Genomic DNA, 773,764 nt, shown 5'->3' on the forward strand with positions numbered 1-773,764 from the left:
TATGTATTGGCTTATCATAAAACCATAGATCACTTTGATTTCTACCTCCATGCCACTCACGTTTATTGCCGCTTTTCCATCCATAGAGCATTGCTTCATATTGTCTCTGATAATCAGATCTTCCTAGCGTAAAGTGATTCTTTGCCCAAATGATAAATGTCGACCATTTTCCTCCTGCCTCCTCAAATACTTTTTGCAACGTTGAAAACTCTGATGATGATATGCAGATGTAAATTGCACCTTTCGTATATGCTAAAATATGGGAACAGATGTCATAGAGAAAAAGTTCGTACTTTTCACCTTGATTATCATTTAATATCTTTTTATCTTGACTATTACCATAATCAACGTTATATGGAGGATCACAAACAGTAATGTCTGCCATTTTATCATCTAACAGCGCTTTATATGATTCAACTACAGAGCTATCACCACAATAGATTCGATGATCACCTAAAATCCAAAGATCACCTGATTTTGTTACTTTTTTGTCATCAACAACTAAGTCAGAAAGATCTTCTTTTTCACTATCTAAATCATCAAGGAAATGTTGAACTTTTTCTAATTCAAATCCTGTCATTTTAAGATCAAACTGTAAATCTTCTAATTCTTGAATTTCCACCTTCAAAAGATCATCATCCCACTTTGCCCAATTAGCTGATTGATTTGCCAGTAATCGAAAAGCTTTGGTTTGTGGTTCATTTAGATTATCACTTAAGACTACGGGAATACTCTCCATACCAAGTTTTCTTGCTGCTTTAAGTCTTAAATGACCATCAACCACAGTTCCATCGCTTTTTACAACTATTGGTATACGAAAGCCAAATTCCCTGATTGAAGCACACATTCTGTTTACTACGTCATCATTTTTACGTGGATTACGCTCATATTCGACTAGATTTTCAACAGGATAGTAGTGGATTGCTAAATTCATATAATTACTGTACTAATTAAAAAGTTAATATTCAAAATATCTCTGACGCTAAAGAAGGCCTGGGGTTGAACCCACCAAACCCGCCAGTATGGCCGAAAGGACCCACTTTTACGGTATTTTTTATGTGTTAAAATCTTTACCAAGATTCATAGCGTAAAACATTAATGCCAAAGCATCCCCCTCATTATCATCTCTAGGTGAAAAACTTTTTTCACGTATCGCTTCAATAACTTCACTCTTACTTGCATTGCCTTTGCCTGTTATAAAGCGTTTTATAGTTTTAACATTAACACCTTTGTACGGCACATGATGTTCTTCACACCAAGCAGAGAGAACAGCCAAAAACCCACCGTAGCAATGAGCTGCATCAGTTCCTAGATGTCTTCTCACTTCTTCAAAATACACTGCAGTGAACTCATGTTTCAAAGAATTAAGCCAATTACGAAAATTCAAGAAGCACATGCCACCTCCGCTAAAACGGCTACCATGAAAACTTTTGCTTCCACTTTCAATTACTCCATTGGTTAGAATTGCCCAGCCTGTCTGTTTACCGAGGTCCAGTGTTAGGATTGACATTATTTAAAACTATAAGTAGCACTGATTCCAAAATATCGTCTGGTTCCTACAACGTACTATCAAAAAGCGGTTTATAGTTTTTTTGTTGGCCAACAACGGAAATCCGAGAATCTTATGCTACTTAACTAGAGAGAGGTTGCATTTCATTCTCCCCTTAATAATATAAGTTCAACTTTTTTCGAAAAAGTGTTCAGTTTTTTTGTTCTCTTGTTTCATCAATAAACTCACCAGAAAATTTTATAAACCATTGCAATAGTTGCAACTGCTGTACGTGTACACTTCTTCAAAAAACATTGAACTATATTAATTAAGGCAACTGGAGAGTTTATGTATTCACAGGATCATTTTTCAACAAAAGGGACAGCAGACCTAAAAACACAGCTTTTACAAAATATCAGATCTTGTCTTTCGTACTTATTACCTTACGGAACTTTTCACAAAAATGAGTTTCAAGTAGGTGATATCTGGGGTAATAAAGGAAAAAGTTTAAGAGTAGAACTGAGTGGCAGTAGAGCCGGTCTATGGAATGATTTTGCAACTGGAGAAGGTGGTGATATTATCGACCTTTGGGCAGCTGTGCATAGAAAGAATGCAAGGACAGAGTTTTCTGAGGTAATAGTTTCAATAAGCGAATGGCTTGGCAAACAACACACTAGAGAAAAAAAGAGTATCAAAGATCTAGAACAGTACATGACTTACAGCTGGAATTATTACGATGAAGACAACCAGATTATAGTTATAGTTTACCGTTATGACCCTCCTGAAGGAAAGAAAGAATATCGTCCATTTGATGTTAAAACGTTTAATTATGCTTCACCAGAAATAAGGCCTCTATATAATATACCAGGCATTTTAAAATCTGATAAAGTTGTTCTAGTTGAAGGAGAAAAATGTGCTGAAGCGCTGATAGAACAAGGAATTACTGCAACAACAGCAATGTCTGGAGCAAATGCACCTATTGAGAAAACAGATTGGACTCCACTTAAAGGTAAACACATTATTATATGGCCAGACAATGATGAAGCAGGTAATAAATACGCAAAAAATGCTGAAAAAAAGCTTTTAGAGATCGGAGTTGCATCACTTGTTGTTCTTAAGATTCCACAAGGTAAACCGAAAGGGTGGGATGCTGCAGATGGTGTACAAGAAGGTATAAATATTTCGGAATTCATCGAAAAAAAATCTACAAAAAAGCCACTTAACATTTTAGATTGGAGTGTGAGTCGTTATTTAGGTCCAGTACCAATACAAAGGTTTCTTGTTGAAGGTTTATTCCCTTTAGGTGTTACCTCAATAGTAGCTGCTATGGGAGATACAGGTAAAGGTATGCTTCTTCTTGATCTAGCACTTAAAGTTGCAAGTAACGCAGATCAAACATGCGGTTTTGGTCCACTTGTGACAGAACATGGATCAGTGGTAATTTTTTCAGCAGAAGATGATGCAGATGAAATACATCGTCGTCTCGATCGCCTTGATCCTGAAGGTAAAAGGGCAGAATATCAAGATAGGTTGTTTATTATACCTATACCAAATACAGGAGAACCTTTTTCTGTAGTAAAAACTAATATGCGTGGCAAATGTCCTGAAATTTCAGAAAAGTTTGCAGATATCAGAGCACAATTAAGCTCGATTAACAATTTAAAACTTATTGTTTTTGATCCATTAACATCATTTGTCCATGCAGATATAAATGCGGATCCAGAGATGGGATGGTACACAATGGGGTTACTTGCTAGTTTGGCAAGTGAAACAGGAGCAACTACAATTGTAGCACATCACATGAGAAAACCTAAATGTGGAGGACCAATCACAACTGTAGAGCAAGCAAGAGAGGCAATAAGAGGAACTACTGCACTTGTTGATGGAGTTAGGTGTTCTTTTGCATTATGGCCTGCTTCTGCAGACAATCAAAACATTGTATTTGAGACATTCAAGATGAATAAAGTTAATAATGCAGTATATCAAGGAGCTATAGTTAAATCTAATGGGTCAACAGATAGGAGTATAAGAACTTACTTGCGTTCTTCAACTGGCTTGCTTGAGGATATATCTGAAGAATTTAAGCTCAAAAAAATATCTGATGAATACTTAAAAAAGATACTTGTGCAAGCTATAGCAGTTTCAGCAGAAGAAGGGCACCCATTTACGCATACAGGTGGACCAGGGGTGTTTAAACAGCGGCATAGATTACCAGCTGCATTTCATGATATTAGTAGGCATAAACTTGAATACCTAGCACAAAGCTTATTAAACGAGCGTAAGATAATTAAAGGCATGGCTACACACTCAAAAGAAGATAAGTGGCTTGATATACCAACAGGACCATTTGCTAAGGGTAAAGGTGATTTTAATTTAGGTGCAGGAAAGTTTGAAATAGTTAACTTTTGAAAATTGTGAGCTTTTTTGTCTCTAGAAAGTACAGCAAAAATGATTTCCGGACTTACCCAATTTCCAACGTTTCCGGAGAATTTACCAAGTTTTGGAAATGAGATTGTATTGCAGCTAACTTATTGAAATTCGCCAACTTTCAGCTACTAAACATAAATAATGTTACGTTTCCATTTTCAAAAAATTTAGTCAATTTGGTAACACTCAAACCCGCTAGACTAGCTGCTTTCCAATTTCCGAAAACCTATATATTATATAATATATGTAAATAATACATACGTAGATATATAAAGTAATATAAATAAATATTAGAATAGAAACACATACTACTAGTGTCATGAAAACTAACAAGAAAAAATGCCAGTAATTATTTTTAAAACGATTCTTGACTTACTGAAACTTCAAACCTCATAAAAAGGCATTACTTTTACCAAAATTTTTATTTATTACCTGTGATTATGTTTTTTTTGTTGATTGCAGAGAAAATTTTTCAAGCCTAAAGAACAAATGGTTAGAGATTTTTTGAAAGGTCATTTCTGCAATAGCCAATTCTTGTTACCTCTACCATAAGGACGGTGACAAAATTTCCTTACCCTTTAAAACTCTTTAAGAGGTCCTTATAAACACTATTTGTAATTCAGATAATAGAAGTCATCTTTTTTTTAATTAATGCTTGTAAATCTCTTAAAAGCTCAAATAGAAGGCATTCTAAACAATTCTATTATTACAAAATAAACTTACAAGTAAGTTTACCGTTATTTTTATTCACTGTAAAGAAAAAAAATTTATATGAATGCCTTATTGAGAAAACTTAAAACGGAAATAACTCAAAGAAGAACTAGTCTCCAATATAAAAACATCTATAAGTATGTCTGAACAAATTTTGCAGATGGGGGATGCTTTAACAAAAAACACCTGAATATCAATAAGTTAATTTTTCTACATAGGGGACTGAGTTTCTTCCATGCCCTGCAAGATTGAGTCAATAGACTTCATTCTTAAGCCATATAACTGTTTATGGAGCTTTATGAAGTCTAAAAATAAATACTCTAAGATTAATTATATATTAGTTAAAAAGGTAAGAGATTATGCTAAATACATGAAGTCTTTCAGATGTTTTGCTCATGACACTCTTGAAGATATAGAACAAGAACTTTTTTGTGAGATCTGGCCTTGCCTCGAGCAACATGAGAAAAGCAAAAGCAGTTTTTCCTACTTTGCAGACAAAGTGATCAAAAATCGTGTTGTTAACCTTATAAACAAAAAACAACGTATGAAATATGGTGGAGATATTACCTTTCTTGACAATGAAATCTTGGATAGTTTAGTTGATAAAAATTGTGATTTTGAAAGCAAAGTTGCAGCATGTTCAGATGTTGAAGATCTTATTAAACAGTTACCACCACGTTGGCAAGATCTTTGTGAAAAACTCAAAGTTTATAATGTAGCTGAAGTTTCTGAAATTACTGGTTTATCGAGAACAACCATCTACAAGATTCTTAAACGAATAGGTGAAAAATTTCCACATCTAAAAACTTATATCTCGTAAAAAATAGTGAACACATATGCGCTAAATGTTGAACTTATATATATAGGGGGTAAAAACTATGACTCTAAAAATAATAAATAACGAAGAAAGAATAAAAACAGTCACAGGTGTGAAAATGGTAATCTTTGGACCTTATGGAATCGGTAAAACTAGCCTGCTTAAAACTCTTGTTGAATCGACAACGCTTTGCCTTGATTTTGAAGCAGGACTTCTTGCTGTTCAGGATTGGAAAGGAGATTCAATCAATATTCGCACTTGGAATGAAGCTAGAGACATTGCTTGTCTTATTGGTGGGCCTAATCCTGCGCTGAGGTCTGATCAAGCATACAGCCAAAGACACCATGAACATGTATCTGGTAAGTATAAAAATCTTCTTTCTGAAGTTTCTAAATACCGATGCATCTTTGTGGACAGTATAACCGTTGCTTCACGTTTATGTCTATTATGGGCAAAAATGCAACCTGAAGCTTTTTCTGAGAGATCGGGAAAACAGGATATGAGAGCTGCCTATGGATTACTTGCTCAAGAGATGATGGCTTGGCTCAATCAATTTCAACATATCAGAGACAAAGACACTATCATAGTTGGAACATTAGGTCAATATCTCGATGACTGCAATCGTCCAATTTGGCTACCTCAATGTGAAGGAGCTAAAACCGCTAGTGAGATTCCAGGCATTGTTGATGAGGTGATCAGCATGGTTGGAATTAAGAAAGATAATGGCACAGAAGTACGTTCATTTGTCTGTCATACCATTAATTCTTGGGGATACCCAGCTAAAGATCGAAGTGGTTGCCTTAATATGGTTGAAGAGCCGCATCTGGGTAAATTACTTGCGAAAATTAAAGCCAAAACTTTGGCTCCTATTGTTTAATTAAAAATTGGAGAAATTATTATGGAACAAAGCTTTTTCAATATCGGTCAAAAAATTCCCTTTTTCAGTGTGAAAGAATACTTGAATGATCAATCGCCAATACCAGAAGATATAATTTCACCAAGGATTTTAACAAAAAGAGGTCTATTGGTGCTGGGTGGCCCACCTAAAATCGGCAAAAGTGACTTTTTGATCTCTTGGCTTGTTTACATGGCTGCTGGTAGATCATTTCTCGGTATGACACCAAGTAGACCTTTGAAAATCTTCTACATGCAAACTGAAATTGAGTATGAATATATGAAAGAACGGTTGCAACAACTTCAACTGGATAACGAACTTTTGAATGTAGCTGCCAATAACTTAATTATCACGCCAAGAGTGCAATTATCATTTAGTAGTGAAGAAATAGATGAAATTAAAAATGTTGTTAAAGAGCGTTTCAAACCTGATATTATTGCGATTGATCCTCTTCGTAACATTTTTAACTCAAGTGAATATGGTAATGAAAATGACAACAGCGCTATGCTATTCTTTTTGCAAAAAACGCTTGAAAGACTGAGGAACATTATTAATCCAGATGCAGGTATAATCCTCACCCACCACACAAAAAAACTGTCCAAAAAGATGCTGGAAGAAGATCCATTTCAAGGCCTAAGCGGTGCTGGATCTTTACGTGGATTTTATAGCACTGGCATGGTGATGTTTGCTCATGATGAAGAAAGCACTACCCGTCAAATAGTGTTTGAGCTGCGAAATGGTGAACGTGTGGCAAGCAAGCTTGTCGATAAGATAAATGGTCGTTGGAAACTTGTAGACCAATGGAGTTGATTCTTTTTTTTACTTAATTTATAGGGAACAATATGCTAACAGATTTTTTAACTGATTTTAATAACGCGAAACTGCAAAGCAGTTTAATACCGAAAGGTACAACAGTCAAGGTAAAAATGGCAATAAAGCCTGGAGGTTATGAAAATTGGTTCACGAAAAGCTACACTACTGGCAGCATCTATTTAAACGCTGAATTTACTGTCACTGAAGGTCTATATGCAAAACGTAAGATTTTTCAAGTAATTGGCATTAAAAGTGGCAAAGCAAGCGTTGAAGAAGAAGATGTTTGGGCAGAATCTGGTCGTTCTATTCTTATACCAATTCCTAAAAATAAATAGAGGAATAAAGAAAAATTTCTAAAATAGAATAATTTAAGAATTAGTGGGGAGTTATGGCAGGAAAAAGTAAAGCAATAGGAGAAGAATTATATAATAAGTGTAACCTGGAATTAAAGAAGCACGGCATAAGAGGAGAGATAGGAAGAAGATTACAGGCAATAATATCTGCAAAAGAATATGGAATAACAAAAGTTGCTCAAATATACCGAATTACTAGAACTACATTGATGAAGTGGATTACAAGATTTAAGGAAGGAGGAGTCAATGCGTTTAAAATACAACCAGGACGTGGAGTAAAGCCGAAGTTGAGCTACAAGCAGCAAGAAGAAATTAAAAATGTCATAGCAGAAGAAGGAGCCAACCTAACGGCTAAGAAATTAAAAATCATAATTGAGAAAATGTTTTCTATTGAGGTAAGTAAGTCTACAGCACATAGACTGATGCAAAAGTTAGGTTTTTCGTATATTACTCCAAGGCCTGTGCACAATAAACAGGATAAAAATAAACAAGAAGAGTTTAAAAAAAAATCTTAATGAAACTATTGTCACGTATCCCGAAAAAGAGCTATTTTTCTTCGATGAGTCGCGGTTTGGCACACATTCAAAGATTGGACACGGGTGGTTTAAAAAAGGCATTAGGACACAGGTTAAGGTAAAATTAGGTAGGCAAAACTTTTATCTCTATAGTGCAGTTAATCCTAGAAATCGAGAGAGTTCTAGCTTATTCGTACCAAACGTCAATACTGATTGTATGAATATATTCCTTGAGCAGATGTCACAATATTTAGGAACAAGGGAGGCATTTCTTGTTGTGGATTGTGCAGGATGGCATAGATCCAAAGGTTTAAAAATACCACAAAATATTACCTTAATCTATTTACCTCCATATTCACCAGAGTTAAATCCAGTAGAGCGTTTATGGCAATATTTGAAAGACAATCTCATTAAAAATAGAATATATGACTCTGTTAGTTTATTGGAGGATACTGTATGTGCATTCATTCGTAATATTACGGAAAGTTCGATCAAAACCATTTGTTCTGTGAGTTATTTGCCTACTTATTTATGAGATTTGGTATTACACACTTAAAGCTACTGTTGAATTGAGCAACTTTTACAAGATATAGAAAATGAAAGAGGCCGGGACCGGAATTGAACCGGTATAAAAGGATTTGCAGTCCTCCGCATAAGCCATTCTGCCACCCAGCCGTTTTTTATGTGTAGATATCCATTATATCTTTTAGCATAGATAAAGCTTCTTCTTTTTTTCGTTGAAAAGTGTTACGCCCAATGATTGAACCATTACCACCACCCTGCTTAATTTCTTTCGCTTCATTGCGTATGTCATCTACTTCCTTCGATTCACCACCAGAAAAAACTACTATTCTTTTCCCTGCAAAACAAGACCTTTTAACATATTCAATTCTTTTAGATAATGATTCAATATTTTTTGCTTCTATTTTCTCTCTTTCCAAATATTTAGTTGGAAGTTTTACTTTGATTATATTAGCGCCAAGTAAAGCTGCTATGTGCGCAGCATAGGCAATAACATCAACTGCTGTTTCACCTTCTTTGGAAATTCCTTCACCACGTGGATAAGACCATAGCACTACTGCAAGCCCATAAGATTTGGCTTCAGCTACGATTTCACGGGCTTCTTCCATCATATCAAAACACTTAGCAGAACCAGGATATATAGTAAATCCAACAGCCAAGCAGCCCAAACGCAGTGCATCTTTCACAGAAGAGGTTATTGCTTGATCAGAAGTCAGATTTTTTGAATGTAAGGAGTTGGAACTATTAAGTTTCAAAATAAGTGGGAGCATTCCAGCATAAGTTGAAGCACCAGCTTCAATCATACCAAGTGGAGCAGCATATGCACTTACTCCCGAATCAACTGCAAGCTGAAAATGATAATGTGGGTCATAAGCATCAGGGTTAACTTCAAAGCTTTTTATTGGCCCGTGCTCAAATCCTTGATCTACTGGCAGAATCACTAACTTGCCAGTACCGCCAAGCTTTCCATGCATGAGAATACGAGTAAGATTTGCTTTTACCCCGGGGTTTTCACTTTCGTAGTAGCTTAGGACTTGTTTTACTTTATCACTTATCACTATAATTCAAATTAAATTTAAGTTATAAATTGTAACAAAGATGAAGTTCAATACAAGGATTTTAAACTATATCAAAAGCAATTTTATTTTCTACTTTATTCATATAGATTCTTAATTTCTTTCCTTTTATTAATTTACGATTCAGTATTTCTTCCGCTAAGTAACTTTTTATCTCTTTTTCAATAAGTCTCTCTATCGGACGTGCTCCCATTTCCTTACTATAACCCATTTGTACAAGATAAGATTTCACTTCATCCTCTACCAAGCAGTTTATGCCTTTTTGCGTCAGTTGCTTTTTCAGTTCTAGGACAAATTTATCCACAATATGCAAAATCACATCCGTACTTAAGTCAGAAAAAGAAATAATCGCATCAAGACGATTACGAAATTCAGGGCTAAAAACCTGTTCTATTGCTTTTTCGCTATCACCAATGTTAAAATTTTTATGCCCAAAGCCAACAAAACTTTTGCTGCGTTCAACTGCTCCTGCATTAGTTGTCATAATTAAAATTATATTGGAAAAGTTAACTTTACGTCCGTAAGTGTCTGTAACACAACCATAATCCATAATTTGTAGCAATATATTATAGATATCGCTATGGGCCTTTTCAATTTCATCAAGCAGCACAACACTATATTGATTGTTAGATACAGACTCTGTGAGTAATCCACCCTGATCATAACCTACATATCCAGGAGAAGAACCAATCATCCTTGATATCGTATGAGATTCAATATATTCGGACATATCAAAGCGTATAAGATTCATGCCCATGCTTTCTGCTAATTGTTTTGCTAGCTCGGTTTTACCAACACCGGTTGGCCCTGCAAAAAGATAATTTGCTAAAGGCTTATTGTAATTTCTCAACCCAGATTTAGCAATTTTAATAGAATTAACAAGAGATTCTATTGCCTGCTCTTGGCCAAAAATCACCTTTTCTAGATTAGCTTTTAAAGACTTTACTTTCTGCAAATCATCAGATTCAGATCCGCAAGGCACATTTGTAATTCTAGTAATGGTATTCTTAATATCTCTACTATTTACAATTTTACCCCTGTTTCTTAGCAATTTACAATATGCCCCTGCCTCATCAATAACATCAACCGCTTTATCAGGTAATATTCGCCCAGTAATATACTTATGCGAAAGTTCAGCCGCAGACCTAATGGCATTCTTTGTATAATATACTCCATGATACCCTTCATAGTAGTGCTTTATGCCATCTAGTATCTTTATCGTTTCATTAACAGAAGATTCTTTAACATTAATTTTTTGAAACCTTCTTGCTAGTGCTTTATCTTTTTCAAAACTAGTGCTGTACTCTCTATATGTAGTTGCACCTATACAACGTAGTGTACCTCTTGCAAGCGCAGGTTTGAGTAGGTTACCTGCATCAAGAAAGCTACCACTTGTAGAACCTGCTCCAATGATAGTGTGTATTTCGTCAATAAAAAGGATAGCACCTGGTTTTACCTCAATCGCTTTTATTATAGATTTTATTCTCTCTTCAAAATCACCTCTGTAGCGTGTCCCTGCAAGGAGTGATCCTAAATCCAAAGCATAAATTATACTGGACCTGAGCGCACTCGGAACACTGCCTTCAATGATCTTGAGTACCAAACCCTCAACTATTGTTGTTTTGCCAACACCTGGGTCTCCAACATATAAAGGGTTGTTTTTTCTACGCCTCAATAATATTTCTATAGTGCGATTTAATTCATAATCACGACCAATAACATAATCTATTTTTTTGCTTCTTGCATAGTCATTTAAATTTTTACAATAACTTTGTAGAATTTCCTCATCTTTTAGTAGCTCACCTTTATTTACTGTAGTAGGAGCGTCATTATTTTTATCAAGTTTTACTTTATGATTGGTGGTGTATTCATCTATATCGCTCAAGTATTTCATATTAGATATATGGTAAATCAAATTGGAATCTTTCACACTTTGTTTCTGCAATAGATCTTCAACGTATAAATCTTGCCCAGACAAAATTTCTACTAGAACACTTGCTCCATTTATTTCTTTTTTCCCCAAGCTATGAGCCCGTATTATTGCTCTGTGTATTATGCATTGAAACATTGAGCTAGGTTTAACTCCACTGATAATCAATTCAGAACTGCTTTGTAAAAACCCTTTTATATTATTATTACAATCATTAGCCTTAATATTGCATCTTGATAGAATGTTATCCATATTGATGATTTCATCGGCTCTGATATTACATCTTGATAAAACGTAATTTACATCCACGTCTTTAGTTAACGCCAGCAATAAATGTTCTACTTTCGCATATTTTAGATTAAAATTAGAAGCAATGAGTAGCGCTCTATTCAAACTTGCCTCTAAGTTTTTGGAAATCATCTCCTATTCTCTTTAAAAGTGGGAACTCATATATAATGAATAGCACACAATTATTAAAAAAATTGAAATCCAGCAGTTCGCTGTAGCCAATTTGAATCCCCTCTCTGGATCTACGTCATAGCACCGCGATATCTCAACATAGATTCCGCTAATGAGTAGCGGAATGACAAGTTTTACGCTTATCAAGTTGTAGGTAAATCCTATTTAATATGCTTTTTCTAGTACTCTGCTTTTCTTCTTAAATGCATTGATCTTTTTTCTACCGTATTTAGTCTTTAACGTACTTGGCCTTTTAAAGACCTTTTTGCTATTACGTTTTTTAAATTGCACACTACAATCAAAATTTGGCTCTCCTTCTTTGTCTGCCAATGCAGGCAGTCTTCTCTTATCTTGAGGTGTAACAAAAGATAGCGCATGCCCTTCAGCTCCAGCACGTGCAGTTCTGCCTATACGATGAATATAGTCAGCTTGCGATTGTGGTGCATCATAATTGATAACATGTTGAATGTGGGGAATATCAAGGCCGCGAGAAGCAACATCTGTTGCAACCATGATTTGATTGCGGCCACGACGAAAAGAATTAATGACCCTTTCGCGCTTGTGCTGCCTTAAATCACCATGAATTGCTAAAGCGCTATAGTCATCTTTGTGCAATCTGCTAGCTAGCTGATCCGCTCCTTGCTTTGTTTTGACAAAGATAATGATTGATCCTTCGCGCTGACATAGTTGTGTAACAAGCTTTTCATATTTTTCTGATTCTGATGCATAAACAATCTCTTGCTTAATTTTTACAGAAGTTGTAGTCTCACAATCAACAGAAATACGTTCTGGTCGATTAAGGTACTTCTCAGTAAGTTTAACTATATCACTAGGAAGAGTTGCAGAAAACATAAGAGTCTGCCGTATTTTTGGCAGATATTTCATGATCCCTTCAATTTGAATTCCAAAGCCCATATCAAACATACGATCCGTTTCATCAAGCACAAGAACGCTAACATTGCGAGTAATCAAAGTTTTACGCTCAATATGGTCTATAATACGACCAGGAGTACCTATTACAATTTGTGGTTTTTTCTGAAGCTGATTTAGCTGCCTAAAAATAGGCTCACCACCAATCAATAAAGCGACCCTTAGTGCAGAATTTTGAAATAAGAGTTTTCTTATCTCATTTGTTACCTGATGCGCAAGCTCCCTGGTTGGCACGATGACTAAAGCTGAACCAGTGTTAGGCTCATTCAGCAACTTAGCAACCAACGGAATAGCAAATGCCAAAGTTTTTCCAGTTCCCGTTTGAGCAGACCCAAGAATATCTTTACCTTGTAGCGCTAAGGGAATCGCTTGTATTTGAATCGGAGTTGGGACGAAAAGATTATTTTTATCTAGAGCTTGTGTAAGCGAAGCTGGGAGACCCATCTCATAAAAATTATTCACAATACGTTAACCCTATTAAAAGACTTCATAATAGATTAATCTTCCAATCTTAAATTTATTGCAGATTTTTTATCTTCTCCGTTTCTACCGCGCTCCTCTTTAACCTCATAACTCACCCTTTCTCCTTTTATCCCCTTCTCTTTATTCTCTCCTTTAAGTGTCTCAGGCCTTATTCCTGAACGTTCCAACGTGCTAATATGTACAAAAACGTCACCCCCTTTACCTTCTGGCTTGATGAAACCATAGCCTTTTTCGGCATTAAACCATTTTACATTACCAAATTCCATTTAAACAACTCCTAAATTATTAATTAACATTACTAATGTGATGAAAAACTTTGAAATTACGATTGAGAATGCTTTAAGCTTAGCTATTGAAACTAAACCTTTATACTCCATAGTCTATTCTTAACATTACATGACAATAATACACAATTGTTGTACTTAATGCAAATAAATTTTTTAATCGTTAAGCGAACCTGCAACCGTCATTTCGCTAACTTTAATCGTTGGTGAATTAAATTGCCCACAAAAAGTTAGATCATCTGCAACGACTAAATTGCTAAACATATCCTTCAAATTGCTAGCAATGGTAATCTCATGTATTGGATACGTTATTTTTCCATTTTCTATAAAAAATCCGGAAGCGCCTTGGCTGTAATCGCCATTGATTAAATTAACACCAAAACCAAATAAATCAGTTACATATATTCCCTCTTTCACTTCCTGAATTAATTCTTCAAACGATACATTACCATTCTCAATGTAGAGGTTACTAGCTGCAGGAATAACTGCAGCATTACTTGCACGAGTTGCACTTCCGGTTGTTTCTGAGTCTAATTTTCTAGCCGAGTATAAGTCTAAAATCCAATTTTGTAATATTCCGTTTTTTACAAATATATTTTTCTTGCTAGTTATCCCTTCTCCATCAAATGGTCTCGATGCTATGCCTCTTGGCAACAATGGATCATCGATAATATTAATTCTATCGTTGAAAATCTGAGCGTTTAAACTACCCCTCAAGAAAGAACTGTTGCTTATAATACTGCTCCCATTTATAGCAGAAGCAAAACTTTTTACTAGCCCTTTTGCTGCTCTTTTTTCAAAAATAACTGGAAATTTACCAGTTTTAATTGTACGTGAATTCAATTGATCAACTGCTCTTTTTGCTGCTTCTTTTCCCATTAACTCTGGCAACTTTAAATCACTAAAATTACATGCTATATCATAATCGTAACCAACCTTCATTTCACTTTCTCTTCCAGCAACAACAGAGACCTGATTAGCAAAGGTTGATTTACTAAACGAGCCAATAAAACCAGAAACAGTCGATAATACTGTATTCACTAAAGCGTATGAAGAAGAGGCTCCTTCAGAATTAGTGATACTCTTATGTGTAAGGGCTGAATTTTCTGCAGCTTCAGCAATTTCTTTTAGGTTATCAACGGTTACAACATTATTATCTGAGATACTTAAATCTGCAGAAGAGATATAATTACTACCATTTACAGCAAAATTAATGCAAGGATCTTCTGGCGCATTCTTTGCCATTTCTACCACTTGGCTTACCGTATCACTAAGATTATTCAAATCGTTTGTAGAAATATACGCAGCTTTGTTTTTACCTGCTATAGCTCTGATTCCTACAGTGCAATTTTTAGATTGTGATATTTGCTCAATTTTTGATAGACGCTGAGAAACTGAAGTCTTATTAGTTTCATATATTGTAACTTCCGCATCTTGATTCTGCTTTTTTATTAATTTAGTGATATCTGCTGCAATATTTAATATATTCATTTTCTATTCCTTAGATTTTTATAAAGACTCTGCACCACCTATAACTTCAATTAAATCAGTTGTAATTGCTGCTTGACGAGAACGATTATAAAGCAATGCTAGTTTGTTCAGCATCTCTTTAGTGTTTCTGTTTGCTGATTCCATAGCAACCATCCTAGCACTATTCTCACTTGTTGCACTTTCAAGCAAAGCAGAGTAAAGAGCAATTACAACGTAATCTTGAACCAAAGATTTTAAAATAAATTCAATATTTTGTGGTTCATACTCATAGCCGTAATCTGTTGTTGGACCAGCCAGAGAGTTGTCAATCAAGGATGAGTCTTCACTCCATGGTTTTATTGTTTCCAACATTGGTTTTTGCGTGAAGGTATTATAGAATTTACTATAAAAAACTTTAACTTTATCGTATTTACTTAAATCTATACCATCAACCAAAGCTTCTACGTGCTTTAACGTGATCCCCTTACTATTTTCAATTTTTAAGATACTTTTAGAGTCAAATCTATTTTTACCTACATCAAAAGCTTTTTTACCAAGAAATACAATATCTACTTTTTTGCCATTTGCGATTGACTTATTTACACGCTCTTGACTAAATTTGACAATAGAAGAGTTAAAGTTGCCGCACAAGCCACGATCAGACGCAACAATGAATACTAGGTAAGAACCGTCGTTACTGACATTTAGAATTTTTGCCAGTAATTCTTGATCAGCTGATAGCATTAATGAAGAAATAATGCTATGCAGCTTAGATATATATAATTTTGAATTTGATAATTTCTTTTGGCTTTGTAATAACTTTGCTGCAGAAACCATTTGCATTATTTTCGTGGTTTTCTGTACAGACCTAATATTCTTAATTCTTAATGATAATTCCTTTAAGCTCTTCATTTTGTATACAACCCTGATTTATTAAAATATATAATTGTTAGTGTCTAAAAGCAAGTTTTTTTGACATTAGAACCAAGTCTAACTAAAAAACTTGCAGGTTTATTATTTTGAAATAAGGGTTATATTAAGAGATCTACTCCAAAAATTGTTCAATAGAGGTCTTTGATGGTAATTTCCCATATATTATTATCATCACACTTTGTGGAACCTTATAATATATAATAAACGCAATTAAAACTATTGCAATTTGAACATTTATGATCCCATTGCTTTAGTTCTCTGTTACAATTTTTACACTTCCAGCCCGGATCAGGCAAAGCTTCTGAGCCCATCTTGTTTAGCCAATAAATTACCTTGTCGTGTTCTTGCAATGTAACCTTAAGTTGTATTACAATAAAGTAGATTGACATGTAATGAGCCTTTTTCATAGCAGTGTCTAAATATTGACTTGCAAGATCATATTTACCTGAACTCATTGAGGACAAAGCAAGTAAACAGTAACTAAAATAATAATCAGGGCGTAAGTTGTATAGTCTTTCAGCACCTTTACTATTTAAATTGATGTACATTTTAGCTGACTGAGGAGTAGGATTTACTGCATATTCTGCCTCTAGCACTGCAGAAGCTTTTCTGATTTTTCCAAGTTTAATATATAATTCTGCCTTTAAATAATTAATGGGCCGAAAAGTTGCATAATAACTTTGTGCTCTGAGTAAAGACTTTATAGCCCCTTTAAAATCCCCTTTACTTTCATATTGTTTTGCCAAAGCACAATAAAAAACTGCAAACATTTCTTTATGGTCAAAGGGAAGAAAAATATTGAACTTAACTGCTTCTCTCAACTTCAAAATTGCATTAATCCAATCTTCTTTCAATATGCAATGCTCTATTTGAAAGGGAATAGATAGCATTTTATCATTAATTGAACTAGAGCAATATTCTATAAATTTTTGAAAGACTACTTTTTCTTGTTTGAGGTGAACAATCAGCTTATTGGCCAGAAGTAGAGCTAAGTTACGATTTTTATTTGCAATATTTGTTAAACCGTTACTGAAAAAGCTGTAATTTCCCGTCTTACCTGAGTTAAAGAGCTTTATTAAAGACAACCTATCGCTCTTCTCATTTAGACTTTTAACTACCTTTTGGGCATTCTCTATATTGTTTAAGTCTATGCTAAAGAAAGCTTCAAAGAGAAGCAATTCTTCCCTATCCCTTCTTCTATTTCTTATGTTGGCAAATGTTGATAAAATGGAGGAAAAAAAGCGTACAAGTGTAATTAATAAAAATAATAAAACTACACAAGTAAAAATAATGAAATATAGATCAATACTTATAGTGTAATTGCCTAATTCCAATTTTATTACTTCACCACTTACCTTGACCCATATGCCAAATAAAAACGAAAGAGCGAAAATTATAAAATAAATCATGAGATATATTGTAATAAGTGATGATATATTGTTGAAATATTCTTAGAAGCTACAATAAAACCATTCAATTTATTCAGCCATGGCTTGAATTCTGAATGCGTTAAATTGCTTACTGTAACAGTTATATTTTGCCAATCATTATCGTTTATTGACTCCTCAATTTCTGCGAATTTTGCCCTTAATGGGTCATTTTTATCTTGTATTCTAATCCAGTTTGAAATGATTTTTTTAGACAATGTACTTTTATTGTAGTTAATAACAGCAATGGTCTTCTCAAAAGATAACTTCAACTCACGTAAAGTATCTACCTCTTTCAAACTTTCCAATTCATTTACTGCATTTTCTATCTCTGGATCATCAAGCTCTGATATCAAAGGCTTTATTGAATTTATATGATTATCAAATTTTGCTTCTCGCAATAACGAATTCTTCATTTTAACTACAAGTAGCAGCAATCTTGCGAGGTTCTTATACCTTGAGCTACCATCACCTTGCTCACATTGAGTGTGCAGACCTCTCTTTAAGTCAAATATCTTTTTTTCTACCCTGGATTGATTAACTTCAAGTGACATTCTGAATTCATCTATTTTTTCCGTTAAAACATTTATATTGTCTTCGCTTTCTTGCTGACTTATTTTTAAAAAGATTATGTTATTTATTGTGATGTAACCGGTAAATAACAATACAATTAAGAACCAACCTATGTACTTTTGCTGAGTATCATTCATAACGTAGTATCTCCGCAGGATCTTGTGCAGCTGCCTGCAATGCAGGAGCAATTGTCGCTAAAAATGATAAGAGTAACGCAAGTGCAGAAATACTTACTACATCTTGAGGGACTAATATCACCGGTAAACTTGAAAAAAAGTATATCATAGGATCAAACAGCTTGACGTTAGTAATGTTTTCTAAAAACACTCTAATACTTTCGATATTGAGAGAAAAAACGACACCTATAATACAGCCAAGACAAGTTCCCGTAAAACCGATTAATAGACCACAAGCGCAAAATATGCGCATAATGCTTCCACTTGTTGCACCAAATGTACGCATAATTGCAATCGCGGATTTCTTTTCTTGCACTATCATCATTAAATTTGAGATAATATTAAACGCTGCTACAACTATAATCAAAGTAAGAATTAAAAACATCACATTTCTTTCAGTTTTTAAAGCACTAAAATAATGGCTTTGCTGTGATTGCCAACTTTCAGCTTTCATTCCTATTTCTTTTTCTATAGCATCTGCCAGCTTATCAGCTCTAGTAACGTCGTCTACAAGTACTTCTATATTTTTTATGCTATTTTCATAATTAAAAAAGGCTTGTGCTGATTTTAGAGGCATATATATCAAGGTATTATCATACTCAAACATACCCATACCAAATATTGCTATAACTTTATATTTTTTCATTCGCGGCATTTCACCAAGTAATGCATCAAATTCTTCAGATGATATAAACGTAATTTTGTCGCCATAGTCAACGTTCAAAGCTTCTGCCAATCGTGCTCCTATTATTATCCCTTCATCAAATTTTTTTACATCACCTATAATTACATTATTTGTAATGGTAGTACTATCAAGCAAATCTTTAGTTGACACACCTCGCACTACGCTACCTGCAATTTTACCATTTGCTACAATAATAACTTGATCATTGGTCATAGGAGTAGCTTTTAATATACCAGGAATTTTCTCAATAGATTTCGAAACTGTGCAGTAATCTGAATTTATGTTCCTATCAAAATAAACATTAATATGGCCATCAATGCCAAGTATTGAGTCAAGCAACTTTGCTCTGAATCCGTTCATCACAGACATCACCACTATTAGTGTTGCAACTCCAAGGGCAATGCCGATAATAGAGAACAAAGTCATTATAGAGCAAAATCTGGCATTTTTCGCTCGCAAATAGCAAGCAGCCATAGTAATTTCAAAGGCAATGGACATTACAAAATATTTTGAGGTTAAACATTATATTCTTGAAACTTCGTATAATTGTAGACTTTTCTTTATTTGAAAACTAGATATTTTTACTCCTTTAAATTTAGCAGACTTATAGAGTATCTTTAACATTAGAATTTCAAAATCTTCCATATACATCATCCAATCTCACTATATCATTATCAGATAAATGCTCTCCTATCTGAAATTCAACTATTTCAAGTGGAGAGCTTGTGCTTCTATTTTCAATCCTATGGGAAACTTCCCTTGGGATTTCTATCATATGGTCTTTTACTATAGCATATTCTTTGTCGCCTAAACTAACATACCCAACTCCCGATAGTACTATATGGTATTCATCTCTATAGTGATGGAATTGCTTAGAAGTGCAGCTTAATGGATTTATAAAAAGATATTTTATAAGAAAATTTTCGCCTATTAAAATTATACTACAAAATCCCCATGGCTTGATTTCTCTTCCTATCGCTTTTGCTTTCTTAACCTTATTAATAAACGATATTAGGCTTTTGTTTGGTTGCTTATAAGCTCCACCCAATAAATTTTTATTACTTTCTGTCGTTGAAACTGGCTCTCTTTTTTTTGTTACATGTCGGAATGACGACGTAAACTTCTCACTCAATTCTAAAACTGAATTCCAAGTTCCAACATCCAGCCAATCGAAATTAGCTTCTATCATTGCAACGTTTTTTGCTTTTTCCATTACCAAGTAATCAATAGAGACGCCTTCAATTCCTGCAAAATCTCGTTGTTTTAAATACAGAAATCTCTCTTGCGGTGTGAAATGTTTCACACTTGCAAAACATAAATTATAAAGAGTCGGGGCAGATTTTTTGATCTCATCTATATAGCGTTTTGCTTTGAACACAAATATTCCAGAATTCCAATCATAATCATTACTTAATACATGCTCAGGTTTCTCTATGAAATCCTTTACTATATGATACTTTTCCTTATGATCATAAACTGCATTTATATAGCCGTATTCAGAATTGAATTCATGAGGCTTAACTCCAAACGTAACTATAGAGTTAGTTTCAGAAGCTAGCTGAGATGCTTTGTGAGCAGAAGCATAAAAATTATTCAAATCACCTATAAAATGGTCTGAAGGCAGAATTAACATTATCTCGTTTTCATTGCAGAGAAGCGCAGCAATTAATATCGCTGCTGCTGTTCCAATTTTCACTGGTTCGAAAATCACTTTATATTCTCGCAGCGCATGCAACTCCTTCTTCACTAACGACTCGTACTGTATATTTGTGGCAATTATGGGTGGCATATAACCACTTTTTAGCCTCAATAAAGTGTTCTGAAACATAGTGTTATGGCTAAATATTTTTTGAAATTGCTTTGGCTTCGATAAAGGCCAAAGTCTGCTGCCACTACCACCACATAGTATTACAGGGCGCATATAGTTAAGAAAATTAATTAAATAATTAATACCTTATGCTAATAGTAAAATGCATGCAAGTTTTTGTTGTGGAATAGTTAATAAAGAAAGTAAATGTTAATTTAAAGTAGTGGCCGGTTAGCGAGGAGGTAATTGAAATTTTTCGTCTTGCAATGAACTCCGTCTGCTTAGTACTTCATTAACATGAGGAGTATCACTCACTTTTTCAACATCTGCTTTTTTAGACGCAGCTATTTTCTCATTACTTTTGTTTTGCAACTTCTCCTTCTTTAAGCTTTTTCCAATATCTGGTTCTCTAGATTTATCTATACTTTCACTACTTTTATTTGACAGCTTCTCTAAGTCTTTTTCAATACCTGGCCTTCTAGCGTTAAGCTCATCCCATGTGACCACTAGACTAAGTGGCTTATGATCCTTTTGCCCTGGCTTTAGCCTTTCTCCACCTTTAATAACATTAAAGTCACTTTTTGCTTCTTCCCAACATCCTTTCAATTGGTGTTTCCACATAGTGAAGTAAGCATCACCATACTTCTTCTTATCTGCTACAAATAATAAAATTGGAGCCTTAAGTATGGTAGCTCCCATATTCACTAAATTTTTTACTGCCATTGCAGGGGTGAACAAAAGATAGCCAAAAGACTTTGCAATTGGGTTTTGTTTGCTTATTAAATGCTCCCCTAACTTTATAGGAAGAGAAGTCAACAATTTAGTACAAACTTTAGCCAAGCTTGCAACGAAAATAATAGGAACAGATATAAGACTTTTATCTAGCTCCAAGTTATTATTCTGATCTCTAATTTCTGAAAAATGGGTGCTTAGCTTCTTGTAATCACTAGTGTATAGTAATTTTCCATTTCTTCCTTTTTCATCAACAACTTCCTGAACTTTACCTTCTTTATTTTTTACCTCTTTAGTTAGCACAGAAGAGTTAGTTAATTCAAACGGATATTGAGAATCCTTAGTTTTTTCAGCTTCAAAAATTGGAATATGTTTTTCAAGATCGATTTTTAAAAACCCAAATGGTTTATAATATTTACTATAATAACTACGATTGCTACTGCGAAACTCGCGTGCATCTTTATCTGGGTCAACTAAAAAGTTAATAGTGAAGTAGTGAAATTTTACACTTTTCTCTTTACTTCCAGTGCTTTCAACAGGAGCTAAATCAAAACTTGGTTGTCTTCCATCTTTGTCTTCCTCGCCATATAAAAGTTTATATATAGTCTCATCCTTGCTATTCTTAGCTTCTATAATTTTCCCAGATTTTACAATTTCATCGTAATTTTTTGGGTACTGACATTTCCTTCTATCATACGTAATTACCTTTCTAAGGTCTTTTACATAAGTTGTGCTAGGCTCAGATGAAGTAAATAGGCTCCTTACTCCTAGCGTAAGACTTGCAAGCATATTGTTAAACCAGAATCACTATAACTTAATAATAAAATGAGTATGTTAATAATATGTTAACACAGAACCGTTGATTTTACAAGAAAATATACCTGTAGAAGATAAAGATTGTAAAAGCAAGGGTTATATAAGTAATGCTTGATAAGTACTTTATGCATGTAATTGTGAAAATCCTTAGAGATACGCTGTGTATATAATCTTCACACACTACCTGCATTCCAAGAACTGCGTGCCAAAAAATGCAAAACAACAATACAACAAAAAATAAAAGCTCTAGAGGGTGATTAATAAATTTTTCACTAAAAGACAAAGAGCTATCAGTATAAAATGCGCAAGAAAATGAATAGATAAACCAAGGAAACAGGAGCAGTAAAATTACCGCAGAAACACGCTGGACCCACCAATGATGTACTGAATTTCCAGATTGACTCATATAAACATAAATAAAAAAGCAATAGTAGAAAGAAGTAGCGTTACTGTCAGCAGTATAGCACTCCTTGAAACGCCAGTAATTTCTAAATTAAGCCCAACATCCCACAATAAATGACGAATACCATTAAGAAAATGATATACAAAACTTACAAAACATAAGACATAAGCTAATTTAGCAACAGGAGTGAATAATAATGCATTTAAGTACCTTACTATAAGTAACTCAGGAAAGTAAACATGTAATATGAAATACCAAGAAAGTATCATTAATAAAAGGAATAGCAAGATACCAGTCAATCTGTGCATAATAGAGAAAAAACTAGTAACTTGTACTTTATATATTTGTAAATGTGGAGAAAGAGGCCTATCACTCATAAAATTCCGTTATTGGGAAATTAAAATAAAGTAGAGGTAAAGACAGCAGTATAGCACATAACAACACCATCATTAAAAATGGTAAGTTATGCGCAAAGCCCAAGGAGGTAATCCAGCTGCAGATTCCTCTACTGCTACCTTGTTACGACTTCACCCCAGTCACCGATCCCACTTTAAATAACTCCCTCCTTGCGGTTAGGTCGTTAGCTTCGAGTGAAACCAATTCCCATGGCGTGACGGGCAGTGTGTACAAGACCCGAGAACGTATTCACCGTGGCATGCTGATCCACGATTACTAGCGATTCCAACTTCATGTACTCGAGTTGCAGAGTACAATCCGAACTGAGATGGCTTTTAAGGGATTAGCTTAGCCTCGCGACTTTGCAGCCCATTGTAGCCACCATTGTAGCACGTGTGTAGCCCACTCCATAAGGGCCATGATGACTTGACATCATCCCCACCTTCCTCCAGTTTATCACTGGCAGTTTCCTTAAAGTCCCCAGCATTACCTGATGGTAACTAAGGATGAGGGTTGCGCTCGTTGCGGGACTTAACCCAACATCTCACGACACGAGCTGACGACAGCCATGCAACACCTGTGTGAAACCCGGCCGAACCGACCCTATCCCTTCGAATAGGTATAATTTCCATGTCAAGGAGTGGTAAGGTTTTTCGCGTTGCATCGAATTAAACCACATGCTCCACCGCTTGTGCGGGTCCCCGTCAATTCCTTTGAGTTTTAATCTTGCGACCGTAGTCCCCAGGCGGAATGTTTAACGCGTTAGCTGTAATACAGAAAGTAAACTTCCCATATTTAACATTCATCGTTTACAGCGTGGACTACCAGGGTATCTAATCCTGTTTGCTCCCCACGCCTTCGCGCCTCAGCGTCAGATTTGAACCAGATAGACGCCTTCGCCACTGGTGTTCCTCCTAATATTTACGAATTTCACCTCTACACTAGGAATTCCTCTATCCTCTTTCAATCTCTAGGTTAGCAGTTTTAAAAGCAGTTCCAAGGTTAAGCCTCGGGATTTCACTTTTAACTTACTAACCAGCCTATGCGCCCTTTACGCCCAATAATTCCGAATAACGCTAGCCCTCTCCGTATTACCGCGGCTGCTGGCACGGAGTTAGCCAGGACTTCTTCTGTGAGTACCGTCATTATCTTCCTCACTAAAAGAGCTTTACAACCCAAAGGCCTTCTTCACTCATGCGGCATGGCTGGATCAGGCTTTCGCCCATTGTCCAATATTCCCCACTGCTGCCTCCCGTAGGAGTCTGGACCGTATCTCAGTTCCAGTGTGGCTGATCATCCTCTCAGATCAGCTATAGATCATTGCCTTGGTAGGCTATTACCCCACCAACTAGCTAATCTAATATAGGCTCATCTAATAGCAATAAATTTTTCCCCCGTAGGGCGTATACGGTATTAGTTGCCGTTTCCAACAATTATTCCGTACTACTAGGTAGATTCCTATATATTACTCACCCGTCTGCCACTAAGTTATACCATAGCAAGCTACAATATAACTCCGTTCGACTTGCATGTGTTAGGCCTGCCGCCAGCGTTCATTCTGAGCCAGGATCAAACTCTCAAATTTAGACTTCAACCTATAAAAGGTTGAGGGTACATCGGATAAATCCGACAAAAAATAATTTAGCTTAATACTGCTGTCTTTATTTCTACTTTAGAAATATTTTAATCTCCAACTATTCAAACAACTTTGAGAATATTATTATGTGATATAATCACTATGTCAATATGTTTTTGCAAATCAAAAGCATTAATGTATAAATATATAACTATTTGGAATATTACCATGAAAAAATACATCTTTCTGCTTGCACTCGCACCAATGTTAGTTGGCATCACATTATACTTATTGCGCAACATTGATAACACAAAACAATCTATAACTGCGGGTGACAAGTTTTACGAAGTATTATTCTTTAAAAAAGATAATAAGCCGCTGCTAGAAGAAATAGATTCAAATTGGGGGTATTTAGCAAATTTTGAACACGCATTCAATCATATCTCAGATTCAATGCCAACAAACACAGCATCTATTTATAATGATTTGGCAGATGATAAAGATGCTCCTAATGTTTTGCGTGAGTTAGCACAATACTTAGAGGTAATGAGCTTACTTCACTCCAACGGTGAAAAAATAAATAAAGATAAAATTGATAATTTAGAATCAAGTGCAGTGTATCCTTATTCAAGCCAAGAAGCTATCGCTGTAGTAAAGATACATAATAACGACATTAAAGGTGCAACTGAAATATTGCGTTCCCTATTAAATGACAGAAAATGCCCTATCCTAATCAAAGCTAATGCACAAGAACTACTCAGGATATATGGAAGTTAACTCATTAGACTTTTTGTATAGTTTTTGGCAACAACCGTTAGAAAAGAAAAAACTTACTTGACAAACTCCGCCAGCCCCCTTATTATGATAGTGAAGGTATTCAGTTATCTTCATCTGTGCAGATTAAACAGCAAGAAAACAACGTAGTTGGCGTCTTATTTTTAATTTTTTGCACTATGTGCACCTTATGTCTTCACAACATTTCTGGGTTTTTACCTATATAAGCTGAAACGCGCTTATAAGTCGTTTAAGACAGTATAGTACGCCAATTTGCAGGATTAGAGAGTGACAACTAGCTAACACGGGGTTTCTTTTGCCTTTTTTTCTGCTTAGTAAATTTCTTAAACATTTAAACTAAGGTGAGTTGCATTTAAAAGCAGCTAAATTGCGGTATTTAAGACTTAAAAAACGCCAATACTGAAAATAGACAATGACTAGGGCTTCTTTTGCCTTTTTTTTCGTTTGGTAAATTTCTTAACGTTTGTAGCTAAAAGAGCCCAAGAGAGGTGTCATCCCGCTGCTTGTTAGCGGGATCTATGTTAAGAGATACCGCGAATGAATCGCGGTATGACGTAGGACTGCTGTCATCCCAGTGCTTGACACTGGGATCCAGTTTTCCATATAACCTCATCGAAAACGTTGTATTTTAACGTAAAACATCTATTTTTATGCTTACCAACTTAATAAAATTCCTGGATCCCAGTGTCGGGGCACTGGGATGACAAAAAAGGGACTACTCGGATGACAAAAAAAGAGCACTGGGATGACAGGAGAAGGGGCTACTCGGATAACAAGAAAGAGGCTACTCGGATGACACCCTGACAACCGTCATCCCGCTGCTTGTTAGCGGGATCTATGTTAAGAGATACCGCGAATGAATCGCGGTATGACGTAGGACTGCTGTCATCCCAGTGCCCAGACACTGGGATCCAGTTTTCCATATAATCTCATCGAAAATGTTGTAACCACTTTCTATGCTAGTTTGCTTGCTTACAAGCAAACTTTTCTGGATCCCAGTGTCGGGGCACTGGGATGACAAAAAAGGGGCTACTCGGATGACAAAAAAAGGATGCTACTGGAATGACAGGAGAATGGGCTACTTGGATCCTAGAGGGAAGCGTTCGTGCAATTATTGTGCATGAATTTAAATGGCACAACTTATGACAATTATCTTCGCACCAAAACGTTTGTGAGACTCAGTGGTTAGATTTACTTCGCCTATTCAGCTAATTTTTATTACAATTATAACAAAATAATTTTGGCTTTGATGAAAACTGTATATGTATGTCAATCCTGTGGTCATAGCACTGGTAGGTGGGTAGGGAAGTGTATTGCATGTGACAATTGGGATACAGTTGTTGAAGAAATAGCAGTAAAAACGGGCAAAAGAAGTATATCTGCGCCAATTTTAATAAAGGCGTTATCGGGTAGCGAAATTATCACTCCAAGTCGTTTTCTAACAGGAGTAGAAGAATTAGATAGAGTTTTTGGTGGGGGTATCGTTCAAGGTGCTAGCATTCTAATTGGAGGCGAACCTGGTATTGGAAAATCTACCCTTTTGCTTAGAATTGCAGCTAATGTTATGCAACTTTCCTCTTTTGAATGTCTTTATGTATCTGGCGAGGAATCTTTAGAGCAGGTGAGCCTCAGAGCAAAGCGTCTTAAGATAAATGAACCTAAAATTAAGCTTTTATCTACAGTGTCTTTAACTGATGTAGTAGCAACAATAAAGGAAAATAAAAGTATTAAATTTTTAGTAATTGACTCTATACAAACAATGTATGATAGCAGAATTACATCGGCACCAGGAACTGTAACTCAGGTTCGTACTTGTGCCCATGAATTAACCATTCTTGCGAAACAATATGGTGTTTCTCTTTTAATAGTTGGTCATATAACTAAGGATGGGCAAATAGCTGGACCTAAAACTTTGGAGCATATGGTAGATACGGTATTATGTTTTGAAGGTGAAAATAGCAATCAATACCGTATTTTGCGTACTATTAAAAATAGATTTGGCCCTGCAAATGAAATTGGTGTTTTTGAGATGTCTGAAGCAGGACTTGTGCCTGTTGATAATCCATCATCATTGTTTCTGATGGCCCATGACAGAGAAGTAGTTGGCAGCGCCGTATTTGCAGGAATTGAAGGTTCAAGACCAATTTTAATGGAAGTTCAAGCGTTGATAGCAGGGACTAATATGGCAACCCCAAGAAGGGCAGTAGTTGGGTGGGATATTAATCGATTGGCTATGATCATCGCGGTGCTAAATGCTCGCTGTAAAATGTTTTTGCATGATAAAGAGGTATACCTAAACATTGCAGGGGGACTCAAAATACAGGAACCATCGGCTGATCTTGCTGTTGCTGCTTCCCTTATTTCAAGTGTAGTAAATTTACCGCTGCCAACTTCTTCAATAATCTGCGGTGAAGTTGCACTTTCTGGAGAAATTAGGAATGTCTCGCATGCTGATCTTAGACTAAAAGAAGCACAAAAGTTAGGATTCAAAAAAGCAATTATGCCTAAAAATGGTAATTACTCTTCTCATGATATTGAGATAATCAAGCTTGGTCACGTAAGGGAATTAAGAGAAATTTTTAATTACAATTAAATAATGCTTCAGCAAACTCTTTACTAGTAAACTCCTTTAAGTCCTCTATACTTTCACCAATTCCTATAGCATGTAACTTTACCTTATAAGCTTCTGCAAGTCCAATTACTACTCCGCCCTTAGCAGTGCCATCTAGCTTTGTTATGATTAACCCTGTAACACTAACCATCTTACTAAATGCCTCTAATTGGCTATAAGCATTTTGGCCGGTAGTTGCATCAAGAACTAAAATAACATCATGAGGGGCAGTGTCATCCAATTTCTTTATCGTTCTATATATTTTTGATAACTCCTCCATAAGGTTCACATTATTTTGCAGCCTTCCTGCTGTGTCAATTAGAACAACATCAACGTTATCTTTTATAGCTTGACTTACAGCTCTATATGCCACACTCGCAGAATCGCTACCATGCTCTCCAGTAACAATCAAGCAATCAGAACGTTCTGCCCAAATGTTTAATTGTTCACTAGCAGCAGCTCTAAATGTATCACATGCAACAAGCATAACGGACTTTCCCATCTCCTTATATTTATATGCGAGCTTACCTATAGTTGTGGTTTTACCATTACCATTTACTCCACATACCATTATTATATGTGGTTTTTTGTTTAAAATTAACGGTTGCACGACAGGGTTTAATATCGCTTCTATTTCGTTCATTAACTGCTGTGTGATAATGTTATGTTCAACTTCCTTGTCAAACTTGATGCTTGTGAGCCTGTCAATAATCAACTTGGAAGTTTTATGACCAATATCCATGCTAATTAGCAATTCTTCTAGCTCATCTAAAAGCGACTGATCTAATTTTTTTTTGCCAGAAAAAATACTTTTCACCCCGTCGCTAAAGCGAGAAGAAGTTTTTAACAAGCCTTTATAAAGGTTACTAAACAAACTCAAGGGAATACTCCTTTTTAAATTATAAACTTAATGATAACATAGAGACGCTGGTTGTAAAGAAATACACGTATTATGTGTATTTGTAAAGTTAAACAGTCGTTTTACGGGAATTTTGAAAGTAAAATACACGTAAAACGACTGTTTTCCTTTAGTTTTTAACCTAAATATGTTATAATGTAGGACAGTGGTTTATAGGTAATTTTATGAGTTATAATGAAAAAATTTTAGATCATTACGAAAATCCAAGGAATGTTGGCTCTCTGGATAAAAATGATCCAAATGTTGGTACTGGTTTAGTTGGTGCACCATCGTGCGGTGATGTAATGAAATTGCAGATAAAGGTCAATGACAAAAGTGTTATTGAAGATGCAAAATTTAAAACTTTTGGTTGTGGTTCTGCCATTGCTTCAAGTTCCTTGTTAACAGAGATGATAAAGGGAAGAACCATCAGTGACGTTACACAGATAAAGAATACTCAAATAGTGGAAGAGTTGTCTTTACCTCCAGTGAAGATACACTGCTCGGTGCTTGCTGAAGATGCTATAAAGGCTGCTATTCATGATTATCAAAGCAAACAAAGTAAAGGTGGACATTGAGAACTAAAGCATGAGTGAATATCAAGGAGTAAACGCTATAAAGAAAGATAAAAAACTTATTACTATAACTGCGAAAGCAGTAGAAAGGATAAGGTATTTATTGGACCAAAAGAAGCATACTAACCTTGAGAAACCGGAAGAAGCAATAGGAATAAGAGTGCTAATTAAACAAAAAGGATGTTCTGGTTTAAAATATGATATTGAATATGCGTATGATACTCGTCCTTTAGAGTCGATAATTGAGGAAAACTGCAGTGATGACCAAAAAGTTAAAGTGTTGATCGATCCAAAATCTGTCATGTTTATTCTTGGCTCTGAAATGGATTATGTAGAAGAAAAATTTTCATCGGGCTTTGTTTTCAAAAATCCTAATGAGAAAGGAAAATGTGGTTGTGGAGAGAGTTTTCATGTCTAGCAGCTATTTTACATTGTTTGAAATTGAACCAACTTTCAATATCAGCTTTGATGAGTTAGAGAAAAAATATATTGAGCTAAGCAGGACTGATATAAACGAAGGACAATCTAAAAATATAATTAATATTAACAAAGCTTATCAGGTGCTAAAGTCACCTCTAAAACGTGCCGAGCATTTGTTGAATCTTTTTGGTGTGGAAAGCCCAAAGGATCATCCAAATTCTGAAATATTAAATGAATCAATTGAAATAAGAGAATATTTGCTGGACTGCGATGATCTACAATTTGCAAGTAGGATGGTTGATGAAAAAATAAAAGATTGCGTTAAAAACCTAATTAACACTTTTGCTGTAAAGAATTTTGATGGAGCTGCTACACAAGTCTTAAGATTGAAATATTTATATAAGTCATTTGAGGAGTTGAAGAAAAATGCAACCAATTCAAATTTCTGAACCAAATTCAAATGAGGTAGTTTTTGGTATAGATCTTGGCACTACTCACTCTTTAATTGCTATGGTAAATAAAGCTGGCAACGTGGAGATATTTAAAGATGAGCAGGGAAGAGAGCTACTGCCTTCTGTTATTTCGTATGAAAATAATACATTGAAAACTGGCTGTGACGTCGTTCAAAATGCAATCTACTCAATAAAGCGTTTAATGGGTGAAAGTGTTGAAGAATTAAATAAAGAAGGCCTCAATTTTGAAATAGATAACGAAAGTGAAAAAGTTATTAGAGTAAAATTCTCAGAGGAAAAGTATCTTACTCCTGTTGAGATTTCTGCTGAGATATTAAAAGCTTTATGCGAGAGGGTGAAAAAGTCTACAGGAATGGAAGTAAAAAAAGCAGTGATCACTGTGCCAGCTTACTTTGACGATTCAGCACGTAACGCAACTAAATCTGCAGCAAAATTAGCTGGCATAGAAGTTCTTCGTCTCGTTAATGAACCAACTGCTGCTGCACTTTCTTACTCCATTGAAAAGAACAACAGCAGCGGAATATATGCAGTTTACGACCTTGGTGGAGGAACATTTGATATTTCAATATTGAAATTACATCAAGGAGTGTTTCAAGTCCTTGCGGTTGGTGGTGATACCAAACTCGGCGGTGATGATTTTGATCACCTACTAAGTTCAATTGTACTTGATAAGTATAGAGAAAAAGTAGGTTTAAACAAGGAGTCGACAACACACCTTAATGTCATTCCAACACATAACGCTGGAACCTGCAATATCCGTACCGCGAAAGAATACTTAAGTGAAAATGTATCAGGCACTTTTGGCTTTAACATTAACGGCAAGCCATTTGAATGTGAAATAACTAGAGAGAAGTTCGAACAGGCAATAAGTCCTTTAGTTAATAAGACTATCAATATAGTCACTCGTACTATAAGTGATATAGATCTTAAAATTGATGATATAAAAGGAGTAATTTTAGTTGGTGGTGCAACTAGAACACCATTGGTTCAAAATTCACTAGTCAAGCTCTTTGGAAATAAAGTACTGAATGACGTGGATCCGGATAAAGCAGTTGCCATTGGGGCAGCCCTGCAGGCTCACGATTTAACTTCGAGCTCAAAAGATAGGAATATTCTCCTGGATGTTCTACCTTTATCACTTGGCATAGAAACTATGGGAGGCATAGTTGAAAAAATCATACCAAGAAATACACCACTACCAGTTTCAGAGATAAAAGAGTTTACAACTTATGTTGATGGGCAACCAGCAATGAAAATTCACGTTTGTCAGGGAGAACGTGAAATGATAGAGGATAACAAATCTCTAGCGCAGTTTGAACTAAAAGGTATACCACCACTACCTGCAGGTTCTGCAAGAGTTGAAATAGAATTTACAGTTAACGTTGACGGAATCTTGACTGTTACTGCAAGAGAAAAAGCTACTGGAATTGAGCAGACAGTTGAAGTAAATTCAAATTTTGGCTTGAGTGAAGCTGATGTTCAAAATATGGTTAACCAGTCAATAAACAGCTTTGATGAAGATATGAAGGCTCGTTCCCTTGCAGAGGCTAAAATTAACGGTAACAAGCTCATACATCTAGTTGAAAATGTTTCCACTGATCAAAAGTTGAAAAACCTATTACAAAACGCAAAAAACGCTTTACAAGGCAATGACTTGAATGAAATTAACAACGCTATCGCCGAGTTAGAAAATTCTTCTTTAGAGTTGTGTGAATTAACAGATAGGTAGAGTTTACACAACTTTATGCAATATCCTGTCAAATCTCAGAGCAACAGGTAACCTGAAATTAAATGGTAACCAATCGACCTTCCCCAATTTAAACGATAAACCAACTATACTTACACGCCCAATGATATTTTCCATTGGTACAAAACCAACTTCAGGAAACCTGCTATCCAAAGAATTATTTCTATTGTCTCCCATAACAAAAAATTGATCGTTAGGTACATAATAAACCGTAGTGTTATATGATAGCTTATTAGAAATGTTATCTACCAAAACCTCATGCTCCTTGCCACTTAAAAGCGTTTCTATATATCTTGGTATGTTACGATTTGACTCATAATCAAAAAAACTTTCAATTTGCCTTCGCTCTACTTTCTGATCATTTAGGTATAATTCTCCCTCTATCATTTGCACTTTGTCACCTGGTGTTCCTATTACTCGCTTAACAAACCTGATGCTGTCATTTCTTGTGGGTTTGAAAACTACTATGTCGCCACGCTTTGGAGGGGTATAAAAAATCCTGCCGCTAAAAATGTTTGGAGAAAATGGAAATGAGTGTTTACTGTAACCGTATGAATATTTACTAATAAAAATGTAATCCCCTTCAAGTAGGGTGCTTTTCATTGAACCAGAAGGTATATGAAATGGCTCGAATAAAAAACTACGTATTGATAGCGCAATCAACAGTAAAAAAAACAATGAAGATAAAAATCTTCCCGTTCTTATCACCCAGTTTTTGCTTAGTTCTTCCAACTTTTCCAACTTTGTTTTTCTTATAGATTAAGCTTATTATAATACATAAATTAAAAAATGGTAATATGAAATTTTACTTGTGAATGTTATTCCTCTATTCAAAACAATTTTGAAAAGGCGGTTCATTTCTTTCAACGGTGTCATCCAAGTAGCGTGACACATAACTGTACGAACATTGCAATTTGCAGGTGGCAGATGAAAGTAGCTGACACTGAGATCCAGAAAAAAGAATGGTGTCATCCAAGTAGCTGACACTGGTTCCTGCAATCTCATCGAAAACGTTGTAACCACTTTCTATGCTAATTTGCTTGTAAGCAACCTGGATCCCAGTGTCGGCTACTTGGATGACACCATTATAGAGTGAACCAGTGTCAGCTACTTTCATGACACCATCTGGATGCAAATTTCCTTAAACGTTCGTAAACTTAAAACTTTACTTTAGGTCAAACTGCTGTATAGTGGCTTTATAGCTTTAGTTTTACAATGAATATACCTAGTATAGAAAATTGTGATCTTCACAATAAAACCGTCTTACTCAGAGTTGACTTCAATGTTCCTATAAAAGATGGAGAAATTCGTGACGTCACTCGTATTTTGAGAGCATTGCCTACTATTGAGTATTTAGTGAATGCAAGTGCAAAGATTATTATTATATCGCATTTCGGACGCCCAAAGGCCAGAGACAATAATCTGTCGCTAAAAAATGTAATTGACACTTTATCGCAGTTACTAAATAAAAAAGTGAAATTCATTGATGATTGCGTTGGTGAAAAAGTGCAAAAAGCAGTGAGTGCTATGGATGCAAGAGATATAATATTACTAGAGAATCTAAGATTTTATAAAGAGGAAGAGCAGAGTGACTCAAATTTTGCCAAACAACTAGCATCTCTAGCGGATATATATGTAAATGATGCATTTTCTTGCTCTCACAGAGCTCACGCTTCTATTTCACGCATTACAGAGTTTTTACCTTCCTACGCGGGATTTTGCTTACAAGATGAGCTAAAGTATCTTGAAAAAGCTGTATCGTTTAAAGCTAAACCTATTACTGCGATAGTTGGGGGAGCCAAAATGTCAACTAAGATAAAAATGCTTATAAAGCTAACAGAAAAGGTTGATTACCTAGTTCTCGGAGGTGCAATTGCTAATAATTTTTTGTTATTTAGCAAAGTAAATATAGGAAAATCTTTCTTTCAAAATGGTGTTGACGACCTTCTACATAATATTGTTGAAACAGCAAATAAAAACAATTGCAAAATAGTTGTGCCAGAAGACGTTCTGGTTGCAGTAAACTCTGATTACAGCACTAGTATTTCAAGAAGAACTGAGTCCATTTTGGACGGTGATATAATTTTGGATATCGGACCACAAACTTTGAGTACAATAAGCAGTATAATAGCAAGCAGTAAGACTCTGCTGTGGAATGGACCTATTGGTGTTTTTGAACATTCAGCTTTTGCAAGTGGTACAATAGGGGTAATGAAAGTCGTAAGTGACTTAACGCACAAAGGAAAGTTAACCAGCATAATAGGGGGAGGTGATAGTCTATCTGCAATAAGCGCTGCAGGCCTTACCGATAAGGATTTTACATATGTTTCCACTGGTGGAGGAGCGTTTTTAAGTTGGCTGGGTGGTGATGAAATGCCGGGAGTTGCTGCTCTGCAAAAATGCACTCAACATTAGATTAAAACTTTTTTAAATTGTTTCTTATAAGCTAGCTTTTTTGTGAACGTGATTATGTCGAAGACAGTTAAACTAATTTTGTGTTTAATAATACCAATAATAGGATTTATTTTTTATATTAGGGATCATTATTTTCACACCAGTTATGTAGAAGAAAATGTTAAGGTCAATTTTGAACCATTTTTCAGTTCACAACCAGGTTATATACCACCGTTTCCAGAATTAACTGACTTCGATAGAGGAGTGTTGAAAGTTTGTGAAGATTGGGGAGCACATCCAGATAAAGAAGATTTCAAAATTTTACTTAGTTGTCCGCAGCATCAAGAAGTAGTGAAAGGAATATATGATAAGCTTGATCATCAAGTGATTACGCCAGATGCGGATTTGGAGTTATTTAAAGATGAACTGGCTAACATTTGGTTTACAAATAGTGAAAGTGAAAAAGAAACTATAGGGTTTGGACATATTTTTTGTGGTGAGCCAAACGATAAATTAGGTGGTATGCATTTTGTAGGTAGATATGTTGAAGCTCAAGAAGATAAATGGGCAGGTGCAATTTGGAATGATAAGTCCCTATGCAATAAATCAGATATTAAGCCACCAGTTTATACATTTGGAATGAAATATTTGGGTAAGGATGGGGAAGTGAAAGTTAAATGCCCAAATGGATACGCATATAACCTTCATGCCGATGATATTTTAATTTCTGCAACTAAGGCGTTCAAGGAATTAGGAAAAGATGGAATGTGCCTATATGAAATGGAAGATGACAATTATCAATCAGTGTTTGTAAGAAAGAATGATGCTATACTCACGTTCTATCCCGACTTAACACCAAAATGTGATGATAAGAGTACTAATTGTAGTTGCAATAAATCTTAATTTCAAAACCAATAGGGTGAACAAATGATAAAAATGTTATAGCCAATTTATGCTGACCCAAGCAACACCCGCGGTATCTCATCCGCTAACTAATAGCGGAATGACGGTTTTTCAAATTGTCGGTTTATACGTAACCGTTCACGGATTGTGAGAATGAATTAAAGAACTAAGCAGTGACAGCTACTAGATTCTGTAGCTTTTGAAAGGGGTTCTGGCCATTTAGACGTGATGTCAAAAATATCGACAACATTCTTTCCACGAATCTTTCTCCACGTTCTGACCAGGTGAAAAAGCTGTTTTTACGATAAATTACGTACCGTCTAATTTGCCGTTCTGCAAGGTTATTAGTTGTTTCTATCACTTCAGGTTTTCTTAAAAACTTCCACATCATATCCTCAGATCGTAACATCTTAGCGGCCATTCTTGAAGCTTGAGTGCTATTGTAACCGTTCACGGAGATAAGGTGGTTTACAAAGTAAGTATAAAAGTGTAAAGAGATAGGAAGCTAAATATGGAATGGGTAAATGACAACAGTGCTGCAAGAAAAGGTTGTAGCAGAAAACGCTAATCTCAAGGAAGAAATAAAAGCACTGATCAGAGAAAATGATAGCTTGAAAGCAAAAATAGTTGAATTAGAAGACAAATTGGGCTTAAATTCGCAAAATTCATCGCTGCCACCATCACGAGATATATATCGTAAGAAAGCAAAAAAGAAAAGTGATAAAAAACCAGGAGGTCAGCCAGGACATAAGGTGCATAAGCGTGAATTAATGGCTGCAGACGAGGTAGTGAGATGCACAATTGATACAATTTGTATGTGTGGAGGTAAGATTACTTTAGAAGATGAAATTATTCATCAGAAGGCAGAGTTGCCAGAAATTAAGCCAATTGTAACTGAGTACAGGTTGCAAAGAGGAGATTGTAGAGTATGTAATAAAAGAATTACAGCAAATTTACCCGAAGGTGTTGCAAGAGATTTTCTAGGACCCAATGCTAAAACAGTTATAAGCAGCCTTAGCGGCTTTTTTATTAACTCAAAAAGAGAGGTACAGCAAATTTTGGGCAGTATTTTTAATCTAAATATAAGCCTTGGTTTAGTCTCAAATACTGAACGCAGGGTATCGAAGAAGTGTGCATCTGAATATGAGAAAATGAAGGAAGAGTTGCAAGGAAGCGAGTATTTGCATATAGACGAAACAGGGCACAGAAATCAAGGAAAGAGAGGCTGGAGTTGGGTAATAACAAACAAAGCGTTGACACTTCTGAAGGTAAGCGAGTCTCGTGGTAAGAAGGTGTTGAAGAGTTTACTGCCAGAATATGATGGTATATTTGTGAGCGATAGATACGCTGTATACAATTACTTCAATCGTGAAAATAGACAGATATGTTGGGCACATCTGGCAAGAGATTTTGAGAGATTTGCCCATAGTAAAAATGTTGAAGTGAGCAAAATTGGCCAAGCACTAAAATCGCTCAGCAATAAGGTGTTTGTAGTAGATAAGGCAAAAAAACAAAATTTGATAGATAATTTGAGATTTTATCGACTGGTGCGAAAAATTCGGAAAAGGGTAAAACATTTTTTACGTAAAATGACGAGGGTTGCAAATAGTACTCAAGCTTCAAGAATGGCCGCTAAGATGTTACGATCTGAGGATATGATGTGGAAGTTTTTAAGAAAACCTGAAGTGATAGAAACAACTAATAACCTTGCAGAACGGCAAATTAGACGGTACGTAATTTATCGTAAAAACAGCTTTTTCACCTGGTCAGAACGTGGAGAAAGATTCGTGGAAAGAATGTTGTCGATATTTTTGACATCACGTCTAAATGGCCAGAACCCCTTTCAAAAGCTACAGAATCTAGTAGCTGTCACTGCTTAGTTCTTTAATTCATTCTCACAATCCGTGAACGGTTACGTGCTATTTGCAACCCTCGTCATTTTACGTAAAAAATGTTTTACCCTTTTCCGAATTTTTCCCACCAGTCGATAAAATCTCAAATTATCTATCAAATTTTGTTTTTTTGCCTTATCTACTACAAACACCTTATTGCTGAGCGATTTTAGTGCTTGGCCAATTTTGCTCACTTCAACATTTTTACTATGGGCAAATCTCTCAAAATCTCTTGCCAGATGTGCCCAACATATCTGTCTATTTTCACGATTGAAGTAATTGTATACAGCGTATCTATCGCTCACAAATATACCATCATATTCTGGCAGTAAACTCTTCAACACCTTCTTACCACGAGACTCGCTTACCTTCAGAAGTGTCAACGCTTTGTTTGTTATTACCCAACTCCAGCCTCTCTTTCCTTGATTTCTGTGCCCTGTTTCGTCTATATGCAAATACTCGCTTCCTTGCAACTCTTCCTTCATTTTCTCATATTCAGATGCACACTTCTTCGATACCCTGCGTTCAGTATTTGAGACTAAACCAAGGCTTATATTTAGATTAAAAATACTGCCCAAAATTTGCTGTACCTCTCTTTTTGAGTTAATAAAAAAGCCGCTAAGGCTGCTTATAACTGTTTTAGCATTGGGTCCTAGAAAATCTCTTGCAACACCTTCGGGTAAATTTGCTGTAATTCTTTTATTACATACTCTACAATCTCCTCTTTGCAACCTGTACTCAGTTACAATTGGCTTAATTTCTGGCAACTCTGCCTTCTGATGAATAATTTCATCTTCTAAAGTAATCTTACCTCCACACATACAAATTGTATCAATTGTGCATCTCACTACCTCGTCTGCAGCCATTAATTCACGCTTATGCACCTTATGTCCTGGCTGACCTCCTGGTTTTTTATCACTTTTCTTTTTTGCTTTCTTACGATATATATCTCGTGATGGTGGCAGCGATGAATTTTGCGAATTTAAGCCCAATTTGTCTTCTAATTCAACTATTTTTGCTTTCAAGCTATCATTTTCTCTGATCAGTGCTTTTATTTCTTCCTTGAGATTAGCGTTTTCTGCTACAACCTTTTCTTGCAGCACTGTTGTCATTTACCCATTCCATATTTAGCTTCCTATCTCTTTACACTTTTATACTTACTTTGTAAACCACCTTATCTCCGTGAACGGTTACAAAATTTCAGCTATATTCTTTAGGCTGTTTTTCAACAGTAGAATGGTGTGCTGCGACCTCTTGCTTAATATCTAATACCAATTCCTAAAAATAAATAGAGGAATAAAGAAAAATTTCTAAAATAGAATAATTTAAGAATTAGTGGGGAGTTATGGCAGGAAAAAGTAAAGCAATAGGAGAAGAATTATATAATAAGTGTAACCTGGAATTAAAGAAGCACGGCATAAGAGGAGAGATAGGAAGAAGATTACAGGCAATAATATCTGCAAAAGAATATGGAATAACAAAAGTTGCTCAAATATACCGAATTACTAGAACTACATTGATGAAGTGGATTACAAGATTTAAGGAAGGAGGAGTCAATGCGTTTAAAATACAACCAGGACGTGGAGTAAAGCCGAAGTTGAGCTACAAGCAGCAAGAAGAAATTAAAAATGTCATAGCAGAAGAAGGAGCCAACCTAACGGCTAAGAAATTAAAAATCATAATTGAGAAAATGTTTTCTATTGAGGTAAGTAAGTCTACAGCACATAGACTGATGCAAAAGTTAGGTTTTTCGTATATTACTCCAAGGCCTGTGCACAATAAACAGGATAAAAATAAACAAGAAGAGTTTAAAAAAAAATCTTAATGAAACTATTGTCACGTATCCCGAAAAAGAGCTATTTTTCTTCGATGAGTCGCGGTTTGGCACACATTCAAAGATTGGACACGGGTGGTTTAAAAAAGGCATTAGGACACAGGTTAAGGTAAAATTAGGTAGGCAAAACTTTTATCTCTATAGTGCAGTTAATCCTAGAAATCGAGAGAGTTCTAGCTTATTCGTACCAAACGTCAATACTGATTGTATGAATATATTCCTTGAGCAGATGTCACAATATTTAGGAACAAGGGAGGCATTTCTTGTTGTGGATTGTGCAGGATGGCATAGATCCAAAGGTTTAAAAATACCACAAAATATTACCTTAATCTATTTACCTCCATATTCACCAGAGTTAAATCCAGTAGAGCGTTTATGGCAATATTTGAAAGACAATCTCATTAAAAATAGAATATATGACTCTGTTAGTTTATTGGAGGATACTGTATGTGCATTCATTCGTAATATTACGGAAAGTTCGATCAAAACCATTTGTTCTGTGAGTTATTTGCCTACTTATTTATGAGATTTGGTATAAGCTTAAGTCAATTATTGAGATATTTTCTTCATCATAATCTATGTCTTTTATTAACATATCGTCAGTAATAGTCAAAAGGTCAGGCGGAGAAAGAATAGTTCTTTTATTACCAGCTCTCATTCCCACAACTCCAAGCTCTATAGCAAGTGGTATTTTTTTATCGCCAACCCTAAATTGCACTGTTTGATCTTTGACTATATATTCCCCATTATGCTCCTTTACGCTATATTTAACTGATATCTCATCACCGCACCTTACTTGTTTTCCAGTCTTGTTAATTAAGTCATTAAAAACCATCAGATTATTCACTGAGTCGGGATATTTATCCTTTACTTCGATCAGTTTGACGTAATAAGAATTAAAATTCATTTTGTTATCATTGGCAATAGTAACTACACGCTCTCCGCCTTCTTTCATACCTATCACCCCTAAACCCACTTCTTTTAGGTCATCTTGACCTATTTTCAAAGTAACATCAGAAACTTTGCTAGGGAGTGTTGCTGAGTTATTATTAGAAATTTTATATATTTGCAATAGGACTTCCATGCCACAGAAAGCCTTGCTGCCACTGCCTTCAGTAATTTCATAAAAATTTATCGAATCTTCTTCCTTTTGCTGCGTCATTTCTTCTAAATATTCTGTTAGCCCATGCTTTTCAATATAGCGGTCGAGTGCTGATTCAAGTATTGGCTTCACTAGATAATGTGCTATTGTCTGTATCAAACCACCATGCGTGGCACTTATCTCATAAAGCTTGTCCTTTTTTCCCGGTTTACCTTTGTTTATATAGACAATAGTAAACATAAAAGCAGAGGTTAAAGTGAGAATCATTACTATGGAAATAAGCATTTGTAATATAATTTTTCTAACCATCTTTCTTTACTTGATTCAATAAATCATATAAATAATTAGTATCCCCTGAAAGCGCACTCAAATTATCTAAGCCTTGTTTAAAGAGGGCGTCTATATAGTCCTCTACTTCACTTTTACCAAGTACAGACATTAGATTATTTGTTTTATCTTGTTCGTAATCTTCAATATCATCCTTAGCTTGAAAGATAAGCCCTAGGTTTATCCCGTAGTTATATAACGCTTTACGTTGCTTATCTGTAGCATTCCCTATTATAGCACCTATTTCACATGAAGCTGCAAATAGTTTTGCGGTTTTCATCAAATGAATTTCTTTTATTTTGTTAAAATCTGCACCAATATCTAAAATCTGTCCTCCTACCATTCCCCTAATTCCTATTGCCTGAGAAAGAACTTTCATGATTTCACAGCATTTCTCATTTAACGAAGATAATACCTCAAAAGCCAGAGTAAGTAGTGCATCTCCGGCAAGCACTGCTGTTGCTTCATCAAATTTTTTATGGCAGCTTAGCTGGCTTCTGCGAGTATCACTGTTGTCCATGCACGGTAAATCATCGTGAATTAGAGAGTAAGCATGAACAAATTCAATTGCTGCAGCAACTGATATTACTTTTTTAGCTTCCGCGTTAAACACTCGCGATGAAGCTACGACTAAAAAGGAGCGTATATGTTTTGCAGGAGCAAGGAGTATATAACGCATAGCTGATATAAGCTTATTCTCGCTATTTTCTGGTAAAAGTTTATTTACTTCTACAATAAGCAAATTTTTTGTTGTTTCGTCTAGCATTTTTGAATTGTTAATTGTTTAGCACGTAACGCTAGCCAGCTAGGGCAGTAGAAAACTTTGCTGTAGTTTACCAGTTATAAAAGATATTGCAAACATAAAAATTTTTTATAACATCAAAGAATAGGTTATTTTTTTGGTAAGAAATGTGAATAGCGAACTAGCAAAGAGCACTAGAGAAGACATAGAAGAGAAAGTGAAAAAGATTATACTAGAGCACATTAGTAAGGATGTAGAGAAATTCAACAGCTCTTCAAAGCTTTCGGAGCATGGTGCAGACAGTTTAGATGCAGTTGAAATCATCATGGCAGCAGAAGAAGAGTTCGGAATAGAAATTCCAGATGAAGACGCACAAAAAATGGAAACTATGGAGCAAATAGTTGAGTACATTAATAGTAAAAAAGGCTAATAGTTAGTGTTAAATGAGCAGAAGAGTAGTAGTCACTGGTGTTGGTTTAATCACTCCACTAGCGGCAGATGTTGACAACACTTGGTCAAGGCTGATAAAAGGCGAGTCTGGCATAAAAGCAATCAATACAGATAGATTTGACTCTTCTGATCTTGCTTGCAAGGTTGCAGGGCAGGTGCCTGTGCAATCCGATAACATTGAGAATTACTTTAATCCTGTAGGTTATATTTTTGAAAAAGATCTAAAAAGAACGGATCGTTTTATTCATTACGGCATTGCAGCAGCGATTCAAGCTGTGGAAGATTCATCTTTAGAAGATTCAAAAGTAGATAGAGAACGTGTTGGCGTAACTATTGGCTCTGGTATAGGTGGTCTTCCGTCAATTCAGGAAAATGTTATTACCATGCAGGAAAAAGGGCCCAGACGTGTCAGTCCATTTTTTGTCCCTGCAAGTCTAATAAATTTGATATCTGGCCATATTTCTATTAAATACGAATTTACAGGTCCAAACGATTCAGCAGTAACCGCATGTGCAACAGGTGCGCATGCAATCATAAATTCAGCAAGAACTATAAAACTTGGTGAAGCGGATATTATGATTGCAGGTGGAGCAGAAAGTGCACTGTGTAGAGTTGGAATTGCAGGTTTTGCGTCTATGAAGGCATTATCAACTAAATTCAATGATAAACCGGAAGAAGCTTCAAGGCCATGGGATGCAGAACGCGATGGTTTTGTTATGGGTGAAGGAGCAGGTATATTGGTGCTGGAGGAATACGAACATGCAAAAAAAAGGGGGGCAAAAATACATGCTGAACTGGTTGGGTACGGACTCACAGGAGATGCGCACCACATTACAGCACCACATCCAGAAGGAAGAGGCGCATTTAAGGCAATGCAGCTTGCCTTAAAAAGTGCGCAAATTAATCCAAATCAAGTAGGATATATCAATGCACATGGAACTTCAACGCCACTTGGAGATAAAATTGAAGTAATAGCAATGAAACAGTTATTTGGTGACTACGTTTATAAAATACCTGTTTCTTCAACTAAATCTTCTATAGGACATTTACTTGGTGCTGCAGGGAGCGTTGAAGCAATATTCAGTATTCTTGCGTTAAATAATGGAATTATTCCGCCAACCTTAAATTTACATAAACCTTCAGAAGGATGTGATTTAAATTTTGTACCGTTTAAAGCTCAGGAGCATAAAATTCAATATGCACTTTCTAATTCGTTTGGTTTTGGTGGCACTAATGCATCGCTCATCTTTGGACAAGTGTAATCAATTTTGCTGCTAAATAGCTAAAATGTACGAACATTATGATCTGTGATAGCTATATTATCTGTAATTTGCCTTTTACTGTCGATTTACTATACTTATTTGGTAAGATCTAGCTTAATTAAATGCACAAAATATTAGTAAGTAGTAACCATAAACCTCTGGTCGGAAAAATCAAGATTAATGGCTCAAAAAATGCTGTTTTACCAATAATGGCAGCAAGTCTATTGAGTAGCTTCTCGGTAATTTTGCATAATGTACCTGATTTAATTGATGTGCATCTAATGTCTAAGCTGCTTGAGAGTCTTGGAGCGAAAGTGAATTTTACACGCAATAAAGATTATAAAGCAAATCATACTTTGGAAATTGATTGCAGTAATATCAACAATCACGTAATGTCACACGAAACTGCAAGTAAGCTGCGAGCATCTCTTTTAATGCTAGGTCCAATTCTCAGTAGATTTGGTAAAATCACAACAGTCTTTCCTGGTGGATGCAATATCGGAAAGCGTCCCGTTGATATGCATATCAAAGCATTAGAAGAAATGGGAGCTAAAATTGAAGTTGAAGGCTGTAATATAATTGCAACAGTGAAAGGAAAGCTACAAGGAAAAGAAGTTATACTTGAGAAAATAAGCGTTGGTGCAACAGAAAATGTAATAATGGCAGCAACACTTGCAGAAGGAGTGACAATAATAAACAATGCTGCAACGGAGCCGGAAGTTCTTGATTTAATAGAGTTCCTAAAGAAAATGGGTGCTAATATTGAGATTAGTGATACAAGGATCAAAATAACAGGAGTTGAAGAATTAAATGGATGTGTTCATAAAATAATACCAGATCGCATAGAAGCAGGCACCTATGCACTAGCTGCTATAATAACCGGTGGTAAGTTGGAGTTAGAAGGAATAAGTCTATCTGATATAAGATGTATTGTGAATGAATTGAAGGCTATAGGGGCTAATGTTGAACTATATAATGAGGGGGTTATGATTTCCAGAAAAAATTGCTCTATTAGGTCTGCTAACATTGCAACAGATCCATACCCCAACTTTCCCAGTGATATGCAACCACAACTGATGTCTGCAATGTGCATCGCTGATGGGATATCAGTAATTGAAGAGAACATTTTTGAAAACAGATTTGCACATGCAGATGAATTGAGAAAGTTAGGCGCTAATATCAGCATCGAGAAAAGCAAAGCTACTATAAGTGGAATAAAAAGCTTATCTGGAGCTAATCTGTGTGCCACTGACTTAAGGTCAACAGCAGCTTTGGTACTTGCTTCTTTGGTAGCTGGTGGAGAAACTACAATAAATAATTCGCATCATTTATGGAGAGGATATGAAGCAATGCACGAAAAACTCAATTCATGTGGAGCTGATATTTCCATTTCATCTTGAGGATATTTTATGAATGAAGCAACTAAACGAACTACAGTAAAAGAAATAGATGAAATCTTATATGAAGAACATAAGGTATTAGACCATGGATTTATTCGAGTAGTGGATTATATGGGCTCTGATAGCGCTATAGTTCAAGCTGCTCGTGTTTCTTATGGCAAGGGAACAAAACAGATAAGTCAGGATGAAGCACTTATAAAGTATTTAATGAGACATCATCATACAACTCCATTTGAAATGTGTGAAATTAAGTTTCACGTGAAACTTCCAATTTTTGTTGCAAGGCAATGGATAAGGCATAGAACTGCAAATATGAATGAATATTCGGCAAGATATTCAATACTTGACAATGAATTTTATATACCAAAACCAGAACAGATTGCAAAACAATCTGATAATAATAAACAAGGTAGCGGTGAAGCTTTTGATCCGGATACCTCAAAGGAAATAATAGATTCTCTAACAAACGACTCTAATTTAGTATATTCTCATTATGAAAAATTTATTGAGCAGGGGCTTGCAAGAGAAATTGCCCGAACTAACCTAACGCTTAATTACTACACGCAATTTTATTGGAAAATAGATCTGCATAACCTCCTTCATTTTTTGAAGCTTAGAGCTGATAAGCATGCCCAATATGAAATCAGAGTTTATGCAGAAGTTATGCTGGATATAATAAAAAAATGGGTCCCATTGGCCTACAATGCCTTTGTTGAATATTGCCTAGAATCAGCTTGTATTTCAAGAACTGGTCTAGAAATAATTCGCAAATTAATTAAAGGGGAAAACGTTACTAGAGAAGAAAGTAATATTGGTAAAAGAGAATGGGACGAGCTGATGTCTATACTTGATAAACAATCTTAAAGATAAAGGCATACGTATCAATCTCCTCTGTCAGTTAACTCTCGTTCACCAAATTGAATCTTGCTTTTTACATCACATTAACTCATCACTTTTATAGAACATCTCATTAAAATCATCCAAAGTTCCAAAATCTTTATTTTGAACAAATAGATGACCATCTGTTATGTATGCCTTAGGCAGGGTAAATGGTTTATCATAATGCTGCGATGCTGGCCTAACAATTTCATTATATAAAACCATTACTTGCTCGTAGTTATATCCATCACCAGCATGATATTTACCACGTACGGTATCATAAAAATTCTTTATATCATCATATGTCACTTGCAGCTCCACCTCATACTTTCCCACTTCAAGAGGACTTCCTGTCCTTATTTTAAAGGGATGTTGTGCATTTGCAATACTGTTAGAATCTTCTGCTTCACTATCAGAATTTTTATCCATATTTTCTATCACACTTGCCATAACAGTTTCTTGTTCGTCTTCTATTGGTTTTGCTTGTTTTTCAATTTTATTATTGCTACTGTCAGTTTCCACAGTGACTTTTCTTGTTTCCATATCTTTTTGAGCTTTCTCATTACTTTGCTTGCGTATTTCATCTCCATGCAATTTCTCCTGCAGAGCTTTTTCCATGTCAGCATAACCGTCACGATTGCTTTGCAAAGCTGGTTGATCTTCAACATAACTGCTGCTATCATCTGCTTGCATTTGATCTATATAGTTAGATTCTTCTTCCTGTATAGTATTTTTTGTAACTCCCTTAAGGTAATCAAGCATATCTTTTCCAGTCTTTTCCCAACTTGCAGCATCTGCATATTTTCTATCATTATTGATTACATCCTTTAATATTCTTCTATCATCTATCCATTGTTCAGCATGCTCAAATAGCGTCCATCCTTCATTACCACAAATATCAACATCAGCTCCATTCTCTATCAGGTACTTTACTTTGTCCAATTGCCCATGCCTTACTGCATGAATAAGTGGTGTCCAGCCTTCACTATCTCGAACCTCAATATTTGCATTATTCTTTATTAAATATTCTAATATCTCTTGATTTCCTAAATTAACAGCAAAGTGTAAAGGTGCTAAACCGTAACTATCTTTAACATTAACATCTGCACCATGCTCTATTAGGTAATTTGCTACCTCTATATTTTTCATGCTCATGGCAAAATGTAATGGAGATTTACCAGAACTAATATCTCGAGTATTAATATCTACATTGTGATCTATTAAGTATTTAGCTATCTCTGTATGTTTGAGTTCAATAGCATAATGTAGTAGTGTTTGAGCAGAGGTGTTTTTGACATTAAGATCTGCACCATGTTGAGCTAAATATTCCACCATATCCAGGTCACCTAGCTTAACAAAATGGAATATCGGATTACGTACATTAATATCTGCACCATTGTCCACAAGATATTTTACTAAAGCTGTGTTCTTTATAGCATAGTCGAGCGGCCTGAGATTGTGAGCATCTGGAATATTAGGATTTGCACCATGTTCCACTAAGTATTCAACTATTCCCATGTTTCCCGATTTTATGGCATAGTGCAAAGGTGTCTTAAAACAAGAGTAATCAGTTCCTTCGTAATAAATATCTTGAGAATTGAGATTTGCACCTTGATCGATAAGATATTTTGCTATTTCTGTATTTCCTGATTTAATAGCATGATGTAGCGGTGTTTGTCCGGCTTTATCTTTCGCGTCAATATTTGCGCTATGTTCTACAAGTTCGATAACTTCATTCAAATCCCCTGATAAAGAAGCAGAGTGCAAACGCGTCGCACCGGTTACCTCATTTGTTTCATTTATGTTTCCTATAGTATCTTCTGCATTATCTTCTTCAACTGCCCTTTTCTTTCTAGATTTGACTTCACTTTTCACTGTAACTTCTTCGTTCATAGGTTGATCACTAAACATAACTTCTGCATCTATCTGGTTACTATCTTTCTCCAACTCATGAGATAATTTTTCAGATAGCTGATCACCACTCAAATATGGTTCCTTTGAATATTTAGCATAATTATAGGGATCAGTGCTGTCTGCTGAATAAAACCCACTTTCAAAGTCTGAGTAGAAGCTTTGATTGAGCGCGAAAAATAAATTTTCATAATCAAGTAGCATGTCATAATCAGAGCTAACACAATGCAAGAATTCACTATCTTCATAATCTGCTATATAGAATTTTTCGGAATCAAGGGTAATTTCATTTGTCCCCTTACCTTCTGCAGTAAACTGTAAAACTACTTCTGAACGCCCGTTACCTACGTCATTACCTTTTACCACTTTAAACAAGGTAATTTCACCTTTTTCTATGAACTCCTTTAATTTCTCATTCTTTTGATCTAATTCTTCTTCTGCTTGTCTTTTCTCTCTTATCAATTTCTCCTCTTTTTCAGTAGCTCCATTTTGCAACTGTAAAAACATCTCTTGTGTGGTTAAGCTATTTGTGTTGCTTAAAAAATTATCTAACATATTTGATGCAATTGGTGACAATTCACCGTGATCATCAAATACTTTTTCCTTTGCCTTATCATAGTGATTTGGGTTATAGATTGCATAAAGAGGATAAAAGCCATAATCTGCTATTGACGCCCCATCAGATGATAGTTCCATTGAGAATCCATAGTGATTAAGTGGAAGATTGGAAGTTAAATATCTACCGTTATCATCCCTAACGTATAGCTCACTTCTACCATTGTGCTCACTATATTTATTGTAGTAGATATAAAAATTCTCATGGTTAAGATTGAAGTGATCATCTAGGTTATCGAATTGAATTGTACTGCCAAGCTTCTCACGCAAAAGATTTTTGCTTTCATCTGTAAGCCTCATACGTGCAGAAAAGTAGTATCGATCTATAGGTTCGCCTTTTTCTATCTCAAAGTTCAAAGTAATCTTGTCGTTGACCATTGGTAGCCTCCAAACATTATGTAAATCTATTCATTATTTTATTTATCAATCATACGGTGTGTACTATGAAAAATGTGTTAAGTATTAAGATTTTTTTTTCTGTATCTAGATAAGGTAACAGTAATCTGTCATTTCAGCGCGTGAAGCTGGAATCCAGCTTTTTAAGTCATGAGAGCTACGAAAAATTACTTTACAAACTCCGCCAGCCCCCTTATCATGAAACTGAAGCTATTTATTTATCTTCGCAATCTGTGCAGGTTAATGACAAAAAACTTAGGGTATTTGGCGTCTCATGTTTAATTTTTCGCACTACGTGCATCGCATGTCTTTAAAAATTTCTGGGTTTTTACCTATAAAAGCCGAAACGCGCTTACAAAGCGTTTAAAACATAAAAAAACGCCATACTTGAAAGTATAATGTAAGTAATTAGCCAACCACGGGGCTTCTTTTGCCTTTTTTCTTCGTTTAGTAAATTTCTTAATGTTTATAGCTAAAGTAACTTAGGTTCATCGACAATCGTCATCCCGCTACGTGTTAGCGGGATCTATGCTAAGAGATACCGCGAATGAATCGCGGTATGACGGTTAATTATTCCGTGACGGTTGTAAGTTGGAAATGTGATATAAAAGAGGCAAGAAGGAAGATAACCTATAAAAATGTGGTTATCACAGGCTTGAGCGACCGTGAGACGGTAGTATTACACATACGTAGATATCAAGGTACTCAAGCCTATCCTTCGAGACGTTTGAATAGTTGTTTGGGACATATATATGCACCCGTTTACAATCTTAAATTTTAACTTAAACTCTCGAGGTTCTTTATGGTTACATCTTATCAAAATTTTATTGGCATTGATATCGGAAAACTTGAATTTTTTACTGCAGTTAATGAACAAAAAGGTGTCATCAAATTTGACAATAGTTGTGTTGGTTGGAAACAATTCTACCAAAAATTTTCAAATATCTTGCCCAACTCCATGGTAATTTTAGAAGCTACAGGAGGTTATGAGCTTGGCTTATTGTATTTTCTTATTGATAGAAACATTGCTGTGCATCGTGCTAATACTCGTCAAGTTAAAAACTTCATTCTATCTCATGGAACTTTGGCAAAGACCGACAGTCTTGATGCAAAAGCGCTTGCCCAATATGGTTCTGAGCGTTGTGGACATTTGCAGCTATTTACACCTATCTCAAAAGAACAAACCACCTTGTTTGCACTTTGTCAGCGTCGTGACGATATTACGAAAATGCTTGTTCAAGAGAAGAATAGGCTAAAAACTCCTGGAAATGATTACATTAAGGAAAGTTGTCAACAAGCTATTGAATTCCTCAACAACCAGGTAGAAAAGCTTGATCAAGCTATACAAAAAATAGTCAATGAAAATCCTGAATTGCAACGATGCCAAAAAATTCTTGAAACAGTCCCTGGAATAGGTAGAAAAACCTCTCAATGTTTATTGTGTCTCATACCGGAACTTGGTTCTTTAAATAAAAGGCAAATTGCAAGCCTTGCAGGTGTTGCGCCTCATCCTAAGGAAAGTGGTAAAGCTATTGGCTACCGAAGGATTATAGGTGGAAGAAGTAACGTTCGTTCAAAGCTTTTTACAGCTGCCATGGCTGCTGCAAGGTCCAAATCTGCACTTGGTGCCTTTTATTCTAAGCTTATAAAGTGGTAAGAAGAAGATGGTGGCTATAACAGCTCTAATGCGTAAAATAATAGTGATTGCTAATGCAAGGCTTAAAGAAGCAGTTAATTTGCATATTTAAAAATTTACATAGCAATAACTGAAATTGGTTAATGAATATGCGCGTCCACACACATTAAAAGCGCATATTCATTAACTTAAGCAGAAATTGCTGTGGTGGCTGTTTGATACAAAATTCTGTTTCTATAACAAATGGGTTTTTATTGCCCATATGAAGTTGCAAAATTACAAATAAAAAATTTTAAAAAAAACATAGTTGATATCTGCTTTTTCCTTGATCCTAAGTTCCTGCATTGGCAATCTATTCTCATCAATACTCGTGCCATCTTCAAGTACTGCAGGTATTATGATCTTCTCAAACTGTCGCTCTGATTTTTTCTCTAAATAACCAAATATGTCGTAAACACTGATCCTTTGACCAATCACTAAAAATGGCGTATCAGCAGTATTACGCCTTGAAGTTATGCATTGTTCAAACTTTTGACAGGCACTGATCAGCGATACCCGACTATAAGCGCAGCTTGCATCATGTAAATCATCAAGGATAATGCAACCACCGTACTTTCGACCTTCATCAAAATCAAGAGAACTATCCCCAGCTCCTGTACCTGTTACATGCCCTGATATTGAAAAGCCATTAACAAAACCTCCTTCTTTAGTTCTAATTACTCGCGTACTTTTGCGACCAACTACTTTTACGTTTGGAAAGACTTGACGGTAAAATGGAGACTCAAGGACAATGTGCAGTTCATTGATTTTTTCACGCATCAAATCTCTTTGGTGCGTAATATACATAAACTTTGCCCTTGGATTATTACCGAGGGCAAACGCCACATGAAATATAAAACCCAGTGTTGTCTTAGCACAGCGTGGTGGTATGTTCCACCATTGACTGTGTGCTTTTTCAAACACCAAGCGATTAATGCTGCTGAACAGCACCCACAAATAGTTTTTGCTGCCATCTTTTCTTTTTAAATTTAATCTGATATTAAACACTCGCAGCATGCCTTGAAACGCAAAGAAACCAAAATCTTTGCGGCATAAAATAATATCCTCCTGAGATAGCATTTTTCATCCTTTAAACTAATTCCAGTATACACTAATTTATTGAAAAATTAAAAAAAATGTTGTAAAATTGTTACAGTAGTAGATTTTGGTAAAACTTATGGCAGACTTAAACGCTAATATAGTTCTCAGTAAAGAAACTTTACTGCACCTTGCCGAGCTAGCTGAGCTCACTAAGCAGCCTGCTCAAGAATTAGCAGAGAAACTACTCAGAGAAGCAATTGAGCTTGAAATTGAGGATTTTTTAGTGTCTAAAATTTCTGATGAGCGTGATGTTGAAGGTGCAGAAATGATTAAAAGTGAGGATGTAGATTGGGATACACTATTATCTTCGTAGGAAAAGTTATTAGGAAAGACCTTCCTGACCTTCCAAAAACAATAAGGTTGAGGGTTGTAAAGGCGATAAATGAACGACTTGCAGTCGACCCAATAAATCTTGGTGAACCACTACATCATAGCTTAAAAGGGGTAACCGTTCACGGAGATAAGGTGGTTTACAAAGTAAGTATAAAAGTGTAAAGAGATAGGAAGCTAAATATGGAATGGGTAAATGACAACAGTGCTGCAAGAAAAGGTTGTAGCAGAAAACGCTAATCTCAAGGAAGAAATAAAAGCACTGATCAGAGAAAATGATAGCTTGAAAGCAAAAATAGTTGAATTAGAAGACAAATTGGGCTTAAATTCGCAAAATTCATCGCTGCCACCATCACGAGATATATATCGTAAGAAAGCAAAAAAGAAAAGTGATAAAAAACCAGGAGGTCAGCCAGGACATAAGGTGCATAAGCGTGAATTAATGGCTGCAGACGAGGTAGTGAGATGCACAATTGATACAATTTGTATGTGTGGAGGTAAGATTACTTTAGAAGATGAAATTATTCATCAGAAGGCAGAGTTGCCAGAAATTAAGCCAATTGTAACTGAGTACAGGTTGCAAAGAGGACATTGTAGAGTATGTAATAAAAGAATTACAGCAAATTTACCCGAAGGTGTTGCAAGAGATTTTCTAGGACCCAATGCTAAAACAGTTATAAGCAGCCTTAGCGGCTTTTTTATTAACTCAAAAAGAGAGGTACAGCAAATTTTGGGCAGTATTTTTAATCTAAATATAAGCCTTGGTTTAGTCTCAAATACTGAACGCAGGGTATCGAAGAAGTGTGCATCTGAATATGAGAAAATGAAGGAAGAGTTGCAAGGAAGCGAGTATTTGCATATAGACGAAACAGGGCACAGAAATCAAGGAAAGAGAGGCTGGAGTTGGGTAATAACAAACAAAGCGTTGACACTTCTGAAGGTAAGCGAGTCTCGTGGTAAGAAGGTGTTGAAGAGTTTACTGCCAGAATATGATGGTATATTTGTGAGCGATAGATACGCTGTATACAATTACTTCAATCGTGAAAATAGACAGATATGTTGGGCACATCTGGCAAGAGATTTTGAGAGATTTGCCCATAGTAAAAATGTTGAAGTGAGCAAAATTGGCCAAGCACTAAAATCGCTCAGCAATAAGGTGTTTGTAGTAGATAAGGCAAAAAAACAAAATTTGATAGATAATTTGAGATTTTATCGACTGGTGCGAAAAATTCGGAAAAGGGTAAAACATTTTTTACGTAAAATGACGAGGGTTGCAAATAGCACTCAAGCTTCAAGAATGGCCGCTAAGATGTTACGATCTGAGGATATGATGTGGAAGTTTTTAAGAAAACCTGAAGTGATAGAAACAACTAATAACCTTGCAGAACGGCAAATTAGACGGTACGTAATTTATCGTAAAAACAGCTTTTTCACCTGGTCAGAACGTGGAGAAAGATTCGTGGAAAGAATGTTGTCGATATTTTTGACATCACGTCTAAATGGCCAGAACCCCTTTCAAAAGCTACAGAATCTAGTAGCTGTCACTGCTTAGTTCTTTAATTCATTCTCACAATCCGTGAACGGTTACTAAAAGGGCGTAGAAGGTTAAGAGTAGGTGACTATCGTGTGGTTTATAGGGTAAATCAACCAGAACGTACAGTGGTTATCACAGAGATAGGACATAGAGATAACATTTACAAAAGATAAGTAACTATGCTGACGCTATTGCAAACTTTCCTGCAGTTTTACCAAACTCACCCAACATTTGATTTATAGCTATCCAACGATCATTTAAAGATTTTCCGTAAGAAGTGTAACCACCACCTAGATTTTGACCAATTTGTGCACCAAGTCCATGTGCTCCGATAAGACTTTGCAGCCCTCCTAAAGATGAACCGATAAAGTCATTCAAGCCACGCGACGCAAGTTCAGAGTTTAAACTTGCAACTTTAGATAGACCATAGCTTGATTGATCAAGCCCACTTGCTCTTAATTGGTTGCCAATCATTTGATTGCTAATAAACTGCTGGTAAGGATTGCCTTGATATTGCGATGCTATTTGATTAATAAATCCTCCTGGACCATCTTTTCCTAAGCCCCCAAGACTATCCATGAATTTATTGTACCGACCATACAATTCTTTTTGTACTCCGATATTATTTTCAAATTGGCGATTAGCTTTAGAACTACCAAAAAGAAAGTCAAATAAATCTCCTAATACCAATTCCCGCTATACAAGTAACGGATAGACAATAATGGAAAAAAGCCATACTGGAGTAAGTAAAATAGCGAGGTTTAAATGGCATTAAGATCAAAATTATTGGATGAAAAAGTGAGCAAAAGAAATGCTGAAGAAAGTAAGAAATAATGCATATGTTGCAAAAAAACTAAATGCTGTAATTGCAGCAAAAAAGCATAGTATAACAGCCGTAGCAAAAATATGTTGCATTCCAAGAAAGGCACTTACTGCATGACCTAAAATTTGGCAGAGAAGAAAAATTATTTGCTCCACTTCAACGCCGTAGAAAAACTATATTGAACCAAAGCCAACTTGAACAAGTTGAAGCATGGATACAAGAAAATCCCAACATTACCATTAAAGAAACGAGAATAAGAATTCAGGAAAAGTTTGGTTTAGCAAGTCTACAGTACACCGTAATATGCAAAGAATGAAATTCTCATATATCACACCAAGACCAGTGCATAACGGACAAGATAAAAGTAAACAAGAGGAGTTTAAAAAAAAATCTTAATGAAACTATAGTATTTTCTAAAACGAATGATAAACGTCTAAAATGGTATTACCAACTAAAAGGTGTAAGTCTGTACATTGATGCATTAGAGGTCTGAGGCGACTTTTGATGGTGTGCCAACAATGCTCTATCGGATTTAGATCAGGTGAATATGTTGGAAGATAAAGCAAATGACAGCCAAAAGACTCTATTAATGACTTTGTTTTGGGAGTTTTATGGAATGTAGCATTATCCATAACTATGGTTGTATTACGCTGCAATTGTGGTTCGCTCTAATCATACATTAAATACATCTTTATTACACCCTCCTGTGAAGGTCATTGGTGCAATAAACTTCTTTTCAATCCATCCACCTATTATACTCACTCTTTCCCACTTTTTTCCTGGAACATCAGCATATATTTTTTCTCCTCTTGGAGCTCATGCATATTCTCGGTATAGTCTATTATCAACTCCTGCTTCATCTATATATAAAATGCTACAGTGGTCTATTTTTGAGACTTTATCGATAAATTGCTGCCTATCTTCTTGATTGCGCTCTTGATAGAATGTGACTTTTTTTAAGGTTATTTTTAGCTGTTTTAACCTATACCAAATTGCACTTATTCCAAAGCCAAGGTTTTGTTTCATTTCTGCTAGTGTGTGATCTGGGTGTTTTTTAACATAGTCTACAAGTATTTTTGGGTCTATTTTCCGAATAAAACCAGTACTTTTTACCGCTTTGAGACCTTGGCCAGTAGCTTTCTTTTTTAGCCATCTATATAGTTTCTATCTCAAAAACCTCTGCAACTTCAACCTTTGACTTTCCTTTTTCTACCAAAGACACTGCTTTTTCCCTTAAATCTACACTATATACCATCGCTTTCCCTACTTTAAAAAAACATATTATACCTTTATCATTCGCTTTTGAAAATACTATAGTTTGCTTATGAGCAACCTGGATCCCAGCGTCAGCTACTCGGATGATAAAAGGAAGGAATATCGGAGTGACAAGAAAGGGGTCATAGTGTGCTAGACTTTATACCTTTTGCATTCAAACTCACACAAATCATGAATTATACACGTTTCACACGAAGGCTTTTGCGCTTTGCAAACATATCTACCATGCAAAACTAGCCAGTGATGAGCATAAAGCAGGTATTCTTTTGGAACTACATTTAAAAGAGATTGCTCTGTTTTAAACACATCTTTTTCTCTCACAAGTCCAAGTCTATTGCTTACTCTAAAAACATGAGTATCAACTGCCAATGTTGGAATACCAAGTCCTGAATTTAAGAACACATTAGCGCTCTTTCTCCCAACCCCTGGTAAAGATACCAAATCATCGAAATCAGTAGGCACTTTGCTATTGTACTGCTCAATCAATATTTTGCTGAGCCCGATTATGTTTTTTGCTTTGGAATTATATAAACCAATACTGCTTATGCATTTTCTCAGCTCATTTTGCCCAAAACTCAGCATCTTTTCTGGCGTATCAGCGATATTAAATAGTTCTCTTGTAATTTTATTAACGCTTACATCGGTTGTCCGTGCTGATAAAACTATCGCAACTAGTAGTGTAAAATGATTGGTATAATTTAGCTCTATTTTTGGCGCAGGATTTGATTGTTGAAACTTTTTAAATATTAGTTCTATTTTTTTTGAATCCATTTCATTTATCACACCTCTTTTAAAGAATTAAGAAAAGAACCCCTCTTTCCCATCATATAAATACAACTTATCCATTCTCACCACGTCAAAGCTATTTTCTTCGAGTTTGATTAGCAAGTTATTTACATCACTATTTGTAATAGCTTGCTTTTCATTATTTGCGATAAACCTACAGGTTATTTGATCGCTTGAAGATTTTGAGCTTCTTGGCCAAATTGCCAGTCCTTTTGAGTATATTGCTATCATTTGCAGATTATTTAATCCTACTATTTGATCAAAATTGCTGGATTTGTCCCAAGCAAGCGTTATATCACTACCCACTAGCTTTTTAACTTTGTAATCTTGTTCGTAATTGTCTTGTACTTTATTTATTTTACTATCTGAACCACTGCTAATTATAAGCTCAGGTAATGTTGCAGGTTTCTTTCCTAGATTATCTATAACAGCTTCTGCAAATTCTTTTGTACCAACTTTCTGTTTACTTCTTTTCTCCTTATACAAATCGGCAGTGTGTATTCCATCCTCTAAAGTCTTCAGCCATGCATCGTAGATTAGTTTTGCAGTACCCACTTGACCTATGTAAATTAGCATATGCACTGCAGCATTTAAAAGACCAGAAGGATTAGCTATGTTTTTTCCTGCAATATCAGGAGCAGAACCATGAACCGCTTCAAACATCGCATATTCATTACCTATATTGCTACTTCCAGCGAGTCCCACAGATCCAGAGGTTTGTGCCACTATGTCTGATAATATGTCGCCATATAGATTTTCAGTTACTATAACATCGAAATTCTCCGGTTCTGTGGCAACACGTGCCATTCCAATATCAACTATATAATGTTCTGCCTTTATGTCCTGGTATTCCTTTGCAATGCGATCAAACGCTGCATGGAAAGTTCCGTCAGTCATTTTCATTATGTTGTCTTTAGTCAGGCAAGTTACTTTTTTTCTGTTGTGTTTTTTCGCGTATTCAAAAGCATACCTGCATATCTTCTCTGAGCCAGATCTAGTAATAATTTTAGTGCATTGGTAAGAGTCACCAGTGAGCCTATGCTCTATTCCGGTGTAAACGTCCTCTTCATTTTCGCGTATCACTACGATATCAAACTTATCGAATTTATTCTCTATAACAGGATGATATGAAATACACGGTCTGATATTTGCATATAACCCTAGGTTCTTTCTGAGCGCTACATTTAAGCTTTTGTGGCCTTTACCTTGAGGAGTGGTTGTTGGAGATTTTAATAATATTTTTGTCCTTTCGATAGATTCCCAACCACTTGGAGAAATTCCGTGAGACCATTCCTTACTATAAACACGCTCACCTATTTCAATAATATCCATTGAGATCTTCGCTTCCGCTTCGCGCAATATCGACAGCACCGCTTCCATAATTTCTGGTCCGATACCATCACCATATGCAACTGTGATTGGTGTTGACATAACTTCCCTAACTGTAAATGATTTAATGTTAATTCAAATAATAGAGTGGCACAAGTAGCTAGTATTGCACAAATTAGTATATTTACGATTATTTAATAACGTGCTTTTATAGTATATAATGACATTATGAAATATAGGTAGGGTTATGGATACTGAAGCAAATGTTAAAGTAAATTATGTAGGATTTACAAGGCGTACTGTAACAGCAATACTTGACCAAATAATATTTTTCTTTCCTTCATTCATCCTATACATTGCATTGTTGGGCAATAATGAGGTTAATAATTTTCTTGACGAAATTGAACAGTTAACATCTCCTTATACAATCTTTACATCAGTGCTGTGTACAGTATTAGAAATATTAATGATAACAAGACTGGGAGGTACGCCAGGACAACTGTTGTGTGGTATGTATATCAAAGATGCAGACACATTTAAAAATACTACTCTTATGCAAGCAGCAATAAGGTGTATTTCTGAGACAGTTTTCTTGATTATTTCTTTTTTGCTGACTCACTATGTTTCTCAGTGGTTTATAATTTTACCAATTTTAGTTTTAATATTTGCGATATTCGACCGGCGCAAGCAGACTTTTTATGATAAAATTGCAAAAACAGTAGTAATAGATTATAAACCTAGTTGATATTTTTCTTTAGTTGTTACCACCAAGGGTGTTATTCCAGCGCGTGACGTTAGTTAGAATCCAAAAACCATGAGAGCTACAAAAAATTACTTTACAAACTCCGCCAGCCCCATTATCATAACACTGAAGCTATTTATTTATCTTCGCAATCTCTGCAGTGGATTAATGACAAAAAACTTAATGTATTTGGCGTAAATCATGCTTAATTTTTGCACTATGTGCACCTCATGTCTTTATAAAACTTCTAGGTTTCTACCTATATAAGCTGAAACGCGCTTATAAAGCGTTTAAGACAGTAAAAGACGTCAAATAGACGTAACCGTTCACGGAGATAAGGTGGTTTACAAAGTAAGTATAAAAGTGTAAAGAGATAGGAAGCTAAATATGGAATGGGTAAATGACAACAGTGCTGCAAGAAAAGGTTGTAGCAGAAAACGCTAATCTCAAGGAAGAAATAAAAGCACTGATCAGAGAAAATGATAGCTTGAAAGCAAAAATAGTTGAATTAGAAGACAAATTGGGCTTAAATTCGCAAAATTCATCGCTGCCACCATCACGAGATATATATCGTAAGAAAGCAAAAAAGAAAAGTGATAAAAAACCAGGAGGTCAGCCAGGACATAAGGTGCATAAGCGTGAATTAATGGCTGCAGACGAGGTAGTGAGATGCACAATTGATACAATTTGTATGTGTGGAGGTAAGATTACTTTAGAAGATGAAATTATTCATCAGAAGGCAGAGTTGCCAGAAATTAAGCCAATTGTAACTGAGTACAGGTTGCAAAGAGGACATTGTAGAGTATGTAATAAAAGAATTACAGCAAATTTACCCGAAGGTGTTGCAAGAGATTTTCTAGGACCCAATGCTAAAACAGTTATAAGCAGCCTTAGCGGCTTTTTTATTAACTCAAAAAGAGAGGTACAGCAAATTTTGGGCAGTATTTTTAATCTAAATATAAGCCTTGGTTTAGTCTCAAATACTGAACGCAGGGTATCGAAGAAGTGTGCATCTGAATATGAGAAAATGAAGGAAGAGTTGCAAGGAAGCGAGTATTTGCATATAGACGAAACAGGGCACAGAAATCAAGGAAAGAGAGGCTGGAGTTGGGTAATAACAAACAAAGCGTTGACACTTCTGAAGGTAAGCGAGTCTCGTGGTAAGAAGGTGTTGAAGAGTTTACTGCCAGAATATGATGGTATATTTGTGAGCGATAGATACGCTGTATACAATTACTTCAATCGTGAAAATAGACAGATATGTTGGGCACATCTGGCAAGAGATTTTGAGAGATTTGCCCATAGTAAAAATGTTGAAGTGAGCAAAATTGGCCAAGCACTAAAATCGCTCAGCAATAAGGTGTTTGTAGTAGATAAGGCAAAAAAACAAAATTTGATAGATAATTTGAGATTTTATCGACTGGTGCGAAAAATTCGGAAAAGGGTAAAACATTTTTTACGTAAAATGACGAGGGTTGCAAATAGCACTCAAGCTTCAAGAATGGCCGCTAAGATGTTACGATCTGAGGATATGATGTGGAAGTTTTTAAGAAAACCTGAAGTGATAGAAACAACTAATAACCTTGCAGAACGGCAAATTAGACGGTACGTAATTTATCGTAAAAACAGCTTTTTCACCTGGTCAAAACGTGGAGAAAGATTCGTGGAAAGAATGTTGTCGATATTTTTGACATCACGTCTAAATGGCCAGAACCCCTTTCAAAAGCTACAGAATCTAGTAGCTGTCACTGCTTAGTTCTTTAATTCATTCTCACAATCCGTGAACGGTTACCTTAGATTTACCGACAATTTGAAAAACCGTCATTCCGCTACTAGTTAGCGCCGCGGCGGTATGACGGTTCGCGGCGGTATGACGATAACCTCGTCATCCCGCTACTTGTTAGCGGGATCTATGCTAAGAGATACCGCGGCAGCATAGCTATAGCTATCTTCAAAAATATGGTTGAATAATTGTTAATAATAGTGTATAATTATTAATATTTTCAAGCATTTTTGCCATGGCTCTTTCAAAATTTCTCGATCCTCGCAATGATTTGTGTTTCAAAAAAATCTGTAGGGTCGAGAACTGGCGCGCCTACTTTAGGGTTTGGTGGCTGATCCATTGTTTTCACAATAGGCCTCAATCCAAATTCCCATGTTAACGTTTCCAGCTCCCGCCTCGTCAAACGCAGCATGCGGTTTTCCCGCACTACGCTTTCCTAGCAGATTCTTTACCAAAGTTTATCACATATTGTACTGGTGATGCTTTCGGTTTGTAATACCTTATTCTGTAGTCTGAATATAGACCCAGCGTTTTGTATATCCATTCGCTACTCCACTTCTTCCACCCAAACCCTTTCTTTGCTTTCCTGGCTCGCATTAAGTTGCGTCTTACCTTCTTTTCCACCCAATGTTTTACGTAATTGAACTTTCGACCAGAGTTCCCTATCCTAAAGTAGTTTACCCACCCTCTCAATATCGGATTGATGTCATGTATCACTCTTTTTATCGGTTGCGATTTATAGCGCCGAAATATTTCCTTCAACTTGCGTAGCAGGTTTGTTCGTGCTTTCATCTGCGGTGTTTTCCTGACATTCCATTTTCCTTGTCTTGTGATATTCTCTTGAAAATCAAACCCTAGGAAGCTAAATGTTTCTCCTTTCTTTAGGTTGATGACTTTTGTCTTTTCTTCATTTACGCTCACTTCTAGTTTTGCTAATTCTTCTTCCAACCTTCTGTATACTGCTCTTTCTAGCCATTCCCGTTTCGGGTGTTCACTAATCAGTATCACTAAATCGTCTGCCCATCTGGCATATTCCATACGTTGGTACTTTCCTTCTTTGGTCACCTCTTTTGCTTTCTCCAACATTTTATCTACCTCATTTAGGTATATATTGCTTAGTAGTGGCGAAAGTGGTGATCCTTGTGCTATTCCTCGTTTTCCTCCTGTTTTGAGGATTAGCTTAATCATGCGCATGATTTCTTTGTCATTTATTCTTTTGGCAATCTTTTCCATCAGAATATGATGTCGCACATTGTCGAAGTAGGATTTCAGATCTACGTCAATTACTTTTGTATTGCCTTTGATTGCTGCTTCCGTTACTTTTTGTACTGCTTCATGCGCATTACGCTTAGGTCTATACCCGTATGATCCTTTTTGGAAGTCTGATTCGAATATCGGTTCAAGTATTAGCTTCAGTGCTGTTTGCACTATTCTATCCCGGATGCAGGGTATGTTCAACTTTCTGAATTTTCCTCCAGATTTTGGTATTTCCTTCCTCCGGTTCCTATTTGGGCTATAGGTCTTGGTTATTAGTTCGTGTCTTATTTGTTGAAGATACTTTTCTAAGCCTTCTGCCTCTATCGATTCGAATGTCATCCCATCTATTCCTGGTGCCCCATTACTCTTCTTTGTTAGCTTATATGCTTCTTCCAGTGTCTCCATCTTACAGACGTGAACATAGATTCCCCAGAATCGCCATTCCGGTTCTGCTTTCGCTTTGATATATATCTTTCTTCTCAGGTCTTGTAATTTTATTGGCATTTTTATCATTTTTACCTTTACCTTCCTTTTGTTAAAAGATTTCTACTAGCAGGGTGCCTTTGCTCCATGAGCGTTACCTCACTTCTTCACTACTACGCACCCATCTGCCACCCTCTCATCTTCAGTTCACTTCCTGTTTTCCAGTTATAGAACCTACCTCTCCAAGGTATTTCTCCTTGGGATGAGGAGGGCTTCTCCAGTTGCTTTGTATGTCCTCATTGCCATGCCGTTACTAATACCAATTCCTAAAAATAAATAGAGGAATAAAGAAAAATTTCTAAAATAGAATAATTTAAGAATTAGTGGGGAGTTATGGCAGGAAAAAGTAAAGCAATAGGAGAAGAATTATATAATAAGTGTAACCTGGAATTAAAGAAGCACGGCATAAGAGGAGAGATAGGAAGAAGATTACAGGCAATAATATCTGCAAAAGAATATGGAATAACAAAAGTTGCTCAAATATACCGAATTACTAGAACTACATTGATGAAGTGGATTACAAGATTTAAGGAAGGAGGAGTCAATGCGTTTAAAATACAACCAGGACGTGGAGTAAAGCCGAAGTTGAGCTACAAGCAGCAAGAAGAAATTAAAAATGTCATAGCAGAAGAAGGAGCCAACCTAACGGCTAAGAAATTAAAAATCATAATTGAGAAAATGTTTTCTATTGAGGTAAGTAAGTCTACAGCACATAGACTGATGCAAAAGTTAGGTTTTTCGTATATTACTCCAAGGCCTGTGCACAATAAACAGGATAAAAATAAACAAGAAGAGTTTAAAAAAAAATCTTAATGAAACTATTGTCACGTATCCCGAAAAAGAGCTATTTTTCTTCGATGAGTCGCGGTTTGGCACACATTCAAAGATTGGACACGGGTGGTTTAAAAAAGGCATTAGGACACAGGTTAAGGTAAAATTAGGTAGGCAAAACTTTTATCTCTATAGTGCAGTTAATCCTAGAAATCGAGAGAGTTCTAGCTTATTCGTACCAAACGTCAATACTGATTGTATGAATATATTCCTTGAGCAGATGTCACAATATTTAGGAACAAGGGAGGCATTTCTTGTTGTGGATTGTGCAGGATGGCATAGATCCAAAGGTTTAAAAATACCACAAAATATTACCTTAATCTATTTACCTCCATATTCACCAGAGTTAAATCCAGTAGAGCGTTTATGGCAATATTTGAAAGACAATCTCATTAAAAATAGAATATATGACTCTGTTAGTTTATTGGAGGATACTGTATGTGCATTCATTCGTAATATTACGGAAAGTTCGATCAAAACCATTTGTTCTGTGAGTTATTTGCCTATTTATTTATGAGATTTGGTATAACACCCCGCTGAAGTAGACCTATCGTTTCATTCGTTTTTCGTCTGGTCTATTCTGTCTTCGCCAGTACCAAGATGGCTCGACCTTCAGAATATTCCTTTCGAGGCAATCTGTGTATTCGCTTTCGCTACGGCCTGGTAATTCGCCATTATCCTACGATAATGTTGTCGGTAGGCTTCAACATTTTGGTTTCCCTCCATGCTGCTACCCAAGCTACAGGATTCCGACTTTTATCCTGGTAGGTCTATCTCCTACTGAACAATACTTGCCTTCTCTGGACGCACTTGGAACGGAAAAAAATAAGAATATCCTGATCCACTTTTTGAACGATATTTTAGGGTTTACTGAGATAAATGCAATACAAGAAGTTGAGTTTCTTAGCACTATTATGGATCCCGAAGTTGCCTCTGATAAACAAAGTATTGTTGATGTTCTCTGCAAGGATTCTCATGGAAATAGATATATAGCAGAAATGCAGCTCGCTAGAGACAAGGGCTTCGAAAAACGCGCTCAATTATATGCCGCTAAAGCCTACTCAAGACAATTAGATAAATCTGGCAACTACATTGATTTAAAGAAAGTCTTCTTTATTGCTATATCAAATTGTAACTTACTTCCCGAAGAAGTTGATTATATTTCTACTCACAATATACGTGATATAAAAACTAACGGCCATTACTTAAAAGATTTTCAATTTATCTTTATAGAATTGCCCAAATTTTCAAAAAGTAAAGTAGAGCAGTTAGAAAGTATAGTAGAAAGGTGGTGTTTCTTTTTTAAATACGCAGAAGAAACAACAGAAGAGGACTTAAAAGAGATAGCAGAAAAAGCGCCAATAATAAAGCTAGCATATGATGAATTAGACAAGTTTCGTTGGAACGAAAAAGATTTAGTAGCTTACGAAGAAAGAATAATGGATCTACGGAAAGAAGAAGCCATTCTTGAATACAGACTTGATCTTGCTGAAGAGAAAGGTATACAAAAAGGTATAGAGAAAGGAAAAATTGAAGGGAAAATTGAAGGGAAAATTGAAGGGAAAATTGAAGGGAAAATTGAAGTCGCAAAAGCAATGCTGGCTAATAATGTTGATGTCAACACTATTGTCAAGTTTACAGGCCTTTCTATTAGTGAGATTGAAGAATTAAGTGGAAATCTGTGAACGGTTACCTATATGTTTTTGCTGGCAAAAATTCTCTAATGGTCTTAAATAAAACTTTCAGTGAGTGATTGTCAGACATGTTGTGCTCTGCTGATTTCATCAAGTATACTTCAACATCGGTTGACTTAATTTTTTCAGCTAAATTCAATGAAGTTTGATAAGGGACATCTTTATCATTAATGCTATGCAATAAGCGCACAGGAAAGTTTATATCTATTGCTTCTCTGTTTAAAAGAAGGTTCTTTCTGCCATCTTCGATCAAATTTTTAGTTATTTTGTATGTACAATGCTCTGAAGTAAAATCTATTACACCTTTAGAACCTAGTTCTTCTTTTTGCTTGCCTGACAATTGCTTGAATATCAAATCTTCAGTAAAATCAGGAGCAGACGATATGCCGATTAATGCTGCAATTTTTTCTGGAAATTGAAGGGCAATGAGCAGCATCAGCCATCCTCCCATACTTGAACCTATAATTATTTGTTTATCGCTAGTTAATTCACTTATCACTTTAGCACAATTTTCTTGCCAATCACTTATCGTGTAATCAATAAAATCACCACTTGAATGACCGTGACCAAAATAATCAAATAGCACAAGTGCTATATCGTTTTCTTGGCAAAATTTGTAAATAGCAGTTGCTTTAGTTCCATCCATATTAGATGCAAATCCACCGAAAAAAACTACAGAAGCTTTCTTTCCTTGTAGCTTTCGATATGCTATGTGACCATTATTTCCATCATTACAATAATCCATACTACTTTGGCAAAGCAACCGGGTTATCACTCAATTGACGCAAATAACTAACTAGATCTGCAATTTCTTGTGGATTGGAAATACCTGCAAATGCCATACGCGTACCTTTTATATAGGCTTTTGGGTTCTTTAAGAAAGCAAATAGCTCCTCATACCCCCATTTTCCACCTCTTTCAAGCACTGCTTTTGAGTAATTGAATGAGTTACCAAGATGAGCCTTTTTGTTTCCAACTACGTTCCATAAGTTTGGTCCTACTTTATTCATTCCACCTTTCTCAAAACTATGGCAGGCTATACATTTCTTCGCTGCTGACTTGCCTTTTTCAAAGCTAGCATTCTGCATGAGCGCTCCAATATCGAGCGCCACTTGCTCGATTTTTTGCTGGAACTCATTGTTACCAGCAGCTACTATCGTTTGGTGTTCAATCTTATATTCTTCTGGACTATACAGCATATCAACTACGTTGCTGACTATCATAATGATTAGCCCAGAAAGTAAAATCGATGCTGCAATCTTATTAAGCTCCATAGTTAATTTTTATCAATTAATGTTGCTTAAATTATGCAAATATTTTCGCAAATAGCAACCAATTACCTTGAAGCTCGCTAAAGATGAGAGTCTCTAGCTACAAATATTAAGAAATTTACCAAATGGAAAAAAAGGCAAAAGAAGCCCCGTGGTTGGCTAATTACTTACATTATACTTTCAAGTATGGCGTTTTTTTATTCTAAACGCTTAATAACCGCGATTTAGCTGCTTTTTAATGCAACTAACCTTTAGTCATAAATGTTTAAGAAATTTACTAAACAGAAAAAAAGGCAAAAGAAACCCTAGGGTAGCTAATTATTCACTATCCATTTTTTAAGTTGGCGTTTTTTAATGTTTTAAATGCTTTATAAGCGTATTTCAGCTTGTATAGGTAAAAACCTAGAAATTTGATAAAGACATAGAGTGCACATAGTGCAAAAAATTAAACATGAGACGCCAAATACGTTGAGTTTTTTTGTCATTTAATCTGTACAGAGAAGATAAATAAATAGCTTCATTTTCATTATAAGGGGGCTGGCGGAGTTTGTCAAGTGGTTTTTGTAGCTCTCATGGTTTTTGGATTCTAACGTCACACGCTGGGATGATACCAGTTGTTACTCAAACAACAGTTATGCAAGAGATCTGATTACATCTAAGCTAACAATGGACCACTAGATATATTACTAACTACGTTGACCTGACTCAATATTTTATTAGTGGGATTGAAATAATTTTCTATAAATTCCTTATATATAGCTGTTAATTTATGTATATCATTTACTAATACGCATTCGTTTATCTGATGTGCGGTTTTGTTGATTATACCAAATTCAATCACTGGACAAACATCTTTGATAAACGCAGCGTCAGATGTGCCACCACTTGTGCTCAGCACAGCATCAATACTGGTAACTTTATTTATCGCATCAAGCATAATATCAGTATTTCTATCAGGAGTAGAGAGGAAAACGTCCCTGCTGCTATGCATAGAAAGTTTATAATCGTTAGTTACACTGGAGCATATTTCATCAATCAGCTTATATAAGCCGTCAGGTGTTTGTGTATCGTTATATCGAATGTTAAAACGTGTAGTTGCTGAACTAGATATTAGATTGCTAGTATTATTTCCAACATCGATAGTAGTAACTTCGCAATGTGAAGGCTGAAAATATTTATTACCATGATCAAAAGTAGTATTTTTTACCTTACTCAATATCGATATTACCTTATATATTGGATTATCTGCTAGATCTGGGTAGGCAACGTGTCCTTGTTTTCCATGGCAAATTAATTCAAATGTTACAGAACCTCTTCTGCCTATTTTTATGGTATCACCTAATTTCTCACTACTGGTTGGTTCGGCAACTACACAAAAATCTATCTTTTTTTGCTTACTTTTCATCCATTCCAAAACTGCCTTTGTTCCATATTCTTCCGTGCTTTCTTCAGCACTGGTAATCAATGCACTTATCGAACCATTAAATTGAAACTTTTCTGCAATTAAATTTGCCATAGCAGCAATAAATGCAGCTATTCCGCTTTTCATATCAGCTGCTCCTCTTCCATATAGCATTCCATCTCTAACTTCTGGATTAAATGGACCAAATGCCCAATCTTTTAACTGACCCGGTGGTACAACATCAACATGCCCAGCAAAGCACAAATTTGGTACTCCATTTATATATTTCGCATAAAGATTTTTAACTTTAGTTCCATCATCACCAAATTCTAAAATCTCACAGTCAAAGCCACTTTTCTTGAAGATTGTTGCTATATGCTCTATTGCCCCGCCGTCCCTTGGTGTTATACTCTCAAAAGAGATCAATTTCTTAGTTAGCTCTACAGGGTCAATTTTCATGTCAATCTTAAAATACTTATATTGCTATATTGTAAACACTCTATGCACTATTTAAAACAAATATTACATCAAGCCGAACAAACTTTTCTAAGGGAAGTAATAACAGATTACCACCTTGCTGATGATATCTATAAAATATGCACACGACACGGAAATGACATCTTTCTAGTTGCAGATGAAAATACAGCAAAACTTTTAAACAAAAACGTATTTAATAAAATTTCTCACTTAATTATCCCGAGCAATACCATTAGGCCTCTTGCAAAACCTCATATCATTTCGGATGCTCCCTACATTTTATCATCCCAGTCCTCCGAGACTGGGATCCAGGAAAAAAAATCATCGTCACGCGCTGGAATGACACCAACCATGGGTACTAATCTTTCACTTGCCTCTCTTGAAACCATAAATCTAGTTAGAAACAAAGCAAAAGACAGTGACTTAATAGTTGCATTTGGTAGCGGCACCGTTAACGACATCTGCAAATATGCAAGCTACCTCGAGAAAAAAGATTATATATCGTTCCCAACAGCCGCTTCCATGAATGGATATACATCCGCAAATGCTTCAATATTAGTAAATGGATACAAAAAATCGTTCAAAGCACATCTTCCAAGAGCGATATATATAGATATAGACATACTTACCAATGCACCACTGTGCCTCACATTAAGCGGATTTGCAGATTTCATTTGCCGTTCGACAGTTCAGGCTGACTGGCTACTATCTCATTTGTTGCTTGGCACAGAATACAATGAATTACCTTTTACACTTGTTCGCGATTTGGAGCAAATTTTGCTAAGAGAGTATACGGCGCTTACTAAAAGAAGTAGAAAAGTGGTCCTGTTACTTATGGAAGTTCTACTAATTTCAGGACTTGGAATGGTAATATCAAAAGGCAGCTATTCTGCAAGCCAAGGAGAGCATATGATAGCTCACGCAATGGAAATGGTAACAAGAGATCATTCCTCACTACATGGCGAAAAAATTGCTGTTACGACGATTACCATGGCTAATTTGCAGGAAAAGATATTATCAATACAAAACCCGATTATCAACCCGACCACTTTAGATGTAAAACATATAACTCAGTGCTTTGATAATATCGAATTTGTAAGAACTTTTGAACAGAAGCAAATTATGCAGCAAAAAATCCAAGAGATTATTTGTAAAGAATGGACTAATATTTCCAATTTAATTAAGCAAAATTTACTACCTGCAAAATACCTGCAAAAAATATTTGAAGATCTATCAATTCCGCACTTACCAGAGCACCTCAGTTGGAATAAAGAACAATATTGTAAAGTGGTCGATCTTGCGTTTGCAACAAGAGATAGATTCACCTTTCTTGACTTAGCTAATTGCATAGAAGAAAGTTAAGTTTTGTAGTGAAATTCTATCATTTAAAGAGATCATAGGCCAAAAGCTAAACCCTTTTCACAAGTAACCGTTCACGGATTGTGAGAATGAATTAAAGAACTAAGCAGTGACAGCTACTAGATTCTGTAGCTTTTGAAAGGGGTTCTGGCCATTTAGACGTGATGTCAAAAATATCGACAACATTCTTTCCACGAATCTTTCTCCACGTTCTGACCAGGTGAAAAAGCTGTTTTTACGATAAATTACGTACCGTCTAATTTGCCGTTCTGCAAGGTTATTAGTTGTTTCTATCACTTCAGGTTTTCTTAAAAACTTCCACATCATATCCTCAGATCGTAACATCTTAGCGGCCATTCTTGAAGCTTGAGTGCTATTTGCAACCCTCGTCATTTTACGTAAAAAATGTTTTACCCTTTTCCGAATTTTTCGCACCAGTCGATAAAATCTCAAATTATCTATCAAATTTTGTTTTTTTGCCTTATCTACTACAAACACCTTATTGCTGAGCGATTTTAGTGCTTGGCCAATTTTGCTCACTTCAACATTTTTACTATGGGCAAATCTCTCAAAATCTCTTGCCAGATGTGCCCAACATATCTGTCTATTTTCACGATTGAAGTAATTGTATACAGCGTATCTATCGCTCACAAATATACCATCATATTCTGGCAGTAAACTCTTCAACACCTTCTTACCACGAGACTCGCTTACCTTCAGAAGTGTCAACGCTTTGTTTGTTATTACCCAACTCCAGCCTCTCTTTCCTTGATTTCTGTGCCCTGTTTCGTCTATATGCAAATACTCGCTTCCTTGCAACTCTTCCTTCATTTTCTCATATTCAGATGCACACTTCTTCGATACCCTGCGTTCAGTATTTGAGACTAAACCAAGGCTTATATTTAGATTAAAAATACTGCCCAAAATTTGCTGTACCTCTCTTTTTGAGTTAATAAAAAAGCCGCTAAGGCTGCTTATAACTGTTTTAGCATTGGGTCCTAGAAAATCTCTTGCAACACCTTCGGGTAAATTTGCTGTAATTCTTTTATTACATACTCTACAATCTCCTCTTTGCAACCTGTACTCAGTTACAATTGGCTTAATTTCTGGCAACTCTGCCTTCTGATGAATAATTTCATCTTCTAAAGTAATCTTACCTCCACACATACAAATTGTATCAATTGTGCATCTCACTACCTCGTCTGCAGCCATTAATTCACGCTTATGCACCTTATGTCCTGGCTGACCTCCTGGTTTTTTATCACTTTTCTTTTTTGCTTTCTTACGATATATATCTCGTGATGGTGGCAGCGATGAATTTTGCGAATTTAAGCCCAATTTGTCTTCTAATTCAACTATTTTTGCTTTCAAGCTATCATTTTCTCTGATCAGTGCTTTTATTTCTTCCTTGAGATTAGCGTTTTCTGCTACAACCTTTTCTTGCAGCACTGTTGTCATTTACCCATTCCATATTTAGCTTCCTATCTCTTTACACTTTTATACTTACTTTGTAAACCACCTTATCTCCGTGAACGGTTACAATAGCACTCAAGCTTCAAGAATGGCCGCTAAGATGTTACGATCTGAGGATATGATGTGGAAGTTTTTAAGAAAACCTGAAGTGATAGAAACAACTAATAACCTTGCAGAACGGCAAATTAGACGGTACGTAATTTATCGTAAAAACAGCTTTTTCACCTGGTCAGAACGTGGAGAAAGATTCGTGGAAAGAATGTTGTCGATATTTTTGACATCACGTCTAAATGGCCAGAACCCCTTTCAAAAGCTACAGAATCTAGTAGCTGTCACTGCTTAGTTCTTTAATTCATTCTCACAATCCGTGAACGGTTACGAAATTTTAGGCTTACTGGCTGACCTTCTGAACACTCTCTATACTACTTAAAGTAGGCTTTTTGTTTTTCCTAAAGTATAAACTTAGATAAATCAAGCTGCTTCGAAATTGACTCAAGTTTATCTTTTACATACTTGCTGTCTATAATGAATTTTTCGCTATTTTTCTCAGAAGCAATGAAACTTATTTCATCTAAAAGCTTCTCCATGATAGTGTGAAGCCTTCTTGCGCCTATATTTTCCACTTGCCTATTAACTGTAAACGCTATTTCAGCTATGGTTTTTATACCATCATCAGTGAACTCAAGCGTCACATTTTCTGTTTTCATTAAAGCTATGTACTGCTTTAACAAACTAGATTCTGGTTCCTTTAATATTCTTATTAAATCCTCTTGAGTAAGTGCCTTAAGTTCTACCCTGATCGGTAATCTGCCCTGTAATTCCGGTAAGAGGTCAGATGGTTTAGACTGATGAAAAGCACCAGATGCAATAAATAATATATAGTCTGTTTTTACATGGCCATACTTAGTTGTAACAGTTGTTCCTTCAAGTAGTGGTAACAGATCGCGTTGCACTCCTTCTCTGTTTACTTCACCTTTTACTTCTGTACGCGCTGCAATTTTGTCTACTTCATCCAAAAATACTATACCGTCATTACTAACAAGATCAATGGCTTCTTTGATTATCTTATCTTCATCGATTAGCCTTTCACTTTCTTCATTAATTAATATTTCACGCGCTTCTTTTACCTTCACCGTAATAGTTTTTGTTTTTTTGCTCCCATTAAACATCTTGCACACTATTTCTGTTACATTCATCACACCAACTTGCCCACCTGGCATGCCTGGTATATCGAAAGTAGGTAACATACTCTTGCTCTCTCTGACGTTAATAGAAACTTCTCCGTCCTCAAACTCTTTATTCCTCAACCTTTCTCTAAAAATTTTTTTACTCTCTTCGGTTGCATTTTCGCCTACCATAGAGTTTACTATTGTTTTCTCAGCTAAAATTAAAGCCTTATTAGCTAAGGCTTTACGGGCTTTCTCTTTAACTAAAACTATTGCTGCATCAACTAAATCGCGTATTATCGAATCAACGTCACGTCCAACGTATCCTATTTCAGTAAACTTCGTTGCCTCAATTTTTATGAACGGTGCACCGGCAAGTTTTGCTAAGCGGCGAGCTATTTCAGTTTTACCAACCCCTGTATGACCGATCATCAATATATTCTTAGGTATGATTTCATCACGCAATGGAAATGGAACCTGATTGCGACGCCAACGATTTCTGAGCGCAATAGCAACAGCACGCTTTGCATCATCCTGTCCGATTATGAATCTATCTAATTCTTTAACTATCTTCTTTGGTGGCAGGTCATCTAACAAAACTTGAGTACTGTCATTAACTTGAATATCGCTGTCATTTGAATCAAAAACACTCTTAGTATCTTTATAGAGGTCATTTTTTTCATCATAGGTGTCACTACTACAAGGCCGCCCTTCTGAAAGGGTTATAGGCTGATTGGAAAAATTAGTGCACAAAGTTTTTTGCTTGGAAGACATATCACTCCTCTATCTTTTCAATAACTACATTATGATTTGTATAAACACATATATCGCCAGCTATCTTCATAGCCTTTTTTGCAATCTCTTCTATTGATATTCCTTTAATGTCAATTAAAGCTCTTGCTGCAGATAGAGCAAAATTTCCCCCAGAGCCAATAGCTGCGATTCCATCTTCAGGTTCAAGAACATCACCTGTTCCCGTAATTACTAATGAAATAGATTTATCTGCAACAATCATCATAGCCTCTAATTTTCTTAGATATTTATCCATTCTCCAGTCTTTTGCAAGTTCAACACATGCTCTCATTAATTGCCCTGGGTGCTTGTCAAGTTTAGATTCTAGTCTTTCAAAGAGAGTAAATGCATCGGCTGTTGCTCCAGCAAAACCGGCAATTACAGAATCACCAGAAAGACGCCTAACTTTTTTTGCTCCGGATTTTATAACAGTGTGGCCCAGTGAAACCTGTCCATCACCTATTACTACTACGCTTTTATCTTTTCTAATTGACAGTATAGTAGTTCCGTACATTTTATTGTTATCTTGTTGAATCATTTTTCTATTACTTTAAATAAGAATCTCATTATACTTTAATCTTTAGTCAAATTTGCTAAATATGTTTAATTATAGCTTATAATATAATACCTTCCTTATAACATTTAAAGTGTAGATGCAAAACATAATTCACCCAGATTTGGAAAAAAGTATAAATAATTGGTTTGAGGCAAAATTTAACGGCCTTACATTGCCATTTTATAGCTCTATAGATCTTAGAAACTCCAGCTACAAAATTGCCCCAGTGGACGCTAATTTATTTCCTGCAGGGTTCAACAATCTAAGTGAGACATCAAGAGCAACAGCAGCAAAACTAATAAAAAGTTATTTTGAAACAAAACAATATAAAAAGACTCTTATAATACCGGAGAATTACACACGAAATAAAATGTATATAGAAAACGTATTTGTTATAGAGAAAGTACTGCAGCTCGCAGGTTTTGAAACTAGAATTGGCCTCTTTCACAACGAAGCATATAATTTAATAGAACCATATGAAACTATCGTGAAAGAAAACTCTCTGCTAAAGACAACTTCAGGATTTGTGCCTGATGTTATTATACTGAATCGTGATATGACGAGCCACATTCCAGACACGCTAAAAGACGTAAAGCAAGATATAGTACCAAGCCCACTATACGGTTGGCATAGCAGACAGAAATTTAAGTATTTTGAAATCTATCAAGAATTAGCGTCCGAATTTTGTAGCGAATTTAAAATGGACCCATGGCTTATTTCTGTGCTTACAGAAAGCTGTAATGGAGTTGACTTTAATGATGATTCATCACTAGGAGCAGTAGCGACTAAAGTTGACCAAATATTATCTCTAGTGCAAAAAAAATATGAGGAATATGAAATAAAAACACAACCTTACGTTTTTATCAAAGCAAGCAATGGCACATATGGGATGGGCATTATAACAGCAACAAGTGGAGAGGAAATATTAAATCTCAATAAAAAAAAGCGTCATAAAATGAAAAAGATAAAAGAAGGAATAGCAATCAATAGCGTTATTATACAAGAAGGTGTACCAACCATTGACATATTTAAAAGCAGTTCTGCAGAACCGCTGATATACTATATAGGAGATACTCCAACATGTTACTTATACCGATGTAATAGCAGGAAAGATGTATATTCTAGCTTGAATGCCACTGACTGTGAGTTTCATGATGTTAGCCAGGTTGTGGAAGGTAAAATTCTGTCACTTTGGAGTATTGTTGGCAAATTAGCAGTACTAGCGTTGGCAGTAGAAATAAAATCTTTTCACCTCTAACCCTTACATTCCCACAGCGTTGCCATCGGGCAGATCATTATCATCATTACCGGGCTGAATATGGTTATGGCCAGCATTATCAAGTTCAGTGGAAGGATCATCATTGACAGGTTGTTGAAACAATTTGTCAAGCTGAACTGCCAGAAATACTGCACTATATATTATGCTAACTGTTACGCTTAAGTTGAAATTATAGATTATACCATTACCTAAGTTTATTGGTATGGTTGCAGTCTCCATTCTTTTTAATATGAAGTTTAACAAACCTAATGACAAAGTTAATGTGCTGATAATAAGGTCCTTCTTACACTTAGCAGACTTTTCAGGATCCTTATTATCTAGGTATTTTCTCCATGAATAATAGTAGCTTATAGGTTCCGAAATAAACAGAAATAGGATCGTTGATGTTAAGTGAATGTGACTTATTACGTCTGCATTACCCCTAGTAAAAAAATGGATGACTTTCAACATCATCAATGCTTCTATGATGCTGCTTGCAAGATTAGCCGATTTACCCACAACTTTTGCTAGCTCTTTTTTACTCTCAGGGTTTCTGTAATCCTTAATTAGATCCTGTAGAGTAAATGCAGAATGGGCAATATATAGAATAGATGTCGGAAACTTTACTAGTCGAGCAACATTCCGTATAAGAAAGATATTGGATCTATTATTGTCAATGAACTCGCAGCAAAATTGCAGTGAAATCTTACACAATAGGGCTGTTAAACCTGTTGTGATGCAGATTACCTTCCTGAAATCATGATCATAAATATCATGCACCTTTTGTGCGAGTATGTTAGATTTCTTTTTTAGCTTGTTTGGCATGAAATAGTTAACAAAATAATAACTCCCTTTTATTCTATCACATAAAAGCCTTGAAGAAAAGCCCTATAAATCAGGACTTTAAGGGTGATTTATGCATAAATCGGCTAAGCATTTTATAAACAAGGAATCAATACTGAGAGTTGGTACGCGAAAATAATATCCATCCTTGATAATTGCTTTATATTCTATATCAAGTTCAACTAGAGTTTCTGAATGCTCAGAAACAAAAGATATAGGTGATAAAACTACAGGTACACCATCAGCTTTTGTACGTGATAGCTCACTTTCAGTGCTTGGCTCTAGCCATTTTACAGGACCAATCTTACTCTGATAACATATTGACCAATCTAAGTTATTGATAGCTAACTTTTCTACTATTAACTCTACGCTTCTTTCTACCTGTGAAGCGTAAGGGTCGCCTTTTTTAATAACGCTAAGGGGCAAGCTATGAGCTGAAAATAGGACTCTTGGCTTACCAATCCTGCTGGCTAATTTGTAGTACTTGGCTATCAAGTTAGTATGAGCCTCAATAAAGTTTTCATTTTCATAATAATGATGAATTATTTTTGTATTGCATTTTAGGCCATGCTTTTTAGCATTTTTTTGCCAATTTTCGATGGATGACAAAGTTGTGGTAGTTGAATATTGAGGGTATAGTGGCAGCAAAATTACTTCATCAGGATCAAACTGTTTTACACTTTTAACAACTTCGTCAGCAAATGGATGCCAATAGCGCATGCAAATGAATACCTTGTGTACATGGTTTCTATCTTCATTTAATTTTAGTTCTAAAGCATTGGCTTGCATTTTTGTATTCTCCAGAATTGGCGATTTACCTCCGATTTCCTCGTATATTTTTCGTGCAGTATTTTCTCGTTTCGCAGATATAAACTTTGCTAAAAGAAACCGAAAGGGATTCGGTAGATTGATTATTCTCCTGTCATAAAAAAGGTTGAATAAAAAAGGACGGACCGCATTTAGTGAATCAGGCCCGCCAAGATTAAATAAGATAACTGCCTTTTTCACCTACGCACTACTACAACAAGTTACTTCTGGGGTGCCTATAAAATTAGCTACACACTCATCAAATTTAGTTATAGGCACTAAATTTCTTACACTGGCATACAATAAGTGGCCTGATCTCTTCAGGTTACTCTTGGTGGATGTGAAGTTCCAATCGAAAAATGTATCGACAAAAAGACTTGGTACCGTTTCAAGAAGTTCAACAGCAGCTAAAGATAGCATTATACAACTTTGCAGGACATTCAGAAGAACCTTGAGGGGAAAAAGTAAAACTGTAAGAAAAGATAAGTTACTTGTTTTGTTTGGCGATTGTCCCTGATCAGGCGAATTATACTCGATGTGTTTTCTATTTTGATCGAAAATAGGGTAGATTATAGTATCCTTCTTAAATTCCTTATTCACTGTTTCTTTTGAGCAACCTGTTTGTTTTTCTAATAACTTTTCACGCAGATGAAAAGTTCTCACAACGAAACATGTGGCAATCATTAAGACAGCACAAGCAAGTGCACATTGTAAAAGACTTAAACCACCTACCATAGCTGGCAGTGCAAAACAAACAAATGGCACTATGATAGCCATTTCAAGCAATGGAATAGTATTCCTTTTCATTGCAAAGGCAGCACCTTTTTTTAATTCTGTATTATGATGTAAGCTATATTCCAAAAAGCTTAAAAATGCCAAATTAAAAGTCAAAAATCCTTTTGTTCCACAAAAAATTGATGACTTAAGATTATTTGCTAGTTTTTTACGACAGTAACCCATACAATACCTCCTTGATGGTTTATTCTTAACTATAAGTGAAAAATTGCTTTTATGAAATCAAAATTTACAATAAAATAAATCTATAAATATACAATCTTATATAAGGAAATAATATGGTAATTGAGAAGACACTTTCGATATTAAAACCTGATGCAGTAAAAAATAATATTACAGGCAAGATAAATTCATACATTGAAAGCTCTGGGCTCAAAATTATAGCACAAAAAATGATGTTGCTGACAAAAAAACAAGCAGAGCTGTTTTATGAAATTCATAAAGATAGGTCTTTTTTTGGGGAATTGGTAGAGTTTATGACTTCTGGTCCTGTGATAGTTCAAGTTTTAGTTGGTGAAAATGCAGTAAGTAAATACAGACAAATCATGGGAGCTACCGATCCAAAGCAGGCAGATAAAGGTACAATCAGGGGTGATTTTGCTGATGACATTAGTGAAAATAGAGTTCACGGCTCGGATAGTCTAGAAAATGCTCGTAAGGAGATAGCTTTCTTTTTTGCTGAACGTGAGTTGGTGTAGTCAACTCAGATTTTCCTATATATAACTAAATTTTCTGGATCCTATGTCAAGCATACATCTGTACGAACGTTGTAATTAACAGGTGGCAAATCCAAGTAGCTGACAACATAGAAACGAAAAAATTGCTTTACAAACTTCGCCAACCCCCTTATCATAAACACTGAAGCTATTTATTTATCTTCTCTGTACAGATTAAATGACAAAAAAACTCAACGTATTTGGCGTCTCATGTTTAATTTTTCGCACTACGTGCACTCTATGTCTTTATCAAATTTCTAGGTTTTTACCTATACAAGCTGAAATACGCTTATAAAGCATTTAAAACATTAAAAAACGCCAACTTAAAAAATGGATAGTGAATAATTAGCTACCCTAGGGTTTCTTTTGCCTTTTTTTCTGTTTAGTAAATTTCTTAAACATTTATGACTAAAGGTTAGTTGCATTAAAAAGCAGCTAAATCGCGGTTATTAAGCGTTTAGAATAAAAAAACGCCATACTTGAAAGTATAATGTAAGTAATTAGCCAACCACGGGGCTTCTTTTGCCTTTTTTTCATTTGGTAAATTTCTTAATGTTTATAGCTCAAAGAGCCCAAGAGAGGTCAGTGCTCCTTTTTTTGTCATCTCAGCACCTTCTTCTGTCATCCCAGTGCGTGACACTGGGATCTAGCCTTTATTATTTGGTTGAAATTAAGTCTTCTGGATCCCAGTGTCAGCTACTTTCATAACATCATCATAAAGTAAAATGAGATCCCAGTGTCACGCACTGGGATGACAGGGGAAGGTATTAGGATGACACCGTCATAAAGTAAAATGAGATCCCAGTGTTAGCTACTTGGATGACAGGGGAAGGTATTAGGACGACACCGTCATAAGGTGAACCAGTGCTCCTTTTTTTGTCATCCCAGTGCGTGACACTGGGATCTAGGAAACTTAACTGCAAGTAATGCATTGGGTTTTGTGAATATGGGTTTTGCGTTATAGAATGAAACACTTTTGGTGAATTTGTAAAGAGAACTAGATCCCAGTGTTAGCTACTTGGATGACAAGAAAGGGGCTACTTGGATGACAAGAAAGGGGGCTACTTGGATGACAAGAAAGGGGCTACTTGGATGACAAGAGAAGGGGCTGCTTGGATGACACCGCTTGGATAGGTCAGCTACTCAGATGACGCCGCCTGCCATGCAAACTGCAACCCTAAATGTTGGAGCACTGTCGTACACTAAGCGCTGTAATGACAATTTTAGTCGCTTCATACAATACTATAAATAATCAAGGTCATTTTCCCATCGGTCAGTTAATGCTCACATATCATCAAAGTTAGCTATTCTCCATAGCGAAGTCTCTAGCTAGGAACAATGAGCCACAGATTAGTATGGTTTTGATGTTTTGGATAGAGGCTTTTAATATGTGATTTGATATTGCATCGCCAATTGATTCACATTCAACTGCTTTTATTCCTATGTTATTGGCTTTTTCCCTAATCAAATTTGTATTTGTTGCTTTAGGTTCAGACTTAACACAAACCGCACATAGTAGCTTGATATATGGCTTTAAGTGCTCTAAGAACTCTTCCACATTTCTGTTACGAGTAACACCAAAAATTATATAGATACCTTCAGCAAAATTATCTTTTACCCACTGAGATAGCACTCTAGCACCGTCATTATTGTGCGCACCATCTAAAAATAATTGCCAATCTTTCGGTAGTAGGGAAATTAAATTACCCTCTTTTATGAGCTCTAATCGTGCAGGCCAGTAGGTACGCTGTAAACCTGAAGTGATATCCTCTTCTCCAATATCAAATCCATATTTTCCACTTAAAATACTACATGCTGCAATAGCATTGCCTGCATTAATCACCTGATGATCACCCTTTAAAGATGGCAAAGAAAATTCTATTGATTGAATAGCTGATTGAAAAATCATTTGAGCTCCAGCACGTGACCTCTCATTTTTTTGTTTCTGGATCCCAGTTTGGATGACAGATAGTCGTTTTTTGCAATTCCATTCAAGGCCTCCTCTATACAGAGGAGATTTCTTATTTATTGCGTGGTGTTCTAGCGTGTTCATTATAGATTTTTCTTGTGGTGCTATTACGCAAGGAACATTAGGTTTCATTATTCCAGCCTTTTCACCTGCTATAATTTCTATAGTAGGGCCAAGATATTCTGTATGATCAAGGGCAATGGAAGTAATGATTGTTAAAATCGGACTATCTATAACATTTGTTGCATCAAGTCTTCCACCCATACCTACTTCAACTAAAGTTATATCGGCTTTATGACGAGAAAAAGCTAAAAAAGCTGCAATAGTTGCAGCTTCAAACAGAGTGATAGGTTGTTCTGCAATTACGGCACGGCATTCTTCTAATAAGCTATATAATTCATTATCGTCGATATAACTGCCTGCAATAACTATTCTTTCATTAAAATTCACCAAATGTGGAGAAGTGTATGTATGGACCTTATACCCTGCTGCTTGCATTATATATCTTATAAATGCTAGTGTTGAGCCTTTCCCGTTAGTCCCAGCTATATGAATTACGGGAGGCATTTTTTTCTCAGGATTGTCCAATTTATTTAGAAAGCTTTTTATGCGATCAAGAGAAAAATCCTTTGGTCTACTACCAAGCGGTTTAGGCCAATGAGGCATATATATCACGGATTGTTATTGCATTTTAATTCAGCTATAACGCTTGCTATGCCATGCGTGTCGATTTTTTCACTAAATTGAGAACGTTGATTAATAGCAATACTTATTCCACTCATTACAACATCACTTATCAAGAAAGAACTGTTATTTTTAGTAACTTTAAAATCAATATTTGTAAATTCTTCATCACCGTAAGAAAATCTTGTACCAATTAAGCAAGTTTCATCGTCAACTGCTTTTGTACTCATTATGATCATTTCACTATCATGCATGTATTTATATAAAATTTTAACGCACAAACGCGTAAGATACACTTCATACTCTCTTAAAAAATCTTCTTTTTCTTTTTGTTTAACTAAAGCCCAATGTTTTCCTATAACGAATTGCGATATTCCTTTGAGGTTAACATTATTCTGAATGACCTCCTGAAGCTTTTCGTGTACATGCCCTAGGTTTTTTCTATTTCCTTTTGTAGATATACCATCCACTTGTTGCTTCATAGTATGCACAAAAATTTTGTGATCTGTACAACTAGTGTAAGCTCTTGAAGAAATTGCAATAAAAACAATAATGATTAAAACTTTAGTAATGTTCATAAGATAAACTATAATACTTAAAATGCAAAATTTAATAAGGATTAAATAATAATCGCTGACTTTAATATACCTATAGACATGCCCTGTGTAAATCATCTATAATTCAAGTAAGGGTCTGTGCTATGCGTTATGAGTTAAGTTAAATTTCCCGAGCGATAATTTCTAGAGAAGGGAATTGCCTCTGCTGGTTTCGTTGAAACTAATATGCGATGCCCACCTTAACTTCAGGTCTCAGGAATCTACTAAGGCTGACGGTAGATACGGATCCTTTTTTGATTGGTACTAAATTTATGCTTCATCAATGCAGAGAACAAGGTACCTTCCTATGTTCGCCTAATGAAGTATTCCAAATTGTAATTGATGTTGAAAGGTATCCTGATTTTGTTCCTTGGTGCAAAGCCGTTTATATAAAAGAAAAAATTGACAACCAAATGGTTGTGGATCTTCTCGCAGTTTTTCATGGAATTAAAGGAAAGTACACATCAGAAGTAACCTTTCTTTCTCCAAGTGGAACAAATGAAGGTTGGATAAAAGCTGTATCATCAAATGGAATATTTAAACATCTATACAATGAATGGCAATTCATTTCCATAGATGAAAATAAAACTATGGTAAAGTTTTATATAGAGTTTAAGTTTAAGTCCAACTCATTTTCCACTTTATTAAACTCAGTATATAAATATACACAGAGTAAAATAATTGCTGCATTTAAAGATAGGGCTGAAAGCCTTGCTAAACAAAAGTTATCTTGACATTATTAATATAAATATGTAATTTTTTTAGTAAGTTAAGTGTTTGTATTGTAATGATTTTCAGACTATTGTTTTTACTAATTCTTATGAGTGTTAATTCTTATGCAGTTGTTAAATCCAGTAACCAACATATTCAAAAAGAAACTAATGAAATAACATCAAAGGAGTTACTATCACTATTACCTGATGATAAATTATTAGGAGATCCAAAAGCACCAATTCTAATGATAGAATATGCTTCATTAACTTGCTATCACTGCTCTCTTTTTCATAAGAATGTTTTTCCTAAAATTAAAGAGAAATATATAGACACAGGTAAAATGTTATATATATTTCGTCATTTTCCTTTGGATTACAGAGGGCTAAAGGCTGCAATGCTAAGTCATTGCTACGAAAAACAAGAAGACTACTTTAATTTTAACAAAGCTGTTTTTAACTCAATAGATTCGTGGAATTACTACAATTTAAGTGATTTGACTTTACTACAAAGAATTGCTGCACTAAGCAACTTAAAGCAAGATGCATTTAACCAATGCATTAATGATAAGAAAATTATGGATAAAATCGTAAATGATAAATCACTGGCAATCAATAAACTTGGTATCACAGCCACTCCAATATTTTTCATCAAGCTTAACGATGATGGTAAGTCATATATAGAGCATAATAAAGTTAAACATGAAGGGTATAAAGAGCTGAAATATCTTACTGATGTGATAGATAAATTATATGGAAAAGCTATAGTGAAGTAATACCACTGTAGCTTACCATATAAAAGACTCTATGCTGAGTCATTGTTTTTCACTACTGTTTGTTGTTTTTTACGCTCAAACTCTCTTTTTTTACTGTGCCAAGTGTAGTAATACATAGCGATTTTATTCTCTATTAATACTATTGTCCCATCATAAAACTGAACCATATCCATAACTTTTCTCTGAGCTTCATTAAAACGTTCTTTATACTTTTCACGATAAGCTGGATTATGTAGTAACATAACCCCTTCATTCTTGTTAGATTTTTTGTTTAACGTTTCAACTTCACTAGCAATAGTATAAGACATATAACCCCCTCTAATTGATTATAAAAATTATATTTTAAAAAGAGAAATGCGCATAAACAATCCCTTTAATTCTAGTATAATAATCGATTGTTTATTATACTAGTTAACCATAGTACGATATATAATAATTTTTGTCACTTAAAATTTTATACTATGAAATAATAACTTAAAATAAATGTTTTTATTATTTTAAACTATATTATTATATTTATAAACTGTGTATGAATTAAGCTTCCCTAATTTATAATATAAAACGTAATGCGTAATAATTTTAGTATAAAATTATCATATATAAGAAATCTATTTGCAAAAGAATATAAAAAAATAGAAGAATATTGTATTCTTGAAAAAAAGCAACATATTCAGATTGGCCCTGAAGAAGGAAAGCTATTAAGTTTATTTATAAAAATCCATAAAATCAAAAGTATTGTTGAGATTGGCACGTTATACGGTTATTCGTCGATTTGCATGGCAAAAGCTCTACTGAAAGACGGTCATATATATACAATAGAAAATAATCCTCAACACTCAAGAATAGCAAAAAAAAATTTTAGTGCTTTTAATCTAAGTGATAAAATTACTCTAATAGAAGGTGATGCACTGGAAAAAATTAATGAATTATCAGCAAAGGCACCATTTGAGATGATATTCATCGATGCTGACAAAAGTAGTTATCCTAAGTATTTAGATTGGGCAGAGTCATACATTAAACAAGATGGGCTAATCGTTGCAGATAACACTCTATTATTTAATACAGTATTTTTAGAATCGCCTCCAAAAGAAGTATCAGAAAAATCATGGCATGCTATGAGGGAGTTTAATAATAGATTATCAGATGAAAAGAAATATTTCTCTATATTGATTCCAACTGATGAAGGAATGACTGTAGCTTTAAAGCTAACATAAGTTAAAAATCAAGGTCAGCGTAATGTTTAGGAGGGGTTAAACCGGAAACTCTCTCTAATAATATCTCACGAAAACAAGGCTTTGATTTAACAATGGAGTACCATTCTTTTAAAATTTTACTTTTTTCCCATGGAAAACTACTTACATAATCCATTACGGAAATATGCGATGCTAAAGCAATATCAGCCAAAGTGAACTTATCAGTTGCAAGCCAAACGTTCTTGTTAATTAAGTGTTCGATGTATTCCATATGGCAAGGCAGGTTATGCTGAGCTGCATGAAGAAATCTAGAGTCAGGGCTGCGGTTAGTAATTACTTTTTCATTCATAATATACTTAGTAACTTCATTGTAAAATTTGTTGTCGAACCAATTGATTAGAGCGCGTATTTTAGACTTAATAATAGTGGATGAACCAAGTAATTTGACGTCGCTATTGTAAGTCTCTTCTATATATTCACAAATGGCATTACTATCCGCTATTACAAAGTTATTATCTATTAATACTGGTACTTGCCCAGTTGGATTGATCTCCATAAATTCATTCCGTTTTTCCCACGGATTTTCATACACTAGATCGCAGCCTAATTTTTTTTCTTTTAGAAAAGTTCTAACTTTTCGTGAAAATGGACAAAGAGGAAAATGATATAAAATCATAATATTCCTCTTTTGTTATCCCAGTACCTATAGGTTGTTATTCCAGTGTGTGACACTGAAATCCACATCTTTTTTCTCTGGATCCAAGTTGGGATGACAAGAGAAGAGTATTTTAGGTAACAGTTGTTTAATCCAAAGTAATGTTGCAAGAGATCTAACATATAAATTATTAAGGTTAATATAGGATATACCTTGTTAAATAAAAAAAAAAGTATAATATTTTATAAGGTATGCAGGCAAAAACTCTGTAATTTGGTCAGATCAGAAATGAAGCAGCCATATCAGAACCTTTTTGGGTTGCATACCTATTTCATTATTTGTTTTATCCGAGGCTATGAATATAGCATTAAAACATCGTCCTAGTAGCTTTAAAGATCTAGTAGGTCAAGATATATTAGTGCGTGTATTAGAAAATGCTTTTATTTTAAACAAAATCCCACAGTCTATACTGCTCTCTGGTAGTAGTGGAGTTGGTAAAACCACCACTGCAAGGATAATAGCTTTATGTTTGAATTGTTCCCTGGGGCCAATTTTTGAACCTTGCGGATCATGTGAAAATTGTCTAGCAATAAAAAATTCAAGCCATCCAGATGTAATTGAAATCGATGCAGCAAGTCATACTAGCATTGACGATGTTAAAGTAATCCTGGGAGATATTTGCTATTCACCTATAAGCTCTAAATTCAAAGTCTACATTATAGATGAAGTACATATGTTATCCAGCAGTGCATTTAACGCATTACTTAAAACCCTAGAAGAGCCACCCTCTAGTGTAAAATTCATTTTAGCAACTACAGAAATAAAAAAGATACCAATAACTATTATTGCACGTTGTCAAAGATTTGATTTACACAACATTCCTGTAGCTAAAATAGTAGAACGTTTAAATGATGTTGCACAAAAAGAGAGTTATTCCATTGAAAAGGGAGCATTAGAGTTAATTGCACGACATTCTGGAAATTCAATGCGTAACGCCTTGTTTTTGATGAATCAAGCAGTGCTATATAGCAAAGATGGTGCAATATCCACTAAAAATGTGATAGACATACTTGGCCTAGTGGATAAAGATATTATATTCGATCTATTAGGAGCAATATTAGAAGGTGATTTACAGAAAGCTCTATCAGTGTTTGACAAGGCGATAAAAACAGCAAACCCACTTAGTATTTTTGAAGGTCTATTGCAAACAATTCAGTTAGTATGCCGTTTTTTGATTACAAAAGAAATTGATAATGCAGTTACAGAGTATGAAAAGAACAGGATAAAAGATTTAAGTATAAAGAAGTCTTTAATATTTTTTTCGAGATTGTGGAAGGTGTTGCTTAAAGGTATTCAAGATATAAAAACTTCAACATGCAACGATGTTGCTGCTGAAATGATGTTAATTAGCCTCTGTTATCTTTCTGATCTGCCTTCTCCGGAACAAGTGGTCAAAAAAATTCTTTCGCAGAATGCACAGCAGGGAAATACGCATAGTATAGGAAATGAACAGCAACAAAATTATGATTTTGACAAAGTTTTGCAACTATTAAGGCGGAGTAACCAAATTTATCTTTACAAACAACTGTGTAATAATCTACAATTAATAGATTGTAAACCTGGATATTTAAAATTAAAAGCTGTATCTAAGTTGGATAGTAATTTTTGCAATGATTTAAAAAATTACTTAAACCAGGTGACTCAGCAGGAGTGGGTTATTACAGTTGATACGGGTTATATAAATAGGGAAGTGAGTAATTTAAATTATGCACCTGCAGTTAAGGATATACTTGATACATTTAAAGGTGCAAAAGTAGTTAATATAGAAAATAAGGAGTAAGTTGTGGATTTTAGTCAAATAATGAAACAAGCGCAAGAGATGCAAAAAAAGCTTGCAGAAGCTCAAGAAAAATATGTTGGGAAAGAGTTTCAAGGTATTTCTGGTGGTGGCAAAGTTTCTGTATTAGTGGAAGTCATAAAAATAGGTAGCTATAAAGCTAAAAAGGTGAACATAGACTTAGAACTTATGAGAAATGAGGAAAAAGATATAGTAGAGGATTTAGTAACAGCAGCGTTTAATGATGCCGTTAAAAAAGCAGAAGAAGATATGGCAAATGCAACTTCTGATCTTGCAGGTATGATGGGTTTACCACCTGGGTTCAAACTTCCTTTTTGAATTTACTACTGAAGTTTCTTTTAGTGTAAGTATTTCTTTTTTAATATTTTCAACGCTAGTACTTCTTTATATAATACGCCTATAGCTAGCACAGCCCTACGTCATACCGTCACGGATAGATTCCGCTAACACGTAGCGGAATGACGAATTTTTGTTTTTCAAATTGTAGGTAAACCTAAGCTACTTTATACCAATTCCTAAAAATAAATAGAGGAATAAAGAAAAATTTCTAAAATAGAATAATTTAAGAATTAGTGGGGAGTTATGGCAGGAAAAAGTAAAGCAATAGGAGAAGAATTATATAATAAGTGTAACCTGGAATTAAAGAAGCACGGCATAAGAGGAGAGATAGGAAGAAGATTACAGGCAATAATATCTGCAAAAGAATATGGAATAACAAAAGTTGCTCAAATATACCGAATTACTAGAACTACATTGATGAAGTGGATTACAAGATTTAAGGAAGGAGGAGTCAATGCGTTTAAAATACAACCAGGACGTGGAGTAAAGCCGAAGTTGAGCTACAAGCAGCAAGAAGAAATTAAAAATGTCATAGCAGAAGAAGGAGCCAACCTAACGGCTAAGAAATTAAAAATCATAATTGAGAAAATGTTTTCTATTGAGGTAAGTAAGTCTACAGCACATAGACTGATGCAAAAGTTAGGTTTTTCGTATATTACTCCAAGGCCTGTGCACAATAAACAGGATAAAAATAAACAAGAAGAGTTTAAAAAAAAATCTTAATGAAACTATTGTCACGTATCCCGAAAAAGAGCTATTTTTCTTCGATGAGTCGCGGTTTGGCACACATTCAAAGATTGGACACGGGTGGTTTAAAAAAGGCATTAGGACACAGGTTAAGGTAAAATTAGGTAGGCAAAACTTTTATCTCTATAGTGCAGTTAATCCTAGAAATCGAGAGAGTTCTAGCTTATTCGTACCAAACGTCAATACTGATTGTATGAATATATTCCTTGAGCAGATGTCACAATATTTAGGAACAAGGGAGGCATTTCTTGTTGTGGATTGTGCAGGATGGCATAGATCCAAAGGTTTAAAAATACCACAAAATATTACCTTAATCTATTTACCTCCATATTCACCAGAGTTAAATCCAGTAGAGCGTTTATGGCAATATTTGAAAGACAATCTCATTAAAAATAGAATATATGACTCTGTTAGTTTATTGGAGGATACTGTATGTGCATTCATTCGTAATATTACGGAAAGTTCGATCAAAACCATTTGTTCTGTGAGTTATTTGCCTACTTATTTATGAGATTTGGTATAAGAGATACCGCGGCGGCATGACGGTTCGCGGCGGTATAATAACTCGTCATCCCGCTACGTGTTAGCGGGATCTAGAGATACCGCGAATGAATCGCGGTATGACGGTTAAGTACGTGTTAGCGGCTAAGAGATACCGCGGCGGCATGACGTAGAGCTCGCATTAGCTATAAGATTAGCTAACATTCTGCACATCCATAAAAAACAAACCTTCTTTTTCGTCTTGAACGCTAATAATAGCGTGAGTGTTAAGAGGTAAAGGGTCATTTGTATGTCCATGGCCTACCCCTTTCATTGTAAATACAGGAAAGTTAACACTTTTTGCAAGCCTTTCTTTTACAACTTCAACAAGATTATCATTATAACAGTTAACGAAATCCCCAAAGATTACTGCATGCACTCCATCAAAAATGTGAGCTTGTTTTAGGTGATCTAAACTGCGCTCTATTGCGTATGGGTAAACTCTTATGTCCTCTAAAAATAGAATTTTACCTTTCGCATTTATTTGCCAAGCGGTTCCTATACTATTTTCAACTAAAGTCATATTACCACCGATGACTTTAGACTCTAATCTGCCATCTTTTAGTCTAATGCCATTGTTTATCATCTTTAGGTTATCAAATCTGATAGAATCCCGCTTGTTAAGAATTAACTCTTTCAATTTTTCAACAGAGCTTTCAGAAACGGAGCTATTTACTATCATTTCCAACATGGTGCCGTGAAGAGTTTGCCAATCATATTTAGCTTGTAGATAGATGTGCAAGGCAGTTATATCGCTATAGCCTATGAGGATTTTTTTGTTTTGAGCAATCCTTTCTTTTTTATCATTGGGTAACTTTTCTAGATAGGGAATTAACCGAGAAGCCCCTTCTCCTCCTCTGATACACCAAATTATTTTACTATCATTAGTTAGTGCACTAACCAAATCATTTGCTCTGAATTCATCAGAGTTGGAATAAAATGGATTGTCATTACTATATATTTTTTCCGAAATATGGGGATTAAAATCCGAAGCTTCTACATATTCTTTTATAGTAGTCAGATCTGATTCTTTTCCCTTGGAAGAAGGAGCAATAATATCAACTCGGTCGATTGCATGAATACCTGTGTTAGCACATAAAGTGAAAATAAAATATAAAAGGTAAATGATCATTAAAATATCTTATAAAACTCTTTTTTTAGTATATCATCCAATTCAGAGAGTGGAACTTTCACTCCTAGTTCTTCCATTGATGTGACGCCATAACCTTGCAGTCCACAAGGAATAATACCCTTATAGTGAGAGAGATCTGGAAAGACGTTAAGCGCTATGCCATGATAAGTTACCCATTTTCTTAAGCGAATACCAAAAGCTGCAATTTTTTTTTCTACTCCATTGTTATTCACCCAAACACCTATTCTATCCTCTTTAAATTCTCCAAGTATATTAAATTGCTTTAAAACATTTATTATCCACTTACTTAGGTCTCTAATATATAGCTTTATGTCGCATTTATTTCTTTTTTTAAGGTTTAACATTAAATATATGATGCGCTGTCCTGGACCATGATATGTGTGTTTACCACCCCTTCCTGTTTTATATATAGGAAATAGTTTTTCAACAATATCATCATCTGTTGCACTGATTCCTGCAGTATAAAGTGGAGGGTGCTGGAGTAGCCATACCAATTCGTCTGCTGAATTATTGTAAATTTGTTGAATTTTTTCTTCCATAGATTTTACGGCACAGTTATAATCAATAAGCTGATTAGATATTAGCCATTCTGTCATGTTCAATTTCTTTTCTTTTTAGTATAGCAGTGCATTCTTTTCCTGTCATCCAAGTGCCCTCTTCTTGTCATTCCAGTGCGTGACACTGAGCGCAGCCTTTCTTATTCCTAATATACTTAATACTAACTTCTGTGCTATTTCTCCTTAACAAACATAGTACATGACAAATGTTTAATTGTTTGTCAACACAGGTCCTCTTTACGTATAGGCAACTTTTTTTATTGAAAAATTCAGAAAAATGTTGTATAATTATTAGTAGATTTTAGGTAAAATATATGGCAAACTCAAAATTTAGCATAACTTTCAACAACGAAATTTCAGAGTGTCTTGCTGGACTAGCTAAAATAAGAAATAAGTCCATTAAAGAACTAACAGAGAAGCTAATACAAGAAGCAATTGAAAATGAGGAAGATAAAATACTAATTGAGCGTGCTGCCAAACGTAATGTTTCAGGTGTAAAGAAAATTAGAAGTGAGGATGTAGACTGGAATACAATATTATCTTCATAGAAAGCGTTCTTGAGAAAGACCTTCCAGCTCTTCCAAAAACAATAAGATTAAGGATCATAAATGCGATAAATAAGCGCCTTAAAATTGATCCCATTAACCTTGGTGAGCCATTATATTACAGATTTAAAGGACAAAGAAGATTAAGGGTAGGTGATTATCGCGTTATCTATTCCGTAAATATTATAAAATATGAAGTGGTTATCACAGAGATAGGACACAGAAAAGATATTTATAAGTAAGTACATCATATAAACATTAAATATATTTTTACTCCTTCCTGATTCATTTTCTACCTTAGGTGGCTTCGCTCAGCTCAAAAAAAAAGCTCATTCTTTTTGCTACCCCTTATTGTGGTAACCGTTCACGGAGATAAGGTGGTTTACAAAGTAAGTATAAAAGTGTAAAGAGATAGGAAGCTAAATATGGAATGGGTAAATGACAACAGTGCTGCAAGAAAAGGTTGTAGCAGAAAACGCTAATCTCAAGGAAGAAATAAAAGCACTGATCAGAGAAAATGATAGCTTGAAAGCAAAAATAGTTGAATTAGAAGACAAATTGGGCTTAAATTCGCAAAATTCATCGCTGCCACCATCACGAGATATATATCGTAAGAAAGCAAAAAAGAAAAGTGATAAAAAACCAGGAGGTCAGCCAGGACATAAGGTGCATAAGCGTGAATTAATGGCTGCAGACGAGGTAGTGAGATGCACAATTGATACAATTTGTATGTGTGGAGGTAAGATTACTTTAGAAGATGAAATTATTCATCAGAAGGCAGAGTTGCCAGAAATTAAGCCAATTGTAACTGAGTACAGGTTGCAAAGAGGACATTGTAGAGTATGTAATAAAAGAATTACAGCAAATTTACCCGAAGGTGTTGCAAGAGATTTTCTAGGACCCAATGCTAAAACAGTTATAAGCAGCCTTAGCGGCTTTTTTATTAACTCAAAAAGAGAGGTACAGCAAATTTTGGGCAGTATTTTTAATCTAAATATAAGCCTTGGTTTAGTCTCAAATACTGAACGCAGGGTATCGAAGAAGTGTGCATCTGAATATGAGAAAATGAAGGAAGAGTTGCAAGGAAGCGAGTATTTGCATATAGACGAAACAGGGCACAGAAATCAAGGAAAGAGAGGCTGGAGTTGGGTAATAACAAACAAAGCGTTGACACTTCTGAAGGTAAGCGAGTCTCGTGGTAAGAAGGTGTTGAAGAGTTTACTGCCAGAATATGATGGTATATTTGTGAGCGATAGATACGCTGTATACAATTACTTCAATCGTGAAAATAGACAGATATGTTGGGCACATCTGGCAAGAGATTTTGAGAGATTTGCCCATAGTAAAAATGTTGAAGTGAGCAAAATTGGCCAAGCACTAAAATCGCTCAGCAATAAGGTGTTTGTAGTAGATAAGGCAAAAAAACAAAATTTGATAGATAATTTGAGATTTTATCGACTGGTGCGAAAAATTCGGAAAAGGGTAAAACATTTTTTACGTAAAATGACGAGGGTTGCAAATAGCACTCAAGCTTCAAGAATGGCCGCTAAGATGTTACGATCTGAGGATATGATGTGGAAGTTTTTAAGAAAACCTGAAGTGATAGAAACAACTAATAACCTTGCAGAACGGCAAATTAGACGGTACGTAATTTATCGTAAAAACAGCTTTTTCACCTGGTCAGAACGTGGAGAAAGATTCGTGGAAAGAATGTTGTCGATATTTTTGACATCACGTCTCAATGGCCAGAACCCCTTTCAAAAGCTACAGAATCTAGTAGCTGTCACTGCTTAGTTCTTTAATTCATTCTCACAATCCGTGAACGGTTACTAAGGAAATGCTTGCTGATAAGATGGATGTTAATACTGTTGCCAAATTTACCGGATTATCCATTAATGAAATTAAAAAACTTCAAAAGGATGCAGACCTCCTTCTTAGCTGATTGTCTAATGCAACATTATTTAAGGTGGTTCCTGGTAATGGCGTTCCTATGTCTAGAGCATTGACAAGAAAGGAAAAGGGAGTTTTATTAATTTCAGCTACAGCTTTACGACCAGCACCTGCTTCTATTAGAATCTTAACTGTTTCCTCATTACCACCTTTAACAGCAAAGTACAGAGGAGTATAGCAAAGTATGGTCTTAGCACCCAAATTAGCATTTGCTTTTATTAGAATATCAACTACTTCTGCTGTACCATATCGAGCAGCGTAGTGTAAAGCAGTCCATTTACTCTCTTTAAGTTCAGCATTAGGATCAGCACCTGCTTCTATTAGAATCTTAACTATTTCCTCATTACCACCTTCAACAGCAAAGTACAGAGGGGTATATTCATATCTAGTGGCTTTAATAGAAACATCAGCACCTATTGCTATTAAAGACTTTACATCTTGCACATTACCACTTTTAACAGCAAGGTGAAGAGAAGTGTATTCCCCATCATACTTAAAATTAACAAATTCTTGCAACTCACTATAACTATTTACAGATAAACTGTTGTCAGAAACATCGTGTAGATCATTAGATTGTAAGTGTTTAATACACTCCGTGTGCTCTTCTGTTTTGGCTATTTCAAGAGGAGTACAACCATTCAAATCTTTAACATTAACATCAGCACCTTTACACATTAAACTAAAAACAATCTCATGATGATCTTTTATGGCAGCAAAATGAAGAGGAGTAAACCCTCTTTTATCTATAGCATTAACATTAGCACCACTATTTATTAAATCATTGATAGCAGCACTATGACGAATTCTAACAAATAAGTGAAGTATTGTTCCACCCATATCATCTAAAGATCTGTTTATAATGTCGTTTTGCAATTCATCCAAAGATTCTGGTGAGCTATTACTTTGAGCACTGGAATTCTCGTCTTCCTCTTCATAAACATCATCTTGTCTAGGATTATCAGAGCTTTCCTCACTAATATCATTTGAAGCAGTGTGTTCTACTTCTTGAGAATCTGGACTACTTGACCGTGAGCAACTTTCCTCTGAGCTGCTTTCTCGACTTGAGTCCTGTTGTTCACATGATTCACCGATACCAACAGATGATGGTGTATTTTCTTCACTAGTATCATTACATTCAAAATTGTTTTCTTGTCGTTTCTGATGATCATCTGAAGTTCCATAATTGATATCCATATTTCTTGGCACACTAGCAACTTCAATGTTACCATGCTCGAAGCTGCTTACTTCTCGTGTACTACTTTCACTAGCATTAGAGGATCTAGAAAACCTCTCTTGTTGCTTACTACTTGACCGTACATTAATCAGACTATTTTCCTTGCGATAATTATGCTCCATTCTGATTCTATCTTCATTTCCCTGTTCCAATATACTGGAACTATTGTCAGTACAACTTTGTTGTGATGTACTATCATAACTTTTGTTGCTATCATCTAAGTCATGTGAGTTAGAAATAGATGAACTGGAGCCTTCATCATCATAATAACAATAAGAGCTGGAGTAAGACCTATAGTGGAGGTTATCTTTTATATTATCTATGGTAGAAGATTGTGGTGAACATTCACAAAATACCTCATCCCTTCTAATTTCAATTCCTTTTTGCTGTAATAAGTCAACCATACTACTGCATTTTGGCAGATTTAAATATGATATTAGCATTACACCATTTTCATCTTCAGCATTGATCTCAAATCCTTTTTGTAATAAGAGAACCTTAAAAAGGTTTACAAGATGAAAATTAATAGCATTAGAGTATAATGAGGTAATATTGCACTTATCACTCGCTAAATAATTTAGCAATTCAGCACTATCAACATTTTCTTTTAACAACCTATCAATTACTACTGTATTTAAAAATTTAACAGCAGTGGATAATGCCCCCCTCCTAGTATCATCTTTTAAGTTATTATCATTCAAAAAAAGATCAACTATAGCCTTGCTGCCTTTCCCAATAGCAAAATCTAATGGTGTCATACCATCATCATCTCTAACATTAATATCAACACCATGACTTAACAGCATCTTAACAATATGGTTATAGTTTCTCTCAATAGTACAACGTAATAGTGTTTTACCGTCACTATCTCTTATATTAACATTAACGCCATTTTTGAGCAAACTCTCGACTATTCCTGTATTAAAAGAATTAACAGCAGTAAATAATGCCTTTTTCTTAATATCATCCCCTGAGGTATTATTACAAAGAAGAAGTACTATATCTATGTTGTTTTTCTCAATAGCAAGATCTAATGGCGTTTTACCATTTTTATTTTTAGAGTTAACATCAATCCTGTTACTAAGATATACAATGAGACTTGATCTATTATTTTCAACAGCACAGTGTAAAAGCGTATCACCATTGGAATGACGAACTTGAGGCAACTCCTGACTGTAACTTAATAGTTTATCGAGTCTACCATTTTTCGTGAAATCAAAAAGGCTTTGTACTAAATTACAAGAATTACTTTCATCATCGTAGTCATCAGATAAATAAAGATCTTTAGATAAATCAACATCTTTATAATTACTAGAAGAGATGCACAAATCTCCCTTATCTAAGCGTAATTCATCACCAACCAGAGAACGACTATCCTCCTCATCATCACTAGGAGAGATATACAAATCTTTCTCCAAAATTGATTCTTTTTTTTTGGAGTTATTACTGCAATCCAACCCATTAACTAAACTGTCACTATCACTTGAGCAACTTTCCTCTGATAAATTATCGTTATCATTTTTACCACTAGTGCTAGATGACCTAGAAAATATCTCTTGGTTTTCACTATTTGATTCTACATTATTTAAACTTTTGCTAGCACCTTCCTCAGCACTCTTGTATTTAGAACCACTTTCTCGTTTCCTGGAGTTATTATTACTATTATTGCTTAAACTATTTCCTTTCTCTGAATTGCTTTCTCGATTTGAGTCCTGTTGTTCATACGATTTATAGCTGCTAGCACTTTCCTGTTCCTCGGAATGACTACTATCACTAGTGCTAGATGAGCGTGAGCCTTCTCGTTCTAATGTACTGGAACTCCTTCTAGAATTAGAGCGACTACTACCACTTGTATCATTAGATAATGTCCTATCTTCACTAGCACTCTCATTATTAAGGTTTTGTGGTTGATTACGTAAATCACTAGAGTCGCTAGTAGAGACGGCCCTATCTTCCTTCAGAGTTTGTTCAGTGCTATCTGAACTAGAATTTTTCAGGCTAGGATAAGCACCATTGTCACGTAAATCAGAAGGAGAATTATCTAGTATAACTTTTTTTTCTGGTGGTTTTTGTGTACTTCCATTACTCATTCGTGGCCTTTTATTCACAATATTTTCTCCCTTATTAATAACCTCTTTTCTACTCGAGTTATATTTTGTGGAGTTACTGCTTTGTTCTGAGTTCTCTTTAATAGTGTCGTCTTGTTCAAGATCATTTTCCTGCTCTACACTACTTTTACTAGCACTGAGTGACCTAGGAAATATTTCTTGGCTTTCACTATTTGGTTGTATGTTATTTAAATTTCTGCTAGCACTTTTCTCACTAGTGCCACCATATTCAGAATCACTCTCCTGTTTCTGGAAATTGTTACCATTATTCAAACCGCTTTCCTGACCAGAGTTCTGTCGTTCAAAGGATGCTGATCTCCTTCTTAGCTGATTGTCTAATGCTACACTATTTTTACCCAGCATTGCTGCATCATGTAATAGTGTATAAACTTCTTCTTTTTGAGAGCCCGTACTATCTGACCGTGAGTCATTTGCCTCCGAATCACTTTTTCGATCTGAGTCCTGTTGTTCATACGATTTATCGCTGCTAGCACTTTCCTGTTCTTTGGAATTACTATTATCACTAGTGCCAAAGGATCTAGAAACCCTCTCTCTCTCTGGCTGTTCACTATCATCAGTAAAACTACCGTTCGCGCTACTCCAATTTAAACATAGCTTGGGAATTTTTTGGTTGTTTAAGTATGTATTCAGTTGTTCTGCAGCTCTCTTAAGATTTCCATTGTACTTTAATTCAAACGCAATAAAACAAGTAATTGTTTCTCTCAAATATACAATTAAATCTATAGGACCGTTACCATAGGCATTGTATTCTGATAATGCTGCAAATTTATTATTTGTAAATACACCTAGCATTACCGATTTAAAATAATTTTCGTTGCTAATTAATTCTCTTATTTCACTCAACGCACCTTGTAGCTTTTGCATAAATTGATGTATATTATCTATTGTTAGTTTATCCACATTAATGCTTTTTATTGATTCAAATGTACCTTTAGAAGATTGCCCCCTTTTTTCTTGATGCGAAAGTCGATCTGTGACTACTTTAAATCTGTCTTCAAAGTCTATTTTGCTTTGATCGACTATTACATTAACTCTAACTATTGGGAATTTAACAAAGTTTTCTAATTGAAAAAGACCAAGGCTTTTTACAACAGAACCACTTCTTGTATTCATTCCAGGAGCTTCAATAAAATTTATAATAACACTACCCTCACTTCTAGGTCTCTTTAAAAGAAAGGTGGTATTTTTATCATCATGTACTAAAAAGTACTTTTTTACTTGCTTATCACATTCTTTGAATAAAAGCTGCCCAGCAAATAACCTACTCATGGAACAACGGTTAGTACTGCCTCCTGTATTAGGAATTAGATAGTATAAAGATTTGAATAGCTCTTTTATTGATGCATCATTATGTGAAATTGTACATTCCTGCAATAACTTGAGTGTAATATTTTCTGATCGAATGATCTTTTCACTCTCTACCTTTACTCTTTCACTATCATGAGTAAAGTTTACTCCTACAACTATAGCATTTTCAGATTTAGTTTTCATAGCAATGTCTAAATTACATAAATAACCTCGTTCTTTTATTTGTTCTATACCTTTAGAAGCGTTTTTTTGTGCACCATTATTGGCCTTAAATTCAACTACTATCGGATCGGCGTTTTTTGTACCATTATCTAAGAGAAACATAAGATCTGCATACCCTTTACCAGCAGCACACTCGACCCTGCAATCAATTTTATATTTGCGTTCATAATGCAACATTAGAAAACCAAAAACAAAGCCTTGCTGTGCTGCTTCTTGATTATAGCCATGTATATTTTCCCCACAGTTGAGATTGAATAACAAATCAAGCTTGAAAAACATTCTATCAATACTATGCACAATATCTTTTTTATTCTTTATTGCTTCTAACAAACCTTCGAAAATACATTTTTCTTTATCGGCATCATCTGTTACTTCATCAAAGACATCACAATCATAATTATTATTTGCCACTTCATCACAGGAATTAAGTTTAAGATCACTAAAACCTTCTTCAAGACCACATTCAACAATACCTGGACAAGTAGTGTTTTTTAGAGTAACTTCAATTGTCTTTATTAATTCTTGTTGGTTCTTCTTAAATTTAAAACTTATCTTTAACTTCTTAGCACTATCATCAACTTTGTACCTTATACTCTCAATTTTAATCTCTTTACCCAATTCAGTATAGGGTAGAGCAGCTATGCTATAAAAAAAATAGAGAAAAAACACCCCCTGTGTGCCTTTGTCATGAAAGCGATTTAAAATACCACCTTTTACAACTTCTTCAAACTGCTCTTTAAATTTGCTGAAATCATAATCATACAACAGTTGAATTAACTCACGTTCTTTATTCATATTATTCTATAATTCTTTGTAATTATTACTCATTCTTTACCCGCGCTTAGGTTCTTTTTAAAGTTTTTAAATCTTGACTTTTAACATTATACATTAGCTCAAGCTTGCACTTATTTTTTTCCAATATACTAGTTAACTACTTAACTTTTTTATAATTGAAGTAAAATGCAAGTTACTATCTAACTTTATGTTCCAGAATATTTTACACACCATATTACTCTTCCAAGCACTATCTAATTGGCTTTTAATTTTTCCCTTTCAATTAGTAAACAATTAAAACTTAAATAACTAACTTCCTCCCTTTATCTGAACCATATGACTCCCTTACTATATAGTCCCTGTCTTCTGTACCATTGGAAAGATATATTTTTTTTACTCTTATTTTTTGCAAACTTGATCCAGGGCTATCAGACAGTGCCACTTTTTTCCGTGATTCTCCTTCAGCATTTTCAGTACTCTCACGTAATCTTTTTTTTTGCTTACCACCAAAAGCATCTTCAATCTCTTTATGTTTTTGTTTTGGTAGTAAAGCTTTACATTCCTTTAAAAGTTCTTCACGGTCTTTTTTAGATATATTAACCCATTCTAAAAAGTTTTTTACTGTGTGTACCTTTCCTGCTTTTATCTTATTGATACAAAAATTTACTGCCTTGTTTCCATTTGTAAAATCTTTCTTAAACTCATCAATTTTATTCTTATTGCCTGAAAAACACCAGTTTAAGAATTCACCAGCTAATTCACCTTCTGCTTGATCAAGAAGAAAATCAACACAAACATTGCGCCTTCTTGTATTTTCAAGTTGCTTCCCTTGAAAGTAAGTTCTAAAATTATTCTCCTCTAAATCACCCCACTTAATCAATTCTTTCTGATATATTTGCCATTTACATCTACCATTATTTAAGTTTGAAATAGCACTCATTATATTTGCCATGCCTGTACAAGATAATACTAACTTTTTTTTAAATGCTTTACAACAAGTATCTATGTCACTTTCATCAGAAAAATACCACTTTAAAAATTTATCATATAAACCTTTATTATCTTTCGTACATAAACTAACAAAAATGTTGCGTCCTCTATTTTTGAAAAGTAGTTTTTTAAACTCGTCTTTGTTACCTGGAATCATATTGAAAAATTCTTTAAACTTTTCGAATTTATCATTACTGACTAGGTAAGTACAAATTTCTAAACCTTTACCAGAAAGGATTAGATCCTCCATAAATTTTTGATCTTTTTCAACCCCAAAACACTTTTCAGCAACAAGCGCAAGTAAACTAGGTGTACAATACTTAAGTGGCAGACCTTGATAGGCTCTAACATAACGAGCTAACTCTTCTTTTTCCTTAGAGGTAGCACTACCTAAAATTTCTTTAATCTTTTCTTTATCAAATTGAAATAAGTGTGGTGAAAGTAATTTTTCTGCTCTATTGATTTTTTCATCCATTTCATTAATTTTCTTCCAAAATTTCATGAAGGTTTCTTGACAACTACTGTCACCTTCAGCAACTTTACTAGCAACATTAGCCAATAGAGCTTGACAAACAGACTGTGGAGCAGGATATTTGTTCCATATATATTCAACTATTTTATCATACTCTCCTGATCGTAAAGTCACAAGATGATTTAATATATCATAACAGCATATTTCATACAAATTATCCTTATCCTTATTACTCATTTTACGAAGCAATTTACATAAAACAGGAGTGTAATAAGTATAAGAGCTGCAAGATGAACTTGTACTTGCTGCAATTACTGCTAAAGCTACAAAATTTATTGTTGGTTTTTGCTCTAATTTAGATAAATCATTTAATAAGTATTCTACCGCTACTTCATTTCCATCTTCTACTGAGGACTCAAGTAAACATTCATAATTTTTTTCTATCCATTTCTCCTCTTCCCTTGCCATTTTAATAGTCCAAAACCTTGTTAGGAGACTTGACTCCTTGTTCTTAATAGATCTCTTTTCTTCTTCTCCTAATTCTTTGTCCCATAATTTTCTTATAGAATCTTCAAGGCAATAAAGACATGCTAGCTCATAACTTTTGCAATTATCTAGAAGCTTGCTATCCACAAAAAGCTTTGCTGTTTCTTTTTTATCAATCACCAAATCTTCTGTCCAACGAAGAAAATTTGTTTTAATCAAAGCATTGCCTAACTCATCAGAAAAAAAAGAAATATGCTGTCCAAGCCACTCTAACAGTCGTAAATATGAAAGTTTTGTCATTCCTATTATTTTTATATCTTTTTCTTTGCTTTCTTCCGAATCTGTTAGATCTTGTTCTTGTTTTACTGGATCCATTTGCTCTGATTTTACGTTAATCTTTCTATACTCATCTACTATAATCTTTTCGTAAGTAATCTTAATACCTGATGTTTCTAAAGACCTAATTTCTTCTTTAGAAACGTCAATCTGCATCGGACTTAGTGGCTCCTGTTTTATTTCATCTTCATACCCAGGTTTTCCAATACTTGGTGGCTCCTGTCTTATTCTCTGATATTCTTTTTTTATAACATTTATATATATATTATAAATATCTTCAGTATTATATTTTAAACATCTTTCCTTAGATTTTCTAAGTTTACTTAAAAGACCCTGTCCTTCGATTCCTAGCATGAGTTCCTCCACAAATTTACTCGAAGAACCGTCAAAGAAAATATGTAACCACTGCTCATCTAACATGTGCACCTCTTATTGTTTTTATCATTATGTTAACTATTGCATGATAGTAGGAAAAATTAGAGAAGCAAGATATTTTTAAGCATATCTCAGATGAATATCTATTAATTTAATATTATGTTTATTAAAATATAAACAACATAATTATTTTCAGCAATAAAAACCAAAGGTTGTGAGAACAATTTTTTTTGGGATGGGTTGGTCTACCGCTTGTTCTGTGTGAACTTTTAATATAGTAATTCTACTATACCGCAAAACCAGCTATATTAGCCTATTTTTGTGATATTTAGGTGCGAACTAACGTACCTAGCTTTATTGCAAAAATTTCACACCTTTATTTGCACAACCCTATTTTTACACAACGCGTTCTCACGAATATACGTAGTTTTTTGTGATTTTTGGAGGAGTAAATAATTGAAAATTTTGTGGTGCTGAAGATAAGGTATGTTTCTGAAGCTACAGTGAACTAAAGCAATTGCTAATAATCTTATATAAAACACAAGGAAGTTTATAAATATTGACTTTCTCATTAAAATATGCAATAATTAAATTATATTGTTAGGAGGAGATCATGGATTTACAATCGGAAAAGTGGAAAGAAATATTAAGTGCAGTAGATGCTGACAATGATTTAAATGAGAGTAATGTATTTGACAAAATAAAAGAGAAGTTAAAAGCAGCAGATTTAAGCGAATATGAAAGGTGGAAAGAAGTTGATTTTAACTTAAGGTATTCATATCTAGGGTTCGAACATAATACAATTTTTTATTTAGCTGCTAAAAATGGCTATATGAAGACAGCAAAAGCCCTGTTAGACAGAGAGGTTGATGTTAATTGCGAAAATATAATTGGAGTAACTCTTTTACAACATGCTGTTAGAAGTGGCTCTATAGAGATAGTGAATGCTCTAATAGAAAAAGGAGCTAATGTTAATGCTGCAAATACAAGTGGATTTACTCCTTTACTTCAAGCCGCTGTATGTGGCCATATAGAGATAGTGAATATTCTAATAGAAAAAGGAGCTAATGTTAATGCTGCAGATGAAGGGGGATTTACTCCTTTACTTCAAGCCGTTAGATGTGGCCATATAGAGATAGCGTATACTCTAATAGAAAAAGGGGCTGATGTTAATGCTGTAGAAGAACATTCTCAATATACTCTATTACATCGTGCTGTTGAAACAGGTAATGCAGAAGTAGTAAAAGCTCTAGTCGAGAAAGGGGCTGATTTTACTCGTACTGCATTTGGAACTACTCCTTTGAATCTTTGTGGATATCGAAGTCTGGACATAGGAGAAATTCTAATTAGGCATACTTTAATAAAGAATCCTAGAATGAAAAAGCCAAACTCTTTAATAGAAAAACTGTCAGAATATTGGGACAGGTGTCTAGATGAAGTAAAAAAAATGCAAAAAGAAAAGATCGATGGTAATGTTACATTTTATGATATTTTGACAAGCAAGGATGACAACAAATTAGCGCGTTATATACGGAACAAAAATATAGTAGAAGTATTGGAAGAAAGTGACTACAAAAGTGAGTTTCCTATGTATGCTGGTGAAATAGAAAATCAATATCAGAAAGGAATCAAAAGAGAGAATTTATTGAATGAGGGTACAGTACGCATTCAAAACTCTGATATCGGAGGTAAATTGCCTGAAGAAATTTGTAGAAAAGTGGCTAAATATCTTAGCAATACTGACATACAGAAACTAAATGACAGTGCTTCAGCCTTCAGGAGACCTAGCAAGGGAGGAAACATAACGTAAAGCAATAAAAACTAGTGTTATTTGTGGTGTTATAGCTGCATTGACAGTCGGTGTTGGGTTTGGTATTGCCAATGTCGGGTTATCAACGTTAGTTATAGCTGGCATAGCTGCTACACTGGTAGTTGGAATTGTTGCTTTTGGTATTACGTATGCGGTATCAAGACCTAGTGACAAGCTAAATGAAACCTACTCAAGGCGGCATTTGCCCAACCAACTAGATCACCTTTCTTCTCTTGATAATAGATGGATTAGGGTTATAGGTAAATTAAAGCTTTTAAAAAAGTAATACAGTGAATATAATAAAATAAATGTATAAGTTGCACGTGAGAGTTTATGACTATTGACCATTACGGAGTATTAGCAATGAGTAAGGATGTTAATAAGGAAGCTATTTTCTATGGAGCAGTGGGAGCAACTTTCTGTTTATTCTGCTGAAGTGGCTCCATGCAGGTTTGCTGTAAAAACTTCAGCAGCTTTTGCACTTCTTTAAAGCATAATCCATCATATTCTTATAATAGTGATATTAAATATAGATGGTGGTTCTCAATTTTGTTGATCTATAGTAAAATCAGTTCAAACTCGCAGTTGTAAGAAATTTTTTCACCTACAGCTAATCGACGAAAGATTTCTCTAGAAAGGATAAATGAAGTATAAAATGGCTTTAAAAAAGGTAGAAAAATGTCAAAGTCATATAGTGAAGATTTGAGAGAACGTGCTTTGAAAGTAGTAGACAAAAAATGATTATGGAAAAGATAAGCAAGATGTTCAAAATTGATAGAAAAACAATATATTGATGAAGGAAAAGAAACAAGAAACATAAAACCATCTTCAGGCTATCAAAAGGCACATAGTCTTAAGATCAAAGATTTATTCTGAAACCATACTCAATTTTACTTGATGTAATCGTTATTTAGTGATATACTAATTAAATAGGTTTGAGGTGAATAAACATCATGTTAGGAAACACAATTATTGATGGCGGTGGTCAACAAGCTAATTTTGATTTATCAAGGAATAGTCTAGCCTTTATTTCTTGCTCTAGCCAGGATGATAAATCGCTAGGACAAGTAGTACAGTCTATTATTGGCAAAGTTGACTCTAATAAAATCGCAGAAATTAGCGAGTTCTTCTCAGGAAGAGATGGCAAAGAAGGTTGGTATGATAATACAGGAATACACTTCTCATTATTTGATTTATGTTCTGAGAATGATGATAGCGGTAACAGCAGAAATAAGCCTATAGTTAAGGTTCAAGGTAAAGGTTCAGCATTTTCTAATGAATTAAAAGAAATGTTTGAATTGATAAGTAAAGAAAATAGAGATGTACTCTGCATTAGAAGGCGTCCTGTAGAACAAGGGCAACATGAAAATCACTGGGTTGTTTTCTACTTTTTTGTAGATCAGAATAAAAAAAATATATTATTTGTAGATGCTCAGAATCCAGCTATAGGTGAGGAAAATAGCTTTAGAGGTTGTATTAATGACTTCTTAACCCAACAAGATTGTAATCTATATGTTTCAAACACTCAATTTCAAAAGGATGACTACTCGTGCGGTCTTATAGCATCTGAAATAGCAAGAATGCTCTGGAATGATCATGAAGGAGTAAAAAAAGTTTTATCTCAATATACACCAATAAATAGAGAAAAAGTTGAACTTGCCTCTCTAATGGGTAATAAGTTTGAACAGTTAACTAATCTTTGTTCAACAAAGAGATCTATTAATTACGGTAAGATAAATAAAGAGTTTAATGCTACTAGCATCAGAACAGCACACTTTGCAACGGCATTGTATATTGGTCTAAACAGATTGTTCGGCAAAAGTACCCAAGATATAAAGGAGTCGATTGAAAAAATTAGGTCATGTTTTATTGATAATCTCGATAATGTTGCTTCGTTTAATGAGCAAATAAAAAAAATATCTCAAGGAGAACGTAAAATGCCGAAAACTCAAAAACTTAAAAGTCCTCAAGAAACTACTACGGGTAGCTCTGATGTAAAAGCAAATGATACTATTCTCTTTCCTGTCCAGCAGAAAATAAGTGATGATATTCACACAGATGAAAGCTCAGAGTATGAAGGTAATGATAGTTTGGAGCAAAATGCTTCATCTCTAGAACAGTTAGAAAATACTCTTCAAAATCAAGATCTTGAAGATATATCATTGCAGCAGATATTTTCGTACAAAGACATAAATCTTACTCTTTCTAGTCAATTACCCCAATGTAAGGCTCAGCTTGCTACTTCAGACAGTTATGCTCATTCAGACAGTTATGCTCAAAAATTATCACAAGAGATTAAAAGTCTTACTGATGAACGAGATGAATTATCCGAAACTATTTCTATGCAAGAACAGAAGATTGAAAATCTTAATCATCAAAACGTTCAACTTGGAGAAGAAAGAGATTTGACTTTGGCTCAAAGGGTGGAACAAGAGGATGAACTTCAAAGGACAAAAGCTCAGCTTGAGCGGAAAGAAGGGGAGCTGAATAGAGCACAGCAAGACTTGGCTAGACTACAAGAAAACTCGAGGCAACAAAGAATTGCCGATGATCTTACTAGAAAAAATAACCAGCTTATGGAAGACAAAGCTCTGTTAAGTAGCCAATTTGATGATTTTCGCTCTCGTAAAGATCTTGAGGATGAAAATACAAAACTCCCAGTAGCAAGTGATCAGAGTAGAAAACAGAGTAACTATGCTTCTGCTGCTTTTGTAATAGCTGGAGTGTTTGCTGTTGGTGCAAGTTTAACAATACTTTATTTAGCAATATGTCTCACACTTGCTGTAGCTGCATCAATTTTTCTTATAGCAGGGGGTTGCTGTTTATATAAAGCAAATACAGCACTTAGCGATGTTAAAGCTGATCAAATTGTAAGCGGTGCTAATCTTGTAGGTGCACTTAATAATTTTTAGAGTTTTCAACTTGTATCTGTTTGGTTTTTAGCAAGTTTAAAAGTATGTGCTGTGAGCCCTAAGCTCAAGTTAGGGAAGTAAGTTAATATTACAGGAAGCCTTCTAAAGAAGTTATCTTATAAAGTAAGGAGAAGCTCCTCCACAATATCCTGACTATGACGATGAGTAATAGAGTTTAGGTGTTACTTCCTATCAAATTCTTCTTAAATCTTATTCTTTTAAACTTTGTAGTACGTTAAAGAAAAAAATAACCCTCAGAGGTGACCTTACAATCGCATTTTAGGCTTTAGATGTACTTTTCAAGGTCATCTCTTACAACTATTTCTGTAAACCCCATAAAAACCCTAGCAAATGAATCTGTGGATTTAACGGCGTAAAGGACTTCAAAAATGCCAATTGTTTTGTTAGCAAGTAGTAAAATTTTCATATTTTTCGAGTATACACATTTTATGCCAGATTCAAAAAAGGCTGAGTGGTAAGTTGTTCTACATCTTCAACTTTTTCGAGTTTGGTATTGGGCTTTATAAAGATTGTACAGCGCAAAACCTACATAAGCCAATCCAACAATCCCGCCAATTACCGCTATAACGTGCATTTCCAGGATATAGCAACACTACTCACTAATAACGCTGTACCAACAAAACCAGTTAAGATTGTTTGTCTTTGCTGCGTTGTTTTTATTGATGGGTTGTCTTTTTTGTCTGTTGCATCGCCATCAAAACATACAGCTAAAGAGGGGCTGTCAGTGGCATTTGGCGTTTCTATTGAGGAGTTTTGGGCTTTTTCGCTGGTTTCACATGTAGGTTGAAGTGTATTAAGATCATCACTATTTTCGTTGATATTTTCACACAATTGAGTGTCGATTTCTGTAGCTTTTTCAGCATTAGTTTGTTCTTTTACCTCAACATCTTTTGGTACATCAGAGGTCCTTGATTCCTCTGTATCAACTGCAGTAGCGGCAATTTGGCTACCTTTCTTATTTCTCAGCAATACCTTTCAATAGTTTTGGTGTTCATAGTTTCTCTCCTTTTGTTGTTTTTATAAATGGTGTAATTACGCCGCTAATCCATAAAATTTCTCTAGTTGCTCACTCCATAACATCGGTATTTCCCTCAAGTCAGCTAACTTCAAACCCCTTGGCTGTCTCCCATTTATTATGTCTTCCTTAATCTTCGGAGCTAAATAATTCAATCTTAAAATTTGTTGTATTCGCCTTCTGCCTATCTTTATTTTCGCGCTCAGTTCTTTCACACTTCTATATTTTCCTTCCTCCAGTTGCCGTTTCCACAGATGGGCTCTCACCACTGCTTTCAGTAGCGCATTGTTTGTTTTTCCTTCTGGCTCTATTACCGTGCATTTGTTTGCTTTCTTCTTTAAACTCATTGCTATAAATTCTTTTATGCCACCTGAACATACCTCCATTCCGTTTTCCCTTACCAATACTATTTCTATTAATTTTTTTACCGCTTCTTTCTGCTTCCCTGGATTTAAATTTCCCCATTCTTCAACCTTTTCTCCCCAATTTTCATATAATTGCTCTGCTTTTTTCATTACCTCTTTTTCTATTTCTCCTGCTACTATTGTTCGGGTCACTGATTTACAACCTCTTCCACTTAAATGATTGTTACATACATAATATCGGTACCTTTTATTTTCCTTTTTTGAGTATGTCAGTGTCATATTTACGTCACAGCTCTTGCACTTGATTATCCCCTTTAGTAGTGCCTCTTCATATTTTTTGCCTTGATAAGGCTGATTCTTTATCAACTCTTGTGCTTTTTGCCATTTTTCCTCTTTTATTATTGCTTCATGCTTTCCCTCATACTGTTTGTCATAATGTCTTATCTTTCCCACATATATTGGATTTGTTACTATTCTCCTTACTGTCGCTTTTTTAAAGATATCAGACCTTGTTCGGTATCCTTCTCTGTTTAATTCCCTTGCCAATTCTGCCATTGACTTCAGCTCCAAATATCTTTCAAATATATGCTTCACTGTCTTTGCTTCTTTCTCATTTATTATTAATTCTTTATCTTTTACATCATACCCTAGTGGCAAAGTTCCTCCCATCCATAGCCCTTGTTCTTTCGATGTTGCTATTTTATTTTTTACCCTCTCTACTATCATTTCTCTTTCTAGTTGCGCTGCTCCTGATAACACTGTTTGCACAAATTTTCCCATTGGCGTATTATTGTCAAATATTTGTGTTACCGCTACAAAACTTATCCGGTGCCTTCTAAAAAATGACGTTACTTCTATGCAGTCCTTTGTTTCCCTTGATAACCTATCGAGCGTATACACTACCACACAGTCCACTTCTCCTGCCTTTACATCTTCAAACAATTCCTTTATGCTGGTCTATTTAAATTACTCCCTGAAAACCCACCGTCGTCGTACTTTTTTGCCAGTGCTACCCATCCTTCTTTGCTCTTTATGTATTTTTCACATGCTACTCGCTGCGCGTCCAGGCTATTAAACTTTTGTTCTAGTCCATCTTCATTTGATTTTCTTGTATATATCGCGCACCTTACCTCTTTTAGCATTCTCAACTTCCCTTTTTATCACGCATGCCAAACAACAAAGGTCCGTTGTAACTCATCCCCATTATTTTGCCTGCCACTGCCGATAATGACGTATAAAACTCTTCTCGATAGATCAAACCATTATCTGTTACCATTACAACGTGGACTTCTTCACCTCTTTCTAATATCAACTCTGTTCCCACTGCTGGCAGTTTATCGCTACTTATCCTTTTTCCCTTCTCTAGTCGATCTGCTAGGTATTCTAGTCTTTTTGATCCTTTTCTTGACATTTCTCCATATTCTTCCTCCTGCATTCTATAAGCTAATCTTGGTATCAGATATTTCCTCGAATGTTGCGGTGCTTCTTCCCCAAATACCTTCTTCCATATTTTCCTCAGTTCTACTAATGGTTTCTCTCCTAAATTCCTTACTTTCTTTTCTATTTTTTCCTTTTTTTCCATAATTCTCATACCACTTTTCCTCAGTCTTTAATCTCTTTATAGCACCTCATCCATATCTTCTTCTTTCAGCTCCTCCTTTGCCACTATCACACCAACTGCCATACTTTCCGATACAACCCTTATTCTTTCTATAAACTCCCTCTGTTTATTTGCCATTTTTACGTTCTCTAACACTTCTTTTATCTCTTTATTATTTCTCGCATAATACATTGGGGTTTTGCCAAATTTATCTTTTTGTTCTACATTCGCTCCTGCTTTTACTAGCTCTTCTACTATTTTTATTTCACTTACCATGCAGGCAAGGTGCAACGGAGCAAATTTGCTACTTCGTTCCACTGCGTTTACCTCTACTCCTGCCTTTATCAGCTCTTTTGCATTTTCTACACGTTGCCCCATTACTGCTAAGTGCAATGGTCTATATTGTCCTGCATCCGCCACATTTATATCTGCTCCTTTTTGGATTAATAACCTCACTTTTTTTGGATCTAAAATTCCTACTGCATAATGCAATATTGTTCTTTCCTTCTTGTCTCTTTTATTAATATTTTTAAATGAGCTCTCTACTAATTCTTTCCACCACTTATTAAATTCTTCCTTGCTTCTTTTACTAAATCTCATAATTACCCCAATATTAAACCATTATAAAATCGCCATTTTGGCTTACTTTAGCGCCTGGTAAGTTTTTTATATTTACCAACCACTTTTTCACTTAGGGCTGTTTTGGCATAAAAAGCAAGTTTTTTTTTACAAAATTTACACATTTTTTCCGCATATTATATTAAAATATAAATCTATATCTTTAATCTATTAATAATAGCTCTTTTATTATCTCCTTAGTCTTTGCCATATATGCCAGATCTATTGGCGTGTATCCTTTTTGGTCTTTCGCATTTATGTCACCTCCCGCTTCTAATATTGCCCTCACATTCTCTATTTCCCTCATAAATACTGCTTCATGTAGGGGGGTCCTTCCTATGTAGTTCCCAGTATTAACATTTGACCCTGCTTTTATTAGCTCCCTTACCGTCTCTTCATATCCCATTAGGCTCGCATAATGTAATGCCGTATTTCTTCTACCGTTTCTAGCATTTACATCTGCTCCTTCCTCCAACAGTACTTTTACATTCTCTACCTTTCCATAGAATGCTGCTAAGTGTAATGGTGTTTCTCCGCTTTTGTTTTCTATATTTGTTTTTGCTCCCTTTTCTATCAGTAACTTTATTACTTCTGGCTCTGACACTTGTGCTGCTCGGTGCAATACTGTTTCCCCTTTTTCATCTTTTTCATTTATTCCACGAAATGAATTCTCCTTTAATTTTTCCAGTCTTTTATTTAAATTGAACATCTTCGTTACCCCACTATAAAAACCACAAAATTTTAGCTCTTGGTAAATTTTTTTTGTTTACCTACCACTATTCCAGCTATGCCTGTTTTACCATCAAAAGCAAGTTTTTTTTTACAAAATTTACACATTTTTTTCGTATGTTATATTAAAATATAAATTTATATACTTAATATCTTAAGTCTCCCTCCAACACTTCATTTATCATTTCGTTCACTCGGCTCATTATCTTGCTTGCTAAATTTTTACACTCTTCCTTTATTAGCTCCTTATCTCTCTTTCTTATTTCTTCTATCTCTATTATTTTTAACTCCGGTAAATAGCTTCTATCCAACATATATGCTATTTCTTCCACTAAACTCTCTATTTCATAGCATGTCACTTTTCTACTTTTTGTTATTCCGCCTTGTTTTCCTAGGAATTTCCTCGCCTTCTCATTCTCTCCATTATCCCATAGACCATACCTTTCACTTTCCCATATGTAATACATTGGTGTTGCACCATATTTATCCAGTTGATTAACTGCAGCTCCTGCCTTTACCAGCTCTCTTATTATTGCAATGCCTGCCCCTATCCTACATGCAGAGTGTAGCGGTGCACATCCACCGATATATTGAGTGGCATTTACTTCTGCTCCTCCCCTTACCAGCACTTTTATATTTTCTAAACTTCTCGCAAATACTGCGCAGTGCAGTGGTGTATAACCCTTTTTATCTCTTGCATTGATTTCTGCTCCTTTTTCTATTAATAACTTCACTGTTTTGCGATCGGAGATTTCAACTGCATGGTGCAATACTGTTTCCCCTTTTTCATCTTTTTCATTAATATTCTTAAACGAGTTCTTTAATAATTCATAAAATGACTTATTAAAAGCTTCTCTCTTTTCCTCGCTAAACCTCATAACATACCTCACTATAAAAACATACGCCAATTTGGCTTTCTTTAGTGCAAGATCAATTTTTTTTGTTTACTTGCTACTATTTAAGTTATGCGTGTTTTGGTATAAAAAGGCAAGTCTTTTTTCGCGTAGTACACCTTTTTTAACTAAATACTAATATAGTATATGAAGATATAAATATATATGTTTAGTATATTAAGCATATGGGCTGTCTTTCTTTCCAAGACCTGTTCAAATGTCGATGTTCGTGCCACGTTAGTACACCTGGGTAAAACACTAAAATGTAATTTTCTAACTCCTGTATTGAATCCTTTTGCTCTGAATTTAAATCGCTTTCATAATGAACATAGTGCTCTGCTATACCAAATCTTATAACTTTTTGGTTGGTAAAATCTTCTACCTTGTAATGATGAGTAACGCTAAACCTTTCTAAAATTGGCTTGTATTTTAAATTCCACACTTGTTCAGATAGCTTATCACTTCCTAGTAAAAACCTTTTTCCCCTCTCTTCTATACTACTTACTGGAAAACATGCGTTTATTTCTCCTAAACTCCAACTGTCCGATAATACTATCTGCGCTTTTGCAAACTTATACCAAATCTCATAAATAAGTAGGCAAATAACTCACAGAACAAATGGTTTTGATCGAACTTTCCGTAATATTACGAATGAATGCACATACAGTATCCTCCAATAAACTAACAGAGTCATATATTCTATTTTTAATGAGATTGTCTTTCAAATATTGCCATAAACGCTCTACTGGATTTAACTCTGGTGAATATGGAGGTAAATAGATTAAGGTAATATTTTGTGGTATTTTTAAACCTTTGGATCTATGCCATCCTGCACAATCCACAACAAGAAATGCCTCCCTTGTTCCTAAATATTGTGACATCTGCTCAAGGAATATATTCATACAATCAGTATTGACGTTTGGTACGAATAAGCTAGAACTCTCTCGATTTCTAGGATTAACTGCACTATAGAGATAAAAGTTTTGCCTACCTAATTTTACCTTAACCTGTGTCCTAATGCCTTTTTTAAACCACCCGTGTCCAATCTTTGAATGTGTGCCAAACCGCGACTCATCGAAGAAAAATAGCTCTTTTTCGGGATACGTGACAATAGTTTCATTAAGATTTTTTTTTAAACTCTTCTTGTTTATTTTTATCCTGTTTATTGTGCACAGGCCTTGGAGTAATATACGAAAAACCTAACTTTTGCATCAGTCTATGTGCTGTAGACTTACTTATACCAAATCTCATAAATAAGTAGGCAAATAACTCACAGAACAAATGGTTTTGATCGAACTTTCCGTAATATTACGAATGAATGCACATACAATATCCTCCAATAAACTAACAGAGTCATATATTCTATTTTTAATGAGATTGTCTTTCAAATATTGCCATAAACGCTCTACTGGATTTAACTCTGGTGAATATGGAGGTAAATAGATTAAGGTAATATTTTGTGGTATTTTTAAACCTTTGGATCTATGCCATCCTGCACAATCCACAACAAGAAATGCCTCCCTTGTTCCTAAATATTGTGATACCAATTCTCAATAATAATGAGACAAATGAAAAAGAGTGCTTTCCGCCTATAAATGGAGGTTTAAGTGAATTTATCGTATATTCTATTTGTCTTCCCAATAACGAAGTTTGGTATGACATCTGCTCAAGGAATATATTCATACAATCAGTATTGACGTTTGGTACGAATAAGCTAGAACTCTCTCGATTTCTAGGATTAACTGCACTATAGAGATAAAAGTTTTGCCTACCTAATTTTACCTTAACCTGTGTCCTAATGCCTTTTTTAAACCACCCGTGTCCAATCTTTGAATGTGTGCCAAACCGCGACTCATCGAAGAAAAATAGCTCTTTTTCGGGATACGTGACAATAGTTTCATTAAGATTTTTTTTTAAACTCTTCTTGTTTATTTTTATCCTGTTTATTGTGCACAGGCCTTGGAGTAATATACGAAAAACCTAACTTTTGCATCAGTCTATGTGCTGTAGACTTACTTACCTCAATAGAAAACATTTTCTCAATTATGATTTTTAATTTCTTAGCCGTTAGGTTGGCTCCTTCTTCTGCTATGACATTTTTAATTTCTTCTTGCTGCTTGTAGCTCAACTTCGGCTTTACTCCACGTCCTGGTTGTATTTTAAACGCATTGACTCCTCCTTCCTTAAATCTTGTAATCCACTTCATCAATGTAGTTCTAGTAATTCGGTATATTTGAGCAACTTTTGTTATTCCATATTCTTTTGCAGATATTATTGCCTGTAATCTTCTTCCTATCTCTCCTCTTATGCCGTGCTTCTTTAATTCCAGGTTACACTTATTATATAATTCTTCTCCTATTGCTTTACTTTTTCCTGCCATAACTCCCCACTAATTCTTAAATTATTCTATTTTAGAAATTTTTCTTTATTCCTCTATTTATTTTTAGGAATTGGTATTACCACTTTCTTTACAAAGGGTTTGATGTTACCATTTGATGAACTATTCTGAATTTATTGAATGAACATTAACATAAAGAATCTAGTTCATGCTTTTTCTAAATTGCCAAGTTTAGGACCATCATCATCACGCAGGTTGGTTATACATTTACTCCAAAACAAAGAGAAAGTTATGCTACCACTTGTATCTTTGATTAAAGAGCTAGCAGATCTTATAGTAGAATGTGAGATTTGCGGAAATCTAGATACTAAATCACCTTGTTCTATTTGTACTAACCCAAAACGTGACACTAAGTTACTGTGTGTAGTAGAAGAATTGGGTGATCTATGGGCGTTTGAAAAAGGAAATATATATTCAGGTTTATACCATGTTTTGGGGGGCAGATTGTCTGCAATAAACGGCATAGGTCCAAAAGAACTTAACCTTGATACTATTCTGGAAAGAGTGACAAAATCTAAAGTTGAAGAGATAATTATTGCAATTAATCCGACATTAGAGGGTCAAGTTACTGCACAATATATAATTGAATTGCTAAAAAATTTGGATGTGAAAATATCACGTCTTGCTTGCGGCATACCAATGGGCGGAGAAATTGACTACCTAGATGAAGGAACGCTGAGGATAGCACTTACTTCAAGACAGGATATTAAATAATTATCACAGTCATTCCATTTCTTTTTAGCAAACTATAAGTTTCTTACCATACTACCACTACTTATAAAACACTAAATTTTAGTGACATACTTCAGCCTAAAAACTTGCTTTACTAATTGAAAATATTGTACACTTAAAACATAGTGTTTTAAAATGAGGAGTTATGTTAACTTTTGTATTAGATGGAGTACGTAATACTTATAATTGGTTAATCAAAAAATTAAGATCAACCGCTCTTGATTTCATTGCGTTATTTAACAAAGAATACGCAGATAGTAAACGAATTGGATACATATTAAAGGATATAAAGATTGACTTAGGACTACAAGTGCCTAATTTAGAAGTGAAAAAATTAAAAGAGTTTGATTTTAAATCAAATGATCTACTTTTAACAAAAAGCGATATTAATTTTCACAATACAGATTTATTAAAGGATATTATTATTAAACCTGATTTCAGCAAAATAATAAGAGAATTAAATCAAGACGAATATGCTCGATATGAGGATATTATTATTAAACCTTATTTCAATTTCAGCGAAATAACAAGAAAATTCAATCTAGACGAATACGAATATGCTCGATATAAGGATATTATTATTAAACCTAATTTCAGCAAAATAATAAGAAAATTAAATCAAGACGAATATGCTCGATATATTGATAACCTAAGCTTTATATTTCCATTAATGCTGGTGTATAAAAACTTTGTGCATAGTGACTGGGTATCTGATAAGTATGGTAATTCTGCACTAATAGAATTAATAAAAACTTGTGATAGTAGGAAAATCATGGAGGAAAAAATAGACTTATGGAAGGAAAAAGGAAAGTTAACAATAGATATCAGTTTGGATGCAGGAAGCTTAGCTTATATAAACGGGATGTTTCCTTTAATACAAAAAGCTATTAAAAACAGGAGTTTTATAATTCAAAACTATTCTGGACTCTATGAAAGTGGAATTGAGCAACTAGTAACTGAATTCAAAGATTGTAAAAGTTTAAAGGAAACACAGGAAGTAATAGACGATCTTACACAAAATTACGTGCAATACATGGAAAGATGCATAGAAGAAAAAACAGGAATAAAAACTATCACATATGATCCATATGGTGTGCTTGATCCTGTAAGTAGCTTGAAAAACATTTCTATTAATGTGTTAGAAAAACATGGATTACTAAGTAAATGATTGTCTGGACTCTTAACTTATAAAATACTATAGTAAAATATAGCGTAAGGGTCTTATGTGCTTAAAAAAACTTATATCGCTAATAACATTCAAAAAGAAAAAAATAGTGCCACAACTTCAAGTGGCGGCTTGGGAAAATGACCGTCTAAACTATAAGCAATTTTCAGGCAAATTCAACACTATAATTAAAACGATTGATCAGTTTTTTACAATAATATCTTTAGAAGGATATGACGGATGGGGTAAGACGTTTTTTCTGAAAGAGTGGGTAAAAGAGTTAAAACAGCAAAATGAAATTGCAGCTTACTATAACGCATGGGATATCAATGCACTGGATCAACCACTTCCTTCTTTTTTAAATTTTCTATTTGAAGATTTATTTGCATCGTATGAAGTAAAAAGAAGCGTTATACAACAGTTCAAGAACATAAACCAAGAACTATTTTCTCTAAACACACTAGGAAAGCTGATCAGTAAATCTCCACTTGCTATGCTTTCCGTATTGCTTGACGCTACAAAAGAGGCTGATAGGAAAGATATTGGTTCTGTACTGAGAGAGTTTAATACTCTTCAAAGAAGAGAAGAAAACATTAAGGATTTTAAAACACAATTGGCAAAAGTAGTTAATAGAATTAGAAAAGACAAAAACATTTATATAATGGTGGATAATCTTGATGTGTGCCGCCCTAAATTCGTTGTCGATTTTTTGGAATCTATAAAGTATATGCTTGATGTGGAGGGGCTGGTTTTCATTATTTCTGTAAGTAAAGATAAGAGCAATGTGCATAAAGCCATTAGCACGATACTTGGACCAAATTTTGACCTAAAATCTTTTACTGATCTCTCTTTACATTTACCGAAGCAACCGATAGAAAAATTTACAAAAGAACTATTTGAAAATATTAAATTACCGAAAAAGTCAAAAAATTTGATTGTAGATAGTTTTATATTTTATGCAGAAAGCCTTTTACTATCGTTAAAAACAATAGAATACTGCGTAAAAAAAATAAAGCTGTGTCTTCTGAATTACACAAGAGAAGAATTACCTGCTCCAAATTTGTTTTCGTTTTTGGTAATACTGCAATCAGTAAATACTGATTTGTATGAGGAGTTAGATTCCTCATGTCAAAGAGCATTGGAAAAAATTGAAAATGAATATAAATCTTTAATTCTAAATGGTCAAGAGGAATGGGAAAAACTTAAAACCTCTCTAGAAGCTGCTTTTGCAGAGAAGGAATCAAAAATTAACAAAGCTATAAAGGATATAATATTTTGAAAAGATACCCTACCTTTGCATATACAAAGATAGGGTAATATTTGATTAACGCCCCTTTACTATGTTATTACCTTGTTCAAACTTTCTGATTAATTCGCTTACGTTGACATTAGATAATTTTTTACCTGCAGATTTGTCATTATGTGAAGCATCAGGTTTACGAAGGTCTTCCTTACTGTTACTCCTAGTAATATTACATCTGACAATGTTTGAATTATTAGACTTATCGCTTATATCTGAAATATTGCTTTTTTCACTACATGAAGACGAATTACTCGACATATTGTCTAAGCTAAAGCGCTTTTTACCTTGATAGATTGGATTCCAATCAAGTGGATTGTAAGCTTTAGCTTTTTTATCAAGAGTACTGCTACTAACATCACTGATACCACTATCCCCTGAATCACGGCGTTGTTTGTTAGAAGTGCTAACGCTTACATGAATATTGTCTTTCATGAGTTTTTGCATTGTTGGGCCAAATGTTCTTCCAAGATTGCTACTTACTGTTTTATTACTATCATTTGCTTGGGAATGAGATGCATTTCGCTCAAAAATCGCTTTTATTCCAGCAAATTTAGCTTGGGAAGATTTCGGAGGAACAGGTGGAGCAACTTTCTTAAGCTTTACTATTTTTTCTAACTCATTCTGCGACGATAACTTGGTCTCTGGTGCTCTTGGTGGTACCGGTGGGGCAACCATGCCTTTTGAGTTAATCTTTCCTTCATTTTTAGGAAAAATTTTTGGATTATTTTTTTCTACTGTAGTATTCATTTTTTTACCTCTAAGCCTATTAACTAGTAGAATTATAAACTTAGAGGTATTAATTTTGTAATAACGATGCTAATAGGTTTCAAATAAGCATCGCCAGAGGACTCTCTATATAATGCTTAAAGGCATTTAAAAATTTTGCTCCTAATGCTCCATCAACTGCTCTATGGTCAACAGAAAGTGTTACTGTCATTATTTCTGCTATCTCTATTTTCTCATTCATAACAATTGGTTGTTTTTTGGATGCACCAACTGCCATAATGCAAGATTGCGGCGGATTGATTATAGCACTGAAGGCTTTTATACCAAACATTCCTAAATTGGAAATAGTAAACCCACCTCCTTGAAATTCTTCTGGCCTTAATTTTCCAGATCTTGCTCTGCTTACTAAATCTTTCACTTCTTTTGATATAGATAAAATACCCTTTTTATCAGCATTTTTTACTATAGGAGTAATTAGCCCATCTTCAAGTGCCACAGCGATTGAAATGTCTACATTCGAGTATTTAAGTATTTTATTATCTATCCACGAAGAATTTATATCAGGAAATTTTTTCATGCTGAAAGCTGCAGCTTTTATGATTAGGTCATTAATTGTTACTTTGTTATTTTCATCTGCTGAGCTAATCTCGTTTTTTAACGATATTAACTTATCAACCTGGCAGTCTACAGTTAAATAAAAATGTGGAACATTCTGTTTGGATTCAGTTAAGCGCTGTGCTATCACTTGGCGCATATTGCTTACTTCAACCATGGTATCTTCCTCGGGCCTTTCACGACTTTCAATGCGTGTACCACTACCTAAAGACTCCAACACATCAGCCTTAATTATGCGACCATATGGTCCTGTACCTTTTAATTGCTGCACATTAACCCCTTCATTTTGAGCTATTTTCTTAGCTAATGGGCTTATTTTTATTCTACCTTCTACATAACCCTCTGTCATCTGAGTAGCTGACACTGGGATCCATGCTTCTTTTCTTCTGGTCACGCGCTGGAATGACACCGAAGAATGACTTGTTGGCTTTCCGTTTAAATCTTGGTGTTCTGATTTTTGATTATCAACAGCACTTTTTGTCACTTCCTTTTTAACTGCACTATTGATGGAAGTTGAAGTATAGTTGTTAAGTGCACTTTCATCTTCTCCTTCTTCCAGCATTAAAGCTATTGGTTGATTTACAGGCACGCCACTTGTTCCTTCTGTTACTAAAATTTTTGCTAAAACTCCTTCATCTATAGATTCAAACTCCATTATGGCTTTATCAGTCTCTATCTCAGCAATTACGTCGCCTACTTCAACTTTGTCTTGTTCTTTTTTATGCCACTTTACAATTTTTCCTCCAGTTTTGCTCATTGTCGGTGAAAGAGCAGGCATTAATATTTCTATAGGCATTGATTTTGCATTTAAAGATCTATTCAATTTTTAATTTACTCTTTATCTTATGTCAATCTAATCGTGAATTATGATGAATAAGTCTGTTACACTATCCCTCACGTCATCCCAGTGCGTGACACTGGGATCTTGGTTCAGTACTATTATCCTATTGTTTTTATTATTTAGCCATAGCTTGTTTGCTAATAACTTTGTTTCAACCAAATCAAATAAAATCAACATGAGAACGGGGCCAGGGTTTCACTATCCTGTAAAATGGATATACACTTGCAAAAATCTGCCCCTGAAAGTGATAGAAGAGTTTGAGAGTTGGAAAAAGGTCTGCGATATAGATGAAGACTGCGGATGGATAAAAGGCAATCTGCTTAGTGATAAGCACCACGCAATGATAAAAGAAGATACTTATGGATATCAAAAACAGAGTGTAGACAGCAAGATTACTATGAAAATAGACAAGTTCGTTGTAATGAAAATAGAAAAATGCAACGAAGAATGGTGCTTTCTTTCCACCCCAAAACGTAAAGCATGGGTACAAAAAAAACATATATATGGGGTTGATTAGGTTGATAAAGGATCTGGATTAACACTAGTTTCCGGACCTTCTGTAGCAGGTGAAGCAGAGGATGCACTGACTTCTTCATGCTCTGGAGAATGTAACCGTTCACGGAGATAAGGTGGTTTACAAAGTAAGTATAAAAGTGTAAAGAGATAGGAAGCTAAATATGGAATGGGTAAATGACAACAGTGCTGCAAGAAAAGGTTGTAGCAGAAAACGCTAATCTCAAGGAAGAAATAAAAGCACTGATCAGAGAAAATGATAGCTTGAAAGCAAAAATAGTTGAATTAGAAGACAAATTGGGCTTAAATTCGCAAAATTCATCGCTGCCACCATCACGAGATATATATCGTAAGAAAGCAAAAAAGAAAAGTGATAAAAAACCAGGAGGTCAGCCAGGACATAAGGTGCATAAGCGTGAATTAATGGCTGCAGACGAGGTAGTGAGATGCACAATTGATACAATTTGTATGTGTGGAGGTAAGATTACTTTAGAAGATGAAATTATTCATCAGAAGGCAGAGTTGCCAGAAATTAAGCCAATTGTAACTGAGTACAGGTTGCAAAGAGGACATTGTAGAGTATGTAATAAAAGAATTACAGCAAATTTACCCGAAGGTGTTGCAAGAGATTTTCTAGGACCCAATGCTAAAACAGTTATAAGCAGCCTTAGCGGCTTTTTTATTAACTCAAAAAGAGAGGTACAGCAAATTTTGGGCAGTATTTTTAATCTAAATATAAGCCTTGGTTTAGTCTCAAATACTGAACGCAGGGTATCGAAGAAGTGTGCATCTGAATATGAGAAAATGAAGGAAGAGTTGCAAGGAAGCGAGTATTTGCATATAGACGAAACAGGGCACAGAAATCAAGGAAAGAGAGGCTGGAGTTGGGTAATAACAAACAAAGCGTTGACACTTCTGAAGGTAAGCGAGTCTCGTGGTAAGAAGGTGTTGAAGAGTTTACTGCCAGAATATGATGGTATATTTGTGAGCGATAGATACGCTGTATACAATTACTTCAATCGTGAAAATAGACAGATATGTTGGGCACATCTGGCAAGAGATTTTGAGAGATTTGCCCATAGTAAAAATGTTGAAGTGAGCAAAATTGGCCAAGCACTAAAATCGCTCAGCAATAAGGTGTTTGTAGTAGATAAGGCAAAAAAACAAAATTTGATAGATAATTTGAGATTTTATCGACTGGTGCGAAAAATTCGGAAAAGGGTAAAACATTTTTTACGTAAAATGACGAGGGTTGCAAATAGCACTCAAGCTTCAAGAATGGCCGCTAAGATGTTACGATCTGAGGATATGATGTGGAAGTTTTTAAGAAAACCTGAAGTGATAGAAACAACTAATAACCTTGCAGAACGGCAAATTAGACGGTACGTAATTTATCGTAAAAACAGCTTTTTCACCTGGTCAGAACGTGGAGAAAGATTCGTGGAAAGAATGTTGTCGATATTTTTGACATCACGTCTCAATGGCCAGAACCCCTTTCAAAAGCTACAGAATCTAGTAGCTGTCACTGCTTAGTTCTTTAATTCATTCTCACAATCCGTGAACGGTTACGAAATTTACTAAGCAGAAAAAAAGGCAAAAGAAATCCCGTGTTAGCTAGTTGTCACTCCCTAATCCTGCAAATTGGCGTACTATACTGTCTTAAACGCTTTATAAGCGCGTTTCAGCTTGTGTAGGTAAAAACCTAGAAATGTTGTGAAGACATAAGGTGCACATAGTGCAAAAAATTAAAAATAAGACGCCAACTACGTTGTTTTTTTGCTGTTTAATCTGCACAGATGAAGATAACTGAATACCTTCAGTTTCATGATAAGGGGGCTGGCGAAGTTTGTCAAGTAGGTTTTATGGCCTAGCGTCACGCGCTGGAATGACAATTTCGATTATTTCATACATTGACTTCGGTAAATCCAAATTATATTAGCTACATCTAACGAATTTTACACTTGCTAAGATTGCGCTATTTGAGTATCTTTAACTGAAAGAAGTTATTTTTTATCCAATATGAAAAAAGCCTTTATATTCACATCCTTAATAGCAGTTGTATTAATAGTCATTACTTTTTTGTATAAAAACAGCGGAACTGACAATTCACAAGTAGTGAATGTCTATTCATCGCGCAAAGAAGAATTAGTACGTACTTTATTTGATGAATTTACAAAAAATACAGGCATTAAAGTACGTTACATCATTGATGATTATTCTCAGCTACTTTCACGCATGGAAAATGGCGGTGAAGCTGACTTACTTTTAACTGCAGATGCAGTGAACCTGATTTTGGCAAAAAAAAGAGGGCTTTTATCTCAAGTGGATTCAGAGATTTTAAAAAGTGTTATACCTGCAAAATTTAGAGATAGTGAAGATTATTGGTTTGGCCTTACAAAAAGAACCAGAATATTGGTTTATAATAAAGAGTCAGTAAATCCTAAAAACTTAAGTACTTATGAAGATTTAGCAAATGAAAAATGGAAAGGAAAAATATTAGTGCGTTCTTCTACAAGTCCATATAACCGGTCATTGATTGCTTTTATGATTGCAAATAATGGTTTTGAAAAGACGAAAGAATGGGTAAGTGGAATTGTGAGTAATATGGCAAGAAAACCAAGTGGTGGTGATACTGACCAAATTTATGCTGTAGCTGCTGGTGAAGGAGATGTTGCAATAGTAAATAGTTATTACTTTGCAAGAATTCTTTCATCAGAAAATAAAAAGAATGTTATAGACAAGCTAGGGGCTTTTTTTCCTAATCGCAATGATCACGGCGTAATGGTAAACATCAGTGGTGCAGCAGTAACAAAAAACGCAAAAAACAGGGAAAATGCTATAGTCTTATTGGAATTTTTAGTAAGCAAGCAGGCTCAAGAGCTATACGCTAAAAAAAACCAAGAATACCCTGTTATTGAAGGCGTTGAAACTTCCGATATACTAAAGTCTTGGGGAAATTATCCACAAAGTGATTTACCTCTAAGTGAACTTGAGAAGCATCTTTTTGAGGCTGTTATGATAGCGGATGAGTGTAAGTGGAAGTAATCCCCAGTGCAACTGAACACTGGGATGAAAGATTTATGCTAATGTACCTTACTCTTGACTCGCTGAACTTTTTCTTCCTTCTAACTTAATTTTGACTTTACTATCTTTTTCTGTTCTTTCACCAAAACAATTGCTGCACAAGAGGTCTATTGAAAAACAATAATAAGAAAGTAGAATAGGTTCAAGTAGTTGAAAAGGAAACTATGCACAAGAGAAGGAATTTGTTAAACATCTCAGACCTTACAGTCGATGATGTAGGAAATATAACTAAGTTGGCTAACCAGTACCTTAAAAAAGAAGCTGCAAATAGTCATATCTTGGAAAATAAGACAGTAATAAATTTATTCTTTGAAGATTCAACGCGTACACTTGCGTCTTTTGAAATAGCAGCAAAAAGCCTTGGAGCAAATGTTGTAACTTTGCCAATAAGATCTTCTTCTATTAACAAGGGAGAAGATCTAAAAGACATGATCAAAACATTAAATGCAATGAATCCTGACTATATAATAATCAGGCAAAAAAATAGCGGTATTGTTAATATGCTGGCTAAGAATGTTAGCTGCTCGCTAATCAACGCAGGCGATGGAAGCAGTGAACACCCAACTCAAGCTCTTGCAGATTATCTTGTAATCAGCAGTCATAAAAAGCAAATAAAGGATCTCAAAGTTGTGATATGTGGAGATATTCTGCACAGCAGAGTTGCAAGGTCAAATATAAGGTTGCTAAAAATGTTTGGAGCAGAGATAAGCTTGGTCGCACCACCAACTTTGATTTGTAAGCATTTTCCTGAAGTAGATTCAGTCCATTATTCATTAATTGAAGGTATAAAGGATGCTGATGTAATCATGCTTTTAAGACTGCAGAAAGAGCGCATGAATAATAGTTGTTTTGTTCCTTCAGAGAAAGAATATTTTCATTTGTATGGACTTGATTCACAAAAGCTATCATACGCAAAACCAGATGCGATTGTTATGCACCCAGGGCCAATAAATAGAGGGATTGAGATTAGCAGCGATGTAGCAGATTGTGTTATTTTACAGCAAGTAGAATTTGGATTGGCAATACGTAAGGCAGTGCTGCACTATTATAGGCCTTGTTAATATTAAAAGATGCTACACAACTAATGCGAAAGAAGGGTTTTTTCATGAAATGACGAGGCTTGTAAATGGTTTGAGAATGGCCATTAAGATGTTAAGGCCGAGGATATGGTGTGGAAGTTTTTACGAAAGCCTGAAGTCAATCAACAACCTTGCAGAACGGCAAATTAGACGGCTATCGTAAAAACAGCTTTTTCACCTGGTCAGAACGTGGAGAAAGATTCGTGGAAAGAATGTTGTCGATATTTTTGACATCACGTCTCAATGGCCAAAATCCCGTAACCGTTCACGGATTGTGAGAATGAATTAAAGAACTAAGCAGTGACAGCTACTAGATTCTGTAGCTTTTGAAAGGGGTTCTGGCCATTTAGACGTGATGTCAAAAATATCGACAACATTCTTTCCACGAATCTTTCTCCACGTTCTGACCAGGTGAAAAAGCTGTTTTTACGATAGCCGTCTAATTTGCCGTTCTGCAAGGTTATTAGTTGTTTCTATCACTTCAGGTTTTCTTAAAAACTTCCACATCATATCCTCAGATCGTAACATCTTAGCGGCCATTCTTGAAGCTTGAGTGCTATTTGCAACCCTCGTCATTTTACGTAAAAAATGTTTTACCCTTTTCCGAATTTTTCCCACCAGTCGATAAAATCTCAAATTATCTATCAAATTTTGTTTTTTTGCCTTATCTACTACAAACACCTTATTGCTGAGCGATTTTAGTGCTTGGCCAATTTTGCTCACTTCAACATTTTTACTATGGGCAAATCTCTCAAAATCTCTTGCCAGATGTGCCCAACATATCTGTCTATTTTCACGATTGAAGTAATTGTATACAGCGTATCTATCGCTCACAAATATACCATCATATTCTGGCAGTAAACTCTTCAACACCTTCTTACCACGAGACTCGCTTACCTTCAGAAGTGTCAACGCTTTGTTTGTTATTACCCAACTCCAGCCTCTCTTTCCTTGATTTCTGTGCCCTGTTTCGTCTATATGCAAATACTCGCTTCCTTGCAACTCTTCCTTCATTTTCTCATATTCAGATGCACACTTCTTCGATACCCTGCGTTCAGTATTTGAGACTAAACCAAGGCTTATATTTAGATTAAAAATACTGCCCAAAATTTGCTGTACCTCTCTTTTTGAGTTAATAAAAAAGCCGCTAAGGCTGCTTATAACTGTTTTAGCATTGGGTCCTAGAAAATCTCTTGCAACACCTTCGGGTAAATTTGCTGTAATTCTTTTATTACATACTCTACAATGTCCTCTTTGCAACCTGTACTCAGTTACAATTGGCTTAATTTCTGGCAACTCTGCCTTCTGATGAATAATTTCATCTTCTAAAGTAATCTTACCTCCACACATACAAATTGTATCAATTGTGCATCTCACTACCTCGTCTGCAGCCATTAATTCACGCTTATGCACCTTATGTCCTGGCTGACCTCCTGGTTTTTTATCACTTTTCTTTTTTGCTTTCTTACGATATATATCTCGTGATGGTGGCAGCGATGAATTTTGCGAATTTAAGCCCAATTTGTCTTCTAATTCAACTATTTTTGCTTTCAAGCTATCATTTTCTCTGATCAGTGCTTTTATTTCTTCCTTGAGATTAGCGTTTTCTGCTACAACCTTTTCTTGCAGCACTGTTGTCATTTACCCATTCCATATTTAGCTTCCTATCTCTTTACACTTTTATACTTACTTTGTAAACCACCTTATCTCTGTGAACGGTTACAAAATCCCTTCCAAAAGTTACGACTGCTTAGTTCTTTATTCATTCTCACAATCCGTGAACGGTTACTTGTTTTTAGCGTTAAGCAGCAAAATTAATAATTTGAGAATTTTCCTGAAAAAACTTACCACAAACTGGTCACAATTTTCTGTGAAAGACAGATATAGAAAGACTAGAGTATCCACCTTAAGTTCATTGAATTTTCTTACCTTTGCTTCTTAACTTGACGCGTATAGTTTATTTAACGCTCCCTAAGTTCGCCATTGCCTGAACGGATACAATTATTTTAACTATAAAAGCGTTTTACTTTTTGCTCAGCATATCCATCATAACTGGCTTACTTTTAGTGATTCATGGAGTTAAAAAAGTCAGCATTGCTCTTTGTTAAAAGTAGTTTGTCACGTAAAAATTCCATTGCTTCAACAGATCCCATAGGATTGAGTATTCTACGCAACACCCATATTTTATTTAGTATAGCCTTATCAACTAATAGCTCTTCCTTCCTTGTTCCGGATTTTGTAATGTCAATAGCTGGAAATATACGTTTATCAGAAAGTTTTCTATCAAGTATAATCTCAGCGTTTCCTGTACCTTTAAACTCTTCAAAAATAACCTCATCCATTTTTGAACCAGTGTCTATAAGAGCTGTAGCGATGATTGTCAAAGAACCACCATTTGCAATATTACGAGCCGCTCCAAAAAAACGCTTGGGTCTCTGCAGTGCATTTGAATCCACACCACCAGTTAGAACTTTCCCAGACGAAGGAATAACAGCGTTATAAGCACGTGCAAGTCTAGTAATATTGTCAAGTAGGATTACCACATCTTTTTTATGCTCAACCATTCTTTTAGCTTTTTCTATTACTATTTCAGCAAGCTGTACGTGACGGTAAGCAGGCTCATCAAACGTAGAACTCACTACCTCACCTTTTACAGAACGTATCATATCTGTTACTTCTTCAGGTCTTTCATCTATAAGTAACACTATTAATTCTATTTCAGGGTGATTTATAGCTATAGAGTTAGCCATTTGCTGAAGCAATACAGTTTTTCCTGTGCGAGGTGGAGCAACTACTAACGCTCTTTGCCCTTTTCCAAGAGGAGCTACTATATCTATAGCACGCATGCTTAAGCCTTTTTTATCATCACCACTATTACACTCAAGTACTATGCTTTCCTCAGGATAAAGAGGAAGCAAATTATCAAAATGGACGTACTTTCTTAATTCACTGACTTCAGTAGAGTTTATACTTTGAACCTTAGTTAAAGTAAAATATCTTTCTTTATCACCAGGTGGCCTTATTTCTCCACATGCCATATCTCCTGTACGTAAATTAAACTTCTTTATTTGCCCGTTAGAAATATAAACATCATCGGTACTTGGGGCATAATTTGCACTTGCTGAACGTAAGAAACCAAAACCATCAGGCAATATTTCCACTATTCCACTCCCTGTGGTTATGCCTCCTTCTTCGCTCATTTTCTTCATTAAGCTGAATATCATTTCCTGCTTTAGCATTCTACCATTGCTTTTACCGTTAGTTGAAATTTTTCTTTCTTCAGCTAACTCTAACAATTCTTCTGCTGTTTTCTCTTTTAATTCGCTCAGATCTAATGTTTTTCTGTTTTTCTCAGTACCTTCATTGACCATCTGTTTTACTGTATCGTTATTGTGAATTTGCTCACTTTTTTCAGGTTGAGCTGTAACCTTTCCTTTTGCCAAAACATCTTCATTGATTGTTGTCATAATCCTCCAAAAATTTTAATTGATGCTTACTAACCTAAAATGTGACTATAAGATAATAAATTAGGCTGAGCTAGTTTTAGTGCGTATTAAGCTTAATTATTATTAAACCCCGTACTTTACTTACATTATACTAATAAACACTAGCAAGTCAAGTTAATTTAATGTTAACAAAGCACAAAAATTTGAGGATTTTCAATAGCTATTCTTTATATTTTTTAACCTTTCTTGCTTCTCTTCTTCTACTTTTGCTTTTTCCACTTCTGCTTCTAAATTTTCTTGACTACATAAGCCAAGTAGTACAGGATCTTGGGGTTTTATATTTTGCATGTTATGATGAGATCCATCTCTTACTTGCTCAACTGTGTAATTTGTTGTACTAATTAATTTAGCTATAACGTTATTGTCCAAGATAGGAAATTTTTTTACTAAATAATAAATCGCATCAGGTTTATCTCTACGCCTTGCCGTAGAGGCAAAGCCAAGAATGCTACCAATCGCTTTACTCCTTTTTTTTATATTTTTTATAATCAAATTTGGTACACGGTTTGAATTTTTTTTGCAATCATCGATTTCTTTTTCAGTAATTACCCCAGAGATAATAGGGTTATATTTTTCAACTTCTATTTCCTCATCAGCTATGTCTTGTACTTCTTCAAGGGCCAACCTACAGCATTGTGCTATTTGATTAAAAGTTAAACCAGTGTTGTCTACTAACCAAGCAGCTATTTGCATTAGAAACTGTTTATTTCTATCGTTATTGCCCTTAGAAGATTCCATTGACATCAAAAAAGCATCTCCCATTTAAAGTATCCCTTACTGTTATACAGAGCTAAAATATAAGCTATTAAAACTAAAAAAGCATTAATTTTGTCATTCAATGACTTTTTGTTTGTCACTTCCCACCTCTTAAGTTAATTAAATGCGCTTACGTTTAAGCATATTTCAAACGATTCAAAAAAATATTTTCCCTTCTTAAGGTATAGTATAACTCAGTCAAACATATGTTTCTATTTAAGAAAAGAGTTAAATTTTAAGTTAATATATTGTAATATTATATATATTGGCTAATAAAGCAACAGGTTTACAAGAATTAAATTATCACTATTCTATAATTAACCATTAATTAACTGAGTTTAAAATGAATGTTAAAAATTTTTTCACTAAAGTAACCGTTGTCCTTTTAGCTTGCTTATTAGTCTTCATGGGAATTGGCAACCTTTTATCAGGTGATGATGAAAAAGAAGAGGTAGCTAGGGTTGGAAAAGAAGTTATAACGTCAGATGAGTATAAATCACTATATCAAAATTATGAAAAGCAAATTTCTGGATCTGATGCGAGTAGAGAACAAGTAAAAAAGCTGAAATATGATTTGCTTAACGCACTTATAGAGCAAAAACTATTGTTTAACCTAATTAGTGAGCTGGGGTTGACAGTTGGAGAAGAGTCTATAAAAAACCATATTAAAAATACCAAATACTTTCAAAATGATAAAGGCGAATTTGACAAAAATAAATTCCATGAAATGCTAAATGACCTGCATATGACAGAGAAAGAGTATATAGCAAAGCTAGAGAAAGTTCTGCCTGCAATGATGTTCATGACTTCGTTATTTAAAGATAATTATCCGGTAACTTTTGGCGAGAGAGTTGATGAGCAGATATACAAAAGTCGCTACCAAACTAGAGTGGTTGATATTGTTAAAATAACTGAAGATGCAGTTACAAACATTCCTGAACCAGATGATCAAGCATTACTTGATTTGTATGAAAGAAATAAATCCCATTTTTATTATCCTGAGTATCGAACTGCGCAATATATTTCCCTAGGCCAAAAGTATTTTGAAGATCAAATCAAGATCTCAGATGAAGAAGTTGATGGTATAATAGAACAACAGGAACTAAAAGATCAAAGAGATGTATTCAATGTAATATTTTCTACCAAAGAAGAAGCTGAGACAGCAAGAAGAGCATTTGAGGAGGGTAAAACAAGCTTTGAACAGATAGTAGGAGAGTTTGGCAAAGCAAAACTTGAGGAAACTAGAGTAAATAATATAACTAAGGATTTTTTACCAGAAGACGTGAGGGAAAAGGTATTTGCTCTCAAAGTAGGTGAAGTAAGTGAAGTTTTAGCAAGCAGTTTTGGTTGGCATATAATAAAAGTGGAAAGTGCGCATCAAATCTCTGATGAAGACTTAGTTGATTTAAAAAAAGACATAAAGTCAGTTCTAACTAACCAAAAGTCTTTTGAAAGAGTCAATGATTTCATAAACCAAGTGAACTATAAGATATACAATGGTTCAGAAATTGAAGAAATATTGAGTGAATATAATTTACCTATACAAACTATTGGTCCAGTAGATGCGAGTGGAAAAGATCAAAGCGGTAATAACGTAGGAGATTCTAGTGATTTGATTTCTTTCATTTTTTCGCGAGAAAAGGATCAGAAAGGTTATTTCAAGGGCGTTGGGGACGCTGTTGTTAGTGTAAAAATCATTGATATCGTTCCACCAAAATTGCAAAGTTTTGAAGAAGGCAGGGCATTAGCGGTAGAGCTTTGGTGTAGTGAGTTTATAAAAGAAAGAATGTTTAAAATTGGGCAAGAGGTTGCAGTTCAACTAAGAGAAAAAACAGATTTGGAAGAAATTCAAGGTGTGGAATTAGTTAAAGGTCAGCAGATGCAACGCAATGAAGTGGATCAACAAAACTACCCCTTTTCTTTTGTAGAAGAGATTTTCAATATGAAAACAACTGGTTCAGTGACAGACCCTATTCAATACAATAATGAAATTATAATAGGTGTTCTAAAAGAAATGCATTCATCAAATGGTAAATTAAACACGCTTGACACCGGAAAACGTGTGATGATATCGCTAAAAGAGCAATTAATTAGCTATCTGGAATCAAAGTATAAAGTCGAAGTTAATCACGCTATACTTGATGATATATAGTCAAAAATCTTATAAGTTGCTTCAAACGCATCCAGTGCCCAGACACACAACTGTACGAACATTGCGATTTGAGAGCAATCTTCACTAGGAAGGATGTCATCCCAGTGCCCAGACACTGGGATCCAGGAATTTTATTAAGTATAAAAGTAGCCGTTTTATGTTAAAATACAACGTTTTAATGATTATGAAAAGGCTGGATTCCAGACTGGAATTACACCATTTGCTGTGCAATTTACCTTCAAAAATGAATGTTCGTATAGCTGTGCACCCGGCGCTGCCCTACATTATTGGTAATTATATTATAAGGTGCAAAAGTTGTATAATTCATTTGACTTAAAACGGCTCATTGTATAAAATTGTGACTAATATATGAATAAAGGTTAACATGGTAGTTAAAATAAGGTTGGCAAGGTTTGGCGCAAAGAAACGCCCTTTTTATAGGATAGTTGTAGCTGATTCACGAGCACCAAGAGATGGGCGTTTTATTGAGAAAATAGGACAATATGATCCAATGTTACCAAAAGACAATAAAAATCGTGTTGTGGTGAAGGCTGATAGATTAAAACATTGGCTAAGCGTAGGCGCGCAAGCAACTGAAAGAGTACTATGGTTCATTAAAAAAGGCATAGTAACTTTAGAAACAGAACCAAAGAAAACAGAAAAGAAGAAAGTAGAGAACGAGAAAGCACAGGGACAAGAAGCATAAGTCTCTTTAAAATGCTAAATACTGATTTAACAAATAATGGTAAATTAGACGATGTCGTATCTTCTGATTTATCAGCTATGAAGGACTTTATCTTCAAAAATGTCAATGATGAAGGTGCTAAGCTTGCTACTGATATTATATCTCATCTTGTTAGTTCAGGTGGAAAAAAAATAAGGCCTAAACTAGTTTTTATTATATGTAAAATGCTAAACTATTCTGGGGAGGATAGGATCAACGTTGCTGCATCGGTAGAGTTTATACACAATGCTACTTTACTTCATGATGATGTGCTCGATGAAAGTGAGGCACGCCATGGAGTTAAAACAGCGAATAAGATTTGGGGAAATAAATCAAGCATTTTAGTTGGTGATCTATTGTTGACTCTAGCATTTAGATGGCTTATAGAGTGTGGAAATTTAAATATTCTCTCTATTTTATCTAAAGCATCGCATTTACTTGTGAAGGGTGAAATAAAGCAGATGACAAAACGTTTTGACCCCCACACAGTCAGGGAAAATTATTTTGATATCATTGGAGAAAAGACAGCATCTTTATTTTCTGCATGCTGTGAAGCTGCATCTACAGTATCTGGTGCAACAAATGACGAAACAGAGAGGCTAAAGAATTTTGGTTTTAATTTTGGTATGGCATTTCAAATAGTTGATGATATGCTCGATTATACTGCTAATCAAGGCACTTCTGGAAAACAAGTCGGAAAAGACTTTTTCGAAGGTAAAGTCACCTTACCTGCTATTATAGCATACGAAAAGGGCAGTCCAGCAGAGCAAAAATTCTGGGAAAAATGCTTTTCTTCAGCTAGACACAATTTTGACCAAGCATTACACTATATTAATCACCATAATGCCATTCAGCTTTCTATGGAAAAAGCTAGGCACTACATTAATATGGCACAAAATGATATTAGTACTTTTTCTGATTCTTTTTATAAAATTACTTTAATTGACTTTTTAAATGCGAGCATAGAAAGACAAATGTAGCTGGTGCTTGATATTTTCGAATTAATTGCTATATATTTATTAGATTCTTAAGGATAGTGATATGTCAGACAGCAGTAAAGAAAAAAAGAGGAAATTTGCCGATATGGTAAATAGGCAGAAAGGTAACGACCAACAAAATGATGATTTAAATGAAGACCTTAATACATTAAAAGAACGTGCAGCTCAGCTTGAAGATCATTTACGCCGTGCTGTTGCAGATAATGAAAACGTCAAACGTATAATGCAAAAGCAAATTAGCGATGCAAGTGACTATGCAGTCACAAAATTTGCACGTGATATGATCGACTCGTGCGACAATTTAAAAAAAGTAATGGAAATTTTGAAAGACGGTGATCCTGTTCATGAGGGGATTAAAGTAGCTTATCAAAAAATTATAAATGATCTAAAAAAACATGGAATAGAGGAAGTAGATCCACTTGGTGAGCTTTTTGATAGTAATTTACACCAAGCTGTTGTGGAAAGAGAAGACAATGAAAAAGAGCCTGGCACTATTATAGAAGTACTACAGACTGGTTATACTATCAAAAATAGGTTGCTCCGTCCTGCAATGGTTATTCTTTCTAAGAAATCTGCTGATTGTGGAAGCGATTAGCATGAGGTAAATGTATAATGACAAGTATTGTCTTTTCAGGTATCCAGCCAAGTGGCGTACTACATTTAGGTAATTATCTTGGTTCAATCAAACAGTGGATAGACTTACAGGATAAATACAAATCTCTTTTTTGTATTGTCGACCTACATGCAATCACAGCAAATAAGCTTCCCGCAAGTGAATTAAAAAGTAATATTTTCAAAACAGCAGCAGCTTATATTGCATGTGGAATAGATCCAGAAAAGTCCATTATTTTTAATCAGTCCACGGTTAGTGGTCATGCAGAACTGGGCTGGCTGCTTGGGTGCTATACACCAATTGGTTGGCTTAATCGCATGACTCAATTTAAAGATAAAGCTGGCGGCGATAAACAAAAAGCCTCTCTTGGATTATATAGTTATCCAGTACTTATGGCTGCAGATATATTGTTGTATCAAACTAAATACGTTCCTGTTGGTGATGATCAAAAACAGCATTTGGAGCTTGCACGTGATATTGCATCAGCTTTTAACAATCATTATAAACTGGATTATTTCATCGTACCTGAAATCTTAACTTTGGATTGCACATCAAGAATAATGAGCTTAAGAGATGGTACAAGCAAGATGAGTAAATCTGACCCTTCAGAACATTCGTGCATTAACCTTGATGATACAGATGACTTAATTGTTAAAAAAATAGAAAAAGCAAAAACAGATTCAATTCTAGGCTTTGATTTTGCTACTTTAGAGTGCCGACCAGAGATAAGCAATTTGATAAACATTTATTCAGTGCTTAGTAATTTAAGTGTGGAAAAAGTGTGTGAAGAAGTGAACAAACATGACATGAAGCACTTCAAAAAAGAGTTAGCTGATTTAATTATCAGTGTTATATCACCCATACGTGAGAGAATGAATGATCTTTTAAAAGACCAATTCCATTTACATGAAATATTAAAAAAAGGTACAAAGAAAGCAGCAGAAATTGCAACCCATAATATAAAAGAAATCAAGGATATTATTGGATTTGCTCAATAGACCTCTTGCATAACCTAAGGAATCAATTCAAAATTGTAAAAACAGGCAATAAGGAAATGTTCAAAAAAGTGTGTCAAACCGCATTTTTAACTCAACTCAATTTTCAATCTACCAGGAAAGAAAATATCAAGTTGAGATATAGTTAAAGCCCAATTAGGATAGTCCAATTTTGCTCTGCCTTTTTTATAGCACAATATACCTGTTTGTACAAGCTAGTAAATGAGCCCTTAGTTTTAGTGAATTTTCTAATCTGTCTATGCAGTCCCTCAATAGGGTTGGTAGTATAAATTAGCCTCACGCGAACTTTAATTTTTATATTCCTTCATTAGCATAATATAATTTTGTGCTGATTGTGTAATATGTTTAATTTCTTCATTCGACATTTTTTTGAAGAACTTTGCTGGCCTGCCAGCCCATATTTCCCCACTTTTTATTACTTTTCCATGTGTCACTAGCGAGCCAGCAGCTACCATAGCTTCAGGCTCCACAACTGCATGGTCCATCACGGTAGAGCCCATACCAATAAACGCTTTATCATGCACCATACATGCATGCAACATACAAAAATGTCCCACTGTTACCATATTGCCAATAGTTGTATCACCACCTGGGTTTCTATCCACATGAATTACCGTTCCATCTTGAATATTTGTTCCATCACCTATTTTTATTGATCCAACGTCCCCTCTGACCACACAATTAAACCAGATGCTCGCATCTTTTCCTATTTCAACCTTGCCTATGATATGCGAACCACCTGCGATGAAAGCACTTTCGTCTATTTTTGGTTCATAATCTTTGTATTTTAAAATGTGATACATATTAAGCCCACAGTTTTATGCATATGCTAACCAAAATAAGGTAGGCAGTAAATACATACTTATACCAATTCCTAAAAATAAATAGAGGAATAAAGAAAAATTTCTAAAATAGAATAATTTAAGAATTAGTGGGGAGTTATGGCAGGAAAAAGTAAAGCAATAGGAGAAGAATTATATAATAAGTGTAACCTGGAATTAAAGAAGCACGGCATAAGAGGAGAGATAGGAAGAAGATTACAGGCAATAATATCTGCAAAAGAATATGGAATAACAAAAGTTGCTCAAATATACCGAATTACTAGAACTACATTGATGAAGTGGATTACAAGATTTAAGGAAGGAGGAGTCAATGCGTTTAGTAACCGTTCACGGAGATAAGGTGGTTTACAAAGTAAGTATAAAAGTGTAAAGAGATAGGAAGCTAAATATGGAATGGGTAAATGACAACAGTGCTGCAAGAAAAGGTTGTAGCAGAAAACGCTAATCTCAAGGAAGAAATAAAAGCACTGATCAGAGAAAATGATAGCTTGAAAGCAAAAATAGTTGAATTAGAAGACAAATTGGGCTTAAATTCGCAAAATTCATCGCTGCCACCATCACGAGATATATATCGTAAGAAAGCAAAAAAGAAAAGTGATAAAAAACCAGGAGGTCAGCCAGGACATAAGGTGCATAAGCGTGAATTAATGGCTGCAGACGAGGTAGTGAGATGCACAATTGATACAATTTGTATGTGTGGAGGTAAGATTACTTTAGAAGATGAAATTATTCATCAGAAGGCAGAGTTGCCAGAAATTAAGCCAATTGTAACTGAGTACAGGTTGCAAAGAGGACATTGTAGAGTATGTAATAAAAGAATTACAGCAAATTTACCCGAAGGTGTTGCAAGAGATTTTCTAGGACCCAATGCTAAAACAGTTATAAGCAGCCTTAGCGGCTTTTTTATTAACTCAAAAAGAGAGGTACAGCAAATTTTGGGCAGTATTTTTAATCTAAATATAAGCCTTGGTTTAGTCTCAAATACTGAACGCAGGGTATCGAAGAAGTGTGCATCTGAATATGAGAAAATGAAGGAAGAGTTGCAAGGAAGCGAGTATTTGCATATAGACGAAACAGGGCACAGAAATCAAGGAAAGAGAGGCTGGAGTTGGGTAATAACAAACAAAGCGTTGACACTTCTGAAGGTAAGCGAGTCTCGTGGTAAGAAGGTGTTGAAGAGTTTACTGCCAGAATATGATGGTATATTTGTGAGCGATAGATACGCTGTATACAATTACTTCAATCGTGAAAATAGACAGATATGTTGGGCACATCTGGCAAGAGATTTTGAGAGATTTGCCCATAGTAAAAATGTTGAAGTGAGCAAAATTGGCCAAGCACTAAAATCGCTCAGCAATAAGGTGTTTGTAGTAGATAAGGCAAAAAAACAAAATTTGATAGATAATTTGAGATTTTATCGACTGGTGCGAAAAATTCGGAAAAGGGTAAAACATTTTTTACGTAAAATGACGAGGGTTGCAAATAGCACTCAAGCTTCAAGAATGGCCGCTAAGATGTTACGATCTGAGGATATGATGTGGAAGTTTTTAAGAAAACCTGAAGTGATAGAAACAACTAATAACCTTGCAGAACGGCAAATTAGACGGTACGTAATTTATCGTAAAAACAGCTTTTTCACCTGGTCAGAACGTGGAGAAAGATTCGTGGAAAGAATGTTGTCGATATTTTTGACATCACGTCTCAATGGCCAGAACCCCTTTCAAAAGCTACAGAATCTAGTAGCTGTCACTGCTTAGTTCTTTAATTCATTCTCACAATCCGTGAACGGTTACCATTCGTTATACCTTTTTGTTAAGATACACCATTTACTACATGCTTTGTTTTAATTAATTATTAAAACAAGAGCATAATTTTCAGAGTTATATCTTTTTACCTTAACAATTCTTTTTTGATTTCCTCTTCAACTTTCTCTCTTATATTCACATTAAGGTCCTTCGTCGAAAAATCAGTCATAGCTTCAAGATCATATAGATCTCTTGTCACTTTTTCAATAGCATCATTTATTTCTTCTTTGTCAAATTCCTTTGTAATAGGTCTAATCTTCACATACCCTGGAGAGCCTTTACCATAAATTTCTTTGCTTTTATAAATGCAACCACCTGCACCAGGTTTACTGCTTCTCAAACCACTTCCACACTCTATTATTTCATACTTGACTTGACCATCTTCTATATATGTTATTTTATTATTTTCAGTAGACTTCAATGCACTTGCTGGTATGACTATTTTCTCTAACTCTAAACTCGGTTCATGAATTATTGTGTCCCGATAACTTGTACGTTCAGGACCATATGTTCTATACATACCTCCACCTGCAACAGTGATTAATGACTTGCAATCTTGTTTGTCTGAACGACACATTTTTATAAAAATAGGTCCTCCGTCCTTATCTGAGGAGTTATTTTCCTGGTTACCCCCTCCCTCTGTAACTTTCACCTTAATTACAGGATAATTAGGGTCAATTTTCAGTTTAGCTTTAATATAATCGCCTGGCATTCCTGCTCTACTTTCAGTGGAACATACAGAAGATTCGCAGTTAATAGGTGTATCTTTTATATGACCTGCTTCACCACTTCCCCATGCTTCTATTTCAACACGGTCAAACATTATTGATAAGTCATCTGTATAAACATCTTTACTTTCAGGATCATAGGATTTTTCATTATTTTTTTCAAGATCTGGTTTCTTATTTTTCAGCTGTTCCTTGATTATCTCTTTTAATTTTTCTTTTACTTTCTTTTTTAAACCTTCTAAATCGAACCTACACAATTTATCAGCGTAAAAGACCTCTGTTCTATCTGCTTTAATCAGTTGATCTTTTAATTGTGTACACTTTTGTACTTCATTTTTTTCATCTCTTAATACTTTACCATCCTTATCTTTACAATCCACTTCCTCATACCTTAAGTAGAATGGCTTATCATTTTCATTTTTATTCAAATATTGTTTTGAACGGCTGCATTTTCCATCAGAGCAGATGCAACCATCATCACCTTGATTACATTTTTCTCTATGCTCTACATCTATCAACTTATATACTACTTTGACTTTGTTATTTATAAATTTTTCATCTATGTCTTTATCGTAATCCACGCAGTAACTGCATTTCCCCTTTTCCTGTTTATTGTCGTCAGGGAAGAAAACATACCCTTGCTTATTAAATATTATTTTATCCAACTGATCTTGAAGTCTTTTTATTTTTAAGAGGTCGACTGTTTCCCTTTCCTTGCTTGGAAGATAATAGAACTGATTTGATTCCTTTGAGTAAACAGCATTGTATTGAATATATTTTGTTCCCATTAATTTTAGTGGTATTATTTTATTTTCTCTTTCAAGAACAAACTCTTCTGGTTCTGGCTGCCATCCAGAAAGACAAAGCATTCTACTGTTAGAATTTTCTTTATATTTTATTTCTACTTCTGGTTGTCCTAAGCTGTTCAATTTGCACTTATCTCCCTGAAACTCTTTACATTCCGTTTCAATATCAGGAACATAGCCATATTTTTTCAGAACTTTAAATTGTTGCGGATTACTTTCTAATATACCTTCTATAATATTATCAATATAACTTTTTTCGTTATTACTATCAGTTGTTTTTTTAACTATTCTCGGTTTTACTACCTTTAAAGATAGAGGGCCAATGTTTGTAGAAGAACCAGCATTAACATTAAAAGTACATAAACCATTGCTGTAGGTTCCACGTGCTTCATAAGTACAAGTGTTCTCACTCATCTTCATTCTTATCTTTAACGTGTTACTCTGCTTTCCAGGCGTGTTACTTTTTACTATCTCTACTACCTCAGGCTCCGGAGCAGGTGGTGCCGGGAAACAGCGGACGAACTGTGGATTTTTTTCATCTATACTTTGAGTTCCATGGTATTCAGCACAGAGCTTATCTTTTTCTCTATAAGTTTTGAAGTAATGTGTCGTGCCATCTTTATCCAAAATAGAATGCTTCCTAACTTCATCCGAAGTAGGGCGTTCCTTAGCTTTATCTTTTTTGTATTTTCTGGGAAAATCTAATGCTTTTCCAATCTTTCCGTCTTCTTCTATTAGATCACCAGCTATTACCTTAACTTTAGGGTTAAAGTAATCATTATCTTTATCTGTTATAGGAACAATTCTAACTTGTGGAGGCGACATCGCAAGTTGTTCACAAAACGGAGGGGGGGCAGGTGCAAGTGGAATAGGAGCACATTTTATTTTCTCTTGGTAGCAAGTATCACAAACATTTTCCATTCTTCCAGGGCGAAAAATACTTGCTCCTTCACCTACTTTATCAGCCCATTCAAAAATACCACTTATACAAGCCGCTTTTTGGCTACAAGCACATATTTTAGGAGAATTAGCAAATTTCCTTTTTTCTTCATCAGTAACATTATCTACCCACTCCCACTCGAGACCTTTTGCAATTCCTTCCTTAATTTTTCCATCACCTAACATTTTATCTCCTTCCCAGTCGATAAAAACTGCTGCAGAAACTCCAGCTCCACTTGTCTGTGTTCCATATATTTGGCGGCAGGATGTTCCGTTACCTAATTGATAGCAGTTATCTTTTCCTTCGTAATCACAGACTTGAATCCTTGGATTGAAATAACCATCAATTCCTTGGTCTTTTATTGCTGTGACTCTAATGTATTGTAATAACTTTTCATCAAAATCTAGATTGCTCCAATTAAAGGTAAAAAAATTTGCTAAGCCTTTTCCAGTTTTGTTAGCCGCAGCTTCAGCTTCAGTGTGAAAACGTATCTTTCCACAGGTATCAGAATATCCATTACTTGCAATTAGCAAAATTAGTACTAGGAAAAAAAAATTAGCTTTAAGCTTTACACTTTTCATAAAACACCGGTAACCACTCATTAACTTCTTCCCCTTTTTCCTTTATTGCCTCGTACATATACTTTATCGTCTCTTTGTTAGCTGAAAGTACATGTATTTCTTGCATATTCTTTAAATCTAAATTTAAAGTTACTAACCCTTTATACTGCTTTATCAAAAATAAACCTTCCTGTGTTGGCGTCTGCAGAATTATATTCAGCTCCTCTTTCGATAAAGAAAATGCTTTCATGTATAACCTATTTGCATTGACGTTTGGCATCAAGATCCTTGTATCAACATGTTTATCTAAATATTGAGTAAATTTGCTAGCAAATGCGAGGTTTAAGTTTTCAGTACTTAGGATTACTACAACATTTAGTTCCGTCATTCTTTGCATCCAGTTATCAAACTCTTTCTCTGTAGGAAAGATATTACTTATCTCCCATGCTTCATCCAAAACAAGTATTGCAGGCGAGCCATCACATTTTGCCTCAAAAGAATATAAAAAATAGTAAAGTATCACGGATATACATTCTTTTCGTTTTGTGAGGTTTGCGGTGTTGAGAGATATAATTTTTGTTTCCCAGTCAATATCTGATTCATTACCATCTTGAAATAAGTAAGCAAACTCACCACCGTCACACCATCTACTTATTTTACCCCCGAGGAGCAAAAGCACCTCAGAAATTTGCGCAATAGAACGTGACTCCTTGGGTATAGCAAATATAGAATCCACAATTTTTCTTATCTTTTCTTCTACGTCCACCAAGCTCGTATCGGCTACCATTCTTTTGATCAGTTCAACCAACATATTGCGATTGGAAGCACTATCTTCAATGTTTAGTGGATTAAATTTTAGGCTTTTGTCCTTATACTTCGGATCGATTATATAATATTTACCACTCACTGCTTTAGTAAAAATTATCGACTTTCCAGTGTTATCCAATATGACAATTCTTGGGTTAAACTTTCTTGATTCTGATAATAGGAAATTAATGAGTGAAGTTCTGCCTGAATTTGGAGCTCCAAGTATCGTAGTATGGCCATTATTTCTTTTTCCATAGAAATTAAAGAAGTAAGGATTTCCTTCTTTTGAGAAAAAAACTGTTACCGCTTCTTTCCACCTTCCTCCTTTTAATGTACCTGACGTAAAATCATGCAGCATAGCAAAACTGCAAGCATATTTTACTAATATATTTTTCGGTTGTGTAATAAAGGTAAAATTGCCCGGAAGTTGTGCCCAAAAATGACTTTCCATATGTAGATCAGTTCTAAATATCATGAAGCCAATTAATGACATTATAGAAGATAAATCACTAATATTTTCGGCTAACTTATTCCTATCGTCTGCAAATATTGTAAAAATAATTTTCTGTTGGCAGAAGTCTAGACTAGAGGTCTTTTCAAGCTCTATTATTTCTTCAATTCCTGAGCTTTTAAGTAAGGTATTATCCTCACTAATTTGCAGCATGTTAATTTGTTTATTAAATTCTTTTATTGCCTTACTATTACTAGTAAATATCATTATTTCTGTAATGATAAATTCAGATTCAAGCTGCAAGCACCTATCTATATTGCCTAAGGAGATTTCTCGGTATTCCTTTATGCTGAAAACAGAGCCAAATTTCTGTTGATTTTCAAAGATTGTCTGAAACGTATTGAAACCAAAAGCTATTTTAAAATTTCTAATATATTGCGACAGGTCCCTTTCATGTATTGGATAATCTTTGTGCGTTAATGTAACAATATAGTGGAGAAATTCTATCATTTCAGAATATATTTTACCTTCACTAAATCTTAGACCCAGTTTTTTAGCTCCAAAAGGTCCTAAATCATCGTGAATTAAGTCAGTTATCTTTTGCAACTCCTGGTGGCTTTCCTGTAAAGACAGCTTATGCTTATTCTTTATTCTATTAAAAAAAAATGAATTATTAGTATGCTTACCAAAATCGCTAAACAATATTACAATATATAATTCATTTATATACTGTAATTTACTATCAATAAGTTTATCAAACCGCGCTGAATGTAGCTTATCAGAGAAGTCTTCAGTTTTATTCCATTTTAAGCTCAATTTATTGCGCTTTCGGACAGTATGAATCCAAACGGTAAAATATAGGCTATTAATATTTTTTGATATGCTTTTTCTAATTTCAGTTCTAAGGTCGCTGTAATTATCAACAGAAGAATAATCTTCTAACTTGATTATTTTTAACAACTCTCCCTGTTTTGTTAGTATAGTTTCTTCATTGTAATGACAAGCATAAGGAATGAAATCTAAATCAATGCTCTCTAGTAATGCTAAGTTGTTCTTTTTTTCAAACTTAGAGTTAATTGCTTGTACTTTTAGCTGCATATGCGTATTCAATAAAGATAATTAAAAAAGATAAAAATACTATCTTAATTTTTATCTTTTTTTTCGCTATCGGATTGTAATTTTATATCTTTTGCAAAATTAAATTTTTCTTTTAAGTAGTCTGTTGCCTTTTCTGTACTACCAAACATCATGATCAGTACACCAAACATTATCATAAAAAAGATTAGACCTCTGAACACTACTGCAAGTATCACCGCAGCTATACACAACCCTATGATTGTTGAAGGACTCGTATTTTCTACAGTATCTTTAATTGAAAATGAAGAAATAAAATCTTTTACCGTTTCTTGTACATCCTTTAATTCATCACTCACCGAAGCTTCGCTAGAATATGATGCAAAAATGAAACTTAATAAGGCTATAAAAACCAAAACTTTATTCAATTGAATGCGCATCAACTAAATACCCTTTAAATATTCCTCAAATATAACAACTTTTATATCAATAGGCAAGAACTGAATTCACTTATCCACTACAAGTAACACATATTTAATTTTTACAGATGTGAACATGCTGTAAGCTTTTTATCATCAACAAGAGGTTCCACATTAATGGATGTTAATTTACTTGATAGGAAGTTTGAATGCAATTCAGCTACTGCTGCTATAGCAAACACTGCAGCCATAGCAAGTAGTCCTGCTCCTACCAGTCCTGATGTCATTGCTCCTGCAACAATGCACCCTATTGTAGAGAGAGCACAACCTGCTACGAGTGCAACGTGAAGATTTCTGTTATTGGGTTGTTTAAGTGGAATATCTTCACCCTTTTTCTCATTCACAGGAAGTTTCTGCACAGTTGTAATGGTATTTTTTTTGTCCTTTTTTTCTTCAGATTTCACTGGATCCTTTGTGTGGTCATCATCTGTCATCCCAGTGCGTGACACTGGGATCTTTGATTCTTCTCCTCTGGCTTCAGTTACCTGCTGTAATGACACCTGGGATAACTCCTCCTTAACTTGATCTGGATTTGCTTGACCATCTGAGTTTACACTTTCTTGCACCTGTGGCTCTTCTGGTGCAGTTTGCTCTGGTTGCATTTGATTCTCATTCTCTTTTTGTAGATTATTATTTTCTTCAGCAACACTTGGTATTGAGTTTAACCTTTCCTCAGATGAAGTGCTTGTTATACCAATTCCTAAAAATAAATAGAGGAATAAAGAAAAATTTCTAAAATAGAATAATTTAAGAATTAGTGGGGAGTTATGGCAGGAAAAAGTAAAGCAATAGGAGAAGAATTATATAATAAGTGTAACCTGGAATTAAAGAAGCACGGCATAAGAGGAGAGATAGGAAGAAGATTACAGGCAATAATATCTGCAAAAGAATATGGAATAACAAAAGTTGCTCAAATATACCGAATTACTAGAACTACATTGATGAAGTGGATTACAAGATTTAAGGAAGGAGGAGTCAATGCGTTTAAAATACAACCAGGACGTGGAGTAAAGCCGAAGTTGAGCTACAAGCAGCAAGAAGAAATTAAAAATGTCATAGCAGAAGAAGGAGCCAACCTAACGGCTAAGAAATTAAAAATCATAATTGAGAAAATGTTTTCTATTGAGGTAAGTAAGTCTACAGCACATAGACTGATGCAAAAGTTAGGTTTTTCGTATATTACTCCAAGGCCTGTGCACAATAAACAGGATAAAAATAAACAAGAAGAGTTTAAAAAAAAATCTTAATGAAACTATTGTCACGTATCCCGAAAAAGAGCTATTTTTCTTCGATGAGTCGCGGTTTGGCACACATTCAAAGATTGGACACGGGTGGTTTAAAAAAGGCATTAGGACACAGGTTAAGGTAAAATTAGGTAGGCAAAACTTTTATCTCTATAGTGCAGTTAATCCTAGAAATCGAGAGAGTTCTAGCTTATTCGTACCAAACGTCAATACTGATTGTATGAATATATTCCTTGAGCAGATGTCACAATATTTAGGAACAAGGGAGGCATTTCTTGTTGTGGATTGTGCAGGATGGCATAGATCCAAAGGTTTAAAAATACCACAAAATATTACCTTAATCTATTTACCTCCATATTCACCAGAGTTAAATCCAGTAGAGCGTTTATGGCAATATTTGAAAGACAATCTCATTAAAAATAGAATATATGACTCTGTTAGTTTATTGGAGGATACTGTATGTGCATTCATTCGTAATATTACGGAAAGTTCGATCAAAACCATTTGTTCTGTGAGTTATTTGCCTACTTATTTATGAGATTTGGTATAAGTTTCTCTTGATCCCACTTTGATTAGCTATAGAAAAAATTTTTTACTCTAATGCAAAAAATTACTTCCGCAAACTTAAAGCCTGATTATAATAGACTTCTTGCATAACCCAAACTAAGTAGAAAAAAGGTATAGCTGACCCAAGCAACACGTCATACCGCCGCAGTATCTCTAGATCCCGCTAACAAGTAGCGGGATGACTACCCCTACAACAACATTGCAAGTATTGATTTTTCTCCCCATGAGAAGAGTCTGGAAGCTCTTTCACTCTAAACACGATGTTCACATCCTCAAAATTAATCTCAATTCGCTTAACTAACGTTCTAATAATATCACGTTTAGTTAGCCAGTCTGCATTATCAAGACTTGAGTTAATACTAGAGGAAAATCCCTCTAAATTTGTTACTACTAGAGTGAACTCTTGTGTGAGTTTTTTCTGATCAAATGTTTTTTTCTTTTGTTCTTCAACCATTTTTAAGTTTTGTTTCATTGATTTAATTCTTGGCTCAAATTCTTCTTGATCAATATATTCTTGAACATAACTATCAATTAACCTTGCAATACCACGTTTTAATTTATCTTCTTGTGCTTCAAGCAAAGCGCTTTTTTGATCTAGTGGTAAGTTCTGAAAGTCTTCGTTTATACTCCTCTAATATTCTATTCGGATTTTTTAATAGATGCTTTACTTCTTCCCACACAGCTATGTCTAATGTATCTGTACGAATTAATTTGTTGTTACACATTTTATTACCACCAAAACGGCGTGCCAATACAACGATAATACACCTGATTATTAGTTTTTTTCCCTCCTTATTCCTTGCAGTGCTAGTACCATAATATGCATAATTACAAAGCTTACATACTACTAAACCTTGCAATAAATATCTTGCTCCTCTTTGTCTTGTTCTTGCTATTTTTCTATTCTCTGCTAATTGTTCTTGAACTATATCAAATAAATCTTCGTTTACTATACTAGGTACTTTAATATAAATCCAATCCTCTTTTGGAACAGGATAAGTAGAATAATTATCTTTTGGTTGCTCGCAGGAGTTTTTTTTGGTCTTATATATTTTAATTTTACGCCTAACCTTGTTTTACCAAAAGCTGCTTGTCCTCTATAAGCAGAGTTTTTTAACATACTCAAAACTACAGCCCTATCCCAATATTATTTTCCTGTTCGCGTCATAACGGACATAGCACTTAGCCCACGACATACTTCTCCTATACTCGCTCTTTCTCTTCCTACCCAAAAAAATACTTTACGCACAACTTTAGCTTCTTCTTCATAAATTTCAAATAAGGCTTGTCCTGTCTCTGTATTTTTATTTATATAATGATAGCCATAAGGAGCAGCTCTCATTACACTTATATAACCCTTATTGGCTGCATAAATCTTTCCTCGGCAGCTTCCTTCCATGATTTTTGCACGTTCATATTCTGCTATCATACCTTGCATTTGTAATAGTAATTGAGATTCTGGATTATCGCTAATTTAAAAAAATGACTTCTACTCCTAGTTTCTTGAACTCTTCAAGTAATACCATCTGATATGCATACTTGCGAGATAAACGATCAGGAGAATGAATATAAACCTTATCAATGCTACCTTCTGCTATTTTATCACGTAATTTTTCTAAACCAGGACGGATTATATTAGAACCATTATCAATAAATTTATATTCATTTAATAATTTATGTCCGTCCATACTAATTTGATTCTCTATAGCAGCAATTTGACTTGCTATTGTACCTTCTTGTGCTTGTCTCCCTGAAGAAACTCTTGCATATAATCTAACTGTTACCATTTAACCCTCCTCAAATCTACTTTCTTACATTCAGAGTTTTCTTCCTTTTTGCTCACTTTTATTGGTTTACTTAACACTAATTTTTCATATGCATCTAATAGATACAACTCTGCTAATCTATTCACTTCATAACTACAACGAATACAAACTATTAATTTCTTGTTGCCCATTAGCTCTCCCATATGTTATTCATCGAGACATATGGTTATTTGATCACTAGCTCTATAAATAAATTCAACTCTCTGTTCTTTTTGTAGAAGCTTTCGGGAAATAGTTTTCTCAAGTTTCAGATTTCTTCCAATATTGTTGGCGGAGTCCCTACGTCATACCGCCGCGGTATCTCTTAGCCGCTAACAAGTAGCGGGATGACGATTCTTCAAATCGTCAAGGTGTCATCCCAGTGCCCTGACTACTTGGATCCAGAAAACTTAACTTTAAATAAGTGGCTGCATAATAAAGACTAGATTCCAGCGTCACGCGCTGGAATGACACCATTTTCGGTCTCTTAAGTTGCTTTAGCTACAAACATTAAGAAATTTACCAAATAAAAAAAAGGCAAAGAACTCCCGTGGTGCGAGTTTTGACTCTATATTACTGTAAGTGGCGCTGTAATAATGTGCTAACGCTTAAAATAAGCGCGATTTGGCTGAATGTAGAAAAAATAAAAAAGACATGCAGCCGCTATAATTTTATGTAATCCGCCAATAAATACCCTGAGTTTTTTACTGAATTTTGTCATTGAGCCTGCAGGTCAAAAACAAGTTTTGAGTCATAAATACCCTTATTATCATAATAAGGGGACTGGCGAAACTTGTAAAGTAATTTTTTGCAATATCAGGGGATAATTTCGACCATAAATCCCTATCAATAAATTTTAACAAAAATACTTTAGTGCATTTTCAAATATAAGCATTCCATCGCCATATTTTGGTATAGCACTTCCTAAACGTTTACATTTTTCTTTTTCAAGAGGCCAATTATCTTGCTGAGTAAAAAATATTCCCCTTTCTGGATGGGGCATTAAAGCCAATACTCTCCCACTTTTATCTGATAAAGCTGCCAGATCGTATGTAGATCCGTTCGGATTGTAAGGAACTTGTAGGTTAGCATAGTTGCCATTTTCATCAATGTAACGTAATGCGGTGGAATTGTTCTCAATCAATTGGTTCAAAATATCTTGATCCATAAAAAATTTGCCTTCCCCATGAGCAATAGGGAGATATAGTTCACTCAGGCCCCGTAGCCAAACAGAATTACTCTGCGGATTAACTCCCACTCTAATCCAACGGCATTGATAATTGCCTATATCATTATGGATTAAAGCTAGACTAGAGAACTCTGGAATTAATTTTACTAATATCTGACAACCATTACATATTCCTATAATCAGCTTGTCCTGAGATAAAAACTCTTGAAACTCATCCAACAAGTTGTTTTTAATACGTAAAGCAAACGCATTACCAGCACCAGTGTCATCACCATAGGAAAAACCTCCTGGAATTGCAAGTATATTGCTTAATTTCAGTTCACTTGGATTATCTATGATATCATTAATGTGAACGATTTTTACTTCAATATTACTAATACCAAGTTTTCTGCTGCATTCCATAAATGCAAATGCGGTTTCTTTTTCGCAATTTAAGCCATAACCAGATAGGACTGTGATTTTCATGAATTGCTAAAAATTAAAAAATTCGAATTTCTTTTTTACAAAATTTGCTACTAAATTTAACGCAAATAACACCAATAATAAAGCTATAATTGCAATAGCAGCAAGTTCAATAAATGCAATTTCAGGACTACTTGACCATATGTATATTTGTACAGGCAGAACAGTCGCCGGATCGAAAAAGGACGTAGGTGTATCAGCAATAAATGCCACCATACCTATCATAAGTAAAGGGGAAGATTCACCTAAAATCCTTGCAATTGCAAGCACAGTACCATGTATTATTCTTGGTAACGCAATCGGTAAAGAGTGATCTAATATCACCTTGATGTGAGGCGCACCGAGCGCAAACGCTGCATCTTTTATCGTAATAGGAACATTCGCAAAGGCATTTTTTGTTGCAATTATAATATTAGGTAACATCATAAATGAAAGAGTCATTCCACCAACAAGTGGTGAAGAGCGTGGTAGCCCAAATATGCCAAGATAGAGAGTTAAGCCCACTACACCAAATATTATTGAAGGCACTGCAGCAAGATTATTCATGCTAATTTCTACAATATTAGTCATTAGCCTATTTTTAGGCATAAATTCGTAAAGACAGATGCCCGACATAATTCCTATTGGTAATGCTAATGCTAGGCACACTATAATTGTCATTAATGAACCGATAAATGCCCCTAAAATCCCTGCATTCTCAGGTTCACGAGAGTCAGATTTAAGGAATAAAGACTTATTAAAAAATTTTTTCACTCTCCTCTTTTCTTTTAGCCAATCAAGTAATTTAGCATAACGATCATTTAAATGTTTATCTTTATTTATTGAATTAATTATACTTGACGCGGTAAACCAGATCTCATATTCACCACTATCTTTTACTTTCTTACGAAAAAATTTCTCTAGTTCTTTGTAAGAATTACGACTTAAAATTTCGTCACTGTCTTTAAAATCAGTTCCTTTAAACACCTTACGTAAAGAATCGTTGAGTAAGCCAATGGACTTATACCGCAAATCACTAGGATTATTTGTTAAAGTAAGATCAGCACTTATTTCAATTGGCAATAAAATTTTCGTTACTGTTAAGGCACTGTAAGAGTTAACTAATATACTCAACAATATACACACAGGACAGCCAAGTGAGATAACTAGTGCCATGAAAGAGCAAAAGCGTAACGCTCTGTTCTTTTTATTTTTCCTTTTTATACGAGCATGTACACGCCTTGACTGAAGTAATTTAAGGAATTTTTTCTTTATACTCATTTATTTTTCCTGGATCCTATCGTCAAGCCCACATCTGTACAAACGTCCAGTTTAATAAACGTTGATGTCATTCCAGTGCTTGACACTGGAATCCAGTTATAAAAATATTTACAAATCAGGCAATTGGTAACAGACTCCATGCTAAAAACAACATCCATGATATAGAATAAGGTAGATCCCAGTATCAGCTACTTGGATGACACTGGGGAAGTGCTGGGATGACACAATTGACATCACTCCCTATTGTATCTACTTAGATTTCTTTTTAACATAAGTAGTACGCTCTTTGATCCTTGCAGCTTTTCCAAATAGTTTGCATAGATAATACAGTTTTGCTCTACGAACCTTTCCTTTTCTTGTCACTTGCACTGAAACCAGTGCAGGAGAATAAACAAAAAATTGAGACACTATACTTTCTCCATGGCTCACTTTTCTGACTGCAAAAGAAGAATGTAACCCGCGGTTCCTTTTTGATATACATACACCTCCAAATATCTGTATACGTTCACTTGCACCGTCAACTACTTTAAAAGTGACCTTCAAATCATCACCAGGACGAAATTCTGGTATTTCTTTAGCTAACACTTGCATTTGCTGTTCGTTAAATTTTTTAAGTAAATTTGTCATTTATCTCTCCATTCAATAATTCAGGCCTACGCTTTTTTGTTATAACATGAGACTGCTTCTGCCTCCAATAACTTATTTTTTTGTGATTGCCAGATAACAAAACCTCAGGTACTTTATATCCCTTCCACTGCTCAGGTCTAGTATATTGAGGATATTCAAGCATACCACCATCATAACTAAAACTTTCTTCAATAATACTATCGGAATTATTTACTACACCTGGAAGAAGTCTAATGCATGCATCGAGAACCACCATCGCAGCTGGCTCACCTCCTGAAAGTATATAATCTCCGATACTTAATTCATAAGGAGTATACGCATCAATTATCCTTTGGTCAATACCTTCAAATCGACCACACAATATTGTTATATGAGGAAACTCTAATAATTCTCTGGCAATATTCTGATTAAACTTAGTTCCAGATGGAGTCATGTAAATAAACTTAGTGTTTTTATGAACAGAGAGCATACTATCTACTGCATCACCAACTACATCAGAACGCATAACCATTCCTGCTCCACCTCCATATGGAACATCATCCACAGCTGAATGTTTATCTTTCGCAAAAGAACGAATATTTATTACTTCAAGGTTCCATATTTTTTTTTCTAACGCTTTTCCGGCAAGAGAATAGTTCAAAAACCCGGGGAACATTTCTGGAAATATGGTTAATATTGTAACATTGAATGCCATTAAGGTTTATTTTAAGTTATTTGGAGCTATACTCTAAGAACAGTAAATTGATATAATATATAGTTAAATTAAGCATGTCACTGAATAAAACAATATACGAAGGTAAAGCGAAAGCCATTATTGAAACTGAAGACTCATCAACTGTTATACAGCACTTTAAAGATGATGTTACAGCATTCAATAAGAAAAAATATGAAATTATTGAGGGCAAAGGAATAATTAATAATCATGTTAGTGCTTTTATCATGGAAAAGCTTGAAGAAGCAGGAACTAGCACGCACTTTATAAAAACTCTAAACGAAAGAGAACAGCTAGTCAAAAAGCTCAAGATAATACCTCTTGAGGTGGTAGTTAGAAATGTTGCAGCTGGCAGCTTTTGCAAACGTTTTAATATCAAAGAAGGTGAGGCACTTACATCTCCTATAATCGAGTTTTTTTACAAAAATGATGACCTAGCCGACCCAATGGTGAATGAAAATCACATACTGTATTTTGATTGGCTATCTAGCAAAGAAATGGATGAAGTTAAAACTACAACTTTAAAAATCAACGAAATCTTAGTCCACCTATTTTCAAATGCAAGTATATATTTAGTTGATCTCAAGTTAGAATTTGGCAGATTAATAAATGACAGTACTAAAATCATTTTAGCCGATGAAATCAGCCCTGATAACTGCAGGTTATGGGATAAAAATACTTATAAAAAGCTAGATAAAGACGTCTTTCGTTTGAATTTAGGAGATTTAAAGGAAGCGTACCTAGAAGTTGCAAAAAGACTGTCAGTAAAGTTAGACTAACTAAATACTACTCTATCAAGTGGAGGGTTACATGCCTCATCAAGTTTTCCAATAATTTCAATTTTTTCTCCACGTTTTTGGAAATGATTTTTCACGTTTTGCATATTCTCAGGACTTACGATCAATACCATGCCAATACCACAATTAAATGTTTTTAGCATTTCTTTCTTCTCTATTTTACCCTCCTTTGTTAGCCATAAAAATATATCTGGCCATTTCCAGGAATTAATGTCTATGTTTGCAAATAAGTTTTTTGGAAGAATCCGCGGAATATTATCTATCAAGCCACCACCTGTTATATGTGCAATGCCTTTTACCTTTGGCATAATAGGCAACAAAGAATCAACATATATTTTTGTTGGTTCGAGCAACACTTCTTTCCAAAGCTGATTATTCCATGGAGATGAGTCGTTATAATTTATACCTAAGCCTTTGAAAATATGGCGCACCAAAGAAAACCCATTTGAGTGAATTCCACTTGACTCTAAGCCAACTATATAATCACCTACTTTCATCATGCTACAGTTTGGAAGAATTTGCTTTCGATCAACTACACCAACCACAAACCCTGCAAGGTCATAGTGATTATTATCATACATTCCAGGCATTTCTGCAGTTTCCCCACCAACCAATGCTATTTTAGCTTGCTTGCACCCCTTTGCAATGCCTTGGACCACAGATAATAAAACGTCCTTGCTCAAAACGCCTGTTGCAAAGTAATCAAGGAAAAATAAAGGTGTTGCTCCTTGTGCAAGTAAGTCATTTACACACATTGCAACTAAATCTATACCTATAGTATCATGCCTATTCACTTCTTGAGCTATCAATAGTTTCGTACCTACTCCATCAGTTGAGGAAACAAGTACTGGATGGTCATATTTCTTACTTAGTGCAGCAAAATCAAACAACGCAGAAAATGAACCTATTTCGCTGATTACTTCTTCTCTAGTAGTTTCTTGAGCAATAGGATTGACTTCTTTTATTAACTTATTATATAGTTCAAGATCTATTCCTGATCTGATATAAGTATTCATAATCCTTCTATAAATTTTAAAATTGTTAATACTATATTAATGCCTTGATATAAAAAGTGCAACGAAACTTTCTCTTAATTGACTATTATATGTTTACCAATATAGGGTAACTTAAATCATTTATAATTATCCAATGAACAAAAACATCAAAAACATACTGTTAATAACGGAGCTGCTATCAGGACGGCTGCTTCATGACTTTGCTAACTCTATGAATGGAATAATGTTTGGCTTAGAAGAGCTTGAAGTAATAGATAAGAACGATGCTGATGCGCAGAAGGAAGCGTTGTCGTTTCTTAAAGAAAGCTCCGATGATTTAATATATAAACATAAAGTTATGAAGCAGGCATATTCTTCTTCAGCAGATAATTACAGCTTTGATCAGACCAAATCTAATATCGAAAATTATTTATTAAAAAAAAAGTAAAGCTTACGTGGAAAATAGACGCATACTCTGCAAAAAATAAGGAAGATTTAATTGAAAAGATAAATAAGATAATTTCTAATATGGTGCTAACTATAGCCAGCGCAGTGGCGGAAGTTGAACTAGTGTCTGTTTTACTGAGTCAAACAGAAGATAAAATGCTATTAACTATAAAAATTCTAAATGAACACAAACCAATAAGCAAATCATTAGTAGACAAATTAATCAAAAAAAATGACACTAATTTAAATACAAAAGATATTAATATCTATATGACCTCTTTATTATTAGAGTACTATAAAACTGAAATGCATTGTACTTGCGAAAATAATTTGCTGGAGATAGGTTTAACTATACCTTGAGTTGCATATTTGGTTATTACAACTTTTTCTTCGTTTCAAGGCAAGACATTCCCCGACAAGGGGTACCAAATCTAATTTTTGTAATCACTTAAGTCTAGTACTATTTTATTAATGTAGCGCTCATTTGCATCTTTGATGATAAACTTCATACCATTTTTATATTTAATGACTTCATCTACAGAAGGCACTTTACCAGCAATCGAAAGAATCAAACCACCAAGTGTAACATAGTCTTCTTCAGGGTCACGTAATTCTATTTTTAGATCCTCTTCTATATCCTTTATAAGAACCCTTGCTGACACTTCAAACTTATTTTGAGACAATTCAGTAATGGTATATTCTGAATTTATTTCGTTCTCACTATCAATGTTTGGTATTAGCTCCTCTATAAGATCGGTCATTGAAATTAAACCATCAGTTCCACCATATTCATCCAATACAATAGCTAAGTATGATTTAGAAGATTTCATCCTAACAAAAAGATTAGTTGTCTTCATCGAGGGCGGAACAAATATTACGCTTTGTATAATATTTCTCAGATTAAAATTTTTATCCCTATTAAAAATAACATCTTTTACATAAAAAAAGCCTATTACGTTATCAAAGTTATTTCTATAAATTGGTATTTTAGTGTGGCAAGTGTTTTTTATCTTCTTTATTATTTCACGCTCGCTTGACTCAATGTCTACTGCGCATATCTCTGTACGTGGAGTCATTATATCCATTATACCACAATCGCGGAATTTTAATAGACCATTAAATATATTAAGGTCTGGCAGATCTTTCATTAATGCTTCAGTCGCACACTTTTTCAACACAGAAGCTTTTTTGAAAAGGAAGAGAAAAATTCTATATGCTATTTTTTCTACTAAGGTTCCTTTTTTACTCAATTTATTCCCTGTAATGGCAAAAACGTTTTCAGACCAGATTTATCAAGAAAACTGTTATTAAATGTTTAATAAGCATGTGAATAATGTCAAATTAATTTGTGAATTATTTGTTGATATAAAATACCAACAATTGATCAACAATTTTTTCAACGACATATACATAGTTATGTAACAATGCATGATGGTAAAATGTTTTCCATAAAAGAAAATTACTAACACTCTGAACATCTTACTTATACACATAAATCATAACAGAAAATCAATAGCATATAGAAGTTGTTAACATATTTATCCACAAATTAAACAACGCCAATTTTTACTGAATTTTAAGTTAGTAACAAGTTGTTGATAGAACTATTATTACTACTATACTTAGTATACAGAAGAATAGATAAAATAGATTGGAAAGCAGCAAAACAACAATAGTAGAAGTTATCAAACAAAATGAGCCAGGTGAAAGAGTGCCTATTTGGCTAATGCGTCAGGCTGGCAGGTCTCTTCCTGAGTACCGCAAAGCAGTGGAAAATATGAATAATTTTATGGAAATATGCTACAACACAGATTTAGTGACAGAATTGACGTTACAGCCAGTGACAAGATTTGACGTGGATGCGGCGATAATTTTTTCAGACATTTTAATAATAGCTGATGTTTTGGGTTGTGACGTGAATTTCCTGCGCAATGTGGGCCCGAGAATAAAACCTATAAAGAATCCTAAAGAATTGAAAAGTCCACAAGACATTGAAGCTAAAATTTTACCAATTCTAAACGCTATAAAGAAAGTCAGAAGTCAGCTATCAAAAAAAAAGCCTCTTATAGGATTTGCTGGTGGCCCATGGACAGTAGCTTCATATGTCATAGAAGGTGGAAGCAGCAAAACTTTTTCCAAAGTATTAAATTTTTACCCTTCGTATTTGAAGGAAATAATTGAACGAATAACGGAAGCAACGATTATTTATCTAATTAAACAGATAGAATTTGGAGCAGATGTTATTCAGCTATTTGACAGTAATGCTGGTGCATTATCGGAACCATTGTTTAAAGAATATGTTATCGAACCAACAAAGAGAATTACCTTGGCAATAAAGGATAGATTTTCTGATTTTCCAATAATAGGATTTCCAAGGTCTGCTGGAAATCTTTATAAGGATTACTGCGAACAAACAGGTGTATCTGCAGTAAGTATAGATTATAATGTCCCAATAGAATGGGCGAAAGCGAATCTAAAAATCCCTCTACAAGGAAATCTTGATCCTAATCTTTTAGCCTATAATAAAACGGAAGCAATAAAAGAAGCAAAACGTATAATAGATTGCTTTAGAGATTCACCCTTCATATTTAATCTCGGACATGGAGTACTCCCTGATACTCCAGTTGAAAATATCACTGCGTTGGTGAATTTGGTAAAAAGCTACTAATACAATACACAAAATTCCTAGCTTTTTTGCTGTACAGGGTTTATCATTTGAATTTAGCTTCAGTAAGATATGTCAGACCTTGCAAAAAGAATGTCCCTAATAAAACCATCACCTACGATTGCTGTAACTGATAAGGCAAATAAGTTAAAAAATGAAGGAAAAAAGATCTGTGTTTTAGCTGCAGGAGAACCGGATTTTGATACTCCAGATCATATAAAAAAAGCAGCTATTCAAGCAATAAGTGAAGGTAAAACTAAGTATACTGCTGTTGATGGAACGCGTGAGCTGAAAGAAGCAATAATTAATAAGTTAAGAAGGGATAATAACCTCGAGTACACGTTTAACCAAATCTGTGTTGGTACTGGCGCTAAGCAGGTGTTATTCAATTTGTTTATGGCAACAATTAACTCTGGAGATGAAGTTATTATTCCAGCTCCTTATTGGGTTTCATATGTTGATATGGTAAATCTTTTTGGGGGCTTACCAGTTGTAGTGGAATGCAAACAAAATTTTAAACTGACAGCGGAATTATTGAAAAGCAGGATAACTAAAAAAACTAAATGGTTAATTCTTAACTCACCGAACAATCCTGCAGGAGTTGTGTACACATATGATGAATTGAAAGACATAGCACAAATATTGCTTGAATATCCACATGTGAATGTCGTTACAGATGATATTTATGAGCATATAATATACGACGAAAAGTTTTTTACTATCACTCAGGTTGAGCCAAAGCTTTACAACAGAGTTTTTGTAGTCAATGGAGTGTCAAAAGCCTATGCAATGACAGGCTGGAGAATAGGGTATATTGCAGGTAGAAGTGATGTAGTAAAAGCTATCTCTACGCTGCAGTCTCAGAGCACTTCTAACCCAAATTCGATAGCACAAGCAGCAGCAGCAGCAGCATTAAACGGTGACCATAGTTTTTTGAAAGAAAGAACAAGGATTTTTAAGAGTCGTAGAGATTTTATGGTGAAAAAGCTAAATTCTGCTCCGGGATTATCAGCATCCATTCCGCAAGGCGCATTTTATTTATTTGTCTCGTGTGAAGGATTGCTCAGTAAGAGTACAAAAAGTGGTAAAGTAATAAATAATGATCTTGATTTCACTGAATACCTGCTAGAGGATCATTTAGTTGCTGTGGTTCCAGGAATTGCGTTTGGTCTAGAAAATTTTATCAGAATTTCTTATGCAACCTCTCAGGAACAATTAGAAATTGGATGTGATAGTATTACTAAAGCGTGCCAGGAGTTAAAATGAAATAGACTATCCATAAATTACCCATTTCACCGCGTCAAAAATATTCACTAAGGTTATCTTGAATATTCTAACTTGTATTTTTCTATGGAAGGCATTTTTATTGAGTGAGCAAGTGTCTTTCTAATATTGAATTCCTCATTTTTTTCATTTCGTTGCAGTAAGTTAATGTTATTTATTTTATTTACTAAATCTTTCCCTTTCTCCAGAGTCTTTAAATCACTTTCGTTAATGTGATGTTCATTGTAAAATTCTGCAACAATTTCTTTTCTTTTCGGGTGAGTATTTAAAAATTCCGACACCTGATGTTTAGCAACAGCTTGAATAAATTTCTTATTAAATCTTGAATCGTTATATAGATTTTCCAAACTTTTGTCATAATGTTTTGCTTCGTTTATAGTGAGTTTTATTATCTCTTCTATGCCACTTAGAAGTTCCCTATACAATTTGTCATATCTATTGCCTGACACATGTGTAGCGAATGTTTGTTCAATGTATTTTGTTATGTAATTTTGCAATGTATTATCTATTGTGCTTATGTTCATCAACCTACCTCAATGTTATATTAACTATTTTACATGTAGAAAGGTTAATATTGAGTTAATAGGGTACTTCTAAAGTCAAATTTTACTGAAAATTATAGTATTTAATATATAATTGTTAGCATGAAATAAAAACATAAATAAAATGGATCTTGTAACAAAAGTGAAGCTCAAGATAAAGATGAATAAGGGCAAAATCATAAATATACTTGTCATTTGTGGTGTAATTTTTTTCATATACCTTATTCATGAGCCAGTTGTAGATATGGTAGAAAAAATTATAAGTAAAATAAAAGGTCTCTTTTAAAAATAGAAAAAGTGAACTTTTTCCATCATCCAAACTTGAACCTGGAAAATTTAGTTAATGCATAAACTACTTATGTTGGCTATGAGTTCAACTGTATAAAATTCCGGTAAATTAAAATAAGTATTCATAAAAATATTGTTTTCTATAAACAGAGTATCTATAATACTAGCTTTGGGGTAAAGTACTGCAGAGGAATTTTTTAATCTGGTTGTTGGCGTCACTGTTTTATGCGTACCAATATATATTACGCATAATTCCAAACATAATTGCGCCTGGATTGATAACAAAATTTAACATAAGTATTACAGATGTTGGCCAGTTTGGTGGGTTATACTATGTAGGCTATACGCTAGCTCATATACCTGTTGGTCTTTTCCTTGATAGATTTGGGCCAAAATTTGTTTTGCCTGCTTGTATTGTTTTAACATTTACCGGAACATTACCGCTTATATGTTTTGATGAGTGGTATTATTCAATACTTGGCAGAATAGTCGTTGGAATTGGGTCATCCGCTTCAGCAATTGGGCTTTTTAAAGTTGCAAGCATGTATTTTGCGCAAGAAAAATCAGCAAGAATGGCTAGTTTATCCACAATTATAGGAACTTTGGGGGGAATATGTGGCGGATTACCGTTAGACTTCTTACTCAATAAATTTGGCTGGAATTATGTTATCTATACCTTCTCAGCATTTGGGTGTTTACTTGCTCTGTTACTGTTCTTAGTAACGCCTGAAAGCAATGCTCAACAGGAAAAAGTTAGCATTAGAGACTTGAAAAACATACTTTTCAACAAGCATATTATTCTAATTAGCTTTTTTGGTGGACTCATGGTCGGTCCAATGCAAGGTTTTGCTGATGGTTGGGCGAAAGCATTCTTTTTTGAAGTATATGAAATGAATGAAGGCTTGGCATCTTCTCTCTCTTCCGTAATATTGATAGGAATGTTAACAGGATCATTCTCTTTGGCTTATTTATTGGAAAAGTATAAAAATAAGCATTATGAAGTAATAATTTCATGCTCATTTGCAATGATCGCCGGTTTTCTATTACTTTTTACTCAGATTGGTGGCTTGTATGTTGTATTACCTACGCTTTTTATTATCGGCTTTGCATCTGGATATCAAATAGTTACAATTTATAAAGCACTAAGTTATGTAAATAATAACTTAATAGGCTTAGCTACAGCTGTGTCAAACATGATAGTCATGGGTTTTGGCTATTTTTTTCACACTGGAATCGCAAAAATAATAAATTTGTGTTGGGATAGAACAGTAATACAAGGAAATCCTGTGTATAGTGCTGAATTGCTGATAAAAGCAACATCTATTATTCCTGTATGTTTGCTAATAGCTGTTTTTGGGCTCTTATGGTTAAAAAAGCAGGATAAGTAGTCTTAAAATTGCTTGTGCATCTTAAAATTAAAGCGAGGTTTGATCTATGATGAGTGTTTTAAAAAAAATCTGTGGCTCTAAAAATAGTTTAAAGTCTTTTGATAACGAGGTTTATCAGTTTATAGAAAAAGAGTTACAACGTCAAAAGTCACAATTGCAATTAATTGCATCAGAGAATTTTGCAAGTAAAGCAGTAATGGAAGCACAAGGCTCTTTTCTGACTAATAAATATGCAGAAGGCTATCCAGGCAAAAGGTATTACTGTGGTTGTGAGCATGTGGACAAAGTTGAAAGTCTAGCTATAGAAAGACTTTGTAAGCTGTTCGGTGTTAAATTTGCAAACGTTCAACCTCATTCTGGTTCTCAGGCAAATCAGGCGGTATTTGCTTCACTGCTTACTCCAGGCGATACAATACTTGGATTATCACTGAGTTGCGGTGGACATCTAACTCATGGTGCGGCACCAAGCCTTTCTGGTAAATGGTTTAAGTCAATTCAGTATACAGTTAACAAAGACACTTATCTGCTCAATATGGATGAGATAGAAAAGCTGGCGCTGGAGCATAAACCAAAATTGATCATAGCTGGTGCTTCTGCTTATCCGAGAAAAATGGACTTCAAACGCTTTCGCGAAATTGCAGATAAAGTTGGTGCTTATTTGCTTGCAGACATTGCTCACTATGCAGGGCTTATTGCAGCGGGCGAATATCCATCTCCTGCTGAATATGCACATGTTATGACTTCCACGACTCACAAAACTTTGCGTGGTCCTCGTGGTGGAATAGTGATGACCAATGATGAAATATTACACAAAAAAATTCAATCTGCAGTTTTTCCAGGATTGCAGGGCGGGCCACTTATGCATGTAATAGCTGCAAAAGCTGTTGCATTTAAAGAAGCATTAGCGCCAGAGTTTAAGACTTATAGCAAGAAAATCGTGGAAAATGCGAAAGTACTAGCTCAAGAATTGCAAAAGCATGGACTCGACATTATAACCGGTGGCACTGACTCTCATATAGTGCTAGTTGACTTAAGATCGCAGAAATTAACTGGAAAAGACGTTGTAGATAGCCTTGAGAGGGCTGGCATTACCTGCAATAAAAACTCTGTACCATTTGATACAGAAAAGCCAACCATCACTTCAGGGCTCCGTTTTGGCACCGCTGCTGAGACAACACGCGGACTTGAGGCAGAAAATTTTAAAGAGATAGCCAGCCTAGTAAATGAAGTGGTTCAGGGATTAATCAGCGGAAATAGCTCAAGTGTCGAAAAAGCAGTAAAAACTAAAGTTGAAAAGATTTGTAGTAATTTTCCTATTTATTAATTTATGTGGTGTCATCCAAGTAGCTGGTAGAAACGAAAAAACTTACTTGACAAACTCCGCCAGCCCCTTATTATGACAATAAGGGTATTTATGACTCAAAACTTGTTTTTGACCTGCAGGCTCAATGACAAAATTCAGTAAAAAACTCAGGGTATTTTTTGGCGGATTACATAAAATTATAGCGGCTGCATGTCTTTTTTATTTTTTCTACATTCAGCCAAACCGCGCTTATTTTAAGCGTTAGCACATTATTACAGCGCCACTTACAGTAATATAGAGTCAAAACTCGCACCACGGGGCTTCTTTTGCCTTTTTTTTCGTTTAGTAAATTTCTTAATGTTTGTAGCTAAAAGAGCCCAAGAGAGGTGTCATCCCGCTGCTTGTTAGCGGGATCTATGTGAGATACCGCGGCGGTATGACGGTTAATTATTCCGTGCGGGATGACAAGAAAGGAGCAGCAGGATGACACCTCACCATGTCATTCCAGCGCGTGGCACACATCTGTACGAACATTGTTATAATAAGAGTTCATGAAAGATGTCATCTGGAATCTTGTTCCATGTTAAACAACACAAAGTTGAAAAAGTAGAGCAAGAATTACTTACAATTCAATAATTCTCCAAAATCAATTATGTTTGAAAAGTAATCACTATCTATAACGTCATCACTCACACCGTTAACGTGAATAAGGACTGGACGACATGAAAAGCCTTTTGGACGCTTTAGTGTATCTATTTTCTTTTGTACTTCTTGTATTATTGAATGACCGATTTTATTTTTTGAGAATTTGATTTCGCAAATGTAGAGTGTGTTAAACCTTGTTTGAATCATGTAATCAATTTGACAACCAGCACCTGTCTTCCTCTGAAAAAATGGATTTTCGCTTACTATTCCATCAATTCTCAAGATATTATGTATGCTCTTTCTATTGTTAAGCACCAAATTTTCAAACTGAAGTCCAATAATTGTATGCCACTCTGGTAGAGATGTAAGTAACCCTATAGAGTAGGTGTCGCGATTAATTTTTCCTAGATTTTTTTCAATATATTTTAGATAAAACCTTAAATAATTATCTTGAAGTCTGTACTTCCTGAGTCGTGAATCAGTACCCGTTTTTATATCCCAAGTGTGATCCTTTGCAATAAAACCGGCAAGCTCGAGCTCATATAGATACTCAGAAATGCGTCCGTGTCTTGCAATGTTTAAAGCAGTACAAATTTCTTCCTGTTCTTTAGCTCCAGTAGAAAGAGCTCTCACTACTTGCTTATAAAAAGCTGTTTTTCGCATGAATAGATCTGAAAATATTTGGTCAAACTCCTCAACTAAAAATCCACCTTTTGTAAAACAAAGCGTTTTAATATTTCTTTCAGCACTGTGTCTAAAATTTACCTCTTCTAAATATTTTGGAATTCCACCGGTTACTGCAAGCACCTTAAACTTTTCGTATGCTGAAATATTTTTTGGCCAAAATTCATTGCAATCAGAAAGTGATAACTCCCCGAGTGTTAAAGTCAACGATATTCTTCCTACAAAACCAGTACTACTAAGTATATTTTTCTCGATCCAAGATGATGCAGATCCACAGACAACAAAAATTAGCTTGTTATTATTTTTTAGCTGTGTATCCCAAAAATTCTTTATTTTGCCTAAAAAAGTTGGATCTTTTGAGCCCATCCAAGAAATTTCATCAAGGAGCAATAATATTTTGCCAGATAGTAAACGTTCACCAACTGCCCATAGTAAGTCACTCCAGTCGTCATATCTAGCAAAAGATGTATTAAATTGTCTAGCAACTTGTCTAGAAAATTCATTAAGTTGGTGGGATGTTGTAGTATGCTTTTCTGGTGGCAAACCTGCAAATGAGTAATGTTGTTCGAAATGTTTACCAAACTCTTGAATTAAACGACTTTTTCCTATACGACGCCTTCCTTTGACTACTACAAAAGATGCAGTGTTTTTTTCCGTAAGCTCCAGCAGTTGCTTCAACTCGGTTTGCCTACCAATAAATGATGGAGACATAAAATACAAAATATAAATCTTTGTCTTCATTATACATGATGAAATTGGAGACGTAAATAAGTAAATTTCGATCTTTGTCTCTATAGTGCTATAGCTAAACTGACTTAGATTTACCGACAATTTGAAAAACGACAAATTCGTCATCCCGCTGCTTGTTAGCAGGATCTAGAGATACCGCGGCGGTATAGCTATAAATTGTTGATATCTTTTTTATATCACATTTTTAACTTACAATAGTTAGCCAGCGTTTCTTACATTAACCAAATCTTTCGAATTCTGCACTCACCACTACCTATAACTCACTTTCACGCAATATTGATCGTTCTTAAAAAGCAATCTAACATTTTTTATTCCTTGATTGCGAAGCTTTGATGCAGCTGATTTAGCAGCCTGAGCACTTTTAAAAAATGCAACATATCCCTTACTTTCTGCACTGTCTTGTTTCGGGTGACGTTTCTGCATTTCTTTTTCATATTGCTTTCTGTAATGAGGAGTATTTTGTATCAATTGTTCTGACATCTTTCTTAGGTATTGGACTTTTACCTTTGCAAGCCCTACTTTATGAAATCCTAAGACTTGAGCTGCTTTTTCTGATAAGTCTATTATTCTGCCTTCAATAAAAGGCCCTCTATCGTTAATCCTTACAACAAGCTTTCTTCCATTTTCTAAATTAGTGACAAGAGCAAAGCAGGGTAGGGGCAAAGTCTTATGCGCTGCAGAGATCAAGTGACGGTTAAACACTTCACCATTTGCTGTAAGCGTGCCATGATCTTCTATTCCATACCACGACGCTATCCCTATCTCTTCATAGTGTTTACAGTTTTTTGGATAATAAATTATACCATTTATTGTGTAGCTGCAGCCAATTTTATAATGACCTGCAGTGCAATTAAACCTGTTGCTAAAACTGCAACTACTTATCAAAACAAATATTAGACATAGGAAGGCTAGGTTTTTTATCATTGTATTCGGTAAGAGGGTTCGATACTATGAGGATTTTAAATTATACTATAATAAATTTAGTAATGAGTAAACATCTACTGCTAAATATTAACAAAACTCAAAAAAGAATAATACATATAATTGGTATAGGTGGAATCGGAATGAGTGCCATTGCTGAAATTCTTCACAATTCCAATTACAAAGTTCAAGGCAGTGATGCACAATCAAACAACAATGTAGATAGATTACAAAGGCTGGGCATAGAGGTTTTTATTGGTCACAATGCTAATAATATGAGCCAAGCTCAAATAGTTGTACATTCTTCTGCGATAGAATCTGATAATGTGGAGTTAGTAACAGCGAGAAATAACAATAAAACCATTTTGCATAGATCAGACATACTTACTGAAATTATGAAAGATAAATATGTGATAGCAGTTTCAGGTTCAAGTGGAAAGACGACAACAATGGCTATGATTGCTTCTATTTTTGATCATTCTAATATTGATGCAACTGTAATTGTAGGAGGAATACTAAATTCGTATCAGAGTAATTCAAGACTTGGAAAGAGTGACATTTTTTTAATCGAAGCTGATGAGTCTGATGGAACCATGCTAAAAATTCCTGCAAAGATTGCTGTCATAACAAGTATCAACAATGACCACATAGATTATTACGGCACATTTGATAATATCAAAAATGCATTTTCCCAATTCGTGAATAATGCAGGTTCTGCAGTTTTACCTGATTCTGTAGACATCGATTATGATGCGAGTAATTCTATAACGTTTGGGTTTGAGAATGGTAGCATAAGAGCCAGCAACATTAAACAGCATGCTAACAGCATAGAATTTGACGTGTTGAACAACTGGATTCCAGCATCAGCTACTTGCATGACAAAAAAGCAGGTGTCATCCCATCACCCTCTGTCATCCCAGTGCGTGACACTGGGATCCAGCCCTTTAAAAAACGTAGTACTAGCAAACGCAATAGGTATTCACAAAATGAGTAACGCCTTGGCTGCAATATCAGTTGCGATAAAGCTCGGGATTAGCAATGCAGAGATTAAAAAAGGCCTTTTGGAATTTCAAGGAGTAGCAAGAAGATTCTCTTTGATTGCCAATATTAAAGGTGTTAAGTTAATTGAGGATTATGCCCATCATCCAAATGAAATATATGCAACTTTAACGGCTGCACGTTCGATTACTAAAGGAAAAGTAATAGGAATTATCGAACCACTTCGTTTTGCTCGCGTTCGTAATTTTTTTGGTGAATTCATAAGGATCTTTATGATGTTTGACTATGTAATCCTTACTCCTATTCATCCCCCAGAAGACAAGCCTATTCCTGGTTGTGGGATTGATGATATACAAAAAGCTTTAATCAGTAATGGGTTTAATGATGTAAAGATTATGAATGATGCTCTACTCATTTCACATTTTATTAGTGATTCGACAAGTCCAGGTGATATAGGATTATTTATTGGTGCTGGTAGTAATATAGCTAAATTGGCAAAGGAAACTGCAGCACTTATTGCGGAAGTTAAGGTTTAATGCGATGAATAAGATAATCAACAACGTATTTGCAAGAGAAATTTTAGATAGCAGGGGTTACCCCACTGTTGAGGTGGAAATTGAACTCTGTGATGGAGCAATAGGTAGGGCCTCTGTACCTTCTGGAGCTTCAACTGGTAAATTAGAAGCCTTGGAACTCAGAGACCAAGATGAGAAAAGGTATTGTGGTAAAGGAGTGCTGAAAGCTGTTCAAGCTGTAAATGGAGTGATAGCAAATGAAATCATTGGCATGGATGCAACAAACCAAAGTGCAATTGATAAAGCATTAATTGAACTAGATGGAACAAAAAATAAATCTAAACTTGGAGCAAATGCAACTTTGGGTGTGTCTCTTGCGGTTGCAAAAGCAGCAGCAAACAGTTTCAAAATACCGTTGTATAGATATTTGGGAGGAGAGCAGATGCCGGTTCCACTCATTAACATAATTAATGGTGGAGTACATGCAGACAATAAGCTCGATTTCCAAGAATTCATGATTCTTCCGGTCGGTGCTGAGACTTTCAGTGAAGCAATCAGAATATCTGCGGAGGTGTTCCACAACTTACGTAGCATTCTTAAGAAAAAGGGTTATAGCACAAACGTAGGAGATGAAGGCGGTTTTGCACCAAATATTGAAAGTACTGAAGAAGCACTTGACTTGATCATATACGCTATAGAATCAGCAGGTTATTCAGCGCAAAGTGATTTTGCACTAGGCCTTGATGTTGCTTCATCTACTTTTTATGAAGATGGAATTTACAAATTTGAAAATAAAGAGCTTACTTCAAAAGAATTGACTAAATATTATTGTAATCTTGTGGAAAGATATCCAATAATTTCTATAGAAGATGCAATGAGTGAAGACGATTACGAAGGTTGGAAATTACTTACTGCAAAATTGGGGAGTAAAATTCAATTGGTTGGGGATGATTTATTTGTTACAAATTGTGAACTAATAGGCAAAGGAATAGAAGAAAAAATGGCAAATGCTGTACTGATCAAGCCAAATCAAATAGGGACGTTAACAGAAACTTTTGCTGCTATTGAAATGGCAAAATCAAACAACTACAAAGCTGTTATTTCTCACCGCTCAGGTGAAACAGAAGACACAACAATATCTCATATAGCAGTTGCATCAAATTGCGGGCAAATAAAAACCGGGTCGCTGTCGCGTTCTGATAGGCTCGCAAAGTATAACGAGCTAATCAGAATAGAAAGCGCATTAGGAAAGGATGCTAAATATTATCGTGGGTTAGCATGGGTTTTATAGACGAAGTAAAATTGTACTTAAAAGCCGGTGATGGTGGTGACGGTTGTGCAAGTTTTCGTCGAGAAAAGTTCGTTGAATTTGGTGGTCCAAATGGTGGTAATGGAGGAAAGGGTGGAAACATAGTTTTCATCAGCGACGCTAATCTCAACACTTTGCTTCATTTTCGTTATAGAAGACACATTAAAGCAGATAATGGGAAAAATGGTGCAGGCAGGGATAGATCTGGCACAGCAGGGAAAGACGTTATACTTCGAGTTCCAGTTGGTGCACAAATAATTGATGAAGAAAGTGAAGAGATAATAGTAGACCTTGACAAGCCTGGTATGGAATTTCAAGTAGCACAGGGTGGAAAAGGTGGACTTGGAAATACTAATTTTAAATCTTCTACTAATAAGGCACCAAGACATTTTACTTACGGTCAGCCTGGCGAAGAAAAACATGTATTATTAAAACTAAAAGTTTTATCAGATGTTGGAATTATTGGCATGCCAAACGCAGGTAAATCAAAATTTTTGACTCGCTGCTCAAATTCCGATACAAAAGTAGGCGATTATCCATTTACCACCGTAAGACCCCACTTAGGTGTGACAAAAGTGGATGATAGCGAAGTTGTAATAGCAGATATTCCTGGAATAATCACCGATGCTCACCTTGGGGTTGGGCTCGGACATAAATTTTTAAAGCACATAGAAAGGTGTCAAATTTTACTTCATTTAATCGATGTAACTCATGATGACGTTGTTTCGGCTTATAGTTGTATCCATAATGAATTGGAACTTTACAATGGTGATCTTGTTGAAAAAGAAGAGATTGTAGTATTAAACAAATGCGACTTGCTGAGAGAAGCAGAAATTCTGGAAAAGAAGAATCACCTAGCCAATTATCTTAATAAAGAAGTGCTGTGCTTATCAATTAATGGTGATTTACAGCCTATTTTAAGATTATTAAGTGAAAAATTGAAAAAGAGTAATTCTAAGGAAATCGATGTATATGATCCTTTTAAGATGTGAATTTCATTTAGATAATTGATGTTTTTCATTTATTTTATCATATAACTAGAATATATGTGTACGAACGTTTGTTTTTGAAGGTGATTTGCACAGTAAATGGTCAGCGCGTGACGCACTGCCCAGTTCATGTTAGCTATAAATATTTAAGAAATTTACCAAACGAAAAAAAAGGCAAAAGAAGCCCTGGGGTTATTATCTGCTTTAAAATATTGGCGTTTTTTATGTTTTAAACGCTTGACAAGCGAGATTAAGCTGCTTTTAATTGCAACTAACCTACGCTGCAAATGTTTAAGAAGTTTACCAAGCAGAAAAAAAGACAAAGAATCCCCGAGTTAGCTAGTCCTTTACTATCTCTGTCGAGTATTGGCATTTTTTGATGTCTTGTAACGCTTTGTAAGCGCGTTCAGCTTATTTAGATAAAAATCTAGATGTAGATGAAGTTTTGTAAAGACATACAGCATCTATGTAACCGTTCACGGATTGTGAGAATGAATTAAAGAACTAAGCAGTGACAGCTACTAGATTCTGTAGCTTTTGAAAGGGGTTCTGGCCATTTAGACGTGATGTCAAAAATATCGACAACATTCTTTCCACGAATCTTTCTCCACGTTCTGACCAGGTGAAAAAGCTGTTTTTACGATAAATTACGTACCGTCTAATTTGCCGTTCTGCAAGGTTATTAGTTGTTTCTATCACTTCAGGTTTTCTTAAAAACTTCCACATCATATCCTCAGATCGTAACATCTTAGCGGCCATTCTTGAAGCTTGAGTGCTATTTGCAACCCTCGTCATTTTACGTAAAAAATGTTTTACCCTTTTCCGAATTTTTCGCACCAGTCGATAAAATCTCAAATTATCTATCAAATTTTGTTTTTTTGCCTTATCTACTACAAACACCTTATTGCTGAGCGATTTTAGTGCTTGGCCAATTTTGCTCACTTCAACATTTTTACTATGGGCAAATCTCTCAAAATCTCTTGCCAGATGTGCCCAACATATCTGTCTATTTTCACGATTGAAGTAATTGTATACAGCGTATCTATCGCTCACAAATATACCATCATATTCTGGCAGTAAACTCTTCAACACCTTCTTACCACGAGACTCGCTTACCTTCAGAAGTGTCAACGCTTTGTTTGTTATTACCCAACTCCAGCCTCTCTTTCCTTGATTTCTGTGCCCTGTTTCGTCTATATGCAAATACTCGCTTCCTTGCAACTCTTCCTTCATTTTCTCATATTCAGATGCACACTTCTTCGATACCCTGCGTTCAGTATTTGAGACTAAACCAAGGCTTATATTTAGATTAAAAATACTGCCCAAAATTTGCTGTACCTCTCTTTTTGAGTTAATAAAAAAGCCGCTAAGGCTGCTTATAACTGTTTTAGCATTGGGTCCTAGAAAATCTCTTGCAACACCTTCGGGTAAATTTGCTGTAATTCTTTTATTACATACTCTACAATGTCCTCTTTGCAACCTGTACTCAGTTACAATTGGCTTAATTTCTGGCAACTCTGCCTTCTGATGAATAATTTCATCTTCTAAAGTAATCTTACCTCCACACATACAAATTGTATCAATTGTGCATCTCACTACCTCGTCTGCAGCCATTAATTCACGCTTATGCACCTTATGTCCTGGCTGACCTCCTGGTTTTTTATCACTTTTCTTTTTTGCTTTCTTACGATATATATCTCGTGATGGTGGCAGCGATGAATTTTGCGAATTTAAGCCCAATTTGTCTTCTAATTCAACTATTTTTGCTTTCAAGCTATCATTTTCTCTGATCAGTGCTTTTATTTCTTCCTTGAGATTAGCGTTTTCTGCTACAACCTTTTCTTGCAGCACTGTTGTCATTTACCCATTCCATATTTAGCTTCCTATCTCTTTACACTTTTATACTTACTTTGTAAACCACCTTATCTCCGTGAACGGTTACGTATCTATATACTGCAAAAAATTGAACATAAGACGCCGATACATTAAGTAATCCTTACCTTTTAATCTGCAGATTGGCTAAAGCAAATACAATAGCTTCACTGTCATGATAAGGGGGCTGGCGGAGTTTGTCAAGGAATTTTTGCATTTAATTCGTTTCTGCGAGCTACCTGGATAAGAAGTTTTCCTACTGAAATTTTGAAAAATGTAATCTACTTCTATATTCAAATATATCAAGCAGTAATTCAAAATTAGCCATTGCACCTTTTGCGTTATTATACGCGAGTTTGAGCAGCTCTTTGTCCTGATATAAATCAGCAAATTTAAATTCCATACATCCTGATTGTTTTGTGCCTAAAATATCTCCACTGCCTCTTAGCATCATATCCCTTTCAGCAATGTAAAATCCGTCCTGTGACTCACACATGATCTTTAACTTTGAAGATGAGCTTTTACTTAAATTATCGTATAATAATACACAAAAAGATGGCTTGTTTCCTCGCCCTACTCTGCCTCTTAACTGATGTAATTGCGATAACCCAAATTGCTCTGCATTTTCTATAATCATAATGGTTGCATCTGGCACATCTATACCAACTTCTATCACAGTGGTTGCAACAAGCAAAGAAAATTCATTTCTTTTGAAGGAAAACATAACTTGATCTTTCTGCTCCTGAGTCAATTTTCCGTGTATTATCCCGACTCTATCAAAAAATGTTTTTTGTAATTCCTGAAAACGCATCTCTGCTGCAGCAATATTGGTCTCTTCGTTTTCTTCTATATATGGACAAATCCAATATGCTTTTTCGCCCCTGTTTATAGCACCTTTTAGCTTTTCAATAACATCTGGCACCCTACTAATGTTCATAGTTACAGTTTTTATTGGCAATCTGGATTTTGGTTTTTCTCTCAAAATTGAACATTCAACGTCACCATACATAGCTTGCTGCAAGGTTCTTGGAATGGGAGTTGCAGTAACGAAAAGTATATCGGCATTTTCTCCTTTTCCTACCAAGCGATTTCTCTGCATCACTCCAAATCGCTGTTGCTCGTCTATGACTGCAAGCCCTAAATTTTTAAATGTAACGTTAGCTTGAAATAACGCGTGGGTGCCAATCACTATATTTAAAACACCACTTGCAAGTTCGTTCATGATAATCTTTCTTTCCTTGCGCGAAGTTTTACCAGTAAGCAGCGCAACTTTTATATCGGTACAGGATAAAACTTCCTCAATCCAATTATAATGTTGCTCCGCCAAGATAGTAGTCGGTGCCATTAGAGCTACCTGCATGTTGTTTTCTACCACATTTAGCATCGCAAAAAGTGCAACTACGGTTTTGCCACTACCAACATCACCTTGCAGCAAGCTCATCATGCGATACTTGGATTTTTGCCTCTCTGAAATTTCATCTATTGCACGAATTTGATCGTTTGTTAATTGAAACGATAATTCATTTAAAACTTGCTCTTTATATTTATTCAATACTATAAATTCTCTTCCCCTTTTTTTTACATGATTTTCTCTTGCAAGTTTCAGTGCTAGCTGATACGCAAACAATTCATCATAAGCAAGCCTTTTTCTACAAACCTCGGCTTCCGCCAATGAGCTTGGTCTGTGCAACTTTATGATGCTTTCCCTCCAACTTAGCCATTTTTTTTGCTTGATTAATGTATCATCTATCCACTCTGGCAAATCAGGCAATTCTTTCAGGTTAGAGCTTATTATGTTCCCAATGCTCTTATTTGTAATGCCACGGCATAATTGGTAGACTGGCTCTATGCGAGCTATTTCTTTAAATTGGTTGATGTCAAGCGACACGTAATCTGGATGAGTAATCTGCCAATGCTCAGCAAATTTTTCGAGTTTGCCACTGATGATTACATAGGCTCCAACTGGAAATAGTTTATATAAATACTTAACTGAGTGATTAAAAAAGACTATGAATATATACTGACTCTCACTTTCAACGACTATTTTATATGGTCTACCTCTAAAAGTGGGCGACTGATGCTCATAAACTTTTGCCATGAAAGTTGTAAATTCTCCAACTTGAGTATCAAGTAGTGACTTACTTCTATCTATATAACCAAGCGGCCTATAAAACAGCAGGTCCACCACTTTGTTCCCACCACAGAGTTTAGGTAATATTGCGGAATGGAACTTAAGCATATTTTCCAGCTTGCCATTTAGAAAAGCCAGCACATCTAATTGCTCATTGAGATTCATACATGTGTAAAACTGTTTATCAATAATAGAGTCTTCTTAAGATCCTGTCACCTTATAGTCAAACTATTTGCTATCATAGAACTTGCGTTTATATAAAATATTTTTATTGACTTATTAATCATTTTTATGTACTATTATACTATTAGTAATTCATATACAGGGTATTAACAATGAATAGCTTTATACCACAAGAAAAGGAAAATCCAATAGTTACACTAAAAGCTCAAGCAGAAAAGTTTGGTTTTAGTAAGTTAAGAGCTGGTAAAGACAATGCTGAAGCAAACTCTGGTGAACAGATGTATAAAGACATCAATAGAATGGATTTTGTTATTAATGGTAAAAGTATAGACCAAAACTTTATTAATCAATTATATGCAAAACACGCTAGCTTGATTGAAAACAACAAAAATGGAGAAAAGAATTATCGCCCATTTGCAAAAGAAGTTTTTAAGGAAATGTTCAAATATGCTGAAGCAAAAGTTCCAAGTGATTCTATCCTAGAAGAACTAGTTACCAATTGTAATCAGGCAGGGCATGAAGCTGGTGTATTGATAGAATCTCAACTTGCACTTGGCCAACATTCATTTCTAGTATTCTCCCCTAAAAGAGTAATGAATATTGATTATATTGACCAAAATAATGTAAGTATTAGATCGGATATGAAATTACCGATATTTTTCCAAAGGAGCGATGGTAAAGCCGGTGACAAGGTGTGTGATCTATCCAGTTCAATTGAATTCACAATTGAATCTCAAAATGATAAAGATGATGTAACATATAAAGATGGTAAATTGTCACTTACTGCTCCTCGAGAACTGAAAAATTACAAAATTGATGGCAAAAATTTATTTGATATTATTAAAGAGTATTTCCAAAAATTCTGCGAGAAGTTAGGATTTAAGTTTGAAGCAGAGATAGAACATAGTTTAGGTAATCCACTAGAAGTAAACAGCCATCTGGAAAATATGGAACCGCCCATTCATAGCAATGAGCATGGAAATACACCTGGAAACTAACAATTAAAATATTTCAAGCGCTGTTAGCTCATTTGCACAATCAATTACTTCAGAACTTGGGAACTGGTTTTTAAACCAAGTGTACTGGCGTTTTGCGTAGTGTCTTGTGTTTGTTTGAGCAATCTGTATCGCTTCGTCTAAAGTAATCTCACCTTTCAAATACTTTACAATTTCTGGCACTCCATGTGCTTTCATAGCTGGCAAATGTGGAGCTAAGTTCATACTAAGTAGCTTTTTTACTTCATCAATTGCTCCATTTTCGATCATTTTGATAAAACGAGAATTTATTTTTTGGTATACATCCTCACGTTTAGGCAAAATTGTATATATCTTAAAATTATCGAATAAAGGAGGCTGTCTATTTTCTTGCCATACAAAGATTGTCTTACCAGTTTCAGTGATAACTTCAAGTGCCCTTGAAAGGCGGTGCGAGTCATTCATGAATACTTTACCTTGAATCCTTGGATCTTTGCTTAGCACTAATTTGTAAAACTCCTCTTTACTTAAATTTTTCCTTAATTCGCTTACATTTTTCCTTACTTTCTGACTTATTTGTGGCATTGATGATAAGCCTTTGATTAAACTGCTGATGTAAAGCCCGCTTCCTCCAGTGATGATAGGTATTTGAGCATTTTCTAATGCGTGATTAACTTCTTTTTCTAAATCCTCTAACCATAGACCCACGGAATAATTTTCTTTTGCTGAAACATAACCATATAATTTATAAAATTCTTCTTGCTTTAGTGGTTGAGCAGTAATTATGGGAATTTCTTCATATACCTGCTTTGAATCACAATTTATTATGCTGATATTATTATATTTTTTTATCAGGTTATCACACAATTCTGATTTACCTGAAGCTGTAATTCCTGTAATAATTACTATATTATTTTTCATTTATATTAATTTAATTAACATATGATAGAGTGTAGTAAAAATTTGGGTCCTACAATCTAAAGTTTGGAGATTTTTATGGCAGAAAACAACGACAATAATTCATTTATTAAGCGTTTCACAAACAGGACTCCTGGCGGTACAGGGGAAGGTTTTTCCAGTAAGTATTCGTCTCAAAACACCAAAGAACGGGCATTAGGGGAAAAAGGGGAAATTTCTGAATTAGCAAACAAAAAAACCGAATCCAAGAAAGCTTTTTCTGAAAGTGGCGGCATAAAAAGTAAAAGCAGAACTGTCAATGAAAGATCTTTTGCTGATGCAACAAAAAGAAGTAGGTCAGATCTTATATATTTAGTCCGTGGTAAAGATCGTGGAAAATCAGCGTGGCATTATGTATTAGTTGATAAAGAGAAAAGAGAAATGTTTCTAGCAAAAAGCAGAACTGGCTCTATAGATGTTGCAGACTATGGAGAGATTTTGTATTCAGGATGGGGAGAGGATCCACCACAGGCAATAGTTGATAAAGTCAATGAAGAGTTTGGGTTGTAGCAAGTCTGCATAACAAATGGTAAGCTGCGTTGCATTGCGTTCACAAAAACTAGCAGTTACTATATAAGATACAATGCAACAAAACTGATCTAGTTGTTATGAATAAGTTTTTAGCTATATGGTATCTAAAATAATAAATGCAATACAGAACAACTTGTTAGTGTGTTTTCCAACAGAAACAGTGTATGCTCTTGCTTGTAATGCATTAAATAATGAATCTATAGGAAAAATATATCAGATAAAGAAACGCTCTCAAAATAAACCACTGTCTATATTTGTTAGTGATATTTGCAGCTTGATGAGAATAGCAAAGCTAGAGAAAAAGTATATTGGTTTAGTAAATCACTTTTCTCCTGGACCGATTACCTATATTTTACCACTTAAAAACAATAATATATTGCCAAACGAATTCTTTAAAGATAGTATAGGCATCAGAATCCCTGAGCATCCTATTGCAATTTCAATACTAAACAAACTGAAAGTTCCAATAGTTGCAACTAGTATAAATATTTCAGGAGAAAAAAGTGTATGTAAGGCAGACGATATACCACAATCCATTAAGCAACATTTATCTGCAGTGATTGAAGATGATGAATTAGTTTCTGGTATAGAATCTACTATTATTGACTTAACCGAAGATAAGATTAAGGTTTTAAGGGAAGGTGCAATTTTATTACAAACAGTAACCAATGCATTTTCAAACTAAGATCTATAGGAGAAAGAATGAAAAAAGTAATAGGTCACAACCAGGCCAAAAAAAAATTAATGAACAACTTATCTGTTCAGTCTTGGCTGATCTGTGGTAAAAAAGGTATAGGAAAAGCAACACTTGCAAAATCCTTCTCCAATTGGTTACTCATAAAAAGCTATAATGAAGTAGCATTGGACTTACACATTGTTGAAGGTGATACTATCGGAATAGAAAAAGTCAGAGAAATGAAAAACTTTCTACACTTAAGTCCCATTCAATCAGAACACAAAATATCTATAATAGATAGCTTAGAGGCAATGACTAATAATGCTAAAAACGCAATATTGAAAATATTAGAAGAGCCGCCAAAAAATTCTAAGATATTTATAATTAGCCATAAGCCATATGATATACAAACTACTATCCAGTGTAGGTGCTTTCAGCTAAATTTACTTCCATTAACTTATGACGAAACAAAGCAAGTTGCTTCATCTCAATGTAAATTTGATGATCAAACGTTTGACGAAATGATTACTTTATTTCCTGGAATGCCAGGAATGATAATAAATGCAATAAGTAGTGATGCTTATGAAGCATACAAATGCTTTTATAAATTTCTTCATGATTTAAAGAATCCCAATATGATTAATAAAGTAATTAATAGCGAAATCGAGCTAGAACTAGCATCATATATAGTTCAGGCCTTCATTTTAGAAAGCATAAAGAGAGATGTAAATGGTGTTGAAATTTTACTAGGTCAGTGGAAAAAAATAGATGAACTTTTCGTTGTTGCTAAGCAACTTCACTTAGATAAAAAGCATGTTTTAGCTAATGTAGTTAATATCATGACATAAGTTTACAAAGTATAATACTTTTAACATAAATTCATGATAAAATTCTGTTAATTTAATACTCGAAGTATATAATTTGACTGATAATAAATTAACTGTATGGCAATCAATAGAAGTTTTGACGAAAGCCATACTAAACATGCAGAAAGAATTAAGTTCAATCAAGAATATAGCTTTAGACCAGGACGTCACCTTAGAAAAAGGAAAGGAGTTGTTAAGCGGCATTTATGAAGCAAATTTTAAGCTAAACAAGGCAATCAATATAGCTACTTTGCCAAAAATTGGCTATCATATGCTAAATGGTGAGCTTGTTGTACGTAATCATATCACGGAAGAGGAAGTAAAGATTCCTAGAGATTTTCATTACCTTGTGCGTCCAGAGAAGGTAAGTATTGTTCAGTAGGAGATAGACCTACCAGGATAAAAGTCGGAATCCTGTAGCTTGGGTAGCAGCATGGAGGGAAACCAAAATGTTGAAGCCTACCGACAACATTATCGTAGGATAATGGCGAATTACCAGGCCGTAGCGAAAGCGAATACACAGATTGCCTCGAAAGGAATATTCTGAAGGTCGAGCCATCTTGGTACTGGTGAAGACAGAATAGACCAGACGAAAAACGAATGAAACGATAGGTCTACTTCAGCGGGGTGTTAGTAACGGCATGGCAATGAGGACATACAAAGCAACTGGAGAAGCCCTCCTCATCCCAAGGAGAAATACCTTGGAGAGGTGTAACCGTTCACGGATTGTGAGAATGAATTAAAGAACTAAGCAGTGACAGCTACTAGATTCTGTAGCTTTTGAAAGGGGTTCTGGCCATTTAGACGTGATGTCAAAAATATCGACAACATTCTTTCCACGAATCTTTCTCCACGTTCTGACCAGGTGAAAAAGCTGTTTTTACGATAAATTACGTACCGTCTAATTTGCCGTTCTGCAAGGTTATTAGTTGTTTCTATCACTTCAGGTTTTCTTAAAAACTTCGTAACCGTTCACGGATTGTGAGAATGAATTAAAGAACTAAGCAGTGACAGCTACTAGATTCTGTAGCTTTTGAAAGGGGTTCTGGCCATTTAGACGTGATGTCAAAAATATCGACAACATTCTTTCCACGAATCTTTCTCCACGTTCTGACCAGGTGAAAAAGCTGTTTTTACGATAAATTACGTACCGTCTAATTTGCCGTTCTGCAAGGTTATTAGTTGTTTCTATCACTTCAGGTTTTCTTAAAAACTTCCACATCATATCCTCAGATCGTAACATCTTAGCGGCCATTCTTGAAGCTTGAGTGCTATTTGCAACCCTCGTCATTTTACGTAAAAAATGTTTTACCCTTTTCCGAATTTTTCGCACCAGTCGATAAAATCTCAAATTATCTATCAAATTTTGTTTTTTTGCCTTATCTACTACAAACACCTTATTGCTGAGCGATTTTAGTGCTTGGCCAATTTTGCTCACTTCAACATTTTTACTATGGGCAAATCTCTCAAAATCTCTTGCCAGATGTGCCCAACATATCTGTCTATTTTCACGATTGAAGTAATTGTATACAGCGTATCTATCGCTCACAAATATACCATCATATTCTGGCAGTAAACTCTTCAACACCTTCTTACCACGAGACTCGCTTACCTTCAGAAGTGTCAACGCTTTGTTTGTTATTACCCAACTCCAGCCTCTCTTTCCTTGATTTCTGTGCCCTGTTTCGTCTATATGCAAATACTCGCTTCCTTGCAACTCTTCCTTCATTTTCTCATATTCAGATGCACACTTCTTCGATACCCTGCGTTCAGTATTTGAGACTAAACCAAGGCTTATATTTAGATTAAAAATACTGCCCAAAATTTGCTGTACCTCTCTTTTTGAGTTAATAAAAAAGCCGCTAAGGCTGCTTATAACTGTTTTAGCATTGGGTCCTAGAAAATCTCTTGCAACACCTTCGGGTAAATTTGCTGTAATTCTTTTATTACATACTCTACAATGTCCTCTTTGCAACCTGTACTCAGTTACAATTGGCTTAATTTCTGGCAACTCTGCCTTCTGATGAATAATTTCATCTTCTAAAGTAATCTTACCTCCACACATACAAATTGTATCAATTGTGCATCTCACTACCTCGTCTGCAGCCATTAATTCACGCTTATGCACCTTATGTCCTGGCTGACCTCCTGGTTTTTTATCACTTTTCTTTTTTGCTTTCTTACGATATATATCTCGTGATGGTGGCAGCGATGAATTTTGCGAATTTAAGCCCAATTTGTCTTCTAATTCAACTATTTTTGCTTTCAAGCTATCATTTTCTCTGATCAGTGCTTTTATTTCTTCCTTGAGATTAGCGTTTTCTGCTACAACCTTTTCTTGCAGCACTGTTGTCATTTACCCATTCCATATTTAGCTTCCTATCTCTTTACACTTTTATACTTACTTTGTAAACCACCTTATCTCCGTGAACGGTTACAAAACTTCCACATCATATCCTCAGATCGTAACATCTTAGCGGCCATTCTTGAAGCTTGAGTGCTATTTGCAACCCTCATCATTTTACGTAAAAAATGTTTTACCCTTTTCCGAATTTTTCGCACCAGTCGATAAAATCTCAAATTATCTATCAAATTTTGTTTTTTTGCCTTATCTACTACAAACACCTTATTGCTGAGCGATTTTAGTGCTTGGCCAATTTTGCTCACTTCAACATTTTTACTATGGGCAAATCTCTCAAAATCTCTTGCCAGATGTGCCCAACATATCTGTCTATTTTCACGATTGAAGTAATTGTATACAGCGTATCTATCGCTCACAAATATACCATCATATTCTGGCAGTAAACTCTTCAACACCTTCTTACCACGAGACTCGCTTACCTTCAGAAGTGTCAACGCTTTGTTTGTTATTACCCAACTCCAGCCTCTCTTTCCTTGATTTCTGTGCCCTGTTTCGTCTATATGCAAATACTCGCTTCCTTGCAACTCTTCCTTCATTTTCTCATATTCAGATGCACACTTCTTCGATACCCTGCGTTCAGTATTTGAGACTAAACCAAGGCTTATATTTAGATTAAAAATACTGCCCAAAATTTGCTGTACCTCTCTTTTTGAGTTAATAAAAAAGCCGCTAAGGCTGCTTATAACTGTTTTAGCATTGGGTCCTAGAAAATCTCTTGCAACACCTTCGGGTAAATTTGCTGTAATTCTTTTATTACATACTCTACAATGTCCTCTTTGCAACCTGTACTCAGTTACAATTGGCTTAATTTCTGGCAACTCTGCCTTCTGATGAATAATTTCATCTTCTAAAGTAATCTTACCTCCACACATACAAATTGTATCAATTGTGCATCTCACTACCTCGTCTGCAGCCATTAATTCACGCTTATGCACCTTATGTCCTGGCTGACCTCCTGGTTTTTTATCACTTTTCTTTTTTGCTTTCTTACGATATATATCTCGTGATGGTGGCAGCGATGAATTTTGCGAATTTAAGCCCAATTTGTCTTCTAATTCAACTATTTTTGCTTTCAAGCTATCATTTTCTCTGATCAGTGCTTTTATTTCTTCCTTGAGATTAGCGTTTTCTGCTACAACCTTTTCTTGCAGCACTGTTGTCATTTACCCATTCCATATTTAGCTTCCTATCTCTTTACACTTTTATACTTACTTTGTAAACCACCTTATCTCCGTGAACGGTTACGAAGTTACATGTCCTAGCTCACCACCATCGAAAAGACCTCTTTCTACTTTCCCACCTTTTAACAATAAATCCCTAATGGTGTTTCTTATGATGTCTAAATTACCATCTTCCAGTGCTTCATTCGTGTTGTCATCATCTTGATCTTCATTGTTACAGGAAACATCCTGACCTCTCAATGCATGCGCTTTACTGCTAGGGCATAGGCCTTCATTATTGATAACATCTATTATTTCTTCAAATATCAAATTTGTTACAGTTCTATAACGATCACCATAACATGAATTTAGTCTTATCCCTTTCCCTAAATATTTATTTGTTATGTCTCGAACAAGCCTTAAAGCACTTCCTTTGTTATTTTCTTCTTCCACCTTTTTCATCTCCTTACAAAATTCATCAATCAGCTTCTCTTCATTTTCAGTTAATGGTATTTCTAGATCCATTAAAAGTGAGCACCTTCCGGAAAATAAGAATAATCTGAACTACAGCTCGAATTTGAGTCCCAATCACTTGGTTCAGTACAAGGCGTCTGATTACCATCAGCAGAACTATCATATGAATCATAATCACTAAAGTTCTGTAGTCGATTATCACTTTCGTGTTCATCTGTTTTGTTTGACAAATCACTGCGAGAGAACTCCATCGGATCTTTTATATTACTTCCAAACTTTGTTGATTATCACTTTCGCCTAACCTAATATCAGTTAGTGTTGGATCATATAATTCTTGGGTATTTTTTGCTTCTGTTTTCCTCGTCTTACGTAATGGATAAGGCTGATAAAATTGAGTTCGTTTCCTTTTTACCTTATTCATGTTGCATACCCGTTATTCAATAATTCTTTAACAAATACCATAATACATAGGCAAGTCAGTAAAAAAATTTGACTTACATTACTCTACCACAATTTTGAGATAGAGTAATGAATTATTTTCGTTTGGCATTTAAACGTTTTGTATCTGCTGTAATGATTTCACTTCCAATTTGCTATTCTTTACATATTGAATTGCAAGCACTAACGCTTTACTCCCAGAAGCTGTGGTGCTATAAGCTATATTTTGCAAAATAGCAGTTCTCCTGATATCTTTGCTATCTGAGACTGATTTCACACCTTTTGAAGTATTGATTACTAGATTTATTTTTCCATCTTTGAGCATATCAACTATGTGGGGTCTGCCTTCTCTCACTTTATTTACAGCTTTTGCAGCAATGCCGTTATTATTCAGATATAAAGCTGTGCCTTTGGTTGCATATATTTCAAAACTCAGTTCTTTCAACATTCGTGCAACAGGCAATATATACTCTTTATCATCATCTTTTACTGAAACCAGAGCTGTTCCTTCTATTGGTAACTTGTATCCTGCAGCCATGTGCGTTTTTGCAAGTGCAGCTTCAAACGATGAGTCAATTCCCATTACTTCTCCTGTTGATTTCATTTCAGGACCAAGTAGAGTGTCAATTCCCGAAAAGCGCGTGAATGGAAAAACAGCAGCTTTAACTGCAAAATGATTGAAAGGCTTGTTTTCCTGATTCAATTTTTTACCCAAAATAACCTGAGTGGCAAGCTTTACAATAGGAATATTGATTACCTTGGAAATAAAAGGAACGGTTCGACTAGCTCGTAAATTTACTTCAAGTATGTATACATAACTCTCTTGAACAGCAAACTGAATGTTTATCAGACCTTTCACTTCTAGTGCAAGAGCTATTCTTTCAGTTTGGAGCTCGATCTCTTTTATTACTTCGTCACTCAATGTATTTGTCGGTATTGAGCATGTTGAATCGCCAGAGTGGATACCAGCTTCTTCAATATGCTCCATGACCGCTGCAATGAAAACTTTTTTCCCATCACACACAGCATCAACGTCAACCTCAACTGCATTGACTAAAAATTTATCAAGAAGCAGCGATCCGTGTTCAAAAATTTTGGTTTGATTCAAGACATACTCTTTAAAGCTCTGAGTATCGTGTCTAATCGACATAGACTGACCGCCGAGGACATATGATGGCCTGACTACTAGTGGAAACCCCACCTTTTCTGCGTTGGTTAACGCTTCTTTTACTGAATGGCAGATAGAACTTTCAGGTTGTTTTAAATTAAGTTGCAAAGCAAGGTTTTTAAACCTCATGCGATCTTCTGCAAGGTCAATAGAATCAAACGAAGTTCCCAGAATTTTGAAACCTCTCTCGTTAAGCACTTTGGCTAACTTTAAAGGTGTTTGACCACCTATTTGAACTATTACACCAACCAGTGTGCCATTTTCTTGCTCTTTACTTAGTATTTCAAGCACATCCTCTGCAATCAGTGGGGCGAAATATAAACGATCAGCGGTATCATAATCAGTTGAAACGGTTTCTGGATTACAGTTGATCATTATTGTTTCATACCCCATTTCTTTGGCGGCAGAAGCTGCATGTACGCATGCATAATCAAACTCAATACCTTGACCAATGCGATTTGGACCACTTCCTAAAATGACAACCTTTTCTCGGTCAGAAACATCTGCTTCGCACTCCATTCCCTCTGTCATCCGAGTAGCTGACACTGGGATCCATTCTTCCTTATCTCTGGATTCCAGCGTCACGCGCTGGAATGACATCATTGTGTTACCCTCATAACAGCCATACATATAAGCAGTGCTCGATTCAAATTCAGCTGCACAGGTGTCTACACGCTTATAAACTTGTTTAATGCCAAATTTTTTTCTTATTTCTTCAGTTTGCTCTACTTTCTTATTGCTTAATTTTGCCAATCTTGCATCTGAAAACCCCATTTTTTTCAGCTCTAACATTTCATATGCAGTCTCAGGAAGGCCGGTTTCCTTGATTTTTTGTTCAGCTAATATAATTTGCTGTATATTCTGCAAAAACCATAAGTCATATCCTGTAATCGAATTTATTTCTTCTATGCTTATTCCATGACGCATTGCGTCAGCAGCAATCAGTAATCTGTTTGGCAGCAATTTTGCTAATTGAGATCTGATGTGATCAATATCAGTATTTTCAGGAAATACTTCATTAAGTCCCGTAAGCCCAGTTTCAAGCGAGCGAAAAGCTTTCTGCAGCGACTCATTAAAAGTGCGGCCGATCGACATCACTTCCCCCACTGATTTCATGGAAGTTGATAGTTCACAATTCGTCCCCTTAAACTTCTCAAATTCAAAACGAGGAATTTTAGTGACGATGTAATCAATCACTGGTTCAAATGCAGCAGGTATAACTGGAGCGCAATCATTACGTATCTCATCGAGTGAATAGCCGATAGCAAGTTTAGTTACAACTTTTGCAATAGGATAACCTGTTGCTTTTGAAGCAAGTGCAGAAGAGCGAGAAACCCTTGGATTCATTTCAATCACAACGAGGCTTCCATCTTCTTTAGGATTCACTGCAAACTGAACATTTGCACCACCGGCACTAACATCAATTTCTCTTAGCACTGCTATAGATGCATTTCTCATCTGTTGGTATTCTACGTCACGCAGAGTCAAAGCAGGAGCAACCGTGATACTATCTCCGGTGTGCACTCCCATTGGATCAATATTTTCTATCGAACAGACTATTATGCAGTTATCTTTACAATCACGGATAACTTCCATTTCATATTCTTTCCAGCCGATAATTGATTCATCTATCTGAACTTCATTTATTGGCGAAATTTTGAGAGCACTTTCTGCAATATTGAAAAACTCCTCTTTATTGTATGCTATGCCGCTACCTGCACCACCAAGGGTGAATGACGAGCGGATGATTGCTGGTAATCCAATGTAATCCAAAGCCTTTCTTATTTGTTCTTGATTTTTTATAATGATACTTTTGGGGTATTTTAGCCCTATTTTATCCATGGACTGACGGAATAACTCTCTATCCTCTGCTTTTTTTATTGCTTCTCTATTTACCCCTATTAATTCTACATTGTATTTGTCTAACACTCCATCATCTGCAAGTTTTATTGCGCAATTGAGTGCTGTTTGCCCGCCCATTGTTGGCAATATTGCATCTGGCATCTCCTTAATTATAATTTTCTCTATGATTTCAGGCAGTACCGGCTCAATATAAGTTGCATCAGAAAACTCAGGATCTGTCATTATAGTTGCGGGGTTGGAGTTAACCAAAATGACTTTATAACCTTCACTTTTTAATACTTTACAGCTTTGCGTTCCGGAATAATCAAACTCGCATGCCTGACCTATAACTATTGGGCCTGCTCCTATTACTAATATAGATTCTATATCTGTACGTTTTGGCATAATTACAATAACGATTTCTGTTCAAATAATGTTACCAATCTTTCCTGTATATGTGAATTTTTATTAAACCTATTAGCTAACTGTTTTTAGGCTTGACGCATAACTGTACGAACATTGTGATTTGAGTCTACTAGGAGGGTGTCATCCAAGTAGCCTTCTTCTCCTTTCATCCCAGTGCCCCGACACTGGGATCCAGAAAAGTTTGCTTGTAAGCAAGCAAACTAGCATAGAAAGTGGTTACAACATTTTCGATGAGATTATATGGAAAACTGGATCCCAGTGTCTGGGCACTGGGATGACAGCAGTCCTACGTCATACCGCGATTCATTCGCGGTATCTCTTAACATAGATCCCGCTAACAAGCAGCGGGATGACGGTTGTCAGGGTGTCATCCGAGTAGCCTCTTTCTTGTTATCCGAGTAGCCCCTTCTCCTGTCATCCCAGTGCTCTTTTTTTGTCATCCGAGTAGTCCCTTTTTTGTCATCCCAGTGCCCCGACACTGGGATCCAGGAATTTTATTAAGTTGGTAAGCATAAAAATAGATGTTTTACGTTAAAATACAACGTTTTCGATGAGGTTATATGGAAAACTGGATCCCAGTGTCAAGCACTGGGATGACACCATTTGCTGTGCAATTTACCTTCAAAAATGAATGTTCGTACAGCTATGTGTCAGCTACTTGCATGACACCCTGCTGGTGGGACAATGTTTGTATAGTTGTGCGTCACGCGCTGGAATGACGAATTACTTAACCGTCATACCGTCACGGTATCTCCTAGCATAGATCCCGCTAACACGTAGCGGGATGACGAATTTGTATCGGAAAACAAGTAGCATGACGGTTTGTCAAATGTCTCTCAGTCTTTCAAAAAAATCCTTTAACAAAAAAGAGCATTCTGTTTCTAATATCCCACCATAAACTTCAGGTATATGGCTGCAAAATTGAAATATCTTAGCACCATTTTCAATTCCTCCACCTTTTGGATTATAAGCTCCAAAGTACAATCGTTTAATCCTGGCAAAGGAAATAGCTTGAGCACACATCGGACATGGTTCTAATGTTACGTATATGTCAGAATCATAAAGCGTTGAAGTTGAGAGCAACTCACATGCCTGCTTGATCGCTAACATCTCTGCATGTGCAGTTGGATCGTTGGATATGTTGTGTGCAGAAGAAACGACATTGCTTCCACTAACTATTACGGCACCTATGGGAACCTCATCATCTTTCTGAGCAAGTTTGGCTTGCTCTATGGCAAGCTCCATATATTGATACTTGAACACTTTCCTTTGCTAATCTTCTTTTTTTAAATTTTATTAACTGCTGCCTTAATAAACGATATAAAAAGAGGATGAGGAGAAAACGGCTTTGATTGAAACTCTGGATGAAACTGCACACTAATAAACCACGGATGACTCTCTAACTCCACTGCCTCTATACATGTTCCATCTTCTGATATGCCACTGCATAGCAGCCCATTTTTTTCCAAATCATCTTTATAATCTGAATTGATTATGTATCTATGTCTGTGTCTCTCTGAAATAGTAGTGTTACTATATGCATCGATCATTTTAGAGTTTGCATTTATATTACATTTGTATGCCCCAAGTCTCATGGTTCCACCAAGATCGTCATCTTGATCGCCAGCTAACTTAACGATTGGATGTTTACAGTTATGAAATTCTTCAGAGTGTGCATCTTCAAGCTTAACAACATTACGAGCAAACTCAATAATTGCAAGCTGCATACCAAGGCAAATTCCGAAAAATGGGATATTATTTGTACGGGCATAATTTATTGCTAATATTTTACCCTCTACTCCGTCATCACCAAACCCCCCTGGGACAAGAATTGCATGAGAATTCTGTAACTTCTCCCCTATAAGCTTTTCATTTATAGGTTTTTCTTCCTTCTCTCTTGAGTTAACCCAATTTATCTTTACTTTGACTTTATTACTAATCGCACCATGATTTAATGCTTCAACTAGTGATTTATACGCATCAGGGAATTCGGTGTATTTTCCCACTATAGACACAGTAACTTCCTGTGTTGGGTGCCTTATGGAATGCACTATTTGATCCCATTCAATCAAGCTTGGTTTTGGCTCACTTAAATGAAAGTGCTCCAAAATTTGCGTATCAAGCCCACATTGGCTATACAACACCGGTAACTCATATATATAACTCACATCAGGAGCAGGTATCACATTGGACAAAGAAACATTGCAAAGCTTAGCTATTTTCTCTCTCTGATTATCGAAAATTTCTTTCTCACTGCGGCATAATATAATATCTGGTTGTAACCCCGCGGAATTTAACTCTCGAACTGAATGCTGCGTTGGTTTTGTCTTTAATTCTTGCGCTGCGGTAAGATATGGTATTAAAGTTAAGTGAATAAGGATAACTCTTTGTTTTCCTAATGTGTAGTTAACTTGGCGTATAGCCTCCAAAAATGGTTGGCTTTCAATGTCACCTACAGTTCCACCTATTTCACATATTACAAAATCTAACCCTTCCGTACCATTAAAAATAAACGATTTGATTAAATCTGTCACATGAGGAATGACTTGCACAGTTTTGCCCAGATAATCACCACGCCTCTCTTTCTTCAACAACTCATGATATATCTTACCAGTTGTTATATTGTCATCTTTTGTTGCTTTAATTCCAGTAAAACGCTCATAATGCCCAAGATCCAAATCAGTTTCAGCACCATCCTCGGTAACAAACACCTCTCCGTGCTGAGTTGGGTTCATTGTCCCAGGATCAATGTTGAGATACGGGTCAAGTTTTCTGATACGGATCTTAAAACCGTAAGCTTGAAGAAGCGCACCAACGCTTGAAGCAACTAAGCCTTTACCAAGCGATGACACAACTCCACCTGTGACAAAGATAAATTTAGCTTCCTTCATTAATTTTCAAATGGAACAGAAGTAGGTTCACTTTCTTGCTTTTTTTCTAATATAATTTTCTCTGCAATCGATTTTTTATGTACGTCTTTTGAATATAATCCTGACAATAGCAATGTGTTTATAATAAACAATCCAGCAACAATAGCCGTTATTCTGCTGAGCGGGTTTTCAGAAGATTTTACCGAAATCATCGAATTGACTCCCTGTTGTGTATTACTAAAACCACTTAACGAACTACTCCCAGGCGGCTGCAAGAGCACTAAAATTACTAACACAACAACCAATATTACTTGAAATATACTTAATACCGCTACTGACATTATAGATAGAGCTGAAAATAAAAATTTTAGGAGCATAAAGTGCATAAGTCAAGAACATCTGTCACCCAAGTAGCTTGGAATCTAATACCAAATCTCACAAATAAGTAGGCAAATAACTCACAGAACAAATGGTTTTGATCGAACTTTCCGTAATATTACGAATGAATGCACATACAGTATCCTCCAATAAACTAACAGAGTCATATATTCTATTTTTAATGAGATTGTCTTTCAAATATTGCCATAAACGCTCTACTGGATTTAACTCTGGTGAATATGGAGGTAAATAGATTAAGGTAATATTTTGTGGTATTTTTAAACCTTTGGATCTATGCCATCCTGCACAATCCACAACAAGAAATGCCTCCCTTGTTCCTAAATATTGTGACATCTGCTCAAGGAATATATTCATACAATCAGTATTGACGTTTGGTACGAATAAGCTAGAACTCTCTCCATTTCTAGGATTAACTGCACTATAGAGATAAAAGTTTTGCCTACCTAATTTTACCTTAACCTGTGTCCTAATGCCTTTTTTAAACCACCCGTGTCCAATCTTTGAATGTGTGCCAAACCGCGACTCATCGAAGAAAAATAGCTCTTTTTCGGGATACGTGACAATAGTTTCATTAAGATTTTTTTTTAAACTCTTCTTGTTTATTTTTATCCTGTTTATTGTGCACAGGCCTTAGAGTAATATACGAAAAACCTAACTTTTGCATCAGTCTATGTGCTGTAGACTTACTTACCTCAATAGAAAACATTTTCTCAATTATGATTTTTAATTTCTTAGCCGTTAGGTTGGCTCCTTCTTCTGCTATGACATTTTTAATTTCTTCTTGCTGCTTGTAGCTCAACTTCGGCTTTACTCCACGTCCTGGTTGTATTTTAAACGCATGTAACCGTTCACGGATTGTGAGAATGAATTAAAGAACTAAGCAGTGACAGCTACTAGATTCTGTAGCTTTTGAAAGGGGTTCTGGCCATTGAGACGTGATGTCAAAAATATCGACAACATTCTTTCCACGAATCTTTCTCCACGTTCTGACCAGGTGAAAAAGCTGTTTTTACGATAAATTACGTACCGTCTAATTTGCCGTTCTGCAAGGTTATTAGTTGTTTCTATCACTTCAGGTTTTCTTAAAAACTTCCACATCATATCCTCAGATCGTAACATCTTAGCGGCCATTCTTGAAGCTTGAGTGCTATTTGCAACCCTCGTCATTTTACGTAAAAAATGTTTTACCCTTTTCCGAATTTTTCGCACCAGTCGATAAAATCTCAAATTATCTATCAAATTTTGTTTTTTTGCCTTATCTACTACAAACACCTTATTGCTGAGCGATTTTAGTGCTTGGCCAATTTTGCTCACTTCAACATTTTTACTATGGGCAAATCTCTCAAAATCTCTTGCCAGATGTGCCCAACATATCTGTCTATTTTCACGATTGAAGTAATTGTATACAGCGTATCTATCGCTCACAAATATACCATCATATTCTGGCAGTAAACTCTTCAACACCTTCTTACCACGAGACTCGCTTACCTTCAGAAGTGTCAACGCTTTGTTTGTTATTACCCAACTCCAGCCTCTCTTTCCTTGATTTCTGTGCCCTGTTTCGTCTATATGCAAATACTCGCTTCCTTGCAACTCTTCCTTCATTTTCTCATATTCAGATGCACACTTCTTCGATACCCTGCGTTCAGTATTTGAGACTAAACCAAGGCTTATATTTAGATTAAAAATACTGCCCAAAATTTGCTGTACCTCTCTTTTTGAGTTAATAAAAAAGCCGCTAAGGCTGCTTATAACTGTTTTAGCATTGGGTCCTAGAAAATCTCTTGCAACACCTTCGGGTAAATTTGCTGTAATTCTTTTATTACATACTCTACAATGTCCTCTTTGCAACCTGTACTCAGTTACAATTGGCTTAATTTCTGGCAACTCTGCCTTCTGATGAATAATTTCATCTTCTAAAGTAATCTTACCTCCACACATACAAATTGTATCAATTGTGCATCTCACTACCTCGTCTGCAGCCATTAATTCACGCTTATGCACCTTATGTCCTGGCTGACCTCCTGGTTTTTTATCACTTTTCTTTTTTGCTTTCTTACGATATATATCTCGTGATGGTGGCAGCGATGAATTTTGCGAATTTAAGCCCAATTTGTCTTCTAATTCAACTATTTTTGCTTTCAAGCTATCATTTTCTCTGATCAGTGCTTTTATTTCTTCCTTGAGATTAGCGTTTTCTGCTACAACCTTTTCTTGCAGCACTGTTGTCATTTACCCATTCCATATTTAGCTTCCTATCTCTTTACACTTTTATACTTACTTTGTAAACCACCTTATCTCCGTGAACGGTTACACCTATTTTGCCACTTTGCTGAACGGATACAACTAAACAATAGGTCTATCTACTTCATTCTAATGTGATTTCAGTTTTTTTTACATGCAAACTCTCTAATCCCACCTTATAGTTAGGATAAATTAGAGAGACATTAAGATCTTTTTTAATTTTAACATTACTTACTTTTTTTGACCCTAAATAAAAACTCTGTGCATAATCTGGTAAGGAAGAAACCTCAATTGGCTCTGGAGGACTAACATTGAGAAGTTTGGCTGCATACATTATCACTTCAGATTGTGTAGTGGGTAAATCATCAGCACAATTGTACACTTCACCAGGTTTTATGTTTCGCATGGAAGAAAATAGAATGTTCGATATATCTTCAACGTGAATACGAGAAAAAAAATGCCCTTCTTTTTTCACATTTTTTGCTTTGCCAAGCTGCAAGTCAATTAACACGTTCCTACCAGGACCGTATATTCCAGCTAAACGAAAAATATGTACAGGCAGTTTGCTATTCAGCCACTTCTTTTCAGATCTAAGGCGCTTTTCTCCTCTGATTTCTATAGGTTTTGTTTCAGATTCCTCATTCACCCAATTACCAGAGTAATCACCATAAACGCTAGTTGCAGACAAATAACCAAACCATTTAACATTTTGCAGGCAATCACCATATCTCTCCATAACATCATCACCATCTGGAGGAATAGAAATTAAAACGTGCGTTGCGCTTTTAAGCAGATCTTGGCTAACTTTCTCATAATTAAAGAGGATTACATTTTGTATATTTTTACTTCTTGATGTGCCACTGACTTTCCAACCTAAGTTCAGCAGTTTTTTCGATAAAAATTTAGCCACATATCCATAACCAAAGCAAAACAAGTGCATGAAAATTAATTTTTAAAATTCTTCTTGATAAATTCTACTCCTAATTTTATCCCCTCTTCATTAATAATATGCCCTAATGCATGAATTGGGTGCCCTTCAACATTTATTCCATTTTCTTTCAAAGCTTTAACCGCTAAGTCGAGGGACGAAAAAGGTACCACGTCGTCAGCATCACCATGGATAACACATATGTTAGGTTTTGACTTGATCTCTGGTGCAGTTTTTGAAGGTGAAAGAAACCTACCAGAGTATGCAACAACTGATGCACAGGATTGAGAGCGGGTGAGAGCTGTATGTATTGCAAGCATTGCTCCTTGAGAAAATCCAACCAAAGAAAGTTGCGTATCTTTTAAATTAAGCTCCTTTAATTTTGTATCAATGAAATGATTTACAATTGATGTAGCATTTTTTACTCCATTATATAGCGCTTCCTCACTACGATCTTCCAAGCTGAACCACTGATAACCATCACCTATTTCTCTTTCAAACGGAGCATTGGGTGCTACAAAATATGACTCGGGTAAAAATTTGCTCATAACTTTAGCAAGGTGAATGAAATTATCGCCACTTGAGCCCCAACCATGTAAAAAAATAATCAAATTTTTCTTATTTCCGCCTGCACAAATTTCTTGGCCTTTAAGTTCAATCATTTCTTTTCCTTTTGCATTTATATTTTTATTTAACACTAATTTTCAAATTTGTAAAAACATACTGTGATTGCTGTTGAATGATGGAGAGACATACTCCATTATTTTATACCTATAGCTAACTGAAAAAAGGTTACCTCAGAAGGGATAAAAAGGTATAAAATGGCTTTGGAATAAGTGCAATTTGGTATAGGTTAAAACAGCTAAAAATAACCTTTTAAAAAAGTCACATTCTATCAAGAGCGCAATCAAGAAGATAGGCAGCAATTTATCGATAAAGTCTCAAAAATAGACCACTGTAGCATTTTATATATAGATGAGGCAGGAGTTGATAATAGACTATACCGAGAATATGCATGAGCTCCAAGAGGAGAAAAAATATATGCTGATGTTCCAGGAAAAAAGTGGGAAAGAGTGAGTATAATAGGTGGATGGATTGAAAAGAAGTTTATTGCACCAATGACCTTCACAGGAGGGTGTAATAAAGATGTATTTAATGTATGGTTAGAGCGAACCACAATTGCAGCGTAATACAACCATAGTTATGGATAATGCTACATTCCATAAAACTCCCAAAACAAAGTCATTAATAGAGTCTTTTGGCTGTCATTTGCTTTATCTTCCAACATATTCACCTGATCTAAATCCGATAGAGCATTGTTGGCACACCATCAAAAGTCGCCTCAGACCTCTAATGCATCAATGTACAGACTTACACCTTTTAGTTGGTAATACCATTTTAGACGTTTATCATTCGCTTTTGAAAATACTATACTTGTAGAGAAAAAAGAATAGATGATGATCCTAAATATTTAATAAATTTGACTACTGAGGAATTTCAAAAATCTCAATTTTTTATTAATTGTGAGATGTGGTACATTCTATCTTCATATAGCTTTCCTCTTCATACCTCAACTAATGAAATTAGAAGCATCAACTCCCTTCTGCAAGCAAGCAGCAATAACAGTGTTCATCATTAGAAATGCAATTGTCATTGGGCCAACGCCTCCGGGTACTGGGGTAATAGCTTTGGCTTTCCCTTTTATTCCCTCAAAGTCAACATCACCTACAAGCTCTCCTACATTAACACTATTTATGCCAACATCGATCACTATTGCACCTTTCTTTATCCAGTCTGCTTGAACAAAATTTGGCTTTCCGACTGCTGCAACTACTATATCCGCTTTAGAGCAATATTCAGCTAAATCTTTACTCTGTGAGTGCAAGATGGTAGCAGTGCAATTTTCCTGCAGCAATAGGTGAAACATTGGCTTGCCCACGATATTTGACCTACCAATCACCACTGCGTTTTTACCGGAAAGGTTCTCTTCAATTGATTTAATTAAATGCAAAGAACCTTTAGGAGTGCAAGGTATAAGGCAGTTTTTTTCACCTTTAACTAATCTACCAACGTTTTCATCGTGGAAGCCATCTACATCTTTTTCAATACTTACTGCGTTAATTACTCTGCTTGCACTAATATGATTTGGTAAAGGCAACTGTACTAAAATGCCATGCACAGATCGATCTTCATTTAACTCATTGATTTTTTCAATCAATTCATCTTCTGAAATATTATTAGGCAAAACAATGGTCTCAGAACTTATGCCTATTGATTCTGCTTTTTTCTGTTTGTTGCGAACATAAACCTGACTTGCTGGATTGCTGCCCACGAGAATTACTTTCAGGCAAGGAAAAATGTTATACTCTCTCTTTAAAATATCAATTTTTTGTGATAGCCTCTCACATAGGTCGTTTGCTACTTTTTTACCATCAATAATAATTGTCACTTCCTTGCCACTCCTTAAAGTCAGGTAATTTGATATCAAATAAATCCAATACTTTGCCAACAGAATGATTAATAATATCATCCAACGATTTTGGTTTAATATAGAAAGCAGGCACTGGTGGAGCAATTATTGCTCCCATCTCCGTTAATTTTAACATATTTTGTAAATGCCCAAGATGTAGTGGTGACTCTCGCACCATAAGAATTAATTTTCTTCTTTCTTTTAGCGTTACATCTGCAGCCCTTGTCAATAGATTGGAAGTAACACCTGATGCAATTTCAGACATTGTCTTCATAGAGCATGGTGCTACAATCATTCCTGAGGTTTTAAATGAGCCACTTGCTATTTTTTCTCCTATTTTTTCTTCAGAATAGTAAAAATCTGCAAGTGATGTAATATCTTCAAGTTTTTCTTTAATCTCATGAGCTAGAGTTATTTTTCCAGCACGACTTATCACTAAATGAGTTTCATAACCAAATTTGCAGCGCGTGACGCTGGAATCTATATTTCTTTTTCCCTGGATCCCAGTGTCAGCTACTCGGATGACAGGGATAAGAGATCTATTAATATTTCTTAACGCCTCTAAAATACGTACACCGTAAATAGAACCAGATGCTCCACTTATTCCAATTACAATTCTGCTATTCACTTAACTCTTCTTCGTAGCTCATTCCCAATGCACGTTTATAGGTATCAAGCAATATTTCCTGTTCCTCTCTGTCATCATCATCCATCTTCCTCAGCCTAATAATTTGTTTCATCACTTTTATATCCCAACCTTCATCTGCGGCTTTTACATATACATCACGAATGTGATCTTGCACATCCCTCTTTTCTTGTTCAAGTTTTTCGATTCTCTCTATGTAACCCTTCAACTCTTCAGCCGTTATTTTTACTGTATCTTCCATGAAACTCCACTAATTAATTGCTGCTACTAGTATTACCAGTTTTTACTTGCACTTCAACAACAGTAATAATATTTTTATCTTTTTTTAAAATCTTAAAGCGAAAACCATACATGGAAAACTCCTCGCCTTCGTCAGGAATGCGCTCTATTTCATTCACAATCATACCTGCTAGAGTTGTAGCTTCTTCATCAGGGAGATTCCAGTGTAACTGCCTGTTAATGTCCCTAATAGTAGATTTTCCTTCTATGTGATACATATTGTCAGATATTTTCTTTATGAAATTCTCCGTGATCAAATCATGTTCATCCGAAATTTCTCCAACTATTTCTTCCAGTATGTCCTCAAGAGTTACAATTCCCTGCAGTGCTCCATACTCATCAATAACAAATGCAAGGTGTTTCCTGTTCTTACGGAAGTTATGAAGTTGCACGCTGAGCGGTGTACTTTCTGGTATAAACCAAGGCTTTGACATAACTTGGGTAATGTCAACTTCTTCCGCTTTATTATTCTTTTCACGCAAGGCATTTATTAGACCCTTCACGTGAATTACACCGATAATATCATCTGGTTCTTTTTGCCATAAAGGTATCCTACTATGACTGCTAGTTAAAATTTCCCTTATTAACTCTTCTTTACTTCGATTTATATCAAGAGAAAATAAATTTCTTCTATGGGTCATAATTTGTGATATTTCTGTCTCAGCCAAATCAAGTATGCTGCTTAGCATATCTAAATCCTGTTGTAACATAGTTCCTTCACTGCGGTGAAGAGTAATCATATTACGCATTGCATCCGCTGCAGATATTACTTCCTTATCTTTATGCAGCCCACATAATTTCAGGATGAGGTTAACAATAAATTGAATACCTAGCGTCAATGGAGAAAAAATCTTTACAAAAAACAATACAAAATAAGCAGAAAATGATGCAAATTTTTCAGGATTTTGAATAGCATAAGTTTTTGGTAGAACTTCGCAGAATAATAAAATACAAAATGTCATTATAATTGTTGATAGGAGAATGCCCTCATTTCCAAAAAGATTGATAAATATTGCTGTAAATAAAGCAGAGCAAGTAATATTAATAATTGTATTGCCGAGCAATACCGTTCCTATTGTCAATTCTTTCTTATTTAATAAGCAGTCTATTATCCTGGCTCTTTTGTTACCGTCTAGCTTTAGCTTATTAACTCGAGAACGGCTAATTGAGGTTAAGCCTATTTCTGCTCCTGAGAACAAAAACGATAAAATTAACAAAATAAAAATTGCTGATGATACTAAGACCAATAACCAATCCATTAAAGTACGATGTTATTGTGATAAAAAATAAAATTAATTTTACATGTTATGAGAGGTATTTGCAAGCCTGAATTTATATTGCCGAATTTTATATATCTTTAATCTTAAAAAATAAATCATAAAGCATATTACACGCCGCATTCACATGCTCATCCTCAATGATAAGTGGTGGGGTTATCCTTACTACTTTGTTGTTTGAAACCCTAGTTATTATTAAACCTTTATCAAGAGATCGACTAATAACTTTATCAGCTACAGGAGTTGCTAGTTCTATTCCCATTAGTAACCCTTCTCCACGAACTTCTGAAATCATCTGAGGAAATTCTTTAGCTAAAGGCAACAGCTTTTCTTTTAAATATTTACTAATTCTCTTAACATGATCAAAAAAGCCTTCTTTTAGCATTATATCGAGCACTGCATTACCAACAGTCATGGCAAGTGGATTGCCACCATAGGTTGATCCATGAGTTCCTGGAGTGATTGCTTCTGCTATGTAATCTTTTACTAAACATGCAGCTAGAGGAAAACCGTTACCCATAGCTTTTGCACAGGTTAGCATATCAGGTTCAATGCCGACATTTTGATAATAAAATAAAGAACCGATGCGTCCATATCCGCATTGCACTTCATCAAAGCACAAAATTATTCCTTGAGCTTTTGTTATTTTCCTTACTTTTTGAAGATATTCTACGTCTAGTGGATATACTCCGCCTTCGCTTTGTATGGGCTCTAAAAACACAGCAGCTGTTTCATTGCTGATTTTTTTCTCCAAAGCTTTAATGTCATTTCTTGGCACTTTATCAAAACCAGAAAGAAGCGGAGCAAAACCTTCGCGTGATTTTTCACTGCTTCCAGCAGAAATTGCAGCAATACTGCGGCCATGAAACCCTCCTTCAATTGTAACAATACGATTACGTTTTGCTTGCCTTTTTGAATAAAAGTAACGACGAATAAACTTAATTGCAGCTTCTGTTGCTTCAAGCCCACTTGAGCAGAAAAAAACTTTATCTGCAAAAGTAAGGGTTGTTAAACGGTCAGCAAGCCTTTCTTGCTCGGGAATAGTGAAAATGTTAGAGCAGTGCCATAGTGAGCTCAATTGCTCTTTCAGTTTCTCTGTAATGTATGGATGACAATGCCCTAAAGAAGTTGTAGAAATACCTGCAGCAAAATCTAAATACTTTTTACCATCTTTGTCAAAAAGATATGCCCCTTCTCCCCTAACTATAGGAGTGTCAAGTCTATTGTACGCATTAACAACATGATCCATTTTATAAGTATTGTGGTATTATCTGTATTATACCTGAAATGAATCCATTAACACAAAGCTTTTCCTTTAACCTCTTATGCTACCTCAACTAAAAATTTGGCTAATGCAAACCTTTTTTGTCATTCTATAGCTAAAGTGACTTAGTTTTACCAACACTTATTAGCATTGTAAAAGTTTTTGTTTCTATTGAATGACAGTTGTAGCCTATGCAAGAAGTCTATTGACTTTGAGCGCACTTTAGCCTATACAATTTTAATATCTTAAACTACTGGACATGCCCGATCTAAAGACAATGATGTTAAATTTTGGCCCTCAGCACCCAGCTGCACATGGAGTGTTGCGCCTTGTTTTAGAGATGGACGGCGAAGTGGTTGAGAGAGCTGATCCTCATATTGGGCTTTTGCATCGTGGTACTGAAAAATTAATAGAACATAAAACGTATCTTCAAGCTTTGCCTTATTTTGATCGCCTTGACTATGTGTCACCAATGTCACAAGAGCATGCGTATTCACTATGTGTAGAGGAATTGTTGCAATGCGAAATTCCAATTAGGGCAAAGTATTTACGTGTCTTGTTTTGTGAACTGACGAGAATACTAAATCATTTACTGAACGTTTCTTCTCAAGCGCTTGATGTTGGAGCAATGACCCCTCTTTTATGGCTCTTTGAAGAAAGAGAAAAAATACTGGAATTTTACGAAAGAGCTTCAGGCGCAAGGTTTCACGCAGCTTACATCAGACCAGGTGGAGTTGCAGCAGATGTTCCAGAAGGCTTGATTGAGGATATTGCAAAGTTTATAGAGCAATTTCCAAAGTATATAGACGATGTTGATGAACTTTTAACAGAAAATAGGATATGGAAGCAACGCACTGTAGGAATCAGTGAAATATCAATTAAACAGGCACTTGACTGGGGCTTTAGTGGACCAATGCTGCGTGCTGCTGGGCTTGCTTGGGATTTGCGAAAAAGCCAGCCATATGAAATATATGATCAGCTAGATTTTGATATACCTATTGGCCAAAATGGCGATTGTTATGACCGTTATCTAGTTAGAATGGCAGAGATTAGGCAGTCTGTTAGCTTGGTGAAGCAGTGTATAGAGAAAATGCCTGGAGGCCCAATAAAAACTGAAGATAGAAAAATTTCTCCACCGCCAAGAGCAGAGATGAAAAAATCTATGGAAGCTCTTATTCACCATTTTAAACTTTACTCAGAAGGATATCACGTACCAAAAGGTGAAGCTTACACAGCTGTTGAGGCACCAAAAGGTGAGTTTGGAGTGTATATAGTTTCAGATGGTACCAATAGACCTTATAGATGCCGAATAAGAGCACCTGGCTTTGCACATTTACAAGCTTTGGATTTTATGGCAAAAGGACACATGCTTGCCGACGTTGCAGCAATTATTGGCTCACTCGATATAGTTTTTGGTGAGATTGATAGGTAATTATTGTAAAATAGTAACTCAACTAATGGTCAATACATCTTCTATTAAAAATTGTACAAATTCATTGCCATTCCAGTAATTCATAGAGATTTTACCCAAAATGGCTTTAACATTACCCTGCATGATAGCAGAGCCAAGGTGAGTATTTGCAGAGCGAAATGCAATAGCTCTTACCATAACATTATCATCAGCAATAAAACATTTTATATGGTCAACTCCTATAACTTCAGGCTTTCTTATCTTTGCTCCCTGAATGATAAACCTTGGTTCAGGATTCCCAACTCCAAATGGTCCCAAGCGTTGCAGTTGGTTCCACAGAGATAAGTTTATTGCTTTAGCAGTTACTATACTATCAGCTTTTAAAGTTTTCTCATTTATAGAGTTTGAAAATCTTTCAGTAAAAAAATCATGCAAATCATTTATTTTGTCTTCTTTAATTGAAAATCCTGCCGCCATACTATGGCCACCACCTTCAATAATTAAATTTGTAAACTTTGCGGAAAGGACTGCAGCACCGATATCAACTCCCAAAATTGATCTACAGCTTGCTTTTCCTATTCCATTGTTTAAAGACATCACTATTGTTGGTAAGTGAAACTGCTCCTTTAGCCTCGATGCAATTATACCGATTATTCCCTGGTGCCAGTTGCCGCTTACCATTATAAAATTTACACCTAATTGGGCAAATTTTTCCGCTTGTGCTGTAGTTTCCAAGAGAGCCTCATTTTCTAACACTTTCCTTGCATTATTCAAATCTATTAATTTTAGCGCGATTGAATGTGCCTCTTCATCATCATCGGTGGAAAGCAACCTTGCACCGAGCGATGCTTCTCCAATTCTTCCTCCAGCATTTATGCATGGCCCAATACTAAACCCTAATCGTGAAACACTTGGTTTTTCAAGGATCCCCAAAGCATCAAATAAAACACGCAAGCCAACGTTTTTTCTTGCTGACATAACTTTTAATCCTTGTGAGACAAATGCTCTATTGAGGCCTGTAATCTGCATAACATCGCAAACAGTTCCAAGGGCAACTAAATCCAGCAGATCAAATAAATCTGGTTCTTTTTTGTTGGTAAAAAATCCTTGCTCACGTAGGCTTTTATTAAGAGCAATAATCAGCAGAAATGACACTCCAACTGCTGCAAGGTTAGTATAAGGAGAGCTTTCATCAAGGCGGTTTGGGTTAACAACTGCTACGGCGCTTGGTAACTTTTCCGTACCAAGATGATGATCGACAACTATAATATCAAGACCAAAGACCTTTGCATCTTCTATTGGTTGATATGCAAGCGTACCGCAATCAACGGAAATACATAAATCGATCCCGTTTTTTTTAAGTTGTAATAAAGCATCTGTGTTTAATCCATAGCCCTCATCAACACGATCTGGAATGTAGATTATAGAGTGTATATCGATTGCTCTCAGGTACCTGTTAATCAATGCTGACGACGTTGCACCATCAACATCATAGTCACCAAATATTGCAATGTTTTCATTATTTTTTATTGCCCGTATTATACGAGAAACAGCTTTATCCATATCAAGAAGGTGAAAGGGATCTGGTAATAGCGATCTGATTAGTGGATATAAGAAGTCGCTCGCATTTTCTATGTTAACACCACGAGTAACCAATATTCTTGCTAGTACTTCTGGCAACTCAAATCTCTGTATAAGAGTTAAGATTTCCCTTTGATCTGCTTCTTGCAACTTCCACAATGCATTTGTTATGCTGCGCTTTTCAATTTCAAGTAGCATATTCTTTGTAAATAAAACTACTTTACCAGAACTTTTAAACTTGTTCTATAATTGTATTAGATGCACAGTTCCAGAGTGTGATGGTATGATAAAATGTGAGAAAAAAATATCATCAAGGGAGGAATTATGGGACAAGTATTACATGGGTGCGCCAGAACAACAGAGACAATTCGTAGAGCAATACAAAATAGTAAAGAGAGCATAGCAAAACTCTCCAAGTGTTATAACCTTAAACCAAAAACTATTATTAAGTGGAGAAAACGCTCATTTACCAAAGATGCTGGTATGGGTCCAAAGCATCCAAGATCAACTGTTTTAACTTTAGAAGAGGAGTGTTGCATTTCGTAAGCATACTCTATTGCCATTAGATGACTGTCTCTACGCTTTGCAAACCTCAATCCCACATTTGAGTCGCTCCAGCTTACATCGTTGTTTACAAAGGCACAACATTAGCAGACTACCAGATGTCGATGGTGAAGTTAAATCAAGAAAGAAATTCAAACAATATCCTATAGGCTATTTCCATATTGATATCGCGGAAGTTATACCAAATCTCATAAATAAGCAGGCAAATAACTCACAGAACAAATGGTTTTGATCGAACTTTCCGTAATATTACGAATGAATGCACATACAGTATCCTCCAATAAACTAACAGAGTCATATATTCTATTTTTAATGAGATTGTCTTTCAAATATTGCCATAAACGCTCTACTGGATTTAACTCTGGTGAATATGGAGGTAAATAGATTAAGGTAATATTTTGTGGTATTTTTAAACCTTTGGATCTATGCCATCCTGCACAATCCACAACAAGAAATGCCTCCCTTGTTCCTAAATATTGTGACATCTGCTCAAGGAATATATTCATACAATCAGTATTGACGTTTGGTACGAATAAGCTAGAACTCTCTCGATTTCTAGGATTAACTGCACTATAGAGATAAAAGTTTTGCCTACCTAATTTTACCTTAACCTGTGTCCTAATGCCTTTTTTAAACCACCCGTGTCCAATCTTTGAATGTGTGCCAAACCGCGACTCATCGAAGAAAAATAGCTCTTTTTCGGGATACGTGACAATAGTTTCATTAAGATTTTTTTTTAAACTCTTCTTGTTTATTTTTATCCTGTTTATTGTGCACAGGCCTTGGAGTAATATACGAAAAACCTAACTTTTGCATCAGTCTATGTGCTGTAGACTTACTTACCTCAATAGAAAACATTTTCTCAATTATGATTTTTAATTTCTTAGCCGTTAGGTTGGCTCCTTCTTCTGCTATGACATTTTTAATTTCTTCTTGCTGCTTGTAGCTCAACTTCGGCTTTACTCCACGTCCTGGTTGTATTTTAAACGCATTGACTCCTCCTTCCTTAAATCTTGTAATCCACTTCATCAATGTAGTTCTAGTAATTCGGTATATTTGAGCAACTTTTGTTATTCCATATTCTTTTGCAGATATTATTGCCTGTAATCTTCTTCCTATCTCTCCTCTTATGCCGTGCTTCTTTAATTCCAGGTTACACTTATTATATAATTCTTCTCCTATTGCTTTACTTTTTCCTGCCATAACTCCCCACTAATTCTTAAATTATTCTATTTTAGAAATTTTTCTTTATTCCTCTATTTATTTTTAGGAATTGGTATAACTGGTATAGTTTCACAGATTATGTGATAAAAAGAATTGGTGAGTTAAATAAGTTAAAAAGGAATTCTGAAGTTGCTAGTGATATAGTGTATAATTTGGTATCAGCAGGGGCAGTATTGTATAATGAAAATAGTATTAATGTAATTAACGAACTGGAATTAGAATTTAAGTATCATAAAAATAATATCTTTGATGCTTATGCGAGCTACGTCGATAATGCTTATAAACTTGTTAAAGTTGCAAGAAGTGCAGCCAATAATAAGCTGAATGATGTAAGAATGGATAACACTGTTCTTTATTTCGAATATTCAGAAGATAGCACAATAAATGTTGCAATGATCACAGATAAAGTAAGAGATCTAGAGCTAAATCAGAAAGAGGTAGGATATAGAAGAAGTATAATAAAGATCGGAAAAAGCGAGGTGGATATTATAACAGAAAATGGTATAAGGAATTACACTAACCTTGCAGATAATAGTGATATAGTGTTAACTTTCCCTACCAGTCAGGGAGAGTTAGAAGTTAGATTATATCCTGATAAGCAAAATGAAGGTCAAATAAGGGTAGAAGTAAATAATCAAGATCTGCTAGAGCAATTAAAAAATTGTGGAGAAAAATTAGGTAAGAATTGTTTACTTGGTGGATATTCGGTTTATGATGCTATTGAGCAGGGGTATTTTAAAAGGTATGGAAAACCTAGTCAATCTCATAGTACATCTAAAACTTGGGCAGATAAAGTACAAGAATCAAGGAAAAGTCAGCGTGAGGAGATATTAAATTTATGAGCAAAAAATGAAGCAAAAGATATTGGCTTTGCTATTTCAAAAACATCTTGCTTTATTTTATTATTTTAGTAGTAGTATAATATTTTGGGAGGATTTATGCATAATGCAATAGAACAAAACAACCTTAGTAAGGTTAAAGAGCTTGTTAGAAATGGAGCAAGTATTCACACTAGAGATGTAAGTGGCAGAAAGCCTATGCATTCAGCTGCCAAGTTTGGTCGTAATAATATTATAGAGTTTTTGTTAAGCAAAAAAGTAAGTATTGATGATGTTAACAGTAATGACAGTACACCACTACACTTTGCTGCTGGATATGGTCAGTTAGATACTGTAAAGTTTCTTGTAGGCAAAGGAGCTAACATTAATTTTAAGAATAGCATTGGTGGCAGAAAACCTATACATGATGCTATCATTGGAGGTCATAAAAATATTGTGGAGTTCTTATTAAGCAAGGGAGTGAGTATTAATGATGCTGATGAAATTGGTAGAACCACATTACACTATGCTGCATCCGAGAATAAATTAGAAGTGGCAAAATTTCTAATTGATAAAGGGGCTAATATTTATGCTAATAATACTTGTGGTCAAGAGCCTATGCATCTTGCTGCTTACGCAGGGCACGTAAATATTATAGATTTGTTCTTAAGTAAAGGAGTAAGCATTGAAAATACCGATAAAAATGGTTTAACTCCACTACACTATGCTGCTCGATTTGATCACTTAGATCTTACAAAATTTCTACTTAATAAAGGAGCTAATATTCATGCTAAAACCATTAAGGGTCAAAAACCTATACATCTTGCTGCCCGCGGAGGATACAAAACTGCTAATACTGCTAATATTGTAAAGTGCTTCTTAAGCAGCGGAGTAAGTATTAATGATACTGATACAAATGGGTTAACTCCGCTACATTATGCTGCTAAACATGCTGAATTGGAGGCTGTAAAACTGCTAATAGATGAAGGGGCTGATATTCATGCTCAAACTGTTGATGGTCAAAAGCCTATACATCTTGCCGCTCGCGGAGGAGGACGAACAACCCCTAATGTTATAGAGCTATTCTTAAATAAGGGAGTAAGCATTAATGAAATTGATGCAAATGGTTTGACTCCGCTACACTATACTGCTGGTGTTGATGGGTATTTTAAAGAAATCACTGCAAGGTTTCTAATTAATAGAGGTGCCAATACTCAAGTTAAAGATAATAATGGCAAAACACCTTTAGATCTTGCTAGAGAAACTGGACGTATGGGAATTGCAAGTATGTTAAGTACTACAAAAGTGACGGATGTATCGTTACAACAGCACTCTGGATCGAGTAAATTTCCTAGTAGAGTTTGAGAAGGATAACGGGAGAAAAACTTTATCTATTTAAAGTAGAAAATTATCATAAATTTTGTGTTAATTTAAAACTAATTAGTGTTAAAAATTTAAGTGATCTAGCTATTTTCAACAACCAAAACCAGCTAGCGTGAGAAGAAGTTTTCTTGGGATGCGTTGGTCTACCATGTGTACCGTACGAACTTTTCTTTATAATAATTTTACTATGCGCTAAAACTAGCTATATTGGCTCACTTTTGCTAAATTTACATAGGAACTATTTTATCTAACTCCTTTCCAAGGATTTCAAAATTCTATTTTCACAATCCTATTTTTATGCTGTTTGTTCTCAAAAATATACGACCTTTTTTGAAGGAGTAAACAATTGAATTCTTTATAACACTAACTAGCATGATACTTTTACTAAAGTATTTTTTGAAAAAGTTAGTTGACTCATAAATAATTCTCTACTAATACTGGCATGTGTTTTTTATTCTGCTGAAGTGGCTCCGCAGGTTACTGTATAAGCTTCAGCAGTTTTTGCACTCCTTTAAAGCATCATATTCCTATATATTAAATATCGCTAGTGCTTCTCAATTTTGTTGATCTATAGTAAAACTGGCTAAAACTTGGAGTCATAAGCAACTTTTAACCTCTCTATATACTCCATTGTTACTCACCATAAAAACTTAACAAAAGCTTAACGACGTGAGTAGTAAAAAGATTATGGTTATTGACTTAATATTATATATCGCATACAATATATCATATATATTAGCTTAAGGGATAAGTATGGGTGAGTCTACTGGGATGATAAAATCTATCATCAATCAACTAAAACCAAAATCCAAACCAGAACTATCTGATATTGAATATGAATCCATTATAGAACATCTATCATCTAAAGAACATTTATTAAATGAGCTGATGAATGATATGTGGTACTCAGGAGATTTACCATCAGTTAGAAACTATAATGAACCATCATCTTTGATAGATAGCAAACTTGGATTAAGTGAACAGATTTGTGTTTGGTTTTCTCTAGATCATGATCTTACACCAAGTCAAAAAAATTTAAACAAAAAGTTACTTAGTGCTCTAAAATGCTTAGCTTCTAACTGTGGTTCATTTGATAATACTGAGCCCCTTGAAGAATTTTTACATGATAATAAAAACAATAAAGATTTAAAAGTAATTCTTAACCTAAGAAGAGGAGAATCTCAATCAACAGTATTGCATGCGATTGCAGGAGCAAATATTGGTGGATTTCGTCGCACAGGAAATCAGGCTATAGATTTACTCTTAGAAGCAGGCGCAGATCCTAACATACAAGATAATAAAGGAAAAACACCATTATACCTTGCTGCTGCCAAAGGTCACCACGATAATGCAAACTCTCTTCTTTTGAAAGGAGCTAAACCTAATATAACAAGTAGAAAGGGCAAAACTCCACAACAAATAGCAACTAATAAACTCTGCTATAATATAGAAGAATTATTTTTAACTGATAAACAGAAAAAGATGAATAAGGAATTGTATGACTTACTTGTGTGTGATTCAGACTGCACTAAAAATTTAAAGGAGTTTTTAAGTAAGCATAAAAGAGATTCAGACCTAAAAGTGGTGCTAAATATTCGGCAAGGAATGGGTGAATCAAAAGTGTTTTCGTATGTTGATCGTTTTGCTTGGGATAATGAAGATCTTGCTCAAGAGTTAAGAAAAATATTTCTAGAAGCAGGAGCATTAGATTATGATAAAAATATTATTTATCGTCAGCAAAAGAAAGGACAGGTCAGTAAATTACTCGTTAATTTAACCTCAAATCAAAAGGAAAAGTTAAATGAGTTTTCTGATAAGGTGTTTCAGGCTCAAAATATGGCTGAACTTGAAAAGATTGTAAACGATGCTATAAAGTCTGGTGTACGATTAAACTATTCTCTTTCACAAGATTTCTTTTCAGGTAATGAGTACACTTTTACCGATTATGTGATGAAAAAAATCAGTGAATTAGAAAAAAATCCTAAAGTTGCTAGTAATATAATATGTCAATTAGTATCAAAAGGGGCAGTGTTTGGTAATACAGTTGATGCTAACACACTGACATCAGAATTTAAAGAGCATAAAACTAACCTAAAAAAAGCTTATAGAGATTATATTAGCAATTCTCATAAGTTTATTGAAATCGCAAAAAGTGCAACCAATAGCGAGCTAAAAGATGCAAGAGTAGACAATTCCGTTTTTTACTTAGAATATTCTAAAGATAGTAAAATAGACATTATAAAGATAACAGATGGGGCAAGGGATTTAGGTCTAACCGATGGAGATGTAAAGTGTGGAAGAAATATAGTAAAGATCGGTAGTAGTGAAGTAGAAATTCAAACCGAAGGTGGAATAAGGTATTACACAGATCTTACAGAAGGCAGCGATATAGTATTAACCTTCTATACTAGTTTGGGAAATGTAGATGTTAGACTGTATCCTGACATACAGGATAAAAGCAAAATTATAGTAAAAGTGAGTAATAGAGAGGAAATATTAGAAAAATTCAAAGATCGAAAAGAAGAATTAGGTAATGATTGCGCACTTGGTGAAGATTGGGTTTATGATGCTATTGAAAATGGGTACTTTGAAAGAGCTGGTGGATTAATGCGCCCTGAGGTAATAACCGAGTCTAACAACAAATGGACAGAACGTGAAGAGTTAAGAAGGACTTCTGATCCTAGGAGAGAAGTTTCTAGGTAGATTAATTTGCTAAAAAAGTTGAAGATTATTATTTAAATATAAACTACTGTAATTTATAGATTAAGGAGTTCGTACCAATGTCTATGATCTTTTAAGAATACTCTTTTATATTGTTTTTAAGCTGGCTACAAAATGAGGATATGGAACATACAATTGGCTGAGCCGCCTTTTACAGAATTTCTCTCCAGATCTACTATTAAAATATGCAGCTAAAATTGGATACATCTTCTACCGCTGTTGCATCTAATATGCCAAAATCTTCATCATTTATATTGATATTTTCGCATAATTGATTTTGTAACATTTATTTGCTCTTCTGTATCAATTTCAACATCTTTTTGTGTGGCTCTTTGTAGTAGCTCCTTTTGCAATAACCTTTTTTAAGGGAATGTTCAAAAAAGTGTGTCAAGCCGAAAAAAAGTAATAAATTGATATAAAAAATGGAGGTTTGACATGAGTCAAAAAATAGCAAATAGAACTACTGGATTGGTAGATTACAAAGAATTAGAAACAAACATCCTGTCGTCTATACGAGAAGGTAGGCCACTGATGGGAAGAGATGGTGCATTAACGCCATTTATAAAAAGGCTGCTTGAAGCTAGTCTAGAGGGTGAAATAGAACATCATTTATCTGCTGGAAGTGAAGAAAATAATCGTAGAAACGGGAGGAATGGCAAGACTTTGAAGACAAGCGCAGGTTCATTTGAACTATTGACGCCAAGAGACAGAGAAGGAAGTTTTGAACCGCAAATAGTGAAAAAAAGGCAAACAAGCCTACATCCGGAACTTGAAGCAAAGGTTTTAAGCACATACGCTAGTGGCATGGGGTATAGGGACATAGCATCGCATGTAGAGGAGATGTATGACCACAAAATATCTGCAGCAGAAATATCCAATATCACTGACAAATTACTGCCAGTAATCAACGAATGGCGCAGTCGTCCATTGCAGTCTGTATATCCAATAGTGTTCATGGTTTTTTAAGGTCAAGGAGGACGGACATTGCATAAGTAAATGCATGTATAATATATTGGGTATAAATCAAAATGGCAGAAAAGAAGTATTAGGTTTTTATTTGGCTGAAAGTGAAGGAGCTAACTTCTGGTTGGGAGTGCTAAATGACCTCAAAGAAAGAGGAGTAGAAGATATCCTTATTGCCTGCGTTGATGGGCTGAAAAGCTTTCCTGCAGCTATAAACAGTGTCTTTCCTAATGCGGAAGTGCAGATGTGTATAGTGCATCAGATACGCAACTCACTGAAGTATGTGGCCAGTAAAGATGCGAAGAGTTTTTTGAGCGATTTAAAGAAGGTATATCAAGCTTCAAGCAAGGAAATTGCCGAGAATTATCTGTTGGAATTGGATGAAAAATGGGGCACAAAGTACCCTATGGTTATAAAATCTTGGCAGAATAATTGGGAAAACTTGTCTGGTTATTTTAAGTATTCTGGTCCAGTTAGGAGGATAATCTACACCACCAATCCCATAGAGGGGCTACATAGGCAAATTAGGAAATTCACTAAGACCAAAGGCTCATTTACCAGCATAAATGCCTTGTATAAGCAGGTATATTGTGCTATAAAGAAGGCAGAGGAAAAGTGGACGATGCCTGTACATGATTGGGCTTTAACTATCTCTCAACTTGATGTTTTCTTTCCTGGCAGATTGAAAATTGAGTTGAACTAAAAATGCGGTTTGACACAGTTTATTTAACACTCCCCAAAAAAGTTAAAGATTATTATTTAAATATAAACTTCTATAATTTAGTAACCGTTCACGGAGATAAGGTGGTTTACAAAGTAAGTATAAAAGTGTAAAGAGATAGGAAGCTAAATATGGAATGGGTAAATGACAACAGTGCTGCAAGAAAAGGTTGTAGCAGAAAACGCTAATCTCAAGGAAGAAATAAAAGCACTGATCAGAGAAAATGATAGCTTGAAAGCAAAAATAGTTGAATTAGAAGACAAATTGGGCTTAAATTCGCAAAATTCATCGCTGCCACCATCACGAGATATATATCGTAAGAAAGCAAAAAAGAAAAGTGATAAAAAACCAGGAGGTCAGCCAGGACATAAGGTGCATAAGCGTGAATTAATGGCTGCAGACGAGGTAGTGAGATGCACAATTGATACAATTTGTATGTGTGGAGGTAAGATTACTTTAGAAGATGAAATTATTCATCAGAAGGCAGAGTTGCCAGAAATTAAGCCAATTGTAACTGAGTACAGGTTGCAAAGAGGACATTGTAGAGTATGTAATAAAAGAATTACAGCAAATTTACCCGAAGGTGTTGCAAGAGATTTTCTAGGACCCAATGCTAAAACAGTTATAAGCAGCCTTAGCGGCTTTTTTATTAACTCAAAAAGAGAGGTACAGCAAATTTTGGGCAGTATTTTTAATCTAAATATAAGCCTTGGTTTAGTCTCAAATACTGAACGCAGGGTATCGAAGAAGTGTGCATCTGAATATGAGAAAATGAAGGAAGAGTTGCAAGGAAGCGAGTATTTGCATATAGACGAAACAGGGCACAGAAATCAAGGAAAGAGAGGCTGGAGTTGGGTAATAACAAACAAAGCGTTGACACTTCTGAAGGTAAGCGAGTCTCGTGGTAAGAAGGTGTTGAAGAGTTTACTGCCAGAATATGATGGTATATTTGTGAGCGATAGATACGCTGTATACAATTACTTCAATCGTGAAAATAGACAGATATGTTGGGCACATCTGGCAAGAGATTTTGAGAGATTTGCCCATAGTAAAAATGTTGAAGTGAGCAAAATTGGCCAAGCACTAAAATCGCTCAGCAATAAGGTGTTTGTAGTAGATAAGGCAAAAAAACAAAATTTGATAGATAATTTGAGATTTTATCGACTGGTGCGAAAAATTCGGAAAAGGGTAAAACATTTTTTACGTAAAATGACGAGGGTTGCAAATAGCACTCAAGCTTCAAGAATGGCCGCTAAGATGTTACGATCTGAGGATATGATGTGGAAGTTTTTAAGAAAACCTGAAGTGATAGAAACAACTAATAACCTTGCAGAACGGCAAATTAGACGGTACGTAATTTATCGTAAAAACAGCTTTTTCACCTGGTCAGAACGTGGAGAAAGATTCGTGGAAAGAATGTTGTCGATATTTTTGACATCACGTCTCAATGGCCAGAACCCCTTTCAAAAGCTACAGAATCTAGTAGCTGTCACTGCTTAGTTCTTTAATTCATTCTCACAATCCGTGAACGGTTACTTTGAAAAAGTCTCTGGTCCAAGTAGTCAAGCTACTTGGATGACAAGAGCTAACGCAAGAAGTTTACTTTTAATAAAAGCCTGATGATGAATCATTATTACCAAATTTCGGCTTATTTCTGTTGCTGAAACCAGAACGAGGACGAGAAGGCTTCTTATGGTAACTTCCTCCAGGTTTTCTATTAAATGAATTATTGTAATAATTATCCCTGTCATTTGGACCATCTTTCCTTTCCTCGTTGTAAAGCTCACCTTCAAAAAACTCTCCCGTCTCTTGATCAACTCGACGTCTTGACAACTTTGGACATCCACCTTTTTCGAAGTCAATTACTAGTGCTTTGAAAGTATCATCTTGTTTAAGTATGCTCTCTATAGAATCTATGTGTTCATTAGCTACTTCACTTATGTGCATTTTTCCTTTTCTGCCATTAAGAAATTCAAGCTCTACAATAGACTTCTCTATTTTTACAACTTTGACATCAACTATAGAACCTTGTTCTAGTTCTGTTATTGAATCAATCATCATACTCTTTGCAATTTCAGCTTCAGTGCCACTCGTGGCAAAAACAGAAACTTTACCATCATCTCCTATTTCAATTTTTGCATTACTTCTTTCACACACACTGCGTATATTTTTTCCTTTAGCACCAATAGCTGCAGAAATTTTGTCTTTATCTATGTAAAATGATAACATCCTTGGTGCATGGTCTTTGACGTCATCACTGTGTTCTGAAATCACTGCATTCATTTTTTCTAAAATATGTAATCTTCCAGCTTTTGCCTGTTCTAAAGATTTTTCAACAATTTCAAAGCTTATACCAGAAATTTTCATATCCATTTGTAGTGCCGTAACCCCTTCACTAGTTCCTACTACTTTAAAGTCCATATCACCAAGATAATCTTCATCACCCAATATATCGGAAAGTATCACATACTCGTCTTTATCTTTAATAAGGCCCATAGCAATTCCAGCAACAGGGGCCTTTATTGGCACACCCGTATCCATTAAAGCAAGAGAAGTCCCACAAACTGTTGCCATAGAAGAAGAACCATCAGACTCCAAAATTTCGGATACTACTCTTATTGTATAAGGAAATTCAGATTTATCGGGTAAAACAGGATGAATTGCTTTCCAAGCAAGTTTGCCATGACCGATTTCTCTTCTTCCTGGTGCACGTGCAGCAGAAGTTTCTCCAACAGCAAATGAGGGAAAGTTATAATGCAACATGAAATGCTCACGTCTATCCCCTTCAATATCATCCACAATTTGCTCATCTTGAGTAGTACCAAGAGCAGTAACAACCAATGCCTGAGTGTTGCCTCTTGTAAACAGCGCAGAACCGTGAGTTCTGGACAGAATATCAACTTCAACTTCTATCTGACGTATCTCATCATGCTTACGACCGTCTATCCTTACACCTTTCTTCCTAATTATTTCACGTACTAAAGATCTTTCAAAGTTTTTTACTGCATACGTAATTAACTTTTCATCTTTTCCAGTCTCTTTAAGAGTATTCAATATATTCTCTCTGACCGCTTCTAGAGCTTGAACTCGCTCTTGTTTTACTGTTTGCGAATATGCTTTTTCAAAATCTTTACCGTATTTTTCGAGCTCTTGTGTTATATCTGATGTATCAACAGGAGCAAAGCTTTCAGGCTCATTGCCAACTGTATCAGCAAACTCTTTTATGAGCTTAATGACAGGTTTAAGGTGTTCATGGCCAAATTTTATTGCATTAAAAACATTTTCTTCAGAGAGCTCTTTCACTTCTGACTCAACCATTAAAATCGAATTTTCATCACCAGACAAAAACAGATCCAAGCTGCTTGCTTTCATCTCTTGAACAGAAGGGTTGAGTATATAGTTATTATTTTCATCACAACCAACTATCACTCCAGCTATAGTAAAGTGAAAAGGAACACCAGAAACCGCAAGAGCTGCAACAGCACCAATCAATGCTGGCACTTCAGGAGGATTGACTGTATCATAAGTTAATAGATTACACACCACACTAATTTCATCATGAAATCCTTCCGGAAAGAGTGGCCTTACACTCCTATCTATTACTCTTGAGATTAAAGTTTCTCTATCAGATGGCTTGCCTTCTCTTTTAAAAAAACCACCAGGGATCTTACCCATGGCATAGCTTTTTGCGATAAACTGCACATTTAAAGGTAGGAAATCAACGCTTTCTTCCTTCTTTTTACGTACAACAGTTACTAAAACAGAAGTATCGCCGTAATTTACAACTACTGAACCATGAGCTTGGCGTGCTATTTTTCCTGTTTCTAAAGATAAGGCACGACCACCCCACTCTATAGATTTTTTTATAATTTTAAACATACTAAATTCCTCGATTATTTTCTAATGCCTAACTTCTCTATTAATTCCTGGTAGGCTTCATTACCAAATTTACGCTTTATATAATTTAAGTGCTTGCGTCTTCTACCTATCAATATAAGTAAACCACGCTTAGAGTGATGGTCATGCTTGTGCACTTTAAAATGCTCAGTTAAGTTACTGATCCTCTCGGTCAAAATTGCACATTGTACAAAAGATGAACCTGTATCATCCTCTTTAATCGCATATATATTTATCAAACTCTTTTTCTTTTCGGATGTTATCGACATCTAAACCTCATTTTAAATATTAAAAACACGAATAGGTTTCACACAACCATAAATAAAACTGCAGATTGCAATAGGTACACTACCCACTATCGTACAACAAATATCATAATTCTTTAAATTACGCAAGTTATTTAATACAACTTCCTGACCTTTTCTGATTTTCCCCGCATCTTCTGGGGAAATTTCAATTTTGAACATCGATTTTAAAGCCGATTCAATGGGAATGATGAAACTTTTTGCATTACTCCCTGTACCTTCTATTACTCCAGTATCACCTTTTGTTATCGGAGAGTAAGTTATTGTGTTTCTTTCAGCGAGCTGTTCAATTGTCACTGATTCGTTTTCTCTAAAGTCACCTACCATAGTTCTTCTTAATTTCGTAATGTGTCCAAAACAATTTAATGCAATGCCAAGATCCCGAGCAATTGATCTCACATATACACCACTACCGCACATCATAGAAAAATTTGCACTATTATTTATGGTGTCCACAGATATCAATTTCAGCTCATGTATTTTGACTTGTCGGGGTTTTATATTTACCTTTTGCCCACTTCTTGCCAATTTATACGCCCTTGCTCCTTTAATTTTTATTGCTGAAAATTGAGGAGGAGTCTGCTTGATCTCACCAATAAAATTTTTAATTGCACAATTTATTTGATTATATTCGGGTTTTATATCGCTAGTTCTAATGATATCACCACCCAAATCATCCGTTGTTCTTTGTTCGCCCCATTTTATTGTAAAATCGTATGCCTTTAAGTCACAAGATAAATACGGTATAGTTTTTGTTGCCTCGCCAAGAGCAATTGGCAACACACCTGAAGCTAAAGGATCAAGTGTTCCCAGATGACCAGCTTTCTTAATTCCAAAGATCTTTTTAACTTGGGTTACAGCTTGTGCAGAACTAATTCCTATTGGTTTATCGAGATTCAGCCAGCCGTGTATCATATGTGAATTATATACAGCTGATGACAGTTTAGGAAGCAGCTTGAAATATATACTTTAAATAATAATGTAAAAAATAGCTTGACTAACATGCATCTATTAACACATACTTAATCTTTTTAAGGGGACTATTATGACTATAAATACAAATAAAAGCATATTGAAGTGGGAAAACACTGCACATATAACAAAAATGAGTATTGAAGGTTTAGTTGCACTTGCATCTTTAGCGGGAGCAATAACGGCAATATTAATTGCTACTAAAGTAATTGCTGGACCTGCATCTTTAGCACTTGTTGCTAGCCCTGCTGGAATTGCAGTTCTATTTATTGCCGCTGTATATTTTGCCGCAGCAGCTTATGCTTCATATCAGCAAATGCAGAAGAATGAAGAAATAGGAGTGAACGGTACAAATGGTAAGGATGGTAAGGATGGTAAAGATGCAAACTTTGCTACTCTTGTCAAAAATGTGCTAAAGAGTGGTACGATTGTTGAAGAAACAGTTAAACAAGAAGGCGATAACGATGTTCAGCAATTATTCCTGACACTTCCAATTGCTGATTACGAAGAACTAGCAAAAAATAATGAACCAGTTCACATATTATTAGCAAATGGGAAAGTTGTTAAGCTTGCACACGTAGTTCCTGAAAATAATGCTACTGAATATAAGGCGCAAATAACTAAAGTTGCTGAAAAAACAACTGTTGCTGACATGAAAGAAGAGTTAGGTATAACTACTGATTCTCAGCCATTAAAAGTTGCGGTGAGTAATGAAGATTTCGAAGCTTTAAAAGATAAAATAGCAACTAACTTAGCAGATGTTGCATTAGAAAATGCTATATCAAACGCTAAAAAAGTTTAAAGTTAATGAAAGAAGAGGTAGAGGTGGTTCTGCCTCTTTTTTTTCATTTGAGAAGAGTTACGGTAATCTATCCCACATCTCAACTACATCCTTATTAAACTCTATTATCTCTACTTTTTTAAATTGGTAACAGTTGTTGATGGATTGAATTCCTAAATTCCCTATAAAGGGGATGGCATCATTACCTAAAATTTTACCACTGCGGCAGATTATCAGCCTGTCGATTAAACTATGCTTCAGTAGCTCTGTGATTAACACTCCTCCACCTTCAACTAATAACCTTGTTATGCCAATTTCTGAAACAAGTTTTGATGCCATGTCTTTTAGGCAGACTTTATCGATAATGTCAGGCTCCGATGTCATTCCAGCGCGTGACGCTGGAATCCAGTTTTCATTATGCAATTGCTTGAAGTTTTCTGGATCCCAGTGTCTGGGCACTGGGATGACAGGAGAAGGCGTTAGAATGACAGGAGAGTGTGTTGGGGTGACATCTGGAATAACAGGAGGTTTGTGATTTGAATTGACTATCAAATAATTAATGTTTTTTATTTTTCTCTCTATTTCTCTGTTTGTAATCACCCAAGTTATTACTTTATCTGCAGTCTTTGCAATATTATGCTCTTCCTGCAATTTTTCCTGGCTATCAATAATTAGCCTTATTGGCGATCTATTTTCAAGTCCTGGTAATCTGCAAGTTAAGAGTGGATTATCGTTAATAAGAGTATTGCTGCCAATCATAATTGCATCATATTTTGCTCTGAGCTCATGCACCCAATTTCTCGTATCTTCACTTGTTATCCATTTGCTATCGCCTGTAAATGTTGCGATTTTTCCGTCAAGAGTTGTTGCAATTTTGCAAGCTATAAATGGTCTATGAAATTCTTTAGTGGTGAAAAAACCGACATTCAGTTCTTCTGCCTCTTTGTGCATAATACCTTGCTCAACTTCAATTCCTGCTTCTTTCAGAGCTTTAATGCCTCCACCTGAAACTCTGCTATCTGGGTCAATAGTTGCAATTACTACCCTTTTTATTCCAGCTCTTATGATTTCCGCAGTACATGGTCCTGTAACTCCAAAGTGGCAACATGGCTCGAGCGTGATATACATAGTTGCACCATGGGTTAAACCTTCTGCACTTTGCAAAGCAACCACTTCTGCATGTGGGCGCCCACCTACTCCTGTATATCCCTCACCAATGATTATACCATCTTTTACAATAACACACCCGACAGTAGGATTTGACGCAACATTCCCAAGATTTTTTTCTGCAAGCCTTAATGCAATTGACATGAAATGATCATCAGTCATTAGAAAGAAGTCATTTCATATGAAGTGTCGAATATTCTCCTGTGCTCATGTATAGCAAATCTATCTGTCATTCCCGAGATATAGTCGCATATTACTATTGAACGCTGGGATTCACAAGCAAGTTTGCTCCACTCTGTAGGAAGTAATCTTGGATTTTCATAAAAACATTGAAAAAGTTCCTGTATTATGCGTTTCGCTTTGTTCATCGTTCTACTCAGTTTATAGCTTCTGTATATTTTCTCCATGTTGAATCTTTTCATTTCTTTTGTAGCATTCGCAACTTCTGGTGAAAATGTGACTAGCATTTTATTTAGACTTCTTACGTCTTCTACGCTTTTTATTTTGTGATTTTCAATATTTCTTTCAGTCTGAGAAACAACATCACTTATCATAGTTCCTATAGTTCCACTCAGTGATTCATGTATGAGTTTGCTCTGAGGTAATTCTGAATATCTGCTCCTTATGTCTTTAAACATTTTTTCAATTAAAGGAACATTCAGCAAATCTTCGATGGTTACTAAATTTGCTCTGAGTGCATCATCAAGATCGTGAACACTGTAAGCAATATCATCGGCAATTGAAGCAACTTGCGCTTCAATGCTTGAAAATTCCTCAAGTTTTAGATCATATTTTTCATTATATTTTAATAACAGCTGATTATTTGTAGAAGACTCCGCGTTTTGACCAAGCAAGGGACCATTATGTTTTGCAACCCCTTCAATCACCTCCCAACTTAGATTCATACCATCAAAATCAGCATGTTTTTGTTCAAGATAAGTTAAAATCCTTATAGCTTGAACATTATGATCAAACTCATACTTCTCACTATCAACTTGAACTAGAGCATCCTCACCTGTGTGACCAAATGGGGGATGACCAAGGTCATGTGCAAGCGCTATGCATTCAGTGATGTCCTCATCTAAGCTGAGCCTGCGTGCGATGGATCTTGCAATTTGTGCAACTTCAAGGCTATGAGTCAGCCGAGTGCGATAGTAATCGTGCTCGTAATTGATAAAAACTTGTGTTTTGTACCCCAATTTCCTAAACGCATTAGAGTGAACAATGCGATCCCTATCACGCTGAAAGCAGCTGCGATTCTCATCTTCTGGCTCTTTGAAGTATCTCCCTTTTGTTTTGCTTGGAAAGCATGCATAACTTAATAGAAAATTATTGTTTGACATGTAAAATTTCTACTATAATAAATTATCAATAATAAACGGTGGTTACTATGTCAACAAATTACAACATCAACTTAACTGATAATGCACTAAAAAAAATCCACTTTCTTGCAGAGCAGGAAGGGGATAAGAGTTCCGTTTTGCGGGTTGCAGTTTCAGGCGGTGGATGTTCTGGCTTCAAATACAATTTTCTTATGGATCAAATGAATAAAAATCTATCTTTGGATGATGAAGATGATGATTACGATGATGAGTTTGATGACGAAGACGAAGATGATGACTACGAAGAAAGCGAGGACTATAGAAGCCACTCCAATTTTAGCGAAAAAGGTAAAGATATAGTAATTAATGATGAAAATGGAAACCCTGTATTAATGGTTGATAATTGTTCAGCAAAATTTTTAAATAACTCAGTTATAGATTATACTGAGGATCTCAGTGGTTCTGGTTTTCAAATAAAGAATACCCTTGCTAAGTCTCAATGTGGTTGTGGTAACAGTTTTTCGGTTTAATTATTACCAAAATTTAGATGCCTTCTGGGTCTTTTAAACATGGGTGATAATGTAGCTCTAGAACTAACTTCTGTAGATAAAAGCTTCAAGGACAATTCTGCTGTTGTAAAAGACATCAACCTAAGTGTCACAAGAGGGCAAGTAGTAGCGCTGATTGGCAATTCAGGTGCAGGAAAAACAACTATATTGCAAATCGCAGGCTTGTTGGACAAGCCAACTTCAGGTATAGTTACGATAGATGGAATAAATTGCACACAAGCTAATAATAAGCATAAAACCCATGTAAGAAGAAATTTTCTTAGTTTTGTTTATCAATTTCACTATTTGTTACAAGAGTTATCGGTGTTGGAAAATATTATGCTTCCTCAACTTATTGCAGGAAAAAGCAAAGCTGAAGCAAAAAAAAATTCGCAAGCAATGTTGGAAAAATTTGGTCTGGAAAACAAAGCAAGTAGCATGGTATCTGAAGTTTCGGGTGGGGAAAGGCAGAGAGTTGCAATTGCAAGAAGCATTGTAAATTCTCCAAAGCTTTTACTTGCAGATGAGCCAACAGGAAATTTAGATCCAACAAATTCTTTTAACGTGTTTTTACTGCTACATTCATACGTAAAGGAAAATAACAGCTCTATGCTTATAGTAACGCACAATCATCTCCTTGCAGAAAAGGCAGACTGCATTTTCCAATTGAGAGATCGATCATTAGTGAAGTTGTGAATAGGAAAAATAGCACAATTTAAAACTACCTATGCCTTATACTTATCTAACCAATGATCATTAACAGAGTACAACTCGCATGAAACGCTTTCATTGCTTTTTATACACGGACTTTTTAACTTACGCTGTTTACTTAGGGAACACCCCGATAACATAAACACAGCTAAAACAAAAAATAATAGCTTTTTAAACATAACAAAACCTTTTCATTTATATTACTACACTCATTTCTCTTGTTTGTAAAGGTTAGGCATATTCTTTTACCCTTACCTCTTTTTTGACCTTTTGAGAAGAAATAGCTGCACTGTTTAAGCGCAGTTTTATATAACCATCTACGATTTGAGTCACTTCCTCTTCTTTATCCCTTAGAAAGTGATTAGTATCGTCTATTATATGGTATTTCATGTGATCACTTTTTACTGAATTTATTAACCTTTTTGCTAATTCTGTTACATCGCTTTCTTCTGAGATTTTATCGTTACTGCTTTGTATTATAAGCCCAGAAACTGGACAGGGAGAAAGAAAAGAAAAATCGTACTTAGTTACCGGAAGAGAAAGAGCAATAAAACCCACTATCTCAGGGCGACGGATTGTTAGCTGCATAGCCACCCATGCTCCAAAAGAAAAACCAGCGATCCAAATTGGAACGTTGCTAGGATTATGTTCCTGAAGCCAATCAATAGCTACCGCAGCGTCAGTTAATTCTCCTATACCCTTATCAAAAGTTCCGGTAGATTTTCCCACACCACGAAAGTTAATTTTCAATGCAGAAAAATTGTTATTGATAAAAGACGTATATATACCATGTACAATTTTACTACCCATATTACCACCATATTGAGGGTGATGATGTAAAACCAGCACAACCGGCGCGTTGGTATCTTTGCTTTGGTGGTATTCACCTTCTATCTTTCTTGTTGCATTATTCAAAAAAACTTCTACCACGGTAACTCCTAATAAAAACCTGCTTGACAGGTATTGATGACATGAATTATTAATTATGTATTAATTTCGCTGTTTTTGCAATAAATTTTTTATCGTGTTAAAGCTAACGTACATAGTTATGGCTATAGTTGATGGTAAACTTATTTAAGTGACAGATGAGTCCATTCTCTTTAGAAAATAGTGGTTACGTATATGCTGATTACAATGCAACTGCTCCAATTAGTGAGAATGTAAAAAAAAGTATATTTGAGGTCTTGTTAAAACAAACGCTCAATCCATCATCACTACATAAAAGAGGACAAGAAGCGAGGAAGATTCTTCAGGATGCAAGAGATAACATACGTGATGCTCTTGGTGTTCCAAGTGATAAAGAAATAGTTTTTACGTCTGGTGCGACTGAAGCGAATAACCTTGTTATGAGAGGAATAGCAGGCTATCTGCATGTAATTTCAGCTATAGAGCATCCTTCAATTCTTAATTCTGCATGTAATCCATATATAATACCCGTTAATCAGGAGGGCATTGTTGACTTTTTAGAGCTAGAAAAAATTCTAAGCGAACTTAAAGGAAACAAAGCAATAGTTTCAGTTATGATGGCAAATAACGAAACCGGAGTTATTCAGCCTGTTAAGGAAATAGCTGAAATAGCACACAAATTTGGAGCAATTTGCCACACTGACACTGCTCAAAGTGTTGGGAAAATTAAAGTTAATATGGAAGATTTAGGAGTGGATTTACTCACTTTATCCGCCCATAAATTTGGCGGTGTAGCAGGCAGTGGAGTTTTAATATTCAATAAAGAACTTGCGATAGAACCTATTATAATAGGTGGTGGACAAGAGAAGGGATTTCGTGGTGGTACGGAAAATATTGTTGCGATTGCAGGCCTTTCTGCTGCACTGCAAAATATTCCAGACCTTCTATCAAAAATGGATGAAGTAAAGGAGCTACGTGATCAATTAGAGTGTGAATTATTAAATCTTGCCAGTGATATAAGAATCTTCGGTAAAAACTCTAAGAGGCTGCCAAACACAAGTTTTATTTATATGCCAGAAGTAAAGAGTGATGTGCAGCTCATGCATTTTGACTTGAATCATATTGCAGTTAGTAATGGTTCTGCATGTTCTTCTGGAAAAGTTGAGCCTTCCCATGTTTTGCTTGCAATGGGGGCAACAAAAGAGCAAGCAGAGTGTTCAATTAGAATCAGTATAGGTCCAGAAACTAAACCACAAGACATAAAAAAAATAGTGGATTGTTGGTATAATATCTACAAGAAGAACACCTTGGTATAGATAATACGTGGTATCATGCAGGGAGCTATAAATTAGATGTAAAAACTTACTTGACACCCTTCGCCAGCCCCCTTATCATAACAGTGAAGCTATTTATTTATCTTCGCAATCTCTGCAGTGGATTAATGACAAAAAACTTAATGTATTTGGCGTAAATCATGCTTAATTTTTGCACTATGTGCACCTCATGTCTTTATAAAACTTCTAGGTTTCTACCTATATAAGCTGAAACGCGCTTATAAAGCGTTTAAGACAGTAAAAGACGTCAAATAGACAAGGGAGAATTTGAATACTAGCTACTCTAGGGTTTCTTTGCCTTTTTTTCCGCTCAGTAAATTTCTTAACATTTATAATTTAGGTTAATCGCATTTAAAAGCGGCTGAATCGTAGCGTTTAGAATAAAAAACGCCAATATTTTGAAGTACATATAAATAACTAGTCACCAACGGGGCTTCTTTTGCCTTTTTTTTCGTTTGGTAAATTTCTTAATATTTATGGCTTAGGTTAGTTACAAATTAAGAGCAATATTCACGGAAATGGTGTCATTCCAGTGCTTGACACTGGGCACTTTAGACAATGTTACAAAAATAATATCATAGAATTCAATAGGATAATTCCTGGTGTACAGTCCCAGAGTGTGATGGTATGATAAAATATGAGAAAACAATACCATCAAAGGAGGAATTATGGGACCATACACCTAGAGGCTGTATTACAAGAATTTTGGGCGAACTTAGTTATGTGTAATATATTATCGCTTCATATGTGTGATGCACAAGGGCCTTGGAACCCAGATCAAATTACTGAGTATCGTTTAAATTTTTCAGTTTTATTTGGTGTAATGAGGCAGAAACTTTATCAAGTACTTATGTAACCGTTCACGGAGATAAGGTGGTTTACAAAGTAAGTATAAAAGTGTAAAGAGATAGGAAGCTAAATATGGAATGGGTAAATGACAACAGTGCTGCAAGAAAAGGTTGTAGCAGAAAACGCTAATCTCAAGGAAGAAATAAAAGCACTGATCAGAGAAAATGATAGCTTGAAAGCAAAAATAGTTGAATTAGAAGACAAATTGGGCTTAAATTCGCAAAATTCATCGCTGCCACCATCACGAGATATATATCGTAAGAAAGCAAAAAAGAAAAGTGATAAAAAACCAGGAGGTCAGCCAGGACATAAGGTGCATAAGCGTGAATTAATGGCTGCAGACGAGGTAGTGAGATGCACAATTGATACAATTTGTATGTGTGGAGGTAAGATTACTTTAGAAGATGAAATTATTCATCAGAAGGCAGAGTTGCCAGAAATTAAGCCAATTGTAACTGAGTACAGGTTGCAAAGAGGAGATTGTAGAGTATGTAATAAAAGAATTACAGCAAATTTACCCGAAGGTGTTGCAAGAGATTTTCTAGGACCCAATGCTAAAACAGTTATAAGCAGCCTTAGCGGCTTTTTTATTAACTCAAAAAGAGAGGTACAGCAAATTTTGGGCAGTATTTTTAATCTAAATATAAGCCTTGGTTTAGTCTCAAATACTGAACGCAGGGTATCGAAGAAGTGTGCATCTGAATATGAGAAAATGAAGGAAGAGTTGCAAGGAAGCGAGTATTTGCATATAGACGAAACAGGGCACAGAAATCAAGGAAAGAGAGGCTGGAGTTGGGTAATAACAAACAAAGCGTTGACACTTCTGAAGGTAAGCGAGTCTCGTGGTAAGAAGGTGTTGAAGAGTTTACTGCCAGAATATGATGGTATAGTTGTGAGCGATAGATACGCTGTATACAATTACTTCAATCGTGAAAATAGACAGATATGTTGGGCACATCTGGCAAGAGATTTTGAGAGATTTGCCCATAGTAAAAATGTTGAAGTGAGCAAAATTGGCCAAGCACTAAAATCGCTCAGCAATAAGGTGTTTGTAGTAGATAAGGCAAAAAAACAAAATTTGATAGATAATTTGAGATTTTATCGACTGGTGCGAAAAATTCGGAAAAGGGTAAAACATTTTTTACGTAAAATGACGAGGGTTGCAAATAGTACTCAAGCTTCAAGAATGGCCGCTAAGATGTTACGATCTGAGGATATGATGTGGAAGTTTTTAAGAAAACCTGAAGTGATAGAAACAACTAATAACCTTGCAGAACGGCAAATTAGACGGTACGTAATTTATCGTAAAAACAGCTTTTTCACCTGGCCAGAACCCCTTTCAAAAGCTACAGAATCTAGTAGCTGTCACTGCTTAGTTCTTTAATTCATTCTCACAATCCGTGAACGGTTACGCCCTTTTTAAGCATGCGTGCTAAAGTTAAAATTCGACCAGGGCAGCCACAATAAGGTAGATAAGCCCAAACGCCATCATGTTTTTAGGAGAGTTTGCTAATGGAGGCTCTTAAGTTGACGCCATTGGCTGAACGGATACCTCTTAACTTGACGCGTATGGTTTATTTAACACTCCCAACGGTTACAAATAATTCACCATTTCTTCTGGTTTCACTATCCTTTCAAACTCCTCCTCAGTGAGCAGTTGAAGTTTTGCTGCTGCTTCTTTTAGAGTGATATTTTCTTTATAAGCAAGCTTCGCTATTTTTGCTGCATTGTCATACCCTATATGCGTATTTAATATAGTGACCAACATTAACGACTGATTCAGTAAATCTTTTATCCTCTCTTCATTTGCCTTAATACCAACTACACATTTTTCTGTAAAATTTAAACTTGCATCAGCTAAAAGTCTTATAGACTGCAAAACATTGTAAATTATCACTGGCTTAAACACATTCAATTCAAAATGACCGTTTGAACCACTAATGGTCACAGCAACATGATTTCCCATAACTTGAGTGCACACCATAGTTACTGCTTCACACTGAGTTGGATTCACTTTACCTGGCATAATTGAAGAACCAGGCTCATTTTCCGGTAACATTATTTCCCCAATTCCACATCTTGGACCAGAACCAAGCAACCTTATATCATTTGCAATTTTCATTAAACTGACTGCTACTGTATTGAGTGTTCCACTGAGCTCAACTAAAGCATCGTTTGCTGCTAGCGCTTCAAATTTATTGCCTGCTGAAGTAAATGGAAGATTAGTAATTTCTGCAACTTTGCTTGAAAAATCTTCAGCAAAACCCTTTTTAGTATTGAGTCCTGTGCCAACCGCAGTGCCACCTTGTGCAAGCTCGTATATACCACTTAAAGTTAATTTTACTCTCTCTATCCCCTTTTTAATCTGGGCTGCATAGCCAGAAAACTCCTGTCCCAGTGTTAGGGGCGTTGCATCTTGTAAGTGAGTACGTCCTACTTTTATTATATTTTTAAATTCCTGACCCTTATTATCCAGCACCTTATGCAATTTTTCAAGATTTGGAATAAGCAAGCAGTTTATTTGCTCTGCTGCTGCTATATGCATTGCTGTTGGAAAGGTGTCATTTGATGACTGACCATAATTCACATGGTCGTTTGGATGTATCGGAGATTTACTACCCAAATTACCACCTAAAATCTCTATTGCGCGATTGCTGATCACTTCATTCATATTCATATTAGTCTGCGTTCCGGATCCGGTTTGCCAAACAACAAGCGGAAATTCATTATTAAATTTGCCATCTATTACTTCCCTTGCGGCTGCGCAGATTGCGTCCCCTACCTTATTATCTATGCTACCCTGCTTCATGTTAACACGTGCTGCTGCAAGTTTTACTATTGCTAATGCTTTAATCAGAGGCTCTGGCATTTTTTCTGTGCCAATCTTAAAATTTTCTAAAGAACGTTGAGTCTGCGCTCCCCAGTAATGTTCACTTGGTACTTTTACTTCCCCTAAGCTGTCTGATTCTATTCTCGTTTTTCTATCCATATTTTCCTTCTTAGCGTCATGCAAACTGGTTCACTACATAATTTTTTCATGTCTACTTCTTGGTTAATTAAATCATACTAGATCCAAGTAGTCAAGTGTGACCTTACCCAGAAAAAGTAGAGAGAAAGTTAAGACGTTTTTGGAGTAAAATAAAACGTTTTTTCAAAATATGGCAAATAGTTTATTCTCTTTGTAAAAAACATTCCAAACTTTCTCTCCACTTTTTCTGGGTAAGGTCAGTTCAGCTATAGGCAGCAATTTTCTGTATTTACTTTAAATTGAAGAAAGCTCAAATGAAAGATCGTGTTTTGCTAAAAATCACAGAATGCAGTCTGGTTACAATTATTTATCACTAGTGCCTAAAGTGATCTCCTTTATCCTCTCATCTGCTAGTATTTTTAATTCCTCACCGTATCTATAATAATTTCGCTTTATAACGTGTAACTCATCAGCAGAAGAAGAATCTAATTTAGGGTAATATTCGTAATCGCAATTTTCTTCGATGTCCTCAATACTTATAGATGATGCTAAAAGTGGAAATAGAATTAATAGTAAAGTTAGTAGGATTCTTGTACAACTATTACACCACGTCCTGGGTGTCATTCCAGCGCGTGACCAGAGAAAAAAAGATATGGATCCCAGTGTCAAGCACTGGGATGACAGAAGATAGTGCAAGAAATTTCGTAAAAAGCTTTTCATACCAACTATTTAAACTCAATTGTGTTATAAATATATTAATAGCGAAAAAAGAAAAACAAGGTTTAATTTTCTTTTTTATTTGCGATTTATCTATTAATTAACCGTGAAAGGTTACGTGTAATGCTCCTTCACATAATTATCAATAATTGCCTTAAATTCTTCAGAGACATTATCACCTTGTAAAGTTTTGAAATACTTGCCGTCTTTGTAGACTGCTGAAACAGGTTTTTCTCCATATCCAGGCAAGCTGATTCCCAAATTTGCGTGTTTGCTTTCTCCAGGACCATTTACTATGCATCCCATAACAGCAATGTTCATATGCTCTACACCTGGATTTTTTTTCTTCCACATCGGCATATGAGTTTTTATATAGCCATTCACTTCTTCAGTTAATATACGAAAACGATCGCTACTTGTGCGCCCACAACCAGGACATGAATTAACCTGAGGGTTAAAGTGTCGCAAGCCTATAGATTGCAATATTTCCTGACACACCACCACTTCATTAGTACGCAATTCACCAGGACGTTGAGTCAAAGAAGCCCGTATTGTATCTCCAATGCCATTTTGCAATAAATAAGTAAGCCCTGCTGCGGTATTTACCACACCTTTATTGCCCATACCAGCCTCAGTTAAACCCAAATGCAGCGCATAATTGGAAGATTTTGCAAGTGCCGTATAAACTAAAATTAAATCTTGTACTTTGCTAACTTTACATGAAATGATTATTTTGTTTGAATTTAGACCAATTTCTTCAGCTTTTTTTGCACTATCAAGAGCAGACATTACAAGTGCTTTGCGCAGTATAACATCAGAAGGCCTTACATTACTAAGCGAAGAGTTTTCATCCATCAGTTTTTGTAAAAGGTATTTATCAAGACTACCCCAATTTACCCCAATTCTAACAGGAAGATCGTGCATTATTGCATACTCTATCACCCTTTCAAATTTCTCATCACGTTTGTCGCCAAAGCCTATATTGCCTGGATTGATTCTAATTTTACCCAGCATTTTGATGTTGTCTGGATAATCTTGAACTAATTTATCTAGCTCATATTGACCGCAGCCTACCAATATTTTACCGTCAAAACCTTCTTTATTTATCTCTTCTACTATATAAGGTATTGCTCTTGCTACCTCCTCTGAGTTCAAGGCAATTCGCACCAATTCTGAACCTGCACGCGCTAGTTCTGTTATCTCTTTTGCATAATGTTTTGCGCTACTTTTTATATCATCAGAATCTATATGCACACCAAGCGCCATAGATTGTACGACTATAGGATTATTTCCACCTATCTTTACTTTTCCAACTTCTACAACATGAGTTTTGTGCCTGGAAATTGGCGATAATTCATATGCTTTATCATTCAATATTAGATCTTTATCTAGCATACTTATTAATTGTGATACTATTTTACTGTGTCAGCTACGCTGCCAAATGAACTCGAACCATTCAAACTATAAGCATCTACGTTATCCAAATTAGCAATAGAATCATGTGAGCACGTTTTTCTTGATGGATTTTCTTTTATAGTGACATTTATAGGAGAAACTTTTTTTTCTCGTGTTGAAGTAACTTTCTTCCCTTCTTGTTGTTCACTTTCATGCTGCTCGCTTTCATACTGGGAAACTGGCTCTTGATCTATAAATACAGCACCCTTTAAACGTGCGATATTAATACCATGCTGATTTATCATAGCGCTCTCTTCATCGTCGACTATGCACGCTTCCATGTCATTTGGCTCATTATCAAGACTAGCAATTTTTTTCTCTTTTAATTTTTTGATTAGATCTTCTTTATTTATAGCTCGATCTTGTGACTTTTTTTTCTTGAGCAATTCCCTACGCTTCTCATACAGTTTATATGACTCAGCAAAATCCTCATCTGTATGAAAGTTTGCACCACCAGGGTTACCAGGAGGTATGTATCTCTTACTGAGCTTAGATTTAGCTTCAGCACTATGCACAGTAAAAAAGCTAGAAACCAAAAACATTAATATAAATAAAACTTTAGAAAAAACCCTAAGCATATGGTGCTATAGTAAATATCGTGTTTTAAAAGATAGCAATTAACGAACTTTAAGTAAACCAGAATCTTTACTAACTTTACAATAATATGTTACAAATATTTTTCTAAAAAGTGATATATTTGCTATCAAAAAAACCTACATAGGCTAAGAGAAGAGTAAGGTGTTACAAGTTGCGTAACACCTTTACAAAAAGAGCGTCATCAACTTAATAAGTCAATCAGTGGTGTTTCATGACTAGCGATATTGTTTCCATCAAGTTTTGTGTCTGGCGTATCTTTAGACAAGTCGTTTTTCTTTTCCTTATCAAGCTTAACTCCCTGATAGATGCAGAATGCAACAAAAGAAGTTATCGCTATTGCGGCAACAGCAATGACTATGGCACAAATTAGTAGTGTTTTTTCTTGATCTGCTACTGTTTCTGTGAGTGTTTCCACTTTTTCTTCCACGTCTGCGAGTCTTTCTTGCAAACCGTCTAAATACTTTTGTATACTTTCGAACCGTCCAGCATCGATCTTTTGAGCTGCCTGCAATTCCTCTAACCTGCTAAATGCAATTTGAAGTTGATCAGCATTGATCTGTTGACCTTTTTGCAATTTTTCTAGTGCACTGAATGCCTTTTGAAACTGCTCAGCATCCATCTGTTGAAGTTTTTCTAGTGCTTTTATTGTCGATTCACTAGAACCGAATAACAAATCATGAAGCCAATTTGTTGACATTTTTACCCCCTAATTAATTAATATATTACTATTGTACGTTCTTAGTACTTAAATTAGTATTAAATCAACTGTTATTATGTATTGATCTTTTAATAATTTTGTTTGACTTGCTTTTTGAGGGTGTAGAAACTTAAGTTAAGAAAGAAGCCCTGTTATTCAACCAATATCTCTCTCTTTCCTGAGTAATTTGGAGAGCTGACAATTCCTTCTTTTTCCATTCTTTCAACAATATTTGCAGCTCTGTTATAGCCTATTCTAAGTTGTCGCTGAATGTAACTGGTTGAAACTTTTTGATCTCTTTGAATGATGGCCACTGCTTGATTGTAGAGGTCGTTTTCTTCATCCTCTGTTTCACTTTCTGATTCCACAGAAGAATTTTCATCTTCTTTGGTGATTTCCTCCATATAATTTGGCTCACCTTGCATTTTTAGATGATCAACTATATCTTGCACCTCATTATCACTTACAAATGGGCCGTGAACTCGAATGATCTTACCACCAGAGGCCATATAGAGCATATCACCCATACCGAGCAATTGTTCAGCTCCTTGTTCGCCAAGTATTGTACGGCTATCTATCTTAGAAGTAACAGCAAAACTGATTCTCGTTGGAAAGTTCGCCTTTATCACACCTGTGATCACATCCACAGATGGGCGTTGTGTTGCCATTATGATGTGTATTCCTGCAGCACGAGCCATCTGAGCTAAACGTTGAATAGAGCACTCTATCTCTTTGCCGGCAACAAGCATCAAATCTGCCATTTCATCCACGATCACTACAATATACGGAAATGTCTCCATCTTGATTGGTATTTTTTCAAACAAAGGTTTGCCTGTTGTTGAGTTAAAGCCAATCTGCACAACGCGCTCCAATTCTATTCCACTATTCATTGCTTCTGTGATTTTTTGGTTATAGTTTATTACATTGCGTACATTTAAATACGACATCATGCGATAGCGATTTTCCATTTCTTTCACTATCCACTTAAGAGCGATAACAGCCTTTTTTGGCTCTGTTACTACTGGCGCCATTAGGTGCGGTATTGCATCATATATTGAAAGCTCAAGCATTTTTGGGTCGATCATTATCATCTTACATTCATCAGGACTTAATCGATAAACGAGCGAAAGAATCATAGTGTTAATCGCAACTGATTTACCCGACCCTGTGGTTCCAGCAACGAGCAAGTGGGGCATTTTAGTCAGATCTGCAATAACTGGTTTTCCACTTATTTCTTTGCCAAGGGCAATTGGGAGATTTAAGTTTGCATTCTGGTATTCTGGTGATTCAAGCAAATCACGCAGCATTACAATTTCTCGTTCCTTGTTCGGCAACTCTATTCCCATAGCATTTTGCCCACGAATTATTGAAATACGTGCAGAGAGTGCACTCATCGAACGTGCAATGTCATCTGCAAGGCCAATTACTCTTGCAGATTTCGTACCAGCTTGTGGTTCAAGTTTGTATAAAGTCACAACCGGCCCATAGCATACACTGATAATTTTTCCTTGCACGCCAAAATCACTCAGGACTTGTTCCAGCAGAGATAAATTTTTATTGCTCTCCATTTCATTCAGCTGCTTTCTCTGCAAAGACTCCTCTGCTTTAGAAAGTAAATGAATGCTTGGAAACTCGAACTCACTGGAAGGTTTAAAAATTTCTTCGGTAGCTTTTTTCTGTCTTTCTTTTGGTTGTTGTTTAGTAGTGATTTTAGTTCTATGTTTTTCTTCTACTACTAATGGTGCAACTGAATATTCAGCAGTTTTATGTGATCTGAAGAATGGAACATTTACAAATAAGCAAGCTATTTTTTTACATAAGAAGAATAGAGAGTAAATTGCTCTCTTCCAACCAACCGATCCTACAAGACCTATTGATGTTACTATCACAAATACATAAAATGGGCAGTTATTAACGAGTGCATTCCCTATTATTCCACTGTGTCTGTACCTTGCAGTGATGCCTAGCGAAAGTTGTGGTAATATAGCACATACCCCTAAATTGATTAATATTAAATAGAGAATTTTCAGCAGTATTTTTGCTGGCCTGAAGATCAACAAGTAAACTATGGTTGTAGCTATTGTAACACTAGTTAATCCAAGAAATTGAACCAATATATCAGCTAAATATGAACCTACTATTCCACCTAAATTTGTCACTTCCTTATTTGTAGCCGTGTTTAAGGAAGGATCTTTATAGTTGTAGCTAAAAACTGATATATATACATATATTAAAAGGGATAGATATATTGCTGATTTTAGATATTTTTTTAACATCTACCTAAAGTAGTAAGCTACTGTATATTTTACAAAGTGAATTGTTATTAGCAATATCATTATAGATAAATCTAATCCATTGAACGGTGGTATATATCTTCTAATAATCTTTAGTGGTGGATATGTCAATTGGTTCAAGATGTGCATTATGCTACTGACAGTTTCATTATATATGTTCACCATATTAAGTTTAACCAGCCAGTTTAAGACAACCCAACATATTAGAATGAAGCTATAAAGATCAAGTAACGTGTTGAGTAGATATATAATTGGATGCATGCATATCTATTACACGAAAGTTATAATAAAGACAAGTATTTAGCCTTTTCAAACTCAAAATGTTGTTTTTGCTGAACCAAAAAAAACTTCATTTTTTGAGCTGCACCTAAGGTAGGAGGAAGGAGGGCTGTATAAAATATATTTAATGTTTCAGTAGGTCCAATATTGCCTGCTTGTAAATATTGTCCCTGTGTCCTATTGAAACAATAATTACTATACGTTTTGCAGTATTTACACGATAGACAATACGGTAATCATCAGCAACTTTTATTCTTCTATGTCCCTTTAATCTCTTGCGTAGCAACACACCGTTACCAATAGGATCAATCTCAAGATACTTTTTTATTGCGTCTTTAATACTTGGCTTTACATCTTTCGGCAAGAAAGGCAAATTTCTTTTAAGAACATGCTTTAGATATTTAATGGTGTATCGCTTATTTCCAGATGTCTTCACTATCCTCTACTTCTTCTGCATCATCAGCATTTAACTCCCTAATAATTTTGGAAAATGCAATATCTTCCGCTTCAAGTTCGATTGCTTCCTTGACTAGCTTTTCTGTTAATTTTTGAACAGACTGCTTAGTGGCTCTAGCTAGTTCAACAAGATGCTGCGAAGTTTTTGGGTCAAAAGTTATACTAATTCCTGAATCTGCCATATGTTTTACCAAATTCTACTAACAATTATACAACATTTTTCTGAATTTTTCAATAAAGAAAGTTGATGATATGTAAGAAAAATTCTGCCACCTGCGTTAACAAACAATTAAAGATTTAGCATATTTGTCTACGATAGTATTCCTCTATTCTATTACTTAAGTTAGACCACTTTTTTCTATTAATATTTTTTGTTTACAAAGATGAGCAATTACTCATCACGCAGTTGATCTATGGATATAATACTACCGTTTGATAATTTTTCAGTACATTTTTCACTTTTGTATTCTTTATCAGAATCGATACTGATTTTGTCAAATATTAAAACATCTCCTGAAATTTTATCACGAAACTCACTAATAGCAAAAAACGGTATAGTAATTCGCTCTTGTTTTCCTTGAAAACTCAAACTGACGCTAAATTTATCCTCAGAAACTTTTAAATCATAGAATTGATGCTGTAATATAATAAGCATTTGAGTGGGGTATGACTTTTTCAAACGATCTGGCATGGTCACACCATTAAAATATGTGAAAAATAATATTTCTAAATGAGGGATAAAACCATTACCTGATATAACATCTAAAGTCTTTTTGATAACTTGAAACTTGGCAGAATTAAGCAATTTTTTGTAATCTGTTTGCTCCATATAACTTCCACATACGTAAATTTTTGGGGAACTTCTGTTACCCGGCGTTCCCTGAACCGTGCTTATAGCAATGAAGTTATAGTGCTTAAATTAAGCAGCTATTGCATCATTGTCTTCAGCAGCAAAATTATCGTTTGCATTTAAATTATGAACTCTTAGCGGTGGTGTCTAACCGAGCAAAACTACCATCTTTACTATGCATGTCGATCCTTATTCGCCCCCATATAAATTAAAAATATGGTGGAGGCGCCGAGTACTGCCCTCGGGTCCAATACACCTATTACAGGGTGATTTTATTGCTATAGTACACAAAATGTACATAGCTATTATATAGCAACATTAAATAAATTTCAAGATATTATGACCTTAAGTTGATTTATTGCTAAGACAAAATTAAGATTTCCAGTAAAAAATTCTGTGACCTTACCCAGAAAAAGTGGAGAGAAAGTTAAGAAAATTTTTTACAAAAAGAATAATGAATCACAATGTTCAGGAATGCAATAATTAATAGCAGAATGCCTACGCTGTTTTTTGTAAAAATTTCTATGTATTCAAATATAGCAGTTCTAGCTTGTTGAACAGAGTGCTTAGGTGTACAGTTCCAAAGTGTGATGGTATGATATATAAGAAATTGCCATCGAAGGAGGAATTATGGTTACACCTTTACAACTTTGTTATATCACGCAAAAAGACTCAAAACTCTCAAAACCTTATGAATTTATATGTAACCAGTGGACACAAGCATCCTGAATTATTTATACTAAATCCATACCATCACACTTTGGACCTAGTTCCTTATTCATTCTCACAATCCGTGAACGGTTACAAATACTGGAGTTTACCCTTTTTCTTGTTATTTTTTTAATCTATAGTTAGCATTCAAAACCATATTCGAAAAGTATCTCATATATTTCCAGATTTTTTCAATGCTGTTTATTTCATCCTCAACATTGTCTCTACCTTTATGAACTAATACCAATTCCTAAAAATAAATAGAGGAATAAAGAAAAATTTCTAAAATAGAATAATTTAAGAATTAGTGGGGAGTTATGGCAGGAAAAAGTAAAGCAATAGGAGAAGAATTATATAATAAGTGTAACCTGGAATTAAAGAAGCACGGCATAAGAGGAGAGATAGGAAGAAGATTACAGGCAATAATATCTGCAAAAGAATATGGAATAACAAAAGTTGCTCAAATATACCGAATTACTAGAACTACATTGATGAAGTGGATTACAAGATTTAAGGAAGGAGGAGTCAATGCGTTTAAAATACAACCAGGACGTGGAGTAAAGCCGAAGTTGAGCTACAAGCAGCAAGAAGAAATTAAAAATGTCATAGCAGAAGAAGGAGCCAACCTAACGGCTAAGAAATTAAAAATCATAATTGAGAAAATGTTTTCTATTGAGGTAAGTAAGTCTACAGCACATAGACTGATGCAAAAGTTAGGTTTTTCGTATATTACTCCAAGGCCTGTGCACAATAAACAGGATAAAAATAAACAAGAAGAGTTTAAAAAAAAATCTTAATGAAACTATTGTCACGTATCCCGAAAAAGAGCTATTTTTCTTCGATGAGTCGCGGTTTGGCACACATTCAAAGATTGGACACGGGTGGTTTAAAAAAGGCATTAGGACACAGGTTAAGGTAAAATTAGGTAGGCAAAACTTTTATCTCTATAGTGCAGTTAATCCTAGAAATCGAGAGAGTTCTAGCTTATTCGTACCAAACGTCAATACTGATTGTATGAATATATTCCTTGAGCAGATGTCACAATATTTAGGAACAAGGGAGGCATTTCTTGTTGTGGATTGTGCAGGATGGCATAGATCCAAAGGTTTAAAAATACCACAAAATATTACCTTAATCTATTTACCTCCATATTCACCAGAGTTAAATCCAGTAGAGCGTTTATGGCAATATTTGAAAGACAATCTCATTAAAAATAGAATATATGACTCTGTTAGTTTATTGGAGGATACTGTATGTGCATTCATTCGTAATATTACGGAAAGTTCGATCAAAACCATTTGTTCTGTGAGTTATTTGCCTACTTATTTATGAGATTTGGTATAAGTTACAATTTAGCAGCATTAAAAATTATAACGTATTCCTACCTCCAGAGTTGCATCTGGTATTTGTAATGCTTTTATACCACTTAGTTGCCCGCCTGCAGCAATACCAACTGCACCAACTATCTGTGGAGCAATTTCATAATCAACACCGACCTTCAGTTTATAGGAAATAGAACCCAGTATTTTATCTACTACAGATGCCTCCTCTGCAGCATCTCCAGTAACCTCACCTGCACTCGAAGTAGTGGTAGCTCCTGGATCTTGAGGTTTTGAATCTTTGCTTTTACCACCTTCACCAAAGCCAAAAGGTATTACTTGTAAGTATCCTCCTAAACCTCCACTGACATATAGTTTAACGGGATCAATATCAAGGTCAGGGTAATAACGATAATTTGCCAATAAGCTAGCCCCTATTTTCCTTGTATCCTTATTAGCAATATCACTCATGTTAGCAAGAACCTCAAGTTCAAACTTAGAGTTTTTGTCATGATGATAACCAAAAACAACGCTAGGTTTCATTACAAAGCCACCACCCCATCCAGCACCAAAGTTTAAACCTGCATAGTACTGATCTTCTGACTTACTTGCACTATTATTAGCTGCACCTGCTAGAGATGAAGTAAGCAACACAGCCAAAACGCATAATCTCTTCATTTTCATATAACTCCTCATACAAAAAAATATATAATGCATAAGTATATATCCTTTATATTAAAAAAGATATAACCGCATGTCAAAAAAAGTATACCTACAAAGTAAAGGATGTGCTACTCGGATGTATCCGTTCAGCAGAACGGCAAAATAGGTAGACAAGCTAACGTATTTGTTAAGTTATGTGTAAACAGGAGGTTATGAGAAACTTGTAATAAAGTTGTATAACATAGCTGTTCATAGAGCTCACCCAAATCGGGCATATGCATTTGCAAAAGCCTGCAATCACTTTGCAAAAACCGATAAATTAGATGCAAAACTGTTGGAAAAATATGCTGAATTCATCGCAAAAAACGATGGGGTAAAAGACTTACTATTACCCACAAATAAAAACATAGTATTGTATTTACTCAAATAATTTAATTTTATTAACCTGAAAGCTTATTGGATTAAAATTATTAAACTAAGAGTTATAATTTTAGCAACTAAAAGCTGTAAATTGCACCATATAAACAGTTATTTCAAGCAAAAGTTATGCCATTAAGAGCTATGCAACAAACATTTATATTTGTGGGTAATAGTAAGATCTAAATCCGATAGAGCATTGTTGGCACACCATCAAAAGTCGCCTCAGACCTCTAATGCATCAATGTACAGACTTACACCTTTTAGTTGGTAATACCATTTTAGACGTTTATCATTCGTTTTAGAAAATACTATAGAATCCAGAAAAAAACATGCCTAGACGAGCTATTTGAATGACATTAGTTGTTAGTTACGCAACTTTCATAACAGCTTTGCTATGACATTTGTTTACTGTTATGTCTGTAAGATACCCTACTATACCACCTAATGCTGCACCTGCAATTCCTAATAATACAGCAGTTGCAATTACTCCGATAGCAATAATCTCAGGTATAATTCCTATTGCAACTAGTGTAGCTCCTACAGCACCAAATAATAATGCTAAGCCTATAACTCTTGGGGAAATTCCTGAAGCTTGTTTTTGTGGAGAATGATGATTCTTATTATCTGTTATAGGTGGCTGAGCACTTTGCTTTTCCACTGTATGTAAGTTATTGTTAGTTGCTTTTTCTTTGTGTTCATTAAATAATTTTACAAGCTTACTTTTCTTCTTAAAGTTGGCCCAAAATGATGCACTGGCGTTTGACTCCCCCTTTTTTTCTTGACCACAAAATTTAGGGTCAGCGCCTGCCTTCAATAGTAATTTTGCAATTTCAATATCATTATCATTATCAGTTTCCACACTATCACGGTAAGCAATAAATTGTAACATCTTACTTTTTTGCCTATTAGATGCATACAGTAAAAGCATTTCTACTGTACTCTGACTATATTTTATAATATCGTTGATAATTAAATTTTCTTCTATACCTACACCAATTTCAGCACCGTGTTCAAACAGTACCTTAACAACATCATCTTGTCTGTTTTGTAGAGCATGATACAGCGGTGTATATTGAGATACACTACATGTATTAGGATCTGCTCCATGCTTTAGAAGCATACTTATGACATCAAGATTACCTAGATTACATGCAATATGTAAAGGGGTGCCCATAACTTCCATCAAAATATTAACATCTATTGCGTTAAGTTGTGAGCATGGCTCGACACTGCTATTATGAGCTGATATTGAATTGTTAGCGCTATACTTTGATAAAACTTCTTCAAGTAGCTCTATCCAACCTGATTCAAAATTGCTGCAGGAATTTTGTACAATGTAGTGCAATATTGACTTCCCAGTCCATAAATCAAACATTCTGGTTTGTGAATTGATATTTTTGACTTTTTCTAACAAAATTTTTGTCTTGGCTAGATCTTTATCATCAAGAGCCTTAAATAAATCAACCTCTTCTTCACTTAGATGTGAGCCGTAGCGTTCTCTAAGAAGTTCTTTTGCCCAGTTTTTACAATATTCAGCCACGTTGTTAATCCAATCATCATTAGGCTGTTGGCTAACGAATTCTTCAGTTATCTCGCCTATTGATATTTTATATGCTACTGATATTTCTTTAAACTTTTCTGTTGCTGTCTTTTGCTCTTCTTGGCTTTTACCTGACCATTTGTCGGGATGCCATTGCAATGCAAGCTTGTGATATGCCTTCTTAATCTTTTCTGTGCTTGCACTCTCTGACAATCCTAATACTTTGAATGCCTCTTTACGTGTTTTTGGAATAATACTCACCCCCCAATCAAATTAATTTAGTATAATGCTATACCAGTTTAATCCACAAAAGTCAAACGAATATTTTCAAAACAGTGCTAAACTTAGGCTGCTATGACAAGAACAGTTGATGTATTACTACCACTTCCAATTGATCAGTTATTTTCGTATGCAATTGAGGAAAATACTGAGATTTTACTTGGAGATTACGTAGTGGTGCCATTTGGCAAAAAACGCTTGATCGGAATAGTTTGGAAATATAGTGACAAGAGTGGTCGAGCATTAAAATTTATTGAGCAAAAAATCGATTTACCAAATATTAGACCAAAATTGATCGCATTTGCAGAGTGGGTTGCGCAGTATAACTTAATACCTATTGGTATGCTTGCCAAAGTGATAATGGGAGGAGTGCTAAAAGTAAACCAAATAGACAAATTGATTTGTGCTAAGCAGAAGCAGGAAAAAAGTGAAATAAGTTGCCAATTAAGCCCTGAACAGCAGGTAGCTAGTGATGAAATAATAAGCAATTTGAACGAATATTCAGTGACTTTGCTTGACGGTGAGACAGGATCTGGAAAAACGGAAGTTTACTTATCCGCAATTGCAAAATTGGTAGAAACTGTAAACAGTGCACAAATTTTAATCCTCCTACCTGAGATTGTTTTAACTTCACAATTGGTAAATCGTGTTCGCGGTCAGATATCAAAAAACTTAGTTGAATGGCACTCAGGGCTCACTCCAAAAACTCGCCGGAATAATTGGCTCAATATAGCAAGTGGAAATGCGCAGATAATTATTGGTGCACGGTCAGCGCTTTTTTTGCCTTATAAAAACCTAAAATTGATTATCATTGATGAAGAGCACGACTCATCTTTTAAACAAGAACAGGGAATTATATATAATGCTCGAGATATGGCGATAATCTTAGCCAAATTTGAAAATATTCCGATTATTTTATCATCAGCAACTCCACTGCTTGAAACGATTCATCATGTTAAAAGCGGGAATTACAATCATGTAAAGCTAACCAAGCGATTCGGTGGTGCAGAATTGCCACTCATTAAAGTAGTAGATATGAGGAACAACAAGCAATGGATCTCCTCTGAGCTTTTTGAAAGCATCAAACAAACCATAGAGAAAAAACAGCAGGTTATGCTCTTTTTAAACCGCCGAGGGTATGCACAACTGGCAGTTTGTAAAAAGTGTGGATATAAAATTTCCTGCTTAAATTGTGCTGTTTGGCTTACATATCACAAGAAAAAAAATGCTCTTTTGTGCCATCATTGCTCTTATCAATTAAAACTCCCAGAAAAATGCTCTGATTGCCAGAGTGAACAGTCATTTTCCCTTTATGGCGTAGGAATTGAAAGGTTACTTGAAGAAATGGTGAAATTAATACCAAACGCAAAAACTGCGATGATAAGCAGCGATCAGAAGTCGGTTAGTAACGTAATTGACTTGGTACTGAAAGAAGAGGTGAACATTATAATCGGCACACAAATAATTGCTAAGGGGCACAATTTTCCTAAATTAACTTTGGTTGGAGTAATGAATGCAGATTTGAGTCTCGAAAATTCTGATTTAAGAGCAGCAGAAAAGACGTATCAATTGTTGCACCAAGTTGCAGGCAGGTCAGGAAGGTTCAATGAAAAAGGAATGGTAATAGTGCAAACCAATAATCCTGAAAGTTCAATAATAAAAGCATTGCTACATCAAAAAAGGGACTCATTTTATGAAATTGAACTTAAGTCAAGACACGAAGCCAAAATGCCACCATTTAGCAGATTAATAGCGCTTATAATTTGTGGTAAGAATCAGATTGCGACACAAAAAGCAGCGAATGAAATAGTAAAATCTCTTCTCCGTCATCCAAGTAGCTCAACTACTTGTATTCAGGAAAAAAATGTAAGTGCAGACAAAAAGGAATTTGAAATTCTTGGTCCATCACCAGCAGCAATAAATTTCTTAAATAATAAGTATCGGTATAGGGTGTTGCTAAAAATACACAATAAGCACAGTCTATCCATACAAAAAAAGCTGAAATATTGGATTAAAAATTGTAACTTGAATTCGAGTATTGCAGTGATAATAGATGTTGATCCTGTGAGTTTTTTTTAACGAGTTTATTGTATCCGTTAAGCCTTCTTGCCAATTACCACAACATTCTCACTGGGAAAAAAATAATCAGGTACAACCATATTTTTTGGTGCAGGACCCCCAATTACTCGGCCTGATGTGTCATAATATGAACCGTGGCAAGGGCAGAACCAACCGTTACCATCTTTTGTAGCGTGATCAATCGGCACACACCCAAGATGTGTACATATTCCAAGCATAATTAACCATTCGTCTTTTCCTTCGTATACTCTCTGCTCATCTAATTGAGGATCCCTCAAGCTCTTCACATTCACAGCTCTTGCAGCCTCAATTTCTTGCTTTGTGCGTCTACGAATGAATACTGGTTTACCTTGCCACTTTACTTTTACTCCGTGTCCTTCCTGAATTCCAGACAAATTCACCTCCACTGTGGAAGTTGCTAAAACTTCAGCAGAAGGATTCATAGACTTAACCAGTGGCCAAAGTCCACTTGCAGCTCCTATACCTGCCATAGCGCATGTAGTTAATGTTATAAAATCTCTCCTACTCTTATTTTTAGTAAGATCTTTAACAGGAGGTGTTTTTTTATCCTCTTTGTTTGCCAGTGGTTTTTTATTTTTAGTTAAATTTTTGTCCATTGATCTCTACTTAGCCATAAGTATATATTTTAAATTAAATACTGCGTATTAATCAACAAAAACTTGCGCTTTTTGTTTAACCTGTACTACAGTTGAGAAGAGATAGAATTTTCAACTTCAGAAATACTATCTTCAGTGGAATCAGGATCTTCAATTTTCGCTACTGACACCACCTTTTCTCTACTCTCTGTTTTAAACAGAGTGACTCCTTGAGTGCTACGTCCTGCAATTCTGATATCATTTACTGAAATACGAATTAACTTTCCTTTATCTGTAATAAGCATGATATTATCACCCTGCTCAACTGGAAAACTAGCAACAACATTACCGTTTCTGTTGGTAGTAAGAATATTGGTGATACCAACACCACCCCTGTTAGTTATTCTATACTCATACGCAGAAGTTCTTTTACCAAAGCCATTTTCGGTAATAGTTAATATAAATTCCTCATTCACTGCAAGTTTTAAGAACAATTCGTTATCTATTCCTAAATCATTCAAAGTCTTTTCCAATTTAGAATCAATGGAGTTATTAATTGCAGTCCCCAGTCTTTTTGCAAGTGGAACTTTTAAGTAAAGTTCTTTTGTTTCTGTTGCTACACCTATCCCATTTAATATGGTCATGGATATCACGCTGTCATTCTTTGCAAGTTTGATACCTCTTACGCCATCTGAATTGCGACTTTTAAATTGACGCACATCACTTACAACAAATCTGATACTTTTGCCGAATCTTGTTGAAAGAAAAACATGATCAATTTCATTGCATACTTTAACTGATATTAACTTATCTCCTTCATCGAGCTTGATTGCTATTTTTCCATTGCTTGGAATATAGTGAAAATCCGCTAAAGAGTTGCGCCTTATGTTCCCATGAGCAGTAGCAAAAACTATGTTTTGATTTTCGTCATTTTCACTTGGTAATGGCATTATATTAGTTATAGTTTCACCATCGCTAAGCGGGAATATATTAACAAGTGCTCTTCCACGTGCAGTTGGCTCTGCAAGAGGTAACTTATAAACTTTTAATCTATAAACTCGGCCAATATTAGAAAAGAATAAAAGGCTAGTGTGGGTATTCCCAACAAATAATTTTGTGGTTACATCCTCTTCTTTTAATCCTTGTCCTAGCTTTCCTTTTCCACCACGACGCTGAGTTCTATAATGAGAAAGCTTCACACGCTTGATATAACCATTCATAGTTACGGTTATCACCATATCCTCTTGTGGAATTAGATCTTCAGCTTCAATGTCCGTATCTGATTCCTCTATTGAAGTTTTTCGCGGCACAGCAAATCTGTTCTTTATTTCTTGTAGATTGTTTTTTATTTCTTTCATCAACTTCTCTCCTGAGCCAAGAAAAGCGATATATTCTTTTATCAGGTTGATCATTGAACTTAGCTCAGCTTCTAATTTGTCTTTTTCAAGGCCTGTTAAACGTTGCAATTTCATGTCAAGAATAGCTTTCGTTTGCAGCTCAGTTAATCTATACACTCCGTCTTTCAAAAAGCTTGTGCTGTCTGAGATTAATCCAATAATTGTGTTTATCTCAGCTGAAGTTTTCCATTCTTTATTTAAAAGTTCTCTACTTGCTTCCGCAGGATCTTTTGCACCACGGATGATTTTTATCACTTCATCTATGCTCAAGACCGCAATGTAGAGCCCTATATATATATGAGCTTTTTCCCTCGTTTTTCTTAGACGAAATTCTGTTCTCCTGATTAATACTTCTTTTCTAAAATCAACAAAAGCAGCTATGATTTCTTTTAATGACATCAAAGCAGGCCTGTTGTTGAGGACTAAAGTGTTAACACTAAAACTACTTCTTAGTGGAGTTAGTCCCAATATTTGATTAAGTATAAAACTTGCTTCAGCATTTCTTCTGAGGTCAATTACTACTCTAATACCAGACTTATCAGACTCATCCCTAATTTCTGTTATGCCATCAATTCTTTTTTCTTTTACAAGCTCACCTATCTTCTCAATTAATTTTACTTTATTTACCTGGTAAGGTATTTCATCAATCACTATTGCTTGCCTATCTTGTGGCAGGTCTTCCATGTGAGTCTTGCCTTGCACAACAATTGATCCACGACCCGTTGCAAATGCTGATCTTATTCCAGACCTTCCAAGAATCGTTCCCCCAGTTGGGAAATCCGGCCCTGGCATCACTTCAAGTAACTCATCCAAAGTAACTTCAGGATTATCTATATATAACATACAAGCATCTATTATTTCTCCAAGGTTGTGAGAAGGAATATTGGTTGCCATACCAACTGCAACACCGCTTGCACCATTTACCAATAGATTCGGAAATTCTGCAGGCAGTACAACAGGCTCTGTTTCATTTCCATCATAGTTTGGCCTAAAATCAACTGTATCTTCGTCAATATCATTTAGTAAGAAGTGCGACACTTTGTGAAGCCTTGCTTCTGTATATCGCATCGAAGCGGGTGGATCTCCGTCTATCGAACCAAAGTTACCTTGTCCATCAACAAGTGGTAAAAGAAGAGAGAAATCTTGGGCCATTCTAACCAAGGAATCGTAAATAGCTGCATCACCATGTGGGTGATATTTCCCCATTACATCCCCTACTATACGAGCCGCCTTTTTATATGGCTTACCAGCATCGTATCCAGCCCTTGACATTGCATATAATATGCGCCTATGAACAGGTTTAAATCCATCTCGCACGTCAGGTATAGCCCGGCTTATGATAACGCTCATTGCGTAGGAAAGATAAGAATCTTCCAGCTCTTTTACTATTGAGATTGGTACTATATTATCCTGCATTTTCTATATTTTGATTGAAGTAATTAATAATATTAACATTCAGTTAAGCAAATGGGCAATGACAGACTTGAACTGCCGACCTCCTCGGTGTAAACGAGATGCTCTACCAGCTGAGCTAATTGCCCCTTTAGATGTAATTCTATAGCTCAATATTATTATTGTAAACAAAAATAGCGATAAATTAGATTTAGGTAAGCTATAAGCTTTTATGAAATCTTTGGGTGCGTGCTGTGGAGTTTTATAAATTTTAGTCTTGCTGTCACTTTGTATAAAGGTATTTTTTCACTCACATCTTTCGAAGTTGTAGCCATGTTCAACAACTTTAAGTAGAATATTGTAGCATTTTTAAAATCTGAAAGTTTATCTAGAATAACAGCTAAATTATAGGTATAAAAAATATTGTTTTCATCAAGGGAAATAGCAGTTGTCATATACTCTTTACCTTTTACATAATCCTCCTTTTTCATATAAATCAGACCTAAATTTGCTAATAAAGGAGCATAATTTTTATGTATATCATACAATTTCAACATTTCACTCAACGCCAGATCAGGATCATATTGTGAGATTATCGTCAGAAAATTTTTTAATATGTAAGGGTTACTAGGGTATTCTTTTAACAGTCTTGTGTAAATCTCTACAGCTTTTTTGTATTCTTTATTAGCGTAATAAATATTTCCCAATCCAATTAAAGCATTTTTATGATAAGGAAACTTTGTGATGATCTGATTAAGGAGAGAAATAGCTGTTTCATTATCTCCTGACTCAAAGGAATCTTTTGCTTTTTTTAAAGTAGAGTATATGTCAAAACTCTTGCCAGAATTCTGCGCAATTTTGATATTAAATTTGTCACTTTTTCTCTCAATAACATCAAGATCTTTATACTTTTTATCAGCTTTTATATGCTTGACAACACTATCAAAGGCCTTCTGTATCTCCAAATTTTCACTAGCATAGGTAACAGAAGACCTCCATAAAATCACAACGCAAATTAACATGCAGACAAACATAGATCCTAGTGTTGTGGCATTGGCTGCAGCGTGTAACCAGTAAACCTTATTTCTTTGAGCTATGCGTAACACATTACAAATTCATAAATGCTAAATTACCTATCTCATACAATAATAAAGATATTATTAATTAGCGATGCTGCGTAGAATGCACTTATCTTTTGTCTTCCATATTTCGCTCTATTAGACTTCTTGCATAACCCAAACTTAAGTAGAAAAAAGGCAAATAGTTATTATAGCTCTAAGTTTACCGACGATAAGAACCGTCATTCAAGTAGCTCCTCCCTGCCATCTAAGTAGCCTTCTTCTCCTGTCATCCCAGCACCTTCTTCCTGTTATCTGAGTAGCTGACACTGTACGAACATTGTCTATCAGGAAGGTGTCATGCAAGTAGCTGACACTGGTTCTTTTATGACGGTGTCATTCTAGTCTGGAATCCAGGAAACTTAATTGCAAGTAATGCATTGGGTTTGGTGAGTATAAAAGTGTTGTGTTATGGCTAACGCTGGCTAGGTTTTCCTGCATCATACCGCCGCGGTATCTCTAGATCCCGCTAACAAGCAGCGGGATGACGGTTGTCAGGGTGTCATTCCAGCGCCCCTATAATGTCATCCCAGTGCTCCTATAATGTCATCCCAGTGCGTGACACTGGGATCTCATTTCACTCTATAATAGCAGTGCTCCTTTCTTGTCATCCCAGTACTGATTAGCTATAAAATTTAAGAAGATATTTAAGAAATTTACCAAGCGGAAAAAAAGGCAAAAGAAGCCCCGTGGTGCGAGTTTTGACTCTATATTACTGTAAGTGGCGCTGTAATAATGTGCTAACGCTTAAAATAAGCGCGATTTGGCTGAATGTAGAAAAAATTTAAAAGACATGCAGCCGCTATAATTTTATGTAATCCGCCAAAAAATACCCTAAGTTTTTTACTGAATTTTGTCATTGAGCCTGCAGGTCAAAAACAAGTTTTGAGTCAGAAATACCCTTAATACTACAATAAGGGGGCTGGCGGAGTTTGTCAAGCAAGTTTTTTTTCTACTGAATGACAGTTGTGGCTTGGGAGGTAGTGCAAGAAGTCTATTTCCACAAAAATGCTTCAATTTATCTTAACATTTTGTCAACTACCTTTATAGGAATGACAATTTAAAAGGGCATTTTTACATATTCCATATGGCTGCCAGTTGCACCCCTCACATGCGTAATCAAATTTCTTTAAAGACATTTTCTCTCTAATCTTTTTTACCGCCTCATTCCAAGTTAAAGTCTCGCCAATTTTTATTCCTAAAATTTCCATATGCCTTCTATCTAGCTCTAAAACTTTAGCTTGTGTGGTGCATTTACCTTGTTTAATCTGGTTTGGGCAAGCACTACAAATACTATCAAGATTGCCAACTACTTTGATTTGAGTGTTAGGATTACTAATTACTTTGCTTGCTATCTTTTTATAATTTTCTACAAAACCCTGAGAATACCCATATCCCCGAAACGCGAGGGTGCACATGAAATGATGAGGACGAAACCTTATCACTTTTTCAAATATTGCAAAGCTGCTACAAGTAGAAAAATTTTTATCAAACCAGGAAGGATAAATGGTAAAACACCCACCATTATTGCTTGTTCCAGACCCAAGTAAACAGCAAGCCAACTAACACCACAAATAAAGATTATAGCTGTGCCAACTATACAACTAAAAGAATTGCGCGCGAGTAATTCACATTTAAGGCTTAAGAGTTCATTTACTTCACCCATCACTATGACAGCAGCTAAAAAGCCAATTAAATATCCACCTGTTGGTCCGAGAAAGATGTGATAACCACCAGAAAAATTCGCAAAAACAGGAAATCCTGCTGCACCAAGTGATAGATATGTAAGCACAGAATAGAATGCTGTTCTGCGGTTAAATTTAAGCCCAATAAGCATTACTCCTAAAGTTTGCAATGTGATAGGCACAGGCTGCAATGGTACGCTTATTTGAGCCATCAAGAATAAAAGTAAAACGCAAGACAATATTTCAGCCAGTGTTGATCTGCTGCTAGATTGTGTTATAAACATACCTTCCCAATAAAAATAACTTATTAAATGTAATATATGTGTATAAGAGGTTTTGCAATTTAAATTTTGCTCATATTGTGCTACAATGAATTATTTATGCACTATTAAATTAAAAATGATGAGTAAACAAGATCTATTATCGTTGATGAAAGCAAGACACAGCGGACGTTCATACGATACTACAAGAGCAATATCTCAGGAAGACATGGATATTTTAATGGAAGCTGTAAGGCTGACTCCCTCATGTTTTGGTGATGAACCTTGGAGATATGTGATATGCAACAAACAGAACAATCAAAGCGCATGGGAAAAGCTGCTAAATTGTCTTGATGAATCTAATCAAAAATGGGCAAAAGATGCACAAGTGTTAATCATATCTTTAAGTGCTAAAAACTTCCGTAAACGAGGTAAAGGAGAAAATCTTTGGGCTAGTCATGATACTGGTGCAGCAAATTATGCACTTATGCTACAGGCTGCATCTGTGAACTTAATGGCTCATCAAATGGGTGGATTTGATAGAGATAAAATAGTAGAAAGATTCAACATATCCGATGATTTTAATGTAATGTCAGTGATAGCGGTTGGTTACGAAGAAGAGGGCGCTGAAACAAGTAAGAAAAAAAGAAGACCAATAGAAGAAATATTTTTTTATGATGAGTGGCCAAGGTCCTAAAAATTTTATCAAGATGCACGGTACTGGCAATAATTTTGTTATCATAGACTCACGTTCAACAAACAATTTAGACTGGAACTATAGACAAATTGCTGATCAAAGCAGTTGTGATCAAGTGATAATTATAACAATGTCTAATGCTGCAGACTGCTTTATACATATCTATAATGCTGATGGTAGTCGAGCTGAAATGTGCGGAAACGCAGCACGCTGTGTTGGATATTTGATAATGTCAAAAAAAGGTACTGAGTATATCACTATTGAGCTGGTAAACAAACGCATTTTAGAGTGTTTTAAAGTTGGTGATAAATCCATAAAGGTTAACATGGGTAAACCTTTGCTAAAATGGCATGAAATTCCCTTGTCTACTGAGTGTGACACTCTTCACTTACCTATAGAGCTTGAAATGCTAAAAGATCCTGTTGCAGTAAATATTGGTAACCCTCATATAGTTTTTTTTGTTGATAACATAAGTGAAATACCATTGCGAAATTTAGGACCAAAGCTAGAAAATCACGTACTATTTCCTCAGAAAATTAATATTAGTATTGCACAAGTTGAAAAGTCTGGAGAAATAGCTTTAAGAGTTTGGGAAAGAGGTACAGGCATTACTGCATCATGCGGTAGTGCAGCCTGTGCAGCACTTGTTGCATCCACACTACGTGGATATCTGACTGCCCAACAGACTTCAGTAGATTTACCAGGAGGTAAGTTATTAATCGAATGGGCAAATAACGTATTCATGACCGGTGATATAGGATTTTTGTGATAATTGTTTTCACAATGCAAAACTACTTGACAAACTCCGCCAGCGCCCTTATCATGGTATTGAAGGTATTCAGTTATCTTCATCTGTGCAGATTAAACAGCAAGAAAACAACGTGGTTGGCGTCTTATTTTTAATTTTTTGCACCATGTGCACCTTATGTCTTCACAATATTTCTAGGTTTTTACCTACACAAGCTGAAACGCGCTTATAAGTCGTTTAAGACAGTATAGTACGCCAATTTGCAGGATTAGAGAGTGACAACTAGCTAACACGGGGTTTCTTTTGCCTTTTTTTCTGCTTAGTAAATTTCTTAAACATTTGAACTAAGGTGAGCTGCACTTAAAAGCAGCTAAATTGCAGTGTTTAAGACTTAAAAAAACGCTAATACAGAAAATAGACAATGACCAGGTCCTCTTTTGCCTTTTTTTTCGTTTGGTAAATTTCTTAATGTTTATAGCTAAAGCAGTTTAAGAGACCGAAAATGGTCAGCGCTCTTTTTTTTGTCATCCAAGTAGCCTCCTATGATGTCATTCCAGTGCTCCTTTCTCGTCATCCCAGTGCCCAGACACTGGGATCCAGCTAAGTTAGTGAGTGTAAACAGTAGCCAACCTTACGTTAAAACACAACGTTCTTGATGAGATTGCATAAAAACTGGATTCCTTACATCATAGAGGCACTGCCATTATAGAGTGAAATGAGATCCCAGTGTCTGGGCACTGGGATTACAAAAAAGAGGCACTGGGATGACATCATAGGGGCGCTGGGATGACACCCTGACAATCGTCATCCCGCTGCTTGTTAGCGGGATCTGCTGAGATACCGTGGCGGCATGACGCAGAGCTCACGTTAGCTATACTTTTATACTCACCAACTCAGTATCCAATCTGGATCCCAGTGGGCTTTGTTGCATAGCAGCAGAAAAACTAGTGATTACTGACTAAATTCATTATAAAATGACGATTTAAGGATAAATATGCCACAAAAAATGAGAGTCAGTAACCATAGAGAATATAACAAATTTCTAGAAAAAAGAGGAAATATTTTTCATTATATCAACGAAGCCATAGAAAATTGGTATGAAATTGGGCCAAAAATGTAGGGTGGCAACAATATTTACAGCAACAAAGTGGTAATTTTGATACATATAATAACCCATCTATTCAGAATAGGTTTGAGTGGGATTTTTAGAGGGATACATTGAACAAATAGGAAAAAATTTGCAGCTATTCACAAGCATCAAAAGAAACTTGATATTAAGATCAATGATTGCAGAGTTGATAAAAATAACATGGAAGATATCGAAATTGCTATAGACAGTACAGGAATTAGTATATACAACAACACACAGCAAAGAGAATAGCAAAGATAGAGAGTACCGCGGCTATAAACAAGTAAGAAAATTGCACATAATGTTGAGCAAACAAGTCATAGCTACAAAATACAGTAATGGCGTTTACTCTGATCACTATGGAGCATTGGGGAAATTTGATGTTAAATATGCTATAAAAGCTCTATAAGCTGTGTAATCAATATGGCATAAAAACGAAAATTCCTCCGAAAAACAACGCAGCAGAGCATCCAAAATTGGATTATATGCTTGATAGAAATGCCGCTATTCAGTTAATGAAATTACATGGTGAGAATGGTATAAAAAGATGGAAAGAAGAAGTAAATTACGGAAAAAGATCGTATATTGAAGGATTTTTCTCAAGGTTGAAGCGAATATTTGGGTTTAGTTTTAAGAATAAATCTGAGACAAATAGAGAGAAGGAACTGCTTATTAAATGCTACTTAATGAACAAATTTACTGCAATTGGTATGCCTAAATTTGAAATAGTCGCATAAAATTATTTACTCTGGAAAAAACTTACGTTGCTATGCAACAAAGTCCACTGGGATCTAGAAAAAAGAAATGTGGATTCCAGTGTCAAGGCACTGGAATAACACCACTTATACCAATTCCTAAAAATAAATAGAGGAATAAAGAAAAATTTCTAAAATAGAATAATTTAAGAATTAGTGGGGAGTTATGGCAGGAAAAAGTAAAGCAATAGGAGAAGAATTATATAATAAGTGTAACCTGGAATTAAAGAAGCACGGCATAAGAGGAGAGATAGGAAGAAGATTACAGGCAATAATATCTGCAAAAGAATATGGAATAACAAAAGTTGCTCAAATATACCGAATTACTAGAACTACATTGATGAAGTGGATTACAAGATTTAAGGAAGGAGGAGTCAATGCGTTTAAAATACAACCAGGACGTGGAGTAAAGCCGAAGTTGAGCTACAAGCAGCAAGAAGAAATTAAAAATGTCATAGCAGAAGAAGGAGCCAACCTAACGGCTAAGAAATTAAAAATCATAATTGAGAAAATGTTTTCTATTGAGGTAAGTAAGTCTACAGCACATAGACTGATGCAAAAGTTAGGTTTTTCGTATATTACTCCAAGGCCTGTGCACAATAAACAGGATAAAAATAAACAAGAAGAGTTTAAAAAAAAATCTTAATGAAACTATTGTCACGTATCCCGAAAAAGAGCTATTTTTCTTCGATGAGTCGCGGTTTGGCACACATTCAAAGATTGGACACGGGTGGTTTAAAAAAGGCATTAGGACACAGGTTAAGGTAAAATTAGGTAGGCAAAACTTTTATCTCTATAGTGCAGTTAATCCTAGAAATCGAGAGAGTTCTAGCTTATTCGTACCAAACGTCAATACTGATTGTATGAATATATTCCTTGAGCAGATGTCACAATATTTAGGAACAAGGGAGGCATTTCTTGTTGTGGATTGTGCAGGATGGCATAGATCCAAAGGTTTAAAAATACCACAAAATATTACCTTAATCTATTTACCTCCATATTCACCAGAGTTAAATCCAGTAGAGCGTTTATGGCAATATTTGAAAGACAATCTCATTAAAAATAGAATATATGACTCTGTTAGTTTATTGGAGGATACTGTATGTGCATTCATTCGTAATATTATGGAAAGTTCGATCAAAACCATTTGTTCTGTGAGTTATTTGCCTACTTATTTATGAGATTTGGTATTAGAGCAAGAGAGGTTAATAAAACTACTCCAAAAATAACAGAAACCAGAAAGTAAGTTGGCATTAATGTTGGGTTAAAAGTAGCAATAAAGCTTAAATCGTTAAGGGTTATTACCATTGCAGTTATGTAGGCTAGAGAAAATTGAAGCCAAGTGTTCACAACTGCTATAGGTAGGGTATTATTTACAGAATATTTTTTTGCTGCATGCCATGCTTTAGGGAGAAAACCAATGGCATCATTTATTCTGGCTACATTATGATCATGAGTTAGGTTGAGGTTTAAAGAATTTCCTTCTTGAGTACCTAAATACATAAATTTCCTTACATTTAAATTTAATTAATTATTGTTAACAACACTTTAAAATCAAGCTTTTTAACTTATGCCAAGGCCGGTTAGAGCGCACTGTATTAATCTTTACGTAACGATTTGTTAACCAAATTGAATGTGTGCCATATGTTTTTAGATTGGTGTATTTAATAGTTCTAGTATTACAAACTGAATAGTCGAATTCACTTAATTGAATTATTAAATCAACTTTATCACAATTTTCTGAAATATCTTCTTTTTTATAAGCAAGCAGTACTGATTTATTATTTCCTTTATTATATATACAGCCATAATCGTTGCACTTTAGTCTTTTATCTGGATTGCTATATTTTGTATGATTCAAAATTTGGTTCTGCCCATTTTGTTTCGCCCATGTTTTGACAACAAAGTTCCTATTTTTTCTGGTGAGAGAATATAGTAAGTTATCACTCTCCTTTGCAGCAACATTATCAGCATTTATTAGGATGTCGGGGGTTTGATATGCGTTGCTAAAGCAAATACCTAGTACAATAAAGAAAATTCCGAAGAAACGCCAATTTCTTTCCCACAAGCACAGCCACAATAAACCAAGTGTTATGATAATAATTGATGAGGCAGGAAAAGTACGAATGGGAATAACCAAATACTGAAGACTAGCGATTGCATTTGTTATATACAAGATACTGTCAATTGGGCGCTCTATAAATGGCGCTATAATCCATTCAATACCTAAAGGAATCAATAAGACATAAATTATTCCAAGTGGAATAATAATTAATGTAACTATTGGTATAGCAACTAAATTTGTGATAATACCACTAATTGAAAAATAATTAAAATTGTATATCGTGTACGGAACAGTTGCTAAACTTGCTATTACTGAGCTGATCATTATCGACACAAAATATTTCATTATTTTTATTTTGAACAATTTATTAGCATTAATTTGATAACTGGCAACCAGTGCCAAAACCGCAGAAAATGACATCTGAAAGCCTGGCTTTAAAATTGCTTCTGGTTCTACTGAGAGTATCACTGCAGCAGCAAACGCAATTGCTATTAACCCTCGATATTTTCTCTCTATCATTATTGCAACGAGTACTAAAATCACCATGATGTAGGCACGCTGAGCAGAAATTTGCATACCGGTAATCAACAAATAAAACGTGGTTGGCAAGATAGTAAGGAATGCAGATATTTTCTTGGTGTTATACTTAAGAGTCAAAGTTTCAGATATTGCGAATAAATTACGAAACACTATAAAAAACAGGCCAGCAACAAATGATAAATGCAAACCAGATATGGCAAACAAATGTGCTATACCTGAATCTCTTATCGCATCCGTAGTTTTTTGGTCTATTCCGTCCTTTTTGCCGATTAGTAATGCAGAAATTATGTCTGCATGTGGTTTTTTAATATTTTGCTGCAGGTTTTCATAAATGTATTGACGGAAAGATTCTATATATTCTTGAAATTTCCTTGCTTCAGCCTTTTTGTGCAAAGCTATTTTGCTTGTTGCAAAACCTGTTGCACTTATTTTCTGATAATATGCTATTCTTGCAAAATCATATGCATGCTCCGAGGGCGCAATCTTTAGAGGGAAGAGTTTTGCTGATAATTTTACTTGATCGCCTATTTTAATGCCTTTTTCCACTTTGGTTCTAACTGATATTCTGATGTTATCTAGAGCTCTATCCGGTGTCATTCCAGCGCGTAACGCTGGAATCCATATCTTTTTTTTCTGGATCCCAGTATCAAGTACTGGGATGACAAAAGGGGGTGCTGGGATGACAGGAGAGGATTTTGAGATAGTAGAGACAGAAAGCAGAAATTGTTTGTATGAGCCCCTGTCATTAATGTCCTTCACTGTGGCAATTATATCTTTTACGTATCTCTCTTTATCAAGAATTTGAGTATCAACTAAAGCTATTCTTAATTTACTAGCTGTAAATCCTATGAGCACTGCAATTAAAGCAATGCATAGTATTGTGTACCTTTTGTGCAGTATCGCAATCAGAGTTAGTGTAGGTGGAAGCAAAAGAAAAATAGATATAGTGAAAATGCAGCTTGGTTCAAAACTTAGGGAAAAATAGGTTAAAATCCCTACACACTGACACACAGGAAACCACAGTATCAAGTTATATTTTTCATTACGTAGGTTATGACGTATATAGCTAACTATTATGTCAAAAAAAGTTAATAAATATACTAATATACGACCCATAGCGGATTTTATCCTTGTATATCCTATAATTGCAAGTATAATAGCTAAATAAACAACGACGCGGGATGGAGCAGCTCGGTAGCTCGTCAGGCTCATAACCTGAAGGCCGTAGGTTCAAATCCTACTCCCGCAACCATTTTCCAACTGTGCGAATATTGTGGTTTCAGGTAGAAACTACTTGACAAATTCCCCCAGTCCCCTTATCATGATACTGAAGGTATTCAGTTATCTTCATCTGTGCAGATTAAACAGCAAAAAACAACGTAGTTGGCGTCTTATTTTTAATTTTTTGCACTATGTGCACCTTATGTCTTCACAACATTTCTGGGTTTTTACCTACACAAGCTGAAACGCGCTTATAAGTCGTTTAAGACAGTATAGAACGCCGATTTGCAGGATTAGAGAGTGACAACTAGCTAACACGGGGTTTCTTTTGCCTTTTTTTCCGCTTAGTAAATTTAGTAACCGTTCACGGAGATAAGGTGGTTTACAAAGTAAGTATAAAAGTGTAAAGAGATAGGAAGCTAAATATGGAATGGGTAAATGACAACAGTGCTGCAAGAAAAGGTTGTAGCAGAAAACGCTAATCTCAAGGAAGAAATAAAAGCACTGATCAGAGAAAATGATAGCTTGAAAGCAAAAATAGTTGAATTAGAAGACAAATTGGGCTTAAATTCGCAAAATTCATCGCTGCCACCATCACGAGATATATATCGTAAGAAAGCAAAAAAGAAAAGTGATAAAAAACCAGGAGGTCAGCCAGGACATAAGGTGCATAAGCGTGAATTAATGGCTGCAGACGAGGTAGTGAGATGCACAATTGATACAATTTGTATGTGTGGAGGTAAGATTACTTTAGAAGATGAAATTATTCATCAGAAGGCAGAGTTGCCAGAAATTAAGCCAATTGTAACTGAGTACAGGTTGCAAAGAGGAGATTGTAGAGTATGTAATAAAAGAATTACAGCAAATTTACCCGAAGGTGTTGCAAGAGATTTTCTAGGACCCAATGCTAAAACAGTTATAAGCAGCCTTAGCGGCTTTTTTATTAACTCAAAAAGAGAGGTACAGCAAATTTTGGGCAGTATTTTTAATCTAAATATAAGCCTTGGTTTAGTCTCAAATACTGAACGCAGGGTATCGAAGAAGTGTGCATCTGAATATGAGAAAATGAAGGAAGAGTTGCAAGGAAGCGAGTATTTGCATATAGACGAAACAGGGCACAGAAATCAAGGAAAGAGAGGCTGGAGTTGGGTAATAACAAACAAAGCGTTGACACTTCTGAAGGTAAGCGAGTCTCGTGGTAAGAAGGTGTTGAAGAGTTTACTGCCAGAATATGATGGTATAGTTGTGAGCGATAGATACGCTGTATACAATTACTTCAATCGTGAAAATAGACAGATATGTTGGGCACATCTGGCAAGAGATTTTGAGAGATTTGCCCATAGTAAAAATGTTGAAGTGAGCAAAATTGGCCAAGCACTAAAATCGCTCAGCAATAAGGTGTTTGTAGTAGATAAGGCAAAAAAACAAAATTTGATAGATAATTTGAGATTTTATCGACTGGTGGGAAAAATTCGGAAAAGGGTAAAACATTTTTTACGTAAAATGACGAGGGTTGCAAATAGCACTCAAGCTTCAAGAATGGCCGCTAAGATGTTACGATCTGAGGATATGATGTGGAAGTTTTTAAGAAAACCTGAAGTGATAGAAACAACTAATAACCTTGCAGAACGGCAAATTAGACGGTACGTAATTTATCGTAAAAACAGCTTTTTCACCTGGTCAGAACGTGGAGAAAGATTCGTGGAAAGAATGTTGTCGATATTTTTGACATCACGTCTAAATGGCCAGAACCCCTTTCAAAAGCTACAGAATCTAGTAGCTGTCACTGCTTAGTTCTTTAATTCATTCTCACAATCCGTGAACGGTTACGTTATACCAATCCCAGCGTCTGGGCACTGGTTTCTTGGTACTTATTCCGCAATAATTTTTTTTTCCTTCAATAAATTTTGCAGTTCGCCTTTTTCGTACATCTCGCGAGTGATGTCGCAACCACCGATAAACTCTTCCTTTATATATAATTGTGGAATTGTTGGCCAATCAGAAAACTTTTTTATAGATTCACGTATTTCATCATTCTCCAACACGTTAATATACTTAAACTTCACGTTCAATTTTTTTAGGATTGACACGACGAGTCCAGAGAATCCGCATTGAGGAAAATCAGAAGTGCCTTTCATGTACAACACCACATCATTTTCCGCTATATCTTTTTTTATTTGTTCAAAACTGCTCATAAATTCACCTTATTTTTAAGTATTAGTTTCCAGTTGCAAGGCGTGTATAGACTGACCTTCCAGAGCTTTATATACCATTTTATGCTGTTCTATTTTTGTCTTTCCAAGAAAGCGCTTGGAGGTTATTTTTAAATGATAATGATCATCATCTCCAGCAAGGTCATGAACCTTTATATCAGCGTCGGGGAACGATTGTTTGATGATCCTTTCTAATTCGTGAATTGCAATAGTCATTGATTTGCTTTAAATTACAATACTTTCATTATAAATCTAAAACGACTGGGTGCAATTGAATTATTGATTATATGGTTACTAATATTGTGAAGACAGTAGATTCAGCGTGTTAAGTGCACTAGCAAGGCGAGATTTCAATTGATTTTCATATTTACTCCAATCTTGTATTGCTTTTCTTGCAATACCTGAATCAACTGCGGCTTTTGCAACAGCAGGAGATACTATAGAAATTAATCTTGGGTCAAATGGAGTAGGTATTATATATTCACGTCCATAGCTCATTTTACGACCGCCATAGGCTGCAGATATCTCGTCAGACACTGGCTCACGGGCAAGCTTTGCTATTGCATCTGCAGCTGCAATTTTCATCTCATCATTTATTGTTGTTGCATGTACATCAAGCGCTCCTCTGAATATATAAGGAAATCCCATTACGTTGTTGACTTGATTGTTGTAATCTGACCTGCCAGTTGCGATTATTGCATCTGGCCTCACAGATTTTGCAAACTCAGGCCTTACTTCTGGATCGGGGTTGGCGAGAGCGAAAATAATCGGGTCTTTGCCCATACTCTTTAACATCTCTTCATTTAAAACATCTTTTGCAGATAATCCGATGAATACATCAGCGCCTTTTATTGTATCAAGTAGAGAACGTTCGGAAGTATCAATTGCATATTTTTCCTTCCACTCATTCATGTCCTCGTTTCTACCTTTGTATATTACTCCTTGCTTATCACACAGCACTATATTTTTAGCGCCCATGGACTTTAGTATTTCTAAACATGCAATACCGGCTGCTCCAGCACCATTCATAATGATCTTAACGTCCTCTAATTTCTTTCCGACAATATCAAGAGCATTTTCTATACCAGCTGCAACAACCACTGCAGTTCCATGCTGGTCATCATGGAACACTGGAATATCCATCAGTTCATTCAGACGTTTCTCTATTATAAAACAATCGGGAGATCTTATATCCTCTAAATTTATCCCCCCCCAACTTGGCCCAAGGTACCTTACTGCATTGATGAAATCTTCTATATTTTCTGTACCAACTTCTATATCAACTGCATCAATATCAGCAAAACGCTTAAATAAAACAGCTTTGCCTTCCATGACAGGTTTTGCAGCAAGAGGACCGATATTACCAAGCCCAAGCACTGCAGTGCCATTTGAAATGACAGCTACAAAATTGCTTTTTGCCGTATAATCATAAACAACCTCAGGATTTTTAGCTATTTCAAGGCACGGAGCTGCAACGCCAGGAGAATAAGCAAGTGACAAATCATACTGGGTAGATAAAGGTTTTGTTGGCATGATTGAAATTTTACCAGGGTTACCACCTCTACTGTGATACTTAAGTGCCTCTTGTTTTGTGGTATTATCTAAATCATCGTTCATTCTTATATTTTAAGCTTGTAATTTTTAAGTATATGGAGTTTTTATAAATGTTCAATTGTAAACTATTAGCTTGTGAACTCTGTTGTACTTCTGTATAAGTTTACCTATTACGTAAGATGATATTACATGCTTAAGAAAAACGTGCCTAATTTGCTTACAATTTCTCGTGCACTTGCAATACCAGCAATAATATTAAGTTTTTATATAGAAAATAAATATGCAGGCCTGATAACAATATCAATCTTTGTGTTTGCGTGCATTACGGATTTTTTTGATGGTTACTTGGCGCGTGCGTGGAAAGTCCAATCAAAGTTTGGCAAGCTATTTGATCCAATTGCTGATAAATTAATAGTGGTTTCAACGATAATTATGCTAGTTTATAAGCAGAAGATAAATGATTTTACAATAGTACCATCGATTATCATCATCTGTAGGGAAATATTAGTTTCGGGTTTACGGGAGTTCCTTATAGCTATAAATGTTAGTCTACCTGTAAGCAAAGCTGGCAAAATTAAAACATTTTTGCAGATGGTTGCTGTAGTAGCGCTAATAATGAACGATTACGACACAACTCAATATATAGGTGCAATTTGTTTATGGGTTGCAGCTATTATAACTATGTGGTCAGGCTATAATTATATCCTAGCCGGCATCAAACAGGTTGACTGAATTTCTTGAGAAACAGTTAATATACAAAAGTGGTTAATACTTTCATAATATTGACTGAATAGTTAAAATCCTGTATAATATATTAGTTAATAGGGTTTATATGACTGATAACTTTAAGACTACGTTTTCTCCTGAAGATTTTTTTGGGGATTTTTGGCTGACAGTTGATAAGGAAGTCAAAAAAGAAAGGTCAGAACAAGAGTCATTAACACTAAAAGAAGAAGCGGAAAAAAAGAAGAAACTCGAACAGGAGTTATTAATGCTAAAAGTAGGAGAAGCAGAAAAAAAGAAGAAGCTAGAACAAGAGCTATTAACACTAAAAAAAAGAGAGCTATATAGACAATGTGTATCATTGGTAACAATGGTTCCATTTGCATTATTTATGGCTATTGAACTGGAAAAAATATGTAGCGATCAGGTATTACTTGGCGTGATAAGTGGCGCGCTAAGCCACACTATATTACCTTCTATGGTCCTATCTCTTATTTGTACGCTATATTTAATTTACAATAATAGGAAAATAGCACAAAAAGAACGAGAGTTGGAGAATATTGAAAATGGAGAGGAAGTAAAGGAAAAAGAGCACAATATTTCTGATATAGGTCAGTGTTTGATCTATATTGAGGCTATAACAACTGCACTGATTATTGTAGGTATGATAATGGGTGAAACATCTTCACTTGAAGCAGCAGAGGATGCAATTTTATTTCTTGCCAATGCAATTGCTTTTCTTGTAACTCTTGTTTCTTATATTGATGAGCATGAAAAAAATAAGAAAAAGGAAACAGAAAAATCTAATCTTGATGAAAAATCTAGCAAGAAAACTAGCAATATGTCTGTAGCCGGATTGGCGCTTGCTGGTTCTTCTATATTTTTAATAAGAAGGATAATGTTAATGGCATTAGCATCGTCCTTAAATCCTGCTGTTGGGCCTACTTTAGGCTTGATAGGTATTGCACTTTTTATGGTTGTACAGATATTAACTACACATTCCTACAGCAAAACGCTGAAAGATCCAAAAGTGGAAGGACAAGGTAAATCGAGGAATGCAGGTAGTTCTGACCGTAGTTATAAAGAGGAAGGGCCGGCTATTGCCTAAGAAATTTATTTATTTAAGTAATATTTAGGTCTATACTTTATTTTGATCGAAAAAAATCTTATGTATAAGACTTTAATCACGTGCTTTATTTTCCTAATTTGCTCCTTTACACAATCGTATGCGGATGATCTTGAAAAAACTGAAGCTGAACTATATGAGGAAGCAGTTGAACTTTTTGACCAGAAAAAATATAAACAAGCTATTAGGGCATTTCAAAAGATAGAAGATTTGTACCCTTTCTCTTATTGGGCAAGGAAAGCAAAATTATTATCTGGTGTGTCTCATTATAACATGGGTAACTATAGCAGTGCTGCAAGTGATATGGATGATTATATATATGTTTATTCAAATGGTGAAGATTTACCATATGTATACTACTTAAGAGTATTATCTTGTTACATGCAAATTAATAAAGTGCAACTTGGACAGCAAACTGCATATAAAACTTTAGAGCTGGCTACAGAGTACATTAACCTTTTCCCAGACAGCGAATATATAGATGAAATCAAGGAAAAAGCAAAATTAATCACAGAACATATATCAATAAAAGAGTATTCTATCGGTAAATTTTACCTGAGGCGTGGTGAATATTTAGCAGCAATTAAGCGTTTCCAGAATATAGCAAGCTATAAGGATTCTAAATATTTTTCTGAGTCTATTAACTATTTAATAGCAGCCCATTCAGCTCTTGGCCTTGACTTAGAAGCTGAGCAGTATGAAAGTATGTTATTAGCAGAAAACCTGCAAGATGCCAAGCCAGAGGCTTGAAAATTTGCTTTAGCTTTTTCTATGCTTTGATATATAATTAGGTTTTTAACTATTTGAATATGGCTGGTCATTCACAATTTTCAAATATAAAACATCGGAAAGGCACTCAGGATGCAAAGCGCTCTCAAAAATTTACGAAGCTGATTAGAGAAATAACAGTTGCTGCAAAGCAAGGGCTACCCGATCCCGAACTCAACCCGCGCCTTCGCTCTGCTATATTTGCTGCACGCAAGGAAAATCTACCAAAAGATAAAATAGAAACAGCAATAAAAAATGCAACTGGTAACGTTGCTGGAGAAAATTATGAGGAAATCCAATATGAAGGTCATGGGCCTTCTGGCACTGCACTTATTGTCCATGCCTTGACTAATAACCGCAACCGTACTGCTTCTGAGGTACGTTATATATTTTCTCGCAAGGGTGGAAACTTGGGAGAAACAGGAAGTGTTAGTTACCTTTTCGATCATGTAGGCTTAATCGTCTATAAAGCAGAGGGTGTGAATTTTGATGATTTATTTAATTATGGGATCGAGTTAGAAGTATTGAATGTTGAGGAAAATGACAAAGAAGGATTACACGTTATAACTTGTGAAATAAAAGATTTTGGTAAAGTACGCGATGCCTTTTATGCAAAATTCGGAGAACCAGAACTTGCTCGTCTTTCGTGGCAACCAAAGGATCTAGTTGAAATTAGCGATAAAGAGTTGATCGATAAATTATCCACATTGGTTGAAGAATTAGAAGATAATGATGATGTACAGTATGTTGAAGGTAATTTTACTTTTGTTGATGCTGTTTAAATGATGAAGCTGATTATATTTATACTGCTTTTTATCTTACCGTTATATACCGCTGAAACATCAACAGATCTTGCAGTGCCGTTCCAGTGTGTAGGGTGTCATCCCAGTGCCCAGACACTGGGATCCAGAAAAATTCAAGCACACTATGCAGCATTGTCAGTCAAAGAGCTGGATTCCAGTGTCAAGCACTGGAATGACACCACCCGCAAATTGCAATGTTCGTGCAGTTGTGTGCCTAGACACTGGGATCCAGAAAATTCAATTACAAATGGACACACCAAGCGATTGTATAATAACAACTGGATTCCAGCGTCAAGCGCTGGAATGACAGGAGAGAATTTTGAGGTGACAGAAAGCAACCATGATAGAAGATTATTATTCATATCCAGCACCATAAAATCTTCTTTTTTTGCCACGGGAATTGAGCAAGGGTTGGCGCCAAATACAGTGGTAAAATTGATCAACATATATAAAGATTTTGGTGTTGATTTTAAAAAAGACATTGTGCCGAAGAGTAAATTGGAGGTTCTTTTTGAGAGATCGCTCAGTAATCAGAAGACTGAAGAAAAGATTTTATATGCTTCACTGACAATAAACAAGAAAGCTATTAGTTTATATCATTATAAATCGCAAGACGGCAAAGAAAGGTATTTTAATAAAGAAGGAATAAGCTTAAAAAATGGCGAAATTTTTGCAAATCCTTTAAATGGAGATTATCGCATATCCTCAAAATTTGGCAATAGAAAGCATCCTGTTCGCGGTAAAATTGCTTTTCACAAAGGAGTGGATTATGCAGCTAAGCTTGGCACTCCCATATACGCTGCTGCAGAGGGTGTGGTAGAATATATAGGAAAGAATGGTGGCTATGGAAATTACATCAAAATAAAACACAAAAATGAATATTCAACCTGTTATGCGCATATAAGTAGATTTAGTGGCGATATAAAGTTAGGCTCTAAAGTAAAGCAGGGGCAGGTCATTGCCTATGTTGGTAGCACTGGTGTTGCAACAGGACCCCATTTACATTACGAAGTTATATATAACGGCAAACACATCGATCCGCTTACGATAGCGCATAAAACTGAAGTAAAATTGCCTGATCATGAATTAAGAGAGTTTAAACTATTTGTAAATAAGATAAATAAAACGATCAACAGAGAGGGTTCAAGTGAAAAAGAAGTTTAAAGACAATATGGATAAGAATACGATAAACGATAGAAATTTAAGTCAACTCCGGTTTTTTCCTGTACTAATAGCGCTAGGATTAATTTTATCGCTGCTTTTTTTTGCATATGACAGCACAATTGCGCTTGGAGTTGCTGCTGTTTCAATTTTGACTTTTCTTCAAGGATTTTTTATTAATGACCCTAATGAAGCAAGAGTGATAGAGTTTTTTGGTCATTATATTGGAACTTATTTTAAGTCTGGAATATGTGTAACGCTTCCCTTTTCAAGCAAATATATAGTTTCCCTAAAATTTCAAAATATCAACACAGAAAAAATAAAAGTGAATGATGCAAATGGAAGTCCAATAGAGATTTCTGCAGTAATTGTTTGGAGAGTAAACAGCCCTGCAAAGGCGTATTATAATGTTAACAACTATCACGAATTTGTTTTTGTACAAAGTGACTCAGTAATAAGAGAATTAGCAAGCAATTATCCGTATGATAGCGAAAGCGATGAGGAATCTTTACGTAAAAATTCTGATAAAATTTCAGATGAATTGCGGTCAATGTTACAACAAAGATTAGATATTGCAGGAATTGAGATTACAGAAGCAAGAATATCGCATTTGGCGTATTCGTCCGAGATTGCACAAGCAATGTTAAGGCGTCAACAAGCACATGCTATCACTTCGGCAAGAAGGCATATAGTGCAAAATGCAATAGGAATTGTCGAGGAAGTAATAGCTCATTTTGAAAAAAACAAAAGCTTACAATTAGATGGCAAGCAAAAGGTTCAATTGATAAATAATTTGTTGGTTGCCCTAATCTCTGAGCAAGATGCACAACCGACGATTAGTTTGGATAATAATTAGCATAGAAGCCGATTGGGTTTCATGAATGCAAGTCACTATTAATTTCTTGATTAATAGACTAAATGATGTTATAAATTACACGCATTAGGGGTGCTCTAGAAAAGCTGAGAGTACATAAAGTACAACCCTTTGAACCTGATATTGTTAAAGCAAGCGTAGGAAAATGTATGTATATAAATATTGAAGAATGCTTCGGCTTCATTGCGTTAATTGCATCTCTAATTGGATTATCACCTCAAGTATATAAAGCATATATCACTAAAGTTACTCGTGATGTATCGATGCTAATGTTAGTAAACTATCTTATTTGTTCATTGTCTTGGATTGGCTATGGTCTTTACCAGAGCTCAATTTTTGTGGTGCTTAGCAATATTGCTGGATTAGTGATTAGCATAATATCAATTATTCAAAAATGTTACTACGATGCAAAACCTGCACCATGATCATGTGCTGCACTGCAGTACACAACAACAATATCGTTCTATTGTAGTGCTAAATGGAGAAATACCGAGCTCATCGTTTTTTAAACGAGATATACCTATTATTGCTGTAGATGGAGGAGCAAACAAGCTTCTATCAATTGGCGTAAAACCTGATCTTGTAGTAGGAGATTTGGATAGCGTAAATCCGGATTTACGTGCTAATTTGAATACGATATATCTACCTGATCAAGATTATTGCGACTTTTCTAAAGCAATGGCTCACTTAAAAACAGTAAAGTTATTGCCATCAATAGTAACGGGTATTACTGGAGGAACAATTGATCACATACTACAGAATATTAACATTTTTCTAAGTACGGGCAGTATCTTTTACACACCTTTACCTCCCATGGTAGGTTACATCCTACAAAAAAGTATTACCCATTTTTCTTTGCCGAAAGATACTAAAATATCTTTACTTGGTATACCGAGAGCTCAAATATCAACCAAAGGATTAAAATGGGAACTGCATCTTAGCAACCTTGCTTTTCCAGGAAAGAATTCTTGCTTTAATCGAAGTTTAGGCAATAAGTTATCTATAGAAGTACACAGTGGTATATGTTTGGCGATGGTTTATTTAGAAGCAGTAGATGATGCTGCAAGACATCATGTGCGTCAAGTTAAGAAGTAAATAGACTTCTTGCATAACCCAAACTAAGTAGAAAAAAGGTATCATCCAAGTAGCTGACACTGGTTCCTTTATGACGTGTCATTCCAGTGTCAGCTACTTGAATGACAGCAGTCCTACGTCATACCGCCGCGGTATCTCTAGATCCCGCTAACAAGCAGCGGGATGACGAATTGCTTAACCGTCATACCGCCACGAACCGTCATATCGCGATTCATTCGCGGTATCTCTTAGCATAGATCCCGCTAACACGTAGCGGGATGACGAATTGCTTAACCGTCATACCGCCGCGAACCGTCATTCCGCCGCAGACCGTCATACCGCGATTCATTCGCGGTATCTCATCCGCTAACACGTAGCGGGATACTTGACCTTTACAGGGATGACGGTTGTCGTTCAGCTACAAATATTAAGAAATTTACCAAACGAAAAAAAAGGCAAAAGAAGCCCCGAGTAGCGAGTTTTGACTCTATATTACTGTAAGTGGCGCTGTAATAATGTGCTAACGCTTAAAATAAGCGCGATTTGGCTGAATGTAGAAAAAATTTAAAAGACATGCAGCCGCTATAATTTTATGTAATCCGCCAAAAAATACCCTAAGTTTTTTACTGAATTTTGTCATTGAGCCTGCAGGTCAAAAACAAGTTTTGAGTCATGAATACCCTTGCTATCATAATAAGGGGGCTGGCGGAGTTTGTCAAGTAAGTTTTTTGTTTCTACTGAATGACAGTTGTGGCTTGGGAGGTAGTGCAAGAAGTCTATTGTATTACTGAATTATTAATAATTCAGTAATAGTGCCTGCTATGTAGCTAAAATTTTCCTTTAACTTAAGCTATATGTAGCTAAAATAACTTGGGTTTACCGACGATTTGACAAACGACAAATTCGTCATCACGCTGCTTGTTAGCGGGATCTAGAGATACCGCGGCGGTATGACGTAGGGAAACCTGACTTGCATTAGCCATGTATAATAAAGGAAATCTATGACAAAAGAATCATTGGTAAAAACTGATATAGTGAAAGTTGAAGACAAAAAAGCGGTAAGAAGCTTTTTTAAAATACTAGGTGAAGTGGCAGATGCTGTAAGATCGTGGATTGGTAATATCGGTCCTGATTTAAGCAACAGTCGCGATATCGATAGTTTAGTCTTGAAGATGAACGAGTGCTTAAATCCAAAGGGAGGGGAGGTTTCAGCACGTAAGAATGCTGTATCTCTTGGTAATTTGTACTTAAGCTTATCAGAGAAAGGTAAAATAAAATTTCTGCAAACCCTGGCAGAAAAATTTAGTCTACATAAAGAAGAAATAGATGAGAAAATAAAAGAGTACAAGGAAAATCAAGATCCCGAGTTAAACTATAAATTTGAACAGGATTTAATAAAAATTCTTGAATCACCGCGTTCTAAAATATTGAAGCAATTTATTTCTCTACCAGAAGGCCTCAAGTTTATTGTTGATATGCGTTCTGATGTGCTTAAGCTAAAGAACCAATATAGAAGCTTGAATCCACTAGAGAATGAATTAAAAAATATACTCTATACTTGGGTTGATGTTGATCTACTCGATCTTCGTCAAATCACCTGGGATTCACCTGCATCATTGCTAGAAAAACTTATAAAATATGAAGCTGTGCATAAAATTTCCTCTTGGGATGACTTAAAAAACAGACTAGATTCTGATCGTCTCTGTTTTGCTTTCTTTCATTACAAAATACCAAACGAACCTCTAATTTTTGTAGAGGTTGCATTGGTGAATAAGATTGCAGATAGCATTCAATACCTTTTAGATGAATCAGTACCTTCAAGTGATCCAAGTAGTGCAAGCACTGCTATATTCTACTCAATATCAAATACTCAAGCAGGGTTATCTGGAATCAGCCTTGGTAATTTTTTGATCAAAAGGGTTGTAGAAAAGCTATCGCAAGAGTTTAAAAGTATAAAAACATACGCAACTCTTTCTCCAATACCTGGCTTTACGAAATGGCTAAAAAACAATCTAAACCAAGATGTCACTTTATTGGGCAAACTAAATATAAAACAATCTAGTGCAGAAATTTTAGAAAGTGCAGAGCAATTAAAAACTAACGTTGAATGTACAAATGAAACTAAACAATGCATGCTTAAACTGTGTACATATTATTTACTAAAAGTGAATAATAGTAATGGAAATGCTTATGATCCGGTGGCACATTTTCATTTAAGCAATGGCGCATCAATAAAACAATTAAACTGGATGGCGGATACTTCTGAAAAGGGTATTAGTCAGTCGGCTGGAATGATGGTGAATTATCTGTATGAGTTGCCTAAAATAGATAACAATCATGAAAACTATATGGTTAATAAAGTGATTTCCTGCTCGAAAAAAGTGTCGTCTATGTTGAAGGAGTAAATAGTCTCTTAATAAATAATTGCCCTCACAACACTTAAAATGTAAAATAGTTTTACTAATTAAGTATAGTAGGCCATAAATGAACAACATAAGAAATTTTGCAATAATAGCGCATATAGACCACGGTAAGTCAACGCTTGCTGACCGTTTAATAGAGAAATGTAACGGCCTTGAAGCAAGAGAAATGATCAATCAAATACTCGATTCAATGGATATAGAGCGTGAACGTGGCATTACAATTAAAGCACAGACGGTAAAACTCAATTATACGGCAAACGACGGTAATCAATATTGCCTAAATCTCATGGACACTCCAGGTCATGTTGACTTTTCGTATGAAGTAAGTCGAAGTTTAGCAGCGTGTGAAGGCTCACTTTTAGTGGTAGATAGCAGTCAAGGTGTTGAAGCTCAGACTCTTGCAAATGTATATAAAGCTATTGACAACAATCATGAAATAATAGTTGTACTCAATAAAGTTGATCTCCCTGCTGCAGATCCAGAAAAGGTAAAACTCCAGGTTGAGGAAGTAATTGGCATTGACGCAAGTGAGTCAGTTTTAATATCAGCCAAGACTGGTCTTGGAATAAGGGATGTATTAGAAGCTATAGTGACAAAACTTCCAGCTCCTCAAGGTGATGTGAATGCTCCACTACAGGCAATTTTAGTTGATAGTTGGTATGACACTTATTTGGGAGTAGTAATTTTAGTACGAATTAAAAATGGAGTGCTAAAAAAGGGCATGAAGATTGTTATGATGTCTAATAACTCTACATACCAAGTGGACAATATCGGTATTTTTACTCCTAAAAAAGTAATGACAGGTGAACTCTCAGCAGGTGAAGTTGGTTTTATCACTGCTTCAATGAAGGAAGTTGCAGACTGTAGAGTGGGAGACACTATTACTGAAGAGAAAAGACCGTGCAGCGAGGCATTGCCTGGTTTTAAAGAAGTGCACCCTGTGGTATTTTGTAGTATTTTTCCTAATAAAACGGACGACTTTAAATATTTAAGAGAAGCACTGGAAAAATTACATTTGAATGATGCAAGTTTTACTTTTGAAGCAGAAACTTCAAATGCGCTAGGCTATGGATTTCGTTGTGGTTTTTTGGGAATGTTGCATCTTGAAGTTATTCAAGAAAGGCTCGAGAGAGAATTTGATTTAGATCTAACAGCAACTGCACCGAGTGTTATATATAAGGTTACAACGCAAGGTGGTGAAGTTCTGAGCATTCATAATCCTAGTGACATGCCAGATCCAACAAAGATTGAAATGGTAGAAGAGCCGTGGATTACTGCAACTATAATGGTCCCTGACCAATATTTAGGTGAGATTCTATCATTATGTGAAGAGAGGAGGGGAGAACAGGAAGATTTATCTTACATTGGTAACACAACAACAGCATTGTTAAGATATAAGTTACCACTGTCTGAAGTTGTTTTTGACTTTTATGATCGATTAAAATCAATTTCCAAGGGGTATGCAAGTTTGGATTGGGAAATTTCCAGCTATCTGGTAAGCCAAATAGATAAATTAAGCTTTTTAATTAATGGAGAGCCCGTAGATGCACTGGCTTGTATCGCTCACAAAAGCAGAGCAGAAAAAAGGGGGCGTGAAATATGCGCACGCTTGAAGGATCTAATACCACGTCAGCAATATAAAATCGCGATTCAAGCGGCAGTGGGCGGGAAAATTATTGCCAGAGAAACGATTAATCCATATAGAAAAGATGTAACAGCTAAACTCTATGGTGGAGATGTGACACGAAGAATGAAACTGCTTGAAAAGCAAAAGAAGGGTAAAAAAAGGTTGCATTCTATAGGGAACGTAAATATTCCACAGAATGCTTTTATTCAAGCTTTGAAGATAAGTGATTGATCTTAAAAGACTTCTTGTATAGTTTTTGGCAACAACCGTTAGAAACGAAAAAACTTACTTGACACCCTTCGCCAGCCCCCTTATTATGATACTAAGGGTATTTATGGCTCAAAACTTGTTTTTGACCTGCAGGCTCAACGACAAAATTCAGTAAAAAACTCAGGTATTTATTGGCGGATTACATAAAATTATAGCGGCTGCATGTCTTTTAAATTTTTTCTACATTCAGCCAAATCGCGCTTATTTTAAGCGTTAGCACATTATTACAGCGCCACTTACAGTAATATAGAGTCAAAACTCGCACCACGGGGCTTCTTTTGCCTTTTTTTCGTTTGGTAAATTTCTTAATGTTTGTGGCTAAAAGAGTCCAAGAGAGGTGTCATGCCAGTGCTCCTTTTTTTGTCATCCCAGTGCTTGACACTGGGACCCAGCATTTCACGCAATCCCATCAAGAACGTTGTATTTTACATAACACTTTTATGCTTACCAACTTAATAAAATTCCTGGATCCCAGTGTCTAGGCACTGGGATGACACCCTTTTGGATAGAAACCAGTGTCTGGGCACTGGAATGACACCGAAGGGGCTACTGCTGTCTTGGATGGAAACCAGTGTCAGCTACTTTCATGACACCCTGACCTCGTCATCCCGCAGCGGGATCTCTTGTTAGCGCCGCGGCGGTATGACGGTTCGCGGTGGAATGACGATAACTTCGTCATTCCGCTATGTGTTAGCGGATGAGATACCGTGACGGTATGACGTAGGATTGCTGTCATCCCGCTACGTGTTAGCGGGATCTATGCTAAGAGATACCGCGAATGAATCGCGGTATGACGGTTAAGTAGGGTGTCATTCCAGTCTGGAATCTAGTTCTTATTGTACATTTACTTGGTGTAGAGTTAAGTTTCCTGGATCCAAGTAGTCAAGCTACTCGGATGATATCTTTTTTCTTGGTACAATTACTCTTATATCTCAATGTTCGTACAGTTATGTGTCAGCTACTTTCATGACATCGTTGTAACGTTGTACCATATTACAATGTTCGTGCAGTTGTGTGTCAACTACTTTTGTGGCACCGTTTGTTATTCAATCTTTATGCTAGCTTTACTAAAAATTATAGTATTTTAGATATAATTGCAATATCTAAATTTAAGGTATAGGGATGAACCCTAGGAAAGTATCTTCAACAAATAAGACACGAACTAATAACCAAGACCTATAGCCCAAATAGGAACCGGAGGAAGGAAATACCAAAATCTGGAGGAAAATTCAGAAAGTTGAACATACCCTGCATCCGGGATAGAATAGTGCAAACAGCACTGAAGCTAATACTTGAACCGATATTCGAATCAGACTTCCAAAAAGGATCATACGGGTATAGACCTAAGCGTAATGCGCATGAAGCAGTACAAAAAGTAACGGAAGCAGCAATCAAAGGCAATACAAAAGTAATTGACGTAGATCTGAAATCCTACTTCGACAATGTGCGACATCATATTCTGATGGAAAAGATTGCCAAAAGAATAAATGACAAAGAAATCATGCGCATGATTAAGCTAATCCTCAAAACAGGAGGAAAACGAGGAATAGCACAAGGATCACCACTTTCGCCACTACTAAGCAATATATACCTAAATGAGGTAGATAAAATGTTGGAGAAAGCAAAAGAGGTGACCAAAGAAGGAAAGTACCAACGTATGGAATATGCCAGATGGGCAGACGATTTAGTGATACTGATTAGTGAACACCCGAAACGGGAATGGCTAGAAAGAGCAGTATACAGAAGGTTGGAAGAAGAATTAGCAAAACTAGAAGTGAGCGTAAATGAAGAAAAGACAAAAGTCATCAACCTAAAGAAAGGAGAAACATTTAGCTTCCTAGGGTTTGATTTTCAAGAGAATATCACAAGACAAGGAAAATGGAATGTCAGGAAAACACCGCAGATGAAAGCACGAACAAACCTGCTACGCAAGTTGAAGGAAATATTTCGGCGCTATAAATCGCAACCGATAAAAAGAGTGATACATGACATCAATCCGATATTGAGAGGGTGGGTAAACTACTTTAGGATAGGGAACTCTGGTCGAAAGTTCAATTACGTAAAACATTGGGTGGAAAAGAAGGTAAGACGCAACTTAATGCGAGCCAGGAAAGCAAAGAAAGGGTTTGGGTGGAAGAAGTGGAGTAGCGAATGGATATACAAAACGCTGGGTCTATATTCAGACTACAGAATAAGGTATTACAAACCGAAAGCATCACCAGTACAATATGTGATAAACTTTGGTAAAGAATCTGCTAGGAAAGCGTAGTGCGGGAAAACCGCATGCTGCGTTTGACGAGGCGGGAGCTGGAAACGTTAACATGGGAATTTGGATTGAGGCCTATTGTGAAAACAATGGATCAGCCACCAAACCCTAAAGTAGGCGCGCCAGTTCTCGACCCTACAGATTTTTTTGAAACACAAATCATTGCGAGGATCGAGAAATTTTGAAAGAGCCATGGCAAAAATGCTTGAAAATATTAATAATTATACACTATTATTAACAATTATTCAACCATATTTTTGAAGATAGCTAGTTTCTGTATTTATTTTAAATTGAAGAAAGTTCAAATGAAAGATCATGTTTTGCTAAAAATCACAGAATGCAGTCTAACAGTGAACGGTTACAAATAAACTATTTTGATAGTTAATGGGGTCTAGTTTTGACGTATGGACTATCCAAAGAAAAGGGTGGTATCATAACCTCAAAAATTTTTATGCTTTCTTCATTCAGAAATTCATACTTACCCTGCATTATTCCTGACGGTGCATTTAAGTATGTTCCACTTGTGTATTTAAATACCTCTCCAGATTTTATCACAGGTTGTTCTCCGATAACACCAACTCCGGCAATTTCATTTATTTTTCCCTTATAATCTATTATTTGCCAATGACGACTTAATAATTGAATAGTTGATTGGCTTTTGTTTTTTATCTTAACGTTATACATCCATATATAGCAATTTTCATAAGGAATGGATTGCTCTTCAATATAAATTGGTAAAACTGTAACTTCAACAAAGTTGGTAGTTAGTGTGTACTCTATCATTATAGAATATTCATGATAAAAAGATAGTATTTTAATTATATACTTTTTTCATAGATTTTTCAAGTATACTTTAATTAGGAAATATCAATTTATAGTATGAACGAACCAGATGCGCTTAGCAAAAAAGTAATAGGAATAATAGGTGGTGGACAATTAGGTAAAATGACTGCTATCGCTGCAACAAAACTTGGACAAAAAACACATGTTTTTGCCAGTGCTAAGGACGATCCGGCTTGCTCTGTTGCTGATGATTTCACAATAGCAGATTTCTCTGATAAGAAAGCGCTTGAATCTTTTGCACAGAGTGTGGATTTGGTCACTATTGAGTCTGAAAATATTCCATGTAGTGCAATTGATATCGATGTAAATTTTTATCCGGGTAAAAAAGCGTTACACATTGCGCAAAATAGGCTTAGAGAGAAAGATTTCATTAGAAGCTTGAGTATAAAAACTGCTGAATACAAAAGTATACAAAATTATAATGAGCTACTGAAAAGCAGTAGAACTTTTGGCTATCCAACAAGGCTGAAAACAACAGAAATGGGTTACGATGGAAAAGGGCAATATGTGCTTGAGAATGATTCTGAAGTGAAGCAATTTGCTTCCTTTGATTGGAATACAGAATACATTCTTGAAGCAAGTGTTGATTTACTGAAAGAGGTTTCAATAGTCGTTGCAAGAGATAAAAACGGTAAAGTAGCTTTTTTTCCTATAGCAGAAAATTACCACGTTGATGGAATACTTGATACTTCAACAGTGCCAGCTAAAATAGATAGCAAATTAACTCAAGAGGTACAACGAGCTGCAAAGAAAATAGCAAATGCGCTCGATGTAATAGGAATTCTGGCTATTGAATTTTTTGTTACTAAAGATAACGAATTGTTAGTTAATGAACTAGCTCCAAGACCTCACAATTCTTGCCACTGGAGCTTGGATGCATGTAACGTTAGTCAATTTGAACAGCTGGTTAGGATAATATGCGGGCTACCTATGCAGGAAGTAGTATTACGCTTTCCTTGTATGACGAAAAATATAATAGGTAACGATATATATGATTCTCATAAGTATTTGAGCAACGAAAAAGCTAGTTTAACCATATATGGGAAAAAAGAGGTTAGAGATAAGCGTAAAATGGGACATGTCAATATAGATTTAAGTTAATAGTTTTTCTACGTCATTCCGCCACAACTGTACGAACATTACAATTTGCAGGGCCGCAGATGCAAGTAGCTGAAACTGGGTAACCGTTCACGGAGATAAGGTGGTTTACAAAGTAAGTATAAAAGTGTAAAGAGATAGGAAGCTAAATATGGAATGGGTAAATGACAACAGTGCTGCAAGAAAAGGTTGTAGCAGAAAACGCTAATCTCAAGGAAGAAATAAAAGCACTGATCAGAGAAAATGATAGCTTGAAAGCAAAAATAGTTGAATTAGAAGACAAATTGGGCTTAAATTCGCAAAATTCATCGCTGCCACCATCACGAGATATATATCGTAAGAAAGCAAAAAAGAAAAGTGATAAAAAACCAGGAGGTCAGCCAGGACATAAGGTGCATAAGCGTGAATTAATGGCTGCAGACGAGGTAGTGAGATGCACAATTGATACAATTTGTATGTGTGGAGGTAAGATTACTTTAGAAGATGAAATTATTCATCAGAAGGCAGAGTTGCCAGAAATTAAGCCAATTGTAACTGAGTACAGGTTGCAAAGAGGACATTGTAGAGTATGTAATAAAAGAATTACAGCAAATTTACCCGAAGGTGTTGCAAGAGATTTTCTAGGACCCAATGCTAAAACAGTTATAAGCAGCCTTAGCGGCTTTTTTATTAACTCAAAAAGAGAGGTACAGCAAATTTTGGGCAGTATTTTTAATCTAAATATAAGCCTTGGTTTAGTCTCAAATACTGAACGCAGGGTATCGAAGAAGTGTGCATCTGAATATGAGAAAATGAAGGAAGAGTTGCAAGGAAGCGAGTATTTGCATATAGACGAAACAGGGCACAGAAATCAAGGAAAGAGAGGCTGGAGTTGGGTAATAACAAACAAAGCGTTGACACTTCTGAAGGTAAGCGAGTCTCGTGGTAAGAAGGTGTTGAAGAGTTTACTGCCAGAATATGATGGTATATTTGTGAGCGATAGATACGCTGTATACAATTACTTCAATCGTGAAAATAGACAGATATGTTGGGCACATCTGGCAAGAGATTTTGAGAGATTTGCCCATAGTAAAAATGTTGAAGTGAGCAAAATTGGCCAAGCACTAAAATCGCTCAGCAATAAGGTGTTTGTAGTAGATAAGGCAAAAAAACAAAATTTGATAGATAATTTGAGATTTTATCGACTGGTGGGAAAAATTCGGAAAAGGGTAAAACATTTTTTACGTAAAATGACGAGAGTTGCAAATAGCACTCAAGCTTCAAGAATGGCCGCTAAGATGTTACGATCTGAGGATATGATGTGGAAGTTTTTAAGAAAACCTGAAGTGATAGAAACAACTAATAACCTTGCAGAACGGCAAATTAGACGGTACGTAATTTATCGTAAAAACAGCTTTTTCACCTGGTCAGAACGTGGAGAAAGATTCGTGGAAAGAATGTTGTCGATATTTTTGACATCACGTCTAAATGGCCAGAACCCCTTTCAAAAGCTACAGAATCTAGTAGCTGTCACTGCTTAGTTCTTTAATTCATTCTCACAATCCGTGAACGGTTACCATTGAACATCGTCTGACAAAAGTTAGCCATTCTTGGACAAATGGACAAGTTGAACGTATGAATAAAACTTTAAAGAATGCTACAGTTAAGAAATATTACTATCGTTCGCATCAGCAACTTAAGGAGCATCTTTATGACTTTGTTATGGCCTACAATTATGCAAAGAGACTCAAAGCTCTTAGGGGTCTTACGCCTTTTGAATTTATATGTTCTCAGTTGACAAAGTCTCCTGAATTATTTATAATAGATCCACACCATCACACTCTGGAACCATATATCTTATACTCTACCTTAATTCTAGTTTCCGGACAACCTCTATCTCTACAAAAACTATATTTTTCTTCAGAAGAGAGTTATATTGTAACTATGGACAAAATAATCATAAAAAAATTTGGTGGGACTTCGCTAACTGATTTAAACCGAGTTGCAAATTTGATAAAAAACGATATTGAGAAAGGTTGTAATGTAATCGTTGTTGTATCTGCTGTTGCAGGATTTACTGACCAAATGGCTTTTCAGGCTAGGCAAATCTCAAATTTAAGTTGCAGACAAGAGTTATCAGAGTATGACGTTATGCTTTCAGCAGGAGAACAAATTTCTTGCGGTCTATTAGCTATCACTCTCCAATCGATCGGAGTTAATGCTAAATCGTGGCTTGCCTGGCAGTTACCGATTGTAACTGATGATTTTTATTCTGAGTCTAAAATAAAAACAATAAAGATTGACCGTGTGAAAAGATCTTTTGCTGAGGGTTATACTGCTGCGATCATCGCTGGTTTTCAGGGTATAAATGATGATAGAATCACTACTTTTGGAAGAGGAGGCTCTGATATGTCAGCAGTTGCCTTCACGGTAGCCTTTGGTGTTAGAACTTGCGAAATTTTTACTGATATTGATGGAATATATACAGCAGACCCGAGAATTGTTCCAAAGGCACGCAAGCTCAAATTTATCTCTTACGATGAAATGTTGGAAATGTCGTCATCTGGTGCTAAAATACTGCATAATCGTTCAGTACAACTTGCAATGAAGCATAACATTAAAGTGCAAGTGCTATCCACTTTTAAAGAAGTAGAAGGCACCACAGTACTACACAAAAGGGATGTACTAGAGAGATACTTAATTACTGGAATAGCTTATAGCACTAATGAAGCTCTTGTAACTTTCACTAACCTTGCAAATAACTTGCGTACTTTAAGAGATATAGTAGGGGCAAACGTTAAAATTGATATGATACATGGGTCAAGTTTTGTTATCTCCAAATTTGATATTGATTTAATGGAAAAGTTACTGAATAAGAATGAAAATTATGCTATAAACGATAATGTAGCTAAAATTTCAATAATTGGTATTGGTGTTATGTCTAACACTGAAGTGATGCACCGCACACTCAAGGTTTTAAGCGAAAAAAAGATAGAAATACTTGCTATCACAACATCCGAAATCAAAATCAGTATAATTGTTCAAAAAGAATACGTTGTAGCTTTGGTCAAAGATTTACATACTGAGTATGAGCTTGATATGCAACACTAGGATAGGCTCGACGTCCACAACTGTACGAACATTGCAATTTGGGCCTACCAGGAGGGTGTCATTCTCCTGTCATCCAAATAGCTGACACTGGTTCCTTTATGACGGTGTCATCCCAGTGCCCAGACACTGGGATGGCTTTGTTGCATCACACTTTATGAGATGGTGATTTATGGTAAATTCATGTAACTATCTCAAATTTAGCCATACCAATATCAGTGAATTTATTAAGCAAATAGCATTTGATTAGCAGTTCTTTTTCTCGATTTATCTCAGATTTATTCCTAAAACTAAATCCGAATATTTGCTTTAATCTTGAGAAAAACCCTTCAATATAAGATCTTTTCCCATAATTTACTTCTTTTTTCCATTCTTTCATGCCATCTTCACCGTATAATTTTATTAACCTAATAGCAGCATTCCTGTCAGACATATAATCTATTTCTGGATGTTCTGCCGCATTGTTTATTGGTGGAATTTTTGTCTTTATATCATATTCGTTACACAACTTATAAAACTTGTTCTCTAATTGCACATAAGTCAACAATAATTTTTATATAAACCAAAATAACATATTTCCTACATAATCTTTAATAATTTTACATACAAGAGCAGTGTGCTTCCATGGTTCTCTCCGCGGTCTGATATGACAACAAACTTGTCAAGCCGCACTATACTTGTTAGGTGGAAGTGGACGGCAACATGTGCCCAACGAAGTCTAGGCTTCAAGGTTTTTTCTTGCTTATCCCTTCCATCGGCATTACTACCTCGAGTAAAATTATTGTTTATGCTCCTCTTAATTGTAATAACAAAATTCTGTTTTATTGACCAACATCCTGTGCATAATTACAGCCAATTTTCTTGCTACTGCTACAATTGCTTTCTTCATCCCTTTTTTCCTTGCAAGTTTTAACCCCCAGCTTTTCAACTTAAAATTTTTCTTACTAACTGTAAGTAAGACTTGTGCAGCTTCATATAACATACTTCGACATTCCATGGGCCCCATTTTTGATATACTACCATGCCGATCAATTTCTCCAGAAGCATATTGTCTTGGTGTTAACCCCATATACGCTCCAACTGTACTAGATCTTTCAAATCTATTTGGGTTATCCACTGTTGCTTTATATGTCATTGCTACTATAGTACCAACACCTGGAGCAGTAGTTAATAATTTACAATCCTCATCTTTTTTGCCTTGTTCTAAGAGCATCTTGTCAAGTTTTTCCAATGACTTCTCTATTGCCTCTAAACTACAAACTAACGCTCCAATTGAAGCCTTACTTATTTCATCCAAATCTTTAATTGCTTTTTCTATTCTTAAAGACAAGCTTTCAAATTTTGACCCTTGACCGAGCTTTATCCCGTATATTTTTAATAACCCTCTTATTGTCCCAACAATCTGCTGGTAGCTGCATGTTAACTGTCTTCTACTTCCAAGTGCTATTTTAATTTGACAAGATTCATCCGATTTTACTAGTACTTCTTTATATAGCCCAGCCCTCATCATTTGAGCTATACCTCTTGCATCATTCTTATCGTTTTTATTGATTCTTGCAGACAAAGCTGCTGCCATATGTCTTGCATCTACACAAACTACTGGCAAGCCAAAACTCCTTAATTTTTTGCACATTGATATTGAAAGTTGTCCACTTTCTACTCCTATAGTTTCGTAATTTTTGCCTTGTTCAAGCAAGTACTCTGCTATTGCCTTGCTTTCGCTTGCAACAACTCCTTCTTTAACAATCTTTCCTTTCTCATCAACGATACTAATGAAAGTTTCTTTGAGTGAGACATCTAATCCGCTATAATATTTCATGAGACTACTCCTACTGTAAAAGTTTAAATTGTTTTTGAAGAACTTATTCTACTGAATTCGTTACTTCGTGTTAAAATAATGGAGTATGTCTCTCCATCATTCAACAGCAATTACAGTATGTGCCTATCACATGCTCTATCTGCATATAGTGCTTTTATGGCATGCTGAAAATCAACTTCTTTTAGCAAATCACAAGCTCCATAGTGATCAGAGTAGACACCGTTACTGTATTTTACAGCTATGGCTTTTTTGTTGTTTATATTCAACATTACGTGCAATTTTCTCGTTTGCTCATAGCCACGATATTTTCTGTCATTGCTATTTTCCTTGCTGTGTGTTGTTGTATATACTAATTCCTGTACTGTCTATAGCAATTTCGATATCTTCCATATTATTTTTATCAATTCTGCAATCATTTATCTTAATATTAAGTTTCTTTTGATGCTTGTGAATAGCTGATAACTGCCAAATCTCTTCCTATTTGTTGCAAATACCCTTTTATAAACCCGACTGTTTGTCTTAAACCAATTCTAAAGAAACTGACGATTATATGCACCAAAATCACAACTTTATCACTATAAATATAGTTGCCGCCCTGCATTTTTGGACAATTCTCGTACCAATTTTCTATGGCGTTATTGATATAACAAAAAATGCTTCCTCTTTCTTGGAGAAATTTGTTATATTCATGGCAGTTACTGACTCTCATTTTTTGTGGCATATTTTTTCTTCAACAGTTAAATGGCTATTTATAATGAATTTTGTCAGTAACTGCCAGTTCTTTTCACTTGAGCGATGCAACAAAGCCATCCCAGTGTCAGCTACTCGGATGACATCATAGGGGCGCTGGGATGACACCCTGACAATCGTCATCCCGCTACGTGTTAGCGGGATGAAAATGTTGTACCAAGACCACGGTAGCTATAAAATTATCAAGGGAAGTACCACACACTTCCCTTCTTTTTCAAAATAAGTTTACCTACAGGTCTGATTGTATTAAGATTACTTAATACAATCAGGTCTATTATATGCGTTTATCCAAATATTACCTACCAACTCTAAAGGAAAAGCCTACCCATGCTAAAATTATCTCCCATCAATATTCTTTACGTGCAGGTTTAATAAAGCAGATAGCATCTGGCATCTATACGTGGTTGCCGCTTGGTCTGCGCGTGCTTAAGAATATTGAAGATATTATCAGAGATGAAATGGATAAATCTGGTGCAATTGAAGCATTAATGCCTTGTGTGCAACCAGCAAATCTTTGGCGAGAATCGGGACGTTACGATGATTACGGTAAGGAAATGCTACGTATAAGGGATAGGCATGAGGAAGATATGCTTTTCGGTCCAACGCATGAGGAGGTAGCAACTGATCTAATTAGAGATGTGGTAAAAAGTTACAAAGATTTGCCACTTTGTTTGTATCATATCCAGTGGAAATTCCGTGATGAGGTAAGACCACGCTATGGTGTTATGAGGGGTAGGGAATTTCTGATGAAGGATGCATACAGTTTTGATGTAGATTACGAAGGTGCACTGAATTCATATAATTTGATGTACAAAACTTACATAAAAATCTTCAAACGCATGGGACTTACTCCAATTGGAGTGAGAGCGGACACTGGGCCAATTGGAGGAAATTTGAGCCACGAGTTTCATATATTGGCAAACACTGGTGAGAGCACTTTATATTATGACAATAAATTTTCTGAACTACTGGAAAGTGAAGATGTTGAAAGTTTGAAGAATATATATGCAGTTGCAGATGATATGCACGACCCTAAAACTTGCCTTGTGCCGCAAGAGCAGTTAAATGTTAGTAAAGGTATTGAAATAGGGCATATTTTTTATTTTGGCGACAAATACTCAAAGCCTATGAAGGCAAGTGTTACTTCTCAAGATGGAAAAAATGTCAACATGCATATGGGTTCGTATGGCATTGGGGTTTCAAGGCTTGTCGGTGCAATAATAGAAGCTTTTCATGATGATAAGGGAATTATCTGGCCAGAAGCGGTAGCTCCTTTCAGAATTGGTTTAATCAATTTACAAACGAAAGTAACGGAGGCTGCAGATAAAATATACAAAGCTTTGAAAAGTGATGAAGTGCTTTACGATGATACGGAAAGAAGTATAGGAGTAAAATTTTCTAGAATGGATCTGATAGGCTTGCCGTGGCAAATAATTGTTGGAAAAAAGGCAATAGATGAAAATATAGTTGAAGTAAAAAATAGAGCAACTGGAGAGGTAAAAGAAATGCAGATTGAGGAAGCAATAAATCGCTTTAGCACAAAATGATACGCGGTATCGGCACTGACATAGTATATATACCAAGAGTATTGAGAATATTACAAAAATACGGGGAAAAATTTCTCAATAGAATCTACACTGAAAAAGAAATAGAGCTAAGTAGAAAGTATAATAGTCAAGAAATGCGAGCAAGGTATTTTGCCAAACGCTTTGCAGCAAAAGAAGCTTTTGTTAAAGCACGAGGTACTGGATTTAGCCAGGGCATTATAATGAAAGATATAGAAATATACAGCGATGTAAGAGGAAAACCATATATTGCTGTCAGAAAGGATTTCATCTCAAAGGACTACAAGATTCATCTTTCTCTGAGTGACGATGGAGATTACGCTACTGCATTTGTTATAATTTGCGTCTAGCAGATATTGTTTCAATTTATGCAGTTGACTTTATGCTATCTATATAGCTAAACTGACTTAGGTTTACCGACAATTTGAAAAACAACAAATTCGTCATTCCGCTACTCGTTAGCGGAATCTATGCCGAGATACCGCGGCGGTATGACGGTTCGCGGTGGCATGACGATAAGCTCGTCATCCCGCTACTAGTTAGCGGATGAGATACCGCGAATGAATCGCGGTATGACGTAACGACAAATTCGTCATCCCGCTACGTGTTAGCGGGATCTAGAGATACCGCGGCGGTATAGCTATAGCATACACAAACAACTAGTTTACCAAAAAAACATAGCGGTTTTTCTATGATTTGAGTATAATTCTAGCTTTACCTAAACAGAAAATTTAATGGACTATATCTTAATGTATCTTTCCTTACCATTTTCAATTACCGAAAATTACTTATTAATTACTGCATTGATTCCGCTTTTAAGTGCTTTTGTTATCTTTTTTACTGGTAAATGGCCCGGAGTGAACAATAGTATTACTGTCATTTCTTCTGTACTTCTGTTTACGTATACGTGTCTGTGCACTTTATATTGGGTATATGGTGATCATTCTCAATTTATTCTCATGGATTTTGGTAATAATTTGCACATTAGTTTAAAGCTAGAGTCTACCGGAGTAATATTCAGTTTATTAATATCGTTTTTATGGATACTAACCAGTATATACGCAATATGTTATATGCAGAATAACTATGCTGATAGCAATCACTCAAGTTTTCTATGCTTTTTTTCAATATCGATTAGCTGTGCAATGTTTATTGCTTTTTCTGGAGATTTGCTCACTACATTTGTTTTTTATGAGCTTCTAACTATTAGTACATACCCTCTGGTTACTTACAACTCAACAAATGAATCAATGATTGCAGGGCGCTATTACTTTGGCGTGCTATTTTTCTCTTCTTTAGTATTATTTTTTCCTGCAATAGGCCTTTTATATAATGAATTTCATACTTTAGACTTTGTAAGTGGTGGAATATTCAAATTTGATACTTCACTCATCACTTTCATTGCAGTGTGTTTTGCTATGCTGATTTATGGAATAGGAAAAGCTGCATTAATGCCAATGCATTTTTGGTTACCAAAAGCAATGGTTGCACCAACTCCTGTGAGTGCACTATTACATGCTGTTGCTGTTGTGAAATCCGGAGTTTTCATCATCATAAAAGTTATATTATACACTTTCGGCGTCGATAACATACAACGTTTTGTGCAGCAAAATTGGTTTGCTGGAGGGTGGCTTCCGTACGCTGCTGGATTTACTATTATTACTGCATCATTGATTGCATTAAAGCAAAAAGAATTAAAGAAATTGCTTGCTTACTCTACCATCTCTCAATTGTCGTATATTATATTATTTGCTTCAATTTTTAGTGAGCTCAGCATGAGGGTTGCAATTTTTCAATTAGTTTGCCACGCATTTGCAAAAATCACTTTGTTTTTCATTGCCGGAGCAATAATAACGAAAACAGGTGAGAAATATATAGATAAGATTCACGGTATAGGACGCAGTATGCCAATTAACATGACAGCATTTGCTATAGGTGCATTGTCTATGATAGGGGTGCCGCCTACTCCGACTTTTTGGGGTAAATTTCTCATTTTTCAAGCTGTTTTCAACTCTGGCAATGTAATACTTTCTGTGTTTGTAACTCTAGTGTTAATTGTTAGTACTATACTTAACGCTCTGTACTTTTTACCGATAATTTACAATGCCTTTTTCTTAAAACCTTCTCAGAATTACTTTATTAAAAAAACGCCAATTCTTCTAGTTTTACCTCCAGTTATTACTGCTACATGCACTTTAGTTATTTTTTTTAGCTACCAAGTAATATTTTAAAATCTGTATTTATAACCATTAACAATAAATTTAAATGGTATTATACCAGCCAGAGTTGCTTTTATACTCGACAAAGTGAAGCTAATCTCCACAGTATGATCTTTCACCTCCTTATTTTGCTCGGTTGTAAAAACTACAGTAGCATTTCCAGCAAATGTAACTAAGTCCTTGGTCGATCGATCAATAGATAATGTTATTACATTTATGTTGGCAGTTTTTCTTTTGGATGAAGGTGAACTAACAGCTTCATTGTTCGTTTTTTCCTGAAAGCCTTGATAGATTTTATGTATAGAATTGTTTCTTATAAAATTTTCTTGGTACTTCGGTTCAACGATCTTAATGGACTCGTATATTTCAATGTATTTACTTATTAAGTACCTCGCTGTGGAAGTGTATTCATCTTCCTTTTTACTGAAACTAAGCTTATGTATTGCAGAGAACTCATCTTCTGTGTGGTTCATGTACTTCACAAAATTTAAATCTTTTTTAACAGGAAATAACAGGTATATGTTTAATATTAATAAACATAAGCATACTAGGAGAAGCGATACTATTAATGCCATCCAAGATCTTTCTGCTACACAAAACAGATACCTATGGCAGTACCATTCGACTGCTTTACTGAAATAACTTTTGTTTTTTACTGATTCAAGCAATTTATCTTCCATAACACAATGCTACCAAACCCAATTATAATAACAATAAGATTAGATACTCTAAAAAACTTTAAAATATGTCTAAATTTTCCAAAATAGGATGAATGATTATATCACCTTGTTCCGCAATAAGGTAGAATTTATCGATTTTGCTCACATCTACATTGATCATTTTTACACTGAAATTTTCAGGATTGTAAATATTACTTTCAGCACTTTTGTGATAATTATAATAATGTAATTTATTTTGATCATCAAAATAACCAAATTCATCAGCGAGGGTTCCCACTTTGCTACCTTTACCACTTTTGACTAGCTCAAATAGATCAATTGCATGGTTTTGAGATCCAGGCTCAATAGGCCCTTCTGCAGCAAAAAACTTAGGTGCATGACCAACGTATTCCTTAAATTTTAGATTATGAGTCTTTTTTACACTACCAAAATCCACAAACTTATATTCATCTGAAACGCCAGAATATTGTGGATCATACTTTTTATATTCAAAGAACTCATTACCTAAAAAATTACAAAACGTTAATTTATAATCATCATGATCGGATTTAACGACTTTGTAGGGTCGAGAACTGGCGCGCCTACTTTAGGGTTTGGTGGCTGATCCATTGTTTTCACAATAGGCCTCAATCCAAATTCCCATGTTAACGTTTCCAGCTCCCGCCTCGTCAAACGCAGCATGCGGTTTTCCCGCACTACGCTTTCCTAGCAGATTCTTTACCAAAGTTTATCACATATTGTACTGGTGATGCTTTCGGTTTGTAATACCTTGTTCTGTAGTCTGAATATAGACCCAGCGTTTTGTATATCCATTCGCTACTCCACTTCTTCCACCCAAACCCTTTCTTTGCTTTCCTGGCTCGCATTAAGTTGCGTCTTACCTTCTTTTCCACCCAATGTTTTACGTAATTGAACTTTCGACCAGAGTTCCCTATCCTAAAGTAGTTTACCCACCCTCTCAATATCGGATTGATGTCATGTATCACTCTTTTTATCGGTTGCGATTTATAGCGCCGAAATATTTCCTTCAACTTGCGTAGCAGGTTTGTTCGTGCTTTCATCTGCGGTGTTTTCCTGACATTCCATTTTCCTTGTCTTGTGATATTCTCTTGAAAATCAAACCCTAGGAAGCTAAATGTTTCTCCTTTCTTTAGGTTGATGACTTTTGTCTTTTCTTCATTTACGCTCACTTCTAGTTTTGCTAATTCTTCTTCCAACCTTCTGTATACTGCTCTTTCTAGCCATTCCCGTTTCGGGTGTTCACTAATCAGTATCACTAAATCGTCTGCCCATCTGGCATATTCCATACGTTGGTACTTTCCTTCTTTGGTCACCTCTTTTGCTTTCTCCAACATTTTATCTACCTCATTTAGGTATATATTGCTTAGTAGTGGCGAAAGTGGTGATCCTTGTGCTATTCCTCGTTTTCCTCCTGTTTTGAGGATTAGCTTAATCATGCGCATGATTTCTTTGTCATTTATTCTTTTGGCAATCTTTTCCATCAGAATATGATGTCGCACATTGTCGAAGTAGGATTTCATACCAATTCCTAAAAATAAATAGAGGAATAAAGAAAAATTTCTAAAATAGAATAATTTAAGAATTAGTGGGGAGTTATGGCAGGAAAAAGTAAAGCAATAGGAGAAGAATTATATAATAAGTGTAACCTGGAATTAAAGAAGCACGGCATAAGAGGAGAGATAGGAAGAAGATTACAGGCAATAATATCTGCAAAAGAATATGGAATAACAAAAGTTGCTCAAATATACCGAATTACTAGAACTACATTGATGAAGTGGATTACAAGATTTAAGGAAGGAGGAGTCAATGCGTTTAAAATACAACCAGGACGTGGAGTAAAGCCGAAGTTGAGCTACAAGCAGCAAGAAGAAATTAAAAATGTCATAGCAGAAGAAGGAGCCAACCTAACGGCTAAGAAATTAAAAATCATAATTGAGAAAATGTTTTCTATTGAGGTAAGTAAGTCTACAGCACATAGACTGATGCAAAAGTTAGGTTTTTCGTATATTACTCCAAGGCCTGTGCACAATAAACAGGATAAAAATAAACAAGAAGAGTTTAAAAAAAAATCTTAATGAAACTATTGTCACGTATCCCGAAAAAGAGCTATTTTTCTTCGATGAGTCGCGGTTTGGCACACATTCAAAGATTGGACACGGGTGGTTTAAAAAAGGCATTAGGACACAGGTTAAGGTAAAATTAGGTAGGCAAAACTTTTATCTCTATAGTGCAGTTAATCCTAGAAATCGAGAGAGTTCTAGCTTATTCGTACCAAACGTCAATACTGATTGTATGAATATATTCCTTGAGCAGATGTCACAATATTTAGGAACAAGGGAGGCATTTCTTGTTGTGGATTGTGCAGGATGGCATAGATCCAAAGGTTTAAAAATACCACAAAATATTACCTTAATCTATTTACCTCCATATTCACCAGAGTTAAATCCAGTAGAGCGTTTATGGCAATATTTGAAAGACAATCTCATTAAAAATAGAATATATGACTCTGTTAGTTTATTGGAGGATATTGTATGTGCATTCATTCGTAATATTACGGAAAGTTCGATCAAAACCATTTGTTCTGTGAGTTATTTGCCTACTTATTTATGAGATTTGGTATTAGACTTTCTAATTTCTGTTGAGTCTGATCCTGCGTCATTAGACTTTCTACATTATTTTCTGTCATCCCAGTGCTTGACACTGGGATCTCTTCTTTTATGGAATTAATAGGTTGTTCTTCTATTTTCGAATATTTATTGCTGCTCCTGTTAGTAATATCCAAAATTGTTTGTACTATTGCTGCCTGTTTTTTTGAGTCTAGTTTTTTTGAGTTTGTTATTTCTACTTCCAACGCTGGAAGAAAGTTTTTGGTGTAATAATTATAAGATTCTTCTTGCTTTTTCAGCGATTTTTCTAATTTAGTTAATACCTCAGGACTAGCTCCTTTCTTGAACAACTCTATGCATTTTTTGATAGTTCCATCTCCATTTTTTTTTGGCTTTCATGATTATGTGTTTTTTTTGTTACCTTTTTGTATATAGTGCCGTGCAATTGTTGGTTAATATCTTCTTCATTATTCTGAGGTTTTTTTAAAGGACTTAGCATAGACTCCTCCATACAAATAAAATGCATAGATACCTTTTTAGCGTTAATTTTACATTAAAACTGGGCAATTATGCCATATTATGGATAATTATAGCAACTTGCTTATTGGAAAGTCACTTAACTATTTGCTTTGCTAACTACTGGGTTTTCTACTTCTACAGATTTGCTATCAATATAATTATTTGCCTGTTGAATTAATATGTCTATCACTTCTTTTACAGGCTTTTCCCTATCAACCATGCCAACACTTTGACCGGCCATTAAAGATCCCGTTTCAACATCTCCATCAATTACTGCTCTTCTTAAAGCTCCAGCCCAGAACTTTTCTATTTCAAGCTGCCCATCTTCTTTTGAGATCTGTCCCTTTTGGTATTCATCAATAACTTTTTTTTGATGCTTCATAAAATCATCACTTGCTTTGTTGGCTATAGCTCTTACTGGAATTACAGGAAAATCAGCACTTATCTGTACAGAAGGTATTGCATTACGTGCGGCTGATTTAATAAACACTTTCTTAAAATTTTTGTGGGCAATTGACTCATTAGTGCAGACAAATAATGTACCTATTTGACAGCCACTTGCCCCCATTTCTAAGTAATTAACTATCATTTCACCTCTTCCTATTCCACCTGCAACAAACACTGGTATTTGTTCATTTTTAAAATGAGGCAATATCTCTTGTGCGAGAACAGAAGTGCTAACTGGCCCTATGTGCCCGCCTGCTTCCATTCCTTCTATTATTAACGCATCTACTCCCATTTTTACTAACCTTTTCGCAAGGCTTAATGCTGGTGCAAAGCACATAACTTCAATGCCTGCACTCTTAATTTTTTCTATATTAGGCTTCGTTGGTAATCCGCCAGCAAGCACTATGTGGCTTACTTTCGTTTCAATACACACATCTATCAACTCACTCAACTTTGGGTGCATAGTAATTAGGTTTACACCAAATGATTTGTTAGTTAATTTCTGTGTCTCTATGATTTCTTTTTTCAATAGGTCTGGAAACATTGTACCACATGCAATTACACCAAAACCACCAGCGTTTGAGATTGCCGAAACCAAGTTTCTCTCTGAAACCCAGCTCATAGCACCACCCATTATCGCAAACTCACTACCAAGAAAATCTGTTCCTTTTTTCCAGAGGATACTTAACATATAACCTATATCATACGTTTAAAAATGTTTTGCTTATCTATAAATGTGTGTTTCAAAGCGCCAAGTATATGCAAGATTATAAAGAGTACCATAAAACATGCAAGCATCGAATGTAGCTGATTAGCCGTGTTAGCTAGATCTTTGTTTTGATTAATCAACAAAGGGATATGAAAAAAATACTTGATCTTTTTGCCAGAAGCAGAAGACATAACATAGCCAGATAGTGGCATTAGCACCATTAAAGAATATAAACCAAAGTGTACTGTTTTACTTGCATTGATTACAAACCGAGAAAAATTTACTGGAAGTGGTGGAACATAAGTAAAGACGCGAAAAAATATGCGTACTATGATTAGTCCAAGAATAGTGATACCGCAAGCCTTATGAATAGCGTATATGTTGAACTTAATCTCATTGCTAAGTGGTAAGCTTTTCATATCAAGTCCAGAGCAAAGCATACCAATAATAAAAACAGCCATCAACCAATGGATAACTCTTAAACCTAGGCTATATTTATCGTCTTCCATTTTGATTACCCTAAAGTAGCATTTATATAATAGAAAAACTATTTTTCAATCAAAATTATTAAAGCAATTTAGATTTACCGACAATGTAGCTATACAAATTCGACCCAGCCGGGAGTCAAGTAGCTGGCCGGCACCTAAGCCATAAACGGATTAAATGCAAAACTTCCTTGACAAACTTCGCCAGCCCCCTTATCATGATAGTGAAGCTATTTATCTTCTCTGTACAGATTAAATGACAAAAAAACTCAACGTATCTGGCGTCTCATGTTTAATTTTTTGCACTATGTGCACTCTATGTCTTTATCAAATTTCTAGGTTTTTACCTATACAAGCTGAAATACGCTTATAAAGCATTTAAAACATTAAAAAACGCCAACTTAAAAAATGGATAGTGAATAATTAGCTACCCTAGGGTTTCTTTTGCCTTTTTTTCTGTTTAGTAAATTTCTTAAACATTTATGACTAAAGGTTAGTTGCATTAAAAAGCAGCTAAATCGCGGTTATTAAGCGTTTAGAATAAAAAAACGCCATACTTGAAAGTATAATGTAAGTAATTAGCCAACCACGGGGCTTCTTTTGCCTTTTTTCCGTTTGGTAAATTTCTTAATATTTATAGCAACATGAACTGGGCAGGAAGGTGTCATTCCAGTGCTCCTTTTCTTGTCATCTCAGCACCTTCTTCTGTCATCCCAGTGCGTGACACTGGGATCTAGCCTTTATTATTTGGTTGAAATTAAGTCTTCTGGATCCCAGTGTCAGCTACTTTCATAACATCATCATAAAGTAAAATGAGATCCCAGTGTTAGCTACTTGGATGACAGGGGAAGGTATTAGGATGACACCGTCATAAAGTAAAATGAGATCCCAGTGTCTGGGCACTGGGATGACATTATAGAGAGGCACTGGGATGACACCCTGACAATCGTCATCCCGCTGCTTGTTAGCGGGATCTAGAGATACCGCGGCGGTATGGCGTAGAGCTCGCGTTAGCTATGCTTTTATACTCACCAAATAAGTTTGCTTGCTTACAAGCAAACTTTCCTGGATTCCAGCGTCAAGCGCTGGAATGACAGAGCTATAGGTGTTATCCAAGTAGCGTGACTACTTGCTGGATTACCAAGTCCAGTTAAGTGCAGCATCATCACTTGTTGGGATCTCAAAGGTTGGTTTTGACATTATATCTATCACATGATTGTTAAACCATATATGAGCACTGGTGCCTCCAGCTTTTTCAACAGCTTCCTTAAAATTCTTTTGCAGTATAGGTTGAACATCTATTGTGAACTGAGGATCATCTATAGCCTTTTTGATAGCATTATCAAAAGTGGTTTGTAGTGTTAATTTAGCAGTTTGATCTAAGGTATTATTACTTATAGCCTTTCCTATTGTAGTTAAATTAACTAACTCAGTTTTTAAATTATTAGGCATATTATCAGTCTTAGCTTTTATGTCACCTACATTAGTTCCAATATCTGCGATTTTACCAGTATCAGTCTTTATAGCATTGACATCAACAGATTTAGCTAGTGAAGCTAACTCATTTACTAAATTATCAGGTATGTTGTCAGTCTTAGTTTCTATTTTATCTACTTTAGCTCCAATAGCTGTTATTTTACCAGTATCAGTCGTTATTGTAGTTAACTCAGTTTTTAAATCAGCAGGCATATTATCAGTCTTAGCTTTTATGTCACCTACGTTAGTTTTAATATCTGCGATTTTATTAGTCTCAGTCGTTATTGTAGTTAACTCAGTTTTTAAATCAGCAGGCATATTATCAGTCTTAGCTTTTATTTCATCTACGTTAGTTTCAATACTTAATAATGCAGCAACTGCACCTCCAGTCATGAACTTTGTTGCTGTAGCGCTATAATCTACTTCAGCAGTACCATGATCTTCATACTTAAAAGTGTTGAAAATATTATTAGCACTATCTACACCAAAAGTGTACTTATTCTGTGCATCATCTTCATAAACTATACTTTTAATGGTATCAGCTTGTACATTAGTTCCGGTGTTGTCTTTAAATGTTAAACCAACCGCCATATCACACTCTCCGTTAATTATAAAAACTATAGCATGCATGAAAATAGTATAATTTTCGTTAATGCTAGATTTTACATAAGATTTCCTTGAAACTTTTCATTTTAGAATTCTTCTCTTGTCATCCCACTCCCCTCTCCTGTCATCCCAGTGCATGACACTGGGATCCATTTTTCCATCATCAGAAACGTTGTACTTTAATATAAAACGGCTACTTTTATGCTCATCAACTTAACTAGATCCCAGTGTCTGGGCACTGGGATGACAAGAAGGGGGCTACTGGGATGATACCGAAGGGGCTACTCGGATCTGTCATTCCAGCGCGTGACGCTGGTTCACTCTATGACGGTGTCATCCCAGTGCATGACACTGGGATCTCATTTTATTTTGTAATTTCATCATACAAATCAGCCCAATTTGGGTTTTCCCTTTCAACTAAATCAATTTTCCATTCTCTTTTCCAGCTTTTCAAAAGTTTTTCTCTGTTCAGAGCTGAACCTACGTCTTGAAATACCTCAAAGTAAACTAATTTCTGCACATTGTACTTTGATGTAAAGCCAGAAATAACTTTATTTTTATGTTCCCAAATTCGTTTAGTTAAATTTGACGTTATACCTATATACAGAGCCTTATTGTGCTTGCTTGTAAGTATATAAACATAATAACTTTTCATATATAGTAAATAAATTCCCAGTGTCAAGCTACTTGGATGACACCGAAGGGGCTACTCGGATCTGTCATTCCAGCGCGTGACCCAGATGCAGCCACTTATTTAAAGTTAAGTTTTCTGGATCCCAGTGTCAAGCACTGGGATGACACCGAAGGGGCTACTCGGATCTGTCATTCCAGCGCGTGACCCAGATGCAGCCACTTATTTAAAGTTAAGTTTTCTGGATCCCAGTGTCAAGCACTGGGATGACACCGAAGGGGCTACTTGGATGACACCGAAGGGGCTACTCGGATGACACCGAAGGGGCTACTCGGATGACACCGAAGGGGCTACTCGCATGACACCGAAGGGGCTACTTGGATGACACCGAAGGGGCTACTCGCATGACAGCTAGCCTGACAACCGTCATCCCGCTACTTGTTAGCGGGATCTAGAGATACCGCTGCGGTATGACGGTTCGCGGTGGTATGACGTAGGACTGCTGTCATCCCGCTACTTGTTAGCGGCTAAGAGATACCGCGAATGAATCGCGGTATGACGGTTAAGTATCCCGCTACTTGTTAGCGGCTGAGATACCGCGAATGAATCGCGGTATGACGGTTAAGTATCCCGCTGCTTGTTAGCGCCGCGGCGGTATGACGTGTTGCTTGGATCAGCTATACTTGCCTCCCTGTATGTATTAGATGTAGGCTGAGTTGTGGTCGTGATAAATGTGGTCGCTTGTGTAATCAAACATTTTCACAAAGCCATTCTCTAGATAAAGATTATATTCGTGATGTTGATCTGATAATACAATATTATCTTGCTCCCCTAAATTGAAATGACTTGAATCTGACAGCAATTCGTAATTTGGATTATCTATTTTACTAATGCTGCTTATTACTTTGCCATTACCACTTGATATAGCCAAACTATAACTATCACCATCCTTCATTATTTTGATGGACACCTTATCTTCAGGTAACACTATAAGCTTCTTTGTGCCACTATCGTGGATTACGAATTTGCCTTTTTCAAAATAGTATTTGTCTTCCGGCAAAGCACCAACCTTATATCCTGATTCAGCCAATTTGTGCCAAAACTTTAACACAGAGTTTTTATCTTCCCCTTCTGCTCTATCATACAAGGCTTTTACATCATGATAATCTATGGTTACATTTGCCTTGTGCTTCCCTTCTGAGTCCTGCTCGTAGCTCTTTTCTATTTTGAGAATTGTGTCTTTTAATACCTGCTCTTTCTCTTCCACTGAAGATGACCTTTTTGCCCTTGTTGGAATTTGTGGCTGATCAGACTGCATTTCACTATTGTCGTTTGATACAGTTCTCTCTTCAGCAGCTTGTGCAACAACATTAGTAGTATTGTGACTTATGTGTGATGTATCAACTTCTGTCTTAGTTTCACTTACTTGCCCTTTTGGACTTTCGGTTTGTTTCTCTTTTGTGAATATTCTCTGATAGTCCGTGTAGCCTCTATTAGTGTCACCGATATCACCATCACCTTGATCGAAAGTTATTTTTTTACTTCCATTCCCCATGTCCTCAATTTCAACTTGAGGAGAAACAGATGCGAGGAAATCGTTATAACTGTAGTTGTAGTCAGCAGAAAAGAATATTTTCCCTTTGAAGTTATGGAAATTATTAGATAACATTCCAATTTCTTCATCAGTATCACCATCAAATAGTTTTACTTTAGTGAAATATGCTTGATCTTTTATTCTAACTATTTCACCGCTAGAGTTTCTTTGTATGTGGTAATCATTTGGGTCGTACTTTATAGCAAAAAGTTTGCCAGAGCCATATTTCTCTAAGTTTATAAGGCCCACATTTACATGTTTATGGGAATAATCTCTCTTCTCATATTCATGTGCAAATACTGGGTCAATATATTTGTATTCATCTGGTATGCCACTGTATTCTCTTCCTTTAGAATCAGACGGTGCTAATTTATATTGTCCATCTTTTTCCACTAATTTTAGGTGAGTAACACTGCTTGGCAAGTGAAACCTTACGTTTTTTCCATGATCATGAATGAACAAGTTATACCAAACTTCGTTATTGGGAAGACAAATAGGACATATTATAAATTTGCTTAAACTCCGCAATTACAGGCAAAAGGGCTATTTTTAATTTGTCTTATTATTAATGAGACTTGGTATTACTTTCATTTATAACTTCACCTCTTTCATTTTTCACCTCTTCAGTAATATAGAAGCCCATATTTTTGAATGCATGTAGATTTTCGCCTCCTTGCTTTACAACCGCTTCGTATACATCGTCGTCTGTCCTATCTGTTCCCTTATTATCCAGTAATTTTCCTTTTTCCACGATTACTCCATTTGCCTTTTGCTCATCAGAATATTGTGCATGCTCTGAATCCTGATGATTCAAAATTTTGGTACCTCTAAGGAGCAGAGAATCTAAATCTTTTTGGATGTGTCCAGTGCTAGGATGCAACAATTCATTTTCGTGTAAATGCGCTTCATCAAAGTATTCATCGCGTTCAACTGTTCTGCCATCTATTAGGGAAGCTTTATAATGACCATTTTCTTTTGTAACCGCAATATAAGCACCACCATCATATTGAACATTTAAGTTGTGCAATATGTCCTCAAAAACAAAAGTTTCTTTAGTTTGGCCTTCAACTTGCTTAAAAAATCCTGATTCGCTCAATAATTCTCCAAGCTTTGTATTTCCATCATATATGGACAGCGCACCCTTATTTCCATGACCAAGAGCTTTGATAGAGAAAATCTTACCTTCTTGTAGGTCAATATGATTTGTACCTCTTATCAAGTTTGAATCGATATTGATCATTTCTTCTAACATCTTTTCTACGTCGATGTTCTTAGTCGCTTTTACTTGTTTTAAGCCAGTGTTTATGGTTTTATCAAGCAAGGCTTCTTTTAATTCCTCATATTTGGAGGGAATTGAATGATATTTGCCTAAAGATTCTTCATAAGAAATCTCTTGTCTATGGTATTTTTCACCTACTTCATTGGATTCCTTGAGAATCTGCTCATCCAGGGCTTTTAATGCATTATCATAAACTTTCTTTAAATTCTCATCGTAATTTGACAATGTCCTTAAAGCCTGATTTTTATACTCTAAGCTGTTTTGATATTCATTACCTTGTTGATCAGAGTAAGTCAGCTTAACCTGCCCATCAGCAGTTTTTACTGCCTTTAAGAAATGATATTCCTTTGATATATCGAGGTTATCATTTGTTGCCCTATTAACAGCACGAGCATAATCATAAAACGACACATGTTCTACAGGAGAAAAACTTCCAACGTTTTCTCCATCTATTTTTTCTATATTTGCTTTATAGTAGGATATGTTTTTAATTTCTCCATCAACTATTTCTTGACCAGTTGCTATAAAATCTCCTTTTGTAACTTGTAGGGCATTAATTTCTTCCATAGCAGTTTCTGTATCATTCTCAGCAAGCCAACTTTTGAAGTCAGCATCATGTCCTTTTATGTCTTTCAAGAAACTTTTTGACTCATCTGAGTTACCTTGACGTAAAGCATCTAGGTAGTCTCTTAATAAACTAGGATCTTTTTCCTGTAAGTACATTATCAACGCATGACCTGTTTTATAAACCAGGCTATTTGCTTCGCTGTCCTTTGAATATTCTAAACTTAAAATTTTATCTAAATCCAAATTTTCAGCTTCAGTTTTGTCGATACTTGATCCTTGAGAATTGAATTTATGATCTGAATGATGCTCAAAGTAATCTGCAATTCCTTCCATTAATACTGTAGGTAGGTGCTTACCTCCTGTAGCCAAGTAAGTTAAACCATGTGCAAATTCATGCTGAAGGTTATGAACGCCGCCTTGCTGATAGACATACATTTCAGCAAAAACATCAGCTTCCCCTTTGTAGTAACATTTACCACCTTCATCTCCAAGGTAAGAACCAAAACGCTCGCTTCCGCCAAGGTGAGTGTAATCATCCTTGTCATCAAACATATAAATTTTAAATGTTTGTTCTGAGTTGCTGTGTTCTAACTTGAATGTATCTTTAAAACTAGTAGCTGTTTCTTTTATCTCACTTTCAATTGTTGCAATTTTACTTGCTCTTAAATTATGAGAATAAACTTCTACTTTAATATTTAAATCTTTAACTTCTACAACATGTGGCGAATTAAACCCTTTGCCGTTATTGTTAAAGTATTCTTCTTTAGTTATATTTTTATTTATTTGTTGATTGATTGTCATAATTCTAACCTCTAATTTATTAACTCTTCAAATATAAGGTGATCTCTACTAAAAAAGTGTGAATTTTCATATTGGTATAATCTATATCTTAGTGAAAAAATATAAGTAATTAATTTAATATGAACAATATAAGATATAGCTATAACTAAAGCAATTTAGATTTACCGATAATTTGGTAAGCTATGAACTCGTCATTCCGCTACGTGTTAGCGGAATCTATGCTGAGATACCGCGAATGAATCGCGGTATGACGTAGGAAAACCTGACCTGCACTAGCTATAGGCTCTATAGCTTGACCACAAAAAAAATCTAGGTTCTAACGTTACATTAGGATAGGGTAAGAATTTAAAAGCAAATTGACTTTCATTCCACCAAAGCACTATACTAAAACCACGATGGGTAATTAGCTCAGTTGGTAGAGCACTTGCTTGACGTGCAAGCGGTCGCTGGTTCGAACCCAGTGTTACCCACGTTTTTGTTCATGAAAAGATTTTATATGACAGCAGTGCATAACGGCAAACACTCAGCAGCACAGTCCAAGCGCTTAATCTATTCCATAATAATAGTTGCGATAACAATGTTTATGGAAATAGTAGGTGGAATAATTTCACATTCGCTTGCTCTACTATCAGATGCAGGGCATATGCTCACTGACCTCTTTGCCTTAGTTTTAAGCTGGTTAGCACACAAATTTTCAGCTAAGAAATCTGATTTGCAAAGATCATACGGGTATCATCGGTTGCAGATAATTGCAGCATTTGTTAATGGTTTAACTTTATTCTTCATTGCAGTAATCATTATAATTGAGTCAATAAAAAGATTTATTTTTCCGGTAAATGTTGAGTGGAAAGTAATGTTAGTAATTGCTACACTTGGCCTGATCTCTAATATTATAGTCTTTTTTATATTACATAGTAAATGCGAGAGCAATATAAACATAAAAAGTGCTGTACTACACGTTATAGGAGATATTTTAGGTTCTGTAGCTGCTATACTTGCATCCATAATTATCATGTTTACTGGATGGCAAATGGTGGATCCGATTTTATCGGTATTTGTCAGTGTAATCATTTTGAATAGTGGCTACAAAATTCTAAAGAATTCTTGCCACATACTTCTTGAAGGCACACCTGAAGTGATATCTACTGAGGAAATAAAAAGTAAGATCACATCAGAATTACCTGAAGTGATAGATGTGCACCACATACATGCATGGTCACTGTCTGATAATTATTTTATAATTACCATGCATGCCAAAGTAAAGCAAGATGCACAACACACTGATATTTTGTATGAGATAAAAAAAATACTACTAAATAGGTTCGAGATAGCACACTCTACAGTCGAGATCGAATACGATGAGTGTGCGGATAATAAGATACTTAAACATTGACGTTTTAAATTACTATGCTATTACTAGAGCGTAATGATGTTGAAGGTAAGCTATGATAGGTATTTCTCAATTACAATTTCCTTCAAAGGAATCTAGCAGGCTAAAGTTTGTTAGTTACTTTGCAACTTTTGTTTCTTTAAGCATTATCACTAACCCTGTTAATGTTCTTTTTTCTCTTGGTACTATATTCTTCAGGTCTGAAATTAAAACTCTTTATATCTACAAAGAAATAAAAGCGGCAAAACAGCAAAAAAATAAGTAAAAAGGAGTATTGGGAAATATTTTTTAAGAACAATGCAATCAAGGTAGCAGCCTTCCTCTTGTTTTCTGCTTTCATAACAGTAACCGTTCACGGATTGTGAGAATGAATTAAAGAACTAAGCAGTGACAGCTACTAGATTCTGTAGCTTTTGAAAGGGGTTCTGGCCATTGAGACGTGATGTCAAAAATATCGACAACATTCTTTCCACGAATCTTTCTCCACGTTCTGACCAGGTGAAAAAGCTGTTTTTACGATAAATTACGTACCGTCTAATTTGCCGTTCTGCAAGGTTATTAGTTGTTTCTATCACTTCAGGTTTTCTTAAAAACTTCCACATCATATCCTCAGATCGTAACATCTTAGCGGCCATTCTTGAAGCTTGAGTGCTATTTGCAACCCTCGTCATTTTACGTAAAAAATGTTTTACCCTTTTCCGAATTTTTCGCACCAGTCGATAAAATCTCAAATTATCTATCAAATTTTGTTTTTTTGCCTTATCTACTACAAACACCTTATTGCTGAGCGATTTTAGTGCTTGGCCAATTTTGCTCACTTCAACATTTTTACTATGGGCAAATCTCTCAAAATCTCTTGCCAGATGTGCCCAACATATCTGTCTATTTTCACGATTGAAGTAATTGTATACAGCGTATCTATCGCTCACAAATATACCATCATATTCTGGCAGTAAACTCTTCAACACCTTCTTACCACGAGACTCGCTTACCTTCAGAAGTGTCAACGCTTTGTTTGTTATTACCCAACTCCAGCCTCTCTTTCCTTGATTTCTGTGCCCTGTTTCGTCTATATGCAAATACTCGCTTCCTTGCAACTCTTCCTTCATTTTCTCATATTCAGATGCACACTTCTTCGATACCCTGCGTTCAGTATTTGAGACTAAACCAAGGCTTATATTTAGATTAAAAATACTGCCCAAAATTTGCTGTACCTCTCTTTTTGAGTTAATAAAAAAGCCGCTAAGGCTGCTTATAACTGTTTTAGCATTGGGTCCTAGAAAATCTCTTGCAACACCTTCGGGTAAATTTGCTGTAATTCTTTTATTACATACTCTACAATGTCCTCTTTGCAACCTGTACTCAGTTACAATTGGCTTAATTTCTGGCAACTCTGCCTTCTGATGAATAATTTCATCTTCTAAAGTAATCTTACCTCCACACATACAAATTGTATCAATTGTGCATCTCACTACCTCGTCTGCAGCCATTAATTCACGCTTATGCACCTTATGTCCTGGCTGACCTCCTGGTTTTTTATCACTTTTCTTTTTTGCTTTCTTACGATATATATCTCGTGATGGTGGCAGCGATGAATTTTGCGAATTTAAGCCCAATTTGTCTTCTAATTCAACTATTTTTGCTTTCAAGCTATCATTTTCTCTGATCAGTGCTTTTATTTCTTCCTTGAGATTAGCGTTTTCTGCTACAACCTTTTCTTGCAGCACTGTTGTCATTTACCCATTCCATATTTAGCTTCCTATCTCTTTACACTTTTATACTTACTTTGTAAACCACCTTATCTCCGTGAACGGTTACTTTTCAAATTGGTAGATAATAGAAATAATTTGTGTTAACTAGCTAAAGATCTTAGGTTTGCCAACATTCCGCTACGTGTTAGCGGCTGAGATACCGCGAATGAATCGCGGTATGACATAGGGCTGCACTAGCTATATAGGATTACCACGATGGATTTTTAAGATCATTTACGGCCTTCTTAATATCTTCAGCCTTGAATATCGCCGATCCCGCAACTAAAATATCAGCACCTGCTTTTATTATATCAGTTGCGTTAGAAAAGTTAATTCCACCATCTACTGAAATTTGTGTTTTAAGATTACGCTCCTGTATCATTTTTTTTATAGTAGATATCTTGTTCAACTGTGAATGAATAAATTCCTGCCCTCCAAAGCCAGGGTTGACTGTCATAATCAGCACAATATCTAGCTCATGTATTATGTATTCAAGCACACTTGGGGAAGTTGAAGGAACAATTGAGACTCCAGCTTGAATCGTTTTTTTTGCGTCGTTTACATTTTTGTATGACTTTATCTTTCTTATCAACCTCTCAAGGTGTATCTCTGCTTCTGCATGTACAGTGATAATATCAGCACCAGCATTTATAAAGCTTTCAATGTGGTTACCAGGAGATTTGACCATTAAATGCACATCAAAAGGAAGATTGCTATATTTACGTATTGCAGAGACAACGCTAGGACCAATTGTAATATTTGGAACGAAATTCCCATCCATAACGTCTATGTGTATGTAATCTACACCTAAATCGCTAATTTTTCTTACTTCTTCTCCTAATTTTGCAAAGTCTGCTGAAAGTATAGAAGGTGCAATTTTAATACTCATGAGCTGTTTTTTACTAAAAAATAACTTATTTTTAAGACTCTGTCACCCTAATACTATTTGCATCATCTGAGTAGCTATAGGAACTGGATACCGATATCGGCGATGGTTTATGCCTATTTAACTAGATCTTAAATTAGATAAAAAAAGGTAGTCTTGATAAAACTTATTTACAACAAGTTTTTTTACATTTGGATTTTCTGTTTGTTCTTTTTTGTACCCTAATTTATAGCTTATTGAATCCTTATATGAACTGATCGTTTTGTATGCTTTGTTCATCTCTCTAGGAAAGATGCCATTAGCAATTACGACGCATAACCCTGTAGCTGTTGCAAAAGCTAGAGTGGTAAATGCTAGATTTTGTAAAAAATTCCTTCCACTAATTTTTTTTTCCTGTATATTAGCAGAGTGCGATTTGTTTGACGCTTCTTCTAGATGTTCATGCCATATATGATTGCAGTTCGTACACTTTACCTTTCTTCCAAATACACCAATTTGCTCAGAAGATACTAAGTAAGTTTTAGTACAACTATTACATTGTATTTTCATAGCACTTACATATAAAGTGGTAACAAGCTCAAATGATACAGAGCTATAAATTTAATATTAATATATATAACAAATGGAAGGTTTGCAACTAAAAAAAACACAAAGTGAGATAGAAAATATTTGGAAAAATAGAGAAAAATTTAATGACTATAACCTAAAGGAAACAGCAAGAATAGCAATTAAAGAGGTAATTGAGCTCCTTGATAGTGGCAAAATTAGAGTAGCAGAAAAGCTATCAAGTGGAGAATGGGTAGTACATAAGTGGATAAAGCAGGCAATATTATTACATTTTCTCACTGAAGAAAACAAAATAATAGACAATACCAATTGCTGGTTTGACAAGATCGGTAACAAATTTAGTGAATGGAATGAGGAGAAATTTCGCCAGTTAAAAATTAGAGCAGTTCCTGGGTGTTTTGTCCGCCGATCTGCTTATATAGGTACAAATGTTGTTCTAATGCCAAGTTTTATCAACGTTGGTGCATATGTTGATTCAGGAACAATGATAGATACCTGGTCAACGATTGGTAGCTGTGCGCAAATAGGAAAAAACTGCCATATTTCCGGTGGAGTGGGAATAGGTGGAGTCCTTGAGCCTATTCAAGCTTCACCTGTCATTATAGAAGATAATTGCTTTATTGGAGCACGTAGCGAGGTAGCCGAGGGTGTGGTAGTGAGAGAAGGATCAGTCCTTGGCATGGGTGTGTTTATTGGAGCATCAACAAAGATTATTGATAGAGAAACTAGCGAGGTATTTTATGGCGAAGTGCCACCTTATTCTGTAGTGGTACCAGGGTCTATTCCATCTAAAAATAACATTTCAACCTATTGTGCAGTTATAGTAAAAAAAGTGGATGAAAAGACGAGATCGAAAACCTCTATAAATGAAATATTGAGGAATTAAACTATCTCACTGCTTGTCGTCACTTTTTTTATCATTATTACTAACCACAGTAATGGCATACGCACATAACTCTGAGAAAGAGACTCCATTTTCTTGAGATAGTTTATATAATTTTTGTAGACTTTCTTTTACTTTATTAGGGATATTCCCTCCACGTTCTTTTACAAGCCAGGAATCTTGATGATGAATTGGATGAGCATCACTTTTTGGATTTCCTATATATATTGCAAAAGGTGAACTTTGTCCTTTGAAGTCACATTGTACAGTAAATTTTTTTATAGATTCAGCCATCTAAAGACCTCTACTTTTCTTTTTGGTCGATTTTATAGCAGGTGGAAGAGGTGGTTTCTTTATAAAATCTTGTCTATTGACAACACTTTCTTTACCTTCCAAAGCTCGGCGAACATCAGCTCTGCTTAATTGCGACTCTTTTGCTACCTTCATTCCATGCTTTGCCATAATATTAGCATATGCTAGTACTTTTTTTACCAATGCTAGATCACCATCTAGCATTTGAACTAGCACTTGAAACACTTCCGCTAAAGTTAGTCCATCAGCATTTATAACCTTGTTTTCTATAAAATTGACAGCTTCTTCAAATTTGTATTCAATACTATCATCTTGAGGTATAAGGGCAACATAATCGGTGTTTTTGTCGTCCATAACTGAAGCACTATTACTCACAAACTTAAGTTTATACTATATATATAAATACTCTACTATTTTATATTATGGTACGCTATAGTTAAACATTTATTAATAACATGCTCACTTATATACACGAATTAATTGACAAAAGTCAAGGATCAATATCCATCAGTGATTTCATGAATGCCGTTTTGTACCATGAAAAATACGGCTATTATGCGAGTAGATTACCACTTGGTAAGGATGGTGATTTTACTACTGCACCTGAGATCAGCCAATTATTTGGTGAAGTAATTGCAGTTTGGATAATGCATACATGGGAAAAATTAGGAAAGCCATCAAAATTTTCTCTAGTTGAACTTGGGCCAGGCAAAGGAACACTCATTCACGATATAATAAGAGTCACTAAAAAATACAGCAGCTTTTTTAATTCAATGTTGATCCACTTAGTTGAAATAAGCCCTACTTTACGGAAGATACAAAAGGAAAAATTAAAAGGCTTAGGTGTTAATTGGCACAAAGATATTGACAACCTACCAGAACAACCAACCATTTTTTTAGCAAATGAGTTCTTTGACGCTCTTCCGATAGATCAGTTTGTATATCGTGATGAGGGGTGGTATGAAAATATGGTGACAAAACAAGATGATGGCAGTCTCTTGGTGTCATGCCAGTGCGTGACACTGGCATCCAGAAAAAAAGAATCATGGATTCCAGTGTCAGCTACTTGCATGACAGGGGGTTTCGATGGTGCAGTGGTGGAAATATGTTCAACTGGGGTTGAAATATTAAAAAAACTTGAGAAGAAGATACATAATAATAAAGGAGCTGCTTTGATTATAGATTACGGTTATGTATACCCCGCATATAAGAGCACTTTGCAATCGATAAAACAACATAAGTATGCTAATTTTCTTGAGAATGTTGGTAATAGTGATATTACTGCACTTGTGAACTTTCAAGCATTAAAAGATTCATTAAAACACGTAGATTGCGAGATTTTAACTCAAAGAGAATTTTTATATCTTTTTGGCATAAAAGAAAGAACCCAGGCTTTAATGAAAAGTGCAAGTGATGAACAAAAGAATAGGATCTTTAGTGAATTCTTAAGGTTGACTGAAAATATGGGCACTCTTTTTAAAGCTATGCTATTGATAGCATAGCTAAAATAATTTATGTTGTTGGGAATGTTGTAACAAAATTAGGTATATTGGTACATACCTAAGTGGGGTAAAAGGAGGCTGACATAGCGGGTTTTATACTATTCTAGAAGTAATATGCGGAAAAGGGGGGATTCGAACCCCCGACATATTTTCATATGTGCACGCTTTCCAAGCGTGTGCTTTAGACCACTCAGCCACCTTTCCATGCTTATTCATAATATTGAAAATTGTACTGCTAAACAATATAAAAACCTGGTATATAGGGTTCACCACGAAAATTCACAGTATTGTTAAACTTGCTTCTGCAAGTTGGAAATGTTTTATCGCAACCTGCGAGTATTGAATATTTATCCCCAGCAGAAATTTGGTATGGAGGCGAAGTAAACAACGTAACTACTTTATTTTTATATTCTTTTACTACACCTTCAAATGCTGTTGAGCCAAAGAATTTTACTACTCCGTGCTTATAATATTCATCACTCTCAGTTAAATTCGTGTCTTCAAATCTTCTTTCGTCTATTACTTTAGTGATTGTACTTATTTTACTAAATTTTTTAGTATCGGCTTTGCATTTATCATCGCAAAATTGTGCTCTGCATGCAGGAGAGTATAATTCTGCTATGCTTCTCTCAAGCTTTGCTGAGAGCCCTCTAATTTCAACAATAAATCTTCCACTACTTAATTTCACTTTACCAAAAGTTCCTGAATGTAGATTCATTGTTCCCTGGGTCAAGTCTTTATAATTCACAAGAAATATTTCAATATTTGCAAAGTCGTACTTTCCTGATAAAACATCTTCTTCTTTAATATCACCACTATTTAATATCCCTTCAATTTCTAGATTATCAGTTTTTAAATCGCTGTTTAATATTATACTACTGGCTGTAAATCCACTTGAAGATTTATAGAGTATATTATTAATATTTAAATCTTCATCATAGTCAGTGAATCCCATTACTTCTCCACCTGCGAGCTTTAATTTCCAGCACGTAGCGGTGGTAAGTAATTCTCCAGCTAAATGATTTTTTAGTGTGGTTTGCATAGGGGCCTCCTGTTTAATTGATTGAATTTGAAAGTAGCTATACGGCTAGTAGATAAGCCAGTGTGTTCTTTTCCCGTCATCTGAGTAGCTATAGAGTGTCATCCCAGTAACCATAGGGTGTCATCCCAGTGCGTGACACTGGGATCTAATTTTACCTGACTATGTTATCATATAAATCTACCCAATTTGGATTTTCTTTTTCGATCAAATCAGTCTTCCATTTTCTTTTCCAACTTTTTAACAGTCTTTCTCTATTAAGAGCTGAATTTATATCTTGAAATTCTTCAAAATGAACTAATTTATGTACATTGTATTTTGTTGTAAAGCCAGAAATAACTTTACTCTTATGTTCCCAGATTCGTTTAATCAGATTTGATGTTATACCTGTATATAAAGTTCGATTATTCTTGCTTGCAAGTATGTAAACGTAATAATTTTGCATATAACTTAGATCCCAGTGTCACGCACTGGGATGACAGGAGAGAGGACACTATATGTTTATTTGATTGACAAATAAACACTAACAAATAAGATACACACCACATTAAATTGTGGTGTGTACTAGCTGGTTAGAAAGAAAACTTCACACCAGTAAGAAGGAGAATTCCTTGGTTAGAAGGTGCCTCTTCGTTACTACCTACTTTTGTAATCTTATGATTTGCGTTTTGTTTCTCGTTAGTCATAAAATAATGAAGAGCTGCGTAAGGAACAAATTTGCTCTTACTGCATGCAGGAGAAAGATCATATTGAACGCCAAGTGCACCATCGTGAAGCATATCTCCATCATTCATTCTGCTACCAAAGTATGTTAAACTTGTGTAAACATTCTCATGTTGATAACCAGCTCCTACGGTCCAATACATGGTATCTATACTATCTTTACCAAATTGAGCTTTCAGCCCTTCCATTCTTTTGTTAGCATCAGGAAGCAGTTCATATTTTTCAATTTTATTATTAGCATCTTTTGTCAGTATTTCAATACCTTTTGGTTGACCAGATTTGCCCAGATATGCAAAAGAGGCAGCAAATTTTATGCCTTGATCCTCATTAATCTTATAATCAGCGCTTACACCCAAATTAACACCCATAAGGTCATTGTACTCTACAAATTCCTTATAAAGATGCTTATCTTTACTTGGTTTTTTCGCTTGACCATACTCACCAACTGCAGAAGTTTTAACTTTCACCTTATATTTATCAAAGTCATATTCATATGATGCACCAGCACTTATTATGTGCTCATAGTCTGGACCGACATGTTTTATCTCTTCCTTATGTTTTATTTTATCATTGTCTGTACTATCCTTTAAAGGAACTGTTTCTTTTACAGTAAACAAGCTACTATCATAACGAGGTGAGTAGCTGATACCAAATCTTGCGCCCATATAATTTGGTGAGTAGTAAGCAACTCTAAATGGCAGTGTAGTCATAGCATCTTTGTTGTATTTCCCTGCCATGCGGAAAGAGAATTTTTCACTTTCACTCGAAAAACTTTCAGTGTAAAGACGTGGTGTTACATAAAATGGAAAGCTCGCAGCGCTTCCTTCTAAGTTCACTTTTCTGAACCAGTCACTATCTGCAGCTCCGTCAACAGTTGCAATTCTTGTTGCATCAAGTCTCATCAGAGCCTCAGGACCAAATTGATAACCAAGCTTTAGATCACCATGTTTTGAATTTAAAAATACATGTGCACTCCTGCTCCTTGCAGCGTAAACACCCTGTGAAGCCCCTTTGCCTTCTGTAACTGGGACGTGAAATTGCACGTCAGCACCATAAAGAAGACCTAAATCTTCATTTTTATTTTCTGCTCTGAGGTGTAATATCGCATCAGCAGTCATACCCATATCGTTGCTGTAATCACCAATATTTCCTATTCCACTAGGGAATACGGGATTTGCTCTTTGTATCCTATCCTGAGGGGCAGTATAATACTCTATAGATCTGTTTGGCATAACGTTGTAACGTTTATACTCTTCACCACTTGGCCCTGCTTTGCCATAGCTTTGAGCATCAACAACACCACCAAAAGTTATTCTTAAGCCATCTTTTCCTTGGTTGGTGTCGATAATATCAACTCCACCAACTGAAACAACAGGACTTGCCTTACCTTTTTCCTCTGTATTTTTGTTAACAACTTTTACATCCTTCTTTACATCTTTAGCTTTAATTTTAGCATTCTTAGTTTTAGAAGCCTTAGTTTTTGAAACTTTACCTTTTTCTATATTAGAATTCTTAGCATTTAGAGCTTTCGCTTTTGAATCCTCTATAAGCTTTGCTTTTTTCTCATTTGCTAGCCTGATCTCCTCTTTTTTCTTCTGCTCGGCTGCTAATCTTAGCTCCTCTTTTTTCTTAAGCTCTTCAGCTTTTTTTCTTGGATCAGCATTACATATTCTGTCCATCTTTTCTTTCAGTTTTTTATTTGATGTTTTCATAACTTCTGTTTTTCCAGAAGTTTTTGTGCTCTCTTGCTTTTTTATTTCCTTCATACTCTCATCAGGAAAGTCAGCTGCAAAACTGCTGAAAGAACATAAAGTTAATAAAGAAACTAGAGCGGTTCTAGTATAAATAGATTTTTTCATGAAGTGCCCCCAAAAAATTTCGAAATCATTGTCTTAAATGTAAATATATAAAAATGTTGAAAATTCAACTTAAAGCAATCTTATAGTGAAAACAAAAGTAAAGTGCAACACCTTAAAAACAACTTTTTTAATATGCCTAACGTTTATATTAACCAAAATTTAGCACAAAGGTTAATATTTTTTGCTTGTTAGTGCATTATAACTCTATATTTATTCTATGGAAGTAAAATTTTTTTATTCTAGCAATAGAAGGATTATAGAAAATACTATTGACAATAATATCAATCTACATTATAGTTAAATAAATTGTTTAGCTGATAGTAGATTGAGGTAGTTATGGATTTTAGTTTTTTACGCAATTGGTTTAGCACCACAGGTACTAGTGCAAGTAGTATAGATTCACAATTAGGTGATGTTGAACAATCAAGCTCCATCTTAGCAGATAACGGCAAATATAAGGTGGATGATGAGTTTGAGATCATTGAAGATTATGAATTTATAAATCCTGCTGACCCAAATGAACCACATTCTTTACCTTCTTCTTACCAAATAGATGAAAGTATTGCAGAAATTGCAGGATTTAATAAAGAGAAATTATTGGAAATGAGTAATTTCTGTAAAATAAGCTATGGCGATGACGACAATAAGCTAAGTGAAAAAAGATGTCACAACTTAGCTGAAGGACTATACAAAACTGGATTTGAAGTTACTACGGAAGGTTATGAAATTATTCCATCACCTGAAAAAATGTATAAAACCAGAGCTGAACTTATTAGCAAAGGTTATGAAATCATTCTATTTGGTAATAGCTTCGAAGAAGATGCTGGTCATGTTTTTATAAAAGATAAAGAAATAACAATAGCTTACCATGGTACTCGTGGCTTAAATAATGCAATCACTGATCTAAATGCATCTTTTACTACTTCAGAACTTTTACCTGACGGTGGAAGAATTCATCGTGGTTTTTATAACTCATTTACGGATTCATGGCCTAATCTTTATGGCATTTTGAAATCTCATGCTGAAAAACAAGGATCAGAAATCAAAGATTTTAAAATCAATCTCACAGGTCACAGTATGGGAGGAGCTGTTGCTAAGATAGCTGCTTTATGTCTTAATAAAACAGAAGGAGCTGAAGATGTTCATGTTGCAACTTTTGGCGATCCAAGAGTTTTTGATCTTACTGCTAGTGAATTTTATAATGACGTTCTTCAAGAAAAAACCATAAGGGTCACTCACCATCAGCGAGATCCAGTGCCAGCATTATGCCCTGGTTCGTTTGGTTATTCCCATGTAGGCGCACAATTAAGAGTACCAACACCAGAAAGATATTCTGGTCTAGTAAGTCATTTTCATGGACTGGATGGTTATCATGAAGCTATTAAAATAATGGATGAAGATGATTTCCAATCAAACAATAACGTTTCTCTCTTTTACTACCCTTCGAGAATATTAAGCCGAATTAACTCTGCAGTTTTAGGTAATGCTCAATATTATGCTGCAAAATTAGGGGGTTATATTTTAGGTGGATCAAACTTCTTTGAGAAAGTGAAAAAAGAATACCAAAATGATAAATTTGAAGTATTGGAAGTTAAGCAAATAGCACATGAAAATTCCTCATCTATTGCAATGGGCGGATACCTGCCATTATGGAGCAATTATTAGATTGCTCCATAACATCTATTCATTTAAATTCAATATAAAAATTTCCAACACAAGTTATTTGCCATTCTTCTTTAAATTTCTTTAGGTATTCTTTTTTTTCGCACTCTAAAAGCAGCTCTTCCACGCTTTTGTTGTAGCTTTCAGTAGTGATCCTTCCCTGATGATGCATGAACCTTAAGTAAATCAAATAAGTATTAACCACATCTGTTTCACAATAATCTCGAATCTCTTGTATCTTGCCGCTATCGTATAAGCCCATAACTTGTGACCCATCAACTCCAATCTTACCAGGAAGATTAAACGCTGCACAAACTTCGTTCATTTTTACTCTTGCAGAGGCTCCAAAATCAGAGAGGGTTTCAAGTAAGTCACAATGCCAATCACTACTATATCTCTGATTGTAACTATTCCACTTATCACCAGCTTTATGAAAGTATTCTGCTTGAATGCCATGGACCATAGCACGATACTTCAGTACTGGTATATCAAAAGTGCGTCCGTTGAACGAAACTAATCTTGGCTTTTTCTCTGATATGTAGTTAAAAAATCCTTTCACTAGCTCCTTTTCACTGGAATTTAGTGTGCCTCCAGATCTTATTTCTTGCAGTGTGAACACCTCATAACCGCTCTGGTGGCTTATATTGCAAAGTAAAAAACTGATAACTACAATTTGGTGGAAGGGCTGACGCAGAAAAGAGTTTTGCCCGTTTGTTATTTCCAGGTGGTATTTTGTTAATGCATCCCTTTTCTCTTCTACACTACTATCATCACTAATATTGAGTAAATTTTTGCAGGAATTTACATCTGGTATAGTTTCAATATCAAATACTAACAAAGAATTAAGCATTGCCTGTATACTCCTCAGGACGGTCGATCCAAGGTCGCACTTTCACAAATAAAAAGAGGTGTACCTTGCACTCAAATAATTTTTCTAGTTCAGCACGTGCTTCGATATTAATTTTTTTAATATTACTGCCACCTTTCCCTAGCACTATTTTTTTATGACTATCTTTCAACACGAATACAATCTGTTTGATGACTAAACTCTTATCTTTTTTTTCCTCAAATTGTTCAATTATAACAGCTGTAGAGTATGGCAATTCTTCACGCAAGTTCAAGAATAATTTTTCTCTTGTAATTTCTGCTGATAAAAAATTTGTCGAGGAATCGGTTATTTGATCTTCTTCATAAAACCAAGGGCTCACCGGTGCAACTTCAGACAAGTAATTCATCAAATCAGAAAGTCCATCATTCTTTAATGCTGATATCGTAAAAACTTTTTCAAATTTATAAAGCAAATTCAGATGCTCATGCGCCATCTTGAGTTCTGGCCTTTTTACCAAATCAGTTTTATTGATAACCAAAATGCATCTGCCTTTTGTGCGCTGCAGCCGCGTAAATATAGTCTTAATTCTTTCTATATTTTTCAAATAATTGCTTACATCAACAAGTAACAAAGTGATGTCATCACCCTTGATTGCTGACCATGCAGATTTGACTAAAGCTTTTTCAAGTTTTGTTTCTGCTGAGAAAATTCCTGGGGAGTCAGTAAAGACAATTTGTGTGTTGTTGCATGTTGCAATACCCCTTATTTGCGTCCTTGTTGTTTGCACTTTGGGTGTAACAATTGCAATTTTCTTGCCTATGATGCTGTTAATTAATGTAGACTTCCCAGCATTTGGTAAGCCAGCTATGGTTACAAATAAGCACTTTTGTTCTTTCACAAAGGAAATTATAAAGAAAACTGGATGCCAGTGTCAAGCACTGGAATGACAAGTTCTCTGCAACCCCTGCGTCATACCGTCACGGTATCTCTAGATCCCGCTAACACGTAGCGGAATGACAGCAATCCTACGTCATACCGCCGCGAACCGTCATACCGTGATTTATTCACGGTATCTCATCCGCTAACAAGCAGCGGGATGACAGCAATCCTACGTCATACCGCCGCGGTATCTCTTAGCATAGATCCCGCTAACACGTAGCGGGATGACGATTGTCAGGGTGTCATTCCAGTGCCCAGACACTGGGATCTAGTTTTCCATAAATGGTGCATTTTAACATAACTTTTATACTTGATAAAATTCCTGGATTCCAGCATCAAGTGCTGGAATGACACCTCTCTTTGAGCTATAAACATTAAGAAATTTACCAAATGAAAAAAAAGGCAAAAGAAGCCCCGAGTAGCGAGTTTTGACTCTATATTACTGTAAGTGGCGCTGTAATAATGTGCTAACGCTTAAAATAAGCGCGGTTTGGCTGAATGTAGAAAAAATTTAAAAGACATGCAGCCGCTATAATTTTATGTAATCCGCCAATAAATACCCTAAGTTTTTTACTGAATTTTGTCATTGAGCCTGCAGGTCAAAAGCAAGTTTTGAGTCATAAATACCCTTATTGTCATAACAAGGGCGCTGGCGAAATATGTCAAGGGATTTTTGACGAAATGATTTTGAAAGTAAAGAGCGGGAGAAGGGGTTCGAACCCTCGACCTCAACCTTGGCAAGGTTGCGCTCTACCAACTGAGCTACTCCCGCAATTAAAGTAACCTAAATTTACTTAATTATAGGCATATACAGCGATTTGTAAACCCCGTGTACACGAAAAATGTGAGAGCCCATAAATTTGCGTGGTTCCTTCTATGATCTTTTCGTATACTTAAGGCTCATTTTTGATTATCATAGGTTTTCAATTGTGCCAAAAAATGTATTAATTTTATGGGAATATTTTTATATAAAGACGACTTGCCAGCTAGTTCAATACCAGATGATATAAGCTCTATAGCTGTTGATACCGAGGCAATGGGGCTACTTCATAGCAGAGATAGATTATGCCTTGTGCAGCTCTCTTTTAATGATGGCAATGTTCACTTAGTTCAACTCAAGAACGATTACACAGCGCCAAATTTGAGAAAAATATTAGAGGATAAAAATATAACTAAAATATTTCACTTCGCGCGATTTGATCTGAGCATAATACATTATTACTTGAAAACTTGGGCACTTCCGTGCTATTGCACAAAAATAGCTTCACGGTTAGTTCGCACTTACACAGATAATCATAGCTTAAAAGAACTGTGCTTAGAACTACTTGATACCAAATTAAATAAGCAACAGCAATCTTCTGATTGGGGAAATGAAAATTTGACAGACAAACAAAAAAATTATGCTGCATCTGATGTTTTGTATCTCCATAAGATAAAGGAAAAGCTAGATTTAATGTTGGAACGTGAAAATAGAAAAGAATTGGCCCAAAAGTGCTTTGAATTTCTTCCTACTCGCATTGAGTTAGACTTAATGGGTTGGGAAAACGTGGATATCTTTAATCATCAGATATAACCATTTGTGAGAAGTTTTTTGTTTGTGCAAGACACTTTAGGGCAATTTTTCAGAAGAATTTAGTTGATTAACTGTTGATTGATGCGCTATATTTTACAAGCAATCGTTCTAAGTTTAGGTATTTTATGAGTGATGACATTATATCAGTAAATGATCAAAATTTCAAATCTGAAGTCACTGACTATAAAGGGTTTGTTCTGATAGACTTTTGGGCAGAATGGTGTGGGCCATGTAAAAGTCTAATGCCGCGTATTGAACAGTTGGCTAAAGACAGAAAAGGCAAGATTAAGATCTGCAAGTTCGACATAGATGAAGGGACTGAAGTGCCAAGTAAGTATGGAGTGCAATCTATACCCACTTTAATCATATTTCAAGATGGTAAGGAAATTGCACGCAAAATTGGTGCAACAAATGATTTGCTAAGTTGGGTTGATAGTGAAATAAGCTAATAGACAAATTTGCTTTTGTGTGTATTATAAATATTGATAAAAGGGATTGTAGCTCAGTCGGTTAGAGCAGTTCGCTCATAACGAATTGGTCGTAGGTTCGAGTCCTACCAATCCCACCATTGTGTTGATCTTAGCATGATTGTAACAATGAGAAAACTATAGTATATGAATTATATGTTGATATAATAGAGGAAATAATAGAATTTACTAAATCTTTGAATAATAAGTTAGATGAGTTGCACTTACTAAATCATCCATTCTACCAATCATGGAATACAGGAAGCTTAAGCTTGCAAGCTTTACAAACCTATGCTAAAGAATATTATCACCACGTTGCTGCGTTTCCTCGTTATATCAGTGGTATACATTTTTTGTGCCCAGATCTAAAAATGCGACAGGTTTTGCTTGGTAATTTGATAGAAGAAGAACAAGGTGATGAAAATCACCCAGAGTTATGGAAACGTTTTGCTGAAGGGCTTGGTGTAACACGGTCTGATCTCCATAAGGATGCACAGATTAAAGAGACACAGGAGTTAGTTGATGGTTACTTTGATATTGTACGATCAGACTTTGCTTCCGGTTTGGGTGCACTTTATGCTTATGAACGTCAAACTCCAGAGGTTTCTAAGTCTAAAATTGAAGGTTTAAAAAAACACTATTCAATAAGTGATGAGCGTTCTCTTCAATTTTTTACGGTTCATATGCATGCTGATGAATGGCATTCTGAGGAATGTGCAAATCTTATTGCAGACTTAAGCGAAGAAGAGCAAGAGAAAGCCATGCAAGGCGCTAAAAAAGGAGCAAAACTCTTGTGGGGTTTTCTTGACGGGATGATGAACGCTAGTGTGTGTCATTAATTGTAAGTAGATTAAACTCAGTGATATTAAAATGCAATGTAATCTTCTTATATCTGACCTGCGGCTTTGGGTTCATTTAGGATGTAGTGCAGAAGAGAAGTTTCATTCTCAATTAGTTAGTGTTAATATTGATTTTACCTTTAAATCCCCCCCTTTAGGACTTACAACTGACCGGCTTGAGGATACTATATGCTACTTGGAGGTAGTTCAGAGTATTCAATCTCTCGTTCAAAGCAAGCAATTCAATTTAATCGAGCACTTAACCCATGATATATACAGAGCCATTAATAATCTTTTGGTGCAAAAAAAACATATTATTTCTTCCATAAGAGTGACTACTCACAAAGTTGCACCACCCGTTCCCGGTGTGCATGGAGGTGTTCTCTTTACTTATTGTAATACATTACAAGAACAGGAAGATAACTAATGATCTATATTTCTATTGGCTCAAATATAGGAAATCGCTTTTCCCATTTACAAAGGGCTGCTCAGTTACTAAAGGAACGCTATTTTAAAGATTTAAAGTCTTCGATCATTCTAGAAACTAAGGCCATTTTACCAAACGGTGCTCCACCTGAGTGGGATAAGCCATTTCTCAACATGATTGTCTATGGAAGTTGTTCTTCTTCTCCCGAAGAGCTATTAAAAGGTCTAAAACAAATTGAGTGTGATATTGGCCGTTCGCAGGTCTATGAAAAGTGGGCACCTCGCGTTATTGATTTGGATATTTTGTTATGGGATGATCTAACGCTCGATACACCCTACCTTAGAATTCCTCACCCAGAATTGATAAACAGACCATTTTTGCTTCACTTGATGGCAATGCTGAACCCTATGGATAATACTCCAATAATCAACAAGACGTTCGGTACTGTTGCTTATGATATCCCTAACATTCAAGATTGTTTTTTAAAGAGTTTTACGCTTTCACCAGAGCTTGTAGGTATTGTCAATATTACTCCTGATTCATTTTCAGATGGTGGTCTTTATTATGATTCAGATCAAGCAACCAAGCAGGCACTGCGGCTGTTATCAGATGGTGCAAGCATAGTTGAACTTGGTGCTCAATCAACAAGACCTGGATCTTTAATGCAGATCCCAGAGGAAGAGTATGCACGTCTAAAGCCAGTACTTGATAATCTCAATCAGTATATGAAAGTTGGTGATATTAAAGTCAGCATTGATAGCTTCTGGCCAGACGTTATTTTAAATGTTTTGGAACACTACAACATTGCCTGGGTAAACAATCAGAAGGGAGATCTGGATGATAATACCTTAAAAGCAGTTGCTAGCAGTGGATGTAGCATCGTTATTATGCATTCACTTTCAATACCACCACATAGAGACAACATTATTCCAGACGACACTGACCCAATTGATATCATAAATAATTGGGCAGAGAAGAGCATTAGCAGGTTACTTACCCTAGGTTTTGATCAAAGCTCGATAATTATTGATCCTGGTATTGGTTTTGGAAAATCTCTATATCAGAATATCTGGCTTTTACGCAATATAGAAGCATTGCAAAGTTTTGGCTGCAAAGTTCTGGTTGGTCATTCTAGAAAGTCATTTATTTCTTCTTTTTCTACAGAACCTGTCTTTAACCGAGATTTAGAAACAATTGCTTTATCATCTGCATTGCACAACAAGGTTGATTTCCTTCGAGTGCATAATGTGCGTGATCACATGCGATTTTTTGTAGCTCAAGCTGCTTTACAGGAATGAAGATTATCGGAATTATGGCTGTTGATCCCAAGGGGGTGATTGGAATAAATAATGGATTGCCCTGGCATTATCCAAGTGAGTTAGATCATTTTCGTCAGGTGACTGACAAACAAGTTATTGTTATGGGAAGAAAAACATTTGAAACAATACCACAAAACATATTAAAGCCTATTGTTTTTTCTCGTAACAAATTAAGTCCTTGTTTTAATAAAGGCATAGAATGCACTATTGTTTCTTCTATGCAAGAGTTCTTGTCAATCCAAGGTAATTGGAGTTACCCTCAAATCTTCATGATTGGTGGAGCACAAATAGCGCACCTTTTTTTGGAGTATGATCTAATTTCAGAGTTTATCATAACAGAAATTCACAGACCTTATGAAGGTGATGTATATTTCAACTTAACACTTCTTGATAGATGGAATAAAACTATTCTTACCAAAACAAAAGACTATACTATATGCAAGCTAACACGTTAATATGCATATTGAAGCAATTTATACCCACCGCATTGAATGTGGAGAAGTATTAGAGCAAGTTCTTGATCGCTATGTTTCAGAGTTGCTAAGAGAGGAAGTTGTTCTTGCTATCACATCAAAAATCATTTCCATTTGTCAAAAACAAGTGGTTTGCAAAACTGCTTGTTCTAAAGAAGAGCTAATCAAAAGAGAAGCTGATGCAATTGTTGATATGGCTCACAGTATCTGTTTAACGATTAAAGATAATATCTTAATTCCATCTGCTGGTATTGATGAATCAAATGGTAATGAGGTGTATATTCTATATCCAAAAGATGTTCAGAAAACAGCTCTATCAATATGGAACTATCTCAAGACAAAACACTGCATAAAACATCTTGGTATTTTGATTACAGATAGTAATGTAACACCTATGCGTCGTGGGGTTACGGGCGTTGCTCTTGGTTGGTGTGGATTTGAACCACTTTATTCCTATATAGGCAAGCCAGATCTTTATAATCAATCACTGCAAGTAACACAAGTCAATCTTCTTGATGCACTGGCAACATCTGCTGTTTTAGTTATGGGAGAAGGGGCAGAGCAAACACCAATGGCAATAATTAGTGGTGCACCAAAGGTTCACTTTCTTACTCGTCCGCCAACTACAAAAGAAGAAAAAAGTGTTAAGATATCTATGAAAAAAGATCTTTACTCTCCTCTCCTCATGGGAGCCCGTTGGTTGAAGAATTAAAGAGAAACTTAAAAAATTTGCTATTCCTTTATAAGGAGAAATAGTTAAAGGAATTTACTCTATTTCTCCCTCTTTTTTTATTATTTTTAATCTATAGTTAACGTAAAAGAGATATGCAAAAACTCTATTGATCCATAGTCTGCAAATTATTAATAACACTTACTTTAAAGAACCTTACTTTACGCTGATCTTTGAGCGCTCTTTTGTGGTATTTTGTAAGAGTATAACTTGTGAAATCGTCTTCCCTATAGATTAAAGAGTTACACTGCTTTATATGTGATGCTATCCACTCTGCATAGTCCTGATGATCGGTTGCAATGAATATTTCCCCTGTTATAAGTATTTTTTTTGCTAATAAATTTAAAAATTCCGTATTAATTAATCGTCTTTTATTGTGACTTCTTTTTGGCCATGGATCTGGAAAGAGGATAAAGAATCTTTCAACACTGTTGTCAGGAAAATTTGCAATCAATTCTCTTGCATCTTCTGTCCATATTAAAATGTTTTTTATGTTTTGTATTTCTATGTTTGTTAGCAAGCGAGAAACCCCCTTTAAGTAGGGCTCACATCCTATAAATAATAGATCAGGTTCATTGAGCACCTGGTAAAGCATATTTTCACCGTTGCCAAAGCCTATTTCTACCCATATTCTTTTTCGTGAATTTACAATCTTCTCTATAGATTCCTTGCTGTTTTGAATAGAATATTTTTCCAATATTTCATCAACATCCGGTTTTAACCTGGACCTTCTGGAGAACGATCTAATCCACTTGCTATTCTTAAATAGCATATTCTTGATACATATATAATTTTCTCACTATATTTTATATAGCTTAAACAATTCTCGAAATGAATTAACGAAAAATTACTTGTCAATAATTATTAATATTATATAATATATGAGTTCTAATAAAGTTTAAATTAAAGGTCACATTGCATGAATAATAATGATCCAGTTGTAAATCTACCGGTTACTATCAGAAAGCTATCATCAAACAAGTTTATAGAAGAGATATGTCAAGGCCAATTTGAGGATCAAGATAATGCCTTGTTTGAAGATTCTTTTGTTAACAAAATTAAAGAAGGAGATGTGGTAGAAGGTGTAATTACAAGAATAAACCCTAACGACGTTGTGGTTGATATTGGTTTAAAGTCTGACGGGAGAATTCTGATCAAGGAACTCGGTTGTAATGATGAGATCATTATTGGCTCGAAAATTAGAGTTTATGTGGAAAGAATTGAAGATTATCATGGTAATGTTGTTCTTAGCCGTGAAAAAGCAATTAGAGACGAGAAATGGAATAAGTTGGAAGAAGATACAGTTACAAGAGCTGAAGTAAGCGGAGTTATTAAACGCTCAATTAAATGTGGTTCTATTGTTGATCTTGGTGACGGAATAAGCGCTTTTTTACCGCTGAGTCATGTGGATTTGAAGCAAGTAAAAGACGCGAAGCACCTTATTGAAACTGAACAAAAGTTCATCGTGCTTAAAATGGATAAGAAGCAAGGTAATATTGTAGTATCAAGAAAGCTGGTGTTAGAAAAATTGCACGCTGGTGAAAAAATTAAATTTTTAGAATCTTTAAATGAAGGCGATATAATAGAAGGAAAAATAAAAAGCATCACTCATTACGGTGTATTTGTCGGTATTCATGAATCAGATGTAGTGGGAGTTATAGATGGATTGCTACATATTACAGATATCTCTTGGAGTAGAATGAGTCATCCATCTGCAGTTTTTGCTTGTGGCCAGACTATAAAAGTTAAAATTATAAAAATAGATAAGGAAAATGCTAAAATTTCCTTGGGTGTGAAGCAGCTAGAAGATAGCCCTTGGCAAGATGCAGAGTCAAAATATCCAGTTGATAGTGTGCATAAGGGTTATGTAACAAGCATAGAAGATTATGGATTGTTTGTTGAGCTTAGACCTGGAATTGAAGGTTTAGTGCACTCGTCAGAAATAACTTGGGTTAAGAGTAATTTACCAGTTAGTAGTCTCGTAACAAGGGGACAAGAAGTATATGTAAAAATTCTCAGTATTGACATTGCTAAGAGTAGGATGAGTTTAAGCATGAAAAGGTGTGTAGACAACCCTTGGCAAGTATTTATCAAGAAATATCCTCCTGGTTCTATTGTTTCTGGTGAAGTGAAGAATAATACCGGCTCATATGTATCTGTTGCTTTCAATGATTCTGAAATAGATGAGAACGTAGAAGGGACAATATATGTGAAAGATTTAAGTTGGTCTAAAAATAGCTCAGATGAGATAAAGAAGTATAATGTAGGTGATAAAATAGAAGCAAAAGTAATAAGGGCTAACGTGAATCGGGCAAGAATTTATCTTGGAATAAAACAAATAGAGTATGATCCTCTTGAAGAACTGATAAAGAAAGTTAAGGTAGGCGATAAAATACAGGTTATTGTAGGTAAGAGAGAAGATAATGGACTAGTCGTTGAAGTTGAGAACGATGTAACCCTTCTAATAGATCAAGAGCATTTACCGGAAAATAAAAAGTTCTCTATATCAGAAAAAATAGAAGTTGAAGTATTGGGTGTTGAAGAATATAACATAGTATTATCTGCTAAGTGATAAGGTTTACTTATTTTGGCTTCATATAAATGGCAACAAAGTCTGATATAATAGCGAGGGTAGCAAAAAGACATCCTTTTTTAGATAAGATTGTTATAGCAGCTATAGTTGATAGATTTTTTGGGATACTTTCAAGCACATTGAAGCATCATAATAGAGTTGAAATTAGGGGGTTTGGTTCTTTTTCAGTTAGAAGTTATAACTTGAAAGAAACAAGCCATTTAATGTTACAGAAGTTTACAAAGAATCAATACTTTAAAACATATTTTCGTAGCAGTAAAAAATTATCTGATTTGATAAATGAATAAAAATTTATACCATAAATAAGATGAAAGTAGGGGTTTGAGTTTATACTGTACGATAGAAATTTTTAGCACCATATGCAAGTAGTAGAAATAGTTATACGTAATAACACATACAAAATATCTTGCGAAAGTGGGAAAAAGAGCCATTTATTACGTCTTGCTAATAGTTTTGACAAGCTAGTTGGTTCTGTATCTCAAAAAACTGGAGGTAAGGGTTCGGATGCATTAAATTTCTTACTTGCAGCGCTAATTCTTGAGGATAAAATTTTAGAATTAACAAAGCGGTTGGATGAAGCAAATCAAGAGCGCGAAAAGTATAGAAACGAGAAAAGAATAGAATATATTGAGGTACTAGATAAGATAAATAAGATTATCACTAATCTTGAGTGCATAAAGGATTAGCTTCAATAAAGCAAGCAATTAAATTGACTATCTGACTATTTAAGCCAGGAGGGAGGTTTGTCTTACGAGTTATGTAACAATATAATTCGTAATCATCAAGATCAACTATTTTTTCGTATTCGATTAGTTCGCTCAAGGAAAATTTATCAAGATATTTCAATGCGAAATGCCCTAAAAGTATATCGGTTTCTTTGCAACCCCTATGCCAGCTTCTATACATCAATTTTCTTCTGAGTAGTGAGGTATCTGTCATTACAATTAAACTTTTTTTTAATTTAAAAGTTAAACTAAATACTTGTCAAGCGAGGCGCGTTTTAATATACTTAACATTTGTTTAAGATCTAAATATACAGGTGGAATTAATTTCTAATCTTATTCATCAATTTAGCGATGGAATATATTGTTTTTTGTCATTTGCCTTAATCATTTCTGTTATAGTGTTTGTGCATGAATATGGGCATTATGTTGTTGCCAAAGCATGCAAAGTTAAAGTTGAATCTTTTTCTATAGGTTTTGGTCCTGAAATTTTTGGTTTTAACGATAAGTCTGGAACTAGATGGAAACTAAGCGCTGTTCCATTGGGTGGTTATGTTAAAATGTTAGGGGATACTAATGCAGCGAGTGTCCCAGCTGATCAAAAAGAATTAACTGAAGAAGAAAAGTTGTATTCATTTCATACAAAACCGCGGTATAAAAAAGCAGCAGTGGTTTTTGCAGGACCTTTTGCAAATATGATACTTGCTGTTATAGCTTTTACAATATTTTTTAGCACGGCAGGTTATTACCGCACTCCACCGGTGATTAGGGATGTAATTGAAGGAAGTGCAGCCAAACAAGCTGGCCTATTACCAGGTGACACTATTACACAAATCAATGAACATAAAATAAAATACTTTGAAGATATTTCACGTGTGATAATGTCGAACCCCAAGACGAGAATGGAAATTAAATATAGCAGAAATAATGAGGAGCGTAGAACTAGCCTGACTCCATTGACAATTGAGAGTAGAGATGTTTTTGGCAACATAATAGAAAGAGAAACTATAGGGATTATTTCAGTCAATACATTAAAGCAGTCATCTTTTCTTGGGGCTGTGAGCTTATCAGTAAGTGAAACTTACCACACTATGTGCTTAACGATCAAAGCTATCTTTCAAATTATCGTTGGTAAGAGAAGTGCAAGTGAAATAGGTGGACCAATAAAAATTGCAAAATATTCAGGGCAATCAGCCAAAAAAGGATTTATTATGGTTGTGTATCTCATGGCAATTATTTCAGCTAATTTAGCTGCGATTAACTTGCTACCAATTTCGCTACTGGATGGTGGGCATTTATTTCGTTATATTATAGAAGCAGTTATACGTAGAGATTTAAGTTTGAAATATCAAAAATATGAGGCTACCTTTGGTGCTTTCATTTTGTTCTTGCTGATGGCAATTGCAATTTCGAATGATATTAGGAGTCTTTTTTAAAATAAATATGAAAAAGCTATTTTACATACTAATAGTAATTTTTATCTCCTTTCCCGCTCTACTTGTTGCTTTAGAAAATAAGGAAAAAGTACAGATAAAAGATATCAAATGCATTGGCAATGAGCGAGTAAGCAATCAAACAATAGGGTTTTATATAAAGTTAGAACCTGGTAGCTATGTAGACGACGATGATATAGATTCGATTATAAAAGGTTTATATAAAACAAAGTTGTTTGCTAGTGTTAACGCTTATATCGATGATAAAAAAAATTTAGTAGTAAAAATTCAAGAAAATCCACTAATTAACAAGATAATATTAAAGGGTAATAAATTATTTAACAGCAAAGAGCTGCTAAATAATGTAATTCAATCAAAATCGCTAACTATTTTCACTGAAACAAAATTGCAAAACGATTTAATGAATTTAATCACTACTTATAGAAATAACGGTAAGGTTGGTGTTAACGTTGCATATGAGCTGAATAAGCTTGATAGTAATAGGGTCAATCTAATTTTTAAAATAAAAGAAGGTAAAACCTCTAAAATTAAGGATATAAGATTTATAGGTAACAAAAACTTTTCTGAAAACGAGCTAGAGCAAGCTATTAAAGTGCATAGTAATGACATATTTAGTAAGTTATTTAGAGCCATGTTTAAGGGCGGAACTCGTTATTCACCACAATATTTATTGATTAACACAGAATTGCTCGATCGTTTTTATTCGTCTAAGGGATATATTCAAAATAATATTCAACCGATTGTTGAGATTGATAATAACAATCAGATAGAATTGACTTTTTTGATTGACGAAGGACAGCAATATTTGTTTGGAAATAATGAGGTTAATATTGAAACTGAAATTCAGGATTTAAGCCTAAAAGAAGAAATATTGGACTTTATAACAGAGGAAAACGATAAGATATTTAATAGAGTTAAAATTAATAATACAGTAGAAAAAATAAACAAGTATTTAAATGAGAAAGGATATATATTTGCAAAAGTTAATCCAGAGTATGCACAACGTGACAATGTTGTAGATGTGACCTACAGAGTGCTGCCGGGTAAAAAGATTTATATAAATCAAATTACAATTGATGGTAACGATCGCACTTTAGATAAAGTGATCAGAAGTAAGCTAAGTGTAGCAGAAGGTGATGCATACAATATATCTGAGATTCAAAAATCACGTAAAAAACTAATTAGTAGTGATTTTTTTGAAACAGTGAAAGTAAATAGTTACGCAGTTAATGACGATGTAGTAAATCTTGACTTAAATGTTAAAGAAAAAAACACTACTTCGTTGTATTTGGGAGGAGGTGTGTCTCTTCCTGGTGGAGCATTGATTAAAATTAACCTCAAAGACCGTAATTTATTTGGTACTGGAAAAGAGCTCTCTTTTGCTCTCGAAAAAAGTCAATACGTATTTTCTACTGATTTAGAGTTTGTTGAAAATAATTTTAACGATTCTGATACGTCACTAGGCATGGGTGTATTTTATGAAAAACAAGATAAACCAAACACTACTTTCGATACTTGTAACTGGGGAGGAACAGCAAAATTATCATATAAAATCTCAGAAAATCTCATCAATTCCTTTCACTATTCTTATAAGTATAATCATATACACATGGATAATAAGGGTGGAAAAGATGAGGATATCTCTCAGATAATAAGAGATCAAAAAGATGAACATCAGATTTCATCAGTAGGATACACATTGGCATATAATAAACTGGATAATCTTTATGCTCCAAAAGAAGGATATTTATTGCGTATAAGTCAGGATATTTCAGGATTGGGAGGGAATGTAAACTTCCTAAAATCTGAGTTCTTGTCTTTTTACACGCATCCTATATTAAGTAAAATTGACGATAGCATAATACTACGCTTTAAGATGGCAGCAGGTCATATTTTTTCTTATACCGATGAAGATCTAAACATTGGCCAGCACTTTTTTAAAGGGGGTAATGAGATTAGAGGGTTTGACCTTTCCGGCATTGGACCAAGAGCAGAAGACAAAAATAAAAGCTCATTGGGAGGCAAAACTTATTTTAATTTAACACAGCAAGTAGATTTCCCACTACCAAAACTATATGACTATGCTGGTATCAAAGGCTCATTATTTGTTGACTATGCAACACTTTTTGGCTTAGATGATAAAAATGAGAAATATAAAGATCCATATAATGATAGTAAGCTTATAAGAGTGTCACCAGGTTTTGGCTTTTCAATGCCTTCTCCTTTTGGTAGACTTAGATTAGATTTTGGGTTTCCTTTAGTAAAGGAATCTTATGATATAATACCATCACCAAATGTTAAATTTTCTATTGAAGCGGGGATTTGAATGAAATATATACAGTTATTTATATCAGTTATTGCCTTAATTATTTCCTTATTTGTGGGGTATAAGTTTGCAGGATATCAACCTCAGAACACAAAGGCTGCCATTATTGATAGTGATAAAGTTATCAATGAATCTCTTGCTCTGCGAAACATACAACAACAAATAAAGGAGCAGAATTCTAGATTACAACAAGAATTTGAAAGTGAGTTAGAAAAACTTAAGCCATCAAAAGAAGAATTTGAACTTTTGTCAGAAGAAGCAAAAAAGGAAAAGACAGAACAGTTTAATAAGCATACTGTAAATGCTAGAGATGCTTACGCTGAAAAAATGTTGTATTTAGAAGAAAGTTATAGAGATGCAGTAGAGAGTGTTTTTAACAAGATAAAAGAAGTTGCTAAAAAAACGGCAGAAAAAAACAACATAGATTTGGTACTATTTATTTCAAAAAAGAACCAAGTTTTATACTCTATGGATGAAGTTGATTTATCGGATATGGTATTAAACAATATAAACAAGGAAATACCTGAATTTGCTTTAAAAGGCATTGAGTAGGCTTATGCAATTTAATATCAGTGATATTATAAAAATACTACCACATTCTTATCCGTTTCTCTTAGTAGATAGGGTTATAGAGTGTGATCCTGGTAAAAGTATAAAAGCAATCAAAAATGTGACTTTTAATGAGCCATTTTTTATTGGTCATTTCCCTGGTCATCCAATAATGCCAGGAGTCTTGATAATTGAATCTCTAGCTCAAGCATCTGCTATATGTGTTCTTGGTAAAGAAAGTCAAGGTACAATAGAAAACAAAGCTATTTACTTTATGTCTATTGAAAATGCAAAATTCAGAAAGCCAGTCACTCCAGGGGACACACTGATTCTGCAAGCTAATGTTAAAAACGCACGTTTAAGTGCATGTAAATTTGAGTGTATTGCGTGTGTTGGTGAAGAAAAGGTTGCAGAAGCAACGATTTTAGCTATGCTACAAAATACGTAATATACAAAAGACAGTGTGCATACTGTATAATGCAGCTTAATATCTCATTTTCAAATTTATATACTTGCAGTGGATTAATAAAATTGGATGAGACATTTTTGAATTATATTAAATCATGTGATGAAAGCTTGTTTTGTTCATTAATTGAAGCAAGGGAAAATCAGATTGGTGATAGCCAGTTAATAATAGACCTCTCATATTTATTTGACGAGTTCATTGCAAAACTTTTCAACATTGAAAAAGAAATAGAAGAGCTAAAGAAAAAACACAATGACTTTGCTGTGATATATAAATGCAAAAGGTTATTTGTCCAACGCTACGCATTGAAGAAATACATTAATGTGGCGAATATAGATATTACTAACAAACTAAGTCATTTTCTCACTTTGCCAACAACAGAAAAAAATTTTGCCGAGCAGGTGATGCATTGGTTTGAAGATAAAGAAAATCACAAAGAAGAAATAGAACTTGCGGCACAATATGCAGTGTGGAGAGTAAAAAATAAACAGAGTATATTATTCAGTATTCATAAAAAAATCGACCACGAAAACCTCATGCCATTTTCTAAAAAAGAAGTGGACAAAGTTGAAGTGCTGTATTCAAATGAAGTAAAAAGACGATATGGTTTTGATCTAACAAGCAAAAAGGTGAGTTTGAACAAAGCATTAGATAACGCTCACTACTGCATATTCTGTCATAAGCAAAATAAGGACAGCTGCTCAAAGGGGCTAATTAATAACGACAATACTTTTAAACAGTCCCCACTAAAAGTTGAGCTGCATGGCTGTCCACTAGAACAGAAAATATCAGAAATGAATCTGGTGAAAAGCGAAGGCTACAGCATAGCAAGCCTTGCAATTGTGATGATAGATAACCCATTATGTGCGGCTACTGGGCACAGAATATGCAATGACTGCATGAACTCGTGCATATATCAGAAACAAGAACCCGTGAATGTGTCAATGATTGAAACAAGGATTTTGGATGATGTGCTTAGTTTACCGTACGGATTTGAAATATATTCTCTGCTCAGCCGTTGGAATCCTTTAAATTTTCAGCGTTCATTGCCAAGAGAAAACACCGGAAAAAACGTTCTAGTTGTAGGCCTTGGTCCTGCTGGTTTTAATTTAGCTCATCATTTGTTGAATGATGGGCATAACGTTATCGCCATTGATGGACTAAAGATTGAACCTTTGATCGATAATTTCCAGCTAATTAAAGATTTCAAACACGAAAAATTGAGTGAACGCACGGCAGGTGGGTTTGGTGGGGTGGCAGAATATGGCATTACTTCTCGGTGGGATAAAAATTACTTAAAAATTATCAGGTTATTACTAGAAAGACGTGAAAATTTTGCAATTTATGGCGGCATTCGTTTTGGTGGCACAATTACCGTGAAAGATAGCTTCAATCTAGGTTTTGATCACATCGCCTTGGCGCTTGGCTCAGGTAAGCCTCGAATGATAAAAATAAAGAATATGCTAGCTCGTGGAGTGCGCATGGCATCTGACTTTCTTATGTTGTTACAACTGACTGGCGCTCTTAAATTTGATTCTATAGCAAATCTGCAAGTTCGTATGCCGATAGTTGTCATAGGTGCGGGGCTTACTGCGATTGACACTGCCACTGAAGCTTTAGCGTATTATCCAATTCAAGTAGAAAAATTTCTTCTTCGTTACGAGGTATTGGTTGGTAAATATGGAAAAGACTATGTTGAAAAAGATTGGACAGAGGAAGAGCGCGAAATTGCGAATGAGTTTATATCGCACGCACAATTGATCCGAGAAAAGCAAAAGTTAGCAAAAAAAGAGAGTAGAGAAATAAAAATATTAGAGTTAATGCAGAGTTTGGGGGGAGTGAAAGTTGTATATAGAAAAGAGCTAAAAGATTCGCCAAGTTATCGATTAAATAGCGAAGAGGTGCAAAATGCACTGTCAGAAGGGATTTACTTTATTGAAAACTTAGAGCCAGTTGAAGTTGTGACGGATAAATATAATCATGCTGAATCAATAAAACTAATAGACACAAAATCCGGCGAAATCAAATGCATGAAAGCACGTTCTATTTTTATAGCAGCAGGTACTGAGCCAAATACAGTTATTGCAACAGAAGATAAAAAGCATTTTAAATTAAGCAATGGGTATTTTACTCATTTGAATTCATCAGGAAAAGAAATAGATCCAATATTTTCTCCTAAGATGCAGAATAAAGACAGAATATTAGTATATAAGCAAGGCAATAAAACAATTAGCTTTTTTGGTGATCTTCATCCTTCGTATAGCGGCAGCGTCGTGAAAGCTATGGCAAGCGCTAAGAATGGTTACCCTATCATTTCTCAGCTTTTGAATAGAGTTAATAGCTTCATTTCTGCCACTCCAGCTAGAATCTCGGAGTCATATGCACAATTGTATGAATGTTGTAATGTAAGAGTAACTTTCACCAAAAAAGATGTCATCCAAGTAGCTGACACTGAGATCCAGAAAAAAAATGCGTGGTCAAGCGTTGAAGATCTGGCTAACAAAGAATTTTTCAATAAAATCAAAGAGCAATTCACTGCAAAGGTTATAAAAGTTCAATATTTAACAGACAAAGTTGTGGAAATAGTGATCAAAGCACCACTTGCGGCAAAGAATTTTAAACCTGGACAATTCTTTAGGTTGCAAAATTTTGAAACCAATAGCAGAAAAGCCAATAATACAAACCTTGCTATGGAAGGTATAGCCGTAACCGGCACTGAAGTAGACAAAAAAAAAGGAATTATTTCCACTATTGTGCTTGAAACTGGCGGTTCCACTAATTTATGTAAATGTTTTAAAGAAGGTGAACAAGTAATTCTTATGGGTCCAACTGGAAGCCCTACTGAGGTTTACTAAGTCTGGATATTAAAGTGATGCCAAATTTTATTTCAAAAAGTAAATAATTTACTAACGCTCGTGCACAAATTAAAAATAAATTATGCACGAGTGTAGCATTGTGAATTAAGAATGCTATATTAAAGCTTACCTCACTATTAAAGCTATCGGTCAGATTAGATTAAAAACCTAATCTGACCGGTTTCTCTATAACCCTCTAAACTCTGATATAATTATATGATAATTAGTTTAATTAGTGGTTAATATGCAAATTGATTTTATTCATATATTGAGATAGCATAAACCATATTGACTTAAATTATTGTGCAACTTTATAAATCGTCACTGTTACTTCTACTGACTGTATTAATAGTTATAGTTCTAAAATTACCTGAAAATTTGAGCATTGCAGTAAATTGGTCTCTCCCAATTCTGGATTTTGATTTATCTTTTCGTATCATACTAATATCTTTTTTATCAGTTGCATTTTTAGCTGTTCTACCAGCACAAAATTTGACTTTTTCAGAGATGCTATCTTTTGCTGCTTACACTATTAGTTCACTTTATGCAGTTTTATCTGAACATATGATATTGGTTATAATATTCTGTGAATTAATGACCGTCAGTGCATTTGTTACTATCGCAGCTGGCTGTAGAGATAGTGGACTTGCAATAAGGTACGCTTGTGTACACTTTTTCGTTGGAGTTATATTAACAGCAGGATTGGCACTGCAAAGTACTAACCTGATAATTTTAGGTTTATTGATAAACTGCGCTTGTTTCCCTTTTTCGTTTTGGGTTGTTGATGCATATCCTGCTGCATCGCTACATGGCACTACATATCTCTCTTTATTTACCACTAAAGTCTCTTTTTTAGTGATGCTTTTACACACTTATAACCTATGGCAAGATTGTACTGAAATATTAGCGCTTGTAGGCGCCATCACTGCAATTTACAGCATTATATTTGCTTCTCTTGAGCAAAATATTCGTAGATTTTTATGCTATAATATTGTAGGACAAATGGGCTTGCTGATTATTGCAGGAGGTTTACTCAGCCCTTCGGAAAAGGCAATACCAATTTTGATACTGCATATAATCTTCTCTCTTGTTTATCAATCATTATTGTTTGTGGTCAGCAATTCGATTATTTCACGAACAAAAACAATTAGTTTTAATGGAGTAGGTAAACTGATGTCAGTGGAAGGCATGTGTGCTATAATCGCAATACTTACAATGGCTGCATTTCCTGGAACCGCTGGATTTATCAGTAAATCATATATCACAGCTGAAATTGAAATGAACACTGTTGCCTTAAAAGGGTATAAAAATTTATATAAGGTTCTAAATTTGCTGCTTCATTTAAGCGTGGGGCTAAAGTTTCTTTATTACTTATTTATTGCAAAAAGTAAGTCAAAACCGTTAGCAGAGAGGGGGGGCAAAATGACTATGATCATTTTAGCATTTATATGCGTAATCACTGGCAATCCTTACTTACCTATTTACAATAAATCTTCGATTTTCGATTTTGTGTACAACACAAAAAATATTTTGTCGCAATTTAATTTGTTATTATGTACCACTTTATTGTTTATTCCTTTACGCAAGTTATTTTACCCGAGAATAAATTTTAAAATGGATGTTGATTGGACTTTTAGAGCTTTCATACCCTATATTGTCGTAACCGTTCACGGAGATAAGGTGGTTTACAAAGTAAGTATAAAAGTGTAAAGAGATAGGAAGCTAAATATGGAATGGGTAAATGACAACAGTGCTGCAAGAAAAGGTTGTAGCAGAAAACGCTAATCTCAAGGAAGAAATAAAAGCACTGATCAGAGAAAATGATAGCTTGAAAGCAAAAATAGTTGAATTAGAAGACAAATTGGGCTTAAATTCGCAAAATTCATCGCTGCCACCATCACGAGATATATATCGTAAGAAAGCAAAAAAGAAAAGTGATAAAAAACCAGGAGGTCAGCCAGGACATAAGGTGCATAAGCGTGAATTAATGGCTGCAGACGAGGTAGTGAGATGCACAATTGATACAATTTGTATGTGTGGAGGTAAGATTACTTTAGAAGATGAAATTATTCATCAGAAGGCAGAGTTGCCAGAAATTAAGCCAATTGTAACTGAGTACAGGTTGCAAAGAGGACATTGTAGAGTATGTAATAAAAGAATTACAGCAAATTTACCCGAAGGTGTTGCAAGAGATTTTCTAGGACCCAATGCTAAAACAGTTATAAGCAGCCTTAGCGGCTTTTTTATTAACTCAAAAAGAGAGGTACAGCAAATTTTGGGCAGTATTTTTAATCTAAATATAAGCCTTGGTTTAGTCTCAAATACTGAACGCAGGGTATCGAAGAAGTGTGCATCTGAATATGAGAAAATGAAGGAAGAGTTGCAAGGAAGCGAGTATTTGCATATAGACGAAACAGGGCACAGAAATCAAGGAAAGAGAGGCTGGAGTTGGGTAATAACAAACAAAGCGTTGACACTTCTGAAGGTAAGCGAGTCTCGTGGTAAGAAGGTGTTGAAGAGTTTACTGCCAGAATATGATGGTATATTTGTGAGCGATAGATACGCTGTATACAATTACTTCAATCATGAAAATAGACAGATATGTTGGGCACATCTGGCAAGAGATTTTGAGAGATTTGCCCATAGTAAAAATGTTGAAGTGAGCAAAATTGGCCAAGCACTAAAATCGCTCAGCAATAAGGTGTTTGTAGTAGATAAGGCAAAAAAACAAAATTTGATAGATAATTTGAGATTTTATCGACTGGTGCGAAAAATTCGGAAAAGGGTAAAACATTTTTTACGTAAAATGACGAGGGTTGCAAATAGCACTCAAGCTTCAAGAATGGCCGCTAAGATGTTACGATCTGAGGATATGATGTGGAAGTTTTTAAGAAAACCTGAAGTGATAGAAACAACTAATAACCTTGCAGAACGGCAAATTAGACGGTACGTAATTTATCGTAAAAACAGCTTTTTCACCTGGTCAGAACGTGGAGAAAGATTCGTGGAAAGAATGTTGTCGATATTTTTGACATCACGTCTCAATGGCCAGAACCCCTTTCAAAAGCTACAGAATCTAGTAGCTGTCACTGCTTAGTTCTTTAATTCATTCTCACAATCCGTGAACGGTTACATATTGTCTTGCTGTTCAATCAGTTAGTCTCTAAAACTAGAGAAATGTTTGCCAGCATAGTGCAAAACTTGACTAATTCACTTGCTGGTTTATACTTTAATAATATTACTAAACTTAAAGAAGTGCTGGATTATAACTCAGTGAGTTTTGTTTCAGCTTCTTCTCTCTTTTTAATGAGTATTCTACTAACGCTATTATGTTTAAATCGTTAACTGAAAGTTTAAATTCTGTATTTAGTAAACTGAGAGGAAAGTCAATCATTTCTGAAGATGATTTTAATCTTGCCATGCGTGAAATACGTATAGCTTTAATTGAAGCTGACGTTTCACTTGAAGTTGCGAAAAAATTCATCAATGACATTAAAGATAAAGTGATTGGGGAAAAAGTCATAAAAAGTGTTTCTCCAGCACAAATGATAATTAAAATTGTGCAGGATAATTTAGTTGCAGTTCTCGGATCAGAGAAAAGTGACTTAAATCTAGCAGTTAAACCCCCTGCTGTGATTATGATGGTGGGCTTACAAGGTGCAGGTAAAACAACTACCTCAGGAAAGCTTGCTTTAAAGCTAAAAAAGCAAAAGAAAAAAGTGATGCTTGCCTCTTTAGACATTTATAGGCCGGCTGCCCAGAAACAACTTGAGGTGCTGGGTAAACAAATAGACGTACAAACTTTATCTATAGTAATAAATGAGGGGCCTATTGCAATTACAAAAAGGGCACTGGCAACAGCAAAGAACGATAATTGTGATGTATTAATACTAGATACCGCAGGCAGGCTTCATATTGACAATAATATGATGAATGAGTTGAAAGCCGTAAAGGAAATAGCTTCACCTGCAGAAGTTATTTTAGTAGCCGACGCAATGATAGGCCAGGATGCGGTCAACATTGCCAAATCATTCAATGAGGCAATAGGTGTAACCGGCATTATTCTTACCCGTGTTGATGGTGATGCACGTGGTGGTGCTGCTCTTTCTATGAAAATGATCGCCGATTGTCCAATTAAATTTATTGCTTGTGGTGAAAAATTAAGTGACCTCGATGATTTTTACCCCGATAGAATTGCAAAAAGGATACTTAGCATGGGTGATGTTGTCTCATTGGTTGAAAAAGCTGCTGAGATTGTTGGTCAGGAAGAAATTGATAAGTTACAAAAGAAAGTAAAAAAGGGTAAATTCGACCTAAACGACCTAGTGGGAATGTTAAAAACTCTGAGTAAAATGGATGGTATTAGCAACATAATGAAATTCATTCCTAGTTCATTCACAAAAAAGCTAAGTAGCAGTGTGCCAGATGACAATAAAGTGAAAAAATATATAGCTATCATAAACTCAATGACTGAAAAAGAAAGGCAAAATCCAGATATTTTAAATGGCAAAAGAAGACTTAGAATTTCTAAGGGGTCCGGAACAAGTGTAACTGAAGTTAATCTTCTGATTAAGCAGTATAATCAAATGAGCTCTGTGGTAAATAAGTTCAGTAAAGTTGACCATAGTAAACTCAAAGAATCTGATTTGATGGATATGCTAAGCAGAAAGTAAGTCAGCAGGTAGTGGAATGAGACGATTGTCAGTAAACCTTTAGCTATATCAAAAGCGGCTTAGGTCTCGCAAAAAAATTTACAGCTTCTTGCTAGCCAAGAAATTTATTATTAATTTTAAGAAATACTATAGCTGATCCAAGCAACATGTCATACCGCGATTCATTCGCGGTATCTCAGCCGCTAACAAGAGATCCCGCTAACAAGCAGTGGGATGACGAATTACTATCTACACCGTCATACCGCCGCGGTATCTCTAGATCCCGCTAACACGTGGCGGGATGACGGGTGTCAGGGTGTCATCCGAGTGGCCTCCTTCCCCTGTCATCCCAGTGCTTGACACTGGGATCCAGGAATTTTATTAAGTTGATAAGCATAAAAGTAGCCGTTTTATGTTAAAATACAACGTTTTGATGATTATGAAAAGGCTGGATCCCAGTGTCTGGGCACTGGGATGACACCCTACTAGCGGAAGTTACTCTCAAATGTTTGTTCATGTTAGCTACAAACATTAAGAAATTTACCAAACAAAAAAAAGGCAAAAGAAGCCCTAGTCATTGTCTATTTTCAGTATTGGCGTTTTTTTATGTTTTAAACGTTTAATAACCGCGACTCAGCTGCTTTTTAATACAACTAACCTTTAGTCATAAATGTTTAAGAAATTTACTAAGCAGAAAAAAAGGCAAAAGAAACCCCGTGGTAATTAGTGTTCACTCTCTAATCCTGCAAATTGGCGTACTATACTGGTAACCGTTCACGGAGATAAGGTGGTTTACAAAGTAAGTATAAAAGTGTAAAGAGATAGGAAGCTAAATATGGAATGGGTAAATGACAACAGTGCTGCAAGAAAAGGTTGTAGCAGAAAACGCTAATCTCAAGGAAGAAATAAAAGCACTGATCAGAGAAAATGATAGCTTGAAAGCAAAAATAGTTGAATTAGAAGACAAATTGGGCTTAAATTCGCAAAATTCATCGCTGCCACCATCACGAGATATATATCGTAAGAAAGCAAAAAAGAAAAGTGATAAAAAACCAGGAGGTCAGCCAGGACATAAGGTGCATAAGCGTGAATTAATGGCTGCAGACGAGGTAGTGAGATGCACAATTGATACAATTTGTATGTGTGGAGGTAAGATTACTTTAGAAGATGAAATTATTCATCAGAAGGCAGAGTTGCCAGAAATTAAGCCAATTGTAACTGAGTACAGGTTGCAAAGAGGAGATTGTAGAGTATGTAATAAAAGAATTACAGCAAATTTACCCGAAGGTGTTGCAAGAGATTTTCTAGGACCCAATGCTAAAACAGTTATAAGCAGCCTTAGCGGCTTTTTTATTAACTCAAAAAGAGAGGTACAGCAAATTTTGGGCAGTATTTTTAATCTAAATATAAGCCTTGGTTTAGTCTCAAATACTGAACGCAGGGTATCGAAGAAGTGTGCATCTGAATATGAGAAAATGAAGGAAGAGTTGCAAGGAAGCGAGTATTTGCATATAGACGAAACAGGGCACAGAAATCAAGGAAAGAGAGGCTGGAGTTGGGTAATAACAAACAAAGCGTTGACACTTCTGAAGGTAAGCGAGTCTCGTGGTAAGAAGGTGTTGAAGAGTTTACTGCCAGAATATGATGGTATAGTTGTGAGCGATAGATACGCTGTATACAATTACTTCAATCGTGAAAATAGACAGATATGTTGGGCACATCTGGCAAGAGATTTTGAGAGATTTGCCCATAGTAAAAATGTTGAAGTGAGCAAAATTGGCCAAGCACTAAAATCGCTCAGCAATAAGGTGTTTGTAGTAGATAAGGCAAAAAAACAAAATTTGATAGATAATTTGAGATTTTATCGACTGGTGGGAAAAATTCGGAAAAGGGTAAAACATTTTTTACGTAAAATGACGAGGGTTGCAAATAGCACTCAAGCTTCAAGAATGGCCGCTAAGATGTTACGATCTGAGGATATGATGTGGAAGTTTTTAAGAAAACCTGAAGTGATAGAAACAACTAATAACCTTGCAGAACGGCAAATTAGACGGTACGTAATTTATCGTAAAAACAGCTTTTTCACCTGGTCAGAACGTGGAGAAAGATTCGTGGAAAGAATGTTGTCGATATTTTTGACATCACGTCTAAATGGCCAGAACCCCTTTCAAAAGCTACAGAATCTAGTAGCTGTCACTGCTTAGTTCTTTAATTCATTCTCACAATCCGTGAACGGTTACCATTTGTTTGCAAAGGCAGTCTGTTAAGTGTTATAGCCGGTTTTGCCTCAAACACAAAGGCAGTGCCTGGACTCTTGCTTCAATGTTAAACAAAATACCATAGAATTCAAAATGCAAAAAAAATGTTCAACATTGTATCAGAATGGTGCTATATTGGGCCTTAACTTGACGCGTATGCTTTTTTGAACATTCCCTAACCTCAATTTATATTGAAATACCTTTATTGGTATCTTTTTCTTGTTGTGACTCAGCAATACGTTTAGTCCAATCCAGTGGCCTTTTATTTCTGTTACCTAATGCAATTCTATTGCGATCATAACTATCAGTGTGTTCCGTTAAAGTATCTTTTCTTTCTTCTTCTATTACTCCAATTTTCAGTTGTGCTTCATCTTTCTCTAGTAATTTATATAGATTACTATTTTTATCTACAATTGAATTAGTGTCATTGTTTTCTTGTTCTGCCACTGTTTTTATGTCTGTTGAACTGTCTTTTAACAATCCTGCTGCTAATAAATGTTCTTTGGTTTGTTCACTAATTCCTTTTTGATCCACCGGTTTTAGTGGGAACTTCTGAGTTTCTTTATCCAACTTACTGGTAAATTCCGTAAGTAGAGTGTCATCTCTTTGTTCAACATTCATTAGGCTCGCTTTTAACTGTCCAGGATTTACTTGAGATTGTCCATGATTGGCATGAGTTGGAGATGAATAGCCCGAATCGTTTGTTTTTACATCTGTTGAACTGTCTTTTAACAATCCTGCTGCTAATAAATGTTCTTTGGTTTGTTCACTAATTCCTTTTTGATCCACCGGTTTTAGTGGGAACTTCTGAGTTTCTTTATCCAACTTACTGGTAAATTCCGTAAGTAGAGTGTCATCTCTTTGTTCAACATTCATTAGGCTCGCTTTTAACTGTCCAGGATTTACTTGAGATTGTCCATGATTGGCATGAGTTGGAGATGAATAGCCCGAATCGTTTGTTTTTACATCTGTTGAACTGTCTTTTAACAATCCTGCTGCTAATAAATGTTCTTTGGTTTGTTCACTAATTCCTTTTTGATCCACCGGTTTTAGTGGGAACTTCTGAGTTTCTTTATCCAACTTACTGATAAATTCCGTAAGTAGAGTGTCATCTCTTTGTTCAACATTCATTAGGCTCGCTTTTAACTGTCCAGGATTTACTTGAGATTGTCCATGATTGGCATGAGTTGGAGATGAATAGCCCGAATCGTTTGTTTTTACATCTGTTGAACTGTCTTTTAGCAACCCATCTTCTTTATCTTGTGACAGTTTATCAGTAGGATCAACTTGCCTTAATCCTCTATTATCTTGCTGTGATCTATCTCTGATTTCTTTAAGAAGATTTTCAGGTGGAGTTTGGTCACTTTGTTCAATGTTCTCTAAGCTCCTCTTTGGCTGCTCAGGATCTACTTGAGGTTGAGCATGAATTTGAGGTGAATAGCCCGAGTCACTTTTGCTATTGGGTTTTGGAACAGAAAGTGGCTGTTTACTTTCTTCCCACTCAGCATCACTAGCACCACGGTTATCACTGTCATGTTCATGTATATTTGAATAAGGCAAGTAAGGAACTTTATCCTTTAATGTTTCTAATATAGAAGACGTTGATTCATTTTTCCTGCCTCCTTCCATTGATGCTCCGCTACCATCAACAACACCAGTGCGCCGTAAGCTGTTTCTCTTGAAATTTCTGATGTCTTGTAATAGATCGCCTTTGCTATTTCCTTCTTGTTGCTGGGTTTTAGGTTGTTGCTGATTATTAGGTGTTTGCTCACTTCTATCTGGTTTTTGGCTTCCAGGTACAGCATGTCCAAATGTAGGATTGTCATACCGTTCATCTTTTTGCCTATTATCTTGATTGTGGCTTACAGACTTGGTGAAAGTAGAACTGTCCGAAGGATCAGAAGTTGCACCTTTTTGCTGATTATTAGGTGTTTGCTCATTTCCGCGCAAGCCATCTGGTTTTTGGCTTCCACTCCCTTGCTCATTGAAAACATCTTTTTCAGGTGTAGTTCTAAGTGGTGGCAGCGAAGGGGTCTGAGACCCAATTTCTCGATTCATATGAGTAGCTTGGTGTTTTTGAACAGGTTTTTTGACCTCTTGCTCAATATCTCTACTGTTACTTTTTATTGCGATTTCAGATGATTTGTTAAGGGCTTGATTGTCTTTTCCGTCATGTTGCACCTCATTCACTTTTCCTTTTTCCCTGAATTTTATTTCACGCAAGAATAAACCACCTATTTTTACATCTTGATTCGCTTCTAACCGTTCTAGAGAAAAATCATCACCTTTAACAAGGTCTACACCGTTAGCATCAATCTTAATTTTGATCTTGCATTCTTCCCCTTTCGCGTACCATTTCAGAGTCATCTCATATGAACCATCGGTTACGACATAATGTCTTATTTTTTTCCCTCCTTCCTCGGCAACAAAACCATGCATTCCGCTCTTTCCATCACTATGCAACGTTGAAAATCCCGAGATTCCATTCTTCTGACAAAAATCACTGTTTAAAAATTCGCTGATTTTGAACTCTTTCTTGTTATCCTCCAGTGTAATACTGGCATGATTACCGTATATTGAAACTTTTTTATCTTTAACATCATCATTAATGTTATTAGCATTAATAATATATTTATTCAACTCTTCTTTAGCTTTATCTTCAAGCTCTTGTCTAGCTGTCTTGTCGCATTCCTGAAGAATAACTCCACATGCTTTATTTTTGTTTTCATCTTTGTCCCAATTCCAGTCGGCGTGTTCTGTTAAAAACTTTACTGTGTTAAAATCAACTCTAACATTATAAATTAGGTCGTCTTCCTTTTTTATTTCATCAAATAAAGGAAAAAATTCTTGAACGCGCTCATTATAAATGTGTTTTTGTTGTATATTGTTAGTATTCATATACCCCTCACTAATAACCCTCTGCCTTTAGTTCTAGCTAATACTAGCTAATATAATTATCACGAGCATTGGTTGAATTTTTATTAAGGAAGGTTGTGTTGTTACTCAGATGGCAACTTTTAGTTGGCGCCTAATTTTAAATATCTGTTGCTCATAGTGAATACTTCTGGATCTTTAGAAGTTAGCTTGAGTATAGCGAGTATGTTGATAAATAACAAAGCAGCAATCGAGATATCAGCGACATCCCATAGCAATCGGACTTTACCCATCGCACCAAGCGGAATGATCATGGTAAAAATTACAATCCAGATTTTAGTGTATTTATTATCCATAGACACATAGCGTATTGTCTGTTTTGAGCAAAAAAACCAAGTAAAAATAGTAGTAAAGGCAAAACAAAACATTATGGCCATAATTAAATAGTCAATATAGGGCCAATTCATAGCTTTTCTAAAAGCAAATATGCACATGTTAGTACTCTCTAAATCAGTGACCCAAGAATCTGTGACAAGCAGTACCATTGTTGTAATAAACACTATAAATGCAACTATAAAAGGCGATATTATTGTAATTAGACTCTGCTCAATAATAAATTTATTATTATTTTTCTTAGGAACAATTGAAGAATGTACGATTCCTTCGAGGCCAAGCCCTATATCTGTTGCAAAAATACCTCGCAAAGTTCCGACTTGAATAATAGTCAACATTTCTAAAATCAAACCTAGAGATAAACCAGAGTTAAAGCTACTAGTTGTAAAAAAACTGCTTGTTATTAATTTTAGAGAAGGAAGGATATTTTCACTAAACTTAAATAATATGATACCGCAAAGTGTGAGGTAACTTACCGTCATTATCGGTATCATAGCCGATATAAAAATTTTAATTTTTTTTAAGCTGAGAACTGCAACAACAAAAAATATTATGGCCATTACAATGCCACCAATGACTACAGGCACATCTATCATGTTAAGTGGTATTGATAGAGAATTTACCTGAACAAGGTTACCAACTGTTATTGAAACCATCATCATAACAACCAGAAACACAATTGTAGCTTTTCTAGAATTAAACGCATCAGCCATGTAGACTACAGGGCCACCTATAAACCGTCCGTTCTTTTCCTTTCTGGTTTTTATACTTAGATAACAAGTGACATATTTTATCACAGAAGTGATAACAATAATTATTGCCATCCATAAAATAGAGCCCGGTCCTCCGGTTTTTAGAGCAACAGCAGTTCCTGAAATGTTTCCTACTCCTAAATTTCCCCCTAAGATTGTAAACAGGGCGGCTATAGAAGAAAATTTATTTTCCCCTCTTTTAACTCCAATGAGTGAAAGGGCGTACGGCAATCTAAATATCTGTAGCCATTTTAGTTTAACCGATAGGTAAACACCAGCAACTAGCATGAGTAATATTGTTGGCAGTAATAAAACAAACTTTACTGTATCCATCTGTAAAAGTGAGATTTTTATTTAAGTATACAACAAAAATTGAGAATACCTAACCTATTTTCTATTAGAGTTCGTATGACTTCGTTCCTGTCATCCTAGCGCTCCTTTCTTGTCATCCCAGTGCGTGACACTGGGATCTAAATTTTTTATGCGAAACCATTATGTTTATATACTTGTAGGCCCAAGTTCCTCACATAGTGAACAAAAAAGTAAATGAGATTCCAGTGTCACGCACTGGAATGACACCTACCCCATGAGAACCCTATTTTTCATACCACTCATTTATAAGTTTATTGATATCAGAATCTATGAAATCCTTTAGTGGTTGCCTGGTTTTTATCTCAACATTTTTAGGGATGCACCTATCTTTACATATCGCATAATTTATATGGAAGTTAAGGTCAATATACCCTTGATTTGAAAACACATTCATCTTAAAGGGAAATAATACCATATCCTTATATACGTTACTGATAAATATCTCTCTTCCTACTTTATCTCTATGTTCCTTTGGAGTAGGCCAGTAAATATCTATGTTTAATGTGTTACCCTTACAATCAAAAGAAGTGGGAAGACCGAAATCTCCAGGATCTTTATAATATATGTGCCAGCCTGGTTCTACTGTAACCTTTATTGCACCTTTAAGAGTGAGGTTTGCTTCATTTATCTCGCCAATAAGTAAATCAAATTTTGCAATTTCCTCGTCAGCATATAGTTGAGTGCAAGAAAAAAATAAAAACAATATTAAATATATATGTATTTTCATTAAGGTAAAATTCTCCTTTTATAGAGAAAGTGATTTAGATTTTAATTATTATATTTAATAGTATTATATAGATTATTTATTAACATAGCATTATTCTAATATATACAACTGTAATATAAATGGGTGAAAAGAATAAGTCATTGTGGAAAACACATATAGCTAAACTGACTTAGATTTACCGACAATTTGAAAAACAAAAATTCGTCATTCCGCTACTTGTTAGCGGAATCTATCCGCGGCGGTATGACGTAGGAAAACCTTTCTTGGGTTAGGTGTGCCGTAGAGACACAAAGAATGTTCAAGTAAGAGCAAACTAAGTGCAAAAGCTACGCAATAGATGAGGGTGGGCCCCTCGGAGCCGGTTTACAAGAGCAGGCTTCAAACAGCCATAAGCTGCTTTGGTAAAGAGCTAAGGTAGTGAGCGTTATGGAAAAGGCGCAATTATGCGTCATGTATGAAATAGAGAGACGAATGGAAATGAACCACTGATAAAGTGTCGAAAGGAACTAGACGACGTCAAAACCAGGGGTCTAACCTAACCTGGGATAAATCTATCGGGAGCTTGTTTACTGGATAGGTGGCGTCCGGCATAGAGGTGGCGTGAATCTATTTTAGGCTATTGTGTGGAACTACGGGAACCTGTCGTTTCGATGATAAGGGAGAAGTCCAAAGAGCTGATCTCTAAGGATGAGAGTACCGACGCGAGAAACAGGGGCGGATCAGCTCGTAGTAGTGAAGAAGTCTCTGTAATGGAGATGGAGCGAAGGGATTTAGTTTTAATTGTTTTGTCAACCAGAAATGGGATGAGCAATTGATTAAAACAGAGTCCTTGATTATGCTATAATTAGTAGCAAGGGCCGAATAATGGGAGCTGTGTGAGTCGAGAGGGTGCGCCGTGGTACGCATTAAGAAATACTTAGCAGAGCTAAGCAGGGTTCAGAATAAATGGCCTCGAGGTGAACAACTAACTTTAACCCGAAAGGGAAGGAGGACAAGAGCATGTATGTAAAGCGAGAGTTATCTGAAGATGTGTAAGATAACGGCTTGCAACACCTGATCAATATGGTTAAAGCTAAACTGCTTGAATTCTAATCTTCAGGGGTGGGACTTCACATCCATGGGTATCGCATTTAAAACCCCATGTCTACGGTAAGCACAGATTAAACTTTCGTTTGTGTGACATTCTGGCTGTAGAACGATAAGTAGTGAACTTATTTAAGAGAATGAATGGAAAACCTAAGTTGATCTAGAACAGTTCTTATACCAATTCCTAAAAATAAATAGAGGAATAAAGAAAAATTTCTAAAATAGAATAATTTAAGAATTAGTGGGGAGTTATGGCAGGAAAAAGTAAAGCAATAGGAGAAGAATTATATAATAAGTGTAACCTGGAATTAAAGAAGCACGGCATAAGAGGAGAGATAGGAAGAAGATTACAGGCAATAATATCTGCAAAAGAATATGGAATAACAAAAGTTGCTCAAATATACCGAATTACTAGAACTACATTGATGAAGTGGATTACAAGATTTAAGGAAGGAGGAGTCAATGCGTTTAAAATACAACCAGGACGTGGAGTAAAGCCGAAGTTGAGCTACAAGCAGCAAGAAGAAATTAAAAATGTCATAGCAGAAGAAGGAGCCAACCTAACGGCTAAGAAATTAAAAATCATAATTGAGAAAATGTTTTCTATTGAGGTAAGTAAGTCTACAGCACATAGACTGATGCAAAAGTTAGGTTTTTCGTATATTACTCCAAGGCCTGTGCACAATAAACAGGATAAAAATAAACAAGAAGAGTTTAAAAAAAAATCTTAATGAAACTATTGTCACGTATCCCGAAAAAGAGCTATTTTTCTTCGATGAGTCGCGGTTTGGCACACATTCAAAGATTGGACACGGGTGGTTTAAAAAAGGCATTAGGACACAGGTTAAGGTAAAATTAGGTAGGCAAAACTTTTATCTCTATAGTGCAGTTAATCCTAGAAATCGAGAGAGTTCTAGCTTATTCGTACCAAACGTCAATACTGATTGTATGAATATATTCCTTGAGCAGATGTCACAATATTTAGGAACAAGGGAGGCATTTCTTGTTGTGGATTGTGCAGGATGGCATAGATCCAAAGGTTTAAAAATACCACAAAATATTACCTTAATCTATTTACCTCCATATTCACCAGAGTTAAATCCAGTAGAGCGTTTATGGCAATATTTGAAAGACAATCTCATTAAAAATAGAATATATGACTCTGTTAGTTTATTGGAGGATACTGTATGTGCATTCATTCGTAATATTACGGAAAGTTCGATCAAAACCATTTGTTCTGTTAGTTATTTGCCTACTTATTTATGAGATTTGGTATTACTACGTATTTAAACTATAATGTTCATCATTACACGCTGGCAGGATGTCATATATAGTGTTACCCAGGTAGCTGATGTTGGGGCTTATCGTCTTTAAGATCCCAATTAGATAGAAGGTTTGTACTTTTTTCAAATCAAAGCTTGAATTTTTGCTCGAAAATCAATATATTATATATATGAAGTTTTAATTTAAGTTGTTATGTTGACCCCAATGGCAAGCTTATGTGTTGATAGCAGAACCAATCTCATGCAATATATTGCTAGAGTGCAAAAATTCCCTATGCTGTCTCAAGAGGAAGAGGTACGATTAGCAAAAAATTGGAACCAATATAAGGATATTTCTTCTGCTCATAAATTGATTACCAGCCATTTGAATTTGGTAGTGAAAATTGCAATGAAATTCAAAAATTATGGACTATTGTTGATGGACCTGGTCATGGAAGGGAATATGGGTTTAATGCATGCAGTAAAAAAGTTTAATCCTGATTTAGGGTTTCGTTTTTCAACTTATGCAGTGTGGTGGATTGAAGCTTCAATAAAAGACTTTATATTGAAATCTTGGTCGTTCGTGAAAATAGGCACAACGCAAGCACAAAGAAGATTATTTTTTAGTTTACGTAAAATAAAAAAAAGAATTTTACAGTATACAAACAGAGAGACTTTAAGCAATGAAGAAATAAAAGCAATATCTAATGAGCTTTCTGTATCCGAAGGAGATGTTCTGCAGATGAATTACCGTTTGGCTTGTAAGGATCAGTCGCTAAACGATTGCATAAAAATAGGTGATGACTCTAAAAGGGAGTTGCAAGATATGATCCCATGTAACTTGGTCAGTCAAGAAGTAACCTATCAGAATCATGAAGAAAAAGAATTAAAAGAAACAATTTTAAACAATGCACTAGCAAGCCTTAACGAAAGGGCAAGAGACATTTTTATCAGTAGATATTTGTCTGAAAACACTCAAACTCTAGATGAACTTAGTAAAAAATATTGTGTTTCAAGAGAAAGAATAAGACAGTTGGCTGAGCAGGCGATGGCTAAGGTAAAACAATATATACAATCAGAAAGTTTGAAATTTGGTTTGCATGCGTAGTTTTTTTATATTTCTAATATTTTTTTCAATAGGCGCTTTTGCATCGGTTAGTGATGTGCAATTGAGGGAAAAATACAAAGACTGGCTTGTATATACTGCATCAGAAGATGGAGAGAAAGTGTGTTACATTGTATCTTACCCTAAGACAAAAAGCGAGCATTATACAACCAATCGCAAGCCGTATGTAATGGTCAGTTATGTTGATAAAAAAGCAGATGAGGTAAGCGTTACCTCTGGTTTTCAGTATGATAAGGAGCCTGTAGCTCTCAATATCGACAAAAAAATTAAATATACACTGCCTATAATACAGGGAAGTTTTGCGTGGGCAGAGCATACAAAAATAGATCAAGATCTCATTCTAAAAATGAAGCAGGGATTATCAATGGTAGTTAATGGAAAAACAAAAACAGTGACCATTGATGATACTTATTCCCTACTTGGTTTTCAAAAAGCATATCAAAAAATGCATGGTTTATGCCATACAAAGTAAATCATTTTAACAAAATACCCAGCTATAGTATAAACTGGACTACTCTTTCAATGGAAATATAAATAGCACTTTACTTTATATAGGATGTGGATATCATTTAAAATATATTTTTGAGAGTTAGCAATGTCAGAGGTTGCAGGTGTAGATACAGAAATCAAAAAGCAAAATTCTGTGTGCGAGCAGATGCGTTTTAGCGTGAGCCGTACAAGTCTTTTAAATACATTATCCAGAGTAAGTGGAGTGGTTGAAAGGCGTAATGCAATAGATGTTTTGGCATGTATAAATATCAAAGCACAACACGGCAGCATAAAATTAATGGCAACTGATCTTGACATTTCAATGTTTGCCTCACTTGCTGCAACCGTATTAACAGAAGGAGAAGTAAAAATTTCAGCGCATACTTTACATGACATAGTGAAGAAGTTACCCGCTGATTTGGATGTCAATTTTGAAGTAAACAACCAAAGAAAATTATTGATGTCTTGCGGAAATGCAAACTTTTCTTTACCGAATGTAGTTTCAAGCAGCTTTCCTGCTCTTGAAGAAGACAATTATAAACATGATTTTATTCTACTAAATACGGACCTGATAGACTTATTAACTAAAACAAAATTTGCTGTATCACTAGATGATACAAGGTATAATTTAAATGGAATATATCTACATACAGACGAGCAGTTTCTGTACTGCGTTGCAACTGATGGTCACCGTTTATCATGTATAAAGAGACCAAAGCCTGGGAACATCAATGGCGAATTTGGTGTGATCATTCCACGTAAAACTGTTATGGAGCTGTTAAAAATATTGGACGACTGTAATGAAATTAATGTAAAACTCTCAGACAGAAAAATCAAGTTTACATGCGGTGAATATATTCTAATATCAAAATTAATAGATGGGACTTTTCCAAATTATAAAGCAGTTATTCCAGCATCTCAAGATAAGCATATGATTATTGAAAGTAAAAAACTTTCAGATGTTATAGATCGAGTTTCCGTTGTTGTATCTGATAAAGTAAAATCCATTAAATTCTCACTACAAGAAAAGCTGCTGACTCTGCATTCAAACTCTCAAGAGTGCAATGATGCAACTGAATCCATAGAAGTGGACTACAATGAAGCCCCTATAGAAATAGGGTTTAACTCGCGTTATTTACTTGATGTTCTATCCTGCATAAAAAATAAATGTAAGTTTAGCTTAGCCGATGGTAATAGTGCTACAATTATCACTGATGAAGACGATTCAAGTGTATTATATGTAGTTATGCCAATGAGAACTTAAACTTGTCATCCCGCTTCTTGTTAGCAGGATCTGGAGATACCGTGGCGGTATGACACTTATTTCACTAAGAACGTTACTTTTTATTAAATTAGTAATCTATCTTTACCAAATATAAGCCAAAAGGTGGTGCAGTAACTCCAGCTGCATTTCTTTTGCATTGGTTTAATATATTTAGCATTTCTTGTGGATTAGTTCTATTTTTTCCAAATTCAACTAAAGTACCCACAATGATCCTCACTTGGTTATGTAAAAAGGAAATAGCAGATATTTTGATGTGTATATGATTCCCATTTTGTATTATATCGATATCATCAATTGTTCTCATCGGATTTGCGGCTTGACAATCTTTTGAACGAAAACTTGAAAAGTCATGTTTTCCAAGTAGATGTTTAGCAGCTTCACGCATAATATTTACATCAAGTGGGTTAAACACTTGCCATACATAACCTGTCTCCAGAGCGGCAGGAGCATAGCGATTAACTATTCTGTATTCGTAATATCTTTTTTTTGCTGAAAACCGTGCGTGAAACGCATCATCTACAACTTCTGCATTCAGTACAACTATGGGAATTGATTTTAAATGATAATTTATTGCGTTTCTTATTCTATAAAGCTCAAATTCCTTTTCCATATCAAAATGAGCAATTTGTCCTAAAGCATGAACCCCTGCATCAGTCCTGCCACCGCAGTACAAAGTAACTTTCTCACCACTAAAATTAAATATAGCATTTTCTATGGCTTCCTGGATTGAATTAGCAGAATGTTGCTGCTTCTGCCAGCCAGAGAAACTACTACCATTGTATTCTATCGTTATTTTGTATCGCACTGCAGAGTCTATCTAACTTTCTATCTTAATATAATTTAGGTAGCTAATTTTTCTACGATAACGTTCTTCGTTATTAAAAAACCCTTGGCAGGTTGTTCACGTTTGATTATCATGGAAGTTATACAAGTTAATAAATGATCCATGGCAAACAACTCAGAAGAAAGAAATAATGATAAGCAAAAAGCATTAGATAACGCAATAAGCCAGATTGAAAAAGCATTTGGTAAAGGTGCAATAATGAAGTTGAAGCAAAACCCTGTAGAGAAAATAGACACAATATCCACAGGATCAATTGCGCTTGATTCGGCTCTAGGTGTTGGAGGTTTGCCAAAAGGACGTATAATTGAAATATTTGGTCCCGAGAGTTCTGGTAAAACCACTCTTGCCTTGCACGTGATTGCTGAAGCACAAAAAAAAGGAGGATCATGCGCATTTATCGATGCAGAACATGCATTGGATGTCTTATATGCTCGTAAACTTGGGGTAAGCACTGATGATTTAGTAATTTCGCAACCAGACACTGGGGAACAAGCATTACACATTGTTGAGTACTTAGTGTGTTCTGGTGCGGTTGATGTGATAGTTATTGACTCTGTTGCAGCGTTAACTCCAAGAGCTGAAATTGAAGGTGATATGGGTGATCAACATATGGGGCTGCAAGCAAGGCTTCTAAGTCACGGGCTACGAAAGCTAACCTCTGCCGTTTCAAAAGCGAACTGTATATTGATATTTATTAATCAAATTCGTATGAAAATAGGAGTAGTGTATGGAAATCCTGAAACTACCACGGGTGGAAATGCATTAAAATTCTATACTTCTGTAAGGCTTGACATAAGAAAAGTTGGTGTAATAAAAGACAAAGAAAATATTACAGGCAATGAAACAAGAGTTAAAGTTGTAAAAAATAAAGTTGCTCCTCCATTTAGAGAAGCGAAATTTGATATAATGTACAATGAAGGTATATCAAAACTCGGAGAAATAATAGATATGGGAGCAAAGCTTGGTGTGCTTGAAAAAGCAGGTGCTTACTATTCATATAACAATACACGTCTTGGACAAGGAAGAGAGAATGTAAAAACTTACCTAAAAACAAACAAAGAAGTCGCAAATGAAATAGAAATGAAAATCAGAGATTTACTCAGAAATCATGATAATTCTATTATAATAGACGAGGATAGTGAGCAACTTTTAGAAGAATCAGTGTTCTGATCTAAACTTAGTTTGTGTTGGATGGGTTGTTACAGTATGACGGTGTGTGCTAATCTGTAATGTTACCTTGTATCAAGAGGACTTTGCTGAAGCAGTTAAAAAAAGCTTTTCATGAGAAATTATAAATGATAAATTGTTAACAATAGGTTATTGTGAATAAGATTATGTGTTTTAGTTTACCTAATATAAACAGGGAAGGTTATTTATTTATAGTCGTTGCCTTTATAGTAACGTGTATAGCATTCTCTATATCTTGGGGGTTTGGTGTTACGTGCTTGTTTCCGACATTATTGTGTACTTATTTCTTTCGCGATCCAACAAGAGCTGTGCCAAACAATAAGGATCTTATATTAAGTCCTGCTGATGGTGTGATTTCAAAAATTGAAGAAGTTAATTGTCCTTTATCGGCAGAAAATGGAGAAGAGAAGAAGTTCACGCTTGTTAGCATATTTTTAAGTGTTTTGAACGTCCATGTGAACCGTATACCAATATCTGGTACGATAAAGGAAATGAATTATAAAAAAGGCAAGTTTGTATCCGCAATGAGCAATAGGTCTAGTAATGAAAATGAAAAGCAGGTTATTGTGATTGAATACGAAAAGGGAAAAGAAATTATTGTGGAGCAAATAGCTGGATTAATTGCACGTCGTATCGTTTGTAATTTAGGAGTATCCCAGAATGTGAAAGCAGGTGAAAGGTTTGGAATTATAAGATTTGGTAGTAGAGTGAATATTTATGTTCCTGCTGATATAGAAGTCAGAGTTTCAGAAGGGCAAACTGTTATTGGTGGTGAAACAATTATAGCAAACTTAAATAAGGAAAACGTTCAAGAGAAGCTTACTTTTGACGTTATATGAATAACGATGGAAGTAACAGTAGATTCTTACCTATTACTAAATTATTCCCAAACTTTATAACTTTATTGGGTTTATGTTCTGGTCTCACTTCACTTAAATTTACATTTAATGAACAATGGGAATTCTCAGTAATTTTTATCATCATTGCAGCAATAATAGATGGAATGGATGGCAGAATAGCTAGAATTCTAAAATCAACTAGCGATTTTGGAGCCCAGCTTGATTCTTTTGCAGATTTTCTAAATTTTGGTGCAGCGCCTGCATTTCTTTTGTATTTTTGGAAGCTAAACGAAATCAAAGTCATAGGTTGGATTTTAGTAATGATATACGTAATCTGCATATCAATAAGACTTGCAAGATTTAATGTTTCGCTACACTCAGAACAATCACACTGGGAAAAATTTTTCTTTTCTGGTGTTCCAGCTCCAGTGTGTGCTTTACTTTCTTTGTTACCAATAATTATTACCTTTCAATCTCATGAGAGTGAATACTTACTTCTCATAGAGCGATTTTTTAACACAAGAAACGTAGCTTGTTACTTTCTGGCCATTTCATTTTTTTCGATAAGTCACATTCCAACTTTCTCTGCAAAATATATTTATGTTCCCAAAAGCCTATCCTATATATTTGTGTCATTTTTTGGAGTACTTATTATATTTTTCATCAGTAAGCCCTGGATGACGCTACCAATTTTAGGTGTAGTGTATGTACTTACTATTCCAGTAAGCACTGGGCTTTATATATATTACTCGTATAAAGCTCGTTAGCTATAAGTTGTAATAAAAAGTAGTGAGCAGCATGATTGTAAAAATAAGTGAACTGTTAAATTCATTTCTGTACATAAAGATATTCAACATTCCATTTATAATTATTTGGGTAATTGCAACTGGGGTTTTTTGTACCATCCAATTCAAATTCACTAACTTTAGATTGTTCAAGCATGGAATACAGACGCTATTCAATCTAAAGTGTAATAACAATGGCATAATCACTCATATTCAAGCGTTTGCAACAGTAATTTCAGGAACAGTTGGTCTTGGAACAATATCAGGAGTTGCAATAGCTATCACAATAGGGGGCCCAAGTGCAGTTTTTTGGATGGTAATTACCGGAATACTTGGTATGTCGATAAAGTTTGCCGAGGTGGTGCTTGCATTCACCTATCGCTCTGAAAATGCAACTGGCGGGGCTTTTTATTACATGAAGTACGGGCTTGCAAAAATTGGATTTGCAAAAACTGGTAGATTTCTTGCCTTTACTTATGCGATTATGCTACTTATTGCAATGATTTTGGGCGGTATACCATTTCAAGCGAATCAGATAGCAGCATTGTCAAATAACCTCTTCGAATACAACGCATCTATTATTATATCCCTGCTTGTCTTTATTGTAATATTGGGAGGAATAAAGCGCATTGCTTTCGTTTCAACGAGCTTAGCACCAATTATGATAGTGCTATATATGGGTATGTGTATATATTTAATTTATGTAAACAGAAGTAATTTGCTGAATGCTCTATCCATAATATTCCAAGACATCTTCAATAAATCAGCTATAGGAGGCGGAGTATTGAGCGGATTAATAGCAGGAGTGAGAAGATCAGTGTTTGCTAACGAAGCAGGTACCGGAACAGCAGCTATAGCACATTCAGCTGTAAAAGAAGAAGATCCAATTAAAGTTGGATGCGTTGCAATGATTGCACCACTTATAGACACAATATTAATCTCATTTTTGACTGGTATCGTGATAATTATTACTGGTATGCATAGCACTGATAACGTGGGTGATATTACACTAATTAGTTCGGTATTTTCAACAGTTTTGCCCTTGTTCAGCAAGTTAGTTTTTCCGCTAATGATGTTTTCCTTTGCATTTTCTACAATAATAGCTTATTGTTACTACTGTGAAGTTGCTCTGCTGTATTTATTTGGTAATAAAAAAATACTGATACCGTTCCAAATTCTTATAGTGGTTTCAGTGTATATTAGTTGTATACCAAAAAATATAGAATTTATATCTTACCTAGGCGACAGTTTGTTCATGTGCCTTATGATTCCAAATGCTGTTGCAATATATCTACTAAGAAGGGAAGTTTTGAATACAATAGATTCTTATTACAATTCTAAAGGGTATTAACATGATTTATAGATTACTTTGTATGGTGTTATTTTGCCTATTGTTTAATGATGTGTACGCTGCTTCAGGTTTTTATGAAAGTTATGATGCTGTGTTGAATGGAATAAATAACTTCATGAATGAAGTGCTGTTTTTCAAAATCCTTTACGTGCCATTTATAATCTTTCTACTAGCTTTTGGTTATGTGTTTCTAACATTACGTTTTGGATTTCTCAACATAAGAATGTTTAAGCATGCGTTTGCTATTTTATGTGGAAAATATGACACGAATCACCATGATGGTCATATTACGCATTTTCAGGCATTTATGACTGCACTTTCAAGCACAGTAGGCCTTGGAACTGTTGCTGGAGTCGCAATTGCAGTTTCAATGGGAGGGCCAGGAGCGGTGCCTTGGATGATGATTACAGGTTTTTTTGGTATGTCAGCAAAATTTGCCGAAGTGACTTTAGCATTTAGACATAGAACAGAAGATCAGGAGCAATTGTTTAGTGGTCCCTTTCAGTATATAAGGAATGGTCTGGAGGAATTTGGATTTAAAAAACTTGGTATTGTTTTAGCTGCAATATATGCAGTATTCTTTGTATTATCAGGTCTTGGTGGAAGTGTAGCGTTTCAAACCAACCAAATGGTTTCAATATTATCTGGCTATTCAAGTTGGGTAGATGGTCATTCTTGGTTTCTTTCTTCCATAATCTCTGCGCTGCTTGCTCTAGTGATTATTGGCGGAATTAAAAGGATAGCTAGAGTATCTTCTGCACTAGTGCCTATTATGTCACTCATATATATATGTAGCTGCCTTATTATTATTGGATTTAATATCCACAATCTTGGTCACACATTTAAGATATTATTTTCCAGCATGATAGATTTTAATGCTGTTGGCGGAGGGATGGTAGGAGCATTTGTTGCTGGAATTCAAAGAGCAATTTTTGCCAGCGAAGCTGGTGTCGGCTCTGCTGCAATTACTCATGCAACAACTAAAGATGAAGAACCAGTAAGAACTGGGCTTGTTGCTATGATAGAACCGTGTTTTGATACAATGCTCACTTGCTGTTTAACTGGAATAACGATAGTAATAACAGGTGCATACCAGACTAGTGTTGGTGAAGGGATATTAATCACTCAAAAGGCATTTGAAACTGTTTCTTCATGGTTTCCTATACTTTTAACCATAGCTGCACCTTTGTTTGCATTTTCTTCAGTAATTTCGTTTGTATATTGTTGTGAAATGGGGTGGCTATATTTATTCGGTGCAAAAAGTATAGTGATATATCGCATAGCAGTAATAATTGTAGCGTTTTTTTCTGCTCTTTCTAAAGATATAATGGCTATTGCCAATATCGGTGGAACTTTGTTCTCTTGTTTAGCTCTCATCAACATGACAGCGCTTATACTGTTTAGTAATCAGATTAACGATGAAGTTCAGTGCTACCTAAAAAGGCTGAGGAATAATAAAATTAATTAAATTTTGGCATATGAAGGTACAACAACAGATGTCATTCCAGTGCCATCTTCTTGTTATAGCAAAACTCCCTCTTGTCATCCCAAAATTCCCTCTTGTCATCCCAGTGCGTGACACTGGGATCTATTTTGTATATAGTTCCACCATAGTGTTATGTTTTAATGTAAAATTTTATATTTATCTACTAGGTTCGTTTGCGAACAAAATTCGCTGGATCCCAGTGTTACGCACTGGGATGACAAGAGAGAGGATGCTAGAATGATGGAGAGGTACGTAATCCTTATACTATCCTACATATTAGGTTCAATACCGTTTAGCTTAATCATTACAAGAATAAAAGGGATAAACTTAAGAGAAGTAGGTTCAGGAAACATTGGCGCTACAAACGTTGCAAGAACAGGAAATAAATGTCTTGCTGCTCTGGCATTACTTCTGGATTCCTTAAAAGGATTCATCGCCGTTTATATAGCACAACAATTTTGTGATAATAACGATTTTTATATATATGTATCTGCAATTTTAGCAGTTTTAGGGCACATGTTTCCTATTTGGCTAAAATTTAAAGGAGGTAAAGGAGTTGCAACAACTCTGGGAGTGTTGATAGCGTTTAACATACCTGTGGCATTAGTGTTTATATTTGTTTGGCTAGCAGTGTTTTTTACCTTTCGATATTCTTCCCTTGCTTCCTTGACGGCTACTATAGTGGCTGTAGCATGGTCCTTTTTTTTTCAGAGGAATTTGTTTTTAACATTACTAGTTATAGGAACACTAGTTTTTCTCAAGCACTACAAGAATATTATGAATCTTCTGCAAGGCAAGGAACATAAATTTTTATAAGCGTGCTGACTCTGCTGCTATATTACTAACAGATACTTCATGCGAGAAACGACTTGAGACCACTTCTTCTACTTCTTTTATCATTTCTTCCATGCTTTTTCCACTTTTCTTACATGCATCATCAAGTGCTAATTTTAGCTTGCGTATATCATTCTCTTCTAGCATCTTATTCATTTCTTTTTTCGTTATCTCTAATTTTTTTAGTAAGATGTTCTCCATTATCTCTCTTTCATCACCTTTATACTGGCTACTTAGTCTGCTATACGCAATGCAACACTTCTTTTCTCGTGGCAAGGCTGACAGATTTTGCAATGTAGCATCTACTTGAACTTCTATAGGGTTAACTTTCCTAGCCTTTTCAGCAGCTTCTGACCTAAATTTCTCGACTTCTCCTATTATTATTTTGTTAGCTATTCTTTTAGCTCCATCCAAAGATGAATCCTTGAGAGAAAAATCTGTCTTGAGTAAATTTTGGTTTAAAAGCTCTAGAAAAACTTTTTCTTTTATATTTGTTATTAAGTTTATTATACGCTCATCTCCTAATTCGAAATTCCGATCAGCACAACATCTTGTGTTTGTTTTTTGTGCAATATAAAAAGATAAGTGCTCATCCAATAATTCTACTAACTTTATAGAACTAATATCTTTCATTAACGCCAGCACAACTTGCTCACTGTATTGAGAAGTGAAACTCAATAATTTTCTCATTAAAGGAATACTTACTTCTGAAATAAAATCATCAACTATCTTCTGATTTTCATTATCTTTATGGTTATTTTGAACTGTATGCCAAGCCTTAAGAATTTCTTTACTGTTTTTCTTGTTTTTTAACCTGTCTAACATAAACTCACGTGCTTTATTTTGTGCTTCTGAGAGCAACATTTCCCTTGGGGGAGTAAATCTAATTTCTGGATCAGGATGAATACCCTCTAGCGTACTTAACATCCTGTAGACAATACCGGTAAAACAGGTGTTAGGGATTCGCTCTTTTCTAGAGAAAGTTTGGCTATCAAGCAAATTTGTAATTAACGCGTCTTTTTTATTTTTTACAGCTTCTCTGTCTCCATCATTGCAGGCTTTCAGAACTAAAAGTAAAATCTGTCCACCTGTAAAGCCAGAGCTATGCTTTTGATCATCTTTGCAAAAGTCATTTAAAAATGTAATTACTCTTCCTTTATTTTCATCACTAAGTGCGTCCAGAGAAGGCAAGTATTGTTCAGTAGGAGATAGACCTACCAGGATAAAAGTCGGAATCCTGTAGCTTGGGTAGCAGCATGGAGGGAAACCAAAATGTTGAAGCCTACCGACAACATTATCGTAGGATAATGGCGAATTACCAGGCCGTAGCGAAAGCGAATACACAGATTGCCTCGAAAGGAATATTCTGAAGGTCGAGCCATCTTGGTACTGGCGAAGACAGAATAGACCAGACGAAAAACGAATGAAACGATAGGTCTACTTCAGCGGGGTGTTAGTAACGGCATGGCAATGAGGACATACAAAGCAACTGGAGAAGCCCTCCTCATCCCAAGGAGAAATACCTTGGAGAGGTAGGTTCTATAACTGGAAAACAGGAAGTGAACTGAAGATGAGAGGTTGGCAGATGGGTGCGTAGTAGTGAAGAAGTGAGGTAATACCAATTCCTAAAAATAAATAGAGGAATAAAGAAAAATTTCTAAAATAGAATAATTTAAGAATTAGTGGGGAGTTATGGCAGGAAAAAGTAAAGCAATAGGAGAAGAATTATATAATAAGTGTAACCTGGAATTAAAGAAGCACGGCATAAGAGGAGAGATAGGAAGAAGATTACAGGCAATAATATCTGCAAAAGAATATGGAATAACAAAAGTTGCTCAAATATACCGAATTACTAGAACTACATTGATGAAGTGGATTACAAGATTTAAGGAAGGAGGAGTCAATGCGTTTAAAATACAACCAGGACGTGGAGTAAAGCCGAAGTTGAGCTACAAGCAGCAAGAAGAAATTAAAAATGTCATAGCAGAAGAAGGAGCCAACCTAACGGCTAAGAAATTAAAAATCATAATTGAGAAAATGTTTTCTATTGAGGTAAGTAAGTCTACAGCACATAGACTGATGCAAAAGTTAGGTTTTTCGTATATTACTCCAAGGCCTGTGCACAATAAACAGGATAAAAATAAACAAGAAGAGTTTAAAAAAAAATCTTAATGAAACTATTGTCACGTATCCCGAAAAAGAGCTATTTTTCTTCGATGAGTCGCGGTTTGGCACACATTCAAAGATTGGACACGGGTGGTTTAAAAAAGGCATTAGGACACAGGTTAAGGTAAAATTAGGTAGGCAAAACTTTTATCTCTATAGTGCAGTTAATCCTAGAAATCGAGAGAGTTCTAGCTTATTCGTACCAAACGTCAATACTGATTGTATGAATATATTCCTTGAGCAGATGTCACAATATTTAGGAACAAGGGAGGCATTTCTTGTTGTGGATTGTGCAGGATGGCATAGATCCAAAGGTTTAAAAATACCACAAAATATTACCTTAATCTATTTACCTCCATATTCACCAGAGTTAAATCCAGTAGAGCGTTTATGGCAATATTTGAAAGACAATCTCATTAAAAATAGAATATATGACTCTGTTAGTTTATTGGAGGATACTGTATGTGCATTCATTCGTAATATTACGGAAAGTTCGATCAAAACCATTTGTTCTGTGAGTTATTTGCCTACTTATTTATGAGATTTGGTATTAGCTATAGATCCCGCTAACAAGCAGCGGGATGACGAGGTCTTTCGATAGTAAATCTTACCTGTGTTAGCTATACCAAAAAATCAAGAGTAAAAAAGTCGTGTAACTCTATTTATTCATTAATAAAATCTTTGTCTTTTCCCAAAAATTAGTTAAAATGTAGAATATTTTGTGTTATTAAGTTAGCACTTGACTTAACTTTAGTTGTTACTTAGACTGCTAAAGTGGAATTTTAATTTTTTTACGAGGACAATTATGCATTATAAAAAGTTTTTTTCAGCAGCCGCTTTAGCAACGTTGCTAAGTTTATCAAACTCTGCTTTTTCAGATCCTGTTGGTCCAATAAGTGATGAAGAAACTAGCTACTACGTTCGTTTGCAATACAACGGTGAAATTTTACCTCTTTTCACAAAAGTTGATGGTATTACCTATAAGAAAGACAATAATGATTACAGTCCATTAAAAGCGTCTTTTATAGCTGGTGGTGGTGCATTTGGTTACAAAATGGACGACATCAGGGTTGATGTTGAAGGGGTTTATTCGCAACTAAGCAAAAATAATGTTACAGGTGCAGCATTTAACCCAGATACTGTTGCAGACAGTTTAACAGCAATTTCAGGACTAGTTAACGTTTATTACGATATAGCAATTGAAGATATGCCTATCACTCCATATGTTGGTGTTGGTGTTGGTGCAGCGTATATTAGCACACCTTTGGCAACTGCTGTGAGTAGTCAAAATGGTAAATTTGCTTTTGCTGGTCAAGCAAGAGCTGGTGTTAGTTACGATGTAACTCCAGAAGTCAAACTTTACGCTGGAGCTCGCTATTTCGGTTCTTATGGTGCTAACTTTGATAAAACTCACGAAGACGGCAAAGGGGAACTCAAAGTTCTTTACAGCACTGTTGGTGCAGAAGCTGGAGTAGCGTTTAATTTCTAGTCTATCTCAATCTTGTTATCCCAGTGGGTTTTTTCTTGTCATTCAAGTAGCATGACACTGGGGTGGCTTTGTTGCATAGCGTTCAGAAAAACTAGTGATTACTGACTAAATTCATTATAAAATGACGATTTAAGGATAAATATGCCACAAAAAATGAGAGTCAGTAACCAAAACGAATATAACAAGTTTCTAGAAAAAAGAGGAAATATTTTTCATGATATCAACGAAGCCATAGAAAATTGGTATGAAATTGGGCCAAAATGCAGGGTGGCAACAATATTTACAGCAACAAAGTGGTAATTTTGATACATATAATAACCCATCTGTTCAGAATAGGTTTGAGACAAACAGTCGGGTTTATAAAATGATATTTGCAACGTAATTGGTATGCCTAAATTTGAAATAGTCGCATAAAATTATTTACTCTGGAAAAAACTTACGTTGCTATGCAACAAAGCCATCCCAGTGTCTGCTGCTTGCATAGCATTTATCTACCAAAACAATGGTCATGCAAGAGGCTTAATGACTTTGCTTGGATGTGTGATATAATTTAAATTGTAAGGTCTAAAAAATACTAGCATGAATGAAGTGATAACATTTGGTTGTCGTCTAAATTTTTACGAGAGTGAGTTAATCAAAGAAGCATTAAAAAAAGCAGAAAGAAAAAATGTTGTTGTGGTACATAGCTGTGCAGTGACAAACGAAGCAGAACGCCAAGTAAAGCAAAAAATACGTAAGATCTATAAAAACGACCCAAGTAAAGAAATTATCGTAGTTGGTTGTGCTGTTCAGTTGGATCCAGAAGTTTACAGTAGCATTCCTGGTGTAAGTAAAGTGCTCGGTAATCAAGATAAGCTAAAAGCTGAAAATTACTTACTAAATGACGATAAAATCTTAGTCAGTGATAACCAAGTAAACAAATCAGAACCTGTTCTAATTAATGGATTTGAAGATAAATCAAGGGCATTTATTGAAATTCAAAATGGTTGTAATCATAGCTGCACATTTTGCTCAATTACTGAGGCAAGAGGGAATAATCAATCTGTGCCAATAAACAGTATTATAGAGCAAATTAGGATCTTTGTAGAAAATGGATATCAAGAAGTAGTGTTTACAGGTGTTGATATTACTGACTTTTGTACAGATTTGTTTGCTAAGCCATCACTTGGTTCAATGATTAGGAGAGTTTTAAAAGATATACCAGAGTTGAAGAGGCTAAGACTTTCCTCTATCGATGTTGCTGAAGTTGACGACGAATTAATGGATTTAATAGCTAATGAGTCAAAACTTATGCCTCATTTACACTTGAGTCTACAATCTGGCAATAATTTAATACTAAAGAGAATGAAACGTCGTCACAACAGAGAACAAGTAATAGAATTTTGTCATAAAATGAAGAGTTTGAGGCCTAATATAGCATTTGGCGCTGATATTATTGCTGGATTTCCAACAGAAACTGATGAAATGTTTCAGGATACAGTTGATTTACTGAAAAAAACAAATATAGTTTACCTACATGCTTTTCCATATTCAGAGCGGAAGAATACACCTGCTGCACGAATGCCACAAGTACCAGAGAATGTGCGTAAAGAACGAGTAAAAAATTTAAGAGAAATGAATAGAGAAATGATGAGTAGCTTTTATCAATCTTTGATAGGCACTGAACAAAGTGTTCTGGTTGAGCAAAATAATGTCGGTAGAACAGAAAATTTTGCATTAGTAAAGCTTGAATCAAAAGCTCAAGCCAAGAGTATTGTGAAAGTTAATGTTAAAGGAGTGGAAAATAATTATCTAATTGGAAATATTCTTTCTTAATTTTTGTACATTAAAGAAATATATGATATAGTAGTTATACTATAAATGATAATTATGGGTTCATTTGTGATAACTAAAATATCTATTACTTTATTTTTGATTTTCATTCCATGTGTCTATTTTTTTATTACTTATATTAGTAATACACACATTGAGCAAGTACAACTCTTAAAACTAGAAACGGACAATAATGAAGATGTAATGCATTCTGAAGAGGTTACTGAGAAAAAAATACTAATAAATGATTTAAAATATCAAGAACTTGAAAGTAGTCCTACTGAACAACCTTCTATTCTCCAAGTAGCTGATCAGAAAAATATGTGGTCACGTATTGCAGATCAAGCTGATAATGAGCAGCCTACAAAAGAAAAATCAAAAAAACTTGATTTTTATGTTAGTGCTAACGGTGGTAAGGTATACCATGATAATTCAGAAACATTTGTAAAGGGTATAAAGGCAATAGGGGAGAGAGTCCTAACTTTAGTTAAAAGTCATTATGGTTTTATGATAAAAAATATAGTGGCAAATGAAATTAAAAGCATAAAAGAATTTAATGGTAAAATTGATTTCCAATGGGTTAACAGCATATCTTTAGGTTACTATGCTGGAGAAAATGGCCGAGTTGATTTTGAAGCCATGTATTCTAGAGCCAATATTGAAAATAGTAATTCTCCTCTGGTATTTGATAAATCAGCAAGTATATTTGCGTTTTTGTTAAACTTATATTATAATCCCAGCTTTCAGGATACGCAATTTGCTCCATACATCGGCCTTGGTATAGGACCAACAGTTTTTAGATTAAAAAGAATTAATGGATCACACCAAAGTTCAATGCCACTTAATGTTCCTTGGTTTGCTTATCAAATAAAGCTTGGTATTAACTATTCAATAATCCCAGAAGTCAAAACCTTTCTCGGCTATCGTTACTTTAGCGTTCCGATACCTGTTGCAGATGACATATCTACTCATAATATTGAAGTTGGTTTGATATTTAATTTTTAGTAGTGATTTAATATATATATAAATTCTTATCTTTTCTATCTAACAAACCAAATGTTGGTACGATTGTTGCTTTTAAAAAAATGACAGTTTCTACTGTTCTAATGTTATTCGCTAGCCTTTTTGACTTCTGATGTAATGTAGCTTTAAAGCTTTGCTTATCTTCTCTATGTTCTATAAGCCCGCCGATTACCATAATTTCACCGCTCTTAATTTTTAACATAGAGTTCATTTCTCTGATTTCAACAATTGGAATGTCGCTATTTAATTTCATTTTACTCTGCTGTGCGATGTACTCTATATCTGGATCTTTAATGTAGCCGTTAATTCTTGATAAAGTTGGATGTATATCCATGAATATTTCACTAGTATCAATGTTAATGCTTGGGTGGATTATTAGCACAACACCTATTGGGACACTATTCATCTTGGTAATTAAGGTCTGATTAGAGTTTCTAGTATCTTTTTGTATATCGGAAGTAAAATAAATATGGTTTTTGGTAAATGAAATCATCGCTTGCTGATTATTTATAGCATGTACTCTAGGGCTTGAAATTACAGTTGAAGCGCCAAATTTGTCTAAATTTTTTACTAAATCTCCTAGATCACTCGCACCAAAGTTCATTGCTAGGTTAATAATGGAGTTATCTTGATTTATTATAGACTTAGTTCCATCGCGTAAGTCATTTAAGTTTATACCAGAAAGATATTTGTCATCTAACACAACTTCAACTATTTTTGCCTCTATCATTACTTGAGAAGACGCTAATTTCTTAACCTTATTAATATATTCTTCAACAGCTTTATGGATATCTTTTCTAGCATTCAAAATAATAACACCAGCTTCTCTGTTGGATGAAAGGAATTCGCCATCATCCACCCCGTTAACATCCATTATTGCATTCAAGCCTTTTTCTAATAAATTCCATAAGTCACTACTGTATTGAGACTTCATAACATTGTTATAGTCCCTATCAGTGTGACTTCCATCACTGTTAGTAATATTGTTACTAATGACGAAACTGCTTTGAGCAGAATGTTGAATATTAATGAAGTCTGCATAATAATTTTGCGCGTATGGCAAGTCCTGCTCAATTCTAATTACACCATTGCTTGTTGAGTAACGCAATTTGGCGCTATTTGCTATACTCTGAATTACTTCATTTATATTCTTATCTTTTAGCTTTAAAATAATATTACCTGATATTTTTGGGTCTATATCCAAGTTAACGTCAGAAAGTTTTCCTATCTCAATCAGCAAATCTTTTACTGATACTTCTTCACTAACATTAATAGAAATAAGCTGATTACTGATTGTGAGATCGGGAAACTCTATTGGTAAAGGCATAATTTCTGGTATTGCCGGTTCATTAATCTCCAAAGAGGTGTTGTATTGCTGCAACGAATAATCGTGCTCACCTATATCATGATGATCTTCGTTGCCTATATTAGTGAGATGTTGCTTAGTAGGCAGGTGTGTGCAAGAAATAATGAAGAGGAGTATTAAGCATTTAAAAATAGCCATTAGAACAGCATATAGATCTATACTAATAGATTTCTATAAAAATATTAAAAATGTATTTAATCTCATTTTCATTCAACAGATAATTGTCATATATTAGCTTGACCTGCACTGGCTATATGTTTTTTTTGTACGCCCCTCTTGTACTTAAATGTAGAGTAAATTTTCCAGCATAGCCTTAGTTTTTTTATATATTTTACTTCTTTCTCTATATTTAATAATAGGCTTAAAAATAAATGGCAAGCCTATAATTGTTAAGCTTAGAGCTAGGGTTGAAAGTATACAACAGGCTTTGTGTTTACTATGTAGCTCTTTCAGGTAAAGCATCAAAAATCTACAAAATTTTTTGTAATTTTCTTCGATGTTTTTTTTGCTATGAGCCTTGCTAATGAATATATCTATTGCGGTATGACCGTTATTACACTTAATGTTAAGGTCTGCACCTTTTTCTGTTAACAGCTGAGCTATATCAAAATAATCCTTTTGAACAGCAAGATGTAGAGGTGCAAAACCTTGTTGCTCACAAATGTTCATATTGGCTCTAACTTCCAATAACATTTTCACAATTTTTGTATGGCCTTTTTTAACTGCCAGTAGCAAGGGAGTTCTGTTACATTTAGTAACAGCATTAATGTTTACCTTAAGCTTCAATAAGAGCTTAACTGTTTTAGTGTTACCATTATGGCTAGCTTTATGCAGCCTGGCGTTGCCATTAAAATCTTGATCATTTGCATCTATTCCTTTTGATACAAGAAATGTTACCATTTTTCTATTATTATGCTCAATAGCGCAATCTAATGCATCAAAACCATGGTTGTTTTTTGTGCAAAAAAACTCTTTAAGTTTAATTTCATCGTTACTTGCTTGCTGTCTTTTTGCAATAAGTTTAACTATTTGCATTTTGTTGTTATACGCTGCTAGGAAAAGCGTAGTGTTATTTTCTGCATCTTTGGCTTCTATATTTGCACCTTTCTTTATCAGATATTCTATAATTTCTGCTCTGCTGTCATAATGTGCAGTGCATTGATAGATAGTTAAAAACAAAGGAGTGCGAAAATTGTTATCTTCACATTCGAGATTTGCTCCGCTATCAATTAAAATTTGGACGCTTTTTTTAGAACCGTATAGTGAAGCTATATGAAGAGGAGTATAGCCCTCTTTAGCGTCTTTTTCATTAATTTTTGCGCCTTTTGTTATCAAAAAATCTATTAATTCCGTGTCATCTTGTAGTGCAGCAAGGTGCAGTGGAGTGAATCCATTTTTATCCTTGGAATTGATTGTCAGTTGATTAACAAAAAGTTTAGCAATTTTCTTGTGTCCATGCATAATGGCGTAATGCAGTGGGTTTCTATTTTCGTTGTCTACGACATTAAAATCAGCTTCGTGGTCTAGCAATGATTTTACTCCAACTAAATCACCTTCTTTTGTGAACTTATGCAAGAGAGTGATTCCACTTGCATCTTTTGAGTTAATATCAAATCCATTTTCTACTAATTGGTTTATATCTTCCTCACGCGCCATATCACTTAAGTCTCTAATTGAACCCTTTTCGCGTTAATAATACTCCTACTTGATTAAGTTTAAATGAATCTGTGAGAAATGGCTAAGATACTATGCATTCTTGCATAACAAACTTTTGGCAGCGCATTGGATGAAACAAAAAAACCACTTGACAAACTCTGCCAGCCCCCTTATTATGACAGTGAAGCTATTGTATTTGCTTTCGCCAATCTGCAGATTAAAAGGTAAGGATTACTTAATGTATCGGCGTCTTATGTTCAATTTTTTGCAATATATAGATACTGTATGTCTTTACAAAACTTCATCTACATCTATATTTTTATCTAAATAAGCTGAACGCGCTTACAAGTAACCGTTCACGGAGATAAGGTGGTTTACAAAGTAAGTATAAAAGTGTAAAGAGATAGGAAGCTAAATATGGAATGGGTAAATGACAACAGTGCTGCAAGAAAAGGTTGTAGCAGAAAACGCTAATCTCAAGGAAGAAATAAAAGCACTGATCAGAGAAAATGATAGCTTGAAAGCAAAAATAGTTGAATTAGAAGACAAATTGGGCTTAAATTCGCAAAATTCATCGCTGCCACCATCACGAGATATATATCGTAAGAAAGCAAAAAAGAAAAGTGATAAAAAACCAGGAGGTCAGCCAGGACATAAGGTGCATAAGCGTGAATTAATGGCTGCAGACGAGGTAGTGAGATGCACAATTGATACAATTTGTATGTGTGGAGGTAAGATTACTTTAGAAGATGAAATTATTCATCAGAAGGCAGAGTTGCCAGAAATTAAGCCAATTGTAACTGAGTACAGGTTGCAAAGAGGACATTGTAGAGTATGTAATAAAAGAATTACAGCAAATTTACCCGAAGGTGTTGCAAGAGATTTTCTAGGACCCAATGCTAAAACAGTTATAAGCAGCCTTAGCGGCTTTTTTATTAACTCAAAAAGAGAGGTACAGCAAATTTTGGGCAGTATTTTTAATCTAAATATAAGCCTTGGTTTAGTCTCAAATACTGAACGCAGGGTATCGAAGAAGTGTGCATCTGAATATGAGAAAATGAAGGAAGAGTTGCAAGGAAGCGAGTATTTGCATATAGACGAAACAGGGCACAGAAATCAAGGAAAGAGAGGCTGGAGTTGGGTAATAACAAACAAAGCGTTGACACTTCTGAAGGTAAGCGAGTCTCGTGGTAAGAAGGTGTTGAAGAGTTTACTGCCAGAATATGATGGTATATTTGTGAGCGATAGATACGCTGTATACAATTACTTCAATCGTGAAAATAGACAGATATGTTGGGCACATCTGGCAAGAGATTTTGAGAGATTTGCCCATAGTAAAAATGTTGAAGTGAGCAAAATTGGCCAAGCACTAAAATCGCTCAGCAATAAGGTGTTTGTAGTAGATAAGGCAAAAAAACAAAATTTGATAGATAATTTGAGATTTTATCGACTGGTGCGAAAAATTCGGAAAAGGGTAAAACATTTTTTACGTAAAATGACGAGGGTTGCAAATAGCACTCAAGCTTCAAGAATGGCCGCTAAGATGTTACGATCTGAGGATATGATGTGGAAGTTTTTAAGAAAACCTGAAGTGATAGAAACAACTAATAACCTTGCAGAACGGCAAATTAGACGGTACGTAATTTATCGTAAAAACAGCTTTTTCACCTGGTCAGAACGTGGAGAAAGATTCGTGGAAAGAATGTTGTCGATATTTTTGACATCACGTCTAAATGGCCAGAACCCCTTTCAAAAGCTACAGAATCTAGTAGCTGTCACTGCTTAGTTCTTTAATTCATTCTCACAATCCGTGAACGGTTACGAAAAAGCTGTTTTTACGATAAATTACGTACCGTCTAATTTGCCGTTCTGCAAGGTTATTAGTTGTTTCTATCACTTCAGGTTTTCTTAAAAACTTCCACATCATATCCTCAGATCGTAACATCTTAGCGGCCATTCTTGAAGCTTGAGTGCTATTTGCAACCCTCGTCATTTTACGTAAAAAATGTTTTACCCTTTTCCGAATTTTTCGCACCAGTCGATAAAATCTCAAATTATCTATCAAATTTTGTTTTTTTGCCTTATCTACTACAAACACCTTATTGCTGAGCGATTTTAGTGCTTGGCCAATTTTGCTCACTTCAACATTTTTACTATGGGCAAATCTCTCAAAATCTCTTGCCAGATGTGCCCAACATATCTGTCTATTTTCACGATTGAAGTAATTGTATACAGCGTATCTATCGCTCACAAATATACCATCATATTCTGGCAGTAAACTCTTCAACACCTTCTTACCACGAGACTCGCTTACCTTCAGAAGTGTCAACGCTTTGTTTGTTATTACCCAACTCCAGCCTCTCTTTCCTTGATTTCTGTGCCCTGTTTCGTCTATATGCAAATACTCGCTTCCTTGCAACTCTTCCTTCATTTTCTCATATTCAGATGCACACTTCTTCGATACCCTGCGTTCAGTATTTGAGACTAAACCAAGGCTTATATTTAGATTAAAAATACTGCCCAAAATTTGCTGTACCTCTCTTTTTGAGTTAATAAAAAAGCCGCTAAGGCTGCTTATAACTGTTTTAGCATTGGGTCCTAGAAAATCTCTTGCAACACCTTCGGGTAAATTTGCTGTAATTCTTTTATTACATACTCTACAATGTCCTCTTTGCAACCTGTACTCAGTTACAATTGGCTTAATTTCTGGCAACTCTGCCTTCTGATGAATAATTTCATCTTCTAAAGTAATCTTACCTCCACACATACAAATTGTATCAATTGTGCATCTCACTACCTCGTCTGCAGCCATTAATTCACGCTTATGCACCTTATGTCCTGGCTGACCTCCTGGTTTTTTATCACTTTTCTTTTTTGCTTTCTTACGATATATATCTCGTGATGGTGGCAGCGATGAATTTTGCGAATTTAAGCCCAATTTGTCTTCTAATTCAACTATTTTTGCTTTCAAGCTATCATTTTCTCTGATCAGTGCTTTTATTTCTTCCTTGAGATTAGCGTTTTCTGCTACAACCTTTTCTTGCAGCACTGTTGTCATTTACCCATTCCATATTTAGCTTCCTATCTCTTTACACTTTTATACTTACTTTGTAAACCACCTTATCTCCGTGAACGGTTACACCGGGGGAATAATTGCTGCGCCTATAGTAAAGAACATTATAAATAGAATAGCACCTATACTAAATGTTACACCTGAGATGTAAAATTATGATTGCTTTACTATAACTTCAAATCTATCATTACCAAAATTCTTATTAATATACCAAGAACCATCATCTTTAGTTACAAATTCAAGACCTTTAAGGTCTCTTTCTATTGTCTTTCCATTTTGACCATCAATAGCGATATTAATATCGAATGTAATAACGTCTAGATTTATCATAGCTTCTTTCCCGCTGCACGAATTTAGACTGAACTTGCCTAACATGACATCATTAAAACTCACTTCCCCTGTATAGACATCACACTGACCGTCCACACAACACGTAGTTTCAATATAGAAAAGGTCTGACATATAAAACACCTTGCGTTTATAAAAAAAGAGCTAAATATATATAGCTAGTGCAGCCCTACGCCACGCTGCTAACAAGTAATAGTCGTAAACCTAGAGCACTTTAGCTATATAACCATAATACAGCTAGGAATGTAAAATTCAACAGTTAATTGTGTAAGGAAGTCTAAATTACTACATCTTAGAGGAATGGCTGTTTAGTTTTTTTGTTAATCTTTTTTACCATGCTGTCAATCATATGCTTTATCCCTTGATATACAGAGTATATACTTTCGTCGCTACGCATATAAGCAGAACAGGAAAATACATTATGTTCTTCGTCTTCTATTGATAATCCTGTATCACACTTTATGTGTTCACCACCAAGCTTCTCTATCAACTGTTCTCTGTCATCTCCTATAGTTACCTTAACCTTACTTTCTTCTTTACCTATCTTGCTACTTAAAATTGAAACAATGATGGCTGGAGATATGCATATCGCTCCTATCGGCTTTTTTGTAACAAAAAATTCTGAAACTAATCTTTCAAATTCAGGCATTACTGTCACCATGTCTTTATTTTCAGCTAAATCAGATAAATTTTTTGCAACCCCGTATCCACCAGGTACAACTAGCATGTCAAAATTTTCAGCTTTGCCTTCTTTTAAGTCATATATTTCACCTCTTGCGATTCTTGCTGCTTCTGCAAGTACATTCCTTTTTTCTTTCACTACTTCTTTTGTTTTATGATTCATAACTTGTGTGATATTGATATCAGGTGCAAAGCATTTAACATTCACTTCCTGCTGATCAAGCACAAGCAAACTTAAAACCGCTTCTCTTACCTCTGCACCGTCAAGGTGACCACACCCTGATAAAACCACAGCAGCTTTTAATTTTTTTTCACCCATAAAGTACCTTAATTTCATGTAATCTAGATATTTTAATACAAATTCTATATTTGGAAAGAGGTTATTATATTAATTATCTCATATTTATTATAATATAATTAATAATTAGTATATATAATTAGGCATATTTATAGTTGATGAAGTTGAATATGGCACCTACAAACAGTACGTTTTTTGATAATGACTACCCAGAACTAAGAAAAGCTATTTCAGATATAATAGAAAGCATTGCACAATCCCCACAGGAAGAAAAAGGGAAGTTGTTTGAAGCCCTATCAAAACAAGTTGAAACAATGAATCTCGAAGGTTTAAGTTTAGCGATTAATGACCAAGGCTTGCAAAAGGAGGTAAATAAAGAATTATTTATAAAATTAATTGAAGAAGCGCTTGAGAATTTAAAGCCAGAAGATGTTGGGCCAGAGATAATAGAAAAGGCGCTACAATCTGTTGAGCGTGAAACAATAAGTAATGTTATAAATAATAATAAAGGTCCGCTGGACAACCTAGTCAATTATTTTAAATCAGCATCTGCAAATAAAAAAATTGGAATAGCTTCTACAGGAATAGTATTGGGAGTAGCATTTTCTCCGCTTATTGTGCTTGCTACATTAATAGCGCTTGTAGCTATTGGAGCACGTTATGTAGGAATAGGTATAGGAAGGGCGGGTGAAAAAATAAAAGAAGGAGCGATTGAAGCAGGAAAAGCAGTGAAAAGTTCATATAAGGATTTAATAGATAAATTACCTACAGTTCAAGCAAGAGAGAATAACTTTAGTAGATTAAGAACAAACGTGCTTGAAACTATTGCAAACATTAGTCTTAAAGATAACGAAGGCGTTGACGCTAAAAAAGGTCTTGATGATGGGAAAAAAATATTAGAAATGCTTCAAAATGAAAGGCAGCGATCTGCTATACAAGAGTTAGTAAAGAATGGAACCATTCAAAATTTTTCAGAAGATGATATGAGCAGACTTCTGGAAAAGGGCCTCAGTACTCATGTAGCAGATATGGAAAGATCTAAAGACACGGAAGAATCTAAAAAGAAAGGATTTCACATTCTTATGGGTGAATTTCAATCTGCAATTATGGCAATTGGTAGTGACATAAAAGAGGTAGAACAAAAAGTTAATGAGAAAGCTCAGGAAATAAAGCCAGATTCTCAATTAGGTAGTTCAAGTGCTGAACGAGTGAGTGAAGAAGAAAATAAAACCCTCTGATGGCTTGGGGAGGGAATGGGAAAAATAGAGATCTACTCCTTTCTATCCACTTTTTTGAGCAATCCACCTCCACATCTAACACACATCTCAGTGATTATAATATCCAATTTTTGATCATGTTTTTCTACAGGTAAATCTTTACAATATTGTTTCTCATAGGCTACACCTATAAATATTTTTCCAAGCGGCCGTAATTTTTTTATCATTGTATCATACCAACCACCGCCAAAACCTAATCTATTAAAATGATCATCAAAAGCAACAACAGGAGTAATGATTGTGTCGGGAATTACATCTTCATTTGTTTCGTTCCATCCCTCAAATCTTAGCAACTGATTTTTATCAGGAATTGCTACTTTATAACCTAAATAGAGCAAACGACACATCAAAGGGACAACATTTATTTCCCCATCCATTGGAATGTAAGCCGCAATTGTTTTGCCTTTAACGTAACTTAAGTTCTGATTAAAGAAATTAATAAGGGAACTTGCCGCATAACTGGAATAACTTTCATCAATATCTTTTCTTATAGCTCTATATTGCTCTCTTATTTCCTTTTTGTGCTGTTTAATATCTTTGAACATGATCTATCCATTTCGCAGTGAGTTTTTCTTGTAAACTATTTTGCTTTAAGCGCTCACTTAAAAAATCAAAGTCAATAAATTCCATATCCTGGTCTTGATTACTGCAACTATAAACAAAACTCCTTTCTCCTGTTTCCGTATTTATATGTTGCTGAACACACTGAGCGCAGATTTCTTTCATCATACACTGCATAGGAGAATTAACTGACGATATTGCTATGTGACTTGACTTCAGATATGGCTTTAAAATTGTTTTTCTAGCTTCATTCACAGCTTTCATCATTTTATCAGAACCAATAGTGATAATTTTATCTATAGTGTTTAAATTAATACCTAATCTTCCTTGTTGATAAGAGACTATTGCATCAACTATATTACCATGAAAGGATTTATCTTGATCTCTGCTTGTTTCTATCAATCCTTCTTCACATGCCCAAACTACTGCATTTGATGCACACTCTATCAGTGCTCGTTTAAATACATCACTTAATTTCTTATAGCCAGCAAAGTACAAAACCTTATTATTATTTTCAAGACACGCCTTCCCTATCGAAAATAATACTGCATTTCCAACTCCACCACCAATTAGCATTATATTCTTCATGTGCTATTTTAACTATATTTGTTCAAATTTTTTGAAATTTTATAGAACAAAGTAATTTTCGTACACAAAGACAGAGACAAGGACACTCTCTGACTTCAACTATACCGATAACTGACAGCTGAATTTTTACGCATATCATCTAATAACAAGTTGCTTTGTATCATAATCTTTTGTTGGTACATCTGCTGTTTAATTGCTTCTATATCCGCTGCATTACTCTTGATATCACACAACATCATTAACTTTGCAGTGCCATTTTCTCTTAATTCTACTATTTCATTCACACTTGTTTTACTAAATAAAATCTGTAAATCAGGATTTAAATCTCGCATTTTTATTTCAAACTCTTTTGCGTTTGGCAACTTAAAATCATCTACTAATTTGTCAAAATTTAAACAATTGACCTTTTGCTCTTGAAAATTATCCAATAAACTTTCTGAACCCTCAACCACAATCTGTTTTAATTTTAAAGTGCTTTCCAGCAGTGCATAATTAAGTTGTACCTTGTCTATGACTTTTATAATAGAGTAACCTTCACTGAAACTGAATGGACCTGCTATATCGCCGGTTTCTAGTCTTTCTAAAACGCTCTTAAGTTTATCTTTGAGCTGACTTAAATTAACTGTTGCTTTACGCATCTTTATTGGAGATTCCGGGTTATTACTATTACGTAATTTTTTTACTAAATCTTCAGCTATGCCATAAACATCCTTGTCTTTTTGATCAGGAATTATAAACTCTTGGAACGTGATAAGATAATCCGGCTTTTCTGTTTGCCTTTTTACATCATCTACTTCTTTATCGCTTATATCAATAAATGGCACAATTCTTACTTCAATAATTTTGCTCCATAGTAACTGACATTTTATTTGTTTTCTTAAAATACTAAGATCTATATTATGCTTTTTTATGTATTGATCAACTTCATTAGCCTTAAGTTTAAAACTTTGGGTTAAAAATAATATGATAGCATTATCTAACTCCTCGTTGCTCAATTTTATATTCAGCCTCTGCGCTTCATTGATAATGATAATTTCGTCTATTAGCTCCCTAAGAATTTGAGGTTTTGCTTCTTTTTGATTAACACTTTGGGTGCCAAACAATGAATTTATAAAGTTGATGCGTTTTTCGATATCTAAATTTGAAATTGGCTCACCATTTACATCTGCAACAATTTCAATCTCGGTTGCAAGCAACCTAAGTGGCAACACTATCAACAGTAAAATTAGTATTTTATGCATATAAGTAAGGTTAATAACCAATTCTATAATAAATAATGCTAGCCAACTTTTTAGTAGTGATCTCAGTGACAATGGAAATGAAAACCATTGCAACAAAATCAGGTACGCTGGTAAACAGGCTAAAAATATGCCAACATAGCGAATTTAAACCGTGCTAAAACAGTATACGGAAGGAGAGGGATTCGAACCCTCGATACGACTTTTCAATCGTATAACGGTTTAGCAAACCGCCGCCTTCAGCCGCTCGGCCACCCTTCCAAATTTAGAACCTAAAGATTATATAATACCAAGACCTCTACCGCCTGTCTAATGCTTTTAATTGCAACATTAAAAACAACAACATTTTTCAAACAGTGTAATTTTTAGATCTTGGCTAAATCAACACAAACTAATTTCTGCTTTTTTCAATGATTTTCTTTGCTTCTTCTATACCAACCCATTCTCCAACTGCTACCGTTTTTCCCTTTTCTAGATCTTTATAATGAGAAAAGAAATGAGCAATTTTATCTAGTAGGTTTTGAGATAAGTCAGAATAGTCCTTTATATTGTCATAATAGCTATCAACACTGGAAACAGGCACAGCTAATATCTTTTCATCTTCTCCTTTTTCATCTTTAGTGAGTAATGCGCCTATTGGACGCACCGATATTAAAACACTAGATGCTAAGGGAAATTGAGTTAGCACCAAAACATCCACAGGATCACCATCACCTGCGCAGGTATTTGGTATAAACCCATAATTGCAAGGATAAGTCATTGAGGTAGACAAAAATCTGTCAACTTGTAACAACCCAAGCTCTTTATTAAATTCATACTTTACAGGCTCAGCATTTGCACTTATTTCAATTACCACATTCACCGCATTTGGTCCCGCTGTTATTTTACTTAAATCCATAAATCACCTCTTAACTTAAGAATAAGCATTATACAATATGTGCTTTTAAGTTGCTACATTTATGTAGTTCTAAGCTTGTTTTGCATGGGGCTGTTCTAAATTTTCATTCGTCATTCCATTGACTGTTGAAAGTGGTGGTTCCTGTGATAATTGAAATAAAGCATATACTATTACAATAGTAAGCACCGCACCAACTATCAGGTTAGTAAGGTTATCTTGTGGCAAAACATTTTTTATTGAGTTGAGCAATTTTTGCTCCATAAGGAAATAATCAGCAACATATAACCCAACAGATAATACAAACATACCCAAAATAAGTTTACAGACTGTGTTTTTATGATTTTTCTTGCTGACAATGAAATTTGGCCTACATTTATTCTCTTCTTGCGGCATTGAGTAGTATATATTTTTAGGGCTCGTTACTAATTGTTCAAATTCATCACTATTTTGGTTTTTTAACAGTTGCTCTAGGGTGTTTTTTGTATTTATAGGATATATTAATCCATCCATTTTTAATTCTTTCTCTTGTCGATCCACATTCTCATGGTTGATTGTATATTTATCTCTACTTGATAACTCGATCATGTGTAATGTCCTAGCTAAGAGGGTTATATAGCTCTCTATTAACTGATTCTCACATATCTCTAGTACTTCTCTTCTTACTGTTTTGTTAGATGGTGAAAGTTCTTTATAGTGACTACCCAAAGACAAGAACAATGCTACATCTTTATCTACCTTTATATCTTGATGAATAGAATAGTAACAGTCGATAACAAATTTATTAAAAAAAAATTTTTTATCAGATTTTTCATTTAATAATTTTTTAACGTCAGTAAGCACTTTATTTTCAAAATCTTCTTCTGTTTTAAATATTGGTTCTCTCTTTGGACTTGCTAAGATGTTAAGTAAATCTAATTTACTTCCATCTACTTCTACTACTTCATTTATATCTCTATTTAACTCAGACCCTTTAATAACTTCATATATTTTATCTATGACATCTTTAGTATTCAGGTTATTGTTTTCACTAAGTATCTTATAAGCTTGAGCATAAATTAAAAACAGCCCTTGTAGACTAAACTTTAAGTTAAAATATTCATCTAATGGCTCCCCCTCTTTTTTAATGAATGCAGACAAACCAAAATGATTTCTGCGGTCCATACTACGATCTAAGTCAGCATGTTGAAAGCCACCTAAAAAAATAAACAAAGTCTCTAATAAATTACCCTTACCAACAATTTTTATTAGTTCTTCAACTTCCTTAACCATTGCTGAAACCTGTAGTATAATAATTACCCTTATAGTATAAAGGATATAGGGTAAAATAGCAATAAATATTATTGTACGTTTACATTCTGCATAAAAAAATTAAGCCACCCAGTTAAGAGCATATCCATCCTCCACCGATAACTTGTTCACCTTTATATGCCACACAGGCTTGACCTGGACTGATGCCAAAGTAATCGTCGTTTAAAATGACACAGGCTTTATTTTTTTCGTCAGTTGAATGTATTGTTGCTAAACTTCCCGCATGTGATGATCTCAGCTTCACAGTTACTTCCATACCTTCCTTTGGTTGTTCTAACCAATTTAACTCCTTGATCAATATTTTTTTTTGCATTAATGCGTTGATCGGACCTACTATAACCTCATTATTTTCTGTATTAATTTTTATCACATAAAGAGGTTCATTGTGTGCGATACCCAAGCCCTTTCTTTGCCCCACTGTAAAATTTACTATGCCACTGTGCTCGCCTAGCACTTTTCCATTAACATCTACTATTTTACCTTTCTGTACAGATTGTGGAGCTAATTTAGCTATTGTTTTACTATAGCTTTCGGAAACAAAGCATATATCTTGACTGTCCGGCTTTTCAGAAATTTGTAAGCTGAAATACTTTGCTAATTTTCTTATATCACTTTTATAGAACCCACCTAGTGGAAATCGCAAAAGCTTCAACTGCTCCTTTGTTGTAGCAAATAGAAAATAGCTTTGATCTTTACTTTTATCAATGCTTCTGCACAACTTTACCTCACCATTTTTTTCTAATCTTCTCACGTAATGTCCTGTTACAAGCACATCCGCACCAAGATTTTTTGTAACTTGCAATAGATCACGAAATTTTACCGTTTGGTTACATCTTACGCATGGTATGGGAGTTTCCCCACGCATATAGGTACTTGCAAAATCCTCTATTACTTCCTTTTTGAATATTTCCTCGTAGTTTAAAATATAGTGAGGAAAGCCAACACTTTCAGCCACGCGCTTAGCGTCGTAAATATCCTGTCCAGCACAACATGCACCTTTTCTTGCGTTAGCATTACCGTCGGTGCCATAGAGTTGAAGAGTCACACCTATCACCTGGTACCCAAAGTTATATAGCAGTGCTGCAGCAACGGAGCTATCAACTCCCCCGGACATTGCAACAATAGCCTTGGTCTGGTGCGGAGCTCTATCTTTTAGCAGAGGTTCAATTTTAAATTCTTTTAGCATAATCGCCTTAATTTATAAACGCAAATCTTGTGTCATTCCAACATACAACTGTGCAAAAGTTTTGATTTGGGGGCAATTTACATAGTAGATGATGTCATGAAAGTAGCTGACACTGGAATCTAGTGTCTATTTATGCAAATTCATTAAAACAGCATATTTATTTGTAATCAAGTTTCCTGGATCCCAGTGTCAGCTACTCGGATGACACCCTTTCCTGCTGGAAGTTGCCTTCAAATTACTTGGTGCGTGACACTGGGATCTCATTTATATTACATAATTCCATCAAAACAATTCGATAAACTACCTTCAAAAACAATTTAATCTTGCTTGAATAAAACATGGCCAAAATAATCCATGTTTTCAAGCACTTTTCCACTACCCAAGGCAACACAACAAAGTGGGTCATCTGCAACACGAACTGGTAATTTTGTTGTTTCACTGATAACTTTGCCCAAGTTAGGCAATAATCCACCACCACCGGATAAAATTATTCCTCTATCGACTATATCAGAAGAAAGTTCAGGTGGAGTGCTCTCCAGTGCAGTCCTAATAGCAGAAATTATCTGATGTACAGGCTCTATTAAACTTTCTGCAACTTGATATTCTGATAAAAGCATTTCTTTTGGCATGCCACTCACTAAATCCCTGCCTTTAATTATCATTCCCTCTTTGTTATTTTCACCTGGCAGACTGGCTGAACCTACGTTTTTCTTAATTTTTTCAGCAGTTGTTTCACCGATTAATAACTTATGATTTTCACGAATATACGATTTTATTGCTTCATCCATAATATCGCCACCTACTCTGGCAGAACGTGAATAAACAATTCCGCCTAAAGAAATAATTGCAACTTCAGTTGTACCGCCTCCTATATCAACGATCATAGAACCCTCAGGTTCAGTAACTGGGAGCCCAGCTCCGATTGCTGCAGCCATTGGTTCTTCAATCAAAAATACTTCATTTGCACCAGCACTTTCTGCTGCATCTTGTATAGCACGCCTTTCAACTGGCGTGGATCCAGATGGAACGCATATGATAATATTAGGTTTATTAACAGTGAATTTTGTGTTTGCACTGCGTATGAAATATTTTAGCATTTCTTCCGCACTTTTAAAATCAGCAATAACTCCATCCTTTAAGGGCCTTATCGCCTCTATTTCTCCAGGCGTTTTTCCAAGCATCATTTTAGCTTTTTTACCAAAAGCATAAGGAACGTAGCTTCCTTTTTCTTTTACTCTTGCTACAACTGAAGGCTCATCAAGCACTATTCCCTGATTTTTCTGATAAACTAAAGTGTTTGCAGTACCAAGGTCTATGGCAATATCGCTAGCAAACAAACCTTTGAAAGTAAAAAGGCTATAAAACTTTCCGGTTAACTTTCGAACAAAATTCATATATAACTCAAGAAAACCATTTATTGAGACAAATTATACTTTTCAGATAGGTAGTAAGTAACACACTCAACGTCTAAACCCTTGCCTGTTACTTTTTTTAGCAGTTCCAGGCCACACTTTGCACTGTATATATTTTGAGATAACCAACTGATAAGTAAACTAAAATCTCTTTTTATTATAGCACTTAATGATTCGTAATGATTCTTTTTAACGAAAGAGAAAATCTGCACAGCAGCAATTAAAGCAATAATTTTTATAGGAAAGTAGCCCATAACACCGCTTGCCCAATATTCATCTTGAAAATAAGTGTCCAGCTCATTTTTAGCTTTTACTGGAATTTTATAGTGCTTCATACCTTCCAGCCACGCATCGTGCAGATCCTTAACTTCCAGTGTACCATTTATTATATCCTGTTCTAACCTAGTTCTCAACATAATATGAGCTAACAGACTAAATTCATCTGCGTTCTTTAAAGAAGAGGAAAGGTTTATTTCATTGAAAACCAAGTGCAAATTTTCAACACTGCTATTAGTTTTGCCTTTTATAGCAAATTTCTCTTTTATGTGTGGTTGAATGAACTCAATAAATTCTCTGGATGTTCCAATCATCCTTTCCATGAATAACCCTTGAGTTTCATACATAACATGTCTCGTAATTGGGCTACTTATAGAATTTTGCGCTAAACATTTTTGATAAATCGCATAACCACTATGCCGTAAAAGTGAAAATAAACCATAACAAAAATTAGATTCATCATAATCTATAGGGTAGTAATAAGAAGTACGAATCTCATTTAGTGCAATACCCATTTGCTGTAAACATAACGAGCCAAGTTCAATCTGCTTCTGAGTAGCAACTCTTTGTATATTAGTAACCTTATCCTTTTTCTGCTTTTCAATTATTTCATCCACATTTTCGCTAAAAAATTTGCCTACCTTGGGGAATACTTCCCTTATATTCTTTTCTGTGATATCAGAGTCATAGTCAGCAAGCAGTGAGTCGTATTTTGAGCATTTTAATTGCTGCGATTTTATAGAAGCTACTTCGCGAATGAGTGTGATTAAATCAGTAAAACGTTCTTTTAGTTTTTCTAAGTTACTGGTTTCAGAATGAGATAGCTTCCATAAATTTTGGCATTCAACCTTAGCTTTGGATAAAGACTTTACTAAATCAATAGGAACAGCACTGTTGCTTTTATGTATTCTCTCTATTAACTTTAGCTGCTGAGTATTTGCACTTTTTTTGTTACCAAGAGCATCTGCTAATGATTCCTTTATTGCATCATGAGAGATAATTTCATGTCTGATTTCTTCTAGAAGACTCATTTGTTCAACTTTGTCCTCTATATTCAATTGGCTTTGGTTTAGTACTTTTAGCGTATTTTCGATATTCTTTACCCTATATAATACTTCCTCTAAAAACTTATAAGATTTCATAATTTGTTCATTGTTTTAGAAAACATCTCTTTAATATCGTAATAGATTAATAATAAAGTTAAAAGTATATTTGCTTAAAGTACAATAAAAAATTGTACTTTTTATTCCTTTATTGGATTTTTCTACTCAGAGTCCAGCATATTATAAGAAAATTAATTGTAAGGGTGTAGAAAAAGTATTTAGTATTTTATTTCTCTTGACTATATTACAATATGGAGAGATTATTAGCTACTGAAATTAAAGTTACGCACTATTTTAAAATTTATGGAGGTTTAATAATGTGGAGTAGACTGGTTATAATGTGCTGTTTTTGTTTGCTACTTACTGGTGTAAGTTCTTGCCCAAAAAAAGGAGCAAATACAACAAATAAAATGAATTCTGTTGTTAAGCAGATAGGTGATAAAAGAGTTTTCTTTGGTTATGATGAATCTAGTATTACTGAAGTAAGCGCAGATGCATTACTTGACGTAATGGAGGTGTTACAAGATAACCCTGACGCGAAGGTTACTTTAACTGGTCATACTGACAACCGTGGTTCTCATGAATATAATCTTGCGCTAGGCGCTAGAAGGGCAGATGCAGCTAAAAAATTTATGGTTAGTTGTGCACCCTGCATAGAAAACAGAATAAAAACTGCTTCTAAGGGTGAAACTGAGCCTTTGGTTAATGTAAAAGATGATTCTAGAAATTCTAAATATGAAAAAGAGCATGCTAAAAATCGTAGAGTGGAATTTTCATTTTCTGGAATAAAGAAATAGTTTCTTGCATTAAAACCTGGATCCCAGTGTCAAGCACTGGGATGACAAAAGAGAGCAATTCCGCTGCTTGTTAGTGGGATCTATATATACCACAAATAAGTCGCTGTATGACGTAGAGACTATCTTGCCATCAAGAAACATAATGAAATTAGAGTTATTATTTCAAAATATAGCTAATAGCTTTGCTTTCTATAACCAAATCGCAGTTGCAGTATCAGGTGGTGTAGATAGTATAGTCTTACTGCACTTAATGACTAACTGGGCAAAAAAAAACAAGCTTTCACTTCCTATAGCATTAACAGTAAATCATGGGTTACGTTCAGAGTCTCAAAAAGAAGCTGATTTTGTTACAAGTTATGCAAAAGAACTTGGAGCAAAGGAATCGTTCATATTAAATTGGGAGAAGCAAAATATTAAAGGTAATATTCAATTACAGGCACGAAAAGCACGATATAAGTTACTAGCAGAGTGTTGTAAAAACAATAATGTTAAATGTTTGCTCGTTGCTCATCACAAAGATGATCAAGCAGAAACGTTCTTATTAAGATTGGAGCGAGGTAGTGGCGTAGATGGATTATCATCAATGGATTACAAATCTTTCTTAAATGGTATTTATATATTTAGGCCATTGTTAAATTTTAGTCGTAGTGAAATAGAAAAGTACGCTAAGCTTCACCGGTTAAAATGGATCGAAGATAGAAGCAACTATAACTTAAAATACAGGCGAACTTTATACCGTAGCTTACTTAAAGCAAGTGACAATCAAGAGATTTTAACAGAGCGAATATGCCTCACAGCCCTTCATATGAAAAGAGCTGCAAAAGCGTTGATGCACTACACACGCCTTGCATTTAATGACTGTGTTAATGTTCATGATCTTGGTTATATTGAAATTAAACTAAGTGAATTTTATCAATTGCCAGAGGAAATAGCATTGAGGCTTCTTCTTTACTCTATAATGGCAATTGCCAGTAAACATTATAAACCAAGGTACAATAGCCTTATTGCGATATTTAATAAAATATTGCAAAAGGATAGTAATGTTAACTGTACACTTTCTGGGTGCAAAATAAGAAAATATGGAGAAAATATCTTAATAATTAGAGAATCGTCAAAGATACAAGAAATTACCGTAAACCTACCTTTAAATGAACCTACTCAATGGGATAACAGATTTAGCTGCACAATACTCGGAAATCAAGAGTGTTCAGTTATCATCGCTCCATTAAAAAAAACACAAAAAGTTCCTGAATTTCTGAAGGATTACAACTGCTGCCCTGAAGTCTTTTATTCTTTGCCTACAGTACAAAAAGATGGAAAGGTGCTTGCTTATCCTGATGTAAATTATAACGAAAAAAATACCAATGACGATAAGGTTCAATGCATTATTAATAGCACGATAAAACAAAATTTGGTAAGCTTGATTAGTACTTAGTTAGAAATAGAAATGAAAAAATTTTTAGAAGGCTTATTGATCTGGTTAGTAATTATTGTTCTTATTTCAGTTGTTTATATTCAGTTCAGCGGAAATGTAGGTAGAAGTAAAACAACCATACCTTTTTCGGAATTTTTAACTAGACTAGAAGACAATGATGTAGAAAATATTGTCATAAAAAACCAGAGCATTGAGGGCAAGTTTAGGGATGGTTCAAGTTTCAACTCAAGCGGTGTTATATATAGCGACCTAATAAAAAATTTACATGATAGAAAAGTGAGATTCTCCTTTTCAACTGGAGATTCTGCCATGAGCGTAATTGGTGGATTACTTATCTCATGGGTCCCAACATTTATCTTTATTGGCTTTTTGCTATTCTTTCTTAAACAAACACAAGCGGGGGGCAACAGAACTATAAGCTTTGGCAAGTCAAGGGCTAGACTCATGACTAGTGGGAAAAAAGTAACATTTGATGATGTTGCCGGAATTGATGAAGCAAAAGAAGAGCTAGTAGAAATCGTTGATTTCCTTAAACAAAGGCAAAAATTTCAAATATTAGGTGGAAAAATACCAAAAGGGTGCCTTTTAATTGGCTCTCCTGGAACTGGTAAAACTTTACTTGCTCGTGCAATTGCAGGAGAAGCTAATGTGCCATTCTTTAGCATTTCTGGATCTGATTTTGTTGAGATGTTTGTTGGTGTTGGTGCGAGCCGTGTTCGTGATATGTTTGATCAAGGCAAGAAAAATGCTCCTTGTATAATTTTTATAGATGAGATAGATGCGGTGGGTAGACATCGTGGCATTGGTCTTGGTGGTGGTAATGACGAAAGAGAACAAACATTAAATCAGTTATTAGTTGAGATGGATGGCTTTGAGTCTAATGAGGGCGTAATAATAATTGCTGCGACTAACCGTCCGGATGTCTTAGATCCAGCACTGCTTAGGCCTGGTCGTTTTGACCGGCAGATTACTATTTCTTTACCCGATATAAATGGGCGCGAGAAAATATTAAATACGCATATAAAGAAAATATCAATGGCCCCTGATGTAAATGTGAAAACAGTTGCAAGAGGAACACCTGGTTTTTCAGGGGCTGATTTAGCAAATTTAGTGAACGAATCTGCGCTTATTGCTGCAAGAAGAAACAAGAAGATTGTTACCATGGATGATTTCGAATATGCACGTGATAAAGTGATGATGGGTGTGGAAAGGCGATCTCTCATTATGACAGAAGAGGAAAAGAGACTGACTGCATACCATGAAGCTGGCCATGCGATGATTGCTGTTAATATGCCTGCTTCTGATCCTATACACAAAGCAACAATTATTCCACGCGGTAGGGCACTCGGTTTAGTTATGAGACTACCAGAAACAGATAGAGTGTCCCTCACAAGAGAAAAGATTCTAGCAGATATAACTGTTGGAATGGGTGGACGTGTGGCAGAAGAGCTAATTTTTGGCTATGATAAAGTCACAAGCGGCGCATCTTCAGATATAAAACTAGCATCAGATTTATCACGTTCTATGGTAACAAAATGGGGAATGAGCGACAAAATAGGTCCGATCTATCACAATCGCGAACAAACTATGCATGGTTCTGAGATAATTTCTGAAGATACATTAAAACTTATAGATGAAGAAGTGAAGAAAGTTGTGTCTTCTTGCTATGAAAAAGCGAAAGACATTTTGACCAAGCATAAAAAAGGCTTAGATCTCATTGCCGAAAATCTACTGGAGTTTGAAACTTTAACAGGAGATGAAATAAAGGACATATTAAGCGGAAAAAAAATTGTTAGAGAGGAAAATGAGAAGAATGAGAAAATAAAAAAATCCTCTCTCTATTAGATCTGACCCTAGCTTAAAATGCTAATCAGCTAACGCTGCAATAAAACATTCAGAATTGTAACTGTCAATATAAATTGTATTAGAATATTCATAATGTTGCATTTTCATCACGATAATGCTATCATTCAGTTAGTATTACTGTTTAATGAGGTATGAGTAATGGTTGACGTAGCTTCTATTGGTGTAAATGCAGTCATTGATCATAAGTATAAAAAAAGAGCGCAATTAACTTTATTAGGGCTATTTCTTGTTGTATCAGCAGCAACTGCTGTCTGGTTTATCTTTCCTGTATCACAAAATGTACTAGTGCCATTTTTGCTCCCAGCCGTATTCTTGTTCTTTACTCTATCTATGGGTTATTACATGTTCATATTTAGTTGTGAAAAAAAATCTTTGGTAAAGAATGTTCTTGGTATGGTTGAACCAGCTGAATCAGTAAAGAGAGTGTATTGCCAAGAAAATATTAAATCCTTATTAGCAGAAGTGAGAAGTACTACGAGAGATAGGTTTTGCAACGCGCTTGTTAATCTTTGTTTTGAAGATCGTATTAAAGCACACGAACTTGCATTATCTGTGAAAGAAATTGACGATATTGTGTCTTCAATAAAAAATAAAGACCTCTTAGACCATTTTGATCAATTTTTTACTATTACTGAAGTAAGTAATAAAAAAAATAGAAGTGAATTAATGGATTCCGCAAGAGCATATAAGATAATAAGTGAAGAAGATCCAAACGAAATACAGAATTTTTTAGCTACTCAAACAAAAAGTTATTCATGTGAAATAACGTTATCTAAAATTAATAATTTTCTATCACAAGTTAAAGGGGCGGTTTAAATTAGTAGAGGTTAAATAAATATAGTTAAGTCTTTGCAATAGTGATTTTATCAATAATCTTAGTGTGTACTTGATTATCATTTTTTGTTTCAATTTCAGTGATGACATGGCACCTAACGGGCTCTTTTATGGCGATTTCTTTAAACCCTTTTCCAACTTTATTATAAAAATTAACATCCATTTCTTCATATTTATTCTTGTCTTTCGCTCTACTTAACCCAACTTTAACATCAATATCTAGAATAAATGTAATATCTGGATATCTAACTCCAGCCAACCTGTGCAAATCTTCTATTAGTTTTAAATCAACTCCAAACCCATATCCTTGGTATGCAATGGTTGAATCAATAAACCGATCACAAATCACTATTTTCCCTTCTGCAAGAGCTGGTAATATTAATTTTTTCATATGTTCGTGCCTCATCGAGATAAGTAGCAAGAGTTCAGAAATAGGATCAATATTATTTGTTAACAACACTCCTCTTATCTTTTCTGCAAAATCAGTGCCACCTGGTTCTCGAGTCGACACTACATTATTTTCGCCGTGAATTTGCTTAAAATGATTTGCAAGTAGCTTAGATTGTGTTGTTTTACCAGAGCCGTCTATTCCTTCGAAAGTTATGAACATAAGTTTTATAATTATAATACTAAAAAAGAATATGCAAACAGTATACATAGAAACCGTTTGACATTTAAATAATAAGACCGTAAATTACATATGGTATAATAATAGTCTATGGTTGCTCTGAATACTCCTAAAGTCGATTTTAGTTTTACTGCAAAAGATTTTAATCTTTTGGGAGTAGACAATAAATACTATACATTAAGTGACTGTTGTGGAAAAAATGGTCTTATTGTAATGTTTATATGCAATCACTGTCCTTACGTTCAGTCAATTATTAGCAATCTGGTAAGCGATGTTAATCAATTGAAAAAAGATTATCAGGTAAACACCGTTGCAATAATGTCAAATGATGTAAATGAATATCCAGAAGATTCCTTTGAAAATATGATTAATTTTGCCAAGGAAAATAAGTTTACATTTCCATATTTAATTGATAGTACACAGAAAATAGCTAAAGAATACGGGGCTGTTTGCACTCCTGACTTTTTTGGCTTTAATTCCAATTTAAACCTTTGCTATCGTGGACGTTTTAATGACACAAAAAAAGAAAAGGTTCAAAGCTATGAAGTAGGAAGTAGTGACTTATTTCAAGCTATGAAATTTATTGCAGAAACTGGTAATTCTCCAATTGACCAAAAATCAAGTATTGGCTGCTCAATTAAATGGTCTAATTCTACAGGTTAAATATCATGCACAGTGGCTCTCAGCATTTGTTTGATATTATAATTTTACTTTCTGCTGCTGTGTTTATAGTCATAGCGTTCTGGAAAATGAATATTAGTCCAGTGCTCGGTTACTTCGTTGCAGGTGCAGTTATTGGTTCTCATGGATTTAATCTGATACACTCAGCTGAAGCAATGGATAATCTTGCAGAATTTGGTGTAGTTTTCCTATTATTCATTATAGGCCTTGAATTGACATTTGAACGCCTGATCGCTATGCGTATTCATGTATTTGGGTTCGGTTCTCTTCAAGTTATAGTTACCATGGTAGCAATATGGTGCATCGCTCTTGCTTTCGGAGTGAATACGAATATAGCAACAGTTATTGGTGGTGGGCTTGCGCTATCCTCAACAGCAATAGTGTTGCAGGTTCTGCAAGAAAAAGGTTCTCAAGCAAGTCAGGTTGGTAGGTTGTCAATAGCAGTACTATTAATGCAAGATTTTGCAGTGGTACCATTAATAGTATTGGTACCTTTACTTGCTGGCAATTCTGAGCACAGCCTGATAAGCTCATTGGCAGGTTCATTGGTGCAAGCAGCTATTGCATTAGTGCTGATATTTATAACTGGTAGATTATTGCTTAGACCTTTATTTTCGGTTATTGCTAAAATGGAAAGTAATGAGGTCTTTATATCAACAACGCTTTTAATAGTATTAGGAGCAGCATTTATTACTGAGCAATTCCATTTATCGTTGGCATTAGGTGCATTTGTCGCTGGATTGTTAGTTGCAGAAACAGAATACAGACACTCAGTAGAACACGCAGTATTGCCATTTAAAGATTTGTTTCTTGGCTTATTTTTCATGACTGTTGGTATGTCTATCAATACCGAACTTTTACTCAATAAGTTACCACTAATTACTTTATTATCGATTATCCTTATCGTTTTAAAAACATCTATCATATATATATTGTGTAGATTTTTTGGGTTTAAGAGTGCACCTGCTATACAAGCTGGGTTACTGCTTTCACAAGGCGGTGAATTTGCGTTTATTTTATTTCGCTTAGCAAATGAACTAAATGTGCTACCAAGTGAAATCGCTCAAGTACTTATGATGGTAACTACAGTAACCATGGCTTTCACTCCTCTTTTATCGGGGCTTGGAGATTGGATAGCAAACTCATTTAGCACTGAGAAAATAATATTAGATGATGAAGCTGTTGAAACAGATACACAAGATCTTTATAACCATGTAATAGTTGCTGGATTTGGTAGAGTGGGATATATGGTAACAAAAATGCTTACTGCAGAGCATTTAAGTTACGTTGTTGTAGATATTCAATCAAAAATAGTCAAAGAAGGAAAAAGTGATAGTTTTCCTATATATCTTGGAGATGTTACAAGATGTGAAATTTTAAAATCAGTAGGAATAGAAAGAGCTCAAGCTCTCGTTATTTCAATAAAGAATGAAGTTACTATAAAAAAAGTTGTTTCCTTAGTTGCTGCAAATTTTCCGCATGTAAATATTGTAATACGCTTACCAGATCTGAGTAATGTGGAGGTTTATAGAGATCTAGGAGCTAGTAAAATTATTCCTGAAACATCTGAGATAGGATTGCAGCTAGGTGGAGCTGCACTGAGCCTCAGTGGTATTAGCGAAAGTGGAGTTACGTCTTTAAAAAGTAGATTTAGAAAAGGCAATTACAGTATGTTAAAAGACCTTGGTAGTGATAAAGATGAATAACTACTTTTCTAATTTTATGTACAGAAAGCTTCAAGCTTTATTGAGGTTTTGCCTATAGTAAATTACGCACATAATCAACCAAGTTAAGGAAAGTGCAAACCAAGTGATTGCATATTCCAAATGCTTCATTGGCTGTATAGCTACTTTGCTGCCAAAATTGTTCGGCCACAATACACACTTCTCTAGCTTAATACCTAACTCATTGGAAATTTCCTCTGTACTCAGGGTAAACCATGTATTCGAAGCAGTATCGTTCTTGATAAACCAATTTTTGCTTTTATTGCTATCGCAATATAAAGTTCCATCTGCAACTACTTTTTCAATTTTTACTTTTTTCTCCTTTTTTTCTCTGACTATTCCTTTATTCACCAACATGTAACGTCCAGTGGTGAGCAACATAGGAGACAGCACGTGATAGCCGTGTTGCCCTGCAAAAACATATAGTTCTATGTCACTTAGAATCCCATCGATCTTGACATGCCTATAGTTAAATTTTTCAAGGTCGTTATTGGGCAATAGATGAACAACTGGAAGACTCATACTTTTAATAATATTATTCTTCCAGTTCAATCTGAATACTTGCCATAATCCTAATAAAAAAAGAAGCAAGCAAGGTATAATTAAAATAAATACTGTTTTTTTTAACACTCTATATTTGTGTTCTTAAATAGTTTTCAACACCCATTAGTTCAATAAGGTCTATCTGTTTCTCAATCCAATGGAAATGCTCTTCTTCATTCTTTAACATCTCTTCTAATAACATTACACTAACAAAATCTTTTTCTTTCTCAGCGATAGAAATTGTTTCTTTGATATCCTTAATACCTTTTCCCTCTAATTTTAAATTAGCCTCTAAGATTTTCTGTATTGTGTCTTTTGCAAACTTTCCATCATACTTTGATATTTCATTTGTATCTTGAAAATTTGGTACGCCTTTAAGCAATAAAATCCTTTCTGCCAACTTGTTTGCATGTTCAAGTTCTTCGTTAAGCTCATTTTTTACCTTTTCTGCAAGTCTATTAATTCCATTGTTTTTGAGAACCGCAAAATGCAAAAGATACTGGCGTACAGAAGTCAGCTCATTGTTCAATAATTTATTCAAACATTTTACTATCTCTTCATTCATAATCTTCCCTTAGTTCAATTTATCAGCATAATTTATATGATAACGATGATTATAGCAACTCATTTAATAGTTCCTTTGATAACAACCGTATTAAATAGCATGTCGTGGTATGTCTGTTTCTTTTTAGAAAAACAAGCAACTAGATACCAGCAGAGAGTGAGCAGCATTATAATTACTTTCAATGCACTCAAGACATTCACTAATACCTCCTGATCTTGCAAAAATTCAGTAAGGACAACTACTACACTATTTAACAAAGGAAGAAAAAACTGGGAAGTGCTTCTGTCAAACGCTAAATTCAAGTCTATTTTAGAATTATCTAAATTGATAGTACATATATTCATTAACTGTTGACCTGGAGTTGCTTGGGCCTTTGAAGATATAAAATATGTGAAGTAACTACAATTTACACACATGTATGATAGATGTAAGATCAACGGAGAATCCTCTAATAGCAGTATAATTAATAAAGTTGGAATTAATAAAATTGCTACATCTATTAAATATGCGCAAAAGCGTCTTATTATACTGGCAATCTCTGTAACAGCGGTCATTACCTATCTTCCAAATATTTTACTATGAAATCTGTAAGCTTATCAAAATGTTGAAAACATAACAAATCTTCATAACCGCTTATTGATTGACCGTATATAATAGGTAAACAATTGGCATTTTGTGCACACAGAACATCTGTGATGCTATCACCAACGAAAAACACATTTTCTCTATTTATAGGCAACGTACTCTCTTCTAGTGCAAATAGCAGTGGGGTTGCAGATGGTTTATCTTCCGCGGTATCGCATGACCCAACCACTCTTTCAAAGTAAGAATCCAGTTTAAAATAGGTAACTTCTTCACGTAAATTAGTATTTTTCTTATTACTTACTATTGCTAGATAAATATTGTGGCTTTTCAGTGTCTGCAACATTTTCTCTACTCCTTGATTCAGAGCAATGTTTTGCAATAGTGCATCATCTAAATATTGTTGATATATCTGATTTGCTTTTTTCCACTGATCACCAAATAAATTGACCATATAGCTCTTTCTCGACTCATGGGAATTTCTATCAGCAGCTTTATTACTATACCCCATTGAGTTTATGGTATGCTTAATAGCATTAAAAATGTTATCTTGAGTGTCAACTAAGGTATTATCCCAATCGAATACTACTGCTAATGGGCTATCTTTCATCTCTTATATAATTATATATTTTAACTTAAGTAAGTAAATAGCATTTTAATAAAAAAAATATAAATAGGACGCTCTTGATAAACACTCTTTACCACAAGTTATGTTAACTGTTTTTTATATAATTAGCTAATATACTGGTTATATGATATGTTTTAATAGGTAATACCAAATCTCATAAATAAGTAGGCAAATAACTAACAGAACAAATGGTTTTGATCGAACTTTCCGTAATATTACGAATGAATGCACATACAGTATCCTCCAATAAACTAACAGAGTCATATATTCTATTTTTAATGAGATTGTCTTTCAAATATTGCCATAAACGCTCTACTGGATTTAACTCTGGTGAATATGGAGGTAAATAGATTAAGGTAATATTTTGTGGTATTTTTAAACCTTTGGATCTATGCCATCCTGCACAATCCACAACAAGAAATGCCTCCCTTGTTCCTAAATATTGTGACATCTGCTCAAGGAATATATTCATACAATCAGTATTGACGTTTGGTACGAATAAGCTAGAACTCTCTCGATTTCTAGGATTAACTGCACTATAGAGATAAAAGTTTTGCCTACCTAATTTTACCTTAACCTGTGTCCTAATGCCTTTTTTAAACCACCCGTGTCCAATCTTTGAATGTGTGCCAAACCGCGACTCATCGAAGAAAAATAGCTCTTTTTCGGGATACGTGACAATAGTTTCATTAAGATTTTTTTTTAAACTCTTCTTGTTTATTTTTATCCTGTTTATTGTGCACAGGCCTTGGAGTAATATACGAAAAACCTAACTTTTGCATCAGTCTATGTGCTGTAGACTTACTTACCTCAATAGAAAACATTTTCTCAATTATGATTTTTAATTTCTTAGCCGTTAGGTTGGCTCCTTCTTCTGCTATGACATTTTTAATTTCTTCTTGCTGCTTGTAGCTCAACTTCGGCTTTACTCCACGTCCTGGTTGTATTTTAAACGCATTGACTCCTCCTTCCTTAAATCTTGTAATCCACTTCATCAATGTAGTTCTAGTAATTCGGTATATTTGAGCAACTTTTGTTATTCCATATTCTTTTGCAGATATTATTGCCTGTAATCTTCTTCCTATCTCTCCTCTTATGCCGTGCTTCTTTAATTCCAGGTTACACTTATTATATAATTCTTCTCCTATTGCTTTACTTTTTCCTGCCATAACTCCCCACTAATTCTTAAATTATTCTATTTTAGAAATTTTTCTTTATTCCTCTATTTATTTTTAGGAATTGGTATTACACATACCAACCCCACTAAATTAATAAAACTATTACATTCTACAGACACAAACATTATTTTTTTATTAACTGCAAAACCCTTATAAATTCCTACATGCACTGCTCATTCTCTCTCATGAGGGCATTCATAATTATGCTAATATCTTATATATATTAATTAATAACCTCATTTTCTTCCCTCTTCAATGGCCTCTTCTATAACAGCAGCTATTTCGTTCAGCTTCTTCAACTGACTCACTTCTGGGTTTTTACGCATTTCCTTCAGCACCTTTTGATAAAGATCTTGCTTTTTCTCATTATCAAGTAGTTTACAATATAGTTTTAGCTGCTCAGGGGTCCTCAATAGAAGCCGTGCTATTATATTGTTGCTTCCTGATTCTAATTTTTCACGTTTGTTGTTATTACTGCTATTATTCATAAAAATTCCCACTCATTAAAGACTCAATTCTTCCAAATGTTTACTACTGTTTTCTTAGTAGTATTGGCATAAAGCCATCTATTTTAGCGGAAGTCAAGAAATTTTTTAAATATTTATTTGTTATTAATAATAGCAAGGATATTAATAGATTGACTTCGATGTCTATTTAGGACTTTGAATAGTATTCTTTAAAAATACTTTTGCTATATCACTTTCTTTATTGTCTTCCCGTAGATATTGTAATAATTGAAATTCAATCTGGTAGGTTAAAAAATTAAAGTAAAATATGAGTTTTATTTTGACTTTTTGTGTTAATTTCGCAGAATATTAAAATCATCATTCAAATTAAATACATGACAAAAAGAGGACTGGGAAGCGGTAATTGGGCTTGAGGTACATGCTCAAGTTTTTCCTCTATTTGGTACAGCAACACTAGATATATTAGTGCTATTAGCAACGCAAATCTATCTTCTAGTGTTCATTGGTTTTTAATGATTTTTGTGCTATAAACTAAAAGGCATGATAAATGTGCAGTATGTCTAGAGAGGTATTATGGTAGTAAAAAGACACGAAAATAATATACAAAGCTCAATAAAGGATTGTATACCAATTGGGTCAACTAATGATTCCAATATTGTATCAACATCAGGGCAGCATGCTCAAATAACAGTAGACAATTCTTTTGCTATCAATCAAGGTGAAGTGGGCATTACTAACGGTAACTCTACAAAACATATATTGGGAACATTTGGTGCAGGTCCATGTGTAATTGTTACTTTCTACAATCCAGACACTAGTGAAGCTGCTTTAACCCATATTGATGCATTAACTAACGTGCCACAAACAATATCTATGATTGATTATCAGCTGACTAAGAATGTTGATGAGGCAAATTTTATAATTAACCTCTCAACTGGATGGCTAGACAACAATAGTACATTAGAACTCATAAGGGATGTTTTGTCTTCTAGAGAAAATATGGAAATTAGTAAAATCTTGGAAAGCTCATCTTTAGCAATAGATGCAAAAACTGGGGAGATTATTCAAGGCATTACTCATCATGTTTTAGACCTAAATGGCGATTATAGGAAAAGAATGGAAACAAGGGAAACAATGGCTATGTTTACGTTTGGTAAGGCAATTAGCTCTAGAATATCTTTTGATGGTAGAAATGAGAGTTTAACTTTCTAAACCCATAAATCCTTACTAATTAATGATACAATTTTTTTAATAACTTTCTTCATAAACTTGGACTAAAGAAAGGTTTAACGTCAGTTTGTTCTACATCTTCTACTTTTTCAAGTTTCGTATCTGGCTTTAGAGCATTATACAACGCATAACTCACACAAGCTAATCCAACTATTCCCCCAATCACCGCTATAGCATACATTTTCAATATATAAGCTACAACACTACTGACTAGTAACGCCGCACCAACACTACCAACTATGACTGCTTGCGTTGTTAATGGTTTTTCTCTTTTATCTGTAGCATTATCATCAAAACGAGGTTTGGGAGATAGGTCATTGGAAGCATTTGACTCTTGTTCATCAGTCTTCACTGAAGTTTGCTGGACTTTTTCGCTGTTTTCACATATAGGCTGAAGACCTTCACTACTTTTATTGACATCTTCGCATAATCCGGTGTCAGTGGTAGCTTTATCAATTACAGGTTTATGCTCCACATCAAAACTACATACTTCAGTTACTATTTCACATGCGTTAGCTGGCATATCAGTAGCTCTGGTACTATCAATTACAGAAGCAGTATCTTTATGTTCTGTAGTTGTTGTTGCATTAAGACTCAAACTATCTTCATCGCATGGTGCAGTTGTAGTACTAGCATTGGTGGCAGTCTCTGTTACAACAGTAAGAAATGGTGCTTGTTGTTCTATAGTTGTTCTCTTATTAAGCACACCTCCCAGTTCTCTAGAAAATTTTAAGATTTCTTCTACAGCTTCACTATTTTCACACTCTTCAGCATAGGTGAATGGGGTGTAAATCATTTCCTCGCCATCTGAATGTTTTATAATTATTCTCTTTTTTAGAATATCTTTCAAAATACCATTTTCCTCAGAGATTCTTAACACTACTCTCATAATGTCATTGTCTCTACGTGATATAGCATCTGTAAGTATTGTATGAGTTTCTTCCCGACCATCTGAATGTTTTGTGGTCATTTCTTCATTCAGAACTTCCTTTAATAGTTTTTGTTTTTTGGCTTCTTCTAAAAGATCCTTTACAGCTTGATTATTTTTATGACTTATAGCATAATGTAGTAGTGATAATGTCTCCTCTCTACCCTGATATTTGTAAGTTATTTTTGCTAAAAGAATCGTGCTTGCGTTATAGCTGGACTTTTTGAATATTCTATTTCTAAACTTTTCGGCAACACCTTCCCCTTCTTCTATTTTTCTTGCTAGTTTTTGTATATTCTTTTCATCTTTATTTGTTAATTCATATATGTCACATACTAATGTCAATTTTGACGTTTTCATAATGTTTTTCCCCCTATTAAGATTTATTGATTTAGTTGTAGTAGTTGAAATAGAAAACCGGTTAAGTTGCCTAGTTTGGTTCTTTTTTTCAATCAAAGGTATTCTACTGTTTTAAATTCCCTGTAAAGATTTAGCTTATCTTTTACATCTAAACAGCATTAACACGATTTGGCTTTTTGTAGATGAGTAATTCTCTAGGAATTATCCTATTGAATTCTATGATATTATTTTTTGTAACATTGTCTAAAGTGCCCAGACACTGGGATCCAGGAAACTTAACTTTAAATAAGTGGCTGCATAATAAAGACTAGATTCCAGTGCCAAGCACTGGAATGACATGGTGGGATGCATCCAAGTAGCTGACACTGGTTTCCATCCAAGACGGCAGTGCCTTCCCTGTCATCCCAGCACCTTCTTCTGTCATCCAAGTAGCTAACACTGGGATCTAGTTCTCTTTACAAATTCACCAAAAGTGTTTCATTCTATAACGCAAAACCCATATTCACAAAACCCAATGCATTACTTGCAGTTAAGTTTCCTAGATCCCAGTGTCACGCACTGGGATGACAAAAAAAGGAGCACTGGTTCACCTTATGACGGTGTCATCCAAATACCTTCCCCTGTCATCCAAGTAGCTAACACTGGGATCTCATTTTACTTTATGACGGTGTCGTCCTAATACCTTCCCATGTCATCCAAGTAGCTAACACTGGGATCTAGTTCTCTTTACAAATTCACCAAAAGTGTTTCATTCTATAACGCAAAACCCATATTCACAAAACCCAATGCATTACTTGCAGTTAAGTTTCCTAGATCCCAGTGTCACGCACTGGGATGACAAAAAAAGGAGCACTGACCTCTCTTGGGCTCTTTTAGCCACAAATATTAAGAAATTTACCAAACGAAAAAAAAGGCAAAAGAAGCCCTAGTCATTGTCTATTTTCAGTATTGGCGTTTTTTAAGTCTTAAACACTGCAATTTAGCTGCTTTTAAATGCAACTCACCTTAGTTTAAATGTTTAAGAAACTTACTAAGCAGAAAAAAAGGCAAAAGAAACCCCGCGTTAGCTAGTTGTCACTTTCTAATCCTGCAAATTGGCGTTCTCTACTGTCTTAAACGCTTTGTAAGCGCGTTTCGGCTTATATAGCTAGAAATGTTGTGAAGACATAAGGTGCACATAGTGCGAAAAATTAAAAATAAGACGCCAAGTACGTTGTTTTTTTTGCTGTTTAATCTGCACAGATGAAGATAACTGAATACCTTCAGTACCATGATAAGAGGGCTGGCGGAGTTTGTCAAGGAAGTTTTAGGGCCTAGCGTCACACGCTGCCATGTGGTATACAAATTTCCTTCGAATTACAACGTACGTGCACTCTATATGCACTTAATACTCTCTTATCAAAATCTCAAGAATCTGCACTATATTTAATGCTGCGCCTTTGCGCAGATTATCAGCCACTATCCACATATTTAATCCGTGTTCAACAGTATTGTCTCTTCTAATACGCGATACATATACAGCATTCTCCTGTACAACATCAATTTGAGTGATGTATTCACCGTCTTCACGCCTGTTGTACACTAAAACTCCACTATCTTCGGCTTCACTTAGCACTTCACGAGCTTGTTCTTCAGTGATATGTTGATCAAATTCTACATTTACTGCCATAGCGTGACCGATAAAGACGGGTACTCTTACACAAGTTGCAGTAACTTTTATATCTTCCTCTAAAATTTTTTTTGTCTCCTCTTGCATTTTCCATTCTTCTTCTGTAGAACCATTCTCCATGAATTTCCCTACATGGGGAATGCAATTAAACGCTATTTGCTTGGGGAATATCTCGGGCTTTTTAGTCTCATTCATGAAGATTTTTTTTGTCTGGTCATAGAGCTCATCCATTGCTGCTTTGCCTGCGCCAGAAGTTGATTGATAAGTTGAAGCAACGATTCTCTTTATTTTTGCTTTCTGGTGTAATAGATGTAGTACTAGCAGCATCTGTATTGTAGTACAGTTTGGGTTGGATATTATGTTGTGGTTTTTATATTCCATAATTTTTTCTTTATTAATCTCCGGAATAATGAGTGGCACACCTTCTTTCATTCTAAAATGGGAACTGTTATCTATCACGATGCACCCAGCCTGTGTTGCAATTGGTACATACTTTTCAGAAACATGATATCCAGCACAGAAAATGGCTACATTAGTTCCAATGAAGTCATAATCCTCAAGGCACAAGACAGTTAATTCTTCATTACCGAAACTCACCTTCTTACCTTCTGATTTTTTCGACGCAAGTGCAATAACAGAATCTATTGCCTCATCTTGAAACTCAGCAAGCGTGCTTAATACCTCACGCCCTACTCTTCCGGTTGCTCCAATAACAGCAATTTTGTATCCCATATAGATGAACCTCTAACTTTACAATTATATTATATTTTCACTGACAAAATTTACAATTGTTTTAATATTTTTACCTTGCAATTAATTGTAATTTAGCTATTATTATGCAATATTAGTAATATTACATAATAAAGTGAAAGATGAATAAAGAATACGATGAAACTAAGGTTAAACTTGCAATGTCTACACCTCAAGAGCCTGAAAGAACCAATGGATTAAAGGCTCAAAATGTTCTTTCGAAAAAAAGAAAGCCTGCAATAAATTTTGATGATAAAAAATATGGTGTAAAAAACCTTAAAATAGACCAACAGTTCCTAAATAAAAGACAAGAATCTTCAAAGCTAAGAGATTTCTTAAGATCAATACCAATAATAGGGAGATTTTTAGCAAGGATTTTCACACCTGAAAAAATAGAAATCATCAGTAACCCTATATATGACAACATGGAAGCATATGAAAAATCGCAAGCAGGTCACTCCAGTAAGATAAAAGATGAGACTAGTGTAGATGATGAACACGCAAAAGAAGTAGATAGTAAACTTGAGAAGGGTAATGTTGAACAAGTGGACAATAAGAAAAGTCGTTAAACTCTATTTTATTGTGCAGGAGCTCTGCAGTACCAAAATAAATAAATGGGTATGCCACTTGCGGTGAATAAGCTTGCGATCAGCAAGGTATTCACAGAAGTTTCAAATATTACCCAGCAGCAAAAGGTTGTTGCTATACTGCCAATTAAAAATTTGTAATAGTTTTTCTCCTTTATAATAACCTTGAGAAAAGCAAGACTGCATGCAAGGTAAACAAATAAAAATGAAACTACAGAAAAGTCGATGATTGATGTGATCTGTTTAGCAAAATTGTTGCTTGAAGTGAGAATTAGTAGAACTGAAGTGCCAACGGAGCTGATTGTTATGCCCCAGAAAGGAGAACCGTGCTTGTTTCTTTTAGCAAAGAACTGTGGCATCAGTTTATCTTCTGCAAGGCCAAGGGCCACTTGTCCACTAGCTAGTACCCAAGCATTTAAACTGCCAACACAAACAATAAAAGCAACAATAGAAATGATCAAATGCCAATTACCAGGAAACATAATTTTTATTGCGTCAACATACGGCGCTTTTGAATTAACTAGATCATTGCCGTTTATCAATCCCATGATTGCAAGGCTATTAATGAAATATATAACTGCAACAGAGATTGTGCCAAGTACTATGGCTCTTGGTATAGTCTTTGCTGGATCATTGACTGATCCTGCAGGTGCTGTTGCTGATTCAAGTCCAATAAAACACCATAGAGTGAGTAGTGTAGAGCGAGCAAGGACTTGAGACATCGTGAGGGTTGATATTTCCTCACTTATGATAAAATTATTCCTATCAAAGAAAAACAACGCTGTTACTGGTATAGCAAGCAGTGCGGTAATTTTGACAGTCATCAATAAAAGCTCAACACATCCAGCAGCAGTGACACCTCTTAAATTTATTAGTGTAATGATCGTAAATAATAGTATTTCTAAAAATAAGCGTATATTTTGAATATCTCCATGAAAAAGCGAAGTAAGATAGCCAATACTTGCAACGATTACTGCTGTCGTGCTAACCCATGAGATCACCCAATACGTCCAACCAACAAAGAAAGCTGCAGCAGGGCCAAAAGCATGCTTTACATAAACGTGAGGACCACCCGTTTCTGGAAATTTTGCGCAGAGTAAGGCAAAAACCAAAGCAAGAGATATAGCACCAAGCCCTGATATCACCCAGCTTATAAGGCTGTACATGCCATATGGAGCAAGGCTAATTGGAAGCATAAAAATTCCAGAGCCAATTTGGCTGCTAATCACTAAGGCAAAAATAGCCCAAAAACCTATTTTATTTGACACAATAATTTTTATCTAAATAGACTAACGATATAACTGAAGCTCAGAAATTTCAATCGATCTTTATAAAAACTTGCATTTTTCTCAATTTATTTCTAAAATAGATTATATTAACAAATTATTAAGTGAAGGTTATGAATCTGAGGTTAAAAATATTTTTGGTTGTTTGTGGGTATATTTTACTATTTGTTTCCGCTATTGGAGCATTGTTTTTATCTGAATATTTACTTGAGATCTTTATTAATGCGCTTTATGCATTCCTTCTTGCAAAAACCTCAAGTGAGGCATTAGCTCTTTTTGGAACACTCGCAATTTTTCTTGCTGCCTGTGTTGCATGCTATGGCATACATAAGCTCTGTTCTATTTTTACAGAAAAGATTACAAGCAGCTATCAGTCTTTCAAAAATGAAAATAGTGGTGATAGTATTTTTTCTGAAGTATATAATGACCCGACAATAGGATTAAAAGATAAAATTTTGTTTTTCTCTATATATTTAATATATTGCATTCAATTACCATTTTTGTACTGTGCATCGAAGGTATCAGAGCTCAGCAGAATGTTGGTAGTAGAGCAATAGGTGCTAGAATATGTTTAGTGCTTATCAATACTATATTATTAATCCCAGTAGCACTTCTTGAATTGATAAAGTATCCATTAGTGAGGCTTTTCTCACCTTTGGGTTTGAATGTAAAGCAGCTAAGCTTTTTGTTTAATGTAAGTGATGTGGGCACTAGTAGTCAGAGTGTTCACACGAGTAGTTTTGAACATAGTATTTTCCAATGCGCTCAAGAGTTAAAAGAGAAATTTGGAGCTCAACCAAATGTACTCAATAAAGAGTTTGAAGACTACATAAATAATTCAGATGAGCTTACAACTCAAGAAAAAGAGCAATTAAAACTTTATCTTAATTTTAATGGCTCCAACCGGGCAACTTGGCAAGAATCAAGAACTAGTCTGACACTTACACAAACTGCAAATTTAGTTTTGACTGCAGCTACGGATCAAAAGTTAGATACAGATTTTCTAAAGTGCATGTTACTGATGCGTTTAAAAGAAGGAAATGGTGCATGTCATCTTGGAATGTTTAATCGTATTATTTATTCACTTAGTTGTCTTGAAGCTAAAAATAACTTTACAGTTGCAGTAAACTCTCAAGTGTACGAGAGAATGCCAAGCATTACGGAAAAATTCCTTAGAAGCTGTAACAATAAAAAAATTACAGTTTTAAAGGACAATTTTGATAATTTTTATTCTGATGGTGATATGGATCCTCAAATAAAAAGCAACATCAGTAAACTGATAGAAGAAGCAAAACAATCTGTCTTTAATGAATTATATGTGGATTATTACAATAGGTATGGGCAAGATGTTGGAAGAGGCCCTATAAAACATAAATTAAAAGAGTTAATTACAAGCGACGATGTAAAAGAAGCAATAAGCGCTGTTATAGATGGTATAGAAATTCCTCCAGTACCACCTACTTATCTTGAAAGAGTAAAAGCATTTTTTGGAGGTCATGCAAGGTCTTCTGCTGCTTAGTAGTGCTATAGCAGAAAACTTTTTTATTTTAACTAAAAAAATTACTTCTGCATATTCAAAGCCTTATTATAATGACAATTAGAGATATTTAGAGAGCTCAAAATCTATCTCCGTCTGCAGACTTTTCATCTAAATTTCAGTTAAAAATGTGGCGTATCTTCTTCAGCGTGTATACATATACTTAATCTCTGCCCAATGTACGTTGCATTTTTTCTGAATCTTGTTCATATGGGGGATTCTATGTCTAAAATTCCAGACACTTGACTTTAGCTAAAAACCATCTGGCGCCTATGGTTTTTTATAGTTTTGTCTTCCCTTTTCTGAATGGTTTGCAAGCTGCTGTAGCTAACCAAGAAAGGTTTCCCTACGTCATACCGCCGCGGTATCTCTTAGCCGCTAACAAGCAGTGGGATGACGAAGTTATCGTCATGCCACCGCGAACCGTCATATCGCCGCAGACCGTCATACCGCGATTCATTCGCGGTATCTCTTAGCATAGATCCAGCTAACAAGCAGCGGGATGACGAAGTTATCGTCATGCCACCGCGAACCGTCATATCGCCGCAGACCGTCATACCGCGATTCATTCGCGGTATCTCTTAGCATAGATCCCGCTAACACGTAGCGGGATGACGATTCTTCAAATCGTCAAGGTGTCATCCGAGTAGCTTGACTACTTGGATCCAGAAAACTTAACTTTAAATAAGTGGCTGCATAATAAAGACTAGATTCCAGCGTCACACGCTGGAATGACACCATTTTCGGTCTCTTAAATTGCTTTAGCTACAAACATTAAGAAATTTACCAAACGAAAAAAAGGCAAAAGAAGCCCCGTGGTGCGAGTTTTGACTCTATATTACTGTAAGTGGCGCTGTAATAATGTGCTAACGCTTAAAATAAGCGCGATTTGGCTGAATGTAGAAAAAATTTAAAAGACATGCAGCCGCTATAATTTTATGTAATTCGCCAAAAAATACCCTAAGTTTTTTACTGAATTTTGTTATTGAGCCTGCAGGTCAAAAACAAGTTTTGAGTCATGAATACCGATGTTATCATAATAAGGGGGCTGGCGGAGTTTGTCAAGTAAGTTTTTTCGTTTCTGCGAGCTACCTGAGTTTATTTACTTCATTAGAGCCAAAACTCTTGAGACCTAGGTGATAATTCTATCTAAAAGGATGCCAAAAAAGAGAAGCAACCCTACGTAGGAATTATTTTTAAATATGGACATGCATTGACTGGGATCGTCAGGATTGAAATTTTTGTATTGGCGGTGAAATATGAACCCTACAGCAAGTAGAGCAATATAAAAGATGTTATTTAATGATGATAAGATACCAGCATATAGCCACGTCATAAGAGATATTAAATAAAATCTTTTCAACCAAGATTTTGTTGTATCACCAAAATATAATGCGGTAGATTTCATTCCGAGTTTTTCATCATCTTTTTTATCTTGATGAGCGTATATGGTGTCATAGCTAAGTGTCCAAAAGACGCATCCTATATAAAACAGCAAGGATTCTATACTGATCTGGTTTATTATTGCTGCTGAGCCCATGAGCGATCCCATATTGAAGGTAAACCCTAAGAACAATTGTGGCCACCAAACATACCGCTTTAATAAAGGGTAAGTAGCTATCATACACATTGAGATTATTCCAAGTATGAGTGTGGTTTTATTAGTTAACAATAAAATTACCAAGGCGATAGATAGTAGCAGTGAGAGTAAAACCAAAGCCTGCTTTATGTTTAATGCACCACTTGCAAGTGGCCTATATTTTGTTCGTTCAACGTGCGCATCTATTTCCCTATCGAAAATGTCATTGATTATGCACCCTGCAGGTCTCATTAAAAATGCACCTATAGTAAATAAAACAAGGAGAAAAAGAGCCTGATACGATAGAGAAGTTGAGGCTAAAAGAATACCGCTCAAACTGGGAAATAGCACAAGCCACAAACCTGTTAAACTGTGCAGTCTCATTAATGAAAAGTAACGGTTGAAATACATTAATTAAGTGTGATTATGTAATATTTTGCTTACATTAACAAAATTATCGAACGCTAAATCAGGCTTGAAAACTAACTCAGGTATAAATCGCAAATCAACATAACACAATATAGATTTACGTATTGACCATGCAGATTGGTTCATTTCATTAACAACAGTGTTAATATCACAATTATCCTCAGAAGGATCTCCAGTGCGTGATGCTGAAATCCATGTACTTTTTTCTGAATCTGAGTAGTCAGCTACTTGGATATTCAATGAAGATAACACAATATATACATCTGCTTTTTTCAAATCTTTACTTAATTTTACGTCAGATACCGCTACATTTTTATTGAACACCTTACCTTCCATTAGGACTCTTGATATTGCTCTATGCAATACCGATGCTATTTTTAGGTTTCTAATTTCCTTTTTCATATCCATCTACTATAACACCCTTTCTTCTTGCACTAATTGATAAGCTTCCAAAATATCTCCAACTTTAATATCGATATTACCCTCTAGTGATACTCCGCATTCAAAGTTTACACCTACTTCTTTAACATCATCTTTAAATCTACGTAGTGCTTTTAACTTTCCTTCATGCACCAATTTGCCACCACGCACTACCTTAATTAAAGAATCTTTTCTTATGACTCCATCACTTACGTAACATCCAATGATATTACCAGCTTTAGATACGTTAAATATTTGCCTCACAGATGCAGAACCAACACGAACCTCTCGTGTAACAGGCTTTAACATTTTAGTTAAATACATTCTCATGTCGTCAATGAGCTCGTATATTATGTTATAAGTATGTATTTCTACACCTTTTTGTTTTGCCAAGTCCCTTATTTTTGAGTCCACTTTTACATTAAAAGCTAAAATTACTGCACTTGATGCTTCTGCAAGCAGCACATCTGAATCTGTTATCCCTCCTACTGCTTTGTGTAGGATATTTAATTTCACTTGGTCTTTACCGAGTTTATCAATTGAACTTGATATTGCTTCAATAGAACCAGTTACATCGCACTTTAAAACTACAGATAGTTCTTCTGTTTCACTGTTATTACGACTGAATATATCTAAATTATTGTCGTCTAAATCTTCTTTCTTTTTCTTGATCAACTCTAGCCTGTATTCAACAATTTCACGCGCCTGCTTTTCAGAATTTACAACAACAAATTTATCTCCAGCATTTGGCACACCATTTAGACCAGTAATTTCAATTGGAGCGGAGGGTAGTGCTGCTTTTTCTCTTTGACCAAGGTGATTAACCATACTACGTACTTTGCTGTATGTTGTACCAACTACCAATATATCACCAACCTTTAACGTTCCTTCCTCAACTATCAATGTAGCTGATATTCCTTTCGCTTTATCTATTTTGGATTCTATTACCCATCCAAGTGCTCGACAATCTTCTATTGCTTCTAGCTTCATTAATTCAGCGATTAACAAAATCGCCTCTTCTAGTTTATCTAAATTAGTTTTCTTTTTTGCTGATACTGGCACAATCATAATATCACCACCAAGCTCTTCAGAGATGAGATCATATTGAGGCAAACTATTAATTATTTTTTCTACATCACCAGGTTCAGATTTATCAATTTTATTAATAGCAACTATAATAGAAACATTTGCTGCTTTTGCATGATTTATTGCTTCAACTGTTTGTTTCATGATTCCATCGTCAGCTGCAACTACTATTACGACTATATTAGTAATATTGGCACCACGTGCACGCATCGCAGTGAACGCTTCATGTCCTGGTGTATCAATAAAAGTAATTTTTTGCTTATCTTTTGTCGTTATTTGATAAGCACCTATGTGTTGAGTTATGCCACCTGACTCTCTTTCTGCAACATTAGATTCACGAAATGCATCGAGCAATGAGGTTTTACCATGATCGACGTGTCCCATAAAAGTGACGATTGGTGGTTTAGGTTTTTTAGGCAGGCTTTCTCTGCCTTCTATAAAAAATAAATCCTTTTCTCTGTTGGTATCGCTCACTCGTTTAGCCGTATGATTAAATTTTTCCACTATTTCAGATGCTATATCTGGATCCACCAGATCATCTACTCTATAACTCTCACCGACTTCTTCTTTGAACATTTTTAGCACACTCTTGCTATCTTCTGCCATACGAACAGATAACTCCCTGATAGTTATTTTGTCTGGTATAATAACTTCTCTTGATATATTTTTACCCTTAGTAAACTTTGACTTTCTACTTCTTATACCAAATCTTTGCTTAAATACAGGGGGTTGTTCAGTTTTTTCATCTATTGCCTGTGCAATTACCAGTTTAGAATGCTTAGAATATATATCTTTGTTGACTTTAGAAGACTTTTTATCGTCGCTCTCATAGTCAATATTATCTTCTCTTAGTTCAACTAAGTGAGTATTACTTAAAACTTTCTTATTTATTTCTTTAGATAAAGTGTCCGCTTCATTTTTCTCGTCAATCTCTTTATTGCTGTCTTCTTTTGCTGTTTTCTCTTTTTCTTCTCTCTGATTTCTTTCTTTCAGCAAAGCAGCATTCTGCACAGCATTAATGCGGAAAATTTGTTCTTTCTCTGTTAAAGAACCTAATTTACTCTCGTCAAATAAATTATGTTCTTCTGCATCATGAGATTTTTTTCTTCTTTTTTTTACTATTGTAGCTCCAGTACTTGGGCTAGCTGAAGAGTTTAAATTGAGGTCTAATTTAAGCTTGCTTAAGCCTTGGAGCGTTAATTTTTTATTACTGATATCTTCATTATTCATATTATTTTATTATATTAACCCAAGCTTTTTACGTGCTTCTATGATTATTGAGTCTACTGTATCTTTTAGATTTTCTTTACTATCAGCTGAGGAAGAGAGTATGCTGCAAAACTCATAACTTGATAAATCTGCTATGTCCTCTAAAGTCTTAATATCATGTTTACTAAGAGCAATTTTATTGTCTATTGATAAAGTTAAATTGATTACATCATCTTCCATACCTAGACTTTTTAGCTCTTCTATTTTTCTATCATTTTCTGCTTTCAGGTGCTTGTTTGCTCTGTTATGAAGTTCGTTTGCAATATCCTCATTAAAGCCCTCTATTGAAGAAAGCTCTTTAATTGAAGCGTTGGATATATCTTCTACGCTTGAAAAACCTTCTGTTACCAATAGCTGACCCATAATCTCTTCTAAGTTTAAAGCTTCAGCAAATAAAGCTGAACATTGACTAAGTTCTTTACTTCGCCTTTCTGATTCTTGCTGAGTGCTTAATATCTCAATTTTCCATCCAACAAGCTCTGAAGCTAATCTTACATTCTGGCCCTTTTTTCCTATAGCTAAACTCAATTGATCTTCAGCAACTATTAACTCTATGCAATTTTCATTTTCATCAATAATAACCTTCGATACTTCTGCAGGAGTAATGGCTTTAATAACAAATTGACCCAAATCTGAGGAGTAATTTATAACGTCAATTTTTTCACCATTTAATTCGTGTATAATAGTTTTTATTCTATCTCCCTTAACTCCAACACAAGCACCTACTGGATCAATGTTCTTGTCAGGAGAGAAAACAGCAACCTTAGACCTTGAGCCGGCGTCTCTAGCTATACCTTTAATTGTTACTAACCCGTCAGCAATTTCTGGTATTTCTTGATTTAATAATGCCTCTAAAAAGCCTTCATGAGTCCTAGAAAGAATAATTTGACGTCCATCATCAGAGCGCTTAACGGTCTGTATGTAAGTTTTAACCTTATCGCCTTCACGAAATGATTCACCACCGGTCAAATTTCGCAATGGAAGATATGCCCTAGTGCCATTTATGTCTATAATAAGATCTGAATATTCTATTTGTTTAACAATACCATACCTTATTTCTCCCACCTTATCTTTAAATTCCTCATATTGCTTTTTTGACTCTTCATCTTTAATTATTTGAGCAATCTTTTGCTGGGCAATCCTTGCTGAAGCAAGATCAGTGTTAAGAGAGAGCAATTCACTAACAGTATCTCCAACTTTTGCATCTCCTTTTATTAATTTAGCTTGTGTCAGCGTAATTGATTCATACTCAGTGTTCTCTTCTTCATTTGATTCGTCATCAATAACTTTTAGTTTTCTGTATGAAGTAACTTTGCCTGTATTTCTATCTATATTAACTACAATTTTACTTTTGCTACCATATTTTTGATAAGCCACTGCTTCTATAGCACTTTCTAGTGCCTTTATTACAACATTAAAATCTAAACCTTTTTGAAGTGAAAGTTCTCCTGCTGTTTTTATTACATCAAGGCTTCCAACTATGTTATTCTTGTTACTTTTCTGCTTAACACTGCTTTTACGATTAGCAATCATAATAAATAAATCCAATGTAATTAGTTATAATTATAGCTTCAACGGGCAAAGAACGCTATCTTAAATGTTAAATGATTGCTAATTTAAGTCAAGTTTTTTCATGTCTTTGTATGACAAGCAACGCCGGAGTAAAGAATAAAGTTAAGACCGTTGCAGCCAATATTCCACTTGCTATGGTTGTTGAAATGTCAACCCACCACTGGCTTGATGGAGCATCATATGTGATTTGTAGCGTAAAAAAATTGATATTTAACCTGGTAATCATCGGTATTAAACCAAGAACTGTGGTTGCAACGGTAAGCAATATTGGCCTAACGCGAGAAATTGCAGCGTTTATTACACATCGCTTGATGTCATTTTTGTGTACCTTAATTTGGTGATGAAAGGCATCAAGCAATAGTATGTTATTATTTACTATAATTCCTGCCAAAGCAATTATCCCCACTCCACACATAACAACTACGAAAACTTGTTGGATAAGAAAGAAAACAAAAAACACACATGTTGTGGATAAAAACACTGCTGTCATTACGATAAATGTATGGTATACATTATTAAACTGTGTCACTAATACCAATATCATTAGTGTAATTGCTAATATAAAAGCCTTTAACAAAAATGTTCCTGATTTTTGTTGATCTTCTTTGTCGCCTTTAAAGTCAATTTTTACTCCCTTGTCCCAATCCTGGGCAATAGAATTCTGAATGAACTTTACTCTTTCATTAACAAGATAGCCTGTATCCACATCAGCGGAAATTGTCACTGTACGTAATCCATCAATCCTATTTAGTTTGTTTACCTTTTTTTCGGGAGCATATTTTACTATGTTGCTCATAGGATGCGGGCCATTAACTGTATTGATAAAAAGATTATCTATAGTCTTCATGTTGCGGTCCCTTCTGGGGAAACGGAGTACAATATCGATTTCTTCATCCGTGTTATTTGGTCTATATTTTCCAATCAACACTCCATTTGTAACCATCTTTATAAAATCGCCAATGGTTGCAACACTTACTCCAGAACTTGTAGCCTTACTCTTATTAACACTCATATTCCACTCTATTTCAGGTGCTGATCTGCTATCTTGAATATTTATAAACCCGGATGAAGGTTGGTCCATAATTTTTAGAATTTTCTCTGCTGCTAAATTCAGATTGGATGCACTTCCGCTGAGGTTAATTTGTATTGGCTTGTCAGCCGACGGTCCTGACTTTTCCTCTTGAACATTAATTATTATTCCTTTCATGTCTTGCACACTGCTCCTTATATCGTTTAATATGTGCTTAGCTTTGCGCCTGAAGCGCCAATCCATAAGTTCTAGTTGAATTCTGGCGATAACATTGTCTGAAAATGCTCCTGATCTAGCATAAGAAACATGAATTTCTTTTTCAACGCTCAAAATGCGTTCTTCCACTTCTTTGAGTATCAGATCTCGTTCTTTGGCTGATAAGCTTTCTTTTGCTTTAACACTGATTAAAATATTATCTGAATCCACTTTCGGAAAAAACTTCACTCCAGGACCAAAGGTAAAGTACAGCACACTAAATGAAAACAGGACGAATACAGTAGCACATATGAATTTTTTAGGATGATCTAAAACCTTCTCTAGCATGCGTATGTAAGCTCTTATTATAGGCCCAGCATTTTTTATCTCACCACTTTCTATAGCACTCATTTTTTTTATTTCTTTTTTTGAAGTTATTGAAGGCTTACCAAATATTGCACCAAGTGTTGGTATAAAAACCAAAGCCATAATGAGCGATCCAGTCAAAGTTAGAATTATTGTAATTGGTATGTACTGCATGAATTTACCAACAGTATCAGGCCAGAATAATAGAGGAAAAAACACTGCTAATTTAGTTAACGTCGATGATAGAACCGGATAAAACATATCACGAACTGAAGTGTGAAAGGCTTCTACTTTGTCCATTCCGCAGATCATCTTTCTATCGGCATATTCGCTGATCACAATTGCATCATCAACCAGCATGCCAACAGCCATGATTAAACTGAAGAGCACAACGATATTTAAGGTTATGCCCATAAAGTAAAGAGCTATTATCCCAATGAGAAAGGAACCGGGTATCGAGAGTGCCACAAGAATAGCAATCCTTGTTCCCATAGAAAGCATCATTATGATCAATATTAACAACACAGCGAATATTATGCCGTTTTCCAAGTCATCAAGCACATCGCGGACGTTTTTTGACTGGTCATTTAAGTACACCACTTTTAAATTTTCAGGTAATTGATCTTTTGCCTTATCCATTAAGTATTTTACTTGATTTACTGTGTCTATTATGTTTTTTCCGTTACGTTTTGAAATTTCTAGCACGACACTAGGTAATCCATTAATGCGAGCAAACCCTTGGTGATCCTCAAACCTAGGGTATACTTTTGCTATATCTTTGATTCTCAAAACTGCATCGCCTTGAGATCTAATAGGAATATTCATAATATCTTCTATATCTTTTAATAACCCTGATATTTTAATCGAATATTTACCGGTATCATTTTCCAGTGACCCAGCTCCCACTAGTCTATTATTGCTTGATATAGCTTGGAATATTTCGTTTGATTGAATGTTATATTTTGTTAGAACTGTGGGCTCAATTATAACTTCCACTGTTTCTTTACGCATACCTGCCACTTCAACTTTGAGAACATTTGGCAGAGATTCTATTTCTTTCTTTAGCTTGCGTGCTATTTCAGTTAAGGCTCTTTCTGGCAAATTACCAATTAAGCCGACATTGAGTATCGGAAATAAGCTCAAGTTTATTTCATTGATTATCGGAGATTCCGCTTCAACAGGTAACTTCGATTTTATGTTTGAAAGCTTTGAACGGACATTATCGAGCACTTCTTTATTATCATACTCTGTTCCAAATTCGAGTATCATGTGAGCACCATCATTAGTTGCAAAAGCTCTCAATTCTCTTACACCTTCGATGGATCTTAGTTCATTTTCTATAGGCAGCACTAATAGCTTTTCACTATCTTGAGCAGAAATCCCAGGAAGTCCAACAAACACGCTGATTATAGGAATCTGTATATCAGGGTTACTTTCCCTTGGCATTTTTACATAAACGTATGAACCGAAGATAAAAATTACTATAAGTAATAATACCACCGCCCTGTTTCGCTCTATGAGTAAGCTCTGCATGTTGAATGTTAACTAAATATGTGTGTTTGTACAATATTATAGTCGAGATACGTTGCATATTAATTAATCCTTGTATAGCTTTAAAACTTTACGCAAATAATTAAAATTTTCGCAAAATTGCAAGTATAAGAAAATTTCTGTATAATAATTCTAGAACAGTATTTGAGAGGTTATTATGGTGGCAATTTTAAATGTAACAAAAGGCAAGAGAAAAGTTATTGTGTCTGGAATTAGCTGGAGCTTTATCAGCTTTAATATTTTTAACAGCAATCCACATTGCCGCAAAGATAGCCATTATCGTTTCTGCTGCTGCAGTTACTTACTTATTACTTTTGCTGATTCATAAAATAAGAACTAAAGCTGAAATTACTCGTGTTTCAGAAGATGAAGGTGAAGAAAAAGATACGGAAATATCCGTAAAAGAACCAAAAAGAACTGAAACTGAGCTAGCAGAAGAATTAAAAAATAAAAGAGCACAAGAAGAAATGAAAAATGGACTACCTGAACATATGGATTTCAAAGGTAATTCACTTTCTAAAAGCGCTGATACTAAAGATAGTCATTCCGTTTCTAGTGCTACAAATATTGTTATGGAACCTTTACCTAAACACATGGATGCGCTTGGTAATCCACTTCCTGAAAGACCAAGTGCAAATATTAGTATAGAATCTAAACCTGAGAGAAAACTATCTCCTGCAGAGTGGCTATTACAGCATGGGGTAAATAATGATGTGAGGGAAGTGCTAGAACGGCCAGCAAAGGGGTTTAACGGGTTAGGGTTTAACATGTAGTTGTTGTATTAAGCTCTCCATCTTATATTGAGAATCAGATGCAATGCCGTAGACCTTATTTGGCGGAGCAATTTTGTTCTCTATACCAAAAACTATACCTTCAATTATTGCTGTGAGTACTTTTTCAAGGTTACAGTCTGCTCCAGGAACACGGTGCTCTAGGCGGCATCTTTTGGAATCGTTGCCAAAATAGGGAATTCTTATCGCAGCAGTTCTGTTATTTACTCCCCAACTAATCGTAGTTGGAGTGTGAATATCCGGGTACTGAAATCTTAAATATGAATCATCATTTGGAGCAAAAAACAACATATGTTTTTTCATCATTGCACATAATCCGCCAATACTATGAATCAAATAATCACTATACTTTTGCTCATTGATATAAAATAAGTTATCGTTATTTGAATTCACGAGATTAACATGCACATTTAATGCACTGCCTGCTCTATCCAAATAAGGCTTTGCTTTAAAAGAAACGTTCCCACCAAGTTTTTGTGCTACTTCAGTAAGTAATTGTTTTGCTAACTCAAAATGCTTAATTAAATTGTCGGAGTTCGTATAACAACCACTTTTTATCTCATATTGATGTGTAGAATTCTCCTTCTCGCAAGAAAATTCAAGAAATGCTATTTTATTTTTGATGCTATTTAGAAATAAATATTCTTTTTCTATTCCTTCAATGTAAAACTCTAGTTCAATACCGAATACAGCATGACAACTCAAATTACTTAATATAATCATAAATTTGCTTCAGTAAATCTATATTAGGTTAGCTATATTTATATGAATACTTTACTTATTTGCCAGTAAATTTAACATCTTATTTATACATAATGTATTACTATTTTTAATAGCATGCTTCTAATCCTCGATACAAGCGACATTTACAAATTTTTCATTTTTTTGAAATAAAAATGATCAATTTTAGTGTTTTTATACCCTTTACAACTCATCAAAAAATCACCATAATTTTTAGTATGTATTAAGTAGTATTAGCTTTTCATTTTGCAGTAAGCTATTGATTATCTTATATTTTTCTAATTGTTGCTTTTTTCTTGGTATGGTATATGAACTTAACTAGCCCTAAGGTTTCTACTATGTTTTTTGATCAGATTATTACAGTAACGGATCACAATGTTACTTGGGAAAAAATCCAAAATTGTCTTTATAATCTTTATGGAGAAGCAACATATAACAGCTGGCTGAGTTCGCTAAAATTTGTCAGTAGCAGAAATGGGGAAGTTCTTTTATCCGTGTCAACAAGGTTTATAAAAGAGTGGATTACAGTTCATTACATGAAAAAAATATTATCATTATGGCAAAGCGAAGATAAAAGCATACGTTCTATTGATATTCAAGTAATTGAGGAAAGGAATTCAAATTTTAATGTTATACTAAAAAACAGAGAGGAAAGTAATCATAATCTTGGTTCGCCGCTGGATCCAAGGTTCACCTTTGATAATTTTGTAGTGGGAAAGCCAAATGAATTAGCATTTACGGCGGCAAAGCGTGTGGCAGAATCTATAGATCCAATATTAGGCAGCAATCCTTTGTTTCTATATGGTGGAGTGGGACTTGGTAAAACACATCTAATGCATGCTATAGCTTGGGACATAGTCAATTCCCCATCAGAAAAAAGAAAAGTAGTATATTTATCAGCAGAGAAATTCATGTACCAATATATTACAGCGCTGCGAAGCAAAGATATTATGTTATTTAAAGAGCAATTTAGATCAGTAGATGTATTGATGGTAGATGATGTGCAATTTATCAGTGGTAAAGATAGTACACAAGAAGAATTTTTTCACACTTTCAATGCATTGATAGACCAAAATAAGCAATTGGTTATATCAGCTGATAGGTCTCCTAGTGATCTTGATGGAGTGGAAGAAAGAATAAGATCACGACTCGGTTGGGGGTTGGTGGCAGATATTAATGAAACAACTTTTGAATTAAGGCTTGGTATATTGCAGGCAAAAGTGGAGCAGATGAATATGTATGTTCCGAAAGATGTCCTAGAGTTTTTAGCAAGGAACATAAAATCTAATATAAGAGAATTAGAAGGAGCATTAAATAAGGTTACCCATACCTCATTAATTGGAAGAAGTATGACGGTAGAATCAGCTAGTGAAACCCTAATCGATCTTCTTAGGTCAAATCATAGGTCAATCACAATAGAAGAAATACAAAAGAAAGTAGCTGAATTTTTCAATATAAAGGTTGCAGATATGCAATCCAATAGAAGACTTCGCAGTCTTGCAAGGCCAAGACAAATAGCTATGTATTTTGCCAAAAAATTTACGCAAAAAAGCCTACCAGATATTGGGAGAAACTTTGGTGGCAGAGACCATGCTACCGTTATACATGCAGTAAAACAAGTAGAAAATTTTATAAAGACCGACTCAAAATTTGCTGATGAAATCAATCGATTAAAAAAAATGTTTAAGTAGCGTTGTTAAAATAGCTAATAACAAGTCCTAAAATGAATCGACTATAGTTTTAATCCGTTTAAGTTTAAAATCTTCTGTTAGCTTCGCAGAATACATTTCCTTATTGTGTTGATTATAGAAGGTAAATTTGTGATCATCTAAGTTTAGTATTGCAAAGCCAAAACCGAAAAAGTTTCTAACCTCGTGTGCTAAGTAGTTTCTACCATTTGAATAGTCAAATTCTACATTTTGATAAACAGGCTCTTGATCTTGAGCATGTAATAATGCACCACCGTTTCCAACTATAATCTGGTCTGGAACATTATCCATTAATAAAATCTGGGCTATATGAATGTGGCCAGAAACTATGGTAGTGACATTGCTTGGAAATTTATCTCCAAAAGCTTCAATTTGTGTAAGATTACCATGGCTTTTTAATGTCAAAAATTCTTTTTTTGGAGATCTCCAAAGCGGTTTATGAGTTAAAAACCACGTGGGCTTATCTTGTATCAATTTATCAAATTGCCTTTCAAAAGCATCAATTGTGCTTTGGGTTGTAAAAATATCCTCACCGGATGAAGAGTCGAAGATAAAAAATTTCATCGGTCCAGCATCTAAGGACCAACTAGAAACGAAGTTTCCACATTTTTCAGACGAAAAGGGGTATGAATCTAGATACCTGAACCATCCTTCATAAGCTCTATTACAACTCTCATGGTTTCCACGAACAAAAAGGAAAGGGGATTGTAATGAAATATCCTTTGCAGGCTCAAACCAATCAGCGTACCAAGCTTTTTTATTATATCCATAAATATCGCCACACTTTTTTGTATTTCTACATTTTGTTTGTCTATAATGATAATCACCAACATGGATAATTAAATCTGGTTTATGAAGGGCGATTGAATCTAAATTTTTTTTTAAAGGCCAGCTATCTACCGAATTACATTCCTGCTGAAATAACATATTTATTCTACAACCCGTGTCACCAATAAAAGCAATTTTATTAACCTTTTCTGGTAATATAGGAACTCGTAGATCCTCAATACTAATGTTTTTGGCACTTGTTTGTACTGTCAGTTCACAAACTGTTTCGTTATGATCACCATTGTTAATTGAGCTGCGATTCAGCATTTCTATTTCCTCGCCATCGACATAAACAATGGGACACATGTCATTGTCTGTAATTGCACGTATGCTTAATTTATTTTCTGGGATAACTTGAGACCATGTGTATAATATTTGTGCATGGACAGAATGAAAGCTGGTTATAAGAGATAGAGCTAAAAAAATAAAGATATTAGCTACATTCATTTGTATAAAAACCTAAGTTAAAAATTAGTAGTAAGGTTGTCTTAAATGATTAAAATTTATAATCACAAAATTCATAATCAAATTATACAAGTAATTTCTAAATTATTCTAGTATCAGATTGACACTCTAGATGAAAAATTCTAAAATGATTAAATAATTTAAAATAATTATATAAAAACTAGAATATAGTGCGGCCGTGGTGGAATTGGTAGACACGCAGCGTTGAGGTCGCTGTGGCTCATAAGGCCTTGGAAGTTCAAGTCTTCTCGGCCGCACCAGTTTTTTCATAGCTGCTTAATATGGGTAAAAATGTTTATAGGAAATCAGAGTAGCAATAAGGTAGAAAGAGCTATCAGCGAAATCAGGCGCGGCCGGCCAATTGTAATATATGATAAAAGTAATTACCTATTGTTTGCTGCTGCTGAGGCTTTAGAAAGAGATTTATTTAATCAATACAAGCTTATATCAAGTAATGTATATGTTACTTTAACTTCAAGTAAGGTAAAATACATATCTCAGAATAAAGAACATAACAGCAAACGTCTGTTGGTGAATAATTTTGATGAACTGCTCCATTTAATAAACTGTTCAAAGGAAGATTGCATAAGAGAGTTGCAATGCTCAAAGACAATAGATGAATGTGCTATTGCCTTGCTTAAGTTCTCAGAATTATTGCCATACGCGTTAGTGGCTGATATGACTTTTGAGAATAACCATGAAATGCGAAATTGGTGCGAGAAAAATGACGTTATTGCACTGGACACGTCATTCATAAATAATTTTCAAGAAAATCAGGATGTATATGAAGTGTGCAAAACATCATTATTTTTAAAACAGACTCAAGAAGTAAATATCATATCTTATAGAACAGAAAGTGGTGGAAGAGAACATCATGCAATTATCATTGGCAATCCAGATAAAGATGGCGAACCATTAGTAAGAATTCATTCTTCGTGCTATACGGGTGACTTGTTAGATAGCTTATCATGCGATTGCAGAAGTCAGTTACATCAAGCAATTCAAATGATAGCTGACTCTGGAAGTGGTATTATATTGTATTTGATGCAAGATGGAAGAGGCATTGGTTTAACTAATAAGTTAAGAGCGTACAGTGTGCAAAGAGGACATAATCTTGATACTGTTGATGCAAACAGAATATTAGGTTTTGAAGATGATGAAAGGAGTTTTGCTGTTGCAGCTAAAATGCTTAATAAATTGAACATTAACAAAATCCAATTACTTACAAACAATGATAGGAAATTGTCAGAATTGGAAAGTAGTGGTATAGGAGTTACAAAGTGTCTACCACTTATTGTGGAACGTAATAAATATAACGATTCATATATGGAGACAAAGTTTGGTAAGCTAGGCCATAGATTAAGAGTTTTTTAGCTTTTTTGTTGTAACTACTTTGTTAATTTGCTATGTTTATTAACATAAGTTAAGATTTTTAGGAATACTAAAATGCTAAGATTTTTTAAACGAGAAAAAAATACTGAATCCTTAGATAAGGATATAGATTGGAATTCAAACCGCTACAGCACAGTTATTGCTCAAAGGAATATTCTACTTTTATTTGCATTAATATTATTAGCAACGATCTCTATCAGCATATTAGTCATATTTAAAATTAGCACAAGTAGCACTATTGAGCCATTTGTTATAGAAATTGACAAGAAATCAGGAATAGTGCAATTGGTTGATCCTGTCACAGTAAAACAATATTCTGCAAATGAAGCGCTAAACGATTATTTTATTTCAGAGTATATAAAAGCAAGGGAGGTTTTTGATCCATATCATTATAATTATAACTATTATACAAAGGTGAGGTTGTTTTCCTCACCTAATGTGTATAATGAATTTAGAAATTATGTAGGATCACAGAATATGGATGATCTTTTTAATTTGTACTCAGATACCAAAAGTGAATTTAAAATTCGCTCAATTCAAAAATTGGGTAACGATGCTCTTCAGGTGAGGTTTTTTGTGGAATTTATACGGAAAGATGGAAGTTCCACAAGAAAAAATAAGATAGTTATTATGTCATATAGATATGCATCGCTTGAAATGGATGATCAGCAAAGATATATTAACCCATTAGGATTTCAAGTTATTTCATATAGAGTAGATGATGAATATGTATAGGATATTATTAGTTTTAGCTTTACTTGTAAGTGGCAATTTAAACGCATCCATTAATTATAATGAGCCTATTTCTGTAGATAGTAGAATAAAGACTTTTGTGTATAGCCCTAATGAAGTATTTACGGTGGTTTTTAGTCAGGGTTACTATTCTTATATTGAATTTGCGGAAGGAGAAAAAGTTAAAAATATCGCTGTTGGTGATGCATCAAGTTGGAAAATTAATCCTTATGACAATAAATTGCTTATCATGCCATTTGAAGTTAGTAGTCGCACTAACATGATTATTACAACAACTAAAAAAAGAAATTACATTTTTGATTTAATCTCAAGGCCAAACTACGATAAATACCCAGATACTGATGCTAAGAAAGTGGGTCACGATTATTCTGCTGAAAAGGATATATCTTACGTAGTACGTTTTTATTATCCTCAAGAAGAAGGTGAATTTGATGTTGATTTAGATGAGGTTTCTTTACCTACTCAAATGCAATATACTACAGACAAGCCAGAAAAAATAATACAAGAAAATGATACGAAGTACAATTATACATATATTGATGAAGGTAGTAATGCGGATATAGTTCCGATTGAGCTATTTGATGATGGTTATTTAACCTATTTAAAATTTAGAAATAATAATAAAATACCTCAGATTTTTGTAGAAGAGGAGGATAAACCTTGTAAAAGGCTGTTATTTGATGATTATGTTATAATAAAAGGAGTACATAAAAAGCTATTTATGCGTTATGAAGATGGTGAAGTTGAAATTATAAATAGGTCACTTTAGCTGTGGTATATGCAATATGAATAAAGAAAGGCGTAACAATTCAGAAGATGAATCAGAAATAGAGAACAAGGTAGTAACAGTTGGCTCTAATCAAGGTCATAGGGCATTGATGGTCATTATTTTAGTGCTTCTGGTTGGTGGAGTGTATTATCTCTATTTTAGTCCTTCTCATAAAGAGGGTTCAGAAGTTATTAAAAAAGAGGAAACAAAGCAAAATGTTCAAGAATTGAAGGGAAAGTTGGAACAAGTTCCAGATAATGTAATGGTTCCTGAAAGAATAATAACTGATCCCTTACCACCCTTACCCCCTCTTCCTACACCACCAATCATACCAGAAATAAAACAAATTAGAAAAGAAGAAGAGAAACCAAAAGAAACTCCTGTGTCAAATATACCTATTTTGCCAAAGCAAAATTTTCCTTCTAGTAATGTTATGGGCAATTTACCTACCTCGTTTCCTACAATAGGGGGTAGCGGTTATCCTAGAGACAGACGTAGTGCACAAATGTTAACAATTTCAAGTGATGGTGGAGAGAATAAGGCTGCTGATGCTATTTTATCTGACACTTCAGCACAATCGAGCAAAGCTACCAGAGTAGGAAAGCTTGGTTTAATGGTTACTCAAGGTAAAATTATTGATGCTGTTCTTGAAACTGCAATAAACTCTGATCTGCAAGGAATGCTGCGTGCTATGGTGAGTAGAGATGTTTATGCAGAAACTGGTGATACAGTTTTAATACCTAAAGGCTCAAGATTGATAGGCAGTTATTCATTTGACTCGAATGTCGCAAGAGCTCGTGTAAATATAAACTGGAGTAGGGTCATTCTTCCTCATGGAATAGATATTGCTATCTCATCACTTAGTACTGACGAGCTTGGCAGAGCAGGAATAGCTGGAATAGTTGATAATAAAATAGTAAGTGCATTATTCTCTTCAGTGGCACTTGCTGGTGTTTCAATTGGTTCGGCTGTTATAGGGCAAAAGGCCTCTAATCTTATTGATACGCTAACTGCTATGGATGCGGTGAGATCCATCACTGCAACTGAAATAGATATCTCTTCTCTCAAAGGGGCTATTGTTGAGAGATTGGAGGATGCTATAAAAACTGAAGTTGGGAGGGTAGGAGACGAAAAATGGAAATTGGGTCTTAGGGCTATTGAAAAAATTCGGAATGCTAAAAGTGATCAGGATTTACTGAGAATAATAAAGGAAGAAATAGTAAGTGTGATAAAAAGTTCTGGAGCTAGTGGAGTTGATGCAATTACTAGTGACAATATCGGTATAACTTTAGACGATGTACGTCAACTGTTGAGGCAAACTCAGAAAAGAAGCAAATCTGTTTATGATGAAGCAATCGGGAAGTCAATCAATGATTTTTCTAAAGACATGCGAGATATAATGGGCGGGTATACAGATAAAAAACCAACTATTTATGTCGATCAAGGCACCGCATTGAAAGTATTTGTTAACCAAGATATAGTATTTCCTTCACAGGCAATATTAAATCAATGAAATGAATTATGCTGCACTTGATACATATTTGGAGCCATTACAAGGCATATTTCAAGAAGAAGGCGTAAATGAAATATCAATAAATAAGCCAAAGGAAGTATGGATTGAAAATCGCGGTGAAATAAGGTGTGAAAAATTAGAAGTATTCGATCTTAACCATTTGAAATCTCTTGGCAGACTGATTGCTCAAGCTACAGAACAAAAACTTAGCGAAGAAGCACCTTTACTTTCGGCAACATTACCAAATGGTTATCGTATACAGATAGTATTTCCACCAGCATGTGAACCTGATAAAGTAGTCATGTCGATTCGTAAGCCTTCTAGCATGCAATTAGCACTCGATGATTACGAAAAAATGGGGGCTTTTTCTGAAACTGTTACAGAAGCAACTGATAATCCAGTTGACCGTCATTTGGATTTACTGTTAAGGCAAAAAAAAATAAAAGAGTTTTTAGAATACGCTGTAATAAGTAAGAAAAATATTATAATTAGCGGTGGAACTTCCACTGGTAAGACTACTTTTACTAATGCTACTTTGCGTGCTATTCCAACTGAGGAAAGAATTATTACTGTTGAGGATGCAAGGGAAATCGTTTTGAACGATCATCCAAATAGAGTGCATCTGATTGCCTCCAAAGGAGGGCAGGGCAGAGCAAAAGTAACCACTCAAGATTTGATAGAGGCGTGCTTACGTTTAAGGCCAGACAGAATAATAGTTGGTGAGCTCCGTGGAGCGGAAGCTTTTAGTTTTCTTAGGGCGATAAATACTGGTCACCCTGGATCAATATCAACCCTTCATGCGGATAGTCCAACAATGGCCCTTGAGCAAATAAAATTGATGGTTATGCAGGCAAATCTTGGCATTCCTCCAGACCAAATTATACCATACATTAGAAATGTGATTGATATTGTTATTCAGCTAAAAAGAACCGGTGGGGGCAAAAGAAGCATTTCTGAGATATTATTTACTAGATCTGCAAGCGAAAATGCTTAAATTTATACATAAGTTAAAAAAGAGTAGTTTATGAGTAATGGAAATCACCTACGTAATATTCTCATAGGAGGTGTAGTAGCTTTTAGCGTACTTGAGTTTTGCTTCTATCTATCTGGTATATTGTTCTTTCTATTAGTTGACGGTCCGGATGCTGTGGATTTTAAGGCAATTAATCCTAGTTTGACGCCTTTCCCTCAAGCTCTTTGGCCAACGATTTTTGATCATATACAATATTGTTGGCACCACCCAGAGTTATATAGCCTTGAGCTCAAATTTAAATTAATTCTATCTTCTACAATGCCTATTGTTGTTTTAATGATTATCTTATGGAATTTAAGAGAAAGGATAATTGAGTGGCGACCATTTAAAAAGAAAGAATCACTTCATGGAGACTCGCAGTGGGCATCAGAGAAAGACATACGAAAAGCAGGATTAAGAAGCAAAAAGGGATTATTGCTTGGTAAAGATAAAAGAGGATACTTTATTGCTGATGGGTTTCAGCATGCATTGTTATTTGCACCTACAGGTTCTGGTAAGGGTGTTGGCTTTGTAATTCCTAATTTATTATTTTGGACTGACTCGGTAATTGTACACGACATAAAATTAGAAAACTATGAAATAACAAGTGGTTGGCGAGAACGACAAGGACAAAAAGTATACGTATGGAATCCAGCGCAGCCAGATGGAATAAGTCACTGTTACAATCCATTACAATGGATTAGTAAAAAACCTGGGCAGATGGTTGACGATGTGCAAAAAATAGCTAACCTCATCATGCCTGAACAAGACTTTTGGCAAAATGAAGCAAGAAGCTTATTTGTTGGAGTGGTATTATACTTACTTGCTGCACCAGAGAAAGTTAAATCTTTTGGTGAAGTTGTGCGTACGATGCGTAGTGATGACGTAGTTTATAATCTTGCTGTTGCTCTTGATACAATGGGTAAAATACTACACCCTGTAGCATATATGAATATTGCAGCTTTTTTACAAAAAGCTGATAAAGAAAGGTCGGGTGTTGTATCAACTATGAACTCATCGCTTGAATTGTGGGCAAACCCATTGATTGATACTGCAACTGCGTCAAGTGATTTTAATATTTTAGATTTTAAAAAGAAGAAAACTACAGTTTATGTTGGTTTAACTCCTGACAACTTGACTAGGCTCAGGCCTTTAATGCAGGTTTTTTACCAACAGGCAACTGAGTTTTTATGTAGAAAATTGCCATCGGATGACGAGCCTTATGGCGTATTGTTTTTAATGGATGAGTTTCCTACACTTGGAAAAATGGAGCAATTTCAAACAGGTATTGCATATTTTCGTGGTTATCGAGTTAGGTTATTCTTAATTGTTCAAGATACTGAGCAGCTCAAAGGAATATACGAAGAAGCAGGAATGAACTCCTTTTTGTCAAACTCGACTTACAGAATAACTTTTGCAGCCAATAATATTGAAACAGCTAATTTAATATCGCAACTTATAGGAAACAAAACTGTACAACAAGAATCGTTGAATAAGCCTAAATTTTTAGATTTAAATCCTGCTTCAAGGTCGTTGCATATCTCTGAAACACAGAGGGCATTGCTATTGCCTCAAGAAGTTATTATGTTGCCACGCGACGATCAGATAATTTTAATAGAGTCAACTTACCCAATTAAATCAAAGAAAATTTTGTACTATAGTGATAGCACCTTCACAAAAAGACTGCTCAAGCAAACTCGTGTGCCTACACAAGAACCATATGACCCAAACAAAGTTCTTTCTGCTGCTGCGAGCAAAGATAAGGTTAATAACGAGGGGAATAATGCTCTTGAGGGGCCTAATTCAGTTGATTATCCTGCTGAAACTAAAACAGAGGATGCAGTGTATGATGAATCAGATGAATTTGCAGACGAAGATATTGATGATGAAGATATTGACGATAAGTTTGAAGATGATGATGACGGGTTTGATGACGAGAGGAGCGATGATGGGTTTGATGACGAAGACGAGGAGGATGAATTTGAAGATGAGGATATTGACGATAAATTAAAAAATGATCAAAAATAAAGGTTAACTTTGCCTATTTTTAGCTCAGAAAAGTGCAAGTTATGCAAATAATTAGGTTTTTCATATTAAGCCATTTTTAATTAATTAGTATTAGATTAGCTATTTTAACTAGGGGAGTAGTAATGATTAGTAAAAAAACATTAGCGGTTACAGCACTTGCTTTGCTGTTGTCACAACAATCTTTTGCAAGTGAAACAGAAGGATTTTACTTCGGCAGTGGGTATTATGGTCAATTTTTTAATAGTACGGGTGAACTAAAAACAAGCACTACAGGTATCAAAAATTTGTCTATAAATGACAGGAGTGCTCAGAATACAGAAGGTCAATTACTAAGTAAGTATAAAGGAGATTACAATCCACCTTTTGCTGCAAATGTGGCACTTGGTTACACAGGAGAATTGGGTAACAACAGCTATAGGGCTGAATTGGAAGGGATGTATTCTTCTGTAAAAGTGGATAATATTGGTTTAGCAAGCAGTCAAATGACTGCGTCATACGTAAAAGTAGTTAAAGATAAAAATGGTGCAGAAGAAAAACATTTATATGGTGCTATAGTGAATCATGACCAAATTGAGAACATATCTGTAATGGCAAATATTTATCATCATTGGAAAAGTGACCGTTTCTCTTTTTCTCCTTACGTTGGTATTGGAATCGGTGCAACAAGAATGACGATGTTTGAAAAACCGTCAATAAGACCCGCAGGTCAATTAAAAGCTGGCCTTGATTATCGCATAAATGAAGATGTAAATATGCATATCGGATATAGAGGTTTTGGTGTTATGGGTAACAACTTTACATTTCAAGCAATGCAGAAAGGAGTAAAAAAAGCAAATGGTACATCTAGTATTATTGATGAAAAAGATGCACTAAAAGAGAATATAAATGTAGGTAATCAACTATTTCACACACACGGCATAGAGGCTGGCCTTACTTTCCACTTTGCCAGCAAAGCTTAAACATGTTGCCCTTTTAAAAAATGCATAAAACCGTTCCTGTCATCCTATGGCTTGACCATAGGATCTAGTTAAATAGTAACCGTTCACGGAGATAAGGTGGTTTACAAAGTAAGTATAAAAGTGTAAAGAGATAGGAAGCTAAATATGGAATGGGTAAATGACAACAGTGCTGCAAGAAAAGGTTGTAGCAGAAAACGCTAATCTCAAGGAAGAAATAAAAGCACTGATCAGAGAAAATGATAGCTTGAAAGCAAAAATAGTTGAATTAGAAGACAAATTGGGCTTAAATTCGCAAAATTCATCGCTGCCACCATCACGAGATATATATCGTAAGAAAGCAAAAAAGAAAAGTGATAAAAAACCAGGAGGTCAGCCAGGACATAAGGTGCATAAGCGTGAATTAATGGCTGCAGACGAGGTAGTGAGATGCACAATTGATACAATTTGTATGTGTGGAGGTAAGATTACTTTAGAAGATGAAATTATTCATCAGAAGGCAGAGTTGCCAGAAATTAAGCCAATTGTAACTGAGTACGGGTTGCAAAGAGGACATTGTAGAGTATGTAATAAAAGAATTACAGCAAATTTACCCGAAGGTGTTGCAAGAGATTTTCTAGGACCCAATGCTAAAACAGTTATAAGCAGCCTTAGCGGCTTTTTTATTAACTCAAAAAGAGAGGTACAGCAAATTTTGGGCAGTATTTTTAATCTAAATATAAGCCTTGGTTTAGTCTCAAATACTGAACGCAGGGTATCGAAGAAGTGTGCATCTGAATATGAGAAAATGAAGGAAGAGTTGCAAGGAAGCGAGTATTTGCATATAGACGAAACAGGGCACAGAAATCAAGGAAAGAGAGGCTGGAGTTGGGTAATAACAAACAAAGCGTTGACACTTCTGAAGGTAAGCGAGTCTCGTGGTAAGAAGGTGTTGAAGAGTTTACTGCCAGAATATGATGGTATAGTTGTGAGCGATAGATACGCTGTATACAATTACTTCAATCGTGAAAATAGACAGATATGTTGGGCACATCTGGCAAGAGATTTTGAGAGATTTGCCCATAGTAAAAATGTTGAAGTGAGCAAAATTGGCCAAGCACTAAAATCGCTCAGCAATAAGGTGTTTGTAGTAGATAAGGCAAAAAAACAAAATTTGATAGATAATTTGAGATTTTATCGACTGGTGCGAAAAATTCGGAAAAGGGTAAAACATTTTTTACGTAAAATGACGAGGGTTGCAAATAGTACTCAAGCTTCAAGAATGGCCGCTAAGATGTTACGATCTGAGGATATGATGTGGAAGTTTTTAAGAAAACCTGAAGTGATAGAAACAACTAATAACCTTGCAGAACGGCAAATTAGACGGTACGTAATTTATCGTAAAAACAGCTTTTTCACCTGTTCAGAACGTGGAGAAAGATTCGTGGAAAGAATGTTGTCGATATTTTTGACATCACGTCTAAATGGCCAGAACCCCTTTCAAAAGCTACAGAATCTAGTAGCTGTCACTGCTTAGTTCTTTAATTCATTCTCACAATCCGTGAACGGTTACGTTAAATATAGATCCCAGTGTCACGCACTGGGATGACGAGGTAGAGGGTACTGGAATGACATAGGATAATATGGGATGAAGGAGATAATACAAGAAAACATTAGCTATGTTTTGTGCATAACAATGCCTCTCTTCATTCCTGCCAAATCATATACGTATTCTTGAAAAGCTAATTCGTATGAGGGTATTATTTTGTCAATATCATTTTGATCTTCACCTATCTCCAATATCGCAAACCCATTTTTTTTAAGGCACTTTCTCAATATTGGAAAAATACTCAAATAACAACTCAGACCATCAATACCACCATCAAGAGCAATTCTTGGCTCTTTTTGCACTTCAGCTTGCAGGTCTTTTAATTTGCTTCTTTTTATATATGGAGGATTGCTAATTATCAGATCAAATAAATCGCTGCACTCTGTCCATGAGCTTGGAAATATTTTGGCTCTGCTGAGGAGATTATGTTTCTTTGTGTTCTGATAGGCAACTTTGTATGCTTCCAAGCTTTTTTCAAAACCGATACCAACGGCATTTTCATACTCACTAAGTACGGATATCAATAAACAACCTGTGCCTGTACCAAAATCTGCAATTTTTAGTCTCTGCTTTTTATTTGGGTAATATTTTAACACTGTTGAGATTAATGTTTCACTATCTGGTCTTGGATCCAAAACATGCTGGTTAACTATAAAATTTTTACTCCAGAATTCACGATTACCTATTATTTGCGATATTGGATATCTTTCCGCTCTTTTTTTTGTTAATTTCCAAAATAAAAGTTCTTTCTCCATCGGCACTTGATCAGCATGGTTCATAATTATGAATGATCTTTCCACTCCAAGTACGTGCTGCATGATGATTTCACAATCTAAATGTGGTGATTCAACTTTATGTGACGATAATAACTCCGATCCTTCTTGAATTAAAGTGCTGATTGTTTTCATTATTCTAAAAATGTGTTCCTTTCAGCCAAGAATAGCAATTCCAATTTAGGGTAGCTGCACTAAATCCAAGTGTCAAGCATGGGTTCTTGCATAACCTAAACAGAAAAAAGATACAAGATATCAACTATGTTTTTTTAAAAATTTTTTATTTGTAATTTTGCAACTTCATATGGGCAATAAAAACCCATTTGTTATAGAAACAGAATTTTGTATCAAACAGCCACCACAGCAATTTCTGCTTAAGTTAATGAATATGCGCTTTTAATGTGTGTGGACGCGCATATTCATTAACCAATTTCAGTTATTGCTAAAATTTTTAAATATGCAAATTAACTGCTTCTTTAAGCCTTGCATTAGCAATCACTATTATTTTACGCATTAGAGCTGTTATAGCCGCCATCTTCTTCTTACCACTTTCAATAAGCTTATACCAATTCTCAATAATAATGAGACAAATGAAAAAGAGTGCTTTCCGCCTATAAATGGAGGTTTAAGTGAATTTATCGTATATTCTATTTGTCTTCCCAATAACGAAGTTTGGTATTAGAATAAAAGGCACCAAGTGCAGATTTGGACCTTGCAGCAGCCATGGCAGCTGTAAAAAGCTTTGAACGAACGTTACTTCTTCCACCTATAATCCTTCGGTAGCCAATAGCTTTACCACTTTCCTTAGGATGAGGCGCAACACCTGCAAGGCTTGCAATTTGCCTTTTATTTAAAGAACCAAGTTCCGGTATGAGACACAATAAACATTGAGAGGTTTTTCTACCTATTCCAGGGACTGTTTCAAGAATTTTTTGGCATCGTTGCAATTCAGGATTTTCATTGACTATTTTTTGTATAGCTTGATCAAGCTTTTCTACCTGGTTGTTGAGGAATTCAATAGCTTGTTGACAACTTTCCTTAATGTAATCATTTCCAGGAGTTTTTAGCCTATTCTTCTCTTGAACAAGCATTTTCGTAATATCGTCACGACGCTGACAAAGTGCAAACAAGGTGGTTTGTTCTTTTGAGATAGGTGTAAATAGCTGCAAATGTCCACAACGCTCAGAACCATATTGGGCAAGCGCTTTTGCATCAAGACTGTCGGTCTTTGCCAAAGTTCCATGAGATAGAATGAAGTTTTTAACTTGACGAGTATTAGCACGATGCACAGCAATGTTTCTATCAATAAGAAAATACAATAAGCCAAGCTCATAACCTCCTGTAGCTTCTAAAATTACCATGGAGTTGGGCAAGATATTTGAAAATTTTTGGTAGAATTGTTTCCAACCAACACAACTATTGTCAAATTTGATGACACCTTTTTGTTCATTAACTGCAGTAAAAAATTCAAGTTTTCCGATATCAATGCCAATAAAATTTTGATAAGATGTAACCATAAAGAACCTCGAGAGTTTAAGTTAAAATTTAAGATTGTAAACGGGTGCATATATATGTCCCAAACAACTATTCAAACGTCTCGAAGGATAGGCTTGAGTACCTTGATATCTACGTATGTGTAATACTACCGTCTCACGGTCGCTCAAGCCTGTGATAACCACATTTTTATAGGTTATCTTCCTTCTTGCCTCTTTTATATCACATTTCCAACTTACAACCGTCTTGCATGTCAATAAAAAAGTTACAAGGATGTTGAATAATAAACTTAGATTTTGTTGATTCTTCTGATCGAAGTATTTTTCTTTCAAAAAATAGACTATTGTCATATGTCAAAATGTTACAACAAAGGAAAAAGTTTCTCTTGTAGCTGCGGTTCTGATAAGTGGCACAGTGTACTCTAAAACCAATAATATTCCAGGATCAATAATATCTTGCGGTTCAAAATATCTTTGCCCTGCTGGTAAAGCTTCTTTTACTTTGGTGCCAACCATAATTCCTAGCTCTCTGATCACTTGATTTGCTGCATCCGTGAAATCGAAGGTAAATTTGAGATATAAATTATTGGTTGGCATATTTGAAGATTTAAACCTTCCCGAAGGAGTTATAAGTTCGCCATTTTCATCACCTGTGCAAAAAAGGACTTCATCAACAATGCGTCTTCCAAGTTCATTGAGCAGTTTTTCAGACGTAATGGGCTCTGCTGGTGTACTTCGAATATACTCTACAGCAACTGTACTTTCCGCTGTAATAGAGCTATTTTCAAGGCGCTTAACAGTACCAGTATTGCTGTCAATCGTGTAATCTATGCTGGGCTTGTAGGTTGTTGAACCTTGAAAGATCTTTACCTCTTTAACTGGGAAGTGATTGAGCGTTATTCTATCCTTAACAAAAGTTTTTTCTGCTCTGTGGCTACTCTCCCAATTTGAATTACCACTACCCCAAGCAAGATGTATAGGCTGTTCTTTTATACTTGCCGCTATTGCTGCTCTACCGGATTGTGTGAGTATTGACATACAAATTTTACATTTAATCTCTATCAAATATACAAGCTTTCTATCGATAACCTTGTTTTGCGGTTTTTTATATGATCTGGATCAAAAGCCTTCTTTGAACTTAAAACACCAAAAACAATATGGAGTAACTTACGCATTGCCGCTCCCACAACAGCCATATTATGCTTACCTTTCTCTTTCAACCTTTCGCAAAAAGTCATAATAATAGGATTGTGATTCTTAGCTACTATAGCAGGAAAGAAAAGTGCCTTACGTAATATTTGTGAACCGGATTTACTTATTCTGGGTTTAGCATATACAGATGAACCTGATGTTATATTTCTCGGTATAACTCCTGCATATGCTGCCAATTGCCTGGCATCTCTAAAAGCTTTTATGTCAGGAACTTCAGCTAAAATAGCTATTACTGATTCTTCCCCTATTCCTGGAATAGTCAATAGAAGTTGAAAATTTTCCAACAACTCTTTGTGTTGCTTTAATAATTCACGTATGGAGTTTTTTATTGTTTCTATTTTTTGCTCTATGTTCATTGCAAGGTCTTCCCAAGCAGTTGCAACTTCTTTGGGCAGTCTCTCTTTTTTTTCTAAGTGGTTATTTACTAATGTTAACTCATCTTTTAACGCAGCCGAGCAACGATAAAGATGTTTTAATTTTTTTAACTCAGGAGAAGGTGGTGTCCAACGACTGTCTTTGGCAGTAATCAGCAATAATTTCTGCATCAGTCTGATCATTTTTTTGTCGTATAAGCTTACTCCTCGCATAAGATTTTATGCAATAAGGATTTACAACACTAACAAAATGTCCAGCGTTGTGCAGAAACTCAGCCAAAGCTTCGCTGTAACAACCAGTAGCCTCCATGCAGGCTTTTACTTCTTCTACATTATGTTTTTGTAGAAAGCTAAGTAGACCTTGAAACCCAGAATCCTCGTTTTTAAAACTCCTTTTTCTAGTTTTACGTCTTCCTTTTTTGCTTATGAATGAGAGAAAAACATCAAAGCGATCTTTTGATACGTCTATGCCTAAAAAGTTGTTGATCATATATAACCCCATACGTTACCATTAAAAATGAAAAGTAAGGCTAACCTTGTGAATACAGAATTAGAACCATTTAGGTCTTTCTACGATACCGTCCAGCCTCTACTTTTGAGGAGGGATTCTTGACTTTACCACAGATTTTATATCTAAGATTATTGACAAAATTTTCCCTTCTCCATCTAATGTTTAAGCTTAAAACACTAGATGCTTTTTTCAAGATACAAGATTATTGGTTGGTACAGCGGAAGATTTAAACCTTCCAGAAGGGGTCAAAAGCTCTCCATTCTCATCACCTGTGCAGAAGAGCATCTCATCAACAACACGACGTCCAACTTCCTTGGTAACCGTTCACGGAGATAAGGTGGTTTACAAAGTAAGTATAAAAGTGTAAAGAGATAGGAAGCTAAATATGGAATGGGTAAATGACAACAGTGCTGCAAGAAAAGGTTGTAGCAGAAAACGCTAATCTCAAGGAAGAAATAAAAGCACTGATCAGAGAAAATGATAGCTTGAAAGCAAAAATAGTTGAATTAGAAGACAAATTGGGCTTAAATTCGCAAAATTCATCGCTGCCACCATCACGAGATATATATCGTAAGAAAGCAAAAAAGAAAAGTGATAAAAAACCAGGAGGTCAGCCAGGACATAAGGTGCATAAGCGTGAATTAATGGCTGCAGACGAGGTAGTGAGATGCACAATTGATACAATTTGTATGTGTGGAGGTAAGATTACTTTAGAAGATGAAATTATTCATCAGAAGGCAGAGTTGCCAGAAATTAAGCCAATTGTAACTGAGTACAGGTTGCAAAGAGGACATTGTAGAGTATGTAATAAAAGAATTACAGCAAATTTACCCGAAGGTGTTGCAAGAGATTTTCTAGGACCCAATGCTAAAACAGTTATAAGCAGCCTTAGCGGCTTTTTTATTAACTCAAAAAGAGAGGTACAGCAAATTTTGGGCAGTATTTTTAATCTAAATATAAGCCTTGGTTTAGTCTCAAATACTGAACGCAGGGTATCGAAGAAGTGTGCATCTGAATATGAGAAAATGAAGGAAGAGTTGCAAGGAAGCGAGTATTTGCATATAGACGAAACAGGGCACAGAAATCAAGGAAAGAGAGGCTGGAGTTGGGTAATAACAAACAAAGCGTTGACACTTCTGAAGGTAAGCGAGTCTCGTGGTAAGAAGGTGTTGAAGAGTTTACTGCCAGAATATGATGGTATATTTGTGAGCGATAGATACGCTGTATACAATTACTTCAATCGTGAAAATAGACAGATATGTTGGGCACATCTGGCAAGAGATTTTGAGAGATTTGCCCATAGTAAAAATGTTGAAGTGAGCAAAATTGGCCAAGCACTAAAATCGCTCAGCAATAAGGTGTTTGTAGTAGATAAGGCAAAAAAACAAAATTTGATAGATAATTTGAGATTTTATCGACTGGTGCGAAAAATTCGGAAAAGGGTAAAACATTTTTTACGTAAAATGACGAGGGTTGCAAATAGCACTCAAGCTTCAAGAATGGCCGCTAAGATGTTACGATCTGAGGATATGATGTGGAAGTTTTTAAGAAAACCTGAAGTGATAGAAACAACTAATAACCTTGCAGAACGGCAAATTAGACGGTACGTAATTTATCGTAAAAACAGCTTTTTCACCTGGTCAGAACGTGGAGAAAGATTCGTGGAAAGAATGTTGTCGATATTTTTGACATCACGTCTAAATGGCCAGAACCCCTTTCAAAAGCTACAGAATCTAGTAGCTGTCACTGCTTAGTTCTTTAATTCATTCTCACAATCCGTGAACGGTTACCTCTTTTTTTTGTTCTTTGCTTAACGGATTCTTTTTCGTTTTCCTGTGCGGTAATACAACATTTTTGTGTATCTTCTGCATTTCCCTGTAGCCGGCATCAGCTAAGATTTTAGTTTGTGGCAATACTGCTACCTTTGATTTTCTAAACATCCGAAAATCATGTTTTCTACCATTCGCTCAAATGTTGCTTTTTTTACGTAACCGTTCACGGATTGTGAGAATGAATTAAAGAACTAAGCAGTGACAGCTACTAGATTCTGTAGCTTTTGAAAGGGGTTCTGGCCATTGAGACGTGATGTCAAAAATATCGACAACATTCTTTCCACGAATCTTTCTCCACGTTCTGACCAGGTGAAAAAGCTGTTTTTACGATAAATTACGTACCGTCTAATTTGCCGTTCTGCAAGGTTATTAGTTGTTTCTATCACTTCAGGTTTTCTTAAAAACTTCCACATCATATCCTCAGATCGTAACATCTTAGCGGCCATTCTTGAAGCTTGAGTGCTATTTGCAACCCTCGTCATTTTACGTAAAAAATGTTTTACCCTTTTCCGAATTTTTCGCACCAGTCGATAAAATCTCAAATTATCTATCAAATTTTGTTTTTTTGCCTTATCTACTACAAACACCTTATTGCTGAGCGATTTTAGTGCTTGGCCAATTTTGCTCACTTCAACATTTTTACTATGGGCAAATCTCTCAAAATCTCTTGCCAGATGTGCCCAACATATCTGTCTATTTTCACGATTGAAGTAATTGTATACAGCGTATCTATCGCTCACAAATATACCATCATATTCTGGCAGTAAACTCTTCAACACCTTCTTACCACGAGACTCGCTTACCTTCAGAAGTGTCAACGCTTTGTTTGTTATTACCCAACTCCAGCCTCTCTTTCCTTGATTTCTGTGCCCTGTTTCGTCTATATGCAAATACTCGCTTCCTTGCAACTCTTCCTTCATTTTCTCATATTCAGATGCACACTTCTTCGATACCCTGCGTTCAGTATTTGAGACTAAACCAAGGCTTATATTTAGATTAAAAATACTGCCCAAAATTTGCTGTACCTCTCTTTTTGAGTTAATAAAAAAGCCGCTAAGGCTGCTTATAACTGTTTTAGCATTGGGTCCTAGAAAATCTCTTGCAACACCTTCGGGTAAATTTGCTGTAATTCTTTTATTACATACTCTACAATGTCCTCTTTGCAACCCGTACTCAGTTACAATTGGCTTAATTTCTGGCAACTCTGCCTTCTGATGAATAATTTCATCTTCTAAAGTAATCTTACCTCCACACATACAAATTGTATCAATTGTGCATCTCACTACCTCGTCTGCAGCCATTAATTCACGCTTATGCACCTTATGTCCTGGCTGACCTCCTGGTTTTTTATCACTTTTCTTTTTTGCTTTCTTACGATATATATCTCGTGATGGTGGCAGCGATGAATTTTGCGAATTTAAGCCCAATTTGTCTTCTAATTCAACTATTTTTGCTTTCAAGCTATCATTTTCTCTGATCAGTGCTTTTATTTCTTCCTTGAGATTAGCGTTTTCTGCTACAACCTTTTCTTGCAGCACTGTTGTCATTTACCCATTCCATATTTAGCTTCCTATCTCTTTACACTTTTATACTTACTTTGTAAACCACCTTATCTCCGTGAACGGTTACTTTTTTACTCCTGTTAAACGTCAAAACTTTTCTCCTTCTAACTTTTCTATTTCCTTATATTTCATGCTTTCAAATACTTGATCTTACACTCCCTCTAACAATTTTGAAAGAAGTCTAGTGAATGGTCACGTTAAAACATGTTTTTAAATTTTTGCCAAAATCCTGGTTTATTATCATTAACCTTTGTAAATGTTATATTTAAACTGTATTTCGGATCATTTGGCACGTCGTATTTTATGCTAAATGTTGAAACTTTATCGTTATTGTAAATATGTACATCATCATATGATAGCTTTGTTGTGTAACACTTTACATGCTTTTGCTTATCATACACTAAATCACCTGACTCCCTTTCTAGTTCCACAAATTTCGTTTTTTTCTGACATTCCTTCATTTTTATTAAATCCTTATCTAGTGATATTGAAACTGGCAACGTATTTCCAGCATATTCTTTAGCTAAAAGTTCACTTTGAGGATACATTTTTATTTCCCTGCCAAAATGTGAGTCTATGAAATTATTACTCCAAAATTTATCGCCAGAATGCACGTACTCATCAGTAGCATACGGCACCCCACCATAACTGCATTGAACTTTGTAATCTCCAACACCGTTGTTTTGAAAAAAATCATGAATGGCAGTGTAGCTACCGGCAGCATCATTTATATAATCCATTACTTTATTCCTTAAACTTTTAGTTCATTATATCATAATCATTATGCCAATCAATCAAAAAAGCTCTCTCTTGCTGTTTTTAGAACTGATTTTAAGCAAGCGCTCTCGATTAGTTGGGAGCGTATTTATAAGATTGTGACATTCGTGCCTCCCAGTTTTTCACATACTGCTGAATCAATTCAGGATAATCTGTAATAATTAATAAATTTTCAGCATTTCCTTTTTTAGCTGTCTTACTAAGGTTAAATGACCCTGTGATGACTTTTTGATTGTCAACAATCATTATCTTATTATGAGCAATCTTTGGCTTATCATCGATCCAAATTGGTACTCCACCTGAAAATAATTCATTTATAACACTATATTTTGAGTAGAGTTGCGATTTATCTAAGATGACTTTAACATCAACACCGCGTTCTTTAGCATTAATCAAAGATTTTGCAACTGTTCCAAGAGTAAATGTATATTCTTGAACTAAGATAGATTTTTTAGACTGATCTATTACGCTGATTATCGGTACAGCACAATCTTCTCCAGGTGAAAAGCAAACCGTAGCTTTTGGGCAGGGCGAAAATATAAAACCCGCATAGTAATACAGAGAAAAACACATTAACAAGAATAAAAAGTGAAAAAGCCTCACAACAACCCACCCCAGGATATACGGCGATAGGCTACATCATAATTTAATCACCTGTCAATCCATATTCTTCCCACTTCTCCGTGACTTTTCTTACTATTTCCTCACTCATTTTAATTTTCTCTCCCCATTCTCGTTTGGTTTCAGGCGGGATTTTATTTGTTGCATCAAATCCCATCTTACCTCCCAGGCCACTTTCAGGGGAAGCAAAATCTAAATAATCAATAGGTGCGTTCTCTATTGTGATTGTGTCACGCACAGGGTCCATTCTCGTTGATATTGCCCACATCACTTCCTTCCAATCACGTACATTTATATCATCATCAACAACGATAATAAACTTCGTGTATAAAAATTGCTTTAGAAAAGAAAGTATGCCCATAACAATTCTTTTTGCCTGCCCTGGATAAGACTTTTTTATCGATATCACCGCTATTCTATATGAACAACCTTCTGGTGGTAGATAAAAATCCACTATCTCTGGAAATTGATTGATAAGAATGGGCACAAAGATTTCGTTGAGCGCTTCACCAAGAATTGATGGTTCATCAGGTGGCTTGCCAGTGAAAGTGCTGAGATAAATTGGATTTTTGCGCATAGTAATTGCAGTAATATTAAATTCTGGAAATTGCTCAACAGAATTATAGTAGCCGGTGTGATCTCCGTATGGCCCTTCATTTTGATATCTATCCAAACTTACATAGCCTTCCAGAACAATCTCTGCATGAGCTGGCACTTGAAGCGGAATAGTCTTACAATTTACAAGCTCAAGCGGTTTTTTGCGCAGCAACCCAGCAAATTGGTATTCTGACAATGTTTCTGGCACTGGAGTTACCGCAGCAATAATTGTTGCAGGATCACTACCGATCACAGCAGCAGCAGGAAATTTCATATTTTGTTCCTTCTCTTTCCATCGTTTGTGGTGACCTGCACCACCACGATGTGCAAGCCAGCGCATTAGAGTCGTTTTTTTATCTATAACCTGCATACGATATATTCCAAGATTGAAATTATCTTGCTTGTCTTCCGTTGGGCCTTTTGTCACCACAATTGGCCAGGTGATAAGTGGTGCAGGTTCATTTGGCCAGCATGTTTGAATAGGTAGCAAACTAAGATCCACCTCATCCCCAGTTAGCACCACTTCTTGACATGGAGCCTTGCTCACAACTTTACTTCGCATCGACAATACAACTTTTAGTAAAGGAAACATTTTCACGGCATCTTTGAAGTTTTTTGGTGGCTCAGGTGATCGCAAAAATGCTAAAAGTTTACCAAGATCTCTTAGTTCACCAGGGTTTATGTTCAACCCCAATGCAATCCTCTTAATAGTACCAAATAAATTCACCAAAACAGGGATCGAGCTTTTACCATTCTCTTTAACAACATTCTCAAAAATTATAGCTGGCCCTTTGTTTGACAAAACCCTACGGTGAATTTCTGTCATTTCAAGAACTGTTGAAACTTCCTCCTTAATCCTAATCAGATCTTTTTTTTCTTCTAAGGCTTTAATGAAGTCGCGTAAGTTGGTGTACATATTAAAATTTAAAATAACTTAAAACAAGTCTTCTAGTGTAATCACATGATGTATCGTATCTTTTAGATATTGGTTCTCAGAAACTCCATTTGCAGCAATTAACACCCAGAATATTTGCTTCTTTGATTTCGTTTTTTCTCTATAAATTGCTTCTTTTCTTTTTAATTGTTCGACAAATTCCTTTGTTACTGTATAAGGTTTATCACTATATTTTATCTCACAGAGCATTACACATCCATCTTCTCGATCGAAAACTAGATCTATTTGAGCACCAGACTCTTTACTGTATTTTTCTGGTTGATATTGCCAATCTCCACATATAACTGCTATATGCTCTATATCTAATTTTTTTCTAATTACATTGGCATGTTTAAAACACACTGCTTCAAATGTTTGCCCTGTCCATGTTTGCCAAGCTGGTTTCTTTATTGCTAACTCCCAATAGTGAGCATCACTTATTATTGCCCTTTTTGTTACTTCCTTAAACGGCTCAATCCACGTTAGATAAAATAATACATATTCGTCCATTACCCTGTAATATACTCCTCTCTTTCCCTTGTTCAATGGTAAAAAACCACCAATAAATCCTGCTTCTTCTAAACTCCTTAATTTAGCAGTTAAGCGACCACCCTCAGTGATTTTAGTCGCTTTTATAAGTTCTTTTCTGCTTATCCCTTTTGGCTTTTTTGCAATCGCACGAATGATATTTAGATATGTCTCTGGCTCTTCATACAAGGAGTGAAACAACATATCAAATTCATCAAATAACAAACCACCCTTCTGAAAACAGATCATATTAATGTTTTGTGCTGCTGATAATCCTTTACTTACTTCCTTAAGGTAATGTGGTATTCCTCCAATAGCCATATAGATCTGTAATATCTGCTGGTGATTAAGGTTGATTCCTAAATATCTTAGATACTCTTTAGTTTCACGTAAGTTAAAAGGCTGCAAAGGTATCCTTGCGGTAATGCGGTTATGCAACCCCCCTTTGGTATAAATTATATTTTCCAACATCCAAGAAGCTGCTGAACCACATACAACCAAGATAAGCTTCTTTCGGTTTGTCCAATGTATATTCCAAAAATATTCTAACGTTTCTAGAAAACGAGACTTTCTTGTAGCTAACCATGGAAGTTCATCAAAAAATAAGACAATGTGTTCATTCTCATGTGTGTTATCAATAGCAAGTGTTAATTGTTGTAATGCATCCAGCCACACTTCAGGCAAAGCCATTTTTGCACCTTTATAAAAAGTATTTGATAACGACTGTGTAAAAATTGCAAGTTGTTCCTGCATAGTACCATTATTAAGACCTGTTTGTTCAAATAAAACATCGGCATGTTTACTGAAAAATTGTTTTATTAGGTACGTCTTACCCACACGACGCCGACCATACACTGCAATAAACTCAGCAAATGGGGAAAAGAGAAGCTTACTTTCTAGAATGGCTATTTCCTTTTCTCTACCAATTATTGGTTCGCTCATATAATTTACCGCCGCATTTGTTAGCATTATACACGGCGGTTATAAGATGATCAACTTTTTTTACCGCCATGTTTACAGTTGTTATACGCGGCGGTAAAAGATAGAGCATCTCATAATTGGCTATTCTGGCGATGGTTTGGTCATTTGCATCACCAAGTCTTCTGATGAGCTTTTCAGTAATGTGCTTGAGTTCCATTGTACGTAAAGTTTGCATTTGAGGCAAAACTGGTTATAAAATACACTTGATATAAATGTTTTCATATATTAATATTAGATGCTTCTTTTAATATACAGATAAATGTGTACTAAAGTTTTATGTTGTAGGTTTTTAAATAAATTGTATGTCTAGAATATCGTTTTTATTGATCCTTATACTGGCAGTAGCAAGTTTACCAGTAATAAACAATTGGCTTTCAAATCGCAGCCAAATGCTAAGCGATGATTATATAGGTGAGAAATTAGATAATTATATAAGTAGAAATTTTGATAAGATCGTAAAAACTCTCAAAGAGGAGTCGATTAAAAGTAGTTACGCTGCTCGAGATAATGTGACCAAAAGTAAAATTTCACAATACAAGGATCAAATATTTGACCTTACTTATCCTTACTCCGGAAATGAAAATAGTAGTGTTATAGCTGTAGGTTTCTTTGACTATTCTTGTGGATATTGCAAGACTATAAAAGACGATATAAAACAGTTAATTAACGACGGTAAAATTAAGTATATCTTTAGGGATGCTCCAATACTTGGTAATGACTCTTTAAGGGCAGCAAAAAGCGCTTTAGCTGTTTACTTTATTGATAAAGAAAAATATTTCGACTTTCACTATTCTGCTTTAAGTCACAAAGGAGGATTTTCAGACGAAAGCATATTGGATATAGTGAAAAGCATAGGGATTGATGAGGACAATTTTAATAGTTCCATGAAAAATAATGCAGACAAAATTGAGCAAATGATAAATGGCAGTAAGCTCCTAGTAAGAGATTTGGGAGTAGGGGGCACACCTTTTTTAATAATTGGGGATAGTCTGTTTGTAGGAGCAACTGATTTGAATGTATTACGCAAAAAAGTAGATGAATTAAGTCACAAGCAAAAACTAGCTTCAGCGATTAATTTGCTATAAAATTTTATTTTTTTACTTGACAACGTAAACGAACCTGAGTACAATGTACCGTAGGCGTGGTGCTTAAATTACACTTAAGATACCATTCAATTAGCAAGTTTTCTCTCAAGCACAGACATCAATAATTGTACTTTTTAATCAGGATGACCTGGTGTTATTTAGCTCAAATTACTTTAATTTTACTTTCATAGGAGGACATATGTCATTCACAGAAATTAGATTTCCAGAAAATATATCTTATGGTTCCACTGGAGGACCGGAATTTTCCACTGACGTTGTAACAACTCATAACGGTTGTGAACAGCGCAACATCAATTGGTCTCATGCACGCACTAGATACAACATAGCTTACGGGGTCAGATCAAACGAGCAGCTAACAGAACTCATAACATTTTTTCATGCACGAAAAGGTAAAGCAATAGGGTTTCGTTTTAAGGATTGGTCAGATTTTATAGCCATTAATCAAAAGATTGGTATAGGAGATAACAAAAAAACGACTTTTCAGCTAATCAAAACTTATGTAAGTGGGGAAGATAAGCATATACGCATGATCAAAAAGCCAGTACATGGGACAGTAAAGATTTATTTAAATGGTAAAGAAGAGAGTGAATATTCAGTAAATTATTCAACGGGAGAAATAACATTTATGAAGCCACCAGTAAAAGATGCGATAATCATTGCGAGCTTCGAATTTGATGTGCCCGTGCGCTTTGATACAGATTACTTAAACGCTTCTATTGATGACTATGGAAGCAATAGCTGGAATAACATTCCACTAGTAGAGGTGAAGTTTAATTAAGCTGCTTTAAAATTTCCTCCTGTTGCTGAGTGTGAACACTAGCATAACCACATGCAGGAGATGCAGCAGCAGGTCTTGCGATACACTTAGGTCTTTTTGCTTGAATATTGAGGTCAGATAACACCTCGTCTATCAATGGGTTGACAAAAAACCATCCCCCCATATTTTTTGGTTCTTCTTGACACCATATAATTTCAGCGTTCTTGTACTTTTCAAGTTCGCTGCTTAATTTATCGGCCGGAAACGGATAGAATTGTTCTAAACGTATCACTGCTATATCGTTTATTTTTTGTGTTTCAAGCATTTCAATTATATCGTAATAAACTTTACCACTGCATATTACAACTTTACGTATTTCATTATTTGAAACTAAACCTGTTCTACATTCTGGAATTACCGTGAGGAATTTTCCTTCAAAGTCAGATAGGTTAGAAACTGCTCTTTTATGACGCAATAGTGATTTAGGTGTAAACACTACTAAAGGCTTACGAAAGTCTCTATGCATTTGTCTGCGTAAGACATGGAAGTAATTCGCCGGAGTGGAACAATTAACTACCTGCATATTATCCTCTGCGCAGAGTTGCAAAAATCTCTCTATACGTGCGGAGCTATGCTCAGGTCCTTGCCCTTCATAACCGTGGGGCAACAATAGAACTAGACCGCTTGATCGCAACCACTTTGTTTCTGCAGATGCGATAAACTGGTCGATCATAATTTGTGCACCATTTGCAAAATCACCAAATTGTCCTTCCCAGAGCACCAGTGAATACGGAGAATCAAGACTATATCCATATTCAAAGCCCATTACAGCATACTCTGATAAAGCGCTATCTATGACCTCAAAGTGAGCTTGCTTTTCATTTATATTGTTTAGCGGAATAAACGCTTCTTCTGTTGCCTGATCAACAAGCCTTGAATGACGGTGCGAGAAAGTCCCACGACCAGAATCTTGTCCTGATAAACGCACTCCTATTCCTTCTGTAAGCAGTGACGCAAATGCAAGACTTTCGGCAGTTGCCCAGTCTATATTGCTACCAGAATTTATGCTGTCTATTCTTCCATCGAGTATTTTTCTAACCTTATTGTTAATGTTAAAGCTACTTGGAATATTGCTATTTATATGCACACCCAATTTTTTCAACTCATCTGGCGGAACACCAGAATCCGTGTAGTATTCGCTCAAATCGTTCAGCTTTGCTCTTCTTAATTTTGACCACACTCCACCGAACCAGTCAGCTTTTTTTGGAGTGTAAGTCACTGATTCAGCAAGACTTTTATCTAATTTTGCCCTGAACTCACTGCGCAATTTATTTACTTCATCGCCATCCAATACTTTCTCTGCAGTCAATTTTTCTTCATACAATGTTCCAGGAGTTTTATGTTTTGATATCAGCTTATACATAAGTGGCTGAGTGAAATTCGGTTCATCGCCTTCATTATGGCCGTATTTGCGGTAGCATATTATATCAATCACTACGTCCTTTTTAAATTTCTGCCTATATTCCATCGCCAGACTTGCAGCAAAACTCACAGCTTCCGGGTTATCTCCATTCACATGGAAAACCGGAGCTTCTATTGATTTTGCTATGTCAGTGCAATAAAAAGAGGATCGTGCGCAGCATGGGTTAGCAGTAAAACCAACTTGATTGTTTATAACAATGTGCACAATACCACCCACTTTATAACCTTCAATGTTGCTTAGGCTCAAGGTCTCGGCAACGACACCTTGACCGATGAAAGCCGCATCACCATGAATTGATATGCCAAGCACAGACCTTATATTCTGTTTTGCTCTTATTCTTCCAGCCAAAACCGGATTCACCGCTTCAAGGTGAGATGGGTTAGGGCATAAACTTAAATGTATTTTTTTGCCACCTGTAAGTGCTCGATCAGAAGAATAGCCAAGGTGATATTTAACATCACCAGACACCTCAAGACCACTTGGGTATGCAAGGTTGCCTTGAAATTCAGATAGCATTGCCGCATATTCTTTGCCCATAACTTTGGTCAGAACATTAAGTCGTCCGCGGTGAGCCATGCCAAGAACTACTTCTTCAATGCCAAAAGCCGCAGAATCACTAATAATTCTCTCAATCGCAACAATAGCTAACTCTCCACCTTCGATAGAAAAACGCTTATATCCAGGAAATTTCATATGGAGAAATTGCTCGAACATCTCAGATTCGATCAAGTGCCTCAGGATTTCCTTTTTATCTTGTGAACTCAGCGTATAGGTTTGATTTTCGATCTTGTCCTGCAGCCATATTCTCTCCTCATAAGAGGAGATATGCATAAATTCAAAACCGATATTCTTGCAGTAAATATCTCTATAGATTTCAGCGTCACTTGCCGGAGATAGATTTGAATATTTTTGGTAATCTATTTCTTGATTTTCACTTGGTGACAATGGGTTTAAGTCTGCAAAAAAGTGACCATAGGACCTGAAGAAATTTGCTAAACTAGAAACTGAATCATCTACCTTAGTTGCATTGCAGGGCTCTGCTTTATTAACTTCTAAATTGCTTGAAAAAATTCTATACCAATCTTCCCCGATTGATTTATCGCCCTGCAGATAACGGCTATACATTTCTTCCACAAATTCTGCATTATCGCCATAAAGGCAGCTTAAACTCGACATAATTACTATATAAGATATCAAACACTTATAAGTATAACTTAAGTTTTTTAAAAAAGAACTTTTTTAGTTTCTATGGCTAAACACGTCATACCGTGATTTATTCACGGTATCTCATCCGCTAACAAGTAGCGGAATGACGATTTATCAGCAATCTACGTCATACCGTGATTCATTCGCGGTATCTCTTAGCATAGATCCCGCTAACAAGTAGCGGGATGACGAATTACTATACCACCGCGAACCGTCATACCGCCGTGGTATCTCTTAGCATAGATCCCGCTAACAAGTAGCGGGATGACGAATTACTATACCACCGCGAAACCGTCATACCGTGATTTATTCACGGTATCTCATCCGCTAACAAGTAGCGGAATGACGGTAAACCTAGATTACTTTAGCTATAATTATTAAGCTGCACCTGCTGGATTTGGTGATTGACTATTAAGAAATTCTGCTCTAGCTTCGGTAAAATCTGGTGAGGGTTTTGAAAAAAACGCAGTTTTTATTGCACAGTATGCGCAATATAATGCAACAGCAGCAGTACTTACTGTAAAAATGGCAAACCCGATTTTATCTGCTTTTCTGAAATCTCCAACTGCAGCCTCAAGTGCGCAGCAGATACTAAAAAGCGAAAAAATCACTATACCACCAGAGTATAGTAACACCGTATCACGATCAACGGCACCAAATAGCTGCCCAACTTTACTGTTGTGTTCAGCATAATCTACTGGTCTTTTATTGTAATGATCTTTTAAGTCTGGGTTAGCGCCTTTCCTCAACAGCAATTTTGCAATTTCAACACGATCGTGACTTTTATCTTCAAATAAGTAATGCAACAGTGTTTTACCTTGACTATCTTTTGCATTAGGGTCAGCACCTTTATTTAAAAGTGATTCAGTAACTTTGTGGCAAGAAACGCCATCACTATTATTAATAACATAGTGTAATGATGATTTACCTTCTCGATCTCTCGTATTAGGATTAGCACCATGCTCTAAAAGCAAAGCTATGATCTTAACTCTTGACTCATTCTTATAACCTGTATATCTTAATGCAAAGTTCAATGGTATACTGCCACCAGTACCTTCTGTATTCAAATAGTTAAATTTATCATCATTTTTTACTGTCTCTAGTAATAATCCCAAAAAATCTAGCTCATTACTGTTAATAGCTGATATTACAAGATCCGAAAAAGCTTCTGCTTGACTATCGGTAAGCGATTTATATGCCTCGATCTGCGTTTTTAATACATCTAAGTTTTTTTCACTATCAAATAATTTCTTTCTGGCTTTAGAGATAACGTCATGGCTATCTGTTAGTTCCAAAATTTTTAAAGCTTCTTCTTTATTCATGATCATTACCCCTGCTAATAGTGTTGAAGTTAAGTATAACCCAAAATTTCAAAAAGCAAAGCTTTTTATGTTAAACTGCATCCACTGCGCAATCCCATAACTGTACAAACATTGTAATTTATCTCCATCTAGGAAAGGGTGTCATTCCAGCGCCCCTATGATGTCATCCCAGCGCCCCTATGATGTCATTCCAGTGCTCCTTTCTCGTCATCCCAGTGCCCAGACACTGGGATCTAGTTTTCCATAAATGGTGCATTTTAACATAACTTTTATACTTGATAAAATTCCTGGATTCCAGCATCAAGTGCTGGAATGACACCTCTCTTTGAGCTATAAACATTAAGAAACTTACCAAATGAAAAAAAAGGCAAAAGAAGCCCCGAGTAGCGAGTTTTGACTCTATATTACTGTAAGTGGCGCTGTAATAATGTGCTAACGCTTAAAATAAGCGCGATTTGGCTGAATGTAGAAAAAATAAAAAAGACATGCAGCCGCTATAATTTTATGTAATCCGCCAATAAATACCCTGAGTTTTTTACTGAATTTTTGTTGTTGAACCTGCGCAGATCAAAAACAAGTTTTGAGTCATAAATACCCTTATTATCATAATAAGGGGGATGGCGAAGCTTGTCAAGGAAGTTTTTTTGTTTAATCCGTTTCTATGAGCTACTTGGATGACGAGGAAAGAGCACTTACATATTTATGGCAACCTCATTACCTGCGCTCAAAAAGTTTTTCAATATCACTGAGTTTCATTTCTATATAAGTTGGTCTTCCGTGGTTGCATTGCCCGGAATATGGAGTTTTTTCCATTTGTCTCAGCAGCTCATTCATCTCCTCTAACCTCATTTTCCTGCCTGCTCTAATTGATCCATGACAAGCGATAGTAGCCAATATCTTGTTCACTTTGTCTTCTACTAGCAATGTATCTTCTATTTCCGTTAATCTACCCACTATATTAATTAGCATCTCTTTCACATCTATTGCTCCCAAAATTGCAGGGATTTCTTTTACTATCACTTTATTTTCTGGTTTGATCTCAATATCAAAACCCATTTCAAATAACTTATCTTTATAGATTTCAATCATCTCCATTCCAGCTTGATTTTTGATTTCAACCGTTTCAGGAAGAAGTAGTTTTTGTCTTTTTATACTTGATTTTTGTTTTAGGCATTCATATACTAATCTCTCGTGGGCTGCATGCTGATCAACTATAATCAATTTGTCTCTTACCTCGGCAATAATGTAAGTATTATAGACCTGACAGCGTGCAAACCCGAGCGGGTGGCTCTCTATCAAATCAACTTGCTCTAACACCTTTTTTTCTAGAACCATAATTTCCGCTTGTGATGGGGATTTCTGTATGCCGGTATAATCAAACGATTTTGACTGTTCTGATAAGCCTTTTGCTTTTTCATTTGGAGAAGCAAATTCTTTTATTAGTTGATTTTCAAAAGGACTTGGCCTTCTTTCATAAAATTCATTTTGAACATCAGATTTATCAAAAGAATCTGATAATGAACCTTTCAAAAAACCCTCTATTGCATTAGTAGTTTTCTGGTCACTAGCTGAAATGACATCAAAGGTGCCTATCCTTCTTGACAACGCTTTGATTAATCCTCTTGTCACTATCTCATATATGAGCTTCTTATTCTGAAACCTTACTTCTGACTTATTTGGATGCACATTTACATCTACTTGATCATAAGGTATCTCTAAATGTAACGCTGCAAAAGGATACCTATCGCTTGGAATAAAATCATGATATGCATACCTAACCGCACCAATAAGTAAATTATCTTTAATTGGCCTTCCATTAACAAATGTATAGATCTGAGTTGACTTACCACGATTGACGGTTGGCTTACAGATGTGTCCCGTAAGTTTGATGCCGTCTTCTTCTTCATTGACCTCCAAAGAATTGCCCTGAAATTCTTCTTCTACTTCACACAATCTATGAAATAACGAAGTCTGCTTAGCGTATTTTAAGAGCTTTTTATTACCTGAAGTGAGAGTAAACCCTATATGATAGTTAATCATTGCTAGGTTATTTACAATATCAACAATGCTTTGAGTTTCTGCTCTTTCGGTTTTTAGAAATTTTAGTCTATTTGGGGTAGCGAAAAACAAATCTCGTACTTCAATATGTGTCCCTTGTGATAAAGAGTAAGGAGTTAGCTCCCCCATCTTTTCTCCACCCTCATAACTTATAGACCATGCTTCACTTGCTCCGCTTGCTTTAGACGATAATTTTATCCTACTTACTGCTGCTATTGAAGGCAGAGCTTCTCCTCTAAAGCCAAGATGCTTGATTTCTATCAACTCACTATCGCTCAATTTTGAAGTAGCATGGCGCATAAACGCAAGTTCTAAATCGTTTTTTTCTACTCCGTTACCATCATCTGTCACAATAATAAGGTTACGCCCACCACTTTCTATTTTGATCTCTATTTCTAAACTTCCAGCATCTATTGCATTTTCCACTAATTCCTTTACTACACTTGCAGGCCTTTCTATCACCTCCCCCGCTGCTATACGGTTTATGGTTTTTGTGTCTAAAAGAATTATTGCCATAGATTTATTATGAAACTGGTTTTTCTTTTACTTCTTTGGTCTGTCTCTCTCTCCACTTTTTTAACCTACCTGCAATTTCACTGTTGGAAATTGACAATATAGATACGGCGGTAATGGCAGCATTATATGCTCCATTTTCTCCTATAGACATGGTTGCAACTGGAACACCCTTTGGCATTTGAACTATAGAGAGTAGACTGTCCAGCCCATTTAATTGTTTACTATGCACAGGAACGCCGATAACTGGTAAACAAGTTAATGACGCAACCATACCAGGTAAATGAGCTGCACCTCCTGCACCAGCTATAATAACCTTAAAACCTTCTTCTTGTGCAGATTTAGCAAAATTGAAGAGCCTTTCTGGTGTTCTATGTGCAGATATTATGAATATGTCATGTGAAACTTCTAATGCTTTTAGCATATCGACGGTATGGACCATAGTGGTGTAATCTGACTCACTTCCCATAATAACAGCAACATCTTTTTTTATTTTTGTCATATTCAACACAATTTTACTTACTAACTAAATAGTGTTCCAGCTAAAAAGCAACAAATATTTAAGTTATATTATAAATATAGTATATAGAATTCTCGTTAAAATAGAAATTTTAAAAATTTAAATAAATATCTATGTTAAGATATAGAGATATAAACTTCTTATGTAAGATAAATTTATAAAATAATTATTTTTGTATTTCAAGCTTTGTAATTTTAGCTTGTTCTTTCTGTAAATGATTTTTTCAGAGAGGCTGCTGGTAAAATGGTAATTTAAAATTACTAGAAATTTGATTGAAATATTAATATACAATCAACTTAAAGTTTTAAATTTGATATCATATAATTATTGACAAGTTATATGATATTAATACCTTGGTATATTAAATATTATGCTATAATATTTAATAAAGTTAATTGATATGTGAGTGTAAGAATTATGGAAATAATATCGTTAAATAACTTAGACAGTGCAGCAATAAAAACAAAGTTGCTTTATATAATAAATAAAATTATAGAAAAAAATGCTTGGACTCAGGCTTTTGCAGCTGAGAAACTTGGTATTGATCAGCCAAAGGTATCACAAATTAAAAATGGTAAAATAGATGGTTTTTCTTTAGAGCGATTGTTAGGATTTCTAAAAAAACTTGATCATGAAATAACAATCACGATGACAGAAAGCCAAGAAATAAAATCTGAGGCAGAAAAAGTAAAACATGAAGTTGAATCGCAATAGATACAAAGTTGACAACTTGTTTTTTGTGATATAGTATAAAACTTATTAAGGTAGTATCTTATGGCTGAGTCTATTGTAGAAAAGTGTACAGAACAGGTAAGTAACCGTTTCAAATTGGTTCTATTGGCAAGTCAAAGAACACATGATTTAAATACAGGAGCAAGTAATCCAGTTCAAACAGTTCAGTTTAAAGACCATAAAAACACCATAGTTTCCTTATATGAAATAGCAGAAAAACAGGTGGATACTCATGAGCTATTTAACCTTTTGGTAGGTAGATGCAAGGAGTACATGAAAGGAAATATGAATAATGTTTACAGCAGTAATACAAGTAAGCTAGCGAATTTATTAAATTTTTCTGATGGTCAATTTAACACAGATCTTGATGCAAGTCAAGAAAGCCAAGATTATGAAGTGGATGGTGAAATAGATGATGAAATAAATGATCAAGATGGCGATGAAGAAGTATCCGTTTAGAAATCTACTGAAGTTACATAGTCTTTAAATGCTTCACATTGCTATCTATACACTGTTGTTCTGTATGAGTATAATGTTGTGCCGCATAGTGTCTAAGTCAAGTGATGTGTACAATAAGGTTTTAGCGTTCAATAATTTCTCAACGCAAGTAGTTGTACTCATAACAGCAATATCAATCATTCTGAATAATTTTTTTTTAATTGATATAGCATTGTTGTATGCTAGCGTTAGCTTTATATCAACTATAGCACTAATGAGATTAATATTGTTTTAATAATTTATGATAGGATCCGTTCTTATATTTTTAGGCATTTGTTCAGTAATCATTTCAAGTGTGGGAGTAATTAGATTTCCTGATTTCTATACTAGGTTACATGCAGCAGGTATTACAGATTCTAGCGGTGCAACGCTATTGTTAATTGGTTTTGCTTTGCAGAATGGATTTTCAATCAATACTGTTAAAATAATATTATTAATTCTTATAATATGGGTAGCTAGCTCAACTAATGGCTATATTTTAGCGCGCACTTATTATAAAGTTAAGAAAAAAACTGTTAAAGAAGGTTAAGGTGTTATACCAATTCCTAAAAATAAATAGAGGAATAAAGAAAAATTTCTAAAATAGAATAATTTAAGAATTAGTGGGGAGTTATGGCAGGAAAAAGTAAAGCAATAGGAGAAGAATTATATAATAAGTGTAACCTGGAATTAAAGAAGCACGGCATAAGAGGAGAGATAGGAAGAAGATTACAGGCAATAATATCTGCAAAAGAATATGGAATAACAAAAGTTGCTCAAATATACCGAATTACTAGAACTACATTGATGAAGTGGATTACAAGATTTAAGGAAGGAGGAGTCAATGCGTTTAAAATACAACCAGGACGTGGAGTAAAGCCGAAGTTGAGCTACAAGCAGCAAGAAGAAATTAAAAATGTCATAGCAGAAGAAGGAGCCAACCTAACGGCTAAGAAATTAAAAATCATAATTGAGAAAATGTTTTCTATTGAGGTAAGTAAGTCTACAGCACATAGACTGATGCAAAAGTTAGGTTTTTCGTATATTACTCCAAGGCCTGTGCACAATAAACAGGATAAAAATAAACAAGAAGAGTTTAAAAAAAAATCTTAATGAAACTATTGTCACGTATCCCGAAAAAGAGCTATTTTTCTTCGATGAGTCGCGGTTTGGCACACATTCAAAGATTGGACACGGGTGGTTTAAAAAAGGCATTAGGACACAGGTTAAGGTAAAATTAGGTAGGCAAAACTTTTATCTCTATAGTGCAGTTAATCCTAGAAATGGAGAGAGTTCTAGCTTATTCGTACCAAACGTCAATACTGATTGTATGAATATATTCCTTGAGCAGATGTCACAATATTTAGGAACAAGGGAGGCATTTCTTGTTGTGGATTGTGCAGGATGGCATAGATCCAAAGGTTTAAAAATACCACAAAATATTACCTTAATCTATTTACCTCCATATTCACCAGAGTTAAATCCAGTAGAGCGTTTATGGCAATATTTGAAAGACAATCTCATTAAAAATAGAATATATGACTCTGTTAGTTTATTGGAGGATATTGTATGTGCATTCATTCGTAATATTACGGAAAGTTCGATCAAAACCATTTGTTCTGTGAGTTATTTGCCTACTTATTTATGAGATTTGGTATTAGAAATATTAAATGTAGTGCTACTTTTGTTGTTACTAACAGTTACGGTTTTTATAGTCTTCTCGCGACATTTAGTCGTAAGTGCTGTTCTAATGTGTGTATTTAGTTCACTTGTTGCGCTTATATACTTAATTATGAATGCACCTGATGTTGCAATTACTGAAGCTTCTGTTGGTGCGGGGCTCAGTACGATTTTTACGTTTGCAGCACTCTCCTTGATAAAGAATCATAAAGTAAATCTATCTCATAACCCTATAACGCTTTTTTTTATGTTATTTCTGGCTGTATGTTTGTCATATTTTATGATTCAATTGCCAGATTTTGGCAGCCACAATGCTCCGATCCACTTGCATGTTGCTCCTTATTATGTGGAAAATACCGAAAAAGCTACCGGTATTCCTAATATAGTGACAGCTGTTTTGGCAAGCTTTCGTGGTTATGACACGTTTGGAGAAACTATAGTAGTTTTTACTGCTGCGCTTTGTATAACGTTGATATTAAAAGAAGAAAAAGACAATGATTAAAGATCCGATATTAAATGCAGTAACATTTTTGATGATACCTTTTATCATTTTATTTGGTTTATACATACAATTTCACGGTGATTACACTCCGGGTGGAGGTTTTCAAGCAGGAATAATTATTGCCTCCGGGATAATATTATATTCAATGCTATTTGGTGTATCTACAACTCTAAAAGCAATACCTTATTCTGTGATTAGATTGACTAACGTGTTAGGTATTTTAATTTATGGAGGAACGGGCGTTGCAACAACTTTACTTGGCCAAAATTTTTTATCTTATGATATCTTGTCAGCCAATAATAGAACCGGTCAAAAATTGGGTATTTTTTTGGTGGAATTAGGTGTAGCATTTACTGTCTGCTCCTCTATGTTAATTATATATATGAATTTTGCTCGTAGGAAAAAACAATGACTTTATATAATTATACGATTATTATTGTATTAATGGTGCTAGGTTTATATATTATTATAAACGATAAAAATTTAATCAAGAAAATGATAGGGGTAAGCGTCTTCCAAGCATCTGTTTTGTTGTTTTACATATCTCTAGGATATATAAAAAGTTCTTTGCCTCCTATATTGGTTTCAAATTTTTATTCATATAGCAATCCTATACCTCATGTTTTAATGCTTACTGCTATAGTGGTTGGAATTGCAACATTTTCAGTTGGATTGTCCATAGCAGTAAAAATGGAAGAAAAGTATGGAACAATTGATCAAGACAAGTGTACATAAATTAACAGTATCTTAAACTATATGAAGTAACGAATAGCCACAAGTTAAAAGTAAAATTATAGACTTGCTCGTTGTAAGTTTATTTGTTAATAAGAAATAAAATTATAAACTATAAAGGTAATGATGTCAACTATTAATGATGCAGAAGATAAGAAAAAAGTTATCAGAGATCTTGTAACTAAAAGTATAAAAAAAGGTGGTTTTGTCACCTTTGATGATATAAATGATAAATTATCAGATGAAAATTTTTCGTCTGATTTTATAGATGATGCTATATCTTTATTGCAGGATTCCGGAATTAATGTGCTTGAAAGTAGCGAAGATGAAGAAGATATTCCTTCCAACAGTGATGATAGTAAACTTGATGATGATGACACATCGCCAAATATTACTGCAACTTTAGTACAAAATGATGATCCAGTGAGGATTTATTTACAAGACATGAGCTCTGTAAAGCTTTTGTCAAGGGCAGATGAAATCGAGATAGCAAAAAAAATTGAATCTGAAAAGCATAACATGTTACGTGCAATAATTGAAACATCAGTAACATTAAAGGTGATAAAAGTATGGCGTGATGATTTAAGTAGTGGAGTTCTCTTACTGAGAGAAATTATAGATCTGGATGCAATTTATAACTCTGACTTTAATGTGGTACCCAAAGAAGAGAGTGAAGAAAGTGCTGAAGATGTTGAGGATTCTGAGGATGTTTCTGAAGATGCTGAGTACTGTAGTGATGATGAGAAAGATAGTAAAAAAAGTGATGATGAGAAAGACGGTGATAATGAAGATATAAATTCAGCGAATTTAAATGTTTCTATTCTTGAAATGGAAAGTGACTTATTGCCAAAGGTCATAGTTGCATTGGATGAGATAATTACTTTAACAAATGAAGCATTGGTATTAAGAAAAAATTCTAAAGATTCCTCTGATGAACTAGAGAATTTATATAGTCAAATATGGTCTATAGCATTACAAATTAAGTTAAGTGATGCTGCTGTTGCCAGAATTACACAAGAACTTTATAAGATAAATAGATCCATCACGCTTGAAGAGGCTAATCTTATTGCTGAGGCTAGAAAATACGATATCGATAGAGAAAGTTTCTATAAAGTTTATGATGACGTGCTTTTAAAGCACGAATTGAAAAAGATAAGTCTTTTAAAGATCAATGAAAATCAGTCCTCTTTTACAGGTGAATTAAAAAACAAATTTTTAAGGTTTATAGACGATAACTCTGAACATATAGCTAGTACTTTGAACGGTATTAAGCAGCATATACAGGAAGATAACGTGCAAGAATTTAAGGAGCTAATCAGGAGAATACAAAAACACGAACGAGAAGTCTCTGAAGCAAAGCAAGAGATGATTAAGGCTAACTTAAGGCTAGTAGTTTCCATTGCTAAGAAGTATTCAAAAAGAGGCCTTGATCTGCTTGATTTGATACAAGAAGGCAATATTGGTCTTATGAAGGCCGTGGATAAGTTTGATTACAAACGTGGATATAAATTTTCAACTTATGGCACTTGGTGGGTAAGACAATCAATCACTAGGGCAATACCTGAGCAGTCTAAAGTAGTTAGAATACCAGTTCATATGGTAGAAATTATCAGTAAAATCAACAGAGCATTAAGAAAAATGACTCATGAGATGGGAAGAGAGCCGACGTTAGAGGAATTAAGTGTAGAACTGACAATGCCACTGGAAAGAATACGCAAAGTTATGAAAATAGCAAGGGACCCAGTAAGTCTTGAAGCTCCAACAGGAAAGGATGATAGTAGTACCTTCGGTGATTGTATAGAAGATAAGCGAGTCTCCAGACCAGAGGATGCTGCAATACTTGCTGACTTGCGTGGCATTACAACCAATGTTCTTGCAACTTTAACACCAAAGGAAGAAAGAATTCTAAGAATGCGTTTTGGCCTTGGTAAAGATGGGAAGGAGCATACCTTAGAAGAAGTAGGAAAAATTTTTAATGTAACACGTGAGAGAATTAGGCAAATAGAGGCAAAAGCACTGCGCAAGTTGAAACATCCAAGCCGCGCTAGAAAACTTAGAGGGTTCTTTTAAGTATACGTGTCAAGTTAAGAAGAAGCTGATTTTGCCCGGAAAAAGTGGAGAAAAAGTCAGAGCGTTTTTAAAATAAAACGTTTTTTCAAAAAGGTATGATATGAAGGAAATGCACAATAAAGTTTAAAATGGGGGTTGTAAAAAAGTTGCACCGCTATTTTTTTTTATGAATCTAATGAAACAACATGCTAATCTACGGTAAATATTATGACAAACAAAAATGACAATTCTAATTCAAAGTATAGAAATTTTTATGTTCTGGGTGATAGTTTATCCGATAATGGCGCAATCATTGGAATTTTAAATAACTTATCCTTTGCAAAAAGCGTAAAGTTTGATGACCCTTTTTATCAAGGAGGATCTTTTAGCAATGGCCCTACTGCTGTTGAATATGTAGCAAAATATTTAGATTTAGACAAATTTAAACCTGGGTGGAGTTATTCATTTTTTGGTAGATGCCACGAACAGCAAGGTCAAAACTATGCAGTTTCATGTGCAACAGCGTCTGAAATTTTTGACCCTATTTTTTCTTATTTCTTCAATAAATTTCGTTTAGCTAACCAGCTAGATGCGGTAATTAAACATCATCCAGATATAGGTAGAGAAGATTTATTTTGCATCATAATCGGCGGAAATGATGTTATGGTTGCCACTGCTTATGACGGTACTAAAGCGGAAGAAGTGTTGGAACAAGCAGTGAGTGAAATATGTAATGCACTTAAGGTTCTAAATGAACATGGTGTTAAGCATGTAGTTGTTGCAAACGCACCTGAAGTTGGCTCAATACCAGCTTTTAATAGAGATGAAGAAGCAAGGGAACTAGCTACGAAGCTCACAGAGAGTTTCAATGCAAAATTGGCTAATGGCTTAGATTATATGAAGAAAAGTACAAATCTTGAAATAAAAGCATTTGATCTTAACTCTAAAATGAAAAGTATGCTTAGCGAATACAAGAGCAAAGGTTTAAATTGTCAAGATGCATGCACATCGAACATTGCAGACTAAATTGGGAGATTTAAAGAAAATATAAAAATACTCTTAAAGTTGATATTTAAAGGGGAACTTGACGTTCACTATAACCCTGGGTGTAGCGAAGAAACACTAAAGGATTATTTCTTTTTTGATTATTTCCATCCAACTGCAGAACTTCATCATGAAGTTGGTAATGAAGTGTATGAGTTGATTTGACACAGTTTTTTGAACATTCCCTAGATCCCAGTGTCCCTATGATGTCATCCCAGTGCTTGACACTGGGAACCAGAAAAGTTTGCTTGTTCACAAGCAAACTAGCACAGAAAGTGATTACAACATTTTCGATGAGATTATATGGAAAACTGGATCCCAGTGTCTGGGCACTGGGATGACATCGTTTACTATGTGCCATATTGCAATGTTCGTACAGCTGTGAGTCACGCACTTTGCTTCAATATTTGCACATTAGCCACTCCTCTGAACAGATACAGTCAGTTTATACCAAATCTCATAAATAAGTAGGCAAATAACTCACAGAACAAATGGTTTTGATCGAACTTTCCGTAATATTACGAATGAATGCACATACAGTATCCTCCAATAAACTAACAGAGTCATATATTCTATTTTTAATGAGATTGTCTTTCAAATATTGCCATAAACGCTCTACTGGATTTAACTCTGGTGAATATGGAGGTAAATAGATTAAGGTAATATTTTGTGGTATTTTTAAACCTTTGGATCTATGCCATCCTGCACAATCCACAACAAGAAATGCCTCCCTTGTTCCTAAATATTGTGACATCTGCTCAAGGAATATATTCATACAATCAGTATTGACGTTTGGTACGAATAAGCTAGAACTCTCTCGATTTCTAGGATTAACTGCACTATAGAGATAAAAGTTTTGCCTACCTAATTTTACCTTAACCTGTGTCCTAATGCCTTTTTTAAACCACCCGTGTCCAATCTTTGAATGTGTGCCAAACCGCGACTCATCGAAGAAAAATAGCTCTTTTTCGGGATACGTGACAATAGTTTCATTAAGATTTTTTTTTAAACTCTTCTTGTTTATTTTTATCCTGTTTATTGTGCACAGGCCTTGGAGTAATATACGAAAAACCTAACTTTTGCATCAGTCTATGTGCTGTAGACTTACTTACCTCAATAGAAAACATTTTCTCAATTATGATTTTTAATTTCTTAGCCGTTAGGTTGGCTCCTTCTTCTGCTATGACATTTTTAATTTCTTCTTGCTGCTTGTAGCTCAACTTCGGCTTTACTCCACGTCCTGGTTGTATTTTAAACGCATTGACTCCTCCTTCCTTAAATCTTGTAATCCACTTCATCAATGTAGTTCTAGTAATTCGGTATATTTGAGCAACTTTTGTTATTCCATATTCTTTTGCAGATATTATTGCCTGTAATCTTCTTCCTATCTCTCCTCTTATGCCGTGCTTCTTTAATTCCAGGTTACACTTATTATATAATTCTTCTCCTATTGCTTTACTTTTTCCTGCCATAACTCCCCACTAATTCTTAAATTATTCTATTTTAGAAATTTTTCTTTATTCCTCTATTTATTTTTAGGAATTGGTATTAATAGGAGGCAAAATCTCTGGTATACTCATCCTACCGGATTGTTCCGCAGCTTCGATTGCCTGTAATTTTGCTCTACTTAGGTTAATGTTTTTTACTACTGTACGTTCCGTTGAAATAAATTGAATGCAGGTTACTCCCATTTCAGTTGCCTGTCTTACTATGTTGCCTAAAGCACCACTTTTTACCATGGCACAATATAAGTATAAATTTTCCTCATATTGCTGTTGTTTAGTGCATTCTTTGAGTGTAACTTTTGTTAATTTACGCGATATATTAACTACTTCTCCTAACCATTCTCCATCCTTTCCATTAAAAAGAGAGAGATTATCATACTTCTTAAGCCGCATTACATTGCAAATATAGTGACTTTGTTGTGGATTAAGTGCTAAACTCACGCCTTGTGATAAAGCTTCTTCAAAATAAAGCCTAATTTTTCCCATTCAAAACTTTAATTATATTCTACTTGAGTGACTCTTACGGGATTTGAACCCGTGTTACCACCGTGAAAGGGTGGTGTCCTAACCACTAGACGAAAGAGTCAATGCGAATTAACTCAAGTTATATTGATTATGCACATAAAGTCAATTATTTTATGGCGCAAACGTCTTTCTCTATTCCATATTTAATATTCACTGAATTTATTTCAGATTTAGGAGTTTTAGATCCTAATTCTAATTGTTGTTCAACTTTTGTATCGGAATCATAGCCAGAATCGTAGCCAGAATCTCTACGCTCATATTTCTGCTTTATTTCTTCTACACTAAAGCCAGCCTTGGTCTTAATTTTTTGATCATTAGTCTGTTGCTGACTTATCGGCTTATTAGCACTTAGCTTCACTTGCTCTTGCCAATCATTCACTTTATCCTGCACTAACCCATGGTAAGTTCCAGAATTGGCTTTTACATCTTTTGCTTTTTTTTCTGCTCTTTTCTTGGACAAATCTACCCTAGCATAAATAGGTTCTGACGATTGTTCTGGCTCTTTCTGTTTTAGGCTAGCAGGCTTTTTTTGTTCTGAAAGATCATCTATAGTGCAATAAATAGGTTCTTCTGATATACTCAAATAACCACTATCGTCCAATGATGAATTTTCAGTAGATTTTTTATGTGAATCATATATTTCAGCATAAATAGATTTTTCTGATATGTTCAACTCCCCTAATGAGTTACTAACCTTAGTGTCATACACCTCAGCGTAAATAGACTCTTTTAAAAGAAAATTACCATGGCCAGTACTCTTTGACTCATACTCAAAAGTTCTAGGAGGTTTTTGAGGTGGTATTACATTGTTGCTCACCTCAGCATACATAGTTATTGGCTCATATTCAAAGGTTCTAGGAGGTTTTTTAGGTGGTATCATGTTACCAACTGAGTTAGCCTCAAGTTTCAACTTTACTACTTCTTTAAACTCATCAAAACCCTCTCTTTCTTTGAAAATGTTCAATATTTTTTCCTTTTCTGCAACATTTCGAGGCATTGCACCATTTATTACTAACTCACCAAGTATTAAACAACATTTTTCCTTATAGTCTTTGAGATACTCCTTGCCTAGGACCGGCATAACCTCTTTCTCATGAGCAAGTGCTCTTTCGTATTTATAGATTACACTTCTTATACCGTTGCTGCCTATTGCATTAACGTTGGCGCCAGCATTAATAAGTAATTCCATTACATCATAATCAAGGCTTTTTACTGCATATCCTAAAGCCTGATTTAAAGCTTGATTATTATTTATATCAAATGATCCTGTATTCTTGAAAGACATAGTCTTTGAAAAGAATTTTCTAAAACTATTTAGTGCATTGTAGAGACTTAGAGTCAGTTTAACACCTTTTATGTCATTGTTTTTGACAGATTTAATTAAAAAATTATCTATTATACCCATGATTATACCCCCTATATAAAAGCTCACTATCATGGTACAACTTTAAACTATGATGATTTATTTTCTGCTAATGGCAGCTCTCTATAACCACTTAACAAGTGGTGGCATTGACATCATAATTGCATCTGGATTGCCGTCAGTCATTAAACCAAACCTTGTGCCACGATCGTATAACAGATTGAATTCTACATATCTGCCACGTTTTATTAATTGATTTTCTCGTTGTTCTTTTGTCCAAGATTTTTGTATATGTTTACGTATGATGTGCAAATAAATTTCCAAAAAGGCTTCACCTACTGCTTTTGTGAACTCAAAATCATTTCTCCAATTGCCAGAACTCAGATTATCATAGAAAATACCACCAATGCCACGCGGCTCTTTTCTATGTGGTAAGAAAAAATAGTTGTCACATTGCTCTTTAAATTTTGGATAATATCCGGTGTCAAATCTATCACATGTCATTTTGATTGATTCATGAATATACTTGCAATCTTCTTCATTTTTATATATTGGCGTAAAATCCATCCCTCCACCAAACCATTGTTTTGAAGTATATATCAGCCTTGTGTTCATATGTGCTGCAGGGATAAGGGGCGATTGCATATGAGACACTAAAGATATACCGCTTGCCCAAAACTCTCCGTTACTTTCACTTGCACCAGGAATTTCATTAATGGCTGAATCTGCAAATTTTCCGTGTACTTTTGAAACGTTTACTCCAACTTTTTCAAAAACATTGCCAAAAATAATTGTAGATTCACCACCTCCACCACCTGGGCGATCCCACTTTCTTTTTTCGATCTTTGGCTCTGCGGATGATTGTTTTTCAATTAATAAGAAAGATTCTATGATCTTATCTCTTAGTGCACAGAACCACTTAAATGCTTGTGTTCTTTGTTTTTCCATAATATCCTCTCGCTAGCTTATTAACATTGTTATATCTGATATTTAAGGAACTTAATTAGATTTGGATGATAATTATCTATCAAAGACGTTAATAAATCTATAATAATTAAATCAATATAATAAAACATTTTCGTATGTACAACGATGCTAAGTAACAATAATGAATAAAAGATACATAGATAACAAAAAAGAGAACAGGGTTGATTTCATACTAAGAAATTATGGAATGTCAATTGTTGTGATGGCAGTTATTATGCTCTTACCTCCAGTAGCAATATCGATACTCTACTTTTTTGATATATATAGTCAGCATATTAATATAGAGATTAATTTATTAGTTAGCATTCTAACAACTCTCTTTATGATATATAATGTAAAACGCTACAGACACCTACTTAATACTATAGAATTTCAAAATGCAATATTTGCAAATGCACTAAATCATAATACAGAATTTTGCCTTATTTTACATAGAGATGAGGGTATTATTTATGCTGATGCAAGGTTCTACGAAAGGTTTAAAGATCATATAGATGATGACATTACGTTAGGCAAGATTTTTGAAATAGGAGATGTTTCAGAAGAAGACAAAAAAGTACTCTATCATGCACTAAAAAATAACTCTTCTGTACAAGTATGCATTTCCTTAAACAAGAAGAATAGAGTATCTAACTTTCTTTTGCTCTTTGAGCCGATACCAGATAATCCCCAAATTGCTATAAATAGTAATAAGATTTTAAATTTATCATTAGTGCCAATAGCAAGGCCAGATGGGTATTTTGTGTTAAAAGCAACACAGATAAACAAGGAGCAGATATATGAAGAGTTAATAGAAAAACACAGTATAGGAACTTACATTGCAAATGCCAAAGGGGTGATTTTATCTGTAAATAAAAGATTTTTAGATATATTTGAACTGAAAAAACTGGAAAAAGGTAGCTCAATCAGTGATTTTATATCTCAATCTAAATATAACAATACAACAACCGATAATGAAATTTTGTTTTTTACTATAAGTGGTATTCCATTCAAGGCTTATATGAGCACTGCTATATTTTGTGATAAATACAACCATAGCTATATATATGGCTTTATAACACCAACCGAATCAAATATTGTTGATTATCAATTACACCCTTGTTTTGCAAATTCATCAATTGCTATTGCACAATGTGACATAAACGGCAACTTTGTAAAGAAAAATACGGCACTAATAAAGCTTGCAGGGTCAGATAATAATTCAATCTTTACATTGATATTAGATAGTTATCATGTGAAAATACGTGAATATTTTTCGAGTAATAGAATAAATAATGCGTCCTTTGATGTACAGCTCAACGGCGATAATAACATAAAAATATATTTCAATAAGTTTCTTCATAATAAAATGATCTTCATACTTTGTTATTTTATTGACAATACTGAACACAAAAACCTAGAGATAAAGCTTGAGCATTATCAAAAGATGCAAGCTATAGGGCAGTTAGCAGGTGGTATTGCGCATGATTTCAACAATATATTGACTGGGATAATAGGATTTTGCGATTTGCTTTTACTCCAACATTCAGCTGGTGATCCATCTTTTGGAGATATAATACAGATACAGCAAAATGCAAAGCGTGGATCAAATTTAGTAAGACAATTGCTTGCTTTTTCAAGAAGACAGACCTTGCAGCCAAAAATTATTGATGTAAATAGTACTATAGCTAATCTTTATGAAATGATAAAAAGATTAATAGGTGAAAATATAAAGTTTAATATTTATTATGGTAGAGACTTGGGTGCTGTTAGGGCTGATCAAGGGCAATTAGAGCAAGTTATACTTAACTTAGCAGTCAATGCTAGTGCTGCTATGGAAAAGGGCGGAGAATTAACTATACGAACCTTTAATCAAAAGATTGACTCATTAAATTCTACATCTCAGGACATGTTTTCTCCAGACAAGGAAACGATCGAACATGGAAATTATGTTGTGATTGAAGTAATTGATACTGGATGTGGAATGACAAGTGATACAATTGAAAAGGCATTTGACCCATTTTTTTCTACCAAAGATATTACCTCTGGTACAGGTCTTGGCCTCTCTACTGTATATGGCATTATTAAACAAACTGAAGGATACATCTATGTTGCTAGCAAAGTAAATCATGGAACTAAATTTAGCATATTTTTGCCCATGGTTTACATATCAGATGAAAATCTGATAGAGGAAGATAGTGAAGAAATAGAAAGACCGGTAGTAAGTGAAATTAAAGGTAATGGTATAATTTTATTGATTGAAGATGAAAATTCAGTAAGGGAATTCATCTCTAAAGCACTCAAAAGAAAAGGATTTGATGTAATAGAAGCGAGCATAGGCAGCGAGGCGCTAGAAATAATCAGTAAAAAAAATCAACACATAGATCTAATAATCACTGATGTAATCATGCCAGAGGTGAGTGGTCCAGAAATAGTTAAAGAAGCATTGATCCATAGGCCAAATATTAACGTTATTTTTATTTCTGGGTATGCAGAAGATGCTTTTTTAAAGAGTGATGACATCAATATAGAAGATTTTCACTTTTTGCCAAAACCATTCACTCTGAATGAATTAGGAAACAAGGTTCAAAGTGTGTTACACAAAGCAAAAAAGACAGTCTAATTTTAGTGTGATTAGCAACAAAAAAATTTTCTAATGCAAAAGTTTCTTGCATATATACAATAGAATTATTTTATACATAAGATAAAAGGCGTGAGCAAGATTATTGCAATAGTAAATCAAAAGGGTGGAGTTGGCAAAACCACAACTAGTATAAATTTATCGACAGCCTTTGCTGCTGTGGGAAAAAGCACTTTATTGGTAGATCTTGATCCTCAAGGAAATGCTAGCACCGGACTCGGGATTTCTTATCGTAGTAGGGAAGAAAAAAATATATACAAAATACTACTGAGCAGCGAAAATAAATTGATAGAATCGGCAATTTTCAATATAAAGGAAATTCCAAATTTATCACTAATTTCGTCAGTAGTTGATCTGTCAGCTGCAGAAATTGAATTATCGCAACTTGAGCGAGGAAAATTTGTGCTAAAAAGCGCATTAGAAAAGATACGCGATAATTATGAGTATATAATCATCGATTGCCCTCCATCACTTGGGCTTCTAACCATAAATGCTTTGACTGCTGCTAATTCTATTATTGTTCCTCTTCAGTGTGAGTTTTTTGCTCTGGAAGGATTAAGCCATTTAGTTAAAACTGTAGAACTGATAAAAAGGAATAACCTAAACCCTTTTTTGGCAATAGAAGGGATCGTGTTAACAATGTATGACAGGCGCAACAAACTCAGTGAACAGATTAAAAACGATATTTGCCAGTATTTAAATGATAAAGTATACAAAACTATCATCCCATTGTATGAGACTGTTATTCCACGTAACGTACGGTTATCAGAAGCGCCTTCTCATGGAAAACCCGCTATTGTGTATGATCTTAAGTGTCCTGGTGCACAAGCATATATAAGTTTGGCAAGGGAAATTTTAAAAAAGCACGCGAGCAGTTGTAAGGAGAAGAAGCTAGTGAGTGAGGGCGTGGTATGAAGGATGATAGACGCCTCGGCAGAGGTCTTGCCGGCCTCATAGGCGATAATTATGATAATAAAGAAGATCGACAAGAGTATTTGCCTATTTCATTACTGCACCCAAGCAAATTTCAACCGAGGAAACATTTTGACGAGGAGTCATTAAGAGAACTTGCAAATTCGATAAAGAAAAGTGGCATTATACAGCCTATCGTGGTACGCAAAGATTCAAATGATGATGGTTACGAAATAATAGCTGGGGAACGTCGTTGGCGAGCAAGCAAGATTGCAAATCTTGATAGTGCACCCGTTATCATAAAAGATCTGAGCGACAAGGAATGCTTGGAAGTATCCATTATTGAAAACATACAAAGGCAAGATATTAATCCAATAGAAGAAGGTGAAGCGTATAAGAGACTGATAGATGAGTTTTCCTATACACATGAAGAATTAGCTTCAACTATAGGCAAAAGCCGCAGTCACATAACCAATATGATTCGGATGTTGTCACTTCCTGATGGAGTAAAAACAATGATCAACGAAAAAAAGCTATCTATGGGCCATGCAAGAGCGTTGATTAATGTTGAAAATGCGGAAAGTATTGCAGAAAAAATAATTTCCCAAGGCTTAAGCGTTAGGCAAACTGAAAAATTGATAAAAGACTTACATCAAAGTAACAACCAAAAAGAGCAGAGATATACCAAAAATCAAGATATGGCAGCACTAGAAGGTGCTATATCTTCTCAACTTGGTTTAAAGATCAAAATTAATGACAGTAATTCTAAGGGTAAAGTTATGATACGGTATAATAATCCAAATGAATTGAATTTAATATTAAAAATTTTAAATAGGAAACTTGAGTGCTAGTAGAGCAAAAAGATAATATAAAATACAACTGTTGGTGTCACCCAAGTAGCATGGAGAGACAAAAATCACTTGACAAACTCCGCCAGCCCCCTTATCATGGAAGTGAAGCTATTGTATTTGCTTTCGCCAATCTGCAGATTAAAAGGTAAGGATTACTTAATGTATCGGCGTCTTATGTTTAATTTTTTGCAGTATATAGATACTGTATGTCTTTACAAAACTTCATCTACATCTAGATTTTTATCTAAATAAGCTGAACGCGCTTACAAAGCGTTACAAGACATCAAAAAATGCCAATACTCGACAAAGATAGTAAAGGACTAGCTAACTCGGGGATTCTTTGTCTTTTTTTCTGCTTGGTAAATTTCTTAAACATTTGCAGCGTAGGTTAGTTGCAATTAAAAGCAGCTAAATCTTGCTTGTCAAGCGTTTAAAACATAAAAAACGCCAATATTTTAAAGCAGATAATAACCACGGGGCTTCTTTTGCCTTTTTTTTTATTTGGTAAATTTCTTAATATTTATAGCAACATGAACAAACATTTGAGAGTAACTTCCGCTAGTAGGGTGTCATCCCAGTGCGTGACACTGGGATCTAGCCTTTATTATGCAGTCACTTGGTTGAAATTAAGTCTTCTGGATCCCAGTGCCCCTATGATGTCATTCCAGCGCGTGACGCTGGAATCTAGTTCTTATTGTACATTTACTTGGTGTAGAGTTAAGTTTCCTGGATCCCAGTGTCTGGGCACTGGGATGACAAAAAAGGGGCTACTCGGATGACAAAAAAAGGAGCACTGGAATGACAGGAGAAGGGGCTACTCGGATGATACTATTATAGAGTGAACCAGTGTCAGCTACTCGGATGACAAAAAAAGGGGCACTGGGATGACAGCTACCCTGACAACCGTCATCCCGCTGCTTGTTAGCCGGTATCTAGAGATACCGTGACGGTATGCGGCAGCATGACGATAACCTTGTCATTCCAGCGCGTGACGCTGGAATCCAGACTTTAACTAATATGATTACAAAAGGAGAGTTTATTAGATGGTTATAGATACTGAAAGTGGTAAAACTTACCACTTTCAAGTAAAGAAAACTACGTTTACGCCTCCTATAATTTCTATGGATTATCCGCTACTGCACCGTCTTTACAAATCACACCTCCTGGTGTTATTTTTGAAACGACTACAGGAGCGCCAAAAAACACAGCAGTAAATGCACCAAGTGCAAAAAGCGCTGGCCACGGCATTCTGCCGAATATTGCAAGCAACGCTGCACCTATTATCACTATTGTGATCATTGGTCCACCTATGCCATGAGTATAGCCTATTATCTTGCATATCACTGATGATGTTGTATCATTTTTATCAACAAAAGTATTTGCAGCATTTGCATCAAACGCAAAGGAGAGAATTAAAGCTACAAGTAGAAGAAAATTTTTCATTACGCCTCCTATAATTTCTGTTTCATATTTGATTATCTATCACATTGATTAAATTTGAGTAAATGATGCAGTAAGTACCATTTACTAGTGTTTTCCTGGAACTTTAATATCTATTAGATACATTTATTCCTTCTCACTCTCCATCTTGTACCATCAGGGCAAGCAACTTTACCGTCCTTACAAATTACACCACCTGGTACTATTTTTGAAACAACTACAGGAGCACCAAAGAATACAGCGGTGAATGCACCGAGTGCAAAAAGCGCTGGCCACGGCATTTTCCCAAATATCGCAAGCAATGCTGCACCAATTATCACTATTGTGATCATCGGTCCACCTAAGCTTTGAATATAGCCTACTATTTTGCATATTGTATTTGATGTTATACCAATTCCTAAAAATAAATAGAGGAATAAAGAAAAATTTCTAAAATAGAATAATTTAAGAATTAGTGGGGAGTTATGGCAGGAAAAAGTAAAGCAATAGGAGAAGAATTATATAATAAGTGTAACCTGGAATTAAAGAAGCACGGCATAAGAGGAGAGATAGGAAGAAGATTACAGGCAATAATATCTGCAAAAGAATATGGAATAACAAAAGTTGCTCAAATATACCGAATTACTAGAACTACATTGATGAAGTGGATTACAAGATTTAAGGAAGGAGGAGTCAATGCGTTTAAAATACAACCAGGACGTGGAGTAAAGCCGAAGTTGAGCTACAAGCAGCAAGAAGAAATTAAAAATGTCATAGCAGAAGAAGGAGCCAACCTAACGGCTAAGAAATTAAAAATCATAATTGAGAAAATGTTTTCTATTGAGGTAAGTAAGTCTACAGCACATAGACTGATGCAAAAGTTAGGTTTTTCGTATATTACTCCAAGGCCTGTGCACAATAAACAGGATAAAAATAAACAAGAAGAGTTTAAAAAAAAATCTTAATGAAACTATTGTCACGTATCCCGAAAAAGAGCTATTTTTCTTCGATGAGTCGCGGTTTGGCACACATTCAAAGATTGGACACGGGTGGTTTAAAAAAGGCATTAGGACACAGGTTAAGGTAAAATTAGGTAGGCAAAACTTTTATCTCTATAGTGCAGTTAATCCTAGAAATCGAGAGAGTTCTAGCTTATTCGTACCAAACGTCAATACTGATTGTATGAATATATTCCTTGAGCAGATGTCACAATATTTAGGAACAAGGGAGGCATTTCTTGTTGTGGATTGTGCAGGATGGCATAGATCCAAAGGTTTAAAAATACCACAAAATATTACCTTAATCTATTTACCTCCATATTCACCAGAGTTAAATCCAGTAGAGCGTTTATGGCAATATTTGAAAGACAATCTCATTAAAAATAGAATATATGACTCTGTTAGTTTATTGGAGGATACTGTATGTGCATTCATTCGTAATATTACGGAAAGTTCGATCAAAACCATTTGTTCTGTTAGTTATTTGCCTACTTATTTATGAGATTTGGTATAATAAGTTGCTTTTTTTCTTCCTCTGTAATCTTTTCTTCATCAAACGAATCTATGCAGGCCATACTTACACTTCTTTCTCTTCTTGGTTTTTTACTTGGTGGATACTCTGGTGATGAAGATTCTCTTTTAGAACACTGCCCTACAGTAGGTAACATATGAACTGAACTATGAACTACTTCAACAGGAATAAATCCTTCCTTAGTTGTCCTACTTGTTAAAATAAGTTTATTCGGATTATTAGATCCTTTATCAAAAACAACACCGATAAATTTTACCTCATCACCATCTGTAAGTGTTTTGTAGGTAACACCTTCTTTGTATTCTTCATTTATTTGATCATTTGCTTCCTTCAATAAAGCTTGAGCTCCTTTGCCCTGCCTTGATGCCTTCAGTTCTAACCCTACTGGAGTGTACTCCTCAGCATTTCCACCTTGAGCCACAAACTTAACACCATGAACTAGCATATCAATGCGTTCCCCTCTACCAGTTTGAAACTCAGTTAAAACTAGTGATCTAGTTTCTGGTGATTCTTGTAATTTTAGGTCGCTATAATAACTAAACGCTCCATTCAATATTCCCTGAAAATGAGCTTCTTTATTAACGAGACTCTTAAAAGGGAATATTCCTTCTCCAATTTTTTCTAATAATCTACTATATCCTCCTATTGATAAAGATTGGATATCTAGTGCTTTATCGAATGTTTCTTTTAACTCATTAGGATAAGGAACTTCTTTAAAAGTACCTCGAAGTTTCTCAGCTCCGTTGTTGTACTCTTGTAAAGAATTATATTTTTCAGCCCAAATAGTAAGATATCTTTTAAAATCTGACTTGTATCTAGTATCAAAATTAAGATTTAATTCGACTATTTCCCTATTCCCTATTTCTCTATTTAATCTATCAAGAGGGAGCACTTCATCCAGCCCGTTCAGAACATCCTTTCTGTTAGCTTCAACAATATTTATTACATAAACCAATTTCTCTGTATTTTCTGGAATAAGCGCCATTGTTACAACTGCGTGGCTTGCATCAAGATTAGTTGACAGTCTTTCTCTGGCTCTTTTAGCTGCTGGACGTCCAAGCTCACGAAGATTAGGATGCACTTCAGTAGGTATATTATCTCCATAGATAAAAATGTATTTTTTAAAACCAGTTTTTAAATCTTCAACTCTATTTAGCAATAGTGATTGCCCTAGTAAAAATCTACTAAAATAATGATTATCTCCCTTCTCAGGTGTACCAGGAAAGGTATGATAAATACGTTCTAGATTATCTTTCACCTGTCCCTTTAATTCTATTGTTCCAATCCTTTGCGTATCCCAGTCATCAGCAGATTTTAGCATATCTTGAAAAAGAGGAATTATTTCTTCCCCACGATTTGATACTTTAATATCAGAGATAGGAGATGGATTATCAAGATTGACACCAACACATAAAATGTCATCTGCAGTGGTTAGAACTCGCTGAACATTTGGTTGAAAACCTTGTGCATACTTTTCTGCTTGCTGCAAAGCCTTATCTGGAGTAGCATTAGTACCTGCCCCTGCTTTTAACTCAATAATAATGGGAATAGAATCTAATACACGATCAGGACCACGAGCTAACAAGATAATATCTGCATAACCCCTTCCTGCAAATTGCTCTGGGTAGACTCTAAGATTATACCTATAGTGGAAATTCATGAAAACGCCTACCATAAATCCATGATGCGCTGCTTCACGTGCACTCTTATCATAGATTAATGAGTTTTCATATTTAGAATGAACTTCACTAATCTTTCCAAGAACTCTCCCAAGAGATCTTGCAATTATTTTCTCATCAAAGCCACTTAGACCAGCTATTTCACCTTCCGGATTACTCCATATTCCTTTTTCTATTTTATGAAATTCTTTGCTAGCAGGAGAATCAAGTATTTCCCTAACTTCCATATTAACAAAAATACCATCCTTTCCTTTATAGATCTGTACTAATCTGGATTTTATTCTATCTTGAATTTCATTCTTAATATTTTGCTCAACGTTCCGATCTCTAATCTTACTCCTATCTATATTATTTCTTAATATGTTCTCCAACTCATTAACGGTAAACTGATGGCCGCGCTTACCTTCTGAAATGGAAAATAAATCTATATTATTAATAGCGTCTTCAGCATTTCCGATTTGACCATTTTTAACAATAGCTACCTTTAAAGTTTTCGAAGTATCAAAACTAAAATAAACCTTTTTAATATTTAACTTCTCCGCAATCTCTGTATCCAGCAAAGTAGAAAAGCTCCCTAAGAATAAGTGCGTAAAAAATCCTGCTTTTTCTACAGAGTGTAAATAAGATGGAATCTGATCCACAAATGATTGAAGTCTTGTTTCGAAAGATCTAAAATCCTCTTCTTGCTTGCTTGTGCCAACTTCTGTACCTGCTTCCTCTATCAATAACTGTATTAATTCAAAATCTTGTGGCCTTCCTTTACCCATGACTCTTTTTAAGTTTAAGCCTTTTGCAAGCTCCTTATCATTATCAACAATATTTTTTTCAAGACCAAGTGCGTCCAGAGAAGGCAAGTATTGTTCAGTAGGAGATAGACCTACCAGGATAAAAGTCGGAATCCTGTAGCTTGGGTAGCAGCATGGAGGGAAACCAAAATGTTGAAGCCTACCGACAACATTATCGTAGGATAATGGCGAATTACCAGGCCGTAGCGAAAGCGAATACACAGATTGCCTCGAAAGGAATATTCTGAAGGTCGAGCCATCTTGGTACTGGTGAAGACAGAATAGACCAGACGAAAAACGAATGAAACGATAGGTCTACTTCAGCGGGGTGTTAGTAACGGCATGGCAATGAGGACATACAAAGCAACTGGAGAAGCCCTCCTCATCCCAAGGAGAAATACCTTGGAGAGGTAGGTTCTATAACTGGAAAACAGGAAGTGAACTGAAGATGAGAGGGTGGCAGATGGGTGCGTAGTAGTGAAGAAGTGAGGTAACGCTCATGGAGCAAAGGCACCCTGCTAGTAGAAATCTTTTAACAAAAGGAAGGTAAAGGTAAAAATGATAAAAATGCCAATAAAATTACAAGACCTGAGAAGAAAGATATATATCAAAGCGAAAGCAGAACCGGAATGGCGATTCTGGGGAATCTATGTTCACGTCTGTAAGATGGAGACACTGGAAGAAGCATATAAGCTAACAAAGAAGAGTAATGGGGCACCAGGAATAGATGGGATGACATTCGAATCGATAGAGGCAGAAGGCTTAGAAAAGTATCTTCAACAAATAAGACACGAACTAATAACCAAGACCTATAGCCCAAATAGGAACCGGAGGAAGGAAATACCAAAATCTGGAGGAAAATTCAGAAAGTTGAACATACCCTGCATCCGGGATAGAATAGTGCAAACAGCACTGAAGCTAATACTTGAACCGATATTCGAATCAGACTTCCAAAAAGGATCATACGGGTATAGACCTAAGCGTAATGCGCATGAAGCAGTACAAAAAGTAACGGAAGCAGCAATCAAAGGCAATACAAAAGTAATTGACGTAGATCTGAAATCCTACTTCGACAATGTGCGACATCATATTCTGATGGAAAAGATTGCCAAAAGAATAAATGACAAAGAAATCATGCGCATGATTAAGCTAATCCTCAAAACAGGAGGAAAACGAGGAATAGCACAAGGATCACCACTTTCGCCACTACTAAGCAATATATACCTAAATGAGGTAGATAAAATGTTGGAGAAAGCAAAAGAGGTGACCAAAGAAGGAAAGTACCAACGTATGGAATATGCCAGATGGGCAGACGATTTAGTGATACTGATTAGTGAACACCCGAAACGGGAATGGCTAGAAAGAGCAGTATACAGAAGGTTGGAAGAAGAATTAGCAAAACTAGAAGTGAGCGTAAATGAAGAAAAGACAAAAGTTATCAACCTAAAGAAAGGAGAAACATTTAGCTTCCTAGGGTTTGATTTTCAAGAGAATATCACAAGACAAGGAAAATGGAATGTCAGGAAAACACCGCAGATGAAAGCACGAACAAACCTGCTACGCAAGTTGAAGGAAATATTTCGGCGCTATAAATCGCAACCGATAAAAAGAGTGATACATGACATCAATCCGATATTGAGAGGGTGGGTAAACTACTTTAGGATAGGGAACTCTGGTCGAAAGTTCAATTACGTAAAACATTGGGTGGAAAAGAAGGTAAGACGCAACTTAATGCGAGCCAGGAAAGCAAAGAAAGGGTTTGGGTGGAAGAAGTGGAGTAGCGAATGGATATACAAAACGCTGGGTCTATATTCAGACTACAGAATAAGGTATTACAAACCGAAAGCATCACCAGTACAATATGTGATAAACTTTGGTAAAGAATCTGCTAGGAAAGCGTAGTGCGGGAAAACCGCATGCTGCGTTTGACGAGGCGGGAGCTGGAAACGTTAACATGGGAATTTGGATTGAGGCCTATTGTGAAAACAATGGATCAGCCACCAAACCCTAAAGTAGGCGCGCCAGTTCTCGACCCTACAAATAATCAGTGATAATTTATTTGATTCAGTGCAAGTACAGCTAACTGAAAATAGGCAAAGGGCAAGAGCTCGAGAAAGAAAAGAAACTTTTTTGTTGCGGAGTTTAACAGTATGTCAGCGTTGCCAATATACTTATTGTGGTGTATATAGTAGAAATAAACGTTATTCTTACTACCGTTGTTCTGGCTCCAGGTTTAATGGCAACAGAATATGTGACAATAAATCAATACGCACTGATGTATTAGATGCAGTTATATGGGAAGAAGTCAAGAGTATACTAAAAGAGCCAGATAGGATTGCAAATGAATATCAACGTAGATTGTCAGAGAACAAAAAACCTCTACATAATCAAACACGTGAAAAGCAAGAAAGTAAGTTAAGATTAAGTATAAAAAAATTTATAGATAGCTATGCCAAAGGGTTTATAAGCCAAGAAGAATTTGAGCCAAGAATTACAACAATGAAACAGCATTTAAAAGAAATTGAGGAGGAAAAAGAAAAAGTACTTGATCAAAAGAAATTACAACAAGAATTGAGCCTCGTTACAGATAGCTTGAAAAACTTTTCCTCAAGTGTTGAATCAAAACTTGATCTGGTAGATTGGCAGACTAAGCAAAATATTATTAGAATGTTAATTCATCAAATTGAAATTAATCACAATCACTTGCATATAGTATTTCGCATAAAAAGTCTTGCAAATTTTGATCAAAATGGGCATAATAGAATTATGCAATGTTGTACTAGTCGTACAGACACTGGGATCCAGCTTCTATGCAACTTAATTAAAAACGTTTGTTTTAGCGTAAGACAACTACCTTTAGCTCATCAGCTCAGTTATAAGCAAAATTTCTGGATCCCAGTGTCTGGGCACTGGGATGACACCATTTGCTGTGCAATTTACCTTCAAAAACGAATGTTCGTACAGCTATGAGTGAGATCAAAGAATTGCAGAATTAAGTGTGAATGGTTACAGAGTAATTTCAAAGTGCATTTGCAGTTGGACTGGCTGAATGGATATACTTAATGAAAGTCCCATTTCACGGTGTTCAAATCTACTCCTTCTTGTACCATCTCCCAAAGTGGGCTCATTTCTCTCAGTCGGCCAATATTTTTAGCAACAAGATCTGCTGCGTACAAAACTTCTTCTTTAGTTGTAAATCGGCCTAGGCCAAATCTAATTGATGAATGCTCAAGGTCGTGGCCATTATTTAGCGACCGTATGACATAGGAAGGCTCAAGAGACGCAGACGTGCACGCAGAACCAGAACTTACTGCTAAATCCTTGATTGCCATGATGAGAGACTCACCCTCAACATAGGGAAAACTCAAGTTTAGGTTGCCAGGAATTCTATTTTCATAATCACCATTTAAAACGATATCAGGAAATGCTTCTTTTATCTTATTGTACAAAATATCTCTCAGTCCTTCCAATTTGCTTGCTTCTGTTTCCATTTCTTCTTTAGCGATACGTGCCGCTTCACCAAAACCAACTGCAAGAGGTGTTGGAACTGTTCCAGAACGCATACCTCTTTCTTGTCCACCACCACTAATCAATGGTATCAGCCTAACACGAGGATTCTTTCTACGGACATATAATGCGCCTATTCCCATAGGTCCATAAATTTTGTGGCTAGAGAGACTCATAAGATCAATGCACATCTCATTAACATCAATTGGAACTTTTCCAAAGCTTTGAGCTGCATCTGTATGGAAAAATATATTATGCTTTCTGCATATTTTACCAATCTCCTTTACAGGCTGAATTACTCCGATTTCATTATTTACCATCATCACTGAAACCAGGATTGTTTTATCAGTAATTGCTTCCTCAAGCTTTGATAAATCTATAATTCCGTTTTGCTTAACAGGCAAATATGTAACTTTAAAGCCTTCATTTTCCAGATGCCGACAAGAATCCAGAACACACTTATGCTCCGTGCAGACAGTTATTATATGATTTCCTTTATTTTTGTAAAAGTGAGCAATGCCCTTGATTGCTGTATTATTTGACTCAGTTGCACCTGAGGTAAAGATAATTTCTTTGCTATCTGCGTTCACCAGATCAGCGATGTGTTTCCTTGCTTTTTCCACTGCTTCTTCAGCAGTCCAACCAAATGAATGGCTGCGAGAGTGTGCATTACTGAACTCACCAAAATAAGGTATCATTACCTCCAAAACACGGGGATCCACTTTAGTAGTAGATTGATAATCAAGAAATATTGGTAATTTTATTTTAGTATCATGTATTTTCTTACTTTCAACATTCATAAAGCTACCACAGGGACAAAATTTACAACTATTTAATAGCACTAAAACTTAATTTTTTCAAGGTATAATCTTGCATCAACAAACATTGTCACCAAAGGGATGTGTGTATGACGCTGGTTCACTCTGTGATGGTGTCATTCCAGCGCCCCTATGATGTCATCCGAGTAGCTCCTTTTTTTGTCATCCGAGTAGCTGACACTGGTTCACTCTATAATAGTATCATCCGAGTAGCCCCTTCTCCTGTCATTCTAGTGCTCCTTTTTTTGTCATCCGAGTAGCCCCTTTTTTGTCATCCCAGTGCCTATTTCTTTGTCATCCCAGTGCCCAGACACTGGGATCTCATTTTACTCTATAATGGCAGTGCTCCTTTCTCGTCATCCCAGTGCCCAGACTACTTGGATCCAGGAAACTTAACTCTACACCAAGTAAATGTACAATAAGAACTAGATTCCAGACTGGAATGACACCCTACTTAACCGTCATACCGCCGCAGTATCTCTTAGCATAGATCCCGCTAACAAGCAGCGGGATGACGAAGTTATTGTCATGCCACCGCGAACCGTCATACCGCCGCGGTATCTCCTTAGCATAGATCCCGCTAACAAGCAGCGGGATGACGAATTACTTAACCATTATACCGCCGCGGTATCTCTAGATCCCGCTAACACCTTACTATTACCCACAAATATAAATGTTTGTTGCATAGCTCTTAATGGCATAACTTTTGCTTGAAATAACTGTTTATATGGTGCAATTTACAGCTTTTAGTTGCTAAAATTATAACTCTTAATTTAATAATTTTAATCCAATAAGCTTTCAGGTTAATAAAATTAAATTATTTGAGTAAATACAATACCATGTCTTTATTTGTGGGTAATAGTAAGCGCTAACACGTAGCGGGATGACGAGATGCCACCGCGAACCGTCATACCGCGATTCATTCGCGGTATCTCTTAGCCGCTAATACGTAGCGGGATGACGGTTGTCGGTAGGCCTAAATTACTTTAGCCATAAATATTTAAGAAATTTACCAAACGAAAAAAAAGGCAAAAGAAGCCCCGAGTAGCGAGTTTTGACTCTATATTACTGTAAGTGGCGCTGTAATAATGTGCTGACGCTTAGTTTAAGCGCGATTTGGCTGAATGTAGAAAAAATAAAAAAGACATGCAGCCGCTATAATTTTATCTAATCCGCCAATAAATACCCTGAGTTTTTTACTGAATTTTTGTTGTTGAACCTGCGCAGATCAAAAACAAGTTTTGAGTCATAAATACCCTTATTATCATAATAAGGGGGCTGGCGGAGTTTGTCAAGGAAGTTTTTGTATTTTAACCTTAGATTTGAGAAATCTTATAGGCTTTTGTTTTCATGAAATTATGTTCTCATGGGTAAATTAATGTTATCCTTTTTTGTTGATCTAAAGTTTTTTATGTTCATACACTTACGTGTTCATAGTGTTTATTCGCTGCTTGAAAGCTCGGTTAAAATTGAGGAGCTGATAGGCCTTTGTTTGCGAAATAAAATGCCAGCGGTTGCAATTACTGATTCAGGCAACTTGTTTGGCTCGCTCGAATTTTCAGAATATGCAGCAAGTAGGGGAATACAGCTAATAATAGGATGCAATATTATAGTTAAACATTCAGAACAAAATTTACCTATATTATTGCTTGCAAAAAATGAGCAAGGGTACACTAATTTAGTCACTTTGGTGAGTGAGTCTTTTAAAAAGCGCAAGAATAACAGCGATATTCCTTACGTTGATTTTGATGAGCTATTGAATTTAAGTATGGGTCTGATCGCTTTAACCGGTGGATGTTTGGCTCAACTATTGTTGGGGCAAGATAAAGAAACGGTTGAAAAACTGCTTTCAGCATTCGATGGTCATTTATATGTTGAATTGCAGCGTCATGGGCTGAATAAAGAGCTAGAGCTTGAAGAAGCTTTAATAGATTTTGCTTATCAGCGCAATGTACCACTGGTTGCAACGAACGATGTGTTTTTTCCAAATAGGTCTGATTATGAGGCTTATGACATATTAACATGCATATCGGAGGGGAGTTATGCCCTGGAGAATAACAGAAAGAAGTTAACTACCGAGCATTACTTCAAATCTGTGGCAGAAATGGAGGAACTGTTCAGCGACATTCCCGAAGCAATTCATAACACTTTAGTGATAGCTAAGCGGTGCTCTTACATGCCAAGAAGCAGGCAGCCTATCTTGCCTAAATTTCCTTGTCGAGAAAATAAAACTGAGAATGAAGAACTGAGGGAGCAGGCAGTTGCAGGATTGAAGCTGCGTATTGCAAAATCCTCTTCTGTCACCAGAACACCCTCCACTGTCATCCCAGTACTTGATACTGGGATCCAGAGAGATTCCAGCGTCACGCGCTGGAATGACACCAAACCAGATGATGACACACAACATGATATCGATTTCGAGCAATACTACGACAGGTTAGATTATGAACTAAGTGTAATCACTTCAATGAACTATGCTGGTTACTTTCTAATAGTTTCTGACCTTATCCGCTGGAGCAAAGCAAATGGCATTCCAGTTGGTCCAGGAAGAGGCTCTGGTGCTGGATCAATTGTTTCTTGGAGCTTACAGATTACAGACCTTGATCCAATAAAGTTTGGCCTAATATTTGAAAGGTTTTTAAATCCCGATCGTGTATCAATGCCTGACTTTGATATCGATTTCTGCCAAGAGAAAAGGGACCTGGTTATTGATTATGTTCAGAAAAAGTACGGTTATGTTGCTCAAATAATCACTTTTGGAAAATTGCAAGCAAGGGCAGTATTGCGTGATGTTGGTAGAGTATTGCAAATGCCTTACTCTCAAGTGGATAAAATATCTAAAATGGTTCCATTTAATCCAGTAAATCCTGTAACTTTATCGCAAGCGATAGAGCTTGATCAAAACCTGCAGAAAGAACGGGATAGTGATGAGGTAATTGCAAAGCTTCTTGATATATCACTAAAGCTTGAAGGAATATATCGTCACGTTTCAACTCATGCTGCTGGAATTGTAATATGTGATCAAAAGTTGGAAAATTTTGTTCCTGTGTACTACGATCCAAATTCGGCTCTGCCAATCACTCAATACAGCATGAAATATGTGGAGAAAGCTGGGTTAATAAAATTTGATTTTCTTGGACTTGGTACGCTAACACTAATAGATCATGTATGTCGTTTAATTAATCGTGATGAAAAAAAGATCGATATTTCTTCAGTTCCTTTGAATGATCAAAAAACCTATGAGATGCTCTCTAGCGGTGATTCAATTGGAGTGTTCCAGCTTGAAAGTTCGGGAATGAGACAAGCTTTAATCAAATTAAAGCCAGATTGCATTGAAGATATTATCGCTTTAATTTCCCTTTATCGTCCAGGACCTATGGATAACATTCCAACTTATGTTGCAAGAAAGCATGGACTTGAAAAGCCAGATTATATTCATCCGTTACTTGAAGGAGTGTTAAAAGAAACATTTGGGGTAATAATCTACCAGGAGCAGGTGATGGAAATAGCCCGTATTCTTTCCGGGTATAGCTTAGCGGAAGCAGATCTGCTGAGACGTGCCATGGGTAAGAAAATTAAGGAAGAGATGGATAAACAACGTGCACTTTTCATCCAAGGGGCAACGAAGAATGGCGTTGATTATGACAGGGCAAGTTATATCTTTGACCTTGTTGCAAAATTTGCTGGTTATGGATTTAATAAATCTCACGCAGCTGCATATGCGGTTATATCTTATCAAACGGCTTACCTTAAAGCTAATTATCCATTAGAATTTTTTACAGCACTAATGAATCTAAATATTGATGATAGAGATAAACTGAATTTATTTTATCATGCAGCAAAGTTTAGTGGCGTTACCGTTCTTCCACCTGATATAAACAAGTCTCAAGCTGAATTCTCAATAGAGGGTGAGTGCATACGTTATGGTATTGCTGCCTTGAGGAATGTTGGTTTTTCTATAGCAGAAGGAATAGTGAACACACGTTCAAGCGCTTATAAGGACATATGGGAATTCATTCAAAATTCAGGTCATATAATAAATAAGAGGGCGCTAGAAAGCCTAATTAAATCCGGGGCATTCGATAGCGTGCATAAGAACAGAAAGCAGCTATATGAGTCAATGGACATGCTGATTTACTTTGCAAATAAAAACAAACAGGATAGGGAATCAAGTCAAGCTGCTTTGTTTGGTAGTCTTGATGTCCTCAAACCGAAATTTGAGAATGTGGAAAATTTTGATGAAGAGGAAAAATTAGAGCATGAGTTATTTTCACTAGGATTTTATTTAACTAATCATCCACTTGAAAAATTTAGAATTCTTCTGGAAAAGTTAAATATTGGGTTTATCGGAGAAAATAGAACAGCAAAAACTGCTGGGGTAATATTAAATGCACGTATGAGAACTTCAGAGCGTGGAAGGTTTGTTATACTCACACTTTCTGATCCCCATAACGTTTCTGAAATAGCATTTTATAATAATGAAATAATAGAAGAAAAAAGAGATTTATTTTCACCAGGAACATTTGTGATAATTGATCTTGAAGCTTCGGAAAATACGACAAGATTAGCAGGCAAGGATATATCTGAGTTTACAAAAAGAATCGCTTCTACAATAAAGGAATTAGTTCTCACCACTGAGTGCACGGATTCGCAAAAAGCCGCTATGGAATTAAATGCAATATTGAAAGATAAAGGCAGAACCAAAATAATGCTAAAACTTCTTCTCGAAAAACATAAAGTGAGCATCTTATTACCAGGTGCATACTCAATTGCTCCTCAAGTTATTTATGAAATATCTAACTTAAGCTGGATTAAAGGCGTAGAAATTAATACAAATAACTTGCTTATATAAAAAAGCTTTATATAATGAAATATTTAATCGGTATTAAAGGAAGATATAGTGAATCTTTATGAATTTACTTTTATAGCACAACAAGGATTATTACAGCAAGAAGTAGAGGAGATGGTCCAAGAGCTAGCTGTTTCATTGAAAAATATTAAAGCAGATGTTATTTTCCAGAAGATCAAGAGTCTTATGGAAAGGCAAAATAGTACGCTTACAAAACAAGAGTTAGAAACGCGTGCTGAAAACATTAAAGAAGGTCTAGTTGCTTATTCTGATTTCTTGGAAGATCTTACAAAAATTTTATGGGTTGAATTGGAAGAAGATCTTTCAAATTTGAAAGAAGTGAAGTCAAAAATCGATAAAGAGTTGAAAGATGACCTAAAAGATTTAGGAATAACGCAAGATTTTATAAAATTTCTAGGAGGCAGTGAGCAAATTACTAAAAGTGCGTTTATCCATAATGCAGTAAATGCTTTGAAGAGAAATATTTCAGAACATCTAATAAAGATTTTTCAAGATATTTTGAAAGATTTTAGAATAAACGGTCCAACTCAATCGAGCAAAGCATTGGAGATGCTTTTGGAAAACATTGAAGCATCGGGATTAATCAAGTATGAACATTGGGGTCTTTTGGATTTTGCATATCCAATAAATAAGATGAAGAGCGGTCATTATTGTATAATGTGCATAAGTTCTACTGCAAACATTCTGGATGAATTTGTGCGTAGAATGAAACTTAATGAGAACGTTATTCGCCACTTGTCTGTGCAGGTTGATAAATTTTTTGAAGGTAAATCTTATATGATGAATAAACAAATTGAGGAGCAAAACGCATAATGATGAAAAGACGAAATAGTTTTAATAATTCCTACGTATCTGTAAATAATAGGACTGGCTTTAGGCGTTCTAAAGTTTGCCCTCTTGCTACGTCTAAAGATGAAGACATAGATTATAAGAATACAGATTTATTATCCAAGTTTACCTCTGACTATGGTAGGATATTACCTAGAAGGTTAACAGGCGTATGTGCAAAAAAACAAAGGAAGTTACGCTTAGCGATCATAAGGGCACGTTTTTTGGCTCTTGTTCCTTACTGTACTAAAAAAGTTTAGGTAATTTATGTTGATAATTTTAAAGGAAAATATAAGGACTTTAGGTAAGCTTGGTGAAGTTGTCAAAGTTAAACCAGGTTATGCACGTAATTTTCTTTTTCCACAAAGAAAAGCGGTGAAAGCTACCAAGGAAAATTTAACAAAGCTAGAGGAGCAACGTTTATTACTGGAAGAAGAGAATATAAAAAGATTAAATGTAGCAAAAGAGCTTGCATTGTCACTACATGATAAGTTTGTGGTATTGATAAAGCAAGCTTCAGAGGATGGTAAAATTTTTGGTTCTGTAACAACACGTGAAATTGCGAAAGTTTTACTACAAGAAGGACATGCGATAGATCATCGTAGTTTATCTTTTGGTGGAATAAGCATCAAAAACTTGGGTGAATACCAAGTAAACGTAGAATTATATAGTGAAGTAGTAGTACCAATTACTATATACGTCGTGAAATCCGAAACAGATGCGCATGAATTAAGGCAAGTAAAGTTGCAAAATCAGAAGTCTGAGCAACAAGAAGGTGAAGCAGTGGAGCAAGAAGATACAAATAACAAATAGCAGTGAATAAAATATATCAACTATTCCTGTCATTCCAGTGCCTTTTTTTTCTGTCATCCCAGTGCGTGACACTGGGATCTAGCATGTTCAAAGATAAGACGGGGGTCATTTAATGATCCCGCGCTATAGCCAAAAAGAAATGTCTTCCATTTGGGAGGAAAATAATAAATTTAATATATGGCTTAAAACAGAAAAATTAGCGTGTGAAGCTCAAGCAGAGTTAGGAGTGATTCCAAATAGTGTTGCTCAGAAGCTCTCTGGTGCTATTGAATTTGATATTGAACGTATCAACGAAATTGAATCCATTGTAAAACATGATGTTATAGCTTTTCTGACATATGTTGCTGAAAAAGCGGGAGTTGATGTTCGTTATCTCCACTATGGAATGACAAGTTCTGATGTTTTGGATACATGCCTTGCGGTGCAGTTGAAAGAGTCATGTGATATTTTACTCGGGAATCTAAAAAATTTACTTGCAGTATTGAAAAAAAAAGCTGAGGACTATAAAGATATTGTTTGTGTTGGGCGCAGTCATGGAATGCATGCAGAACCAACAACTCTTGGATTAAAATTTGCTAGATTTTATGCTGAATTTAAACGCAATTATCAGAGATTAATTAGCGCGCAAAAAGAGATCTCAATTTGTAAAATATCAGGTGCAGTAGGTAATTTTGCAAATGTTGATCCGTTTGTTGAAGAATATGTAGCAAAAGAAATGGGACTCATACCTGAAACCATATCGTCTCAAGTCATTCCTCGTGATAGACATGCCATGTTCTTTTCGGTTTTGGGAGTGATTGCAAGCTCAATAGAAAATATTGCAATTGAAATTCGTCATTTGCAAAGAACTGAAATCGGCGAAATTTCTGAGCATTTTTCCATTGGGCAGAAGGGAAGCTCTGCTATGCCACACAAATGTAATCCTATTTTAAGTGAAAATCTGACGGGACTCTCACGTTTAATACGCAGTTATGTTTTTCCTGCGTTAGAAAATGTTGCATTGTGGCACGAACGTGATATATCACACTCGTCTGTGGAAAGATGCATTGCTCCTGATGCTTGTATAACAATGGATTTTGCTTTAGTGCGATTAACAGATTTGATAGATAAATTGGTAATCAATAAGGAAAACATTGAAAAGAACTTAAATTCTTCAAAAGGTTTAGTTTTCTCACAACGTGTATTGCTTGAGTTAGTAAATAGTGGTTTGGCGAGGGAAGAGGCGTATAAAATTGTTCAGAGCAATGCAATGAAAGTGAAACAAAACAACAGTGATTTTCTGGCCGAATTGAAACAAGATAAACCTTTACTTAAGGTTATTAACTCGGAAAAACTTGAATCTTTGTTTGATTTGAAATATTATACAAAGCATGTAGGTCACATATATAGCAAGGTTTTCAATTAGGCTGAGTAGCTCAGTTGGTAGAGCAGGAGGATCATAATCTCTTGGTCGGGGGTTCAAGTCCCTCCTCAGCCACTCGAACTAAACTATGTTTAGCAAGATAGTGCTATTGGTGAAGTAGTGCGACCCAGTGTCAGCTACTTGGAATGGTTACGTTCAGTTGTATATCCACTTAGGTGTATAGTTTAGAGGAAAATGGATAAGAGATTGTGAAAGTAACCGTTCACGGAGATAAGGTGGTTTACAAAGTAAGTATAAAAGTGTAAAGAGATAGGAAGCTAAATATGGAATGGGTAAATGACAACAGTGCTGCAAGAAAAGGTTGTAGCAGAAAACGCTAATCTCAAGGAAGAAATAAAAGCACTGATCAGAGAAAATGATAGCTTGAAAGCAAAAATAGTTGAATTAGAAGACAAATTGGGCTTAAATTCGCAAAATTCATCGCTGCCACCATCACGAGATATATATCGTAAGAAAGCAAAAAAGAAAAGTGATAAAAAACCAGGAGGTCAGCCAGGACATAAGGTGCATAAGCGTGAATTAATGGCTGCAGACGAGGTAGTGAGATGCACAATTGATACAATTTGTATGTGTGGAGGTAAGATTACTTTAGAAGATGAAATTATTCATCAGAAGGCAGAGTTGCCAGAAATTAAGCCAATTGTAACTGAGTACAGGTTGCAAAGAGGACATTGTAGAGTATGTAATAAAAGAATTACAGCAAATTTACCCGAAGGTGTTGCAAGAGATTTTCTAGGACCCAATGCTAAAACAGTTATAAGCAGCCTTAGCGGCTTTTTTATTAACTCAAAAAGAGAGGTACAGCAAATTTTGGGCAGTATTTTTAATCTAAATATAAGCCTTGGTTTAGTCTCAAATACTGAACGCAGGGTATCGAAGAAGTGTGCATCTGAATATGAGAAAATGAAGGAAGAGTTGCAAGGAAGCGAGTATTTGCATATAGACGAAACAGGGCACAGAAATCAAGGAAAGAGAGGCTGGAGTTGGGTAATAACAAACAAAGCGTTGACACTTCTGAAGGTAAGCGAGTCTCGTGGTAAGAAGGTGTTGAAGAGTTTACTGCCAGAATATGATGGTATATTTGTGAGCGATAGATACGCTGTATACAATTACTTCAATCGTGAAAATAGACAGATATGTTGGGCACATCTGGCAAGAGATTTTGAGAGATTTGCCCATAGTAAAAATGTTGAAGTGAGCAAAATTGGCCAAGCACTAAAATCGCTCAGCAATAAGGTGTTTGTAGTAGATAAGGCAAAAAAACAAAATTTGATAGATAATTTGAGATTTTATCGACTGGTGCGAAAAATTCGGAAAAGGGTAAAACATTTTTTACGTAAAATGACGAGGGTTGCAAATAGCACTCAAGCTTCAAGAATGGCCGCTAAGATGTTACGATCTGAGGATATGATGTGGAAGTTTTTAAGAAAACCTGAAGTGATAGAAACAACTAATAACCTTGCAGAACGGCAAATTAGACGGTACGTAATTTATCGTAAAAACAGCTTTTTCACCTGGTCAGAACGTGGAGAAAGATTCGTGGAAAGAATGTTGTCGATATTTTTGACATCACGTCTAAATGGCCAGAACCCCTTTCAAAAGCTACAGAATCTAGTAGCTGTCACTGCTTAGTTCTTTAATTCATTCTCACAATCCGTGAACGGTTACATTTACCAGGCAGAAAAAAAAGGCAAAGAACTCCCGTGGTGCGAGTTTTGACCCTATAATAATTTAAACTGGCGCTGTAATAATGTGCTAACGCTTAAAATAAGCGCGATTTGGCTGAATGTAGAAAAAATTTAAAAGACATGCAGCCGCTATAATTTTATGTAATCCGCCAAAAAATACCCTAAGTTTTTTACTGAATTTTGTCATTGAGCCTGCAGGTCAAAAACAAGTTTTGAGTCATAAATACCCTTATTGTCATAATAAGGGGGCTGGCGGAGTTTGTCAAGGAAGTTTTTTGTTTCCACTGAATGACAGTTGTGGCTTGGGAGGTAGTACAAGAAATCTGTTATTTTAATTGTGTGAAATTTAGTTTTGTGTTTCATAATATTATACAATCAAATTGATAAAAGCTGTATTATCTCCTTGCAGCATTAAGTGTATATTTTTTGCTATTTTTTCCACTAAGGGAGTAACGTTATCAAAATTTGAAAATTTTGATAATACATAATCTGCTAAGCTTTTTTCATCTTCAGGTCTACCCACTCCAAATCTCAAGCGCCAATAATCATTACCAATAAAACTATCTATGGATTTAAGTCCATTATGTCCAGCAGAGCTACCACCTTTCTTTATTTTTATTCTTCCAATTTCCAAATCAGCGTCATCGTGTATGACAACGATATTATCTAGCGATAATTTGTAAAAGTTTCGTATTTTTGCAACAGGGATGCCTGAATTATTCATAAATGAATAAGGCTTTATTAACATGATTTTATTATCATTAATTATGCCAGAGGTTATTAGATAATCGGCTTTTTTAGAAAACGACTGGAAATTCCAATATTTGTAAATTTTATCAACTACGATGAAGCCGATATTATGATGAGTTAACTCATATTGACCACCAGGGTTACCAAGTCCAACTATCAGATGCACTATTACTCTGTTTCTGCTTGAGGTTCTTCAACGTCACTATCGGCAGCAGAAATTGTAACAATAGTAAAATTTTCTTCTTCATGAGCTACAAACTTAACACCTTCTGGTAATTTTACATCATTAATATGTATAGACTGGCCAATCATTTTACCGGATAAATCAACTTCTATAACCTGAGGTATTTTATCAGGAGAGCATTTAACAGCAATAGAACGACACAAAACATTAAGCACTCCACCTAACTTGATCCCTGGAGCTTTACTTTCATTCACAAATGATAGAGGTATGTCTATTTTAATTTCGCTGCCTTTATCAACAAATTGAAAATCAACATGTTGCACAGTATCCTTTACTACATGCAATTGGATATCGCGAACAAGAGCATATTCCTTTTTGCCCGAAATATTCAGCTCTATCAAATGTGCAGAAAGAGAGCCTGATTTATATTGCTTCGTGAATTCCTTTGCAGACAATGTTAAATTTACATTATCATGACCCTTTCCATATATGATTCCAGGGATGTTTCCTTTCTTCCTTAGAGAATGCATCGCTTTTGTTTTTGTTATATCACGTAACTCTGCATTAATTGTTACTATTTCTTGTTGCGTCATCGATTACTCCTATTCAGCTAATCCTTTTAATATAATTTAATAATAATATAACATAAAAATATTTATTTCAAACTTCATTCTTTCATACTAATTGTTTGTGAAAGGATTTATTTAGATGTATATTTAAGCTTATTTAACAAGAACTATGGGCATTGATGATAAAGTAGTTTTTAGGATTTATAAACCAACAAAAACTGCAACACAATCTGGTTTAGGTAATACAAATCTCTGGCACCTAAAAATTGAATCTGGTTCTTACTACATTGAACCTTTAATGGGGTGGGTTGGCTCAAAAGATCCAAAAAAACAGATTGTATTAAAGTTTGATTCTCTTGAAAAAGCAGTATTCTACGCAAAAAAACGCAACGTTAAATACGTAATTGAAATGCCAAAAAATGTTAAGAGGCTGCCAAAATCTTACGCAAGCAATTTCATACTAAAGTAAGGTTTATTGTGGTGTGCTTATCTGTAAAAGATAAAGCTTAGTATAACCAATTTAACTCTGGGTTTTAAGTTGTGCTAACACACTGCGGCCATTTAAAGAGTCAAGATTTTTAACCTGGCTAGCCAGTATTAAAGAGTTATTTTTTAGGTATTTCTTTACAAGGCTTGCAAGTCTTTTTGGATTATTCAAATAGCTCCACTCTGCTTGTAAAACTTTTATATCACTTTGTACTAAACTAATTTCACTTTTTATTTTTATTAGCTCTCTATTTAATGACTGAACATGTAGTTTTATCTTAAATAGTCCTACAATGCTAAGAAAAAACATAACTATTGAGATGATGCAGAAAGTTCTCATGACAACTTCTGTATAGCTCTTAGTTTTGCTGAGCGTGAACGCGGATTTGCACTTACTTCTTCTATACTTGCTTTGATCACTTTTTTATTTAGAAGAGAGAATGTCTTACAATCAGTAGATCTTGGCTCACATAGATCTTTAAAAAAAGTTTTGACTATACGATCTTCCAAAGAATGAAAGGTGACAACAATTAATTTGCCATTCTCATTTAAAATTTCAGATGCAGCTTTAATGCCCCTCTCAAGTTCTCCCAGCTCATCGTTTACCCATATTCTGATTGCCTGAAATGTTCTGGTTGCAGGATCAATTTTGCTTTTTCCACGGAACACCACAGAACGTACAATGTTCGCAAGCTCAAATGTAGTTTTGATAGTTTTCTTCTTCCGTGCACTTACTATTGCTCTTGCGATTTTGCGAGAATGATGCTCTCCTCCGTAGTTATATATAGTATTTGCAATTTCTTCTTCGCGTAAAGCGTTAACAAACGTTGAAGCGTTTATATAAGAAGAGTTATCCATGCTCATATCGAGTGGACCATCATGTAAAAATGAGAACCCTCTATCTCCGTTATCAAGCTGCATAGATGAAACTCCGATGTCAAAAACCACCCCATCCACTCCGTTTGATTTCATTCCAGCGCGTGACCAGTTATTTTTTCCAGTATCAAGTACTGGGATGACAGGAGATGGCTCAACGCTGCTTAGTATACTTTTAATATTACTAAACTTCTCAATGAATAGTTTTATTCTATCGGGATATCTAATGCTTAAATCATCATAAAACTTAGTTACCGTTTCATCTCTATCAATTGCATATACCTTGCAATCAGCTGACTCCAATATTGCTTTGCTATACCCTCCAGCTCCAAATGTGGCGTCCACGTATATACCACCATCCTGCGGTGATAGTAGTGATAGCATCTCTTTTAACAAAACTGGAGTGTGTGTCATAGTGCTCCATCAAAAGACTCTGTGCATACAAATAAAAATAGCTTCCCACTAAAACATATGGAAATATATAGGCAATAATATAAAAATACTTGAATATAGTCAATGATATAAAAATATTAAGATTTAATAAGATACTATTATTAATATAATGTTCAAATTTTTCTATTATATAAAAAAAAGTAATGTATATTACTAAATACTAAACAAACTATAGAAAATTATGCAGCAAATAACAAAAGTAATATTTTCAAGTTTGATTTGTAACACTTTATTGTGGTATGACCACATGCTTTTTGGCCACTTAATAAACATAATAGGTGGTGTGTTTTTTCCATCGGATGATCAACTAACCAGCGTATTGAAGGCTTTTGGAGTGTTTGCAGTGGGTTTCTTAATGAGACCAGTCGGCGCTGCTATATTTGGTCACATTGGTGATAAGCATGGCAGAAGAGTTGCCTTATTGCTCTCGATTATATTAATGACTTTATCAACTGTATTAATTGCTTTTGTTCCAGGTTATCAAAGCATTGGAATACTAGCGTCAATGCTGGTAGTTTGTTTAAGATTATTGCAGGGTATATCCCTTGGAGGAGAAGCAGGAAATGCACCATTTTTAATAGAACACGCTCCTAAAAACAAAAAAGGATTTTTTGGCAGCATTGAAGTATTAAGCGCAATTTTTGGTTCAGTATTAAGCCTGATAGCAGTACTCATATGCAAAAAAGTATCTGATTTTGAATCTTGGGGGTGGAGATTACCTTTCATTTTCAGTTTAGCAATGGGATTAATCAGCATATATATGAGATATATACTTGATGAAAGCCCAGAGTATAAAAGACAGAAAAATCCATCTAAACTGCCATTAAAAGAGTTATTGAATAGCTATAAAAAACCTTTTCTGATATCAGTTGGGGTTGATATAGTTGAAAACTCATCTCTTTACATATATCTGGTATTTTTCAATGTGCTTACATCAACAATAAATACTCATTTTAACCATATGGTAGAAATACTGAGTCAAATTGCGCTCGGAGGATTGACAATATTGTTTGCAATACTTTCTGATAAGGTAGGAAGAGAAAAAGTTATGAAATTTTCATTTATAGCTTTTGTAATAGTGAGTTATCCAGTTTTCTCAATGTTATGTAGTGGCAATTACTTACTCACTTTTACGGCACATATTCTTTTTATAATTCCAATAGCTGCATCGCTTGGTCCTGTCAGTGCATTTATGTGTGAATTATTTCCAACAAAGGTTCGGTACAGCGGATTTGGCTTGTCAAGAAATATAGCTGCTGGATTTTTTGGTGGCCTTGCACCATTTATATGCACAACAATTATCAAAGTTACAGGACAAGAGACTTCAGCTAGTTTTTACATGATTTTCTGTGCATTAATTGGGCTAGTTGCTATATCGCAAATTAAGGATTAGCTTTCTTCAAGATCCAAGTATAGTTGCAGTATAGCAGAGTTTAAAAAAATCTAATTATATGGTGGGAAGTGCCAATTTTTAGGTGATAATGTGAATATTTCAGCACCATCTTTAGTTACTCCGAGCGTATGTTCAAATTGAGCAGAAAGTGAAAGATCGCGTGTTGTCACTGTCCAGTCATCGATTTTACTGAGCAGAGTCTCATGTTTTCCAGCATTAATCATTGGCTCTATTGTAAAAAACATACCTTCCTTCAAGATGAGATTTTCATCTTGATCATAGAAATGCACTACATTTGGTGGAGCATGAAAGACTTTTCCTATACCATGTCCGCAGTAGCTGCGTACGATAGAATATCCAAAATCTCTAATATATTTCTCTATAGCAAGCCCTATTTCATTTAACTTATTGCCGGGTTTAACTTGTTTAATTGCTTCCATCAATGCATGATAAGTAGCGTCACACAAACGTTTTGCTTTTATTGATGGCTTGCCAACCCAAAACATGCGACTTGTATCACCATGCCAACCATTTAAAATCACCGTGACATCAATATTTAAAATATCTCCATCTTTAAGCGGTTTATCATCGGGAACACCATGGCACACAACTGCATTTTTTGAAGTGCAAATCGATTTTGGATACCCCCTATAGTTTAGTGGTGCTGGAATTGCACCTGCATTAATTATAAAATCATGACATAGATCATTTAACTCATTAGTTGTCACCCCTACCTTTACGTACGGTGCAATGAAATCAAGAGTTTCAGCAGCAAGCCTGCCAGCCTTGCGCATAAATTCAAAATCTTCTTGTGAGTGTATAGTTATGTTCATATTTTCCATGTCTTATTGTAATTGATACGCTTACTTGCAAGTATATAAATGTAATAACTTTACGTATTATGAAAATAAGCCCTATGGATCCTAGTGTCAAGTCATTTGTATGAAAGGTGGTCAAGCAAGAAGTCTATTTAATAATCTGAACTATACAACTACTATCTCAGGATAATCTGAAGGTTTTTTGTGATAGTAATCGATGCTATTAGAATTCACCTCAATGTAAGTATTGTAGATACGATTCTCAAAACCACCTCTCTCTTGTTTTTTAGAGATACGCTTTTCTTCAATTTGTTCTATAGATAGTCCACTTTCTTTGCCTAATGCATGTATGACCTCAAGTAAATCAGCTAACTCTCCAAGGTTTTCATCTGAGGTTTTAGAGGCAATAACTTCCTTTGCTTCTTCTAAAAGTTTATCTTTGAGACGTTCAATGTATTCATCTTTTTCCATCACCCTCTCATAAACAATAATTCCATGGGAACGTATAATTTCAGTTGTATGATCACGAACAAGTTTATTAATTTTGAAACAATGTTTTTTATTCATAATGTTTCCTTTGACAGATATAAGAATTTCATTCAGTAAAATTAAACTGTAACTTTTGATTTAACCCAATGGTACAACTTACTTATTTTACCATCTTGACCGAGCATTCCAGAGTTATTCTTATAAAAAGTGTCAACTATTAGCTTTATAGAACCTATAGCAGCAGAAAATACAGGATTTTTATCATATTCGCCATCAAGACCGCTACAAGACTCAGGGCACCCAATTCGAACTTGCTTATTGAATATATAGCCTGCAATTTCCTTCATGCTTGTGAGTTGACTAGTTCCACCTGTGATCACTACTTTATTAATTGGATCTTTCTGCTCTTGAAATTGCTCTCTTACCATTTCAAGTATTTCTTCAACTCTTGGTCTTATGATGTTAATAAGCTCAGATTTGAATACTTGAGTAGGTTCATCATTTTCACTATTTTGGACTGTAATATATTCGTTCTCATCTATTGAAGTTACGATAGTGCTACCATACAGTATTTTTATATACTCTGCACGTTCTATGCTTGTGCATAGCCCGTAAGCAATATCTCGAGTGATATGAACGCCACCAATTGGAACGCTGCTTGCATACACAAGTTTCCCTCTTTTGAAAATTCCAATTGCAGTGCACCCACCGCCTATATCAACAATAGCAGTCCCGAGCTCTTTTTCATCTTCACTCAGACAGGCAAGACCTGCAGAATATGCAGAAGCAATACAACCTGCCATATTTAATCCACCATTATTGGTAATACAGTTTTCAATATTGGTAAGCGCTGGACGCGAAGCAGTGACAACATTAACATCAGCAGATAGTCTTTTTCCGTACAATCCACCAACTTCTTTTATGTCAGTCATGTCATCTAAGTGATATTTCAGTGGTATATTGTGAATGATAACATTTTCTTCAATATATTTCTCAAACGTCTGAAAAACTACACGTTTTATATCCCGGTCAGAAATTTCATGATTAGCTGCAATAATTTCATTATGTACATTAAAAGATGAGATGCCACATCCAGCAATGTTCACATATATCTGGTCTATAGTTTCCTCTGACACTTGCTCAGCTAAACCTATAGTTGATGAGATGGAGTAATTTGCGTGTTTTACATTAGTTATCGACCCACCGTTTACACCTTCTGCAATCTTATAGCCCGTTCCTGTCACTTTATAGCTGAAGTTGCCATTTATTTTAACGATTAGACAAATAATCTTTGTTGTACCTATGTCTAAAACAGCAAAAACGTTTCTCTTTGGTTTTGCTATTACTGCAGAGTACATTAGTTAACCTTATTACGCAATTTCATTTAAATTGTAGCTTTCTTTAATAATTTATATTTCTATTATAGATATAGCAACATTTTAATATACACTAAATTCTGGACAAAAGGAAAAGCAAAACATAGAATTATAATTTTTATGTCCATATTACCAATTGTAATTGCCCCTGATGAAAGACTAATCACACGTGCCAGTGAAGTAACAGATATAAACGATAAAATTAAAGAATTAGTAAACGACATGTTCGAAACTGTGTACGATGCAGAAGGTCTTGGCCTTGCTGCAGTGCAAGTTGGAGTGCTGAGGAGAGTTTTTGTTATGGACATTCAGCTCGAGAGAGCTGAAGACGAGCCAGTAGGGTATGAATCGACTGGCAAATTTTACATGATTAACCCTGAAATTACGGAATTATCCGATGAACAAGTAATTCTCAAAGAAGGGTGCCTTTCAATTCCAGAGCAAAGCTACGAAATTAAGCGTCCAAAATATTTGACTGTGAAATATAAGGATTTAAATAATGAGGAACAGACGCTAAAAGCTTGCGGCTGGCTCGCAAGGTGTATTCAGCATGAGCTAGATCACTTAAATGGCATATTATATATTAGACATTTATCTAAATTAAAGTATGATATGGCCATGAAAAAAGCACAAAAGGTTAAAAAGCATTATGAGCAATGAAGACCTAGAATTATTAAAATTTTACCATGAAGTGGGCGTTGATTGCACACTAACAGAGGGTGAAGAGGAAAAAAAGTTGGAGAGCAAAGAGGGTGTGCAACCCTCTGTTATCCAAACTGGGACCCAGAAGAAAGATGCAGATACGCGCTGGGGTGACACTAAAGATGGAAAAGACATGTTTCCAAGTGATTGGATAATTGAAGCAAGGAAACTTGCAAGTAAATGTAGTAGTGTGGATGAACTAAGAAGTGCAGTTGAATCATTTGAAGGTTGTGAGATAAAAAAAACTGCAACTAATACTGTTTTTTCCGATGGTAATCCAAACGCAAAAATTATGCTCGTTGGTGAAGCTCCAGGAGCAAATGAGGACCTTCAAGGCATACCATTTTGTGGTGCAAGTGGAATGTTGCTCGATAAAATGTTAAATGCAATCAATCTTGATCGCACTAAGGTATACATAAGCAATACCGTATTTTGGCGCCCACCTGGCAATAGAAAGCCAACCGACCTAGAGCTTGATATGTGCAGACCATTTGTTGAGAAGCATGTTGCACTGGTTTCACCGCAAATTCTAATTTTGGTCGGGGGAATTGCGTGTTATAGCCTTCTTGACAGCACAAAAACTATATCGAATTTGCGTGGTAGATTTCATACGTACACTAACCAATATTTATCTCACTCAATCACTACAGCTGCTATATTTCACCCAGCTTACCTACTGCGTCAGCCAATGCAAAAACGTTTAGCCTGGGAGGATTTAAAGAAGATTAGGGAGTATCTTAATAATACCAATAACTGTACGAATACTTAACACCACTGGTGTCAAGAAGTAGCCCGCAGAAACGAAAAAACTTACTTGACAAGTTTCGTCAGCCCCCTTATCATGAAACTGAAGCTATTTCATTTAACTTCGCAATCTGTGCAGATTAAAACGACAAGAAAACTTGTATTTGTCGTATTATGCTTAATTTTTGTAACCGTTCACGGATTGTGAGAATGAATTAAAGAACTAAGCAGTGACAGCTACTAGATTCTGTAGCTTTTGAAAGGGGTTCTGGCCATTTAGACGTGATGTCAAAAATATCGACAACATTCTTTCCACGAATCTTTCTCCACGTTCTGACCAGGTGAAAAAGCTGTTTTTACGATAAATTACGTACCGTCTAATTTGCCGTTCTGCAAGGTTATTAGTTGTTTCTATCACTTCAGGTTTTCTTAAAAACTTCCACATCATATCCTCAGATCGTAACATCTTAGCGGCCATTCTTGAAGCTTGAGTACTATTTGCAACCCTCGTCATTTTACGTAAAAAATGTTTTACCCTTTTCCGAATTTTTCGCACCAGTCGATAAAATCTCAAATTATCTATCAAATTTTGTTTTTTTGCCTTATCTACTACAAACACCTTATTGCTGAGCGATTTTAGTGCTTGGCCAATTTTGCTCACTTCAACATTTTTACTATGGGCAAATCTCTCAAAATCTCTTGCCAGATGTGCCCAACATATCTGTCTATTTTCACGATTGAAGTAATTGTATACAGCGTATCTATCGCTCACAACTATACCATCATATTCTGGCAGTAAACTCTTCAACACCTTCTTACCACGAGACTCGCTTACCTTCAGAAGTGTCAACGCTTTGTTTGTTATTACCCAACTCCAGCCTCTCTTTCCTTGATTTCTGTGCCCTGTTTCGTCTATATGCAAATACTCGCTTCCTTGCAACTCTTCCTTCATTTTCTCATATTCAGATGCACACTTCTTCGATACCCTGCGTTCAGTATTTGAGACTAAACCAAGGCTTATATTTAGATTAAAAATACTGCCCAAAATTTGCTGTACCTCTCTTTTTGAGTTAATAAAAAAGCCGCTAAGGCTGCTTATAACTGTTTTAGCATTGGGTCCTAGAAAATCTCTTGCAACACCTTCGGGTAAATTTGCTGTAATTCTTTTATTACATACTCTACAATGTCCTCTTTGCAACCTGTACTCAGTTACAATTGGCTTAATTTCTGGCAACTCTGCCTTCTGATGAATAATTTCATCTTCTAAAGTAATCTTACCTCCACACATACAAATTGTATCAATTGTGCATCTCACTACCTCGTCTGCAGCCATTAATTCACGCTTATGCACCTTATGTCCTGGCTGACCTCCTGGTTTTTTATCACTTTTCTTTTTTGCTTTCTTACGATATATATCTCGTGATGGTGGCAGCGATGAATTTTGCGAATTTAAGCCCAATTTGTCTTCTAATTCAACTATTTTTGCTTTCAAGCTATCATTTTCTCTGATCAGTGCTTTTATTTCTTCCTTGAGATTAGCGTTTTCTGCTACAACCTTTTCTTGCAGCACTGTTGTCATTTACCCATTCCATATTTAGCTTCCTATCTCTTTACACTTTTATACTTACTTTGTAAACCACCTTATCTCCGTGAACGGTTACTAATTTTTTGCACGATGACACTCTCGCATATAAACTCACTACTTTCATTTGTTTCTTTCTCTCTATTTTCTTTTTTTCTCTTTATCAATCTCTCTATCAGTTGCCCGTATACATCCGATAAGCGTTTATCTGCTAACTCATCAGGCTCATATCGACAGGTAACAGTTAATGTTCTTTTTCTCATAGTTTCTCCTGTAAATGTTTTCATAGTTCAGGCACTCCTTTTTTCCATAAATCCATTTATCAGCTATTCTTGCGAAAAAGACGCAACTGTTAACCTTCGTTTTGTTTTACTTTTATGCACAATTTTGGAAACACATAGCGCTATCTTTCATCAATTAAGCTCTCTTCCAAATCATCAAGCTCCTCTTTTCCCTCTAATGATCTTCTTTAGCTGAAGGTAATCTTAAAAATCTTGAAAGGCTTCACTTAAATGGTAACAATATTGGTAATGAAGGTGCAAAAGGGTTAGCTGAAGGTAATTTTACAAATCTTACTTTGCTTCACTTAAATGATAACAAAATTAGTGATGAAGGTGCGAAAGCTTTAGCTAATGGTAAGCTTACAAGTTTTACTTCACTTAACTTGGGAAAAAATAATATTAGTGATGAAGGTGTAAAAGAATTATCTAAGCTTACAAATCTTACTTCACTTAATTTATCGAATAACAATATTGGTGATGAAGGTGTAAAAGAATTATCTAAGCTTACAAATCTTACTTCACTTAATTTATCGTTTTCATGTATTTTCCCATGAAATCGTACGTCTCTTGCGCCTTATCTTTATCAAAACAACTGTCTTCTCTTGGTGGAGGAAGTAGATTACTAATAGGAACTGACAATGCCTTTGCTATACGTTTTAACTTTTCAGTTGGAATGCCACATTTTCCTTTTACATACCTTAGTAGCGTATAGTATTCTATACCTGTTTTATTTGCTAAATCTTTTTGGGTATATTTTCGCTTTAATATCCAGCTTCTTACATTCTGCGCTATTTCGTATCTTATGGAGATAGTAGTACGTTTTGCCATGCCGCTAACAGAAATAAACTACACATTATTACACAGGTTAGCATAAATTTACTATGAAAATGTTGACTTCAAGCTCTTTATTATGAAAGATGTGAGAGCTCGATGACGCTCGCGCTTTTGTTAGGCTCTTGCACCAAAAATAAGTGTTTTTAAAGCTCTTTATAGCTCATGAATTCATTTGCCGGGGTTTTTAGGCACTTTATGAGGGGGTTATAAAAAGATGTACAAAACATCTAAGGTGCGTAGTAGCATTCTAAAGCCATCTATGGGAGACATTTTTTTTCATCAACGCATTCAAAACTTAAAAAAATAAACTAAAAATAAAGAAGTTGAATATTTTTTCAGAATTATGTATAATTATTAATGCTTTTTAGGTTAGTTCGTTATGGCTCTTTCGAAGTTTCTCGATCCCAAAAATGATGTCGCCTTTCGCCGTATCTGTAGGGTCGAGAACTGGCGCGCCTACTTTAGGGTTTGGTGGCTGATCCATTGTTTTCACAATAGGCCTCAATCCAAATTCCCATGTTAACGTTTCCAGCTCCCGCCTCGTCAAACGCAGCATGCGGTTTTCCCGCACTACGCTTTCCTAGCAGATTCTTTACCAAAGTTTATCACATATTGTACTGGTGATGCTTTCGGTTTGTAATACCTTATTCTGTAGTCTGAATATAGACCCAGCGTTTTGTATATCCATTCGCTACTCCACTTCTTCCACCCAAACCCTTTCTTTGCTTTCCTGGCTCGCATTAAGTTGCGTCTTACCTTCTTTTCCACCCAATGTTTTACGTAATTGAACTTTCGACCAGAGTTCCCTATCCTAAAGTAGTTTACCCACCCTCTCAATATCGGATTGATGTCATGTATCACTCTTTTTATCGGTTGCGATTTATAGCGCCGAAATATTTCCTTCAACTTGCGTAGCAGGTTTGTTCGTGCTTTCATCTGCGGTGTTTTCCTGACATTCCATTTTCCTTGTCTTGTGATATTCTCTTGAAAATCAAACCCTAGGAAGCTAAATGTTTCTCCTTTCTTTAGGTTGATAACTTTTGTCTTTTCTTCATTTACGCTCACTTCTAGTTTTGCTAATTCTTCTTCCAACCTTCTGTATACTGCTCTTTCTAGCCATTCCCGTTTCGGGTGTTCACTAATCAGTATCACTAAATCGTCTGCCCATCTGGCATATTCCATACGTTGGTACTTTCCTTCTTTGGTCACCTCTTTTGCTTTCTCCAACATTTTATCTACCTCATTTAGGTATATATTGCTTAGTAGTGGCGAAAGTGGTGATCCTTGTGCTATTCCTCGTTTTCCTCCTGTTTTGAGGATTAGCTTAATCATGCGCATGATTTCTTTGTCATTTATTCTTTTGGCAATCTTTTCCATCAGAATATGATGTCGCACATTGTCGAAGTAGGATTTCAGATCTACGTCAATTACTTTTGTATTGCCTTTGATTGCTGCTTCCGTTACTTTTTGTACTGCTTCATGCGCATTACGCTTAGGTCTATACCCGTATGATCCTTTTTGGAAGTCTGATTCGAATATCGGTTCAAGTATTAGCTTCAGTGCTGTTTGCACTATTCTATCCCGGATGCAGGGTATGTTCAACTTTCTGAATTTTCCTCCAGATTTTGGTATTTCCTTCCTCCGGTTCCTATTTGGGCTATAGGTCTTGGTTATTAGTTCGTGTCTTATTTGTTGAAGATACTTTTCTAAGCCTTCTGCCTCTATCGATTCGAATGTCATCCCATCTATTCCTGGTGCCCCATTACTCTTCTTTGTTAGCTTATATGCTTCTTCCAGTGTCTCCATCTTACAGACGTGAACATAGATTCCCCAGAATCGCCATTCCGGTTCTGCTTTCGCTTTGATATATATCTTTCTTCTCAGGTCTTGTAATTTTATTGGCATTTTTATCATTTTTACCTTTACCTTCCTTTTGTTAAAAGATTTCTACTAGCAGGGTGCCTTTGCTCCATGAGCGTTACCTCACTTCTTCACTACTACGCACCCATCTGCCACCCTCTCATCTTCAGTTCACTTCCTGTTTTCCAGTTATAGAACCTACCTCTCCAAGGTATTTCTCCTTGGGATGAGGAGGGCTTCTCCAGTTGCTTTGTATGTCCTCATTGCCATGCCGTTACTAACACCCCGCTGAAGTAGACCTATCGTTTCATTCGTTTTTCGTCTGGTCTATTCTGTCTTCACCAGTACCAAGATGGCTCGACCTTCAGAATATTCCTTTCGAGGCAATCTGTGTATTCGCTTTCGCTACGGCCTGGTAATTCGCCATTATCCTACGATAATGTTGTCGGTAGGCTTCAACATTTTGGTTTCCCTCCATGCTGCTACCCAAGCTACAGGATTCCGACTTTTATCCTGGTAGGTCTATCTCCTACTGAACAATACTTGCCTTCTCTGGACGCACTTGGTCCTTGAACTTTTCCTGGATTTTTCCTTAATTCTTCTGAAATGCTTTTTGTTAGCTCAGTACTGTTTGCAAGTTTCTCTACCAATGTATCATTGTCAGCACTACTTAGTAACGCGTCTGCTAACTCTTGAGCTCTGTTATCAATTAGTTTATTAGCTATTCCTTCGTGAATATTTTCATCATAAAGTCTTCCTATAATCTGTTGCTCTAGCAGTAAATTTCCACCTTTATCACGATATTCAAGTACTTTATTCGCAATGGTTTCATTGTCAATTAATTTTTGTGCAACCCCAGTATGCAGACTTGAACTGCCTGCAAGTTCTTCCATTAACATTTTTCCACTGGAATCAGTGAAGTTAAGTATCATCTCCTTAAACCCAGTGGCTCTAGTAGTGACTAGCTTATCTGCAACTTCTTCAGGATTTGCATCCATGCCACTATGCCCTTGTTCACCCTTTGCGCCTCTTGAACCAGAGAGGCCCTTGAAACCTCTAGGACCTTGTATACCCTGTTCTCCTTTATCTCCCTTGAAACCTTGTGGACCTACTAAACCTTGATCACCTTTATTTCCTTGAGGGACTCTTGGACCTGCATTTCCTTGGTCACCTTTTTCTCCAGGCATTCCTGGCAACCCAGTATCCCCTTTATTACCAGACACACCTGGCGCTCCAGCAACTCCTTGAGGACCTACTGGACCTGAATCTTCTTTATCACCTTTAGGACCTACTCGACCTTGAGCACCTTTTTCTCCTTGCGTGCCATTAAAGCCTTGTAGACCGGTTTCTCCTTTTAGTCCAGCCGTACCCGGCGCTCCGGTTTTACCTTGTTCGCCTTGTGAACCAGGTTCACCTTTCCAACCTCTTGGTCCTTGGGGACCAGCTTTTCCCAGTTCTCCCTTTTTACCCTCTGGACCTATTGGCCCTTGAGGACCACTAATACCTTTCTCTCCCTTTGTTCCACTTAGACCTTGAGCACCTTTTTCTCCTTGCGTGCCATTAAAGCCTCTTGGACCTACTGGACCTCTAAGACCAGGAGGTCCATCTAGTCCTTTAGGACCAGGGGTTCCATCTTTACCAGCTTTACCTTGCGCTCCTTCTTTACCTTGCAAACCAGATTCACCTTTCCAACCTTTCAGCCCTTTAGGACCACTACTACCTTCATTACCTTTCTCTCCCTTTGCTCCACTTGGGCCTTGTGGCCCTATCCCCCTTTGAGCCTTTCAATCCCGGTTCTCCACGATCTCCTTTTGGACTCGTTATACTCAACCCTGGCATTCCCTTTTCTCCCTTTGGACCTTGTGGGCCACCAGTTTCTCCTTTTTCACCTTTTGGTCCTCCAGGCATTCCATCTAGTCCTGGTGAGCCAGGTACACCTGGCTCACCCTTTTGGCTTGGATAGCCGTAACTCAAATAACCTTGATCACCCTTGTCACCTTTCTCTCCAGGCAACCCGTTTAGACCTGGATGACCTTGATCCCCTTTGGGACCTGGATACCCTTGTAGACCTGGCTCACCTTTATGACCAGGAGAACCATTTCTGCCTGGAAAACCTGGAAGACCTGTCTCACCTCTATCTCCCTTCGCTCCACTTGGACCTAGAGGACCTTGCTCACCTTTTCGACCTGGATAACCTGGCTCACCTTTATGACCAGGAGAACCATTTCTGCCTGGAAAACCTGGAAGACCTGTCTCACCTCTATCTCCCTTCGCTCCACTTGGACGACCTAGAGGACCTTGCTCACCTTTTCGACCTGGATAACCTTTCTCACCTCTTAGACCTTTAGAACCTGGATAACCTGGCTCACCTTTAGGACCTACTGGACCTGGAGAACCAACTTCTCCTCTTAATCCTTGATCGCCCTTTTCACCCTTTATACTTTTTTTTAAGTTTTTATTATTTGCAATTTCCTTCGGCAGGTCTTGAGTAACATAGTTATTAAGTGTTTTACCTTTTAATTCAGTTATAGGTGTATTAAACAGCGCTTTTCCGAATCTTTCTAGTTCACTTGATAATAAAATAGCTGCCACATCCTCGGGCTTTGCATCCATTCCAGGATTACCTCTTTCACCTTTAATGCCTGGAAGACCTGGAACACCTTTCTCACCCTTTGGACCTGGCCCACCATAACCTGGTTCACTCGTTGGGCCTGGAAGACCTGGAACACCTTTCTCACCCTTTGGACCTGGCCAACCATAACCTGGCTCACCTTTAGGACCTGGAAAACCTGGAAAACCGTCAATACCTCTCTCACCTTTTTGACCTGGAAAACCTGGAAGTCTAGGCATTCCTTCTACTTGTTCTCTATGTCTTAATTGCTTAATTTGCTCTTTTAAAGATTGAACTTCTGCTTTTAAGTCTTCAAATTCTCTAGTATTCACCACATCAACCTCCAAAAAGTTACCAAAATTTTCTAAGTTATAATAATAAGGATATAAAGCTAAGTTATGATCGTATTTATACCCAAAAGAATTAGGGTTTAACGAATAGAAGTTTTTGCATTCGCCATTTTCATCCGATATGCAACCAACATAATTGCTGCCTAACTTTTCTGTTGCGAAATAGCTATTTTTCACATTCAATCTCTTTATTTTATGAAAAGGAAATAATTTGAAATCATCACTTCTCCGATCGAATATTGGAACAACATTATTCAACATACCAACCTTACTACCAGTGGAATTATATACCTCAACACTCCTGTAAGATTGGTATAATTGATTTTCCGATCCCTTAAAAAAATTGTCTCCAATTCGTATATCAAGTCTATTGCCAATAAGACTCATATTTTTACTACTTATTACATCTTGTGGATCTATTAAAACCCTACTACTTCCAAGCGATTTAAACGCTATAGAACATGTGTCATAATCATACACACGAACGTGTGTACCATTTGTGCTGGACTGAGGTATATGATCAATAGTATCTATACAAGTATCATTGCCATTGTAGTAATAATAGTAAGGTTCATCTGAATCAGTAACTAAAGCTAACTTGTTGTCATCTCCTACTTTTTCTAGCTTTAATTGTAGCCCTTGAGATAAACTGGTTAGTACCTTCACTGTGTTACACCTAACATCAAACACTTTAAAATTCTGATAAGTAGGCTCATCGATAATAACGTAAGATGTAGTAGGTAGACTAAGTGTTGTTTCGTTATTTACTCTTACTTTAGTAGTTATCACATAACGAGGTGCGTTACTACAGTCTTTACCTGGGGCATCTTCCTTTTCTAGTTTAAAACGCATTTTCCCTTCCTTTGTGGTCTATGTTTTAGACACAGTTAATTTACAAACACTAATTATTGATTAATAATGGTGATATGTAAATATAGTTATAAAATAATTGTTACACTTGAATTCCTTCCTGGTTTCTGTTGTCATCATAACATTAAAAACACTTTAAGAAAGCTGCTTAGTTAAATTAACTTGGACAAGTAAATAGCAGTTTTGCAGCCTGTTTTTATGAATGAAGATAAAATGTTGTAGCCAAATGCGCTTTCAGCATTGTGCTGAATTGCAATATCTCTGTGTTCTAGCTCCTCATCGCGGAATTTACTTATAGTTTCTCTTAATTCCCCATCTTCTAAATGTGAAACTTGCTCTTTGTAGTGCTCCCCTATAACTTCTTCAACTGCAGCAGTGCAAGCCATAGCAGCTTTTTTGCCCATAATGGCAGTTGCAACGCCAAGTGACACTCCTAAAACACGCCAAACTGGCAACAAAACAGTAGGACGAACTTTTTGCTCTTTGATTTTCTCATTAAAATAGTGAAAATGCTTTTTTTCCTGCTCTTCCATTTCAATTATTTCATTGATTATAGAAGATTTTTTAAGAATAAATTTTTGACCAGAATAAATGCAAATAGCTCCATATTCCCCAGCATGATTTACTCTAATTGCCTGTTGCAAGAACTGATTGTTGCTGTACCTTAAATTATTTAGATTTCTTTCTTTCTCCACAATACACCTTACCTGATACGAACAGAGCTGCTATGAGATAAATTAAATTCCATGTTGCTAAGGAAACACCTAGAACGTAATGAGGTCTGTCACAAGATGGAGAGTAATTAGGATTTAGTAGATTATTTCTGAGCTCTTCTATACTAACGTTACCACTTGCTTGCTCTGTACAACCTAAAACATCATGAAATAAGTGGAGTTCAAGACCTACATGATAAAAAGATATTACTGCACCTATGAGGTAGCTGCAAAACATTGCATAGATTAGAATTTTGTTGTCTTTAAGCATGCATACTACTGCAAGTAAACCTGCAACATAGTAAACTACCCGCTCGTATGTACATAACTTGCATGGCAGCATGTTGAAAAAATATTCTAGCACATATGCAAAAATTAGAGCAAAAGCACTTGATAGCAGAAAGATTGTAGGAATTCTGGAGTTATTACACACGACTTTAAGTAAATTATTATAAAGACCCCTGAAAGTATAAAGCAGAGTATTCATTTTGCATAGGGATTTTTATTTTTTTTCAAAAGTAATCTGACTGGCACACCTTCAGCAAAGAAATTTTTTCTAAGGTCATTAATTAAATAGCGTTTGTAACTTTCATCAACACTTTCAGGTATGTTACATATCAAAGAAAAAGCTGGAGGTTTAGTACCAATTTGAGCGATATACTTCATTTTAACTGCTTTACCTTTTACAAGCGGGTGAGAGTGCCTATCTAAAGCATCAATTAGCCACTTATTCAGTTTTGCAGTGCTGACTTTCTTGTTCAAAGATTCACTCACTTCAAGACACTTATCTATCACATCGCCGCAGCGCATGCCTTTCAATGCAGAAATTGTTACAGTTGGCACTTCCAAGAATAACCGAGTCACTTCCTGTTGTTTGACAAATTTTATTAACTTACTTCTGTCATCCTTACCTATTAAATCCCACTTATTTAAAACAACAATAATCCCTTTCCCTCCCTTAATTGCAGCTTCACCAATTGATAAATCCTGCTGCTCAATACCAACTAGGGAGTCTAGCATTAAAACTACCACATGAGAGCGCTTGATTGATTCTAAGCTTTTTTCAACAAATCTTGATTCTAAGTCATCTATAACATTCGCCTTTCTGCGGATTCCTGCAGTATCAATGAGAGTAATTAGCTCCCCATTATGATCATATACAATATCTACAGAATCACGTGTGGTGCCTGGCTCTGAATTCACTATTACTCTGTTTTCTGTAAGTAGGCTGTTTAAAAAAGTTGATTTTCCGACATTTGGGCGACCGATGATTGCAATTCTAAGTTTACTGGACTCACTGCCCAATAGATCAGTGTTTTCGTTCAAATTTTCAATAACATCAGCTAATGCATCATAAAGATCAACCATGCCAAGATTATGTTCGGCAGAGATATACACCGGGCCAAGAAAATCAAAAAACTGCAAATAATCAACATTTTCAGACTTATGACTCTCGCATTTATTTGCTATCAGTATCACAGGTTTATTTATTTTTCTCTTCAGCCACTTTGCAAATTCTTTGTTTTGCTCATTTTGCACTTTTGCGTCAACAAGAAAGAAAATTATATCTGCACTCAATAAAGAAAACTCTATTTGCTCAATAACTTGTAGTGAAAAATTAGTTTGGTCGTTCCATCCTCCTGTATCTATAACTTTAAACTCTAAATCGCTAATTCTGCCTATTCCTTCTCTTCTATCTCGTGTAACCCCTGGAATATTGCTGACCACCGCTGCTTTTCTTCCCACCAATCTATTAAAAAGAGTTGATTTACCAGCATTTGGTAGGCCTACTATAGCGATTTTTAGCATAATTTAAGAGCACCTTCTATACACAGTAAATTATAACCGAAATCTTGCAATTTAACTATTGACTTTGTAGGTTATATCAATATTCTCAAGTCAAGATATTTTATCTTAACTTTATTATGTGAAATGGAGGAGTTATGTTAGGGCTAGAGCAAATAGAAAGTGTAGGTAATGGAAAATTAGAACAACAAGGGTCACAAAAGCATTCATATAAAATAAGTAACCGTTCACGGATTGTGAGAATGAATTAAAGAACTAAGCAGTGACAGCTACTAGATTCTGTAGCTTTTGAAAGGGGTTCTGGCCATTTAGACGTGATGTCAAAAATATCGACAACATTCTTTCCACGAATCTTTCTCCATGTTCTGACCAGGTGAAAAAGCTGTTTTTACGATAAATTACGTACCGTCTAATTTGCCGTTCTGCAAGGTTATTAGTTGTTTCTATCACTTCAGGTTTTCTTAAAAACTTCCACATCATATCCTCAGATCGTAACATCTTAGCGGCCATTCTTGAAGCTTGAGTGCTATTTGCAACCCTCGTCATTTTACGTAAAAAATGTTTTACCCTTTTCCGAATTTTTCGCACCAGTCGATAAAATCTCAAATTATCTATCAAATTTTGTTTTTTTGCCTTATCTACTACAAACACCTTATTGCTGAGCGATTTTAGTGCTTGGCCAATTTTGCTCACTTCAACATTTTTACTATGGGCAAATCTCTCAAAATCTCTTGCCAGATGTGCCCAACATATCTGTCTATTTTCACGATTGAAGTAATTGTATACAGCGTATCTATCGCTCACAAATATACCATCATATTCTGGCAGTAAACTCTTCAACACCTTCTTACCACGAGACTCGCTTACCTTCAGAAGTGTCAACGCTTTGTTTGTTATTACCCAACTCCAGCCTCTCTTTCCTTGATTTCTGTGCCCTGTTTCGTCTATATGCAAATACTCGCTTCCTTGCAACTCTTCCTTCATTTTCTCATATTCAGATGCACACTTCTTCGATACCCTGCGTTCAGTATTTGAGACTAAACCAAGGCTTATATTTAGATTAAAAATACTGCCCAAAATTTGCTGTACCTCTCTTTTTGAGTTAATAAAAAAGCCGCTAAGGCTGCTTATAACTGTTTTAGCATTGGGTCCTAGAAAATCTCTTGCAACACCTTCGGGTAAATTTGCTGTAATTCTTTTATTACATACTCTACAATGTCCTCTTTGCAACCTGTACTCAGTTACAATTGGCTTAATTTCTGGCAACTCTGCCTTCTGATGAATAATTTCATCTTCTAAAGTAATCTTACCTCCACACATACAAATTGTATCAATTGTGCATCTCACTACCTCGTCTGCAGCCATTAATTCACGCTTATGCACCTTATGTCCTGGCTGACCTCCTGGTTTTTTATCACTTTTCTTTTTTGCTTTCTTACGATATATATCTCGTGATGGTGGCAGCGATGAATTTTGCGAATTTAAGCCCAATTTGTCTTCTAATTCAACTATTTTTGCTTTCAAGCTATCATTTTCTCTGATCAGTGCTTTTATTTCTTCCTTGAGATTAGCGTTTTCTGCTACAACCTTTTCTTGCAGCACTGTTGTCATTTACCCATTCCATATTTAGCTTCCTATCTCTTTACACTTTTATACTTACTTTGTAAACCACCTTATCTCCGTGAACGGTTACCTTTAAAATACGTCAGAGATAAAGGTAAGCTTCTTTATCATTGTGATGAAAGAGTATGTGACCGCCACTAACTTCCTTCGTATCTGTTCAGATGCATGGCTAATGTACAAATACTGAAACAAAAATTCCAGTGTTCCCTTTCTTGTCATCCCAGTGCCCAGACACTGGGATCCAGCTTTTGATCGAAAATGTTGTATAGTGTGCCTGTTTACAGTCAATTTTTCTCGATCCCAGTGTCTGGGCACTGGGATGACACCATTTATTGTAAGCTCACATTTACTCTATGACTATCTTTTTAGAGCACTTTGTCTACCTATTTTGCCACTCTGCTGAACGGATACCTTCCTTCAGCTTTCCAATAACGAATGTAGCTAGGGATATAATTGTTCCACTTTCCAATTGCTTCCCTCAACAAGAGTATATCTAAACCTAGTGTGTCTCCTATATTCACCTTCTTGCCAAAATTCAATTACTTTTGGGATTACGCAAAATCCCACCCAAAAGTCAGGACGAGAAACTTGTGTATTGTAAAATTCTTTCTCCTTCAATTTTATAGCTTGCTCAAAATCTTGCCAATCTTTCAGAATGCTCGATTGTTTTGAGCACCATGCGCTAATTTGACTATCGCGCGCTCGAGAAGAGAAGTATTTGTCAGTTCTTTCATCGTTTAGAAGTTTAACATCTCCTTCAATTCGCACTTGCCTAGCAAATTCTATCCAGTGAAACACTAATGCAGCTTTAGGGTTCTCGGTCAATTCTTTTCCTTTTCTACTATTTATGTTAGTGAAGAACACAAAACCTTCTTTGCTGTATTCCTTTAGTAATACTACTCTTGCAGATGGAATGCAGTCTTTGCTACAAGTTGCTAGCGTCATTGCAGTTGGTTGTTTACACGGAGAATTAAGTACTTCTTCATACCACTTTGAAAACAAGTTAATCGGATCTTTTTCAGGTAAAAATGTCATATTCAAAAATAAAATCTTAATTCTGACATACGTTGCAGAAATAAGTGCTACGGCCATTTTGTCGTATAAGTGTTATGATATTGTTGCAGATTTTGCAAGGTTTTTGAACTTTACCATATACGTAAAAGTTATTTTGAAAGTATCCAGCAGATCCAGATGGCTGTGCATAATCTTTCAGTGTTGAACCGCCTGCAGCAATTGCATCACTCAGAGTATTTTTTATTTCAGCAGCAAGTTTTTCGCACTCTCTATAGGTCAAGTCTTTTGCTGACCTGAGTGGTGATATGCGGGCTCTAAACAAACTTTCAGAAGCATATATATTGCCTACGCCAACTATTAATTTATTGTCCATTAATGCTGATTTGATATTCACTTTTTTGTTTTTCAGCAACTCCTGTAAATAGTCTCCACTGAATTCATCCGTAAGGGGCTCTATTCCAAAACCATCAAAAAAATTTATTTCTTGTTCTTTGCTTAAAATAATAACTAATCCAAATCTTCTTGGATCATTAAAGATTATTGAAGTATTATCGGAAAATAAAAATACCACGTGATCGTGCTTATTCCGCACTTGATCATGGTCAGCATATATAAGCTTTCCGCTCATGCCAAGATGTATGATTACAGCCATACTACCATCTGTATTCCAGATCGTATACTTACCTCTACGCTTGATGTTGCGTATGACTTTGCCCTTTAGCATATCATCAATATTTTTTGTTATTGGGGCACGTAAATTCCAATTATTAACTATAACATTGCTAATTTGCTTGTTTTTAATTTTATCAAGCAAAAAGTTAGAGATTACTTCTACTTCTGGTAGTTCTGGCATGATACCTCCTTCAAAACTTAAGTTTCTGATGGTAATTTTGTCGTTAAAGCTTCCTCAAATACGTTTGGGTATTCTGCGGCGCTTCTTCCTAAAAATTCCTCACCACAAACAAATTTTGAAAGGGGTCTGCTTTGTCTACTCTGTTGCTGCTTTTTTCTTTTCAAAATATTTTGCTTTAAAGCTTTCGCTAATCTTTTTTTCTCCTCTTCTTTTTCCTTATTCCTTTTTGTATTATTCATTATCATAATATATAAACTTGCCGTTGTAGCTCAGGTGGTAGAGTACGTCATTGGTAATGACGAGGTCCCAAGTTCGAGTCTTGGTAACGGCACACTGATTACACTTATAATATTGCATAACTTGCAAGCAAGGCCTAAAAGAAAGTTACAGAGGCAGGTTATCATGCTTTTTCCATATCCTTTCTACTTTCTTGTTTTTGAGTAGCTCTAATGCTTTACAAAAGTAATGCCTTGTTTTACTTGGCACTATAATGTCATCAATGTATCCATATGATGCAGCAAAAAATGGATTAGCAAATTTCTCTTTATATTCTTTGATTAACGTTTGCTGGTCTTTTTCATGCCTAAATATAATTTCAACTGCACTTTCAGGGCCCATTACAGCTATTTCAGCAGTTAGCCAAGCATAATTTATGTCACCTTTTAAATGTTTCGAGTTCATAACGATATATGCACCACCATACGCTTTTCTAGTGATAAGGCTAATTTTCGGCACAGTCGCTTCAGCGTAAGCGTAAAGCAACTTTGCTCCGTGTTGTATTATATTATTGTATTCTTGATTTGTACCAGGTAAAAACCCCGGAACATCAATAAGTGTGATGATCGGAATGTTAAATGCGTCACAAAACCTTACAAACCTCGCAGCTTTTCTTGAAGAATCAATATCCAAACATCCTGCAAGGTGCATGGGTTGATTTGCAACAATACCAACAGTATTTCCTCCAATTCTACTAAAGCCAATTATGATATTACGAGCAAAATCAGGTTTTAGTTCAAAGAATTTCCTTTCATCACAAACTTTTTCAATGAGTTCATACATATCATAAGGAGTGTTAGGATTGGTAGGAATCAGAGTATTTAAAGATTCATCAATATCATTAACTGAATCACAGGTTGGTACAGATTTCGGTGGTTCTTGATTATTTGCTGGTAAAAAGGTAAGGAATTCACGCATTTTTAGCAGCATTTCAACATCATTATTGAATGCAAAATCTGCCACTCCTGTTTTGCTTGTATGAATTTTTGCTCCACCGAGGTCTTCGAAGCTTACATCTTCATAGGTAACCTTTTTTACTACATCTGGTCCGGTTATAAACATGTATGAACTATTCTTTACCATGAAAGTAAAGTCAGTTAATGCTGGAGAATAAACAGCCCCTCCTGCACATGGACCCATAATTAAAGAGATTTGTGGTATAACGCCCGATGCATTTACGTTTCTTTGGAAAATTTCTCCATAACCAGCAAGGGAATTTACTCCTTCTTGAATTCTGGCTCCACCAGAATCATTTAGTCCGATAATTGGAACCCTGGCATTAATTGCCATATCCATAATTTTGCATATTTTTTTTGCATGTGATGCACCAAGTGATCCACCAAAGACAGTAAAGTCCTGAGAGTAAACAAAAACTTTCTTGCCGAAGATAGTACCATGACCAATCACTACTCCATCACCTAAAAAATTAGCATTTTGCATGCCAAAATCAGTTGCGTGATGCTTCACGAATTTATCGTATTCTTCGAACGAATTTTCATCGAGTAATACACTGAGCCTTTCTCTAGCAGTTAATTTCCCTTTTTCGTGTTGTTTATTGATTCTGTTAGAACCGCCTCCTTTTTCAGCTTCTAGTGCTTTGGTTTTTAGATTTTCTAGTATTTCAAAGTCTTGCATACAATAAAGTAGTTTTCAAATTAGTTGTAGACTTTATTAAGTTTACAAACCCTATTAACTATACACATACACTATTGCTATATGCAACAGTGTATGTATGATAATTGTTAATGCGCTGGTAATTCCTGGCCACTACTTTGAGAATGTTGTGGTTGACTAACGTTTTCTAGAACAGAAGAAGGTAAACTAACTTTACTGCTTTTCGTTTGTGCAAAACTTTTAGCAGCTTCAACAACCTTGCTTATACGAGGTTCTTTTTCTAGCTCTTTTAGGTACTTTGAGAAGATTTCACAACTTTTATCATCCATCTGTACTGTTATTGCACCAAAACTCTCAGCTTTTTCAGAAGATAAAATCATTTCAATCATTTCACCATTATCTACTTTAAAAGTCATCTTTACTTTGCCTTTCATATCATGATATTGCCCATTTCGTGTCCGAATTATATTATCTCCTTCTCCCATTAGCAATGCACCATATTCTAAATCCTTAAATTCCGGAGAATTCATAAACTTTGCAGGAGTGATCACACTTTCTTCTGGACATTTTACACAATAAGATTCATTGTCTCTCTCTACTATGATTCCTTCTTTTTCGTCATTTTCAATACTGCTACACACAGCTTGCCCTAGGCTCAATAAGTAGCTGTTACGCTCTTCTTCTAGAGTTGAATCTACTGGTATACCGTCACAATATGAATCCAAAATTTCTTTTTTAACATATGTACCCGTTAAAATTAAATTGGATACTTTTAAGCAAAGAGAATCCAACTTTTCTTTTTCACTATTTTCAAGGCTTAGTGCGTCCAGAGAAGGCAAGTATTGTTCAGTAGGAGATAGACCTACCAGGATAAAAGTCGGAATCCTGTAGCTTGGGTAGCAGCATGGAGGGAAACCAAAATGTTGAAGCCTACCGACAACATTATCGTAGGATAATGGCGAATTACCAGGCCGTAGCGAAAGCGAATACACAGATTGCCTCGAAAGGAATATTCTGAAGGTCGAGCCATCTTGGTACTGGCGAAGACAGAATAGACCAGACGAAAAACGAATGAAACGATAGGTCTACTTCAGCGGGGTGTTAGTAACGGCATGGCAATGAGGACATACAAAGCAACTGGAGAAGCCCTCCTCATCCCAAGGAGAAATACCTTGGAGAGGTAGGTTCTATAACTGGAAAACAGGAAGTGAACTGAAGATGAGAGGGTGGCAGATGGGTGCGTAGTAGTGAAGAAGTGAGGTAACGCTCATGGAGCAAAGGCACCCTGCTAGTAGAAATCTTTTAACAAAAGGAAGGTAAAGGTAAAAATGATAAAAATGCCAATAAAATTACAAGACCTGAGAAGAAAGATATATATCAAAGCGAAAGCAGAACCGGAATGGCGATTCTGGGGAATCTATGTTCACGTCTGTAAGATGGAGACACTGGAAGAAGCATATAAGCTAACAAAGAAGAGTAATGGGGCACCAGGAATAGATGGGATGACATTCGAATCGATAGAGGCAGAAGGCTTAGAAAAGTATCTTCAACAAATAAGACACGAACTAATAACCAAGACCTATAGCCCAAATAGGAACCGGAGGAAGGAAATACCAAAATCTGGAGGAAAATTCAGAAAGTTGAACATACCCTGCATCCGGGATAGAATAGTGCAAACAGCACTGAAGCTAATACTTGAACCGATATTCGAATCAGACTTCCAAAAAGGATCATACGGGTATAGACCTAAGCGTAATGCGCATGAAGCAGTACAAAAAGTAACGGAAGCAGCAATCAAAGGCAATACAAAAGTAATTGACGTAGATCTGAAATCCTACTTCGACAATGTGCGACATCATATTCTGATGGAAAAGATTGCCAAAAGAATAAATGACAAAGAAATCATGCGCATGATTAAGCTAATCCTCAAAACAGGAGGAAAACGAGGAATAGCACAAGGATCACCACTTTCGCCACTACTAAGCAATATATACCTAAATGAGGTAGATAAAATGTTGGAGAAAGCAAAAGAGGTGACCAAAGAAGGAAAGTACCAACGTATGGAATATGCCAGATGGGCAGACGATTTAGTGATACTGATTAGTGAACACCCGAAACGGGAATGGCTAGAAAGAGCAGTATACAGAAGGTTGGAAGAAGAATTAGCAAAACTAGAAGTGAGCGTAAATGAAGAAAAGACAAAAGTCATCAACCTAAAGAAAGGAGAAACATTTAGCTTCCTAGGGTTTGATTTTCAAGAGAATATCACAAGACAAGGAAAATGGAATGTCAGGAAAACACCGCAGATGAAAGCACGAACAAACCTGCTACGCAAGTTGAAGGAAATATTTCGGCGCTATAAATCGCAACCGATAAAAAGAGTGATACATGACATCAATCCGATATTGAGAGGGTGGGTAAACTACTTTAGGATAGGGAACTCTGGTCGAAAGTTCAATTACGTAAAACATTGGGTGGAAAAGAAGGTAAGACGCAACTTAATGCGAGCCAGGAAAGCAAAGAAAGGGTTTGGGTGGAAGAAGTGGAGTAGCGAATGGATATACAAAACGCTGGGTCTATATTCAGACTACAGAATAAGGTATTACAAACCGAAAGCATCACCAGTACAATATGTGATAAACTTTGGTAAAGAATCTGCTAGGAAAGCGTAGTGCGGGAAAACCGCATGCTGCGTTTGACGAGGCGGGAGCTGGAAACGTTAACATGGGAATTTGGATTGAGGCCTATTGTGAAAACAATGGATCAGCCACCAAACCCTAAAGTAGGCGCGCCAGTTCTCGACCCTACAATTTTGTTTTTTGATTAGGCTTGCACTTTTTATCAGATAGCCTATTAATGATGTTTCTTTTATCGCTTCTTGCTCTTTTTCTTCAGGCATACCGTGCACCAACTTGCCCGGCATGCCAAACATGATTTTGTCCTTATCTGCATGCTTTATAACTTTTAATAGTTCATCTAACATTTTTCCTACAGTTTGGCTATCAGAAGGCACTTGATACTTTTTTTCTATATTTTCTGCTTGCTTTAAGATCTTTTCTCGTTTCTCCTTTTCAGATTTTTGATATATTGTCATGCTTAACTGGAAATCATTTGTTTTTTCTGGACGCTTTATTTTAGTAACCGTTCACGGAGATAAGGTGGTTTACAAAGTAAGTATAAAAGTGTAAAGAGATAGGAAGCTAAATATGGAATGGGTAAATGACAACAGTGCTGCAAGAAAAGGTTGTAGCAGAAAACGCTAATCTCAAGGAAGAAATAAAAGCACTGATCAGAGAAAATGATAGCTTGAAAGCAAAAATAGTTGAATTAGAAGACAAATTGGGCTTAAATTCGCAAAATTCATCGCTGCCACCATCACGAGATATATATCGTAAGAAAGCAAAAAAGAAAAGTGATAAAAAACCAGGAGGTCAGCCAGGACATAAGGTGCATAAGCGTGAATTAATGGCTGCAGACGAGGTAGTGAGATGCACAATTGATACAATTTGTATGTGTGGAGGTAAGATTACTTTAGAAGATGAAATTATTCATCAGAAGGCAGAGTTGCCAGAAATTAAGCCAATTGTAACTGAGTACAGGTTGCAAAGAGGACATTGTAGAGTATGTAATAAAAGAATTACAGCAAATTTACCCGAAGGTGTTGCAAGAGATTTTCTAGGACCCAATGCTAAAACAGTTATAAGCAGCCTTAGCGGCTTTTTTATTAACTCAAAAAGAGAGGTACAGCAAATTTTGGGCAGTATTTTTAATCTAAATATAAGCCTTGGTTTAGTCTCAAATACTGAACGCAGGGTATCGAAGAAGTGTGCATCTGAATATGAGAAAATGAAGGAAGAGTTGCAAGGAAGCGAGTATTTGCATATAGACGAAACAGGGCACAGAAATCAAGGAAAGAGAGGCTGGAGTTGGGTAATAACAAACAAAGCGTTGACACTTCTGAAGGTAAGCGAGTCTCGTGGTAAGAAGGTGTTGAAGAGTTTACTGCCAGAATATGATGGTATATTTGTGAGCGATAGATACGCTGTATACAATTACTTCAATCGTGAAAATAGACAGATATGTTGGGCACATCTGGCAAGAGATTTTGAGAGATTTGCCCATAGTAAAAATGTTGAAGTGAGCAAAATTGGCCAAGCACTAAAATCGCTCAGCAATAAGGTGTTTGTAGTAGATAAGGCAAAAAAACAAAATTTGATAGATAATTTGAGATTTTATCGACTGGTGGGAAAAATTCGGAAAAGGGTAAAACATTTTTTACGTAAAATGACGAGGGTTGCAAATAGCACTCAAGCTTCAAGAATGGCCGCTAAGATGTTACGATCTGAGGATATGATGTGGAAGTTTTTAAGAAAACCTGAAGTGATAGAAACAACTAATAACCTTGCAGAACGGCAAATTAGACGGTACGTAATTTATCGTAAAAACAGCTTTTTCACCTGGTCAGAACGTGGAGAAAGATTCGTGGAAGAATGTTGTCGATATTTTTGACATCACGTCTAAATGGCCAGAACCCCTTTCAAAAGCTACAGAATCTAGTAGCTGTCACTGCTTAGTTCTTTAATTCATTCTCACAATCCGTGAACGGTTACTGGTAAATTTCTTAAACATTTGCAGCGTAGGTTAGTTGCAATTAAAAGCAGCTTAATCTCGCTTGTCAAGCTTTTAAAACATAAAAAACGCCAATATTTTAAAGCGGATAATAACCACGGGGCTTCTTTGCCTTTTTTTTCATTTGGTAAATTTCTTAATATTTATAGCTAACATGAATAAACATTTGAGAGTAACTTCCGCTAGTAGAATGATAATTTAATAATAACTAGATTATCATCATTCGTCAATAGTTTATGACTAAATTAATGTTTATATTAAGATAATACACGACAAGTAATAGCCATAATATTTATAGTTACTTTTCAAGCATGTATTGAAATATCTCATTAGCCATAGCAACATCTTGGCGCGGGGCTTTGCCGTGTTCTATAAACACAGAGATTGCGTAGCGCGGGTTATGGTAGGGACCATAAGCGATAAATAACTTATGACTTTCACCCTTAGAGTTTATCTCTGGTGTACCGGTTTTGCCGGCAATTTGTATGCCGCTTAGCCCTTTTCTATAGTTAGAATTCACCACGTCAAACATAGCTTTTCGAATTATGCTAAAATGCTCATAATCTACATCAATGTCAGGGAAATTTTGCACTGTATTACTCATTTCAATGTGGGGAATTATCTCTTTTCCTGTTGCAATCCTCGCTGCAAGAACTGCAAGCTGCAGTGGTGTTGTAAGCAAATACCCTTGTCCTATAACTAAGTTGATAGTGTCACCTAAATACCACTGCGAATATAGTTTTCGTGCGCGCCAATCTCTATCGGGCAACAATCCCGGAGCTTCTTCCTTAAACGTTCCAATCAGCGACCCACCGCCAATACCAAATTTTCTGGCCATTTCCACCAGAGAGTCTACACTTATTTTTTTTCCTATGTTATAAAAGTAAGTGTTGCATGATAATGCCATTGCCTCATTTAAAGATACATACCCATGGACTTTGCTTTTCAGGCAACGAAATTTCCGCTCACCTATTTTCATATAGCCCTTACACGAGAATTTCTCTTCTGGTGTTATTATCCCGTCTTTTAAACCCGCAAGCACAACTATTACTTTAAATATTGAACCAGGTGGAATTTGATACGACAATGCACGATTCACAAGTGGTAATGAAGGAGTATTCAAGCTTTCCCAAGTCTCATTTGATAGTCTACTTGCAAAAAGATTATTATCGTAAGAAGGTGAATTATATAGTGCTAAAATTTCTCCGTTACTTACATCAATTACTACTGCGGAGCCTTGGTGATCTTTAAATACCTTTGCGATTTTCTCTTGCAGATTAATATCAATTGTTAGCTGTACATCTTGTCCGTCTTGTTGTGGTATGCTTGATAATTCTTTTATGACGCGTTTTTTAGAATTTATTTCCTGCTCAGATTTTCCTGACTTGCCTTTCAATATATGATCATATGTATATTCAATACCGCTGATTCCTACTTCGTTTATGCCTTGCTGTCTTTTTGTATATCCGATTACATGAGAACATATTGAACCAAACGGGTAATAACGTTTATAAAGAGCAGTTACTTTTGTTTCTGACGATCTTGCTATTTTAGACTCGACTTCTGATAATGTTTGCAAATCGACCTCCTCACCAGAAGTTTTTTGCCCATCAAACAGAACAACATACGAAATTTTGTTTACCGCAAGTTCAGTACTATTCCTATCTAAAATTTTGCCCCGCTGAGGCATAATAGTAGCGACTCTTATTCTATTACTATTAGATAGTGCTTCGTACTTTTGTCTGTTTCGTATTTGTAAATTATATAACCTATAGCTAAAAATAGCGGAAATGGTAAGCTGAATACCACCTAATATGAATGCTCTGCGGTTAAAGACTTTGTTTTTTGTCCACATAACATTCCTTCAAAACGCACTTTTTCCCCTCTTTTATTGTTACACTTCTGGCTTTTACCGTATTACAAACCCTTTCCTCCCACTCACTTAAGGTAACAAACTTGTAACCCGATTTTTTTAGTATTTTAATAATATGAGGTAAAGCTTCAATTGTGTTTGATCTGTTATTGTGATCATGAAACAGTATAACTGCCCCATTATGTACATTACTTAAAACTCTTTCAACTAAAGCTTCTGGTTTATCACCTTGCCAATCTAGCGAATCAACTGTCCATAATATCGAATACATATCCAATTTATTAGTATTTTCAATCAGATTATTGTCATGACATCCATATGGCGGGCGAAACCATTTTACATCTTGTTTTATTGCATTTTTAATTGCTGTATTTGTCTTTTCCAATTCTTGCAATTGTTCCTCACTTGAAAGTGATGTCAACTTCCTATGCGACCAAGAGTGATTGCCTAACTCATGACCTGCTTCATGGATTTTCTTTACTATCTCATATGTTTTTTTATTTATACGTTCACCAAGCACAAAAAACGTTGCTTTTGCTTCATAGCTTTCCAGAACATTAATAATATCGTTTACTCTATTGTTGGAAGGCCCATCATCAAACGTAAGCGCAACAAACTTATCGTCGTTATTCAACAATTTTTTTATATTACTTAAATTTCTATATGATAGATCCAGATTACAACTGAGCCCACAGTATGGTAAATTAAAATTACAATCACCACAGAAAACCGCGCTTGAGTATAGCAAAAGAAAAGTTATTATCCTTATAAACATTTTGTAATCAGCAAAGTGATAGGATACTATGCACTTTTTTGCTAAGTTAAGCCATCTTTAATTGCTGTAGCCTTTACTTCATCACTTCTTTAATATATTATATTAACAATTTTATATAATATATTATGATTGCAAATATAAATACCGTTGCGCTTCAGGGAATTAGCACAGTAAATGTCAATGCACAAATTCATATGGCAAATGGTATTCCAGCTTTTAATATTGTTGGATTGCCGGATAAAACTGTTGCGGAATCCAAAGAGCGCATCAGAGCAGCGTTAAATTCAATCAATCTACTACTACCTCCAAAAAGAATTACAGTTAATCTCTCCCCTGCGGATTTGCTGAAAGAAGGCAGTCATTATGACTTGGCTATTGCTATTGGACTACTTGTTGTAATGAATGTGATACCAGTTGAAAAAGTTCAGTCTTATATAATCATGGGTGAACTGGCTCTTGATGGCAGAGTTATTCCAGTTTCAGGAGTGCTGCCAACAGCAATCAATGCAAAAAAGGCAAATAAAGGAGTAATTTGCCCAAGGGGAAATGGAGTAGAGGCTTCATGGGTAAAGAATATTTCAATTCTAGCTATAGAGAAATTAACTGATATTATCAGACACTTTAAGGGTGAGCAATTAATTCAGCCAGTAATTTTTAATTATAGTGATGCACCCAAAGAAAAAAGATTGGTTCCCGATATGAAGGATATCAAAGGCCAAGTTGTTGCAAAAAGAGCAGCTGAAATTGCAGCAGCAGGTGGGCATAATATGCTTCTTGTTGGCCCTCCTGGTACTGGAAAATCAATGCTTGCTAAGCGCTTTATAGGATTGCTGCCTGATTTGACCGAACAGGAGATGATTGATGTTATACCAAATCTCATAAATAAGTAGGCAAATAACTAACAGAACAAATGGTTTTGATCGAACTTTCCGTAATATTACGAATGAATGCACATACAGTATCCTCCAATAAACTAACAGAGTCATATATTCTATTTTTAATGAGATTGTCTTTCAAATATTGCCATAAACGCTCTACTGGATTTAACTCTGGTGAATATGGAGGTAAATAGATTAAGGTAATATTTTGTGGTATTTTTAAACCTTTGGATCTATGCCATCCTGCACAATCCACAACAAGAAATGCCTCCCTTGTTCCTAAATATTGTGACATCTGCTCAAGGAATATATTCATACAATCAGTATTGACGTTTGGTACGAATAAGCTAGAACTCTCTCGATTTCTAGGATTAACTGCACTATAGAGATAAAAGTTTTGCCTACCTAATTTTACCTTAACCTGTGTCCTAATGCCTTTTTTAAACCACCCGTGTCCAATCTTTGAATGTGTGCCAAACCGCGACTCATCGAAGAAAAATAGCTCTTTTTCGGGATATGTGACAATAGTTTCATTAAGATTTTTTTTTAAACTCTTCTTGTTTATTTTTATCCTGTTTATTGTGCACAGGCCTTGGAGTAATACCAATTCCTAAAAATAAATAGAGGAATAAAGAAAAATTTCTAAAATAGAATAATTTAAGAATTAGTGGGGAGTTATGGCAGGAAAAAGTAAAGCAATAGGAGAAGAATTATATAATAAGTGTAACCTGGAATTAAAGAAGCACGGCATAAGAGGAGAGATAGGAAGAAGATTACAGGCAATAATATCTGCAAAAGAATATGGAATAACAAAAGTTGCTCAAATATACCGAATTACTAGAACTACATTGATGAAGTGGATTACAAGATTTAAGGAAGGAGGAGTCAATGCGTTTAAAATACAACCAGGACGTGGAGTAAAGCCGAAGTTGAGCTACAAGCAGCAAGAAGAAATTAAAAATGTCATAGCAGAAGAAGGAGCCAACCTAACGGCTAAGAAATTAAAAATCATAATTGAGAAAATGTTTTCTATTGAGGTAAGTAAGTCTACAGCACATAGACTGATGCAAAAGTTAGGTTTTTCGTATATTACTCCAAGGCCTGTGCACAATAAACAGGATAAAAATAAACAAGAAGAGTTTAAAAAAAAATCTTAATGAAACTATTGTCACGTATCCCGAAAAAGAGCTATTTTTCTTCGATGAGTCGCGGTTTGGCACACATTCAAAGATTGGACACGGGTGGTTTAAAAAAGGCATTAGGACACAGGTTAAGGTAAAATTAGGTAGGCAAAACTTTTATCTCTATAGTGCAGTTAATCCTAGAAATCGAGAGAGTTCTAGCTTATTCGTACCAAACGTCAATACTGATTGTATGAATATATTCCTTGAGCAGATGTCACAATATTTAGGAACAAGGGAGGCATTTCTTGTTGTGGATTGTGCAGGATGGCATAGATCCAAAGGTTTAAAAATACCACAAAATATTACCTTAATCTATTTACCTCCATATTCACCAGAGTTAAATCCAGTAGAGCGTTTATGGCAATATTTGAAAGACAATCTCATTAAAAATAGAATATATGACTCTGTTAGTTTATTGGAGGATACTGTATGTGCATTCATTCGTAATATTACGGAAAGTTCGATCAAAACCATTTGTTCTGTGAGTTATTTGCCTACTTATTTATGAGATTTGGTATTAATATTATTTCCAGCATAACAAAAACTGGTAATGAAATATTCAAAGTAACTCGTCCCTTTCGTGAACCTCATCATTCATGCTCTATGCCAGCAATGATAGGGGGAGGAAAGAATGCAAAACCTGGAGAAATCACTATGGCTCACAATGGCGTGTTATTCCTTGATGAGCTACCTGAATTTCCAAGACTTGTGCTTGATTCTCTGCGCCAACCACTTGAAGATAGAAAAGTTACCGTTGCAAGGGCAAATGCTCACATAACCTACCCTGCCAATTTTCAACTTATAGCTGCAATGAATCCCTGCAGGTGCGGTTATTTAGGTGATGCAAGTAGATCGTGCAACAAAGCTCCAAAGTGTGGCACAGATTATAAAAACAAAATATCAGGACCATTGCTTGATAGAATAGACATATGCATTGAAATGCCAAACGTTAGCATACTCTCTCCTGAAATCTCTGTGGAGGGAGAAAGTACTAAAATCATAAGAGAAAGAGTGATAGCAGCAAGAAAAGTTCAAACTGAGCGCTATAGTGAATTAAATATTCGTTGCAATTCAGAAGTAAGCGGTGAAGCATTTAATAAATTTACTGAACCAGATCAGGCAGGGTTAGAATTGCTAAAATACGTACTGAAAGAAAATTACATTTCCAATCGAGGCTACACACGCGTATTAAAAGTTGCAAGAACCATTGCAGATCTTGCAAAAACTGAAAAAGTAAAAAGAGCACACATTGCTGAAGCACTGAATTACAGAATAAGGGTATATTAAAAAATTAGTTTACTTGACAGATAATTTATTTCACTATATACTGCCCTTAATGAAATTTTAACATTCTATTTAAGGAGTAGAGTTATGGCATTAACAAATTATAAGTATAAAAAAGGGGATGGCATTTTTCATGCTATTTCAGAAGGATATAAACAAGCTGATGATTATTCGGGAATTCCAGGTGCTGCTGGTGGGTTTGGTGAGTATGCAAAGAATAACAAATTAAAAACAACTGTTGTTCTTGGTGGTGCGGTTTTAGCAGTAGTGCTTACAGCTACTTATTTTTTGAGCCCAGCTTATGCGGCTTTCGTTGGTACAGTTGGAACAAAAGCTGCAACACTCGTTAGTCCTGCTATTACTGCAGTATCTGCATTTTTAGTTGCTCATCCACTAGTTGCTAGTTTGATAGTTGTTGCTGCGGTGGCGGCTTTAATAGTTGCACCTGTGTATGCATATAAGAATAGTAGTAAGGCAAATCAAATTGATGCAGTGAAAGAAGTATTCAATAAGTGTGAAAAAGATAAAGATGGTGATAAGCCTGCAATGGATGGTGATAAGGTTAAAGTAAAGGATGGTGATGCATCAACGCTCTTGACTGAAATTGGAATAGCAATTGGAGTAGTTCCAGCACCAGCAAAAGCATAATAAAGCAGTTTCAACAAAGAAAAGGGATAGATTTCTGTCCCTTTACGTAAATATTTTCTATTTTTTGCATTGGTTAAGTGATGTCATTTAAGAATCTAGTTATTATAATTAACGGCACTTATTAGTATAAATGTTAAGAATAAGTAAATCCCGTTTACTGTTTACGCCTATAGAAGTGAAAAGTATTTGCATATTATTAAAAAAGCGGTAACTTACTATCAAGTGAATTCGCTAAATTTGAGTAATTTAAATGTCTATTGATCTTAGTCTGCCGGAGTTACCTATATTACACCCAAGGATTACCGTTGTGGGAGTAGGTGGTGCTGGTGGAAATGCTGTGAATAACATGATCCAATCTAATTTGCAAGGAGTGAATTTTGTTGTCGCAAATACCGACGCTCAAGCACTAGAAAAGTCGTTATGTGATAAAAAAATTCAGCTTGGCATTAATTTAACTAAGGGTCTTGGTGCTGGTGCTTTGCCTGATGTTGGCAAAGGTGCAGCAGAAGAATCAATCGATGAAATTATGGAGCATATAAAAGATAGTCATATGCTTTTCATCACAGCAGGAATGGGCGGTGGTACTGGAACCGGTGCAGCACCGGTAATTGCAAAAGCAGCCAGAGAAGCAAGAGCTGCAGTTAAGGATAGAGCGCCAAAAGAAAAAAAGATATTGACTGTTGGAGTTGTAACTAAACCGTTCGGTTTTGAAGGTGTGCGCCGCATGCGCATTGCAGAGCTTGGACTTGAAGAACTGCAAAAATACGTGGATACACTTATTGTCATTCCAAATCAGAATTTATTTAGAATTGCAAATGAAAAAACTACATTTTCTGATGCATTTAAACTTGCTGATAATGTTCTGCATATTGGCATTAGAGGAGTAACTGACTTGATGGTCATGCCAGGGCTTATTAATCTTGACTTCGCTGATATAGAAACAGTAATGAGCGAGATGGGCAAAGCAATGATCGGCACCGGAGAGGCAGAAGGAGAAGATAGAGCAATTAGTGCTGCGGAAGCTGCAATATCCAATCCATTGCTTGACAATGTATCAATGAAAGGTGCGCAAGGAATATTAATTAACATTACTGGTGGCGGAGATATGACTCTGTTTGAAGTTGATGCTGCAGCCAATAGAGTGCGTGAAGAAGTAGATGAAAATGCAAATATAATATTTGGTGCTACTTTTGATCAAGCGATGGAGGGAAGAGTTAGAGTTTCTGTTCTTGCAACTGGTATTGATGGTCGCAATAATAAGTCAGAAACTTCACCTATAAGTCAGAGCGAAGACTCAGAGAAAGAGAAATTTAAGTGGCCCTATAGTCACAGTGAAAGTACGCAAGACAAAACACTGGAAACAAAACCAACTGAACAGGTAAGCGAAGGAGCTAAATGGGGCAGCAATGTTTATGATATACCGGCTTATTTAAGAAGAAAAAAATAATGCAACTTTGGCTACTCAAGTCAGAGCCAAGTGAATATTCATGGCAAAAAATGGAAAAGGAGCAGGTAGTTGAGTGGGATGGCGTGCGCAATTATCAAGCTCAAAATTACATGAAAATTATGAAAGTAAGCGATCTTGCGTTTTTTTATCATACAGGTAAAGAGAAAGCAATACTTGGAATCGTTGAAGTATTTAAAGAGTATTATCATATTAATGATCCCAAGTTCGGATTAGTGAATGTAAAGTTTTTGAAACCTTTAAATAACCAAGTAACGTTAAATAATATAAAACAAAACCCACTTTTGAAAAATATGTCTATATTAAAACAACCACGTTTATCAATTGCCCCAGTTTCGGAAATTGAATGGAATGAAGTAATAAGGATGAGTGAATGTTAGAAGTAAATATTCTTGACAAGAAATGGTGCAGCATTATAGAAAATCCTAAAAATTTTGTATTAGGTGTCATCAATGCTTCTCTAAAAGAATTAAAAATAGACCACTATAAACCAAATATATCAATAGCTCTGGCTGATGATGACTTGCTACATCAACTTAATTTAAAATTTAGAGAAATGGATAAGCCAACTAACGTACTATCATTTCCGTGTGAACAATTGTCTAATGAGTGCGATTTAGGAGACATAGCAATTTCAATAGACACAATAAAAAGAGAATCGCATGAGTATTGTATACCTATTCTTGCTCACATTGCACACATGTTAGTGCATGGATTACTGCATTTACTTGGTCATGATCACCAAAAAAAAGATGAAGAAATTATAATGAAAAATCTAGAAAGAGAAATTTTAGCTTCGCTTGGCTACAATATGTGCGCGATTTAAAAGGAATTTAATAAAAATATAGTAGATGATAATAAAATATGTTATCTACAAAGGGTTTTAGCTATAAACAATAAAAGGTAAGTGATATGGTTCAGTTTTCTTTGCCAAAGAATTCTAAAATTAATCAAAAGGGCAAAATTTATCCTATTCCTGCTAGAGCAAAAAACATCAGAAGATTTCAAATTTACCGTTGGTCTGCTGATGACGAGAAAAACCCTAGAATAGACACATTTTTTATTGATATGGATAGTTGTGGCCCTATGGTACTTGATGCATTAATAAAAATAAAGGATAAAATAGATTCGACTTTAACTTTCAGACGTTCTTGTAGAGAAGGCATATGTGGATCTTGTGCCATGAATATTGACGGAACCAATACTCTTGCATGTACTAGATCTATACACGATATAAAAGGTGATGTAAAAATATATCCATTACCTCACATGTATGTGATAAAGGACCTAGTCTCGGACTTGAGCCAATTTTATGAGCAATACAAATCAATTAAACCTTGGTTACAAGCAGATAAGCCTGCCCTACCAAATAAAGAATACTCTCAATCTCCTGAAGATAGAAAAAAATTAGATGGCTTGTCCGACTGTATATTATGTGCTTGCTGTTCGACTGGTTGCCCAAGCTACTGGTGGAATAGTGATAAATTTTTAGGACCAGCAATACTATTACAAGCCTACAGATGGATTGCTGACAGCCGTGATAATAAGACAGGTGAAAGACTTGATGTTTTAAACGACCCATTCAAGTTGTATCGTTGTCATACAATAATGAATTGCACAAAAACTTGTCCTAAAGGACTTAATCCAGCAAGAGCAATAGCGAAAGTAAAACAGCTCATGGTAGAGAAAGAAGGAGTTTAAGTATCATCTTTTGCATTCTTCGTAAGAGAACAGCAAACCTTCCGAAGCGTAGGGTATTGTTAATACCCTGAACGCTTTTCCATTCGTGAAATGCATTGTATCATCATACGATGCAAATAATTTTTTGAATAACTCATGTCTTTGGTTACTAATAGTTTGAAAATCCTCTTTTTCTAAAAGCTTTTTAGATTCGAAGAGGTAAAGCATAACTTCATGATAAGTTGGGTAAGATGCCAAAAATTTTGGGTCAAATTGAAAGGTTTTTATGAAAGCATTATTATAAAATTTTAGCTTTTGATTCTTACTATATATTACTATGGCAACCGGCAACCTCTCAAGCAAATTTTTCTGTGTAGCTAAATAACTGTTTAATTCAGTATATAATTTCTCTGCATCACTAACATCTTTCCCATACATTACTATGCTACCAGAACCTTGTATTGGAATTTTAACAAAATCGAAAACCTTAGGTTCGTTCTTGTAAGTTACGACATGCCTTCCTGGTTTTGTGCTATGAGCGCTACTGGTAATAGCAAATTTCTTAGAGCCATCTACATATTTATCATAAAACAAATTATAAAATTCTACCTTTCTATTCTTGTTATATTTTAGTATTGGAAATGGTAAAGAGTTGAAAACATTTTTATAGCTCTCCACTTCTTGTGTAAGCTTACTATTTTCTAGCTCAAGTCCGTGAGTTTTTATTTTACAGTCTGAGACATTCCTTATCCATAACAGCACACCAATCACATTGTTAGAATCATCTATTATGCTTCTACCATAACATATGCAATAAACCTCACTGTCTTTTGACTTTAAATCTAGAGTAAAAGATTTATTTACTTCCTTTGCCTCAGCAAAATTTTTAATTAAACTGTCTGATTGCTCAAAAAAATTCACAAACTCATTAAATGAGTAAAAAACAGTATTAAGCAAAATTAGTAAGTTGGGAGAGAACTTTTCTATACGCTTTTTTGCATCCCAAATATAAAACCCATCATTCACAGTATCAATTAAATTATTTATGATAACATTTCGATGTTGTAAGTTCTTAATCTTATTACTAATTTTTAATTTAGAATAAGAGAGAAAGAATAATATTAGAATCAATATTAAAACCACTTCATACAAAAAAAACATAGCACTTCTAAAACAGATGTAAAAACTTGTAACCGCTCAGAATTATGCTGAAGAGTTATATAAGTAAAGATTGCCTAACATCTGAAAGCCCAATCTCTTATAAAGGTTTACAGAAGGTTTCATACAATGTGCTACTATATATTTGCATTCAAGCTGTTTAGCTATCTTTATTCTTTCTAAAACCATTTGGGTACCTATTCCACGATTCCTGTAAATTGGTAAAACTCCATCACTATAAAAACCAGCTACACTGTCTTGAACATAAAGACCGCATGTCCCAATAATTTCACTATTTAGTGTTACAAGAAAAAATCTTAATCTTGAGTTTTTATCATCATAATTTGATAATCCGCGAAAAAATGTGCTGACAATTCCAACGCCATGATAAAAAATTTTAGAAGTGTGTAAATCTAACTGTTCTAAGAGGTCGCTACCATTTACAGCATTTAACCTCAAGTTTGGAATAACATCAGCAGGTAAAAAGTAATTTTTCATATTAAGTAAAGCTTTTTTTGGTGTGCTAACGTGTTTTATTTCACACTTTTCTGAAATATCTCTTATTTTCATATGTGAATTTATTACCCATGTTGCTTCTATATCTCTTGTTCTGAGATAATCTAGAGTTTTTTGTATAGAAAGCTCGGTACATTGATCTCCACAGAACACAAAATTAAATAATGACTCCCTAGTACCATTTATTGTAAATGTAACGTTATCAAATTCATCGTGTACTTCCCACTCAGATAAATTTGCTGTGTACAGTATATAATCCTTTAAATTTTGAACAATTAAGCTTGAATAATAAATTTTTTTATCCTGCATACATCAACAATAAACAATAAAAGGCTCCTATAAGAACACAGGCTAAAATTGCAGCTATAATGTCATCTAGCATAACACCTAAAGGACCTTTGGTATTTTTATCGATCAAATTTATAGGCCACGTTTTTATTATATCAAAAAACCTAAAAGAAAAAAAGCACAACAACAATGAAGAGCAATTCATCTCTTGGCTTAACAATATCGAAACTAAAAGTATTGTCAGCAATTGACCAACTACTTCGTCAATTACTACCTCTTTTGGATCACATGAAGTCTTGTAGTGTTTTATATAATTGCCTATAGACCATAGTCCAATCAAAAATAAAAAAAAAATAATTGCTGCACCTAAAATTCTGTCACTCAGTATCACAGGAACAATTGGATAAGAAGCTAAGCTGCCTATGGTACCTGGCATTTTTTTTACTGTGCCAGACAGCCACCATGTTGATATCAATTTATATAAAAATTTCACAATACACCAAAGTACAAAACTAATTTACAAGAACAGAAATAGTATCCTCTATAGAGGCGCTTTCATACAATAATCTATAGACCGCTTCACATATAGGCATTTTTATCTTTAGCTTTCTTGCTAAATTAAATATGGGCTCAGCAGTGCTAAAACCTTCAATCACTGACTTGCCTTCTGACAAAATCTGCTGAACATTAAAGCCATTGTCACTATTACCTATTTTAAACCCAAAAGATAGGTTTCTTGAATTCAAGGATGTGCATGTCATAATTAGGTCACCCAGACATGCCGGTCCAAGTAGTGTATTTATATCCACATTACCGTTACCAACTTTTGCTGAGTATAAAGCCTTAATTTCGCTTACACTTTTCGTAATCAATGCTGCATGAGCATTAAACCCAAGTTTACTACCTAGAACAATCCCACACGCTATAGCAAAAACGTTCTTTAACGCTGCACAAACCTGTATCCCTATAACATCGCTACTAAGGCGTAATTTAACATTTTCTTGCTGTAGTTCTGATACTAGCTTTGAACCTAATATGTTATTTCGGCATGCAAGAACCATTGAATAGGGTAATTTTCTTGCAACTTCTACAGCAAAACTAGGGCCTGAAAAAATAGCAATAGGATTGTTAGGTAAAACTTCATTTACTATTTCACTAGGTAATTTTAATGTAGACTTTTCTATTCCCTTACAAGCTAAAATTATTGCTACATCTTTTTTCAGATTACAATTATGCAATTGCTGACATACCTCCCTCAGAGATTGAGTGGGAACAGCGAGGATTGTTACTGAAGCATTAATTGTGTCTTCAATAGCCAATTTTACTGACACATTATCAGAAATTCGACAACCGGGTAGCTTGTCACTTTCTCTTTTCCCGTTGATTGATTCAAATGTAGTTTCATTGCGAGTCCACAAAATCACATCTTTCTTACTACCTAATGAAATTGCGATTGCTGTACCCCATGCACCAGCACCTAAAATTGATATTGCCACACAATATTCCTGAAAGTATTACTTATACTTTAAAACAGTAGGATAAGTAAATTAAAAATATAACACAGACATATAGAATAGTTAAATATTTATTAACCGAAGTATTCTTTTAATAATAGTAACTTTAATTCAATATTTACTAAAAATATTATTACTACCATGGTATATCTATTATATTTTAGATCTATTTATATAACTTTGGAACAATATATTTATTATTAATTAATAAGTGTAATTTTGATCATTTGTTAATAAAAATTTGATTTATTACTTTCCTTAATTATATATATTACTAAAATTATAAATTATTTATGGGGTGTAAAATATGCGTATATTATTAATCGAAGATGATCAAGTAAGTGCAAAGACTGTGGTTAATGCCTTAACTTCTGATGGACACTTCTGTGACGTTGTTACTTCTGCACAAGATTATAACAATAATATGGTTTCCTCAAACGGAGATTACTATGACCTAGTTATTTTAGATATACACTTGCCTGGTGATATTGACGGATATGATATATTGTTAAGACTAAGAAGTGCAAAAATCAAAGTTCCTGTCTTAATACTTTCATGTATATCCGCTGTCAATCACAAAGCTAAAGGGCTTGGGTATGGTGCAGATGATTACTTAACCAAGCCATTTCATAAAAGCGAGTTATTAGCTCGAATTAAGGCCATAGTGCGTCGTACTAAAGGCCATCCTGAATCGGTGATAAAGATTGGTAATATAAATATCAATTTTGATCACAGGATTGTTGAGGTGAAAGGTAAAACGGTTCACCTTACTAATAAAGAGTATTCTATGATAGAATTGCTAGCACTGCGTAAAGGAACAGTACTAACAAAAGAAATGTTCTTAAATCATCTTTACAATGGCTTGGATGAACCTTCAGATAACAAGATAGTTGATGTTTTTATGTGCAAATTACGTAAGAAACTTGAAAGTGCAAATGATGGAAAAAGCCACATAGAAACCGTTTGGGGCAGAGGGTATGTTCTGAAAGAGTATATTGATGATGAAGAATATTCTAATGTTAATGTAGGCGAAAGTAGTGATGGCTATCAAGCAGAACAAGTGAAGGACAACGCATGAAATGCCTACACTTAAATATAGCATGGCTTATATCGCACGTATCATGTGACGCCTAGGTGAAATATAAGCCGAGTTCTGTTTATGTAGCTATTTATCTGGAGTAAATGTTACCATTTACCTCATGCGATTTACCCGAGTAGATATGAGAAAAACATAAAATCTACTTCTATTTAATCTTGCTCCTAGTGTTGGTTACTCGACTACCAATGTTGCCATTGCCATGGTGTGCTCTTACCACACCTTTTCACCCTTACCTAAAATATTTTAGGCGGTAATTTTCTGTAGCCCTATAACTGGAGTTGCCTCCGGCGGGCGTTACCCGTCACTATTTTTCCTTGGAGCCCGGACTTTCCTCTGCTATGTTTATCACACAACAGCAGCTACTTATTTCACCCAGGAATTATACTTTAACATGAAAATCACAAAAGCAAAAGACAATTTCCTAACAGTCTACATATTAAAAACATTCAGACAAATAGCTAAAGGTGATATTCCGGCACATCATTGCTATCCCAAGATAAGCTTTTTTCACTTTTAGACTCCGCTTCAGTTAGTCAAGAGCCTGGTCCACCGCTTGAAGACGACGAGCTACTTCTTGCTCGAATACTACTTTCTACTGATATACTGTTTAGCATTGTTTCAGATTGATACGTAGTTTGTATAGATATGTTATTATCACTGCTTGTTCTGCTATGGGTGAAAAAAATTTCTTCATTGCTGCTATTTGAATGCGATTCCAAATCAGCTAATTCTAACACATGAGCAGCATTATAATAACCGTGATATTTCTTAATACATTTATATGCTATAAATCCTATAATTCCAGCAATACCTATTGTTCCAATCAAAGATCCTCCTATCATTCCTGCCCTATTAGACCCTATAGCAAGTTGAGTAGGCTGTGGTGAAGAAGTAGGTTGAGGAAGTAAAGTCGTGGTAAATATAGGAGTTGTTGACTCTTTTGTTCTAGTACTTGGTATACTAAATACTGTTTGTATAGTTTTCTCTGAGTTTATTATTGGCACACTAGTTGACGTTGTAGCAACCGTGGTCACTTGTGAAGTAGTAGTTGTTTTTGCTACTGTTGTTGGCTTCACTGTTACTGTACTTGTTTGAGTCGTTGACTCCGTTGAAGGTTTATTCATTGTAGAAGTAGGTGTAACGGCTTCTGTTGTTGGCTCCACTGTTACTGTACTTGTTTGAGTCGTTGACTCTGTTGAAGGTTTACTTATTGTAGAAGTAGGTGCAACGGTAGTTGATGCTTCTGTTGTTAATTTGGTAGTCTTTACAGTGTCGGTTTCTGTTGTGCTAGTAATTGCAGCAGTCAGCGTTTTCTTAGAAGTCACAACCGTTTCTGTAATAGTTACAGGAGCCACGGTACTACTAGAAATGATATCAGGTGTCAATCGACCGTTAATGATATCAACAAAATCACTGATACCAATTCCTAAAAATAAATAGAGGAATAAAGAAAAATTTCTAAAATAGAATAATTTAAGAATTAGTGGGGAGTTATGGCAGGAAAAAGTAAAGCAATAGGAGAAGAATTATATAATAAGTGTAACCTGGAATTAAAGAAGCACGGCATAAGAGGAGAGATAGGAAGAAGATTACAGGCAATAATATCTGCAAAAGAATATGGAATAACAAAAGTTGCTCAAATATACCGAATTACTAGAACTACATTGATGAAGTGGATTACAAGATTTAAGGAAGGAGGAGTCAATGCGTTTAAAATACAACCAGGACGTGGAGTAAAGCCGAAGTTGAGCTACAAGCAGCAAGAAGAAATTAAAAATGTCATAGCAGAAGAAGGAGCCAACCTAACGGCTAAGAAATTAAAAATCATAATTGAGAAAATGTTTTCTATTGAGGTAAGTAAGTCTACAGCACATAGACTGATGCAAAAGTTAGGTTTTTCGTATATTACTCCAAGGCCTGTGCACAATAAACAGGATAAAAATAAACAAGAAGAGTTTAAAAAAAAATCTTAATGAAACTATTGTCACGTATCCCGAAAAAGAGCTATTTTTCTTCGATGAGTCGCGGTTTGGCACACATTCAAAGATTGGACACGGGTGGTTTAAAAAAGGCATTAGGACACAGGTTAAGGTAAAATTAGGTAGGCAAAACTTTTATCTCTATAGTGCAGTTAATCCTAGAAATCGAGAGAGTTCTAGCTTATTCGTACCAAACGTCAATACTGATTGTATGAATATATTCCTTGAGCAGATGTCACAATATTTAGGAACAAGGGAGGCATTTCTTGTTGTGGATTGTGCAGGATGGCATAGATCCAAAGGTTTAAAAATACCACAAAATATTACCTTAATCTATTTACCTCCATATTCACCAGAGTTAAATCCAGTAGAGCGTTTATGGCAATATTTGAAAGACAATCTCATTAAAAATAGAATATATGACTCTGTTAGTTTATTGGAGGATACTGTATGTGCATTCATTCGTAATATTACGGAAAGTTCGATCAAAACCATTTGTTCTGTGAGTTATTTGCCTACTTATTTATGAGATTTGGTATTACTATCTGCTGTATCTTTTCATCCTTCTGCTTAATTTCTTTTCTCAAACTCTCTATTTTCTCATTTTTCTCCACTTCTTCTATCTCATCTGCAAGAGACTTTTTACCTATACCAGATTGCTGAATTGCCATTTCTAAATCTTCTTTTTCTTTGTACAGTTGATTTAATTCCTTAACTAACTCTTGATTCTTTAATTGCTCTTTACTCATAAGCGACTCAATTAAAGTACCTTGTTCCTTTATTCTTTGATTTTTTTCAGATATAACTTGCCGTTGTTCATTAACTTCATCTCTCAAGAAGTCACGTTCTAATCTTAGATCCTCAAGCTGCTTTGCCTGCGCTGCAAAATATTTAGCAAATGTTTCTTTTTCTTTCTCTAATTCCTCAATTTCGTCTACTTCACCTTTTGCTCCTTCTTGTTCATGCTCTTCTTCATCACTAGACATATCATCCTCAAGTATTTCATCTTCATCACTAAATTCACTAACACTAGAGAAAGAACTTCTACGTGAAGAAGGTGTGCTAGGAGAGGAATACCCACTGCTGCTTGGTGTAGGTGACTGTGGTGATATATGTGGATCTTTTGTAAATATTTCCTCTGCTGGTACTTGCTGATCGTCTACACTCCTGGACATGTCAGTAAAAGCTTGATGCAGAGTTTTTCCATTGATAAAAACTTCTTTATTCTGCTCAACTAATTTTAATATTTTATCTTTTGTTTCCTCTGGTGTGAACTTTAAATCACCAAACTTTGGCTCACCAATGACACTTTGTATACCACTAGAATCCAATTTTACGATCATGCTACAGTCTATGTTATTACCTTCAGAATCTTTAGCCTGCCAGTTAATGGTCATTTCACATGAGCTTGAACCAGTAAAATCATAGTGCCTTTCGCTGCCTTTTTTGGTCGCAGTTATTTGACTATCTTTCTCTGAAGATATGTTATAAACCTTACCTTCTCTGCTGGCTCTTAAAATATTGCTAATTTCTATTGGTTTTTCTTCATTTTCAAATCTAATTTTGAAGTCGTTATCTTTTGTTGAATACGCTAAGAAATTTTGACCAGGCAGAGACGACTTAAGTTCTTTATGCATTGTGTTTATTGATTGCTCAAATTTTTGGAACTCCTTTTCCCACTTTAAATTTATCTGTCCTGTAATGTCCTCATCTTTGCGTAAAGGACCAATAAAGTACCAGATTAAATTTTCTTCTGTTCATCTACATTTAGACTTTGATTCTCAGCTATAAATACATTTTCGTTTTCCTGTGGCATAATTTTGCATCTTTAAAAAGTATAATATTAACAGATTTTTTTAAAAAATCAACTAATCGTTGAGTAAATAAACTTGAGCACTTGTCCACTATGCTATATAGTAGTTACTCCTTAAGCAGTGCAGTATGGACAATAGCATTATAAGAAAATACGATATTAGAGGTATAGTAGGCAAAGATTTGCAGATTAATGATGGGTACGAGATAGGTAGAAAGTTTGGCCAAACCGTAGCTAGTGTTTGTGTCAGCTACGACAGCAGGATAGATTCACCAAGTATAGAAAGAGAATTAATTAGGGGCTTAACTTTATCTGGAGCAAATGTTATACGTGTTGGACTATGCTCGTCACCTATGCTCTACGCTGCAACGCAAATCACGCAGGCAGATCTTGGTATCATAATAACTGCCTCTCATAACCCTAGCGAATATAATGGCTTTAAATTTTTTAGTAATAAAAAAGTCTTCTCAGATCAAGAGATAAAGGAAATTATAAGCAGTCCAATTAAAAACAGTACAAGAATTGGAAGCTTAATTAACATAAATATATATAGTGAGTACATTCGCATATTAAAAGGTGCAGTGAAGAATAATACTACACAGAAATTAAAAATAGCCTGGGATTGTGGAAATAGTCCAGTAAGTGGAATTATAAGGTGTATTGAAAAGATCTTGCCTGGTCATACGCATATCGTAACCAATAACTCTATAGATGGGGCATTTCCACTGCATGATCCAGATCCCATAGAGGAAAAAAATCTCGCTCAATTAATTGACATTGTGAAGGAATATGGATGTGATCTTGGCATTGCGCTAGATGGCGATAGCGATAGGGTGCGCTTAATTGATAATAAAGGCAACGTTGTTTCCAATGACCATTTATTTATAATTTTTGCACGTGAAGTGCTGGAGGAATATCCAGAAAGCAAAGTTATTGCCAACGTAAAAATGAGTATGAAGGTGCATGATTTTGTTAGTAAGTTAGGAGGGCAAGTTATTACCTGCGCTACTGGACATTCACTAGTTAAGAAGAAGATGGTAGAGGAAGAGGCAAAGTTTGCTGGTGAGTTAAGCGGGCACTTCTTCTTTTCTGAGCTAGGTTTTGATGATGGGCTATATTCTGCTGTTAAAGCAGTTGACATTTTGCTTAAGAAAAACCAAAGCCTATCTCAGGTGATTGAGGATTTACCGAAGTTATATATCACTCATGAAGTAAAGATTGTAGTTAAAGATGAGAAAAAATTTCAAATAATTGAATCAATAAAGAAAACACTAGAGCAGCAAAATATTGTATTTTCAGATCTTGACGGTGTTAAGGTAAATGATAACGATAATAAAGGTTGGTGGCTCCTTAGAGCATCAAATACACAAAACTGCATTACAGCAAGATGCGAAGGAGATACCTTAGAAGGTTTTGAACTTACTAAAAAGGTTTTGTTCCATTACATTGATGAAGCAAGGTCTTTAAATTGTAGCTGCTCATAGAGAAATTAACCCTATCTCTTAAATAGAGCCACTTAGGGTGGTTGCTCCTGAAACCCGATTTCGAAGGGCCTTCCTTCATCTTCAATAAAACAAACATTACTTTGTTTGTTACTGCAGCACACCATTATTCTTAGGGTTGAAAAACTTAGAAAGAGCCATAAAAAAATTTTTAAATATATCTTTATATTATATATTCTTATTGATAATAATTTGTCATCTTTTTTGTTAACTTTACTGATGTTGCCAGAAGGAACGTTGTTGCCAAATTTTGTAAAATTTATTATCCTAAGGTTTCAAGTCCTCACAGGTTTATTGGAACTATATGTACAATGTGTTTATCAGTGAAAATCCGGAGAAAATGATGGGGGAAAAGTTAATACATTACTTTAGCCAGGGTAAATGCGAAGGCAATGCAGAAATGAAAAATCTGCTGGGAGGAAAGGGAGCAAATTTAGCAGAAATGTGCAATGTTGGCATTCCTGTTCCACCTGGTTTCACAATTTCCACCTCTGTTTGTCAGGCCTACTGTCAGGATAATGAATTGTCTAACGACCTACGTAACGAGATTAAAAACTACATGGCGATGCTCGAAAATGACATCGGTTGTAAATTCGGGGATTTAAATAACCCCTTATTAGTTTCAATACGCTCTGGTAGTGTTAGTTCAATGCCGGGCATGCTTGATACTATTTTAAATGTTGGTTTAAATGATGAAACAGTTATTGGGCTTGCAAAAAAAAGTGGAGAACGTTTTGCCTATGATAGCTACTGCCGTTTCATCATGATGTACTCCAATGTTGTACTACAGCTTGACCATCACCTATTTCAAGATGTTGTTGATAATAAGCAGCAAAAGAGTGGAGCAAAAAGCTTAGCTGATCTTGATGTTGATGTTTTAAAGAGAATTGTTAACAATTTCAAAAGGATAGTATATGAAAAAACTGAGAAACATTTTTCGCAGAACGTTGAAGAGCAATTGTTAAACTCAGTTAATGCAGTATTTACCTCTTGGAAAAATGATAGGGCTGTTTCCTATAGAAGAATACATAACATTCCTGAAAACCTTGGAACAGCGGTCAACGTGCAAGCAATGGTTTTCGGTAATTTAAATGATAATTCTGCAACTGGTGTGATATTTACACGAAATCCTTCAACTGGAGAAAAAAAGCTTTTTGGTGAGTTTTTGGTTAATGCTCAGGGTGAGGATGTGGTTTCTGGTGTTTATACTCCTATGCCAATTGACGGAGAGCAAGAAAACACCATGGAGAAGTTGCTGCCAAGTGTCTACCGAGAATTATGTGTAGTATGTGAAAAACTTGAAAGGCATTATAAAGACATGCAGGATATCGAATTTACTGTGCAGGACGGTAAGTTATGGATTTTGCAGACTAGGTCTGGCAAGCGCACGGCTGAAGCTGCTATTCGCATAATAGTTGATATGGTAAACGAAGGAACGATTACAAAAGAAGAAGGAATATTGAGAATTGATCCAAAAACTTTTGACAATTTATTGCATCCAGTTCTTGACGTTAAGAGTGACCAAAAAGTAATAGGGAAGGGACTGCCGGCTTCTCCAGGGGTTGCTTCTGGATATGTAGTGTTTAGTGCAAGTGATGCTGAAAAAGCTGCAGAGCAGGGTAAAAAAGTGATTTTAGTAAGGTCAGAAACGAGTCCTGAAGATATTAATGGAATGAATGCTGCAAGTGGCATAGTAACAGCACGGGGAGGGATGACCTCGCATGCTGCTGTTGTAACCCGTGGAATGGGTAAGCCATGCATTTGCAGTGTAAGTGGACTTTATATCGATAAAGATGGAACTTTCTTTTCTGTGGGGGATACAAAAGTAAATAAAGGTGAACCAATTACCATCAACGGAGGAACAGGGGAGGTTATGCTTGGCATTCTTCCTACAATTTCACCTGAATTATCGCAAGAATTCAAAACGATAATCAACTGGATAGATGAAATCAAAACGGTCAAAGTGAGAGCGAACGCTGATACTCCAAAAGATGCAAAAATTGCAAAAGGATTCGGTGCGGAAGGTATAGGCTTATGTCGCACAGAACATATGTTTTTCGCTAGTGATAGAATCGAATTCATTCAAAAGTTGATAATAGCTGACGATGAAAATGAAAGGGCAAATGCGCTCATTAAACTGGAAGAAATGCAAAAGTCTGATTTCAAAGAAATATTTTCTATTATGGAGGGTAGGGAAGTCACTATACGGTTGCTTGATCCACCCTTACATGAATTTTTACCCAATAATCAGTCTACTATAGAAAAAATCGCCAAATCACTTAGTAAGTCAGTTGAATCAGTAAAAAATAAAATAGCACAGTTGTCAGAAAAGAACCCAATGCTTGGCCATCGAGGTTGTAGACTTGCCATTTCTCATCCTGAAATATATAGCATGCAGATTAGGGCAATACTTAGTGCTGCAAATGAGCTAAAAAAGGAAAAAAGTGTAGAAATCAAGCCTGAGATCATGATCCCTTTTATAATGAATGAGAAAGAATTTATTCTGATATGCGAGCTAGCAAAGAAAGAATCCTCTGTCATCTCAGCTGGAATCCAGACGCAGATTCCAGCGTCACGCGCTGGAATGACATCAGACAAGGCTTATTCAATTGGAACGATGATAGAACTACCAAGAGCAGCACTGATTGCTGATAAGTTAGCAAAACATGCAGAGTTTTTTAGTTTTGGCACTAATGATTTAACGCAAACAACCATGGGACTTTCAAGAGATGATTCAGTTAATTTCCTCGATTCTTATAAGGAAAGCGATATATTTGACAATGATCCATTTGAAGTGCTGGACATCGAAGGGGTAGGGGAGTTAATCAAGATAGCCATTGAAAGAGGCAAAAAAACCCGAAAAGAAATAAAACTAGGTATATGTGGAGAGCATGGAGCAGATCCAAAATCTATAGAGTTTCTCATCGAATCAGGGGTGGATTATGTTTCATGCTCACCCTATAGAGTACCGGTTGCAAAGTTAGTGGCAGCACAGTTTAGTGTAAAATCTAAGTTTGTTGGGTAAGTGAGAAATATAGCAATAATATAACCACTGGTGACTTTCCTCACTTAGACAACTGTGTCAAGCACTGGAATGACACCCTACTTAACCGTCATACCGCCGCGGCGCTAACACGTAGCGGGATGACGATTGTCAAGGTGTCATGAAAGTAGCTGACACTGGTTTCCATCCAAGAGAGTGTCATCCGAGTAGCTGACACTGGTTCACTCTATAATGGCAGTGCCTCTATGATGTAAGGAATCCAGTTTTTATGCAATCTCATCAAGAACGTTGTGTTTTAACGTAAGGTTGGCTACTTGTAACCGTTCACGGATTGTGAGAATGAATTAAAGAACTAAGCAGTGACAGCTACTAGATTCTGTAGCTTTTGAAAGGGGTTCTGGCCATTTAGACGTGATGTCAAAAATATCGACAACATTCTTTCCACGAATCTTTCTCCACGTTCTGACCAGGTGAAAAAGCTGTTTTTACGATAAATTACGTACCGTCTAATTTGCCGTTCTGCAAGGTTATTAGTTGTTTCTATCACTTCAGGTTTTCTTAAAAACTTCCACATCATATCCTCAGATCGTAACATCTTAGCGGCCATTCTTGAAGCTTGAGTGCTATTTGCAACCCTCGTCATTTTACGTAAAAAATGTTTTACCCTTTTCCGAATTTTTCCCACCAGTCGATAAAATCTCAAATTATCTATCAAATTTTGTTTTTTTGCCTTATCTACTACAAACACCTTATTGCTGAGCGATTTTAGTGCTTGGCCAATTTTGCTCACTTCAACATTTTTACTATGGGCAAATCTCTCAAAATCTCTTGCCAGATGTGCCCAACATATCTGTCTATTTTCACGATTGAAGTAATTGTATACAGCGTATCTATCGCTCACAAATATACCATCATATTCTGGCAGTAAACTCTTCAACACCTTCTTACCACGAGACTCGCTTACCTTCAGAAGTGTCAACGCTTTGTTTGTTATTACCCAACTCCAGCCTCTCTTTCCTTGATTTCTGTGCCCTGTTTCGTCTATATGCAAATACTCGCTTCCTTGCAACTCTTCCTTCATTTTCTCATATTCAGATGCACACTTCTTCGATACCCTGCGTTCAGTATTTGAGACTAAACCAAGGCTTATATTTAGATTAAAAATACTGCCCAAAATTTGCTGTACCTCTCTTTTTGAGTTAATAAAAAAGCCGCTAAGGCTGCTTATAACTGTTTTAGCATTGGGTCCTAGAAAATCTCTTGCAACACCTTCGGGTAAATTTGCTGTAATTCTTTTATTACATACTCTACAATGTCCTCTTTGCAACCTGTACTCAGTTACAATTGGCTTAATTTCTGGCAACTCTGCCTTCTGATGAATAATTTCATCTTCTAAAGTAATCTTACCTCCACACATACAAATTGTATCAATTGTGCATCTCACTACCTCGTCTGCAGCCATTAATTCACGCTTATGCACCTTATGTCCTGGCTGACCTCCTGGTTTTTTATCACTTTTCTTTTTTGCTTTCTTACGATATATATCTCGTGATGGTGGCAGCGATGAATTTTGCGAATTTAAGCCCAATTTGTCTTCTAATTCAACTATTTTTGCTTTCAAGCTATCATTTTCTCTGATCAGTGCTTTTATTTCTTCCTTGAGATTAGCGTTTTCTGCTACAACCTTTTCTTGCAGCACTGTTGTCATTTACCCATTCCATATTTAGCTTCCTATCTCTTTACACTTTTATACTTACTTTGTAAACCACCTTATCTCCGTGAACGGTTACTGGTAAATTTCTTAACATTTATAGCTTAGGTTAGTTACAAATTAAGAGCAATATTCACTAGGGAGGATGTCATCCGAGTAGCTTGACTACTTGGATCCAGGAAAGTTTGCTTGTGAGCAAGCAAACTATAGCTAACCCAAGTAAGGTTTCCCCGAGTGCTAAAATCAATAGCCGAATTGATATCGGGCCAAAAGTTCTGCAGAGCTTTTCTTATGGCATGCTTGATGGCAAACCATAACTTTTCAATTGGATTTAAATCCGGCGAGTATCTTTGTCTTTGCACATATTGCCAAATTTTTCAATTATCTTTTCTCTTGCTTATCTTCTCCATAGTCATTTTTTTCTCGTCTACTACTTTCAAAACACGTTCCCTCAGATCCTCACTTTGGCATCATTCTACCTTATCTAAAGCCATTTTATACCTTTTTATCCCTTCTGGGGTAACCTTTTTTCAGTTAGCTATATAACCCTAATTATGAATTAACAGACAGTAGAATCGAAAGATTATTACAAGGAAAAGTCTACACAGATCGACCTTTTTGTGAATCTGCGTTTCTGCTTTCTTCAACTTGTTTTGCAAAAGATGTTTCCTGTTTGCTGATATGCTGAAGTGGCTTAGCAATTTCGCGCACAACGGCAGTAACTGCTGTTAAAAATGTTTTTAACAATGCACCTAAAGCTCCACCAACTGCTTCCCTGCCATATATATGAGCTTGCTTTTCGTTATCGTCAGCAGTTTCCCCTGCTCTCCTTCTTGGATCCATCCTATGAGCAATCACCGAAAACAACACTCCCCTGATTGAAGACTTCACTCGTTTTTTTGCTTCATCATCATGTGCTGTTTCATGTCCATGACTTAAGTGTTTAGCGTTCATTAGCTCCTTTTGTTGCTGGGCAAACATGCTACTTAATACTTCTTCTATTGCTTGCTTCCTTCTTTTCTCTCTAACCCTTTTCATAGATTCTGATTTATCGCGAGTATGCTTTGTGGTTTCAAATTCTGCATCAATATCTTCAGACGCAGCCTGACTATATAAAGTCTCTATGAGCCTGTCTATGCTTCGCTTTATTTGCATAGTCCTTTCGTAACTATCCGAATTATCAATTCCTTCGTCGATCTGATTTAGAATATCCTCAAAAACTTTTAAATAGTCTTGAATATACTGTATTATGTATTGCTTATCTTCCTCTTTGTATTGTTCTTCTTGATTTTCATTTTCTAAACTTCTCTCTCTTCTGTCATTGTTATTTTCTTCAATATTACCACCGTCTTCCTCGAAAAGGTTTTCGTCGTTCATGATTTTTTTTAATTTAGTTAAAATTCTCACCAGTTACTATTGTATATGAAAAAATTAAATTAACATTAATGAAAAGCGTTTACAACTTCAGCACTCGCTAAAATTACAGTAAAACTGTCAAAAGCAGCGGGGTCATAATATCTCTCATACAGTTCAACTGAACACCGTAATCTGATCTTTTCCTTAGTGTTAAAATTAATTTCATAATCATTATGTAACCGTTCACGGATTGTGAGAATGAATTAAAGAACTAAGCAGTGACAGCTACTAGATTCTGTAGCTTTTGAAAGGGGTTCTGGCCATTTAGACGTGATGTCAAAAATATCGACAACATTCTTTCCACGAATCTTTCTCCACGTTCTGACCAGGTGAAAAAGCTGTTTTTACGATAAATTACGTACCGTCTAATTTGCCGTTCTGCAAGGTTATTAGTTGTTTCTATCACTTCAGGTTTTCTTAAAAACTTCCACATCATATCCTCAGATCGTAACATCTTAGCGGCCATTCTTGAAGCTTGAGTGCTATTTGCAACCCTCGTCATTTTACGTAAAAAATGTTTTACCCTTTTCCGAATTTTTCGCACCAGTCGATAAAATCTCAAATTATCTATCAAATTTTGTTTTTTTGCCTTATCTACTACAAACACCTTATTGCTGAGCGATTTTAGTGCTTGGCCAATTTTGCTCACTTCAACATTTTTACTATGGGCAAATCTCTCAAAATCTCTTGCCAGATGTGCCCAACATATCTGTCTATTTTCACGATTGAAGTAATTGTATACAGCGTATCTATCGCTCACAAATATACCATCATATTCTGGCAGTAAACTCTTCAACACCTTCTTACCACGAGACTCGCTTACCTTCAGAAGTGTCAACGCTTTGTTTGTTATTACCCAACTCCAGCCTCTCTTTCCTTGATTTCTGTGCCCTGTTTCGTCTATATGCAAATACTCGCTTCCTTGCAACTCTTCCTTCATTTTCTCATATTCAGATGCACACTTCTTCGATACCCTGCGTTCAGTATTTGAGACTAAACCAAGGCTTATATTTAGATTAAAAATACTGCCCAAAATTTGCTGTACCTCTCTTTTTGAGTTAATAAAAAAGCCGCTAAGGCTGCTTATAACTGTTTTAGCATTGGGTCCTAGAAAATCTCTTGCAACACCTTCGGGTAAATTTGCTGTAATTCTTTTATTACATACTCTACAATGTCCTCTTTGCAACCTGTACTCAGTTACAATTGGCTTAATTTCTGGCAACTCTGCCTTCTGATGAATAATTTCATCTTCTAAAGTAATCTTACCTCCACACATACAAATTGTATCAATTGTGCATCTCACTACCTCGTCTGCAGCCATTAATTCACGCTTATGCACCTTATGTCCTGGCTGACCTCCTGGTTTTTTATCACTTTTCTTTTTTGCTTTCTTACGATATATATCTCGTGATGGTGGCAGCGATGAATTTTGCGAATTTAAGCCCAATTTGTCTTCTAATTCAACTATTTTTGCTTTCAAGCTATCATTTTCTCTGATCAGTGCTTTTATTTCTTCCTTGAGATTAGCGTTTTCTGCTACAACCTTTTCTTGCAGCACTGTTGTCATTTACCCATTCCATATTTAGCTTCCTATCTCTTTACACTTTTATACTTACTTTGTAAACCACCTTATCTCCGTGAACGGTTACATTTTTTTTCTGGATGCCAGTGTCACGCACTGGCATGACAAGAAAGGAGCGCTGGAATGATAATGTGAAGTGTCTACTTCTGTCATCCAAGTAGCCTGACTACTGGGATGACAGAAGGTAATATAAGAGGTCTATTGTAAGATTTTACCCATTTAGAATAAAGTCTAGTGTTACTTCACGCCAAATGTGGTGGTGCTGAGTAGGCAAGCCAGTCAATGGGCTACATTTATATACTGCACGCATTGCATTATCTACTATCGACCTGAAAAGTGGATTATTTCGATAGGAATCACTGTCTGCTACATCGGCCATAATTATCTCGCCTTGACTGGATAATAATAAGTTAATTTTTATATTAAAATTTTCTTTGTAAGCTATGCTTTCAGGAATGCTCCAGCATTTTGTAAGTTTGTCTCTTATAGAGTTAATAATTTCTGTTACAACTAATTCATCCTTTTTATTCTCAACGCTTTTTTCGTTTCCTATTTCATTTTTTGCCTCTCTAACATCCCTTCTTAGTTTCTTCCCTACACTTTTTTTTCTTTTTGGAACTGGAATGAATTCTTTACCCTCGTTAATAATGACTTCTTCTTGCATTTCGATAATTTGCCTCGGTTGTGCTACAACAGTGTGCTCAACTGTTTCTTTTTTCCTTTGTGGTATAGGAACAACTGACGTATCATTCGTTTGGGCTTTTGTTGAAGGTAACGAAAAAAGCAGAAAACAACATAAAGATAAAAAAAGAATGTAATTAGAATAGAAAAAACGCATATGTTAAGCAGTTTATTTTACTGGTTTAAAGCTAATATTGCACATAAAGTCAATATATTTTAGTTGATTTAAGCTCAAAGACGTAGTTTTTGCTGTACTAATTTTACTATTTCTATAATATCATACGGTCAATACGGTCAATATACTCTAAATGAGATGGAAAGATGAAGGCATCATTATAGCTGCTAAAAAATACGGCGATAAAAACTTAATTCTTTCTCTGTTTACAAAAAATCATGGAAAGCGCAGGGGATTAACTAAGCTAACAAACAATAGCAATTATAAGTTTCAGATAAGTAATCTATTACATGCAGAATGGAGTGCTAAGTTACCTGAAAATCTGGGTTTTTTAAAGTGCGAATTAATCGAATCTCCATTCCATCATTTCTTTCAAGATAGGTTAAAAAGCATTACTATTGTCTCTTTCTCCTCTATTTTAGAAAAAGTGCTTCCAGAAAGTGAACCCTGTGCCGTGCTGTATGACAATTTTCGATATTTCACCGATGTAATTAAACACAACAATCAGTCTTGGCAAAGCCATTATCTTAACTTAGAGCTTCTGCTTCTTACGCAATTGGGATTCAAGTTAGACTTATCCAAATGTGTTGTAACAGGTGTTAAGGAAAACTTACAATTTATTTCTCCAAAAACTGGTAGAGCAGTGTCAAAAAAAGCAGGAGATTATTATGCAGATAAACTCCTACCTTTTCCACAAATGTTGCATGATGTATACAATAATAACCTACAAAACAGCTACTCATTCCAAGAATTTCAGTTAGGACTGAAAGTCACAGGATATTTTTTAAATAAGTATCTATTTTTGCAGTTAAACATGAAATTTCCAGAGCTGAGAAACCTCATGTTGTCGCTTTAACCTTAGTTATCATTTTTTTGAAATCATTTCAGAAATCTATAGCTAACCCAAGCAACACGTCATACCGCGATTCATTCGCGGTATCTCAGCATAGATTCCGCTAACGAGTAGCGGAATGACGGTTGTCGGTAAACTTAAGCCACTTTAGCTATAGCCAGTAACCACTCTATTTCTACCACTGTTTTTTGCCTTATATAAATATTTGTCAGCACGTACTATAAATTTTTTAATATCGTCAAGGTCAGATCCTTGCATTTCTGCAATTCCAATGCTCACAGTTATGTTATGGGTTGTATTTTTGTCCGCAAGTATAAAAGGTTCTTTAGCAATAATTTTTCGTATTCTCTCCGCAATAGTGTACGCATCTGATACATTGGTATCTGGCATTACAACAACAAACTCCTCACCACCAAACCTAGCTAGTAAATCTGTCACTCTGATATTTTCAGAAATTCTTTTCTGTACTTGCTTTAAAAGTTCATCTCCAGCACTATGCCCAAAACTGTCATTCACCATCTTAAAATAGTCTATATCAAGTATCATAAGAGACAACCTTCTATCCTTTTCCACAGAGTCCTTAACAATGTTTCTTAAGTGTGCATCAAAATATCTTCTATTATAACAGTTAGTTAATGGGTCCTTTATAGACATTTCCGCATTATTAAATAAATTCATTCTCAAGGCATCTTGATATCTTTTGCGTTTTACTTGCGAATTAACCCTTGCTATTAACTCACCCTCATCCAAAGGTACTGTTAAATAATCATTAGCACCTACATCAAGTGCTTTTACTAAATTGTTTTTATCATAATCCTCAGAAAGAATCAGAATTGGTGTATAGCGTGTTTCTACTTTACTACGAAACTCAGAACACAAACGCAGGCCGTCAGTTTTTGAAAACTGCATATCAGAAATGATCAGGTCGTAATTATTCTTAATACCAACCTTTAATGCCTCCACTGGATCACTCAGTATTTTAATTGACCTAAAGCGGTGCTTTAGTACATTATATATCTGCTCTGCTTGAAAGACATCTTCATCTACAACAAGTATGTTAGCATCAAAAATCTGATTAGAATAATCCATAATACTGTTTCCTGCTACTCCGCCAATCTCAGCGTTGGTTTCTCCTCTCAAGCGCAATTCGTCGATAATCATCTTTAAGCGTGTGAGAGACTTAATTCTCGCAGATAAAGCAGTTTCGTTTATTGGTTTAGTCAGAAAGTCATCTGCACCAGCATTAATGCCTTGTACTCTATTGTGAGTATCATGCAGTGCAGTTACCATAATTATTGGAATATGGGTTGTCAAGGGATCACTCTTTAGCTCCTTACAAACTTGAAAGCCATTCATCTTTGGCATCATGATATCAAGTAATATAATATCAGGCTGCTGCTTTGCTACTAAATCTATAGCTTCTTCACCATCATGAGCTACGATAACCGTATAGTACTCTGCTTTTAGTCGAGCTTCTAAAAGCTTGACATTAGATAGTACATCATCTACTACTAGAATCTTCGCTGTCATTATCTTTAGATGTATTATCTATATCGTAAGTAGGATAAAGCTTACCATTTTTACCAACTATGTAATTTACTTTCTCAGTATTACACTCTTTATATAAGTCTTCAATTCCTCCGTCTTTCAATAACCTCCTAGCTTTTGATTTTATAATCATAAGATACTTATATGTATTCCTAATAAGATCAATAAATACAGGCACCTTATTTCTATCAAGAACAATTATGCTCACTAAAGCAACGACCAAAATTTCTGAAAGACCTATATTAAACATTTTTCCTATGAAGCAAGTACTTTAATCCTCCTGATTATAAATATTAATTTGCTTAAATCAAGTTTAGAAGCAACTATCTCATCTAAAAAACTATTATAACGTTCTATGTAGTCCTTATCATTACAAGCCCAGGTTTGAACCTTATCTTCGGGGTTATCAGTAGCTTTTATGACTTTAACAGCTAGCTTGTGGTGGTAATGGCTTAAATCGTCCAATAAATCATTAACTAAGCTGCGATTCCAATAAGAAGAGCGGCTTTTCATCTTGATGGCAATTTTTCTAATCAGATCGAATCTTAACAGCGACTTTAACTCAAAGTATATTTTACCAGCATCAAGAATGGACAAAGATGTCTGTTCAGCAACAGATATAATGTCCAGTGCATAAGCAAGAACGTATAGATCAGCAACTTTTTTTGCTAGATCTTTATTTATATTAAGTTCTACTAAAGAAGTTGATCCATGGCTACAGACCTTTAATAGGTGTTCATCTAAAACATCAGTTAAGTTCTGGCCTAAAGTTTCAATTGCATCTTTAAATTTTGTAACATCATCCAACTCTACAAAGCTAAGCTTGCCAAGATTTTTCACTAACCAAAACGATACTCTGCCAATAAATTTCTGCACGTTCCTCACTATTTGTAAGTATGAGTTAACATCAATTTTTCCATCCAATTCATCAATTTTCTGCCACAGGCTGTTTAAATCATACAGGTGGTTAACAACAATATATATGTTAACCGCTTCTTGTACCTTAATTCCAGTGTTCTCAGCCAAATTATTGATGAATATACAGCCCATTCTATTCACTACGTCATTTGCAATGCAAGTAGAGATAATTTCTCTACGAAGTTGGTGTTTTAATATGAAATCCTTAAACTTTGTTATCATCTTTTTAGGAAAATAACCTAGCAAGTAGTCATTAGATATAAGATCTTTTTCAGGCAGATCGGAATGTATAATGTCATTTTTTATTGCCGTTCTAGCATAAGACATTAGAATAGAAAGCTGAGGAGAACTGAAACCTTCTGCACCAGTTAACATCCTTGCTATCTCTTCTTCAGTTGGAAGAAATTCTACGCTTCGGTTTAACAGCCCAGATTTTTCTAAACTGAGCAGTAACCTGTGGTGCTGCTCCAATCTCTCTTTAGCTTGCAAACACTCAAGAAGTAATGCTTTTGTTTCAATTCTGTTGTGGTTCTCAAGCACTTTGGATGCAACTTCGTCCACCATACTTGCCAGTATTTCATTCCTTTTTTCTAAAGAAACACCCCCTGCTTTCATAGCTGAAACAAATGCAATCTTGATGTTAACTTCAAGGTCCGAACATATCACTCCGGCTGAATTATCAACAAAATCTGCATTTATATATCCACCTCTTTCAGCATATTCTATTCTTCCAAGCTGTGTGCATCCCAAATTTCCGCCTTCTATAAACATAGAAGCTCTAATATCTTTACCATTTACTCTTAACTCATCGTTTGCTTTGTCACCGACCATGCTATGATTTTCACTCTTTGCCTTAACAAACGTGCCAATTCCTCCATTCCATATGAAGTCCACTTCTGCTTTGAGTAGATATCTAATCAAATCACTTGGAGGTAGCATATCTTCTGTTATATCAAAGCATTTTTTTATTTCTTGAGAAATGTTTACTTGCTTGCTGCTACGCTCAAATACTCCTCCACCCTTAGAAATCAAATCTTTGTTATAATCCATCCAAGTTGAAAATGGTAACTCAAAGAGACGTTTACGCTCTGTGAAACTCTTTTCTGCACTAGGATTTGGATCAATAAAAATATGCATATGGTTAAATGCGCCGATTAAATGTATATTTTTTGAAAGCAGCATACCGTTTCCAAATAGATCGCCAGCCATATCTCCAATTCCAATAACAGTTGCATCTTGGTAAATATCCTTATTCATTTTCCAAAAATGCCTCTGCGCTGCAATCCATGCACCTCTGGCTGTAATACCCATTTTTTTGTGATCATAACCTGCTGATCCACCAGATGCAAATGCATCGCCAAGCCAAAAATTGTATTCAGAGGCTATTTGGTTTGCATAGTCAGAAAAAGAAGCAGTGCCTTTATCTGCTGCAACTACCAAGTATGGATCATCCTCATCATACCTAATCACATTCTCTGGTGGAATTATTTTGCCATTAACTACATTATCAGTAATGTCAAGCATTCCCCTGATAAAACTCTTATAGCATTCAACACCTTTCTCTCTTAAAATATCTTTGTCTTTATAAACTTGCTTAATTACAAACCCACCCTTTGCGCCAACAGGTACAATAACCGCATTTTTTGTCATCTGAGCTTTCATGAGCCCCAAAACTTCAGTGCGAAAATCTTCCGTCCTATCCGACCACCTTAAGCCACCACGGGCCAATTTCCCTCCTCTTAGATGTATTCCCTCAAAAAGATTTGAATAAATATACAATTCACGATATGGACGAGGATCAGGCAAACCATTTATTTTATTTGAGTCAAATTTTGTAGATAAATATGGTTTATCGTCTTGATAATAACTGGTCCTTAAAATAGCCATTATCAAGTTAAATATCGAGCGCAAAACGTAATCATGTGAAACATTGCTGATCTCTTTTAGAAGTTCCTCAATTTTTTCTATGAAAATGTCCGTGGTTTCTGCTCTATCAATGTCTATGCTAGGATCAAATCTTGCATGAAATAGTTGTATCAAATACTTTACTATTTTTGGATACTCTGAGACTACCTTTTGGATATATTCTGGATTGTAGTTAAATGACGTCTGCTTTAGGTAAGCACTGAGCGCTCTAACCAGAAGCACTTCTTTCCACTCCAGTCCAGCAATAATGACCAAACTATTGAAATAATCATTTTTAATTTCCTTTCTAAACACTTTCGCAAGTGTTATTTCAAATTGCTCTTTTAGAGTAATGTTGTCTATTAATTCATCGACTCTTGACAACACAAAATGGTGTATCCATATTCCGCCGTTAATTTCTATGTAATAGCCATTATGAGATAGAATCTTAGCTCCCAAATTCTTAGTAATTCTTAATATCTTCGATAATTCAAGACCTCCATTGCTCGAAGTGTAAACCTTTAATTGATAATTAAGATTATCACAAGTAAGTCTTAAATCGACCTCGCTAACTCCTTTTTTCCTCACTATCTCCAATTTTTTCATATCGTAATATGCGTCATGAGGTTCGAAACTCTCTTGATAGCTTATTGGAAATGCCTTGCAATAACGGATGAATATATCCTCAACAGTACTAAAAGTATTATATAAATTGTCTATAAAACGATCTTCCCACTTTTCCGTAATGTTCCTTAATTTGTTTTCGATACGCAAAACTTCGTCATCAGGAACACTAGCATTTTTGGTCTTTAGCACTACATGCAATTTCATCAAATCATATTCATTGATAATGTGATTGTTATAAATATCTGAACTTTCTGCACTTGTCTCATCCTTCAATATGTCACGTATCTTGAACATTAGCCTAGCGCTAGCATAACGCATTGGTATCAGCACTATGCAACTAATAAAATCCCTTACTCTTCTTAAAAATAATCTGACCCTTGGCCTAATCGCAAGAGACATGATCGAAATGCAAATTTTAAATAATTCGTCTTCATTTGATTGGAATAATTCATCACAAGAGAATGCTTGTAAAATAGAAATTAAAGCTTTGTTATTGTGGCCCCCGGTTACAAACCCTGCATTTTTTTCTATAACTTTAACTTTATCTCTTATTATTGGAATAGTTCGAATATCTTGGACCTCCGCTACAGAAGTAAATAGCCCGAAAAAACGCCGTTCCTTTACTACATTACCCTGGTCATCAAATTCTTTTACTCCTATACAATTCATGTATGTACGCCGATGGACTATTGAGATTAGATCTGATCTCAATATGTATAGGGAATCAAGGTTTGCAGAAGGAATCAACGTACTTTGACCTACTCTTATCAGGCCAAGGTCCTTTTTGCTATCACAGACGAGTTTTTCATCTTTACCAGCAATATATTCTTGATAACCTAGAAATACAAAATTATTGTTTTTTAGCCAATCTAAGAAATCTTTTCCTGGTGTCACTCCAGCGTTCGACACTGGCTGCTCGATGGCAAAAAGAAGACTTTTTGCTTCATCAAGTTTCTTGAGCATTAAGTGCCAATCTTTCACAACGCAATTAACTGCTTTCAGCGTTTTTTGTAGAGATTCTTTTAATGTATCAACAAAACTGTCACTTATACCTTTGATAATTACATATATAACTGATTCTTTGACTCCATTGCTTTCTTCCAAGGAGTAAATCTCATCTATTAGGCCATCTTTTCTTTTAATGTTAATTATGCTGTTGCTGTAATAGCATATGGTTAAATTGTGCGATTTAATAGTTGCAATAACAGAATCAACCAAAAATGGCATATCATCGTTTGTTATCTTAATCGTGGTAAAATCGCCTTCTATTCCTGGTATATCATCTATATTGCTTACTACTAACTTACTTTCATCTTTCTCTTTTTGAGAAACAAAATTGTAAGCATCGTTTACAATATATAGCAAAAACTTATCGTTGGCTTTTAGGTCGCTTTTATAAACAAAACTATAAAAATACTTAATAAATTTTTTAATTTTTTCTTTATCTTGCTGATTTTCTTGATCAACTAACTCAAATAAAGACTCAGTGTCAACATTATGATCTATACACATTTTTTTAACAAAAATACACAGTGAACTTAAACCTTTTTAACTAAGATTTCATTATCAAGAGCGTACACTATTAGCTCATCATTTTCTACTACTTCCCCTGATAAAACTAATTTAGCTAAATTATTTTGAATACACTCTTGTATAACCCTTTTTAGGGGCCTTGCTCCATATTCAGGGTCATAGCCAGTTTGTGCTATTAGTTCTTTAGCTTCCTGCGACAAACTTATACTCAGTTTACGCTTAGCAAGTGTTTTTTGTAAATAAGAAAATTGAACATCTATAATTTTATAGATGTCATCTCTGGTTAAACTGTGGAATATAATAATTTCATCCAGCCTGTTTAAAAATTCTGGACGAAATGCTGATTTAACTATTTGCATCACTTCGCTTTTTACAGAGTTAGCAACTCCTCCTTCCGATTTCATTCCAGCGCGTGACGCTGGAATCTGCATCTGGATCCCAGTGTCAGCTACTTGGATGACAGGAGGTAGAGTCTCATTTTCTGTAACTCCCTTAAGCATTATCTCTGCACCAAGGTTAGAAGTTAAGATCAGTATGGTGTTGCGAAAATCAACTAATTTGCCATGACTATCAGTGAGTCTACCCTCATCCAAGATTTGCAGCAATAGATTAAATATATCTGGATTTGCCTTCTCTATTTCATCAAACAGAATAACCTGATATGGCCTTCTTCTTACTGCTTCGGTTAATCTGCCACCTTGCTCATAGCCAACATACCCTGGAGGCGCGCCAATTAGCTTTGAAACAGAATGTTTTTCCATATATTCTGACATATCAAAACGCAAAAGCGCTGATTGATCGTCAAACAGAAATTCAGCAAGGGCTTTTGCCAGTTCTGTTTTTCCAACCCCGGTTGGGCCTAAGAATAAAAATGAACCGAAAGGTCGATTAGTATCTTGCACACCAGAGCGAGAGCGCCTAACTGCATTACTTATTGCTTCTATCGCGCCTTTTTGCCCTATTACTCTTCTTCCTATTTCATTCTCCATGTTAAGAAGTTTTTCCTTTTCGCTGTGCATCATGTTATCAACTGGAATTCCTGTCCACTTTGAAACAATGTTTGCAATATCATCTCCAGTCACTTCTTTCTTTAAGAAACTATCAGTAACCTTTTCCTGATTTTTTAATTCATTCTCAAGCTGAGGGATCACACCATACATCAGCTCTCCTGCTTTTCCTAAATTTCCACTCCGCTGAGCCAATTCCAGCTCTTTTCTGGCGTTATCTAATTTTTCAACTGTTTCTTGTATTCTAGCTATTTTATTCTTTTCCATCTGCCATTTGCTGTTCAAGTCAGCAAATTTACTGTTTAGATTTTCGATCTCTTCATTTATCTTTTTTAAACGCTGTTTAGAATTTTCATCACTTTCTTTTTTTAGAGCTTCTGCTTCAATCTTTAGCTGTATAACCTTTCTCTCAAGTTCATCAATAACTTCAGGCTTGCTATCCATTTCAATTCTCACCCTACTTGCTGCTTCATCAATCAAATCAATTGCTTTATCAGGTAAAAACCTATCTGTTATATATCTATTGGACAACGTTGCAGCAGCAATTATTGCACCGTCTGTAATTCTTATACCATGATGCACTTCATATCTTTCCTTCAAACCCCTGAGTATTGAAATGGTATCAGTTTCAGTTGGTTGAGAGATAAACACAGGCTGAAAACGCCTTGCAAGTGCAGGATCTTTTTCTATATGCTGACGATATTCATCTAAAGTTGTGGCTCCTATACAGCGAATTTCTCCACGCGCAAGAGCAGGCTTTAGCAAATTTGAAGCATCCATTGCACCACTTGTTGCTCCTGCTCCAACTAAAGTATGAAGCTCATCTATAAACAAGATAACTTTTCCCTCCGCTTTCGAAAGCTCATTAATAACTGCTTTTAACCTTTCTTCAAATTCTCCTCTAAATTTTGTTCCAGCAATTAATGCGCCAAGATCGAGGGCTAAAACTTTTGCATCACGCAAACCAAGTGGCACGTCATTTGCAACGATTCTATTTGCAAGCCCCTCAACTATTGCAGTTTTTCCAACACCAGGTTCACCGATCAGCACTGGATTATTTTTTGTCCGCCTCAGTGATACCTGCATAGTTCTTCTGATCTCTTCATCACGACCAATTACAGGATCAAGCTTGCCTTGCATAGCAAGCTCTGTAATATCCTTTGTATATCTCTTAGCAGCGTTCAATTTTTCCTCACTATTTGGCGAGTCTGCACTGCTACCTTTCCTCATGTCTGTAACAACTGAATTTAATTTTTGCGGTGTAACACCATTCTCTGCCAGAATTTTGCCTACAGTATCATCTTTTTGTGCAGTGAGGCCCTGCAGTAAACGCTCAACAGCAACAAATGAATCTTTATTTCTCTTTGCAAGACCAATTGAATCTTCAAAAACTTTTGCTATTTCTCTTGAAAGTTGAAGTCCACCACTTCCTGGACCTTCAACTACTGGAAACTTTTTTATTGCGCTATCCACAGCATCAGAAATACTTTGCACATTTCCACCACAAGCGTTTATCAAATCCTGAACTAAACCTAATTCATCCTCAAGCATCACTTTGAGTAAATGCTCAGGCATAAAAATCTGATGCCCAGCTCCCAACGCTTTCATCTGAGCACTTTGAATTAGACTTTTTGCTTTTTCGGTAAATTTATTTAAGTCCATAACACCAGTTAAATTCGTATTTGCTGATGTATATAACAACTGATTTCATAAATTTAAACCTAAAGTTGTTTATTGTTAGGTATGGTTTGCAAAAATTTAAAACTTTCTTAAGAACCTGTTTAAAATCTTCGTAATAGGAGAGAAATGAAGGAAAGGACAATCATTTGCAAGCTGGTATTGAGTTTACGTTCGCAATTTTTCCACAACCGCCTACACTTTTCCAACCAAGCAAAAGAGCGCTCAACGACCCATCTCTTTGGCAATACAACAAAGGTCACTGGGATCCAGAAAAGTTTGCTTGTTTATAAGCAAACTAGCATGGAAAGTAGCTGATCTTATACTAAATGAATGTTTTTGATGAGGTTGCATAGAAGCTGGATTCCAGTGTCAAGCACTGGAATGACAGCAGTCCTACGTCATACCACCGCGAACCGTCATACCGCCGCGGTATTTCTAGATCCCGCTAACAAGTAGCGGGATGACGATTGTCAGGGTGTCATTCCAGCGCCCCTATGATGTCATCCAAGTAGCCAACACTGGGATCCAGGAAACTTAACTCTACACCAAGTAAATGTACAATAAGAACTAGATTCCAGACTGGAATGACAGCAGTCCTACGTCATACCACCGCGAACCGTCAACCGCCGCGGTATCTCTAGATCCCGCTAACAAGTAGCGGGATGACGATTGTCAGGGTGTCATTCCAGCGCCCCTATGATGTCATCCAAGTAGCCAACACTGGGATCCAGGAAACTTAACTCTACACCAAGTAAATGTACAATAAGAACTAGATTCCAGACTGGAATGACAGCAGTCCTACGTCATACCATCGCGAACCGTCATACCGCCGTGAATTAACCGTCATACCGTCACGGTATCTCTTGACATAGATCCCGCTGCGGGATGACGAATTACTATACCACCGCGAACCGTCATACCACCACGAACCGTCATACCGCGATTCATTCGCGGTATCTCATCCGCTAACACATAGCGGGATGACGAATTGCTTAACCGTCATCCCGCCGCGAACCGTCATACCGCCGCAGACCGTCATACCGCGATTCATTCGCGGTATCTCATCCGCTAACACGTAGCGGGATACTTGACCTTTACAGGGATGACGGTTGTCGTTCAGCTACAAATATTAAGAAATTTACCAAGCGAAAAAAAAGGCAAAAGAAGCCCCGTGGTGCGAGTTTTGACTCTATATTACTGTAAGTGGCGCTGTAATAATGTGCTAACGCTTAAAATAAGCGCGATTTGGCTGAATGTAGAAAAAATAAAAAAGACATGCAGCCGCTATAATTTTATGTAATCCGCCAAAAAATACCCTGAGTTTTTTACTGAATTTTGTCATTGAGCCTGCAGGTCAAAAACAAGTTTTGAGTCATGAATACCCTTATTGTCATAATAAGGGGGCTGGCGGAGTTTGTCAAGCAACTTTCTATATAATATTTTCTAAAATAAATGGACTTCTCGCATCCAATTTCGGCAGCGCATGACACACAACTGCAATGACAAGGTGTTGTAATACCAATTCCTAAAAATAAATAGAGGAATAAAGAAAAATTTCTAAAATAGAATAATTTAAGAATTAGTGGGGAGTTATGGCAGGAAAAAGTAAAGCAATAGGAGAAGAATTATATAATAAGTGTAACCTGGAATTAAAGAAGCACGGCATAAGAGGAGAGATAGGAAGAAGATTACAGGCAATAATATCTGCAAAAGAATATGGAATAACAAAAGTTGCTCAAATATACCGAATTACTAGAACTACATTGATGAAGTGGATTACAAGATTTAAGGAAGGAGGAGTCAATGCGTTTAAAATACAACCAGGACGTGGAGTAAAGCCGAAGTTGAGCTACAAGCAGCAAGAAGAAATTAAAAATGTCATAGCAGAAGAAGGAGCCAACCTAACGGCTAAGAAATTAAAAATCATAATTGAGAAAATGTTTTCTATTGAGGTAAGTAAGTCTACAGCACATAGACTGATGCAAAAGTTAGGTTTTTCGTATATTACTCCAAGGCCTGTGCACAATAAACAGGATAAAAATAAACAAGAAGAGTTTAAAAAAAAATCTTAATGAAACTATTGTCACGTATCCCGAAAAAGAGCTATTTTTCTTCGATGAGTCGCGGTTTGGCACACATTCAAAGATTGGACACGGGTGGTTTAAAAAAGGCATTAGGACACAGGTTAAGGTAAAATTAGGTAGGCAAAACTTTTATCTCTATAGTGCAGTTAATCCTAGAAATGGAGAGAGTTCTAGCTTATTCGTACCAAACGTCAATACTGATTGTATGAATATATTCCTTGAGCAGATGTCACAATATTTAGGAACAAGGGAGGCATTTCTTGTTGTGGATTGTGCAGGATGGCATAGATCCAAAGGTTTAAAAATACCACAAAATATTACCTTAATCTATTTACCTCCATATTCACCAGAGTTAAATCCAGTAGAGCGTTTATGGCAATATTTGAAAGACAATCTCATTAAAAATAGAATATATGACTCTGTTAGTTTATTGGAGGATACTGTATGTGCATTCATTCGTAATATTACGGAAAGTTCGATCAAAACCATTTGTTCTGTGAGTTATTTGCCTACTTATTTATGAGATTTGGTATAAGATATTACCACAAACATCATATTCACACGAAATACTTGACTTCACTTGTACTAAGAAGCATTTTATATATATTGTGTGCCCGTAGCTCAGCTGGATAGAGCAACAGCCTTCTAAGCTGTGGGTCGTAGGTTCGAATCCTACCGGGCACACTCTTCTATCAATACTTTCTATAAATCTTCAAGTATTCTGGCACCACATTTTCAATTGCTAATGGTCGAACCTTCATTGTTTCAAGGTCAGCTGACTTTTCGATTGAGCTATTCATCATAACTTTCACCTGATCTTGAGTAAGCACAGGGTTCGTATCTCCGGTTATTGGTTTTAGCAGCATAGAAATAATTTTATTTTCTAAAAAGAAAGCTATTAACTTTGCCATTGGAAAAGATACATTGATCAACAAACACTTTCTGTTAGTAACATTCAGAATAAACTTCAATAAGCTTTTGAAAGAGTAAACCTTTGGTCCACCCATGTTATAAATTTTCTTGTCTTGCTTATTAAAACTGATAATACGATATACCACTTCAGCTAAGTCTGTTACACATATTGGCTGAAATTTAGTCGTTCCATTGCCAATTAGCGGCAAAAAAGGAAGAACAGTTGCTAATCTTGCAAATTTATTAAAGAAGTTATCTTCTTTACCAAATACAAGGCTTGGCCTAATTATTATTGCTTCTTGAAATGCTGAAGTTACAGCTTTTTCACCTTCCAATTTACTTTTGGCATATTTTGACAACTTGCTATTTTCTATTCCCATAGCGGAAAAATGTATCATCATAGGTACATTTTTCATTTTTGCAGCTTTTGCTATCCTTTCAGCTATTTTAACGTGAACAGCGTAAAAATCGTGCTTTTTTGCTTCATATAATATTCCCACTAAGTTTATGGCTACATCACATTCTTCCATACCCTCTAGAACTGATTTTTCATCAAAAAAATCGCCTTTAAATATTGATATTTGTCCCAAATTGCCACACAATTTTAAACAAGCAGCTTTTTCCTGATTACGAGTGAATATCTTTATTAAATATCCTTCTGCTGCCAAGCGTCTTACGATGTGTTTCCCTATAAACCCCGTTCCACCAAAAATAATTACACGTTTTGTCACGATTAAAGTTCCTAATAATTTGTTACTGTAAATTAATACAATGATTTTGCTTAATATTCTATTATGAATTCCCGTACAATAAGATCCATTTTCATTCTTCGTGAGCCTTTAACTAGAATTGCGTCATTATTCTGAATAATGTTAGCTAAATCACTTTTCAATTGATTAGAATCATTAAAATGCGCGCCTCTTATATTATCTGGCAAAAGCTCATGCAATTCTAACATAAATTTACCAACTGTATAAATTTTATCTATATTATTTTCTGTGACAATCTTAACCAAATCTGTATGAAATTCTATGCTTTTATCACCAAGTTCCAACATATCACCAAGCAAAGCTACTTTTCTCTGATTAGAATATGTACTCAAAGTTTTTATTGCAGTTTTCATCGAAGCAGGGCTGGCGTTATAGGAGTCATCAATTAAATGTATATATTTTTTATTGTATTTGACCTTATGAATATTGCCTCTACCTTTCGTTACACTAAAATTCTTAAGTGCAAGTGGTAATTTTGATAAATCAAGTCCGAGGCTCTGCACAACTGCTGCAACAGCAAGTAGCGAATAAGCAAAATGCTCACCTTGCACACGTAAATTACAGTTTATAGTTTGATTATCACTCAGCCTGATTTTTAAATTTAGCCCGTCATCATTTCTTATTAGGTCCAACAAACAAACTTCAGCATTTTTATCTTTACCGAAGCTTATTACATTTCTATTGGCATGTGATGAGAGATAATCATAATATTTATTATCTCTGTTTAAGACCAAAGTACCATTACTTTTCATACCATATAGAATTTCTAACTTCGCTTGTGCAACGTCAAATAGTGATGAAAAATTTTCAGTATGTGCAGGTTCGATGTTGGTAATAACTGCAATATTTGGATTACTAATCTTTGATAATTCTTTTATTTCACCAGCTTTATTCATTCCCATTTCAAGGATTAAGTACTGGCAGTTTTTTGGAGCTTTTAGAATTGTCAAAGGCAATCCTATATTATTATTTAAGTTACCTTTTTTTGCATGGGACACTCCATATTGCGATAAAACAGTGTGCAGCATATCCTTTGTAGTGGTTTTCCCGACACTGCCTGTAATTGCAATAATTTTAGCATCAACAAGAATATTTCTAATATAGTATGATGCCATATCGTGCAAAGCTTTCAGGGTATCTTGTACGATAATGAGAGGGAAATTTTTATATTTACCCTCACTTACTATTGCAGCGGCAGCCCCTTTTAAAAACGCTTCATGCAAAAAATTATGGCCATCAAAATTCTTTCCCTTGAGTGCAATAAATAAATCACCTTTTTTTATGCTTCTTGTGTCCGTTGAAATATTTGAGCTATGTGTCCAATTACAACCATTTACGCCTCTTCCGCCAGTTGCATCAATGATATTATTTGTATTCCATTTAAACATAATTTAGAGAGTACTCTTTAAAGTAAATTGAATAAAGTAGCAAATACCACATGTTTTAGACAATGTATAAATAATGGTTGCAATCCCTATAATTCTATCTTATAATGGATATAGAAGTTTAAATTTTTTCGTCTATAATTAAAATGTATTTAGTTGTAGAAAGTAACTTGGAGGTGTGTATGCCAAAAAACGACCAAAATGAAAAATCTACTTCTATACTAGCTAAAGTTGGTAATGCAGCTTCGGGAGTAGGAAGTTTTCTGGGTGGAGGTGTAAAAGTCCTAGTCAAGGGTGCAGTATACCCTATATGGCCAAAGAATTGGTTTAAGTCCTGGGATGAAATGCGGCACGACATAAAAAATGGCGGGCGTTCTATTATTGGCAACCCACTTGAAGAGTATGACCCACCTATAGAAACCACACAAGCTAGTGAGAATCTTGGTGTACAAATAACAGAGAAAGGGAAAGGAAAGGTAGCTTTTTTAGCGTCAAGGACTCTGACGGGAGATATACCTTATTTGAAGGATGAACAATTAGGTCAAATAAAGAAAAACCTGCCAAATGTAACTATTTTTAGAGAAGAAAACAAAATTGTAATTGAAATTAACGTTGAGGAAATAGCTAACACTATTAAAACTAATCCTGATAATAAAGGCAAGAGCAAGAAAGAAATAGAAGAGCTTGTTCTTAAAGGAATTGCTAATAAAGTTGACGAAGGCCTTAAGAAGCTTGCAGGAATTACTGGTGGAGAATTTAAAATTCATACAGACTTAAAATTGCTGAATGGTATTGCAGAGAAATTGTATCGAGAATATGATAACCAGAACAAACCATCAAAAACTCCAGGGCCAGCACAAACTGGAAAGTCACCAGGGCAGTCTTCAGAAACTGTTACAAGTACAGATGAATTAGTAAAATCTTTTAACATTACTAATCCTAACGAGTTTCCTTTTGGTAAAAGTAAAGAAGCTATTTCTCCTATAAAAAATATGCAGTTATCAGAACGAGATATCAAAAAGCAAGCAGAAGGATTGGGAAGTACTTTTTTGAATTTTGAAGATGCCTCTGGTGAAGTAATAAAACCACTATCTACGCCTGATGTAGAAAGAAATAAAGGAAGAGGGAAAGGTCGCTCTTAAAATATGAGCAATGAAGTTTATGATAGCAATAACATCTTTGCTCAAATATTAAGAGGTGAGTTACCTTGTGAGAAGATACATGAAAATGAAAATGTACTAGCTTTTCGTGATAAGTACCCTGACGCACCAGTTCACATTTTAGTTATACCAAAAAATCAATATATTTCATACGATGATTTTATTCTAAAAGCTTCTGAAGAGGAGATAGTAAGTTTTTTCAAAATTGTCAGAGAAATAGCACATAAATATAATTTAGAAAAAACAGGATATAGATTAGTCACTAACTACGGTGAAAATGGAGAGCAGGTTGTACCACACTTTCACGTGCATATTTTAGGTGGTAAAAAGTTAGGAAAGCATGTAAACTCATAGTGTTATATGTTTTGTTAAATGAGCGAATATCTAACCATAGTAATCTTTATCTGCGTATCAATTGTAGTATCTTTTGCTTTAGGTATATTGCCTATGTTTCTTGCAGTGAGTAAGCCAGATGGTGAAAAACTTTCCACATATGAGTGTGGCTTCAATCCACTATCCAGTGCAAGAAAAAATTTTGACATTAAATTTTACCTAGTTTCAATATTATTTATAATATTTGACTTAGAAATCGCTTTTCTTTTTCCTTGGGCTGTTTCTTTATCTAAGATAAGCTATGGTGGATTTTGGTCTATGATGGTATTTCTTGCAATACTCACTATAGGTTTTATCTATGAATGGTGTAAAGGTGCATTAGAGTGGGAGTAGTTTATGACAAATCAAATTCTATCTAATGATGACTGGAGTCGTTATAAAAAAGAAGGGTTTCTTGTTACTAAATTTGGTGATTTAATAGATTATGTAATGAATTGGGCAAGGTCTGGTTCATTGTGGCCAATGACATTTGGTCTTGCATGTTGCGCAGTTGAGATGATGCATACTGCATCCAGCCGTTATGATCTTGATAGATATGGCATAATGTTTCGTGCAAGCCCACGTCAATCAGATGTGATGATTGTTGCTGGCACACTAACTAATAAAATGGCAGCAGCATTGCGCAAGGTTTATGATCAAATGGCAGACCCGAAGTATGTTATTTCTATGGGAAGTTGTGCAAATGGTGGTGGTTATTACCATTATTCTTATTCAGTAGTCCGAGGCTGTGATAGAATTGTGCCAGTTGACGTGTATGTCCCTGGATGCCCACCAACCGCTGAGGCGTTGCTATATGGAATGCTATGCCTACAAAACAAAATAAAACGAACTCAGAATATAAAGCATGGATAAAACTGCAAGGCATATACAAAAAAAGACCAAGTGTGAGTGCATTCAAAAAGATGATGGCATTATTGTAATATATTCAACTTTAGATGAAATTGAAAAGCACCTATCCTTTCTACGTGATGATGAAAAGTGTAGGTTTGAACTATTAGTTGATATTTTTGGGGTTGACTATCCAGATCGAGAAAAGCGCTTTGAGTTAGTGTACAATTTACTCAGCATTGTGCATAATATTAGAGTACACATAAAACTTCAATTATGTGAGGGCGATATGCCTCCAAGCATAGCAAAGGTATTTAGCACAGCTTCGTGGTTTGAGCGTGAAGTGTTTGATATGTATGGAATAGAATTCTCTGATCACCCTGATTTGCGTAGGATTCTAACAGACTATGGATTCAAAGGTCATCCAATGTTAAAAGATTTCCCTCTCACTGGTTATGAGGAAGTAAGATACGATATAGAGGCAAAAAAGGTTGTATATAATCCTATAGATTTATCGCAAGATTTTCGTATGCTTGATAGCCTATCGCCTTGGGAAGGTAAAACCATAAAAGTAAATACAAAGGAGTAGAAAATGACAGTACAAAGAAAAAAAATATCTTTAATCGGTGCAGGAAATATCGGTGGAACTCTTGCCCATATGATTGCACTAAGGGAACTCGGCAATGTTGTTTTACTTGATATTAGTGATGGAATACCGCAAGGTAAAGCACTCGACATAGCAGAATCATCCCCTATTGATGGATTTAATTCTGGTTTAACTGGAACTAATCAATACAAAGATATAGAAAATTCTGATGCAATCATCATAACAGCAGGCATTGCTAGAAAACCTGGAATGAGCAGGGATGACCTCCTGCAAACCAATGCTAAAGTAATGAAGGAGGTTGGTGAAAATATTAAGAAGTATTCTCCAAATGCGTTTGTAATAGTGGTTACCAACCCTTTGGATGCCATGGTTTCAGTGGTGCATAAATTTTCAAACCTTCCAACTAATATGGTTGTTGGAATGGCAGGAGTGCTTGATTCTTCCCGTTTCCGTTATTTTCTTGCAAGTGAATTAAATATTTCAGTTGAAGATATATCTGCTTTTGTGCTTGGAGGACATGGTGACACTATGGTACCACTCATTAATTGCACTTCTATCGCTGGCATTCCACTTACCCAAGTTATCGATATGGGTCTCATTACGCAGAAAAAAGTTGATGAAATAGTTGAACGCACTCGCAATGGCGGTAAAGAAATAGTTGATCTGCTTAAGTCTGGATCTGCATACTACGCTCCTGCATCTTCAGCTATATGCATGTTAGAGTCATATTTAAAAGATAAAGGGCGTATATTACCATGTGCTGCTTACCTTAATGGTGAATATGGTGTAAAAGATTTGTTTATTGGTGTTCCTGTAATTATTGGAAAAAATGGAGTTGAAAAGGTCCTAGAAGTTAAGATGGATAATAGTGAACGAGAAATGTTCGATAAATCTGTGAATGCAGTGAAAGAACTATTTAGGCTCATAAGCAAATCAATGGTTTTATAGAATTTCCTTGTAGCTCAAGTTTCGTAAACAGCCTAAAAAAGTTGCTTGTGGTTATTTCTGCTACTTTGTCGGGTGACTCATTCCATAACTCTGCCAAACAATCCACAACATATTTTACCATTGCTGGTTCGTTCTTTTTTCCTCTGTAAGGCTCAGGTGATAGATACGGTGCATCAGTTTCAACCAAAACACGTTCGCGTGGTACACCTTGTGCAATTCCTCTGAGTAAGCTCGCATTTTTAAAAGTAATGATTCCAGAAAATGAAATATATAACCCTAAATCTATAGATTGATAAGCAAGCTCTTTAGAGGAAGCAAAGCAGTGCATTACTCCACTAAAAGCACAGGTTTTCATTTCTGACTTTAACATATCGATCATCTCACTATCAGCACTCCTAGTGTGAATAACTAAAGGTAACCCTGTTATTCTTGCTGCTTCTATGTGTGATGCAAAACTTTTTTTCTGATTGTCTTTGTTGTCAGATTTATAAAAATCTAACCCGGTTTCACCGATACTAATTACCTTTTGATTCTTAGTAAATTCAACTAATTCATCAGCATGTATACACTCACCGTTTTCTATAGCAGCATCAAGTGGATGTATACCAACAGAGAAGTAGACTTGATCGTAGGATGAAGAAATTTTTAATAATTTAGGGATATCATCAATGCTTACGCATATGTTATGCAAAATTTTTACACCATTTTGCTCTGCCCTTGAAATTACTTTTGGTATTTCATCATCGGAAAAATAAATCAAGTGGCAATGAGAATCTACTATCATGAGCTTATTGTTGAGGCTTTTATTATAGAAGAAAACTCTTCTATCACTGTCTTATAAACTTCTTTTTTAAATGATATAGCATTGGCTACTAAATCATCTATACTTTGCCAACGCCACTCTTTGAACTCTGGATGATCAGTATAATTAATATCAATATCCTTATCCTCTCCATAAAATTTCATTAAGAACCACCTTTGCTTTTGACCAGAATATTTCCCATTCCAGCACTTTGGTATAACTTCTTCAGGCAAGTTGTAGTATATCCAATCCTTGCTTTTAGTTATAACCTTTACTTTATTAGTACCAACTTCCTCTAGCAACTCACGTAACGCTGCTTGTTCCAGTTCCTCACCATCATCAACACCTCCTTGTGGCATCTGCCAGTAAGAGTCGCTATCAAAGCGTTTTCCAATAAAGGCATGTCCTTGTCTGTTAAATAGCATTATGCCAACACAAGGACGATACTTATCTTTCTGCTCAACCACGAGTACGCTCTGTTTTTAAATGATTTGTTACAGAAGTTTTAATTAATTTTCCATTTTTTTCTTCCTTCATCTCTTCAACAATTTTCTTTGCAACTTCCTTTGCACTTAAGTTTGAGTTATCAATTTCAAGTGTACCTTCCGGTATAAATAGCCTTTTCCCTTCAATTCTTTTCATAACAAAATCCGAATCAATAATTTTATTTTTCCGGCATCTCTCCTTTGAGTGAATACGCCTTGCTAGTTCTTCGTCATTACAATGTAACACTACAGGAAGAATTTCCATATCCATTTTTTTACTTAAATTTACCACAGAGTTGTATATTCTCTGATCATAGGGGTCACCCTCTATCAATTCATTTGTAAATATATAATGTTTTGATTTTATGTAGTGTTTTTCTAGTATTGCTAATACATTTTCCCTAACTGCAAAAATTTTTTCCCATAGTTCACCTGGAACTTCAGCATCCTGCAATTTAACAATATTAAATATAATATTATTGAATAGATTATTGCTTACTATTACTGCATCAATGATTTTACACAGTTCCTTTGCAGTAGTAAACTTACCACTGCCTGGAAAGCCGATTAAGTAGATGAGAGTCTTGTCCATAATGAATACTAGTAGAAAGCTATTTTCAATTATATATAAAAGTATATCATTGTACATGCTAAAAACATGATGATAAAATAGATGCAGGTAATACCTTTTTAACGAACAGTCGCGTTGAAAATAGTTCATATTTAGAGATTTTGAGTGTATAATTATAAGTAAATTAAATAATTTAAGATGATGACTAATGTATTCAGTGATACAGAATCAATAAAAAGCATGATTGTAAGTATAATAGATCAAAATAAAGGTCACGATATAGTTACTCTCGATGTGCAGAATAGAACCATTATTGCAAAATATATGATTATTGCATCTGGTGATTCAAGTCGCCATGTGAAAGCGTTAGCTGAACACGTAATAAAAAGTCTCGAGCGACATGATAAAATAGATGTAGAAGGTATGGATGAAGGCAATTGGGTGATTTTGAATTTTCAAGGCATAATGGTTCACATATTCAGGTCAGAAGTAAGGGAGTATTATAAAATAGAAGAGTTATGGAACTGATTGCCTGGATAGCTGGTGCACAACTGCACAAACGTTGTAATTTTGAAGGCAACTCCTGCACAGGTAGTGTCATGAAAGTAGCTGACACTGGAATCCAGTTTTTCATGCAATTTCATCGAAAACGTTGTATAGTGTGCTTGTTTATAATTAAGTTTTCTGGATCCCAGTGTTGGCTACTTGGATGACATCTTTCCCTATTAGGGTTACCTTCGGCATTAATGACAGGATAGACTGGGGTTTATAAAATGAAACACAAGTCCGAGTTTTTAAATTTTATCCAAGAAAGAGGGTACCTATACCAATGTACAAATATTGAAGGGTTAGATCAGCTATTATCCGAAAATAATCATATGGTCGCATACATTGGGTTTGATTGCACAGCACCAAGTCTTCATGCTGGTCACCTAATTCAGATTATGATGCTCCGTCACCTGCAGAAATTTGGTTATAAGCCGATAGTCTTACTTGGAGGTGGCACAACAAAAATTGGTGACCCATCCTTCAAAGATAAAGCAAGAAGCATCTTGCCCGTAGAGAACATCAATCAAAATACATCCAGCATAAGGAGAATATTAGAGAAAATGGTGTCTTTTAATGACAGCAAGACTGGTGCAATGATAGTAAATAACGCAGATTGGTTGGATAACATAAAATACATAGATTTTTTGCGTGATATAGGAGCTTATTTTTCTGTAAATCGTATGCTAAGTTTTGATAGTGTGAAAACCAGGCTGGATAGAGAGCAAACCTTAAGCTTTCTGGAATTTAATTACATGCTATTGCAGGCTTATGATTTTGTTGAGTTGAATAAAAAGCATGGCTGTCGTCTGCAGATTGGAGGGTCAGACCAGTGGGGAAATATAGTAAACGGAATTGAGCTTGGAAAAAAGTTGAATTTACCTGAGCTGTTTGGCCTTACTGCCCCTCTTTTATTGAATGCTCAAGGGGTAAAAATGGGCAAAACTGAAAGTGGAGCAGTGTGGCTTGATGATAATATGCTAAAGCCTTACGACTACTGGCAATATTTTCGCAACGTTGATGATCAAGATGTTGGACGTTTTTTGAGATTGCTCACTGATGTGTCAATTGATGAGATCAAAAAGTTAGAATCCTTAAAAGATCAGGAAATAAATGAAGCAAAAAAAGTTTTAGCAACAGAGGTGACAAAAATATGTCATGGTGACAAAGAAGCGGAACTTGCACTATCTGCTGCAGTCTCTGCTTTTGAGAATGAAGATAGCTCACTACTTCCTGATTACATCATAAAAAAAGCACAAGTTGCAAGCGGCATATCCTTAGTAAACCTACTGCGTGACACCGGTTTTGAACCTTCAAAAGGCGCAGCAAAGCGTTTAATACAGGGCAACGGGTGCAAAGTTAATGATAATATTATAAATGACGTTAACTATATAATAAATTTCGAGAGCTTTAAAGGTCAGCCATTTATAAAATTATCTGCAGGAAAGAAGCGCCATATTAAAGTTGTGGTAGATTAGGTCTCGAAGTAAGAAAACAAATTTTATACAAGTGAGAAATTAGATAATGATGATATGAATGACTTAAATCAAATATATTTATCTAATCATAAGCCTATATCGAATCTCTTTTTAAATTTGGATATTATTACGTTACGTGAAGCATTAGAATATGTACATGAGCTGCCTTATGGACGCAATTTTGACCGCACAGATTGTATATCAGTATTCAATGAAAGACGAGGAACGTGTAGTACAAAACATGCTCTGATTTATAAGTTAGGTTGCGAATGTGAAATCGACATAACGCTACACATAGCTGTCTTTATGATGAATAAAGTGAACACTCCGAAAGCTTCTGCAATTCTAAATGAGTATAACTTACTACACATTCCAGAAATGCATTGCTATCTTCGTTACGAAAGCCGAATTATTGACATAACTTTTCCAGGAAATAACATGTTATTAAAACTGACAGAGGAAGAAAAAATTGAGCCAGAACACCTTGGAAGCTATAAAATAGAAAAGCATAAACAATTTATTGAGAGCTGGCTGATCAGTAACCCAACCATACCGTATAACATGGAGCAAATTTTCAAAATTCGAGAATTATGTATAAAGCGATTGGAAAGATAGTAGAAAGCGAAATTCTATTATGTATAGCTAAAGTGGCTTAGGTTTACCTACAATTTGAAAAACAACAAATTCGTCATTCCGCTACTCGTTAGCGGAATCTATGCTGAGATACCGCGAATGAATCCATAGCTGTACGAACATTCATTTTTGAAGGTAAATTGCACAGCAAATGGTGTCATTCCAGTGCTTGACACTGGAATCCAGGAATTTTGCTTATAACTGAGCTGATGAGCTAAAGGTAGTTGTCTTACGCTAAAACAAACGTTTTTAATTAAGTTGCATAGAAGCTGGATCCCAGTGTCTGGGCACTGGGATGACGCCCCACTGGTGGCCCAAACTACAACGTTCGTACAGTTGTGGAATGAATCGCGGTATGACGTAGGGAAACCTTTCTTGAGTTAGCTATAGCACTATAAAGTTGTCCGCAGGGCCATATAAAAGTCGTGGTGGGTTAATAAATTTTTATGGAAGAAAGGATATATTAGAAAATTGAGGGCTTTATATATGAAATAAGGAGGCAAAAATGAGACGGTTGTAAGTTGGAAATGTGATATAAAAGAGGCAAGAAGGAAGATAACCTATAAAAATGTGGTTATCACAGGCTTGAGCGACCGTGAGACGGTAGTATTACACATACGTAGATATCAAGGTACTCAAGCCTATCCTTCGAGACGTTTGAATAGTTGTTTGGGACATATATATGCACCCGTTTACAATCTTAAATTTTAACTTAAACTCTCGAGGTTCTTTATGGTTACATCTTATCAAAATTTTATTGGCATTGATATCGGAAAACTTGAATTTTTTACTGCAGTTAATGAACAAAAAGGTGTCATCAAATTTGACAATAGTTGTGTTGGTTGGAAACAATTCTACCAAAAATTTTCAAATATCTTGCCCAACTCCATGGTAATTTTAGAAGCTACAGGAGGTTATGAGCTTGGCTTATTGTATTTTCTTATTGATAGAAACATTGCTGTGCATCGTGCTAATACTCGTCAAGTTAAAAACTTCATTCTATCTCATGGAACTTTGGCAAAGACCGACAGTCTTGATGCAAAAGCGCTTGCCCAATATGGTTCTGAGCGTTGTGGACATTTGCAGCTATTTACACCTATCTCAAAAGAACAAACCACCTTGTTTGCACTTTGTCAGCGTCGTGACGATATTACGAAAATGCTTGTTCAAGAGAAGAATAGGCTAAAAACTCCTGGAAATGATTACATTAAGGAAAGTTGTCAACAAGCTATTGAATTCCTCAACAACCAGGTAGAAAAGCTTGATCAAGCTATACAAAAAATAGTCAATGAAAATCCTGAATTGCAACGATGCCAAAAAATTCTTGAAACAGTCCCTGGAATAGGTAGAAAAACCTCTCAATGTTTATTGTGTCTCATACCGGAACTTGGTTCTTTAAATAAAAGGCAAATTGCAAGCCTTGCAGGTGTTGCGCCTCATCCTAAGGAAAGTGGTAAAGCTATTGGCTACCGAAGGATTATAGGTGGAAGAAGTAACGTTCGTTCAAAGCTTTTTACAGCTGCCATGGCTGCTGCAAGGTCCAAATCTGCACTTGGTGCCTTTTATTCTAAGCTTATTGAAAGTGGTAAGAAGAAGATGGTGGCTATAACAGCTCTAATGCGTAAAATAATAGTGATTGCTAATGCAAGGCTTAAAGAAGCAGTTAATTTGCATATTTAAAAATTTACATAGCAATAACTGAAATTGGTTAATGAATATGCGCGTCCACACACATTAAAAGCGCATATTCATTAACTTAAGCAGAAATTGCTGTGGTGGCTGTTTGATACAAAATTCTGTTTCTATAACAAATGGGTTTTTATTGCCCATATGAAGTTGCAAAATTACAAATAAAAAATTTTAAAAAAAACATAGTTGATATTATAAAGATATCACAGGTCTTATTAAAGAACCCTACCTCTCTAGCGGAAGAGATTATTTTAACAAAGGAAAGGTACAGATTATATCTGTTAATGAATCTCAAGCTAAATCAAAGGTAGTTGGATCAAATGTATATCGAGTAACACTAAAGCACGATGGTCCTCTTTTCAGTGGAACATGTTCCTGCCCTGCATTCTGTTACTTTGGTCCATGTAATACCAAATCTCATAAATAAGTAGGCAAATAACTAACAGAACAAATGGTTTTGATCGAACTTTCCGTAATATTACGAATGAATGCACATACAGTATCCTCCAATAAACTAACAGAGTCATATATTCTATTTTTAATGAGATTGTCTTTCAAATATTGCCATAAACGCTCTACTGGATTTAACTCTGGTGAATATGGAGGTAAATAGATTAAGGTAATATTTTGTGGTATTTTTAAACCTTTGGATCTATGCCATCCTGCACAATCCACAACAAGAAATGCCTCCCTTGTTCCTAAATATTGTGACATCTGCTCAAGGAATATATTCATACAATCAGTATTGACGTTTGGTACGAATAAGCTAGAACTCTCTCGATTTCTAGGATTAACTGCACTATAGAGATAAAAGTTTTGCCTACCTAATTTTACCTTAACCTGTGTCCTAATGCCTTTTTTAAACCACCCGTGTCCAATCTTTGAATGTGTGCCAAACCGCGACTCATCGAAGAAAAATAGCTCTTTTTCGGGATACGTGACAATAGTTTCATTAAGATTTTTTTTTAAACTCTTCTTGTTTATTTTTATCCTGTTTATTGTGCACAGGCCTTGGAGTAATATACGAAAAACCTAACTTTTGCATCAGTCTATGTGCTGTAGACTTACTTACCTCAATAGAAAACATTTTCTCAATTATGATTTTTAATTTCTTAGCCGTTAGGTTGGCTCCTTCTTCTGCTATGACATTTTTAATTTCTTCTTGCTGCTTGTAGCTCAACTTCGGCTTTACTCCACGTCCTGGTTGTATTTTAAACGCATTGACTCCTCCTTCCTTAAATCTTGTAATCCACTTCATCAATGTAGTTCTAGTAATTCGGTATATTTGAGCAACTTTTGTTATTCCATATTCTTTTGCAGATATTATTGCCTGTAATCTTCTTCCTATCTCTCCTCTTATGCCGTGCTTCTTTAATTCCAGGTTACACTTATTATATAATTCTTCTCCTATTGCTTTACTTTTTCCTGCCATAACTCCCCACTAATTCTTAAATTATTCTATTTTAGAAATTTTTCTTTATTCCTCTATTTATTTTTAGGAATTGGTATGAGATGACAGGAAGAGGAGACTGAGATGACAGGAAGAGGAGACTGAGATGACAAATGTGAGTGCTGATGTAACAAATGTAAATGCTTGAATGACATCAATAATTATATACATTTTATCACTAAACTAGACGTTCGTACAGTCGTGGAATGAATTGCGGTATGACGTAGGAAAACCTGCACTATAAGCTAATCATCATCTCCAAATATAGAGCTAATTTTTTTGCCCCCAGGAGAAAATTTATTAGTCCAACTGCTTTGCACTTTGGTTACGTCTTTAGTGGCGGTTTTATTGCTGTATTCCTTGATTTCCTTATCTATTCTATCCATCATTTGTGGATCCAGGCAGCTCTTTTCCCATTGATCAGTAGCAAGGAACACTTTGTTTAAATCTTGAGTGCGAATTAAGTATTCTTTATCCTTAGGATAAACCTCTTGTGCCCAAGCAAATAGCTCAAAATAGCGTGCAAACAATTCAGATGCGCGTGACTTTGCAGTTTGATAAGCTTGTATCTCCTTAAATATAACTTGGCTAATAATTTTCTGCACAAGAACATTTGCTTGCCTTAAATTCTGCTCAATATCCTGGTAAACCTTATGGAGAAATTCCTGCTCTAGGCTCAAGTTAAGCTCATTTTCAACCATATGTGAAAGTTCATGCACTATAATGTATGGATTTGACCTTCTCAGCACAATAACATACCTATTTACACCGGAAGACCTGATTGTCTTACACACCCCTTCTTCCATATCCACTAATCCCTCTTGGTATATTTCAAACGAAAGCTTATTTTGCTTTATTAGTGATAAAGTGAGGTTTAATGTGTTTCTAAACTTCTCAAATTGATAGAGATACTCAATATATCGTATTGCATTTTCACTGCTTCCTACTTTAGTCGCTTGTTTGATTAAATTCCTGATTAGCATGCCTTATTATTAAAGGAATTTTTTTTTATACTCAAGAGCTATAAAGTGTTTTTTAGGAAATCTCATTGCATAGCTAAAGTAACTCAGGTTTACTGACAACCGTCATCCCGCTAACACGTAGCGGGATGACGAGATGCCACCGCGAACCGTCATACCGTCACGAACCGTCATACCGCGATTCATTCGCGGTATCTCTTAGCATAGATCCCGCTAACACGTAGCGGGATGACGATTGTCGATGAACCTAAGTTACTTTAGCTATAAACATTAAGAAATTTACTAAACGAAGAAAAAAGGCAAAAGAAGCCCCGTGGTTGGCTAATTACTTACATTATACTTTCAAGTATGGCGTTTTTTTATTCTAAACGTTTAATAACCGCGATTCAGTTGCTTTTAAGCCGCAACTAATCTAAATTATAAGCATTAAGAAATTTACTAAGCAGAAAAAAAGGCAAAAGAAACCCCGCGTTAGCTAGTTGTCACTTTCTAATCCTGCAAATTGGCGTTCTCTACTGTCTTAAACGCTTTGTAAGCGCGTTTCGGCTTATATAGCTAGAAATGTTGTGAAGACATAAGGTGCACATAGTGCGAAAAATTAAAAATAAGACGCCAAGTACGTTGTTTTTTTGCTGTTTAATCTGCACAGATGAAGATAACTGAATACCTTCAGTACCATGATAAGAGGGCTGGCGGAGTTTGTCAAGTAAGTTTTTGTATTTAATCCGTTTCTATGGCTTATATAATAATTATTATTGTAGTATAATTTAGAATAATGCAATAGATACCTAATGTTTTAGCTATTAATTATATGTTGCACAAGAGCACATATTACAATACCATCCAAGTAGGTCAAAAATAAGGAGATTGTCATGAGTTTTACTTTACCTGAATTACCATATGATAAAACAGCTTTAGAGCCTTACATATCTGCAAAAACCTTAGATTTTCATTATGATAAGCACCATAAAGGATATTTAAATAAACTCAACGAGCTGGTTGAAAATACAGATTATCAACATGTGAAAATTGAGGAAATAATAACAAAAGTGCATGGTAATAGCGATAAAGTTCCCATATTTAATAACGCAGCGCAAGTTTGGAACCACACTTTTTATTGGAATTCAATGAAGAAGAATGGTGGTGGTAAACCTAAAGATGATGGTTTTCTGGCAAAAAAAATTCAAGATGATATCGGTGGTTTTGATAAGTTTTGTGGGGAATTTGCCAATCATGGAGTAAGCCAATTTGGTAGTGGATGGGTATGGTTAGTGCTCGAAAAAGGAAAGCTCAAAATCACCAAAACTCCAAATGCAGATTTGCCATTAATTTATGGCCAAGTTCCAGTACTCACTATGGATGTCTGGGAGCACGCCTATTATTTAGATTGTCAAAATCGTAGAATTGACTACATAAAAGTTTTCCTTGACCATTTGATTAATTGGGATTTTGCAGAAGAAAATTTAAAAAAGAATACATAAGATGAATACACCTCAGGTAACAAAATTAGATAATGGTCTGCGCATAATAACTGAGCAGGTGCGTGATGTTGATTCCGTAGCTTTAAGCATACGAGTTGGTGTTGGCAGTAGAGCGGAAAGTGCAAATCAAAATGGAATATCCCATTTTCTAGAACACATGGCTTTCAAAGGAACGAAGACAAGAACTGCGTTTGAAATTGCAAAAGCTTTTGACGACATAGGTGGGGTTTTCAACGCCAGCACCGGTAGGGAAAGCACCACCTATTATGCAAAAGTCCTCAAGAAAGACATAAAAACTGGTATTGATATATTAATAGATATATTGATGAATTCAACATTTCCAGAAGATGAATTGGAACGTGAGAAGGGCGTTGTAATACAAGAGATTTTTCAAACTAATGATTCACCAAATGACATTGTTTTCGATAAATATTTTGAGGCAGCTTATAAAGATCAACCTTTTGGCAGGTCAATCTTAGGCACGCAAGATACTGTAAAATCTTTTACTCGAGGAGATCTAGATAATTACATAAATGAACATTACTTTGGCGAGAATATGCTATTTACCGTTGCAGGAAATGTTGAACATGAAGAAGTTATTGCATTAACCAAAGATTTTCTCTCAAAGATTCATTCTAAAAAGCTGAAAAAAAGCCAAAATGCGAGCTGTACTGGTGGTGAGTATTTAGAACATCGTAAATTAGATCAGGTACACTTGCTAATTGGTCTACCTAGTGTTTCTCGCCATGACGATAAATATCACACGTTTCAAGTGCTTGATTCTATATTAGGGAGCGGAATGTCATCACGTCTGTTCCAGGAAGTAAGGGAAAAGCAGGGATTAGCTTACTCTGTTTATTCATTTAATTCCAGCTACACTGATACAGGGATGTTTTCCATTTTTGCTGGCACAGATAGTAGTAACTTAGATAAGCTTTTAAAATCTATGACGACAGAGTTGAAGAAGCTGTCTACAGATAATCTGAGGGAAGAAGAAGTAAATAGAGTGAAAGAGCGAATAAAATCCCAAATTTTAATGTCACGCGAAAGTGTTAGCTCACGCGCTGAAACATTGGGGCACTACTATGGTAACTATAATAGGTACATCAGTAAAAATGAATTAATAGAAAAAATTAGTGCAGTTACCACTGCTAACGTAAAAAAAGCAGCAAAAGAATTGTTATCTCAGCATGAAAAAACCACTCTAGCTGCAATTGGAGAAATTAAATCATTGCCAAGTTACGATAAAGTGGTTTCTATGCTTAAAGCTTAGCGCATTCTATTATATTGATTTGGCTGCTTTACAATATAATTTAGCACAGTGATTAAAGAAGTGTAAGTTGAAACAATGTGCCATGAACCGGATATGCAAGAAATTATACGAATCTTCGACCTCCTCTTTCAATAATATTATTATTTCTATTTTGCGTAACTTTTTCCGTATAATTTTTAGGAGGTACTGGTGGTGCAAGCGGTTTTTTGCTTACAGGGTTTGAGTTTATATTTTCCTTTTGCGAACCAGCGTTCAATAATTTCGATATCTCTCGCCCTAGCTGATCACCTTTATAATTATTGTTAAGATCTTTGATTTTCTCTTTTTTCTCGATTATTTGAGCTAAGGACTCGATAATAATATCTTTGTTTATTCTTGAAGCATCTATTGGCTTACTTCCTTTGACAGTAATTTCACTACTTCCTTGCTTACTACTTACATTATAGCCCTGCCCTTCAATTTTTGTTGCCACTTCTCTTCTAAATAAATTGCAAATGGCATCTATTATTTCTTGAGCACAATCTTTAAAAAAAGCTTTGATTGCTTTAAATTCCTGTGCTAAGGAGATAGTCTCAGTGTATACTTGTTTTTTATTCTCACCATCAGTAACCATACCATCACTTGATTTCCTTTTTTGAGGAAGTGATGGTGATGCACTCTTATGTATAGGCTTTGCTTGCACTTTTAATGCACTCTTAATATCTTCAAAATTTTGGTATATACTTTCCTCTGGCACTATTTTTGATGCCTTAAATCCCTCTATTACTCGATCCGAAGCATCTTTTATTATCTCCTGAACCTTTTGAATATCTTTTTGCTTACTCCCTTTGACAACAATTTCTTTTCTGTCCTTATTGCTCACACCATAGCCTTGCTCTTTGAGTGCCCTTATCGCCTCCTCTTTAAACAAGTCTTGAACACTATGTACTTCTTTCCTTAATTTATAACCATTGTTAATAAGAACAGACTTAATTGTCTCCATTTCTTTCTCTAAGGAAACAGTGCTTTTATTAATCTTAGCATATAGCGATTCTTGTTCCCTTGAGTTTTCATAATTTGGTTCTTGTATCAAACTGGTATTGATAAACTTTTGTACCTTTCCTAGATAACCAACATTTTTATCCTCTTTAGGCACTCGCGCACCTTCAAATTTGATTTTTTGTATCTCTTCAATACTCAGCCCATTTTTTTCAAGCCATTCCTCTCTTTTACTCATTGATGCAACAAACTCATTAATCTTTTGAATATTTTTTACATCATCATCAACTAGCATGACAGTTTTTGGCAACTCACCATGTTTATCCTTATACTCCACAATTGCCTTACAGATGTGTAAATTTTTTCCAACTTGATTTTTTTGTTCTTTGAGACCTTTTGGAAGCTCATTATCATAATCTCCTGGAAACCCACCAAATACAGAAATACCGCCTGCTTGTTCTTTAGATAAACCCAAATGATTCTCTACAACCCTTCTCACAGCGTCTGAATATCCTGTATACGATGCGATATTAACTTTCACTCCATTTGAAAGTGCAGATTGCAACACAGATTTTAATGTCTCCTTATTTTTTACTCCGCCTGTATTCTTTAGAAAATTTCCTATATCAGTATCGTTCACTGCATATTCTGCACCAGAATTGAAATCACTTTTTTTGAACCCGGAGTGTTTACCGGAGAAAATATTATGCATGTGTCCATTAGTAATAGTGTTATCAAAATCAAATATTAATAGGGTATTATTTCCTTTAGCCATATCTTCACCTCTAATCCTTACAAATCATATGGGTAGAGACTAACATTAATAGATTAATTATTTATTATAACCTTTCTAATTAATAGTGTGATAAATAAAGTAAATATAACAAGAAGTAAAAATCAACGGCATAAAGAAAAGACTTAAAGAGAGGCCAAATCAAAGTGCAATGGTATTTCACTAATCCAATTATTTTTCTCTTGATCTAGCCTATCATCCAATATTGCCTGCCTTATAGATGCCATTAACTTATTCATGAAGAAAACGTTATGAATGGTAACGAGTGTGTAAGCCAGGAGCTCTTTAGCTTTCAGTAAATGGTGTATATAAGCTCTTGAATGCTTTCTGCAGGTAAAACATAAGCAGTCACTTTCAATTGGGTTATTGTCCAGCTCGAATTGTTGATTTCGCAAATTAATATGCTCTTTGCACTTTGAAGAAATAGAATCTCTATTTTTTACTTTAATAAGCGCACCACCATGCCTTGCTAAACGGGTTGGATGCACGCAATCAAACGTATCAATTCCAAGACTAACTCCGCGAAAGATGTCCACAATTCCACCAATACCAAGCAAATGAGTAGGCCTATCTTTTTTCAGATGGTCCATAGTGAAAGAAACTACATCGTACATCTGCTCTTTACTTTGACCAAGTGATCCACCTATTGCTTGACCAAAAAATGGCAAATCGTTAATAAAATTACAACTTTCTCTACGTAAATCTTGATATACTCCGCCTTGACTAATTCCATACAGTGCCTGCTTGCCATTATTGTTTTTTTCAAATTCATTTAAAGAACGTTCAGCCCATTTGTGGCTCATGAGCATTGATTTTGCTGTGTATTCTTTGCTTATGTGAAATGGAGTACATTCATCTAAGACTAAATCTGCACCTAGTTTCTGTTGAATTTGTATAGACTTTTCAGGAGTCAAGCAATAAGTTTTACCATTAATGTAAGAACGAAAAATTGCCCTATCCTCATTAATTTTGATCAGAGTTTTTTGTTTTTTTCTTATTCCTTTTATCTCTTCCGAAACTGATCCGTGCCCTAAGCTAATACCAAGTCTCATTAATAATAAGACAAATTAAAAATAGCCCTTTTGCCTGTAATTGCGGAGTTTAAGCAAATTTATAATATGTCCTATTTGTCTTCCCAATAACGAAGTTTGGTATAAATATCTGATATCCACCTGAGTCAGTTAGCATTGGTCCACTCCATCCCATCATCTTGTGCAAACCACCAAGTTTTGCTACGGTATCTTCCCCTGGTTGGAGCATTAGGTGATAGGTGTTGGAAAGTATTATCTGAGTACCTGCTTCACTAATTCTCTCGATATCTGCAGCTTTAATTGCAGCTTTTGTTGCACAGAATATAAAAGCTGGTGTTTCTACGCTTCCATTTGGAGTTTTAATTGTTCCAACTTTTGCAGAACCTGATTGTTTGATTATCTTGAATACAAATTCTTCTTTCATCTATTTGCCTGAAAGTTCTGTTATGATGTTTTCTACTTTCTCAGGAGTAAGATTTTCATAGAAGTCATTATTGATCTGCACAACGGGAGCATTAACGCATGCACCTAGGCATTCAACTTCTTTTAAAGTGAACAAATTATCTTTAGTAGTCTCACCGATATTGATTCCAAGTTTTTTTTTAAAGGTATTTAAAACTTCTTCACTATTGCACAACCAGCAAGGAGTTGTTCTACAAATTTGTATTAGATATTTGCCTACTGGTTTTAAATTATACATGGTGTAAAAATTTGCCACTTCATATACACGAATATGTGGAATATGCAGCATATCAGCAACATAACGCATAGCAGATTCAGAAACCCATCCGCATTGCTCTTGAACCAGGTATAGTAAAGGCATGACAGCACTACCTTCTCTACCTTTGGGATACATCTCTATAAACTTTTCCGCTTTCTTAAGGTTTTCTGATGTAAAACTAAACTGCTCTTTTTTTTCTATCATTCATGAGACTCGTGTAAACTTTACAGATTATACCTGTAGAACCAATGATTGCAATTGTTGGTTTTTTGAGAAATAGCATTTTGCAGTATCATACTACCCATACTGCCCAACTTGTAAATTCTTTTGGCTTGGCCATAGGATCCAGTTAAAAAATCTGATCATGCGCTAACTTCAATTGTTTCATAAGTTTGTTTTAGTAAATCTCAATTATTTTAGCTACAGCTAACTACTTTAAAAAAATGCTTAAGAAATTATAGTATATTATTTATAAATACACTATCCTTGACATTTATTATAAATGTTGTGTATGATAAACTATATTTATTAATATGAGGTTAAACTATGAGTAAACAATTAAATTTATGGATAAAAGAAACTGGTGAAGAGAAATTTAAAAATTTTCTCACATCACTAGATAAAGAAAATCTTCAAAAGCATGCCACAACTATTTACAGAAATTACGAACAAAGTTACAATGAAAAGTATTTCATGTACAACAAAATTGGTTCTGGTGCAGTAGTAATATGATCTTGTGCTCTCATTCTGCTATCTCGATATTTCGATCTAAGAGAAAAAGTGCAAAAACCACTTGAATACATGGCACTTGCAGCAATTGTTATCTTTGGAGTTGGATTTCTATACTCACTTTATCAAGAACATGAATATAAAGCCTCCAACAAAAAGGGAGAATATGTATCAGATCACGAAAAACATAAGGAGCTTCCTGAGGTTCAAACAATTATAGATGAGCTAAAGGCAGAAACCCTAGTAGTAAAGAATCAAGAAAAAATTTAGCCAAAACTTAAGATTCCGCTACCTGTTAGCGGAATCTGCATAAGACACAACGAATAAAAATTTACCTTTAAATGTAGATTATAGGGTTTTGAGAACTCTACCTTCCTTTCATCTATAAGACTTCTTAGCCATTTTCGAGCCTATACTTACTTTTTAGTATAAAATAAAGACGTTAATTTTTTAATTTTAGTTAAAATTTTCATTGACATTAACACACAGGAGTAATCATAATAGCATTTTATTAATATTTTAAATAAAATTATGTCTATATTAGGAAGATTGCTCGGGATCAACTCAAATACACCGGAAGTTAAAGAAGCGGTAGGTTTTAACCCCTAACCGTTCACGGATTGTGAGAATGAATTAAAGAACTAAGCAGTGACAGCTACTAGATTCTGTAGCTTTTGAAAGGGGTTCTGGCCATTTAGACGTGATGTCAAAAATATCGACAACATTCTTTCCACGAATCTTTCTCCACGTTCTGACCAGGTGAAAAAGCTGTTTTTACGATAAATTACGTACCGTCTAATTTGCCGTTCTGCAAGGTTATTAGTTGTTTCTATCACTTCAGGTTTTCTTAAAAACTTCCACATCATATCCTCAGATCGTAACATCTTAGCGGCCATTCTTGAAGCTTGAGTGCTATTTGCAACCCTCGTCATTTTACGTAAAAAATGTTTTACCCTTTTCCGAATTTTTCCCACCAGTCGATAAAATCTCAAATTATCTATCAAATTTTGTTTTTTTGCCTTATCTACTACAAACACCTTATTGCTGAGCGATTTTAGTGCTTGGCCAATTTTGCTCACTTCAACATTTTTACTATGGGCAAATCTCTCAAAATCTCTTGCCAGATGTGCCCAACATATCTGTCTATTTTCACGATTGAAGTAATTGTATACAGCGTATCTATCGCTCACAAATATACCATCATATTCTGGCAGTAAACTCTTCAACACCTTCTTACCACGAGACTCGCTTACCTTCAGAAGTGTCAACGCTTTGTTTGTTATTACCCAACTCCAGCCTCTCTTTCCTTGATTTCTGTGCCCTGTTTCGTCTATATGCAAATACTCGCTTCCTTGCAACTCTTCCTTCATTTTCTCATATTCAGATGCACACTTCTTCGATACCCTGCGTTCAGTATTTGAGACTAAGCCAAGGCTTATATTTAGATTAAAAATACTGCCCAAAATTTGCTGTACCTCTCTTTTTGAGTTAATAAAAAAGCCGCTAAGGCTGCTTATAACTGTTTTAGCATTGGGTCCTAGAAAATCTCTTGCAACACCTTCGGGTAAATTTGCTGTAATTCTTTTATTACATACTCTACAATGTCCTCTTTGCAACCTGTACTCAGTTACAATTGGCTTAATTTCTGGCAACTCTGCCTTCTGATGAATAATTTCATCTTCTAAAGTAATCTTACCTCCACACATACAAATTGTATCAATTGTGCATCTCACTACCTCGTCTGCAGCCATTAATTCACGCTTATGCACCTTATGTCCTGGCTGACCTCCTGGTTTTTTATCACTTTTCTTTTTTGCTTTCTTACGATATATATCTCGTGATGGTGGCAGCGATGAATTTTGCGAATTTAAGCCCAATTTGTCTTCTAATTCAACTATTTTTGCTTTCAAGCTATCATTTTCTCTGATCAGTGCTTTTATTTCTTCCTTGAGATTAGCGTTTTCTGCTACAACCTTTTCTTGCAGCACTGTTGTCATTTACCCATTCCATATTTAGCTTCCTATCTCTTTACACTTTTATACTTACTTTGTAAACCACCTTATCTCCGTGAACGGTTACGTATAACGTAGTATAAGCTATGAAAAAGGATCCTATGTCTTAAACCTTATCACCAGGCTTAACAAATAGGTGGCCTAATACTATTAACTTTATGGGTTTACCTTCGTTATTTGCTACTATCCAAACCCCATCGCTCTCATGATCAACAATTTCTATTGGTACAAATATTACATAATTATTGTCATCAACAATCTTTATTCCAAGAGCACCCTCGTCACTTAAGCTCAGGGCTGAAGAAGGAACTTTATATGCAAATCTTTCGCCTGAAGGTAGTCTTACGTTGGCAGTTAGTCCCTGCAAGGATATCATTTTATTATTAATTACCTTTACCTCTACCCTATAAGACCCAGTTTTAGGCTCAGCAATTTTACTAATAAAACTTACTTCACCTGCCAATTCTTTTCCGTCCAGTAAACTAATTTGAGCTGTGCTGCCTAGCTCTATTTTATTTACTTCATTTTCCGAAACGTATAACACCACAAGAATTTGATCGAAATCAACCACGTCAGCTATTTTTTGCCCAGCATTAACAAAATCCCCTTCGTTTGCATTGATTTTATCAATATAACCATCTATAGGAGATTTGACTGCAGTATTTTCTAAATCCAATTCTAGCCTTTTTAGGTCAGCTTTTGCACTTTGTAACGCAGTAAAAGCTGCTTCTACTTGTATTTGTGCTCCATAGCCTGTTTTATTCAGTTTGTGAGAGGAATCATACTCAATTTCACGCTGCTTTAATAAAGCTTTGGCTTTCTGAGCTTGCTCAATCCTGTCATAATCTTCTATCTTTAACACTACATCATCTCTTTTTACCTTTTCACCATCAGGTAAATAAATAGCAATAATCTTACCACTTATTTTTGAGACAAGGCTAGCTCTATGTAAGGGATTTACTGTACCAGAAAAATTTAAATATATAGTGCGGTTTTGCGGCGCACATTCTTGAGTTTTTACTGAAAAGCTACTAGTTGCATTATCACTATGAACCGCCTGATCTTTTTTTAAAAATGCACTGCTGATAAAAAACAGTAGAATAAAAGCAATACTAGAAATGATGATTACTTTATTTCTCATCTTTAAACAATAGAATTTGTTGACTAATTTTGTTAGAAACAACTGCATAAATTTTCGAATCAGAAATGTAAGTATAATACATGCACCATTGTCACTCCATAAATAGTTTTATATGAGAACAAACACAAGATTTTCCTACAATAAGTAAGTTTTTTATTGCTAATACCAAATCTCATAAATAAATAGGCAAATAACTCACAGAACAAATGGTTTTGATCGAACTTTCCGTAATATTACGAATGAATGCACATACAGTATCCTCCAATAAACTAACAGAGTCATATATTCTATTTTTAATGAGATTGTCTTTCAAATATTGCCATAAACGCTCTACTGGATTTAACTCTGGTGAATATGGAGGTAAATAGATTAAGGTAATATTTTGTGGTATTTTTAAACCTTTGGATCTATGCCATCCTGCACAATCCACAACAAGAAATGCCTCCCTTGTTCCTAAATATTGTGACATCTGCTCAAGGAATATATTCATACAATCAGTATTGACGTTTGGTACGAATAAGCTAGAACTCTCTCGATTTCTAGGATTAACTGCACTATAGAGATAAAAGTTTTGCCTACCTAATTTTACCTTAACCTGTGTCCTAATGCCTTTTTTAAACCACCCGTGTCCAATCTTTGAATGTGTGCCAAACCGCGACTCATCGAAGAAAAATAGCTCTTTTTCGGGATACGTGACAATAGTTTCATTAAGATTTTTTTTTAAACTCTTCTTGTTTATTTTTATCCTGTTTATTGTGCACAGGCCTTGGAGTAATATACGAAAAACCTAACTTTTGCATCAGTCTATGTGCTGTAGACTTACTTACCTCAATAGAAAACATTTTCTCAATTATGATTTTTAATTTCTTAGCCGTTAGGTTGGCTCCTTCTTCTGCTATGACATTTTTAATTTCTTCTTGCTGCTTGTAGCTCAACTTCGGCTTTACTCCACGTCCTGGTTGTATTTTAAACGCATTGACTCCTCCTTCCTTAAATCTTGTAATCCACTTCATCAATGTAGTTCTAGTAATTCGGTATATTTGAGCAACTTTTGTTATTCCATATTCTTTTGCAGATATTATTGCCTGTAATCTTCTTCCTATCTCTCCTCTTATGCCGTGCTTCTTTAATTCCAGGTTACACTTATTATATAATTCTTCTCCTATTGCTTTACTTTTTCCTGCCATAACTCCCCACTAATTCTTAAATTATTCTATTTTAGAAATTTTTCTTTATTCCTCTATTTATTTTTAGGAATTGGTATTACCTATAGAGAAAATTATTCATAAGTAAAATCAATTTCTTTTCAAGTTATGGTTATACTCTTATAGCGTTTCATGGTAAAAAATAAACTAAAAATAAGCAAAGTGTTTTACAAAATGATATTACGTAATTTATTGTTTTTACTGCCGCCTGAAGTTGCTCACTCTTTGGCAATCATGGCATTAAAGAAAATACCTTATAAGAATCCTATAGAGCTACCAGAATCTTTGAGTGTGAATTTTTTTGGTAATAAGCTCAGAAGCCCCGTGGGCCTGGCTGCAGGTTTTGACAAGAATGCAGAAGTTATAAGGCCTATGCTTTCATTTGGTTTTGGGTTTATTGAAACTGGTACTGTAACTCGTAATCCACAATATGGAAACAAAAAACCAAGAATTTTTCGGTTAATTAAAGATCAAGGGGTAATTAACAGATTGGGATTTAACAATAAAGGAATAGACTATTTTCTTAAACAAATAGATGAAACCAAGCTTGATGACTGCATTTTTGGCATAAATATAGGAAAAAATAGTGCATCGAAAGACCAAATTAGTGATTATGTTGATTTAATAAAGATGGTATATGGAAAAAGCAATTATATAGTGCTGAACATCTCGTCTCCAAACACGCCTAATTTACGCAATCTGCACAATAAGCAAGAATTATCGAAATTGTTGAAATCCATAATTCTAACCCGGAAATCAATTGATAATTCCGCAATAATATTAAAAATCTCACCAGATATAGATCAGCAAACGAAAGAAAATATCGCTCAGCTTGCGTTGGAATATAAGATTGACGGATTAACAGTAAGCAACACTACGGTAAGTAGAGATAATCTGCATTCCCACCACAACGAAAGTGGCGGATTGAGTGGCAAACCACTGTTCAAACTTTCAACCGAGTTATTGGGCGATATGTACAAATTTACTAAGGGCAAAATATTATTGATAGGGTGCGGAGGAATCTCAAGTGGTGCTGATGCATATAAAAAAATAAAGGCAGGAGCCTCTTTGGTGCAGTTGTACACTGCTCTCATATACCACGGACCTCAAGTTGTAAACAAAATTAATCTAGAACTTGCAGAACTAATAAGGAGAGATGGATTTAGTAACATTAGTGAGGTGGTGGGTTGTATACATTAATTTTGGAAGTTGGTGGTATTATTTTAATAAAATAAGACTAATTCTCTGGTATAAAGGTGGTAGAAAGTGCTTTTCTTTTAAATAATGGGTATGAAGAGTTTGAATGATGCAATATCTAAGATCATTGATTATAAATTTACAAATTATGCAATATTAGAAGAGGCACTAACTCACCCAAGCGTAAATAAAAGGAATAGCAAAAACCAGATTGTAAGCTACGAAAGACTAGAGTTTTTGGGCGATAGTGTTTTGAATATGGTCGTATCTGCCATACTGTTTAAACTATTTCCTGAAGAAAAAGAAGGAGCATTGGCAAAAAGAAAGACGGATTTAGTTTGTGGCAACACCATTGCTAATGTTGCTAAAGAAATAAAATTAGGCAGCTTTATCATCATGAATAATAGTGAACGCTGCAATGGAGGAAGATGTAATCTAAAAAATTTAGAAAACTCGCTTGAAGCACTAATAGGTGCAATTTATATTGATGGCGGACTTGAAAATGTTGAAAAATTTATTACCCAATATTGGGAAAAGCTAGCTAAAAGCATGCTTGACCCCCCTCAAGATCCTAAAACCTCACTGCAAGAGTGGACTCAGAAAAACAAATTGCCTTTACCAGAGTATGAGCTTGTAAAACAAACTGGACCAGCACACAATCCTGAATTTACTATATCAGTTTGCATAGAAGATTATGGTAAAGTTTCTGCATGTGCTTCTAGTAAAAAGATTGCTGAACAAAAAGCTGCTGAGTTGATGCTAGAAAAAATTGGAAAAGACGCTTCAGTTTAGGCAAAATAGGCATTAATAGACTTCTTTCAAAATTCATATAAGGAGCTCAAAATTGTGGATAGCAGCAATCAAATTAAATCTTAAACCAAAACGTTTTCGTCGGTTTCTATGTCTATCGGAAATGATTTTAAACCTTTTCAATTATTGCCCTTTGGATCATAAGTGTTCTGTTCTCTTTTTGTAACCGTTCACGGAGATAAGGTGGTTTACAAAGTAAGTATAAAAGTGTAAAGAGATAGGAAGCTAAATATGGAATGGGTAAATGACAACAGTGCTGCAAGAAAAGGTTGTAGCAGAAAACGCTAATCTCAAGGAAGAAATAAAAGCACTGATCAGAGAAAATGATAGCTTGAAAGCAAAAATAGTTGAATTAGAAGACAAATTGGGCTTAAATTCGCAAAATTCATCGCTGCCACCATCACGAGATATATATCGTAAGAAAGCAAAAAAGAAAAGTGATAAAAAACCAGGAGGTCAGCCAGGACATAAGGTGCATAAGCGTGAATTAATGGCTGCAGACGAGGTAGTGAGATGCACAATTGATACAATTTGTATGTGTGGAGGTAAGATTACTTTAGAAGATGAAATTATTCATCAGAAGGCAGAGTTGCCAGAAATTAAGCCAATTGTAACTGAGTACAGGTTGCAAAGAGGACATTGTAGAGTATGTAATAAAAGAATTACAGCAAATTTACCCGAAGGTGTTGCAAGAGATTTTCTAGGACCCAATGCTAAAACAGTTATAAGCAGCCTTAGCGGCTTTTTTATTAACTCAAAAAGAGAGGTACAGCAAATTTTGGGCAGTATTTTTAATCTAAATATAAGCCTTGGTTTAGTCTCAAATACTGAACGCAGGGTATCGAAGAAGTGTGCATCTGAATATGAGAAAATGAAGGAAGAGTTGCAAGGAAGCGAGTATTTGCATATAGACGAAACAGGGCACAGAAATCAAGGAAAGAGAGGCTGGAGTTGGGTAATAACAAACAAAGCGTTGACACTTCTGAAGGTAAGCGAGTCTCGTGGTAAGAAGGTGTTGAAGAGTTTACTGCCAGAATATGATGGTATATTTGTGAGCGATAGATACGCTGTATACAATTACTTCAATCGTGAAAATAGACAGATATGTTGGGCACATCTGGCAAGAGATTTTGAGAGATTTGCCCATAGTAAAAATGTTGAAGTGAGCAAAATTGGCCAAGCACTAAAATCGCTCAGCAATAAGGTGTTTGTAGTAGATAAGGCAAAAAAACAAAATTTGATAGATAATTTGAGATTTTATCGACTGGTGCGAAAAATTCGGAAAAGGGTAAAACATTTTTTACGTAAAATGACGAGGGTTGCAAATAGCACTCAAGCTTCAAGAATGGCCGCTAAGATGTTACGATCTGAGGATATGATGTGGAAGTTTTTAAGAAAACCTGAAGTGATAGAAACAACTAATAACCTTGCAGAACGGCAAATTAGACGGTACGTAATTTATCGTAAAAACAGCTTTTTCACCTGGTCAGAACGTGGAGAAAGATTCGTGGAAAGAATGTTGTCGATATTTTTGACATCACGTCTAAATGGCCAGAACCCCTTTCAAAAGCTACAGAATCTAGTAGCTGTCACTGCTTAGTTCTTTAATTCATTCTCACAATCCGTGAACGGTTACCTTCCTTGAGTAATATTGTAGAAGTGATGAGTTCTGGTGGTGTGTCTTGAGTATACTCTATGGTCACCTCTGCAATGGAGCTGTTTTCTGTGCGCTGAATAACACCAGTACTGCTATCAACTATATAGTCTATACTTGGCTGATAAGTTGTCTGTCCTGTAAAAACTTTTACGTTTTTAATAGTGGTATGATCAAGCTTTATTTCGCCATCAGAAGTGAAAAATTTTTCTACTTTATGGCTACTTCCCCAATTTCCATCACCACTTCCCCAGGCAAGATGTATCGGTTGCTCTTTTATACTTGCTGCTATTGCTGCTCGACCTGATTGGGTGAGAATTGACATTTGAAAGTTTGACTCCTGTATTATATATATTCACCAAAATTACAAAAACTGTTCAGTTTTTTTGAAAAAAAGTTCTTCTTTTTTTTAACTATAGAGATTTTTGTTGACTAATTTGTAATTCATCTTAGATATAGAATGTTCTATATTGCGAGGTATGATCAGTTTTTATCCTAGTCAAGAGTTTTGGGAAAGTAGTTTAGAAATTCCTGTACTTAGTCTACTTAATGACTTTAAAAACCAGAATGTACGCGAGAGTTGGCTCAATTCTCTTTCAGGTAAGCAGTTAAGCGTTATTTTTAACCATTGTTTTAAAGATAAACAAAATGAGCAATTGTTTAAAGACCATGAGCTTTGGAAATGCGATGACATCTCAACTCAACAAAAACGTAAAATGCTTATCAGTATTTCCGAATCTTTGTTTAATTATTATTTAGTTAATCGTTTCAGTCGTGCAAAATCAGAAACAACTATAGTTGAAGTAGCACAATCTGTGTTAAGTCAAGATCTTCTAAAATCATTCCTGCTACAAAATAACAAGCATGATAAAAAGTCCCTATTGTTTACTCTTTTTATAACTAATAATAACTTGTTAAAACAGATTTTCCACTTTAATCAAGTACAGAAAAAAGGTTTTTTACCTTTTGTATTAAAAAATCCTCCAAGACAAAAGCCTACTTCATTTAAGGATTTTTTATCAAAGGATACAATACAAGCAATATTAAAACAACACGATCTTTCCGAAAATGATAATTTTGAAAGTCAGTTTCAAGAACTCTTTTACTATCAAAATTGTATTTACTTATTTATACGCCGTGCTAGTAAAGATGAGGATTTGGTAATGAGTTCAAATAAAGTAATTCACGGTTACAAACCTGGTCGGATTATTATTGATTTTGCTTTAAATGCTAATCAGGTAAATTTATCCATTCAAAATTTTGATCAAGGGTTAAAAATAGCAAATAGAATAGCAAGCTGTTATTTTGAATGTGAGTGCTCATTTACTGACATGCAAAGCCAAAATACAGCAGCACAAGTGGGTACTTTCTTGCATGGGTGCGTAAAACAATATGTTCCTGATATTCACCTATTTGAATTGAAATTTGGTCCACCTAAATCTAAAACTTACCTTACGTTAAACACAGATAATATTGAAGAATGGCTGCAAAAAATAGAGCCTTCTGTTGGTAGTGTACTACACGATGTTTCTCTTGTTCAACATGTAAAAGTATTATTCAAAAGTAAAAAAGTTACTCTATCCTTTCAAGTAGATATGCACAATATAGCAGTTGATTATTCAGAACATGTTCTCAATAAAAAAGAACGAGAAGATTTCAAGTCTTTAATTAGGGATAGTTATGGAATTACCGTTTTGTCAAGAACACTCTCAAGACAGAGAAATAATTGATACTATTTTAATAAATAGATCCTGGAAAAATCCTAGTGAAAATTATATAAGAGCTGCAGAATATCTAAGTAAGCTTGGTTTTGTTAAGCTTGAGAAGTATTATTTTGTTATTTGTGCTAATAGCTTAGATCTAGATTTTCTAGATGTACATGATCCTTATTGTAAAAATGAGATTATAATTGCCCATGATTTCAATGAAGATTGTGATGATCTAGCTTGCGAAGATTGTGATCGTGATATTTTTCCTGATACTTATAAAAAGCAACGTTATCTTGTGCTTTCAATTAAACTAGATATAGGAAAGATAGTGAATTGGTTTGAAAAGCTGTTGATTGGACTCATGTGGGAAAAAGCGATAGAAGGGATATATCATATAAGTTTTAAAAGTAAAATAATAAGCGTTATCATACCAGCTCTGTGTACAGATAAATCATATTTAACTATAGATAGATTAAGAACTAATACTACTGTTCTCATAACCATTGGAAAGGTAGATCTTAAGCTATTATTAAATCTATATACTGTTCCTATGGCTGATTTAATTTGTGAACATCGGACCTTAAACGAAGTGCTAAATGAAGCAGTTGCAAAAGGAGTACCAGAGCTATTACCGAATGTTTCTTTTCAAGCATTTCCTTATGTTCCACTGCAAAAAACAACTCTCCCAGAAAAAAAGATACTGCGGTTAAAAGTTGTAGATAATACTGTTTATGTTAATGACGTTGAAATTATAGGCAAACAAGCAACTTCAAGCATCCGCATCTTTAGAGTGTTACTTAAACAATTTTTACGTGATTTTGAAGCAGATGAAGAATATAAATTTCTTAGTATTGTCCAAATAGCAGACAGTTTAGGTATTGAGGACCCAGAACAACAAGTGCGCAGACCGCTCAATAGGATGCAAAAAACAATAGCAGAAAAGTTAGCTAGCACCTTGGGACTGAATATTAAACGCGATGATGTGATACAAGCGTCTAATTGGTCAGGGATTACATGTCAAGAGTACGGCTACCGGCTTAATCCATCTACCATTAACTTAAGTGCTAGCTAGCCCTATTGCTAAAAACAGTCTAATGGTAACATAACTTTAACGCGCCTGTTATTTCTTGGTACTTCTTTTTCACGGAATTTTATATAACCTTCAGTAACTAATACCAATTCCTAAAAATAAATAGAGGAATAAAGAAAAATTTCTAAAATAGAATAATTTAAGAATTAGTGGGGAGTTATGGCAGGAAAAAGTAAAGCAATAGGAGAAGAATTATATAATAAGTGTAACCTGGAATTAAAGAAGCACGGCATAAGAGGAGAGATAGGAAGAAGATTACAGGCAATAATATCTGCAAAAGAATATGGAATAACAAAAGTTGCTCAAATATACCGAATTACTAGAACTACATTGATGAAGTGGATTACAAGATTTAAGGAAGGAGGAGTCAATGCGTTTAAAATACAACCAGGACGTGGAGTAAAGCCGAAGTTGAGCTACAAGCAGCAAGAAGAAATTAAAAATGTCATAGCAGAAGAAGGAGCCAACCTAACGGCTAAGAAATTAAAAATCATAATTGAGAAAATGTTTTCTATTGAGGTAAGTAAGTCTACAGCACATAGACTGATGCAAAAGTTAGGTTTTTCGTATATTACTCCAAGGCCTGTGCACAATAAACAGGATAAAAATAAACAAGAAGAGTTTAAAAAAAAATCTTAATGAAACTATTGTCACGTATCCCGAAAAAGAGCTATTTTTCTTCGATGAGTCGCGGTTTGGCACACATTCAAAGATTGGACACGGGTGGTTTAAAAAAGGCATTAGGACACAGGTTAAGGTAAAATTAGGTAGGCAAAACTTTTATCTCTATAGTGCAGTTAATCCTAGAAATGGAGAGAGTTCTAGCTTATTCGTACCAAACGTCAATACTGATTGTATGAATATATTCCTTGAGCAGATGTCACAATATTTAGGAACAAGGGAGGCATTTCTTGTTGTGGATTGTGCAGGATGGCATAGATCCAAAGGTTTAAAAATACCACAAAATATTACCTTAATCTATTTACCTCCATATTCACCAGAGTTAAATCCAGTAGAGCGTTTATGGCAATATTTGAAAGACAATCTCATTAAAAATAGAATATATGACTCTGTTAGTTTATTGGAGGATACTGTATGTGCATTCATTCGTAATATTACGGAAAGTTCGATCAAAACCATTTGTTCTGTGAGTTATTTGCCTACTTATTTATGAGATTTGGTATCAGTCTCCTCTTCCTGTCATCCCAGTGCGTGACACTGGGATCTAAATTTTATGAAAAACTATTATATTTATATACTTGCAAGTAGACACAATAAGGCTCTATATATAGGTGTTACGTCGAATTTAATTAAACGAATTTGGGAGCATAAGAACAAGGTTATTCCCGGTTTTACGTCGAAATATAATGTACAAAAATTAGTTTATTTTGAAGAATTTCAAGACGTAGATTCGGCTCTTAATAGAGAAAAACTTCTAAAAAGTTGGAGAAGGGAATGGACAATCAATTTAGTTGCAAGAAAAAACCCAAATTGGTATGATTTATATTACGAAATTACTAAGTGAGATCCCAGTGTCACGCACTGGGATGACGAGAGAGGAGACCTGGAATAACAAGAAAGTGCTCCATCTCAATAGCGCAATGTTCATACGATTGTAGATTCATTCGCGGTATCTCATCAGCTAACAAGCAGCGGAATGACGGTTGTCGGTAAATCTTTTAGCTATAGAAGTTAACTTTGCAGTTAACTTCTACAGCGTTTCAAGGTATAGTTTTTATAATAAAGTGCTCGAATATACATGAAAACCATTTTAGCTGTTGAAACAAGCTGCGATGAAACTGCAGTAGCGATTGTAAATAGTGACAAGCAAGTCCTTGCTCACGAAATTCTCTCCCAAGCAGAACACAAAAAACGCGGTGGGGTGATCCCTGAAATAGCCTCACGTGCTCATATGGAGCATTTAAGTGGTCTAATAAAAAGCGCCGTGGAAAAATCTAACCTTAACTTTTGTGATCTCAATGCAATTGCAGCAACATCAGGACCAGGACTCATAGGTGGATTAATAGTTGGTACAATGATGGCTAAAGCAATTGCACATGTAGCACAAAAACCGTTCATTGCAGTGAATCACTTAGAAGCGCATGCATTAGTTATTAGGTTACTGCATGAGGTGAAATTTCCGTTTTTAGTCCTACTAATATCAGGTGGTCACTGTCAATTTTTAATTGCACAGGATGTAGGTAAATATATTAAACTCGGGGAGACACTTGATGACTCGTTAGGAGAAGCATTTGATAAAGTTGCTAAGATGCTGGGTTTAAGCTATCCCGGAGGGCCATTAATTGAAAAGTTAGCTAAAAAAGGCAATGGTGCAAGATTTAAACTGCCAAGGGCGATGATAAAACGTTCTGGATGTAACTTTTCGTTTTCTGGAATCAAGACAGCAGTAAAAAACTTAGTGCAGAAACTCGAAATGAGCGAGCAAGATGTGTGTGATGTGTGTGCTTCGTTTCAAGAGTGTATTAGTGACATACTGCTGGACAGGGTTAGTAATGCGATTATTATGGCCGAATCTTTAAATATCAAAATCAATGACTTTGTGATTACCGGCGGAGTTGCAGCAAATAATTTTTTGAGAGAAAAACTGAAAGAACACATAAACTTAAACATATTTTTCCCCCCTAATAATCTATGTACAGACAATGCAGTAATGGTTGGATGGGCAGGAATTGAAAGGTTACAGAAGAATTATATAGATCCACTTAATTTTGCACCAAGACCTAAGTGGGAGTTAGAAAGTTATTAAAAACTCTCAATTCTGAATTATAGCTAAAGTGACTTAGGTTTACCGACGATTTGAAAAACGACAAATTCGTCATTCCGCTACTCGTTAGCGGAATCTATGCCGAGATACCGCGAATGAATCGCGGTATGACGTAGGGAAAACCTTAGCTATAGGCAATGAAGGAAATATTAACTATACTTCTTTTTACCATTGTTTATATTTCCTATTCACATATATTAATATTTTACTCACTTAAAGTAAGCTAACTGCCGTTATTAATATTTTTGTAATAAAAATTGTATATGGTGCATGTAATCAAATTAAGAGGAAGATTGTGGAAATTACGCCATCAATAAAAAAAGAATTGAAGCAAAGTACTCTATATATTTGCCTAGAAAAATGCAAAAGTGCATTTTGGTTTATCTTTTGGTTTAGTGCGGGAATCAATTTATTAATGTTATTCCTACCACTTTATACCTCTCAAGTGCTTGATCGGGTGATATCGAGCGAAAGTGTATCAACACTAACTATGCTGACAATTATCACTTTATCTGCATTTGCATGTTCTGCAATGCTTGAAACTTGTCGATATTTAGCCATGGCGAAAATAGGTGACTGGATTGATAAAACTGCAACACCAGATCTGATAGTAAGGTCAATTAGATTAACATCAGTGCAGAGCTCAACTTCAAGTGGTGAAGCAATACGAGATCTCGGGGTAATAAAAAATTTCATCACAGGAAATGGTATATTCTCACTGTTTGATACTCCATGGTCGTTAATTTACCTTGTTGTGATTTTCATGATACATACCTCCACGGGGTTTATAGCTATTGCTGGAATCATTATATTAGTCTCTATGGCAATATGGAATGAACTTGCCACTAAACGAATATTACAAGAAACCAACGAAGAAACTATACGGAATATCAATGCTATAGATGTTGCAACAAGAAATGCAGAAGTGGTTGAAGCTATGGGCATGTCAGAATTCATAGTCTCTGATTGGTGTAAACGAAATGATCAGAATCGAGCAATGCAAATTAAAGCACAAAATCGCTCTAATGTAATTACTGGAATCACTAAGTTTTTGCGCTCAACTCTGCAAATATCAGTAATTGGAACAGGTGCATTACTTGCAATCACAGCTCATAAGACTGCTGGTAGCATCATCGCTGCTTCAATTTTAATGGGTAGAGTATTAGCACCATTTGACGCTGCGGTTCATACTTGGAAGTTTTTAAATCAGGCTAGAATGTCATATGGAAGGCTACAAAGACTTATATTAACATCGCCAAAAAGAGAGCAAACGATGGCTCTACCAGAACCTGAAGGAAAATTGGAATTTGATAGAGTATTTTTTACTCCTTATGGAAGCAATAAGCCAACAGTAAAAGGAATATCATTTATTATAGAACCAGGGGACGTAGTAGGTGTGATTGGTGCAAGTGCTTCTGGTAAATCCACTATCGCAAAATTAACTGTTGGTGTATGGAAGCCAATATCTGGTGTAGTCAGACTAGATGGCGCTGATGTATATACTTGGAATCGAGAAAATTTTGGTAATTATGTTGGCTACTTACCTCAAGATATTGAGTTATTTAACACTAGTGTCAAAGCTAATATTGCTCGCATGAGACCAGATCCAAATCCTGAAGAAATAATCAAAGCAGCAAAAATTGCAGGAATACATGAACTAATACTAAGCTTACCAAATGGATATGATACAACAATAGGAGGTCCTGGAGGAGTAACGCTCTCTGGCGGCCAAAAACAGCTTCTTGGACTTGCCAGAGCTTTTTATGGTCACACAAAACTTTTAGTACTTGATGAACCAAACGCTAACTTAGATAGCAATGGAGAGGCATGCTTAATTAATGCAATTGGCATTGCAAGAAAGCAAAATACTACTACTGTTATCATCACTCACAAGCTACCGTTATTGTCCGTAGTTGATAAGGTGATCCTCATGTCAGATGGTGTCATTTACGCTATGGGACCAAAAGATGAGATTTTGAGCAAATTAGTTGCTCCATCATCAAATACCAAAGAAGATGAGCGCTCTTCAGCAAATGGTTAGTTTACTTACACTAAATTCTGTATCTGAAATAACAACTGTTCCAGTATTACTAGAAATGTTTACCATTAGAAATAATATTACAAGAATAGTAAATAGATTAATAACTCCTATTAATTAAAGTTAATCGGCAGATAGTGTATATTTCTAATTAATGAGTTTTCTTAATTTATTAATTAAATAGCTTAACATTAGTAGTGATTTTATAAAAAATTATAATATAAATAATGTTGCTGCGAAAATTTATAACAATATTTCCCTCTAACGTTTAATGAATTTCAATAAATTGCCTTTTTAATTCTAGATAAGTATATGCTTTGTTAATATGTTTAGTTCAAAATCCAAAAGTAAGTTTATGCTTTCTATTGGAGAAGAAGGCATAATGTTACTATATTTTAAAAATAATACTTTAAATAAAAGGTATTTTGTTAAGGGCAAAAACGATAAAGCAGTTTCCGATTTAATTTCATGTCTTTCATCAGACAAAAAAGCACCTTTATACCTGGTGCTTAATCATGCAGATCAAAATTACTCGCTACAGTTTATTACAAGGGCAAACAAGATTAGTGCCTATCTATCAGCAAAAACAAAGATGGAGCATTTTTCTCGTAATAATGACATAAGTTCAGTTTTTTTGGTTGAGAAGCCAAACAAATTCAATCAAAACTGGTGCTATCTTCTTGTTTCATCAAAAGCAAAGCATTTAGTAGAATATTGGTTGAATGTGTTTATTGAGATAGGCTCCAACTTTAAGGGAATATTAATGTTTCCTATAGAAATAAGTAATATAACAAAAAAGATTCTACATAAAGATCCTAATAATTGGAAAATTATAGTTGCTGCAACTAAAACGGGAGGCTATAGACAAGTGGTTCTTAAAGAGAATAAAATGATATTTACGCGTTTAGTACCATTTACTAATGATAATTTACCAGGAATTATTGCTGGTGGAATATATCAGGAAGTGCAAGATACTATTCGATCCTTAACTAAGTTTGGGTTTGAAAAAAATAACCCTATCGACCTTTGCATCATAGTGTCAGAAGATATTAAAGCTAGTTTATCAGTCATAAATTTTTCAGAGAACAGTGTGAACATATTAACTCCATATGAGTTAGGCAAACTATTAGGAGCAGAACTAGCTATAAGTGAAAAAGATAACTTTTGCGATACCATAATTTTGTTTCACAGCTTTAAGAATAAATTAGCAGCTATTTTTAATACAAAGGAAACTAAAGAATTTTATCTATTCAATTATCTTGATTTAAACTCTCCTCAAATTTTTCTATACTTCGCTTTGGTTTTAGTTGTAATTAACGCCCTTTGTTTGCTAAATTTGTATTCAAACTTCAGTGTCGCTGATAATTTATCCGCAAAGCAGAGCACCTTAAATAACCAATTAACAAAACTTAGCCAAAGCTATAATGTAAAAAAAATAGATGAAGTTTATGATTTTATTAATATCAATAATATTTTATCAAAAATAGAATACTCTCCTCTTACACAAGTTAAGTATGTAGAAAAGTTAAAAGTACCAGGTATAGAGCTTCGATCATTTGAATGGAATTATAATGAGGCAAAAAGTTATATTACCACAACTTTAAGGTTTAATTTTCGATCCGGTAAAAATATTTCCTATCAATACGAGAAACTACGAAAAAATTTAAACGATAATTTTCGTACCTATGACATTAATATTTCTAACTTACCTGCTGCTAAAGGGCAAAATCTATCTATTGATGTTGAAATAGGAGAGGCAATGTAGATTAATGACTATCTCTCAATTAAAAAGAAAAGCTACAATTCAGTTTATATCGTATTTGTTATTATCTGTTGGATTAATAGGGTTATTAACATATGTTGTTATCTATAACGAAAAGGTTTATAATAAAAACCAAATTGCGATTGATAAAATACGTTCTATTAATTTACAGATTACTGGAATTCAAAAAAAGGAAGTTGTTCTAAATAAAAACCTAGATTTATGGAAAAAAATTTCTTCTTCAAATTTACACAGTAGCAGATACATTGCAAATTTAAATTTCGAGCTTAGCAGGTTATATAAAAAGTACTATATATTAGAACCTGAAATATCAATTTCTATACCCGAAGAAGTTGAGCTCCACAACAAAAGTGAACGCACAAAAGTAATAAAAAGTGAAGTGGTCCTAAATTTAAGTTCAATCAGCGATAAGCATATTTTTTTATTTCTACAGTCTATTCCAAATCTGCCCGGTTATGTTATGATCAAATCTCTTATTTTAAACAAGCAGAGAAATATTGATGCTGCAACTATGAATCAAATTTTGAATGGTAATATGATAGAGATAGTGAGAGTTAATATAGTCTTTGATTGGTATACTATATTAAGTAGATAAGGTGATGAACATAAAGCTGTTTTTTATTTTTACGCTACTCATTTCCAATGTTAATGCATATTGCAGTTGTGAAGATATCATAGAAAGCATAGAAATTTGTAAGGAGTATTCTTGCCGACAATATATTGGCAATGAAGATTTTATTGAGCATAAAATATTAGGATTAAATAGTGGAAATTTATGCGTATATATAGAAAAACAAGGTGATGATGAAATGGTTTGTCATCATTCTCAGTATGGAATGATGATAGAAAAAAGATATTTTGAAAGTATTCTTAAAGTTGGCAATCAAGAAATCGATGATTTTATTGATATAGCAAATTTGCGTGCAAAAGAGTGTTTCTTTATTAACAATCAAAAACTAAGCTATACAGATCGGGACGATATAATAAGAGAAGCAGTGGAAAGTGACTTTGACGTTTTGTCACAATATAGTAACGTAAAAAGCATTTTTTTTGATGAAGAGCCAGTTAATAGAATGGTCAATGAAATGGAAAAGTTCAATTTACGGTCTTCAAGAGCTGCAAAAGAGGAGGTATCAGATAATTTCAACTGTAAGGTAGTGAGTTTAGACTCAATTTTATATCTTTCTTCCGATACATGGAAAATATGGGTAAATGGAAAGCTGTTTATAAATACTAAGGACTTAAAGGTGCACTCAGTCACTGAAAATTGTGTGACTTTTGTATGGGCCGTAGATCAAAAAGCAATAAAAAAGCATGCGAATGATTCTCAAAATGTATATCTTGGACATGGGAGTGTTATGTTTACGCTTTATCCAAAACAAAAATTTGACTTGGATAGCTTATCTATTAAATAATTTAGTATATAGCCAAAGTGACTTAGGTTTACCGACAATTTGAAAAACCGTCATCCCGCTGCTCGTTAGCGGGATCTCAACATAGATACCGCGGGTGGGTAGCTATATATGCGCTTGTAGCTCAGTTGGATAGAGCGTTGCTCTCCGGAGGCAAAGGCCGTGGGTTCGAATCCCTCCAAGCGCACTTTTAATTAAATTTGACAATAGTACTTTCACATAAGATAATAAAGGGATTTATTTAGAGCATAATTATGTCTGGTGGTACCATAAACAAAGTCATATTAGTTGGTAATTTAGGAAAAGATCCTGAAATTAGGACTACACAAAATGGAAAAGAGATGGCAAGTTTTTCAATAGCCACGTCTGAAAGTTGGACTGACAAACTTTCCGGTATGCGCTCTGAAAAGACAGAATGGCATAATATTGTAATTTTTAGTGAAGGATTAGTAAAAATCGTCAAAGATTTTGCACGCAAAGGCAGTAAAGTTTATGTTGAAGGTTCTTTGAGAACTAGAAAATGGACTGACCAAAACGGTAGTGAAAGATACACAACAGAGGTGGTTCTATATAATTTTAATAGCGCTCTTACTCTCTTGGATTCGCGGCCAAATTCCGATTACAAGCCAAGTGAATACAAGCAAAATGAAACAGAACAAAAAAATAAGCACGAAAGTTTTGACAACGATATAAAAGATGAACTAATCGACGATGAAATACCATTTTAACAATTTAAATTGAAATTTACATTTTTATGGACTGCTTGTGTTACTCCTTTTAATTGCAATGGGGATGACATAGATTACCGCAGTTTGCAGCGTTTACTTACAATACAAGCTGAAGCTGAAAATGGCGTAGTGTTACTGGGTAGCACAGGTGAAGGCCTATCGCTTACTGATTCTGAAAAGTGTACATTAGTTGAATTTGTATGTAAGCTAAAATTAAATACGAAAATTATAATTGGTGTACCAGGAGTGAATCTATATCAAACTCTTGAATGGCTTGATTTTTGCAAGGGTATGCCTATTCATGGCTATCTAATGACAACTCCCATTTATGCAAAGCCCGGAATTATGGGGCAGACTTTATGGTTTGAAAAGCTGCTTGAGAAAGCACATGTGCCGGCTATGTTTTACAATATTCCATCGAGAGCAGGAGTGAGTCTTCACGCTGAAACTGTACGCAACTTATCCAGCCACGAAAAATTTTGGGCTATCAAAGATTCAAGTGGCACCGTTGATACTTTAGCTCAGTATAAGAAAGTTGCTCCAAATATTGAGGTCTTTTGCGGAGATGATAATATGATATCCGATATGGCCGCTTATGGTTCGGCTGGTCTGGTTTCCGTTGCTTCCAATGTTTGGCCACATGTAGCACATGAATATGTTAAGCAATGCCTACTGTCATTCCAGCACGTAACTAGAAAAAAAACAACTCCTCAAATGACAGGAAATGACATGAAAAGTTCAACAGATATCTGGCAACAAGCTTGCAAAGCTCTATTTATTGCCAGCAACCCAATACCCACTAAAGCACTTTTGCATGATATTGGTCTTATAGAACATCAAACTGTCCGCCTACCACTCAGCACAGAAGACTTGCCTTCTGTTGAAAAATTGAGGCAAGCCAATAAAATGATTCTTGGATGGAAAGAACTGACTAATGACTAGGGCTAGGAACACAACCTGCACTAGCACCATTAACTTTCACACCGCTGTCAACCGAGCTACCTGGTTGTTCTCCACTTTCAGTTTCTATTTTCAAATTGCTTATTCTTTCAAAGTGATCCTCTAATTCTTTTACAAACTGGTTTTCTTCTAAAAGGCTAAGATACTCCTTTTCACCCTGTTCCTTATCTATAGGCTTTTTGCGGGTGGCGTATGTTGAACACTTTCTTCCAGTACTTGCTTTGCCCTCACATTCTCTTTCTTTTTGGTGATCTATAGAATTATGACCATTTACACCATCAACTCTCATGCCATGGCCGATCATACCTGGCGGTGGAGAAGAAGGGCATTTAGTTTTGCTATCAGGACCAGGATGGTCACTTGGTGGTGTTGGTGGAGAAGAAGAGCGTTCAGTTATTGCACTAAAAAGTGACATAATAACTTTACATGCTACTGCAGCTAAGACGGCTATAGCTAGGGGCGATTCAAGGCCAAGGGCAGCTAAACCTGCTCCAACTCCAAAAGAAACAACAGCCCCTGCTATAAGAGGTAAAACACACTTACTCAATTTATCAAACAATTCAGCTTTTTCATTTATCTTTTTTTTGGTCATATATATTACCGTATATTTTATCGAGAGAGCTTCTATCTATAAGCAATAAAATGCCAACAAGCGTACACGCAACTAGCGGGAGCATAGAGCCAATCATCCCCCCTGCGATCAAAGGCGGTAAACTAGGACAATATTTAAGAGCTGTGATACTAGCTATAAGCCCTACAGACCCTATGGCTATTGCTGCATATGATGCAAACTTTTTTAGGTTTACCGACGATTTGAAAAACGACAAATTCGTCATTCCGCTACTAGTTAGTGGAATCTATGCTGAGATACTGCGAATAAATCGCGGTATGACGTGTTGCTTGGGTCAGCTATAGGACCTGTACCAGCACCATGACCTTACCCAGAAAAAATGGAGAGAAAGAAAGGAGTTTTTTTGTGGTAATCCAATCAATCCGTAACCGTTCACAGATTTCCACTTAATTCTTCAATCTCACTAATAGAAAGGCCTGTAAACTTGACAATAGTGTTGACATCAACATTATTAGCCAGCATTGCTTTTGCGACTTCAATTTTCCCTTCAATTTTCCCTTCAATTTTCCCTTCAATTTTCCCTTCAATTTTCCCTTCAATTTTTCCTTTCTCTATACCTTTTTGTATACCTTTCTCTTCAGCAAGATCAAGTCTGTATTCAAGAATGGCTTCTTCTTTCCGTAGATCCATTATTCTTTCTTCGTAAGCTACTAAATCTTTTTCGTTCCAACGAAACTTGTCTAATTCATCATATGCTAGCTTTATTATTGGCGCTTTTTCTGCTATCTCTTTTAAGTCCTCTTCTGTTGTTTCTTCTGCGTATTTAAAAAAGAAACACCACCTTTCTACTATACTTTCTAACTGCTCTACTTTACTTTTTGAAAATTTGGGCAATTCTATAAAGATAAATTGAAAATCTTTTAAGTAATGGCCGTTAGTTTTTATATCACGTATATTGTGAGTAGAAATATAATCAACTTCTTCGGGAAGTAAGTTACAATTTGATATAGCAATAAAGAAGACTTTCTTTAAATCAATGTAGTTGCCAGATTTATCTAATTGTCTTGAGTAGGCTTTAGCGGCATATAATTGAGCGCGTTTTTCGAAGCCCTTGTCTCTAGCGAGCTGCATTTCTGCTATATATCTATTTCCATGAGAATCCTTGCAGAGAACATCAACAATACTTTGTTTATCAGAGGCAACTTCGGGATCCATAATAGTGCTAAGAAACTCAACTTCTTGTATTGCATTTATCTCAGTAAACCCTAAAATATCGTTCAAAAAGTGGATCAGGATATTCTTATTTTTTTCCGTTCCAAGTGCGTCCAGAGAAGGCAAGTATTGTTCAGTAGGAGATAGACCTACCAGGATAAAAGTCGGAATCCTGTAGCTTGGGTAGCAGCATGGAGGGAAACCAAAATGTTGAAGCCTACCGACAACATTATCGTAGGATAATGGCGAATTACCAGGCCGTAGCGAAAGCGAATACACAGATTGCCTCGAAAGGAATATTCTGAAGGTCGAGCCATCTTGGTACTGGCGAAGACAGAATAGACCAGACGAAAAACGAATGAAACGATAGGTCTACTTCAGCGGGGTGTTATACCAAATCTCATAAATAAATAGGCAAATAACTCACAGAACAAATGGTTTTGATCGAACTTTCCGTAATATTACGAATGAATGCACATACAGTATCCTCCAATAAACTAACAGAGTCATATATTCTATTTTTAATGAGATTGTCTTTCAAATATTGCCATAAACGCTCTACTGGATTTAACTCTGGTGAATATGGAGGTAAATAGATTAAGGTAATATTTTGTGGTATTTTTAAACCTTTGGATCTATGCCATCCTGCACAATCCACAACAAGAAATGCCTCCCTTGTTCCTAAATATTGTGACATCTGCTCAAGGAATATATTCATACAATCAGTATTGACGTTTGGTACGAATAAGCTAGAACTCTCTCGATTTCTAGGATTAACTGCACTATAGAGATAAAAGTTTTGCCTACCTAATTTTACCTTAACCTGTGTCCTAATGCCTTTTTTAAACCACCCGTGTCCAATCTTTGAATGTGTGCCAAACCGCGACTCATCGAAGAAAAATAGCTCTTTTTCGGGATACGTGACAATAGTTTCATTAAGATTTTTTTTTAAACTCTTCTTGTTTATTTTTATCCTGTTTATTGTGCACAGGCCTTGGAGTAATATACGAAAAACCTAACTTTTGCATCAGTCTATGTGCTGTAGACTTACTTACCTCAATAGAAAACATTTTCTCAATTATGATTTTTAATTTCTTAGCCGTTAGGTTGGCTCCTTCTTCTGCTATGACATTTTTAATTTCTTCTTGCTGCTTGTAGCTCAACTTCGGCTTTACTCCACGTCCTGGTTGTATTTTAAACGCATTGACTCCTCCTTCCTTAAATCTTGTAATCCACTTCATCAATGTAGTTCTAGTAATTCGGTATATTTGAGCAACTTTTGTTATTCCATATTCTTTTGCAGATATTATTGCCTGTAATCTTCTTCCTATCTCTCCTCTTATGCCGTGCTTCTTTAATTCCAGGTTACACTTATTATATAATTCTTCTCCTATTGCTTTACTTTTTCCTGCCATAACTCCCCACTAATTCTTAAATTATTCTATTTTAGAAATTTTTCTTTATTCCTCTATTTATTTTTAGGAATTGGTATTAGTAACGGCATGGCAATGAGGACATACAAAGCAACTGGAGAAGCCCTCCTCATCCCAAGGAGAAATACCTTGGAGAGGTAGGTTCTATAACTGGAAAACAGGAAGTGAACTGAAGATGAGAGGGTGGCAGATGGGTGCGTAGTAGTGAAGAAGTGAGGTAACGCTCATGGAGCAAAGGCACCCTGCTAGTAGAAATCTTTTAACAAAAGGAAGGTAAAGGTAAAAATGATAAAAATGCCAATAAAATTACAAGACCTGAGAAGAAAGATATATATCAAAGCGAAAGCAGAACCGGAATGGCGATTCTGGGGAATCTATGTTCACGTCTGTAAGATGGAGACACTGGAAGAAGCATATAAGCTAACAAAGAAGAGTAATGGGGCACCAGGAATAGATGGGATGACATTCGAATCGATAGAGGCAGAAGGCTTAGAAAAGTATCTTCAACAAATAAGACACGAACTAATAACCAAGACCTATAGCCCAAATAGGAACCGGAGGAAGGAAATACCAAAATCTGGAGGAAAATTCAGAAAGTTGAACATACCCTGCATCCGGGATAGAATAGTGCAAACAGCACTGAAGCTAATACTTGAACCGATATTCGAATCAGACTTCCAAAAAGGATCATACGGGTATAGACCTAAGCGTAATGCGCATGAAGCAGTACAAAAAGTAACGGAAGCAGCAATCAAAGGCAATACAAAAGTAATTGACGTAGATCTGAAATCCTACTTCGACAATGTGCGACATCATATTCTGATGGAAAAGATTGCCAAAAGAATAAATGACAAAGAAATCATGCGCATGATTAAGCTAATCCTCAAAACAGGAGGAAAACGAGGAATAGCACAAGGATCACCACTTTCGCCACTACTAAGCAATATATACCTAAATGAGGTAGATAAAATGTTGGAGAAAGCAAAAGAGGTGACCAAAGAAGGAAAGTACCAACGTATGGAATATGCCAGATGGGCAGACGATTTAGTGATACTGATTAGTGAACACCCGAAACGGGAATGGCTAGAAAGAGCAGTATACAGAAGGTTGGAAGAAGAATTAGCAAAACTAGAAGTGAGCGTAAATGAAGAAAAGACAAAAGTTATCAACCTAAAGAAAGGAGAAACATTTAGCTTCCTAGGGTTTGATTTTCAAGAGAATATCACAAGACAAGGAAAATGGAATGTCAGGAAAACACCGCAGATGAAAGCACGAACAAACCTGCTACGCAAGTTGAAGGAAATATTTCGGCGCTATAAATCGCAACCGATAAAAAGAGTGATACATGACATCAATCCGATATTGAGAGGGTGGGTAAACTACTTTAGGATAGGGAACTCTGGTCGAAAGTTCAATTACGTAAAACATTGGGTGGAAAAGAAGGTAAGACGCAACTTAATGCGAGCCAGGAAAGCAAAGAAAGGGTTTGGGTGGAAGAAGTGGAGTAGCGAATGGATATACAAAACGCTGGGTCTATATTCAGACTACAGAATAAGGTATTACAAACCGAAAGCATCACCAGTACAATATGTGATAAACTTTGGTAAAGAATCTGCTAGGAAAGCGTAGTGCGGGAAAACCGCATGCTGCGTTTGACGAGGCGGGAGCTGGAAACGTTAACATGGGAATTTGGATTGAGGCCTATTGTGAAAACAATGGATCAGCCACCAAGTAACCGTTCACGGATTGTGAGAATGAATTAAAGAACTAAGCAGTGACAGCTACTAGATTCTGTAGCTTTTGAAAGGGGTTCTGGCCATTGAGACGTGATGTCAAAAATATCGACAACATTCTTTCCACGAATCTTTCTCCACGTTCTGACCAGGTGAAAAAGCTGTTTTTACGATAAATTACGTACCGTCTAATTTGCCGTTCTGCAAGGTTATTAGTTGTTTCTATCACTTCAGGTTTTCTTAAAAACTTCCACATCATATCCTCAGATCGTAACATCTTAGCGGCCATTCTTGAAGCTTGAGTGCTATTTGCAACCCTCGTCATTTTACGTAAAAAATGTTTTACCCTTTTCCGAATTTTTCGCACCAGTCGATAAAATCTCAAATTATCTATCAAATTTTGTTTTTTTGCCTTATCTACTACAAACACCTTATTGCTGAGCGATTTTAGTGCTTGGCCAATTTTGCTCACTTCAACATTTTTACTATGGGCAAATCTCTCAAAATCTCTTGCCAGATGTGCCCAACATATCTGTCTATTTTCACGATTGAAGTAATTGTATACAGCGTATCTATCGCTCACAAATATACCATCATATTCTGGCAGTAAACTCTTCAACACCTTCTTACCACGAGACTCGCTTACCTTCAGAAGTGTCAACGCTTTGTTTGTTATTACCCAACTCCAGCCTCTCTTTCCTTGATTTCTGTGCCCTGTTTCGTCTATATGCAAATACTCGCTTCCTTGCAACTCTTCCTTCATTTTCTCATATTCAGATGCACACTTCTTCGATACCCTGCGTTCAGTATTTGAGACTAAACCAAGGCTTATATTTAGATTAAAAATACTGCCCAAAATTTGCTGTACCTCTCTTTTTGAGTTAATAAAAAAGCCGCTAAGGCTGCTTATAACTGTTTTAGCATTGGGTCCTAGAAAATCTCTTGCAACACCTTCGGGTAAATTTGCTGTAATTCTTTTATTACATACTCTACAATGTCCTCTTTGCAACCTGTACTCAGTTACAATTGGCTTAATTTCTGGCAACTCTGCCTTCTGATGAATAATTTCATCTTCTAAAGTAATCTTACCTCCACACATACAAATTGTATCAATTGTGCATCTCACTACCTCGTCTGCAGCCATTAATTCACGCTTATGCACCTTATGTCCTGGCTGACCTCCTGGTTTTTTATCACTTTTCTTTTTTGCTTTCTTACGATATATATCTCGTGATGGTGGCAGCGATGAATTTTGCGAATTTAAGCCCAATTTGTCTTCTAATTCAACTATTTTTGCTTTCAAGCTATCATTTTCTCTGATCAGTGCTTTTATTTCTTCCTTGAGATTAGCGTTTTCTGCTACAACCTTTTCTTGCAGCACTGTTGTCATTTACCCATTCCATATTTAGCTTCCTATCTCTTTACACTTTTATACTTACTTTGTAAACCACCTTATCTCCGTGAACGGTTACTAGTGTTCTGCTTTTGCTGTGTCACACTTACTTCATCCAATCTATTCCCAATCTTGAATTCAACATCCTTAAAAAATCTATTCCACATTCCACGCAAATGCTCTTCTACTTTAGGCCATACATCATTTTTAAATGTCTCTCCATCATCAGAAAACACATTGCCTAAAAAAGCTCCAAATCCTTCATAATTTGAATGAAAATGTTGAAGAAATGTCTCTATTTCCTTATGAGTATCATGTGCCACACTCAACGCTTTTCCTTCTGTGCTCTCATCCCCATACATTGCAACGGCAAGACCTGTTTTAATATATCCCAAGCCTGTCTGAATAGCTTTTATAGGTTGCAGCCATGAACTCTTATCGCTTTTTGGTACATTATTTACTATATTTTCCACCAACCTATTTATTAAAGGAGACAATAAATCTTGACAAAAGTGTTTGATATTATTCTTTATTTCAACTACAGGACCTTTCATGCGTTTTTCTGCTAAAAAGTATTCTAGTTCTGCTTTTTCTAATAACTCCTTGATTTCTTTTTCATCAAAAATTTCTTGCTTGAGCACCTCCAACAACTCATCTTCTATTATTGCAAATTTTATTTTTTCGCGAGATTCCAGTTCTTCTCTATAATCATTTTTTGTTTCTTCATTTATCAACAATCCTTCTTTTTTTAACTCTAATTGTTCTAATGCTTCTAAAATTTCTTGGTTATTTCGCAAGCATAACTCTATTAACTCCATACTTGAAGATTTCTCTTCTTTACTATTTTTCTCAACATCCAAATCCTCATTCTGCTTTCCTATTATTTCCTTCAGTCTTGTAGGTTGCGTAAAATATTCTCCAATTTCTTTTCGATAAGAAACAATCTTGTTTACTAGACGTTTTTCATCTTCTCCATTGAATAGCATGTCCTTATTATCTTCTACATTCTTTATACTTTCCCCTTGCTTTTCAAATAACTCTTGAATTCTACATCTTGTTATTTCTAAATACATCTTCTCTATAAAGTCATTCACTTTATCCGAAGTCCTTGTTTCCTTTAATTCACTAAAATCTTCTGCTAAAGATTGCTTTATTTTTTTATCTGACTTATCCAGTAGAGTTTGAATAGTCCTTATTCTCGATTCTATTAGCCTTTCCTCAACTTTTTGACCATCATATTCAAATTTAAAAAGATCTTCTAATTTCCTTTTTAAAGCACCATCTTTTAAGTTACCGTTTTTCCTATTTTTATGCATCTCTTTTAATTTTTCACATATCCCATTATATCTTTTCTGTCCTATTTCTCTTAAATCCTTAATCTCTCTTTCAGCATTATCTAGAGCTTTCTTTGTTTCTTGAGGGTACATATCTTCATAAGTATTAATTATTGTCCTTTCAGCTATTTTCCCTTCTTTTATAAGCTGTTTCCATTTTGCTTTAAACATAGGAAGCCCTCTATCGTCCAAGTCATCTGGTACTTTTGCTCCTGCTTTTTTTAGATCTTCTAGTATCATTTCCTTTTCAGTCTGCAATTCCTTACCTTGGCTCTCCAATTCTTGTTTCACGAATATATCTCTTAGCGCATCTTCTAATGAAAAATCCTCTCTTCTTTTTTGTGCAAATTTAATTGCTTGTATAAAAGCAACTCGATAAGCATTTTGTATTAAGTAATTCACCAGTTTAGAATCTACACTATCCACCACTTTCAGTCTGAATTCGTTCAACAGTTCCTTCAGCTTATCATATGTAATATCTTTTCCTTCTAGCTTCATTAGCTCTTCCATAGTCTTTGCGAATTCCTGAATCGAAATTGCAAGCACATTCTTGATCTCATTACGTAAAGGCCTAAGGCCGTTTTTTAAATTGATATTAGCTGATAATTTCAGTATGGTATTATGTTCTGAATCACGTGCAACATTAAACCAACTACCATCTTTATCTTCATATAAATCTCTAAGTAATTGTTCAAATTGCGGTGGAAACTTAACTTCCATATCCCACTTAATGTCTGACTTACCAGCATCTATTTCACGAAAAGACACTTCAATATTCTGGTGTTCATTCTGATATAACCCATTACTTATTTTTAGAGCAGCAACCAAAGAATGAGATAACTTTCTGTTTGTAAGATAAAAAGTAGCTAAGGCGGGTGTTGCAGGAATAATTAAGGCTATAAGCACAGCTATATCAACAAGAATTGCAATTGCAGCAAGAACGCCATATGCCAATCTTTTTGCTGTACTTACCTCACTCTTTTTTGTTTTACTTTCCTCTGAACTGGTTTGTGTTTTACTGTTTGTTTTATATATAACTAACCCCAATGCAACAGAAGCAACATAAGGAAACATTAAAACTGATAGAGCTGAATTTAATACTTTCTTCTCCAGGCAAGCTCTGTTTATTTCCTTAAATATTTCGCTTGATATATTATACCAGGAAGTAAAAAAATCGGAGCCGTAACCTTTATAATGAAATATACTTAGTGGAATGCTAAAATCAGCACCTATTTTTTTTAAATTACTAACAGATTCTTGCTCTTCCAAAGTAGCAACAGGTCCTTCCTGTTTTTCTGAAGTAGCAAAAGATTCTCTTTGTAAATTAGGTTGTCCATTTAATGCATCTAAATCACCACTATTGTTATTTAAGTCAACAACTTCCTCACAACCTACAACAGCATTCATACCATAACCTTATCCAATTACCTTAAGTATAGCATAAATACTGACAATCTTGCAACTTTATTAAAAATCTAACGCTCAATGCTAACATTTAAATCCTGATATTCCTTAGAATAAAAGTTAGTTCCAATTTCTGTATTAATGTCCAAAGATAAGGCAAGGGTCTGCTCTTTTATATATTCAATCCACGTATTTATTGCTTCCTTAATTTTCTCATCTTCTGTTTTGATTATTACTCTGATTCTATCGGACATATGAAAATCAGCTTGTTTCCTAGTTTCCTGAATGAGCCTCACTACATCTCTTGCAAGCCCTTCTAGAATCAATTCATCATTTAAAGTAGTGTTTAGGATAACAACCCCTTTGTTGTTATCAAATACAGAGGAGAATTCACTGTTTGCTTTTAATAATAGTTCATATTCGCCTTTTTCTATGATATAATTTTCTGACTCGTCCCCCAAAAATATGAGACCTCTTTCTGTCATTCCAGCGCGTGACGCTGGAATCTGCGTCTGGATCCCAGTGTCAGCTACTCGGATGACACCGGATTCAACTTGTTTCCACTTTCCTTGTTTAACATATTGAACCAGTGTCTTAATCTTCTCCGGAATTCTTTTTCCAAGCACAGGGAAGTTGAGTTTTAACTCTAGTGATGCAATATCTTCAAGTCTGTTTACTAACTTCAGTTTTTTTACATTTACCTCATCTTTTATCATCTCTTGGTACTCATTTGAGTTTTCAGCACACTGGATCCCAGTGTCACGCACTGGGATGACAGAAAACGGCTCACCTTCAAGAAAACTACAGGAAGACTGATGATAAATGATCATACTGCCAAGTGGCTGTCTGATACGTATATTAAAAGTGTTTCTAATAGAGAGTGCAGAGTTACATATCTCTCTCACTAGATCCATTTTGGCAATGAGCTGACTATCAAACTTCTCTAATTGTGGGAAATCAGCCAAATGAACAGATGTTTCTTCATACTTAAGCCCTTGCCATATATTCTCTGTTATAAGTGGCAACAAAGGGGCTGCAGCTCTTAGCATGTAATAAAAAACCGTATATAGAACATTATAAGCATCAGTTTTATCCTGATCCAAATCACTTTTCCAAAAACGCTCGCGACTGCGACGAATATACCAATTATTTAGCACTTCAAAAAAGTTCATCAAAATTTTGCAAGCCTCTTGGGAGTTATAGCTGTTCATAGAAGTTTGGATACTTTCTACAGCTTCAAAACATTTGGAAATCATGTAGCGATCAATAGTACTTTGATAATCCTTACAAACTTCAGCTTTAATTCCATCTGCATTTGCATACATGGTAAAAAAGTGATAACTGTTCCAAATAGGTTTTATTACGTTTTTCAGAACATCTCGTATTGAGTTTCCTTTTTTATCGAGTAGCAAATTACCACCACAAACAGTAGATCCAGAAAGCATAAGAAAACGCAGTGCATCAGAACCGTATCTATCAAAAACCTCCATTGGATCTGCATAGTTATTCAAACGCTTGGACAATTTTTGCCCTTTTACATCCAAAACAACACCGTGGCATATGCAGTTCTTAAATGGTTCCCTATCAAACAAAGCAGTGGACAATACAAAGAGCGTATAAAACCACCCCCTGGTTTGCGCTATGTATTCAGTGATAAAATCTGCAGTTTCAAACCACTCCTTATTTTCAAACGGATAGTGGACTTGTGCGAATGGCATCGAGCCAGATTCAAACCAGCAGTCAAATACGTCAGGCACACGACGCATAACTGATTTTCCTGTTGGATCATCAGGATTTGGCCTCGTTAAAGTATCGATAAATGGTCTGTGCAAATCATCTACTTTAACATTAAAATCTCGCTCTAGTTCTTCTATCGAACCATATACATCCACTCTTGGATATCTTGTATCATCTGATTGCCACACAGGAATCGGAGTACCCCAAAATCGATTGCGTGAAATTGACCAGTCGTGTGCCCCTTCAAGCCATTTTCCAAATTGACCATCTCTAATGTGGTTTGGTATCCAATTAACTCTCTTATTTAGCTCTACCATTCTGCTTTTGAATTTTGTAACGGCAACATACCAAGAAGGCATAGTGCGATAGATCAAAGGAGTGTCAGTTCTCCAGCAGTGTGGATAATTGTGAATATATTGTTCAGTTTTGAACCAGTTTCCTTGTTCTTTCAATTTTTTTATTACTGTATCATTGGTATCAAAAACATGAACCCCTGCCAAATCTGAAACTTCAGCAGTAAATTTTCCACTGTTATCAATTGGACAAATAACTGGAATATCATGGCTTTGGCAAAGGTAAAAATCTTCCTCACCAAATCCAGGAGCAGTGTGTACAACGCCAGTACCATCTTCTCCTGTAACATAATCAGCAACAAAAACACGGAATGCATTCTTTGTATCTTTAAAGTAATCAAACAGCGGCTTATAGGAAAGGCCTGCAAGATCATTCGCTTTAAGTTTTATATTGCAGTTTTCATATGGAATATTGTTTTGTTCAGAGTGGCTAATAAATTTTTCTAGGTAGCTTTCAGCGAAAATATAAATTTCACTCTTCGCTGAACTCCTTTCATTAACTTCTGTCATCCCAGTGCTTAGACACTGGGATCCAGAAATAGACTCCAGCGTCACGCGCTGGGATGACACCAAAGAGTGGACTGACACTGCACAATACTTGATGTCCTTTCCTATCGCCAATGCCAGATTGCTAGGAAGAGTCCAAGGAGTTGTAGTCCAAGCAAGTAATTTACATTTTTGTTTAACACTTTTAAACTGCTGTGGGTTTTCTAAAAGCTCAAATGCAACAGTTACAGCTTTGCTAGTCTTTTCTCTATACGCGTTATCAAGCCTTGTTTCAAAATTGGATAATGGAGTTTCGCACGCCCAGCTATATGGAACAACGCGTACTGATTCATACACTAGACCCTTATCATAAAGCTGTTTAAATGCCCACATGACCGACTCCATGAATGATTTATCCATGGTTTTATAGTCATTATGAAAATCCACCCACCTTGCCTGCCTATTGACATATTTTTCCCACTCTGATGAAAATCTCATTACAGAAGTACGACAATGGTTATTGAATTTTTCAATGCCGAATTTTTCTATCTCAGTTCTACCAGATATTCCAAGTTCTTTTTCTGCACCCATCTCAGCCGGTAATCCATGGCAATCCCAACCAAATCTACGTTCAACCCTTTTTTGAAGCATAGTTTGATATCTTGCAAATGCGTCTTTGATGAAACCAGTGAGTAAATGTCCATAATGTGGAAGTCCATTTGCAAACGGAGGCCCATCATAAAACACAAAACAATTATCCTTGGAACGTTCTCCAACTGACCGCTCAAAAACTTTATTTTCCTGCCAAAATTTTATGATTTCTTTTTCTAACGACGAAAAATCAGGACTACTTACTGTATCAGGATAATGCTTTGACTTCATGTTCATTTTGACCGGATAAAGCCAAAGAATATAGGGCTTTCTAGAAAATTACAAATGCAAAAAGAAACAAACTTATTCCTGCACCCCACACCCTATAGCTAACACAATCCCACGTCATACCGCGATTCATTCGCGGTATCTCAGCTTAACCGTCATATCGTCACGGTATCTCTAGATCCCGCTAACAAGTAGCGGGATGACGGTTGTCGGTAAGCCTAAATTACTTTAGCTATAGTTGATAAACTTGAAATAAACTACGTGAAGTACTTCTATCTTGTTCTATAGGGGTACTTTCTCTCAATCAAAATAATTCTCTGACGGATGTCCAACAGAGCTATCCTGCACCACACCCCAACAAACTGTTCTGCCGAGCTTCCAACACTTTCACGTTTACTATTTTGTCCCTGTATTTACCTTCAGGATCATCAATGCACACTGATTGCATATATGGGCTTTTACCAATAATTTGGTTTTGGTGTTTGCCTTTTTTATCACTGAACAAAGCAGGTATAGTTTTGCCTACCATACTCTGGTTAAACTCAAGTTGTTGCTTACTAATTAATTTCTGTAAACGAAGAAGGCGTTCTGTTTTAACCTCTTCTGGTACTTGATCTTTTCTTTCTGCTCCTGGTGTACCTGGTCTGGGGCTATATTTAAAGCTATAAGCCTGAGCATATCTAATTTTTTCTACTAATTTTACAGTTTCTTCAAAATCTTTTTCGGTTTCTCCAGGAAAACCAACAATAAAATCAGAAGAAAATTCGATTTCAGGTTTCAATTTGCGAAATCTGTCTATTATTTCCAAATACTCCTCTGCAGTGTGCTTTCTGTTCATCGCGTGCAATATTTTATTCGAACCTGACTGCACAGGCAGGTGAATAAATGGCATGAGTTTTGGCTCTTCCGCATGTGCCAAGTAGAGAGATTCATGCATATCTCTTGGATGAGAAGTTGTATAACGAATCCTCTCTAGCTTTTCAATTTTAGCAATATGACTAACTAATTTGCCTAAATCCCACACTTCCCCTTCGCATTTCCCATGGTAAGCATTGACGTTCTGACCAAGCAAATTGATTTCCTTCGCCCCATTTGCAACTAATTTCAATGCTTCACGAAATATTTCATTCACTGGCCGTGAATACTCAGCTCCACGAGTATATGGTACTACACAAAACGTACAAAATTTATCACAACCTTCTTGTATGGCAAGAAACGCAGAAGACCCCTGGCTATTGCCATAGCATTCATCTGGCAATTTATCAAACTTTGCAACTTCAGGAAAATCAGTGTTTATTACATGACCTTTACTTCTGCTTGCTTTGACTATCAGCTCCGGTAAGGTAGCGATACTCTGCGGACCAACAACAATATCAACAAAAGGAGCCCTTCTGAATACTTCTTCTCCCTCTGCTTGCGCTACACATCCAGCCACCACTATAGTAATTTCTTTTCGTGACGAATGAATTTTCCCGAGCTCAGAATAAAGCTTTTCTGCTGCCTTCTCTCTAATGTGACAAGTGTTCAGTATCACCAAATCAGCTTTTTCTGCATCACTAACAACGTTGAACCCCAAAGGTTTAATTATATTTTCCATTAAAACGGAGTCATAAACGTTCATCTGACAGCCGTAAGTTTTAATATATAGGCCTTTCATATTTGGTATGTCTTTTTCAAAACCCTACATATAATCACATTAAATGTCCAACAGACCAGCGCGTGACGCTAGTGAACTTGCTAGCACAATAGATTTTTATAAAATTGGATCCCAATGTCAAGCACACAGCTATTGCAACTCGACTTCACCAGTATCCCTGTAAAAATCATTGGTAAACCTCAGTAACTTTAGCTTATGTTATTTTCAAAAAAGTCAAAAATGAAAATAGAAGAGTAGCTGAGCTTTCTGCTTTTTCTGGGTAAGGTCAGTCAAAAAGGTTTTACAACAACCATAATAACTATAACTATTATCAATACTGTAACTGCTTCATTTAAAACACGAAAATAAACGTGTTTTTTTTCATTTGAACCCATTGCAAAATTTTTCCTATATTTTGCAAGTAGCATATGAATAATTAACATCAAAAGTATTGCAAATGCTTTTACATGAAACCATCCTTCACGATATGCTTCCCTAATAACCATTAATGTGATTCCAAGACCAAGTGAGAAAAGCATTGCAGGGTTTATGATATATCTAAGTAGCCTCTTTTCCATTGTTTGAAGCAAGCTATCATTTTCCGATCCCGGTTTTACAGTTGCGTGGTAGACATAAAGCCTGGGTAAATAAAGCATACCTGCCATCCACATAATGGCGGAGATAACGTGAAAAGCTTCGAGCCAGCGGTAGTAATCCATTGAGATTTATTACAAAATGTTAAAAATTTCTGATATTATTTTAGTTTAATGAAAAAGAAATCGATATGAAAGCAGAAAATTTCACTAAAGAACAGATAATTGGATTCTACAGGAAAATGCTACTCATACGCAGATTTGAAGAAAAAGCAGGACAATTATATGGAATGGGATTAATAGGCGGGTTCTGTCACCTATCAATAGGGCAAGAAGCAGTTGCAGTTGGAACTCAAGCTGCATCAAAATTAGGTGACGCTTTTATCACAAGTTATAGAGACCATGGCTTAATGCTCGCATGTGATTCTGATCCGAATGTTGTGATGGCAGAGCTTACCGGCAAAGAAACAGGATGCTCGAAAGGTAAAGGTGGTTCGATGCACGTATTTGACGTTGCAAAAAAATTCTTCGGCGGACATGGAATAGTGGGGGCACAAGTTCCAATTGGCACAGGAATAGCATTTGCTAATAAATATAAGAAAAGAGACAACGTGGTATTCACGTATTTTGGTGACGGTGCTGTAAATCAAGGGCAAACATATGAATCATTTAATATGGCAGCTTTATGGAAGTTACCTGTAGTTTATATTATAGAGAATAACGGATATGCAATGGGTACTTCTGTAGAAAGATCCACTTTGGTAACTGAGCTATATAAAAAAGGAGAAAGTTTTGGTATTCCTGGAAAACAAGTTGATGGAATGGATTTTTTCTCTGTTTATGCGGCTACAAGCGAAGCAGCGGAACACACACGCAGCGGAAAAGGGCCTATCCTGCTTGAAATGAAGACATATCGATATCGCGGCCATTCGATGTCAGATCCTGCTACTTATCGCTTAAAAGAAGAAGTTGAAGATATGAAGCAAAATCATGACCCTATAGGCACTTTAAAGAAATACATGATAGATAATAAAATTGCTTCAGAAGAAGAATGTAAAGTAATTGATAAGGAAGTACGTGATTTAGTAAAAAAGTCGGAAGATTTTGCCAAAAATAGTAAAGAACCAAGCGTTGATGAGTTGTATACTGATGTTTATAAATTTGTTAGCTAAGTAGGCTTCTTTTTTTTTATCCAGGTGGCAACTAACTGTACGAACATTGTATAGTAAACGATGTCATCGAAGTGCTTCCTTCTTCTGTCATCTAAGTAGCCTTCTTCTTGTCATCCGAGTAGCTGAAACTGATTCCTTTATGACGGCCCAGTGCCCTCTTCTTGTCATCCCAGTGCCTATTTCTTTGTCATCCCAGTGCCCAGACACTGGGATCTCATTTCACTCTATAATAGTATCATCCCAGTGCCTCCTTCTCCTGTCATTCCAGCGCTCCTTTCTCGTCATCCCAGTGCCCAGACACTGGTTCACTCTATAATGGCAGTGCTCCTTTCTTGTCATCCCAGCGCCTCCTTCTCCTGTCATCCGAGTAGCTCCTTTTTTTGTCATCCCAGTGCCCAGACACTGGTTCACTCTATAATGGCAGTGCCTCTATGATGTAAGGAATCCAGTTTTTATGCAATCTCATCAAGAACGTTGTGTTTTAACGTAAGGTTGGCTACTTTTACACTCACTAACTTAGCTAGATCCCAGTGTCTGGGCACTGGGATGACAGCAGTCCTACGTCATACCGCGATTCATTCCTACGTCATACCGCGATTCATTCGCGGTATCTCTTAACATAGATCCCGCTAACAAGCAGCGGGATGACACCTCTCTTGGGCTCTTTTAGCTACAAACATTAAGAAATTTACCAAATAAAAAAAAAGGCAAAGAAATCCCGTGGTGCGAGTTTTGACTCTATATTACTGTAAGTGGCGCTGTAATAATGTGCTGACGCTTAGTTTAAGCGCGTTTTGGCTGAATGTAGAAAAAATTTAAAAGACATGCAGCCGCTATAATTTTATGTAATCCGCCAAAAAATACCCTAAGTTTTTTACTGAATTTTGTCATTGAACCTGCGCAGATCAAAAACAAGTTTTGAGTCATAAATACCCTTATTGTCATAATAAGGGGGCTGGCGGAGTTTGTCAAGGAAGTTTTTTCGTTTCTAACGGTTGTTGCCAAAAACTATGCAAGAAGTCTATTGAAATCGCGTATATCAATCGTTGTAAAATCACACAATTGCTCTGTAGAGCTATGCCCTGTAATAATTACTATACCATTTTGCTCAGAGCGTATTGAGATTAGGTTCAGCACTAATTCACACGTTGCACTATCAAGATTACAAAATGGTTCATCTATCAGCCAAACGTTTGCATTAGAAATCAAGAGGCGAGCAAGTGCAACTCTTCTTCTCCAGCCTGCAGAAAGTTCGCCATATCTAATATTAAGTACAGGCTGCAACTGCAAGCAACAAATAGCTGCCACAATCAATTCCCTAGTATTTCGTATTCCTGCCCAGAATTCTATGTTTTGGGCAACAGTTAAGCTATCTTTACAGGCATTCTTATGCCCTACGTAGACCATAGAAGGTATATAGGATTTTGGATCATCATATATGTCTTTTCCGCAGTACCTTATATTGCCTGATACCGGCGGTAAAAGTCCAGATAAACTTCTAATTAAGCTGGTTTTACCACTACCATTTGGACCAGTGATTAGAATCTTTGATTTTGGCTCAGCTTTAAAACTGAGATTTTTAAATAGTACCTTATTATTACGCGCGCAGGATAAATTTTCACATTCGAGCATGGATTATCTGCCCTTCCCCTTATGTTTACCTTGAGTTGAAGCCTGAGCTTTTACAAACAGCTCCCAAAATCCTTTCTTTCCGTCTTCTCTATGTATCAATTGTGCAAAACGCTGCATTAAACCATTACCCATCATAACCATCTTTGTCCATTTACCTACCGGTTTTGCTATGTCAACTATTTCTAGATCTTCTTTATAAACCTGTATATCTTTTTGCTTTTCGCGTAGCATTTCCTGTTGTTTCATCAACTCTTTTTGCTTATTTTTTTGATATAATTCGTTGAATTTTCTGTCTTCTTCGCACTCTTCTTTAAAAACTTTTCTAGGAAATATGATTTTTCTAATGCGATTTTTGTATATTTTTCTCAAAAAGAGAAATACTGCAGCTACAGCAAGTAATGTTACGCTATATAATATGATCTGTGTAAGTGGCATTTCCTGTATCTAATTCATTAAAAATACCCTTACCATTATACCATAATTATAGAAATTGTGCAATTCTTGTGTGAGTAAAGACAGTATAAAAGCAACACTGCTCTATTTCGTAAATTGGACAAATATCTGACGAATGGGCTTGTATGTAGTAAGGTTTATTTCTATACTTTTTAAAGAATTTAGAAGTGAAACAAATATGAACTGCTATAAAACTCACACGTGTGAAGAATTAAGGAAGAATGATGTAGGAAAGGAAGTTACCCTCTCTGGATGGTTATACCGTAAGCGCGACCATGGTAACCTAATTTTTGTTGATTTAAGAGACTTCTACGGAATCACTCAGCTAGTATTTAATAATGACAAAGATTTTTTTGATGAGATTTCAAATTTAAAATCAGAAAGTGTAATTACTGTTACAGGAATAGTTGAAGCTAGAACTGAAGATACGGTAAACAGCTCTATCGCAACCGGGAAAATTGAGGTTGTAGTTAGCAATTTACACGTTGAATCAGAAGTTGAGTTCCACTGTGATGAAGAAATAGCAAAAGAAGAAAGAAGTATATTAGCGAGCATTGCTGGCGAACAAGAATACCCAGAAAATATGAGATTTAAATATCGTTTTCTTGATTTAAGGCGAGAAAACACCCGCAACAATATTATTCTGCGCTCACAAATTATTGCAGAACTCCGCAAGCTCATGATAGAGCAAGGGTTTTTGGAAATTCAGACTCCAATACTTACTGCTTCGTCCCCTGAAGGTGCACGTGATTATTTGGTGCCAAGCAGACTAAATCTTGGTAAATTTTATGCATTGCCGCAAGCTCCACAGATTTTTAAGCAATTGCTCATGGTTTCAGGGTTTGATAAATATTTTCAAATTGCACCGTGTTTCCGTGACGAAGACGCAAGGGCTGACCGTTCTCCGGGGGAGTTTTATCAACTAGATCTTGAAATGTCTTTTGTGACTCAAGAAGACATCTTTCAGATTATTGAGTCTACCTTATATAAAGTGTTTGCTAAATTTTCTCGTAAGTCTGTCGATAAAGATTTTCCACGTATTACATATAAAGAAGCAATGCTCAAATATGGTTCTGATAAGCCAGATCTGCGCAATCCATTATTAATCAGCGATGTTACAGAAATTTTCCGTGATTCAGGGTTCAATATTTTCAAAAGCAATATTGAGCGCGGTATGGTAGTGAGAGCCATCCCTGCACCTAAAACAGCAGAGGAACCACGCAGCTTCTTTGATAAAAAGATAGAACATGCGCAAAGAGAATTCGGTGCTAAGGGTCTTGGATATATAACGTTTGATAAAGATGGAACTGCGAAAGGACCGATTGCTAAATTCCTCGATGACAATAGGCTAAATTCCATAAAAGAAATAACGGATATAAAGCCTGGAGACAGCGTGTTTTTTGCTTCTGACAAAGAGAATGAGGCAGCAACAATTGCAGGAAAAGTGCGCTCTCTCTTAGGATCAGAATTAGGTCTTATAGATGATAATATCTTCAAGTTTTGTTGGATCATTGATTTTCCCTATTTTGTATATGACGATAAAAGTAAAAAAATCGATTTCTTTCATAACCCATTCTCTATGCCACATGGTGGCTTGAAAGATTTAGAGGACAAAAATCCACTGGATATCCTTGCTTACCAATATGATCTTGTTTGCAATGGAATAGAACTGTCAAGCGGGGCGATTCGTAGTAACAAGCTGGATATCATGTATAAGGCCTTTGCCATTGCAGGCTACAGCAAAGAAGAAGTTGATACAAAATTCGGTGCGCTCGTGCGTGCATTCAGGTTCGGAGTGCCGCCTCACGGCGGTATAGCACCAGGGGTTGACAGAATGGTTATGCTGCTTGCTGATGAGCCAAACATTCGTGAAGTAATCTGTTTTCCTATGAATCAGCAAGGAGAGGATGTTCTAATGGGTGCTCCTTCTGAAGTGGACAATAAACATTTACGTGAATTATCCTTAAAGGTTATTGAATAAAAATTTTTATAGCGGAGTGTGGTAAACCGAAAATCATGAACGATATTCAAAAAGCAATACTATCAAGCATAATCTGCAATATGATTATATGGTATGAAGTAACTCTGTTTGGAGTTTTGACGCATATAATAAGCAATGTTTTTTTTCCTTCAGAAAGCGATTATTTAAGCACAATCAAATTTCTTGGTAGTTTTGCAATTGGATTTGGATTTAGACCACTTGGTGCATTTATTTTTGGTTACATTGGAGATAAATACGGCAGAAGGAAAATTTTGCTGACTTCCGTAATATTAGCTTCGATATCATCTACTGCAATTGCGATTATACCAAGCTTTAAAGAAATAGGAATATTTTCTCCTATACTGCTTCTGCTTTGTAGAATAACACAAGGAATGGCAGCAGGTGGAGAAACAAGTATCAATTCAGCTTTTTTAATAGAGCATTCAAGCGATAAAAAAAATCTAGGCTTTTTAGGTAGCATGAAAGCTTTTAGTGGTGCTCTTGGTTCTATTACATGCTTTGTAATGATAGCTGTTTGCAAAAAGTTTACAGGTGAAAATTATGAAATTTGGGGCTGGAGGTTGCCCTTCTATTTCTGCTTCATTATGGGCATAATAGGCTTTTTAACAAGATATATAATAGAAGAGAGCTTAGCATATAAAACACACGATAAAAATAAAAGCTTATCTCATTCTCCATTTTTAGAATTAATCAGGGACTATAAAAAGGCATTTGTGCTAGCAATTGGGCTTGGCGTTGCCCAAAATGCAATTGTTTATTCAGCAATCATGTTTTACAACATATCTGTAAAAGAACTTATTCTCTCAGGTATTGATATAAAAAATGTAGTAAGGATTATGGTTGAAATTACATTTGGAACGTCCGCAGTGCTATTTGCAATACTGTCTGATAAAGTTGGAAGAAAAAATGTAATGATTCCTACATTAGTAGCTCTAGCTTGCGCCGGTTTGCCGGTACTTTCGCTATTATCAAATGATAACCACTATATTGTAACGCTCACTTTTCTGTTGATAAGTGTGCCGATAGGTGCATCTTTTGGGATATATAATTCTCTTGCCTGTGAGTTATTTCCAACGAAAGTTAGGTGCACCGGCTTTAGCCTCGCACATAACATATCTGCAGGAATTTTTGGTGGCCTTTCTCCATACATATGCATGTGGCTTATAGAAAAAACCGAAACAAAACTTGCAGCAGGTATTTATCTTACTGCCTGCGCATTAATTAGCCTAATATCTGTGCTTCAAATCAAAGCCAAAGACAGAAAAGTTGATTGGTGAAATCGTTTCAGTCGAAAAATAGCACTTCAATAGACTTTTCAATGTGCTTAGGGATAGGAGCAGTAATAGTGATTTCTTTATTGCTTGGTAATTTTAAAGATAAAGAATGCGAATGAAGGTGAATTTTATTTGCTACCCCATTAATAAAAGCTTTTTTACCACCGTATTTACCGTCACCAAGAATAGGGCAATTTATATGAGCTAAATGTGCACGCAACTGATGGGTCCTGCCGGTAATTGGTTGTAATTTTAAATAAGCGACATTATGTTCTAACCTTGCTATAATTGAAAAATGCGTAGTGGCATTCTGAGGTGAATTTTCATCAACGACCACTTTTTCTTGACCTGAAACATATTTTTTCACCAATGGATAGTCTATTGTTCCACTATCCTTGCTCGGTATGCCAGAAGTCAATGCCAAGTAAGTTTTTTTTACCCTTCGTCCTTTAAATTCCTCCATAAGGTATCTGGCAACACTAGCATTGCGTGCGAATATTATCACTCCACTCGTATCTCTATCCAGCCTATGGACAATTTTAAATGTTTCTTCCTCTCTTATTTGGTCAAGCAAATCACTAATGCTAATCTTTACTTTTACGCCACCTTGAACGATGACCCCTGCGGGTTTGTTTATAGCTAGTATATATTCGTCTTCATATAATATGTTCTCTCTTAGTAGATTCACTAACTTTTCATTATATTTGCGATCAGAATTAGCGTTCTCAATATAATTCAAGTGCTTCAGCGTTATAGTTTGTCCAGAATTTACTCTATCACTAGACTTTGCTTTGCAATCATCAACTTTGATTAACCCTTTCCTTAAAGATTTTTCAATTACAGATTGCTTTAGATCAGGAAAGTTTCTTCTGATGTACCTATCCAGCCTAACGTTATCGTCTTTTACTGATATGGTTTTTATATTCTCCATTACTTTATTTGGATGTATGCTAATATCAACTGTTTGCATGACATAAAATAAAGTATAGCACAAGATATAAACCCTTCGGCTACATGTGCTATTTATTTAGTAGATTAAATATGAAGTTTAAAACTCTGCTGTCAACTTCCTGCAAAACTAGTGAAAACCAAACTTGCTTAAAACCACTTAATTAGTTATAGTCGTAAGTTTGAGGTACAGTAAAATGACAGCTTTTGTCCCTTTGATTGTTTTTTTAATCTTGTACCTTGGAAGTGGTGATTATTTTTCTTTTATCGGAACTGATAATCCACTTCATCAGGTTTCACCAGTAATCTGCTTGTTACCAGCGCTATTTTTTGCTGTCTCACGTGGTACAAATAAAATTCAGCATAACATCGATACTGTTATCAAGGGCATGGGTGACAAAAATACCCTTACTATGTGTTTAATTTTTTTATTTTCTGGAGCATTTTCTGCGGTTACTCAATCAATTGGTAGCGCAGACACTGTTGCTAATTTAATTCTTAATTTCCTTCCAGCAAGATTAATGCTGCCTGGAGTATTTTTGGCTTCTGCTTTTATTTCAACTGCAATTGGTACATCTATGGGAGTTGTTGCGCTGATGGTACCTATAGCTGTTAATCTGGCAAAAAGTGGAGCTTTTGGCCTTGAAATAGGAACTGCAACTGTAGTAGGTGGTGCCGTGTTTGGTGACAACCTCTCAATGATATCTGATACCACCATTGCATCTGTTTCTTCACAGGGAGCTTCAGCAAAAGATAAACTTAAAATAAACTCTAAGGTTGCATTTACTGCAGGTATTATAACACTCACCTATCTGGCAGTGATTTCAAGTAGTACAAAAATTATTTCTATATCAAATTTAGATTATTATTCTATAATAAAAATTATTCCTTATATTTCTTTAATAATCATGGGGCTGCTTGAAGTCACCACTTTAGTAACAATAACTGTAAACATAATTATTGCTGGTGTGCTAGGAATAGCTTTTTTTGACTATGCCATCGTTCAATTTCCTCATGACGTGTACGACGGTTTCAAAAAAGTAAACGAAATAGTAATATTTGCTCTATTTATCGGTGGGTTGAGCCATATAATGTACAAACAAGGTCAAAAAGCGTTGCATAAACTCATCGATGAAAGCAATATCACAAAAACTAAAGCTGAATTTTTGATAGCAGGAATTGCGTCTATGTTTACTACCTTAGTTGCCAATAATACCATTGCTATTTTACTAAGTGGTGGCATTGCAAAAAGACTCGCACAGAAACACGATATTGTACCATACCGCAGTGCATACTTATTAGATGTTTTTGCTTGTGCTACAAAAGGCATCTTACCTTATGGTTCTCAACTATTGCTAGCAGGAAGTATAGCTTCTGTATCACCTGTTTCTTTATTAACACAGGTATATTACTGCTTTATTCTAGCGGCAGTTACAATAGGCGAAATAATCATCAACAGCAGAAAAGAGAAACATTGTGCAGCTGCAACTTAAAGTTTCTCTTTTTTTACCCATAAGGAACGGAATTACTTGACAAACTCCGCCAGCCCCCTTATCATGAAACTGAAGGTATTCAGTTATCTTCATCTGTGCAGATTAAACAGCAAGAAAACAACGTGGTTGGCGTCTTATTTTTAATTTTTTGCACTATGTGCACCTTATGTCTTCACAATATTTCTAGGTTTTTACCTACACAAGCTGAAACGCGCTTATAAGTCGTTTAAGACAGTATAGTACGCCAATTTGCAGGATTAGAGAGTGACAACTAGCTAACACGGGGTTTCTTTTGCCTTTTTTTCTGCTTAGTAAATTTCTTAAACATTTGCAGCGTAGGTTAGTTGCAATTAAAAGCAGCTAAATTGCAGTGTTTAAGACTTAAAAAACGCCAAATACTGAAAATAGACAATGACTAGGGCTTCTTTTGCCTTTTTTTTCGCTTGGTAAATTTCTTAATATTTATAGCAACATGAACTGGGCAGGAAGGTGTCATTCCAGTGCTCCTTTTTTTGTCATCCCAGTGCCCAGACACTGGGATCTAGCTAAGTTAGTGAGTGTAAAAGTAGCCGTAACCGTTCACGGAGATAAGGTGGTTTACAAAGTAAGTATAAAAGTGTAAAGAGATAGGAAGCTAAATATGGAATGGGTAAATGACAACAGTGCTGCAAGAAAAGGTTGTAGCAGAAAACGCTAATCTCAAGGAAGAAATAAAAGCACTGATCAGAGAAAATGATAGCTTGAAAGCAAAAATAGTTGAATTAGAAGACAAATTGGGCTTAAATTCGCAAAATTCATCGCTGCCACCATCACGAGATATATATCGTAAGAAAGCAAAAAAGAAAAGTGATAAAAAACCAGGAGGTCAGCCAGGACATAAGGTGCATAAGCGTGAATTAATGGCTGCAGACGAGGTAGTGAGATGCACAATTGATACAATTTGTATGTGTGGAGGTAAGATTACTTTAGAAGATGAAATTATTCATCAGAAGGCAGAGTTGCCAGAAATTAAGCCAATTGTAACTGAGTACAGGTTGCAAAGAGGACATTGTAGAGTATGTAATAAAAGAATTACAGCAAATTTACCCGAAGGTGTTGCAAGAGATTTTCTAGGACCCAATGCTAAAACAGTTATAAGCAGCCTTAGCGGCTTTTTTATTAACTCAAAAAGAGAGGTACAGCAAATTTTGGGCAGTATTTTTAATCTAAATATAAGCCTTGGCTTAGTCTCAAATACTGAACGCAGGGTATCGAAGAAGTGTGCATCTGAATATGAGAAAATGAAGGAAGAGTTGCAAGGAAGCGAGTATTTGCATATAGACGAAACAGGGCACAGAAATCAAGGAAAGAGAGGCTGGAGTTGGGTAATAACAAACAAAGCGTTGACACTTCTGAAGGTAAGCGAGTCTCGTGGTAAGAAGGTGTTGAAGAGTTTACTGCCAGAATATGATGGTATAGTTGTGAGCGATAGATACGCTGTATACAATTACTTCAATCGTGAAAATAGACAGATATGTTGGGCACATCTGGCAAGAGATTTTGAGAGATTTGCCCATAGTAAAAATGTTGAAGTGAGCAAAATTGGCCAAGCACTAAAATCGCTCAGCAATAAGGTGTTTGTAGTAGATAAGGCAAAAAAACAAAATTTGATAGATAATTTGAGATTTTATCGACTGGTGGGAAAAATTCGGAAAAGGGTAAAACATTTTTTACGTAAAATGACGAGGGTTGCAAATAGCACTCAAGCTTCAAGAATGGCCGCTAAGATGTTACGATCTGAGGATATGATGTGGAAGTTTTTAAGAAAACCTGAAGTGATAGAAACAACTAATAACCTTGCAGAACGGCAAATTAGACGGTACGTAATTTATCGTAAAAACAGCTTTTTCACCTGGTCAGAACGTGGAGAAAGATTCGTGGAAAGAATGTTGTCGATATTTTTGACATCACGTCTAAATGGCCAGAACCCCTTTCAAAAGCTACAGAATCTAGTAGCTGTCACTGCTTAGTTCTTTAATTCATTCTCACAATCCGTGAACGGTTACGATACTTGTAAGTTATTTTTGCTAAAAGAATCGTGCTTGCGTTATAGCTGGACTTTTTGAATATTCTATTTCTAAACTTTTCGGCAACACCTTCCCCTTCTTCTATTTTTCTTGCTAGTTTTTGTATATTCTTTTCATCTTTATTTGTTAATTCATATATGTCACATACTAATGTCAATTTTGACGTTTTCATAATGTTTTTCCCCCTATTAAGATTTATTGATTTAGTTGTAGTAGTTGAAATAGAAAACCGGTTAAGTTGCCTAGTTTGGTTCTTTTTTTCAATCAAAGGTATTCTACTGTTTTAAATTCCTTGTAAAGATTTAGCTTATCTTTTACATCTAAACAGCATTAACACGATTTGGCTTTTTGTAGATGAGTAATTCTCTAGGAATTATCCTATTGAATTCTATGATATTATTTTTTGTAACATTGTCTAAAGTGCCCAGACACTGGGATCCAGGAAACTTTGATTGTAAACTAATTTGGTAAGCATAAAAGTAAAACACAACGTTCTTGATTATGTTAAATTAAAAACTAGATCCCAGTGTCTGGGCACTGGGATGACATCCTTTCTAGTGTAATTTATTCGGGAGATTTGCTAAGCGGTAAGATTTTTCCTGATACGCTGCAATCGTTAGAAGCTAACTCCACAAATTTGTCTGTTAGTTTATCAGGTGACACCAATTCAGATCCAGGAAATGCCTGCTCACTACCCACAGGTCCTTTCGTGTATACAGCATTTACACATAATTTTGTATGTTTTGTCTCAGATGCATATATCTGCACCATTATTTCTAGTGCAACTTTACTTGCAGCATACGGCATCCAATATGGATAAGAGGAAGGAGAAAGTGTCACCTCTGAGGTCATGAATATCACTCTTCCAGCATTAGACTTCTTTAGCATTGGATCTAAGTTTTTTAGTAAGTACCAATTGGCAGTAAAATTTGTATTCATTACGTTCTGTAGCTCTTCAATCTCACAGTCGTGAATAGGGTTCAATTTGCCTAAAATTCCAGTACATGCAACTAATATATCAAGTGCTCCAGATTCTGATAATTTCAGGCTTTCTATCATGTTTGTCAGTATCTTTACATTCTCAAAGTCTAAAAGATCAAGCTGAATTAGTTTCACAGAGCCTTCTTTAAATTCTTCAAGCTCTTCAATTTCATTATATAGTGGCTTGAGATTATCAAGAGATCTTGAAATCAGAATCACACATGCACCTTCTTTTACAAATCTTTTTGCAACAGCAGAGCCTATTTCACCTGAAGCTCCGGTGATTAAAGCTACTTTACCTTCTAACTTACTCATTTCTTTCTCCTTAGCGAGATTCATTGAAATATTTTAGCTGAAAATTAAATTTTGCTCCATATATAAAAATCAAACTTAGCATATAAAAAAATAGTAATGACACTACCATACCACCTAAACTTCCATATATCAAATTCAGTTGATCAAAGGAAGCTTTTAAGTATTGCTTGAAAGCTGAAGCAGAAATTGCCCAAAGAATAACAGCCACACAAGATCCAGGAAAGACGTCTGATAAATTTTGTTTTATGTTTGGCAACATAAAATATAGCCAAGAGACTACTGTGAAAAGTACAAATTCAATGAGGAGATATTTAGTATAACTAATCCCCTGATAGGAAAAATCAATTAGCATTGGCACTAATGTAGAGAACACTATAGTTAGAGTTATAATAAGCGTGATCACTAAAAATTGTAGTATACTTAACAACCTTCTTAATATATAAGGTGGCGAAACCGGAACTTTATAAGCTTTGTTCAATATTGTTCTTAGCCCTTCAATTGTTGACGAGGCGGTCCAAACAGCGCTTACAATTGCTAAAGTTAGTAAGCTTTGCGGCAGGCCTGATATTATCTCTCTGATACGCGGCATCAAAGATGATAAAATATCCTGTGGCATGTTATCAATGATAAATACCCAGCCAATGTTATACTGGTCTAAGAAATTTGCGAATGTTGACGCCACAGCCATTAAAACAATAAGAAAAGGGAATATCGATAACAGGATTAAAAATGATAGATACCCTGCATGCTCCACTCCATCATTATGAATTGTGTCAATCAAAGCACGATAAAGGCAATAAACGATGCTGTAAAATTTCTGTAGCACTGTAATATAAACGAACCAAGAAAAGTATTCTAAATGAAATAAAGGATACTTTTAAGCAAAAAAATCCTCACCATTTACTTAAACTTAATCAATGTGATAGATAATCTAGCACAAAACAGAGATGAGAGGAGGCGTAATGAAAAATTTTCTTCTACTAGTGGCGTTAATTCTCTCCTTTACGTTTGATGCCGCTGCTGCCAGGCTTCGTGATGATGTAATACCAAATCTCATAAATAAGTAGGCAAATAACTCACAGAACAAATGGTTTTGATCGAACTTTCCGTAATATTACGAATGAATGCACATACAGTATCCTCCAATAAACTAACAGAGTCATATATTCTATTTTTAATGAGATTGTCTTTCAAATATTGCCATAAACGCTCTACTGGATTTAACTCTGGTGAATATGGAGGTAAATAGATTAAGGTAATATTTTGTGGTATTTTTAAACCTTTGGATCTATGCCATCCTGCACAATCCACAACAAGAAATGCCTCCCTTGTTCCTAAATATTGTGACATCTGCTCAAGGAATATATTCATACAATCAGTATTGACGTTTGGTACGAATAAGCTAGAACTCTCTCGATTTCTAGGATTAACTGCACTATAGAGATAAAAGTTTTGCCTACCTAATTTTACCTTAACCTGTGTCCTAATGCCTTTTTTAAACCACCCGTGTCCAATCTTTGAATGTGTGCCAAACCGCGACTCATCGAAGAAAAATAGCTCTTTTTCGGGATACGTGACAATAGTTTCATTAAGATTTTTTTTTAAACTCTTCTTGTTTATTTTTATCCTGTTTATTGTGCACAGGCCTTGGAGTAATATACGAAAAACCTAACTTTTGCATCAGTCTATGTGCTGTAGACTTACTTACCTCAATAGAAAACATTTTCTCAATTATGATTTTTAATTTCTTAGCCGTTAGGTTGGCTCCTTCTTCTGCTATGACATTTTTAATTTCTTCTTGCTGCTTGTAGCTCAACTTCGGCTTTACTCCACGTCCTGGTTGTATTTTAAACGCATTGACTCCTCCTTCCTTAAATCTTGTAATCCACTTCATCAATGTAGTTCTAGTAATTCGGTATATTTGAGCAACTTTTGTTATTCCATATTCTTTTGCAGATATTATTGCCTGTAATCTTCTTCCTATCTCTCCTCTTATGCCGTGCTTCTTTAATTCCAGGTTACACTTATTATATAATTCTTCTCCTATTGCTTTACTTTTTCCTGCCATAACTCCCCACTAATTCTCAAATTATTCTATTTTAGAAATTTTTCTTTATTCCTCTATTTATTTTTAGGAATTGGTATAAGATTACTTTAGAAGATGAAATTATTCATCAGAAGGCAGAGTTGCCAGAAATTAAGCCAATTGTAACTGAGTACAGGTTGCAAAGAGGACATTGTAGAGTATGTAATAAAAGAATTACAGCAAATTTACCCGAAGGTGTTGCAAGAGATTTTCTAGGACCCAATGCTAAAACAGTTATAAGCAGCCTTAGCGGCTTTTTTATTAACTCAAAAAGAGAGGTACAGCAAATTTTGGGCAGTATTTTTAATCTAAATATAAGCCTTGGTTTAGTCTCAAATACTGAACGCAGGGTATCGAAGAAGTGTGCATCTGAATATGAGAAAATGAAGGAAGAGTTGCAAGGAAGCGAGTATTTGCATATAGACGAAACAGGGCACAGAAATCAAGGAAAGAGAGGCTGGAGTTGGGTAATAACAAACAAAGCGTTGACACTTCTGAAGGTAAGCGAGTCTCGTGGTAAGAAGGTGTTGAAGAGTTTACTGCCAGAATATGATGGTATATTTGTGAGCGATAGATACGCTGTATACAATTACTTCAATCGTGAAAATAGACAGATATGTTGGGCACATCTGGCAAGAGATTTTGAGAGATTTGCCCATAGTAAAAATGTTGAAGTGAGCAAAATTGGCCAAGCACTAAAATCGCTCAGCAATAAGGTGTTTGTAGTAGATAAGGCAAAAAAACAAAATTTGATAGATAATTTGAGATTTTATCGACTGGTGCGAAAAATTCGGAAAAGGGTAAAACATTTTTTACGTAAAATGACGAGGGTTGCAAATAGCACTCAAGCTTCAAGAATGGCCGCTAAGATGTTACGATCTGAGGATATGATGTGGAAGTTTTTAAGAAAACCTGAAGTGATAGAAACAACTAATAACCTTGCAGAACGGCAAATTAGACGGTACGTAATTTATCGTAAAAACAGCTTTTTCACCTGGTCAGAACGTGGAGAAAGATTCGTGGAAAGAATGTTGTCGATATTTTTGACATCACGTCTAAATGGCCAGAACCCCTTTCAAAAGCTACAGAATCTAGTAGCTGTCACTGCTTAGTTCTTTAATTCATTCTCACAATCCGTGAACGGTTACCTTGAAACATATGATGCAACGGCACGTAGTTTTTACGATTAGGTGCATTGTAAAATAGCAACCGTTGCAACCATGAACTCTAAAATATTCAAGGAGCCTACCAGTATCTTTAAAGTAAATGTTCATGTGATTCCACAGATAATTTCTGTTTTTTGATTCTATCTGTCCATTTATCATTTTCTATATCTTGTTTGTTGGTTGCTCTTTTTTCTTGCTCAACAATTGCCTTATCTATCTTCTGATGAATTGCATCAATTGCATTAATTGCATTTTTTTCTTTGTATACTTCGCTTTTCCCTTCAATAATTAACTTAATAAAAGTATTTACAACAGACTGCACTTGATTATGATTAACCTGACCTTTTATCAAAGAAGGTAAAGATCCTAATTCCATTATATGTTGACCTATGTTATTCTTTATACCTTCTGTATGCATTAACTTTATTATTTCATCATCAAATTCTTTCAATACTTCTGATGCTGTTTTATCTTGAGTGGAAAGCCCTAAATTATCTGCTACTTCACTTGTTAATAACTCTCTGTTTTCTTTATTATCTTCCAATTTAGCATAATTACTCAACAGATCCATAACTGTAGATACTCTGACTTCAACAATACCATCAACATCTTCATTTCCTAAAGCAACTCCTGATTCCAATAACCTCCCTCTGAGATTTTTGCTTAAAAGATTGATAAACTCTTTATTTGCATCCGATCCTGTAGCAGATATTGTACCATCTAAATAGTTACTTTGAGTACCTAAGCTATGCTCTATTTGTATTTTTGTCTCAGGTTTAAATCCTAATTTTGCACAGAATTTCTGAAAATATTCTTTAATAATGTCAAACAAGCTCTTGCCATTATCTTTATAATTTTTTAACTCTTTAGGAATAGTAAGTGACAATTTACCATCTCTGTATGTTACAAAGTCTTTACCATCTTGAGACTCAAGTGTAAATTCTAATGAGTTAGACAGATCACATATCTTATCACCATGCATAACTTGATTTTTAACAGAGAGTATTGGTAGCCTCATGTCAGATCTAATTCTTACATTATTTTGGTTAGCACAATCAATATTTATTACTTTTTTAGTATTTTCTACTATGAACGACTGTCCAAGTGCAAGTTGGGTTTGTATAAATGGAGCAGCCTCATACCCTGCTTGATTACAATTGGTGACTAGCTCTTCTAAAATAGCATTACTTGGAACTTCTGCCCCAGCGTATCTGAACATTTTCTTGAAAACTTCTTTTGCAAAGGAACGGTAGTCTTTGTTTTCATCTTTCTCTGTTGGTAATAGATGTTGGCCAGCATTGTAAAATTCTTCAAATTCTTTCTTATATGAATCGGTTTTTTGATGATTGGCAGTTTTGGGATTTTCACAGTGATTTTTCCATAGCTCACCCAATGCATTACTTACAAGCTCTTTCTCAATATCTTCGAGTACTGAAGCAACAAAAGCTTTGCCATGATCCGTATCTATTTCTCTTGTTCCTTTTTTGTTAAATATTTCGTCATTATATATATCATCACTATTAAAAAGTTCGCTTTTGTGGTGCTTAGCTCCTTCCTTAAATGCAATAATAAGATTTTTATCTATTTCTTTTCCGTTAATAATAAAATTCATCCTTTGAAAATCTAAGAACATTGTTTCACCAGAATTTGCTAATTCATTATCTTGACCTGCTCTTAATTTACTAAAATTGAACTCTTTAGCTGTGGCCTTTAATCTAACTACTGGACTCTTATTATTTTTTCCTTTTGCCTCTTTCATAAATAACACCTTACTGTAAATATGCTGTAAGTTATATCATATAATGATGAATAATTTGGTAATATATTAAGAAAATCGACAGTATATTTCTTTATTTAAGAGGTGCAGGAAAGGCGCAGATTTCTCTTTCCATTTGTAGCGTACTGCATTAATATTTATGTATTAATTTAGAAAATAATGATGAATAACATTGTAATTGTTGGTCTGCAATGGGGTGACGAAGGCAAGGGTAAAATAGTAGATTATCTTTCTGGGAATGCAGATGTAGTTGTGAGATTTCAGGGAGGAAATAATGCAGGGCACACTATAGTAATAGATGATGAGGTTTATAAATTAAATTTACTGCCCTCTGCTGTTTTGAGAACGGGCAAAATATCCATCATAGGAAACGGTGTTGCTCTTGATTCACATGCTCTAATCTCAGAAATAGAGTCATTGAAAGTTAAAGGAGTGGACGTAAACTATAACAACTTGATGGTATCCGAGAGCTGTCCATTAATACTTAGCGTACATAAGGACAAGGAAAAGCTATTTGAAGATTTAAACGGAAATCACAAAATTGGTACAACAAACAAAGGGATAGGGCCATGTTATGAAGATAAAGTTGGAAGGAGAGCTATACGCCTTTGTGATTTAGAAAACGCAGATGAGCTCAATAAAAGAGTGGATACTCTTCTGAATTACCACAATGCTATCAGAAAAGGCCTTAACTACCAGGTGGTTAAAAAAGAAGAAATATTAAAAGAAATTCAAGGGATTTCAAAAAAAATTCTTTCATATAAAAAACCTGTGTGGAGGATATTAAATGACTTTGTGAAAGAAGGTAAGAAAATAATATTTGAAGGCGCCCAAGGCACATTTTTAGATATCGACCACGGAACTTACCCTTTTGTTACTTCAAGTAATACTGTAGCGTCGCAAGCAATAACAGGCTCAGGATTAGCCTCCAATGCTTACATTATTGGTGTGGTAAAAGCTTATACAACAAGAGTGGGCAATGGTCCATTCCCTACTGAGCAAAAGAACGAGATTGGAGATAGCTTATTTACTATAGGCAAGGAGCTTGGAACAGTGAGCAATAGAAGAAGGCGCTGCGGATGGTTTGACGCAGTTTTAGTGCGCCAGGCTGTGCAACTTTCTGGAGTTTCAAGCATTGTATTAACCAAATTAGATGTGCTTGATTCTTTTGATACAATTAAAATATGCACTGGTTACAAGTATAGCGGGAAAATGTATGATTATTTACCCGCATCGCATTCAATACAGGAGGAATTAGAGCCAATATATGAAGAGTTTCCTGGCTGGAAAGAAAATACTCAAGGTAAAAGGTCGATTGAAGCATTGCCTATCAATTTAATAAAATATATAGACAAGTTAGAAAAATTAATAGGTGTACCAATTCATCTAATTTCAACTAGTCCAAAAAGAGAGGATGTTATTGAGCTTAAAGATTTCTGAAAACGTCTTTTAACTTTTATCCAATAAAAAAAATACTTGCATAACTCAAAATACTAAGTCTATTATATAAGATATATTATAAACTTATAGTGAGTAGTGTACAATGAAAGACAAAAGCTTAAGTTTAACACTTGCAGTTATTTTCAACACAATTAAGTTAATAATAAAAGTTAGTGTAGAACGTGGTTTGATTTTTTTGAATATATGTTAATTGGTATAATATAAATATAGTCAAAGGAGGTGTGTTATGATTGGAGGTTTGACTAAGGGAGACAAAGTAGCAGAGGCAGGAGAGGATTCTGGTATTAGATCAATCGCATCATGTGCTTGGAGTGCAATAAATCGCTTGTTGGCATCTTATGAACGCGATCTATATTCGTCACGGCTTACACTACGTTTTGCATCCCTCAAGGACCGTATCGATGAAGTGGAAAAAGAAAATCCTTCCACTAAGGACTCTGCTACAATAAAGTTCTGCCGCTCAATTTCAGAAAATGATAAATTATGCAAAGAATTAAGAAATTTAAATAATCTTGCTGAAAATTTTGCCAATAAAGAATTTGATTCTCAATTAGAGAAGATAATAACAGGTTTTAAACTAAAAGATCTAGAAGACAAGGTAGGCTTCTTAGTACTTTTGAAAGAAGAAAGTGACTTCACTGCTATACAAAAGGCTTATAGGGATGAGTGGAGTTTTTATGACCTAATAAACGATAGAGATTTTAAACAAACGTACATAGATAAAGTAGTAACAGAGTCTGCTAATAAGAGCTTTAAGGAAGATATAAATAAATGCATAGAGTTGGCAGAGCAGGGAAAAAAAGCTGCAAGTAAATATTTTGAGAGGAAAGACGTAGAGCTTCGAGCTTATTACACAGAAACTGATAACGCTGATAGAGTTTTGAATGTTAACCTTATTAATTACAATAGAAGTGAGCCAACAAGAATTAGTGACATTTTACAGCAAGAGAAAGGTATTAAAGAATTGAATATCTATTGCAATAAAAAACATGAAATATACGCTCATCAAGAAGATAAGAAAAGATATTATGAATTTAAAGAAGGCGCATATTATGAAATGACAAGCACTTGGCCTGTAGAGAATGGATCCAGAATGTGTACCATGATTATGAATGTGAGTAGTAGCGGCATAACTGAAGTACTAAAATTTGATGGTGAAGATTTTGTTTCATCGGAGGAGATCCTAGAATTAATAAAGCAAAATGATGAATTATATATTTAAGGCCTCGTCTTACATGATGCTGTAATGAAATCACTAGAAAAGGGTAAGGCTGCTGATGTTGTACCTACTGCTAATAATAATTTTCAAAATGAATCTATAGTGGCCTATCAAGATAAGGAACCAGGGGGGGAATCGAAAGGTCCAGACCCTAAAGTTGATGATGACAATAGCCTTCCTTCTTCTCCTTCTATTAATAGCAATGCATTAATTCAAACAGAAGTCAATTTACAGCACACTGAAACTCAACCAGAAGTTGCTTCACAACAAATAACTGATTTACAAAACAGGTTTGGAAAAGAAGAGCAAAAAAACACAAAATTGCAAACTGAACTGGCACAAAAAGATGAAGAGTTAGCAAGCGCGTTAGCAGAGCTACAAGGGAAAGCACAAGAACTTAAAAGTGTATATGAAGAAAAAGGAAAGCTAAGGCAAGAGCTGGGAGTTGCTAATGCAAAAAAGGAGGAGTTAAAAAGTGAATTAAAGAAATCGCAAGAAGAACTATATCATGTGCAAAAAGGAAAGTCTGATTTAGAGGACAAGTTTGATCAGTTAGAACACTTGAATAAGAAGATGGATGGAAACCAAGAACAGCTTTCAGAACAAGTATTAGATCTGCAAAAAAAATTATCATGCTCGGAAGAGGTAACCCAAGAATTAATCAATAAGTTAAAAAGTGCTGAAGCAGAAAAAAAAGAAGTGAATCAGAAACTTGCAGAAGCTGGGCAAAGAATTGAAACATTAAAAAAATGGACTAGCGATTTACAAGATAAACTTGAAAAAAAGGAGCGAGGATCCAAGGCAGAAATAGATGCAATGAGTAAGGAGTTAACGCAGCTTAAAGAAAACCTGAAGAGGAATGAGGAAGAATTTAAAAGTGTGCATGAAGAAAAAAGAAAGCTAGAGGACAAGCTGAAAGGTGTTAATACAGAAAAGAAGGAATTAGAAGAAAAATTAAAAGAACGTGAAAAAGAGATAGACCAAGAAGCACAAATAATGGAGGAAAAGGAGCAGTTTATAAGCAATTTAAAATGTCAAATGCAAGGGTTGGAAAAAGAGCATGAAGATGAGATTAAGGAATTGGAAGAGAACCTTGATGCATTGAGCGACATCATTGCAGGTAAAGTTTTGGATATTGAAGGTCTGATGAAAAAATTACAAAACAGTGAAAAAGAAAAAGAGTTTTTCCGTGGTCAAGTAGAAGAGTTAAGTGAAGAAACGTTTGCTGATAAACAAAAAGGCTTCAACAATCAATTTTATACTCTAATACCAAATCTCATAAATAAGTAGGCAAATAACTCACAGAACAAATGGTTTTGATCGAACTTTCCGTAATATTACGAATGAATGCACATACAGTATCCTCCAATAAACTAACAGAGTCATATATTCTATTTTTAATGAGATTGTCTTTCAAATATTGCCATAAACGCTCTACTGGATTTAACTCTGGTGAATATGGAGGTAAATAGATTAAGGTAATATTTTGTGGTATTTTTAAACCTTTGGATCTATGCCATCCTGCACAATCCACAACAAGAAATGCCTCCCTTGTTCCTAAATATTGTGACATCTGCTCAAGGAATATATTCATACAATCAGTATTGACGTTTGGTACGAATAAGCTAGAACTCTCTCGATTTCTAGGATTAACTGCACTATAGAGATAAAAGTTTTGCCTACCTAATTTTACCTTAACCTGTGTCCTAATGCCTTTTTTAAACCACCCGTGTCCAATCTTTGAATGTGTGCCAAACCGCGACTCATCGAAGAAAAATAGCTCTTTTTCGGGATACGTGACAATAGTTTCATTAAGATTTTTTTTTAAACTCTTCTTGTTTATTTTTATCCTGTTTATTGTGCACAGGCCTTGGAGTAATATACGAAAAACCTAACTTTTGCATCAGTCTATGTGCTGTAGACTTACTTACCTCAATAGAAAACATTTTCTCAATTATGATTTTTAATTTCTTAGCCGTTAGGTTGGCTCCTTCTTCTGCTATGACATTTTTAATTTCTTCTTGCTGCTTGTAGCTCAACTTCGGCTTTACTCCACGTCCTGGTTGTATTTTAAACGCATTGACTCCTCCTTCCTTAAATCTTGTAATCCACTTCATCAATGTAGTTCTAGTAATTCGGTATATTTGAGCAACTTTTGTTATTCCATATTCTTTTGCAGATATTATTGCCTGTAATCTTCTTCCTATCTCTCCTCTTATGCCGTGCTTCTTTAATTCCAGGTTACACTTATTATATAATTCTTCTCCTATTGCTTTACTTTTTCCTGCCATAACTCCCCACTAATTCTTAAATTATTCTATTTTAGAAATTTTTCTTTATTCCTCTATTTATTTTTAGGAATTGGTATAAGTAGTAAATGTGTTTGCTGTACCAAGTGGAAAACAGTGTCCCGTGTCTTTTTCTATAAATCTTCTCACATTTCCTTCAGGGTCAGTTGCTTGTCCTCTATATTCCTCAAACGTGATTCCACAGAACGTAAATCCTGATCTCATATCGTTTCTCAGCGCTGCTCCTTCTTGCCATCTCTCGTATGCTTCTTTTACTTTGGTATGAGAAGTTAAAGCGTCAAAAAACTCAGGACTTACCAGCGCATGAATCCCAGTCATATATTCACCACTTAAGTTGTCCTCAACATGCCTCAATACTTCCAGACACTTACGCTTGACATCGGTGGTTGCTGTTCCCAGTGCAAAATTTACTACTTTCGGTGTAATTTCAAATTCGTTATACAGATTTAATAACTCACTGCCATCAGCGTCCAAAATTATTCCTTTGAGCGCCCCCATTCGCAAATGTTCTAACGTTATTGCGTGTTTGTTTCTCATCATCTGCAAATGATCCGTTATTACATCTGCCAATGCTTTCAGCTCATTCTCTGACCCAAATGCCCTTATTCCCTGCACTTCCTCAGGCAACACTACATCATCATGGGGAATATGTGGAATGGTAAAAGTTCTTATTTTCCGTTTTCCTCGTTTTCCTACTGTTGCTGGTGCTCCTGGCACTTGTGTTGGTAATAAAGTTAAAACTCCGTGGTGTTCTTCTATTGTAATATGTCGAAATCTTACCGATCTACTTGGAAATAAATTTAAATTTTCTACGCGACCATAATTTATCGGCAATATATTTATCGCATTAGTCAGTGCTGTCATACTAAATGCCGGATTTGCAAATGGATTTTGCATTCTTTCCCCCTTTTTTTCCCCTAATAATGATGTTTTTAGTAGCTCGTTAGACCCCTTTACGGATGATGATCCCTCGTGCTTCAAGTTGCTTTATTACTGCAGCTTTTTGCTCCTCAGTGATATTTGCTGGCCACACAACCGCATGATCTGCTAACATTGCAATACGTGTAATGATTACCGCTTTGGTTGCGTTTACATCACTTGCAATTACTCCTATCGCTGTTTGCGTGCCATCTGTGGCCGTTGCATTTATAATTTTAATTAGATCATCTTTATCACGACCAACAACCATGCCAAGCTTTAGGTTTTGCCCCTTTGCTACCGTTATTTGGTCTCTTGAATATAGATTTGATGCTTCATATTTCAGAAGGTCACCTAAATTATTTCCTTCACTTATGCTTGTCATATTTCCCCTTTTTTTCCTTTAGTTTTACCGCCGTGTTTATAGTTGTTATATGCGGCGGTTATAATTGTGGCGCGTTTTGAACACTTATTTACTGCGGCGTATGTTAGCATTATATACCGCGCATCAAATGCCCCGACTTTTTGCTACCTGTATCATCAAGTCTTCCGGTGTACTTTGCGGTATTGTACTCAAAATCTCTGTCTTCTTCGTTCTCTCCGCCAGTATCGACATTAATATTTCTTGTGCTTGCTTTGCATTTACATCCTGCTCAATAAATTCTCCTATCTTCTCTGGCATCTTTGATAAATTACATAATCTTATCACCTCTAATACTTCCGTGCGGCAGCTCTCGTACCCTAAACATCTTCCTTGCTCAATTAGATCATCAATATCTATTGCTTGTTCTTTTATCTCAGTTTTAGTCATATTTCTCCTATAATTATCTATAAATTCTGAAAATGTCGTAATTCCATCAGCAAGTCCTATCTCTATTGCTTTCTCACCAAAATATAGCCCTGCTTCCGTTGATCTGATCTTTTCCGTTGAAAGATTTCTATTTCTTGCTATAAGCTGCAAAAACATTTCATATAGGCGGTCTACTTCTTCTTGCAAGCTTTCCAAACTTTCTGATGTTATCGGCTCATGCGGATTTAAATCGTTTTTTCGACTTCCAGCAAAAACAGTTGTGTACTTAATACCTTGCTTTTCATCGAATCCACTTTGATCAATGTGACTTGCTATTACTCCTATGCTTCCTACCCCAGATGTTCTGCTTACAAATACTTTTTCAGCACTTGATGCAATTGCATACGCTGCGGAATACGCATCATCATTTGCTATCGCCACAATCCTCTTTTTTGTTCTTGCTTCGTAAATAAAGTCGGAAAGGTCAAATAAACCGTTTACTTCCCCTCCGGGGCTGTCTATGTCCAAAATTATTGTTTCTACTTCTTCATCTATTAAAGCTTCTTCTATCTCTTCACGTATCTTCTCATATGATGTCATCCCCAACACATCATCAAAAGCTTCTGAATTCTTCGTCAAGATTCCATGTACTTTTATTCCCCTTTCACTATTTTTTACTGCATGTTTTATATTTTTAAACGTTGGATGCTTCTCTACATGTAATGACAATAAATCAAAGCTTCTTTGCTCTATCATCATCGGTTTATTGAGCCAGCTCACTTATATTATTTCAGTATTAGAATTAAAACTACTGACGTCCGAGTCAAAACTTAAACCCAGTTCACTAGCACGTCTTTGATCTTCGGCAATTTCTTGGTCTATTTCCTCTACATCATAACCAAGTTCTGATACTACTTCTGACCTGCTCTTAAATCCATTTCTTACTGCCATTTGCTGTGCTTGCTGGTCTTTTAGTGGATCTACGTAAGCACACCCTTGCGGTATCCATTTTACCTCTTTTGCTGTTTCTTTTGCCCAATTTTCACCTATGTCCAGTTCTCCAGAGAGTAGTGCTAATTCTAGCCACCTATTCCATACTGGTCGGCAAAGCTGAAATACTACCACGTTATGCTGTAACATTCCGCACCTCCGGCGAAACTCTATTAACCCAGCTCGGATTGATGAATAATTGACACCACTTAGATCTCCTGTTAGCTGCTCGTAAGTTATTCCCATGCCTACTGCTATTGCCCTGAGCTGCTGTTTCATGAATGCTTCATAACTTCCTCCAACATCTGATGGTTCTGAAAATTTTATATCCTCTCCCGGGTCTAAAAGCTGCATAGTCCCAGGTTCTAAACCTGATAGTGCTACTCCATGCTCATTTGCTTGCGCCTCACCTAAAATATTTGCCTCAGGATCGAGTCTGGTAATAAACCCCGCAAACATCGCTGCTGTCTTCTTTCTCACCAACTCTGCATCATCATATTGATCAAGTTCATAGAGCTTTAACAGTACACTGGACAACCATGGTACTCCTCGAATCTGCCCAGGTCTTAGTGGTCTATAGATATGTAAAACATCATTTGCTGGTACACGAACTGATTCGCCAAATGATCCTTCTCCAGGGTGTTCTCTAAATAGGTAATATGCTTCCCTCTGCCCAAGCCTATTGAACTCAATCCCGTTTCTAATTACATTACCGTTGGCAAGGGTTTGATTACTCTTATTGTCTAAATGCTCTGATTCCAGTACTTGTAATTGCAACGGCACACAAAGACCATCTTCTCGTTTTCTTGTTCGGAGTCTTACAAAACATTCTCCTCCTTCTATCATGCTCCTACAAACCAAAGCTTGTAATCCATAAAAATCACTCACTCCGCTACTGTCTGCTTCATCTGTCCATCTCAGCCATAACTCTTGGACTTTTTTCCGAAACTCTGCATCTTTGGCTTTTGACTGCGGTTTTATTCCTGTCCCAACAGAGTTACTTACTATCGTATCGATGATGTTTGCCGCATAGGAGTTCTTTCTTACCATATCACGTGAACGACTACGCAGGTGTTCAAGGCTTTGAGACAGCAAATTGTTTATACTTCCTGACTCTGGTTGAAAGTGCAATAATCTCCTTCCTGAACCTGATGCATCCCAGGCTGAACCTTTAGGCTTTGGTAGTTTGCGGAATAATTGTTTAAATGATTTCAATAACATTTAGCCTCTGATTGTTTTAATTATGCAGCAGGTTGTTGCACAAATTTATAGTTTAATATTGAGAAATTTCAGCAAGCTGCTGGAGAATTTGGTCATTATAGTGCATTTACCTCTTAATAAATGGTACTTCTGTGTCCTATTTCTGTGATGATTACTGTGTTCTCTAATTTATCTACTTTATAAATAATCCGATAATCGCCTACTCTTAATCTTTTACTTCCTACTAATCTACCACTTAATGGTTTACCAAGATTAATTGGATCAATTGTAAGCCGCTCGTCTATAGCTCTTCTAATTCTTGATCTTATTGTTGGTGGTAAAGTAAGGAAATCTCTCTCAAGAACCTTTTCTGAATAGATAATATTGTATTTCACTCATCTTTAATTGTCTTTGCAGATAATATTTTATCCCAATCGACATCCTCACTTCTGACCGTCTTTGCATCTGGCACATCACGTTCTTTTATAATTTCAGCCATCTCTTTCTCTGCTTCAAATTCTTCTTTCACAAGACACACTAAAACTTCTGGTATAGTTTTATTCCATGCTTTTGCAACCTCTGTAAGATACTGAGCAAATTCACCCTCGAAACTTACATTAATATTGAGCTTTTTTTGACTTTGAGCCATATGATTAACCAGAAAACATCAACTATAGACTATAACATTTTTACACAATTTTGTCAATCCCCTTACTCGTTGAAATAACAATCTTTCTCTTTGGCTTCACACCTGCAACTTTCAGCTCAGCTTTGATTCGTTGTCTTAAATCCAATAGATCTTTTATCTGAACTTCTCCATACCTAACCACATGATCACCATACGCAATCGATACCACTCTCTCTCCGCTCTGTAGCTTCTTTATCGCTTCTTCTACTTGAGTTAAATATTCTTGGTTGTACATCAACTTTTCTCACTCAACCATTGACTTCTTCTTACTCTCTTTGACTTTTTAGCTTTTTCTCCTACTAAACTCTCCCATTTACTCTCTGACCAACGATCAATCCCCAGGGCAATAGACGCTGCTCTTGCGTAAATTCGGCAATCTAGTACTTCATTTCGGTCTCTTATCTTTTGCCACTCTTGCTTGGTATATCCTTTTACTACCTTGGTAATTAATTGCTCTGCTGTTAGCTGCTTAAAATATTCAGGTGGATACTCTGGAAAATGACAATACCCCGGCGCCCCTTCTGTTAAAACATTAAGTAGCTGAAAAAGCTCGGACTTTAATATCGATACTCCAACTGGCCACAGCTTCATTCCTCTCTTTAGCTTTTGTCCGCTAACTGTTACATCTACTCTACTTGGGCTGCTAAGTGGCACTAGCGCTTTGTTTGCTCCTTTTACTGCCAATTACTCTTCCAGAACCTTGGTGACCTCTTACCCAGTTGTATACCTCTTGTGTTGCATACCCAGCATCTACCGCCATCATACTTATCATGTATTCAAGCCCATTTTCACCGATAAAATGATGATTTAATAATTCCGAAAGTTTTCCCCATACTTCTTCACTTCCAGTATCACCTTCTAATACCTGGTAGTCTATTGACCAACTTTCTCGGTTTTTTCCCCATGCTACTACTTCTACTTCTAACCGATCTTTTTGTACATCAACCCCTGCCGTTAACACTATTTTTCCACCTTTTGGCACCGTACCTATCGGAAAATTTTCTCGACGCTCAAATAGTTGCTTCCAGTCTGGTACTTCTCCTTTATCTACCCAGGTTTCTCCGAGTGTTGTATTTATCCAAACTTTCAGTAATTGCTCATTTTCCTTCGCATGCAGATAATCTTCTACTGCTTGTTTCCAACTATACCAGCCTACTGGGCTATACAAGCTTGAAAGGTGGAATCCTATTTTTGCCCCTTCTTTTGCCTCTTTTTTTCCTTCTTTCCCTGTAGCTCTCCATTTTCCACGGGCTAGCATCTCTATTTTCTGATGATTTTCTATTTTGCCATTACATTCTATACACACATAGTGCGCTGTACTTGGGTTTTTATCTTCCCACTTTATCTGTGGCCATTTCAGCACCTGATAGTAATTACAATGTGGACAAGGAACGAAAAAGTAACGTTTGTCTGAACTCTCAAATTCCTTCTCTATTCTGCTGATTCCATGAACAGTTGGTGTTGAAACCAAAAAGATTTTTCTCCGTGTAAAAGTATTAGTTCGCGCGATACTGAGAAGAACTGGATCTCCTTCTCCTCCTGAATCTCCTGGATATGCATCTACTTCATCTAAAAAAAGATATTTTACCGGCATAGAGCGCAGACCCACTGGACTGTTTGCTCCAGTTACTACTACCGTTCCTCCCGGAAACTCTTTGCTCTGCACAGTATTCCCTGAATCTCTCGACCTTGGATCTTTTATTTTACTCCTTAAACATGGCGTATCTTCAATGAGCGGCGCAAATCTTCCCTTTGACCAACGCTTGCCCATTTCTACTGTTGGCTGTACTACTAGCATTGGCCCTGGTGTTTGATCGATAATATAGCCGATCCAGTTGTTTCCTGCTTCTGTTCCTCCAATCTGCGCTCCTTTCATGAATACCACCTTTTCAGCCGGTGAAGACGAAGATAGTGAATCCATTATTTCCTTAAGGTACGGCGTTCTCTCTGTCCTCCATTTTCCTGGTTCTGATGATGCTATTGTTGAAAGTTGACGATTTCTATCTGCCCACTCTGATACTTTAAGCGGTGGATCTGGCTTTAACCCTGTATAAAAGCTACTGCTATATATCACACCATTACCTGCCAAAATTTTGCTACATTTTCTACTTCCATATCGGTAAAAGTAGAACTTGGTTGATCTGTTGATTCTTTAGCAAAACAACTTAGAATAATGACTGCAATTATTCCTGCATATGCTGTAGAAATAGAGATGCTTATAACTATTGAGCCTATTATTATAAGGCGTCTACTAATTTTCTTTAATAATTTTAAATTATTTGAATATAAATTAACAGTAGTCATTAAAATGTATTTTTCGATAATTCTTCGAGTGCATTGGTAATCTCTTCTGTTAACGTTTTATGGATCTTCTCTGTGTCGTTCATCGATGCTAGTAACGCTGAAACCCTATCTGGAATGTTAAGCAAATTATTACGGACAACTCTCGCAACATTAAATGCTTCAGTCTTTACTTCTTCTACTGAGATAAGTTCACCAATTTCAGCTTTTGCCTTTGCCTCCAACAATTTTCCCCGCTCCATTTCGTTTTTTATCCGGGTTTTAAGCAACATCGTGGAAAGTTCATTATTTCCTCTTTTTTCCCCTTCTTCTCCACCTTTTCTCCTCAGTGGTTGACTTGGATCTCGTATTGCTGCCACCGCTTCATTTGCTTGTTCTCGGTCAATCAAACCATCCTCCAGCTCAACTATTCCTTTCTTTACTAAATAACAGACGTATTGCTTTGAAACTCCTAATTCTCTTGCCCATTCCGTCTGCGTTATTTTTTCCACTTTTTTCGCCCCTTTTTACTGTTTTTCTTCTTGAATCTGCGAAAAGGTTTTGCCAGAACCGAAAAGGGTGGAATCTCTTCCGGTATATACTTGCAAACGCTTTATCGTTACATCGACGAAGGCGGGATCAAGTTCTATAGTTCTGCAGATTCTTCCTGTTCTCTCACAGGCAATTAATGTACTTCCAGACCCGCTAAATGGATCAAGAACTATGTCTCCTGGTCTACTGCTGTTTACTATCGCTCTCTCCATTAACTCCACTGGTTTCATCGTTGGGTGCAGTGAGTTGTACGTTGGCTTATCGTAAAACCAGAGATCACTTTGATTACGGCCCCCATGCCACTCACGTTTATTGCCGTTTTTCTAACCTTAGAGTATTGCTTCGTATTGTCTTTGATAATCAGATCTTCCTAGCGTAAAATGATTCTTTGCCCAAATGATAAATGTTGACCATCTTCCACCTGCTTCTTCAAATACCTTTTGCAAGGTTGAAAGCTCAGATGATGATGCACAGATGTAAATTGCCCCTTTGGTGTATGCTAAAACATGAGTACAAATGTCATACAGAAAAAGTTCGTATTTTTCACCTTGATCATCGTTTAGTATTTTTTTGTCTTCTCTCTCTTGACTGTCACCATATGCTACGTTATATGGAGGATCACACACGGTAATATCTGCCATTTTATCGTCTAATACCGCTTTAAATGATTCAACTAGACAACTATCACCACAATAGATTCTATGACCACCTAAAATCCATAGATCACCTGGTTTTGTTATTTCCACTTTTTTGTCATCACCAGCTAAATCAGAAAATTTTTCTCCCTTTTCCCCTTGTTCTTCCCTTCCATCAAGATTATCAAGAAAGCGTTGGACTTTTTCTAGCTCAAATCCAGTCATTTTTAGGTCAAACTGCAAATCTTCTAACTCTTGAATTTCTACCTTCAAAAGTTCATCATCCCACTTTGCCCAGTTAGCTGATTGATTGGCCAGTAACCGAAAAGCCTTGGTTTGGGCTTCACTTAAATTATCACTGATACCAAATCTCATAAATAAGTAGGCAAATAACTCACAGAACAAATGGTTTTGATCGAACTTTCCGTAATATTACGAATGAATGCACATACAGTATCCTCCAATAAACTAACAGAGTCATATATTCTATTTTTAATGAGATTGTCTTTCAAATATTGCCATAAACGCTCTACTGGATTTAACTCTGGTGAATATGGAGGTAAATAGATTAAGGTAATATTTTGTGGTATTTTTAAACCTTTGGATCTATGCCATCCTGCACAATCCACAACAAGAAATGCCTCCCTTGTTCCTAAATATTGTGACATCTGCTCAAGGAATATATTCATACAATCAGTATTGACGTTTGGTACGAATAAGCTAGAACTCTCTCGATTTCTAGGATTAACTGCACTATAGAGATAAAAGTTTTGCCTACCTAATTTTACCTTAACCTGTGTCCTAATGCCTTTTTTAAACCACCCGTGTCCAATCTTTGAATGTGTGCCAAACCGCGACTCATCGAAGAAAAATAGCTCTTTTTCGGGATACGTGACAATAGTTTCATTAAGATTTTTTTTTAAACTCTTCTTGTTTATTTTTATCCTGTTTATTGTGCACAGGCCTTGGAGTAATATACGAAAAACCTAACTTTTGCATCAGTCTATGTGCTGTAGACTTACTTACCTCAATAGAAAACATTTTCTCAATTATGATTTTTAATTTCTTAGCCGTTAGGTTGGCTCCTTCTTCTGCTATGACATTTTTAATTTCTTCTTGCTGCTTGTAGCTCAACTTCGGCTTTACTCCACGTCCTGGTTGTATTTTAAACGCATTGACTCCTCCTTCCTTAAATCTTGTAATCCACTTCATCAATGTAGTTCTAGTAATTCGGTATATTTGAGCAACTTTTGTTATTCCATATTCTTTTGCAGATATTATTGCCTGTAATCTTCTTCCTATCTCTCCTCTTATGCCGTGCTTCTTTAATTCCAGGTTACACTTATTATATAATTCTTCTCCTATTGCTTTACTTTTTCCTGCCATAACTCCCCACTAATTCTTAAATTATTCTATTTTAGAAATTTTTCTTTATTCCTCTATTTATTTTTAGGAATTGGTATTATATTAAAATATCTTGCTCATAGGGATTTATCCAAAGATTTTGGTGAGATCAGTAAAAAATTACAGGCCAAAATGGATCAAGATATACAAGAAGCTCAGCTACAACACAATTCTGAAATTTCTAAAGAAATTGAGTTATGCAAAAAAGATATTTTAAATGTTCTGGATGGTGGTAAATCAGTATTGAGTGTTCAATTGAAGCAAAAATACTATTCTATACTAAAAAATGATGTTAAAGAATTAGAGGCTGAGATTTCAGAAGAACTAGAAGATTATGTTAACAACACTAACATTCACGAAATATATCAAAGCCTTAACAGTAAAATAAAGAAAATAAAGCATTATAATAAAATAGTATATCGTACACTTTGTACTTCTGGTTTTGTCGCAATGTCTTTATTGATTGTTCCATTGATAGCATTGATGGCATTTGATGTAACGACTAAAGGTGGTGGTTTTTTAGAGGCTCTTATGTATACAGCAACTCCATTTTTGGTTGTTGCAACGTTAGCACTTATAATAGCAGGTGTAGCTTACTTAGCAAGTTGTTATCTAGAGCATAGTTTTGCAAAAGAAATGCAAGACTTTATAGAAGGACCAAAATATGTAGATAAAGCAACTAATACTGAAGATGTGAAGAAATTAGAACAAGAAGAAACAGAAGTAGGCGATTATGGTAAAAAACCTTCGGCACCACCATACGATGGACCTAAGCAGCCAAGATTGTACCCAAATCTTTCAGAAGTACAATAACCACCATCATACGAAGAAGCTTGCTCTACCGTGCAACCGAAAGATTCACAACCAAGCAGTAATCTTGATTCTGCTGAGCCTGAGCAGCCAAAACTAGTTATGGATCTTTTAGAAAGTCTTCCAGAACAACTAAACGCAAAATTGGGTCCTGTTCTACGTCCATCTAATACAGCAAGAGGTGTAATTTAGGGCTAGAGGTTATGATTGTAATAAAGATATAAAAAAACGGACAAGTCAAGTAAAGTTACAAATGTAATTTTGCTTGACTATCCATTTATCACCACCTAAAGCAGCTAACAAAGCCATCTCATATGACATTTTGTCTATACCCAATTAAGTATATCAATAAGTAAGTAAATTTTAATATAATCTTATTATACTTATAAATATGCTGTATATAGCTAACCTAAGTAAGGTTTCCCCGAGTGCTGAAAAACAAAATCAATAGCCGAATTGATATCGGGCCAAAAGCTTGGCAGCGCTTTTTTTTATGGCATGCTTGATGGCAAACCAGAACTTCTCAATTGGATTTAAATCAGGCGAGTATGGCGGCAAAAATAAAACTTTACATCCAACACTTTCTATTAATTTTCTCGTTCTTTCAGACTGACCTTACCCAGAAAAAGTGGAGAGAAAATTAAGACGTTTTTGTCATGAGAATGATGCATCAAATTGTGCAGGAATGCAATAATTAATAGTAGAATGCCTACGTTGTTTGTTATAAAAGATTTCTATGTATTCAAATATGGCAGTTCTGGTTTGTTGAGCGAGAAGTATCAATAAGCAGCTCCCTTTTGAGTGAACTTTTCTGCAACAGAGTTATCGTAACAACATCCCTTATGGCTCATGCTGGAAATGATGTTTTTTGTATTCAATAGAAATTGGTAATTTTGAGAGGTATACTGTGACCCTTGATCGCTATGTAACAGCAGATTTTTATCGGGTTTGCGCTTATTAACGGCCATCAATAAAGGTAACCGTTCACGGAGATAAGGTGGTTTACAAAGTAAGTATAAAAGTGTAAAGAGATAGGAAGCTAAATATGGAATGGGTAAATGACAACAGTGCTGCAAGAAAAGGTTGTAGCAGAAAACGCTAATCTCAAGGAAGAAATAAAAGCACTGATCAGAGAAAATGATAGCTTGAAAGCAAAAATAGTTGAATTAGAAGACAAATTGGGCTTAAATTCGCAAAATTCATCGCTGCCACCATCACGAGATATATATCGTAAGAAAGCAAAAAAGAAAAGTGATAAAAAACCAGGAGGTCAGCCAGGACATAAGATGCATAAGCGTGAATTAATGGCTGCAGACGAGGTAGTGAGATGCACAATTGATACAATTTGTATGTGTGGAGGTAAGATTACTTTAGAAGATGAAATTATTCATCAGAAGGCAGAGTTGCCAGAAATTAAGCCAATTGTAACTGAGTACAGGTTGCAAAGAGGACATTGTAGAGTATGTAATAAAAGAATTACAGCAAATTTACCCGAAGGTGTTGCAAGAGATTTTCTAGGACCCAATGCTAAAACAGTTATAAGCAGCCTTAGCGGCTTTTTTATTAACTCAAAAAGAGAGGTACAGCAAATTTTGGGCAGTATTTTTAATCTAAATATAAGCCTTGGTTTAGTCTCAAATACTGAACGCAGGGTATCGAAGAAGTGTGCATCTGAATATGAGAAAATGAAGGAAGAGTTGCAAGGAAGCGAGTATTTGCATATAGACGAAACAGGGCACAGAAATCAAGGAAAGAGAGGCTGGAGTTGGGTAATAACAAACAAAGCGTTGACACTTCTGAAGGTAAGCGAGTCTCGTGGTAAGAAGGTGTTGAAGAGTTTACTGCCAGAATATGATGGTATATTTGTGAGCGATAGATACGCTGTATACAATTACTTCAATCGTGAAAATAGACAGATATGTTGGGCACATCTGGCAAGAGATTTTGAGAGATTTGCCCATAGTAAAAATGTTGAAGTGAGCAAAATTGGCCAAGCACTAAAATCGCTCAGCAATAAGGTGTTTGTAGTAGATAAGGCAAAAAAACAAAATTTGATAGATAATTTGAGATTTTATCGACTGGTGGGAAAAATTCGGAAAAGGGTAAAACATTTTTTACGTAAAATGACGAGGGTTGCAAATAGCACTCAAGCTTCAAGAATGGCCGCTAAGATGTTACGATCTGAGGATATGATGTGGAAGTTTTTAAGAAAACCTGAAGTGATAGAAACAACTAATAACCTTGCAGAACGGCAAATTAGACGGTACGTAATTTATCGTAAAAACAGCTTTTTCACCTGGTCAGAACGTGGAGAAAGATTCGTGGAAAGAATGTTGTCGATATTTTTGACATCACGTCTAAATGGCCAGAACCCCTTTCAAAAGCTACAGAATCTAGTAGCTGTCACTGCTTAGTTCTTTAATTCATTCTCACAATCCGTGAACGGTTACCAATAAAGAGTCAATAACCAATTGTTTATTTATTGAGCTACTCATTAACTACCATACGTGAATATAGGTCAATTATTGCTGCCAACAACCTTCCTTGTGTTCGGAGCTACAACTCGGTTGCTTATTTGCTGTTTTTTATTTTTGAACCTTCGTCTAAGTTTGGCTTTAATGCCATTTTCTTGCATAACACTTTGTACTGTTTTGATGTTATAATTTTTGCCTAAAGCTTTTAATTCAGCGTGAATTTTAGGGATCTGCATTTGGATGCTTTTTTTGAATATCTGCTAGAAGCCCATCTCTTGCTAATTCCTTACTGCTTTTTCCCTTAGCAACCCATTTATAATAACCACCAGCAGATATGTCTAAAACCCTACATAGTTCCTGTATTTTATAGCAATTTCTATATAAAAGAATACTTTACTCTTTTTGTTTGGCCAGGGCTTTTTTTTAAATGTCTCTTTCTCTTGTTACTCTTGCTAGTTCTTTTTTTAGATCAAATCTTTCTTTGTCATAAGGAGCCTTTGTCTGGAAATGCGTATGCTTCTGACATTTTTCCATCATATTTTCTTACCCATTTACTTAACATACTGCCATCTATGCCTAGATCTTTTGCTATTTTTTTACTTCTGTTTCTTTAACCAGCTTAACAGCTTCTAATTTGAATCCTGCTGCTTCTATTTGCCATATTTTGAAAAAACGTTTTATTTTACTCCAAAAACGTCTTAACTTTCTCTCTACTTTTTCTGGGTAAGGTCACTAGACACTTATGCAGCTGTGCATAGAATGACAGAAGAGACTTGCGTTAGATATTGTTTATTTACTTTCGATCTTTTCTATCAATTTTTTAACTAAGCCTCTTAGCTTTTTACTGGATTCATCAAGCTCTTGAATCTGCGAGCTATGCTCTTTCATTAGTTCCTTATAGTTACCTCTTATGTAGTCAATCATTTCCTTCATCTGAGCAATCATCTTGTTAACATCCATACTACCCAAATCAGGTACCATGCCAGGCATAGCCCCTTCTAACATACCGCCAGCCATAAGCTGCTGGGACATTTGCATAAATGGTTTTAAAGTCCGATTAAGCAATTCAGGATCCTTGGCTAATTTTTCTATTTGCTCTTTGCAAGTATCCATATACTGCTTCATAAATTCATCTTCTTGTCCTTTGTCTATCATAATATGTCTACCTAAAAATACGTATTCTTTATTATATATCGTTTTTAAATTAAAAACAATACAAAATACCTATCACAATTGCATTAATACTTTTTAAACAATAAAAAATGCTCCTTTGCTTACAAATGGTCACATACCTTCTTTAACCATTCCTTATCTTTTACGCTATTTTCTAAGTTTTCATAGACAAATTGATGATAGCTATTTATCCATTCAATTTCATCTTTAGTAAGCATTTGCACATCTATTAGCCTTCTATCATATGGAATGAAGGTCAGTTGTTTGAAATGTAAAAAGCTATTTTCTTGTCTGTCGACATACATCAGATTTTCAATTCTTATTCCATACTCTCCCGGAATGTAATAACCAGGTTCGTTGGAAAGTATCATTCCTGGCGTGAGTTTCACTTTATTGCCCTTTGATATTGCTTGTGGTCCTTCGTGTACTGATAGGTAACTTCCTACTCCATGCCCTGTACCATGCATATAGTCCATTCCAAATTTCCATAAATGCGTACGTGCCAATATATCCAATTCTCCACCAGTAGTGCCAGAAGGAAAGATGACACTTGCTACAGCAATGTGAGCTTTCAATACTATTGTATAGTGGGTTATTTGCTCACTAGTCGGATTACCAACCACTACAGTTCTTGTCACATCAGTTGTGCCATTAAGGTATTGGCCACCAGAGTCAATCAAATATAGTCCACTTTTCTGAATTACCTTATTCGTCTTACTGCTTGCACGATAGTGAATTATTGCACCATTTTCATTAAATGCGGAAATTGTTGGAAAACTTGGTTGCTTAAACAAATTCTGTTCTTTTCTGTATTCTAAAATCTTTTCTTCAGCTTCAAGTTCTGTACCAACATTACTTTCAAGCCAATGTAGAAAGTTTGTAACTGCCACTCCATCTCTGATATGCGCATTTATAGCCCCAGCTATTTCAGTTTGGTTTTTTACTGCTTTATAAATTAGACAAGGATCTTCTCTTTCAGCTACCTGTTTATCTTTTATTACAGCCATGATACTCATTGGAGTTGTGTTTGGATCTATAACTATTGAATTTAGCTTGTGCAGCGAATTTTCTAGCTCACTAATATCAAAAATATTTATATGATTGCCTAAATTTGCTTCTATAGTTGAATGTTCTTTATCTTGAATAAACAAATCAACATTACCGCTTTTATACAATATAGCACGGCCCAATATACATGGAGTATATTTGGCATTTTCATTTCTTAAATTTAATAGCCATGAAATTGAATTTGGATCAGTTAAAAGCACTGCTTCAGCTTCTTTATCTATGCTTTTAGCGACTTTTTCACATTTATTCTTGCTACTTTCACCAGCATATTTAATAGAATGTAGAACCACTGCTTGTTTTCGATAGTCACTTTTTTTTCCAGCTAAACAGGGTATTAATTTACAGATATTCTCATACTTTCTTATATCTTCTATGGTAAAATATTGCAAATAGTAACCTAGTGAGGTGGTCAATGTTAAGTTTGCTTTTACCCATTCGCGTGGATCCTCTTCTTGTATATTATATACTTGAAAATTGCCCCGATCGAGCTGATTGCGAGCTTGTGTGATATAGCGTCCATCCGTAAAAAATGGGCACTTGTTGTCTTTTGTAACGATAAGTAGCCCATTTGTTCCTGTAAAGCCACACAGCTTTGTTAGCTCCTCCGAATACTCATTTAAATATTCATCTTTAGTATGCAACATAAATGCGTCAACATTTGTTTCACACATAAAAGAACGAAATTCTTCGATTTTTGACATATACCTCACGCAAAACTAGCAGCTACTTTCGTTTTCTTATTCCTAAGGTACACTAATATGCTCACTATCGCTGCGGGAGTGATGCCTTGTATTTGCTTTGCAATGCCAATCGTCGCTGGTTTTATCGTCTCCAACTTTTCTATTACTTCACTTGACAGGCCTTTAACTTGTGAATAGTTAAAATCAATTGGAATTTGAGTGTTAATTTCCTCTCGTAAAAACTTCATATCTGCTTCTTGTCTTATTAGATAAGGTTTGTATTTTGCTTCAATTTCAACTGCTTCGCATATTTCATTCTTAGTTATGCTACCCATTGCGGCGTCATTCCAGCGCGTAACGCTGCTTTTTTCCTGGATCCTAGTGTCAGCTACTCGGATGATATGAGAGTGTCCTGAGATGACGGAAGGGGATCCAGTATCCGTTGTACAGCGCGTGATGCTGCTTAACTCCGGCCATATTTCTTGTAATTTATTCCAGTCGATGTTTGGATAGCTGAGTAAATCTAGTGCCGTTTTTCTTATCCCATCATAAGATATTTTAATACCATAAGACCTAAGCTGCTCAGGAGTAATCGTCAGACTCCCTAACTTCTCTTCAAGCTGCTTAATGGATTTAAGTTTATTCTGTAAAACAGAGTATCTCTCATGCGAAACAAGGGAAATATCATAACCTTTTTGTGTTAATCTTCTATCCGCATTGTCTGACCTGATAGCTAGCCTATATTCTGCACGTGAGGTAAATAATCTGTAAGGCTCGATCACCCCTTTGGTGACCAAATCATCTATCATTACACCGATATATGAATCTGTGCGGTGAAGAACAAAGCTTTCTTTTTTTTCAGATGCAGAGAGTGCTGCATTAATTCCGGCGATAATTCCTTGCCCTGCTGCTTCTTCATATCCAGTGGTGCCATTAATTTGGCCAGCAAAATATAGACCTTTAATTTTCTTAGTTTCAAGAGTATGGCTTAGTTCTCGTGGATCAATATAGTCATACTCAACTGCATATCCAGACCTCAATATTTCTGCGTTTTCAAGTCCTTTGATACTCTTTATCATTTCATTTTGCACTTCAACAGGCAATGAATTTGAAATTCCGTTTGGGTATACAGTATCATCATCCAGCCCTTCTGGTTCTAAAAATATTTGGTGACTACTTTTTTCTGCAAATTTATTAACTTTAACTTCAATGGATGGGCAGTATCTTGGTGCAACAATGTCATCCAAATACGAAGAAGCTGACCTATGAAGATTTTCTCTAATTATTTTATGCGTATTTTCATTAGTATGGGTAATAAAGCATGATACCTGAGGTTGGTTAATTTTTTCTGTGAGATAAGAAAACGGCACAGGTGGGTTATCACCCACTTGTTCTTGCAATATTGACCAGTTTATAGTATTACGATCAAGCCTTGGTGGAGTTCCGGTACGCAGTCTACCTAATCTAAAATCATACTTCTTCAACGTATTTGCAAGTTCTACTGCAGACTTATCTCCCATTCTTCCTGAAGGAGTTGTTTGCTCTCCTATATGAATCACACCCCGCAGAAAAGTCCCTGTAGTTAGAACGACTTTACTTGTTGATATACGTTCACCTGAGCTTATCATTACAGCTTTAATGCACGGTTCTCCATTGCCATTACTTTCTATAAGAAAATTGTCAACTGACTCTTCTTTTACCGTCAAATTGTTATAATTTAGAATAATTTCCTGTATTGCCTGCTTATATAATTTTCGGTCTGCCTGTGCACGTGGTCCCCATACTGCTGCACCTCTGCTGCTATTTAAAATGACTGAGTGTATGCTTGCTTGATCGATTGCTCTTCCCATTATTCCATCAAGAGCGTCAACTTCCCTGACTACAACACCCTTTGCAACTCCTCCAATTGCTGGATTGCAGGACATTTCTCCTATAGTTGAAATTTTATGAGTTATAAGCAGCGTGTTTGCACCAAGGCGAGCTGCCGCAGCAGCAGCTTCGCACCCTGCATGACCACCACCTACTACTACTACGTCATATTTATGCATGCTTTTTTGAGTAATTCTACTCTACTAATATTCCGATTATCAACGGTTAATGTCAAATCTTGTTATTCCAATGTTACACACTGGAATAACAGAAACCTTACTTGATTAGCTTAAACTTTCTTCCTTCCCTTTTGAAGAAAAGTGCTCAAATTTATTAGCAGAATGGGGTGGATGCTATTGAAATTAAGCACGTTTCGGAGTGATTTTATTAAAAATGTACAGTATTTCTGTGAACTCTCTCAAACAGCTAAGGGGTTATACAGGTCAGCAGACACGCAAAAGTTAAACTTGTGCCAATAAATGAAATAGATCAACTATCCAGAAAGTAATCTACAGTATTTAGATTTGCAAATGTTGCATTATCTGCATTTTATCAGCATAATATAGAAGTAATGTAATGCAGATATTATGCCGATAAAATTTACACCAAATTATACAATTACCTCCAAAATCGCTGGTTGTCTTATGAGGATTGAAGCAGCAAAGGAAAAAGTGTTACATTTACCACTCACTGTATCAATGCTTTCATCTCTTCGTGAAACTGCAAGGCTCTATACAACACACTACTCTACTATGATTGAAGGAAATCGACTTGAACCTAAACAGATTGAAGAGATTTTAAAGCATAAAGGTCACTTCCCAAGGTATAAGAGAGATGAAAATGAGGTTAAAGGATATTATGCAGCCTTAACTCGAATTGAACAATGGGCAGCAAGGAGAATACCCATTACTGAGAAAGCTGTTCAAACACTACATGCTCTAGTAATAGCAAGTGGAAAATCTAAAATAAAACCAACACCTTATCGTGATGGTCAAAACGTTATTCGTGATAGCCGTACACGTGCAATAATTTATATGCCACCTGAAGCAAAGGATGTACCAAAGCTCATGAGCAGTATGATTGATTGGATTCGTGACAGTGAGCAAGTGCCTTGCCCAATTATTGCAGGTATTGCGCATTATCAATTTGTAACAATTCACCCTTACTATGACGGTAATGGTCGTACTGCAAGATTGTTGACTACATTAATTTTACACCTTGGTGGATATGACCTAAAAGGACTTTATTCATTGGAAGAATATTATGCCAAGAATCTAGGAGCGTATTATGAAGCAATCAGTATAGGTCCATCGCACAACTATTACATGGGAAGAGCTGAAGCAGATATTACCAAGTGGATAGATTATTTTGTGGAAGGTGTGGCAATTGCATTTGAGAATGTTTTACAGCGTATAAACGAGGAAGGGCACAGAACTGACCAGACTGATCTTATACGTAAACTTGATCCTAAACAGCGTAGGGCTCTTGAGCTCTTTGGGGAATTTTCCATGATTACAGCTAGTCAAGTAGGCAAATTATTTAATTTTAAGCCTCGCACCAGTGCTCAGCTTTGTAAAAAGTGGGTAGAAATGGGATTTATTGAGGTTGTAGACTTTTCCAACAGAGGAAGAAAATACAAGCTTAGCAAGCAATATGAGGATTTGATTTCAAACTAAAAACTGTTTCTAATCTAGAATTCGGGTTAAAAGCACGCACTCAAGGCAAGTAGGGCATCGTAGGACATGAGTACTAGCAGAATGGGGTAGATGCTATTGAAATTAAGCACGCTTCAGAGTGATTTCTTTAAAAATATACGATATTTCTGTGAACTCTCTCAAACAGCTAAGCATACACGCAAAAGTTAAACTTATGCCAATAAATGACCTTACCCAGGTTGCTTGGTTGAAAGCAAGAAGAAGACAAGGAGTACAAATTTACTATTATTTAACTGCTAGTCTGGTATGTTAGGCAATCGTGTTGGGTACAAAAATGGATAACTATGCGGGAATTACTAAACGTGTTGCAGCATATGTAGTTGATGCAATAATATTTCTAGCCTTTTATTTATTCACTTTGTTCATATCATCAGATAAACTCTTTGCTGAATTTTTTGATTATATCTTTTCTGACACTGCTACAATCCCTACGTCAATTCAAGGGGAAGTATTAGGAACATTACTATTTATAGTACTAGAAACAGTAATGATAACAAAACTTGGCTGGACTCCAGGAAAATTGCTATTTGGTATATACATAAAAGATTCAAACACACTTAAAAATATTGCTTTTATGCAAGTAGTAATAAGGAGCACTCTCAAGGCGCTTTTGTTTGTACCTCTCTATATTTCTGACTGGTTCTATATTCTACCAATTTTAGTTTTAATATTTGTAATATTTGATCAACGTAAGCAGACTTTTTATGATAAAATTGCAAAGACAGTAGTAATTGATTATAAACCTGAAAAACATCACTTAAATTTAAACTATGTGGGAATAACTAGGCGTGCAGTAGCATACATTATAGATCATTTTATTATTATTGGAATTTCCTTAACCTTTTTCTCTTTTATAGAAATAACTTTTGACCCTACTAGAGCTGAGCTATTAACCACATGCTTATTTTTTCTACTATCAATAACATTTGGGGTATTTATGATAAGAAGATTCAGCGGTACTCCAGGACAACTGTTATGCGGTATTCATATAAAAGATGCAAATACACTTGAAAATATTACTCTGGCACAAGCAACAGTCAGGTACATTTTGTTTGAAGCTTTTAACATATTCGTACCAGGTTATATTCTTGCTCTAGAAGAATTTTATAATGAGCATAATTCTCAACAGTGGTCTGGACCTTTATTAACCTTAACATTTGTAGTTATAATATTAATTTTTATATCCGCAATATTTGACCGACGCAAGCAGTTTTTTCATGATAAAATTGCAAAAACAGTGGCAATATACCACAAATCTTCAAGATAATTTTTCTCCTTGCTGTACGTTACATGCCTACTGTGGTTGATGTGATTCTTTTAATGCTAGTTTCAAATAAACTACGTGATTTCTTGCAATAAAATCAATTTTCTAATCAACATGGAAAAAAATTGTTGACACTAAAAATATCTGCGTTATAAGCTAGTCTATATTTGGCATTTACATAAATTGTTTACAACCATTTAGTTTTTATAGTGTGGGTGATCTTTAGTTATACTTAAGGGAGGGTAAAGTGCACGTGAATCAGCAACAATCAAGTAATACTACTAAAAAAGACATTATTCTTCAGCTATTACAGTCTGGTGTTTTAAAGCAAAGAAATCTTAATGATAAAATTAGTCATGAAGAAATAAGCAGATTGATAGATGATATTGTAAGTTCAAACGAAAATAACACGGGTGAACTTCGTCGTTCAAAGCGAGATATGGGAAGAGGTATATATTACTCAGTAGTCCTTATGTATCGTGCATATCGGCTGGTAGATAAACTGGGTTGGAAGCGTGGTTACAGGTAGTCAATCGGTACTTATACCAAATCTCATAAATAAGTAGGCAAATAACTCACAGAACAAATGGTTTTGATCGAACTTTCCGTAATATTACGAATGAATGCACATACAGTATCCTCCAATAAACTAACAGAGTCATATATTCTATTTTTAATGAGATTGTCTTTCAAATATTGCCATAAACGCTCTACTGGATTTAACTCTGGTGAATATGGAGGTAAATAGATTAAGGTAATATTTTGTGGTATTTTTAAACCTTTGGATCTATGCCATCCTGCACAATCCACAACAAGAAATGCCTCCCTTGTTCCTAAATATTGTGACATCTGCTCAAGGAATATATTCATACAATCAGTATTGACGTTTGGTACGAATAAGCTAGAACTCTCTCGATTTCTAGGATTAACTGCACTATAGAGATAAAAGTTTTGCCTACCTAATTTTACCTTAACCTGTGTCCTAATGCCTTTTTTAAACCACCCGTGTCCAATCTTTGAATGTGTGCCAAACCGCGACTCATCGAAGAAAAATAGCTCTTTTTCGGGATACGTGACAATAGTTTCATTAAGATTTTTTTTTAAACTCTTCTTGTTTATTTTTATCCTGTTTATTGTGCACAGGCCTTGGAGTAATATACGAAAAACCTAACTTTTGCATCAGTCTATGTGCTGTAGACTTACTTACCTCAATAGAAAACATTTTCTCAATTATGATTTTTAATTTCTTAGCCGTTAGGTTGGCTCCTTCTTCTGCTATGACATTTTTAATTTCTTCTTGCTGCTTGTAGCTCAACTTCGGCTTTACTCCACGTCCTGGTTGTATTTTAAACGCATTGACTCCTCCTTCCTTAAATCTTGTAATCCACTTCATCAATGTAGTTCTAGTAATTCGGTATATTTGAGCAACTTTTGTTATTCCATATTCTTTTGCAGATATTATTGCCTGTAATCTTCTTCCTATCTCTCCTCTTATGCCGTGCTTCTTTAATTCCAGGTTACACTTATTATATAATTCTTCTCCTATTGCTTTACTTTTTCCTGCCATAACTCCCCACTAATTCTTAAATTATTCTATTTTAGAAATTTTTCTTTATTCCTCTATTTATTTTTAGGAATTGGTATAACAGGTATGGCCCAGACATCTAAAGAAAGTGTTGAAAAAAAGTTTAAAGGTGTCTTTGAACGTTCTCCAGGTGCTTTTCCAGAAGGTACTCCGTTAGAAGAGAAGGTTAATTATATTGCAAAAGGAACAAAGGCTCTAAAGGCTATGAAAAGTAAAGAGCTCGAAAACAAAATGAAAAGCGTTGCAGAATTGAATCAGAAATTTGAAAGTCAAAAAAGGCGTACAGATGAAAAAATACGTCAAGATTTTGAAAGAATTGCTGAGCTTGACCAACAATATAAAGGGAAGGGCATCTTCACAAGTGAAAAAGTTGCAGAGTCAAAAAATGACAAAAAATTTCAAGAAGCAGCTAACACTCTTAGAGAAACTACAGCAGAAGGTAAAAGCGTTGAACAGAGTGGACAAAAAAAGACTACTGAAGCTTCTGTACAAACAGATGCACAGCCATCAAAGCATGATGTTAGTCCCTCAGTGAGCAAGAGTTCTGTAAAAGAGAAGCTCAACACTGAGCCAGGCAAAAAAGATATCACACCTCAACCACAAGAAAATCAAAAAGAAGAAGGGTTTTTGAGTCTTCTGAAGCGCTTTGTTAAGAAAATATTAGAAAAACTTTTAGTTGAGGATGAAAAGAGTGTGGAAAATGCTCGTGGCATAAAAGAAGATGCTCAAAGAGATACGTCAAATAACGAAGAGCAACAAAAGAGTAAGCACTTTGATAAAATTTTAAATCAGGACCAAAGTATAAGCAAGGGCTTAGAGCAAGCAACATAACTTGAAAACCCAACGATAACACCTGTTAATACTCCTGAAGTAAATACAGGTCGTGAAAGGTGATCCGCTTTCAAGCTTCATTATACCGCCACGAACCATCATACCGCCGCGGTATCTCATCCGCTAACACGTAGCGGGATGACGATTGTCAGGGTGTCATCCCAGCGCCTCTATGATGTCATCCCAGTGCCTCCTTCTCCTGTCATTCCAGTGCTCCTTTTTTTGTCATCCGAGTAGCCCCTATGATGTCATTCCAGTGCTCCTTTCTCGTCATCCCAGTGCCTATTTCTTTGTCATCCCAGTGCCCAGACACTGGGATCCAGAAAAAAGAATGCGTCATGTAAGTAGCCTCCTTCTCCTGTCATCCGAGTAGCTGACACTGGGATCCAGGAAAAAGAATGATGTCATGCAAGTAGCCCCTATGATGTCATTCCAGTCTGGAATCCAGCTTTTGATCGAAAATGTTGTATAGTGCATAATCAATTTTTCTGGATCCCAGTGTCACGCACTGGGATGACACCCTACTAGCAGAAGTTACTCTCAAATGTTTGTTCATGTTGCTATAAATATTAAGAAATTTACCAAATAAAAAAAAGGCAAAAGAAGCCCCGAGTAGCGAGTTTTGACTCTATATTACTGTAAGTGGCGCTGTAATAATGTGCTGACGCTTGGTTTAAGCGCGATTTGGCTGAATGTAGAAAAAATTTAAAAGACATGCAGCCGCTATAATTTTATGTAATCCGCCAATAAATACTCTGAGTTTTTTACTGAATTTTGTGATTGAACCTGCAGGTCAAAAACAAGTTTTGAGTCATAAATACCCTTAGTACTACAATAAGGGGGCTGGCGGAGTTTGTCAAGGAATTTTTATGCAAGAGATCCCATAAATTGGGTGTCATAATATGGCGGCTACATTAATTTTGGCGTGCGTGACCTTGAAAGATTGCAGTGCAATACTTAGATTATTAGGGTAGTAGGCAAATAATGGAGCTCAAAATGCATAACGTACAAGAAACTGAAAATTTAAAATTTGACGCTGAAGTAGGGAAAGTACTGAATATAGTGATTCATTCACTTTATACTAATAAGGACATTTTTCTGCGTGAGTTAATATCAAATGCATCGGATGCATGTGATAAATTGCGCTATGAATCTCAATCTAATTCAAATTTGCTAGATTCAAGTGATGAGTTAAAAATCACTATTAGCTCCAATAAAGATAAGAACGAGCTATATATCACTGATAATGGCATCGGAATGAACAGACAAGATTTAATAGATAACCTTGGTACAATTGCAAGCTCTGGTACGCAAAAATTTTTGGACGCAATTAAGAATAGCAAAGATTCAAGCCAAGCTGTGGAGCTGATTGGGAAGTTTGGTGTTGGTTTTTACTCAAGCTTTATGGTTGCATCAGAAGTAATAGTAGAATCAAGAAAAGCTGGAGAGGAGGAGTCTTGGGTCTGGAAATCCAAGGGAGATGGAGAGTATTCGATAAGTAAACTAGATAATCAAATTTCTCGTGGAACTAAAATTACGCTCATTATGCGTCCTGAAGAGAATGAGTTTTTAGATAAATTTCGTGTTGAAAACATTGTCACTACTTACTCTGATCACATAAATTTTCCTGTTGAATTCATAAATGAAGAAGGAAAAAGTGAAAAGTTAAACAGTAAGGCTGCAATTTGGACTAAGCCAAAAAATGATGTTACTCAAGAGGAACACAATGATTTTTTCCGCAGTGTTGCTCACGTTGGCGGGGAGCCTTGGATGATATTGCATAATAAAAATGAAGGTGCAATAGAATATACAAATTTGCTTTATGTTCCTTCCATTAAACCTTTTGATTTATTCCATCCAGATAGACGTTGCTCTGTTAAGTTATATGTAAATAAAGTATTTATCACTGAAGATAATGTACAGATCATACCGCAGTATTTACGTTTTCTGAAAGGTATTGTTGATTCACCGGACTTGCCTCTTAACATCAGCAGAGAAACGCTGCAGAATAATCGTGTTGTTGAGCAAATCAGAAAATCCTTAACTAAACACGCGATATCAGAGCTTGGTAAAAAGGCAAAAGAGAATTTAGAGGAATATACAAAATTCTGGACCAATTTTGGTGCAGTATTAAAAGAGGGTCTTTGTGAAGCTATGCCAACTGATGAGAGAGAGGCACTGCTCTCGATTTGCAGATTTCATAGCACTGGTGATGAGAAATTAGTCAGCATTGATGACTATATAAGCAGAATGAAGCCTGAGCAGGAGCATATCTATTATCTCACCGGAAATAGCCTCGATTCAGTGAAAAACAGTCCGCAACTTGAGGGATTCGTCAGTAAAGGACTAGAAGTGCTCCTATTTGTTGATCCAGTTGATGATTTCTGGACTAGCGTGATTCATGAATATAAAGATCAAAAATTTAAGTCTGTGACCCGCGCTGATGTTGATTTGGAAAAATTCTCTTCAGAAGAAGATAAAAAAGATGAGGAAAATAAGCAAGATGAAGAAAAGACTGAAGAAAATACGGACTCTATACTGCAATATTTCACCAAGGTTCTTGGCAATTCAGTGAAAAGCGTGAAAATCTCAAAAAAACTGACTGACAGCCCTGTATGTCTAGCAGTTGATGAAGGTGCTATGGATCTTCGCATGGAGCGTTTTTTGCGTGAACAAAAGCAGCTAAATTACCGCACGCCAAAGGTACTGGAAATTAACACTAAGCATCCTGTAATAAAAAGCATAATGAAATCTCACGCTGAAAATGGTGAAAACCCAACATTGGAAGACATGATTCATTTATTATTTTACCAAGCTTGTATAGTGGAAGGTGAAGAGATGGATGATGTAAGTCTGTTTGCTAAGAGAGTTAATAATTTGCTTGGCAAGATTGTTGTCTAATACTATACTAGATTAGTTATTTATGTGAGGTAATATATAATTAATCTACTTAGAAAACCTATTCCACAAACAGCAGGTGTTACAGGAAAAGGTAAAAGCAGGAATAATTCTAGGAATCTAACTAAAATTGCAGGATTTAACCAAAAGAAGTTATTAGAGATGATCAACTTCGCTATGGTAGGCTATTATGTTAGTGATTGTGGTTGTAAAAACAATGAGTTTGTTAAGCTAAAGAAAGGAGGATATAAAACTCCTGCTCAACTTGAGAAAGAGGGTTACAAAGTTGTTCAATTTCATGGCATTATTTCTGACCAAGAAGTTCGACATACTGGTTATGTTTTCATAAGGGGTAAGGAAGTAACTATAGCATACCGCGGTACTTGTAATTCTTATGACTTCAAGAGAGATGTTGAAATACCTTTAATTCGTCAATATGAACTTCTGCCCAAAGGTGGTAAAATTCACCTAGGCTTCTACTCCGTATTTGAAAATTCCTGGGAGAGCCTTTACGGGATATTAAAAGGATATGCTAACGATCAAGGATTAGAAATCGTAACCGTTCACGGATTGTGAGAATGAATTAAAGAACTAAGCAGTGACAGCTACTAGATTCTGTAGCTTTTGAAAGGGGTTCTGGCCATTGAGACGTGATGTCAAAAATATCGACAACATTCTTTCCACGAATCTTTCTCCACGTTCTGACCAGGTGAAAAAGCTGTTTTTACGATAAATTACGTACCGTCTAATTTGCCGTTCTGCAAGGTTATTAGTTGTTTCTATCACTTCAGGTTTTCTTAAAAACTTCCACATCATATCCTCAGATCGTAACATCTTAGCGGCCATTCTTGAAGCTTGAGTGCTATTTGCAACCCTCGTCATTTTACGTAAAAAATGTTTTACCCTTTTCCGAATTTTTCCCACCAGTCGATAAAATCTCAAATTATCTATCAAATTTTGTTTTTTTGCCTTATCTACTACAAACACCTTATTGCTGAGCGATTTTAGTGCTTGGCCAATTTTGCTCACTTCAACATTTTTACTATGGGCAAATCTCTCAAAATCTCTTGCCAGATGTGCCCAACATATCTGTCTATTTTCACGATTGAAGTAATTGTATACAGCGTATCTATCGCTCACAAATATACCATCATATTCTGGCAGTAAACTCTTCAACACCTTCTTACCACGAGACTCGCTTACCTTCAGAAGTGTCAACGCTTTGTTTGTTATTACCCAACTCCAGCCTCTCTTTCCTTGATTTCTGTGCCCTGTTTCGTCTATATGCAAATACTCGCTTCCTTGCAACTCTTCCTTCATTTTCTCATATTCAGATGCACACTTCTTCGATACCCTGCGTTCAGTATTTGAGACTAAACCAAGGCTTATATTTAGATTAAAAATACTGCCCAAAATTTGCTGTACCTCTCTTTTTGAGTTAATAAAAAAGCCGCTAAGGCTGCTTATAACTGTTTTAGCATTGGGTCCTAGAAAATCTCTTGCAACACCTTCGGGTAAATTTGCTGTAATTCTTTTATTACATACTCTACAATGTCCTCTTTGCAACCTGTACTCAGTTACAATTGGCTTAATTTCTGGCAACTCTGCCTTCTGATGAATAATTTCATCTTCTAAAGTAATCTTACCTCCACACATACAAATTGTATCAATTGTGCATCTCACTACCTCGTCTGCAGCCATTAATTCACGCTTATGCACCTTATGTCCTGGCTGACCTCCTGGTTTTTTATCACTTTTCTTTTTTGCTTTCTTACGATATATATCTCGTGATGGTGGCAGCGATGAATTTTGCGAATTTAAGCCCAATTTGTCTTCTAATTCAACTATTTTTGCTTTCAAGCTATCATTTTCTCTGATCAGTGCTTTTATTTCTTCCTTGAGATTAGCGTTTTCTGCTACAACCTTTTCTTGCAGCACTGTTGTCATTTACCCATTCCATATTTAGCTTCCTATCTCTTTACACTTTTATACTTACTTTGTAAACCACCTTATCTCCGTGAACGGTTACATTTTTTCTTCGTTTAGTAAATTTCTTAATGTTTATAGCTAAAGTAACCTAGGTTCATCGACAACCGTCATCCCTGTAAAGGTCAAGTATCCCGCTACGTGTTAGCGGGATCTAGAGATACCACGGCGGTATGACGGTCTGCGGCGGTATGACGATAACCTTGTCATCCCGCTACGTGTTAGCGGATGAGATACCGCGAATGAATCGCGGTATGACGTAGAGTCAGCGTTAGCTATACTTTTATACTCACCAAATCAGTTTGCTTGCTTACAAGCAAACTTTCCTGGATCCAAGTAGTCAAGCTACTCGGATGACACCATTATAGAGTGAACCAGTGTCAGCTACTTGAGTGACACCCTTTCTAGCAGAAACTGCTCCTCAAATCACAACGTTCGTACAGCTGCGTTTTAGATTAGGCACTAATGCATTACTTCCAATACCTTCTTACCAATCACTGCAGGGGTTTCAGCAATTGCAATCCCGGCGCTCCGCATAACTTCTAGTTTTGCACCAGCACTTCCACCACTGGAAGAGATTATTGCTCCAGCGTGTCCCATACGTCTTCCTGGAGGTGCTGTTTGACCTGCTACAAAACCAACGATTGGCTTTTTAGTTTTTTCTGTTTTCACAAAATGTGATACATCTTCTTCTTCGTTTCCACCTATTTCACCAATAACTACAATACCATGAGTATCGTCATCTTTTAAAAAGAGCTCCATACAGTCGACAAATGTCATACCATGAACTGGATCCCCCCCAATTCCGATACACGTGGATTGACCAAGACCAACAGCGGTCGTTTGTGCTACTGCCTCGTAAGTTAAAGTTCCAGAACGAGACATAATCCCTATATGTCCACGCTTATGGATATGGCCAGGCATAATCCCTATTTTGCACTCTTCGGGCGTAATAATTCCCGGGCAGTTAGGACCAATCAATCGACTTTTTGAACGAGCAAGAGCATGCTTCACCTTTACCATGTCAAGTATAGGAATGCCCTCTGTAATGCAAACTATTAGCTCTATCTCTGCATCTATTGCTTCAAGTATTGCATTAGCTGCAAACTTAGCAGGTACATATATTACCGTGGCATTCGCATCAGTTTTTTCTTTGGCTTCTGCTACAGTATTAAAAACTGGTAAGTTAAGGTGAATGCTACCACCCTTGCCAGGAGTTACACCACCAACCATTTTTGTTCCGTAGCTAACTGCTTGCTCTGAATGAAATGTACCTTGCGCACCAGTAAAACCCTGGCATATTAACCTTGTATCTTTGTTTACTAAAACGGACATACTCTATTTCACCTCTTGTACTATTTTCTGCGCAGCATCGCCCAGTTCATCTGCAGCAATAATATTTAATCCTGACTCTTCTAAAATTCTTTTTCCTTCTTCGAAATTAGTGCCTGATAATCTAACCACTAGAGGAACTTTAATGCTCATTTCTTTTACAGCCGCAACAATTCCACTTGCGATAATATCGCAACGCATTATACCACCAAATATGTTAACCAAAATTCCTCTTACGTTGCTATCAGACAATATGATTTTAAATGCTTCAGTTACAGTTTCTTTACTCGCTCCACCACCAACATCCAAAAAGTTAGCAGGCTCTGCTCCGTAGTATTTTATTATATCCATTGTTGCCATAGCAAGACCTGCACCATTTACTATGCAACCAATACTGCCATCCATTTTGATGTAACTGAGCCCATACTTTGAAGCCTCTATCTCTTCTTTCACTTCTTCATCATAATCACGAAGTTCCATAATTTCTGGGTGACGATATAAAGCATTGTCATCGAAATTAATTTTCGCATCGAGCGCAATAAAATCTCCAGAACTTGTTTCAACCAGTGGATTAATTTCAATTTGGCTCGCATCAGTTGCAATAAACGCATCATATATATTTTTTGCAACATTTGTTATTTTTTCTATTTGTTCTGAACTCAAATTAAAACTGCTGCTTAACTTGCTGCTATCAAAACTTGTAGCAAGATCAATATCAAATTTCACAATTTTTGCGGGAGAATTTTTCGCCACTTCTTCGATGTCCATTCCACCTTCTGAGGAAAATATGAATATTGGCCTACTGAGCTTCGGGTCAATTACCAGGCTTAAGTAATACTCTTTCTTAATGCTTGAGCCTTCTTCAATATATACTCTTCTTACTTGCTGCCCGCTTGGCCCTGTTTGATGAGTAACTAAAGTCATACCAATCATGTCTTTTACAAACTGTTGAGCTTCTTCAGCTGACTTTGCTAGCTTTACGCCACCGGCTTTACCCCTACCACCTGCATGAATTTGAGCTTTAACCACAAACACGTCAGATTTTAATTGACTTACTTGAGTCTTTACTCCTTCTGCAGATATAGTGACAAAACCTTTTGGCACCGGGACATTAAATTTATGCAAAATCTCTTTTGCTTGATATTCGTGAATATTCATAAAACAACCAATGATAAACTATTAAAAAATTACCAACCGTAACGCTGCCTTCTGCATTCTTGCTGGTGCCTCTTTTTTCTCGCTTCAGCTTTCTTTTTAGCTCTTTTTTCTGATTTTTTTTCATGATATTGTTTTTTCATTTTCAACCCTCTTCCTTCCTTTTGAATTGTTTTTTTCAATACTGGAAGAGCTCTGTCTACATCACCATAATGGACTGATACTTCAATCAAACTCTATACCTCCTTCGGTAATCATTTCAAAATTTATTTATAAATTAGAAAATTAACATTGTCAATTATTTTATAAACTTGAGCGTTAAACTGCAATATGAACGAAATGCCTTTAAAAGCTCTAACTATTAAAAGCGTTAAAACTTCTGCTAGCATCGGGGCGGAGAGATTTGAACTCCCGACCCTTTGGTCCCAAACCAAATGCGCTACCAGGCTGCGCTACGCCCCGACTTCTTTACTCAGAGTATCAATAACTCAGGCAAAATGCAAGATTCATTTGTTTATTTTAGAAAAAATATAATATAAGATTTAATATTATTTTAGAATATGTTTTTTATTAGCTCCTCTTTAGTAGCAAACTGCTTCGCAGGCGGCCTATAGAGTTTGTACAGTTAGCGCGTGCAACACTGAATCAGATTTCTCTATGGCCCAAACCTTAGCCATATTTAAAAATCTAGCTACACCAATTGGTGAAAGTTAGTGCAGCAACCACAGCAGTATCGACCCTTAAAATTCTTTTTCCTAGACTCAATTTTTAACAAAACTTATCGGCAAGATCAAGTTCATAAGATGAAAAACCACCTTCAGGGCCAACAATCATAGCAACATTTTTCTTACCTTTCAGCACTTTATCAGCTTTACCTGTTTCATCACATAAAACAAAATTTTTACTCTGGGAATCAGGTAACTCACAAAAGTTATACCAAATCTCATAAATAAGTAGGCAAATAACTCACAGAACAAATGGTTTTGATCGAACTTTCCGTAATATTACGAATGAATGCACATACAGTATCCTCCAATAAACTAACAGAGTCATATATTCTATTTTTAATGAGATTGTCTTTCAAATATTGCCATAAACGCTCTACTGGATTTAACTCTGGTGAATATGGAGGTAAATAGATTAAGGTAATATTTTGTGGTATTTTTAAACCTTTGGATCTATGCCATCCTGCACAATCCACAACAAGAAATGCCTCCCTTGTTCCTAAATATTGTGACATCTGCTCAAGGAATATATTCATACAATCAGTATTGACGTTTGGTACGAATAAGCTAGAACTCTCTCGATTTCTAGGATTAACTGCACTATAGAGATAAAAGTTTTGCCTACCTAATTTTACCTTAACCTGTGTCCTAATGCCTTTTTTAAACCACCCGTGTCCAATCTTTGAATGTGTGCCAAACCGCGACTCATCGAAGAAAAATAGCTCTTTTTCGGGATACGTGACAATAGTTTCATTAAGGTTTTTTTTTAAACTCTTCTTGTTTATTTTTATCCTGTTTATTGTGCACAGGCCTTGGAGTAATATACGAAAAACCTAACTTTTGCATCAGTCTATGTGCTGTAGACTTACTTACCTCAATAGAAAACATTTTCTCAATTATGATTTTTAATTTCTTAGCCGTTAGGTTGGCTCCTTCTTCTGCTATGACATTTTTAATTTCTTCTTGCTGCTTGTAGCTCAACTTCGGCTTTACTCCACGTCCTGGTTGTATTTTAAACGCATTGACTCCTCCTTCCTTAAATCTTGTAATCCACTTCATCAATGTAGTTCTAGTAATTCGGTATATTTGAGCAACTTTTGTTATTCCATATTCTTTTGCAGATATTATTGCCTGTAATCTTCTTCCTATCTCTCCTCTTATGCCGTGCTTCTTTAATTCCAGGTTACACTTATTATATAATTCTTCTCCTATTGCTTTACTTTTTCCTGCCATAACTCCCCACTAATTCTTAAATTATTCTATTTTAGAAATTTTTCTTTATTCCTCTATTTATTTTTAGGAATTGGTATAAGAGGCAGTATAAATTCCGTTAAAAAGCAGCAGAATGACAAACAACCTAAAAATAATTAACTGTAGCAGCCTACTTTTCAATAAACTCCATTTGCATTTCTTGTATATTACTTTCTATTTGCTCTATTTGTTCTATCAACCTTTCCTCTAAGTCAAGATTACCGATCAGCCTCGCTTCGGTTCTTTCTTTTCGTAACGCATTTAATTCTTTTAGTAACACTATATTATTCCACACAATTTCTGCAGATTTTCTCTCGTTCAGTTGGCTATTTAGTACACTAGTTTTTTCAAATACATACTTTATAACGTCAAACTGTTTCAATTCTTGTAACAAAGCCTCTTTACCAAGTTTGCTTTTGTTACTTATTACATCAATTACACGCTGTTGTAATCTTTTCATCTCATTAGTAAATTCAAAATGAGAAAATTGCTCAAAAAATATAGGACGGTTCAAGATTTCAGGAAATTCTACGGCTATACGCAAAATTATGGCCTGATTTTGCTCTGCCTCAATTAGCTCTGGAGATTTGTTATGAAGATACTCACCTTTTGTTGCTCTAGTTTTACTATTAAAAATCTGTTTTTTGAAGCTACTTCTTAGTTCACTAGCCTTATTGTAAAAATAATCTCTATAATACCTTCTAATACTGCTGTTGCTAATAGTATTTACATATTCCATGAACTTGTGCTCAAGAATTGAATATTTTTCCGGAGCAAGTTTTTCATAATTTTGAAAGTTGCTATCGATTATGTGACGCCATAAATATTCAGAATGCAGTTTTGTTGAATGGTCAAGAGCAGTCAACACGTCTTCTTTCTTGTATGCCAGTTCGTTACATATATCGTATGGATCTTTATTACTCGGCAAAGTCACAAACTTTAACGTGTATCCAGGCTCTAATATTGGCAGAGCAAGTTCTGCAACTCGGGTAGCAGCATGACGTCCAGCATTATCGCCATCCATACAGATGGAGATTTCTTTAGCAAATCTCCACAGGTTTTTTATCTGTTCTGCAGAAATTGCGGTACCAAGTGGAGCAACTGCATTACTAATTCCCGCTTGATGTAGCGCTATAGTGTCCATATATCCTTCAACAACAAATATGTGCTGTTTTTTACGTATTTCGCTTAAAGCAAAGTTTAATCCGTATAAATTCTCCCTCTTCTTGAAGAGCTGACTCTCTGGGCTATTTAAATATTTTGGCTGTTGCTCAGAACTCAGCGCACGTCCGCCAAAACCAATAACTCTTCCTGCAATGTTGTATATAGGAAATATCAGCCGGTCATAAAAATAATCATGAAAATTTTTGTTTACTAATCCAATATCAATTAAAATTTTGTCTTCAATACCTGAAGAGTTTAAATACTCTTTCAAACCAGAGCTTGGTGCATAACCTATCTTAAATTTATCTATGATTTCAGGTAAAATCTTGCGCTGCTTTAAATAATCTACAATGCCCTGATTTTTTTGTGCAAACCAATTTGCAGCTAAATCAAGCGCTAAAAATAGTTTATTGTCCCCTTTTGTAATACTAAGACTTTTGGGCAGTTCAACACCTGTAACCGATGCTAATCTTTCCAATGCTTCTTTAAAGCTTAATCCTTCAGTTTGTGAAATAAATTCAAATGCATCACCACTAGCTAAGCAACCAAAACAGTAATATAACCCCTTAGTATTGCTCACCGAAAAAGATGGGGTTTTTTCGTTATGAAATGGACAGAGCCCAACAAAACTATCTCCTCTTTTTATTAGCCTGACTTTTTTACCTACTATGTCAGATAATAATAATTTTGATTTTATAATATCTATGTGATCCATCTTATTAAATTAGTAGTAGGATAAAAATTATATAGAATTTATACACATCTGACTCGAAATTTATTTCAAGCTTTAGGACTCCCGAAAGATCAGGAGTATTAAAACGGCTTGACAGAAAGATCAAAATAAATTACCCATATAAATATCCTTAAGTTATGCAAGATCAACTTTTTATATGTCAGATATAATATCAATTGCCTCAGATCATGCTGGTTATGAATTAAAATCAGAAATAAAATCCTACCTGGAAACCCTGGGTTACACAGCGGTAGATCAAGGCTGCACTGCTAAGCAAAAGTGTGTAGATTACCCAGACTATGCTGTTAAAGTTGTAGAAGATATAACAAGCAAAAAAGCAAATTATGGGATATTAATTTGTGGTACAGGTTTGGGCATGAGTACTGTAGCAAATCGTTTTGAAGGAATCTACGCTGCTTTATGCAATAGTGTTGAGATCGCAAAATTAGCTCGCGAGCATGGCAACGCAAATGTACTGTGTCTTGGTGCAGGATTTACTGCGAGTGGATTAGCAAAAGACATAGTCAAACAATTCCTCGAAACAGAATTTTCAAAAGAAAGCAGACATAAAAAACGCCTTGATAAACTCAGCAATATAACCTCTAAGAAAAAAAAAACAAAAACTTATAACGAAGATGAAATATCAAAATTCGCTAAAATGGCAGGTGAATGGTGGGATGAGAATGGTAAATTTAAGCCATTGCACATGATGAATCCTATTAGAGTATCTTACATTATTGAGAAAATAAAAGAGTTAAAAAAATGCGATTTAAAAGAATTATCATTGCTTGATGTTGGATGCGGTGGTGGCATTTTATCAGAATCAATGGCACGCGTTGGCATTAATGTTGTGGGAATAGATGTATGTGAAGAAAACATCAAAGTGGCACAGTCACATGCGAAAAAAGTAGGGCTTAATGTAGAATATATGCACACCAGCATTGAAGAGCTAAGCAATGACAAGAAGTACGACGTGGTTCTGCTGATGGAAGTAGTCGAGCATGTAGATAATTTAGAATTCTTTATGAGAAGAGCAATAGAATTGCTGAAACCAGAAGGGCTAATCTTTATATCCACAATAAATAGAACTATCAAATCCTTCTGTCTTGCAATAGTCGGCGCAGAGTACATATTAAATTGGCTGCCTAAGGGTACGCATAATTGGAATAAATTTCTCAAGCCGTCAGAAATTGCAAATCACTTAAGAGAAAATAATGTAACGCTGCAAAACATGGCTGGCATGGAGTACAACGTAATAAAGCGTGAGTGGAATTTAACTAAAGGTGTGGATATTAATTATATACTTTGTGGTTTGATGAGTGGTTAGATTTAACTCTATAAAAGCACCATTTTCACTTCCAATACTCTGAAGGATCTTGGCCAGCTTTTATACAGTAGCCTTTATTAGTTAGCGCCCAACCGCGACGACAAGAATAACTTGTACCTACACGTTCATATCCAGGAGCAGCAACACACTTTCCTTGAACCAACGTTTGACCTTTATAAGGACAACGAACCGGCATTTGATCTTCAAGAAAATTACAAACGTTTTTTTCTGTTATCGCTGTTGCAATTTTAGGTGCACCAAAAAACACAGCAACAAACATACCAAGTGAGAAAAGTGAAGGCCAAGGCATTCTTCCAAATATTGCAAGCAAGCTTGTACCAATTACTACTACTGTAATCATTGGTCCACCTATTCCATGAACGTAACCTATTACATTACACATTACATCTGTTGCTCCATCAGCGTGTGCATCAAATGCATAGGAGAAAATTAAAACTACAAATAGAATTACAAGAAAATTTCCCATTGTTCTTTCAATAATCATACCTGATTGTTTCTTATTTTAATAAAATTTCAGTAAATAGCTTTTCTCAAAAATTATGCTTAACCCAATCAATATTTATTTATTACTGCCTTTTTAATACTATAATTAACTCAGTTGATTTTTATCAAAATGCTAAACCATGAATCGATTTGAGAGTTTTTACATCACCACGCCAATATATTACGTAAACGATAAGCCGCATATCGGTCATGCATACACTTCTCTCTTGTGTGACGTGGTGGCAAGGTTCATGAAACTAGCTGGGAAAAATGTCAAATTTACCACCGGTACAGATGAACATGGACAAAAAATAGAAAAAGCAGCTAAAGCAAAGGAAATGCAGCCAAAAGAATTTACAGATGAAGTGAGTGTTTCATTTAAAGAATTAGCTAAGTTCATGAATTTTGAGTATGACGATTTTATTCGCACTACGGAGGAACGTCATGAAAAAGCAGTGGTAGCTTTATGGAATAGGCTTGAAGAGAGAGGACAAATATATTTGGATTCCTATTCGGGTTGGTATTCAGTTCGTGATGAAGCATTTTATCAGGAATCAGAGCTGATAGATGGCAAAGCACCAACAGGTGCTGAGGTTGAATGGGTAAAAGAAGAGAGCTACTTTTTTCGTTTGTCGAATTGGCAGGATAAATTACTAGAACTATATGAAAATCAGCCAAATTTTATCTTTCCTGAGAGCAGAAAAAATGAAGTGGTATCGTTTGTAAGATCAGGGCTCATTGACCTCTCAATCTCTCGCACTAGTTTTAACTGGGGAATAAAAGTACCAGGTAATGACAAACACGTAATCTATGTCTGGATAGATGCATTAACCAATTATCTTACATCAATAGGTTTCCCTAGTACTGAAGGTGAAGAATATAAGAAGTTTTGGGCAGAACCAGAAATACAGATTCCATTGTCAAGCACTGCAAACCTAGCTGACAACTCTTTCAACGTTCATGTAATCGGCAAAGACATATTGCGCTTTCATGCTGTGTATTGGCCAGCGATTCTCCTTGCAGCAGATTTGCCACTGCCAAAACAAATTGCAGTTCATGGTTGGTGGCTAAACGAAGGAGAAAAAATATCCAAGTCTCTTGGTAATGTCATAGATCCAATTGGCCTCGCTCAAGAGTTTGGTGTTGATCAACTACGCTATTTTCTCCTTCGAGAAGCAAGTTTTGGCCAGGATGGCAACTTTAGTAAGAAAAACATGATCAGCCGCATAAACTCAGAACTTGCAAACAATATAGGCAATTTAGTACAAAGAACAATTTCATTTTTACACAAGCAATGTTCTGGAATTGTACCAACAATCGATCAAAGCCTACTTAAAGGTGAAGAAAGTCTTCCAGGTTGCAAAGCTATACTCGATCAGGTGATGAATCACCTATCAAAGTATGAGTTTAACCAGATTATACTTCTAATTATCAACATCTCTTCTGAAGCCAATGCTTATATAGACAAAAGTGCACCCTGGACATTAAGCAAAACTGATAGAGAACGCATGAATTTAGTAATCTACAAATTACTGGAATATATAAGAATAATAGGCATTTTATTGCAGCCAATCGTTCCCAAGTCAGCGGAAATGATACTTGATCAATTGCAAATTCCAAAAGAACAACGAGATTTAAAATCTCTGTGCAACGCATGCGTAAGTTCAGGCATTACACTACCTAAACCTACGCCGGTTTTTTTGAGGTTTGATGTTTAACCAAGGAAATATTCAGGTGATAACAAATCATATTTATTACTTGTTCTAACTGCATACACTATAGGTTGTTCTACTTGTGCTTGTTTTCCTTTTCTTCTTGCGGCTCCAATTCTTTTATTTTTACCGCCTTCTTCCGTATTGTTTATGCTGTTGTCCCGTAACCGTTCACGGATTGTGAGAATGAATTAAAGAACTAAGCAGTGACAGCTACTAGATTCTGTAGCTTTTGAAAGGGGTTCTGGCCATTTAGACGTGATGTCAAAAATATCGACAACATTCTTTCCACGAATCTTTCTCCACGTTCTGACCAGGTGAAAAAGCTGTTTTTACGATAAATTACGTACCGTCTAATTTGCCGTTCTGCAAGGTTATTAGTTGTTTCTATCACTTCAGGTTTTCTTAAAAACTTCCACATCATATCCTCAGATCGTAACATCTTAGCGGCCATTCTTGAAGCTTGAGTACTATTTGCAACCCTCGTCATTTTACGTAAAAAATGTTTTACCCTTTTCCGAATTTTTCGCACCAGTCGATAAAATCTCAAATTATCTATCAAATTTTGTTTTTTTGCCTTATCTACTACAAACACCTTATTGCTGAGCGATTTTAGTGCTTGGCCAATTTTGCTCACTTCAACATTTTTACTATGGGCAAATCTCTCAAAATCTCTTGCCAGATGTGCCCAACATATCTGTCTATTTTCACGATTGAAGTAATTGTATACAGCGTATCTATCGCTCACAACTATACCATCATATTCTGGCAGTAAACTCTTCAACACCTTCTTACCACGAGACTCGCTTACCTTCAGAAGTGTCAACGCTTTGTTTGTTATTACCCAACTCCAGCCTCTCTTTCCTTGATTTCTGTGCCCTGTTTCGTCTATATGCAAATACTCGCTTCCTTGCAACTCTTCCTTCATTTTCTCATATTCAGATGCACACTTCTTCGATACCCTGCGTTCAGTATTTGAGACTAAACCAAGGCTTATATTTAGATTAAAAATACTGCCCAAAATTTGCTGTACCTCTCTTTTTGAGTTAATAAAAAAGCCGCTAAGGCTGCTTATAACTGTTTTAGCATTGGGTCCTAGAAAATCTCTTGCAACACCTTCGGGTAAATTTGCTGTAATTCTTTTATTACATACTCTACAATGTCCTCTTTGCAACCTGTACTCAGTTACAATTGGCTTAATTTCTGGCAACTCTGCCTTCTGATGAATAATTTCATCTTCTAAAGTAATCTTACCTCCACACATACAAATTGTATCAATTGTGCATCTCACTACCTCGTCTGCAGCCATTAATTCACGCTTATGCACCTTATGTCCTGGCTGACCTCCTGGTTTTTTATCACTTTTCTTTTTTGCTTTCTTACGATATATATCTCGTGATGGTGGCAGCGATGAATTTTGCGAATTTAAGCCCAATTTGTCTTCTAATTCAACTATTTTTGCTTTCAAGCTATCATTTTCTCTGATCAGTGCTTTTATTTCTTCCTTGAGATTAGCGTTTTCTGCTACAACCTTTTCTTGCAGCACTGTTGTCATTTACCCATTCCATATTTAGCTTCCTATCTCTTTACACTTTTATACTTACTTTGTAAACCACCTTATCTCCGTGAACGGTTACGTTGTCCCTTTGAAGATTTGGCTTTTGGTCTGCTTGCTCTTCTGGCTTTTGAGCTTCTTTATTTATAACCTCTTCTTGTGGTACATTAGCCGTAACCGTTCACGGATTGTGAGAATGAATTAAAGAACTAAGCAGTGACAGCTACTAGATTCTGTAGCTTTTGAAAGGGGTTCTGGCCATTTAGACGTGATGTCAAAAATATCGACAACATTCTTTCCACGAATCTTTCTCCACGTTCTGACCAGGTGAAAAAGCTGTTTTTACGATAAATTACGTACCGTCTAATTTGCCGTTCTGCAAGGTTATTAGTTGTTTCTATCACTTCAGGTTTTCTTAAAAACTTCCACATCATATCCTCAGATCGTAACATCTTAGCGGCCATTCTTGAAGCTTGAGTGCTATTTGCAACCCTCGTCATTTTACGTAAAAAATGTTTTACCCTTTTCCGAATTTTTCGCACCAGTCGATAAAATCTCAAATTATCTATCAAATTTTGTTTTTTTGCCTTATCTACTACAAACACCTTATTGCTGAGCGATTTTAGTGCTTGGCCAATTTTGCTCACTTCAACATTTTTACTATGGGCAAATCTCTCAAAATCTCTTGCCAGATGTGCCCAACATATCTGTCTATTTTCACGATTGAAGTAATTGTATACAGCGTATCTATCGCTCACAAATATACCATCATATTCTGGCAGTAAACTCTTCAACACCTTCTTACCACGAGACTCGCTTACCTTCAGAAGTGTCAACGCTTTGTTTGTTATTACCCAACTCCAGCCTCTCTTTCCTTGATTTCTGTGCCCTGTTTCGTCTATATGCAAATACTCGCTTCCTTGCAACTCTTCCTTCATTTTCTCATATTCAGATGCACACTTCTTCGATACCCTGCGTTCAGTATTTGAGACTAAACCAAGGCTTATATTTAGATTAAAAATACTGCCCAAAATTTGCTGTACCTCTCTTTTTGAGTTAATAAAAAAGCCGCTAAGGCTGCTTATAACTGTTTTAGCATTGGGTCCTAGAAAATCTCTTGCAACACCTTCGGGTAAATTTGCTGTAATTCTTTTATTACATACTCTACAATCTCCTCTTTGCAACCTGTACTCAGTTACAATTGGCTTAATTTCTGGCAACTCTGCCTTCTGATGAATAATTTCATCTTCTAAAGTAATCTTACCTCCACACATACAAATTGTATCAATTGTGCATCTCACTACCTCGTCTGCAGCCATTAATTCACGCTTATGCACCTTATGTCCTGGCTGACCTCCTGGTTTTTTATCACTTTTCTTTTTTGCTTTCTTACGATATATATCTCGTGATGGTGGCAGCGATGAATTTTGCGAATTTAAGCCCAATTTGTCTTCTAATTCAACTATTTTTGCTTTCAAGCTATCATTTTCTCTGATCAGTGCTTTTATTTCTTCCTTGAGATTAGCGTTTTCTGCTACAACCTTTTCTTGCAGCACTGTTGTCATTTACCCATTCCATATTTAGCTTCCTATCTCTTTACACTTTTATACTTACTTTGTAAACCACCTTATCTCCGTGAACGGTTACCATTAGCCAAGGTCCTTGTATGTTGAGCATGCAACAGATCAGTACCTAGCGCACAACTATTATAAACATTTTTACTATAGATACTTTGTACCCCACTCCAAAAACTGGTAAATTTCCCTTTTACTGACTCACATAAATCAGAAATTCTTGACTGAATTTTTGTTTTGCTGTTTTCATCCAACTGCTCTTTCAGGCTAGAAATCTTAGTATCTTTTTCATCACCAGATTCTGCATCATAAAATACATCCTGATCCTCAGAAAGACTCATTAAATACCTTTTAGCAGCATCAATACTTAAATGATCAGGTTGCTTAGGAACGTCGTTATCAATATTTAAATAATCCAAACTATTAGCTCGTTGCTTTTGCTCACTGGAAGAAACTGCAAGATCTAAGTAATCCAAACTAGTTAGTTCTTGCATACTAGGTTTAGATCCATCTTCACGCTTAAACTGCTCTTCCGGACTAGAAACCTTAGTACCATAAAGTACACTGTACAAGCTGCTTCCAACGCTGTTAAGTGCTCCTTTTGTATACTCAACTGATGTACCATAAACATTTTTTAATTTATTTCCAGCACTATTAAATTTCCCTTTTACATACTCAACTGATGTGCCATAAGCATTTTTCGCACTACCTACGACATTTTTTAAGTCATTCGCAACATCACTACGGCGCTGCTTAATAGTACTATGAACGCGTCCACTACTGTAGGCTTCTGCTACATATGCAAATACTTCTTGAGATGCTTCTTTGATATTCTTCATTGCTTGCGGAACAAAAGTTTTCTTGTGTTTAAGTTCTTCTATTTCTTTTTTTTGATTATCAATCTCCTCATTTTTTTTATTAATTTCAATTTTTTGCTTAGAATTTTCCTCCTCTTTAGCTTTTACTTCCGCTTCTTTTTTAGTCAGTTGGTCATTTTGCCCAGAAATTGTTTGCTCTTGAGCTTGTATCTTAGCTTCTAACTCAGAAATTGTTTGCTTTTGAGCCTGTACTTTATCTTCTTCTTTAGCTAGTTGAGCATCTTTTTTAGATATTTCTTCTACTTTCTCAGCCAGTTGAACATCTTTCTCAGAAATAGTTTTATTCTTACTAATTGCTTTATACGAAAGTGCCATAGCTACAGCAGAAAATACAGCACCACCAATAATAAATGGCAGGCCAACACTTAATGCTGCAACTGGAGCTAAGAAACCAATATAAGGAGCTGCAGCAAACACTCCAGATGCTAATAAAGTTAGAGTAGCCAGAGCACCAGCTACAAGATAGGGTACATTGTTTTTACTTATCATGATTATTCATCACGTATTATGTTAAATGAGTTTAACATCAATTAAGAAGTAAAGTCAAGTTAATTTTGATACGATAAGATATAAGCTAGTAAATTTAGAAATAAGAAGATTGCTGCCAAGCTACACACTATGCCTCTCCGTGTAATCTTTAAACGAACCTCTGTTAGAGTCAAAATATAGCTTCACACTGCCAATTGGCCCATTTCTCTGCTTTGCAATAACAAGCTCTGCAATATTTCTAATTTTTTCCATTTTTTCTTGCCACTCTCGATGTTTATTGCTTCCTTCACTTGGTTGCTTTCTCAATTCGTAGTATTCTTCTCTATAGAGAAACATTACTATATCTGCGTCTTGCTCTATGCTTCCTGAATCACGTAAATCAGAAAGTTGTGGTTTTTTATCATCCCTCTGCTCAACAGAACGAGAGAGCTGAGATAGTGCAACAACGGGAATATTCAGCTCTTTTGCAATTGCTTTCAAACCCTGCGTCACTTCCGAGATTTCTTGTACTCTATTTTCATTACTTCTTTTTGTTGTTCCTCTGATTAGCTGCAAATAATCAATGAATACCACTTCTACATTATATAATTGATACAGCAAGCGTATTCTGGTGCGAAGGGCACTAATTGATAGCGCAGGGGTGTCATCTATGATGAAAGGCAGTTCAGATAATTCTGTACTAGCATTGATAAATTCATGCAATTCAAAATCACTAATTCTCCCGGTTAATGCCTTATAATAACTAATCCCTGAATCTATAGTGATCAGCCTTGCGGTTAATTGTTCTGCTGACATTTCAAGTGAGAAAAACGCTACATAGTGTTGTTTATCTGCTCTTTTTTGCAACATCTTACAAGCATTAAGTGCGATGTTTAGCGCCAGTGCTGTCTTACCCATAGAAGGCCTTGCAGCTAAAATTAATAAATCAGATTTTTGTAGGCCACCAAGAAGCTGATTTAGATCTTGAAGTCCGGTTGTAACGCCCAGCGCTTCTGGATTATTTTTCAGTGTGCTGATCTTCTCAACTACGTCTTTAATTGAACTTGCAAGTTTTATATATGTTTTCTCACCTTGTTTTTTTACTGCTAAGTTGAACAATTTTGTCATTGCTTGTTCAATTTGCGCCTGTGCAGGATTTTCAATATCGTAGTTGTAGCTATCACCAACTATTTCTTGCCCGAGCTTAATTAAACATCTCCTTAAGTAAGTATCACGGATTATTCTAGTCAAACTATAGATATCAAGTGCAATACTTGCCTTTGCTGCAAGCTTTGCTAAGTACTCTACCCCACCACACTCGGTAAACGCTTGGTCGTTCTCAAAAAACATTTTGAGGCTTAGTTCATTGGCAACTATACCGTGTTTCCTGGTTTTGGATATCTGCGTAAAAATACTTTGATGTAATGGATCATAGAACTTTTCTGCTGTGATTGTGTCTTCAACTGCATCACAGATTCTATTATCACGAATCATTGCACCAATAAGCATCTGTTCAGCTTCTAAATTATGCGGTAATTTACATATTTCCTTATCTACACTTCTTGAACTGAGGAGACTAGCTAATTCATTCATTTTAAGTTTTGAGAGTAACTGTTGATTATTGTAGAATATTTAGTCCTCATTTGAAAGACATATAAAATTTGACTAATTCCGTGTTGCCTATAGCATTAAAACTTAATGCCCCTGTGGTGGAATGGTAGACACGGCAGACTCAAAATCTGTTGCTTGCAAAAGCATGCTGGTTCAAGTCCGGCCAGGGGCACGTTAAATATTGGAAAGTATATATATGTTACATAAATTTTTTAATCGTTTATTTTCTATTTTTTCTTCTATAAATGTTATTCAAAAGGTAAAGAAAGATGAAAATGGGATATGTTATGTAACAGGACTTAGGCGCTATATATCAGTATTGCTTGATTTGATTATTATCGTTTTGTTCTTGCAGTTTTGCAGCCAAGCCTTAAATAAGCTCTTTATGAACTCAGAGGATAGCAAAATATTAAGTCAAATTGCTGCAAAATACCAAATGCAAGCGCCACTGTCTGCAGAAGAAAAGACAACGCAGAGTAAACTTATAAAATTACAAATCCTAAATCAAATAGTCCAATGCATTATGCTCTTTTGCTATGTAACATATATGTGGGTAAGGTTTGCTGCTACACCTGGAAAACTATTACTTGGGCTTAGAGTTGTGGATGCACAAACTTTCGAAAAGATGACCCTAAGACAAGCAACAAAGAGATTTTTTTCCTTTATATTGTCAGCTGCACCATTATTCTTGGGCTTTTTATGGTCAAATTTCAACAAACGCTGTCAAACTTGGCACGACAAGATCGCAGGCACAGTGGTTGTCACGAGTAAAAGCCTTAGAAGGCAGAACTAAAAACTAAAGAGCTCAAATGAAAGAAGGTAAACTCTAAAGTATACATTTAGTAGCGCTTTCTATGAGAGAAATCGTATTATCTATTCCATAAAGCTTTATGAAAGATCCCATTCTTGGACCGGTTTTTTGGCCAAGTAACGTTTCATATAATAGCTGAAACCAGTCACGTAAGTTGGTATAATCATATTTTTTTCCAATAGAAAATACCTGAGATTGAATTTCTTCAGCAGTAACAGTTGTAGATAGAGAATGTAAAGTGTCCTTCAAATCTAGTAACGCTTCTTTCTCTTTTGCATTTGGAGTTTTATATGATTTTGTTGGTTTGATAAAATCGTGGTAATACTTTACTGCAAAGTCTGAAAGTCTATCGAGCATTTTATTATTTTCTGGTGTGACGCTTGGTGCATAAGTGGATATAAAACCCCAGAGAATCTCTTTGTTTTCAGCGTTACAAGCCGCCGCTAGGTTTAAAAGTAGCGTAAAATTTATACCTGAAGTTTCTATACTGGGAACTTCACCTTGATGAATATGCCATGCAGGATTATTTATATCTTTTTCTTTACTCTCATTATAGCACCTTACAAACTCTAGATACTCATCGGTTGATTTTGGTATCACATCAAAATATAAACGTTTAGCTTTTTTAGGGCTCTGAAAAATATACAGTGATAAACTCTCCGTTGGTGCGTAAGTTAGCCACTCTTCAATCGAAATGCCATTTCCTCTTGATTTTGATATTTTCTTTCCTTCTTTATCAAGGAAAAGCTCGTAGCAAAACAGAAGTGGTGGCTTTTCTCCAAGTATTTCACATATTTGACTTGAAAGCACAGCAGATGGAGTTAAATCTTTTCCGTGAGCTTCATAATTTACTCCAAATGCGGCCCACCTCATTCCCCAATCAGGTTTCCATTGCAGTTTACATTTTCCTTTTGTCACTGGAACTTCTATTTTTTCCCCGTTTGGGTCTTCATACGTGATTGTTCCTTTATCTGTATTTGTTTCAATTACTGGAACTTGTAAAACTTGGGAAGTTTTTGGGCATATCGGCAAGAATGGACTGTAAGTCTGCTGCCTTTCTTCCCGAAATGATGGAAGCATTACGTCCATCACTTTATCATAATTTTTCAGCAGGAGTAAAAGTTTTTCATCGTAAACGCCAGATTTATAACACTCTGTTGCACTCCTAAATTCGTATTCAAATTCAAACAAATCAAGAAATTTACACAACAACGAATTCATGTGATGACCATAACTCTCATGAGTGCCAAATGGATCGGGTATCATAGTCAATGGTTTATTTAAGTGCTCCCTTAGCATCTCTTGATTTGGCACATTATCTGGTATTTTTCGCAAACCATCCATATCATCTGAAACTGCAATGATTTTGGTTTTTATACCAGGAGCTATTTTTTTTAATGCATTTACAACAACTGTAGTGCGGAAAACCTCTCCAAAGGTTCCTATGTGGGGTAAACCAGAGGGTCCATAACCAGTTTCAAATATTATTTCTTTTTTATTAGGAAACTCTTGCAATATTTTTTCTGCTTCTTGAAATGGCCAACTTGTCATTATCTGGGTTAAATTATTAATCAATGTATCTTAACTTAAAGTGCTACTAGTTTCAATGGATTTTTAATATAATGATATAGTATTAGTGTTAGAGCTATTATTAGAAGGTTAAAGATATGTCCACAGGTAGTATACAAACAGATCAATTATTTAAAGGTCTTACAAGACCTGCAATGCTCTTTGGTGTGAGTTATATGTTTGCAATATTAAACGTTCTGATTTGCCTGCTAATTTTCATTAATTCAAATGATTTGAGAGTGATTCTCTTAATGTTACCAGGTATACATGGACTTGGCTATATAGCTTCTGCAAAAGAACCTTTGTTTATTGAATTATTTATGGTAAAATTAGGAAAGTGCTCGAAATGTTTAAATCGTTTTTATCATGGAGCCAATTCTTATGATATTGCTTAATGTTGTGTGATGCTGAGGTTTAGGGCTATTCAATCAAAGAGTAAATCTACTCTGAGCAGGGAAGTTCACGCTGCTGAATTTATTCCTTATTCTTGCTATTGGAATAGCACAACCTTGATGACAAAAGAAAATTGGTTGGTTAAGGTTATAAAATTAAGTGGCTTTGCATTTGAAACCGCCGATGACGAGGATTTAGTAATACAAAATAATATCAGGAATCAGATGCTCAGAAGCATTTCATCTCCGGCATTTAGTTTGTATTTTCATACTATCAGACGTAAAAAAAATATTTTTTCTGATGAATTTGCAAGTCAAGGTTTGCCGAATTTTTTCGCTAATCACGTAAATCTAAAATGGAGAGAAAAACACGCAACAAGGCAATCATTTATTAATGACCTATACATTACGATTATCCGTAGAGCAGACACAAAAGGAGTAGAATTTTTGTCATATCTACTAAAAAAATTCGGACATGTAACTTCAAAACATGCTTGGGAAAGTGATATGCGTGCCACGTATGAAGATTTAGAGGAAACGACAAATCGTGTAGTGACAAGCCTTAGAAATTATTCGCCTAAAATTCTTGGAGTAAAAGAAACTCCAGATGGTTTATTCTGCGAAATAATGGAGTTTCTATCTAGAATCGTAAATTGTGGCTTCGTTACAAATACGCTTTTTCCGCTAAGAACTGAAATATCAAGATACTTACCAGTACATAGGTTATTCTTTGGCCGTAAGATGATACAGGTTGTGACTCATAATGAGAGTAAATATGCTGGAGTAGTTAGTATCAAAGAATATGGAAATCATACTTCTGCAGGAATGCTTGATTCGTTTTTACAACTTCCTTACGAGTTTATAATTACGCAATCTTTTCAATTTATAAACAGGCAAATGGCGATTGGAAAAATGCAGATACAGCAAAATCGAATGATACAGTCTGCAGATAAAGCTATTTCTCAAATAGCAGAAATTTCTCAAGCGCTTGATGACGCAATGAGTGGTAAGATTGCATTTGGTCAACATCACCTGACTATTTTATGTATAGAAAAAAGTCCTAAATCATTGGATAACGCTCTGTCGTTGGTAGAATCAGAGCTTTCTAATTGCGGTGTTTACCCTGTCTGTGAGAGAGTTAACCTTGAACCAGCATTTTGGGCGCAAATTCCTGGTAATTTCGATTATATAGTGAGAAAAGCTACAATAAGTAGTCTTAATTTGGCTGGATTTGCATCTCAACATAATTATCCTACTGGTAATAAATTCAATAACCACTGGGGAGATGCCGTTACAGTTTTCGACACGACATCTGGTACTCCATTTTTTTTCAACTTTCATATAAGGGATGTTGGACACACTATGATAATTGGCCCAACTGGTGCTGGTAAAACTGTTTTAATGAATTTCTTATGTGCTCAAGCGATAAAATTTTCTCCAAGGATATTCTTTTTTGACAAAGATCGCGGTGCAGAGATTTTCTTAAGAGCACTTGGTGGTATCTATACTGTAATAGAACCAAGAACTAAAACAAATTTTAATCCTTTGCAACTTGATGACACCTCTGATAATAGAACATTTTTAATGGAGTGGATAAAGTCTTTAATTTCGGTATATAATGATAAATTTACTTCAGAAGATATTGCACGAATTAATGATGCAATTGAAGGAAATTTTAAATTAAGAAAAGAAGACAGGTTCTTGAGAAACCTTGTACCGTTTTTAGGACTTGCAGGTCCTGATACTCTAGCTGGGGCAATATCTATGTGGCATGATAATGGTTCTCATGCTGCAATATTTGACAATAAAGAAGATTTGCTAGATTTTTCACGAGCAAGAGTATTTGGTTTTGAGATGGCTAGCTTGCTCAAAGATCCTGTTGCCCTTGGACCAGTATTGATTTATTTATTTCATAGGATTAGTATATCTCTTGATGGCACTCCATCTATTATCGTTCTTGATGAGGCATGGGCATTAATAGATAATCCAGTTTTTGCACCCAAGATAAAAGACTGGTTGAAGGTACTGAGAAAACTAAATGCTTTTGTGATTTTTGCTACTCAGAGTGTTGAGGATGCAAGTAAAAGTGCTATTAGCGATACGCTTGTACAACAAACAGCGACACAGATTTTTTTACCAAATCTGAAAGCTACTAGTGTCTATCGGGATGTTTTTATGTTAACTGAACGTGAATATATATTAATTAAGCACACAGATCCGAGTACTAGATTCTTTTTGGTGAAACAAGGAGTTAATGCTGTGGTAGCTAGAATAGACTTAAAAGACTTAGATGATATAATCAACGTATTATCCGGACGTGCAGAAAGTGTTCTATTGTTACACGATATATTAAATGAAGTTGGGGACAACCCAAAAGTATGGTTGCCTATATTTTATCAGAAGGTAAAAAATGTTTAAGACTAAGCTGTCATTGCTATTAATTGCGATATTTTTACTAAATATAGACTTTTTACTCTCATATCCAGTGCTTGCAGATGGAGTAAGTGGTACTGACAAGACAGAATTTGTTAGCAGATTTAATTCCACTGGCAGCTTCAGTCGTGCCTCTAATCCCGATTGTGGGGCGTTTAAAACAGCTGCAGCACTTGCTGGAATAGCGATTGCTGTTGGCGCAATATTTACTGGCATTGTCTTAATCGTCTCTTCTGCTGGTTTGTTTACCGCTCTTGTTATTGTTGGAATGATAGCTGCAATTGTTGGAGTCTGGAAAGCAATAGGGGGGCTTGTTGTTTGTGAACATAGTTTTGTTAAACACCCAGTTGCACGTGGTCATGATGGAAAATACAAAAATTTTAAAGAAGACACAGGTTATAGTGGCTGCACCAATAAAAATTACCAAACAGAAGATGAATATTTTTCTTGTTTGCAAGATAAAGCTCGGGAAGACGTGAACAAAAAAGACTATGACGGGAAAAGAGCAGAAAAAGAATCCTTAAATTCTAACGTTCAGGAGAGTACAGAAAGTTATTACTGGCCAAAAAACGGTGTGCAATACAGTGAATATATAGAAATATGTCATCGAAATCCTTTAACTTTTGGTAATCTTTTTAACAAGAAAGACTTTGATTCCAGAGAAAAACCTGGATACATAGACTTTGATGTAAGGGAAAAAGATACTGGATATGTAGATGGGTCATGGTCCCCGACGGTCGATGGTGAGCTGAAATGTAAAGTTCTTAAAGCTGGGCAAAGCGAAACCATACATGGGTCAACATTTAAAGCAGTAAGAAAAATGGGCAGGTTGTGTGTGGAGCTGGGAAGTGTGAGCATGCTTGGTATCGAAATGACTCCTTGGCCGCAAGGGGTTGATATGGGGTGCACGGAATTGCCACCTGACCCACTTGCTCCTATGTGTGAAAAATCTATGATGATTTTCAAGGATAAGGCCAGTGTTAATACTGATAAGCCAATAGAAATTGATCCCAAGAAAGATTACAAAACTCTGATAAGGGAAACGGAAGAAAAAGGAAAAGTTTTTGTAGGTTATGATAATGCTGGCTGTTTTAGCTCGTATGTCTCTGAAGCTTGTTATAACCAGGCAGGGAGTAAATCATTAGCTCCTATTCCCGTGACTTCTATGATAGTGCAATGCATTAAGGAATCGTTAGATAATTTAGTTGCAGGTATTGATTCAAGTGGCAGCCCACTTAAGGATAAAGATAGACATAACAAGGGCAGTTTCTTATCTGTAGCACAAAAGAGGTTGAAAAACACTGTAACTGCTGTTTTGGTTCTAGCTTTAATACTGTTTTCTATAAAAGCCATGTCTGGCGGAGTGCGTAGTCCACAAGAAATGTACATGTTGATCATTAAATTCGCTTTAGTGATTTACTTTGCAACAGGTAGTGGCATGCAACAGGGCTATGAGTATTTGACAAAACTTTCTAATGGGCTGTCAGAAATAGTATTGAAGGCATCATCTGAAAGTAAAGGTATATGTAATTATGAAGCAGGTAGGGATTATGAATACATGCGTCATGGGAAGAAAATATCTTACAGCTACCTTGCACCTTGGGATAGGCTTGATTGCAGAATTTTATTTTATTTAGGTGCCCCTTTAGATGGAATTGGTGGCAAAATTGGTACTGGAGGTGTTGCAACGTTAGCGGTCTTGCTTGGCGCTGCTCCTGTCTTGTTAGTTGCAGGTTCGGTGATTGGTATTATTTTCGCTGGTGGACAAATTTTAGTAGCTCTTGTCTGTATATTTATGGCCGTTCTGATGATGATGGTTATTTTGTGGCTGTGCTATGTATTTATTTTATCTCTAGTTGCTTTAAGTGTAATTGTTATTCTATCACCTTTGTTTATTCCTATGGTTTTATTCCAACACACCAAAGGATATTTTGACGGCTGGGTGAAAGAGTTGATTACCTATAGCTTATACCCGGTTATCCTTTTTGCGTTTTTGTCCTTTATGTTCATAGCATGTGATAAAATATATTTTAAAAATTTGAAATTTGAATCGGATAAGCTATATGAAAAGAAACAAGCAGAAACCTCAGATAGTAAGAAAAAACAGTGGTTCAAATTGAAGGATGGTGAATGTGATAAAAATGAAACTACTCTTGCATGTATGATGCAAAATTATAGCTTTAAAAAGAGCAACATACTTGGTCTATTCTACTTTACATACATGGAGTTTGGCAGCTCTCTCATCGGAGAGTTATTAAAGTTGTGTCTAGTGTTATTCCTCTTTTACCACTTTTTAAACATTCTTCCTAACATGGCTGCTGAACTTGCTGGTAACCATAGAGCATTACTCGGTTCTGGTAGTACACCTGGACAAATGGTGGGCAAAGCTTTATCTGCTGCCAAAGCCGCTGCTGGAGGTGTTGGTCAAGCTGCTGCTGCGGCTGTCAAGAAGGCAAGAGGTAGTGCTGGTGGAGGAGGTGGAGATAGTGGTAAAGGTTCCAGCGAAAAGATTAACTAAGGTGGCGGTGATGCTAGTTAAGGTAAGTAACAGATGCTTAAACGTTTAAGTAACCAAAACTTGGGTAAGCTATGCATAAGTTTTGTGGTACTTTTTTTATTGTCTGGATGCGGGGAGGATCACTGTATTAAGCCAGAAAATTTATCAGGTTTGCGTGAAAAACTAGATATAGTGTCAACAGAGCAGAAGTGGGTTGATTCTGGTGTTTACATCTCAGATGGGATAAGAAGCGTAACAGAGATTAATATAGTGCCTAGTAAGGTTAATTTTTGTCCTAAGCAGTATGCAGATTTTGCAATTAGGCCTGGGAGAAATGACGTTACATTACCATTTGCACTTAAAAAAGACGATACGATAAGCTTTAGTGTTATTGGAAGTAAAGTGTGTAAAGATAAAGAGAGTGAGACAAAAATCAGGTATGTGAAAATCGATGAAAAGTGTAGCGAGCAAGAAACGGAACATTTTGCACATGTTTTAAATCAAGAAGAATGTCAAGGTAGTATTCAAGATGGAATATGTCCTAATAAATATATAATAGGCGATGCGCAATGGTTGAATGGAAAAGAGTACTGGGATTCAGATTTTTCGAAGTTAGATCAAGATGAAAAAAAGATTAAAAATTTCATCAATTCTATAAAACAAGAAGGGGGAAATATAGACTGCAGGGGGCTTTCAAGTGATCAGAAAAGCAAAATAGATACGCGCATTTTGAATTTACTCTGCGGACGTATATGTAAATTTCCTTCCGACAGCGGAAACAAAGGTTGCGCATATATTGAATACAATAGTATAGAAGGTGAGATATTCAATGCTTTAAATTCTAGTGGTGAATCTGTTATTGCTGAAACTATTAGTAACGTATTAAAGGAAAAACAGGTAAAAACTGATATTACACTATTACGTGTTCACATGGATGGTGAAGGTTTTGAATACATTCCAACAGGTGGTATATGTACTAGTTGTGACCATCAGATAAGTAAAAACCATGCAATAGGCTCAGAGTTGATTTTTGCGTTAGGTGATGGTGGTGGCAAGGGCGGTTACAACATTAGGGTAACAAAAAACCATAGTCTGGAGAATAGCTTATATATAAGCGTCTCTGACAAACTTCCTGAACGTGAGCCTGACGAAACTCAGGGAGATATATCTGTGGATATTAGCCAAGTTCATGATACTGAGTACATGGAAGGCTTAAAAGAAAAGTTAAAAGACAAAACAGGCACCATATATTACGGAATAAGAGACCATGGCTGCGATTACAAAAATGAAGGTCAGTTTAGCATTAACCTCACAACTAAAGAGCCACCTACAAGAACTTTTAGTGCAATATATAATTTCTTTGATGAAAAAGTGAAAACTGCATTTTTTGGTTCTAGTTATAAAGACTCCAACGCGATTCACTCTGATACTAGTCCTGTAAAGCATCTTTACGAAAGTTTTCTAAAATCAAGCAAAACAAACACCATTAGATCTACGATAATATCGCTGTTAGTATTATACATAATCTTATATACCCTTTACTACTTTTTTGGATTAACTCATATTTCTATATATGAGTTTCTAATTATATGCGTAAAGATAGGAGTTATTACCCAGCTGCTGCAGGACAACAGTTGGAATTTTTTTTATAACAATGCATTTTCTATTTTTATTAACACCCCAAAACAGTTAATAGAAATAGCAAATTTCAGAGGCACTACTTCAAATGTTTTTGAGTTTCTTGATTTGCCGTTAAATAGATTTCTGTCATCGCATTCAGTATTGTTAATAGTATCTCTTATATTTTCTGGCCCTTTGGGCATTGTATCTTTTTGCTTGGTGATTTGGGGTTTAATCACAGTGAGCTTATCTATTTTTAATGCCTTATTTTCTTTTATTACATCTATAGCAATAGTTGCGTTATTGCTTTCTTTAGCACCTATTTTTATTATTTGTCTTTTATTTGCGTATACTAGGCAGATGTTTCACAACTGGGTTAAAAATTTAGCAAGATTTGCGATTCATCCAGTAGTGCTTTTAATTTTTATATCACTGATAAGTCAGGTTATGGATTATATCATATATTCAGTATTTGATTTTGAAGTCTGCTCTACGTGTATACTTAGTATTAACCTAAAGATTTTTAACCCTTGTATCTTCTATGGTTATGCTTCCAAATATACACCTAATATTACCGCTATGATGGCTTTTGTTATTTTGGGACACGCTATGAAAGCTTTAGTTAAAGCTTCTTCGGCAATATCTGACTCGTTGTTTGGTGCTTATGTGCAAAACGAACCTGGAAAAGAATATCAACAAAGCTTAATGGGAACAGTAGGGTTAGATGAACAAAGCGTTCAAAGAAGAGGAGGTACTTTTCAACAGTCAGGTGCGTCAAGACCTCAAATACCACAAGGGACTCAAAGGTCAACGCCTCAGATACCACAACCAGGAAGACAGCAATGATAAGTAAAAGATCACTATTATTGATACTGTGTCTTACAATCACTGGTTGTAACATGGATTGTGTCGAACCTGGGTTGCAAAGCAGAAACACCAGCGTTAATGTGGATGTTCCAGTTCATAAAGCCGATAAAATTCATTGGGTTGATTCTGGTCAGGTAATTAGTGAGGGTGAGGAAATCAAATTCACCCTCGATGGATCAGTAAATTTTTGCCCTCTTAAAGAAGGTAAAAATCCAAGGAAAGTACTTGTGCCAGCTAGCTTTTGTGCTGATGGCTCAGAACCAAATTATAGTAAAGCTGCAAATATTAACGATGTGCCTAATAATTATGGCGTTGATGAAAAAGGCGTAAATGAAAACGAATTGTGCGGCGGTAAAGGATTTGGCAGCAATAGACGTTATGTAGACACTGGAATAAAAGTAAGTCCTGGTGACAGGTTAAGCTTTAGCTTAGTTCCCAGAAAAATAACAATTGATTATGACAACCCAGGAGGGAAAGGTATCAGCTTTGATGACAATTGTTATAGAGCTGAAGAAGGAGGTGAAAAAGTGTCAGCAAGTGAAATATTGAATGTTAGCAAGCAAGAGGGAGAGGAATTTTTTTGTGAGGGCCAGGATGGAAAGAGAAATAAAATAAAATTTTTACCTCTTGATAAAACAAAAGCAAAGGAAAGCAAAGTGCTAGTTGGCAATGGGTATACCCCATATGACAATAAGGTACATTTTAATAAAGGTTATATTCAAGACAACGAACCATGGAGATATGGTTCGCTACTCGATTTACGCCGCGCTAAAATAGGATTGAATGAATTATGTAACGGAAAAAACTGTGATCTTAACGAGATAAAAAAGTACAGCTCTTATGAGCTTAACTGTTACTATCAGAATGTGTGCTATACTAAAGAGGGTATAAGTCGTCCGGGGAGTTGCGTCTCTTCTATAAGATACAACAAATATGATAGTAAAAACGGCGAATGTGATATGTATCCTCACCTTAAAGAGGTTGAAGATAGACTTGAGAAGATTAAGAAAAATAAAGGGGATCCCAAGCAGATTAACATTATTGATTTTGCATCAAACACTGAAGAAGATATTTCCTGGGCCGAAGCTCTCGTTGCAAAAATTAATGATCCTGACAAGTCTGACAAGGAAGAAGGTGGTACTGTGAGTAATCAATGTTTTCCAAAGGAAAAGGGTGCAGGCGAAAATGATAAGCGAGAAGGTTATGATTATGTGCGTAAGTGTTCAAAAACCAATGATAATTTTGAGGATTTTTCTTTAAGGTTGAACCATAATTATGAAGTAAATAAAGGTATAAAGTCCGGTAGTGATGTAATGCTTGCTATAGCAAGTAATGGCGAATACTACCTTCATAGAGGCGGATATCATGTTAAAGTAAGTAGATCATGTGAATACATTAATGGCGAAAAACTGTATGTGTATTTGGGTGATGAGCCACCTAAAGATTTGCATGGTGTGGGAACTAATGATTTCAAAGTGGTAGGAGTGAGAGAAAGAGTAGACGGAAAAGATGAGTACACTATATTAGATGTAATAAGCGGAAAACACTTTCAGAACGAAGAATCTAAGAAGATATATTTTGGTATTGATGTAAGCAACGTAGAGAGAGATGACATTACGGACAAAAATGGCAAATATCACGAAAACAATAAGTATAGTGTAACTTTATTTGTCAAAAGAAAAATTAATGATTTTATTTCATCAAATATAAACAAGATATTTGGTTTTATGAAAAAAGAAGTAATTGGTGACAGCGTTAAAGATTCATACAAAGGATATGCAAGAGGTCTTCTTCAAGGAGTAAGAGCTTTGCTTACTCTATACGTTATATTTACTGTCGTTGGCTATATGCTTGGAACAATACAGCTAAGTAAATTTGATTTCATTGTAAGAATGTTCAAGATAGCATTTATAGCTTTTGCCTTTAGCGATAGAAGCTGGGAACTTTTTGGTACAACTTTATCCAGACTTTTTATAGATGGTAGCACTTATTTAGTTGATAGCTTTTCTGGCTATATAGGGGAAGGGGGGGGGAAATTTGCATTCTTAGACTTAACAGCAGGAGTATTATTCACAGGAGAAACTTGGTTAAAGTTTTTATCGTTGATGCTCTCTGGTCCTTTTGGCTTTATTGCATTTTTGGCAATACTCTACGCTACTTTTGCGTTTTTAAAATGCATTATTAGCGCTACGTTTAAATATGTAATATCTACTGTTCTAGTAGCGTTTTTACTGTCATTAACACCTTTGTTTATCGTGTTTATTTTATTTCAACAGACTAAACCCTTGTTTGATAACTGGATAAAAACGCTGGCTCACGTTGCAGTACAACCAGTTATTTTATTTTCATCTTTATCTCTTTTAAATCAGTTGATGTATTCAGTTCTATACAATCTCACAAATTTTTCTGCATGCTATCAATGTTTAATTAGCGTAAATTTCTTATCGTATGATCTGTGCTTGATGAAATCAATACTGCCTCTTGGATACAGTCCTGGCACTAATGTTGATGTTGCACTCAGTACCGGAGAAAGGGCTGGTGGGCACTTTGCAGCGTTGCCCATAGATCTGATCCAAGCATTTATGTACTTAATTATTGCTAATGCAATGGAAGCTTTTGTTACTATATCAGAAACTATGGCACAAGCACTATTCAGCTCTGGTTGGGGAGTTGCTGGCAGTGTTGGTCAAGTTGCCACAAGCGCATCACAATCTATACTGTCGGCTGTTGGCCTTGATAATAACACCCAAGGTATGATACAGAACATTAGGCAACAAGTGGGTAAAGATCGGACGGAAGTTGACGTGAAGGATAATTCCATGAGCCCTAAATCTGAAATACCAGAACAATCAGGTAAGCAAGAAGGTCCTGATAAAAAGGAGAGGGGGAGCTCTAAACCTGAAGCACCAAAACAATCAGGTCAGCAAAAAAATCCTGATGAAACAATAAGAAGTGATCCTAGTGATAAAGCTAAAAACAAGGAAGGAAATGGAGAGAAGTAAGATATGAATGATGTTATGGAGTAACTAATTAAAAAGATATTTTAAGTAAAGTTTTAGAAATTTATTTCTGTATTTGGAAAAAGTTTAGATATGCAATCACGCTTAGGCAAATGTTGGTTTAGGGTATTACTTCTTGCAGCTTATATGCTGATCACAGGTTGTAGTAAGAATGATATGCCTTTTCCAAGGTGCATATCTGCCGATTATTTTGGTCCTGAACCTATTGCAGTAAGCGCTCATTTTACAAACGATCACGATGCGTTTATTCCAGAAGATGGAGAAGTTATTGATCCTGAAACTGGCGAAATTAATTATGGTTTTCACCATAACCAAGTGGTGAAGTGGGAGGATACCGGACTCGAAACCAATGGAGATATTTTAAAAGTGCGAGTTAATGGTGCATGGACATCTTGGAGCAATAATAACAAGAAGGAATCTAAAAAAGGCAGTTATACCTTACAAAGCTTGGAGCAGTTAAAATATGCAACTAAATTTGAAGGCAAGTCAGGTGATAATAGTCTACCTGACTTTCACTTAGTTTGTAATGATTATAAACCTAGCATACAAAAATTTTCAAGTAAGCCTAATGCAAGTTGCACTGTAAATTGCAAGTGCATTAATGAAGATGATAGCGCAAATACAGTATCACGTGGTGCTCCATGTTGGTTTACCAATGGTCATGGTGCTTATCTTTTGTTTCAAACGGGGAAAGATGATCCTAACGAAAATCTAAAGTTAATGCGCGATCCTCAATATCCTACTGTACATCTAGGTTATAACTCCACAGCAGAGAGCGCCAATGGATTTTTTACTTTAGACAGAGATAAAACTAAATTAAAGGACAGAAATTGTAATGAGTTGAAGTTAGAAAAGGGATGGAAAATATATGTAAAAATATTAGATAGATATTACTTAGATAATGTAGGTGGCTACTCTTTTGAGTTTTTGGGTGGAGTACAAAAACCAGGTAACTTTGGATTTTTCAATGAAGTTTATCATTATCTAAAAGACACTTTATTGATCTCACCTAATAAAGATTGTAAAGGTAGTGAGTGTGCGGCTGCGCAAACTATGTTTGAGAATATAGTTAAAAAAGGTTCAAGTTTTCACAATTTTGTTCTTTCCTTGCTTGTTCTATTTGTAATGATTTCATCGCTTCTTTATCTTTTTGGCATGATACGAGAAACTAAGCATGATATGCTCATCAGAATGATGAAAATCACTCTAGTAATAGTGCTTATATCTCCTGGAAGTTTTAGATTTTTCTATGATCATTTTCTCGTTCTATTCGTTAAAGGTCTTGAACAACTGATAAGTATAATTACTAATTTTGCTCCCAACATGAACACCGGAAGTATTGCTCAAGGAGATGAAGCTAAGTTGTTTAAGTTCATGGAGAACATGTTCAATAAGTTTTTTGCTTATTCTGTTTGGAAAAAGTTTGCAGCGTTTTTACATTACCAAATGTGGGCAAGCTTACTTATGATACCAGCAATTTTCATAGGGATAGTTTTATATTTCTTGCTGTGCTTATATGCTTACATAATATTTCTCTCTGGTTTTATGGGTATAGCTTTTCTTATAGCTATCATGCCATTTTTCCTGATCTCTATTTTATTTTCACCGCTGAAAAGTCTGTTTGAAGGTTGGATAAAATTCTGCATCAGCTTTTGTTTACAGTCGATTATGATATTTGCTCTCTTGTCATTACTGGCTTCCATTATAATGAATACCTTTTATAGGCAGTTAGGTTTTACTGTATGCTACAATAAATGGTTTGAGGTAAGGTTATGTGCTCCAAAATGGGTGTTTGGCGGTTTTTGTATCGTTGATAAGCAGTACTTTGGTTGGACCCCAGGGCAAATTTTCGTACCTTACACTCTTGGAGAAGCTTCTCCGCTGAACGTAGATAAGAACATAGAAGGTATAGAAAAGATAAGCAGAGAAGGTGGTACAATAAAATTTACTGGAGGCGCTGGATATATCCCGCTTCCACCGGATTACCCTAAAGATAAAAATGGTGAACATATAAAAGGGTTTCGTTATATAGATTATCCTTTCTTTAATCCAATTCCTGGAACTAAAGATAATCCAGCAGACCACTATATTGCGGAAAGTGATATAGTAGTGGATAATAACTGTAGTGCAAAGGATCTAGTACGCTTAACAAATAGTTTATCTCATGCATCAGAGAGGGCTAACATTATATTACTGATCAACAATATAGACAAAAAGATAGGTGGTATGAATAGTAAAATAACAGAGCTTTACTGTCAACCTCAGCAAGATGAAGAAAAATGTAAAAATTATAGGAAAATAGTGGATGACTACAGAAAAGGTACCATAAGACCAGATCTTAAAAGAGAGATAAAGTCTTTAGTGGAAAAGGTGATTAAAAGTGATAAAAGCTGTAAATTGGAAAATTTCTCTGACTTAAATAAAGATTATCAAAATAATAGCGATTACCAAAGAGTGCAAGACATACAGAGAGGTTATTTAATCAATGCAGGAGAGATCTTTGTACTATTCTTGCTTTCATTTTTAATGTTCTCCTTACGCGAGTTCGTACAACAGATGGGCTCAAGTATAGCTGGTGGTGGATTCAGCGTTTACAATATATCTAGAATGTATGAAGCATCGCCTTTGGTTGGCATAATGGAAGGATTCAAACAGCAGTGGCAAAATTTTGCTGGTGGAAAACTAGAGTCTTTAGGCAGTTGGGCTACTCATTTACCAGACAGATTAGCCGGAGGTACAGCTAATCTACTGGGTAGGATACCAAGAGTTGGAGGTGTACTGAAACATGCTATTGATGCGCCACGTAAACTTGTAAATGCTACTATTGAAGCAACAAAATTTGTGACATCGCCTGAAAATGACATTGATAAGCTTGAGGAAAAAATTTATAGGGCATTTGGAGTTGATAAAGAAGATATTACGCATAGAAGGATTGGTAAATATTTAGATTATTATAAAGGATATGTAGGGTCACATTTGGGCTATACAATAGAAGATGCTATGAAGTTTACTTGGGAGCATGGCCTTGATTCTATAGGAGTTAGCCACCGTACAGGAGAAAAAGATGGTTACCAAGGTAATCTCCTCTGTAGAGCAAAATCGCATAGGCGAGATTTCTTAGAAAAACTTCATGATTACACTATCGGACGTAAGAGAGAACCAGAAAAAGACAAGCTTGATCAACCACTAAAGGAAAATAAGTCTGATCAATCAAATGAATTAGCACGAGAGTTAGGCACAGAAAAATACACTAATACTCCGGAAGCTATAGAAAAACGTGCTGAAAGAGCTAGAAGAAAAAAAGAAAGAGATCAAGAAGGCGAAAATTACGACACCTCATTACTTTTTGGAGAAGATACAGAACGTGAGAATAATGAAAGGGCTGATAACAGGGGTGATAATGACGAAGAATCATAACTTTAAAGGATTAAATTATTATGGTCTGCAGCAAGACGGTGATGGTAATATAAAGTTAAATGACTACGATGACATTTTAAATGCGCGTAGGGCAAGAGTAGATTTACTATTAGACAACACACTAGACAACAATATCGACCTCACTAAATTAAATAAAGCTTTGAGTGAGAAATTTGTAGATAATCATAGTTTATTGTCTGAATTTGATAAGGAAGACAAAGAGATTGCACAAGAAAGGCTTAAGGTGTTTAATATTTTAGACAATCTTGATAATCTTGCAAACATTAAAAGTGAAGATCTATTAGAGGTTAGTTTATTACTATCAGATCTTAGCTTCGTAGAGAGAAATGTTGTACTGAATACCGATCAGAATTCCGATTTAGTAGGATTTAAAAACCTATTTGTTGAAAAAAAAGCATCTGGCGAAGAGTATAGTGATGAAGAATGTAAAAGCTTTCTCGATAACATAGATAAAATTAATACTATAATTAAGCTGGAGTTAGAAAGCAGAATTGAAGGGATAAATCATGATGAAAGAAATGATTATGGTGGTTTACAAGATGAGATTGGTCAAGCAATTAATGCAGTAGGCAAATCAGAAAAAAATAACGGATGAGTTTTGTGTTTGTGTTTTTCTTACAAGCGACTCGATAGCTTCTCTCTATTAAACTGCTAAAGCCATATTGACATTAATCATATAGTATTAAATAATTAGTTATTTTGGAGCTTATTTAGTATGCTACGCATCATTGCAGGCAAATATCGCGGAAGAAAAATAACTACAGGTAAGCATTTAGCTGCACGGCCAACTATGAGTGTTGTCCGAGAAGCAATATTTAGTATACTTTCCTCAAGAAAACCTATTTATAACTTGAATGTACTTGATTTATTCTGCGGAAGTGGCTCTTTTTCATTTGAAGCACTTTCTCGCGGCGCTAAACATGCATTCATGGTGGATTCAGATTATTACAATTTGCAACTGCCTAAAAAAACAGCAGAAGATTTTGGAATTACGAACAATTTCACGCTAATTTGTTGCAGTGCTAACAAATTGCCACAACCTATTTCAAAGTGCGATGTAGTTTTTATAGACCCACCTTACAATAGCAATCTAGTTGAATCAACGTTGAATGGACTAGCTCACTCAGGCTGGTTAAGTGATGATGCATTGATAATTCTAGAGATTAGGAAAAACGAAGGTTTTGAGTGCAATAAAAACTTCAGTATAATCTTGGAACGTACCTACGGTATAGCAAGAATAATTTTTCTTTCTCTATTAACTTAAACTTGCATATACTCTTCATTGATGGGTTTCAGTTCTATTTTCGTCAAGCTTCCGGAGATACTACTTTTACAGTAGTCTTTTAGCTTAAAATTTCCATTAAATTCACCTTCCAACAAATATTTATGTGCTTTTTCGATAAACTGCTTCTCCTTTTCTTCGTATCTTGTTGCATTAACGTTATCCTGACGGTAAATCAAATGTTCTTTGTGATCAGCATGAATATTCTTACTCTCGCAAGGTATTGTAGGATCATGTTCAAGCACTATATTTTGTCTGAACGTTTTGCTAGTGGATTGATCATCGTCAAGTTTACCGACGAGTTGTGCTTCCTGTGGAATTATAGTATCACCTTTTCTACCAACAATCAATACAGGACATTTTGTATTCTCTATAATCTCTCGTGAATTACATTCTAATCCGCAACGATTAAACCAAAAATTCAAGAATTTTGCAGGAAGCCGTCTCATGAAAAAATCCCCTACCCCATGAGGAAAGTTATTAGTTGCATCCTTAAGTGAGCTATAAGAATTACTATGAATTAATGTTAAATAGATACCTTGTTTTTCAAATCTTTTTAAAACTTCTGCTGCAATTCCTCCTCCAAGAGAGTTAGTATCCAAAATTATATTGTTTGGATGCACACCTTTTACAAGTAACATGTTTACCATTGCCATTCCAGCTTGAACTAACTTTTCACCGTTTGTTAGAAATTCATATAGCGCTACAATTTTCTTTCTTTCCAAGAGGAACTCTATAATATCCTCTATATCTTTTTCCAACTCTTGATCACAAGCTTCTGCATCTCTTTTCGAATCTTTATCTATAAGTTCTTTTTTATAACGCTTTATCCACTCAGGGCTGACTTCATTTTCCAAAAAGCTTTTAATTCTGTGTACTACAAATCTCTTCTTAATAAAGTCAAAAAGCATCCATAGGCAAAGTACGATAAAACATATGGTAGCCAAAATTGATAGCACTACTGATGCAAAAGCTAACCCTGTAAGTACCTTTTTTGATTTTTGATTCTGGTATGCCAAGTATAACGACACAATAGAAGCAGTGGACAATATAGCAGAACATAACCATAGTGAGATTATTCTCCTATTGAATTTTTTTTCTTCAGCATTTAATTCTTCTTGAAAGAATCTTGGATTAACAATTCTAGAGAAATAGGGATAGTCAAAATAATGCTTAACTAACTTACTTTCTTGTCCCTTAAGTGGATTTTTACCACGAGCATTAACCTTAATACACCCAAGTACTCCAAAAAAGTTTATCACGTGTTTTGTATTTTCTTCTGGCTTGATATCACTATTGGTATGATAAATAACTTTCATTTTATCGTTAATGAATATTTAGTTATTTTAACATAAAGATCAAAAAAAACAAGAGAATATAAATATGAATAACCAGTATGATGAAAAGCTTATAAGAAATTTCCTATGATTCCTTTTAAGCGAGTTTTGAATTTTTGAAATGTCATGACATTGTTGATACGGTTATCAAGAAACGATAAAGTATCCGCAAAATCTTCTGAATAATCATTGATAAAAAAAAGTATCGTACTTAAGTACACTCCAGCTAATATTGCTCTTTTTGTATAGTAGTTAAAATCTGTTGATTGGTCATGAATGCCATACCAAATCGCGCTAATAGTTCTGTATAAAAGTTTACTAGAAAAATATGTATTTTTTGGTGATACGGAGAATGATAAAACATTTTTTAAAAGTTCTCTATAATTCGGTAGCTTAGCGTAGTTTGAAAGGCGTATTTGAATAGCTAACTTTACCCGCTCTCGCACTTTCATATCTTCTAAATTGGAATTTCTTAGTTCAGCTTCCATTGAGCTATTTAAGTCCTCTGCTATGTGCTCCAAAGCGCTATATATTCCATTCTGAAATTTGCAAAAGCTATTAGCTAGATTAAGGTCTGTGCAAATTTTTAATAGGGTTTCATCGCTTATCCCTTCAAATGGAATAACCCTAATTAGCTTATCTATTATTAACTTTATTTCATCTTGTTCCACGCAACATTATACTAAACAGCATGTGTGATTGTACCTGAGATTTTCAAACATTCTACAAAATGCTTCACCACGTTCCTCGAAATTTTTCCATTGATCAAAAGAAGCACACGCGGGAGAAAGTAATATAGTTACTTCTTCTGCGCTATTTAAGGCCTCTTCAAAAGCCAATCTGAATGCATCTTCTAGATTGCAACATCTAACATAATCTACTTTATTCTCCATAGTGTTTGCAAAGGCTTCGGTTGATTCCCCAATAAGAAAAGCTTTTCTAATCCTCGTGAAATGCTTGCTTAATGATTCTATTCCACCTTTTTTGCTTCTTCCACCAACGATCCAATTTATGTTTTCATAAGATAAGATCGCCTTTTCGCTCGACTTTGCATTAGTTGCTTTGCTATCGTTCACGAAAAACACATTTCTTATTTTGCCAAGCAGTTCATTCCTATGCCTCAGTCCTGAAAAGGACTTGATTCCATTGATAATAGTGTTGCTATCTACTCCAAGTAGCTTACATACGGCATATGCGGCTGCTATGTTTTCTGCATTGGATATTAGGTTTATTTTCACGTCGCTTACTGATAAGCTATGATTCTCTAGTTTTAACGAGATCTTCTGGATCCGAGTAGCCAAGCACTGGGATGACAAAAGAAGTGGCTGGAATGACAAAGAGGATGACATCGAAGCTGAGATTGGAATTTTGTTTCCAGTGAATTTGTTGAATATGTCAGCAGTAATCTCATTGTCACATCCTATTACGGCAACCTCACTACCGTTTATCAGTTTTAATTTAGTTGCTATGTAGTTCTCCATACTTCCATGCCTATCTATGTGATCTGGTGTAATATTGAGCAGTGCTGAAATGTCCACGTTAATTTCATTCATCAACTCCAATTGAAAAGAGGAAAATTCAATTACATAAATTTCTGCATCTCTTTCTAGATCCAAAACAGGAACGCCTAAATTTCCACCAATAGCTACTTTTTTCCCTGCAGATTTTAATATGTGCCCTATTAGTGATGTAGTGGTTGATTTACCATTTGTTCCTGTGATGCCTATTACCTTCTGGTTCGTAGTTTTAGCTTCAAGAAATAGCTCAATGTCTGATTTTATTTTGCAATCAAATCTCCTTGCAAGTTTTACTATCCAATGTGGCTCTGTTGGCACTCCAGGGCTTAAAACCAATGCACTGATCTCATGCCAATTGTATTCCTTGGGATGAATAAAATTACATTTTTTATACATCATTTTTGCATTTGCTATTTGCTCTTCATGATCATCCCATGCATATATTCTTGCACCACTCTTTATCAGAGCGTTAATGGCGGATAAGCCAGTTTTACCAAGACCAAAAACCGCGACGTTTTGATTTTTGTATTTGTTTAGTTGCACTGCTAGATAACTTATGCGAACCATTTTATAAAGATATCGTACAAACTACAACAGACTTCTTGCATAGGTCACAACTGTCATTCAGTAGAAACGAAAAAACTTCCTTGACAAACTCCGCCAGCCCCCTTATTGTAGTATTAAGGGTATTTATGACTCAAAACTTGTTTTTGATCCGCGCGGGCTCAACAACAAAATTCAGTAAAAAAACTCAGGTATTTATTGGCGGATTACATAAAATTATAGCGGCTGCATGTCTTTTAAATTTTTTCTACATTCAGCCAAATCGCGCTTAAACTAAGCGTCAGCACATTATTACAGCGCCACTTACAGTAATATAGAGTCAAAACTCGCTACTCGGGGCTTCTTTTGCCTTTTTTTCGTTTGGTAAATTTCTTAAATATTTATAGCTAAACGACAACCGTCATCCCGCTACGTGTTAGCGGGATCTGGAGATACCGCGAATGAATCGCGGTATGACGGTTCGCGGTGGCATGACGATAAGCTCGTCATCCCGCTGCTTGTTAGCGGGATCTATGTGAGATACCGTGAATAAATCACGGTATGACGGTTAAGTAATTCGTCATCCCGCTACTTGTTAGCGGGATCTAGAGATACCGCGGCGGTATGACGTTCTGCGGCGGTATGACGGTTCGCGGCAGCATGACGATAACCTCGTCATCCTGCTGCGTGTTAGCGGATGAGATACCGTGAATAAATCACGGTATGACGGTTCGTGGCGGTATGACGTAGAAGCTATACTTTTATACTCACCAACTCAGTATCCAATCTGGATCCAAGTAGTCAGCTACTTGAATGACAAGAAAGGAGTACTTGGATGACAAAAAATAGGCACTGGAATTGCAAAGAGTTTGCAAATATTAGTTATTACCTGTAGAATACAGAGAAATTAGTAAGGATTTTAATAGGAATAATATGCCATCTGTTACTTTTGTTTTACCTGATGGGAGTAAGAAAAGCTATGAAGCTGCAGAGGGAGAAACTCTGCTTAATTTAGCCCACAGAAGTGATCTAGATCTGCTTGAAGGTGCATGTGAAGGCTCTCTTGCTTGTTCTACATGCCACGTGATTGTTGATCCAGAATTTTATGATGCTGTAGAAACGCATAATCCCATATCTGATGAGGAAAACGATATGTTAGATCTAGCCTTCGGCTTAACAGAGACATCAAGACTTGGGTGCCAAATAAAAATCACAAAAGATATCGACGGTTTGTGTGTAACCATACAAAGGGGTACAAGAAATATATCATTTGATAAACAGGGGAATAATTAGCTATGCGTAAGATTTTTATCTATATTATCATCTCTTTACTTTTGTTTATTCCTGTAGCGTATAGTGGTTTTTGGTATTTTTCTGCATGTAAGGTAAAAAATCTTTTAGCTGAAGCAATACTATACATTAACGACGAAAAGTTTGATATTTCACATGATTTCAGTGGACTTCCTTCTAACCTAATTTTCCGTGTGACAAACCCAAAATTTTCCAATAAGCAATTAACCATCTCATCTGATGCTTTATTGATAAAAAATAGATTGTTTGATAAATCAGTATATATCTACATACCAAGCAATGAAGTCAACATTGTTGTTCATGGTGATGAGAAAAAGAATATAAAATGCCACACAAACGATAGCAGCCACTTTGTTGTTAGACTAAATGATTTACCATCTTCATTGCGATTCAACAGAAATAGTACCGTGATAGACTATATAGATACACTTCGTTACGCAGATTATGGATTAAAATGTGATGTTTCAGAAAATCAGCAAAGTGTTATAACTGAAGTGAATGATAAAAGCAATTACATTCAATTTCACCTCGATAAAGAACCAAGTGGAAATACTAAACTAGGATTTGATTTTTATACTTATCGGTATAAAAATACTGCAAGTCCTGAAAGTTACCTTAGTATCGACACTAAATTTGATTACGAATTTGTAAACCACATCTCAGCTTCCAGAGTTAATTTCAACATAGAGAAATTTTTAATTCAAAGCAATAATTTTTCTCTTGCTGCAGATGGTGGAATGCAAAATTATAATTTGGTTACGTCTTCATTTAAAGACAAAATCAACGTGGCTATATCAAATTATAAAGAATTAATCTCGTTTATGATTGGTGACTCAAAAACTTCAGATGCGTTTGAAAAATTAATGTCTTCCTTATCAGAAAAAACAACTGATGACAGCGTTCAATTTTCAATAAAGTACGATGATGATGTAGGGTCAAGCTTTATTGGAAAGTTATCCACCACTGATTTTATGAACCAACTCAGTAAAATAACCCAATTAACCAAGGATGAGAGCAGTAGTTAGTTTACTTTTCATATTGATATTTCACTCAGGCGTAAACGCTTTTACTCTGGATAATAAACTCAGAGATAAAAGCATGGAAAAACGAGCAACCAGTTTATTTGAAATAATAAGGTGTCCAATATGTTCTGGCGAATCATTGTCTGAATCTGGATCTCAGATTGCGTATGATATGCGAGAAGCAATTCGTAAAAAAATCGATGATGGATACACAGATGAAGAGATAATCTCAGAGTTAAAAAATTCTTACGGCAATTCAATTATAACTACCCCACCTAGCACTTACATTTTGTGGTTTATTCCACTCACAACTCTGCTTATTGGGTGTTTTTTAATACGAAAGTATATCAGTATGTCCAGTATATTTAAACCTTTTATGTAATGTAACCGTTCACACTTAATTCTTCAATCTCACTAATAGAAAGGCCAGTAAACTTGACAATAGTGTTGACATCAACATTATTAGCCAGCATTGCTTTTGCGACTTCAATTTTTCCTTTCTCTATACCTTTTTCCATACCTTTCTCTTCAGCAAGATCAAGTCTGTATTCAAGAATGGCTTCTTCTTTGCGTAGATCCATTATTCTTTCTTCGTAAGCTACTAAATCTTTTTCGTTCCAACGAAACTTATCTAACTCATCATATGCTAGCTTTATTATTGGTGCCTTTTCTGCAATTTTCTTTAGATCTTCATCTGTCGTTTCTTCAGCATATTTAAAGAAAAATAGCCAACGATCTACTATGCTTTCTAGCTGTTCTACTTTGCTTTTTGTAAATTTAGGTAACTCAATAAAGACAAATTGAAAATCTTTTAAGTAATGGCCGTTGGTTTTTATATCACGTATATTATGAGTAGAGATATAACCAACTTCTTCAGGAAGTAAGTTACAATTGGAAATAGCAATAAAGAAGACTTTCTTTAAATCAATGTAGTTGCCAGATTTATCTAATTGTCTTGAGTAAGCCTTAGCAGCATATAGTTGAGCGCGTTTCTCAAAACCTTTATCACGAGCCAGTTGCATCTCAATCACAAACCTATTACCAATAGAATCCTTGCAGAGAACATCAACAATACTTTGTTTATCAGAGGCAATTTCGGGATCCATGATAGTACTTAAGAATTCTACTTCTTGTATTGCACTTGCCTCAGCAAATCCTAAAATATCGTTCAAAAAGTGAATAAGGATATTCTTATTTTTTTCTGTTCCAAAGATTTTTTTGAAACACAAATCATTGCGAGGATCGAGAAATTTTGAAAGAGCCATAATGCTTGGAAAATATTAATAATTATACACTATTATTAACAATTATTCAACTATATTTTTGAAGATAGCTAGTTTCTGTATTTACTTTAAATTGAAGAAAGCTCAAATGAAAGATCGTGTTTTTCACAGAATGCAGTCTGGTTACTATATAATTTTTTGATTTTCACTTTTTTTTTAACCTTGCAATGATATTTTCTTTGCCGATAAAAATTAATAATTTAGCGAGCTCTGGTCCTGTTTCTGTTCCTGTTAAAGCTGAACGCAACTGCATAAATAAGTCTTTTGCCTTTATATCCACTGTCTGTCGAATAGCTTTTACCCACTCTGATAATGTGTTTTCGTTACAATCGCCTTGAGGCAATGCATTGAACGCAATTTTTATAAGCTCCTTATCAAGAATCACAGGCTCTATATCAGATTTGCATATTTTCCACCACTTGGCCACCTCAGAAAACCTTTCTATATTGTTCCTTATAAAATACCAAAACTCTGAGGAGCCCACTCCAATTTGATTTAAACGTTCTTGTACAATTTCAAATGACATTTGTTGCAGCACTTTGCTATTTAGCTTGTATACTTCACTCAAGCTGAATTGTGCAGATGCTGAGCTAAATTTTTTAATATCAAATGAGTCAATTAAAGACTGTATGTCAACATGAGCTTCTATCGGATCAGATGTTCCAAGTTTTGCTAAATAGCTAGTTAGCGCCATTGGTTCAGTCTCATCTTCTCTTATGGACTTGATATCCAGCCCGCCTTTCCGTTTCGATATCTTGCTATCATCAAAATGTAGTAGAGAAAGGTGAGTAAATATAGGGATTTTCGCTTTTAATGCTTTAATCATTTGGATCTGAACTGCGGTATTAGTTACATGATCTTCCCCACGTACAACATGGGTTACATTAAAGTCAACGTCATCAATAACAGAAGGTAGCATGTATGTATAAATTCCATCTTCTCTTTTTACCACAGGATCGCTGATGTGACTTGTTGCAATATTTATTTCACCTTTAACTTCATCATTCCATTTAACAACTTCATTTCTATCCAATTTAAACCTGAAATGTGGTCTTCGTCCTTCTTGCTCATAATGGATTTTCTCTTGCTCAGTTAGAAGCAATGCACTTCTGTCATAAACAGGAGGAAGTCCTTGTTTTAATTGCAACTTTCGTTTAATTTCTAACTCTTCTCTTGTTTCATAGCATGCATAAATATGCCCTTCTTTTATTAACTGCAAGAACACCTCGTTATAGCGCTCAAAGCGCTCTGATTGCTTAAAACTTGCATCCCAATCGATACCAATCCATTTTAGGTCTTCTATGATATTATTTATATATTTGACATCTGAACGCTGAAGGTCAGTATCATCAAAACGGAGTAGAAATTTTCCATTTTGATTACGTGTGTACATCCAACAAACCAAAGCAGTCCGTACGTTTCCTACGTGGAGATAGCCAGTTGGGCTTGGAGCGAATCTTGTTAGCATTTAAATAGCAATATTGTAAAATAATAACTTATTTACTCTAATTTATTTTAATTTTATATAAATATAAGGCTAAAGCAAGTGAGATCTGCTAATACAATTGAGCAAGAGAAGAATAAGTATGGCTATAGCATTGTGGCACCTTTGATATTTGATGGATTAAGACCATATGATAAATTCAAGAAAATTCACAACTTGACGACAAAGGCTAATGTAGCATTATATTGATATCATGACTAACTTAGAAAAGATGAGAGAAAAACTGCAAGATCAAATAAATTATCATAATGTTTTGTATCACCAAAAAAATAAGCCAGAAATAAGTGATGCTGAATATGATGAACTGAAGAAAAAGTTAGCTGAAATAGAGGCACAATTTCCAGAAATTTATGCAACACAAGATAGTGTTGGTGCTCCACCTGATGAGAGGTTTTCTAAGGTGGAACATCAAGAACCTATGCTTTCTCTTGAGAATGCTTATGACGAACAAGATGTAGAGAAATTTTTGTCTAAAATAAAGAGGTTTTTAATTGAGGACAAAATAGAGATATTATGTGAGCCAAAAATTGATGGGTTGTCGTTTTCTGCAATTTATGAGGATGGGAGATTTGTTAAAGCTGCAACTCGAGGTGACGGTTTTTTAGGGGAAGATGTCACTCACAATGTTGCAACAATAAAAGGCTTTCCTAAGTTTTTGCAAGGTGTGCAAGGAAGACTAGAAGTAAGAGGTGAAATATACATCAGTAACAGCGACTTTTTAAAGTTAAATGAAAACGATGAATTTGCCAATCCTCGAAATGCAGCTGCTGGTTCTCTAAAGCAATTGGATGCAAACATTACAGCAAGTAGACCACTTAGATATTTTGCTTATTCTTTGATTGGTGGAGCAGAGAAAAGTCAAAGTGAAATACTAAATAAGCTTGAGGCACTTGGTTTTTGCGTAAATGAGCATCAGTCCTTAACGAGTAGTTTGGATGGAATGCTGAAGTTCTATAACGAGGTCTATAATTGTCGCTATAACTTGGATTATGATATTGATGGAATAGTCTATAAAGTAAATGATTTGGTACTACAAAATCGTCTAGGGAATACTCACAAAGCACCGCGCTCAGCACTTGCATACAAGTTTTCTGCGGTTTATGCAAAAACAAAGTTAAATAAGATATTTATACAGGTGGGCAGAACAGGGGTTTTAACTCCAGTTGCAGATTTAGTGCCAGTCAATATTGGTGGGGTGCTAGTTAGTAGAGCAAGTCTGCATAACCAAGATGAGATAAAACGTAAAGACATAAGAGAGGGAGATATTGTAACAATCAAAAGGGCAGGAGATGTAATTCCCCAGATCATTGAAGTGAACAGAGATTCTCGTCTTCCAAATACACCTGAATTTGTGTTTCCTGGAGTATGCCCTGAATGTGGTAGTAAAGTACGTCAGGTTGAGGGAGAGGCGGCAGTAAGATGTCCTGAGGAATTTGCCTGTAAAGCTCAAATAATAGAAAAACTAAAGCATTTTGTATCGAAAGATGCATTTGACATTGTTGGCCTTGGTGATAAGCAGATAGAGTTTTTTTACGACCTTGATCTGATAAAACAAATCCATGATATTTTTACTTTAGAAGAAAAATTGGATGAATTTAATCTGGAAGGACAGTCTGGCTGGGGCGAGAAATCTATAGCTAATTTGTTAAATTCTATACAAAGCAGAAGGGTAATAACTCTAGATAGGTTTATATTTTCTTTAGGTATTAGATTTATTGGCCAAGTTGCAGCAGAATTGCTTGCAGATTATTATGTTTCTTATGATAATTGGTATAATTCGATGATTGAACTGTCATCAGATAATACTGAGCTAGTCGGTATAGACGGCATAGGAAAAAAAGGGGCTGAATCTTTGGAATCATTTTTTTCTAAGGAACATAACATCAAAATGTTAAATGATCTTACTGCTTGTCTTCAAATTCTTCCTGTGAACTCCAACTCTAGTGACTCTGTTTTAAATAATAAAATTATAGTGTTTACTGGTAAGCTACTTGCTATGAGTAGAGGAGAGGCAAAAGTAAGAGCCAAAACTCTAGGAGCAAAGGTCAGCTCACATCTTTCTGCTAAAACTGACTACCTAATTGCAGGAGAAAAACCAGGATCCAAATATAAAAAGGCAGTGGAATTAGGTGTAGAAATTTTAGATGAAGACCAGTGGCATAAAGTGATAAGTTTGGGAGTGTTCAAATAACATTTGGATTGTATATTAAATCAAAGTTGCAAGACTATAATGAGCAAGCTGTTAATTGGATTGATTGGATTACCACAAAAAAACTCCTTTCTTTCTCTCCATTTTTTCTGGGTAAGGTCATGGTGCTGGTACAGGTCCTATAGCTGACCCAAGCAACACGTCATACCGCGATTTATTCGCAGTATCTCAGCATAGATTCCGCTAACAAGTAGCGGAATGACGAATTTTTGTTTTTCAAATTATCGGTAAACCTAAGTCACTTTAGCTATAGCTATCTTCAAAAATATGGTTGAATAATTGTTAATAATAGTGTATAATTATTAATATTTTCAAGCATTTTTGCCATGGCTCTTTCAAAATTTCTCGATCCTCGCAATGATTTGTGTTTCAAAAAAATCTGTAGGGTCGAGAACTGGCGCGCCTACTTTAGGGTTTGGTGGCGTAACCGTTCACGGAGATAAGGTGGTTTACAAAGTAAGTATAAAAGTGTAAAGAGATAGGAAGCTAAATATGGAATGGGTAAATGACAACAGTGCTGCAAGAAAAGGTTGTAGCAGAAAACGCTAATCTCAAGGAAGAAATAAAAGCACTGATCAGAGAAAATGATAGCTTGAAAGCAAAAATAGTTGAATTAGAAGACAAATTGGGCTTAAATTCGCAAAATTCATCGCTGCCACCATCACGAGATATATATCGTAAGAAAGCAAAAAAGAAAAGTGATAAAAAACCAGGAGGTCAGCCAGGACATAAGGTGCATAAGCGTGAATTAATGGCTGCAGACGAGGTAGTGAGATGCACAATTGATACAATTTGTATGTGTGGAGGTAAGATTACTTTAGAAGATGAAATTATTCATCAGAAGGCAGAGTTGCCAGAAATTAAGCCAATTGTAACTGAGTACAGGTTGCAAAGAGGACATTGTAGAGTATGTAATAAAAGAATTACAGCAAATTTACCCGAAGGTGTTGCAAGAGATTTTCTAGGACCCAATGCTAAAACAGTTATAAGCAGCCTTAGCGGCTTTTTTATTAACTCAAAAAGAGAGGTACAGCAAATTTTGGGCAGTATTTTTAATCTAAATATAAGCCTTGGTTTAGTCTCAAATACTGAACGCAGGGTATCGAAGAAGTGTGCATCTGAATATGAGAAAATGAAGGAAGAGTTGCAAGGAAGCGAGTATTTGCATATAGACGAAACAGGGCACAGAAATCAAGGAAAGAGAGGCTGGAGTTGGGTAATAACAAACAAAGCGTTGACACTTCTGAAGGTAAGCGAGTCTCGTGGTAAGAAGGTGTTGAAGAGTTTACTGCCAGAATATGATGGTATATTTGTGAGCGATAGATACGCTGTATACAATTACTTCAATCGTGAAAATAGACAGATATGTTGGGCACATCTGGCAAGAGATTTTGAGAGATTTGCCCATAGTAAAAATGTTGAAGTGAGCAAAATTGGCCAAGCACTAAAATCGCTCAGCAATAAGGTGTTTGTAGTAGATAAGGCAAAAAAACAAAATTTGATAGATAATTTGAGATTTTATCGACTGGTGCGAAAAATTCGGAAAAGGGTAAAACATTTTTTACGTAAAATGACGAGGGTTGCAAATAGCACTCAAGCTTCAAGAATGGCCGCTAAGATGTTACGATCTGAGGATATGATGTGGAAGTTTTTAAGAAAACCTGAAGTGATAGAAACAACTAATAACCTTGCAGAACGGCAAATTAGACGGTACGTAATTTATCGTAAAAACAGCTTTTTCACCTGGTCAGAACGTGGAGAAAGATTCGTGGAAAGAATGTTGTCGATATTTTTGACATCACGTCTAAATGGCCAGAACCCCTTTCAAAAGCTACAGAATCTAGTAGCTGTCACTGCTTAGTTCTTTAATTCATTCTCACAATCCGTGAACGGTTACGAACACTATGATTGCGGCTTAATGATGAGTTCTCAAAGTTCCTCCGGTATTTTCATATACCAAATTGACTATAGCACTTGATTCTTTTTGGATCTCTTTTTCAGTTAAAGTGTGGATTGGAGAGCAGAAAGTAACTGACAATGCTATAGACATCTTATTCGGTTCTATATTGTTTCCATGGTATACGTCAAATACTAAAACTTCTATGATGAGCTCTGAGCTTTTTTTTACCACATTGATTATGTTACCTACTTCCACATCCTTATTTACAATAAATGCAAAATCACGTTTTACACTTTGGTATTTATAATCGATAAATTTCTTTCTACTTACAGGTAAATTTTCAATATTTTCTAGTATTACCTCAAAACCTACAACTTTTTGCTTGATGTCAAAAAGATCTAATATATTAGGATGCAACTCTCCAAAATAACCTGCTACTTTATTCTTAAAAGAGAGAGTGCCTGACTTTCCTGGGTGGTAATGTTCTTTTTCTGCTCTCTCTATCGTTAAATTATCGCAATTGACGTTAAAAAACTCCAAAGCTGCTATGCAATCAGCCTTTGCGTCAAAAACATCTACTTTCCTATCAATATTATAATGGTTTCGCGGTAAATTATTTCCTGTTCTTATTCCACTTAAGACATATTTAGACTGAGCTTCACCATCGTAAATCGGCCCAATTTCGAAGATTGCAAGATCAGATACTCCATGGGCAATATTATCAGCAGTGACTTGCAATAAATTTGGCATAATACTTTGTCTCATCATATTAAAGTTATTGTTAAACGGATTATCGATGATAAATAACTTATTCGAGTAACCAAATTTTTCAGCTGTTGATTCACTCATAAACGACCAGGTTAGCACTTCATGAAACCCTCTGTTTGTCATCAAAATACGCAAATTGTCGTATGTACTATCTACTTCTTCAACATTATTTGGTAGTGGTTCTTCTTTTATTTTGTCATAGCCGTATATTCTTGTTACTTCTTCAATTAGGTCAGCAGGTATAGTCACGTCCGGTCTCCAGCTTGGTACTTGTACATTCCAATTGCCTTCGGTTTTTTTATCAATACTAAACCCTAGTTTCGTTAAGATATCGAACGTCTCATCAGGTGATACAGATACACTTCCAAACTTGTTTATATCTTGGTAATCAAGGCTTATCTTAGCATCATTCCGGCATGGTTTTTTCTGGATCCCAGTGTCAGCTACTTGGATGACAGAGGTGTATTCTTTATCTAGATTACCGGCAGACACTACGCTTGAGACTTCTCCACCACATAAATCCAAAATCATTTTGGCTGCAAGATCGAGTCCATCAAGGGTAAATCCAGGATCGATTGAACGTGCAAATCTGTAACTAGCGTCTGTGGAGATGCTGAGCTGTCTTGAAGATTTAGTGATAGAGATTGGATCGAGCAAAGCTAATTCCAAAAAAATATTGGTGGTTTCAAGAGTACATTCACTGCACTTTCCACCTATAATTCCAGCAACTCCATGAATATTTTTACTATCACAATAAATGTTTATATTATTGTCCAGTAAATATTCCTTACCATTTAAAGCAAAGAAGCTTTCTCCATCATTTGCTTTTCTTATTGTAAGTTTGCCATCTACTTTGTTTGCATCAAACGCATGCATTGGACGATTAAAAGATATCATAATATAGTTAGTAATGTCAACTATTGTAGAAATGGAGCGCATTCCTATCGATTCCAATTTATCTTTTAGCCACTTTGGGCTTTCTTGATTTTTTACATTGGCGATGTATATTCCACTAATAAAACTTTCTCCGTCAGTCACTTCAACATCGATTGGTGAATTTATGGAGCTGGTAAGTTGTGGAATGCTTAAAGTCTTTAATGTCCCAATTCCAGTTGCAGCAAGGTCGCGAGCTATTCCATAAATGCCTAAGCAATCTCCACGGTTTGGAGTAACATTTATATCAATTACAGGGTCACAATTGAAAAATTTATCCCCTACTTTATAATCATCGGAAAGCTCGATTATTCCTTCACTTTCCTCTTGAACCAGCGCAAGTTCAGAAGCAGAGCAGAGCATCCCTTCACTTAGCACTCCTCGTATTTTTGTAGGCTTGATTGTGAAATCACTTTCTGGCAATGTGCTACCAAGAGATGCAAGCACAGTTTTCATACCTTCTCTAACATTGTTTGCTCCGCAAACTATTTGTAGAGTTTTACTTCTGTCATCTACTTTACATAATTTTAATTTATCGGCATTTGGATGAGGTGCAACTTCTAATACTTTTGCAACAATAAAACCAGCTAATTTGGTATTGTAGATCACATCTTCTACTTCTAACCCTATGTGAGTTAATTTATCGGTAATTTCTTCTAAACTAGCATTGGTTTCTAAGTGTTCTAATAACCAAGATAATGTGAATTTCATGAACCTTTAAAGAAATAAAAGAGTTATTGTAATATAAAATGTAGTGCTTTTAAAGCTTGTTGTAATGGAATAAAAGGTAACTTCTACATCATAAACAAGGATGCAGAAGTTTTTGTAATTTTATATATTATTGTAGAGAGAATTTATCTTCTCGATATCACCTTTTAAATCTATCTCCATAGAGAGCTTAAGATTCATATTGTGGTTATCTTCATGGAAGTTATGAATGTAACCATCAATAGTTAAGTTTCCTATCATATTATGGCTTTTATCTAGTATTTCGCTTCCCATTTGATAATGGCCAGTATATTCGTTAAAGGAGCCATCTGTTAGTTTAATGTATCCACTACCAAATTCCTGCTCTAAATTTAAAGGATGATTAGTGTTAATAAAATCTATTTCGTTCATAATAATACCTCACTAAAAATTAAATTATAATTAAAATAAGATGTTAAGTCAAGATATTGAATTATTTAATAAGATTAGTAAGTTTTAAAATACAGAGCTGACTGTAATTAACACTCTAATACCAATTCCTAAAAATAAATAGAGGAATAAAGAAAAATTTCTAAAATAGAATAATTTAAGAATTAGTGGGGAGTTATGGCAGGAAAAAGTAAAGCAATAGGAGAAGAATTATATAATAAGTGTAACCTGGAATTAAAGAAGCACGGCATAAGAGGAGAGATAGGAAGAAGATTACAGGCAATAATATCTGCAAAAGAATATGGAATAACAAAAGTTGCTCAAATATACCGAATTACTAGAACTACATTGATGAAGTGGATTACAAGATTTAAGGAAGGAGGAGTCAATGCGTTTAAAATACAACCAGGACGTGGAGTAAAGCCGAAGTTGAGCTACAAGCAGCAAGAAGAAATTAAAAATGTCATAGCAGAAGAAGGAGCCAACCTAACGGCTAAGAAATTAAAAATCATAATTGAGAAAATGTTTTCTATTGAGGTAAGTAAGTCTACAGCACATAGACTGATGCAAAAGTTAGGTTTTTCGTATATTACTCCAAGGCCTGTGCACAATAAACAGGATAAAAATAAACAAGAAGAGTTTAAAAAAAAATCTTAATGAAACTATTGTCACGTATCCCGAAAAAGAGCTATTTTTCTTCGATGAGTCGCGGTTTGGCACACATTCAAAGATTGGACACGGGTGGTTTAAAAAAGGCATTAGGACACAGGTTAAGGTAAAATTAGGTAGGCAAAACTTTTATCTCTATAGTGCAGTTAATCCTAGAAATCGAGAGAGTTCTAGCTTATTCGTACCAAACGTCAATACTGATTGTATGAATATATTCCTTGAGCAGATGTCACAATATTTAGGAACAAGGGAGGCATTTCTTGTTGTGGATTGTGCAGGATGGCATAGATCCAAAGGTTTAAAAATACCACAAAATATTACCTTAATCTATTTACCTCCATATTCACCAGAGTTAAATCCAGTAGAGCGTTTATGGCAATATTTGAAAGACAATCTCATTAAAAATAGAATATATGACTCTGTTAGTTTATTGGAGGATACTGTATGTGCATTCATTCGTAATATTACGGAAAGTTCGATCAAAACCATTTGTTCTGTGAGTTATTTGCCTACTTATTTATGAGATTTGGTATAATTACATATTTTGTTAATGTATCAATGTTATAATGATACAGGGCTTTATCTTAATTCTTGACTTTGTCCTATAAAATTCATACTTTATTTACTGTTTATAGTTCAGATTAAAATGGCATTAAATCCACTGGAACAGTTTAAAGTATATACAATAATAGAGTTACCTAGGTTATTTGGGTATGACGTAAGCTTTACCAATTCATCTCTTTTCATGATGATTTCGGTGATATTGGTGATACTCTTTTTGCTTTTTGGAATAAAGAAGGGGTCAGTAATACCAGGATATTTGCAAGCTGCAGTTGAATATGTATATGATTTTGTTGTTTCAATAATAGAAAGTAACACTGGAAGCAAAGGCTTGCAGCACATTCCATTGATATTTACAGTGTTTATTTTCATTTTATCATGTAATTTGGTTGGTGTTCTTCCTTATAGTTTCACGGTCACAAGTCATGTGATAGTCACCTTCGCTTTATCGATGGTGGTTTTTATTTATATAACGATTGTTGGATTTAAAGAAAGGGGAGTAGAATTTTTACGCATATTGCTACCAAAAGGAACTCCTTCGTGGCTTGCACCTATAATAATTATTATTAAGTTGTTTGCTTATTTAGTAAGGCCGATTAGCCTATCAATAAGGCTTGCAGCAAATATGATTGCGGGTCATACAATTATCAAAGTGATAGCAGGGTTTATTGTAAATATGAACATATTTCTCACTCCTGCGCCGTTTTTGTTCATAATTGCATTGATAGGGTTTGAAGTATTTGTTGCAGTTTTACAAGCTTATATATTTACTATATTAACATGTGTATATTTGTCAGATGCAGTAAAGTAATTGACTTCCTTGCAGAATATTTTACAATTATATTATAAAGAAATGTTTAAAGGTAATATATGGATTTAGTAGCTTTAAAATTTATAGCAATTGGTTTAGTTGCGTTTGGAATGCTCGGTGCTGGTTTAGGTATAGCTAATATCTTTTCTGCTATGCTGAATGGGATTGCGAGGAATCCTGAATCGGAAGGTAAAATGAAAACTTACGTTTATATTGGTGCTGCTATGGTTGAAATAATGGGATTGCTTGCGTTTTTACTTGCAGTATTATTAATATTTGTTGCTTAACACATGCCACAGCTTGATGTTTCAACCTTCTTTTCTCAAGTTTTTTGGTTTTTAATTTTTTTCTCTTCACTTTTTTTCGTAGTAAGTTGTTTATTTTTACCAAAGTTAGATGAAATAATAAGCACTAGAAGTAAAAAAGTATTGGATTCTTTTAATAGTTCTGTTCATCTTTTAAGACTCACGGAAGAGCAGATTGCCAAGTATAATGCCGCTTTAAACCAAGCTAGAATACAGGCAAAAAGGATCATAGATGATGCACTTGCTCAGGTAGAAGAAATGAGAGCTAATGTTAAGAATATATTAGAAGAGGAAAACAAAAAAAAGAGCAAGCTTATTGAAGAAAAAGTGGCAGAATTTAAATCTGAATATACTGATCAGTTAAAACAAATGGCTACTAGTATTGCTTTAATTTATTATACTAAATTGACCAATTCTGAAATTGAAGAGGAGTTTGTTGCTGACTTGGTGTCCAAAGAATTTTAGGGGTTTTTATGTCTACATCACTGATTATCGGTCTTGCCTTCTTGGTAAGTTTTGTCCTTTCGTATAAATTGCTAAAGAAAGTGATAAAAAATGCGCGTAACAAAAGCAAATTTTCAAGTGAAGAAACTGAAAAATTCAGGAAAGATATGTTGGAGTATTACAAAAAATCTTCTGAAAAATACAAAGAATTAGATGCAGAAGTTAATAAAATGATGAATGAAGCACTTGATAAAGCTAATAGTATCATTAAGCACAATAGACAGCAGCTAGATCAGACATTAGATGACAATGCCCATTCTAACTTGAAGAAAGTCACTGACCAAGTTGAAAAAGCTCTTGGAGACTTACAGGCTAACACAGCGAATATAGCTGCTGATGCTGTAAAAAAAATAATGCATGAACGTAAAGATGATAAGCGTAGTAGCGAGGTCATATCTTCATTTTCACGTGACTTAAATAAAAAATTGCATTAGGTTTAATGCAACAATTGCCTATACTTCAAGCTGATAATGTAGAAAAAATTAAGTTTGATTCTAGTTTATGCAAAGAGCAAGAGAAACTTTTTTACTATAAATTTAATATAATTCCTTGGCAAAAATTAAATGATACTACTTTTTTTATGGTTGAAGACACAAGCCGAGATATCAACCGTTGGGTCGAAGCTCATTACGGTATTGACTATGTATTAATAAAAGTGGATAGCGAACAGATTTTAAATCTTCTTAACTCGCACTTTGGTATTTCAGAATTTGCAAGCAACTACTTATATTACAAGAATGCTAATTTTTCAGCTAAAAGCATTAAACTAAGCTCAATATTTTTTGCTTCTTTCTTTATTGTAACTTCAATTTTAACACTAACAGAGAAATATACATATTTTGCTTTGATGTTGATATTTATAATCGGATGTTCTAGTTATTTATTCAAGTTTATAGCTACAATTTTTAACTTATGTGAAACCTCCAACCAAAAAGTGGATTATAGTAAGCTGAATGAAGAAGATTTTCCTATATATACTATTTTATTGCCTGCTTTTAAAGAAAGTGCAGTGATAGAGCAATTGATCGAAAGCATTGAAAGTTTGGATTATCCAAAATCGAAATTAGATGTGAAGCTTCAGGTAGAAAGTGATGACCAGGAAACGCTAGCAGCTATAGAAAAGTACACTTTACCACAGTATTTTGAAGTAATAAAAGTGCCTCATTCTTTGCCTAGAACAAAAGCCAAGTCATGCAATTATGCTATGAGCTTTGCTAGAGGAAAGTATGCAGTAATATATGATGCGGACGATAAACCAGACCCATTGCAGTTAAAAAAAGCACTGATTGAATTTAATAAGGGCGACGATAAGCTTGCCTGTGTACAGGCGAAATTAAATTACTATAATTGTGATTATAATTTTCTCACAAAATCCTTTTCTCTGGAGTATATGAACTGGTTTCAATACTTATTGCCTGGATTCCAAAAAATGAACATGCCAATGCCTTTGGGTGGTAGCAGTAATCATTTTTCAGTAAAAATTCTAAAAAAATTGTTTTTCTGGGATGCTTATAGTGTTACCGAAGATGCTGACCTTGGTTTGAGACTTGCGCAAATGGGATATAAAACCAGGATGATTGACTCAGAAACATTGGAAGAGTCACCAATTGCTGTATTTGCTTGGATTAAGCAAAGAGCGCGCTGGATCAAAGGCTATATGCAAACTTATATTGTTCATTTAAAAAATATAAAGTCACTTTATAAACACACTGGATTTAAGGGAATTTTGTTATTGAATCTTTTTGTTGGCTCTGCAGCTTTTATATTTTTTACTACTCCATTTTTACTGCTTTCATTGATATTAACTAAAGTTTTAAATGAATTATTTTTGTACTACTTTGTAGTGGTATACGTTACTAACCTGATTCTTTTGGTAATAGCTGTCAAACAGCAAAAGATGCCTTTTTATTTTTATATAGTATCGATATTTTTTCCGGTCTATAGTCTGCTACATAGTGTTGCAGCTTTTCTTGCCTTGTGGGAATTTATTCTTTACCCTGAGCGATGGAACAAAACTCAGCATGGTTTATGGAATCAAAACCTGTAGCTATTTGGCTTTTTCTCTGCTGTATTATGGTAATTCTCATGGTGGGGATTGGTGGATTTACCAGACTTTCAAAAGCAGGATTGTCAATCACGGAGTGGAAACCCATCACTGGAACATTGCCACCACTGAGTGGACAAGATTGGCTACAAGAAAAATTAAAATATGAAACTACACCTGAGTATAAAGCATTCAACTATGGTATGAGTATGGAGGAATTTCAGGCTATATACTTAATAGAATATGTACACAGATTGGTTGCAAGACTAACAGGTTTAGTTTTTGTCCTGCCATTTATATATTTTACATTAAGAAGAAAAATATCTAAAAAGGTAGTAATAAGGCTATTTATGGCATTATTATTTGGAGCTTTACAAGCTTTTGCTGGTTGGTATATGGTTAAAAGTGGTTTAGTAACTGAACCTCATGTTAGCCACTATAGGCTTGCACTTCACTTATTATTAGCATTAATTGTCTTTGCATTATTGTCATATCAATTTTTTGATTACCAAATCAGGCCAAAGCAAACTAAACTTAAGATTAGTAGTGACACTATATACTACACAGGGATGATTTTGGCCCTAATTGTAATACAAATAATTTTCGGTGCGTTTGTTGCGGGATTAAATGCTGGTTTGATTTACAATACCTTTCCACTAATGGACGGACAAATCGTTCCAGAAGATTTATTTTTCTTACACCCTATATGGCTGAATATCTTTGAGAACAGAGCAACAGTGCAATTTATACATCGAGCACTGGCATTGCTAATACTAGCTTTGGTAGTAATACTCACAGTAAAAAATGCTAGCGTAAAACCGGTATATATTATGCTGCTCTCCGTTATCATTCAGATCATTTTGGGTGTCATTACTCTATTATTGCACATACCAATAGCCATTGCCATAGCTCATCAAGTGTTTTCATTTATCTTGTTTGGGTCAAGTTTATACTTCTTGTGTTATTTAAGAAAGCAGAGCTAATACTACATCACCAATCTGCACATTTTTTCCTTCTTGAACGAGAATATTTTTTATCACCATTGCTGCTTCAGCACATATGATATTTTCCATTTTCATTGCCTCCACCACAAATAAAGGTTGTCCTATTTCCACCTGATCTCCTATATTTACGTGCAACTTAACTAATAAGCCAGATATTGGGGATTTTACAGCATCTGCTGAAATCCCTTCTGTTTCATTATTTAGCATTAACCTACTTAATTCAGCTACATGAGGCTTAAATATACAACACTCAGCTTTCATGCCTGCATGTCTTATGAAGTATTTGCTGCCTTGTTTTTCTACTTTAAATGTTATATCAGCATCATCATTAATTGTAATATATAGTAACTTATGACTTGATTTCCACTTGCCTACTACAGAGTATGTATTGTGGTTATATACTGTTGTTAATATATTATCTTGATATCTTGCACTTACGGAGTACTCATTGTCATTTATATTCACTATGAATAAATCTCTTGCACGGTCACCTGCCATCCGAGTAGCTGATACTGGTGCCCCTTCTTTTTTACTAGATTCCAGTGTCACGCACTGGAATGACACCTGAGGTGTTTCATTCACTGCTTTATGATGGTACCTTTCTTCATTTTCCAAATGAACATATAACGCAGTGAAAATAAATATTTTAATATACTCCTCTGTAACAAAATCGCCGTGAAACCCACTAGGGTAATGGTCTGGAATGAATCTCGTATGGAGCTTTGCTGCAATAAAATTTGGGTGATGGAAGATGGATTCTAGAAATTCTATATTATTTGTTACTCCTTCTATATAGCATTCAGACAATGCTTTTTGCATTCTACTGATCGCTTCTACTCTATCTTTTCCATATGTTATAACTTTTGCAATCATTGAGTCATAGAACGTGCTAATTTCTGAACCTGCAGCAACTCCATCATCTATTCTTACATAATCATTTTCATCCGGTTTATCGTAATATTTTATTCTTCCGCTGGAAGGGAAAAATTTCTTCGATGGGTCTTCAGCGCAAATTCTACTTTCTATTGCAGAACCAGTAAGTTTAATATCATCCTGATTGAATCTCAATTTCTCTCCACAGGAAGTTCTAATCATTTCTTCTACTATGTCTATTCCAGTTATAAATTCTGTTACTGGATGCTCAACTTGCAATCTCGTATTTACCTCAAGAAAATAGAAGTTTTGGTCTTTATCTACAACAAACTCAACAGTGCCTGCTGAAAAATAGCCAACTTGCTTTGCCAGAGAAACACATTGGACATACATTTTTTGTCTTACTTCTTCACTAATGAATGGACTTGGCGTTTCTTCCATTATTTTCTGGTTATTCCTTTGTATCGAGCATTCTCTTTCTCCAAGACACACTATATTGCCATATTTATCTGCTATGATTTGTATTTCAATATGTCTTGGTAGTTCTATATATTTCTCTATAAAGATACTGCCATCCTTAAAACTTTTCTCTGCTTCATTTGTTGCTGATGTGAACGCTAGTTCAATTTCTTTTTTGGAATTTACAATTCGCATTCCTTTGCCACCACCGCCTGATGCAGCTTTTAGCATAACTGGAAAACCAATCTCTTCAGCAACGATGGCTGCATGAGCGACATCTTTAATCTTGCCCATATATCCTGGTACTACATTTACTCCAGCCTTTCTTGCCTCTTCTTTTGCCGTTATTTTATTGGCTGTAACTTCTATTGTTTTTGCACTTGGCCCGATGAAATCTATGTTGTGTTTTTGCAGAGCACGTGGAAAATCTGGATTTTCCGCTAAAAACCCATAACCAGGATGAACTGCCTGTGCACCTGTTTCAACTGCTACCTCGCATATTTTTTCGATGTTTAAGTAACTAAGGCAAGAAGGCGAAGGGCCAATATACCTCGACTCATCTGCTTGCCTTACATGCACAGAATTTATATCCGCATCCGAATATACGCATACACAAGATATACCCATCTTATGGGCAGTTCTGATAATTCTGCAGGCAATCTCCCCTCTGTTTGCTATTAAAATCTTACTGTACTTCTTTTCTGTCATCGTATAAATATACTTTCTTAAGAATCACTCTTAAGAAAGTACATTCCTATATAATTGCCTGCAAGTAATTTCTAGCTTCATCAAACACCCAAACCTTCTCCTGCAAGTTGTACATTAGTTTCCACTAAAGTGCTTTCGTTATGCAAGGCATGTATCTCGTTACATGCCTTAACTGACAGGTATGTGACTCCGCCAGAAGCTATTGCAACCATCGAGCTTAGTGCAAAAGTCTGAGAAGATAGATACAGAAAATATAAAGATAGACACAAGGCAGCAATACACGCTATAGCCCCTACTATATATAAACACAGGTGAAACTTCTGATTACATATAAAGCTGTCTTTTATGTCTGCGATTTGCTTAATTTCTTTCTGTTGTGCAGCATCTAAGTAATAAAGAGGAGTTTCCCTTTTCTTATTAAAAGCATGGTCTTTACTGCAGAGCGCATCTTTAATATATTTTTTATTACATTTGAGTTCCTCTTTCAACTTGCTTACTTTTTCCCAATCTCCAGCTTCTTTTGCTTTTTTAATTTTGTTATCAGCTTTCGTCTCTAAGTAATTCACAATCTCTTTTACTGCAGGCAGCAAAATCCCACCCCTTGCTGCTTCATGAAATGGATTATTTCCATATTCATTATGCACAGTTACAGAAGCAATGTTCTTCTTGCAAGTGTCTACAAATTTATCTTTGTTTTGTCTTCTTGCAGCTAGATGCAAGAGATTATCTGCCTGTACTCTTTGTTTTGTTTTATCAAATGGGCCGGTGTAACGCCAATTGACATTAGCTTCATTAGCTGAGAGCAATTCTTTTATCTCATCTGTAGATCCAGTCATAACGTACCTAACTATTAACCAACACTAAATTATACAACACGATTTATTAAAAATAAATAAAATTTAATCTCTCAGAATAAATAAATTCTACATTGTTACAAACGTGGATTTTGGGTATCATAGCCTATACTTTACTGTAACAATAACATGCCAGACGTAGTCACGAGATTCGCTCCATCACCAACAGGGTTTTTGCACATTGGAGGGGCTCGTACTGCGTTATTTAATTGGCTCTATGCAAAGCATCATGGTGGCAGGTTTTTGCTAAGGATTGAGGACACCGACAGAAAACGTTTAACACAAGAAGCAATTGATGCAATTATAGAAGGGCTGAAATGGCTTGGAATAAACTATGATGGAGAAATAATATATCAATCGAGAAGAATAGCTAGACATATTGAAGTTGCAAATCTTTTAGTTGAAAAGGGTAGGGCGTATCACTGTTACTGCCCTGAAGATGAAGTTGCAGAAAAGAAAATAAAAGCAAGAGAAGAGGGCAAGATATACAAGCATAAATGTACTACAAAACCTCCTTCTTGTCATCCCAGTGCTCGACACTGGGATCCAGAAAAAAATATGTGGTCACGCGCTGGAATGACATCGGGTGTGAGGTCAGTTATCCGTTTCAAAGTGCCAGACTCGCAAGAGATCGTCATTGATGATAAAATATACGGCCAAATCAAAGTAAGTAGCGAGCAGCTTGATGATATAGTGATCTTACGCTCTGATAACACTCCAACATATATTTTTGCCGTAGTGGTTGACGATCATGATGCTGGAATAACTGATGTAATACGTGGCTCTGACCATCTCACTAATACCTTTAAACAGCTGCTAATATACCAGGCTCTTGATTTTGACATTCCACGCTTTGCACATGTGCCGCTTATCCATGGGGAAGATGGGAATAAGCTATCCAAAAGGCATGGTGCCACAAGCGTTTGCGATTATGAAAAGATGGGAATATTGCCAAAAGCGATGCGTAATTACTTGCTGAGACTTGGCTGGAGTCACGGCAACGATGAGATTATTAGCGATGAGCAAGCAATAGAGTGGTTTAATTTAGAAAGTATTGGTCGTTCACCTGCACGGCTCGATTTCAAAAAACTGGAGCATTTGAATAACCACTATATTAGTAATATGAGCAATGAAGATATTCTGACTCTAATGCTTAGAGAAAATACTCTAACTGACAAAAAAAAGGGCTATTTACTGCAGGGACTGACAGAGCTGAAAAAAAGAGCAAACTACCTGACCGAATTATTGGATTTAGCAAAATTTTATATTCAAGATCCGCCACTTGATTTAAGTGAAGAAGCTTGTCAAATTGTCAAATCTAACCTCAATATAATTAAGTTACTCGCATCATTTCTGTCAAAGATCGGTGATGAAAATTGGAATAAGGGTTTTTTATCTTCTCAGATCAAGGAATGTGCAAAATCACATGATATGAAAATAAGCAGTGTATACCACTCATTACGTGCCCCTATAACTGGAGTAATGGATGCACCTGGAATCATCGATATCATGGTGATTCTTGGTAAAGACGAGTGTATAAGAAGGTTACAAGCAATTTAAATGAAATAAGAAAATTCCTTGACAAACTCCGCCAGCCCCCTTATTATGACAATAAGGGTATTTATGACTCAAAACTTGTTTTTGACCTGCAGGCTCAATGACAAAATTCAGTAAAAAACTCAGGGTATTTATTGGCGGATTACATAAAATTATAGCGGCTGCATGTCTTTTAAATTTTTTCTACATTCAGCCAAATCGCGCTTATTTTAAGCGTTAGCACATTATTACAGCGCCAGTTTAAATTATTATAGGGTCAAAACTCGCACCACGGAGCTTCTTTTGCCTTTTTTTCATTTGGTAAATTTCTTAAACATTTATAGCTAAACGACAACCGTCATCCCGCTACGTGTTAGCGGGATCTCTTGTTAGCGGATGAGATACCGCGAATGAATCGCGGTATGACGGTTCGCGGTGGAATGACGATAACTTCGTCATTCCGCTATGTGTTAGCGGCTAAGAGATACCGCGGCAGTATGATGGTTAAGTAGGGTGTCATCCCAGTGTTAAGCACTGGGATGACAAAAAAGGGGCTACTCGGATGACAAAAAAAGGAGCACTGGGATGACAGCTAGCCTGACAACCGTCATCCCGCTGCTTGTTAGCGGGATCTAGAGATACCGTGGCGGAATGACGAGGATGCCGCCGCGAACTTGTCATTCCAGCGCGTGACGCTGGAATCTAGTCTTTATTATGCAGCCACTTATTTAAAGTTAAGTTTCCTGGATCCAAGTAGTCAAGCTACTCGGATGACACCTTGACAATCGTCATCCCGCTACTTGTTAGCGGGATCTATGTGAGATACCGTGAATAAATCACGGTATGACGTAGAAGCTATACTTTTATACTCACCAGCTCAGTGTCCAATCTGGATCCAAGTAGTCAGGGCACTGGGATGACAGGAGAAGGAGACTACTTGAATGACATCCTACCTTGTGGACTCAAATCACAACGTTCGTACAGTTATGGTGGTATGATATGGAAAAATCTCTAGCCATAAGACACAAAGCCTAATGGAAAAAACTGCGAACGCCAGTGAAAAACATAGCAATTTTATTTTCATTTGCAGCTTTTATCACATCTTGATCTTTCAGCGAGCCACCAGGCTGAATTATAGCTGTAATTCCATGTTTTGCACTTTCTACTATGCTATCTGGGAATGGAAAAAATGCATCTGAAGCAAGCACTGCACCTTTACATTTTTCACCTGCTTTTTTTACTGCAATGTTCACACTATCTATTCTGCTTGTTTGCCCTGCACCGATGCCAATAGCACAACCATCTTTTGCTATAACTATTGCGTTGGATTTCACATGTTTACATATTTTCCAGGCAAAAATAAGATCTTCCTTTTCTTTTTCTGTTGTAGTGCATTCTGTTACTTGTTCTGCTTTTATTGTGTGGTCATTATTTTCTTGCACCAAAAACCCACCAACAACATTTTTAGTTTGGTATTTCACATTTTGTTGGAAAGATTTATGAATAATCACTCTTAAATTTTTCTTTCTTTGCAAAATTTTTAGTGCTTTATTGCTGACTGAAGGTGCTATCACTACTTCCAAAAATATCTCGTTTAATTTTTCTGCTAGCTTTAAATCTATCTCCCGATTTAAAGCTACTATACCACCAAAACTGCTTACTTCATCACACGATAGGGCCTTTTCATATGCCTCCAAAGCATTATCACTAACAGCAGTGCCACATGGGTTATTGTGCTTTATTATCACTGCTGCAGGCTCTTTAAACTCAGAAATTATGTTAAGTGCGGACTCTATATCTACTATATTATTATAACTCAACTCTTTCCCATGTATTTTTTCTAGCGGATATTTGGTAAATTGATTACTATAAAATGCAGCTTTTTGATGGGGATTTTCACCATACCTGAGTTCTTGTACTTTATGTCCATATAGTGCAAAAAACTCTGGCAACTCATTATTTTTACTCTGGGATAAAAACCAACTGTGAATATTAGAATCATAGTGTGCAGTGAGAGCAAATGCTTTGGTTGCTAAATGTTTTCTATATTCCAATGTTGTTTCATTGTTATGTTTTATCATCTCAGCTTTTAGTGCTTCATAGTCTTGAATGCTAGAAATAACTGAAGTAAAACAAAAGTTTTTTGCTGCAGCTCTAATTAACGCCACTCCGCCGATATCAATTTGTTCTATAATTTGATCTTCATTTGAGCCGCTACTTACTGTCTCCCAAAATGGGTATAGGTTAGTTATAAGCAGGTCTATTGGCTCAACACCTAGATTTTGCATTTCCGTTTTGTGCTTTTCTCTATTGCAAAGTATTCCTCCATGAATTTTAGGGTGTAAAGTTTTTACTCTACCACCCAGTATCTCTGGAAATTGTGTGTAATCTGAGACCTCTTGTGTTTTTATTCCGGCATCAGATAGTGCTTTATAAGTATTTCCCGTTGAGAGAATTTCTATTTGTTGCTGCATTAAAAACGATGCAAGATCAATTATATTCGTTTTGTCGTATACTGATATTAAAGCTCTTTTTATTTTCATTTTTGTACGGAAAGTTTTTTAAGATTATATCTAAGAAAAGGAAATTTAGCTATTACATTTCTACACTAATTTAAAGCAGTCTATTCTATAAATTTTTTTACCATGCTTGATTTCAAGCCACGAATAAAATCTTCAATACTGCAAGGATTTCTCCCTTCCATTTGTACAACTTTAGGAATTAAAGTGCCACCTTTTAAACTTATGTGCATATTATCGTTAACAATCTTACCTTGTTCTGAAGCGAGAGCTTCAAAGTCAGCATCAAGTATCCTGATACGTTTATTCTCTATCTTGATGAACGCTTTTGGGTAAAACGCTTTAACCTTTCTATAAGCAACCTCACAAGCATCACTTGCATAAATTTTATAGTCTTCCACTTTGTCAGCGTAACATGCATCATTATCGTTCTGTTTTAAGGGAACCTGTTTTTCAATTTCGTTTAGCACTTTCAGCAGTAAATCACTGCCTAATTCAGACAATTTATCATGCAATGTCTTGTAGTTATCGTTCTTTTCGATAAGAAATTTTTCCTGTTTTAAAATAGGGCCGGAATCTAATCCTTCATCCAATTGCATAATGCTAACCCCGATTTCTTGATCTCCTGCTAAAATTGTGTGCTGTATCGGAGCTGCACCACGCCACCTTGGTAGTAATGAAGGATGAATATTAATACAACCATATTTAGGAATATTCAAAATTTCTCTTGGAAGTATCAATCCATACGCAGCAACAACTGCAACGTCTGGTTTGAAATTTCTAAATTTTTCTTGCTCTGCCGAAAACTTTAGAGAGATAGGAGTACATACCTCTATGTTACTTTCTTCAGCGATAACATGTACTGGAGATTTCGTTGGCTTCTGTCCACGTCCTGAAGGTTTTGGAGCCTTAGTGTATACTGCTACCACTTCGCTTTTTGATTTCAGTAACAAGCTCAGAGAATTAACAGCAAATTCTGGTGATCCCATGAAAATAATTCTCATGGTGTTTTTGCTTTAAGAATTCTCCGCTAATTTACCACTTACAGCTTCTACTAATTTGGCAAAATCATCCTTATAATTAACGGCCATCTCAGCAAGAATTTTTCTATTTAAATCAATGCCGGCAAGTGTAAGACCATGCATAAACCTACCATAAGTAAGCCCATGCTCTCTTGCTGCTGCATTAATACGTATTATCCATAAGCTACGGAAATCACGTTTACGGGTTCTTCTGTCTCTGTAAGCATATTGCAGTGCTTTTTCAACTCTTTGTAATGCAATTCTATAACAGCTTTTTGCACGTCCTCTATAACCCTTTGCCAGTTTCAATATTTTTTTATGACGAGCGTGAGTAGTGATTCCACGTTTTACCCGAGCCATTTTATTTTACCTCCATTTTGTTAAATACCATAAGGCATATAAAGCTTAACTATACGCGAGTCAGATTTACCAAGAATCGTTGTACCGCGCTGATTACGAATATTAGATTTACTTCTCTTTACCATGCCATGCCTTTTGCCTGACTGAGTAGAAATGACTTTACCCTTAGCTGTAAGGTGAAAGCGCTTTTTAACAGAAGATTTGGTTTTTAATTTTATTCTCTTCATATTCCAAATAAATTTACAAACACTACTATTGAGTTCTTTAATAGTAATTAAGCATTAGTATAAATAATTTTATTAAAGAATCAAATTAAAATTGTATATTAAAGGAGTTTAAAAGTAATTACGCCCAATATGTGTGTTATACCTTCTTTATTCCCAAGTGGTAACAATACTTGCCTCATTTTAACACTTTCACTTTCTTCCTCTTCATTGATTGGGCATTTACTCTCTATTACAGCATCAAGTTTATCAATAACTGCATCTATTTTATATAGTCGCAAAAATGGTGCATCAATTGCATACTTATTATCAATGCACGTCTTTTTCTCAAAACCATAGAATTCAACAGCCTTTTCTCCTGCATTTTCACAAATATAACCTTGATCCTTGACTTCAATGATAAAACAATGCTGCCATGACTCCATTATTTCTGCAGTGTCTATTTCGTGCCTTTCTGGCCAATCTCTGTCTGGTCCTTTTATGTCACTCCAGTGCTCAGTTACCACATTTGCTATTCTTTTTTCTTTGCCTACATAAATTTCCATTCCAATTTCCACATATAAAACACAGATATGAGGTAAATTTATCGTGAATATATTGATTTTTCCTTACCACAAGGTGCATATCACTAGAAGTTCTGATACCAAATCTCATAAATAAGTAGGCAAATAACTCACAGAACAAATGGTTTTGATCGAACTTTCCGTAATATTACGAATGAATGCACATACAGTATCCTCCAATAAACTAACAGAGTCATATATTCTATTTTTAATGAGATTGTCTTTCAAATATTGCCATAAACGCTCTACTGGATTTAACTCTGGTGAATATGGAGGTAAATAGATTAAGGTAATATTTTGTGGTATTTTTAAACCTTTGGATCTATGCCATCCTGCACAATCCACAACAAGAAATGCCTCCCTTGTTCCTAAATATTGTGACATCTGCTCAAGGAATATATTCATACAATCAGTATTGACGTTTGGTACGAATAAGCTAGAACTCTCTCGATTTCTAGGATTAACTGCACTATAGAGATAAAAGTTTTGCCTACCTAATTTTACCTTAACCTGTGTCCTAATGCCTTTTTTAAACCACCCGTGTCCAATCTTTGAATGTGTGCCAAACCGCGACTCATCGAAGAAAAATAGCTCTTTTTCGGGATACGTGACAATAGTTTCATTAAGATTTTTTTTTAAACTCTTCTTGTTTATTTTTATCCTGTTTATTGTGCACAGGCCTTGGAGTAATACCAATTCCTAAAAATAAATAGAGGAATAAAGAAAAATTTCTAAAATAGAATAATTTAAGAATTAGTGGGGAGTTATGGCAGGAAAAAGTAAAGCAATAGGAGAAGAATTATATAATAAGTGTAACCTGGAATTAAAGAAGCACGGCATAAGAGGAGAGATAGGAAGAAGATTACAGGCAATAATATCTGCAAAAGAATATGGAATAACAAAAGTTGCTCAAATATACCGAATTACTAGAACTACATTGATGAAGTGGATTACAAGATTTAAGGAAGGAGGAGTCAATGCGTTTAAAATACAACCAGGACGTGGAGTAAAGCCGAAGTTGAGCTACAAGCAGCAAGAAGAAATTAAAAATGTCATAGCAGAAGAAGGAGCCAACCTAACGGCTAAGAAATTAAAAATCATAATTGAGAAAATGTTTTCTATTGAGGTAAGTAAGTCTACAGCACATAGACTGATGCAAAAGTTAGGTTTTTCGTATATTACTCCAAGGCCTGTGCACAATAAACAGGATAAAAATAAACAAGAAGAGTTTAAAAAAAAATCTTAATGAAACTATTGTCACGTATCCCGAAAAAGAGCTATTTTTCTTCGATGAGTCGCGGTTTGGCACACATTCAAAGATTGGACACGGGTGGTTTAAAAAAGGCATTAGGACACAGGTTAAGGTAAAATTAGGTAGGCAAAACTTTTATCTCTATAGTGCAGTTAATCCTAGAAATCGAGAGAGTTCTAGCTTATTCGTACCAAACGTCAATACTGATTGTATGAATATATTCCTTGAGCAGATGTCACAATATTTAGGAACAAGGGAGGCATTTCTTGTTGTGGATTGTGCAGGATGGCATAGATCCAAAGGTTTAAAAATACCACAAAATATTACCTTAATCTATTTACCTCCATATTCACCAGAGTTAAATCCAGTAGAGCGTTTATGGCAATATTTGAAAGACAATCTCATTAAAAATAGAATATATGACTCTGTTAGTTTATTGGAGGATACTGTATGTGCATTCATTCGTAATATTACGGAAAGTTCGATCAAAACCATTTGTTCTGTGAGTTATTTGCCTACTTATTTATGAGATTTGGTATTACCTCCACACATACAAATTGTATCAATTGTGCATCTCACTACCTCGTCTGCAGCCATTAATTCACGCTTATGCACCTTATGTCCTGGCTGACCTCCTGGTTTTTTATCACTTTTCTTTTTTGCTTTCTTACGATATATATCTCGTGATGGTGGCAGCGATGAATTTTGCGAATTTAAGCCCAATTTGTCTTCTAATTCAACTATTTTTGCTTTCAAGCTATCATTTTCTCTGATCAGTGCTTTTATTTCTTCCTTGAGATTAGCGTTTTCTGCTACAACCTTTTCTTGCAGCACTGTTGTCATTTACCCATTCCATATTTAGCTTCCTATCTCTTTACACTTTTATACTTACTTTGTAAACCACCTTATCTCCGTGAACGGTTACGTTTCAAGAACGTTGGTAAAATGTTCAAGTTGATCTCGATTCAATACCTGATCTATTCTAGTTAGTTGGTCATTGCTGCTTTTAAAATTAGTTAGATCACATAACATAGCACGTTCTTCAGTTTCAGCAGGCAAGTATTTAAAGTGACCAAAGATATTTTACCTAATTTTCTCTAGCATATTTACCTGTATACTTACAAAGCTACCTAATACCGCATACTGATTTCTCTCTTTATTTTGTACAAATTAATTAAGTGAAGTGAGTATAGTATCCACACTACTAAAAAAAATGTGGCACAAAACATAAACATTACAATGAGTGGCAACAGCAAAGAACTTTCTATTGCTACTCCACCTCTTCTCAAAATGCTTGCTGGCTGATGGAGAGTAGACCATAAATTCACAGAAAATTTTACTACGGGAATATTTATAGCACTAAAAATGGCAAATACTGCTGCTGATTTTTCTGCCCTCGCTTCATTATCAAAAGCGCTCCACAATGAAAGGTAGCCAACATATAGGAAAAATAAAATTAGCATTGAAGTAAGCCTTGCATCCCATACCCACCAAGTGCCCCAGGTTCCTTTTCCCCAGATGCTACCTGTGATTAAGCATATTGCAGAAAAGACTGTCCCTGCAGGAGCAGCAGCATGTGCCAAGACACTAGCAATGCTATTGTTCCACACCAATGAAATGAAACTAAGTGATGCAATGAGTCCATATATTCCAAGAGCAAGCCATGCAGAAGGCACATGAATGTACATAATTCGTACAATTTCTCCTTGTTTATAATCTTCTGGGGAGAAGAATAACGCTAAAAACATTCCAATTAAAAAACATGCGAAACAAATAACCCCAAGCCAAGGTAGTGTTTTTTTAGAAAAAGAAGTGAAATTTGTAGGCTTTAATAAAAACATTCGTTTTGAGAATAATTGCGTTAAGAATTTACCAATTAGTTTGAGTTTTATCAACAGGATAGTTTTTCTGCATTGACATAGATTAACAAATTAGCACAATTTCAGTAGCAGATTGCTTGCTATTATTTTTAGTATATGACCTTTAAAAAGCTTAATCTACATTTAGTATCAGATTCAAGTGGTGAAACTGTTATATCAGTTGCAAAATCAGCCCTGAAACACTTTCGTTCTATAGAAACGATCGAATATGTTTGGTCTTTTGTAAAAGGAGAAGAGCAGATTGACAAAATTCTGGAGGAAATTAATAGGAAAAGTGATGAGCATAATTTTGTTATATGCACTATTACTGATGATGAGCTAAGAAAATATCTAAAAGATAACTGTATAAAGTTGAAAATTCCCTATAGAGCAATATTATCACATATTATTAGAGAAATTTCGTCCTATCTTGAAATTGAAAAAGACGAAAAGCTTGACTTGCATACTGAGATAAATAACGAATATTTTCAGCGCATTGAGGCAATAAACTACACTATTAATCATGATGATGGGCAAAATATTCAAGATATTGATAAAGCAGATATAATTTTGGTTGGAGTTTCACGTACATCAAAATCTCCCACCAGTACGTATTTAGCTTATCGAGGCTATAAGGTTGCAAATATTCCTTTTGTTAGTGGAGTACCCTTTTATGTCGACTTGGCAAAATTAAAAAATAAACTAACAATAGGGGTAACAATAGACGTAAGTAGGCTAATAGAAATACGCAAAAATAGACTTACTTCAATTAACAACGAAGATAATAATATATATGCTAATCCTAGAAAAGTAGAAAAGGAAATTAAAGAAGCAGAGGAATTATTTAAGCAGAATAACTGGCCAATTATTGATGTCACGCAAAAGTCAATCGAAGAAGTATCAGCAACAATTATACAGTATTTTAATAAAATGTGAAAAATTTATCAATTGACTAACTCTCTGTAAGTGATCATAATGTAAGGTAATTTAATTCTTACTATAGATATGAAAGTCAAAGGGTCGCTAAAATCTCATCGTAACAGAGATAAAAATTGTAAAGTTGTGAAAAGGGGTGGTAAGATTTACATTATAAACAAGGTAAAGCCAAGGTGTAAAGCGCGTCAAGGTTCTTAGCTTTTTGTTCACCTTTTCATGTTATGTATTTCTTGTATGTGAAAGTATGGTGCTTATATCTAAAAAGAAGCAAAAGTTACTGTGTTTAAGCGCAGCCTTATTCATTTCTTCTCTTACATTATATTTTAGCATTAGCACAATTACAGGTAAACGTGGCTTATTGACGTTAATCGACTTAAAAAAAGAGATTGAGTACAATAAGCTTTTGCTAAAGGATGTCTCTTCTGAAAAGGAAAAGTTGGACAATAAAGTATTTGGCTTATATGAAAAAAGCTTAGATTTAGATCTGCTTGATGAGCAAGCAAAAAATGCTTTAGGTTATGTGAACCCTAATGAACTTATGGTTGTTCTTGACATGGAATAGCAGTAGACTTCTTGCGTTACCTCCTGTCATTCAATCCCCTTTCTTGTCATCCCAGTGCCCCTATGATGGTAACCGTTCACGGATTGTGAGAATGAATTAAAGAACTAAGCAGTGACAGCTACTAGATTCTGTAGCTTTTGAAAGGGGTTCTGGCCATTTAGACGTGATGTCAAAAATATCGACAACATTCTTTCCACGAATCTTTCTCCACGTTCTGACCAGGTGAAAAAGCTGTTTTTACGATAAATTACGTACCGTCTAATTTGCCGTTCTGCAAGGTTATTAGTTGTTTCTATCACTTCAGGTTTTCTTAAAAACTTCCACATCATATCCTCAGATCGTAACATCTTAGCGGCCATTCTTGAAGCTTGAGTGCTATTTGCAACCCTCGTCATTTTACGTAAAAAATGTTTTACCCTTTTCCGAATTTTTCGCACCAGTCGATAAAATCTCAAATTATCTATCAAATTTTGTTTTTTTGCCTTATCTACTACAAACACCTTATTGCTGAGCGATTTTAGTGCTTGGCCAATTTTGCTCACTTCAACATTTTTACTATGGGCAAATCTCTCAAAATCTCTTGCCAGATGTGCCCAACATATCTGTCTATTTTCACGATTGAAGTAATTGTATACAGCGTATCTATCGCTCACAAATATACCATCATATTCTGGCAGTAAACTCTTCAACACCTTCTTACCACGAGACTCGCTTACCTTCAGAAGTGTCAACGCTTTGTTTGTTATTACCCAACTCCAGCCTCTCTTTCCTTGATTTCTGTGCCCTGTTTCGTCTATATGCAAATACTCGCTTCCTTGCAACTCTTCCTTCATTTTCTCATATTCAGATGCACACTTCTTCGATACCCTGCGTTCAGTATTTGAGACTAAACCAAGGCTTATATTTAGATTAAAAATACTGCCCAAAATTTGCTGTACCTCTCTTTTTGAGTTAATAAAAAAGCCGCTAAGGCTGCTTATAACTGTTTTAGCATTGGGTCCTAGAAAATCTCTTGCAACACCTTCGGGTAAATTTGCTGTAATTCTTTTATTACATACTCTACAATGTCCTCTTTGCAACCTGTACTCAGTTACAATTGGCTTAATTTCTGGCAACTCTGCCTTCTGATGAATAATTTCATCTTCTAAAGTAATCTTACCTCCACACATACAAATTGTATCAATTGTGCATCTCACTACCTCGTCTGCAGCCATTAATTCACGCTTATGCACCTTATGTCCTGGCTGACCTCCTGGTTTTTTATCACTTTTCTTTTTTGCTTTCTTACGATATATATCTCGTGATGGTGGCAGCGATGAATTTTGCGAATTTAAGCCCAATTTGTCTTCTAATTCAACTATTTTTGCTTTCAAGCTATCATTTTCTCTGATCAGTGCTTTTATTTCTTCCTTGAGATTAGCGTTTTCTGCTACAACCTTTTCTTGCAGCACTGTTGTCATTTACCCATTCCATATTTAGCTTCCTATCTCTTTACACTTTTATACTTACTTTGTAAACCACCTTATCTCCGTGAACGGTTACCCTATGATGTCATTCCAGTGTCAAGCACTGGAATGACATCATTATAGAGTGAACCAGTGTCAGCTACTTTCATGACACCATCATAAAGTGAAACTAGATTCCAGCGTCACGCGCTGGAATGACAAAAAAGAGTAGGTTTTTTATGTGATTATGCAAGAAACTAGTGTAAATTTAAGTTTTATCTACCGCTTGATCAAAAAAGAATAAGTTTAGTAAAAAATAATGATATTATTAGTGGAACATAAAATAGTCCCACTGCAGTACTAATTAGAAGCAACAGAGTAGCTTTATCTGGTTGATAATTCAAAATATTAGCAAGTATTATACTGGACCCAGAAACTGGAATAATAGCCAGCAACATCAGTGCTTTATATATACTCTCGTCGTATACACCTATAACATGTTTGTCTAGAAGGACAATTCCTAAAACAAACAGTGGCCAGAATACGTACTTTGCTGTAATAGTGATCAAAGCAAGCTTCCAATCTACTTTAAAGCTTGTAATATTTGCAATGCTCACTCCAAGTAGCATCATCCCTAATGTGACAAATGTACTTCTAATATTCATCATAACATCTGTTAAAAAAGTAGGTATTTGTATATCATATATACTTAAAAAGAAGCCCAGAACCATCGCATAAAGCGAAGGAAGTTTGAACAACTTTAATATGCATTCTTTTGCGGTATAAATACCATTTGCAGCTATGTAAAATCCTAAGCTATTTTCAAACAACGCCATTCCTATATAACAAACAACATATACAGATACTGAATCTTCATCAAACAAAGCCATGGCAATCGGCAGGCCAAAATAACCCATACTTGTGCTGCCCGAGCTAAACGCTAATATGTTTCTCGTGTTATCCTTAAATAAAAAAGAAGAAAGATAATACACTGATAAGGACATAGTGCTACCTATAAACCATATCAAAATCGGCAGAGAAATTACTTTTAAATTAACTTCTGTATGAGAGACTCCATATAAAATCACTATTGGATTAGCTATATAAAAGAGTATTTGAGATATAGTGTTTCTGTCAATTTTAAGACATTTTCCTGATAAATAACCAATAAATATTGTAATATAAATAGGTAATATTTTTAGGAAAAGAGTAAGGAACATACTAGCCTATTGTGATACTTTTGACTGATAAAGTGATATTAGATCTTAAGGTATTATAAAAGTAAACAAAATTTATTTTCCAATTTATCCAGCTCATAGTTAATTAAAAAAGATTCACTTAGTGTCAAAATTTGTTTTTACATAAGACTTAAGAATGACATTTTTATGATAAAATTATGTTAAGTTTCTATAAAGCTCCTTGCATATTTTTGAATAATGATGAAAAATTAAACTGCTTGTGGTAATTTAGACGGACTGTTGAAAAAGTAAGAGGAAATAAGTAAAGTTAGGACAGAGAGTAAGGGCTTTAACATAGTTGTCATATTTTTCTTTAATTAACCCTAGTGTCCAATTTACCCACCATAGCTTCACATGAGGTGTTTCTAACCATTTTAATAACAGTAAAAAATGTTCTTCTTTCAACGCTTTAAATGTGATATTTTTATTCATTAATTAAAAATTTCAAATGTTACTATCCTTTCTATTAATCCTGTCTCTAATTGCTAAGTTCATTGAAATTGACATTTCCGTACCTAGTTTTCCTGATATGGTGCACTATTTTAACGTATCAGAAGGCACAATTCAATTAACTATTGCTTATAATTTCCTAGGCTTTTGCATAGGAGGGTTGTTTTTTGGTCCATTGTCTGAATGCTATGGCAGAAGAAGGATTATGATCATAGGTAACACTTTGTTATTAATCGGCGCTGTTGGTTGTGTTTTTGCACCGTCGATTTTTTTGCTTTTAATTTCTCGCTTTGTTCAGGGCATTGGTGTTAGCACATCTGTAGTTATGTTTGCAATCGTTGCAGACAGCTACAAAGGCGACGAAGCGGTGAAATTTATTGGAATCATGAATTCTGTTCTTACAGTTGTCATGGCAATTGCGCCAGTGTTAGGCAGTTTCATTAATGAAATTGTAGGATGGCGTGGTAATTATGCAACTGTTGCAATACTTTGTTTGATCTCTTGGGTTTTGCTGCTTTTTCTGTTACCAGAAACAAAAAAGGATCGCGATGCTTTCAGTTTGAAAAAAATAATGAAAGATTACAGAAAACTACTATCTAGTCCGAGGTTTGTTACGTTGTCTTTAATGTCAAGCCTCTTTTCTGCCGCTTATATGTCATTCATCACTTGTGGACCTTTTCTGTATATGAAGACTTTTGGTTTATCTAGCACTATTTATGCACTACATCAAGGTGCAATAGTTGGGTGCTTCTCACTCATTAGTCTATTTGCTGGCAAAATCTTACAGAAACTTGGAGCAATATGGTGTGTAATTTCTGGTACGAGCGTGGGTGCTATTGGGTCTCTATTGCTTGTAATATTCAGTATAATTGTACCCCACTCTTTCTACTTAGTAACACTGTCTATGATTATTTTTTCTATCGGTTGTGCAATTTGCCAGCCAGTGATTTTTAATGCATCAATAAATGTTTTCCCTGAAATTAAAGGCACAGCTTCTTCTGCAGTCTCGTTCATTAGAGCTTTTATCATGGCTATTTTTATCGGCTTAACAAGCTACGTTTACAACGGTCAAGCAATTAGTGTAGCTGTTCTTATTCTATCCGCGATAGTACTAGAACTTGTTTTTACTGCCTGTTTATTGTTTTTAAAAGATCCGGTATAATTAATGATCTTTTTACAGATGTGAGCGATTAACTTTCCCCGGCCAATCTTTCTGCTTCATTACGTGAAATTAATGCCTCAATAAATTCATCTAGTTCACCTTCTTTTATAATCTGCTCTAGCCGATGTGAAGTTAGATTAATTCTGTGGTCTGTTATTCTTGATTGTGGAAAATTATATGTTCTTATGCGCTCGGAACGATCACCAGAGCCAATCTGACTTTTTCTCATTGTTGACCTTTCCATTTCTTTTTTTTGTCTTTCAATTTCGTATAGCCTTGCCCTCAATACTTTAAGCGCTTTAGCTTTATTTTTGTGCTGCGATTTTTCATCTTGCTGTATTACAATTATCCCTGTTGGCAAGTGGGTGACCCTTACTGCGCTGTCAGTTGTATTCACTGATTGCCCTCCAGGACCACTGGATCTATAAACATCTATTCGTAAGTCTTTTTCTTCTATTTTAAAGTCAACTTCTTCTACTTCAGGTAATATCGCAACAGTAGCGGCAGAGGTATGTAACCTTCCTGAGGATTCAGTTTCTGGCACTCTCTGTACTCTGTGTGCTCCTGATTCAAATTTCAACCTTGCAAAAACTTCTGTTCCATTAATGAGTGCAGAAGCTTCCTTATAGCCACCTATACCTGTATTAGAAATGCTTATTGGCTCGAACTTCCAATTTCTTCTTTCTGCATATTTTTGATACATACGAAATAACATTGCTGCAAATAATGCTGCTTCTTCTCCTCCTGTACCTGCTCTGATTTCCAATATTGCATTTCTTAAGTCATCTTCATCTTTAGGCAATAATGCTAACTTTAGTTTTGCTTTTACTTTTGGTAATAATACCTTGTGCTTTTCGAAAAATTCTTCTTTTGCTAACTCTTTTATATCACCTTCGCTGTTTTCATCTTTCATTATTTCCTCTAAGTCTGAAATTTCCTCTTTCAGCGTGTTATATTCATCAATTATCTTGATTATTGGCCTGAGCTCAGAGTATTCCTTTGAAAGAGTAATGAATTCTTTTTGACTTAAATTGGCAGGGTTTTCCAAGTTCCTTTCTATATCACTAAATTTTTTCTTTAAGTCTTGTAAATTATTCTCTATATTCATATAGCACAGATCTAGTATTTTAACTAAGTAATATATACTGAAATAAAAAATTTCTTATATCAAGCAATAACACTATAATATATCTACTACCTTCTAGTTGAATATAATGGCAAGACAGATAACATCAAGCTGCAATTTCATATTTGGAGCTTCGGACATGAAATCATTACCAGATGAGTCGGCTCCAGAGATTGCGTTTGCTGGTAGATCAAATGTAGGAAAATCCAGTCTGATCAACTTACTGATAAACAGCAAAAAAGCTGCCAGAGTTTCCTCTAAACCTGGATGTACTAGACAAATAAATTTTTACTCTATGTACAATGATAAATTCAGACTTGTTGACCTACCAGGGTATGGTTATTCTCATGCAGGTAAGGAGGAAATTATACAATATTTAAACTTAATTGAGTATTATCTAATTCAAAGAAAAAATCTAAGAAGAGTGTTTGTGTTGATAGATAGCAAGGTAGGATTAAAAGAAATAGACAAAGACTTCATTTATTGGTTAATATATAATAATATTAACTTTAACGTTGTGCTAACAAAAATAGATAAAGTGAGTCAAAAAAGCCTAGATGCCATTCTAGAAGATACTCAAAAATGGATTAATAATGAGAATGTGTCAATTCATCAAATAAGCATCCGTGTTAAGCATAAAATAATCAAGGTAAGAGATGAGTTTTTCAAGTTTACAAGATAAAAAAATGAAAAGTAGTGAATTTTTAAAGGGTGAAGTATCATTTGAACAAAAAGCAGAAATATTACTTGAAGTGCTGTCTAGCATACCTAGCTTTGTGGGTGAAACTTTTGTCATTAAATGTGGCAGCGTAACGATCTCAGATGAAACACTATTCTATACTTTTGTGCATAATGTTGTCTTATTAAAGCAGCTTGGTATAAATCCGGTGATAGTTCATGACGGAGAATATGAAATTGACTCAGTGTTAAAAATGCTGGGTATGGACAGTAAGTTTGTGAATGGTATCAGACTTACAGACAAAGACACTATGAAAATCATTGAAATGGCACTGTGTGGTTCAGTTAATAAAAAAATTGTTCAGCATATAAATTCTGCTGGTGGTTCAGCTATTGGATTATGTGGAAAAGACGGCAACTTAATAAAAGCTGAAAAGATAAGCGCTACGCTTAAGGAAGACAGATCAAATAACATCGAAAAAATACTAGACATGGGATTCATCGGTAGGCCCACTGAAATCAATCCTGATATATTATTTTTTATTGAAGAATCAGATTTTATACCAGTTATTGCACCAATTGGTCATGGAAAAAATGGGGAAACATATCATATTGATGCCGATAGCACTGCAAGCACAATTGCAATTGCAGTTTCTGCATCTAAAATGATAACCTTTAGCGATACAGGTGAAGAAATAGATAAAATTGGTGGCAGGAGGATATCTGTTAAAAATTTAAATGCATCGATTGATTGTGGCAAAATTCAAGGAGAAAAATTTATTGGAAGGCTTATGGCATATACTAAAATGGTAGAGGAATGTGCTGGAGTTGTTCACATAGTTGATGGTAGAATACCTAACATTATGCTTGATTTATTTACTGAGAATAATTCAAGCATATCAATTGTGAGTGATTTATAACTAGACAACTACACGAATAGACTTCTTGCATAACCATATGACGAACTTTTCTTGGGAATAGAAACGAAAAAACTTCCTTGACAAACTCCGCCAGCCCCCTTATTATGACAATAAGGGTATTTATGACTCAAAACTTGTTTTTGATCTGCGCAGGTTCAATGACAAAATTCAGTAAAAAACTTAGGGTATTTTTTGGCGGATTACATAAAATTATAGCGGCTGCATGTCTTTTAAATTTTTTCTACATTCAGCCAAACCGCGCTTAAACTAAGCGTCAGCACATTATTACAGCGCCAATTTAAAGTATTAGAGAGTCAAAACTCGCACCACGGGAGTTCTTTGCCTTTTTTTTCATTTGGTAAATTTCTTAATGTTTGTAGCTAAAAGAGCCCAAGAGAGGTGTCATCCCGCTGCTTGTTAGCGGGATCTATGTTAAGAGATACCGCGAATGAATCGCGGTATGACGTAGGAATGAATCGCGGTATTACGTAGGACTGCTGTCATCCCAGTGCCCAGACACTGGGATCCAGTTTTCCATATAATCTCATCGAAAATGTTGTAACCACTTTCTATGCTAGTTTGCTTGCTTACAAGCAAACTTTTCTGGATCCCAGTGTCTGGGCACTGGGATGACAAAAAAGGGGCTACTCGGATGACAAAGAAATAGGCACTGGGATGACGAGAAAGGAGTACTGGGATGACACCTACGCACGCTCACTTTGTCATTCCAGCGTGTGACCAGAAAAAACATAGACCCCAAGTGTCAGCTACTTGAACAACATCACTTTGCTTAAAAATTGCAACGTTTGTACACGGTATGACGTTAGCTATTGTGCTACACCTTTCCCCTTTCCCCTGAAACTAAAATCTATATACTTAACTTTAGAAACTTCAAAATACGATGCGATCTAATATTAGAGAGTTATTTTGCTATATAAAGCCTAATCTATCTTATTTCATCATAGCTTTTATTGCAGTTTTATTTTCAGCCTTAACGATCCTCCTCTTTGGCAGAGGCTTAAGCAACATAATTGATTCTGGCACAGAGCACGATTTTACTACCAAACTATTAGTTGCAATACTTATAGTTTTAGCCATTTCTCTCACTGCATTTACTCGGTTATATTTCATTGGCATTGGCAGCGAGAAAGTTATCGCAAGAATCAGATATGACTTATATAGCAGTATCACTGACTTGCAACCAAGTTTCTTTGAGAACACAGGCGTACAAGATGTTATCTCAGCACTCATTACTGATACCTCTGCGCTGCAATCAATAATAAATAGCAGCCTACTCACCATATTGCGAAATTTTGTAATATTAATTGGCAGTGTTGCCATGTTATTATATACAAATCTGCACCTAACTGCGTATGCAGCCGCAATAGTACCTATACTACTCATTATTATGACCTCATTTGGAAAAAAAGTGCGTAGCTATGCACGCTTTGCCCAGGATAAATTAAGTGAGCTTGCATCACTTAGTGAGGAAAATTTTCGATCTATAGTGACTATCAAATCGTTTGTACTCGAAGAAAATGAAAAAACCCGTTTTAAGGAGTATTTAAACTCAGTATCAAAATCATACGTAAAATTAGTACTCTTGCGTGCTATTTTAGTAACTCTAGTTATCACGTGTGTGATAGGTTCACTAGTTGTTTTGCTCTTTTTTGGTATTAAAGAAGTCTTAAGCAATAATATAACTATTGGAGAACTCTCCTCATTTGTGTTTTATTCAGCGCTTGCGGCAGGAGCTATAAATAATTTGAGCGATAATATCAGTGATTTACAACGAGGTCTTGGAATAGTAGAGCGTTTATTTGAATTTAAAAATATGAAAAGCTCTATAGCAGATGCCAATGATCCTATAAAAATTTGTAGTGTTCAAAAAGGAATTTCGTTTAATGGCGTGACATTTTTTTATGAATCTCAGTCTGATAAGCCAGCGTTAAATAACGTATCATTTTCTATAAAGGCAGGTCAAGTAGTATCAATTGTTGGACCATCTGGCAGTGGTAAAAGCACCATTTTAAAACTTCTGCTCCGTTTTCATGATCCAAGCAGAGGCAGCATTACTATCGATGGGCACAATATTAAGTCAATTGCGTTAAATGACCTCAGATTGTTGTTTGGCTTAGTGCCACAAGATAACATAATATTCTCTTGCTCAATAATGGAAAATATACTATATGGCAAACCTGGTGCTGAATATGAAGAAGTGAAGCAAGCAGCTATCAGCGCTTATGCGATGGAATTTATTGATAAGCTGCCTGATAAATTTGATACATTTGTAGGAAAAAGAGGATTAAAACTTTCTGAAGGACAAAAACAACGTATTATAATAGCAAGAGCCATACTCAAAAACCCTCAGGTTTTAATACTGGATGAAGCAACCTCTGCCCTTGATTATAAAAGTGAGAACCTCGTGCAAAAAGCATTAAGCAAGTTAATGCAAAACAGAACAACGATCGTAATTACACACAGACTATCAACTGCACTTAAAACTGACAAGATTATAGTAATTAATCACGGAAAAGTAGAAGAAGTAGGGACTCATGACTCCCTAATAAGTAAAGACGGGTTGTATGCAAAACTGTCGAAGATACAGTGGAATTGAAAGAAAATTTACATCATATCGTTAGTTGATATGCTAGATTTATAATTAAAGTTATTAAATTTTTAATCATTTTAATTTATAATAATCTTATAGTATTTTTTTAAGGATCATTATGACTTATCATTACAGTAATTTACCAAAACTACCATTTACGGGTTATAATTTGCCAGCTTTACCAGCACCAGTATCGAACTGTGCACAAGCTTGTGCACCTGCATACGCACCTTGTGCTACTAATTCGTGCCACAATCATTTTAACTCATATCATAACTATTATGACACATGTTATAATCCTTGTGATGAATTTGGGTTTCTTTATTAGAAGATTGTTTTTAAACAACTCATAAACGCACGTCTAGCTATACGTGCTTCCAAGAGCACATGGTTTCCCATGTGCTTCACATTTTGCTTGAAAATATAATAAACAGGTGCTTACTTGTTATTCACAGTAACCATATATTACAATTTATTTCAGCAACACGACTAATTTGACTACTGACAGCTTCTTCTTGGAATCTTATCATTATTCTACCATAGTAAAACTTTTAACTCTAATACCAAATCTCATAAATAAGTAGGCAAATAACTAACAGAACAAATGGTTTTGATCGAACTTTCCGTAATATTACGAATGAATGCACATACAGTATCCTCCAATAAACTAACAGAGTCATATATTCTATTTTTAATGAGATTGTCTTTCAAATATTGCCATAAACGCTCTACTGGATTTAACTCTGGTGAATATGGAGGTAAATAGATTAAGGTAATATTTTGTGGTATTTTTAAACCTTTGGATCTATGCCATCCTGCACAATCCACAACAAGAAATGCCTCCCTTGTTCCTAAATATTGTGACATCTGCTCAAGGAATATATTCATACAATCAGTATTGACGTTTGGTACGAATAAGCTAGAACTCTCTCGATTTCTAGGATTAACTGCACTATAGAGATAAAAGTTTTGCCTACCTAATTTTACCTTAACCTGTGTCCTAATGCCTTTTTTAAACCACCCGTGTCCAATCTTTGAATGTGTGCCAAACCGCGACTCATCGAAGAAAAATAGCTCTTTTTCGGGATACGTGACAATAGTTTCATTAAGATTTTTTTTTAAACTCTTCTTGTTTATTTTTATCCTGTTTATTGTGCACAGGCCTTGGAGTAATATACGAAAAACCTAACTTTTGCATCAGTCTATGTGCTGTAGACTTACTTACCTCAATAGAAAACATTTTCTCAATTATGATTTTTAATTTCTTAGCCGTTAGGTTGGCTCCTTCTTCTGCTATGACATTTTTAATTTCTTCTTGCTGCTTGTAGCTCAACTTCGGCTTTACTCCACGTCCTGGTTGTATTTTAAACGCATTGACTCCTCCTTCCTTAAATCTTGTAATCCACTTCATCAATGTAGTTCTAGTAATTCGGTATATTTGAGCAACTTTTGTTATTCCATATTCTTTTGCAGATATTATTGCCTGTAATCTTCTTCCTATCTCTCCTCTTATGCCGTGCTTCTTTAATTCCAGGTTACACTTATTATATAATTCTTCTCCTATTGCTTTACTTTTTCCTGCCATAACTCCCCACTAATTCTTAAATTATTCTATTTTAGAAATTTTTCTTTATTCCTCTATTTATTTTTAGGAATTGGTATAATATCTGCTACATTAAAGTCGTATTTTGAAATGTACTGTAAGTTTGTATATGCTAATTTTAGCCTCAAAATTATTAAATCATTAACTTTTTTATCCTATAATAATCTCATAGTATTTTTTTAAGGATCATTATGACTTATCATTACAGTAATTTACCAAAACTACCATTTACGGGTTATAATTTGCCAGCTTTACCAGCACCAGTATCGAACTGTGCACAAGCTTGTGCACCTGCATACGCACCTTGTGCTACTAATTCGTGCCACAATCATTTTAACTCATATCATAACTATTATGACACATATCATAATCCTTGTGATGAATTTGGGTTTCTTTATTAGAAGATTGTTTTTAAACAACTCATAAACGCGTGTCTAGCTATACGCGCTTCCAAGAGCACATGGGTGTTATTCAACCCATGTGTTTCACATTTTGCTTGAGAGGATAAGCAAGTTGTTATTCGCAGTGGCTATAGCAGTTCTACCAAAATTTATTTCAGCAACACAACTAATTTGACTACTGACAGCTCTTTCTTGGAATCTTATCATTATTCTGCCATAGTAAAACTTCCAACTCTAATATCTGCTACATTAAAATCGTATTTTGAAATGTACTGTAAGTTTGTGTATGCTAGTTTTAATCTTAGAATTATTAAATCATTAACTTTTTTATCCTATAATAATTCAATAGTTACTTTTTAAAGGATTTTTATGACTTACAATTTTTCTTCGTATCCACATATGGATCCATGTATTTCTGCACGCACAGCTTGCATAACTGATCCACGGTACCATCATAACTTTGACCCACGTTGCCATAACCGCTTTGACTCGCGGCATGATGGACTCGAATTAAATATACAGCTTCCCGAATTAGATTTAAATATACCACCTTGTCCTGCTTGTCCCCCTGTTCCTGCTTGTCCCCCTTGTCCGCAACTTAAGCCTGAACCTGAATCTAAAATAATCGTTGATTTTTCAAAGCTTGCAATAACGGTCAACCCAATAACTGATGATATTCTTGATATTGAGACCAAAGAGCCAACAGGCTACAAGTTTAAAGAATGTGCAAAAATTATTCAGAATGCTAAAAACAACCTTCAGGTTATAGATGGTAAACTTGTGGGCAATTGTGAAGACAATTCTGCATGTGATAAATGTGTAGAAGTAATAAACTCTTCTATATTAGATGCAAAAAGTGCTGAAGCCTTTTTTTCTACCCACAATATGTCAGTGCTAGAAGGCACTGTTCATATTATATAAAAGTAATACAGTGTGTACATTGTTAGTACACACTTTCACTTTATAGTTAATTTTTTAATAATTTTATTTACTAATGGAGATATTTTATGCCAACGAATACTTTTTCTTGTCCGAATCAAAAAAATGCAAATCATGTACGTATATTGCCACTTGATACGTGCTATGTCAGTGATATGTTAAAAATTAATTTGTTCACAAAGTTGGATGATTGTAAAGTCAATAAGAGTAAGTTGATTTATGATAAATGTGGTAAAGATCTTAAGTGTAAGATTGATGATAAGACTATGAATGAATTGAAAAAATGTTTTAAGTTTGAGATTGATGATAAGACTAAGAATGAACTGAAAGAAAATATTAAGGATGAACTGGAGAAAGGTCTTAAGTTTGAGATTGGTGATAAGACTAAGAATGAACTGAAAGAAAATATTAAGAATGAACTGAAGAAAGGTCTTAAGTTTGAGATTGATGATAAGACTAAGAATGAATTGAAGAAAAATATTAAGAATGAACTAAAGAAAGATCTTAAGTGCGAAATTGATGATGAGACTAAGAATGAATTGAAGAAAAATATTAAGGGTGAACTAGAAAAAGATCTTAAGTATAAATGTATTGAAGAAGAAATTACTAAAGAAATTGACGAGAGTGGGTGTAATCGAAGGGGATGTGAGAATGCTAGAGAAGATGGTGAATATGTTAATGTAGGTAGTGATGCTAAGCTTTACATAAGAAAAGCATTGGATAAATTTTATCCTGACTTAAGCGCAGAAATTATTGACAAAATTAAAGCTGGGGATTATTATGTAGAACAATTTGGTATAGAAGTAACTAACTGTGATAAGAATGGCACAGACTACAGTTATATCACTACTAGAGGAAGTATGGATTCACGGTGCGTTAGTATTCCTCAGGGTGATCTTTGCAAAGAATCTTATGATATACGGCGAGATGTTGAAGGTGATTGGTATGAGAATTGTAAAAATCATATTTTTGATGATGAGGCTCATGTAGTAAGCGCAAAAGTATATTACAAAGGTGGAAGCATCGACAAAAATAAGCCAGTGGTATTGCTTTCTCAAAATCAACCACTGATTATTGCTGACAAGAAAACGCATAAACTTGTAAAAAAAGATGGGACAATAAGTGATAAAACACTTGATGAATGCAAAGAATTTTTTGATAGTGATAAAAGAATAACTAGTTGTGCAGAAGAAAAAGGAGATTGTGAAGTTTGCAAAGAAACAATTTGGGATTTTCAGGATGTAGTACCAGCGTTTTTTATATAAATGATATTTTGAACAGGGAATGGTATAAGCTTATACGATTTTGATACATGTGCCATTAAAGAAAAGACTGCAAGATTAGGCTTTTGCATAACCATATGAAAAACCAATAGCCCATTCTTCTTTGTCATTCCAGCGTTACGCGTTGGAATGACAGGGCTATAGGTGTCATCCAAGTAGCTGACACGGAGCAACACGTCATACCACCGCGGCCGCTAACGAGTAGCGGAATGACAGTTCTTCAAATTGTCGGTAAACCTAAGTCACTTTAGCTATAGATTACATCAGATAACTCTTCAACTAGCCCCACTTATTCGCTATACTGCTACAAGTCTTATAGCTTTTTAGTTAATGAACATTTTCAAACAGGTTTCCTCTCTAATTTCCAGCAAATTAAATGAGTTGAAGCAAAGGGGTGTCATAAATACAAGTGCGGCAAATTTTATTGTAGAGCCTCCAAGCAATAGAGCACATGGTGATATCTATACAAATGTTGCTATGGTGCTTGCAAAGCATGAAAAGAAGAATTCAGTCGAGATTGCAGGGATGTTAGCAAGAGAATTTAAACCTTTTGATGAAGTTGCAAAAGTGGAAATAGCAGGCCCTGGTTTCATCAACATGCACTTAAAAATAGAAGTATGGCATGGAATTTTAAAACAAATAAATGAGCTGAAAACAGAGTTTGGCACCCTAGATATAGGGAACAATCAGGCCATCAATGTTGAATTTGTATCGGCAAATCCAACTGGTCCACTGCATATTGGTCATGCAAGAGGAGCAGTATTTGGTGACGTTTTGGCAAATTTATTGAAAAAAGTTGGTTATAAAGTTACTAAGGAATACTATATTAATGATGCTGGAGCGCAGATAGATACACTAATAAAGTCAGTATATTTGCGGTATAAGGAAGCTCTGGGAGAAAAAATCAGCATTGAAAAAGGTTTATACCCAGGTGAATATTTAAAACCGATAGGGAATGGGCTAGCCAAAAAATATGGCAAGGAGCTTCTAGAAAAGCAAGATAATCAGGTGATTAGAGAATATACTTTAAGTTCTATCTTAGAATTCATAAAGGAAGACATGAACTTACTTGGGGTAAGTCATGATGTTTTTACTTCAGAGTATGAGCTACAAAAAAGTGGCAAAATTGAAGAGAGTATAAAGATATTGTCTGACAAGGGTTTGGTGCATGAAGGGTACCTGGAGAAACCAAAAGGCAAAGAAAGTGAAAACTGGACTTCCAGAAAAGAAATGTTATTTCGCTCTACAAAATTTGGTGATGACGTTGACCGCGCATTGAAGAAAGAGGACGGCAGTTGGACTTATTTTGCCTCAGATATCGCTTACCATTTTGATAAGATATCACGTGGTTTTAATAATATGATAGTAGCAGTCGGTAGTGATCATAGTGGTTATATCAAAAGGCTAAAAGCAGTTGTCTCTGCACTAAGTGATGATCAAGCAAAAATAGAGGTAAAACTGCATAATATTGTGAATTTTTTCGAGAATGGCAAACCTGTTAAGATGTCCAAAAGATCAGGAAACTTCCTCACAGCAAGAGATGTAGTGGAAGAAGTTGGCAGGGACATAACTCGTTTTATAATGTTAACACGCAAGAATGATATGGTCTTGGACTTTGATTTTGCTAAAGTTAAAGAACAGTCAAAAGACAACCCTATTTTTTACGTGCAATATGCGCATGCTCGTGCTCATTCGTTAATTCGTAATGCTCCAAAAGAGCTCCCAACAGCAGACCCTTCACTTTTAAAGACAGATGGGGAGCTCTTCCTCATAAAAACCTTAGCAAAGTGGCCAAATGTGATAGAAACAGCGGCAAGGCTTTATGAGCCACACAGAATTACTTTCTACTTACTTGAAGTTGCAGAAGCGTTTCACGTTTTATGGGGGTATGGCAAGAGTGATTTAAACATGCGGTTCATACTGGAAGACAACTTAAACCTCACCGCTGCAAGAATGTTCCTTGTACAAGCCTTAGCACACGTCATCGCTTCTGGACTTTCCATCTTTAATATAGAACCTTTGGAAGAGATGAGTTGACTTTTTTTGTGCAAGATTGTTTTTTCAACGAATAGAGAAGTTGACAAAATGTAACCGTTCACGGATTGTGAGAATGAATTAAAGAACTAAGCAGTGACAGCTACTAGATTCTGTAGCTTTTGAAAGGGGTTCTGGCCATTTAGACGTGATGTCAAAAATATCGACAACATTCTTTCCACGAATCTTTCTCCACGTTCTGACCAGGTGAAAAAGCTGTTTTTACGATAAATTACGTACCGTCTAATTTGCCGTTCTGCAAGGTTATTAGTTGTTTCTATCACTTCAGGTTTTCTTAAAAACTTCCACATCATATCCTCAGATCGTAACATCTTAGCGGCCATTCTTGAAGCTTGAGTGCTATTTGCAACCCTCGTCATTTTACGTAAAAAATGTTTTACCCTTTTCCGAATTTTTCGCACCAGTCGATAAAATCTCAAATTATCTATCAAATTTTGTTTTTTTGCCTTATCTACTACAAACACCTTATTGCTGAGCGATTTTAGTGCTTGGCCAATTTTGCTCACTTCAACATTTTTACTATGGGCAAATCTCTCAAAATCTCTTGCCAGATGTGCCCAACATATCTGTCTATTTTCACGATTGAAGTAATTGTATACAGCGTATCTATCGCTCACAAATATACCATCATATTCTGGCAGTAAACTCTTCAACACCTTCTTACCACGAGACTCGCTTACCTTCAGAAGTGTCAACGCTTTGTTTGTTATTACCCAACTCCAGCCTCTCTTTCCTTGATTTCTGTGCCCTGTTTCGTCTATATGCAAATACTCGCTTCCTTGCAACTCTTCCTTCATTTTCTCATATTCAGATGCACACTTCTTCGATACCCTGCGTTCAGTATTTGAGACTAAACCAAGGCTTATATTTAGATTAAAAATACTGCCCAAAATTTGCTGTACCTCTCTTTTTGAGTTAATAAAAAAGCCGCTAAGGCTGCTTATAACTGTTTTAGCATTGGGTCCTAGAAAATCTCTTGCAACACCTTCGGGTAAATTTGCTGTAATTCTTTTATTACATACTCTACAATGTCCTCTTTGCAACCTGTACTCAGTTACAATTGGCTTAATTTCTGGCAACTCTGCCTTCTGATGAATAATTTCATCTTCTAAAGTAATCTTACCTCCACACATACAAATTGTATCAATTGTGCATCTCACTACCTCGTCTGCAGCCATTAATTCACGCTTATGCATCTTATGTCCTGGCTGACCTCCTGGTTTTTTATCACTTTTCTTTTTTGCTTTCTTACGATATATATCTCGTGATGGTGGCAGCGATGAATTTTGCGAATTTAAGCCCAATTTGTCTTCTAATTCAACTATTTTTGCTTTCAAGCTATCATTTTCTCTGATCAGTGCTTTTATTTCTTCCTTGAGATTAGCGTTTTCTGCTACAACCTTTTCTTGCAGCACTGTTGTCATTTACCCATTCCATATTTAGCTTCCTATCTCTTTACACTTTTATACTTACTTTGTAAACCACCTTATCTCCGTGAACGGTTACCTTTATTGATGGCCGTTAATAAGCGCAAACCCGATAAAAATCTGCTGTTACATAGCGATCAAGGGTCACAGTATACCTCTCAAAATTACCAATTTCTATTGAATACAAAAAACATCATTTCCAGCATGAGCCATAAGGGATGTTGTTACGATAACTCTGTTGCAGAAAAGTTCACTCAAAAGGGAGCTGCTTATTGATACTTCTCGCTCAACAAACCAGAACTGCCATATTTGAATACATAGAAATCTTTTATAACAAACAACGTAGGCATTCTACTATTAATTATTGCATTCCTGCACAATTTGATGCATCATTCTCATGACAAAAACGTCTTAATTTTCTCTCCACTTTTTCTGGGTAAGGTCAGTCTGAAAGAACGAGAAAATTAATAGAAAGTGTTGGATGTAAAGTTTTATTTTTGCCGCCATACTCGCCTGATTTAAATCCAATTGAGAAGTTCTGGTTTGCCATCAAGCATGCCATAAAAAAAAGCGCTGCCAAGCTTTTGGCCCGATATCAATTCGGCTATTGATTTTGTTTTTCAGCACTCGGGGAAACCTTACTTAGGTTAGCTATATACAGCATATTTATAAGTATAATAAGATTATATTAAAATTTACTTACTTATTGATATACTTAATTGGGTATAGACAAAATGTCATATGAGATGGCTTTGTTAGCTGCTTTAGGTGGTGATAAATGGATAGTCAAGCAAAATTACATTTGTAACTTTACTTGACTTGTCCGTTTTTTTATATCTTTATTACAATCATAACCTCTAGCCCTAAATTACACCTCTTGCTGTATTAGATGGACGTAGAACAGGACCCAATTTTGCGTTTAGTTGTTCTGGAAGACTTTCTAAAAGATCCATAACTAGTTTTGGCTGCTCAGGCTCAGCAGAATCAAGATTACTGCTTGGTTGTGAATCTTTCGGTTGCACGGTAGAGCAAGCTTCTTCGTATGATGGTGGTTATTGTACTTCTGAAAGATTTGGGTACAATCTTGGCTGCTTAGGTCCATCGTATGGTGGTGCCGAAGGTTTTTTACCATAATCGCCTACTTCTGTTTCTTCTTGTTCTAATTTCTTCACATCTTCAGTATTAGTTGCTTTATCTACATATTTTGGTCCTTCTATAAAGTCTTGCATTTCTTTTGCAAAACTATGCTCTAGATAACAACTTGCTAAGTAAGCTACACCTGCTATTATAAGTGCTAACGTTGCAACAACCAAAAATGGAGTTGCTGTATACATAAGAGCCTCTAAAAAACCACCACCTTTAGTCGTTACATCAAATGCCATCAATGCTATCAATGGAACAATCAATAAAGACATTGCGACAAAACCAGAAGTACAAAGTGTACGATATACTATTTTATTATAATGCTTTATTTTCTTTATTTTACTGTTAAGGCTTTGATATATTTCGTGAATGTTAGTGTTGTTAACATAATCTTCTAGTTCTTCTGAAATCTCAGCCTCTAATTCTTTAACATCATTTTTTAGTATAGAATAGTATTTTTGCTTCAATTGAACACTCAATACTGATTTACCACCATCCAGAACATTTAAAATATCTTTTTTGCATAACTCAATTTCTTTAGAAATTTCAGAATTGTGTTGTAGCTGAGCTTCTTGTATATCTTGATCCATTTTGGCCTGTAATTTTTTACTGATCTCACCAAAATCTTTGGATAAATCCCTATGAGCAAGATATTTTAATATAATACCAATTCCTAAAAATAAATAGAGGAATAAAGAAAAATTTCTAAAATAGAATAATTTAAGAATTAGTGGGGAGTTATGGCAGGAAAAAGTAAAGCAATAGGAGAAGAATTATATAATAAGTGTAACCTGGAATTAAAGAAGCACGGCATAAGAGGAGAGATAGGAAGAAGATTACAGGCAATAATATCTGCAAAAGAATATGGAATAACAAAAGTTGCTCAAATATACCGAATTACTAGAACTACATTGATGAAGTGGATTACAAGATTTAAGGAAGGAGGAGTCAATGCGTTTAAAATACAACCAGGACGTGGAGTAAAGCCGAAGTTGAGCTACAAGCAGCAAGAAGAAATTAAAAATGTCATAGCAGAAGAAGGAGCCAACCTAACGGCTAAGAAATTAAAAATCATAATTGAGAAAATGTTTTCTATTGAGGTAAGTAAGTCTACAGCACATAGACTGATGCAAAAGTTAGGTTTTTCGTATATTACTCCAAGGCCTGTGCACAATAAACAGGATAAAAATAAACAAGAAGAGTTTAAAAAAAAATCTTAATGAAACTATTGTCACGTATCCCGAAAAAGAGCTATTTTTCTTCGATGAGTCGCGGTTTGGCACACATTCAAAGATTGGACACGGGTGGTTTAAAAAAGGCATTAGGACACAGGTTAAGGTAAAATTAGGTAGGCAAAACTTTTATCTCTATAGTGCAGTTAATCCTAGAAATCGAGAGAGTTCTAGCTTATTCGTACCAAACGTCAATACTGATTGTATGAATATATTCCTTGAGCAGATGTCACAATATTTAGGAACAAGGGAGGCATTTCTTGTTGTGGATTGTGCAGGATGGCATAGATCCAAAGGTTTAAAAATACCACAAAATATTACCTTAATCTATTTACCTCCATATTCACCAGAGTTAAATCCAGTAGAGCGTTTATGGCAATATTTGAAAGACAATCTCATTAAAAATAGAATATATGACTCTGTTAGTTTATTGGAGGATACTGTATGTGCATTCATTCGTAATATTACGGAAAGTTCGATCAAAACCATTTGTTCTGTGAGTTATTTGCCTACTTATTTATGAGATTTGGTATAACAGGTAAAGCTAGCGCATTTTCTTTATAAAGTGAAGACAAAAGCTGCAAAGCGAAAGAATTAGGTATTGCTTCTCTTGGTAGAGTTAAAGTTAAAGTTGAATCGTAGGGATACTCGATAACTAACTTTACTGAAGAATCTTTGAATCCTTTTCGATCATCTATATGAAATACCCTTTCAGCAAAGAAGTTTTCTAATTTCTCAAAAGGACAACAGTTTTTCTCTAATTTTACTTTTATAATACTGCTTAACATTGCAACCTCATTAATTATTTTATGCACGCAGTTTAACACTATTTTAATTACTTGTCAAAAGAGTGTAATTATTAACCATAATATTTAATTAATAAAGCTTTATTTTTTTAATAAAAAGCAATCTAAGGTAGACGGCTGCTAGAAACTCTCATCGCTGCCTTTTTGTTAACAGTGGTATTAGACTTCAAGTTACTGCAAAAAATGTTTTAAAACATAGTGATATCTTGACTTTATCTAGTTAATACTCCAAATTATAAAAAAACAGATAGTTCTATGATGACAAGTCTATTACAAGGCAAAAAGGGGTTAATAACTGGAATAACAAATAAGAGATCGATAGCACACGGTATAGCAAAAACTCTCTCAGAGCACGGAGCAGAACTTGCAATCACCTACCAGAACGAAATAGTAAAAGAAAAATTATTACCGATAGTAGATGAATTAAATGTGGAGCTAATATTACACTGTGATGTTTCAAATACAGAAATCATAGATAACGCTTTTGAAATAATAGAGAAAAAATGGGGTACTCTTGACTTTTTGGTGCATGCAATAGCATTCTCCGATAAAAATGAGTTAGATGGTAAATATGTCAATACTTCACTGAATAACTTCCTCAATGCAATGCATATATCGTGCTATTCTTTCACTGCTTTAGCGCAAAGAGCTGAAAAAATGATGTCAGGTGGTGGTAGTTTACTTACTTTATCTTATTATGGCGCTGAAAAAGTTATGCCAAATTATAACGTTATGGGTTTATGTAAAGCAGCACTTGAAGCAAGTGTAAAATATATAGCATGTGATCTCGGGCCACAAAATATCAGAGTAAATGCAATTTCCGCTGGTCCAATCAGAACTTTAGCATCTTCTGGAATAAGCGATTTTCACCTCATATCAGAATGGAATAGAAATAATTCTCCGCTTAGACGCAATGTTACAATAGAGGATGTTGGCAAGGCAGCGTTATACTTATTAAGCGACTTAAGTAGTGGCACTACTGGAGAAATTTTGCACGTCGATTCAGGATATAACGTTGTGGGAATGAAGGTGGTTGACTAACAAAGCACTAGTTCCTTCGGGTTCATACACAACTCTATCAGGAGTTTTGTGACTGTGATTGCAGAAAACATCGAACATAAAATTCCTATTGATAAAGTGACAGAAAAGCCTCTAATTGCTCCGCTGCCAATAATGAACATTATTCCTGCAGCAATGAGTGTTGTGATATTTGAATCCAGTATTGTCTTTATAGCGTTTTTAAACCCTTCTTCAATAGCACGTTCCACTCTCTTGCCAGATTTGATTTCCTCGCGAATTCGCTCAAATATTAAAACATTTGCATCCATCGCCATACCGACAGTGAGTGCAATACCTGCAATTCCAGGTAAAGTTAGAGTTGCTTCAAGCAGAGTGAGAATTGATAATATAAGAATTACATTAGAAAAAAGCGCAACAGAAGCTAATATACCTAATTTGCCGTAAGTGATAATTATAAATAAAGCCACGGCTATAATAGAGATTGTTGCTGCCATTTCCCCTGCCTTTATTGATTCTTCTCCAAGGCTTGGGCCAATGTTTTTTTCTTCAATTATTTTAAGTGGTGCTGGCAGTGCTCCAGATTTTAAAAGTATTGCAAGTTCGCTTGCTTGTTTTTCAGTGAAATTACCGCTAATTTCTCCCTCTCCATTTAAAATTGGCTCACGTATTGTAGGTACTGTTAAGACTGTGTTATCCAGAACAATTGCAAAAGGTTTTCCCACATTTTCTTTAGTGATTTTCGCGAATCTTTTACTCGCTATGCTGTCAAATTTAAAATGCACTGTTGGTTTACCTAAGTGACCAAATCTAACTGATGCGTTAACCAGCGAATCGCCACCTATTTCAGTTTTGCGGAATATTGGATAAGAATTACCTAAAGAATCCTTGAGCATGACAGTAGTTTCGTGATCTATATCCTGCACCTTGGCTATGTTAGTGTTTGCCAAATGAAAAGCTAGCTTAGCAGTTTTGCCAAGCAGAGATTTTATCTGCTCGGTGTCTTCTACTCCAGGCACCTGCACTAATATTTTATTCTGCCCTTGTTTTTGAACGCTGACTTCCTTTGTGCCAAGTTTGTCCAAACGGCGCTGGACATTGTTTATTGATTCTGCAGCTACTTCACTGATCAAAGAATTTTTATAATGGGGTTTATACGAAATGAGAATTGAAGAATCTTTTCTATTTAGCTCTAAATTTGGATTTATCGCATTAATCAACACAGATGCTTTTTTATAATCATCAATATTATTTAAAGTTACAATTACTTGTTCGCTATTTTGTACGTTAGATTCAATATTTTTTGTTAGCAATGTCTCTTTTATCTCACCTGCTAGCATGCCTAGCTTTTCCTTAAAATAGAAGTCTAAGTCTATGTTTAGAAGCAAAGATGCCCCTCCTTTCAGGTCAAGGCCTAAGTTTATTCTTTTTTTCGAAATAAAAAGCTTATTATCAAAGAAATTTGGCAGCGTTATGTATAAAGCAAATAAACAGATGCATAATACTGAAAAAGATTTGACTATAAGCCTGTTGTACATAAGTTGTAGGTTTAAAATTGCAGTGTAAGTTAAAAATAGATTTTTGTAAAATTCTCTATTGCCCAAATAACCTATCCAAGTAGCTATAGAAACAAAAAAACTTCCTTGACAAACTCCGCCAGCCCCCTTATCATGAAACTGAAGGTATTCAGTTATCTTCATCTGTGCAGATTAAACAGCAAGAAAACAACGTAGTTAGCGTCTTATTTTTAATTTTTTGCACTATGTGCACCTTATGTCTTCACAACATTTCTGGGTTTTTACCCACACAAGCTGAAACGCGCTTATAAGTCGTTTAAGACAGTATAGTACGCCAATTTGCAGGATTAGAGAGTGAACACTAATTACCACGGGGTTTCTTTTGCCTTTTTTTCTGCTTAGTAAATTTCTTAAACATTTTAGTTAAGGTTAGTTGCACTTAAAAGCAGCTAAATTGCAGTGTTTAAGACTTAAAAAACGCCAATGTTCTAAAATAGATATTAGCCGGGGCTTCTTTTGCCTTTTTTTTCCATTTGGTAAATTTCTTAAATATTTATGGCTAAACGACAACCGTCATCCCGCTACGTGTTAGCGGGATCTCTTGTTAGCGGCTGAGATACCGCGAATGAATCGCGGTATGACGGTTAAGTAGGGTGTCATTCCAGTCTGGGATCCAGTCTTTATTATGCAGCCACTTGGTTAAAATTAAGTTTTCTGGATTCCAGTGTCTGGGCACTGGGATGACAAGAAAGAGGCTACTTGGATGACACCCTGACAATCGTCATCCCGCTGCTTGTTAGCGGGATCTATGTGAGATACCGCGGCGGTATGACGTAGGACTGCTGTCATGCAAGTACTAGAATCCAGTAAGCTTATTTATGCATATAAAAGGTTATTATTTTGTAAAGGCAAAGTTGCTTTTGGTTTTAAGTTAAAGTACAATAAATGCAAAGGCTCATATGATGAATTAAACTCGATCCAAGTAGTCAGCTACTCGGATGACATCAGAGAGATGGCAACCGAAGTTCATGCGATACACGCTACCAAAGTGTTTAAATAATTAATTAGGTTAAGGTTTGGTATTCAAACAGTCATACATATGCTAGTCAAAATAGGTACCAGAGGAAGCAAGCTTGCAGTTGCCCAGGCTTTGGAAGCAAAACAAAAGTTGCTGGACTCTTTTCCTAACTTATCTATTGAAATTGTTAAGATAAAAACTTCTGGAGATAAGTATGCAAACGCAAATCTTGCTGAAATAGGAGGTAAAGGATTATTCATTAAAGAAATTGAGGCTGAATTGCTCGAAAATAATATAGATATGGCAGTTCATTCGCTAAAGGATGTGCCTGCGTTTTTCTCAGGGGGTTTAACAATTCCTTGTGTTTTAGAAAGGCTAAGTCCATGCGATGCGTTTATTTCTCATAAACACAATAGCCTTGAGTCTTTGCCACAGCAGGCTACTATTGCCACTTCTTCAATAAGAAGAAAAGTTCAGTTGTTAAATGTTAGACCAGATCTAAATATAATATCGCTACGTGGAAATGTAACAACTAGATTGCAAAATCAAAGTTTTGATGGAATAATTCTAGCTGAAGCAGGACTCATAAGATTAGAAAAGAATCACTTAATTACAGAGGTATTGCCACCAAAAGTTATGTTAAGTGCAGTGGGACAGGGAGCGATTTGTATTCAATGTAGAAGGAATGATGTAAAAATTATCGATCTTGTAGAGAAAATTAATAATAATATGTCTTTTATAAGAGTGAAATCAGAGCGCAGTTTTATGAAGACAGTGAATGGTTCATGTTTTACACCACTTGCAGCTTTGGCTGAATATGTGAACGAAAATATGCTACACCTTTGTTGTATGTTAGCAAGTGGAAAAAATATATACTTCACTGAGCGCACTTCATTTATAGAAGATGCGGAGAAAATGGGTATGGATGCAGGACTAGAGTTGAAATCAAAATGCTTATAAGCTTACCTAAAGTACGTGGAATCTATCGTTATGACATCTTAATGTCTAAAGCGACGTGGTTAAACGTCGGTGGACGAGCTGATGTGTTATTTAAACCATGTGATATTGAAGATTTAACATACTTGATTAAAAATACTGAACTGCCAGTTAGCGTTATTGGTGCAACATCCAACATAATAGTACGAGATAGTGGCATTCGAGGAATAACAATAAAATTAGGTAAGGAGTTTGCATATATTAAAAGTAAGGGTAACAACTCCATTGTTGCAGGTGGTGCTGCGCTGCTCAGGAACCTTGCTTACTTTGCAGGAGAGCAACAAATTAGTGGACTCGAGTTTCTAGTTGGAATTCCAGGAACAGTTGGTGGCGGAATAGAAATGAATGCAGGTGCGTATGGTAGTGACATCGCAAGCGTTGTACAATCCATAAAAGCAGTGAACCTAGAGGATGGAAACCTATATGAGTTCTCCAGCAAAGAAATGGGATATTTTTATCGTGGACATAGCTTAAAAGGAAATTGGATTTTTGTTGAAGCTGAGTTTAAAGGAGCAAACTCAGAGCATGAGCTTATATTGCAAAGGTTAAAAGAAATTGTTGAGAAAAAAAATAAAAGCCAGCCAATAAGAGGAAAAACTGCTGGGTGCATATTCAAAAATCCAAAAAACTACCGAGCATGGGAGTTAATTGATAAATCTGGCTGCCTAGGGTTAAATATTGGTGGAGCTAGAATCTCTAAGAAACATTGTAACTTCTTGCTCAATTACGATAATGCAACTGCATCTGACTTGGAAAACCTTGGCAACAGAGTAAAAGATGCAGTGAAGGATAAATTTAATGTTGAACTTGAGTGGGAAATAAGGGTTTTGGGTAGCTATTAAACAGTTTTTATAGCTGCTGTATATTCTAATCTTTCCTAATGACTCAGCATGATCGTAACCTTTCACACTTAATTAAACAGACTAAATTCTGTAATTTTGGGATGTTGAAAAATTTACCTTACGTTGTTATTCCAGCGCATAACGCTGAAATCCAGAGTTATAGAAACGAAAAAACTTGCTTGACAAGTTTCGCCGGCCCCCTTATTATGACAATGAAGGTATTCAGTTATCTTCATCTATGCAGATTAAACAGCAAGAAAACAACGTAGTTGGCGTCTTATTTTTAATTTTTTGCACTATGTGCACCTTATGTCTTCACAATATTTCTAGGTTTTTACCTACACAAGCTGAAACGCGCTTATAAGTCGTTTAAGACAGTATAGTACGCCAATTTGCAGGATTAGAGAGTGACAACTAGCTAACACGGGGTTTCTTTTGTCTTTTTTTCTGCTTAGTAAATTTCGTAACCGTTCACGGATTGTGAGAATGAATTAAAGAACTAAGCAGTGACAGCTACTAGATTCTGTAGCTTTTGAAAGGGGTTCTGGCCATTTAGACGTGATGTCAAAAATATCGACAACATTCTTTCCACGAATCTTTCTCCACGTTCTGACCAGGTGAAAAAGCTGTTTTTACGATAAATTACGTACCGTCTAATTTGCCGTTCTGCAAGGTTATTAGTTGTTTCTATCACTTCAGGTTTTCTTAAAAACTTCCACATCATATCCTCAGATCGTAACATCTTAGCGGCCATTCTTGAAGCTTGAGTGCTATTTGCAACCCTCGTCATTTTACGTAAAAAATGTTTTACCCTTTTCCGAATTTTTCGCACCAGTCGATAAAATCTCAAATTATCTATCAAATTTTGTTTTTTTGCCTTATCTACTACAAACACCTTATTGCTGAGCGATTTTAGTGCTTGGCCAATTTTGCTCACTTCAACATTTTTACTATGGGCAAATCTCTCAAAATCTCTTGCCAGATGTGCCCAACATATCTGTCTATTTTCACGATTGAAGTAATTGTATACAGCGTATCTATCGCTCACAAATATACCATCATATTCTGGCAGTAAACTCTTCAACACCTTCTTACCACGAGACTCGCTTACCTTCAGAAGTGTCAACGCTTTGTTTGTTATTACCCAACTCCAGCCTCTCTTTCCTTGATTTCTGTGCCCTGTTTCGTCTATATGCAAATACTCGCTTCCTTGCAACTCTTCCTTCATTTTCTCATATTCAGATGCACACTTCTTCGATACCCTGCGTTCAGTATTTGAGACTAAACCAAGGCTTATATTTAGATTAAAAATACTGCCCAAAATTTGCTGTACCTCTCTTTTTGAGTTAATAAAAAAGCCGCTAAGGCTGCTTATAACTGTTTTAGCATTGGGTCCTAGAAAATCTCTTGCAACACCTTCGGGTAAATTTGCTGTAATTCTTTTATTACATACTCTACAATGTCCTCTTTGCAACCTGTACTCAGTTACAATTGGCTTAATTTCTGGCAACTCTGCCTTCTGATGAATAATTTCATCTTCTAAAGTAATCTTACCTCCACACATACAAATTGTATCAATTGTGCATCTCACTACCTCGTCTGCAGCCATTAATTCACGCTTATGCACCTTATGTCCTGGCTGACCTCCTGGTTTTTTATCACTTTTCTTTTTTGCTTTCTTACGATATATATCTCGTGATGGTGGCAGCGATGAATTTTGCGAATTTAAGCCCAATTTGTCTTCTAATTCAACTATTTTTGCTTTCAAGCTATCATTTTCTCTGATCAGTGCTTTTATTTCTTCCTTGAGATTAGCGTTTTCTGCTACAACCTTTTCTTGCAGCACTGTTGTCATTTACCCATTCCATATTTAGCTTCCTATCTCTTTACACTTTTATACTTACTTTGTAAACCACCTTATCTCCGTGAACGGTTACAAATTTCTTAAGCATTTAAACTAAGGTGAGTTGCATTTAAAAGCAGCTGAGTCGCGGTTATTAGACGTTTAAAACATAAAAAAACGCCAATGTTTTTAAATAGATATTAACCGGGGTTTCTTTTGCCTTTCTTTTCATTTGGTAAATTTCTTAAATATTTAGGGTTAAAAGAGCCCAAGAGAGGTGTCATCCAAGTAGCTGACACTGGAATCTAGTCTTTATTATGCAGCCACTTATTTAAAGTTAAGTTTTCTGGATCCAAGTAGTCAGGGCACTGGGATGACATCCTGCTTAGCAAAGATTTCTCTTAAATCACATCTTTTGCATATATGAACTTACGTGTTCAACTTTATTTTTTTCCACTTCTCTATAGCTTGGTAATATAGAATTTTTTACATGTAATCCGATATATGTTGCAACCAAAGCAGCTATAATACCACAAACCACCGCACCAGCCACAGATGGAACCATCACAGCAGCAGCAATGAATAACCCTGTAACAACAACTCGAACAACATCTTTTGTTAATGAGGTATAAAAATTTTCCTTGCTTTCTTTATATTTAGTTTCTTGTGTATTTGGTGGAGAAAATTGAGCATCTATGAAGCTGTTAGCTTTGTTATCATTATTTGGTGTGGCAGTTTGGTCAGTGCTTGTTGATACAGGTGTTTTATTTTCGTTATTATGATTTAGCTGGCCATTTGGTGTATTTACAGGTCTACTACCAATGTTTCCATTACTGCTGCTGGGTCCAGCTCTATTTCCATTTTCTTCTACATCAGATGTTTCTGGTGTAATAAAGTTTAAAAGCACCTGAGTAATTTTTTCTTGTGTAGTATTCATAGCTAACTCTAAAGCTGCTCGTCTGCTTTCAGCATTCACATAACCTAAAAATGCCTCAAATTCTTGGACATTACCTTGAACAATAGCAAGACGCAGAGCGTTAAATTTTTCTTCTTCATTAAATTTGCCACTATTCAAAAGTATCTTTACAACGTCAGCTTGTTTTTTTATTGCGGCATGATCTAATAAGGTATAAGCCGTATCTTGAATACCATTGACTTTAATGTCTGAATTTGTGAGCAATCCAACAACCCTTAGGAATATACTGCGATCGCCGGTAATACTAGGCCCTTCTGAACGAACAGCATAATAAAGCAAAGTCCAACCATCCTGGTTTGTTATTTTTATATCTATTTTCTCTTTTTTAAGCTTCTCACCAAATTCCTGAGCAGTTATACTAGGGTTATTAGTTACAATTTTCTTTATCTTGTTGTATGACGTAGCAAATTGACTACCTCTGGAGTTATTAGAATCTGCTGCATTGCTGCCTGCTCCATTTTCTTCTACATCAGGTTCTCTTTCCTCATTTACCTCTGTAGTTATCTGTTCTTGTTGAGGAATCTTGAACCCATTTCTAAGAAAAAGATCCTTAACGCGTGGGTTGTTATTTTCGGTTGCATGTTTTAGAAGTAAGTCTCCTAATAAATTGTCTCCTTCACACTTATCTTGAAAATTAACTTCTTTCCACTGTGGTTCCTTTTGCAAATCTTTAAGACTAGCAATTCCCTTATCATCATTACTATATGCCATAACTAAACCTACTACTATATGTTAGTTTATTATAGCAACTTTCCCACAATCAGTCAAGACATATTGCAGTTTCAAGCAGCATAATATATATTGAATATAGTTCTTAAAGCAAATGATGGAAGATTTAGCCTATAAATTAGTTAAAGTGACCGAAGCTGCAGCACTTGCTGCATATAAACTAGCAGGCTTCGGCGATGAAAAAAGGGCTGATCAAGTTGCAGTTGATGCAATGCGTACAGTATTAAATTCAATGGAAATAAATGGTACTATCGTAATTGGTGAAGGTGAGAGAGATTCAGCACCAATGCTATATATTGGCGAGAAGGTTGGCACTGGAAATGGTCCTGAAATCGACATTGCTGTTGACCCACTTGAGGGTACCACAATTTGCGCTCACTACAAACAGGGGGCAATGTCCGTTCTTGCTGCAACGAAAAAAGGTGATTTTTTACACGCACCTGATGTTTATATGGAAAAGATAGCAGTAGGAAAAAATCTCCCAGAGGGTGTAGTATCACTAAAAAATAGCATTGAAAAGAATCTAGACAATTTAGCCAAGGCAAAAGGATGTAAAGTAAATGATCTTACAGTAACTGTACTTAAACGTGAAAGGCATGATGAATTAATAGTGAAAATCAGGAAGTTAGGAGCAAAAGTTAAACTAATAGATGATGGTGATGTTGCGGCCGTAGTTTCACTAGTAAATGGCAATCATGATATGTATATCGGCATAGGAGGAGCACCAGAAGGGGTGCTTTCGGCTGCAGCGCTAAGTTCAATCGGTGGACAGATGGAGGGAAGATTAATATTTGACACGGATCAGTTAAGAGAAAGAGCAAAAAGTCTGAATATTGATGACCTAGAAAAAATCTACACCGTAAAAGACATGGCAAGAGGTGAATCAGTGTTCATTGCAACTGGAGTAACAAGCGGAGAACTTGTGGATGGAGTTGAATTTAGTCATAACGTCTGTTCAACTAGTTCTTTAATAATTCTACCTAACAAGCTGATAAAGGTGCAAGTTATAAGTTAGATTAATTATTTTTCAATATATTATGTAAGAGTTAAAGGGAGTGTTAAAATGTTAGATTCATTTTCTCAAGAAAAACTAATTGTACAAGAAGTTCCTCAAGACCGACATAAAAAGAAGGCTGAACCCTTTTCAAAACCTTCTATCTATTGTTTCTTAAACCACTCTGCTGAACGGAGACAGTTTAGGCTGCTATGCCTGGCGGCTTTGTTGGAATAAGTTTTTCAACATTGCTAACAATAAAATTGATTGTATCGTCAGCTACCTTATCGAATTTATCATTTATCTCTTTTCCTATTTTTTCATTTTTAACATATTTGTGTAGAGCTAAAGCAGTTATAGCTGCACATGCTGCAATTAAGCCAGTTTTTGCTATAATGAGCATTGATAATCCTCCTGCAAATATAAATGTTAATCCAATAGCTAGGTTTATAATTTTACTTTGTATTGTTTGTTGTGCTGCCTGATTCTGATCTACTTTTTCTTTTTCAAGAGCGTTTGATATTGTTTTTGAGAAAATTTTTACCGCGATTGTTGCAATTGCGATCATAGCTAATCCTATGGCTATTTTTGCTAAGAGAAAAAATGATGGGAACACCATCGCAAAGAATAGTAAGCCAGCTCCTACAATTAGTAACTTATTTTTAGGTTGGATTTCATTTGATATAATAAACCTCCATTTCATAACTGCCGGAGTATACCTAATATAAAATACGGAGATAGTCAACATATTTTATGAAAGGGCACGTTAAAATTTTTTCATGTTGTTCTTCGCCGCCTCGTGGTTAAATTTGGAATTTTAGAAAGAGTTACGTATTATTTGAAATTCTTGTATACTGTTTTGAATCAGTTAAATAGATAATGAAGTGCGGGACGCAGTTTTAATTTTACAAGATGGTAAATGCTTTTGGGGAAAATCAGTAGGTAAAAAAGGCAAGTGCATAGGTGAGGTCTGTTTTACCACTGGTATGAACGGTTATCAGCATACTATAACTGATCCTTCTTTTGCTGATCAAATTATAACGTTCACTTTTCCTCATATTGGTAACATTGGAATAAACCATAAAGATAATGAAGGAGAGAAAATTTTTGCAAGTGGTGTGGTTATGCGTGAACTTTCTTCTATGTCCCACCCTTCTTCATATATCAGTTTAAATGATTGGTTAGAGAAAAATAACGTGGTTGGGATATCAGGAATTGATACTAGAGCTTTAACGAGACATTTGAGAAAACATGGATCTCAAAGTGGAATGATATGCCCGTCAAGCGAGACGCATGTGTTGGACAAATTGAAGGAATACAAATCTGTAAATGGGATAGAAATAACCAATAAAGTCAGCTTGCATAGTAATTTTAAAAGTGACCTTAATGCAAAATATAGGGTTGTAATCGTTGATTTTGGCGTAAAAATCAGTATAGTTTCACGCTTAATAGAACTTGGTTGTACAGTTGAATTAATCAGACCAAGCACAGGTTTTGCTCAAAAAGTGTTGAGTATGAATCCAGATGGTATAGTGCTTTCAAATGGTCCTGGTGATCCGCAAGAAATAGGAGAAAGTGTAGTTTCAGAGATAGACATTATTATAAAATCTAAAATACCAATTTTTGGCATATGCATGGGTCATCAATTACTTGCGATTACTTTGGGAGCAAAGACCATCAAGATGGATATTGGTCACCGAGGGAGTAACCATCCAGTTTATGATGTAATTAGTGGAAAAGTTGAGATCACTAGCCAAAATCATGGTTTTGTTGTTGATTCAGCTTCTCTTCCAAGTAATGTTGAAATTACTCACATTTCTCTATTTGATAATAGTGTAGAGGGAATAATGATGAAGGATTACTCAGTCTTTTCTGTGCAATATCATCCAGAAGAAGCGCCAGGTACGCATGATTCGCATTATTTATTTAGACGTTTTATTGGCAATATTGTGTTGTATAAAATGAAATCTGCATGATTTTAATCAGGGTAGGTTTTATTGCTTGATTTTTTAATTTTAGGCGTTTAGTATTAAATACAATAAAAGCTTGAGTTAAGGTACTAAAATAGCGTTCTCTTAACAAATTTTTGTGGAGGAGTGACCGAGTGGTTAAAGGTAACAGACTGTAAATCTGTCCGCATTGCGTACGTAGGTTCGAATCCTACCTCCTCCATTGTGCGGGTATAGCTCAATGGTAGAGCTCTAGCCTTCCAAGCTAGTGACGTGGGTTCGATTCCCACTATCCGCTCTTTTTTTTTGTTGTATTTTTATAAAATCAACATATTATTTATTGATGTATTTGTATTTTAGGTAGAAAAGTTTAAATTATGACAGCAGTAGTGGAAGCATTTGGAAAGCCGCATGTAAATATGGGAACAATAGGACATGTGGATCATGGGAAGACAACGTTAACAGCGGCGATAACAAAGCATTATGGAAATTTTGTAGCGTACGATCAGATAGATAAGGCGCCAGAAGAAAGGAAAAGGGGGATAACGATAGCAACAGCGCATGTTGAGTATCAGACGGAAAAAAGGCATTATGCACACGTTGATTGTCCTGGACATGCTGACTATGTAAAGAACATGATAGTAGGTGCAGCACAGATGGATGCGGCGATATTGGTAGTGTCGGGGGTTGATGGGCCAATGCCACAAACGAGAGAGCATATATTGCTAGCGAAGCAGGTAGGTGTTGGATATATCGTGGTGTATATAAATAAAGCTGATGTTGCTGATGCTGATATGATAGATTTGGTAGAAATGGAAGTGAGGGAATTGCTGAATAAATACGGATTTCCAGGGGATGAAGTGCCTGTGGTAGTGGGGTCTGCATTGAAAGCGCTGGAGGATGACAGTAGCGAATATGGAAAGAAATCAATAGATAAATTGATGGAAAAGTTAGATGAGTATGTGGCAGTTCCACCAAGGCCTGTGGATTTACCATTTTTATTGCCAATCGAGGATGTATTTTCGATATCGGGGCGAGGAACGGTGGTAACAGGAAGGATAGAGAAGGGAGAGATAAAGACGGGAGAAGAGATAGAGATAATAGGTCTGAAAGCGACGCAAAAGACGATATGCACAGGTGTAGAAATGTTTAAGAAGTTGCTGGATAAGGGGAGTGCAGGACTCAATGTAGGAATATTGTTAAGAGGAACAAAAAGAGAAGAAGTGGAGAGAGGGCAAGTATTAGCAAAACCGGGGACGATAACGCCGCATAGAAAGTTTAGGGCGGAGGTTTATATATTAAAGCAAGAGGAAGGAGGAAGGCATACACCATTTTTTGCGAATTACCAGCCACAGTTTTATTTAAGGACAACGGATGTAACTGGGAGCATAAAATTGCTAGATGGGAAGGAGATGGTAATGCCAGGAGATAATGTGAGTGTAGAAGTAGAATTGCAAGTACCGATAGCAATGGATAAGGGATTGCGTTTTGCGATAAGAGAAGGCGGTAGAACTGTTGGTTCTGGTGTTGTTTCTGAAATTTTGGAGTGAGAGTAGTAACTAAGATGAAGCAAGATATATATATTAACATTAAGGCTTTCGATTGTTCTTTATTGGAGGAGTGTGTTCGAAAATTTGTTGATGAATTAAAGCGGTCCAATGCAAAATTATCTGGTCCGATTGCGTTGCCAAGAAAAGATTCTAAATTTATTGTTAATAGATCTCCTCACGTTGATAAAAAATCTCGTGAACAGTTTGAAATGAGAACTTCTAGGCGTTTGATTGTTTTACATGATCTTACTCCTACTATGATGCAGATGCTTACAGGTTTATCTTTTTCTGCTGGCGTAGAAGTGGATTTAAAAGTCAAGGAAGTTAAGGTTTAGGAGAAGGAAATGAAGAGAATAAATTCACTGAGGAGAATTGGTTTATTAATGACGAATATTGGTCATACTGCTATATACTCTGACAATAGTCGCATGGCTGTAACTTTATTGCATCTCAGCGAAACTTATATTGTTGATATAAAAGGACAAGATAAATGTGGCTATAATTCAGTCATTTTAGGCACAGGAGATTTTAAAAATATAGCAAAACCTCAGTTGGAATATTTAAAGAAAAAGGGTATAAATAATAAATGTAAGTTATACGAAAGTAGATTAAATGACCTGTCGGGAATAGAATGTGGTAAAAAAATGGGAATCAATCATTTTGTGGTTGGTCAATATCTTGATATTACGGGTTATTCTATAGGTAAAGGATTTGCTGGTGTGATGAAGCGGCATAACTTCAGTGGGCTTAGGGCATCTCATGGTGTTTCTATTGCTCACAGATCACAAGGTTCCACTGGTCAATGTCAGGATCCTGGTAGAGTATTCAAAGGAAAGAAAATGGCTGGTCATTTAGGTAACAGCAGAATAACTGCACAAAATATGAAGATATTATCCATTGATCATGAAAATAGTATAATTGCTGTGAAGGGTAATAATGTTCCTGGGTTTAAAAATTCCTATGTTTTTGTAAGAGATGCAGTTAAAAAATCTTTACATAAAGATGTTCCTTTTCCGGTAGGTTTACTGTTAGATGTAAATGATGATGCTAGTAATTTGGTAAGTTAGTTATGGAATGTAATTTAGTTAATCTATCTAATAATAATGTAGGTACTGCTCAGCTCAATCCTTTGATATTTTCTGCTAAGCAAAAATTGAGTATTTTGCATGATATAGTGGGATGGCAATTAGCGAAGAGAAGAGCTGGTACTCATAAAACAAAAGGTATCAGTGATGTCTCTGGTACAACAGCTAAACCTTATGGTCAAAAACGTACCGGTAGGGCAAGACAAGGGAGCTTGCGATCTCCTCAATTTAGAGGTGGTGGGATTATTTTCGGCCCTGTTGTGAGGAGTCATACTTATTCTCTTAATAAGAAGGTACGCAAATTTGGTTTAAAAATTGCTTTATCTCTAAAGTATTTAAATAATCAAGTGATTATTCTGGATAATTTAAATATTGATGTGAAGAAAACGTCTGAAATGTGTAAATGTATTAAAAATTTTAAATTTTCTTCCTTTTTGATAGTTGGTGATTATGGAGATGATTTGTTGCGTGCTGTTAGAAACTTGCATTATGTAGACTTAATCAAACCTATTGGGTTAAATGTCTTTGATATATTGAATCACGAATGCGTGATGTTGACAAAGGATACTTTAAAGCATCTTGAAGGTAGATTGTTATGATCAAATATAATAATATAATAAAATCTCCTATAATTACAGAAAAGGCCTCTTTTTTGAGGGAGAAGTTTAATAAATATTCTTTGTATGTTTTTGTAAATGTAAATAAGCGTCAAATAAAGTTGGCAATAGAGTCTCTATTTGATGTTAAAATTTCTTCTATAAATGTTGTTAGAATTAAGCCTAAATATAGGCGTTTCAGGGGTGTGATTGGTTGTGAAAAACAGAAAAAGAAAGTTTATTTTTCTTTGATAGATGGTCAAAAATTAGATATAATGAGCGTTTAATATGGGTATGAAATTTTTTAATCCTGTTACTCCGTCTTCTCGTGGGACTGTCTTAGTAAGTAAAGTTGGTTTATCAAAAGATGAGCCAGAAAAGTCTCTTACATCCGGTAAAAAGTCCAGTGGTGGAAGAAATAATTATGGTAGAATTACAACTCGTCATAGGGGTGGTGGTCACAAAAAGAAGTATAGAGTTATAGATTTTAAGCGTAATAGAAGTGGTCAGGGTATAGTTGAAAAAATAGAGTATGATCCAAATAGAAGTGGGTTTTTAGCGTTAATATCATATAAGGAAGATGATATTAAGTCTTATATATTAGCTCCTCAAGGTATGAAGCCTGGTGATATTGTTACAGCTGGAAATGATGCTGATATTTTGCCAGGTAATTGTTTGCTACTCAAGTATATACCTGTTGGTTCTTTCGTTCATAATGTTGAGCTGAAGCCAGGTAATGGTGCTGCGATTGCTAGAGCTGCTGGTTGTTATGCGCAAATCGTTGGTCGTGATGGCCAATATGTTTTATTACGACTCAGGTCTGGTCAAATTAGGTTGATTTTATCTTCTTGCAAGGCTACTATTGGTGTAGTATCTAACCCTGACCATAAGAATAGAAAGCTTGGTAAAGCTGGAAGAAGTAGGTGGCTTGGAATTAGACCTACTGTGCGTGGGGTTGCAATGAATCCGGTTGACCATCCTCATGGAGGTGGGGAAGGAAAAACCTCTGGTGGTCGTCATCCTGTTACTCCTTGGGGTGTTGCAACAAAAGGAAAGAAAACTCGGAGGAAAAATAAATCTAGTGATAAGTATATAAAACAATTGAAAGGTTAGTTTATGAGTAGATCTGCGTGGAAGCCTCCTTTTTGTCATCCTTCTATATTAAAGTCAGTGAATAATGCTTTAAACAAGGGGTTTGTTAACATGGCTATAAAAGTTCATTCCAGGGCTTCTGTAATTCTTCCTAATTGTTTAGGTTTAAAGTTTGCTGTTTATAATGGTAAGGATTACATTCCTGTTAATGTTAATGATCAGAATATGATAGGTCATAAGTTTGGTGAATTTTCGCCCACTCGTAAATTTACTGGGCATAGTGGTGATAAAAAGGCGACAAGAAGGTAATTGATATGAAAAACAGAGATGTAATAGTTAAAGCTGGTTCTAGGGTTTTAAAATCAACTCCTCGTAAATTGAATTTGGTTGCTGGTTTAGTACGTAATAAAAAAGTTTCTTTTGCCACTGTGCAATTAAGATTTTGTGAAAAGAAAGCTGCGGGTCTTATAAGGAAGGTATTAAATTCTGCGATTGCTAATGCTCAATATAATTATGGATTGGATATCGATAATTTATATATAAAAGAAATTTCAATAGGTAAGTCTCTTACTTTGCGTAGGGTATGTCCAAAAGCTATGGGTAGAGCTAATAGAGTTAGTAAACGTTATAGTAATATAACTGTAAAATTGGGAGAAATTATATGATTCATAAAAATAGAAAATTAATAAGGAAAGTGCAAAAGTATGGGAAACGTTAATCCTAAAGGATTTAGGTTAAAAATAATTAATACTTGGTCATCTGTTTGGTATGCTGAGAAGGGTTATAAACAAGGGTTGCATCAAGATTTATCTATTCGCAGTTATATAAATGAATCTTTTAAGCATGCTGGTGTTTCTAAAGTAATTATAGAGCGTACAATCGATTTGGTGTCTGTAATAATACATTCTTCTAGACCTGGAGTGATAATAGGTAAGAAAGGCTCAGATATTGAGAAGATAAAGCAAAAAATAGCTGAAAAAGTAAAAAATAATGTGGAAGTGAATGTAGTAGGAGTTAAAAGGTCTGAAATAGATGCAGTTTTAATATCAAGCAGCATTGCACAACAGTTAGAAAAAAGGGTTTCATTTAGAAGAGCGATGAAAAAAGCTATTCAAAGTTGTTTGAGGATGGGTGCTAGAGGTATTAAAGTAAGTTGTTCTGGGCGCCTTGGCGGAGCTGAGATAGCTCGTACTGAATGGTATAAAGAAGGTCGTTTGCCTTTACACACTTTACGTGCTAATATAGATTATGCTTTTTGTGAAGCAAAAACTATATATGGTATTATAGGAGTTAAGGTTTGGGTTTATATTGGTAATTAAGGTATATTGAGATGTTTGTTCCCAAAAAGAGTAAATATAAGAAGGTATTTAAGGGGCGAATTAAGGGTAATACAAAAGGTGGTAGCACATTATCTTTTGGAGATTATGGCTTAAAAGCTGTAGAAGCAGGTAGGATTCAGTCTAAGCATATTGAAACTGCAAGGCGTGTAATATCTAGAACATTAAAACGCTCTGGTAAAGTGTGGATAAGAATTTTTCCTGATACCCCTGTTAGTAAAAAGCCGGCAGATGTACGTATGGGTAAGGGAAAAAGTAGTGTTGAATTTTGGGTGTTTAAAGCTAAGCCCGGTAGAATGTTGTTTGAGATTAGCAGTGATGTTCCCATGCATTTAGCAAGATTGGCGCTTGAAAAGGCAACCGCTAAGCTTCCTATGAAGTGTAAATTTGTATCTAATCATAATTAAATGGAGTTGCAATGGATATAGCTGACATTGAATCGAGGTCTTCACAAGAATTGCATGAAATTCTTGTAAATTTGAGAAAAGAGTTTGTTAATTTGGTTTTTCAAAAGAAGTTGGGGCAGTGCAACAATATTTCGCGTTTTAGCTTAATAAGAAAGAGCATAGCTCGTATTCTAACTACATTAAATAAAAGAAGAAGAGAGGAAAAGAATGCCTAAAAAGGTTTTTTGTGGTACTGTAACTAAGGCTAAGTGTGATAAGACTGTAAAGGTTTCGGTATTACAAGTGTATAAGGATCAGCTGTATAAAAAGGTTATAAAAAAATACAAGAAGTATACAGCACATGATGAGAATAATAGTTGTAAAGAAGGGGACAAGGTTTTAATACAAGAACACAAGCCTATTTCTACTACTAAAAAATGGGTTGTTGTTAATAGCTCACATTGAATAGGATATTTATATGATTCAAAAAAATACATTGTTGGAAGTAGCTGATAATTCTGGTGCGCGTGCAGTGCTTTGTATTGGTTTATTGGGTGGTAGAAAGTCTGCATCTATAGGTGACACAGTTATTGTATCTACTAAATCTATTACTCCAAGAGGGAAGGTTGAGAAGGGAAAAGTATATAGAGCAGTTGTGGTGAGGGTGAAAAGCCCTATTAGAAAATCTGATGGTTCTGTAATTCGTTTTTCTAGCAATGCTGTAGTTTTGATTAACGATCAAGGTGAACCACTTGGCACTCGGGTATTTGGTCCGGTAAAAAAGTTATCATCTGGTTCTTTTATGAAGATAATGTCATTAGCTGTTGAGGTTTTATAATGAGTGCTAAAATAAAAAGTAGTGACGACGTTATAGTTTTAACTGGTAGAGATAAGGGAAAAATTGGTAAAGTGATTAAAGTTGTGGCATGTGATGCTAAAAAGAAAGTAATTGTTTCTGGGGTAAATGTACATAAGAGACACACTAAACCAAAAGCTGGTAGTAGTGGTGGTATATTAAATAAAGAGTTAGCTATTGATATATCCAACGTTGCAACATTAGACCCTAAATATAAAACTCCAACTAGAGTGGGGTTTAAGGTTATAGACGGTAGAAAAGTGCGTTTTGCAAAAGTTTCTGGAGAAGTGATAGATTAGGTTGATATGTTTAAAGAATTGTATAAAGATAGCATAGTAAAGTCCTTAAAGGATAAGTTTAATTACGGCAATATCATGCAAGTGCCTAAACTTGTCAAGGTGTGTATCAATATGGGCGTTGGAGATGCTGCTACAGATAGTAAAGCAATAAATGAACCACTTGATAGCCTATATTTGATTGCTGGGCAGAAGCCTTTATCAACTTTTGCAAAAAAATCTATTTCTGGCTTCAAGATCAGAAAAGGTGCTACAGTAGGTTGCAAAGTAACTTTGCGTAGAGATAAAATGTATGAGTTTTTAGAAAGATTGATATATATTGCTTTGCCAAGGGAAAAAGATTTTAGAGGATTTAGTGTGAAGCAATTTGACGGTAATGGTAATTTTTCCTTTGGTATAAAGGAACATATCTCGTTTTTAGAAATAGACTATGATAAAATAAGTAAAATTAGAGGTATGGATATTAATATTATAACAAGTGCAGTTAGTGATAAGGAAGCAAAGGAATTATTACTGGCTCTTAAATTTCCTTTTTTTGATTAATTGAGAGGAGAAATATATGGCAAAAAAATCTATGATAGAAAGAAATCTTCGCAGAATAAAGCTGTGCGATCAATATAAAGAAAAAAGAGAGAAATTGAAATCTATAATAAATAATAAGAATTTGTCTATTGTAGAAAGGTTTACAGCTCAAAATAAATTAATTAAAAAATTGCCTAGAAATTCTTCTAAAACCAAAATTAGAAATAGGTGTGCTTTAACTGGGAGACCAAGAGGAGTATATAGAAAATTTGGTTTATGTAGAATTGTTTTGCGTGATTTATGTTCTTTTGGGCAAGTTCCAGGAGTTACAAAGTCTAGTTGGTAAATATAATATAAGGAGTATATTGTGGCGTTATCTGATAGTATTGGTGATTTTTTAACAAGGATACGTAATGCTCAATTGGCAATGCATAGAACAACAAGAGTGTTGTTTTCTAAAGTGAATTCTTCTATACTGAAGATTTTAAAAGATGAAGGGTATATCCTTGATTATGAAAAGCAAGTTGTAGATAATTTACCTTCTTTCATTGTAAAATTGAAGTATTATGAGAAGTCACCTGTAATTAGTGACATAGTTAGGGTGTCAAAGCCTGGTTGTCGTTGTTATTCTAAGTATAAGGACATTTCTAAAGCATATAATGGTCTTGGTATTTTTATTATATCGACACCCAAAGGAGTGATGACTGATTATAATGCACATAAGTTAAAGGTTGGTGGAGAAGTTTTGTGTCGTGTGTTTTAAATAATAGGAGAAATTCATGTCTCGTATAGGTGCTGCTCCTATCAATATTCCTGCTGGTATTTCAGTTGAATATAATAATGGTAGGATGTTAATAAAGAGTGCTAAGGCTGAAAAAGAGCTTAGCTTAATCAGTGATGTTGTGTGCCGGATTGTTGATAATCAGCTACTCCTTTCTGTGGATCAAGATAAAGATGATTATGATGAAATAAAGCCTATGTGGGGCACTTATAGGAGTAATATTAATAATATTATTAACGGCATGGTTGATGGTTTTTCTGTTAATCTTGAGATTAATGGTGTTGGATATAAGGCAGAGTGTGATGGTAAGTATTTGACTTTGTATCTTGGTTATAGCCATAATGTTAAATATAAAGTTCCTAAAGATGTTGAGATTAAGTGCATAAAGCCAACTCACTTAGTAGTTAGTGGTATGGATAAGCAAAAAGTCTATATGGTGGCATCTGATATATGCAGGATTAGGAAGTACGATCCTTATAAAGGTAAGGGTATTGTAATAAAGGGTAAATTTATGTTGCGTAAAGTTGTAAGTAAAAAGAAGTAATTAAGATGAGAAGGTTATATAATTTTTTAAGTAACTATGAAAAAAGGAAGTTGCGTAATAGAGCGAAGCTTGACAAGAGCGCTGAACGTTTGCGTATATCCATATTTAAATCTAATAGGCATTTTTATGTCCAGTTAATTAATGATGTAAAAGGAGTAACTCTCACTTCAGCTTCTACTTTGGATGCTAAAATTAAGGATGTATGTAAAGGAAAAGTCAATGCTGAAACTATAAAACAGGTTTCTTCTTTAATGATTGAGCGCTTATCTGGTCTGAAATTAGAACAAAAGCTAGTATTTGATCGTGGAGCGTATAAATATACAGGATTAGTTTCTCAATTTGCTGAGGCTTTAAGAAGTTCTGGATTTGAGTTTTAGAAGGTTTTGAATATGGCTATAAAGAATTTACAAAATAATAATGATTTATCAGAGCTTTTAGTTTCGGTACGAAGAGTAACAACGGTTACCAAAGGTGGCAGAAGATTTTCATTTTCAATTTTGGTTGTTGTTGGTGATGGGAAGGGTAGGGTAGGATGTGGAATAGGTAAGCACGCAGAAGTTGCTGAAGCAAGAGTCAAAGCTGTAAATGCTGCAAAGAAATCGATGATTAGAGTGTACTTGCGTGAAGGTAGAACTTTGCATCATGATATTAAAGCTAAATTTTGTTCTGGTGAGATAGTTTTAAGAACCGCAAGAGCCGGAACAGGTATTATTGCTGGTGGAGCGATTAGATCAGTTTTTGAGGTGTTAGGTATAAAGGATGTGGTAGCTAAATCCACTAGATCAAATAATCCTCATAATGTTATATGTGCGGTATTTAAGGCTTTTGATAGTATGTTATCTCCTCGTCAGGTAGCAAGCAAAAGAGGCAAAAAGATTAGCGAGATAGTTGGAAACAGGTAAAGTATGAATAATGCTGTAAAATTAAACTCTATATTTACTAAGTTATCTAAGAAAAAGAAGCCTAAGTTGCTGGGTAGAGGTATCGGTTGTGGTAAAGGTAAAACATCCGGTAGAGGGCATAAAGGGCAAAAGGCTAGAAGTGGAGTTTCCATAAATGGTTTTGAGGGTGGACAACAGTCTATATATACTCGTTTGCCTAAAAGAGGTTTTAAGCCTATACGTAGGAACATATATTCTATAATTAATGTTGGCGATATACAGCGCTTAATGGAAGCTAAAAAAATAGTGAAAGACTCTGTTATAGATAAGGAGAGGCTGTATAGATTAGGTTTTATAAAGTCTATTAAGGATAAAATTAAACTTCTTAATAAAGGTAAGTTGAGCGAAAAATTTGTGTTTCATGTTGATTTTGCGTCAGAAGCTGCAAAAAAATCTGTAGCTTCAGTTGGTGGTAGTGTGGAAATACTATCGTAAATCATGGGGAATAAATCCGCATTTAATAGCTTGGATCCTACGTTGTTATATAAAGGCGATTTATTAAAACGTATATTTTTTACGCTAATAGCTTTAATTTGCTATCGCTTGGGTACTTATGTGCCTATTCCTGGAATTAATCTTGATGTAATTAATGATATATTTCCCAAAGAGGGCTCAGGTGTTTTTGGAGTATTTAATTTATTTTCTGGTGGTGCATTGGCTAGAATGACAATTCTAGCATTGAACGTTATGCCATATATAATGGCTTCTATCATTATTCAGTTGCTTTCTTCTGCGATTAAAGGAATGAAGGAAGTTAAGAATGATGGAGAGTCAGGCCGTAGAAAGATGAATTCTTATATACGCTACCTGACCATAGTAATTTGTGTATTTCAATCAATTCCAATTTTGGTTGGATTGGAAGGGATGAATAGGGAAGGGGTATTGGTTGTAATCGAACCTGGTGTTATGTTTCGTACAATAGGTGTTTTCAGCCTTTTAGGTGGAACTATGCTTTTAATATGGCTTGGTGAACGAATCAGTGCTAGCGGTATAGGCAATGGTATCTCATTAATCATTTTCACGGGCATAATATCAGAGTTACACAGCGCTTTGTCATCTCTGTTAACGTTAAATAAAAACGGTAGCGTATCGTTATTTATTATCCTTTTTGTTTTGGTATTGTTTTTTTTGCTGCTAGTCTTAGTCATTTTTGTAGAGTCTTCTTATAGAAAAGTTATTGTTCAACATCCTAAAAAGCAATTTAAAAGATTACATAATGACGATTTTACTTATATTCCATTGAAGATTAATTTATCTGGTGTAGTACCAACCATTTTTGCTAATGCAATTTTATTGACACCTATTTCAATTGCAAATTTCTATAAGGGGCACGCTTTTTCTGATTTTATTTTAAATTACTTTATGGCAAATAAAGTAGTATATATTGTAGCCTATTTGGTGCTGATAGTATTTTTTAATTTTTTCTATACCAATTTTATATTTAATCCAGAGGAAAACGCAGATTTTCTTAAAAAAAATGGTGGTTTTATACCTGGTAGAAGGCCTGGGAAACATACTTCTGATTACCTTCAAGATATAGTTTTTAAGTTGACATTCATTGGCTCTGCGTATTTGGTAGTCATATGTACTGTACCTGAAGTTATGAGATATTATTATGATATACCATTTATTTTTGGTGGGACGAGTCTACTGATTATAGTGAACGTTATTACTGATACTATTATGCAAATACAATCTTATATTTTTTCGAATAGGTACGATAGCTGGATAAAGAAATATGAGTCTAAAACGAGGAAAGTAAGATGATCATTACGATTTTTGGTCCTCCAGGTTCTGGTAAAGGTACTCAGTCAAGCTTGTTAATAGCAAAATATAATTTAAAATTAATTTCAGTGGGGGATTTATTAAGGAATATTATATCTGATGGCAGTGAGTTAGGTAAAAAAATAAAGGGTACCGTGGAATCTGGTAATTTAATTCAAGATGAAATTATATGTGGATTATTGCATGACCAGCTTGCATTAATGGATGATAATTGCTTATTAGATGGTTTTCCGAGAAATTTAAACCAGGCTCATTTTTTGACTCAAGTTTTGCAAGAAAAATATAATAGGGATGTTGATATTGTAATTGAACTGCAGCTTGACGATAATATTGCAATCGATAGATTAAAAAATCGTCTCGCGTGTTTGGACTGTAAAAGCATATATAGTGTATCTTCTTTTAAGAGTACTACTTGTGCTAAATGTAAAAGTACGAGGTTAGAGAAAAGAATTGATGATGCTGATATGTCTGCAATTAATAAGAGAATAAGTGAATATCACCTTCAAATGAAAGGTTTACGCGAGTATTATAAAGGCAAATTATTAACAATTGACGCTAATTTGAGTGTTGATGAGGTAACGCAAGAGATTGAAAGTAAAATTTCTTGTAATTTGGTTTGACTCTGAGTTGTTTTATGGTATAAATTAAGAGTTGTTATTAATAAAGTATCGAGGTACCAGTGGCACGTATTGCAGGCATAAATATTCCAGTGAGGAAATGTGTTCCTTTTGCATTAACTTATATATATGGTATAGGTATTGCTACTGCGAATGTAATTTGTCACGCTTGTGAAGTTGATAAGCGCAAACGTGTTTCAGAATTACGAGATGAAGATATAGAAAAGATCAGCAGTTTCATTAGACAAAATTATGTTATAGAAGGTGAGCTCAGAAAAGAAGTGGCTATGAACATAAAATCTTTAGTGGAAATGGGATGCTATAGAGGAGTGAGACATAGAAAAGGTTTACCTGTGAGAGGGCAAACGACTCATACTAATGCTAAGACTCGTAAAGGTAGATCTCGGTTGCCTATTGCTGGGAAAAAATAAAATTTATTATTATTGTGAGTTTTAATGAAAAAAGTCAAAACGGTTGGTAAGAGTACAAAGGAGTTTATTACTGGTGTTGTTCATATTCGTGCAACTTTTAATAATACTTTTGTAAATGTAACTGATGTTCATGGTAATACGCTATGTCAAACTTCTGTGGGTGCATGTGGTTTTTCAGGTTCGAGAAAATCCACACCTTATGCTGCAGGTAAGGCTGCGGAGGCTGCTGCGAAGAATGCAATGGAGAGATTTGGTATGAAGGTTGTCTCTGTAATAATTCGTGGTCCTGGCTTTGGTACCGAAGCTGCGGTTAAAGCACTTCAGAGCTGTGGGTTGACTGTGACTTCAATTGCAGATAAAACCGCAATTCCTCATAATGGGTGCAGGTTAAGAAAAAAAAGAAGAGTATAGGATATTTGAAAAGGTTGTTTTATGTATTATAATAATAATGTTTCTCTCTGTAGCAATTTAGATAAATTGATTAAACCTAGTTCAGTTAAGGTAATATCAGATGATTCAAGTGAAAAAGGTGATATAGTCCTAGAACCGTTGGAAAGTGGTTTTGCTTTAACATTAGGTAATGCATTAAGACGTGTAATGTTATCTTCTCTTAAAGGTAGTGCTGTTTATGGAATAAAAATTGAAGGTATAACTCATGAGTTTACTTCAATTCAAGGGGTAAGAGAAGACGTAACTGATATAGTATTAAATATGGGCATGTTGAGTTGTAAATTAAATGGTGCTTCTAATAAATGCTTAAATTTAAACGCTAAAGGGCCTTGCCAGGTATTAGCTGGGATGATAGAAACTGATGATCAATGCTCTATTGTTAATAAAGATTTGTTAATATGTACGCTGGGGCAAAATGTAGAGCTTAACATGACCATATATGTGGCTAGCGGAAAAGGTTATCTTCCTGTAACTAAGTATAAAGAAAATGAACTTTTGAAGCTTATGAGTGAACAGGATTTAATTGGTTTTATTCCAGTTAATGCTTTGTATAGCCCTGTCAACAGGGTTTCGTACAGGGTAGAGAATAGTCGTGTTGGCCAAGTGACTGATAAGGATAAGCTGATATTGTCAATTGAAACTGATGGTACAATCTCTCCAAGTCAAGCTGTTGACTCTGCTGCAAGAATATTACAGGAGCAACTTCAGCCCTTTATTAGTTCTGATGTAAGTTATAAAAAATCGCAGGTTTCTTCGTCTAGTGGTGCTAAAGATTTGGGTTATGACCCTGTCTTATTGCGTAAGGTAGATGAAATGGAATTATCTGTCAGGTCTCATAACTGTCTGAAAAACGAAAACATTACTTATATAGGTGATCTTGTGCAAAAGACAGAAGGTGAAATGTTAAGAACTGCTAATTTTGGCAGGAAGTCTTTGAATGAGATTAAGGCAGTTTTGGCTAATTTTGGCTTGTCTTTGGGTATGAATGTGCTAAACTGGCCGCCTAAGGATATAGATGAGTTGGCTAAACAACATACTGATGAAGATTAGGTGATATATGAAACATGGAATAAAAAAACGTAAACTATCTCGTTGCACTGAACATAGATTATCGACGTTAAAGAATCTATCTATCTCATTAATTAACCATGAGCAGATTGTAACTACTTTACCAAAAGCTAAGGAACTTCGTCGATATGTCGAAAAGTTTATTACAATTGCTAAGAATAAGAATACTTTACATGGTAGAAGACTTTTGCTTTCACGCCTTCATAATAGTAAGTTAGCAGTTGATAAGTTATTAAACGTCTTAGCCAGCCGTTATCAAGATCGTAAAGGTGGGTATTCTAGAATAATAAAATTTAGCACTCGAAAGGGTGATTGCGCTTCAATGGCAGTGATAGAACTGGTTAATAGGGATATTGCAGCAAGAGGTAAGGTTTATAGTAAAAATAGAGAAGGAGGCAAAGTAGTTACACAAAGTTAATTGTTATCATAATTGTTCTTCTTATGGTAAGTAGGTTACGCTACTTTGTAGGTTACTTTGGCGAATTGTTAGTTTTGGCATATTTAAAGCTGAAATGGTATAATATTATAAAACGCCGTTACCGTTGTAAGTTCGGTGAAATTGACTTAATTGTATCTAAAAAAAAGGAGCTGATTTTTATAGAAGTTAAAACAAGTTTACTTGGAAAAGAAATACCGATATCTCATCTTCAATGTCAGTCTATTATAAATTCTTCTAAGTATTTCTTAAGTACAAACCTTAGTTTTTTAGATTATTCAGTCAGATATGATTTATGTTTTCTTTCCTTAAAGAGAGGACCTGTTTATATAAAAAATGCTTGGATTGAAGAATGGAAGATTTGTAGCTGAATTAATTTAGATTTACTGGATTTAATATGAAAAAGACCCAATACAATAATTTAGTTTCATCTTACGCTAGAGTGCTGTTTCATGTCTCAGGAAGCAGGTTAGGTATTATAAGGAAAGAAGTAGAATTTTTATTGGCTTTTTTTAAGGATCAACGTGATGTTTTTGTGTACCTATCTCATCCTATGATTTCTTTTGCACACAAAAAAGAAGTGATGCTTTCTATAAATGAGCACTTGAGTGAAAATTTAGTAAAATTTATTATGGTTATATTTGCAAACAAACGCTCTAGTTTATTGATCCTTATATTAGAAAAATTCTTAAGTCTTGCAAAAGAAAATGAAAATGAATTCGAAATTACTATAAAGTCAGCAGAAGCTTTAAAGGAATCTGATATAAAAATAATTACTGAATCTTTGAGCTTTCTTGGTAAAATAATAAAAGTAAGCAATGTGGTTGACCCTTCTATACTAGGTGGCTTCGTAGTTAGGTATGGTTTTAATTTGATCGATGCTTCGCTAAAAAGTTACTTAGATAGGTTAGTTGACTTAAGTAAAATGGAAATATTAAAAGTAAGGAATTTTGTATGAAGAACAGTATGAATGTTTCTGAGATAGCAAGTGTAATAAGGGAAAAAGTTGAGACGTTTGATAATCCTATAAAGCGGGAAAATATAGGTGAAGTAATTTCAGTAACAGATGGTATCGCATTGGTTTATGGGCTGGAAAAAGCAAAATTCGGTGAAAAGGTATTTTTTGCAAGCGGTGTAGAAGGAATAGTTCTTGATTTAGATCATGATACGGCTGGAATAGTTGTGCTTGGTAATGACCGTGATGTGAAAGAAGGGGACGTTGTAAAATGTAGTGGTGATGTTGTGCAGGTGCCTATAGGGCATGAATTGTTAGGGAGAGTTGTAAATGCGTTGGGCCATCCTATAGACGACGGTGGGGAAATTAGAGCCAAAAACAGAATGGATATAGAATCTAAAGCGCCAGGCATTATTGATCGTAAGTCTGTGCATGAGCCACTGCAAACAGGAATTAAAATTATAGATTTGCTAATTCCAATAGGTAGAGGGCAGCGTGAATTAATTATTGGCGATAGACAAATTGGTAAAACTACTATTGCGCTTGATACTATTATCAATCAGAAGAAGATTAACGATGAGGTAAACGAAAATCAAAAAATTTACTGTGTTTATGTTGCTATTGGACAAAAAATTTCAACAGTAGCAAAAGTGGTAAATAAGCTGAAAGAAAGCGGAGCATTAGAGTATACAACTGTAGTTGTGGCTAGTGCATCTGACTGCGCGCCTATGCAATTTTTAGCACCTTATGCTGGTTGCACTATTGGGGAATTTTTCCGTGACAATGGAATGCATTGTTTGATTATATATGATGATTTATCTAAGCATGCTGTGGCATATAGGCAGATGTCTTTATTGCTCAGACGTCCTCCTGGTCGTGAAGCTTACCCTGGAGATATATTCTATGTACATTCTCGCTTGCTTGAAAGAGCTGCTAAAATGTCTGATAAAAAAGGGCAGGGGTCTTTAACTGCTTTGCCGATTGTCGAAACTCAAGCTGGTGATGTATCTGCATATGTGCCAACAAATGTTATTTCAATTACCGATGGGCAGATCTTTCTTGAGTCTGAATTATTTTATAAAGGATTTCGACCTGCAGTAAATATAGGTTTGTCAGTTTCACGGGTTGGTTCTGCTGCACAACTAAAGTCTGTGAAGAAAGTTGCTAGTTCTATAAAGCTAAGCTTAGCTCAGTATAGAGAATTAGAAGATTTTGCAAAATTTGGTTCTGATCTTGATGCTAGTGTTCAATTATCCTTGAATAAGGGTAAATATCTTGTCGAGTTATTAAAGCAAAAACAACATTTACCTATGTCAATAGAAGAGCAAGTAGTGCTGATGTATATTTTTTCTAACCTATATAATCAGTTAAGTAAAATACAAATAAGTTACATTAATAAATTTGAACATGATCTTATTAATTATTTTCATACTGTACACCCTGGGGTTTTAAAAAAGTTGTCAAATGACATGAGTGATGATATAAAAGGTGATATTTTTAACATTGTGAGTAATTTCGTTACTCAATTTAATTGCGTTTAGGTGGTGATTATGGCTTCGTCCATTATTAATAAATTTCCTATGACGAGGGAAGGTTTTGAGAATATGCAAGCCGAACTTGAAAAATTGAAGGAAGAAAAACCTTCTGTGATACAGGCTATTTCTGATGCTCGTGATCAAGGTGATTTGTCTGAAAATGCAGAGTATCATGCAGCACGGGAAAGGTTAGGTTTTATTGAAGGCCGTATAATGGAGATAGAAAGTAAGCTCTCACATGCGGAAGTAATAGAAGTAAAAAATTTGTCTGGTGATTCAGTAATGTTTGGTGCAACTGTGACATTAAGCATGTTAAGTGATAATAACGGTGAAGTGGAATATGTTTATAAGGTTGTAGGCGAATATGAAGCTGATGTTTCAAAGCAGTTAATATCTACTAGTTCACCACTCGGGAGTGCCTTAATCGGCAAAAAAGTCGGTGAGTATGTGGAAGTGACAGTGCCAAATGGAGAGAAATTGTATAAAATAGTTAAGATTGAATTTAAGTAAATTATTATGGTACAGGCCACTTATGCTTCAATGAGTCTACCCGGTATTTCTTCTGTGGAAGATGTATTAGAGGATGCTCGTTCCGGTAAATTATTCATTTTAGTTGATGATGAAAGTAGAGAGAATGAAGGTGATTTGGTTGTCTTAGCTGAAAAAGTAAAACCAGAACATATGGCTTTTATGGTTAGGTACGGTACAGGGGTTGTGTGCTTAGCAATGACTAAATTTCACATGAAGAGGTTGGGCCTTAATTTCATGGAAAAGAAAAATATTGGTGAAAATCATACCGCATTTACTACATCAATTGATGCACGTTATGGCATTACAACCGGTGTTTCAGCAGAGGATAGAACGAAAACTATACATGCTGCTATCAACAAGGATGGCACTCAGGATGACATCATAACTCCAGGTCATGTTTTTCCTGTAATTGCACATAAAGGTGGGGTGGCACAACGTGCTGGTCATACTGAAGCGAGTGTTGAAATGGCGAAGTTAGTAGGGTTTGATCATTCAGCAGTTATTTGTGAATTAGTGAATGATGATGGCTCTATGATGCGCTTACCTCAGTTACTTAAATTTGCTGAACAACATAAAATTAAGTTAACTACCATCGACAAACTTATCAGTTACGTTAAAAAATTAAACTAGCGTTTATAAATTTGTATAATTTAAGTGTTAAAATATAGAATTCCTATAAATTATACAAGCACAGAATTTCCATGTTTAGAATTGCTAAGTTTTTGACCTTATTGTTCTTTTTTGCATATTATAATAATGCTTACTCTATTAACATTATTAGAGATAGTGAAGTGGAAGCAATAGTGAAAGAGCTAGCGCAACCTTTATTTTTCGCTGCAAACATTGATAGTGACCGAATGAAAGTTTTTATAATTAATGATAATTCGATTAATGCTTTTGTAATTAACAACAACAGTATCTTCATTCATTTAGGACTTTTACAATACTCGGCTAAACCTTATGTACTGCTTGGTATATTAGCACATGAGATTGCTCACATATCTGCTGGTCATATATTGCAAATGAGTAGTGCTATGGGTTATTTTCAATCGATAGCAATGATTAGTTATATGGTAGGATTAGTTTCTAGTATTATCATTAACCCTCAGGTTGCTGGTGCAATTTTGCTTAGTGGTGTAGCACTCAGTTCAGGGCTATTTTTTAACTATTCTCAAGAGCAAGAAAGTGTAGCAGATAGCTATGCTTTAAGGTACCTTGATGAATCTGGCTATGATAATTCAGGTATGAAAGAGATTTTTGATTATTTTAAAAGTATTGAGCATGAGAACACCGAGGAATATTTCCGCACTCACCCACTTAGTGAGAAACGCATATTTGCTGTACAAAATTATAAGGTCAAAAACAACGTAAAACCAATTTTTGCGGATAAGTTACTAAAGTTTGAGCGTGTGGTTGCAAAGCTAGACTCTTTCTTTGCTCCTATTCATGTGTTATCTAATAAATATGAAAATAATTCTGAGTATGTAAATGCTATAGTTTGCTATAGGCAAGGAAAGATAGAAGAGGCTATTGCTAAAGTTAATTCATTGATTCAAGAGTCACGCAATGACCCATACCTATATGAATTAAAAGCAGAAATGCTATACAAGGCCGGAAATTTAAGTGAAGCAATAAAAATGTATGAGGAATCGCTTAGGTATTTATCTGAGAAAAACAGTTATTTAGTGAAACTTGCATTATCTCATACTTTATTATTACACGGTGATGCAAAAAAGGCGATTTTTTACCTGGAGCAGATTTTGAATGTAGAACCAAATAACGCTTTTGTCTGGAAATATTTAAGCATTGCATATAAATGTGAAGCTGATACGGCAATGCATTATTTTGCCTTGACAAAAAAGGCTTGTATTGAAGGTGATTTAAAGCAATTTACAAAATATGCTGAGCTAGCTGTTAAAACTCTACCAAAAGATAGTCCTTATTTGTTGCAAGTTGAAGATATGAAGCAATTTAATGGATAACAAAAAAGCATTTCTGCACTTTTATGGGTTATTTTCCACACTTTTCCAACATAGCTTTTGCTTCATTACTTACGTTGGGCATAATTTTCGTTATGATAGTTTTAGCGCCAAAAAATACACCACAGAACATGCCTAGAGCAAAGAGGGCTGGCCACGGCATCCTGCCAAATATTGCAAGCAAAGCTGCACCAATTATTACTACCGTCATAAGTGGACCGCCTATTCCCCAAACGTAACCAATAATATTGCATATTACTTTAGTTGTGTCATCCATATCAGGATCAGTGGTAGCTGCATAACCTGAGAAAGAGAAAAGTAATACTACACAAAAAACACTAAAAAATCTTTTTATTATAGAGCTCATTTTCTTGCCTTTAAATAACAAATTAACGCAAACCTACACATATTTTTATTTTAAAATAAAAATTATAATTTGTCTATACATAAGTGTTGCTACATAAATAACCCACCATTAATGTTAAGCACATGCCCTGTTATATATTTTGCTTCATCACTTGCTAAAAATAATACCCCTGCTGCTATTTCTTCCCCTGTTCCCATTCTTTTCATTGGAATATTATCTAATATTTTTCCCTTTTGTCCTTCATTTAAAACTTCAGTCATTTTAGTATCTATAAACCCAGGAGCAATACAATTTACTGTTATATTACGACTTGCAACTTCTTTTGCTATAGATTTGCTCATAGCTATTATTCCAGCTTTAGACGCTGCATAATTTGCTTGCCCGGCGTTTCCTGTCAGCCCTATTATTGAGGAAATATTTATAATTCTTCCCCAATTATTCTTAATTAGTCTCTTACATGCTTCTCTACTCAGCTTAAATGTAGAGCTCAAGTTAATATCAATTACTTTTTGCCATGCTTCATCTGTCATTCTCAATAATAAACTGTCTCGCGTAATGCCCGCATTGCATATAAGCCCGTCAAAGCCTTCCATCAACTCACTTGCTCTATTTACTAGTTGATTTACTTCCTCAGCATTTGATAAGTCACAAGGGAGTATGTGCATATTTTTTTCATATTGTTTAGCAACTTCTTCGAGCACTTCTTTTTTTGTGCCAGAAATACATAAAGTTGCTCCGGCTTTGTGCATAATTTTTACAATTGCTTGCCCTATTCCGCCTGATGCGCCAGTGATCAGGAACTTTCTACTTTCCAATCTAAACATAATAACTTTATATTATCTTAATTCATAACAGAATATCGACTGGTTGGCAATAGATTTCTTACATAATATAATACCAATTCCTAAAAATAAATAGAGGAATAAAGAAAAATTTCTAAAATAGAATAATTTAAGAATTAGTGGGGAGTTATGGCAGGAAAAAGTAAAGCAATAGGAGAAGAATTATATAATAAGTGTAACCTGGAATTAAAGAAGCACGGCATAAGAGGAGAGATAGGAAGAAGATTACAGGCAATAATATCTGCAAAAGAATATGGAATAACAAAAGTTGCTCAAATATACCGAATTACTAGAACTACATTGATGAAGTGGATTACAAGATTTAAGGAAGGAGGAGTCAATGCGTTTAAAATACAACCAGGACGTGGAGTAAAGCCGAAGTTGAGCTACAAGCAGCAAGAAGAAATTAAAAATGTCATAGCAGAAGAAGGAGCCAACCTAACGGCTAAGAAATTAAAAATCATAATTGAGAAAATGTTTTCTATTGAGGTAAGTAAGTCTACAGCACATAGACTGATGCAAAAGTTAGGTTTTTCGTATATTACTCCAAGGCCTGTGCACAATAAACAGGATAAAAATAAACAAGAAGAGTTTAAAAAAAAATCTTAATGAAACTATTGTCACGTATCCCGAAAAAGAGCTATTTTTCTTCGATGAGTCGCGGTTTGGCACACATTCAAAGATTGGACACGGGTGGTTTAAAAAAGGCATTAGGACACAGGTTAAGGTAAAATTAGGTAGGCAAAACTTTTATCTCTATAGTGCAGTTAATCCTAGAAATCGAGAGAGTTCTAGCTTATTCGTACCAAACGTCAATACTGATTGTATGAATATATTCCTTGAGCAGATGTCACAATATTTAGGAACAAGGGAGGCATTTCTTGTTGTGGATTGTGCAGGATGGCATAGATCCAAAGGTTTAAAAATACCACAAAATATTACCTTAATCTATTTACCTCCATATTCACCAGAGTTAAATCCAGTAGAGCGTTTATGGCAATATTTGAAAGACAATCTCATTAAAAATAGAATATATGACTCTGTTAGTTTATTGGAGGATACTGTATGTGCATTCATTCGTAATATTACGGAAAGTTCGATCAAAACCATTTGTTCTGTGAGTTATTTGCCTACTTATTTATGAGATTTGGTATTACTACTTTTTCATAGCCATTTTCAGCTGCTATAAGTAATAAATTGCACTTGAGTATTATAAACGTGTAATTTATATCAAATTCGCTTTTTTTCCACTCATCATATATAAGTTGATTTTCCTGCTGCAGCTTATCTTTAATTCTATCAATTAAATTTTCCTTACTCAGATCTGGACTACTGTTGACTTCTTGTAGTATTAACCTTAATGTCATTTCCTTCTCCAAGATATAAAATTTTATTATGGCATATGAAGTGGATTATGTCAATGAAGAACTAAGAAACTGGTTCTTCTTTTTTTCTATAGCTTTAGGTTTACCTACAATTTGAAAAACAACAAATTCGTCATTCCGCCGCAGTATCTCTAGATCCCGCTAACACGTAGCGGGATGACGAGTTACTTAACGTCATACCGTGATTTATTCACGGTATCTCAACCGCTAACAAAGCGGGATGACAGCAATCCTACGTCATACCGCCGCGGTATCTCTAGATCCCGCTGCGGGATGACTAGACTTTTTGATTTACTCCCACTCAATGGTTGCTGGTGGTTTAGAAGTTAAGTCATAGACAACTCTATTTACTCCGGAAACGTTATTAACAATTATACTGCCAACATTCTGTAAAAAGTCCCAAAACACTAGCGAATGCTGATCCTTATCTTCAAATGGAAATGCATCAGCCGTCATACCATCGGACGATGTTACAGCCCTTAAAGCACAAACATATCCGTATGTACGACCATCTCCCATGACGCCTACAGTTTTTATTGGTAATAATACAGCAAAAGCTTGCCATATCTTATCGTATAGATCGTAATTTTTCATCGTATTAATATATATTTCATCTACTTCTTGCAATATTCGCACCTTTTCTTCATCGACTTCACTTATAATCCTCACTGCAAGTCCGGGTCCAGGAAATGGATGTTGAAATATTATCTCGTCTGAAAGCCCAATTTCTTTTCCAAGTAGCCTTACCTCATCTTTAAAGAGGTAGCGTAAAGGCTCTACTAGCTTCAGGTTCATCTTTTCTGGCAACCCACCAACATTATGGTGAGACTTAATTGTACTAGTGTTGTCTGAGGCATGCCCTGACTCAACTACATCAGAGTAGATGGTACCTTGCATCAAAAAATCCACATCACCTATTTTTTTTGCTTCTTCTTCAAACACTTCAATGAAAGCGTTACCGATAATTTTTCGCTTTTTTTCTGGATCAATTATTCCTTTTAACCTACTCAAAAATAAATTTGATTTATCAACGTAGTTTATCGGAATTTCTTTCAACATAGCAATGGTCTGGTTCTTGCGTAACAACCCAGTATCGATAAAAATACAGTTCAATTGTTTTCCTATAGCTTTATGTGTGAGAGCCGCTGCAACACTTGAATCAACCCCACCACTTACTGCAGCGATTACTTTTTTCTCTCCTACTACATTTTTGATTTTTTCCTTCTGCTTTTCAATAAACGATTTCATTGTCCAGTCTCTCTCGCAATTTGCAATATCCAAGAAGTTAGAGAGCAATTTACTGCCATTTGTTGTGGGCCTCACTTCAGGATGGAACTGAGTACAGTAAATCTTCCGCTGTTCGTTGACAATTATTGCAATTGTTTGATTTATCACACCTGATGCGATAACAGTAAATCCCTGTGGTATAGTATCAACACTGTCCGCATGGTTCATTAATACATCCACTTCAGAATTAACATCCCAGGTATCCTTTATAATGGGGGATTCTTTTAGTATCTTGATTTTAGTTCTGCCAAACTCCTGTTTGAAACTCTCTTTTACTTTTGCTCCAAAATAATGACAAATGAGTTGCTGTCCATAGCATATTCCAAGTATAGGAACGTTTGTTGCCTTATTAAGTTTTATAATTTCATGTACTACTCTACTTGTTTCAGAACAATCATCATTTACAGATTGTGGTCCTCCAGAGAGAATAAACCCATTGAATTTTGATATTGTTTCAAAACTGATGTTGCTTGGAAATATTTCGCAATACACACCCATTTCCCTGACTTGTCTTGCGATAAGCTGTGTAAATTGTGAACCAAAATCAATAATGGCAATTGCTGACAATTTGCTCCTCCATATTATTTAAAAGTGATATCTGATAATAAAGAAAATAAAGAAGTAAGTAAACTAAGACCTCTTAAAAGCTTTGATGTATGACTTAAACGTTAGCTATGATTTATTTTGAGTTGACAGAAACTTTGCACGGTGGTGACTCAGAGTCCTCAGTTTTTCTTTGGGGTCAAGGCATACTTTAAAAAAATCCCAACCGTTGCAACTTTTACCGGTAATTCTTGTGCCAGCCGTAGAAGGAGCACTATATTCTTCCCCATTGTAAATAAACTTTCCCTCATTACTGACTGTAACTTCATACATTTTCTTTTTATATTCTCCAACAAGTGTTCTACCTATAAAAAGAGCTTTAATAACTTTTTGATTTTGCGTTAAGCCATCATCATCAACTTGCACAATTTCTTTAGGTTTATCTATTTTGAGCTCATTTAGTGGCTCATTACCCACCATATTGTTTAATACTTTATTTATTATATATGTTACTGCCTCATCTTTGACTTCTTCTACCCTTTTATCTACATATTTTTCTACTTCACTACGCACATGCCTTTTCAAACTTTCAAGCAAATCCTGTAAGTCGAGTAAAGTTAATTCAGATGTTTCCATAAAAACCCCCAGTTTTATTATCACGTATCAATAATACATCTAGTATACTTAAAATATCTTTAAGAAAGGCGACTCTGACCCTCAGGTAGCTAATGTTAACTACCGATATCGTACGTGAACCAAAATCAATAATGGCAATTGCTGACAACTA

665 protein-coding genes, 18 tRNA genes, 1 rRNA gene, 4 other RNA genes, 56 pseudogenes and 1 riboswitch (1 of these 745 cut by a window edge) are annotated in these 773,764 nt (G+C 35.4%); of the genes and pseudogenes, 368 read left to right on the forward strand and 376 right to left on the reverse strand.

The window, feature by feature from the left end; translation table 11 throughout:
- A protein-coding gene (locus tag WKH12_RS02970; RefSeq protein WP_264735726.1) for a DNA modification methylase crosses the window boundary here: on the reverse strand, positions 1-934 show its 5' portion. It extends 272 nt beyond the left edge of the window; the window shows 934 of its 1,206 coding nt (coding positions 1-934); it begins with the start codon at positions 932-934; its stop codon lies off the left edge, out of view.
- A 120-nt stretch (positions 935-1,054) separates the two neighbouring features.
- Positions 1,055-1,510: a crossover junction endodeoxyribonuclease RuvC gene (locus WKH12_RS02975; RefSeq protein WP_264735727.1), complete on the reverse strand. Its 456-nt coding sequence runs from the start codon at positions 1,508-1,510 to the stop codon at positions 1,055-1,057.
- Positions 1,511-1,837: 327 nt separating this feature from the next.
- On the opposite strand from WKH12_RS02975, the gene WKH12_RS02980 reads away from it, so the two are divergent.
- From WKH12_RS02980 to WKH12_RS03005, 6 genes and pseudogenes are all read left to right on the forward strand, one after another.
- Positions 1,838-3,898, forward strand: a complete 2,061-nt coding sequence (locus tag WKH12_RS02980) for an AAA family ATPase (RefSeq protein ID WP_434732608.1) — start codon at positions 1,838-1,840, stop codon at positions 3,896-3,898.
- 1,027 nt (positions 3,899-4,925) lie between these two features.
- Complete coding sequence (locus WKH12_RS02985; RefSeq protein WP_179947489.1) at positions 4,926-5,447, forward strand: RNA polymerase sigma factor; 522 nt, start codon at positions 4,926-4,928, stop codon at positions 5,445-5,447.
- A 58-nt stretch (positions 5,448-5,505) separates the two neighbouring features.
- Complete coding sequence (locus tag WKH12_RS02990; RefSeq protein ID WP_114517451.1) at positions 5,506-6,321, forward strand: ATP-binding protein; 816 nt, start codon at positions 5,506-5,508, stop codon at positions 6,319-6,321.
- A gap of 21 nt (positions 6,322-6,342) precedes the next feature.
- Positions 6,343-7,149, forward strand: coding sequence for a helicase RepA family protein (locus WKH12_RS02995; protein ID WP_264735731.1), 807 nt, complete (start codon positions 6,343-6,345; stop codon positions 7,147-7,149).
- A gap of 32 nt (positions 7,150-7,181) precedes the next feature.
- A pseudogene (locus WKH12_RS03000) lies at positions 7,182-7,463 on the forward strand (hypothetical protein); the annotation flags it as partial.
- A gap of 77 nt (positions 7,464-7,540) precedes the next feature.
- A protein-coding gene (locus WKH12_RS03005; RefSeq protein WP_434732009.1) for an IS630 family transposase occupies positions 7,541-8,555 on the forward strand; the annotation gives its coding sequence in 2 pieces (ribosomal slippage) (positions 7,541-8,005 and positions 8,007-8,555; 1,014 coding nt in all).
- Between the two features lie 68 nt (positions 8,556-8,623).
- Here WKH12_RS03005 and WKH12_RS03010 read toward each other — a convergent pair.
- From WKH12_RS03010 to WKH12_RS03080, 15 genes are all read right to left on the reverse strand, one after another.
- A tRNA-Cys gene (locus tag WKH12_RS03010) sits at positions 8,624-8,695 on the reverse strand.
- Between the two features lie 5 nt (positions 8,696-8,700).
- Positions 8,701-9,597 (reverse strand): class I fructose-bisphosphate aldolase, encoded by an 897-nt coding sequence (locus WKH12_RS03015; protein WP_434732640.1) that lies wholly within the window; start codon positions 9,595-9,597, stop codon positions 8,701-8,703.
- Between the two features lie 64 nt (positions 9,598-9,661).
- Positions 9,662-11,968 carry an AAA family ATPase gene (locus WKH12_RS03020; RefSeq protein ID WP_434732609.1) on the reverse strand — a complete coding sequence of 769 codons (2,307 nt, stop codon included), beginning with the start codon at positions 11,966-11,968 and terminating at the stop codon, positions 9,662-9,664.
- Between the two features lie 204 nt (positions 11,969-12,172).
- A complete protein-coding gene (locus WKH12_RS03025; protein WP_253309848.1) occupies positions 12,173-13,399 on the reverse strand; it encodes a DEAD/DEAH box helicase in 1,227 nt (408 codons plus the stop codon).
- A gap of 35 nt (positions 13,400-13,434) precedes the next feature.
- Positions 13,435-13,686, reverse strand: a complete 252-nt coding sequence (locus WKH12_RS03030) for a cold-shock protein (protein ID WP_064124857.1) — start codon at positions 13,684-13,686, stop codon at positions 13,435-13,437.
- Positions 13,687-13,860: 174 nt separating this feature from the next.
- Entirely contained in the window at positions 13,861-15,195 is a 1,335-nt protein-coding gene (locus tag WKH12_RS03035; RefSeq protein ID WP_264735595.1) for a TldD/PmbA family protein, read from the reverse strand.
- Positions 15,196-15,213: 18 nt separating this feature from the next.
- Positions 15,214-16,086, reverse strand: coding sequence for an ATP synthase F1 subunit gamma (gene atpG, locus WKH12_RS03040; protein WP_434732610.1), 873 nt, complete (start codon positions 16,084-16,086; stop codon positions 15,214-15,216).
- 209 nt (positions 16,087-16,295) lie between these two features.
- Complete coding sequence (locus tag WKH12_RS03045) at positions 16,296-17,516, reverse strand: heme biosynthesis protein HemY (RefSeq protein ID WP_434732611.1); 1,221 nt, start codon at positions 17,514-17,516, stop codon at positions 16,296-16,298.
- The gene (locus WKH12_RS03050) at positions 17,513-18,244 is read right to left on the reverse strand and encodes a hypothetical protein (RefSeq protein ID WP_341821325.1); all 732 of its coding nucleotides are present in this window, start codon (positions 18,242-18,244) and stop codon (positions 17,513-17,515) included. The genes WKH12_RS03045 and WKH12_RS03050 overlap by 4 nt, the downstream gene beginning before the upstream one ends.
- Positions 18,237-19,466 carry a lipoprotein-releasing ABC transporter permease subunit gene (locus WKH12_RS03055; RefSeq protein WP_434732612.1) on the reverse strand — a complete coding sequence of 410 codons (1,230 nt, stop codon included), beginning with the start codon at positions 19,464-19,466 and terminating at the stop codon, positions 18,237-18,239. The genes WKH12_RS03050 and WKH12_RS03055 overlap by 8 nt, the downstream gene beginning before the upstream one ends.
- Before the next feature lie 133 nt (positions 19,467-19,599).
- Positions 19,600-20,889, reverse strand: a complete 1,290-nt coding sequence (locus WKH12_RS03060; protein WP_434732613.1) for a sugar phosphate nucleotidyltransferase — start codon at positions 20,887-20,889, stop codon at positions 19,600-19,602.
- Positions 20,890-21,006: 117 nt separating this feature from the next.
- The gene (locus WKH12_RS03065) at positions 21,007-22,296 is read right to left on the reverse strand and encodes a hypothetical protein (RefSeq protein ID WP_434732614.1); all 1,290 of its coding nucleotides are present in this window, start codon (positions 22,294-22,296) and stop codon (positions 21,007-21,009) included.
- Positions 22,297-22,372: 76 nt separating this feature from the next.
- Positions 22,373-22,729: a succinate dehydrogenase, hydrophobic membrane anchor protein gene (gene sdhD, locus WKH12_RS03070; protein WP_434732615.1), complete on the reverse strand. Its 357-nt coding sequence runs from the start codon at positions 22,727-22,729 to the stop codon at positions 22,373-22,375.
- Positions 22,726-23,103, reverse strand: coding sequence for a succinate dehydrogenase, cytochrome b556 subunit (gene sdhC / locus WKH12_RS03075; RefSeq protein ID WP_253309858.1), 378 nt, complete (start codon positions 23,101-23,103; stop codon positions 22,726-22,728). The genes sdhD and sdhC overlap by 4 nt, the downstream gene beginning before the upstream one ends.
- Before the next feature lie 100 nt (positions 23,104-23,203).
- Positions 23,204-24,707, reverse strand: a 16S ribosomal RNA gene (locus WKH12_RS03080).
- Positions 24,708-24,860: 153 nt separating this feature from the next.
- On the opposite strand from WKH12_RS03080, the gene WKH12_RS03085 reads away from it, so the two are divergent.
- Together WKH12_RS03085 and radA are read left to right on the forward strand one after the other, a co-directional pair.
- Complete coding sequence (locus WKH12_RS03085) at positions 24,861-25,475, forward strand: hypothetical protein (RefSeq protein WP_253309859.1); 615 nt, start codon at positions 24,861-24,863, stop codon at positions 25,473-25,475.
- A 1,267-nt stretch (positions 25,476-26,742) separates the two neighbouring features.
- Entirely contained in the window at positions 26,743-28,086 is a 1,344-nt protein-coding gene (gene radA / locus WKH12_RS03090; protein WP_434732616.1) for a DNA repair protein RadA, read from the forward strand.
- Here radA and ftsY read toward each other — a convergent pair.
- Positions 28,073-28,984 (reverse strand): signal recognition particle-docking protein FtsY, encoded by a 912-nt coding sequence (gene ftsY / locus WKH12_RS03095; RefSeq protein ID WP_434732617.1) that lies wholly within the window; start codon positions 28,982-28,984, stop codon positions 28,073-28,075. The genes radA and ftsY overlap by 14 nt on opposite strands.
- A 203-nt stretch (positions 28,985-29,187) precedes the next feature.
- On the opposite strand from ftsY, the gene iscU reads away from it, so the two are divergent.
- The 4 genes from iscU to hscA are packed head-to-tail and all read left to right on the forward strand — an operon-like array spanning position 29,188 to position 32,199.
- Entirely contained in the window at positions 29,188-29,580 is a 393-nt protein-coding gene (iscU, locus tag WKH12_RS03100) for a Fe-S cluster assembly scaffold IscU (RefSeq protein ID WP_434732618.1), read from the forward strand.
- Positions 29,581-29,590: 10 nt separating this feature from the next.
- Entirely contained in the window at positions 29,591-29,995 is a 405-nt protein-coding gene (locus WKH12_RS03105; protein WP_264328899.1) for a HesB/IscA family protein, read from the forward strand.
- Positions 29,988-30,446, forward strand: a complete 459-nt coding sequence (locus WKH12_RS03110) for an iron-sulfur cluster co-chaperone HscB C-terminal domain-containing protein (RefSeq protein ID WP_434732619.1) — start codon at positions 29,988-29,990, stop codon at positions 30,444-30,446. The genes WKH12_RS03105 and WKH12_RS03110 overlap by 8 nt, the downstream gene beginning before the upstream one ends.
- Positions 30,424-32,199 (forward strand): Fe-S protein assembly chaperone HscA, encoded by a 1,776-nt coding sequence (gene hscA / locus WKH12_RS03115; RefSeq protein ID WP_434732620.1) that lies wholly within the window; start codon positions 30,424-30,426, stop codon positions 32,197-32,199. The genes WKH12_RS03110 and hscA overlap by 23 nt, the downstream gene beginning before the upstream one ends.
- A gap of 3 nt (positions 32,200-32,202) precedes the next feature.
- Here hscA and lepB read toward each other — a convergent pair whose 3' ends face one another.
- On the reverse strand, positions 32,203-32,949 hold the full coding sequence (gene lepB / locus WKH12_RS03120; protein ID WP_434732641.1) for a signal peptidase I: 747 nt from the start codon (positions 32,947-32,949) through the stop codon (positions 32,203-32,205).
- Between the two features lie 483 nt (positions 32,950-33,432).
- On the opposite strand from lepB, the gene WKH12_RS03125 reads away from it, so the two are divergent.
- A complete protein-coding gene (locus WKH12_RS03125) occupies positions 33,433-34,632 on the forward strand; it encodes a phosphoglycerate kinase (protein ID WP_434732621.1) in 1,200 nt (399 codons plus the stop codon).
- A 54-nt stretch (positions 34,633-34,686) separates the two neighbouring features.
- Positions 34,687-35,514, forward strand: coding sequence for an EndoU domain-containing protein (locus tag WKH12_RS03130; protein WP_434732622.1), 828 nt, complete (start codon positions 34,687-34,689; stop codon positions 35,512-35,514).
- Positions 35,515-35,680: 166 nt separating this feature from the next.
- On the opposite strand, the gene WKH12_RS03135 is transcribed toward WKH12_RS03130, so the two are convergent.
- The gene (locus WKH12_RS03135; protein ID WP_434732001.1) at positions 35,681-35,968 is read right to left on the reverse strand and encodes an IS66 family transposase; all 288 of its coding nucleotides are present in this window, start codon (positions 35,966-35,968) and stop codon (positions 35,681-35,683) included.
- A gap of 70 nt (positions 35,969-36,038) precedes the next feature.
- Between WKH12_RS03135 and tnpC (WKH12_RS03140) the strand changes: the two genes are divergently transcribed.
- Positions 36,039-37,394: an IS66 family transposase gene (tnpC, locus tag WKH12_RS03140; RefSeq protein ID WP_434732261.1), complete on the forward strand. Its 1,356-nt coding sequence runs from the start codon at positions 36,039-36,041 to the stop codon at positions 37,392-37,394.
- Between the two features lie 32 nt (positions 37,395-37,426).
- Here the strand turns inward: tnpC (WKH12_RS03140) and tnpC (WKH12_RS03145) are convergent, their stop codons facing one another.
- The gene (tnpC, locus tag WKH12_RS03145; RefSeq protein WP_434732623.1) at positions 37,427-38,518 is read right to left on the reverse strand and encodes an IS66 family transposase; all 1,092 of its coding nucleotides are present in this window, start codon (positions 38,516-38,518) and stop codon (positions 37,427-37,429) included.
- A 233-nt stretch (positions 38,519-38,751) separates the two neighbouring features.
- Between tnpC (WKH12_RS03145) and WKH12_RS03150 the strand changes: the two genes are divergently transcribed.
- Positions 38,752-39,766 (forward strand): IS630 family transposase gene (locus WKH12_RS03150; protein WP_434732009.1). Its coding sequence is split into 2 segments (ribosomal slippage): positions 38,752-39,216 and positions 39,218-39,766, totalling 1,014 coding nucleotides; the frame shifts between segments, so codons are not numbered across the junction.
- Here the strand turns inward: WKH12_RS03150 and WKH12_RS03155 are convergent.
- A complete protein-coding gene (locus tag WKH12_RS03155; protein WP_434732624.1) occupies positions 39,761-40,651 on the reverse strand; it encodes an FKBP-type peptidyl-prolyl cis-trans isomerase in 891 nt (296 codons plus the stop codon). The two genes, WKH12_RS03150 and WKH12_RS03155, sit on opposite strands and share 6 nt — an antisense overlap.
- Entirely contained in the window at positions 40,644-41,435 is a 792-nt protein-coding gene (locus WKH12_RS03160; RefSeq protein WP_253309222.1) for a polyprenyl synthetase family protein, read from the reverse strand. Before WKH12_RS03160 ends, WKH12_RS03155 begins: the two co-directional genes overlap by 8 nt.
- A 145-nt stretch (positions 41,436-41,580) precedes the next feature.
- On the opposite strand from WKH12_RS03160, the gene acpP reads away from it, so the two are divergent.
- From acpP to thyX, 4 genes are all read left to right on the forward strand, one after another.
- A complete protein-coding gene (gene acpP, locus WKH12_RS03165) occupies positions 41,581-41,841 on the forward strand; it encodes an acyl carrier protein (protein ID WP_341811841.1) in 261 nt (86 codons plus the stop codon).
- Positions 41,842-41,854: 13 nt separating this feature from the next.
- Positions 41,855-43,123: a beta-ketoacyl-ACP synthase II gene (gene fabF / locus WKH12_RS03170; RefSeq protein ID WP_253309221.1), complete on the forward strand. Its 1,269-nt coding sequence runs from the start codon at positions 41,855-41,857 to the stop codon at positions 43,121-43,123.
- A 122-nt stretch (positions 43,124-43,245) separates the two neighbouring features.
- Positions 43,246-44,523 (forward strand): UDP-N-acetylglucosamine 1-carboxyvinyltransferase, encoded by a 1,278-nt coding sequence (gene murA, locus WKH12_RS03175; protein WP_434732625.1) that lies wholly within the window; start codon positions 43,246-43,248, stop codon positions 44,521-44,523.
- A gap of 9 nt (positions 44,524-44,532) precedes the next feature.
- A complete protein-coding gene (thyX, locus tag WKH12_RS03180) occupies positions 44,533-45,387 on the forward strand; it encodes an FAD-dependent thymidylate synthase (protein ID WP_434732626.1) in 855 nt (284 codons plus the stop codon).
- 72 nt (positions 45,388-45,459) lie between these two features.
- Here thyX and WKH12_RS03185 read toward each other — a convergent pair whose 3' ends face one another.
- Positions 45,460-48,306: an ankyrin repeat domain-containing protein gene (locus WKH12_RS03185; RefSeq protein WP_434732627.1), complete on the reverse strand. Its 2,847-nt coding sequence runs from the start codon at positions 48,304-48,306 to the stop codon at positions 45,460-45,462.
- A gap of 820 nt (positions 48,307-49,126) precedes the next feature.
- Here WKH12_RS03185 and WKH12_RS03190 point away from each other — a divergent pair.
- Positions 49,127-50,072: pseudogene (locus WKH12_RS03190) on the forward strand (IS110 family transposase).
- A 164-nt stretch (positions 50,073-50,236) separates the two neighbouring features.
- Here the strand turns inward: WKH12_RS03190 and WKH12_RS03195 are convergent.
- Complete coding sequence (locus WKH12_RS03195; protein WP_434732628.1) at positions 50,237-51,079, reverse strand: hypothetical protein; 843 nt, start codon at positions 51,077-51,079, stop codon at positions 50,237-50,239.
- Positions 51,080-51,176: 97 nt separating this feature from the next.
- Here WKH12_RS03195 and WKH12_RS03200 point away from each other — a divergent pair, with 97 nt between their 5' ends.
- From WKH12_RS03200 to WKH12_RS03215, 4 genes are read left to right on the forward strand one after another with little or no spacing between them, the layout of a single operon-like run.
- Positions 51,177-51,413 carry a hypothetical protein gene (locus tag WKH12_RS03200; RefSeq protein WP_434732629.1) on the forward strand — a complete coding sequence of 79 codons (237 nt, stop codon included), beginning with the start codon at positions 51,177-51,179 and terminating at the stop codon, positions 51,411-51,413.
- Positions 51,389-51,595, forward strand: coding sequence for a type II toxin-antitoxin system RelE family toxin (locus WKH12_RS03205; protein ID WP_434732630.1), 207 nt, complete (start codon positions 51,389-51,391; stop codon positions 51,593-51,595). The genes WKH12_RS03200 and WKH12_RS03205 overlap by 25 nt, the downstream gene beginning before the upstream one ends.
- Positions 51,596-51,626: 31 nt before the next feature.
- Positions 51,627-52,982: an IS66 family transposase gene (tnpC, locus tag WKH12_RS03210; protein ID WP_434732010.1), complete on the forward strand. Its 1,356-nt coding sequence runs from the start codon at positions 51,627-51,629 to the stop codon at positions 52,980-52,982.
- Between the two features lie 20 nt (positions 52,983-53,002).
- Positions 53,003-53,137 (forward strand): type II toxin-antitoxin system RelE family toxin, encoded by a 135-nt coding sequence (locus WKH12_RS03215; RefSeq protein ID WP_434732642.1) that lies wholly within the window; start codon positions 53,003-53,005, stop codon positions 53,135-53,137.
- Positions 53,138-53,141: 4 nt separating this feature from the next.
- On the opposite strand, the gene WKH12_RS03220 is transcribed toward WKH12_RS03215, so the two are convergent.
- Positions 53,142-53,654 carry a hypothetical protein gene (locus WKH12_RS03220; protein ID WP_434732631.1) on the reverse strand — a complete coding sequence of 171 codons (513 nt, stop codon included), beginning with the start codon at positions 53,652-53,654 and terminating at the stop codon, positions 53,142-53,144.
- Between the two features lie 75 nt (positions 53,655-53,729).
- On the opposite strand from WKH12_RS03220, the pseudogene WKH12_RS03225 reads away from it, so the two are divergent.
- A pseudogene (locus WKH12_RS03225) lies at positions 53,730-54,174 on the forward strand (winged helix-turn-helix domain-containing protein); the annotation flags it as partial.
- A gap of 26 nt (positions 54,175-54,200) precedes the next feature.
- Here WKH12_RS03225 and WKH12_RS03230 read toward each other — a convergent pair.
- The 5 genes and pseudogenes from WKH12_RS03230 to icd all read right to left on the reverse strand — a co-directional run bounded on the left by WKH12_RS03230 (position 54,201) and on the right by icd (position 57,279).
- A complete protein-coding gene (locus WKH12_RS03230; protein WP_353277959.1) occupies positions 54,201-54,443 on the reverse strand; it encodes a transposase in 243 nt (80 codons plus the stop codon).
- 160 nt (positions 54,444-54,603) lie between these two features.
- Positions 54,604-54,888, reverse strand: a pseudogene (locus WKH12_RS03235) (IS630 transposase-related protein); the annotation flags it as partial.
- Positions 54,889-54,940: 52 nt separating this feature from the next.
- Entirely contained in the window at positions 54,941-55,042 is a 102-nt protein-coding gene (locus tag WKH12_RS03240) for an IS630 transposase-related protein (RefSeq protein ID WP_253309320.1), read from the reverse strand.
- A 152-nt stretch (positions 55,043-55,194) separates the two neighbouring features.
- On the reverse strand, positions 55,195-55,833 hold the full coding sequence (nth, locus tag WKH12_RS03245) for an endonuclease III (protein WP_434732632.1): 639 nt from the start codon (positions 55,831-55,833) through the stop codon (positions 55,195-55,197).
- A 27-nt stretch (positions 55,834-55,860) separates the two neighbouring features.
- Complete coding sequence (icd, locus tag WKH12_RS03250) at positions 55,861-57,279, reverse strand: isocitrate dehydrogenase (protein ID WP_434732633.1); 1,419 nt, start codon at positions 57,277-57,279, stop codon at positions 55,861-55,863.
- 145 nt (positions 57,280-57,424) lie between these two features.
- On the opposite strand from icd, the gene WKH12_RS03255 reads away from it, so the two are divergent.
- Together WKH12_RS03255 and tnpC (WKH12_RS03260) are read left to right on the forward strand one after the other, a co-directional pair.
- Positions 57,425-57,922, forward strand: a complete 498-nt coding sequence (locus WKH12_RS03255) for an RDD family protein (RefSeq protein WP_264735814.1) — start codon at positions 57,425-57,427, stop codon at positions 57,920-57,922.
- A gap of 397 nt (positions 57,923-58,319) precedes the next feature.
- On the forward strand, positions 58,320-59,675 hold the full coding sequence (gene tnpC, locus WKH12_RS03260; protein ID WP_434732634.1) for an IS66 family transposase: 1,356 nt from the start codon (positions 58,320-58,322) through the stop codon (positions 59,673-59,675).
- A 453-nt stretch (positions 59,676-60,128) separates the two neighbouring features.
- Here the strand turns inward: tnpC (WKH12_RS03260) and ltrA (WKH12_RS03265) are convergent, their stop codons facing one another.
- A complete protein-coding gene (gene ltrA / locus WKH12_RS03265) occupies positions 60,129-61,472 on the reverse strand; it encodes a group II intron reverse transcriptase/maturase (protein ID WP_434732173.1) in 1,344 nt (447 codons plus the stop codon).
- A gap of 303 nt (positions 61,473-61,775) precedes the next feature.
- On the opposite strand from ltrA (WKH12_RS03265), the gene WKH12_RS03270 reads away from it, so the two are divergent.
- A protein-coding gene (locus WKH12_RS03270) for an IS630 family transposase (RefSeq protein WP_434732220.1) occupies positions 61,776-62,790 on the forward strand; the annotation gives its coding sequence in 2 pieces (ribosomal slippage) (positions 61,776-62,240 and positions 62,242-62,790; 1,014 coding nt in all).
- A 241-nt stretch (positions 62,791-63,031) separates the two neighbouring features.
- Positions 63,032-63,958, forward strand: a complete 927-nt coding sequence (locus WKH12_RS03275; RefSeq protein ID WP_434732638.1) for an Rpn family recombination-promoting nuclease/putative transposase — start codon at positions 63,032-63,034, stop codon at positions 63,956-63,958.
- 4 nt (positions 63,959-63,962) lie between these two features.
- Here WKH12_RS03275 and WKH12_RS03280 read toward each other — a convergent pair whose 3' ends face one another.
- From WKH12_RS03280 to dapE, 3 genes are all read right to left on the reverse strand, one after another.
- Positions 63,963-64,712, reverse strand: coding sequence for an alpha/beta hydrolase (locus WKH12_RS03280; protein WP_434732635.1), 750 nt, complete (start codon positions 64,710-64,712; stop codon positions 63,963-63,965).
- Between the two features lies 1 nt (position 64,713).
- Complete coding sequence (locus WKH12_RS03285) at positions 64,714-65,241, reverse strand: c-type cytochrome (RefSeq protein WP_253309627.1); 528 nt, start codon at positions 65,239-65,241, stop codon at positions 64,714-64,716.
- A 652-nt stretch (positions 65,242-65,893) separates the two neighbouring features.
- Complete coding sequence (gene dapE, locus WKH12_RS03290) at positions 65,894-67,099, reverse strand: succinyl-diaminopimelate desuccinylase (protein ID WP_434732636.1); 1,206 nt, start codon at positions 67,097-67,099, stop codon at positions 65,894-65,896.
- Positions 67,100-67,141: 42 nt separating this feature from the next.
- Here dapE and WKH12_RS03295 point away from each other — a divergent pair, with 42 nt between their 5' ends.
- Positions 67,142-68,479, forward strand: coding sequence for an iron-containing alcohol dehydrogenase (locus WKH12_RS03295; protein WP_434732637.1), 1,338 nt, complete (start codon positions 67,142-67,144; stop codon positions 68,477-68,479).
- A 99-nt stretch (positions 68,480-68,578) separates the two neighbouring features.
- Here WKH12_RS03295 and tnpC (WKH12_RS03300) read toward each other — a convergent pair whose 3' ends face one another.
- Entirely contained in the window at positions 68,579-69,934 is a 1,356-nt protein-coding gene (tnpC, locus tag WKH12_RS03300) for an IS66 family transposase (protein WP_434732261.1), read from the reverse strand.
- 70 nt (positions 69,935-70,004) lie between these two features.
- On the opposite strand from tnpC (WKH12_RS03300), the gene WKH12_RS03305 reads away from it, so the two are divergent.
- The gene (locus tag WKH12_RS03305; protein WP_434732001.1) at positions 70,005-70,292 is read left to right on the forward strand and encodes an IS66 family transposase; all 288 of its coding nucleotides are present in this window, start codon (positions 70,005-70,007) and stop codon (positions 70,290-70,292) included.
- A gap of 106 nt (positions 70,293-70,398) precedes the next feature.
- Here the strand turns inward: WKH12_RS03305 and hslU are convergent, their stop codons facing one another.
- Positions 70,399-71,889: an ATP-dependent protease ATPase subunit HslU gene (gene hslU / locus WKH12_RS03310; RefSeq protein ID WP_434732002.1), complete on the reverse strand. Its 1,491-nt coding sequence runs from the start codon at positions 71,887-71,889 to the stop codon at positions 70,399-70,401.
- A 1-nt stretch (position 71,890) separates the two neighbouring features.
- Positions 71,891-72,445, reverse strand: a complete 555-nt coding sequence (hslV, locus tag WKH12_RS03315; protein WP_434732003.1) for an ATP-dependent protease subunit HslV — start codon at positions 72,443-72,445, stop codon at positions 71,891-71,893.
- Positions 72,446-72,560: 115 nt separating this feature from the next.
- Between hslV and gshA the strand changes: the two genes are divergently transcribed.
- Positions 72,561-73,721 (forward strand): glutamate--cysteine ligase, encoded by a 1,161-nt coding sequence (gene gshA, locus WKH12_RS03320; protein ID WP_253309225.1) that lies wholly within the window; start codon positions 72,561-72,563, stop codon positions 73,719-73,721.
- Positions 73,722-73,724: 3 nt separating this feature from the next.
- Here the strand turns inward: gshA and WKH12_RS03325 are convergent, their stop codons facing one another.
- The 3 genes from WKH12_RS03325 to WKH12_RS03335 all read right to left on the reverse strand — a co-directional run bounded on the left by WKH12_RS03325 (position 73,725) and on the right by WKH12_RS03335 (position 76,331).
- On the reverse strand, positions 73,725-74,546 hold the full coding sequence (locus WKH12_RS03325; RefSeq protein WP_264731583.1) for a hypothetical protein: 822 nt from the start codon (positions 74,544-74,546) through the stop codon (positions 73,725-73,727).
- Between the two features lie 78 nt (positions 74,547-74,624).
- Positions 74,625-75,572 carry a ferrochelatase gene (hemH, locus tag WKH12_RS03330; RefSeq protein ID WP_353286086.1) on the reverse strand — a complete coding sequence of 316 codons (948 nt, stop codon included), beginning with the start codon at positions 75,570-75,572 and terminating at the stop codon, positions 74,625-74,627.
- Positions 75,573-76,331, reverse strand: a complete 759-nt coding sequence (locus WKH12_RS03335) for a hypothetical protein (RefSeq protein WP_434732004.1) — start codon at positions 76,329-76,331, stop codon at positions 75,573-75,575. It abuts the gene before it with no gap.
- A 113-nt stretch (positions 76,332-76,444) separates the two neighbouring features.
- On the opposite strand from WKH12_RS03335, the gene ndk reads away from it, so the two are divergent.
- Complete coding sequence (gene ndk / locus WKH12_RS03340; RefSeq protein WP_434732005.1) at positions 76,445-76,864, forward strand: nucleoside-diphosphate kinase; 420 nt, start codon at positions 76,445-76,447, stop codon at positions 76,862-76,864.
- A 1,318-nt stretch (positions 76,865-78,182) separates the two neighbouring features.
- On the opposite strand, the gene WKH12_RS03345 is transcribed toward ndk, so the two are convergent.
- Together WKH12_RS03345 and WKH12_RS03350 are read right to left on the reverse strand one after the other, a co-directional pair.
- Complete coding sequence (locus tag WKH12_RS03345; RefSeq protein ID WP_434732006.1) at positions 78,183-79,526, reverse strand: bifunctional folylpolyglutamate synthase/dihydrofolate synthase; 1,344 nt, start codon at positions 79,524-79,526, stop codon at positions 78,183-78,185.
- Positions 79,523-80,113, reverse strand: coding sequence for an MlaC/ttg2D family ABC transporter substrate-binding protein (locus WKH12_RS03350; RefSeq protein WP_253309232.1), 591 nt, complete (start codon positions 80,111-80,113; stop codon positions 79,523-79,525). The genes WKH12_RS03345 and WKH12_RS03350 overlap by 4 nt, the downstream gene beginning before the upstream one ends.
- A gap of 109 nt (positions 80,114-80,222) precedes the next feature.
- Here WKH12_RS03350 and ssrS point away from each other — a divergent pair.
- From ssrS to WKH12_RS03365, 3 genes are all read left to right on the forward strand, one after another.
- Positions 80,223-80,384: non-coding RNA, 6S RNA (gene ssrS / locus WKH12_RS03355), on the forward strand.
- Between the two features lie 19 nt (positions 80,385-80,403).
- Positions 80,404-80,865 carry a type II toxin-antitoxin system RatA family toxin gene (locus tag WKH12_RS03360; RefSeq protein ID WP_434732007.1) on the forward strand — a complete coding sequence of 154 codons (462 nt, stop codon included), beginning with the start codon at positions 80,404-80,406 and terminating at the stop codon, positions 80,863-80,865.
- Positions 80,866-80,918: 53 nt separating this feature from the next.
- A complete protein-coding gene (locus WKH12_RS03365) occupies positions 80,919-81,617 on the forward strand; it encodes a DsbA family protein (protein WP_253309234.1) in 699 nt (232 codons plus the stop codon).
- 29 nt (positions 81,618-81,646) lie between these two features.
- On the opposite strand, the gene WKH12_RS03370 is transcribed toward WKH12_RS03365, so the two are convergent.
- On the reverse strand, positions 81,647-81,925 hold the full coding sequence (locus tag WKH12_RS03370; RefSeq protein ID WP_253309235.1) for a DUF2671 domain-containing protein: 279 nt from the start codon (positions 81,923-81,925) through the stop codon (positions 81,647-81,649).
- Positions 81,926-82,183: 258 nt separating this feature from the next.
- Here WKH12_RS03370 and WKH12_RS03375 point away from each other — a divergent pair, with 258 nt between their 5' ends.
- A complete protein-coding gene (locus tag WKH12_RS03375; protein ID WP_434732008.1) occupies positions 82,184-82,831 on the forward strand; it encodes an O-methyltransferase in 648 nt (215 codons plus the stop codon).
- 1 nt (position 82,832) lies between these two features.
- Here the strand turns inward: WKH12_RS03375 and WKH12_RS03380 are convergent, their stop codons facing one another.
- A complete protein-coding gene (locus WKH12_RS03380; protein WP_064125276.1) occupies positions 82,833-83,486 on the reverse strand; it encodes a glutathione S-transferase family protein in 654 nt (217 codons plus the stop codon).
- A 219-nt stretch (positions 83,487-83,705) separates the two neighbouring features.
- Here WKH12_RS03380 and ffs point away from each other — a divergent pair.
- The 4 genes from ffs to WKH12_RS03400 all read left to right on the forward strand — a co-directional run bounded on the left by ffs (position 83,706) and on the right by WKH12_RS03400 (position 86,920).
- Positions 83,706-83,805, forward strand: an RNA gene (ffs, locus tag WKH12_RS03385) — signal recognition particle sRNA small type.
- A 15-nt stretch (positions 83,806-83,820) separates the two neighbouring features.
- Entirely contained in the window at positions 83,821-85,305 is a 1,485-nt protein-coding gene (gene dnaX / locus WKH12_RS03390) for a DNA polymerase III subunit gamma/tau (protein ID WP_265016627.1), read from the forward strand.
- A 21-nt stretch (positions 85,306-85,326) separates the two neighbouring features.
- Positions 85,327-85,641 carry a YbaB/EbfC family nucleoid-associated protein gene (locus WKH12_RS03395; RefSeq protein WP_064125278.1) on the forward strand — a complete coding sequence of 105 codons (315 nt, stop codon included), beginning with the start codon at positions 85,327-85,329 and terminating at the stop codon, positions 85,639-85,641.
- A gap of 264 nt (positions 85,642-85,905) precedes the next feature.
- Positions 85,906-86,920 (forward strand): IS630 family transposase gene (locus tag WKH12_RS03400; RefSeq protein ID WP_434732009.1). Its coding sequence is split into 2 segments (ribosomal slippage): positions 85,906-86,370 and positions 86,372-86,920, totalling 1,014 coding nucleotides; the frame shifts between segments, so codons are not numbered across the junction.
- A 183-nt stretch (positions 86,921-87,103) separates the two neighbouring features.
- On the opposite strand, the gene WKH12_RS03405 is transcribed toward WKH12_RS03400, so the two are convergent.
- Both WKH12_RS03405 and lipB read right to left on the reverse strand, forming a co-directional pair.
- Positions 87,104-88,081, reverse strand: a complete 978-nt coding sequence (locus tag WKH12_RS03405) for an LD-carboxypeptidase (protein ID WP_253309636.1) — start codon at positions 88,079-88,081, stop codon at positions 87,104-87,106.
- Complete coding sequence (gene lipB, locus WKH12_RS03410) at positions 88,081-88,698, reverse strand: lipoyl(octanoyl) transferase LipB (RefSeq protein ID WP_253309637.1); 618 nt, start codon at positions 88,696-88,698, stop codon at positions 88,081-88,083. The genes WKH12_RS03405 and lipB overlap by 1 nt, the downstream gene beginning before the upstream one ends.
- 275 nt (positions 88,699-88,973) lie before the next feature.
- On the opposite strand from lipB, the gene WKH12_RS03415 reads away from it, so the two are divergent.
- The 3 genes from WKH12_RS03415 to tnpC (WKH12_RS03425) all read left to right on the forward strand — a co-directional run bounded on the left by WKH12_RS03415 (position 88,974) and on the right by tnpC (WKH12_RS03425) (position 90,998).
- Positions 88,974-89,207, forward strand: coding sequence for a DUF6290 family protein (locus WKH12_RS03415; protein ID WP_010081986.1), 234 nt, complete (start codon positions 88,974-88,976; stop codon positions 89,205-89,207).
- Positions 89,204-89,446, forward strand: a complete 243-nt coding sequence (locus WKH12_RS03420; RefSeq protein WP_434732643.1) for a type II toxin-antitoxin system RelE family toxin — start codon at positions 89,204-89,206, stop codon at positions 89,444-89,446. Before WKH12_RS03415 ends, WKH12_RS03420 begins: the two co-directional genes overlap by 4 nt.
- 196 nt (positions 89,447-89,642) lie before the next feature.
- The gene (tnpC, locus tag WKH12_RS03425; protein ID WP_434732010.1) at positions 89,643-90,998 is read left to right on the forward strand and encodes an IS66 family transposase; all 1,356 of its coding nucleotides are present in this window, start codon (positions 89,643-89,645) and stop codon (positions 90,996-90,998) included.
- Positions 90,999-91,115: 117 nt separating this feature from the next.
- Here tnpC (WKH12_RS03425) and WKH12_RS03430 read toward each other — a convergent pair whose 3' ends face one another.
- Positions 91,116-96,842, reverse strand: coding sequence for an ankyrin repeat domain-containing protein (locus tag WKH12_RS03430; RefSeq protein ID WP_434732011.1), 5,727 nt, complete (start codon positions 96,840-96,842; stop codon positions 91,116-91,118).
- 280 nt (positions 96,843-97,122) lie between these two features.
- A complete protein-coding gene (locus WKH12_RS03435) occupies positions 97,123-99,525 on the reverse strand; it encodes a hypothetical protein (protein WP_434732012.1) in 2,403 nt (800 codons plus the stop codon).
- A gap of 568 nt (positions 99,526-100,093) precedes the next feature.
- Here WKH12_RS03435 and WKH12_RS03440 point away from each other — a divergent pair.
- The 3 genes from WKH12_RS03440 (at position 100,094) to WKH12_RS03450 (ending at position 104,202) form a co-directional block, all read left to right on the forward strand.
- Positions 100,094-101,290: an ankyrin repeat domain-containing protein gene (locus WKH12_RS03440; protein ID WP_434732013.1), complete on the forward strand. Its 1,197-nt coding sequence runs from the start codon at positions 100,094-100,096 to the stop codon at positions 101,288-101,290.
- Between the two features lie 40 nt (positions 101,291-101,330).
- On the forward strand, positions 101,331-101,576 hold the full coding sequence (locus tag WKH12_RS03445; protein WP_434732014.1) for a hypothetical protein: 246 nt from the start codon (positions 101,331-101,333) through the stop codon (positions 101,574-101,576).
- A 667-nt stretch (positions 101,577-102,243) separates the two neighbouring features.
- Positions 102,244-104,202 (forward strand): TomO hydrophobic C-terminal domain-containing protein, encoded by a 1,959-nt coding sequence (locus WKH12_RS03450; protein WP_434732015.1) that lies wholly within the window; start codon positions 102,244-102,246, stop codon positions 104,200-104,202.
- Positions 104,203-104,784: 582 nt separating this feature from the next.
- Here the strand turns inward: WKH12_RS03450 and WKH12_RS03455 are convergent.
- The 11 genes and pseudogenes from WKH12_RS03455 to WKH12_RS03505 form a co-directional block, all read right to left on the reverse strand.
- The gene (locus tag WKH12_RS03455) at positions 104,785-105,192 is read right to left on the reverse strand and encodes a hypothetical protein (protein WP_434732016.1); all 408 of its coding nucleotides are present in this window, start codon (positions 105,190-105,192) and stop codon (positions 104,785-104,787) included.
- A 63-nt stretch (positions 105,193-105,255) separates the two neighbouring features.
- Positions 105,256-106,745, reverse strand: a pseudogene (locus WKH12_RS03460) (recombinase family protein).
- 2 nt (positions 106,746-106,747) lie between these two features.
- Entirely contained in the window at positions 106,748-107,185 is a 438-nt protein-coding gene (locus WKH12_RS03465; protein ID WP_434732017.1) for a DUF2924 domain-containing protein, read from the reverse strand.
- A 36-nt stretch (positions 107,186-107,221) separates the two neighbouring features.
- Entirely contained in the window at positions 107,222-107,803 is a 582-nt protein-coding gene (locus WKH12_RS03470; RefSeq protein WP_434732018.1) for an ankyrin repeat domain-containing protein, read from the reverse strand.
- 181 nt (positions 107,804-107,984) lie between these two features.
- Positions 107,985-108,530, reverse strand: coding sequence for an ankyrin repeat domain-containing protein (locus WKH12_RS03475; RefSeq protein WP_434732019.1), 546 nt, complete (start codon positions 108,528-108,530; stop codon positions 107,985-107,987).
- 166 nt (positions 108,531-108,696) lie between these two features.
- On the reverse strand, positions 108,697-109,428 hold the full coding sequence (locus WKH12_RS03480; RefSeq protein WP_434732644.1) for an ankyrin repeat domain-containing protein: 732 nt from the start codon (positions 109,426-109,428) through the stop codon (positions 108,697-108,699).
- A gap of 184 nt (positions 109,429-109,612) precedes the next feature.
- Positions 109,613-110,017: pseudogene (locus WKH12_RS03485) on the reverse strand (phage tail protein); the annotation flags it as partial.
- Between the two features lie 10 nt (positions 110,018-110,027).
- A pseudogene (locus WKH12_RS03490) lies at positions 110,028-110,682 on the reverse strand (IS630 family transposase); the annotation flags it as partial.
- An 8-nt stretch (positions 110,683-110,690) separates the two neighbouring features.
- Positions 110,691-110,984: pseudogene (locus WKH12_RS03495) on the reverse strand (transposase); the annotation flags it as partial.
- Positions 110,926-111,414 carry a transposase gene (locus WKH12_RS03500; protein WP_434732645.1) on the reverse strand — a complete coding sequence of 163 codons (489 nt, stop codon included), beginning with the start codon at positions 111,412-111,414 and terminating at the stop codon, positions 110,926-110,928. The pseudogene WKH12_RS03495 and the gene WKH12_RS03500, both read right to left, overlap by 59 nt.
- Complete coding sequence (locus WKH12_RS03505; RefSeq protein ID WP_341822923.1) at positions 111,344-111,823, reverse strand: helix-turn-helix domain-containing protein; 480 nt, start codon at positions 111,821-111,823, stop codon at positions 111,344-111,346. The genes WKH12_RS03500 and WKH12_RS03505 overlap by 71 nt, the downstream gene beginning before the upstream one ends.
- Before the next feature lie 144 nt (positions 111,824-111,967).
- Between WKH12_RS03505 and recR the strand changes: the two genes are divergently transcribed.
- The 3 genes from recR to WKH12_RS03520 all read left to right on the forward strand — a co-directional run bounded on the left by recR (position 111,968) and on the right by WKH12_RS03520 (position 115,017).
- The gene (gene recR, locus WKH12_RS03510) at positions 111,968-112,555 is read left to right on the forward strand and encodes a recombination mediator RecR (RefSeq protein ID WP_434732646.1); all 588 of its coding nucleotides are present in this window, start codon (positions 111,968-111,970) and stop codon (positions 112,553-112,555) included.
- A gap of 163 nt (positions 112,556-112,718) precedes the next feature.
- A complete protein-coding gene (locus WKH12_RS03515) occupies positions 112,719-113,741 on the forward strand; it encodes a hypothetical protein (protein ID WP_434732020.1) in 1,023 nt (340 codons plus the stop codon).
- A gap of 55 nt (positions 113,742-113,796) precedes the next feature.
- Entirely contained in the window at positions 113,797-115,017 is a 1,221-nt protein-coding gene (locus WKH12_RS03520) for a KAP family P-loop NTPase fold protein (protein ID WP_434732021.1), read from the forward strand.
- Positions 115,018-115,062: 45 nt separating this feature from the next.
- On the opposite strand, the gene WKH12_RS03525 is transcribed toward WKH12_RS03520, so the two are convergent.
- Together WKH12_RS03525 and WKH12_RS03530 are read right to left on the reverse strand one after the other, a co-directional pair.
- Positions 115,063-115,788 (reverse strand): hypothetical protein, encoded by a 726-nt coding sequence (locus WKH12_RS03525; RefSeq protein WP_434732022.1) that lies wholly within the window; start codon positions 115,786-115,788, stop codon positions 115,063-115,065.
- A 79-nt stretch (positions 115,789-115,867) separates the two neighbouring features.
- A complete protein-coding gene (locus tag WKH12_RS03530) occupies positions 115,868-117,178 on the reverse strand; it encodes a pyruvate dehydrogenase complex dihydrolipoamide acetyltransferase (protein WP_264736417.1) in 1,311 nt (436 codons plus the stop codon).
- Positions 117,179-117,251: 73 nt separating this feature from the next.
- Here WKH12_RS03530 and WKH12_RS03535 point away from each other — a divergent pair, with 73 nt between their 5' ends.
- From WKH12_RS03535 to WKH12_RS03560, 6 genes are all read left to right on the forward strand, one after another.
- Entirely contained in the window at positions 117,252-117,740 is a 489-nt protein-coding gene (locus WKH12_RS03535; RefSeq protein ID WP_265017449.1) for an SH3 domain-containing protein, read from the forward strand.
- A gap of 173 nt (positions 117,741-117,913) precedes the next feature.
- The gene (tnpC, locus tag WKH12_RS03540) at positions 117,914-119,269 is read left to right on the forward strand and encodes an IS66 family transposase (protein ID WP_434732010.1); all 1,356 of its coding nucleotides are present in this window, start codon (positions 117,914-117,916) and stop codon (positions 119,267-119,269) included.
- A gap of 486 nt (positions 119,270-119,755) precedes the next feature.
- On the forward strand, positions 119,756-120,781 hold the full coding sequence (locus WKH12_RS03545; RefSeq protein WP_353270294.1) for an extracellular solute-binding protein: 1,026 nt from the start codon (positions 119,756-119,758) through the stop codon (positions 120,779-120,781).
- Between the two features lie 203 nt (positions 120,782-120,984).
- Positions 120,985-121,881 (forward strand): aspartate carbamoyltransferase catalytic subunit, encoded by an 897-nt coding sequence (locus tag WKH12_RS03550; protein WP_434732023.1) that lies wholly within the window; start codon positions 120,985-120,987, stop codon positions 121,879-121,881.
- A 49-nt stretch (positions 121,882-121,930) separates the two neighbouring features.
- Positions 121,931-122,062 (forward strand): hypothetical protein, encoded by a 132-nt coding sequence (locus WKH12_RS03555; RefSeq protein WP_255317428.1) that lies wholly within the window; start codon positions 121,931-121,933, stop codon positions 122,060-122,062.
- On the forward strand, positions 122,031-122,177 hold the full coding sequence (locus tag WKH12_RS03560; protein ID WP_434732024.1) for a hypothetical protein: 147 nt from the start codon (positions 122,031-122,033) through the stop codon (positions 122,175-122,177). The genes WKH12_RS03555 and WKH12_RS03560 overlap by 32 nt, the downstream gene beginning before the upstream one ends.
- Positions 122,178-122,192: 15 nt before the next feature.
- Here the strand turns inward: WKH12_RS03560 and WKH12_RS03565 are convergent, their stop codons facing one another.
- Complete coding sequence (locus tag WKH12_RS03565) at positions 122,193-122,357, reverse strand: hypothetical protein (RefSeq protein WP_434732025.1); 165 nt, start codon at positions 122,355-122,357, stop codon at positions 122,193-122,195.
- On the reverse strand, positions 122,326-123,540 hold the full coding sequence (tnpC, locus tag WKH12_RS03570) for an IS66 family transposase (protein WP_434732026.1): 1,215 nt from the start codon (positions 123,538-123,540) through the stop codon (positions 122,326-122,328). The genes WKH12_RS03565 and tnpC (WKH12_RS03570) overlap by 32 nt, the downstream gene beginning before the upstream one ends.
- A gap of 148 nt (positions 123,541-123,688) precedes the next feature.
- On the opposite strand from tnpC (WKH12_RS03570), the pseudogene WKH12_RS03575 reads away from it, so the two are divergent.
- Positions 123,689-123,841 (forward strand): annotated as a pseudogene (locus WKH12_RS03575) (IS4 family transposase); the annotation flags it as partial.
- Positions 123,842-123,962: 121 nt separating this feature from the next.
- Here the strand turns inward: WKH12_RS03575 and rho are convergent.
- On the reverse strand, positions 123,963-125,366 hold the full coding sequence (gene rho, locus WKH12_RS03580; RefSeq protein ID WP_434732027.1) for a transcription termination factor Rho: 1,404 nt from the start codon (positions 125,364-125,366) through the stop codon (positions 123,963-123,965).
- A gap of 192 nt (positions 125,367-125,558) precedes the next feature.
- Positions 125,559-126,167 carry a cell cycle transcriptional regulator TrcR gene (locus WKH12_RS03585; protein WP_064124724.1) on the reverse strand — a complete coding sequence of 203 codons (609 nt, stop codon included), beginning with the start codon at positions 126,165-126,167 and terminating at the stop codon, positions 125,559-125,561.
- Positions 126,168-126,501: 334 nt separating this feature from the next.
- On the opposite strand from WKH12_RS03585, the pseudogene WKH12_RS03590 reads away from it, so the two are divergent.
- From WKH12_RS03590 to trpS, 5 genes and pseudogenes are all read left to right on the forward strand, one after another.
- A pseudogene (locus WKH12_RS03590) lies at positions 126,502-128,313 on the forward strand (SurA N-terminal domain-containing protein); the annotation flags it as partial.
- Positions 128,314-128,698: 385 nt separating this feature from the next.
- Positions 128,699-129,019: a 30S ribosomal protein S16 gene (rpsP, locus tag WKH12_RS03595; protein ID WP_253307256.1), complete on the forward strand. Its 321-nt coding sequence runs from the start codon at positions 128,699-128,701 to the stop codon at positions 129,017-129,019.
- 11 nt (positions 129,020-129,030) lie between these two features.
- The gene (locus tag WKH12_RS03600; RefSeq protein WP_434732028.1) at positions 129,031-130,017 is read left to right on the forward strand and encodes a polyprenyl synthetase family protein; all 987 of its coding nucleotides are present in this window, start codon (positions 129,031-129,033) and stop codon (positions 130,015-130,017) included.
- Between the two features lie 61 nt (positions 130,018-130,078).
- Entirely contained in the window at positions 130,079-130,630 is a 552-nt protein-coding gene (locus WKH12_RS03605) for a nucleotide exchange factor GrpE (RefSeq protein WP_434732029.1), read from the forward strand.
- 17 nt (positions 130,631-130,647) lie between these two features.
- Positions 130,648-131,646 (forward strand): tryptophan--tRNA ligase, encoded by a 999-nt coding sequence (gene trpS / locus WKH12_RS03610; RefSeq protein WP_434732030.1) that lies wholly within the window; start codon positions 130,648-130,650, stop codon positions 131,644-131,646.
- Between the two features lie 86 nt (positions 131,647-131,732).
- Here the strand turns inward: trpS and WKH12_RS03615 are convergent.
- Positions 131,733-131,941: pseudogene (locus WKH12_RS03615) on the reverse strand (IS256 family transposase); the annotation flags it as partial.
- 10 nt (positions 131,942-131,951) lie between these two features.
- The gene (locus WKH12_RS03620; protein ID WP_253307252.1) at positions 131,952-132,467 is read right to left on the reverse strand and encodes a gamma carbonic anhydrase family protein; all 516 of its coding nucleotides are present in this window, start codon (positions 132,465-132,467) and stop codon (positions 131,952-131,954) included.
- Between the two features lie 138 nt (positions 132,468-132,605).
- Between WKH12_RS03620 and WKH12_RS03625 the strand changes: the two genes are divergently transcribed.
- Together WKH12_RS03625 and tnpC (WKH12_RS03630) are read left to right on the forward strand one after the other, a co-directional pair.
- Complete coding sequence (locus WKH12_RS03625) at positions 132,606-132,845, forward strand: helix-turn-helix domain-containing protein (protein ID WP_434732031.1); 240 nt, start codon at positions 132,606-132,608, stop codon at positions 132,843-132,845.
- Positions 132,846-132,907: 62 nt separating this feature from the next.
- On the forward strand, positions 132,908-134,263 hold the full coding sequence (gene tnpC / locus WKH12_RS03630) for an IS66 family transposase (RefSeq protein ID WP_434732010.1): 1,356 nt from the start codon (positions 132,908-132,910) through the stop codon (positions 134,261-134,263).
- A gap of 133 nt (positions 134,264-134,396) precedes the next feature.
- On the opposite strand, the gene WKH12_RS03635 is transcribed toward tnpC (WKH12_RS03630), so the two are convergent.
- From WKH12_RS03635 to WKH12_RS03650, 4 genes are all read right to left on the reverse strand, one after another.
- Positions 134,397-137,366, reverse strand: coding sequence for a hypothetical protein (locus WKH12_RS03635; RefSeq protein WP_434732032.1), 2,970 nt, complete (start codon positions 137,364-137,366; stop codon positions 134,397-134,399).
- Entirely contained in the window at positions 137,347-139,701 is a 2,355-nt protein-coding gene (locus tag WKH12_RS03640) for a VirB4 family type IV secretion/conjugal transfer ATPase (RefSeq protein WP_434732033.1), read from the reverse strand. Before WKH12_RS03640 ends, WKH12_RS03635 begins: the two co-directional genes overlap by 20 nt.
- A 44-nt stretch (positions 139,702-139,745) precedes the next feature.
- Positions 139,746-140,117 (reverse strand): hypothetical protein, encoded by a 372-nt coding sequence (locus WKH12_RS03645; RefSeq protein WP_434732647.1) that lies wholly within the window; start codon positions 140,115-140,117, stop codon positions 139,746-139,748.
- A gap of 101 nt (positions 140,118-140,218) precedes the next feature.
- Positions 140,219-140,758 carry a hypothetical protein gene (locus WKH12_RS03650; RefSeq protein WP_434732034.1) on the reverse strand — a complete coding sequence of 180 codons (540 nt, stop codon included), beginning with the start codon at positions 140,756-140,758 and terminating at the stop codon, positions 140,219-140,221.
- Between the two features lie 165 nt (positions 140,759-140,923).
- Here WKH12_RS03650 and WKH12_RS03655 point away from each other — a divergent pair.
- Positions 140,924-141,938 (forward strand): IS630 family transposase gene (locus WKH12_RS03655; protein WP_434732009.1). Its coding sequence is split into 2 segments (ribosomal slippage): positions 140,924-141,388 and positions 141,390-141,938, totalling 1,014 coding nucleotides; the frame shifts between segments, so codons are not numbered across the junction.
- A 192-nt stretch (positions 141,939-142,130) separates the two neighbouring features.
- Here the strand turns inward: WKH12_RS03655 and WKH12_RS03660 are convergent.
- From WKH12_RS03660 to trmD, 9 genes are all read right to left on the reverse strand, one after another.
- Positions 142,131-142,547, reverse strand: a complete 417-nt coding sequence (locus WKH12_RS03660; protein WP_434732035.1) for a hypothetical protein — start codon at positions 142,545-142,547, stop codon at positions 142,131-142,133.
- Complete coding sequence (locus WKH12_RS03665) at positions 142,540-142,827, reverse strand: recombinase zinc ribbon domain-containing protein (RefSeq protein ID WP_253307215.1); 288 nt, start codon at positions 142,825-142,827, stop codon at positions 142,540-142,542. The genes WKH12_RS03660 and WKH12_RS03665 overlap by 8 nt, the downstream gene beginning before the upstream one ends.
- Positions 142,828-143,114: 287 nt before the next feature.
- Positions 143,115-143,396 carry a serine integrase family protein gene (locus tag WKH12_RS03670; RefSeq protein ID WP_434732036.1) on the reverse strand — a complete coding sequence of 94 codons (282 nt, stop codon included), beginning with the start codon at positions 143,394-143,396 and terminating at the stop codon, positions 143,115-143,117.
- A 40-nt stretch (positions 143,397-143,436) separates the two neighbouring features.
- A complete protein-coding gene (locus WKH12_RS03675) occupies positions 143,437-143,754 on the reverse strand; it encodes a recombinase family protein (protein WP_264328686.1) in 318 nt (105 codons plus the stop codon).
- A complete protein-coding gene (locus tag WKH12_RS03680; RefSeq protein WP_264687851.1) occupies positions 143,748-143,924 on the reverse strand; it encodes a hypothetical protein in 177 nt (58 codons plus the stop codon). The genes WKH12_RS03675 and WKH12_RS03680 overlap by 7 nt, the downstream gene beginning before the upstream one ends.
- A 704-nt stretch (positions 143,925-144,628) precedes the next feature.
- A complete protein-coding gene (locus WKH12_RS03685; RefSeq protein ID WP_434732037.1) occupies positions 144,629-145,426 on the reverse strand; it encodes a phosphoribosylformylglycinamidine synthase subunit PurQ in 798 nt (265 codons plus the stop codon).
- 6 nt (positions 145,427-145,432) lie between these two features.
- Positions 145,433-146,683, reverse strand: coding sequence for a PstA family ABC transporter permease (locus tag WKH12_RS03690; RefSeq protein WP_353275864.1), 1,251 nt, complete (start codon positions 146,681-146,683; stop codon positions 145,433-145,435).
- Between the two features lie 249 nt (positions 146,684-146,932).
- A complete protein-coding gene (rplS, locus tag WKH12_RS03695; protein ID WP_253307222.1) occupies positions 146,933-147,310 on the reverse strand; it encodes a 50S ribosomal protein L19 in 378 nt (125 codons plus the stop codon).
- Entirely contained in the window at positions 147,294-148,004 is a 711-nt protein-coding gene (trmD, locus tag WKH12_RS03700) for a tRNA (guanosine(37)-N1)-methyltransferase TrmD (RefSeq protein WP_434732038.1), read from the reverse strand. Before trmD ends, rplS begins: the two co-directional genes overlap by 17 nt.
- Positions 148,005-148,078: 74 nt before the next feature.
- On the opposite strand from trmD, the gene purC reads away from it, so the two are divergent.
- Complete coding sequence (gene purC / locus WKH12_RS03705; RefSeq protein ID WP_253307224.1) at positions 148,079-148,801, forward strand: phosphoribosylaminoimidazolesuccinocarboxamide synthase; 723 nt, start codon at positions 148,079-148,081, stop codon at positions 148,799-148,801.
- On the opposite strand, the gene purM is transcribed toward purC, so the two are convergent.
- Positions 148,798-149,835, reverse strand: coding sequence for a phosphoribosylformylglycinamidine cyclo-ligase (purM, locus tag WKH12_RS03710; protein WP_434732039.1), 1,038 nt, complete (start codon positions 149,833-149,835; stop codon positions 148,798-148,800). The genes purC and purM overlap by 4 nt on opposite strands.
- A 133-nt stretch (positions 149,836-149,968) precedes the next feature.
- On the opposite strand from purM, the gene WKH12_RS03715 reads away from it, so the two are divergent.
- Both WKH12_RS03715 and WKH12_RS03720 read left to right on the forward strand, forming a co-directional pair.
- A complete protein-coding gene (locus tag WKH12_RS03715; protein WP_253307226.1) occupies positions 149,969-150,262 on the forward strand; it encodes a hypothetical protein in 294 nt (97 codons plus the stop codon).
- 80 nt (positions 150,263-150,342) lie between these two features.
- Positions 150,343-150,621, forward strand: a complete 279-nt coding sequence (locus WKH12_RS03720; RefSeq protein WP_373457540.1) for a hypothetical protein — start codon at positions 150,343-150,345, stop codon at positions 150,619-150,621.
- Between the two features lie 71 nt (positions 150,622-150,692).
- On the opposite strand, the gene WKH12_RS03725 is transcribed toward WKH12_RS03720, so the two are convergent.
- Positions 150,693-151,511: a transporter associated domain-containing protein gene (locus WKH12_RS03725; RefSeq protein ID WP_253307227.1), complete on the reverse strand. Its 819-nt coding sequence runs from the start codon at positions 151,509-151,511 to the stop codon at positions 150,693-150,695.
- Positions 151,512-151,912: 401 nt separating this feature from the next.
- Between WKH12_RS03725 and hemE the strand changes: the two genes are divergently transcribed.
- Both hemE and WKH12_RS03735 read left to right on the forward strand, forming a co-directional pair.
- Entirely contained in the window at positions 151,913-152,929 is a 1,017-nt protein-coding gene (hemE, locus tag WKH12_RS03730; RefSeq protein WP_434732040.1) for a uroporphyrinogen decarboxylase, read from the forward strand.
- A 69-nt stretch (positions 152,930-152,998) separates the two neighbouring features.
- The gene (locus tag WKH12_RS03735) at positions 152,999-154,192 is read left to right on the forward strand and encodes a pyridoxal phosphate-dependent aminotransferase (protein WP_264731756.1); all 1,194 of its coding nucleotides are present in this window, start codon (positions 152,999-153,001) and stop codon (positions 154,190-154,192) included.
- Between the two features lie 53 nt (positions 154,193-154,245).
- On the opposite strand, the gene WKH12_RS03740 is transcribed toward WKH12_RS03735, so the two are convergent.
- Positions 154,246-154,734 carry a hypothetical protein gene (locus WKH12_RS03740; protein ID WP_434732041.1) on the reverse strand — a complete coding sequence of 163 codons (489 nt, stop codon included), beginning with the start codon at positions 154,732-154,734 and terminating at the stop codon, positions 154,246-154,248.
- Between the two features lie 488 nt (positions 154,735-155,222).
- On the opposite strand from WKH12_RS03740, the gene WKH12_RS03745 reads away from it, so the two are divergent.
- Both WKH12_RS03745 and glyA read left to right on the forward strand, forming a co-directional pair.
- On the forward strand, positions 155,223-156,428 hold the full coding sequence (locus WKH12_RS03745; protein ID WP_434732648.1) for an MFS transporter: 1,206 nt from the start codon (positions 155,223-155,225) through the stop codon (positions 156,426-156,428).
- 46 nt (positions 156,429-156,474) lie between these two features.
- Positions 156,475-157,752 (forward strand): serine hydroxymethyltransferase, encoded by a 1,278-nt coding sequence (gene glyA, locus WKH12_RS03750; protein WP_353286813.1) that lies wholly within the window; start codon positions 156,475-156,477, stop codon positions 157,750-157,752.
- Between the two features lie 597 nt (positions 157,753-158,349).
- Here glyA and WKH12_RS03755 read toward each other — a convergent pair.
- Positions 158,350-159,801 (reverse strand): AAA family ATPase, encoded by a 1,452-nt coding sequence (locus WKH12_RS03755; protein WP_434732042.1) that lies wholly within the window; start codon positions 159,799-159,801, stop codon positions 158,350-158,352.
- A 258-nt stretch (positions 159,802-160,059) separates the two neighbouring features.
- Positions 160,060-160,734: a septal ring lytic transglycosylase RlpA family protein gene (locus WKH12_RS03760; protein WP_434732043.1), complete on the reverse strand. Its 675-nt coding sequence runs from the start codon at positions 160,732-160,734 to the stop codon at positions 160,060-160,062.
- 26 nt (positions 160,735-160,760) lie between these two features.
- On the opposite strand from WKH12_RS03760, the gene murC reads away from it, so the two are divergent.
- From murC to cgtA, 3 genes are read left to right on the forward strand one after another with little or no spacing between them, the layout of a single operon-like run.
- Positions 160,761-162,266, forward strand: a complete 1,506-nt coding sequence (gene murC, locus WKH12_RS03765) for a UDP-N-acetylmuramate--L-alanine ligase (RefSeq protein ID WP_434732044.1) — start codon at positions 160,761-160,763, stop codon at positions 162,264-162,266.
- A 4-nt stretch (positions 162,267-162,270) separates the two neighbouring features.
- Positions 162,271-163,536, forward strand: coding sequence for a phosphopyruvate hydratase (gene eno / locus WKH12_RS03770; protein WP_434732045.1), 1,266 nt, complete (start codon positions 162,271-162,273; stop codon positions 163,534-163,536).
- Positions 163,524-164,546 carry an Obg family GTPase CgtA gene (cgtA, locus tag WKH12_RS03775; RefSeq protein ID WP_264731761.1) on the forward strand — a complete coding sequence of 341 codons (1,023 nt, stop codon included), beginning with the start codon at positions 163,524-163,526 and terminating at the stop codon, positions 164,544-164,546. Before eno ends, cgtA begins: the two co-directional genes overlap by 13 nt.
- 501 nt (positions 164,547-165,047) lie before the next feature.
- Here cgtA and tnpC (WKH12_RS03780) read toward each other — a convergent pair.
- Both tnpC (WKH12_RS03780) and recG read right to left on the reverse strand, forming a co-directional pair.
- Positions 165,048-166,403: an IS66 family transposase gene (gene tnpC, locus WKH12_RS03780; RefSeq protein ID WP_434732010.1), complete on the reverse strand. Its 1,356-nt coding sequence runs from the start codon at positions 166,401-166,403 to the stop codon at positions 165,048-165,050.
- Between the two features lie 268 nt (positions 166,404-166,671).
- The gene (gene recG, locus WKH12_RS03785; protein WP_434732046.1) at positions 166,672-168,711 is read right to left on the reverse strand and encodes an ATP-dependent DNA helicase RecG; all 2,040 of its coding nucleotides are present in this window, start codon (positions 168,709-168,711) and stop codon (positions 166,672-166,674) included.
- Positions 168,712-168,881: 170 nt separating this feature from the next.
- Between recG and WKH12_RS03790 the strand changes: the two genes are divergently transcribed.
- Positions 168,882-169,727, forward strand: coding sequence for a hypothetical protein (locus WKH12_RS03790; protein ID WP_434732047.1), 846 nt, complete (start codon positions 168,882-168,884; stop codon positions 169,725-169,727).
- Positions 169,728-169,730: 3 nt separating this feature from the next.
- Here the strand turns inward: WKH12_RS03790 and miaA are convergent, their stop codons facing one another.
- Positions 169,731-170,624, reverse strand: coding sequence for a tRNA (adenosine(37)-N6)-dimethylallyltransferase MiaA (gene miaA / locus WKH12_RS03795; RefSeq protein WP_253309493.1), 894 nt, complete (start codon positions 170,622-170,624; stop codon positions 169,731-169,733).
- A gap of 75 nt (positions 170,625-170,699) precedes the next feature.
- Here miaA and WKH12_RS03800 point away from each other — a divergent pair, with 75 nt between their 5' ends.
- The 4 genes and pseudogenes from WKH12_RS03800 to WKH12_RS03815 form a co-directional block, all read left to right on the forward strand.
- Complete coding sequence (locus WKH12_RS03800) at positions 170,700-171,170, forward strand: hypothetical protein (RefSeq protein ID WP_434732048.1); 471 nt, start codon at positions 170,700-170,702, stop codon at positions 171,168-171,170.
- Between the two features lie 118 nt (positions 171,171-171,288).
- The gene (locus tag WKH12_RS03805) at positions 171,289-171,876 is read left to right on the forward strand and encodes an L-threonylcarbamoyladenylate synthase (protein ID WP_253309491.1); all 588 of its coding nucleotides are present in this window, start codon (positions 171,289-171,291) and stop codon (positions 171,874-171,876) included.
- A gap of 17 nt (positions 171,877-171,893) precedes the next feature.
- Positions 171,894-172,715, forward strand: a complete 822-nt coding sequence (locus WKH12_RS03810; RefSeq protein ID WP_434732049.1) for a DNA polymerase III subunit delta' — start codon at positions 171,894-171,896, stop codon at positions 172,713-172,715.
- Between the two features lie 73 nt (positions 172,716-172,788).
- Positions 172,789-173,082: pseudogene (locus WKH12_RS03815) on the forward strand (hypothetical protein); the annotation flags it as partial.
- Here WKH12_RS03815 and WKH12_RS03820 read toward each other — a convergent pair.
- From WKH12_RS03820 to WKH12_RS03890, 15 genes and pseudogenes are all read right to left on the reverse strand, one after another.
- Positions 173,063-173,254 carry a hypothetical protein gene (locus WKH12_RS03820; protein WP_434732050.1) on the reverse strand — a complete coding sequence of 64 codons (192 nt, stop codon included), beginning with the start codon at positions 173,252-173,254 and terminating at the stop codon, positions 173,063-173,065. The pseudogene WKH12_RS03815 and the gene WKH12_RS03820 sit on opposite strands and share 20 nt — an antisense overlap.
- A gap of 226 nt (positions 173,255-173,480) precedes the next feature.
- Positions 173,481-173,690 (reverse strand): annotated as a pseudogene (locus tag WKH12_RS03825) (IS66 family transposase); the annotation flags it as partial.
- A gap of 43 nt (positions 173,691-173,733) precedes the next feature.
- The gene (gene tnpC / locus WKH12_RS03830) at positions 173,734-175,089 is read right to left on the reverse strand and encodes an IS66 family transposase (protein ID WP_434732010.1); all 1,356 of its coding nucleotides are present in this window, start codon (positions 175,087-175,089) and stop codon (positions 173,734-173,736) included.
- A gap of 62 nt (positions 175,090-175,151) precedes the next feature.
- Positions 175,152-176,318, reverse strand: a complete 1,167-nt coding sequence (gene tnpC / locus WKH12_RS03835; protein ID WP_434732051.1) for an IS66 family transposase — start codon at positions 176,316-176,318, stop codon at positions 175,152-175,154.
- Positions 176,319-176,396: 78 nt separating this feature from the next.
- A complete protein-coding gene (locus WKH12_RS03840; RefSeq protein WP_434732052.1) occupies positions 176,397-176,777 on the reverse strand; it encodes a hypothetical protein in 381 nt (126 codons plus the stop codon).
- A gap of 62 nt (positions 176,778-176,839) precedes the next feature.
- A complete protein-coding gene (locus WKH12_RS03845; RefSeq protein ID WP_434732053.1) occupies positions 176,840-177,019 on the reverse strand; it encodes a hypothetical protein in 180 nt (59 codons plus the stop codon).
- Between the two features lie 29 nt (positions 177,020-177,048).
- Positions 177,049-177,210, reverse strand: a complete 162-nt coding sequence (locus tag WKH12_RS03850) for a hypothetical protein (protein WP_264688451.1) — start codon at positions 177,208-177,210, stop codon at positions 177,049-177,051.
- A 129-nt stretch (positions 177,211-177,339) separates the two neighbouring features.
- The gene (carB, locus tag WKH12_RS03855; protein WP_434732054.1) at positions 177,340-180,642 is read right to left on the reverse strand and encodes a carbamoyl-phosphate synthase large subunit; all 3,303 of its coding nucleotides are present in this window, start codon (positions 180,640-180,642) and stop codon (positions 177,340-177,342) included.
- 846 nt (positions 180,643-181,488) lie between these two features.
- Positions 181,489-181,908, reverse strand: coding sequence for a nucleoside deaminase (locus WKH12_RS03860; protein ID WP_264732554.1), 420 nt, complete (start codon positions 181,906-181,908; stop codon positions 181,489-181,491).
- A gap of 41 nt (positions 181,909-181,949) precedes the next feature.
- Positions 181,950-183,554, reverse strand: coding sequence for a CTP synthase (locus tag WKH12_RS03865; protein ID WP_434732055.1), 1,605 nt, complete (start codon positions 183,552-183,554; stop codon positions 181,950-181,952).
- Positions 183,554-183,874, reverse strand: a complete 321-nt coding sequence (gene secG / locus WKH12_RS03870) for a preprotein translocase subunit SecG (protein WP_434732649.1) — start codon at positions 183,872-183,874, stop codon at positions 183,554-183,556. The genes WKH12_RS03865 and secG overlap by 1 nt, the downstream gene beginning before the upstream one ends.
- 94 nt (positions 183,875-183,968) lie before the next feature.
- A pseudogene (locus WKH12_RS03875) lies at positions 183,969-184,740 on the reverse strand (IS630 family transposase); the annotation flags it as partial.
- A gap of 68 nt (positions 184,741-184,808) precedes the next feature.
- The gene (gene tnpC / locus WKH12_RS03880; protein ID WP_434732010.1) at positions 184,809-186,164 is read right to left on the reverse strand and encodes an IS66 family transposase; all 1,356 of its coding nucleotides are present in this window, start codon (positions 186,162-186,164) and stop codon (positions 184,809-184,811) included.
- Positions 186,165-186,300: 136 nt separating this feature from the next.
- Positions 186,301-187,116 (reverse strand): SDR family oxidoreductase, encoded by an 816-nt coding sequence (locus WKH12_RS03885; RefSeq protein ID WP_434732056.1) that lies wholly within the window; start codon positions 187,114-187,116, stop codon positions 186,301-186,303.
- Between the two features lie 5 nt (positions 187,117-187,121).
- Positions 187,122-187,766 carry an alpha/beta hydrolase gene (locus tag WKH12_RS03890; protein WP_309166945.1) on the reverse strand — a complete coding sequence of 215 codons (645 nt, stop codon included), beginning with the start codon at positions 187,764-187,766 and terminating at the stop codon, positions 187,122-187,124.
- 541 nt (positions 187,767-188,307) lie between these two features.
- Here WKH12_RS03890 and WKH12_RS03895 point away from each other — a divergent pair.
- Positions 188,308-188,544, forward strand: coding sequence for a transposase (locus tag WKH12_RS03895; protein WP_353275893.1), 237 nt, complete (start codon positions 188,308-188,310; stop codon positions 188,542-188,544).
- Between the two features lie 130 nt (positions 188,545-188,674).
- Here the strand turns inward: WKH12_RS03895 and folD are convergent, their stop codons facing one another.
- From folD to WKH12_RS03920, 5 genes are all read right to left on the reverse strand, one after another.
- Positions 188,675-189,553 (reverse strand): bifunctional methylenetetrahydrofolate dehydrogenase/methenyltetrahydrofolate cyclohydrolase FolD, encoded by an 879-nt coding sequence (gene folD / locus WKH12_RS03900; protein WP_434732057.1) that lies wholly within the window; start codon positions 189,551-189,553, stop codon positions 188,675-188,677.
- Positions 189,537-190,202: a UbiX family flavin prenyltransferase gene (locus tag WKH12_RS03905; RefSeq protein WP_253309371.1), complete on the reverse strand. Its 666-nt coding sequence runs from the start codon at positions 190,200-190,202 to the stop codon at positions 189,537-189,539. The genes folD and WKH12_RS03905 overlap by 17 nt, the downstream gene beginning before the upstream one ends.
- Positions 190,195-190,461 (reverse strand): DUF2312 domain-containing protein, encoded by a 267-nt coding sequence (locus tag WKH12_RS03910; protein ID WP_064125346.1) that lies wholly within the window; start codon positions 190,459-190,461, stop codon positions 190,195-190,197. Before WKH12_RS03910 ends, WKH12_RS03905 begins: the two co-directional genes overlap by 8 nt.
- Before the next feature lie 13 nt (positions 190,462-190,474).
- On the reverse strand, positions 190,475-191,758 hold the full coding sequence (locus tag WKH12_RS03915; RefSeq protein WP_434732058.1) for an HlyC/CorC family transporter: 1,284 nt from the start codon (positions 191,756-191,758) through the stop codon (positions 190,475-190,477).
- Between the two features lie 88 nt (positions 191,759-191,846).
- Positions 191,847-193,025 carry an aspartate aminotransferase family protein gene (locus WKH12_RS03920; RefSeq protein WP_434732059.1) on the reverse strand — a complete coding sequence of 393 codons (1,179 nt, stop codon included), beginning with the start codon at positions 193,023-193,025 and terminating at the stop codon, positions 191,847-191,849.
- A gap of 274 nt (positions 193,026-193,299) precedes the next feature.
- On the opposite strand from WKH12_RS03920, the gene WKH12_RS03925 reads away from it, so the two are divergent.
- On the forward strand, positions 193,300-194,472 hold the full coding sequence (locus WKH12_RS03925) for an NADH-quinone oxidoreductase subunit D (protein ID WP_264731771.1): 1,173 nt from the start codon (positions 193,300-193,302) through the stop codon (positions 194,470-194,472).
- Positions 194,473-194,490: 18 nt separating this feature from the next.
- Here the strand turns inward: WKH12_RS03925 and recJ are convergent, their stop codons facing one another.
- Entirely contained in the window at positions 194,491-196,230 is a 1,740-nt protein-coding gene (recJ, locus tag WKH12_RS03930) for a single-stranded-DNA-specific exonuclease RecJ (protein WP_434732060.1), read from the reverse strand.
- Here recJ and WKH12_RS03935 point away from each other — a divergent pair.
- The gene (locus WKH12_RS03935; protein WP_434732685.1) at positions 196,202-196,435 is read left to right on the forward strand and encodes a hypothetical protein; all 234 of its coding nucleotides are present in this window, start codon (positions 196,202-196,204) and stop codon (positions 196,433-196,435) included. The two genes, recJ and WKH12_RS03935, sit on opposite strands and share 29 nt — an antisense overlap.
- Positions 196,357-196,774 (forward strand): annotated as a pseudogene (locus WKH12_RS03940) (IS481 family transposase); the annotation flags it as partial. The gene WKH12_RS03935 and the pseudogene WKH12_RS03940, both read left to right, overlap by 79 nt.
- 10 nt (positions 196,775-196,784) lie before the next feature.
- On the opposite strand, the gene WKH12_RS03945 reads toward WKH12_RS03940, so the two are convergent.
- Positions 196,785-197,799 (reverse strand): IS630 family transposase gene (locus WKH12_RS03945; RefSeq protein WP_434732061.1). Its coding sequence is split into 2 segments (ribosomal slippage): positions 196,785-197,333 and positions 197,335-197,799, totalling 1,014 coding nucleotides; the frame shifts between segments, so codons are not numbered across the junction.
- A gap of 101 nt (positions 197,800-197,900) precedes the next feature.
- On the opposite strand from WKH12_RS03945, the gene WKH12_RS03950 reads away from it, so the two are divergent.
- The 5 genes and pseudogenes from WKH12_RS03950 to tnpC (WKH12_RS03970) all read left to right on the forward strand — a co-directional run bounded on the left by WKH12_RS03950 (position 197,901) and on the right by tnpC (WKH12_RS03970) (position 205,926).
- Entirely contained in the window at positions 197,901-198,662 is a 762-nt protein-coding gene (locus WKH12_RS03950; RefSeq protein ID WP_434732062.1) for a hypothetical protein, read from the forward strand.
- 96 nt (positions 198,663-198,758) lie between these two features.
- Positions 198,759-200,003, forward strand: a complete 1,245-nt coding sequence (locus tag WKH12_RS03955; RefSeq protein ID WP_434732063.1) for an ankyrin repeat domain-containing protein — start codon at positions 198,759-198,761, stop codon at positions 200,001-200,003.
- Between the two features lie 789 nt (positions 200,004-200,792).
- Positions 200,793-202,724 (forward strand): ankyrin repeat domain-containing protein, encoded by a 1,932-nt coding sequence (locus WKH12_RS03960; protein WP_434732064.1) that lies wholly within the window; start codon positions 200,793-200,795, stop codon positions 202,722-202,724.
- A 453-nt stretch (positions 202,725-203,177) separates the two neighbouring features.
- Positions 203,178-204,408, forward strand: a pseudogene (locus WKH12_RS03965) (IS256 family transposase).
- Positions 204,409-204,570: 162 nt separating this feature from the next.
- Positions 204,571-205,926: an IS66 family transposase gene (tnpC, locus tag WKH12_RS03970; RefSeq protein WP_434732010.1), complete on the forward strand. Its 1,356-nt coding sequence runs from the start codon at positions 204,571-204,573 to the stop codon at positions 205,924-205,926.
- Positions 205,927-206,031: 105 nt separating this feature from the next.
- Here the strand turns inward: tnpC (WKH12_RS03970) and pnp are convergent, their stop codons facing one another.
- From pnp to truB, 3 genes are read right to left on the reverse strand one after another with little or no spacing between them, the layout of a single operon-like run.
- Entirely contained in the window at positions 206,032-208,305 is a 2,274-nt protein-coding gene (gene pnp, locus WKH12_RS03975; RefSeq protein WP_434732065.1) for a polyribonucleotide nucleotidyltransferase, read from the reverse strand.
- A 14-nt stretch (positions 208,306-208,319) separates the two neighbouring features.
- Positions 208,320-208,592: a 30S ribosomal protein S15 gene (rpsO, locus tag WKH12_RS03980; protein WP_006279944.1), complete on the reverse strand. Its 273-nt coding sequence runs from the start codon at positions 208,590-208,592 to the stop codon at positions 208,320-208,322.
- Between the two features lie 12 nt (positions 208,593-208,604).
- Positions 208,605-209,540, reverse strand: coding sequence for a tRNA pseudouridine(55) synthase TruB (gene truB / locus WKH12_RS03985; RefSeq protein WP_434732650.1), 936 nt, complete (start codon positions 209,538-209,540; stop codon positions 208,605-208,607).
- A 133-nt stretch (positions 209,541-209,673) separates the two neighbouring features.
- Here truB and WKH12_RS03990 point away from each other — a divergent pair, with 133 nt between their 5' ends.
- A complete protein-coding gene (locus WKH12_RS03990; protein ID WP_434732066.1) occupies positions 209,674-210,402 on the forward strand; it encodes a hypothetical protein in 729 nt (242 codons plus the stop codon).
- A gap of 57 nt (positions 210,403-210,459) precedes the next feature.
- Here the strand turns inward: WKH12_RS03990 and ribD are convergent, their stop codons facing one another.
- Together ribD and WKH12_RS04000 are read right to left on the reverse strand one after the other, a co-directional pair.
- Positions 210,460-211,710, reverse strand: coding sequence for a bifunctional diaminohydroxyphosphoribosylaminopyrimidine deaminase/5-amino-6-(5-phosphoribosylamino)uracil reductase RibD (ribD, locus tag WKH12_RS03995; RefSeq protein WP_434732067.1), 1,251 nt, complete (start codon positions 211,708-211,710; stop codon positions 210,460-210,462).
- Positions 211,710-212,891, reverse strand: a complete 1,182-nt coding sequence (locus WKH12_RS04000; RefSeq protein WP_341822954.1) for a deoxyguanosinetriphosphate triphosphohydrolase — start codon at positions 212,889-212,891, stop codon at positions 211,710-211,712. Before WKH12_RS04000 ends, ribD begins: the two co-directional genes overlap by 1 nt.
- A 47-nt stretch (positions 212,892-212,938) precedes the next feature.
- Here WKH12_RS04000 and WKH12_RS04005 point away from each other — a divergent pair, with 47 nt between their 5' ends.
- Positions 212,939-213,400: a HesB/IscA family protein gene (locus tag WKH12_RS04005; protein ID WP_253309915.1), complete on the forward strand. Its 462-nt coding sequence runs from the start codon at positions 212,939-212,941 to the stop codon at positions 213,398-213,400.
- 39 nt (positions 213,401-213,439) lie between these two features.
- Entirely contained in the window at positions 213,440-214,114 is a 675-nt protein-coding gene (locus WKH12_RS04010; protein ID WP_253309781.1) for an ABC transporter ATP-binding protein, read from the forward strand.
- Between the two features lie 246 nt (positions 214,115-214,360).
- Here the strand turns inward: WKH12_RS04010 and WKH12_RS04015 are convergent, their stop codons facing one another.
- On the reverse strand, positions 214,361-215,059 hold the full coding sequence (locus tag WKH12_RS04015; protein ID WP_434732068.1) for an alpha/beta hydrolase: 699 nt from the start codon (positions 215,057-215,059) through the stop codon (positions 214,361-214,363).
- Positions 215,060-215,214: 155 nt separating this feature from the next.
- On the opposite strand from WKH12_RS04015, the gene WKH12_RS04020 reads away from it, so the two are divergent.
- The 3 genes and pseudogenes from WKH12_RS04020 to tnpC (WKH12_RS04030) all read left to right on the forward strand — a co-directional run bounded on the left by WKH12_RS04020 (position 215,215) and on the right by tnpC (WKH12_RS04030) (position 218,602).
- Entirely contained in the window at positions 215,215-216,351 is a 1,137-nt protein-coding gene (locus WKH12_RS04020) for a cysteine desulfurase family protein (protein ID WP_264736021.1), read from the forward strand.
- Positions 216,352-217,048: 697 nt separating this feature from the next.
- Positions 217,049-217,222, forward strand: a pseudogene (locus WKH12_RS04025) (IS4-like element ISWosp8 family transposase); the annotation flags it as partial.
- A gap of 81 nt (positions 217,223-217,303) precedes the next feature.
- Positions 217,304-218,602, forward strand: a complete 1,299-nt coding sequence (tnpC, locus tag WKH12_RS04030; RefSeq protein ID WP_434732069.1) for an IS66 family transposase — start codon at positions 217,304-217,306, stop codon at positions 218,600-218,602.
- Positions 218,603-218,812: 210 nt separating this feature from the next.
- Here the strand turns inward: tnpC (WKH12_RS04030) and fumC are convergent, their stop codons facing one another.
- The 11 genes and pseudogenes from fumC to WKH12_RS04085 form a co-directional block, all read right to left on the reverse strand.
- Positions 218,813-220,207: a class II fumarate hydratase gene (fumC, locus tag WKH12_RS04035; protein ID WP_434732070.1), complete on the reverse strand. Its 1,395-nt coding sequence runs from the start codon at positions 220,205-220,207 to the stop codon at positions 218,813-218,815.
- An 810-nt stretch (positions 220,208-221,017) separates the two neighbouring features.
- Complete coding sequence (ispG, locus tag WKH12_RS04040) at positions 221,018-222,298, reverse strand: flavodoxin-dependent (E)-4-hydroxy-3-methylbut-2-enyl-diphosphate synthase (RefSeq protein ID WP_434732071.1); 1,281 nt, start codon at positions 222,296-222,298, stop codon at positions 221,018-221,020.
- A gap of 17 nt (positions 222,299-222,315) precedes the next feature.
- On the reverse strand, positions 222,316-222,936 hold the full coding sequence (locus WKH12_RS04045; protein WP_253309909.1) for a TRP75-related protein: 621 nt from the start codon (positions 222,934-222,936) through the stop codon (positions 222,316-222,318).
- Between the two features lie 200 nt (positions 222,937-223,136).
- Positions 223,137-223,652, reverse strand: a complete 516-nt coding sequence (locus WKH12_RS04050) for a hypothetical protein (protein ID WP_434732072.1) — start codon at positions 223,650-223,652, stop codon at positions 223,137-223,139.
- A gap of 152 nt (positions 223,653-223,804) precedes the next feature.
- Positions 223,805-225,928: a DNA translocase FtsK gene (locus tag WKH12_RS04055; protein ID WP_434732073.1), complete on the reverse strand. Its 2,124-nt coding sequence runs from the start codon at positions 225,926-225,928 to the stop codon at positions 223,805-223,807.
- Positions 225,929-226,207: a YggT family protein gene (locus WKH12_RS04060; RefSeq protein ID WP_006279515.1), complete on the reverse strand. Its 279-nt coding sequence runs from the start codon at positions 226,205-226,207 to the stop codon at positions 225,929-225,931.
- A 142-nt stretch (positions 226,208-226,349) separates the two neighbouring features.
- Positions 226,350-226,661, reverse strand: a complete 312-nt coding sequence (locus WKH12_RS04065) for a type II toxin-antitoxin system RelE family toxin (RefSeq protein WP_264687877.1) — start codon at positions 226,659-226,661, stop codon at positions 226,350-226,352.
- Positions 226,642-226,863 carry a hypothetical protein gene (locus WKH12_RS04070; RefSeq protein WP_253309905.1) on the reverse strand — a complete coding sequence of 74 codons (222 nt, stop codon included), beginning with the start codon at positions 226,861-226,863 and terminating at the stop codon, positions 226,642-226,644. Before WKH12_RS04070 ends, WKH12_RS04065 begins: the two co-directional genes overlap by 20 nt.
- Positions 226,864-227,072: 209 nt before the next feature.
- Entirely contained in the window at positions 227,073-227,510 is a 438-nt protein-coding gene (locus WKH12_RS04075) for a ClpXP protease specificity-enhancing factor SspB (RefSeq protein WP_006279412.1), read from the reverse strand.
- A gap of 22 nt (positions 227,511-227,532) precedes the next feature.
- Positions 227,533-227,868, reverse strand: a transfer-messenger RNA (tmRNA) gene (ssrA, locus tag WKH12_RS04080).
- Positions 227,869-227,971: 103 nt separating this feature from the next.
- Positions 227,972-228,105: pseudogene (locus tag WKH12_RS04085) on the reverse strand (IS3 family transposase); the annotation flags it as partial.
- A gap of 85 nt (positions 228,106-228,190) precedes the next feature.
- Here WKH12_RS04085 and WKH12_RS04090 point away from each other — a divergent pair.
- Together WKH12_RS04090 and WKH12_RS04095 are read left to right on the forward strand one after the other, a co-directional pair.
- Positions 228,191-228,375: pseudogene (locus WKH12_RS04090) on the forward strand (hypothetical protein); the annotation flags it as partial.
- 184 nt (positions 228,376-228,559) lie between these two features.
- Positions 228,560-229,574, forward strand: a protein-coding gene (locus tag WKH12_RS04095) for an IS630 family transposase (RefSeq protein WP_434732009.1) whose coding sequence is annotated in 2 segments (ribosomal slippage) — positions 228,560-229,024 and positions 229,026-229,574 — 1,014 coding nt in all. Because the reading frame shifts where the segments join, the coding sequence is not laid out codon by codon here.
- 29 nt (positions 229,575-229,603) lie between these two features.
- Here WKH12_RS04095 and WKH12_RS04100 read toward each other — a convergent pair.
- The gene (locus tag WKH12_RS04100) at positions 229,604-230,245 is read right to left on the reverse strand and encodes a hypothetical protein (protein ID WP_434732074.1); all 642 of its coding nucleotides are present in this window, start codon (positions 230,243-230,245) and stop codon (positions 229,604-229,606) included.
- A 156-nt stretch (positions 230,246-230,401) separates the two neighbouring features.
- Between WKH12_RS04100 and WKH12_RS04105 the strand changes: the two are divergent.
- Positions 230,402-230,615 (forward strand): annotated as a pseudogene (locus tag WKH12_RS04105) (IS110 family transposase); the annotation flags it as partial.
- A gap of 396 nt (positions 230,616-231,011) precedes the next feature.
- Here the strand turns inward: WKH12_RS04105 and WKH12_RS04110 are convergent.
- Positions 231,012-232,445, reverse strand: a complete 1,434-nt coding sequence (locus WKH12_RS04110; protein ID WP_434732075.1) for an ankyrin repeat domain-containing protein — start codon at positions 232,443-232,445, stop codon at positions 231,012-231,014.
- A 93-nt stretch (positions 232,446-232,538) separates the two neighbouring features.
- Here WKH12_RS04110 and priA point away from each other — a divergent pair, with 93 nt between their 5' ends.
- Positions 232,539-234,542, forward strand: a complete 2,004-nt coding sequence (gene priA, locus WKH12_RS04115) for a replication restart helicase PriA (protein WP_434732076.1) — start codon at positions 232,539-232,541, stop codon at positions 234,540-234,542.
- A gap of 17 nt (positions 234,543-234,559) precedes the next feature.
- Here priA and petA read toward each other — a convergent pair whose 3' ends face one another.
- The 6 genes from petA to WKH12_RS04145 form a co-directional block, all read right to left on the reverse strand.
- Positions 234,560-235,159 (reverse strand): ubiquinol-cytochrome c reductase iron-sulfur subunit, encoded by a 600-nt coding sequence (gene petA / locus WKH12_RS04120; RefSeq protein ID WP_264731315.1) that lies wholly within the window; start codon positions 235,157-235,159, stop codon positions 234,560-234,562.
- 86 nt (positions 235,160-235,245) lie between these two features.
- Positions 235,246-237,951, reverse strand: a complete 2,706-nt coding sequence (gene gyrA / locus WKH12_RS04125) for a DNA gyrase subunit A (protein ID WP_264687870.1) — start codon at positions 237,949-237,951, stop codon at positions 235,246-235,248.
- Positions 237,952-238,003: 52 nt separating this feature from the next.
- A tRNA-Val gene (locus tag WKH12_RS04130) sits at positions 238,004-238,076 on the reverse strand.
- An 81-nt stretch (positions 238,077-238,157) separates the two neighbouring features.
- Positions 238,158-239,033 (reverse strand): tetratricopeptide repeat protein, encoded by an 876-nt coding sequence (locus tag WKH12_RS04135; protein ID WP_253309898.1) that lies wholly within the window; start codon positions 239,031-239,033, stop codon positions 238,158-238,160.
- Positions 239,034-240,079: 1,046 nt separating this feature from the next.
- Complete coding sequence (locus WKH12_RS04140; RefSeq protein WP_434732077.1) at positions 240,080-240,490, reverse strand: DUF1284 domain-containing protein; 411 nt, start codon at positions 240,488-240,490, stop codon at positions 240,080-240,082.
- Positions 240,487-241,014: a biotin transporter BioY gene (locus tag WKH12_RS04145; protein ID WP_434732078.1), complete on the reverse strand. Its 528-nt coding sequence runs from the start codon at positions 241,012-241,014 to the stop codon at positions 240,487-240,489. Before WKH12_RS04145 ends, WKH12_RS04140 begins: the two co-directional genes overlap by 4 nt.
- An 85-nt stretch (positions 241,015-241,099) precedes the next feature.
- On the opposite strand from WKH12_RS04145, the gene WKH12_RS04150 reads away from it, so the two are divergent.
- The 4 genes and pseudogenes from WKH12_RS04150 (at position 241,100) to WKH12_RS04165 (ending at position 245,500) form a co-directional block, all read left to right on the forward strand.
- Positions 241,100-241,687 carry a nitroreductase family protein gene (locus WKH12_RS04150; RefSeq protein ID WP_253309888.1) on the forward strand — a complete coding sequence of 196 codons (588 nt, stop codon included), beginning with the start codon at positions 241,100-241,102 and terminating at the stop codon, positions 241,685-241,687.
- Positions 241,668-242,456 (forward strand): diaminopimelate epimerase, encoded by a 789-nt coding sequence (gene dapF, locus WKH12_RS04155; protein WP_434732651.1) that lies wholly within the window; start codon positions 241,668-241,670, stop codon positions 242,454-242,456. The genes WKH12_RS04150 and dapF overlap by 20 nt, the downstream gene beginning before the upstream one ends.
- Before the next feature lie 973 nt (positions 242,457-243,429).
- Positions 243,430-244,301, forward strand: a pseudogene (locus tag WKH12_RS04160) (IS5 family transposase).
- A 184-nt stretch (positions 244,302-244,485) separates the two neighbouring features.
- Positions 244,486-245,500, forward strand: a protein-coding gene (locus WKH12_RS04165) for an IS630 family transposase (RefSeq protein WP_434732079.1) whose coding sequence is annotated in 2 segments (ribosomal slippage) — positions 244,486-244,950 and positions 244,952-245,500 — 1,014 coding nt in all. Because the reading frame shifts where the segments join, the coding sequence is not laid out codon by codon here.
- Here WKH12_RS04165 and WKH12_RS04170 read toward each other — a convergent pair.
- On the reverse strand, positions 245,487-245,822 hold the full coding sequence (locus WKH12_RS04170; RefSeq protein ID WP_434732080.1) for a hypothetical protein: 336 nt from the start codon (positions 245,820-245,822) through the stop codon (positions 245,487-245,489). The two genes, WKH12_RS04165 and WKH12_RS04170, sit on opposite strands and share 14 nt — an antisense overlap.
- A 34-nt stretch (positions 245,823-245,856) precedes the next feature.
- Positions 245,857-248,040: a ComEC/Rec2 family competence protein gene (locus tag WKH12_RS04175; RefSeq protein ID WP_434732081.1), complete on the reverse strand. Its 2,184-nt coding sequence runs from the start codon at positions 248,038-248,040 to the stop codon at positions 245,857-245,859.
- A 59-nt stretch (positions 248,041-248,099) separates the two neighbouring features.
- Between WKH12_RS04175 and WKH12_RS04180 the strand changes: the two genes are divergently transcribed.
- A tRNA-Met gene (locus tag WKH12_RS04180) sits at positions 248,100-248,176 on the forward strand.
- A gap of 407 nt (positions 248,177-248,583) precedes the next feature.
- The gene (tnpC, locus tag WKH12_RS04185) at positions 248,584-249,939 is read left to right on the forward strand and encodes an IS66 family transposase (protein WP_434732082.1); all 1,356 of its coding nucleotides are present in this window, start codon (positions 248,584-248,586) and stop codon (positions 249,937-249,939) included.
- 77 nt (positions 249,940-250,016) lie between these two features.
- On the opposite strand, the gene grxD is transcribed toward tnpC (WKH12_RS04185), so the two are convergent.
- The 3 genes from grxD to WKH12_RS04200 form a co-directional block, all read right to left on the reverse strand.
- Complete coding sequence (grxD, locus tag WKH12_RS04190) at positions 250,017-250,340, reverse strand: Grx4 family monothiol glutaredoxin (RefSeq protein ID WP_164224629.1); 324 nt, start codon at positions 250,338-250,340, stop codon at positions 250,017-250,019.
- A 15-nt stretch (positions 250,341-250,355) separates the two neighbouring features.
- Entirely contained in the window at positions 250,356-250,574 is a 219-nt protein-coding gene (locus WKH12_RS04195) for a BolA/IbaG family iron-sulfur metabolism protein (protein WP_096641415.1), read from the reverse strand.
- Between the two features lie 78 nt (positions 250,575-250,652).
- Positions 250,653-251,975 carry a malic enzyme-like NAD(P)-binding protein gene (locus tag WKH12_RS04200; protein ID WP_434732083.1) on the reverse strand — a complete coding sequence of 441 codons (1,323 nt, stop codon included), beginning with the start codon at positions 251,973-251,975 and terminating at the stop codon, positions 250,653-250,655.
- Between the two features lie 126 nt (positions 251,976-252,101).
- On the opposite strand from WKH12_RS04200, the gene pgsA reads away from it, so the two are divergent.
- From pgsA to ltrA (WKH12_RS04255), 11 genes and pseudogenes are all read left to right on the forward strand, one after another.
- Positions 252,102-252,644 (forward strand): CDP-diacylglycerol--glycerol-3-phosphate 3-phosphatidyltransferase, encoded by a 543-nt coding sequence (gene pgsA / locus WKH12_RS04205; protein WP_253309177.1) that lies wholly within the window; start codon positions 252,102-252,104, stop codon positions 252,642-252,644.
- Positions 252,645-252,744: 100 nt separating this feature from the next.
- A complete protein-coding gene (locus WKH12_RS04210; RefSeq protein ID WP_253309178.1) occupies positions 252,745-253,743 on the forward strand; it encodes a hypothetical protein in 999 nt (332 codons plus the stop codon).
- Between the two features lie 60 nt (positions 253,744-253,803).
- Positions 253,804-254,511 carry an outer membrane protein assembly factor BamD gene (locus tag WKH12_RS04215; protein ID WP_434732652.1) on the forward strand — a complete coding sequence of 236 codons (708 nt, stop codon included), beginning with the start codon at positions 253,804-253,806 and terminating at the stop codon, positions 254,509-254,511.
- A gap of 59 nt (positions 254,512-254,570) precedes the next feature.
- Complete coding sequence (locus WKH12_RS04220; protein ID WP_264732597.1) at positions 254,571-255,311, forward strand: YebC/PmpR family DNA-binding transcriptional regulator; 741 nt, start codon at positions 254,571-254,573, stop codon at positions 255,309-255,311.
- A gap of 324 nt (positions 255,312-255,635) precedes the next feature.
- On the forward strand, positions 255,636-256,496 hold the full coding sequence (locus tag WKH12_RS04225; RefSeq protein ID WP_410529931.1) for a peptidoglycan DD-metalloendopeptidase family protein: 861 nt from the start codon (positions 255,636-255,638) through the stop codon (positions 256,494-256,496).
- 7 nt (positions 256,497-256,503) lie between these two features.
- Positions 256,504-257,349, forward strand: coding sequence for an SPFH domain-containing protein (locus tag WKH12_RS04230; RefSeq protein ID WP_264688468.1), 846 nt, complete (start codon positions 256,504-256,506; stop codon positions 257,347-257,349).
- A 76-nt stretch (positions 257,350-257,425) separates the two neighbouring features.
- Positions 257,426-257,528: riboswitch (TPP riboswitch) on the forward strand.
- Positions 257,517-257,792, forward strand: a complete 276-nt coding sequence (locus tag WKH12_RS04235; protein ID WP_006280002.1) for a SemiSWEET family sugar transporter — start codon at positions 257,517-257,519, stop codon at positions 257,790-257,792. (Overlaps the previous riboswitch by 12 nt.)
- Positions 257,773-258,462 carry a thiamine diphosphokinase gene (locus WKH12_RS04240; RefSeq protein WP_434732084.1) on the forward strand — a complete coding sequence of 230 codons (690 nt, stop codon included), beginning with the start codon at positions 257,773-257,775 and terminating at the stop codon, positions 258,460-258,462. Before WKH12_RS04235 ends, WKH12_RS04240 begins: the two co-directional genes overlap by 20 nt.
- Positions 258,463-259,442: 980 nt before the next feature.
- Positions 259,443-260,846 (forward strand): malonyl-CoA decarboxylase, encoded by a 1,404-nt coding sequence (locus WKH12_RS04245; RefSeq protein WP_434732085.1) that lies wholly within the window; start codon positions 259,443-259,445, stop codon positions 260,844-260,846.
- Between the two features lie 79 nt (positions 260,847-260,925).
- Positions 260,926-262,722: a translation elongation factor 4 gene (lepA, locus tag WKH12_RS04250; RefSeq protein WP_434732086.1), complete on the forward strand. Its 1,797-nt coding sequence runs from the start codon at positions 260,926-260,928 to the stop codon at positions 262,720-262,722.
- A gap of 1,186 nt (positions 262,723-263,908) precedes the next feature.
- Positions 263,909-265,030: pseudogene (ltrA, locus tag WKH12_RS04255) on the forward strand (group II intron reverse transcriptase/maturase); the annotation flags it as partial.
- Between the two features lie 378 nt (positions 265,031-265,408).
- Here ltrA (WKH12_RS04255) and apaG read toward each other — a convergent pair.
- Positions 265,409-265,810 (reverse strand): Co2+/Mg2+ efflux protein ApaG, encoded by a 402-nt coding sequence (apaG, locus tag WKH12_RS04260; protein WP_253307374.1) that lies wholly within the window; start codon positions 265,808-265,810, stop codon positions 265,409-265,411.
- A gap of 96 nt (positions 265,811-265,906) precedes the next feature.
- Here apaG and WKH12_RS04265 point away from each other — a divergent pair, with 96 nt between their 5' ends.
- The 4 genes and pseudogenes from WKH12_RS04265 (at position 265,907) to WKH12_RS04280 (ending at position 270,058) form a co-directional block, all read left to right on the forward strand.
- A complete protein-coding gene (locus tag WKH12_RS04265; protein ID WP_264731642.1) occupies positions 265,907-266,971 on the forward strand; it encodes a 5-(carboxyamino)imidazole ribonucleotide synthase in 1,065 nt (354 codons plus the stop codon).
- A gap of 161 nt (positions 266,972-267,132) precedes the next feature.
- A complete protein-coding gene (tnpC, locus tag WKH12_RS04270) occupies positions 267,133-268,488 on the forward strand; it encodes an IS66 family transposase (protein WP_434732087.1) in 1,356 nt (451 codons plus the stop codon).
- Positions 268,489-268,525: 37 nt separating this feature from the next.
- A pseudogene (locus tag WKH12_RS04275) lies at positions 268,526-268,801 on the forward strand (integrase core domain-containing protein); the annotation flags it as partial.
- Between the two features lie 90 nt (positions 268,802-268,891).
- On the forward strand, positions 268,892-270,058 hold the full coding sequence (locus WKH12_RS04280; protein WP_434732653.1) for an aspartate kinase: 1,167 nt from the start codon (positions 268,892-268,894) through the stop codon (positions 270,056-270,058).
- 178 nt (positions 270,059-270,236) lie between these two features.
- Here WKH12_RS04280 and WKH12_RS04285 read toward each other — a convergent pair.
- From WKH12_RS04285 to WKH12_RS04295, 3 genes and pseudogenes are all read right to left on the reverse strand, one after another.
- Positions 270,237-270,575 (reverse strand): annotated as a pseudogene (locus WKH12_RS04285) (IS5 family transposase); the annotation flags it as partial.
- Between the two features lie 276 nt (positions 270,576-270,851).
- Complete coding sequence (locus WKH12_RS04290; protein ID WP_264735342.1) at positions 270,852-271,874, reverse strand: IS110 family RNA-guided transposase; 1,023 nt, start codon at positions 271,872-271,874, stop codon at positions 270,852-270,854.
- A 119-nt stretch (positions 271,875-271,993) separates the two neighbouring features.
- A pseudogene (locus WKH12_RS04295) lies at positions 271,994-272,595 on the reverse strand (transposase); the annotation flags it as partial.
- A 307-nt stretch (positions 272,596-272,902) separates the two neighbouring features.
- Here WKH12_RS04295 and proS point away from each other — a divergent pair.
- From proS to WKH12_RS04310, 3 genes are all read left to right on the forward strand, one after another.
- Complete coding sequence (gene proS / locus WKH12_RS04300; protein WP_264688213.1) at positions 272,903-274,171, forward strand: proline--tRNA ligase; 1,269 nt, start codon at positions 272,903-272,905, stop codon at positions 274,169-274,171.
- The gene (locus WKH12_RS04305) at positions 274,168-274,539 is read left to right on the forward strand and encodes a holo-[acyl-carrier-protein] synthase (protein ID WP_253309486.1); all 372 of its coding nucleotides are present in this window, start codon (positions 274,168-274,170) and stop codon (positions 274,537-274,539) included. The genes proS and WKH12_RS04305 overlap by 4 nt, the downstream gene beginning before the upstream one ends.
- Before the next feature lie 384 nt (positions 274,540-274,923).
- The gene (locus WKH12_RS04310; RefSeq protein ID WP_434732088.1) at positions 274,924-276,420 is read left to right on the forward strand and encodes a proton-conducting transporter transmembrane domain-containing protein; all 1,497 of its coding nucleotides are present in this window, start codon (positions 274,924-274,926) and stop codon (positions 276,418-276,420) included.
- Here the strand turns inward: WKH12_RS04310 and WKH12_RS04315 are convergent.
- The 3 genes and pseudogenes from WKH12_RS04315 to WKH12_RS04325 form a co-directional block, all read right to left on the reverse strand.
- Entirely contained in the window at positions 276,417-277,088 is a 672-nt protein-coding gene (locus WKH12_RS04315; RefSeq protein WP_434732089.1) for a VirB8/TrbF family protein, read from the reverse strand. The genes WKH12_RS04310 and WKH12_RS04315 overlap by 4 nt on opposite strands.
- 58 nt (positions 277,089-277,146) lie before the next feature.
- A pseudogene (locus WKH12_RS04320) lies at positions 277,147-277,647 on the reverse strand (hypothetical protein); the annotation flags it as partial.
- Positions 277,648-277,783: 136 nt separating this feature from the next.
- Positions 277,784-278,629: a reverse transcriptase domain-containing protein gene (locus WKH12_RS04325; RefSeq protein ID WP_434732090.1), complete on the reverse strand. Its 846-nt coding sequence runs from the start codon at positions 278,627-278,629 to the stop codon at positions 277,784-277,786.
- Between the two features lie 75 nt (positions 278,630-278,704).
- On the opposite strand from WKH12_RS04325, the gene WKH12_RS04330 reads away from it, so the two are divergent.
- Positions 278,705-279,719, forward strand: a protein-coding gene (locus WKH12_RS04330; RefSeq protein ID WP_434732091.1) for an IS630 family transposase whose coding sequence is annotated in 2 segments (ribosomal slippage) — positions 278,705-279,169 and positions 279,171-279,719 — 1,014 coding nt in all. Because the reading frame shifts where the segments join, the coding sequence is not laid out codon by codon here.
- On the opposite strand, the gene WKH12_RS04335 is transcribed toward WKH12_RS04330, so the two are convergent.
- The 8 genes from WKH12_RS04335 to WKH12_RS04370 all read right to left on the reverse strand — a co-directional run bounded on the left by WKH12_RS04335 (position 279,706) and on the right by WKH12_RS04370 (position 288,829).
- Positions 279,706-280,065, reverse strand: coding sequence for a hypothetical protein (locus WKH12_RS04335; RefSeq protein WP_434732092.1), 360 nt, complete (start codon positions 280,063-280,065; stop codon positions 279,706-279,708). The two genes, WKH12_RS04330 and WKH12_RS04335, sit on opposite strands and share 14 nt — an antisense overlap.
- A gap of 2 nt (positions 280,066-280,067) precedes the next feature.
- A complete protein-coding gene (locus WKH12_RS04340) occupies positions 280,068-280,214 on the reverse strand; it encodes a hypothetical protein (protein WP_434732093.1) in 147 nt (48 codons plus the stop codon).
- 117 nt (positions 280,215-280,331) lie between these two features.
- Positions 280,332-281,372: an NAD(P)H-dependent flavin oxidoreductase gene (locus WKH12_RS04345; protein ID WP_434732094.1), complete on the reverse strand. Its 1,041-nt coding sequence runs from the start codon at positions 281,370-281,372 to the stop codon at positions 280,332-280,334.
- A gap of 5 nt (positions 281,373-281,377) precedes the next feature.
- Positions 281,378-281,899, reverse strand: coding sequence for a cytochrome b (locus WKH12_RS04350; protein WP_434732095.1), 522 nt, complete (start codon positions 281,897-281,899; stop codon positions 281,378-281,380).
- Positions 281,900-283,012: 1,113 nt separating this feature from the next.
- Complete coding sequence (locus WKH12_RS04355; RefSeq protein WP_434732096.1) at positions 283,013-283,981, reverse strand: hypothetical protein; 969 nt, start codon at positions 283,979-283,981, stop codon at positions 283,013-283,015.
- Between the two features lie 340 nt (positions 283,982-284,321).
- Complete coding sequence (locus WKH12_RS04360) at positions 284,322-284,612, reverse strand: GIY-YIG nuclease family protein (RefSeq protein WP_265036635.1); 291 nt, start codon at positions 284,610-284,612, stop codon at positions 284,322-284,324.
- A 676-nt stretch (positions 284,613-285,288) separates the two neighbouring features.
- Positions 285,289-286,605, reverse strand: coding sequence for a hypothetical protein (locus WKH12_RS04365; RefSeq protein ID WP_434732097.1), 1,317 nt, complete (start codon positions 286,603-286,605; stop codon positions 285,289-285,291).
- Positions 286,606-286,747: 142 nt separating this feature from the next.
- Positions 286,748-288,829: a hypothetical protein gene (locus WKH12_RS04370; RefSeq protein WP_434732098.1), complete on the reverse strand. Its 2,082-nt coding sequence runs from the start codon at positions 288,827-288,829 to the stop codon at positions 286,748-286,750.
- A 397-nt stretch (positions 288,830-289,226) separates the two neighbouring features.
- On the opposite strand from WKH12_RS04370, the gene WKH12_RS04375 reads away from it, so the two are divergent.
- The 3 genes and pseudogenes from WKH12_RS04375 to WKH12_RS04385 all read left to right on the forward strand — a co-directional run.
- Positions 289,227-289,299: transfer RNA gene (locus WKH12_RS04375), tRNA-Val, on the forward strand.
- Positions 289,300-289,325: 26 nt separating this feature from the next.
- Complete coding sequence (locus WKH12_RS04380) at positions 289,326-290,222, forward strand: cation diffusion facilitator family transporter (RefSeq protein ID WP_434732099.1); 897 nt, start codon at positions 289,326-289,328, stop codon at positions 290,220-290,222.
- Between the two features lie 52 nt (positions 290,223-290,274).
- Positions 290,275-290,563: pseudogene (locus WKH12_RS04385) on the forward strand (hypothetical protein); the annotation flags it as partial.
- A gap of 36 nt (positions 290,564-290,599) precedes the next feature.
- Here the strand turns inward: WKH12_RS04385 and tnpC (WKH12_RS04390) are convergent.
- The 3 genes from tnpC (WKH12_RS04390) to WKH12_RS04400 all read right to left on the reverse strand — a co-directional run bounded on the left by tnpC (WKH12_RS04390) (position 290,600) and on the right by WKH12_RS04400 (position 293,405).
- Positions 290,600-291,955 carry an IS66 family transposase gene (gene tnpC, locus WKH12_RS04390; protein WP_434732010.1) on the reverse strand — a complete coding sequence of 452 codons (1,356 nt, stop codon included), beginning with the start codon at positions 291,953-291,955 and terminating at the stop codon, positions 290,600-290,602.
- Between the two features lie 223 nt (positions 291,956-292,178).
- A complete protein-coding gene (gene rpe / locus WKH12_RS04395; RefSeq protein WP_253309921.1) occupies positions 292,179-292,859 on the reverse strand; it encodes a ribulose-phosphate 3-epimerase in 681 nt (226 codons plus the stop codon).
- A 117-nt stretch (positions 292,860-292,976) separates the two neighbouring features.
- Positions 292,977-293,405: an MJ0042-type zinc finger domain-containing protein gene (locus tag WKH12_RS04400; protein ID WP_434732100.1), complete on the reverse strand. Its 429-nt coding sequence runs from the start codon at positions 293,403-293,405 to the stop codon at positions 292,977-292,979.
- Positions 293,406-293,478: 73 nt separating this feature from the next.
- On the opposite strand from WKH12_RS04400, the gene dapD reads away from it, so the two are divergent.
- Complete coding sequence (gene dapD / locus WKH12_RS04405; RefSeq protein ID WP_434732101.1) at positions 293,479-294,309, forward strand: 2,3,4,5-tetrahydropyridine-2,6-dicarboxylate N-succinyltransferase; 831 nt, start codon at positions 293,479-293,481, stop codon at positions 294,307-294,309.
- Between the two features lie 6 nt (positions 294,310-294,315).
- On the opposite strand, the gene WKH12_RS04410 is transcribed toward dapD, so the two are convergent.
- Both WKH12_RS04410 and WKH12_RS04415 read right to left on the reverse strand, forming a co-directional pair.
- Positions 294,316-294,600, reverse strand: a complete 285-nt coding sequence (locus WKH12_RS04410) for a DUF2610 domain-containing protein (protein WP_007549418.1) — start codon at positions 294,598-294,600, stop codon at positions 294,316-294,318.
- Positions 294,601-294,972, reverse strand: coding sequence for a hypothetical protein (locus tag WKH12_RS04415; protein WP_375138158.1), 372 nt, complete (start codon positions 294,970-294,972; stop codon positions 294,601-294,603).
- A 101-nt stretch (positions 294,973-295,073) separates the two neighbouring features.
- Here WKH12_RS04415 and WKH12_RS04420 point away from each other — a divergent pair, with 101 nt between their 5' ends.
- On the forward strand, positions 295,074-296,120 hold the full coding sequence (locus tag WKH12_RS04420) for a class I SAM-dependent methyltransferase (protein ID WP_434732102.1): 1,047 nt from the start codon (positions 295,074-295,076) through the stop codon (positions 296,118-296,120).
- A 117-nt stretch (positions 296,121-296,237) separates the two neighbouring features.
- Here WKH12_RS04420 and WKH12_RS04425 read toward each other — a convergent pair.
- The 4 genes from WKH12_RS04425 to WKH12_RS04440 all read right to left on the reverse strand — a co-directional run bounded on the left by WKH12_RS04425 (position 296,238) and on the right by WKH12_RS04440 (position 299,741).
- Positions 296,238-296,324 (reverse strand) — tRNA-Ser (locus WKH12_RS04425).
- Positions 296,325-296,355: 31 nt separating this feature from the next.
- Positions 296,356-297,162, reverse strand: coding sequence for a DUF2163 domain-containing protein (locus WKH12_RS04430; protein ID WP_434732103.1), 807 nt, complete (start codon positions 297,160-297,162; stop codon positions 296,356-296,358).
- Between the two features lie 151 nt (positions 297,163-297,313).
- Positions 297,314-297,604 (reverse strand): GIY-YIG nuclease family protein, encoded by a 291-nt coding sequence (locus tag WKH12_RS04435; RefSeq protein WP_434732104.1) that lies wholly within the window; start codon positions 297,602-297,604, stop codon positions 297,314-297,316.
- Positions 297,605-297,731: 127 nt separating this feature from the next.
- Positions 297,732-299,741, reverse strand: coding sequence for a WD0745 family porin (locus WKH12_RS04440; RefSeq protein WP_434732105.1), 2,010 nt, complete (start codon positions 299,739-299,741; stop codon positions 297,732-297,734).
- A gap of 336 nt (positions 299,742-300,077) precedes the next feature.
- Here WKH12_RS04440 and WKH12_RS04445 point away from each other — a divergent pair, with 336 nt between their 5' ends.
- Positions 300,078-301,406, forward strand: a complete 1,329-nt coding sequence (locus WKH12_RS04445) for a lipase family protein (protein ID WP_434732106.1) — start codon at positions 300,078-300,080, stop codon at positions 301,404-301,406.
- A 19-nt stretch (positions 301,407-301,425) separates the two neighbouring features.
- Here WKH12_RS04445 and WKH12_RS04450 read toward each other — a convergent pair whose 3' ends face one another.
- The 3 genes from WKH12_RS04450 to WKH12_RS04460 all read right to left on the reverse strand — a co-directional run bounded on the left by WKH12_RS04450 (position 301,426) and on the right by WKH12_RS04460 (position 303,943).
- Positions 301,426-302,253: a 3'-5' exonuclease gene (locus WKH12_RS04450; RefSeq protein WP_434732107.1), complete on the reverse strand. Its 828-nt coding sequence runs from the start codon at positions 302,251-302,253 to the stop codon at positions 301,426-301,428.
- The gene (gene era, locus WKH12_RS04455) at positions 302,246-303,130 is read right to left on the reverse strand and encodes a GTPase Era (protein ID WP_434732108.1); all 885 of its coding nucleotides are present in this window, start codon (positions 303,128-303,130) and stop codon (positions 302,246-302,248) included. Before era ends, WKH12_RS04450 begins: the two co-directional genes overlap by 8 nt.
- A 740-nt stretch (positions 303,131-303,870) precedes the next feature.
- Positions 303,871-303,943 (reverse strand) — tRNA-Gly (locus tag WKH12_RS04460).
- A gap of 180 nt (positions 303,944-304,123) precedes the next feature.
- Between WKH12_RS04460 and WKH12_RS04465 the strand changes: the two genes are divergently transcribed.
- The 8 genes from WKH12_RS04465 to WKH12_RS04500 all read left to right on the forward strand — a co-directional run bounded on the left by WKH12_RS04465 (position 304,124) and on the right by WKH12_RS04500 (position 308,981).
- A complete protein-coding gene (locus WKH12_RS04465) occupies positions 304,124-304,744 on the forward strand; it encodes a ribonuclease D (protein ID WP_341821054.1) in 621 nt (206 codons plus the stop codon).
- A gap of 125 nt (positions 304,745-304,869) precedes the next feature.
- Positions 304,870-305,193, forward strand: a complete 324-nt coding sequence (gene trxA / locus WKH12_RS04470; RefSeq protein ID WP_253309585.1) for a thioredoxin — start codon at positions 304,870-304,872, stop codon at positions 305,191-305,193.
- A 42-nt stretch (positions 305,194-305,235) separates the two neighbouring features.
- Positions 305,236-305,312, forward strand: a tRNA-Ile gene (locus tag WKH12_RS04475).
- Positions 305,313-305,390: 78 nt separating this feature from the next.
- A complete protein-coding gene (locus tag WKH12_RS04480) occupies positions 305,391-306,050 on the forward strand; it encodes a CADD family putative folate metabolism protein (protein WP_253309584.1) in 660 nt (219 codons plus the stop codon).
- A 31-nt stretch (positions 306,051-306,081) separates the two neighbouring features.
- Positions 306,082-306,477: a dihydroneopterin aldolase gene (locus WKH12_RS04485; RefSeq protein WP_253309583.1), complete on the forward strand. Its 396-nt coding sequence runs from the start codon at positions 306,082-306,084 to the stop codon at positions 306,475-306,477.
- Complete coding sequence (gene folP, locus WKH12_RS04490; protein ID WP_434732109.1) at positions 306,477-307,775, forward strand: dihydropteroate synthase; 1,299 nt, start codon at positions 306,477-306,479, stop codon at positions 307,773-307,775. The genes WKH12_RS04485 and folP overlap by 1 nt, the downstream gene beginning before the upstream one ends.
- Complete coding sequence (locus WKH12_RS04495; protein ID WP_265032896.1) at positions 307,772-308,251, forward strand: dihydrofolate reductase; 480 nt, start codon at positions 307,772-307,774, stop codon at positions 308,249-308,251. The genes folP and WKH12_RS04495 overlap by 4 nt, the downstream gene beginning before the upstream one ends.
- Position 308,252: 1 nt before the next feature.
- Positions 308,253-308,981, forward strand: coding sequence for a putative folate metabolism gamma-glutamate ligase (locus WKH12_RS04500; RefSeq protein WP_434732110.1), 729 nt, complete (start codon positions 308,253-308,255; stop codon positions 308,979-308,981).
- A gap of 124 nt (positions 308,982-309,105) precedes the next feature.
- On the opposite strand, the gene trmB is transcribed toward WKH12_RS04500, so the two are convergent.
- Entirely contained in the window at positions 309,106-309,771 is a 666-nt protein-coding gene (gene trmB, locus WKH12_RS04505) for a tRNA (guanosine(46)-N7)-methyltransferase TrmB (RefSeq protein WP_253309594.1), read from the reverse strand.
- Positions 309,772-309,918: 147 nt separating this feature from the next.
- Between trmB and WKH12_RS04510 the strand changes: the two genes are divergently transcribed.
- The 3 genes from WKH12_RS04510 to WKH12_RS04520 all read left to right on the forward strand — a co-directional run bounded on the left by WKH12_RS04510 (position 309,919) and on the right by WKH12_RS04520 (position 312,278).
- Positions 309,919-311,571, forward strand: coding sequence for a 30S ribosomal protein S1 (locus WKH12_RS04510; RefSeq protein WP_434732111.1), 1,653 nt, complete (start codon positions 309,919-309,921; stop codon positions 311,569-311,571).
- A 29-nt stretch (positions 311,572-311,600) separates the two neighbouring features.
- Complete coding sequence (locus WKH12_RS04515; protein ID WP_010963035.1) at positions 311,601-311,879, forward strand: HU family DNA-binding protein; 279 nt, start codon at positions 311,601-311,603, stop codon at positions 311,877-311,879.
- Between the two features lie 72 nt (positions 311,880-311,951).
- Positions 311,952-312,278 carry a cell division protein ZapA gene (locus tag WKH12_RS04520; RefSeq protein ID WP_434732112.1) on the forward strand — a complete coding sequence of 109 codons (327 nt, stop codon included), beginning with the start codon at positions 311,952-311,954 and terminating at the stop codon, positions 312,276-312,278.
- On the opposite strand, the gene WKH12_RS04525 is transcribed toward WKH12_RS04520, so the two are convergent.
- Complete coding sequence (locus WKH12_RS04525; protein WP_182158663.1) at positions 312,253-312,531, reverse strand: FAD assembly factor SdhE; 279 nt, start codon at positions 312,529-312,531, stop codon at positions 312,253-312,255. The two genes, WKH12_RS04520 and WKH12_RS04525, sit on opposite strands and share 26 nt — an antisense overlap.
- Positions 312,532-312,631: 100 nt before the next feature.
- Between WKH12_RS04525 and rseP the strand changes: the two genes are divergently transcribed.
- The 10 genes and pseudogenes from rseP to tnpC (WKH12_RS04575) all read left to right on the forward strand — a co-directional run bounded on the left by rseP (position 312,632) and on the right by tnpC (WKH12_RS04575) (position 326,820).
- Positions 312,632-313,750, forward strand: coding sequence for an RIP metalloprotease RseP (gene rseP / locus WKH12_RS04530; protein WP_264731241.1), 1,119 nt, complete (start codon positions 312,632-312,634; stop codon positions 313,748-313,750).
- A gap of 7 nt (positions 313,751-313,757) precedes the next feature.
- Positions 313,758-316,094, forward strand: coding sequence for an outer membrane protein assembly factor BamA (bamA, locus tag WKH12_RS04535; protein WP_264731239.1), 2,337 nt, complete (start codon positions 313,758-313,760; stop codon positions 316,092-316,094).
- Positions 316,095-316,646, forward strand: coding sequence for an OmpH/Skp family outer membrane protein (locus WKH12_RS04540; RefSeq protein ID WP_264731237.1), 552 nt, complete (start codon positions 316,095-316,097; stop codon positions 316,644-316,646).
- 4 nt (positions 316,647-316,650) lie between these two features.
- Complete coding sequence (gene fabZ, locus WKH12_RS04545; RefSeq protein ID WP_253309601.1) at positions 316,651-317,091, forward strand: 3-hydroxyacyl-ACP dehydratase FabZ; 441 nt, start codon at positions 316,651-316,653, stop codon at positions 317,089-317,091.
- 29 nt (positions 317,092-317,120) lie between these two features.
- Positions 317,121-319,964, forward strand: coding sequence for an FAD-dependent oxidoreductase (locus WKH12_RS04550; RefSeq protein WP_434732113.1), 2,844 nt, complete (start codon positions 317,121-317,123; stop codon positions 319,962-319,964).
- Between the two features lie 303 nt (positions 319,965-320,267).
- A complete protein-coding gene (locus tag WKH12_RS04555) occupies positions 320,268-321,674 on the forward strand; it encodes a proton-conducting transporter transmembrane domain-containing protein (protein ID WP_434732114.1) in 1,407 nt (468 codons plus the stop codon).
- 31 nt (positions 321,675-321,705) lie between these two features.
- The gene (gene tnpC, locus WKH12_RS04560) at positions 321,706-323,061 is read left to right on the forward strand and encodes an IS66 family transposase (protein ID WP_434732115.1); all 1,356 of its coding nucleotides are present in this window, start codon (positions 321,706-321,708) and stop codon (positions 323,059-323,061) included.
- A 35-nt stretch (positions 323,062-323,096) separates the two neighbouring features.
- A pseudogene (locus tag WKH12_RS04565) lies at positions 323,097-323,309 on the forward strand (proton-conducting transporter membrane subunit); the annotation flags it as partial.
- Positions 323,294-324,637: a signal recognition particle protein gene (gene ffh / locus WKH12_RS04570; RefSeq protein WP_341822975.1), complete on the forward strand. Its 1,344-nt coding sequence runs from the start codon at positions 323,294-323,296 to the stop codon at positions 324,635-324,637. The pseudogene WKH12_RS04565 and the gene ffh, both read left to right, overlap by 16 nt.
- An 827-nt stretch (positions 324,638-325,464) precedes the next feature.
- Complete coding sequence (gene tnpC / locus WKH12_RS04575) at positions 325,465-326,820, forward strand: IS66 family transposase (protein WP_434732082.1); 1,356 nt, start codon at positions 325,465-325,467, stop codon at positions 326,818-326,820.
- Between the two features lie 240 nt (positions 326,821-327,060).
- Here the strand turns inward: tnpC (WKH12_RS04575) and WKH12_RS04580 are convergent, their stop codons facing one another.
- From WKH12_RS04580 to WKH12_RS04590, 3 genes are all read right to left on the reverse strand, one after another.
- Entirely contained in the window at positions 327,061-329,772 is a 2,712-nt protein-coding gene (locus tag WKH12_RS04580) for a hypothetical protein (protein ID WP_434732116.1), read from the reverse strand.
- Positions 329,773-329,891: 119 nt separating this feature from the next.
- A complete protein-coding gene (locus WKH12_RS04585) occupies positions 329,892-331,226 on the reverse strand; it encodes an alanine:cation symporter family protein (RefSeq protein ID WP_434732117.1) in 1,335 nt (444 codons plus the stop codon).
- A 262-nt stretch (positions 331,227-331,488) separates the two neighbouring features.
- The gene (locus tag WKH12_RS04590) at positions 331,489-331,992 is read right to left on the reverse strand and encodes a protein-disulfide reductase DsbD domain-containing protein (RefSeq protein ID WP_253309646.1); all 504 of its coding nucleotides are present in this window, start codon (positions 331,990-331,992) and stop codon (positions 331,489-331,491) included.
- Positions 331,993-333,329: 1,337 nt separating this feature from the next.
- Here WKH12_RS04590 and WKH12_RS04595 point away from each other — a divergent pair.
- The 4 genes from WKH12_RS04595 to dnaN all read left to right on the forward strand — a co-directional run bounded on the left by WKH12_RS04595 (position 333,330) and on the right by dnaN (position 337,219).
- Positions 333,330-334,344 (forward strand): IS630 family transposase gene (locus WKH12_RS04595; protein ID WP_434732009.1). Its coding sequence is split into 2 segments (ribosomal slippage): positions 333,330-333,794 and positions 333,796-334,344, totalling 1,014 coding nucleotides; the frame shifts between segments, so codons are not numbered across the junction.
- Between the two features lie 210 nt (positions 334,345-334,554).
- Entirely contained in the window at positions 334,555-335,448 is an 894-nt protein-coding gene (locus tag WKH12_RS04600; protein WP_253309418.1) for an RNA polymerase factor sigma-32, read from the forward strand.
- A complete protein-coding gene (locus WKH12_RS04605) occupies positions 335,441-335,938 on the forward strand; it encodes an invasion associated locus B family protein (RefSeq protein ID WP_434732118.1) in 498 nt (165 codons plus the stop codon). The genes WKH12_RS04600 and WKH12_RS04605 overlap by 8 nt, the downstream gene beginning before the upstream one ends.
- Positions 335,939-336,061: 123 nt before the next feature.
- On the forward strand, positions 336,062-337,219 hold the full coding sequence (dnaN, locus tag WKH12_RS04610) for a DNA polymerase III subunit beta (RefSeq protein ID WP_253309419.1): 1,158 nt from the start codon (positions 336,062-336,064) through the stop codon (positions 337,217-337,219).
- Positions 337,220-337,307: 88 nt separating this feature from the next.
- Here the strand turns inward: dnaN and truA are convergent, their stop codons facing one another.
- Complete coding sequence (gene truA, locus WKH12_RS04615) at positions 337,308-338,045, reverse strand: tRNA pseudouridine(38-40) synthase TruA (RefSeq protein ID WP_096617503.1); 738 nt, start codon at positions 338,043-338,045, stop codon at positions 337,308-337,310.
- Positions 338,046-338,186: 141 nt separating this feature from the next.
- On the opposite strand from truA, the gene recA reads away from it, so the two are divergent.
- The 6 genes from recA (at position 338,187) to plsY (ending at position 344,549) form a co-directional block, all read left to right on the forward strand.
- Positions 338,187-339,254: a recombinase RecA gene (recA, locus tag WKH12_RS04620; RefSeq protein WP_264687864.1), complete on the forward strand. Its 1,068-nt coding sequence runs from the start codon at positions 338,187-338,189 to the stop codon at positions 339,252-339,254.
- 164 nt (positions 339,255-339,418) lie between these two features.
- Positions 339,419-340,111 (forward strand): phosphatidylserine decarboxylase, encoded by a 693-nt coding sequence (locus WKH12_RS04625; RefSeq protein ID WP_434732654.1) that lies wholly within the window; start codon positions 339,419-339,421, stop codon positions 340,109-340,111.
- Positions 340,108-340,878, forward strand: a complete 771-nt coding sequence (locus WKH12_RS04630; protein WP_182183504.1) for a CDP-alcohol phosphatidyltransferase family protein — start codon at positions 340,108-340,110, stop codon at positions 340,876-340,878. Before WKH12_RS04625 ends, WKH12_RS04630 begins: the two co-directional genes overlap by 4 nt.
- Positions 340,879-340,909: 31 nt before the next feature.
- Positions 340,910-342,247: an alanine/glycine:cation symporter family protein gene (locus WKH12_RS04635; protein ID WP_434732119.1), complete on the forward strand. Its 1,338-nt coding sequence runs from the start codon at positions 340,910-340,912 to the stop codon at positions 342,245-342,247.
- A 1-nt stretch (position 342,248) separates the two neighbouring features.
- Positions 342,249-343,715 (forward strand): alanine/glycine:cation symporter family protein, encoded by a 1,467-nt coding sequence (locus WKH12_RS04640; RefSeq protein WP_253309422.1) that lies wholly within the window; start codon positions 342,249-342,251, stop codon positions 343,713-343,715.
- Positions 343,716-343,973: 258 nt separating this feature from the next.
- Complete coding sequence (gene plsY / locus WKH12_RS04645) at positions 343,974-344,549, forward strand: glycerol-3-phosphate 1-O-acyltransferase PlsY (RefSeq protein WP_434732655.1); 576 nt, start codon at positions 343,974-343,976, stop codon at positions 344,547-344,549.
- Here plsY and WKH12_RS04650 read toward each other — a convergent pair.
- Positions 344,544-345,737, reverse strand: a pseudogene (locus WKH12_RS04650) (hypothetical protein); the annotation flags it as partial. The gene plsY and the pseudogene WKH12_RS04650 overlap by 6 nt on opposite strands.
- Positions 345,738-346,259: 522 nt before the next feature.
- Here WKH12_RS04650 and WKH12_RS04655 point away from each other — a divergent pair.
- The 5 genes and pseudogenes from WKH12_RS04655 (at position 346,260) to WKH12_RS04675 (ending at position 351,039) form a co-directional block, all read left to right on the forward strand.
- Positions 346,260-347,274 (forward strand): IS630 family transposase gene (locus tag WKH12_RS04655; RefSeq protein ID WP_434732009.1). Its coding sequence is split into 2 segments (ribosomal slippage): positions 346,260-346,724 and positions 346,726-347,274, totalling 1,014 coding nucleotides; the frame shifts between segments, so codons are not numbered across the junction.
- Positions 347,275-347,538: 264 nt separating this feature from the next.
- A complete protein-coding gene (locus WKH12_RS04660) occupies positions 347,539-348,222 on the forward strand; it encodes a P44/Msp2 family outer membrane protein (protein ID WP_434732120.1) in 684 nt (227 codons plus the stop codon).
- Between the two features lie 141 nt (positions 348,223-348,363).
- Positions 348,364-348,587, forward strand: a pseudogene (locus WKH12_RS04665) (transposase); the annotation flags it as partial.
- Positions 348,588-348,801: 214 nt separating this feature from the next.
- Entirely contained in the window at positions 348,802-350,037 is a 1,236-nt protein-coding gene (gene mtaB / locus WKH12_RS04670; RefSeq protein ID WP_434732121.1) for a tRNA (N(6)-L-threonylcarbamoyladenosine(37)-C(2))-methylthiotransferase MtaB, read from the forward strand.
- 66 nt (positions 350,038-350,103) lie between these two features.
- On the forward strand, positions 350,104-351,039 hold the full coding sequence (locus tag WKH12_RS04675) for a P44/Msp2 family outer membrane protein (protein ID WP_434732122.1): 936 nt from the start codon (positions 350,104-350,106) through the stop codon (positions 351,037-351,039).
- A 7-nt stretch (positions 351,040-351,046) separates the two neighbouring features.
- Here the strand turns inward: WKH12_RS04675 and WKH12_RS04680 are convergent, their stop codons facing one another.
- Positions 351,047-352,561 carry a type II secretion system protein GspD gene (locus WKH12_RS04680; RefSeq protein ID WP_434732123.1) on the reverse strand — a complete coding sequence of 505 codons (1,515 nt, stop codon included), beginning with the start codon at positions 352,559-352,561 and terminating at the stop codon, positions 351,047-351,049.
- Positions 352,562-352,705: 144 nt separating this feature from the next.
- Positions 352,706-354,079, reverse strand: a complete 1,374-nt coding sequence (locus tag WKH12_RS04685; RefSeq protein ID WP_434732124.1) for an ankyrin repeat domain-containing protein — start codon at positions 354,077-354,079, stop codon at positions 352,706-352,708.
- A 430-nt stretch (positions 354,080-354,509) separates the two neighbouring features.
- Between WKH12_RS04685 and tnpC (WKH12_RS04690) the strand changes: the two genes are divergently transcribed.
- The gene (gene tnpC / locus WKH12_RS04690) at positions 354,510-355,865 is read left to right on the forward strand and encodes an IS66 family transposase (RefSeq protein WP_434732010.1); all 1,356 of its coding nucleotides are present in this window, start codon (positions 354,510-354,512) and stop codon (positions 355,863-355,865) included.
- Positions 355,866-355,880: 15 nt separating this feature from the next.
- Here the strand turns inward: tnpC (WKH12_RS04690) and tnpC (WKH12_RS04695) are convergent, their stop codons facing one another.
- The 3 genes from tnpC (WKH12_RS04695) to elbB all read right to left on the reverse strand — a co-directional run bounded on the left by tnpC (WKH12_RS04695) (position 355,881) and on the right by elbB (position 358,500).
- Complete coding sequence (tnpC, locus tag WKH12_RS04695) at positions 355,881-357,137, reverse strand: IS66 family transposase (protein WP_434732125.1); 1,257 nt, start codon at positions 357,135-357,137, stop codon at positions 355,881-355,883.
- A 168-nt stretch (positions 357,138-357,305) separates the two neighbouring features.
- Positions 357,306-357,614 (reverse strand): hypothetical protein, encoded by a 309-nt coding sequence (locus WKH12_RS04700; RefSeq protein ID WP_353286890.1) that lies wholly within the window; start codon positions 357,612-357,614, stop codon positions 357,306-357,308.
- Positions 357,615-357,792: 178 nt separating this feature from the next.
- The gene (gene elbB, locus WKH12_RS04705) at positions 357,793-358,500 is read right to left on the reverse strand and encodes an isoprenoid biosynthesis glyoxalase ElbB (RefSeq protein WP_434732126.1); all 708 of its coding nucleotides are present in this window, start codon (positions 358,498-358,500) and stop codon (positions 357,793-357,795) included.
- A gap of 149 nt (positions 358,501-358,649) precedes the next feature.
- Between elbB and WKH12_RS04710 the strand changes: the two genes are divergently transcribed.
- Positions 358,650-359,717, forward strand: coding sequence for a hypothetical protein (locus WKH12_RS04710; RefSeq protein WP_434732127.1), 1,068 nt, complete (start codon positions 358,650-358,652; stop codon positions 359,715-359,717).
- 32 nt (positions 359,718-359,749) lie between these two features.
- Here WKH12_RS04710 and WKH12_RS04715 read toward each other — a convergent pair whose 3' ends face one another.
- The 9 genes from WKH12_RS04715 to WKH12_RS04755 all read right to left on the reverse strand — a co-directional run bounded on the left by WKH12_RS04715 (position 359,750) and on the right by WKH12_RS04755 (position 368,365).
- On the reverse strand, positions 359,750-360,301 hold the full coding sequence (locus WKH12_RS04715) for a 5-formyltetrahydrofolate cyclo-ligase (protein WP_434732128.1): 552 nt from the start codon (positions 360,299-360,301) through the stop codon (positions 359,750-359,752).
- A complete protein-coding gene (locus tag WKH12_RS04720) occupies positions 360,285-360,905 on the reverse strand; it encodes a ferredoxin reductase domain-containing protein (RefSeq protein WP_434732129.1) in 621 nt (206 codons plus the stop codon). The genes WKH12_RS04715 and WKH12_RS04720 overlap by 17 nt, the downstream gene beginning before the upstream one ends.
- 95 nt (positions 360,906-361,000) lie before the next feature.
- On the reverse strand, positions 361,001-362,146 hold the full coding sequence (locus tag WKH12_RS04725; protein WP_434732130.1) for a SurA N-terminal domain-containing protein: 1,146 nt from the start codon (positions 362,144-362,146) through the stop codon (positions 361,001-361,003).
- A gap of 167 nt (positions 362,147-362,313) precedes the next feature.
- Positions 362,314-362,404: transfer RNA gene (locus WKH12_RS04730), tRNA-Ser, on the reverse strand.
- Positions 362,405-362,534: 130 nt separating this feature from the next.
- Entirely contained in the window at positions 362,535-363,041 is a 507-nt protein-coding gene (ppa, locus tag WKH12_RS04735; RefSeq protein WP_434732131.1) for an inorganic diphosphatase, read from the reverse strand.
- A gap of 69 nt (positions 363,042-363,110) precedes the next feature.
- Positions 363,111-364,310 (reverse strand): WD1261 family protein, encoded by a 1,200-nt coding sequence (locus tag WKH12_RS04740; RefSeq protein ID WP_434732132.1) that lies wholly within the window; start codon positions 364,308-364,310, stop codon positions 363,111-363,113.
- Between the two features lie 112 nt (positions 364,311-364,422).
- The gene (gene mnmA / locus WKH12_RS04745) at positions 364,423-365,535 is read right to left on the reverse strand and encodes a tRNA 2-thiouridine(34) synthase MnmA (RefSeq protein WP_253309830.1); all 1,113 of its coding nucleotides are present in this window, start codon (positions 365,533-365,535) and stop codon (positions 364,423-364,425) included.
- 317 nt (positions 365,536-365,852) lie between these two features.
- Complete coding sequence (locus WKH12_RS04750) at positions 365,853-366,929, reverse strand: rod shape-determining protein (RefSeq protein WP_434732133.1); 1,077 nt, start codon at positions 366,927-366,929, stop codon at positions 365,853-365,855.
- A gap of 20 nt (positions 366,930-366,949) precedes the next feature.
- Positions 366,950-368,365, reverse strand: coding sequence for a gluzincin family metallopeptidase (locus tag WKH12_RS04755; protein ID WP_434732134.1), 1,416 nt, complete (start codon positions 368,363-368,365; stop codon positions 366,950-366,952).
- Between the two features lie 278 nt (positions 368,366-368,643).
- On the opposite strand from WKH12_RS04755, the gene WKH12_RS04760 reads away from it, so the two are divergent.
- From WKH12_RS04760 to WKH12_RS04775, 4 genes are all read left to right on the forward strand, one after another.
- Complete coding sequence (locus WKH12_RS04760) at positions 368,644-369,123, forward strand: OmpA family protein (protein WP_434732135.1); 480 nt, start codon at positions 368,644-368,646, stop codon at positions 369,121-369,123.
- Between the two features lie 142 nt (positions 369,124-369,265).
- Positions 369,266-370,558 carry a tRNA lysidine(34) synthetase TilS gene (tilS, locus tag WKH12_RS04765; protein WP_434732136.1) on the forward strand — a complete coding sequence of 431 codons (1,293 nt, stop codon included), beginning with the start codon at positions 369,266-369,268 and terminating at the stop codon, positions 370,556-370,558.
- Positions 370,559-370,570: 12 nt separating this feature from the next.
- Entirely contained in the window at positions 370,571-372,403 is a 1,833-nt protein-coding gene (ftsH, locus tag WKH12_RS04770; RefSeq protein ID WP_434732137.1) for an ATP-dependent zinc metalloprotease FtsH, read from the forward strand.
- A 159-nt stretch (positions 372,404-372,562) separates the two neighbouring features.
- Positions 372,563-373,240, forward strand: a complete 678-nt coding sequence (locus tag WKH12_RS04775) for a hypothetical protein (RefSeq protein ID WP_434732138.1) — start codon at positions 372,563-372,565, stop codon at positions 373,238-373,240.
- A 25-nt stretch (positions 373,241-373,265) separates the two neighbouring features.
- Here the strand turns inward: WKH12_RS04775 and tmk are convergent, their stop codons facing one another.
- Positions 373,266-373,868, reverse strand: coding sequence for a dTMP kinase (gene tmk, locus WKH12_RS04780; RefSeq protein ID WP_253302246.1), 603 nt, complete (start codon positions 373,866-373,868; stop codon positions 373,266-373,268).
- Positions 373,869-373,976: 108 nt separating this feature from the next.
- On the opposite strand from tmk, the gene WKH12_RS04785 reads away from it, so the two are divergent.
- Positions 373,977-374,549, forward strand: coding sequence for a thioredoxin family protein (locus WKH12_RS04785; protein WP_434732139.1), 573 nt, complete (start codon positions 373,977-373,979; stop codon positions 374,547-374,549).
- 5 nt (positions 374,550-374,554) lie between these two features.
- On the forward strand, positions 374,555-376,273 hold the full coding sequence (locus tag WKH12_RS04790) for a monovalent cation:proton antiporter-2 (CPA2) family protein (RefSeq protein ID WP_264688048.1): 1,719 nt from the start codon (positions 374,555-374,557) through the stop codon (positions 376,271-376,273).
- 30 nt (positions 376,274-376,303) lie between these two features.
- Here the strand turns inward: WKH12_RS04790 and WKH12_RS04795 are convergent, their stop codons facing one another.
- The 6 genes from WKH12_RS04795 to WKH12_RS04820 all read right to left on the reverse strand — a co-directional run bounded on the left by WKH12_RS04795 (position 376,304) and on the right by WKH12_RS04820 (position 380,275).
- Positions 376,304-376,921 (reverse strand): SURF1 family protein, encoded by a 618-nt coding sequence (locus WKH12_RS04795; protein WP_253309892.1) that lies wholly within the window; start codon positions 376,919-376,921, stop codon positions 376,304-376,306.
- A gap of 1 nt (position 376,922) precedes the next feature.
- The gene (gene bfr, locus WKH12_RS04800; RefSeq protein ID WP_434732140.1) at positions 376,923-377,399 is read right to left on the reverse strand and encodes a bacterioferritin; all 477 of its coding nucleotides are present in this window, start codon (positions 377,397-377,399) and stop codon (positions 376,923-376,925) included.
- A 59-nt stretch (positions 377,400-377,458) separates the two neighbouring features.
- Positions 377,459-377,953: an RDD family protein gene (locus WKH12_RS04805; protein WP_264736268.1), complete on the reverse strand. Its 495-nt coding sequence runs from the start codon at positions 377,951-377,953 to the stop codon at positions 377,459-377,461.
- Positions 377,953-378,591 (reverse strand): HAD family hydrolase, encoded by a 639-nt coding sequence (locus WKH12_RS04810; protein ID WP_434732141.1) that lies wholly within the window; start codon positions 378,589-378,591, stop codon positions 377,953-377,955. Before WKH12_RS04810 ends, WKH12_RS04805 begins: the two co-directional genes overlap by 1 nt.
- 172 nt (positions 378,592-378,763) lie before the next feature.
- Positions 378,764-379,778, reverse strand: a protein-coding gene (locus WKH12_RS04815) for an IS630 family transposase (RefSeq protein ID WP_434732009.1) whose coding sequence is annotated in 2 segments (ribosomal slippage) — positions 378,764-379,312 and positions 379,314-379,778 — 1,014 coding nt in all. Because the reading frame shifts where the segments join, the coding sequence is not laid out codon by codon here.
- Between the two features lie 245 nt (positions 379,779-380,023).
- Positions 380,024-380,275 (reverse strand): hypothetical protein, encoded by a 252-nt coding sequence (locus WKH12_RS04820; protein WP_434732142.1) that lies wholly within the window; start codon positions 380,273-380,275, stop codon positions 380,024-380,026.
- Between the two features lie 552 nt (positions 380,276-380,827).
- Here WKH12_RS04820 and WKH12_RS04825 point away from each other — a divergent pair.
- A complete protein-coding gene (locus WKH12_RS04825) occupies positions 380,828-381,466 on the forward strand; it encodes a hypothetical protein (protein ID WP_434732143.1) in 639 nt (212 codons plus the stop codon).
- A gap of 49 nt (positions 381,467-381,515) precedes the next feature.
- On the opposite strand, the gene WKH12_RS04830 is transcribed toward WKH12_RS04825, so the two are convergent.
- On the reverse strand, positions 381,516-382,868 hold the full coding sequence (locus tag WKH12_RS04830; protein ID WP_434732144.1) for a WD_0033/WD_0034 family tandem repeat-containing protein: 1,353 nt from the start codon (positions 382,866-382,868) through the stop codon (positions 381,516-381,518).
- A 1,288-nt stretch (positions 382,869-384,156) separates the two neighbouring features.
- On the reverse strand, positions 384,157-385,173 hold the full coding sequence (locus WKH12_RS04835; protein ID WP_434732145.1) for an aspartate-semialdehyde dehydrogenase: 1,017 nt from the start codon (positions 385,171-385,173) through the stop codon (positions 384,157-384,159).
- A gap of 140 nt (positions 385,174-385,313) precedes the next feature.
- Between WKH12_RS04835 and WKH12_RS04840 the strand changes: the two genes are divergently transcribed.
- Positions 385,314-385,760, forward strand: a complete 447-nt coding sequence (locus WKH12_RS04840; protein WP_434732146.1) for a hypothetical protein — start codon at positions 385,314-385,316, stop codon at positions 385,758-385,760.
- A gap of 8 nt (positions 385,761-385,768) precedes the next feature.
- Here WKH12_RS04840 and WKH12_RS04845 read toward each other — a convergent pair whose 3' ends face one another.
- Positions 385,769-387,046, reverse strand: a complete 1,278-nt coding sequence (locus WKH12_RS04845; RefSeq protein ID WP_353286694.1) for an APC family permease — start codon at positions 387,044-387,046, stop codon at positions 385,769-385,771.
- Positions 387,047-387,177: 131 nt separating this feature from the next.
- Between WKH12_RS04845 and WKH12_RS04850 the strand changes: the two genes are divergently transcribed.
- Together WKH12_RS04850 and WKH12_RS04855 are read left to right on the forward strand one after the other, a co-directional pair.
- Positions 387,178-387,621 carry a hypothetical protein gene (locus WKH12_RS04850; protein WP_434732147.1) on the forward strand — a complete coding sequence of 148 codons (444 nt, stop codon included), beginning with the start codon at positions 387,178-387,180 and terminating at the stop codon, positions 387,619-387,621.
- Positions 387,622-387,749: 128 nt separating this feature from the next.
- Complete coding sequence (locus WKH12_RS04855) at positions 387,750-388,583, forward strand: hypothetical protein (RefSeq protein WP_434732148.1); 834 nt, start codon at positions 387,750-387,752, stop codon at positions 388,581-388,583.
- 1,150 nt (positions 388,584-389,733) lie between these two features.
- Here the strand turns inward: WKH12_RS04855 and ubiA are convergent.
- From ubiA to WKH12_RS04880, 5 genes are all read right to left on the reverse strand, one after another.
- The gene (gene ubiA, locus WKH12_RS04860; RefSeq protein WP_253307364.1) at positions 389,734-390,591 is read right to left on the reverse strand and encodes a 4-hydroxybenzoate octaprenyltransferase; all 858 of its coding nucleotides are present in this window, start codon (positions 390,589-390,591) and stop codon (positions 389,734-389,736) included.
- Positions 390,592-390,594: 3 nt separating this feature from the next.
- Positions 390,595-391,011 carry a ribosome-binding factor A gene (locus WKH12_RS04865; protein WP_164225054.1) on the reverse strand — a complete coding sequence of 139 codons (417 nt, stop codon included), beginning with the start codon at positions 391,009-391,011 and terminating at the stop codon, positions 390,595-390,597.
- Between the two features lie 9 nt (positions 391,012-391,020).
- Complete coding sequence (gene infB, locus WKH12_RS04870) at positions 391,021-393,345, reverse strand: translation initiation factor IF-2 (RefSeq protein ID WP_434732149.1); 2,325 nt, start codon at positions 393,343-393,345, stop codon at positions 391,021-391,023.
- A 9-nt stretch (positions 393,346-393,354) separates the two neighbouring features.
- Positions 393,355-394,917, reverse strand: a complete 1,563-nt coding sequence (gene nusA / locus WKH12_RS04875) for a transcription termination factor NusA (protein ID WP_434732656.1) — start codon at positions 394,915-394,917, stop codon at positions 393,355-393,357.
- An 88-nt stretch (positions 394,918-395,005) separates the two neighbouring features.
- Complete coding sequence (locus WKH12_RS04880; protein WP_341822831.1) at positions 395,006-398,080, reverse strand: efflux RND transporter permease subunit; 3,075 nt, start codon at positions 398,078-398,080, stop codon at positions 395,006-395,008.
- Between the two features lie 218 nt (positions 398,081-398,298).
- Here WKH12_RS04880 and WKH12_RS04885 point away from each other — a divergent pair, with 218 nt between their 5' ends.
- Complete coding sequence (locus WKH12_RS04885; protein WP_434732150.1) at positions 398,299-398,871, forward strand: hypothetical protein; 573 nt, start codon at positions 398,299-398,301, stop codon at positions 398,869-398,871.
- Here WKH12_RS04885 and WKH12_RS04890 read toward each other — a convergent pair.
- A complete protein-coding gene (locus WKH12_RS04890; RefSeq protein ID WP_434732151.1) occupies positions 398,854-399,612 on the reverse strand; it encodes a type I glutamate--ammonia ligase in 759 nt (252 codons plus the stop codon). The two genes, WKH12_RS04885 and WKH12_RS04890, sit on opposite strands and share 18 nt — an antisense overlap.
- 326 nt (positions 399,613-399,938) lie before the next feature.
- On the opposite strand from WKH12_RS04890, the gene dnaA reads away from it, so the two are divergent.
- The gene (gene dnaA / locus WKH12_RS04895; protein WP_434732152.1) at positions 399,939-401,321 is read left to right on the forward strand and encodes a chromosomal replication initiator protein DnaA; all 1,383 of its coding nucleotides are present in this window, start codon (positions 399,939-399,941) and stop codon (positions 401,319-401,321) included.
- A 27-nt stretch (positions 401,322-401,348) separates the two neighbouring features.
- Here dnaA and WKH12_RS04900 read toward each other — a convergent pair whose 3' ends face one another.
- Positions 401,349-402,614 (reverse strand): metallophosphoesterase family protein, encoded by a 1,266-nt coding sequence (locus WKH12_RS04900; RefSeq protein ID WP_434732153.1) that lies wholly within the window; start codon positions 402,612-402,614, stop codon positions 401,349-401,351.
- Positions 402,615-402,804: 190 nt separating this feature from the next.
- Between WKH12_RS04900 and WKH12_RS04905 the strand changes: the two genes are divergently transcribed.
- From WKH12_RS04905 to tnpC (WKH12_RS04945), 9 genes are all read left to right on the forward strand, one after another.
- Positions 402,805-402,892: transfer RNA gene (locus WKH12_RS04905), tRNA-Leu, on the forward strand.
- 31 nt (positions 402,893-402,923) lie between these two features.
- Positions 402,924-404,006 carry a GTP cyclohydrolase II gene (locus WKH12_RS04910; protein WP_253309361.1) on the forward strand — a complete coding sequence of 361 codons (1,083 nt, stop codon included), beginning with the start codon at positions 402,924-402,926 and terminating at the stop codon, positions 404,004-404,006.
- Positions 404,007-404,078: 72 nt separating this feature from the next.
- On the forward strand, positions 404,079-404,759 hold the full coding sequence (locus WKH12_RS04915; protein WP_264731475.1) for a VirB8 family type IV secretion system protein: 681 nt from the start codon (positions 404,079-404,081) through the stop codon (positions 404,757-404,759).
- Positions 404,746-405,546 (forward strand): P-type conjugative transfer protein VirB9, encoded by an 801-nt coding sequence (gene virB9 / locus WKH12_RS04920; protein ID WP_341812100.1) that lies wholly within the window; start codon positions 404,746-404,748, stop codon positions 405,544-405,546. The genes WKH12_RS04915 and virB9 overlap by 14 nt, the downstream gene beginning before the upstream one ends.
- A gap of 16 nt (positions 405,547-405,562) precedes the next feature.
- Positions 405,563-407,059 (forward strand): TraB/TrbI/VirB10 family type IV secretion system protein, encoded by a 1,497-nt coding sequence (locus WKH12_RS04925; RefSeq protein WP_434732154.1) that lies wholly within the window; start codon positions 405,563-405,565, stop codon positions 407,057-407,059.
- Position 407,060: 1 nt separating this feature from the next.
- The gene (gene virB11 / locus WKH12_RS04930; protein WP_253309358.1) at positions 407,061-408,053 is read left to right on the forward strand and encodes a P-type DNA transfer ATPase VirB11; all 993 of its coding nucleotides are present in this window, start codon (positions 407,061-407,063) and stop codon (positions 408,051-408,053) included.
- A gap of 30 nt (positions 408,054-408,083) precedes the next feature.
- Positions 408,084-410,099: a type IV secretory system conjugative DNA transfer family protein gene (locus tag WKH12_RS04935; protein WP_353288900.1), complete on the forward strand. Its 2,016-nt coding sequence runs from the start codon at positions 408,084-408,086 to the stop codon at positions 410,097-410,099.
- A gap of 122 nt (positions 410,100-410,221) precedes the next feature.
- On the forward strand, positions 410,222-411,058 hold the full coding sequence (locus tag WKH12_RS04940) for a P44/Msp2 family outer membrane protein (RefSeq protein ID WP_434732155.1): 837 nt from the start codon (positions 410,222-410,224) through the stop codon (positions 411,056-411,058).
- Between the two features lie 157 nt (positions 411,059-411,215).
- Positions 411,216-412,571 (forward strand): IS66 family transposase, encoded by a 1,356-nt coding sequence (tnpC, locus tag WKH12_RS04945; RefSeq protein ID WP_434732156.1) that lies wholly within the window; start codon positions 411,216-411,218, stop codon positions 412,569-412,571.
- Between the two features lie 140 nt (positions 412,572-412,711).
- Here tnpC (WKH12_RS04945) and prmC read toward each other — a convergent pair whose 3' ends face one another.
- From prmC to WKH12_RS04970, 5 genes and pseudogenes are all read right to left on the reverse strand, one after another.
- Complete coding sequence (prmC, locus tag WKH12_RS04950; protein WP_434732157.1) at positions 412,712-413,551, reverse strand: peptide chain release factor N(5)-glutamine methyltransferase; 840 nt, start codon at positions 413,549-413,551, stop codon at positions 412,712-412,714.
- A gap of 316 nt (positions 413,552-413,867) precedes the next feature.
- Positions 413,868-413,978 (reverse strand): annotated as a pseudogene (locus tag WKH12_RS04955) (IS110 family transposase); the annotation flags it as partial.
- A 118-nt stretch (positions 413,979-414,096) separates the two neighbouring features.
- Positions 414,097-414,933: pseudogene (locus tag WKH12_RS04960) on the reverse strand (IS110 family transposase); the annotation flags it as partial.
- Positions 414,934-415,263: 330 nt separating this feature from the next.
- On the reverse strand, positions 415,264-415,947 hold the full coding sequence (locus WKH12_RS04965; protein WP_434732158.1) for a hypothetical protein: 684 nt from the start codon (positions 415,945-415,947) through the stop codon (positions 415,264-415,266).
- Between the two features lie 23 nt (positions 415,948-415,970).
- Positions 415,971-416,985: pseudogene (locus WKH12_RS04970) on the reverse strand (IS110 family transposase).
- 419 nt (positions 416,986-417,404) lie between these two features.
- Between WKH12_RS04970 and tnpC (WKH12_RS04975) the strand changes: the two are divergent.
- Positions 417,405-418,760, forward strand: a complete 1,356-nt coding sequence (gene tnpC, locus WKH12_RS04975) for an IS66 family transposase (RefSeq protein ID WP_434732010.1) — start codon at positions 417,405-417,407, stop codon at positions 418,758-418,760.
- Positions 418,761-418,775: 15 nt separating this feature from the next.
- Here tnpC (WKH12_RS04975) and WKH12_RS04980 read toward each other — a convergent pair.
- The 7 genes and pseudogenes from WKH12_RS04980 to WKH12_RS05010 all read right to left on the reverse strand — a co-directional run.
- Positions 418,776-418,958 (reverse strand): annotated as a pseudogene (locus tag WKH12_RS04980) (IS5/IS1182 family transposase); the annotation flags it as partial.
- A 71-nt stretch (positions 418,959-419,029) separates the two neighbouring features.
- Entirely contained in the window at positions 419,030-420,385 is a 1,356-nt protein-coding gene (gene tnpC / locus WKH12_RS04985; protein ID WP_434732159.1) for an IS66 family transposase, read from the reverse strand.
- A gap of 212 nt (positions 420,386-420,597) precedes the next feature.
- Positions 420,598-421,140 (reverse strand): hypothetical protein, encoded by a 543-nt coding sequence (locus tag WKH12_RS04990; protein ID WP_434732160.1) that lies wholly within the window; start codon positions 421,138-421,140, stop codon positions 420,598-420,600.
- Between the two features lie 109 nt (positions 421,141-421,249).
- Positions 421,250-421,780 carry a phospholipase D family nuclease gene (locus WKH12_RS04995; protein ID WP_253309843.1) on the reverse strand — a complete coding sequence of 177 codons (531 nt, stop codon included), beginning with the start codon at positions 421,778-421,780 and terminating at the stop codon, positions 421,250-421,252.
- A gap of 43 nt (positions 421,781-421,823) precedes the next feature.
- Positions 421,824-423,311: a UbiD family decarboxylase gene (locus WKH12_RS05000; RefSeq protein ID WP_434732161.1), complete on the reverse strand. Its 1,488-nt coding sequence runs from the start codon at positions 423,309-423,311 to the stop codon at positions 421,824-421,826.
- 18 nt (positions 423,312-423,329) lie between these two features.
- On the reverse strand, positions 423,330-424,799 hold the full coding sequence (locus tag WKH12_RS05005) for an AAA family ATPase (RefSeq protein WP_353286831.1): 1,470 nt from the start codon (positions 424,797-424,799) through the stop codon (positions 423,330-423,332).
- Positions 424,777-425,022 (reverse strand): hypothetical protein, encoded by a 246-nt coding sequence (locus tag WKH12_RS05010; RefSeq protein WP_264688386.1) that lies wholly within the window; start codon positions 425,020-425,022, stop codon positions 424,777-424,779. Before WKH12_RS05010 ends, WKH12_RS05005 begins: the two co-directional genes overlap by 23 nt.
- A 118-nt stretch (positions 425,023-425,140) precedes the next feature.
- On the opposite strand from WKH12_RS05010, the gene WKH12_RS05015 reads away from it, so the two are divergent.
- Complete coding sequence (locus tag WKH12_RS05015; RefSeq protein ID WP_434732162.1) at positions 425,141-425,923, forward strand: DsbA family protein; 783 nt, start codon at positions 425,141-425,143, stop codon at positions 425,921-425,923.
- Between the two features lie 199 nt (positions 425,924-426,122).
- On the forward strand, positions 426,123-426,722 hold the full coding sequence (locus tag WKH12_RS05020; RefSeq protein WP_353288647.1) for a TIGR02217 family protein: 600 nt from the start codon (positions 426,123-426,125) through the stop codon (positions 426,720-426,722).
- Here the strand turns inward: WKH12_RS05020 and WKH12_RS05025 are convergent.
- From WKH12_RS05025 to purE, 4 genes are all read right to left on the reverse strand, one after another.
- Positions 426,715-429,360: a 2-oxoglutarate dehydrogenase E1 component gene (locus WKH12_RS05025; RefSeq protein WP_353286834.1), complete on the reverse strand. Its 2,646-nt coding sequence runs from the start codon at positions 429,358-429,360 to the stop codon at positions 426,715-426,717. The genes WKH12_RS05020 and WKH12_RS05025 overlap by 8 nt on opposite strands.
- 407 nt (positions 429,361-429,767) lie before the next feature.
- A complete protein-coding gene (locus WKH12_RS05030) occupies positions 429,768-430,712 on the reverse strand; it encodes an ankyrin repeat domain-containing protein (protein WP_434732163.1) in 945 nt (314 codons plus the stop codon).
- A 714-nt stretch (positions 430,713-431,426) separates the two neighbouring features.
- Positions 431,427-433,286 (reverse strand): DNA mismatch repair endonuclease MutL, encoded by a 1,860-nt coding sequence (mutL, locus tag WKH12_RS05035; protein ID WP_434732164.1) that lies wholly within the window; start codon positions 433,284-433,286, stop codon positions 431,427-431,429.
- 7 nt (positions 433,287-433,293) lie between these two features.
- Positions 433,294-433,785 carry a 5-(carboxyamino)imidazole ribonucleotide mutase gene (purE, locus tag WKH12_RS05040; protein WP_253307285.1) on the reverse strand — a complete coding sequence of 164 codons (492 nt, stop codon included), beginning with the start codon at positions 433,783-433,785 and terminating at the stop codon, positions 433,294-433,296.
- A 435-nt stretch (positions 433,786-434,220) separates the two neighbouring features.
- Here purE and WKH12_RS05045 point away from each other — a divergent pair, with 435 nt between their 5' ends.
- The 10 genes from WKH12_RS05045 to WKH12_RS05090 all read left to right on the forward strand — a co-directional run bounded on the left by WKH12_RS05045 (position 434,221) and on the right by WKH12_RS05090 (position 441,001).
- Positions 434,221-434,517 carry a helix-turn-helix domain-containing protein gene (locus tag WKH12_RS05045; RefSeq protein WP_253310011.1) on the forward strand — a complete coding sequence of 99 codons (297 nt, stop codon included), beginning with the start codon at positions 434,221-434,223 and terminating at the stop codon, positions 434,515-434,517.
- Between the two features lie 60 nt (positions 434,518-434,577).
- Positions 434,578-434,994 (forward strand): DNA-directed RNA polymerase subunit omega, encoded by a 417-nt coding sequence (rpoZ, locus tag WKH12_RS05050; protein ID WP_253307286.1) that lies wholly within the window; start codon positions 434,578-434,580, stop codon positions 434,992-434,994.
- 28 nt (positions 434,995-435,022) lie between these two features.
- The gene (locus tag WKH12_RS05055; protein WP_434732165.1) at positions 435,023-435,268 is read left to right on the forward strand and encodes a monovalent cation/H+ antiporter complex subunit F; all 246 of its coding nucleotides are present in this window, start codon (positions 435,023-435,025) and stop codon (positions 435,266-435,268) included.
- Between the two features lie 6 nt (positions 435,269-435,274).
- Positions 435,275-435,562 (forward strand): monovalent cation/H(+) antiporter subunit G, encoded by a 288-nt coding sequence (gene mnhG / locus WKH12_RS05060; protein ID WP_096617042.1) that lies wholly within the window; start codon positions 435,275-435,277, stop codon positions 435,560-435,562.
- Positions 435,563-435,645: 83 nt separating this feature from the next.
- Positions 435,646-436,660 (forward strand): IS630 family transposase gene (locus tag WKH12_RS05065; protein WP_434732166.1). Its coding sequence is split into 2 segments (ribosomal slippage): positions 435,646-436,110 and positions 436,112-436,660, totalling 1,014 coding nucleotides; the frame shifts between segments, so codons are not numbered across the junction.
- A gap of 3 nt (positions 436,661-436,663) precedes the next feature.
- On the forward strand, positions 436,664-437,194 hold the full coding sequence (locus tag WKH12_RS05070) for a DUF4040 domain-containing protein (protein WP_434732167.1): 531 nt from the start codon (positions 436,664-436,666) through the stop codon (positions 437,192-437,194).
- Positions 437,187-437,606, forward strand: coding sequence for a Na(+)/H(+) antiporter subunit B (locus tag WKH12_RS05075; protein ID WP_164224942.1), 420 nt, complete (start codon positions 437,187-437,189; stop codon positions 437,604-437,606). The genes WKH12_RS05070 and WKH12_RS05075 overlap by 8 nt, the downstream gene beginning before the upstream one ends.
- A complete protein-coding gene (locus WKH12_RS05080; protein WP_253307288.1) occupies positions 437,603-437,929 on the forward strand; it encodes a cation:proton antiporter subunit C in 327 nt (108 codons plus the stop codon). The genes WKH12_RS05075 and WKH12_RS05080 overlap by 4 nt, the downstream gene beginning before the upstream one ends.
- A gap of 123 nt (positions 437,930-438,052) precedes the next feature.
- A complete protein-coding gene (gene rpoD / locus WKH12_RS05085; RefSeq protein WP_434732168.1) occupies positions 438,053-439,996 on the forward strand; it encodes an RNA polymerase sigma factor RpoD in 1,944 nt (647 codons plus the stop codon).
- Between the two features lie 207 nt (positions 439,997-440,203).
- Positions 440,204-441,001, forward strand: coding sequence for an SGNH/GDSL hydrolase family protein (locus WKH12_RS05090; protein WP_434732169.1), 798 nt, complete (start codon positions 440,204-440,206; stop codon positions 440,999-441,001).
- A 475-nt stretch (positions 441,002-441,476) separates the two neighbouring features.
- Here WKH12_RS05090 and WKH12_RS05095 read toward each other — a convergent pair.
- From WKH12_RS05095 to hemF, 5 genes and pseudogenes are all read right to left on the reverse strand, one after another.
- A protein-coding gene (locus tag WKH12_RS05095) for an IS630 family transposase (RefSeq protein WP_434732009.1) occupies positions 441,477-442,491 on the reverse strand; the annotation gives its coding sequence in 2 pieces (ribosomal slippage) (positions 441,477-442,025 and positions 442,027-442,491; 1,014 coding nt in all).
- A 75-nt stretch (positions 442,492-442,566) separates the two neighbouring features.
- Positions 442,567-443,010: pseudogene (locus WKH12_RS05100) on the reverse strand (RsmE family RNA methyltransferase); the annotation flags it as partial.
- Between the two features lie 28 nt (positions 443,011-443,038).
- Positions 443,039-443,110: transfer RNA gene (locus WKH12_RS05105), tRNA-Glu, on the reverse strand.
- 45 nt (positions 443,111-443,155) lie between these two features.
- Complete coding sequence (locus tag WKH12_RS05110; protein WP_434732170.1) at positions 443,156-444,334, reverse strand: hypothetical protein; 1,179 nt, start codon at positions 444,332-444,334, stop codon at positions 443,156-443,158.
- 201 nt (positions 444,335-444,535) lie between these two features.
- Positions 444,536-445,360 carry an oxygen-dependent coproporphyrinogen oxidase gene (gene hemF, locus WKH12_RS05115; protein ID WP_264735810.1) on the reverse strand — a complete coding sequence of 275 codons (825 nt, stop codon included), beginning with the start codon at positions 445,358-445,360 and terminating at the stop codon, positions 444,536-444,538.
- A gap of 160 nt (positions 445,361-445,520) precedes the next feature.
- Between hemF and WKH12_RS05120 the strand changes: the two genes are divergently transcribed.
- The 3 genes from WKH12_RS05120 (at position 445,521) to WKH12_RS05130 (ending at position 449,782) form a co-directional block, all read left to right on the forward strand.
- Entirely contained in the window at positions 445,521-448,001 is a 2,481-nt protein-coding gene (locus WKH12_RS05120; protein ID WP_253309329.1) for a response regulator, read from the forward strand.
- A gap of 90 nt (positions 448,002-448,091) precedes the next feature.
- Positions 448,092-448,934 (forward strand): ParA family protein, encoded by an 843-nt coding sequence (locus WKH12_RS05125; protein WP_006280226.1) that lies wholly within the window; start codon positions 448,092-448,094, stop codon positions 448,932-448,934.
- Positions 448,931-449,782, forward strand: a complete 852-nt coding sequence (locus WKH12_RS05130; protein ID WP_264731549.1) for a ParB/RepB/Spo0J family partition protein — start codon at positions 448,931-448,933, stop codon at positions 449,780-449,782. The genes WKH12_RS05125 and WKH12_RS05130 overlap by 4 nt, the downstream gene beginning before the upstream one ends.
- Positions 449,783-450,901: 1,119 nt before the next feature.
- Here WKH12_RS05130 and WKH12_RS05135 read toward each other — a convergent pair.
- Both WKH12_RS05135 and WKH12_RS05140 read right to left on the reverse strand, forming a co-directional pair.
- Positions 450,902-451,225 (reverse strand): TrbC/VirB2 family protein, encoded by a 324-nt coding sequence (locus WKH12_RS05135; protein WP_434732171.1) that lies wholly within the window; start codon positions 451,223-451,225, stop codon positions 450,902-450,904.
- A gap of 113 nt (positions 451,226-451,338) precedes the next feature.
- A complete protein-coding gene (locus tag WKH12_RS05140; RefSeq protein WP_434732657.1) occupies positions 451,339-451,617 on the reverse strand; it encodes a TrbC/VirB2 family protein in 279 nt (92 codons plus the stop codon).
- Between the two features lie 69 nt (positions 451,618-451,686).
- Between WKH12_RS05140 and WKH12_RS05145 the strand changes: the two genes are divergently transcribed.
- A protein-coding gene (locus tag WKH12_RS05145; protein WP_434732009.1) for an IS630 family transposase occupies positions 451,687-452,701 on the forward strand; the annotation gives its coding sequence in 2 pieces (ribosomal slippage) (positions 451,687-452,151 and positions 452,153-452,701; 1,014 coding nt in all).
- Here WKH12_RS05145 and WKH12_RS05150 read toward each other — a convergent pair.
- On the reverse strand, positions 452,688-455,264 hold the full coding sequence (locus WKH12_RS05150; RefSeq protein WP_434732172.1) for a hypothetical protein: 2,577 nt from the start codon (positions 455,262-455,264) through the stop codon (positions 452,688-452,690). The two genes, WKH12_RS05145 and WKH12_RS05150, sit on opposite strands and share 14 nt — an antisense overlap.
- A 489-nt stretch (positions 455,265-455,753) precedes the next feature.
- On the opposite strand from WKH12_RS05150, the gene ltrA (WKH12_RS05155) reads away from it, so the two are divergent.
- Together ltrA (WKH12_RS05155) and WKH12_RS05160 are read left to right on the forward strand one after the other, a co-directional pair.
- Complete coding sequence (gene ltrA / locus WKH12_RS05155; RefSeq protein ID WP_434732173.1) at positions 455,754-457,097, forward strand: group II intron reverse transcriptase/maturase; 1,344 nt, start codon at positions 455,754-455,756, stop codon at positions 457,095-457,097.
- Between the two features lie 165 nt (positions 457,098-457,262).
- Positions 457,263-458,165, forward strand: coding sequence for a recombinase zinc ribbon domain-containing protein (locus WKH12_RS05160; RefSeq protein ID WP_434732174.1), 903 nt, complete (start codon positions 457,263-457,265; stop codon positions 458,163-458,165).
- An 89-nt stretch (positions 458,166-458,254) separates the two neighbouring features.
- On the opposite strand, the gene WKH12_RS05165 is transcribed toward WKH12_RS05160, so the two are convergent.
- A complete protein-coding gene (locus WKH12_RS05165; protein ID WP_253309635.1) occupies positions 458,255-459,502 on the reverse strand; it encodes an IscS subfamily cysteine desulfurase in 1,248 nt (415 codons plus the stop codon).
- Between the two features lie 1,429 nt (positions 459,503-460,931).
- On the opposite strand from WKH12_RS05165, the gene dnaE reads away from it, so the two are divergent.
- The 7 genes from dnaE (at position 460,932) to tnpC (WKH12_RS05200) (ending at position 469,086) form a co-directional block, all read left to right on the forward strand.
- Positions 460,932-464,372, forward strand: coding sequence for a DNA polymerase III subunit alpha (dnaE, locus tag WKH12_RS05170; protein WP_434732658.1), 3,441 nt, complete (start codon positions 460,932-460,934; stop codon positions 464,370-464,372).
- Between the two features lie 48 nt (positions 464,373-464,420).
- Complete coding sequence (gene rpsF / locus WKH12_RS05175) at positions 464,421-465,203, forward strand: 30S ribosomal protein S6 (protein WP_264731023.1); 783 nt, start codon at positions 464,421-464,423, stop codon at positions 465,201-465,203.
- Positions 465,203-465,478: a 30S ribosomal protein S18 gene (gene rpsR / locus WKH12_RS05180; protein WP_064125330.1), complete on the forward strand. Its 276-nt coding sequence runs from the start codon at positions 465,203-465,205 to the stop codon at positions 465,476-465,478. Before rpsF ends, rpsR begins: the two co-directional genes overlap by 1 nt.
- Positions 465,479-465,485: 7 nt before the next feature.
- Positions 465,486-466,031, forward strand: a complete 546-nt coding sequence (gene rplI, locus WKH12_RS05185) for a 50S ribosomal protein L9 (protein WP_434732175.1) — start codon at positions 465,486-465,488, stop codon at positions 466,029-466,031.
- A 112-nt stretch (positions 466,032-466,143) separates the two neighbouring features.
- Positions 466,144-467,436 (forward strand): adenylosuccinate lyase, encoded by a 1,293-nt coding sequence (purB, locus tag WKH12_RS05190; protein ID WP_341822599.1) that lies wholly within the window; start codon positions 466,144-466,146, stop codon positions 467,434-467,436.
- A tRNA-Met gene (locus WKH12_RS05195) sits at positions 467,436-467,508 on the forward strand. The genes purB and WKH12_RS05195 overlap by 1 nt, the downstream gene beginning before the upstream one ends.
- 222 nt (positions 467,509-467,730) lie before the next feature.
- Positions 467,731-469,086 carry an IS66 family transposase gene (gene tnpC, locus WKH12_RS05200; RefSeq protein WP_434732010.1) on the forward strand — a complete coding sequence of 452 codons (1,356 nt, stop codon included), beginning with the start codon at positions 467,731-467,733 and terminating at the stop codon, positions 469,084-469,086.
- A 423-nt stretch (positions 469,087-469,509) separates the two neighbouring features.
- On the opposite strand, the gene pth is transcribed toward tnpC (WKH12_RS05200), so the two are convergent.
- Complete coding sequence (gene pth / locus WKH12_RS05205) at positions 469,510-470,058, reverse strand: aminoacyl-tRNA hydrolase (protein WP_253309378.1); 549 nt, start codon at positions 470,056-470,058, stop codon at positions 469,510-469,512.
- Between the two features lie 2 nt (positions 470,059-470,060).
- On the reverse strand, positions 470,061-470,669 hold the full coding sequence (locus tag WKH12_RS05210; protein WP_250295275.1) for a 50S ribosomal protein L25/general stress protein Ctc: 609 nt from the start codon (positions 470,667-470,669) through the stop codon (positions 470,061-470,063).
- 145 nt (positions 470,670-470,814) lie between these two features.
- Here WKH12_RS05210 and WKH12_RS05215 point away from each other — a divergent pair, with 145 nt between their 5' ends.
- On the forward strand, positions 470,815-471,114 hold the full coding sequence (locus tag WKH12_RS05215) for an ETC complex I subunit (protein WP_253309377.1): 300 nt from the start codon (positions 470,815-470,817) through the stop codon (positions 471,112-471,114).
- A 51-nt stretch (positions 471,115-471,165) separates the two neighbouring features.
- Here the strand turns inward: WKH12_RS05215 and ftsL are convergent, their stop codons facing one another.
- Complete coding sequence (ftsL, locus tag WKH12_RS05220; protein ID WP_096617865.1) at positions 471,166-471,471, reverse strand: cell division protein FtsL; 306 nt, start codon at positions 471,469-471,471, stop codon at positions 471,166-471,168.
- Entirely contained in the window at positions 471,468-472,421 is a 954-nt protein-coding gene (gene rsmH, locus WKH12_RS05225) for a 16S rRNA (cytosine(1402)-N(4))-methyltransferase RsmH (protein ID WP_434732176.1), read from the reverse strand. Before rsmH ends, ftsL begins: the two co-directional genes overlap by 4 nt.
- A 220-nt stretch (positions 472,422-472,641) precedes the next feature.
- On the opposite strand from rsmH, the gene WKH12_RS05230 reads away from it, so the two are divergent.
- Positions 472,642-473,853, forward strand: coding sequence for an MFS transporter (locus WKH12_RS05230; protein WP_253309685.1), 1,212 nt, complete (start codon positions 472,642-472,644; stop codon positions 473,851-473,853).
- Positions 473,854-473,903: 50 nt separating this feature from the next.
- Here the strand turns inward: WKH12_RS05230 and map are convergent, their stop codons facing one another.
- The 3 genes from map to ftsA all read right to left on the reverse strand — a co-directional run bounded on the left by map (position 473,904) and on the right by ftsA (position 476,518).
- Entirely contained in the window at positions 473,904-474,686 is a 783-nt protein-coding gene (gene map / locus WKH12_RS05235; protein ID WP_434732177.1) for a type I methionyl aminopeptidase, read from the reverse strand.
- A gap of 150 nt (positions 474,687-474,836) precedes the next feature.
- Positions 474,837-475,238 carry a pyrophosphohydrolase domain-containing protein gene (locus WKH12_RS05240; protein ID WP_434732178.1) on the reverse strand — a complete coding sequence of 134 codons (402 nt, stop codon included), beginning with the start codon at positions 475,236-475,238 and terminating at the stop codon, positions 474,837-474,839.
- Between the two features lie 41 nt (positions 475,239-475,279).
- Complete coding sequence (ftsA, locus tag WKH12_RS05245; RefSeq protein ID WP_264732303.1) at positions 475,280-476,518, reverse strand: cell division protein FtsA; 1,239 nt, start codon at positions 476,516-476,518, stop codon at positions 475,280-475,282.
- A gap of 138 nt (positions 476,519-476,656) precedes the next feature.
- On the opposite strand from ftsA, the gene def reads away from it, so the two are divergent.
- Positions 476,657-477,196, forward strand: a complete 540-nt coding sequence (gene def, locus WKH12_RS05250) for a peptide deformylase (protein WP_434732179.1) — start codon at positions 476,657-476,659, stop codon at positions 477,194-477,196.
- Positions 477,186-478,007, forward strand: coding sequence for a uracil-DNA glycosylase (locus WKH12_RS05255; RefSeq protein WP_253309680.1), 822 nt, complete (start codon positions 477,186-477,188; stop codon positions 478,005-478,007). Before def ends, WKH12_RS05255 begins: the two co-directional genes overlap by 11 nt.
- 198 nt (positions 478,008-478,205) lie before the next feature.
- Here WKH12_RS05255 and tnpC (WKH12_RS05260) read toward each other — a convergent pair whose 3' ends face one another.
- The gene (gene tnpC / locus WKH12_RS05260) at positions 478,206-479,561 is read right to left on the reverse strand and encodes an IS66 family transposase (protein WP_253309750.1); all 1,356 of its coding nucleotides are present in this window, start codon (positions 479,559-479,561) and stop codon (positions 478,206-478,208) included.
- Positions 479,562-479,623: 62 nt separating this feature from the next.
- Positions 479,624-479,851 carry a hypothetical protein gene (locus tag WKH12_RS05265; RefSeq protein WP_434732180.1) on the reverse strand — a complete coding sequence of 76 codons (228 nt, stop codon included), beginning with the start codon at positions 479,849-479,851 and terminating at the stop codon, positions 479,624-479,626.
- Positions 479,852-480,057: 206 nt separating this feature from the next.
- On the opposite strand from WKH12_RS05265, the pseudogene WKH12_RS05270 reads away from it, so the two are divergent.
- Positions 480,058-480,111 (forward strand): annotated as a pseudogene (locus WKH12_RS05270) (hypothetical protein); the annotation flags it as partial.
- Positions 480,088-480,399, forward strand: coding sequence for a leucine-rich repeat domain-containing protein (locus tag WKH12_RS05275; RefSeq protein ID WP_434732659.1), 312 nt, complete (start codon positions 480,088-480,090; stop codon positions 480,397-480,399). The pseudogene WKH12_RS05270 and the gene WKH12_RS05275, both read left to right, overlap by 24 nt.
- Here the strand turns inward: WKH12_RS05275 and WKH12_RS05280 are convergent.
- Together WKH12_RS05280 and ltrA (WKH12_RS05285) are read right to left on the reverse strand one after the other, a co-directional pair.
- Complete coding sequence (locus WKH12_RS05280) at positions 480,368-480,673, reverse strand: helix-turn-helix domain-containing protein (RefSeq protein WP_434732181.1); 306 nt, start codon at positions 480,671-480,673, stop codon at positions 480,368-480,370. The genes WKH12_RS05275 and WKH12_RS05280 overlap by 32 nt on opposite strands.
- 576 nt (positions 480,674-481,249) lie before the next feature.
- Entirely contained in the window at positions 481,250-482,593 is a 1,344-nt protein-coding gene (gene ltrA, locus WKH12_RS05285) for a group II intron reverse transcriptase/maturase (RefSeq protein ID WP_434732173.1), read from the reverse strand.
- A gap of 336 nt (positions 482,594-482,929) precedes the next feature.
- Between ltrA (WKH12_RS05285) and WKH12_RS05290 the strand changes: the two genes are divergently transcribed.
- Positions 482,930-483,112 carry a hypothetical protein gene (locus tag WKH12_RS05290; RefSeq protein ID WP_434732182.1) on the forward strand — a complete coding sequence of 61 codons (183 nt, stop codon included), beginning with the start codon at positions 482,930-482,932 and terminating at the stop codon, positions 483,110-483,112.
- On the opposite strand, the gene WKH12_RS05295 is transcribed toward WKH12_RS05290, so the two are convergent.
- The 9 genes from WKH12_RS05295 to WKH12_RS05335 form a co-directional block, all read right to left on the reverse strand.
- On the reverse strand, positions 483,031-484,212 hold the full coding sequence (locus WKH12_RS05295; RefSeq protein WP_434732183.1) for a collagen-like domain-containing protein: 1,182 nt from the start codon (positions 484,210-484,212) through the stop codon (positions 483,031-483,033). The two genes, WKH12_RS05290 and WKH12_RS05295, sit on opposite strands and share 82 nt — an antisense overlap.
- A gap of 52 nt (positions 484,213-484,264) precedes the next feature.
- On the reverse strand, positions 484,265-486,352 hold the full coding sequence (locus WKH12_RS05300) for a hypothetical protein (RefSeq protein WP_434732184.1): 2,088 nt from the start codon (positions 486,350-486,352) through the stop codon (positions 484,265-484,267).
- Between the two features lie 170 nt (positions 486,353-486,522).
- On the reverse strand, positions 486,523-487,065 hold the full coding sequence (locus tag WKH12_RS05305) for a demethoxyubiquinone hydroxylase family protein (RefSeq protein WP_253302799.1): 543 nt from the start codon (positions 487,063-487,065) through the stop codon (positions 486,523-486,525).
- Positions 487,040-487,570: a disulfide bond formation protein B gene (locus tag WKH12_RS05310; protein WP_353275574.1), complete on the reverse strand. Its 531-nt coding sequence runs from the start codon at positions 487,568-487,570 to the stop codon at positions 487,040-487,042. The genes WKH12_RS05305 and WKH12_RS05310 overlap by 26 nt, the downstream gene beginning before the upstream one ends.
- Positions 487,567-488,892 carry a ribosome biogenesis GTPase Der gene (der, locus tag WKH12_RS05315; protein ID WP_434732185.1) on the reverse strand — a complete coding sequence of 442 codons (1,326 nt, stop codon included), beginning with the start codon at positions 488,890-488,892 and terminating at the stop codon, positions 487,567-487,569. The genes WKH12_RS05310 and der overlap by 4 nt, the downstream gene beginning before the upstream one ends.
- 252 nt (positions 488,893-489,144) lie before the next feature.
- Positions 489,145-490,500 (reverse strand): IS66 family transposase, encoded by a 1,356-nt coding sequence (gene tnpC, locus WKH12_RS05320; RefSeq protein ID WP_434732186.1) that lies wholly within the window; start codon positions 490,498-490,500, stop codon positions 489,145-489,147.
- A gap of 453 nt (positions 490,501-490,953) precedes the next feature.
- Entirely contained in the window at positions 490,954-491,547 is a 594-nt protein-coding gene (pdxH, locus tag WKH12_RS05325) for a pyridoxamine 5'-phosphate oxidase (protein WP_434732660.1), read from the reverse strand.
- Positions 491,548-491,563: 16 nt separating this feature from the next.
- Positions 491,564-492,379 carry a bifunctional DNA-formamidopyrimidine glycosylase/DNA-(apurinic or apyrimidinic site) lyase gene (gene mutM, locus WKH12_RS05330; RefSeq protein WP_253309550.1) on the reverse strand — a complete coding sequence of 272 codons (816 nt, stop codon included), beginning with the start codon at positions 492,377-492,379 and terminating at the stop codon, positions 491,564-491,566.
- A 17-nt stretch (positions 492,380-492,396) separates the two neighbouring features.
- Positions 492,397-492,618: a hypothetical protein gene (locus WKH12_RS05335; RefSeq protein WP_264735403.1), complete on the reverse strand. Its 222-nt coding sequence runs from the start codon at positions 492,616-492,618 to the stop codon at positions 492,397-492,399.
- Positions 492,619-492,637: 19 nt separating this feature from the next.
- On the opposite strand from WKH12_RS05335, the gene WKH12_RS05340 reads away from it, so the two are divergent.
- Positions 492,638-492,710, forward strand: a tRNA-Thr gene (locus tag WKH12_RS05340).
- A 53-nt stretch (positions 492,711-492,763) separates the two neighbouring features.
- Here WKH12_RS05340 and WKH12_RS05345 read toward each other — a convergent pair.
- The gene (locus tag WKH12_RS05345) at positions 492,764-494,290 is read right to left on the reverse strand and encodes an acyl-CoA carboxylase subunit beta (protein ID WP_434732187.1); all 1,527 of its coding nucleotides are present in this window, start codon (positions 494,288-494,290) and stop codon (positions 492,764-492,766) included.
- Between the two features lie 107 nt (positions 494,291-494,397).
- Complete coding sequence (locus WKH12_RS05350; protein WP_434732188.1) at positions 494,398-495,261, reverse strand: hypothetical protein; 864 nt, start codon at positions 495,259-495,261, stop codon at positions 494,398-494,400.
- Positions 495,262-495,597: 336 nt separating this feature from the next.
- On the opposite strand from WKH12_RS05350, the gene ltrA (WKH12_RS05355) reads away from it, so the two are divergent.
- Positions 495,598-496,941 (forward strand): group II intron reverse transcriptase/maturase, encoded by a 1,344-nt coding sequence (gene ltrA, locus WKH12_RS05355; RefSeq protein WP_434732173.1) that lies wholly within the window; start codon positions 495,598-495,600, stop codon positions 496,939-496,941.
- Between the two features lie 47 nt (positions 496,942-496,988).
- Here ltrA (WKH12_RS05355) and WKH12_RS05360 read toward each other — a convergent pair whose 3' ends face one another.
- Entirely contained in the window at positions 496,989-497,363 is a 375-nt protein-coding gene (locus WKH12_RS05360; RefSeq protein WP_434732189.1) for a hypothetical protein, read from the reverse strand.
- Positions 497,364-497,488: 125 nt separating this feature from the next.
- Here WKH12_RS05360 and tnpC (WKH12_RS05365) point away from each other — a divergent pair, with 125 nt between their 5' ends.
- Positions 497,489-498,778, forward strand: a complete 1,290-nt coding sequence (gene tnpC, locus WKH12_RS05365) for an IS66 family transposase (protein ID WP_434732190.1) — start codon at positions 497,489-497,491, stop codon at positions 498,776-498,778.
- Positions 498,779-499,196: 418 nt separating this feature from the next.
- On the opposite strand, the gene WKH12_RS05370 is transcribed toward tnpC (WKH12_RS05365), so the two are convergent.
- A complete protein-coding gene (locus tag WKH12_RS05370) occupies positions 499,197-500,753 on the reverse strand; it encodes a penicillin-binding transpeptidase domain-containing protein (RefSeq protein ID WP_434732191.1) in 1,557 nt (518 codons plus the stop codon).
- The gene (locus tag WKH12_RS05375; RefSeq protein WP_434732192.1) at positions 500,728-501,405 is read right to left on the reverse strand and encodes a polysaccharide deacetylase family protein; all 678 of its coding nucleotides are present in this window, start codon (positions 501,403-501,405) and stop codon (positions 500,728-500,730) included. The genes WKH12_RS05370 and WKH12_RS05375 overlap by 26 nt, the downstream gene beginning before the upstream one ends.
- A gap of 266 nt (positions 501,406-501,671) precedes the next feature.
- Between WKH12_RS05375 and WKH12_RS05380 the strand changes: the two are divergent.
- Positions 501,672-502,412: pseudogene (locus WKH12_RS05380) on the forward strand (magnesium chelatase domain-containing protein); the annotation flags it as partial.
- Positions 502,413-502,422: 10 nt separating this feature from the next.
- Here WKH12_RS05380 and WKH12_RS05385 read toward each other — a convergent pair.
- Positions 502,423-503,026 (reverse strand): annotated as a pseudogene (locus WKH12_RS05385) (IS630 family transposase); the annotation flags it as partial.
- Between the two features lie 75 nt (positions 503,027-503,101).
- On the opposite strand from WKH12_RS05385, the gene WKH12_RS05390 reads away from it, so the two are divergent.
- The 7 genes from WKH12_RS05390 (at position 503,102) to WKH12_RS05420 (ending at position 508,706) form a co-directional block, all read left to right on the forward strand.
- Positions 503,102-504,116, forward strand: a protein-coding gene (locus WKH12_RS05390) for an IS630 family transposase (RefSeq protein WP_434732009.1) whose coding sequence is annotated in 2 segments (ribosomal slippage) — positions 503,102-503,566 and positions 503,568-504,116 — 1,014 coding nt in all. Because the reading frame shifts where the segments join, the coding sequence is not laid out codon by codon here.
- Complete coding sequence (locus WKH12_RS05395; protein ID WP_434732193.1) at positions 504,113-504,895, forward strand: YifB family Mg chelatase-like AAA ATPase; 783 nt, start codon at positions 504,113-504,115, stop codon at positions 504,893-504,895. Before WKH12_RS05390 ends, WKH12_RS05395 begins: the two co-directional genes overlap by 4 nt.
- Before the next feature lie 84 nt (positions 504,896-504,979).
- Positions 504,980-505,540 carry a hypothetical protein gene (locus WKH12_RS05400; protein ID WP_434732194.1) on the forward strand — a complete coding sequence of 187 codons (561 nt, stop codon included), beginning with the start codon at positions 504,980-504,982 and terminating at the stop codon, positions 505,538-505,540.
- Positions 505,541-505,790: 250 nt separating this feature from the next.
- On the forward strand, positions 505,791-506,987 hold the full coding sequence (gene ftsZ, locus WKH12_RS05405) for a cell division protein FtsZ (protein ID WP_253309308.1): 1,197 nt from the start codon (positions 505,791-505,793) through the stop codon (positions 506,985-506,987).
- Positions 506,987-507,385, forward strand: coding sequence for an EVE domain-containing protein (locus WKH12_RS05410; RefSeq protein ID WP_253309309.1), 399 nt, complete (start codon positions 506,987-506,989; stop codon positions 507,383-507,385). The genes ftsZ and WKH12_RS05410 overlap by 1 nt, the downstream gene beginning before the upstream one ends.
- Positions 507,379-507,831, forward strand: a complete 453-nt coding sequence (gene ybeY, locus WKH12_RS05415) for an rRNA maturation RNase YbeY (protein ID WP_253309310.1) — start codon at positions 507,379-507,381, stop codon at positions 507,829-507,831. The genes WKH12_RS05410 and ybeY overlap by 7 nt, the downstream gene beginning before the upstream one ends.
- A gap of 86 nt (positions 507,832-507,917) precedes the next feature.
- The gene (locus tag WKH12_RS05420; protein ID WP_434732195.1) at positions 507,918-508,706 is read left to right on the forward strand and encodes a succinate dehydrogenase iron-sulfur subunit; all 789 of its coding nucleotides are present in this window, start codon (positions 507,918-507,920) and stop codon (positions 508,704-508,706) included.
- Between the two features lie 3 nt (positions 508,707-508,709).
- On the opposite strand, the gene WKH12_RS05425 is transcribed toward WKH12_RS05420, so the two are convergent.
- The 4 genes from WKH12_RS05425 to WKH12_RS05440 are packed head-to-tail and all read right to left on the reverse strand — an operon-like array spanning position 508,710 to position 512,143.
- Positions 508,710-509,846, reverse strand: coding sequence for a hypothetical protein (locus WKH12_RS05425; RefSeq protein WP_434732196.1), 1,137 nt, complete (start codon positions 509,844-509,846; stop codon positions 508,710-508,712).
- 42 nt (positions 509,847-509,888) lie between these two features.
- Positions 509,889-510,668: a GNAT family N-acetyltransferase gene (locus tag WKH12_RS05430; protein ID WP_434732197.1), complete on the reverse strand. Its 780-nt coding sequence runs from the start codon at positions 510,666-510,668 to the stop codon at positions 509,889-509,891.
- A complete protein-coding gene (locus WKH12_RS05435; protein ID WP_265016633.1) occupies positions 510,658-511,140 on the reverse strand; it encodes a phosphatidylglycerophosphatase A family protein in 483 nt (160 codons plus the stop codon). The genes WKH12_RS05430 and WKH12_RS05435 overlap by 11 nt, the downstream gene beginning before the upstream one ends.
- A 19-nt stretch (positions 511,141-511,159) precedes the next feature.
- Complete coding sequence (locus WKH12_RS05440) at positions 511,160-512,143, reverse strand: NAD(P)H-dependent glycerol-3-phosphate dehydrogenase (RefSeq protein WP_096616583.1); 984 nt, start codon at positions 512,141-512,143, stop codon at positions 511,160-511,162.
- Between the two features lie 325 nt (positions 512,144-512,468).
- Here WKH12_RS05440 and WKH12_RS05445 point away from each other — a divergent pair, with 325 nt between their 5' ends.
- Positions 512,469-513,239, forward strand: a complete 771-nt coding sequence (locus WKH12_RS05445) for a response regulator transcription factor (protein ID WP_096616586.1) — start codon at positions 512,469-512,471, stop codon at positions 513,237-513,239.
- 49 nt (positions 513,240-513,288) lie between these two features.
- On the opposite strand, the gene rnpB is transcribed toward WKH12_RS05445, so the two are convergent.
- Both rnpB and WKH12_RS05455 read right to left on the reverse strand, forming a co-directional pair.
- Positions 513,289-513,635: RNase P RNA component class A (gene rnpB, locus WKH12_RS05450), an RNA gene on the reverse strand.
- A gap of 158 nt (positions 513,636-513,793) precedes the next feature.
- Positions 513,794-514,645 (reverse strand): hypothetical protein, encoded by an 852-nt coding sequence (locus WKH12_RS05455; protein WP_434732198.1) that lies wholly within the window; start codon positions 514,643-514,645, stop codon positions 513,794-513,796.
- 108 nt (positions 514,646-514,753) lie between these two features.
- On the opposite strand from WKH12_RS05455, the gene WKH12_RS05460 reads away from it, so the two are divergent.
- Positions 514,754-515,768 (forward strand): IS630 family transposase gene (locus WKH12_RS05460; protein ID WP_434732009.1). Its coding sequence is split into 2 segments (ribosomal slippage): positions 514,754-515,218 and positions 515,220-515,768, totalling 1,014 coding nucleotides; the frame shifts between segments, so codons are not numbered across the junction.
- Here the strand turns inward: WKH12_RS05460 and WKH12_RS05465 are convergent.
- On the reverse strand, positions 515,755-516,876 hold the full coding sequence (locus WKH12_RS05465; protein WP_434732199.1) for a hypothetical protein: 1,122 nt from the start codon (positions 516,874-516,876) through the stop codon (positions 515,755-515,757). The genes WKH12_RS05460 and WKH12_RS05465 overlap by 14 nt on opposite strands.
- 304 nt (positions 516,877-517,180) lie before the next feature.
- On the opposite strand from WKH12_RS05465, the gene WKH12_RS05470 reads away from it, so the two are divergent.
- Together WKH12_RS05470 and ppdK are read left to right on the forward strand one after the other, a co-directional pair.
- Complete coding sequence (locus WKH12_RS05470) at positions 517,181-518,536, forward strand: phosphomannomutase/phosphoglucomutase (RefSeq protein WP_434732200.1); 1,356 nt, start codon at positions 517,181-517,183, stop codon at positions 518,534-518,536.
- A gap of 361 nt (positions 518,537-518,897) precedes the next feature.
- Positions 518,898-521,579: a pyruvate, phosphate dikinase gene (gene ppdK / locus WKH12_RS05475; protein ID WP_434732661.1), complete on the forward strand. Its 2,682-nt coding sequence runs from the start codon at positions 518,898-518,900 to the stop codon at positions 521,577-521,579.
- 331 nt (positions 521,580-521,910) lie between these two features.
- On the opposite strand, the gene tnpC (WKH12_RS05480) is transcribed toward ppdK, so the two are convergent.
- From tnpC (WKH12_RS05480) to WKH12_RS05500, 5 genes and pseudogenes are all read right to left on the reverse strand, one after another.
- Entirely contained in the window at positions 521,911-523,266 is a 1,356-nt protein-coding gene (gene tnpC, locus WKH12_RS05480) for an IS66 family transposase (RefSeq protein WP_434732087.1), read from the reverse strand.
- Positions 523,267-523,869: 603 nt separating this feature from the next.
- Positions 523,870-524,646: a hypothetical protein gene (locus WKH12_RS05485; protein WP_341823150.1), complete on the reverse strand. Its 777-nt coding sequence runs from the start codon at positions 524,644-524,646 to the stop codon at positions 523,870-523,872.
- Between the two features lie 65 nt (positions 524,647-524,711).
- A pseudogene (locus WKH12_RS05490) lies at positions 524,712-524,861 on the reverse strand (phage tail tube protein); the annotation flags it as partial.
- 35 nt (positions 524,862-524,896) lie between these two features.
- Positions 524,897-526,252, reverse strand: coding sequence for an IS66 family transposase (tnpC, locus tag WKH12_RS05495; protein WP_434732010.1), 1,356 nt, complete (start codon positions 526,250-526,252; stop codon positions 524,897-524,899).
- 226 nt (positions 526,253-526,478) lie between these two features.
- Positions 526,479-527,105, reverse strand: a complete 627-nt coding sequence (locus WKH12_RS05500) for a hypothetical protein (RefSeq protein ID WP_434732201.1) — start codon at positions 527,103-527,105, stop codon at positions 526,479-526,481.
- A 151-nt stretch (positions 527,106-527,256) separates the two neighbouring features.
- Between WKH12_RS05500 and recO the strand changes: the two genes are divergently transcribed.
- Positions 527,257-527,979 carry a DNA repair protein RecO gene (recO, locus tag WKH12_RS05505; RefSeq protein WP_434732202.1) on the forward strand — a complete coding sequence of 241 codons (723 nt, stop codon included), beginning with the start codon at positions 527,257-527,259 and terminating at the stop codon, positions 527,977-527,979.
- A 144-nt stretch (positions 527,980-528,123) separates the two neighbouring features.
- Here recO and WKH12_RS05510 read toward each other — a convergent pair whose 3' ends face one another.
- From WKH12_RS05510 to WKH12_RS05530, 5 genes and pseudogenes are all read right to left on the reverse strand, one after another.
- On the reverse strand, positions 528,124-529,506 hold the full coding sequence (locus WKH12_RS05510) for a PleD family two-component system response regulator (RefSeq protein ID WP_264688012.1): 1,383 nt from the start codon (positions 529,504-529,506) through the stop codon (positions 528,124-528,126).
- Positions 529,478-529,774 carry a Sec-independent protein translocase subunit TatB gene (gene tatB / locus WKH12_RS05515; protein ID WP_434732203.1) on the reverse strand — a complete coding sequence of 99 codons (297 nt, stop codon included), beginning with the start codon at positions 529,772-529,774 and terminating at the stop codon, positions 529,478-529,480. The genes WKH12_RS05510 and tatB overlap by 29 nt, the downstream gene beginning before the upstream one ends.
- A gap of 5 nt (positions 529,775-529,779) precedes the next feature.
- Positions 529,780-534,486 (reverse strand): NAD-glutamate dehydrogenase, encoded by a 4,707-nt coding sequence (locus WKH12_RS05520; protein WP_434732204.1) that lies wholly within the window; start codon positions 534,484-534,486, stop codon positions 529,780-529,782.
- Positions 534,487-534,512: 26 nt separating this feature from the next.
- The gene (locus tag WKH12_RS05525) at positions 534,513-537,176 is read right to left on the reverse strand and encodes an ATP-dependent Clp protease ATP-binding subunit (RefSeq protein ID WP_434732205.1); all 2,664 of its coding nucleotides are present in this window, start codon (positions 537,174-537,176) and stop codon (positions 534,513-534,515) included.
- Between the two features lie 119 nt (positions 537,177-537,295).
- A pseudogene (locus tag WKH12_RS05530) lies at positions 537,296-537,451 on the reverse strand (transposase); the annotation flags it as partial.
- 1,335 nt (positions 537,452-538,786) lie between these two features.
- Here WKH12_RS05530 and WKH12_RS05535 point away from each other — a divergent pair.
- A protein-coding gene (locus WKH12_RS05535; RefSeq protein ID WP_341822214.1) for an IS630 family transposase occupies positions 538,787-539,801 on the forward strand; the annotation gives its coding sequence in 2 pieces (ribosomal slippage) (positions 538,787-539,251 and positions 539,253-539,801; 1,014 coding nt in all).
- An 87-nt stretch (positions 539,802-539,888) separates the two neighbouring features.
- Positions 539,889-539,962 (forward strand) — tRNA-Arg (locus WKH12_RS05540).
- 8 nt (positions 539,963-539,970) lie between these two features.
- Here WKH12_RS05540 and WKH12_RS05545 read toward each other — a convergent pair.
- Complete coding sequence (locus WKH12_RS05545) at positions 539,971-540,921, reverse strand: complex I NDUFA9 subunit family protein (protein ID WP_253307182.1); 951 nt, start codon at positions 540,919-540,921, stop codon at positions 539,971-539,973.
- A 50-nt stretch (positions 540,922-540,971) separates the two neighbouring features.
- Positions 540,972-542,348, reverse strand: a complete 1,377-nt coding sequence (locus WKH12_RS05550) for a UDP-N-acetylmuramoyl-tripeptide--D-alanyl-D-alanine ligase (RefSeq protein WP_434732206.1) — start codon at positions 542,346-542,348, stop codon at positions 540,972-540,974.
- Between the two features lie 179 nt (positions 542,349-542,527).
- On the opposite strand from WKH12_RS05550, the gene WKH12_RS05555 reads away from it, so the two are divergent.
- From WKH12_RS05555 to mdh, 6 genes are read left to right on the forward strand one after another with little or no spacing between them, the layout of a single operon-like run.
- Positions 542,528-543,487 carry a hypothetical protein gene (locus tag WKH12_RS05555; RefSeq protein ID WP_434732207.1) on the forward strand — a complete coding sequence of 320 codons (960 nt, stop codon included), beginning with the start codon at positions 542,528-542,530 and terminating at the stop codon, positions 543,485-543,487.
- 3 nt (positions 543,488-543,490) lie between these two features.
- On the forward strand, positions 543,491-543,859 hold the full coding sequence (locus tag WKH12_RS05560) for an HIT domain-containing protein (protein ID WP_434732208.1): 369 nt from the start codon (positions 543,491-543,493) through the stop codon (positions 543,857-543,859).
- A gap of 18 nt (positions 543,860-543,877) precedes the next feature.
- A complete protein-coding gene (locus WKH12_RS05565; RefSeq protein WP_006279576.1) occupies positions 543,878-544,231 on the forward strand; it encodes an NADH-quinone oxidoreductase subunit A in 354 nt (117 codons plus the stop codon).
- Between the two features lie 3 nt (positions 544,232-544,234).
- A complete protein-coding gene (locus tag WKH12_RS05570) occupies positions 544,235-544,750 on the forward strand; it encodes a NuoB/complex I 20 kDa subunit family protein (protein WP_434732209.1) in 516 nt (171 codons plus the stop codon).
- On the forward strand, positions 544,743-545,315 hold the full coding sequence (locus WKH12_RS05575; protein ID WP_253307178.1) for an NADH-quinone oxidoreductase subunit C: 573 nt from the start codon (positions 544,743-544,745) through the stop codon (positions 545,313-545,315). Before WKH12_RS05570 ends, WKH12_RS05575 begins: the two co-directional genes overlap by 8 nt.
- Positions 545,316-545,318: 3 nt before the next feature.
- The gene (gene mdh, locus WKH12_RS05580; protein WP_434732210.1) at positions 545,319-546,281 is read left to right on the forward strand and encodes a malate dehydrogenase; all 963 of its coding nucleotides are present in this window, start codon (positions 545,319-545,321) and stop codon (positions 546,279-546,281) included.
- Here mdh and WKH12_RS05585 read toward each other — a convergent pair.
- From WKH12_RS05585 to WKH12_RS05595, 3 genes are read right to left on the reverse strand one after another with little or no spacing between them, the layout of a single operon-like run.
- Entirely contained in the window at positions 546,256-547,065 is an 810-nt protein-coding gene (locus WKH12_RS05585) for a TatD family hydrolase (protein ID WP_341822679.1), read from the reverse strand. The genes mdh and WKH12_RS05585 overlap by 26 nt on opposite strands.
- Positions 547,062-547,550, reverse strand: coding sequence for an RNA pyrophosphohydrolase (locus WKH12_RS05590; protein ID WP_341822680.1), 489 nt, complete (start codon positions 547,548-547,550; stop codon positions 547,062-547,064). Before WKH12_RS05590 ends, WKH12_RS05585 begins: the two co-directional genes overlap by 4 nt.
- The gene (locus WKH12_RS05595) at positions 547,543-548,217 is read right to left on the reverse strand and encodes an AAA family ATPase (RefSeq protein WP_434732211.1); all 675 of its coding nucleotides are present in this window, start codon (positions 548,215-548,217) and stop codon (positions 547,543-547,545) included. Before WKH12_RS05595 ends, WKH12_RS05590 begins: the two co-directional genes overlap by 8 nt.
- A gap of 123 nt (positions 548,218-548,340) precedes the next feature.
- Here WKH12_RS05595 and rsfS point away from each other — a divergent pair, with 123 nt between their 5' ends.
- The 4 genes from rsfS to WKH12_RS05615 all read left to right on the forward strand — a co-directional run bounded on the left by rsfS (position 548,341) and on the right by WKH12_RS05615 (position 552,476).
- Positions 548,341-548,667: a ribosome silencing factor gene (rsfS, locus tag WKH12_RS05600; RefSeq protein ID WP_434732662.1), complete on the forward strand. Its 327-nt coding sequence runs from the start codon at positions 548,341-548,343 to the stop codon at positions 548,665-548,667.
- Positions 548,668-548,912: 245 nt separating this feature from the next.
- Positions 548,913-550,163 carry a tyrosine--tRNA ligase gene (gene tyrS / locus WKH12_RS05605; RefSeq protein ID WP_434732212.1) on the forward strand — a complete coding sequence of 417 codons (1,251 nt, stop codon included), beginning with the start codon at positions 548,913-548,915 and terminating at the stop codon, positions 550,161-550,163.
- Between the two features lie 54 nt (positions 550,164-550,217).
- A complete protein-coding gene (locus WKH12_RS05610; protein ID WP_253307172.1) occupies positions 550,218-550,778 on the forward strand; it encodes a hypothetical protein in 561 nt (186 codons plus the stop codon).
- 750 nt (positions 550,779-551,528) lie between these two features.
- Entirely contained in the window at positions 551,529-552,476 is a 948-nt protein-coding gene (locus WKH12_RS05615; RefSeq protein WP_434732213.1) for an IS110 family transposase, read from the forward strand.
- A 426-nt stretch (positions 552,477-552,902) separates the two neighbouring features.
- Here the strand turns inward: WKH12_RS05615 and WKH12_RS05620 are convergent.
- Both WKH12_RS05620 and WKH12_RS05625 read right to left on the reverse strand, forming a co-directional pair.
- Positions 552,903-553,917, reverse strand: a protein-coding gene (locus WKH12_RS05620; protein WP_434732009.1) for an IS630 family transposase whose coding sequence is annotated in 2 segments (ribosomal slippage) — positions 552,903-553,451 and positions 553,453-553,917 — 1,014 coding nt in all. Because the reading frame shifts where the segments join, the coding sequence is not laid out codon by codon here.
- 263 nt (positions 553,918-554,180) lie between these two features.
- The gene (locus WKH12_RS05625; RefSeq protein ID WP_434732214.1) at positions 554,181-554,918 is read right to left on the reverse strand and encodes a WD_0702 family putative metalloprotease; all 738 of its coding nucleotides are present in this window, start codon (positions 554,916-554,918) and stop codon (positions 554,181-554,183) included.
- A gap of 869 nt (positions 554,919-555,787) precedes the next feature.
- On the opposite strand from WKH12_RS05625, the gene WKH12_RS05630 reads away from it, so the two are divergent.
- Both WKH12_RS05630 and WKH12_RS05635 read left to right on the forward strand, forming a co-directional pair.
- Positions 555,788-556,396: a superoxide dismutase gene (locus WKH12_RS05630; protein ID WP_434732215.1), complete on the forward strand. Its 609-nt coding sequence runs from the start codon at positions 555,788-555,790 to the stop codon at positions 556,394-556,396.
- A 1-nt stretch (position 556,397) separates the two neighbouring features.
- Complete coding sequence (locus tag WKH12_RS05635) at positions 556,398-557,669, forward strand: M16 family metallopeptidase (RefSeq protein WP_434732216.1); 1,272 nt, start codon at positions 556,398-556,400, stop codon at positions 557,667-557,669.
- 103 nt (positions 557,670-557,772) lie between these two features.
- Here the strand turns inward: WKH12_RS05635 and WKH12_RS05640 are convergent, their stop codons facing one another.
- The 4 genes and pseudogenes from WKH12_RS05640 to nuoE form a co-directional block, all read right to left on the reverse strand.
- Entirely contained in the window at positions 557,773-559,422 is a 1,650-nt protein-coding gene (locus tag WKH12_RS05640) for a hypothetical protein (RefSeq protein WP_434732217.1), read from the reverse strand.
- 143 nt (positions 559,423-559,565) lie between these two features.
- Positions 559,566-560,477, reverse strand: a pseudogene (locus WKH12_RS05645) (tRNA guanosine(34) transglycosylase Tgt); the annotation flags it as partial.
- A gap of 118 nt (positions 560,478-560,595) precedes the next feature.
- Positions 560,596-560,895: pseudogene (locus WKH12_RS05650) on the reverse strand (tRNA-guanine transglycosylase); the annotation flags it as partial.
- Entirely contained in the window at positions 560,896-561,396 is a 501-nt protein-coding gene (gene nuoE / locus WKH12_RS05655) for an NADH-quinone oxidoreductase subunit NuoE (protein WP_253309317.1), read from the reverse strand.
- Between the two features lie 342 nt (positions 561,397-561,738).
- On the opposite strand from nuoE, the gene WKH12_RS05660 reads away from it, so the two are divergent.
- Together WKH12_RS05660 and WKH12_RS05665 are read left to right on the forward strand one after the other, a co-directional pair.
- Positions 561,739-561,924: a hypothetical protein gene (locus tag WKH12_RS05660; protein WP_434732218.1), complete on the forward strand. Its 186-nt coding sequence runs from the start codon at positions 561,739-561,741 to the stop codon at positions 561,922-561,924.
- Between the two features lie 69 nt (positions 561,925-561,993).
- Positions 561,994-562,191 carry a hypothetical protein gene (locus WKH12_RS05665; protein WP_434732219.1) on the forward strand — a complete coding sequence of 66 codons (198 nt, stop codon included), beginning with the start codon at positions 561,994-561,996 and terminating at the stop codon, positions 562,189-562,191.
- Between the two features lie 371 nt (positions 562,192-562,562).
- Here WKH12_RS05665 and tnpC (WKH12_RS05670) read toward each other — a convergent pair whose 3' ends face one another.
- The 3 genes from tnpC (WKH12_RS05670) to WKH12_RS05680 all read right to left on the reverse strand — a co-directional run bounded on the left by tnpC (WKH12_RS05670) (position 562,563) and on the right by WKH12_RS05680 (position 566,261).
- On the reverse strand, positions 562,563-563,918 hold the full coding sequence (tnpC, locus tag WKH12_RS05670; RefSeq protein ID WP_434732087.1) for an IS66 family transposase: 1,356 nt from the start codon (positions 563,916-563,918) through the stop codon (positions 562,563-562,565).
- A gap of 121 nt (positions 563,919-564,039) precedes the next feature.
- The gene (locus tag WKH12_RS05675) at positions 564,040-565,122 is read right to left on the reverse strand and encodes an efflux RND transporter periplasmic adaptor subunit (RefSeq protein ID WP_264731670.1); all 1,083 of its coding nucleotides are present in this window, start codon (positions 565,120-565,122) and stop codon (positions 564,040-564,042) included.
- Between the two features lie 124 nt (positions 565,123-565,246).
- Positions 565,247-566,261, reverse strand: a protein-coding gene (locus WKH12_RS05680; RefSeq protein WP_434732220.1) for an IS630 family transposase whose coding sequence is annotated in 2 segments (ribosomal slippage) — positions 565,247-565,795 and positions 565,797-566,261 — 1,014 coding nt in all. Because the reading frame shifts where the segments join, the coding sequence is not laid out codon by codon here.
- Between the two features lie 150 nt (positions 566,262-566,411).
- On the opposite strand from WKH12_RS05680, the gene WKH12_RS05685 reads away from it, so the two are divergent.
- Both WKH12_RS05685 and rnc read left to right on the forward strand, forming a co-directional pair.
- Positions 566,412-567,479, forward strand: a complete 1,068-nt coding sequence (locus WKH12_RS05685; protein ID WP_434732221.1) for a quinone-dependent dihydroorotate dehydrogenase — start codon at positions 566,412-566,414, stop codon at positions 567,477-567,479.
- Between the two features lie 90 nt (positions 567,480-567,569).
- Complete coding sequence (gene rnc, locus WKH12_RS05690) at positions 567,570-568,268, forward strand: ribonuclease III (protein WP_253309845.1); 699 nt, start codon at positions 567,570-567,572, stop codon at positions 568,266-568,268.
- Between the two features lie 33 nt (positions 568,269-568,301).
- Here the strand turns inward: rnc and WKH12_RS05695 are convergent.
- Positions 568,302-568,409 (reverse strand): annotated as a pseudogene (locus WKH12_RS05695) (IS5/IS1182 family transposase); the annotation flags it as partial.
- A gap of 121 nt (positions 568,410-568,530) precedes the next feature.
- On the opposite strand from WKH12_RS05695, the gene tnpC (WKH12_RS05700) reads away from it, so the two are divergent.
- Positions 568,531-569,886, forward strand: coding sequence for an IS66 family transposase (gene tnpC / locus WKH12_RS05700; protein WP_434732010.1), 1,356 nt, complete (start codon positions 568,531-568,533; stop codon positions 569,884-569,886).
- Between the two features lie 28 nt (positions 569,887-569,914).
- Here the strand turns inward: tnpC (WKH12_RS05700) and WKH12_RS05705 are convergent.
- Positions 569,915-570,265 (reverse strand): annotated as a pseudogene (locus WKH12_RS05705) (hypothetical protein); the annotation flags it as partial.
- Between the two features lie 154 nt (positions 570,266-570,419).
- On the opposite strand from WKH12_RS05705, the gene WKH12_RS05710 reads away from it, so the two are divergent.
- The 12 genes from WKH12_RS05710 to dapA all read left to right on the forward strand — a co-directional run bounded on the left by WKH12_RS05710 (position 570,420) and on the right by dapA (position 582,427).
- On the forward strand, positions 570,420-571,670 hold the full coding sequence (locus tag WKH12_RS05710; RefSeq protein ID WP_434732222.1) for a hypothetical protein: 1,251 nt from the start codon (positions 570,420-570,422) through the stop codon (positions 571,668-571,670).
- Complete coding sequence (locus WKH12_RS05715) at positions 571,621-572,721, forward strand: hypothetical protein (RefSeq protein ID WP_434732223.1); 1,101 nt, start codon at positions 571,621-571,623, stop codon at positions 572,719-572,721. Before WKH12_RS05710 ends, WKH12_RS05715 begins: the two co-directional genes overlap by 50 nt.
- 177 nt (positions 572,722-572,898) lie before the next feature.
- Positions 572,899-573,913 (forward strand): IS630 family transposase gene (locus tag WKH12_RS05720; RefSeq protein ID WP_341822214.1). Its coding sequence is split into 2 segments (ribosomal slippage): positions 572,899-573,363 and positions 573,365-573,913, totalling 1,014 coding nucleotides; the frame shifts between segments, so codons are not numbered across the junction.
- Between the two features lie 60 nt (positions 573,914-573,973).
- Complete coding sequence (locus WKH12_RS05725; protein WP_434732224.1) at positions 573,974-574,264, forward strand: GIY-YIG nuclease family protein; 291 nt, start codon at positions 573,974-573,976, stop codon at positions 574,262-574,264.
- Between the two features lie 234 nt (positions 574,265-574,498).
- Complete coding sequence (gene tsaD / locus WKH12_RS05730; protein ID WP_253309209.1) at positions 574,499-575,506, forward strand: tRNA (adenosine(37)-N6)-threonylcarbamoyltransferase complex transferase subunit TsaD; 1,008 nt, start codon at positions 574,499-574,501, stop codon at positions 575,504-575,506.
- A 313-nt stretch (positions 575,507-575,819) separates the two neighbouring features.
- Complete coding sequence (locus tag WKH12_RS05735) at positions 575,820-577,565, forward strand: type I secretion system permease/ATPase (RefSeq protein ID WP_264735926.1); 1,746 nt, start codon at positions 575,820-575,822, stop codon at positions 577,563-577,565.
- Positions 577,566-577,887: 322 nt separating this feature from the next.
- Positions 577,888-579,327, forward strand: a complete 1,440-nt coding sequence (locus tag WKH12_RS05740; RefSeq protein WP_434732225.1) for a hypothetical protein — start codon at positions 577,888-577,890, stop codon at positions 579,325-579,327.
- A gap of 4 nt (positions 579,328-579,331) precedes the next feature.
- Positions 579,332-579,940, forward strand: coding sequence for a hypothetical protein (locus tag WKH12_RS05745; RefSeq protein ID WP_182184030.1), 609 nt, complete (start codon positions 579,332-579,334; stop codon positions 579,938-579,940).
- A 4-nt stretch (positions 579,941-579,944) separates the two neighbouring features.
- Positions 579,945-580,760, forward strand: coding sequence for a hypothetical protein (locus WKH12_RS05750; RefSeq protein WP_253309204.1), 816 nt, complete (start codon positions 579,945-579,947; stop codon positions 580,758-580,760).
- 110 nt (positions 580,761-580,870) lie between these two features.
- Positions 580,871-580,944 (forward strand) — tRNA-Arg (locus tag WKH12_RS05755).
- 67 nt (positions 580,945-581,011) lie between these two features.
- Positions 581,012-581,485 (forward strand): single-stranded DNA-binding protein, encoded by a 474-nt coding sequence (gene ssb, locus WKH12_RS05760; RefSeq protein WP_096616007.1) that lies wholly within the window; start codon positions 581,012-581,014, stop codon positions 581,483-581,485.
- Positions 581,486-581,494: 9 nt separating this feature from the next.
- Complete coding sequence (dapA, locus tag WKH12_RS05765; RefSeq protein ID WP_434732226.1) at positions 581,495-582,427, forward strand: 4-hydroxy-tetrahydrodipicolinate synthase; 933 nt, start codon at positions 581,495-581,497, stop codon at positions 582,425-582,427.
- Here the strand turns inward: dapA and WKH12_RS05770 are convergent.
- The 3 genes from WKH12_RS05770 to WKH12_RS05780 form a co-directional block, all read right to left on the reverse strand.
- Positions 582,417-583,037, reverse strand: coding sequence for a hypothetical protein (locus WKH12_RS05770; RefSeq protein WP_434732227.1), 621 nt, complete (start codon positions 583,035-583,037; stop codon positions 582,417-582,419). The genes dapA and WKH12_RS05770 overlap by 11 nt on opposite strands.
- Positions 583,038-583,448: 411 nt before the next feature.
- The gene (locus WKH12_RS05775) at positions 583,449-584,387 is read right to left on the reverse strand and encodes an Rpn family recombination-promoting nuclease/putative transposase (protein WP_434732663.1); all 939 of its coding nucleotides are present in this window, start codon (positions 584,385-584,387) and stop codon (positions 583,449-583,451) included.
- A 241-nt stretch (positions 584,388-584,628) separates the two neighbouring features.
- Positions 584,629-585,643 (reverse strand): IS630 family transposase gene (locus WKH12_RS05780; protein WP_434732220.1). Its coding sequence is split into 2 segments (ribosomal slippage): positions 584,629-585,177 and positions 585,179-585,643, totalling 1,014 coding nucleotides; the frame shifts between segments, so codons are not numbered across the junction.
- A 303-nt stretch (positions 585,644-585,946) separates the two neighbouring features.
- Here WKH12_RS05780 and ltrA (WKH12_RS05785) point away from each other — a divergent pair.
- Positions 585,947-587,290 (forward strand): group II intron reverse transcriptase/maturase, encoded by a 1,344-nt coding sequence (gene ltrA, locus WKH12_RS05785; RefSeq protein WP_434732173.1) that lies wholly within the window; start codon positions 585,947-585,949, stop codon positions 587,288-587,290.
- A gap of 138 nt (positions 587,291-587,428) precedes the next feature.
- Here ltrA (WKH12_RS05785) and tnpC (WKH12_RS05790) read toward each other — a convergent pair whose 3' ends face one another.
- The 5 genes from tnpC (WKH12_RS05790) to hemJ all read right to left on the reverse strand — a co-directional run bounded on the left by tnpC (WKH12_RS05790) (position 587,429) and on the right by hemJ (position 597,335).
- Complete coding sequence (tnpC, locus tag WKH12_RS05790) at positions 587,429-588,784, reverse strand: IS66 family transposase (RefSeq protein ID WP_434732010.1); 1,356 nt, start codon at positions 588,782-588,784, stop codon at positions 587,429-587,431.
- Between the two features lie 62 nt (positions 588,785-588,846).
- On the reverse strand, positions 588,847-591,528 hold the full coding sequence (locus WKH12_RS05795; RefSeq protein WP_434732228.1) for a hypothetical protein: 2,682 nt from the start codon (positions 591,526-591,528) through the stop codon (positions 588,847-588,849).
- 68 nt (positions 591,529-591,596) lie between these two features.
- Positions 591,597-594,983: an isoleucine--tRNA ligase gene (gene ileS / locus WKH12_RS05800; RefSeq protein WP_434732664.1), complete on the reverse strand. Its 3,387-nt coding sequence runs from the start codon at positions 594,981-594,983 to the stop codon at positions 591,597-591,599.
- Between the two features lie 334 nt (positions 594,984-595,317).
- The gene (miaB, locus tag WKH12_RS05805) at positions 595,318-596,637 is read right to left on the reverse strand and encodes a tRNA (N6-isopentenyl adenosine(37)-C2)-methylthiotransferase MiaB (RefSeq protein ID WP_264688421.1); all 1,320 of its coding nucleotides are present in this window, start codon (positions 596,635-596,637) and stop codon (positions 595,318-595,320) included.
- A 269-nt stretch (positions 596,638-596,906) separates the two neighbouring features.
- Positions 596,907-597,335: a protoporphyrinogen oxidase HemJ gene (hemJ, locus tag WKH12_RS05810; protein ID WP_264736171.1), complete on the reverse strand. Its 429-nt coding sequence runs from the start codon at positions 597,333-597,335 to the stop codon at positions 596,907-596,909.
- A gap of 65 nt (positions 597,336-597,400) precedes the next feature.
- Here hemJ and pdhA point away from each other — a divergent pair, with 65 nt between their 5' ends.
- Positions 597,401-598,381 carry a pyruvate dehydrogenase (acetyl-transferring) E1 component subunit alpha gene (pdhA, locus tag WKH12_RS05815; protein ID WP_434732229.1) on the forward strand — a complete coding sequence of 327 codons (981 nt, stop codon included), beginning with the start codon at positions 597,401-597,403 and terminating at the stop codon, positions 598,379-598,381.
- Positions 598,382-598,600: 219 nt separating this feature from the next.
- Here the strand turns inward: pdhA and WKH12_RS05820 are convergent, their stop codons facing one another.
- From WKH12_RS05820 to WKH12_RS05830, 3 genes are all read right to left on the reverse strand, one after another.
- Positions 598,601-598,768, reverse strand: a complete 168-nt coding sequence (locus WKH12_RS05820) for a hypothetical protein (RefSeq protein WP_434732230.1) — start codon at positions 598,766-598,768, stop codon at positions 598,601-598,603.
- A 621-nt stretch (positions 598,769-599,389) separates the two neighbouring features.
- Positions 599,390-600,013 (reverse strand): heme ABC exporter ATP-binding protein CcmA, encoded by a 624-nt coding sequence (gene ccmA, locus WKH12_RS05825; protein ID WP_434732231.1) that lies wholly within the window; start codon positions 600,011-600,013, stop codon positions 599,390-599,392.
- A 3-nt stretch (positions 600,014-600,016) separates the two neighbouring features.
- Entirely contained in the window at positions 600,017-600,448 is a 432-nt protein-coding gene (locus WKH12_RS05830; RefSeq protein WP_434732232.1) for a hypothetical protein, read from the reverse strand.
- Between the two features lie 196 nt (positions 600,449-600,644).
- Here WKH12_RS05830 and aspS point away from each other — a divergent pair, with 196 nt between their 5' ends.
- A complete protein-coding gene (aspS, locus tag WKH12_RS05835) occupies positions 600,645-602,447 on the forward strand; it encodes an aspartate--tRNA ligase (RefSeq protein ID WP_434732665.1) in 1,803 nt (600 codons plus the stop codon).
- A 35-nt stretch (positions 602,448-602,482) separates the two neighbouring features.
- A complete protein-coding gene (locus WKH12_RS05840) occupies positions 602,483-603,745 on the forward strand; it encodes an MFS transporter (protein WP_434732233.1) in 1,263 nt (420 codons plus the stop codon).
- Between the two features lie 7 nt (positions 603,746-603,752).
- Here the strand turns inward: WKH12_RS05840 and WKH12_RS05845 are convergent, their stop codons facing one another.
- Positions 603,753-604,712, reverse strand: a complete 960-nt coding sequence (locus WKH12_RS05845) for an RluA family pseudouridine synthase (protein WP_434732234.1) — start codon at positions 604,710-604,712, stop codon at positions 603,753-603,755.
- Between the two features lie 175 nt (positions 604,713-604,887).
- Here WKH12_RS05845 and WKH12_RS05850 point away from each other — a divergent pair, with 175 nt between their 5' ends.
- The gene (locus tag WKH12_RS05850) at positions 604,888-606,183 is read left to right on the forward strand and encodes a Na+/H+ antiporter NhaC family protein (protein WP_434732235.1); all 1,296 of its coding nucleotides are present in this window, start codon (positions 604,888-604,890) and stop codon (positions 606,181-606,183) included.
- Positions 606,184-606,836: 653 nt separating this feature from the next.
- Entirely contained in the window at positions 606,837-608,192 is a 1,356-nt protein-coding gene (gene tnpC, locus WKH12_RS05855) for an IS66 family transposase (protein WP_434732236.1), read from the forward strand.
- A gap of 4 nt (positions 608,193-608,196) precedes the next feature.
- Here tnpC (WKH12_RS05855) and WKH12_RS05860 read toward each other — a convergent pair whose 3' ends face one another.
- The 4 genes from WKH12_RS05860 to WKH12_RS05875 all read right to left on the reverse strand — a co-directional run bounded on the left by WKH12_RS05860 (position 608,197) and on the right by WKH12_RS05875 (position 611,613).
- The gene (locus WKH12_RS05860) at positions 608,197-608,421 is read right to left on the reverse strand and encodes a hypothetical protein (protein ID WP_434732237.1); all 225 of its coding nucleotides are present in this window, start codon (positions 608,419-608,421) and stop codon (positions 608,197-608,199) included.
- A gap of 392 nt (positions 608,422-608,813) precedes the next feature.
- Entirely contained in the window at positions 608,814-609,569 is a 756-nt protein-coding gene (locus WKH12_RS05865) for an SDR family oxidoreductase (protein ID WP_264687976.1), read from the reverse strand.
- Positions 609,556-610,371 carry a YihY/virulence factor BrkB family protein gene (locus WKH12_RS05870; RefSeq protein ID WP_434732238.1) on the reverse strand — a complete coding sequence of 272 codons (816 nt, stop codon included), beginning with the start codon at positions 610,369-610,371 and terminating at the stop codon, positions 609,556-609,558. The genes WKH12_RS05865 and WKH12_RS05870 overlap by 14 nt, the downstream gene beginning before the upstream one ends.
- 227 nt (positions 610,372-610,598) lie before the next feature.
- A protein-coding gene (locus WKH12_RS05875) for an IS630 family transposase (protein WP_434732009.1) occupies positions 610,599-611,613 on the reverse strand; the annotation gives its coding sequence in 2 pieces (ribosomal slippage) (positions 610,599-611,147 and positions 611,149-611,613; 1,014 coding nt in all).
- 101 nt (positions 611,614-611,714) lie between these two features.
- Here WKH12_RS05875 and tnpC (WKH12_RS05880) point away from each other — a divergent pair.
- Positions 611,715-612,743, forward strand: a complete 1,029-nt coding sequence (gene tnpC / locus WKH12_RS05880) for an IS66 family transposase (protein ID WP_434732666.1) — start codon at positions 611,715-611,717, stop codon at positions 612,741-612,743.
- Positions 612,744-612,888: 145 nt separating this feature from the next.
- Here tnpC (WKH12_RS05880) and WKH12_RS05885 read toward each other — a convergent pair whose 3' ends face one another.
- Entirely contained in the window at positions 612,889-614,556 is a 1,668-nt protein-coding gene (locus tag WKH12_RS05885) for a hypothetical protein (protein ID WP_434732239.1), read from the reverse strand.
- 180 nt (positions 614,557-614,736) lie between these two features.
- Between WKH12_RS05885 and WKH12_RS05890 the strand changes: the two genes are divergently transcribed.
- The 3 genes and pseudogenes from WKH12_RS05890 (at position 614,737) to WKH12_RS05900 (ending at position 618,544) form a co-directional block, all read left to right on the forward strand.
- Positions 614,737-616,014, forward strand: a complete 1,278-nt coding sequence (locus WKH12_RS05890; protein WP_264732549.1) for an adenylosuccinate synthase — start codon at positions 614,737-614,739, stop codon at positions 616,012-616,014.
- 247 nt (positions 616,015-616,261) lie between these two features.
- Positions 616,262-617,119 (forward strand): annotated as a pseudogene (locus tag WKH12_RS05895) (hypothetical protein); the annotation flags it as partial.
- Between the two features lie 162 nt (positions 617,120-617,281).
- A complete protein-coding gene (locus tag WKH12_RS05900) occupies positions 617,282-618,544 on the forward strand; it encodes a coiled-coil domain-containing protein (protein ID WP_434732240.1) in 1,263 nt (420 codons plus the stop codon).
- On the opposite strand, the gene WKH12_RS05905 is transcribed toward WKH12_RS05900, so the two are convergent.
- From WKH12_RS05905 to WKH12_RS05965, 13 genes and pseudogenes are all read right to left on the reverse strand, one after another.
- A protein-coding gene (locus WKH12_RS05905) for an IS630 family transposase (protein ID WP_434732009.1) occupies positions 618,531-619,545 on the reverse strand; the annotation gives its coding sequence in 2 pieces (ribosomal slippage) (positions 618,531-619,079 and positions 619,081-619,545; 1,014 coding nt in all). The two genes, WKH12_RS05900 and WKH12_RS05905, sit on opposite strands and share 14 nt — an antisense overlap.
- 75 nt (positions 619,546-619,620) lie before the next feature.
- Positions 619,621-620,460: pseudogene (locus tag WKH12_RS05910) on the reverse strand (major capsid protein); the annotation flags it as partial.
- A 46-nt stretch (positions 620,461-620,506) separates the two neighbouring features.
- The gene (locus WKH12_RS05915) at positions 620,507-620,866 is read right to left on the reverse strand and encodes a head decoration protein (protein WP_434732241.1); all 360 of its coding nucleotides are present in this window, start codon (positions 620,864-620,866) and stop codon (positions 620,507-620,509) included.
- Between the two features lie 123 nt (positions 620,867-620,989).
- Complete coding sequence (locus tag WKH12_RS05920) at positions 620,990-622,030, reverse strand: S49 family peptidase (RefSeq protein WP_434732242.1); 1,041 nt, start codon at positions 622,028-622,030, stop codon at positions 620,990-620,992.
- A gap of 21 nt (positions 622,031-622,051) precedes the next feature.
- On the reverse strand, positions 622,052-623,482 hold the full coding sequence (locus WKH12_RS05925) for a phage portal protein (protein WP_434732243.1): 1,431 nt from the start codon (positions 623,480-623,482) through the stop codon (positions 622,052-622,054).
- A 113-nt stretch (positions 623,483-623,595) separates the two neighbouring features.
- Positions 623,596-623,856 (reverse strand): type II toxin-antitoxin system RelE family toxin, encoded by a 261-nt coding sequence (locus WKH12_RS05930; RefSeq protein ID WP_253303276.1) that lies wholly within the window; start codon positions 623,854-623,856, stop codon positions 623,596-623,598.
- Positions 623,853-624,110, reverse strand: coding sequence for a hypothetical protein (locus WKH12_RS05935; protein ID WP_264688165.1), 258 nt, complete (start codon positions 624,108-624,110; stop codon positions 623,853-623,855). The genes WKH12_RS05930 and WKH12_RS05935 overlap by 4 nt, the downstream gene beginning before the upstream one ends.
- A 40-nt stretch (positions 624,111-624,150) precedes the next feature.
- Positions 624,151-624,384 (reverse strand): gpW family protein, encoded by a 234-nt coding sequence (locus WKH12_RS05940; protein ID WP_265017265.1) that lies wholly within the window; start codon positions 624,382-624,384, stop codon positions 624,151-624,153.
- Positions 624,384-626,223 (reverse strand): annotated as a pseudogene (locus WKH12_RS05945) (phage terminase large subunit family protein). The gene WKH12_RS05940 and the pseudogene WKH12_RS05945 overlap by 1 nt, the downstream one beginning before the upstream one ends.
- A complete protein-coding gene (locus tag WKH12_RS05950; RefSeq protein ID WP_434732244.1) occupies positions 626,220-626,453 on the reverse strand; it encodes a hypothetical protein in 234 nt (77 codons plus the stop codon). The pseudogene WKH12_RS05945 and the gene WKH12_RS05950 overlap by 4 nt, the downstream one beginning before the upstream one ends.
- Entirely contained in the window at positions 626,453-626,941 is a 489-nt protein-coding gene (locus WKH12_RS05955) for a hypothetical protein (protein WP_434732245.1), read from the reverse strand. The genes WKH12_RS05950 and WKH12_RS05955 overlap by 1 nt, the downstream gene beginning before the upstream one ends.
- Positions 626,942-626,956: 15 nt before the next feature.
- Positions 626,957-627,979 (reverse strand): annotated as a pseudogene (locus tag WKH12_RS05960) (DNA-methyltransferase); the annotation flags it as partial.
- An 8-nt stretch (positions 627,980-627,987) separates the two neighbouring features.
- A protein-coding gene (locus tag WKH12_RS05965) for an IS630 family transposase (RefSeq protein ID WP_434732009.1) occupies positions 627,988-629,002 on the reverse strand; the annotation gives its coding sequence in 2 pieces (ribosomal slippage) (positions 627,988-628,536 and positions 628,538-629,002; 1,014 coding nt in all).
- A gap of 150 nt (positions 629,003-629,152) precedes the next feature.
- Here WKH12_RS05965 and WKH12_RS05970 point away from each other — a divergent pair.
- Positions 629,153-629,833, forward strand: a complete 681-nt coding sequence (locus WKH12_RS05970; protein ID WP_434732246.1) for a hypothetical protein — start codon at positions 629,153-629,155, stop codon at positions 629,831-629,833.
- A gap of 441 nt (positions 629,834-630,274) precedes the next feature.
- Here WKH12_RS05970 and WKH12_RS05975 read toward each other — a convergent pair.
- A pseudogene (locus WKH12_RS05975) lies at positions 630,275-630,421 on the reverse strand (transposase); the annotation flags it as partial.
- Between the two features lie 63 nt (positions 630,422-630,484).
- A pseudogene (locus WKH12_RS05980) lies at positions 630,485-630,804 on the reverse strand (IS3 family transposase); the annotation flags it as partial.
- Between the two features lie 84 nt (positions 630,805-630,888).
- On the opposite strand from WKH12_RS05980, the gene tnpC (WKH12_RS05985) reads away from it, so the two are divergent.
- Positions 630,889-632,244, forward strand: a complete 1,356-nt coding sequence (gene tnpC, locus WKH12_RS05985) for an IS66 family transposase (protein WP_434732247.1) — start codon at positions 630,889-630,891, stop codon at positions 632,242-632,244.
- A 27-nt stretch (positions 632,245-632,271) separates the two neighbouring features.
- On the opposite strand, the pseudogene WKH12_RS05990 reads toward tnpC (WKH12_RS05985), so the two are convergent.
- The 4 genes and pseudogenes from WKH12_RS05990 to mnmG all read right to left on the reverse strand — a co-directional run.
- Positions 632,272-632,967: pseudogene (locus WKH12_RS05990) on the reverse strand (transposase); the annotation flags it as partial.
- A gap of 126 nt (positions 632,968-633,093) precedes the next feature.
- Positions 633,094-633,459, reverse strand: a complete 366-nt coding sequence (locus tag WKH12_RS05995; protein ID WP_434732248.1) for a hypothetical protein — start codon at positions 633,457-633,459, stop codon at positions 633,094-633,096.
- 119 nt (positions 633,460-633,578) lie between these two features.
- Complete coding sequence (locus tag WKH12_RS06000) at positions 633,579-635,246, reverse strand: M24 family metallopeptidase (RefSeq protein WP_434732249.1); 1,668 nt, start codon at positions 635,244-635,246, stop codon at positions 633,579-633,581.
- A 5-nt stretch (positions 635,247-635,251) separates the two neighbouring features.
- Entirely contained in the window at positions 635,252-637,273 is a 2,022-nt protein-coding gene (gene mnmG / locus WKH12_RS06005; RefSeq protein ID WP_434732250.1) for a tRNA uridine-5-carboxymethylaminomethyl(34) synthesis enzyme MnmG, read from the reverse strand.
- Between the two features lie 408 nt (positions 637,274-637,681).
- On the opposite strand from mnmG, the gene WKH12_RS06010 reads away from it, so the two are divergent.
- The 3 genes from WKH12_RS06010 to WKH12_RS06020 all read left to right on the forward strand — a co-directional run bounded on the left by WKH12_RS06010 (position 637,682) and on the right by WKH12_RS06020 (position 640,602).
- Positions 637,682-638,770 (forward strand): Fic family protein, encoded by a 1,089-nt coding sequence (locus WKH12_RS06010; RefSeq protein ID WP_264732138.1) that lies wholly within the window; start codon positions 637,682-637,684, stop codon positions 638,768-638,770.
- 313 nt (positions 638,771-639,083) lie between these two features.
- Entirely contained in the window at positions 639,084-640,076 is a 993-nt protein-coding gene (locus WKH12_RS06015) for an RDD family protein (RefSeq protein WP_434732251.1), read from the forward strand.
- Positions 640,077-640,326: 250 nt separating this feature from the next.
- Complete coding sequence (locus WKH12_RS06020) at positions 640,327-640,602, forward strand: hypothetical protein (protein ID WP_434732252.1); 276 nt, start codon at positions 640,327-640,329, stop codon at positions 640,600-640,602.
- 23 nt (positions 640,603-640,625) lie between these two features.
- On the opposite strand, the gene WKH12_RS06025 is transcribed toward WKH12_RS06020, so the two are convergent.
- A protein-coding gene (locus WKH12_RS06025) for an IS630 family transposase (RefSeq protein ID WP_434732009.1) occupies positions 640,626-641,640 on the reverse strand; the annotation gives its coding sequence in 2 pieces (ribosomal slippage) (positions 640,626-641,174 and positions 641,176-641,640; 1,014 coding nt in all).
- A gap of 84 nt (positions 641,641-641,724) precedes the next feature.
- Here WKH12_RS06025 and WKH12_RS06030 point away from each other — a divergent pair.
- Positions 641,725-642,489, forward strand: a complete 765-nt coding sequence (locus WKH12_RS06030) for a hypothetical protein (protein WP_434732253.1) — start codon at positions 641,725-641,727, stop codon at positions 642,487-642,489.
- A gap of 202 nt (positions 642,490-642,691) precedes the next feature.
- Here the strand turns inward: WKH12_RS06030 and WKH12_RS06035 are convergent, their stop codons facing one another.
- The gene (locus tag WKH12_RS06035) at positions 642,692-642,829 is read right to left on the reverse strand and encodes a hypothetical protein (RefSeq protein WP_434732254.1); all 138 of its coding nucleotides are present in this window, start codon (positions 642,827-642,829) and stop codon (positions 642,692-642,694) included.
- Positions 642,830-643,485: 656 nt separating this feature from the next.
- On the opposite strand from WKH12_RS06035, the gene htpG reads away from it, so the two are divergent.
- Together htpG and WKH12_RS06045 are read left to right on the forward strand one after the other, a co-directional pair.
- The gene (htpG, locus tag WKH12_RS06040; protein WP_434732255.1) at positions 643,486-645,390 is read left to right on the forward strand and encodes a molecular chaperone HtpG; all 1,905 of its coding nucleotides are present in this window, start codon (positions 643,486-643,488) and stop codon (positions 645,388-645,390) included.
- Between the two features lie 159 nt (positions 645,391-645,549).
- Positions 645,550-645,963, forward strand: a complete 414-nt coding sequence (locus WKH12_RS06045) for an alpha/beta hydrolase family protein (RefSeq protein ID WP_434732256.1) — start codon at positions 645,550-645,552, stop codon at positions 645,961-645,963.
- A 15-nt stretch (positions 645,964-645,978) separates the two neighbouring features.
- Here the strand turns inward: WKH12_RS06045 and tnpC (WKH12_RS06050) are convergent, their stop codons facing one another.
- From tnpC (WKH12_RS06050) to dnaG, 8 genes and pseudogenes are all read right to left on the reverse strand, one after another.
- Positions 645,979-647,334, reverse strand: a complete 1,356-nt coding sequence (tnpC, locus tag WKH12_RS06050; protein ID WP_434732087.1) for an IS66 family transposase — start codon at positions 647,332-647,334, stop codon at positions 645,979-645,981.
- Positions 647,335-647,835: 501 nt separating this feature from the next.
- Entirely contained in the window at positions 647,836-648,708 is an 873-nt protein-coding gene (sucD, locus tag WKH12_RS06055; RefSeq protein ID WP_353275908.1) for a succinate--CoA ligase subunit alpha, read from the reverse strand.
- Between the two features lie 3 nt (positions 648,709-648,711).
- Positions 648,712-649,863 (reverse strand): ADP-forming succinate--CoA ligase subunit beta, encoded by a 1,152-nt coding sequence (gene sucC, locus WKH12_RS06060; protein ID WP_434732257.1) that lies wholly within the window; start codon positions 649,861-649,863, stop codon positions 648,712-648,714.
- A 29-nt stretch (positions 649,864-649,892) separates the two neighbouring features.
- Positions 649,893-650,093 (reverse strand): 30S ribosomal protein S21, encoded by a 201-nt coding sequence (rpsU, locus tag WKH12_RS06065; protein WP_064125049.1) that lies wholly within the window; start codon positions 650,091-650,093, stop codon positions 649,893-649,895.
- 155 nt (positions 650,094-650,248) lie between these two features.
- Positions 650,249-650,322, reverse strand: a tRNA-Pro gene (locus tag WKH12_RS06070).
- A gap of 225 nt (positions 650,323-650,547) precedes the next feature.
- Positions 650,548-650,793: pseudogene (locus tag WKH12_RS06075) on the reverse strand (RsmE family RNA methyltransferase); the annotation flags it as partial.
- 10 nt (positions 650,794-650,803) lie between these two features.
- A protein-coding gene (locus WKH12_RS06080; RefSeq protein ID WP_434732009.1) for an IS630 family transposase occupies positions 650,804-651,818 on the reverse strand; the annotation gives its coding sequence in 2 pieces (ribosomal slippage) (positions 650,804-651,352 and positions 651,354-651,818; 1,014 coding nt in all).
- A 148-nt stretch (positions 651,819-651,966) separates the two neighbouring features.
- Positions 651,967-653,715, reverse strand: coding sequence for a DNA primase (dnaG, locus tag WKH12_RS06085; protein WP_434732258.1), 1,749 nt, complete (start codon positions 653,713-653,715; stop codon positions 651,967-651,969).
- A gap of 175 nt (positions 653,716-653,890) precedes the next feature.
- Between dnaG and ubiG the strand changes: the two genes are divergently transcribed.
- Entirely contained in the window at positions 653,891-655,060 is a 1,170-nt protein-coding gene (gene ubiG / locus WKH12_RS06090; RefSeq protein ID WP_353286708.1) for a bifunctional 2-polyprenyl-6-hydroxyphenol methylase/3-demethylubiquinol 3-O-methyltransferase UbiG, read from the forward strand.
- A 25-nt stretch (positions 655,061-655,085) separates the two neighbouring features.
- Here the strand turns inward: ubiG and WKH12_RS06095 are convergent, their stop codons facing one another.
- The gene (locus WKH12_RS06095; RefSeq protein ID WP_434732259.1) at positions 655,086-655,565 is read right to left on the reverse strand and encodes a TrbC/VirB2 family protein; all 480 of its coding nucleotides are present in this window, start codon (positions 655,563-655,565) and stop codon (positions 655,086-655,088) included.
- A gap of 139 nt (positions 655,566-655,704) precedes the next feature.
- On the opposite strand from WKH12_RS06095, the gene metG reads away from it, so the two are divergent.
- A complete protein-coding gene (gene metG / locus WKH12_RS06100) occupies positions 655,705-657,282 on the forward strand; it encodes a methionine--tRNA ligase (protein WP_434732260.1) in 1,578 nt (525 codons plus the stop codon).
- A 193-nt stretch (positions 657,283-657,475) separates the two neighbouring features.
- Here metG and tnpC (WKH12_RS06105) read toward each other — a convergent pair whose 3' ends face one another.
- The 4 genes from tnpC (WKH12_RS06105) to WKH12_RS06120 form a co-directional block, all read right to left on the reverse strand.
- Entirely contained in the window at positions 657,476-658,831 is a 1,356-nt protein-coding gene (gene tnpC / locus WKH12_RS06105) for an IS66 family transposase (RefSeq protein WP_253309750.1), read from the reverse strand.
- A gap of 209 nt (positions 658,832-659,040) precedes the next feature.
- The gene (gene tnpC, locus WKH12_RS06110; RefSeq protein WP_434732261.1) at positions 659,041-660,396 is read right to left on the reverse strand and encodes an IS66 family transposase; all 1,356 of its coding nucleotides are present in this window, start codon (positions 660,394-660,396) and stop codon (positions 659,041-659,043) included.
- A gap of 62 nt (positions 660,397-660,458) precedes the next feature.
- The gene (locus tag WKH12_RS06115) at positions 660,459-661,772 is read right to left on the reverse strand and encodes a hypothetical protein (RefSeq protein WP_434732262.1); all 1,314 of its coding nucleotides are present in this window, start codon (positions 661,770-661,772) and stop codon (positions 660,459-660,461) included.
- A gap of 120 nt (positions 661,773-661,892) precedes the next feature.
- Complete coding sequence (locus WKH12_RS06120; protein WP_434732263.1) at positions 661,893-663,344, reverse strand: replicative DNA helicase; 1,452 nt, start codon at positions 663,342-663,344, stop codon at positions 661,893-661,895.
- A 107-nt stretch (positions 663,345-663,451) separates the two neighbouring features.
- On the opposite strand from WKH12_RS06120, the gene WKH12_RS06125 reads away from it, so the two are divergent.
- Both WKH12_RS06125 and WKH12_RS06130 read left to right on the forward strand, forming a co-directional pair.
- A tRNA-Leu gene (locus WKH12_RS06125) sits at positions 663,452-663,534 on the forward strand.
- Between the two features lie 24 nt (positions 663,535-663,558).
- Positions 663,559-664,155, forward strand: a complete 597-nt coding sequence (locus WKH12_RS06130) for an RDD family protein (protein WP_434732264.1) — start codon at positions 663,559-663,561, stop codon at positions 664,153-664,155.
- A 33-nt stretch (positions 664,156-664,188) separates the two neighbouring features.
- On the opposite strand, the gene WKH12_RS06135 is transcribed toward WKH12_RS06130, so the two are convergent.
- A complete protein-coding gene (locus WKH12_RS06135; protein ID WP_265016662.1) occupies positions 664,189-665,724 on the reverse strand; it encodes a lysine--tRNA ligase in 1,536 nt (511 codons plus the stop codon).
- Positions 665,725-665,840: 116 nt separating this feature from the next.
- Between WKH12_RS06135 and WKH12_RS06140 the strand changes: the two genes are divergently transcribed.
- From WKH12_RS06140 to rsmD, 8 genes are all read left to right on the forward strand, one after another.
- Positions 665,841-666,137: a type IV secretion system protein VirB3 gene (locus WKH12_RS06140; RefSeq protein ID WP_253307377.1), complete on the forward strand. Its 297-nt coding sequence runs from the start codon at positions 665,841-665,843 to the stop codon at positions 666,135-666,137.
- Positions 666,138-666,146: 9 nt separating this feature from the next.
- A complete protein-coding gene (locus WKH12_RS06145; protein ID WP_434732667.1) occupies positions 666,147-668,552 on the forward strand; it encodes a VirB4 family type IV secretion/conjugal transfer ATPase in 2,406 nt (801 codons plus the stop codon).
- Complete coding sequence (locus WKH12_RS06150; RefSeq protein WP_434732265.1) at positions 668,545-671,085, forward strand: TrbL/VirB6 family protein; 2,541 nt, start codon at positions 668,545-668,547, stop codon at positions 671,083-671,085. Before WKH12_RS06145 ends, WKH12_RS06150 begins: the two co-directional genes overlap by 8 nt.
- 33 nt (positions 671,086-671,118) lie before the next feature.
- Positions 671,119-673,530, forward strand: a complete 2,412-nt coding sequence (locus WKH12_RS06155; protein ID WP_434732266.1) for a TrbL/VirB6 family protein — start codon at positions 671,119-671,121, stop codon at positions 673,528-673,530.
- Positions 673,527-676,553 (forward strand): TrbL/VirB6 family protein, encoded by a 3,027-nt coding sequence (locus WKH12_RS06160; protein ID WP_434732267.1) that lies wholly within the window; start codon positions 673,527-673,529, stop codon positions 676,551-676,553. Before WKH12_RS06155 ends, WKH12_RS06160 begins: the two co-directional genes overlap by 4 nt.
- Before the next feature lie 90 nt (positions 676,554-676,643).
- A complete protein-coding gene (locus WKH12_RS06165; RefSeq protein ID WP_434732268.1) occupies positions 676,644-679,988 on the forward strand; it encodes a TrbL/VirB6 family protein in 3,345 nt (1,114 codons plus the stop codon).
- Entirely contained in the window at positions 679,972-680,604 is a 633-nt protein-coding gene (locus WKH12_RS06170) for a WD_0853 family protein (RefSeq protein ID WP_264735679.1), read from the forward strand. Before WKH12_RS06165 ends, WKH12_RS06170 begins: the two co-directional genes overlap by 17 nt.
- A 120-nt stretch (positions 680,605-680,724) precedes the next feature.
- Complete coding sequence (rsmD, locus tag WKH12_RS06175; protein WP_434732269.1) at positions 680,725-681,273, forward strand: 16S rRNA (guanine(966)-N(2))-methyltransferase RsmD; 549 nt, start codon at positions 680,725-680,727, stop codon at positions 681,271-681,273.
- Here the strand turns inward: rsmD and WKH12_RS06180 are convergent.
- From WKH12_RS06180 to murD, 3 genes are all read right to left on the reverse strand, one after another.
- Entirely contained in the window at positions 681,270-682,610 is a 1,341-nt protein-coding gene (locus WKH12_RS06180) for an alpha/beta hydrolase family protein (protein ID WP_434732270.1), read from the reverse strand. The two genes, rsmD and WKH12_RS06180, sit on opposite strands and share 4 nt — an antisense overlap.
- Positions 682,611-682,699: 89 nt before the next feature.
- Positions 682,700-683,299 (reverse strand): COQ9 family protein, encoded by a 600-nt coding sequence (locus tag WKH12_RS06185; RefSeq protein ID WP_264329272.1) that lies wholly within the window; start codon positions 683,297-683,299, stop codon positions 682,700-682,702.
- 6 nt (positions 683,300-683,305) lie between these two features.
- Positions 683,306-684,712: a UDP-N-acetylmuramoyl-L-alanine--D-glutamate ligase gene (gene murD / locus WKH12_RS06190; protein ID WP_341822845.1), complete on the reverse strand. Its 1,407-nt coding sequence runs from the start codon at positions 684,710-684,712 to the stop codon at positions 683,306-683,308.
- A 909-nt stretch (positions 684,713-685,621) separates the two neighbouring features.
- Here murD and WKH12_RS06195 point away from each other — a divergent pair.
- From WKH12_RS06195 to WKH12_RS06205, 3 genes are read left to right on the forward strand one after another with little or no spacing between them, the layout of a single operon-like run.
- The gene (locus WKH12_RS06195; protein WP_434732271.1) at positions 685,622-685,981 is read left to right on the forward strand and encodes a ferredoxin family 2Fe-2S iron-sulfur cluster binding protein; all 360 of its coding nucleotides are present in this window, start codon (positions 685,622-685,624) and stop codon (positions 685,979-685,981) included.
- A gap of 2 nt (positions 685,982-685,983) precedes the next feature.
- Positions 685,984-687,024 carry a hypothetical protein gene (locus WKH12_RS06200; protein ID WP_264735676.1) on the forward strand — a complete coding sequence of 347 codons (1,041 nt, stop codon included), beginning with the start codon at positions 685,984-685,986 and terminating at the stop codon, positions 687,022-687,024.
- Complete coding sequence (locus WKH12_RS06205) at positions 687,008-687,403, forward strand: cytochrome c-type biogenesis protein CcmH (RefSeq protein ID WP_434732272.1); 396 nt, start codon at positions 687,008-687,010, stop codon at positions 687,401-687,403. The genes WKH12_RS06200 and WKH12_RS06205 overlap by 17 nt, the downstream gene beginning before the upstream one ends.
- On the opposite strand, the gene WKH12_RS06210 is transcribed toward WKH12_RS06205, so the two are convergent.
- Both WKH12_RS06210 and gltX (WKH12_RS06215) read right to left on the reverse strand, forming a co-directional pair.
- The gene (locus WKH12_RS06210) at positions 687,396-688,286 is read right to left on the reverse strand and encodes an Rpn family recombination-promoting nuclease/putative transposase (RefSeq protein ID WP_434732273.1); all 891 of its coding nucleotides are present in this window, start codon (positions 688,284-688,286) and stop codon (positions 687,396-687,398) included. The genes WKH12_RS06205 and WKH12_RS06210 overlap by 8 nt on opposite strands.
- Before the next feature lie 163 nt (positions 688,287-688,449).
- Complete coding sequence (gene gltX, locus WKH12_RS06215; RefSeq protein ID WP_434732274.1) at positions 688,450-689,772, reverse strand: glutamate--tRNA ligase; 1,323 nt, start codon at positions 689,770-689,772, stop codon at positions 688,450-688,452.
- A gap of 229 nt (positions 689,773-690,001) precedes the next feature.
- On the opposite strand from gltX (WKH12_RS06215), the gene ligA reads away from it, so the two are divergent.
- Both ligA and tnpC (WKH12_RS06225) read left to right on the forward strand, forming a co-directional pair.
- Positions 690,002-691,999 (forward strand): NAD-dependent DNA ligase LigA, encoded by a 1,998-nt coding sequence (gene ligA / locus WKH12_RS06220; RefSeq protein WP_434732275.1) that lies wholly within the window; start codon positions 690,002-690,004, stop codon positions 691,997-691,999.
- 523 nt (positions 692,000-692,522) lie between these two features.
- Complete coding sequence (tnpC, locus tag WKH12_RS06225) at positions 692,523-693,878, forward strand: IS66 family transposase (RefSeq protein WP_434732010.1); 1,356 nt, start codon at positions 692,523-692,525, stop codon at positions 693,876-693,878.
- Between the two features lie 54 nt (positions 693,879-693,932).
- Here tnpC (WKH12_RS06225) and pheT read toward each other — a convergent pair whose 3' ends face one another.
- Together pheT and WKH12_RS06235 are read right to left on the reverse strand one after the other, a co-directional pair.
- Positions 693,933-696,329, reverse strand: coding sequence for a phenylalanine--tRNA ligase subunit beta (gene pheT, locus WKH12_RS06230; RefSeq protein ID WP_434732276.1), 2,397 nt, complete (start codon positions 696,327-696,329; stop codon positions 693,933-693,935).
- Positions 696,330-696,449: 120 nt separating this feature from the next.
- The gene (locus WKH12_RS06235; protein WP_253309467.1) at positions 696,450-696,737 is read right to left on the reverse strand and encodes a hypothetical protein; all 288 of its coding nucleotides are present in this window, start codon (positions 696,735-696,737) and stop codon (positions 696,450-696,452) included.
- A gap of 195 nt (positions 696,738-696,932) precedes the next feature.
- Between WKH12_RS06235 and WKH12_RS06240 the strand changes: the two genes are divergently transcribed.
- The 7 genes from WKH12_RS06240 to WKH12_RS06270 all read left to right on the forward strand — a co-directional run bounded on the left by WKH12_RS06240 (position 696,933) and on the right by WKH12_RS06270 (position 702,632).
- Positions 696,933-697,947 (forward strand): IS630 family transposase gene (locus WKH12_RS06240; protein ID WP_434732009.1). Its coding sequence is split into 2 segments (ribosomal slippage): positions 696,933-697,397 and positions 697,399-697,947, totalling 1,014 coding nucleotides; the frame shifts between segments, so codons are not numbered across the junction.
- 123 nt (positions 697,948-698,070) lie between these two features.
- A complete protein-coding gene (locus tag WKH12_RS06245; RefSeq protein WP_253309466.1) occupies positions 698,071-698,796 on the forward strand; it encodes a F0F1 ATP synthase subunit A in 726 nt (241 codons plus the stop codon).
- Between the two features lie 59 nt (positions 698,797-698,855).
- Positions 698,856-699,083 (forward strand): F0F1 ATP synthase subunit C, encoded by a 228-nt coding sequence (locus WKH12_RS06250; protein ID WP_250294934.1) that lies wholly within the window; start codon positions 698,856-698,858, stop codon positions 699,081-699,083.
- A 3-nt stretch (positions 699,084-699,086) separates the two neighbouring features.
- Positions 699,087-699,566: a F0F1 ATP synthase subunit B family protein gene (locus tag WKH12_RS06255; RefSeq protein ID WP_434732277.1), complete on the forward strand. Its 480-nt coding sequence runs from the start codon at positions 699,087-699,089 to the stop codon at positions 699,564-699,566.
- An 8-nt stretch (positions 699,567-699,574) separates the two neighbouring features.
- On the forward strand, positions 699,575-700,039 hold the full coding sequence (locus tag WKH12_RS06260; protein WP_434732278.1) for a hypothetical protein: 465 nt from the start codon (positions 699,575-699,577) through the stop codon (positions 700,037-700,039).
- 14 nt (positions 700,040-700,053) lie between these two features.
- Positions 700,054-701,652: a glycosyltransferase family 2 protein gene (locus tag WKH12_RS06265; protein WP_434732668.1), complete on the forward strand. Its 1,599-nt coding sequence runs from the start codon at positions 700,054-700,056 to the stop codon at positions 701,650-701,652.
- Complete coding sequence (locus WKH12_RS06270) at positions 701,634-702,632, forward strand: COX15/CtaA family protein (RefSeq protein WP_353288846.1); 999 nt, start codon at positions 701,634-701,636, stop codon at positions 702,630-702,632. Before WKH12_RS06265 ends, WKH12_RS06270 begins: the two co-directional genes overlap by 19 nt.
- On the opposite strand, the gene WKH12_RS06275 is transcribed toward WKH12_RS06270, so the two are convergent.
- Entirely contained in the window at positions 702,615-704,693 is a 2,079-nt protein-coding gene (locus tag WKH12_RS06275) for an acetyl-CoA carboxylase biotin carboxylase subunit (RefSeq protein ID WP_434732279.1), read from the reverse strand. The genes WKH12_RS06270 and WKH12_RS06275 overlap by 18 nt on opposite strands.
- An 80-nt stretch (positions 704,694-704,773) precedes the next feature.
- Positions 704,774-705,529 carry an ankyrin repeat domain-containing protein gene (locus WKH12_RS06280; RefSeq protein ID WP_434732280.1) on the reverse strand — a complete coding sequence of 252 codons (756 nt, stop codon included), beginning with the start codon at positions 705,527-705,529 and terminating at the stop codon, positions 704,774-704,776.
- A gap of 147 nt (positions 705,530-705,676) precedes the next feature.
- On the opposite strand from WKH12_RS06280, the gene gltX (WKH12_RS06285) reads away from it, so the two are divergent.
- Positions 705,677-707,107 (forward strand): glutamate--tRNA ligase, encoded by a 1,431-nt coding sequence (gene gltX / locus WKH12_RS06285; RefSeq protein ID WP_434732281.1) that lies wholly within the window; start codon positions 705,677-705,679, stop codon positions 707,105-707,107.
- Between the two features lie 1,007 nt (positions 707,108-708,114).
- On the opposite strand, the gene purH is transcribed toward gltX (WKH12_RS06285), so the two are convergent.
- The 6 genes and pseudogenes from purH to WKH12_RS06315 form a co-directional block, all read right to left on the reverse strand.
- Positions 708,115-709,626: a bifunctional phosphoribosylaminoimidazolecarboxamide formyltransferase/IMP cyclohydrolase gene (purH, locus tag WKH12_RS06290; RefSeq protein ID WP_434732282.1), complete on the reverse strand. Its 1,512-nt coding sequence runs from the start codon at positions 709,624-709,626 to the stop codon at positions 708,115-708,117.
- Between the two features lie 80 nt (positions 709,627-709,706).
- Positions 709,707-710,606 (reverse strand): methionyl-tRNA formyltransferase, encoded by a 900-nt coding sequence (gene fmt / locus WKH12_RS06295; RefSeq protein WP_434732283.1) that lies wholly within the window; start codon positions 710,604-710,606, stop codon positions 709,707-709,709.
- 12 nt (positions 710,607-710,618) lie between these two features.
- Positions 710,619-710,984 carry a 50S ribosomal protein L20 gene (gene rplT / locus WKH12_RS06300; protein ID WP_434732284.1) on the reverse strand — a complete coding sequence of 122 codons (366 nt, stop codon included), beginning with the start codon at positions 710,982-710,984 and terminating at the stop codon, positions 710,619-710,621.
- A gap of 20 nt (positions 710,985-711,004) precedes the next feature.
- Complete coding sequence (gene rpmI / locus WKH12_RS06305) at positions 711,005-711,211, reverse strand: 50S ribosomal protein L35 (RefSeq protein ID WP_064125368.1); 207 nt, start codon at positions 711,209-711,211, stop codon at positions 711,005-711,007.
- Between the two features lie 98 nt (positions 711,212-711,309).
- Complete coding sequence (locus WKH12_RS06310; RefSeq protein ID WP_434732669.1) at positions 711,310-711,753, reverse strand: PAS domain-containing protein; 444 nt, start codon at positions 711,751-711,753, stop codon at positions 711,310-711,312.
- A gap of 105 nt (positions 711,754-711,858) precedes the next feature.
- Positions 711,859-712,462: pseudogene (locus WKH12_RS06315) on the reverse strand (IS630 family transposase); the annotation flags it as partial.
- A 75-nt stretch (positions 712,463-712,537) separates the two neighbouring features.
- Here WKH12_RS06315 and WKH12_RS06320 point away from each other — a divergent pair.
- Positions 712,538-713,552, forward strand: a protein-coding gene (locus WKH12_RS06320; RefSeq protein WP_434732009.1) for an IS630 family transposase whose coding sequence is annotated in 2 segments (ribosomal slippage) — positions 712,538-713,002 and positions 713,004-713,552 — 1,014 coding nt in all. Because the reading frame shifts where the segments join, the coding sequence is not laid out codon by codon here.
- Here WKH12_RS06320 and WKH12_RS06325 read toward each other — a convergent pair.
- Both WKH12_RS06325 and ccmC read right to left on the reverse strand, forming a co-directional pair.
- Positions 713,543-713,866 (reverse strand): DUF6444 domain-containing protein, encoded by a 324-nt coding sequence (locus WKH12_RS06325; RefSeq protein ID WP_434732285.1) that lies wholly within the window; start codon positions 713,864-713,866, stop codon positions 713,543-713,545. The genes WKH12_RS06320 and WKH12_RS06325 overlap by 10 nt on opposite strands.
- 287 nt (positions 713,867-714,153) lie before the next feature.
- Positions 714,154-714,864, reverse strand: a complete 711-nt coding sequence (gene ccmC / locus WKH12_RS06330; RefSeq protein ID WP_434732286.1) for a heme ABC transporter permease CcmC — start codon at positions 714,862-714,864, stop codon at positions 714,154-714,156.
- Positions 714,865-714,999: 135 nt separating this feature from the next.
- On the opposite strand from ccmC, the gene WKH12_RS06335 reads away from it, so the two are divergent.
- From WKH12_RS06335 to WKH12_RS06345, 3 genes are all read left to right on the forward strand, one after another.
- Complete coding sequence (locus WKH12_RS06335) at positions 715,000-715,818, forward strand: pyruvate, water dikinase regulatory protein (RefSeq protein ID WP_434732287.1); 819 nt, start codon at positions 715,000-715,002, stop codon at positions 715,816-715,818.
- Positions 715,819-715,887: 69 nt separating this feature from the next.
- Positions 715,888-716,016, forward strand: a complete 129-nt coding sequence (ykgO, locus tag WKH12_RS06340; RefSeq protein ID WP_006279631.1) for a type B 50S ribosomal protein L36 — start codon at positions 715,888-715,890, stop codon at positions 716,014-716,016.
- Positions 716,017-716,062: 46 nt separating this feature from the next.
- On the forward strand, positions 716,063-716,380 hold the full coding sequence (locus tag WKH12_RS06345; RefSeq protein WP_434732288.1) for an FtsB family cell division protein: 318 nt from the start codon (positions 716,063-716,065) through the stop codon (positions 716,378-716,380).
- A gap of 104 nt (positions 716,381-716,484) precedes the next feature.
- On the opposite strand, the gene tnpC (WKH12_RS06350) is transcribed toward WKH12_RS06345, so the two are convergent.
- The 3 genes and pseudogenes from tnpC (WKH12_RS06350) to WKH12_RS06360 all read right to left on the reverse strand — a co-directional run.
- Positions 716,485-717,840, reverse strand: a complete 1,356-nt coding sequence (gene tnpC, locus WKH12_RS06350; RefSeq protein ID WP_434732010.1) for an IS66 family transposase — start codon at positions 717,838-717,840, stop codon at positions 716,485-716,487.
- Between the two features lie 275 nt (positions 717,841-718,115).
- Positions 718,116-719,045, reverse strand: coding sequence for an AEC family transporter (locus WKH12_RS06355; protein ID WP_253309260.1), 930 nt, complete (start codon positions 719,043-719,045; stop codon positions 718,116-718,118).
- A gap of 306 nt (positions 719,046-719,351) precedes the next feature.
- A pseudogene (locus WKH12_RS06360) lies at positions 719,352-719,495 on the reverse strand (N-acetyltransferase); the annotation flags it as partial.
- 16 nt (positions 719,496-719,511) lie between these two features.
- Between WKH12_RS06360 and WKH12_RS06365 the strand changes: the two are divergent.
- On the forward strand, positions 719,512-720,675 hold the full coding sequence (locus WKH12_RS06365) for a multidrug effflux MFS transporter (protein WP_434732289.1): 1,164 nt from the start codon (positions 719,512-719,514) through the stop codon (positions 720,673-720,675).
- Positions 720,676-720,703: 28 nt separating this feature from the next.
- On the opposite strand, the gene prfA is transcribed toward WKH12_RS06365, so the two are convergent.
- The gene (gene prfA / locus WKH12_RS06370) at positions 720,704-721,783 is read right to left on the reverse strand and encodes a peptide chain release factor 1 (protein ID WP_253308954.1); all 1,080 of its coding nucleotides are present in this window, start codon (positions 721,781-721,783) and stop codon (positions 720,704-720,706) included.
- Positions 721,784-721,886: 103 nt separating this feature from the next.
- On the opposite strand from prfA, the gene yihA reads away from it, so the two are divergent.
- The 3 genes from yihA to WKH12_RS06385 all read left to right on the forward strand — a co-directional run bounded on the left by yihA (position 721,887) and on the right by WKH12_RS06385 (position 726,016).
- Complete coding sequence (gene yihA / locus WKH12_RS06375; protein WP_375316731.1) at positions 721,887-722,483, forward strand: ribosome biogenesis GTP-binding protein YihA/YsxC; 597 nt, start codon at positions 721,887-721,889, stop codon at positions 722,481-722,483.
- A gap of 4 nt (positions 722,484-722,487) precedes the next feature.
- Positions 722,488-723,399 (forward strand): acetylglutamate kinase, encoded by a 912-nt coding sequence (gene argB / locus WKH12_RS06380; protein WP_434732290.1) that lies wholly within the window; start codon positions 722,488-722,490, stop codon positions 723,397-723,399.
- Between the two features lie 901 nt (positions 723,400-724,300).
- Positions 724,301-726,016 carry an ABC transporter ATP-binding protein gene (locus tag WKH12_RS06385; protein ID WP_434732291.1) on the forward strand — a complete coding sequence of 572 codons (1,716 nt, stop codon included), beginning with the start codon at positions 724,301-724,303 and terminating at the stop codon, positions 726,014-726,016.
- A gap of 564 nt (positions 726,017-726,580) precedes the next feature.
- On the opposite strand, the gene WKH12_RS06390 is transcribed toward WKH12_RS06385, so the two are convergent.
- Positions 726,581-727,595 (reverse strand): IS630 family transposase gene (locus tag WKH12_RS06390; RefSeq protein ID WP_434732009.1). Its coding sequence is split into 2 segments (ribosomal slippage): positions 726,581-727,129 and positions 727,131-727,595, totalling 1,014 coding nucleotides; the frame shifts between segments, so codons are not numbered across the junction.
- Between the two features lie 788 nt (positions 727,596-728,383).
- On the opposite strand from WKH12_RS06390, the gene WKH12_RS06395 reads away from it, so the two are divergent.
- The 3 genes from WKH12_RS06395 (at position 728,384) to argS (ending at position 732,273) form a co-directional block, all read left to right on the forward strand.
- The gene (locus WKH12_RS06395; RefSeq protein WP_434732292.1) at positions 728,384-728,935 is read left to right on the forward strand and encodes a hypothetical protein; all 552 of its coding nucleotides are present in this window, start codon (positions 728,384-728,386) and stop codon (positions 728,933-728,935) included.
- Positions 728,936-729,021: 86 nt separating this feature from the next.
- A complete protein-coding gene (locus WKH12_RS06400; protein ID WP_434732293.1) occupies positions 729,022-730,218 on the forward strand; it encodes a hypothetical protein in 1,197 nt (398 codons plus the stop codon).
- Between the two features lie 348 nt (positions 730,219-730,566).
- Positions 730,567-732,273, forward strand: coding sequence for an arginine--tRNA ligase (argS, locus tag WKH12_RS06405; protein WP_434732294.1), 1,707 nt, complete (start codon positions 730,567-730,569; stop codon positions 732,271-732,273).
- Between the two features lie 86 nt (positions 732,274-732,359).
- Here the strand turns inward: argS and tnpC (WKH12_RS06410) are convergent, their stop codons facing one another.
- Complete coding sequence (tnpC, locus tag WKH12_RS06410; RefSeq protein ID WP_434732295.1) at positions 732,360-733,715, reverse strand: IS66 family transposase; 1,356 nt, start codon at positions 733,713-733,715, stop codon at positions 732,360-732,362.
- Positions 733,716-733,799: 84 nt separating this feature from the next.
- Here tnpC (WKH12_RS06410) and WKH12_RS06415 point away from each other — a divergent pair.
- Both WKH12_RS06415 and WKH12_RS06420 read left to right on the forward strand, forming a co-directional pair.
- A pseudogene (locus WKH12_RS06415) lies at positions 733,800-734,119 on the forward strand (IS3 family transposase); the annotation flags it as partial.
- 63 nt (positions 734,120-734,182) lie between these two features.
- Positions 734,183-734,329 (forward strand): annotated as a pseudogene (locus WKH12_RS06420) (transposase); the annotation flags it as partial.
- 441 nt (positions 734,330-734,770) lie between these two features.
- Here the strand turns inward: WKH12_RS06420 and WKH12_RS06425 are convergent.
- Positions 734,771-735,451, reverse strand: a complete 681-nt coding sequence (locus tag WKH12_RS06425) for a hypothetical protein (protein ID WP_434732246.1) — start codon at positions 735,449-735,451, stop codon at positions 734,771-734,773.
- Positions 735,452-735,601: 150 nt separating this feature from the next.
- Here WKH12_RS06425 and WKH12_RS06430 point away from each other — a divergent pair.
- A protein-coding gene (locus WKH12_RS06430; RefSeq protein WP_434732009.1) for an IS630 family transposase occupies positions 735,602-736,616 on the forward strand; the annotation gives its coding sequence in 2 pieces (ribosomal slippage) (positions 735,602-736,066 and positions 736,068-736,616; 1,014 coding nt in all).
- On the opposite strand, the gene WKH12_RS06435 is transcribed toward WKH12_RS06430, so the two are convergent.
- Entirely contained in the window at positions 736,603-736,881 is a 279-nt protein-coding gene (locus WKH12_RS06435) for a hypothetical protein (RefSeq protein WP_434732296.1), read from the reverse strand. The two genes, WKH12_RS06430 and WKH12_RS06435, sit on opposite strands and share 14 nt — an antisense overlap.
- A 273-nt stretch (positions 736,882-737,154) precedes the next feature.
- Here WKH12_RS06435 and WKH12_RS06440 point away from each other — a divergent pair, with 273 nt between their 5' ends.
- On the forward strand, positions 737,155-737,940 hold the full coding sequence (locus WKH12_RS06440) for an enoyl-ACP reductase FabI (protein WP_434732297.1): 786 nt from the start codon (positions 737,155-737,157) through the stop codon (positions 737,938-737,940).
- Here WKH12_RS06440 and secD read toward each other — a convergent pair.
- Complete coding sequence (gene secD / locus WKH12_RS06445; protein ID WP_434732298.1) at positions 737,937-739,454, reverse strand: protein translocase subunit SecD; 1,518 nt, start codon at positions 739,452-739,454, stop codon at positions 737,937-737,939. The two genes, WKH12_RS06440 and secD, sit on opposite strands and share 4 nt — an antisense overlap.
- 1,078 nt (positions 739,455-740,532) lie before the next feature.
- On the opposite strand from secD, the gene hemC reads away from it, so the two are divergent.
- Positions 740,533-741,411, forward strand: coding sequence for a hydroxymethylbilane synthase (hemC, locus tag WKH12_RS06450; RefSeq protein ID WP_264688058.1), 879 nt, complete (start codon positions 740,533-740,535; stop codon positions 741,409-741,411).
- Positions 741,402-742,289: a UDP-N-acetylmuramate dehydrogenase gene (murB, locus tag WKH12_RS06455; RefSeq protein WP_434732299.1), complete on the forward strand. Its 888-nt coding sequence runs from the start codon at positions 741,402-741,404 to the stop codon at positions 742,287-742,289. The genes hemC and murB overlap by 10 nt, the downstream gene beginning before the upstream one ends.
- 499 nt (positions 742,290-742,788) lie before the next feature.
- Here murB and tnpC (WKH12_RS06460) read toward each other — a convergent pair whose 3' ends face one another.
- Positions 742,789-744,144 (reverse strand): IS66 family transposase, encoded by a 1,356-nt coding sequence (gene tnpC, locus WKH12_RS06460; protein ID WP_434732010.1) that lies wholly within the window; start codon positions 744,142-744,144, stop codon positions 742,789-742,791.
- A 394-nt stretch (positions 744,145-744,538) separates the two neighbouring features.
- Entirely contained in the window at positions 744,539-745,819 is a 1,281-nt protein-coding gene (locus tag WKH12_RS06465) for an ankyrin repeat domain-containing protein (RefSeq protein ID WP_434732300.1), read from the reverse strand.
- Between the two features lie 115 nt (positions 745,820-745,934).
- On the opposite strand from WKH12_RS06465, the gene glpX reads away from it, so the two are divergent.
- Positions 745,935-746,852 (forward strand): class II fructose-bisphosphatase, encoded by a 918-nt coding sequence (glpX, locus tag WKH12_RS06470; protein WP_434732670.1) that lies wholly within the window; start codon positions 745,935-745,937, stop codon positions 746,850-746,852.
- A 181-nt stretch (positions 746,853-747,033) separates the two neighbouring features.
- Here glpX and WKH12_RS06475 read toward each other — a convergent pair whose 3' ends face one another.
- On the reverse strand, positions 747,034-747,534 hold the full coding sequence (locus tag WKH12_RS06475) for a hypothetical protein (protein WP_434732301.1): 501 nt from the start codon (positions 747,532-747,534) through the stop codon (positions 747,034-747,036).
- A 181-nt stretch (positions 747,535-747,715) separates the two neighbouring features.
- On the opposite strand from WKH12_RS06475, the gene carA reads away from it, so the two are divergent.
- From carA to WKH12_RS06655, 36 genes are all read left to right on the forward strand, one after another.
- Positions 747,716-748,807: a glutamine-hydrolyzing carbamoyl-phosphate synthase small subunit gene (gene carA, locus WKH12_RS06480; protein WP_434732302.1), complete on the forward strand. Its 1,092-nt coding sequence runs from the start codon at positions 747,716-747,718 to the stop codon at positions 748,805-748,807.
- Between the two features lie 114 nt (positions 748,808-748,921).
- A tRNA-Tyr gene (locus WKH12_RS06485) sits at positions 748,922-749,003 on the forward strand.
- A 4-nt stretch (positions 749,004-749,007) separates the two neighbouring features.
- A tRNA-Gly gene (locus tag WKH12_RS06490) sits at positions 749,008-749,078 on the forward strand.
- Positions 749,079-749,157: 79 nt separating this feature from the next.
- Positions 749,158-750,330 (forward strand): elongation factor Tu, encoded by a 1,173-nt coding sequence (gene tuf, locus WKH12_RS06495; protein WP_434732303.1) that lies wholly within the window; start codon positions 749,158-749,160, stop codon positions 750,328-750,330.
- A 14-nt stretch (positions 750,331-750,344) separates the two neighbouring features.
- A complete protein-coding gene (gene rpsJ / locus WKH12_RS06500) occupies positions 750,345-750,665 on the forward strand; it encodes a 30S ribosomal protein S10 (RefSeq protein ID WP_096616846.1) in 321 nt (106 codons plus the stop codon).
- Between the two features lie 9 nt (positions 750,666-750,674).
- Complete coding sequence (gene rplC / locus WKH12_RS06505) at positions 750,675-751,397, forward strand: 50S ribosomal protein L3 (protein WP_434732304.1); 723 nt, start codon at positions 750,675-750,677, stop codon at positions 751,395-751,397.
- 2 nt (positions 751,398-751,399) lie between these two features.
- Positions 751,400-752,014: a 50S ribosomal protein L4 gene (rplD, locus tag WKH12_RS06510; RefSeq protein ID WP_434732305.1), complete on the forward strand. Its 615-nt coding sequence runs from the start codon at positions 751,400-751,402 to the stop codon at positions 752,012-752,014.
- A complete protein-coding gene (locus tag WKH12_RS06515; RefSeq protein WP_064124642.1) occupies positions 752,011-752,298 on the forward strand; it encodes a 50S ribosomal protein L23 in 288 nt (95 codons plus the stop codon). Before rplD ends, WKH12_RS06515 begins: the two co-directional genes overlap by 4 nt.
- A gap of 1 nt (position 752,299) precedes the next feature.
- The gene (gene rplB, locus WKH12_RS06520) at positions 752,300-753,124 is read left to right on the forward strand and encodes a 50S ribosomal protein L2 (RefSeq protein WP_253309089.1); all 825 of its coding nucleotides are present in this window, start codon (positions 752,300-752,302) and stop codon (positions 753,122-753,124) included.
- A 3-nt stretch (positions 753,125-753,127) separates the two neighbouring features.
- Positions 753,128-753,412, forward strand: a complete 285-nt coding sequence (rpsS, locus tag WKH12_RS06525; protein ID WP_006279181.1) for a 30S ribosomal protein S19 — start codon at positions 753,128-753,130, stop codon at positions 753,410-753,412.
- Positions 753,413-753,417: 5 nt separating this feature from the next.
- A complete protein-coding gene (gene rplV / locus WKH12_RS06530) occupies positions 753,418-753,768 on the forward strand; it encodes a 50S ribosomal protein L22 (protein WP_096616838.1) in 351 nt (116 codons plus the stop codon).
- A gap of 39 nt (positions 753,769-753,807) precedes the next feature.
- The gene (gene rpsC / locus WKH12_RS06535; protein WP_253309088.1) at positions 753,808-754,422 is read left to right on the forward strand and encodes a 30S ribosomal protein S3; all 615 of its coding nucleotides are present in this window, start codon (positions 753,808-753,810) and stop codon (positions 754,420-754,422) included.
- An 11-nt stretch (positions 754,423-754,433) separates the two neighbouring features.
- Positions 754,434-754,847, forward strand: coding sequence for a 50S ribosomal protein L16 (rplP, locus tag WKH12_RS06540; protein ID WP_434732306.1), 414 nt, complete (start codon positions 754,434-754,436; stop codon positions 754,845-754,847).
- 11 nt (positions 754,848-754,858) lie between these two features.
- On the forward strand, positions 754,859-755,062 hold the full coding sequence (gene rpmC, locus WKH12_RS06545) for a 50S ribosomal protein L29 (RefSeq protein WP_006279350.1): 204 nt from the start codon (positions 754,859-754,861) through the stop codon (positions 755,060-755,062).
- Positions 755,055-755,291: a 30S ribosomal protein S17 gene (gene rpsQ, locus WKH12_RS06550; RefSeq protein ID WP_264732192.1), complete on the forward strand. Its 237-nt coding sequence runs from the start codon at positions 755,055-755,057 to the stop codon at positions 755,289-755,291. The genes rpmC and rpsQ overlap by 8 nt, the downstream gene beginning before the upstream one ends.
- Positions 755,292-755,304: 13 nt before the next feature.
- Positions 755,305-755,664 carry a 50S ribosomal protein L14 gene (gene rplN / locus WKH12_RS06555; RefSeq protein WP_006279348.1) on the forward strand — a complete coding sequence of 120 codons (360 nt, stop codon included), beginning with the start codon at positions 755,305-755,307 and terminating at the stop codon, positions 755,662-755,664.
- Complete coding sequence (rplX, locus tag WKH12_RS06560) at positions 755,664-755,981, forward strand: 50S ribosomal protein L24 (protein WP_434732307.1); 318 nt, start codon at positions 755,664-755,666, stop codon at positions 755,979-755,981. Before rplN ends, rplX begins: the two co-directional genes overlap by 1 nt.
- A gap of 6 nt (positions 755,982-755,987) precedes the next feature.
- Positions 755,988-756,521, forward strand: a complete 534-nt coding sequence (gene rplE / locus WKH12_RS06565) for a 50S ribosomal protein L5 (protein WP_010962750.1) — start codon at positions 755,988-755,990, stop codon at positions 756,519-756,521.
- Positions 756,522-756,537: 16 nt separating this feature from the next.
- Positions 756,538-756,846: a 30S ribosomal protein S14 gene (rpsN, locus tag WKH12_RS06570; protein WP_064124653.1), complete on the forward strand. Its 309-nt coding sequence runs from the start codon at positions 756,538-756,540 to the stop codon at positions 756,844-756,846.
- A gap of 21 nt (positions 756,847-756,867) precedes the next feature.
- Positions 756,868-757,263, forward strand: a complete 396-nt coding sequence (rpsH, locus tag WKH12_RS06575) for a 30S ribosomal protein S8 (RefSeq protein ID WP_064124654.1) — start codon at positions 756,868-756,870, stop codon at positions 757,261-757,263.
- Between the two features lie 16 nt (positions 757,264-757,279).
- Positions 757,280-757,825, forward strand: coding sequence for a 50S ribosomal protein L6 (gene rplF, locus WKH12_RS06580; RefSeq protein WP_253309084.1), 546 nt, complete (start codon positions 757,280-757,282; stop codon positions 757,823-757,825).
- A 5-nt stretch (positions 757,826-757,830) separates the two neighbouring features.
- Positions 757,831-758,202, forward strand: coding sequence for a 50S ribosomal protein L18 (gene rplR / locus WKH12_RS06585; RefSeq protein WP_250294835.1), 372 nt, complete (start codon positions 757,831-757,833; stop codon positions 758,200-758,202).
- Between the two features lie 12 nt (positions 758,203-758,214).
- Complete coding sequence (rpsE, locus tag WKH12_RS06590; RefSeq protein WP_253309082.1) at positions 758,215-758,727, forward strand: 30S ribosomal protein S5; 513 nt, start codon at positions 758,215-758,217, stop codon at positions 758,725-758,727.
- 3 nt (positions 758,728-758,730) lie between these two features.
- The gene (gene rplO / locus WKH12_RS06595; protein WP_096616812.1) at positions 758,731-759,201 is read left to right on the forward strand and encodes a 50S ribosomal protein L15; all 471 of its coding nucleotides are present in this window, start codon (positions 758,731-758,733) and stop codon (positions 759,199-759,201) included.
- Positions 759,202-759,204: 3 nt separating this feature from the next.
- Positions 759,205-760,533 carry a preprotein translocase subunit SecY gene (gene secY, locus WKH12_RS06600; protein WP_253309081.1) on the forward strand — a complete coding sequence of 443 codons (1,329 nt, stop codon included), beginning with the start codon at positions 759,205-759,207 and terminating at the stop codon, positions 760,531-760,533.
- The gene (locus tag WKH12_RS06605; RefSeq protein ID WP_264732200.1) at positions 760,530-761,171 is read left to right on the forward strand and encodes an adenylate kinase family protein; all 642 of its coding nucleotides are present in this window, start codon (positions 760,530-760,532) and stop codon (positions 761,169-761,171) included. The genes secY and WKH12_RS06605 overlap by 4 nt, the downstream gene beginning before the upstream one ends.
- Positions 761,172-761,230: 59 nt before the next feature.
- Entirely contained in the window at positions 761,231-761,599 is a 369-nt protein-coding gene (gene rpsM, locus WKH12_RS06610; protein WP_434732308.1) for a 30S ribosomal protein S13, read from the forward strand.
- A gap of 24 nt (positions 761,600-761,623) precedes the next feature.
- The gene (rpsK, locus tag WKH12_RS06615; protein ID WP_264732204.1) at positions 761,624-762,010 is read left to right on the forward strand and encodes a 30S ribosomal protein S11; all 387 of its coding nucleotides are present in this window, start codon (positions 761,624-761,626) and stop codon (positions 762,008-762,010) included.
- A 21-nt stretch (positions 762,011-762,031) separates the two neighbouring features.
- Complete coding sequence (locus WKH12_RS06620; RefSeq protein WP_253309078.1) at positions 762,032-763,099, forward strand: DNA-directed RNA polymerase subunit alpha; 1,068 nt, start codon at positions 762,032-762,034, stop codon at positions 763,097-763,099.
- A gap of 7 nt (positions 763,100-763,106) precedes the next feature.
- Positions 763,107-763,535 carry a 50S ribosomal protein L17 gene (rplQ, locus tag WKH12_RS06625; protein ID WP_434732309.1) on the forward strand — a complete coding sequence of 143 codons (429 nt, stop codon included), beginning with the start codon at positions 763,107-763,109 and terminating at the stop codon, positions 763,533-763,535.
- Between the two features lie 23 nt (positions 763,536-763,558).
- The gene (locus tag WKH12_RS06630; protein WP_434732310.1) at positions 763,559-763,924 is read left to right on the forward strand and encodes a YraN family protein; all 366 of its coding nucleotides are present in this window, start codon (positions 763,559-763,561) and stop codon (positions 763,922-763,924) included.
- Positions 763,925-763,950: 26 nt separating this feature from the next.
- Positions 763,951-764,511 (forward strand): ATP synthase F1 subunit delta, encoded by a 561-nt coding sequence (gene atpH, locus WKH12_RS06635; protein ID WP_253309075.1) that lies wholly within the window; start codon positions 763,951-763,953, stop codon positions 764,509-764,511.
- On the forward strand, positions 764,508-766,049 hold the full coding sequence (gene atpA / locus WKH12_RS06640; RefSeq protein ID WP_253309074.1) for a F0F1 ATP synthase subunit alpha: 1,542 nt from the start codon (positions 764,508-764,510) through the stop codon (positions 766,047-766,049). Before atpH ends, atpA begins: the two co-directional genes overlap by 4 nt.
- Before the next feature lie 9 nt (positions 766,050-766,058).
- Complete coding sequence (gene greA / locus WKH12_RS06645; RefSeq protein WP_007549342.1) at positions 766,059-766,553, forward strand: transcription elongation factor GreA; 495 nt, start codon at positions 766,059-766,061, stop codon at positions 766,551-766,553.
- A gap of 6 nt (positions 766,554-766,559) precedes the next feature.
- Positions 766,560-767,204 carry a 3,4-dihydroxy-2-butanone-4-phosphate synthase gene (gene ribB / locus WKH12_RS06650; protein ID WP_182182755.1) on the forward strand — a complete coding sequence of 215 codons (645 nt, stop codon included), beginning with the start codon at positions 766,560-766,562 and terminating at the stop codon, positions 767,202-767,204.
- Between the two features lie 71 nt (positions 767,205-767,275).
- Positions 767,276-768,556: a M48 family metalloprotease gene (locus WKH12_RS06655; RefSeq protein ID WP_341822401.1), complete on the forward strand. Its 1,281-nt coding sequence runs from the start codon at positions 767,276-767,278 to the stop codon at positions 768,554-768,556.
- Between the two features lie 28 nt (positions 768,557-768,584).
- Here the strand turns inward: WKH12_RS06655 and WKH12_RS06660 are convergent, their stop codons facing one another.
- A complete protein-coding gene (locus WKH12_RS06660) occupies positions 768,585-768,920 on the reverse strand; it encodes a TrbC/VirB2 family protein (RefSeq protein ID WP_264732216.1) in 336 nt (111 codons plus the stop codon).
- A gap of 89 nt (positions 768,921-769,009) precedes the next feature.
- Complete coding sequence (fabG, locus tag WKH12_RS06665; protein ID WP_253309071.1) at positions 769,010-769,744, reverse strand: 3-oxoacyl-[acyl-carrier-protein] reductase; 735 nt, start codon at positions 769,742-769,744, stop codon at positions 769,010-769,012.
- Between the two features lie 147 nt (positions 769,745-769,891).
- On the opposite strand from fabG, the gene WKH12_RS06670 reads away from it, so the two are divergent.
- Positions 769,892-770,906, forward strand: a protein-coding gene (locus tag WKH12_RS06670; protein ID WP_434732009.1) for an IS630 family transposase whose coding sequence is annotated in 2 segments (ribosomal slippage) — positions 769,892-770,356 and positions 770,358-770,906 — 1,014 coding nt in all. Because the reading frame shifts where the segments join, the coding sequence is not laid out codon by codon here.
- On the opposite strand, the gene WKH12_RS06675 is transcribed toward WKH12_RS06670, so the two are convergent.
- The 3 genes from WKH12_RS06675 to WKH12_RS06685 all read right to left on the reverse strand — a co-directional run bounded on the left by WKH12_RS06675 (position 770,893) and on the right by WKH12_RS06685 (position 773,613).
- The gene (locus WKH12_RS06675; RefSeq protein ID WP_434732311.1) at positions 770,893-771,129 is read right to left on the reverse strand and encodes a hypothetical protein; all 237 of its coding nucleotides are present in this window, start codon (positions 771,127-771,129) and stop codon (positions 770,893-770,895) included. The two genes, WKH12_RS06670 and WKH12_RS06675, sit on opposite strands and share 14 nt — an antisense overlap.
- A 309-nt stretch (positions 771,130-771,438) precedes the next feature.
- Positions 771,439-773,001 (reverse strand): glutamine-hydrolyzing GMP synthase, encoded by a 1,563-nt coding sequence (guaA, locus tag WKH12_RS06680; RefSeq protein ID WP_434732312.1) that lies wholly within the window; start codon positions 772,999-773,001, stop codon positions 771,439-771,441.
- Positions 773,002-773,106: 105 nt separating this feature from the next.
- Positions 773,107-773,613: a DUF2924 domain-containing protein gene (locus WKH12_RS06685; protein WP_434732313.1), complete on the reverse strand. Its 507-nt coding sequence runs from the start codon at positions 773,611-773,613 to the stop codon at positions 773,107-773,109.
- Positions 773,614-773,764 lie beyond the last annotated feature (151 nt).

Source organism: Wolbachia endosymbiont of Zygogramma bicolorata (assembly GCF_051130665.1).
Classification (GTDB): Bacteria; Pseudomonadota; Alphaproteobacteria; order Rickettsiales; family Anaplasmataceae; genus Wolbachia.

What these genes read in the sequence shown, in the direction of transcription:
- WKH12_RS02975 (WP_264735727.1), bottom strand. Translation starts at nt 1,510, where the DNA reads ATGTCAATCCTAACACTGGACCTCGGTAAACAGACAGGCTGGGCAATT.
- WKH12_RS02980 (WP_434732608.1), top strand. Translation starts at nt 1,838, where the DNA reads ATGTATTCACAGGATCATTTTTCAACAAAAGGGACAGCAGACCTAAAA.
- WKH12_RS02985 (WP_179947489.1), top strand. Translation starts at nt 4,926, where the DNA reads ATGAAGTCTAAAAATAAATACTCTAAGATTAATTATATATTAGTTAAA.
- WKH12_RS02990 (WP_114517451.1), top strand. Translation starts at nt 5,506, where the DNA reads ATGACTCTAAAAATAATAAATAACGAAGAAAGAATAAAAACAGTCACA.
- WKH12_RS02995 (WP_264735731.1), top strand. Translation starts at nt 6,343, where the DNA reads ATGGAACAAAGCTTTTTCAATATCGGTCAAAAAATTCCCTTTTTCAGT.
- WKH12_RS03020 (WP_434732609.1), bottom strand. Translation starts at nt 11,968, where the DNA reads ATGATTTCCAAAAACTTAGAGGCAAGTTTGAATAGAGCGCTACTCATT.
- WKH12_RS03030 (WP_064124857.1), bottom strand. Translation starts at nt 13,686, where the DNA reads ATGGAATTTGGTAATGTAAAATGGTTTAATGCCGAAAAAGGCTATGGT.
- WKH12_RS03035 (WP_264735595.1), bottom strand. Translation starts at nt 15,195, where the DNA reads ATGAATATATTAAATATTGCAGCAGATATCACTAAATTAATAAAAAAG.
- atpG (WP_434732610.1), bottom strand. Translation starts at nt 16,086, where the DNA reads ATGAAGAGCTTAAAGGAATTATCATTAAGAATTAAGAATATTAGGTCT.
- WKH12_RS03045 (WP_434732611.1), bottom strand. Translation starts at nt 17,516, where the DNA reads ATGATTTATTTTATAATTTTCGCTCTTTCGTTTTTATTTGGCATATGG.
- WKH12_RS03050 (WP_341821325.1), bottom strand. Translation starts at nt 18,244, where the DNA reads ATGAATGATACTCAGCAAAAGTACATAGGTTGGTTCTTAATTGTATTG.
- WKH12_RS03055 (WP_434732612.1), bottom strand. Translation starts at nt 19,466, where the DNA reads ATGTCCATTGCCTTTGAAATTACTATGGCTGCTTGCTATTTGCGAGCG.
- WKH12_RS03060 (WP_434732613.1), bottom strand. Translation starts at nt 20,889, where the DNA reads ATGCGCCCTGTAATACTATGTGGTGGTAGTGGCAGCAGACTTTGGCCT.
- WKH12_RS03065 (WP_434732614.1), bottom strand. Translation starts at nt 22,296, where the DNA reads ATGCTTGCAAGTCTTACGCTAGGAGTAAGGAGCCTATTTACTTCATCT.
- sdhD (WP_434732615.1), bottom strand. Translation starts at nt 22,729, where the DNA reads ATGAGTCAATCTGGAAATTCAGTACATCATTGGTGGGTCCAGCGTGTT.
- sdhC (WP_253309858.1), bottom strand. Translation starts at nt 23,103, where the DNA reads ATGAGTGATAGGCCTCTTTCTCCACATTTACAAATATATAAAGTACAA.
- WKH12_RS03085 (WP_253309859.1), top strand. Translation starts at nt 24,861, where the DNA reads ATGTCAATATGTTTTTGCAAATCAAAAGCATTAATGTATAAATATATA.
- radA (WP_434732616.1), top strand. Translation starts at nt 26,743, where the DNA reads ATGAAAACTGTATATGTATGTCAATCCTGTGGTCATAGCACTGGTAGG.
- iscU (WP_434732618.1), top strand. Translation starts at nt 29,188, where the DNA reads ATGAGTTATAATGAAAAAATTTTAGATCATTACGAAAATCCAAGGAAT.
- WKH12_RS03105 (WP_264328899.1), top strand. Translation starts at nt 29,591, where the DNA reads ATGAGTGAATATCAAGGAGTAAACGCTATAAAGAAAGATAAAAAACTT.
- WKH12_RS03110 (WP_434732619.1), top strand. Translation starts at nt 29,988, where the DNA reads ATGTCTAGCAGCTATTTTACATTGTTTGAAATTGAACCAACTTTCAAT.
- hscA (WP_434732620.1), top strand. Translation starts at nt 30,424, where the DNA reads ATGCAACCAATTCAAATTTCTGAACCAAATTCAAATGAGGTAGTTTTT.
- WKH12_RS03125 (WP_434732621.1), top strand. Translation starts at nt 33,433, where the DNA reads ATGAATATACCTAGTATAGAAAATTGTGATCTTCACAATAAAACCGTC.
- WKH12_RS03130 (WP_434732622.1), top strand. Translation starts at nt 34,687, where the DNA reads ATGTCGAAGACAGTTAAACTAATTTTGTGTTTAATAATACCAATAATA.
- tnpC (WP_434732261.1), top strand. Translation starts at nt 36,039, where the DNA reads ATGACAACAGTGCTGCAAGAAAAGGTTGTAGCAGAAAACGCTAATCTC.
- tnpC (WP_434732623.1), bottom strand. Translation starts at nt 38,518, where the DNA reads ATGACAACAGTGCTGCAAGAAAAGGTTGTAGCAGAAAACGCTAATCTC.
- WKH12_RS03155 (WP_434732624.1), bottom strand. Translation starts at nt 40,651, where the DNA reads ATGGTTAGAAAAATTATATTACAAATGCTTATTTCCATAGTAATGATT.
- WKH12_RS03160 (WP_253309222.1), bottom strand. Translation starts at nt 41,435, where the DNA reads ATGCTAGACGAAACAACAAAAAATTTGCTTATTGTAGAAGTAAATAAA.
- fabF (WP_253309221.1), top strand. Translation starts at nt 41,855, where the DNA reads ATGAGCAGAAGAGTAGTAGTCACTGGTGTTGGTTTAATCACTCCACTA.
- murA (WP_434732625.1), top strand. Translation starts at nt 43,246, where the DNA reads ATGCACAAAATATTAGTAAGTAGTAACCATAAACCTCTGGTCGGAAAA.
- thyX (WP_434732626.1), top strand. Translation starts at nt 44,533, where the DNA reads ATGAATGAAGCAACTAAACGAACTACAGTAAAAGAAATAGATGAAATC.
- WKH12_RS03185 (WP_434732627.1), bottom strand. Translation starts at nt 48,306, where the DNA reads ATGGTCAACGACAAGATTACTTTGAACTTTGAGATAGAAAAAGGCGAA.
- WKH12_RS03195 (WP_434732628.1), bottom strand. Translation starts at nt 51,079, where the DNA reads ATGCTATCTCAGGAGGATATTATTTTATGCCGCAAAGATTTTGGTTTC.
- WKH12_RS03200 (WP_434732629.1), top strand. Translation starts at nt 51,177, where the DNA reads ATGGCAGACTTAAACGCTAATATAGTTCTCAGTAAAGAAACTTTACTG.
- tnpC (WP_434732010.1), top strand. Translation starts at nt 51,627, where the DNA reads ATGACAACAGTGCTGCAAGAAAAGGTTGTAGCAGAAAACGCTAATCTC.
- WKH12_RS03240 (WP_253309320.1), bottom strand. Translation starts at nt 55,042, where the DNA reads ATGGTATATAGTGTAGATTTAAGGGAAAAAGCAGTGTCTTTGGTAGAA.
- nth (WP_434732632.1), bottom strand. Translation starts at nt 55,833, where the DNA reads ATGGATTCAAAAAAAATAGAACTAATATTTAAAAAGTTTCAACAATCA.
- icd (WP_434732633.1), bottom strand. Translation starts at nt 57,279, where the DNA reads ATGTCAACACCAATCACAGTTGCATATGGTGATGGTATCGGACCAGAA.
- WKH12_RS03255 (WP_264735814.1), top strand. Translation starts at nt 57,425, where the DNA reads ATGGATACTGAAGCAAATGTTAAAGTAAATTATGTAGGATTTACAAGG.
- tnpC (WP_434732634.1), top strand. Translation starts at nt 58,320, where the DNA reads ATGACAACAGTGCTGCAAGAAAAGGTTGTAGCAGAAAACGCTAATCTC.
- ltrA (WP_434732173.1), bottom strand. Translation starts at nt 61,472, where the DNA reads ATGATAAAAATGCCAATAAAATTACAAGACCTGAGAAGAAAGATATAT.
- WKH12_RS03280 (WP_434732635.1), bottom strand. Translation starts at nt 64,712, where the DNA reads ATGGATTATTGTAATGATGGAAATAATGGTCACATAGCATATCGAAAG.
- WKH12_RS03285 (WP_253309627.1), bottom strand. Translation starts at nt 65,241, where the DNA reads ATGGAGCTTAATAAGATTGCAGCATCGATTTTACTTTCTGGGCTAATC.
- dapE (WP_434732636.1), bottom strand. Translation starts at nt 67,099, where the DNA reads ATGAAAATTGACCCTGTAGAGCTAACTAAGAAATTGATCTCTTTTGAG.
- WKH12_RS03295 (WP_434732637.1), top strand. Translation starts at nt 67,142, where the DNA reads ATGCACTATTTAAAACAAATATTACATCAAGCCGAACAAACTTTTCTA.
- tnpC (WP_434732261.1), bottom strand. Translation starts at nt 69,934, where the DNA reads ATGACAACAGTGCTGCAAGAAAAGGTTGTAGCAGAAAACGCTAATCTC.
- hslU (WP_434732002.1), bottom strand. Translation starts at nt 71,889, where the DNA reads ATGTCTTCCAAGCAAAAAACTTTGTGCACTAATTTTTCCAATCAGCCT.
- hslV (WP_434732003.1), bottom strand. Translation starts at nt 72,445, where the DNA reads ATGATTCAACAAGATAACAATAAAATGTACGGAACTACTATACTGTCA.
- gshA (WP_253309225.1), top strand. Translation starts at nt 72,561, where the DNA reads ATGCAAAACATAATTCACCCAGATTTGGAAAAAAGTATAAATAATTGG.
- WKH12_RS03325 (WP_264731583.1), bottom strand. Translation starts at nt 74,546, where the DNA reads ATGCCAAACAAGCTAAAAAAGAAATCTAACATACTCGCACAAAAGGTG.
- WKH12_RS03335 (WP_434732004.1), bottom strand. Translation starts at nt 76,331, where the DNA reads ATGGGTTACTGTCGTAAAAAACTAGCAAATAATCTTAAGTCATCAATT.
- ndk (WP_434732005.1), top strand. Translation starts at nt 76,445, where the DNA reads ATGGTAATTGAGAAGACACTTTCGATATTAAAACCTGATGCAGTAAAA.
- WKH12_RS03350 (WP_253309232.1), bottom strand. Translation starts at nt 80,113, where the DNA reads ATGAACATTACTAAAGTTTTAATCATTATTGTTTTTATTGCAATTTCT.
- WKH12_RS03360 (WP_434732007.1), top strand. Translation starts at nt 80,404, where the DNA reads ATGCTTCATCAATGCAGAGAACAAGGTACCTTCCTATGTTCGCCTAAT.
- WKH12_RS03365 (WP_253309234.1), top strand. Translation starts at nt 80,919, where the DNA reads ATGATTTTCAGACTATTGTTTTTACTAATTCTTATGAGTGTTAATTCT.
- WKH12_RS03370 (WP_253309235.1), bottom strand. Translation starts at nt 81,925, where the DNA reads ATGTCTTATACTATTGCTAGTGAAGTTGAAACGTTAAACAAAAAATCT.
- WKH12_RS03375 (WP_434732008.1), top strand. Translation starts at nt 82,184, where the DNA reads ATGCGTAATAATTTTAGTATAAAATTATCATATATAAGAAATCTATTT.
- WKH12_RS03380 (WP_064125276.1), bottom strand. Translation starts at nt 83,486, where the DNA reads ATGATTTTATATCATTTTCCTCTTTGTCCATTTTCACGAAAAGTTAGA.
- dnaX (WP_265016627.1), top strand. Translation starts at nt 83,821, where the DNA reads ATGAATATAGCATTAAAACATCGTCCTAGTAGCTTTAAAGATCTAGTA.
- WKH12_RS03395 (WP_064125278.1), top strand. Translation starts at nt 85,327, where the DNA reads ATGAAACAAGCGCAAGAGATGCAAAAAAAGCTTGCAGAAGCTCAAGAA.
- WKH12_RS03405 (WP_253309636.1), bottom strand. Translation starts at nt 88,081, where the DNA reads ATGATCATTTACCTTTTATATTTTATTTTCACTTTATGTGCTAACACA.
- lipB (WP_253309637.1), bottom strand. Translation starts at nt 88,698, where the DNA reads ATGACAGAATGGCTAATATCTAATCAGCTTATTGATTATAACTGTGCC.
- WKH12_RS03415 (WP_010081986.1), top strand. Translation starts at nt 88,974, where the DNA reads ATGGCAAACTCAAAATTTAGCATAACTTTCAACAACGAAATTTCAGAG.
- tnpC (WP_434732010.1), top strand. Translation starts at nt 89,643, where the DNA reads ATGACAACAGTGCTGCAAGAAAAGGTTGTAGCAGAAAACGCTAATCTC.
- WKH12_RS03430 (WP_434732011.1), bottom strand. Translation starts at nt 96,842, where the DNA reads ATGAATAAAGAACGTGAGTTAATTCAACTGTTGTATGATTATGATTTC.
- WKH12_RS03435 (WP_434732012.1), bottom strand. Translation starts at nt 99,525, where the DNA reads ATGTTAGATGAGCAGTGGTTACATATTTTCTTTGACGGTTCTTCGAGT.
- WKH12_RS03440 (WP_434732013.1), top strand. Translation starts at nt 100,094, where the DNA reads ATGGATTTACAATCGGAAAAGTGGAAAGAAATATTAAGTGCAGTAGAT.
- WKH12_RS03450 (WP_434732015.1), top strand. Translation starts at nt 102,244, where the DNA reads ATGTTAGGAAACACAATTATTGATGGCGGTGGTCAACAAGCTAATTTT.
- WKH12_RS03465 (WP_434732017.1), bottom strand. Translation starts at nt 107,185, where the DNA reads ATGGAAAAAAAGGAAAAAATAGAAAAGAAAGTAAGGAATTTAGGAGAG.
- WKH12_RS03470 (WP_434732018.1), bottom strand. Translation starts at nt 107,803, where the DNA reads ATGAGATTTAGTAAAAGAAGCAAGGAAGAATTTAATAAGTGGTGGAAA.
- WKH12_RS03475 (WP_434732019.1), bottom strand. Translation starts at nt 108,530, where the DNA reads ATGTTCAATTTAAATAAAAGACTGGAAAAATTAAAGGAGAATTCATTT.
- WKH12_RS03480 (WP_434732644.1), bottom strand. Translation starts at nt 109,428, where the DNA reads ATGAGGTTTAGCGAGGAAAAGAGAGAAGCTTTTAATAAGTCATTTTAT.
- WKH12_RS03505 (WP_341822923.1), bottom strand. Translation starts at nt 111,823, where the DNA reads ATGGCAGGAAAAAGTAAAGCAATAGGAGAAGAATTATATAATAAGTGT.
- WKH12_RS03515 (WP_434732020.1), top strand. Translation starts at nt 112,719, where the DNA reads ATGTTAACTTTTGTATTAGATGGAGTACGTAATACTTATAATTGGTTA.
- WKH12_RS03520 (WP_434732021.1), top strand. Translation starts at nt 113,797, where the DNA reads ATGTGCTTAAAAAAACTTATATCGCTAATAACATTCAAAAAGAAAAAA.
- WKH12_RS03525 (WP_434732022.1), bottom strand. Translation starts at nt 115,788, where the DNA reads ATGAATACTACAGTAGAAAAAAATAATCCAAAAATTTTTCCTAAAAAT.
- WKH12_RS03530 (WP_264736417.1), bottom strand. Translation starts at nt 117,178, where the DNA reads ATGCCTATAGAAATATTAATGCCTGCTCTTTCACCGACAATGAGCAAA.
- WKH12_RS03535 (WP_265017449.1), top strand. Translation starts at nt 117,252, where the DNA reads ATGAATAAGTCTGTTACACTATCCCTCACGTCATCCCAGTGCGTGACA.
- tnpC (WP_434732010.1), top strand. Translation starts at nt 117,914, where the DNA reads ATGACAACAGTGCTGCAAGAAAAGGTTGTAGCAGAAAACGCTAATCTC.
- WKH12_RS03545 (WP_353270294.1), top strand. Translation starts at nt 119,756, where the DNA reads ATGAAAAAAGCCTTTATATTCACATCCTTAATAGCAGTTGTATTAATA.
- WKH12_RS03550 (WP_434732023.1), top strand. Translation starts at nt 120,985, where the DNA reads ATGCACAAGAGAAGGAATTTGTTAAACATCTCAGACCTTACAGTCGAT.
- WKH12_RS03555 (WP_255317428.1), top strand. Translation starts at nt 121,931, where the DNA reads ATGACGAGGCTTGTAAATGGTTTGAGAATGGCCATTAAGATGTTAAGG.
- tnpC (WP_434732026.1), bottom strand. Translation starts at nt 123,540, where the DNA reads ATGACAACAGTGCTGCAAGAAAAGGTTGTAGCAGAAAACGCTAATCTC.
- rho (WP_434732027.1), bottom strand. Translation starts at nt 125,366, where the DNA reads ATGACAACAATCAATGAAGATGTTTTGGCAAAAGGAAAGGTTACAGCT.
- WKH12_RS03585 (WP_064124724.1), bottom strand. Translation starts at nt 126,167, where the DNA reads ATGGGAGATGCTTTTTTGATGTCAATGGAATCTTCTAAGGGCAATAAC.
- rpsP (WP_253307256.1), top strand. Translation starts at nt 128,699, where the DNA reads ATGGTAGTTAAAATAAGGTTGGCAAGGTTTGGCGCAAAGAAACGCCCT.
- WKH12_RS03600 (WP_434732028.1), top strand. Translation starts at nt 129,031, where the DNA reads ATGCTAAATACTGATTTAACAAATAATGGTAAATTAGACGATGTCGTA.
- WKH12_RS03605 (WP_434732029.1), top strand. Translation starts at nt 130,079, where the DNA reads ATGTCAGACAGCAGTAAAGAAAAAAAGAGGAAATTTGCCGATATGGTA.
- trpS (WP_434732030.1), top strand. Translation starts at nt 130,648, where the DNA reads ATGACAAGTATTGTCTTTTCAGGTATCCAGCCAAGTGGCGTACTACAT.
- WKH12_RS03620 (WP_253307252.1), bottom strand. Translation starts at nt 132,467, where the DNA reads ATGTATCACATTTTAAAATACAAAGATTATGAACCAAAAATAGACGAA.
- WKH12_RS03625 (WP_434732031.1), top strand. Translation starts at nt 132,606, where the DNA reads ATGGCAGGAAAAAGTAAAGCAATAGGAGAAGAATTATATAATAAGTGT.
- tnpC (WP_434732010.1), top strand. Translation starts at nt 132,908, where the DNA reads ATGACAACAGTGCTGCAAGAAAAGGTTGTAGCAGAAAACGCTAATCTC.
- WKH12_RS03635 (WP_434732032.1), bottom strand. Translation starts at nt 137,366, where the DNA reads ATGAAAAGTGTAAAGCTTAAAGCTAATTTTTTTTTCCTAGTACTAATT.
- WKH12_RS03640 (WP_434732033.1), bottom strand. Translation starts at nt 139,701, where the DNA reads ATGCAGCTAAAAGTACAAGCAATTAACTCTAAGTTTGAAAAAAAGAAC.
- WKH12_RS03645 (WP_434732647.1), bottom strand. Translation starts at nt 140,117, where the DNA reads ATGCGCATTCAATTGAATAAAGTTTTGGTTTTTATAGCCTTATTAAGT.
- WKH12_RS03650 (WP_434732034.1), bottom strand. Translation starts at nt 140,758, where the DNA reads ATGCAACCAGAGCAAACTGCACCAGAAGAGCCACAGGTGCAAGAAAGT.
- WKH12_RS03670 (WP_434732036.1), bottom strand. Translation starts at nt 143,396, where the DNA reads ATGATAGCAGAATATGAACGTGCAAAAATCATGGAAGGAAGCTGCCGA.
- WKH12_RS03675 (WP_264328686.1), bottom strand. Translation starts at nt 143,754, where the DNA reads ATGGTAACAGTTAGATTATATGCAAGAGTTTCTTCAGGGAGACAAGCA.
- WKH12_RS03680 (WP_264687851.1), bottom strand. Translation starts at nt 143,924, where the DNA reads ATGGGCAACAAGAAATTAATAGTTTGTATTCGTTGTAGTTATGAAGTG.
- WKH12_RS03685 (WP_434732037.1), bottom strand. Translation starts at nt 145,426, where the DNA reads ATGAAAATCACAGTCCTATCTGGTTATGGCTTAAATTGCGAAAAAGAA.
- WKH12_RS03690 (WP_353275864.1), bottom strand. Translation starts at nt 146,683, where the DNA reads ATGAGTATAAAGAAAAAATTCCTTAAATTACTTCAGTCAAGGCGTGTA.
- rplS (WP_253307222.1), bottom strand. Translation starts at nt 147,310, where the DNA reads ATGACAAATTTACTTAAAAAATTTAACGAACAGCAAATGCAAGTGTTA.
- trmD (WP_434732038.1), bottom strand. Translation starts at nt 148,004, where the DNA reads ATGGCATTCAATGTTACAATATTAACCATATTTCCAGAAATGTTCCCC.
- purC (WP_253307224.1), top strand. Translation starts at nt 148,079, where the DNA reads ATGTCACTGAATAAAACAATATACGAAGGTAAAGCGAAAGCCATTATT.
- purM (WP_434732039.1), bottom strand. Translation starts at nt 149,835, where the DNA reads ATGAATACTTATATCAGATCAGGAATAGATCTTGAACTATATAATAAG.
- WKH12_RS03715 (WP_253307226.1), top strand. Translation starts at nt 149,969, where the DNA reads ATGAACAAAAACATCAAAAACATACTGTTAATAACGGAGCTGCTATCA.
- WKH12_RS03720 (WP_373457540.1), top strand. Translation starts at nt 150,343, where the DNA reads ATGGTGCTAACTATAGCCAGCGCAGTGGCGGAAGTTGAACTAGTGTCT.
- WKH12_RS03735 (WP_264731756.1), top strand. Translation starts at nt 152,999, where the DNA reads ATGTCAGACCTTGCAAAAAGAATGTCCCTAATAAAACCATCACCTACG.
- WKH12_RS03740 (WP_434732041.1), bottom strand. Translation starts at nt 154,734, where the DNA reads ATGAACATAAGCACAATAGATAATACATTGCAAAATTACATAACAAAA.
- glyA (WP_353286813.1), top strand. Translation starts at nt 156,475, where the DNA reads ATGATGAGTGTTTTAAAAAAAATCTGTGGCTCTAAAAATAGTTTAAAG.
- WKH12_RS03755 (WP_434732042.1), bottom strand. Translation starts at nt 159,801, where the DNA reads ATGAAGACAAAGATTTATATTTTGTATTTTATGTCTCCATCATTTATT.
- WKH12_RS03760 (WP_434732043.1), bottom strand. Translation starts at nt 160,734, where the DNA reads ATGATAAAAAACCTAGCCTTCCTATGTCTAATATTTGTTTTGATAAGT.
- murC (WP_434732044.1), top strand. Translation starts at nt 160,761, where the DNA reads ATGAGGATTTTAAATTATACTATAATAAATTTAGTAATGAGTAAACAT.
- eno (WP_434732045.1), top strand. Translation starts at nt 162,271, where the DNA reads ATGAATAAGATAATCAACAACGTATTTGCAAGAGAAATTTTAGATAGC.
- cgtA (WP_264731761.1), top strand. Translation starts at nt 163,524, where the DNA reads ATGGGTTTTATAGACGAAGTAAAATTGTACTTAAAAGCCGGTGATGGT.
- tnpC (WP_434732010.1), bottom strand. Translation starts at nt 166,403, where the DNA reads ATGACAACAGTGCTGCAAGAAAAGGTTGTAGCAGAAAACGCTAATCTC.
- recG (WP_434732046.1), bottom strand. Translation starts at nt 168,711, where the DNA reads ATGAATCTCAATGAGCAATTAGATGTGCTGGCTTTTCTAAATGGCAAG.
- WKH12_RS03790 (WP_434732047.1), top strand. Translation starts at nt 168,882, where the DNA reads ATGAATAGCTTTATACCACAAGAAAAGGAAAATCCAATAGTTACACTA.
- miaA (WP_253309493.1), bottom strand. Translation starts at nt 170,624, where the DNA reads ATGAAAAATAATATAGTAATTATTACAGGAATTACAGCTTCAGGTAAA.
- WKH12_RS03800 (WP_434732048.1), top strand. Translation starts at nt 170,700, where the DNA reads ATGGCAGAAAACAACGACAATAATTCATTTATTAAGCGTTTCACAAAC.
- WKH12_RS03805 (WP_253309491.1), top strand. Translation starts at nt 171,289, where the DNA reads ATGGTATCTAAAATAATAAATGCAATACAGAACAACTTGTTAGTGTGT.
- WKH12_RS03810 (WP_434732049.1), top strand. Translation starts at nt 171,894, where the DNA reads ATGAAAAAAGTAATAGGTCACAACCAGGCCAAAAAAAAATTAATGAAC.
- tnpC (WP_434732010.1), bottom strand. Translation starts at nt 175,089, where the DNA reads ATGACAACAGTGCTGCAAGAAAAGGTTGTAGCAGAAAACGCTAATCTC.
- tnpC (WP_434732051.1), bottom strand. Translation starts at nt 176,318, where the DNA reads ATGACAACAGTGCTGCAAGAAAAGGTTGTAGCAGAAAACGCTAATCTC.
- WKH12_RS03840 (WP_434732052.1), bottom strand. Translation starts at nt 176,777, where the DNA reads ATGAAAAAGGTGGAAGAAGAAAATAACAAAGGAAGTGCTTTAAGGCTT.
- WKH12_RS03850 (WP_264688451.1), bottom strand. Translation starts at nt 177,210, where the DNA reads ATGAATAAGGTAAAAAGGAAACGAACTCAATTTTATCAGCCTTATCCA.
- carB (WP_434732054.1), bottom strand. Translation starts at nt 180,642, where the DNA reads ATGCCAAAACGTACAGATATAGAATCTATATTAGTAATAGGAGCAGGC.
- WKH12_RS03860 (WP_264732554.1), bottom strand. Translation starts at nt 181,908, where the DNA reads ATGGAGCTTGCCATAGAGCAAGCCAAACTTGCTCAGAAAGATGATGAG.
- WKH12_RS03865 (WP_434732055.1), bottom strand. Translation starts at nt 183,554, where the DNA reads ATGAAGGAAGCTAAATTTATCTTTGTCACAGGTGGAGTTGTGTCATCG.
- secG (WP_434732649.1), bottom strand. Translation starts at nt 183,874, where the DNA reads ATGTCAGTAGCGGTATTAAGTATATTTCAAGTAATATTGGTTGTTGTG.
- tnpC (WP_434732010.1), bottom strand. Translation starts at nt 186,164, where the DNA reads ATGACAACAGTGCTGCAAGAAAAGGTTGTAGCAGAAAACGCTAATCTC.
- WKH12_RS03885 (WP_434732056.1), bottom strand. Translation starts at nt 187,116, where the DNA reads ATGCACTTGTTTTGCTTTGGTTATGGATATGTGGCTAAATTTTTATCG.
- WKH12_RS03890 (WP_309166945.1), bottom strand. Translation starts at nt 187,766, where the DNA reads ATGATTGAACTTAAAGGCCAAGAAATTTGTGCAGGCGGAAATAAGAAA.
- WKH12_RS03895 (WP_353275893.1), top strand. Translation starts at nt 188,308, where the DNA reads ATGGATAATGCTACATTCCATAAAACTCCCAAAACAAAGTCATTAATA.
- WKH12_RS03910 (WP_064125346.1), bottom strand. Translation starts at nt 190,461, where the DNA reads ATGGAAGATACAGTAAAAATAACGGCTGAAGAGTTGAAGGGTTACATA.
- WKH12_RS03915 (WP_434732058.1), bottom strand. Translation starts at nt 191,758, where the DNA reads ATGGATTGGTTATTGGTCTTAGTATCATCAGCAATTTTTATTTTGTTA.
- WKH12_RS03920 (WP_434732059.1), bottom strand. Translation starts at nt 193,025, where the DNA reads ATGGATCATGTTGTTAATGCGTACAATAGACTTGACACTCCTATAGTT.
- WKH12_RS03925 (WP_264731771.1), top strand. Translation starts at nt 193,300, where the DNA reads ATGCCCGATCTAAAGACAATGATGTTAAATTTTGGCCCTCAGCACCCA.
- WKH12_RS03935 (WP_434732685.1), top strand. Translation starts at nt 196,202, where the DNA reads ATGCTGCGCTTTTCAATTTCAAGTAGCATATTCTTTGTAAATAAAACT.
- recJ (WP_434732060.1), bottom strand. Translation starts at nt 196,230, where the DNA reads ATGCTACTTGAAATTGAAAAGCGCAGCATAACAAATGCATTGTGGAAG.
- WKH12_RS03955 (WP_434732063.1), top strand. Translation starts at nt 198,759, where the DNA reads ATGCATAATGCAATAGAACAAAACAACCTTAGTAAGGTTAAAGAGCTT.
- WKH12_RS03960 (WP_434732064.1), top strand. Translation starts at nt 200,793, where the DNA reads ATGATAAAATCTATCATCAATCAACTAAAACCAAAATCCAAACCAGAA.
- tnpC (WP_434732010.1), top strand. Translation starts at nt 204,571, where the DNA reads ATGACAACAGTGCTGCAAGAAAAGGTTGTAGCAGAAAACGCTAATCTC.
- pnp (WP_434732065.1), bottom strand. Translation starts at nt 208,305, where the DNA reads ATGTTTAAAATTATAAAAAAATCTATAGAGTGGGGTGGTCGTGCCTTA.
- rpsO (WP_006279944.1), bottom strand. Translation starts at nt 208,592, where the DNA reads ATGTCGATAACATCCGAAAAGAAAAAGAGTTTGATAAATATATATGCG.
- WKH12_RS03990 (WP_434732066.1), top strand. Translation starts at nt 209,674, where the DNA reads ATGACTATAAATACAAATAAAAGCATATTGAAGTGGGAAAACACTGCA.
- ribD (WP_434732067.1), bottom strand. Translation starts at nt 211,710, where the DNA reads ATGACTGATGATCATTTCATGTCAATTGCATTAAGGCTTGCAGAAAAA.
- WKH12_RS04000 (WP_341822954.1), bottom strand. Translation starts at nt 212,891, where the DNA reads ATGTCAAACAATAATTTTCTATTAAGTTATGCATGCTTTCCAAGCAAA.
- WKH12_RS04005 (WP_253309915.1), top strand. Translation starts at nt 212,939, where the DNA reads ATGTCAACAAATTACAACATCAACTTAACTGATAATGCACTAAAAAAA.
- WKH12_RS04010 (WP_253309781.1), top strand. Translation starts at nt 213,440, where the DNA reads ATGGGTGATAATGTAGCTCTAGAACTAACTTCTGTAGATAAAAGCTTC.
- WKH12_RS04020 (WP_264736021.1), top strand. Translation starts at nt 215,215, where the DNA reads ATGAGTCCATTCTCTTTAGAAAATAGTGGTTACGTATATGCTGATTAC.
- tnpC (WP_434732069.1), top strand. Translation starts at nt 217,304, where the DNA reads ATGACAACAGTGCTGCAAGAAAAGGTTGTAGCAGAAAACGCTAATCTC.
- fumC (WP_434732070.1), bottom strand. Translation starts at nt 220,207, where the DNA reads ATGGATAGAAAAACGAGAATAGAATCAGACAGCTTAGGGGAAGTAAAA.
- ispG (WP_434732071.1), bottom strand. Translation starts at nt 222,298, where the DNA reads ATGCTAGATAAAGATCTAATATTGAATGATAAAGCATATGAATTATCG.
- WKH12_RS04045 (WP_253309909.1), bottom strand. Translation starts at nt 222,936, where the DNA reads ATGCTTAGGGTTTTTTCTAAAGTTTTATTTATATTAATGTTTTTGGTT.
- WKH12_RS04050 (WP_434732072.1), bottom strand. Translation starts at nt 223,652, where the DNA reads ATGTCAACAAATTGGCTTCATGATTTGTTATTCGGTTCTAGTGAATCG.
- WKH12_RS04055 (WP_434732073.1), bottom strand. Translation starts at nt 225,928, where the DNA reads ATGTTAAAAAAATATCTAAAATCAGCAATATATCTATCCCTTTTAATA.
- WKH12_RS04060 (WP_006279515.1), bottom strand. Translation starts at nt 226,207, where the DNA reads ATGCATCCAATTATATATCTACTCAACACGTTACTTGATCTTTATAGC.
- WKH12_RS04070 (WP_253309905.1), bottom strand. Translation starts at nt 226,863, where the DNA reads ATGGCAGATTCAGGAATTAGTATAACTTTTGACCCAAAAACTTCGCAG.
- WKH12_RS04075 (WP_006279412.1), bottom strand. Translation starts at nt 227,510, where the DNA reads ATGGAGCAAACAGATTACAAAAAATTGCTTAATTCTGCCAAGTTTCAA.
- WKH12_RS04100 (WP_434732074.1), bottom strand. Translation starts at nt 230,245, where the DNA reads ATGAAAATGAAGAGATTATGCGTTTTGGCTGTGTTGCTTACTTCATCT.
- priA (WP_434732076.1), top strand. Translation starts at nt 232,539, where the DNA reads ATGACAAGAACAGTTGATGTATTACTACCACTTCCAATTGATCAGTTA.
- petA (WP_264731315.1), bottom strand. Translation starts at nt 235,159, where the DNA reads ATGGACAAAAATTTAACTAAAAATAAAAAACCACTGGCAAACAAAGAG.
- gyrA (WP_264687870.1), bottom strand. Translation starts at nt 237,951, where the DNA reads ATGCAGGATAATATAGTACCAATCTCAATAGTAAAAGAGCTGGAAGAT.
- WKH12_RS04145 (WP_434732078.1), bottom strand. Translation starts at nt 241,014, where the DNA reads ATGTTTATAACACAATCTAGCAGCAGATCAACACTGGCTGAAATATTG.
- WKH12_RS04150 (WP_253309888.1), top strand. Translation starts at nt 241,100, where the DNA reads ATGAATTATTTATGCACTATTAAATTAAAAATGATGAGTAAACAAGAT.
- dapF (WP_434732651.1), top strand. Translation starts at nt 241,668, where the DNA reads ATGAGTGGCCAAGGTCCTAAAAATTTTATCAAGATGCACGGTACTGGC.
- WKH12_RS04170 (WP_434732080.1), bottom strand. Translation starts at nt 245,822, where the DNA reads ATGTATTTAGGTACTCAAGAAGGAAATTCTTTAAACCTCAACCTAACT.
- WKH12_RS04175 (WP_434732081.1), bottom strand. Translation starts at nt 248,040, where the DNA reads ATGGGTCGTATATTAGTATATTTATTAACTTTTTTTGACATAATAGTT.
- tnpC (WP_434732082.1), top strand. Translation starts at nt 248,584, where the DNA reads ATGACAACAGTGCTGCAAGAAAAGGTTGTAGCAGAAAACGCTAATCTC.
- grxD (WP_164224629.1), bottom strand. Translation starts at nt 250,340, where the DNA reads ATGAGCAGTTTTGAACAAATAAAAAAAGATATAGCGGAAAATGATGTG.
- WKH12_RS04195 (WP_096641415.1), bottom strand. Translation starts at nt 250,574, where the DNA reads ATGACTATTGCAATTCACGAATTAGAAAGGATCATCAAACAATCGTTC.
- WKH12_RS04200 (WP_434732083.1), bottom strand. Translation starts at nt 251,975, where the DNA reads ATGAACGATGATTTAGATAATACCACAAAACAAGAGGCACTTAAGTAT.
- pgsA (WP_253309177.1), top strand. Translation starts at nt 252,102, where the DNA reads ATGCTTAAGAAAAACGTGCCTAATTTGCTTACAATTTCTCGTGCACTT.
- WKH12_RS04210 (WP_253309178.1), top strand. Translation starts at nt 252,745, where the DNA reads ATGACTGATAACTTTAAGACTACGTTTTCTCCTGAAGATTTTTTTGGG.
- WKH12_RS04215 (WP_434732652.1), top strand. Translation starts at nt 253,804, where the DNA reads ATGTATAAGACTTTAATCACGTGCTTTATTTTCCTAATTTGCTCCTTT.
- WKH12_RS04220 (WP_264732597.1), top strand. Translation starts at nt 254,571, where the DNA reads ATGGCTGGTCATTCACAATTTTCAAATATAAAACATCGGAAAGGCACT.
- WKH12_RS04225 (WP_410529931.1), top strand. Translation starts at nt 255,636, where the DNA reads ATGACAGGAGAGAATTTTGAGGTGACAGAAAGCAACCATGATAGAAGA.
- WKH12_RS04230 (WP_264688468.1), top strand. Translation starts at nt 256,504, where the DNA reads ATGGATAAGAATACGATAAACGATAGAAATTTAAGTCAACTCCGGTTT.
- WKH12_RS04235 (WP_006280002.1), top strand. Translation starts at nt 257,517, where the DNA reads ATGTATATAAATATTGAAGAATGCTTCGGCTTCATTGCGTTAATTGCA.
- WKH12_RS04240 (WP_434732084.1), top strand. Translation starts at nt 257,773, where the DNA reads ATGCAAAACCTGCACCATGATCATGTGCTGCACTGCAGTACACAACAA.
- WKH12_RS04245 (WP_434732085.1), top strand. Translation starts at nt 259,443, where the DNA reads ATGACAAAAGAATCATTGGTAAAAACTGATATAGTGAAAGTTGAAGAC.
- lepA (WP_434732086.1), top strand. Translation starts at nt 260,926, where the DNA reads ATGAACAACATAAGAAATTTTGCAATAATAGCGCATATAGACCACGGT.
- apaG (WP_253307374.1), bottom strand. Translation starts at nt 265,810, where the DNA reads ATGATAGAGTACACACTAACTACCAACTTTGTTGAAGTTACAGTTTTA.
- WKH12_RS04265 (WP_264731642.1), top strand. Translation starts at nt 265,907, where the DNA reads ATGAACGAACCAGATGCGCTTAGCAAAAAAGTAATAGGAATAATAGGT.
- tnpC (WP_434732087.1), top strand. Translation starts at nt 267,133, where the DNA reads ATGACAACAGTGCTGCAAGAAAAGGTTGTAGCAGAAAACGCTAATCTC.
- WKH12_RS04280 (WP_434732653.1), top strand. Translation starts at nt 268,892, where the DNA reads ATGGACAAAATAATCATAAAAAAATTTGGTGGGACTTCGCTAACTGAT.
- WKH12_RS04290 (WP_264735342.1), bottom strand. Translation starts at nt 271,874, where the DNA reads ATGAAATATTATAGCGGATTAGATGTCTCACTCAAAGAAACTTTCATT.
- proS (WP_264688213.1), top strand. Translation starts at nt 272,903, where the DNA reads ATGCGTTTATCCAAATATTACCTACCAACTCTAAAGGAAAAGCCTACC.
- WKH12_RS04305 (WP_253309486.1), top strand. Translation starts at nt 274,168, where the DNA reads ATGATACGCGGTATCGGCACTGACATAGTATATATACCAAGAGTATTG.
- WKH12_RS04310 (WP_434732088.1), top strand. Translation starts at nt 274,924, where the DNA reads ATGGACTATATCTTAATGTATCTTTCCTTACCATTTTCAATTACCGAA.
- WKH12_RS04315 (WP_434732089.1), bottom strand. Translation starts at nt 277,088, where the DNA reads ATGGAAGATAAATTGCTTGAATCAGTAAAAAACAAAAGTTATTTCAGT.
- WKH12_RS04325 (WP_434732090.1), bottom strand. Translation starts at nt 278,629, where the DNA reads ATGAAATCCTACTTCGACAATGTGCGACATCATATTCTGATGGAAAAG.
- WKH12_RS04340 (WP_434732093.1), bottom strand. Translation starts at nt 280,214, where the DNA reads ATGCTAAGTCCTTTAAAAAAACCTCAGAATAATGAAGAAGATATTAAC.
- WKH12_RS04345 (WP_434732094.1), bottom strand. Translation starts at nt 281,372, where the DNA reads ATGTTAAGTATCCTCTGGAAAAAAGGAACAGATTTTCTTGGTAGTGAG.
- WKH12_RS04350 (WP_434732095.1), bottom strand. Translation starts at nt 281,899, where the DNA reads ATGGAAGACGATAAATATAGCCTAGGTTTAAGAGTTATCCATTGGTTG.
- WKH12_RS04355 (WP_434732096.1), bottom strand. Translation starts at nt 283,981, where the DNA reads ATGCATGCTATAGTTTTTATAATTAACGGAGAGTGTGATATGGCGGTT.
- WKH12_RS04360 (WP_265036635.1), bottom strand. Translation starts at nt 284,612, where the DNA reads ATGAAAAGTTATTATGTTTATATACTTACAAGCAAGCACAATAAGGCT.
- WKH12_RS04370 (WP_434732098.1), bottom strand. Translation starts at nt 288,829, where the DNA reads ATGACAATCAATCAACAAATAAATAAAAATATAACTAAAGAAGAATAC.
- WKH12_RS04380 (WP_434732099.1), top strand. Translation starts at nt 289,326, where the DNA reads ATGACAGCAGTGCATAACGGCAAACACTCAGCAGCACAGTCCAAGCGC.
- tnpC (WP_434732010.1), bottom strand. Translation starts at nt 291,955, where the DNA reads ATGACAACAGTGCTGCAAGAAAAGGTTGTAGCAGAAAACGCTAATCTC.
- rpe (WP_253309921.1), bottom strand. Translation starts at nt 292,859, where the DNA reads ATGAGTATTAAAATTGCACCTTCTATACTTTCAGCAGACTTTGCAAAA.
- WKH12_RS04400 (WP_434732100.1), bottom strand. Translation starts at nt 293,405, where the DNA reads ATGAAAATACAATGTAATAGTTGTACTAAAACTTACTTAGTATCTTCT.
- dapD (WP_434732101.1), top strand. Translation starts at nt 293,479, where the DNA reads ATGGAAGGTTTGCAACTAAAAAAAACACAAAGTGAGATAGAAAATATT.
- WKH12_RS04410 (WP_007549418.1), bottom strand. Translation starts at nt 294,600, where the DNA reads ATGGCTGAATCTATAAAAAAATTTACTGTACAATGTGACTTCAAAGGA.
- WKH12_RS04415 (WP_375138158.1), bottom strand. Translation starts at nt 294,972, where the DNA reads ATGGACGACAAAAACACCGATTATGTTGCCCTTATACCTCAAGATGAT.
- WKH12_RS04420 (WP_434732102.1), top strand. Translation starts at nt 295,074, where the DNA reads ATGCTCACTTATATACACGAATTAATTGACAAAAGTCAAGGATCAATA.
- WKH12_RS04430 (WP_434732103.1), bottom strand. Translation starts at nt 297,162, where the DNA reads ATGCAAACCACACTAAAAAATCATTTAGCTGGAGAATTACTTACCACC.
- WKH12_RS04435 (WP_434732104.1), bottom strand. Translation starts at nt 297,604, where the DNA reads ATGCAAAATTATTACGTTTACATACTTGCAAGCAAGAATAATCGAACT.
- WKH12_RS04440 (WP_434732105.1), bottom strand. Translation starts at nt 299,741, where the DNA reads ATGAAAAAATCTATTTATACTAGAACCGCTCTAGTTTCTTTATTAACT.
- WKH12_RS04445 (WP_434732106.1), top strand. Translation starts at nt 300,078, where the DNA reads ATGGATTTTAGTTTTTTACGCAATTGGTTTAGCACCACAGGTACTAGT.
- WKH12_RS04450 (WP_434732107.1), bottom strand. Translation starts at nt 302,253, where the DNA reads ATGCTTAATTCTTTGTTAGTATTTGATATTGAAACTATACCAGATGTA.
- WKH12_RS04465 (WP_341821054.1), top strand. Translation starts at nt 304,124, where the DNA reads ATGGGAATATTTTTATATAAAGACGACTTGCCAGCTAGTTCAATACCA.
- trxA (WP_253309585.1), top strand. Translation starts at nt 304,870, where the DNA reads ATGAGTGATGACATTATATCAGTAAATGATCAAAATTTCAAATCTGAA.
- WKH12_RS04485 (WP_253309583.1), top strand. Translation starts at nt 306,082, where the DNA reads ATGCAATGTAATCTTCTTATATCTGACCTGCGGCTTTGGGTTCATTTA.
- folP (WP_434732109.1), top strand. Translation starts at nt 306,477, where the DNA reads ATGATCTATATTTCTATTGGCTCAAATATAGGAAATCGCTTTTCCCAT.
- WKH12_RS04495 (WP_265032896.1), top strand. Translation starts at nt 307,772, where the DNA reads ATGAAGATTATCGGAATTATGGCTGTTGATCCCAAGGGGGTGATTGGA.
- WKH12_RS04500 (WP_434732110.1), top strand. Translation starts at nt 308,253, where the DNA reads ATGCATATTGAAGCAATTTATACCCACCGCATTGAATGTGGAGAAGTA.
- trmB (WP_253309594.1), bottom strand. Translation starts at nt 309,771, where the DNA reads ATGCTATTTAAGAATAGCAAGTGGATTAGATCGTTCTCCAGAAGGTCC.
- WKH12_RS04510 (WP_434732111.1), top strand. Translation starts at nt 309,919, where the DNA reads ATGAATAATAATGATCCAGTTGTAAATCTACCGGTTACTATCAGAAAG.
- WKH12_RS04515 (WP_010963035.1), top strand. Translation starts at nt 311,601, where the DNA reads ATGGCAACAAAGTCTGATATAATAGCGAGGGTAGCAAAAAGACATCCT.
- WKH12_RS04520 (WP_434732112.1), top strand. Translation starts at nt 311,952, where the DNA reads ATGCAAGTAGTAGAAATAGTTATACGTAATAACACATACAAAATATCT.
- WKH12_RS04525 (WP_182158663.1), bottom strand. Translation starts at nt 312,531, where the DNA reads ATGACAGATACCTCACTACTCAGAAGAAAATTGATGTATAGAAGCTGG.
- bamA (WP_264731239.1), top strand. Translation starts at nt 313,758, where the DNA reads ATGAAAAAGCTATTTTACATACTAATAGTAATTTTTATCTCCTTTCCC.
- WKH12_RS04540 (WP_264731237.1), top strand. Translation starts at nt 316,095, where the DNA reads ATGAAATATATACAGTTATTTATATCAGTTATTGCCTTAATTATTTCC.
- fabZ (WP_253309601.1), top strand. Translation starts at nt 316,651, where the DNA reads ATGCAATTTAATATCAGTGATATTATAAAAATACTACCACATTCTTAT.
- WKH12_RS04550 (WP_434732113.1), top strand. Translation starts at nt 317,121, where the DNA reads ATGCAGCTTAATATCTCATTTTCAAATTTATATACTTGCAGTGGATTA.
- tnpC (WP_434732115.1), top strand. Translation starts at nt 321,706, where the DNA reads ATGACAACAGTGCTGCAAGAAAAGGTTGTAGCAGAAAACGCTAATCTC.
- ffh (WP_341822975.1), top strand. Translation starts at nt 323,294, where the DNA reads ATGTTTAAATCGTTAACTGAAAGTTTAAATTCTGTATTTAGTAAACTG.
- tnpC (WP_434732082.1), top strand. Translation starts at nt 325,465, where the DNA reads ATGACAACAGTGCTGCAAGAAAAGGTTGTAGCAGAAAACGCTAATCTC.
- WKH12_RS04580 (WP_434732116.1), bottom strand. Translation starts at nt 329,772, where the DNA reads ATGAATACTAACAATATACAACAAAAACACATTTATAATGAGCGCGTT.
- WKH12_RS04585 (WP_434732117.1), bottom strand. Translation starts at nt 331,226, where the DNA reads ATGGATACAGTAAAGTTTGTTTTATTACTGCCAACAATATTACTCATG.
- WKH12_RS04590 (WP_253309646.1), bottom strand. Translation starts at nt 331,992, where the DNA reads ATGAAAATACATATATATTTAATATTGTTTTTATTTTTTTCTTGCACT.
- WKH12_RS04600 (WP_253309418.1), top strand. Translation starts at nt 334,555, where the DNA reads ATGTTGACCCCAATGGCAAGCTTATGTGTTGATAGCAGAACCAATCTC.
- WKH12_RS04605 (WP_434732118.1), top strand. Translation starts at nt 335,441, where the DNA reads ATGCGTAGTTTTTTTATATTTCTAATATTTTTTTCAATAGGCGCTTTT.
- dnaN (WP_253309419.1), top strand. Translation starts at nt 336,062, where the DNA reads ATGTCAGAGGTTGCAGGTGTAGATACAGAAATCAAAAAGCAAAATTCT.
- recA (WP_264687864.1), top strand. Translation starts at nt 338,187, where the DNA reads ATGGCAAACAACTCAGAAGAAAGAAATAATGATAAGCAAAAAGCATTA.
- WKH12_RS04625 (WP_434732654.1), top strand. Translation starts at nt 339,419, where the DNA reads ATGTGTTTTAGTTTACCTAATATAAACAGGGAAGGTTATTTATTTATA.
- WKH12_RS04630 (WP_182183504.1), top strand. Translation starts at nt 340,108, where the DNA reads ATGAATAACGATGGAAGTAACAGTAGATTCTTACCTATTACTAAATTA.
- WKH12_RS04635 (WP_434732119.1), top strand. Translation starts at nt 340,910, where the DNA reads ATGATTGTAAAAATAAGTGAACTGTTAAATTCATTTCTGTACATAAAG.
- WKH12_RS04640 (WP_253309422.1), top strand. Translation starts at nt 342,249, where the DNA reads ATGATTTATAGATTACTTTGTATGGTGTTATTTTGCCTATTGTTTAAT.
- plsY (WP_434732655.1), top strand. Translation starts at nt 343,974, where the DNA reads ATGGAGAGGTACGTAATCCTTATACTATCCTACATATTAGGTTCAATA.
- WKH12_RS04660 (WP_434732120.1), top strand. Translation starts at nt 347,539, where the DNA reads ATGCATTATAAAAAGTTTTTTTCAGCAGCCGCTTTAGCAACGTTGCTA.
- mtaB (WP_434732121.1), top strand. Translation starts at nt 348,802, where the DNA reads ATGAATGAAGTGATAACATTTGGTTGTCGTCTAAATTTTTACGAGAGT.
- WKH12_RS04680 (WP_434732123.1), bottom strand. Translation starts at nt 352,561, where the DNA reads ATGGCTATTTTTAAATGCTTAATACTCCTCTTCATTATTTCTTGCACA.
- WKH12_RS04685 (WP_434732124.1), bottom strand. Translation starts at nt 354,079, where the DNA reads ATGGCGCGTGAGGAAGATATAAACCAATTAGTAGAAAATGGATTTGAT.
- tnpC (WP_434732010.1), top strand. Translation starts at nt 354,510, where the DNA reads ATGACAACAGTGCTGCAAGAAAAGGTTGTAGCAGAAAACGCTAATCTC.
- tnpC (WP_434732125.1), bottom strand. Translation starts at nt 357,137, where the DNA reads ATGACAACAGTGCTGCAAGAAAAGGTTGTAGCAGAAAACGCTAATCTC.
- WKH12_RS04700 (WP_353286890.1), bottom strand. Translation starts at nt 357,614, where the DNA reads ATGTCAGACCTTTTCTATATTGAAACTACGTGTTGTGTGGACGGTCAG.
- elbB (WP_434732126.1), bottom strand. Translation starts at nt 358,500, where the DNA reads ATGGGTGAAAAAAAATTAAAAGCTGCTGTGGTTTTATCAGGGTGTGGT.
- WKH12_RS04710 (WP_434732127.1), top strand. Translation starts at nt 358,650, where the DNA reads ATGGCACCTACAAACAGTACGTTTTTTGATAATGACTACCCAGAACTA.
- WKH12_RS04715 (WP_434732128.1), bottom strand. Translation starts at nt 360,301, where the DNA reads ATGTTCAAAGATATTAAACAGCACAAAAAGGAAATAAGAGAGCAATAT.
- WKH12_RS04720 (WP_434732129.1), bottom strand. Translation starts at nt 360,905, where the DNA reads ATGAAGAATATAATGCTAATTGGTGGTGGAGTTGGAAATGCAGTATTA.
- WKH12_RS04725 (WP_434732130.1), bottom strand. Translation starts at nt 362,146, where the DNA reads ATGCATAAAATACTAATTTTACTGTTGATAGTGTTGCCACTTAGGTTG.
- ppa (WP_434732131.1), bottom strand. Translation starts at nt 363,041, where the DNA reads ATGGATTTAAGTAAAATAACAGCGGGACCAAATGCGGTGAATGTGGTA.
- WKH12_RS04740 (WP_434732132.1), bottom strand. Translation starts at nt 364,310, where the DNA reads ATGGTTAAGGAAGTTGAAGAACTAATAAAAATTGTTGGTAAGGGTAAT.
- mnmA (WP_253309830.1), bottom strand. Translation starts at nt 365,535, where the DNA reads ATGCTAAAAGAATTTAAAATTGAACCTCTGCTAAAAGATAGAGCTCCG.
- WKH12_RS04750 (WP_434732133.1), bottom strand. Translation starts at nt 366,929, where the DNA reads ATGAATTTTGTTCGAAAGTTAACCGGAAAGTTTTATAGCCTTTTTACT.
- WKH12_RS04755 (WP_434732134.1), bottom strand. Translation starts at nt 368,365, where the DNA reads ATGAAATCTTATAAGTTTTTAGAGGAAGTATTATATAGGGTAAAGAAT.
- WKH12_RS04760 (WP_434732135.1), top strand. Translation starts at nt 368,644, where the DNA reads ATGTGGAGTAGACTGGTTATAATGTGCTGTTTTTGTTTGCTACTTACT.
- tilS (WP_434732136.1), top strand. Translation starts at nt 369,266, where the DNA reads ATGAAATTAGAGTTATTATTTCAAAATATAGCTAATAGCTTTGCTTTC.
- ftsH (WP_434732137.1), top strand. Translation starts at nt 370,571, where the DNA reads ATGAAAAAATTTTTAGAAGGCTTATTGATCTGGTTAGTAATTATTGTT.
- WKH12_RS04775 (WP_434732138.1), top strand. Translation starts at nt 372,563, where the DNA reads ATGGTTGACGTAGCTTCTATTGGTGTAAATGCAGTCATTGATCATAAG.
- tmk (WP_253302246.1), bottom strand. Translation starts at nt 373,868, where the DNA reads ATGTTCATAACTTTCGAAGGAATAGACGGCTCTGGTAAAACAACACAA.
- WKH12_RS04785 (WP_434732139.1), top strand. Translation starts at nt 373,977, where the DNA reads ATGGTTGCTCTGAATACTCCTAAAGTCGATTTTAGTTTTACTGCAAAA.
- WKH12_RS04790 (WP_264688048.1), top strand. Translation starts at nt 374,555, where the DNA reads ATGCACAGTGGCTCTCAGCATTTGTTTGATATTATAATTTTACTTTCT.
- bfr (WP_434732140.1), bottom strand. Translation starts at nt 377,399, where the DNA reads ATGAATGAAGAGATAGTAAAATGTTTGAATAAATTATTGAACAATGAG.
- WKH12_RS04805 (WP_264736268.1), bottom strand. Translation starts at nt 377,953, where the DNA reads ATGACCGCTGTTACAGAGATTGCCAGTATAATAAGACGCTTTTGCGCA.
- WKH12_RS04810 (WP_434732141.1), bottom strand. Translation starts at nt 378,591, where the DNA reads ATGAAAGATAGCCCATTAGCAGTAGTATTCGATTGGGATAATACCTTA.
- WKH12_RS04820 (WP_434732142.1), bottom strand. Translation starts at nt 380,275, where the DNA reads ATGAATAATAGCAGTAATAACAACAAACGTGAAAAATTAGAATCAGGA.
- WKH12_RS04825 (WP_434732143.1), top strand. Translation starts at nt 380,828, where the DNA reads ATGGTAGTAAAAAGACACGAAAATAATATACAAAGCTCAATAAAGGAT.
- WKH12_RS04835 (WP_434732145.1), bottom strand. Translation starts at nt 385,173, where the DNA reads ATGGGATACAAAATTGCTGTTATTGGAGCAACCGGAAGAGTAGGGCGT.
- WKH12_RS04840 (WP_434732146.1), top strand. Translation starts at nt 385,314, where the DNA reads ATGAATAAAGAATACGATGAAACTAAGGTTAAACTTGCAATGTCTACA.
- WKH12_RS04850 (WP_434732147.1), top strand. Translation starts at nt 387,178, where the DNA reads ATGAATCTGAGGTTAAAAATATTTTTGGTTGTTTGTGGGTATATTTTA.
- ubiA (WP_253307364.1), bottom strand. Translation starts at nt 390,591, where the DNA reads ATGTATTTCAACCGTTACTTTTCATTAATGAGACTGCACAGTTTAACA.
- WKH12_RS04865 (WP_164225054.1), bottom strand. Translation starts at nt 391,011, where the DNA reads ATGAAAAAGGAAATTAGAAACCTAAAAATAGCATCGGTATTGCATAGA.
- infB (WP_434732149.1), bottom strand. Translation starts at nt 393,345, where the DNA reads ATGAATAATGAAGATATCAGTAATAAAAAATTAACGCTCCAAGGCTTA.
- nusA (WP_434732656.1), bottom strand. Translation starts at nt 394,917, where the DNA reads ATGATTGCTAATCGTAAAAGCAGTGTTAAGCAGAAAAGTAACAAGAAT.
- WKH12_RS04880 (WP_341822831.1), bottom strand. Translation starts at nt 398,080, where the DNA reads ATGCAGAGCTTACTCATAGAGCGAAACAGGGCGGTGGTATTATTACTT.
- WKH12_RS04890 (WP_434732151.1), bottom strand. Translation starts at nt 399,612, where the DNA reads ATGATTATATTAAGTAATTTGAGTTGTCATGCTGTATTCGGTATTGAA.
- dnaA (WP_434732152.1), top strand. Translation starts at nt 399,939, where the DNA reads ATGAACTTAACTAGCCCTAAGGTTTCTACTATGTTTTTTGATCAGATT.
- WKH12_RS04900 (WP_434732153.1), bottom strand. Translation starts at nt 402,614, where the DNA reads ATGAATGTAGCTAATATCTTTATTTTTTTAGCTCTATCTCTTATAACC.
- WKH12_RS04910 (WP_253309361.1), top strand. Translation starts at nt 402,924, where the DNA reads ATGTTTATAGGAAATCAGAGTAGCAATAAGGTAGAAAGAGCTATCAGC.
- WKH12_RS04915 (WP_264731475.1), top strand. Translation starts at nt 404,079, where the DNA reads ATGCTAAGATTTTTTAAACGAGAAAAAAATACTGAATCCTTAGATAAG.
- virB9 (WP_341812100.1), top strand. Translation starts at nt 404,746, where the DNA reads ATGAATATGTATAGGATATTATTAGTTTTAGCTTTACTTGTAAGTGGC.
- WKH12_RS04925 (WP_434732154.1), top strand. Translation starts at nt 405,563, where the DNA reads ATGAATAAAGAAAGGCGTAACAATTCAGAAGATGAATCAGAAATAGAG.
- virB11 (WP_253309358.1), top strand. Translation starts at nt 407,061, where the DNA reads ATGAATTATGCTGCACTTGATACATATTTGGAGCCATTACAAGGCATA.
- WKH12_RS04935 (WP_353288900.1), top strand. Translation starts at nt 408,084, where the DNA reads ATGAGTAATGGAAATCACCTACGTAATATTCTCATAGGAGGTGTAGTA.
- WKH12_RS04940 (WP_434732155.1), top strand. Translation starts at nt 410,222, where the DNA reads ATGATTAGTAAAAAAACATTAGCGGTTACAGCACTTGCTTTGCTGTTG.
- tnpC (WP_434732156.1), top strand. Translation starts at nt 411,216, where the DNA reads ATGACAACAGTGCTGCAAGAAAAGGTTGTAGCAGAAAACGCTAATCTC.
- prmC (WP_434732157.1), bottom strand. Translation starts at nt 413,551, where the DNA reads ATGAAAACAATCAGCACTTTAATTCAAGAAGGATCGGAGTTATTATCG.
- WKH12_RS04965 (WP_434732158.1), bottom strand. Translation starts at nt 415,947, where the DNA reads ATGTCAATACTCACACAATCCGGTAGAGCAGCAATAGCGGCAAGTATA.
- tnpC (WP_434732010.1), top strand. Translation starts at nt 417,405, where the DNA reads ATGACAACAGTGCTGCAAGAAAAGGTTGTAGCAGAAAACGCTAATCTC.
- tnpC (WP_434732159.1), bottom strand. Translation starts at nt 420,385, where the DNA reads ATGACAACAGTGCTGCAAGAAAAGGTTGTAGCAGAAAACGCTAATCTC.
- WKH12_RS04990 (WP_434732160.1), bottom strand. Translation starts at nt 421,140, where the DNA reads ATGGATTATATAAATGATGCTGCCGGTAGCTACACTGCCATTCATGAT.
- WKH12_RS05000 (WP_434732161.1), bottom strand. Translation starts at nt 423,311, where the DNA reads ATGTACACCAACTTACGCGACTTCATTAAAGCCTTAGAAGAAAAAAAA.
- WKH12_RS05005 (WP_353286831.1), bottom strand. Translation starts at nt 424,799, where the DNA reads ATGAGCGAACCAATAATTGGTAGAGAAAAGGAAATAGCCATTCTAGAA.
- WKH12_RS05015 (WP_434732162.1), top strand. Translation starts at nt 425,141, where the DNA reads ATGTCTAGAATATCGTTTTTATTGATCCTTATACTGGCAGTAGCAAGT.
- WKH12_RS05020 (WP_353288647.1), top strand. Translation starts at nt 426,123, where the DNA reads ATGTCATTCACAGAAATTAGATTTCCAGAAAATATATCTTATGGTTCC.
- WKH12_RS05025 (WP_353286834.1), bottom strand. Translation starts at nt 429,360, where the DNA reads ATGTCGAGTTTAAGCTGCCTTTATGGCGATAATGCAGAATTTGTGGAA.
- WKH12_RS05030 (WP_434732163.1), bottom strand. Translation starts at nt 430,712, where the DNA reads ATGAATAAAGAAGAAGCTTTAAAAATTTTGGAACTAACAGATAGCCAT.
- mutL (WP_434732164.1), bottom strand. Translation starts at nt 433,286, where the DNA reads ATGGCAATAATTCTTTTAGACACAAAAACCATAAACCGTATAGCAGCG.
- purE (WP_253307285.1), bottom strand. Translation starts at nt 433,785, where the DNA reads ATGACAAAAATAAAAAAAGATGTTGCTGTTATTATGGGAAGTGAGTCA.
- WKH12_RS05045 (WP_253310011.1), top strand. Translation starts at nt 434,221, where the DNA reads ATGGAAATAATATCGTTAAATAACTTAGACAGTGCAGCAATAAAAACA.
- rpoZ (WP_253307286.1), top strand. Translation starts at nt 434,578, where the DNA reads ATGGCTGAGTCTATTGTAGAAAAGTGTACAGAACAGGTAAGTAACCGT.
- WKH12_RS05055 (WP_434732165.1), top strand. Translation starts at nt 435,023, where the DNA reads ATGCTTCACATTGCTATCTATACACTGTTGTTCTGTATGAGTATAATG.
- mnhG (WP_096617042.1), top strand. Translation starts at nt 435,275, where the DNA reads ATGATAGGATCCGTTCTTATATTTTTAGGCATTTGTTCAGTAATCATT.
- WKH12_RS05075 (WP_164224942.1), top strand. Translation starts at nt 437,187, where the DNA reads ATGATTAAAGATCCGATATTAAATGCAGTAACATTTTTGATGATACCT.
- WKH12_RS05080 (WP_253307288.1), top strand. Translation starts at nt 437,603, where the DNA reads ATGACTTTATATAATTATACGATTATTATTGTATTAATGGTGCTAGGT.
- rpoD (WP_434732168.1), top strand. Translation starts at nt 438,053, where the DNA reads ATGTCAACTATTAATGATGCAGAAGATAAGAAAAAAGTTATCAGAGAT.
- WKH12_RS05090 (WP_434732169.1), top strand. Translation starts at nt 440,204, where the DNA reads ATGACAAACAAAAATGACAATTCTAATTCAAAGTATAGAAATTTTTAT.
- WKH12_RS05110 (WP_434732170.1), bottom strand. Translation starts at nt 444,334, where the DNA reads ATGTCTTTCAAGAATACAGGATCATTTGATATAAATAATAATCAAGCT.
- hemF (WP_264735810.1), bottom strand. Translation starts at nt 445,360, where the DNA reads ATGGAAAAACAAAGAACACAAGCATTTAAGTGGTTCTGTGCACTAAGA.
- WKH12_RS05120 (WP_253309329.1), top strand. Translation starts at nt 445,521, where the DNA reads ATGAATAAAAGATACATAGATAACAAAAAAGAGAACAGGGTTGATTTC.
- WKH12_RS05130 (WP_264731549.1), top strand. Translation starts at nt 448,931, where the DNA reads ATGAAGGATGATAGACGCCTCGGCAGAGGTCTTGCCGGCCTCATAGGC.
- WKH12_RS05135 (WP_434732171.1), bottom strand. Translation starts at nt 451,225, where the DNA reads ATGAAAAATTTTCTTCTACTTGTAGCTTTAATTCTCTCCTTTGCGTTT.
- ltrA (WP_434732173.1), top strand. Translation starts at nt 455,754, where the DNA reads ATGATAAAAATGCCAATAAAATTACAAGACCTGAGAAGAAAGATATAT.
- WKH12_RS05165 (WP_253309635.1), bottom strand. Translation starts at nt 459,502, where the DNA reads ATGAATGTTGAAAGTAAGAAAATACATGATACTAAAATAAAATTACCA.
- dnaE (WP_434732658.1), top strand. Translation starts at nt 460,932, where the DNA reads ATGTTCATACACTTACGTGTTCATAGTGTTTATTCGCTGCTTGAAAGC.
- rpsR (WP_064125330.1), top strand. Translation starts at nt 465,203, where the DNA reads ATGATGAAAAGACGAAATAGTTTTAATAATTCCTACGTATCTGTAAAT.
- rplI (WP_434732175.1), top strand. Translation starts at nt 465,486, where the DNA reads ATGTTGATAATTTTAAAGGAAAATATAAGGACTTTAGGTAAGCTTGGT.
- purB (WP_341822599.1), top strand. Translation starts at nt 466,144, where the DNA reads ATGATCCCGCGCTATAGCCAAAAAGAAATGTCTTCCATTTGGGAGGAA.
- tnpC (WP_434732010.1), top strand. Translation starts at nt 467,731, where the DNA reads ATGACAACAGTGCTGCAAGAAAAGGTTGTAGCAGAAAACGCTAATCTC.
- WKH12_RS05210 (WP_250295275.1), bottom strand. Translation starts at nt 470,669, where the DNA reads ATGACGCAACAAGAAATAGTAACAATTAATGCAGAGTTACGTGATATA.
- WKH12_RS05215 (WP_253309377.1), top strand. Translation starts at nt 470,815, where the DNA reads ATGGGCATTGATGATAAAGTAGTTTTTAGGATTTATAAACCAACAAAA.
- ftsL (WP_096617865.1), bottom strand. Translation starts at nt 471,471, where the DNA reads ATGAGAACTTTCTGCATCATCTCAATAGTTATGTTTTTTCTTAGCATT.
- rsmH (WP_434732176.1), bottom strand. Translation starts at nt 472,421, where the DNA reads ATGACACACACTCCAGTTTTGTTAAAAGAGATGCTATCACTACTATCA.
- WKH12_RS05230 (WP_253309685.1), top strand. Translation starts at nt 472,642, where the DNA reads ATGCAGCAAATAACAAAAGTAATATTTTCAAGTTTGATTTGTAACACT.
- map (WP_434732177.1), bottom strand. Translation starts at nt 474,686, where the DNA reads ATGAACATAACTATACACTCACAAGAAGATTTTGAATTTATGCGCAAG.
- WKH12_RS05240 (WP_434732178.1), bottom strand. Translation starts at nt 475,238, where the DNA reads ATGAATAAAAAACATTGTTTCAAAATTAATAAACTTGTTCGTGATCAT.
- ftsA (WP_264732303.1), bottom strand. Translation starts at nt 476,518, where the DNA reads ATGTACTCTGCAGTAATAGCAAAACCAAAGAGAAACGTTTTTGCTGTT.
- def (WP_434732179.1), top strand. Translation starts at nt 476,657, where the DNA reads ATGTCCATATTACCAATTGTAATTGCCCCTGATGAAAGACTAATCACA.
- WKH12_RS05255 (WP_253309680.1), top strand. Translation starts at nt 477,186, where the DNA reads ATGAGCAATGAAGACCTAGAATTATTAAAATTTTACCATGAAGTGGGC.
- tnpC (WP_253309750.1), bottom strand. Translation starts at nt 479,561, where the DNA reads ATGACAACAGTGCTGCAAGAAAAGGTTGTAGCAGAAAACGCTAATCTC.
- WKH12_RS05265 (WP_434732180.1), bottom strand. Translation starts at nt 479,851, where the DNA reads ATGAAAACATTTACAGGAGAAACTATGAGAAAAAGAACATTAACTGTT.
- WKH12_RS05280 (WP_434732181.1), bottom strand. Translation starts at nt 480,673, where the DNA reads ATGGCAAAACGTACTACTATCTCCATAAGATACGAAATAGCGCAGAAT.
- ltrA (WP_434732173.1), bottom strand. Translation starts at nt 482,593, where the DNA reads ATGATAAAAATGCCAATAAAATTACAAGACCTGAGAAGAAAGATATAT.
- WKH12_RS05300 (WP_434732184.1), bottom strand. Translation starts at nt 486,352, where the DNA reads ATGCGTTTTAAACTAGAAAAGGAAGATGCCCCAGGTAAAGACTGTAGT.
- WKH12_RS05310 (WP_353275574.1), bottom strand. Translation starts at nt 487,570, where the DNA reads ATGAATACTCTGCTTTATACTTTCAGGGGTCTTTATAATAATTTACTT.
- der (WP_434732185.1), bottom strand. Translation starts at nt 488,892, where the DNA reads ATGCTAAAAATCGCTATAGTAGGCCTACCAAATGCTGGTAAATCAACT.
- tnpC (WP_434732186.1), bottom strand. Translation starts at nt 490,500, where the DNA reads ATGACAACAGTGCTGCAAGAAAAGGTTGTAGCAGAAAACGCTAATCTC.
- pdxH (WP_434732660.1), bottom strand. Translation starts at nt 491,547, where the DNA reads ATGACATTTTTACCTGAAAAAGATCCGATTAACTTGTTTTCAAAGTGG.
- mutM (WP_253309550.1), bottom strand. Translation starts at nt 492,379, where the DNA reads ATGCCAGAACTACCAGAAGTAGAAGTAATCTCTAACTTTTTGCTTGAT.
- WKH12_RS05335 (WP_264735403.1), bottom strand. Translation starts at nt 492,618, where the DNA reads ATGAATAATACAAAAAGGAATAAGGAAAAAGAAGAGGAGAAAAAAAGA.
- WKH12_RS05345 (WP_434732187.1), bottom strand. Translation starts at nt 494,290, where the DNA reads ATGCAAGACTTTGAAATACTAGAAAATCTAAAAACCAAAGCACTAGAA.
- ltrA (WP_434732173.1), top strand. Translation starts at nt 495,598, where the DNA reads ATGATAAAAATGCCAATAAAATTACAAGACCTGAGAAGAAAGATATAT.
- WKH12_RS05360 (WP_434732189.1), bottom strand. Translation starts at nt 497,363, where the DNA reads ATGACAATATATCAAAAATCTGAAAAGGAGAAACGAGAAAAGATCTTA.
- tnpC (WP_434732190.1), top strand. Translation starts at nt 497,489, where the DNA reads ATGACAACAGTGCTGCAAGAAAAGGTTGTAGCAGAAAACGCTAATCTC.
- WKH12_RS05370 (WP_434732191.1), bottom strand. Translation starts at nt 500,753, where the DNA reads ATGTGGACAAAAAACAAAGTCTTTAACCGCAGAGCATTCATATTAGGT.
- WKH12_RS05395 (WP_434732193.1), top strand. Translation starts at nt 504,113, where the DNA reads ATGAGATTTGGTATTAATATTATTTCCAGCATAACAAAAACTGGTAAT.
- WKH12_RS05400 (WP_434732194.1), top strand. Translation starts at nt 504,980, where the DNA reads ATGGCATTAACAAATTATAAGTATAAAAAAGGGGATGGCATTTTTCAT.
- ftsZ (WP_253309308.1), top strand. Translation starts at nt 505,791, where the DNA reads ATGTCTATTGATCTTAGTCTGCCGGAGTTACCTATATTACACCCAAGG.
- WKH12_RS05410 (WP_253309309.1), top strand. Translation starts at nt 506,987, where the DNA reads ATGCAACTTTGGCTACTCAAGTCAGAGCCAAGTGAATATTCATGGCAA.
- ybeY (WP_253309310.1), top strand. Translation starts at nt 507,379, where the DNA reads ATGTTAGAAGTAAATATTCTTGACAAGAAATGGTGCAGCATTATAGAA.
- WKH12_RS05420 (WP_434732195.1), top strand. Translation starts at nt 507,918, where the DNA reads ATGGTTCAGTTTTCTTTGCCAAAGAATTCTAAAATTAATCAAAAGGGC.
- WKH12_RS05425 (WP_434732196.1), bottom strand. Translation starts at nt 509,846, where the DNA reads ATGTTTTTTTTGTATGAAGTGGTTTTAATATTGATTCTAATATTATTC.
- WKH12_RS05430 (WP_434732197.1), bottom strand. Translation starts at nt 510,668, where the DNA reads ATGCAGGATAAAAAAATTTATTATTCAAGCTTAATTGTTCAAAATTTA.
- WKH12_RS05445 (WP_096616586.1), top strand. Translation starts at nt 512,469, where the DNA reads ATGCGTATATTATTAATCGAAGATGATCAAGTAAGTGCAAAGACTGTG.
- WKH12_RS05465 (WP_434732199.1), bottom strand. Translation starts at nt 516,876, where the DNA reads ATGCATAAAGAACTTAAGTCGTCTCTGCCTGGTCAAAATTTCTTAGCG.
- WKH12_RS05470 (WP_434732200.1), top strand. Translation starts at nt 517,181, where the DNA reads ATGGACAATAGCATTATAAGAAAATACGATATTAGAGGTATAGTAGGC.
- ppdK (WP_434732661.1), top strand. Translation starts at nt 518,898, where the DNA reads ATGGGGGAAAAGTTAATACATTACTTTAGCCAGGGTAAATGCGAAGGC.
- tnpC (WP_434732087.1), bottom strand. Translation starts at nt 523,266, where the DNA reads ATGACAACAGTGCTGCAAGAAAAGGTTGTAGCAGAAAACGCTAATCTC.
- WKH12_RS05485 (WP_341823150.1), bottom strand. Translation starts at nt 524,646, where the DNA reads ATGAACGACGAAAACCTTTTCGAGGAAGACGGTGGTAATATTGAAGAA.
- tnpC (WP_434732010.1), bottom strand. Translation starts at nt 526,252, where the DNA reads ATGACAACAGTGCTGCAAGAAAAGGTTGTAGCAGAAAACGCTAATCTC.
- WKH12_RS05500 (WP_434732201.1), bottom strand. Translation starts at nt 527,105, where the DNA reads ATGCGTTTTTTCTATTCTAATTACATTCTTTTTTTATCTTTATGTTGT.
- recO (WP_434732202.1), top strand. Translation starts at nt 527,257, where the DNA reads ATGAGATGGAAAGATGAAGGCATCATTATAGCTGCTAAAAAATACGGC.
- WKH12_RS05510 (WP_264688012.1), bottom strand. Translation starts at nt 529,506, where the DNA reads ATGACAGCGAAGATTCTAGTAGTAGATGATGTACTATCTAATGTCAAG.
- tatB (WP_434732203.1), bottom strand. Translation starts at nt 529,774, where the DNA reads ATGTTTAATATAGGTCTTTCAGAAATTTTGGTCGTTGCTTTAGTGAGC.
- WKH12_RS05520 (WP_434732204.1), bottom strand. Translation starts at nt 534,486, where the DNA reads ATGTGTATAGATCATAATGTTGACACTGAGTCTTTATTTGAGTTAGTT.
- WKH12_RS05525 (WP_434732205.1), bottom strand. Translation starts at nt 537,176, where the DNA reads ATGGACTTAAATAAATTTACCGAAAAAGCAAAAAGTCTAATTCAAAGT.
- WKH12_RS05550 (WP_434732206.1), bottom strand. Translation starts at nt 542,348, where the DNA reads ATGTTTAAATGGAATACAAATAATATCATTGATGCAACTGGCGGAAGA.
- WKH12_RS05555 (WP_434732207.1), top strand. Translation starts at nt 542,528, where the DNA reads ATGCCAAAAAACGACCAAAATGAAAAATCTACTTCTATACTAGCTAAA.
- WKH12_RS05560 (WP_434732208.1), top strand. Translation starts at nt 543,491, where the DNA reads ATGAGCAATGAAGTTTATGATAGCAATAACATCTTTGCTCAAATATTA.
- WKH12_RS05565 (WP_006279576.1), top strand. Translation starts at nt 543,878, where the DNA reads ATGAGCGAATATCTAACCATAGTAATCTTTATCTGCGTATCAATTGTA.
- WKH12_RS05570 (WP_434732209.1), top strand. Translation starts at nt 544,235, where the DNA reads ATGACAAATCAAATTCTATCTAATGATGACTGGAGTCGTTATAAAAAA.
- WKH12_RS05575 (WP_253307178.1), top strand. Translation starts at nt 544,743, where the DNA reads ATGGATAAAACTGCAAGGCATATACAAAAAAAGACCAAGTGTGAGTGC.
- mdh (WP_434732210.1), top strand. Translation starts at nt 545,319, where the DNA reads ATGACAGTACAAAGAAAAAAAATATCTTTAATCGGTGCAGGAAATATC.
- WKH12_RS05585 (WP_341822679.1), bottom strand. Translation starts at nt 547,065, where the DNA reads ATGATAGTAGATTCTCATTGCCACTTGATTTATTTTTCCGATGATGAA.
- WKH12_RS05595 (WP_434732211.1), bottom strand. Translation starts at nt 548,217, where the DNA reads ATGTACAATGATATACTTTTATATATAATTGAAAATAGCTTTCTACTA.
- rsfS (WP_434732662.1), top strand. Translation starts at nt 548,341, where the DNA reads ATGACTAATGTATTCAGTGATACAGAATCAATAAAAAGCATGATTGTA.
- tyrS (WP_434732212.1), top strand. Translation starts at nt 548,913, where the DNA reads ATGAAACACAAGTCCGAGTTTTTAAATTTTATCCAAGAAAGAGGGTAC.
- WKH12_RS05610 (WP_253307172.1), top strand. Translation starts at nt 550,218, where the DNA reads ATGAATGACTTAAATCAAATATATTTATCTAATCATAAGCCTATATCG.
- WKH12_RS05615 (WP_434732213.1), top strand. Translation starts at nt 551,529, where the DNA reads ATGGTTACATCTTATCAAAATTTTATTGGCATTGATATCGGAAAACTT.
- WKH12_RS05625 (WP_434732214.1), bottom strand. Translation starts at nt 554,918, where the DNA reads ATGCTAATCAGGAATTTAATCAAACAAGCGACTAAAGTAGGAAGCAGT.
- WKH12_RS05630 (WP_434732215.1), top strand. Translation starts at nt 555,788, where the DNA reads ATGAGTTTTACTTTACCTGAATTACCATATGATAAAACAGCTTTAGAG.
- WKH12_RS05635 (WP_434732216.1), top strand. Translation starts at nt 556,398, where the DNA reads ATGAATACACCTCAGGTAACAAAATTAGATAATGGTCTGCGCATAATA.
- WKH12_RS05640 (WP_434732217.1), bottom strand. Translation starts at nt 559,422, where the DNA reads ATGGCTAAAGGAAATAATACCCTATTAATATTTGATTTTGATAACACT.
- nuoE (WP_253309317.1), bottom strand. Translation starts at nt 561,396, where the DNA reads ATGATAGAAAAAAAAGAGCAGTTTAGTTTTACATCAGAAAACCTTAAG.
- WKH12_RS05660 (WP_434732218.1), top strand. Translation starts at nt 561,739, where the DNA reads ATGAGTAAACAATTAAATTTATGGATAAAAGAAACTGGTGAAGAGAAA.
- WKH12_RS05665 (WP_434732219.1), top strand. Translation starts at nt 561,994, where the DNA reads ATGGCACTTGCAGCAATTGTTATCTTTGGAGTTGGATTTCTATACTCA.
- tnpC (WP_434732087.1), bottom strand. Translation starts at nt 563,918, where the DNA reads ATGACAACAGTGCTGCAAGAAAAGGTTGTAGCAGAAAACGCTAATCTC.
- WKH12_RS05675 (WP_264731670.1), bottom strand. Translation starts at nt 565,122, where the DNA reads ATGCAGTTGTTTCTAACAAAATTAGTCAACAAATTCTATTGTTTAAAG.
- WKH12_RS05685 (WP_434732221.1), top strand. Translation starts at nt 566,412, where the DNA reads ATGGTAAAAAATAAACTAAAAATAAGCAAAGTGTTTTACAAAATGATA.
- rnc (WP_253309845.1), top strand. Translation starts at nt 567,570, where the DNA reads ATGAAGAGTTTGAATGATGCAATATCTAAGATCATTGATTATAAATTT.
- tnpC (WP_434732010.1), top strand. Translation starts at nt 568,531, where the DNA reads ATGACAACAGTGCTGCAAGAAAAGGTTGTAGCAGAAAACGCTAATCTC.
- WKH12_RS05710 (WP_434732222.1), top strand. Translation starts at nt 570,420, where the DNA reads ATGATCAGTTTTTATCCTAGTCAAGAGTTTTGGGAAAGTAGTTTAGAA.
- WKH12_RS05715 (WP_434732223.1), top strand. Translation starts at nt 571,621, where the DNA reads ATGGAATTACCGTTTTGTCAAGAACACTCTCAAGACAGAGAAATAATT.
- WKH12_RS05725 (WP_434732224.1), top strand. Translation starts at nt 573,974, where the DNA reads ATGAAAAACTATTATATTTATATACTTGCAAGTAGACACAATAAGGCT.
- tsaD (WP_253309209.1), top strand. Translation starts at nt 574,499, where the DNA reads ATGAAAACCATTTTAGCTGTTGAAACAAGCTGCGATGAAACTGCAGTA.
- WKH12_RS05740 (WP_434732225.1), top strand. Translation starts at nt 577,888, where the DNA reads ATGTTTAGTTCAAAATCCAAAAGTAAGTTTATGCTTTCTATTGGAGAA.
- WKH12_RS05745 (WP_182184030.1), top strand. Translation starts at nt 579,332, where the DNA reads ATGACTATCTCTCAATTAAAAAGAAAAGCTACAATTCAGTTTATATCG.
- WKH12_RS05750 (WP_253309204.1), top strand. Translation starts at nt 579,945, where the DNA reads ATGAACATAAAGCTGTTTTTTATTTTTACGCTACTCATTTCCAATGTT.
- ssb (WP_096616007.1), top strand. Translation starts at nt 581,012, where the DNA reads ATGTCTGGTGGTACCATAAACAAAGTCATATTAGTTGGTAATTTAGGA.
- WKH12_RS05770 (WP_434732227.1), bottom strand. Translation starts at nt 583,037, where the DNA reads ATGACCAAAAAAAAGATAAATGAAAAAGCTGAATTGTTTGATAAATTG.
- ltrA (WP_434732173.1), top strand. Translation starts at nt 585,947, where the DNA reads ATGATAAAAATGCCAATAAAATTACAAGACCTGAGAAGAAAGATATAT.
- tnpC (WP_434732010.1), bottom strand. Translation starts at nt 588,784, where the DNA reads ATGACAACAGTGCTGCAAGAAAAGGTTGTAGCAGAAAACGCTAATCTC.
- WKH12_RS05795 (WP_434732228.1), bottom strand. Translation starts at nt 591,528, where the DNA reads ATGAATGCTGTTGTAGGTTGTGAGGAAGTTGTTGACTTAAATAACAAT.
- ileS (WP_434732664.1), bottom strand. Translation starts at nt 594,983, where the DNA reads ATGAAGTCAAAGCATTATCCTGATACAGTAAGTAGTCCTGATTTTTCG.
- miaB (WP_264688421.1), bottom strand. Translation starts at nt 596,637, where the DNA reads ATGAAAGGCCTATATATTAAAACTTACGGCTGTCAGATGAACGTTTAT.
- hemJ (WP_264736171.1), bottom strand. Translation starts at nt 597,335, where the DNA reads ATGGATTACTACCGCTGGCTCGAAGCTTTTCACGTTATCTCCGCCATT.
- pdhA (WP_434732229.1), top strand. Translation starts at nt 597,401, where the DNA reads ATGAAAGCAGAAAATTTCACTAAAGAACAGATAATTGGATTCTACAGG.
- WKH12_RS05820 (WP_434732230.1), bottom strand. Translation starts at nt 598,768, where the DNA reads ATGACAAAAAAAGGAGCTACTCGGATGACAGGAGAAGGAGGCGCTGGG.
- ccmA (WP_434732231.1), bottom strand. Translation starts at nt 600,013, where the DNA reads ATGCTCGAATGTGAAAATTTATCCTGCGCGCGTAATAATAAGGTACTA.
- WKH12_RS05830 (WP_434732232.1), bottom strand. Translation starts at nt 600,448, where the DNA reads ATGCCACTTACACAGATCATATTATATAGCGTAACATTACTTGCTGTA.
- aspS (WP_434732665.1), top strand. Translation starts at nt 600,645, where the DNA reads ATGAACTGCTATAAAACTCACACGTGTGAAGAATTAAGGAAGAATGAT.
- WKH12_RS05840 (WP_434732233.1), top strand. Translation starts at nt 602,483, where the DNA reads ATGAACGATATTCAAAAAGCAATACTATCAAGCATAATCTGCAATATG.
- WKH12_RS05845 (WP_434732234.1), bottom strand. Translation starts at nt 604,712, where the DNA reads ATGCAAACAGTTGATATTAGCATACATCCAAATAAAGTAATGGAGAAT.
- WKH12_RS05850 (WP_434732235.1), top strand. Translation starts at nt 604,888, where the DNA reads ATGACAGCTTTTGTCCCTTTGATTGTTTTTTTAATCTTGTACCTTGGA.
- tnpC (WP_434732236.1), top strand. Translation starts at nt 606,837, where the DNA reads ATGACAACAGTGCTGCAAGAAAAGGTTGTAGCAGAAAACGCTAATCTC.
- WKH12_RS05860 (WP_434732237.1), bottom strand. Translation starts at nt 608,421, where the DNA reads ATGAAAACGTCAAAATTGACATTAGTATGTGACATATATGAATTAACA.
- WKH12_RS05865 (WP_264687976.1), bottom strand. Translation starts at nt 609,569, where the DNA reads ATGAATCTCGCTAAGGAGAAAGAAATGAGTAAGTTAGAAGGTAAAGTA.
- WKH12_RS05885 (WP_434732239.1), bottom strand. Translation starts at nt 614,556, where the DNA reads ATGAAAGAGGCAAAAGGAAAAAATAATAAGAGTCCAGTAGTTAGATTA.
- WKH12_RS05890 (WP_264732549.1), top strand. Translation starts at nt 614,737, where the DNA reads ATGAATAACATTGTAATTGTTGGTCTGCAATGGGGTGACGAAGGCAAG.
- WKH12_RS05900 (WP_434732240.1), top strand. Translation starts at nt 617,282, where the DNA reads ATGAAATCACTAGAAAAGGGTAAGGCTGCTGATGTTGTACCTACTGCT.
- WKH12_RS05915 (WP_434732241.1), bottom strand. Translation starts at nt 620,866, where the DNA reads ATGACAAGCATAAGTGAAGGAAATAATTTAGGTGACCTTCTGAAATAT.
- WKH12_RS05920 (WP_434732242.1), bottom strand. Translation starts at nt 622,030, where the DNA reads ATGATGATAGAGCAAAGAAGCTTTGATTTATTGTCATTACATGTAGAG.
- WKH12_RS05925 (WP_434732243.1), bottom strand. Translation starts at nt 623,482, where the DNA reads ATGTTATTGAAATCATTTAAACAATTATTCCGCAAACTACCAAAGCCT.
- WKH12_RS05935 (WP_264688165.1), bottom strand. Translation starts at nt 624,110, where the DNA reads ATGGCTCAAAGTCAAAAAAAGCTCAATATTAATGTAAGTTTCGAGGGT.
- WKH12_RS05940 (WP_265017265.1), bottom strand. Translation starts at nt 624,384, where the DNA reads ATGTACAACCAAGAATATTTAACTCAAGTAGAAGAAGCGATAAAGAAG.
- WKH12_RS05950 (WP_434732244.1), bottom strand. Translation starts at nt 626,453, where the DNA reads ATGACTACTGTTAATTTATATTCAAATAATTTAAAATTATTAAAGAAA.
- WKH12_RS05970 (WP_434732246.1), top strand. Translation starts at nt 629,153, where the DNA reads ATGGATCAAGATATACAAGAAGCTCAGCTACAACACAATTCTGAAATT.
- tnpC (WP_434732247.1), top strand. Translation starts at nt 630,889, where the DNA reads ATGACAACAGTGCTGCAAGAAAAGGTTGTAGCAGAAAACGCTAATCTC.
- WKH12_RS05995 (WP_434732248.1), bottom strand. Translation starts at nt 633,459, where the DNA reads ATGATAGACAAAGGACAAGAAGATGAATTTATGAAGCAGTATATGGAT.
- WKH12_RS06000 (WP_434732249.1), bottom strand. Translation starts at nt 635,246, where the DNA reads ATGTCAAAAATCGAAGAATTTCGTTCTTTTATGTGTGAAACAAATGTT.
- mnmG (WP_434732250.1), bottom strand. Translation starts at nt 637,273, where the DNA reads ATGCATAAATATGACGTAGTAGTAGTAGGTGGTGGTCATGCAGGGTGC.
- WKH12_RS06010 (WP_264732138.1), top strand. Translation starts at nt 637,682, where the DNA reads ATGCCGATAAAATTTACACCAAATTATACAATTACCTCCAAAATCGCT.
- WKH12_RS06015 (WP_434732251.1), top strand. Translation starts at nt 639,084, where the DNA reads ATGGATAACTATGCGGGAATTACTAAACGTGTTGCAGCATATGTAGTT.
- WKH12_RS06030 (WP_434732253.1), top strand. Translation starts at nt 641,725, where the DNA reads ATGGCCCAGACATCTAAAGAAAGTGTTGAAAAAAAGTTTAAAGGTGTC.
- WKH12_RS06035 (WP_434732254.1), bottom strand. Translation starts at nt 642,829, where the DNA reads ATGACGCATTCTTTTTTCTGGATCCCAGTGTCTGGGCACTGGGATGAC.
- htpG (WP_434732255.1), top strand. Translation starts at nt 643,486, where the DNA reads ATGCATAACGTACAAGAAACTGAAAATTTAAAATTTGACGCTGAAGTA.
- WKH12_RS06045 (WP_434732256.1), top strand. Translation starts at nt 645,550, where the DNA reads ATGATCAACTTCGCTATGGTAGGCTATTATGTTAGTGATTGTGGTTGT.
- tnpC (WP_434732087.1), bottom strand. Translation starts at nt 647,334, where the DNA reads ATGACAACAGTGCTGCAAGAAAAGGTTGTAGCAGAAAACGCTAATCTC.
- sucD (WP_353275908.1), bottom strand. Translation starts at nt 648,708, where the DNA reads ATGTCCGTTTTAGTAAACAAAGATACAAGGTTAATATGCCAGGGTTTT.
- sucC (WP_434732257.1), bottom strand. Translation starts at nt 649,863, where the DNA reads ATGAATATTCACGAATATCAAGCAAAAGAGATTTTGCATAAATTTAAT.
- dnaG (WP_434732258.1), bottom strand. Translation starts at nt 653,715, where the DNA reads ATGGATCACATAGATATTATAAAATCAAAATTATTATTATCTGACATA.
- ubiG (WP_353286708.1), top strand. Translation starts at nt 653,891, where the DNA reads ATGTCAGATATAATATCAATTGCCTCAGATCATGCTGGTTATGAATTA.
- WKH12_RS06095 (WP_434732259.1), bottom strand. Translation starts at nt 655,565, where the DNA reads ATGATTATTGAAAGAACAATGGGAAATTTTCTTGTAATTCTATTTGTA.
- metG (WP_434732260.1), top strand. Translation starts at nt 655,705, where the DNA reads ATGAATCGATTTGAGAGTTTTTACATCACCACGCCAATATATTACGTA.
- tnpC (WP_253309750.1), bottom strand. Translation starts at nt 658,831, where the DNA reads ATGACAACAGTGCTGCAAGAAAAGGTTGTAGCAGAAAACGCTAATCTC.
- tnpC (WP_434732261.1), bottom strand. Translation starts at nt 660,396, where the DNA reads ATGACAACAGTGCTGCAAGAAAAGGTTGTAGCAGAAAACGCTAATCTC.
- WKH12_RS06115 (WP_434732262.1), bottom strand. Translation starts at nt 661,772, where the DNA reads ATGATAAGTAAAAACAATGTACCCTATCTTGTAGCTGGTGCTCTGGCT.
- WKH12_RS06120 (WP_434732263.1), bottom strand. Translation starts at nt 663,344, where the DNA reads ATGAATGAATTAGCTAGTCTCCTCAGTTCAAGAAGTGTAGATAAGGAA.
- WKH12_RS06130 (WP_434732264.1), top strand. Translation starts at nt 663,559, where the DNA reads ATGTTACATAAATTTTTTAATCGTTTATTTTCTATTTTTTCTTCTATA.
- WKH12_RS06135 (WP_265016662.1), bottom strand. Translation starts at nt 665,724, where the DNA reads ATGACAAGTTGGCCATTTCAAGAAGCAGAAAAAATATTGCAAGAGTTT.
- WKH12_RS06140 (WP_253307377.1), top strand. Translation starts at nt 665,841, where the DNA reads ATGTCCACAGGTAGTATACAAACAGATCAATTATTTAAAGGTCTTACA.
- WKH12_RS06145 (WP_434732667.1), top strand. Translation starts at nt 666,147, where the DNA reads ATGCTGAGGTTTAGGGCTATTCAATCAAAGAGTAAATCTACTCTGAGC.
- WKH12_RS06150 (WP_434732265.1), top strand. Translation starts at nt 668,545, where the DNA reads ATGTTTAAGACTAAGCTGTCATTGCTATTAATTGCGATATTTTTACTA.
- WKH12_RS06155 (WP_434732266.1), top strand. Translation starts at nt 671,119, where the DNA reads ATGCTTAAACGTTTAAGTAACCAAAACTTGGGTAAGCTATGCATAAGT.
- WKH12_RS06160 (WP_434732267.1), top strand. Translation starts at nt 673,527, where the DNA reads ATGATAAGTAAAAGATCACTATTATTGATACTGTGTCTTACAATCACT.
- WKH12_RS06165 (WP_434732268.1), top strand. Translation starts at nt 676,644, where the DNA reads ATGCAATCACGCTTAGGCAAATGTTGGTTTAGGGTATTACTTCTTGCA.
- WKH12_RS06170 (WP_264735679.1), top strand. Translation starts at nt 679,972, where the DNA reads ATGACGAAGAATCATAACTTTAAAGGATTAAATTATTATGGTCTGCAG.
- rsmD (WP_434732269.1), top strand. Translation starts at nt 680,725, where the DNA reads ATGCTACGCATCATTGCAGGCAAATATCGCGGAAGAAAAATAACTACA.
- WKH12_RS06180 (WP_434732270.1), bottom strand. Translation starts at nt 682,610, where the DNA reads ATGAAAGTTATTTATCATACCAATAGTGATATCAAGCCAGAAGAAAAT.
- murD (WP_341822845.1), bottom strand. Translation starts at nt 684,712, where the DNA reads ATGGTTCGCATAAGTTATCTAGCAGTGCAACTAAACAAATACAAAAAT.
- WKH12_RS06195 (WP_434732271.1), top strand. Translation starts at nt 685,622, where the DNA reads ATGCCATCTGTTACTTTTGTTTTACCTGATGGGAGTAAGAAAAGCTAT.
- WKH12_RS06200 (WP_264735676.1), top strand. Translation starts at nt 685,984, where the DNA reads ATGCGTAAGATTTTTATCTATATTATCATCTCTTTACTTTTGTTTATT.
- WKH12_RS06205 (WP_434732272.1), top strand. Translation starts at nt 687,008, where the DNA reads ATGAGAGCAGTAGTTAGTTTACTTTTCATATTGATATTTCACTCAGGC.
- WKH12_RS06210 (WP_434732273.1), bottom strand. Translation starts at nt 688,286, where the DNA reads ATGGCTCTTTCAAAATTTCTCGATCCTCGCAATGATTTGTGTTTCAAA.
- gltX (WP_434732274.1), bottom strand. Translation starts at nt 689,772, where the DNA reads ATGCTAACAAGATTCGCTCCAAGCCCAACTGGCTATCTCCACGTAGGA.
- ligA (WP_434732275.1), top strand. Translation starts at nt 690,002, where the DNA reads ATGACTAACTTAGAAAAGATGAGAGAAAAACTGCAAGATCAAATAAAT.
- tnpC (WP_434732010.1), top strand. Translation starts at nt 692,523, where the DNA reads ATGACAACAGTGCTGCAAGAAAAGGTTGTAGCAGAAAACGCTAATCTC.
- pheT (WP_434732276.1), bottom strand. Translation starts at nt 696,329, where the DNA reads ATGAAATTCACATTATCTTGGTTATTAGAACACTTAGAAACCAATGCT.
- WKH12_RS06235 (WP_253309467.1), bottom strand. Translation starts at nt 696,737, where the DNA reads ATGAACGAAATAGATTTTATTAACACTAATCATCCTTTAAATTTAGAG.
- WKH12_RS06245 (WP_253309466.1), top strand. Translation starts at nt 698,071, where the DNA reads ATGGCATTAAATCCACTGGAACAGTTTAAAGTATATACAATAATAGAG.
- WKH12_RS06250 (WP_250294934.1), top strand. Translation starts at nt 698,856, where the DNA reads ATGGATTTAGTAGCTTTAAAATTTATAGCAATTGGTTTAGTTGCGTTT.
- WKH12_RS06255 (WP_434732277.1), top strand. Translation starts at nt 699,087, where the DNA reads ATGCCACAGCTTGATGTTTCAACCTTCTTTTCTCAAGTTTTTTGGTTT.
- WKH12_RS06260 (WP_434732278.1), top strand. Translation starts at nt 699,575, where the DNA reads ATGTCTACATCACTGATTATCGGTCTTGCCTTCTTGGTAAGTTTTGTC.
- WKH12_RS06270 (WP_353288846.1), top strand. Translation starts at nt 701,634, where the DNA reads ATGGAATCAAAACCTGTAGCTATTTGGCTTTTTCTCTGCTGTATTATG.
- WKH12_RS06275 (WP_434732279.1), bottom strand. Translation starts at nt 704,693, where the DNA reads ATGACAGAAAAGAAGTACAGTAAGATTTTAATAGCAAACAGAGGGGAG.
- WKH12_RS06280 (WP_434732280.1), bottom strand. Translation starts at nt 705,529, where the DNA reads ATGACTGGATCTACAGATGAGATAAAAGAATTGCTCTCAGCTAATGAA.
- gltX (WP_434732281.1), top strand. Translation starts at nt 705,677, where the DNA reads ATGCCAGACGTAGTCACGAGATTCGCTCCATCACCAACAGGGTTTTTG.
- purH (WP_434732282.1), bottom strand. Translation starts at nt 709,626, where the DNA reads ATGAAAATAAAAAGAGCTTTAATATCAGTATACGACAAAACGAATATA.
- fmt (WP_434732283.1), bottom strand. Translation starts at nt 710,606, where the DNA reads ATGAGAATTATTTTCATGGGATCACCAGAATTTGCTGTTAATTCTCTG.
- rplT (WP_434732284.1), bottom strand. Translation starts at nt 710,984, where the DNA reads ATGGCTCGGGTAAAACGTGGAATCACTACTCACGCTCGTCATAAAAAA.
- rpmI (WP_064125368.1), bottom strand. Translation starts at nt 711,211, where the DNA reads ATGAAGAGAATAAAATTAAAAACCAAATCTTCTGTTAAAAAGCGCTTT.
- WKH12_RS06310 (WP_434732669.1), bottom strand. Translation starts at nt 711,753, where the DNA reads ATGGAAATTTATGTAGGCAAAGAAAAAAGAATAGCAAATGTGGTAACT.
- WKH12_RS06325 (WP_434732285.1), bottom strand. Translation starts at nt 713,866, where the DNA reads ATGACAACAGTGCTGCAAGAAAAGGTTGTAGCAGAAAACGCTAATCTC.
- ccmC (WP_434732286.1), bottom strand. Translation starts at nt 714,864, where the DNA reads ATGTTTTTATTAAAGCCTACAAATTTCACTTCTTTTTCTAAAAAAACA.
- WKH12_RS06335 (WP_434732287.1), top strand. Translation starts at nt 715,000, where the DNA reads ATGACCTTTAAAAAGCTTAATCTACATTTAGTATCAGATTCAAGTGGT.
- ykgO (WP_006279631.1), top strand. Translation starts at nt 715,888, where the DNA reads ATGAAAGTCAAAGGGTCGCTAAAATCTCATCGTAACAGAGATAAAAAT.
- WKH12_RS06345 (WP_434732288.1), top strand. Translation starts at nt 716,063, where the DNA reads ATGGTGCTTATATCTAAAAAGAAGCAAAAGTTACTGTGTTTAAGCGCA.
- tnpC (WP_434732010.1), bottom strand. Translation starts at nt 717,840, where the DNA reads ATGACAACAGTGCTGCAAGAAAAGGTTGTAGCAGAAAACGCTAATCTC.
- WKH12_RS06355 (WP_253309260.1), bottom strand. Translation starts at nt 719,045, where the DNA reads ATGTTCCTTACTCTTTTCCTAAAAATATTACCTATTTATATTACAATA.
- WKH12_RS06365 (WP_434732289.1), top strand. Translation starts at nt 719,512, where the DNA reads ATGTTACTATCCTTTCTATTAATCCTGTCTCTAATTGCTAAGTTCATT.
- prfA (WP_253308954.1), bottom strand. Translation starts at nt 721,783, where the DNA reads ATGAATATAGAGAATAATTTACAAGACTTAAAGAAAAAATTTAGTGAT.
- argB (WP_434732290.1), top strand. Translation starts at nt 722,488, where the DNA reads ATGAAAAGTAGTGAATTTTTAAAGGGTGAAGTATCATTTGAACAAAAA.
- WKH12_RS06385 (WP_434732291.1), top strand. Translation starts at nt 724,301, where the DNA reads ATGCGATCTAATATTAGAGAGTTATTTTGCTATATAAAGCCTAATCTA.
- WKH12_RS06395 (WP_434732292.1), top strand. Translation starts at nt 728,384, where the DNA reads ATGACTTACAATTTTTCTTCGTATCCACATATGGATCCATGTATTTCT.
- WKH12_RS06400 (WP_434732293.1), top strand. Translation starts at nt 729,022, where the DNA reads ATGCCAACGAATACTTTTTCTTGTCCGAATCAAAAAAATGCAAATCAT.
- argS (WP_434732294.1), top strand. Translation starts at nt 730,567, where the DNA reads ATGAACATTTTCAAACAGGTTTCCTCTCTAATTTCCAGCAAATTAAAT.
- tnpC (WP_434732295.1), bottom strand. Translation starts at nt 733,715, where the DNA reads ATGACAACAGTGCTGCAAGAAAAGGTTGTAGCAGAAAACGCTAATCTC.
- WKH12_RS06425 (WP_434732246.1), bottom strand. Translation starts at nt 735,451, where the DNA reads ATGGATCAAGATATACAAGAAGCTCAGCTACAACACAATTCTGAAATT.
- WKH12_RS06435 (WP_434732296.1), bottom strand. Translation starts at nt 736,881, where the DNA reads ATGTTAAGCAGTATTATAAAAGTAAAATTAGAGAAAAACTGTTGTCCT.
- WKH12_RS06440 (WP_434732297.1), top strand. Translation starts at nt 737,155, where the DNA reads ATGATGACAAGTCTATTACAAGGCAAAAAGGGGTTAATAACTGGAATA.
- secD (WP_434732298.1), bottom strand. Translation starts at nt 739,454, where the DNA reads ATGTACAACAGGCTTATAGTCAAATCTTTTTCAGTATTATGCATCTGT.
- hemC (WP_264688058.1), top strand. Translation starts at nt 740,533, where the DNA reads ATGCTAGTCAAAATAGGTACCAGAGGAAGCAAGCTTGCAGTTGCCCAG.
- murB (WP_434732299.1), top strand. Translation starts at nt 741,402, where the DNA reads ATGCTTATAAGCTTACCTAAAGTACGTGGAATCTATCGTTATGACATC.
- tnpC (WP_434732010.1), bottom strand. Translation starts at nt 744,144, where the DNA reads ATGACAACAGTGCTGCAAGAAAAGGTTGTAGCAGAAAACGCTAATCTC.
- WKH12_RS06465 (WP_434732300.1), bottom strand. Translation starts at nt 745,819, where the DNA reads ATGGCATATAGTAATGATGATAAGGGAATTGCTAGTCTTAAAGATTTG.
- glpX (WP_434732670.1), top strand. Translation starts at nt 745,935, where the DNA reads ATGGAAGATTTAGCCTATAAATTAGTTAAAGTGACCGAAGCTGCAGCA.
- WKH12_RS06475 (WP_434732301.1), bottom strand. Translation starts at nt 747,534, where the DNA reads ATGAAATGGAGGTTTATTATATCAAATGAAATCCAACCTAAAAATAAG.
- tuf (WP_434732303.1), top strand. Translation starts at nt 749,158, where the DNA reads ATGACAGCAGTAGTGGAAGCATTTGGAAAGCCGCATGTAAATATGGGA.
- rpsJ (WP_096616846.1), top strand. Translation starts at nt 750,345, where the DNA reads ATGAAGCAAGATATATATATTAACATTAAGGCTTTCGATTGTTCTTTA.
- rplC (WP_434732304.1), top strand. Translation starts at nt 750,675, where the DNA reads ATGAAGAGAATAAATTCACTGAGGAGAATTGGTTTATTAATGACGAAT.
- rplD (WP_434732305.1), top strand. Translation starts at nt 751,400, where the DNA reads ATGGAATGTAATTTAGTTAATCTATCTAATAATAATGTAGGTACTGCT.
- WKH12_RS06515 (WP_064124642.1), top strand. Translation starts at nt 752,011, where the DNA reads ATGATCAAATATAATAATATAATAAAATCTCCTATAATTACAGAAAAG.
- rplB (WP_253309089.1), top strand. Translation starts at nt 752,300, where the DNA reads ATGGGTATGAAATTTTTTAATCCTGTTACTCCGTCTTCTCGTGGGACT.
- rpsS (WP_006279181.1), top strand. Translation starts at nt 753,128, where the DNA reads ATGAGTAGATCTGCGTGGAAGCCTCCTTTTTGTCATCCTTCTATATTA.
- rplV (WP_096616838.1), top strand. Translation starts at nt 753,418, where the DNA reads ATGAAAAACAGAGATGTAATAGTTAAAGCTGGTTCTAGGGTTTTAAAA.
- rpsC (WP_253309088.1), top strand. Translation starts at nt 753,808, where the DNA reads ATGGGAAACGTTAATCCTAAAGGATTTAGGTTAAAAATAATTAATACT.
- rplP (WP_434732306.1), top strand. Translation starts at nt 754,434, where the DNA reads ATGTTTGTTCCCAAAAAGAGTAAATATAAGAAGGTATTTAAGGGGCGA.
- rpmC (WP_006279350.1), top strand. Translation starts at nt 754,859, where the DNA reads ATGGATATAGCTGACATTGAATCGAGGTCTTCACAAGAATTGCATGAA.
- rpsQ (WP_264732192.1), top strand. Translation starts at nt 755,055, where the DNA reads ATGCCTAAAAAGGTTTTTTGTGGTACTGTAACTAAGGCTAAGTGTGAT.
- rplN (WP_006279348.1), top strand. Translation starts at nt 755,305, where the DNA reads ATGATTCAAAAAAATACATTGTTGGAAGTAGCTGATAATTCTGGTGCG.
- rplX (WP_434732307.1), top strand. Translation starts at nt 755,664, where the DNA reads ATGAGTGCTAAAATAAAAAGTAGTGACGACGTTATAGTTTTAACTGGT.
- rplE (WP_010962750.1), top strand. Translation starts at nt 755,988, where the DNA reads ATGTTTAAAGAATTGTATAAAGATAGCATAGTAAAGTCCTTAAAGGAT.
- rpsN (WP_064124653.1), top strand. Translation starts at nt 756,538, where the DNA reads ATGGCAAAAAAATCTATGATAGAAAGAAATCTTCGCAGAATAAAGCTG.
- rplF (WP_253309084.1), top strand. Translation starts at nt 757,280, where the DNA reads ATGTCTCGTATAGGTGCTGCTCCTATCAATATTCCTGCTGGTATTTCA.
- rplR (WP_250294835.1), top strand. Translation starts at nt 757,831, where the DNA reads ATGAGAAGGTTATATAATTTTTTAAGTAACTATGAAAAAAGGAAGTTG.
- rpsE (WP_253309082.1), top strand. Translation starts at nt 758,215, where the DNA reads ATGGCTATAAAGAATTTACAAAATAATAATGATTTATCAGAGCTTTTA.
- rplO (WP_096616812.1), top strand. Translation starts at nt 758,731, where the DNA reads ATGAATAATGCTGTAAAATTAAACTCTATATTTACTAAGTTATCTAAG.
- secY (WP_253309081.1), top strand. Translation starts at nt 759,205, where the DNA reads ATGGGGAATAAATCCGCATTTAATAGCTTGGATCCTACGTTGTTATAT.
- WKH12_RS06605 (WP_264732200.1), top strand. Translation starts at nt 760,530, where the DNA reads ATGATCATTACGATTTTTGGTCCTCCAGGTTCTGGTAAAGGTACTCAG.
- rpsK (WP_264732204.1), top strand. Translation starts at nt 761,624, where the DNA reads ATGAAAAAAGTCAAAACGGTTGGTAAGAGTACAAAGGAGTTTATTACT.
- WKH12_RS06620 (WP_253309078.1), top strand. Translation starts at nt 762,032, where the DNA reads ATGTATTATAATAATAATGTTTCTCTCTGTAGCAATTTAGATAAATTG.
- rplQ (WP_434732309.1), top strand. Translation starts at nt 763,107, where the DNA reads ATGAAACATGGAATAAAAAAACGTAAACTATCTCGTTGCACTGAACAT.
- WKH12_RS06630 (WP_434732310.1), top strand. Translation starts at nt 763,559, where the DNA reads ATGGTAAGTAGGTTACGCTACTTTGTAGGTTACTTTGGCGAATTGTTA.
- atpH (WP_253309075.1), top strand. Translation starts at nt 763,951, where the DNA reads ATGAAAAAGACCCAATACAATAATTTAGTTTCATCTTACGCTAGAGTG.
- atpA (WP_253309074.1), top strand. Translation starts at nt 764,508, where the DNA reads ATGAAGAACAGTATGAATGTTTCTGAGATAGCAAGTGTAATAAGGGAA.
- greA (WP_007549342.1), top strand. Translation starts at nt 766,059, where the DNA reads ATGGCTTCGTCCATTATTAATAAATTTCCTATGACGAGGGAAGGTTTT.
- ribB (WP_182182755.1), top strand. Translation starts at nt 766,560, where the DNA reads ATGGTACAGGCCACTTATGCTTCAATGAGTCTACCCGGTATTTCTTCT.
- WKH12_RS06655 (WP_341822401.1), top strand. Translation starts at nt 767,276, where the DNA reads ATGTTTAGAATTGCTAAGTTTTTGACCTTATTGTTCTTTTTTGCATAT.
- WKH12_RS06660 (WP_264732216.1), bottom strand. Translation starts at nt 768,920, where the DNA reads ATGAGCTCTATAATAAAAAGATTTTTTAGTGTTTTTTGTGTAGTATTA.
- fabG (WP_253309071.1), bottom strand. Translation starts at nt 769,744, where the DNA reads ATGTTTAGATTGGAAAGTAGAAAGTTCCTGATCACTGGCGCATCAGGC.
- WKH12_RS06675 (WP_434732311.1), bottom strand. Translation starts at nt 771,129, where the DNA reads ATGACATTAAGGTTAATACTACAAGAAGTCAACAGTAGTCCAGATCTG.
- WKH12_RS06685 (WP_434732313.1), bottom strand. Translation starts at nt 773,613, where the DNA reads ATGGAAACATCTGAATTAACTTTACTCGACTTACAGGATTTGCTTGAA.